This window comes from Mycobacterium sp. 134 (assembly GCF_048282715.1).
Classification (GTDB): domain Bacteria; phylum Actinomycetota; class Actinomycetes; order Mycobacteriales; family Mycobacteriaceae; genus Mycobacterium; species Mycobacterium septicum.
The window spans coordinates 4,875,887-5,783,819 of record NZ_JBLVUN010000008.1 but is presented as its reverse complement, the minus strand read 5'-3'; the positions used below and the strand labels follow the sequence as shown (position 1 = coordinate 5,783,819).

At 66.7% G+C, this 907,933-nt stretch carries 893 protein-coding genes, 4 tRNA genes, 17 pseudogenes, 2 riboswitches and 1 other annotated feature (2 of these 917 cut by a window edge); of the genes and pseudogenes, 559 read left to right on the top strand and 355 right to left on the bottom strand.

All coding sequences use genetic code 11. From position 1 onward, the window contains the following. Positions 1–64, top strand: partial view of a sulfotransferase family protein gene (locus tag ACNQVK_RS32560; RefSeq protein ID WP_418032800.1) — the end only. It extends 746 nt beyond the left edge of the window; the window shows 64 of its 810 coding nt (coding positions 747–810); its start codon lies beyond the left edge, outside the window; it ends in the stop codon at positions 62–64. Between the two features lie 58 nt (positions 65–122). Here ACNQVK_RS32560 and ACNQVK_RS32555 read toward each other — a convergent pair whose 3' ends face one another. After that, entirely contained in the window at positions 123–7,046 is a 6,924-nt protein-coding gene (locus ACNQVK_RS32555) for a hypothetical protein (protein WP_418032799.1), read from the bottom strand. Positions 7,047–7,628: 582 nt separating this feature from the next. Between ACNQVK_RS32555 and ACNQVK_RS32550 the strand changes: the two genes are divergently transcribed. The 4 genes from ACNQVK_RS32550 to groL (ACNQVK_RS32535) all read left to right on the top strand — a co-directional run bounded on the left by ACNQVK_RS32550 (position 7,629) and on the right by groL (ACNQVK_RS32535) (position 11,789). After that, entirely contained in the window at positions 7,629–8,459 is an 831-nt protein-coding gene (locus tag ACNQVK_RS32550) for an LLM class F420-dependent oxidoreductase (RefSeq protein ID WP_418032798.1), read from the top strand. An 18-nt stretch (positions 8,460–8,477) separates the two neighbouring features. Next, positions 8,478–9,035, top strand: coding sequence for a hypothetical protein (locus ACNQVK_RS32545; RefSeq protein WP_418032797.1), 558 nt, complete (start codon positions 8,478–8,480; stop codon positions 9,033–9,035). Positions 9,036–9,109: 74 nt separating this feature from the next. Further along, complete coding sequence (locus ACNQVK_RS32540; RefSeq protein ID WP_418032796.1) at positions 9,110–9,904, top strand: polysaccharide deacetylase family protein; 795 nt, start codon at positions 9,110–9,112, stop codon at positions 9,902–9,904. A gap of 262 nt (positions 9,905–10,166) precedes the next feature. After that, entirely contained in the window at positions 10,167–11,789 is a 1,623-nt protein-coding gene (gene groL, locus ACNQVK_RS32535; RefSeq protein WP_276126892.1) for a chaperonin GroEL, read from the top strand. Between the two features lie 69 nt (positions 11,790–11,858). Here groL (ACNQVK_RS32535) and ACNQVK_RS32530 read toward each other — a convergent pair whose 3' ends face one another. After that, positions 11,859–12,239, bottom strand: coding sequence for a pyridoxamine 5'-phosphate oxidase family protein (locus ACNQVK_RS32530; RefSeq protein WP_418032795.1), 381 nt, complete (start codon positions 12,237–12,239; stop codon positions 11,859–11,861). Between the two features lie 43 nt (positions 12,240–12,282). After that, positions 12,283–14,004: an N-acyl-D-amino-acid deacylase family protein gene (locus ACNQVK_RS32525; RefSeq protein WP_418032794.1), complete on the bottom strand. Its 1,722-nt coding sequence runs from the start codon at positions 14,002–14,004 to the stop codon at positions 12,283–12,285. 98 nt (positions 14,005–14,102) lie between these two features. Here ACNQVK_RS32525 and ACNQVK_RS32520 point away from each other — a divergent pair, with 98 nt between their 5' ends. After that, entirely contained in the window at positions 14,103–14,489 is a 387-nt protein-coding gene (locus ACNQVK_RS32520; protein WP_418032793.1) for a VOC family protein, read from the top strand. A gap of 3 nt (positions 14,490–14,492) precedes the next feature. Here the strand turns inward: ACNQVK_RS32520 and ACNQVK_RS32515 are convergent, their stop codons facing one another. Both ACNQVK_RS32515 and ACNQVK_RS32510 read right to left on the bottom strand, forming a co-directional pair. Beyond that, positions 14,493–14,981 (bottom strand): hypothetical protein, encoded by a 489-nt coding sequence (locus ACNQVK_RS32515; protein WP_418032792.1) that lies wholly within the window; start codon positions 14,979–14,981, stop codon positions 14,493–14,495. Further along, complete coding sequence (locus ACNQVK_RS32510) at positions 14,981–16,492, bottom strand: protein kinase domain-containing protein (protein ID WP_418032791.1); 1,512 nt, start codon at positions 16,490–16,492, stop codon at positions 14,981–14,983. The genes ACNQVK_RS32515 and ACNQVK_RS32510 overlap by 1 nt, the downstream gene beginning before the upstream one ends. 55 nt (positions 16,493–16,547) lie before the next feature. On the opposite strand from ACNQVK_RS32510, the gene ACNQVK_RS32505 reads away from it, so the two are divergent. From ACNQVK_RS32505 to ACNQVK_RS32465, 9 genes are all read left to right on the top strand, one after another. Further along, positions 16,548–17,066, top strand: a complete 519-nt coding sequence (locus tag ACNQVK_RS32505; protein WP_211157413.1) for a mycothiol transferase — start codon at positions 16,548–16,550, stop codon at positions 17,064–17,066. Next, positions 17,063–17,635, top strand: a complete 573-nt coding sequence (locus ACNQVK_RS32500; protein ID WP_418032790.1) for a PA-phosphatase — start codon at positions 17,063–17,065, stop codon at positions 17,633–17,635. Before ACNQVK_RS32505 ends, ACNQVK_RS32500 begins: the two co-directional genes overlap by 4 nt. 395 nt (positions 17,636–18,030) lie before the next feature. After that, the gene (locus ACNQVK_RS32495) at positions 18,031–19,161 is read left to right on the top strand and encodes a hypothetical protein (RefSeq protein ID WP_418032789.1); all 1,131 of its coding nucleotides are present in this window, start codon (positions 18,031–18,033) and stop codon (positions 19,159–19,161) included. A 211-nt stretch (positions 19,162–19,372) separates the two neighbouring features. After that, positions 19,373–20,902, top strand: a complete 1,530-nt coding sequence (locus ACNQVK_RS32490; RefSeq protein ID WP_409551256.1) for an aldehyde dehydrogenase family protein — start codon at positions 19,373–19,375, stop codon at positions 20,900–20,902. Positions 20,903–20,965: 63 nt separating this feature from the next. Further along, positions 20,966–21,823, top strand: a complete 858-nt coding sequence (ppk2, locus tag ACNQVK_RS32485) for a polyphosphate kinase 2 (protein ID WP_409551257.1) — start codon at positions 20,966–20,968, stop codon at positions 21,821–21,823. 36 nt (positions 21,824–21,859) lie between these two features. Then, positions 21,860–22,705, top strand: a complete 846-nt coding sequence (locus tag ACNQVK_RS32480; protein WP_418032788.1) for a hypothetical protein — start codon at positions 21,860–21,862, stop codon at positions 22,703–22,705. 51 nt (positions 22,706–22,756) lie between these two features. Then, positions 22,757–23,806, top strand: coding sequence for a dihydrodipicolinate reductase (locus ACNQVK_RS32475; RefSeq protein WP_418032787.1), 1,050 nt, complete (start codon positions 22,757–22,759; stop codon positions 23,804–23,806). Positions 23,807–23,890: 84 nt separating this feature from the next. Further along, positions 23,891–24,607: a FadR/GntR family transcriptional regulator gene (locus ACNQVK_RS32470; RefSeq protein ID WP_418032786.1), complete on the top strand. Its 717-nt coding sequence runs from the start codon at positions 23,891–23,893 to the stop codon at positions 24,605–24,607. A gap of 5 nt (positions 24,608–24,612) precedes the next feature. Then, positions 24,613–25,449: a sterol desaturase family protein gene (locus ACNQVK_RS32465; protein ID WP_418032785.1), complete on the top strand. Its 837-nt coding sequence runs from the start codon at positions 24,613–24,615 to the stop codon at positions 25,447–25,449. Here the strand turns inward: ACNQVK_RS32465 and ACNQVK_RS32460 are convergent. After that, on the bottom strand, positions 25,446–27,488 hold the full coding sequence (locus ACNQVK_RS32460) for a prolyl oligopeptidase family serine peptidase (RefSeq protein ID WP_418032784.1): 2,043 nt from the start codon (positions 27,486–27,488) through the stop codon (positions 25,446–25,448). The genes ACNQVK_RS32465 and ACNQVK_RS32460 overlap by 4 nt on opposite strands. A 25-nt stretch (positions 27,489–27,513) precedes the next feature. On the opposite strand from ACNQVK_RS32460, the gene ACNQVK_RS32455 reads away from it, so the two are divergent. Beyond that, entirely contained in the window at positions 27,514–28,017 is a 504-nt protein-coding gene (locus ACNQVK_RS32455) for a DUF779 domain-containing protein (RefSeq protein WP_418032783.1), read from the top strand. On the opposite strand, the gene ACNQVK_RS32450 is transcribed toward ACNQVK_RS32455, so the two are convergent. Continuing rightward, entirely contained in the window at positions 28,001–28,864 is an 864-nt protein-coding gene (locus tag ACNQVK_RS32450; RefSeq protein ID WP_418032782.1) for a cyclopropane mycolic acid synthase family methyltransferase, read from the bottom strand. The genes ACNQVK_RS32455 and ACNQVK_RS32450 overlap by 17 nt on opposite strands. A 165-nt stretch (positions 28,865–29,029) precedes the next feature. Between ACNQVK_RS32450 and ACNQVK_RS32445 the strand changes: the two genes are divergently transcribed. From ACNQVK_RS32445 to ACNQVK_RS32425, 5 genes are all read left to right on the top strand, one after another. After that, positions 29,030–29,308 carry a putative holin gene (locus tag ACNQVK_RS32445; protein WP_418032781.1) on the top strand — a complete coding sequence of 93 codons (279 nt, stop codon included), beginning with the start codon at positions 29,030–29,032 and terminating at the stop codon, positions 29,306–29,308. After that, positions 29,301–29,795 (top strand): hypothetical protein, encoded by a 495-nt coding sequence (locus ACNQVK_RS32440; protein WP_418032780.1) that lies wholly within the window; start codon positions 29,301–29,303, stop codon positions 29,793–29,795. The genes ACNQVK_RS32445 and ACNQVK_RS32440 overlap by 8 nt, the downstream gene beginning before the upstream one ends. A gap of 30 nt (positions 29,796–29,825) precedes the next feature. Further along, positions 29,826–31,220: a dihydrolipoyl dehydrogenase gene (gene lpdA / locus ACNQVK_RS32435; protein ID WP_418032779.1), complete on the top strand. Its 1,395-nt coding sequence runs from the start codon at positions 29,826–29,828 to the stop codon at positions 31,218–31,220. Continuing rightward, positions 31,217–31,486 (top strand): hypothetical protein, encoded by a 270-nt coding sequence (locus ACNQVK_RS32430; protein WP_090424314.1) that lies wholly within the window; start codon positions 31,217–31,219, stop codon positions 31,484–31,486. Before lpdA ends, ACNQVK_RS32430 begins: the two co-directional genes overlap by 4 nt. A 132-nt stretch (positions 31,487–31,618) precedes the next feature. Continuing rightward, entirely contained in the window at positions 31,619–32,968 is a 1,350-nt protein-coding gene (locus tag ACNQVK_RS32425; RefSeq protein WP_409551265.1) for an MFS transporter, read from the top strand. A gap of 9 nt (positions 32,969–32,977) precedes the next feature. Here the strand turns inward: ACNQVK_RS32425 and ACNQVK_RS32420 are convergent, their stop codons facing one another. Together ACNQVK_RS32420 and ramB are read right to left on the bottom strand one after the other, a co-directional pair. Then, entirely contained in the window at positions 32,978–33,529 is a 552-nt protein-coding gene (locus ACNQVK_RS32420; RefSeq protein ID WP_409551266.1) for a carboxymuconolactone decarboxylase family protein, read from the bottom strand. 135 nt (positions 33,530–33,664) lie between these two features. Further along, entirely contained in the window at positions 33,665–35,080 is a 1,416-nt protein-coding gene (gene ramB / locus ACNQVK_RS32415; protein ID WP_418032778.1) for an acetate metabolism transcriptional regulator RamB, read from the bottom strand. A gap of 118 nt (positions 35,081–35,198) precedes the next feature. Here ramB and ACNQVK_RS32410 point away from each other — a divergent pair, with 118 nt between their 5' ends. From ACNQVK_RS32410 to ACNQVK_RS32395, 4 genes are all read left to right on the top strand, one after another. Next, positions 35,199–36,020: an acyl-[acyl-carrier-protein] thioesterase gene (locus ACNQVK_RS32410; protein ID WP_124713613.1), complete on the top strand. Its 822-nt coding sequence runs from the start codon at positions 35,199–35,201 to the stop codon at positions 36,018–36,020. A 278-nt stretch (positions 36,021–36,298) separates the two neighbouring features. Next, the gene (gene aceA, locus ACNQVK_RS32405) at positions 36,299–37,585 is read left to right on the top strand and encodes an isocitrate lyase (RefSeq protein WP_039314369.1); all 1,287 of its coding nucleotides are present in this window, start codon (positions 36,299–36,301) and stop codon (positions 37,583–37,585) included. A gap of 87 nt (positions 37,586–37,672) precedes the next feature. Further along, positions 37,673–38,533, top strand: a complete 861-nt coding sequence (locus ACNQVK_RS32400) for a 3-hydroxybutyryl-CoA dehydrogenase (RefSeq protein WP_418032777.1) — start codon at positions 37,673–37,675, stop codon at positions 38,531–38,533. A gap of 152 nt (positions 38,534–38,685) precedes the next feature. Continuing rightward, positions 38,686–39,561, top strand: coding sequence for a cyclopropane mycolic acid synthase family methyltransferase (locus ACNQVK_RS32395; protein WP_276126917.1), 876 nt, complete (start codon positions 38,686–38,688; stop codon positions 39,559–39,561). Positions 39,562–39,620: 59 nt separating this feature from the next. Here ACNQVK_RS32395 and ACNQVK_RS32390 read toward each other — a convergent pair whose 3' ends face one another. The 3 genes from ACNQVK_RS32390 to ACNQVK_RS32380 form a co-directional block, all read right to left on the bottom strand. Further along, the gene (locus ACNQVK_RS32390; RefSeq protein ID WP_418032776.1) at positions 39,621–40,484 is read right to left on the bottom strand and encodes an endonuclease domain-containing protein; all 864 of its coding nucleotides are present in this window, start codon (positions 40,482–40,484) and stop codon (positions 39,621–39,623) included. Between the two features lie 120 nt (positions 40,485–40,604). Beyond that, positions 40,605–41,471, bottom strand: a complete 867-nt coding sequence (locus ACNQVK_RS32385) for a polyphosphate kinase 2 family protein (RefSeq protein ID WP_418032775.1) — start codon at positions 41,469–41,471, stop codon at positions 40,605–40,607. Between the two features lie 4 nt (positions 41,472–41,475). Then, a complete protein-coding gene (locus ACNQVK_RS32380) occupies positions 41,476–42,180 on the bottom strand; it encodes a TetR/AcrR family transcriptional regulator (protein ID WP_044515633.1) in 705 nt (234 codons plus the stop codon). Between the two features lie 106 nt (positions 42,181–42,286). Here ACNQVK_RS32380 and ACNQVK_RS32375 point away from each other — a divergent pair, with 106 nt between their 5' ends. From ACNQVK_RS32375 to deoC, 6 genes are all read left to right on the top strand, one after another. Then, on the top strand, positions 42,287–43,615 hold the full coding sequence (locus tag ACNQVK_RS32375) for a DUF445 domain-containing protein (protein ID WP_418032774.1): 1,329 nt from the start codon (positions 42,287–42,289) through the stop codon (positions 43,613–43,615). 90 nt (positions 43,616–43,705) lie between these two features. Continuing rightward, on the top strand, positions 43,706–44,101 hold the full coding sequence (locus ACNQVK_RS32370) for a helix-turn-helix domain-containing protein (protein WP_044515636.1): 396 nt from the start codon (positions 43,706–43,708) through the stop codon (positions 44,099–44,101). A 61-nt stretch (positions 44,102–44,162) separates the two neighbouring features. Beyond that, entirely contained in the window at positions 44,163–44,816 is a 654-nt protein-coding gene (locus ACNQVK_RS32365; RefSeq protein WP_418032773.1) for a heparin-binding hemagglutinin, read from the top strand. An 81-nt stretch (positions 44,817–44,897) separates the two neighbouring features. Next, on the top strand, positions 44,898–45,182 hold the full coding sequence (locus ACNQVK_RS32360) for a DUF2516 family protein (protein ID WP_418032772.1): 285 nt from the start codon (positions 44,898–44,900) through the stop codon (positions 45,180–45,182). 4 nt (positions 45,183–45,186) lie between these two features. Beyond that, positions 45,187–45,603, top strand: coding sequence for a DUF2599 domain-containing protein (locus ACNQVK_RS32355; protein WP_418032771.1), 417 nt, complete (start codon positions 45,187–45,189; stop codon positions 45,601–45,603). After that, entirely contained in the window at positions 45,603–46,283 is a 681-nt protein-coding gene (gene deoC, locus ACNQVK_RS32350) for a deoxyribose-phosphate aldolase (protein ID WP_418032770.1), read from the top strand. The genes ACNQVK_RS32355 and deoC overlap by 1 nt, the downstream gene beginning before the upstream one ends. 15 nt (positions 46,284–46,298) lie before the next feature. Here deoC and ACNQVK_RS32345 read toward each other — a convergent pair whose 3' ends face one another. The 5 genes from ACNQVK_RS32345 to ACNQVK_RS32325 are packed head-to-tail and all read right to left on the bottom strand — an operon-like array spanning position 46,299 to position 49,830. Then, positions 46,299–47,189: an LmeA family phospholipid-binding protein gene (locus ACNQVK_RS32345; RefSeq protein ID WP_418032769.1), complete on the bottom strand. Its 891-nt coding sequence runs from the start codon at positions 47,187–47,189 to the stop codon at positions 46,299–46,301. Then, a complete protein-coding gene (locus ACNQVK_RS32340) occupies positions 47,186–48,001 on the bottom strand; it encodes a carbon-nitrogen hydrolase family protein (protein ID WP_418032768.1) in 816 nt (271 codons plus the stop codon). Before ACNQVK_RS32340 ends, ACNQVK_RS32345 begins: the two co-directional genes overlap by 4 nt. 5 nt (positions 48,002–48,006) lie before the next feature. After that, positions 48,007–48,813: a class I SAM-dependent methyltransferase gene (locus ACNQVK_RS32335; protein WP_418034471.1), complete on the bottom strand. Its 807-nt coding sequence runs from the start codon at positions 48,811–48,813 to the stop codon at positions 48,007–48,009. Continuing rightward, positions 48,788–49,300, bottom strand: a complete 513-nt coding sequence (locus ACNQVK_RS32330; RefSeq protein WP_418032767.1) for a DUF2505 domain-containing protein — start codon at positions 49,298–49,300, stop codon at positions 48,788–48,790. The genes ACNQVK_RS32335 and ACNQVK_RS32330 overlap by 26 nt, the downstream gene beginning before the upstream one ends. Before the next feature lie 23 nt (positions 49,301–49,323). Continuing rightward, positions 49,324–49,830 carry a DUF2505 domain-containing protein gene (locus ACNQVK_RS32325; RefSeq protein WP_418032766.1) on the bottom strand — a complete coding sequence of 169 codons (507 nt, stop codon included), beginning with the start codon at positions 49,828–49,830 and terminating at the stop codon, positions 49,324–49,326. A gap of 26 nt (positions 49,831–49,856) precedes the next feature. Between ACNQVK_RS32325 and ACNQVK_RS32320 the strand changes: the two genes are divergently transcribed. Next, a complete protein-coding gene (locus tag ACNQVK_RS32320; RefSeq protein ID WP_418032765.1) occupies positions 49,857–50,951 on the top strand; it encodes a UDP-N-acetylmuramate dehydrogenase in 1,095 nt (364 codons plus the stop codon). Positions 50,952–50,957: 6 nt separating this feature from the next. After that, positions 50,958–52,286: a L,D-transpeptidase gene (locus ACNQVK_RS32315; RefSeq protein ID WP_418032764.1), complete on the top strand. Its 1,329-nt coding sequence runs from the start codon at positions 50,958–50,960 to the stop codon at positions 52,284–52,286. A gap of 86 nt (positions 52,287–52,372) precedes the next feature. Here ACNQVK_RS32315 and ACNQVK_RS32310 read toward each other — a convergent pair whose 3' ends face one another. After that, positions 52,373–53,119 (bottom strand): SDR family oxidoreductase, encoded by a 747-nt coding sequence (locus ACNQVK_RS32310; RefSeq protein WP_418032763.1) that lies wholly within the window; start codon positions 53,117–53,119, stop codon positions 52,373–52,375. A gap of 262 nt (positions 53,120–53,381) precedes the next feature. Here ACNQVK_RS32310 and ACNQVK_RS32305 point away from each other — a divergent pair, with 262 nt between their 5' ends. The 6 genes from ACNQVK_RS32305 to regX all read left to right on the top strand — a co-directional run bounded on the left by ACNQVK_RS32305 (position 53,382) and on the right by regX (position 59,267). Then, the gene (locus ACNQVK_RS32305) at positions 53,382–54,632 is read left to right on the top strand and encodes an ROK family protein (protein WP_418034469.1); all 1,251 of its coding nucleotides are present in this window, start codon (positions 53,382–53,384) and stop codon (positions 54,630–54,632) included. A gap of 10 nt (positions 54,633–54,642) precedes the next feature. Further along, positions 54,643–55,944: a D-inositol-3-phosphate glycosyltransferase gene (gene mshA, locus ACNQVK_RS32300; protein WP_418032762.1), complete on the top strand. Its 1,302-nt coding sequence runs from the start codon at positions 54,643–54,645 to the stop codon at positions 55,942–55,944. Positions 55,945–55,946: 2 nt separating this feature from the next. Then, the gene (locus ACNQVK_RS32295) at positions 55,947–56,447 is read left to right on the top strand and encodes a YbjN domain-containing protein (RefSeq protein ID WP_418032761.1); all 501 of its coding nucleotides are present in this window, start codon (positions 55,947–55,949) and stop codon (positions 56,445–56,447) included. A 50-nt stretch (positions 56,448–56,497) separates the two neighbouring features. Continuing rightward, positions 56,498–57,241, top strand: a complete 744-nt coding sequence (locus tag ACNQVK_RS32290; protein ID WP_418032760.1) for a phosphoglyceromutase — start codon at positions 56,498–56,500, stop codon at positions 57,239–57,241. Between the two features lie 143 nt (positions 57,242–57,384). Continuing rightward, positions 57,385–58,572 (top strand): sensor histidine kinase, encoded by a 1,188-nt coding sequence (locus ACNQVK_RS32285; RefSeq protein WP_418032759.1) that lies wholly within the window; start codon positions 57,385–57,387, stop codon positions 58,570–58,572. An 8-nt stretch (positions 58,573–58,580) separates the two neighbouring features. After that, on the top strand, positions 58,581–59,267 hold the full coding sequence (regX, locus tag ACNQVK_RS32280; RefSeq protein ID WP_090424337.1) for a two-component sensory transduction protein RegX: 687 nt from the start codon (positions 58,581–58,583) through the stop codon (positions 59,265–59,267). On the opposite strand, the gene ACNQVK_RS32275 is transcribed toward regX, so the two are convergent. Further along, a complete protein-coding gene (locus tag ACNQVK_RS32275; RefSeq protein ID WP_418032758.1) occupies positions 59,249–60,070 on the bottom strand; it encodes a hypothetical protein in 822 nt (273 codons plus the stop codon). The two genes, regX and ACNQVK_RS32275, sit on opposite strands and share 19 nt — an antisense overlap. Before the next feature lie 149 nt (positions 60,071–60,219). Between ACNQVK_RS32275 and ACNQVK_RS32270 the strand changes: the two genes are divergently transcribed. From ACNQVK_RS32270 to ACNQVK_RS32230, 9 genes are all read left to right on the top strand, one after another. Beyond that, entirely contained in the window at positions 60,220–61,191 is a 972-nt protein-coding gene (locus tag ACNQVK_RS32270; protein ID WP_038565358.1) for a Ppx/GppA phosphatase family protein, read from the top strand. 30 nt (positions 61,192–61,221) lie between these two features. Continuing rightward, a complete protein-coding gene (locus tag ACNQVK_RS32265) occupies positions 61,222–62,367 on the top strand; it encodes an FUSC family protein (protein WP_418032757.1) in 1,146 nt (381 codons plus the stop codon). Positions 62,368–62,467: 100 nt separating this feature from the next. After that, on the top strand, positions 62,468–63,313 hold the full coding sequence (locus ACNQVK_RS32260; protein ID WP_418032756.1) for a sugar phosphate isomerase/epimerase family protein: 846 nt from the start codon (positions 62,468–62,470) through the stop codon (positions 63,311–63,313). 31 nt (positions 63,314–63,344) lie between these two features. Next, a complete protein-coding gene (locus ACNQVK_RS32255; protein ID WP_418032755.1) occupies positions 63,345–64,157 on the top strand; it encodes a thioesterase family protein in 813 nt (270 codons plus the stop codon). Between the two features lie 52 nt (positions 64,158–64,209). Next, positions 64,210–65,070 carry a pyrroline-5-carboxylate reductase gene (gene proC, locus ACNQVK_RS32250; RefSeq protein ID WP_110918026.1) on the top strand — a complete coding sequence of 287 codons (861 nt, stop codon included), beginning with the start codon at positions 64,210–64,212 and terminating at the stop codon, positions 65,068–65,070. A 138-nt stretch (positions 65,071–65,208) separates the two neighbouring features. Next, on the top strand, positions 65,209–65,436 hold the full coding sequence (locus tag ACNQVK_RS32245) for a cell division/environmental response transcriptional regulator (protein ID WP_029110679.1): 228 nt from the start codon (positions 65,209–65,211) through the stop codon (positions 65,434–65,436). A 116-nt stretch (positions 65,437–65,552) separates the two neighbouring features. Beyond that, entirely contained in the window at positions 65,553–65,654 is a 102-nt protein-coding gene (locus ACNQVK_RS32240) for a 30S ribosomal protein bS22 (RefSeq protein WP_003402602.1), read from the top strand. Positions 65,655–65,683: 29 nt separating this feature from the next. Beyond that, positions 65,684–66,820: an SDR family oxidoreductase gene (locus tag ACNQVK_RS32235; RefSeq protein WP_418032754.1), complete on the top strand. Its 1,137-nt coding sequence runs from the start codon at positions 65,684–65,686 to the stop codon at positions 66,818–66,820. A 29-nt stretch (positions 66,821–66,849) separates the two neighbouring features. Then, entirely contained in the window at positions 66,850–67,923 is a 1,074-nt protein-coding gene (locus ACNQVK_RS32230; protein WP_418034467.1) for a lysophospholipid acyltransferase family protein, read from the top strand. Positions 67,924–68,024: 101 nt separating this feature from the next. Here ACNQVK_RS32230 and ACNQVK_RS32225 read toward each other — a convergent pair whose 3' ends face one another. Both ACNQVK_RS32225 and ACNQVK_RS32220 read right to left on the bottom strand, forming a co-directional pair. After that, positions 68,025–68,558 carry an FAS1-like dehydratase domain-containing protein gene (locus tag ACNQVK_RS32225; RefSeq protein WP_090424345.1) on the bottom strand — a complete coding sequence of 178 codons (534 nt, stop codon included), beginning with the start codon at positions 68,556–68,558 and terminating at the stop codon, positions 68,025–68,027. Positions 68,559–68,666: 108 nt separating this feature from the next. Beyond that, positions 68,667–69,566 (bottom strand): HAD family hydrolase, encoded by a 900-nt coding sequence (locus tag ACNQVK_RS32220; protein ID WP_418032753.1) that lies wholly within the window; start codon positions 69,564–69,566, stop codon positions 68,667–68,669. A 38-nt stretch (positions 69,567–69,604) separates the two neighbouring features. Here ACNQVK_RS32220 and ACNQVK_RS32215 point away from each other — a divergent pair, with 38 nt between their 5' ends. The 10 genes from ACNQVK_RS32215 to ACNQVK_RS32170 are packed head-to-tail and all read left to right on the top strand — an operon-like array spanning position 69,605 to position 77,275. After that, on the top strand, positions 69,605–69,889 hold the full coding sequence (locus tag ACNQVK_RS32215) for a glutaredoxin family protein (protein WP_418032752.1): 285 nt from the start codon (positions 69,605–69,607) through the stop codon (positions 69,887–69,889). A gap of 52 nt (positions 69,890–69,941) precedes the next feature. Further along, complete coding sequence (locus tag ACNQVK_RS32210) at positions 69,942–71,297, top strand: glutamyl-tRNA reductase (protein ID WP_044515686.1); 1,356 nt, start codon at positions 69,942–69,944, stop codon at positions 71,295–71,297. Between the two features lie 3 nt (positions 71,298–71,300). Further along, positions 71,301–72,257, top strand: a complete 957-nt coding sequence (gene hemC, locus ACNQVK_RS32205) for a hydroxymethylbilane synthase (protein WP_418032751.1) — start codon at positions 71,301–71,303, stop codon at positions 72,255–72,257. Next, on the top strand, positions 72,254–73,942 hold the full coding sequence (locus tag ACNQVK_RS32200) for a uroporphyrinogen-III synthase (RefSeq protein ID WP_418032750.1): 1,689 nt from the start codon (positions 72,254–72,256) through the stop codon (positions 73,940–73,942). The genes hemC and ACNQVK_RS32200 overlap by 4 nt, the downstream gene beginning before the upstream one ends. Before the next feature lie 49 nt (positions 73,943–73,991). Next, entirely contained in the window at positions 73,992–74,972 is a 981-nt protein-coding gene (gene hemB / locus ACNQVK_RS32195) for a porphobilinogen synthase (protein WP_044515690.1), read from the top strand. Next, positions 74,969–75,403, top strand: coding sequence for a hypothetical protein (locus ACNQVK_RS32190; protein WP_418032749.1), 435 nt, complete (start codon positions 74,969–74,971; stop codon positions 75,401–75,403). The genes hemB and ACNQVK_RS32190 overlap by 4 nt, the downstream gene beginning before the upstream one ends. Positions 75,404–75,423: 20 nt before the next feature. Next, positions 75,424–75,807 carry a hypothetical protein gene (locus ACNQVK_RS32185; protein WP_418032748.1) on the top strand — a complete coding sequence of 128 codons (384 nt, stop codon included), beginning with the start codon at positions 75,424–75,426 and terminating at the stop codon, positions 75,805–75,807. Beyond that, positions 75,797–76,282 carry a DUF3093 domain-containing protein gene (locus ACNQVK_RS32180; protein WP_418032747.1) on the top strand — a complete coding sequence of 162 codons (486 nt, stop codon included), beginning with the start codon at positions 75,797–75,799 and terminating at the stop codon, positions 76,280–76,282. Before ACNQVK_RS32185 ends, ACNQVK_RS32180 begins: the two co-directional genes overlap by 11 nt. Further along, entirely contained in the window at positions 76,279–76,506 is a 228-nt protein-coding gene (locus ACNQVK_RS32175; protein WP_418032746.1) for a hypothetical protein, read from the top strand. The genes ACNQVK_RS32180 and ACNQVK_RS32175 overlap by 4 nt, the downstream gene beginning before the upstream one ends. Positions 76,507–76,510: 4 nt before the next feature. Continuing rightward, positions 76,511–77,275 (top strand): APH(3'') family aminoglycoside O-phosphotransferase, encoded by a 765-nt coding sequence (locus tag ACNQVK_RS32170; RefSeq protein ID WP_418032745.1) that lies wholly within the window; start codon positions 76,511–76,513, stop codon positions 77,273–77,275. A 16-nt stretch (positions 77,276–77,291) separates the two neighbouring features. On the opposite strand, the gene ACNQVK_RS32165 is transcribed toward ACNQVK_RS32170, so the two are convergent. Further along, the gene (locus tag ACNQVK_RS32165) at positions 77,292–78,140 is read right to left on the bottom strand and encodes an alpha/beta hydrolase (RefSeq protein ID WP_418032744.1); all 849 of its coding nucleotides are present in this window, start codon (positions 78,138–78,140) and stop codon (positions 77,292–77,294) included. A gap of 144 nt (positions 78,141–78,284) precedes the next feature. Between ACNQVK_RS32165 and ACNQVK_RS32160 the strand changes: the two genes are divergently transcribed. The 4 genes from ACNQVK_RS32160 (at position 78,285) to ACNQVK_RS32145 (ending at position 80,518) form a co-directional block, all read left to right on the top strand. Beyond that, a complete protein-coding gene (locus ACNQVK_RS32160) occupies positions 78,285–79,139 on the top strand; it encodes an oxygenase MpaB family protein (protein WP_418032743.1) in 855 nt (284 codons plus the stop codon). Next, on the top strand, positions 79,126–79,725 hold the full coding sequence (locus ACNQVK_RS32155) for a TetR/AcrR family transcriptional regulator (protein WP_418032742.1): 600 nt from the start codon (positions 79,126–79,128) through the stop codon (positions 79,723–79,725). The genes ACNQVK_RS32160 and ACNQVK_RS32155 overlap by 14 nt, the downstream gene beginning before the upstream one ends. Before the next feature lie 61 nt (positions 79,726–79,786). Next, a complete protein-coding gene (locus ACNQVK_RS32150) occupies positions 79,787–79,981 on the top strand; it encodes a hypothetical protein (RefSeq protein ID WP_418032741.1) in 195 nt (64 codons plus the stop codon). 93 nt (positions 79,982–80,074) lie between these two features. Further along, a complete protein-coding gene (locus ACNQVK_RS32145) occupies positions 80,075–80,518 on the top strand; it encodes a pyridoxamine 5'-phosphate oxidase family protein (RefSeq protein WP_418034465.1) in 444 nt (147 codons plus the stop codon). Positions 80,519–80,728: 210 nt separating this feature from the next. Here the strand turns inward: ACNQVK_RS32145 and ACNQVK_RS32140 are convergent, their stop codons facing one another. Beyond that, positions 80,729–80,863 (bottom strand): hypothetical protein, encoded by a 135-nt coding sequence (locus tag ACNQVK_RS32140; RefSeq protein ID WP_418032740.1) that lies wholly within the window; start codon positions 80,861–80,863, stop codon positions 80,729–80,731. A 386-nt stretch (positions 80,864–81,249) separates the two neighbouring features. Between ACNQVK_RS32140 and ACNQVK_RS32135 the strand changes: the two genes are divergently transcribed. After that, a complete protein-coding gene (locus ACNQVK_RS32135; protein WP_418032739.1) occupies positions 81,250–82,362 on the top strand; it encodes a hypothetical protein in 1,113 nt (370 codons plus the stop codon). Positions 82,363–82,417: 55 nt separating this feature from the next. Here ACNQVK_RS32135 and mddA read toward each other — a convergent pair whose 3' ends face one another. The 10 genes from mddA to ACNQVK_RS32085 all read right to left on the bottom strand — a co-directional run bounded on the left by mddA (position 82,418) and on the right by ACNQVK_RS32085 (position 97,060). After that, positions 82,418–83,188, bottom strand: a complete 771-nt coding sequence (gene mddA, locus ACNQVK_RS32130) for a methanethiol S-methyltransferase (protein WP_418032738.1) — start codon at positions 83,186–83,188, stop codon at positions 82,418–82,420. 116 nt (positions 83,189–83,304) lie between these two features. Next, positions 83,305–83,586 (bottom strand): WhiB family transcriptional regulator, encoded by a 282-nt coding sequence (locus ACNQVK_RS32125; protein ID WP_418032737.1) that lies wholly within the window; start codon positions 83,584–83,586, stop codon positions 83,305–83,307. A 466-nt stretch (positions 83,587–84,052) separates the two neighbouring features. Beyond that, complete coding sequence (locus ACNQVK_RS32120) at positions 84,053–85,414, bottom strand: cation:proton antiporter (protein ID WP_418032736.1); 1,362 nt, start codon at positions 85,412–85,414, stop codon at positions 84,053–84,055. Between the two features lie 15 nt (positions 85,415–85,429). Continuing rightward, complete coding sequence (locus ACNQVK_RS32115; RefSeq protein WP_418032735.1) at positions 85,430–86,128, bottom strand: ABC transporter permease; 699 nt, start codon at positions 86,126–86,128, stop codon at positions 85,430–85,432. A 158-nt stretch (positions 86,129–86,286) separates the two neighbouring features. Beyond that, on the bottom strand, positions 86,287–87,147 hold the full coding sequence (locus ACNQVK_RS32110) for an ABC transporter ATP-binding protein (protein ID WP_418032734.1): 861 nt from the start codon (positions 87,145–87,147) through the stop codon (positions 86,287–86,289). Beyond that, the gene (locus ACNQVK_RS32105) at positions 87,144–92,717 is read right to left on the bottom strand and encodes a type I polyketide synthase (protein WP_418032733.1); all 5,574 of its coding nucleotides are present in this window, start codon (positions 92,715–92,717) and stop codon (positions 87,144–87,146) included. The genes ACNQVK_RS32110 and ACNQVK_RS32105 overlap by 4 nt, the downstream gene beginning before the upstream one ends. A 41-nt stretch (positions 92,718–92,758) precedes the next feature. After that, positions 92,759–94,501: an NAD(P)/FAD-dependent oxidoreductase gene (locus ACNQVK_RS32100; protein WP_418034463.1), complete on the bottom strand. Its 1,743-nt coding sequence runs from the start codon at positions 94,499–94,501 to the stop codon at positions 92,759–92,761. Positions 94,502–94,535: 34 nt separating this feature from the next. Beyond that, positions 94,536–96,080, bottom strand: a complete 1,545-nt coding sequence (locus tag ACNQVK_RS32095) for an SDR family oxidoreductase (RefSeq protein ID WP_418032732.1) — start codon at positions 96,078–96,080, stop codon at positions 94,536–94,538. Between the two features lie 161 nt (positions 96,081–96,241). Beyond that, entirely contained in the window at positions 96,242–96,622 is a 381-nt protein-coding gene (locus ACNQVK_RS32090; protein WP_418034461.1) for a nitroreductase family deazaflavin-dependent oxidoreductase, read from the bottom strand. A gap of 39 nt (positions 96,623–96,661) precedes the next feature. Continuing rightward, entirely contained in the window at positions 96,662–97,060 is a 399-nt protein-coding gene (locus tag ACNQVK_RS32085) for a nitroreductase family deazaflavin-dependent oxidoreductase (protein ID WP_418032731.1), read from the bottom strand. Between the two features lie 45 nt (positions 97,061–97,105). On the opposite strand from ACNQVK_RS32085, the gene ACNQVK_RS32080 reads away from it, so the two are divergent. From ACNQVK_RS32080 to ACNQVK_RS32045, 8 genes are all read left to right on the top strand, one after another. Then, positions 97,106–97,492: a nitroreductase/quinone reductase family protein gene (locus ACNQVK_RS32080; protein ID WP_418032730.1), complete on the top strand. Its 387-nt coding sequence runs from the start codon at positions 97,106–97,108 to the stop codon at positions 97,490–97,492. A gap of 57 nt (positions 97,493–97,549) precedes the next feature. After that, a complete protein-coding gene (gene hemL / locus ACNQVK_RS32075; protein ID WP_418032729.1) occupies positions 97,550–98,860 on the top strand; it encodes a glutamate-1-semialdehyde 2,1-aminomutase in 1,311 nt (436 codons plus the stop codon). A gap of 23 nt (positions 98,861–98,883) precedes the next feature. Next, positions 98,884–99,471, top strand: coding sequence for a histidine phosphatase family protein (locus ACNQVK_RS32070; protein ID WP_418034459.1), 588 nt, complete (start codon positions 98,884–98,886; stop codon positions 99,469–99,471). Next, the gene (locus ACNQVK_RS32065; protein WP_418032728.1) at positions 99,472–100,080 is read left to right on the top strand and encodes a TlpA disulfide reductase family protein; all 609 of its coding nucleotides are present in this window, start codon (positions 99,472–99,474) and stop codon (positions 100,078–100,080) included. Further along, positions 100,077–100,868 carry a cytochrome c biogenesis CcdA family protein gene (locus tag ACNQVK_RS32060; RefSeq protein WP_090424368.1) on the top strand — a complete coding sequence of 264 codons (792 nt, stop codon included), beginning with the start codon at positions 100,077–100,079 and terminating at the stop codon, positions 100,866–100,868. The genes ACNQVK_RS32065 and ACNQVK_RS32060 overlap by 4 nt, the downstream gene beginning before the upstream one ends. Before the next feature lie 110 nt (positions 100,869–100,978). After that, positions 100,979–102,508 (top strand): cytochrome c biogenesis protein ResB, encoded by a 1,530-nt coding sequence (locus tag ACNQVK_RS32055; RefSeq protein ID WP_418034457.1) that lies wholly within the window; start codon positions 100,979–100,981, stop codon positions 102,506–102,508. Further along, positions 102,505–103,509: a c-type cytochrome biogenesis protein CcsB gene (gene ccsB, locus ACNQVK_RS32050; protein ID WP_418032727.1), complete on the top strand. Its 1,005-nt coding sequence runs from the start codon at positions 102,505–102,507 to the stop codon at positions 103,507–103,509. The genes ACNQVK_RS32055 and ccsB overlap by 4 nt, the downstream gene beginning before the upstream one ends. Before the next feature lie 283 nt (positions 103,510–103,792). Continuing rightward, positions 103,793–105,064: an AAA family ATPase gene (locus ACNQVK_RS32045; protein ID WP_418034455.1), complete on the top strand. Its 1,272-nt coding sequence runs from the start codon at positions 103,793–103,795 to the stop codon at positions 105,062–105,064. Between the two features lie 6 nt (positions 105,065–105,070). Here ACNQVK_RS32045 and ACNQVK_RS32040 read toward each other — a convergent pair whose 3' ends face one another. Further along, the gene (locus tag ACNQVK_RS32040; RefSeq protein ID WP_418032726.1) at positions 105,071–105,232 is read right to left on the bottom strand and encodes a hypothetical protein; all 162 of its coding nucleotides are present in this window, start codon (positions 105,230–105,232) and stop codon (positions 105,071–105,073) included. A 75-nt stretch (positions 105,233–105,307) separates the two neighbouring features. Between ACNQVK_RS32040 and ACNQVK_RS32035 the strand changes: the two genes are divergently transcribed. Both ACNQVK_RS32035 and ACNQVK_RS32030 read left to right on the top strand, forming a co-directional pair. Next, positions 105,308–105,589, top strand: a complete 282-nt coding sequence (locus tag ACNQVK_RS32035; protein ID WP_090424372.1) for a DUF4229 domain-containing protein — start codon at positions 105,308–105,310, stop codon at positions 105,587–105,589. 148 nt (positions 105,590–105,737) lie between these two features. After that, complete coding sequence (locus ACNQVK_RS32030) at positions 105,738–105,968, top strand: hypothetical protein (RefSeq protein ID WP_418032725.1); 231 nt, start codon at positions 105,738–105,740, stop codon at positions 105,966–105,968. Here the strand turns inward: ACNQVK_RS32030 and ACNQVK_RS32025 are convergent. Continuing rightward, positions 105,962–107,527 carry a GAF domain-containing protein gene (locus tag ACNQVK_RS32025; protein WP_418032724.1) on the bottom strand — a complete coding sequence of 522 codons (1,566 nt, stop codon included), beginning with the start codon at positions 107,525–107,527 and terminating at the stop codon, positions 105,962–105,964. The genes ACNQVK_RS32030 and ACNQVK_RS32025 overlap by 7 nt on opposite strands. Before the next feature lie 125 nt (positions 107,528–107,652). On the opposite strand from ACNQVK_RS32025, the gene ACNQVK_RS32020 reads away from it, so the two are divergent. Beyond that, positions 107,653–108,018, top strand: a complete 366-nt coding sequence (locus ACNQVK_RS32020; RefSeq protein ID WP_418032723.1) for a LytR/AlgR family response regulator transcription factor — start codon at positions 107,653–107,655, stop codon at positions 108,016–108,018. Here the strand turns inward: ACNQVK_RS32020 and ACNQVK_RS32015 are convergent. After that, complete coding sequence (locus ACNQVK_RS32015; protein WP_409551399.1) at positions 107,996–108,649, bottom strand: response regulator; 654 nt, start codon at positions 108,647–108,649, stop codon at positions 107,996–107,998. The two genes, ACNQVK_RS32020 and ACNQVK_RS32015, sit on opposite strands and share 23 nt — an antisense overlap. Before the next feature lie 51 nt (positions 108,650–108,700). Beyond that, positions 108,701–110,050, bottom strand: a complete 1,350-nt coding sequence (locus tag ACNQVK_RS32010) for an MFS transporter (protein WP_418032722.1) — start codon at positions 110,048–110,050, stop codon at positions 108,701–108,703. A 125-nt stretch (positions 110,051–110,175) separates the two neighbouring features. Between ACNQVK_RS32010 and ACNQVK_RS32005 the strand changes: the two genes are divergently transcribed. Together ACNQVK_RS32005 and ACNQVK_RS32000 are read left to right on the top strand one after the other, a co-directional pair. Beyond that, complete coding sequence (locus tag ACNQVK_RS32005; protein ID WP_090424849.1) at positions 110,176–110,412, top strand: helix-turn-helix domain-containing protein; 237 nt, start codon at positions 110,176–110,178, stop codon at positions 110,410–110,412. A 1-nt stretch (position 110,413) separates the two neighbouring features. Beyond that, entirely contained in the window at positions 110,414–110,980 is a 567-nt protein-coding gene (locus ACNQVK_RS32000) for a Clp protease N-terminal domain-containing protein (protein ID WP_418032721.1), read from the top strand. 12 nt (positions 110,981–110,992) lie between these two features. Here ACNQVK_RS32000 and ACNQVK_RS31995 read toward each other — a convergent pair whose 3' ends face one another. After that, positions 110,993–111,865, bottom strand: coding sequence for a 1,4-dihydroxy-2-naphthoate polyprenyltransferase (locus tag ACNQVK_RS31995; RefSeq protein ID WP_418032720.1), 873 nt, complete (start codon positions 111,863–111,865; stop codon positions 110,993–110,995). Between the two features lie 59 nt (positions 111,866–111,924). Between ACNQVK_RS31995 and ACNQVK_RS31990 the strand changes: the two genes are divergently transcribed. From ACNQVK_RS31990 to ACNQVK_RS31975, 4 genes are all read left to right on the top strand, one after another. Continuing rightward, a complete protein-coding gene (locus tag ACNQVK_RS31990; protein ID WP_418032719.1) occupies positions 111,925–112,212 on the top strand; it encodes a hypothetical protein in 288 nt (95 codons plus the stop codon). A 6-nt stretch (positions 112,213–112,218) separates the two neighbouring features. Then, the gene (locus ACNQVK_RS31985; protein ID WP_418032718.1) at positions 112,219–112,995 is read left to right on the top strand and encodes an S-methyl-5'-thioadenosine phosphorylase; all 777 of its coding nucleotides are present in this window, start codon (positions 112,219–112,221) and stop codon (positions 112,993–112,995) included. A 59-nt stretch (positions 112,996–113,054) separates the two neighbouring features. Next, positions 113,055–114,182, top strand: coding sequence for a nitronate monooxygenase (locus ACNQVK_RS31980; RefSeq protein ID WP_418032717.1), 1,128 nt, complete (start codon positions 113,055–113,057; stop codon positions 114,180–114,182). A gap of 87 nt (positions 114,183–114,269) precedes the next feature. Then, positions 114,270–116,012 carry an acyl-CoA dehydrogenase family protein gene (locus ACNQVK_RS31975; protein WP_418034453.1) on the top strand — a complete coding sequence of 581 codons (1,743 nt, stop codon included), beginning with the start codon at positions 114,270–114,272 and terminating at the stop codon, positions 116,010–116,012. A 32-nt stretch (positions 116,013–116,044) separates the two neighbouring features. Here ACNQVK_RS31975 and ACNQVK_RS31970 read toward each other — a convergent pair whose 3' ends face one another. From ACNQVK_RS31970 to ACNQVK_RS31955, 4 genes are read right to left on the bottom strand one after another with little or no spacing between them, the layout of a single operon-like run. Then, a complete protein-coding gene (locus tag ACNQVK_RS31970; RefSeq protein ID WP_418032716.1) occupies positions 116,045–116,509 on the bottom strand; it encodes a DUF5078 domain-containing protein in 465 nt (154 codons plus the stop codon). 16 nt (positions 116,510–116,525) lie between these two features. Continuing rightward, positions 116,526–116,855, bottom strand: coding sequence for a DUF732 domain-containing protein (locus ACNQVK_RS31965; RefSeq protein WP_409551317.1), 330 nt, complete (start codon positions 116,853–116,855; stop codon positions 116,526–116,528). After that, positions 116,855–119,758: an RND family transporter gene (locus ACNQVK_RS31960; RefSeq protein ID WP_418032715.1), complete on the bottom strand. Its 2,904-nt coding sequence runs from the start codon at positions 119,756–119,758 to the stop codon at positions 116,855–116,857. The genes ACNQVK_RS31965 and ACNQVK_RS31960 overlap by 1 nt, the downstream gene beginning before the upstream one ends. Continuing rightward, the gene (locus ACNQVK_RS31955) at positions 119,755–120,180 is read right to left on the bottom strand and encodes an MmpS family transport accessory protein (protein WP_418032714.1); all 426 of its coding nucleotides are present in this window, start codon (positions 120,178–120,180) and stop codon (positions 119,755–119,757) included. The genes ACNQVK_RS31960 and ACNQVK_RS31955 overlap by 4 nt, the downstream gene beginning before the upstream one ends. 186 nt (positions 120,181–120,366) lie before the next feature. Between ACNQVK_RS31955 and ACNQVK_RS31950 the strand changes: the two genes are divergently transcribed. After that, positions 120,367–121,029 (top strand): TetR/AcrR family transcriptional regulator, encoded by a 663-nt coding sequence (locus ACNQVK_RS31950; protein WP_418032713.1) that lies wholly within the window; start codon positions 120,367–120,369, stop codon positions 121,027–121,029. Between the two features lie 52 nt (positions 121,030–121,081). Next, positions 121,082–121,942, top strand: a complete 861-nt coding sequence (locus ACNQVK_RS31945) for a GNAT family N-acetyltransferase (RefSeq protein WP_418032712.1) — start codon at positions 121,082–121,084, stop codon at positions 121,940–121,942. Here ACNQVK_RS31945 and ACNQVK_RS31940 read toward each other — a convergent pair. From ACNQVK_RS31940 to ACNQVK_RS31930, 3 genes are all read right to left on the bottom strand, one after another. Next, entirely contained in the window at positions 121,936–122,550 is a 615-nt protein-coding gene (locus ACNQVK_RS31940) for a pyridoxamine 5'-phosphate oxidase family protein (protein ID WP_418032711.1), read from the bottom strand. The genes ACNQVK_RS31945 and ACNQVK_RS31940 overlap by 7 nt on opposite strands. 68 nt (positions 122,551–122,618) lie before the next feature. Further along, positions 122,619–123,734 carry an o-succinylbenzoate--CoA ligase gene (gene menE / locus ACNQVK_RS31935; protein WP_418032710.1) on the bottom strand — a complete coding sequence of 372 codons (1,116 nt, stop codon included), beginning with the start codon at positions 123,732–123,734 and terminating at the stop codon, positions 122,619–122,621. Between the two features lie 50 nt (positions 123,735–123,784). Then, positions 123,785–124,147, bottom strand: coding sequence for a DUF3349 domain-containing protein (locus ACNQVK_RS31930; RefSeq protein ID WP_418032709.1), 363 nt, complete (start codon positions 124,145–124,147; stop codon positions 123,785–123,787). Between the two features lie 265 nt (positions 124,148–124,412). On the opposite strand from ACNQVK_RS31930, the gene ACNQVK_RS31925 reads away from it, so the two are divergent. The 3 genes from ACNQVK_RS31925 to ACNQVK_RS31915 are packed head-to-tail and all read left to right on the top strand — an operon-like array spanning position 124,413 to position 126,296. Then, the gene (locus tag ACNQVK_RS31925) at positions 124,413–125,669 is read left to right on the top strand and encodes an anion permease (RefSeq protein ID WP_418032708.1); all 1,257 of its coding nucleotides are present in this window, start codon (positions 124,413–124,415) and stop codon (positions 125,667–125,669) included. A 25-nt stretch (positions 125,670–125,694) separates the two neighbouring features. After that, on the top strand, positions 125,695–125,979 hold the full coding sequence (locus ACNQVK_RS31920; RefSeq protein ID WP_409551323.1) for a hypothetical protein: 285 nt from the start codon (positions 125,695–125,697) through the stop codon (positions 125,977–125,979). Between the two features lie 8 nt (positions 125,980–125,987). Further along, positions 125,988–126,296, top strand: coding sequence for a DUF3349 domain-containing protein (locus ACNQVK_RS31915; RefSeq protein WP_409551324.1), 309 nt, complete (start codon positions 125,988–125,990; stop codon positions 126,294–126,296). Between the two features lie 46 nt (positions 126,297–126,342). On the opposite strand, the gene ACNQVK_RS31910 is transcribed toward ACNQVK_RS31915, so the two are convergent. Together ACNQVK_RS31910 and ACNQVK_RS31905 are read right to left on the bottom strand one after the other, a co-directional pair. Continuing rightward, the gene (locus tag ACNQVK_RS31910; RefSeq protein WP_211157488.1) at positions 126,343–126,726 is read right to left on the bottom strand and encodes a VOC family protein; all 384 of its coding nucleotides are present in this window, start codon (positions 126,724–126,726) and stop codon (positions 126,343–126,345) included. Positions 126,727–126,774: 48 nt separating this feature from the next. Further along, the gene (locus tag ACNQVK_RS31905) at positions 126,775–128,151 is read right to left on the bottom strand and encodes a PucR family transcriptional regulator (RefSeq protein WP_418032707.1); all 1,377 of its coding nucleotides are present in this window, start codon (positions 128,149–128,151) and stop codon (positions 126,775–126,777) included. 165 nt (positions 128,152–128,316) lie between these two features. Here ACNQVK_RS31905 and ACNQVK_RS31900 point away from each other — a divergent pair, with 165 nt between their 5' ends. The 5 genes from ACNQVK_RS31900 (at position 128,317) to ACNQVK_RS31880 (ending at position 133,091) form a co-directional block, all read left to right on the top strand. Next, positions 128,317–129,813: an APC family permease gene (locus tag ACNQVK_RS31900; protein ID WP_418032706.1), complete on the top strand. Its 1,497-nt coding sequence runs from the start codon at positions 128,317–128,319 to the stop codon at positions 129,811–129,813. Then, on the top strand, positions 129,776–130,504 hold the full coding sequence (locus ACNQVK_RS31895; protein WP_418032705.1) for an SDR family NAD(P)-dependent oxidoreductase: 729 nt from the start codon (positions 129,776–129,778) through the stop codon (positions 130,502–130,504). The genes ACNQVK_RS31900 and ACNQVK_RS31895 overlap by 38 nt, the downstream gene beginning before the upstream one ends. Next, positions 130,501–131,262: an SDR family NAD(P)-dependent oxidoreductase gene (locus ACNQVK_RS31890; protein ID WP_418032704.1), complete on the top strand. Its 762-nt coding sequence runs from the start codon at positions 130,501–130,503 to the stop codon at positions 131,260–131,262. The genes ACNQVK_RS31895 and ACNQVK_RS31890 overlap by 4 nt, the downstream gene beginning before the upstream one ends. Positions 131,263–131,341: 79 nt before the next feature. Further along, positions 131,342–132,256, top strand: a complete 915-nt coding sequence (speB, locus tag ACNQVK_RS31885) for an agmatinase (RefSeq protein WP_418034451.1) — start codon at positions 131,342–131,344, stop codon at positions 132,254–132,256. Beyond that, positions 132,249–133,091, top strand: coding sequence for a polysaccharide deacetylase family protein (locus ACNQVK_RS31880; RefSeq protein WP_418032703.1), 843 nt, complete (start codon positions 132,249–132,251; stop codon positions 133,089–133,091). The genes speB and ACNQVK_RS31880 overlap by 8 nt, the downstream gene beginning before the upstream one ends. Here ACNQVK_RS31880 and ACNQVK_RS31875 read toward each other — a convergent pair whose 3' ends face one another. Beyond that, positions 133,092–133,961 (bottom strand): SDR family oxidoreductase, encoded by an 870-nt coding sequence (locus ACNQVK_RS31875; protein WP_418032702.1) that lies wholly within the window; start codon positions 133,959–133,961, stop codon positions 133,092–133,094. Positions 133,962–134,026: 65 nt separating this feature from the next. Between ACNQVK_RS31875 and ACNQVK_RS31870 the strand changes: the two genes are divergently transcribed. After that, entirely contained in the window at positions 134,027–134,521 is a 495-nt protein-coding gene (locus tag ACNQVK_RS31870) for a pyridoxamine 5'-phosphate oxidase family protein (protein WP_418032701.1), read from the top strand. Between the two features lie 58 nt (positions 134,522–134,579). On the opposite strand, the gene ACNQVK_RS31865 is transcribed toward ACNQVK_RS31870, so the two are convergent. Continuing rightward, complete coding sequence (locus ACNQVK_RS31865; protein ID WP_418032700.1) at positions 134,580–135,497, bottom strand: 1,4-dihydroxy-2-naphthoyl-CoA synthase; 918 nt, start codon at positions 135,495–135,497, stop codon at positions 134,580–134,582. Between the two features lie 110 nt (positions 135,498–135,607). Here ACNQVK_RS31865 and ACNQVK_RS31860 point away from each other — a divergent pair, with 110 nt between their 5' ends. Next, complete coding sequence (locus ACNQVK_RS31860; protein WP_273733150.1) at positions 135,608–135,886, top strand: hypothetical protein; 279 nt, start codon at positions 135,608–135,610, stop codon at positions 135,884–135,886. 6 nt (positions 135,887–135,892) lie between these two features. Here the strand turns inward: ACNQVK_RS31860 and ACNQVK_RS31855 are convergent, their stop codons facing one another. The 5 genes from ACNQVK_RS31855 to ACNQVK_RS31835 all read right to left on the bottom strand — a co-directional run bounded on the left by ACNQVK_RS31855 (position 135,893) and on the right by ACNQVK_RS31835 (position 140,675). Continuing rightward, positions 135,893–136,342 (bottom strand): nitroreductase family deazaflavin-dependent oxidoreductase, encoded by a 450-nt coding sequence (locus tag ACNQVK_RS31855; RefSeq protein WP_418032699.1) that lies wholly within the window; start codon positions 136,340–136,342, stop codon positions 135,893–135,895. A gap of 9 nt (positions 136,343–136,351) precedes the next feature. Beyond that, positions 136,352–137,041: an HAD family hydrolase gene (locus ACNQVK_RS31850; RefSeq protein WP_418032698.1), complete on the bottom strand. Its 690-nt coding sequence runs from the start codon at positions 137,039–137,041 to the stop codon at positions 136,352–136,354. Positions 137,042–137,063: 22 nt separating this feature from the next. After that, positions 137,064–138,329, bottom strand: coding sequence for an RNA polymerase sigma factor (locus ACNQVK_RS31845; protein WP_418032697.1), 1,266 nt, complete (start codon positions 138,327–138,329; stop codon positions 137,064–137,066). Positions 138,330–138,401: 72 nt separating this feature from the next. Next, positions 138,402–140,012 carry a fatty-acid--CoA ligase FadD8 gene (gene fadD8, locus ACNQVK_RS31840; protein ID WP_418032696.1) on the bottom strand — a complete coding sequence of 537 codons (1,611 nt, stop codon included), beginning with the start codon at positions 140,010–140,012 and terminating at the stop codon, positions 138,402–138,404. Positions 140,013–140,216: 204 nt separating this feature from the next. Then, the gene (locus tag ACNQVK_RS31835) at positions 140,217–140,675 is read right to left on the bottom strand and encodes a YciI family protein (RefSeq protein WP_044515782.1); all 459 of its coding nucleotides are present in this window, start codon (positions 140,673–140,675) and stop codon (positions 140,217–140,219) included. A gap of 169 nt (positions 140,676–140,844) precedes the next feature. Here ACNQVK_RS31835 and ACNQVK_RS31830 point away from each other — a divergent pair, with 169 nt between their 5' ends. The 11 genes from ACNQVK_RS31830 (at position 140,845) to ACNQVK_RS31780 (ending at position 153,238) form a co-directional block, all read left to right on the top strand. Then, complete coding sequence (locus ACNQVK_RS31830; protein ID WP_418032695.1) at positions 140,845–142,464, top strand: amidohydrolase; 1,620 nt, start codon at positions 140,845–140,847, stop codon at positions 142,462–142,464. Between the two features lie 29 nt (positions 142,465–142,493). After that, positions 142,494–144,059 (top strand): long-chain-fatty-acid--CoA ligase, encoded by a 1,566-nt coding sequence (locus ACNQVK_RS31825; protein ID WP_418032694.1) that lies wholly within the window; start codon positions 142,494–142,496, stop codon positions 144,057–144,059. Between the two features lie 87 nt (positions 144,060–144,146). Beyond that, positions 144,147–145,109, top strand: coding sequence for an esterase family protein (locus ACNQVK_RS31820; protein WP_418032693.1), 963 nt, complete (start codon positions 144,147–144,149; stop codon positions 145,107–145,109). A 23-nt stretch (positions 145,110–145,132) separates the two neighbouring features. Next, on the top strand, positions 145,133–146,104 hold the full coding sequence (locus ACNQVK_RS31815) for an o-succinylbenzoate synthase (protein WP_418032692.1): 972 nt from the start codon (positions 145,133–145,135) through the stop codon (positions 146,102–146,104). A gap of 45 nt (positions 146,105–146,149) precedes the next feature. Beyond that, positions 146,150–147,295, top strand: coding sequence for an LLM class flavin-dependent oxidoreductase (locus tag ACNQVK_RS31810; protein WP_418032691.1), 1,146 nt, complete (start codon positions 146,150–146,152; stop codon positions 147,293–147,295). Between the two features lie 5 nt (positions 147,296–147,300). Further along, positions 147,301–148,446, top strand: a complete 1,146-nt coding sequence (locus ACNQVK_RS31805) for an LLM class flavin-dependent oxidoreductase (protein WP_418032690.1) — start codon at positions 147,301–147,303, stop codon at positions 148,444–148,446. Between the two features lie 80 nt (positions 148,447–148,526). Next, a complete protein-coding gene (locus ACNQVK_RS31800) occupies positions 148,527–149,522 on the top strand; it encodes a GlxA family transcriptional regulator (protein ID WP_418032689.1) in 996 nt (331 codons plus the stop codon). Positions 149,523–149,534: 12 nt separating this feature from the next. Continuing rightward, the gene (locus ACNQVK_RS31795) at positions 149,535–150,260 is read left to right on the top strand and encodes a DJ-1/PfpI family protein (protein WP_418032688.1); all 726 of its coding nucleotides are present in this window, start codon (positions 149,535–149,537) and stop codon (positions 150,258–150,260) included. A gap of 24 nt (positions 150,261–150,284) precedes the next feature. Continuing rightward, complete coding sequence (locus ACNQVK_RS31790; protein WP_418032687.1) at positions 150,285–151,067, top strand: alpha/beta fold hydrolase; 783 nt, start codon at positions 150,285–150,287, stop codon at positions 151,065–151,067. A 27-nt stretch (positions 151,068–151,094) separates the two neighbouring features. Continuing rightward, positions 151,095–152,720: a 2-succinyl-5-enolpyruvyl-6-hydroxy-3-cyclohexene-1-carboxylic-acid synthase gene (menD, locus tag ACNQVK_RS31785; protein ID WP_418032686.1), complete on the top strand. Its 1,626-nt coding sequence runs from the start codon at positions 151,095–151,097 to the stop codon at positions 152,718–152,720. Then, positions 152,717–153,238, top strand: coding sequence for a DUF3592 domain-containing protein (locus tag ACNQVK_RS31780; RefSeq protein ID WP_418032685.1), 522 nt, complete (start codon positions 152,717–152,719; stop codon positions 153,236–153,238). The genes menD and ACNQVK_RS31780 overlap by 4 nt, the downstream gene beginning before the upstream one ends. Here the strand turns inward: ACNQVK_RS31780 and ACNQVK_RS31775 are convergent. Next, positions 153,222–153,914: a DsbA family protein gene (locus tag ACNQVK_RS31775; RefSeq protein ID WP_418032684.1), complete on the bottom strand. Its 693-nt coding sequence runs from the start codon at positions 153,912–153,914 to the stop codon at positions 153,222–153,224. The genes ACNQVK_RS31780 and ACNQVK_RS31775 overlap by 17 nt on opposite strands. A gap of 89 nt (positions 153,915–154,003) precedes the next feature. Between ACNQVK_RS31775 and ACNQVK_RS31770 the strand changes: the two genes are divergently transcribed. Then, positions 154,004–155,131 (top strand): glycosyltransferase family 4 protein, encoded by a 1,128-nt coding sequence (locus ACNQVK_RS31770; protein WP_418032683.1) that lies wholly within the window; start codon positions 154,004–154,006, stop codon positions 155,129–155,131. A gap of 23 nt (positions 155,132–155,154) precedes the next feature. On the opposite strand, the gene ACNQVK_RS31765 is transcribed toward ACNQVK_RS31770, so the two are convergent. Both ACNQVK_RS31765 and ACNQVK_RS31760 read right to left on the bottom strand, forming a co-directional pair. Then, entirely contained in the window at positions 155,155–155,991 is an 837-nt protein-coding gene (locus ACNQVK_RS31765; RefSeq protein ID WP_418032682.1) for an alpha/beta fold hydrolase, read from the bottom strand. A gap of 54 nt (positions 155,992–156,045) precedes the next feature. Continuing rightward, the gene (locus ACNQVK_RS31760) at positions 156,046–156,870 is read right to left on the bottom strand and encodes an SDR family oxidoreductase (RefSeq protein WP_418032681.1); all 825 of its coding nucleotides are present in this window, start codon (positions 156,868–156,870) and stop codon (positions 156,046–156,048) included. Between the two features lie 161 nt (positions 156,871–157,031). Between ACNQVK_RS31760 and ACNQVK_RS31755 the strand changes: the two genes are divergently transcribed. Continuing rightward, complete coding sequence (locus ACNQVK_RS31755; RefSeq protein WP_418032680.1) at positions 157,032–157,721, top strand: demethylmenaquinone methyltransferase; 690 nt, start codon at positions 157,032–157,034, stop codon at positions 157,719–157,721. 203 nt (positions 157,722–157,924) lie between these two features. On the opposite strand, the gene ACNQVK_RS31750 is transcribed toward ACNQVK_RS31755, so the two are convergent. The 12 genes from ACNQVK_RS31750 to ACNQVK_RS31695 all read right to left on the bottom strand — a co-directional run bounded on the left by ACNQVK_RS31750 (position 157,925) and on the right by ACNQVK_RS31695 (position 169,480). Beyond that, positions 157,925–158,590, bottom strand: coding sequence for a sensor domain-containing protein (locus ACNQVK_RS31750; RefSeq protein WP_418032679.1), 666 nt, complete (start codon positions 158,588–158,590; stop codon positions 157,925–157,927). Positions 158,591–158,654: 64 nt separating this feature from the next. After that, entirely contained in the window at positions 158,655–159,323 is a 669-nt protein-coding gene (locus tag ACNQVK_RS31745; protein WP_418034449.1) for an oxygenase MpaB family protein, read from the bottom strand. A gap of 35 nt (positions 159,324–159,358) precedes the next feature. Further along, the gene (locus tag ACNQVK_RS31740; RefSeq protein ID WP_418032678.1) at positions 159,359–160,264 is read right to left on the bottom strand and encodes an oxygenase MpaB family protein; all 906 of its coding nucleotides are present in this window, start codon (positions 160,262–160,264) and stop codon (positions 159,359–159,361) included. Between the two features lie 30 nt (positions 160,265–160,294). Next, a complete protein-coding gene (locus ACNQVK_RS31735; protein WP_418032677.1) occupies positions 160,295–160,909 on the bottom strand; it encodes a mce associated protein mas1a in 615 nt (204 codons plus the stop codon). After that, positions 160,906–162,129, bottom strand: coding sequence for an MlaD family protein (locus ACNQVK_RS31730; RefSeq protein ID WP_418032676.1), 1,224 nt, complete (start codon positions 162,127–162,129; stop codon positions 160,906–160,908). The genes ACNQVK_RS31735 and ACNQVK_RS31730 overlap by 4 nt, the downstream gene beginning before the upstream one ends. Then, positions 162,126–163,181: an MlaD family protein gene (locus ACNQVK_RS31725; protein ID WP_418032675.1), complete on the bottom strand. Its 1,056-nt coding sequence runs from the start codon at positions 163,179–163,181 to the stop codon at positions 162,126–162,128. Before ACNQVK_RS31725 ends, ACNQVK_RS31730 begins: the two co-directional genes overlap by 4 nt. 6 nt (positions 163,182–163,187) lie before the next feature. After that, positions 163,188–164,291, bottom strand: a complete 1,104-nt coding sequence (locus ACNQVK_RS31720) for an MCE family protein (protein WP_418032674.1) — start codon at positions 164,289–164,291, stop codon at positions 163,188–163,190. Then, positions 164,288–165,343, bottom strand: coding sequence for an MCE family protein (locus ACNQVK_RS31715; RefSeq protein WP_418032673.1), 1,056 nt, complete (start codon positions 165,341–165,343; stop codon positions 164,288–164,290). Before ACNQVK_RS31715 ends, ACNQVK_RS31720 begins: the two co-directional genes overlap by 4 nt. Then, complete coding sequence (locus tag ACNQVK_RS31710) at positions 165,344–166,396, bottom strand: MCE family protein (RefSeq protein ID WP_418032672.1); 1,053 nt, start codon at positions 166,394–166,396, stop codon at positions 165,344–165,346. Beyond that, a complete protein-coding gene (locus tag ACNQVK_RS31705) occupies positions 166,393–167,817 on the bottom strand; it encodes an MCE family protein (protein WP_418032671.1) in 1,425 nt (474 codons plus the stop codon). Before ACNQVK_RS31705 ends, ACNQVK_RS31710 begins: the two co-directional genes overlap by 4 nt. Continuing rightward, entirely contained in the window at positions 167,814–168,644 is an 831-nt protein-coding gene (locus ACNQVK_RS31700) for an MlaE family ABC transporter permease (protein WP_064886839.1), read from the bottom strand. The genes ACNQVK_RS31705 and ACNQVK_RS31700 overlap by 4 nt, the downstream gene beginning before the upstream one ends. 23 nt (positions 168,645–168,667) lie before the next feature. Beyond that, the gene (locus ACNQVK_RS31695; protein ID WP_044515820.1) at positions 168,668–169,480 is read right to left on the bottom strand and encodes an MlaE family ABC transporter permease; all 813 of its coding nucleotides are present in this window, start codon (positions 169,478–169,480) and stop codon (positions 168,668–168,670) included. Positions 169,481–169,795: 315 nt separating this feature from the next. On the opposite strand from ACNQVK_RS31695, the gene ACNQVK_RS31690 reads away from it, so the two are divergent. From ACNQVK_RS31690 to ACNQVK_RS31680, 3 genes are read left to right on the top strand one after another with little or no spacing between them, the layout of a single operon-like run. Next, positions 169,796–171,580: a hydroxysqualene dehydroxylase gene (locus ACNQVK_RS31690; RefSeq protein WP_418032670.1), complete on the top strand. Its 1,785-nt coding sequence runs from the start codon at positions 169,796–169,798 to the stop codon at positions 171,578–171,580. Positions 171,581–171,626: 46 nt separating this feature from the next. Further along, complete coding sequence (locus tag ACNQVK_RS31685; RefSeq protein WP_418034447.1) at positions 171,627–172,565, top strand: CobW family GTP-binding protein; 939 nt, start codon at positions 171,627–171,629, stop codon at positions 172,563–172,565. Positions 172,566–172,601: 36 nt separating this feature from the next. Beyond that, positions 172,602–172,883 carry a pyrimidine/purine nucleoside phosphorylase gene (locus ACNQVK_RS31680; protein WP_418032669.1) on the top strand — a complete coding sequence of 94 codons (282 nt, stop codon included), beginning with the start codon at positions 172,602–172,604 and terminating at the stop codon, positions 172,881–172,883. 2 nt (positions 172,884–172,885) lie between these two features. Here the strand turns inward: ACNQVK_RS31680 and ACNQVK_RS31675 are convergent, their stop codons facing one another. Then, positions 172,886–173,212 (bottom strand): hypothetical protein, encoded by a 327-nt coding sequence (locus ACNQVK_RS31675; protein ID WP_418032668.1) that lies wholly within the window; start codon positions 173,210–173,212, stop codon positions 172,886–172,888. A gap of 193 nt (positions 173,213–173,405) precedes the next feature. Between ACNQVK_RS31675 and ACNQVK_RS31670 the strand changes: the two genes are divergently transcribed. After that, positions 173,406–173,888, top strand: coding sequence for a TspO/MBR family protein (locus ACNQVK_RS31670; protein WP_418032667.1), 483 nt, complete (start codon positions 173,406–173,408; stop codon positions 173,886–173,888). 6 nt (positions 173,889–173,894) lie between these two features. On the opposite strand, the gene menJ is transcribed toward ACNQVK_RS31670, so the two are convergent. Then, positions 173,895–175,151 carry a menaquinone reductase gene (gene menJ / locus ACNQVK_RS31665; RefSeq protein ID WP_418032666.1) on the bottom strand — a complete coding sequence of 419 codons (1,257 nt, stop codon included), beginning with the start codon at positions 175,149–175,151 and terminating at the stop codon, positions 173,895–173,897. A 21-nt stretch (positions 175,152–175,172) separates the two neighbouring features. Between menJ and grcC1 the strand changes: the two genes are divergently transcribed. The 3 genes from grcC1 (at position 175,173) to htpX (ACNQVK_RS31650) (ending at position 178,186) form a co-directional block, all read left to right on the top strand. Continuing rightward, positions 175,173–176,180, top strand: a complete 1,008-nt coding sequence (grcC1, locus tag ACNQVK_RS31660) for a nonaprenyl/(2E,6E)-farnesyl/geranylgeranyl diphosphat synthase (RefSeq protein ID WP_167333291.1) — start codon at positions 175,173–175,175, stop codon at positions 176,178–176,180. A gap of 74 nt (positions 176,181–176,254) precedes the next feature. Beyond that, on the top strand, positions 176,255–177,130 hold the full coding sequence (gene htpX / locus ACNQVK_RS31655; protein ID WP_418032665.1) for a zinc metalloprotease HtpX: 876 nt from the start codon (positions 176,255–176,257) through the stop codon (positions 177,128–177,130). A gap of 150 nt (positions 177,131–177,280) precedes the next feature. Beyond that, the gene (gene htpX, locus ACNQVK_RS31650) at positions 177,281–178,186 is read left to right on the top strand and encodes a zinc metalloprotease HtpX (RefSeq protein ID WP_418032664.1); all 906 of its coding nucleotides are present in this window, start codon (positions 177,281–177,283) and stop codon (positions 178,184–178,186) included. 101 nt (positions 178,187–178,287) lie between these two features. Here htpX (ACNQVK_RS31650) and ACNQVK_RS31645 read toward each other — a convergent pair whose 3' ends face one another. Next, a complete protein-coding gene (locus ACNQVK_RS31645) occupies positions 178,288–180,453 on the bottom strand; it encodes a SulP family inorganic anion transporter (protein ID WP_418032663.1) in 2,166 nt (721 codons plus the stop codon). Positions 180,454–180,931: 478 nt separating this feature from the next. Here ACNQVK_RS31645 and ACNQVK_RS31640 point away from each other — a divergent pair, with 478 nt between their 5' ends. From ACNQVK_RS31640 to ACNQVK_RS31625, 4 genes are all read left to right on the top strand, one after another. After that, entirely contained in the window at positions 180,932–181,705 is a 774-nt protein-coding gene (locus ACNQVK_RS31640) for a response regulator transcription factor (RefSeq protein ID WP_044515838.1), read from the top strand. A gap of 7 nt (positions 181,706–181,712) precedes the next feature. Then, on the top strand, positions 181,713–183,233 hold the full coding sequence (locus tag ACNQVK_RS31635; RefSeq protein ID WP_418032662.1) for a sensor histidine kinase: 1,521 nt from the start codon (positions 181,713–181,715) through the stop codon (positions 183,231–183,233). Between the two features lie 130 nt (positions 183,234–183,363). Next, positions 183,364–183,681: a hypothetical protein gene (locus tag ACNQVK_RS31630; RefSeq protein WP_418032661.1), complete on the top strand. Its 318-nt coding sequence runs from the start codon at positions 183,364–183,366 to the stop codon at positions 183,679–183,681. A gap of 51 nt (positions 183,682–183,732) precedes the next feature. Beyond that, entirely contained in the window at positions 183,733–184,248 is a 516-nt protein-coding gene (locus tag ACNQVK_RS31625) for a hypothetical protein (RefSeq protein WP_418032660.1), read from the top strand. Between the two features lie 3 nt (positions 184,249–184,251). Here ACNQVK_RS31625 and ACNQVK_RS31620 read toward each other — a convergent pair whose 3' ends face one another. Together ACNQVK_RS31620 and ACNQVK_RS31615 are read right to left on the bottom strand one after the other, a co-directional pair. Then, complete coding sequence (locus ACNQVK_RS31620; RefSeq protein ID WP_418032659.1) at positions 184,252–185,691, bottom strand: APC family permease; 1,440 nt, start codon at positions 185,689–185,691, stop codon at positions 184,252–184,254. An 18-nt stretch (positions 185,692–185,709) separates the two neighbouring features. After that, on the bottom strand, positions 185,710–186,855 hold the full coding sequence (locus tag ACNQVK_RS31615) for a zinc-binding dehydrogenase (protein WP_418032658.1): 1,146 nt from the start codon (positions 186,853–186,855) through the stop codon (positions 185,710–185,712). 117 nt (positions 186,856–186,972) lie between these two features. Between ACNQVK_RS31615 and ACNQVK_RS31610 the strand changes: the two genes are divergently transcribed. Next, positions 186,973–187,578 carry a helix-turn-helix domain-containing protein gene (locus ACNQVK_RS31610; protein WP_418032657.1) on the top strand — a complete coding sequence of 202 codons (606 nt, stop codon included), beginning with the start codon at positions 186,973–186,975 and terminating at the stop codon, positions 187,576–187,578. A gap of 81 nt (positions 187,579–187,659) precedes the next feature. On the opposite strand, the gene ACNQVK_RS31605 is transcribed toward ACNQVK_RS31610, so the two are convergent. Next, positions 187,660–188,685: an NAD(P)H-dependent glycerol-3-phosphate dehydrogenase gene (locus ACNQVK_RS31605; protein WP_418032656.1), complete on the bottom strand. Its 1,026-nt coding sequence runs from the start codon at positions 188,683–188,685 to the stop codon at positions 187,660–187,662. An 809-nt stretch (positions 188,686–189,494) separates the two neighbouring features. On the opposite strand from ACNQVK_RS31605, the gene ACNQVK_RS31600 reads away from it, so the two are divergent. The 15 genes from ACNQVK_RS31600 to ACNQVK_RS31530 all read left to right on the top strand — a co-directional run bounded on the left by ACNQVK_RS31600 (position 189,495) and on the right by ACNQVK_RS31530 (position 205,402). Continuing rightward, complete coding sequence (locus ACNQVK_RS31600) at positions 189,495–190,364, top strand: MlaE family ABC transporter permease (protein ID WP_276127037.1); 870 nt, start codon at positions 189,495–189,497, stop codon at positions 190,362–190,364. 1 nt (position 190,365) lies between these two features. Further along, positions 190,366–191,223 (top strand): MlaE family ABC transporter permease, encoded by an 858-nt coding sequence (locus tag ACNQVK_RS31595; protein WP_418032655.1) that lies wholly within the window; start codon positions 190,366–190,368, stop codon positions 191,221–191,223. Continuing rightward, complete coding sequence (locus ACNQVK_RS31590) at positions 191,224–192,735, top strand: MlaD family protein (RefSeq protein ID WP_418032654.1); 1,512 nt, start codon at positions 191,224–191,226, stop codon at positions 192,733–192,735. Further along, positions 192,732–193,787: an MlaD family protein gene (locus ACNQVK_RS31585; protein WP_044515851.1), complete on the top strand. Its 1,056-nt coding sequence runs from the start codon at positions 192,732–192,734 to the stop codon at positions 193,785–193,787. Before ACNQVK_RS31590 ends, ACNQVK_RS31585 begins: the two co-directional genes overlap by 4 nt. Then, positions 193,780–194,853 carry an MlaD family protein gene (locus tag ACNQVK_RS31580; RefSeq protein ID WP_418032653.1) on the top strand — a complete coding sequence of 358 codons (1,074 nt, stop codon included), beginning with the start codon at positions 193,780–193,782 and terminating at the stop codon, positions 194,851–194,853. Before ACNQVK_RS31585 ends, ACNQVK_RS31580 begins: the two co-directional genes overlap by 8 nt. Beyond that, complete coding sequence (locus tag ACNQVK_RS31575) at positions 194,850–195,968, top strand: MCE family protein (RefSeq protein WP_418032652.1); 1,119 nt, start codon at positions 194,850–194,852, stop codon at positions 195,966–195,968. The genes ACNQVK_RS31580 and ACNQVK_RS31575 overlap by 4 nt, the downstream gene beginning before the upstream one ends. Next, positions 195,965–197,230, top strand: coding sequence for an MlaD family protein (locus ACNQVK_RS31570; protein ID WP_418032651.1), 1,266 nt, complete (start codon positions 195,965–195,967; stop codon positions 197,228–197,230). Before ACNQVK_RS31575 ends, ACNQVK_RS31570 begins: the two co-directional genes overlap by 4 nt. Further along, positions 197,227–198,477 carry an MlaD family protein gene (locus tag ACNQVK_RS31565; protein ID WP_211157545.1) on the top strand — a complete coding sequence of 417 codons (1,251 nt, stop codon included), beginning with the start codon at positions 197,227–197,229 and terminating at the stop codon, positions 198,475–198,477. The genes ACNQVK_RS31570 and ACNQVK_RS31565 overlap by 4 nt, the downstream gene beginning before the upstream one ends. A gap of 24 nt (positions 198,478–198,501) precedes the next feature. Beyond that, entirely contained in the window at positions 198,502–199,206 is a 705-nt protein-coding gene (locus ACNQVK_RS31560; RefSeq protein WP_418032650.1) for a DUF3329 domain-containing protein, read from the top strand. 10 nt (positions 199,207–199,216) lie between these two features. Further along, complete coding sequence (locus ACNQVK_RS31555) at positions 199,217–200,026, top strand: DUF3298 domain-containing protein (RefSeq protein WP_418032649.1); 810 nt, start codon at positions 199,217–199,219, stop codon at positions 200,024–200,026. A 111-nt stretch (positions 200,027–200,137) separates the two neighbouring features. Then, positions 200,138–201,196 carry an ABC transporter substrate-binding protein gene (locus ACNQVK_RS31550; RefSeq protein ID WP_418032648.1) on the top strand — a complete coding sequence of 353 codons (1,059 nt, stop codon included), beginning with the start codon at positions 200,138–200,140 and terminating at the stop codon, positions 201,194–201,196. Further along, positions 201,193–201,996, top strand: coding sequence for an ABC transporter ATP-binding protein (locus tag ACNQVK_RS31545; protein ID WP_418032647.1), 804 nt, complete (start codon positions 201,193–201,195; stop codon positions 201,994–201,996). The genes ACNQVK_RS31550 and ACNQVK_RS31545 overlap by 4 nt, the downstream gene beginning before the upstream one ends. After that, positions 201,989–202,846 carry an ABC transporter permease gene (locus ACNQVK_RS31540; protein ID WP_418032646.1) on the top strand — a complete coding sequence of 286 codons (858 nt, stop codon included), beginning with the start codon at positions 201,989–201,991 and terminating at the stop codon, positions 202,844–202,846. Before ACNQVK_RS31545 ends, ACNQVK_RS31540 begins: the two co-directional genes overlap by 8 nt. Positions 202,847–202,889: 43 nt before the next feature. Continuing rightward, positions 202,890–204,227 carry an LLM class flavin-dependent oxidoreductase gene (locus tag ACNQVK_RS31535; protein ID WP_409551379.1) on the top strand — a complete coding sequence of 446 codons (1,338 nt, stop codon included), beginning with the start codon at positions 202,890–202,892 and terminating at the stop codon, positions 204,225–204,227. Continuing rightward, a complete protein-coding gene (locus tag ACNQVK_RS31530) occupies positions 204,224–205,402 on the top strand; it encodes an MFS transporter (protein ID WP_418032645.1) in 1,179 nt (392 codons plus the stop codon). Before ACNQVK_RS31535 ends, ACNQVK_RS31530 begins: the two co-directional genes overlap by 4 nt. A 72-nt stretch (positions 205,403–205,474) precedes the next feature. Here ACNQVK_RS31530 and ACNQVK_RS31525 read toward each other — a convergent pair whose 3' ends face one another. After that, positions 205,475–205,966 (bottom strand): YajQ family cyclic di-GMP-binding protein, encoded by a 492-nt coding sequence (locus ACNQVK_RS31525; RefSeq protein ID WP_044515866.1) that lies wholly within the window; start codon positions 205,964–205,966, stop codon positions 205,475–205,477. 108 nt (positions 205,967–206,074) lie between these two features. Between ACNQVK_RS31525 and ACNQVK_RS31520 the strand changes: the two genes are divergently transcribed. Next, positions 206,075–206,157, top strand: a tRNA-Tyr gene (locus tag ACNQVK_RS31520). Between the two features lie 65 nt (positions 206,158–206,222). Here ACNQVK_RS31520 and ACNQVK_RS31515 read toward each other — a convergent pair. After that, positions 206,223–206,399 carry a hypothetical protein gene (locus tag ACNQVK_RS31515; RefSeq protein ID WP_418032644.1) on the bottom strand — a complete coding sequence of 59 codons (177 nt, stop codon included), beginning with the start codon at positions 206,397–206,399 and terminating at the stop codon, positions 206,223–206,225. Positions 206,400–206,668: 269 nt separating this feature from the next. On the opposite strand from ACNQVK_RS31515, the gene ACNQVK_RS31510 reads away from it, so the two are divergent. After that, a complete protein-coding gene (locus ACNQVK_RS31510; RefSeq protein WP_418032643.1) occupies positions 206,669–207,877 on the top strand; it encodes an RtcB family protein in 1,209 nt (402 codons plus the stop codon). A gap of 22 nt (positions 207,878–207,899) precedes the next feature. On the opposite strand, the gene ACNQVK_RS31505 is transcribed toward ACNQVK_RS31510, so the two are convergent. Further along, on the bottom strand, positions 207,900–209,042 hold the full coding sequence (locus ACNQVK_RS31505) for a PucR family transcriptional regulator (RefSeq protein ID WP_418032642.1): 1,143 nt from the start codon (positions 209,040–209,042) through the stop codon (positions 207,900–207,902). Between the two features lie 208 nt (positions 209,043–209,250). Here ACNQVK_RS31505 and hydA point away from each other — a divergent pair, with 208 nt between their 5' ends. The 6 genes from hydA to ACNQVK_RS31475 all read left to right on the top strand — a co-directional run bounded on the left by hydA (position 209,251) and on the right by ACNQVK_RS31475 (position 216,290). After that, positions 209,251–210,669: a dihydropyrimidinase gene (hydA, locus tag ACNQVK_RS31500; RefSeq protein ID WP_273733104.1), complete on the top strand. Its 1,419-nt coding sequence runs from the start codon at positions 209,251–209,253 to the stop codon at positions 210,667–210,669. A gap of 70 nt (positions 210,670–210,739) precedes the next feature. After that, entirely contained in the window at positions 210,740–212,062 is a 1,323-nt protein-coding gene (locus ACNQVK_RS31495) for a M20 family metallo-hydrolase (RefSeq protein WP_418032641.1), read from the top strand. A 31-nt stretch (positions 212,063–212,093) separates the two neighbouring features. Continuing rightward, a complete protein-coding gene (locus tag ACNQVK_RS31490; RefSeq protein ID WP_418032640.1) occupies positions 212,094–212,882 on the top strand; it encodes an SDR family oxidoreductase in 789 nt (262 codons plus the stop codon). Continuing rightward, complete coding sequence (locus ACNQVK_RS31485; protein ID WP_418032639.1) at positions 212,872–213,654, top strand: Asp/Glu racemase; 783 nt, start codon at positions 212,872–212,874, stop codon at positions 213,652–213,654. The genes ACNQVK_RS31490 and ACNQVK_RS31485 overlap by 11 nt, the downstream gene beginning before the upstream one ends. Next, complete coding sequence (locus ACNQVK_RS31480; RefSeq protein WP_418032638.1) at positions 213,632–214,771, top strand: helix-turn-helix domain-containing protein; 1,140 nt, start codon at positions 213,632–213,634, stop codon at positions 214,769–214,771. The genes ACNQVK_RS31485 and ACNQVK_RS31480 overlap by 23 nt, the downstream gene beginning before the upstream one ends. A gap of 130 nt (positions 214,772–214,901) precedes the next feature. Beyond that, a complete protein-coding gene (locus ACNQVK_RS31475) occupies positions 214,902–216,290 on the top strand; it encodes an MFS transporter (RefSeq protein ID WP_418032637.1) in 1,389 nt (462 codons plus the stop codon). Between the two features lie 61 nt (positions 216,291–216,351). Here ACNQVK_RS31475 and ACNQVK_RS31470 read toward each other — a convergent pair. Beyond that, positions 216,352–216,575, bottom strand: a pseudogene (locus tag ACNQVK_RS31470) (hypothetical protein). Between the two features lie 110 nt (positions 216,576–216,685). On the opposite strand from ACNQVK_RS31470, the gene ACNQVK_RS31465 reads away from it, so the two are divergent. After that, the gene (locus ACNQVK_RS31465; protein ID WP_418032636.1) at positions 216,686–219,406 is read left to right on the top strand and encodes a cation-transporting P-type ATPase; all 2,721 of its coding nucleotides are present in this window, start codon (positions 216,686–216,688) and stop codon (positions 219,404–219,406) included. Positions 219,407–219,460: 54 nt separating this feature from the next. Further along, the gene (locus ACNQVK_RS31460) at positions 219,461–219,742 is read left to right on the top strand and encodes a hypothetical protein (protein WP_418032635.1); all 282 of its coding nucleotides are present in this window, start codon (positions 219,461–219,463) and stop codon (positions 219,740–219,742) included. Between the two features lie 14 nt (positions 219,743–219,756). On the opposite strand, the gene ACNQVK_RS31455 is transcribed toward ACNQVK_RS31460, so the two are convergent. After that, complete coding sequence (locus tag ACNQVK_RS31455; RefSeq protein ID WP_418032634.1) at positions 219,757–221,676, bottom strand: hypothetical protein; 1,920 nt, start codon at positions 221,674–221,676, stop codon at positions 219,757–219,759. Between the two features lie 183 nt (positions 221,677–221,859). Here ACNQVK_RS31455 and ACNQVK_RS31450 point away from each other — a divergent pair, with 183 nt between their 5' ends. Beyond that, entirely contained in the window at positions 221,860–223,518 is a 1,659-nt protein-coding gene (locus ACNQVK_RS31450) for a hypothetical protein (RefSeq protein WP_418032633.1), read from the top strand. On the opposite strand, the gene ACNQVK_RS31445 is transcribed toward ACNQVK_RS31450, so the two are convergent. From ACNQVK_RS31445 to ACNQVK_RS31435, 3 genes are all read right to left on the bottom strand, one after another. Continuing rightward, positions 223,515–225,245: a PE-PPE domain-containing protein gene (locus ACNQVK_RS31445; protein WP_418032632.1), complete on the bottom strand. Its 1,731-nt coding sequence runs from the start codon at positions 225,243–225,245 to the stop codon at positions 223,515–223,517. The genes ACNQVK_RS31450 and ACNQVK_RS31445 overlap by 4 nt on opposite strands. 275 nt (positions 225,246–225,520) lie before the next feature. Then, positions 225,521–226,234, bottom strand: coding sequence for a TetR/AcrR family transcriptional regulator (locus tag ACNQVK_RS31440; protein WP_418032631.1), 714 nt, complete (start codon positions 226,232–226,234; stop codon positions 225,521–225,523). Between the two features lie 41 nt (positions 226,235–226,275). Beyond that, positions 226,276–227,790, bottom strand: coding sequence for a PE-PPE domain-containing protein (locus tag ACNQVK_RS31435; protein WP_418032630.1), 1,515 nt, complete (start codon positions 227,788–227,790; stop codon positions 226,276–226,278). 204 nt (positions 227,791–227,994) lie between these two features. Here ACNQVK_RS31435 and ACNQVK_RS31430 point away from each other — a divergent pair, with 204 nt between their 5' ends. Next, positions 227,995–228,873 carry a cutinase family protein gene (locus ACNQVK_RS31430; RefSeq protein ID WP_418034445.1) on the top strand — a complete coding sequence of 293 codons (879 nt, stop codon included), beginning with the start codon at positions 227,995–227,997 and terminating at the stop codon, positions 228,871–228,873. Between the two features lie 13 nt (positions 228,874–228,886). Here the strand turns inward: ACNQVK_RS31430 and ACNQVK_RS31425 are convergent, their stop codons facing one another. Genes ACNQVK_RS31425 through ACNQVK_RS31410 form a run of 4 tightly spaced genes read right to left on the bottom strand, consistent with a single transcriptional unit; the run spans position 228,887 to position 232,303 of the window. Then, on the bottom strand, positions 228,887–229,162 hold the full coding sequence (locus ACNQVK_RS31425) for a hypothetical protein (RefSeq protein WP_409550048.1): 276 nt from the start codon (positions 229,160–229,162) through the stop codon (positions 228,887–228,889). 13 nt (positions 229,163–229,175) lie between these two features. After that, the gene (locus ACNQVK_RS31420) at positions 229,176–230,318 is read right to left on the bottom strand and encodes an anion permease (protein WP_418032629.1); all 1,143 of its coding nucleotides are present in this window, start codon (positions 230,316–230,318) and stop codon (positions 229,176–229,178) included. A gap of 39 nt (positions 230,319–230,357) precedes the next feature. Continuing rightward, entirely contained in the window at positions 230,358–231,551 is a 1,194-nt protein-coding gene (locus ACNQVK_RS31415) for a Cmx/CmrA family chloramphenicol efflux MFS transporter (protein WP_418032628.1), read from the bottom strand. After that, positions 231,551–232,303 (bottom strand): SDR family oxidoreductase, encoded by a 753-nt coding sequence (locus ACNQVK_RS31410; RefSeq protein WP_418032627.1) that lies wholly within the window; start codon positions 232,301–232,303, stop codon positions 231,551–231,553. The genes ACNQVK_RS31415 and ACNQVK_RS31410 overlap by 1 nt, the downstream gene beginning before the upstream one ends. Positions 232,304–232,379: 76 nt before the next feature. Between ACNQVK_RS31410 and ACNQVK_RS31405 the strand changes: the two genes are divergently transcribed. After that, a complete protein-coding gene (locus ACNQVK_RS31405) occupies positions 232,380–232,967 on the top strand; it encodes a TetR/AcrR family transcriptional regulator (protein WP_418032626.1) in 588 nt (195 codons plus the stop codon). On the opposite strand, the gene ACNQVK_RS31400 is transcribed toward ACNQVK_RS31405, so the two are convergent. Further along, positions 232,964–233,410 (bottom strand): hypothetical protein, encoded by a 447-nt coding sequence (locus tag ACNQVK_RS31400; protein WP_418032625.1) that lies wholly within the window; start codon positions 233,408–233,410, stop codon positions 232,964–232,966. The genes ACNQVK_RS31405 and ACNQVK_RS31400 overlap by 4 nt on opposite strands. 145 nt (positions 233,411–233,555) lie before the next feature. Between ACNQVK_RS31400 and ACNQVK_RS31395 the strand changes: the two genes are divergently transcribed. After that, the gene (locus ACNQVK_RS31395; protein ID WP_418032624.1) at positions 233,556–234,647 is read left to right on the top strand and encodes a hypothetical protein; all 1,092 of its coding nucleotides are present in this window, start codon (positions 233,556–233,558) and stop codon (positions 234,645–234,647) included. A gap of 51 nt (positions 234,648–234,698) precedes the next feature. On the opposite strand, the gene ACNQVK_RS31390 is transcribed toward ACNQVK_RS31395, so the two are convergent. Continuing rightward, positions 234,699–236,648: an SNF2-related protein gene (locus tag ACNQVK_RS31390; RefSeq protein ID WP_418032623.1), complete on the bottom strand. Its 1,950-nt coding sequence runs from the start codon at positions 236,646–236,648 to the stop codon at positions 234,699–234,701. Positions 236,649–236,966: 318 nt separating this feature from the next. Then, a complete protein-coding gene (locus ACNQVK_RS31385) occupies positions 236,967–239,342 on the bottom strand; it encodes a flippase-like domain-containing protein (protein ID WP_418032622.1) in 2,376 nt (791 codons plus the stop codon). A 247-nt stretch (positions 239,343–239,589) separates the two neighbouring features. Between ACNQVK_RS31385 and ACNQVK_RS31380 the strand changes: the two genes are divergently transcribed. Next, a complete protein-coding gene (locus tag ACNQVK_RS31380) occupies positions 239,590–241,389 on the top strand; it encodes a bifunctional serine/threonine-protein kinase/transporter substrate-binding domain-containing protein (RefSeq protein ID WP_418032621.1) in 1,800 nt (599 codons plus the stop codon). Positions 241,390–241,402: 13 nt separating this feature from the next. On the opposite strand, the gene ACNQVK_RS31375 is transcribed toward ACNQVK_RS31380, so the two are convergent. After that, positions 241,403–242,083, bottom strand: a complete 681-nt coding sequence (locus ACNQVK_RS31375) for a sensor domain-containing protein (protein ID WP_418032620.1) — start codon at positions 242,081–242,083, stop codon at positions 241,403–241,405. Between the two features lie 185 nt (positions 242,084–242,268). On the opposite strand from ACNQVK_RS31375, the gene ACNQVK_RS31370 reads away from it, so the two are divergent. Then, positions 242,269–243,408, top strand: a complete 1,140-nt coding sequence (locus ACNQVK_RS31370) for a fatty acid desaturase family protein (RefSeq protein WP_418034443.1) — start codon at positions 242,269–242,271, stop codon at positions 243,406–243,408. 196 nt (positions 243,409–243,604) lie between these two features. On the opposite strand, the gene ACNQVK_RS31365 is transcribed toward ACNQVK_RS31370, so the two are convergent. Then, on the bottom strand, positions 243,605–244,339 hold the full coding sequence (locus ACNQVK_RS31365; RefSeq protein ID WP_418032619.1) for a hypothetical protein: 735 nt from the start codon (positions 244,337–244,339) through the stop codon (positions 243,605–243,607). Positions 244,340–244,377: 38 nt separating this feature from the next. Next, positions 244,378–245,040 carry a sensor domain-containing protein gene (locus ACNQVK_RS31360; protein ID WP_418032618.1) on the bottom strand — a complete coding sequence of 221 codons (663 nt, stop codon included), beginning with the start codon at positions 245,038–245,040 and terminating at the stop codon, positions 244,378–244,380. 236 nt (positions 245,041–245,276) lie between these two features. On the opposite strand from ACNQVK_RS31360, the gene ACNQVK_RS31355 reads away from it, so the two are divergent. Further along, positions 245,277–245,489 (top strand): hypothetical protein, encoded by a 213-nt coding sequence (locus ACNQVK_RS31355; RefSeq protein ID WP_090424483.1) that lies wholly within the window; start codon positions 245,277–245,279, stop codon positions 245,487–245,489. Between the two features lie 97 nt (positions 245,490–245,586). Beyond that, entirely contained in the window at positions 245,587–246,927 is a 1,341-nt protein-coding gene (locus tag ACNQVK_RS31350; RefSeq protein ID WP_418032617.1) for a cytochrome P450, read from the top strand. Here the strand turns inward: ACNQVK_RS31350 and ACNQVK_RS31345 are convergent. Then, on the bottom strand, positions 246,924–248,096 hold the full coding sequence (locus ACNQVK_RS31345) for an FAD-binding domain (RefSeq protein ID WP_418032616.1): 1,173 nt from the start codon (positions 248,094–248,096) through the stop codon (positions 246,924–246,926). The two genes, ACNQVK_RS31350 and ACNQVK_RS31345, sit on opposite strands and share 4 nt — an antisense overlap. 129 nt (positions 248,097–248,225) lie before the next feature. Here ACNQVK_RS31345 and ACNQVK_RS31340 point away from each other — a divergent pair, with 129 nt between their 5' ends. After that, positions 248,226–249,260, top strand: a complete 1,035-nt coding sequence (locus ACNQVK_RS31340; protein ID WP_418032615.1) for a patatin-like phospholipase family protein — start codon at positions 248,226–248,228, stop codon at positions 249,258–249,260. Between the two features lie 48 nt (positions 249,261–249,308). Here the strand turns inward: ACNQVK_RS31340 and ACNQVK_RS31335 are convergent, their stop codons facing one another. Next, positions 249,309–249,767: a hypothetical protein gene (locus ACNQVK_RS31335; RefSeq protein ID WP_418032614.1), complete on the bottom strand. Its 459-nt coding sequence runs from the start codon at positions 249,765–249,767 to the stop codon at positions 249,309–249,311. A 22-nt stretch (positions 249,768–249,789) separates the two neighbouring features. Between ACNQVK_RS31335 and ACNQVK_RS31330 the strand changes: the two genes are divergently transcribed. The 7 genes from ACNQVK_RS31330 (at position 249,790) to gyrB (ending at position 257,014) form a co-directional block, all read left to right on the top strand. Beyond that, positions 249,790–250,065 (top strand): hypothetical protein, encoded by a 276-nt coding sequence (locus ACNQVK_RS31330; RefSeq protein ID WP_418032613.1) that lies wholly within the window; start codon positions 249,790–249,792, stop codon positions 250,063–250,065. Beyond that, positions 250,062–250,652, top strand: coding sequence for a hypothetical protein (locus tag ACNQVK_RS31325; protein WP_418032612.1), 591 nt, complete (start codon positions 250,062–250,064; stop codon positions 250,650–250,652). The genes ACNQVK_RS31330 and ACNQVK_RS31325 overlap by 4 nt, the downstream gene beginning before the upstream one ends. A gap of 22 nt (positions 250,653–250,674) precedes the next feature. Then, a complete protein-coding gene (locus ACNQVK_RS31320) occupies positions 250,675–251,754 on the top strand; it encodes a galactokinase (RefSeq protein ID WP_418032611.1) in 1,080 nt (359 codons plus the stop codon). Positions 251,755–251,799: 45 nt separating this feature from the next. Next, entirely contained in the window at positions 251,800–252,675 is an 876-nt protein-coding gene (locus tag ACNQVK_RS31315; protein ID WP_418032610.1) for a formylglycine-generating enzyme family protein, read from the top strand. 125 nt (positions 252,676–252,800) lie between these two features. Further along, positions 252,801–253,613 (top strand): GntR family transcriptional regulator, encoded by an 813-nt coding sequence (locus ACNQVK_RS31310; RefSeq protein ID WP_409550071.1) that lies wholly within the window; start codon positions 252,801–252,803, stop codon positions 253,611–253,613. A 62-nt stretch (positions 253,614–253,675) separates the two neighbouring features. Beyond that, positions 253,676–255,040 (top strand): arylsulfatase, encoded by a 1,365-nt coding sequence (locus ACNQVK_RS31305; protein WP_409550072.1) that lies wholly within the window; start codon positions 253,676–253,678, stop codon positions 255,038–255,040. 57 nt (positions 255,041–255,097) lie between these two features. Beyond that, positions 255,098–257,014 carry a DNA topoisomerase (ATP-hydrolyzing) subunit B gene (gene gyrB / locus ACNQVK_RS31300; protein ID WP_418032609.1) on the top strand — a complete coding sequence of 639 codons (1,917 nt, stop codon included), beginning with the start codon at positions 255,098–255,100 and terminating at the stop codon, positions 257,012–257,014. 102 nt (positions 257,015–257,116) lie between these two features. Here the strand turns inward: gyrB and ACNQVK_RS31295 are convergent, their stop codons facing one another. Beyond that, entirely contained in the window at positions 257,117–257,446 is a 330-nt protein-coding gene (locus ACNQVK_RS31295) for a DUF202 domain-containing protein (RefSeq protein WP_409550074.1), read from the bottom strand. Continuing rightward, complete coding sequence (locus ACNQVK_RS31290) at positions 257,443–257,787, bottom strand: YidH family protein (protein ID WP_205265967.1); 345 nt, start codon at positions 257,785–257,787, stop codon at positions 257,443–257,445. Before ACNQVK_RS31290 ends, ACNQVK_RS31295 begins: the two co-directional genes overlap by 4 nt. Before the next feature lie 143 nt (positions 257,788–257,930). Here ACNQVK_RS31290 and ACNQVK_RS31285 point away from each other — a divergent pair, with 143 nt between their 5' ends. The 4 genes from ACNQVK_RS31285 to ACNQVK_RS31270 are packed head-to-tail and all read left to right on the top strand — an operon-like array spanning position 257,931 to position 262,561. Beyond that, positions 257,931–259,388: an ABC transporter substrate-binding protein gene (locus ACNQVK_RS31285; RefSeq protein ID WP_418032608.1), complete on the top strand. Its 1,458-nt coding sequence runs from the start codon at positions 257,931–257,933 to the stop codon at positions 259,386–259,388. Positions 259,389–259,411: 23 nt separating this feature from the next. Then, positions 259,412–260,299 (top strand): ABC transporter permease, encoded by an 888-nt coding sequence (locus tag ACNQVK_RS31280; protein WP_418032607.1) that lies wholly within the window; start codon positions 259,412–259,414, stop codon positions 260,297–260,299. After that, a complete protein-coding gene (locus ACNQVK_RS31275; RefSeq protein WP_205265970.1) occupies positions 260,296–261,045 on the top strand; it encodes an ABC transporter ATP-binding protein in 750 nt (249 codons plus the stop codon). The genes ACNQVK_RS31280 and ACNQVK_RS31275 overlap by 4 nt, the downstream gene beginning before the upstream one ends. A 28-nt stretch (positions 261,046–261,073) precedes the next feature. Beyond that, a complete protein-coding gene (locus ACNQVK_RS31270) occupies positions 261,074–262,561 on the top strand; it encodes a SulP family inorganic anion transporter (RefSeq protein ID WP_418032606.1) in 1,488 nt (495 codons plus the stop codon). A gap of 3 nt (positions 262,562–262,564) precedes the next feature. Here the strand turns inward: ACNQVK_RS31270 and ACNQVK_RS31265 are convergent, their stop codons facing one another. From ACNQVK_RS31265 to ACNQVK_RS31250, 4 genes are all read right to left on the bottom strand, one after another. Continuing rightward, a complete protein-coding gene (locus tag ACNQVK_RS31265; protein ID WP_418032605.1) occupies positions 262,565–263,398 on the bottom strand; it encodes an NYN domain-containing protein in 834 nt (277 codons plus the stop codon). A 1-nt stretch (position 263,399) separates the two neighbouring features. Beyond that, the gene (locus ACNQVK_RS31260) at positions 263,400–264,389 is read right to left on the bottom strand and encodes an ATP-binding cassette domain-containing protein (protein WP_418032604.1); all 990 of its coding nucleotides are present in this window, start codon (positions 264,387–264,389) and stop codon (positions 263,400–263,402) included. A 1-nt stretch (position 264,390) separates the two neighbouring features. Then, positions 264,391–265,440, bottom strand: a complete 1,050-nt coding sequence (locus ACNQVK_RS31255) for an ABC transporter permease (protein ID WP_276127088.1) — start codon at positions 265,438–265,440, stop codon at positions 264,391–264,393. A gap of 154 nt (positions 265,441–265,594) precedes the next feature. Continuing rightward, positions 265,595–265,921 (bottom strand): hypothetical protein, encoded by a 327-nt coding sequence (locus ACNQVK_RS31250; RefSeq protein WP_418032603.1) that lies wholly within the window; start codon positions 265,919–265,921, stop codon positions 265,595–265,597. 62 nt (positions 265,922–265,983) lie between these two features. Between ACNQVK_RS31250 and ACNQVK_RS31245 the strand changes: the two genes are divergently transcribed. Then, the gene (locus ACNQVK_RS31245) at positions 265,984–266,931 is read left to right on the top strand and encodes a hypothetical protein (RefSeq protein WP_418032602.1); all 948 of its coding nucleotides are present in this window, start codon (positions 265,984–265,986) and stop codon (positions 266,929–266,931) included. Here the strand turns inward: ACNQVK_RS31245 and ACNQVK_RS31240 are convergent. After that, a complete protein-coding gene (locus tag ACNQVK_RS31240; protein WP_418032601.1) occupies positions 266,924–267,415 on the bottom strand; it encodes a hypothetical protein in 492 nt (163 codons plus the stop codon). The genes ACNQVK_RS31245 and ACNQVK_RS31240 overlap by 8 nt on opposite strands. A gap of 57 nt (positions 267,416–267,472) precedes the next feature. On the opposite strand from ACNQVK_RS31240, the gene ACNQVK_RS31235 reads away from it, so the two are divergent. The 3 genes and pseudogenes from ACNQVK_RS31235 (at position 267,473) to ACNQVK_RS31225 (ending at position 270,268) form a co-directional block, all read left to right on the top strand. Further along, positions 267,473–268,219, top strand: coding sequence for a Mut7-C RNAse domain-containing protein (locus ACNQVK_RS31235; protein WP_418032600.1), 747 nt, complete (start codon positions 267,473–267,475; stop codon positions 268,217–268,219). Between the two features lie 139 nt (positions 268,220–268,358). Next, entirely contained in the window at positions 268,359–268,787 is a 429-nt protein-coding gene (arr, locus tag ACNQVK_RS31230) for an NAD(+)--rifampin ADP-ribosyltransferase (RefSeq protein ID WP_418032599.1), read from the top strand. Positions 268,788–268,847: 60 nt separating this feature from the next. Further along, positions 268,848–270,268: pseudogene (locus tag ACNQVK_RS31225) on the top strand (SDR family NAD(P)-dependent oxidoreductase). Positions 270,269–270,286: 18 nt separating this feature from the next. On the opposite strand, the gene ACNQVK_RS31220 reads toward ACNQVK_RS31225, so the two are convergent. Further along, on the bottom strand, positions 270,287–270,865 hold the full coding sequence (locus tag ACNQVK_RS31220) for a TetR/AcrR family transcriptional regulator (protein ID WP_418032598.1): 579 nt from the start codon (positions 270,863–270,865) through the stop codon (positions 270,287–270,289). Positions 270,866–270,964: 99 nt separating this feature from the next. Here ACNQVK_RS31220 and ACNQVK_RS31215 point away from each other — a divergent pair, with 99 nt between their 5' ends. From ACNQVK_RS31215 to ACNQVK_RS31205, 3 genes are read left to right on the top strand one after another with little or no spacing between them, the layout of a single operon-like run. Beyond that, entirely contained in the window at positions 270,965–272,230 is a 1,266-nt protein-coding gene (locus ACNQVK_RS31215; protein ID WP_418032597.1) for an NADH:flavin oxidoreductase/NADH oxidase family protein, read from the top strand. Positions 272,231–272,252: 22 nt separating this feature from the next. Then, positions 272,253–272,957 carry a type 1 glutamine amidotransferase domain-containing protein gene (locus ACNQVK_RS31210; protein WP_418032596.1) on the top strand — a complete coding sequence of 235 codons (705 nt, stop codon included), beginning with the start codon at positions 272,253–272,255 and terminating at the stop codon, positions 272,955–272,957. Further along, the gene (locus ACNQVK_RS31205; protein WP_418032595.1) at positions 272,957–273,862 is read left to right on the top strand and encodes an acetoacetate decarboxylase family protein; all 906 of its coding nucleotides are present in this window, start codon (positions 272,957–272,959) and stop codon (positions 273,860–273,862) included. The genes ACNQVK_RS31210 and ACNQVK_RS31205 overlap by 1 nt, the downstream gene beginning before the upstream one ends. A 53-nt stretch (positions 273,863–273,915) precedes the next feature. Here the strand turns inward: ACNQVK_RS31205 and ACNQVK_RS31200 are convergent, their stop codons facing one another. Next, positions 273,916–274,674 (bottom strand): GIY-YIG nuclease family protein, encoded by a 759-nt coding sequence (locus tag ACNQVK_RS31200; RefSeq protein ID WP_418032594.1) that lies wholly within the window; start codon positions 274,672–274,674, stop codon positions 273,916–273,918. A 30-nt stretch (positions 274,675–274,704) separates the two neighbouring features. Here ACNQVK_RS31200 and ACNQVK_RS31195 point away from each other — a divergent pair, with 30 nt between their 5' ends. Then, a complete protein-coding gene (locus ACNQVK_RS31195; protein WP_011768002.1) occupies positions 274,705–276,108 on the top strand; it encodes an IS1380 family transposase in 1,404 nt (467 codons plus the stop codon). Positions 276,109–276,614: 506 nt separating this feature from the next. Next, positions 276,615–277,876, top strand: a protein-coding gene (locus ACNQVK_RS31190; RefSeq protein ID WP_109545117.1) for an IS3 family transposase whose coding sequence is annotated in 2 segments (ribosomal slippage) — positions 276,615–276,924 and positions 276,924–277,876 — 1,263 coding nt in all. Because the reading frame shifts where the segments join, the coding sequence is not laid out codon by codon here. Next, positions 276,914–277,045: a sequence feature (AL1L pseudoknot), on the top strand. Its footprint overlaps the gene before it by 132 nt. 514 nt (positions 277,877–278,390) lie before the next feature. Here the strand turns inward: ACNQVK_RS31190 and ACNQVK_RS31185 are convergent. From ACNQVK_RS31185 to ACNQVK_RS31165, 5 genes are all read right to left on the bottom strand, one after another. Beyond that, a complete protein-coding gene (locus tag ACNQVK_RS31185; RefSeq protein ID WP_418032593.1) occupies positions 278,391–280,928 on the bottom strand; it encodes a DEAD/DEAH box helicase family protein in 2,538 nt (845 codons plus the stop codon). Next, positions 280,921–282,564, bottom strand: a complete 1,644-nt coding sequence (locus ACNQVK_RS31180) for an Eco57I restriction-modification methylase domain-containing protein (protein WP_418032592.1) — start codon at positions 282,562–282,564, stop codon at positions 280,921–280,923. The genes ACNQVK_RS31185 and ACNQVK_RS31180 overlap by 8 nt, the downstream gene beginning before the upstream one ends. Continuing rightward, on the bottom strand, positions 282,557–283,123 hold the full coding sequence (locus ACNQVK_RS31175) for a DNA methyltransferase (RefSeq protein WP_418032591.1): 567 nt from the start codon (positions 283,121–283,123) through the stop codon (positions 282,557–282,559). The genes ACNQVK_RS31180 and ACNQVK_RS31175 overlap by 8 nt, the downstream gene beginning before the upstream one ends. A 31-nt stretch (positions 283,124–283,154) precedes the next feature. Next, positions 283,155–283,904: a nicotinamide riboside transporter PnuC gene (pnuC, locus tag ACNQVK_RS31170; protein WP_418032590.1), complete on the bottom strand. Its 750-nt coding sequence runs from the start codon at positions 283,902–283,904 to the stop codon at positions 283,155–283,157. Between the two features lie 135 nt (positions 283,905–284,039). Beyond that, positions 284,040–286,013 carry an OPT family oligopeptide transporter gene (locus ACNQVK_RS31165; protein ID WP_418032589.1) on the bottom strand — a complete coding sequence of 658 codons (1,974 nt, stop codon included), beginning with the start codon at positions 286,011–286,013 and terminating at the stop codon, positions 284,040–284,042. A gap of 200 nt (positions 286,014–286,213) precedes the next feature. Here ACNQVK_RS31165 and ACNQVK_RS31160 point away from each other — a divergent pair, with 200 nt between their 5' ends. The 5 genes from ACNQVK_RS31160 (at position 286,214) to ACNQVK_RS31140 (ending at position 291,896) form a co-directional block, all read left to right on the top strand. Further along, positions 286,214–287,173: a mechanosensitive ion channel family protein gene (locus ACNQVK_RS31160; RefSeq protein WP_418032588.1), complete on the top strand. Its 960-nt coding sequence runs from the start codon at positions 286,214–286,216 to the stop codon at positions 287,171–287,173. A 175-nt stretch (positions 287,174–287,348) separates the two neighbouring features. Next, positions 287,349–287,747: a hypothetical protein gene (locus ACNQVK_RS31155; protein ID WP_418032587.1), complete on the top strand. Its 399-nt coding sequence runs from the start codon at positions 287,349–287,351 to the stop codon at positions 287,745–287,747. A 104-nt stretch (positions 287,748–287,851) separates the two neighbouring features. Then, a complete protein-coding gene (locus ACNQVK_RS31150) occupies positions 287,852–290,152 on the top strand; it encodes an esterase-like activity of phytase family protein (RefSeq protein WP_418032586.1) in 2,301 nt (766 codons plus the stop codon). A 37-nt stretch (positions 290,153–290,189) separates the two neighbouring features. Next, on the top strand, positions 290,190–291,269 hold the full coding sequence (gene cax / locus ACNQVK_RS31145) for a calcium/proton exchanger (protein WP_418032585.1): 1,080 nt from the start codon (positions 290,190–290,192) through the stop codon (positions 291,267–291,269). Between the two features lie 39 nt (positions 291,270–291,308). Then, complete coding sequence (locus ACNQVK_RS31140; protein ID WP_418032584.1) at positions 291,309–291,896, top strand: RICIN domain-containing protein; 588 nt, start codon at positions 291,309–291,311, stop codon at positions 291,894–291,896. Position 291,897: 1 nt separating this feature from the next. On the opposite strand, the gene ACNQVK_RS31135 is transcribed toward ACNQVK_RS31140, so the two are convergent. After that, positions 291,898–292,266: a hypothetical protein gene (locus ACNQVK_RS31135; protein WP_418032583.1), complete on the bottom strand. Its 369-nt coding sequence runs from the start codon at positions 292,264–292,266 to the stop codon at positions 291,898–291,900. 3 nt (positions 292,267–292,269) lie between these two features. Further along, positions 292,270–293,892: a peptide chain release factor 3 gene (locus tag ACNQVK_RS31130; RefSeq protein WP_418032582.1), complete on the bottom strand. Its 1,623-nt coding sequence runs from the start codon at positions 293,890–293,892 to the stop codon at positions 292,270–292,272. 179 nt (positions 293,893–294,071) lie between these two features. Here ACNQVK_RS31130 and ACNQVK_RS31125 point away from each other — a divergent pair, with 179 nt between their 5' ends. From ACNQVK_RS31125 to ACNQVK_RS31115, 3 genes are all read left to right on the top strand, one after another. Beyond that, positions 294,072–294,614 carry a TIGR00730 family Rossman fold protein gene (locus ACNQVK_RS31125; protein WP_418032581.1) on the top strand — a complete coding sequence of 181 codons (543 nt, stop codon included), beginning with the start codon at positions 294,072–294,074 and terminating at the stop codon, positions 294,612–294,614. A 9-nt stretch (positions 294,615–294,623) separates the two neighbouring features. Next, entirely contained in the window at positions 294,624–295,190 is a 567-nt protein-coding gene (locus ACNQVK_RS31120) for an HNH endonuclease (protein ID WP_418032580.1), read from the top strand. Positions 295,191–295,349: 159 nt separating this feature from the next. After that, on the top strand, positions 295,350–296,606 hold the full coding sequence (locus ACNQVK_RS31115) for a L,D-transpeptidase (protein ID WP_418032579.1): 1,257 nt from the start codon (positions 295,350–295,352) through the stop codon (positions 296,604–296,606). 12 nt (positions 296,607–296,618) lie between these two features. Here ACNQVK_RS31115 and ACNQVK_RS31110 read toward each other — a convergent pair whose 3' ends face one another. Beyond that, positions 296,619–297,383, bottom strand: a complete 765-nt coding sequence (locus ACNQVK_RS31110) for a sensor domain-containing protein (RefSeq protein ID WP_418032578.1) — start codon at positions 297,381–297,383, stop codon at positions 296,619–296,621. Between the two features lie 278 nt (positions 297,384–297,661). On the opposite strand from ACNQVK_RS31110, the gene ACNQVK_RS31105 reads away from it, so the two are divergent. From ACNQVK_RS31105 to ACNQVK_RS31065, 9 genes are all read left to right on the top strand, one after another. Next, positions 297,662–298,966, top strand: a complete 1,305-nt coding sequence (locus tag ACNQVK_RS31105) for a hypothetical protein (protein ID WP_418032577.1) — start codon at positions 297,662–297,664, stop codon at positions 298,964–298,966. A gap of 16 nt (positions 298,967–298,982) precedes the next feature. Beyond that, positions 298,983–300,113, top strand: a complete 1,131-nt coding sequence (locus ACNQVK_RS31100) for a hypothetical protein (RefSeq protein WP_418032576.1) — start codon at positions 298,983–298,985, stop codon at positions 300,111–300,113. Between the two features lie 28 nt (positions 300,114–300,141). Next, positions 300,142–301,419 carry a hypothetical protein gene (locus tag ACNQVK_RS31095; protein WP_418032575.1) on the top strand — a complete coding sequence of 426 codons (1,278 nt, stop codon included), beginning with the start codon at positions 300,142–300,144 and terminating at the stop codon, positions 301,417–301,419. Positions 301,420–301,500: 81 nt separating this feature from the next. Then, positions 301,501–302,469, top strand: a complete 969-nt coding sequence (locus ACNQVK_RS31090) for an AAA family ATPase (protein WP_235732853.1) — start codon at positions 301,501–301,503, stop codon at positions 302,467–302,469. Positions 302,470–302,476: 7 nt separating this feature from the next. Then, positions 302,477–303,349, top strand: a complete 873-nt coding sequence (locus tag ACNQVK_RS31085) for a DUF58 domain-containing protein (RefSeq protein WP_276127125.1) — start codon at positions 302,477–302,479, stop codon at positions 303,347–303,349. Beyond that, positions 303,339–303,815 (top strand): hypothetical protein, encoded by a 477-nt coding sequence (locus tag ACNQVK_RS31080; protein WP_418032574.1) that lies wholly within the window; start codon positions 303,339–303,341, stop codon positions 303,813–303,815. The genes ACNQVK_RS31085 and ACNQVK_RS31080 overlap by 11 nt, the downstream gene beginning before the upstream one ends. Then, positions 303,806–304,888: a hypothetical protein gene (locus ACNQVK_RS31075; protein WP_418032573.1), complete on the top strand. Its 1,083-nt coding sequence runs from the start codon at positions 303,806–303,808 to the stop codon at positions 304,886–304,888. The genes ACNQVK_RS31080 and ACNQVK_RS31075 overlap by 10 nt, the downstream gene beginning before the upstream one ends. Next, positions 304,885–305,961, top strand: a complete 1,077-nt coding sequence (locus ACNQVK_RS31070) for a VWA domain-containing protein (RefSeq protein WP_418032572.1) — start codon at positions 304,885–304,887, stop codon at positions 305,959–305,961. The genes ACNQVK_RS31075 and ACNQVK_RS31070 overlap by 4 nt, the downstream gene beginning before the upstream one ends. After that, on the top strand, positions 305,958–307,157 hold the full coding sequence (locus ACNQVK_RS31065) for a tetratricopeptide repeat protein (RefSeq protein WP_418032571.1): 1,200 nt from the start codon (positions 305,958–305,960) through the stop codon (positions 307,155–307,157). Before ACNQVK_RS31070 ends, ACNQVK_RS31065 begins: the two co-directional genes overlap by 4 nt. Positions 307,158–307,166: 9 nt before the next feature. Here the strand turns inward: ACNQVK_RS31065 and ACNQVK_RS31060 are convergent, their stop codons facing one another. Beyond that, on the bottom strand, positions 307,167–307,727 hold the full coding sequence (locus ACNQVK_RS31060; protein ID WP_418032570.1) for a TetR family transcriptional regulator: 561 nt from the start codon (positions 307,725–307,727) through the stop codon (positions 307,167–307,169). Between the two features lie 76 nt (positions 307,728–307,803). On the opposite strand from ACNQVK_RS31060, the gene ACNQVK_RS31055 reads away from it, so the two are divergent. Further along, a complete protein-coding gene (locus tag ACNQVK_RS31055) occupies positions 307,804–308,685 on the top strand; it encodes an SDR family oxidoreductase (RefSeq protein WP_418032569.1) in 882 nt (293 codons plus the stop codon). 10 nt (positions 308,686–308,695) lie between these two features. Here ACNQVK_RS31055 and ACNQVK_RS31050 read toward each other — a convergent pair whose 3' ends face one another. Next, positions 308,696–309,337, bottom strand: coding sequence for a TetR/AcrR family transcriptional regulator (locus ACNQVK_RS31050; protein WP_409550117.1), 642 nt, complete (start codon positions 309,335–309,337; stop codon positions 308,696–308,698). A 141-nt stretch (positions 309,338–309,478) separates the two neighbouring features. Here ACNQVK_RS31050 and ACNQVK_RS31045 point away from each other — a divergent pair, with 141 nt between their 5' ends. The 3 genes from ACNQVK_RS31045 (at position 309,479) to ACNQVK_RS31035 (ending at position 312,045) form a co-directional block, all read left to right on the top strand. Then, positions 309,479–311,242, top strand: a complete 1,764-nt coding sequence (locus ACNQVK_RS31045; RefSeq protein WP_418032568.1) for an alpha/beta fold hydrolase — start codon at positions 309,479–309,481, stop codon at positions 311,240–311,242. Positions 311,243–311,315: 73 nt separating this feature from the next. Continuing rightward, positions 311,316–311,735: a hypothetical protein gene (locus ACNQVK_RS31040; RefSeq protein WP_418032567.1), complete on the top strand. Its 420-nt coding sequence runs from the start codon at positions 311,316–311,318 to the stop codon at positions 311,733–311,735. Between the two features lie 160 nt (positions 311,736–311,895). Further along, positions 311,896–312,045, top strand: a complete 150-nt coding sequence (locus ACNQVK_RS31035) for a hypothetical protein (RefSeq protein ID WP_090424544.1) — start codon at positions 311,896–311,898, stop codon at positions 312,043–312,045. Here ACNQVK_RS31035 and recD read toward each other — a convergent pair. The 3 genes and pseudogenes from recD to recC all read right to left on the bottom strand — a co-directional run bounded on the left by recD (position 312,042) and on the right by recC (position 320,150). Further along, positions 312,042–313,703: an exodeoxyribonuclease V subunit alpha gene (recD, locus tag ACNQVK_RS31030; RefSeq protein WP_418032565.1), complete on the bottom strand. Its 1,662-nt coding sequence runs from the start codon at positions 313,701–313,703 to the stop codon at positions 312,042–312,044. The genes ACNQVK_RS31035 and recD overlap by 4 nt on opposite strands. Beyond that, positions 313,703–316,956, bottom strand: a pseudogene (recB, locus tag ACNQVK_RS31025) (exodeoxyribonuclease V subunit beta). The gene recD and the pseudogene recB overlap by 1 nt, the downstream one beginning before the upstream one ends. Then, positions 316,953–320,150 (bottom strand): exodeoxyribonuclease V subunit gamma, encoded by a 3,198-nt coding sequence (gene recC / locus ACNQVK_RS31020; protein ID WP_418032564.1) that lies wholly within the window; start codon positions 320,148–320,150, stop codon positions 316,953–316,955. The pseudogene recB and the gene recC overlap by 4 nt, the downstream one beginning before the upstream one ends. 103 nt (positions 320,151–320,253) lie before the next feature. Here recC and ACNQVK_RS31015 point away from each other — a divergent pair, with 103 nt between their 5' ends. Next, positions 320,254–322,446: a PEP-utilizing enzyme gene (locus tag ACNQVK_RS31015; RefSeq protein WP_418032563.1), complete on the top strand. Its 2,193-nt coding sequence runs from the start codon at positions 320,254–320,256 to the stop codon at positions 322,444–322,446. A gap of 3 nt (positions 322,447–322,449) precedes the next feature. Here ACNQVK_RS31015 and ACNQVK_RS31010 read toward each other — a convergent pair whose 3' ends face one another. Together ACNQVK_RS31010 and ACNQVK_RS31005 are read right to left on the bottom strand one after the other, a co-directional pair. Continuing rightward, positions 322,450–323,700, bottom strand: a complete 1,251-nt coding sequence (locus tag ACNQVK_RS31010; protein WP_418032562.1) for an MFS transporter — start codon at positions 323,698–323,700, stop codon at positions 322,450–322,452. After that, the gene (locus ACNQVK_RS31005) at positions 323,697–324,173 is read right to left on the bottom strand and encodes a MarR family winged helix-turn-helix transcriptional regulator (protein ID WP_418032561.1); all 477 of its coding nucleotides are present in this window, start codon (positions 324,171–324,173) and stop codon (positions 323,697–323,699) included. The genes ACNQVK_RS31010 and ACNQVK_RS31005 overlap by 4 nt, the downstream gene beginning before the upstream one ends. A 177-nt stretch (positions 324,174–324,350) precedes the next feature. On the opposite strand from ACNQVK_RS31005, the gene ACNQVK_RS31000 reads away from it, so the two are divergent. Further along, on the top strand, positions 324,351–324,896 hold the full coding sequence (locus tag ACNQVK_RS31000) for a protease inhibitor I42 family protein (RefSeq protein WP_418032560.1): 546 nt from the start codon (positions 324,351–324,353) through the stop codon (positions 324,894–324,896). An 18-nt stretch (positions 324,897–324,914) separates the two neighbouring features. On the opposite strand, the gene ACNQVK_RS30995 is transcribed toward ACNQVK_RS31000, so the two are convergent. The 4 genes from ACNQVK_RS30995 to ACNQVK_RS30980 all read right to left on the bottom strand — a co-directional run bounded on the left by ACNQVK_RS30995 (position 324,915) and on the right by ACNQVK_RS30980 (position 328,529). Next, positions 324,915–325,625, bottom strand: a complete 711-nt coding sequence (locus ACNQVK_RS30995) for a crotonase/enoyl-CoA hydratase family protein (protein ID WP_418032559.1) — start codon at positions 325,623–325,625, stop codon at positions 324,915–324,917. A gap of 23 nt (positions 325,626–325,648) precedes the next feature. Then, on the bottom strand, positions 325,649–326,500 hold the full coding sequence (locus ACNQVK_RS30990; protein WP_049924876.1) for a hypothetical protein: 852 nt from the start codon (positions 326,498–326,500) through the stop codon (positions 325,649–325,651). Between the two features lie 73 nt (positions 326,501–326,573). Further along, positions 326,574–327,563: a phospholipase effector Tle1 domain-containing protein gene (locus ACNQVK_RS30985; protein WP_418034441.1), complete on the bottom strand. Its 990-nt coding sequence runs from the start codon at positions 327,561–327,563 to the stop codon at positions 326,574–326,576. Between the two features lie 240 nt (positions 327,564–327,803). Then, a complete protein-coding gene (locus tag ACNQVK_RS30980) occupies positions 327,804–328,529 on the bottom strand; it encodes an MBL fold metallo-hydrolase (RefSeq protein WP_418032558.1) in 726 nt (241 codons plus the stop codon). A 124-nt stretch (positions 328,530–328,653) separates the two neighbouring features. On the opposite strand from ACNQVK_RS30980, the gene ACNQVK_RS30975 reads away from it, so the two are divergent. The 13 genes from ACNQVK_RS30975 (at position 328,654) to rplA (ending at position 335,195) form a co-directional block, all read left to right on the top strand. After that, entirely contained in the window at positions 328,654–329,103 is a 450-nt protein-coding gene (locus ACNQVK_RS30975; protein WP_273733012.1) for an RrF2 family transcriptional regulator, read from the top strand. Continuing rightward, positions 329,100–330,335, top strand: coding sequence for a globin domain-containing protein (locus ACNQVK_RS30970; protein ID WP_418032557.1), 1,236 nt, complete (start codon positions 329,100–329,102; stop codon positions 330,333–330,335). The genes ACNQVK_RS30975 and ACNQVK_RS30970 overlap by 4 nt, the downstream gene beginning before the upstream one ends. A 110-nt stretch (positions 330,336–330,445) precedes the next feature. Further along, positions 330,446–330,518, top strand: a tRNA-Thr gene (locus ACNQVK_RS30965). Between the two features lie 39 nt (positions 330,519–330,557). Then, positions 330,558–330,631 (top strand) — tRNA-Met (locus tag ACNQVK_RS30960). A gap of 46 nt (positions 330,632–330,677) precedes the next feature. Further along, positions 330,678–330,845 carry a 50S ribosomal protein L33 gene (gene rpmG / locus ACNQVK_RS30955; RefSeq protein ID WP_003881823.1) on the top strand — a complete coding sequence of 56 codons (168 nt, stop codon included), beginning with the start codon at positions 330,678–330,680 and terminating at the stop codon, positions 330,843–330,845. 9 nt (positions 330,846–330,854) lie between these two features. Then, positions 330,855–331,319 (top strand): (3R)-hydroxyacyl-ACP dehydratase subunit HadA, encoded by a 465-nt coding sequence (gene hadA / locus ACNQVK_RS30950; protein ID WP_276130640.1) that lies wholly within the window; start codon positions 330,855–330,857, stop codon positions 331,317–331,319. After that, positions 331,319–331,747, top strand: a complete 429-nt coding sequence (gene hadB / locus ACNQVK_RS30945) for a (3R)-hydroxyacyl-ACP dehydratase subunit HadB (RefSeq protein ID WP_418032556.1) — start codon at positions 331,319–331,321, stop codon at positions 331,745–331,747. The genes hadA and hadB overlap by 1 nt, the downstream gene beginning before the upstream one ends. A 13-nt stretch (positions 331,748–331,760) precedes the next feature. Further along, positions 331,761–332,270 (top strand): (3R)-hydroxyacyl-ACP dehydratase subunit HadC, encoded by a 510-nt coding sequence (gene hadC, locus ACNQVK_RS30940; RefSeq protein ID WP_418032555.1) that lies wholly within the window; start codon positions 331,761–331,763, stop codon positions 332,268–332,270. Positions 332,271–332,447: 177 nt separating this feature from the next. Further along, positions 332,448–332,520: transfer RNA gene (locus tag ACNQVK_RS30935), tRNA-Trp, on the top strand. A gap of 70 nt (positions 332,521–332,590) precedes the next feature. Continuing rightward, positions 332,591–333,058, top strand: coding sequence for a preprotein translocase subunit SecE (secE, locus tag ACNQVK_RS30930; protein WP_211157690.1), 468 nt, complete (start codon positions 332,591–332,593; stop codon positions 333,056–333,058). Positions 333,059–333,085: 27 nt separating this feature from the next. Then, on the top strand, positions 333,086–333,919 hold the full coding sequence (nusG, locus tag ACNQVK_RS30925; RefSeq protein WP_418032553.1) for a transcription termination/antitermination protein NusG: 834 nt from the start codon (positions 333,086–333,088) through the stop codon (positions 333,917–333,919). A gap of 69 nt (positions 333,920–333,988) precedes the next feature. After that, entirely contained in the window at positions 333,989–334,417 is a 429-nt protein-coding gene (rplK, locus tag ACNQVK_RS30920; protein ID WP_044516011.1) for a 50S ribosomal protein L11, read from the top strand. A gap of 70 nt (positions 334,418–334,487) precedes the next feature. Continuing rightward, the gene (gene rplA, locus ACNQVK_RS30915) at positions 334,488–335,195 is read left to right on the top strand and encodes a 50S ribosomal protein L1 (protein ID WP_409550132.1); all 708 of its coding nucleotides are present in this window, start codon (positions 334,488–334,490) and stop codon (positions 335,193–335,195) included. Between the two features lie 161 nt (positions 335,196–335,356). On the opposite strand, the gene ACNQVK_RS30910 is transcribed toward rplA, so the two are convergent. The 7 genes from ACNQVK_RS30910 to ACNQVK_RS30880 form a co-directional block, all read right to left on the bottom strand. Beyond that, a complete protein-coding gene (locus ACNQVK_RS30910) occupies positions 335,357–336,583 on the bottom strand; it encodes an RNA polymerase sigma factor (RefSeq protein WP_418032552.1) in 1,227 nt (408 codons plus the stop codon). Positions 336,584–336,589: 6 nt separating this feature from the next. After that, positions 336,590–337,285 carry a YciI family protein gene (locus ACNQVK_RS30905; RefSeq protein ID WP_418032551.1) on the bottom strand — a complete coding sequence of 232 codons (696 nt, stop codon included), beginning with the start codon at positions 337,283–337,285 and terminating at the stop codon, positions 336,590–336,592. A 113-nt stretch (positions 337,286–337,398) separates the two neighbouring features. Continuing rightward, positions 337,399–338,259, bottom strand: a complete 861-nt coding sequence (locus ACNQVK_RS30900) for a cyclopropane mycolic acid synthase family methyltransferase (protein ID WP_044516015.1) — start codon at positions 338,257–338,259, stop codon at positions 337,399–337,401. A gap of 185 nt (positions 338,260–338,444) precedes the next feature. Beyond that, positions 338,445–339,323, bottom strand: a complete 879-nt coding sequence (locus ACNQVK_RS30895) for a cyclopropane mycolic acid synthase family methyltransferase (protein ID WP_418032550.1) — start codon at positions 339,321–339,323, stop codon at positions 338,445–338,447. Positions 339,324–339,494: 171 nt separating this feature from the next. Continuing rightward, complete coding sequence (locus tag ACNQVK_RS30890) at positions 339,495–340,412, bottom strand: alpha/beta fold hydrolase (protein ID WP_418034439.1); 918 nt, start codon at positions 340,410–340,412, stop codon at positions 339,495–339,497. A 9-nt stretch (positions 340,413–340,421) separates the two neighbouring features. Continuing rightward, positions 340,422–341,798: an ABC1 kinase family protein gene (locus ACNQVK_RS30885; RefSeq protein WP_418032549.1), complete on the bottom strand. Its 1,377-nt coding sequence runs from the start codon at positions 341,796–341,798 to the stop codon at positions 340,422–340,424. 52 nt (positions 341,799–341,850) lie between these two features. Then, the gene (locus tag ACNQVK_RS30880) at positions 341,851–342,846 is read right to left on the bottom strand and encodes an oxygenase MpaB family protein (RefSeq protein WP_418032548.1); all 996 of its coding nucleotides are present in this window, start codon (positions 342,844–342,846) and stop codon (positions 341,851–341,853) included. Between the two features lie 76 nt (positions 342,847–342,922). Here ACNQVK_RS30880 and ACNQVK_RS30875 point away from each other — a divergent pair, with 76 nt between their 5' ends. Beyond that, a complete protein-coding gene (locus ACNQVK_RS30875) occupies positions 342,923–343,525 on the top strand; it encodes a TetR/AcrR family transcriptional regulator (protein WP_418032547.1) in 603 nt (200 codons plus the stop codon). Between the two features lie 14 nt (positions 343,526–343,539). On the opposite strand, the gene ACNQVK_RS30870 is transcribed toward ACNQVK_RS30875, so the two are convergent. Together ACNQVK_RS30870 and ACNQVK_RS30865 are read right to left on the bottom strand one after the other, a co-directional pair. After that, complete coding sequence (locus ACNQVK_RS30870) at positions 343,540–344,139, bottom strand: DinB family protein (protein ID WP_418032546.1); 600 nt, start codon at positions 344,137–344,139, stop codon at positions 343,540–343,542. Positions 344,140–344,142: 3 nt separating this feature from the next. Next, positions 344,143–344,679: a DinB family protein gene (locus ACNQVK_RS30865; RefSeq protein ID WP_273732999.1), complete on the bottom strand. Its 537-nt coding sequence runs from the start codon at positions 344,677–344,679 to the stop codon at positions 344,143–344,145. A gap of 61 nt (positions 344,680–344,740) precedes the next feature. Here ACNQVK_RS30865 and ACNQVK_RS30860 point away from each other — a divergent pair, with 61 nt between their 5' ends. Then, the gene (locus ACNQVK_RS30860; RefSeq protein WP_418032545.1) at positions 344,741–345,709 is read left to right on the top strand and encodes a helix-turn-helix transcriptional regulator; all 969 of its coding nucleotides are present in this window, start codon (positions 344,741–344,743) and stop codon (positions 345,707–345,709) included. Here ACNQVK_RS30860 and ACNQVK_RS30855 read toward each other — a convergent pair. Next, positions 345,706–346,254 carry a hypothetical protein gene (locus ACNQVK_RS30855; RefSeq protein WP_418032544.1) on the bottom strand — a complete coding sequence of 183 codons (549 nt, stop codon included), beginning with the start codon at positions 346,252–346,254 and terminating at the stop codon, positions 345,706–345,708. The genes ACNQVK_RS30860 and ACNQVK_RS30855 overlap by 4 nt on opposite strands. Before the next feature lie 65 nt (positions 346,255–346,319). Between ACNQVK_RS30855 and ACNQVK_RS30850 the strand changes: the two genes are divergently transcribed. From ACNQVK_RS30850 to ACNQVK_RS30835, 4 genes are read left to right on the top strand one after another with little or no spacing between them, the layout of a single operon-like run. Next, on the top strand, positions 346,320–347,072 hold the full coding sequence (locus ACNQVK_RS30850; RefSeq protein WP_418032543.1) for an endonuclease/exonuclease/phosphatase family protein: 753 nt from the start codon (positions 346,320–346,322) through the stop codon (positions 347,070–347,072). A gap of 18 nt (positions 347,073–347,090) precedes the next feature. Beyond that, the gene (locus ACNQVK_RS30845; RefSeq protein WP_418032542.1) at positions 347,091–351,254 is read left to right on the top strand and encodes an NEW3 domain-containing protein; all 4,164 of its coding nucleotides are present in this window, start codon (positions 347,091–347,093) and stop codon (positions 351,252–351,254) included. After that, positions 351,251–351,868 carry a malonyl CoA-ACP transacylase gene (locus tag ACNQVK_RS30840; protein WP_418032541.1) on the top strand — a complete coding sequence of 206 codons (618 nt, stop codon included), beginning with the start codon at positions 351,251–351,253 and terminating at the stop codon, positions 351,866–351,868. The genes ACNQVK_RS30845 and ACNQVK_RS30840 overlap by 4 nt, the downstream gene beginning before the upstream one ends. 12 nt (positions 351,869–351,880) lie before the next feature. Beyond that, the gene (locus tag ACNQVK_RS30835; protein ID WP_418032540.1) at positions 351,881–352,777 is read left to right on the top strand and encodes an ROK family protein; all 897 of its coding nucleotides are present in this window, start codon (positions 351,881–351,883) and stop codon (positions 352,775–352,777) included. Here the strand turns inward: ACNQVK_RS30835 and ACNQVK_RS30830 are convergent. Next, positions 352,678–353,112, bottom strand: a complete 435-nt coding sequence (locus ACNQVK_RS30830) for a winged helix-turn-helix transcriptional regulator (RefSeq protein WP_418032539.1) — start codon at positions 353,110–353,112, stop codon at positions 352,678–352,680. The genes ACNQVK_RS30835 and ACNQVK_RS30830 overlap by 100 nt on opposite strands. Before the next feature lie 73 nt (positions 353,113–353,185). Here ACNQVK_RS30830 and ACNQVK_RS30825 point away from each other — a divergent pair, with 73 nt between their 5' ends. From ACNQVK_RS30825 to ACNQVK_RS30765, 13 genes are all read left to right on the top strand, one after another. Continuing rightward, positions 353,186–353,638 carry an anthrone oxygenase family protein gene (locus tag ACNQVK_RS30825; protein WP_418032538.1) on the top strand — a complete coding sequence of 151 codons (453 nt, stop codon included), beginning with the start codon at positions 353,186–353,188 and terminating at the stop codon, positions 353,636–353,638. A gap of 361 nt (positions 353,639–353,999) precedes the next feature. Next, the gene (gene rplJ, locus ACNQVK_RS30820) at positions 354,000–354,527 is read left to right on the top strand and encodes a 50S ribosomal protein L10 (protein WP_044516035.1); all 528 of its coding nucleotides are present in this window, start codon (positions 354,000–354,002) and stop codon (positions 354,525–354,527) included. Between the two features lie 57 nt (positions 354,528–354,584). Next, complete coding sequence (gene rplL, locus ACNQVK_RS30815; protein WP_029106810.1) at positions 354,585–354,971, top strand: 50S ribosomal protein L7/L12; 387 nt, start codon at positions 354,585–354,587, stop codon at positions 354,969–354,971. 202 nt (positions 354,972–355,173) lie between these two features. Then, complete coding sequence (locus ACNQVK_RS30810; RefSeq protein WP_211157711.1) at positions 355,174–356,259, top strand: ABC transporter ATP-binding protein; 1,086 nt, start codon at positions 355,174–355,176, stop codon at positions 356,257–356,259. A 565-nt stretch (positions 356,260–356,824) separates the two neighbouring features. Next, the gene (locus tag ACNQVK_RS30805; RefSeq protein WP_044519215.1) at positions 356,825–360,334 is read left to right on the top strand and encodes a DNA-directed RNA polymerase subunit beta; all 3,510 of its coding nucleotides are present in this window, start codon (positions 356,825–356,827) and stop codon (positions 360,332–360,334) included. Positions 360,335–360,370: 36 nt separating this feature from the next. Further along, on the top strand, positions 360,371–364,324 hold the full coding sequence (locus ACNQVK_RS30800; RefSeq protein WP_418032537.1) for a DNA-directed RNA polymerase subunit beta': 3,954 nt from the start codon (positions 360,371–360,373) through the stop codon (positions 364,322–364,324). A gap of 192 nt (positions 364,325–364,516) precedes the next feature. Next, positions 364,517–365,269, top strand: a complete 753-nt coding sequence (locus tag ACNQVK_RS30795; protein WP_418032536.1) for a deoxyribonuclease IV — start codon at positions 364,517–364,519, stop codon at positions 365,267–365,269. Positions 365,270–365,333: 64 nt separating this feature from the next. Continuing rightward, positions 365,334–366,464, top strand: a complete 1,131-nt coding sequence (locus ACNQVK_RS30790) for a phosphatase PAP2 family protein (protein ID WP_418032535.1) — start codon at positions 365,334–365,336, stop codon at positions 366,462–366,464. Between the two features lie 94 nt (positions 366,465–366,558). After that, positions 366,559–367,722, top strand: a complete 1,164-nt coding sequence (locus ACNQVK_RS30785) for a hypothetical protein (RefSeq protein ID WP_418032534.1) — start codon at positions 366,559–366,561, stop codon at positions 367,720–367,722. Positions 367,723–367,778: 56 nt separating this feature from the next. Further along, on the top strand, positions 367,779–369,404 hold the full coding sequence (locus tag ACNQVK_RS30780; RefSeq protein WP_418032533.1) for an acyl-CoA dehydrogenase family protein: 1,626 nt from the start codon (positions 367,779–367,781) through the stop codon (positions 369,402–369,404). Further along, positions 369,401–370,315 carry a crotonase/enoyl-CoA hydratase family protein gene (locus ACNQVK_RS30775; RefSeq protein WP_418032532.1) on the top strand — a complete coding sequence of 305 codons (915 nt, stop codon included), beginning with the start codon at positions 369,401–369,403 and terminating at the stop codon, positions 370,313–370,315. Before ACNQVK_RS30780 ends, ACNQVK_RS30775 begins: the two co-directional genes overlap by 4 nt. A gap of 1 nt (position 370,316) precedes the next feature. Continuing rightward, positions 370,317–371,048: a PaaX family transcriptional regulator C-terminal domain-containing protein gene (locus ACNQVK_RS30770; RefSeq protein WP_418034437.1), complete on the top strand. Its 732-nt coding sequence runs from the start codon at positions 370,317–370,319 to the stop codon at positions 371,046–371,048. Beyond that, positions 371,045–371,812 carry a crotonase/enoyl-CoA hydratase family protein gene (locus tag ACNQVK_RS30765; protein ID WP_418032531.1) on the top strand — a complete coding sequence of 256 codons (768 nt, stop codon included), beginning with the start codon at positions 371,045–371,047 and terminating at the stop codon, positions 371,810–371,812. The genes ACNQVK_RS30770 and ACNQVK_RS30765 overlap by 4 nt, the downstream gene beginning before the upstream one ends. On the opposite strand, the gene ACNQVK_RS30760 is transcribed toward ACNQVK_RS30765, so the two are convergent. Both ACNQVK_RS30760 and ACNQVK_RS30755 read right to left on the bottom strand, forming a co-directional pair. Next, complete coding sequence (locus ACNQVK_RS30760; RefSeq protein ID WP_044516050.1) at positions 371,809–372,225, bottom strand: DUF3060 domain-containing protein; 417 nt, start codon at positions 372,223–372,225, stop codon at positions 371,809–371,811. The genes ACNQVK_RS30765 and ACNQVK_RS30760 overlap by 4 nt on opposite strands. 33 nt (positions 372,226–372,258) lie before the next feature. Next, positions 372,259–372,648, bottom strand: coding sequence for a DUF3060 domain-containing protein (locus ACNQVK_RS30755; RefSeq protein WP_418032530.1), 390 nt, complete (start codon positions 372,646–372,648; stop codon positions 372,259–372,261). A gap of 132 nt (positions 372,649–372,780) precedes the next feature. Here ACNQVK_RS30755 and ACNQVK_RS30750 point away from each other — a divergent pair, with 132 nt between their 5' ends. The 12 genes from ACNQVK_RS30750 to ACNQVK_RS30695 all read left to right on the top strand — a co-directional run bounded on the left by ACNQVK_RS30750 (position 372,781) and on the right by ACNQVK_RS30695 (position 384,907). Beyond that, a complete protein-coding gene (locus ACNQVK_RS30750) occupies positions 372,781–373,365 on the top strand; it encodes a DUF3558 domain-containing protein (protein ID WP_090424589.1) in 585 nt (194 codons plus the stop codon). A gap of 23 nt (positions 373,366–373,388) precedes the next feature. Beyond that, entirely contained in the window at positions 373,389–373,898 is a 510-nt protein-coding gene (locus tag ACNQVK_RS30745) for a DUF3558 domain-containing protein (protein ID WP_418032529.1), read from the top strand. A gap of 80 nt (positions 373,899–373,978) precedes the next feature. Next, on the top strand, positions 373,979–374,602 hold the full coding sequence (locus ACNQVK_RS30740; protein ID WP_044516056.1) for a TetR/AcrR family transcriptional regulator: 624 nt from the start codon (positions 373,979–373,981) through the stop codon (positions 374,600–374,602). A gap of 279 nt (positions 374,603–374,881) precedes the next feature. Continuing rightward, the gene (gene rpsL / locus ACNQVK_RS30735; RefSeq protein WP_003881867.1) at positions 374,882–375,256 is read left to right on the top strand and encodes a 30S ribosomal protein S12; all 375 of its coding nucleotides are present in this window, start codon (positions 374,882–374,884) and stop codon (positions 375,254–375,256) included. Next, positions 375,256–375,726: a 30S ribosomal protein S7 gene (gene rpsG, locus ACNQVK_RS30730; RefSeq protein WP_003881868.1), complete on the top strand. Its 471-nt coding sequence runs from the start codon at positions 375,256–375,258 to the stop codon at positions 375,724–375,726. Before rpsL ends, rpsG begins: the two co-directional genes overlap by 1 nt. Before the next feature lie 87 nt (positions 375,727–375,813). Then, on the top strand, positions 375,814–377,916 hold the full coding sequence (gene fusA / locus ACNQVK_RS30725; RefSeq protein ID WP_409550157.1) for an elongation factor G: 2,103 nt from the start codon (positions 375,814–375,816) through the stop codon (positions 377,914–377,916). Between the two features lie 88 nt (positions 377,917–378,004). Further along, positions 378,005–379,195, top strand: coding sequence for an elongation factor Tu (gene tuf, locus ACNQVK_RS30720; RefSeq protein WP_029106828.1), 1,191 nt, complete (start codon positions 378,005–378,007; stop codon positions 379,193–379,195). Between the two features lie 153 nt (positions 379,196–379,348). Then, positions 379,349–380,191: a cutinase family protein gene (locus ACNQVK_RS30715; RefSeq protein ID WP_418032528.1), complete on the top strand. Its 843-nt coding sequence runs from the start codon at positions 379,349–379,351 to the stop codon at positions 380,189–380,191. 56 nt (positions 380,192–380,247) lie between these two features. Then, on the top strand, positions 380,248–381,120 hold the full coding sequence (locus ACNQVK_RS30710; RefSeq protein WP_418032527.1) for an SHOCT domain-containing protein: 873 nt from the start codon (positions 380,248–380,250) through the stop codon (positions 381,118–381,120). A gap of 139 nt (positions 381,121–381,259) precedes the next feature. Further along, on the top strand, positions 381,260–382,714 hold the full coding sequence (locus ACNQVK_RS30705) for a basic amino acid/polyamine antiporter (protein WP_418032525.1): 1,455 nt from the start codon (positions 381,260–381,262) through the stop codon (positions 382,712–382,714). A gap of 25 nt (positions 382,715–382,739) precedes the next feature. Then, positions 382,740–383,987 carry an arginine deiminase gene (locus ACNQVK_RS30700; RefSeq protein ID WP_211157724.1) on the top strand — a complete coding sequence of 416 codons (1,248 nt, stop codon included), beginning with the start codon at positions 382,740–382,742 and terminating at the stop codon, positions 383,985–383,987. Positions 383,988–384,052: 65 nt separating this feature from the next. Further along, positions 384,053–384,907, top strand: a complete 855-nt coding sequence (locus ACNQVK_RS30695) for a mycofactocin-coupled SDR family oxidoreductase (protein WP_273732981.1) — start codon at positions 384,053–384,055, stop codon at positions 384,905–384,907. A gap of 14 nt (positions 384,908–384,921) precedes the next feature. Here the strand turns inward: ACNQVK_RS30695 and ACNQVK_RS30690 are convergent, their stop codons facing one another. From ACNQVK_RS30690 to ddaH, 4 genes are read right to left on the bottom strand one after another with little or no spacing between them, the layout of a single operon-like run. Next, positions 384,922–385,803 (bottom strand): universal stress protein, encoded by an 882-nt coding sequence (locus ACNQVK_RS30690; RefSeq protein ID WP_418032523.1) that lies wholly within the window; start codon positions 385,801–385,803, stop codon positions 384,922–384,924. After that, complete coding sequence (locus ACNQVK_RS30685; RefSeq protein WP_418032522.1) at positions 385,800–387,308, bottom strand: amino acid permease; 1,509 nt, start codon at positions 387,306–387,308, stop codon at positions 385,800–385,802. The genes ACNQVK_RS30690 and ACNQVK_RS30685 overlap by 4 nt, the downstream gene beginning before the upstream one ends. Before the next feature lie 27 nt (positions 387,309–387,335). Then, the gene (gene rocD, locus ACNQVK_RS30680) at positions 387,336–388,586 is read right to left on the bottom strand and encodes an ornithine--oxo-acid transaminase (RefSeq protein ID WP_418032521.1); all 1,251 of its coding nucleotides are present in this window, start codon (positions 388,584–388,586) and stop codon (positions 387,336–387,338) included. After that, entirely contained in the window at positions 388,583–389,449 is an 867-nt protein-coding gene (gene ddaH / locus ACNQVK_RS30675) for a dimethylargininase (RefSeq protein WP_418032520.1), read from the bottom strand. Before ddaH ends, rocD begins: the two co-directional genes overlap by 4 nt. Positions 389,450–389,562: 113 nt before the next feature. Between ddaH and ACNQVK_RS30670 the strand changes: the two genes are divergently transcribed. Both ACNQVK_RS30670 and ACNQVK_RS30665 read left to right on the top strand, forming a co-directional pair. Beyond that, positions 389,563–390,009 carry an Lrp/AsnC family transcriptional regulator gene (locus ACNQVK_RS30670; RefSeq protein ID WP_418032519.1) on the top strand — a complete coding sequence of 149 codons (447 nt, stop codon included), beginning with the start codon at positions 389,563–389,565 and terminating at the stop codon, positions 390,007–390,009. A 70-nt stretch (positions 390,010–390,079) separates the two neighbouring features. After that, a complete protein-coding gene (locus ACNQVK_RS30665; protein WP_418032518.1) occupies positions 390,080–391,267 on the top strand; it encodes an NAD(P)/FAD-dependent oxidoreductase in 1,188 nt (395 codons plus the stop codon). A 62-nt stretch (positions 391,268–391,329) separates the two neighbouring features. On the opposite strand, the gene ACNQVK_RS30660 is transcribed toward ACNQVK_RS30665, so the two are convergent. Next, positions 391,330–392,637 carry a VOC family protein gene (locus ACNQVK_RS30660; protein ID WP_418032517.1) on the bottom strand — a complete coding sequence of 436 codons (1,308 nt, stop codon included), beginning with the start codon at positions 392,635–392,637 and terminating at the stop codon, positions 391,330–391,332. After that, the gene (locus ACNQVK_RS30655; protein ID WP_418032516.1) at positions 392,634–393,161 is read right to left on the bottom strand and encodes an RNA polymerase sigma factor; all 528 of its coding nucleotides are present in this window, start codon (positions 393,159–393,161) and stop codon (positions 392,634–392,636) included. The genes ACNQVK_RS30660 and ACNQVK_RS30655 overlap by 4 nt, the downstream gene beginning before the upstream one ends. A gap of 106 nt (positions 393,162–393,267) precedes the next feature. On the opposite strand from ACNQVK_RS30655, the gene ACNQVK_RS30650 reads away from it, so the two are divergent. Further along, the gene (locus tag ACNQVK_RS30650; RefSeq protein WP_418032515.1) at positions 393,268–393,999 is read left to right on the top strand and encodes a mitomycin antibiotics/polyketide fumonisin biosynthesis protein; all 732 of its coding nucleotides are present in this window, start codon (positions 393,268–393,270) and stop codon (positions 393,997–393,999) included. Here ACNQVK_RS30650 and mftR read toward each other — a convergent pair. Continuing rightward, complete coding sequence (gene mftR / locus ACNQVK_RS30645; RefSeq protein ID WP_418032514.1) at positions 393,985–394,590, bottom strand: mycofactocin system transcriptional regulator; 606 nt, start codon at positions 394,588–394,590, stop codon at positions 393,985–393,987. The genes ACNQVK_RS30650 and mftR overlap by 15 nt on opposite strands. Positions 394,591–394,683: 93 nt before the next feature. Here mftR and mftA point away from each other — a divergent pair, with 93 nt between their 5' ends. The 7 genes and pseudogenes from mftA to mftG all read left to right on the top strand — a co-directional run bounded on the left by mftA (position 394,684) and on the right by mftG (position 401,209). Continuing rightward, positions 394,684–394,779, top strand: coding sequence for a mycofactocin precursor MftA (mftA, locus tag ACNQVK_RS30640; protein WP_019344466.1), 96 nt, complete (start codon positions 394,684–394,686; stop codon positions 394,777–394,779). A 23-nt stretch (positions 394,780–394,802) separates the two neighbouring features. Next, entirely contained in the window at positions 394,803–395,096 is a 294-nt protein-coding gene (gene mftB / locus ACNQVK_RS30635; protein WP_019344465.1) for a mycofactocin biosynthesis chaperone MftB, read from the top strand. A gap of 14 nt (positions 395,097–395,110) precedes the next feature. Further along, positions 395,111–396,295 (top strand): mycofactocin radical SAM maturase, encoded by a 1,185-nt coding sequence (mftC, locus tag ACNQVK_RS30630; protein ID WP_418034436.1) that lies wholly within the window; start codon positions 395,111–395,113, stop codon positions 396,293–396,295. Between the two features lie 3 nt (positions 396,296–396,298). Next, positions 396,299–397,489, top strand: a complete 1,191-nt coding sequence (mftD, locus tag ACNQVK_RS30625) for a pre-mycofactocin synthase MftD (protein ID WP_418032513.1) — start codon at positions 396,299–396,301, stop codon at positions 397,487–397,489. Between the two features lie 144 nt (positions 397,490–397,633). Then, entirely contained in the window at positions 397,634–398,377 is a 744-nt protein-coding gene (gene mftE, locus ACNQVK_RS30620; RefSeq protein ID WP_418032512.1) for a mycofactocin biosynthesis peptidyl-dipeptidase MftE, read from the top strand. Then, complete coding sequence (gene mftF / locus ACNQVK_RS30615) at positions 398,374–399,786, top strand: mycofactocin biosynthesis glycosyltransferase MftF (protein ID WP_418032511.1); 1,413 nt, start codon at positions 398,374–398,376, stop codon at positions 399,784–399,786. The genes mftE and mftF overlap by 4 nt, the downstream gene beginning before the upstream one ends. A gap of 6 nt (positions 399,787–399,792) precedes the next feature. Then, positions 399,793–401,209: pseudogene (mftG, locus tag ACNQVK_RS30610) on the top strand (mycofactocin system GMC family oxidoreductase MftG). Here the strand turns inward: mftG and ACNQVK_RS30605 are convergent. Beyond that, positions 401,139–402,770, bottom strand: coding sequence for an MFS transporter (locus ACNQVK_RS30605; protein WP_418032510.1), 1,632 nt, complete (start codon positions 402,768–402,770; stop codon positions 401,139–401,141). The pseudogene mftG and the gene ACNQVK_RS30605 sit on opposite strands and share 71 nt — an antisense overlap. Before the next feature lie 86 nt (positions 402,771–402,856). Here ACNQVK_RS30605 and ACNQVK_RS30600 point away from each other — a divergent pair, with 86 nt between their 5' ends. Continuing rightward, entirely contained in the window at positions 402,857–403,489 is a 633-nt protein-coding gene (locus ACNQVK_RS30600) for a TetR/AcrR family transcriptional regulator (RefSeq protein ID WP_418032509.1), read from the top strand. On the opposite strand, the gene ACNQVK_RS30595 is transcribed toward ACNQVK_RS30600, so the two are convergent. Next, a complete protein-coding gene (locus ACNQVK_RS30595) occupies positions 403,474–404,727 on the bottom strand; it encodes a cytochrome P450 (RefSeq protein WP_418032508.1) in 1,254 nt (417 codons plus the stop codon). The two genes, ACNQVK_RS30600 and ACNQVK_RS30595, sit on opposite strands and share 16 nt — an antisense overlap. A gap of 108 nt (positions 404,728–404,835) precedes the next feature. On the opposite strand from ACNQVK_RS30595, the gene ACNQVK_RS30590 reads away from it, so the two are divergent. Then, positions 404,836–406,461 (top strand): carboxylesterase/lipase family protein, encoded by a 1,626-nt coding sequence (locus ACNQVK_RS30590; RefSeq protein WP_418032507.1) that lies wholly within the window; start codon positions 404,836–404,838, stop codon positions 406,459–406,461. Positions 406,462–406,466: 5 nt separating this feature from the next. Further along, positions 406,467–406,829 (top strand): nuclear transport factor 2 family protein, encoded by a 363-nt coding sequence (locus ACNQVK_RS30585; protein WP_418032506.1) that lies wholly within the window; start codon positions 406,467–406,469, stop codon positions 406,827–406,829. A 1-nt stretch (position 406,830) separates the two neighbouring features. On the opposite strand, the gene ACNQVK_RS30580 is transcribed toward ACNQVK_RS30585, so the two are convergent. Continuing rightward, positions 406,831–407,319, bottom strand: a complete 489-nt coding sequence (locus ACNQVK_RS30580) for a hotdog fold domain-containing protein (protein WP_418032505.1) — start codon at positions 407,317–407,319, stop codon at positions 406,831–406,833. Positions 407,320–407,845: 526 nt separating this feature from the next. On the opposite strand from ACNQVK_RS30580, the gene rpsJ reads away from it, so the two are divergent. The 11 genes and pseudogenes from rpsJ (at position 407,846) to rpsQ (ending at position 413,181) form a co-directional block, all read left to right on the top strand. Next, positions 407,846–408,151, top strand: coding sequence for a 30S ribosomal protein S10 (rpsJ, locus tag ACNQVK_RS30575; protein ID WP_003883485.1), 306 nt, complete (start codon positions 407,846–407,848; stop codon positions 408,149–408,151). A 14-nt stretch (positions 408,152–408,165) separates the two neighbouring features. Beyond that, positions 408,166–408,816 carry a 50S ribosomal protein L3 gene (gene rplC, locus ACNQVK_RS30570; protein ID WP_044516127.1) on the top strand — a complete coding sequence of 217 codons (651 nt, stop codon included), beginning with the start codon at positions 408,166–408,168 and terminating at the stop codon, positions 408,814–408,816. Further along, positions 408,816–409,472: a 50S ribosomal protein L4 gene (rplD, locus tag ACNQVK_RS30565; protein ID WP_418032504.1), complete on the top strand. Its 657-nt coding sequence runs from the start codon at positions 408,816–408,818 to the stop codon at positions 409,470–409,472. The genes rplC and rplD overlap by 1 nt, the downstream gene beginning before the upstream one ends. Beyond that, entirely contained in the window at positions 409,472–409,774 is a 303-nt protein-coding gene (rplW, locus tag ACNQVK_RS30560) for a 50S ribosomal protein L23 (protein ID WP_044516131.1), read from the top strand. The genes rplD and rplW overlap by 1 nt, the downstream gene beginning before the upstream one ends. Positions 409,775–409,802: 28 nt before the next feature. Continuing rightward, complete coding sequence (gene rplB, locus ACNQVK_RS30555) at positions 409,803–410,639, top strand: 50S ribosomal protein L2 (RefSeq protein ID WP_044516133.1); 837 nt, start codon at positions 409,803–409,805, stop codon at positions 410,637–410,639. Between the two features lie 21 nt (positions 410,640–410,660). Further along, entirely contained in the window at positions 410,661–410,942 is a 282-nt protein-coding gene (rpsS, locus tag ACNQVK_RS30550; protein WP_029106857.1) for a 30S ribosomal protein S19, read from the top strand. Beyond that, positions 410,939–411,385, top strand: a pseudogene (rplV, locus tag ACNQVK_RS30545) (50S ribosomal protein L22); the annotation flags it as partial. The gene rpsS and the pseudogene rplV, both read left to right, overlap by 4 nt. A 14-nt stretch (positions 411,386–411,399) precedes the next feature. Beyond that, a complete protein-coding gene (gene rpsC / locus ACNQVK_RS30540; protein WP_409550182.1) occupies positions 411,400–412,233 on the top strand; it encodes a 30S ribosomal protein S3 in 834 nt (277 codons plus the stop codon). A 2-nt stretch (positions 412,234–412,235) separates the two neighbouring features. Continuing rightward, the gene (rplP, locus tag ACNQVK_RS30535) at positions 412,236–412,652 is read left to right on the top strand and encodes a 50S ribosomal protein L16 (RefSeq protein WP_205262643.1); all 417 of its coding nucleotides are present in this window, start codon (positions 412,236–412,238) and stop codon (positions 412,650–412,652) included. Then, complete coding sequence (gene rpmC / locus ACNQVK_RS30530; protein WP_217155699.1) at positions 412,652–412,885, top strand: 50S ribosomal protein L29; 234 nt, start codon at positions 412,652–412,654, stop codon at positions 412,883–412,885. Before rplP ends, rpmC begins: the two co-directional genes overlap by 1 nt. Continuing rightward, positions 412,885–413,181 carry a 30S ribosomal protein S17 gene (gene rpsQ / locus ACNQVK_RS30525; RefSeq protein WP_409550184.1) on the top strand — a complete coding sequence of 99 codons (297 nt, stop codon included), beginning with the start codon at positions 412,885–412,887 and terminating at the stop codon, positions 413,179–413,181. The genes rpmC and rpsQ overlap by 1 nt, the downstream gene beginning before the upstream one ends. 73 nt (positions 413,182–413,254) lie before the next feature. On the opposite strand, the gene ACNQVK_RS30520 is transcribed toward rpsQ, so the two are convergent. Then, positions 413,255–413,899: a fasciclin domain-containing protein gene (locus ACNQVK_RS30520; protein WP_418032503.1), complete on the bottom strand. Its 645-nt coding sequence runs from the start codon at positions 413,897–413,899 to the stop codon at positions 413,255–413,257. Between the two features lie 134 nt (positions 413,900–414,033). On the opposite strand from ACNQVK_RS30520, the gene ACNQVK_RS30515 reads away from it, so the two are divergent. The 7 genes from ACNQVK_RS30515 to ACNQVK_RS30485 all read left to right on the top strand — a co-directional run bounded on the left by ACNQVK_RS30515 (position 414,034) and on the right by ACNQVK_RS30485 (position 423,845). Further along, on the top strand, positions 414,034–415,749 hold the full coding sequence (locus ACNQVK_RS30515) for a cytochrome c biogenesis protein DipZ (protein WP_418032502.1): 1,716 nt from the start codon (positions 414,034–414,036) through the stop codon (positions 415,747–415,749). Between the two features lie 42 nt (positions 415,750–415,791). Further along, a complete protein-coding gene (gene sigK, locus ACNQVK_RS30510; protein WP_418032501.1) occupies positions 415,792–416,355 on the top strand; it encodes an ECF RNA polymerase sigma factor SigK in 564 nt (187 codons plus the stop codon). Beyond that, the gene (locus ACNQVK_RS30505) at positions 416,352–417,062 is read left to right on the top strand and encodes an anti-sigma factor domain-containing protein (protein ID WP_418032500.1); all 711 of its coding nucleotides are present in this window, start codon (positions 416,352–416,354) and stop codon (positions 417,060–417,062) included. Before sigK ends, ACNQVK_RS30505 begins: the two co-directional genes overlap by 4 nt. Before the next feature lie 159 nt (positions 417,063–417,221). Beyond that, positions 417,222–419,147 carry a hypothetical protein gene (locus ACNQVK_RS30500; RefSeq protein ID WP_418032499.1) on the top strand — a complete coding sequence of 642 codons (1,926 nt, stop codon included), beginning with the start codon at positions 417,222–417,224 and terminating at the stop codon, positions 419,145–419,147. Further along, entirely contained in the window at positions 419,144–420,667 is a 1,524-nt protein-coding gene (locus ACNQVK_RS30495) for a hypothetical protein (protein ID WP_418032498.1), read from the top strand. The genes ACNQVK_RS30500 and ACNQVK_RS30495 overlap by 4 nt, the downstream gene beginning before the upstream one ends. Continuing rightward, positions 420,664–422,157 carry a glycosyltransferase gene (locus tag ACNQVK_RS30490; RefSeq protein ID WP_418032497.1) on the top strand — a complete coding sequence of 498 codons (1,494 nt, stop codon included), beginning with the start codon at positions 420,664–420,666 and terminating at the stop codon, positions 422,155–422,157. Before ACNQVK_RS30495 ends, ACNQVK_RS30490 begins: the two co-directional genes overlap by 4 nt. Beyond that, on the top strand, positions 422,157–423,845 hold the full coding sequence (locus ACNQVK_RS30485; RefSeq protein WP_418032496.1) for an ArnT family glycosyltransferase: 1,689 nt from the start codon (positions 422,157–422,159) through the stop codon (positions 423,843–423,845). The genes ACNQVK_RS30490 and ACNQVK_RS30485 overlap by 1 nt, the downstream gene beginning before the upstream one ends. Positions 423,846–423,852: 7 nt before the next feature. Here ACNQVK_RS30485 and ACNQVK_RS30480 read toward each other — a convergent pair whose 3' ends face one another. After that, positions 423,853–425,043 (bottom strand): lipase family protein, encoded by a 1,191-nt coding sequence (locus ACNQVK_RS30480; RefSeq protein WP_418032495.1) that lies wholly within the window; start codon positions 425,041–425,043, stop codon positions 423,853–423,855. A gap of 92 nt (positions 425,044–425,135) precedes the next feature. On the opposite strand from ACNQVK_RS30480, the gene ACNQVK_RS30475 reads away from it, so the two are divergent. Together ACNQVK_RS30475 and ACNQVK_RS30470 are read left to right on the top strand one after the other, a co-directional pair. Then, entirely contained in the window at positions 425,136–426,158 is a 1,023-nt protein-coding gene (locus tag ACNQVK_RS30475; RefSeq protein ID WP_418032494.1) for a glycosyl hydrolase family 28-related protein, read from the top strand. Positions 426,159–426,163: 5 nt separating this feature from the next. Beyond that, complete coding sequence (locus tag ACNQVK_RS30470) at positions 426,164–426,418, top strand: hypothetical protein (protein WP_418032493.1); 255 nt, start codon at positions 426,164–426,166, stop codon at positions 426,416–426,418. 75 nt (positions 426,419–426,493) lie between these two features. Here ACNQVK_RS30470 and ACNQVK_RS30465 read toward each other — a convergent pair whose 3' ends face one another. Beyond that, positions 426,494–427,963, bottom strand: a complete 1,470-nt coding sequence (locus tag ACNQVK_RS30465) for a DUF1254 domain-containing protein (protein WP_418032492.1) — start codon at positions 427,961–427,963, stop codon at positions 426,494–426,496. A gap of 409 nt (positions 427,964–428,372) precedes the next feature. On the opposite strand from ACNQVK_RS30465, the gene ACNQVK_RS30460 reads away from it, so the two are divergent. The 7 genes from ACNQVK_RS30460 to ACNQVK_RS30430 all read left to right on the top strand — a co-directional run bounded on the left by ACNQVK_RS30460 (position 428,373) and on the right by ACNQVK_RS30430 (position 437,999). Continuing rightward, positions 428,373–429,902, top strand: coding sequence for a DUF1254 domain-containing protein (locus ACNQVK_RS30460; RefSeq protein WP_276128361.1), 1,530 nt, complete (start codon positions 428,373–428,375; stop codon positions 429,900–429,902). Between the two features lie 301 nt (positions 429,903–430,203). Continuing rightward, positions 430,204–432,210, top strand: a complete 2,007-nt coding sequence (locus tag ACNQVK_RS30455) for an alkyl/aryl-sulfatase (protein WP_418032491.1) — start codon at positions 430,204–430,206, stop codon at positions 432,208–432,210. Positions 432,211–432,275: 65 nt separating this feature from the next. Continuing rightward, positions 432,276–434,867, top strand: a complete 2,592-nt coding sequence (locus ACNQVK_RS30450) for a LuxR C-terminal-related transcriptional regulator (RefSeq protein WP_418032490.1) — start codon at positions 432,276–432,278, stop codon at positions 434,865–434,867. A gap of 9 nt (positions 434,868–434,876) precedes the next feature. Then, positions 434,877–435,401 carry an NUDIX hydrolase gene (locus ACNQVK_RS30445; protein WP_418032489.1) on the top strand — a complete coding sequence of 175 codons (525 nt, stop codon included), beginning with the start codon at positions 434,877–434,879 and terminating at the stop codon, positions 435,399–435,401. A gap of 51 nt (positions 435,402–435,452) precedes the next feature. Then, positions 435,453–436,877, top strand: coding sequence for an NAD(P)/FAD-dependent oxidoreductase (locus ACNQVK_RS30440; protein ID WP_418032488.1), 1,425 nt, complete (start codon positions 435,453–435,455; stop codon positions 436,875–436,877). Further along, a complete protein-coding gene (locus ACNQVK_RS30435) occupies positions 436,874–437,275 on the top strand; it encodes a cupin domain-containing protein (RefSeq protein ID WP_418032487.1) in 402 nt (133 codons plus the stop codon). Before ACNQVK_RS30440 ends, ACNQVK_RS30435 begins: the two co-directional genes overlap by 4 nt. Positions 437,276–437,294: 19 nt before the next feature. Then, positions 437,295–437,999, top strand: a complete 705-nt coding sequence (locus ACNQVK_RS30430) for a TetR/AcrR family transcriptional regulator (RefSeq protein ID WP_418032486.1) — start codon at positions 437,295–437,297, stop codon at positions 437,997–437,999. 1 nt (position 438,000) lies between these two features. Here ACNQVK_RS30430 and ACNQVK_RS30425 read toward each other — a convergent pair whose 3' ends face one another. Next, the gene (locus tag ACNQVK_RS30425) at positions 438,001–438,702 is read right to left on the bottom strand and encodes a TetR/AcrR family transcriptional regulator (RefSeq protein ID WP_418032485.1); all 702 of its coding nucleotides are present in this window, start codon (positions 438,700–438,702) and stop codon (positions 438,001–438,003) included. A gap of 54 nt (positions 438,703–438,756) precedes the next feature. Between ACNQVK_RS30425 and ACNQVK_RS30420 the strand changes: the two genes are divergently transcribed. Next, positions 438,757–439,428, top strand: a complete 672-nt coding sequence (locus ACNQVK_RS30420; protein WP_418032484.1) for a DUF2306 domain-containing protein — start codon at positions 438,757–438,759, stop codon at positions 439,426–439,428. Here the strand turns inward: ACNQVK_RS30420 and ACNQVK_RS30415 are convergent. After that, on the bottom strand, positions 439,411–439,956 hold the full coding sequence (locus tag ACNQVK_RS30415) for a TetR/AcrR family transcriptional regulator (RefSeq protein WP_418032483.1): 546 nt from the start codon (positions 439,954–439,956) through the stop codon (positions 439,411–439,413). The genes ACNQVK_RS30420 and ACNQVK_RS30415 overlap by 18 nt on opposite strands. A gap of 78 nt (positions 439,957–440,034) precedes the next feature. On the opposite strand from ACNQVK_RS30415, the gene ACNQVK_RS30410 reads away from it, so the two are divergent. The 14 genes from ACNQVK_RS30410 to rplO all read left to right on the top strand — a co-directional run bounded on the left by ACNQVK_RS30410 (position 440,035) and on the right by rplO (position 449,724). Next, the gene (locus tag ACNQVK_RS30410; RefSeq protein WP_418032482.1) at positions 440,035–441,276 is read left to right on the top strand and encodes an MFS transporter; all 1,242 of its coding nucleotides are present in this window, start codon (positions 440,035–440,037) and stop codon (positions 441,274–441,276) included. A 53-nt stretch (positions 441,277–441,329) separates the two neighbouring features. Beyond that, the gene (locus ACNQVK_RS30405; RefSeq protein WP_418032481.1) at positions 441,330–443,681 is read left to right on the top strand and encodes an arylsulfatase; all 2,352 of its coding nucleotides are present in this window, start codon (positions 441,330–441,332) and stop codon (positions 443,679–443,681) included. Positions 443,682–443,702: 21 nt separating this feature from the next. After that, positions 443,703–444,404 carry a hypothetical protein gene (locus ACNQVK_RS30400; RefSeq protein WP_418032480.1) on the top strand — a complete coding sequence of 234 codons (702 nt, stop codon included), beginning with the start codon at positions 443,703–443,705 and terminating at the stop codon, positions 444,402–444,404. 35 nt (positions 444,405–444,439) lie between these two features. Then, complete coding sequence (locus ACNQVK_RS30395) at positions 444,440–445,315, top strand: formylglycine-generating enzyme family protein (RefSeq protein ID WP_418032479.1); 876 nt, start codon at positions 444,440–444,442, stop codon at positions 445,313–445,315. Positions 445,316–445,512: 197 nt separating this feature from the next. Beyond that, complete coding sequence (rplN, locus tag ACNQVK_RS30390) at positions 445,513–445,881, top strand: 50S ribosomal protein L14 (protein WP_029106885.1); 369 nt, start codon at positions 445,513–445,515, stop codon at positions 445,879–445,881. Continuing rightward, positions 445,882–446,199, top strand: a complete 318-nt coding sequence (gene rplX / locus ACNQVK_RS30385; protein WP_003883431.1) for a 50S ribosomal protein L24 — start codon at positions 445,882–445,884, stop codon at positions 446,197–446,199. Beyond that, positions 446,199–446,762, top strand: a complete 564-nt coding sequence (gene rplE / locus ACNQVK_RS30380) for a 50S ribosomal protein L5 (protein WP_044516174.1) — start codon at positions 446,199–446,201, stop codon at positions 446,760–446,762. Before rplX ends, rplE begins: the two co-directional genes overlap by 1 nt. Positions 446,763–446,766: 4 nt before the next feature. Then, positions 446,767–446,952, top strand: a complete 186-nt coding sequence (locus ACNQVK_RS30375; RefSeq protein ID WP_003883429.1) for a type Z 30S ribosomal protein S14 — start codon at positions 446,767–446,769, stop codon at positions 446,950–446,952. A 97-nt stretch (positions 446,953–447,049) separates the two neighbouring features. Further along, on the top strand, positions 447,050–447,448 hold the full coding sequence (rpsH, locus tag ACNQVK_RS30370) for a 30S ribosomal protein S8 (RefSeq protein WP_029106887.1): 399 nt from the start codon (positions 447,050–447,052) through the stop codon (positions 447,446–447,448). Between the two features lie 13 nt (positions 447,449–447,461). Continuing rightward, entirely contained in the window at positions 447,462–448,001 is a 540-nt protein-coding gene (gene rplF / locus ACNQVK_RS30365; protein ID WP_044516177.1) for a 50S ribosomal protein L6, read from the top strand. 2 nt (positions 448,002–448,003) lie between these two features. After that, positions 448,004–448,411, top strand: coding sequence for a 50S ribosomal protein L18 (gene rplR / locus ACNQVK_RS30360; protein ID WP_044516179.1), 408 nt, complete (start codon positions 448,004–448,006; stop codon positions 448,409–448,411). Between the two features lie 25 nt (positions 448,412–448,436). Beyond that, positions 448,437–449,093, top strand: coding sequence for a 30S ribosomal protein S5 (gene rpsE, locus ACNQVK_RS30355; RefSeq protein WP_084621991.1), 657 nt, complete (start codon positions 448,437–448,439; stop codon positions 449,091–449,093). 2 nt (positions 449,094–449,095) lie between these two features. Next, on the top strand, positions 449,096–449,281 hold the full coding sequence (gene rpmD, locus ACNQVK_RS30350) for a 50S ribosomal protein L30 (RefSeq protein WP_418032478.1): 186 nt from the start codon (positions 449,096–449,098) through the stop codon (positions 449,279–449,281). Next, positions 449,281–449,724: a 50S ribosomal protein L15 gene (rplO, locus tag ACNQVK_RS30345; RefSeq protein ID WP_211157763.1), complete on the top strand. Its 444-nt coding sequence runs from the start codon at positions 449,281–449,283 to the stop codon at positions 449,722–449,724. Before rpmD ends, rplO begins: the two co-directional genes overlap by 1 nt. A gap of 74 nt (positions 449,725–449,798) precedes the next feature. Here the strand turns inward: rplO and ACNQVK_RS30340 are convergent, their stop codons facing one another. After that, positions 449,799–450,725, bottom strand: a complete 927-nt coding sequence (locus tag ACNQVK_RS30340; protein WP_418032477.1) for an LLM class flavin-dependent oxidoreductase — start codon at positions 450,723–450,725, stop codon at positions 449,799–449,801. Positions 450,726–450,810: 85 nt separating this feature from the next. Here ACNQVK_RS30340 and sppA point away from each other — a divergent pair, with 85 nt between their 5' ends. Then, positions 450,811–452,595, top strand: a complete 1,785-nt coding sequence (sppA, locus tag ACNQVK_RS30335) for a signal peptide peptidase SppA (protein WP_418032476.1) — start codon at positions 450,811–450,813, stop codon at positions 452,593–452,595. A 208-nt stretch (positions 452,596–452,803) separates the two neighbouring features. Continuing rightward, positions 452,804–454,255, top strand: coding sequence for an MFS transporter (locus ACNQVK_RS30330; protein WP_418032475.1), 1,452 nt, complete (start codon positions 452,804–452,806; stop codon positions 454,253–454,255). Here ACNQVK_RS30330 and ACNQVK_RS30325 read toward each other — a convergent pair. The 3 genes from ACNQVK_RS30325 to ACNQVK_RS30315 are packed head-to-tail and all read right to left on the bottom strand — an operon-like array spanning position 454,241 to position 456,375. After that, a complete protein-coding gene (locus ACNQVK_RS30325) occupies positions 454,241–454,897 on the bottom strand; it encodes a GntR family transcriptional regulator (RefSeq protein ID WP_418032474.1) in 657 nt (218 codons plus the stop codon). The genes ACNQVK_RS30330 and ACNQVK_RS30325 overlap by 15 nt on opposite strands. Continuing rightward, a complete protein-coding gene (locus ACNQVK_RS30320) occupies positions 454,894–455,613 on the bottom strand; it encodes a maleate cis-trans isomerase (protein WP_418032473.1) in 720 nt (239 codons plus the stop codon). Before ACNQVK_RS30320 ends, ACNQVK_RS30325 begins: the two co-directional genes overlap by 4 nt. A gap of 24 nt (positions 455,614–455,637) precedes the next feature. After that, entirely contained in the window at positions 455,638–456,375 is a 738-nt protein-coding gene (locus ACNQVK_RS30315) for an Asp/Glu racemase (RefSeq protein ID WP_418032472.1), read from the bottom strand. A gap of 79 nt (positions 456,376–456,454) precedes the next feature. Here ACNQVK_RS30315 and ACNQVK_RS30310 point away from each other — a divergent pair, with 79 nt between their 5' ends. Genes ACNQVK_RS30310 through ACNQVK_RS30300 form a run of 3 tightly spaced genes read left to right on the top strand, consistent with a single transcriptional unit; the run spans position 456,455 to position 459,338 of the window. Then, positions 456,455–457,438, top strand: a complete 984-nt coding sequence (locus tag ACNQVK_RS30310; RefSeq protein ID WP_418032471.1) for a D-2-hydroxyacid dehydrogenase — start codon at positions 456,455–456,457, stop codon at positions 457,436–457,438. 47 nt (positions 457,439–457,485) lie between these two features. Continuing rightward, on the top strand, positions 457,486–458,844 hold the full coding sequence (locus tag ACNQVK_RS30305; protein WP_418034434.1) for an amidase: 1,359 nt from the start codon (positions 457,486–457,488) through the stop codon (positions 458,842–458,844). Further along, positions 458,841–459,338: a DUF3830 family protein gene (locus ACNQVK_RS30300; RefSeq protein ID WP_418032470.1), complete on the top strand. Its 498-nt coding sequence runs from the start codon at positions 458,841–458,843 to the stop codon at positions 459,336–459,338. The genes ACNQVK_RS30305 and ACNQVK_RS30300 overlap by 4 nt, the downstream gene beginning before the upstream one ends. A gap of 135 nt (positions 459,339–459,473) precedes the next feature. On the opposite strand, the gene ACNQVK_RS30295 is transcribed toward ACNQVK_RS30300, so the two are convergent. From ACNQVK_RS30295 to ACNQVK_RS30280, 4 genes are read right to left on the bottom strand one after another with little or no spacing between them, the layout of a single operon-like run. Next, entirely contained in the window at positions 459,474–460,421 is a 948-nt protein-coding gene (locus ACNQVK_RS30295) for a class I SAM-dependent methyltransferase (RefSeq protein ID WP_418032469.1), read from the bottom strand. Positions 460,422–460,439: 18 nt separating this feature from the next. Beyond that, positions 460,440–461,345, bottom strand: coding sequence for a class I SAM-dependent methyltransferase (locus ACNQVK_RS30290; RefSeq protein WP_418032468.1), 906 nt, complete (start codon positions 461,343–461,345; stop codon positions 460,440–460,442). Beyond that, the gene (locus tag ACNQVK_RS30285) at positions 461,342–462,271 is read right to left on the bottom strand and encodes a class I SAM-dependent methyltransferase (protein WP_418032467.1); all 930 of its coding nucleotides are present in this window, start codon (positions 462,269–462,271) and stop codon (positions 461,342–461,344) included. Before ACNQVK_RS30285 ends, ACNQVK_RS30290 begins: the two co-directional genes overlap by 4 nt. 33 nt (positions 462,272–462,304) lie before the next feature. Further along, positions 462,305–463,219: a class I SAM-dependent methyltransferase gene (locus tag ACNQVK_RS30280; RefSeq protein WP_418032466.1), complete on the bottom strand. Its 915-nt coding sequence runs from the start codon at positions 463,217–463,219 to the stop codon at positions 462,305–462,307. Positions 463,220–463,543: 324 nt separating this feature from the next. Between ACNQVK_RS30280 and secY the strand changes: the two genes are divergently transcribed. From secY to ACNQVK_RS30225, 11 genes and pseudogenes are all read left to right on the top strand, one after another. Further along, positions 463,544–464,869: a preprotein translocase subunit SecY gene (secY, locus tag ACNQVK_RS30275; RefSeq protein ID WP_418032465.1), complete on the top strand. Its 1,326-nt coding sequence runs from the start codon at positions 463,544–463,546 to the stop codon at positions 464,867–464,869. Further along, the gene (locus ACNQVK_RS30270; protein WP_418032464.1) at positions 464,866–465,411 is read left to right on the top strand and encodes an adenylate kinase; all 546 of its coding nucleotides are present in this window, start codon (positions 464,866–464,868) and stop codon (positions 465,409–465,411) included. The genes secY and ACNQVK_RS30270 overlap by 4 nt, the downstream gene beginning before the upstream one ends. Then, the gene (gene map, locus ACNQVK_RS30265) at positions 465,408–466,205 is read left to right on the top strand and encodes a type I methionyl aminopeptidase (RefSeq protein ID WP_418032463.1); all 798 of its coding nucleotides are present in this window, start codon (positions 465,408–465,410) and stop codon (positions 466,203–466,205) included. Before ACNQVK_RS30270 ends, map begins: the two co-directional genes overlap by 4 nt. Positions 466,206–466,319: 114 nt before the next feature. Further along, positions 466,320–466,846 (top strand): annotated as a pseudogene (locus ACNQVK_RS30260) (sigma-70 family RNA polymerase sigma factor). Then, on the top strand, positions 466,843–467,577 hold the full coding sequence (locus tag ACNQVK_RS30255) for an anti-sigma factor family protein (protein WP_418032462.1): 735 nt from the start codon (positions 466,843–466,845) through the stop codon (positions 467,575–467,577). The pseudogene ACNQVK_RS30260 and the gene ACNQVK_RS30255 overlap by 4 nt, the downstream one beginning before the upstream one ends. Positions 467,578–467,785: 208 nt before the next feature. Then, positions 467,786–469,540, top strand: a complete 1,755-nt coding sequence (locus tag ACNQVK_RS30250) for a thiamine pyrophosphate-binding protein (protein WP_418032461.1) — start codon at positions 467,786–467,788, stop codon at positions 469,538–469,540. After that, positions 469,521–470,201 (top strand): SRPBCC family protein, encoded by a 681-nt coding sequence (locus tag ACNQVK_RS30245; protein ID WP_418032460.1) that lies wholly within the window; start codon positions 469,521–469,523, stop codon positions 470,199–470,201. The genes ACNQVK_RS30250 and ACNQVK_RS30245 overlap by 20 nt, the downstream gene beginning before the upstream one ends. Positions 470,202–470,211: 10 nt before the next feature. Then, positions 470,212–471,273 (top strand): 3-oxoacyl-ACP synthase III family protein, encoded by a 1,062-nt coding sequence (locus ACNQVK_RS30240; protein WP_418032459.1) that lies wholly within the window; start codon positions 470,212–470,214, stop codon positions 471,271–471,273. Further along, positions 471,273–472,304 carry a pyridoxal phosphate-dependent aminotransferase gene (locus ACNQVK_RS30235; protein WP_418032458.1) on the top strand — a complete coding sequence of 344 codons (1,032 nt, stop codon included), beginning with the start codon at positions 471,273–471,275 and terminating at the stop codon, positions 472,302–472,304. The genes ACNQVK_RS30240 and ACNQVK_RS30235 overlap by 1 nt, the downstream gene beginning before the upstream one ends. 57 nt (positions 472,305–472,361) lie before the next feature. After that, entirely contained in the window at positions 472,362–472,865 is a 504-nt protein-coding gene (locus ACNQVK_RS30230; protein ID WP_211157779.1) for a MarR family transcriptional regulator, read from the top strand. A gap of 56 nt (positions 472,866–472,921) precedes the next feature. After that, complete coding sequence (locus ACNQVK_RS30225; protein ID WP_418032457.1) at positions 472,922–473,359, top strand: hypothetical protein; 438 nt, start codon at positions 472,922–472,924, stop codon at positions 473,357–473,359. On the opposite strand, the gene ACNQVK_RS30220 is transcribed toward ACNQVK_RS30225, so the two are convergent. Continuing rightward, a complete protein-coding gene (locus ACNQVK_RS30220; protein ID WP_418032456.1) occupies positions 473,356–473,739 on the bottom strand; it encodes a nitroreductase family deazaflavin-dependent oxidoreductase in 384 nt (127 codons plus the stop codon). The genes ACNQVK_RS30225 and ACNQVK_RS30220 overlap by 4 nt on opposite strands. An 85-nt stretch (positions 473,740–473,824) precedes the next feature. On the opposite strand from ACNQVK_RS30220, the gene ACNQVK_RS30215 reads away from it, so the two are divergent. After that, a complete protein-coding gene (locus ACNQVK_RS30215; protein WP_418032455.1) occupies positions 473,825–474,409 on the top strand; it encodes a TetR family transcriptional regulator in 585 nt (194 codons plus the stop codon). Between the two features lie 12 nt (positions 474,410–474,421). Here ACNQVK_RS30215 and ACNQVK_RS30210 read toward each other — a convergent pair whose 3' ends face one another. Continuing rightward, the gene (locus ACNQVK_RS30210) at positions 474,422–475,633 is read right to left on the bottom strand and encodes a GAF domain-containing sensor histidine kinase (protein WP_044516224.1); all 1,212 of its coding nucleotides are present in this window, start codon (positions 475,631–475,633) and stop codon (positions 474,422–474,424) included. Then, positions 475,630–476,292, bottom strand: coding sequence for a response regulator (locus ACNQVK_RS30205; protein ID WP_044516225.1), 663 nt, complete (start codon positions 476,290–476,292; stop codon positions 475,630–475,632). Before ACNQVK_RS30205 ends, ACNQVK_RS30210 begins: the two co-directional genes overlap by 4 nt. 104 nt (positions 476,293–476,396) lie before the next feature. On the opposite strand from ACNQVK_RS30205, the gene ACNQVK_RS30200 reads away from it, so the two are divergent. Then, on the top strand, positions 476,397–477,200 hold the full coding sequence (locus ACNQVK_RS30200; protein WP_418032454.1) for an HAD family hydrolase: 804 nt from the start codon (positions 476,397–476,399) through the stop codon (positions 477,198–477,200). 108 nt (positions 477,201–477,308) lie between these two features. Then, positions 477,309–478,145, top strand: coding sequence for a hypothetical protein (locus ACNQVK_RS30195; RefSeq protein WP_418032453.1), 837 nt, complete (start codon positions 477,309–477,311; stop codon positions 478,143–478,145). Between the two features lie 57 nt (positions 478,146–478,202). On the opposite strand, the gene mmsB is transcribed toward ACNQVK_RS30195, so the two are convergent. From mmsB to ACNQVK_RS30175, 4 genes are all read right to left on the bottom strand, one after another. Continuing rightward, positions 478,203–479,084: a 3-hydroxyisobutyrate dehydrogenase gene (mmsB, locus tag ACNQVK_RS30190; protein ID WP_418032452.1), complete on the bottom strand. Its 882-nt coding sequence runs from the start codon at positions 479,082–479,084 to the stop codon at positions 478,203–478,205. An 11-nt stretch (positions 479,085–479,095) separates the two neighbouring features. Further along, positions 479,096–480,256 carry an acyl-CoA dehydrogenase family protein gene (locus tag ACNQVK_RS30185; protein WP_090424673.1) on the bottom strand — a complete coding sequence of 387 codons (1,161 nt, stop codon included), beginning with the start codon at positions 480,254–480,256 and terminating at the stop codon, positions 479,096–479,098. Between the two features lie 7 nt (positions 480,257–480,263). After that, positions 480,264–481,784 (bottom strand): CoA-acylating methylmalonate-semialdehyde dehydrogenase, encoded by a 1,521-nt coding sequence (locus ACNQVK_RS30180; RefSeq protein ID WP_211157786.1) that lies wholly within the window; start codon positions 481,782–481,784, stop codon positions 480,264–480,266. A 114-nt stretch (positions 481,785–481,898) separates the two neighbouring features. Next, on the bottom strand, positions 481,899–482,852 hold the full coding sequence (locus tag ACNQVK_RS30175; protein WP_418032451.1) for a cupin domain-containing protein: 954 nt from the start codon (positions 482,850–482,852) through the stop codon (positions 481,899–481,901). Between the two features lie 83 nt (positions 482,853–482,935). On the opposite strand from ACNQVK_RS30175, the gene ACNQVK_RS30170 reads away from it, so the two are divergent. Continuing rightward, positions 482,936–483,631 carry an alpha/beta hydrolase gene (locus ACNQVK_RS30170; RefSeq protein ID WP_418034432.1) on the top strand — a complete coding sequence of 232 codons (696 nt, stop codon included), beginning with the start codon at positions 482,936–482,938 and terminating at the stop codon, positions 483,629–483,631. Here ACNQVK_RS30170 and ACNQVK_RS30165 read toward each other — a convergent pair. Then, positions 483,628–484,497, bottom strand: coding sequence for an EamA family transporter (locus ACNQVK_RS30165; protein WP_418032450.1), 870 nt, complete (start codon positions 484,495–484,497; stop codon positions 483,628–483,630). The two genes, ACNQVK_RS30170 and ACNQVK_RS30165, sit on opposite strands and share 4 nt — an antisense overlap. Next, positions 484,494–485,120, bottom strand: a complete 627-nt coding sequence (locus ACNQVK_RS30160) for a TetR/AcrR family transcriptional regulator (protein WP_418032449.1) — start codon at positions 485,118–485,120, stop codon at positions 484,494–484,496. Before ACNQVK_RS30160 ends, ACNQVK_RS30165 begins: the two co-directional genes overlap by 4 nt. A gap of 98 nt (positions 485,121–485,218) precedes the next feature. Here ACNQVK_RS30160 and ACNQVK_RS30155 point away from each other — a divergent pair, with 98 nt between their 5' ends. Continuing rightward, on the top strand, positions 485,219–486,340 hold the full coding sequence (locus ACNQVK_RS30155) for a P1 family peptidase (RefSeq protein WP_418032448.1): 1,122 nt from the start codon (positions 485,219–485,221) through the stop codon (positions 486,338–486,340). On the opposite strand, the gene ACNQVK_RS30150 is transcribed toward ACNQVK_RS30155, so the two are convergent. The 9 genes from ACNQVK_RS30150 to ACNQVK_RS30110 all read right to left on the bottom strand — a co-directional run bounded on the left by ACNQVK_RS30150 (position 486,334) and on the right by ACNQVK_RS30110 (position 495,503). Further along, entirely contained in the window at positions 486,334–486,684 is a 351-nt protein-coding gene (locus tag ACNQVK_RS30150) for a hypothetical protein (protein WP_418032447.1), read from the bottom strand. The two genes, ACNQVK_RS30155 and ACNQVK_RS30150, sit on opposite strands and share 7 nt — an antisense overlap. Before the next feature lie 90 nt (positions 486,685–486,774). Further along, positions 486,775–487,380, bottom strand: coding sequence for a dTDP-4-dehydrorhamnose 3,5-epimerase family protein (locus ACNQVK_RS30145; protein ID WP_418032446.1), 606 nt, complete (start codon positions 487,378–487,380; stop codon positions 486,775–486,777). Further along, entirely contained in the window at positions 487,377–488,372 is a 996-nt protein-coding gene (rfbB, locus tag ACNQVK_RS30140) for a dTDP-glucose 4,6-dehydratase (protein WP_418032445.1), read from the bottom strand. The genes ACNQVK_RS30145 and rfbB overlap by 4 nt, the downstream gene beginning before the upstream one ends. A 25-nt stretch (positions 488,373–488,397) precedes the next feature. Continuing rightward, entirely contained in the window at positions 488,398–489,249 is an 852-nt protein-coding gene (locus tag ACNQVK_RS30135; protein WP_409550245.1) for an LLM class F420-dependent oxidoreductase, read from the bottom strand. A 23-nt stretch (positions 489,250–489,272) separates the two neighbouring features. Beyond that, on the bottom strand, positions 489,273–490,136 hold the full coding sequence (locus ACNQVK_RS30130; protein WP_211157794.1) for an LLM class F420-dependent oxidoreductase: 864 nt from the start codon (positions 490,134–490,136) through the stop codon (positions 489,273–489,275). 67 nt (positions 490,137–490,203) lie between these two features. After that, entirely contained in the window at positions 490,204–491,679 is a 1,476-nt protein-coding gene (locus tag ACNQVK_RS30125; protein WP_418032444.1) for an ATP-binding protein, read from the bottom strand. Between the two features lie 33 nt (positions 491,680–491,712). After that, positions 491,713–493,404: an FAD-dependent oxidoreductase gene (locus ACNQVK_RS30120; protein WP_418032443.1), complete on the bottom strand. Its 1,692-nt coding sequence runs from the start codon at positions 493,402–493,404 to the stop codon at positions 491,713–491,715. Between the two features lie 36 nt (positions 493,405–493,440). Continuing rightward, the gene (locus ACNQVK_RS30115) at positions 493,441–494,970 is read right to left on the bottom strand and encodes a flotillin family protein (RefSeq protein WP_418032442.1); all 1,530 of its coding nucleotides are present in this window, start codon (positions 494,968–494,970) and stop codon (positions 493,441–493,443) included. A gap of 38 nt (positions 494,971–495,008) precedes the next feature. Next, a complete protein-coding gene (locus ACNQVK_RS30110) occupies positions 495,009–495,503 on the bottom strand; it encodes a hypothetical protein (protein ID WP_418032441.1) in 495 nt (164 codons plus the stop codon). A gap of 331 nt (positions 495,504–495,834) precedes the next feature. Between ACNQVK_RS30110 and infA the strand changes: the two genes are divergently transcribed. The 8 genes from infA (at position 495,835) to truA (ending at position 500,484) form a co-directional block, all read left to right on the top strand. Continuing rightward, entirely contained in the window at positions 495,835–496,056 is a 222-nt protein-coding gene (gene infA, locus ACNQVK_RS30105; RefSeq protein ID WP_003418601.1) for a translation initiation factor IF-1, read from the top strand. An 86-nt stretch (positions 496,057–496,142) separates the two neighbouring features. Then, positions 496,143–496,256 (top strand): 50S ribosomal protein L36, encoded by a 114-nt coding sequence (rpmJ, locus tag ACNQVK_RS30100; RefSeq protein WP_003879483.1) that lies wholly within the window; start codon positions 496,143–496,145, stop codon positions 496,254–496,256. Positions 496,257–496,450: 194 nt separating this feature from the next. After that, positions 496,451–496,825, top strand: a complete 375-nt coding sequence (gene rpsM / locus ACNQVK_RS30095; RefSeq protein WP_044519236.1) for a 30S ribosomal protein S13 — start codon at positions 496,451–496,453, stop codon at positions 496,823–496,825. Positions 496,826–496,830: 5 nt separating this feature from the next. Continuing rightward, entirely contained in the window at positions 496,831–497,244 is a 414-nt protein-coding gene (gene rpsK, locus ACNQVK_RS30090; RefSeq protein WP_004571524.1) for a 30S ribosomal protein S11, read from the top strand. Positions 497,245–497,258: 14 nt separating this feature from the next. Beyond that, entirely contained in the window at positions 497,259–497,864 is a 606-nt protein-coding gene (gene rpsD, locus ACNQVK_RS30085) for a 30S ribosomal protein S4 (RefSeq protein ID WP_044516249.1), read from the top strand. A 74-nt stretch (positions 497,865–497,938) separates the two neighbouring features. Further along, positions 497,939–498,991, top strand: coding sequence for a DNA-directed RNA polymerase subunit alpha (locus ACNQVK_RS30080; RefSeq protein ID WP_044516250.1), 1,053 nt, complete (start codon positions 497,939–497,941; stop codon positions 498,989–498,991). A gap of 58 nt (positions 498,992–499,049) precedes the next feature. After that, a complete protein-coding gene (gene rplQ, locus ACNQVK_RS30075) occupies positions 499,050–499,607 on the top strand; it encodes a 50S ribosomal protein L17 (RefSeq protein ID WP_044516252.1) in 558 nt (185 codons plus the stop codon). A 7-nt stretch (positions 499,608–499,614) separates the two neighbouring features. Then, positions 499,615–500,484, top strand: coding sequence for a tRNA pseudouridine(38-40) synthase TruA (truA, locus tag ACNQVK_RS30070; RefSeq protein ID WP_418032440.1), 870 nt, complete (start codon positions 499,615–499,617; stop codon positions 500,482–500,484). 151 nt (positions 500,485–500,635) lie between these two features. Here the strand turns inward: truA and ACNQVK_RS30065 are convergent, their stop codons facing one another. The 6 genes from ACNQVK_RS30065 to ACNQVK_RS30040 form a co-directional block, all read right to left on the bottom strand. Then, on the bottom strand, positions 500,636–501,514 hold the full coding sequence (locus tag ACNQVK_RS30065; RefSeq protein ID WP_418032439.1) for a hypothetical protein: 879 nt from the start codon (positions 501,512–501,514) through the stop codon (positions 500,636–500,638). 63 nt (positions 501,515–501,577) lie between these two features. After that, positions 501,578–502,225 (bottom strand): cutinase family protein, encoded by a 648-nt coding sequence (locus tag ACNQVK_RS30060; RefSeq protein WP_090424694.1) that lies wholly within the window; start codon positions 502,223–502,225, stop codon positions 501,578–501,580. Positions 502,226–502,333: 108 nt separating this feature from the next. Beyond that, complete coding sequence (locus tag ACNQVK_RS30055; protein WP_418032438.1) at positions 502,334–503,071, bottom strand: cutinase family protein; 738 nt, start codon at positions 503,069–503,071, stop codon at positions 502,334–502,336. Positions 503,072–503,074: 3 nt separating this feature from the next. Continuing rightward, positions 503,075–503,755 (bottom strand): cutinase family protein, encoded by a 681-nt coding sequence (locus ACNQVK_RS30050; RefSeq protein ID WP_418032437.1) that lies wholly within the window; start codon positions 503,753–503,755, stop codon positions 503,075–503,077. Between the two features lie 25 nt (positions 503,756–503,780). Next, on the bottom strand, positions 503,781–504,443 hold the full coding sequence (locus ACNQVK_RS30045) for a cutinase family protein (protein WP_418034430.1): 663 nt from the start codon (positions 504,441–504,443) through the stop codon (positions 503,781–503,783). 25 nt (positions 504,444–504,468) lie between these two features. Next, positions 504,469–505,506 carry an EamA family transporter gene (locus ACNQVK_RS30040; protein WP_418032436.1) on the bottom strand — a complete coding sequence of 346 codons (1,038 nt, stop codon included), beginning with the start codon at positions 505,504–505,506 and terminating at the stop codon, positions 504,469–504,471. A gap of 92 nt (positions 505,507–505,598) precedes the next feature. On the opposite strand from ACNQVK_RS30040, the gene ACNQVK_RS30035 reads away from it, so the two are divergent. Then, on the top strand, positions 505,599–506,150 hold the full coding sequence (locus ACNQVK_RS30035) for a CGNR zinc finger domain-containing protein (protein ID WP_418034428.1): 552 nt from the start codon (positions 505,599–505,601) through the stop codon (positions 506,148–506,150). A gap of 27 nt (positions 506,151–506,177) precedes the next feature. Here the strand turns inward: ACNQVK_RS30035 and ACNQVK_RS30030 are convergent, their stop codons facing one another. Further along, entirely contained in the window at positions 506,178–506,810 is a 633-nt protein-coding gene (locus tag ACNQVK_RS30030; RefSeq protein WP_418032435.1) for a TetR/AcrR family transcriptional regulator, read from the bottom strand. A gap of 77 nt (positions 506,811–506,887) precedes the next feature. Between ACNQVK_RS30030 and ACNQVK_RS30025 the strand changes: the two genes are divergently transcribed. The 4 genes and pseudogenes from ACNQVK_RS30025 to eccB form a co-directional block, all read left to right on the top strand. Further along, positions 506,888–508,069 (top strand): M28 family metallopeptidase, encoded by a 1,182-nt coding sequence (locus ACNQVK_RS30025; protein ID WP_418032434.1) that lies wholly within the window; start codon positions 506,888–506,890, stop codon positions 508,067–508,069. Next, entirely contained in the window at positions 508,066–509,028 is a 963-nt protein-coding gene (locus ACNQVK_RS30020) for an enoyl-CoA hydratase/isomerase family protein (protein ID WP_418032433.1), read from the top strand. Before ACNQVK_RS30025 ends, ACNQVK_RS30020 begins: the two co-directional genes overlap by 4 nt. 9 nt (positions 509,029–509,037) lie before the next feature. Next, positions 509,038–510,138: a saccharopine dehydrogenase NADP-binding domain-containing protein gene (locus ACNQVK_RS30015; RefSeq protein WP_418032432.1), complete on the top strand. Its 1,101-nt coding sequence runs from the start codon at positions 509,038–509,040 to the stop codon at positions 510,136–510,138. Between the two features lie 132 nt (positions 510,139–510,270). Further along, positions 510,271–511,604, top strand: a pseudogene (gene eccB, locus ACNQVK_RS30010) (type VII secretion protein EccB); the annotation flags it as partial. Here eccB and mycP read toward each other — a convergent pair. Together mycP and eccD are read right to left on the bottom strand one after the other, a co-directional pair. After that, positions 511,557–512,931, bottom strand: a pseudogene (gene mycP / locus ACNQVK_RS30005) (type VII secretion-associated serine protease mycosin). The pseudogenes eccB and mycP overlap by 48 nt on opposite strands. Continuing rightward, positions 512,880–513,785: a type VII secretion integral membrane protein EccD gene (eccD, locus tag ACNQVK_RS30000; RefSeq protein ID WP_418032431.1), complete on the bottom strand. Its 906-nt coding sequence runs from the start codon at positions 513,783–513,785 to the stop codon at positions 512,880–512,882. The pseudogene mycP and the gene eccD overlap by 52 nt, the downstream one beginning before the upstream one ends. Positions 513,786–513,842: 57 nt before the next feature. On the opposite strand from eccD, the gene ACNQVK_RS29995 reads away from it, so the two are divergent. After that, the gene (locus ACNQVK_RS29995; RefSeq protein ID WP_025997290.1) at positions 513,843–514,928 is read left to right on the top strand and encodes an IS630 family transposase; all 1,086 of its coding nucleotides are present in this window, start codon (positions 513,843–513,845) and stop codon (positions 514,926–514,928) included. On the opposite strand, the gene ACNQVK_RS29990 is transcribed toward ACNQVK_RS29995, so the two are convergent. Further along, the gene (locus tag ACNQVK_RS29990; RefSeq protein WP_418032430.1) at positions 514,917–515,354 is read right to left on the bottom strand and encodes an EsaB/YukD family protein; all 438 of its coding nucleotides are present in this window, start codon (positions 515,352–515,354) and stop codon (positions 514,917–514,919) included. The genes ACNQVK_RS29995 and ACNQVK_RS29990 overlap by 12 nt on opposite strands. A gap of 122 nt (positions 515,355–515,476) precedes the next feature. Between ACNQVK_RS29990 and eccCa the strand changes: the two genes are divergently transcribed. The 4 genes from eccCa (at position 515,477) to ACNQVK_RS29970 (ending at position 521,118) form a co-directional block, all read left to right on the top strand. Further along, entirely contained in the window at positions 515,477–519,253 is a 3,777-nt protein-coding gene (eccCa, locus tag ACNQVK_RS29985) for a type VII secretion protein EccCa (protein WP_418032429.1), read from the top strand. A 26-nt stretch (positions 519,254–519,279) separates the two neighbouring features. Further along, positions 519,280–520,407, top strand: a complete 1,128-nt coding sequence (locus tag ACNQVK_RS29980) for a type VII secretion-associated protein (protein ID WP_418032428.1) — start codon at positions 519,280–519,282, stop codon at positions 520,405–520,407. 78 nt (positions 520,408–520,485) lie between these two features. Then, on the top strand, positions 520,486–520,809 hold the full coding sequence (locus ACNQVK_RS29975) for a WXG100 family type VII secretion target (RefSeq protein ID WP_273732900.1): 324 nt from the start codon (positions 520,486–520,488) through the stop codon (positions 520,807–520,809). A gap of 12 nt (positions 520,810–520,821) precedes the next feature. Then, positions 520,822–521,118: a WXG100 family type VII secretion target gene (locus ACNQVK_RS29970; RefSeq protein ID WP_418032427.1), complete on the top strand. Its 297-nt coding sequence runs from the start codon at positions 520,822–520,824 to the stop codon at positions 521,116–521,118. A gap of 82 nt (positions 521,119–521,200) precedes the next feature. Here the strand turns inward: ACNQVK_RS29970 and ACNQVK_RS29965 are convergent, their stop codons facing one another. Beyond that, positions 521,201–522,604 (bottom strand): DEAD/DEAH box helicase, encoded by a 1,404-nt coding sequence (locus ACNQVK_RS29965; protein ID WP_418034426.1) that lies wholly within the window; start codon positions 522,602–522,604, stop codon positions 521,201–521,203. Positions 522,605–522,890: 286 nt separating this feature from the next. Between ACNQVK_RS29965 and ACNQVK_RS29960 the strand changes: the two genes are divergently transcribed. The 10 genes from ACNQVK_RS29960 (at position 522,891) to ACNQVK_RS29915 (ending at position 533,025) form a co-directional block, all read left to right on the top strand. Further along, on the top strand, positions 522,891–524,195 hold the full coding sequence (locus ACNQVK_RS29960) for a GAF domain-containing protein (RefSeq protein WP_418034424.1): 1,305 nt from the start codon (positions 522,891–522,893) through the stop codon (positions 524,193–524,195). Between the two features lie 140 nt (positions 524,196–524,335). Continuing rightward, a complete protein-coding gene (gene adh, locus ACNQVK_RS29955) occupies positions 524,336–525,859 on the top strand; it encodes an aldehyde dehydrogenase (RefSeq protein WP_211157807.1) in 1,524 nt (507 codons plus the stop codon). A 150-nt stretch (positions 525,860–526,009) separates the two neighbouring features. Then, positions 526,010–527,071, top strand: coding sequence for an alcohol dehydrogenase AdhP (gene adhP, locus ACNQVK_RS29950; RefSeq protein WP_211157808.1), 1,062 nt, complete (start codon positions 526,010–526,012; stop codon positions 527,069–527,071). A 108-nt stretch (positions 527,072–527,179) separates the two neighbouring features. Continuing rightward, positions 527,180–527,314: a hypothetical protein gene (locus ACNQVK_RS29945; protein ID WP_418032426.1), complete on the top strand. Its 135-nt coding sequence runs from the start codon at positions 527,180–527,182 to the stop codon at positions 527,312–527,314. A gap of 1 nt (position 527,315) precedes the next feature. Next, positions 527,316–528,731, top strand: coding sequence for an ethanolamine permease (gene eat / locus ACNQVK_RS29940; RefSeq protein WP_211157809.1), 1,416 nt, complete (start codon positions 527,316–527,318; stop codon positions 528,729–528,731). Further along, positions 528,728–530,143, top strand: coding sequence for an ethanolamine ammonia-lyase subunit EutB (locus tag ACNQVK_RS29935; RefSeq protein WP_418032425.1), 1,416 nt, complete (start codon positions 528,728–528,730; stop codon positions 530,141–530,143). Before eat ends, ACNQVK_RS29935 begins: the two co-directional genes overlap by 4 nt. Beyond that, complete coding sequence (eutC, locus tag ACNQVK_RS29930; protein ID WP_418032424.1) at positions 530,140–530,913, top strand: ethanolamine ammonia-lyase subunit EutC; 774 nt, start codon at positions 530,140–530,142, stop codon at positions 530,911–530,913. The genes ACNQVK_RS29935 and eutC overlap by 4 nt, the downstream gene beginning before the upstream one ends. 37 nt (positions 530,914–530,950) lie before the next feature. Further along, positions 530,951–532,237, top strand: coding sequence for an HAD family hydrolase (locus ACNQVK_RS29925; protein WP_418032423.1), 1,287 nt, complete (start codon positions 530,951–530,953; stop codon positions 532,235–532,237). Positions 532,238–532,338: 101 nt separating this feature from the next. Beyond that, complete coding sequence (locus ACNQVK_RS29920; protein WP_418032422.1) at positions 532,339–532,596, top strand: hypothetical protein; 258 nt, start codon at positions 532,339–532,341, stop codon at positions 532,594–532,596. Between the two features lie 15 nt (positions 532,597–532,611). Next, positions 532,612–533,025: a hypothetical protein gene (locus ACNQVK_RS29915; protein ID WP_418032421.1), complete on the top strand. Its 414-nt coding sequence runs from the start codon at positions 532,612–532,614 to the stop codon at positions 533,023–533,025. A 5-nt stretch (positions 533,026–533,030) separates the two neighbouring features. On the opposite strand, the gene ACNQVK_RS29910 is transcribed toward ACNQVK_RS29915, so the two are convergent. Next, entirely contained in the window at positions 533,031–533,372 is a 342-nt protein-coding gene (locus ACNQVK_RS29910) for a hypothetical protein (protein WP_418032420.1), read from the bottom strand. Between the two features lie 307 nt (positions 533,373–533,679). Here ACNQVK_RS29910 and rplM point away from each other — a divergent pair, with 307 nt between their 5' ends. The 3 genes from rplM to ACNQVK_RS29895 all read left to right on the top strand — a co-directional run bounded on the left by rplM (position 533,680) and on the right by ACNQVK_RS29895 (position 536,281). Continuing rightward, positions 533,680–534,123, top strand: a complete 444-nt coding sequence (gene rplM / locus ACNQVK_RS29905) for a 50S ribosomal protein L13 (protein WP_044516286.1) — start codon at positions 533,680–533,682, stop codon at positions 534,121–534,123. A gap of 35 nt (positions 534,124–534,158) precedes the next feature. After that, a complete protein-coding gene (gene rpsI / locus ACNQVK_RS29900) occupies positions 534,159–534,596 on the top strand; it encodes a 30S ribosomal protein S9 (RefSeq protein ID WP_110918039.1) in 438 nt (145 codons plus the stop codon). 182 nt (positions 534,597–534,778) lie between these two features. Then, complete coding sequence (locus ACNQVK_RS29895; RefSeq protein WP_418032419.1) at positions 534,779–536,281, top strand: GMC family oxidoreductase; 1,503 nt, start codon at positions 534,779–534,781, stop codon at positions 536,279–536,281. Between the two features lie 7 nt (positions 536,282–536,288). Here the strand turns inward: ACNQVK_RS29895 and ACNQVK_RS29890 are convergent, their stop codons facing one another. Continuing rightward, complete coding sequence (locus ACNQVK_RS29890) at positions 536,289–537,026, bottom strand: TetR/AcrR family transcriptional regulator (RefSeq protein ID WP_418032418.1); 738 nt, start codon at positions 537,024–537,026, stop codon at positions 536,289–536,291. A 293-nt stretch (positions 537,027–537,319) separates the two neighbouring features. On the opposite strand from ACNQVK_RS29890, the gene ACNQVK_RS29885 reads away from it, so the two are divergent. The 6 genes from ACNQVK_RS29885 (at position 537,320) to ACNQVK_RS29860 (ending at position 542,629) form a co-directional block, all read left to right on the top strand. Continuing rightward, positions 537,320–537,751, top strand: coding sequence for a hypothetical protein (locus ACNQVK_RS29885; RefSeq protein ID WP_418032417.1), 432 nt, complete (start codon positions 537,320–537,322; stop codon positions 537,749–537,751). 154 nt (positions 537,752–537,905) lie between these two features. After that, the gene (glmM, locus tag ACNQVK_RS29880) at positions 537,906–539,246 is read left to right on the top strand and encodes a phosphoglucosamine mutase (protein WP_418032416.1); all 1,341 of its coding nucleotides are present in this window, start codon (positions 537,906–537,908) and stop codon (positions 539,244–539,246) included. 37 nt (positions 539,247–539,283) lie between these two features. Further along, positions 539,284–539,580 (top strand): type VII secretion target, encoded by a 297-nt coding sequence (locus tag ACNQVK_RS29875; RefSeq protein ID WP_418032415.1) that lies wholly within the window; start codon positions 539,284–539,286, stop codon positions 539,578–539,580. Between the two features lie 3 nt (positions 539,581–539,583). After that, positions 539,584–541,065 (top strand): hypothetical protein, encoded by a 1,482-nt coding sequence (locus tag ACNQVK_RS29870; RefSeq protein WP_418032414.1) that lies wholly within the window; start codon positions 539,584–539,586, stop codon positions 541,063–541,065. Between the two features lie 125 nt (positions 541,066–541,190). Then, positions 541,191–542,330, top strand: coding sequence for a Rieske 2Fe-2S domain-containing protein (locus ACNQVK_RS29865; RefSeq protein WP_418032413.1), 1,140 nt, complete (start codon positions 541,191–541,193; stop codon positions 542,328–542,330). Further along, complete coding sequence (locus tag ACNQVK_RS29860) at positions 542,318–542,629, top strand: ferredoxin (protein WP_418034422.1); 312 nt, start codon at positions 542,318–542,320, stop codon at positions 542,627–542,629. The genes ACNQVK_RS29865 and ACNQVK_RS29860 overlap by 13 nt, the downstream gene beginning before the upstream one ends. Here ACNQVK_RS29860 and ACNQVK_RS29855 read toward each other — a convergent pair. Then, on the bottom strand, positions 542,622–544,043 hold the full coding sequence (locus ACNQVK_RS29855) for a PLP-dependent aminotransferase family protein (protein WP_418032412.1): 1,422 nt from the start codon (positions 544,041–544,043) through the stop codon (positions 542,622–542,624). The genes ACNQVK_RS29860 and ACNQVK_RS29855 overlap by 8 nt on opposite strands. Positions 544,044–544,072: 29 nt before the next feature. Between ACNQVK_RS29855 and ACNQVK_RS29850 the strand changes: the two genes are divergently transcribed. The 3 genes from ACNQVK_RS29850 to ACNQVK_RS29840 all read left to right on the top strand — a co-directional run bounded on the left by ACNQVK_RS29850 (position 544,073) and on the right by ACNQVK_RS29840 (position 545,227). Continuing rightward, positions 544,073–544,492: a hypothetical protein gene (locus ACNQVK_RS29850; RefSeq protein ID WP_418032411.1), complete on the top strand. Its 420-nt coding sequence runs from the start codon at positions 544,073–544,075 to the stop codon at positions 544,490–544,492. Positions 544,493–544,571: 79 nt separating this feature from the next. Next, a complete protein-coding gene (locus tag ACNQVK_RS29845) occupies positions 544,572–545,087 on the top strand; it encodes a TetR/AcrR family transcriptional regulator (protein WP_418032410.1) in 516 nt (171 codons plus the stop codon). Continuing rightward, on the top strand, positions 545,084–545,227 hold the full coding sequence (locus ACNQVK_RS29840) for a hypothetical protein (protein ID WP_418032409.1): 144 nt from the start codon (positions 545,084–545,086) through the stop codon (positions 545,225–545,227). The genes ACNQVK_RS29845 and ACNQVK_RS29840 overlap by 4 nt, the downstream gene beginning before the upstream one ends. Positions 545,228–545,238: 11 nt before the next feature. Here the strand turns inward: ACNQVK_RS29840 and ACNQVK_RS29835 are convergent, their stop codons facing one another. The 3 genes from ACNQVK_RS29835 to ACNQVK_RS29825 form a co-directional block, all read right to left on the bottom strand. Then, complete coding sequence (locus ACNQVK_RS29835) at positions 545,239–545,874, bottom strand: hypothetical protein (RefSeq protein WP_418032408.1); 636 nt, start codon at positions 545,872–545,874, stop codon at positions 545,239–545,241. Between the two features lie 114 nt (positions 545,875–545,988). Further along, positions 545,989–546,423 carry a hypothetical protein gene (locus ACNQVK_RS29830; protein WP_418032407.1) on the bottom strand — a complete coding sequence of 145 codons (435 nt, stop codon included), beginning with the start codon at positions 546,421–546,423 and terminating at the stop codon, positions 545,989–545,991. Between the two features lie 112 nt (positions 546,424–546,535). After that, the gene (locus tag ACNQVK_RS29825) at positions 546,536–547,576 is read right to left on the bottom strand and encodes an LLM class F420-dependent oxidoreductase (protein WP_418032406.1); all 1,041 of its coding nucleotides are present in this window, start codon (positions 547,574–547,576) and stop codon (positions 546,536–546,538) included. A gap of 282 nt (positions 547,577–547,858) precedes the next feature. On the opposite strand from ACNQVK_RS29825, the gene ACNQVK_RS29820 reads away from it, so the two are divergent. Beyond that, a complete protein-coding gene (locus ACNQVK_RS29820; RefSeq protein ID WP_418032405.1) occupies positions 547,859–548,986 on the top strand; it encodes an FAD-dependent oxidoreductase in 1,128 nt (375 codons plus the stop codon). Between the two features lie 37 nt (positions 548,987–549,023). On the opposite strand, the gene ACNQVK_RS29815 is transcribed toward ACNQVK_RS29820, so the two are convergent. Then, positions 549,024–549,572, bottom strand: coding sequence for a TetR/AcrR family transcriptional regulator (locus ACNQVK_RS29815; RefSeq protein ID WP_418034420.1), 549 nt, complete (start codon positions 549,570–549,572; stop codon positions 549,024–549,026). A gap of 137 nt (positions 549,573–549,709) precedes the next feature. On the opposite strand from ACNQVK_RS29815, the gene ACNQVK_RS29810 reads away from it, so the two are divergent. Together ACNQVK_RS29810 and ACNQVK_RS29805 are read left to right on the top strand one after the other, a co-directional pair. After that, positions 549,710–550,264, top strand: a complete 555-nt coding sequence (locus ACNQVK_RS29810) for a carboxymuconolactone decarboxylase family protein (RefSeq protein WP_418032404.1) — start codon at positions 549,710–549,712, stop codon at positions 550,262–550,264. 17 nt (positions 550,265–550,281) lie between these two features. Continuing rightward, complete coding sequence (locus ACNQVK_RS29805; RefSeq protein ID WP_418032403.1) at positions 550,282–551,256, top strand: MBL fold metallo-hydrolase; 975 nt, start codon at positions 550,282–550,284, stop codon at positions 551,254–551,256. A 21-nt stretch (positions 551,257–551,277) separates the two neighbouring features. On the opposite strand, the gene ACNQVK_RS29800 is transcribed toward ACNQVK_RS29805, so the two are convergent. After that, on the bottom strand, positions 551,278–552,060 hold the full coding sequence (locus ACNQVK_RS29800; protein ID WP_418032402.1) for a peptidoglycan recognition family protein: 783 nt from the start codon (positions 552,058–552,060) through the stop codon (positions 551,278–551,280). A gap of 56 nt (positions 552,061–552,116) precedes the next feature. After that, complete coding sequence (locus ACNQVK_RS29795) at positions 552,117–553,013, bottom strand: aminoglycoside phosphotransferase family protein (RefSeq protein WP_418032401.1); 897 nt, start codon at positions 553,011–553,013, stop codon at positions 552,117–552,119. 86 nt (positions 553,014–553,099) lie between these two features. On the opposite strand from ACNQVK_RS29795, the gene ACNQVK_RS29790 reads away from it, so the two are divergent. Then, positions 553,100–554,563, top strand: a complete 1,464-nt coding sequence (locus ACNQVK_RS29790) for an aldehyde dehydrogenase (protein ID WP_418032400.1) — start codon at positions 553,100–553,102, stop codon at positions 554,561–554,563. A gap of 11 nt (positions 554,564–554,574) precedes the next feature. Here the strand turns inward: ACNQVK_RS29790 and ACNQVK_RS29785 are convergent, their stop codons facing one another. Further along, complete coding sequence (locus ACNQVK_RS29785) at positions 554,575–555,207, bottom strand: TetR/AcrR family transcriptional regulator (RefSeq protein ID WP_418032399.1); 633 nt, start codon at positions 555,205–555,207, stop codon at positions 554,575–554,577. A 131-nt stretch (positions 555,208–555,338) separates the two neighbouring features. Here ACNQVK_RS29785 and ACNQVK_RS29780 point away from each other — a divergent pair, with 131 nt between their 5' ends. Beyond that, positions 555,339–555,953 (top strand): TetR/AcrR family transcriptional regulator, encoded by a 615-nt coding sequence (locus ACNQVK_RS29780; protein ID WP_418032398.1) that lies wholly within the window; start codon positions 555,339–555,341, stop codon positions 555,951–555,953. 62 nt (positions 555,954–556,015) lie between these two features. Then, positions 556,016–557,806, top strand: coding sequence for a flavin-containing monooxygenase (locus ACNQVK_RS29775; RefSeq protein ID WP_418032397.1), 1,791 nt, complete (start codon positions 556,016–556,018; stop codon positions 557,804–557,806). Here ACNQVK_RS29775 and ACNQVK_RS29770 read toward each other — a convergent pair. Together ACNQVK_RS29770 and ACNQVK_RS29765 are read right to left on the bottom strand one after the other, a co-directional pair. Further along, positions 557,784–558,932, bottom strand: coding sequence for an NDMA-dependent alcohol dehydrogenase (locus ACNQVK_RS29770; RefSeq protein WP_418032396.1), 1,149 nt, complete (start codon positions 558,930–558,932; stop codon positions 557,784–557,786). The two genes, ACNQVK_RS29775 and ACNQVK_RS29770, sit on opposite strands and share 23 nt — an antisense overlap. A gap of 115 nt (positions 558,933–559,047) precedes the next feature. Then, positions 559,048–559,899: a dienelactone hydrolase family protein gene (locus ACNQVK_RS29765; RefSeq protein ID WP_418032395.1), complete on the bottom strand. Its 852-nt coding sequence runs from the start codon at positions 559,897–559,899 to the stop codon at positions 559,048–559,050. 142 nt (positions 559,900–560,041) lie between these two features. Between ACNQVK_RS29765 and glmS the strand changes: the two genes are divergently transcribed. Beyond that, positions 560,042–561,919, top strand: coding sequence for a glutamine--fructose-6-phosphate transaminase (isomerizing) (gene glmS / locus ACNQVK_RS29760; protein WP_418032394.1), 1,878 nt, complete (start codon positions 560,042–560,044; stop codon positions 561,917–561,919). A 13-nt stretch (positions 561,920–561,932) separates the two neighbouring features. Further along, positions 561,933–562,886 (top strand): alpha/beta fold hydrolase, encoded by a 954-nt coding sequence (locus ACNQVK_RS29755; protein WP_418032393.1) that lies wholly within the window; start codon positions 561,933–561,935, stop codon positions 562,884–562,886. Here ACNQVK_RS29755 and ACNQVK_RS29750 read toward each other — a convergent pair. Both ACNQVK_RS29750 and ACNQVK_RS29745 read right to left on the bottom strand, forming a co-directional pair. Next, positions 562,850–563,608, bottom strand: a complete 759-nt coding sequence (locus tag ACNQVK_RS29750; protein WP_211157833.1) for a DeoR/GlpR family DNA-binding transcription regulator — start codon at positions 563,606–563,608, stop codon at positions 562,850–562,852. The two genes, ACNQVK_RS29755 and ACNQVK_RS29750, sit on opposite strands and share 37 nt — an antisense overlap. Before the next feature lie 35 nt (positions 563,609–563,643). Then, complete coding sequence (locus tag ACNQVK_RS29745) at positions 563,644–565,593, bottom strand: PTS mannitol transporter subunit IICBA (protein WP_418032392.1); 1,950 nt, start codon at positions 565,591–565,593, stop codon at positions 563,644–563,646. 192 nt (positions 565,594–565,785) lie between these two features. Here ACNQVK_RS29745 and ACNQVK_RS29740 point away from each other — a divergent pair, with 192 nt between their 5' ends. Next, complete coding sequence (locus ACNQVK_RS29740) at positions 565,786–566,865, top strand: zinc-dependent dehydrogenase (RefSeq protein ID WP_418032391.1); 1,080 nt, start codon at positions 565,786–565,788, stop codon at positions 566,863–566,865. A gap of 35 nt (positions 566,866–566,900) precedes the next feature. Here the strand turns inward: ACNQVK_RS29740 and ACNQVK_RS29735 are convergent. Next, positions 566,901–567,689 (bottom strand): annotated as a pseudogene (locus tag ACNQVK_RS29735) (DMT family transporter); the annotation flags it as partial. Between the two features lie 99 nt (positions 567,690–567,788). On the opposite strand from ACNQVK_RS29735, the gene ACNQVK_RS29730 reads away from it, so the two are divergent. The 15 genes from ACNQVK_RS29730 to ACNQVK_RS29660 all read left to right on the top strand — a co-directional run bounded on the left by ACNQVK_RS29730 (position 567,789) and on the right by ACNQVK_RS29660 (position 582,408). Further along, positions 567,789–569,195, top strand: coding sequence for a PLP-dependent aminotransferase family protein (locus ACNQVK_RS29730; protein ID WP_418032390.1), 1,407 nt, complete (start codon positions 567,789–567,791; stop codon positions 569,193–569,195). Between the two features lie 124 nt (positions 569,196–569,319). Then, positions 569,320–570,732 (top strand): NAD(P)H-hydrate dehydratase, encoded by a 1,413-nt coding sequence (locus tag ACNQVK_RS29725; protein WP_418032389.1) that lies wholly within the window; start codon positions 569,320–569,322, stop codon positions 570,730–570,732. 15 nt (positions 570,733–570,747) lie between these two features. Then, positions 570,748–572,130: a glutamate decarboxylase gene (locus ACNQVK_RS29720; protein WP_418032388.1), complete on the top strand. Its 1,383-nt coding sequence runs from the start codon at positions 570,748–570,750 to the stop codon at positions 572,128–572,130. Between the two features lie 69 nt (positions 572,131–572,199). Then, positions 572,200–573,369, top strand: coding sequence for an alanine racemase (alr, locus tag ACNQVK_RS29715; protein ID WP_418032387.1), 1,170 nt, complete (start codon positions 572,200–572,202; stop codon positions 573,367–573,369). Beyond that, positions 573,366–574,454, top strand: a complete 1,089-nt coding sequence (locus ACNQVK_RS29710; RefSeq protein WP_418032386.1) for an alpha/beta fold hydrolase — start codon at positions 573,366–573,368, stop codon at positions 574,452–574,454. The genes alr and ACNQVK_RS29710 overlap by 4 nt, the downstream gene beginning before the upstream one ends. After that, entirely contained in the window at positions 574,447–574,914 is a 468-nt protein-coding gene (tsaE, locus tag ACNQVK_RS29705) for a tRNA (adenosine(37)-N6)-threonylcarbamoyltransferase complex ATPase subunit type 1 TsaE (RefSeq protein WP_418032385.1), read from the top strand. The genes ACNQVK_RS29710 and tsaE overlap by 8 nt, the downstream gene beginning before the upstream one ends. Next, the gene (gene tsaB, locus ACNQVK_RS29700) at positions 574,911–575,549 is read left to right on the top strand and encodes a tRNA (adenosine(37)-N6)-threonylcarbamoyltransferase complex dimerization subunit type 1 TsaB (RefSeq protein WP_418032384.1); all 639 of its coding nucleotides are present in this window, start codon (positions 574,911–574,913) and stop codon (positions 575,547–575,549) included. The genes tsaE and tsaB overlap by 4 nt, the downstream gene beginning before the upstream one ends. Further along, on the top strand, positions 575,546–576,007 hold the full coding sequence (gene rimI, locus ACNQVK_RS29695; RefSeq protein WP_418032383.1) for a ribosomal protein S18-alanine N-acetyltransferase: 462 nt from the start codon (positions 575,546–575,548) through the stop codon (positions 576,005–576,007). Before tsaB ends, rimI begins: the two co-directional genes overlap by 4 nt. Further along, positions 576,004–577,026 carry a tRNA (adenosine(37)-N6)-threonylcarbamoyltransferase complex transferase subunit TsaD gene (tsaD, locus tag ACNQVK_RS29690; protein ID WP_418032382.1) on the top strand — a complete coding sequence of 341 codons (1,023 nt, stop codon included), beginning with the start codon at positions 576,004–576,006 and terminating at the stop codon, positions 577,024–577,026. The genes rimI and tsaD overlap by 4 nt, the downstream gene beginning before the upstream one ends. Further along, complete coding sequence (locus tag ACNQVK_RS29685; protein WP_418032381.1) at positions 577,023–577,457, top strand: hypothetical protein; 435 nt, start codon at positions 577,023–577,025, stop codon at positions 577,455–577,457. The genes tsaD and ACNQVK_RS29685 overlap by 4 nt, the downstream gene beginning before the upstream one ends. A gap of 5 nt (positions 577,458–577,462) precedes the next feature. After that, a complete protein-coding gene (locus tag ACNQVK_RS29680) occupies positions 577,463–577,912 on the top strand; it encodes a nuclear transport factor 2 family protein (RefSeq protein ID WP_418032380.1) in 450 nt (149 codons plus the stop codon). Positions 577,913–578,089: 177 nt separating this feature from the next. After that, complete coding sequence (gene groES / locus ACNQVK_RS29675; RefSeq protein ID WP_036390082.1) at positions 578,090–578,392, top strand: co-chaperone GroES; 303 nt, start codon at positions 578,090–578,092, stop codon at positions 578,390–578,392. Positions 578,393–578,488: 96 nt separating this feature from the next. Next, a complete protein-coding gene (groL, locus tag ACNQVK_RS29670) occupies positions 578,489–580,108 on the top strand; it encodes a chaperonin GroEL (RefSeq protein WP_409550309.1) in 1,620 nt (539 codons plus the stop codon). A gap of 202 nt (positions 580,109–580,310) precedes the next feature. Further along, positions 580,311–581,807, top strand: a complete 1,497-nt coding sequence (locus tag ACNQVK_RS29665) for an adenylate/guanylate cyclase domain-containing protein (RefSeq protein WP_418032379.1) — start codon at positions 580,311–580,313, stop codon at positions 581,805–581,807. A 121-nt stretch (positions 581,808–581,928) separates the two neighbouring features. Next, entirely contained in the window at positions 581,929–582,408 is a 480-nt protein-coding gene (locus ACNQVK_RS29660) for an SRPBCC family protein (protein WP_418032378.1), read from the top strand. A 5-nt stretch (positions 582,409–582,413) separates the two neighbouring features. Here ACNQVK_RS29660 and ACNQVK_RS29655 read toward each other — a convergent pair whose 3' ends face one another. Both ACNQVK_RS29655 and ACNQVK_RS29650 read right to left on the bottom strand, forming a co-directional pair. Then, positions 582,414–582,926, bottom strand: coding sequence for a hypothetical protein (locus tag ACNQVK_RS29655; protein ID WP_418032377.1), 513 nt, complete (start codon positions 582,924–582,926; stop codon positions 582,414–582,416). Positions 582,927–583,078: 152 nt separating this feature from the next. Then, positions 583,079–583,747 (bottom strand): hypothetical protein, encoded by a 669-nt coding sequence (locus ACNQVK_RS29650; protein ID WP_418032376.1) that lies wholly within the window; start codon positions 583,745–583,747, stop codon positions 583,079–583,081. A 43-nt stretch (positions 583,748–583,790) separates the two neighbouring features. Here ACNQVK_RS29650 and ACNQVK_RS29645 point away from each other — a divergent pair, with 43 nt between their 5' ends. Continuing rightward, a complete protein-coding gene (locus ACNQVK_RS29645) occupies positions 583,791–584,180 on the top strand; it encodes a hypothetical protein (protein WP_418032375.1) in 390 nt (129 codons plus the stop codon). A 60-nt stretch (positions 584,181–584,240) separates the two neighbouring features. Continuing rightward, positions 584,241–584,366 carry a hypothetical protein gene (locus tag ACNQVK_RS29640; RefSeq protein WP_418032374.1) on the top strand — a complete coding sequence of 42 codons (126 nt, stop codon included), beginning with the start codon at positions 584,241–584,243 and terminating at the stop codon, positions 584,364–584,366. A gap of 256 nt (positions 584,367–584,622) precedes the next feature. Here ACNQVK_RS29640 and ACNQVK_RS29635 read toward each other — a convergent pair whose 3' ends face one another. Then, positions 584,623–585,288 (bottom strand): DUF6891 domain-containing protein, encoded by a 666-nt coding sequence (locus ACNQVK_RS29635; RefSeq protein WP_418032373.1) that lies wholly within the window; start codon positions 585,286–585,288, stop codon positions 584,623–584,625. A 154-nt stretch (positions 585,289–585,442) separates the two neighbouring features. Between ACNQVK_RS29635 and ACNQVK_RS29630 the strand changes: the two genes are divergently transcribed. Both ACNQVK_RS29630 and ACNQVK_RS29625 read left to right on the top strand, forming a co-directional pair. Beyond that, on the top strand, positions 585,443–586,900 hold the full coding sequence (locus ACNQVK_RS29630) for an FAD-binding protein (protein WP_418032372.1): 1,458 nt from the start codon (positions 585,443–585,445) through the stop codon (positions 586,898–586,900). Next, positions 586,900–587,487, top strand: a complete 588-nt coding sequence (locus ACNQVK_RS29625) for an HD domain-containing protein (RefSeq protein WP_418032371.1) — start codon at positions 586,900–586,902, stop codon at positions 587,485–587,487. Before ACNQVK_RS29630 ends, ACNQVK_RS29625 begins: the two co-directional genes overlap by 1 nt. A 3-nt stretch (positions 587,488–587,490) precedes the next feature. Here the strand turns inward: ACNQVK_RS29625 and ACNQVK_RS29620 are convergent, their stop codons facing one another. Then, positions 587,491–588,942, bottom strand: coding sequence for an amidase (locus ACNQVK_RS29620; protein WP_418032370.1), 1,452 nt, complete (start codon positions 588,940–588,942; stop codon positions 587,491–587,493). Positions 588,943–589,199: 257 nt separating this feature from the next. On the opposite strand from ACNQVK_RS29620, the gene ACNQVK_RS29615 reads away from it, so the two are divergent. Both ACNQVK_RS29615 and ACNQVK_RS29610 read left to right on the top strand, forming a co-directional pair. Next, positions 589,200–590,234, top strand: coding sequence for a zinc-binding dehydrogenase (locus ACNQVK_RS29615; RefSeq protein ID WP_418032369.1), 1,035 nt, complete (start codon positions 589,200–589,202; stop codon positions 590,232–590,234). Continuing rightward, the gene (locus ACNQVK_RS29610) at positions 590,231–591,013 is read left to right on the top strand and encodes an enoyl-CoA hydratase (protein WP_418032368.1); all 783 of its coding nucleotides are present in this window, start codon (positions 590,231–590,233) and stop codon (positions 591,011–591,013) included. The genes ACNQVK_RS29615 and ACNQVK_RS29610 overlap by 4 nt, the downstream gene beginning before the upstream one ends. 18 nt (positions 591,014–591,031) lie before the next feature. Here ACNQVK_RS29610 and ACNQVK_RS29605 read toward each other — a convergent pair whose 3' ends face one another. Beyond that, a complete protein-coding gene (locus ACNQVK_RS29605) occupies positions 591,032–591,436 on the bottom strand; it encodes a hypothetical protein (protein WP_418032367.1) in 405 nt (134 codons plus the stop codon). A 132-nt stretch (positions 591,437–591,568) separates the two neighbouring features. On the opposite strand from ACNQVK_RS29605, the gene ACNQVK_RS29600 reads away from it, so the two are divergent. The 3 genes from ACNQVK_RS29600 to ACNQVK_RS29590 are packed head-to-tail and all read left to right on the top strand — an operon-like array spanning position 591,569 to position 592,509. Next, positions 591,569–592,117 carry a TetR/AcrR family transcriptional regulator gene (locus ACNQVK_RS29600; RefSeq protein ID WP_418032366.1) on the top strand — a complete coding sequence of 183 codons (549 nt, stop codon included), beginning with the start codon at positions 591,569–591,571 and terminating at the stop codon, positions 592,115–592,117. 33 nt (positions 592,118–592,150) lie between these two features. Beyond that, positions 592,151–592,348, top strand: coding sequence for a hypothetical protein (locus tag ACNQVK_RS29595; RefSeq protein ID WP_418032365.1), 198 nt, complete (start codon positions 592,151–592,153; stop codon positions 592,346–592,348). Then, positions 592,342–592,509, top strand: coding sequence for a hypothetical protein (locus ACNQVK_RS29590; protein ID WP_418032364.1), 168 nt, complete (start codon positions 592,342–592,344; stop codon positions 592,507–592,509). The genes ACNQVK_RS29595 and ACNQVK_RS29590 overlap by 7 nt, the downstream gene beginning before the upstream one ends. 15 nt (positions 592,510–592,524) lie before the next feature. On the opposite strand, the gene ACNQVK_RS29585 is transcribed toward ACNQVK_RS29590, so the two are convergent. Continuing rightward, positions 592,525–592,932 (bottom strand): nitroreductase family deazaflavin-dependent oxidoreductase, encoded by a 408-nt coding sequence (locus tag ACNQVK_RS29585; RefSeq protein ID WP_044516362.1) that lies wholly within the window; start codon positions 592,930–592,932, stop codon positions 592,525–592,527. A 68-nt stretch (positions 592,933–593,000) separates the two neighbouring features. Beyond that, entirely contained in the window at positions 593,001–593,426 is a 426-nt protein-coding gene (locus tag ACNQVK_RS29580) for an OsmC family protein (protein WP_044516363.1), read from the bottom strand. A 215-nt stretch (positions 593,427–593,641) separates the two neighbouring features. On the opposite strand from ACNQVK_RS29580, the gene ACNQVK_RS29575 reads away from it, so the two are divergent. Beyond that, positions 593,642–594,004, top strand: coding sequence for a DoxX family protein (locus ACNQVK_RS29575; protein ID WP_418032363.1), 363 nt, complete (start codon positions 593,642–593,644; stop codon positions 594,002–594,004). 74 nt (positions 594,005–594,078) lie between these two features. On the opposite strand, the gene ACNQVK_RS29570 is transcribed toward ACNQVK_RS29575, so the two are convergent. Continuing rightward, entirely contained in the window at positions 594,079–594,369 is a 291-nt protein-coding gene (locus ACNQVK_RS29570) for a WhiB family transcriptional regulator (protein WP_029107049.1), read from the bottom strand. Positions 594,370–594,805: 436 nt separating this feature from the next. Here ACNQVK_RS29570 and ACNQVK_RS29565 point away from each other — a divergent pair, with 436 nt between their 5' ends. The 3 genes from ACNQVK_RS29565 (at position 594,806) to ACNQVK_RS29555 (ending at position 597,461) form a co-directional block, all read left to right on the top strand. Beyond that, positions 594,806–595,603 carry a hypothetical protein gene (locus tag ACNQVK_RS29565; RefSeq protein WP_418032362.1) on the top strand — a complete coding sequence of 266 codons (798 nt, stop codon included), beginning with the start codon at positions 594,806–594,808 and terminating at the stop codon, positions 595,601–595,603. 99 nt (positions 595,604–595,702) lie between these two features. Then, a complete protein-coding gene (locus tag ACNQVK_RS29560; RefSeq protein WP_044516367.1) occupies positions 595,703–596,281 on the top strand; it encodes a sigma-70 family RNA polymerase sigma factor in 579 nt (192 codons plus the stop codon). After that, positions 596,274–597,461 carry an anti-sigma-D factor RsdA gene (locus ACNQVK_RS29555; RefSeq protein ID WP_418032361.1) on the top strand — a complete coding sequence of 396 codons (1,188 nt, stop codon included), beginning with the start codon at positions 596,274–596,276 and terminating at the stop codon, positions 597,459–597,461. The genes ACNQVK_RS29560 and ACNQVK_RS29555 overlap by 8 nt, the downstream gene beginning before the upstream one ends. Here ACNQVK_RS29555 and ACNQVK_RS29550 read toward each other — a convergent pair. Next, the gene (locus tag ACNQVK_RS29550) at positions 597,452–597,856 is read right to left on the bottom strand and encodes a DUF5319 domain-containing protein (protein ID WP_003882245.1); all 405 of its coding nucleotides are present in this window, start codon (positions 597,854–597,856) and stop codon (positions 597,452–597,454) included. The two genes, ACNQVK_RS29555 and ACNQVK_RS29550, sit on opposite strands and share 10 nt — an antisense overlap. A gap of 147 nt (positions 597,857–598,003) precedes the next feature. On the opposite strand from ACNQVK_RS29550, the gene guaB reads away from it, so the two are divergent. The 4 genes from guaB (at position 598,004) to phoU (ending at position 603,241) form a co-directional block, all read left to right on the top strand. Then, positions 598,004–599,545 (top strand): IMP dehydrogenase, encoded by a 1,542-nt coding sequence (guaB, locus tag ACNQVK_RS29545; RefSeq protein ID WP_418032360.1) that lies wholly within the window; start codon positions 598,004–598,006, stop codon positions 599,543–599,545. Between the two features lie 38 nt (positions 599,546–599,583). Continuing rightward, a complete protein-coding gene (locus tag ACNQVK_RS29540; RefSeq protein ID WP_418034418.1) occupies positions 599,584–600,711 on the top strand; it encodes a GuaB3 family IMP dehydrogenase-related protein in 1,128 nt (375 codons plus the stop codon). A gap of 66 nt (positions 600,712–600,777) precedes the next feature. Continuing rightward, positions 600,778–602,514: a GMC oxidoreductase gene (locus ACNQVK_RS29535; protein ID WP_418032359.1), complete on the top strand. Its 1,737-nt coding sequence runs from the start codon at positions 600,778–600,780 to the stop codon at positions 602,512–602,514. A 67-nt stretch (positions 602,515–602,581) separates the two neighbouring features. Further along, on the top strand, positions 602,582–603,241 hold the full coding sequence (gene phoU, locus ACNQVK_RS29530; protein ID WP_418032358.1) for a phosphate signaling complex protein PhoU: 660 nt from the start codon (positions 602,582–602,584) through the stop codon (positions 603,239–603,241). A 4-nt stretch (positions 603,242–603,245) separates the two neighbouring features. Here phoU and ACNQVK_RS29525 read toward each other — a convergent pair whose 3' ends face one another. Continuing rightward, the gene (locus tag ACNQVK_RS29525; RefSeq protein WP_234941143.1) at positions 603,246–603,860 is read right to left on the bottom strand and encodes a TetR/AcrR family transcriptional regulator; all 615 of its coding nucleotides are present in this window, start codon (positions 603,858–603,860) and stop codon (positions 603,246–603,248) included. Between the two features lie 58 nt (positions 603,861–603,918). Here ACNQVK_RS29525 and ACNQVK_RS29520 point away from each other — a divergent pair, with 58 nt between their 5' ends. Both ACNQVK_RS29520 and ACNQVK_RS29515 read left to right on the top strand, forming a co-directional pair. Further along, positions 603,919–604,656 (top strand): hypothetical protein, encoded by a 738-nt coding sequence (locus ACNQVK_RS29520; RefSeq protein WP_418032357.1) that lies wholly within the window; start codon positions 603,919–603,921, stop codon positions 604,654–604,656. Positions 604,657–604,711: 55 nt separating this feature from the next. Further along, positions 604,712–606,640, top strand: a complete 1,929-nt coding sequence (locus ACNQVK_RS29515; protein WP_418034416.1) for a YhgE/Pip family protein — start codon at positions 604,712–604,714, stop codon at positions 606,638–606,640. 1 nt (position 606,641) lies between these two features. Here ACNQVK_RS29515 and ACNQVK_RS29510 read toward each other — a convergent pair whose 3' ends face one another. Further along, positions 606,642–607,541 (bottom strand): TauD/TfdA dioxygenase family protein, encoded by a 900-nt coding sequence (locus tag ACNQVK_RS29510; protein ID WP_418032356.1) that lies wholly within the window; start codon positions 607,539–607,541, stop codon positions 606,642–606,644. Between the two features lie 73 nt (positions 607,542–607,614). On the opposite strand from ACNQVK_RS29510, the gene ACNQVK_RS29505 reads away from it, so the two are divergent. Next, positions 607,615–608,199, top strand: coding sequence for a TetR/AcrR family transcriptional regulator (locus tag ACNQVK_RS29505; protein WP_418032355.1), 585 nt, complete (start codon positions 607,615–607,617; stop codon positions 608,197–608,199). Here the strand turns inward: ACNQVK_RS29505 and ACNQVK_RS29500 are convergent. From ACNQVK_RS29500 to ACNQVK_RS29490, 3 genes are all read right to left on the bottom strand, one after another. Then, a complete protein-coding gene (locus ACNQVK_RS29500) occupies positions 608,196–609,653 on the bottom strand; it encodes a catalase (RefSeq protein WP_418032354.1) in 1,458 nt (485 codons plus the stop codon). The genes ACNQVK_RS29505 and ACNQVK_RS29500 overlap by 4 nt on opposite strands. A gap of 117 nt (positions 609,654–609,770) precedes the next feature. Beyond that, a complete protein-coding gene (locus ACNQVK_RS29495) occupies positions 609,771–612,137 on the bottom strand; it encodes a glycoside hydrolase family 65 protein (RefSeq protein ID WP_418034414.1) in 2,367 nt (788 codons plus the stop codon). A gap of 7 nt (positions 612,138–612,144) precedes the next feature. After that, the gene (locus ACNQVK_RS29490) at positions 612,145–612,879 is read right to left on the bottom strand and encodes a beta-phosphoglucomutase family hydrolase (protein ID WP_418032353.1); all 735 of its coding nucleotides are present in this window, start codon (positions 612,877–612,879) and stop codon (positions 612,145–612,147) included. A gap of 140 nt (positions 612,880–613,019) precedes the next feature. Between ACNQVK_RS29490 and ACNQVK_RS29485 the strand changes: the two genes are divergently transcribed. From ACNQVK_RS29485 to ACNQVK_RS29475, 3 genes are read left to right on the top strand one after another with little or no spacing between them, the layout of a single operon-like run. Continuing rightward, the gene (locus tag ACNQVK_RS29485) at positions 613,020–613,901 is read left to right on the top strand and encodes an SDR family NAD(P)-dependent oxidoreductase (RefSeq protein ID WP_418032352.1); all 882 of its coding nucleotides are present in this window, start codon (positions 613,020–613,022) and stop codon (positions 613,899–613,901) included. Positions 613,902–613,944: 43 nt separating this feature from the next. Then, complete coding sequence (locus ACNQVK_RS29480) at positions 613,945–615,006, top strand: IS630 family transposase (protein WP_016895231.1); 1,062 nt, start codon at positions 613,945–613,947, stop codon at positions 615,004–615,006. A 10-nt stretch (positions 615,007–615,016) separates the two neighbouring features. Further along, positions 615,017–615,310 (top strand): putative quinol monooxygenase, encoded by a 294-nt coding sequence (locus tag ACNQVK_RS29475; protein WP_418032351.1) that lies wholly within the window; start codon positions 615,017–615,019, stop codon positions 615,308–615,310. 70 nt (positions 615,311–615,380) lie between these two features. Here the strand turns inward: ACNQVK_RS29475 and ACNQVK_RS29470 are convergent, their stop codons facing one another. Continuing rightward, the gene (locus ACNQVK_RS29470; RefSeq protein ID WP_418032350.1) at positions 615,381–615,920 is read right to left on the bottom strand and encodes a VOC family protein; all 540 of its coding nucleotides are present in this window, start codon (positions 615,918–615,920) and stop codon (positions 615,381–615,383) included. A 284-nt stretch (positions 615,921–616,204) separates the two neighbouring features. Here ACNQVK_RS29470 and ACNQVK_RS29465 point away from each other — a divergent pair, with 284 nt between their 5' ends. Further along, positions 616,205–618,361: a molybdopterin-containing oxidoreductase family protein gene (locus ACNQVK_RS29465; RefSeq protein ID WP_418032349.1), complete on the top strand. Its 2,157-nt coding sequence runs from the start codon at positions 616,205–616,207 to the stop codon at positions 618,359–618,361. A 135-nt stretch (positions 618,362–618,496) separates the two neighbouring features. On the opposite strand, the gene ACNQVK_RS29460 is transcribed toward ACNQVK_RS29465, so the two are convergent. From ACNQVK_RS29460 to ACNQVK_RS29450, 3 genes and pseudogenes are all read right to left on the bottom strand, one after another. After that, on the bottom strand, positions 618,497–619,900 hold the full coding sequence (locus tag ACNQVK_RS29460; RefSeq protein WP_065204061.1) for an IS1380 family transposase: 1,404 nt from the start codon (positions 619,898–619,900) through the stop codon (positions 618,497–618,499). Positions 619,901–620,016: 116 nt separating this feature from the next. After that, positions 620,017–620,193 (bottom strand): annotated as a pseudogene (locus ACNQVK_RS29455) (IS1380 family transposase); the annotation flags it as partial. Between the two features lie 121 nt (positions 620,194–620,314). Continuing rightward, complete coding sequence (locus ACNQVK_RS29450) at positions 620,315–620,500, bottom strand: (2Fe-2S)-binding protein (protein WP_418032348.1); 186 nt, start codon at positions 620,498–620,500, stop codon at positions 620,315–620,317. 240 nt (positions 620,501–620,740) lie between these two features. Between ACNQVK_RS29450 and ACNQVK_RS29445 the strand changes: the two genes are divergently transcribed. The 3 genes from ACNQVK_RS29445 (at position 620,741) to ACNQVK_RS29435 (ending at position 622,986) form a co-directional block, all read left to right on the top strand. After that, on the top strand, positions 620,741–621,367 hold the full coding sequence (locus ACNQVK_RS29445) for a TetR/AcrR family transcriptional regulator (RefSeq protein ID WP_418032347.1): 627 nt from the start codon (positions 620,741–620,743) through the stop codon (positions 621,365–621,367). Positions 621,368–621,569: 202 nt separating this feature from the next. Next, complete coding sequence (locus ACNQVK_RS29440) at positions 621,570–621,743, top strand: hypothetical protein (RefSeq protein ID WP_154660293.1); 174 nt, start codon at positions 621,570–621,572, stop codon at positions 621,741–621,743. Between the two features lie 709 nt (positions 621,744–622,452). After that, positions 622,453–622,986: a hypothetical protein gene (locus ACNQVK_RS29435; RefSeq protein WP_418032346.1), complete on the top strand. Its 534-nt coding sequence runs from the start codon at positions 622,453–622,455 to the stop codon at positions 622,984–622,986. A 315-nt stretch (positions 622,987–623,301) separates the two neighbouring features. Here the strand turns inward: ACNQVK_RS29435 and ACNQVK_RS29430 are convergent, their stop codons facing one another. Next, positions 623,302–623,841 carry a hypothetical protein gene (locus ACNQVK_RS29430; RefSeq protein WP_418032345.1) on the bottom strand — a complete coding sequence of 180 codons (540 nt, stop codon included), beginning with the start codon at positions 623,839–623,841 and terminating at the stop codon, positions 623,302–623,304. Positions 623,842–623,996: 155 nt separating this feature from the next. On the opposite strand from ACNQVK_RS29430, the gene ACNQVK_RS29425 reads away from it, so the two are divergent. The 13 genes from ACNQVK_RS29425 to ACNQVK_RS29365 all read left to right on the top strand — a co-directional run bounded on the left by ACNQVK_RS29425 (position 623,997) and on the right by ACNQVK_RS29365 (position 636,697). Next, positions 623,997–624,440 (top strand): hypothetical protein, encoded by a 444-nt coding sequence (locus ACNQVK_RS29425; RefSeq protein ID WP_418032344.1) that lies wholly within the window; start codon positions 623,997–623,999, stop codon positions 624,438–624,440. Between the two features lie 573 nt (positions 624,441–625,013). Further along, positions 625,014–625,796, top strand: coding sequence for an MlaE family ABC transporter permease (locus tag ACNQVK_RS29420; RefSeq protein ID WP_418034412.1), 783 nt, complete (start codon positions 625,014–625,016; stop codon positions 625,794–625,796). Positions 625,797–625,864: 68 nt separating this feature from the next. Next, positions 625,865–626,665, top strand: coding sequence for an ABC transporter permease (locus ACNQVK_RS29415; protein WP_418034410.1), 801 nt, complete (start codon positions 625,865–625,867; stop codon positions 626,663–626,665). A gap of 27 nt (positions 626,666–626,692) precedes the next feature. Then, positions 626,693–627,817, top strand: a complete 1,125-nt coding sequence (locus ACNQVK_RS29410; RefSeq protein WP_418032343.1) for a mammalian cell entry protein — start codon at positions 626,693–626,695, stop codon at positions 627,815–627,817. Then, a complete protein-coding gene (locus ACNQVK_RS29405) occupies positions 627,814–628,845 on the top strand; it encodes an MlaD family protein (protein WP_418032342.1) in 1,032 nt (343 codons plus the stop codon). The genes ACNQVK_RS29410 and ACNQVK_RS29405 overlap by 4 nt, the downstream gene beginning before the upstream one ends. Next, entirely contained in the window at positions 628,833–629,822 is a 990-nt protein-coding gene (locus ACNQVK_RS29400) for an MlaD family protein (RefSeq protein WP_418032341.1), read from the top strand. Before ACNQVK_RS29405 ends, ACNQVK_RS29400 begins: the two co-directional genes overlap by 13 nt. Continuing rightward, positions 629,822–630,949, top strand: coding sequence for an MCE family protein (locus ACNQVK_RS29395; RefSeq protein WP_418032340.1), 1,128 nt, complete (start codon positions 629,822–629,824; stop codon positions 630,947–630,949). The genes ACNQVK_RS29400 and ACNQVK_RS29395 overlap by 1 nt, the downstream gene beginning before the upstream one ends. Before the next feature lie 8 nt (positions 630,950–630,957). After that, entirely contained in the window at positions 630,958–631,950 is a 993-nt protein-coding gene (locus tag ACNQVK_RS29390) for an MlaD family protein (protein WP_418032339.1), read from the top strand. Positions 631,951–631,988: 38 nt separating this feature from the next. Further along, on the top strand, positions 631,989–632,993 hold the full coding sequence (locus ACNQVK_RS29385) for an MlaD family protein (protein ID WP_418032338.1): 1,005 nt from the start codon (positions 631,989–631,991) through the stop codon (positions 632,991–632,993). A 52-nt stretch (positions 632,994–633,045) separates the two neighbouring features. Next, on the top strand, positions 633,046–633,711 hold the full coding sequence (locus ACNQVK_RS29380; protein ID WP_418032337.1) for a hypothetical protein: 666 nt from the start codon (positions 633,046–633,048) through the stop codon (positions 633,709–633,711). Beyond that, a complete protein-coding gene (locus ACNQVK_RS29375; protein WP_409550356.1) occupies positions 633,708–634,073 on the top strand; it encodes a DUF732 domain-containing protein in 366 nt (121 codons plus the stop codon). The genes ACNQVK_RS29380 and ACNQVK_RS29375 overlap by 4 nt, the downstream gene beginning before the upstream one ends. 90 nt (positions 634,074–634,163) lie before the next feature. Next, positions 634,164–635,417: a saccharopine dehydrogenase family protein gene (locus ACNQVK_RS29370; RefSeq protein ID WP_418032336.1), complete on the top strand. Its 1,254-nt coding sequence runs from the start codon at positions 634,164–634,166 to the stop codon at positions 635,415–635,417. Between the two features lie 227 nt (positions 635,418–635,644). Next, positions 635,645–636,697 carry an alcohol dehydrogenase catalytic domain-containing protein gene (locus ACNQVK_RS29365; protein WP_418032335.1) on the top strand — a complete coding sequence of 351 codons (1,053 nt, stop codon included), beginning with the start codon at positions 635,645–635,647 and terminating at the stop codon, positions 636,695–636,697. A 64-nt stretch (positions 636,698–636,761) separates the two neighbouring features. Here the strand turns inward: ACNQVK_RS29365 and ACNQVK_RS29360 are convergent, their stop codons facing one another. The 4 genes from ACNQVK_RS29360 to ACNQVK_RS29345 form a co-directional block, all read right to left on the bottom strand. Continuing rightward, positions 636,762–637,751 (bottom strand): alpha/beta hydrolase, encoded by a 990-nt coding sequence (locus ACNQVK_RS29360; protein ID WP_418032334.1) that lies wholly within the window; start codon positions 637,749–637,751, stop codon positions 636,762–636,764. A 67-nt stretch (positions 637,752–637,818) separates the two neighbouring features. Then, entirely contained in the window at positions 637,819–638,892 is a 1,074-nt protein-coding gene (locus ACNQVK_RS29355; RefSeq protein WP_418032333.1) for a hypothetical protein, read from the bottom strand. Between the two features lie 107 nt (positions 638,893–638,999). Beyond that, positions 639,000–639,515, bottom strand: coding sequence for a hypothetical protein (locus ACNQVK_RS29350; protein WP_409550361.1), 516 nt, complete (start codon positions 639,513–639,515; stop codon positions 639,000–639,002). 135 nt (positions 639,516–639,650) lie between these two features. Beyond that, a complete protein-coding gene (locus ACNQVK_RS29345; protein ID WP_418032332.1) occupies positions 639,651–640,643 on the bottom strand; it encodes an acryloyl-CoA reductase in 993 nt (330 codons plus the stop codon). Between the two features lie 471 nt (positions 640,644–641,114). Between ACNQVK_RS29345 and ACNQVK_RS29340 the strand changes: the two genes are divergently transcribed. From ACNQVK_RS29340 to ACNQVK_RS29330, 3 genes are read left to right on the top strand one after another with little or no spacing between them, the layout of a single operon-like run. Next, complete coding sequence (locus tag ACNQVK_RS29340) at positions 641,115–641,633, top strand: hypothetical protein (protein WP_418032331.1); 519 nt, start codon at positions 641,115–641,117, stop codon at positions 641,631–641,633. 56 nt (positions 641,634–641,689) lie between these two features. Beyond that, positions 641,690–642,076, top strand: a complete 387-nt coding sequence (locus ACNQVK_RS29335; protein WP_418032330.1) for a putative quinol monooxygenase — start codon at positions 641,690–641,692, stop codon at positions 642,074–642,076. Positions 642,077–642,130: 54 nt separating this feature from the next. Next, the gene (locus ACNQVK_RS29330) at positions 642,131–643,072 is read left to right on the top strand and encodes an SDR family NAD(P)-dependent oxidoreductase (protein WP_418032329.1); all 942 of its coding nucleotides are present in this window, start codon (positions 642,131–642,133) and stop codon (positions 643,070–643,072) included. Between the two features lie 82 nt (positions 643,073–643,154). On the opposite strand, the gene ACNQVK_RS29325 is transcribed toward ACNQVK_RS29330, so the two are convergent. The 7 genes from ACNQVK_RS29325 to ACNQVK_RS29295 form a co-directional block, all read right to left on the bottom strand. Continuing rightward, complete coding sequence (locus ACNQVK_RS29325; RefSeq protein WP_418032328.1) at positions 643,155–643,898, bottom strand: glucose 1-dehydrogenase; 744 nt, start codon at positions 643,896–643,898, stop codon at positions 643,155–643,157. A gap of 60 nt (positions 643,899–643,958) precedes the next feature. Then, entirely contained in the window at positions 643,959–644,972 is a 1,014-nt protein-coding gene (locus ACNQVK_RS29320; RefSeq protein ID WP_418032327.1) for a phosphotransferase family protein, read from the bottom strand. Next, positions 644,969–646,183, bottom strand: a complete 1,215-nt coding sequence (locus tag ACNQVK_RS29315) for an acyl-CoA dehydrogenase family protein (RefSeq protein ID WP_418032326.1) — start codon at positions 646,181–646,183, stop codon at positions 644,969–644,971. The genes ACNQVK_RS29320 and ACNQVK_RS29315 overlap by 4 nt, the downstream gene beginning before the upstream one ends. Before the next feature lie 46 nt (positions 646,184–646,229). Further along, positions 646,230–646,985: a 3-hydroxyacyl-CoA dehydrogenase gene (locus tag ACNQVK_RS29310; RefSeq protein WP_418032325.1), complete on the bottom strand. Its 756-nt coding sequence runs from the start codon at positions 646,983–646,985 to the stop codon at positions 646,230–646,232. 28 nt (positions 646,986–647,013) lie between these two features. Continuing rightward, complete coding sequence (locus tag ACNQVK_RS29305; protein ID WP_418032324.1) at positions 647,014–648,162, bottom strand: acyl-CoA dehydrogenase family protein; 1,149 nt, start codon at positions 648,160–648,162, stop codon at positions 647,014–647,016. An 89-nt stretch (positions 648,163–648,251) separates the two neighbouring features. Continuing rightward, positions 648,252–649,433 carry an acyl-CoA dehydrogenase family protein gene (locus ACNQVK_RS29300; RefSeq protein ID WP_418032323.1) on the bottom strand — a complete coding sequence of 394 codons (1,182 nt, stop codon included), beginning with the start codon at positions 649,431–649,433 and terminating at the stop codon, positions 648,252–648,254. Continuing rightward, positions 649,426–650,622 (bottom strand): acyl-CoA dehydrogenase family protein, encoded by a 1,197-nt coding sequence (locus tag ACNQVK_RS29295; RefSeq protein ID WP_418032322.1) that lies wholly within the window; start codon positions 650,620–650,622, stop codon positions 649,426–649,428. Before ACNQVK_RS29295 ends, ACNQVK_RS29300 begins: the two co-directional genes overlap by 8 nt. Positions 650,623–650,835: 213 nt before the next feature. Between ACNQVK_RS29295 and ACNQVK_RS29290 the strand changes: the two genes are divergently transcribed. Further along, positions 650,836–651,303 (top strand): hypothetical protein, encoded by a 468-nt coding sequence (locus tag ACNQVK_RS29290; protein ID WP_418032321.1) that lies wholly within the window; start codon positions 650,836–650,838, stop codon positions 651,301–651,303. Positions 651,304–651,410: 107 nt separating this feature from the next. On the opposite strand, the gene ACNQVK_RS29285 is transcribed toward ACNQVK_RS29290, so the two are convergent. After that, entirely contained in the window at positions 651,411–652,814 is a 1,404-nt protein-coding gene (locus ACNQVK_RS29285) for an IS1380 family transposase (protein ID WP_065204061.1), read from the bottom strand. A 341-nt stretch (positions 652,815–653,155) separates the two neighbouring features. Here ACNQVK_RS29285 and ACNQVK_RS29280 point away from each other — a divergent pair, with 341 nt between their 5' ends. Next, positions 653,156–653,860 carry a zinc-binding dehydrogenase gene (locus ACNQVK_RS29280; RefSeq protein ID WP_418034408.1) on the top strand — a complete coding sequence of 235 codons (705 nt, stop codon included), beginning with the start codon at positions 653,156–653,158 and terminating at the stop codon, positions 653,858–653,860. After that, a complete protein-coding gene (locus ACNQVK_RS29275) occupies positions 653,857–654,396 on the top strand; it encodes a flavin reductase family protein (RefSeq protein WP_418032320.1) in 540 nt (179 codons plus the stop codon). Before ACNQVK_RS29280 ends, ACNQVK_RS29275 begins: the two co-directional genes overlap by 4 nt. Before the next feature lie 113 nt (positions 654,397–654,509). On the opposite strand, the gene ACNQVK_RS29270 is transcribed toward ACNQVK_RS29275, so the two are convergent. The 3 genes from ACNQVK_RS29270 to ACNQVK_RS29260 form a co-directional block, all read right to left on the bottom strand. After that, a complete protein-coding gene (locus tag ACNQVK_RS29270; RefSeq protein WP_409550370.1) occupies positions 654,510–655,034 on the bottom strand; it encodes a VOC family protein in 525 nt (174 codons plus the stop codon). Positions 655,035–655,193: 159 nt separating this feature from the next. Then, positions 655,194–655,961 (bottom strand): SDR family NAD(P)-dependent oxidoreductase, encoded by a 768-nt coding sequence (locus ACNQVK_RS29265; protein ID WP_418032319.1) that lies wholly within the window; start codon positions 655,959–655,961, stop codon positions 655,194–655,196. Between the two features lie 120 nt (positions 655,962–656,081). Beyond that, a complete protein-coding gene (locus ACNQVK_RS29260) occupies positions 656,082–656,420 on the bottom strand; it encodes an NIPSNAP family protein (RefSeq protein ID WP_409550372.1) in 339 nt (112 codons plus the stop codon). A gap of 207 nt (positions 656,421–656,627) precedes the next feature. On the opposite strand from ACNQVK_RS29260, the gene ACNQVK_RS29255 reads away from it, so the two are divergent. Next, positions 656,628–657,275, top strand: coding sequence for a TetR/AcrR family transcriptional regulator (locus ACNQVK_RS29255; RefSeq protein ID WP_418032318.1), 648 nt, complete (start codon positions 656,628–656,630; stop codon positions 657,273–657,275). An 80-nt stretch (positions 657,276–657,355) separates the two neighbouring features. Here the strand turns inward: ACNQVK_RS29255 and ACNQVK_RS29250 are convergent, their stop codons facing one another. Continuing rightward, a complete protein-coding gene (locus ACNQVK_RS29250) occupies positions 657,356–657,745 on the bottom strand; it encodes a PPOX class F420-dependent oxidoreductase (protein ID WP_418032317.1) in 390 nt (129 codons plus the stop codon). 252 nt (positions 657,746–657,997) lie between these two features. Here ACNQVK_RS29250 and ACNQVK_RS29245 point away from each other — a divergent pair, with 252 nt between their 5' ends. The 7 genes from ACNQVK_RS29245 (at position 657,998) to ACNQVK_RS29215 (ending at position 666,143) form a co-directional block, all read left to right on the top strand. Next, positions 657,998–659,188: an amidohydrolase family protein gene (locus tag ACNQVK_RS29245; protein WP_418032316.1), complete on the top strand. Its 1,191-nt coding sequence runs from the start codon at positions 657,998–658,000 to the stop codon at positions 659,186–659,188. Continuing rightward, positions 659,185–660,132: an LLM class F420-dependent oxidoreductase gene (locus tag ACNQVK_RS29240; protein WP_418032315.1), complete on the top strand. Its 948-nt coding sequence runs from the start codon at positions 659,185–659,187 to the stop codon at positions 660,130–660,132. The genes ACNQVK_RS29245 and ACNQVK_RS29240 overlap by 4 nt, the downstream gene beginning before the upstream one ends. A gap of 21 nt (positions 660,133–660,153) precedes the next feature. Then, positions 660,154–661,851: a thiamine pyrophosphate-requiring protein gene (locus ACNQVK_RS29235; RefSeq protein ID WP_418032314.1), complete on the top strand. Its 1,698-nt coding sequence runs from the start codon at positions 660,154–660,156 to the stop codon at positions 661,849–661,851. A 74-nt stretch (positions 661,852–661,925) separates the two neighbouring features. Beyond that, positions 661,926–663,599 carry an AMP-binding protein gene (locus tag ACNQVK_RS29230; RefSeq protein WP_418032313.1) on the top strand — a complete coding sequence of 558 codons (1,674 nt, stop codon included), beginning with the start codon at positions 661,926–661,928 and terminating at the stop codon, positions 663,597–663,599. After that, positions 663,596–665,080 (top strand): aldehyde dehydrogenase family protein, encoded by a 1,485-nt coding sequence (locus tag ACNQVK_RS29225; RefSeq protein ID WP_418032312.1) that lies wholly within the window; start codon positions 663,596–663,598, stop codon positions 665,078–665,080. The genes ACNQVK_RS29230 and ACNQVK_RS29225 overlap by 4 nt, the downstream gene beginning before the upstream one ends. A gap of 2 nt (positions 665,081–665,082) precedes the next feature. Then, positions 665,083–665,937 (top strand): enoyl-CoA hydratase, encoded by an 855-nt coding sequence (locus tag ACNQVK_RS29220; protein ID WP_418032311.1) that lies wholly within the window; start codon positions 665,083–665,085, stop codon positions 665,935–665,937. Positions 665,938–665,966: 29 nt separating this feature from the next. Next, complete coding sequence (locus tag ACNQVK_RS29215; protein WP_418032310.1) at positions 665,967–666,143, top strand: hypothetical protein; 177 nt, start codon at positions 665,967–665,969, stop codon at positions 666,141–666,143. Here the strand turns inward: ACNQVK_RS29215 and ACNQVK_RS29210 are convergent. Continuing rightward, positions 666,111–666,377: a hypothetical protein gene (locus ACNQVK_RS29210; protein WP_418032309.1), complete on the bottom strand. Its 267-nt coding sequence runs from the start codon at positions 666,375–666,377 to the stop codon at positions 666,111–666,113. The genes ACNQVK_RS29215 and ACNQVK_RS29210 overlap by 33 nt on opposite strands. Positions 666,378–666,440: 63 nt before the next feature. On the opposite strand from ACNQVK_RS29210, the gene ACNQVK_RS29205 reads away from it, so the two are divergent. The 3 genes from ACNQVK_RS29205 to ACNQVK_RS29195 all read left to right on the top strand — a co-directional run bounded on the left by ACNQVK_RS29205 (position 666,441) and on the right by ACNQVK_RS29195 (position 668,940). Further along, positions 666,441–666,638, top strand: coding sequence for a hypothetical protein (locus ACNQVK_RS29205; RefSeq protein ID WP_418032308.1), 198 nt, complete (start codon positions 666,441–666,443; stop codon positions 666,636–666,638). 136 nt (positions 666,639–666,774) lie between these two features. After that, positions 666,775–668,265, top strand: a complete 1,491-nt coding sequence (locus tag ACNQVK_RS29200) for an amidohydrolase family protein (RefSeq protein WP_418032307.1) — start codon at positions 666,775–666,777, stop codon at positions 668,263–668,265. Between the two features lie 138 nt (positions 668,266–668,403). Beyond that, positions 668,404–668,940, top strand: a complete 537-nt coding sequence (locus ACNQVK_RS29195) for a glutathione peroxidase (protein WP_418032306.1) — start codon at positions 668,404–668,406, stop codon at positions 668,938–668,940. A gap of 76 nt (positions 668,941–669,016) precedes the next feature. Here the strand turns inward: ACNQVK_RS29195 and ACNQVK_RS29190 are convergent. Next, positions 669,017–669,843 (bottom strand): annotated as a pseudogene (locus ACNQVK_RS29190) (mycofactocin-coupled SDR family oxidoreductase). Between the two features lie 293 nt (positions 669,844–670,136). On the opposite strand from ACNQVK_RS29190, the gene ACNQVK_RS29185 reads away from it, so the two are divergent. Together ACNQVK_RS29185 and guaA are read left to right on the top strand one after the other, a co-directional pair. Continuing rightward, positions 670,137–670,763, top strand: coding sequence for a TetR/AcrR family transcriptional regulator (locus ACNQVK_RS29185; RefSeq protein WP_418032305.1), 627 nt, complete (start codon positions 670,137–670,139; stop codon positions 670,761–670,763). A 58-nt stretch (positions 670,764–670,821) separates the two neighbouring features. Further along, on the top strand, positions 670,822–672,375 hold the full coding sequence (guaA, locus tag ACNQVK_RS29180; protein ID WP_418032304.1) for a glutamine-hydrolyzing GMP synthase: 1,554 nt from the start codon (positions 670,822–670,824) through the stop codon (positions 672,373–672,375). A 7-nt stretch (positions 672,376–672,382) separates the two neighbouring features. Here the strand turns inward: guaA and ACNQVK_RS29175 are convergent, their stop codons facing one another. The 13 genes from ACNQVK_RS29175 to ACNQVK_RS29115 form a co-directional block, all read right to left on the bottom strand. Beyond that, a complete protein-coding gene (locus tag ACNQVK_RS29175; protein ID WP_418032303.1) occupies positions 672,383–673,303 on the bottom strand; it encodes a MerR family transcriptional regulator in 921 nt (306 codons plus the stop codon). After that, entirely contained in the window at positions 673,303–674,796 is a 1,494-nt protein-coding gene (locus ACNQVK_RS29170) for a flavin-containing monooxygenase (RefSeq protein WP_418032302.1), read from the bottom strand. The genes ACNQVK_RS29175 and ACNQVK_RS29170 overlap by 1 nt, the downstream gene beginning before the upstream one ends. 1 nt (position 674,797) lies before the next feature. Continuing rightward, positions 674,798–675,718 (bottom strand): ferritin-like domain-containing protein, encoded by a 921-nt coding sequence (locus ACNQVK_RS29165; protein ID WP_409550392.1) that lies wholly within the window; start codon positions 675,716–675,718, stop codon positions 674,798–674,800. Beyond that, positions 675,718–676,572 (bottom strand): SDR family NAD(P)-dependent oxidoreductase, encoded by an 855-nt coding sequence (locus ACNQVK_RS29160; RefSeq protein WP_409550393.1) that lies wholly within the window; start codon positions 676,570–676,572, stop codon positions 675,718–675,720. The genes ACNQVK_RS29165 and ACNQVK_RS29160 overlap by 1 nt, the downstream gene beginning before the upstream one ends. Continuing rightward, complete coding sequence (locus ACNQVK_RS29155) at positions 676,569–677,567, bottom strand: alpha/beta hydrolase (RefSeq protein WP_418032301.1); 999 nt, start codon at positions 677,565–677,567, stop codon at positions 676,569–676,571. Before ACNQVK_RS29155 ends, ACNQVK_RS29160 begins: the two co-directional genes overlap by 4 nt. 103 nt (positions 677,568–677,670) lie before the next feature. Then, a complete protein-coding gene (locus ACNQVK_RS29150) occupies positions 677,671–679,482 on the bottom strand; it encodes a zinc ribbon domain-containing protein (RefSeq protein WP_418032300.1) in 1,812 nt (603 codons plus the stop codon). 42 nt (positions 679,483–679,524) lie between these two features. Beyond that, positions 679,525–679,806 (bottom strand): hypothetical protein, encoded by a 282-nt coding sequence (locus ACNQVK_RS29145; RefSeq protein ID WP_418032299.1) that lies wholly within the window; start codon positions 679,804–679,806, stop codon positions 679,525–679,527. A gap of 142 nt (positions 679,807–679,948) precedes the next feature. Then, complete coding sequence (locus ACNQVK_RS29140) at positions 679,949–680,668, bottom strand: hypothetical protein (RefSeq protein ID WP_418032298.1); 720 nt, start codon at positions 680,666–680,668, stop codon at positions 679,949–679,951. Beyond that, on the bottom strand, positions 680,665–681,249 hold the full coding sequence (locus ACNQVK_RS29135) for a zinc ribbon domain-containing protein (RefSeq protein ID WP_418032297.1): 585 nt from the start codon (positions 681,247–681,249) through the stop codon (positions 680,665–680,667). Before ACNQVK_RS29135 ends, ACNQVK_RS29140 begins: the two co-directional genes overlap by 4 nt. After that, a complete protein-coding gene (locus tag ACNQVK_RS29130; RefSeq protein WP_418032296.1) occupies positions 681,201–681,872 on the bottom strand; it encodes a hypothetical protein in 672 nt (223 codons plus the stop codon). The genes ACNQVK_RS29135 and ACNQVK_RS29130 overlap by 49 nt, the downstream gene beginning before the upstream one ends. Continuing rightward, positions 681,869–683,500 (bottom strand): S53 family peptidase, encoded by a 1,632-nt coding sequence (locus ACNQVK_RS29125; RefSeq protein ID WP_418032295.1) that lies wholly within the window; start codon positions 683,498–683,500, stop codon positions 681,869–681,871. Before ACNQVK_RS29125 ends, ACNQVK_RS29130 begins: the two co-directional genes overlap by 4 nt. 31 nt (positions 683,501–683,531) lie before the next feature. Then, complete coding sequence (locus ACNQVK_RS29120; RefSeq protein WP_276126643.1) at positions 683,532–683,819, bottom strand: hypothetical protein; 288 nt, start codon at positions 683,817–683,819, stop codon at positions 683,532–683,534. Positions 683,820–684,094: 275 nt separating this feature from the next. After that, on the bottom strand, positions 684,095–684,391 hold the full coding sequence (locus ACNQVK_RS29115) for a hypothetical protein (RefSeq protein WP_418032294.1): 297 nt from the start codon (positions 684,389–684,391) through the stop codon (positions 684,095–684,097). 291 nt (positions 684,392–684,682) lie between these two features. On the opposite strand from ACNQVK_RS29115, the pseudogene ACNQVK_RS29110 reads away from it, so the two are divergent. Beyond that, positions 684,683–685,389 (top strand): annotated as a pseudogene (locus ACNQVK_RS29110) (hypothetical protein). 39 nt (positions 685,390–685,428) lie between these two features. After that, positions 685,429–686,982, top strand: coding sequence for a DNA polymerase Y family protein (locus ACNQVK_RS29105; RefSeq protein ID WP_418034406.1), 1,554 nt, complete (start codon positions 685,429–685,431; stop codon positions 686,980–686,982). A gap of 14 nt (positions 686,983–686,996) precedes the next feature. Here ACNQVK_RS29105 and ACNQVK_RS29100 read toward each other — a convergent pair whose 3' ends face one another. From ACNQVK_RS29100 to ACNQVK_RS29090, 3 genes are read right to left on the bottom strand one after another with little or no spacing between them, the layout of a single operon-like run. After that, the gene (locus tag ACNQVK_RS29100) at positions 686,997–688,037 is read right to left on the bottom strand and encodes a nucleoside hydrolase (RefSeq protein WP_418032293.1); all 1,041 of its coding nucleotides are present in this window, start codon (positions 688,035–688,037) and stop codon (positions 686,997–686,999) included. Between the two features lie 26 nt (positions 688,038–688,063). Beyond that, a complete protein-coding gene (locus ACNQVK_RS29095; protein ID WP_418032292.1) occupies positions 688,064–688,381 on the bottom strand; it encodes a DMT family transporter in 318 nt (105 codons plus the stop codon). 42 nt (positions 688,382–688,423) lie between these two features. After that, the gene (locus ACNQVK_RS29090; protein ID WP_418032291.1) at positions 688,424–688,597 is read right to left on the bottom strand and encodes an SDR family NAD(P)-dependent oxidoreductase; all 174 of its coding nucleotides are present in this window, start codon (positions 688,595–688,597) and stop codon (positions 688,424–688,426) included. A gap of 51 nt (positions 688,598–688,648) precedes the next feature. Here ACNQVK_RS29090 and ACNQVK_RS29085 point away from each other — a divergent pair, with 51 nt between their 5' ends. Then, complete coding sequence (locus ACNQVK_RS29085; protein ID WP_418032290.1) at positions 688,649–689,266, top strand: TetR/AcrR family transcriptional regulator; 618 nt, start codon at positions 688,649–688,651, stop codon at positions 689,264–689,266. Between the two features lie 23 nt (positions 689,267–689,289). Here ACNQVK_RS29085 and ACNQVK_RS29080 read toward each other — a convergent pair whose 3' ends face one another. Further along, complete coding sequence (locus tag ACNQVK_RS29080) at positions 689,290–691,317, bottom strand: SDR family oxidoreductase (protein WP_418032289.1); 2,028 nt, start codon at positions 691,315–691,317, stop codon at positions 689,290–689,292. A gap of 69 nt (positions 691,318–691,386) precedes the next feature. On the opposite strand from ACNQVK_RS29080, the gene ACNQVK_RS29075 reads away from it, so the two are divergent. From ACNQVK_RS29075 to ACNQVK_RS29065, 3 genes are all read left to right on the top strand, one after another. Continuing rightward, positions 691,387–692,256, top strand: coding sequence for a MaoC/PaaZ C-terminal domain-containing protein (locus tag ACNQVK_RS29075; RefSeq protein ID WP_418032288.1), 870 nt, complete (start codon positions 691,387–691,389; stop codon positions 692,254–692,256). 115 nt (positions 692,257–692,371) lie between these two features. After that, complete coding sequence (locus tag ACNQVK_RS29070) at positions 692,372–693,265, top strand: universal stress protein (protein ID WP_418034404.1); 894 nt, start codon at positions 692,372–692,374, stop codon at positions 693,263–693,265. Continuing rightward, on the top strand, positions 693,262–694,815 hold the full coding sequence (locus ACNQVK_RS29065; protein WP_418032287.1) for an APC family permease: 1,554 nt from the start codon (positions 693,262–693,264) through the stop codon (positions 694,813–694,815). The genes ACNQVK_RS29070 and ACNQVK_RS29065 overlap by 4 nt, the downstream gene beginning before the upstream one ends. Positions 694,816–694,829: 14 nt before the next feature. Here the strand turns inward: ACNQVK_RS29065 and ACNQVK_RS29060 are convergent, their stop codons facing one another. Next, entirely contained in the window at positions 694,830–695,849 is a 1,020-nt protein-coding gene (locus ACNQVK_RS29060; protein ID WP_418032286.1) for a hypothetical protein, read from the bottom strand. Between the two features lie 76 nt (positions 695,850–695,925). Further along, positions 695,926–696,702: an SDR family NAD(P)-dependent oxidoreductase gene (locus ACNQVK_RS29055; protein ID WP_418032285.1), complete on the bottom strand. Its 777-nt coding sequence runs from the start codon at positions 696,700–696,702 to the stop codon at positions 695,926–695,928. Here ACNQVK_RS29055 and ACNQVK_RS29050 point away from each other — a divergent pair. Next, positions 696,701–697,654, top strand: coding sequence for a helix-turn-helix transcriptional regulator (locus tag ACNQVK_RS29050; RefSeq protein WP_418032284.1), 954 nt, complete (start codon positions 696,701–696,703; stop codon positions 697,652–697,654). The genes ACNQVK_RS29055 and ACNQVK_RS29050 overlap by 2 nt on opposite strands. Here ACNQVK_RS29050 and ACNQVK_RS29045 read toward each other — a convergent pair. After that, positions 697,630–698,856 carry a DUF692 domain-containing protein gene (locus ACNQVK_RS29045; RefSeq protein ID WP_418032283.1) on the bottom strand — a complete coding sequence of 409 codons (1,227 nt, stop codon included), beginning with the start codon at positions 698,854–698,856 and terminating at the stop codon, positions 697,630–697,632. The two genes, ACNQVK_RS29050 and ACNQVK_RS29045, sit on opposite strands and share 25 nt — an antisense overlap. Before the next feature lie 6 nt (positions 698,857–698,862). After that, entirely contained in the window at positions 698,863–699,084 is a 222-nt protein-coding gene (locus ACNQVK_RS29040; protein WP_418032282.1) for a hypothetical protein, read from the bottom strand. A 141-nt stretch (positions 699,085–699,225) separates the two neighbouring features. On the opposite strand from ACNQVK_RS29040, the gene ACNQVK_RS29035 reads away from it, so the two are divergent. Continuing rightward, entirely contained in the window at positions 699,226–702,510 is a 3,285-nt protein-coding gene (locus tag ACNQVK_RS29035) for an error-prone DNA polymerase (protein WP_418032281.1), read from the top strand. Between the two features lie 12 nt (positions 702,511–702,522). Here ACNQVK_RS29035 and ACNQVK_RS29030 read toward each other — a convergent pair whose 3' ends face one another. Beyond that, positions 702,523–703,506, bottom strand: a complete 984-nt coding sequence (locus ACNQVK_RS29030; RefSeq protein ID WP_418032280.1) for a hypothetical protein — start codon at positions 703,504–703,506, stop codon at positions 702,523–702,525. A gap of 319 nt (positions 703,507–703,825) precedes the next feature. On the opposite strand from ACNQVK_RS29030, the gene ACNQVK_RS29025 reads away from it, so the two are divergent. Together ACNQVK_RS29025 and ACNQVK_RS29020 are read left to right on the top strand one after the other, a co-directional pair. Continuing rightward, positions 703,826–704,398, top strand: coding sequence for an XRE family transcriptional regulator (locus tag ACNQVK_RS29025; RefSeq protein WP_418032279.1), 573 nt, complete (start codon positions 703,826–703,828; stop codon positions 704,396–704,398). Between the two features lie 147 nt (positions 704,399–704,545). Then, complete coding sequence (locus ACNQVK_RS29020) at positions 704,546–705,199, top strand: nitroreductase family protein (protein WP_418032278.1); 654 nt, start codon at positions 704,546–704,548, stop codon at positions 705,197–705,199. Positions 705,200–705,312: 113 nt separating this feature from the next. On the opposite strand, the gene ACNQVK_RS29015 is transcribed toward ACNQVK_RS29020, so the two are convergent. Then, complete coding sequence (locus tag ACNQVK_RS29015) at positions 705,313–705,777, bottom strand: tRNA (cytidine(34)-2'-O)-methyltransferase (protein ID WP_418032277.1); 465 nt, start codon at positions 705,775–705,777, stop codon at positions 705,313–705,315. Between the two features lie 331 nt (positions 705,778–706,108). On the opposite strand from ACNQVK_RS29015, the gene ACNQVK_RS29010 reads away from it, so the two are divergent. Genes ACNQVK_RS29010 through ACNQVK_RS28990 form a run of 5 tightly spaced genes read left to right on the top strand, consistent with a single transcriptional unit; the run spans position 706,109 to position 711,069 of the window. Beyond that, a complete protein-coding gene (locus tag ACNQVK_RS29010) occupies positions 706,109–709,105 on the top strand; it encodes an ATP-binding protein (protein ID WP_418032276.1) in 2,997 nt (998 codons plus the stop codon). Then, positions 709,102–709,509 carry a roadblock/LC7 domain-containing protein gene (locus tag ACNQVK_RS29005; RefSeq protein ID WP_029107096.1) on the top strand — a complete coding sequence of 136 codons (408 nt, stop codon included), beginning with the start codon at positions 709,102–709,104 and terminating at the stop codon, positions 709,507–709,509. Before ACNQVK_RS29010 ends, ACNQVK_RS29005 begins: the two co-directional genes overlap by 4 nt. Before the next feature lie 35 nt (positions 709,510–709,544). Continuing rightward, on the top strand, positions 709,545–709,910 hold the full coding sequence (locus tag ACNQVK_RS29000) for a DUF742 domain-containing protein (RefSeq protein WP_082448780.1): 366 nt from the start codon (positions 709,545–709,547) through the stop codon (positions 709,908–709,910). Next, positions 709,891–710,502 (top strand): GTP-binding protein, encoded by a 612-nt coding sequence (locus ACNQVK_RS28995; RefSeq protein WP_036388873.1) that lies wholly within the window; start codon positions 709,891–709,893, stop codon positions 710,500–710,502. The genes ACNQVK_RS29000 and ACNQVK_RS28995 overlap by 20 nt, the downstream gene beginning before the upstream one ends. A 3-nt stretch (positions 710,503–710,505) precedes the next feature. Further along, positions 710,506–711,069, top strand: coding sequence for a pentapeptide repeat-containing protein (locus tag ACNQVK_RS28990; protein WP_211157900.1), 564 nt, complete (start codon positions 710,506–710,508; stop codon positions 711,067–711,069). 18 nt (positions 711,070–711,087) lie between these two features. On the opposite strand, the gene ACNQVK_RS28985 is transcribed toward ACNQVK_RS28990, so the two are convergent. Next, complete coding sequence (locus ACNQVK_RS28985; RefSeq protein ID WP_418032275.1) at positions 711,088–713,736, bottom strand: FHA domain-containing protein; 2,649 nt, start codon at positions 713,734–713,736, stop codon at positions 711,088–711,090. A gap of 76 nt (positions 713,737–713,812) precedes the next feature. On the opposite strand from ACNQVK_RS28985, the gene ACNQVK_RS28980 reads away from it, so the two are divergent. Continuing rightward, positions 713,813–715,582 carry a PQQ-binding-like beta-propeller repeat protein gene (locus ACNQVK_RS28980; protein WP_418032274.1) on the top strand — a complete coding sequence of 590 codons (1,770 nt, stop codon included), beginning with the start codon at positions 713,813–713,815 and terminating at the stop codon, positions 715,580–715,582. Here ACNQVK_RS28980 and ACNQVK_RS28975 read toward each other — a convergent pair. Both ACNQVK_RS28975 and ACNQVK_RS28970 read right to left on the bottom strand, forming a co-directional pair. After that, entirely contained in the window at positions 715,579–716,484 is a 906-nt protein-coding gene (locus tag ACNQVK_RS28975; RefSeq protein WP_418032273.1) for a diphosphate--fructose-6-phosphate 1-phosphotransferase, read from the bottom strand. The genes ACNQVK_RS28980 and ACNQVK_RS28975 overlap by 4 nt on opposite strands. A gap of 7 nt (positions 716,485–716,491) precedes the next feature. Further along, entirely contained in the window at positions 716,492–717,715 is a 1,224-nt protein-coding gene (locus ACNQVK_RS28970; RefSeq protein ID WP_418032272.1) for an NADH:flavin oxidoreductase, read from the bottom strand. Between the two features lie 37 nt (positions 717,716–717,752). Between ACNQVK_RS28970 and ACNQVK_RS28965 the strand changes: the two genes are divergently transcribed. The 4 genes from ACNQVK_RS28965 to ACNQVK_RS28950 are packed head-to-tail and all read left to right on the top strand — an operon-like array spanning position 717,753 to position 719,775. Next, on the top strand, positions 717,753–718,604 hold the full coding sequence (locus ACNQVK_RS28965) for a bifunctional methylenetetrahydrofolate dehydrogenase/methenyltetrahydrofolate cyclohydrolase (RefSeq protein WP_418032271.1): 852 nt from the start codon (positions 717,753–717,755) through the stop codon (positions 718,602–718,604). Next, positions 718,601–718,894: a DUF3017 domain-containing protein gene (locus tag ACNQVK_RS28960; protein ID WP_044516441.1), complete on the top strand. Its 294-nt coding sequence runs from the start codon at positions 718,601–718,603 to the stop codon at positions 718,892–718,894. The genes ACNQVK_RS28965 and ACNQVK_RS28960 overlap by 4 nt, the downstream gene beginning before the upstream one ends. Before the next feature lie 12 nt (positions 718,895–718,906). Then, entirely contained in the window at positions 718,907–719,434 is a 528-nt protein-coding gene (locus tag ACNQVK_RS28955) for a hypothetical protein (RefSeq protein WP_418032270.1), read from the top strand. Continuing rightward, on the top strand, positions 719,431–719,775 hold the full coding sequence (locus ACNQVK_RS28950; RefSeq protein ID WP_418032269.1) for a hypothetical protein: 345 nt from the start codon (positions 719,431–719,433) through the stop codon (positions 719,773–719,775). Before ACNQVK_RS28955 ends, ACNQVK_RS28950 begins: the two co-directional genes overlap by 4 nt. 63 nt (positions 719,776–719,838) lie before the next feature. Here ACNQVK_RS28950 and erm read toward each other — a convergent pair. Further along, positions 719,839–720,581: pseudogene (gene erm / locus ACNQVK_RS28945) on the bottom strand (23S ribosomal RNA methyltransferase Erm); the annotation flags it as partial. A gap of 218 nt (positions 720,582–720,799) precedes the next feature. Here erm and ACNQVK_RS28940 point away from each other — a divergent pair. Next, positions 720,800–721,423 carry a TetR/AcrR family transcriptional regulator gene (locus ACNQVK_RS28940; RefSeq protein WP_276126610.1) on the top strand — a complete coding sequence of 208 codons (624 nt, stop codon included), beginning with the start codon at positions 720,800–720,802 and terminating at the stop codon, positions 721,421–721,423. After that, positions 721,420–722,952, top strand: a complete 1,533-nt coding sequence (locus tag ACNQVK_RS28935; RefSeq protein WP_418032268.1) for an FAD-dependent monooxygenase — start codon at positions 721,420–721,422, stop codon at positions 722,950–722,952. Before ACNQVK_RS28940 ends, ACNQVK_RS28935 begins: the two co-directional genes overlap by 4 nt. Here the strand turns inward: ACNQVK_RS28935 and ACNQVK_RS28930 are convergent. After that, positions 722,942–723,361, bottom strand: coding sequence for a nuclear transport factor 2 family protein (locus tag ACNQVK_RS28930; protein WP_418032267.1), 420 nt, complete (start codon positions 723,359–723,361; stop codon positions 722,942–722,944). The two genes, ACNQVK_RS28935 and ACNQVK_RS28930, sit on opposite strands and share 11 nt — an antisense overlap. An 80-nt stretch (positions 723,362–723,441) precedes the next feature. Here ACNQVK_RS28930 and ACNQVK_RS28925 point away from each other — a divergent pair, with 80 nt between their 5' ends. Beyond that, positions 723,442–723,948 (top strand): winged helix-turn-helix transcriptional regulator, encoded by a 507-nt coding sequence (locus tag ACNQVK_RS28925; RefSeq protein WP_418032266.1) that lies wholly within the window; start codon positions 723,442–723,444, stop codon positions 723,946–723,948. Here ACNQVK_RS28925 and ACNQVK_RS28920 read toward each other — a convergent pair. Genes ACNQVK_RS28920 through ACNQVK_RS28910 form a run of 3 tightly spaced genes read right to left on the bottom strand, consistent with a single transcriptional unit; the run spans position 723,945 to position 727,155 of the window. Then, positions 723,945–724,673, bottom strand: a complete 729-nt coding sequence (locus ACNQVK_RS28920; protein WP_418032265.1) for a class I SAM-dependent methyltransferase — start codon at positions 724,671–724,673, stop codon at positions 723,945–723,947. The genes ACNQVK_RS28925 and ACNQVK_RS28920 overlap by 4 nt on opposite strands. Then, entirely contained in the window at positions 724,670–725,800 is a 1,131-nt protein-coding gene (gene metX, locus ACNQVK_RS28915) for a homoserine O-acetyltransferase MetX (protein WP_418032264.1), read from the bottom strand. The genes ACNQVK_RS28920 and metX overlap by 4 nt, the downstream gene beginning before the upstream one ends. A gap of 20 nt (positions 725,801–725,820) precedes the next feature. After that, entirely contained in the window at positions 725,821–727,155 is a 1,335-nt protein-coding gene (locus ACNQVK_RS28910; RefSeq protein ID WP_418032263.1) for a bifunctional o-acetylhomoserine/o-acetylserine sulfhydrylase, read from the bottom strand. Between the two features lie 185 nt (positions 727,156–727,340). Then, positions 727,341–727,460: riboswitch (SAM riboswitch) on the bottom strand. A gap of 277 nt (positions 727,461–727,737) precedes the next feature. Here ACNQVK_RS28910 and ACNQVK_RS28905 point away from each other — a divergent pair. Further along, positions 727,738–729,975, top strand: a complete 2,238-nt coding sequence (locus ACNQVK_RS28905) for an NADP-dependent isocitrate dehydrogenase (RefSeq protein ID WP_211157911.1) — start codon at positions 727,738–727,740, stop codon at positions 729,973–729,975. Between the two features lie 127 nt (positions 729,976–730,102). Here ACNQVK_RS28905 and ACNQVK_RS28900 read toward each other — a convergent pair whose 3' ends face one another. Then, positions 730,103–730,936, bottom strand: coding sequence for an alpha/beta fold hydrolase (locus ACNQVK_RS28900; RefSeq protein WP_418032262.1), 834 nt, complete (start codon positions 730,934–730,936; stop codon positions 730,103–730,105). A gap of 89 nt (positions 730,937–731,025) precedes the next feature. Here ACNQVK_RS28900 and ACNQVK_RS28895 point away from each other — a divergent pair, with 89 nt between their 5' ends. Beyond that, on the top strand, positions 731,026–731,817 hold the full coding sequence (locus tag ACNQVK_RS28895; protein ID WP_418034402.1) for an exodeoxyribonuclease III: 792 nt from the start codon (positions 731,026–731,028) through the stop codon (positions 731,815–731,817). Here ACNQVK_RS28895 and ACNQVK_RS28890 read toward each other — a convergent pair. Then, a complete protein-coding gene (locus ACNQVK_RS28890; RefSeq protein WP_418032261.1) occupies positions 731,808–732,425 on the bottom strand; it encodes a TIGR03086 family metal-binding protein in 618 nt (205 codons plus the stop codon). The two genes, ACNQVK_RS28895 and ACNQVK_RS28890, sit on opposite strands and share 10 nt — an antisense overlap. 51 nt (positions 732,426–732,476) lie before the next feature. On the opposite strand from ACNQVK_RS28890, the gene ACNQVK_RS28885 reads away from it, so the two are divergent. The 3 genes from ACNQVK_RS28885 to yhjD are packed head-to-tail and all read left to right on the top strand — an operon-like array spanning position 732,477 to position 734,977. Beyond that, positions 732,477–732,899 carry a MarR family winged helix-turn-helix transcriptional regulator gene (locus tag ACNQVK_RS28885; RefSeq protein ID WP_418032260.1) on the top strand — a complete coding sequence of 141 codons (423 nt, stop codon included), beginning with the start codon at positions 732,477–732,479 and terminating at the stop codon, positions 732,897–732,899. A gap of 24 nt (positions 732,900–732,923) precedes the next feature. Then, positions 732,924–733,940 (top strand): tryptophan--tRNA ligase, encoded by a 1,017-nt coding sequence (trpS, locus tag ACNQVK_RS28880; protein ID WP_211157915.1) that lies wholly within the window; start codon positions 732,924–732,926, stop codon positions 733,938–733,940. Between the two features lie 20 nt (positions 733,941–733,960). Then, positions 733,961–734,977, top strand: coding sequence for an inner membrane protein YhjD (gene yhjD, locus ACNQVK_RS28875; RefSeq protein ID WP_418032258.1), 1,017 nt, complete (start codon positions 733,961–733,963; stop codon positions 734,975–734,977). Here the strand turns inward: yhjD and ACNQVK_RS28870 are convergent. Beyond that, complete coding sequence (locus ACNQVK_RS28870; protein WP_273732790.1) at positions 734,974–735,291, bottom strand: DMT family transporter; 318 nt, start codon at positions 735,289–735,291, stop codon at positions 734,974–734,976. The two genes, yhjD and ACNQVK_RS28870, sit on opposite strands and share 4 nt — an antisense overlap. A 12-nt stretch (positions 735,292–735,303) precedes the next feature. Next, a riboswitch (guanidine-III (ykkC-III) riboswitch) is annotated at positions 735,304–735,368 on the bottom strand. Between the two features lie 22 nt (positions 735,369–735,390). Between ACNQVK_RS28870 and ACNQVK_RS28865 the strand changes: the two genes are divergently transcribed. Further along, positions 735,391–736,251, top strand: a complete 861-nt coding sequence (locus ACNQVK_RS28865; RefSeq protein ID WP_418032257.1) for a nitronate monooxygenase — start codon at positions 735,391–735,393, stop codon at positions 736,249–736,251. Between the two features lie 101 nt (positions 736,252–736,352). Here ACNQVK_RS28865 and ACNQVK_RS28860 read toward each other — a convergent pair whose 3' ends face one another. The 10 genes from ACNQVK_RS28860 to ACNQVK_RS28815 form a co-directional block, all read right to left on the bottom strand. Continuing rightward, a complete protein-coding gene (locus ACNQVK_RS28860) occupies positions 736,353–737,603 on the bottom strand; it encodes a glycosyltransferase (protein WP_418032255.1) in 1,251 nt (416 codons plus the stop codon). Then, positions 737,604–737,834: a F0F1 ATP synthase subunit C gene (locus tag ACNQVK_RS28855; RefSeq protein WP_122975218.1), complete on the bottom strand. Its 231-nt coding sequence runs from the start codon at positions 737,832–737,834 to the stop codon at positions 737,604–737,606. It abuts the gene before it with no gap. 7 nt (positions 737,835–737,841) lie between these two features. After that, positions 737,842–739,113 (bottom strand): glycosyltransferase, encoded by a 1,272-nt coding sequence (locus ACNQVK_RS28850; protein ID WP_418032254.1) that lies wholly within the window; start codon positions 739,111–739,113, stop codon positions 737,842–737,844. After that, the gene (locus ACNQVK_RS28845; protein ID WP_418032253.1) at positions 739,110–739,739 is read right to left on the bottom strand and encodes a TetR/AcrR family transcriptional regulator; all 630 of its coding nucleotides are present in this window, start codon (positions 739,737–739,739) and stop codon (positions 739,110–739,112) included. The genes ACNQVK_RS28850 and ACNQVK_RS28845 overlap by 4 nt, the downstream gene beginning before the upstream one ends. 49 nt (positions 739,740–739,788) lie before the next feature. Next, positions 739,789–740,463, bottom strand: coding sequence for a hypothetical protein (locus ACNQVK_RS28840; RefSeq protein WP_418032252.1), 675 nt, complete (start codon positions 740,461–740,463; stop codon positions 739,789–739,791). A gap of 154 nt (positions 740,464–740,617) precedes the next feature. After that, positions 740,618–741,778: a D-alanyl-D-alanine carboxypeptidase family protein gene (locus ACNQVK_RS28835; RefSeq protein ID WP_418034400.1), complete on the bottom strand. Its 1,161-nt coding sequence runs from the start codon at positions 741,776–741,778 to the stop codon at positions 740,618–740,620. A 383-nt stretch (positions 741,779–742,161) separates the two neighbouring features. Beyond that, on the bottom strand, positions 742,162–743,247 hold the full coding sequence (locus ACNQVK_RS28830) for an IS630 family transposase (RefSeq protein ID WP_025997290.1): 1,086 nt from the start codon (positions 743,245–743,247) through the stop codon (positions 742,162–742,164). A gap of 42 nt (positions 743,248–743,289) precedes the next feature. Beyond that, positions 743,290–744,288, bottom strand: a complete 999-nt coding sequence (locus tag ACNQVK_RS28825; protein WP_418032251.1) for an SMP-30/gluconolactonase/LRE family protein — start codon at positions 744,286–744,288, stop codon at positions 743,290–743,292. A gap of 89 nt (positions 744,289–744,377) precedes the next feature. Continuing rightward, complete coding sequence (locus ACNQVK_RS28820; protein WP_418032250.1) at positions 744,378–745,748, bottom strand: aspartate aminotransferase family protein; 1,371 nt, start codon at positions 745,746–745,748, stop codon at positions 744,378–744,380. Then, positions 745,745–746,257: an Lrp/AsnC family transcriptional regulator gene (locus ACNQVK_RS28815; RefSeq protein ID WP_036440614.1), complete on the bottom strand. Its 513-nt coding sequence runs from the start codon at positions 746,255–746,257 to the stop codon at positions 745,745–745,747. Before ACNQVK_RS28815 ends, ACNQVK_RS28820 begins: the two co-directional genes overlap by 4 nt. A 123-nt stretch (positions 746,258–746,380) precedes the next feature. On the opposite strand from ACNQVK_RS28815, the gene ACNQVK_RS28810 reads away from it, so the two are divergent. From ACNQVK_RS28810 to ACNQVK_RS28760, 11 genes are all read left to right on the top strand, one after another. After that, positions 746,381–747,868 carry a gamma-aminobutyraldehyde dehydrogenase gene (locus ACNQVK_RS28810; protein WP_418032249.1) on the top strand — a complete coding sequence of 496 codons (1,488 nt, stop codon included), beginning with the start codon at positions 746,381–746,383 and terminating at the stop codon, positions 747,866–747,868. Between the two features lie 30 nt (positions 747,869–747,898). Next, entirely contained in the window at positions 747,899–749,047 is a 1,149-nt protein-coding gene (locus ACNQVK_RS28805; protein WP_418034398.1) for an FAD-dependent oxidoreductase, read from the top strand. 238 nt (positions 749,048–749,285) lie between these two features. After that, positions 749,286–749,876, top strand: a complete 591-nt coding sequence (locus ACNQVK_RS28800; protein WP_211157928.1) for a helix-turn-helix domain-containing protein — start codon at positions 749,286–749,288, stop codon at positions 749,874–749,876. 74 nt (positions 749,877–749,950) lie between these two features. Further along, on the top strand, positions 749,951–751,075 hold the full coding sequence (locus ACNQVK_RS28795) for an ABC transporter substrate-binding protein (protein ID WP_418032248.1): 1,125 nt from the start codon (positions 749,951–749,953) through the stop codon (positions 751,073–751,075). 13 nt (positions 751,076–751,088) lie between these two features. Then, a complete protein-coding gene (locus ACNQVK_RS28790) occupies positions 751,089–751,976 on the top strand; it encodes an ABC transporter permease (protein ID WP_418032247.1) in 888 nt (295 codons plus the stop codon). Continuing rightward, positions 751,973–752,773: an ABC transporter permease gene (locus ACNQVK_RS28785; RefSeq protein ID WP_409553172.1), complete on the top strand. Its 801-nt coding sequence runs from the start codon at positions 751,973–751,975 to the stop codon at positions 752,771–752,773. The genes ACNQVK_RS28790 and ACNQVK_RS28785 overlap by 4 nt, the downstream gene beginning before the upstream one ends. Then, positions 752,763–753,851, top strand: a complete 1,089-nt coding sequence (locus tag ACNQVK_RS28780) for an ABC transporter ATP-binding protein (RefSeq protein WP_418032246.1) — start codon at positions 752,763–752,765, stop codon at positions 753,849–753,851. The genes ACNQVK_RS28785 and ACNQVK_RS28780 overlap by 11 nt, the downstream gene beginning before the upstream one ends. Positions 753,852–753,881: 30 nt before the next feature. Continuing rightward, entirely contained in the window at positions 753,882–755,300 is a 1,419-nt protein-coding gene (locus ACNQVK_RS28775; protein WP_418032245.1) for an NAD(P)/FAD-dependent oxidoreductase, read from the top strand. A 19-nt stretch (positions 755,301–755,319) separates the two neighbouring features. Continuing rightward, positions 755,320–755,658, top strand: a complete 339-nt coding sequence (locus ACNQVK_RS28770; RefSeq protein ID WP_418032244.1) for a cupin domain-containing protein — start codon at positions 755,320–755,322, stop codon at positions 755,656–755,658. Positions 755,659–755,693: 35 nt separating this feature from the next. After that, positions 755,694–756,602: a sigma-70 family RNA polymerase sigma factor gene (locus ACNQVK_RS28765; protein WP_418032243.1), complete on the top strand. Its 909-nt coding sequence runs from the start codon at positions 755,694–755,696 to the stop codon at positions 756,600–756,602. Beyond that, positions 756,602–757,096 carry a PPOX class F420-dependent oxidoreductase gene (locus ACNQVK_RS28760; protein ID WP_418032242.1) on the top strand — a complete coding sequence of 165 codons (495 nt, stop codon included), beginning with the start codon at positions 756,602–756,604 and terminating at the stop codon, positions 757,094–757,096. The genes ACNQVK_RS28765 and ACNQVK_RS28760 overlap by 1 nt, the downstream gene beginning before the upstream one ends. A gap of 3 nt (positions 757,097–757,099) precedes the next feature. On the opposite strand, the gene ACNQVK_RS28755 is transcribed toward ACNQVK_RS28760, so the two are convergent. The 6 genes and pseudogenes from ACNQVK_RS28755 to sdhC all read right to left on the bottom strand — a co-directional run bounded on the left by ACNQVK_RS28755 (position 757,100) and on the right by sdhC (position 762,170). After that, positions 757,100–757,891 carry a 3-oxo-5-alpha-steroid 4-dehydrogenase gene (locus tag ACNQVK_RS28755; protein ID WP_418032241.1) on the bottom strand — a complete coding sequence of 264 codons (792 nt, stop codon included), beginning with the start codon at positions 757,889–757,891 and terminating at the stop codon, positions 757,100–757,102. A 107-nt stretch (positions 757,892–757,998) separates the two neighbouring features. After that, positions 757,999–758,616: pseudogene (locus ACNQVK_RS28750) on the bottom strand (carboxymuconolactone decarboxylase family protein); the annotation flags it as partial. Positions 758,617–758,740: 124 nt separating this feature from the next. After that, the gene (locus ACNQVK_RS28745; protein ID WP_044516500.1) at positions 758,741–759,526 is read right to left on the bottom strand and encodes a succinate dehydrogenase iron-sulfur subunit; all 786 of its coding nucleotides are present in this window, start codon (positions 759,524–759,526) and stop codon (positions 758,741–758,743) included. Then, a complete protein-coding gene (sdhA, locus tag ACNQVK_RS28740; RefSeq protein WP_409553178.1) occupies positions 759,526–761,280 on the bottom strand; it encodes a succinate dehydrogenase flavoprotein subunit in 1,755 nt (584 codons plus the stop codon). The genes ACNQVK_RS28745 and sdhA overlap by 1 nt, the downstream gene beginning before the upstream one ends. Before the next feature lie 3 nt (positions 761,281–761,283). Next, positions 761,284–761,706, bottom strand: coding sequence for a succinate dehydrogenase hydrophobic membrane anchor subunit (locus ACNQVK_RS28735; RefSeq protein WP_003882378.1), 423 nt, complete (start codon positions 761,704–761,706; stop codon positions 761,284–761,286). A gap of 47 nt (positions 761,707–761,753) precedes the next feature. After that, positions 761,754–762,170 carry a succinate dehydrogenase, cytochrome b556 subunit gene (gene sdhC, locus ACNQVK_RS28730; protein ID WP_084621995.1) on the bottom strand — a complete coding sequence of 139 codons (417 nt, stop codon included), beginning with the start codon at positions 762,168–762,170 and terminating at the stop codon, positions 761,754–761,756. 214 nt (positions 762,171–762,384) lie between these two features. Here sdhC and ACNQVK_RS28725 point away from each other — a divergent pair, with 214 nt between their 5' ends. From ACNQVK_RS28725 to ACNQVK_RS28705, 5 genes are all read left to right on the top strand, one after another. Further along, on the top strand, positions 762,385–762,783 hold the full coding sequence (locus ACNQVK_RS28725) for a cytidine deaminase (protein WP_418032240.1): 399 nt from the start codon (positions 762,385–762,387) through the stop codon (positions 762,781–762,783). Between the two features lie 58 nt (positions 762,784–762,841). Beyond that, positions 762,842–764,131, top strand: a complete 1,290-nt coding sequence (locus ACNQVK_RS28720; RefSeq protein ID WP_418032239.1) for a thymidine phosphorylase — start codon at positions 762,842–762,844, stop codon at positions 764,129–764,131. 36 nt (positions 764,132–764,167) lie between these two features. Then, positions 764,168–764,998: a dienelactone hydrolase family protein gene (locus tag ACNQVK_RS28715; RefSeq protein ID WP_418032238.1), complete on the top strand. Its 831-nt coding sequence runs from the start codon at positions 764,168–764,170 to the stop codon at positions 764,996–764,998. 36 nt (positions 764,999–765,034) lie between these two features. Next, positions 765,035–766,123, top strand: coding sequence for an adenosine deaminase (locus ACNQVK_RS28710; RefSeq protein ID WP_418032237.1), 1,089 nt, complete (start codon positions 765,035–765,037; stop codon positions 766,121–766,123). Positions 766,124–766,208: 85 nt separating this feature from the next. Beyond that, complete coding sequence (locus tag ACNQVK_RS28705) at positions 766,209–766,481, top strand: hypothetical protein (RefSeq protein ID WP_418032236.1); 273 nt, start codon at positions 766,209–766,211, stop codon at positions 766,479–766,481. Here the strand turns inward: ACNQVK_RS28705 and ACNQVK_RS28700 are convergent. Further along, on the bottom strand, positions 766,478–767,296 hold the full coding sequence (locus tag ACNQVK_RS28700) for an alpha/beta fold hydrolase (protein WP_418032235.1): 819 nt from the start codon (positions 767,294–767,296) through the stop codon (positions 766,478–766,480). The genes ACNQVK_RS28705 and ACNQVK_RS28700 overlap by 4 nt on opposite strands. A 45-nt stretch (positions 767,297–767,341) precedes the next feature. Further along, on the bottom strand, positions 767,342–768,619 hold the full coding sequence (locus ACNQVK_RS28695; protein WP_418032234.1) for a primosomal protein: 1,278 nt from the start codon (positions 768,617–768,619) through the stop codon (positions 767,342–767,344). 126 nt (positions 768,620–768,745) lie between these two features. Between ACNQVK_RS28695 and ACNQVK_RS28690 the strand changes: the two genes are divergently transcribed. Next, entirely contained in the window at positions 768,746–771,943 is a 3,198-nt protein-coding gene (locus tag ACNQVK_RS28690; RefSeq protein ID WP_418032233.1) for an ATP-binding protein, read from the top strand. 7 nt (positions 771,944–771,950) lie between these two features. On the opposite strand, the gene ACNQVK_RS28685 is transcribed toward ACNQVK_RS28690, so the two are convergent. From ACNQVK_RS28685 to ACNQVK_RS28670, 4 genes are read right to left on the bottom strand one after another with little or no spacing between them, the layout of a single operon-like run. After that, positions 771,951–773,030 (bottom strand): NlpC/P60 family protein, encoded by a 1,080-nt coding sequence (locus ACNQVK_RS28685; RefSeq protein WP_418032232.1) that lies wholly within the window; start codon positions 773,028–773,030, stop codon positions 771,951–771,953. Between the two features lie 2 nt (positions 773,031–773,032). Then, positions 773,033–773,338: a hypothetical protein gene (locus tag ACNQVK_RS28680; protein WP_418032231.1), complete on the bottom strand. Its 306-nt coding sequence runs from the start codon at positions 773,336–773,338 to the stop codon at positions 773,033–773,035. 46 nt (positions 773,339–773,384) lie between these two features. Continuing rightward, positions 773,385–774,143 (bottom strand): SDR family NAD(P)-dependent oxidoreductase, encoded by a 759-nt coding sequence (locus tag ACNQVK_RS28675; RefSeq protein ID WP_418032230.1) that lies wholly within the window; start codon positions 774,141–774,143, stop codon positions 773,385–773,387. Continuing rightward, complete coding sequence (locus ACNQVK_RS28670) at positions 774,140–774,739, bottom strand: sigma-70 family RNA polymerase sigma factor (protein WP_418032229.1); 600 nt, start codon at positions 774,737–774,739, stop codon at positions 774,140–774,142. The genes ACNQVK_RS28675 and ACNQVK_RS28670 overlap by 4 nt, the downstream gene beginning before the upstream one ends. Positions 774,740–774,941: 202 nt before the next feature. Here ACNQVK_RS28670 and upp point away from each other — a divergent pair, with 202 nt between their 5' ends. Beyond that, the gene (gene upp, locus ACNQVK_RS28665; protein WP_418032228.1) at positions 774,942–775,565 is read left to right on the top strand and encodes a uracil phosphoribosyltransferase; all 624 of its coding nucleotides are present in this window, start codon (positions 774,942–774,944) and stop codon (positions 775,563–775,565) included. Here the strand turns inward: upp and ACNQVK_RS28660 are convergent. The 3 genes from ACNQVK_RS28660 to ACNQVK_RS28650 are packed head-to-tail and all read right to left on the bottom strand — an operon-like array spanning position 775,547 to position 779,130. Next, positions 775,547–777,058, bottom strand: a complete 1,512-nt coding sequence (locus tag ACNQVK_RS28660; RefSeq protein WP_418032227.1) for a hypothetical protein — start codon at positions 777,056–777,058, stop codon at positions 775,547–775,549. The two genes, upp and ACNQVK_RS28660, sit on opposite strands and share 19 nt — an antisense overlap. Positions 777,059–777,070: 12 nt before the next feature. Further along, positions 777,071–778,687 (bottom strand): phospho-sugar mutase, encoded by a 1,617-nt coding sequence (locus ACNQVK_RS28655; RefSeq protein ID WP_418032226.1) that lies wholly within the window; start codon positions 778,685–778,687, stop codon positions 777,071–777,073. Beyond that, positions 778,684–779,130, bottom strand: a complete 447-nt coding sequence (locus ACNQVK_RS28650) for a MarR family winged helix-turn-helix transcriptional regulator (protein ID WP_418032225.1) — start codon at positions 779,128–779,130, stop codon at positions 778,684–778,686. Before ACNQVK_RS28650 ends, ACNQVK_RS28655 begins: the two co-directional genes overlap by 4 nt. 109 nt (positions 779,131–779,239) lie before the next feature. Between ACNQVK_RS28650 and ACNQVK_RS28645 the strand changes: the two genes are divergently transcribed. After that, positions 779,240–780,358 carry an AbrB family transcriptional regulator gene (locus tag ACNQVK_RS28645; RefSeq protein ID WP_418032224.1) on the top strand — a complete coding sequence of 373 codons (1,119 nt, stop codon included), beginning with the start codon at positions 779,240–779,242 and terminating at the stop codon, positions 780,356–780,358. Here ACNQVK_RS28645 and ACNQVK_RS28640 read toward each other — a convergent pair. Beyond that, positions 780,313–781,080, bottom strand: coding sequence for a hypothetical protein (locus ACNQVK_RS28640; RefSeq protein WP_418032223.1), 768 nt, complete (start codon positions 781,078–781,080; stop codon positions 780,313–780,315). The genes ACNQVK_RS28645 and ACNQVK_RS28640 overlap by 46 nt on opposite strands. A 14-nt stretch (positions 781,081–781,094) precedes the next feature. Then, positions 781,095–782,242, bottom strand: a pseudogene (locus tag ACNQVK_RS28635) (FAD-dependent oxidoreductase). Between the two features lie 100 nt (positions 782,243–782,342). Here ACNQVK_RS28635 and ACNQVK_RS28630 point away from each other — a divergent pair. Then, entirely contained in the window at positions 782,343–782,888 is a 546-nt protein-coding gene (locus ACNQVK_RS28630; protein ID WP_418032222.1) for a TetR family transcriptional regulator, read from the top strand. Here the strand turns inward: ACNQVK_RS28630 and ACNQVK_RS28625 are convergent. Then, positions 782,885–783,676 carry a purine-nucleoside phosphorylase gene (locus tag ACNQVK_RS28625; RefSeq protein ID WP_418032221.1) on the bottom strand — a complete coding sequence of 264 codons (792 nt, stop codon included), beginning with the start codon at positions 783,674–783,676 and terminating at the stop codon, positions 782,885–782,887. The two genes, ACNQVK_RS28630 and ACNQVK_RS28625, sit on opposite strands and share 4 nt — an antisense overlap. A 47-nt stretch (positions 783,677–783,723) precedes the next feature. Here ACNQVK_RS28625 and ACNQVK_RS28620 point away from each other — a divergent pair, with 47 nt between their 5' ends. From ACNQVK_RS28620 to ACNQVK_RS28610, 3 genes are all read left to right on the top strand, one after another. Then, positions 783,724–784,908 (top strand): M20 family metallopeptidase, encoded by a 1,185-nt coding sequence (locus ACNQVK_RS28620; RefSeq protein ID WP_418032220.1) that lies wholly within the window; start codon positions 783,724–783,726, stop codon positions 784,906–784,908. Next, on the top strand, positions 784,905–786,071 hold the full coding sequence (locus tag ACNQVK_RS28615) for a M20 family metallopeptidase (RefSeq protein WP_276126561.1): 1,167 nt from the start codon (positions 784,905–784,907) through the stop codon (positions 786,069–786,071). The genes ACNQVK_RS28620 and ACNQVK_RS28615 overlap by 4 nt, the downstream gene beginning before the upstream one ends. 170 nt (positions 786,072–786,241) lie before the next feature. Further along, entirely contained in the window at positions 786,242–787,129 is an 888-nt protein-coding gene (locus ACNQVK_RS28610; protein WP_418032219.1) for a DUF559 domain-containing protein, read from the top strand. Between the two features lie 88 nt (positions 787,130–787,217). On the opposite strand, the gene ACNQVK_RS28605 is transcribed toward ACNQVK_RS28610, so the two are convergent. Further along, entirely contained in the window at positions 787,218–787,685 is a 468-nt protein-coding gene (locus ACNQVK_RS28605; protein ID WP_044516526.1) for a gamma-glutamylcyclotransferase, read from the bottom strand. Positions 787,686–787,726: 41 nt separating this feature from the next. Here ACNQVK_RS28605 and ACNQVK_RS28600 point away from each other — a divergent pair, with 41 nt between their 5' ends. The 4 genes from ACNQVK_RS28600 to ACNQVK_RS28585 are packed head-to-tail and all read left to right on the top strand — an operon-like array spanning position 787,727 to position 792,626. Further along, positions 787,727–789,142 (top strand): NAD(P)H-quinone dehydrogenase, encoded by a 1,416-nt coding sequence (locus ACNQVK_RS28600; protein ID WP_418032218.1) that lies wholly within the window; start codon positions 787,727–787,729, stop codon positions 789,140–789,142. A gap of 42 nt (positions 789,143–789,184) precedes the next feature. Further along, complete coding sequence (locus tag ACNQVK_RS28595) at positions 789,185–790,930, top strand: glycerol-3-phosphate dehydrogenase/oxidase (protein ID WP_276126558.1); 1,746 nt, start codon at positions 789,185–789,187, stop codon at positions 790,928–790,930. Positions 790,931–790,983: 53 nt separating this feature from the next. After that, positions 790,984–791,814: a pseudouridine synthase gene (locus ACNQVK_RS28590; RefSeq protein WP_418032217.1), complete on the top strand. Its 831-nt coding sequence runs from the start codon at positions 790,984–790,986 to the stop codon at positions 791,812–791,814. A 41-nt stretch (positions 791,815–791,855) separates the two neighbouring features. Then, on the top strand, positions 791,856–792,626 hold the full coding sequence (locus ACNQVK_RS28585) for an SDR family NAD(P)-dependent oxidoreductase (RefSeq protein WP_418032216.1): 771 nt from the start codon (positions 791,856–791,858) through the stop codon (positions 792,624–792,626). Here the strand turns inward: ACNQVK_RS28585 and ACNQVK_RS28580 are convergent. Next, complete coding sequence (locus tag ACNQVK_RS28580) at positions 792,595–793,392, bottom strand: enoyl-CoA hydratase/isomerase family protein (protein ID WP_418032215.1); 798 nt, start codon at positions 793,390–793,392, stop codon at positions 792,595–792,597. The genes ACNQVK_RS28585 and ACNQVK_RS28580 overlap by 32 nt on opposite strands. A gap of 9 nt (positions 793,393–793,401) precedes the next feature. Beyond that, the gene (locus tag ACNQVK_RS28575; RefSeq protein WP_044516535.1) at positions 793,402–794,094 is read right to left on the bottom strand and encodes a TetR family transcriptional regulator; all 693 of its coding nucleotides are present in this window, start codon (positions 794,092–794,094) and stop codon (positions 793,402–793,404) included. A gap of 71 nt (positions 794,095–794,165) precedes the next feature. On the opposite strand from ACNQVK_RS28575, the gene ACNQVK_RS28570 reads away from it, so the two are divergent. Continuing rightward, the gene (locus ACNQVK_RS28570) at positions 794,166–795,257 is read left to right on the top strand and encodes a ferredoxin reductase (protein WP_418032214.1); all 1,092 of its coding nucleotides are present in this window, start codon (positions 794,166–794,168) and stop codon (positions 795,255–795,257) included. A gap of 17 nt (positions 795,258–795,274) precedes the next feature. Beyond that, positions 795,275–796,411, top strand: coding sequence for a fatty acid desaturase family protein (locus tag ACNQVK_RS28565; RefSeq protein WP_418032213.1), 1,137 nt, complete (start codon positions 795,275–795,277; stop codon positions 796,409–796,411). Here ACNQVK_RS28565 and ACNQVK_RS28560 read toward each other — a convergent pair. After that, positions 796,401–796,916, bottom strand: coding sequence for a GNAT family N-acetyltransferase (locus ACNQVK_RS28560; RefSeq protein ID WP_418032212.1), 516 nt, complete (start codon positions 796,914–796,916; stop codon positions 796,401–796,403). The two genes, ACNQVK_RS28565 and ACNQVK_RS28560, sit on opposite strands and share 11 nt — an antisense overlap. Before the next feature lie 81 nt (positions 796,917–796,997). Here ACNQVK_RS28560 and ACNQVK_RS28555 point away from each other — a divergent pair, with 81 nt between their 5' ends. The 3 genes from ACNQVK_RS28555 (at position 796,998) to ACNQVK_RS28545 (ending at position 799,907) form a co-directional block, all read left to right on the top strand. Beyond that, positions 796,998–797,618, top strand: a complete 621-nt coding sequence (locus tag ACNQVK_RS28555) for a TetR/AcrR family transcriptional regulator (RefSeq protein ID WP_418032211.1) — start codon at positions 796,998–797,000, stop codon at positions 797,616–797,618. 88 nt (positions 797,619–797,706) lie between these two features. Beyond that, positions 797,707–799,029: a flavin monoamine oxidase family protein gene (locus ACNQVK_RS28550; RefSeq protein WP_418032210.1), complete on the top strand. Its 1,323-nt coding sequence runs from the start codon at positions 797,707–797,709 to the stop codon at positions 799,027–799,029. A gap of 38 nt (positions 799,030–799,067) precedes the next feature. Further along, positions 799,068–799,907 carry an SDR family NAD(P)-dependent oxidoreductase gene (locus ACNQVK_RS28545; RefSeq protein WP_418032209.1) on the top strand — a complete coding sequence of 280 codons (840 nt, stop codon included), beginning with the start codon at positions 799,068–799,070 and terminating at the stop codon, positions 799,905–799,907. A gap of 27 nt (positions 799,908–799,934) precedes the next feature. Here ACNQVK_RS28545 and nei2 read toward each other — a convergent pair whose 3' ends face one another. From nei2 to ACNQVK_RS28525, 4 genes are read right to left on the bottom strand one after another with little or no spacing between them, the layout of a single operon-like run. Further along, complete coding sequence (gene nei2 / locus ACNQVK_RS28540; protein WP_418032208.1) at positions 799,935–800,687, bottom strand: endonuclease VIII Nei2; 753 nt, start codon at positions 800,685–800,687, stop codon at positions 799,935–799,937. A 3-nt stretch (positions 800,688–800,690) separates the two neighbouring features. Then, positions 800,691–801,638 carry an SDR family NAD(P)-dependent oxidoreductase gene (locus ACNQVK_RS28535; RefSeq protein ID WP_418032207.1) on the bottom strand — a complete coding sequence of 316 codons (948 nt, stop codon included), beginning with the start codon at positions 801,636–801,638 and terminating at the stop codon, positions 800,691–800,693. Between the two features lie 42 nt (positions 801,639–801,680). Beyond that, positions 801,681–806,198: an ATP-dependent helicase gene (locus ACNQVK_RS28530; protein WP_418032206.1), complete on the bottom strand. Its 4,518-nt coding sequence runs from the start codon at positions 806,196–806,198 to the stop codon at positions 801,681–801,683. 36 nt (positions 806,199–806,234) lie between these two features. Beyond that, positions 806,235–806,888 (bottom strand): TetR/AcrR family transcriptional regulator, encoded by a 654-nt coding sequence (locus ACNQVK_RS28525; protein ID WP_418032205.1) that lies wholly within the window; start codon positions 806,886–806,888, stop codon positions 806,235–806,237. A 63-nt stretch (positions 806,889–806,951) separates the two neighbouring features. Between ACNQVK_RS28525 and ACNQVK_RS28520 the strand changes: the two genes are divergently transcribed. Then, positions 806,952–808,346, top strand: a complete 1,395-nt coding sequence (locus ACNQVK_RS28520; RefSeq protein WP_418032204.1) for a cytochrome P450 — start codon at positions 806,952–806,954, stop codon at positions 808,344–808,346. Positions 808,347–808,425: 79 nt separating this feature from the next. After that, the gene (locus tag ACNQVK_RS28515; RefSeq protein ID WP_418032203.1) at positions 808,426–809,877 is read left to right on the top strand and encodes a lipase maturation factor family protein; all 1,452 of its coding nucleotides are present in this window, start codon (positions 808,426–808,428) and stop codon (positions 809,875–809,877) included. Here the strand turns inward: ACNQVK_RS28515 and ACNQVK_RS28510 are convergent. From ACNQVK_RS28510 to ACNQVK_RS28500, 3 genes are read right to left on the bottom strand one after another with little or no spacing between them, the layout of a single operon-like run. Continuing rightward, positions 809,857–810,660 (bottom strand): SDR family NAD(P)-dependent oxidoreductase, encoded by an 804-nt coding sequence (locus ACNQVK_RS28510; RefSeq protein WP_418032202.1) that lies wholly within the window; start codon positions 810,658–810,660, stop codon positions 809,857–809,859. The two genes, ACNQVK_RS28515 and ACNQVK_RS28510, sit on opposite strands and share 21 nt — an antisense overlap. A gap of 9 nt (positions 810,661–810,669) precedes the next feature. After that, positions 810,670–811,587, bottom strand: a complete 918-nt coding sequence (locus tag ACNQVK_RS28505) for a metallophosphoesterase family protein (RefSeq protein WP_418032201.1) — start codon at positions 811,585–811,587, stop codon at positions 810,670–810,672. Beyond that, a complete protein-coding gene (locus ACNQVK_RS28500; RefSeq protein ID WP_418032200.1) occupies positions 811,584–812,033 on the bottom strand; it encodes a cupredoxin domain-containing protein in 450 nt (149 codons plus the stop codon). The genes ACNQVK_RS28505 and ACNQVK_RS28500 overlap by 4 nt, the downstream gene beginning before the upstream one ends. Positions 812,034–812,248: 215 nt before the next feature. Here ACNQVK_RS28500 and ACNQVK_RS28495 point away from each other — a divergent pair, with 215 nt between their 5' ends. From ACNQVK_RS28495 to ACNQVK_RS28485, 3 genes are all read left to right on the top strand, one after another. Continuing rightward, positions 812,249–812,785: an RNA polymerase sigma factor gene (locus ACNQVK_RS28495; protein ID WP_418032199.1), complete on the top strand. Its 537-nt coding sequence runs from the start codon at positions 812,249–812,251 to the stop codon at positions 812,783–812,785. After that, the gene (locus tag ACNQVK_RS28490) at positions 812,782–813,498 is read left to right on the top strand and encodes a Rieske (2Fe-2S) protein (protein ID WP_418032198.1); all 717 of its coding nucleotides are present in this window, start codon (positions 812,782–812,784) and stop codon (positions 813,496–813,498) included. The genes ACNQVK_RS28495 and ACNQVK_RS28490 overlap by 4 nt, the downstream gene beginning before the upstream one ends. A 61-nt stretch (positions 813,499–813,559) precedes the next feature. Further along, a complete protein-coding gene (locus tag ACNQVK_RS28485) occupies positions 813,560–813,838 on the top strand; it encodes a hypothetical protein (protein WP_418032197.1) in 279 nt (92 codons plus the stop codon). A 3-nt stretch (positions 813,839–813,841) separates the two neighbouring features. On the opposite strand, the pseudogene ACNQVK_RS28480 reads toward ACNQVK_RS28485, so the two are convergent. Then, a pseudogene (locus ACNQVK_RS28480) lies at positions 813,842–815,393 on the bottom strand (aldehyde dehydrogenase family protein). 41 nt (positions 815,394–815,434) lie between these two features. Between ACNQVK_RS28480 and ACNQVK_RS28475 the strand changes: the two are divergent. Next, the gene (locus tag ACNQVK_RS28475) at positions 815,435–815,899 is read left to right on the top strand and encodes an Lrp/AsnC family transcriptional regulator (protein ID WP_418032196.1); all 465 of its coding nucleotides are present in this window, start codon (positions 815,435–815,437) and stop codon (positions 815,897–815,899) included. A gap of 52 nt (positions 815,900–815,951) precedes the next feature. Further along, positions 815,952–817,313, top strand: coding sequence for an L-lysine 6-transaminase (gene lat, locus ACNQVK_RS28470; protein ID WP_418032195.1), 1,362 nt, complete (start codon positions 815,952–815,954; stop codon positions 817,311–817,313). On the opposite strand, the gene ACNQVK_RS28465 is transcribed toward lat, so the two are convergent. Beyond that, the gene (locus ACNQVK_RS28465) at positions 817,310–817,882 is read right to left on the bottom strand and encodes a restriction endonuclease (RefSeq protein ID WP_409549573.1); all 573 of its coding nucleotides are present in this window, start codon (positions 817,880–817,882) and stop codon (positions 817,310–817,312) included. The genes lat and ACNQVK_RS28465 overlap by 4 nt on opposite strands. A 72-nt stretch (positions 817,883–817,954) precedes the next feature. Between ACNQVK_RS28465 and ACNQVK_RS28460 the strand changes: the two genes are divergently transcribed. Both ACNQVK_RS28460 and usfY (ACNQVK_RS28455) read left to right on the top strand, forming a co-directional pair. Beyond that, a complete protein-coding gene (locus ACNQVK_RS28460) occupies positions 817,955–818,641 on the top strand; it encodes a PAS and ANTAR domain-containing protein (RefSeq protein WP_409549572.1) in 687 nt (228 codons plus the stop codon). 108 nt (positions 818,642–818,749) lie between these two features. Further along, positions 818,750–819,058: a protein UsfY gene (gene usfY / locus ACNQVK_RS28455; protein ID WP_409549571.1), complete on the top strand. Its 309-nt coding sequence runs from the start codon at positions 818,750–818,752 to the stop codon at positions 819,056–819,058. An 81-nt stretch (positions 819,059–819,139) separates the two neighbouring features. Here usfY (ACNQVK_RS28455) and ACNQVK_RS28450 read toward each other — a convergent pair whose 3' ends face one another. Then, positions 819,140–819,382: a CsbD family protein gene (locus ACNQVK_RS28450; RefSeq protein WP_211157986.1), complete on the bottom strand. Its 243-nt coding sequence runs from the start codon at positions 819,380–819,382 to the stop codon at positions 819,140–819,142. 452 nt (positions 819,383–819,834) lie between these two features. Then, on the bottom strand, positions 819,835–820,059 hold the full coding sequence (locus ACNQVK_RS28445; RefSeq protein WP_418032194.1) for a hypothetical protein: 225 nt from the start codon (positions 820,057–820,059) through the stop codon (positions 819,835–819,837). 212 nt (positions 820,060–820,271) lie between these two features. Between ACNQVK_RS28445 and ACNQVK_RS28440 the strand changes: the two genes are divergently transcribed. Next, positions 820,272–820,673 (top strand): anti-sigma factor, encoded by a 402-nt coding sequence (locus ACNQVK_RS28440; protein WP_409549570.1) that lies wholly within the window; start codon positions 820,272–820,274, stop codon positions 820,671–820,673. Here ACNQVK_RS28440 and ACNQVK_RS28435 read toward each other — a convergent pair. Both ACNQVK_RS28435 and ACNQVK_RS28430 read right to left on the bottom strand, forming a co-directional pair. Next, positions 820,670–821,098: an STAS domain-containing protein gene (locus ACNQVK_RS28435; protein ID WP_418032193.1), complete on the bottom strand. Its 429-nt coding sequence runs from the start codon at positions 821,096–821,098 to the stop codon at positions 820,670–820,672. The genes ACNQVK_RS28440 and ACNQVK_RS28435 overlap by 4 nt on opposite strands. A gap of 454 nt (positions 821,099–821,552) precedes the next feature. Then, positions 821,553–822,179 (bottom strand): maleylpyruvate isomerase family mycothiol-dependent enzyme, encoded by a 627-nt coding sequence (locus ACNQVK_RS28430; RefSeq protein ID WP_409549568.1) that lies wholly within the window; start codon positions 822,177–822,179, stop codon positions 821,553–821,555. A 117-nt stretch (positions 822,180–822,296) separates the two neighbouring features. Here ACNQVK_RS28430 and ACNQVK_RS28425 point away from each other — a divergent pair, with 117 nt between their 5' ends. The 4 genes from ACNQVK_RS28425 (at position 822,297) to usfY (ACNQVK_RS28410) (ending at position 823,490) form a co-directional block, all read left to right on the top strand. Next, positions 822,297–822,530: a hypothetical protein gene (locus ACNQVK_RS28425; RefSeq protein ID WP_090432616.1), complete on the top strand. Its 234-nt coding sequence runs from the start codon at positions 822,297–822,299 to the stop codon at positions 822,528–822,530. A gap of 7 nt (positions 822,531–822,537) precedes the next feature. Continuing rightward, on the top strand, positions 822,538–822,693 hold the full coding sequence (locus ACNQVK_RS28420) for a DUF6131 family protein (RefSeq protein ID WP_090432618.1): 156 nt from the start codon (positions 822,538–822,540) through the stop codon (positions 822,691–822,693). 16 nt (positions 822,694–822,709) lie between these two features. Further along, positions 822,710–822,967: a DUF7218 family protein gene (locus ACNQVK_RS28415; protein ID WP_409549567.1), complete on the top strand. Its 258-nt coding sequence runs from the start codon at positions 822,710–822,712 to the stop codon at positions 822,965–822,967. A 214-nt stretch (positions 822,968–823,181) separates the two neighbouring features. Further along, positions 823,182–823,490, top strand: a complete 309-nt coding sequence (gene usfY / locus ACNQVK_RS28410) for a protein UsfY (RefSeq protein ID WP_044519284.1) — start codon at positions 823,182–823,184, stop codon at positions 823,488–823,490. Positions 823,491–823,553: 63 nt separating this feature from the next. Here the strand turns inward: usfY (ACNQVK_RS28410) and ACNQVK_RS28405 are convergent, their stop codons facing one another. Beyond that, a complete protein-coding gene (locus tag ACNQVK_RS28405) occupies positions 823,554–823,898 on the bottom strand; it encodes a hypothetical protein (RefSeq protein ID WP_409549566.1) in 345 nt (114 codons plus the stop codon). A gap of 50 nt (positions 823,899–823,948) precedes the next feature. Here ACNQVK_RS28405 and ACNQVK_RS28400 point away from each other — a divergent pair, with 50 nt between their 5' ends. Then, complete coding sequence (locus ACNQVK_RS28400) at positions 823,949–824,935, top strand: LLM class F420-dependent oxidoreductase (RefSeq protein WP_409549565.1); 987 nt, start codon at positions 823,949–823,951, stop codon at positions 824,933–824,935. Here ACNQVK_RS28400 and ACNQVK_RS28395 read toward each other — a convergent pair. Continuing rightward, positions 824,903–825,448: a DUF6328 family protein gene (locus tag ACNQVK_RS28395; protein WP_409549564.1), complete on the bottom strand. Its 546-nt coding sequence runs from the start codon at positions 825,446–825,448 to the stop codon at positions 824,903–824,905. The genes ACNQVK_RS28400 and ACNQVK_RS28395 overlap by 33 nt on opposite strands. A gap of 167 nt (positions 825,449–825,615) precedes the next feature. Between ACNQVK_RS28395 and ACNQVK_RS28390 the strand changes: the two genes are divergently transcribed. Both ACNQVK_RS28390 and ACNQVK_RS28385 read left to right on the top strand, forming a co-directional pair. Further along, a complete protein-coding gene (locus ACNQVK_RS28390) occupies positions 825,616–826,050 on the top strand; it encodes an ATP-binding protein (protein WP_211157995.1) in 435 nt (144 codons plus the stop codon). Between the two features lie 26 nt (positions 826,051–826,076). Beyond that, positions 826,077–826,799: an RNA polymerase sigma factor SigF gene (locus tag ACNQVK_RS28385; protein WP_418034396.1), complete on the top strand. Its 723-nt coding sequence runs from the start codon at positions 826,077–826,079 to the stop codon at positions 826,797–826,799. Here the strand turns inward: ACNQVK_RS28385 and ACNQVK_RS28380 are convergent. Continuing rightward, a complete protein-coding gene (locus tag ACNQVK_RS28380) occupies positions 826,770–827,192 on the bottom strand; it encodes an STAS domain-containing protein (protein WP_418032192.1) in 423 nt (140 codons plus the stop codon). The two genes, ACNQVK_RS28385 and ACNQVK_RS28380, sit on opposite strands and share 30 nt — an antisense overlap. A gap of 196 nt (positions 827,193–827,388) precedes the next feature. Here ACNQVK_RS28380 and ACNQVK_RS28375 point away from each other — a divergent pair, with 196 nt between their 5' ends. Continuing rightward, positions 827,389–827,934 (top strand): nucleotidyltransferase family protein, encoded by a 546-nt coding sequence (locus tag ACNQVK_RS28375; protein ID WP_418032191.1) that lies wholly within the window; start codon positions 827,389–827,391, stop codon positions 827,932–827,934. Positions 827,935–827,942: 8 nt separating this feature from the next. Here the strand turns inward: ACNQVK_RS28375 and ACNQVK_RS28370 are convergent, their stop codons facing one another. The 4 genes from ACNQVK_RS28370 to ACNQVK_RS28355 all read right to left on the bottom strand — a co-directional run bounded on the left by ACNQVK_RS28370 (position 827,943) and on the right by ACNQVK_RS28355 (position 832,017). Beyond that, positions 827,943–828,692 (bottom strand): SDR family oxidoreductase, encoded by a 750-nt coding sequence (locus ACNQVK_RS28370; protein WP_418032190.1) that lies wholly within the window; start codon positions 828,690–828,692, stop codon positions 827,943–827,945. Between the two features lie 108 nt (positions 828,693–828,800). After that, positions 828,801–829,796: a malate dehydrogenase gene (locus tag ACNQVK_RS28365; RefSeq protein ID WP_418032189.1), complete on the bottom strand. Its 996-nt coding sequence runs from the start codon at positions 829,794–829,796 to the stop codon at positions 828,801–828,803. After that, positions 829,793–830,125: a hypothetical protein gene (locus tag ACNQVK_RS28360; RefSeq protein WP_044516625.1), complete on the bottom strand. Its 333-nt coding sequence runs from the start codon at positions 830,123–830,125 to the stop codon at positions 829,793–829,795. Before ACNQVK_RS28360 ends, ACNQVK_RS28365 begins: the two co-directional genes overlap by 4 nt. Positions 830,126–830,217: 92 nt before the next feature. Continuing rightward, the gene (locus ACNQVK_RS28355; protein WP_418032188.1) at positions 830,218–832,017 is read right to left on the bottom strand and encodes a biotin carboxylase N-terminal domain-containing protein; all 1,800 of its coding nucleotides are present in this window, start codon (positions 832,015–832,017) and stop codon (positions 830,218–830,220) included. 201 nt (positions 832,018–832,218) lie between these two features. Here ACNQVK_RS28355 and ACNQVK_RS28350 point away from each other — a divergent pair, with 201 nt between their 5' ends. Then, positions 832,219–832,932 (top strand): DUF6199 family natural product biosynthesis protein, encoded by a 714-nt coding sequence (locus ACNQVK_RS28350; RefSeq protein WP_418032187.1) that lies wholly within the window; start codon positions 832,219–832,221, stop codon positions 832,930–832,932. 6 nt (positions 832,933–832,938) lie between these two features. On the opposite strand, the gene ACNQVK_RS28345 is transcribed toward ACNQVK_RS28350, so the two are convergent. Next, on the bottom strand, positions 832,939–833,349 hold the full coding sequence (locus ACNQVK_RS28345; protein WP_418034394.1) for a SufE family protein: 411 nt from the start codon (positions 833,347–833,349) through the stop codon (positions 832,939–832,941). Positions 833,350–833,351: 2 nt separating this feature from the next. Beyond that, a complete protein-coding gene (locus ACNQVK_RS28340; protein ID WP_418032186.1) occupies positions 833,352–834,239 on the bottom strand; it encodes a sulfurtransferase in 888 nt (295 codons plus the stop codon). A gap of 104 nt (positions 834,240–834,343) precedes the next feature. Here ACNQVK_RS28340 and ACNQVK_RS28335 point away from each other — a divergent pair, with 104 nt between their 5' ends. Further along, positions 834,344–835,081, top strand: a complete 738-nt coding sequence (locus ACNQVK_RS28335) for a DUF6199 family natural product biosynthesis protein (protein ID WP_418032185.1) — start codon at positions 834,344–834,346, stop codon at positions 835,079–835,081. A gap of 1 nt (position 835,082) precedes the next feature. On the opposite strand, the gene ACNQVK_RS28330 is transcribed toward ACNQVK_RS28335, so the two are convergent. The 4 genes from ACNQVK_RS28330 to ACNQVK_RS28315 form a co-directional block, all read right to left on the bottom strand. Further along, complete coding sequence (locus tag ACNQVK_RS28330; RefSeq protein WP_234927067.1) at positions 835,083–835,310, bottom strand: hypothetical protein; 228 nt, start codon at positions 835,308–835,310, stop codon at positions 835,083–835,085. A 78-nt stretch (positions 835,311–835,388) separates the two neighbouring features. Continuing rightward, positions 835,389–836,024 (bottom strand): Maf family protein, encoded by a 636-nt coding sequence (locus tag ACNQVK_RS28325; RefSeq protein WP_418032184.1) that lies wholly within the window; start codon positions 836,022–836,024, stop codon positions 835,389–835,391. After that, positions 836,025–836,297 carry an acyl-CoA carboxylase subunit epsilon gene (locus tag ACNQVK_RS28320; protein WP_418032183.1) on the bottom strand — a complete coding sequence of 91 codons (273 nt, stop codon included), beginning with the start codon at positions 836,295–836,297 and terminating at the stop codon, positions 836,025–836,027. It lies immediately after the preceding gene. A gap of 23 nt (positions 836,298–836,320) precedes the next feature. After that, positions 836,321–837,949 (bottom strand): acyl-CoA carboxylase subunit beta, encoded by a 1,629-nt coding sequence (locus ACNQVK_RS28315; RefSeq protein ID WP_418032182.1) that lies wholly within the window; start codon positions 837,947–837,949, stop codon positions 836,321–836,323. Between the two features lie 126 nt (positions 837,950–838,075). Here ACNQVK_RS28315 and ACNQVK_RS28310 point away from each other — a divergent pair, with 126 nt between their 5' ends. The 13 genes and pseudogenes from ACNQVK_RS28310 to ACNQVK_RS28250 all read left to right on the top strand — a co-directional run bounded on the left by ACNQVK_RS28310 (position 838,076) and on the right by ACNQVK_RS28250 (position 850,379). Next, entirely contained in the window at positions 838,076–839,218 is a 1,143-nt protein-coding gene (locus tag ACNQVK_RS28310) for a PucR family transcriptional regulator (protein WP_418032181.1), read from the top strand. 154 nt (positions 839,219–839,372) lie between these two features. Continuing rightward, positions 839,373–839,936, top strand: coding sequence for a nuclear transport factor 2 family protein (locus ACNQVK_RS28305; RefSeq protein ID WP_418032180.1), 564 nt, complete (start codon positions 839,373–839,375; stop codon positions 839,934–839,936). After that, positions 839,929–841,626 (top strand): AMP-binding protein, encoded by a 1,698-nt coding sequence (locus tag ACNQVK_RS28300; protein WP_418032179.1) that lies wholly within the window; start codon positions 839,929–839,931, stop codon positions 841,624–841,626. The genes ACNQVK_RS28305 and ACNQVK_RS28300 overlap by 8 nt, the downstream gene beginning before the upstream one ends. Positions 841,627–841,636: 10 nt before the next feature. Then, entirely contained in the window at positions 841,637–843,181 is a 1,545-nt protein-coding gene (locus tag ACNQVK_RS28295; protein WP_418032178.1) for an FAD-binding protein, read from the top strand. Continuing rightward, positions 843,178–844,287, top strand: a complete 1,110-nt coding sequence (locus ACNQVK_RS28290; protein ID WP_418032177.1) for a Rieske 2Fe-2S domain-containing protein — start codon at positions 843,178–843,180, stop codon at positions 844,285–844,287. The genes ACNQVK_RS28295 and ACNQVK_RS28290 overlap by 4 nt, the downstream gene beginning before the upstream one ends. Before the next feature lie 31 nt (positions 844,288–844,318). Continuing rightward, positions 844,319–845,128, top strand: coding sequence for a biotin--[acetyl-CoA-carboxylase] ligase (locus tag ACNQVK_RS28285; protein WP_418032176.1), 810 nt, complete (start codon positions 844,319–844,321; stop codon positions 845,126–845,128). A 9-nt stretch (positions 845,129–845,137) separates the two neighbouring features. Continuing rightward, positions 845,138–845,656, top strand: coding sequence for a PH domain-containing protein (locus tag ACNQVK_RS28280; RefSeq protein ID WP_418032175.1), 519 nt, complete (start codon positions 845,138–845,140; stop codon positions 845,654–845,656). Between the two features lie 55 nt (positions 845,657–845,711). After that, positions 845,712–846,457 (top strand): annotated as a pseudogene (locus tag ACNQVK_RS28275) (glycosyltransferase). Then, on the top strand, positions 846,454–847,407 hold the full coding sequence (locus ACNQVK_RS28270; RefSeq protein WP_418032174.1) for an acyl-CoA dehydrogenase: 954 nt from the start codon (positions 846,454–846,456) through the stop codon (positions 847,405–847,407). Before ACNQVK_RS28275 ends, ACNQVK_RS28270 begins: the two are co-directional and overlap by 4 nt. Next, positions 847,404–848,183, top strand: a complete 780-nt coding sequence (locus ACNQVK_RS28265) for a PIG-L deacetylase family protein (protein WP_418032173.1) — start codon at positions 847,404–847,406, stop codon at positions 848,181–848,183. Before ACNQVK_RS28270 ends, ACNQVK_RS28265 begins: the two co-directional genes overlap by 4 nt. After that, entirely contained in the window at positions 848,180–848,818 is a 639-nt protein-coding gene (locus ACNQVK_RS28260) for an SAM-dependent methyltransferase (RefSeq protein ID WP_418032172.1), read from the top strand. Before ACNQVK_RS28265 ends, ACNQVK_RS28260 begins: the two co-directional genes overlap by 4 nt. A gap of 139 nt (positions 848,819–848,957) precedes the next feature. After that, a complete protein-coding gene (locus ACNQVK_RS28255) occupies positions 848,958–849,131 on the top strand; it encodes a CsbD family protein (protein WP_418032171.1) in 174 nt (57 codons plus the stop codon). 51 nt (positions 849,132–849,182) lie between these two features. Further along, a complete protein-coding gene (locus ACNQVK_RS28250) occupies positions 849,183–850,379 on the top strand; it encodes an AI-2E family transporter (protein WP_418032170.1) in 1,197 nt (398 codons plus the stop codon). A 39-nt stretch (positions 850,380–850,418) separates the two neighbouring features. On the opposite strand, the gene ACNQVK_RS28245 is transcribed toward ACNQVK_RS28250, so the two are convergent. Continuing rightward, a complete protein-coding gene (locus ACNQVK_RS28245) occupies positions 850,419–851,081 on the bottom strand; it encodes a GtrA family protein (RefSeq protein ID WP_418032169.1) in 663 nt (220 codons plus the stop codon). A gap of 72 nt (positions 851,082–851,153) precedes the next feature. Between ACNQVK_RS28245 and ACNQVK_RS28240 the strand changes: the two genes are divergently transcribed. After that, positions 851,154–852,404, top strand: coding sequence for a 5-(carboxyamino)imidazole ribonucleotide synthase (locus tag ACNQVK_RS28240; protein WP_418032168.1), 1,251 nt, complete (start codon positions 851,154–851,156; stop codon positions 852,402–852,404). After that, a complete protein-coding gene (gene purE, locus ACNQVK_RS28235) occupies positions 852,391–852,903 on the top strand; it encodes a 5-(carboxyamino)imidazole ribonucleotide mutase (RefSeq protein ID WP_407939412.1) in 513 nt (170 codons plus the stop codon). The genes ACNQVK_RS28240 and purE overlap by 14 nt, the downstream gene beginning before the upstream one ends. A gap of 1 nt (position 852,904) precedes the next feature. Here the strand turns inward: purE and ACNQVK_RS28230 are convergent, their stop codons facing one another. Further along, entirely contained in the window at positions 852,905–853,561 is a 657-nt protein-coding gene (locus ACNQVK_RS28230) for a TetR/AcrR family transcriptional regulator (RefSeq protein ID WP_418032167.1), read from the bottom strand. A 127-nt stretch (positions 853,562–853,688) separates the two neighbouring features. Here ACNQVK_RS28230 and ACNQVK_RS28225 point away from each other — a divergent pair, with 127 nt between their 5' ends. Continuing rightward, complete coding sequence (locus ACNQVK_RS28225; protein WP_044516655.1) at positions 853,689–854,858, top strand: acyl-CoA dehydrogenase; 1,170 nt, start codon at positions 853,689–853,691, stop codon at positions 854,856–854,858. 99 nt (positions 854,859–854,957) lie between these two features. Here the strand turns inward: ACNQVK_RS28225 and ACNQVK_RS28220 are convergent, their stop codons facing one another. Continuing rightward, a complete protein-coding gene (locus ACNQVK_RS28220) occupies positions 854,958–856,112 on the bottom strand; it encodes an alkane 1-monooxygenase (protein WP_418032166.1) in 1,155 nt (384 codons plus the stop codon). A gap of 270 nt (positions 856,113–856,382) precedes the next feature. Between ACNQVK_RS28220 and ACNQVK_RS28215 the strand changes: the two genes are divergently transcribed. Beyond that, positions 856,383–858,209 carry a hypothetical protein gene (locus tag ACNQVK_RS28215; RefSeq protein ID WP_418032165.1) on the top strand — a complete coding sequence of 609 codons (1,827 nt, stop codon included), beginning with the start codon at positions 856,383–856,385 and terminating at the stop codon, positions 858,207–858,209. Between the two features lie 20 nt (positions 858,210–858,229). Here the strand turns inward: ACNQVK_RS28215 and ACNQVK_RS28210 are convergent, their stop codons facing one another. Genes ACNQVK_RS28210 through ACNQVK_RS28195 form a run of 4 tightly spaced genes read right to left on the bottom strand, consistent with a single transcriptional unit; the run spans position 858,230 to position 862,735 of the window. Next, positions 858,230–859,759, bottom strand: a complete 1,530-nt coding sequence (locus tag ACNQVK_RS28210; RefSeq protein ID WP_418032164.1) for a lipopolysaccharide biosynthesis protein — start codon at positions 859,757–859,759, stop codon at positions 858,230–858,232. Further along, entirely contained in the window at positions 859,756–860,835 is a 1,080-nt protein-coding gene (locus ACNQVK_RS28205) for a GNAT family N-acetyltransferase (protein WP_418032163.1), read from the bottom strand. Before ACNQVK_RS28205 ends, ACNQVK_RS28210 begins: the two co-directional genes overlap by 4 nt. Then, entirely contained in the window at positions 860,832–861,659 is an 828-nt protein-coding gene (locus tag ACNQVK_RS28200) for a JmjC domain-containing protein (protein ID WP_418032162.1), read from the bottom strand. Before ACNQVK_RS28200 ends, ACNQVK_RS28205 begins: the two co-directional genes overlap by 4 nt. Before the next feature lie 2 nt (positions 861,660–861,661). Further along, a complete protein-coding gene (locus tag ACNQVK_RS28195) occupies positions 861,662–862,735 on the bottom strand; it encodes a GNAT family N-acetyltransferase (RefSeq protein ID WP_418032161.1) in 1,074 nt (357 codons plus the stop codon). A gap of 353 nt (positions 862,736–863,088) precedes the next feature. Between ACNQVK_RS28195 and ACNQVK_RS28190 the strand changes: the two genes are divergently transcribed. Further along, a complete protein-coding gene (locus ACNQVK_RS28190) occupies positions 863,089–864,567 on the top strand; it encodes a sugar transferase (RefSeq protein WP_418032160.1) in 1,479 nt (492 codons plus the stop codon). Positions 864,568–864,585: 18 nt separating this feature from the next. Here ACNQVK_RS28190 and ACNQVK_RS28185 read toward each other — a convergent pair whose 3' ends face one another. After that, the gene (locus ACNQVK_RS28185) at positions 864,586–865,845 is read right to left on the bottom strand and encodes a glycosyltransferase (RefSeq protein WP_418032159.1); all 1,260 of its coding nucleotides are present in this window, start codon (positions 865,843–865,845) and stop codon (positions 864,586–864,588) included. 201 nt (positions 865,846–866,046) lie between these two features. Here ACNQVK_RS28185 and ACNQVK_RS28180 point away from each other — a divergent pair, with 201 nt between their 5' ends. The 4 genes from ACNQVK_RS28180 to ACNQVK_RS28165 are packed head-to-tail and all read left to right on the top strand — an operon-like array spanning position 866,047 to position 871,079. Then, the gene (locus tag ACNQVK_RS28180; protein WP_418032158.1) at positions 866,047–866,757 is read left to right on the top strand and encodes a hypothetical protein; all 711 of its coding nucleotides are present in this window, start codon (positions 866,047–866,049) and stop codon (positions 866,755–866,757) included. Next, positions 866,754–868,784 (top strand): O-antigen ligase family protein, encoded by a 2,031-nt coding sequence (locus ACNQVK_RS28175; protein WP_418032157.1) that lies wholly within the window; start codon positions 866,754–866,756, stop codon positions 868,782–868,784. The genes ACNQVK_RS28180 and ACNQVK_RS28175 overlap by 4 nt, the downstream gene beginning before the upstream one ends. Next, positions 868,774–870,057, top strand: coding sequence for a hypothetical protein (locus ACNQVK_RS28170; RefSeq protein WP_418032156.1), 1,284 nt, complete (start codon positions 868,774–868,776; stop codon positions 870,055–870,057). Before ACNQVK_RS28175 ends, ACNQVK_RS28170 begins: the two co-directional genes overlap by 11 nt. Next, on the top strand, positions 870,054–871,079 hold the full coding sequence (locus ACNQVK_RS28165) for a glycosyltransferase (RefSeq protein ID WP_418032155.1): 1,026 nt from the start codon (positions 870,054–870,056) through the stop codon (positions 871,077–871,079). The genes ACNQVK_RS28170 and ACNQVK_RS28165 overlap by 4 nt, the downstream gene beginning before the upstream one ends. Here ACNQVK_RS28165 and ACNQVK_RS28160 read toward each other — a convergent pair. Next, complete coding sequence (locus tag ACNQVK_RS28160) at positions 871,049–872,005, bottom strand: hypothetical protein (RefSeq protein WP_418032154.1); 957 nt, start codon at positions 872,003–872,005, stop codon at positions 871,049–871,051. The genes ACNQVK_RS28165 and ACNQVK_RS28160 overlap by 31 nt on opposite strands. A gap of 143 nt (positions 872,006–872,148) precedes the next feature. On the opposite strand from ACNQVK_RS28160, the gene ACNQVK_RS28155 reads away from it, so the two are divergent. Together ACNQVK_RS28155 and ACNQVK_RS28150 are read left to right on the top strand one after the other, a co-directional pair. Further along, the gene (locus ACNQVK_RS28155) at positions 872,149–873,240 is read left to right on the top strand and encodes a glycosyltransferase (RefSeq protein WP_418032153.1); all 1,092 of its coding nucleotides are present in this window, start codon (positions 872,149–872,151) and stop codon (positions 873,238–873,240) included. Beyond that, on the top strand, positions 873,227–875,605 hold the full coding sequence (locus ACNQVK_RS28150; protein WP_418032152.1) for a glycosyltransferase: 2,379 nt from the start codon (positions 873,227–873,229) through the stop codon (positions 875,603–875,605). The genes ACNQVK_RS28155 and ACNQVK_RS28150 overlap by 14 nt, the downstream gene beginning before the upstream one ends. 15 nt (positions 875,606–875,620) lie before the next feature. On the opposite strand, the gene ACNQVK_RS28145 is transcribed toward ACNQVK_RS28150, so the two are convergent. Then, on the bottom strand, positions 875,621–876,322 hold the full coding sequence (locus ACNQVK_RS28145) for a hypothetical protein (RefSeq protein WP_418032151.1): 702 nt from the start codon (positions 876,320–876,322) through the stop codon (positions 875,621–875,623). A gap of 374 nt (positions 876,323–876,696) precedes the next feature. Between ACNQVK_RS28145 and ACNQVK_RS28140 the strand changes: the two genes are divergently transcribed. Further along, positions 876,697–878,091: a carbohydrate-binding domain-containing protein gene (locus tag ACNQVK_RS28140; protein WP_418032150.1), complete on the top strand. Its 1,395-nt coding sequence runs from the start codon at positions 876,697–876,699 to the stop codon at positions 878,089–878,091. Positions 878,092–878,128: 37 nt separating this feature from the next. On the opposite strand, the gene ACNQVK_RS28135 is transcribed toward ACNQVK_RS28140, so the two are convergent. From ACNQVK_RS28135 to ACNQVK_RS28125, 3 genes are all read right to left on the bottom strand, one after another. After that, entirely contained in the window at positions 878,129–879,163 is a 1,035-nt protein-coding gene (locus ACNQVK_RS28135; RefSeq protein ID WP_418032149.1) for a polysaccharide deacetylase family protein, read from the bottom strand. Between the two features lie 79 nt (positions 879,164–879,242). Next, on the bottom strand, positions 879,243–879,959 hold the full coding sequence (locus ACNQVK_RS28130; protein ID WP_418032148.1) for a TIGR03089 family protein: 717 nt from the start codon (positions 879,957–879,959) through the stop codon (positions 879,243–879,245). A gap of 23 nt (positions 879,960–879,982) precedes the next feature. Further along, positions 879,983–881,464, bottom strand: coding sequence for an LCP family protein (locus ACNQVK_RS28125; RefSeq protein WP_273732694.1), 1,482 nt, complete (start codon positions 881,462–881,464; stop codon positions 879,983–879,985). Between the two features lie 66 nt (positions 881,465–881,530). Between ACNQVK_RS28125 and rfbD the strand changes: the two genes are divergently transcribed. Genes rfbD through ACNQVK_RS28110 form a run of 3 tightly spaced genes read left to right on the top strand, consistent with a single transcriptional unit; the run spans position 881,531 to position 884,383 of the window. Beyond that, positions 881,531–882,415 (top strand): dTDP-4-dehydrorhamnose reductase, encoded by an 885-nt coding sequence (rfbD, locus tag ACNQVK_RS28120; RefSeq protein WP_418032147.1) that lies wholly within the window; start codon positions 881,531–881,533, stop codon positions 882,413–882,415. Beyond that, a complete protein-coding gene (locus ACNQVK_RS28115) occupies positions 882,412–883,302 on the top strand; it encodes a glycosyltransferase family 2 protein (protein ID WP_418032146.1) in 891 nt (296 codons plus the stop codon). Before rfbD ends, ACNQVK_RS28115 begins: the two co-directional genes overlap by 4 nt. A 1-nt stretch (position 883,303) precedes the next feature. Continuing rightward, positions 883,304–884,383, top strand: a complete 1,080-nt coding sequence (locus ACNQVK_RS28110) for an NDP-sugar synthase (RefSeq protein WP_273732691.1) — start codon at positions 883,304–883,306, stop codon at positions 884,381–884,383. A gap of 126 nt (positions 884,384–884,509) precedes the next feature. On the opposite strand, the gene ACNQVK_RS28105 is transcribed toward ACNQVK_RS28110, so the two are convergent. From ACNQVK_RS28105 to cofD, 4 genes are read right to left on the bottom strand one after another with little or no spacing between them, the layout of a single operon-like run. Next, positions 884,510–885,346, bottom strand: coding sequence for an SDR family NAD(P)-dependent oxidoreductase (locus ACNQVK_RS28105; RefSeq protein ID WP_418032145.1), 837 nt, complete (start codon positions 885,344–885,346; stop codon positions 884,510–884,512). A gap of 10 nt (positions 885,347–885,356) precedes the next feature. Then, positions 885,357–885,869 carry an NUDIX hydrolase gene (locus tag ACNQVK_RS28100; protein WP_418034392.1) on the bottom strand — a complete coding sequence of 171 codons (513 nt, stop codon included), beginning with the start codon at positions 885,867–885,869 and terminating at the stop codon, positions 885,357–885,359. Between the two features lie 32 nt (positions 885,870–885,901). Continuing rightward, on the bottom strand, positions 885,902–887,257 hold the full coding sequence (locus tag ACNQVK_RS28095) for a coenzyme F420-0:L-glutamate ligase (RefSeq protein ID WP_418032144.1): 1,356 nt from the start codon (positions 887,255–887,257) through the stop codon (positions 885,902–885,904). After that, positions 887,254–888,237, bottom strand: a complete 984-nt coding sequence (cofD, locus tag ACNQVK_RS28090; protein WP_418032143.1) for a 2-phospho-L-lactate transferase — start codon at positions 888,235–888,237, stop codon at positions 887,254–887,256. Before cofD ends, ACNQVK_RS28095 begins: the two co-directional genes overlap by 4 nt. A gap of 420 nt (positions 888,238–888,657) precedes the next feature. Here cofD and ACNQVK_RS28085 point away from each other — a divergent pair, with 420 nt between their 5' ends. Further along, a complete protein-coding gene (locus ACNQVK_RS28085) occupies positions 888,658–888,921 on the top strand; it encodes a WhiB family transcriptional regulator (protein ID WP_418034390.1) in 264 nt (87 codons plus the stop codon). Positions 888,922–888,967: 46 nt separating this feature from the next. On the opposite strand, the gene ACNQVK_RS28080 is transcribed toward ACNQVK_RS28085, so the two are convergent. After that, entirely contained in the window at positions 888,968–889,390 is a 423-nt protein-coding gene (locus ACNQVK_RS28080) for a metallopeptidase family protein (protein WP_044516672.1), read from the bottom strand. A gap of 129 nt (positions 889,391–889,519) precedes the next feature. Between ACNQVK_RS28080 and ACNQVK_RS28075 the strand changes: the two genes are divergently transcribed. The 4 genes from ACNQVK_RS28075 to manA all read left to right on the top strand — a co-directional run bounded on the left by ACNQVK_RS28075 (position 889,520) and on the right by manA (position 893,721). Beyond that, positions 889,520–889,939, top strand: coding sequence for a DUF3499 domain-containing protein (locus tag ACNQVK_RS28075; RefSeq protein WP_418032142.1), 420 nt, complete (start codon positions 889,520–889,522; stop codon positions 889,937–889,939). A gap of 96 nt (positions 889,940–890,035) precedes the next feature. Then, positions 890,036–891,424, top strand: coding sequence for a phosphomannomutase/phosphoglucomutase (locus ACNQVK_RS28070; RefSeq protein ID WP_418032141.1), 1,389 nt, complete (start codon positions 890,036–890,038; stop codon positions 891,422–891,424). After that, positions 891,421–892,491 carry a TobH protein gene (locus tag ACNQVK_RS28065; protein WP_418032140.1) on the top strand — a complete coding sequence of 357 codons (1,071 nt, stop codon included), beginning with the start codon at positions 891,421–891,423 and terminating at the stop codon, positions 892,489–892,491. The genes ACNQVK_RS28070 and ACNQVK_RS28065 overlap by 4 nt, the downstream gene beginning before the upstream one ends. A 3-nt stretch (positions 892,492–892,494) precedes the next feature. Beyond that, positions 892,495–893,721, top strand: coding sequence for a mannose-6-phosphate isomerase, class I (gene manA / locus ACNQVK_RS28060; RefSeq protein ID WP_418032139.1), 1,227 nt, complete (start codon positions 892,495–892,497; stop codon positions 893,719–893,721). Here the strand turns inward: manA and ACNQVK_RS28055 are convergent. Then, positions 893,718–895,112, bottom strand: a complete 1,395-nt coding sequence (locus tag ACNQVK_RS28055) for an FAD-dependent oxidoreductase (RefSeq protein WP_418032138.1) — start codon at positions 895,110–895,112, stop codon at positions 893,718–893,720. The two genes, manA and ACNQVK_RS28055, sit on opposite strands and share 4 nt — an antisense overlap. Before the next feature lie 283 nt (positions 895,113–895,395). On the opposite strand from ACNQVK_RS28055, the gene ACNQVK_RS28050 reads away from it, so the two are divergent. Then, entirely contained in the window at positions 895,396–896,703 is a 1,308-nt protein-coding gene (locus ACNQVK_RS28050; RefSeq protein ID WP_418032137.1) for an AurF N-oxygenase family protein, read from the top strand. Positions 896,704–896,771: 68 nt separating this feature from the next. On the opposite strand, the gene ACNQVK_RS28045 is transcribed toward ACNQVK_RS28050, so the two are convergent. Further along, positions 896,772–897,605 (bottom strand): methyltransferase domain-containing protein, encoded by an 834-nt coding sequence (locus ACNQVK_RS28045; RefSeq protein WP_418032136.1) that lies wholly within the window; start codon positions 897,603–897,605, stop codon positions 896,772–896,774. A 155-nt stretch (positions 897,606–897,760) separates the two neighbouring features. Between ACNQVK_RS28045 and ACNQVK_RS28040 the strand changes: the two genes are divergently transcribed. From ACNQVK_RS28040 to ACNQVK_RS28010, 7 genes are all read left to right on the top strand, one after another. Beyond that, entirely contained in the window at positions 897,761–899,230 is a 1,470-nt protein-coding gene (locus ACNQVK_RS28040; RefSeq protein WP_273732679.1) for an amino acid permease, read from the top strand. A 343-nt stretch (positions 899,231–899,573) separates the two neighbouring features. Continuing rightward, complete coding sequence (locus ACNQVK_RS28035; RefSeq protein WP_418034388.1) at positions 899,574–900,737, top strand: alkane 1-monooxygenase; 1,164 nt, start codon at positions 899,574–899,576, stop codon at positions 900,735–900,737. Further along, complete coding sequence (locus ACNQVK_RS28030; RefSeq protein ID WP_418032135.1) at positions 900,734–900,907, top strand: rubredoxin; 174 nt, start codon at positions 900,734–900,736, stop codon at positions 900,905–900,907. The genes ACNQVK_RS28035 and ACNQVK_RS28030 overlap by 4 nt, the downstream gene beginning before the upstream one ends. Next, a complete protein-coding gene (locus tag ACNQVK_RS28025; protein WP_418032134.1) occupies positions 900,904–901,089 on the top strand; it encodes a rubredoxin in 186 nt (61 codons plus the stop codon). The genes ACNQVK_RS28030 and ACNQVK_RS28025 overlap by 4 nt, the downstream gene beginning before the upstream one ends. A 53-nt stretch (positions 901,090–901,142) precedes the next feature. Continuing rightward, positions 901,143–901,766, top strand: a complete 624-nt coding sequence (locus ACNQVK_RS28020; protein ID WP_070187227.1) for a TetR family transcriptional regulator — start codon at positions 901,143–901,145, stop codon at positions 901,764–901,766. A gap of 137 nt (positions 901,767–901,903) precedes the next feature. Beyond that, entirely contained in the window at positions 901,904–903,364 is a 1,461-nt protein-coding gene (ahcY, locus tag ACNQVK_RS28015) for an adenosylhomocysteinase (protein WP_418032133.1), read from the top strand. A gap of 134 nt (positions 903,365–903,498) precedes the next feature. Continuing rightward, positions 903,499–904,389, top strand: a complete 891-nt coding sequence (locus tag ACNQVK_RS28010) for an LLM class F420-dependent oxidoreductase (protein WP_418032132.1) — start codon at positions 903,499–903,501, stop codon at positions 904,387–904,389. On the opposite strand, the gene ACNQVK_RS28005 is transcribed toward ACNQVK_RS28010, so the two are convergent. The 3 genes from ACNQVK_RS28005 to ACNQVK_RS27995 all read right to left on the bottom strand — a co-directional run. Then, on the bottom strand, positions 904,344–905,189 hold the full coding sequence (locus ACNQVK_RS28005) for a helix-turn-helix transcriptional regulator (protein ID WP_418032131.1): 846 nt from the start codon (positions 905,187–905,189) through the stop codon (positions 904,344–904,346). The genes ACNQVK_RS28010 and ACNQVK_RS28005 overlap by 46 nt on opposite strands. A 138-nt stretch (positions 905,190–905,327) precedes the next feature. Continuing rightward, on the bottom strand, positions 905,328–907,037 hold the full coding sequence (gene gjpA, locus ACNQVK_RS28000) for an outer membrane porin GjpA (protein ID WP_418032130.1): 1,710 nt from the start codon (positions 907,035–907,037) through the stop codon (positions 905,328–905,330). A 611-nt stretch (positions 907,038–907,648) separates the two neighbouring features. After that, positions 907,649–907,933, bottom strand: partial view of a fatty acyl-AMP ligase gene (locus tag ACNQVK_RS27995; protein ID WP_418034386.1) — the final stretch only. Its footprint extends 1,542 nt past the window's final position; only the last 285 of its 1,827 coding nucleotides appear in the window; the start codon falls outside the window, past its right edge; the stop codon is at positions 907,649–907,651.

Below are 907,933 nucleotides of genomic sequence, written 5' to 3'. Positions count from 1 at the left end.
CTTTGTCCACGACGCGTTCTGGCGCGATCCGGGCAATGTTCCGGACGGTCTGCGCGTCGTATGAACCCCTGACAGCGGAGAGGCCCGCCGAAGCGGGCCTCTCCCATTTGCCGTCCCTGCGGTCAGGGGTTGTTGGCGCCGGTGGAGCCGGTGGTGCCGGGCGTTCCATCGGGCAGTGCGTTGCCGCCGTTGCCACCCGCACCGCCGGTGCCGATGCCGCCAGCGGTGTTGCCGCCGACGCCGCCGCTACCGCCCGCACCGCCCTTTCCGGTGCCGCCGGCACCGGGCGCGCTGCCGTTGCCGCCGTTGCCGCCCTTGCCGCCCGTGTTGACCTGATTGTTGGATGTCTGGCCACCCGACTTCCAGAACGTGCTGTTGCCGCCGTCCCCACCCTTGCCGCCCGTCGCGCTGCCGTTGCCGTTGGTGCCGCCGTTGCCGCCGTTGCCGCCGGTCGACGTGCCGTTGACGATGGTGGTACCGGCCGGGGCCGACGGGTCGTAGGCCTGAATCCAGCCCATTCCGCCTGCGCCGCCGTCTCCGCCGTTGCCGGTGCCGCCGTTGCCGGAGGTCGCGCTGCTGCCCGTGACACTGCCGTTCAGGGCCGCGATGTTGGTGAACCCGCCGGCACCACCGGTCGCGCCGGCGGTGCCGGCCGCGCCGCCGTCACCACCCTTGGCCGTGTTGCCGGTGGCAACGCTGCCGGTGCCTGCGGCCATGATCAGCGAGCCGCCGCCGACGCCGCCGCGGCCGCCGTTGGTCGCGTTGCCGCCCTTGCCGCCGGTCGCGGCGCCGCTGGCAGTCCCGGTGGAATCGGCACCGATCTTGGCGGTGCCACCGGCTCCGCCCGTGCCACCGTTGGTTCCCGCGCCGCCGGCGCCGCCGGTGGCCCCGGTCCCGGTGCCCGTCCCGCCGACCCCACCGGTGGTCGTTCCGGTGAAGTTGTCAGTCGGGAGGGTGACGGAGATGGTGCTGGCACCGCCGGAGCCGCCCTTGCCGCCGGTGATGCCGGCGCCACCGTTGCCGGCGATGGCATGACCATCGGTGACGTCGGCGCCTGTCGCCGCCGTAATGGTGGCCGTTCCGCCGTTTCCGCCGACACCGCCGCCGGCATCGCCCGCACCGGCGTTGCCACCCGTGGCCGACGAATCGGTGACGACACTCGGCACGGCGGCGCTGGTGCCTTGTGCGTTGATGGTGGCGTCGCCGCCGGTGGCTCCACCGGTACCGCCGTTGCCGCCGGTCGCAGTGCTGCCGGTGACGGAGTCCCCGTCACGCCGTGCGTTCAGGCCCGCATTGCCTCCCTTGCCGCCGTTGACGCCGTTCACGCCCGCGCCACCGTTGCCGCCGGTTGCGGTGCCCTGCGCGACGGCATTGACGCCCACAACACCGGCAGTGCCTTGCCCCGAGCCGATGGTGGCGTCGCCACCGGCACCGCCGGTGACACCGGAACCGGTGCCGCTGCCGCCGGACCCTGCCGTGACGGTCCCGCTCGCATTCGACGAGATGCCTTTCGACGTGATCTGCCCGCGTCCGCCTGCGCCACCGGTGCCGTTGTTGGCCCCGGTCCCGCCGGCTCCGCCGTAGGCGTTGCCGTCGGCAGTGGAGTCGGTGCCGGTGGCGAAGATGGTGCCGAAGTTGCCGGCACCGCCCTTGCCTCCGCCGGTCGCATCGCCACCTGCGCCGCCGCGGGCGTAACCACTGGCCTTGCTGCCGTCGCCGCCCGTGTACCCCGCGAGACCGGCAGAGATCGCGCCCTGTGCACCGTTGCCGCCGAGGCTGCCTGCGCCATCACCGGAGCCGCCGGCGCCACCGATGGCGGTGCCGCTCGCCTCGCTGTCCGCGCGAGTCGCGCTGATGGAACCTTGGCCGCCGACACCGCCCTTGCCGCTGTTGGTGGCGTTGCCGCCCCTGCCGCCCGTGGCGGTGCCGCCGGCATTGCCACCGGTACCGGTGGCGCTGATCTGAGCGCTGTTGCCGTTGCCGCCGGTTCCGCCGGTTGCGGCGTCTCCTCCGGCACCACCGGTTGCGGTACCGCCGGCCTTGCTGTTGACCGCGGCGGCGGAAATGGTTCCGGTACTGCCGTTTCCACCGATGCTGCCGGCGCCGTCGGCGTTGCCGCCCTTGCCGCCGGTGGCCGTGCCCGTGGCGGTACTGCCGGTGGCCGTTGTGGTGACGGTAGCCACCCCGCCGAGCCCGCCCTTACCGCCGTTGGTGCCGTCGCCGCCGTCGCCGCCGGTGGCAGTGGCGTCGGTGATGGTGCCCGAGGTGGCCGTGAGATTGCCATTGGCCCCGGCACCGCCGGTGCCACCGTTGGCATCGCCCGAACCGGCGTTGCCACCGGTGGCCGACGAATCGGCGATGGAGGTGCCGGCACCGGTCGCCAAGATGGCGGCCTTGCCGCCGACAGCGGTGTCGGAGCCCTTGCCGCCCGTAGCGGTGCTGTTCGAAACCGTGGCGCCGGTGTTGACGATCACCGTCGCGCCGCCGCCGGACTTGCCCGATCCGGCGTCACCGCCCTTGACGTCGGTGTCGGTGACGGTGCTGCCCGCGTCGGTGACGGTGATGCTGGCACCGCCGCCCGCGGCATTGGCGGTGCTGATTCCGGCGATCGCGGAACTGTCGATGACCTTGCCGCCGTTGGTGGTGATCTGGCCGGTGTTGCCCTGACCGCCGGTGTAGCCGCTACTACCGGTCGCGGTGCTGCCGGTGATCGAATCACCATCGCCCTTGACGATGAGCTTGCCCTCACCCGCATTACCGCCGTTGACGCCGTTCTGGCCCGCGCCGCCGTTGCCACCCGTGGCGGTGCCCTCGGCTACGCCGTTGAGACCACCACCGGTCGAGGTGCCCGCACTGACGAGGCCGACGCCACCGTTGCCGCCGGTGATGCCGGTACCGGTGCCGCTACCCCCGTCACCGCCAGTCGCGGTGCCGCCGGCCTTGGTCCCGGTGCCCATCGCCACTATCTGACCGAGGGCACCCTTGCCGCCGGTTCCGCCGTTGGCGCCCGCACCGCCGGCACCGCCGTAGGTGTTGCCGCCGGCAGTGGAGGAGTCCCCGGTGGCGAGGACGACGGACCCGCCACCAGCACCGCCGTGACCGCCTGTGGTCGCCCCGCCGCCGGCGCCGCCACGGGCGTAACCGCTGGCCTTGCTGTTGGCGCCGCCGGCGTAGTAACCGGTCTGAATCCAGCCGCCGCCACCGTTGCCGCCCGTGCTGCCTGCGCCCTCGGCGTCGCCACCGGCACCACCGATTCCCGTACCGTCGGCCGTGCTGCTCGTCCGCTGGGCGAAGACTCCGCCTTGGGCACCGGCGCCACCGGTTCCGCCGTTGATGCCGTCGCCACCCGCACCGCCGGTGCCCGTGCCGCTGGCCTCGGCGCCGATGGCCGTGGCCTTGATGGCACCTTCGCCACCGTTGCCGCCGGTTCCGGTTCCGGTCGCATCGCCGCCGTCGCCGCCCGTGGCGTCACCGGTGGCGCTACTGCCCGCCGCGTTGGCGATGATGTTGGCCGCGCCGCCTTTTCCGCCGTTGCCGCCGCTGTTGCCCAGGACGTCACCGTTGCCGGCGTCGCCACCGTTGCCCGCATCGGCAGTGCCGCTTGCGGTTCCACCGTTCGTCCCGCTGATGGTGGCCGTGCCACCGTCACCGCCCTTGCCGCCAGTGCCGGTGTGGGCTGCGTCGACGTAGGTGCCTGCGTTGCCGCCCTCACCGCCGTCGCCGCCGGTCGCACCTTCGCCGTAGCCATTGCCACCAGCGCCGCCGTTGCCGCCGAGGGCACCGTTGGCACCGCCCTTGCCACCGTTCCCGCCGTCGCCACCATGGCCCGTCAGGCCTGCCGTGTTGCCGCCGATGCCGCCGGCCCCGCCCGTGCCTCCGTTGCCCGTGCCGCCGCTACCCGACGCGCCGCCTGCCCCGCCGTCGCCGCCGTCGCCACCCGAGGTGCTCTCCCCAGAGGACTGCTGGCCACCGACCTTCCAGAAGGTGCTGTTGCCACCGGTGCCACCGTCGCCGCCCTTCGCGGTGCCGATGCCGTTGACGCCACCGTCGCCGCCGTCGCCACCGGTGGAGGTGGCGTCGGTGATCGTGGTGCCCGCAGCGCCTGTCGGGTCATAGGCCTGGATCCACCCCATGCCACCGGCAGCGCCGTTACCTCCCTTACCGGCACCGCCGTTGCCCGAGGTCGCGGTGCTGTCGGTGATGCTGCCGTTCAATGCGGCGATGTTGGTGAAACCACCGGCGCCGCCCGTGGCACCGGCTGCACTTGCCGCGCCGCCGTCACCACCGGTCGCGGTGTTGCCGGTGGCAACGCCGGAGGCTCCCGCGGCGAGTATCAGTGCGCCACCACCGTCACCGGCGGTGCCACCGTTGGTGGCGTCGCCGCCCTTGCCGCCGGTGGCCGTGCCGCTCGCGGTACCGCCGGTGAGGCCGAGTGTGTCGTAGCCGGCCTGCACCTCAGCCCAGCCCCCGTCGCCACCGGTGCTGCCGGCACCCGCGCCGTTCCCGCCGTCTCCACCGTGGGCGGTCCCGGTCGCGGTTCCGCCCGCGCCGGCGTTGAGGTCGGCGTTGCCACCCTTGCCGCCGGTTCCGCCATTGGAGCCGGCACCCGCGTTACCGCCGGTCGCCGCGGAATCCTTTATGAGAGAGTCGGTTCCGTCCGCCGTGAGGGCGGCGTCGCCACCGACCGCCGTGTCGGAGCCGTTGCCACCGGTTGCGGTGCTGTCCTTGACCTGGCCGTTGTCGGTGGCGGTCACCGTCGCATTGCCGCCGGCCTTACCCGATCCGGCGTCACCGCCCTTGGCGGTGGTGCCGTTGACGGCACCGTGGTTGACGATGATGGTCGCGCCACCGCCGACGGCGCCGGCAGAGCTGCTGCCCGCGATCGCCGAGCTGCCGTCACTGTTGCCGCTGCTGACCGAGAGCAACGCGTCGTTGCCATCGGTCCCGGCCGCTGCGTCGCCACCGATCGCGGTGCCGTTGGTGACGTAGGCAGCGGTGCCTTCGACGTCGATGGTGCCCTTGCCGCCATCACCGCCGTCGATGACACCCACGGCGTCAGCACCCTTGCCGCCCTTGGCATTTCCGCTTGCGGAAGCGAGGACGAAGTCTGACGTGATCTGGGCGAGGCCGCCGGTTCCGCCGGTTCCGCCGGCTGCCGTGGTCGTACCGTCGGCGCCGCGTCCGCCGTCGCCGCCCGTCGCGGTGCCGTTGACCGTGGAGCCACCGCCACCACCGGCCAGTAGAGCACCGCCGCCACCGCCGCCGCCTCCGCCGCCATGCCCGGCGCCGGCCGTGGAGGAGGCGGCGCCACGTCCGCCGGAGCCGCCCGACCCACCGGTGGCCGTCCCGGAAGCGTTGTGGCCGATGAGCCCGAAGCCGTCTCCACCGTCGCCGCCGTCGCCGCCTCCGCCGCCGTTACCGGTGCCGCCCCCGACGCCGCTGTGACCGAGGAGCCCGAAGAGCCCGCCGCCCATTCCCGCCGCGCCGCCGATACCTCCGGTGCCGCCGCCCGTGCCACCGGTGCCGCCGGAGCCACCGCTGAGGTGGGTGGCGTCGCCGTTGGCGCCGCGTCCGCCTTCGCCGCCGGTTCCGGCGTTGCCGCCTTGGCCGCCGTCGCCGCCGGTCGCGAAGAACCAGCCGTTGGCGTTACCGCCGTCTCCGCCGTTGCCTCCGTTGCCGCCGCCGATACCGCCGTCTTCGCCGTTGCCGTACCCGTTGCCGTAGTCGATGCCCCAGTCGCCCTCGCGGCCGTCGGTGCCGGTGGTGCCGGTGCCGCCGCGGCCGCCGTCGCCGGCGATGCCGAACAACCAGCCGTTGGCGTCACCGCCCCTGCCGCCGTTGCCTGCGGCCTGGCCGTTGGCGGATGCCCCGCCGTCACCGCCGCCGCCGCCGATACCCATGAACGACCCGCCGCGACCGCCGTCACCACCGTCGAGGCCGGCCCAGCCCGCGCCACCTTCGCCGCCGTCACCGAACCAGCCGGCATCGCCGCCGTCGCCACCGGCCACACCGTCGGCAACCCCGTCGAAGCCGTCGCCGCCGTCGCCGATCCACCGACCGGCGTCGCCGCCGTCGGGGTTCTCCAGGGTGCCGTCGGCGCCGTTGCCGATCAGGTACTGCCCGGATACGTCGTTGATCACGCCGCCGATGGCGCTGCCGAGCGGGCTGGTGATCCACAGCTGGGTCCCGTAGTGCACCGGTTGGTAGATCCAGCGGTTGACGATCTCGGTCGGATCAAGGACCGCCGGATCCAGGGTGGCTGACGCTGTGGTCGGGGCGACCAACGCGTTGCGGGATGCGGCGGTGTTGCTGTCCACCGAGTAGGCGGACTGACGGCGCACCCAGGCCATCACCGCCCAGACGCCAGGCATTTCGGCGGGGTCCGTCGGTGCGTTGGGGGTCATGATGGTGCCCAGCGTGACCGCGGACAGCAGCCCGGTGATCGGGGTGATCGGTGCGGGTGCGGACGCCGGGGCGACGAATGCCGTCGCCTGTGGAACGAGCGGCTCGGGGTCGCTCGATCGGCCGCCGAGGATCGCCGAGGCGGCGTCCGGCTGCTTGTCACCGGTGACGGGGTTCGCCAATGAGTCGGATACCCGGTCGGCGATTTCACTGAGACGGTGGCGGGGGGTCACGCGCGATTCCGGCTCGTCGGTTGCGCTGACGTCTGGTGTGTCGGAGTTCCCGACCTTCGGCAATGCCGCCGGCTTGTGTTTCCGCAGCGGGCCGCGGGTCGCGTTTTCGTCGTTGTCGTCCTTGGCGTTGGTCTTGGCGCTGCCGTCGGCGCGTTTGACTCCGACGTCCCGGGCGACGTCATTCAGGGTCTTCGTGGCATCGGCGACCTGCTCGCGCAGATGTTCGCGCACCTGCTTGACGCCTGGGACGCGTGGTTTCTTGGGCTTGGGCTTGCCGTCGGTGGCACCGGTCTTACCGGGAGGGTTCCCGGCGTCGGAGTTGCCATCGCTGCTCGGTCCCTCGGTGTTGACGAGTCGCACATCGGCGGTGACCGACCTCATCGTGGGCGAGTCCGGACCCAGCAGGAGCATGACCCCGGCGCCTGCCAGGGCGATGCTTGCCAGTCCTGCTGTCGCAATCGGACCTGTCAGATTTCGCCGACCACGATTCACCGCAGCGCTGTGCTTCCCCACGGATTCCCCTTGCTCTTCGGGTGTGAGCGTCGACACCCTCGTAAATAAATGCGAGGAGGCTAACATCGGCGGCCCGTGAAAACGCAATATCCGATTGAAGTTCGGTCGGAATTCTCCGGGTGGGGTACGGGTCGGCGACGGTGTGGCCGCCTCGCCTGAAAATGGCCTTGACCTGCTGACAATCTCGGTCTTGATCTGATCTTGTGATGCTGGCAAAGTATTCAGGCCTTGTTCAAGGCAAGGTCTGCGGCGTCTCGCCGGGTGGATGGCGGGAGGCGCGACTGCAACCGGCGGCGTGAGACAGATGCGCCTCGGTATGTAATGCCGGGACGTTGAGAGCGTCGGCGAGACCGGTAGGGGGATCCGGCGCAGAGCCCGAACGCCTTCTGTCAGAAGAGTGTGCGCAGAGAGTGTTCGGCAGCGAATCGTTGTACCTTTGCCAGATCGGCGCTGGATGTGTGCGGGAGTAGCGTCGGCCGAATGAAGTTCGGAATCGCGACTTTCGTCGACGACGACAGCATTGATCCGGCATCACTGGCCCGCGCGATCGAGGAGCGCGGACTCGCCTCGCTGATCGTCGCCGAACACAGCCACATCCCGGTGAGCCGGGAATCTCCGTATCCGAACGGCGGCGATCTGCCGCCGTGGTACTACAACACGCTCGATCCGTTCGTCACGCTCGCCGCCGCGGCCGCGGTGACCTCCACGATCGAACTCGTCACCGGGGTCGCACTGCTCATCCAGCGTGACCCGATCCACGCCGCCAAGGAAGGTGCGAGCATCGACCTCATCTCCGGTGGGAGGTTCGTCTTCGGTGTCGGGGCCGGCTGGAACCTCGAAGAGATGCGCGACCACGGCACCGATCCGAAAACCCGTGGCGCGCGGCTGGACGAGAGCATCGAGGCGGTCAAGGCGCTGTGGACCGACGAACCCGCCGAGTATCACGGCAAGTACATCAACTTCGAGTCGTCCTATTGCCGGCCCAAGCCGGTCCGGAAACCGCACCCGCCCGTCTACATCGGCGGCAATTCCGATGCCACCGTCAAACGCGTGATTCGCCATGGCGCGGGCTGGATTTCGAATCCGCTGCCGAGGGACGTGTTGGCCAAGCGCATCGGACAGATGCACGACGGCGGCGCGCAGGACGTGCCGCTGATGATGTTCGGTGCACCCATCAAGCCCGACTATTGGCGTGCCGCTGAGGATCTCGGCTTCGGTCAGCTGGGGCTGTTCCTGCCGTCCGTCGGCAAGGACGAGTCTCTGCGGCTGCTCGACGACTTCGCGGCAAAGGTGCAGGAGTACCAGTCGTAGGCGGATTAACCTTGGGCAATGCGTCGGGGGACCAATTGGTGGATGGTGGCGGTGATCGCCGTGGCGGTCCTGGTGTCGGGGGTCGGACTGCTGATCGTGGCCTCGATCGTCGTGTTCGGCCTGTCCTTCGGTGACGACGACAACCTCGGCCTGCACGACCTCGACGCCGCCGGGGCAGCCGAGGGAATGGAACTACGTCGCATCGGAATTCCCGAAGTATTCGCCTTCGAGGAGATGACCGTGGTCCGGCAGTTCACCGGGGCTGATTTCTATCGCGGGCGGTATTCGGCGACCGGCGGTTTCGAGGCCGCGAAAGCGGCGCTGGCCCAGGAGAACCCGGACTTTCCGGTGCTGCGGAGCGTCACGTGCGATGACGAGATCGTGGATCGGGACTTCACGCAGGACCCGCAATTCCACTGTGATGCATCCACGCGGCTTGAGGTCAGCACCCGGACCCTGGACGGCGCGGACGTCCTGACCGACAACTACTCGGGCACCCCGCCCGACTGCGAGACCGTGCTGTTGGCGCGCAACGGCGACCGCGTCGAACTGTTCGTGCTGTCCCAGGGACACTGACGCCGCAGGGCCCGCAGCCAACCCACAGCTGATCGGCGGGCTGTCATCAAGAAGCGCTCCTACCGTCGGCAAATGTGATCACCAGGCGCACATTCCTGGCGGCGACCGCGGTCGGTTCGATCGCTGCCGGGTACGCGCTGCGTCCCGGGATCTCCACTGCGCACGCCGACCCGAACGCGATCGACCCGCCGTCGGTCGCGATGACCAACAAGCGACGCACCCCCACCCAGTGGGGGATGGCGCTGCCCGGGATCACCACGTCCTTCGCTGCCGTCGGCCGCCAGATCGCGTTGACCTTCGACGCCTGTGACGGTGCCTGTGACGACGCACTGCTCGACACCCTGCAGCGCAACGGCGTCCCGGCGGTACTGATGCTCAACTCGAAATGGCTCGACAGGAATCCGGACCGGGCACGGCAGTTGGCCGGCAACCCGTTGTTCGAGATCGGGAACCACGGCACCCGGCATGTGCCGCTGTCGGTGACCGGCCGGTCCGCCTACGGCATCGCCGGGACCCGTTCGGCCGATGAAGTGGTCAATGAGGTGTGGGGCAATCACCAGCGGTTGACGGCGCTGACCGGTCGGGCCCCGACCTGGTTCCGTCCCGGTACCGCGCACTACGACGACGTGGCCGTCGAGATCGTGCACGAACTCGGTGAGCAGCCGTTGGGGTTCACCGTCAACGCGGACAACGGAGCGACGGCATCCGCCGCGGCGGTGCGGTCCAATGTGATGAATGCGGCCCCGGGGTCCATCGTGATCGCCCACATGAACCATCCCCAGTCCGGCACGCATGCCGGATTCGCCGACGCGATCCCCGCCATGCAGGCCGCGGGCTGGCAGTTCGTCACACCGACCGGTCGGGTCTGACGCAGGCAACCGGCGGGGCCAACCGGTCATCGCCACCCCGTTTCGCCACGGGCGTAGGCGGGAAGCCGGAGCAAGCACCCGACAACCTTGCACTCACCCAGGTCGAGTGCTAAGAATGCAGTTGGCACTCTCGATCAGTGAGTGCTAGGTCGGGACGGTGAGACCGGGGCCGCACCTGCGGGAGCACACCCCAGTCGTCCGTCGCGGGCACTGAACCCGACCAATGAACGTGCGATCCCCTATCCGGAGGAATCACTTCGCAATGGCTAAGACAATTGCGTATGACGAAGAGGCCCGTCGCGGCCTCGAGCGGGGCTTGAACAGCCTCGCCGACGCGGTAAAGGTGACGCTGGGCCCCAAGGGTCGCAACGTCGTCCTGGAGAAGAAGTGGGGCGCCCCCACGATCACCAACGATGGTGTGTCCATCGCCAAGGAGATCGAGCTGGAGGACCCGTACGAGAAGATCGGCGCCGAGCTGGTCAAAGAGGTCGCCAAGAAGACTGACGACGTCGCGGGCGACGGCACCACCACCGCCACCGTTCTGGCCCAGGCCCTGGTTCGCGAAGGTCTGCGCAACGTCGCTGCCGGCGCCAACCCGCTCGGCCTGAAGCGCGGCATCGAGAAGGCCGTCGAGAAGGTCACCGAGACGCTGCTGAAGAGCGCCAAGGAGGTGGAGACCAAGGAGCAGATCGCTGCCACCGCCGGTATCTCCGCCGGAGACCAGTCCATCGGCGACCTGATCGCCGAGGCCATGGACAAGGTCGGCAACGAGGGTGTCATCACCGTCGAGGAGAGCAACACCTTCGGGCTGCAGCTGGAGCTCACCGAGGGCATGCGCTTCGACAAGGGCTACATCTCGGGTTACTTCGTGACCGACGCCGAGCGTCAGGAAGCCGTCCTGGAGGATCCCTACATCCTTCTGGTCAGCTCCAAGGTGTCGACCGTCAAGGACCTGCTGCCGCTGCTGGAGAAGGTCATCCAGTCCGGCAAGCCGCTGCTGATCATCGCCGAGGACGTCGAGGGCGAAGCCCTGTCGACCCTGGTGGTCAACAAGATCCGTGGCACCTTCAAGTCTGTGGCCGTCAAGGCTCCGGGCTTCGGTGACCGCCGCAAGGCCATGCTGCAGGACATCGCCATCCTCACCGGTGGCCAGGTCATCAGCGAAGAGGTCGGCCTCTCGCTGGAGACCGCCGATGTCGCGCTGCTGGGCCAGGCCCGCAAGGTCGTCGTCACCAAGGACGAGACCACCGTCATCGAGGGTGCCGGCGATGCCGACGCGATCCAGGGCCGTGTCGCCCAGATCCGCGCCGAGATCGAGAACAGCGACTCCGACTACGACCGCGAGAAGCTGCAGGAGCGCCTGGCCAAGCTGGCCGGCGGTGTTGCGGTGATCAAGGCCGGAGCTGCCACCGAGGTGGAGCTCAAGGAGCGCAAGCACCGCATCGAGGACGCCGTTCGCAACGCGAAGGCTGCCGTCGAAGAGGGCATCGTCGCCGGTGGTGGCGTGGCCCTGCTGCAGTCGGCTCCGTCGCTGGAGGAGCTGTCGCTCACCGGTGATGAGGCCACTGGCGCCAACATCGTGCGCGTCTCGCTGTCGGCCCCGCTGAAGCAGATCGCCTTCAACGGTGGTCTGGAGCCGGGTGTCGTCGCCGAGAAGGTGTCGAACCTGCCTGCGGGTCACGGCCTGAACGCCGCGACCGGTGAGTACGAGGACCTGCTGGCCGCCGGCGTTGCCGACCCGGTCAAGGTCACCCGCTCGGCGCTGCAGAACGCGGCGTCCATCGCGGCGCTGTTCCTCACCACCGAGGCCGTCGTCGCCGACAAGCCGGAGAAGTCGGCCCCCGCGGCCGACCCGACCGGTGGCATGGGCGGTATGGACTTCTAAGTCCTGCTCTTTACGGGAAGGCCCGGCTCGCTTGGCGAGCCGGGCCTTTTCGTATCCCCAGCAGTTCTGTCAGTTCTCCGACAGGACGATGCAATCGCTGTCGCACTCGCCGGGTGGGCCGGGCTGCGCCGCCCTGCGATGAAGCACCGCGCGGCTGGGCACGATCTGATGCGTCTCGTCCCCGGCGGTGCCGGCCTGGCCACGCCCGTCCACGATCAACGAATACCCCCCGGGCTGACGCGGCGGGCAGACCAGCGTCGCGTGCTCGTGGGACGCGAGGTTTCTACGGGTGTGTCCTCCGACCGGGCCGACGTGAATGACTCCGTTGACCAGGTGTGGCTCCACTGCGACGGTGTGTGCGTGGTAGTTGTCGTCGACCGTGACGAGGTAGGCGAACGTGTAGTCCGCCAGCTTGTCGGCCAGCTGGTTGAGATCCACTTTCACGCTCATGACGTGAGAATAGTTCGGTAGGAGCCCCGTCGTGGGAGACCTGTCACATGGGTGCAGGTTGTTTGCCGCGGACGAGTCGACCGGGACGTGCCTCCGTGGGGACACCGTTCTCGGCGATGATCTCACCGGACACGACGGTCGCGACGTAGCCGTCCGCGGTCTGGTCGAGGCGGCGCCCGCCGCCGGGCAGGTCGTGGGCGACGACCGGCCGGTGCAGCCGCAGTGCCGCATGGTCGATGACATTGAAATCAGCCTTGTAGCCCAACGCGATTCGACCGCGATCGGCCAGCCCGGCGACCCTGGCCGGTACCGAGGTCAGTTCCCGAACGGCATCCGCGACGGTCAGCATCCCCGTGCCCCGGTCACGTACCCAGTGCGTCAGCAGGTAGGTGGGGAAGCTCGCGTCGCAGATCATCCCGTAGTGCGCGCCGCCGTCGCCGAGGCCGAGGATGACGTCGTCGCGCCGGATCAGCTCGGCGACGGTGTCCAGCGAGTTGTCGCGGAAGTTGGCCAGCGTGACCAGCAGCATGGCGTGCCCGTCGTCGTCGAGCAGGCGGTCATAGGCCTCCTCGAGCGGGTCGACGTCGCGGGCCCGCGCGCGGGCGCCGATCGAGTTGGACGGATCGGGCTCGTAGTCGGGGTGCTCACCCAGCGGATACATGTAGTCCCAGGCCTGCACCGCGAACATCAGCGGGTGTCCGTCGCTGGCCGCGGAATCGCTCAGAATCCGTTGGCGGACTTCGGGTTTACGCATCTCGGCGACCCGCTCGGCAAGCGGCAGGTGGGCGATCTCGCGGTAGCTCGGGTAGAGGACGAACGGATTGCCCGACAGCTCGAGGCCGAGCACCAGTCCGATCGGGCGGGGGAAGATCTGGGCGGAAATGCTGCCGCCGTTTTCGTTGGCCTTCTCCACCATGCGCAGCGCGTCCTCGAAGAACGGCGGCCCGGCATTGCCGATCGCCAGCGTGAACGTGACGGGTAAGCCCACGTCGGCGGCGACGTCGAACACCGTCTGCAGCGCCGGTTCGTAGTCGCCCGCGACCAGATCGGGCACGAACTGGATCAGGCCGCCACCGGCGTCGTGCACGCCCCGGGCGATCGCCTCGATCTCCGCATAGCCGGCGTCGTAACTGGGAATCGGCCTACCGCTCTCGGTCTTGTGGATCGTCAGCCTCGACGAGGCGAATCCCAGCGCTCCGCAGTTCACGGCCTCGGCGGCGAGCTTGCGCATGAGCGCCAGATCCTCGGTCGTGGCCGGTTCCCGGTCGACGCCGCGTCGGCCCATCACGTACACCCGCAGCGGGGAGTGCGGCAGGAACGCCGCCACGTCGATGTCGAGCCGGCGAGACCCCAAGGCGTCGAGGAACTCGGGGAACGTCTCCCACGTCCACGGCAGACCGTCGACCATGACGACCCCGGGGATGTCCTCCACACCGGCCATGACGTCGACCAGCACGTCGTGATCGTCTGGGCGGCACGGCGCGAACCCGACCCCGCAGTTGCCCATCACGGCCGTGGTGACCCCGTGCGCCGAGGACGGGTTGAGCCGGTCCGACCAGATCGCCTGACCGTCGTAATGCGTGTGCAGGTCGACGAAACCGGGGGTGACCAAGAGCCCGGTGGCATCGATCTCGCGTTCGGCGGTCCCGGCCACGGACCCGATCTCGACGATGACGCCGTCGCGCACCGCGACGTCGCCCACATAGGGTTCGCCACCCAGGCCATCGACGATGGTGCCGCCGCGGATACACAGGTCGTAGCTCATCTAACTAACCTACGACTCCCGGCTGTGAATGCCCATGGGGTTGGCCGAAATTCGTGACATTGCGTGGCGTTGTCAGTGGGCCGTGCCAGGATCAGCGCGTGATCGATCACTTCGGCATCAACTGCACCGATTTCACCAAGGCCAGCGAGTTCTACGACACCGTGCTGGGTGTCCTGGGCTACTCCCGGCAGATGGACTATGGCGTGGCCATCGGCTACGGCAGCGAGGGCAAGCCCGACTTCTGGATTGCCGACGCCAGCGCCGGCGAGGCCGGCGGGCCCAACCGGGAGATCCATGTGGCGTTCCATGCGGCCGACACCGATGCGGTCCAGGCGTTCTACGACGCCGCGCTGAAACTGGGGGCGGAGTCGCTGCACGCGCCGCGGCTGTGGCCCGAGTACCACCCGGGCTATTTCGGCGCGTTCGTCCGCGATCCCGACGGCAACAACGTCGAGGCGGTGTTCCACGGGGCCGCGGCGCAGTAGCCGCTAGAGCGGCTCCAGTTCCGAGATCAGCCAGTCGCCGTCGACGCGGGTGAGGCTGACCCGGTACGCCAGTGCGTCCTTGGTCGGCTCGCCGCCCGCGGTCTCGGTCTTCTGGTCGATGAACGCCACCACCATGGCCTCGTCGGCGGACAGCGACTCCACGCCGGTGTTACGGACCGTCGCGGTCTGGGTGACGTTGTCCGGCTTCGCGCGGATCGTCTTGCGGTAGTCGTCGACCGCCGAGCCGGTCAGCAGTTCGCTGACCGCATCGATGTCACCCCGGCTGGTCGTGGGGGTGAAGCTCAGCATCTTGACCACATTGGTGGCCACGAACTCGGTGACCTGCTCGCGCGCATGGTCGTCGTCGGCGACGGGCGCGGGCGCCGGTCGGCTCTTGACCGACAGCTGCCAGGAACCCAGGCCGATGGCGACGATAATGCCGACGACGAGGCCGGTGACCAGCAGCGTCCAGCCGCGTGTGCGTGTCCCCATCAGTTCACGAACTCCAGCTTCGAGGCCTTGTATGCGCCGTCGACATGTTCGACGGTGACCCGCACCCGTTGCAGTGACACCACGCCGATCCGGTTGCTCGTGACGGTGACCTTGGTGTCGACGGCGACGAGCACGACCGCTTCATCGGAGAACAGCGATTCGACGCCGGCCCCGGTGACCGTTCCGTCGGTCTTGACGCCCAATTCCTGGGCCTTGCGTTTGATCTGCGGCGCCTGGCTCTTCAGGTTGGCGCGGAACTCGTCGGTGGCGCCGTCCATGATCGCCTCGAGATCGCTGTCGGCCGTGTCGGCACTCACGGTGACGGTGTGCAGAGCGAAGGTCTGGGCCGCGTCGACGTACGGCTGCCACGACGGTGTGGTGCGCGGCGCCGGGGCGGCCCGGACGAACTGGCTGATCACGAAGCCGATGGCGCACACCAGTAGTACCGCCAGCACAGCCGGAACCACACTCCTTGCAGCACCGGGCTTTTCGGGGAGGCGAGGTTGAGGGATCGGGCTGGGACCCGACCAGGTGGGGGACTGGTGCGGTGCACTGACCACCGGGGGCCCGGGTGCGGTGAAGGTCGGAGCCGCGAAGACCCGCGGGGGTTGCGTCGACACCGGTCGCGGCGACACCGGCTGCACCGTGGGAGGGCGCTGCGCGACAGGGGTGGTGGCCCGGGCGTCGGCGAGCGCCTTCGCGAAATCGCCGCACCGCGCATAGCGGCCATCGCGGTCCTTGGCCATGCCCTTGAGCATCACCTCGTCCAGGTAGGCCAGTTCGGGACGATTGCTGCGCAGGCTTGGCGGGAGCTCGTTGAGTTGCTTGCTGATGACGACGGCGGGGTTGGAATGATGGAACGGCGAATGCCCGGCCAGGAGCTGAAATGCACTGGCCGCCAAGGCGTATTGGTCGGCCCGCCCGTCCATCGTCTGCCCCAGGAGCTGCTCGGGGGCGGAGTAGGCCATCGAGCCGACGGCCATGTTGGTCGCGGTGATCCCGCTGATGTCGTCGATCCGGCGGGCAACACCGAAGTCGGCCAACAGAATTCGGCGACGGGCGACTTCCGGTCCGGTCAGCAGGATGTTGGCGGGCTTGACGTCGCGATGTAACAGGTGGCGGTCGTGTGCGTAGTCGAGGGCTTCGGCGATCGCGGTGACGATCTCGACAGCCTCGGGCAGGGGCATGCCGGAGGGGTGCCGATCGCGTACGTACCGGGCGGCGTCGGTGCCGTCGACGTAGTCCATCGCGATCCACAGCTGACCCTCGTACTCGCCCCGATCGTGCAGGCCCACGATGTGGGGATGCCAGAGCGAGGAAGCGATGTCGGCTTCGCGGTTGAACCGGTCGCGGTACTGGGCGTCACCGGTCAGCGAGGCCGGCATGATCTTGAGCGCATCCTCGCGGGGTAGGCGCGGATGCTGCGCCAGATACACCTCGCCCATGCCGCCTGAGCCGAGCAGACGCTGAATCGTGTACCCGGCGAACACGTCGCCGGAATTCAACGGCATGCCCGTGATCGTAGTCGGGGCGGCGCCGGGGCGGTTCGCGAGTAGCGTCGAGGCCATGGCTGCCGCTGATTCCGATGCCGTCCGAGAATTGCTGCGCGACGCGTTCACCCGGCTCATCGAGCATGTCGACGATCTCACCGACGGGCTGACAGAAGAGGTCTCGAGCTACCGCCCCACCCCGCAGGCCAACAGCATCGCGTGGCTCATCTGGCACAGCGCCCGCTGCCAGGACCTGCAGTTGTGTGACGTCGCCGGGATCGAGCAGGTCTGGACCCGCGATGGCTGGAAGGACCGGTTCGGGCTCGACCTGCCGGCCGATGACATCGGGTACGGGCACACCCCCGACGACGTTGCGAAGGTGCACGCATCCGCCGAACTGCTGGCGGGGTACTACCTGGCCGTGCACAAGGTGACGCTGGCCTACATCGCCGGCGTGACCTCCGAAGATCTCGGCCGCATCGTCGACACGCGGTGGGATCCGCCGGTGACGGCGAGCGCGCGGTTGGTCAGCATCATCGACGACTGCGCTCAGCATCTCGGCCAGGCGGCGTACCTGCGCGGCATCATCCCTTGATCACCCGGTGGTGGCCCCTGATCGGCGTCACGGGGATGGTGCTGCTCGGCTGGGCGGTCCGCGGCGCACCGCAACCGGTCGACAGCTGGTTTCAGCGGCTCGGCAGCGACTTGGGTTCGCGTGCGACGGTTTTCCTCGGCATCACCACACCGGCGGTGTTGCTTGTCGCGTTGCTCGTCGGCATCGGCGTGGCCCTGCGGCAGCACCGCAAGCGGCTGGCGCTCGCCATGGCGGTGAGCCCGCTGCTGGCCATCGCCGTCGTGCGCGTCTGCAAGCCCATCTTCGGCAGGGAGAAGGGAGGTGCGCTGGCCTATCCCAGCGGCCACACCACCTTCCTCGTCGTGGTGGCGGGCCTGCTCGTCCTGGTGGCAGGCGTGGGGCTGTGGTCGGTCGTCCTCGCGGCCGGCGCCATCTTGCTCGGCATGGTCGGCCTGGCAATGACTTTTCACTACTTCACGGACACGGTCGGCGGGGTGTTGCTGGGTACTTCGGTGGTGTGCGCCGCCGCGGTCTTCGCCCGTGATGGGCAGTGCGACCCGGTGAGCGGCGCCTCTTCGGATTTTCGCTGAGCGATCCCCTGTCTGGTCCGGACATTTCGGCGTATCGGCAACTTGCGTCACACAAATCACGATCACGACGCCGTCAGAGTCGATGATCTTGAATTCTGGCGACGGCCTAACTGCCATGTATCACTTGATCATTCGAGTGGGCCGGCCGACTCGCTCAGTTGCGTTCTGCAAGACTTTCGATTTCTCCGCGGTGCGGCAGCAAACTTCAAGATCCGTGGGGAGCTGGCTTGATGGCTACGTTCGAGGGGTTGCGGCAACAGCGCCGAACGACCGGTTAGTTGCGTTCGCAACGACACCCTGAGAAAAACCTGAGAAATCGTTTTCGGCGGCGTAATTTGCTGCGGGAGCGGGCCGACGGCCAGCCCAAATCGCAAGTCAACGAGGGGGTTTCATCTATGAACAGTCGTGTCTCGAGCGGCCTGACCGCGTGCGTTGCCATTGCCGGCGCCGGCGCCATCGCGATCACTCCGGTGGTGGCGTCGACGCCTACGCCGCCGCGCGTCGTCGATGCCCAAGCCGCGCTGATGGCCGACTTCACCGGCATGAATCAAGCGGGATTGGCGTTCCTGGCCGCTCAACGCCTGGCCGACCAGCTCGTGCAGGCGCCGTTCGTCCCGCTGGTCCTCGCCGCGCAGCTCGCGGCGGGCGACAACGCGAGGCTGTACTCACAGATCCGCCAGATCGTCGACTCGCCGGTGTATGTCGCCGATCCCGTCATCGAGGCGATCGCGATCACGTTGCCCGAAGGGGCCGGCGGGGGTTCGGATCACGTGACCAACACCTCGGCCGGAGACGGCGACTTCATGCAGTTCCGCAACAACGAACTCCTCGGGTTCAGGGATGCCGTCAATGCCCAGGTCGCCGGAGCGCTCGGGGTCAGTCCGACCGTGCTCAACGACAACTACGCCGCGGAACTCGCCAGTGGCGTGCAGGAGTCGGCGGTGCGCACCGTCAACGGCGTCGTGCTCGGGGCGGCCGGCCTGGTGGCCGTCGCGCAGGCGATGGCGTCCGGCGGCAACCTTGAGGTCTACAAGGCGGTGAAGGAGTACATCGACGCCCCGATGTGGGCCGCGGATCCGGCCATCGAGGGGCTTGCCGAAGCGCTCCCGATGTCGCTCGGTGGCGGCACCAATCACGACCCGACCGACCCGGCCGGTGATGGCGCGCTGATGCAGTTCCGCAACGAGCAACTGATCGGTGCCCGCGATTCCGTGCGGGTTGCCGCCGCCAAGGTGCTCGGCGTCGGCGACAAAGTGGACAGCACCGGCAACGTGATCACCAACGATCTCAACCGGAGCCGGCTGCTGTCGGCCACCGATGACAAGTCCGACACCGGCTCGAAGGCGAACAACCTCAAGCCTCACGTCACCACCCTCAACGCCCAGCTCGACGACGCCAAGGACAAGGCCGGGAAGCGGGCGGACAAGGCCAAGGCCAACGTGGACCGGGTTGTGAAGAAGGTGAAGCAGGCCGCCGAAAAGACGGCCAAGAAGCTCAGCTCGAAGAAGGCGAGCTCGGAGGACTGAGTTTCGGGGGAGGGGCGGCGTGTGGCGACTTGAGGGGTCGTCACACGCCGTCGCATTTGCTCGCCGACAGCAACGAAATGGTCGCTCATGCTCGCTTGGAGCGACCATTTCGTTGATCTGGGCGCGTGATCGGGCCACCGTTGCTGTCATTCACTTGACAGGTGTCAACCCCGGTGCGACGTGGGTCACACACGGTGGTTAACATAGGCCCATGACTGCGACGCCAGATGTAGCTCTGACCGGAGAGTTCACGGGTTCCGGCACTATTCACAACCCCGCCACCGGTGCCGTCGCCGGCCAGGTGACCTGGACCGACGCGGCCGACGTGCCGCGTATCGCTGCCGGGCTGCGGGAAGCGCAGCGGGAGTGGGAGGCACGCGGCGCGAAGGGGCGCGCCAAGGTGCTGTCCCGCTACGCGGTGTGGCTGGGGGACCACCGCGACGAGATCGAGAAACTCCTGATCGCCGAGACCGGCAAGTCGGCCATGGACGCCGCGCAAGAGGTCCCGCTGCTGATCATGATCCTGTCGTACTACATCAAGGTCGTCGAGGAGGCGATGGCGCCGGACTCGCGACCGGCCGCGCTGCCCATCATGTCCATCAAGAAGATCTCGGTGCACTACCGGCCGCGTCCCGTCGTCGGGATCATCGCGCCGTGGAACTACCCCGTGGCCAACGCGATGATGGATGCCATCGGCGCCCTGGCCGCCGGGTGCGCGGTGCTGCTCAAGCCGTCCGAGCGCACCCCGCTCACTGCTGAGGTGCTGCTGCGCGGCTGGCTGGATTCCGGTGCACCCGAGGTGTTCGCCCTGGCGCAAGGCGCCCGTGCGGTGTCCGAGGCCGTCATCGACAACGCCGACTACATCCAGTTCACCGGCTCCTGCGCGACCGGCGCCAAGGTGATGGAACGCGCCGCGCGCCGCCTGACCCCGGTGAGCCTGGAGCTCGGCGGCAAGGACCCGATGATCGTGCTCGAGGACGCCGACGTCGAGCTGGCAGCCAATGCCGCGGTGTGGGGTGCGATGTTCAACGCGGGCCAGACCTGCGTATCCGTCGAGCGGGTCTATGTGCTCGATCCGGTCTACGACCAGTTCGTCGCCGCCACCGTCAAAGCCGTCGAGAACCTCAAGATGGGCACCGGGGAGGGTTACCACTTCGGTTCCCAGATCGACGACAGCCAGGTCGCGATCACCGAGCGGCACGTCAACGAGGCCGTCGCCGCCGGCGCCAAGGCGCTGACCGGTGGCAAGCGTCCCGAGGGTGGGGGCAGCTTCTTCGAGCCCACCGTGCTCGTCGACGTCGACCACTCGATGGCCTGCATGTCCGAGGAGACGTTCGGGCCGACGCTGCCGATCATGAAGGTGTCCTCGGTCGAGGAAGCCGTCCGGCTGGCCAACGACAGCCCCTACGGCCTGAGCGCGTCGGTGTTCTCCAAGGATGTCGAGCGGGCCAAGGCCATTGCGCTGCAGCTCGATTGCGGTGCGGTCAACGTCAACGACGTGATCTCCAACCTGATGTGCACGACGGCGCCGATGGGCGGCTGGAAGACCTCGGGCATCGGTGCCCGCTTCGGCGGTATCGACGGGGTGCGCAAGTTCTGCAAGCAGGAGACCGTGGTGGTGCCGCGCACCAGTGTGGGCGCCGGCGGCAGCTACTACAACAACTCGGAGAAGGCCATCGTCAGGATGAACAAGCTCCTGACCAAGCTGGCATTGGCTCGTCCGCGCCGTAAGGCCAAGTAACGACGTACCAGCCGTTCACCCCGGCGACACCTTCGTGTTCGCCGGGGTGGATACCGTCGGCCGGTGACTCTGGACATCACCGGCTACTCGGTCCGTGACGACGACGATGACGACCCTGAACTGCTGCTGGAACCCGGCGGCGAGGTCGTCGACACCTGGCGGGAGAACTACCCGTACGAGGACCGCATGTCGCGCCAAGAGTACGAGGAGCAGAAGCGGCTGCTGCAGATCGAGCTGCTGAAGCTGCAGAAGTGGAGCCAGGGCAACGGGTTGCGGCACGTCATCGTTTTCGAGGGACGCGACGCGGCAGGCAAGGGCGGCACCATCAAGCGGTTCATGGAGCACCTCAACCCCCGCGGGGCCCGGGTGGTCGCGCTGGAGAAGCCGACCGAAAAAGAACGCACCCAGTGGTACTTCCAGCGCTACGTGCAGCACTTGCCCGCTGCCGGTGAGATCGTGCTGTTCGACCGCTCCTGGTACAACCGCGCCGGGGTGGAGCGCGTGATGGGCTACTGCTCGCCCAAGCAGCACGCCGAATTCATCCGGCAGGCCCCGTTGTTCGAGCAGATGCTGGTCAACGACGGCATCAGCCTCACCAAGCTGTGGTTCTCCGTCACGCAATCCGAGCAGCGCACCCGGTTCACCATCCGCCAGGTCGACCCGGTGCGGCAGTGGAAACTCTCACCCACCGACCTCGCGTCGCTGGACAAGTGGGAGGACTACACCGCTGCCAAGGAAGACATGTTCGCCTGGACCGACACCGAGATGGCGCCCTGGACCGTGGTCAAGAGCAACGACAAGAAACGCGCCCGCATCAACGCGATGCGCCATGTGCTCGGTAAGTTCGATTACGACAACAAGGATTTTGACGTGGTCGGCCACGCCGATCCGCTGATCGTGGGGCGTGCCCTGTCGGACTGAGCAGTCTGGCCGCCGCCTGAGAACTAGGAGGACGGCGTGCGCTTCGTCATGACGCTGTTCCTGTGGGTGCTGACGACGATCCTGCTCGCTGCGGCGGTGCCGTCAGCGTGGGTGCAGAAGAACATCATCGACCAGCAGGGCTACTCGGCGTTCGCCGCGGCTGCGGCCGAGGATCCGCAGCTGCAGCAGGCGGTGGCCGGCGAACTCACCACCCAGGTGCAATCCCTTGCCGCGCAGAACGGGGCGGACGTGGACTCGCGGCGAATCCGCGCCGCGGCGGGTGCCTACACCACGGGCCCGGACTTTCCCGGGCAGTTCGCGCTGGCCAATCAGCTTGCGCACACCTGGATGTTCACCGACCGGTTGTCGCGGAACGAGAACGGCAGCTGGGTGATCGATGTGGCACCGATGCTCTCGGATGCCTCGTTCCACGAAACCCTGACCAACTTCGGCATCGAAGTGCCACAGACGCTTACGGTTCCCATCGCCTCGTCGGCGCCGGACAGTCTGCGGCCAGGGATCCTGCGTCCGCTGGCCGTGTGGGGTCCGTGGGTCAGTGTGGGCGTGACGGTGCTGGCCGGCGTTTTCGCCCTACTGACGCTGGCCGCCGCCCGTGCCCGCGGTAAAACCATTGCTGCACTGGGGGTTTCCGCGTTGCTGGTGGGCGCGGCAGGCTGGGCGGGGCTGGAGACCGGCCGCCGCTATCTCAACGAGGCCCTCAACCACACCAGCGGGGACATTCGCCAGATCGCCGACGCCATGGCCGGCCACGCGATCGACAGCCTGCACCAGTGGCTCAACCTGGCCCTGGCCGCCGGTGGTGCGCTGGTGGTGTTCGGGATCATCGTGGCATTGCTCGGCGGCCTGCGTCGTCGGGATTGACGCCGGCCGATCCGGCAACCCAACTGTCGTCATTACAGTAATGTCCACAGCATGTTGCGCGTCATTCAGTGGGCCACCGGATCCGTTGGCAAGCATGCGGTCGCGGCGGTCGAGGCCCACCCCGAACTCGAGCTGGTCGGTGCCCTGGTCTACAGCGACGCCAAGGCCGGTCGCGACGTCGGAGAAATCTGCGGCATCGGCGACATCGGCGTCGCCGCCACCACCGATCGGGACGAGATCGTGGCGACCGACGCCGACTGTGTCCTGTACATGCCGCAGGGCGAGATGAACCCGATGGGCGCGGTCGACGACATCTGTCGCCTGCTGGCCTCGGGCAAGAACGTGGTGTCCACCGCCGTCACCGGGCTCATCTACCCGCTGAGCATGGGGCAGCGGGTGGTGGACAAACTGGAAGCGGCCTGCGTCCAGGGGCAGTCCTCGTTTCATGGCACAGGTATCGAACCCGGATGGGCCGCGGAGGTCCTGCCGCTGACCATGTCCGGGCTGTTCCAGCGGATCGACACCCTGCTGGTGCAGGAGTTGATGGACTACAGCACCTACGACAGCCCCGAGATGATGTTCGACATCATGGGCTTCGGCAGGAGTCCCGACGAGCCGGTGCCGATGGCCGATCCCGCACTGGCCGGGCTGACCTTCAAGGCGCCACTGATGCTGCTGGCCGAAGGGCTCGGCGCCACCATTGACGACTTCGTCTTCGACCGCCAGGTGGCCGTCGCGGCCGAGGCGTTCGACATCAAATCCGGCCGGATAGAGGCCGGAACCGTGTCGGCACAACGGTTTTCCTACACCGCGGTCGTCAACGGACGGCCCGCGCTGACCGTCGAACACATCACCCGCCTCGGCGACGATCAGGCGCCCGACTGGCCGGCCGGGCGCGGCTGGCACGTCACCGTCGAGGGCAACCCGTCGATGGAGCTCAAGTCCCGCATCGCCACCCATGATGAAGACGAGACCGAGCAGGGCTGCCTGGGCACCGCGATGCATGCGGTGCACGCCATCGCGCCGGTGTGTGCGGCAGCTCCCGGGATCCGGACCTTCCTGGACCTGCCGATGATCGCCGGACGGGGAGTGCTGGCCTAGGCGAAGCCTGCTTGTTGGGGGGTGTGACCCAGATAACTGGTCCAACCAGTTGACCAGTAGGGAGCCGCGCGCCATTCTCGACGGGTGGAAATCACCCCTGTCTCCCGGGCCGCTGTCTCCGACGGTGTATTCGTGCACATCGTGGACGAGATCCTGTCCGGACGGTTGGCCGTCGACGAGGCCCTGCCGTCGGAGCGGGAGCTGGCGCTCGCATTCGCGGTGAATCGACATGCCGTGCGCGAGGCGCTCAAGCGGCTGCAGCAGGCCCGCCTGGTGCGCATCAGCCACGGCGGCAAGACCCGGGTGCTGGACTGGCGGCAGACCGCAGGCCTCGACGTACTCAGCACGCTGGCAGCCACGGGTGCGGTGCCCGCCCAACAGGTGGCCCACGACATCATGGTGATGCGCCGGTCGGTGGCCGCGGATGCGGCCAGGCTGTGTGCGCGCACGGCCTCCGACCATCAACTCGCCGCGATCTCGGCGGCTGCCTCGGCCTACCCGGAGCCGCCGGCCTCCGCCTCGTTCACTGTCGACCTGGAATTCTGGACCGCGGTGATCGACGGTTCGGGCAACCTGGCCTACCGTCTCGCGCTCAACACGCTCGTCAGCTCCTTCGCCGACATCGGGTGGCAGACGATCGCCGATCTCGGAATCGGAGTCGAATTGGCAGATCGCGCAGCGCATATCGCATTGGCCGAGCGCCTGTCGGCCCGCGACGGAGACGGTGCGCACAGGCTCGCCGACGAGCTGCTCGGCCGGGTTGTCGAGACCTTGGCCGACCGTGCCGCGGAGAGCGGATAGCCGCCATGTTCGACCTCATCATGCACGCTGTGCCGGTGTTCGTGATCTGCCTGGCTCTGGAAGCGGTGTCCTTTCACCTTTCCCCCGACGACGGCAAAGCCGGTTACGAGTTCCGGGATTCACGCACCAGCTTGGCCATGGGCATCGGCAACGTTGTCGTCAACATCGGCTGGAAACTGGTGGTGGTCGCCGCTCTGGCCGGCGTCTACCTGCTGGCGCCGTTCCACCTGAGTGCGAGCAATCCGCTGACCTGGATCGCGCTGTTCGTCGCCGACGACTTCGTCTATTACTGGTATCACCGTACGCACCACACGATTCGGGTGTTCTGGGCGAGTCACGTCGTGCATCACTCCAGCCAGTACTACAACCTGTCCACCGCGCTGCGTCAACCGTGGACGCCGTTCACATCGCTACCGTTCTGGGTGCCGTTGGCATTCCTCGGGTTCGCGCCGTGGATGATCGTCCTGCAGCAGGCCGTCAGCCTGGTCTATCAGTTCTTCATACATACAGAGCGGGTCGGAAAGCTCTGGCGTCCTGTCGAATTCATCATGAACACGCCGTCGCACCACCGAGTACATCATGGCTCCAACAGTGCGTACCTCGACACGAACTACGGTGGCATCCTGATCGTCTGGGATCGACTGTTCGGCACCTTCACCCCCGAGGGGGAGCGTCCGGTCTACGGCCTGACGAAGAACATCGACACCTTCAACCCGGTGCGGGTGGCCACCCATGAGTTCGTTTCGATCTGGCGCGACCTGCGCGCCGCACGAAGCTGGCGGCACCGTTTCGGGTACGTGTTCGGCGGCCCCGGGTGGACACCCGATCCGAACCCTGCCTAAGTGCGGTCCCCGATGGTCTGCCAGAGGAACTCGTAGGTCAGCGCCGCCTTGAACGCGGACTGCTTGTTGTCGGCCGCGCCGCCGTGGCCGCCCTCGATGTTCTCGTAGTACAGCACCCGGTGCCCGGCCTCCTCGAGTGCCGCCGTCATCTTCCTGGCATGCCCGGGATGGACCCGATCGTCGCGGGTCGAGGTGGTGATCAGGATCGGCGGATACTTCGCAGTGTCCGAAATATTCTGGTACGGAGAATATTCCGACATGAACGCCCAGTCCGCCGGATCGTCGGGATTGCCGTACTCGGCCACCCATGACGCGCCCGCGAGCAGCAGGTGGAAACGCTTCATGTCCAGCAGCGGCACACTGCACACCAGTGCCCCGAACAGCTCCGGGTACCGCGTCAACATCACGCCCATCAGCAGTCCGCCGTTGCTGCCGCCGCCCGCGCCGAGCTGCTCGACGGTGGTGATGCCGCGGTGCACGAGATCCGCTGCGACGGCGGCGAAATCCTCGTACACCAGATGGCGGTTCTCCCGCATCGCCTGCTTGTGCCAGTCTGGGCCGTACTCGCCACCGCCGCGGATGTTGGCCTGCACGTAGGTGCCGCCGCGCTCCAGCCAGGCGCGACCGACCCCGCCGATGTAGCCCGGGGTCAACGAGTTCTGGAATCCGCCATAGCCGTAGAGGTAGGTCGGGCTCGGTTGCTCGCGGCGTCCGACGACGAAGTACGGGACCTTCGTACCGTCCTTGGACGTGGCGAAGAACTGCTCGACGGCGATGCCGTCGGCGTCGTAGAAGGCCGGAGCGGACTTGACCTCGACCAGGGGCCCGCCCGCGGTGCCGTACAGCAGCCGCGAGGGAGTGGTGAATCCGCTTGAGTTGTAGAAGACCTCGTCACCGAAGTGGTCGATGTCGACGACGATGGTGTCCGTCGCCGGCGGGATGTCCGGTGCGTCCCTGCGCTCCCACGTCCCGGGAGTGACGACCTCGACGTGGCTGGCGACATCCCGCAGCGTGATGAGGATCAGCTTTTCCTTGGTCCACTGCACACTCGACAGGCTGCTGTGCTCGTCCGGCTCGTAGATCATCGCGAGATCTGCTGTGCCGTCGAGAAATTCATCGAACCTGGTGCCCAGTAGCGCACCTGCGGGGTACGTGACCTCACCCACCTGCCAGTCGGTTCGCAGCGAGATCAGCAGCCATTCGCGGTGCAGCGACAGTGACGAGTCGGTCGGGACCTTGAGCTCGATGAGTTCGCCGTCGCGCACCTCGTACCGGATGCGGTGGTAGAAGTCGGTGTAGCGGCCCAGCCGGGTGTGCTCGAAGCCCGGGGTCCGGTCGATCGACGCGATCACCCGGACGTCGGTCGGTTCGGCCTCGTACACCGTCTCGGCGTCGGCCAACGGCTCACCGCGGCGCCAGCGCCTGGCGATACGCGGATAACCGGATTCGGTCATCGATCCTTCGCCGAAGTCGGTGCACACCAGCAGGGTGTCCTCGTCCTCCCAGGACACCGACGATTTCGCTTCTGCCAGCTCGAATCCGCCGGAGACGAATTCCCGTGTCCGCATGTCGAACTCGCGGACCACGGTGGCATCGGCACCGCCTCGGGACAGGCTGATCATCGCCAGGGTGTGGTCCGGCTCGATCACTTCGGGCCCGGCCCACACCCAATTCTCGTCCTCGGCACGGGCCAACTCGTCCAGGTCCAGGATCACGTCCCAGTCCGGGTCGTCGGTCCGGTAACTCTCCAATGCGGTGCGCCGCCACAGGCCGCGCGGGTTGGCCTCGTCGCGCCAGAAGTTGTACAGGTACTCACCGCGCCGGCCCGGATACGGGATCCGCGCGTCGGTGTCGAGGATCTCCAACACCTCGGAGCGCATCGCGTCGAAACGTTCGCCGCTCAACTCCTCGATCGTCGGCTCGTTGTGCGCCCGCACCCACGCCAACGCGTCGTCGCCGGTGATGTCCTCAAGCCACAGGTAAGGGTCCGCTGCCACCTGTCCATTGTGACTGCGCGCGTACTGTGAGCTGGACAACACCACTGCCGATGGAAGCGAGGACGCGATGGGCCAGGCACCGGCGCGGGCCCTGATCACCGCGGCTGCCGCCGATCTGCTGTCGCGGCTACAGGAGCGCCACGGTGCGCTGATGTTCCACCAGTCCGGCGGCTGCTGTGACGGCTCCTCGCCGATGTGTTACCCCGACGGCGAGTTCATCGTCGGTGACCGCGACGTCCTGCTGGCGGTTCTCGACGTGGGAGGCGCCGGGGTACCGGTGTGGATCTCCGGCCCACAGTTCGAGGCGTGGAAGCACACCCAGCTGGTGATCGACGTCGTCGCAGGTCGCGGCGGTGGTTTCAGTCTGGAAGCACCCGAGGGGATGCGGTTCCTGTCCCGCGGCCGGGCCTTCACCGACGCCGAGAACGACCTGCTGACCGGGCAGCCCCCGGTGACCGGCGCGCAGTACGGCGCTGGTGCCCGACCGCCCGACACCGGCAGCCACATCGTCGAGGAAGCGGCCGACGCCTGCCCGGTTCCAGCGCGGACTCTGCCTACTTCTCCAAGGTGAACTGAACGACGTCGGTCTGGCGCTGCCGGAACAACTTCGCGCAGCCGGTCAGATACTTCATGTAGCGCTCGTAGACCTCTTCGGACTGAGTCGCGACCGCCTGCTCACGGTTGGCCTCCAGATTGGCGGCCCAGATATCGAGGGTCTGGGCGTAGTGCGGTTGCAGCGACTGTTGCCGAGTGACCGTGAAGTCGGCCGCGGTCGCATGGTCGACGACGATCGGAATCGACGGCAACTGCCCGCCCGGAAAGATCTCGGTCAGGATGAACTTGATGAACCTGGCCAGCCCGAACGTGACAGGTATCCCCATCTCGTGGGCCTTGCGGGGATCGATCCCGCAGATGGTGTGCAGCAACATCACACCGTCGGACGGCAGGGCCTGATAGGCCTTGTCGAAGAAGGCCGGGTAGCGGTCACGACCGAAGTGCTCGAACGCGCCGATCGAGACGACGCGGTCGACGGGCTCGTCGAACTGTTCCCAGCCCTGCAGTAGCACCCGTCTGCTGCGGTCGGTGTCCATGTCGTCGAACATCTGGCGGACATGTGCGGCCTGGTTCTTCGACAGTGTCAGCCCAACGACGTCGACGTCGTAGCGCTCGATGGCGCGTCGCATCGTGGCGCCCCAGCCGCAGCCGACGTCGAGCAAGGTCATTCCGGGCTGCAGCCCCAACTTGCCGAGTGCCAGATCGATCTTGGCGATCTGGGCTTCCTCCAATGTCATGCCATCGCGTTCGAAGTACGCGCAGCTGTAGGTCCGTGTCGGATCGAGAAACAGTTGGAAGAAGTCGTCGGAAAGGTCGTAGTGAGCTTGGACGTCGTCGAAATGCGGAGTCAGAGATTTCGGCACAAGGCCGCCTTCCTGCTGGTTCGTCGGTCGAAGAGCAGATCGCGCCCGCGACCCTCATAGACCATTCGGAACCGATCCAGCCGCGGATTGCTACGAATCGATATCGGCCGGGGCGCGCCGTGCCGGTGACGCCGGCGTAAGGCGTCGCGGCGTTATCGTCGAAGAGTGATTCCGCTGCCACGGGCGTGGCTGCTGACCAGCGCCATGTTGGTCGGCGTAGCGGTCGGGCTGCTGGCGGGGATCGCCACGACATTGCTGGTGACGGTCACTGTCAGGCCCGACGTGGTGATCGCGCTCGTTCTCGGGGTACCCGGTGCCCTCGGAATATTGACCGTCCTGGTTTCGGGGCGGCGGTGGCTCACCGCGCTCGGCGCGGCGGTACTGGCCATCGCGCCCGGCTGGTTTGCCGCTCTCGCGATCATCCAGGTGGCAACCCATGCCTGAGAACGTCGACACCTCCACCGCGGACTTCGCCCCGCTGTTCGACACGGGGGAAAACGAAATCCTCGACGAGGAGCTATCGCCCCAGACGACGTCCGCGGAAGACATGACCCCGGACGAGACGGCGTCCGACGACGCGCCCTCGGCACCGTTGCCCGCTCCGGTCCCACCCATCGTGGTGGAGGGGACCTATCTGTCCATGAAGTGGTGGACGTTCGTCGGCGTACTGGCCGGGGTGTGGTTCGTCTCCGCGGCCGCGGGGGCAGGCCTGTACTACTACTGGTATCAATCGGCGGACAAGACCTGGCCGGTGTTCGTCGTACTCGCCTACATCGTCGCCACCACGGTCGGCGCCCTGGTGGCGTCGACAGCCCAGCGCAAACCCGTGATATCGGCCCTGGCCATCGCACTGATGTCGGCGCCGCTGGCGGCGATGGCCGCCGCCGCGGTTTTCTACGGCGCCTACGTGTTCGGCTGGATCGCCCGGTAGCACCATTGCGCCGCCCACTAGGGTGGGGTCGTGACCCACTTTGACGTCGTCGTTCTCGGAGCTGGCCCCGGTGGATACGTCGCGGCCATTCGTGCCGCCCAACTGGGCCTGAGCACCGCAATTGTCGAACCCAAATACTGGGGTGGCGTGTGCCTCAATGTCGGGTGTATCCCGTCCAAGGCGTTGCTGCGCAATGCCGAACTCGCGCACATCTTCAACAAGGAAGCCAAGACCTTCGGCATCAGCGGTGAGGCCACCTTCGACTACGGCGCCGCCTTCGATCGCAGCCGCAAGGTCGCCGACGGCCGTGTCGCCGGCGTGCACTTCCTGATGAAGAAGAACAAGATCACCGAGGTCCACGGCTACGGCACCTTCACCGGGCCCAAGTCGATGACGGTCAAGCTCAACGAGGGCGGTTCGGAGGAACTCACCTTCGACAACGCGATCATCGCCACCGGATCGTCGACCCGCCTGGTTCCGGGGACCTCGCTGTCCGACAACGTGGTCACCTACGAAACCCAGATCCTCTCGCGCGATCTGCCGGGCTCGATCATCATCGCCGGCGCCGGCGCGATCGGCATGGAGTTCGCCTACGTGCTGAAGAACTACGGCGTCGACGTGACCATCGTCGAGTTCCTGCCGCGCGCGCTGCCCAACGAGGACGCCGAGGTCTCCAAGGAGATCGAGAAGCAGTACAAGAAGCTGGGCGTCAAGATCCTCACCGGAACCAAGGTCGAGGCGATCGCCGATGACGGTTCGGTCGTGAAGGTGACGGTGAGCAAGGACGGAAAGTCCGAGGAGCTCAAGGCCGACAAGGTGCTGCAGGCCATCGGCTTCGCGCCCAACATCGAGGGCTTCGGCCTGGAGGCGGCCGGCGTCGCGCTCACCGACCGTGGGGCCATCGCGATCGACGACTACATGCGCACCAACGTGCCGGGCATCTACGCCATCGGTGACGTCACCAGCAAGCTGCAGCTGGCCCACGTCGCCGAGGCGCAGGGTGTCGTCGCAGCCGAAACCATCGGCGGCGCCGAGACTCTCGCGCTCGGCGACTACCGGATGATGCCGCGCGCGACGTTCTGCCAGCCGCAGGTGGCGAGCTTCGGCCTGACCGAGGAGCAGGCCAAGGCCGAGGGATACGACGTGGTCGTCGCCAAGTTCCCGTTCACCGCCAACGGCAAGGCCCACGGCCTGGCCGATCCGACCGGCTTCGTGAAGCTCATCGCGGACAAGAAGCACCTCGAGCTGATCGGTGGACACCTGATCGGGCCCGACGTGTCCGAGCTGCTGCCGGAGCTGACGCTGGCGCAGAAGTGGGATCTGACGGCCAACGAGTTGGCCCGCAACGTGCACACCCACCCGACCCTGTCGGAGGCGCTGCAGGAGTGCTTCCACGGGCTGACCGGCCACATGATCAACTTTTGAGAAACGAAATCGTCGCCGGCATAGCCGGATTGGTGGTCGGCCACATTCTGTGGCTGGCCGCCATCACGTTGGCGACCGAAGGCTCCCGGGTGAACATCTGGGTACTGCTGGTCGCGGCCCTGTCGCTCATCGGCGGCGCTGCGGGCGGGTACTTCGGCTGGCGTAAGTACCAGCAGAAATCCCATACGTGGGCGGCGTTCCTGTGGGCGTTGCCGGTGTCCCCGGTGCTGTTCTCGCTCGTGCTGCTCGGAGTTACGTACCTGTAGGTTTGTGTGATCGCACAACGGCAGGGCGCGCGTTTCGAGCGATTTTCCTCTGCGGGACCGGCACACCCTGGACGAATGTCGATGTGACAGATCGGGCCGCGGCCCGTCCACATCGGCAGCACAGGGAACCCAATGGCATCTAGCAGTGGACTGATCGATGACGCGCCGCTGACGGCATTCCACAAGAAACTGACGCTGTACTCGTCGGGCGGACCGTTCATCGACGGCTATGCCATTGCGATCATCGGGTTCACCTGGGCGACCATGAGTACGTCGTTCGACGTCACGACGGCCGACAAGGGGATGATCGCGGCCGCGGTCCTGGTCGGGATCTTCGTCGGCGGCGGCCTGTTCGGCTGGGTGACCGACAAGGTCGGCCGCCATATGATGTACATCCTGGATCTGCTTGCCCTGGCCGTCTTTTCGGTGGGCTGCATGTTCGCCACCGAGGTCTGGCAACTGATCCTGCTGAGATTCCTCATCGGCATGGCGATCGGCGCCGACTATCCGATCGCCACCTCACTTCTCGCCGAATACCTGCCCGCCAAGTATCGCGGCCGCATGCTCGGCGCGACATTCGTCGTGTGGGCCGTCGGTGCCACTGCCGCTCCGGCTGTGGCAATGGTGTGTACTCACCTGGCCGGCGACAATGCCTGGCGGTGGATGCTGGCCAGCCCGGCCGTCTTCGCACTCGTCACGCTGTTCCTGCGATTGGGGACACCGGAATCGCCGCGGTGGCTGATCAGCAAGGGACGGGTCGAGGAAGCCGACCGATCCATCAAGCAGGTCTTCGGACCCGACTATGGAGTGGAAGACCTCGGTGAGCCCGAGCCGGCGGAACGCGCGACGTTGCGGTCGGTGTTCAAGCCGCCCTACCTGAAGCGGACGCTGTTCGTCAGCCTGTTCTGGATGTGTCAGGTGATCCCGCTGCTGTCCATCTACTCGTTCTCCTTCGACATCCTGGGCGAGGTCGGCATCACCGGTAACGGCGCCGAGGTGTTCCTCGCCGCGCTGTTCGTGGTCGGCGGCATCCCGGGGCTGTTCCTGGTCGACCGGATCGGCCGCAAGGCCCTGCTGATCTACACCTTCGCCGGTATCGGGATCATCTGGGGCATCGCCGGTCTGATACCCGGACTGCCGGTGATGGTCGTCTTCATGGCGGTGTGCGCCTTCGCGCTGCTGTCAGGGGCGTCGAACTTCCTCGAGATCGTCTATCCCAACGAGTTGTTCCCGACGGAGGTGCGCGCCACAGCCGTCGGCATCGGCACCGCGGCCAGCCGGATCGGTGCGGCGGTGGCCGTCTACCTGATGCCGTTCGCCCTCGACAAGGGCGTCAACTGGGTGCTGCTGGCCGGCGCGGTCATCTCGTTCGTCGGGCTGGCCGTCACCGTGGCGTGGGGCGTGGAAACGGCCGGCCGCTCCTTGAGCGAGGCCTGCAATGCCAAGACCACGTCCGACCGAGAAACCGTGCGTTCCGGCTAGCGGCGACTGCTAGTCCGGGAAGTCCAGCGGGATCCGCAGCGTCGTCATCGTGGCGGCCAGGCCATCGTATTGGCTTGCCAGCATGCAGAATTCGATGATCTGCTGCTTGGTGAGAATCGCGGAGAGCGCGGCCCAGGTCTCCGCCGAGATGGACCGGGTGACGACGAACTCGTCGGTCGCGGTGATCAACACCCGTTGCCGGTCGGTCAGGCCCTCGGCGTCGGGACCCTCGAAGATGCGGGCCTGGGTCTCGGCGTCCACGCCCCGGCTGCGGGCCAGCCGTCGGTGCTGTTGTAGTTCGTATTCGCAATCGCGCAGATGGCCGACCCGGAGGATGACGAGCTCGGCGTCCTGACGCGGAATCTTGCCGAGCGGGCCGAGCAGCAGACCGGAATACGGCAGCCAGGCCAGGAACAGCAGCTTGTGCTGGCCCAGCACGTTCATCAGGGTGAAACGGGGTGCCCGGATGGCCCTGGCGCCCAGCTTGGCGATGGCCCAGTTGACCGGTCCCAGCTCACGGAATCCGCCGGGTGCGATGCGGGCCGGCTCGAGTGCACTCACCCCGCCGAGTCTGGCACAACCGGTGGGCTTCAGACCGTCCAGGCGCCTGCCTGATTGCCCGTCCATTTCTACGCCTGGACCCTAGATCGTGTTGTCGAGCGACCACTGCGCAGGAAAACGGTGGGATGCCAGCGGCTACGGCTGGCGCACCAGATACGGCGACACCGTCGAGCGGTGCTCGTTGAGGTCCAGCGCCTTGCCGAGCGCCGGGAACGCGCGTTGCGGGCAATTGTCGCGTTCGCATACCCGGCAGCCCGAGCCGATGGGCGTGGCCACCTCGCCGGAGAGGTCCAGCCCTTCGGAGTAAACCAGCCGATGAGCATGGCGCAGTTCGCATCCCAGCCCGATGGCAAAGGTCTTGCCGGGCTGCCCGTAGCGCGACGCGCGTCGCTCCACGGTGCGGGCCACCCACATGTAGTTGCGGCCGTCGGGCATCTGGGCGACCTGCACCCCGATCTTGCCGGGATTCCCGAAGGTCTCGTAGACATTCCACAACGGGCAGGTGCCACCGGATGAGGAAAAGTGAAAGCCGGTGGCGGACTGGCGCTTTGACATGTTTCCCGCGCGGTCGACCCGGACGAAGGAGAACGGGACCCCGCGCATCGACGGGCGCTGCAGGGTGGACAGCCGGTGCGCGATGGTCTCGTAGCTCACCGAGTAGAACGCCGACAGCCGCTCCACGTCGTAGCGGAAGTTCTCGGTCACATCGTGGAACTGGCGGTAGGGCAGCACCGTGGCCGCGGCGAAGTAGTTGGCCAGGCCGAGACGGGCCAGGGTGCGGGATTCGTCGCTGGTGAACATGCCCTCGTCGACCATCTTGTCGATGAGGTCGCCGAACTCCAGGAAGGCCAGTTCGGCCGCCATCTTGAAGACCTGCTGGCCGCTGGAGAGATGGTTGCCCATCTCCAGGGTCTTGGTGGCCGGGTCGTAGCGGTGCAGCACGGTGTCGCCCAGGTCGATGCGCCGCACGATCCGGACCCCGTGCACCGTGGTCATCCGGTTGGCCAGCTCCCCGGCCAGATCACCGCGGTGCATGCGGATCTTGGCGGTCAGATCCTCGGCGGCGGTGTCGAGTTCGTGCAGATAGTTCTGCCGTTGGTAGAAGTAGTCGCGCACTTCCTCGTGCGGCATGGTGATCGAACCACTGCCGCTGCCGTCCGAATAGCGGTCCTCGGTGGCGGCCGCCAATTGCGTGGTGGTCAGCCGGTAACGGCGGTGCAGGTTGACCATCGCGCGGGCGAAGTTCGGGTACGCCGCGACCATGTCGGCGACTTCGGCGACGTCCATGTCGGCACCGAGGTCGCGGTCCATCGTGACCTCGCGCATCTCGGCGACCAGCCGGGTGTCGTCGTGGGAGGCGAAGAACGTCGCGTCCACCCCGAAGACCTCGGTGATGCGGAGCAGCACCGCCACGGTCAGCGGGCGTACGTCGTGCTCGATCTGGTTGAGATAACTGGGGGAGATCTCCAGCATCTGGGCCAGTGCCGCCTGGCTGAAACCACGCTCGCTCCGTAGTTGCCGCACCCGCGACCCCACGAACGTTTTTGCCACGTCAAACAGCCTAACAAGGATGCGAAGGCCGTCTTCGCATTCTTGGCAGTTCGGTCACTACTGACAGTATCGGGCTGCCTGGCATGATCGGCTCAGACGACAGTGACTGGAGATGACCATGACGGGAACCGCGCAGAATTCGACCACCGGGCTGAACAAGGTGATGATGCCGGTGCCCGATCCCCATCCCGATGTCTTCGACCGGGAATGGCCGCTGCGGATGGCCGACGTCGACCGCGCCGGCCGACTGCGGTTCGACGGTGCGTGCCGGCACATTCAGGACATCGGCCAGGACCAGCTGCGGGAGATGGGCTACGAGGACGTCCACCCCGCATGGATCGTCCGCCGCACGATGATCGATCTGATCCGGCCCATCGAGGGCGGCGACATCCTGCGGATGCGGCGGTGGTGTTCGGGTACGTCCAACCGGTGGTGCGAGATGCGGGTGCGTATCGACGGCCGCAAGGGTGGCCTCATGGAGTCCGAGGCATTCTGGATCCACATCAACCGGGAGACGCAGGGGCCCTCCCGGATCTCCGACGACTTCCTGTCGGGCCTGCGCCGCACCACCGACGAGTCCCGTCTGCGCTGGAAGTCCTACCTGAAGGCCGGCAGTCGTGAGGACGCTGCCGAGATCCGCGAGTACCCGGTGCGGGTGTCCGACATCGACCTGTTCGATCACATGAACAACTCGGTCTACTGGACGGTGGTCGAGGACTACCTGTACTCGCATCCCGAGCTGCTGGAGAAGCCGCTGCGGGTGACCATCGAGCACGACGCCGCGGTGGCCCTCGGCGAGAAGCTCGAGATCCTGTCGCATGTTCACCCGGCCGGATCGACCGACAAATTCGGCGAAGAGCTCTCCGATCGCACTGTTAGAACGCTCACATATGCCGTCGGCGACGAGACAAAAGCGATCGCATCGCTGTTCTCGCTCTGACCCCTCCCGGTTTAACAGTACGAGCGTACTGACCTGCACCTTTGAGCTACTCGTCGGTAGCTTCTGAACCGGTACAGCCATCATATTTCTTCGCAACCTTTGCAAGTTAACTAAGCGCTTTGGCGAAACTTGGCAACTGAAACGGGTGGACCTGCGGATATGTGCTGTGCCATCGTCGGGTTAGCACATCAGTGAAGCTGCCACGGCGTTAGCAATTAACAAGGCGAACGACACGGCGGTGGAGCAAGGCGACTGAAACAAACCGAAGGAGCAGTCCTATGTCGACCGTGGGCACCCCCAAGTCACCGGAGCAGATCCAGCACGATTGGGATCACAACCCCCGCTGGAAGGGCATCACCCGTACCTACACCCCGGCCGACGTGGTTGCCCTGCAGGGCTCCGTCGTCGAGGAGAACACCCTGGCCCGCCGCGGCGCCGAGGTGCTGTGGGAGCAGCTGCACGACATGGACTTCGTCAACGCGCTGGGCGCGCTGACCGGTAACCAGGCCGTGCAGCAGGTCCGCGCGGGCCTCAAGGCCATCTACCTGTCCGGGTGGCAGGTCGCCGGTGACGCCAACCTGTCCGGCCACACCTACCCCGACCAGAGCCTCTACCCGGCCAACTCGGTGCCGCAGGTCGTCCGCCGCATCAACAACGCGCTGATGCGCGCCGACCAGATCGCCAAGGTCGAGGGCGACACCTCGGTCGAGAACTGGCTCGCCCCGATCGTCGCCGACGGTGAGGCCGGCTTCGGTGGTGCGCTCAACGTCTACGAGCTCCAGAAGGCCATGATCGCCGCCGGTGTCGCCGGTTCGCACTGGGAAGACCAGTTGGCCTCGGAGAAGAAGTGCGGCCACCTCGGTGGCAAGGTGCTGATCCCCACCCAGCAGCACATCCGCACCCTGACCTCGGCCCGCCTGGCCGCCGACGTCGCCGACGTGCCGACCCTGGTCATCGCGCGCACCGACGCCGAGGCCGCCACCCTGATCACCTCCGATGTGGACGAGCGCGACCGCCCGTTCATCACCGGTGAGCGCACCAACGAGGGCTTCTACCGCGTGCAGAACGGCCTGGAGCCGTGCATCGCCCGCGCCAAGGCCTACGCGCCGTACGCCGACCTGATCTGGATGGAGACCGGCACCCCGGACCTGGAGCTGGCCAAGAAGTTCGCCGAGGGCGTCAAGAGCGAGTTCCCGGACCAGATGCTGTCCTACAACTGCTCGCCGTCCTTCAACTGGAAGCAGCACCTGGACGACGACACCATCGCCAAGTTCCAGCGCGAGCTGGGCGCGATGGGCTTCAAGTTCCAGTTCATCACGCTGGCCGGCTTCCACGCCCTCAACTACTCGATGTTCGACCTGGCCCACGGCTACGCCCGCGAGCAGATGAAGGCCTACGTCGAGCTGCAGGAGCGCGAGTTCGCCGCCGAGGAGCGCGGTTACACCGCCACCAAGCACCAGCGCGAGGTTGGCGCCGGTTACTTCGACCGGATCGCCACCACCGTGGACCCCAACAGCTCGACCACCGCGCTGGCCGGTTCCACCGAAGAGGGTCAGTTCCACTAAACCCCGTGGCTTGACAGCAGCAGGCCCCGCTCAGAATTCTTGGGCGGGGCCAGTCGCATGTCCGCATATCCAGACGAAAGTGAAGTAGTGAGCAATCAAATTGAACGAGTAGGTGTGATCGGCGCCGGCCAGATGGGCGCGGGCATCGCCGAGGTGTCCGCGCGTGCCGGCGTGGACGTGCTGGTGTTCGAGACCACCGACGCACTGGTCACCGCGGGCCGCAACCGCATCACCAAGTCGCTCGAGCGCGCGGTCAGTGCGGGCAAGGTCACGGAGCGGGAGAAGGACGCCGCACTGGGCAAACTGAAGTTCACCACCACGATCGACGATCTGGCGGATCGTCAGCTGGTCATCGAGGCTGTGATCGAGGACGAGAACGTCAAGGCAAAGATCTTCGCCGACCTGGATCGCGTGATCACCGACCCCGACGCCGTGCTGGCCTCCAACACCTCCAGCATTCCGATCATGAAACTCGCAGCAGCTACACAGAATCCTTCCAGGGTGCTGGGCCTGCACTTTTTCAACCCCGTTCCCGTGTTGCCCCTGGTCGAATTGGTCGGCACTCTGGTGACCTCGGACGCCGCCGCCGCGCGCGTCGAGGACTTCGCCAGCACGGTTCTCGGAAAACAGGTTGTCCGTTGTGCTGACCGGTCCGGTTTCGTGGTCAACGCGTTGCTGGTTCCGTACCTCTTGGCGGCGGTCCGAATGGTCGAGGGTGGCTTTGCCACAATTGACGATGTCGACAAGGCTGTGGTCGCCGGACTGTCCCACCCCATGGGGCCGCTGCGGCTGTCCGATCTGGTCGGTTTGGACACCCTAAAGCTCATCGCTGACAAGATGTTTGACGAGTTCAAAGAGCCTTTGTACGCCGCGCCGCCGCTCCTGCTGCGCATGGTGGAGGCCGGGCAACTGGGCAAAAAATCGGGTCAGGGCTTCTACAAGTACTGAATCGACCCGCGCTGGCACTATGGCCGAGGCTTAGCTAGTCTACCCACAGTAGGGCCTGCTGGCTCGCTCTATAGAGTCTGCATGTAAGAACACGTGTCGGCCCGCAACTAGCGGTCGTCAGCAGCAGAAAACGCAAAGAGGTAATTTTTCGCATGTCTAACGTCGAGTCCGATCTTGCTCCGTACTACGAGGAGTCGCAGTCGATCTACGACATCTCGAATGAGTTCTATGCACTCTTCCTCGGGCCGACCATGGGTTACACCTGCGGTTACTACGAGCGCGAGGACATGAACCTCGAGGAGTCGCAGAACGCCAAGTTCGACCTCGCGCTGGGCAAGCTCGACCTCAAGCCGGGTATGACGCTGCTCGACATCGGCTGCGGCTGGGGCGGCTGCCTGGAGCGCGCGTTGATCAACCACGACGTCAACGTCATCGGTATCACGCTGAGCAAGGAGCAGTCGGAATACGCCCGCAAGCGGCTGGCCAAGATCGACACCAACCGCAACATCGAGATCCGCCTGCAGGGCTGGGAAGAGTTCAACGAGCCCGTCGACCGCATCGTCTCGATCGGCGCGTTCGAAGCCTTCAAGCAGGAGCGCTACCCGATCTTCTTCGAGCGCGCCTACAGCATCTTGCCGGACAACGGCGGCCGGATGCTGCTGCACACGATCCTGGCGCACACCCAGCAGTTCTTCCGTGAGAACAACATCAAGCTGACGATCAGCGACCTGAAGTTCATGAAGTTCATCGGTGAGGAGATCTTCCCCGGTGGGCAGCTGCCTGCGGTCGAGGACATCGAGAAGCTCGCCGACGGCTCGGGCTTCAAGCTGGAGCGCATCCACCTGCTGCGTCCGCACTACGCGCGCACGCTGGACATGTGGGCGACCAACCTGGAGGCGGCCAAGGACGAGGCCATCGCCCTGCAGGGCCAGGAGGTCTACGACCGGTTCATGAAGTACCTGACCGGTTGCGCCGACTTCTTCCGTCGCGGCATCACCAACATCGGCCAGTTCACGCTGGTCAAGTAGTTTCGCGCTTTCACTTCACGCCGGAACTACGGTTTCTGACGTATTTCGCTCGGAATTCGTCACGAACCGTAGTTTCGGCGTGAGTGTTTTAGAGCGCTTCTGACCCGAGCCAAAATCTCAGGCTGCCGATACCGCAGTTGTCGGGCGCTGACCCGCACGATCGTCCAGCCCTGTGCGGCCAGGAACTCCAGGCGCTCGATATCGCCCTCGTGGATCTCCGGATTGCTCCAGTGCTGGTCACCGTCGTATTCAATCCCGATCATCCGCTCCGGCCATCCCATATCGATCCGCCGTCGCACCCGGCCCCGCTCGTCGGCAACCGGAATCTGCGTGACAGGCCGGGGCAGTCCACCGCGGACGAGCAGCAGCCGCAGGCGCGTCTCCTGCGGGGATTCGGCTCCCGCGTCGACAAGGTCGAGTGCCCTGCGCAGTCGCCGGATCCCGCGGGCGCCCGGGTACCGGTCGGTGATGGTCATGACGTCGTCGACCGTGCCGCGGGAGCTGTTGAGCAGCGCATCGATCCTGATGATCGCGGTGTCGAGGGGTTGGCGTCGCCCCATGTCGTAGCACGTGCGGGCGACACTGGTGCAGGTCATGTCGCCGACGACCTGAAGCTCGTCGTCGGCGATCGTGCCGGTGTGGATCAGGATCCCGGGGGGCGAGGGCTGGCGGATACGCGCCAGTTCGGCCGGCGCATCATCGGGGAGCCACTTACTGCCCAGCACTGCCGCCGCGGAGTACCCGGATAATGTCGCGGCGCGTCTGGACCAGAGCCACGCCGCAGTTGCCCGATCTCGCGCGGTGAGTATCAGACTCGTTGGCGCATAGACATTCTGGTGCACCATGACGTATTTGGACCGCAACATCTGCCGGGTGGCGTACCCGGCCGCCATCGCCTCGCTACCCACGATGATCGCTTCCAACACGGAGATTGGACGTGGGGCGCACGCATCTGGTTCCCGCGCCCGCCGAGACTACGGGTTATGACGGGATCGCGGCGAAATCCGTCACAAACCGTAGTGTCGGCGCAATACGGGGAGGGCTCAGACGGAAGCCAGCCGCTTCTTCTCCGCCTCGACGTCGAAGTCCGGCGGTGGCCACGACATGTTGAGGCCCTTGAGCGCCTCGATGAGCAGCTCGGTGATGGCGAGGCGGCTGTACCACTTCTTGTCGCACGGCACGATGTGCCACGGCGCGTAATCGGTCGACGTCTTCTCCAGCATGGCCTGGTAGGCCTCTTGGTACTTGGGCCACAGCAGCCGCTCGTCGATGTCGGCCGGGTTGTACTTCCAGTACTTGTCGGGCCGCTCCAGCCGTTCGGCCAGGCGCGCCTTCTGCTCGGCCAGCGAGACGAACATGGCGACCTTCACCAGCGTGGTGCCGGCATCGACCAATTCGCGTTCGAACGCGTTGATCTCGTCGTAGCGCGCGCCCCAGACGTCCGGCGGCACCAGGTTGTGCACGCGGACGATGAGAACGTCCTCGTAGTGCGAGCGATCGAACACCCCGATGTGTCCGGCCGGCGGCAGCGCGTTGCGGATCCGCCACAGGTAGTGGTGGGCCCGCTCCTCCTCGGTCGGCTTGCCGAAGCTGGTATACCGGATTCCCTGTGGGTTTGCCGCTCCCACAACATGTTTGACGATCCCGCCCTTGCCCGCGGTGTCCATGCCCTGCAGGATCAGCAGCACCGAGCGGTTGTCGTCGCCACTCTTGCTGCGGGCGTAGAGCATTTCCTGGAGCGAGGCGAGCCGCAGATTCCGTTCGGTCTGCAGGGTGGGCGCATCGCTCTTGTTCCCGCGGAATCCCGGCGTGCTGTTGGTGTCGATTCGCGCGACCTCGTCGCCCGGGCGGAAAGCCAGCTGGTCATGTGGTTCGTGGGTCCACAGGGCAGGCAGATCTCTGTCGCTCACCCGCTCAGTCAAGCAGTTGTGGCGGCAAAACCGGTGACGGGTGCGGCAGTGAGTTGAACTTTTCCAGCGAGCCACCCACTTCGACAATGCCGCAGAGCGCGTTCCAGGAGAGCATGGTCAGGTAGTCGATCAGTTCGTCGGCGGTCATCCTCGGATTCGACATCCAGGAGTGGGTGGCCAGCTGGACGCCGCCGACAGTGTGAAACGCCCACGCTTCCGCGCCCCGGGTGTCCATGCCGACCTGGGCCATCCGGCGGCGCAGCATCACGGCCAGCATGCGGGCGATGATCTGCTCGGAATCGGCGACGGCTTTGCTCTTGCTCGCCGAGTTGTTCGCCATCACGAACGGATAGATCTCCGGTTCAGCCGCAACCGTTTCCACGTACACCTTGATGATCTCGCGGGTGAGGGCGAAACCGTCGAGGTTCGAGGACAGTGCCGCAGCCATATTGGGGATCAGGGTGGTCTGGGCGAACCGCATCATCACTGCGGTGGTGAGGTCGTTCTTGTCGACGAAGTAGCGGTACAGCACAGTCTTGGACACGCCGATCTCGGCGGCGATCTCGTCCATGCTGACGTTGCTGCCCTGGCGTCGGATCGCTTCGAGGGTGCCGTCGACCAACTCATTGCGCCGCTCCACCTTGTGCTGGTGCCAACGCCGCTTGCGTCCATCGGTCTTCACCGTCACCGGCGGAGTCTGCTGTGCCACAGTCGCAGTAGTCCCATTCCCTAGTTCCACTTGATACTACGGCGAATCTGCGGATACCGGTCCGTGGGTCAGACCGTCAGTCGCGGCGATAGCGCAAGATGGAAAGGTGGCACATCGAACCGACGCCGGAGCCCGCCCGCTTGCGGGCCCGCGGCCAAGTTTTGCCGAGACGCTGGCCGGTGCGGACAGCGCTGCCGACGCCGAGCGCCTGCGGGGTTTGCGGAGGATGAAGCTGGTCGCGCTGGGCTTCCTGGTCGGCGCCACGGTGATCTTCCTGTTGTGCACCTGGGCGCAATCGCGGGGCGCCGCCGGTTGGGTCGGCTACGTGCGGGCTGCCGCCGAGGCCGGCATGGTCGGCGCGCTCGCCGACTGGTTCGCGGTGACCGCCCTGTTCAAGCACCCGCTCGGGGTGCCCATCCCGCACACGGCGATCATCAAACGCAAGAAGGACCAGCTGGGGGAGGGTCTGGGCACGTTCGTCCGGGAGAACTTCATGTCTCCCGAGGTGATCGCGAACAAGCTGCACGATGCCCAGGTGGCGGGCCGGTTCGGTAAGTGGCTGTCCGACCGTTCGCACGCCGAGCGGGTGGCCGCCGAGGCGTCGACCGTGCTGCGGGTCGGCGTGGAGATGCTGCGCGACGAGGACGTTCAGCACGTGCTGGACCGGATGATCGTCAAGCGCATCGCGGAACCGAAGTGGGGCCCGCCGATCGGCCGGGTGCTGTCGACGCTGCTGCAGGAGGGCCGTCAGGAAGCGCTGATCCAGCTGCTGTGTGACCGCGCGTTCCAGTGGTCGCTGAACTCCGGCGAGGTCATCGAGCGTGTCATCGAGCGCGATTCGCCGACCTGGTCGCCGCGGTGGGTGGACCACCTGGTGGGGGAGCGGATCCACCGCGAGTTGATGGACTTCACCGACAAGGTGCGCCGCAACCCTGACCACGAGTTGCGGCGGTCGGCCACGAGGTTCCTGTTCGAGTTCGCCGACGACTTGCAGAACGACGAGGCGACGATTCAGCGAGCGGAGAACGTCAAGGAGCAGCTCATGGGCCGCGACGAGGTGGCCCGGGCGGCCGAGACCGCGTGGGCGGCGGCCAAGCGGATCATCCTTGAGTCGGTGGACGACCCGTCCTCGGCCCTGCGGACCCGGATCGCCGACTCGGTGATGCGCATCGGTGAGTCGTTGCGTGACGACTCCGAGCTACGCGACAAGGTCGACAGCTGGATCATTCGGGGGGCAAAACACCTGGTCGCCGAGTATGGGACCGAGATCACAGCAATCATCACCGAGACCATCGAGCGCTGGGATGCGGACGAGGCGAGCCGCCGGATCGAGCTCCATGTGGGCCGTGACCTGCAGTTCATCCGGATCAACGGCACCGTGGTGGGCTCGTTGGCCGGTCTGATCATCTATTCGATAGCCCAACTACTCTTCTGACCTGCGCTAACTAGTGCTTGCAAAAGTTAGCACCCCGTCGTAGCGTGAATTTTGTCGTTAACGGATACACGGCCTACGAGGGGGAAGGACATGGCGCAAGACGAAAATCTCGCGGCTGTCGTCTCCAACGCTGCGCAGGACATCGGAAGTTTCATCCGGGCCCAGCGTGAGGCGGCGCAGGTATCGGTGCGGCAGTTGGCCGAGAAGGCCGGCGTCAGCAATCCCTATCTGAGCCAGATCGAACGGGGATTGCGGAAACCCTCCGCCGACGTGCTCAACCAGATCGCGAAGGCGCTTCGGGTGTCAGCGGAAGTCCTCTATGTGCGCGCCGGGATCTTGGAGCCCAGCGAGCCCAGCGAGGTCCGCGACGCCATCGTCAACGACGTGGGGATCACCGAGCGGCAGAAGCAGGTGCTGCTCGATATCTACACATCGTTTCGGCAGCAGAACGAAGCCGAAGCCGGTGAGGAGCCGACCACTGACTGACACCTCACCAGCTGCCCGATAACCATTCGCACGAAAAGCCCATCCTGAGAAAGGAATTCGCATGACCGAGAAGACTCAGCCCACCATCGAAGACCTCAAGGCCCCGCTGCTTGCCGCCGTCGGTGCCGCTGACCTGGCCTTGGCCACGGTCAACGAGATCGTCGCCAGCCTGCGTGAGCGTGCCGAGGGTGCGCGTACCGACGCCGAGGCTCGCGTCGAGGAAGGCCGCGCCCGTCTGACCAAGCTGCAGGAAGACCTGCCGGCCCAGTTCGACGAGCTGCGCGACAAGCTCTCCTCTGACGAGCTGCGCAAGGCCGCCGAGGGCTACGCCGATCAGGCCACCGCCACCTACAACAAGCTCGTCGAGCGCGGCGAGGCGGCGCTGGAGCGCCTGCGCAACCAGCCGGCCATCGAGGAAGCCGCCAGCCGGGTCGAGGGCTACACCGATCAGGTCACCGAGCTGACCCAGGATGCGCTGGGCACCGTGGCCTCGCAGACCCGCGCGGTCGGCGAGCGCGCCGCCAAGCTGGTCGGCGTGGAGCTGCCCAAGAAGGTCGAGAAGGCCACCGAGACCGCCGCCGCGAAGACTGCTGCCCCGGCCAAGAAGGCTGCTCCGGCTGCCAAGAAGGCCGCTCCGGCTGCCCCGGCCAAGAAGGCTGCTCCGGCTGCCAAGAAGACCACGGCCGCCCCGGCCAAGAAGGTCACCCAGAAGTAGTACCGGTGTCGACCGTGTTGTCTACGGGGACCTGAGCCCCGTCGGTCGACGTCAGTGATGACGCCCGCATAGGCTGGTGAGGTGCAACTTGCCAACCTTGCGGGCGTCATTGTCTTTGTACTGGTCGTCGTCGTCTTCTGCGTGGGCGTCTACGCGTTCGTGCACGCCGCCGTGCAGCGCCCGGATGCCTATACGGCCACCGGCAAGCTCACGAAGCCGGTATGGCTGGCGATCCTCGGGGTGAGCCTGCTGCTGGCCCTGCTGCTGCGCGATGCCTTCGGCGCCGCCATCTGCGCCTGCGCCGCCGGGATCTACCTCGTCGACGTGCGGCCGAAACTGCTCGAAATCCAGGGAAAGTCACGCTGACCCGATGCGCTCACCACTGGCCGCGCTAGGCGCGGCGGGTATCGCGCTGGGCGCGGTACTGATCTGGGCTCCCGACGCGGCCGCTGATCCCGGCGACCACGTGTACGTCGACCACGTCGAATGGGCCAAATGGGGCGACCTGTCGAGCCTGCGCGTGTATCCCACCGATGCGGCCCGCGCATTGACCCACCAGCCCGGCAGCGCAGCCCAGGCCGATCAGGCCTGGGCCGAGGTGCTGAGCCTGTCCCCGGACGCCGACCTGCCCGGGATGCGCGAGCAGTTCCTGTGCCACTGGACGTTCGCCGAACTCGCCGAGCCCGGCAAGACCAGCTGGAATCTGGAGCCGTGGCGGCCCGAGGTCGCCCCTGAGGTGATGCTGGCCAGCGGATGTAATCCCGGCGGCAGCGAGGAACCGTTCTGATGGGCGGCTACCCGCGCGCACAGGTGGCGGCGCTGGTCGACCACACCCTGCTCAAGCCAGAGGCCACCGTGGCCGACGTCGAGAAGCTGGTGGCCGAGGCCGTCGACCTCGGCGTGTTCTCGGTATGCGTGTCGCCGTCGCTGGTGGCCGCCGCGGCCGCGGCGGCTCCGCCCCACCTGGCGGTGGCCGCGGTGTCCGGCTTCCCGTCGGGCAAGCACGTGGCCGAGATCAAGGCCCGCGAATCGCAACTGGCCGTGGCGGCAGGTGCCGGCGAGATCGACATGGTGATCGACGTCGGAACCGCGCTGACCAAGGATCTGGGCGCGACCGCGGCCGAGATCGCCGCGGTGCGTGCCGCCGTACCCAGCGCCACGCTCAAGGTGATCGTCGAATCCGCGGCGCTGCTGGAACTCGCCGGCGAGGAGTTGTTGCAGGACGTCTGCCGGGCCGCCGTCAGCGCCGGGGCCGACTTCGTCAAGACCTCCACCGGCTTTCATCCCAGCGGCGGTGCCTCCACCCGGGCCGTAGAACTGATGGCCCGCGCGGTGGGAGACGGCGTCGGGGTCAAGGCCAGCGGCGGCATCCGCACCGCCGAGGCGGCCGTGGCGATGCTCGACGCCGGGGCCACCCGGCTCGGCCTGTCGGGCACCCGGGCGGTGCTCGACGGCCTCACCGGTTAGGCCGGCACGGAAAACTCAGAGCTTGAAGCAGGGGTCCTCTTCGGCCCTGGGCATCGACGCGTTCGTGGTGGAGAACTTCGCCTCCACCCCCTTGTCGGTGACCTGCACGCTGTCCGCGTGGATCCCCATCGGGTAGTTCTCGGTGAGCTGGGCGGTGAACTTGTCCAGGATCGGCTGCAGGGTCTCCCGCGGCCAGGACAGGCCGATCGCGCTCAGGTCGACGATCTGCAGCGAGATGCCCTTGTTGACCACCGTGGGCTTGGCGGTGATGGTGCCGAGCAGGCCCTTGAGCTCGATGGTCCCGTTGGACGGGTTGGTCCTCACGTCCGAGATGGCCGAGCCGATGAACGGCAGCTGCACCAGGTCGGCCACGGTCTGACGGATGCCGTCGGTGCTCCACGAGATGTCGGCGACCAACGAGCCCACGGTGCCGCTGGCGTCAGCGGTCTCCTGGATCCGCACATCCCTGATGTCCAGCTTCACCTTCATGCCCTTGGCATCGCGGATCTGGTTGCCTGCGGTCTCGATGTTGATGTTGGTGTAGTGCCCGGTCACGTGCTGCAGCAGGAACGGCGGCAGCGGATCGAACGAGGCCTTCGCCCCGTCCTGCACGGTGCATTCCACGACCGAAGCGACGATCTTGTCGGCACGGTTGCGGGCGTACAACTCGCCGCCCAGCACCCCGGCGGCGATCAGGGCCACCACGATCACGAAGACCAGCACCACCGAGAGCGGATCCGAGAACAGCTTCTTGACCTTCGCCATCGCCGAGGGGTCCTGCGGCTGGGGAGCGGCAGGTGCCTGTCCGTCGACCTGGCCCGGCTGATCCGCCGGCGGTTGCGGAGGCAGCGCCTGGGTAGGCGCCGGCGGGGACTGGTCGGTTGGGCGAGCCCAGGGATCGGTCACCCCAGCGATTGTGCCTTACCGAACTGAGCGAACTGTGAGCGGTTCTGCAGCACCGCGATGGTGTCCCGGACCTGGTTGGCGGCATCGAGGTCGACGTCGAAGACCAGCAACTGCGGGGCGGCGCCGGCCGCGGCGAGAACCTCGCCGGTGGGGGAGGTCACCAGGCTGCCGCCGACACCCGTCGGCCCGACCTTGGCGATCTCGTCGCCCGGGTAGGCCTGGTCCACCGCGGCGATGAAACCGGTCGTGTCCAGCGCGCGGGCCCGGGCCAGCAGGGTCCACTGCTCGAGCTTGCCGGGCCCCGATCCCCACGAGGCATGCACGGTGATCAGCTGGGCGCCGCGACGGGCCAGCTCCACGTACAGCTCAGGAAACCGGACGTCGTAACAGGTGGTCAGGCCTACGGTGACTCCGTCGACCGTGATCGTCACTGGATCGAAACCCGGTGCCACAGTTCGTGATTCGGTGAATCCGAAGGCGTCGTAGAGGTGGATCTTGTGGTAGTGCGCGTCGACGCCGGGGCCCGTCGCGATCAGGGTGTTGGTGACCCGACCGTCGTCGCTGGGGACGAACATCCCGGCCACCACGACCACCCCGGCCCGTGCGGCGATCTCGCGCACCCCCGTCGCCCACGGCCCGTCCAGGTCCTCGGCGACCGGGGCCAGCGGCACGCCGAACCGGCACATCGTGGCCTCGGGAAACAACACCAACCGCGCGCCGTCATCGGCGGCGCGCCGGGTGAACTCGTCGACCAGTGTCAGATTCGCCGAGGGGTCCGCGCCGGTGGCGATCTGCGCCAGGGCAATTCGCATGCGGTTCAGCTTAGTGGCGCCACGGCAGCCCAGGGCACGGTCAGCACCCCGTCCCGCATCCGCCGGCGCGGCGCCGCGACCGGATACCCCTCCGCGCGCAGCAGCTCCACCATTGCCCGCCAGCGCACCCGCGGCCCGAACACGCCGTGCCCGGCCGCGCTGGCCCAGGCCCGGTCGGCAGCGCCGAGCAACGCGTGGATCGGCTGGCCTTCGATGTTGTGGTGGATCAGCACCTTGGGCAGCCGTTCGGCCAGATCCGAGGGACGCTCGATGCTGAACGGGTCACACGCCAGCGTCAGGCTCACCGGCCCACCCTCGTCCAGCAGCGCCCAGCAGCATCTGCGGCCCAGCTCGTCGCAGGTTCCGTCCACGATCAGCCCACCGGGCGCAAGCCGGCGCGACATGGTGGCCCAGGCCTCCGGCACCGCCTCGACCGGGTACTGGCGCAACACGTTGAACGCCCGCACCAGCACCGGGCGCAGGCCGGCCAGCTCGAACCCACCGAGCGCGAACTGCACGTCGGTGGCGCCGGCCACGGCGCGCGCGGTGGCGACCCGTTCGGGATGGATCTCCAGGCCGACGACACGGACGTCGGTGCGCACGGCCCGCAGCCTCGAGGCAAGTTCCAGGGTGGTGACGGGCAGCGCGCCGTACCCGAGGTCGACCACCAGCGGATCGGCGGCGGCCCGCAAGGCGGTGCGTACCCGCGGCGAGTGCACCAGCCAGCGGTCGCTGCGGCGCAGCCGGTTGTAACCGGTGGTGCCTCTGGTGACGGCCCCGACGGGTCTAGACGTGCTCGGAGATCCAGTCAGCGGTGAACGCCCCCTCGATGGTGAACACGTCTTTGACGGACTGCAGGACCATGTCTTCGAGCTTGCCGCCGAGCAGGGGCACCGACACCTTGCACGTGCTGTCGACGTGCAGCCGGCTGCCGGTCGCGGCCTTGGTCAGTACATAGCTGCCATCGAGGCGGCCCGGGGCGTGGGAAACCGACGCCGCGTAGTGGCCGTTCACGCCGTTCTGGTCGAACGGGCCGAAGAAATGCCTGCGGGTGATGGCCATGTCGAGCGGGATCACCGGCCGCAGGATCGGGGGCAGCTCCGCGCGTGGCAGCACCTGCCGGAACTCGACCTCGATCCCGCGCTCGCTGGAGCTGAATTCGGTGATGTCGGACTTGCCCGGCGTCAGCTCGTCGTACCGGTCCATCAGGGCCTGCCAGTACTCGCCGCTGGCGTACGTGGCGTAGACCGTTTCGGCGGGTGCGTCGAACGCCATCGTGGACTGCTGGCTTCGGCTCATGGCTAACGACGGTACCGCCGGGCTCAGCCGCGATCGGCGATCCACACCGAGGTGAAGCGCTGCTCGGCTTTCAACAGGTCGGTCAGCTGCGAGCCGATGAAACTCTCGATCTTGCCGCCGACCAGCGGCACCCTCACCTCGACCGAGATGTGCACCGACAAGCGGGATCCGCCGGCTGTCGTGGCGAGCGTCGCGGTTCCGGACAGGGACACCGGCGCCCCGGCGACGGAGCCCTGGACCGTGCCATGGGACGAGCCTTCCCGGATCGGCTGCCAGTGCTCCTCGCGTCGGATCCTCAGGTCCCCGCGGTGAAACTGGGACACCAGTCCGGGCAACCGGTCCGCGTGCAGGATCTGCGTGGTGACCGCCTCGATACCGCCGTCGCCGGTCACGGTCAGGGCGTCCAGCTTGGTTTCGTCGGCTCCCGAATCGGCCAGCCGGGCCAGCCAATACCGTTCGTCGGCGAATGCCCGGTGGACCTGTTCGACGCTGGCTTCGTAGTCGGTGGCCATGTCGAATGATCGCGGCATAGCTGGTCAGGCTACCGTTACGGCCCGTGGTCAGTTCGTATGTTGCCGGTGTCGCGGTCGCCGAGGCGGTCGCGCTGGCCCCGCTGACGACGCTGCGGGTCGGACCTGTGGCGAACCGGGTGCTGACCTGCACCAGCACCGATCAGCTCATCGATGTGCTGCGCGCGGTGGCCGACCCGATCCTGGTGCTGGCCGGCGGATCGAACGTGGTGCTGGCCGACGACCTGGCCGACACCATGCCCGACCTCACCGTGGTGCGCGTGGCCAACACCGCCATCACGGTCGAGGGCAACCTGCTGCGTGCCGAGGCCGGCGCCGTGTTCGACGACGTCGTGGTCGCCGCACTGCAGCACGGCCTGGGCGGGCTCGAATGCCTGTCCGGCATACCGGGATCGGCGGGGGCCACCCCGGTGCAGAACGTGGGCGCCTACGGGGCGGAGGTCGCCGACACCATCAGCCGGGTGCGGCTCATCGACCGGCACACCGGCGAAGTCCGTTGGGCCGCACCGGAAGAACTCAAGTTCGGGTACCGCACCAGCATCCTCAAACACTCCGATGCCGTCATCGTGCTGGAGGTGGAGTTCGCGCTCGACCAGGCGGGCAGAAGCGCACCGCTGCGCTACCGCGAACTGGCCAATGCGCTGGGTGTCGAGCCGGGGGAGCGCGCCGACCCGATGCGGGTTCGCCAGACCGTGCTGCAGTTGCGTACGGGCAAAGGCATGGTGCTCGACGAACACGACCACGACACGTGGAGTGTCGGGTCGTTCTTCACCAACCCGGTGGTGTCACAGGCCGAGTTCGAGCGGGTGCAGGCCACGTTCCAGGCCGACACCGGATCGGCGGAGGCCGGACGGGTGCCGCACTACCCCGCGCCCGACGGGGTCAAGCTGGCCGCGGGCTGGCTCGTCGAGCACGCCGGCTTCGGGAAGGGATACCCCGGTGACGGGGCCCCCGCACGGCTTTCCACCAAACATGCGCTGGCTTTGACCAATCGTGGCGAGGCGAACACTGCCGATGTGATTGCCCTGGCCAGAGCGGTGCAGGCGGGTGTTCGGGACCGCTTCGGGATCACTCTGCAGCCCGAGCCGATTCTGTTTGGGTGCGAACTATCAGTACCCTAGATCCACGTGAGCCCTGCCGGTGATATAGAGGCCGATGCGCCGTTGTTCAATCGGCGACGTGCCCTGACGGTGTTGACCGTCGGAGTGGGAGCCGGGTTGCTGGCCGCGTGCTCGGGAGAATCTCCCATCTCCTCGCCTCAGGCAGAGGAGCCGGCGGCGCCGACGGTGACCTACGAGCCTGCCGCCGATTCCGAGGATGTGCTGCCGACCGCGCCGGTCGGCGTGAAGGTCGAGAACGGCTCGTTCCAGCGCGTGAGCCTGACCAATGCCAACGGCAAGGTGGTCGCCGGCAAATTCAACAGCGACCGCACGGCGTTCACTGTCACCGAACCCCTCGGCTACGAATCCACCTACACGTGGGGCGGCTCCGTGGTGGGCAAGGACGGCAAGGCCGCACCCGTGCAGGGCAAGTTCACCACCGTCGCCCCGCAGAAACAGGTCAACGGTCAGTTCCAGCTCGCCGACGGCCAGGTCGTCGGCGTGGCCGCGCCGATCATCCTGCAGTTCGACGCCGCGATCGACGACAAGTACCGCGGGGCCATCGAAAAGGCCCTCCAGGTCACCACCACGCCCGCTGTCGAGGGCAGCTGGGCCTGGCTGCCCGACGAAGCCGGCGGCTCACGTGTGCACTGGCGGACCCGGGAGTACTACCCGGCCGGCACGAAGGTCAGCGTCAAGGCGCCGCTGTACGGGGTCAGCTTCGGCGACGGCGCCTACGGCGCGACCGATTCGACGCTCGACTTCGAGATCGGGCGGCGCCAGGTGGTGAAGGCCGAGGCGTCCAGCCACCGCATCCAGGTGCTCGACGGTTCCGGCGCGGTGATCATGGACTTCCCGTGCAGCTACGGCGAAGGCGACCTGGACCGCAACGTCACCCGCAGCGGCGTCCACGTGGTCACGGAGAAGTACGAGGACTTCTGGATGACCAACCCGGCCGCCGGGTACTCCAACGTGCACGAACGCTTCGCGGTGCGGATCTCCAACAACGGCGAGTTCATCCACTGCAACCCCAACAGCATCGGTTCGCAGGGCAACACGAACGTCACCAACGGCTGCATCAACCTGAACCTGGAGAACTCGCAGCAGTACTTCAACAGCGCGATGTACGGCGACCCGGTCGAGGTGACCGGCACCCGCATCGAGCTGTCCTACGCCGACGGCGACCTCTGGGACTGGGCGGTGGACTGGAGCGAGTGGAAGTCCATGTCGGCGCTGTCCACGGAGGATTCGCCGGCGAACCTGCCTGCCACGGCTCCGGCGACGCCGACGGACGCGCCAACGTTGTCCGGCACGCCGACGACCACCACGCCGCCCAAGCCCACGCCCGGGGGCTAGGGCCCTGCGCTGAGATCAACGCAATGGTCGTCTGCTCTATGGCGGAACGACCACTGCGTTGATCTGGCGGCTATTTCCGGTTGAACCTATTTCCGGTTGAACCGACCGTGCGGCGCCTGGTCGCGCGGCCGGATCACGATCTGGTCGAGGTTGACGTGTGAGGGCCGCGACGCGACGAACCCGATCACCTCGGCGACATCTTCGGCGACCAGCGGGGTGATGCCCCGGTACACGTTGTCGGCGCGTTCCTGATCGCCGTCGAAGCGCACCAGCGAGAAATCGGTCTCCACCGCACCCGGCGCAATCTCGCTGAGCCGCACCGGTTTTCCGAGCAGCTCACCGCGCAGTGTGCGGTGCAGCGCACCCTGGGCATGTTTGGCCGCGGTGTAACCCGAGCCGCCGTCGTATGTCTCGAACGCCGCGATCGAGGTGACCGTGACGATCAGGCCGTCGCCGGAGGCGATGAGTTTGGGAAGCAGCGCCCGGGAGACCCGGAGGGTGCCCAGCACGTTGGTCTCCCACATCCACCGCCAATGGTCCAGGTCAGCGTCCAGGACGGGTTCCAGCCCACGGGCCCCACCGGCGTTGTTCACCAGCACGTCCACCCGGTCCAGCTGGGCGGCCATGGCGTCCACCGCGGCCTGGTCAGTGACGTCCGCCACAATCGCGGTGCCGCCGATCTGCTCGGCCAGTGCCTCGATCCGGTCTTTCCGGCGGGCCGCGCAGACGACGTGAAAACCCTGGGCGGCAAGGGATTTGGCGGTCGCGGCACCGATCCCGGCGCTGGCGCCGGTAACCACTGCCACCCTTTTTCCTGACTCTGATGTCGTCACCTGACCAACATTAGATGGCGTGCTAAGTTCTTCGTGTGTCCGGAAAGCTCCAGTCCCGCTTCGTGCGGCGTGCGTGTTGTTGTTGCGCACCCCGCCGCGCCTGACTGAACCCGGACACCGTTTTCCCGTCCTGCTGAGTCGCCAGGTGTGGTCTCCCCCCACCAGCCGACAATCAGTAAGGACAATTCACGTGACCACAGCCATTGCCGCCCCCCGCCGCACCGCCTCCGCGTCGGGCAGCCCCGCGCGGCCTGCCCGGTCGCTGGCCGCCGCCTCGCGCTATCCGCAGTCGCGGCTCCTGCACATCGTCGCCCCGTCGCTGAAGGTGCCCGACGCCGCCGCGGCCTCGGTGTTCAGCGCGGTCCGCACCCGCGGCCCCATCGCCCGGGACGCCATCGCGCAGCTCACCCAGCTGAGCATCGCGACCGTCAACCGTCAGGTCACCGCGCTGCTCGAAGCCGGAATCCTGCGTGAGCGTGCCGATCTCGCGGTTTCGGGAGCCATCGGTCGGCCCCGTGTTCCCGTCGAGGTCAACCACGAGCCCTACCTCACGCTGGGCATCCACATCGGCGCGCGTACCACCAGCATCGTGGCCACCGACCTGTTCGGCCGCACTCTGGACGTGGTCGAGACACCGACCCCGTCGGGATCGCAGTCCGCCGCGCTGGCCACGCTGGCCTCCAGCGCCCGTCGTTACCTGAGCCGCTGGCACCGCCGCCGCCCGCTGTGGGTCGGTATCGCCGCCGGTGGCGTCGTCGACAGTGCCACCGGATATCTCGATCACCCCCGGCTCGGTTGGGCCGACGCGCCGGTGGGCCCGGTGCTGGCCGAAGCCCTGGCACTGCCGGTGTCGGTGGCCTCGCACGTGGACGCGATGGCCGGTGCCGAGCTGCTGCTGGGTGGACGGCGTTCCTCGCCCGAAACCGTCGGCGCCCCGGCCCGCACCAGCCTCTACGTGTACGCCCGCGAGACCGTCGGCTATGCGCTGTCCATCGACGGCCGTGTGCACTCACCGGCCAGCGGGCCCGGCACCATCGCCGGCCTGCCCGCGCAGTCGGAATTACTCGGTGGCTCTGGGCAATTGGAGTCCACCGTGAGCGACGAGGCGGTGCTCAACGCGGCCCGCAAGCTGCGGATCGTCCCGGCCGAAGGCCCGTCCTCGACCCTGTCGGCGGTGCTGCGCGCGGCCCGGCAGGGCAACGAGAAGGCGGTCGAGTTGCTGGCCGACCGGGCCCGGGTGCTCGGCGAGGCCGTCGCGCTCCTGCGCGATCTGCTCAACCCCGACGATCTGGTGCTCGGCGGCCAGGCCTTCACCGAATACCCCGAGGGCATGTCCGTCGTGGAGGACGCCGTCACGCGGCGTTCGGTGCTGGGGCCCCGCGATATCCGGCTGACGGCCTTCGGAAACCGGGTGCAGGAGGCCAGTGCGGGCATCGTTTCGCTGGGCGGCCTGTACGCCGATCCGATCGGCGCGATGCGGCGCGCTCAAACCCGCCGATCCGCCGCGGTGTAGACATGTCTGTGTGCGTCTAGCCACGGACCTCGAGATTCCCCGCCGCGTTGCGGTGTTATCCGTACATACATCGCCGCTGGCGCAGCCGGGTACCGGTGACGCCGGCGGGATGAACGTCTACGTGCTGCAGACGGCGTTGCAGCTGGCCCGTCGCGGTGTCGAGGTGGAGGTCTTCACCAGGGCGACCTCGTCGTCGGATGCCCCTGTGGTGCCGGTGGCGCCGGGCGTGCTCGTGCGCAACGTGGTGGCCGGGCCGTTCGAGGGCCTGGACAAGTACGACCTGCCCACCCAGCTGTGTGCGTTCACCGCGGGGGTGTTGCGCGCCGAGGCGACCCACGAGCCCGGCTATTACGACGTCGTTCACTCTCACTACTGGCTGTCGGGCCAGGTCGGCTGGCTGGCCCGGGACCGCTGGGCTGTGCCGCTGGTGCACACCGCGCACACCCTGGCCGCGGTGAAGAACGCCGCACTGGCCGCCGGTGATTCACCCGAGCCGCCGTTGCGTGCGGTGGGGGAGCAGCAGGTGGTCGACGAGGCGGACCGTCTCATCGTCAACACCGAACATGAAGCACAGCAACTGGTTTCACTTCATCATGCCGATCCGGGACGGATCGATGTGGTGCACCCGGGGGTCGACCTGGATGCCTTCACCCCGGGGGATCGCGACGCCGCCCGGGCGATCCTGGGGATCGCGCCCGACGAGCAGGTGGTCGCGTTCGTGGGCCGGATCCAGCCGCTCAAGGCGCCCGATGTGCTGTTGCGCGCCGCCGCGAAACTGCCCGGGGTCCGGGTGCTGGTCGCCGGCGGACCCTCCGGCAGCGGCCTGGCCGAGCCCGACACCCTGATTAGGCTGGCCGACGAGCTGGGTATCACCGATCGCGTGACGTTCCTACCCCCGCAGTCCCGTGAAGAGCTGGTCAACGTGTACCGCGCCGCCGATCTGGTCGCCGTGCCCAGTTACTCCGAATCCTTCGGCCTGGTCGCCATCGAGGCCCAGGCCTGCGGTACCCCGGTGGTGGCAGCCGCCGTCGGCGGCCTGCCGGTCGCGGTGGCCGACGGTGTCAGCGGAGCCCTCGTCGAAGGCCACGACGTCGACGACTGGGCCGCCGCGATCGACGGCGTGCTGCAGCGCGATCCGGGTCCGCTGAGCGTGGCCGCCGCAGCCCACGCCGCGCAGTTCTCCTGGGGCCATACCGTCGATGCCCTGCTGAACAGCTACGCCCATGCGATGAGCGACTACCGGTCCCGGCACCGCAGGCCCGGCCGCCGTCCCGGGCGGCGGTTCGCGCTGCGTCGGGGGGTGCGGACGTAACCATGGGCACCAGCGCCGAACAGATCATCACCGCCACCCTCGACGAGCACGAGCTGGTCTACCACCGGCACGAGGGCGCTCACGGCGGGTTGCCCGGCGTCGTCGTCGAGCTGCCCGGGGAACGGAAGCTCAAGACCAACACCATCCTGAGCATCGGCGAGCACTCGGTACGGGTCGAGGCGTTCGTGTGCCGCAAGCCCGACGAGAACTTCGAAGGCGTCTACCGGTTCCTGCTCAAGCGCAACCGCAGGCTCTACGGGGTCGCCTACACCCTCGACAACGTCGGCGACATCTATCTCGTCGGCCGGATGGCCCTGCACTCGGTCACCGCCGATGAGATCGACCGCGTGCTCGGTCAGGTGCTCGAGGCTGTGGACTCCGATTTCAACACCTTGCTGGAGCTGGGCTTCCGCTCATCCATCCAGAAGGAGTGGGAGTGGCGGATTTCACGCGGTGAGTCGCTGAAGAACCTCGAAGCGTTTGAGCACCTCATCGACGACTGAGCGGTCGTGAGAAGATCGTTGTTCCCGCACGCGAGGAGGACAAACTACCGATGCCGACGCTGATCCTGCTCCGCCACGGTGAGAGCGACTGGAACCAGAAGAACCTGTTCACCGGATGGGTCGACGTCGACCTCACCGACAAGGGCCGCACCGAGGCCGTCCGCGGCGGCAAGCTGCTGGTCGAGAACGACGTGCTGCCCGACGTGGTCTACACGTCGCTGCTGCGCCGCGCGATCACGACCGCGAACCTCGCCCTGGACGCCGCCGACCGGCACTGGATCCCCGTGCACCGCGACTGGCGGCTCAACGAGCGGCACTACGGCGCGCTGCAGGGCCTGGACAAGGCCGCCACCAAGGAGAAGTACGGCGAAGAGCAGTTCATGGCGTGGCGGCGCAGCTACGACACCCCGCCGCCGCCCATCGAGAAGGGCAGCGAGTTCAGCCAGGACTCCGATCCGCGCTACGCCGACATCGGCGGCGGGCCCCTGACCGAATGCCTCAAGGACGTGGTGACGCGGTTCGTGCCGTACTACGAGGACACGATCGTGCCCGACCTCAAGGCCGGCAAGACCGTGCTGATCGCCGCCCATGGGAATTCGCTGCGTGCGCTGGTCAAGTACCTCGACGGAATGTCCGACGAAGACGTCGTCGGACTGAACATCCCGACCGGCATCCCGCTGCGCTACGAGCTCGACGACAACCTCAAGCCGCTGGTCGCGGGTGGTGAGTACCTGGACCCCGAGGCCGCTGCCGCCGGGGCCGCCGCGGTCGCCGCGCAGGGCGCCAAGAAATAGTTCGCTGGACACTCGGGCCTGCGGGCAAACAGCAGGTTACCGGGGGTTAACGACAGCCGAACTCCTGTGTTTGTCGGTGTGACTTGTCCCGTTTTGGCCGCACGCTGCTGGGATGACGTTCACCGGGTGCGTACGATTTTCGCGTGAGCTTGGTGTCGGCGTTACTGCTGACGACGGTCGTGTCGTTGCTCGCGCTGATCGTCGGTGCGGGTGTGGCGTCGGTAGTCGCACCCCGCATCGTGGCCAACCGGCGGCGTCGCGAGGCTGATCAGGCTGGCCTGACGGTCTCGCAGATGCTGCAGCACATCGTGTCTGCCGCGCCCAACGGCATCGTCGTCGTCGACTCGTTCAACGACGTGGTCTACGCCAACGACCGGGCCTCCGAACTCGGCGTGGTACGCGACCGCCTGCTCGACGACCGGGCCTGGCGGGCTGCCGAGCAGGTGTTCGCCACCGGCCAGGCCATCGACGTCGACCTGTCGCCGCGCAAGCTCCCGCACCCCGGACGCTCGGGCGTGTCGGTGCGCGGCTGGGTGCGCCCGCTGTCCAGTGCGGATCGCCGCTTCGCCGTCGTCTACGCCGACGACCAGTCCGAGCACGCCCGGATGGAAGCGACCCGCCGGGACTTCGTCGCCAACGTCAGCCACGAGCTCAAGACCCCGGTGGGGGCCATGCGGCTGCTCGCCGAAGCGCTGCAGGCCTCTGCCGATGATCCGGACATGGTGCGCCGCTTCTCGGACAAGATGGTGGCCGAATCGCTACGGCTGGCCGACATGGTCGGCGAGTTGATCGAGCTGTCCAGGCTGCAGGGCGCCGAGCGGCTGCCCGACCTGGGCGCCGTCGACGTCGACACCGTGGTGTCCGAAGCGCTGTCGCGGCACAAGGTCGCCGCAGACAAGGCCGACATCGCGATCACCACCGACGCGCCGACCGGGTACCGGGTGCTGGGGGACCAGACCCTGCTCGTGACGGCGATCGCCAATCTGGTGTCCAATGCAATTGCGTACTCGCCCAACGGATCCGGCATATCCATCAGCCGGCGCAGGCGGGGCGGCAGTGTCGAGATCGCGGTCACCGACCGCGGTATCGGAATCGCCAAGGCCGATCAGGAACGGGTCTTCGAGCGGTTCTTCCGGGTCGACAAGGCCCGTTCCCGCGCCACCGGGGGCACCGGACTGGGCCTGGCGATCGTCAAACATGTGGCCGCCAACCACAACGGAACCATCCGGCTGTGGAGTCAGCCGGGCACCGGGTCGACATTCACGTTGTCGATCCCGGCCTATCCCGAAACCGATGAGTCGACAGGTGACTCAGACGACCGAGAGGATTAGCGAGACCGATGACCAGCGTGTTGATCGTTGAGGACGAGGAGTCGCTGGCCGATCCCCTGGCATTCCTGCTTCGCAAGGAAGGCTTCGAGGCCACCGTGGTGGCCGATGGTCCCTCCGCATTGGCCGAGTTCGAGCGCTCCGGCGCCGATATCGTCCTGCTGGACCTGATGCTGCCGGGGATGAGCGGTACCGATGTCTGTAAGCAACTGCGTGCCCGCTCCAGCGTGCCGGTGATCATGGTCACCGCACGCGACAGCGAGATCGACAAGGTCGTCGGCCTTGAGCTGGGCGCCGATGACTATGTCACCAAGCCGTATTCGGCCCGCGAGCTGATCGCGCGGATCCGGGCGGTGCTGCGCCGCGGCGCGGACACCGACGACGGCGCGATCGGCGACGGCGTGCTCGAGGCCGGCCCGGTGCGGATGGACGTTGAGCGGCACGTCGTGAGTGTCAACGGGGAGCAGATCACGTTGCCGCTCAAGGAGTTCGACCTCCTGGAGTACCTGATGCGCAACAGCGGCCGGGTGCTCACCCGGGGCCAGCTCATCGACCGGGTGTGGGGCGCCGACTACGTGGGCGACACCAAAACCCTTGACGTGCACGTCAAGCGGCTGCGTTCCAAGATCGAGGCGGACCCGGCCAACCCGGTGCACCTGGTCACCGTGCGCGGCCTCGGTTACAAGCTGGAGGGCTGAACCCCGTTGGAGGCCGGGGTCGCTCGATGCTCGGCGACGCGGGTCGCCGGATGCACGGCGACCAGCCCGAGGGCGCTGCGCCGCCGGCACATCGCGGCCAGCTCGGCGTAGGCCTTCTCGCCGAGCACCTCGGTGAGTTCGGGGGCGTAGGACTCGAACACCGGGCGGGCGCCGACATGGGCGTTGGGATCACCGGTGCAGTACCAGTGCAGGTCCGCACCGCCCTCGCCCCAGCCGCGCCGGTCGTATTCGGTGATGACGGTCCGAAGGACCTGGGTGTCGTCAGGCCGGGTGATCCATTCCTGGCTCCGCCGGATCGGCAGCTGCCAGCACACGTCGGGCTTCATGGTCAGCGGCTCGACACCGAGCTTCAGGGCCTTGCTGTGCAGCGCGCACCCGATTCCGCCGGGGAAACCCGGCCGGTTCAGGAAGATGCACGCCCCCTTGTATTTACGGGTGCGGAGGTTGGGCTTGCCGTCATACTCGTCGTCTTCCAGATAGCCCTTGCGGCCGAGGCCCTTGTCCCGGAACTGCCAGTCCTCGTCGGTCAGCTGTTTGACCGCGTCGTCGAGCCGGGCCCGGTCGTCGTCATCAGAAAGGAACGCGCCATGCGAGCAGCAGCCGTCGTCCGGGCGGCCCTCGACGGTGCCCTTGCAGGCCGGTGTGCCGAACACACACGTCCAGCGGGACAACAACCACGTCATATCGGCCGCGATCAGATGTGTCGCGTCCTCCGGGTCATAGAACTCCACCCATTCACGGGCAAAGTCCAGTTCGACTTCGCCGGGATGCACCTCTGTCACGGCGCAAACGGTACTCCCATATGCCTGAACGCATTTCCCAACCGGGCTGTGAGGCGTGGTGGGATGCGGCACAACCCGGGCACGCTCATCGCGCGGGTTCCGGGAGGTCCGGCCACGAAGCGCCTCTCGACTGCGGTTAGGTTGGTGCAGTGCGGTTAGGCGTGCTCGATGTCGGTAGTAACACGGTTCATCTCCTCGTGGTGGATGCGCGCCGTGGCGGACACCCGACCCCGATGAGCTCCACCAAGGCGGCCCTGCGGCTCGCGGAGGCCATCGACAACTCGGGCAAGCTGACCCGAAAGGGTGCCGACAGCCTGGTGGCCACCGTCGACGAGTTCGCCAAGATCGCCACCAGCTCGGGATGTGCCGAATTGATGGCGTTTGCCACCTCGGCGGTGCGCGATGCCACCAACTCCGAGGAGGTGCTGGCCAGGGTGCGGGCCGAGACCGGGGTGTCCCTCGGCGTGCTCAGCGGCGTCGACGAATCCCGGCTGACGTTCCTGGCGGTGCGCCGCTGGTACGGCTGGAGTGCGGGCCGCATCATCAACATCGACATCGGCGGCGGCTCGCTGGAACTGTCCAGCGGGGTCGACGAGGAGCCCGAGGTGGCGCTCTCGCTGCCTCTGGGCGCCGGCCGGCTGACCAGGGAATGGCTGGCCGAAGACCCACCTGGGCGGCGCCGGGTCGCGATGCTGCGGGACTGGCTGGCCACCGAGCTCGCCGATGCCGGTGCCACCATGCGCCGATCGGGGAACCCGGACCTTGCGGTGGCGACGTCGAAGACCTTCCGGTCGCTGGCCCGACTCACCGGCGCGGCCCCCTCGGGCGCAGGCCCACGGGTCAAGCGGACCCTCACCGCCGCTGGATTAAGACAGCTCATAGCTTTCATCTCTAGGATGACAGCGGCTGACCGTGCCGAACTGGAAGGGGTGAGTGCCGAGCGGGCACCACAGATCGTGGCCGGTGCTTTGGTAGCTGAGGCTAGTATGCGAGCACTGGAGATCGATTCCGTCGACATTTGCCCCTGGGCGTTGCGGGAGGGGTTGATTCTGCGGAAACTCGACAGCGAGGCCGACGGCACAGCCTTGGTAGAGACGTCGGCGCGGGATGCCGGACGTTAAGGAAAAGCTAGCCCCAAAGGCAACATAGGTATGACAGGACCAGAGAACACCCCACCCGGCACCCGACCGATCTCGGTAGCGGAGTTGCTGGCGAAGAACGGGACCATCGGGGCACCCCCGGTCGGCGGTCGCCGCCGGCGTCGTCGCGGTAACAGTGACGCGGTGACCGTCGCCGAACTCACCGGCGAGATCCCGATCATCACCGACGACATCGAGCTCGAACCGCTCGATGAACCGGTTCCGGCCCCCGACCCGCTGGTCGACACCGCCGTCGTGGCCCCCATCGTGGACGAGCCGCGCGAAACCCGCGAGCCGCGAGAGCAACCGCAACCGCGCGACGAGTCCCGGGTCCGCAACGGGGGACGCAACGGCGGCCCCCGGCCCCCACGGGTCAAGCCGGCCCCCCGGCCTGCCGAACCCGAGGACGTGCGCACCGACGCCGAGGACGACTACGACGCGCACTTGGCTGCGCGCGATGCCGATCCCGAACCCGTCGAATTCCGGCCGCGCCCGCGCCGCGGGCCGTACAAGCGACCGGCGCGCGATTACCAGCCTTCGGGCACCGGCGCCGAGCGGATGAGCCCGGATCCCCTCTACGACCTCGATGACGGCGCCGCGGCGGAGCCCGCCGATGCGCTGGTCGAAGCCGACGTCCACGAGGTCCAGGACATCCATGGCGCGGACACCGACGACACCGCGTACGACGACTACGACGACGAGTACGGGGAAAGTTCCTACGCCTCGCTCGGCCCGCTGTTCGGCGGCGAGTCCGTCGCCGACGACATCGCCCGTCGCCCCCGTGGCCGCGGCGGTGTGGACGACCTCGACGAGCTCGACGAAGACCTGTCCGAGGACACCCGCGAGGCCGACGCCTTCGACGAGCACGACGAATTCGACGAGGAGCAGCAGCCGAGCTCGCCGCTGGTCCGCGCGTTGTGGATCGTCGGCCAGTGCGTGATCGCGGTGGGCTTCGGTGCCGGTCTGTTCATCGCCTTCGATCAGCTGTGGAAGTGGAACACCATCGTCGCGCTGGTGCTCGGCGTGCTGGTGATCCTCGGCCTGGCCGGTGGCGTGCGCGTGGTCCGCAAGACGGAGGACATCGGCAGCACCCTGACCGCGGTGGCGGTCGGAGCGCTGGTCACCTTCGGACCGTTGGCTCTGCTGCAGGCGAGTTAGGCACCGCGCACGCGAGGAGCGAGTTAGGCCCGCGCACGCGAGGAGCGAGTTAGGCCACGCGCACGCGAGGAGCGGGGAAGCCTCAGTACACAATTGGGTTGTGCGCCCCGCCATCAAGATCGGCCTGTCCACCGCCTCGGTCTACCCGCTGAGGACAGAGGCCGCGTTCGAGTACGCCGCCCGCCTCGGCTACGACGGCGTCGAGCTGATGGTGTGGGCGGAGTCGGTCAGCCAGGACATCGACACCGTGGCGAAGATGTCCGCCCATTACGGCGTGCCGGTGTTGTCGGTGCACGCACCCTGCCTGCTGATCTCGCAGCGGGTGTGGGGCGCCAACCCGATCCCGAAGCTGGAACGCAGCGTGCGCGCCGCCGAACAGCTGGGCGCCCAGACCGTCGTCGTGCATCCGCCGTTCCGTTGGCAGCGTCGCTACGCCGAGGGGTTCAGCGACCAGGTCGCCCGCCTGGAGGCCGACAGCGAGGTCCTGGTGGCGGTGGAGAACATGTTCCCGTTCCGGGCCGACCGGTTCTTCGGGGCGAGCGGCACGTCCATCGAGCGGATGCGCAAGCGTGGCGGTGGGCCCGGCCCCGGCATCTCGGCGTTCGCACCGTCCTACGACCCGTTGGACGGTAACCACGCCCATTACACGCTCGATCTGAGCCATACCGCGACGGCGGGCACCGACGCCTTGGACATGGCCCGGCGGATGGGCGAGGGCCTCGTCCACCTGCACCTGTGCGACGGCAACGGTGCCTCCACCGACGAACACCTGGTTCCCGGTCGCGGCAGCCAGCCCACCGCCGAGGTGTGCCAGATGCTCGCGGCGAGCGATTTCTCAGGCCACGTCGTCCTGGAGGTCACCACCTCGGCGGCCAAGACGGCGGCCGAGCGCGAGGAGCTGCTGACCGAGTCGTTGCAGTTCGCCCGCACGCACCTGTTGCGCTGAACCGATCCCGCCGACCCGCAGAGGACCGCACATGACTGGCTCCACCCTGTTCACCGATGCCATGGCACTGACGCCGGCCGGCGACGGCATCTATCACGGTGAGCTCAACGAGCATTGGACGATCGGGCCCAAGGTGCACGGCGGCGCGATGCTCGCGCTGTGTGCCAACGCCGCCCGTGCCGAGCTGGGGACCTCCGCGCAGCCCCTGGCGGTGTCGGGCAACTTCCTGTGGGCGCCCGATCCCGGTCCGATGCAGGTGGCCACCACGGTGCGCAAACGCGGCCGCCGGATCGGCCTGGTGGATGTGGAACTTCGGCAGGGGGGCCGCGTGGCCGTCACGGTGTCGGTGACCCTGGGCGAACCCGAGCATCACGTGCCGCCGCTGCTGTCGTTCAACCCGGTGGTCCCGTTGATGACGCCGGAACCGCCGCCCGGGCTGGAACCCATCGGGCCCGGGCATCCGATGGAGCATGTCGTGCACCTGGCGCACGGCTGCGACATCCGGCCGGCGCTGCACACGATGGGGCCGCGTACCGACGGCGGGCCGCCCGTGTTCGAGTACTGGGTGCGACCCAAGGGTGTCGCTCCCGACGTCCTGTTCGCGCTCCTGTGCGGCGATGTGTCGGCTCCGGTGACATTTGCCGTGGAACGCACCGGTTGGGCGCCCACGGTCCAGCTGACGGCCTATCTGCGGGCATTGCCGGCCGACGGCTGGCTGCGGGTGATGTGCACGTCGGTTCAGATCGGCCAGGACTGGTTCGACGAGGACCACATCGTGGTCGACTGCGAGGGGCGGATCATCGTGCAGTCGCGGCAGTTGGCGATGGTCCCCGCGCCGAGCTGACGCCGGAGGCGTCGATGCGGCCCTGACGGGCGGACATGGAATGCTGTCGCCCATGTCGAGAATCGCGATAATCGGCGGCGGAAGCATGGGCGAGGCGCTGCTGTCGGGGCTGTTACGGGCTGGCAGGCAAGTCAAGGACATGGTGGTCGCGGAGAAGTTCGGAGACCGGGCCAAGTTCCTGTCGGAGAAGTACTCGGTGCAGGTGACCTCGGTCGCCGCTGCCGCCGAGAGCGCCACCTACGTGGTCATCGCGGTGAAACCGGCCGACGTCGAGAAAGTGATCGACGAGATCGCCGACGCCGCGGTTCGCGCCGACAGCGACACCGCAGAGCAGGTGTTCGTCTCCATCGCGGCGGGTGTGGCCACGTCGTACTACGAGAACAAGCTTCCGGCCGGGTCGCCGGTGATCCGCGTCATGCCCAACTCCCCGATCGTGGTCGGCGGCGGGGTGAGCGCACTGGCGCCGGGCCGGTTCGCCACTGCCGACCAGCTCAAGGAGGTCTCGGCGATCTTCGATGCGGTCGGCGGCGTGATCACCGTCAGCGAGTCGCAGCTGGACGCGGTGACCGCGGTTTCCGGCTCGGGGCCCGCGTACTTCTTCCTGATGGTCGAGGCCCTGGTGGACGCGGGTGTGGAATCGGGTCTGTCGCGTGCGGTGGCCACCGATCTGGCGGTCCAGACGATGGCCGGTTCGGCCGCGATGCTGCTGGAACGCCTCGATGAGGTGAACGCGGCCGGAGGCGCCGCGCTGGACACCACACCGGCCCAACTGCGGGCGATGGTGACCTCTCCGGCCGGGACCACGGCCGCTGGGCTGCGGGAACTCGAGCGAGGGGGACTGCGGGCCGCGGTCTCCAATGCCGTTCAGGCCGCGAAAACGCGCTCTGAGCAGCTCGGAATTACATCTGAGTAATTAGATTAATTCCAACTGATTAGCCCACACCCGTCGCAGTAACCCCACCCGCCACGCTATTCTCCCTTTGTATGCGCGGGTCGGTGCCAGCGGTGGGGAAGCCGCTGGAACTGCCTGTGCCTGATTGATTGGGTTGCGATGACGTCTATGAACGGGCCATCGGCGCGGGATGCTGGCGACGGTCAGCCTCGAGCTCAATTTCTGACGGTCGCCGAAGTGGCGAACTTGATGAGGGTCTCGAAGATGACGGTGTACCGGTTGGTGCACAACGGTGAACTGCCTGCTGTTCGTGTGGGCCGATCGTTCCGGGTCCACGCCAAGGCAGTCCACGATCTGCTGGAGTCCTCGTACTTCGACGCCGGCTAGGCACACGCCATAGCGGGCTGGGCGGGTTGAGCAGGCTGGCGTTTTCCGTTTCGGTGGTCGGCCCGGGTAAAGTAACCGGGTCAACCATCGGCTAAGTAGCGGAGACACCAGGGTTTATGGGCTCAGTCATCAAGAAGCGGCGCAAGCGTATGTCGAAGAAGAAGCACCGCAAGCTGCTTCGCCGTACTCGGGTGCAGCGTAGAAAGCTTGGCAAGTAGCTTTCCGCCCCGGCCGCTAGGCTGAGCCGATGGATTCTGATGGTCGTTCGGGGGGACGCCCGACGGGAGTCCCCGGGTCCTCTGGTGCCGAATCGTCCGGTGGATCGCAATCCGCCGGTGCGGCTCCCCATCCGAAAGTGGTTCTGGTCACGGGTGCGTGCAGGTTCCTCGGTGGTTATCTGACCGCCAGGCTGGCGCAGAACCCGTTGATCGAGCACGTCATCGCCGTGGATGCGGTGGTGCCGAGCAAGGACCTCATGCGTCGGATGGGGCGGGCCGAATTCGTCCGCGCGGACATCCGCAACCCGTTTATCGCCAAGGTGATCCGAAACGGGAATGTGGACACCGTCGTGCATGCCGCGGCGGCGTCCTACGCGCCGCGGTCCGGAGGCCGGGCCACGTTGAAGGAACTCAACGTGATGGGCGCGATCCAGCTTTTCGCGGCCTGCCAGAAGACACCGTCGGTCCGTCGGGTGGTACTCAAGTCCACCTCGGAGGTGTACGGCGCGAGCTCGCGTGATCCGGTGATGTTCAGCGAGGAGAGCAGTGCTCGCCGTCCTCCGGGTGACGGGTTCGCCCGCGACAGCATGGACATCGAGGGCTACGCACGCGGCCTGGCCCGGCGCCGTCCGGACATCGACCTGACCATCCTTCGGCTGGCCAACATGATCGGGCCGGCGATGGACACCGCGTTGTCGCGGTATCTGGCCGGGCCGGTGGTCCCGTCGGTGGTCGGGCACGACGCGCGGCTGCAGTTGCTCCACGAACAGGACGCCCTCGGCGCCCTCGAGCGGGCGACGGTGGCCGGCAAGGCCGGCACGTTCAACGTCGGCGCCTCGGGCATCATCATGATGAGCCAGGCGATCCGGAGGTCGGGTCGCCTTCGGGTCCCGGTCCCGCGCGGGGCGTTGTCGGCGATCAATTCACTCAGTCGCGCAACGCGTTACACCGAACTCGACCGCGATCAGATGAACTACCTCAGTTACGGCCGGGTCATGGACACCACGCGGATGCACAGGGATCTGGGCTACAGTCCCAAGTGGACGACCGCCGAGGCATTCGACGATTACGTCCGTGGTCGTGGATTGACACCGATACTCGATCCGCGATGGGTACGCTCAATGGAGAGTCGCGCCATGGGGGTGGCGCAGCGTTTGGGATATTAAGACTGGCTCTATCCGGGGTGGGAGAAGGTATCGACGTGGCGGGTGAATCCAAAGCGAAAGTTATTCCGCTACATGGGAACTCGAGTCGTTCCTCTGCTGCGCGCCGGGCTGCGGCCCGGTCTGACAGTGCCCGCCGACATCCTTCTGTCCTGGCCGACCCGGGTAGCCGGGCCTCGGCGGAGCAGATCGCCGCGGTAGTTCGAGAGATCGATCAGCGGCGCAGCAGCGTCTCGGGCCACTCGGCCGCTGACGACGGCCCCAGCGAACTCGCCAAGGGCATCGCGGCGGTCTCCGAATTCGTCCGCACCCGGATGACCGGCGAGTACTCGGTGGACGAGTTCGGGTTCGACCCGCACATCACCAACGCAATCTTCTTGCCTTTGCTGAGAACGTTTTTCAGGTCCTGGTTCCGGGTTGAGGTGTCGGGCATCGAGAACCTGCCCGAGAACGGGGCGGCGCTCGTGGTGGCCAACCACGCCGGGGTGCTGCCCTTCGACGGGCTGATGACTCAGGTGGCGGTGCACGACCACCACCCGCTCAACCGCGACCTGCGTCTGCTCGCCGCGGACCTGGTGTTCGATCTGCCGATGGTCGGTGCGGCCGCACGCAAGGCCGGGCACACCATGGCCTGCACCGCCGACGCGCACCGGCTGCTCGCCAACGGCGAGCTCACCGCCGTGTTCCCCGAAGGTTTCAAGGGGCTGGGCAAGAACTTCAAGGATCGCTACAAGCTGCAGCGGTTCGGCCGCGGCGGTTTCGTTTCTGCAGCTCTGCGGGCCCAGGCGCCGATCGTGCCGTGCTCGATCGTGGGCTCGGAGGAGATCTACCCGATGATGGCCGACGTCAAGCTGCTGGCCCGGCTGCTCGGTCTGCCGTACTTCCCGGTGACGCCGCTGTTCCCGTTGGCCGGCCCGCTCGGGCTGGTGCCGTTGCCGTCGAAGTGGCACATCCAGTTCGGCGAGCCGATCGAGACGACCGATTACGACGAGAGCGCCGCCGACGATCCGATGATCACGTTCGAACTCACCGATCAGGTCCGCGAGACCATCCAGCACACGCTCTATCAGCTGCTGGCCGGCCGCCGAAACATGTTCTTCGGCTGAGTTTTTCGCCGCACCGACAAGAACTGCCCATTTCCACGCGGAAATGGGCAGTTCTGTTTGGGGCCCTCCCGCTTGCGGGAGATTGCTCGCGCAAAGAGAAATCAGGCGCCGGACTTTTGCCCAGCAACCATCTTGGCGATCGCGGCATCGCGTGCCGCGGCGATCTGTGAACTGATCTCGTCGGCCTCGTCGATGGCCGCTTCGCCCAGCATGGTGACGATGCTGGTGGCAACCGGGTTGCCGTCGTCGTCGGTGACCTCGGCCCGGACCTCGGCGATCACGGTGCCGTGCGACTCGATGACCGAATCCAGGTACGAGTCGAACCACAGCTTGTCGCCGACCAGGATCGGCCGGTGGAAGATGAGCTTCTGGTCGCGGTGCAACACGCGCTCCAGGTTGATCGGGATGTCGAACTTGTCGAACAGCTCCAGCTGGACCCGTCGGCCGGCCACTGCCAGGAACGTCACCGACGCGACGACCGAGTTGTGGCCGTACTCCTTGGCGGCCTCGGCGTCATAGAGCGCCGGATGCTCGTCCTTGACCGCGCGGGCGAACTCGCGGACCTTCTCCCGGCCGACCTCGAAGTAGTCGGGATACCGGTAGTGAGTCCCGATGATGTTTGCGGCGATGCTCATGTTCCCTGCGCTGTTCGGTATGCGGTGCGCGGGTGCGCACAAACGTGCATGGCTGCGGGGCCAGATGACGCGACCCGCCGCGGCAGTTTATCAGCGCGGGTGGCCTGCTCAGTGAGTGTCGTGGCGGCGGGAGGCGGCAGCCGCGAGCGCGCCGCCCAGTGCACCGAGGGCCAGCGCCGACGGCACGCCGATGCGCGCCGCCTTGCGTGCGGTGCGGAAATCGCGGATCTCCCAGCCCCGTTCCCTGGCCACATCGCGCAGGGCGGCGTCGGGGTTGATGGCGACCGCGGTACCGACCAGCGACAGCATCGGCACGTCGTTGAAGCTGTCCGAGTAAGCGGTGCACCGGCGCAGGTTGAGCCCTTCCCGGATGGCCAGCGATCGCACCGCGTGGGCCTTGCCGGTGCCGTGCAGGATGTCGCCGACCAGCCGGCCGGTGAACACCCCGTCGACCGACTCGGCGACTGTGCCTAGCGCGCCCGTCAGCCCCAGCCGCCGGGCGATCGTGGCGGCCAGCTCATACGGGGTCGCGGTGACCAGCCACACCTGCTGCCCGGCGTCCAGGTGCATCTGGGCCAGCGCCCTGGTTCCCGGCCAGATCTTGTCGGCGATGATCTCGTCGTAGATGTCCTCGCCGAGTTCGACGAGTTCGGCGGTGGAACGGCCTTCGATGAACGCCAGGGCCTTCTGCTTGCCCTCGGCGACATCGTCGCTGTTCTCCTTGCCGGTGAACTGGAACTTGGCCTGCGCGTAGGCGATGCCGAGGATGTCGCGATAGGTGAAGTACTTGCGGGCGGCCAGGCCGCGGGCGAAGTGCACCAGCGACGATCCGTGCACCAGGGTGTTGTCGACGTCGAAGAACGCCGCGGCCGTCAGATCGGGCGGCGGCGCCGGGGCCCCGGCGGTGTCGTCGTCGGCGTCGGACTCGAGCTCGGTGACAGCGAGTTCGGCGCTCGCCTCGGCGGCAAGCTCCTGTTCGAGCGCATCGGCACTACCGGATTCGGACACGAATTCACCCTAAGTCACGGCGCCGGGATACTGGCGGTGTGGAGCGCGAGCAGGCGGGTACCGGCGGTCTGGCCACTGTGACGTTGCTGACCCGCGCCGGGTGCAGCATGTGTGAACGGGCGGCCCAGCAGCTGGCCGCCCTGCGTGAGGAACTGGACTTCGAGCTGGTGACCACGGACGTGGACGAGGCCGTCGCGGCCGGCGACGCCTCCTTGCGGGCACGGTACGGCGACCTGTTGCCGGTGATTTTGCTGAACGGGACCGAACACAGCTACTGGGATGTCGACGAGCAGGCGCTTCGGGCTGACATCCCCGCCAGATGAAATTTGGTGGGCGGGCGGGAAACGATTACCTTGGTGACGTGGTGATCAAGCCGTGAGTGTGCTGCTATTCGGGGTTTCGCACCGCAGCGCGCCGGTGTCAGTTCTCGAGCAGTTGAGCACTGATGAGTCGGATCAGGCCAAGATCATCGACGAGGTGCTTCGATCCTCGTTGGTCACCGAGGCGATGGTCCTGTCCACCTGCAACCGCGTCGAGATATACGCCGTGGTCGAGGCCTTCCACGGAGGCCTGTCGATCATCGGGCAGGTGCTCTCCGACCACTCCGGCATGTCGCTGAACGATCTCACCAAATACGCCTACGTGCGCTACGCCGAGGCCGCCGTCGAGCATCTGTTCGCGGTGACCAGCGGCCTGGACTCGGCCGTCATCGGTGAAGCCCAGGTGCTGGGGCAGGTGCGCCGCGCCTACGCGTCCGCCGAGGAACACCAGACCGTCGGGCGCACGCTGCACGAGCTGGCCCAGCGCGCCCTGAACGTCGGCAAGCGGGTGCACTCCGAGACCGGGATCGACGCCGCCGGCGCATCCGTGGTGTCGGTCGCCCTCGGCATGGCCGAGACCAAGCTCAACGGCGGCCTCGCCGGCCGCACCGCGGCCGTGATCGGCGCGGGCTCGATGGGGGCCCTGGCCGGCGCACACCTGGTGCGGGCCGGAATCGAGCGGGTCCATGTGGTCAACCGCTCGCTGCCGCGGGCCCAGCGTCTCGCCGAGAACCTCACCGAGCAGGGTGTCCAGGCGCAGGCCTTCTCCCTGGATCATCTGGCCGAGGCCCTGGCCGACGTCGACGTCGTGGTCAGCAGCACCGGCGCGGTACGCCCCGTGGTCTCCTTGGCAGATGTGCACCACGCACTCGCCCAGCGCAACGCCGCCGGCGGCGACCGGCAGCTGGTGATCTGCGACCTCGGCATGCCGCGCGACGTGGATCCGGCGGTCGCCGGGCTGCCCGGTGTCTGGGTGGTCGACATGGACCGGATCCAGCGGGAACCGTCGGCGCGGGCTGCGGCCACCGACGCCGACGCTGCCCGCACGATCGTTGCCACCGAGGTTGCCAACTACCTGGCCGGCCAGCGGATGGCCGAGGTCACCCCGACCGTCACCGCGCTGCGCCAGCGTGCCGCCGACGTGGTCGAGGCCGAGCTGCTGCGCCTGGACAACCGGCTGCCCGAGCTGGAGGCGACCCACCGCGACGAGGTGGCCAAGACGGTCCGCCGAGTCGTCGACAAGCTTTTGCACGCGCCCACGGTGCGGGTGAAACAACTCGCCAGCGCTCCTGGCGGGGACAGCTACGCAGAGGCCCTGCGTGAGCTGTTCGAACTCGATCCGCAGGCCGTCGAAGCTGTGGCGGCCAGCGAATTGCCCTTCATGACAACAGATCTCGATAAGTCTGAGTAGGTTTTGGTAGAAACGCGCGATACGGTAATCCGGATCGGCACCCGGGGTAGCCTGCTGGCGACCACGCAGGCCGGCACCATCAGGGACGCTTTGCTGGCCGCGGGCCACGCCTGCGAGTTGGTGATCATCTCGACCGAGGGTGACCGCAACCAGGGTCCCATCGCCGATATCGGCGTCGGGGTCTTCACCGCGGCGCTCCGGGAGGCGATCGACGACGGCCGGGTGGACATGGCCGTGCACTCCTACAAAGATTTGCCCACCGCTCGTGACGACCGCTTCGTGATCGCCGCCGTCCCGCCCCGTGAGGACCCCCGTGACGCGCTGGTGGCACGCGACGGAATGGTGCTCGGTGAGTTGCCGGCAGGCTCCGTGATCGGCACATCGAGTGCGCGACGGGCCGCGCAGCTTAGAGCACTGGGTCTCGGTTTGGAAATCCGCCCCCTACGAGGCAACCTAGATACCAGGTTGAACAGGGTTACGAGCGGTGATCTCGACGCCGTCGTGGTCGCCCGCGCGGGTCTCGCCCGTATCGGACGCCTCGATGCAGTCACCGAGTCGCTCGAGCCGGTGCAGATGTTGCCAGCGCCGGCTCAGGGTGCGCTCGCGGTGGAATGCCGCGCCGGCGACACCGAGCTGATTTCGGTGCTGTCGGAGTTGGATGACACCGACACGCGCGCCGCGGTCACCGCCGAACGGATCCTGCTCGCCGAACTGGAGGCGGGCTGTTCCGCACCGGTCGGCGCGATCGCAGAAGTGGTCGAGTCGATCGATGAGGACGGCAATGTCTTCGAGGAGCTGTCGTTGCGCGGCTGCGTAGCGACGCTGGACGGATCCGACGTGATTCGTGCGTCCGGCATCGGAACTCCCGATCGGGCCGCCGACTTGGGTGTCTCGGTGGCCGCGGAGCTTTTCGAGCTGGGTGCACGCGAGCTGTTGGTAGAGCGCGGGAGTGAAGAATGACCATGCGAGGTCGCAAGGCGAAGCCCGGCCGCATCACATTTGTGGGCTCAGGCCCGGGTGATCCGGGGCTGCTGACGGCACGGGCACAAACCGTGCTGGCGCACGCCGAGTTGGTGTTCACCGATCCCGACGTCCCCGAGGCCGTGCTGGCCTTGATCGGCACCGAACTGCCGCCGGCGTCCGGACCGGCCCCGGCCGAGCCGGTCAAGGCCGACGCCGCCGCGGACGCGGGAAGTGCTGGGGCCGCCGGAACCCCCGACGCCGCGCAAGCCGCCGTCATCGCCGGTGGGCCCGAGGTCCGGCCCGCTCTCGGCGATCCTGCCGAGGTGGCCAAGACGCTGGTCGCTGAGGCCCGCCACGGCTACGACGTCGTGCGCCTGGTTTCGGGTGACCCGCTGTCGGTGGACGCCGTCATCACCGAGATCGGCGCGCTGGCCAAGGCCCACGTGAACTTCGAGATCGTGCCCGGGCTGCCCGCCACGAGCGCGGTGCCCACCTACGCCGGCCTGCCGCTGGGTTCGTCGCACACCGTGGCCGATGTCCGCGGTGACGTGGACTGGGCGGCCCTGGCCGCCGCGCCGGGCCCGCTGATCCTGCACGCGACCGCGTCGCACCTGCCGGACGCCGCGCGCACCCTGATCGAGTTCGGTCTGGCCGAGGGCACCCCCGCGGTGGTGACTGCGAGCGGCACCACCTGCCAGCAGCGTTCGGTGGAGGCCACCCTCGGTGGGCTGACCGACAAGGGCGTGCTGGAGAAGCCGGCCGGAAGCGAGCTGGCGGGGCCGCTGGTCGGGCCGCTGGTCGTCACCATCGGCAAGACCGTGGCCAACCGGGCCAAGCTGAACTGGTGGGAGAGCCGCGCCCTGTACGGCTGGACCGTGCTGGTGCCGCGCACCAAGGACCAGGCCGGCGAGATGAGCGACCGGCTCGTGGGCCACGGTGCCCTGCCGATCGAGGTGCCGACCATCGCCGTCGAGCCGCCGCGCAGCCCCGCGCAGATGGAGCGCGCCGTCAAGGGTCTGGTCGACGGCCGGTTCCAGTGGGTGGTGTTCACCTCGACCAACGCCGTGCGTGCGGTGTGGGAGAAGTTCAACGAGTTCGGCCTGGACGCACGGGCGTTCTCGGGCGTGAAGATCGCGTGTGTCGGACAGGCCACCGCCGACAAGGTGCGGGCGTTCGGCATCAATCCCGAGCTGGTGCCGTCGGGGGAGCAGTCCTCCCTCGGCCTGCTCGACGAGTTCCCGCCGTTCGACGAGGTTTTCGATCCGGTGAACCGCGTGCTTTTGCCGCGTGCCGACATCGCGACCGAGACGCTGGCCGAGGGCCTGCGCGAGCGCGGCTGGGAGATCGAGGACGTGACCGCGTACCGCACCGTGCGTGCGGCTCCGCCGCCGGCGCAGACCCGCGAGATGATCAAGACCGGCGGTTTCGACGCGGTCTGCTTCACCTCGAGCTCGACGGTGCGCAACCTGGTCGGTATCGCCGGCAAGCCGCACGCCCGGACCATCGTGGCCTGCATCGGACCGAAGACCGCTGAGACCGCTGCGGAATTCGGCTTGCGGGTGGACGTGCAGCCCGAGTCGGCCGCGGTGGGGCCGCTGGTCGACGCGCTCGCCGAGCACGCTGCCCGCTTGCGCGCCGAAGGGGCACTGCCCCCGCCGCGCAAGAAGAGCCGCCGCAGGTAGACACCCGCCGAAACGGTATTCGCGGAGACGCGCAGAAGGAGTCTTTGCCATGGGTTACCCGAGGCATCGTCCACGTCGGCTGCGGTCCACGCCGGCGATGCGTCGGCTGGTGGCCCAAACCTCTTTGGAACCACGCCATCTCGTGCTGCCGATGTTCGTCGCCGACGGTATCGACGAACCGCGCCCGATCTCCTCGATGCCCGGCGTGGTGCAACACACCCGGGAATCGTTGCGTCAGGCTGCCGCCGATGCGGTGGCAGCCGGCGTGGGTGGCCTGATGCTCTTCGGCGTGCCCCGCGACGAGGACAAGGATCCCACCGGTGCCGTGGGCATCGATCCGGACGGCATCCTCAACGTGGCGCTGCGGGATCTGGCCAAGGATCTCGGCGACGCCACCGTACTGATGGCCGACACCTGCCTCGACGAGTTCACCGACCACGGGCACTGTGGCGTGCTGGACGCCGCAGGCCGGGTCGACAACGACGCCACCAACCTGCGCTACGTGGAACTTGCTGTGGCGCAAGCGGAATCGGGTGCGCACGTGGTCGGCCCCAGCGGCATGATGGATGGCCAGGTGGCCGCCATCCGTGACGGACTGGACGCGGCAGGGCACACCGATGTCGCCATCCTGGCCTACGCGGCCAAGTTCGCCTCGGCGTTCTACGGCCCGTTCCGTGAAGCGGTGTCATCCAGTCTGGTGGGGGATCGGCGCACCTATCAACAGGATCCGGGCAACATCCGGGAAGCCGTGCACGAAATCGAGCTCGACATCGACGAGGGCGCCGACATCGTGATGGTCAAGCCCGCGATGAGCTACCTGGACGTGGTGCGTGCCGCCGCCGATATTTCACCGGTACCCGTTGCGGCATATCAGATTTCGGGTGAGTACTCGATGATCTGCGCCGCGGCGGCCAACGGCTGGATCGACCTGCAGGCGGCGGCGCTGGAGTCATTGACCGGAATCCGGCGGGCCGGCGCCGACATCGTGCTGACCTACTGGGCGGCCGATGTGGCCGGCTGGCTCGCGTGACCGGACAGGTGACCGAGCAGCAGAAGAGCCCGACCGGCCGTCCCGAGGACGTCGAAACCGGGTTCTGGTTGTGGACCGCCGCACTCGTGCTCATGGTGATCGGCTATCTGATCGACGCCCTCACCGGATCCGGCGGCGGCGTGCAACGGTCGGTGACGGTCGTCTTCTCGGTGATGTTCCTCGTGGTGCTGTCCTCGATCGTGGCGGCATTCCTGATGCTGATGCGCCAGGGATATCGCTGGGCCCGCACCCTGCTGACCAGTGGCGGAATCGTCACGGTGCTGCACGCGATCAGCAGCCTGCTGACCGGCGAACGCCAAGACGCGGCGGCGGTTGGCTACGCGGTCACCGCGATCGTCGGATCGGTGTTGATCGCAGGCGGGCTGTACCTGCTGCACCGCAAGGACGCCGACGGTTTCTTCACCCGCTGATTCGCTACGCTTTGCCGACAATGCCTTCATCATCAGCGTCGCGGCGCGCGACCATCTCGTTCAGTTGCTGGCTGGTCGGTGCCGTGTTGTTGATCGTGGGTGGCCTGATCGCAGCCTCGGCGTCCTGGCCCAGCGCCGAGAGCGCCCTGTTCCGCAGCGTAGGCGTGCTCACCGCCCTGGCCGGCGCCGGGATGGCTTTCCTGGCCGGCCGCAGTCGCACCGGCGATGCCCGGTACCGCCGGGCCGCGATCGCGCTGTCCATGGCGATTGTGGTGGTGATCGCGCTGATCGCGGCGTTCAGCCTGGCCCCGGTTCACATCCTGACGCTGCTCGCGCTACTCCTGTTGATCGCGGGTACGGGCCTCAGTGCGTTGCCGGGACGGAGGGTCGACGATGGAGAGTGAACCGGTGAACAAAGTGGCCTCCGAGGTGCTGTTCTACGAGCAGGGCGCCAGCTGGGCCTGGCTCCTGTTGGGGCCGTTCGCCGGCGTCGGCATGGCGATTCTGCAGATGACCGGCGGGTACGGGTACGACCTGTGGATTCCGATCCTGTTCCTGGTGCTGGTGTCGGGGTTCGTGGCGATCCAGATCAAGGCCGCCCGCATCCACACCTCGGTGGAATTGACCGCCGAGAGCCTGCGCCAGGGCGCCGAGATCGTCAAGATCGACGAGATCGTGCTGATCTACCCCGAGGCCTCGGGGTCGGAGTCGCCGAAATGGGAATCCGCCCGCGCACTCCGGGAACTGTCCGGGATACCGCGGGGCCGCACCGGCATCGGGCTCAAGCTCACCGGCGCCCGTACCGCGCAGGCCTGGGCGCGCAAGCACCGGAAGCTGCGGGAAGCGCTGACGCCGCTGGTCGAGGAGCGCACTCCGTGAAACGCCGAGCCGTCCTGGAGCTCGTGGTGGCCGTCGTCGCGGCGGTGGGCTGTGTACTGAGCTGGATCGCCGCGGCAACGACGATCGAGGTGGCGCCCGTGCTCGACGGTGAGCCGCCCACCACCGCGATCAGCTATTCGGCGCCGCTGCTGGTGTTGGCACTGGTGCTCGCCGGTCTGGCCGGCGTGCTGACCGTGCTGGGCGTCGCCCGGTTGCGCCGCTGATCCCGTGACCGACTGGCATCCCGTCACGCGCGGTGAATCTGGCGCCGGGGTGTTCCGTAGTGCGGACGGTTCCCGGTACGCCAAGGTGGTCGGGCCCGCGGCCGTGGCCGATCTGGCTGCCGAGCGCGACCGGGTGTCCTGGGCCCACGATCGCGGCGTGCCGGCGCCCGCGGTGATCGACTGGGGCGCCACCGAGGACGACGGCGCGTTCCTGGTCACCACAGCCGTCGGCGGCGTCGCAGCCGATCAGCTCGCGGAAGCAGACCTCCGGACGGCGTGGCCCTCGGTCGTGCGGGCGGTCCGTGACCTGCACGGCATCCCGGTCGAGGACTGTCCCTACCGGCGCGACCTCGACGGCATGCTGTCCCGCGCCCGGTCGGTCGTCGCCGCGGGCGCGGTCAACTCCGAGTTTCTGCCCGACGAGGACCAGGACGTCCCGCCTGCCGAGCTGCTGATGCGGGTCGAACGCGAGGCCGATCTGCGTCGCCGCCAGGAGGCCGCCGATCGGGTGGTGTGTCACGGCGACCTGTGCCTGCCCAACATCCTGATCGACCCCGACCGGCTTGCCGTCGAGGGCTTCATCGACCTGGGTCGTTTGGGTCTCGCCGACCGGCACGCCGACCTCGCGTTGGTGCTGGCCAACACCGCCGACACGTTTCCCCGCTTCGCCGTGGACGCATCGGCAGGGCTGGCCGCGGGCTATCCGGCGGCGATCGATCAGGACCGGGTGCGGTTCTACCTCGCATTGGATCCGCTGACCTGGGGGTGAGAGCCCAAGGCGCGGTTCAGGAATCGAGCCAGGCCAGCTCGTCGGACAGGTGCGCGCGCCAGAAGTCCTGATCGTGGCCGCCGGGGTAGAAGCCGACGGCCGGGGTCCTGGGCAGTTGGTTGACGAACATTCGGGTCGCGGCGTAAAACCCGTCCCCGGTGCCGCAGTCGATGCGCAGCGGGATCGACCCCAGCGCCGGTAGCAGTCTCAGCGCTGAGTTCTGCTGCCAGTCTTCGAGGCTGTCGAAGGCATCAGGCGGCGCGCCCCAGTACGTGAGGTAGAGCGCCGGGCTGATCGCGCAGACCGCCGCGGTGCGCGCGGCGCCCAGTCTGGCACCCAACAGCATGGCGCCGTAGCCGCCCATCGACCAGCCCATGAACGCCACTCGTGAGGTGTCGATGCCCTTGGTGGCCAACATCGGGATCAGTTCGTTGAGCACCATCGCCCCGGAGTCTCCACCAGAGGCCCGACGGCGCCAGAACGAGTTGCCGCCATCCACACTGACCACTGCGAACGGCGGCCGCCCGGCCGCGGTCAGCCGGGCCAGCGCTTCCGGGATGCCCAGGCTCATCACGCCCGCGGCGTCGTTGTCCATCCCGTGCAGGGCGATCACCGGACGGAGTGGGCCGTGCTGGCCCGGCGGGCGGGCGATGATCCAATTGGTTTCGACGCCGCCGCGGGCCGCGGAGATGAACGACCCCGAATCGCGGGTCGGGGCCGGGTCGCCCGCGGAGGCCGGCTGGTTGGGGCTGGCAGACGCGCGCGGCAGCGGCGGATCGAGCAGGCTGCCCAATGCCATCAGTCCCGCGGCACCCGCGCCGGTGACACCTAGACGCAGCGCATCACGGCGGGTCAGCGAGTTCACCTGCGCATCATTCCAACCCCGCGGGCGTCATGGGTGTCGGCACGCGACACGGTCCGGCAACAGCCCGATAACGCCGCCCATCTCCTCGGTGACCCTGGTCACACCCATCTTGGTACAAAGTGCGAAATCTGTAACACTGTGTCCATGACGGAATTGGCCGAACAGCCGCAGCAGACCGACGCACTGCCACTGGGGCCGCAATCGCTGGTCTGGAAGTACTTCGGCGACAACCGGATGTACCTGATCGGGCCGCGGCCCGCCGTTCTCCAGAACATGCTGGCCGAGCTGGGCCAGGGCGTGCTGGACCATTCGGTGTTCTTCTCCGACACCGCAGCACGCGTCAAGCGGTCACTGCCCCCGATCTTCATGACCGTCTATGGCGCCGAGGATGACAACCGCGGATTGCAGGTGCGCGACTATCACCACCACATCAAAGGTGAGATGCCAGACGGTGCGCGCTATCACGCGCTGGACCCCGAGACGTACTTCTGGGCGCACGCCACCTTCGTCGAGCAGGTGCTGTACTTCGCCGACACCTTCGTCAAACGGCTCAGTGACGCGGAGAAGGAACAGATCTACCTGGAGTCCAAGACCTGGTACCGCCGCTACGGAGTCAGCGACCGTGCAATGCCGGCCACCTATGCGGAGTTCGAGCAGTACTGGGACCGGATGATGAACGAGATCGTCGTCGCCCACAAGACTGCGCAGTACGGAGTCGGCTACGTCACCAAGGGATTCCCCCGTCCCAAAGGGGTATCGCCGCTGGCCTGGAAACTGACGGCGCCGATCTTCGATCCGGTCGCGGCGTTCATCACCACCGGTGGCATGCCGCCCCGCGCCCGTGACCTGCTCGAGCTGCCGTGGAGTGCACGCAAGGAACGCAACTACCAGCGGCTCGCGGCGTTCTGGAGGTCCCGCCCGGTGAACTGGGTGTGGGACCATCTACCGATGAGCGTGCGCTACAACAAATTTGCGCAAACGGGCTATGCCCGGGGTTGATTCGTCGCCCGCGACGGTCGCCATCCTGGACGCGGCCCTCGTCGAGTTCGAGCGGCACGGCCTGCGCCGGGTCGCGCTCGACGACGTCGCGCGCCGGGCCGGGGTCAGTCGCACCACGATCTACCGCAGGTTCGCCAACCGCGACGAACTGGTCGCGGCGGTGATCGAGCGGGAGAACGTCGCGTTGTTCTCCGACATCGCCAACGAGTTGAAAAACGCAGGGTCGCAATCGAACTACTATGTCGAGGCGTTCACGCTGTCGATCCTGAAGTTCCGTCGCCACCACGTGCTCAACCAGATGATCGCCGATGAACCGGCACTGGTGATGGAGATGCTGCACGCCCACTACGGCGCGGCGATCGAGCGGATGGCCGCGGCGCTCAAGGTGATCTTCCCGGCCGGGTTCGCCGAGCGGATCGGTGAGCAAGCAGTCAACGACCTCGCGGACACCATCCTGCGTTATGCGGGGATGGTGCTGTTGCTGCCCAGCGTCGAACCCCTCGACACCCCCGAGGATGTCCGGGCCTTCGCCACCCGGCATTTCCTGCCCAGCCTGCCGGCCTCGCTTCGTACCGTCTCCGCCTGATCCGCGCGGGCACCCGCCGGCCGAAGTGTTTGGTGGCTCACACTTTCGGGCAGCCACAGGTATGAGCACCGAGAATCCGCCACCCGTCAGCGAAGAGAACCGCAAAGAAGCCAAGCGCGTCCTGCAGTCCTATGACGACACGCGCCCCACCGTCACCCTGCCAGGCAGCAATGGCACGGTATCGGGCACCGCCGTCAACGACTGGCTCGATGAGGACGGCAACCCCATCTACGGTGACGCGGACCCGGAGCGGTAACCGCGAACCTGCGCCGTCGCAGGTCATCCCTTGCCTACTGTGGCTGATGTGACCGCTACCCCGCTGGACCGGATTGCCCCTGCCTTCGTGACCATGGCCCACGAGATCGTGTGGGCCTCAGTGGCCACCGTCGACGCCGACGGTCAGCCCCGCAGTCGCATCCTGCACCCGATCTGGGAGTGGGACGGTACCGATCTGTTCGGCTGGGTCGCCACCGTTCCCACCGCGGTCAAGCGCGCGCACCTTGCGGTGCATCCGTACGTCTCGGTCAGTTACTGGACCACCAACCACGACACTTGCGCCGCGGACTGCCTGGTGGAGTGGTACACCGACGACGAGACCTGCACGCAGGTCTGGGACCGCTTCGCCAAGGGGCCCGCTCCGGTGGGCTACGACCCGTACATCATCCCGCAATGGAGTGCCGGGCCGACGTCGGATCAATTCGCGGCGCTGAGGCTGACCCCTTACCGACTCCGGGTGATGCCGGGCACGGTCATGACAGCGGGATCGGGTGAAGTGTTGAACTGGCGGGCCTGAAAGCCGGTCAGTTCCCGTCGTTCATCGGTAATCGTCATGGTCCGGCCGGCCATTATTCTGAACAATTCATCCACCACGATCGCCAAATTAAAAGCGTGAATTGCGTGTTGGTTTCAATCTGTCCAGAATAATGGGTTGAATTCGCCGCAAATGCACATCTGCTGGTACGGCGTGATGAGGCTCAAGTCGATAAATCTGAAGCTCAGACTGCTAAGCGCGGTCCGGACGCTTCCTCCTGGGAATGGTCTCCCCAGCCTCAGCCGCCTTGGTGCGTTTTGCCGCCCGCCGCTCCTTGATGGTCATCGCCGGTTTTTTGGGCAGGCGACCCTGAGATTTATCAGCCATCGTTGCTCCTTTTTATTCGCAAACAATCACTGGGCCCGACCATACATCAGAAAAAAATAAAAGCCAGTCGCCGATATTTCGGTCGTCCGCGGGCCGCGAGCGTCGGCCGCCGGGTGCGGTGCCGCGCAGCACGGGGATTGCGTTTGTGAATGCTACTAGCAAGTACTCGCGACCAGTATTTACGCTACGGTAAGTAGCTATATTGACGAAACCCCAGCTAGATGCCAGTCATTCCTATTGCTAAAAGTTGCTCGTGCAAATGAGAAATGCCCCACTTCGGAAGAAAGTGAAACACGTTACAGCTGCGTCGGTACGTTCTCTCGACGTTGGCTGCGTGCGGTGCATCGAGCCCCGTCCGGAATGCCAACTCGGATGAAAGGGATCACATGCACGCAGGTGTTCGGCCCTATCTCAGTGCCGGAATCGCCCTCGTCGGAGCCGGCGTCATCGCCACGGCCCCGGTCAACCCGCCACCGCAAATCCATTCCGGCGGTGTGCAACTCGCGGCTGCGGTGGAGAACCCGGCCGAGGTGTTCGCCCCGGTTTTCCAGTTCTCGCAGGAAGTCATCGCCGGACTCATCGCCGCTGAACTCAGTGACCCGGCCCCGATTCTCAACCAGCTTCTGATGAACCAGATCGCCACGGTCAACGTGGCCGGAGGGATCGTGGTCGACGGCATCAAGACCGCCGTGGACGTCGTCACCGGGCTTCCCGCCGGGCTCGCGGCGGCGGCCGACGCGATTGCGCACGGCAACCCCGGGCAGGCGCCCATCGAGATCCTCAATGCAGTCGGAACACCGATCGTCCAGTACGTGTTTCAGTCGGTCCCGTCGGTGGAGTACCTGCTGCAACGCCCGCTGGCCGTCGCCCAGGCGTTGGTCCCCGTCGTGGTGGAGAGTGCGATCTCGATACCGTTCTACCTCGGCATCAGCTATGTGAAGCCGCTCATCGACCAGGCGGTTTTCTCGATTGGTGAGGTCCTGGACGCGGCGGCCACACTGGACCCGGGCGCCACCATCAATGCGTTCCAGCACGGGGTGAAAGACCTAACCATGCGCACGATCGATCTGGCCAACGCCACTGCGGCGGTTGTCCACGACACCCGGCAGGCGGTCAAGACCGCGCTCCAGGCCCAGCCCGTGACACCGAATCTGGCGCTGGAGCGTGCTGCTGAATCCGGTACGGCTGAAGCGCAGGACGTCGCACCTGCGAACCGGGCGGCGGCGACAGTCGACTCCCCGGCGTCGACCACGCATGCCCGCCCGAACCTCCGCTCGATCTTCGGTAAGGGCAACAAGGTTCGGCCGGGGCAGACCGTGGCCAGCCCGGCTGGTGCGGAGACCGATGGCGCCGATGCACCGGCGTCGGCCAAGACTGAGTCGCCGGCCGCAGCGTCGGTGAAATCCTTTGTGAAGAAGGTGAAGTCAGGACTGAACAAGCCCGCCAAGGCTTCCGGGGACAACGAGTCCCCGGGGAGTACGGGTGGCGGCGAAGAGTAGCGATATGCCGGGTGTGGTCCGCACAACCACACCCGGCTTCTCAAGAGTTGTCCCGCTACGCCGCCCGGTGCCTGACCTTCGGGGTGGGGGTGTCGTGGCCGAGGTGCAGACCCGGGGCCAGCATCCCGACGCGGTGCCGGTAGTCGCGATACTGATCGCCCATCATCGCCATCATGTCGTGTTCTTCGAGCTGGATCGCCACCAGGATGTAGGCGGTGCTGACAGCCGCGAACAGCAGATGGCCCGCGGTCATCGTCGGGGTGGCCCAGAACGCCACGATGAACCCGGCCATGATCGGGTGCCGGATCACCCGGTAGAACATCACGGTGCGGAAGCCCAGCTCGCTATACGGCCGGCCGCGCCAGTTCAGCCACACCTGCCGCAACCCGAACAGGTCGAAGTGGTTGATCATGAACGTCGAGGCGAAAACGGTTGCCCAGCCGGCCCAGAACAGCACCCACAGAATCACCCGTCCCGCAGTGGATTCCACGTTCCACACCACAGCGGGCATGGTGCGCCACTGCCAGTACAACAGGAACAGCGCCAGGCTCGCCAAGAGCACATAGGTGCTTCGCTCGATGACCTGCGGGATGATCCGCGTCCACAAGCGTTTGAACCAGATCCGGGCCATCACGCTGTGCTGAATGGCGAACACCGACAGCAGCAGCACGTTGACGAGCACCGCCTCACTGGTCGGTGCGGCGATACCGGAATCGACCGTGCGCGGCACTGCGAAATTGCCGACGAAGGCGATCGCGTAGAGGAAGGCAACGAGGAACGCCAGATAGCTCACGATCCCGTAACCGATGATGAACAGGCGCTTCATGGTGACCTCCTGCCACCGTTGGGACAGATGTCGCGCCCTGCTGCGGACCGCAGTAGTGACTTATCTACGGTAAACCTTGAATTCCCAGGTGAACAAGGGTTTGTCAGTTTGCTGAATCAGCCGGTCGCGGAGCGTTTCGGATCCATCAGGCCGTGTCGGTCGGCTTCCGACAGTCCGCCCCAGACGCCGAACGGTTCGGCGATCGTGAGGGCATGGGTTCGGCACTGCGCCAGTACCGGGCAATCCCGGCACAGTGCCTTTGCCCGCTGTTCGCGATTCAATCGGGCGCGCCCGCGTTCTCCCTCGGGGGAGAAGAACACCGACGCGTCCATACCCCGACACCTCGCGTGCAGTTGCCAGTGCCATCTGTCCGCGTCGTCATGTGCCATGCATGCCATCCCAGCGGCTCGCGCGCGTGCCGGCCGGATCGTTCACGACTTCTTTACGGGTGCAACGAGATTCTGCACGGTCTCTTGACGTGCACGATCACAGGGCCTGTAAGGAATCGATCCTCGGCCGTCAAGAAACCGTTGAGATCGACGCCGGCCGCCGGAGACCGGCGTAGACCGGCAGGTATGCCAGACGAAACACCGATTGAGCTTCCCGCCCCGGCCGTCGCACTCATTCCACCCGGGTGCGCGAGGCGGAACCCGCGATGAGTGAGATGTTCCAGATCATCGCGCTGATGGCGGTGCCCGCCGCGATATTGGTCGGCCTGCGCCGTGTGGTGATCAGTCAGAACCGTCGGCTGGATTCGCAAGCCGCACCGGTCCCGGTGGTGAGTACTACACCTTTTTGGGGACCGCTTCCAAACGTCGGCGCCTTGTCGTCACGCTGTGCTGCGCGAGCGGAGGCGACCACGAACTATGGACCGGATGCGACCCGCGCCTGAGGAACTTCGCCGTGAGGTTCCTCCCCTGCGGGGCCGAACTTCCGTCCGGACTTCCCCATGCGGCGTTCGAACAACCGCTGTAGCGGTGTGGCGGCGAAAGTGGTGACGATCGTCATCAGCGCCAGTACGGTGTACAGCTTTCCGGAGATTAGCCCGGCCTCGAATCCGATGTTGAGCAGGATGAGTTCCATCAGGCCACGCGCGTTGGCGAGCGCTCCCATCGAACCGGCCTCGTACCAACTCATGCCCTGCCAACGCGCTGCCAATCCGATGGCACCGAACTTCGCCGCGAAGGCCACAACGAGCACGATGCCGGCCATCGCGAGTGTGGGTCCGTCGAGGATCAGGGTCAATTGAGTGTTGAGGCCTGAGTAGATGAAGAACGCGGGCAACAGCAGATAGGCGACGAGCGGTTCGAAACGGTCTCGGATGGAATCGAGTAGTGCGCCGCGCGGCATGACGGCCCCTGCCACGAAAGCGCCGAATACAGAATAGATTCCGACCGCGTCGGCGAACGCGCTCGCGGCCAGCACGACGAGGAGCACCACGGTGACATGCGCGATCGGTAGCCCGCCCGTCCGTTCGGTGTCGAAGCGGGGCGGTGTCCAGGTCTCCAGTCTGCCGAGCAGCGGACGACCGACGTACAGCATGAACACCAGGTAGGCCAGGCCGCCGCCGATGGCCAACAGTGCGCCGAGCGCGCTGCCCTTGGCGGTCGCCACCACCGTCGCCAGCAGCACCCAGGAGCACGCATCGTCGACGGCGGCGCAGGACAATGCCATCGTGCCCAACCTGGTGTTGAGCAGACCGGAGTCGTAGATGATCCATGCCAGCATCGGAAACGCCGTAATCGCCACGGCGGCAGCGACGAACAGCGCTCCCTGCCAGTGCTCGACACCAGCGGTGAAGTAGCCGCCGATGCCGACCATCGACCAACCGACGACGCCACCGACGATCAGCGGAACGCCGATGCCCGCGGCTGACGTCACACCTGCCTGCCGCGAATGAGCGCCCAGGATCTCGAGATTGAACGTCGTTCCCACCAGGAACATGTAGAGCACCAGGCCGAGCTGGCCGACGACGTAGATGGCCACCAGGTTCGGGTGTGTCAACGTCTCGGCACCGATGGTCACTTTGGCGGGGAACAACCACTGCTGTCCAGCCGGCCAGATCCATCCCAACACCGAAGGCCCGAGCAGGAATCCGGCCACCATGATCGCGACCACCTGCACCTGACCGAGTCTGCGGAAGACCGGCCACAGGAGGCGGTAGGCCAGGAGTATGACAACGATCTGGATGAAGAAGTGATAGGTGATCGTGAGCAATGACGGCATGGCGGCTCCTTCCGGTCACTTCTGGTCGGACCAGCGGAACGCGGAGAGGCAGGCGATCAAGCCGCCGATGCACCACGCGACCAGCACCAGGAACGTCCGCCAGTGTTCCCAACTGCCCGCCGGTTCGAACGCGACCATCTGCGGGGGGAGCAACACCGACCGGAAGCCCTGCGCCATCCATTTGACGGGGAACAGCGAACCGATGAGCAGCATCCACGTCGGCAACACCATCAGTGGCACGTAGGTGCCCGAGAGGAACTGCAAGCCGACTGCCGGACCGTTGGTGATGGCAGCAGCAGAGACGGCGTTGCCGGCGAAGTTGCTGATGAAGATGCCCAGCAGTGAACAGCTGATGATGCCCAGGGTGAAGACCCACGTCAGCGTGAACCATCCGAACACGTCGGTGGGCAACCGGAGTTGAAAGAACAGCACGCCCACCGTGAGCAGGATGGCGGCCTCCGCGAGGCTCGCGATGGCAACGAGCATGATCTTCCCGATGAAGTAGGACGACGCGGTGGCAGGCGTGCCCCGCAGTCGCCTCAAGGCGCCCGTCTCACGGTCGGCCGCGATGCCGATTCCAAGGTTGATGAACGACGTCGAGAGGATTCCGTAGGCAAGCATGCTTGCCGCAATCACCGCACCGGTACTTGTCTGCGTCCCAGGCACTTCGGCGGAGAAGATAGAACCCAACAGAATGCAGATCACGGCCGGCATCGAGAACGTCAGAGCCAATTGTTCGGGGCGTCGGTAGAACATCTTCAGTTCGGGGACGACTCGTGACAGCCCTATGGCGACTGTCGAAGGAAGGGCCGGCAGTGAGTTGTCCTGGCGTTGTCTGGGTTTCGCGGCGCTCTGCACGGATTCGGTTGCCATCACGCCTGCCCGGTCAAGTGCAGGTAGGCGTCTTCGAGCGTGGGTCGTGTGACGGTGAGTTGAGCCAGTTCCGCCCCCTCGGCGGAGCGTTGCCTGATCAGCGCGGTCGGGTGATCGGTCTCCTCCACACGGACTTGGTCTCCCTCGGCCCACCGCACCGTTGCTGTCGTTTTTACGTGCGCGGTCAACCGGGTCGGCGAGTCCACGGCGGCCACCTGTCCGTCGGCGATGACCGCGACGCGATCCGCCAGGGCGGCGGCCTCCTCCAGGTAGTGGGTGGTCAGAACAATGGTGGCGCCGGCGTCGGACAGCGCCCTGATGAGGTCCCAGAATTTTTGTCTCGCTTCGGGATCGAACCCTGTGGTCGGTTCGTCCAGGAAGAGTAGTTCGGGTGTGGCGATGATTCCGAGAGCGACATCCAGTCGGCGTCGCTGGCCCCCGGACAGCGTCCTGACCCTGAGACCAGAACTGGGTCCGAGCCCGACGAGATCGAGCAATTCCTCGGGAATGCGGGCCCTGCCATAGCACTTCGCGAACATTCGCACGGTTTCCAGTACGGTGAGCATCCCGAAGTCGCTGGTTTCCTGCAGGACGATGCCGATCCTGGCGCGCCAACTCCGGCCCGCAGTCCCGGGATCTTCTCCGAGGACGTGCACCTCCCCGGCATCGCGCTTCCGGTTGCCTTCAAGGATCTCGATGGTCGTTGACTTGCCCGCCCCGTTGGGGCCGAGAATCGCGAAGATCTCGCCGTAGTCGACGTCGAGATCCAGGTTCCGCACCGCGTGCAATCGACCATAGGTCTTGGACAACCCGCGCACGCGGACGGCGGAGGACTGGTCTGCGTGCGGTGGGTACGTCACGAGTGTGTCCCTCCCACTTCCGGCTCAGCCTGTGTCTCCAACTCGGCCAGCAGCTCTCGCAGGTCGGCATCCGACAGTTCGTCCATCACCCGGTCCATGTCGTCGGCGACAGGGGATGCAGGTGGTGAATCGCCGTTGGTCGCCGGGGCGCGGCCGTGGATCGAATGCAGCTCGGCGAGTACACGACCTGACAGAGCATTCACACTGATGCCCTTGAGGATCTCCAGGACGGGGAGGTTGATCGAGAAGACCGTATTGACCCTTATCCTGAACTCCATCGCCATCATGGAGTCCAGGCCGATGTCCTCCAGCAGATCGTCGGGCTCAATGTCGTCTACGGCACAATCGAATACGGCGGCCACGATGTGCCGCACACGTTCGGCGATGACGGACAGCCGATCGGCCTCCGAAGTAGCCGCGAGCACGTCGAGTATCGAGCCTCCGGAATCGGCTTCAGCAGAGAATGTTTCGGTCGTCCTGAGCTCCGAGAACATCGGCGGTAGCGATTCGCCGAGGCCGGCGTGGCGGGCTCGAGCCCAGTCTGCGGTGATGGCGACGACGTTGGGCATCCTCTGGTTGATGAGCCGATCCAGAATCCGGGTACCCACTGCCGGTGTGATCAAGTCGATTCCGCGCGCGGCGTAGATCTTCTCCAGCTTGAGCTCTTCGACCATTCCCACCGACCACGGCCCCCACGCGATGGTGAGGGCCGGCAGGCCCTGCGCCTGGCGGTAGTGCGCGAAGGCATCGAGGAACGCGTTGGCGGCCGCGTAGTTCCCTTGGCCGGGCGAGGCGATGGTCGATCCGGCGGACCCGAACATGACGAAGAACTCGAGCTCGTGGTCCTTGAACGTGTTGTGCAGCACGCGAGTACCCGTGATCTTGGGCGCCGTCACCCTGGCGAAGTCGAGTTCACTCGTGTTCACGAGCAACTGGTCGTTCACCGATCCTGCGGCGTGCACTATTCCGCGGACCGGCCTGCCGCCACCTCGGATGTGGTCGGACAGCCAGGCCGCCATCTGGTCAGAATCGGTGACATCGACACTGGCGGTGGTGACCTGGACACCGAGGTGTTCGACCTTCCGGATGGCGCTGACGGTCGCGAAGTGGGGATCGTCCTCGGTCAGCGACAACCAACGATCTCTCGGGGGGATGATGCCGCGGCTCAGCAGCGTGATGTGGCGTGCTCCGCGTTCTGCCAGGTAGGTGGCAACAATGCGGCCGAGCGCTCCTGAGCCGCCGGTGACGACGTAGGTCGCATCCCGGGTGAGCTTGGTGGGAAACGGTCTCGTCAATCCACTGCATGGGCGCAGGCGCGGCACGAATGTGGTTCGGCCGCGGATCGCGATCTGATCTTCCGGTTCGCGGTGGAGAACGTAATCGCAGATGCGGGTGATGGTTTGAGTGCGGTCGGCAGCGGAATCCGGGTACGTGTCGATATCGATCAGGCCGCCCCAGTGTTCGGAGAATTCCTGATGACCGATGACCCGACCGAGTCCCCACACAGCGGACTGATCGACACCCCGAAGCCGGGTGCCGGGTGCCGGCTGTGCGTTGGCGGTGATCAGATAGAGGCGGGACGTCAAGTTGTCGTGCTCGGCAAGACTTTTGACGAGGCGCAGGATGGTATGGGTGCCCAACTGTTGATTCTCGTCAACGCTGCCGTCCTCGGAGATGTCGAGCGGCCAGCAGTTGATGATTCCGACGAGGTCTCCCTCTGCGGCGAGGCGGGTGAACATCTGGCCCATCTGCTCGGGGCACCTGGTGTTCATCGCATAGTCTCCGTCAACCTCCGTGAGGTCGGGGACAGCATGGTGCTCGACGGTGCGGACGCGGTGGCCGCGGTGGCGCAGTTCTTCGGCGAGGGATGCACCGACCCCGGATTCGTCGACGAAGATGAGCCAGGACGAAGCGCCGGTCGTGTTCTGGTGCTGATCGTGCGCCTCCGCGCTCACCTCGTCGGATGCGGCACACCATTGGATTTCGAGCAGGCTCCTGTCGATGTGATCGGCCGACATGTTCGATGAGGTGCTCAGCGACTGCACTGTGAAACCTGCGAAGACCGCCAGCGGCCTCCCGACACGGTCGGAGATCGTGATGTCGCTCTCGACCTCCTCTCTGGTCGCGGACACGACGTGGACGTGAACCCTCATGTGCTCTTCGGGCGCACGATAGAGGGCGCAGTGGTGTATCCGAGTGGGGAGGTATGGCTCCTCGTTCTCTTCCTGCCCGAGAAACGGTGCGCCGAAAAGTGTTTGGAAGGCCCCGTCGACGAGCGCAGGATGAAATCGGAAAGCGTCGAGCTCGTCGGCGATGGCAGCTGGAACGGTGATCTCGGCGATGGCCCAGTCCTCGCCGGCAGTCACACCTCGCACGGACCGGAATGCGTCGCCATAGTCGAAACCGAGCGCTTGGGTACGTGCGTAGAAGTCCTCACCGCCGATCGAGGCGGTCGGCTCCGCATAGCTGTCTGACGGGTCGTGACTGGGCGGTGCCACGGGCAGCGTGTTCAGTTCCGCCGTGGCGGTGATCGCCCACTTGGAATCGCCGTCGGCCGTGACCGTGAACGCGGCGAATTCCAACGTGCCGTCGGCCTCGTTGAGGGTGGTCCTGAGGATGGGGTCGCAGGTCTCGTCGAGCATGACGGCGCGATGAAGCACGAGATTGTCCACACTGTGGTTCGACCCGTAGATCGCCTTGGCCGCGGCAACCGCCATCTCCACATACACCGCCCCGGGTACCACGACAGTTCCCTGGACCCGATGGTCGGCGAGAAATGTGTTGAGGACAGTGCTGAATTCGGCTTCCCAGGTGGGATGAAGCGCGCTCACCGATTGTCCCAGCAATGGATGCACCGGGTCGTAGAACAGTGCCTCCACCGCTTCCTGGGTTTCATTCCAGAAACGTTTCGTCTGCCACGGGTAGGACGGGAGCTTGAGGAGTCGGGCTCCGTTACGTGGCTGCACGACGTTCCACGCGACGTCGTGGCCGCCGCAGTGCAGTGTGCCAACACAATTGAGCAGTGCGCGGCTGTCGTCGTGATCCCTTCGCTGGGTCGCTGTGACCAGAACCCTGTTCTTTCCAGCGGTTTCGAAGATCGAAGCGGCCAGAACGGGATGTGGTCCCAGCTCGACGAAGTGCGTGTATCCGTCCTCCAACATCCGGCGCATCGCGGGTTCGAAGAGAACGGTGGAGCGCGTGTTCTGCCACCAGTAGGCGGCGCCGGCCTGGTATTGGTCCAATTGATCACCGGTGACCGTCGAATACAGCGGCAGCGTAGCCGCTTTCGACGACAGACCGTCGAAGGCGCTGAACAGGTCGTCCTTCACCGCCTCCATGAAATGCGTGTGGTAGGGCACCTTGACGGACAGGTACCGGTGGAAGATCCCGGCCTCGTCCAGTTGCCGGGCGATGTCGGCGAGCAGGTCGTTGTCGCCGGCGATCGTCACTGCCGACGGGCTGTTGATCGCGGCCACCGACACCCGCCGGCCGAACTCTTCGCGCGCTCTGCCGTCGATCGTCTGAAGCACCGAATCGACGTCGAGGCCGACGGCGAGCATCCCGCCCTGTCCGCTCGTGCGCTGCTGGAGCCGGCTTCGGTGATAGATCACCTCGATCGCCTGCTCGAAGGTGAGAAGGCCGGCCAGGTGGTGGGCGGCCACTTCACCCGCGCTGTGGCCGATGACGGCATCCGGGTGGATGCCGAACTGCGAGAGCTGCTCGGCCAGCGCGAGTTGGATGGCGAAGTTGGCTGGTTGCGCGAACTCTGTCTCTGCCATGCGAGAGGAGGTCTCGTCGCGCCGGAGCTCGTCGACAAGGGACCAGCCCGTATAGCGGGACAGCTCGCGGTCGGTGCGAAGCATGCTGTCGGTGAACGTGGGGTAGGTGCCCAGCAGGCCCCGGCACATCTTCCACCACTGAGGGCCCATGCCGGTACACACGAATGCGAGTCTCGGCGCGATCGGAACGGTGCGGCCGGTGGCGGGATCACCGCCATCGGCGAGGGCTTGAAGTTGTTCGGCCGCATCGGCGATGTCGTCGGCGATCACAGCGCGGCGATGGTTCAGATGCGCTCGGCGCTGTCCGAGCGTGAAAGCCAGATCTCGCAACGTGACATCGGGGTGGGCGGCCAGATGCCCGGCCAACTGACCGGCCCTCGCGACCAGTGCCTCCTCGCTACGGGCGGAGATCGGCAGAATGGTCGGCGGCTGCTGCGGGGGGAGAGTTGCGGCGGGGTCGACGCGGAATGAGGCGGGCGGCTCGGCGAGCACCACATGGGCGTTGGTACCCCCGAATCCGAACGAGTTCACCCCCACTATGCGACGCGCGTAGTCGGGGAATGGCTGCCCGCTCGCAACGATGTCGAGTTTGAGCTCCGCGAGGGACACGTGCCGGTTCGGGTTGCGCAGGTGCAGGTTGGCGGGAATGTATCCGTGTTTGGCGACCAACGCGGCCTTGATCAGCCCGGCTACACCGGCGCCGGCCTCGAGATGGCCGATGTTGGTCTTGACGGATCCGATCAGGAGGGGATTCGTCGCCGGCCGGTCCAAGGTCAGCGCAGCCGCGAGTGCTCGCATCTCGATGGGGTCGCCGAGCGGGGTGCCGGTGCCGTGTGCTTCCACGTAACCGACCTCGGTGGGCTGGACGCCCGCGCGCCGGAGTGCAATTCGGATCGCAGCTTCTTGGGCTTCCTCGCGAGGCACGGTGATGCCGTCGGTGTGGCCGTCCTGCGACACCGCGGTACCGAGGAGTTGCGCGTACACCTCGTCGCCGTCGTCGAGCGCGCGCTGAAGGGATTTGAGGACGACGATCGCCCCGCCTTCCCCACGGGCATACCCGTCAGCTGAATCGTCGAAGGCCTTGGAACGTCCTTCGGGACTGAGGAATCCGCTCTTCGACTCCGCAATCGCGGTATTGGGGCCGATCATGATGTTCACGCCACCGGCAAGGGCCAGATCGCACTCACCATTCCAGATGCTCTGCGCGGCAAGGTGCACCGCGACGAGCGAGCCGGAGCATGCCGTGTCGATCGTCATGCTGGGTCCGCGGAAGTCGAAGGCATGCGAGATCCGGTTCGCCAGCATCGTCATCATCATCCCGGTGGCTGAATGGGCCTTGAACCGGTAGCGACTGGTACGACCTTGGTTCTGCAGCAGCTGATAGTCGAGGGTGAAGCCACCGATGAACACTCCGACGTCGGCCCCCGCCAGTCCTTCGGCGGGTATTCCCCCGTCTTCCAGTGCCTCCCACGCGGTGTGCAGCAGGAGGCGTTGCTGCGGATCGAGGGAGTGCGCCTCTCGCGGGGAGATCCCGAAGAACTGTGGGTCGAATTGATCTATCTCGCCCAGGAATCCGCCTCGACGGGTGACGATCTTGCCGACCTTTGACGGATTGGGGTCGTGGTATCGGGCTGCATGCCAGCGGGTTTCGGGAACGACGGAGGTCGCGTCGATCCCTCTGCACAGCAAGTTCCACAGACTTTCCGCGGAGTCGGCTCCGCCGGGGAGGCGACATCCGATTCCGACGATGGCCAACGGTTCGTCGCCGTTGCACTCAATGACCATGTTCATCCTCTGCCCTCACAGCTGATACGGATCGGATGGAAGTCGCGTCAACCGGACTGGAGGATCGGCGAGGTGGCGACGATCCAATCACCGCTGACCGGGTTGACCGACTGTTCCCGTCGGTAGGTCGATCGAAACTCGTGCAGGAGCGAATCTCGTTGCCACGCCTGCACCTGTCGCATGACATCGTCGTGCTCGAACATCGACGACTTCTCCGCGAGGACGGTTTCGACGAGTTGGCCTGCCAGTTGACGCAGCAGCCGGGCATTCGCATCGAACTGTTCGGCGAAGTTCGGGCTGGTTCCCATCATCGCGGTGTGCAGCGCGACCATGAAGTTCAACGGCGAGTACAAGTCGACGAATGGCACAGCGGGGGTGGCGGCTTCGACGGCGGCCCACTCCCGGAAGAATCGCTGAACGCGATTGCTGAGTGCGATGAGCCCGTCCAGGTAGGGGACGAAGCCGGGGTCGTCGGCGACGCCCACGAACCGGCCATTCATGTAGAGAAGACCGATGAATCCCCAGTAGAACGCGACGTCCCAAATGATCTTCGACGACATCACGGTCGGTGTGCCCATCAGGGTGTACTGGTCCTGATACACCGCGAGCCACATCTCGGTGAGCGATCGGAAAAGGGAATCGCTGATCTGCGCGCGTCCGACGACGTCCTCACCGTCCAGTTCCCTGGAGATCATGTCGGTGATCAGGCCGTTGCCGATCGCGACCAGGTCGAGTCCCGACGAATACAACGGATCCAGGAATATCCCGGAATCGCCTGTCAGACACCAGCGGTCGCGTCCGTCGAACACTTTCGCGGCGCCGTGGCTGTACTCCTTCATGACCCGAAAGTCCCTGATCTGGTGGGCATGCTCTGCCACCACCGCGGCGCACTGGGGCTCGTGTTCGCGAAGCCATGCCCTGGCTTTGGGCAGCGTGTTGAACTCGTCGAACCGATGAAGCGCCGGGTCGGCCACGATGCCGATGCTGGTGGCACCGGATGCCAGTCGGATGAGCCAGACCCAGTATCCCTCGCCCATCAGGTGGTTGGTGGACATGGCCCGGTCACCCTCGATGAGACGCCCTCGCCAGACCGGGTCGTCGCTCCACCGGCCGACGTCGATCTCCGTGGCGACACGGAACCAGGCAGCGTTGCAATGGTGTTCGTTGGTCCGCTTGAGATCCAATTGACGCGGCAGCATCCGGTTCCGTCCCGACGCGTCGACCACCCACCGTGCCGTCGTTTGCGTGACCGTGTCGCCGTCTTGAAACGAAATCGTGTGCGGGCGGTTCCCGGCGGCGAAGTCGACTGAGCGGACCCGGCCCCGGGCGACATCGATGCCGCCCGACAGACACCGTCGGTGGAGTTCGTTCTCCAACCTGCCGCGGTCGATCTGGTAGGTCACCTGCGGTACGAACGCGGAACTCCCGAGTTCCATCCGCTGCGCGATATCGGTGTTTCCACAGTGTGAGAAGAACATCCGCAAGCCCATCTTGCGGATGTGTGCGGTACTCAAGTGGTCCGCCAAGCCCAGGTGGTCCCGCAAGTAGTGCGCCGATACCTCTACGGTCGACTCGCCGACTGTATGTGTGATCTCGGGTCGTGGGTACGCGTTCGGCTCGACGACCAGAACTCGCGTGGTCGGACGCGCTCGGCGAATGTCCAGCGCCGATGTGAGGGCCGCGACGCCGCCTCCGATGATGGTTACGTCGTGATCTGCCGTAGGACCATCGTCAGGGGACAGGCGTGCCTTGATGCGTTGCGCGAGAGCCTTCCGGGCGTCTGGACTCATCTGCGATATCTGCGCTCGTACGTCCACACTTGTCTCAGTCACGTGCACCCCCGCGGAGGTAGTTGCGGCTCGGCTCAGGCGATTTGGTCGGCGGGCCGACTACGGACTCGGGACCTCGTTGCGCGGCGACGGCGATGTTGTTGAGCATGCCGGTGAAGATGATGCCGTGGAAGGGCAGGAGTGCATTCCAATAGAGCCTTCCGGCAAGACCTTTCGGGAAGAAGATCGCACGCTGGTGCAGGCGGGTCCGGTCTGCGCCGCGCGACTCGAGTCGCCATTCGAGCCAGGCGCCGCCGGGGGTGCGCATTTCGGCCCGCAGCCTCAGCAGGACCGGTCGCTGGATTCTCTCGACTCGCCAGAAGTCCAGGGCGTCCCCGGTGTGCAGGGTGTGGGGGTGGCGGCGGCCACGCGTCAGGCCGACACCGCCGGTGAGACGGTCCAGCCAGCCGCGAATCGTCCAGGCAAGCGGAAACGAGTACCACCCGTTCTCACCGCCGACACCTTCGACGACCCGCCACACCTGCTCAACTGTCGCGTCGCAGTCGATGCTGCGGTCATCGGTGTAGATGGCGTCACCGGCCCAACTGGGATCAGACGGCAGTGGGTCGGAGGGTGCGCCAGTGGGAGATGCATTGGCCCAGGTCGTTTCGACTTCACCGTTCTTGATGCGACGTAGTGCGAGTGCGACGGCATCCCGATATCGGGTCAGTCCTCCGGGTGGTGGCGCGATGATCGAGTCGATGTCGTGCTCGGTGGCGACGGCGTCGGTGCTCAGGGATTCAATGAGGGCGCGACCGATCCGCGGCGGGACGGGGGTCACCAATCCGATCCACAGTCCGGCGAGTTTCGGGGTGAGAACGGGGAGTACGAGAATGCGGCGACGGGCCAGGCCGGCTACATCGGCGTAGATCTGCATCATCTCGCCGTAGCGCAAGACGTCGGGGCCACCGATGTCGTAGGTGCGGCTGCGCGGCAGCTCGGCGGTGGCGGCCTCGAGCAGGTAGTACAGCACATCGCGTACCGCGATCGGCTGGATTCGGTTGTTGACCCATCGCGGCGTGGTCATCACCGGTAGCCGATTGGTCAGGTGCCGGATCATCTCGAACGACGCCGATCCGGAACCGATCACCACCCCGGCTTGTAGTACGAGAGCCGGGATACCGGAGTTCAGCAGGATTTCTCCGACCTGGCTGCGGGAGCGCAAATGCGTCGAGAGCCGGTCGGATTCCGGATGCAGGCCGCCGAGGTAGATGATGCGTCGCACACCGGCCCGGCGTGCGGCACCAACGAGGTTTTCTGCGCTGCGGCGCTCGGATTCGATGAAATCTCCGCGGGTGTTCATCGAGTGCACGAGGTAGTAGACGACGTCGATGTCGCGACAGGCGGCAACGAGCGTTTCCTGGTCGGTGAGGTCGGCGCGGACGACTTCCACATCCGCCGCCCACGGCACATCGCTGATCTTGTCGGGATCGCGGGCCATCGCCCGCACCCGGTGCCCGGCTTTGACCAGCTGCGGGGCGAGGCGACCGCCGATGTAGCCGGTGGAGCCCGTGACCAGCACCCGCAACACCGTTCCCACTACGCCTCCCGGAATCGAAGCTTTCTTTCCGGTGATTCGTAGCTACTCGGCCGGCGGATGGGCCACGATCAAAACTCAGTTTCGCGGGCAACGCCGCGGCGGGCCATCACCTATCGGGCACATGCGCACCGATCTGATCTAGGCAGCTCTGTCGTATCGCATCAGACCCGCTTCAACAGCACCGCCTGTTCGACCGGCACGCGTTCGAAGACCCGCCGCACCCGACCCTTCACATGCTCGGCCGCCTGGGCTTTGGACACCACCTGCGGGTCGGTGAGCTGGATGGTCTTGCCGTGCCGGCGCATCTGCGCGCCGCCGGCGGCGGTGATGTTCTTGAGCCAGTCGCGGTTGGGGCCGTAGGTGAGCAGGATCGCAACGCCCCCGTCGGTGGGGAAAACTGACAGAGGCGTGCGGTAGCGGGCGCCCGATTTTCGCCCGACGTGTTCGAGGATGCCGTACAGCGGAGCCCATCCGGCCCAGAGCTTCTGGATGGGGTTGGTGACGTACCGGTTGAGCCGGGCCAGCCATTGCGGGAGTTGCATGGCCCATTCAATCCCGGCCGCGAAGGCGCTCACAACCTACTACGGTCGGATTTCCCTGGCCCGCCGGAGCAACAGCGTGTGCTCGACACCCGCCCGCGCCATCAGTTGGCGCCACGGCGTCCTCAGATGTGGCAGCGCCTCGGGAGTGGGCACGATTCGGGGCTGATCGACGGCGAAGGTCCGCCCTTCGAACTTCACTCGGCCGCCGCCCGCGCGCTGCAGGTTCTTCACCCAATCCCGTTGTCGTCCGTACGGCAACAGCACGGCCACTCCGTCTTCGGTGCTGAACACCGTCACCGGTGTGCGGTAGATCGTGCCGCTGCGTCGCCCGGTGTGCTCGACGATCGACCAGATCGGCAGGTAGCCCGACACGGGCCGGAAGATCCGGTTGGTGACCCGTCGGTTGAACCGAGCACGCCGTTCTGAGAATCGCACCATCGCTTCATCTTGCCGCGCCGGGTCGGATGAGCCGAGACTGAAGGCATGGCCTATCTCAAACCCCCGTGGTTCGTTCGTGCAGTGTTCAACCGGATCGCGATGGCCACCGGGATCGGCCATAGCGAGACCCTGACCGTCACCACCCGGGTCAGCAAACAGCCACAGCAGATCCCCGTCGTGGTTCCCGTGGTCGACGGCGTCAAGTACCTCGTCTCCACCCGTGGTGAATCGGCATGGGTGCGCAACGTCCGGGCCAACCCCCGGGTGACGCTGGGCAAGTCCAGCTACCTGGCGGCCGAGGTGCCGGTGGAGCAGCGGGCGCCGATCATCGCGGCCTACCGCCCGCTGGCCGGCAAGGTGGTGGAGGGTTACTTCCGCGACCTGCCCGATGACGCGGATCACCCGGTTTTCGCGCTGACGCCTGCTGGGTGACCGCGACCACTACACCCTGTAGTTGACGCATTTGCACCGGCTGGGACACTGGTGGCCATGCGTGTTGATCAACCGCAGACTCAGCGATCGGCCCAGCTGTTCGCCGATGCCTGCGCAGTTATCCCCGGTGGAGTGAACTCCCCGGTGCGTGCCTTCAACTCGGTCGGCGGCACTCCCAGGTTCATCACGTCGGCCAAGGGTTACTGGCTGACCGATGCCGATGACAACCGCTACGTCGATCTGGTCTGCTCGTGGGGCCCGATGCTGCTCGGCCACGCACACCCCGCGGTTGTGGAGGCAGTGCAGAAGGCGGCGGTCGACGGGCTGAGCTTCGGCGCCCCGACCCCGTCGGAGACCGAACTGGCCGCCGAGATCATCGACCGGGTCGCCCCCGTCGAGCGACTGCGTCTGGTCAACTCGGGCACCGAGGCCACCATGAGCGCGATCCGGCTGGCGCGCGGCTACACCGGCCGCGCCAAGATCATCAAGTTCTCCGGCTGCTATCACGGCCACTCCGACGCGCTGCTGGCCGACGCCGGCTCCGGTGTCGCGACCCTGGGTCTGCCGTCCTCACCCGGCGTCACCGGAGCGGCGGCCGCCGACACCATCGTGCTGCCGTACAACAACGTCGCCGCGGTGGAGGAGATCTTCGGCCGGTTCGGCGACGAGATCGCCTGTGTCATCAGCGAAGCCAGCCCGGGCAACATGGGTACCGTCGCCCCGCTGCCCGGTTTCAACGCGGCGTTGCGCCGGATCACCGCGGCCCACGGTGCGCTGCTGATCCTCGACGAGGTCATGACGGGCTTCCGCGTGAGCCGGGCCGGCTGGTACGGGCTCGATCCCGTCGCCGCCGACCTTTTCACCTTCGGGAAGGTGATGAGCGGCGGCCTGCCGGCCGCGGCCTTCGGCGGCAGTGCCGAGGTGATGGGGCGGCTGGCCCCGCTGGGGCCGGTCTATCAGGCCGGGACCCTCTCCGGTAACCCGGTGGCGATGGCCGCCGGGCTGGCCACGTTGCGCAACGCCGACGACGCCGCCTACGCCCGGCTGGATGCCAATGCCGACCGGTTGGCCGGCCTGCTCGCCGGTGCGCTCACCGACGCCGGCGTGGCCCACCGCGTGCAGCGCGCGGGCAACATGCTCAGCGTGTTCTTCACCGACGAGCAGGTCGACGACTTCGCCGCGGCCAAGGCCACCGAAACCTGGCGCTTCCCGCCGTTCTTCCACGCGCTGCTCGAGGCCGGGGTGTACCCGCCGTGCAGTGCCTTCGAAACCTGGTTCGTCTCAGCGGCTTTGGATGACGAGGCGTTCTCCCGCATCGCCGACGCGCTACCCGGTGCGGCGCGTGCCGCCGCGGAGGCCAAGCAGTGACGACCAGAACGACCGTGCACGTGATGCGGCACGGCGAGGTGTTCAATCCGGAGAAGGTGCTCTACGGCCGGTTGCCCGGCTACCACTTGTCCGACCGCGGGCGGGCCCAGGCGCAGGCTGCTGCCGACTGGCTGGCGAGCAAGGACGTCGTCTACGTGGTGGCCTCACCGTTGGAGCGGGCTCAGGAAACGGCAACCCCGATAGCCGAAAGCCACGGGCTGCCGATCGCCACGGACGGCGATCTGATCGAGTCATGGAACATGTTCGAGGGGGAGCGGGTGGCCCCCGGCGACGGTGCGCTCCGCGACCCGAGGAACTGGCCGCGGCTGCGCAACCCGATGAAACCGTCCTGGGGTGAGCCCTACGCCGAGATAGCGCCGCGGATGATGGCGGCCATGCACCGCGCCCGGGAGAAGGCGGCCGGGCACGAGGCGGTGTGCGTCAGCCACCAGCTTCCGGTCGAGACGCTCCGCAGGGCCATGACCGGACGCAAGCTGGCGCACCTGCCGTTGCCGCACAGCCGGCTGTGCAACCTTTCTTCGATCACGTCGTTCACCTTCGACGACGACAAGCTGATCCGGTGGGGCTACACGGAGCCCTGGGGAATCTGAATGAGGTCGTCTCTCGCCCGGATGAGTGCGGCGGTGCTGGCAGGACTGGTGCTGCTCACCGGATGCTCGACGGGTGACGACGCGGTGGCCCAGGGTGGAACCTTCGAGTTCGTCGCACCCGGCGGCAAGACCGACATCTTCTACGACCCGCCCGAAAAGCGCGGTACACCAGGCAAATTGAGCGGTCCCGACCTCGCTGACCCGAGCAAGACCATCTCGCTGGAAGATTTCGCCGGCAAGGTCGTGGTGATCAACGTGTGGGGCCAGTGGTGTGGGCCGTGCCGGGCCGAGATCGGTCAGTTGCAGAAGGTGTACGAAGCGACCCGTCGCGACGGCGTCCAGTTCCTCGGCATCGACGTGCGGGACAACAACCGTGATGCCGCAGTCGATTTCGTCACCGACCGCAACGTCACCTTCCCGTCCATCTACGACCCGGCGATGCGGACGATGATCGCGTTCGGCGGGAAGTACCCGACCACGGTGATCCCGTCGACCGTGGTGCTGGACCGTCAGCACCGGGTGGCCGCGGTGTTCCTGCGCGAGCTGCTGGCCGAGGATCTGCAACCGGTCGTGGAGCGGTTGGCGGCCGAACCGGGACCGCAGAAATGACCGGGTTCGCCGAGATCGCCGCGGCCGGGCCGGTGCTGCTGGCGCTGGGGATCAGTGTGCTGGCCGGGCTGGTGTCGTTCGCCTCGCCGTGCGTGGTGCCGCTGGTGCCGGGCTATCTGTCCTATCTGGCCGCCGTCGTCGGGGTCCAGGAGGCCCCGGTGGCCGCCGAGGCCGGATTGACCAAGCAGGCGACCCGGACCGCGCGGCTGCGGGTGGCCGGTGCGGCCGCGCTGTTCGTCGCGGGTTTCACCGTGGTGTTTCTGCTCGGTGCGGTCGCGGTGTTGGGGATGACCACCACTTTGATCGCCAATCAGGTTCTGCTGCAACGTATCGGCGGCGTCGTGACGATCGTGATGGGCCTGGTGTTCGTCGGCTTCATCCCGGCGTTGCAACGCCAGGCCCGGTTCGCGCCCCGGCAGTGGTCCACGATGGCCGGCGCCCCATTGCTGGGGGCGGTGTTCGCGCTGGGCTGGACGCCGTGCCTGGGCCCGACGCTGACCGGGGTGATCGCGGTGGCCTCGGCCACCGACGGCGCCACTGTGGCTCGCGGGGTGGTGCTGGTGCTGGCCTACTGCCTTGGCCTGGGCATCCCGTTCGTGCTGCTGGCACTGGGTTCGGCGCGGGCGGTGACCGGGCTGGGCTGGTTGCGCCGGCACACCCGGACCATCCAGATTCTTGGCGGTGTGCTGCTGATCCTGGTGGGCACCGCACTGGTGACGGGTCTGTGGAACGACTTCGTGTCGTGGGTGCGCGACGCGTTCGTCAGTGATGTGAGGCTGCCGATATGACGGTCACCCCCGACTCGCGAGCAGACGCGGAGGTACCCGAGAATCGCCGCCCCGGGGTACTTCGGCGTCTGCTCGCGCTGGTTCGGAACACCTGGCGGACCCTGACCTCGATGGGCACCGCGCTGGTGCTGCTGTTCCTGCTGGCGCTCGGCGCGATCCCGGGTGCGTTGCTTCCGCAACGCAGCCTCAACGAGTCCAAGGTCGACGAGTACCTGGCCGCCCATTCCACTCTCGGGCCGTGGCTGGACCGCCTGCAGGCCTTCGACGTGTTCTCCAGCTTCTGGTTCACCGCCATCTACGTGCTGCTGTTCATCTCGCTGGTGGGCTGCCTGACACCCCGGATGATCGAGCATTTCCGCAACCTGCGAGCGGTGCCGGTGCCGGCACCGCGCAATCTGGGCCGGCTGCCCAAACACCATGCCGAGCAGGTGAGCGGCGACGCCGACGAGATCGCCCAGACCGTGACGCGGCGGCTCAAGGGCTGGCGCAAGGTCACCCGGCAGACCGACTCCGAGATCACTGAAATTTCAGCGGAGAAGGGCTACCTGCGAGAGTTCGGCAACATCGTCTTCCACTTCTCGCTGCTCGGTCTGCTGGCGGCGGTGGCCGCGGGCAAGCTGTTCGGGTACGAGGGCAACGTCATCGTCATCGCCGACGGCGGCCCCGGATTCTGCACCGCCTCGCCGGCGGCCTTCGACTCGTTCCGGGCCGGCAACACCGTCGACGGCACCTCACTGAGCCCGATCTGTCTGCGGGTCAACGACTTCGACGCGCACTACCTGCCCACCGGGCAGGCGTTGTCGTTCGCCGCCGACATCGACTACCAGTCCGGTGACGATCTGGCCGCCGACACGTGGCGGTCCTACCGCCTTGAGGTCAACCACCCGCTGCGCATCGGCGGCGACCGCGTGTACCTGCAGGGACACGGCTATGCGCCGTCGTTCACGGTGACCTTCCCCGACGGTCAGCAACGTAGCCAGACCATCCAGTGGCGACCGGAAGAACAGCTGACGCTGCTGTCCTCGGGTGTCGTCCGTATCGACCCGCCCGCAGGCACGTATCCCGACGCCGACGAGCGCCGCAAGCACCAGATCGCGATCCAGGGCCTGTTCGCACCCACCAAGCAACTCGAAGGCACGCTGCTGTCGTCGAGCTTCCCGGCACTCAACGACCCGGCCGTCGCCATCGACATCTACCGCGGTGACACCGGCCTGGACACCGGCCGGCCGCAGTCGTTGTTCTCCCTCGATCCCCGGTTGATCGATCGCAAGCAGCTGACCAAGGTAGCTCGCGTCAACCTGGTCGAAGGTCAGGACACCCGGCTCGATGACGGCACCAAGGTCCGGTTCGACGGCGCGGTGCCGTTCGTCAACCTGCAGGTCTCCCACGATCCGGCCCAGGTCTGGGTGCTGGTGTTCGCGATGTCGATGATGGCCGGGTTGCTGGTGTCGTTGGTGGTGAGGCGGCGCCGGATCTGGGTTCGGATCCAACCCGCGACTGCGGGTACGGTGAACGTCGAGCTGGGCGGGCTGGCCCGTACCGACAACTCCGGTTGGGGCGATGAGTTCGAAAAGCTGACCGCGCGGCTGTTGGAGGGGTACGACGACGCGCCGGCGGTAGAAGAGAAGGCGGAGCAGTGAATACCGAGCACATCGACATCGGACTGGCCAGGTACTCCGACTGGGCGTTCACGTCGTCGGTGGTGGTGCTCGTCGGCGCGCTGATCCTGCTCGCCGTCGAATTGGCCTACAGCCGCGGACGTCGGGTCGATGAGCGCTCGCGCGAAGAGCAAATGGCTGGAGCGAGCGTCCTCATCGGTGCCACCGTCGGCGCCGACAGCGTCACCCCCGGCGTCGTCGCCGAGGAACCCCGGCGGCCGTTCGACGAGCGGGTCGGCAAGACCGGGCTGGCGCTGACCTACGTCGGCATCGGCATGCTGTTCATCTGCATCGTGTTGCGCGGCCTGGCCACCTCACGGGTGCCGTGGGGCAACATGTACGAGTTCATCAACCTGACCAGTTTCTGCGGTCTGATCGCGGCGGCGGTGGTGTTGCGCAAGCCGCAGTACCGCGCACTGTGGGTGTTCGTGCTGGTTCCGGTACTGATACTGCTGACGGTGTCGGGACGCTGGCTGTACTCCAACGCGGCCCCCGTGATGCCCGCGCTGCAGTCGTACTGGCTGCCCATCCACGTTTCGGTGGTCAGCCTCGGCTCCGGGGTGTTCCTGGTGGCCGGTGTGGCCAGCATCCTGTTCCTGCTGAAGATGTCGCCGCTGGGCGAGCCGGGCCGGGAAGGGACCGTCGCGCGGATCATCGACCGGCTGCCCGACGCGCAGACCCTGGACCGGATTGCCTACCGCACCACGATCTTCGCGTTCCCGATCTTCGGCTTCGGCGTGATCTTCGGTGCCATCTGGGCCGAGGAGGCCTGGGGCCGGTACTGGGGCTGGGACCCCAAGGAGACGGTGTCGTTCATCGCGTGGGTGGTGTACGCGGCGTACCTGCATGCGCGCTCGACCGCGGGTTGGCGGGACCGCAAGGCGGCCTGGATCAACGTCGTGGGTTTCGTCGCGATGGTGTTCAACCTGTTCTTCATCAACCTGGTGACCGTGGGCCTGCATTCGTATGCGGGGGTCGGCTAGGCACCGTCGGGTTGGTGAGTGACCGCGCGCCCTGAAGTTGTGGCGCAGCCGCGGTCCGGTCGGAAGCGTGTGGAAAAGAGGGGAATTCGTGTCCGAGCCAAAGCCTGAGTCAGTGTCGGAGCCGTCCGAGACGCAGGAATCCGCCCCACAGGACAGCAGCGAACCGTCAACAGCCGCCCCGATCGGCGAGCCGACCGAGGTCCGCCCCGCAGCCCCCGCCGCCGATGCACCGCGCTCGGCTTCCCCGGCGCTCGCGCCACCCCGCGTCACCGAGCCTCCGCTCGTGCCGTCGGTGTTCGCTCCGGTGCCCGGCTTCCGCGGTCAGCAGCGATTCAGCAACCCCACCGAGCCCGGTGTTTCCACACCGCTGCCCGCGGAGTGGACCGCACCGACGCCGCCGCAAGGTATCCCGGTGATCACCGCACCGCCGGTGCCCGGCCACTTTCCAGGGCCGGTCGCCGCAAACTTCCCGGGGCAGGCAGCGGGAACCTTCGAGCGGCCCGCCGGTGGGCCTGTCGAGCCTGCCGCCGGAACTATTGCGCCCGCCGCTGGAACTATTGAGCGGCCCGCCGCTGGAACTATTGAGCGGCCCGCCGCTGCCGACTTCGCGACGCCCTACCGGGACCTCTCCACCGCCGCACTGTTGGGTCAACGCAAGAACCCACCCACCTCCGGCTGGCGCAAGGCCCTCTACGTCGCGTCGTTCAAGCAGGTCAACGTCGGTGAGAGCCCCAAGACCACGCACCGCAACAACCTGGTCGGCGAGGTCAGCCAGCCGCTGCAGGGCTGCTACCGGATCGCGTTGATGTCTCTGAAGGGCGGCGTGGGCAAGACCACCATCACCGCGACGCTTGGCGCCACGTTCGCCTCGATCCGCGGAGATCGGGTGGTCGCGGTGGATGCCAACCCCGACCGGGGCACGCTGAGCCAGAAGGTGCCGCTGGAGACGGCTGCAACGGTGCGGCACCTGCTGCGGGACGCCGAAGGCATCGAGCGCTACAGCGACGTGCGGGCCTACACCTCACAGGGGCCGAGCCGGCTTGAGGTGCTGGCCTCCGAGAGCGACCCGGCGGTGTCGGAGGCGTTCAGTTCCGACGACTATCTGCACGCGCTCGAGGTGCTGGAGCGGTTCTACAGTCTGGTGCTCACCGATTGTGGGACGGGGTTGATGCATTCGGCGATGTCGGCGGTGCTGTCCAAGGCCGACGTGCTGGTCGTGATCAGCTCGGGTTCGGTGGACGGGGCCCGCAGTGCGTCGGCCACGCTGGACTGGCTCGACGCCCACGGCCATCAGGATCTGGTGCGCAATTCCATCGCGGTGATCAACGCGGTGCGGCCGCGGTCGGGCAAGGTCGATCTGTCCAAGGTGGTGGACCACTTCTCGCGGCGGTGCCGTGCGGTGCGGCTGGTGCCGTTCGATCCGCATCTGGAGGAAGGCGCCGAGATCAGCCTGGATCGTCTCAAGCCCGGTACCCGTGAGGCGCTGATCGAGCTGGCGGCGGTGGTGGCGTCCGATTTCGCGGGGGCACGCCGGTCGACGAACTCGCGCGCCTGACGCGGGCTAGCTGCGGGGATTGTCGCCGTGCCCGAGCCGGCGCAGGAACTCCGGGTCGTCATCGGGACCGATCACCCGGGTCTTGGATTGACTGCCGGAAACCCGCGCCAGCCGCCAGCCGATGTACACCAGGCTTGCTGCGGCAATGAGCAGGAGTAGATACGCCACTCGAAACCTCCTTTATCCGAATATACGCGCCGTCGGTAGGCTCGGAGCGTGTCAGGAAGTGGTTCGACCTCCCGCATGGTCACCGACGTCGTGGTTTACCTCATTGCCCGGCTTGTGCTGGTCGCTGTGCTGACTGCGGCGATCTACGGTCTGGGGTATCTGGTGACCGGGGATTTCCCGGTCGTGGTGGCGTTGCTGTTCGCGATCGTGATCGCACTGCCGCTGGGGATCTGGTTGTTCCGGCCGCTGCGCGAGCGGGCGACGGCCTCCATCGCGGTGGTGGACGAACGGCGGCGCAAGGATCGCGAGCAGCTGCAGGCGCGGTTGCGCGGCGACGAGCCGCCGAAATCCAAATAGCAGCAAATCTTCACTCCCAGAACGCGATCAGTCTTCTGGGGGATAGCAGGTAACGAGAATTGGGGGTCAGCGCCGTCGTTTCCGGCGCCGCTGTCGGCGAGGCTTGAGTTACTCGAATTGAGTTGGCTGACAAAGGAGTACCGCCACCATGAGTAACTCGATACGTTTGTCGATGCTCTTGACCGCGTCCGCTGCGGCAATCGCGCTGGCACCCATGGCCCAGGCCGACCCCGGTTCACAGACCTGCACCACCTCCGGGGCGACCTCGACGGTGTGCCGATCCGACGGCAATGCGCAGGTCGTCGCGACCCCGCCGGCGGTGGACTACCAGGCCCAGTACCCGTTCTTCGGGCCGTACGGGCTGCTGTTCCATCACTGACAGGTCTGCGGCTGACCGCAATTGAGCGGGATCGAGGCGCGGATGGTGGTCCCGGCTCCGGGTGGACTGGTGACTCTGAGCTGACCGGACAGTGCCTCGGCGCGGTCGGCCAGACCGATCAGTCCGGACCCGGCCCCGGTGACGGCACCACCGACGCCGTCGTCGCGCACCGAGAGGTGGAGGGTGTGGTCGGTGACGGAGGCCGCCACTTCCACGGCCGTGGCCCCGGAATGCTTGGCCGCGTTGGTCAAAGCCTCGGCGAGGACGTAGTACGCGGCCACACCCACCGATTCGGGGATCGGGTCGTTCAGGTCGACCTCGACGTCGACCGGGATCGGTGAGCGGCGGGCCAGGGAGCGGATCGCGGCGCCGAGGCCGCTGCGGGACAGCACGGCCGGATGCATTCCGCGGGAAAGTTCTTGCAGTTCGGTCGACAGTGCCGACAGCCCCGCCACGAGGCTGTCGAGTTGATCGACGAGTTCGGTCTGGTCGGCCGGTATCGATGCCTGGGTGGCCCGCAGCGCCAGGCTCAGTGAGACGACCCGCTGCTGGGCGCCGTCGTGCAGGTCGCGTTCGAACTGCCGCCGGGCCTGGTCGGCGGCGGTCACGATCCGGGCCCGCGAGGCGGTCAGCGCGGCACGGGTTTCGGAGTTGGCGATCGCGGTGGCGACCAGGTCCGCGAAATCGCCGACCCGGGCTTCGGTTCCTGGATCGAAGGCACCCGGCCGCGACGAGCCGACCACCAACAGGCCTCGAACCCGACCGTCGACGGTGATGGGGGCGCCGACGGCCGAGCGGATCCCGATGCCCAGGATGCGCGACGCGGTGACGCCGGTCTCCCTGGCGTAGTCCTCGATGCGGGCCGGTTCGGCGGTCTCGGCGATCGCGGTCAGCAGCGACCCGCTCTCCAGGGGGAATCGTTCGCCGATGCGCAGTTTGGTCGCACCGTGTGGGTCGCGCGAGGCCAGCACCGCCGCGGTCCCGTCGTCCTGATAGAGCAGCAGCCCCACATGGTCCATGCCCAGCCCGCCGGCCAACTCCGCGACTGCCACCGGGTAGACCTCGTCGGGATGCGATCCGCGGGCCACCAGGGTGGCGACGTGGCGCAGCGCCGCCTGCTGTCCCGCCAGCGCCGCGGCATCGGCGGCCCGCAGCCGGGCCTGCCCGACCAGCAGATTGGTCAGCAGCGCGACCGGCAGGAACACCAGGATGGCGGTGATGTCCTGGTCGTGGATCGGCAGCAGAGCGCCGTGGGTCTCCATGTGGAAATGCACGTAGACCACGGCGCTGACCAAGGACGTGGCCACCGCGAGCCACATTCCCCAGCCGGCCGAGACCACCAGGACCCCGAGTAGGAACACCGCGCCGAACGAGCTTTCGGGCGCCGTCCGGCGTAACTGGGTGACGACCAGGGTCTCGGCGGTGATGAAGACGATCGCTACCAGGATTCCGGCGGCCAGCGGCGGCGCCTTCGGCCGCAGCAGCATCCCCAGCAGCCGGGTACGCACCGACCGCCAGGGCCGGTCGGCGAGAGTCGGGACAGCGCGGGCGACAGTCATCTGAACAGTACGAACGCTACGCCGCCAGGGTTCATGCCGAGCATGGGGAGATTTTCCGGCTAGCGGTAATGCAACCGCGATCCGGGGCTGAGACGCTGGGTTCATGACTCGGATGTGGAGGCCCGGTGCGCTGCCTCATCGTCGATGACAGCGCCGGATTCCGCAGCGCCGCAGCCCGGCTGTTGGGCGGCGGTGGGGTCGAGGTCGTCGGCGCGGCGGCCGACGGCGCGCAGGCCCTCAAGATGTGCGACGAACTGCAGCCCGATGTGGTTCTGCTCGATGTGATGCTCGGCGCCGAGAGCGGGTTCGACGTGGCCGAGCAATTGCACCGCAGTTCGCACCGGCCGCTGGTGATCCTCACCTCGACCTACTCCGAGCAGGATCTGGTCGAGGTGATCGCGGCCAGCCCGGCACTGGGCTTCGTGTCGAAACACGCGTTGTCGGTCGACGCGCTCCGCGAGTTGACGGCTACCGCGCTTCCAAATAGGTGATGACGGCGCGAACCCGGCGGTGGTCGTCGCCGGTCTCGGGGAGATTCAGTTTGGTCAGGATGCTGCGGACGTGTTTTTCCACGGTGCCCTCGGTGACCCAGAGCCGGCGGGCGATGCCGGCGTTGGACCGGCCCTCGGCCATCTGCATCAGGACTTCGCGCTCGCGGGCGCTGAGGGCGGCCAGCGGGTCGTCGCGGCGGCGGGCCGAGACCAACTCGGACACCAGCGCCGGGTCGACCACCGAGGCTCCCTTGGCGATCCGTTCCAGGGTCTCGACGAAATCGTTGACGTCGGTCACCCGGGTCTTGAGCAGGTAGCCGATGCCGTGGCCGCTGGCGAGCAGCTCGGTCGCGTGCTCGACGTCGACGTGCGCGGACAGCACCAGGATGCCGGTATCGGGGGACTCGGTACGGATCACCTTCGCGGCGTCCAGGCCCTCGGTGGTGTGGGTGGGTGGCATCCGGATGTCGACCACCGCCAGCTGCGGTGCCTGATCCCGAACCAGGGCAAGTAATTCCGTTGCGTCGGCCGCCTGCCCGACGACGTCGAATCCGGACCGGTCGAGCAGGCTGGCCAAGCCCTCACGCAGAAGCACGTCATCGTCGGCGACGACCACCCGCAGCGCACTCATCACGACCTTGAACGTACCGGTTGGGTCCCAGTTCCGTCGGCGCCGGCGGCGCTACCGGATGAAGGCCGAACCCTTCTCCTGGTCCAGATAGGTTTCGGCCTTGTTCTTGAGGAAGAACAGATACACCAGCAGAGACAGCGCGATGCACACCGTGACGTAGGCGATGAACCACGGCACGAGGTCGCGTTCCTTGAGCGCCTGGTAGATCACCGGCGCGGTCCCGCCGAACATCGAATTCGCCAGGGCGTAGCCGATTCCCACGCCGAGGGCCCGCACGTGTGAGGGGAACAGCTCGGATTTCACCAGGGCGTTGATCGAGGTGTATCCGGTCAGGATCACGTAGGCGACAGCGACCAGCAGGAAGGACATCAGTGGTGAATGTGTCTGGGGCAGATAGGTGAACAGGACGTAGGTGTAGATCACCCCGCCGATGCCGAACCACAGCAGCAGCGGCTTGCGGCCCACCTTGTCACTGATCATCCCGCCGACGGGCTGGATCGCCATCAGGAAGATCAGCCCGATGAGGTTGATCCAGGTGGCGGTCATCGCCTGGTCCTTGTAGGTGGTCTTGACGATCGCCGGGGCGTTGACGCTGTAGGCGTAGAACGCCAGGGTGCCGCCCATGGTGATCAGGAAGCACAGCAGCAGTGGCCTCCAGTACCGGGTGAGCAGTTCGCTCAACGAGCCCGAGCTCTTGTCCTTGCCTTCGCGGACCGCTTCGAGTTGTTCGGCGGACAGCGATTCGTCCATGGTGCGGCGCAGCCAGAACACCACGACCGCGGCCACGCCGCCGATGGCAAAGCCGATGCGCCAACCGAATTCGTGGACCTGCTCGGTGCTGAGGGTGGTGAGGATGATCAGCAGGGTGAACTGGGCCAGTACGTGACCGCCGACCAGTGTCACGTACTGGAACGAGGAGAAGAAGCCACGCCGTTCCCGGGTGGCGGCTTCGGACATGTAGGTCGCCGAGGTGCCGTACTCGCCGCCGGTCGCGAAGCCCTGTACCAGCCGGCACAGGATGAGGATGATCGGCGCTGCGACACCGATGGTTTCGCGCGACGGCACGAGTGCGATCACCAGTGAGCACAGTGCCATCAGCGAGACGCTGAAGGTCAGCGCGGCACGGCGGCCGCGCCGGTCGGCGAATCGGCCGAAGAACCATGAGCCGATCGGGCGGGTGAGGAACGTGACCGCGAAGATCGCGTACACGTAGACCGTCGCGTTCTTGTCGGCCTTGTCGAAGAACTGCGCTTCGAAGTACGTGGCGAACACGGTGTAGACGTAGACGTCGTACCACTCGACGAGGTTGCCCGACGAACCCCGGATGGTGTTCCAGATGGCCCGACGGGTTTCGGCGCGGCCCGACGGTGCGGGCTGATGCGCCTCGGTCGAAATGGTCATGCGCATCCCCCAGGTGGTCGGCGTTGCAGGCCGACGGCCACGTTAGTGCAATACCGCTGGTGCTGTGGGGGGATGAGACCTGCCCGCCGTGCCGCGCCGTGTCAACTTTTCTTGACGCTCGTCAGATGTCAAGTTACCTTGACAGGGTGAGTGATGTCGACGAGCTGATCACCGATGGCGTCAGCAGCTCGGACCCCGCCGTGGGGCTGCGGGCGGTGCGGGCGTTGCAGCGGTTGCAGGAGCGGTTGGAGGCCATTCAGGTGGCGAATGCCCGCGAGCAGGGCTGGAGTTGGCAGGCGATCGCCGATGCCCTCGAGGTCAGCCGTCAGGCCGTGCACCAGAAGCACAATCGGAGGGGATGACATGTTCGAAAAGTTCAGTCGTCATGCGCGCGTTGCCGTGGTTCTGGCCCAGGAGGAGGCCCGCGAACTGGAGGCCAACGACATCCGGCCCGAACACATCCTGGTCGGGGTGCTGCAGAGCTCGGGCCGCGAATTATCGGCCCTGCTGGCGGGATTCGGCTTGACCTCGGATGCGGTTCGCGCTGAGTTGGTGGCAGCCGACGCGCCTGCGGATGAAGCGTTCGACGGCGATGCCGAGGCGCTGCGGTCGATCGGAATCGACCTCCGGGCGGTACGCGTCAACGTGGACCGCACCTTCGGCGACGGCGCGTTCGACAACGCGTTGCGCAGCACCGGCCGGCGGCGCAGGCGCCGCGGGCACCTTCCCTTTACCAAACCTGCCAAGAAGGTGCTGGAGCTGGCATTGCGGGAATCCTTGGCGCACAAAGACGGCTACATCGGATGTGAGCACATCCTGCTCGGGATCCTTCGCGGGGGAGACGACCGTGCCGTCGGCCTGATCACCGAGCGTGTCGGCGCCGGCGAACTGCGCGACGGGGTCGTCGGACTCCTGGACAACGCGGCCTAGAGGCTTCGCCCGCTAGGCCGCCAGGAACAGGGCCGCGGACACGGCAACCGCCCAGACCAGCATGGTCAGCCCGGTATCGCGCAGAACCGGGATCAGCTGGGCGCCGGTGCTGCCGTTGCGCACCGGCCGCAGTGCCCGCACCGCCGGTACGACCGCGATCAAGCCCACCGCACACCACGGCGTGGCCAGGATCAGCACCAAGGGCAGTACCAGGGCCACCCCGACCAGCAGTTGATACAGCAGCCGGGTGCGCGCATCGCCGAGGCGCACCGCGAGGGTGATCTTCCCGGACTGGCTGTCGGTGGGAATGTCGCGCAGGTTGTTGGCCACCAGTACGGCCGACGACAGCGAGCCCATCGCCACCGCGGCGACCAGGCCGACCCAGTCGACGCGCAGGGCCTGCGTGTACTGCGTGCCCAGCACCGCGACCAGGCCGAAGAAGACGAACACGGCTACCTCGCCCAGGCCGAGGTAGCCGTAGGGCTTCTTGCCGCCGGTGTACAGCCAGGCCCCGGCGATGCACACGGCACCGACCGCGATCAGCCACGGCGCGCTCACCGCCGCCAGCACCAGCCCAGCCACCGCGCCGACCGCCAGGCTCACCAGCGCCGCGGTCAGCACCGCCCGCGGCGAGGCCAGCTTGGAACCCACCAGGCGCAGCGGGCCGGACCGCACGTCGTCGGTGCCGCGGATGCCGTCGGAGTAGTCGTTGGCGTAGTTCACCCCGATGATCAGTGCGAGCGATACGGCCAGCGCCAGCAACGCTTTCCACCACACGGCGGAGCCCACCCAGGCGGCGGCGCCGGTACCGGCGAGCACCGGGGCGACGGCATTGGGCAGGGTGCGGGGACGGGCGCCCTCGATCCATTGCGCGAAACTGGCCACGATGGCCATCGTATGAGCTGACCCGGTGCCATCTCGCGCGGACTCTTACACTGAGCCTCATGAAGGAGCAGCTCAGCAAGACCGAGATCGGCAAGGACGTGCTGCAGGAATCCGTCGAGGCAGTGGCCTCCACGGTCGGGCAGGTCACCTCGATCATCACCACGGCCGTCAAGGACGTCGCGACCGTCATCGGTGGCCTGGCCACCGATGTCTTCGAGATCGCCGACGGCGCCCGCAAGGCCAACGAGGATTTCGACGACTTCGACGACGATCTCGACGCAGCCGTCGACACGGCCGTCGACGAGGGCCCGGCAGACCCCGTCACGAAACCCGACGAGGCCGAATAGCACTGCATGCTCGGCGTCATCGGCGGTAGCGGTTTCTATTCGTTCTTCGGGCCCGGGGCCCGCACCGTCACCGTGGACACCCCCTACGGCGCGCCCAGTGCACCGATCACGGTCGGGGCCGTGGGCGGGCACGAGGTGGCTTTTCTGCCCCGGCACGGGGTCGGCCACGAGTTCTCGCCGCATACGGTCCCGTACCGGGCCAACATGTGGGCGTTGCGCACGTTGGGGGTGCGACGGATCTTCGGCCCGTGCGCGGTGGGCAGTCTGACCGCACAGCTGGGGCCGGGGTCGATCGTGGTGCCGGACCAGTTGGTGGACCGCACCCGCGCGCGGGCCGACACGTACTTCGATTCCGGCGGCATCCATGTCGGTTTCGCCGATCCGTACTGCCCGGCTTTGCGGTCGACCGCGGCCGGGCTGCCCGGGGTGGTCGACGGCGGCACCATGGTGGTGATCCAGGGGCCGCGGTTCTCCACCAGGGCTGAGAGCCGGTGGTTCGCCGATCAGGGTTTCACCCTGGTCAACATGACCGGCTACCCCGAGGCTGTTCTGGCTCGCGAGCTTGAGATGTGTTATGCGGCAATCGCTTTGGTGACCGATCTGGATGCCGGCATCGAGACCGGTTCCGGGGTGACGACGGTGGACGTCTTCGCCGAGTTCGAGCGCAACCTGGTGCCGTTCAAGAAGCTCGTGCACGAGGCCCTGGAAGCTGTCGACACCGAGCGTGCCTGCACACACTGCCTGGCCCACGACGGGGTGAAGCTGCCGTTCGACCTGCCGTGACGGGCTGAGATCGGGCACCCTCTTGACACCCGTCAAGTAGGGGTGCCAATACTGACGGGGTGAAACCCGCGATCTGTGAGCAGTTCGGTATCGACTTTCCGCTCTTCGCCTTCAGCCACTGCCGTGACGTGGTGGCCGCGGTGACCAACGCCGGCGGCTTCGGCGTGCTGGGCGCCACGGCCTACACGCCCGAACAGCTGGACCAGGAGCTGTCCTGGATCGACGAGCAGGTCGGCGGCAAGCCCTACGGGGCCGACATCATCGTGCCGGCGAAGTTCGAAGGTAAGGGCGAGAACCTGTCGCGGGGACAGCTCAGCGACCGCATCCCCGCCGAATACCGCGAGTTCGTCGCGCGACTGCTGGCCGATCACGGCATCGAGCCCGAGGACAGGCAGCGCCTGGGCGGGTCCTCGTTGTCGGGTGACACCGGCCGGGAGTTGTTGGACGTCGCGATGAGCCATCCGATCAAGCTGATCGCGAACGCGCTCGGGGTGCCGCCGGACTACATGATCGAAGCCGGCCGCGAGCGCGGGGTTCCGGTGGCGGCGCTGGTGGGTGCCCGCGAGCACGCCCTCAAACAGGTGCAGGCCGGGGTGGACCTGATCGTCGCGCAGGGGACCGAGGCAGGTGGGCACTGCGGTGAGGTCAGCACACTGGTGCTGGTGCCGGAAGTGCTCGAAACGTTGGAGCAGGCCGGCAGTGACATCCCGGTGCTGGCGGCCGGCGGCATCGTCACCGGCCGGCAGATGGCCGCGGCCGTCGCGATGGGTGCGGCCGGTGCCTGGACGGGCTCGGTGTGGCTGACCACAGAAGAGGCCGAGACCGCACCGCACACCGTGCAGAAGATGCTGGCGGCGACCTCGCGGGACACCGTGCGCTCGACCGGGCGGACCGGCAAGCCGGCCCGCCAGCTCAAGTCGGAGTGGACGGACGCCTGGCAGCCGAACCCCGGTGGCCACCAGACCCTTCCGCTACCACTGCAGAACATGCTGGCCGAGCCGATCATCCGGCGCGTGGATGTGCTTGCCGCCCAGGGGCATCCGGGCGCGCAAGCGCTGGCCACCTACTTCGTCGGGCAGGGCGTGGGTCTGATGAACAAGGTCAAGCCGGCCCGCGAGGTGGTCCGCGAGTTCATCGAGGACTACCTGGCGGCCACCGAGCGGTTGAGCAACTCACTCCCGGACTAGGTTGACGGCCCGCCGTCGCCAATCATGGGTAGGTGCCGACCGCTGGTTGCCATAATGCATACCAGCGTCGACGAAAGGCACACCATGATGACCGGCGGCGGACTTCTGTTCAATCCGAACACATACGACCCGCAGCAGTTCGACCCCGAGACCCGGCGTCAACTCCGGGCGCTGATCGACTGGTTCGAGGCCCGCGGCAAGACGAGGCTGCTCCAGGAGGACCTGGCCGCGGTATGGGTGTCGGACTTCCTGGAATTCATCAAGTCCGAGCGGATCTTCGCAACCTTTCTGACGCCATCGGAGTACGGCGGGGCTGACGGGAACAAGCGGTGGGACACCTCGCGCAATGCCGCGCTGAGCGAGGTCCTCGGCTTCTACGGCCTGGCGTACTGGTACGCCGAGCAGGTCACCATCCTCGGACTCGGGCCGATCTGGCAGAGCACCAACAAGGAAGCGATGCAGCGGGCTGCCGACCAGCTGGAAGCCGGTGGCGTGATGGCGTTCGCGCTCTCTGAGCGTGATCACGGCGCCGACATCTACAACACCGACATGATCCTGACGCCGGCCCAGAACGCAGATGCCGAGGACGGCGTTGTTTTCCATGCGTCGGGGGAGAAGTACTACATCGGCAACGGCAATGTCGCCGGCATGGTTTCGGTGTTCTCCCGTCGTTCCGATGTCGCCGGCGCCGACGGATACGTGTGGTTCGTCGCCGACAGCACGCATGAGAACTATGAGCTGATCGGCAATGTCGTGCACGGTCAGATGTACGTCAGTAATTTCCGGCTCAACGATTACCCGGTGCGCGCGGAGGACATCCTCGATACCGGGCCGGATGCGTTCTCGGCAGCCCTCAACACCGTCAACGTCGGCAAGTTCAACCTGTGCAGCGGTTCGATCGGCATGTGCGAGCACGCCTTCTACGAGTCGATCACCCACGCGAACAATCGCATCCTGTACGGCAACCCGGTCACCGACTTCCCGCACGTGCGCGCCAGCTTCGTGGACGCGTTTGCCCGGTTGATCGCGATGAAGCTGTTCAGCGACCGTGCGATCGACTATTTCCGCAGCGCCGGCCGCGACGACCGACGCTATCTCCTGTTCAATCCGGTGACCAAGTCCAAAGTCACCTCCGAGGGCGAAACGCTCATCACATTGCTGCAGGATGTGCTGGCCGCCAAGAGCTTTGAGAAGAACACCTACTTCAGCGAGGTAGCGCGACTGATCGGCTGCCTACCGCGACTGGAAGGCACCGTGCACGTCAACGTCGCGCAGATCCTGAAGTTCATGCCGAACTACCTGTTCAACCCCGCCGAATATGCCGAGATCGGCACCCGGGACGATCCGACGGACGACGTGTTCTTCTGGGCGCAGGGGCCGGCACGGGGCGCATCCAAGGTGCAGTTCGCCGATTGGAACCCGGTCTACCAACGACATTCGGGGATCCCGAACGTCGCGCGCTTCTATGAGCAGGCGCTGGCGCTCAAAGAGCTGCTGACCACGGCCGCACCGGACGCCGATCAGCAGAGCGACCTGGACTTCGTCCTGGTCGTCGGACATCTGTTCACCCTCGTTGTATACGGCCAGCTGATCCTCGAGCAGGCTGACCTGATCGGCTTGGGCGACGACCTGATCGACCAGATCTTCGATTTCCAGATCCGCGATTTCTCCGGATACGCGATCGCTTTGCACGGCAAGCCGAGTTCTACTCCTGCCCAACAGCAATGGGCGTTATCCGCAGTGCGCAAACCGGTCGTTGACGCGGATCGCTTCGATCGGGTGTGGGAACAGGTGAAGAGCTACGACGGCCGCTACGAGATGCGTGCATAGCCGGCCTCACCGGCAAGGTCCTGTGCCCGTCGTCAGTGCCAGTCCCAGACGGACATGTCGTTGGGCGGGTAGTTCTGGCAGACATCGGTGGTGTTGGCCGCGACGCCCTTGTTGTTGAAGAACAGCTTGGCCCAGTTCGGCCAGCGCCAGGACATGTTCTCGAAGAACGCGTTGGTGGCCGTGTTCTCGGAGTATTGGCGGCGACCGGCGTAGTCCATGGAGAAGAACCAGTGGATCCGGTCCTGGGCGCCCTGCTGATCGGCGACCGGCTTGTTGTTGTAGTCGATCATGTAGCGCTCGTAGTACACCGGCTCGACGTCGCGGGCTGCGGCCATGATCTGTTCGGCCGTGCAGGGGGTCCGCAGGATCCGGTTGGGGATCGGGTAGTCGTCGGTGGCGTCGGCGCTTGCGATGCCGGCGCCGGCCAGGCTGCCGGCGACCGCGCAGGCGGCGACGCCGGTGCGGATCAGGTTACTGACACTCTTGCGGTTCGACATATTGCTCCAAAGTCGTTCAGTGCGCGGCTTGTTCGTAGACGAAGCGCTGATCGGGGCAGTAGTAGTTGATGGCGGTACCCAGGAACTGCCACGACTGAGCGTCGGAGCTGTCCTTGGCCAGTTGCTTCTTCACGAAACCGACCGAGTCCTGGGCATTGTGGTCGACGCCGTTGTGCAATCGCTTGCACATGAGCTTGCCGATCCAGGCGTTGTAGTCCTTCTGCCCGTAGATCCCGAAGGTGTGCAACTCGTTGGCGAATTCCGTGTCCGGATCAGCCTGGGCCGGCGCCGAGAGCGCGAGACTTGTTGCCGCACAGAACGACAGGGCGATCAGCATACGTTTCATCAGACCAGGGCCTCCTCGGGTTCGCGCTGGATGGGTTTCGGCCAGGGCTGCGGCACCGGACGCTGGCGGACGCGTTGCGGCCACCAGAACCAGCGCCCGAGCAGCGTGGCGATGGACGGTGTCATCAGCGATCTGACGACGAGGGTGTCGAACAGCAGGCCCAGGCCGATGGTCGTGCCGACCTGACCGATGACGATCAGGCTGCTGACTGCCATCGAAGCCATGGTGAAGGCGAAGACCAAGCCTGCGGAGGTGACCACGGCACCGGTGCCGACCATGGCCCGGATGATTCCGGTCTTCAGCCCGGCGTGGATCTCCTCCTTTATTCGTGAGACGAGTAGCAGGTTGTAGTCCGCGCCAACGGCCAGCAGGACGATGACCGACATCGGCATCACCATCCAGTGCAATGGGATTCCCACGATGTGCTGCCAGAGCAGTACCGACAGCCCGAAGGCCGAGGCCAGACTCAGCACCACCGTGCCGACGATCACCGCGGAGGCCACCACCGCACGGGTGAGCACCAACATGATGATGAAGATCAGGATCAGTGCCGCCGCGGCGACGATGATCAGGTCGTAGTCGGCGCCCTGTTGCATGTCGTTGTAGGTCGCCGAGCTACCACCGAGGTAGATCTTGGATCCCTCGAGCGGGGTCCCCTTGATGGCGTCGGCCGCTGCGACCTTGAGCGGTGCGATGCGTGCGGTGCCTTCGGGAGTCAGCGGATCACCCTGGTGAATGATGGTGAACCGCACCGCATGTCCGTCGGGCGACATGAACAGCTTGATGCCCCGCTTGAAGTCCTCGGTCTCGAACGCCTCCGGCGGCAGGTAGAACGAATCGTCGTTCTTGGCCGTATCGAACGCTTCGCTCATGGCGGTGGCGGTGTTCTGCATCGCCATCGTCTGGTCCTGTTGGGCCTTCTGCACCTGATACTGGTTGAGCAGCAGCTCTTTCTGGTGCTTCATCGACTGGATCTGCCGCGGCATGGTGGCGACCATCTTCGGCATCAGATCGGCCATGCGCTGCATCTCGGGAACCAGGTCCTGGAAGTCGTCCGACATCGTGTTGATGCCGTCGAGCGCATCGAAGATGGACCGGATGGACCAGCACATCGGGATGTCGAAGCAGTGCGGTTCCCAATAGAGGTAGTTGCGCAGCGGCCGGAACTGGTCGTCGAAGTCCGCGAGGTGGTCCCGGACGTCGTTCATGTCGCCGGACGTCGTCTTCATCTTGTCGGCCATGCGCTGCGACACCGCTGCCAGATCCGTCTGGATCGACATCATCTCGGTCATGGCGTCGATGCTGGTCTGCAGATCGTCGGCCTGGTCGAGCAGATTCTGCAGATTGGTCTGCGCGTAGTCGTTGTTCATCAGCTGGGTCGTGCCGCTCTGGCCCAGCGTGTACGGGATCGTCGAGTGCTTGATCGGATCGCCGTCGGGACGGGTGATGGTCTGCACCTGGGCGATTCCGTGCACGCTCTTGAGGGCCTTGGCGATCTTGTCGATCACCAGGAAATCGGCCGGGTTACGCAGATCGCGGTCGGACTCGATCATCATCAGGTCCGGGTTCATCTTGGCCTGCGAGAAGTGCCGGAACGCGGCGTCGTATCCGACGTTCGTCCCAACGTCCTTGGGCAGGAAGATGCGGTCGTTGTAGGTGGTGTGGTAGCCGGGCAGCGCCAGCAGGCCGATCAATGCTGCGACGATGGCGCACACCAGGATTGCGCCCGGCCAGCGAACCGTGGCGGTGCCCACCCGGTGCCATCCGCGGGACTTCGAAAACCGCTTGGGCTCAAGGATCTTGCCGAATCGGCTCATCACCGAGATGACGGCAGGCCCGAGGGTCAGTGCCATGGCCACGACCATCGTCATTCCGATCGCCAGTGGAATGCCCATGGTCTGGAAGTACGGCAGGCGGGTGAAGTGCAGGCAGAACGTCGCGCCGGCGATGGTCAGACCCGACGCGAGCACGACATGGGCCGTGCCGTGGAACATGTCGTAGTAGGCCGCTTCCTTGTCCTCGCCGGCTCTTCGTGCTTCCTGATATCGGCCGATCAGGAAGATCGCGTAGTCGGTGGCCGCGGCGATGGCCAAGGTCACCAGCATGTTGGTCGCGAACGTCGTGAGACCGAAGAAGTTCTGATAGCCCAGTAACGCGACGAGGCCACGGGCGCCGGACAATTCGAGCACGACCATCACCAGCACGATCAGGGTGGTGATGATCGAGCGGTAGACGCCCAGCAGCATCACCGCGATGACGCCGAAGGTGACGAGCTCGATCAGCTCCATGCTCTCGTCACCGACGATGTTCTGGTCGGTGCTGGAGGCCGCCGATCCGGTGACATACGCCTTGACGCCGTCGGGCGCGGGGCTTTCGGTGGCGATGCGCCGCACCGCCTCCACCGACTCGTTGGCCAGCGTCTCGCCCTGGTCGCCGGCGATGTACACCTGCACGTAGGCGGCCTTGCCGTCGCGGCTCTGCGCGCCCTTGGCGGTCAGGGTGTCGCCCCAGAAGTCCTGCACATGCTGCACGTGCGTGGTGTCCGCGCGCAGGTCACGCACCATCTTGTCGTAGAAGACGTGCGCCTCGAGGCCCAGTGGCTTGTCGCCTTCGAGCACGACCATCACCGAGCTGCTGGTGTCGTACTCCTGGAACTTCTTGCCGACCTCTTTGATGGCGATCATCGACGGTGCGTCGTTGGGGCTCATCGACACCGCGCGCATCTTTCCGACGACCTCGAGCTGAGGGACGACGGTGTTGAGCAGTGCGACGATCACGATCCACGCCAGGATGATCGGCAGGGCGAACGTGCGGATGAGTCGCGGGAGTAGTGGGCGCGGAGGTGCCGCGTGGCGCCCTGTCGCGATGGCGTCGGTCGGGGTGTCGTCCGTCGGGGTGCTCATGCTGCCTTCACAAAGCAAAAGGTTTGGGCGTTCAATCCAGTAGCCGTTCTCTCTTCTTTGACCTCGTCATCGACGGTGACTCGGCAACTGATGCTGTTTCCGTCGCCTTGCGCCAGGATGTTCGGCTGCACCGATGGCAACGTGGTCTGCAGTGTCAAAGTCCATGGCAGCGGCACAGTTCCGGTGCGCTGGGGTTTGCCTTCGAGGTCCATGTAGTTGATGACGGCAGTGCCGCCCGTGCCGAAGATCTCGTACTTCACGAACTTGGGGTTGAAGTCCTCGGCGTTGTCCGACGTGGACTCGGTGATGATGACCGGATGTGCGCCGAAGACCTTGCGGACGTTCATCACGATCAGCACGCCGGCCGCCATGGCGACGACGATCAGTACGGGAAGCCATATCCGGCGGGCTGCCTTCAGCATTGTGGCTGCAAGGGGAGTGCGGTGACGTGATACCGAGCCTGGACTGCAGTCAATGTGTGGCCTCCCGACTTTCGATGCTCGCGACGACCTGGCTGTTAGGCGGCCTACGCAGTTCGAGCGTAAAGTTAGCCGAATAAGTGGATAGGATCAATCCACTTATGACCCCGATCACTTAAGCTGAGAGATATGACCGAGGAAACACGTCCCGTGCTGCGTAAGGACGCAGAGCGAAACCGGCAGCGGGTGCTCGATGCCGCGCGGGAACTGTTTGCCGAAAAAGGTCTTGAAGCGACGCTCAACGACGTCGCGCGATACGCGAACGTCGGGGTGGGCACGGTCTACCGGCGGTTCGCCACCAAGGAGGAGCTGCTCGAGGCCATCTTCGTGGACGGTATGGATCAGCTCACCGCATTGGCTGAAATCGCACTGCAGCAAGAAGATTCATGGCAGGGGTTCGCGTGGTACGTCGAGAGCATGTGCGAGATCACGGCTACCGACCGCGGCTTACGGGAGATCGCGTTCAGCAAATGCTATGGGGGCGACCGGGTCAAGGCCTGCCAGGAGCGGCTCGTCCCGGCGTTGACCAAACTTGTCGAGCGGGCGCAAGGCGACGGTTATCTGCGTCCGGAGGTGTCGTCCACCGACATGCCGCTCTTCGGGCTTCTGTCCGGCACCGTGAGTGAATTCGCCGGACATGTCGACGCCGACCTGTGGCGCCGGTATGTGGCCATCCTCTTGGACGGTATGCGCTACCACGACCACCAGGCGCCGATTCCGGTGAAAGCGCTCGACAGCGATGAGCTCGATGTAGCGATGCAGACGTGGGAACCCGCGGGGCCGCCTCGCTGACCGACGCCGGTACCCCACGTTTCGGAAAAGCCTGTGCGGGCACAATATCGACGTGGCTATCAAAGGTGACTCAGACCCGGGCTCGGATCCATTGTTCTGCGGTGTCGAGCTGGCCCGGCGCATCGAGAAGGCCGAGGCGGACCTGATCGCGGCGGCGACGCACGCTGCCGGGCACCGAGGCGCCGACGGGCTGGTTCTGCCCGTCGCAGGCGGGTACGCCTGTTTCGCCGAGGCGGAATCGCCGATGAACAAGGTGGTCGGCCTCGGCTTCGACGGGTTGCCCGATGAAGCGGTGCTGGGTGAGATCGAGCGGGCCTTCGCGGCCAGGGGCAGCTCCACCCGGGTCGAACTGTCCAGCCTTGCCGACCCCGAGACCACCGCGTTGTTGTCCGGCCGCGGCTATCACCTCATCGAGTTCGAGAACGTGCTGGGCAGGCCGATTCGCGACGAGCGCCCGCCGGTGACCGATGTGCGGGTGCGCCGGGCCGACGATCTCACCGCATGGGTGAACGTCGTAGTGGAGGGCTTCGCCCATCCCGATGGTGAGGGCCCGATCAGCCATGAGCAGTTCCCCGCCGACATCATCGAGCGGGCCGAGCGGGACATGGAAAAGGCCGGGGCCACCGCGTATATCGCGCTGTGCGACGGAGTCGTCGCCGGTGGCGGGATGATGCGGCTGACCGGCGCGATCGCTCAATTGGCCGGAGCCGCGACGGCGCCCGGCTACCGCCGCCGAGGGGTGCAGGCCGCGCTGTTGGCGGCACGACTGGCCGAGGCTGCCGAGGCCGGATGCGAGATCGCAGTGGTGACGACGGCGCCCGGCTCGAAGTCCCAGCACAACGTCCAGCGCCGGGGCTTCCAGCTGCTCTACACGCGGGCAATCCTGGTGAAACCGGCTGAGGCGGTTCAGTAGAGGATCTTGCGCAGGTTGTCCTCGCTGTAATACGCGTCGAGTTCTTCCTGGCTCTGATCGGGCTTGAACGCCTTCGCCATCTGCGCCACCGAGGGCACCGCCGTCGGGTTCCAGCTCTCGGGTTTCCACGTCTCAGAGCGCAGGAACGCCTTGGGGCAGTGGAAGAACACCTCCTCGACGGCGATTTCCAGTGCCAGGATCGGACGCTTGCCGTCCACCGCCATGGCATCGAAATAGTCGGCGTCGGACAGTATCCGAGCGGTGCCGTTGATCCGCAGGGTGTCACCGCGCCCGGGGATGACGAACACCGTGCCCACGTGTGGGCGCTGCAGCACGTTGAGGAAGCCGTCGACGCGCCGGTTGCCGGGCCGCTCCGGGATCGCGATCGTGGTGTCGTCGATGATCTGGACGAAACCCGGCGGATCTCCCTTTGGGGAGACGTCGACGCGGCCGTGGGCATCGGTGGTCGCCACGAAGCCCAGCGGCGACTGCTTGAGCCAGACCTGCTGAGCTTCCGACAGGCGGTCCGTCACCTTCTTGGCGACGGCTGCGGTGGGTTGCCCGACGATGGCGCGCAGCTCATCCGCGGAGGTCACTTCTCGGCGCATATCTCCATCATGCCCAAGCCGGCAACCGAATTGTCGGGTCGCCGGGTTCGGCGGCCGGTGCCCCGAGCTCAGCCCGCGTAGCGAGCGGCCAGCGTGCGCCGGTCGAGCTTGCCGATGCCGCGACGCGGCAACTCGTCGACGATGTGCACCTCTCGTGGTGCCGCGGTGGCATCGAGGGTCTGCGCCACGTGATCACGCAGCTCGGCCACATCGGGGGCCGATGAACCCGGGGCCAGCACCAGCGCGGCCACCACTCGCTGACCGAGACGTTCATCGGGGACTCCGAAGACCGCGCACTCGGCGATCGCCGGATGGCCGGCCAGTGCCGATTCGACCAGTTGTGGCAGCACCGTCAACCCGCCGGTGCTGACCGCGTCGTCGACCCGGCCCAGAACCCGCAGCACACCCGAATCATCCACGGTGCCAAGGTCATCGGTGCGGAACCAGCCGGGCTCGGCGAACGGGTCGGGGCTGATCGGGTTGCGATAGCCTCGGGCCACGGTGGCGCCGCCCAGCAGGATGCGGGCGTTGTCGATGCCCGATGTCGCCGCCGGGGCGGCTCCGATGCGCACCGAGACCCCGTCGAGCGCCACGCCGTCGTACACGCAGCCGCCCGCGGTCTCGCTCATCCCGTAGGTGCGCACCACGTTCACCCCCGCAGCCTCCGCGCGTTCGGCCACCCCGGCCGGCATCGGCCCACCGCCGATCAGAACGGCGTCGAGGTCGGCCAGCGCGTCGGCGGCGGCCGGGTCACGCAGGGACTTGTCCAACTGCACCGCCACCAGCGAGGCGTAGCGGCGTCCACTGCCCAAAGCGGCCACCGCGGTAGGCAACTCGCCTGGATCGAACGAGGCCGCGACGGTGACCGGCGCGGTGCCGGCCAGCGCGCTGCGCACCAGAACCTGCAGCCCCGCGATGTGATAGGCGGGCAGGGCGAGCAGCCACCGTCCGTCACCGCCCAGGCGCGCGTGGGTGGCGGCGGCGCTGGCCCGCAGCGCGTCGGCCGTCAGCAGCGCGCCCTTGGGTTTGCCGGTGGTGCCCGAGGTCGAGATCACCACGGCGACGTCGTCGTCGATCTCTTCCCCGGCGCGCAAAGTAGTTGTCAGCAACGAACTCTGCCGCTCGTCGTCGGCGGGGACGGGCAGGATCGCCGGCGCCCGTCCGGTGAGGACGTCGTCGAGCACTGCCAGCAACGTATCCGTCGTGGATCCGACGGTGATGGGGCGGAGGACGGCTATGCCGGGCCCCCTGGCTCTTTCGGGTCGTCCCCGTTGTTGCCGATGGGATCGTCGGCGTCGCCGGCATCCTCGGCATCGCGCGGATCGTCCAACGGCCACCCCTTGGCCGCCAGTCGCTCGCGCACCCGCTCGACGTCTTCTGCGCGGGGCAGTTCGTCGGTGATCTGGGTGATCAGCACACCGATGTCGATGTGATCGAAGTCACCGCGATCGATGAGATCCCGTGCGACGGCCTTGACTTCGTCGTTGGTCAGGCGCCGCGCCAGCAGCGCCAACAGCGGCACCCGGTCTGGTCCTGGCACCCCCTCGGGGTACCCGGCATTCAGCCAGGCCGCGATCTTCGCGAGAAAAGCGTTCACTGTGCCTACTCCTGATGCACCCGAGCGAGGTTCCTCCGGCAATACGAGTTTGAGCCGGAGGACCGCATTGATGGTAGTAGTGCCAGCCGACTCTGGCTCGCAGTGAATTTATCGGCCGCGCAGGGAACGGCAAACCCGCCCGGCGAACAAACCGGGTTGGCTAGATGAACACTGGGTGAACTCATCCGTAGCGTATCCGAATTCCCAGGTCAGCGCGGAGTTTCCGGCTGGTCAAAATCGCCAATGGTCCTACAGAATTACCGCCATGAGCGCTGAGCTGATCATTCTGGTGTTGCTGATAGCAACAGCATTGGCCTTCGATTTCACAAACGGCTTTCACGACACCGGAAACGCGATGGCGACGTCGATCGCCACCGGGGCGTTGAAGCCGAAGACCGCCGTGATCCTTGCGGGTGTCCTCAACCTGGTCGGCGCGTTCCTCTCGGTCGAGGTCGCCGTGACCGTGACCACGTCGGTGCTCAAGATCCAGGACAGCAAGACGGGGTCGCTGGTGTCGGGTATCGATGCCTCGACCGGTCTCACCATCATCTTCGCCGGCCTCATCGGCGGCATCCTCTGGAACCTCCTGACCTGGCTCTTCGGCATCCCGTCCAGCTCGTCGCATGCGCTCTTCGGCGGGCTGATCGGCGCCGGCCTGGCAGCCATCGGGTTGGCCGGGGTCAACTGGTCCGGCGTCGTTCAGAAGGTGCTCATCCCCGCGATCGCCGCTCCGTTCATCGCCTGCCTCGTCGCGGCGGCCGGAACCTGGCTGGTCTACCGCATCACCCGCAACGTGCTGAAGAAGCGTCGCGAGCAGGGTTTCCGCTGGGGCCAGATCGCCACCGCCTCGCTGGTCGCCCTGTCCCACGGCACGAATGACGCTCAGAAGACCATGGGTGTCATCGCGCTCGCCCTCATCACCACCGGTCACCTCACCGGCGATGTGAAGGAGAACGGCCTGCCGTTCTGGATCATCGCCTCCTGCGCCCTCGCCATCGGCCTCGGCACCTACATCGGCGGATGGCGCGTCATCCGCACCCTGGGCAAGGGCCTGGTCGAGATCGAGTCCCCGCAGGGCCTGGCGGCTGAAGCGTCCTCGGCCGCAATCATCCTCAGCTCCAGTGCCGCAGGTATGGCGCTGTCCACCACCCACGTCGCCACGGGCTCGATCCTCGGCAGCGGCGTCGGAAAGCCGGGCGCCGAGGTGCGCTGGGCGGTTGCCGGGCGCATGGCGATGGCATGGCTGATCACCCTGCCCGCCGCCGGTCTCGTCGGCGCGCTGGCCTTCTGGCTCTCGCACGGGGTCGAGGCGCTCACCGGGGCAGCGCTGGCCGGTGACGGCCTGATCTTCCTGATCCTGGTCGCCCTGTCCGGCTACATGTGGTGGCGCGCCCAGCAGCAGAAGGTCGACCACAAGAACGTCAACGCCGATTGGGATTCCTCCACCAACTCGGTTGTGCCCGCGGAGATCCGCGAGGCTGCCAAGCCCGCCAAGCCCAGCACTGACAAAGCCGCAGTCTGACCGGATCTGACTAAGGAATCTGCTGATGATTTATCTGGAATCCATCTTCAAGGTGCTGGTCGTGGGGCTGATCCTCGGCGCCGGCCTGCCTGCGGTGTTCGCCACAGGCCTGGTGGCCTTCTCCAACGGCGCCGGCGGTACGCACGAGGACGGCACCGTGGTGGCGCCCAACCCCGCGCTCAAGGCCCTCGGTCTGCTGCTGTTCGCCATCGTCGCGGCGGTGATCATCGTCGCGATCCTCTGGATCACCAAGACCACGATCATTCACCACTTCGGATTCAACCCCGTCCCCTTCATCCCGGGTAAGTGAGCTGACACATGACCGAATCTGCCGGCTACATGGAGAACGTGCTGACGTGGCTGCACAAGGGTTACCCCGAGGGCGTGCCGCCGAAGGACTACTTCGCACTGTTGGCGCTGCTCAAGCGTTCGCTGTCCGAGGACGAGGTGATTCAGGCCGCCCAGGCGATCCTGCGGGCCAACGACGGTGATACCCCGGTGACCGAGGACGAGATTCGCGACGCGGTCCAGTCGATCATCGAGAAGGAACCGAATCCCGAAGAGATCCAGCAGGTGGCCTCGCGGCTGGCTTCGGTCGGCTGGCCGTTGGCCACACCGGCGCGCTGACTTCACCCGAGAAATCCCCGGCCCAGTTCGATCGGGCCGGGGATTTTCATTGCCGGGTGTCGCGGCGCAGCGGATGGGTGTCGGGCACCTGGACGAAGATCAGCGTGATGCCGTCGGGGTCGGTCACGTGCATCTCGTGCAGACCCCACGGCTCTTGCGTCGCGGCCCGGGCGATCGCCACACCCCGGCCTTCGAGTTCGGCCTGGGTGGCGTAGACGTCGCGCACCTGCAGCCACAGCGCGCCGGGGAACGTCCCGGACTCCGTGGGGCTGTGGTGACCGGCCAGCTCGATCAGTGACTGGCCCGCGTAAAAGACTGTGCCCGCACCGTATTCGCGGGCGATGGCCAGACCGATCCCGTCGCGGTAGAACTCCACGGATCCCGGGTAGTCGACCGGCCGGATCAGCATCCGGCTGGCCAGGATTTCCATGTCCCTTGTCTACCACCGCCAGGCGCCGGGGTGAATCCGCGACACGGGTCAGACAGGGTGCCCAGGCATTCGGCGGGCGCGGTCGCTGGCGCGCAATCCGATTGCGAACGCGGCCTGGTCCTCGAAACTCATCGGGTTACGTCCCGTGATCTCGTGGATGCGACTCAGCCGGTGACGAACGGTGTTGGTGTGCAGGAACAGTTCGCGGGCGGTGTCGATGAGTGACCCGTTGGTGGCCAGGAAGGCCCGAAGAGTACGCACGTGCTGGGTGCCCCGGTCGTTGTCCAGGCGCTCGAGTGGGTCGATGAGTTGGTTCTTGAACGGGGCCAGCCGGCTCAGCGGCAAACCCTCGAGCAGGCTGTCGAAGGTGCTCAGTTGATCGGGTCCGATGCTCCCGCCGTGCTGCTGGGCCAGGTCGAGGGCGATGCGGGCTTGGGTGATCGCCGCCCCCAGTTCGGCGAGCGGTACGGCTGCGGCGTGCCCCGACGGCATCGAGAGTTCGGTGGCGGCCTGAGCGCGGGCGCCGGCCTCAAGAACCAGACAGACCTCGGGTGCATCGCCGACCAGGGCATCGGGAAACGCCATCGACAGCACGGCGCCGGCCCCGGCCGGCCAGGCCGAGCAGGTCAGTTCGGGCGAGCTCAGCCCCTCCCAGTCCAACAGCTGATTGAGGGCGTCGGGCAGCAGCATGCGACGTTCGATCAACGACAGCAACTGTCCGACCCGTTCGCGGGTCAGCGCGGATTCGATGTCGCGATCGCCTTGGGCGGCCTGGGCGAATCGCGCGATCAGCTGCAGCACAGCGGTTTCGGGCGGGTCGCCGCTGCCCACCCAGGCAAGGGCGCCCAGCCCGTCGACCACGGTGGTGGTGCCGGTGTCCTCGGATGCCTCATCAGGATCCAGCAGGAGGTAGCCGCCCAGCACCTCGCCTGCACGATCCAGCAGCTGCCGCACCGAATCGCGCCGCCGTTGTGACGAAAGCAGTTCGGGCATAAGCGAATTGGTGGCCCGCGCGACGGATATCTCACCGCCGACCTGGAAGTCGGCGACATAGCGGCTCACCGACGAGAACGGAACATTGGGAGGGGCGATGAGGATCGGCAGGCCGTCGCGGGCGGCCGAGGTGATCAGCGCGCCGGGGACGGTGTCGTGCACATCGCCGATGCCGAAGCACAGGCCGGCGGCCCCGGCCCGGGTCAGCGATTCGACGAATGCCGCGCAGTCCTGGGCGGTCTGCAGACTGATGCCCACTGAGCAGACCAGCTCGCCACCGTGTAGATACCGCGACGGGTCCCGCAACTCGGTGGTGTGCACCCAGCTGATCCGGCGGTCCAGGTCGCCGGTGGGTTCGTCGGGGGTGAGCAGTCCTCGGTGTGACTCGAGGAGATCGCGCAGGGTCGGTATGACGTCGCTGCGGTCCGACATGGGGTGAGCGTAACGCCGACGTCACACCCGTGTGGGCGGGCATTGTCGGATCCTCCAATGCCGTCGTGGGGAAACAGTGGGTTTGCAGCGTGTTCGCCGCGATTGCTTGGCGGTTGCACCACCGCGGCGTGATAGTTCCTGCAACCACGTCAGAGGGAGCACACGATGACTGCATCGCCGATCTCGGCGCCCGCGCACGACCCCGACGGGCCCCACGTTCTACGGCGCGAATTCTCGCTGTGGTCGGCGTTCGCCTTCGCTTTCGCGTTCATCTCGCCGATCGTCGCGCTCTACGGAATCTTCGGTCTGGCACTGGCCGCGGCCGGCCCGAGCTTCTGGTGGGGCTTCGCGCTGGTGTTCGGCGGCCAGCTGCTGGTGGCCCTGGTCTTCGCGATGCTGGTGTCCCGCTGGCCGTTGGAGGGTTCCATATATCAGTGGTCGCGGCGGCTGCTGGGCACGTCGTACGGCTGGTTCGCGGGCTGGGTGTACATGTGGACGCTGGTGATCGCGATGGCGACGGTGGCGCTGGGTGCGGCCGGGTTCGTGGCCAACATCGCCGGGGTGGAATCTCCGTCCGGGGGCCTGCGGGCCGTCATCGCGCTGATGATCCTGCTCGGCGGGACAGCGATCAACCTGATCGGCCGCGGCGCGCTCAAGGTGTTCATGACCGCCAGCATCGTGGCCGAGGTGATCGGTTCCATCGGGCTGGGCACCTGGCTGCTGGTGTTCCACCGCAACAACTCGTTGTCGGTGCTGTTCGACGGAGGCGGTCCCGGGGTGGATACCTGGAGCTACCTGAGCGGGCCGTTCCTGATCGCGGTGGCCTTCATCGGGTTCTCGTTCGTCGGGTTCGAAAGTGCGGGCGCGATCGCCGAGGAGGTGCATGAGCCGCGGCGGGATCTGCCCAAGGCGGTGCTCTTCTCGCTGGGGTTCATCGCGCTGGTGGTGGCCTACTCGAGCTTGGCGATCATCCTGGCGATCCCGGATCTCGATGCGGTGGTATCGGGTTCGGTGGCCGACCCGGTGTACGAAACTCTCACGGCGGCATTGGGACACGGCATCGCCAAACCGGTCGAGGTGCTCTTCGTGATCGGCTTCCTGGCCAGCTTCCTGGCCCTGCAGACCTCGGCCTCACGCGTGATCTGGGCCTACGCTCGCGACGGCGCACTGCCGGCCTCGGCCGCGCTGGCCCGGCTGCGCGGCAGGGCCCGGATCCCGGTGGTGGCGATCCTGGTCACCACGGTCGTCGGCGGGGCACTGTTCCTGCTCAGCATCGTGGCCGGCGACATCTATTCGCTCATGGTCAATTTCACCGCAGGCGGCTTCTATCTGGCCTTCCTGTTCCCGTTGATCGGGTTCGTGGTGGTCCTGGCCCGCCGCGGCTGGACCGACGGTGCGTTCAGCCTGGGCCGCGCCACAGTTCCCGTCGCCGCCGTGGCCGCGGTGTGGGCGATCCTGCAGACCCTCAACATCGCTTGGCCGAGGCCGGTTTTCGAGCAGCGCTACCTGGACTGGTCGGTGTGGATCGGGCTCGCGGTGCTGGGTGTGATCGGCCTGGGGATCCTGCTCAGTGTGCGCAGTCGGATCGTGAGCGCCGCTGTGATCGACGGGGCCGAGATGCTCGATGAGCGTGCCGACGTCAAGGTGGTGGCCGGTGACTGAGGCTCCTGTCGCCGTCGTCACGGGTGGGGCCAGTGGAATCGGCGCCGCCGTTGTCACCGCGCTGCGCGACCGCGGCTACGCCATCGGAACGATCGACCTCTCCGGTGAAACCCGGGCGGACCACGCTGTCTCGGCTGATGTTTCCGACGGCGTCGCGGTTGCCGGCGCGGTGGCCGAGATCCGCGCGGAGCTCGGTCCGATCGCCGCGCTGGTGACCTCGGCCGGGTACTACGAGATGGCCCCGGTGAGCCAGATCAGCGCCCAGGCCTGGCAGCGCATGCTGCGGGTGCACGTGGGCGGGCTGTTCCACGCCTCCCGGGCCTGCCTGCCCGACATGCTCGACCGGGGCTCGGGTGCGGTTGTCGCGGTGGCCAGTGAACTGGCGGTCGGTGGCGGTGACGGTGACGCCCACTACGCCGCGGCCAAGGGCGCCATCCTCGGTCTGGTGCGCAGCCTGGCCGCCGAGGTCGCCGATCGCGGCGTGCGGGTGAATGCGGTGGCTCCCGGACCGACTGACACGCCACTTCTTGCCGATGATTCCCCTTGGCGCGCAGCAGATTATCTGGCCACTCTGCCCTTGCGGCGACTGGTCACCCCGGTTGAGGTGGCGCGTTGTGTGCAGTACCTGGTGTGCGATGCCACCTTCAGCGTCGGCGACGTCGTCAACGTGAATGCGGGAGCGGTGATATGAGCTCATTGCAGGGTCGAGTCGTGCTGGTCACGGGGGCCGCGCAGGGCATGGGCGCAGCCCATGCTCGCCGGCTGGCGTCGGCGGGAGCGACGGTCGCGGTCAACGACATTCGTGCCGGTGCCGCGCTGGATGCGCTGGCTGCCGAGATCGGCGGCCTGGCTGTGCCGGGCGACGTCAGTGACCCGGTCACCTGTGTCGAGATCGCAGATGCGGTGGTGGCCGCGGCGGGCAGGCTCGACGTGCTGGTCGCCAATCATGCCTACATGACCATGGCCCCTCTGCTGGATCACGACGAGGCAGACTGGTGGCGGGTCGTGGACACGAATCTGGGCGGGACGTTCCATCTGGTGCAGGCGGTGCTGCCGCACATGCGTCGGCTCGGCGCCGGGCGCATCGTCGTGATCTCCAGCGAGTGGGGTGTCACGGGCTGGCCCGAGGCCACGGCCTACGCGGCCTCCAAGGCCGGGCTGATCTCGTTGGTCAAGACGCTGGGGCGGGAGTTGGCGCCGGAGGGGATCATCGTCAATGCGGTGGCGCCCGGGGTGACCGAGACTCCGCAGTTGCAGGTCGACGCCGATGCCGCGGGGATCGCACTGACGGATATGCATCAGCGTTACGCCGAGTCGATTCCGTTGGGGCGTATCGGTTCCGTCGACGAGATCGCGGCTGCGGTGCAGTTCCTGGCCGACTTCGAGATGTCGGCGGTCGTCGGGCAGGTGATCGCCTGTAACGGCGGGGCGACCCGGACGAGGGCGTGACGTGGTGAACGAAGGGAAACAGGTGGCAAGCCAGCCGTATGTGCGGTCGGAGTCGGGAAATGTCGGTCAGGTCGATGCGATGGCGGTGCCCCGGTATGCGGGCATCGCCACCTTTGCCCGGCTGCCGCAACGCCACGAGGTCTCCGACTACGACATCGCGGTGGTCGGGGTGCCGTTCGACACCGGCGTCACCTACCGGCCGGGTGCCCGGTTCGGCCCGGCCGCGATCCGGCAGGCCTCGCGTCTGCTCAAGCCCTACCACCCGGCGCTGGACGTGAGCCCGTTCGCGCAGGCACAGGTGGTCGACGCCGGCGATATCGCGGCCAATCCGTTCGACATCGAAGCGGCGGTGGAGCAGGTGCGCGAGGGCATCGCCGGCCTGCTGACCACGCCGCGACAGCGGGTGGTGCTCCTCGGCGGGGACCACACCATCGCGCTGCCGGCACTGCAGGCGATACATGCGGTCCACGGCCCGGTGGCGCTGGTGCACTTCGACGCTCACCTCGACACCTGGGATACCTACTTCGGTGCGCCCTGCACGCACGGCACCCCGTTCCGCCGGGCTTCCGAACAGGGTCTGATCGTCAAGGGCCACTCGGCGCACGTCGGGATCCGCGGCTCGCTCTACGACCGCGCCGACCTGCTCGACGACGAGTCATTGGGCTTCACGGTGGTCCACTGCCGCGATATCGACCGCATCGGTGTCGACGGGGTGATCGAGCGGATCCGCGACCGGGTGGGGGACCACCCGGTGTACGTGTCGATCGACATCGACGTGCTGGACCCGGCCTTCGCGCCGGGCACGGGAACGCCCGAGATCGGTGGCATGACGAGTCGTGAGTTGGTGGCGGTGCTGCGTGCCATGCGCGGGTTGCAGATCGTCGGTGCCGACGTGGTGGAGGTCGCCCCGGCCTACGACAGCGGTGACGTCACCGCCGTGGCGGGGGCCAATCTGGCCTACGAGCTGGTTACGCTGATGGCTGACAATGCCTGAGTTCTCCTGGCCGGAAGGCAAAACGGCGGCGGCGGCGTTCACCTTCGATGTGGATGCCGAGTCGGCGGTGCTGTGGGGCAACGAGGGCGTCGCGGCGCGGATGAGCGTGATGTCCCACCAGGCCTACGGGCCGCTGGTGGGAATTCCCCGGATCCTGGAACTACTGGAGCGCCACCAGATTCCGTCGACATTCTTCGTCCCCGGTCACACCGCACACCGGTACCCCGAGGCGGTGCGGGCGATCGCCGCGGCCGGACACGAGATCGCCCACCACGGTTACCTGCACGAGCAACCGACTGCACTGACGCTGCAAGAGGAGATCGACGCGCTGGACCGCGGCCTGGAGGCGCTGGCCGAGGTGGCCGGCGTACGGCCGGTCGGCTACCGCGCGCCCATGTGGGACCTGTCCTGGCACACCCCGGCGCTGCTGGCCGAACGTGGATTCCTGTACGACTCCAGCCTGATGGACGCCGACTGCCCCTATGAGCTGGCCGTCGGTGACCGCTCCCTGGTCGAGATCCCGATCCAGTGGGCCCTCGACGACTGGGAGCAGTACTGCTATCTGCCCGACATCTCCGGATCCGGTCTGATCGAAAGCCCGCGCAAGGCAAGGGAACTGTGGCAACTGGAGTTCGACGCGCTGCGCCGCGTGGGGGCCTGCTGGGTACTCACCAATCACCCGTTCCTGACCGGACGGGCTTCGCGGGCAGCCGAACTCGACGACCTCATGCGGTACGTGCTTGAGCACACCGACGTGTGGACCACGAACCTCGGGGCCATCGCCGAGCATGTGCGCTCACTCGGCCTGCAGCCGCGGAGCATCACCAAACCGTGATCAGACCGGCTGGACCCGTTGCCGTTTCATCACGGCGTCGACCAGCCCGGGGGCCACGGTGTTGAGTGCCTTGGCGGTCACGGCCATGCGCGGGGCGATCTGCACCGGGCGGGTGCGCGCCGCGGTCAGCATCCAGTCGGCGGCCTCGGCAGCCGACAGTCCGGGCAGCCCGTCGTAGGCCCGGGTGGGGGCGATCATCGGGGTCTTCACCAACGGGTAGTACAGCGTCGTGGAATGCACGCCGACCGCGGCCCATTCGGTCTCGATGACCCGGCTGACCGCGGCCAGGGCGGCCTTGGAGGCGTTGTACACCGCGAACAGCGGCGAGGATTCGTTCATCACGCCCCAGGTGGCAACGTTGATGATGTGCCCGTCGCGGCGCTCGCGCATGCCCGGGGCCAGGCCGCGGATGAGCCGCAGCGGCGAGTAGTAGTTGAGCGTCATGGTGCGCTCGACGTCGTGCCAGCGGTCCAGCGATTCGGCCAGCGGGCGCCGGATCGACCGGCCGGCGTTGTTGATCAGGATGTCGACACCGCCCAGATCCCGTTCCACGGTGGCGACCAGTTCGTCGATGGCGTCCAGGTCGGACAGGTCCACCGCGTGGGCGCGGGCGTCGCCTCCCTTGGCGGTGATCCGCCCGACCAGGTCGTCGAGTAGTTCCTGACGGCGGGCCACCGCGATGACGGTGGCCCCCTTCGCGGCGAACTTCTCGGCCGCGGCCTCACCGATGCCCGAAGAAGCGCCTGTCAGCAGGATCCGCTTGCCTGCGACGTCGACATCGCCCCGGGCCTGCAGCCGTTCGGTCAGCGGCGGACGCATGCTGGTCAGCAACAGCTGTTCGGACAGCCGGCGCATCGGGTTCTTGCTCATGCGGTGAGTTTAGGAGACCTATATTTCCGCGATGACTTGTGGTCACTTCCCGAGTCGATATCGCTATGACCATCACCGGCAAGCTTGACCAGCGCTTCAGCGAGGCCACCGAAGCGACGAGTTGGGAGTCCGCCGCGGCCGTTCTCGGCGCCGCCGAGCTGTACTGGCTGACCACTGTCCGCGGCGACGGACGTCCACACGTGACCCCGCTGGTCGGGGTCTGGGCCGATGACGCGTTCGTGTTCTGCACCGGGCCCACCGAACAGAAGTTCCGCAACCTGCAGCACGGGGCGGCCGTCGCCGTCACCACCGGCACCAACACCTGGAACGCCGGCCTCGACATCGTCGTGGAGGGCACGGCCGCGCGCGTGACGGGCCGGCAGCGGTTGACGGGTCTGGCCGGCGCCTATCGGAGCAAGTACGGCGATGACTGGGATTTCGATTGCGACGACGAGGTTTTCGACCCACAGGGCGAGGCCGCGATCGTCTTCGAGGTGACCCCGGCCAAGGTGATCGCGTTCGCGAAGTCACCGCATGGCCAGACCGGTTTCCGGTTCTAACCCAGCGATTTGTGCACGATTACCGGCGGTCAGCGCGGGCAATCGTGCACAAATCGCTCTAGAAGTAGCGCGGGAAACCGCTCCAGTCCGGATCGCGCTTCTGCAGGAACGCGTCGCGGCCCTCGACGGCCTCGTCGGTCATGTAGGCCAACCGGGTGGCCTCCCCGGCGAACACCTGCTGGCCCACCAGGCCGTCGTCGATCAGGTTGAACGAGAACTTGAGCATCCGGATCGCCTGCGGCGACTTGCCGTTGATCTCGGCGGCCCACTGCAGGCCGACGGATTCCAGTTCGGCGTGGTCGACGACGTCGTTCACCGCGCCCATCTGATACATGGTCTCGGCGTCGTAGGCGCGGCCCAGGAAGAAGATCTCGCGGGCGAACTTCTGCCCCGTCTGGCGGGCCAGGTATGCGCTGCCGAATCCGCCGTCGAAGCTGCCCACGTCGGCGTCGGTCTGCTTGAACCGGGCGTGCTGGCGGCTGGCCAGGGTCAGGTCACACGTGACGTGCAGGCTGTGTCCGCCGCCGGCCGCCCAACCGTTGACCAGGCAGATCACCACCTTCGGCATGAATCGGATGAGTCGCTGCACCTCGAGGATGTGCAGCCTTCCGGCCCGCGCCGGATCGACCGTCTCGGCGGTTTCGCCGTCCGCGTACTGATAGCCGGACCTGCCGCGGATGCGCTGGTCGCCACCGGAGCAGAACGCCCAGCCGCCGTCCTTGGCCGACGGGCCGTTGCCGGTCAGCAGCACCACGCCGACGTCAGGGGACATCCGGGCGTGGTCGAGGACGCGGTACAGCTCGTCGACGGTGTGGGGCCGGAAGGCGTTGCGCACCTCGGGCCGGTCGAACGCGACCCGGACCGTGGGCTGCCGCGCACCGTCCGCGACGTGGCGGTGGTACGTGATGTCGGTCAGATCGTCGAAGCCGGGCACCGGCTCCCAGACTGTCGGGTCGAACGGGTTGTCTGCACTCACGTGATCGACTGTAGAGCGAACGAATCCAGAGGTTTCACAGGTACCGTCGCTGGGTACGAAAGTCGGCGCGATGATGCGTACCGCGCATCACCAGATCAGAGGGGACCACGATGAAGCGCTCAGTGAGTGTGTTGTTGTCGGGACTGGCTACGGGCTTGGTGCTCGTCGGATGCTCGCCTGCGATCACCGGTGGTGACACCAAGTGCAAGGACTTCATCGGTCAGGACGAGAAGACGCAGAACGACGCGGTCGCCAAGATGCTCAAGGACGAAAAGGGCACCGATGCGGCGCAGCTGGAGATCACCGGAACCCGGTTGGCGGTGCAGACCTTCTGCCAGACGGTCGGCAAGCAGGACTCCAAGATCAAGGAAGCCCCGCACCTGAGCTGAGTGCGGCTAGACCGGGTCCAGCCGGAACACCGGGCAGCGCCCGGCCAGGGCCTCGAATTCGTCGGGATGGGGCCCGGTCACCAGTCCGGCGTTGCGCATGAATCCCACACCGGTCGGGACCAGGATCGGGAACTGACGTAGCAGCGGCCGGGCCTGTTCGACCGGGATCTCCACCACGCGCACCCGCTGGTCGCTGCGGCCCTGGTGCACCGTGGCCTGTCCGGCGGCGCGGGCGTTGGCCGCCCAGTCGCCGCCGGGCAGCCCGGCCACGATGTAGCGGTGGCCGTCGACGGTCATCGGGGTGACCGGCGTCGAGCGCGGTTTCCCGGACTTGCGCCCGGGCACCGTCAGCACCACGGGTCCCTTGTCGCCGCCGACGCCGAGCTTGTTCAGCCCGATCATCACCCTGTTGACGTACTTCAGCCACCACGGCGGCCGGATGCGGTCGTCAGCCATGGCTCCACCCTAGGCGCGGATGCCGACGCTCTGCAGGGCCGCGATCAGCCCGTCGGGGCGCTCTGCGGTGGGCAGCGGGTCGACGAGCGCGAACTGGCAGCCCACTGCGCGGGCACCGCCGTCGGCCTCCTCGCTGTCGCCGACCATCAACGCGTCCTGGGCAGCCACTCCAAGGCCGTCGAGTGCAGTGGTGAAGATCGCCGGGTCGGGTTTGATGGCACCGACCTCGAAGGACAGCACGAACTCGTCGACGTGCGCGGCGGCGCCGATCGCCGTGAACGCCGGCCGCACGTCGAACGCGATGTTGGAGACGACGGCGGTCCGGATCCCTTGTGCTTGCAGGTTTTTGAACACGCGCGCGGTGTCGGGGTATGCGGTCCAGCTGGCCGGATCGATCACCCGGTCGTACAACGCCTGGGCGTGGTGGTCGGCCAGCCCGGACTCCCGCAACACATGCAGGTAGGCCTCCCGGTGCAGGTGCGGGGCCAGGTCGCGATTGGCCCAGGCCCGGTATTGCTCGTCGGTCATCGACACGGACCGGCCGGTCGGGGCGGTGAGCCGGCGCATCAACTCGGCCTGCACGTGTCCGTCGACCGCGCGTTCGTCGACGGCCATCCCGGCGAACCAGCTGTCGTCCTCCTCGAGGCGGAACAGCGTCCCGGAGTAATCGAACAATACGGCTGACACCATGTCCGCCATGGTGCCATGAGACCGGCCGGTATCAGTTGCGTTCGCGGATTGCCTTGTCCACCAGCACCTGTCGCTCGCGTTCGTTGTCGGACAGGGCCGCGGCCCGGTCGAACTCCTCGGCGGCGTCGCGGTGCCGGCCGAGTCGGGACAACAGTTCGCCGCGGACGCTCGGCAGTAGATAGGAGCCGTCCAGGCCCTCGATGCCGTCGACGAGCGTCAGGGCCTCCTGCGGGCCCGAGCGCATCGCGACGGCCACCGCGCGGTTGAGCTGCACCACGGCCGACGGCGTGATCTGAAGCAGGGCGTCATAGAGCGCGACGATGCGGGTCCAGTCGGTGTCGGTTGCCGTCGGGGCCACCGCGTGGCACTCGGCGAGCGCGGCCTGTAGCGCATACGGACCCCAACCCCGTTGCTGCCGTGCGGCACTGGATCGCTCGAGGGCGGCGACGCCGCGTCGGATCTGGGCCCGGTCCCAGCGGGCCCGGTTCTGGTCCTCCAGCAGGATGGGCCGGCCGTCGGCGTCGGTGCGCGCCGCAAAGCGCGAGGACTGGAACTCCATGAGCGCCAGCAAGCCGTCGACCTCGGGTTCGTCGGGCACCAGCGCGGCCAGCCCACGACCCAATCGCAGTGCTTCGGTGCACAATTCGTCTCGGATCCAGCGCTGCCCGAAGGACGCCGAGTAGCCCTCGTTGTAGATCAGGTAGATGACCGACAGCACGGCCGACAGCCGCTGCGGGTACTCGTCGCGGGGCGGCACCTCGAACGGCGGATTGGCCTGGGTCAGGGCCTTTTTGGCCCGGGTGATGCGGGCGGCCGCGGTGGCGGTGGAGATGAGGAAGGCCCGGGCGATCTCGTCGGTGCTCAACCCGCCGACCATGCGCAGCGTCAGCGCGATCTGGGCCTCGCGGGACAACACCGGGTGGGCGGCGATGAAGATCAGCCGCAGCACGTCGTCGTCGATCCGGTCGGGATCCCAGGCCTCCTCGACGTGGTCGGCCAGATCGCGGGCCAGCACGGCGTACTTGGCGTCGAGGTTCTCCGCGCGCCGCCAGTGGTCGATGGCGTTTCGTTTGGCCACCGTGGTCAGCCAGGCTCCGGGGTTGCGCGGCACGCCGGTCTGCGGCCATTGGGTGAGCGCGTCGAGCAGGGCTTCGGAGGCCAGATCCTCGGCCAGGGCCACATCGCCGACCGCGCGGGTCAGCGTGGCCAGGATCTTGGCCGCCTCCATCCGCCACACCGCGTCGAGTGTCTTCTGCAGGTCGGCAGCGGTCGCCGGGGTGTCGGGCACCTCACCCATTCTGCCGAGCGTCACGCTGGGGTGGCACTCAACTACGAGAGCCACCCCAGCGTGACAAAAGCGTCAGAGAAATCAGCCGATCGCGCGGGCAGCGCCCTCCCAGAACTGGGCCCGGACGGCCTTCTTGTCGGGCTTGCCGAGTGCGGTCACCGGAACGGAGTCGACGACGATCACCTGCTTGGGCGACTGCACCGAGCCCTTGCGGTCCTTGACGGCCGTTTGGATCTCGGCGGTCACCTTGGCCACCGCCTCGTCGTCGGACGCGGCGTCGGGGCGCAGCACGATCACCGCGGTCACGGCCTCGCCCCACTTCTCGTCGGGGGTGCCGATCACGCACACCTGCGCCACCGAGGGATGTTCGGCCACAACGTCTTCCACCTCACGCGGGAACACGTTGAATCCGCCGGTGACGATCATGTCCTTGACCCGGTCGACGATGAACCAGTAACCGTCCTCGTCCTCGCGGGCCATGTCGCCGGTGTGCAGCCAGCCGTCGCGGAAAGTCTCCGAGGTGGCGTCCTCGAGCTTCCAGTAGCCGCCGGCCAGCAGCGGTCCGGACACGCAGATCTCGCCGACCTCGCCCTTGGGGACTGGGTTGCCCTCGGCGTCCAGCAGCGCGGTCCTGGCGAACAGCGTGGGCCGCCCGCAGGAGGTCAGCCGCTTCTCGTCGTGGTCCTTCTTGCCCAGGTACGAGATCACCATCGGCGCCTCGGACTGGCCGTAGTACTGCGCGAAGATCGGCCCGAAGCGCTTGAGTGCCTCGGCCAGTCGCACGGGGTTCATCGCGGAGGCGCCGTAGTACACGGTCTCCAGCGAGGACAGGTCGCGGGTGTGCGAGTCCGGGTGGTCCATCAGCGCGTAGATCATCGACGGCACGAGCATGGTCGCGGTGATGCGCTGTTCCTCGATCACCCGCAGCACCTCGGCCGGGTCGAACTTGGTCAGCACCACCAGTTCACCGCCCTTGACGATGGTCGGTGTGAAGAAGGCCGCGCCGGCATGCGACAGCGGGGTGCACATCAGGAAGCGCGGATTCTCGGGCCACTCCCACTCGGCGAGCTGAATGGTCGTCATCGTGGAGATCGAGCGCACCGTGCCCATCACGCCCTTGGGCTTACCGGTGGTGCCGCCGGTGTAGGTCAGCCCGCCGACGTGGTCGGGAGCCAGTTCGGCGGCCACCAGGGGCACCGGCGGGTACTTGGCGGCCTCGGCCGTGAGGTCGGAGACCGAGGCGGTGGAGGCGGTCAGGGCCTCGGGCACCGGGCCGATGGTCAGCACCTGTCGCAGCGACGGCACCTTCTCCAGCAACCCAAGCGCCCGCTCCACGAACGCAGGCGTTGGGTCGATGATGAGGGTGGTCACCTCGGCATCGGACAGCACGTACGCGTGGTCGTCCAGCGAACCGAGAGGGTGTAGTGCGGTGCGACGGTAGCCCTGGGTCTGGCCGGCGCCGATGATCATCAGCACCTCAGGGCGATTCAGCGACAGCAGGCCGACGCCTTCGCCGGTGCCCGCGCCGAGCGCTTCGAAGGCCTGAATGTACTGGCTGATGCGTTCCGCGAGCTCACCACCGGTCAGGGTGGTGTCGCCGAGGAACAGCACCGGCTTGTCTTTGTTGCGCTTGAGCGCGCCGACCGTGAGGTGGCCGGAATGGATGGGATGGTGCAGCAGCGCATCACTCATGGGGTCCAGATTAGAACGTGTTCCAGAAAGCGTGGAGCCGATCCCCCGATGTCGGTGTAACACGAGGTCACCGAGGGCCGATATACGGGTCGAAATACAGGTAGCGCAGTACTCGTGTCGGCCCTGCAGGCGCTGCCTAATGTGCAGGTGTGGGGGTGGAGCCGGGCCCCGGCGGGTTAGGGACCGCCGGGGCCTGTGCCCCGATCAGCGATTGGCGGCCGCACGCGCCTGCTGGGCCAGCTTCTCGGCCAGCTCGGCCTTCCACTGGATCTCCTTCTGAACCCACTCGTTGTCCTGCGGGAACTCATCGGTTTCGCTGACCCGGCGGACCTCCAGCTTCACGCCGCAGCCCAGCGGGCATTTCCGCGCCCACTGCTTGGCCTCCTCCTTGGAGGACACATCCAGGATCCAGAACCCGTTGAACAGTTCCTTGGCCTCGGTATAGGGACCGTCGGTGACCACCGGGGGATCGGCGTTGAAATCGACGACGAAGCCCTCGTCGGGGTCGGTCAATCCCTCGCCGGCCAGCAGCACGCCGGCCTTGATGAGCTCTTCGTTGTACCGGCCCATCGACGCGATGATCTCGTCGAAGTCGATGTTCTGCTCGGCCATCGCGGTCTCGGCTTCGGGGGTGGACCGCATGATCAGCATGTAGCGCGACATTGTGTGTCTCCTTCTGGTGTCGGGAAGGGCCCGTCCATTCTTCTTGAGCGGTGGCCCTCGTTACTACGTCGAACGGCACCTCACCAAAATCGACACGGCGCCCGAAAACTTTTCGAAGTTCTTTCAGGGACCTACCCGGGCAAACCTCACCACGCTCTAGCATCCGAGCATGACCAGCCCTGCCACGTCAGCTGATCTCGTCCTCTACGGAACCATCCTCACCGTCGACCCCGCACAACCGACCGCGGAGGCGATCGCGGTGTCCGGCGGTCGCGTCGTCGCGGTCGGGTCCCGGTCCGAAGTGGCCGCCTGGGTCGGCCCCGGCACCGACGTCCGCGAGGTTGACGGCTGCGTCATGCCGGGTTTCGTTGAGGCGCACGGTCATCCGTTGATGGAGGCGGTGGCGTTGTCCGGCCGCATCGTCGACATCCGCCCGGTCACCTTGGCGAGCGCCGACGCGGTACTCGGCGCGGTCGAGGCCGAGGTGGCCGAACGCGGGGCCGACGGCGCGTTCCTGAACGGCTGGGATCCGCTGCTGCAGCAGGGGTTGCCCGAGCCCACCCTGTCCTGGCTGGACACCGTCGCACCCGACACCCCGCTGGTGATCGTGCACAACTCGGGCCACAAGGCGTACTTCAACTCCGCGGCGGCGCGCCGGGCCGGGCTGACGAGAGACACTCCGGATCCCAAGGGCGCCAAGTACGGCCGTGACGCCGACGGCAACCTCGACGGCACGGCCGAGGAGACCGGAGCGGTGTTCCCGCTGATGGGCGATGCCATCTCGGTGACCGACTATCCGGCGATGCTGGCCGCCGAATGTGCGCGGCTGAACCGCGCGGGGCTGACCACCTGCTCGGAGATGGCGTTCGATCCGATGTTCCGGCCGCTGCTCGCGCAGCTGCACGACCAGCTGACGGTGCGACTGCGGACCTACGAGATGTCCACCGCGGACCTGCACACCGAGGCCACCCCGTCCGAGGGCGACGACATCGTCCGCCAGGTCGGCATCAAGATCTGGGTCGACGGGTCACCGTGGATCGGCAACATCGACCTGACGTTCCCGTACCTGGATACCGACGCCACCCGGACCATCGGGGTGGTGCCCGGCTCCTGCGGGCACGCCAACTACACCAAGGAGCAACTCTCCGAGATCGTCGGCACGTTCTTTCCGCAGGGCTGGCAGCTGGCCTGCCACGTGCACGGCGACGCCGGGGTGGACACCATCCTGGACGTCTACGAAGAGGTTCTGCGCGCCCATCCCCGTGACGATCACCGGCTGCGGCTGGAACACGTCGGCGCCATCACGCCCGAGCAGTTGCACCGTGCGCACGCCCTCGGCGTCACCTGCAGTCTGTTCGTCGACCACCTGCACTACTGGGGCGACGTGCTCGTCGACGGGCTGTTCGGGCCCGAGCACGGCGGACGGTGGATGCCGGCCGGGTCGGCCGTCGCCACGGGCATGCGGATCTCGCTGCACAACGATCCGCCGGTCACCCCGGAGGAGCCGCTGCGCAACATCAGCGTGGCCGTCACGCGGACCGCGCCGAGCGGCCGTGTCCTGGCGCCCGAAGAGCGGCTAACCGTCGAGCAGGGGATCCGGGCGCAGACGATCGACGCGGCGTGGCAGTTGTTCGCCGACAACGTGATCGGATCGCTCGAGGTCGGCAAGTACGCCGACCTGGTGATCATCTCGGCCGACCCCCGCGCGACAGCCCCGGAGAGCATCGCCGACCTGGAGGTACGGGCCACGTTCCTGGCCGGGCGGCAGGTTTATCCGAAAGCCGGTTGACGGCTCGCGCGCCGTGGCACGCTCTGGGAATGTCAGATTTGCCGGTTCCGCAGTTTCTCGACGAACGTGTCGCCCACTGGGCGGCGACCAAACCTGACGAGGAGGCGATCACCTACCTCAGCCGCTCCTGGACCTGGTCGCAGTGGTACGACCGCATTCAGCGGCTGACCGGCGCGCTGAGCGCGTGGGGCGTCGGCCATGGTGACGTTGTCGCCTTCCTCGACAAGAACCACCCGGCGTGCGTGGAGATGACGCTCGCGGCCGCGTCGCTGGGCGCGGCCAACGCCATCATCAACTTCCGGCTCGCCGCCGACGAGTTGGACTACGTGCTCAACGACTGCGGCGCCAAGGTGCTGGTGGTCGGCGAGGAGCTCCGGCCGGGCATCGACGCGATCGCCGATCGGCTCACGTCCGTCGAGCACATCCTCACGGTGACTCCCGAGGGCGGCGACGGGGACGAGTACGAGGCGCTGCTCGCCGGGGCGTCGCCGGCCGGCCATTCGCCGGACGCACAGCCCGACGACACGTGCATCATCATGTACTCCTCGGGCACCACCGGCCGGCCCAAGGGCATCGCGCTGACCCACACCAACGTCATCTCCCACACCCTCAACGCATTCGAGGGCTGGACGCTCAGCGCCGGGGACAAGAGCCTGGTCGCCATGCCGCTGTTCCATGTCGGCGGGTCGTCGTACGTGCAATGGGGGCTGCACCACGGGGCGCCGTCCTACATGACGCGTGACGTCGACGGCATGGCGCTGGCCGGCGGAATTCTCGCCGGGGCCAATCGCACCTTCCTCGTACCCGCTGTGCTGGCCAAGGTGTTCGACACCGGCGAGGACGCGGTGAAGTTGTTCGGAGCGCTGAAGACCTTCGCCTATGGTGCGTCCCCAATGCCCTTGCCGCTGTTGCGTTCCGCGTTGCAGGCGTGGCCGGAAACGGAGTTCATCCAGGTCTACGGGCTCACGGAGGTGTCCGGCGCGATCAGCCGACTGGGCCCCGACGATCACCGCGGGGCGAGTGAAGCGCGGCTCATGAGTGCGGGCACCGTCGTCCCCGGCAGCGAGGTCAGGGTGGTCGACCCGGACACCGGTGCCGACGTTCCCGTAGGCGAGCAGGGCGAATTATGGTTCCGCTCACCGCAATTGATGAAGGGGTATCTCAACCGGCCGGAGGCCACGGCGGAGTCCATCACGCCCGATGGCTGGTTCCGTACCGGCGACATCGGCCGCGTCGACGACGGCGGGTACATCTTCGTCGAGGACCGGCTCAAGGACATGATCATCTCGGGCGGGGAGAACATCTACTCGATCGAGGTCGAGCGCGTGCTGGGCGAACATCCCGCGGTCACCGAGGTCGCGGTGATCGGCGTGCCCGACGAAAAATGGGGCGAGTCGGTGAAAGCCGTTGTGACACTGGACGGGGAGGTCACCGAACGGGACCTGATCGCGTTCGCCCGGGAGCATCTGGCGGCCTACAAGTGTCCCAAGTCGGTCGATTTCGTCGACGAGTTGCCTCGCAACCCCACCGGCAAGATCCTCAAAAAGGATCTGCGCAAGCCGTACTGGGAGGGCCGCGATCGCGCCACGGTGTAGGAATCGGCCACCCGCTGCTCTTCATTTCCCGTTCCGACCGGAGTAGTTTCGGGCGCATACGTGTGCGCGGAGATGTGGGGTGCGGACATGGCAGATGCGCATGGATTGCGGAAGTTCTTCCGCGGCTTCGGGATCCTGACCGCCCTGGTCGTGGCGACGGCCGGCGGACTGCTCGGGCCGCCGCCGACCGCAAGTGCCTGGTCACGGGCGGGTTTGCCGGTCGAGATGCTCTCGGTGCCGTCAGGGGCCATGGGCCGCGACGTCAAGGTGCAGTTCCAGGGCGGCGGGTCACACGCGGTCTATCTGCTGGACGGTCTGCGGGCCCGGGACGATTTCAACGGGTGGGACATCGAGACCCCGGCGTTCGAGTGGTTCTACCAGTCGGGGCTGTCCGTGGTCATGCCGGTCGGTGGCATGTCGAGCTTCTACACCGACTGGTACCAGCCCGCCGCGGGCAACGGCGGGGTCTGGACGTACAAGTGGGAGACGTTCCTGACCAGTGAGTTGCCGCAGTGGCTGGCGGCCAACAAGCGGGTGTCCTCGTCGGGCAACGCGGTGGTCGGACTGTCGATGTCGGGCAGCTCGGCACTGATCCTCGCCGCCTACTACCCGCAGCAGTTCCGCTACGCGGGGTCGTTGTCGGCGTTCCTGAATCCGTCTGCCGGCCCGTGGCCCGGGCTGATCGGGCTGGCGATGGGCGACTCCGGTGGCTTCTCGCCCGGGGCCATGTGGGGCCCGCCCGGTGATCCGGCGTGGGCGCGCAACGATCCGACGCTGCAGGTGGGGAGATTGGTGGCGAACAACACTCGCATCTGGGTCTACTGCGGTTCCGGGACGCCGGGGGAGTTGGGCGGTAACGACGTCGCCTCGACCTTCCTCGAAAACACTGCGCTGCAGAGCAACTTCAACTTCCGCGACCAGTACGTCGCGGCGGGCGGGCACAACGCGGTGTTCAACTTCCCGCCCACCGGCACCCACACCTGGGGCTACTGGGGTGCGCAGCTGAACCAGATGAAACCCGACATCCAGCGGACATTGGGCGCCGGCTGACCGGTTTGGGCATCATTGACGGCGTGATTGACGCGGCGCCTGCGCTGGACGACCTCTTGGAACGCCTTCACGTCGTGGCCCTGCCGATGCGGGTTCGCTTCCGCGGCATCACCGTTCGTGAGGTGGCGCTGATCGACGGCCCCGCGGGCTGGGGTGAGTTCGGAGCGTTCCTCGAATACGAACCGTCCGAGGCCGCGGCCTGGCTGGCCTCCGGGATCGAGGCCGCGTATCGACCGGCACCCCCGGTGCACCGCGCGCGTATCCCCATCAACGCCACCGTTCCCGCGGTGCCGGCCGCCCAGGTGCCCGAGGTGCTGGCGCGATTTCCCGGTGCGCGCACGGCCAAGGTCAAGGTCGCCGAGCCGGGTCAGACCCTGGCGGACGACGTCGCGCGGGTCAACGCCGTGCGCGCGCAGGTTCCGGTGGTGCGGGTCGACGCCAACGGCGGCTGGACGCTGCCGCAGGCCGTCGCCGCCGCCGCGGCGCTCACCGCCGACGGGACCTTGGAATATCTGGAGCAGCCGTGTGCGACGGTCGACGAGCTGGCCGCGCTGCGCAGGCAGGTGGCGGTGCCGATCGCGGCCGACGAGTCGATCCGCAAGGCATCTGACCCGCTGCGGGTGGTGCGGGCCCGCGCCGCTGACGTCGCGGTGCTCAAGGTGGCGCCGCTGGGCGGGGTGTCCCGGATGCTCGAGATCGCCGCACAGATCGACATCCCGATCGTGGTGTCCAGTGCGCTGGATTCCGCGGTCGGTATCGCGCGCGGACTGCTGGCGGCCGCGGCTCTGCCCGAGTTGGCGCACGCCTGCGGGCTGGGCACGGGCGGATTCTTCGTGGAGGACGTCGCCGAGGTGTCCGCGCCGGTCGACGGGTACCTGCCCGTCGAGAAGGTGGTGCCGGACCCCGCCCGGCTGTCCGCGCTCGCCGCGACGCCGGAGCGGCAGCAATGGTGGATCGATCGGGTGCGGGACTGCTACCCGCTGATATTGGGGTAGGTGCCTACTCTAGGGAAGTCGGCCCGCGCGTTCGACACTCGCTGAATGACTCGATTCCGCGTCGGCATCATGGACCCCACGATCGCCGCACGACCCACTGTGGACACCTTCACCCGGGCCAATTACCTCAGCGCGGTCGCCGGGGGCGTCGACTCGTTCTGGGTGCCTGACCACCTCAACGCGCTGTTCCCTCGGACGCTGTGGCAACCGAAGTTCTGCGGCGGGGCCAGGATGCTGCCATCGGCCGATGCGTACCTGGAGCCGTGGACGATGCTGGGCAATCTCGCTGCCCGCAACCGGGTTGCCCGCCTTCGGCTGGGAGTCGGGGTGACCGACACCGGACGGCGTAACCCGGCCGTCACGGCACAGGGTGCAGCGACGATGAACCTGCTCACGAAAGGCCGGTTCATCCTCGGTATCGGCGCCGGGGAGCGTGAGGGCAACGAACCTTACGGCGTGGAGTGGACCAAACCGGTGGCCCGGTTCGAGGAGGCGATGGCCACGATCAGGGCGCTGTGGGATTCGAATGGTGAACTGGTCAACCGAGATTCACCGTTCTTTCCGCTACACAACGCGATCTTCGACCTGCCCGCGTACCGCGGACGCTGGCCCGAGATCTGGATCGCCGCGCACGGTCCGCGGATGTTGCGGGCCGCAGGCCGGTACGCCGACGGTTTCTTTCCCGCATTCCCCCACGCGCCGCAGGAGTATGCCCAGCGCCTCGATGTCGTGCGGTCGGCGGCTTCCGACGCCGGGCGCGATCCGATGGCCATCACCCCCGCCCTCTGGATGATGGTCGTGCCGGGGCGCACGCCCGACGACCTCGACGAGGCGCTGGATTCCGCGGTGATCAAGGCTGGTGCGTTGAACGCGCCTGACGATTTCTATGCCCGACACGGCGCACAGCACCCGCTGGGCGTCGGTTTCTCGGGTGCGCAGGACATCCTGCCCCAGGACTGGGATGCGGAGACCGCGCTGTCCTACATCAAGGCCGTTCCGGCGTCGTTGCTCCGGGAGATGTACCTGTGCGGGACGGTGGACGAGATCGTCGAGCAGGCGGCGGAGTGGCGCCGTCACGGCGTCGGGTATCTGGTGCTGGCGAATGTCGGCCCGCTGCAACGCAGTCTGCGCAAGGGCATGATGTCGCAGCTGCTCTACAGCCAGGTCATCCGGAAGCTCAAGAAGCTCTGATCTCCATGGGTGGATTGCAGGTCGGCCTGCTGGACATGATCACCGCGAGCAAGCCGGCCGCGGACACCTTCACCCGTGCCAATTATCTGTCGGCCGTCGGTGCCCGGGCCGATTCCTTCTGGGTACCCGATCATCTCAACGCGATATTCCCGCGCGCGCTGTGGCAGGAGAAGTACTGCGCGGCGGCGAAGTTGGTTCCATCGGTCGACGCCTGTATGGAGCCGTGGACGATGCTCGGAAAGATCGCGGCGCGCAACCGCCTCGCGCGGTTGCCGCTCGGCATCTGTGTCACCGATGCCGGGCGCCGGAACCCGGCCGTCAGCGCGCAGGCGGCGGCAAATATGCAGCTGCTGACCAAGGGCCGCTTCATCTTCGGTATCGGGCCGGGCGAGCGCGAGGGCAATGAGCCCTACGGGGTGGATTGGGCGAAACCGGTGGCCCGGTTCGACGAGGCGATTGCCACGATCCGCGCGCTGTGGAACTCGAACGGTGAACTGGTCAACCGCGATTCGCCGTTCTTCCCGCTGCGCAACGCGATCTTCGACCTGCCGCCCTACCGGGGCAAGTGGCCGCCGATCTGGATCGCCGCGCACGGCCCCAGGATGTTGCGTATCGCCGGACGCTACGGCGACGGGTTCTTTCCGGCGTTCCCGCACTCGCCCCAGGACTATGCCCAGCGGTTGGACGTGGTGCGCACGGCCGCGTCCGACGCGGGCCGTGACCCCATGGCCATCACCCCGGCGCTGCTGGTGATGGTGGTGACCGCGCGCACCCGCGCCGAGGTCGACGATGCCCTGGATTCCGAAGTGATGCGTGCGGGCTGTCTCAGCGCGTCCGATGAGTACTTCGTGCAGCGCGGCGCGGCGCACCCGTTGGGGATGGGTTTCTCCGGAGGGCAGGACATCCTGCCCCAGGACTGGGACGAGCGGACCGCACTCTCGCACATCAAGGGCATCACGCCTGACCTGATGCGGGACATGGGGCTGATCGGCACGCCCGACGAGGTCCTGGACCGGGTGGCCGAGTGGCGGGACTGCGGGGTGCGTCACCTGGTGCTGACCAACGGCGGCCTGATGCAGCGCAGCCTGCGGCGCGGAGTGGCGACGGTGCCGTCGTTCTACCGGGTGGTGCGCGGGATCAAGAAGCTCTAGAACACCGACAATCCACCGATGTCCTGATTTGTGGGGTACATGGCGTAGACGCCATCGCCGAGGTCACGAACACTGAAGAGGTGACGCGATCGGTGGTGATCCTGGGCTACGCCGGGGTGCAGGCCCTGGACCTGGCCGGGCCCTTCGACGTGTTCTCCACCGCCACGCTGGCCCTCGCCGGCCTGGGCAGATCCGGTGACGGCTATGCAGTCACCCTGACCGCCGTGGACGGTCGGCCCGTCAGCACGCTCACCGGGTTGGAGTTCGTTGCCGCCCCACTGCCTGACCCACGCACGCCGATCGACACGATCGTCATCCCCGGCGGTATCGGTGCCGACGCCGCGCGGGCCGATCCGGCCGTCGTCGCCTGGATCGGCACCGCCGCGCGCCACGCCCGCCGCGTCGTCAGCGTCTGTACCGGAGCGTTCCTGGCCGCGCAGGCCGGACTGCTCGACGGCTGCACCGCCACCACCCACTGGTCTTCGGCCCGGCGGATGGCCGACGAGTTTCCTTCGGTAGCAGTCAATCCCGATCCCATCTTCGTGAGAAGTTCCGAGCGCGTGTGGACGGCGGCCGGGGTGACAGCAGGCATCGACCTGGCGTTGTCGCTGGTCGAGGACGATTACGGCACGGATATCGCCCAGACTGTGGCGCGGTACCTGGTGCTCTACCTGCGCAGGCCCGGCGGTCAGACACAGTTCGCCGCGCCGGTGTGGATGCCACGGGCCAAACGCGCCCCGATCCGCGAGGTGCAGGAGTTGATCGAAGTCGAACCCGGTGGAGTGCACAGCATTTCCGAGCTGGCCCGGCGTGCGGCGATGAGCCCGCGGCATTTCACCCGGGTGTTCACCGATGAGGTCGGGGAGGCCCCGGGCGCCTACGTGGAACGCATTCGCACCGATGCCGCGCGCCGCCAGCTCGAGGAATCCGATGACACCGTCACCGTCATCGCCGCCCGCTGCGGGTTCGGCACCGCCGAGACCATGCGACGCAACTTCGTTCGCCGCCTTGGTATTTCACCAGATCAGTACCGCAAGACCTCCGCGCACGCGAGAAGCGCAGATCTAACCGCCTGAAAGGAACAAGCCATGCAGATCGCAATCGTGTTGTACCCCAGCTTCACCGCCCTCGACTTCATCGGGCCCTACGAGGTGCTGCGCAACCTGCCTGACACGGAAGTGCGGTTCGTCTGGCACGAGCCGGGCCCCGTCACCGCGGATTCCGGGGTGCTGACGGTGGGGGCCACGCACAGTTTTGCCGAAACCCCTTCGCCCGATGTGGTTCTGGTGCCCGGCGGGCCGGGAACCACCATGGCGGCGCGTGACGAGTTGGTGCTCGACTGGTTGCGTCGGGTCTATCCGGGCACCACCTGGATGGCGTCGGTGTGCTCGGGTTCGGTGGTGTTGGCCGCGGCGGGCCTGCTCGACGGGAAGCCCGCCACCTCGCACTGGTCGGTGTTGAGCGCGCTGAAGATGATGGGTGCGACACCGGTCGGGGACCAGCGCATCGTGCGTGCCGAGCCGGACGGCAAGGTGATCACCGCGGCCGGGGTGTCGGCGGGGATCGACCTGGGCATCTGGCTGGCCGGCCAGATCGGCGGTGAGGCGAAGGCCAAGGCCATTCAGCTGATGATCGAGTACGACCCGCAGCCGCCGTTCGATTCCGGGCACATGTCGAAGGCGAGCGCGGCCACCAAGGCCGGCGCCACCGCGCTGCTGGGCAAGGACATGATCAAGCCCGAACCGCTCAAGGCCGGGGTCTTGCTGGCCTGGGACCAGGCGATCCGCAAGGTGCGTGGGCGCCGCAGCGCGTGAGCGCCATCAAGTAGCGTCGGCCGGATGAACTTGGCTTATGACGAGCGAGGCAAGGGCGACCCGGTGCTGTTCATCGCCGGTCGCGGAGGCGCCGGCCGCACCTGGCACCTGCATCAGGTCCCGGCGCTGCAGCGGGCTGGTTACCGCGTCATCACCTTCGACAACCGCGGGGTGGGCGCGACGGAGAACGCCGAGGGGTTCGGCACCGAGCAGATGGTCGCCGACACCGCCGAGCTGATCGAGAAGCTCGGGGCGGCTCCCGCGCACGTCGTGGGTGTGTCGATGGGCTCGTTCATCGCCCAGGAACTCATGTTGGCCCGTCCTGAGCTGGTGCGATCGGCGGTGTTGATGGCCACCCGCGGCCGCCACGACCGGGCCCGCGAGTTCTTCCGCACCGCCGAGCGTGATCTCGCGGCCGCGGGCATCCAACTGCCGCCGAGGTTCGACGCCAAGCTGCGGATGTTGGAGAGCTTCTCGCCGAAGACGCTCAACAACGACGTGCTGGTGCGCGACTGGAGCGAGATGTTCACCATGTGGCCCACCAAGCAGACCCCGGGGCTGGTGGCCCAGTCCGACGCCGCCCCGGTGGACAACCGGCTGCCCGCCTACCGGTCCATCACCGCGCCGGTGCTGGTCATCGGCTTCGCCGACGATGTGGTGCTGCCCGCTCACCTGGGCCGTGAGGTGGCCGACGCGATCCCCAAGGCGCGCTACCTGGAGATTCCTGATACCGGTCACCTCGGCTTCATCGAGAAGCCCGAGGCCGTCAACACCGCGTTGCTCGAGTTCCTCGCCGATCAGAAGTGACGGAGAACTGACGAATAAGGTGGAGTGGTGAACCCATCGACGGCACAGGCGCGCGTAGTCGTCGACGAACTCATCCGCGGCGGTGTCCGCGACGTTGTGCTGTGCCCGGGCTCGCGTAACGCCCCGCTGGCGTTCGCGCTGTCCGACGCCGACCGTGCCGGACGGATCCGTCTGCACGTCCGCATCGACGAGCGCACGGCCGGCTATCTGGCCATCGGGCTCGCGGTCGCGGAGCGGGCGCCGGTCTGTATCGCGATGACCTCCGGCACGGCAGTGGCCAACCTCGGCCCCGCTGTCGTCGAGGCCAACTACGCCCGGGTGCCGCTGATCGTGCTGAGCGCCAACCGTCCCTATGAAATGTTGGGCACCGGCGCCAACCAGACCTTCGAGCAGCTGGGCTATTTCGGTACCCAGGTGCGGGCCAACATCAGTGTCGGCCTTGCCGAGGAGTCACCGGAAAAGCTCGATTCGCTCAACGCCCAGTGGCGTTCGGCGACCTGCCGGGTGCTCGCGGCGGCCACCGGATCGCGCACCGCCAACGCCGGCCCGGTGCAGTTCGACATCCCGCTGCGTGAACCGCTGGTGCCCGACAACGCGCACGGGGACTTCTCGTTTCCCGCGGGCCGTCCGGACGGCAAACCGTGGACCTACACCCCGCCGGTGAGCTTCGACCAGCCACTGGAGATCGACCTCACGCCGGACACCGTGGTGATCGCCGGGCACGGCGCCGGCGTGCACCCCAACCTGGCCGGGTTGCCGACGGTGGCCGAGCCCACCGCACCGCTTCCGGAGAACCCGCTGCATCCACTGGCACTGCGCCTCGTGCACCCCAAGCAGGTCATCATGCTGGGTCGGCCGACCCTGCACCGGCCGGTATCGGCGCTGCTGGCCGATCCGGCGGTGCCGGTGTACGCGCTGACCACCGGTCCGCGCTGGCCCGACGTCTCGGGCAATTCGATGGCCACCGGCACCCGGGCGGTGACCACCGGGACCCCGGACCCGGCCTGGCTGGCCCGCTGCGCCGAGCTCAACCGGCACGCCTTGGCGGCGGTGCGCCAACAACTCGCGTCGCACCCGCTGACCACCGGTCTGCACGTGGCCGCCGCCGTTTCCGACGCGCTGCGCCCAGGCGACCAGCTGGTGCTCGGGGCCTCCAACCCGGTGCGCGACGCGGCCCTGGTCGGGCTGGGCACCGAGGGCATCAAGGTGCGGTCCAACCGCGGTGTGGCCGGTATCGACGGCACGGTGTCGACGGCGATCGGCGCGGCGCTCGCACACGACGGCCGGACCATTGCCCTGATCGGGGATCTGACCTTCGTGCACGACAGCTCGGGACTGCTGGTCGGGCCCACCGAGCCGACGCCGCGCAACCTGACCATCGTGGTGTCCAACGACAACGGCGGCGGCATCTTCGAACTGCTGGAACAGGGTGATCCGCGGTTCTCCGACATATCGTCGCGGATCTTCGGTACCCCGCACGATGTGGACGTCGCGGCATTGTGCCGCGCGTATCACGTCGAATGCGGCCAGGTGGAGGCCGACGCGCTCGGTGCCGCATTGGCCGAACCCTTCGACGGGATGCGGGTGCTGGAGGTGAAGGCCGACCGGTCGTCGCTGCGGGCCCTGCACGCGTCCATCAAGGCTGCCCTGTGAGGCCCACGCAGATTGCCGCGCGGTTGCGGGCGTGGGTGCAGCCGCTGATCCCGCATCTGTACGGCGAACCGGGGGAGACGCGGTCGCAGCGGATCATCCGGCGGGTGCGGATCGGCGTGGTGATCGCCGCCTGCCTGGTCACGCTGCAGTCGGTGCTGCTGGTGGTGGGCGCCTGGCGCAACGACCAGCAGATCGAGAGCAACATGGGGGTGGCCGCGGCCGAGGTGCTCAGTGCCGGACCACGACGCTCGACGATCGAGTTCGTCACGCCCGACCGGGTGACCTATCGCCCCGAACTGGGCGTGCTGTACCCCTCCGAACTCGACACCGGGATGCGGATCTACGTCGAATACGACAAGAACAACCCCGACCTGGTGCGGGTCCGCGATCGCGATGCGTCACTGGCGATCATCCCGGCCGGGTCGATCGCGGTGGTGGGCTGGCTGGTGGCGGCCGCGGCGCTGGCGCTGCTGGCGTTCCTGCAGCGCCGGCCCGGCCGGATCAGTTCTGCGGGGTAGCCAGCAGTTTGGCCAGCCAGTCAGGGTCGCTGGTGTCGATCACCTGCTCGCCGACGAGGTCGTAGATGGCCGGGGTGGACACCTCGTACTGGGTTTCGCCGAGCAGTTCGGCGTTGGCGTCGTTGAGCTCGTCGGAGTCGATGATCTGCTCGCCGGCGGCGATCTTGCCGGTCTGCTCGGCACCGACGCCGCTGTCCGACGCCATGGCGGCGATCGCCTCGTTGGTCGGGCCGGGCGAACCCTCGGGGTCCTGGTGGCTCCACAGGTCCTGCACGAACGCCTGGAACGCTGTGCCCGTGGTGTTCGGGCCCGCGGCCAGGAACAGGGCATTGGCGACGTGCGCCGAATACTCGGTGCCCAAGCTGTCCAGGAAGGTCAGCGGGCGGTACGTCACCGCGAGCCGGCCCTGGCCGACGGCGGCAGCGATGGCGTCGCCGGCCTCGTGTTGCAGGTGCGCACACGCCGGGCACTGCGGTTCGGTGAAGAACTCGATCTGGGCGGGCGCATCCGGATAGCCGATCTGGATTCCGGAGCCGTCCTCGGTGATCTCGCTGCCGGGCTTGTCGCCGCTGGCCCGCGCGGCACCGTCGACCAGCCGGGTGCAACCGGTGGTGGACCCGGCAACAGCCAAGGCCAGCACGGCCAGCATCGCTGCAGCAACGCGCGACAATCGCATGTCGCAACACTAGACCCGCGCATCAGGTTTTAGCGTGTCGTATCCCCGGACGCTACCTCGGCGACAGGTGCCGCTGCGACCATTCGGTTGTGCGCGTTGCGATCGTTGCAGAGTCCTTCCTCCCGAATGTCAACGGCGTCACCAACTCGGTGCTTCGGGTGATCGAGCATCTCCGCCGCACCGGCCACGAGGTACTCGTCATCGCCCCGGACACTCCGCGGGGTCAGCCGCCCGCCGACCGTGTGTACGACGGTGTGCGGGTGCACCGGGTGCCCTCGCGGATGTTTCCCAAAGTGACCTCACTGCCGCTGGGCGTGCCGCGTTTCCGGATGGTGAACGTGCTGCGCGGCTTCAACCCCGACGTCGTTCATCTCGCATCGCCTGCACTGCTCGGCTGGGGTGGTGTGCATGCCGCCCGCTACCTGGGTGTGCCGACGGTGGCGGTGTTCCAGACCGATGTCGCCGGTTTCGCCGAGAGCTACGGCGTCGGCGTCCTCTCGCGTGCCTCGTGGGCGTGGACGCGCCGCCTGCACAGCAAGGCCGACCGCACCCTGGCCCCGTCCACCTCGGCGATGGAAAACCTTGAAGCCCACCGGATTCCCCGGGTGTTCAAGTGGGGCCGCGGGGTCGACATCACGGGTTTCGCGCCGTCGGCCCGCGATGAGCAGCTGCGCGCGTCGTGGTCTCCCGAGGGCAAGCCGATCGTCGGGTTCGTCGGGCGGCTGGCGCCGGAGAAGCACGTGGAGCGGTTGGCCGCACTCGCCGGGCGGGACGACCTCCAGCTGGTGGTGGTGGGTGACGGCGTGGACCGCGCCAAACTCCGAACAGTCTTGCCCACAGCCGTTTTCACCGGAGAACTGCACGGCCCTGAGCTGGCCGCGGCCTACGCCAGCATGGACGTCTTCGTCCACCCCGGTGAGCACGAGACGTTCTGCCAGGCCGTGCAGGAGGCGATGGCCTCCGGCCTGCCGGTGATCGCTCCCGACGCCGGGGGCCCCAGGGATCTGGTGGCGCCGTACCGCACCGGGCTGTTGCTGCCGGTCGACGAATTCGAGTCCGCCCTGCCCGCTTCCGTGGAACATCTGATCGCCGAGCGGTCGCGCTACTCGGTGGCCGCGCGCCGCAGCGTGCTGAGCCGCACCTGGCCGGCGATCTGCGATGAGCTGATCGGGCACTACGAGGCCGTGCAGGGCCTGCGGCAGTTGCGCGCGGCCTGATCACCCCTCGGACGCAACCGGTTTCAGGAGCGCAGCCACTCCAGCAGATCGGCCATGATCGTCTCGGCCTGGGTGGTCGGCATGCCGTGCGGGAAATCGGGGTAGCTCTTGAGGGTCCCGTTGGGCAGCAACTTCGCCGAGAGCGGACCGGAATCCGCGTACGGCACGATCTGGTCGTCTTCGCCGTGCATCACCAATGACGGCAGGGTGATCTTCTTGAGATCCTCGGTGAAATCCGTCTGGGAGAACGCCACGATGCCGTCGTAGTGGGCCTTGGGATCGCCCATCATGCCCTGGCGCCACCAATTGGCGATGATCGCCTCGCGGGCAGGCTGCGGAGTCTTCTCCTGTTCCCGGTTGAAGCCGTAGAACGGACCTGACGGCAGGGCGCGGTAGAACACCGAGCGGTTGGCTGCCAACTGCGCCTGCAGATCGTCGAACACCGACTTGGGCAGGCCGCCCGGGTTGGCATCGGTCTTGACCATCAGCGGCGGTACCGAACTGATCAGGACCGCATGTGCCGCCCGGTCCAACCCGTGCCGCGCCAGATAGCGCACCAGCTCACCGCCGCCGGTCGAATGCCCGACGTGGATCGCGTCGTGCAGGTCCAGGTGCTGGACCACGGCGGCGAGGTCGTCGGCGTAGTGATCCATGTCGTGGCCGTCGGCCACATGGGAGGAACGCCCGTGACCGCGCCGGTCATGGGCGACGACCCGGTAGCCGTGCTGCAGGAAGAACAGCATGAACGTGTCCCAGTCGTCGGCGGACAACGGCCAGCCGTGGCTGAACACGATCGGCTGGCCCGAGCCCCAGTCCCGGTAGAAAATCTCGACGTTGTCAGAAGTCGTGATCGTGGGCATGTTTTCAACCGTACGCCGGTCAGCGTTGCTGCAGACCGGCTCGCGGAAGAAAAATCAGCCCTGTGCCAGGACCGACACCGGCTGCCACTGCTCCCACGTCGCCAGCCGGCTCTCGTAGTCGGCCTTGGCCAGCTGCAGCGGTAGCTCGCCGAAAAACACTCGCAGCGGCGGGTTTTCGGCGTCGACGATCTTGAGCACCGCTTCGGCCGAGGCCTTGGGATCGCCGGGCTTGGCGCTGCGCTGTGCGCGGGCACGTTGTGCGGCGGCGCGGGCCTCGTCGTAATCCGCAAGCGGGGCAGCATGTCTGGCCGAGGATCCGGCCCAGTCGGTGGAGAACCCGCCCGGCTCGATCAGCGTCACGTGGACACCGAACGGTGCGACTTCGGCGGCCAGCGACTGCGAGAACCCTTCCAGCGCCCACTTGGACGCGTGGTACATGCCGACCAGGGGAAACGCGGTGATGCCGCCGATCGAGGACACCTGGATGATGTGCCCGCTGCCCTGAGCGCGCAGGTAGGGCAGCGCGGCCTGGGTGATCCACAGCGCGCCGAAGACGTTCGTTTCGATCTGGTCGCGGGCGTCGGCCTCGGACAACTCCTCGATGAACCCGAACTGGCCGTAGCCCGCGTTGTTGACGACGATGTCCAGCCGGCCGAACCGGTCGTGGGCCTCTTGCACGGCGGCGAAGTCCGCATCGCGGTCGGTCACGTCCAGCCGGATCGGCAGCAGTGCGTCGCCGTACTTGTCGGCCAGATCGGCCAGAGTCGCGGTGTTGCGCGCGGTGGCGGCCACCTTGTCACCCCGGTCCAGGGCCGCGATCGCCCACTCCCGGCCGAAACCCCTCGATGCACCGGTGATGAACCACACTTTTTCGCTCATGATCAACCCTTCGACTTTTCGTTCCCTGCGGTTCAAGGCGTCGGACGCGGTACCCATTCCCGCACCATCCGACTCGCAGGGAGTCCACAGGCAGTGGCGACGGGGCGCCAGGGTTTCGGTCACTGTCAATGTATTGAGCGCCGCCCGGTAGCGTCAGCACTGTGAGTCGAGCGAGCCTGGAGAAGAACCCCCACGAAGTGGCATCGATGTTCGATGCGGTGGCGCGGCGCTACGACCTGACCAATACGGTGCTGTCGCTCGGGCAGGACCGGTTCTGGCGCCGGCAGACGCGTGCGGCGCTGGGGATCGGCCCCGGCGACAAGGTGCTGGACCTGGCCGCGGGCACCGCGGTGTCGACGGTCGAGTTGGCGACATCGGGTGCCTGGTGTGTGGCCGCCGACTTCTCGGTGGGCATGCTCGCCGCGGGGGCGTCCCGCCCGGTGCCCAAGGTCGGCGCCGACGCCACCCGGCTGCCGTTCGCCGACGGAGTGTTCGACGCGGTCACCATCAGCTTCGGGCTGCGCAACGTGGTCGACCATGTGGCGGGCCTTCGCGAGATGGCCCGGGTGACCCGGCCCGGCGGCCGGCTGGTGGTGTGCGAGTTCTCCACGCCGACCAACGGTGCGTTCGCGACGCTCTACAAGGAGTACCTGATGCAGGCGCTGCCGCGGATGGCCACGGCGGTGTCGAGCAACCCGGACGCCTACGTCTACCTGGCCGAGTCGATCCGGGCCTGGCCGGATCAGGCCGAGCTGGCCCGGCGCATCGGCGAGGCCGGTTGGTCACAAGTCAAGTGGCGCAACCTGACTGGCGGCATCGTAGCCCTGCACGCCGCGACCAAACCGGAGTAGCGCCGACACGGTCGGGCTGACCGGCGACCAGAGCAACTTGGAACGCATCCGCCTCAAGGTCGACGTCCGAATGTGCGGTGGCGCGGACTACTCGATCATCAAGCTGGCGTATCACCTGGTGGCCGTGGGGCGGTAGGCCATCCGGAGCCTCGTCAAATTATTTGACGGGATTCCCGGGGGACTACTCCGCCCGAAGCCCTCGGTCAGTGGTGAGCGTTGGCGACCAGCTTGTCGACGATGGTGGCTGCCTGATCGGCGACCTGATAGCCGCACACCTTGGCCTCGAGCGACATCGCCGACACCACCGACAGGGCGTGCTGGCACGCCCATCCGTCGGTACCGGCCCGCGTGGCGGTCTGTTTGATCAGGTCGCCGTCGACGACGAGATCGCCGATGGTCCAGGTACGTTCGCTGGTCTCTTCGCCGTGCTTCTCGCGGAGCGGGATCGCCGATCCCGCGCAGTCGCGCCACACCTTCTCCGAGATTCGGCGCATGGATTGCGTCTCGCCCTCCGACGCGTAGAGCACGGCCGCCTGCTGTACCCAGTGGCGATGGTCCGAGTCGGGGTCCTGGGCCACCTGGGTGCGTACCGCCGTCCAGTACGTGAACCGATAGTCCATGTCCTCGGCGGGAAAGAGTGCGGCCAGGCACCTTTCGTCGCGAATCTTCCAGAAGTTGTTGTTCATGTCGGCGGTCTTGCTGGTGAACATCAGGTTGTTGGCTCCGACGATCGCCTTGAGGTCCTCGATCGGCAACATGACCTGCTCGAGCTTGTTCTCCTCGGGTGACGGAGTCCTCGTCAGCGCGGTGCCGGACACGATGCTCGTGCAACCGGTGAGGCCGGCCAGTGTTGCTGCGAAAACGATCACACGCCACGTTCGAGTTCTGGGCACCCGGTGATTCTCGCCGACCACGAGTGCGGCCCGTCAACTCTCAGGACAGAACCCGGCTGACCACCGCGAATCGCCGCAGTGAGCGCCGGTCGCGAGCGCTGACCTCGATCCCCGTCAACTCGGCGGCCCGCGGATGCTGCATGGCCCGGATCGCCCGCCGCGGCACCGCCCGCGGCCACCAGTCCGTCGGCGCGAACATCTGACGGCGGAACGGCTCGAAGTGCTCACCCGCGGACAACCGGGTACGGCACTCGTCCTCGAAGTACTCGCAGAACTCGGGCCAGCTCGCCGGCATGGGGCGCGTGGAGATGCCGTAGCGCCGGTACCACGCGCAGCACTCCTGGTAGAGCTGCTCGTGCTCACGCTCATCCAGCTTCCGGATGAAGGTATTGACCATCATCGCAAGGCTTTCCACATAGGTGGCGTGCTGGAAGTGGAAGACCTCGGGGTTCAGCGCGTGGTACTTGTGCCCAGCCGGGTCGCGGCCCTTGACCTCTTCGTGTGCGAACCGGATGTAGGGCCGCATGTCGACGTCGGCGGAGGCGATCCTGATCGCCTGCGTCACCGTGCGTTTGTGGTGCAACCAGACTCGCCGGTGCAGCAGCGCGTGCTGCGAGATCCCGGTGGCGATCGTCGGATGCAGCGACTGCAGGCAGACCGCCCTCGGCAGGATGAACAGGAACCGCCGGTCCCGGAGATACTGCGACAGCAGCGTGTCCGGAACCGATTGGGTGGCCGCCTTGCTCAGATCAGGGCCTTCTTCCGGCGGATCCTACGGCGCAGATCCTTCAACAGCACCGCATAGTTGCCCGTGCGCAGGGACTTCGGCAGGAACCGGTTGACGAACGCCACGAACAGAAAGAGATGCTCGAAGCGGCGCCGGTCGGTCTCCGTCCACTCCAGTTCCATGGCGTCGCGGAACACCGGCGCCAGGAAGCCGATGGTCAAGAACCGCAACAGCGGTGCCAGCATCATCCGCATCGGCCAGTTGATCATCCGCAACTCCACCAGAACCATGAGGTAATCCCGCACGAACGGGGTCATCGCGACACGTTCGCACGCGGTGTTCCAGTACGCGTCGAAGTCGGCCCTGGTGGCCGGCCACATCTCCTCGAGCACCTGCAGCGTGGTGCCGATCGTCATGGCGCTCTGGTAGAAACCTTCGGCCTGCTCCTCGGTCATTGCGCCGTAGAGCAGCTGATGGGTGTCCTCGTAGAAGATGAAAAGGCATGCCGCGACCCACAACTGCAGTTCGCGATTGAACGCGTTGTACTTGACCGGACTGTCCTCGGTGGAGCGGACCTGCCGGTGCGCGACGTTGACCGCCTCGCGATAGGCGTTCTTCTCCTCGTCGGTGCCGAGGATCGCGACGGTCAGGTACTGCGCGGTGGTGCGCAGCCGCTTCCACGGGTGATGCACCAAACTGCCTGATTCCACCCGGCTTTCGGAGACGCCGTAACCGACCTCCGGCCAGCTCATCTGCATGATGACGTTGGCCGCCGCCCCGGCCGCGGACCAGAAGTCCAGGGCGTCGGACAGGTCGACGTCCTTCTTCCTGATCCACCGCGGCACCCGCTGAGTGACGGTGATGCGGGTCTCGGCAGTGGTCAACCGCGGCTCGGCGGCCAGATCCACGTATGTCGCTGGCATGGGGCTCCTCTCGGGGGTGAAACGGCGGGATTACACGGTCTGCACGTCGTCGACGATCCAGTGGTCGCCGCTGCGCACGAGCTTGACCACCATCCGGTACTTCTGATCACTGCCTTGTGGCGCAGTCACATTGGTGACGTGTTGGTCGACGAACGCGACGACCGTCGCGGTGTTGCCGTCGAGCGAGTCGACGACCACGTGATCGGCCGTGGCGGTCGCGACACCCCTGCTGGTCACCACGATGTCGCGAAGCGCCTTGACCATCTCGTCGTACTTGGCGGCGAACCCGGGGGTGGAGTTGGCGACGATGTGCTCGCGGTTGGCGTCCATCTTCTGGTAGTCGAACGCGGCCATCGCCACCAGATAGTCACGCGACATCTGCACGGCCTCGGTGCGCAGCGATTCGTCCTGGCGGTGGTGGTACTCACCGATCGACAACACCACCAGCGCGGCGGTGGCAGCGACGGCCACCAGGGCGAGAAGGCCGGCCAGCAGGCGTCGCCTGAGCCGGCCGGGCGTGACGGTTTCGTCGTCCTCGTTCTCGGCGTCGTCGGCTGTGTCTTCTGCGTCGTCTGCTGCGGGATCCTCCAACGTCAGCACTGATTCACCGTGGTCGTCGACGGAGTCATCTTCGGAAATGCTCACTGCGGGCCACCTTTCAGGATGCTGCGCCATTTGTAGGCGAGCTGGGCCAGGGTCGGGATCTTGACCGGGTCGTTGACCACCTCGGGTCCGATCGGATACCCAGGGGTCTGGGAGTTCTGCAGGCCGAGATCGTTGGGTCGGGGCGCGTTGACCGCGCCCCGCATCAGCATGTCGGGTGCGGGCGGGCAATACATGACCAGGTTGGGTTCCTTCGCGCTGACATCGCCGATGGCCCGGCGGTCGACGTCGTAGTTGCACACCGGACCCTGGGTGGCGATCAACGAGAAATCGGCGCGGGTCTGGCCGGTGGCGTCCACCTTCACGATGGAGGTCAGATCCTGCAGGCCCTTGGGGATCGTCGTGAGCCCCGTCTGCAGCGAGTCGGTGCGGTCCCCGATGATCGGTATGACGGTGGCCAGGTTGGCCAGGGTGGCGCCGAACGTGCCCTGATAGGTGTCCAGAACCCGCTGCAGGCGACTCAGCGCGGCCGGTGAGCGGTCGGTCATGTACAGGAATGCCGGGCCGCTGCCGTCCAGCTGATTGGCCAGACGCGCGCTGGCGCCCATGCCGCGCACGAAGGGATCGCTCTGGCCGGCCATGGTGGTGACCAGTTCCGTGGTGCCGTCGATGAGAGGCTGCAGCTGACCGGTCTGGTTGCGGATGCGGGTGGACATGTCGGATGCGTTGTCGATCAGCATGGCGAGATCGGGGCCCAGCCCGTCGAACGCGTTGGACAGTTCGGTTCCGACCGACTGAACCGCCCGGGTGTCAATACCTTTCACCAGTTGCGCGGTGTCGCCCATGATGCGGTCCATCTGGATCGGTTGCCGGTCTGCCGGTGCGGCGATGGTGTCCCCGGAGGCCAGGTACGGTCCGGCGTCGGACTGCGGCATGATGTCGACGCTCTGAATGCCCGCCGCCGTGCCCATCCCGACCGTCAGGATCGCGTCGCGCGGGATCCGGGTGTCCGGGTCGATCGCCAGCCGCACCATCGCGGTCCCGTCGGGGGTCAGCCACACGTCGTCGACTGTGCCGACCTGCACCCCGCGCACGGTGACGCTGGTCCCAGCGGTCAGGCCGAACGCGTCGGTCATCGTCGCGGTCAGGGTCATCGGCGTCCGGAAGCCTTGCGGCCCGGCCACATAGCGGATTCCGAACGGGATGACCATCGTGGCGATCGCCGCGAAGATCGCCAGCTGAACCACTACCAGGCGTCTCAATTCAGACCTCCCGACAAGAACCCCTCCAGGGCCACGTCCCCGGTGATCGGGGTGCCGTTGACGATCAACCCTCCGGTCAGCAATTTGTCGATGGTGCCCGGAATGTCCAGGGCGCCATCGAACATCAGGTAGTCGCCGTGGACCGAATCGCCGAACTTCTCCAGGAAGGTGTTCATCGAGGTGAGCATCCCGCCGAGCCGGTCGTTGAAGGTGCCCATCATGCCGACGACGGTTCCCGCGTCGGTCACCATGGCGTTCAGGTCGGTCGACGACAGCACGTTGTTGGCCGTGGCGGCCAGTGCGGTGGTCGAGGAGAACAGCGTCTGCAGCTTGGCGCGCTGCACATCGAGCATCGCCACCACCTTGGGTACCGCGTCCAGGTAGCCCGTCACGGTCTTCTGCTCGTGGTCGAACTGGCCGGTGATGTTGGCGGCCAGGCTCATCGCCTGATCGAACTCGCCCTGGTGCTCGGAGGCCTTGGCCGCCAGCAGCGACATCGAGTCGATCAGCCCGCGTACCTTGTCGGCCCGGCCCCCGAACGCCTTGTCCAGTTCGGTGACGATGGTGGCGAGCTGGTCGACACCGCTGCGGGACAACAGCGCCCCGAAGGTGGCCAGCGCACTTTCGATCTGCGGGCCGAGCTCGGTGTGGCTGGGCGGGATCACGTCACCGTCCCGCAGTGCGCGCTGGGGTGCCAGCTGTGCGCTGCTGAGCCGGACGAACGGATTGCCAAGGGCCGAAGGGAGTTCCACGCTGGCGACAGTCCCGGAGTCGAGTCCGTCTGCGTCGGCCAGGCTCAACTGCACCGAGGCTCCCGAGGCGGCCAGGTTCATCCCGCTGACCCGGCCCACCACCTTCTGCCCGTTGCGGACGTCGGCGCCGATGGTGATGCCGTCGGCGGTCGGCAGCACCACCGTGACCGCCATGGTGTCGGTGGGGGAGGTGCGGCCCAGGGGAAGGTCCTGAATTCCGATATCGCTCAACGCCCATACGCCTGCGGCGGCCACGACCACTGCGGAGCCGGTCGAGAGGCGAACCAGGGATCTAGACATGACCGTTCACCTCGGGTACTTCGGGTTCGGCGGCGGGGTGTTGCCGGTGACCGCGGTGACGATGCCCAGCGGGTCCGACCGGCTGATCGGGTAGGAGATCGGATTGGTGATCCCGGCGCCCACACACATGGGCAGCATGTTGCGGTCGCAGAAGTTCTGGGCCGCGGCGAACTGGGTGAGCACCGTGGACACGTTCAGCCGGATCCGGCCGCGCCGGTCCTGGCCGACGGTGTTGGACAGGTTCTGCATCATCAGCGGCACCAGGTCCATGAATTCGGCCAGCTGCGGCTGCTTGGCGGTCAGCACGTCGCCGACGGCGTTCAGGTTGGTCGCGATGGTGCCCAGATCGTCACCGTGCTGGGCGACGAAGGTGTCGACCTGATCGAGTACGACCTTGAGATCGGCCATGGGCTGGGCGATGTCGACGTTGGCGTCGGCCCAGCTGCCGCCGACCTGGCCGAGTTCGTCGACCATCTGATTCAGCGAGACCTGGCGCTGGTTGAACGCGGCCATCAGCGTGCTGAGGTTGTCCACCACGGCGCCGATGTCCTCGGCCCGCGCCCCGAGCACGCCGCTGGCGGCACTGAGGTTGCGCATCGCGGAGTTGAACAGCTTGCCCTGGTCGTGCCACTGCTCGGCGCCGCGGGTCAGCACCGCACCGATGTCGCCCTGTTGCGGGCCGATGGCCGAGGTGAGGGTGCTCAGGCTGCCCAACATGCTGTCGAAGGTGATCGGGGAGTGGCTGTGGTCGGCTCCGATCACATGCCCGTCGGTGAGGGTGGGCCCGGTTCCGCTGTAGGCCGGGCCGAGTTCGACGCTGCGGTCGCTGATCAGTGCGGGGCTCACCACGTAGGCGTCCGGTTCGGCGGGCAGCACGACGTCGTCGGGCAGCGTCATCGTGACCCGCACCGTGGTGCCCTGCGGCGTCACCGCGGTGACGCGTCCCACCGGCACTCCGAGCACGGTGACCTTGCTGCCCGGGTAGATGCCGTTGATGTAGCCGAAGTCGGCGTGCACAGTGCGGGCCCGGTCGGTGCGGCCGAACACATACCAGCCGCCGGCGGCCAGACAGAGGACCACAATGACTGCCATCGCAGCTTTACGGTTCATCGGCACTCCCGCTGAACGTTGAGGAAGCACAACAGGTTGTCGGGCATCACCACGGACGGTGAGTTGACGTCGGCCCAGTTGCCGTTGCCGGTGGAGTTGGTGACCGCCCGGATCGCCGGGGGCATCTTCTGCAGGGTCTGGTCGATCTTGTCCACGTTGGCTTTCAAGGTTCCGGTGACCGCGGTGAGGCCGGCGATCAAACTGCTGAAATCCGTCTGCTTCTCGGTGTAGATCGCGGCCAGGTGCCGCATGATCGCAGTCAGGTTGTGAACGATGTCGGCCAGCGCCTGACGGCGCGCCGCCAGTGAAGACACGATGTACTGCGCGTTGGCCGCGGTATCGGCCAGTGAATCCGTCTGGTGGGACAGCATTTCGGTCATGGACCGGCTGATCCGCAGGATCTCGTCGATCTTGTCGCCGTTGTCGGCGAAGGCCGAACTGGCCGCGCTGATCCCGGCCAGTGCCTGGCCGAGCTCGGTGCTGTTGCCCGGCATGGTCTCGGCCAGGGTGTTCATCATCGCCGTCAACGGCTGCGCCTCGACGTGCTCGGCGGTGTTGGCGGCCTTACGACCCACCTCGTCGAGGCTGTAGGGAACAGTGGTGCGCGACAACGGAATGACGTTGGAGTCCAATCCGTTGATGGTGCCCGCCGGCATCACATCGAGGAAGCGCTTGCCCAGCACGGTCCGCAGCCGCACGGTGACCGTGGTGCGGTTCCCGAGCGCCTGGGCCTTGTCCAGCCGGAAGCCGATGCGAACCCGGTCGCCGGCCAGGGCCACGTCCTCCACCCGCCCGGCAGGCACCCCGGCGACATACACCGGGTCGCCGCCGGACAGTCCGCTGGCATTGGCCAGCTCGGCGATATAGGCGGTGGTCCGTACGTGGTAGACCGCGCGGGGAATCCCGATCGAGACGACCATGATGGCGACCAGGGTGATGGTGCCGATCATGCCCAGTGCCAAGGGGATTGACGGGTTGTGTTTGCGCTGATCCTTGACGAAGAGGAAGATCACCGCGCCGACGAAGAGGTCGATCAGTTTGACGAGGAACATCTACAAGCACACCTCGGAATGTCTGCTGCCGAAGATGTTGGCTTCGTGGCTGCGAATCTTGAGGGTGAAGTTGCACAGGTAGAGGCTGACGAACCCGCCGTAGCTGGAGGTCCGGTTGATCGCGTCGCCGAACTCGGGCAGCCGGGCCAACAGCGTGGTGAACTGCTCGGTGTTGGGCTGCCAGGTCTGCAGCATGGAGTTGAGATTGGTGATGGTGTCTCCGTAGGCGGCGCTGGAGTTGTTGACCGTGTTGGCCAGGGTGGCCAGCACGGCGTTGCCCTGGTCGATGAGCATTTCGAACTGCCGGTCACCGGAGGTCACCGCGGCGCTGAGCCGGTTGAGCCCGTGCAGCATCTGCTCCAGTTGCGGCTGACGGGTGTTCATGGTGCGCATGAGTGCGGACATGTTGTCGATCAGCTGGGTGAAGATCCCGGCGTTGTTGGTCAAACTCGATGTCATGGCGGCGATCTGGGTGAGCAGCGTCGTCAGGGTCTGCGCCTGGCCGCTGAAGGTCTCGACGAATCCCCGCGTGAGGGTGTTGACCTGCTCGGGAGCCAGCGCGTCGAAAAGCGGCTTGAACCCGTTGAGCAGCGCGGTCAGATCCACCGCAGGCGAGGTCTGGGCCAGGGGGATGACGCCGCCGGCGGCCAGCCTGGTCGGCGGTTCGTCGGTGGAGACGTCCATGATGGCGCCGCCCGGGTCGGACAGGGCGACGTAGCGGGCGCCGAGCATGTCGCCGTAGCGCACCGCCGCTGTGACGTTGCCCGTCAGGGTGAAGTCGGAGTTGACCTCGATGTCGACGTCAGCCCGGCTGGTGCCGTCGCCGTTGGGGGCGAACCGGATCGAATCAACCCGGCCGATCCGAATACCGTTCATGGTCACCGGGTTTCCGACGTTGAGGCCCTCGACGCTGGTGAACTGCGCCTGGTAGGTGACGGTGCTACCGCGCACCGGCACCGACAGGGTGTTGATCACCAGCACCGCGCTGAGCACCCCGGCCGTGCCGAAGGCGCCCAGCTTGGCCCACGACTGCCACCGGCCGTTGCGGTTCATGAGACCTGCACCTCCGTGCCGCGCACGAGCGGGCCCAGCATGAGCACCGTGGCGATGTTCGGTTGGGTCGAGGGGGCGCCGGCCGGGGGAACCAGTTCGTCCTGCAGGACCGCCAGCGCATGGGCCTGGCCGTCGGCGTCGATGACGGCCGACGCGGGCGCGGCGCCCGGAACCGCCTCGGCGGGCAGCGGTTCCGTGGGGATCGGCGCCGACTGCGGCAGCCCGGGCCCGGGCGGCAGGAACGAATTCGTGGGCAGGTGCGGGGCCGGGGCGGTGAACGGCGTGACGGGCAGGTCGGCGGCCGGGCGGGCCAGCACGTCCTCGGACTGATCCGGCACTTCACCCGACGGCGCGGATTCGGCGCAGCGGGCGCCCTGGGTGTTCCCGTAGACCGGACAGTCCTGCAGCGAGTACGGCATCGGTCCGGCGAAGGTCGCCACGGCGGTGATGTTGAACTTGCCCGTCGCGAACACCTTGGCGCCGGCCTCACCGAACGACTGTGCGCCGGCCAGGGTGTCGACCAGCCCCAAGGGCTGGGCGGCTGTGGTCGCCATGATCTTCCCGGCCGAGTCGACCACGGTGATCAACTGCTCGCGGTGATCGGACATGAACGAGGTGAGCACCGAGGAGAACCGGGCGAAACCGTCGATGGCCGAGGCGAACTTCTTCTGGTCGTCGACCATCCGGTTGGACACCGACGTCGCCGCCGACAGCGTCGAGATGATGTCGGGGGTCGCGGTGTTCAGCGAGGCCATCACATCCCGGAATTGCGGTGTGGTGTCGAGGAATCGCACCAGCGACGGCGTGAGTACCTGCGCGCTGGCGCTCAGGTTGTCGATCGTGGCGCCCAGTTCGGTGCCGCGGTTGCGCAGCGACTGGCTGATCGCGGTGAGGGCGGTCTGCATGCGTTCGGGCTTGATCTGCGAGAACAGTTCCACGATCTTGGTGAACACGTCGTAGAGCGCCATCGCGTCGGGGCTGTCGTCGATCGCCACGGTGTCACCTGGCTTCAGGCCCGTTGCCGACCGGTTGCCTTGCGGGTCGACGAGTTGCAGATAGATGTCGCCGAAGAAGGTGCGGGGCACGATCCGCGCGACCGCCGAGGACGGGATGATGCCCAGGCTGTCGGTTTCGATCGCCAGCCGGACCCGGGAGGTGCGGGTACCCGACTCGATGTCGGCGATGCGCCCGACGTTGACACCGTGGTAGCGGACCGGCGATCCGCCGGTGATCAGCCCGGCCGACACCGGCACCCCGACGAACACATCCGCGCTGCGGTCCAGATGTCCCGAGGCCCGGGCCACCAGCACGGATGCCACGGCCATCGCCACGGCGGCCGCGGCCAGGCCGCGCAGCGCCAGTTTCGCCCGGCTGGGTTCCGAAGACCTGCGGCGCCTGCCGAAGCGCCTGAGCCCGTTCACATTCCCATCCCGGGGATCTCGGGGACCAGGCCCCACAGCGCGAAGGTCAGCAGCACGTCGAGGATTCCGACCGCGAGGATCGCGGTACGCAGCGCCCGGCCCGCGGCCTGCCCCACCCCGGCGGGACCGCCCGAGGCGAAGTATCCGTAGGTGCAGTGCACCAGCGCCACCACGATCGCGAAGACGACGGCCTTGATCCCGGAGTAGAGCAGGTCTCGCGGGCCGAGGGCCAGATGGAAAAAGTAGTCGTAGGTGCCGGGGGAGGCGCCGTTGAAGATCACCACCACGGTGCGGGTGGACAGGTAGCTCGCCAGCAGTCCGATCATGTAGATCGGGATGACACAGACCACCGAGGCCAGCACGCGGGTGCCGACCAGGTAGGGGATGGAGCGCAGCGCCATGGCGTCGAGCGCGTCGATCTCGTCGGAGATCCGCATGGCCCCGATCTGGGCGGTGAACCCCGTTCCGACCTTGGCGGCCAACGCGATTGCCACCACGACGGGAGCGAGCTCGCGGGTGTTGGCGATCGCGGCGAGCATGCCCGAGAGCGTGTTCATCCCGACCAGGTCCAGTCCGCGCTGGGTCTCGACGCCCAGCATCATGGCCGCGGCCAGCGACATGGCGAACACGATGCCGATGGTCCCGCCGCCGGACAGCAGCGAGCTGGTGCCGAAGGTGACCTCGCCGATCTGGCCGAGGGTGTGCTTGCGGTAGCGCACCAGGGCGTACGGCAGGGACCCCAGGACCTTGGCGTAGAACGTGACGTGCTGGCCGGCGACGGCGAGTGCGTCGTACCCGGCGACGGCGGGCCGCGAAATCCGGTGCAGGGCAGCGCTGCTGGTGATCGCGGTCACCGGTAACTGCCCACGGCCGGAACCACCACGGTGTACAGCGCCGACATCGTGGTGTTGAGGATGAAGACCAGGGCGAAAGCCAGCACCACGGCTTCGTTCACCGCGTTGGCCACGCCGCCGGCCCCGCCCTTGGTGTGCAGGCCCTTGAAGGTGGCCACCAGGGTCGCGGTCAGCCCGAACACCGCCGACTTGATCAGTGCCATAACGAAATCCGACACCTGTCCGTACTGGCTGAAGGTGGCCAGGAACGTTCCGGCGGGCAGGTGCTGCACGCTGATGTGGTACAGGTAGCAGGCCATCACGCCGCCGAAGGTGACGATCGAGCACAGGGCCAGCGCGACGATGACGGCGGCGACCAGGCGGGGCGCGACGAGGCGCTCGATCACGTCCAGGCCCATGACCTCCATCGCATCGATCTCCTCGCGGATGGTGCGTGATCCCAGGTCGGTGCAGATCGCCGAACCGGCCACGCCGGCCATCATCAACGCGCACACCAGGGCCGCGGCCTGGCCGACGATGATGAAGGCCACCACTGCGCCCGAGTAGCCCCCGGCACCGATGCGCCCGGCCAGCTCACCGACCGACACCGCGATGAACACGCCGATGGGCATCATCAGCAGCAGGGCCGGTCCGGTGCACACCCGGCCGATGAACAGGGTCTGCGCGACGACCTCGTCGAGCACCAGGCGCCGGCGGACCACCGCGGTGACGACGCTGACGAGCGCCTGCACCGAGAAGCCGAGCACGTAACCGCCCTGGACCAGGACATCCCGTACGGGGCCCTTGGACGCCGGTAGCTCGTAGGTCATCGAGTTCCTTCCGCGCTGTGTCGTGGCATGCGCGGGGCCGGCCGGTGGCACCGGCTGTGCTGAGCACCGTTTCGACCCCCCGGTCGCCTGTGGAGCATGTCACATTTCATGACGTCACCGCAACAATTAAGTGAATGGCCATTCTCGAGTCGTCGCCCCTGTCTTGTGCGGTCTGTAGTGGTTCAATCCCGGTCGATGTGATCAAGCGATCGGTTCAAGGCGGACTGAATTCAAGTCGGCGTGTCGGGCCTGCTCGTCGGAGAATCGCCATTAACTTAGCGCCCACAGGGGTTGCCGAACTGAGGTGGTGTCGGTATGTCGGGTGGGGTTGGGGAACGTCATATTTCGCGGCGGTCGTTTCTGGCCGGCACTGCCACGGCGGGGGTGGCTGCGGCCGCACTCAGCAGGCCGGGAACCGCGCGCGCGGCGCCGGGATCGACGGTGGCGATATTCGGTGCCGGGGTGGCCGGCCTGACCGCCGCACACGAACTGGCCGAGCGCGGGTACCGCGTCACGGTGTTCGAACGGAAAGCGCTGGGCGGCAAGGCCAGGTCGATCGCGGCGCCGAGCGCGACGGGCAGCCCGCTACCGGCCGAACACGGCTTCCGGTTCTTCCCGGGCTTCTATCGCAACGTCACCGACACCATGCGGCGCATCCCGTTCGCCGGCAACACCTTCGGGGTCTGGCAGAACCTGACCCGGGCCACGTCCTATCTGCACTCGGGGCTGGGGCGGGCGGATCTGACCATCCCGCTACCGTTTCCGATCCCGACGCTGCCCAACCCCATCACGCCGAAGGCCTTCATCGAGTCGGTGGCCGCGGTGTTCCAGACGTTGTTCCGGTTGCCGCCCCTGGAGGCGGTGTACGCCGCGCAGAAACTCGCGGTCTACGTCACCAGTTGCGACGAGCGCAAGCTCGGCCAGTGGGACAACATGACGTGGGAGAAATACATCGGGGCGGACAAGAAGTCGGCCGAGTACAACCGGTATCTGGCCGACGGCATCATCCGCAATCTCGCCGCCTCCAAATCCAAAGACGCCAGCGCCCATTCGATCGGTCTGGTGGGTGAGGCCTCGGTGTGGTCGATCCTGCTGTTGGGCAACGACATCGACAACAAGGGATTCGACCGGGTGCTCAACGGGCCCACCAGCCTGCAGTGGATCGACCCCTGGGTGGCGCACCTGCAGTCACTGGGCGTGACATTCCGGCTCGGGCAGGCGCTGGCCCGGCTGACCCCCAACGGCCGCCATATCGCTTCGGCGACGGTCGTCGACGGCAACGGGGTGGCTCAACCGGTGGTGGCCGACTGGTACATCTCTGCCGTGCCGTGCGAGAAGCTGGCGGCGGTGTTGACGCCCGACGTGATCGCTGCCGATCCCAAGCTGGCCTCGGTGGCCGCGCTGCGCACCGAGTGGATGAACGGCCTGATGTTCTTCCTGCGGGAACGCGTCGACGTCACCAAGGGACACGTGAACTACGTCGACTCCGGGTGGGGGCTCACCTCGATCAGCGAGGCGCAGTTCTGGAAGCGGCCGCTGACGTCGTACGGCGACGGAACCGTCAGGGACTGCCTGTCGGCGATCATCTCGGACTGGAGCACCCCGGGGAACTTCAACCGGCTCAGTGCCCGCCAGTGCACACCACCGCAGATAGCGGCCGAGGCCTGGGCGCAGATCAAGGCCCATCTGAACGACACCAGCATCGTCGTCACGGACCGGATGGTGCACTCGTGGTTCCTCGACCCGTCGATCATCGATTCGGGCACACCCAATGTGCGCAACGACGAGCCGCTGTTCATCCAGGACCCGGGCTCGTGGGCGCGCCGGCCGGAAGCCACCACCGGGATCGACAATCTGTTCCTGGCCGGCGAGTGGATCAAGACCGACCAGAACGTCACGACGATGGAGGGCGCGAACGAGGGCGGCCGTTACGCCGCCAACGGGGTGCTGACGGCGTCGGGCTACCAGGGGCCGAAGGTCAAGATCGTCGAGCTGTTCCAGGCGCCGTGGTGGGGTCCGTTCAAGGCTGCCGACAAGGCGCGGTACCGGGCCAAGCTGCCCAACGCGCTGGACATCGTCGACACCCGCTGGCCAACCTGACCCGCTTAGTGAAAACAATTCCCAATAACCCTACGATGGCCCGGTGGTGTCCACCGGATCAGTACCCGTGCTCGCGGTCGCCGGGCACCTGGGCGCCGGCAAGACCACCTTGCTCAACCACCTGCTGCGCAACAGCCGCGGCGTCCGCATCGGCGCACTGGTCAACGACTTCGGCGCGGTCGACATCGATGCCATGCTGGTGGCGGGTCAGGTCGACGCGATGGCGTCACTGTCCAACGGGTGTATCTGCTGCGCGGTCGACGGCGAGGAAGTCGGCGAGATGCTGGGCAAGCTCGCGGCCGTCAAACCCCGGCTGGATCTCATCGTGGTGGAGGCCAGCGGCGTGGCCGAACCGGCCTCCCTGGCCCGCACCGTCATCACCCTCGATGATTCCCGCTTCCACTACGCCGGCCTGGCCCTTGTCGTCGACGGCCTGCAACCCGACCTGAGCCACGGGCTGCCGGTCGCCGACCTGGTGGTGCTCAACAAGGCGTCCTCGTGCCCCGACGTCGACGGCCTGCTCTCGCGGATCCGCGAGCTCAGCCCTCGGGTTCCGGTGCTGCCCACCGACTTTGCCCGCATCGACCCCGAGATGCTCATCGATCCGCCGCAACGGACGCCGCAGGCCCAGCTGTCCTTCGACGAGCTGCTGCACGACGAGCACGATCATGCCCATCCCGAGTATCAGAGCATCGAGTTCCGCACGGACGCCGCGGTGAACCCACGCTTGTTCATGGAGTTTCTGCGGGATCGCCCGGCTGGGCTCTATCGCGCCAAGGGTTTCGTGGACTTCGGCGCTCAGCGCTTCCTGCTGCAGCTGGTCGGCAGCTCGCTGCGCTTCGAGAAGCGGCGTTCGGGGACCACCGAGTTGGTGCTGATCGGTACCGGGATGGACACGTCGGCGGTGCGGGCCGAGCTGCAGCGGTGCGCCGGTGAGCCGGCCGACGAGAACGCGATGCTCGGGGTGCTCAAGTACGTGGTGTAGGTATCCTGACCGCTCATTCGAGTTCAAGGAGCCGCATTGTTCAAGGTCAACGAGTACTTCGGTGGCGACGTCGCATCGATCGGGTTCACGACGCCGGAGGGACCTGCGACCGTGGGCGTCATGGCGGTCGGCGAGTACGAGTTCGGCACCACCCAGCTCGAGATCATGCGGGTGGTTTCCGGTGCGCTCACCGTCAAGCTGCCCGGCGGCCAGGAATGGGAGACCTTCGCGGCCGGCACCCAGTTCACCGTGCCCGCCGACAGCAAGTTCCAGCTGCGCGTCGAGACCGAGACCGCCTACCTGTGCGAGTACCGCTGAAGCTAGGCCGTGTACCTGCGGAATCTGCTGTGCAGCCGCTGCTTTGACACACCGAGGACTCTGCCGATCTGTGCCCACGACAACCCGGCCCGGCGGCCGGCGAGGATGGCCTGCTCATAGCGAACCTGGGCCCGGGCGAGATCGTCGCGCGCGAGCCCCAGCGCATGAACTCGCGTCCCTACCGAGAGGTCCGGAACGATTTCGGCCGGTTCGTCGGGCACAACGGGTTCGTGGGCGGCGATTTCGCGTTCCAGTTCTTCCTGGGAGCGCCTGAAGAACTCCTTCAGTTCGGGGTCGGTCGCCCACCAGGGTTCGGTCTTGTCTCCCATGGCCGGAGTATGCCGAGGGGTGGGGACATGACTGCGGGATCCCTCGGGTCTCGGCGCGGCAGGTTCCGGGGGGAACTTCGTCAAACTTTTTGACGCTCCGCTGTTCGGGTATGTAGCCGGGCATGCGACGGAGTCCCGGCGCGGTGCGCCGTCAAACTTTTTGACGCCCCGTTATTCGGGTATGTAACCCGGCATGCGACCGATCACCCTGGCCAAGACGGCCACCGCGGCACTGACCACTGCGCTCGTCGGCGGGCTCGCCAGCCGGCCCGCGCAGTCGAGCTGGTACGAGTCCTTGCGCAAGCCGTCGTTTCAGCCTCCGCGACAAGCCTTTCCGATCGTCTGGCCGATCCTGTACGCCGGTATCGCGGTCGTGTCGGCCCGCACGATCGACCGGCTGCGTGCCGACGGCCGTCCGGACGAGGCTCGTGCATACACCGTGGCACTGGCCGGCAACCTCGCGGTCAACGCCGCGTGGTCATGGGTGTTCTTCTCCCGCCGCCAACTCGGGGCCGCGGCCGTCACCGCCGCGGTGCTGACCGGCAGCAGTGCCGATCTGACCCGTCGTGCGGTGCAGGCCCAGGGTGCCCCCGGCGCCATCCTCACGCCGTATCCGCTGTGGTGTGCCTTCGCGACGGCGCTGTCCACCCGGATCTGGATGCTCAACCGCGATTGACGGAGATCAGCTGAACGGCTTGCGCTGATCCAGCCGGCGCGACGCCAGGCCCGCACCCCGCCACACCCGCGCGACCCAGTCGTCGTCCTCTTCGGTGACCAGGTTGCCCATCACCCGCACGGCGATGTTCATCACGAACGACGAGCGGACCGCGAGCGGGCCGGAGGCCGGCAGGAACCGGGGCAGCGTGAGCAGCAGGGCCAGCCTTCGGGCGATCGAGAACCCCTGGGCGTAGTGGTCCTGCAGCAGTGCGGGCCAGGCATGTGAATAGTCGCCGGAGCCCAGCAGTTCGGCCGCCAGCCGGCCGGTTTCCAGTCCGTAGTCGATGCCTTCACCGTTGAGCGGGTTGATGCAGGCCGCCGCGTCGCCGACCAGCATCCAGTTGGGCCCGGCCACGCCGGACACCGCGCCGCCCATCGGCAACAGCGCCGACAGTGCGGCCCGTGGCTCCCCGGAGAATCCCCACTCCTCGCGGCGCAGCTGGGTGTAGTACGACAGCAGCGGCCGCAGGGCGGCGTTGGCGGGGCGCTTGGCCGTCGCCAGGGCGCCCACACCGATGTTCACCTCGCCGTTGCCCAGCGGGAAGATCCAGCCGTAGCCCGGCAGCACCTGGCCTTCGGGGGAGCGCAGCTCCAGATGTGAGGTGATCCACGGCTCGTTGGCGCGCGGTGTGGCGATGTAGCCGCGGATGGCGGTGCCGTAGACGGTTTCCTTGTGCCACGTGCGGCCCAGCACGCGGCCCAGAGTGGAACGGGCTCCGTCGGCCACGATCAGATGGTTGCAGCCGATGGTGGCGCCGTCGTCGAGCTGGACGGATTCGACCCGCCCGCGGGAGTCGTATTCGACCCCAACGACTTTGGCGCCCAAGCGCATCTTGGCGCCGTCGTCGGCGGCGACCGAGCGGATCCGGTCGTCGAGTTCGGTGCGCGGGACCGCACTTCCGGTGGACGGAAACGACGGACCGGGCCAGCGCACCTCGACGTCGGCGCCGAATCCCGACATCCGCAGGCCGTGGTGCCGGATCCGGGTGTCGAGCCACGGGCCCATGCCGAGCCGTTCCAACTCGGCAACCGCGCGCGGCGTCAGTCCGTCGCCGCAGGACTTGTCCCGCGGGAACTGCGCCGCGTCGACCACCTGCACGTCACGACCGGCTCGAGCCGCCCACGCGGCAGCCGCCGACCCGGCCGGTCCCGCGCCGACGACGACCACGTCTGCCTGGGTATATCCCCGGGTCGCTGCGCTCCTGCCCGCCGGTGCATCCATGTCCCCCAGTATGTTGGACGAATGAGGACACCAGCGACTGTGGTGGCAGGCGTTGATTTCGGGGACGCGGCGTTCGCCGCCGACGTCCGGGACAGCGTCGCCAGGATCGAACAACTGATGTCCGATGAGCTGGGCAAAGCCGACGAGCTCATGGCAGAAGCTGTCCAACACCTGTTCCAGGCCGGCGGGAAACGGTTCCGCCCGCTGTTCACCGTGCTCTCGGCGTCCCTGGGCCCCCGGCCCGACGATCCTGAGGTCGCGATCGCCGGTGCGGTCATCGAGCTGGTGCACCTGGCCACGCTGTATCACGACGACGTGATGGACGAGGCCCAGATGCGGCGCGGGGCACCGAGCGCCAACGCCCGGTGGGGCAACAACATCGCCATCCTGGCCGGCGACTACCTGTTCGCCACCGCCTCGCGGCTGGTTTCGCTGCTCGGACCCGACGCGGTCCGTGTGATTGCAGACACATTCGCCCAGCTGGTGACCGGCCAGATGCGCGAGACCCGCGGTGCGGCCGAGCATGTCGACTCCGTCGACCATTACCTCAAGGTGGTCTACGAGAAGACCGCATGCCTGATCGCCGCCTCGGGCCGGTTCGGTGCCACGTTCTCGGGCGCCGACGCCGACCAGATCGACCGGCTGCACCGGCTGGGCGGCATCGTGGGCACCGCCTTCCAGATCTCCGACGACATCATCGACATCGACAGCGATCCCGACGAATCGGGCAAGGTCCCGGGCACTGACCTGCGCGAGGGCGTGCACACCCTGCCGGTGTTGTACGCGCTGCGCGAGTCGGGCCCGGATTCCGAGCGCTTGCAGGAGTTGCTGGCCGGTCCGGTCGAGCGCGACGAGGACGTCGCCGAGGCGCTGACGCTGCTGCGGAGATCGGCCGGTATGGCGCGCGCCAAGGAGACGGTGGCCGAGTACGCGGCGCAGGCGCGCGAGGAGTTGGCGGGCCTTCCGGCGGGGCCGGGGCGTGACGCGCTGGCCACTCTCGTGGATTACACGGTCAATCGTCACGGCTGATTCCGGAACCACTGACGGTAACTGAGCGTTTAATCAGCGATGGTTGCCGAGTAGTTGCCTAGGAGGAAACCGCGATGACGTGGAACCCGCACGCGAACCGGATCAAGACATTCTTCCTGCTGGTCGGAATGTCGGCGTTCATCGTGTTCGTCGGTTCGTTGTTCGGCCGCAACGTGATGTACCTGGCCGTGCTGTTCGCCGTCGGCATGAACGCCTACGTGTACTTCAACAGCGACAAGATGGCGCTGCGCGCGATGCACGCCCAGCCGATCACCGAGGTGCAGGCGCCCGAGATCTACCGGATTGTGCGGGAGTTGGCCACCACGGCGCATCAGCCGATGCCGCGCCTGTACATCTCCGACACCGCCAACCCGAATGCGTTCGCCACCGGCCGGAATCCGCGCAACGCCGCGGTGTGCTGTACCACGGGCATCCTGCAGCTGCTCAACGAGCGTGAACTGCGAGCGGTTCTCGGCCATGAGCTCTCGCACGTCTACAACCGCGACATCCTGATCTCATGTGTGGCAGGTGCGATGGCGTCGGTGATCACCGCCCTGGCCAACATGGCCATGTTCGCCGGAATGTTCGGCGGCAACCGTGAGGGCAGCAATCCGATTGCCATGCTTCTGGTTTCGCTGCTGGGTCCCATCGCGGCCACCGTGGTGCGGCTGGCGGTGTCGCGCTCGCGGGAATACCAGGCCGATCAGTCCGGTGCCGAATTGACCGGTGACCCACTGGCATTGGCCTCGGCCCTGCGCAAGATCTCCGGTGGGGTCGAGGCGGCGCCGCTGCCCCCGCAGCCCCAGCTGGCCGACCAGGCGCATCTGATGATCGCCAGCCCGTTCCGGGCCGGCGAGCGCATCGGCAAGCTGTTCTCGACGCACCCGCCGATCGGCGACCGGATCCGCCGCCTGGAGGACATGGCCGGCCGCGGCCCCGGCCACTACTGATCCCTTCGCGTTTCGCTGCGTCCATTTCGCGGACGCTCGGCAAGTGGTTCCTCGCGGGATGTAGCGGTGCGGACAGGTCGAATTCACGCCCTGAGGATCGTCCGGTGGCGTTTAATTGACGCACTCGGTCGCCTCTCGGGAGGAAATTCGATGACCTGGCATCCGACCCGCAACACGATCAAAACGTTTGTCCTGCTGATCGGCATGTCAGCGCTGATCGTGTTCATCGGCGGGCTGTTCACGAATGCGACGGGTTCGCGCATCTATCTGTGGATCTCGGTGTTGATGGCCGTCGGCATGAATGTGTACACGTATTTCAACAGCGACAAGCTGGCCCTCAAGGCGATGCGCGCGCAGCCCATCACCGAGCAGCAGGCGCCCGAAATCTACAAGATAGTTCGGGAGTTGGCGACCACGGCCAATCAGCCGATGCCGCGCCTGTACATCTCCGATACCGCCAACCCGAATGCGTTCGCCACCGGCCGGAATCCGCGCAACGCCGCGGTGTGTTGTACCACGGGCATCCTGCAGCTCCTCGACGAACGTGAATTGCGTGCGGTTTTGGGTCACGAGCTCTCACACGTCTACAACCGCGACATCCTGATCTCGTGTGTGGCCGGTGCATTGGCGTCGGTGATCACCGGGCTGGCCCACATGGCCATGTTCGCTGGGATGTCTGGCGGCAGTCGTCAGGGCGGTGGTGTCAATCCGATTGCCCTGCTGTTGGTTTCGTTACTGGGCCCCATCGCGGCGACGGTGGTGCGGTTGGCGGTGTCACGGTCGCGGGAGTATCAGGCCGACGAGTCAGGTGCTGAGCTGTCCGGGGATCCGCTGGCTTTGGCTTCGGCGTTGCGCAAGATCTCCGGTGGGGTGGAGGCGGCTCCGCTGCCGCCACAGCCTCAGTTGGCCGATCAGGCGCATCTGATGATCGCCAGCCCGTTCGGTTCCGGTCAGCGGATCGGCAAGTTGTTCTCGACGCACCCGCCGATCGCCGACCGGGTCCGCCGGCTCGAGGACATGGCCGGCCGGGACGGATCACCCCGCGGCGCTCACTGACCCGGCTCCTTCTGCACCGCGAGCGACCGCGCAAGTACGCCGATCTCGGTGTGTCGGCGTACAAACACGGTCGCTCGCAGTGCAAGCCCTGCGGAGAACCCTTACGCGGCGTCGGCGAGGGTCTCGATGTGCGTCGGGGTCACCCGCAGCACGCCGGCGCTGGCGATGTCGTAGAACAGGCCGATCACGTTGACCCGCCGCGCCAATGGGTGGGCCTGCAGGGTCTGGACCTGCACCGCGATGTTGACCATCGACAGCTGATCGACCATCCCGAAGCCGGCCTCGGCCGCTGACTGGGCCACCGGATGGCGGCCCTCGTCGAACGCCGCGAGGGCCGGATCGCCGTGGGCCAGCCAGGATTCCAGGTGCTTGTCGCCCGCGTCGGTCTTGCCCAGCATCGCGGTCATCGCGCCGCAGCTCGAATGTCCGCACACCACGATCGAGGAGACGTTGAGCTTGTCGACCGCGAACGCGATGGCCGCCTCGATCGAGGCATCGGCCTGGCCTGCCGGCACCATGTTGCCGACGTTGCGCACCGTGAACAGGTCTCCCGGACCGCTGCTGGTGATGACGTTGGGCACCACCCGCGAATCGGCGCAGGTGAGGAACAGCGTCTCGGGCCGCTGCGCATGCGCCAGTTCCTGCATGTGCGGGCGCAGCACCGGGGCGGTGCGCCGGTGGTAGGCGGCCAGGCCGTGCAGCACGGACGCCGACTCCTCGCCCTGCCAGGAACTCCACGGCACCACGCCGGAGCGCTTGTCGAACGGTGTGAAGCCGCGCATCGGCGGGCCGGCGACGGCACTGCTCATCTCGACCACGCCGAGGTCGTGGATGTCGACGGTGCCACCGGTGGCCACGTGCTGGCGCTGCCACTCTTCGATGGTCTCGTGGGCGGCGTGGTCGATGAAGTCGACCGACAGTTCCACGGTCACCGCGGCGCCCGACGGTACCCGCGCCAGGGCGCTGGTGAGGGTCGGCAGGGACAGGAAGGTGCAGGAGCCCTCGATGGCGACGCGCCAGGTGTCCTCGCCCGTGGGCTCGGAGACGATGTTGGTGCGCACCACTCGCCACACGGTCAGTGCGATCGCCAGCGCGAGTCCGATCAGCACGCCTTCGAGCAGGTTGAGGAACACCACTCCGAGCACCGTCACCGCGTAGACCGCGAGATCGCCTGTGCGCTTTGCGGTTTCGATGTGAGCACGCTTGACCAGCTGGCAGCCGATGACGATCAGCAGGCCGGCCAGGGCGGCGGTGGGGATCATCTGGGCCAGGCCTGCGAACGGCACGGCGAAGATCAGGATCCACACGCCGTGCAGGATCGCGGCCGCTCGGGTGCGGGCCCCGGCCGCGACGTTGGTGGAGCTGCGCACGATCACGCCGGTGACGGGCAGGCCGCCGATGGCGCCCGACGCGATGTTGGCGGCGCCCTGGCCGATCATCTCGCGGTCGAAGTTGGTGCGCGGGCCGGTGTGCATCCGGTCCACCGACACCGCCGACAGCAGGCTCTCGACGCTGGCGATCAGTGCGACGGTGAGCACACCGGCGGCGAACGCGCCCCAGTTGCCGTCGGGCAGGGAGGGCAGGGCCAGCGCGTCGATCAGCGAGCCGTTGATCTGGATGCGGGTGACGTCACCGAATGCCGGCAGCAGTGACAGTGCGGTGACGCCGACGATGGCCACCAGCGGACCGGGCACCTTCTTCACGGCCTTGGGTGCCCAGCGCCATGCCACCAGGATCGCGATCACCAGCGCGCCGAGGATGACGCCGTGGCCGTGGGCGTTGATCAGCTGACCGGGCAGTTCGGTGACGTTGGCCCAGGCCGAGCTGTTGGAGCTGCCACCCAGCAGCACGTGGATCTGCTGCAGCGCGATGGTGATGCCGATACCGGCAAGCATCGCGTGCACCACGACGGGGGAGATGGCCAGTGCGGCGCGCGCCACCCGGCTCAGTCCGAACAGCACCTGCAGGATGCCGGCGCACACGGTGATGGCGCAGGTGACCTTCCAGCCGAACTGCGAGATCATGCTGGCCACCACGACGGTCAGGCCGGCCGCGGGCCCGCTGACCTGTAGCGGTGATCCGCCCAGGGCGCCCGCGACGATGCCGCCGACGATGGCGGCGATGATGCCGGCCAGTACCGGAGCGCCGGAGGCGACGGCGATACCCAGCGACAACGGCAGGGCGACAAGGAACACCACCAGTGAGGCGGGCAGGTCGTATCGCAGAACGGCCCGGGCCCGTTCGGCGAGTTGGGTGGTTTGCTGCATGACGCGCCTCCGTCTGGAGTTGGTGATGCGCGGACCCGCCTCGTTGCGGGTCCGCACAGAGTTATTGACGCCGTTGTCGGTAAACAACCGCGAAAGGTGTTGGAGCACAGCGCGACACATGTCGACTTATGGCTCATATGTAGCTGGGCAACACTCAATTGCTGTGGGCGAGCGTATTTATCGCTGTGAGCCCGTGCAAGGAAGTTTGGGCCATGCATAGAGAACCCAAATGTTTCGGTGGGGTATCGCAGCCAGTGAATATGCCTGGTGCGCAGGGGAAATCATTCAACAAATGGCGATCGCCGGCACCAATTGTTCATCTACTCGTTTGAAACTGTATGTATCGCAATATGTTTGAGCCAGATCACCACTGGTCACAAAGGTGACGAAGGTCATAGAAGAATCATAGAAACAGCATTCCCTTAGAACTCCATATGAACTCCGTGACAACACTCTGTGCACTCCGCACAATGGAAGCATGACGACGATGTCCGTTTCCCCCCGCGCCCAGCAACCCCGCCAGGCCATCCTCGGACAGTTGCCGAAGATTCACCGCGCCGACGGGTCAGCTATCCGGGTGTTGCTGGTCGATGACGAGCCGGCGCTGACCAACCTGGTGAAGATGGCCCTGCACTATGAGGGCTGGGAAGTCGATGTGGCGCACAACGGCCATGACGCGGTAGCAAAGTTCGACGAGATCGAACCGGATGTGGTGGTGTTGGACATCATGCTGCCCGATATCGATGGGTTGCAGATCTTGCAGCGGATGCGTGAGGCCGATGGGTATACGCCGACGTTGTTTTTGACGGCCAGGGATTCGGTGCTGGATCGGGTGTCGGGTCTGACGGCGGGTGCTGATGACTACATGACCAAGCCGTTCAGTCTTGAGGAGTTGGTGGCGCGGTTGCGTGGGTTGTTGCGCCGGTCCAGTCACACCACGCCGCCGGCTGATGAGACCTTGAAGGTCGGGGACATGGTGCTCGATGGGGCCAGTCGTGAGGTCACGCGGGCTGGTGAGCCGATCAATCTCACGGTGACCGAGTTCGAGTTGTTGCGGTATCTGATGCGTAATCCGCGGCGGGCGTTGAGCCGGGCTGAGATCCTGGATCGGGTGTGGAATTACGGGTTCGGTGGGAAGTCGAGCATCGTGGATCTTTACATTTCGTATTTGCGCAAGAAGGTCGACACTGACCGTGAGCCGATGATCCACACTGTGCGCGGGGTGGGTTACATGCTGCGACCTGCGTCGTGACCCGCTGATGCCGCCCAAAACCAAGTGGTGGTGGCCGCGCTCGCTGCGCCGCCAATTGGTGCTGGGTGTCAGTGCGATCGTCACAGTGGCGCTGGCTGCGGTCGGCGCCTTGTCGGTGTACAGCCTGCACACCTATGTGTCGACGATGAGCGATGCCGAGGTGACGCGGTCGTTGGCGGCCTTCAGCCACTCCTATGAGAAGTGGCGCGAAGGCCAGGCCGGGCACGTGCTCACCGCGGACGCCGAGGCGCTCACCGCGTTCGTCGGACAGGCCCCCGGCAACCTGATCGCGGTGCTGCACGACGGCGAGGTGATCCAGTCAGCGGTGTTCTCCGATGGTGAGCCGCACCCGGCTCCGGTCTCCGTGACGCGCGCCCTCGACCAGTACGCCTGGACCGACGAGCACCCGCGCACGGTGAAGCTCCCGGCACTCGGCTCGTACCGGCTGGCCAGCCAGCCGGCGGGCGACGGCGATGTGCTGGTGTCCGGGGTGTCCATGGAGAGCGCGAACCTGGTCATCGCCCGCAAGACGGTGACCGTCGCGGTGATGATCGTCGTCGCCCTGATCGCCACCGCATTGGGCACGGTAGCGGTGGTGCGTATCGCCCTGCGCCCGTTGCGCCGGGTGGCCGCCACCGCGGCCAAGGTGGCGACACTGCGCTTGGACGGTGGCGATCACCGCATCACGGCGCGGGTGCGTGACAAGGACACCGATCCGGACAACGAGGTCGGAATCGTCGGGGAGACGCTCAACCAGCTGCTGGCCAACGTCGACAGTGCGCTGGCCGAGCTGGCCGCCTCCGATCGGCGCACGCGGCAGTTCCTCACCGATGCCAGCCATGAGCTGCGCACCCCGCTGGCGGCGATCCAGGGTTATGCCGAGCTCACCCGGCAGGACAGCGCGACCCTGCCGCCGACCACCGAATACGCGCTGGCCCGCATCGAGGCCGAGGCGCGGCGGATGACCGGCCTGGTCAGCGACCTGCTGTTGTTGTCCCGCCTGAGCGAGGGGCAGGACCTGGAGACCGACGACATCGACCTGAGCGATCTGGTGGTCGACGCGGTCAACGACGTGGCGGTGGGTGCACCCGAACATCACTGGGTGGCCGAATTGCCCGACGATCCATTGTGGGTGCGCGGCGACCTGGCCCGGCTGCATCAAGTGGTCAGCAATTTGTTGACGAATGCCCGGGTGCACACACCGCCCGGTGTGACGGTCACCATTGCATTGACCGAGGCCAATGAATTCGCGGAATTGACGGTCACCGACGACGGCCCGGGAATAGATGCGGAATTGTTGCCGAATCTATTCGGAAGATTTGTCAGGGCCGATAAATCGCGGTCGCGGGAATTGGGTAGCACCGGGCTGGGTCTGGCCATCGTGGCAACGATCGTCGAGGCTCACCATGGCACCGTCGCCGTGGCCTCGAAGCCAGGTGAAACGGTGTTTACTGTGCGTATCCCACTGGCCGGCGGACCTGCCCCGGACGTCGCTGCCGGACACCTGAAAAATATGAATCCCGCATGAATATTCAATGCCGGTTCAATGTCCGGCAATTCATATGCATTCCTTCGTATGTGTTCAATATGAGTTGATGGACTCGGGCGAATTACCTGCATAGGCTGAAATCAATTCAGCAAGGAAGGCAGGTAGTTCAATGAGGAACACCGTCAAAAACACCGTTGTCGCCACCATCGGGACCGGCTTGGCCGTGGGTGCGCTGGCATTGGCCGGCCCGGCTGCCGCGGCACCGAGCGGGACGGGGTCGGCCCAGCAGACCATCAAGCAGCTGGAGGACGAGGGCTACCGCGTCATCCTGTCCCGCGTCGGCAGCGGCTCGATCAGCGACTGCAACGTCAAGGCGGTCCGTCCGGGCCGTGACATCACCGAACTCAAGGCAGCGCCTCGGGGCAACACCGAGGAGCGGGTCCGCTACACCACGGTGTACGTCGACCTCGCCTGCGGCGGCAAGTAGCCGAACCCCGGAGCGGTGGACCGCACTACCGCCCCGGGTTAGGGTGGCCGCGTGCTGAGCAGAGTGGTGATTGGCCTGGTGAGCGTCGCGGGGGCGGCAGCGATGAGCGTGCCCGGCGTGGCGGTCGCGGACCCGGAACCCGCGCCGGCCGCCCCCAACGTCAACGCGTATCCGCCGGTCAAGACCTCTGAATACGCGGTGATGGACAACAACTGGTACGCCTTCAGCATCCCCGAGGGCATCACCTGCGTGTTGCAGCGCAGCGGCACCTACGGCTGCAGCGGCCCGATCCCCGCCGCGCCCAACGGTGCCAACCTGGTCAGCGGCGGGCCCGGAGTTCCCGGGTTCGCCAGCTCGCCGGCCCCGGTGTTCGGCGTCGTGGAGAATCCCAAGCCGTTGCCGCCGAACTCGCGGATCAGCTACCAGACGATCAGCTGCGGCACCGACGGTGTGTCGACGTCATGCATCGACGGGCGCAATCAGGCCGGTTTCGTGATCAGCCCGGCGGGCAGCTTCGTCATCGGCAAGCAGGAATCGGACTTCAAACCGACCTTCCAGATCGGCTGACGCTCAGCCGATTCCTTCGAGCGTCTCCATGTCGCTGGTCCCGATCTTCGCGATCACTTCCGGTGACCGGCGCCTCAGAATCCAGTACCAGGCCAGTGCGGCGGCAACCGTGCCCAGGAACAGCCACGGGATCACGTTGAGCGGGTAGGCCGGAACCGGATACACGTTGGCGTAGAACACATATGCCATTGATCCGATGGCCAGCGCGGCGGCGGGCCAGACCAGCGGGACGCGGACGTTGATACTCCGGAGGAAGACGACGGCCGCGATCGCGGCAGCGGCGTAGGCCACCATGTAACCGTAGGTCCCGTAGGTGTCCACCCAGGTCACGACGTCCATCGCGTCGACGCCACCGAGGTACAGGACCACGGGCACCGCGATCACCAGGGGGCTGACCGAGATCAGGGCGCGGTGCGGGGTCAGGTGGGTCGGGTGGGTCCGGCCGATCGCCGACGGAACCACACCCTCTTTGCCCATCACGTACAGGATGCGTCCGATGACGTTCATCGGTGCGACCACCACGGCGAAGAACGATGCGGCGATACCGAAGTTCAGGATCGGGTTGAACCAGCCCGGCATGCCGACCAGGGTCGCGAGATCGTTGAGCGGCTGGGCGGATTCGCCGAGGTCGGGTCCCAGCGCGGCCACCTGGGTGTAGGCGGCGAAGACGTACAGGACACCCACGCCCGCGGCGCTCCACATGATCGCCCGCGGCACCGCGCGGTAGGGGTCCTTGGCCTCCCGGGCCAGAGCATCGGCGCTGGAGAATCCGACGAAGCCCAGGATCGCCAGCACCATGCCCACCGCGATTCCCGACGGCTTGGCGCCGCTCAGGTCGAACTGGTCGGCGTCGAAGGCGTTCGCCCCGAGGTGCACCAGGGTGAAGACCAGCAGCAGGGTGATGATGGACACCGAAATCAGTTCCAGCACAAGGGACACCCGTGCCGACAGCCGAATGCCGCGGATGGTGAACAAGGTGGCCAGCGCACCGAGGACGACGGCCAGCACGATCTGTGCGGCCACCCCGTGGACCGGAATGCCGAGTTGGTTGAGCAGGGTGGCGGTATAGGCCACCGAGCCGCTCAGCGAACCTGCGGCGATCCCGAAGCATCCGATGATCAGGCTGACGCCGGTCAGGTAGGCGCCGAACGGTCCCAGTGCGGTCGCGGCATAGCTGTACAGCGAGCCCGCACTCGAGCGGCGCTTGGCGAACTGCGAGATGCAGTAACCCACCGACAGAATGACGACGGTGGCCAGCGCGAACGAGACCCAGGTGCCGTTACTGGCCGTGGTGTAGATGGCGGCGGCGGTGAACGCGATGACGGCGCTGGGCGCGATGTTGGCGATGGCCTGCGCGGCGAGTTCGCCGCCACCCATCACCCCGCGGCGCAGCCCGGCATCTCCGCTCGGGGATTCGGCCCGGGTCTGAAGATCTTCAGTCACTTGGGATCTCGATTCTTCTCAGGCGTTCGGGACGAGTAGTTGGCGTAGTGCGTGGCCGGCGGCCAGATCGTCGAGGGCAGCTGCGGCTTCGGCCAGTGGCCGCCGGGCGGAGATCATCGAGGCCAGGTCGAGGTTGCCCGCCATGACCTCGTCGACCAGTTGCGGGATGTCGCGCTCGGGCACCGCCGAGCCGTAGTTGGAGCCCAGGATCCGTTGATCGGCTTCGGCCAGCGCAAGTGGGTCGAAGCTGGCGCGTTCGCCGGCCGGCGGCAGACCGACGATGACGGCGGCCCCGCCGAGGCCCAGCGCGGCGATGGCCTGCTCGGTGGTGGCGATCTTGCCGATGGCGTCGAAGATGTAGTCGTACCCGTCGGGAAGCAGCTCCCGCAGGGCGGCCACCACGTCCTCGACCGCCGAGGCGTCGACGGTGTCGGTGGCCCCGAGTTTGCTTGCCAGGTCGAGCTTTTCGGCGACGACGTCCACGGCCACGATGCGTGACGCGCCGGCCAGGCGGGCGCCTTGCACACAGGCCAGGCCCACCCCGCCGCAGCCGATCACCGCGACGGTCGAACCGGGTTGTACGCCTGCGGTGTTGCGCACCGCGCCCACTCCGGTCGCGATGGCGCAGCCCACGATCGCGATGTCTTCCAGGGGTGCGTCCTTGCGGACCTTGATCGCGCCACTGCGGGGCACCACGACCTGCTCGGCGTAGGAGGACACCCCGAGGTAGTGATGGATCTGGCCACGTTCGTTGGACAGCCGGGTGGTTCCGTCGTACAGGGTGCCGCCGGTGGCCACCACCGACGCGACCAGCGCGCACTGGGCCGGCCGGCCGGCCTGACAGGCGCGGCATTCGCCGCAGCCGGGCACCCAGCTGAGCACCACGTGGTCGCCGGGTTCGAGGTCGTCGACGCCGGGGCCGACCGCGGTGACGACGCCGGATCCTTCATGCCCCAGCACCACCGGCGCCGGGACGTCCCAGGCTCCGGTGGTGACGTGCAGGTCGGAGTGGCAGACGCCGGCGGCGGCGATCTCGACCCGTACCTCGCCCGGGCCGGGGGCGGCAAGGTCGACGTGCTCGATGCTGATGGTTCCGTTGCCGTCGAGGACGGCGGCCTGAATCCGCGTCGACTCGCCGTTGGGTTCGGTTGCAGGTGCAGACACCGCGTGCCTTTCTGTGCTTCGGGGGGCACCGCCACGTGTAGGGTTCAATGCCATAAAACGATGGAACGTGTTTTACACCACTAAACGAACGGGCGTCAACAGGAAGGGGTAGCTGCAGTGGGGGACGGCCAGCAGACCGGCACGGAGACCGGCATGGGACGGGCCGGGGCACGGCTGCGCGAATTCCGTGGTCAGCGGGGACTGAGCCTGACCGAGGTGGCCGCCCGGGCCGAGGTGACCAAGGGTTTCCTGAGCCTGGCCGAGCGGGGGATGACCAATGTCTCGGTCCCGGTGTTGATGCGGATCTGCGACGCCCTGGGGATCGGCGTCGGCGACCTGTTCGAGTACCCCTCGGCGCCGGTGGTGCGCAGCGGGGCCGGGGCGCCGCTGGAGATGGGCGGCCACGGGGTCCGGGAAGAGTTGCTGACCCCGAAGTCCGAACACCACGTGCAGGTGATGCACACCGTCATGCGGCCGGGCGGTGGGTCCGGCGGGGCCTACCGGCTCGATGCCGCAACGATTTTCGTCTACGTGCTCAAGGGCGGGCTCAGTATCACCGTCGAGGGGCAGACCACGGAGCTGGACACCGGCGACAGCATGACCTTCGGGGCGACCCAACTGCATGACTGGCACAACCCGACCGAAGGTGAGGCCGAGGTGCTCTGGACCATCGCGCCGCCGGTCGGGGCCGAGGACTTCCGCGCCGCGGTGCGCGGCGCCTGACGGCAGGGTTCCGCGAAAGCAACGCAGTGGTCGTTTTCAGCGAGGCGCGGCGACCACAGCGTCACTCTCGGCGCAGAAAACTCAGAACCCGGAGCCGTGCACCTCGTGGCCGGGCTTCTCGACCATCAGGCCGTAGTACGCGTCCTCCACCTTCGCGCCGTGGTTGATCACACTGTCCACCTCGCGGGCGATGGGCATGTTGAGCCCGTACTTGTCGGCGAACTCCATGATCACGCTGGCGGCTTTGACGCCCTCGGCGACCTGATTCATCGAGGCGATGATCTCGTCGACCGTCTTGCCCGCACCCAGTTGCTCGCCGACATGGCGGTTGCGGCTGCGCTGGCTGGTGCAGGTGACGATGAGGTCTCCCATGCCGGCCAGGCCGGCGAAGGTGTCGCGGTGCCCGCCCATCGCCTCGCCGAGTTTGGACATCTCCCGGACCGCGCGGGCCATCACCATCGCGCGGGTGTTCTCGCCGATGCCCAGTGAGTAGCCCATGCCGACAGCGATGGCGTAGACGTTCTTGAGCGCCCCGGCCATCTCCACCCCGATCACGTCGTCGGTGGTGTAGGTGCGAAATCGCTTGGTGCGGAACAACTGTGCCAGGTTGGCTGCCAGATGCTGATCGGGCATGGCCAGCACGGCGGCAGCGGCATAGCCTTCGGCGACCTCGCGGGCGATGTTCGGCCCGGCCAGGATGCCTGCCGGATGTCCGGGCAGCACCTCGTCGACGATCTCGCTCATCCGCCGGTTGGTGCCCTGCTCGAGGCCCTTGACCAGGGAGACGACCGGGACCCACGGCCGCAGTTCTCGGGCCAGTTCGGTCAGCACCCCGCGGAAGCCGTGTGACGGCACGCCCATCACGATCACATCGGCGCAGTTGGCCGCCTCACTGAAATCATTTGTGGCCTTGAGGCTTTGGGGGAGTACGACCTCGTCGCCCAGGTAGCGCGTGTTGCGGTGGTTGTCGTTGATGTCCTTGGCGGTCTCCTCCGAGCGCACCCACTGCAACGTCGGCCCGCGCCGAGCACAGATGGAGGCCACGGTGGTGCCCCAGGATCCTCCGCCGAGGACGACGACGTTGGGTTCGCGTTGCGCTGGTGCCATGGCGATCAGAGTATTGCCGGGACGCCGTTGCTGAGTCCAAGTTGTCGAACTGGGTCAGCCTGTGACGGTTCGCCGACGGCCGCGTCTTCGGTCGATCGCGATGATCGAGGCCTTCTACTCCGCTGGACCTGTGATCCCCTTCCGCGAGCCATGACCATACTTTAAAGTATGGTCATGGTCGAAGTATTGGGCACCAGCCGGGCGGACGGTTGGGCCTCCGCGGGTCATCGACGATCCGTCCCCGGCCAGCGGTCATCGGCGCCGCATGCAGGTGCTGTCGGTCTGCCTATGAGATCCGCCGAAACCCGACTGACATCGCCCGTAGTCAGTAGACTTCGGCGCAACGGCGGAGCCAGGCACCGGGCGCCACCCGTCGGCAAAATTCCGGGAACTTTTTGCGGGGTTTCGGCGCGATCGGCAAAGTTAACGGGCATGCGGGGTACTGATTCCGTGGTGAGTTCGTCTGCAGGGCTCGTAATCGTGACCGATCGGGGTGCGGCCCTTACGCGGGCGTCAATGCGTAGGCCGTCCGCTGTGGCCTGAATGCCCTGCATTTACAGGTGATACGGGAAGTGACAAGTACTCGCCCGCGCGTTGGAGCGGAAGTGGCGATGCGCTGAGGTTGGCTACGGATTTGCCGGAAATTGATGAGCCAACCTCGCTAAGTGAATGATAATTCGGCAAAACATTGACGAGGGATGAGCGCCGACGTTACGGTGCCAACCACTGCGAGTTATCCGGCCGGCGGTGGCCATATCTCGGCCTGGGGAGGGATTGTCTGTGTTCGTTCTGCTTCTTAATGAGAGAGGATGACGGCGCCGCCTGAGAGTGTGGCTGATGGGGTCGAACCGGAACGCGGAATCGACGCCATCGAGAACTGGGCCACCGGCTATGCCAGGCGTCATCCGCTGGCATCGCTCACCACGGTCGGGGACCAGTTCGTACTCGGAGTCCGGACCGTCCAGATTCTCTTCCTCGACCTTCTGACGGGTCGCTTCCAATGGCAGGAGTTCGTCCGCCAGGGTGCCTTCATGGCTGGTACGGCCGTGCTTCCCACCGTGCTGGTGGCCCTGCCGATCGGCGTCACCCTCTCGATTCAGTTCGCCCTGCTGGCGGGGCAGGTCGGCGCCACGTCGCTGGCCGGTGCCGCCAGTGGGCTGGCCGTGATCCGGCAGGCCGCGTCGCTCGTCGCCGCCGTCCTGATGGCCGCCGCGGTCGGCTCGGCGATCACCGCCGACCTGGGTTCGCGGACCATGCGTGAGGAAACCGATGCCATGGAGGTCATGGGCGTCTCGGTGATTCAGCGGCTGGTCGTGCCGCGCTTCGTCGCCGCGATCATGATCGGCGTGGCGCTCACCGGGGTGGTGTGCTTCGTCGGCTTCCTGGCGAGCTTCCTGTTCAACGTCTACTTCCAGAACGGCGCCCCCGGCAGCTTCGTGGCAACCTTCGCCTCGTTCGCTACCACCGGCGACATGGTCGTGGCGCTGGTGAAGGCGGTGATCTTCGGCGCCATCGTCGCCGTGGTGTCGTGCCAGAAGGGGCTGTCCACCAAAGGCGGTCCCACCGGCGTGGCGAACTCGGTGAACGCGGCGGTGGTGGAGTCGATCCTGCTGCTGATGGTGGTCAACGTGGCGATCAGCCAGCTCTACATCATGTTGTTCCCCCGAGTGGGGCTGTGACATGACGGCCTCGACGTTCGTCCCACCGTTACTCGCACCCTGGGTGCGGCTGTACAGACGGGCCTCCAAGCCGGTCATGCGGCTGGGTCACATGATGGTGTTCTTCGTCCGGGCACTGACGGCAGTACCGATCGTGCTGCGGCACTACCGCAGTGAATTCGTCCGGCTGCTCTCCGACATCGCCTGGGGCAATGGCTCACTCGTGGTCGGTGGCGGCACCATCGGGGTGGCGGTGGTGCTGGGCATCACCATGGGTGCGCTCGTCGGCATCGAGGGATACAACTTCCTCGACCTCCTCGGGCTCGGCCAGGCCACCGGCATCATCTCGTCATTGGTGAACACCCGTGAGCTGGCGCCGATCGCCGCGTCACTGGCCTTCGCCACCCAGGCCGGTTGCCGGTTCACCGCGCAGTTGGGGTCGATGCGCATCGCCGAGGAGATCGACGCGCTCGATTCCATTGCCATCCGCCCGATCCCGTATCTGGTCACCACGCGGCTGATGGCCGCGGTGATCGCCGTGATCCCGCTCTACGCGCTCTGCCTGGCGGTGAGCTACCTGACCACCCAGGTGGTGGTCTTCCTGATCAGCGGCGGCTCGAGCGGCTCCTACCTTCACTACTTCAGCCTCATGCTGTCCGGGCAGGACATTCTCTACTCGGTGCTCAAGGCGGTCATCTTCGTGTGGATCGCCTCCACCGTGCAGTGCTACTACGGGTTCTACGCCTCGGGCGGACCGGTGGGCGTGGGTGTGGCCGCCGGCCATGCCATGCGGGCCAGCATCACCGTGGTGGTCATCGTGAACATGCTGCTCACCATGGCGCTGTGGACGGTCGATTCAGGAGCGAGGTTCGGCGGCTAGATGGGCAACTCGCTGGAAATGGACGGGCGCGGCCCGACCGACCGTCAACTGCTCGGCTGTGGTGCCGCGGTACTTGTTGTGGCAGCACTGGTTTCGACGTTCCTTCTGGTGAAGGCCACCGGGCGGCTGGATGCCCGGGTGCCGGTGGTGGCCGCCCTGATCAATGTCGGCGACGGTCTGCCACAGCGGTCCGACGTCAAGTATCACGGCGTACTCGTCGGCATGGTCGACGATGTCGTCCCGGCCGCCAACGGTGACCCCAACTTCGTCCACATCGACCTCAAACCCGAATACGCCGGCTCCATCCCCAATACGGTGACCGCGCGCGTGGTGCCCAGCAATGTCTTCGCGGTGTCGTCGGTCCAGTTGGTCGACCGCGGGCCCGGTCCGGCCATCGCCGCGGGTGCTCAGATTCCCGAAGACACCGAACTGCCGACGGTGTTGTTCCAGACCACGATCAGCAAGCTGCGCGACGTGCTGGCGGCCACCGGGCGCGGTCGCGAGGACAAGACGGTGGGCATCCTGGCCGCGGTCAACGCCGCGACCGAGAACCGCCGTACCGAATTGCTCACCAGCGGAGCGCAATTGAATCGGCTGATCGATCAGCTCGACTCGGTGGTGGCCACCGAACCCGGCCAGACCACGGTCTCCGCCCTGATCGACGCGACCCACGGGCTGCAGCAGACCGCACCAGATCTGCTCGATGCCCTGCACAAGGCCGTGCAGCCGATGCAGACCCTGGTCCAGCAGCGCTCACAGCTCAACACGATGATCAACGGCGGGATCAACACCGTGGGTACGACCCACACCGCGCTGGACAACCACACCGATCAGCTGGTCAAGACCACCTCCAACCTGACACCGGTCCTGGGTGTGCTGGCCGACACCTCCAACAACTGGGTTCCGGCCTTCGTCAAGCTGAATCAGCTGTCGGGCAAGTTCTTCGACCACGTCTGGATCCCCGAGCACGATTTCGGCAACATGCGGGTGAACCTGTCGCTGACGCCGAGCTACGCCTACACCCGGGCCGACTGCCCGCAGTACGCCGGCCTCAAGGGCCCCAGCTGCTTCACCGCCCCGCTGGTGCCCACCCGCCCCTCGCTGCCGGACGTGTTGCTGCCGGAGAACTTTCAGCCGCCGGCCGACCTCGCACCACCCGCCGGAACGGTGCTGGGCGCCAACGGGAATCTCGTCGCGGTCGGTCCGCCGTTGGTCAATCCGAACCCCAACCTGGCCGACCCGAATCCGCCGCTGCCGCCGTGGATGCCACCGGCCGGGCCGGTGCCGGGGACGGCGAATCCCGCACTGATGCCGACGCCGCCCCCGCCGGTGCCACTGTCGCCGGTCGCGCCGGTGGCGCCGCGGCCCGAAGGGGCGCCTCCGGCCGCATCGGTCCCGGGGTCGGCACCGCCCCCGGGTGGTGCACCAGCGCCGGGACCCGCGGGTCCGTTGCTACCGGCTGAGGCCGCACCCGCTGCCGCACAGTCCGTTTCGGGAGAGGGAGGCCGATGAAATACCGCGGTGCGGCGATCGGCCTGTCCCTGTTCATGGTGGTCGCTCTGACGCTGACCTGGCTCGTGTATGTCACGCTGCGTCGTGATGTGGCGGGCAAGACGGTGCCGTATGCGGCGCTGTTCTCCGATGTCTTCGGGCTGCGTGAGGGCGATGACGTCCGGATGGCCGGGGTTCGGGTCGGCCGGGTGGAGAAGATCGAGCTGGAGGGCGCTCTGGCCAAGGTGTCGTTCGTGGTGCAGGACAACCAGCCGATGTACGGCCGGACGGTTGCGTCGGTCACGTACCAGAACATCGTCGGCCAGCGCTATCTGGGCTTGTCGCTGGGGAACATCGGTGACCCGGGCCCCCTTCCCGCCGGTAGCGTCATCCCGGTCGAGCAGACCGATCCGTCGTTCGACGTCGGGACGTTGCTCAACGGATATGAGCCGCTGTTCAGCGTGCTCAACCCGCGCGACGCCGACAACCTCACCAAAGGGGTGATCGCCTCGCTGCAGGGCGACAACGCGTCCATCGTCGCGCTCGTCGATCAGACCTCGCAGCTGACCGATTCCTTCGCAGGCCGGGATCAGGAGCTCGGCGAGGTGATCAACAATCTGAACGCGGTGGCCAAGAACCTGGCCCAGCACAACGACAGCCTCGACGAGGTGATCACCCAAACCCGGGGGATGGTCGCCACCTTCGACGCCCGCCGGCCCGAGATGGTGAACTCGCTGGGTTCGATCTCCAAGGTGGTGCAGCAGCTGTCGACCATCAGCGATCAGGTGTACCCGTCGCTGAACGAGCTCGTGACCCGGCAGCCCGGGTTCGTCTCGCACATGGTGGGCATCGAACCGCAGCTCGCGTTCACCGGTGCGAATCTGCCGTTGCTGCTCAAGGGATTCGCCCGGTTCACCAACGAGGGTGCCTACGCCACCACCTACGCGTGTGACCTGAATGCGACGGGCTTCTTCCCGGGCCTCAACGACGTCACCCCGATCATCGTCGACGCCGCCACCCCGGGGAACAAGGCGCAGTACACCCCCAAGTGCAGGAACATGGCCAATGGTTGACCAACTGACGAAAGCGGAGACGCCGCAGGCGCCGAAACCGCGGAAGAAACAGCGCCGTCCGCTGGAGACCTACAACCGGACCTGGCTCGGGATCATCGCGGTCGCCGTGGTGGCGGTGCTGATCGGGGCGATGCTGATCGTCAAGGTGGCCGACGTCGGCTACCGGCAGTACACCGCGCGGTTCCAGCAGGCCGCCGCGCTCAAGGCGGGCAACCCGATCACCGTGGCCGGTATGCCGGTGGGCGAGGTCAAGAGCATGAAGCTGGCCGGCGACCACGTCGAGGCCAAACTCAAGGTGCGCGACGACGTCCCGCTCGGGAAGGACTCGCGGGCCGTCATCAAGATCACCACCATTCTGGGCTCGCGCTATCTGGCCCTGCAGCCCGCGGGCTCGGGTTCCCTGCCCGACAACACCTTTGACCTCACCCACACCGAGGTGCCCTACGACCTGCAGGAGGCGCTGGGGGACGTCACGACCACCTTCGAGCAGGTCGACTCCGACAAGTTCGCCCAGACGCTGAGCATCCTCGGCAAGCAGATGGAAGGCCTGCCGGAAGTCGTGCCGCGGGCACTGCAGAACACCCACACGCTGGCGACCATCATCGCCGACCGGCGCGACCAACTCGGATCTCTGCTGGAGACCACCGACATCGTCGGCAACACCCTGCGTCGCCAGCAGTCCACCATCGGCAACCTGGTCAACCAGGGCAATGACCTGGTCGGCGAATTCGTTCAGCGCAGAGCGTCCTTTCAAGCCATGCTTGCGGCCTTGACCAATCTGGTCCAGACCCTCACCGGCATCGTGGTCGACGACCGGCCACAGCTCGAACAGTTGCTCACCAACCTCAAGGATCTGTCGAACATGCTGGGCCAGCACGACGATCTGCTGCGCAGCGTCCTGCAGTCCGGCCCGGTCGCCCTGCGCGGACTCGCCAACGCCACCGGCAACGGCAACGCCGGGGAGATGCACGTCGGCAACGGGCTGCTGATCGACTCCTGGATGTGTGCGATCAGCGGACGGGCCAAGCAGTTCAACATGATCCAGTACTACAAGGACTGCAAATGAGCATGAGCCGTAACAAGCTGCTGGCCCTGTGCCTGGCCGGTGCGGTGCTGATCGCCGCGGTGGCAGGCACCGGCTGGTGGTTCCTCAAGGACCGCACCAACACCATCACGGTGACCGCCCAGTTCGACAGCGCAGCAGGTCTTTACGAGGGCAACACGGTTGCCGTGCTCGGCATGCAGGTGGGCCGCGTCACCAAGATCACGCCCAAGGGCAACTACGTCGAGGTCGAGTTCACGGTGGACAAGGACGTCTCGGTGCCGGCCGACGCGCAGGCGGTCACCATCTCCAATTCGATCCTCACCGACCGCCAGATCGAACTGACCCCGGCCTACCACGGTGGGGCGACCCTGCAGAACCACGACACGATCGGCCTGAACCGGACCAAGACCCCGGTCGAGTTCGCCCGGGTGCTCGACGTGCTGGACAAGCTGTCGTCCTCACTGAAGGGCGACGGTAAGGGCAACGGACCGCTCGCCGACGTGGTCAACGCCAGTGCCGCGATCGCCGACGGAAACGGTCAGCAGATGAAGGACGCCCTCGGCGAATTGTCAGATGCGTTGCGGCTCAGTTCCGATCGGGGAGCAGTGACCCGCGATCAGCTCACCACGATCGTGCGCAACCTGAGCTCACTGTTCGACGCTGCCTCCCGCAACGACGCCACACTGCGCGAATTCGGCTCGACAGTCCGGCAGCTCAGCCAGATCCTGGCCGACGAGAACTTCGGCAGCGGCACCACCGGCAACAAGATCAATCAGGTGATCACCCAGGTGGGCGAGGTGCTGCAGAACCATCGCGACGAGGTGAAACAGATTGTCCTCAACGGCAATACCGCGCTGACCACGTCGGTCGACCAGCGGCGGGATCTGGCCGAGTTCCTCGATCTGGCCCCGTTGACGCTGGACAACATCTACAACATCGTCGACCAGACGAACGGCTCGGCGCGGGCACACGTCCTGGTGGACAAGGTGCTGTTCGATTCGCAGACCGTCAAAGAGGTCTGCAACATGATGGGGCTGCGGCAGTTGGGGTGCAGCACCGGAACAGTGCAGGACTTCGGTCCTGACTTCGGGCTGTCCTACATGCTCGACGGCATGGCGGCGATGGGGCAGCGATGATCAGACCGGTGCGCAAATACGTTCTGCCCGTGGTGATGACGGCCTGTCTCACGATTTCGGGTTGTGCCTCTGAAGGCCTGGCCAGCCTGCCTTTGCCGGCTCCCGGCGTCGGCTCGGGTGGTTACAAGCTGACCGCGATCTTCTCCAACGCCCTGAACCTGCCGGCCAATGCCAAGGTGAAGTTGGCCGGTGCCGATGTGGGCGAGCTCGAATCGATGGTGGCCAGCAACTACACCGCGGTGACCACCCTGCGCATCATGGATGGGGTCCGGCTGCCCCGTGGCACCACCGCCGAATTACGTTCGGCCACACCGCTGGGCGATGTGTTCGTCTCGGTCCGGCCTCCCACGCCGGTCGACCTCAACGCCCCGCTGCTCAAGGACGGCGACACCATCGGCCTGGATGACACCCGGGCCGCCGCGACGGTGGAATCGCTGCTGGGTTCTGCGGCGATCCTGGTCAACGGTGGGGCGGTGCGCAACTTCACCAACATCATCAACGGCATGGGTAAGGCCACCGGTGACCAGGGCCAGGCGTTCGGAAGCCTGATCGCCAAGACGAACCACACACTGGGCACGCTCAACGCGCGCTCCGATCAGCTCTCGACCGCGATGACCGAGACGTCGCAGCTGCTGCGGCAGATCGAGGACAAGAACCAGACCGTCAGTGAGTTGATGGACGCGGCCGGGCCGGCCACCGACACGCTGGCCGAGCACACCACCCAGATCGCGGATCTGATCACTCAGATCGGCGATACCTCGGCACAATTACGCAAGTTCCCGTCGATCGCGGGGACCGACGCCAGCGGGCGCAGCACGATCGGCGACGCCAACAAGGTGGCGGGTGCCTGGAACGATGTGGCGCTGTCCCCGGATGCCTCGCTGTACGCGCTGAACCGGTTGATGCCGCCATTGGTGAAAGCGACGTCCGGCAGTGGTCTTTCGGTGCGCGCCAGCATCGACCGGCTGATCCTCGGGTCGATCCCGGATATCGGGTTCGCCGGTGACCCGGGATTGCATGGCCCGAAGCGCTACAACTGGCATCAGCTGGTCGGCTCGTTGCAGTACACGTTGTTGCGGCTGCAGGAGCGCGTCGTGGGCCGCGGCCCGTCGGTGCCTCAGATGCCGGTGATCCCCAGCCCGACCGAGCCCGGCGAGATCGTGCCGGCTCCCGTGGCTCCTCCGGAGACGCCGGGTCCGGTACCGCCTGGAGAGGTTCCGCCTGCTCCTGCCGAGGCGCCGGCCGCGGAGGCGCCGCGATGATCAACACACTCGCGGATTCCGTGGTCAACGTCGTCCGGGCCGGATATCGGCGCCGATCCTGGCTCTCGGCCGGCGCGTTGGTCATGACCCTGGTCGTGGCCGGCGCCTACCTGATGGTCGGGGCACTGCGGGTCAAGCCCTTCGACTCCAGCTACCGCATCACCATCGAGTTGCCGGAATCGGCCGGCTTGTTGCCCAACCAGGACGTCACGCTGCGCGGCGTGCGGATCGGGAAGGTGGAACGGCTCAACATCACACCCACAGGGGTCCAGGCGGTGGTGAACGTGAATTCGGCGGTGTCGATTCCGAAGTCCAGCGACGTGCGGGTGTCGGGTCTTTCCCCGGCAGGTGAGCAGTACATCGACTTCGCGGCGAACACGGCAGACGGCCCGTTCCTGGCCGACGGCAGCGTGATCGGCCTGGGCAAGGCCACCGTGCCGGTCAGCCTGGCCCAGCTGCTCGCCGACGCCGACGGCGCGCTGTCCCAGGTCAATGTCGACAAGCTCGAGGTGATCCGCCGGGAACTGAGCATGTCCCAAGCCGGTCCCGGCAAGCTCGCCGATGTCATCGACGGCGGCACATTCCTTCTCTCGACGCTGGATTCGGTCCTGCCCGAGACGGTGAGCATGCTGCGCAACAGCCGCGTGGTGTTCAACCTGATGGCCGACAAGAACGCCGGCATCGTGGTGGCATCCGACAATCTCGACTCGACGTTCGACGGGATCAACAGGATGCGGGACGGCTTCCGCCGGCTCACCGATCAGACCCCGGGCGCATTGAATTCTGTCGACAACCTGTTCGCCGACAACTCCGACACCATGGTGCAACTGCTCGGAAGCCTGGCCAGCACTTCACAATTGCTGTATCTGCGGGTACCGGCGCTGAACGCGCTGTTCCCGAACTACCGCACCTCGGTGCTCGACGCCCTGGGCAGCGTCATGCACGACAACGGGCTGTGGGCCACCGCCGACATCTACCCGCGCTATACCTGCGACTACGGAACACCGCGCCGGCCACCGGCGTCGGCCGACTACCCGGAGCCCTACATGTACACCTACTGCCGGGACGATCACCCGGGCGTCCTGGTCCGCGGGGCCAAGAACGCGCCGCGCCCGGCGGACGACGACACAGCGGGGCCGCCGCCCGGGGCCGATCTCGGACGCACCACCGACCCGACTCCGCGAGGTCGCTACACCATCCCGACTCCCTACGGCGGCCCGACCCTGCCGATCGAACCGCCCCGCTGACCCACCCAACCTCACCCAAAGGAGATGACGGTGACCGTGACCGCTGACAAGCACACCGACGACGAGAAGACCGAAATCGTCGACGACGCAATCGGTATCGAAGAGGCAGCCGACGAGATCGTCGAGCCCGAAACCGAAACCGAAGCCGAAGCCGAAGCCGAAGCCGACTCCGACGACGAAGCCGACTCCGACACCGACGCCAAGGCCGACGACGACAAAGGCGAGCCCGAGCCGGAGGGCGCCACCCGGGGCCGGCGCCGGCGGGTGCTCGTCGGCGCCGTGGTCGCGGTGTTCGTTGCCGCGTTGGCGCTCTCAGGCTTCCTGGGGTGGCAGGTGTGGCAGACCCATCAGGTGGCGCAGGCCGGAAAGCAGGCCCAGGATGCCGCGGTGGCATACGCACAGATCTTGACGAGTATCGATTCCAACAAGGTCGACGAGAACTTCAACCAGGTGCTGTCCGGCGCGACGGGCGAGTTCAAGGACATGTACTCGCAGTCGAGCATGCAGCTGCGCCAGTTGCTCATCGACAACAAGGCCTCGGCGCATGGCGTGGTGGTGGACTCGGCCGTGCAGTCGGCGAGCAAGGACAAGGTCGTGGTGTTGTTGTTCGTCGACCAGTCGGTGTCGAACACCACCGTTCCCGATCCGCGGATCGACCGCAGCCGCATCAAGATGACCATGGAGAAGGTCGACGGGCAGTGGCGCGCAAGCAAAGTGGAACTCGCCTGAGCCGGCCATGATGCGCATCGGCAAACTGATCGGCGCGGCAGCCCTGGCAGCGGGCTCCCTGGTGGGTGTCGCGACCGCCCCGCCCGCGGCGGCGTCGGCGGCATCGTTCTGTGACGAACTGGGCGCCCAATGGGACGGGCAGTCCTGCCATACGTCGGTGACCTCGGACCGAAACGCGGTTCGTGACATCAAGATGGCACTGCCCGGCGATCTGGTGGAAAACCCCGTCATCCGGCAGTACCTGACCAACCTGATGAACAACTGGCGCAACGCCGCGCAGAAGATGGCTCACGACAGCTTCGGTGAGGAGCAGTTCGAGATCTTCCAGCATGGCGACGCGATGACGGCCGTCTTCCATGAGATGTACTCGGGCACGGTCGGCACCGACGCCTTGTCACACCCGAACGCGCCCATCGTCAGCGATGCGTACCGCACCTTCACCTTCGCCGGTGGGCGGCAGGTGCAGCTGGCCGACCTGTTCAAACCGGGCGCCGATTTCCGGGCCGAGATCCCGCGCCTGGGCGAGCCGTTCATCGTCGCCGCACTCGATGCCGCGCCGCCGCCGCATCAGCCCGGCACCTATCCGTTCACTCCGGACCGCTGGACCCCGGACAACGTCTACTCGGGCGGATACAAGGCCTGGGCACTGACCCCCGACGAGCTGATCCTCTACATGCCGGATTACCCGGTCGGGCGCGACAGTCCGATCGATTTCACTCCCGGCAGGATGCAGTGGTCGATGGACGGCGGCACCGTGCAGGCGCACATTCCGCTCTCGGCGCTGGCCCCGGTGCTGCAGCCGCAATACGGCGGTGCCTGATCGCCAGGCTTGAGCCTTTCGATTCTTCGCGAGGCTAAAGGGTTACCCGGCCTGAGTTTGTTGCCACCATGAGCCGCACCAATCAGTGCGACTCCATGGGGGACAACGGCCATGCGCCCAATCAGTTCGGTACTCGCGATGCTCAGCGCACTCGTGTTGGTACTGACCGCGTGTGGCTCGTCCGGTGAGTCGGCGCGCACCGAAGACGGCAAGACCGTGGTGCGCTACCAGGGCTGGGCCGGTGAGGTCCGCTTCCAAGAGCTGGCCGAGGAACTCGGCTACTACCAGAAGATCAAGCTCGATTGGGTGGGGAACACCACCAGCGGGCCGCAGGACATCCAGTCGGTGGCCACCGGCGATATCGACGTGGGTGAGGCGTTCAACGGCGCCGTGGTCAAGCTCAATGCCGCCGGTGCCCCGATCACCTCGGTGCTCAGCTCCTACGGCGCCGATGAGGGCGAATACACCGGCTACTTCGTGCTGGAGAACAGCCCGATCCACTCGGCACGCGACCTGATCGGCAAGAAGGTCGGGATGAATACCCTTGGCGCCCACCACGAGTTCCTGACCCGGGAATGGCTGGCCAAGGAGGGACTGACCAACGACGAGATCAAGACGGTGACCCTCACGGTGGTGCCGCCGGTCAACACCGAGCAGGCGTTGCGGGAGAAGCAGATCGACGTCGCGGCGCTCAACGGGATCTGGCGCGAGACCGCGCAGCAACGCGGGGGGATCCGGCCGCTGTTCACCGACAAGTCACTGTTCGGGGCGTTCAGCTACGGCACCTATGTGGTCCGTGACGAGTTCCTGGCCAAGAACCGGGATGCGGTGGCCGATTACGTCCAGGGCACGGCCCGGGCCATCCGCTGGACCCAGGTGACCCCGCGCGACGAGGTGGTGGCCAAGTTCCGCGAGATCATCAACAAGCGAAAGCGCAACGAGGACACCCAGTCCATCGAATACTGGCGCAGCTCGGGCATTCCGGTACCCGGCGCTGTGATCGCCGAGCGCGAACTGCAGACCTGGATCGACTGGCTGGTCCGCAACGGTGAGCTCAAGGAAGGCCAGCTCAAGGCCAAGGATCTCTACACGAACGATCTCAACCCGTATGCCAACGGAACCTATCCCGAAGGCAGCGGTCCGGACGGGAAAGTACTGGCGCACAAGTGAGTACGCAACCCAAGCTGCGCCTGCGCAATGTGACCAAGCAGTTCCCGATCCGCGGTGAGAAGACCAGCTTCACCGCCATCCAGGACATCAGCATCGACGTCACGGCAGGTGAGTTCCTGGTGCTGGTCGGGCCGAGTGGTTGCGGCAAGTCGACGCTGCTGGACCTGCTCGGCGGGCTGACCCAGCCGACGTCGGGGGAGATCCTGCTCGACGGCAAGCCGGTCACCGGGCCCGGGCTGGATCGGGGCATCGTCTTCCAGCAGTACGCGCTGCTGCCGTGGCGCAGCGCCCGTAAGAACATCGAATTCGGTCTGGAGGCAAAGGGACTGCCCGCGGCTCAGCGGCGCCGGCGGGCCGAGGAGTACCTCGAGCTGGTGGGGCTGCAGGGCTTCGCCGATCGCTACCCGCACGAGCTGTCCGGTGGGATGAAGCAGCGGGTCGCGATCGCCCGCAGCCTCGCGTTCGACCCCGAGGTGCTGCTGATGGACGAGCCGTTCGCCGCCTTGGATGCCCAGACCCGGGAATCCCTGCAGGACGAACTGCTCAGGATCTGGCAGGCCACGGGTAAGACCATCCTGTTCATCACCCACGGCATCGACGAGGCGCTGTACCTCGGCCAGCGGGTCGCGGTGCTGACGTCACGGCCGGGCCGGATCAAGCAGATCGTCGACGTCGACATCGACCGCAACACCGACGACGTCCGCTCCAGCGAGGGATTCCGGGCACAACGCCACCACATCTGGTCGCTTCTGCACGACGAGGTGGAACGCGCCCGGTCCGAGGAGGTTCAACATGTCTAGCGCCGTCGCGGTGGCTCCCGTCGAGTCACCCGCCGAAATCCCGACCGAGGCGCCGGCAGCAGCCGAGCCCGAGCATCGCGGCCGCCGACTGCAGGCCCTCACCTGGCGGCTGTTGCGCGCCACCGTGGTCGTCGCCGCGTTCCTGGCGCTGTGGGAGGTGGCCCCGCGGGTCGGGCTGGTGGACAAGGTCTTTCTGCCGCCGTTCTCCGAGGTCGTCAGCGCGTGGTTCACCCTTTTGAACAACGGCCAACTGTGGGAGCACGTTTCGGCCAGCCTGTCGCGCGCGCTGGCCGGTCTGGCCATCGCGATCGTGGTCAGCATCCCGGTGGGAGTGGCGATCGCCTGGTACCGGCCGGTCGCCGAGTTTCTCAACCCGATCCTGGAGTTGTTCCGCAACACCGCCGCGCTCGCCCTGCTGCCGGTCTTCATCCTGATCCTGGGGATCGGTGAGACCTCCAAGGTGGCCCTGGTGATCTATGCCGCGTCGTTCCCGATCCTGCTCAACACCATCTCCGGGGTGCGCACCGTCGACCCCCTCCTGATCAAATCGGCGCGTTCCCTCGGTCTTTCACCGATCAGGCTGTTCCAGAAGGTGATCCTGCCCGCGGCGGTGCCCACCATCTTCACCGGCCTGCGCATGGCGGCGGCCTCCTCGATCCTGGTGTTGATCGCCGCCGAGATGGTCGGCGCCAAGGCCGGATTGGGTTACCTGATCACCGCATCACAGCTCAACTTCCAGATCCCCAACATGTATGCCGGCATCGTGACGATCGCGCTGGTGGGTGTCATCTTCAACGGCATCGTGGTGGCCATCGAGGGGCGGTTGTCGGGCTGGCGGGCGACGACCTGAACACCGGACATACGAAACGTACGAGAACTCGACAAGGATCTTCATGACGCGACAACTTCATCTCAACGCCTTCCTCATGGGAGTCGGGCACCACGAGGCAGCGTGGCGGCACGAGCGTACCGACGTACGAAACCTGACCGACGTCAAGCACTTCCAGCGCCTTGCCCAACTGGCCGAACGCGGCAAGCTGGATTCGGTGTTCTTCGCCGACGGGTTGGCCGTGGGGCCGCGGGTGAAGCACAACACACAGGCGATCTTCGAGCCGATCACGCTGCTCACCGCGATGGCGACGGTCACCGAGCACGTCGGCCTGATCGCCACCGCGACCACCGGGTACATCGAGCCCTACACCCTGGCCCGCAGCTTCGCCTCCCTCGATCACATCAGCGGAGGCCGGGCCGGGTGGAACATCGTCACCTCCGCCGGTGAGGACGAAGCGGCCAACTTCGGCGTCGAGGGCATCCCCGACCATGGCGGCCGCTACCGGCGTGCCACTGAATTCGTCGACGTGGCAACGGCTTTGTGGGACAGCTGGGAAGACGGCGCACTGGTCCTCGACGAGGCCAGCGGTACCTTCGCCGATACGGAGCGGGTGCACCGGATCGACCACGACGGCGAGCACTTCAAGGTCCGTGGCCCACTGAACACACCGCGTTCGGTGCAGGGCCGCCCGCTGTTGGTACAGGCCGGGTCCTCGGAGTCGGGTAAGGATTTCGCCGCGCGCCATGCCGAGGCGATCTTCACCGCGCAGCGCTCGGTGGCCGACGGCAAGGCGTTCTACCGCGACGTGAAAGCCCGCGCGGTGAAGTTCGGCCGTAGCGCTGATGAGGTGAAGATCCTGCCCGGCATCGTGCCGTTCATCGGTCCCACCGAGGAAGCCGCTCGCGAACTGGAACAGCAGTTCACCGACCTGATCTCGCCCGAGTACTCGTTGCGCCAGCTGTCGCAGATGCTCGGAGTGGACCTGACCGCGCATGCGCTCGACGCGCCGTTGCCCGCGCTGCCACCCATCGAGCAGATCCAGGGCAACAAGAGCCGCTATCAACTGGTGAAGGATCTCGCCAGCAGCGAGTCGCTGACCGTACGGCAGCTGATCGCCAAACTCGGTGGCGGACGCGGGCACCGGACCTTCGCGGGGACTGCCGAGCAGGTTGCCGACAACTTGGAGCTGTGGTTCACCGAGGGCGCCGCCGACGGTTTCAACATCATGCCGCCGTATCTGCCCGGCGGCTTGGAGGATTTCGTCGAGCAGGTGGTGCCGATCCTGCAGCGGCGCGGACTGTTTCGGACCGACTACACCGCGACGACGCTGCGCGGGCATTACGGGCTGGCGCACCGGCCCAGCCGTTACACCGTGACGGCGGCCGAAACCAGCGCGTGAGCGAGGGCGTTCCGCTCCGCTCTCTGGCCACCACAGTCTTTCTGCCGTCCGCGATCTTCGGGATCGGGCAGGGCGCCGGCGCACCCGTGATCGCGCTCATCGCACGGGATCTGGGCGCCTCGGTGGGCCTGGCCGGGTTCATCGTCGCGCTCGTCGGTCTCGGTGCGGTATTCGGCGACCTGCCCGCCGGGCGAATGGTGGCCAGGTTCGGGGAGCGCCGGTCGATCATCGTCGGGTCCTCGCTCGGTACGGCGGGTGTGCTGCTGTCCCTGGTCGCCTGGAATCCGGTGGTGCTGGGCGTCGGCGCGCTGCTGACCGGGTTCTCCAGCGCGGTATGGGGTTTGGCGCGGCAGAGCTACCTGGCCGAGGCAGTGGGCGTCGAGAGACGGGCCCGCGCCATGGCGATGTTCGCCATGACGTGGCGGCTGGGCTACTTCGTCGGGCCGCTCGTCGGGGCGGCGGTGATCCTGGCCGTCGGGGCTCGGGGCGGCTTCATCGTCCAGCTGATCGGCATCGTGGTGTCGGGGTTTCTGATGGCCCGGCTGGCCGATCCGCCGCGTGCCGAGGGCGCGGTGCCCGGCGGGGCACGGCTGGTCGAGATCGTGCGCACGCACCGCACGCTGCTGGGCACCCTCGGACTGGGCGCGCTGATGATGGGGGCGGCACGGTCATCCCGGGATGCGGTGCTCCCGCTGTGGGCCGATCACATCGGGCTGAGCGCGGCGACTGCCTCGTTGGTGTTCGGCATCGGTGCCTTGGCCGACCTGTTGTGCTCCTACCCGTCCGGGATGGTGATGGACCGCTATGGGCGGCGGGCGATGGCGGTGCCGTCACTTCTGGTGATCGGTGCGTCGCTGTTCGCGTTGCCGTTCGCCGCCGGGGTGATCGGCCTGACGGCCGTGGCCGTGTTGATGGGTGTGGGCAACGGGCTGGGCAACGGCGTGATCATGACGCTGGGCGCCGATGTGGCGCCCACGGCGACCCGGGCCGAGTTCCTGGCTGCCTGGCGGCTGATGCACGACAGCGGGATGTTCCTCGGGCCGCTGGCGGTCGGCGGGGTGGCCGCGGTCGCCCCGCTCGGCGTCGCGGCGGCTGCCCTTGGCGCGGTGTCGTGCGCCGGGGCGGCGACCATGCACCGCTTCATCCCGAGGTTCTCACCCTGGCCTGCCCGCTGAATGTGTCGAGTGTGCGCTCAGATCGCGATTTCGTCGTCAAACGCGATCTGAGCGCACACTCGGCAGCGTCTCCTAGCGGTAGTTGACGAACTGCAGCGCCACGTCGAGGTCGGCACCACGCAGCAGCGCCTGGACGGCCTGCAAGTCATCGCGCTTCTTCGAGCTGACCCGGATCTCTTCACCCTGGATCTGCGCCTTGACGCCCTTGGGGCCTTCGTCGCGGATGATCTTGGTGATCTTCTTGGCCTGCTCGCTGCTGATGCCCTGCTTGATGTCGCCGGACACCTTGTAGGTCTTGCCGCTGGCCTGCGGTTCGCCGGCGTCGAAGGCCTTCATCGAGATGTCGCGGCGGACCAATTTCTCCTTGAACACGTCGACCGCGGCCTTGACGCGCTCCTCGGTGCTGGAGGTGAGTTCGATCACCTCTTCGCCCTTCCAGGCGATGCTGGTGTCGGTGCCGCGGAAGTCGAACCGGGTGGACAGTTCCTTGGCGGCCTGGTTGAGCGCGTTATCGACCTCCTGACGGTCGACCTTGCTGACGACGTCGAAGCTGGAATCCGCCATTGGACGCCCCTCCTCTTCCCTCGATAATCCTGCCGGTTTGTAACTTAGGTACATCCTCGTTGTACCCTGCTAGTCGCACCAAACCGGAAACGGGGCGGGGCGACACCAGGCAGATTGCCCGAGCGGCCAATGGGAGCGGACTGTAAATCCGTCGGCTTACGCCTACGCAGGTTCGAATCCTGCATCTGCCACCCTGATCAGGCCCCTTTCGAGGGGGCCTGTTTTGGTTTTGTGGCCTGACCGTCGAGGTTGGTGTCTACCGACGGTCCTCGGAGCCCTGGCATCCGCTCGCCGGATCCGCCGCCTTTGTCTGGCCGGCGGCATCGGCCGACCACCAGCCGAAGCGATGGACCTCAAGGTGGTGGTCCGGTTCCGCGTGCTCCTCGGCCCACCGCAATGCGGTGCGTTTGCGCCAGAACCCGGCGATAGGCATCACGCCACCGTCAGAGCGGTACATGAAGACATACCAACCGAGTTTCACCGCACCCCCCGATGCTGAGCCTGCCTAAGTGTTCCGAACTCCATTCTGGCGCGGGAGTACCGTTCCCTCAAATCCGGGGCAAGCCCTGCGTCACGCAACACTCCACGAGAAACGGTGAATCCGTCTCTACGCAGGGCGAATCCGTCAACCCACTCGACTGTGATTCCCGGCAGTCGGCCGGCGCAAACAATCGAGTCGACAGCATCGGGAGAATCGATTTCATGACTACGCACCGCGTCGTCGACCACAAGCTGTTGAACTTCGCCAGCCACATCGACGACAACACCATCGAGCAGGCGAAGCAGACCGCCTCGATGCCGTTCGTGCACCCTCATGTCGCGCTGATGCCAGATGCCCACAGCGGGAAGGGGTCGGCCGTCGGCACGGTCATCCCCACCATCGACGCCGTGATCCCGGCGGCGGTCGGTGTCGACATCGGGTGCGGGATGATCGCTGCCCGCACGGAATTCACCGCCACCGATCTTCAGGGCCGTGGCCTGGCCGCACTGCGTACCGCGATCGAGACGGCGATTCCGCTGTCGCCGGGCAACTACAACGACACGCTCGCCCGGTTCCCGTTCACGCAGGGCCGCATCGCCGACCTCGAGCATTTGGCGCAGGACGGCGGAATCGACCTGTCGCACTCGCCCAAGTGGCGCGAGCAACTCGGTTCCCTCGGTGGTGGCAACCACTTCATCGAGCTGTGCCTGGATCAGGCCGACCGGGTGTGGCTGTTCCTGCATTCGGGTTCTCGCGGTGTCGGAAACAAGATCGCGCAGAAGCACATCAAGATCGCGCAGAGGCTCATGAAGCGGTGGTGGATCGAGCTGCCCAACCCGGACCTCGCCTACCTACCGCAGGGCACCCTCGAGTTCACCGACTATCTGCGGGAACTCAACTGGGCGCAGCGATTCGCGTTCGAGAACCGGGCCGAGATGATGGACCGCTACATGTGGGTGTTCGCCGCGTGGATGGGCTATGCCCAGTTGGATCAGCCGAAGACCGCGGGCGACTTCGAGGTCGAGCGGATCAACACCCACCACAACTACACCCGTAGGGAACACCATGGTGGGCGCGATGTGTGGCTGACTCGCAAGGGCGCGATCGATGCCCACGCAGGCGTCATGGGGCTGATCCCGGGCAGCATGGGGACCCGTTCGTATGTGGTGCGCGGCAAGGGCAACGCGGCCGGGCTCTGCTCGGCTCCGCACGGCGCCGGGCGTCGGTTCTCCCGTAACGAGGCCCGCCGCCGGTTCACCGCGGACGACCTCGCCGCGCGGATGCAGGGCATCGAGTACCGGCACGGCGAGCAGTGGGTCGACGAGATCCCCGATGCGTACAAGGACATCGACGTCGTGATGGCCGACGCCGCGAGCCTCGTCGAGGTCGAGCATGAGCTGCGTCAGGTGCTCAACGTCAAGGGCACGTAGGTCCTGGCCGCCGGGTCAGGACCTACGTGGGCAGCAGACACAGCTGCACCATCGCCAGCGAGCGGGGGCTGCGCAGGCTGATCCCGGTCGCCTCCTCGAACCGGCGGATCCGGTTCATCACGGTGTTGCGGTGGCAGTAGAGCTCCGACGCGGTGTCGGAAACCGAACCGCTGCCGGCGAACACCTGGATGGTCTCGACGATCAATTCGTAGTCGTGAACGTCGTGGAGTGGACCGAGGACATACCCGCGCAGGTCCTCGATCACCTCTGAGAGCTGCGTGATCGACAGCTGTGCCCACGAGCGGCGCAGCGTGGTCGACCGCAGGTCCAGATCGACGAGCATCCGAACCGTGGCGGCAGCTCGGTGCAGCTCCGGCAGGGCTACCGCTCGGGGCGCGACGGCGCCGTCGAGATCGGCCAGCAGGTCGGTCACCAGCGCCTCGTCGTCGGGCCAGCGTGGGTCGGCGGCCACCAGGATCAGCGCGACGCCGTGGTCGACGTAGTCCAGCGAGGTCAGGTGCCGATTGAGCAGGCGCCGGGTGACGGTGCGGCCGGCCTCCTCACCGGAAATCCCGATCACCCAATAGCTGGCCGCCTCGTCGAGGCCCAGGATCTGGGCCGCGCGCCGAACAGTGGTCGGTGCGGGCTCGCCGGAGAACAGTTCGGACAGGCTGTGTTGTTGTTCGAGGGTGCTGGTCCGTGCCATCGACAGCCGCTGGTCCAGATAGCCGCGCTGCACTCTGATCGCGAAGTCGTCGACCGCCTGCCAGAGCACGTCGACGTGCAGCGCCAGTACGGCCATGTCGTCATCGCCGGCCAGCTTCAGCAGCGCCGACCACGCGACGAGGAAGTCGGTGCGCACCGCCGCGGTGAGGTTCTCCAGCGCGATGCCCTGGGTGGCGCGCAAGGCTCCGACCGCTGCGGGGAACTCCGCCAGCTCGGCGCTCATCGGTCGTTCCAGCAGGGCGGCCAGCAGGTAGCGGAACGCCAGTCGCGCCGCGCTGAGAAGGTCGTCTTCCTCGGGGACGCTGTCGTAGAACCGGGCACCCCGGTCGATCTGCGTCAGGTACTCGGCGGCCAGGTCGTCGTCCAGGTTGTCCAGCTGTGCGAGCAGCCAGCGCCAGCGAAGCCGGGTGTCTTCGCGGCGGCCGGACAGATTGCGCATCATCGGGCAGGCTACTGCAGACCAGACGGGTTTGTAGGGTGAGCGATCCGAACCGTTCGCGGACGAGATTGCGCCCCGGTGCCCAATCCGGGGCAGGAAAACCGGGTGGATCCGGCGCTCGGATGTGCGTGTGCACAATTTGTGCCGACCAATACGTTGCACGGCGGCTATGGGCCGGATCACGTTGGCGGCCATACGATCTGTTGCCATGTCCACGACGTACATCCGCGGCGGCACCGTCGTTTCCCCCACCGGTTGTCAGGCGCTCGACGTGCTCATCGACGGTGAGCGCATCGCTGCCCTGGTCGATCCGGAGCTGGCTCCGTTCGGCGATCCCGACCGGACTTTCGACCGCGTGCTGGATGCCTCGGGCCGCTACGTCATCCCCGGCGGCGTCGACGCCCACACCCATATGGAGATGCCGTTCGGCGGCACCGTCGCCTCCGACACTTTCGAGACCGGCACCCGCGCGGCCGCCCACGGCGGCACCACCACGATCATCGACTTCGCGATCCAGCGGCAGGGCGAGCGGGTACAGGACACCCTGGCGGCCTGGCACACCAAGGCCGCGGGCAACTGCGCGATCGACTACGGCTTCCACCAGATCCTGGGCGGCGTGGACTCCGATGCCCTCAAGGCGATGGACGAGCTGGTCGCCGAGGGCGTGACGAGCTTCAAGCTGTTCATGGCCTACCCCGGGGTGTACTACTCCGACGACGGCCAGATCCTGCGGGCCATGCAGCAGTGTGCGAGCAACGGCGCGCTGACGATGATGCATGCCGAGAACGGCATCGCCATCGATCAACTGGTGGCCCAGCACATCGAACGCGGCGAAACCTCGCCCTACTACCACGGGGTGTCCCGGCCGTGGGAGCTGGAAGAGGAGGCCACCCACCGCGCGATCATGCTGGCGAAGGTCACCGGGGCGCCGCTGTACGTGGTCCACGTTTCGGCCAAGCAGGCCATGGAGCAGATCGCCACCGCCCGCGGCCGCGGCGCCAACGTCTTCGCCGAGACCTGCCCGCAGTACCTGTACCTCTCGCTGGAGGAGCAGCTGGGCGCCGCCGGGTTCGAAGGCGCCAAGTGGGTGTGCTCCACGCCGTTGCGCTCCCGCGAGGAGCGTCACCAGGACGAGCTGTGGCGCTACATCCGCACCGGCGACGTGGCGACGGTGTCCACCGACCACTGTCCGTTCTGTTTCAAGGGACAGAAGGAGATGGGTATCGACGACTTCTCCAAGATCCCCAATGGCATGGCCGGCGTCGAACACCGCATCGACCTGATGTACCAGGGCGTGGTCAACGGCAACCTGAGCCTGGAGCGCTGGGTCGACGTGTGTGCCACCACCCCGGCCCGCATGTTCGGGCTCTACCCGCGCAAGGGCATCATCTCGCCCGGGGCCGACGCCGACGTCGTGATCTATGACCCCAACGCGCACACCTCGATCGGTTTCGACAAGACCCACCACTCGAACCTCGATCACTCCACCTGGGAGGGCTTCGAGATCGACGGCGGTGTGCAGACCGTGCTGTCGCGCGGCACCGTCGTCGTCGACCGTGGTCAGTATCTCGGCCGGAAGGGCCACGGCAGCTACCTCAAACGCGGGCTGTCGCAATACCTGATCTGACCCGGATCGACCGCATCGTCAAGCGTGGCCGAAGCCCGCGACGTTCGTTCAACGTGCCTGGAGGAAAACCTTGACCGCACAACACAACAACACCGAACTGCGCATTCGTCTGGACGCCGGCCGCGACCGCGAGTTCCTGGACTCCTGGGCGGAACTGGCGGCCATCGGCGAGACCCCGGCGGGCGGCGTAGAGCGCCAAGCCGCCACCGCCGAGGACGGGCAGATGCGGGACTGGTTCTCGCAGTGGCTGCGTCAGCGTGGCTTCACCGTGGAAGTCGACCGGGTCGGAAACCTGTTCGGCCTGCTGGAGTTTCAGCCGGGTGCGCCCTACGTCCTGGTGGGATCGCACCTCGACAGCCAGCCCCGCGGAGGCAAGTTCGACGGCGCCTACGGCGTCTTCGCCGGTGCCTCCGCCGCCGACCGGATCCGCCGTCAGGCCGCCGAATCCGGTGTGACGCCGATGTACAACGTCGCCGTGGTGGACTGGTTCAACGAGGAAGGCTCGCGGTTCAAGCCGTCGCTGATGGGCAGTGCGGTGTTCACCGGGGCCGCGGATCTCGAAGACACGCTCAACATCACCGATCAGGACGGCGTCACTGTCCGCGACGCCCTGACCGCCATCGACAGCATCGGGAAAACGGATGTGTTCCCGGACGGCGACGTCACCCGCCGGCTGGCCGCCTATGCCGAGATCCATATCGAGCAGGGCCGCGAACTGGAGAAGCACAATGTCTCCATCGGGTTGGTGGACCGCACCTGGGCCGCCAACAAGTACGAATTGAATGTCATTGGCGCCCAGGGGCACACTGGTGCCACCGCGATCGACGACCGCCAGGATGCGCTGCTGGGTGCGGCGCTGATCGTGGTGGCGCTACGTGACATCGCCGACGAGTTCGGCGAGGAGCTGCACACCAGTTGTGGGCAGTTGACCGTGCTGCCCAACTCTCCGGTGGTGGTACCGCGCGAGGTTCACATGCACCTGGACTTGCGTTCTGACAACGACGAGTTGCTCGCCGCCGCCGACGCCGCGCTGCGAAAGCGCATCGCCGAGGCCGAGATCCGGGCCAAGGTCGAGGTCGAGCACCGCAAGGCCCACGTCTGGCCCGGCCACCACTACCAGCCGGAAGGGGTGGAGCTGGCCCGCACCGTCGCCGATGACCTCGGAATGTCGAGCATGCTCGTGCAGACCCGCGCCGGCCACGACTCGACCAACATGAAGGAAATCGTCCCTTCGGTGATGCTGTTCGTTCCCAGCGTGGAAGGCATCTCGCACGCCGAGGCCGAATTCACCTCGGACGAAGACCTTTGCACCGGTGTGGATCTGCTCACCGAGACGCTGGCCCGCATGCTCGACGGCGCCTTGGACTCGGCCACTGCCAATCGCGTCCGGTGACGCGCAACCACAATACGAATAGGAGACCAACATGGACCTGGGACTGAAAGGCATGCGGGCACTGATCTCCGGTGCCAGCGACGGCATCGGACTGGCCACCGCGGAGTTGCTGGCCGAAGAAGGTGCCGACGTGGCACTGGTGGCCCGCCGCGCGGACGCGCTGACCGAGGCCTGTACCTCGATCTCGGCCAGGACCGGCGTCAAGGCCGTGTCCGTGGCAGCCGACCTCAGCGACAAGTCGGTGTTCGACTCGGTGGTCACCGACGTCGTCGACGAACTCGGCGGCCTGGACATCCTGATCAACAACGCCGGCGCGTCATCGTTCGGTGGCTTCGATGACCTCACCGACGAACAGTGGGTCGCCGACATCAACCTCAAGCTGTTCGGATTCATCCGCATGACCCGAGCGGCGTTGCCACACCTGCTCAAGAACGGCAACGGCCGCATCGTCAACGTCGCGGGAAACTCCGGCAAGCAGGCGCTGGAGTATCACATGCCCGGAGCCGCCGCCAACGCCGCGATCCTGAACTTCAGCAAGTCGTTGTCGCTGCAGGTCGGTGCGCAGGGCGTGATGATCAACACGGTGTGCCCCGGCCCGGTCCGGACCGCGCGGCTGGTCAAGCAGTTCGCCACCAACGCCAAGGACTGGGGTTGCACCCCCGAGGAGGCCGAGGAGCGCTACCTGGAGAACCTGCCACTGTCCTACATCCCCAGCGCGCGGGACATCGCCTACTCGATCGTGTTCCTGGCCTCGCCGCGGGCCGCGTACCTGAACGGGACCACGATCACCAACGACGGCGGAATCACCCGTGCCGTCTGAGTTTTCGCGGCCCACGGCGTGGCGGGTGGCGCGGATCGGGATGATCGTGCCGTCGTCGAACACGTGCCTGGAACCCACCACGTACCGAATGCTGGGGGAGCGAACCGACGTCAGTGTCCACTTCACCCGGATCCCGGTCGGCCGGGTCGGGCTCGACGGCACCTCCGACGCCCAGTTCGACACGGGCGGAATGGAAGCGGCGGCGGTCATGCTGGCCACGGCCGAGGTCGATGTGATCGCGTTCAACGGCACGGCGGGTTCATGGCTGGGTACCGATCATGATCGGGCGATCACCGACGCCATCACCACTAAGACCGGGGTGCGGGCGCTCACCAGCACGCAGGCCACCCTGGCGGCATTCGCGGCTCTGGGCGTGCGCAGCATCGGCCTGGTCACGCCCTACCCCGACGACATGAATGCCAGGATCGGCGAGTGCTACCGCGACGAGGGCATCACCGTGAGCGCGGCGCATGGTTTCGGTCTCACCGAGACCGCCGACATCGGCAGGATACGGGCCGACGAGCTACTGGCGCCCACTCGGCTGGTCGCACAAAGCCGACCTGACGCGGTCGCCTATGTCTGCACCAATCTGCACGGTGCCGATGCCGTCGAGGATGCCAGAGCCGAAATCGGCATCCCGGTGGTCGATTCGGTGGTGGTCACGCTCGCGGCGTGCCTGGCCATGGTGGGAGCCGGTCCGCTGCATCCGCGATGGGGGCTGGACCTGGCCGGGACCCTGGGGTTGACCAGTGGGACCGTTGCCCGGCCGTGAGGAAGCCGACGGCCGGTGGCAGGTTCTCCTCGAGGGACTCGCCGGCATCGACGATGAACTCGCGGCCGAGTATCTCGAACGGATCGACGGTGGCGCACGCTACTACGATGGTGTCCCGGACGAACACGATCTGAAAGACAGCGCCCGCAACGCATTCCGCTATCTTCTCGGGTGTCTGTTGGCCAGGCCGCTGTCTGCCGATCTGATGGCGTTCCCGGCGCAAGTCGGCGCCCTGCGCGCCCGCCAGGGCATCGCGTTGGAGAACCTGAGCGCGGCGGTCCGAAACGACTTCCTTGTTGCGTGGTCGGCGTTGTTACGTCTGGCCGACGACAGCGACATGGCCGTGCTGGCCATGCACGTCGGTCAACTGTGGACTGTGGTGGACGATTTCGCCGGCGCTATTCAACGGGGCTACCTGGACGAGCGACTGCAAATGGCGCGCACCGATGCCATCGAACAACAACGGAGTCTCTCCGACCTGTTCTCGGATGGGCCGAGTCCCACCTTGGTGCGCCGCGCGGCCGAGGTGCTCGGGCTCGACGAGACCGCGTTCTATTGGGTCGTGGGCATCACCGCCGACGATGCGATTTCGACGGTGACCCGGCGGCTCGCAGGCTCCGGTGTGGTGGCGCTGGAGCACACCAGCAAGGGCGTGACGCTGTTCCTCTTGTCCGCGCACACCCGCTGGCCCGATGACGAGGCGCTCGCGGCCGACGTCCTGGCCGGCGTGGCAGGGGCGGTAGCACCGCGAACTGTGCTGTTACAGAACGTTTTCCAGTCCGCTACGACGGTCCGGATGCTTGCGCAGCTGGGTTTGGAGGCGACTACGCTCAGGCGTTCCTGGTCGCAGTTGTCGATTGCTCAGCTGTGCGCCGTGTTCGACGACCTGCGTAGCTACGTGGACGCTCCGCTCGCCGCGATGAACGATCGCGACCTCCTGGTCGAGACCATGCTGGTATTCGCCGAGAGCGGATCGGTCTCCGCCACCGCCGCGAAACTCTATTGCCACCGCAACACGGTGCTCAATCGGATCCGGAAGTTCGAGGACGCCACCGGAATCAGCCTCCGCACACCCCGGGCGCAAGCCATGGTGCAACTGTGCCTGCTGCGGTCATGAACCGGCGTGCGCGTCCGCGATTGTGCAGACGCACACTGTGTGAGCTGGATCGCGTTGCACCGCGACTATGGGTGCAGCCATATTGCCGCCCTAGCATTTTCGCTATGACCAGCACCTACCAGAGGACCATATGAACCCTTCAGTTCCTGCTGCAGACACAGACGCTGCGGCCGCGAAATCGCGTCGCCGGCGCACCATCATCGCGAGCATGGTCGGCACCACCATCGAGTGGTACGACTTCAACATCTACGGATCCGTCGCCGCGTTGGTGTTCGGCAAGATCTTCTTTCCCGATGTTGATCCGGCGGCTGGAACCTTGTTGGCGCTGGCCACATTCGGGGTCGGGTTCGCCGCCCGCCCGATCGGTGGGATCATCTTCGGCCACATCGGTGACCGGGTCGGGCGCAAGGCGGCCCTGATCGCGACCATCTTGATGATGGGTGCCGCGACCGTGGCCATCGGACTGCTGCCGACCTACAGCTCCATCGGCATTCTGGCGCCCGTCCTGCTGGTGCTGTGTCGCCTGATTCAAGGCATCGGTCTCGGTGGTGAGTGGGGCGGCGCCGTGCTGATGGTGGTGGAGCAGGACGAGTCCGTGGACAGCCGGGGGCGGGCCGGCAGCTGGATGCAATCCGCCTCGCCGTTGGGCTTCCTGTTGTCCACGGCCACGCTGGCAGCGGTCAGCGCGCTGATGACCGAGGAACAGTTCATGGCCTGGGGATGGCGCGTTCCGTTCCTGCTCAGTGCGCCACTGGTGCTGGTGGGCCTGCTGATTCGCGTCAAGATCGTCGAATCCTCGGTCTTCACCCGAAATCAGAAGCAGCTCAAGGAAAAGGAGGCCAAGGCCCCGATCCTGCAAGTGCTGCGCCACGCCCCGAAGATGATCCTGCTCGTCGTGCTGCTCGGGCTGGGCCAGCAGGTCGCCTACTTCGTGATCAACGTTTTCTCGTTGTCCTACGTCACCCATCACACCGACATCTCGAAGGGGACGGTCCTCAACGCCGTCGCCATCGGCGCTGTCGCTCAGCTCTTGTCGATTCTGTACTTCGGACGGCTCAGTGACCGGGTGGGCCGGCGCATTCCCTTCCTCATCGGCGGCGTCGGGATGGCGGTGTGGGCCTTCGCGGTGTACCCGCTGATGGGTACCGGCAACTTCGGGCTGATGGTGCTGTCGGTGTCGGTCGCGATGGTGTTCCAGGGTGCGATGTACGGCGTGCTCGCGGCGTTCATCGCCGAACTGTTCGACACCAGCTACCGCTACACCGGTGTCTCGCTCGGCTACATGCTGATCGGCATCGTCGGCGGAGGGTTCGCACCGCTGATCGCGTCGACGCTGCTGGACACCACCGGTTCGGTGACTTCGGTCGCGATCTACATCTCGGCGTCATCTGTGCTGACGCTGATCGCCGCCTACTTCGCGCCGGAAACCTCGAAGCGCAACCTCGACAATCTCCTCGACGACGGCGCCGTCACCGACCCCGCACCTCAGCGCGGTCAGAGCGTGGCGCACACCGGGTAGACCCGGCGGAGGGAAACGATCTGCCGTTGCCTGGCCGAACATGGCCAGGCAACGGGCCGACTCAGGACTTGCGCCCGGCGACCAGATAGACCACGGGAACCACGCCCGAGGTGCTCAGCACCCCGAGCGCGCTGCCCCACAACCATTTCGGTCCGTGATCCGGCTCGCATCACGACCGGCGAGGTCGCGCAGTGCCCAGGCCCGCAGCCCGGCATCGATCGCGGCCACCGCGATGACGGCCGCCTTGGCGTTGGGGGACAGGTCTTTCCAGCGCTTCTTGGCCACTACGGCATTCCTTTCGGGCAACGGACGGTCACTTCCAAGGTATCCGTCGCCTGCGGTCCGGCAGCGAACTACCGATTGCGCGGTGGCGCTGGGCCGGGCACTATCCGAATATGGCGGAAACCGCCGCCCCGGCAGAGGATGAATTGGTCAGTGCGCTTGCGCACTCCCGCAGCGCCACCGAAGTGCTTGAGATTCTGGGCAGTTCGGGTGACGGGCTGGACGGTGACAGCGCGCGGGAGCGGATGGCCGCTCACGGTCCGAACAAGCTCCCCGAAAAGCGTCCCCGGCCTGCGATTCTCCGGTTCTTCGCGCACTTCAACAATGTCCTGATCTATATCCTGATCGCCGCCGGTGTGCTCAAGGCCATTCTCGGCGAATGGGTCGATTGCGCCGTCATTGTCTCGGTCGCGGTGATCAACGCGGCCGTCGGCTTCATCCAGGAGGGCCGGGCCCAACGGGCCCTCGACAGCATCCGGGGCATGTTGTCGGTCACCGCGCAGGTGCGCCGTGACGGTCACTGGCAGCAGGTGGACGCGCAGACCCTGGTACCCGGCGATATCGTGCGCATCGCCTCGGGGGACCGCATCCCGGCCGACATGCGTCTGATGGAGGTCGCGAACCTGCGGGTGGAGGAGTCGGCGCTGACCGGCGAGTCGCTGTCTGCCAAGAAGGATGTGGCACAGGTTGGCCCGGACGCGGGTCTGGGCGATCGGATGTCGATGGTGTACTCGGGCACCATCGTGGCGGCGGGTTCGGCCACCGGCGTGGTGACCGCCACCGGAACCAGCACGGAGATCGGCCGGATCCAATCTCTCATCGCCGACGTGGAAACCATCGATACCCCGCTGACCCGCAAGTTGGCTCGGTTCGGCCGTCAGCTGTCGGTGGGCATCCTGGGCGCGGCCGCGGTGATGCTGGTGATCGGCAAACTGGTGCACCAATTCACCGTGAGTGAACTGATCACGGCTGCAATAGGTTTTGCCGTCGCCGCGATTCCGGAGGGATTGCCCGCCGTCGTCACCATCACCCTCGCGCTCGGGGTCCAGCAGATGGCCCGCAGGCGAGCGATCACCCGCAAGCTTCCGGCCGTCGAGGCGCTCGGCGCGGTCAACGTCATCTGCTCGGACAAGACGGGCACGTTGACGCAGAACGAGATGACTGCCCGAACCGTCGTCACCGCGCGGCACCGGTTCGACGTGACCGGCACCGGATATCGGCCCGAGGGCGGCCTCGAACTCGATGGCACACCGATCGTGCCTGCGGACCATCCCGACTTGGCGGCACTGCTGACGACGATGGCGGTCTGCAACGACGCACGCCTGGACGACGCCGACGGTCGGTGGCGCGTGGTGGGCGAACCGACCGAGGGCGCGCTGCGCACACTGACCCTGAAGGCGCAGATCGACGATGCGGATTGGCCACGTCTGGGTGTGGTGCCGTTCGAGTCGGCCAACAAGTTCATGGTCACCCTCAACGACACCCCCGACGGTGAGCGCTACCTGTACGTCAAGGGGGCACCGGACCGGCTGCTCGACCGGTGTGCCACCCAGGCCGGCGGCTCATCCACAGAGTCTCTCGATCGCGCCGCGTGGGAGGCGCGCATCGATGAACTCAGCGGGCAGGGCCTGCGGGTGCTGGCCGCCGCCCGGCTGTCGGCGGCCGGTTCGGACACCGTGGACATCGGCGACATCGAGGGCGGACTGGAATTTCTCGGCATCGTCGGCATCGTCGATCCGCCCCGGCCGGAAGCCATCACGGCCATCCAGACCTGCCACGCGGCCGGGATCCAGGTCACCATGATCACGGGTGACCATGCCGGAACCGCGCGGGCCATCGCGCGCGAGATGGGCATCATCAAGGCCGGTGACGTGCCGCGGGTCATCACCGGAGCCGAGCTGGAGGAGATGAGCCAGACCCGGCTGCGGCAGGTGGCCGACGAAGTCGACGTCTACGCCCGTACGAGCCCGGAACACAAGCTACGCATCGTCAGTGCCCTGCAGGCTCAGGGCAAGGTGGTCGCGATGACCGGGGACGGCGTCAACGACGCACCGGCACTGACCCGCGCCGATATCGGGGTCGCGATGGGGATCAAAGGGACCGAGGCGACCAAGGAAGCGGCCGGGATCGTCCTGGCCGACGACAACTTCGCGACCATCGAGCGGGCGGTCGAAGAGGGCAGGCGGATCTACGACAACATCCGGAAATCTGTGCTGTTCATGTTGCCCACCAACGGTGCCCAATCGTTGATCATTCTCGTTGCGATCCTGCTCGGGTTCGCGCTGCCATTGCAGCCGGTGCAGATCCTGTGGGTCAACATGGTCACGGCGATCACGCTGTCGCTGGCGCTCGTGTTCGAGAAGGCCGAGGACGGCCTGATGCAGCGCCCTCCCCGGACGCCGAGGCAGGCGCTGGTGAACCGGGCCGACGTCGCGATGATCGCCTTGGTGTCGGTCCTGGTCGCCGGTGCCACCCTGGCCGAGTTCTTCGTGGCGCGGGCCGGCGGGTATCCACTGGCAGTGGCGCAGACCGCCGCGGTGAACATGTTGGCTCTCGGCCAGCTGGCTTATCTGCTGAACTGCCGGTTCGTCACCTCATCGAGCCTGCGACCCGAGGTGTTCCGGGGTAATCCGTGGATATGGCGGATGGCCGGCGCGATGATCGCCCTGCAGCTGGTCTTCACCTACGCGCCGTTCATGCACACCTGGTTCCACTCGGCACCCATAACAATCCGTGGATGGTCGGTCGCGATCGCGTTGTCCATCGCGATCTTCCTGATCATCGAGACGGCCAAGTGGGTCGGACGCAGGTTCATGCCCGCGCTGGTGACGTGACCACGGGCGCGACGATTCCTGAGCTTGCCAGCTGACGGGAGGATCATGGAGACCATGATTCGGACTTCGGTTGTGGGTGGCACACTGCTGGCGGCCGCCGGAGTGGTCTTGCCGCTCATGTCGGCGCCCGTGGCATCCGCAGGCGCCGACGAGGTGATCAGCGACCTGGAATCACAGGGCTACACGGTCAACATCAACTGGACCAACGGATTCGACACCAAGCCGCTGTCGGAGTGCTGGGTCACCGGCGTCAACAATCCCGGCAATCAGACGCCCGGCCCGACGACGTTCGTCACTGTCTACGTCGACGTCGCCTGCCCGAATCACGACTACTGAGCGGGCCCGACCGGTTACGGGCTGGCGGGCATCGTGGTCACCGGCGAGCCGCCGTATCCGCCGCTGCCGCCGTAGCCGCCGCTGTCACTGCCCGAGCTGCCCCCGCGACCGAAGAGTCCGCCACTGGACGAGCCACCCTCACTCGACGACGAACCGCCGCCCGAGGATGAACCGCCACCGAACGGAGACTGCGGTGCCACCGTCGTCACCGGCGCCTGAGTCGCAGGCTGTTCCACCGGGGGCGTGTAGGCCGGCGCGGTGTGGGTCGGCGCCTCGATCGTCGGCACCGAGGCCTCCGTCGACGTGTGTGTCGGCGGCACAGTTGTCGTCGGCGGCGCCACCGTCGTGGTGGGCGGTGCCGTCGTCGTCGTGGGTGGCGCCGTCGTGGTGGTCGGCGGCGCTGTGGTCGTCGTCGGTGGCGCTGTGGTCGTAGTCGGCGGCGCTGTCGTCGTCGTGGGTGGTGCGGTCGTGGTGGTGGGCGGTGCCGTTGTCGTGGTGGGTGGCCTCGTCGGCACCCATGGTGATGGCAACGTCGGCCACACGACCGGAGGGATCGGGATCGGCACGGGCACAGGTATCGGAACGGGAACCGGAACCGGGCCGGGTGCAACCTCGACAGGTGGGGGAGCCGGCACGGCAGGAGGTGCGGCAGGCGGGGCCACGGGCGGTGCCTGGACCGGTTGGTTGCCGGTGTCCGAGCGCACCTTGGGCGCTGCCGGAGCAGCGGGCGGCGGGGTCAGCACCGAGACGGGCAGTGCCACCGGATCCGGTTCGTGCGGCACCGGCGGAAGGTAGTTGCCGGGCACGGTGGCCGCCTGCTCGGCGGGTGCGGGCTGCGCTCGCACGTCGGCCGTCGGCCGGACATTGATGGCGACCGCGGTGGCCAGTGTGGCGAAGCTGACCACCACGAATGCCAGGGCGCTGCCCATCAACAGCATCCGCGGCGGTGGCGGCGCGATGACGGTCGTGTAGTCGGGATCGTCGTCCTGCTCGGGGATGAACTCGTTGACCGCGTCCATCGGCATCTCGTCGGCCCAGGGCTCGTCCTCGGCCTCCTGCGAGTACGCCAGGTCCGGCCCGACCGCGGCGGAGTCTCCGCGGGCAGGCGCCATCTGGGTGGCGTCGGCGGCCGGGGCCATCTGCGTGGCATCAACGGCGGCGGGAGCCATCTGCGTCGCATCCCCTGCGGCAGGCGCCATTTGAGTGGCCTCTGACACGGGCGCCATCTGCGTTGGATCCTGTGGCACGCCGACGACGGGCGCCATCTGGGTGGATGCGCCGGCCGGTGCGATATCGCCGACCAACCGGGCGGCACCGCGGGCGATCGCATAGCCGGCGTCCGGTGCCACCTCGACCGGTGCCGTCGAACGAAGTTCCGCCGCAACGGAATCAAGATCGAGGCGTTGCCCGACCAACAGCACGCGGCCTGGGGCTTCGCCGGCGGGCACCCGCTGCAGGACGGCCGCGCATGCGGCGGCGGCCCCGGCGGTGCCGATCGGCATGGTGGCCAGCGTCGTCGTTGTCGATGCGGGAGTTCCCGTGCCCTGACCGACCGTCGTCAGCGACACGGTGTCGTCTTCGGCCAGCAGCAACGCGGCATCCGCACCCACACTGCGGGCCAGGGCCGCGGCAGCCTCGGCCTCGGTCACCACCTCGACGTTCGGCACGCCGGCGTTGAGCACGGTCTGACGCAGCGTGTCGGCGGCCGAATCGTCGGGCAGGCACAGCCGCGTGGCGGCGACCTGGTTACCCGACTCGGTCACCGCGCGGTAGGTGCCGATGATGGTCTCGGCCAGCTCGGACATCTCGGCGACCAGGTCCTCGGGCAGGTCTAGCGCGTACTGGTCCAGAACCTGGCCGCCGCTCGCGGGCGATCCGATCATGGCCAAGCGCGCCACACGCCCGGTGACCGCCACCCCGAGGACTACGTCCACGGCTCCACTCCTTGCTTTATGGATCTCGTACGAGCCCCGACGGACAAATCCAAGCTACCGCACAGCTGCGACGGACCTCGGTGGTCGAACGACCGCGGCTGCCAGCGCTGCTTGTGCGCCGGAGCAAAAGTGAGCACGCTGGTTGGGATCCGTGCGTTGTCACTCATAGAGAGGAATCGGTACGTGAGCGACGAGCGTTACGACGCGTCCGCCACCGTCCAGGTGGCGACGGTCACCGCGCCGGTCGTGGAGCGCCCGCCCCGGGTCGGCTACGTGCCCACCCGGACCAACCGGGTGCGCGACGGCCTCGCGGTGGCGTTGCTCGTCGCCGGGTTGCTGCTCCCGTGGAACCTCGAGTTCGGCCTCGGTGTCCCCGGCAGTGCCGGCTCGACGTTCGTCGTGCTGGCCGTCGTCACGCTGCTGGCCGTCGCCGCCGCGCTCGCGCCGCACCTCGGGCCGTTCCGCCTGGCCGCCGCCAAATCCGATGTCCGAAGCACGAGCCGGATCCGGCTTGTGCTCAGCGCGGCCTATCTGGTCGTGGTCATCTGCTTCGTCGGCTATCACCTGGTGCAGACGGTGCATGGCGGCGGGACCGGGGCCGTGCCGCCGGGTGTGGGTCCGGGCATGCTGCTCGGCGTCGCGGGTGCGCTGCTGGCGGGACAGCCGCCCATTACCTCGATCACGATCGAGGACAACAAGTTCCGGCGCTGGTATGCCGTGGCGCGGGTGATCGGCTTCGTGTCGATCGCGCTCGCGACGCTGTCGGTGGCATTCAACCTCTACTGGCGGCTGCGGTATCTGTTCGTCACCCAGGTCGAGTTCGGCGGTCACGACATCGCCGTCATCGTCACCACGCTGCTCTACGGCGCGGAGGCGATGATCGCCCTGGTCATCGCCTCGCGCTGGCTGACCGAGCGAACCGGGGCGGCGCGGCTGGCCACGACGGCCGTCGGTGTCTCGGGCGCGATCGCCGCCGCGCTGGTGTGGCTTTGCGGCATCGGCCGCGATATCGACGCCTTTCACGGCATCGCCCAGAACACCTCGACGGCTGCCGTGGGTTACGAGGGCTACCTCGCCTGGGCCGCCGCGGCCGCGATCGTGGCGCCGACGACGCTGTACGCCGTCTTCCTGATCAAGCCGCCGACCATCGGGGCCTACCGCGGCGCCGCGCAGAAGTGCTTGACGCTCATCGCCTTCTGGGCGTTCGCGGCCGCGGCGCTGCGCATCGTGGATTTCCTGATCGCCCTGTCGCTCGATCTTCCCCGTGCCTTGTACGACACCGTCGCGATGACGGTGTTCAACCTGGTCACCGCACTGGTCGCGCGGTGGCTGCATCGCCAGCTCGAGCGGGGGCTGACGTCGACGACCGTGGCCGCCGCCTTCAGCGCGGTGCTGTTCGTCTTCACCGTGGCCAATGTGGCCATCGGCGTGGCGCTCGCGCCCCGCTACGCCGGCCCGGCGCCCGCTGCCATCTACGGCAACAATCTGGCCCAGCAGATCACCAGCACCTTCGACGTCACAGTCTGTGTGCTGAGCCTGCTCGTGCTGGCGGTGATGGTGTTCACCGGGCCGTTCGCCGGCTACCTGGTGCGACGCGAAACCCGTTCGGCCAAGCGGGTGCCCGAGCCGCCGACGGAGGTCGTGCCGTCCGCGCCTGCGGTAGACGGCTCCGCCCCGCCGACCATCGTTCGGCAACCTCGGGCGGCAGCGGTGCCGAGAATCGTTCGGCTGAAAGAGGACTCGACGACCGTGCTGGCCGCCCCGCCGACCACCGATCTTCAGGTCCCGACGCAGGCGCTGCGGATTCAGCGTCGTCCGCAGCGCCCGCCGTCGGAGCGCTAACCGGCCTTCGCGCTCTCGTGCTTCGCGGCCTGCTTGGCCGCACGCTTGGCGGCCCGAACGGACTTGTGGTCAGGTTGATCACTGGCCGACGCGGTGTCCGTCGCGGACTCACGGGTTGACTTTTCGGCAGGCGAAGCCTTCCCGTCGCGCGCCTGCGAATCGTCGGTGTCCCGGACCACCTTCAACCGCGGCGCCGAGTCGGTGCGCGGGGAGTCCGAGCGGGTCCGCGCGTGACGACTGAACGGACCGGACTTCGGCTCCTTGTCGGTCTCGACCTTGGCCTCGGTGTCCGAAGTGGCGTCCGCATCGGTCTTGACCTCGGCAGCGACCTTGCTGTCGATCGTGGCGACAATCGTGTTGTCCGCCTTGATATCCGCCTTGATGTCTGCCTTGACGTCCGTCGGAGCGGGGCTGGTGGCCGGGACGACCGTGGTGTGCGGCGCTGGCGCGCCACCGATCGCCTGCAGCACCTTGGCCAGCGGCCGGGTGGCGTCCGACAACGCCGCTGCCACGTCCTCCACGGTGTGGCGCACCCCTTGCTCGAACGGCGAGTTGCCCACCGGGTCGATGGGATGTTCGGTCACCGGGGTTTCTGGCTCGACGTCGGAGACAACGGGCTGCGGCAGCGTGGGCGTGTACTTTTCGCCGCCCAGAATCGCCAGCGACTGGGCGAACGCTCCCGGTAGCTCGTTGAGTGCCTCGTGAATCTTTTCTTCCGGGGTGACCCAGCTGAATTCCTTGACTTGGCTGGGATCCGCGGTGCGGTCGTATCCCATTTCGACGAAGACCCGCAGGATCGGGTCCAACGCGTCGACGAATCGTTCCGCGCCGATCAGGGATGCGGGGATGCGCAGCGGTGCCAGGAGCGGAAGGTACTGCGGCAGCGCCACGTAGGTGGTGTTGCCGACCTGAGTGGTGACGGCGTTGGGGCCGTCAGGATGCTCCAGCACGTAGCCGGGGAAGACGTGCTGGAACACGATCCCGGCGAGGGCGTTCGCGATGGACAGCACGTTGAAATACGCAGGGAAATCGGCGAAGCCGTCGTACTGGTTCTGGTAATAGGTCGTCTTGAAGGGGCTGTCGGACGGTCCCGGCCGCCCGAGCGGGAAGATGTCGCCGAGCACGGGCACATCGCTCCACGAGGTGAATCGGGTCAGGATGCCGCCGTTGGGCTGATACGGGTCACCGATCAAGACGAACTCGTAATTGTCCGCATTGGCAACGTAATTCGGGTCTTTGGCCATGCTGGCACGAACGATCTCGGCGACCTGGGTGCCCTGTGACATCCCGATGATCGTGACCTTGTCGTCGGCCGGTGTGTTGGCGATGTCCTGCTGCAGATAGCCCGCCCCGATCTGCTCGGATCGTTTGAGCGACTGCGGCCAGTACGGAATGTCCGACAGCCCGGGCAGATCGGAGATGATCGGGATGCTGAGGGCGATCTGCGCGGGGTAGGGGACCGTGTGGAACGAGTCGCCTTCGGGCACCGTGCTCCCGTAGAAGAACAGCGGGATGCTCATCCCGAATCCGTCGAACGAGGGCCCCACGCCGATCGTCGTGCCGATCAGTCGGACGGCGGCGCTGTAGGTGGCGGTCGGCGTGCTGACCGTGACTCCTGCCGACACCGCGACGACGACGCCGCCGGCCATCAGCATCGAGCCCCAGCGGCGTGAACCGCGCTGTCGGCGCGCACTCCGCGACGACTCCCCCCGACCCCAACCCCTCATGCTGTTCCTTCTTTCCTCATCGTGGTGAGTCGGCCGTGCAGATGGCACCGCCGGAACATCTGGGCCTGCGACCAGCGTGTCAACGATGGAATGTGACGGGCGCCACGTCGCATGCTGCCGGAAAGTTACCAGTGGGTAGTGATGTATGACAAGAGTCACTTTTTGAAACAAGAGCCCTTGTTGTAAACCTGCAAGACGCGATTTGTGTACGAAAGTCCGCGGTAAGCGCGGAAAACCGTGCACAAATCGCGGCTGGCGAGGGCGGGTTTACAGATTCAGCGGGTGGACGCCGCGATCCCGGCGCGAACCACCGCCACGAAGCTCGCCAGATTGCCGATCAGCGTGTCGATGGTCGGCGGCGGATCGCTGCCGGTCTCCCGCTGGTGCAGCCAGTCGGCCACGCTCTCGAAGAGCCCGCCCACGGTCGACACCGCCAAGGCGTGATAGTCGACCGCGCCGGTATCGGGCAGGCAGGGAAACTCGCGCTGCCGCCAAAGATTTTCGAGAAACGCCGCAGTCCAGCGGCGATTCTCGCGGCGCAGCCGCTCGACGCGCGGCGAGATGCCTGCGCATTCCCCGAAGGCCACCACGGCCACCCGGGGGTCGTCGACCAGTGCGTGGGCGAAGGCCGACAGCAGTCGGTGGACCGTTTCGTCGGGGTCGTCCGGCGCATCGGCGAGCGCCTCGACCGCCTGCTTCTCGATCTGTGCCGCGATCTGGGCGAGCAGGGCCAGGTAGCAGTCTTCTTTGCTGTCGAAGACCTCGTAGAACGCCTTGTTGCCCACATACGCCGTTTGGCAGATCTGCTCGATCGAGGTGTTGGCGTAGCCGTCGCGCGCAATCAGCTCGAAGGCGGCCGTCAACAATTGCTCACGCCGATGGGCACGACGCTGTTCGGCGTCGAGTCCGCGGATCGTGCGCTGCCCGCGGGGCTTTGCCGCCTGCTCCGACGGTGCGCCTGCGCCGGGCGCCGCCGGCGGTCTGTCCATGGCCCGGAGTGTAGTGCGGGCACCATCCCGCGGTCGGTCGGTTAGCCCGCTCGGTTGCGCTTGTGCTCCGAGGGACGATGGCGCTGAGCGGGTGCGGACTTCGTGGCTTTCTTGGCTGAGCCGACAGCCGAGCCAACCGATGAGCGAACAGTCGAGCGAAGGCTCGAGCGAACAGAATCCCGGTCCGAGCCCCTCGCCTGTGGGACCGCCCGGGACCGCTGCACCGAATCGCTGCGGGGCGAGGCCGATTGCGTGTGCGCCTTCGGGCTGCGCAGTGACGTCGGCGCGGAAACGGCAGCGGTCGGCCCGGTCTGCCCGGTCGGCTCAACGGTTTTCTGCGTCCGCGTCGCCTCGCCGATGGCTTGAAGCACTTTGGCAAAAGGCCGGGTGGCGTTCGACAACGTTGCCGCCATGTCCTCCACCGCGCGTCGTAGGTCCTGCTCGAACGGCGAGGTGCCCACCGGCACGATGGGATGTTCGGTCACCGGGGTTTCGGGTTCGGTGTCGGACACGACAGGCTGGGGCAGCGTGGGGATGTACTTCTCGCCACCGAGGATCGCGAGCGATTGCTCGAAAGCGCGCGGCAGTTCGTTCAGCGCTTCCTGCACCTTCTCCTGCGGCGTGATCCAGCTGAATTCCTGGGCGTGACTGGGATCCGCGGTGCGGTCATAACCCATTTCGACGAAGACCCGCAGGATCGGGTCCATGGCGTCGACGAATCGTTCCGCGCCGATCAGGGATGCGGGTATGCGCAGCGGTGCCAGCAACGGAAGATACTGCGGGAGCGTCACGTAGGTGGTGTTGCCGACCTGTGTCTTCACCGCGTTGGGGGCGTCGGGATACTCCAGGACATAACCGGGAAATGCATGCCCGAACAACTGCCCGGCAAACGAGTTCACCAGCGACAGCACGTTGAAATAGGCCGGGAAGTCGGCGATACCGTCGTATTGATTCTGGTAGTAGATCGTCTTGAAGGGACTGTCGGACGGCCCGGGACGGCCGAGCGGGAAGATGTCGCCCAGTATCGGAAGGGTGCTCCACGATGCCAACCGGGTGAGGATGCCGCCGTTGGGCTGATAGGGGTTCCCGATGAAGACGAACTCGTAATTCGCGGCGTTGGCAACGTAATTCAGGCTTTTGGCCATGGCGGCTCGTGCGAGTTCGGCCACCTGGTTGCCCTGCGATACGCCGATGATCGTGATCTTCTCACCGGCCGCCGTATTGGCGATGTCCTGCAGCAGGTAGCCCGCGCCGACCCCCTCGGATCGTTTCAGGGACTGAGGCCAGTACGGAAGACCCGACAGCACCGGCAGATCCGAGATGATCGGGTAGTTGAGGTTGATCTGTGCGGGGTACGGGAGCGTGTGGTACGAGTCGCCTTCCGGGATGGTGCTTCCGTAGAACAACATCGGGACGGTCAATCCGAATGCGTCGAAAGAGGGCCCCACGCCGATCGTCGTGCCCACCAGTCGAATCGCGGCACTGTAAGTGGCTGTTGGGGTGCTGACGGTGACCCCTGCCGACACCGCGACCACGAGGCCACCGGCGAACAGCATCGAAGCCCACCGATGCGAAGCCCGCTGCCGGCGCGCACGGCATGACGATTTCCCCCGACCCTTCATTCATGAATTCCTTTCCTAAGAGTTCTCTTTGGTTCTTGAGGGACCTGTATGCCTCCGCTTGCTCGGGGCGCGCTCAATGCTGTCTTATGTCACGCTGAATTCGTGGGGAAACTCGGAAGTGCCGGTTTGGTTGCCGTCATGGCGGGGGCGGCTTCCGTGATGGGCAACGTGACGATGCCGTCCGCCAATGCGGCACCGTGTCCGGATGCTGAGGTGATATTCGCCCGCGGCACCATGGAAGCCCCAGGCGTAGGGGATACGGGAGAGGCGTTCGTTAACTCGTTGCGCGCCAACGTCGGTGCGAAGTCGGTGGGGGTGTATCCCGTCGATTACCCCGCTACCACCGACTTCCCAACTGCTGTCCAGGGAATCGCCGACGCGCGAGCGCACATCTTGGCCACCGCGGCCAATTGCCCGGACACCAAGATGGTGCTCGGCGGGTTCTCTCAGGGCGCGGCGGTCATCGGCTTCGTAACTGCGAGCGTTGTGCCCGATGGGATTTCACCGGCAGAGGTGCCTGCGCCCATGCCTTCGGATGTAGCTGACCACGTGGCAGCCGTCGCGTTGTTCGGGAAACCGTCGCCGCGATTCATGAAGGTACTCAACAATCCCTCTGTCGTCGTGGGGCCGAATTACACGGCGAAGGCCATCGACCTCTGTGTCGACAACGACCTGGTGTGCGATCCGCAGGGCAGGAGCTTTGGCATCCACACGCAGTACGCGGAAGCCGGCCTGGTCAACCAGGGGGCAGCCTTCGCGGCGAGCAAGCTTCAGGACGACTGGGAGCGGCAGGCAACGCCGCCCGTTCCGCCTGCGACGCTGGCAGGCGCAGGCCCGTCGCAGCCGTCGCGGGTCCAGCCCGCGCAGGCCGCACAGCCTGCCCAGCACATGGGGCCGGCGCCGCAGAATCTTCCCGGTCCGGCGCCTGCTCAAAGTCCGCCGGCACCAACGCCGACCACACCCGCGCCCGTTGCACCTGCACCGGCTGTGCCGGCGCCGGTCGCGCCGCTGGCCTGAGCGGCCCCGGCGCTTAGTGCGTGGCGCTGCCGAACAGGTAGACGCCCGTGTGATGGCCGATGAAGTTGTTGGCGATGAACAGCACGCCGGTGACCACCACGATCAGCACCAACGCGAAGAACACCCAGCTCAGACCCGCCAGCAAGCGTCGCCGTCCGGCGTTTGAGGGGCCGTCGGCCGCGATGTGCAGCCGGACACCGATCGCGAACAGGGTCGGCACAGAGGCGCCCACTGCCAGGCCGAAGAGCAGGATCTTGCCGACGGCCACGAGATTGATCCAGTTGTTCATGTGAGCCCTGTCCCTACTTGCTCTCGGCCTTGCCGGTCAGGCTGCCCTGCCACGCGTCGTTGACGTTCTTGTGGTCGATCGGCGGCTTGCGCGACTTGAGCCAGATGGGCACGGTCGAGGCGATCAGACCCACGAACCCGACCAGCGGTCCGGCAAAGCCGCCGATCCCGTGCACCAGGACATACGTGAGCGCGCCGACCAGGCCCGCGGCCGGCAGGGTGATCAGCCACGCGGTGGCCATGTTGCGGGCGACGCCCCAGCGCACCTCGGTGCGGCGGCCCAGCCCGCTGCCGAGGATGGACCCGGTCGCGACGTGCGTGGTGGACAGCGAGTAGCCGAAGTGGCTGGACAGCAGGATGGTCGCGGCCGACGAGACTTCGGCGGCCATCCCCTGCGGGGCCTCCGTGTCGACCAGGCCCTTACCCAGGGTGCGGATGACCCGCCAACCACCCGAGAGCGTGCCGAGTGCGATGGCGACGGCGCAGGCGACGATCACCCAGAACGGCGGCATGCTCGCGGATTCGTCGACGGCGCCGTAGGAGATCAGTGCGAGGAAGATGATGCCCATCGTCTTCTGGGCGTCGTTGGTGCCGTGTGCCAGGGAGATCAGGGAGGCCGAGCCGATCTGCCCGTAGCGGAACGCCGCGATCGTGCGGTCCTTGGGCAGGCCGCGGATCAGCCGGTAGACCAGCCAGCTGGCGATGCAGGCCACCAGACCGGCGATCAGGGGCGACAACACCGCGGGCACGATGACGGTGGAGACCACCCCGTGCCAGATCACGCCGTGGCCGCCGACCGCGGCGATCATCGCGCCGACGATGCCGCCGATGAGTGCGTGCGACGAGCTGGACGGGATGCCCATCAGCCAGGTGAACAAATTCCAGAGGATGGCGCCGACGAGCCCGGCGAACACCAGCTCCAGAGACACCAGATCGGCGTCTACCAGCCCTTTGGCGATGGTTGCCGCCACGGCGGTGGACAGAAAGGCGCCGACCAGGTTCAGCAGTGCCGACAGGGCTACCGCGGTTCGTGGTTTGAGGGCGCCACTGGCGATCGAGGTCGCCATGGCATTGCCGGTGTCGTGAAACCCGTTGGTGAAGTCGAACATCAGGGCCGTGAAGACGACGATGCACAGCAGGAGGAACTGTAACGACACGGTAAACAATTGTTGAACACAAACGCTACGGAAACCTAATTAACTGGCTGAGGTCTCCGTCACTTTTGTAGCGCCCAAAGCGCTGTGCCGGTAGGGCATCACCACATACGCCTCGACGGCGAGCAGCAATAGGGCTGCGGCGGCCAGGGCGGCGCCGATCCACGCCACCGCGGGGTAGCCGAAACCGGCGGTGAGTGCGAGGCCGCCCAGCCATGGTCCGAGGCTGATGCCGACGTTGAACGCGGACACATTGCCGGCCATCGACAGCGTCGGCGCGGCCGGAGCGATACCGACAACCCTCGAGTTCAGCGCGGGGTTGGTGCCGAACCCGGCCAGGCCGAGCACGAACACCCCGATCACGACCGGCACGACGTGCGCGGCGGTCAATGCGATGAAACACGAGACGACCAGCAATCCGGTGAATCCGGCGGCCAGCACTCCCAGGGGAAAGCGGTCGGCGATGTGGCCGCCCAGCGCGATCCCGATGATCGACCCGGCCCCATACGCCAGCAGGACGAGGGGCACCCATCGTGGATCAAGCCCGGTGGTGTCGATCAACATCGCCGCGAGATACGAGAAGGTGCCCAGCAGCGCGGTGGTGGAGACAGCGGTCATGGCGTAAGACAGCCACAGTCGCGGCGTCGCGAGGCCGCGGATCTCGGTGGCCGGCCGTGGGGGAGTTCGCGGCTGCAGATCGGGCACGCCGACCAGGATTGCGACCGCGGCGACGGTGCTCATCGCGGCGATCACCCAGAATGTCCCGCGCCAGCCCAGGTGCTGGCCGATCCAGGTGCCTGCGGGCAGGCCGATCACGGTCGCGACCGTCAGGCCCCCGGCGACGATGCTCATCGCGCGTCCGCGCCGTTCGGGTGTCACCAGGGCCATGGCGGTGGCGCTGCCGACCGCCCAGAATCCGGCGTAGACGAATGCCGCGACGAACCGGGTCATGAACAGGACGGCGTAGTCACCGGTCAGCGCCCCGACGATATGCGCGACGACGAACACGGCGAGAAAGGCCAGCATCGTCCGGCGCCGCGGCAGCCGGAGCGTCGCCACCGCAAGCGTGGGCGCGCCGACCAGCATGCCCAGGGCGAATCCCGTGATCAACAGGCCCGCCTGGGGGATGCTGACCGACAGGTCGGCCGCCAACCCCGGCAGGAGCCCGGCGAGAACGAGTTCGCTTGTGCCCTGGGCGAATATCGCAAGGCCGATGATCCAGATGGCGGTGGGCATCAGAGCATCGACCCGCCGGTGGCATCGATCCACTGCCCGGTGACCCACCGCGAATCGTCCGATGCCAGGAAGGCCACGATATCGGCGACGTCTGCGGCGTCGGCCACCCTGTTGAACGGCGATTGGGCGGCCACCGCGGCTCGGCCCTCGGGTGTTGCCAGCCGGGCGGCATTCATGTCGGTGTCGACACTGCCCGGTCCCACCGCGTTGACCGTGATCCGCCGTGCGGCCAGTTCTTTGGCCAGGGTGGCGGTGAACGCATCGATCGCGGCCTTGGACATCGCGTAGGCGAGCAGGTCGGGGATGCGCATGCCGTGGGTGAACCGGGTGGAGATGTTGACGATGCGCCCACCGTCGCGCAGCCGGGACAGGCCCTGCTGCACCACGAAAACCGGTGCGGCGGTGTTGACCGCGAGCACCGTGTCGAACTCCGCCCGGGTGAGGTCGGTGAACGGTGTTCGGGTGCCGAGGATTCCGGCGTTGTTGACCAGGATGTCGACGCCGTCGGCGTGTTGGTCGAAGCCCGCCCATAGTTGGTCGGCGTCACCGGGGACGCCGAGTTGTGCCCCGAAGGCGAACGCTGTCCCGCCGGCATCGCGGATCTGCTGCACCGTCTGCGCAGCCGCGTCGGCGCCCGTGCCGTAGTGCACGCCGATTTGGGCCCCATCCGCTGCGAGTCGCTGTGCGATCGCGCGGCCGATGCCTCGGCTGCCCCCGGTGACCAGCGCCGTCTTATCTTTCAGTGCGCCCATGAGCCGTCCTTTCTTTAGCGTGCGTTACAAAATGCGACGCTAGCATATTTTGAAACGGTCGCTATAAAATGGCTGCATGGCGACGACGCGAGGGCGGCCTCGGTCCTTCGATCGGGACGCGGTGCTGGACAAGGTGATCCGGATGTTCTGGCGGAACGGGTACGAAGCCACGTCCATGCGCGACCTCACCGACGAGGTCGGCGTCGCCGCACCCAGCCTCTACAACACCTTCGGCGACAAACAGCACCTGTTCGCCGAGGCCGTCGAGGTGTACGACCGCGAGTACGGCGGATTCATCGATGCCGCACTGGCCGAGGAGCCGACCGCACGTCGCGCCGCGGCCAGGGTCTTCGCCGAGGCGCCGGCACGGTATACCCGCCGCGGGCTGCCCTCGGGCTGCCTGATCGTCAGTGGCGACGCGGGGACCGCCGACCCGGTCGTGCAGAAATCCATGCGCATGGTCCGCGAACGAAAGATCGCCCAGTTCGCCGACAAGATCCGCGCCGATATCGCGGCCGGGGCCCTACCGTCCTCGACTGATCCGGACGCCTTGGCCCGCTATGTGATGGCCGTGCTCAGCGGTATCGCCCAGCAGGCCCGGGACGGGGCCCCACGGGTCAAACTCGATCAGCTCGTCGCGGTCGCCGCCGGTCTGTGGCCCTAGCGCTTCGGGATGGCAACGCCCAGCAGCTTCAGCGCGTCCTTGATGTGCAGATGAGCCTCGTCGATGGTGGCGCCCAACTTCATCAGCCGGCTGGAACTGTTTGCCGGCGTCAGCCCCACGCATTGGTCGGCCATGCTGCGGTAGCCGTCGAAGCCCGCCTGCAGGGCCGTGTTGACCTTGATGTCGGGCCCGGGCAGGACCTTGTTCTGCACCGAGTCGATGTACAGGCGCATGTCGTTGCACGCGCTGTGCAGTGCGCCGTAGTCGGTGACGGGAGCCGTCATCGCATTGCCGATCGGGCCCAGTTGTGTGCCCAGTCCGGCGACCGCGTCGACCACGGCTTGGCGCCATTCATCGTCCACCGGCGCCGCGCTCGGAGTGCCCGCGACCGCGCATCCGGTGAGCAGAAGAGCGGCGGTCAACACGGCCACGATGTACCTCATATGCAGCGAGCTTATGGTGTGGCGCAGTAGGAGTGCGGGCCGATGCCGGATGGGGGAGTTTGCGCGTAGATCGCCGCACCCACCTGTAAGCGGCGTCACACCGGTAACCTGAACAACGACTGACTAGGCAGATCGGGGGATCGGTATGGATCTCGTGCTCGGCCTCGCGATGACTTCGAGAGCCGTTCGGTGGGTGCTCGTCGAAGGCACGACGGGCGAGGGGCGCCCGGTCGATCGTGGCGCGATCTCCCTCGAGGACGTCATCGGCTACGACCCCGACGGGCTGCTGCGCGGCCTGGTGGACGACACCGAGCTCGAAGGCGGGCACCGCATCCACGCGATCGGCGTGACGTGGACCAACGACGCCGCCCCGCTGGCCGGGCACATCATGGAGGCCCTGGACACCCGCGGCTACGGGAACGTCTTCGCGGTCTCGGAGATCGAGGCGGCCGGCATGCTGGCCAGTGGCATCGCCGAGATCACCGAACACGACGACATCGCGGTCTGCATCGTCGAACCCGACGCCGCGGTGGTGGCGATCGTGACGCCCGACGACGTCAGCGCCGACCGGATCGAGCGGTCCGAGACGTTCGTGGCCGATATCGCCGGGCTGCTGGCGCTCACCGGCAGGCCGGTCAGCGCGATGTTCGTCCTGGGCTCCGATGCCCACGATCCGACGGTGGCCGAGCTGGCCGACTCCATCCCGGCTGCGGTGATCACCGCGGCCGAATCCGATCTCGCGTTCGCTCGAGGTGCGGGGCTGGCGGCGGCGCTCGCGGTGAATACCGTTGCCACTCCGGTCAAGGCGGTGCACTGGACCAAGGTCGGCGCATTGTCGTCGGTCGTCGGCGGGGCCTTGGTGACGCTCGTCGTCGCGACCTCGGCCGCGATCGGCCTGCACCTTCATCCGGGTGCGGTATCGGAAACCGCGCACGCCGCGAGCATTCAGGAATCGGCGCCCGAAGCGGGCCTGCCCCGAAACCGGTGCAGAAGCCCGTCGACAAGGCCGCCACCAAGCCGGCGCCTGCCGCTCCACCGCAGACTCCCGCGGCTCCGCCGCCGGCCCAGGCGGTCGAGGCCGCCAATCCGCCTGCACACCAGCCGCCCGTCCAGGTGCCGCCGGCCCCAGCCGCCCCGGCACCCGCGCCCGCCTACGTTCCGCCCGCACCTGCCCCGGTCTACGCGCCACCGCCGGCGCCGGTCTACACGCCGCCGCCCTATGTTCCCCCGGCGGTGACCTATCCGCAGCCGCGGCTGCGGGACCGGATCATCGAGCGCATCCCGATCATCAACCGGTTCCACTGAACTTGGCGGTCAGCCCGGCCCGGTCCAGACGTATCTGCTCAGCCCGCACCACCTCGTCCTGATGCGGTGGTGCCTGGTCGGGATGATGCGCCAGGCGGCGGATCGGCTCGTCGACGGTGCCCCTGGCCAGTAGCCGATGCACCCGCACGGTGTGCAGTTCGCTGAGTCGCTGGGTGCGCCCGATGACCTGACGCTCGGTGCGCGGCTGCCACTGGGGTTCGGCGATGATGAACACCACCGGCGCGTTGAGCCGGCGCAGGTCCAGCGCGCCTGCGCCGAAATGAGACAGCAGGGTGGCCGGGCCGCGGTCGGTCGCGAACGCGTCGACGACGGCCTGCTGATCGGGTACCGATGCGTCTACGGTTCCGAAGATATTGCCCGGCAAGGCTTTCCGGATGACATCGAGAACAGCGGGATAGTGGGAGAACACCACCACCCGGGCCCCGTTGATGTGGGCCTCGTTGGTGAGTTCGATGAGCCGGTCCAGCTTGGCGCCCGGCGTCGGTGCGCCGGACGGCCAGGCGCCCTGCCGGATCGCGCTGAAGTTGCCGCTGGAGACGGCTTGGCGATACCGCTCACGGTCGGTGCGGCTGAGCCGGACCCATTCCTCGGTGGCGATCCGCGCCGGCAGTTCGTCGACGACGTCGCGGTAGTCGCGGCGCAGGTGCACCCGGTCGACCGCGCGGCGGAAGGCGATCGATCCTCGTTCGCCTGCGTTGGGCGCCACCTTGCCTGCGACGTCGGGCTGCAGGAAGTCGGCCAGATGGCGAAAGCCGCCGATCCGCTGGTGCATCGGTACCCCGGACAGGAACAGCACGCGGTTGTCGGAGGTCAGCACGTTGCGCACGGCGCGGGCCCGGTCGGATTTCGGGTCGCGCAGCAGGTGCGCCTCGTCGACGACGACCAGCGTGGGGCGTTCGGGCAGTTTGATGCGCTGCAGGGTGTCGTAGGAGACGATGGCCACGCCGCCGGAATTCTTCCAATTCTCAAGGCGCGCATCGCGTTCAGTGCCGCGGATCTCGATTGCCCGCAGCGCGGTGTGCTTGGCTGTTTCCGCGGCCCAATGGATTCCGGTGTTGGGCTGGCAGACCACCAGGGTGTGGCGCAGCTGTTCGGCGGCGGCCAGGTGTGCGGCCACAGTCAGTGCCTGCAGGGTTTTGCCCAGCCCCAGGTCGTCGCACAGCAGGACCCGCTCGCGGGCCACCGCGTAGCGCGCGCCGAATTCCTGGTAGCCCCGCAATTCGGTGCGCAGCAATGAGCGGTCCAGCACCGTCTGCTCGACCTGTGCGGCCACCTCCGCCCCGACGAATCCCTGGGCGGCATCCACATCGGTTGTCCCGGAGGCGAATTCGCTCAACAGCTGGTCGATGGGGCGGGGGTCGGAGCGGTAGCTCGCCCACACGTTGCCGTCGCTGTGGTGGGCGTCGTCGATGCGGTCGAGCAGCCCGGCCACCGACTCGAGCAACTGATCCGATGCGGTGTGGCTGCGCAGTCGTGGCATCAGCCGGCGCAGCTGCTTGACCGGTGCGTCGGCCTGAACCAGCGTCAGCAGTGAGGTCAGCAACTCGGTGTCCTGCTCGGCCCGCAGCCGGGGGCGAGTGGTGGTGCGGATGTGGTCGGCCATGGCCTGGGCTGCCGCCTGCACCGACTGCGCGGTCTCGATGTCGACACCGGGCACCTGGGTCAACACCCGGGCCGGCACGGTGTGGATGGCTCCCACGGTGCGGTACTCGGAATTGGCCAGCCCGCCGAGGCGGGCGCCGCGCGCCAGATAGGGGCGCAGGTGCTGCAGCGGCGCCGATTGCAGCGTCTGGGTCACCACCTCGTCGGTGCTCGCGCGGATGCGGTCGGCGATCTCGGCGCGAAGTTTGCCGACACCTGCGAGTGAGGCATCGGCACGGCGGATCAGCTCGGTGGGATCGGCGCTGTCCATGACACATCATCATGGCACCTCGCCGTCGTTGCCGGGTGCACGGATTATCCGGAGTGCTTCGGCAGAATCTCGCGTCCACTCGGGTTCGCCACGGCGAATGTCCAGGTCACAGAGCTGGCCAGGGCCAGCCTGGGGTGGCCACACCACGACTGCTTCGGCTACCGCAGGCCGATCAAGTTCATCGCGGTCCGCTCAGGACCTACGTCGCCTGCCGTCGCTGCGGCGAATGTGTAGCTTTCTGGGCCAGATCCACGGATGTTTCCTCGACAAGCTGCACACTCGCCACAGGGCCGCGACCCGACATGTTCGGCACAGACCTCAGATCATGTCGTTCTTGGTGAGCCAGCGCATCACCGGCCAGCCGATGAACACCGGCAACCAGCAGGTCAGCACCCGGTAGAGCAGTACCGCGGGCACTGCGATCCCGGCGGGCACGCCGAAGGCCGCGAGACCACCGATCAGGGCTGCCTCGACCGCGCCCACACCACCGGGCGTGGGCGCCGCCGAGGCCAGGGTGCCGCCGACCATGGTCACGACCGTGACGGTGATGAATGAGGTGGTTCCGCCGAACGCCTCGACGCTGGCCCACAGTGCCAGGGCCGCACCGAGGGTCGTGCCCGCGGCGCCCAGCACGATCAGTGCCAGCCGTTGCGGTTCGCGGGCCAGTTTGACCAGGTCGTCGGTCACCTCCTTGAGCTTCGGGCGCAACGAGGACGACAGCCAGCGCCGCAGTTTGGGCACCGCCAGGAACGCCCCGATGAGCCCGAGCGCCAGGCCGGCGATCAGGTAGAGGACGGTCGAGCTCGGGACGAAGTGCGACAGGTCGGCCGAGGCCCCGGCCATGGTGCTGAAGAAGATGAGCAGGATCACGTGCACGATCACCTGCACCGACTGCTGCAGTGCCACCGCGGCGGTGGCGCGCGCGGTGCTCAGCCCGCCCTTCTGGAGGAACCGGGTGCTCAGGGCAAGGCCGCCGACGCCCGCGGGCGTGGTGGTGGCGGCAAAGGTGTTGGCCACCTGCATGATCGAGAGGTTGCGGAAACTCACCAGCCCGTCGGCGCATGCCCACAGCGCGGCTGCCGCACCGACATAGGTCAGCGCCGAGACGGTCAGCCCGAGCAGGGCCCACGACCAGTCCACGGTGCGCAGTTCGGAGAAGAACGTCGGCACCGTGCTGATGAACGGGTAGGCCACGTAGACCAGGGCCACCAGCAGCACCAGCTGGATCACCTGGGTGCGGGTGAACCGGGTGATGGTCTCGGCCTGGATCTGGTCGGCCCCGGTCTGGCGTTTGACCTCGTCGCGCGCGGCGGTCATCACGGTCTTGGCGTCGGGGACGGCGTCGCGCACCCGGGAGGGCACCGCGGCCTTGGTGAGGCGGCGCGACGCGCTGAGCACGGTGTCGCGGCCGAACGCATCGATCGCCGCGGTGACCGCCGCCTTCGGGTCGTACAACGCTGTGGTGGTGACGAGCAGTTGGGCGATGTCGGACTGCAATTGAGCGTCGGTGGCGCCGTACTCGGCGTTGCCGAATCCACCGAACAGCACGGAGCCGTCGTCGACGGTGATCTCCTTGCTGCGCAGGTCGCCGTGGGAGATCTGGTGGTCGTGCAGCATGCGCAGCGCGTTCCAGACACGGCCGACGGTGGTCTCTTCGGTGCTCTGGTCCAGGGGGATGCCGCGTTTGCGGTTGTGCGCGTACAGCGTCCAGCCGCGGTCCAGGGCCGCCACCGACATGGTCGACGTGCTGGCCAGGCCGAGGTCGCCGATCGCGATGGCCATCAAGGCCCGGTGCTCGACGGCGCGGCGCATCGAGGTCTGCAGGGGCGCGGTCTCATTGGAGCGCAGCCGCATTTTGCGCCACACCTGACGTACGGCGCCGCCGCTCTGTTGGTTGGGGCCGTACAGCTCGACGACGGCGCTGGAGTCGGGATCCGGTGACTGCGCGGTCAGCGTGAGCGGGCCGGCGCCGGCCGGGCGCACCACGTTGAACGCCGAGACGACGAACCCGCGCCGGGCCAGCGCGCGCACCGCCCCGTCGAGCGGGACTTCCAGGGCGGGGGTGCCGACGAGCCACACCACCAGGGCGCCGACGAACCAGCCGGCGGTCAGGCCCAGCAGGGAGCGGGCGGGCACGACGGCGCTGACCACCAGGTGGATCGGGACGAACGCCAGCAGCAGCGTCCACCACCAGCGGCGCAGCCGACGAGACAGCCAGGGCCCGGAGACGGTGAGCACCGCGGCGAGCATGCCGATCCAGCGCGGGTCGTCGAGGAACTGTGACAACTGGGAGCTGAGCCGGTCGGAGAGATCGAAATGCCATCTGGGCGCGGCGATGCCGTTGGCGGTGATCGACAGCGACAGCATGGTGATCAGGGCCGCGGCGGCATAGGCGCCCAGCAGTTTCCACTGCCGCCCCAGGATCAGGCTGACGAGGATCACGAACGGCAGCGCCAGGATCGCGATGCCGTAGGCCAGGTAGACCAGATTGGACTGGGTCGGGGTGAGCACGCCGACGATCTCGGAGATCGATTTCTCCAGGGCCACCCACTCGTAGCGGGTGATCAGCGAGCTGGTGATGACGGTGGCCAGGAAGATCGCGGCCAGAATCAGCCGCAGGATGTCGTTGGTGCGACGGGTCGGCGGTTGCAGGAGACTGCCGGTGACGGTGATGTCCCGTCCGTCAACGCGCATGTTCCCCCTTTCCCGCCCCGTTATCGAGACCCGCTATCAAAGCCCGCGACCAAGGTAGCGGGATCGGATGCCGATATCGGCATTTGGTGCGGATCTGGACCGTTACGAATTCACATCGGTCTCATTTGTCACCGCGGGCGACAATTTTTGCCAGCCCGATGTGATCTGGACCGACGAATGCGGCAAACGTGATGTAACTTCGATCGACATGCCAACGCCGAATTGGCCGCTCCGGAGGAGTTGAACGGTGGATTCGACCCCATTCGGGCACTATCAGCTGCAAAAGCTGATCGGTCGGGGCGGGATGGGCGAGGTTTACCAGGCCTACGATTCCGACACCGATCGCATCGTTGCGCTCAAGGTTCTGCCGCCGCACCTGGCGCAGGACGCGACCTTCCAGGAGCGGTTCCGCCGGGAGTCGCATGCCGCGGCGGGGGTGAGCAATCCGCATGTGGTGCCGATTCATGGCTACGGCGAGATCGACGGCCGGCTCTATCTGGACATGCGGCTGATCGAGGGTCGCAACCTCGGCGCCATGCTCACCAGGACCGGTAAGCCGTTGGACCCGACGTTCGTGGTCGGCATGGTCGAGCAGGTGGCCGAGGCGCTCGACGGGGCGCATGCGGCCGGGCTGATCCACCGCGACGTCAAGCCGTCGAACATCCTGATCGCCGACAACGACTTCGTGTATCTGATCGATTTCGGCCTGGCCCGCACTGCGGGCGACTCGGGCATGACCACCGCGGGCAGCACCCTGGGCACGCTGGCCTACATGGCGCCGGAGCGGTTCGACGCGGGCAAGGTCGATCCGCGTTCGGACATCTACGCATTGGCGTGCGTGCTCTACGAATGCCTGACGGGGGAGCGGCCGTATCCGGCTGACAGCCTGGAGCAGCAGATCGCCGGGCACATGGTGTCCCCGGCGCCGCGGGCATCCGACAAGGATCCGCGCCTGGCGGCCTTCGACGAGGTGATCGCCAAGGGTATGGCCAAGAAGCCGTCCAAGCGGTATCAGAGTGCGGGTGCCCTGGCCGCGGCGGCGCGGGCAGCCCTGGCGGTGCCGGTGCGCAGCACCGGGCGGTCGGGTCGGCATTCGGCGCAACGGGTTCCGACCCGGGTGCGGGTGTCCAAGAAGGTGGCCGCGATCGCGGGCGCGACGGCGGTGGTGGCCGCGCTGGGTGCGGTGGGAGTGTGGCAGCTGCGCGACGACGGGGCGGACCGCGTTGGCAATGCGGCCAGTTCAGCCGGGTCCGGCCCGGTGCAGGCGCCGACGGGCGCCGTGGACGCGATCGCGCGGACGGTGCCATCCGAGATCCGTGATTCCGGACGTTTGGTGATCGGGGTCAATGTGCCCTACGCGCCCAACGAGTTCAAGAATTCCAGCGGTGAGATCGTCGGGTTCGACATCGATCTGATGAAGGCCGTGACCCGCACCATGGGGTTGGTGCCCGACTTCCGTGAGACCGGGTTCGAGGGGATCCTGCCGTCGGTAGCCGACGGCAACTTCAACGTCGGGATGTCCTCGATCACCGACACCGCCGAGCGCGAGCAGCAGGCCGACTTCGTCACCTACTTCCAGGCGGGCACACTGTGGGCCCGGCGGGCCGGTACGCAGGCTGACCCAGGATCGCCGTGCGGGCTGCGAATCGGCGTGGCGTACAGCACGATTCAGGAGACCCAGGAGATCCCGGCCAAATCCGACGCCTGTGTGGCGGCCGGGCTGCCGCCCATCGAGAAAGTGGTCCGCACTCATCAGGACGAGGTGACGGCCGCGCTGATCGCCGGTGAGGTCGATGCCATGACCGCCGACTCACCCGTCACGGGGTTCGCGATCAAACTCAGCGGCGGCGCGCTGGAACCGGCCGGTGAGGTGTTCGACTCCGCGCCCTACGGTTGGCCGGTGGCCAAGGGGTCGGGTTTGGGCGAGTCGCTGCGGTTGGCACTGGAGCACGTGATGGACACCGGCGAGTACCGCACCATCGCCACCATGTGGGGCGTGGAGAAGGGCATGATCACCCAATCGGTGATCAACGGGGCGTTCCAGTAAGGGTTTTCGCGTCTCACACCGCGTTGCGGCCGGCGATCGCTTTGGCCAGCTGCACCACTTGGGCGTCGGTCAGGTCGGTGCCGGTGATCCGCACGTCGACGACGATGTTGTCCACGGCCAGGATCGCACGGCGGCTGCCCTGCTGGGGGCTGACCGGTGACTGCTCGTTGGTGACGTCGATGTCGTCGACGACGCTCGGGTTGCCGAGCGCGAAGACGCTGGGCCGGCGATTGCCGCCGTAGCTGATCGTCAGGTTGTCCCCGGCGCACTGCCGCCATGTGTCGACCGTGCGGGCGACCAGTGTCCGTGCGGCGGTGGGGGTGTCGAATGCCGTGACAGCCTGGTCGACCTCGAGGTTGTTGGTCTCGTCGGCGAACAGCGACTCGCGGAATTGCCGGAATCCGCTGTCGCTGTACACCTCGTCCATGGCATTGCCGATCACGGCCAGGCACACCGGGCGTGAGGCGTGCTCGTCGGCGTCGAGCCTGGCGGGCTGGCGCAGCGCGGTCTTGGGATGCAGGTCCGTCGTGTCCAGGATGGTGTTGAGTTCTGATTCGCTGGCCAACATGCTGCCGAGGACATCGACCTGTGGACCGGCGTCGTCCTCGGTTTGCTTGGTGCCGCACCCACTGAGAGCCGAACCTGCCAATGCAATGGCCGCGATGGCCGGTACAACCGCCCGCTTCACGTCCATGAGACCCCCCTTGATCCTGTTTGCTGATCGTAATCGGTCAGCGGGGTCTGGCGCAGCGCGCGAACGTTGCTCCGCGCCACGGTAATCACAGTGGTCACTTTGTCCCCAGGCCTCAACCTGGTGTTGTGGCAGGGATACGCATCTGCACCTACTCTGAAGGCATTCTCACCCAGGTGGCCCGGACCATGCCGCCGCACACAGACGGACCGGGAACACTGACAACGACAATCAGAGACATCGCCGCATACTCGAAGTTGAGCCTCGCGGACATCGAGGCGATCGGCGCCGAGTTCGACACCATCCGCCGCGACATCGAGGAGTCGCTGGGTGCGAGGGACGCCGCGTACATCCGGCGCACCATCGTGTTCCAGCGGGCGCTGGAGGTGGCCGCACGGCTGCTGATCGCCGGCACCCGGTCGAAGCCCGGCCTGCTGGCCGGCACGGCTGCGCTGGCCTACGCGAAATCCGTTGAGAACATGGAAATCGGGCACAACGTCGGCCATGGCCAGTGGGACTGGATGAACGATCCCGAGATCCACTCCGCCACCTGGGAGTGGGACATGGTGGGCCCGTCGGCGCAATGGCGCTACTCGCACAATTACCACCATCACGTGTTCAGCAACGTGCTGGGCGTGGACGACGACCTCGGCTTCGGCATCCTGCGGATGAGCCGCGACCAGCAATGGGAACCTCAGCACCTCGTGCAGCCGTTGCGAAATATTTTGCTGGCCACGATCTTTGAGTGGGGAATCGCCCTACACGACTTCTACTCCGCCCGGGACCGGGCGGACACCGAAGACGGTAAGAACGCCGCACGGCAGCTGCTGCGCGCCAAGATCGGCCGCCAGCTCGCCAAGGACTTCATCGTCCTGCCGGCCCTGAGCGGGCGGCGCTGGAAGCGGACCCTTGTCGCGAATCTGGGCGCGAACGTGCTGCGCAACCTGTGGGCCTACCTGGTCATCTTCTGCGGGCACTTCCCCGACGGCGCGGAGCGGTTCGATCCGGAGACGCTGCAGGAGGAGAGCCACGGCGAGTGGTACCTGCGGCAAATGCTGGGTGCGGCGAACTTCAAAGCCGGTCCGGTGCTGGCCTTTTCAAGTGGAAACCTGTGCTACCAGATCGAGCACCACCTGTTCCCGGACCTGCCCAGCAACCGTCTGGCAGAGGTGAGCGTGCAGGTGCGCCATGTGTGCGAGAAATACAACCTGCCCTACACCAGCGGGCCGCTGGCCCGGCAGTATCTGCAGACTCTGCGGACGATCTTCAAACTCGCCATACCCAATGCGGGGTGGCGATCACTGTTCCGAGCAGCGCCACCCATCTGACCGGGATCCCGGAAGGGAACATTGCTTCTAACGTCCCTGTGCCGTTGGTGGTCGAACAGGGAGAAGCTGTCGATCAGCGGGTGGCGCGCCCTGTACCCCCAGTACACGCCGTTATGGGAGCGGTGTCAACGGTGCCAGGCAGCCGGTGGTAATCCCTTGCGGTGCAGCATGTTTCTCCTGTTCCAGGCGGCGCCGGTCAGACCCGCTCGGCGCCATTCGGCGATGGGGCGGAAATGCCGCAGGCCGAGGCGAATTGCACGGGGTTGAGACCGTCGGCGGAGTTCATGTCGCAGTTGCCGAAAGGTGGTGCACCCTGCGGCAATCCGGGGCTGAACCCGCGTCCGTCGGTGTACTGGTGGGCGACCTTGCCGGGATAGTCGGGATTGCTGCCGTAGGCCGCGATGATGAGCCTGATGCCGCTGGGTTTGGTGCGCCACATGTTGTTCAGGTCGCCGACGTTGCCGTAGCCGATGATTCGGTCCCGGCTGCCGGTGTAAGAGGCCAGGTTCCAGTACAGCCGGTTGATCCAGTCCGACCCGTCGCCGCGCGGGTTGCCGCCCTGTTCGACGTCGAGCATGAGCGCGACACGGGGGTGCAGGCCACCGTTGGCCTCGATCATCGAGCGCACGGTGTCGGCATTGGCGGCCCAGTTGGGCCGGCAGTAGGTGTAGACGATGCCGAAGACCAGCCGTCCGGAATCCAGCGCGCCGCGCATCCAGGCGTAGTTGGCCGCGAAATTGCGATCCCGGTAGGTGCCGTCGCTGACCCGGATCGACAGCACCTGGTAGGGATAGCTGTCGTCGACTGTGCGTTGCCACTCGGAGACGTCGGCGAACAACGTATCGGTGATGACGGCGGCGCTGCGCACGATCCACCGGGAACGCAGGGTCCTCGGCCCCGGGATCCTTCGTTTCACAGCGTGGCCGGCCATCCTCGTCGTCCTCACACTCCTCTGACCAGCGTAGGCGGTCAGAGTGCGTTGCGTCCGGCGATGATCTTTGCCAGCTGGACCGTCTGTCGGTCGGTGACGTCGTAGCCGCTGATCCGCAGGTCGACCACGAAGTTGTCGACGGCCAGGATCGCGCGGTGGGTGAGGCGGTCGGCGGCATCCAGCGGTACGTCGTTGGTGATGTCGACACCGTCGAGCGCGGTCGGGACGCCCATCCGGCGGGCATCCCGCGTCTCGCCGCCGTTGTAGCTGAAGGTCAGGGTGTCGTCGCCGCAGCGGCGCCAGATGTCGACGGTGCGGTCGACCATGGCCTGAGCTGCTCTGGGGTTGTCGAATCTGGAGATCGCCTGGTCGACCTCGACGTCGTCGGCGTCGTCGGCGAGCTGGGTTTCACGGAACGCCCGGTAGCCGCTGTCGCGGTAGACCCACTCCATCCCGTTGCCGATGACGACGATGCACTCCGGGCGGGAGATGGGCTCATAGTTGGCGTTGGTCATCGGGCTGCGCAGCGCGGTCTTCGGCCGGACCTGGGCGTGCATCACGGTGTTGATCTCGGACTCGCTGGCCATCATGCTGCCCAGAACATCGACCTGTGGGCCGCCCGAATCGGGGACGGTGGGGGTACAGGCGGCGAGCAGGACCGCGCACAGCGCCGAGCCGGCCACCTTGAGATCGATGCCCATCAGGACCCCCTTGGATCTGTTTGCTGATCCTAACCGCGTGCGCGGGTCGCGTCAGACGGCAATTCGGTGACCAGCGGGTGACATCTGGTCCGTTCCCCCGATCGGGGGACACGAGGTTCGTCCGGTGGATGGGCCGGTCGGTCGATACAGCCGCGGGCCGGATCGGCGCATTCTTATTTCAACGCCGGAACACACCGGAGAAAAACCGAAAAGCCTTATCCGACAAAGGAGTCGACATGAGCACCATCACCCGCCGCATCGCCGCCGGTTTCACCCTCGCCGCCGCCCCCGCGTTGATCGCCCTGGGTGCCGCCACCGCTCACGCCGACGCTTCCGTCGCCAACACCGGCCCGTCGGTCAGCTCGCACCAGGCCTTCCCGAACCAGCACAACATGCCACAGCCCGGGTCCGCGACCCATCACCACCACCAGCGCAACCACGCCAAGTAAGCCTGGGGGAGGCAGGGCCCGGACGCAGCCAGCGTCCGGGCCACTGGCTGTTATGGCTTCCGGTCCACCGGCGCTCTCCGGCTCGTAGGGTGGAGGAATGGTGGGGTTACCTCCGGGGCCACCGTTGCCCCCGTCGGTGCAGGGCGTTTTGATGCTGCGGTACTGGCCGCGATTCGTATCGGCCTGCCGACGCCGCTACGGCGACGTGTTCACGGTGCGCGTCCCGGCGATGGGCACGATGGTGTACCTGGCAGATCCCGCTGACATCAAGGTGGTGTTCGCCGGGGATCCGACGATCTTCCATGCCGGGGAAGCGAACTCGGTGCTGAGTTCCCTGCTCGGGGACAGCTCGGTGCTGGTGATCGACGAGGACGAACACCACGAACGCCGCCGCCAGATGCTGCCGGCGTTCCACCGCGACGCGGTGGCCCGCCAGACCGAGATCATGACCGAGATCTCCGCCGCCAACATCGCGGACTGGCCGGTGGGCACCACCTTCCCCGCCGCACCGAAGATGGCCGAGATAACCCTCGAGGTGATCCTGCGGACCGTGATCGGCGCGTCCGATCCGGCCCGGCTGGCCGCCCTGCGGGCGGTGATGCCGCGGCTGCTCAGCGTCGGCCCGTGGGAGACGCTGGCGCTGGCCAGCCCGGACCTGCAGCGCCGGCGTCCCTGGCGGGCCCTGCAGCGCAACATCGAGGAGGCCGACCGGCTGCTGTACGCCGAGATCGCTGATCGGCGGGCCGACCCGGAGATCGCGACCCGCACCGATGTGCTGGCCATGCTCGTGCGTTCGGCCAATGCGGGCGGGCATACCATGACCGACCGTGAGCTGCGCGATCAGCTCATGACGCTGCTCGCCGCCGGGCATGAGACGACCGCGACCGCACTGTCATGGGCGCTGGAGCGGCTGACCCGTCATCCCGCGGCGCTGGACAAGGCGGTGCGGGCCGCGCGCGACGGCGACGACGACTATCTCGACGCCGTGGCCAAGGAGACGCTGCGGATCCGTCCGGTGGTGTTCGACGTCGGCCGGGTGCTCAAGCAGCCGGTCGAGCTGGCCGGCCACCGGCTGCCCGCCGGGGTGATGGTGGCGCCGGGCATCGGCCTGGTCCACGAGAGCGAGGACGTCTATCCCGACGCCGAACGGTTCGACCCGGACCGGATGCTCGGCGTGACGCTCGGGCCCACCACCTGGTTCCCGTTCGGCGGCGGCAGCCGGCGCTGCCTGGGGGCGACGTTCGCCATGGTCGAGCTGCGCGTCGTGCTGCGTGAAATCCTGCGCCGGGTGGACCTTTTCACCACCACAGCTGCCGACGAGCGCCAGCGCGTCAAGCACGTGACGTTGGTCCCGCACCGCGGGGCGCGGATCTGTGTGCGGGCAGTCCGGGAGCCGGTCGAGGTCGAGTCCGAGCGGGCCGAGCCCGCCCGCCGCTAGCCGATCCGGTAGTCGGGCAGATCGAGGTCGTCGCGCACGCTACCGGCGAACAGGCCCGCCACCGGGCGGCTCAGGTTCATCGCCCGTAGCGCCACGTTGCGGAACCACAAGCCGAATCGCGTTCTGGTGGCGAAGAAGCCCAGCATCCGTTCGGCCCCGGCCTGTTTGCCCGCGATGAACGGCCGTAACAACGATTCGTAGCTTTCGAAGGCACGGCGGTGATCGCCGCCGGCGTGGGCGAGTTCCCTGGCCAGGGCGTACGCCTCGGTGATCGCGAGGCCGGTGCCCTCGCCGCCGAGCAGCGAGATACAGCCTGCGGCGTCGCCGATCAGCAGCACCCGGCCGTCTGACCAGCGGTCCATCCGGATCTGGCTGACCACGTCGAAATAGAGGTCTTCGACGCCGTCCACCGCGGCCAGGATCTGCCGGCATTCCCAGCCGGCGTCGTCGAACTGGTTGTGTAGCTGCTCTTTTGGCGTCATGCCATGGTCGTCGTGTTCGTCACGGAACACGAACAGGAACATGGTTCGGTTGTTGCGCAAGGTGAACTGCCCGACCTGCCGGCCCGGGACGCTGTAGGTGAGGTACACGTCGGAATCGCCCCCGGTGTAGCCGTCGACGACGCACGCGGCGACCTTGCATCCCAGATAATGCTCGTAGTGTTCCTCGGGACCGAACACCAGGCTGCGGACGTTGGAGTGCAGGCCGTCGGCACCGATGACGAGGTCGAAGTCGTCGGCAGGGCCGTTCTCGAACGTCACCCGTACCCCGTCGGGGTGTTGGTCGATGCCGGTGATGCTGTCGCCGAAGACCGTCGGAACCTTGTGCTCGACCGTGCGGTAGATCGCCGACGCCAGATCGCCACGCGGCAGGCTGGTGAAGTCGTTGCCGATCACGCGCCGGAACACCTCGACGCCGAGAGCCGCCTTGGTCTTGCCATCGGGCCCGACCGAGCGCACACAGCGCACGTCGTAGCCGGCGTCGCGGATGGCCGGTTCGATGCCCATCTGCCGGGCCACGCGGTAGCCGATGCCCCAGAAGTCGATCATGTAGCCGCCGGTGCGAAAGGCCGGAGCCCGCTCGATCAGTGTCGGGGTGTGGCCGCTGCGCTGCAGCCAATGCGCCAACGCGGTACCCGCAACCCCGGCTCCACTGATGGCGATTCGCATGACTACTCGATGCTACGGGGGACTGTGACTGGCTGGGCCGTCAAACTTTTTGACGGCCCGCGGCGGAAAGACAAACGGTGCTCACTCGAACCACCGTTGATTGTCAGGGAGCCGTGCCAAGCTGGGGTCATGGCTGCGAAACGTTCCCCGCGCCGTGCCGACCTCGTGCTTTCCGGGGGCGGGGTCAAGGGCATCGGCCTGGTGGGCGCCGTCGTCGCACTCCAGGACGCCGGGTACGCGATCGAGCGGATCTCGGGTACCTCGGCCGGGTCCCTGGTCGGCGCGGTGGTGGCCGCCGCGGTGCAACGCAACGACTTGACCAGTGATCAGTTGCGGGACTTGGCGCTGAGTGTGCCCTATCGCAAGTTCCGTGACAGCGGGCCGATCGAGAGCATCCCGGTGCTCGGCACCGCGTGGGGTTTGCTTCGCGAAACCGGCATCTATCGCGGCGACTTCGCTTACGACTGGATTCGCAGCGAGTTGAAAAACTTGGGCGTCAAGACCTTTGGCGATCTGGCCATCAAGGATGACGGCCTGCCGCCCGAGCGGCGCTACCGGCTGACGGTCACGGTGACCGACGTGACGACCGGCCAATTGGTGCGGCTGCCATGGGATTACCGGCGGGTCTATGGCCTCGATCCCGATGAGCAACTCGTCGCCGACGCCGTGCGGGCCTCGATGGCGATCCCGTTCCTGTTCCATCCCGTCACGCTCGAAACCGCTGACGGGACACCGTGCACGTTGGTGGACGGCGGGGTGTTGTCGAATTTCCCGATCGACTCCTTCGATCGTCCCGACGGCAAGGAGCCGCGGTGGCCGACGTTCGGAGTGACGGTGGTGCCGTACCTACCGGCACCGTCGGCTGAGCAGTTGATCCCCGGGTTGGGCCTGCTGACCTTTGGCCGCCCGTCCCTTCTGGAAAGCCTGATCACCACCATGCTGGTCGGTCATGACCAGGCCTATCTGAGTCAGCCCTGGGTGAAGGTGCGGGCGATCCAGGTGGATTCGACCGACGTCGGGGTGCTGGACTTCGACATCAGCCGCAATGAGGCCGAGGCGTTGTACGAGAAGGGATACGTGGCGACGACGGAGTTCCTGTCCACCTGGGACTGGCCGGCCTACCTTGACCGATTCCGCCGGGCGCATCGGGTGGATCACCGGTAATTCGAGTAGTCCGCTACGCATTACAGGCGTTGGCGGCGGACCAATACTTCAGCTAGCAGCTGAAGTATTGGGGTGGTCCGGGATGGGGACGTCGGGGAAATGCAGGCGGCGCTTCGGCACGGCCGCGGTGGTCGCGGCCGTTTGCCTGGCTCTCGTGGGTGGAACAGGGGAGGCGTTAGCCGATCCGTGCCCGACCTCGACGACGCCCCCTACTGAGACGACGCCCCCCACTGAGACGACGCCGCCCACTGAGACGACGCCGCCCACTGAGACGACGCCGCCCACCGAGACGACGCCGCCGACCGAAACCACGCCACCCACGGAACCGCCCATCAATTCGTACATCGTGATTCCGCCGAACTTCCCGCCGCCCACCCCAACGCCGTCGTTCAAACTGAATTCGTTCACGACTACCTGCGAGACCGATACGCCGACCGCGACGTCTAGCCGCCCGTCGAGCCTCCCCAGTAGCCCGGCGATTGTTGTGCCGTCGCAGCCCTCGCCCACGTACCCGAGTGTCACTCCTTCGGTGGGAGGTCGCGACACCCCGCCGCCGCCGACCAGCAATCCATGGATACCGCTGTTGGTGTTGTGCGCCTTGGCGATTGCCGCCGGACTGGCCGGGCGGGCCTGGCGGCACCGGGGTGAGAAGTTCCTCAAGGCGCACGTCACCGTGGCGTCGCATGCCGGGGTTCCGGTGCCGTTCGATGTCCGCCCGGCAGACAACACCGACCGCGACCACGTTCTCTCCGTGGTGCCGTCCGAGACATCGCGTTCCACCACCGTCGAGGAGATCCGCTCATGACCGTCTCACCGATCACCGATACCTCCGTTGGCAATTGGATGCTGCCGGAGTCGCGTCAAACCCAGGCCAGGATCGAGCACGCCGTCACGCAGACGACGGCCAACACCCAATCCGCCAGGCCCCTGCAGTCCCTCGGCGTGGTGGCGCGCCGCGCGCTGGCCGCGGAGATCGAGGCCTCGTTGCGGGCGGCGCTGAGTGAAACCATGGCCGACCTCATCCTTGAGGGCTGGCATGCCTACGGCGCCATCACCACGGCGATCAAGAAGTCGCATGTGCAGCCGAGGGTGAAGCAGATCGTGCCGCTGCACACCCATGTCATCACCGCGGACCGCGAGCACACCCTCGATATCGAGGTGGACAGCTTCCCGGTGATGTCCCTGGCCGCCAAAGCCGCGCTGCGGTTGCAGCTGTTCGCCGCGGTGGCTGTGGTGATCGACGGACACATCGTCGCCATCCAGTCGGGTCAGGCCACGGCAAACGGCGCGGTGAGCGTCAATGGCGTCGAGATCTCCCGCAAGACCCTGGCCTTCCCCTTGCAGGTCGAACTGGGTTGGCGCCGGCCGCCGCAGATGGTGGCTGCCACGTAGCCTGCGGCACTAGGGTTCGGCTATGACGGTCAGACACTCCGCCCCGGGCCGGATTAATCTGATCGGCGAGCACACCGACTACAACTCGGGGTTCGCGCTGCCGATTGCCTTGCCGCAGCGGACCTTTGTGAGCTTTGATCCTGGCCCGTCGGGTGTGCTGTCGGTGTCGAGTTCGTTGGGCGACGGGCCGGCGGACATCGGCCTGGATACCGAGCCCGGAGACGTGACGGGCTGGGCGGCGTACGTCGCCGGGGCGGTGTGGGCGCTCCTGAATGCCGGGATTGCGGTGCCCGGCGGGACGATGACGATCACCAGTGAGGTTGAGATCGGGTCGGGGCTCTCGTCGTCGGCGGCGCTGGAATGCGCGGTGCTCGGTGCGCTGCTCGCCGCGGTCGGTGCCGAGCTCGATCGCGTCGAGCAGGCGTGGATCGCCCAGCAGGCCGAGAACGAGTATGTCGGCGCGCCAACGGGACTGCTCGATCAGCTGGCATCGCTGTTCGGCGAGCCGGGACAGGCGATGCTGATCGACTTCCGCGATATCACCGTGCAGCCGGTGCGCTTCGATCCCGCGGCGGCGGGGGTAGCCCTGCTGTTGATCGACTCACGGGCCCGGCATGCGCACGCGGGTGGTGAGTACGCCGTCCGGCGGGCATCGTGTGAGCGGGCTGCCGCCGATCTCGGGGTGGCCTCGCTGCGTGAGGTCTCTGACGCGTCGGCGCTCGGGATGGTGAACGATCCAGTCGATGCCCGTCGGGCGCGTCATGTGCTGACCGAGAACCAACGCGTGCTCGATTGCGTTGCGGCGATGGCATCTTCGGACTTCGCGGCGGTCGGTGAGCTGTGGACCGCATCGCATGCCTCGATGCGCGACGACTTCGAGATCACCACGCCCCACCTCGATTTGATCGCCGCGACTGCCGTGCGGGCTGGTGCGCTCGGCGCGCGGATGACCGGTGGCGGGTTCGGTGGCTGCGTCATCGCGCTGGTACCTCGTGAGCGGCTGGATGCGGTCAGCGAGGCGGTGTCCGGGGAGGTGCGCGATGCCGGATATCCGGAGCCGGTCATCACCAGAACGCATGCAGGTGGTGGCGCGGGGCCGTAAGAGTGCTGGACTGCGCGAGGTTCGGGACCTCCCTAGTCTGTCCGCATGCTCACCGAACTCGTCGCACTCGACGGCGGCACGTACCGCATGGGATCGCAGAACTTCTATCCCGAGGAGTCGCCGATGCATGACGTGACGGTCGCACCGTTTGGCATCGAGCGGCATCCTGTCACCAATGCCCAGTTCGCCGAGTTCGTGGCCGAGACAGGTTATGTCACGGTCGCCGAGCAACAATTGGATCCGGCAGCGTTCCCAGGGGTGCCCGCCGACGAGCTTGTCCCGGGCGCCCTCGTGTTCAAGGCGACCGACGGACCGGTGAACCTGCGGGACTGGCGGCAATGGTGGACATGGGCGGAGGGAGCATGTTGGAAGCACCCGAAGGGGCGCGGTTCGACCATCGTCGACCGGCCCGATCACCCGGTGGTCCAGGTCGCGTACCCCGACGCGGCGGCGTACGCAGCCTGGGCTGGACGATGGCTGCCGACTGAAGATCAATGGGAATATGCGGCCGGCGCGGGCGTGACGACTGTCTATGCCTGGGGCGACGATGTCCGGCCGGGCGGGCAGCTGATGGCCAACACCTGGCAAGGCAAGTTCCCGTACCGGAACGACGGGGCGCTGGGGTGGATCGGGACCTCACCGGTTGGCACGTTCCCGCCGAATGCTTTTGGCCTGTGCGACATGATCGGCAACGTGTGGGAGTGGACCACCACCCGCTTCACGCCCCGGCACCAAGCGAACTCTGAGGCATCCGGATGCTGTCCGGCATCTACCGGTGACCCAACGGTGATGCAGACGCTGAAGGGTGGATCCCACCTATGCGCACCGGAGTACTGCCACCGCTACCGGCCGGCCGCCCGGTCCTCGCAATCGCAGGACAGCGCCACCACGCACATCGGTTTTCGTTGTGTCGCGACCTAGCGCGCGGTGGCGAAAGTCCGGCCTAAACGCCGCCTCGTAGCCGCTGGCCTAGGGCTTTACGAAGTAACAGGTGGCGTAACACGCGCCGTATCGCCACCTGGTGTCCGCGGTGGCACAGTGAGGTCATGACCCGCCGCCCGCACATCCCACCGAAGGACTTTCCCCGTCCTGCGACCAGGGAATACGCAGGCACCCGGGCCGACGCCGCCCGGTGGGCCCGCGACGTTCTGCGTGGCCAGATCCTCGACGGTGTGTACGGCGGTTTGGCGGCGGCGCGCCCGATGTTGCCGCCGGAGAACGAACTCGCCGCCGAGTTCGGGGTCAGCCGCAACGCCATCCGCGAAGCGCTCGAACTGCTCCGCGGCGAGGGGCTGATCACCCGGGTTCAGGGCGCGGGGACTTTCGTCACCGGCGCCAAGCTGAGCCAGCGCATCGATCGTCTCGAGGGGCTTGCCGAGTCGCTGGCCGGTCACCAACTGCCCGTCGAGAACACGGTGCTTTCCGTCCGCGAATCGGTTGCGTCGCCCTTCGTCGCCGCCAAACTCCAATTGCCCGAGAACGCCCCGATTCTCTTCATCGAGCGGCTGCGGTCGGTCGGTGGGGTGCCGCTGTCGCTGGACACCACGTCGTTGCGGATCGGGGCGATACCCGTGGACGCCAACCTCGATCGTCAGGATGTGTTCGCGTTGATCGAACGCGAACTCGGCATGCGGCTCGGCTGGGCCGAGATGACCGTGGAGTCGGTCTCGGCTGATGCCAATACCGCCGAGCTTTTGCAAATCCGTTCCGGTGCACCACTGTTGCTGCTGCACCGGTTGACCCATCTCGAAGATGGAACCCCATTCGACTTCGAGACCGTGCGCTATCGCGGGGATCGGTGCTCGTTGATGACGATTGCCGCGCGATCGCCTGACCAACCGTCACAGCCGCCAAAGTAGCCGGCACTTCTCCGCTTCACCTTCACCGGATTTCACCCTATCGACAGAGAGGTAGCTCAACCATGCCCAAAAAACCCAACATCGTGTATTTCCACGTCGACAACCTAGGAATGGGCGAACTCGGCTGCTACGGCGGCGGTATCCTCCGCGGCGCTGATACCGCCCGGATGGACGCCTTCGCGGCCGAGTCGCTGAAGCTGTCGCATTTCGTTGTCGAACCACAGTGCACACCCACCCGCTCCGCGTTGATGACGGGGCGATACCCGATCCGATCCGGCAACCACACCATCGCCCTCGGCGGAAATGGCGGCGGCATCGTGGCCTGGGAACGCACCATGGGTGACATTCTGTCCGAAGCCGGCTACGCCACAGCATGTTTCGGCAAGTGGCACATCGGTGCCGAGGACGGCCGATGGCCAACCGATCACGGGTTCGACGAATGGTACGGCCCGGCCCGGACCTACGACGAGTGCCTGTGGCCCGACGATCCCTGGTACAACGGCGATCGCGACGGCTATTCCTACATGTACGACGGCACCAAGGCCGACGGTGTCCACGCGACCGACCAGCAGCTGACGGTCAAGCTCAAGGGGGAGATGGACGGCGAATACGACCGCCGGGCCAAGGCGTTCATGAAACGCAGCGTCGAGGCCGACAAGCCGTTCTACCTGTACCACAACCACTCTCTGATGCACTTCCCGATGGAGGTCCGCGAGGAGTTCAAGGGCAAGAGCACCAATGGGGCGTGGGGTGATTCGCTGCTGATGCTCGATCATGACTTCGGCAGCATCCTGGATTACCTCACGGAACTGGGTATCGAGGACAACACGATCGTCGTCATGGCGGGGGACAACGGCGCCGAGGACCACCTGGCCGGACGCGGCACCGCAGGCTTCTTCGACGGGTCCTATTTCAGCTCCGCTGAAGGCGGAATCCGTACACCGTGCCTGATCCGCTATCCCGGACAGGTTGCGGTGCGCGAGAGCAACGAGATGGTGCACGTCACCGACATGTTCCCGACCCTGCTGCGGTGGGCGGGCTGCGAGGTCCCCGAAGACCGGATCATCGACGGCATCGATCAACGGGAATTCTTCGGTGGGGCAGAGGAATCCAATCGCGAGGGCTGCATGGTCTGGCTCAACGAGGAACTGCACGCCGTGAAATGGTCCCAGTTCAAGATCAACTTCAAACGGCAGCAGCACTTCCACGACCCGGAGATCCCGCTGGGCTTCGCGCGCATCACCAACCTGCTGGAGGACCCGAAGGAACGTGAGGCCGTCAACCAGACCTGGGTGCGGTGGTGGGTGATGCAGCATGCCTACCGCTTCATCCAGGAGTTCGACGCCAGCGTCGAGACCGAACAGCTGATTCCGGCCGGAGCACCAATCGATTTCGTCCCCGCCCGCGAACCTGTCAGCACCAAGTAGCACCCGAAGCCCTGCCCCCGCCCGGGGCAGGGCTTCTCTCTCAGAGGGAGCCCAGCCATGACCACCACCTATGGTGCGCAATCGATCACGATCCTCGAAGGGCTCGACGTCGTTCGCAAACGCCCCGGAATGTACATCGGGTCGACCAGTGAGCGCGGTCTGCACCACATGGTGTGGGAGGTCGTGGACAACGGGGTCGACGAGGCAATGGCCGGGTTCGCCACCCGCGTCGACGTCGCGTTGCTGCCCGACGGCGGTGTCGAGGTGAGCGACGACGGCCGCGGCATTCCGGTCGCCATGCACGAGACGGGAATTCCCACCGTCGACGTCGTGATGACCCAACTCCACGCGGGAGGCAAGTTCGACGGCGAGTCCTACCAGGTGTCGGGTGGCCTGCACGGTGTGGGGGTGTCCGTCGTCAACGCGCTCTCGACCCGTCTCGAGGTGGTCATCGACCGCGACGGCTACGCGTGGAGCCAGCACTACGACCGGTCGGTCCCCGGCACCCTGCACCGCGGTAGCCCTTCGGCCCGTACCGGCACCACGGTCCGATTCTGGTCAGACCCAGAGGTCTTCGAGACCACCGAATACAACGCCGAGACCATCGCGCGCCGTCTGCAGGAAATGGCGTTCCTCAACAAGGGCCTGGTCCTGACGCTGACCGACCGGCGCACCGGCGACAATGACACCCGGACCTTTCACCACCCGGGCGGGCTGATCGACTACGTCGCCCACATCAACCGCGTGAAGGAGCCCATCCAGCCGAGCGTCATCGCGTTCGACGGTGCCGGGGCCGGCCACGAGGTCGAGATCGCGATGCAGTGGAACGCCGGATACTCCGAGTCGGTGCACACGTTCGCCAACACCATCAACACCCACGAAGGCGGCACCCACGAAGAGGGTTTCCGCTCTGCGCTGACCACCGTGGTGAACAAGTACGCCAAAGACAAGAAACTGCTCAAGGACAAGGATCCGAATCTGACCGGCGACGATATCCGGGAGGGGTTGGCTGCGGTGATCTCGGTCAAGGTCGCCGAACCGCAGTTCGAGGGCCAGACCAAGACCAAACTCGGCAATGCCGGCATCCGGTCGTTCGTTCAGAAGATCTGCAACGAGCAGCTGACTCACTGGTTCGAGGCCAACCCGGCAGAGGCCAAGGTCATCATCACCAAGGTCGCGTCCTCAGCTCAGGCGCGGGTCGCGGCCCGGCGGGCGCGGGAATTGGTCCGGCGCAAGAGTGCGACCGAGATCGGCGGCCTGCCGGGCAAGCTGGCCGACTGCCGCTCGACCGATCCGAGCAAGTCCGAACTGTATGTGGTGGAGGGTGATTCGGCCGGCGGCTCGGCCAAGAGTGGCCGGGACTCGATGTTCCAGGCCATCCTGCCGCTGCGCGGAAAGATCATCAACGTCGAAAAGGCCCGTATCGACCGGGTTTTGAAGAACACCGAAGTCCAGGCCATCATCACCGCGCTGGGCACCGGTATCCATGACGAGTTCGACATCAGCAAGCTGCGGTATCGCAAGATCGTGTTGATGGCCGACGCCGACGTCGATGGCCAGCACATCTCAACCCTGCTGCTGACCCTGTTGTTCCGGTTCATGAAGCCGCTGGTCGAGCATGGGCACATCTTCCTGGCGCAGCCGCCGCTGTACAAGCTCAAATGGCAACGCAGCCAACCGGAGTTCGCGTACTCGGACCGCGAGCGCGATGCGCTTCTGGCGGCGGGCAAGTCCGCGGGCAGACGAATCAATGTCGACGACGGTATCCAGCGTTACAAGGGTCTCGGCGAGATGGACGCCAAGGAACTGTGGGAGACCACCATGGATCCGTCGGTGCGGGTGCTGCGTCAGGTGACGCTTGACGACGCTGCGGCCGCCGACGAACTGTTCTCGATTCTCATGGGTGACGACGTCGAAGCCCGTCGTAGCTTCATCACCCGCAACGCCAAAGACATCCGCTTTCTCGACGTCTGATGCCCCTTTGGAGCGCACTGCGACGAGTGTGTAGGTTTTCGCGCCAGAACTGCGTGACCACGTCGAAAGCCTGCACACTCGTCGCAGTGCCGCGACCACCCATCAGGCCCCGGCGGGTAGCGCCAGGTATGCGACGACCAGTACACCCTCGGCGATGACGGCGACCCCGACAACCGGCAGATACCGGCGCCCGCCCGCGACCGAGTGGCGCAGCAGCTGACGGCGCCGAAGCGTCCCGACCGTGTAGACCCCGGCAGCCAACGCAGCCGCCGCGACGACGACGGCTGAGCGCACCGGGCTACCGAGGAGGTGTCCGTCGCGCACCAGCACCAGCACACCCGATGCGGCGATGGCCAGCGCGGTGCGGGTCCACGCCAGCGCGGTCCGCTCGGCCTGCAGCCCGCGGTCCTGAGCCAGTGCTTGGCGTGTCATCGAACGGTCGCCACGATCGCCACCCCGACCGTGACCAGGCCCATCATCGCCAGGCCGGCGGTCAGATAGGTGGGCACTGCGGCCCGGGGCAGCGGCTCGTCATGGCGCATCGCGCGATCCACCTGAGCCCAGCGGCGCAGACCCGCGACGGCCGTCAGGATCGCCATGACACCGACCGCCACGCCCAGTATGTGCCGAAGACCCGGGACTGTCAGTTCGGGCATGAACTGCACCACCGCGACGGCTGCCGCGAGCAGTCCGAGGGAGGTGCGCTGCCAGGCCAGAAACGTGCGCTCGTTGGCCAGGGTGAACCGGTAGTCGGGTTCGATCGGAATATCCACGGCTGCAAGCTTTTCCGAAACGAACACGGGTTGCCAGGATGGTAGTGGTGGCGTAGCCTCGGCGTTCTTTGTGTGCAGATGGCGTAACTGCTGCGCAACCTCACATGACAGTGAGGTAACAGAAGCCGTCGACCCTTGTCGGTATGGACGACGTGCAACATCTCCCTCGGGGCCGGTGGCGGGCCCGGTCAGCTGCACTGCTGGCCGCACTCACGGTCGGTGGCGCGCAGCTGCTCACCGGCTGCGGTCTGCTCACCGAGCCGACCGTCGTCGTCAACGTCGGCTACCAATCCAAGACCATCAACACCGTCAACGCCGGCACCCTGCTGCGCGACCGGGGTGATTTCGAGAACGCGCTCAAGGAACTGGGCGCGGCCACCGGCACCAAATACCGGGTGGTGTGGCAGGACTTCGCCTCGGGCGCCCCGTTGACCGCGCAGATGATCGCCACCCACGTCGACATCGGCTCGATGGGTGATTACCCGCTGCTCACCAACGGATCCAAGACTCGCAAGTACGACGACGCGGTCACCGAGATGATCGCGACCACCGGCTACAACCTGCGTGGCTCCCTGAATCAGGTTGTCGTGCCGTCGGATTCCTCAGCCCAGACGCTTGCTGACCTGACGGGCAAGAAGGTGTCGACCAGTCTCGGATCGGCCGGAGACGGCATGTTCTCGTCAGCGGTGCGCCACAGCGGGATGGACAAGAGCGCAGTGCACATCGTCAACCAGGATCCGTCGGTGGGTGCCTCGGCGATCGACGGGGGACAGGTCGACGGCCTGGCGCAGTTCGTGCCATGGCCGCAGCTGGTGATCTACCGCAACCAGGGTCGGCTGCTGTACGACGGCGGCGACAACAATGTGCCGACCTTCCACGGTGTGGTGGTGCGCAAGCAGTTCGCCGGAGGTCATGCCGAGGTGATGGCCGCGTTCCTGCGGGCGATGAAGTCGACCACCGATGACATCGTCGCGCATCCGCTGGCAGCGGCGAAGCGCGTGGGAGAGCTCACCGGCATCGAACCGGAGGTGATCTACCTGTACAACGGCCCCAACGGGCTGGTCAGCTTCGACATGACCCTCAAGGGCCAATTCCTCGCCGCGTTCGAGTCGGTCAAGGACTATCTGGTCGGGCGTGGTTCGGTGACAAAGGATTTCGATGTTCCCGGCTTCGTCAATGACAGCTATCTGCGGCAGTTGTTCGGAGATCAGTACCCGCAGCGTCGTGCCGGCGTGGCCAATCCGATGACGCTCACCGGTTTCGACGACGTGTGCGGGCTGCCGGTGAACGATCCGGCGCAGGCGTCTGAGGTGTGGGCGTCGGCATCGGAGACCACTGACGTCGCCGCCACCCCGACATGCCTGCTGCGCCGGGTGGCCGCGACGGCAGACGTGCGGGCAGCCTACGTGCCCGACACCTTGACCGGGCTGCGGATCTTCGCCGATCACGCGGTGTGGCTGGACGATCCGACCGCACCGCCCACTCAGCGCTACAAGCCGTTCGCCACCGGCGCCGGTGCCGATACCTACCGGACAAGCCACCCGCAGGCCCTATCCGTCGCCTACCCGGCTGCCGTGGGGCAGTCCCGCACCGCCGGCTAAACCCCTCCCCGAAAGGAAACCGCATGACCGAGCTCATGACCAGGCCCACGATCGCTGCACCGCGGTTGTGGTCCCCGGCCAACCGGACTGAGAAGTCCGGGCGGCGCAGGCTCGCTGACCTGGTGCCGGCATCGGTGGCCCGGCGCATACCGGCCCTGCTGCTGCCGCTGATCCCGATCACCGCGTTCCTGGTGCTCTGGCACCTGCTGACCGCCAACAACGTGGTGGCCTGGCTGCGGTTCAACCGGATGCCGACGCCGGAAGCGGTGATGCAGACCCTACTGGCACGGGTCGGCTCGGGAATCTACTACGACGACCTGCTCGCCAGCCTGCAGCGAATCCTGTTGGGCTTCGGCCTCGCCGCGGTGGTCGGCATCGGGTTGGGCGTACTGGTCGGTCGCTCCGAGATCGCCCGAATGACCTTGCGGCCGTTCATCGAACTGATCCGTCCCATACCCGCGATCGCGCTGGTGCCGCTGACCATCCTGCTGTTCCCGTCCAGCGAGCAGGGAATCGTGTTCATCACCTTCTTCGCGGCGTTCTTCCCGGTGGTGGTCAGCACGATCCACGCCATGGACGCGATGCCGAAGGTGTGGGAGGAAGCCGCGCAGACCATGGGTGCCGGCCGAATGTCGTTGCTGTTTCACGTCATCATCCCCGGTGCGCTGCCGGGCATCTTCGCCGGGCTATCGGTGGCGATGGGTGTCGCGTGGATCTGTGTGGTGAGTGCCGAGATGATCTCGGGCCAGTTCGGCATCGGGTACTACACCTGGCAGGCCTACGGGCTGCTGGACTACGCCGGCGTCGTGGTCGGCATGATCTCTATCGGCGCGCTCGGGCTGGGCACCGCCTGGCTGGTCGAACGCGTCGGACGGCGGGTCAACCGCTGGCTGCCGAGGGCGGCCCGATGAGCACCGGCGCCGTCAACCTCCAGCAGCTGCAACTCGGCTTCAATGGCGTTGTCGCAGCGAACATCACCCTGGCGATCGAGCCCGGCGAAGTCGTGGTGTTCCTCGGCCCGTCGGGCTGCGGCAAGTCGACCATCCTGCGGGCCTTGGCCGGGCTGCTGAAACCGATGGGTGGCACCGCGACCGTCGACGGTGCACCCGTCACCGGCAATGTCGCGCAGTGCGCCATGGTGTTCCAGGAGGATGCGCTGTTCCCCTGGCGCTCCGCACTCAAGAACGTTCAGTTCCCGCTCAAACTCCGTGGGGTCCGGGGCAAGGAGCTCAAGGAGAAAGCCACCACCCGGCTGGAACAGGTCGGCCTCGGCGACTACTTGGATCACCTGCCGAGCCAGCTTTCGGGTGGCATGCGGCAGCGGGTCCAGCTGGCCCGCACGTTGGCCTGTGAGCCCCGGGTGATGTTGATGGACGAGCCGTTCGGTGCGCTGGATGCGCAGACGCGGCTTGAGATGCAGCAGCTGCTGACGTCGGTGTGGGAGACCCAGAAGATGACGCTGCTGTTCGTCACCCACGACGTCGACGAGGCGCTGCTACTGGCCGACCGGATAGTGTTGTTGAGCCATCGGCCCGCAACCGTCGCCGATGTCATCACGATCGAGAACCCCCGCACGCCTGAGGCGCAGTTCGAGGAGTCCTACCAGCGGCGCCGGCGCGCCATCCTGGACTTCCTCGGCCATCGCCCTGCCGCGTAGCAGTTGCACTGTTCGTCAAGGAGTTTCCATGAGTATCACCGTCCCTGGGTTCCGCGCGCCTTCGACCGGTCCGTCGTTGCGGTCGCCGGCCGTGCTGCGCACGGAGGTGCTGGCCGGGTTGGTCGTCGCATTGGCGCTGATCCCCGAGGCCATCGCGTTCTCGGTGATCGCCGGGGTCGATCCGCGGGTGGGCCTGTTCTCGACGGTGACGATGGCGATCACCATCGCCTTCACCGGCGGACGGCCCGCGATGATCACGGCCGCCACCGCGGCGGTCGCGCTCGTCGTCGCCCCGGTGTCGCGGGAATTCGGGGTGGGATACCTCGTCGCCACGATTCTCCTGGCGGGTGTCATCCAGATGCTGCTCGCCTGGTTCGGGGTGGCCAAGCTCATGCGGTTCATCCCGCGCAGCGTGATGGTCGGTTTCGTCAACGCGCTGGCCATCCTGGTGCTGGTGTCACAGCTGCCGCATCTGGTCGACGTGCCGTGGCTGGTGTATCCGCTGACTGCCGTGGGCGTGGTGCTGATGTTCGCGCTGCCCAAGCTGACCACGGCGGTGCCCGCGCCTCTGGTGGTGGTGCTGGTGCTGACGGTGGCCGTGGTCTTGCTCGGCTGGGACGTGCCCGACGTGGGAGATCAAGGGGCCCTGCCTGATTCGCTGCCGGTGCCCGGATTTCCGCACGTTCCGCTTACCCTGCACACACTGCAGGTGATCGCGCCCTATGCGTTGGGTGCGGCACTGGTTGGCCTGCTGGAGTCGCTGATGACGGCCAAGCTCGTCGACGACATCACCGACACACCGTCCAACAAGACCCGTGAAGCGTGCGGGCAGGGCATGGCCAATGTGGTCACCGCGATCTTCGGCGGCATGGGGGGCTGCGCGGTGATCGGGCAGACCATGATGAACGTCAAGGTGGCCGGGGCCCGGACCAGACTGTCTACGCTGCTGACCGGGGTGTTCGTTCTGATCCTGGTGGTATCGCTCGGTGATCTCGTCGGTCGCATCCCGATGGCCGCGCTGGTGGCGGTGATGATCGTGGTGTCGTTCGCGACCTTCGACTGGCACAGCGTGACGCCGAGGACTTTGAAGATGCTGCCGCGCAGCGAGACTCTGGTCATGGTGGTCACCGTCATCGCGACTGCCGCCACGGGAAATCTTGCGGTCGGGGTGTCGCTCGGAGTGCTCACAGCGATGGTGGCATTCGCCCGGCGCGTCGCACACTTCACCTCGGTGTCGGTTGAATCTGGACCGGACGGCACGCGCACATATCGGGTCCGCGGAGACCTGTTCTTCGTGTCCAGCAATGACCTGGTGCACCAGTTCGACTACGCCGGGGACCCTGACGAGGTCGTGATCGACATGTCCGGTGTGTCGGTGTGGGACGCGTCATCGGTCGCGAGTCTCGATGCGATCAGGCTCAAGTACTCGTCGCGCGGGAAGACCGTTTCGTTCACCGGGCTCGACGGTGCGAGCCTGGACCGGCTGAACCGCTTGTCGGGGCGGCTGGGCGTGTGAGGGTCAGCGCAACTTGACCATGCGCGTCGTCGAACTCTCATCCAGCTCGACGACATCGGAACGCGACCGCAGAAAATCGCTGAACGACTTGAAGCCCAACGACTTCTCACTGAACGACGGGTCCATCCGCTTCATCTGAGCTTTGACCGCGGAGTTGTGCAGCCACTCGACGTCGTCCTTCTCCAGGCCGATCTGTAGGGCCCGGGTGAGCAGCGCGGTGGCCTGCGCCTGCGGGTCGGGTTCTTCCTGCTTGCGGGTGCGCTTCTGCGGCTTGGGTTCGGGCTCGGTACTGAGGGAAGGGACGCCGGGCAGCGAGTCGTAGACGACGAACTCGTCGCACGCGGCGGCCAGCACCCGGCTGGAGGAGCCGGCCACTCCGATGCCGACGACATAGCGGCCCAGCCGTTTACAGCGCTGGGCCAGGGGAATGTAGTCGGAGTCGCCGGCCACGATCACCACGTGGGTGAGGTCGGGCAGGCGGAACATGTCCTCGACCGTGTCGACAGCCAGCCGAATGTCGGCGCCGTTCTTGCCGTACGCGGCAGCGGGGAAGAGCTGCACCAGGTCAACAGCGCGACCGACGAGCTGCTCACGGTATCCGGCGTTGAGATCGGCCGACCAGTCCGCATAGGCGCGGGTGAGCACCAACGTGCCGAAGGATGAGGCGAAGTCCAGGATGGCGCCGAGGTCGACGGTGGCCTTGGTGAGCTTGTCGTCCTCCAGGCCTTTGGCCTTGTCCTTCTGAAAAGAGTTGCGGCCGTTGACCTGGTCGTAGCGGGAGATGACGATGTTGTCGAAGTCGAGGTAGACCGCGACGCGGGTATCTAGTTCGGTCACATCAGTCCTCGGATTCGGATCGCCCGATGAGGTTTCGAGCGCCGGTGGGGCCGAGCAGTTCCCGGAACGCCTGCACCGTATAGCCGATGATAGCGGCGTCGGTCTTCGCGCGGGCGGTGGCCGACCGCGGCAGGCTGAACAGCGGACCCATCTCCCCGAAGTAGTCACCGGGTCCGACGACCTTGATGACTTCCTCACCACCGCTGGCCAATTCGCGGGCCAGCTCGATCTGACCGTCGGTGATGATGTAGATCAGGTCGCCCATCTCGCCCTGGGTGAACAGCACCTCGCCGGCTTCGATGGTCACGGTTTCGGGGCCCTGATGCTCGACGGCGACGTGGGGGACGAGCTCCACGACCTGGTCGGCCAGCGGCAGGATGCGGGTGTCGTGGGTGGCGACAACGACGACGCGTTCGTCGCTGGCGAGCTCACGGATGAGCCGCAGCACTTCCTCGACCTGAATGAAGTCCAGGTGGGCGGTGGGTTCGTCGGCCAGGATCAGCGGCGGGTCGAGCGCGATCGCGCGGGCCACGGCGACGCGCTGTTGTTGTCCACCACTGAGATTGCCGGGGCGGTGGTGTAGTCGGTGCTCGAGACCGACGCGGGTGAGCAGCTCCATGGCGCGTTCGCGGGAGCCGTAGCGGCTCATGCCCGCGGCGCGCAGCGGCACCATCACGTTCTCCATCGCGGTCAGGCTGGGCACCAGGTTGAATGCCTGGAACACGATCCCGACTGTGTCGCGCCGGTAGTCAGACAGCGCCTTCTTGTTCAGGGTGGTGACGTCGACGTCGCCGAATTCGATGCGGCCTGCGGTCGGCTTGAGGATCCCGCCCAGACACGACAGCAGGGTGGTCTTTCCGCACCCGCTGGGGCCCAACAGGATTGCCAACGATCCGGCGGGGACTTCGAGGTCCAGGCCGTCGATGGGGCGCACCGCGTAGCCGCCGCTGGAGTACTCCACGACGAGGTCTTTGACGAGAAGGTCGGCCATGTCAGGGTCCTCGGAATGCCAGGGCGGGGTCGATGGTGACGGCGCGGCGCAACCCGGCCACGCTGGCCAGCAGGCCGATCACGACGGCGACGATCGGCAGCGCGACGAATGCCAGGGTGGGGACGTCGCAGCGCATCGGGAACGGCGGCCCGAGCACAAGCGAGAGCCCCGCGCCCAACAGGGCGGCCAGCAGGGCGACGGCGACGGCCTGCATCGCCAACCCGGCCATGATCGACCGGGTGGCCACGCCGACGGCCTTGAACACCGCGAAGTCGCGAGTGCGTTCGAGGGCGGACAGGTAGATCACCGAGCCGACGATCAGCGCCGCGACCGCCCACAGCAGCCCGGCCATCAAGCTCATCGCCTGGTTGGCGCCCCGCAACGGACGCACCATGTCGTCGATGGCGCCGGCCCGGTCGACGATGCGGAACTCCGGTGGCGCCGCGCCCGGATTGCCGACGATACCGACCGACGAGATCAGCTTCTGCCCGGAGAACAGCAGTTGTTGGGCGCCGGGGACCGTCAGGTAGATGTTGTCCTGCGCGGCCAGGGCAGTGAGGTCATCGACCAGCCCGACAACCCGCAGTTTCGACGCACCGACGTCGACATCGGCACCGACCGGGCGACCCATCGTCGTCGATACCGCGACTTCGTCGGGCGTATGCGGTGCCCTGCCCTCCTTCAATGTCGGGGTGCCCGGGCCCTGCTCCGGAACCCCGAACACGTTGACGTTCCGCGGGGTGCCGCCGGCGGGGATGGTCGACGAGCCGTACACCAGCGGGACCGCGGTGACGACACCCGGAAGCCTGGCCGCCCGTTGAACGTCGGTGAGCGGCAACGGAGCTGAGCCGAGAAAGGGACCGGCCGCGCCCTCCTTGATCATGAACGCATCCAGGTGGAGGGCGTCGACGCTGCGTTCGGCTTCGACGCGGAAACCGTTCGCCAGGCCCGTCAATACCAGCGTCATGGCAAAAACCAACGCGGTGCCGACTGCGGCGATCATGAATCGCCGTCGGCGCCACTGCAGATCGCGTAACGCCGCGATCAACACGTCGGTGCCCCGCTCATCAGGTCCGACGTTACCGAGATGGATGTGGCAGGTGGCGGTTATTGGGGCATTTGGTGTGGGGCGGGGTGCTGGCTGGTTCGGGTGGTTTGTGGGTGGGGAGGTCGTCAAACTTTTTGACGGAGTCCGAATCAGGCACTCAGGAGTACGGAGGCGTGCTCGGCGTCGTTCCCGGGTCGATGGCCAGCGCGACGAGGTGGAGAAGCCCGATGATCAGCAGTGCCGTACCGCTGATCATGAACCAGGTCCCGTTGGACGCCTGCGGGGGCGGTCGATCGTCGACCGGCCCGGAGCTTTCGGGGTGAAGCAATCGGTCGTCGTCGTGACGAACCCAGCGGCTATGGGCCATTCGACGGCGGACACCGATGGTCAGCAACAGTGCACCGACAGCGGGCCAGAGAACTGCGCCGATCGTGGAGCCGATCTGATATGCGATTCCGCCATCGGCAAGTAGGTTTTCAATCATCATGCCCCCTCGGGCGGCAACGCTAGCGCACGTCGTCCATTGACCGTCGTACGCTGAGCAACATGCGACTTGCTGCCGCCGCGCTGTTGGTTGCGGTGACGGCCGGGCTGAGCGGCTGCACCGGTGCGCCCGATCGCGAGCAGGAAGCACTCGGCATCCGAGACCGCGTCGCGGCGATGCCGGGTGTGTCGGACGTCGACCTGACCTATGACAACGGCGTCCTCGAGGGCACTCGGTTCGAACTCAAGGTCGACATGGACCAGGCCAGCGATCAGCAGGTCGGCGCGGTGGCCGCCCAACTCGACGAGCTACGCGGCAAGGACTTCGCGAAATTCGACCAGCGGATGAAGATCCTTGTGGCCGAACAGACCTCGATCTCAGGTGGCGCCGATCTGCCGGACGGCATTGAGCAGGTGGCCGGACAACTGCGTCGGCTTCGGGCAGACACCACTCCGGCCGGTGAGATCACGTGGTCCGGCGCCGCGCCGGACACGTCGAAGATACGAATCATGGAGGCCGAGAAACCGGGTGCCGCGGTCGACGCCGTCCTGCGTATCTTCGCCGACCGGCCACCCAGCGAAATCGAGGTATCCGCGGCCGACCGGGTCGCCGATCCGCACTGGATGATCTTCAACCGGTTGGCACCTGCGGACAAACAACGCATCGACGGGCAACTGACCGCGTCGACGCCTGCTCAACCAGGCTGGATCGGTGTCCGGGACGGGCGGATCGAGCGCCTGACCTTCAGCGTGCCGACGCCGGCGACCGCCTACGAGGACGTGGTGCGGACCATTCACGCGATCGAGGCCGGCCCGGCGCATCCCGCCGACCTCCTCTGGCGCTGGGCCGACGATCGGGCCCGCTACAACGAGCCACGCTGGGCGGGCAGCGCCATGATCGGCAAATGCGACTACCCCAGTGGCGACCGCACCAAGACCGAACCGCTCGTGCCCGATGCGTTGGCGCTGCAGCAGCGGATCCGCGACGAGTTCGACACCTGCCTCAAGTAGCAGTCTCTGGGGTCAACCGGATGGCGGCGAGGTGTTCTCGGTCGACCGCTTCGGTGAACTCCTCCAGCGTGGGAATGCGCTGATCGCGGAACGTCAGCCCCATCATCCGCTGGGCGCGCTTGGCGCCGTAGGACTCCGCGCAGCGGTGGAACAGATCGGCGAGGGTGGCGCGGTCCTGGATGAGTTCGCCTCGCATGGTTGTGGTCTGGCCGTCGTGCAGGACTTCGGCGGTCGCGCCGTCGCGGAGATTGCGCTTCCAGGGCGCGTCGGTCATCGCATACAGCGTGCCGTCGATGAAATGCGCACTCAGCGGAATCGCGTACTGCCGACCGGTCTTTCGGCCGCGGACGGTCAGCACCATGAACTGCTTGCGTGCGGCGCCGGCGAACGGCGTGCGCAGCATCAACCGCAGGGCCGGGTTGACGACGCGCATCATCCCTTTCGGCGGATGAGCCACGGTGATCGCGGGTGACTGCTCGGTCATGCCCTCACGCTAGGCCGATTATTGGACGTTGCCCAGGCCGCGCGGGACCATGGCGGTATGGCCGGTTTCGTCACCGTCCGGGCCTACGCCGAGCTCAACGACTTCCTCGACCCCGGGTCGCGGGGGCTGTGCGCGCATCGACCATGCCAGAGCCATCAGACAGTCAAGGATGTTCTGGAGGCGATGGGCATTCCGCACACCGAGGTGGACCTGATCCTGGTGAACGGGGATCCCGCCGGCCTCGGGCACCGACCGGCCGGCGGCGACCGCATCGCGGTGTACCCGATGTTCGAGGCGCTCGACATCGGTGCGACAGCGCGGCTGCGCCCGGTGCCGCTGCGAAATCCCCGGTTCGTGATCGACGTCAACCTCGGCCGGCTGGCGCGGATGCTGCGGGTGCTCGGGTTCGACGTGTGGTGGTCCAGCGACGCCGACGATCAGACCCTTGCCGATATCAGCGTCGAGCAGCAGCGGATCCTGCTGACCCGTGACCGTGGCCTGTTGAAGCGTCGCGCGATCACCCACGGTTTGTTCGTCCACTCCCAGCAGCCCGAGGTGCAGACGCTCGAGGTGCTGCGGCGGCTGGATCTGCGGCGCCGGGTCGCGCCGTTCACCCGGTGCGTTCGATGCAACGGCACGCTGGCGGCTGTGTCGAAGGAGGCGGTGATGGACCGTCTGGAGCCGTTGACTCGCCGCTACTACGACGAATTCAGTCACTGCCCGGACTGCGGGCGAATCTATTGGGCCGGATCACATTTCACGAGATTAACCGGTCTCGTCGGTGAACTTATCGACCAACTCTGATTCTCAGCGCCGAATCGGATTGGCTGGGCGCGAAGGAGTTTGGATCTGTTCCCACTCTCACTATACGGCGGGGGGTGGGGCTTGCGGCAAGGCCCCTGACGTGCTGCACAATCTTCCGGTCCGTGACGAAGGGGAGATTGTGACGAGTACGCCGAAGCCGTTTGAAGTGCACGAGTCCGGGGCGTTTCTGCACGGCACCAAGGCCGACTTGGCGGTGGGCGATTGCTTGGTGCCAGGACGCGAGTCGAATTACCAAGCCGGGCGGATCATGAACCATGTGTACGTCACCCGGACATTGGACGCCGCGGTGTGGGGAGCCGAGATGGCCGCCGGTGAGGGGCGGGGCCGCATCTACATCGTCGAACCCGAAGGTGCGATCGAGGACGACCCGAACGTCACCGACAAGAAGCCGCCCGGAAACCCGACCTGCTCCTACCGAACCCGTGAGCCGGTCAGAATCGTCGGGGAGATCACCGACTGGGTGGGGCATTCAACCGAGCAGCTCCAGGGTATGCGCGACGGCCTGGCGGACCTTCGGCGGCGAGGGCTGGACGTCATCTACGACTGATCTCCAGGCCCCGCCGGTTCGCTCGATACGGGGATTTGTGCCCACTCCCCGTACCCTTCGATGGTGAACGCGATCGACCCTGACCAGCTCAGCACGTGCCTGCGGGTGCTCTCCGAGGTGTCGGCGCTACCGCCCGAGCATCCCGATGCCGTTGCTGTGCGCCAGGCCACGGGGAAGATGTTCAAGGCGCTGAAGAAGGAGCGCCGGGCCGCCAGACGCGACGCGATCGCGGCCGCTGACCGCGCGGTCATCGCCGCCACCGCCACGGGTGCGCCGGGACGGATCGACGACGAGACCCAGGGTCTGCCGCTGGTGTCCACCGCGGTCGGGGCCAGTGCCGGCACGCTGCTGCGCTCGCGGGCCTGCTACATCTGCAAGCAGCATCACACCGTGGTCGATGCCTTCTACCACCAACTTTGTCCGGAATGCGCTGCGATGAACCGGGCCAAGCGCGACGCCCGCACCGACCTGACCGGGCGCACGGCCCTGCTCACCGGCGGGCGCGCCAAGATCGGCATGTACATCGCGCTGCGGCTGTTGCGCGACGGTGCGCACACCACGATCACCACCCGGTTTCCCAACGACGCGGTGCGTCGCTTCGCCGCGATGGAGGACAGTGCCGACTGGTTGCACCGGCTGCGGGTGGTGGGGATCGACCTGCGGGACCCGGCCCAGGTGGTTGCGCTCGCCGACGAGGTGGCCGCGCAGGGGCCGCTGGACATCCTGATCAACAACGCGGCCCAGACGGTGCGCCGCCCGCCGGCTCGTATGCCGCGCTGGTGGAGGCCGAGCGGACCCCGCCGCCGGCCTTGGTGGACGTGGTCACCTTCGACCACGTCAGTGACGCGCATCCGCATGCCCTGGCCGGCAGCCTCGGCGAGCACCCCGCCCCACACGCACTGACCGAGCTGGCCCTGACCGCCCGCAGCGCCTCACCCGAGCGGATCGCCGCGGGGACGGCCATCGACGCGGGTGGGCTGCTGCCGGACACTGCGTCGGTGAACAGCTGGACCCAACGCGTGCACGAGGTCGACGCGATGGAGCTCCTCGAAGTGCAGCTGTGCAACCAGACCGCACCGTTCATTCTGGTGAGCCGGCTGCGCCCGGCGCTGGCCGCTTCACCCGCCCGGCGCAAGTACGTGGTGAACGTGTCAGCGATGGAAGGCCAGTTCGGCCGCGGCTACAAGGGACCCGGGCACCCGCACACCAACATGGCCAAGGCCGCGCTGAACATGCTCACCCGCACAAGCGCGGGGGAGATGCTGGAGCAGGACGGCATCTTGATGACTGCGGTCGATACCGGGTGGATCACCGACGAACGCCCGCACCCGACCAAACTGCGGCTGGCCGAAGAAGGCTTCCACGCACCGCTGGATCTGGTGGATGGTGCTGCGCGCGTGTATGACCCGATCGTGCGCGGGGAATTGGGCGAAGACCTGTACGGGTGCTTCTTGAAGGATTACTCGCCGGCCAGTTGGTGAGGACGTCCCGGTTGCCGGTCAGGTGAGCTGGCCGAGCGCCGCGGACACCGTGGCGCGGACCGTCGCGGCGACGGTGTCGGGGGAGGACGCGTCGAACTTGCCGTCCAGGTGCAAGAACGCCAGGCCATGCACGAGCGCCCATACGGCCTTCGCCATCGCGTCCGGATCAGATGCAGGAATGGCCTGCTGCACAATCGATTTCAGGTAGGCGCTGATGGCGTCGACCGCCGCGACCCGTTCGGGGCTGGTGGGGTCGCAAGGCTCGGCGAACATGGCGCGGAACAGGCCAGGGCGGGTCAGCGCGAAGTTCACGTAGGCGATGGCGATGTCCGCGAGGTCGTCGGGCGTTTTCGGGGACGGACTCGCCGCTGCCAGCTGTCCGGCCAGATCGCGGTAACCCACGGCGGCGACTGCCGACAACAGCGCGTCGCGGTCGGCGAAATGCCGGTAGGGCGCCGCCGTGGACACCCCCGCGCGCCGGGCCGCCGCGCGTAGCGACAGTTCGGTCGCGCCGCCCTCCTCGAGCAGCTCCAATGCGGCCTGCACGAGCGCGCTGGGCAGGTCGCCATGGTGATACGACCGCGTTGACGTGGGCATTCGGGACTTACCTCACAAGTGTTGACACCGCTTACATGTTGTCCGTATGTTAGCAGTCGTTAGGAGTAAGCGGTGCTTACATTGTTTGAAGGAGTTCTCATGTCGAGTGCGTCGGCATTGTTCGCGCCCCTGCAGCTGAGGTCGGGCCAGGTCTTGCCCAACCGGATCGCTAAGGCGGCGATGGAAGAGGGCATGGCCGGGAAGGCACAGCTGCCCGACGAGCGCCTGATCGCGCTGTACCGCAGGTGGGGCGCCGGCGGCACCGGACTGCTCATCACCGGCAACGTCATGGTCCATGCCGAGGCGATGACCGGGCCGGGTGGCGTCGTCCTGGACGCGGACTCGCCACTCGAGCCGTTCGCGGCGTGGGCGCGCGCCGGCAAGGACGACGGTGCGGCGATGTGGATGCAGATCAGCCATCCCGGCCGCCAGGTCCAGGCCAACATGCCGGGCGTGGTGTGGGGGCCGTCCGATGTCGGAGTAGAGCTGGGCCGGCACTCCAAGCGATTCGGGCAGCCGGTCGCGATGACGGCCGAGCAGATCGCCGACACCATCACCCGCTTCGCCATCACCGCGCGCCGCGCCGAGCAGGCCGGATTCGACGGCGTCGAGGTCCATGCCGCACACGGGTATCTGTTGTCGCAGTTCCTGTCGCCCTTGGTCAACAACCGCACCGACGAGTGGGGCGGGTCGCTGGAGAACCGGGCCCGACTGCTCCTGGAGATTGTCCGCGCGATTCGCGCCGAGGTGTCGCCGGGCTTTTCCGTTGCGGTGAAACTGAATTCAGCGGATTTCCAACGCGGCGGCTTCGACGCTGACGACGCCCGCAAGGTGATCGACATGCTTGCCCCGCTCGGCGTCGACCTGGTCGAGCTGTCCGGCGGCAGCTACGAAAGCCCCGCCATGACCGGCCGCCCGGCCGATGACCGCACCGCGGCCCGCGAGGCGTACTTCCTCGAACTGGCGGCCGAGCTCGCCGTGAGCAGCCCGATACCGCTCATGCTGACCGGCGGCATCACCCGGCGCGAGACAGCCGAGCAAGTGTTGGCGAGTGGGGTCGCGGTGGTCGGCATGGCGACTGCGCTCGCCGTCACTCCCGATCTGCCGACGCGTTGGCGGCACGGATTGTCGTCGGCGGGAAGCCTGAAACCGGTGAACTGGTCGGACAAGCCGATGGCGTCGATGGCCAGCATGGCGATGGTGCGTTTTCAGATGCGCCGGCTCGGGGCGCGGAAGAACCCCGCACTGGGCGTCGGACCGGCTTTCGCGTTGGCCGCCGATCAGCTGGTGCAGCGTCTTGCACTGCGTCGGTACTCGCGGTGGCTGGGATCGCGGCCGCGGGTGGGTACTCGTACCTCGGTTTAACGGATCGGGACAGGAGACAATCATGACGAAAGTACTGATGGTGATCTCGGCGGCCGACCGCTGGACACTCAACGACGGGACGGTGCATCCGTCCGGGTACTGGGCCGAGGAGGTCGCGCGACCGCACCAGATCTTCACCGAGGCGGGATGGCACATCACGGTCGCGACGCCGGGTGGCAAGCCGCCGACGCTCGACAAGCTCAGCCTCGGCATCTCCGGGGGAATGCCGTGGAAGCGCCGGGAGGCCAAGAGCTATCTCGACAGCATCGCCAACGTGCTGGCCCATCCGGTCTCGCTCGACACCGTGAACGCCGACGACTACGACGTGGTGTTCTACCCCGGCGGACACGGGCCCATGGAAGACCTCGCCTACGACCCGGTGTCCGGCGCACTGCTGGCGCAGCGGTTGGCATCCGGCAAGCCACTCGCGCTGCTGTGCCACGCGCCGGCGGCGATCCTGGCCGCTGCTGGGCCGGACGGGGTGTCCCCGTTCGCCGGACGGCGGATGACCGGGCTGTCCAATCGCGAAGAGTTGTTGAACAGCTTCGGGCGCAAGGCGCCATGGTTGTTGGAGGACAAGCTGAAAGATGCCGGCGTCGAGTACTCCAAGGCATTGCTGCCGCTGCGTCCCCATGTGGTGGTCGACGGCAACCTCTACACCGGGCAGAACCCGCAGTCCTCGGAGAAGCTGGCCGAGCGGCTAGTGGTCGACGTGGGGAGGGGCTGATGGCTGTTCAGGACATGGTCGAGGTCGATCTCGGCGGGCATCTGGTCACGGTGCCCAAAGATGGACTTTATGACCGGTTTCGGATGCGCACCGACCTCGACGAGGTTGCCCGTGATCCCCGGGTCTCCAGCGTCGACTTCTTCCGCCGGATGCCCAAGACCGAGGTGAACTCGCCGATCGGTCCCACGCTGACGCCGAACTTCTACTACCGCATCTCGACTGCCCGGCTCGTCATGCTGGCTCGATCCCGTGACATCCGTACCCGGCTGCCGAAAGCGCTTGCGCCGCTGGAGGTTGCGCCCGGGCTGGGGGTCGTCTCGGTGATGTTCTTCCGCTACGACGTGTGCGACATCGACTTCTACACCGAGGCCGCTGTCGGCGTCGCGGTGCGGCCCGCGCGGCACGGCAAGCTTGGCGTTGCCGACCTGGCGAGCAGCCTGGCCAACGATCACCTGCATTCGTACGTGCTGTCCCTGCCGGTGAGCACACAGATCGCCCAGGTGCGCGGACATGACGGGTACGGGTTTCCCAAGTGGGTGACTGGGCTTGATGTCTCTATAGACTCGGACCGGACTGTCGCGCGCGTCGGGAACGATGCCGGCGGGGTGGACCTCGCGCTCTCGGCTGCCACCCCTGCGCAGACGGTGTTCGGTAGTGGGGAACGGGTTTCGACACTGACGTCCTACACGTCGCTCAACGGCGCTTGGCATTCCACGTTGAGCCAGACCAATATGCTGTCGTCAGGGACCGCGCGGTTTCCTCGGGGTGTGGAGCTGCAGATCGGGCAGGGGAAGATGGCGGATGACCTGCGGTCGCTCAAGCCGATCAAGACCATTCAGTTCGACGTCGTCACGGAAGGTCAACTCGCACTGCACATGCCGGTGCCGGTGGCGGTGCGGGATTGAGGTGATGGTGTAGGTCGGGCCGGACCTGTCGGAGTGACAGTGATCCTGGAAGTCTATTCGTCTTCGGTGATTTCGGCTTCATTCACGACTTCTATTGGAAGAGCGAGAGTCACAGCCACCTCATCGAGGAACCGAGTGCTAGTGGCGAACCACTCGCGTCCAGCTGTTCGGGCGACGCTCCGGTGGTGGTCGGCTGCTTCGAGCAGCCGATGAAAACGGTCCTCAGCGACAGCCGACGATTGCGCTTCTGTCCGATAGATTCTGAGAAGAATCGGCTCTTCAGGCAGTGCAGTGGTGCGGGTTTGGTTCATGAATCGCTGGATCACGTCGCTGTCGCTGCGCCCGACTTTCATCAGCGTTCGGCCGTTCTTTTCGTATGGATAGCGTAGGTAGTGGGGAAGTGCATACACGTAGACCCCCGGCACGTTCTCAGACTCGGCACGTTCCGTCTGCGCCTTTGCTTGTTCGACTTCCGCTGTCCGAGCTGTCTCGTCACTGGCACGGCGCTCAAGTTCGTCGAGATTTCGTTCGAGGTACCTGTGGGCCTCGGGTGACCAATCGTGATCCTTGAGGAAGCGGCGGAAAGTCCGTGCAGCCTGGAGGGCGAGGGTCGGTGCCGTTGTGAGGTCACCGTCAACGAGGGAACGGATTGTCCGTGTGTAGTTGGAAACGAAGCCCGAGGTGGCAACGCCAAGCTCGGCTGCAATGTTGTCGGCACTAAGCCTCGATCCACCGATGAATTGCCTGTGTAGGTGGGTGTCGATATAAGGAAAGTGCCCCTTGAGCTGGGAGGATTGGTGTTCTCTACGCATCAATCAGGCCAGTTAAGAAAGGCACTTCCAGTGCAAGTGTCCCACGGGTTCGCTGCGTCGTCGGCGGTCTTCGATGAGGATCATCTCGTGTCGTGCGCCGGACTGGTGCCGGTGATGACACTGGCTGAGCAGACCGGCCTGCCGAATCTGTTGGCTGACAAGATCTTCATCCCCGCGCCGAAGATCAAATCCGGGTCAGCGAATCCGGCACCGAAGCTGGCCACGGTGATCGCCGGGATGTGCGCCGGCGCCGACAGCATTGATGACCTCAACATCGTCCGGGCCGGGGGCATGAAAACACTCTTCGGCGATGTGTACGCACCATCAACCATCGGAACCCTGTTGCGGGAGTTCACCTTCGGACACGCACGCCAACTCGAATCAGTCCTGCGCGAACACTTGGCCGCCCTCTGCCGGCGCGTTGAGTTGCTACCCGGATCCGACAGCGGTGTGTTCATCGACATCGACTCCCTGCTACGACCGGTCTACGGCCATGCCAAACAAGGCGCCTCCTACGGACACACCAAAATCGCTGGCAAGCAGGTCCTGCGCAAAGGACTCTCGCCGTTGGCGACCACGATCAGCACCCCCGGTGCGGCGCCGGTGATCGCCGGGATGCGGCTGCGGGCCGGCAAGACCGGCTCCGGTAAAGGAGCCGGTCGAATGGTCGCCCAGGCCATCACCACGGCCCGAGCGGCCGGGGTCACCGGCCAGATCCTGGTCCGCGGCGATTCGTCCTACGGCACCCGCGCCGTCGTCGGCGCCTGCCGACGCCATGGTGCGCAATTCTCGGTGGTCATGGGCCGCAACAGCGCGATCAACCGGGCCATCAACGCCATCGACGACGCGGCGTGGACACCGGTGAAATACCCGGGCGCGGTGCGTGATCCCGACACCGGAGAGTGGATCTCTGATGCCGAAGTCGCCGAAATCAGCTACACCGCATTCGCGGCCACCACAGACCGCTTCACCGCCCGACTGGTGGTACGTCGGGTCAAAGATGCGCGCTTCCGCGACGCCCTGTTCCCGGTCTGGCGGTATCACCCGTTCTTCACCAACACCGACCTACCAACCGCCGACGCCGACATCACCCACCGTCAACACGCGATCATCGAAACTGTCTTCGCCGACCTGATCGCCGGCCCCTTGGCCCACATGCCCTCCGGGCAATTCGGCGCCAACTCCGCGTGGGTGCTCTGCGGGGCCATCGCCCACAATCTGCTGCGCGCCGCCGGTGTGCTTGCCGGTGGAGCGCACGCAGTGGCCCGGGGAGCCACCTTGCGACGCACGATCATCACCGTCCCGGCACGGCTGGCCCGACCGCAACGCCGACCCATCCTGCACCTACCCAGCCACTGGCCCTGGACCGAGCACTGGCTCACCCTGTGGCGCAACACCATCGGCTACAGCCCACCCGCTACCGCAACCGTCTAACCGTCGCCGAACAGGCCCCACCGAAGCACACAGGAAAAGCTGGGCAGACCAGCGGCTACATCCTGCCCACCCCACAAACCGCCGTCAGAATCACCGTCGAACCACACCACTCAAGTCAGTCCACGGATTGAGGCTAAGTCCGCGATCCCGCCCCTGGAAAACTTGACCTAGTCGAGTCGTGTCGTTGCGAAGAATCTCGATGATCTCCGCCTGTACTTCTCGAGACGGTCGAACTGCTCCAAGACCATCGTCCTCTTCTCGCTGTCCAACCAGCTCGTCGGTCATATTTATCAATCCCCTCAGCATGGTCGAATATCGCCACCGTAGGCGGAGCGATTACCACCTTCAAGTATTCGAGGCACTAGTCGATTGAGGACCTATGGAGTATCGCGTGAGTGCAGTGTTCAAAACCGCCAGTTCCTGGACTGCCCAACTAGCCTGAGACGGTGTTGTGAACCGCCCTGGAAATCCCGGAGGCTCCTGACCTTGGAAACGAGGATGCAGGTATGCCGAAGGAACAGTCTGCTGGGAAGCCCACGACGCGTCGCTACAGCTTGGAGGAGAAGGCCGCGGCGGTGCGGATGGTCCGGACCCTGAGAGCCGAGTTGGGTGCCGAGCAGGGCACGGTGTCGCGGGTGGCCCGCCAGCTCGGCTACGGGGTGGAGTCGGTGCGGTCCTGGGTCCGCCAAGCCGACATCGATGACGGATACGCTCCGGGAGTGTCCAGCGCGGAGTCGGCACGGATCAAAGAGCTTGAGCAGGAGAATCGAGAACTCAAGCGTGCCAACGAGATACTGAAACGCGCGGCCAGTTTTTTCGGGGCGGAGCTCGACCGCCAACACAAGAAATAGTCGACTTCATCGACGCCCAGCGCGAGGAGTTCGGGGTCGAGCCCGTCATCACCGTCCTGCGATCAGCAGGGGTGGTGATGGCCCCGAGCACCTACTACGACACCAAGACCCGGCCTGTGTCGGCACGCGCGCAGCGTGACGCCGAGCTTGGTCCGGCCCTGATGGCGCTCTGGGAGGACAACTACCGCGTCTACGGGGCCCGCAAGCTCTGGAGAGCTGCTCGCCGCGAGGGCTACGACGTCGGCCGCGATCAGGTGGCCCGCCTGATGCGCAGCCTCGGGATCGAAGGGGTCCGGCGCGGCAAACGGGTCAAGACCACCAAACCGGACGCCGCCGCTGCGCGTCACCCGGATCTGGTGAAGCGCACGTTCACCGCTACCGCGCCGAACCAACTGTGGGTGACGGATCTGACATTCGTGCCGACGTGGGCCGGGGTGGCGTATGTGTGTTTCATCGTCGATGCCTACTCGCGGATGATCGTCGGCTGGCGGGTCGCCTCGCACATGCGCACCACGATGGTCCTCGACGCATTGGAGATGGCCCGCTGGTCACGCGGAAACATGTTGGTGGGCTTGCGATGTCACTCCGATGCCGGGTCGCAGTTCACATCGATCCGCTACGGCGAACGCCTCGCTGAGATCGGTGCGGTCCCCTCGATCGGATCGATCGGGGACAGCTTCGACAACGCCTTGGCGGAGACGGTGAACGGCTACTACAAGGCCGAGCTGATCTACGGTCCCGCCCGCAGCGGGCCATGGAAGACCGTCGAGGACGTCGAGTTGGCCACCCTCGGGTGGGTGCACTGGCACAACACCAGCCGGCTGCACGGCTACCTCAACGACGTTCCACCCGCCGAGTATGAGGCGGCGTTCTACGATGCCCAACGGACCGCCCAACCCCTGGTCGGAATCCAATAGCCCGAGCCTCCGGCAGAACCAGGGCGGTTCATTGTCCCAACTGCCTCTCGGCCGGCTTCTACCGGAGGCTCCTTGCGTAGCCCGTCGACGCGTGCATCGCGCTGGGTGTTAGGCAGCGCCATTAGACCTGGACTGACTCCTGCTCAGAATGGAGCGGCTTCCCAGCGGACCTTGTCCCACGGCGGTTCCGTACAGGGTTTCGGCGTGTTGCTGATCCTATGCACGCCGACCTGTGTGGATCAACCGGGGAAGGTCATCGTTGGCACGTAGCCCGGTGCGAGAGGTTCGTACACGGCTTTCCCAAGCGTTCCGGAGGGATCGCGTACACCGTGCTCGAATCGGAAGGATCGGGCCAAGAGCCGTACTCGTGCGCGTCCTCGGCCAAATACAAGGTCCCGTCGCGGTCGAGCATTCCAATGATGTTCGCGATGTCCGGCAAGAACTTCCCCTTGAGGCTGGGCGGAACCGTGTTCCGCGCTTCTAATGTTGGTCGTAGGGCGGATGCTGACCGCGCCTACTCCTCGCGGGCCACTACCGTGTCGTAGAGGCCGAAATGACTGAGTCCTTCGTGACTGTCGATGCCGGTGTAGGACAAGGACGCGTCCTCGTAGCGGCGGAACGCGAACACGGCCTGATTCATATGCGTGCTGTTGAAGACGTTGAGGGACACCAGCAGGTGGAAGTCGGCCACACTCAGTCCAGTGACGGTCCGGAACAGCTCGGGCTCGAGTTTGGTGATGACGTCTTTGAGCGTGTTCTCCCGAAAGTCGGTGAGATACATGAAGGCCGGGATGCGGGTCGCGAACTTGATCAGCTTGTCCTGGATCTGTTTGCGCTTGGATTTGTATTCCTTCTCCTCGGCGGTCAGCTCCCGCTTTTCCGAAGAGGAGATGTTCTCACCCTTGGACTTCTTGGCGTCTTTGACCTTCTCGCTCTTGTTGATCACGGTCTCGAACACGTCGCTTCCCAGCGCCCGGAAACCTTCGATTCGCATTACAGCTTCCATCGCGTCCGGATTGTCGAGGATCTTGCGGAGAGTGGCGTTGTCGACGTTGACCAGCAGTGCGGACTCCCACTTGCGGGCCAGCAGGGTTGCGGATGTGCCGGTCATTGCGGTGTCGAGAATGGCGCCCGCGTCCAGCGCGGTCATATGGGATCCGTCATAGGCCAGGACCGGCAGGAAGTTCACCAAGTCTTTGACCGCATCTTCGGGGTTGGCGACCTCAGGTGATAGACCGGCCCCGTAGTCGGCGATCTGGCGCAGCGCTCTCGTCGGTGCGAAGTCGAACACGTAGCAGACCGGCTTGAGGGATACCTCCAGGTTCGGGTCGTCACCGTTGGGGTTCTTAATCGACCATGGCGACTGCACGCGGAACGCGGCCTGGAAGTAGGTTTCCGGCGAACTGAGGTTGCGCAGCATCAGGATTGATGACCACTGCGCGACGGTGACGCCGGTGGTGAGCTTGCCGCAGGACAAAGTGATTGTCTTCGTGTCGTGCCCGTTGCGGATGGCTGCGCGGACCGGAGGCAACGCAGCCAGGCCCACGCCCGCGCCGACGCCAGCCACCGACATCACCTCGTAGCCGTGAAAGAACGTGTTCTGCTTCTCAGCGAGCAGGTTCGCCATCGCCTGACACGAAGCCACCGAAGGAAGGAACCAGAACGAGTGGTTCAGATACGGCAACAAGCGTACGTCCGAGTATGGGAACGGCGGCTTCTTTGCGCCCAGCTTCAGATTGTCGACCTGCGTCGCCGAATAGGCGCCGCGGATGATGTCAAGCCACTTCTGCACTTCGTCCTTGTGCTTGAACACCGCTGACGCACCGACCCCGTTCGCGGCGAAGAACTCGTTGAGGTCGAACTCGTCGAATTCCCCCTGCGCGGCGATCGCCAAGAGTTCCTCGGGCATCTGGTAGGTGAGTAGCCGCATCTCGGGCAGAGCGCCGTAGGGATTCCACGCTCCGGGATAGTCTTGTGCCCATTGCTGTTTAGCGCGTTGCTCATCGGTGTAGGTCCAGTTAAAAATCTGTTCCTCGATGAACTCGCCGGTCGCCAGTGCTCGAAATGGCGTTCCCGACAGGTAGAGGTAGGCCTTGGTGGTGATGGGCAGGAACTCGACCTCGCTCTCGCCGAGTTCGTCGAGCTCTTCGTTGAACGTGTCCAGTTCCGGGTTGTATTCAGCGGCCGTCTCCTGCTTGGCCTCCGACGCGTCCTCGCCTTCGAACAGCTCCTTGGCGCTGTCGCGCCACGCGCCAAAGTGGTACTCGTCGAAAACAACTAGATCCCAGTTGATTTCGTGCAGCCATGCATTCTTGGCCTTGATGTTGCCTAGTTTATCTTTGCCCAGCAGGTCCTGGAACGAGCCGAAGTAGACGAGTGGCTGTGATCTGTCGGCTGTGGTGGGGTCCTCGGTCGCCTTGGACCGGTATTGCCAGCCGGTGAAGTCGACATGGGATTCCAGGTCGTTCTGCCAGGCGTCTTCGACCGCGGGTTTGAACGTGACCACCAAGACCTTGTGTGCGCCCAGCTTCTTTGCGAGCTGATAGGTGGTGAACGTTTTACCGAACCGCATTTTGGCGTTCCACAGGAACCTGGGAACAGCGTTTTCATCTTCGGCCCTTATTGACTGGAAGTAGGCGTACGCCTTGTCGACGGCTGCCCGCTGCTCGGGGCGCGGCGGAAACGTCTCGTGGTGAGTACCCGTGTAAGCCTGGCCTGTTCGTAACTCATTGATCACGGTTGCGACGTCGGCGACCGTGCAGGCCATCCACTCAAGCTCGGTGTTGATGAATCCTTTCACCTTGAGCCGATCGCGCACCATGTGGTCGCTGAACGTGGACCCGTCTTCACGCTCGCCCGACTCGTCGAGTTGAATCGTATAGTTCTTGATCGCCGCGGTCTTGAGCTGCTGGCCGACGCGGGCTTTCACGCCCTGGGCGGTTTGGCCGATCTTGAGCAGTCCGGCATGAGCTTCGTCCTCGATCGAGTACGCGTAGATGCGTAGGCGGGCTTCGGGTTTCGCCGGAAGGAGGTCCTCAATTGGCTTAGTCATCTGACAGATCCATCGGGCGGATCATCGACTCAATAAAGCCTTGCTCTTCCTCGTCGATGCCGTATTTCTCGTAGAGGTCGGCATCTGTCCATGTCCTGTCCCACGATTGCATAGGTACCCAGGTGTAGGTCGAGTGGGTGGCGTGTTGGGTAATCTTCCGTAGGGAGACTAGGAATCGGAAGAACCTCGTTGCGTAATAGGACATGACGCTCTTCACTCGGTCCTCGGAATCGAGGTAGAAGAACAGGAACGATTGTGTGCACACGGACGGCGACGGCGCCATCATTGGTGGACCCAGTACGAGATCGACACCAGATTTTTCTCGCTCTCGACCAGATCCAACAGCTGGAACGAGCAGCTTCCATGTGTCGATGAGGTGGGTGCTTTTGGTGATGGCTTCGCGCGCGATGAACCCTTTGCCCCGTTTGACCGAGTGGATATAGAACAGCGGCACGTCTCCAGAGTGCTGTTTCTCGTGGAAGCCGCCGAAGTTGGAGGTCCAGCCGAACTCCTTGTCGCGCGCCAGGATTGTATTGATCGATGGCTCGCCTTTCTCGAGGACCTTTCGCAGGATGGTGAGTGATCGCGCGTCACGCACGAGTACGTCGAACTCATCAAGTGCCCGCGGCATCGGGCCGATGGTGTCCCCACCTCGAACCGTCGTGACATTGCAGGCGCCGTCGTGCGAGGCATCCCAAAGGAAGTAGCAAGCGCCACCGTTGATACCGACGGACGGGAAGACATCTGCGGCATTCGGGTAATCGACAAGCTCACGGATGTGCTTGTCGGCAAGCATCGTTCGCCGAAACTCGGCCAACCCTAGCCCGCCTGCCATCCACCTGGACGGAATAACCATCGAGAGGTACCGGGGGGCAAGTGTTTTCGCTTGCTCGACGAAGTGCTGGTAGATCGGGATGTCCCGAGTCCCGCCGTCGGATTGAAGTTGGTACGGCGGGTTACCGATAATGACGTCGAACTGCATTTTGTCTCCGAATAGCTCGGCGATGCGAGCGTTGATGTCGTCGGTGTGGATGAAGGCGTAGGCGTGGCTTTCGAGCCCCTCGCCGCGGTCCAGGGTTGTCTGAGCGGCGCCGCAGTACGAACACCGACCGTTGGTACCGCGCCTGATCGGGTTGCCGTTTCCGTCGGCGGTCTCGACGAACTCGGTCGCACCCGCCCAGGTGTGCTCCATAGGCTCGAACCAGATATTGCCGTCCGCTGTCGTGAACAAACTGGCAACGGAATGCTCACCATTGGCGAACTTCGAGCAATAGACGCTGCGCCGGGCCAACATCGCAGTCAGCTGAGTGATACCAATCCCGAAGACTTGCTTAGTGAGGATGTGGTCGACACGCTCCTGTAGGTCCGGGATGTCGGCTGCCAGTCCTTCAGTCAGGCGCTTGGCAACCTCCCGCAGAAATACTCCGGACTTGGTGAATGGGTCGAGAAAGGTCACCGACCTGTCGGCCCACATGCTGGCTCCATCATGGGTGTCAGCCCAGGCGTCTGCGACCAGATCGAGCATCTCGGCGGCCAGCTCAGGTGGTGTAAACACCTCGTCGTTGGAGAGGTTAGCGATGCAGGTCAGCACGTCCGGATTCCGGCTGCGTAGACTGAATATGACCGGCTCAGTCATGGTCGCGGCCTGCGATGCCAGCGACTGACAATGATCCGTGGTCTTTGGTCGACGTGAAGATTTCATGTTTGCCCAGATCGGCGAACAGGGTGTCCTCCTCGCGGAAGGATGACGCCTTGGTCATCGTGTCGAACCGGAAATCGCGGCGGCGGAACTTGCCCTTGCCGAGATACGACCACTCAGCGAAGGTGATCGGCATCGGCGTGACTTGACGCGTCGTCATCGATTGAGCGTCACCGTGGACGATATTTGCCGCCAGCACGGCTGCGGCTGCGTCGTACAGGGTGTCTCCCTGAACCACGCCGAGATAGTCAGCGAACACCTTCAGCAGGTTCTCGCGACACTCGGCCACGTTGTCATCGAGCAACTCGATGCCGTAGATCGACATCAGCGCCAGCAGGGATTGGTGGCGTCGCTCGAAGTCCCTCTCTCCGTAGCGGGCGTGAACCGTCGCCAGCTTGCGTTGAAGCACCGGAACCAGAAAGTTGCCCGAACCACACGCGGGTTCAAGGAAACGGGAGTCGATTCGCTCCGACTCGCCCTTCACCAGGTCGAGCATCACATCGACCAACCACGGCGGGGTGAAAACCTCACCGTGATCGGCTACCCGCTGCTTTGACTTCACCAAATTCACAGCAACAGCCTATAAGGACGGGGTACGAAGAGGACTTTTTTGGAACGCGCAGGTCGAGTGCGTGAAACGAACGGCCGTCGCGGCGTGCCCCGCGGTCCGGTCGGGAGCACAAGACGCGCCCGGAGAATTTGGTCGGTGACCGAAGCCCCTCGTTCGCCAGGGCCAACATTTGGATGATTGAGTCGTTCGAGCTGGTGGATCGTAACGGTGAGTGCGGTGACGTCGGTGGTGCAGCCCGGCAATGCACAGGCCGAGGAGCAGGCAGGCAGACCGCTGCGGTGAGGGAAAGCCCCTGGCTGAGGTAGAGCGGGATAAAGATGCAGCTGGCGGCGATCCAGAAGTACCAGGTCTCGGTCCGCCGGGTATTGAGCAGCCTTTGGGCGATCAGCGACAGACACGTCGTCACCGCGTCCAGGACCGGTGTCGCGTCGTGCGCGGCGGTCAGGATGACGTACAGCATCCAGGCGCCCGGTACCAAGAACACGGCGCACCAGGCCAACTCGGCTCGGCTGCTCTGTCGCACTACCGTCGTACCCGTGTCTGCTCGACCTCTCAGCCACTGCCACCACCCGGCGAAACTCAGGACGATGTAGAGCACCTGCAGACCCGAGGCCGCCCACAGACTGGCCGAGGTTAACAGCACTAGGAAGAACGCGTTGTTGGCGATCCCGATCGTGAAGAGCGCACTGGTGAGCGGCTCCACCATGCGGACCAGCCAGTCGATGGTCTGGGACAGTGCCCCTGGGATCGTTGTCGAGATCGTTGTTGCCCGTGATGAAGCTGTACGGGTTGCAGTCGTCTACCGCGCTGGGATGCCCATGCCCATGCCCATGCCCATGCCTCAGCTCTTGACCAGCTCACGCGCCGCAGTTTTCTGCGTCCGCATGTACAACCACAGAAGCACCGCCGCGAACCCCGCGATCCCGAGCACTTCAGCAAGAGTCCCGTCATTCCCGGGGAAGATCGCGAACGGATCATCACTCCCGGTGCCGGCGACGAACCCGGCGAACACGACGCCGTAGAGGCTCTCACCAACGATCATGCCGGTGGCCAGCAGCACCCCGAGGCGCTTCTTGCGTTCGACGTTGCCACCGGTGTGGTCGGCCCACTTGTTGTAGAAGTACCCCAGCAGAGACCCGAGCGGGATGATCAGGGTCAGGCTCATCGGCAAGTACATGCCCATCCCGACGGCCAGCGGTGGCAGGCTGAATCGCGAAGTACGGGTGAGGATCTCGTCGACGATGACGATCACCACCCCGATCGCCGCGCCGAGGCCGATCAGCGACCAGTCCAGCGATCCGCCAAAGACACCCTTGGCCAGCGACGAGATCAGCGCGGCCTGCGGCGCCGCGAGGGCGTGGTCGGTGGCGCCGGGAGCGCCGAGGAACCCGAACGCCTGCTGCATCAGGTCCAGCACCGGCGGAATGATCGCCGAGCCGAACAACACGCCAATCACCAACGCCACCTGCTGTTTCCACGGGGTGGCGCCGACCAGCTGGCCGGTCTTGAGATCCTGCAGATTGTCGTTGGAGATGGTGGCCACCCCGAACGTGATGGCCGCGACGAACAACGTGAAGGCGATCAACGCAACCGACTGCTCATCGTCGGCGCGGCCGAACACGAGCTTGATCACCAGCGCGGCGATCAACACGGTCAGGATGCCGACCCCGGAGATCGGGCTGTTCGACGAGCCGATCAGACCGGCCATATAGCCGCACACCGCGGCGATCACCAGGCCGATGACGAAGATGAACACCAGGCTCGCCACGATAATCCCGGTCGCACTCCCGTGCAGCACGGTGCCGTGACTGAAAACCCACAGCAGCACGGCAATTGGAACCAGCATCGCCACCACGGTGCCCACGACGATGGGGAACGGGATGTCGCGTTGGGTGATGTCGACGAGCTGGCCTTCTCGCCGCTCCCGCGCCGAGGCCATCGCCTCGGTGATGCCCTTGATGATCGGCCGCAGGATCTTCAGCAGCGTCCACACCGCGGCCACCGCAATCGCCCCCGCCCCGATGAACCGCACCTCATGCACGAACACCCCGTCGATCACGTCGGCCACAGACTCGTCGGTCCCGAACGCCCCGATGGTGCGGATCGGCAGCAGCACCCCGAACGAGATGACCAACCCGACCAGCATCGCGATGCCGACGGTCATCCCGATCAGATGCCCCACGCCGATCAGCGCCAGCGACAGGCTGGCACCGAACATCGATCCGCCGGCACCAACGCGGAAGTAGGCCGCAACGTAATTGGCCAGCACCTTGAGGTTGGCCAGCAGTCCGAATCCGGCCGAGACCAGGGCGCCGAACGCGATGACTCGGATACCGACGCGGTTCTCCTCGGCGCCGCCGCTGCTGTCGCCGACCTTCAGCACCTCGGCGGCGGCCACTCCTTCGGGGTAGGGGAGATCGGAGCCGGTGACCAGGGCCCGGCGCAGCGGGATGGAGTACATCACGCCGAGGATGCCGCCGACGGCGCACACCGCCACGGTGATCCAGTACGGGAACCCGGTCCACCAGCCGATCATGATCAACCCGGGCAGCACGAAGATGATCGCCGAGAGCGTGCCGGCCGCCGAGGCGACGGTCTGCACGATGTTGTTCTCCACGATGGAGTGGTTGGCGAAGTTACGCAGGATGGCCATCGAGATCACCGCTGCCGGGATGGCAGTGGCGAACGTCAGGCCGACCTTGAGGCCGAGATAGACGTTGGCGGCGGTGAACACAAGAGTGATCGCGCCACCGAGCAGGATGCCGCGGATGGTGAGTTCGCGCAGGGTCGGGGTGACTGGGCTCTCCGTGGCCAACTCGGCATCCTCTCGTTTGCTGGTGAATACACGGTAGGCACTGGGCGGCGGCAACGCTGGCTGATCGGCTCACAGACACGAGCCGGCCGATATCGGGGTGTGGCCGAAAAGACTTTTCGAAACGCGCATTACGGGTAGTTGAGCGCAATCGGCTCAACTGTATTCGACGCGCGTGAAAGTTCTGTCGTACGGTCGGAATCATGACTGTCTACAACCTGGCATTTGAATGGACAGACACCAATCGGCATTGGTTTATCGAAGTACCGATTCGGATCGTGGCGTACGCTGCCCTTGCGTTAATCCTGCGCTTTTTGCTGCATCGGATGATCGATCGAGCGACCACCGGCAGGGCGGTGAAGGCCAATAGCGGAGAGGTGGAGGGGCAAGCCAGAAAACCACCATTGCTCCGCTACTTGCGGGATCGCGGGTCGGCGACGGAGAGCAGCGTCCGGCTGGCCGAACGTCGCCAACAGCGCGCGCAGACGATCGGGTCGGTGCTGAAGTCCACGGTGTCGATCGTGCTGCTGGTCTGGGTGGTGCTGGCCGTTCTGAGCGTGCTCGGGGTGAACATCGCGCCCTTCATCGCCTCAGCCGGTGTGGTCGGGCTGGCCATCGGGTTCGGCGCGCAAAACCTCGTCCGCGACTTCGTCAGTGGTGTGTTCATGCTGCTGGAGGATCAGTACGGCGTCGGTGACACCATCGATGTCGGCGATGTCGTCGGAGAAGTACAGAGTGTCGGGCTGCGCATCACCACCATTCGTGACATCGACGGCACCCTCTGGTACGTCCGCAACGGGGAGATCGCCCGCGTCGGCAACATGAGCCAGGACTATGCCGTCGCCCGCGTCGAGGTGCCGGTGGCGCTGACCGCCGACGTGGACCGGGCCGAGCAGGTGGCGCTCGACGCCGCCAAGCAAGCCGTGGACGATCCTGCCGTCGCGCGAAAAGTGTTGGGGGAGCCGGAGATGCTCGGTGTGCAAGAGTTCTCGGCCGACCAGGTCACGTTGCGGATGACGGTGAAGACCCGGCCGAACGCGCAATGGTCGGTCCAGCGCCGGCTGCGCCGCGAGATCCTGCGGGCGTACGACGAGAACGACATCGACCTGCCTTATCCGCAGGGGCGCATACATGCCGTCGTCGGTGGGCGGGAGCCTGAATAGGGCTGTGGCGAATGTGTAGGCTTTCGCGGCGAAAGGCCGAAAAATTCGCAACAGGCTACACATTCGTCGCAGGGCCTGGACATGGAACATCACCGTCAGGCGTGCGTCCGGTCGACGCCTCCGACGGTCGTTCAAACCGATCTGATCGAAGAGTCGGCTGAACTATCATCCCCACATGGCTCGGGCCATTTTGGTGCTGTTGTCAGGACTCGTGATCGCGGGCGCTATCGCGACACCCGCTCACGCCGAACCAGCACCGCCCTGCGCCTTCACGCTGTCACCGCCCGCTATCGTCCACGTCAATGGCACCGACATGGTCAGCGCGACCGTCTCCCCAGCCGCGTGTGGAGCGCCGGCGGATCCCCGCTTCACCGTGGCCTGCGTGCAGCGTCAGGACAACGCCTCGCCCATCCAGTGCAATCAGGGCAGGGGCGCCCAACCGGCGCAGGTGCTGACGCCCTTCCGGCCCGGAGCGACCTATGTGTCCACCGGCCGGGGATGCGGCGGTTGGATGGGCATCAGGGAGATCGCCCCGCAGTGCCAGGTGCTCGGCCCACTCTCGGCGCCGCTGTAACCGGCGGAGAATCCGTCGCCGTCCGTTCATCTGTGGAATCCCTGTCAGTCACCTGTGCGCGCCAAGCTCGTCCGACGCACCGGCACAACTGAAGAGGGTGGCGCATGAGAACGGCACGGGCCGCAGCAGTGACGACGGCGGCAGCGCTGATCCTGGCGGGGTGCTCCACCGAGGGCAAGAAGCCAGGAGAAACCCCGAAGGCGACCCCACCGATCGACTGGAACCTCCCAGCCCAAGACAGCTACCACCGCACCGCGACCTACCCGGTGTATCTCAACAGGCCTGCCGACGATCCGGTCGACAAGGAGACCGTCGCCGAGATCTCCACCGTCACTCCCGACGGCAACACGCTCATCTACACCGACGCCGCCGCCAAACGCATCGGCTTCATCGACATCGCCGACCCCGCCAAACCCGTTGGCAAAGACACGCTTTCCCTCGCGGAGCTGGGCCACAAAGACGACCAGCCCACCTCCGTGGCGGCAGTGGGAGACCACGTCCTCGTCGTCGTCGACACCACCGGCGGCGACTTCGCCCACCCCTCCGGACGCGTCGACATCGTCCGGACTGCCGACCGCACCCGCGTGCACAGCATCGACCTGGGCGGTCAGCCCGACTCGATCGCTATCAGCCCGGACGGCGCGTTCGCCGCGATCGCCATGGAAAACCAGCGCAACGAGGAGTTCACCCCGCCGGGCAAGGAGGAAGGCGACCTTCCCCAGCCGCCAACCGGATTCGTGCAACTCATCGACCTCAAGGGAGCCCCGAACACCTGGACACCGCGCAGGGTCGACTTCGATGTGGAGGCGGCACGAAAGGCCGGCCTCGATACCCCCGAAGACCTCGAACCCGAGTACGTCAGCATCAACTCCCGCGGACAGGTCGCGGTGACGCTGCAGGAGAACAACGGCATCGCCGTCATCGACGGCCACACCGGCACGGTGCAGAAGATCTTCAGCGCCGGAAGCCAATCCGTCGAGGGCATCGACACCAAAGAAGACGACGCGATCGACCAGACCGGCTCGATCACAGACACCCCGCGCGAACCCGACGCCATCGGCTGGATCGGCGACGACCACTTCGCCACTGCCAACGAAGGCGACTGGAAGGGCGGCACCCGCGGCTGGACGATCTTCGACGCGAGAACCGGCGAAGTCACCTGGGATGCCGGAAACTCCCTCGAACAACTCGCGGTGCGCACCGGCCTGCACATCGAAAGCCGGGCCGAATCCAAGGGGCCGGAGCCGGAAGGCTTGGCCATCACCACCATTGACGGCCACCCGACCGCGCTGATCGCCTCCGAACGCAGCAACTTCGTCGCCGTCTACGACGTCAGTCATCCCAGGGCGCCGGAGTTCCGGCAGATCCTGCCGACCACGCCGGGCCCCGAAGGCGTCCTGCCGATCCCGTCGCGCAATCTGCTGGCCATCTCCTCCGAAGCCGACGACGCCGAGGCCAGGGTGAGGGCCTCGGTCAACCTCTACGGCTACGGCAAATCCTTCGCCTCCGCAGGCAAACCCAACTTCCCGTCGATCGTCTCCGCCGATAGAGACGGTAAGCCGATCGGCTGGGGCGCGCTCGGCGCACTCACCGCGGCCCCGAAGGACCCCGACCGGCTCTACACCGCCAACGATATCGCCTACGGTCCGGCCCGCATCCTCGGCGTGAACGTGGCGCAGAAACCGGCCCTGATCGACACCGAACTGCCGGTCACCGAAGCCGGTAGGCCCGTCAGCCTCGACACCGAGGGCATAGCGGCCCGCCCGGACGGCGGATTCGTGCTGGCCGTGGAAGGCGAGGACGGCCCAGGTAACCAGCTGGTCTATGTCGCCGTCGACGGCCAGATCGAGAAGCGGGTTCCGTTGCCCAAAGACATTGCGGCCCAACTCGGCAGCAACGGTCTTGAAGGCGTCGCCGTCGACGGAAACTCGGTCTGGGTGGCACTGCAGCGCGAACTCAGGAACGATCCGAAAGGTGTGGTCCGCATCGGGCGCTACACGCCGGACGACGACAAGTGGGAATGGTTCGGCTACCAACTGGACGGCACCAGCGCCAAGGACGACTGGATCGGCATCTCCGAAATCGCCGTCCACAACGGCGAATTGCTGGTCCTTGAACGCGACAAACTCAACGGTCCCGATGCGCGGCTGAAAGCGCTGTACCGGGTCGCGATCCCTGAGAGCGCGGGGGCAGGCAACCTGCAAACCCTGCCGAAGACCTTGGCCCGCAACCTGGTGCCGGATCTGCAGGCCACCAACGGCTATGTGCAGGAGAAGGTCGAAGGCTTCGCGATCGCGGGCAATCAGAACCTGTATGTGGTCACCGACAACGACGGGCTCGACGACGCCAACGGCGAGACGGTGTTCCTCGATCTCGGACCGGCGGCCGAGGCGTTGAAGAGATAGGGCACCTGAGCCCGGCCTCCGTGTCATGATGGCCCGCATGAGGACGGCGGTGCTCATCCGATCCGACAAGCTGTTGATCTTCGGTGGCCTGGCCATCTGCGTGGTGGCCGGGCTGTCGCACTACGGTGGCTGGCCGCACCTGGTCGGCTTTGTCGTCAGCGCTCTGGCGGTCACCGTACTGGCGTCAGTGGTCGGCCTGGCCGTCGAGCAACTCGGAGATCGGTTCGGCCCCGGGGCAACCGGGGTGCTGCAGTCCGCGCTCGGCAATCTGCCGGAGCTGTTCATCTGCATCTTCGCGCTCAAGGCCGGACTGGTCGATGTGGTGCGGGCCGCGTTGATCGGTTCCATCCTGGCCAACCTGCTGCTGGTATTGGGGCTGGCGTTCCTCGTGGGCGGACTGAAGCACGGTTCGCAGAAGCTGGGCTCGGCTCAGGTCCGCACCATCCTGGTGCTGATGGTCCTGTCGGTCACAGCCATGGCGATTCCGTCGATCGCGCACGAGGTGCACGCCCCCGCCTCCGAGCACGAAGTGTCGTTCTCGATGATCGTGTCGGTCGTCCTGCTGGTGCTGTTCGGACTTTCGCTGCCGTACTCGCTGAGCCGGGACAAGACCAAGACCAGTGACCCTGTGCCGCAGCCAGATAAAGAGCCGCCACGCTGGCCGGTCGGCCTGGCGATCGGGATGTTGGCGATCGCCGGGGCGTCGGCGGCATTCGTATCCGATTGGTTTGTCGCGGCTTTGGAGCCGGCGATGGACTCGCTGCACATCTCGCAGGCCTTCGCCGGTCTGGTGATCGTGGCCATAGCCGGCAACGCGGTCGAGAACGTCGTCGGCGTGCAATTGGCGGCGAGAAACGAGTCCGAGTACGCCTTTTCGATCATCCTGAACAGCCCGATCCAGATCGCCCTGGTGCTGGCCCCGGTGCTGGTGCTGGTCAGTCAAATCTTCGGGCTGGCGTCGCTGACCCTGGTGTTCGGGCCGATGCTGATCGTTGCGCTGCTGGTCGCCGTCGTCCTGGCCGCGATCATCGCCTTCGACGGCGAATCGACCTGGCTGGAAGGCGCATCGCTGATCGCGCTGTACTGCATCATCGCCGCCTCCTTCTGGTGGGGATGACCGTCGTCGATTGAGGTAGTCGGGTACTCGTGTGCCCGCATGGTGTTGCTCGTAAGTCTGGAGTCCGACAACGAGTCAACAGGGGGTACTGCCATGGAAACTTCATCTGGCCGGCGGGCATTCGCCGGCGCGGTTCTGACGGGCGTGTGTGCGGTCGGGGTGATGTTTGCGCCGCCGGCACTGGCTGCGTCGCCGAAAGCCAAGCTCGTCAACACCCAAACCGGTCTGTGTCTGACCATCGCCGGTGGGGAGAGCACCGATAACAACGTTCACGCACTGCAGTTCACCTGCGACTCGCACCCGTCGCGCCAGTGGTTCCTGGACGACATGGGCAACGGCACCGTGCAGATCAGAAACGTGCAAACCAACAAATGCCTGACCATCGCCGGCGGGGTGAGCCGTGAGAACAATGTTCCTGCATTGCAGTTCACCTGTGATGATCATCCGTCGCGCAGTTGGGTTCTGGACGATCAGGGCGACGGGACCACGCAGATCAGGAACGTCCAAACGCAGAAGTGCGTGACGATCGCCGGCGGCGTGAGCCACGACAACAACGTCGAAGCCGTGCAGTTCGATTGCGACGACCACCCGTCGCGGACCTGGCGCATCGTGTACCAGGGCGGGTGACCTAGACGGCGAACGCCAACCAATAGCCGATCGGGATCGTCACGAAATAGCCGAGGATCCCGACGGGGATACCGATCAACGGCGTCCACTTGCGCCGTTCGGCCACCGCTGCGCCCACCAAAGCCGTTGCGGTGCCCACGATCAGGCACATCCACGGAATGAACACGAGCATGCCTTGGCCGTTTGCGGACAGCTGGCAGACCTTGTCGGTGACGCCGTCGTGGCACGGGTCGGTCGCCATGGCCAGCGGCAACATCAGCACGACGGCGGCCGCGAAGCCCAAAGCGCCCATGGCGCTGAGCAATACAACGAACAACACCCAGTGCTTCCCGCTATTGCGCTCGGCGGCAGGCAGCTCCGGGGCGGTCATCGATCAGCCTTCCGCGGCCACCAACGACCCGAGCTTGATGTCGGGGTTGTCGCGCTGGAAACCCTCCAGCCGCCACGGCGTCGAGAACAGCACCAGCATGACGCCGTCGCTACGCGTCAACACTTCGGCCGATACCTGACGGTTCACGAAGTCGGCGTCCTCGGGGCGGACCACCCGCGCGACCTGATAGGGCAGGTTCTCCAGCGCGATCGGCGCGCTGAGCTCGGTGGCCATCCGGTGGGCGGCCACCTCGAACTGCATCGGCCCGACTGCGGCGAACACCGGCGCCTGCTCGCCGCGCTTGTCGGAGCGCAGGACCTGCACGACGCCTTCCTGCTCGAGTTGCTCGATGCCCTTGCGGAACTGCTTGTGCTTGCTGGGATCGGTGCCGCGGGCCACCGCGAAGTGCTCGGGGGAGAAGCTCGGGATCGGCGGGTACACCACCGGGATGTCGCGGTACAGCGTGTCGCCGGGGCGCAGCGCCGCGGCGTTGGCCAACCCGATCACATCGCCGGGCCACGCGTCGTCGAGCGTCGAGCGCTGCTGGCCGAACACCGACTGCGCGTACTTGGTGACGAACGGCTTGCCGGTGGCGGCGTGGGTGAGCACGTCGCCGCGCTCGAAGGTCCCCGAGACCACCCGCGCATACGCGATGCGATCGCGGTGCGAGCTGTCCATGCCGGCCTGCACCTTGAACACAAACGCGCTGAACGGCGACTCCACCGCCCGGTGAGTCCCGTCGACACCGAGCGACCCGCTGGGCGCCGGAGCCAACTCGACCAGCACGTCGAGCAGCTGGTTCACGCCGAAGTTCAACGCGGCCGAGGTGAACAGCACCGGGGAGGACTCGCCGGACAGGAACGTCTCGCGGTCGTAGTCGGACCCGTCGATCGACAGCAGCTCGGATTCCTCGACGGCGGTGTCCCAGTCGTCACCGGCGGCGGCGTGGGCGTCGGCGGCGGCGATGTGCTCCTCGGGGGCCGCGGTGGCGCCACCCGCGGTGCGGGTGAACCGGATGAACTTCTCGGCGCGACGGTCCATCACGCCCTTGAAGTCCCCGGCGATACCGACCGGCCAGGTCAGAGGGGTGGTGCGCAGCCCGATCCGCTCGTGGATCTCGTCCATCAGCTCCAGCGCATGCCGGCCCGGGCGGTCCCACTTGTTGATCACGGTGATGATCGGGATCCCACGGTGCTTACACACCTGGAACAGCTTGAGGGTCTGTGGCTCAAGGCCTTTCGCGGCGTCGATGAGCATGACCGCGCAGTCCACCGCGGTCAGCACGCGGTAGGTGTCCTCGGAGAAGTCGGCGTGCCCGGGGGTGTCGAGCAGGTTGATGACGCAGTCGCGATAGGGGAACTGCAGCGCGGTAGACGTGATCGAGATGCCGCGGGCCTTCTCCATGTCCATCCAGTCCGACACCGTGGAGCGCCGGCCCGCCTTGCCGTGGATCGCGCCGGCCTCGGTGATCACCCGGGCATGCAGCGCGAGCGCCTCGGTCAGCGTCGACTTACCGGCGTCGGGGTGGCTGATGACTGCGAAGGTGCGGCGACGGGCCGCCTCGGCAGCGATCTTGGCAGCTTGGGCGGTGTTGGTGACGGGGGCGTCGAGGGCGTTTTCGGTCATCTCGACTAGCGATGGTATGGGCGTTTGGGGGCAAACCCGTAATCGAGCGCGCGGATGCGACGGTGGTACCGCCGGTGATACTGCATTTCCGGATCGCCTATTGGTTCCCTTCCCGGTGCTGATGTGACACCTGTGGTCACCGCCCGATACCCCGGCGCCGGAGGGCATGATCGTGCGTGATGAACATCTGCGTCTTCCTCTCGGCCGCCGACCTCGATGACCGCTACACCGAACCGGCGCGCGCCTTCGCCGAGCTCCTCGGCACGGGAGGCCACACGCTGGTCTGGGGCGGCTCCGACAAGGGGCTGATGAAGGTCGTGGCGGACGGGGTGCAGAGCAGTGGCGGCAGGCTGGTGGGGATCTCGGTGGAATTCCTGCGACAGCAGGCGAGGCCGGGCGCCGACGAGATGGTGATCACCGCGGACCTCGCCGAGCGCAAGGCGACGCTGCTGGCGCGTTCGGATGCGCTGGTGGTGATGGCCGGTGGGCTGGGCACCCTCGATGAGGCCACCGAGATCCTGGAGCTGCGCAAGCACCGGCGCCACGACAAGCCCGTGGTGTTGCTGAACACCGCGGGCTTCTACGACGGCCTGGTGATCCAGCTGCGCCGGATGGAGCAGGACGGCTTCCTGCCCCTGCCGCTGGACGAGCTGGTGTTCGTCACCGAGGAACCCGACGCGGCGATGACGTACCTCCAGAGCAGTGTCGGCGGCGCTGCCTAGCATCGGGCCATGCCATCGGAGCGCCCCGCAATACCCGCCGCAATCAAGCGCGCGGTACTGATCGAGGCAGGCCATCGGTGCGCCATTCCAACGTGTAGGCAGACACCGGTTGAGATCGCGCATATCGAGCCGTGGTCGGCGGTGAAGACGCATGCCGTGGAAAACCTGATCGCGTTATGCCCGACCTGTCATACGCGGTACGACAACGGCGATATCGATCGAATCTCGATGCGCCAATACAAAGCCAACCTCGCCATTCTGAATAACCGATATACCGAGACCGAACGCCAGCTGCTGCGGGCCTTCGTGCGGAAACTCGACATGGCCAAGCGATTGGTGCCGTCCGTCACCGCCGCCGGCCTGGCCGACATGGCGCAGATCGGCCAGGTGCGCATCTACTCGGAGATGGATTGGATGCTGGTCAACCTTGTCGACGACGGGCTGATCACCTTCCGTGACCATGGACACCGTGCGCTCGAAGCGCAGGAGCGCGCGTTGAACTCGAAAGTCGTCGAGCTCACGGCCAAGGGGGCCGAATTCTTGGAGCATTGGATGACGGCGCAGCCGCTGGGCTAAGGATGCGCCGTGCCGCTGCGTCATCGCAACGAGACGATCACGACTCGCCTACAGCGGGTGGCCGTTGCGCCGAAGGTCAGGGCGTCCGGTTAGGATTGAGACACTGATCGGGTTCCCTATCAGACCTAATCAAAATGGCCCTCGCCGAACCACATTGGAGTGAAGTTGACGTCTGTTCGTCGTGCCTACCTGGCGGTCGCACTTGCTGTGCTGGCCGTGTCGGGTGGTGTCGTTGTTTCGGCCCTGCCGGACTGCGCCGAGCACTGCCAGACGTTGGCCGCCGCGCCCCAGGGCGCACCGCAGCCGTCGCCCACCGAGCCGGCCAAACTCAGCATCGTGCCCAAGCCCGACGCCGAGGTTGACCCGCTGGCCCGGGTGATGGTCACCGCCGGCACCGGCACCGTGGCGCGCGTGACGATGGTCAACGACGCTGGCAAGGAGATCCCCGGCGTCCTCACCCCCGACGCCAGGACCTGGAAGCCGACCTCCACGCTCGGCTACGGGCGCACCTACACGCTGAAGGTCGACGCCCGCGGACCCGGCGGTATGCCGACCCGCAAGACCACGACTTTCTCCGTTGTGACCCCCGGCTACCAGGCCCGCGTCTACCTCAACGGCACGAACTACTCCCCGCTGCAGGACGGTGCCACCTACGGCGTCGGCATGGTGATCGTCGCGCGCTTCGACGAGCCGATCACCGACAAGGCCGCCGCCGAGAACCGGATGAAGGTCACCACCGAGCCCAAGGCCCTGGGCTCCTGGAACTGGATCGACGACCAGACCGCGCATTGGCGTCCGCAGAAGTACTACGCCCCGGGCACCAAGGTCACCGTCGACGCCGGCATCTACGGCGCCAAGCTCGGTGATGACCTCTACGGCGCGCAGGACGAGAAGGTCTCCTTCACCATCGGCGCCTCGCACGTCACCGTCGCCGACGACACCGACAAGCAGGTCAAGGTCTACGAGAACGGCAAGCTGGTCCGCACCATGCCGACCTCGATGGGCATGGGTGGCACCGAGACCATCGGTGGCACCACGATGAGCTTCTGGACCCCGCGCGGCATCTACACCGTGATGGACAAGGCCAACCCGGTGATCATGGACTCCTCGACCTACGGCCTGCCGGTCAACTCGCGGCTGGGCTACAAGACGACCATCCCGTGGGCCACCCGAATCAGCATCGACGGCATCTACCTGCACCAGCTCAACGCGACGGTGTGGGCGCAGGGCAACACGAACACCAGTCACGGCTGCCTCAACCTCAACGGCGACAACGCCGAGTGGTTCTACAACTTCTCGGTACCCGGCGACATCGTCGAGATCCGCAACACCGGCGGCGACCCGCTCAAGCCGACCAACAACGGCGACTGGTCGGTGACCTGGACCGACTGGGTCAAGGGCAGCGCGCTGCGCTGACGCTCGCCAGGTCTACTTCGGCGCAGGCAGCTTGGCCGCGATGCGGTCGATGACCTGATTGGCCTGCGCCGCTGAATCGCCGTCACCGCAGACGATCGACTCGACCACGGCGCTCCCGCGGGCCAGGACGGCGTGATAGCAGTTGCGGGCCGGGGCTTCCTGGCGCTGGACTCCACCGCCACCGCGGGCGGTGTCGCGGCGCGGATCGGGGAGGGCCTCCGGGTTCTCCGCGGTGACCGGCCCTGCCGTCCAATGCTGGGTGATGTCCTTGGCGGTGGTGGTGAACACGACGCCCTCGCGGCACTGTTCGTCGTTGATCATCCGCACGGTGTTGCCGGCCACCCGGAGTGCCTGACGTCCGGGCTGGGGCCACACCGGTGACGTTTGCGGAAACACCTGAATCAGCTGGGCGGCGGACTGGCCCCGGGCGCCGCGGTTGTTGTCGCCGACGACGCCTTGGTAGCCGTCGGCACCCACCGCTTCCTGGAACAGCAGGCGGGCCGCGCAATCGCGTGGCTCGATGCCCGCCGAGGGCTGCCCGGGTTGGGTGAACGTGGCGGTCTGCTGCACGTCGGTGTCACCGATGATGTCGCCCAGCTCGCCGGGCGGCAGGAGGGCCGCACGGGCAGCCTCGACCGGGTCGGCCGCAGCGGGGGACGGTGTCTGCGCGGCCGCGGTGGTCGGTTGTCGAGACGACGCCACGACGTTGCCATCGGTGCTCTCCGAGCATCCGGCCAACAGCAGACCGATTCCGAGCAAACCCATCACAGCCCGCACTGCGCCCCCTCGTAATACCTGTTGACCGCGACGAGCCCCGCTTCACCGGCCAGGCTCCGCGATAAATCTTGCCGCAGCCGCGGGGGACGCGGATGCGGCAATTTGTCGCCATGCCCGCCGGGTCGATCGGAAAATTGGTGCCTGCGGACCGCGTTGACGGCGGTTAGGATTTGCACGGTTGCTGCCCGGTGGCTACCAGACACCACGCGAAGGTCTGGTCGGTAGTGAATTGATTCGGGGGATGCGGTGCGATCGACGCTGGCTATGGGGATGGGCCTGTGACGGGCGGGGGCTTTGGCGGTCCCAATCCGTTCGGTGGTCAACCAGGACCCGGCCCGCAGAACCAGCCCCCGCAACAGCCCGGATGGGGCGGGCCCCCCGGCCCGCAGTATCCGCAGGCACCCGCCGGTGGGCAGCAGTTCGGCACGCCGCTGCCGCCACCACCGCCTCCGCCGCAGTGGGGCGCCGGACCATCACAGCCCGGCCAGTTCGGCAACCAACCGCCGTTCACCGGGCAACCTTCCGGTCCTCCGGGATACCTGCCGATGCCAAACCCCAAGCCCGCGCGCAAACCATTACTGAGACTCCCGTCCACCAAGCGAGGTCGGCGGATCCTGCTCGGAACCGGTGCCGGCGTCTTGGCGGTCGCGCTGATCGTCGGTGGCATCGTGGTGTTCAGCGGCAGCGGAGGCAACGACGGCGGCACGGGTAAAGCCAGTGAGGCGGTGTCGGCCTATCTGGAGGCGTTGCAGCGCGGCGATGCGAAGGCGGCGTTGGCGCTGGGCCGCGATCAACCGCCGGATACCTCGATGCTCACCGACGAGATCCTCAAGCAGCAGATGGAGAAGTTCCCCATCACCGACGTCAAGATTCTCGGTGACATCCCCACCACCGACGGCGGTGCCATGGTGCACGTGATCGCCAAGGTCGGCGGTATCGACAGCGATGAGCGCATCGTGCTGGAGAAGCCCCCACCCGGCGAGGGCTGGAAGCTGAAATCGGCGGCGATGTCGGTCGAATTCAAGATCCAGGACATGAATCCCGGTCTGGCCAAGTCCATCACGGTCTGGGATAAGCCTGTCCCCAAGAGTGGCAAGGCTTACGTGTTCCCCGGGCTGGTCGAACTGGGTAGCTCGAACCCGGCTCTGGACGTTGGCAATTCGCCGGCAGTGGGCAATGCCGACCCGACTCTGTACGAGATCTCGACCATGAGCAGGGTGGTCTATCCCGAGGTCAAGGTCAGCGACACCGGCCGGCAGATGGTGCGCGACGAGTTGAAGAAGGCGTTGGACAAGTGCGCCGAGAGCACCAGTCTCGAACCACCGAAATGCCCGAACAAGGCGGCTCGGTCCGACTTCGTGGCCGACTCCGCGAAATGGACAGCTCCGTCCGACCTCGAAGCCGTCACCATCAACTTCATGGACCCGAAGACGGGCAAGGCCATGATCATCGGTAACGCCGAGTTCGGTATCTCGGTCCGCACCCAGTCGGGCGAGACCGAAACCGGGACGTTCTTGGCGTCGGTCTTCGGCAACGCCGACATGACCCAGAACCCGCCCGTCGTCGATTTCGACAGAGCCTGAGCGCGGAGAAACCAACGTGACGAACTTCTCGAACTGGCCCGGGCCCGACGCGACGCGGGGTGCCCCGCCGCCACCGCAGTTCAACCAGCCTGCGCCGCAACCACATTGGGGTGGTCCTTCGGCCCCGCCCGGCGACCTCAAGCCGCGGCCGGCCAAGAACCGCAAACCACTGATCATCACCGCCGTGGCGACCGTGGCCGTTCTCACGGTGATCGGCGTCATCGTGGCGTTCCTGATGGGCAGCGGCGATGAAGGCGTCAGTTTCAATCCCAACGGCTCGCCGACGGAAGTCGCAAAGGCCTACATGGAAGCCCTGTCGCGGGGCGATGCGCAGGCGGCGCTGGACCTCAGCGCCACTCAACCGGCGACCACCGACCTTCTGACCGATGACATCCTGAAGAAGCAGCTGGACAAGTTGCCCATCACCGAGGTCGAGGTGATCGGGGAGGCGGACCGGAAACCCGACGCCGACAAGCGGACCGCGGCGGTCAAGGTTGCGGCGAAGTTCGGTGGTCAGCGCACCGAAGGAAAACTCGACATGGTCGTGGTGGACAACCAGTGGAAGCTCTCGGCGGCGTTCGTCGATGCCACCACCGAAGAGATCCACGGATACGGCGACCCTGAGGCGGCCGAGGCGTTGACGGTGTTCGGCAAGCCGCTGCCGCAGAGCCGCCATTTCTACGTGTTCCCCGGCTACCTCGAAATGGGCACGGCCACCCCGTATGTCAAGGTCAACGAACTGCCACCGACCACGCTCGACGATGTCTCCGCGCTGAAGGACACGGGAGTCGAGCCGAAGTTCTCGATGGGCCCCGACGGCCTCAAAGCCGCGCAGGATGCCGTACTGGCCTGGATCAACAAATGTTTCAACCCGGGTGACCACACCGGGTGCGGCGATATCATCACCGGCACCTGGACCAACACCTATGACATGAGCACGATGCGGGTGCGCGGCCCGGTGGACTTGCCCCCGGACATCTTCCGGCTTCCCGATCACACCACCGTGGTGCAGGTGGGCGGCCTCAACGTTCCCTTCACCGCCAACGAGAAGACGACCGGGCGAGTCATCGACAACTCGGTCAGCATCTCGGACCAGGTCGAGGTGAACATCGGCGTGCAACCGCCGAAAGTGTCCTTGAACAGGTGAAGATGACGCCGACCGACCGGGAGACGCCGTGACCAACTTCGGGGGAGACAATCCCATCGGCGGCGATGCGTCTCAGCCGCCCCAAGGCTTTCCGCCCCCGGCGCGTCCGCAGTCGCCGGCCCCCGGACCGTTCTCGCCAGGTCCGGCCGGCGGCGGCTTCGGCGGCCCGGCGTTCGGTGCCCCACCGTCCGGCGCCCCGCCGTTCTCGGGTGGCGGATACCCGAATCCGCCGGGGAATGCGCCTTTTCCGGCCGGCGCACCGTCGTTCGGTGCCCCGTCCTTCGAACCGCCGTCCTACGCCGGCGCCCCACCCAAGAATCGCCGCAAGCTGTTCGGCATGATCGCAGGCGCCGTGGTGCTCGTGGTCGCGGTGGTGGTCGGGGTCATCGTGGTCGTCGGTGATTCCAGCTCGGATGCCACGACCGCCAGTGGTGCGGTCGAGGGTTACCTGAAGGCACTGGCGAAAGGCGACGCCGACAAGGCGCTGTCGTTCGGGATCAACGAACCTCCGGACAAGACCTACCTCACCGACGAGGTGCTCAAGAAGCAGATCGAGAAGATGCCGATCACCGACATCAAGATCCTCGGCGAGGATTCCACCTCGGTGCATGTGCTGGCCAATTTCGGCGATGAGGCCGTCGACCAGGAAATCCCTGTCAAACAGTCCGGCGACGGTACCTACAAGGTCGAATACCCGACCTACGCACTGAATTTCGAGAAAGAGAAAGCCAAAGGATCGACAGCGCTGCTGGATTCGTTCAGCATCTTCGGCAAGCAGCTGCCGTCATCGGGCATCGCCTACCTCTTTCCCGGCGCGATCGAGGTGAGCACCTCGAACCCGAATATCACCCTGAAATATCGCCGGGATTCCTACCTGCAGTCGGGCGCCTCCTACATGCAACCCGAAGAGAACGCCGACTACGAGCTCGAAGTCAGTGACGAAGGTAAGGAAGCGGCCGACAAGGCGATCCTGGATGCGATGACCGAATGCGCCAAATCGACCTCTCTGGCACCGCCCAACTGCCCCATGGACGCCACCCGCGCCGCCTACGGCCTGACCGACGGCACAGCCCGTTGGACCGCGCCGACCAACACCGACAAGGTGACGCTGCGGATGCCGACGCAGGTCTTCGGCGAGGGGCTCAGTGGTCACGTAGAGGTCAGCGGTGCTGTCGACATGAAGTTGTCGGCGCAGTCCACCGAGCCGATGTTCAACATCAACGACGAGACCGTGCGGGTCAGCATGGGCGGCTACGTCGATCTCACCAAGAATCCTCCGACCTACACCTACGAGAAGGGTTACTGAAAATTGGAGCTTCAACAGCCCGGCGTGGATGCGGGGGAACGGACGACACTGACCAACCGGGTTCAGCCCGGTAACCAGGAACTGCAACTCGCCCTGCAGGCGGTGCGCGAGATCGGCTATGCCTTCGGCGCCAAGGTGGTGGGGCAGGAGCAACTGCGCGAGACCTTGTTGATCGGCCTGCTCGGCGGCGGGCACATCCTGCTCGAAAGCGTGCCGGGACTGGCGAAAACCACGGCGGCGCGCACCCTCTCGGACGCGATCGCGGGCACTTTCCAGCGGATCCAGTGCACGCCGGACCTGCTGCCCAGCGACATCCTGGGCACCCAGATCTACGACGCAACCACGGCGGAGTTCAAGACCCAGCTGGGTCCCGTTCACGCCAATATCGTGCTGCTCGACGAGATCAACCGGTCCAGCTCGAAATCGCAGAGCGCCATGCTCGAAGCGATGGAGGAACGCCAAACCACCATCGCGGGAACGACATACCCGCTGCCCGAGCCGTTCCTGGTGATCGCCACCCAGAACCCGGTCGACCAGGAGGGCACCTATCCGCTGTCGGAAGCCCAGACCGACCGGTTCATGCTCAAGGAGGTGCTGCGCTACCCGACGCCCGAGGAGGAGGTCGAGGTGTTGCAGCGCAGAGACCGTGGGGTGTACGACCGCACGGGTGTACCGCGTCCGGTCGTCGACCTGGGAACCATTCGGCGACTGCAGGTCACCACCCGCAACGTGCACATGGACCCGGTGCTGATGCAGTACGTCAGCCGGCTCGTCCACGTCACCCGGGAACCTCAGCAGTTCCTGCGCCCCGAGGTGGCCCGCGTCATCGAGTACGGGGCGAGCCCGCGCGCCACGATCGCCTTCGTCAACGCGGCGCGCGCCGCCGCGCTGATCGCCGGCCGCAATCACGTTCTGCCGCCGGACATCCACAAGGTGGCCTACCGGGTGTTGCGGCACCGGCTCATCCTCGGCTTCGAGGCGGTCAGTGCCAAGGTCACCCCGGAGTCCGTGATCGACCAGGTGCTGCAAGCGGTTCCGGTCCCCGGATAGTCCGGCGATGGGCAGGCACCTCAACCGTTCGCGGCAGTTCTTCGGCAACGTCAGCCGCAGCATGCTGCAAGGTGGCAAGCACGCGTTGCTGCACACCCGCACGCTGGAGTTCGACGATCTGCGTCCGTACGTGCCCGGCGACGACATCCGCGACATCAACTGGAAGGCTTCGGCGCGTTCCAACGACACGCTGGTCACCAAGTTCGTCACCGAGAAGCACCACAAGATCCTGCTGGTGTGTGACACCGGACGGAACATGTCGGCGCTGGCGCCCAGCGGCGAGTTCAAGCGTGACATCGCCGGTGTGGTGGCCGGGGTGATCGGGATGATCAGCATGAGCCGTTCCGATGAGCTCGGCATGGTCTACGGGGATGCCCGCGGCAGCGCCGCGGTGCGGAGCCGCAAGGGGGAGAACCATATCGAGGGGATGCTTGAGCAATTCGCTGCCCACAGCGTCGGTGACGTCGGAGAAAGCCGCATCGTCACGCAGCTGAACTACGTGGCGCACAGCCATCGGTCGCGGCTGTTGATGGTCGTCATCGCCGACGAGCCCGAGATCTCCGCCGAGCTGGAGGAAGCCGTCAAGCGGCTGGCCGGCCGCCACGAGCTGCTGTGGGTGGCGATCTCGGACATGCCCGCCGTCGGCGCCGACCAGGGGGAGATGGACGGGTATGACGTGGGAACCGGGCGGTTCGTCCCCGACGGCACCACGTTGGGTCAGTCCGTGGTCGACGCCTATCGCCGTGCCGAACAACAGCGAGTGGCTGAACTCGACCGGTTCTTCGAAAGGATGGCAGTGCCTTTCGTCCGGATCGGCGGCAGCGCCGAAGTCCGGAACCGGATCACGCACCTGACGGAGGTCTACAGCAATGCCCGGTGATGACCTGCTGAGATTCATCGGCGGACCGCTCGCTCCGTCGGGATGGTGGCTGGTGCTGGCCGCCGTCATCGTCGTCGCGCTGATCGCCTGGTGCGCCGGCGTCGTGATCTGGACGCTGCCGCCGCAACGGCTGCGGTCCATCCCCGTCCTGCGTGACTGGCATGCCCAGCTGACCAGGCGCCGGTTCACCCGGGCGATCGAAGAGACCACCGCGCGCTACGGCCGACGGGAGCTGTCGCGGGAAGGCGCCGCCACCGCCTACAACCACACCCTGCGCAGCTTCCTGTACCTGCGCACCGGGGTGTACGCGAAGAACCTGCTGACCGACCACCTCGCCCAGGGCGAGCTGTCCGATGCCGTCCCGCTGCTGACGGTCCTGCACGACGCCCAGTTCAACCCCGAATCCAGTGCTGACGTACTGGCTTTGGGACGCTCGGCCGAGGAGTTGATCCACGCATGGACCTGAGATGGAGTTGGCTGCTCATCGTCGGCGTGCTGGGTCTTGCCGTTGCCGTGCTCGTCGCCTGGCGGCTGCCGGTCGCCAAGGTGCAACGGCGGATGCGTCCGCTGGCCAACGTCAGCCGCCTGACCCGGCTGCCCGAGTTCGCCCGGGTGCAACGCATCTACCTGATCTCGATGGCTGTCGTGGGATCGATGGTGGCCATCACGTTCCTGGGCGCCATCGTCGCCGCGGCCCGGCCCGCCAAACTCGCCTCGGCCAACGACGGCTACGACGCGGCGTACCCCCGCGACATCATGTTGTGTGTCGGGCAGCCGGTCAACGACCCGACCACCTCCGATTTCCTGAACTACTGGGCCGAAAAGGCCAAGGGCGCCACCAATACCTCGTTCGGGATCACCTCCCAGAACCTGCGGGCTCTGCCGATCACCCGCGACAGTGCCTATGCCGAGCAACGGATGCGCTACTTCGCGGGGCTGGCCGGGATTCAGCAGAAACTCGACACCCACCAGAAGGTGCCGGTGGAGCAGAAACTCGAACTGTCCGCCGGACTGGAGTCGTTCGCCCGGCCGATCAAGTACGCCGACTACGCGCCGAGCCTCGAAGACACTCTCGCCATGTGTCTTTCGGGATTCGGGCCCAGCAGCGGTTCTCACCGCCGCCAGCTCGTCTACCTCGGCTACAGCAAGTTCCGCGCCGACGGCGAGAAGCGGCCCTCCCTCTATGACCAGTCTCAGGTGCTGGCCATGGCGCAGCGTCAAGGGATCCAGATCAACGCCGTATCGCGGGCCGACGTCGACCAGATCAGCCAGGCCGGCAACGATTCGCTGCGCGCCCTGACCGAGGCCACCAAAGGCCGGTTCTCCCTCTACAACCCGGCCGGTACCGGATCCTCCGATGGCGCCAACGACATCCTCAACGGCGCCCTCGACAAGATCGACCAGGATCCGCCGGTCCCGATGTACCTCGGGGTCAACCAGGACTCGAAACGGTACTTCGACATCCCGACGATCCCCCTGGCGATCGCGGTCGTGGCGGCCCTGGCGCTGTCGGTCGGGCTGGGAGTGTTGCGCCGATGAACTTCGCCCCGGTCCTACCCGTCTACCTGCTCGCGATCCTGGCTTTCCTGATCGTGGCCGTCCGGGTGTTCACCCTCTACCAACTGCTGATGCGCACCACCCAGGGCCGCTACCGTCCCGTCGTATTGCGCTGGCTCGGGCTGACATTCGCCGCACTGCTACTGGTGCTGGCAGCGTTTCGGCCCGGTACCGCCGATGACGGCGACCGCAAGGCGTCCGCAGCCGGGGCGGCGGTCTCCGACATCAACGTGTTCTTCGTCGTCGACCGGTCGGTGACCTCACGGATACCCGATTACGGCAACGGGCAGGCGCGGATGGAGGGCATCCGCGCCGATATCGCCGCACTGATGGAGAAGTACCGGACGGCCCGGTTCGGCATGATCGGGTTCGCCACCAAGGCCAAGGTCAACTGGCCCCTGTCGCCCGACACCGACAGCTTCGAGGCCTACGCCAAGAACCTGTCGGCCTACTCCTTGACGCCGTACGACTCCTACAATTTCATCGACCCGGTAGCGGCGAACGATCTGTTGCGCGAACAACTCGAAGCGGCGAAGAAGGCCTACCCCGAGTCGAAGAGCATCGTGTTCTACTTCGGCGACGGAGCCAAAGGCGACCAGGCCAAGCCGGGCGCGTTCGACATCTCCGAGGATCTCTTCAAGGGCGGCGCCGTGCTGGGATACGGCACCCCGGCCGGAGGGCCGATTCCGCAGAGTTACGCCAACGGGCGCAAGAACTATCTCGGCGACCCGGCGACTGGCGCGATCATCCGGTCCGGACTCGACGAGGCCCGCCTGCAGGAGATCGCGAAAAGCCTGGGCGTCAAATACTTTCACCGTGAGGCCGGCCAAGAGATCGTGCCGGTGCTGCCGCCGGTCGCCTCGGGCGGCATGGTCGACGGCGGCGAGGTCAGTGGTGGAGAGGATCCGCTTGTCGGTCGCACCGAGTGGTACTGGGTGTTCGCGTTGATCAGTGCGGCACTGCTGTCCATCGAGGCCGTGCTGATGGTCCGCGAGGTCCGGCGCAACCGGTTGTCCCGCAGCGACCTCACCGCAGAGGACGTGGTGGCCCAATGATGTTGCGTCAAAAGCCGAACCAGATCCTCCCGTTCCTGCGGCACCTGCTGCAGATCGTTCGTCAACGCACGGTGGCGTGGTTCAACCCGTCTCAGCGGCGGCTGCGGCTGCGACGTCGGCTCTTCCTCTACACCGCGCCGGTCGCCGCGCTGCTGGCGCTGGTGGTCGCCGGCCTGATCTCTGTGGTGATGGTCGGCCATTCGGCCGTGGACTCGTTCGAGAAGCACGACATCGAGGCGTTGCGTCTCGACGTCGACAAGCTGAAGACGTTCGGGGTGATCGAACCCGGCAACATCGCCTTCGCCGAAGGCGATCTGCTTGTCCTGGAAGGCAAACTGAACGATGCCGAAGCGCGGTTCAGTGATGCGCTGGAACGCTTCGACGGCGACGACTCCTGCCCGGTACGGATCAATCTCGAACTGGTGCGGGAATCGCTGGCCGACCTGGCCGTGCGGTCCGGACGCCCCGAGGATGCCGACCGGCTGTACAACGCCGCCCTGACCGTGGTCAAGGACGCGCCCGAGGGATGCTTCCTGTACAACACGGATCCCAACGAAGAACGACGGGCAGTGCGCGCCGACGCCAAGCCGCGGCTGGAACGCAAACTGGCGGCGATGCATGCCCCGCCCCCGCCACCCCCGACGGGGCCGGCGGTGGTGACCCCCGAACCGCCTCCGCCTCCGCCGGCCCTGCCGCCGCCACCGGGGCAAGGGGGCCTGGGCCAGGGGGACAGTCCTGGCCAAGGCCCGGGCCAGCAACAGGTGCCCGGCCAGGGGCAAGGCCCGCCTCCTCCGCCGCAGGGGCCGGGTCAAGCGCCGGCGCTGCCGCCACTCGGACAGGGCGGGGCACCCGAGCTACCACCGCTCGCACCCGGTGGCGGTCAATCGTCAACGGAGACTCCACCGTTGCCGTCGCTGCCCGGGGAGAATCTGCCGGCGGCCCCGCCACCGCCGCCGGGTCAGCAACCGGCACCTGGCGGTCCCGGCGATGGCCCACTGCAGATGGCCGACCCCGGCGCGCCGAACCCGGCGCAGATCCTCGGGCCGGTTGGGCCCGACGGTCTGCCGTTGGGGGACAAGAACACCAGTGCCCCGGACCTCCATCTCAGTGAGCGTGAAGGTGTCGGTTCGGGCCCGGAGAGCAAGCTGCAAGCCATCCTGGAGGACTCCAGCGCCTACGGCGGCGAGCGCGAGTGAGCGCTGCGTCTAGGTGGTTAACGCCTTCAAGTCGTTCATCGTCGATGTGACGATCTCGCCCAGCCCGGCATCGGTGCTGTCGTGCACCCATCGGACGAACGCGACCTTGAACACCGCCATCCCGGTTTCGGCGGCCAGCCGCGCTGCCGCATCGTCGATGCCGCGGGCCTTCAGCGCCTCGGCCATTTCTCCGGACAGCGTGGCGAGCTTGATCAGTTCGCGCTCCTGAAGCGCGGGGTTGGCATCGACGACGGACTGCCGGCGCAGGGCATGGTCGCGCCGCCCGTCGAACACCGGGCCGAGTGCGGCCAATGCGACACCGACCACATCGAGTGGCGGCGCGGCGACTGGGGCGTGGGCGATGGCGGCGGTCAGGAGTTCGGTGAGCATGGTCTGTCCGCCGAAGAGTGCCTCGCGCTTGTCGGCGAAGTACCGGAAGTAGGTGCGCTCGGTCAGCCCGGCCCGCTCGGCGATTTCGGCGACCGTGGTCTGGTCGAACCCGCGCTCGAGATACAGCTGCAGGGCCGCCTCCTGCAGGCGGTCGCTCGCATTGGGCTCCCAGCGGCTCATGGATCTGATCCTAGGGAATGTCAGTGACTGACATGGCGTTGAGAGTGATGACAGTTACTGACATCAGGAGGACTCCATGAAGGTTTTCGTCACGGGTGCGTCGGGTTTTGTGGGCGCTGCGGTGCTTCGTGATCTGGTTGCCCACGGTCACGACGCCGTCGGCCTGGCTCGCTCCGACGCCTCGGCCGACGCGATCAGTGCGGCCGGTGCCCGCGTCCATCGCGGCGATCTGAACGATCACGACAGCCTGCGTACCGCGGCCGACGCCAGCGATGGCGTCATCCACCTGGCCTTCCACCACGACTTCGACAAATTCGCCGACGCCGGAGAGCTGGACCGTCAGGCCATCGAGGTCCTCGGTACGACCCTTGCCGGCTCGGACCGTCCGCTGGTCGTCACGTCCGGTGTTGCCGGGCACAGTGCCGGTCGGCTGTTGACCGAGAACGACCCCTTTCAACCCGGGCTGCCCCGGCACTCCGAGCCCGCGGTGCTGGCTTTCGCCGACAAGGGAGTGCGCGCCTCGATCGTGCGGTTGTCACCGACGACGCATGGAGAGGGTGATCACGGGTTCGTGCCACGGCTGATCCAGGTCGCCCGGGAGAAAGGCGTCTCGGCCTACATCGGTGACGGGACCAACCGCTGGCCGGCGGTGCACCGCCTCGACGCCGCCCCGCTGTTCCGGCTGGCCGTAGAACAGGCGCCGTCCGGGACGGTTCTGCACGCGGTGGCCGAGGAGGGTGTTGCGGGTCGTGACATTGCCACGGCCATCGGTCGCCATCTCGGGCTGCCGGTGACCACGGTCCCCGTCGACCAGGCCTTCGACCACTTCGGGTGGATCGGCGGGATGTTCGCGCTCGACGTCCCGACGTCCAGCGCGTTGACCCGGCAGCGGTTCGGCTGGCAGCCGTCCGAGGTGGGCCTGCTCGAGGATCTCGACCGCGGGCACTACTTCGAGTGAGCGGCGCTACTCAGAACACCCGCCGCGGCGGCGGCGGCTTCTTCACGATGGCCGGCAGGATGAACGTCTCGATGTAGCCGCGCGCCACCGTCGGGTCGTTGCGGACCGGCACGGCATTCACCAGGAAGCCGAGCGAGGTCGCGATGATGAACTGCGCCAGATCGTTCGCGTGTATGCCCGGCCGGAACTGGGTGGCGTCGTCGGCGATGATGCCCTCGACGGTGGCGGTCACGAGTTCGGTCAGTTCAGAATCCCTGGCGATCAACGACGCGATTGTGCCGTCGGGGGTCTGGTCGGCGAGGGTGTTGAGCAGCGGATCGGCGACCAGTTCGGTGGCCACGATGACCAAGCTCTCGACGAGAAGCTCGATGGGCCCGGCGTTCTCGGGGATTCGCGTCAGGATCGAGGTCATGTGCCGCTGGGTGGTGCGTTGCACCATGGCGGCGATCAACTCGTTGCGGTTGGCGAACTGACGGTAGATGGCGGTACGCGAATAGCCCGCCTCGTGGGCGATGACCTCCATGGTCGAGGCCCGGTAGCCGCGGGTGGTGAACAGGTGCTCGGCGGCATCCATCAGCACTTCGCGAGCCTGCTCGGCGCTGTTGCCGCCGCCCACCGGGCGCCCACGGGGTCGGCGTGCTGGTGCTGACAATCGACTGTCCTGATCGGCGGTGTAATCGGAGTTTCAGTATGCCGCACGGGGTGACGCCGTTTCCGCAGCATTAAAGGGACATTTTGGTCAATTTGTTCCATTTCCCTGCGGGCGATCGATGTCGCCGGTTAGCGTGCCAGCGTGATCAAACGGGGGATTGCAGTCAAAGCGGTGCTGGCAATGGGATGGGGCGTGCTGGTGGTCGCCCTGTGGATGGGGCTGATCGCGGCCACGATTACGACGGCGCACGCCGATCCTGGCGGCGGGAAATCAACGACGCAGTCCGCCAACGACTCTGGCAAAACGTCGGCGCGACGCGACAAGCCCGCACGCGTCGGCCCGCGCAAGGAGAAGCCGCGCCGGGCCGAGGCGAAGGATGCCGACGTGAAGGCTGACAACGCGTCGCCGCGTCAGCGCCTGCGCTTGTCCCTGCCGAAACCGCTGTCCGAGGCGGTCGACGGCATCGAGACCAGAACCCGGACCGCGCTGGCCGACCTTGCCGATCGCACACCGAACCTCCGGACCGCGCAATCACTTCCGAGGTCCAAGTCCACGACAAAGCGTGCCGCGCGAGAGATTCCCGAAACCGCCGACACCACCGCGGCCGAGAAGGCCGCACCAGACATCGCCGACGCGATCGACGCCATCACCGACCCTGATGATGCGAAGGCGCCGCTCGCGCAGGTGAACAGGGTCGTCGACCGCATCGTCACGCAGAGTCGCACGGTGCTCACCGATGTGGCCGACCGGGTTTCGAGCACCCAGACTCCGCGGCCGATCGCGCAACTGGCCGCTGCGGTCAGGACTCCCGCGACCGAGCAGAGATCGGTCCCGCTGGTCAACATCGTCGGCTCGTTGGTGTTCAACGTGGTCGGCGCTGCGCTGCAGGTGTTCTCGGGCCCGCCGGTGCTCCCGCCGGGCAGCAACGTCACCGTCCGCAGCTCGACGCTGGACATGCCGGGCACCAACCAGACCGTGCGGGCCGACTGGTACTTCCCCGAGGACCCGGACTCGGCGACCGGTGTCATCTACCTGCAGCACGGCTTCATGGCCACTGGCCCGATGTACAGCTACACCGCGGCATACCTGGCCGAGGAAACCAACAGCATCGTCGTCGTGCCGACATTGTCCTCAAACCTGTTCGACGCAGGCGGCGAATGGATCGGCGGAGAACCGATGCAGCAGTCCGTCGCCGACCTGTTCGCCGGCGACCGGACCGAACTGACCGCGAGCGCCAGTGCTGCGGCCGGCCACCCCGTCACGTTGCCGTCGAAGTTCGTCCTGGTCGGTCATTCCCTGGGCGGAATGCTGGTGACCGGCGCCGCCGGACGCATGGTCGACAACGGCGCGGTCGACGACCTGGCCGGCGTGGTGCTGCTCGACGCGGTGGACACCCACGACGACATGCCCGAGGCGCTCGATGACCTGAGCGGCGCCAATTACCGCCCGGTGCTGCTCATTTCATCCGAGCGGTACGTCTGGAATCTCAACGGCACCGTCGGTGACGAACTGCAGGCCGCCGCCGGCCAGTTCAACGGCGTGATGCTGGTCGGTGGCCGGCACATCGACGGTCTGCAGGGCGCAAATCCCATCTTGCAGTTCGCCGAATACCTCATCGCCGGCTTCTCCCAACCGCAGAACGTCGATGCGGTGAAGACGATCTCGGCCGGCTGGATCAACGACATGTACGACGGCACCGACACCGGTGTCCACGGCGAGCCGCAGGAGAGTATCGAGATTCCTACCCCGTCGGGCACCGCCACCGCGGTGGTGCTGCCCTTCACTTCCGACGAGGCCGTCCAGGCCACCCCGTGGGACGGGGTGGCCAAGGTGATCCTCGATGCCCTGTTCCCGTACGCGGTGTACGAACCGCTGGCCGGACGGTCTGTTCTGGTGACCGTCTGACCGTTGAAATCGGTGCTCGAAACCCCACGGCTCCGCCCATATCCTGGTGAGGACGCCGAATCGAGGGGTTGCCGTGGGGGAGACACCGCCAGAGGAATACCCGCACGAGTGGGTGGACCGCTATGGGCCCCAGACGTATGCGCCCCAGGCCTATGCCCAGCCGCCGTCTGAGGCCAAGCGGAACTACCAAGCCATGCTGGCCATCCGCTGCTTTGTAGGGATCATCGGTGGCGGCGCCGCGGTGCTCTGGGCTCTGGTCGTCTTCGTGATGCTCAGTTCGGCCTTCGACACGAACCCGGCCACCGATCCGCACGGCTACGGGATCGTCTTCGGCGTTCTCATCTCCGTGCCGTTGAGCCTTTTCTGGGCCCTGGTGTTGCCGTTCGCCGCTCCCAGGCACCGGTGGGGCCGCGCCTTCGCGATCTCGTTGCTGACCCTCGTGGTCCTCAACGCACTGGTGTTCTGGGCGCTGAGCGTCTCGGGCGCCGGGTAGTTCCGCGCCCGCGTTCGCTGACGCGCGCTGAACAAGGCATATACCAAGCTCAGCTATACATTTTGCCGCGAAATCGTTAACCGAATTGGTGCGCGATCCGTATGTGATTCAGCTTACGGAGGATGTACATTGTGATCGCTGTCATAAGAAAGGGCGTGCAATGTTCGGTGCAGTTGTAGGCGTACTCCTGCTGGTGCTCGGCATCGGCGCGGTCGCCGGCGTCGTGACGGCTGTGGCGATGGGCTTGCCCACCCTGGCCATCGTGATCGGCCTCATCTCCGGCGCGTTTTTCGCCGGACGCGCCGTTTAGAGCTTCAGCCGCTTTCGCAGGCCGGTCGCTCGGACCGCCTGCCGGGCGATAGCCGCGCGGATTTCCGCCTCGGAACCCACGACGCGCACCCGCGTCTTGGCCCGGGTGATCGCGGTATAGAACAGCTCCCTCGTCAACAGCCGGGAGTCTTCCGGCGGTAGCAGCACGGTGACCTCGTCGGCCTGGCTGCCCTGGGACTTGTGGATCGTCATGGCGTGCATGGTCTCCACCTCGGTGAGCCGGCCCGTCGCGAATGACACGGACCCGCCCACGGTCCCACCCACGACGGCACGCAGCCCGTCCGGGGTGGCGACCGTGACTCCGGTGTCTCCGTTGTAGAGCCTGAGCCCATAGTCGTTGGCCGTCACCAGGATTGGCCGCCCCGCGTACCACGGCGCCCAGGTAGGCTCCCCGGTCGCCTCGGCCAGCCACCGCTGCACCTGACGGTTCCATTGCGCCACGCCGAACGGGCCGTGCCGATGCGCGCACAACAGCCGATGCTCGTCGAGGATGGCCAGCGCCGCACGGGTATCACCCAGCATCGCGGCCTGCCGCAGCGCAAGGGCATGCGGCACAAGCACTTCCCGCAGCCGCTCGGTCGGCTCGGCCGACACCCACTCGACATGCTCACCACCGGCCGCCAGCACCTCCACCGCGCCCGCGGCGTCCCCGGCCCGGATTGCTGACGCCAGCGCGCCGATCGACTCACCGAACCGGTGCGAGGTTTGCAGCGCAGCCACCCCACGCGACCCCAGCCCCTCGACCAGATCGGCCAGCACCGCGCCGGCTTCCACCGAGGCGAGCTGATCGGGATCACCGACCAGAAGCAGGCGGGTTTGCGGGCGCACCGCCTCCAGCAGCCGGGCCATCATGGTCAGCGACACCATCGACGTCTCGTCGACGACGATCACGTCGTGCGGCAGGCGATTCGCCCGGTGATGGCGGAACCGTGACGACGTGTCCGGGCGCGACCCCAGCAGCCGGTGCAGCGTGGTGGCCTGCAGGCCCGAGATCCGCTCACGGTCCACGGCATCGAGCCGGTTCACCTCGAGCTGCACGGCCTCCTGCAGCCGGGCGGCGGCCTTACCGGTCGGCGCGGCCAGCGCGATCCGCAGGGACGGACGACCGGCCAGTGCCGCCTGCTCGGCCAACAGCGCCAACAGCCGCGCCACCGTGGTGGTCTTGCCGGTGCCCGGCCCGCCCGTCAGCACCGTCAACCCCTGCGACAACGCCACTTTCGCCGCGGCCCGCTGCTCCTCGAAACCCGGCGGGAACAGCCGGGCCACGTCGGGCGCCGAGCCGCCCGGCGGGGTGCCCACCAGGGTCAGCACGTCGTCGCAGACCTGCTGTTCCTCCAACCAGTACCGGTCCAGGTACAGCAGATCCCCGAACAACCGCAGCACCGGGGGAGTGCCCGTCAGCGGGCTGGCCGCCACCGCCGCCAGCCACTCGTCGGGCTGGGGCCACGGCAGCTCCGGCAATTGGGCCTGCTCGGCCACCGTACGCAGATCCACGCACACCGAGCCGCCGCGCAGGGCCCGCACCGCCAGCGCCAGCGCCAGTTCCGCCAACGGGTTGGTCTCCTCGGCGAGCGTGCTCAACCGTTGAGCCACCTGCACATCGGCAGGTTCCAGGATCTCGGCGAAAGCGTCCAGCATCACGCGGCTCCCTGATCGAGTAGCTCCGACAGCGCGATCACCAGCGCCGCGGGCGGCTCCCAGCTGAACACCCCGGCCGGATGTCCGTCGACGACGGGTGTCTGCGCCCCGCACATCCCGCGCACGAACAGGTACATCACGCCGCCCAGATGGGTGGCCGGGTCGTAGTCGGGCAGCCGCCACCTCAGGAACCGGTGCAGCACAACGCTGTACAGCAACGCCTGCAGCGGGTAGTCCGAGTGCAGCATGGCCTCGACCATCCGGTCCCGCCCGTAATCGGCCGCCGTGAGGGTCGCGTCACCGGTGCCCAGCCAGTTGGTCTTGTAGTCGACGACGACGAAACGTTGCTCGATCCGCAGCACCACATCCACCGAACCGGACAGGTACCCGCGGAGCGGCTGGCGGCTCAGCAGCCCCGTGGACAACCGGTCGGCATAGACGGCCATGGGATCGTCGGCAGGCAGATGTTCGTCGAGCAGCGCCCCGACGTCGGCCAGCCGCGCGAACTCGCCGCCGCGCAGATCACCGCCTGCCATCGGGAACTCGAAGTCCAGCTCGCACAACCGGTCCCGCATCCCGATCTGGCGCAACGTCACGCCGGGCGCCAACGGGCCCAGCGGGGTGTCGTGCATCGGCACCAGCGCCGCCGCCAACTCGTCGACGGAGACCTCGACCGGCCAGCGCGCCGCATGGCGGCCCACCTCGGCCTGCAGCTCGGCCGTCAGGTCCGCGGCCAGCGGGTCGGTGGTCTCCAGCACCGCATGCACGAGCGAACCGAACGCGGCGCCGGTGGGCAACGACGCCATCGGGGACGGCACGTCGGCACCCTGGGCCGGGGCGACGACAGCGATGTCGGTCGACTCGTCGTCGAGCTCGGCGACCTCGGGTTCGCTGGACACCCCGGAGTTCCCGTCCTCCTCGGCGGCCCGCAGCAGCCCCGAGTACGACGTACGCCGCCACGCGGTGTCGATGGATCGGTGAAAATGTCGCGCCGCCAGATCATCCGGCACCGCAAGCATGGGCACGGGCGTGGCTGGGCAGATCACCGACTCCTCCAGCACCGGACCACCGACGGCCTCCCACGCCCGCAACCGGGCCAGTGCATCGTCATCGGAGACCTTGGCCGGCGCGCACCGGTCGGGCACCGCGTCCTGGCCCGGCGCGCGCCCGCGCAGCAGCCGCGACAGGCCACCGTTCGGCTCGTCGTTCGACGGCGCCCACCACGCCACCACCTGCGACTGGGCCCGCGTCATCGCCACATAGGTCAGGCGGCTGTCATCGGCGGCCGCCTCGGCCGGCCGGCCCGGGTCACCGCCGGGTCCGGCCCGCCGATCTGCAGGCAGCGCACACCTTCGTCGTGGAACAACACCAGATCCGGCTCCGGCACATACCGATTGAACGCGAACGGCAGGTACACGATGGGGAACTGCAGCCCCTTGCTGACCCACACCGTCATGATCTGTACCGCGGCCGCGTCGCTGTCCAGGCGCCGGTTGCGTTCGGACGTGCCGCCGCCCTCGGAGCGCTGGGTGCGCAGCCAATCCCGCAGCGCGGCCAGCCCGAACCCCTCCCGGTGCGCAGTGTCGCCGAGCAGTTGGGTCACGTGGGCCAGGTCGGTCATCAACCGCTCGCCGCCCTGCCACGACAGCACGCGTTTGCCCATGCCGGCCAGCTGCGCGGCCTCGAAGATCGCCGCCACCCCACGCTCGCGGGCATGACCGGCCCAGGTGCGCAGCGTGTCGGCGACCCGGTCGGTCAGCGCATCACCGCCGGCGGCAAGGGTTTCCGCGGTCTCCCCGAAGAACATCGTGGCCGCCGCGGCCCGCACCAACCCGGGCCGGTGCGGCTGGTCGAAGGCCTCCAGCAGATACAACCAGTCCTCGGCCGCCTCGGAATTGAACACATCCGAATCCCCGGTGTAGACCGCGGGGATACCGGCATCCAGCAGCGCGGTGTGGCAGGCCCGGGCGTCCTTGTGGGTCTCGACGATCACCGCGATGTCGCGGGCCTGCAGTCTGTCGCCGTCGAAGGTGGCGCCGCTGGTCAGCAGCGCACCGATGTCGGCGGCCAGGTCCTTGCCGATGTGGTCGCGTAGGTCGGCGATCGGAATCACCTTGGTGCCGGCCCGGTTCCGGGCCACCACCCGCAGCCGGAACGGATCGTTGCGCGGTGCCCCGGCCAGCCGGTGCCCGTGGTGGTTGGCCTGCACGTCGTGCACCACGATGTCCGGTCCGCCGAGTTCGGCGCCGCGCAGGACCGCCTGCAGGCGGTCCACCAGCACGCTGTCGCTGCGCCAGTTGGTGCCCAGCGTCTGCTTGTCACCGGCGGTGGCCGCGGCCCGCAGATAGGTGTCGATGTCCCCGCCGCGGAATGCGTAGATCGCCTGCTTCGGGTCACCGATCAGGATCAGGGTGGACTGCCCGGAGAAGGCCCGCTCGATCACCTGCCACTGCACCGGGTCGGTGTCCTGGAACTCGTCGACCATCACGATCGGCCAGCGCTGCGCCATGCGGACCCGTGCGGCGGAATCCGCTGTTCCGAGCGCCCCGGCCAGCCGGGTCAGCAGATCGTCATAGCCCAGCACACCGCGGCGGCGCTTGCGAATCTCCAACTCCGCCAGCACTGCCCGCGCGAAACCGAGCCGTATCCCCGCCGGGGACTCCGGCTCGGGATCCAGCGGCCGCAGTTCGGTCGCCGGGTTGGCCACCACGACCCGGGCCAGCCGCAGCGCCTCGGCATACCCCAGTTCCGGAACGTCCCGCTGAGCACCGAAGTGGGCGAGATACAGATCGTCGACGATCTCGCACACCAGCTCGTCGAGACTCTCGACCAGCGTCACACCCGAATCGCTGTCCCCGGCCACGCCGAGGGACTTCAGCACGATCTGGCAGAACTGGTGCGTGGTCGCGATGGTCGCGGCGTCGAAACCGGCCAGCGCGTCGCGCAGCCGCTGCCCGCGGGCCTGCTGATCGTCGGATATCAGGTACCGCAGCAGATCGTTGTCGGCCCGCGAGGGATCCTCCAATGCCACCAGAGCGCCGACGATCTGGGCGCGCACCCGCTCGCGCAACTCCTGACTGGCGGCCCGGCCGAACGTGATGAGCAGCATCTGATCCAGCGTCGCCGCACCCTCGGCCACCAGCCTGGTCACCAAACCGGCCAGCGCGAACGTCTTGCCGGTGCCCGCGCTGGCCTCCAACACCGTGGTGCTGTTCTTCTGCGGCAGCGGGCCGAGCAGATCGAAGACGTTCACGACGGCGACCTCTCGGCCTGTAGCTGGGCTCGTAGGACTGGAAGCCACAACCGCTCCGAGTACTCACCCAGCCCGGCCAACCGGCTCAACGGCACACCGCGGCCCCACGCCCGCACATGCGCGGGCGCCTCGTCCTCGCCGGGGAATCTGGAGCTGCGCCACCGGAATCCGGCTTCCCGCTCCGGATCGTCACCGGCGTGCCGCGCGGCCGCCCACGCATAGGAGGTCTTGATGGGCAGCGGCAACGGCTCCCGGCGGCCCGCGTCGTAGATGGCCACCAGATCGGCCAGCAGCGCGACCGGATCGTCCGGGCGGCCCAGCCCTTCGACGCGCGGGTTGTCGCCGCGCCGGGGCCGGCCGATGCACACCGCCGACCAGTCCCGCTCCGGGTACGCGGCGGCCAACGCCAACAACGGAATCCAGGATTGCAGCAGGTGCTTGCCGTCGAGCTTGGAATACGTCACCGATACCAGCCGGTCGCCGAACACCGGGGAGACCGTGCCGGTCAGCCGCCGCCCGGTGCCCAGATCGATGTCGACGTCGTAGGCCTGCGGGTCGGTGCTGCGGTGCCGCAATGCCTCTGCGGCCAGCAGTGCGCACTGATCCCGCAGCGCGATCGCCCGGCGCCAGCCCAACTGTCCCGGCGGCAGGGTGCCGCGACGCCACTCGGCCTGCTGAGCGTCGGCAGGGGTCATGCCGCGCAGGATGTCGCTCAGCATGCGATCGCCGACGGTCCATTCCTCCAACGCGTCGATGTCGACCGGCATCACGTCCGACACCCCGTCCACATCCCAGGGCAGCGTGTACTCCAGCGCGCGGAAGAAGCCCTTCACCGGATCCTTGAAGAACGTGACGAGATCCTCCAGCGCGACATCCCCGGTGGGCGGTGCCGGCAGTGGGTGGGCGAAGAACGGCGGCCGGTCGGCTCGTTGCCCGGCGCTGGCTTGGGCCGCGGTGAGCACCGTGGGGTCGAACGTGAACGGGCCGGCGGGCAGCAGAGCGCCCGGAGTGACGTTGCGGATGTCGAAGGGCTGCAACGGGTGTGCCGTCAGCACGTCCACGGGTTGCTCGGCGGTGATCGTGAGCGTGTCCAGCAGCTCGGCCAGCGGCACCGCCGGAGGGCGGGCCTGACCGGAGTATTCGTTGGCGCCGGTGTAGGTGACGACGAGGGTCTGGGTGGCCGCGCCGATCGCGTCGAGCAGCAACTGGCGGTCCTCGGAACGGATGTCGCGTTCGCCGGTGCGCGGATCGCGGGCCAGCGCGTCGTCGCCGTCGACGGCACCCAGCCGGGGAAAGATCCCGTCGTCCAACCCGACCAGGCACACCACCCGGTGTGGCACCGAGCGCATCGGCACCATGGTGCACACCGTCAGCGTGCCGGTGCGGAAGTTGGCCCGCGTCGGCCGCCCGGCCAGGTGCCGATCCAGCAGTGCGCGAACATCGCTGAGCCGCATGGGCGTAGCGGGCGCGCCGGCAGCCTCGGTGATCTCGGTGAATTCGCGCTGCACCTGGGCGGCAGTCCACTCCTCGTCGGAGTAGGCGAGCGCCTCGATCCCGGTGCTCAGCGCGGACAGCCACTCACCGAGGGGGCGAACCCCGCTGAGCTGATCGACGGCTTGCCTGAGCTTCTCTACGAAGTCGGCGAACCGGCCGGCCAGCTCGACCCGGTTGCTGCTGACGTCGTCGAGCGGCAGCGTGGTGCCCAGCCAGGCGTGCGAATCGTCGGACATCGCCACCCCGGCCAGCACCCGGTCGATACCGAAACGCCAGGTGTTGTGCAGGAATTCGACGCCGTACGGGCTGCGATGCTCCTGATCGAAACCCCACCGGATGTTGGCCTCACGCACCCAGGCGGTGATGGCCTCCAGGTCGTCGTCGGTGAATCCGAACCGGGCCCGCACCGGATCCGACTCAGCCAGGTTGAGCACCTCACTCGCGGTGGCCCGCCCGCCGGCCAGGGTCAGCACCGACGCCGCTACCGACAGCAGCGGATTGGTCTGCACCAGGGCACGATCGGCCAGCCGTACCCGCAGCTTGTGCGCCGGATGCGCGCCGCGCACCACATCGCCGAGCCCGAAGCCCGCCGTGATCAGCGGCGCGTAGGTCTCGATGTCGGGGCACATCACCAGGATGTCGCGCGGCTCGAGGGTGGGATCGTCGGCGAGCAGGCCCAGCAGCACCTCGCGCAGCACCTCGATCTGGCGGGCAGGGCCGTGGCAGCTGTGTACCTGCACCGAGCGGTCCTCAGGCCGGGGTACCCGCCCGGCGGGGCGAACCGCGTTGGCGGCGATGTCGGACTGCAGCCAGCCCAGCACGGTGTCCGGATAGCCCGCGCCGCTGAGGTATTCGTCGGTATCGGGGACCGGCAGGCTGCGCTGCAGCTCCCGCAGGTCCCGGCCCAGGGTGGCCAGCAGCGGGTGGCCGACATCGCGGTGGCTGCTGTCCTCACGGCGGGGGAGCGGTCCGGTGTGCGCGGTCAGGGACTGCCACAGGTCGTCACTGGGGTGTGGCAGCCACAGATGCAGATCGTGATGAGTGGCCAGCGCGGTGAGCAGTTCGATCTCGGTGACCGGCAGCCGGGTGTGCCCGAACAGCGACAGCCGCTCGGGCAGGTCACTCGGTGATTCAGCGAGCCGGGCAAGGGTTTTCGCATGCCGGATGTGCGGCGGCTCGGCGTCGATCCGCTCGGCCAGCGCCTGCCACAGCGGGGCCTGCCAGGACAGGTCGTCGGGCAGGCCGTCCCAGTCGACCAGAAGGTGCGGGCGCTGCCGCGCGTAGGAGGCGAACAGCCCGGCCAACCGGCGGGCCACCGCATAGCGCCGGCCCTGACGCAGCTCGTACTCGTCACCGGTCTCGAAGTGGCCCAGGTGCGTGGCCACCGGCCGGCACCATGGCTGGTCCAGGTTCTCGTCGATGACCGCCAGCAGGGGCCAGGCCATCGCGTCGGCCGACCAGGGATCCTCATCGGCGGTCCCGGTCAGCTCGGCGATCAGCGAACGCGGGTTGCGGAACTCGACCGCCGCGCATACTCCGAGCCGGTTCGACAGCCGCTGGCTCAGCCAGCGCTCCACGCCCTTGGCCGGGACCAGCACGAGCTCCTGGGCGAACGGATCAGACGGGGGTTGAGACAGCAGACCGGACAGTCCGTCGGCGAGCAGATCGGTGCGCTCGGCCCGGTGCAGGTGCAATGCCATCGACACACACGATAAGACCGCGGGCCGACACCGAAAACCCCAGGCCGACGATCCTGAGCAAATCGACTGACAGCCCGCCTGCGGCCGCCGCACACTGATTGGGATGCGCGTTGTGGTCAGCGGTACCTGCGACGGCGCCGACGCCGCTATCCGGGCGGAACTGGGGCGCAGGGGACACCAGCTGTCTGAGGCCGGCAGTGTCGTCGTGCGGCTGGAATCCCGCGGCATCACGGTGACGCGGGACGCCGAACTGCGTGTCGAGCTGGCCCCGGTGCTGGGCCGGGATTCGGCCGGTGTGACACGCCTGCGGTTCGCCGCACCCGTCATCGTCGGGGGCAGGAAGCGACCCAACCGGGTGCAATTCGTTCACCCCGATGACGTCGCGCGCTTCATCGCCGACGCGGTCGAAAACCCGGACTGGGCCGGGGACGTGGGCCTGGCCGCCGACTCGCTGCCGTTGCGGCAGGTGGCCGCGCTTCTTGGCAAGCCGTACATCGAGCGGGCCCGCGAGGTCGACCCCGAGCTGGACACCGCCCGGCTGAGCGCATTCGGATTCCGGCCCGCGTGGTCGGCGGCAGACTGCGTGCGGGACTTCGCCAAATCCAACCGGGCGCACATCGCCCTACGCGGTAGGCAGATTCGGCTGCCGTGGCGTTACCCGTGGGTGCGGGTGCCCACCCGGGCGCCGGCCCTGCGATATCCGGCGAGCGAAGCTCGCGGCGAGTTCGATACCGACATCGACCCGCGCTGGCCCGCATACACCGCGGTGAACACCACCGAGGCGTTCCCGGGGCCGATGACGCCGTTGTCGCTGGAACTTTCGCTCGACGGCATGCGGGCCATGGGGGTGCACGCGGTCGAGGCGATGAGCGTGGACGGCGAGTTGCGCCGCGCGGTCATCGAGGAGCAGACCGGGGCGTTCGGCCACCGCATCTACGCCAACCTGACGGTGCTGTTCGCGGCCGGCGCGGTACTTCCCGCCGCCGGGCCCGCGGGCTGGCGCGACAAGCTGTTCGGCGCCGGCTATGACGACAACGGCTCGGACACCACACGGGCGGGGCTGTGGGCCAAGGCGCGCCGGTTGCCGCGGTTACTGGTGTTCGTGGCATCTTCCGGTACCGAGACCAAGCGGATGGATGGCGACGCGCGCGGCCGGCAACGCGGTGCCGCGTATTACGCGAGCCGGTCCGACGTGCAGCTTCGTGACGAATTGCGTTGTCTGCACGACGAAGTCGTCGACGCCTGGGGCACGGCCGCGCTCATCACCCTGGCCTCGGTGTCGTTCACCGGCGTTCTGGAGATCCTGGCCCGCCGCTCGCTGTCCACCGAATTCTTCGGCGGGATGGAGAAATTGGCGAGCGCGGGTCTGACCGTGGCCACCCGGTCGCTGGCCGCCGAGGTCGCGTGGGCCCCCGCGATCACGGCCGTCCTCAGGGAACACCGGCCCGCGTCGGCCCTCGAACTGCTGAGGACGCAGCACCCGGAGTTCGTCGCACGGCTCGATGATGTGGTCGCCGCGTGGGGCCACCGCGGACCGGGGGAGAGCGAACTGGCCAACCCGGTCTTCGCCGACGACCCGGCAGTGTTGCTGGAGGTGGTCGGCAAGCTCGCGGGCGCTACCCAACATCGGGTGCCCGAGCCGGCGATGTCGCCGTGGGTGCGATTGCTGACCTGGGTCGGGGCGTGGTTCCAGCGGTCCAGGGAGCGCGGCCGGGATGCCGCGATCCGCCTCACCCACGAATATCGGCTCGTTGCCCGAGAACTGGGCGCCCGGCTGGTGGTGCAGGGCGTCATCGTCGACCCCGACGACGTATTCTACCTCGTGCTCGACGAACTGCTGTGGCCTCCGCTGGACGTCCGGTACCTGGTGTTGCGCCGGCGGGCCGAGCGGGCGCGTCTGGAGCGCGAACGGCCACCGCTGGACTTCGTCGGGACCTGGACACCGAGTCCGGAGACTGTCCCCGAAATCGGATGCGGCGAAGCGCTTTCCGGGATACCGGCATCTGTCGGTTCCGTCACGGGCCGGGTCCGGGTGGTGACCGTGGAATCGCTGCACCAACTCAGCCCGGGCGAAATCCTGGTCGCCGACAGCATCGACGTCGGCTGGACGCCGTACTTCACCTACGCGGCCGCGGTGGTCCTGAGCACCGGGGCCACGATGTCGCATGCCGCGATCATCGCCCGGGAGTTCGGCATCCCGTGCGTGGTCGGGTCGAAGACCGCCAGCCGGGTGCTACGCACCGGCCACATCGTCGAGGTCGACGGCGCCGCCGGACGCATCGTGCGGGTGGCCTGAGCCTCAGGCCGCCACGGGATTCGGGGCCGACAACGCCGCGGGGCGGGCGGCCAGGGTGACTGCCAGCGTCACCGCACCGGCGATCATGAAGGCCACCCGCACGTCGAACACGTCGGCCGCACCGCCCAGCAGTGCCGCCGCGAACGGGCGCGACCCGAGGAAGCCGACGAGCCACAACGCCATGATTCGGCCCCGCAGTTCCTCGGGGGCACGCTCCTGCACGACGGTGCTCAGACCCGTCATCGCCCAGCCGAAACCCAGCCCCGCGATCGCGAAACCCGCCAGGGCCAAGGCCGTCACGGTGCTCAGCGCCAGCAGGCCCGACCCGGCGACCAGCATCCACAGCCCGATCGCCGACACCCGGGCGGCGGGCACCCGGCCACGCAAAGAGGCCAGCACCACCATGCCGACGGCCGCGCCGATGCCGAACGCCGCCGACAACGCACCCACCAGGTGGGCGCCGCCGCCGAGGTCCTCGGCCATCGACGGGGTGAGCGTGATGGACGGATCGGAGGCGAAGCCCACCGTCGTCACGGCCAGCAGCGCCAGCAGCAGCGGGCGGTCCCGCCAGACGTAGGCCAGCGCCGCACGCACCCGGTAGTCACCGTCCGGGCTGCGCTCGGGCCGGGCCGGAAAGGTGACCAGCAGCAGGAAGATCGCGAACACCATGTGCAGGCCCGCGCTGATCGCGAAACCCGGCGCGGCACCGAGGCGGGCTGCCAGGAACGCGCCGATGGCCGGGCCCAGGATGCGGCCGATGGTCATCGGAATGCTGTTGAGCGCCATGGCCGTCGGCAGTTCGCCGTCGCGGATGAGGCTCGGCACGACCGACTGCATGGCCGGGCCGCCGATGACGAATCCGAAACCCACGAGGGTGGAGCCGACCAGTACCGGGACCGCCGCGGCGGTGCCCTGCAGGTCGGGCGACAGGTACAGCCAGAGTGCGGTCGAGCCGGAGCCGATGATGCACAACACCCGGCCCCACAGGATCTGGCGGGCCGGGTTGCCGACGTCGGCCCACTTGCCGCTGGTCGGGCTCAGGATGAGCTGGGGGAGGAACTGTGCGACGCCGACCATGCCCACCATCACCGCCGAGCCGGTGGCGTCGAAGATCACGATGGCCGCCACGATGCCGTGCGTCCACACCGCGACGACGGAGAACATCTTGCCCCAGAACAAGGCACCGAAGACCGGGTCGAACATCAGCCGCAGGGCGCCGCGCGGCTGCGGGCGGGCAGTGGTCTGGGCCGTCACGAACAGATCCCCCGCTCGAAATCGGTCACCAGCTGCTCCAGCAGGTCGACGAGTTTGTCGACATCGGACTCGGGCCAGTCGGCCACGGTCTCGGCGACCATCTCCCGCCGCCGTTCGGTGACGTCGGCGAGGGCCTGCCGTCCCGCGTCGGTGAGGGTGAGCTCGCAGCGACGCTGATCCTTGGCGGCAAGGGTTTTGGTCAGCAGGCCGGCGGCGACGACATTGGCGACGGTGCGGCTGGCGGTGGAGTGCTCGACGGCCATGTTCTCGGCCACCTCGCCGACCGACGCGCTCTGGCCGGCCTTCTCCCGCTGCTCGACGGCCCGCAACACCCGCAGCGTCGACAGTGACGGGACACTGCCCGATGCGTCGATCAGCCGGCGCCGCCACCCCGGGCGTTGCCGGACGGTGTGGATGCGCACGAGGAGCTCGTCGAGTTGGTTGTAGCGAGGCACTATATGTGCATAGCACATACATGTATTGGTGCGGTCGGCGGTGCGGTGTCATCTCTCCTGTCTCCGCGTTCGTAACGCCACGGCGAAGAATCACGCGTTTTACCGCCGTGGTGTTACGAACGTGAGTGGACCACCCCGTCGCCGGGGCGAGTTTTGCCGTCAATCGCGGTGGTAGCCGGCCCATACGATTACTGGATGTCGGAGGGGATGGTCCGGCCCGTGCGGTGGCTGACCTTTTTGCTTCTGTGCTGGCTGGTGCTGATGGCGGGTGGCTGTGCGCCGCAGCCGGATGTGATCGCAACCGACGATGACAATGGCGGTCAGGTCCAGGTCCGGAACGGTCAGCTGTTCGACATCGTGCTCGCCGACGACTACGACCAAACCGGTTGCCAGTGGCGCAAGGAGCACAACTCGGCCCCCGACGTCGTGGAGTACCTGGGCCAGCTTTACCAGCCTGCCCGGAAGCCGCCTGCGGGAAACGGCAATGGCACCAACACCATGAGATACCGAGCGCAGCAGACGGGAACTGCGCAGGTCAGCCTGGTCGAGTCCGACAATGGTGACCGGGTGTGCCGGCGCTACGCGGTCACCGTCACGGTGGGCCCTCAGACCTTGTGGGACGGCATCGCCTCCGGCGCCGAGTACGTTCTCCCGTACGCGGCCGCGGTGGTGGTCATGGTGACGGTGTTCGGGTTGATCGGGCGCCTGGTGTACCTGCTGGTGCGGCGCCGACGTGGGTAAGGCTGTGAGACAGACTGCCTAGCCCGCGAATTCCTTTGCCAGCCCGTCGATTCCAGCGCGGATCGCGGTGACGGCCTCGGCGCGGGCCTTGAGCTTGCTGGCCACGTGTGCACCGGTGTTCAAGGTTGCGGCGGCTTCGGCGGCCACCTCCTGGGCGCGGGACAGCACCGAGCCTGCCTCGACGACCTCGTCGAGCCAGCCGCCCGCGATGGCCGCGTCACCGGTGAACACCGCGGCCATGGAGACTCCGCGTTGAAAGGCGGCGCGGGTCAAGCGCATCCGCATGATCTCGATGGCCGAGATCGGCAGCGTCATCCCGATCTTGACCTCGTTGGCCTGGCACCGCGACGTCACCGAACCGACCCGATGATCACCGGAGAGCAGCAGGAACGAGCCCATCGCGATGGCGTGTCCGGTCGCGGCCATGATCACCGGCACCGGGAAGGTCAGACACCGCACCGACAGCTCGAAACCGCCGGCGAGCATGGCCAGGGTCGCCGCCGCATCGCCGGCCGAGAACACGCTCAGGTCGAACCCGCCGCTGAACACCTTCGAATTGCCCGCCAGCACCACGGCTTTCACCTCGCCGGCAGCCGCTCCGGCGGCCGCCTGATCCAGCGCCGCGTTGATCTCGGCCTGCATCGCAGGCGACAGTGCGTTTACTTTGCCGTCGTCCATCGTGATCGTGGCGACGGCATCGTTGAGCTCGTAGCTCACCAGGCTGCTCATCGCACTGATGCTAGCGAGTGGCCTCAGGCCCGATGACGCCTGCCGGAGGTTGCCGCCGGTTTGATCAGATCGGTCTCGGGATCGTCATCGTCGTAATCGTCGTCGTCATCGTCATGGCTGGCCTCGTACCGGTCGCGCCAGCGGGACCGCACCTCGGTGCCCAGGGCATTGATGCGGTTGATCTCGTTCCGCAGCGTCTGCTCGTCGGACTCCTTGGCCGCGTACTGGAAATAGGTCAGCACACCGCGCAACAACTCCAGCTTCTGCTTCTCCCGGCGCGCCTGGTCATGGGTGGTCAGCAGCTCCATGCGGTCCACCGGCGGCAGCGTCGCCCAATCGAGCACCGCGGTGTTGCGCAGCTTGCGGCCGCTGGGCTTGCCGGGGGAGCCCGGCTCGTCGTAGTAGGTGACCGCGCCGTCGAAGCGGGACGCGATCGCCTCGCCCAATTGCTTGCGGTCCAACGCCGAATCCCACACGATGCGCCACTCCTGCGACGGCGCCAGGTACGGGATCTCGGCGGGCAGATTCAGCGGCACGATGTCGACGAAGTTGTCGTCGTAGGAGCTTTCGTACTTGCCGACCGTAGGTGGGTTCGCGAATTCGAACCGCAAACCGTAGGCCGGCCGTTGCCCGTAGTTGCGGACGACGAGTTCGACCAGGTGCCAATCGGCACTACTGGGCTCCATGAACATCGACACGTTGGGCTGAGTCAGCTCGGCCTGCCGCTCCTTGGCCTTCAGATACTGCCGCCACGCATATATCAGCGCGATGACGACGACGATGATCGCCACCCATGCTGCGAGTGCCGTCCACGCACCCGGTTCGAAACTAGCCAACTCACGCCCCCGCTCCGTGACTGAATCGATGATCCCCACCAAGTGGGTATATCACGGACATCAGGCGTGGGCAGCGGTCCGGCTCAGCAAACTTTGGCCAAAACCTGCCGTCTCACGAGGCGATGGCAGTGAGGATGTCGCGCTGCACGGTCGGCGTCACCGGCCTGTGCACCAACCGCTCGCCACGGGCCAGCCACTCGGTATCGGCCCATTCGATCCGCGCGGGCAGTCGCCGCCAATAGTGCGGGTGCGAACGCAGGTACACCTCGACACTGGCGTGCACCTTCGCGTCCAGCGGCGCCCGGCACCGACCGATCGCCGGTGCGGTCCCCGCCAGCGCGTCGACGTCGGTGGGGCAGGCGGTGTTGTCGACGATGTGCAGCCCGGCGGCCATCGCCCCGTCCAGCATCCAGTCCAGGGCGATATCGGCCAGCGGCCAGCAGGCGCCCGTGCCACCGGTGACGTCACAGCGGGCTCCCCGGAACCAGACTTCGTCGAGGCGCTCGCAGTACCGCACGGTCCGGCGCCCGCCGTCCACGCCCACCGCATGCCGGCCCGATTCCACGGTCGGCAGCGGGCCCATCTGCTGTTTGGTGCCCGGAGTGGCCGTCGCGTTCCACAGCCCGACGAACCGCACCGGCACCGCAGGGTCGCGGTCGCCGACGAGTTGCGCGGCCAGCACCCTGATCTGCCGCCAGTCCTGGGGCGTGCGAGGCGTGCGGGGCAGCACGTAGGTGGCGAGTGCGTAGTCCAGCACGTCGTCGGAATGGGCAGGCAACAAGCCGACCGTGCCGAGCAGGGTGGCCAGCTCACCGGCGCGATGCCCGCCTTCGCCACCGCCGAACACGAAGATCCGGTCGCCTGGATCCCAGGCGTCGCCGAGGAATCGGTATGCCTCGACGATGGCGGCTCGGGCTTCGCTGACGGCATCGCCGCGGCGGCCCGACGCGATTCTTCTGCCGTGTCGTATGGCCGTGCCGCTGTGATACCAGTTCAACTGATCGGTGTCATCCAGCAACCGAAACAGCATCTCGGTATTCGATGCGTCACGGAGTCCGGGATGTTCATCTGTGTGGTCGAAGCACAGCACGATGTTCTTCACGATGACCCCCGCCGGGACTGTCAACTACTGCTCAACTATTGCTGACAGTTACTTTGCCGGGTCTGCAGGCAGATGTCCTGAGTATTGCACTACTCGAATCGCGGAAAACGGTGCATAGTTCCTATTGCAACCGATTTGGCAACGAAATCCGTGGCAGTAGGCCGGTAGTAAGGCGCAATTGCCCCGTTGCGGCGGCGTTAATTCAGCGGATTCCGCATTTGGCCCGACTGAAACGATTCATCAGCCGCCCATCAACATGCGCCATTGGTCGAGGTTTGACGCCCGATACACGTAGTTGCTGCGTTTGACCTCATCGAGCGGAGCGCTTGGTTCCTCCGAGTACCAGTGCCCGGGGAAGACGGTCGGATCTCCGGGCAGCTTGGCCAACGCCTGGAGGCTGCGGAACATGTCGTCGACATTGCCGCCGGGAAAGTCGGTGCGCCCGCATCCGTCGAGGAACAACGTGTCCCCGGCGACCAGTCGGCCGCCCAGCAGGAAGCACTGGCTACCCGGGGTATGGCCGGGAGTGTGGAGTAGCTCGATCTCCACCGCGCCGACCGAAACCTTGTCGCCGTGCACGTGCTCGGTCAGCTCGCTCTGCGCGATCCCGGTGACCTGGGAGACCCAGTTGGCCTCGTGGGTGTTGACGTGGACCGGCACGCTCTGGCGTTCCAGCAGCTCGGCGAGGCCCTTGAGGGAGAAGCCCGCCATCGTGCCGCCGACGTGGTCGGGGTGGTGATGGGTGACCAGCACGCCGGACAGGTGCATGCCGTCGTTCTCGAGCGCGTCGACGAGATCGTTGGCCGCATACGCGGGGTCGACGACCACGGCATCGCCGGTCTCGCGGTCGCCGATCAGGTACGAGAAGTTGCGCATCTGCTGGGCGATCACGTCGCCGGCCGCGTAGTCGCGACCTGACAGCAACTGCCGGAAGTACAAGCGGTCATCAACCTTGGGCTCGGACATCCGTCAAGACTATTGCGGCTCGGTACGGGCATCCTCGCAGGTCCAAAAACCGCACGTCATGGCGTGTTTGACCCCACATCGATAAAACTCGCATCAAAAATGCGGAATTACTAGCGTCATCGGTATGCACCTCACCCGGTTCACCGACCTAGGACTGCGCACGCTGATGCTGCTGGCCTCGGGTGAGTCCGAGGACCGCCGCATCACCACCCGCACCATCGCCTCGGGTGCCAACGCGTCCGAGCATCACGTGGCCAAGGCGGTCTCCAAGCTGTCCGAGCTCGGCATGGTGCACGCCAGGCGGGGCCGGGTCGGGGGACTGGTGCTCACCGACGCCGGGCGCAACGCCTCGATCGGCTGGCTGGTGCGCGAACTCGAAGGCGATCGCGAGGTCATCGAATGCGGCGGGGATTCCCCGTGTCCGCTCATCGCGGCCTGCCGCCTGCGCCGCGTGCTCGCCGACGCCAAGGAGGCGTTCTACCGCGAGCTCGACCGCTACACCGTGACAGACCTGACGGCAGACAACCGCCTGCCGATTGTTTTACAACTCACAACCGAAGGGAATCTCCGATGACCGTCACCAGCCCCGAGCCGTCTGCGGTACGCGACGAACTGGAGCCGCACCACGCCGAGATCGTCTCGGCGACACTGCCTCTCATCGGCGCACACATCGACGAGATCACTTCGGAGTTCTACCGGCGGCTGTTCGCCAACCACCCCGAGTTGCTGCGCAACCTGTTCAACCGCGGCAACCAGGCCCAGGGTGCCCAGCAGCGCGCGCTGGCCGCCTCGATCGCCACGTTCGCCACCCACCTGGTCAACCCGGACCTTCCGCATCCGTCGGCCCTGCTGGCGCGTATCGGTCACAAGCACGCTTCCCTCGGCATCACTGCCGACCAGTACCCGATCGTGCACGACAACCTGTTCGCCGCGATCGTGGAGGTGCTCGGTGCGGAGACCGTGACCGCCGAGGTGGCCGAGGCCTGGGACCGGGTCTACTGGATCATGGCCGACACCCTGATCGCGCTGGAGCGGGATCTGTACGCGGGTGCCGGCGTCGAACCCGGTGACGTCTTCCGGCGCCTGCGCGTCGTCTCCCGCGTCGACGATCCGTCCGGTGCTGTGCTCGTCACGGTCCGTGCCGCCGAGCCCGTCAACTTCGCTGCCGGACAGTACGTATCGGTCGGCGTCACCCTGCCCGACGGTGCCCGCCAGCTACGCCAGTACAGCCTGGTCGGCGCGCCCGGGTCCACCGACCTGACTTTTGCGGTCAAGCCGGTCGACGCCGTCGCGGACCAGCCCGCGGGCGAGGTGTCGTCGTGGATCCGGGCCAACCTCTGCGTCGGTGACCTGCTCGACGTCACGGTGCCCTTCGGTGACCTGTACAACGGCGGCCGGCCCGACGGCCCGCTGGTGCTGGTGTCGGCGGGGATCGGGGTCACCCCGATGGTCGGCATCCTGGAGTTCCTGGCCGCCGAGGCACCCGACACCCATGTTCGGGTCCTGCATGCCGACCGCAGCGACAACGGTCACCCGCTGCGGGAGCGTCAGCACGAGCTGATCGACGCACTGCCCGACGCGAGCCTCGACCTCTGGTACGAGGACGGCGTCACCGGAGGCGCGGCAGGCGTGCACGCCGGCCTGCTCAAGCTCGACGGCATCGAACTGCCCGCCGACGCCGCCTACTACCTGTGCGGCGGGGCCGGCTTCGTCGAGGCGGTCCGCACCCAGTTGAGTGACCGCGGAATCGCCCACGAGCGGGTGCACTGCGAGCTGTTCGCCCCCAACGACTGGCTCCTTGACTAGGCGACCAGGCAAAACAGCTCCCCGGCGGCCGCGTTGACCTGCGGTTTGGTTTGGCTGCCGGGGAGGTTGTACCCTCTTTAAGGCCCCGCAGCCGCAACGCCGCGGGACTCGCCCCCTTAGCTCAGTCGGCAGAGCGTTTCCATGGTAAGGAAAAGGTCAACGGTTCGATTCCGTTAGGGGGCTCGGTGGACGCCCGGGCAGAGCCCCGCCCGCGTCGATCGGGGCGGTGTAGCTCAGCTGGTTAGAGCGCACGACTCATAATCGTGAGGTCGGGAGATCGAGCCTCCCCACCGCTACAGGAACATCAAAAGCAGAGCGTGATTTTGAGCAGGGAGAACTGACGTGGCGTCGAGTACCGACGTACGGCCGAAGATCACTTTGGCGTGCGAGGTGTGCAAGCACCGCAACTACATCACCAAGAAGAACCGCCGCAACGATCCCGACCGGCTCGAGATCAAGAAGTTCTGCCCTAACTGCGGCACCCACCAGCCGCACAAAGAGTCGCGGTAGCCATTCGCTGTGGCTCTTTCGACCAGCATCGTCGGGATGCACTACCGGCATCCTGAGCACTACGAGGTCGGGCGCGAGAAGATCCGCGAGCACGCGCTCGCGGTCAAGAACGATGGTGCGTTCTACCACGATGAGGCTGCAGCAGCCGAGCTCGGATACGACTCGGTGCTGGCACCGCTGACCTTTATCTGCATTTTCGGTTACCAGGCGCAGTGGGCCTTCTTCGAGTGGGCCGAGATCGGCATCCAGGATGCTCAGATCGTCCAGGTCGACCAGGAGCTGAAGTTTCACAAGCCGGTCAAGGCCGGGGACAAGCTGTACTGCGACGTCTACGTGCATTCCGTGCGCAAGGCGCACGGGACCGACATCATCGTGACCAAGAACATCATCACCAATGACAATGGTGAGGTGGTCCAGGAGGCCTACACGACCCTGGCGGGGCGTGCGGGTGACGGAGAAGAGGGTTTTAACTGATGGCGCTGCGCGAGTTCAGTTCGGTCAAGGTCGGCGACACGCTCCCCGAGCGGGTGATCCCGCTGACCCGTGGAGATCTGGTCAACTACGCCGGTGTGTCCGGTGACCTCAACCCGATCCACTGGGACGACGAGATCGCCAAGCAGGTCGGCCTCGACACCGCGATCGCCCACGGCATGCTGACCATGGGCGTCGGCGGCGGCTACGTCACCGAATGGGTCGGCGACCCGGCTGCCGTGACCGAGTACAACGTCCGGTTCACCGCCGTCGTGCCGGTTCCCAACGACGGTGTCGGAGCCGAAATCGTCTTCAACGGACGGGTCAAGTCCGTCGACCCCGAAGCGAAACTGGTCACCCTCGCCATCTCGGCGACCGCAGGCGGGAAGAAGATCTTCGGGCGGGCCACAGCGACCGCGAAACTGGCGTAAGGAGTTCTGGGCCATGGCACTCAAGGCTGATATCCGGGGAATGGTCTGGAAGTATCCGTACCCGTTCCTGATCGGCCGCGAGCAGATCCGCCAGTACGCCAAGGCCGTCAAGGCCATGGACCCGGCCAGCCACGATGAGGCTGCTGCCGCCGAACTCGGCCATGACACCCTGGTCGCACCGCTCACCTTCGCCTCCACCCTGGCGCTGCTGGTGCAGGAACACTTCTTCCAGAACGTCGACATCGGCATGGAAACCAAGCAGATCGTCCAGGTCGACCAGAAATTCCTGTACCGCAAGCCGCTCAAGGCCGGCGATCAGCTGCACGCCGTCATGGAGATCACCTCTGTCGAGGAGCGCTTCGGCGCCGACATCGTCGTCACCCACAACGTCTGCACCGATGACGACGGGGCTGTGGTCCTCGAGGCGATCACCACCATGATGGGTCACGACGCCGACGATTCCATCCAGGTGAAGTGGGATCCGGAAACCGGCAAGGTCGTGCGGAAGGCCGCCGGGGAGTAGTCGTCATCAGTGGGTGCGATTAGTTTCTGGCGCCCACGCCGGGTACACTCGGAAACCGGGGTTTTTCCCATTTCAGCGCGCTGTCCGTCTGCTTGACCATCGAGCGATCGGGCCGCGCGCGAATTGTGTAAGCCTCGACGCAGTACGGTGACGAAAACGCCAGAAAGTCACCAACAGAGGGGCGTAGCTCAACTGGCAGAGCAGCGGTCTCCAAAACCGCAGGTTGCAGGTTCAAGTCCTGTCGCCCCTGCTCAAACTGAATACTCGACAACGTGTGGACACTGGAAGGTGAACACACAAACCAGGATGAAAGGCATGCGGTGAGCGACGAGCGCGAAGGTGCCGGCTCCGCAGACGACACTGGAACCGACGCTGGCACCGACACCGGGGCAACGGACACCACCCACGGCCAGACCGCTGTGGTGACCCGGCCGCTGCGCCCGACCGGCAAGCGGACCCGTCGTGGCGTGGCTGCTGAGGCCGACGGTGACGAGGCCGCCGAGGGCGACGCGTCGAGCGACGATGTCGAGGCCGACTCCGGTAAGTCGAAGAAGGCCAAGAAGAACGCGAAGGCCACGAAGGCCGGGCCGTCGCGGAACCCGATCATGTTCGTCGTCAACTACCTGCGGCAGGTCGTTGCCGAGCTCCGCAAGGTGATCTGGCCGAACCGCAAGCAGATGGTCAGCTACACCACGGTGGTGCTGGTCTTCCTGGTGTTCATGGTTGCGCTGATCTCCGGCGCCGACCTTGGACTGGCGCGGCTGGTGTCGCTGGTGTTCGGCACCTGATCCGGAATTTGAGAGAGGACTGACAACGTGACCACGTTCGACGGCGACGAGACCGTTGCCGACGATCCGACTCAGGATCACGGGACCGTCGACGGCGTCGAGTCGCAGACCGACGATTCGGCTGAGGGCCAGGAGGCCGTCGAGGCCGCAGCGGTCGACGAAACCGAATCGGCAGCAGCCGAGGCCTCAGAAGAGGCGGCCGAGGCACCTGCTGCCGACGAAGCCGACGAAGACGAGGACCCGGCAGTCGCGCTCAAGAAGGAACTGCGACTCAAGCCAGGTGACTGGTACGTCATCCACTCTTACGCCGGTTACGAGAACAAGGTGAAAGCCAACCTCGAGACCCGCGTGCAGAACCTTGACGTCGGCGATTACATCTTCCAGGTCGAGGTGCCCACCGAAGAGGTCACCGAGATCAAGAACGGCCAGCGCAAGCAGGTCAACCGCAAGGTGTTGCCGGGCTACATCCTGGTGCGCATGGAGCTCAACGACGAGTCGTGGGGCGCAGTGCGCAACACCCCGGGTGTCACCGGTTTCGTCGGCGCCACCTCGCGGCCGTCCCCGCTGTCGCTGAACGACGTGGTGAAGTTCCTGCTGCCGCAGGGCGCGGCCAAGAAGCCCGCCAAGTCCAGCGCCGCCGCCGCGGCCGGTGCCAGCACCGAGGCCACCTTGGAACGTCCCGAGATCCTGGTCGATTTCGAGGTCGGCGAGTCCGTCACCGTCATGGACGGCCCGTTCGCGACGCTGCCCGCCTCCATCAGCGAGGTCAACGCCGAGCAGCAGAAGCTCAAGGTGCTGGTGTCCATCTTCGGCCGCGAGACACCTGTCGAACTGACCTTCAACCAGGTCTCAAAGATTTAGTCGCCACAGCGGCTAGAAACAACGGGCGTTTCACGCCCTTGGATGAGCAAGTAAAGGAACACCAGAAGCATGGCCCCGAAGAAGAAGGTCGCCGGGCTCATCAAGCTGCAGATCCAGGCCGGGCAGGCCAACCCCGCCCCGCCGGTCGGTCCTGCACTTGGCCAGCACGGCGTCAACATCATGGAGTTCTGCAAGGCGTACAACGCCGCGACCGAGTCGCAGCGCGGAAACGTCATCCCCGTGGAGATCACCGTCTACGAGGACCGCAGCTTCACTTTCGCACTGAAGACCCCGCCCGCCGCCAGGCTGCTGCTCAAGGCCGCCGGTGTGCCCAAGGGTTCGGGCGAGCCGCACAAGACCAAGGTCGCCAAGGTGACCTGGGACCAGGTTCGCGAGATCGCCGAGACCAAGAAGGCCGATCTCAACGCCAACGACATCGACGCCGCGGCGAAGATCATCGCCGGCACCGCCCGCTCCATGGGCATCACCGTCGAGTAGTTCGGCACCAAGCAATACGTGGGAGGGCCCGCTTCGGCCCGCCAACCACAGACTCTGAACTGGAGATTCAATGAGCAAGAACAGCAAGGCATACCGCGAAGCCTCGGAGAAGGTCGACCGGGACAAGCTTTACACCCCGCTTGAGGCCGCGAAGCTGGCCAAGGAGACCTCCTCCAAGAAGCAGGACGCCACCGTCGAGGTCGCCATCCGCCTCGGCGTCGACCCCCGCAAGGCTGACCAGATGGTCCGCGGCACCGTCAACCTGCCGCACGGCACCGGTAAGACCGCCCGCGTCGCCGTGTTCGCCGTCGGTGAGAAGGCCGAGCAGGCACTGGCCGCCGGCGCCGACGTTGTCGGCAGCGACGACCTGATCGAGAAGATCCAGGGCGGTTTCCTGGACTTCGACGCCGCGATCGCCACCCCGGATCAGATGGCCAAGGTCGGTCGGATCGCCCGCGTGCTGGGCCCGCGCGGTCTGATGCCGAACCCCAAGACCGGCACCGTCACTCCCGATGTCACCAAGGCTGTGGCCGACATCAAGGGCGGCAAGATCAACTTCCGCGTCGACAAGCAGGCCAACCTGCACTTCGTGATCGGCAAGGCGTCCTTCGACGAGGCCAAGCTGGCCGAGAACTACGGCGCCGCCCTCGACGAGGTGCTGCGTGCCAAGCCGTCGTCCTCGAAGGGTCGTTACCTCAAGAAGGTGACCGTCTCCACCACCACGGGCCCGGGCATCCCGGTTGACCCGTCGGTGACCCGGAACTTCACCGAGGCGTAGCTCGCGGAGCCGACCATCGGCACCGAGGCGTAGCTCGCGGAGCCGACCATCGGCACCGAGGCGTAATTTTCTCTGCGCGAGCAGCACAAAAGTGCCCCAAATCTACGGATTTGGGGCACTTTTGCTGGGGACCCCTCCCGCTTGCGGGGGACTGCTGGGCGTTACGGCGCGCTGCATTCGGCCAGCCGGCGCTGCAGGAAGGCCCGTGCCGGCTCGGACCCGGAGCCTTCGCCCTCAAGTGCGATGCGGTACCAGCGCCGGGCCTCGTCGAAGCGGCCGGCCCGACGCAGAAGATCCGCGCGGATCGGCGCCACCGCATTGGTCCGGGCCAGCCGCGGATCGTCGGCCACTTCGTCGAGTGCGGCCAGGCCGGCCGCGAAGCCGTCCCGAAAGCCAACGGCGAGTGCGCGATTGGCGCGCACGACAGGGGAGTCCGTCATCGCGGCCAACCGGTCGTAGGCCAGGCAGATGGTGGCCCAGTCGGTGTGCTGCCAGGTGGGGGCGGTGGCGTGCAGCGCCGCGATCACCGCTTGCGGGAGATATGTTCCGGGTGCGCCTTCGGCCAAGCGCAACTGCTCCAGGCCCCGTGCGATACGTCCCCGATCCCAATGACTACGGTCCTGCTCGTCCAGCGGTATCAGCGCACCGCCCTCGTCCACCCGGGTGCGACGGCGCGAATCATGCAGCAGCACAAGTGCTGCGAGCGCGTGCGCATCCTGGTTGTCCGGCATCAACGCACACAGTTCGCCGGCGAGCCGGACACCCTCGTCGCACAATTCGTCGCGGATGGCCGACGGTCCGCCGGTCGACCAGTAGCCCTCGGTGAACACCGAATAGATACAGCCGAGCACATGTGGCGTGCGCTCCTGCAGAAGCTCCGGGGGTGGCACTCGCAGCGGGATGTTGGCCTGCCGAATCTTGTTCTTGGCCCGGGTGATCCGCTGCCCGACCGCGGCGTCGGACTGCAGCAGGGCGCGGGCGATCTCGGTGACGGTGAGCCCCGAGATCAGCCGCAGCGTGAGGGCCAGCTGCGAACTGCGGTCCAGCGCAGGATGAGCGCAGGTGAACATCATCCGCAGCTCGTCATCGCGCACCGGGTGCAGCTCGGCATCACCGCCCGACGCGTTCACCTGCTCGTACACCGCTGCGAGTTCCTTTCCAGGACGGGCAGATTCACGCCGCAGCCGGTCCAGGACGCGATTGCGCGCCACCGTGATCAACCACGCACCCGGATTGGTCGGCGTACCCTCGGCGGGCCATGTCCGCAGCGCCTGCGCACAGGCCTCCTGGACGGCGTCCTCGGCCACGGAGAGATCACCCGACCACCGGGCGATGGTGGCCACCACCGGGCCCCACTCGCGCCGAAAGACGCCGTCCAGCTGGGTCACCGAGGGCTACAGGCCCGAGACGCCCGCCAACTGGCGGACCTCGATGGCCGATGCGGGAATCATCGACGCCAGTTTGACCGCCTCCTCACGATCGGAGGCGCGCAGCACGTAGAAGCCGTTGGCCACCTCGGCACCTTCGATGTAGGGCCCGTCGGTCAGCAGCACCTTGCCGTCGCGCACGCGCACCGTCGTCGCGGTCGTCGGCGGATGCAGCGGCGCGCCCGCCAGCGTCCTGTCGCCGATGGTCTTGGCGAGTTCGCCGTGCTTGCCCGCCTGCTCATTCCACTCGTCGGTTCCTGGCGTGTTGACGTCCTCGGGCCGCTCCAGCAGCAGGGCCAGCCAATCACTGCCCAGCGGCTGCTCGGGGGCCTGCCAGTGGACCATCGGCCACACCTCGACCGCACCGAAATGGGCGACCGGGATGTCGCGGGCCAGTGCAAGGGCGTCATCGAGATTGTCGGCCTCGAACACGTAGTAACCGCAGGCCACCTCGGCACCCTCGGCGAACGGGCCGTCGGTGATCGTCGGGTTGTCCGGCCCACCGGCGATGCGGGTGGCGGCGGCGGACTTGTCCAGCGCGTCGCCGGCCCGGATCGCGGACGCCGCCTTGGCGTGGAAAGCCTGGAAGGCAGCCATGCCCTCGGCTGCCTCGTCGGGGGCGAGTTCCACGTCGCGGCTGATCAGTAAAGCGAAGTAATGCATCGTCATCTCCCGGCGTCAGCGAGTGGAACCCTCTGTTCCACTCTCTACCTATCCGACGAACGACGGTGCCGGGATCCGACAGACCGCGCGAGATTGCTTCTGTCTACTTCTCGCTACTTCTGCAGCGTGAACTGATGCACGCTGATGTGGCCCGAGGCGAAGTATTTCTGGCAGCCGTTGAGGTACTTGTCGTAGCGGTCGTAGACCTCCTGGCCCTGGATCGCGATGGCCTCGTCCTTGTGGGCCTCGAGCGCGTCGGCCCAGATCTTGAGGGTCCGGACGTAGTGCGGGCCGATCTCCTGCAGCTGGGTGACCTTGAACCCGGCTTCGGTCGCCTTTTCCTCCTCCATCGTCACCGAGGGCAGCCGGCCGCCGGGGAAGATCTCGGTCATGATGAACCGGGCGAACCGGGCATCATCGAACGTCATGTGCAGGCCGAGCTTCTGGCCTTGCCGCAGGTCGAATCCCGTGATGTTGTGCAACAGCATGGTGCCGTCGTCGGGCAGCGCGTTGTAGGCCGTCTCGAAAAACGCCGGGTACCGCTCGAATCCGAAATGCTCGAAGGCGCCGATCGACACGATGCGGTCGACCTTGTCGTTGAATTCTTCCCAGCCCTGCAGCCGAACCTCGACATTGCGCTCGGTGGGCACCTTGGAGAGCTTTTCGATGGCGTATTCACGCTGCTCGCCACTGAGCGTCAGGCCGATGACATTGACGTCGTACTTCTCGATCGCCCGCGCCATGCAGGCGCCCCAGCCGCAGCCGATGTCCAGCAGCGTCATCCCCGGTTCGAGGCCCAGTTTGCCCAGCGCCAGATCGAACTTCGCGATCTGGGCCTCGTCGCCGGTCATGTCCTCGCGCTCGAAATAGCCGCATGTGTAGCCCATTGTCGGGCCTAGAAACAGTTCGTAGAATTCGTTGGAAATGTCGTAGATCGACTGCAGTTCTTCATATTTCGGTGTCAATTTGGACATATTCGATATGCTCCAAGCTGTAGAGTTCTCCCCGCGAATCTCAGGGTACCGCAGCCATCCACCACGAGCCTGTTGCCGCTACCGTCAATGAATTTCGTCGGCAAACAAAATTTCCCCACAGGACGATAATTTGTCTGGTTTTGCCTGCGGAGATGCGACGGACAGTGTCTCGTTGGCGAAGGAAATCAACCCGCGACATGCAGGGTGAACTGATTGACGTCGATGTAGCCGGTCCGGAAGCTGCTCGCGCAACCCGTCAGGTAGCGCATGTACCGGTCGTAGACCTCCTGCGACTGGATCGCGACCGCCTCGTCGCGACGTTCCTCCAGGTTGGCTGCCCAGATGTCGAGGGTGCGCGCATAGTGCGACTGCAGGGACTGCCGGCGGGTCAGGGTGAACGCGGCCCGGGCGGAGTGCTCCTCGACCATCTCGATCGACGGCAGCCGCCCACCGGGGAAGATCTCGGTCACCATGAACTTGACGAACCGGGCGAACTCGAACGACAACGGCATCCCGCGGTCGATGATCTGCTGCGGCTTCAATCCGGTGATCGTGTGCAGAAGCATCACGCCGTCGGCGGGCAGGGCATCGTGGGCGAACCGGAAGAAGTCGGCATACCGGTCGTGACCGAAATGTTCGAACGCGCCGATCGAGACGATGCGGTCCACGGGCTGGTCGAACTGTTCCCAGCCGGCCAGCAGCACCCGCTTGGAGCGGGGGCTGTCGGACTCGTCGAAGCTGCGCTGCACATGGGCGGCCTGGTTGCGGCTGAGGGTGAGGCCGACGACGTTGACGTCGTGGCGTTCGATCGCGCGCATAACCGTTGCACCCCAACCACATCCGACATCAAGCAGGGTCATCCCGGGTCGTAGGCCGAGCTTGCCCAATGCCAGGTCGATCTTCGCCAGCTGGGCTTCCTGCAGCGACATGTCATCGCGCTCGAAGTACGCGCAGCTATAGGTCCTGCTCGGGTCCAGGAAGAGCGCGAAAAAATCGTCGGACAGGTCGTAATGGGCTTGTACGTCGTCGAAATGGGGTTTGAGTTGCTCCGGTTTTTTTGCCATGCGGCGCCTATCGGGAGGAGACCCACCGGCGAGAGCTGCACTATGCCACGTCTTGACCTAGCCGCCCCCCCAGACTGCTGCAGTGAAGCGTAGATGCAGTTCGGCCAGCTACCGAGTTTTAAGGCGCCGGCAAAGGGGTGATCGCGAAATTAACGTTGCGGATGCAGAAAACTAAGCGGAGCCGGCGAAGTTCGTCTTGAGCTCGCCGACGATCTCGTCCCACACCGGTTCCGGTAGCTCGTGGCCCATCCCGTCGATCAACACGAGGCGGGCGCCTGCGATCGCGCGGGCCACCGCACGGCCCCCGAACGGGCGCATCAGCCGGTCCGAGCGACCGTGGATCACCACGGTGGGCGCACTGATCCGCTTGTCGTGGTGGCGCAGGCTGCCGCTGCCGAGAATGGCATCGAAATGCCGGGCGATCCCGGCCGGGTAGTAGGCGCGGTCGTACAGCTCGGCGGCCTGGGCCCGGATCTCCTCCTCGGGAGTGGGGTAGCCGGGGCTGCCGTTGATCCTGCTGATCCGAACGGCGTTGTCGATGATGGCTTCTCGCGACGAATTCGCGGGCGGACCGGTGATCACCGACAGCAGCTGCTTGATGCCCGGCGGCGGCAGCAGCGGCTGATTGTTGCTGGAGAAGATCACCGCCAGCGACTTGGTGCGCTGCGCGTACCGCGCCGCGAACACCTGGGCGATCATGCCGCCCATCGAGCCGCCGACGATGTGGGCGTCGTCGATGTCGAGGTGATCGAGCAGGGCGGCAGCGTCATCGGCGACGTCTTCGAGCGTGTAGACCGACGGGCTGCGCAGGCCCAGAAACGACCGGGCCATCCGCACCGGCATCGGGGAGTCCACCCGCCGGCCGGACAACTTCGTGGACAGGCCCACGTCACGGTTGTCGTAGCGGATGACCCGCAACCCCTGGTTCACCAGCTTTTCGCAGAACCCGGTGCGCCACAACAGCATCTGCGCGCCCAGGCCCATGATCAGCAGCACGGCCGGATCGTTCGGGTCACCCATGTCCTCGTAGTAGAGGTCGACGTCGCCGGGTTCCGCGGATGACTTGGCGAATCCGGACCGCACCTTCATGCCGGCCACTCAGGCCTCGATCCCGTCGTCGGATCCGTCTGAATCCTTGTGTTCGCGGCTGATATCCACCATGAAGTTGGCGAAATACCCGGTGAGCTGGGGGTCGTTCATCATCTGCCACGTCGGTGCCAGCAGCTTCATGTACCGCTCGACGTAAAGGAACTGCTTGCCGATCAACACCAGTTCGCGGGGCAGTTTGACGTCGTAGGCGTCGGCCAGTGCCGAGAGTTGCTTGCCGATTTCGGCGTAGGACATATCCCCGAGCGACTTCATCGTGAGCGGGGTAGCGAACTTCTCCAGATCCTTGGCGGCCTGCGCTTCGGGCTTCACGGTTCCCACCGCCCCCATCAGCACCACGATCTTGCCCGCGGCCGCGTGGTCCTTCTTGACCAGCAGCGCGTAGACGAGCTCGCGCAACAGCCACCGGGTCCGCGGATCGATGCGGCCCATGATGCCGAAGTCGAAGAACACGATCTTGCCTGCGTCGTCGACGTACAGATTGCCCGCGTGCAGGTCCCCGTGGAACAGGCCGTGCTTCAGGCCGCCCTCGAACACGCTGAACAGCAAGGCCTTGACCAGCGCCGTGCCGTCGAAGCCCTTCTTGCGGATCGCGGCCACGTCGTCGATACGCACGCCGGTGACCCGTTCCATCGTCAGCACCCGCTGGCTGGTCAGGTCCCAGTACACCTGGGGTACCCGGATGTTCTCGCCGAGCGGGGAGGCGTGCATGTGTGACACCCACGCGTCCATCGACTGGGCTTCCAGCCGGAAGTCGAGCTCCTCGGCCAGATTGTCGGCGAAGTCGGCGACCACATCCTGAGCGGACAGCCGCCGGCCCAGCTTGGCGAGCTCCACGAGCTGCGCGCCCCGCTTGAGGATCTGCAGGTCGGCGGCGACGCGGCGACGGATTCCGGGGCGCTGGATCTTGACCACCACCTCCTCGCCGCTGTGCAGCGTGGCGTAGTGCACCTGCGCGATCGAGGCCGAGGCGAACGGCTTCTCGTCGAAACTCTTGAACAGGTTCGTGGGCTCGTCGCCGAGTTCCTCGACGAAGAGTTTGTGCACCTCGTCGGTGTCGGCCGGTGGCACCCGGTCGAGCAGGCTGCGGAATTCGCGGCTCAGCGGCTCACCGAACGCGCCGGGGCTCGACGCGATGATCTGGCCGAACTTGACGTAGGTGGGGCCCAGGTCGGAGAAGGTCTGCGGCACCTGCTTGATGATCTTGTGCTGCAGGGACCCTTTGCCGAACATGTTGGCGGCGACGCGGACCCCGGTGCGGGTGATCTGCCATCCGGTGGCGCCGATACGGGCGGCCTCCACAGGCAACGGCACCCGACTCAACCTGGCGACCTCGCGGTGCTTGGTTTTCGGCGGCGTAGTGCTCATAGCTGCAGTGTCTCAAAGGCCACGGTGCGGCCAAAAACATGTGTGCCGTGAGTCACACCGATGCGAAACTCTCTTCGACCGCTTCGCGGCTGAGAATCGGGTCGCTGCCGGGCACGTAGGAGGGCTCGGTGTGCGACACGGTGGTGCCGCCGGCGACCCGCTTCTGCGCTGCCCGGAACTCCATGGTGGTGCCCGCCGCGGTGTGCAGTCCGTTGATGATCGACCACACCAGAGCCCGCCGGCCCGCCCGCTCGATCGGGTTCGGATCGGTGTGCCCGATCAGCTGCTTGGCCCACGTCGGCATGGTGTCGCGGATCGCCCAGTCCACGGCGCTCTGCGGCATCGGCAGGTTGGGGCCCGTGGCCATGGCGGCCCCGTGGGTGAGCGCCAGCTTGGGCAGGTAGGAGTGTAGGCAATCCAGGGTCTCGGCCTTGGTTTCCGGCAGGTCGGTGCCGCCGAGGGCATGTCCGACACGGATGAACTCCCCGTAATAGCGGTCAAGTTTCTTACCGCGCAACGGGTTCGGGTGGTAGATCTCGTGCGCGGTGGCCAGCCCCCACACCACGGTCGCGTAGTTCCAGCGCAGCCAGTCCGGATCGTCGGCGTCGTAGGCCGCGCCGTCGGGGCGGGTGCCCTTGATGGTGTGGTGCATGGCGCGCACGGTCTTGGCCACCCGTTCGGCGGTCTCGGTGTTGCCGTAGGCGGTGCCGATGAAGAACGCGATGGAGTGGCCCAGTCGGACGGCTGCGCCCTGCGGGTCGATGACCGGAATGGCGGTGCCGTTCTCGTCGCGCTTGACGAGTCGCGAATGGTGCATGCCCATCCAATAGATCGACGGATCGAGGCGTTCGATGAAAGCCGCGCACTGCAGGCCGAAGATCAGCGCCTCGGTGTGGGAATGGACATGCCAGACGGCACTGCCCGGACCGAACCATCCCGGATCGCCTGCCGGCCCGGCGAACTCCATGCCACGGAAGTAGTGCTGACGAATGTCCTTGTCGAACTTCCGCTGCAGCATCTGCTCGAGCACCTGGTGCGGCATGTCCACCGTGGACCCCCTTCTGGTTACGTCTGTAGCCAGAATACATTTTGGGTACGGGTGTGACCAGATCTAGTCTGGAGGAATGTCCAGCCCGACCCGATGGGCCGGCGTCCCGCTGACGGACCGCCGTGCCGAACGCCGCGCGCTGCTCGTCGACGCGGCGTTCCGGCTGTTCGGGGACGGTGGGGAGGCGGCGACGTCGGTGCGTTCGGTCTGCCGTGAATGCGGCCTCAACACCCGCTACTTCTACGAGAGCTTCGCCGATACCGACGATCTGCTCGGCGCGGTGTACGACCAGGTGAGTGCGGCCCTGGCGGCCGATGTCGACGCGGCGATGACCGGGGCCGGGGACTCCCCGCGGGCCCGAACCCGTGCCGGAATTGCCGCCGTGCTGGGCTTCAGTTCGGCCGATCCGCGGCGGGGAAGGGTGCTGTTCACCGACGCCAGGGCCAACCCCGTCTTGGCTGCCCGGCGCGCGGCGACCCAGGACCTGTTGCGCGAGGCCGTGCTGTCCGAGGGCGGTCGGCTCAATCCCGGCTCGGACCCGGTCGCCGCCCAGGTCGGCGCGGCCATGTACACGGGGGCGATGGCCGAACTTGCCCAGCAGTGGCTGGGCGGGAACCTGGGCGACGACCTTGGGGTCGTGGTGGATTACGCGCTACGGCTGGTGCTTGGCGCCAATTAGGCCGGGCGGCCAGGTCAGACTGCGGCGGGCCGCCAGCGCTTGATCCACTCGGTCTCTGGCCACTGCTCCTCGGCCGCGAGCAATTCGTACATCGTTGCGCGGTCGATGGATTCGCGGATGATGTCGGCGTGGCCGGCGTGCCGGCTGAGTTCCTCGATCAGGTGCATGGCCACCCACCGCACCGACCAGTTGTCGACGTCCTGCGGGAACCACGGCACATCGTGAGGTACCGGAACGGCGGTGTCGAGATCCCGCTCGGCGAAAACCCGCAGCGTCTCGGCATTCTGGGCCTTGAACGCCTCGAGTAGGCCGGCGAGGGTCTCGTCCTCACGCATCACGTGCAGATCGGCGTACTCGGCCGCCCGTTCCTCGAATGGACGGGGATCCGGCGGCGGGAACTGCGGTGCGTGCTCGGCGCGGTCGGCCCAGCCCTTCTGCACGGCGGTGACGTGCTTGATCAGCCCACCGACCGACAGCGCGCTCACCGACGGGGTGGATCGGGCCTGCTCATCGGTCAGGCCGTGCGCGACCGCGAGGAAGGCGTTCTGCTGAAAGGCGACGAACTCGATCAGGGTCTGACGCTCGTCGGTGGCGGGAGGGGGCATTCCTGGCATGGCTCAGTTCTCCTTGCTGTTGTGGGCTGTTTGGTTGGAGTGCACGTAAAGGTCGCGGATGCAGGCGATTTCGGCGCCGTGGTGGATTACCTCCCGGTTGATGTGCAGGACCAGCACTGCCATGGGCTCATTGCCGTACGGACCTTCGGCGGGCCCGCACGGCTTCTGCAGGTCGGTTTCGTCGAGGCGCCGGACCCCGTCGATCCAATGTCGGTATGTGTCGTCGAGTTGTTTCAGGGCCGTGGCCGCATCGGTGGCATACGGCCAGGACTCGTAGTCGGCAGGCGGTCCGCCGAAGTGTGAGTGGTTGCGCATGGCGAACACGCCGACGATCACGTGCGCCAATCGCCACGCGATGGTGGTGAACGGTTCCGGTTGTGGTGGTGGATAACTGAAGTCGATGGCGCCGTCGGGGTGAACGGTCCAGCAGTCTTTCACGGGCTGCCAGAAGTACTCGTCGTCGGTCAGGCCGTCCAATCGCGGCCTCAGCTGGTGGGTCCAGTGGAAGTCCAGTTGGTCGGCCAGGAGGTTTGTCCACATAGGAATACGCTCTCACCCATATAGGACAGTTTCGGTCCTAAAAGTGCGGCACACTTGTTGCATGGCTGTGAGCAGCGAAACCACCGGCCGGGTGCTGCAACTCCTCGGATTGCTGCAGTCGCGCCGGGTGTGGACGGGTGAAGAGTTGGCCGAACGGCTCGACGTCACCACGCGCAGCGTCCGTCGCGACATCGAGCGGTTGCGTGAACTCGGCTATCCCGTCCACGCCAGCAAGGGGCAGGGCGGCGGCTACCAACTCGGTGCCGGTGCGGCGCTGCCACCGCTGCTGCTCGACCCGGACGAAGCCGTCGCGATGGCCGTCTGCCTGCGGTTGGCCGCCGGCGGAAGCGTCGCGGGCGTCGGCGAATCCGCCCTCCGGGCACTGTCCAAGCTCGACCAGGTCATGCCCGCGCGGTTGCGTTCACAGGTCTCGGCGGTGCACGACGCGACCGTCACCCTGGCTCCCAACTCGTCGGACGCTCCGGTGGAGCCCGATGTGCTGATGACCCTGGCCCGGGCCTGTCGCGACCATGAACACGTCAGCGCCGACTACACCGATATCCGGGGCAACCACACCCAGCGACGGTTGGAGCCCTATCAACTGGTGACCACCGGACGGCGCTGGTACCTCATGACCTACGACCGCGACCGCGAGGACTGGCGCAGCCTGCGGCTGGACCGGATGTCGGCGGTCGTCGCGCGAGGCAGCACGTTCACGCCGCGGGAGGCGCCGGACGCGGCCGACTATGTGCGCCGCTCGATCAGCTCCTCGCCCTACCGCTACAGCGCCCGGGTGCGCTACCAGGCGCCGCAAGCAGTTGTGGCACAGAAGTTTCCACCGGCATCGGCCACAGTCGAGGCGGACGGACCCGACGCCTGCATCGTCACCGCCGGCGCCGACGACCCCGAACGCATGGTGCTGTACTTCGCCACCGTGGGATATGACTTCGAGGTCCTGGAACCGCCCGAGGTGGCGGCCGCCGTCGAAGTCGTCGCCGCACGCCTGCACGCCGCATCCCAGGGAAGCTAGGTGATGCCGAGCCGGTCGATGAGTGTCAGGAACGCGGCGGCGAAATCGTTGTCGGCGGTCGCGACCCGCACCGCATCCCAGTCGACCTGCTCGCGCACCGCACGGGCGGCGGGCAGCAGCGCCGCGAAGTCGCAGTGGTGTTCGTTGAGTGACCGCAGCTTCTCCGACACCACCACTGTCGGCGGCAGGACCGGCATCCGGATCGCCAGGACGTCGAGCACCTCGGCGGACCCGAGAGTGGCCGCATCCACCGACGCCCCGTTGAGTTGGTAGAGCACGTCGACCAGGACGTCGTCGTCGGGATAGGCCTTGAACAACCAGTCCTCGGGGACGTGCACGATCTGGAACCCGGCCTTGCGCAACGTCACCTCGGCCGCCTCGGCGTCGGCCTCGGCGACCACGAAATCGACGTCGTGCACGGGTTCGGGCGCACCGTAGGCCCACAGTGCGTAGCTGCCCGCCAGCGCGAACCGCGGTCCGTGCGCCTTGAACGCCGACGCGGCGCGCTTCAGCGCGTCACGGAGTGCGTCGTTGCGGTCGAACATGTGCGATCCAAGGTCTGTGGGGCGTCGGATGATGGAGCCGATGCCGTTGTGGGTACTGAGTACCCATGCGGCTGGCCACTTTCAACATCCTGCACGGGCGCAGTGTCCACGACGGCGACGTCGACCTGGGCAGACTGGCCGCCGCGGTGGCCGAACTCGATGCCGACATCCTCGCGCTGCAGGAAGTCGACCTGGATCAGCCACGCTCGGGCAAGGCCGACCTGACCGCCGTGGCCGCCGATGCGATGAACGCCGTGCACCACCGGTTCGTCGCCGCGATCTCCGGAACGCCCGGCGCCACCTGGATGGCCGCGACCGGACGTGAACAACCCGGGACCGCCGCCTACGGCATCGCCCTGCTCACCCGGTACCCCGTCGAGAACTGGCAGGTGCTGCGGCTCCCGCGGATACCGGTCCGGTTCCCGATGTATGTCTCCGGGATCCGCCGGTTCCGGATCGTTCACGAGGAGCCCCGGGCCGCGATGGTGGCCCGCGTCGATACGCCACTCGGCGCGATCTCGGTGGCCAACACCCACCTGTCGTTCGTGCCGGGGTGGAACCGGGTGCAACTGCGGCATCTGCTGCGCGATCTGAGCGGCTTCCCGGGCCCGAGGATTCTCATGGGAGACCTGAACTCGGGCGCACCGGAGCGCTGGCGTCCGCTCGGGGCCGCCCCGACCTTTCCTGCCGACACGCCGACGACCCAACTCGACCACATCCTCACCGACGACCCCACGCTGGCCGCCACCGCACACGCCGCGCCGCACCTGCCGATTTCGGATCATCGGGCACTGGTCGTCGACATTTCGGTGCCTTGAAGTCGTAGGGTTTTCCAGATGCACGTCACGTCAGTGGAGACGACGGAGCTGTTTGCCGGGCCGGAGGATGCCCCTCGGCAGCTGGTGCGGGTGCGATACGAGGCCTGCGCCGCACCGACGCCCGTGCGGGTCAGCGGGGACGGGCTCTCCGGTGAGGCGATCGCCGCGGCCGGAGAGGGCACGGTCGAGGTGCCGGTGGACGTCGAGCGCGGCGTGCCCGGCGAGATCCGGCGCGCACGGGTCGGCTCGACCGACTTCGAGTTCACCGTCGCCGAACCGGGCTGGACGATGTACATGATCAGCCACTTCCACTACGACCCGGTCTGGTGGAACACCCAGGCCGCCTACACCAGCCTGTGGACCGAGGACCCGCCCGGGCAGTGCCGCCAGACCAACGGTTTCGACCTGGTGCACGCACACCTGGAAATGGCCCGGCGCGAACCCGAATACAAGTTCGTGCTGGCCGAGGTGGACTACCTCAAGCCGTACTGGGATGCCCGCCCCGAGGACCGGGCCGATCTGCGCCGGTTCATCGCGCAGGGGCGCGTCGAGATCATGGGCGGCACCTACAACGAACCCAACACCAACCTCACCAGCCCCGAGACCGCGATCCGGAACTTCGTGTCGGGCATGGGCTTTCAGCGTGACGTGCTGGGTGCCGACCCTGCCACCGCCTGGCAGCTCGACGTGTTCGGGCACGATCCGCAGTTTCCCGGGATGGCGGCCGACGTCGGCCTGACCTCCAGTTCGTGGGCGCGTGGGCCGCATCACCAGTGGGGTCCGATGCAGAACGACGGCGACCCGGAGCGCATGCAGTTCGCGAGCGAGTTCGAGTGGATCGCGCCCTCGGGCCGCGGGCTTCTCACCCACTACATGCCTGCGCACTACTCGGCCGGATGGTGGATGGATTCCTCCGCGTCCCTGGCCGAGGCCGAGGAATCCACCTACACCCTGTTCACCAAACTCAAGCGAGTTGCGTTGACCCGCAACGTGCTCCTGCCGGTCGGCACCGACTACACCCCGCCCAACAAATGGGTCACCCAGATCCACCGCGACTGGAACTCGCGGTACGCCTGGCCGAAGTTCGTGTGCGCGCTGCCCTCGGAATTCTTCACCGCGGTGCGGGCCGAAGTCGACGAGCGCGGGATCACGCCGTCCCCGCAGACCCGCGACATGAACCCGATCTACACCGGCAAGGACGTCTCCTACATCGACACCAAACAGGCCAACCGGGCCGCCGAGGACGCGGTGCTCGATGCCGAGCGGTTCTCGGTGTTCGCCGGGCTGCTCGGCGGCGCGGACTATCCGCAGGCCGCAATGGCCAAGGCCTGGGTGCAGCTGGCCTACGGTGCGCATCACGACGCCATCACCGGGTCGGAGTCCGATCAGGTCTACCTGGACCTGCTGACCGGCTGGCGCGATGCGTGGGAGCTGGGCGTCACCGCCCGGGACAACGCCCTTGCCCTGTTGTCCGAGGCGGTCGGCGGTCTCGGCGGGCAGGAGCGCAGCGACCCGGGGATCAATACGGTGATCGTGTGGAATGCCGTGGCGCACAACCGGACCGACATCGTCACGGTGCACCTGGACACGCCGTTCTCCGGTGCGGTGCTCGACAGCGACGGCAACGAGGTGCCCGTACTCGTCGAGCATGACGGAGCCACGGTGAGCTGGCTGGCCCGTGACGTGCCGTCGCTGGGCTGGCGGTCCTACCGCTTCGTCTCCGGGGCAGCGCGCGGCTGGAAACCGATGGCCGGGGACGAGATCGCCAACGACCGGTACGGGCTGCGGGTCGATGCCGCCCGCGGCGGTGCGGTGTGCTCGCTCGTGGACGACGGACGCGAGCTCATCGCCGACGGCGGCGTCGGCAACGAACTGGCCGTCTACGAGGAGTATTCGGCCCACCCCGAAGCCGGGGAAGGGCCCTGGCACCTGCTGCCGACGGGGCCGGTGGTGTGCTCCTCGGCCGCCCCGGCCGAGGACGTGCAGTGCTTTCAGAGCCCGCTCGGACAGCGGGTGATCGTGCGGGGCCGCATTGCGGGCCTGTTGCACTACACCCAGATCATCACGCTCTGGTCGGGTGTGGAGCGCGTCGACTGTCGCACAGTCATCGACGAATTCGTCGGTGCGGACCGCCTGGTGCGGCTGCGGTGGCCCTGCCCGGTGCCCGGCGCGTTGCCGGTGAGCGAGGTCGGCGACGCGGTGATCGGCCGCGGATTCGGGCTGCTGCACGACGGTTCGGATCATCACGCCGTGGACGCCGCGCAACACCCGTGGACGCTGGACAACCCGGCCTACGGTTGGTTCGGGCTGTCCTCGGCGGTAAGGGTGCGCATCGGGTCGGCGGTCCGGGCTGTGTCGGTGGCCGAGGTGGTCGCTCCCGACGGGGTGAACCCCCGCGATCTGATGGTGGCCCTGGTGCGGGCCGGTGTCACTGCCACCTGCAGCGCCGCCGACAAGCCGCGCTACGGCGATCTCAGCGTGGACTCCAACCTGCCCGACACCCGGTTCGCGCTCGGCGGTCCGGACGAAAACCCCTTCACCGCAGCTGTTCTCGCCGAGGCCGACGTCGCCTACGCCGACGAGCTCAAGCGTCAGATCGACGCAACCGGATCGGCCCGCGTGTGGGTGCCCGCCGCCGCGCCGTTGATCGAACACTGGGTACCCGGTGCCGATCTGCGTGGCGTGCGCACCCTGCCGGTGCTGATCCTGGCCGGCGACCTCGACGCGGTGGTCGATGAGCTGGGCCGAGCCGAGATCGTCGTCACCCAACGGGCCTTCGCGGCGGCCGAGCCGTTCGAGTCCCGCACGGTGGCACTGCTGAACCGTGGTGTGCCGAGCTTCGCGGTCGAGCCGGACGGCACCCTGCACACGTCGCTGATGAGGTCCTGCACCGGCTGGCCGTCCGGCACCTGGATCGATCCGCCGCGGCGCACGGCACCGGACGGATCCAACTTCCAATTGCAGCACTGGACACATACATTCGACTACGCGCTGGTCAGCGGTGCCGGCGACTGGCGAGCCGCGGGGGTCGCCCCCAGCGCCGCCGAATTCAACCGCCCGCTGCAGCCGGTGGTCGTCGACTCCGACGCCGGAGGCGGGCTGCCTGCGTGGGGATCGCTGCTGGAGATCGAACCCGCCGGGGCCGTCCAACTCGGCGCGCTCAAGGCCGCAGGCAATCCGCTGGCGTCGGGCAGCACGCGCAGCACCGACCCGGCCGACGGGGTCACGGCGCGTCTGGTCGAGATCACCGGTCGTGACGCGGAGGTCACCATCCGCTCCGGCCTGCGCGCGGTCTCGACCGCCGCGAACCTGAACCTGCTGGAGGAGCCGGCGCCGGAGCAGCCCTCGGATCTCAGGTTGCACGGCTACCAGATCGCCACGGTGTCCACCCGGCTCAACCTGCCCAGGATGCTGCGTGCCGAGCACCGGCAGTTGGCACCCGAGGCCGAGTCGGCCCAGCCGCTGTACGCCCGGTACTGGCTGCACAATCGCGGCCCGGCACCGTTGGGCGGCCTGCCCGCCGTGGCGTACCTGCATCCGGAGAGCATTGCCGGACAACCCGATACCGAAGTGATCATCCGGCTCACCGCGGCCAGCGATTGCACCGACGCGGCGCTGCACGGCCGGGTCAGACTGTCCGCCCCGCCGGGGTGGGAGGTGCAACCCGCGGAGCTGCCCTACGTGCTGCCACCCGGTGAGCATCTGGAAACCGATGTGGTGCTGAGCATCCCGGCCGGGGCCCAACCCGGGCTGTACCCGGTGCGCGCCGAACTCGCGGTGACCGGCGGAGGCTCAGCCCTGCCGCTGTCGTGGCGGCAGGTGGTCGAGGACGTCTGCGTCGTCACGATCGGTGAGCCCACTGCCCAGGTGCTCAAACTGGTGTCCGAGCCGGATGCCGTCGACGTCAAGGCCGGTGAGACCGCCCGGCTGTCCATCACGATCGGCACCGACGCACGCGCCGACCTGACCGCCGAAGCGCACCTCATCAGCCCGTGGGGAACGTGGGAATGGATGGGGCCGGCCGCAGCAGGGGTCGAAGTGCCTGCGGGCGGTACGGCGCAGATCGGATTCGATGTCGCGCCACCGTCGTGGGTCGAACCCGGGGAATGGTGGGCGTTGATCCGGGTGGGTTGCGCCGGACGGCTGATCTACACACCGGCCGTGAAGGTCACGGTGCGATGAACCAGGTGGCTTGGGCGGCGCAGGTGGCCGGAAAACCCGTGTCGATCAAGGAGATCGACGAGCGGGAGGCAACGTTGCGGGCGGGGAACCGGGCGTCGGCGCTGCCCCGCCCCGGAACCAGCGAGGGGCGTCAGCTGCGTCGCTGGCTCACCCAGTTGGTAGTTGCCGAACGGGTGGTCGACGACGAGGCCCTGGCACGCGGACTGTCCGACGACGATGCTCCCACCCTGGACGAGGTGCTGCCCGATACCTCGGCCCGGCTGCAGATCGGCAGCGTCGCCGCCGCCACGCTGGGTGCACCTTCGGCCCGGGCGGTGTTCGCCGACGTCACTGCCGCGGTGGAGGTTTCGAACGCCGAGGTGGCCGCCTACCACGCGCGCAATCCGCTGCGCTTCGCCGAGACGCCGCCCGGGCCGCACGGATGGCGCACGCGTCCTGTCGCGCCGTCCTTCGATGGGGTTCGTGATCGGATCGCCGCCCATCTGCGGGCCGCCGCGCGCAGGCAGGCGTTCCGGCAGTGGCTCGATGCGCGGTGCGCTGCCCTGGTGCAACTGGCGCCCGGATACGAACATCCCGGCGATCCCCGCCAACCGGACAACACCCACAAGCACTAGGGGGACCTTCCCATGGCTCTGACCCTGGCGCTCGACATCGGCGGCACCAAGATTGCCGCCGGCCTGGTGGATCCCGACGGAAAGCTGGTCCATCGGGCCCAGCTGCCGACCCCCGACGGTGATGCCGAGGCCGTGTGGGCCGTCGTCGAGAAGCTGCTCGGCGAGACGGTGCGGGCCGCCGACGGCGCCGCGACCGGGGTCGGCGTGGCCTCGGCCGGTCCGATCGACCTGCCCAACGGCACGGTCAGCCCGATCAATATCACCGAGTGGCAACAGTTTCCGATTGCGGAACGGGTTTCGGGCGTCACCCGGTTGCCGGTGCGGCTCGGTGGCGACGGGCTGTGCATGGCGCTGGGCGAGCAATGGTGCGGTGCGGGCCGGGGCGCGCAGTTCATGCTCGGCATGGTGGTGTCGACCGGGGTTGGCGGTGGCCTCGTGCTCGACGGCGCACCGTACGACGGCCGCACCGGTAACGCCGGGCACGTCGGCCACGTCGTCGTCGCCCCCGACGGCGGTGACCTGTGTACGTGCGGCGGGCACGGCTGCGTAGAGACCATCGCGTCGGGCCCGAGCATGGTGCGGTGGGCCCGCAGGCAGGGCTGGGACGGTACGGACGCCAAGGCGCTGGGTGATGCGGCAAATCGAGGAGATGGCCTGGCCGTCAAGGCGTTCGAGCGTGGCGCCCGCGCGGTCGCGGCCATGATCGCGTCGGTGGGCGCGGTGTGTGACCTGGACCTGGTGGTGGTCGGCGGGGGAGTGGCCAAGTCCGGGGCATTGCTGTTCGACCCGGTCCGTGCGGCGCTGGCGGACTACGCCGGGCTGGATTTCCTGCGCGGGCTGCGGGTGGTGCCGGCCGAACTCGGCGGGGACGCCGGCCTGGTCGGGGCGGCCGCCCTGGCGCGTGGCTGACGCTTGCGCTGCTGAATCTCCATGTGGGTGCGGCCCCAATCGCACAATGCGCCCAGCACCGGCGCCAGCGTCTTGCCGTACTCGGAGATCGAATAGTGCACGCACGGCGGCACCGTGCCCGCATCGTGGCGGTCGATGATCCCGGCGTCGACCAGATCGTGCAGGTGCCGGATGAGCATGCGCTCGGTGATGTCGGGAATGCTGCGGCGCAGCTCAGCGGTGCGCATCGGCCCGTCCGCCAACCGCCACAGGATGGTGCCCTTCCAGCGGCCGTCGATCACCGACAGCGTCGCGTCGATCGGGCACTCGCCGACCTCTTTCTTGGAAACCGCCATACCCGGCCCTTCAAATGCTGACTAATTTGTCAGTACCTTGTTTTTTGTCAGCTTACTGACCAGGCTCGATGCTGTGAAGGAAATCGTTCAGATTCTCGCCGTCATCGTCACCGGCCCGCTGCTCGGCGTCGAGTTCGGCGTCGCCGCGTTCACCAACCCGATCCTGCAGCGATTGCCCGACGCCGCCTATCGGCAGGCCCGCAGCACCGGCGGCCGGATCCTCGGGACGGTGATGCCGTTCTGGTACATCGGGGCGGTGGCGCTGCTGATCGCCGCCACGTTGTGGAGCCCCGGGCCGTTGCTCATCACCGCGGTGATGCTGATGGGGCTGGTCATGCTGCTCACCCTGACCACGCTGGTGCCGATCAACAACCGGGTGTCGGCGGGATTCGGCGGCGACGGCGCAGGTCAGGACCCCGAACAGTTCCACGAGCTGGTCGGCCGCTGGGACCGTCTGCACTGGGTGAGGGTCGGACTGCTGGCGGGAGCGTTCGTGTTGTTGGTGCTGGCCGGCAGTGGGGTATGACGCACCGCGAGCGACCGCTCAGGTACGCGAAATGCGGCGTGCCGGCGTACAGACACGGTCGCTCGCGGTGCGGTGCCGCGGGGGGAAGCGTGCTCGTTTTGGCTGATTGGCGGGTGCTCGGCTACTCTGGTCGGGTTCCACCGAAGACCGTCGGTCACCGATGAGCCGCTTGCGCGAAGAGCAAGTAGCTCGGCAATCGGTTGAAGGTCCGGGAAATGTCCCGGCGGCCGACGCAGGAGGACGAGGCTAGACCAGTTCCGTACTGGATATCTCTGCGCCCCGACCTGTCTGCGTCGGGGCGTTCGTCATTTCACGGCCCCAAGTTGGTGGAGCGCCCGATACCCACCACAAGGAGGCATGCATGGCCAAGGCTGACAAAGCCACGGCGGTTGCCGACATTGCTGAGCAGTTCAAGGCGTCGACGGCCACCGTCGTCACCGAGTACCGCGGGCTGACTGTGGCGAACCTGGCTGATCTGCGTCGTTCCCTCGGCGACTCCGCCTCGTACACCGTCGCCAAGAACACTCTGGTGAAGCGCGCCGCGTCCGAAGCCGGCATTGAAGGTCTCGACGAGCTGTTCGCCGGTCCCACGGCGATCGCGTTCGTCAAGGGCGAGCCCGTCGACGCCGCCAAGGCGATCAAGAAGTTCGCCAAGGACAACAAGGCGCTCATCATCAAGGGCGGCTACATGGACGGCAAAGCGCTGTCCGTCGCCGAGGTCGAGAAGATCGCCGACCTCGAGTCGCGCGAGGTTCTGCTCGCCAAGCTGGCAGGTGCCATGAAGGGCAACCTGTCCAAGGCCGCAGGCCTGTTCAACGCGCCCGCTTCTCAGGTTGCCCGCCTCGCCGCGGCGCTGCAGGAGAAGAAGGCTGCCGAGGAAGCTGCTTAACCGCAACCGCACAAACCACCCAACATCTGTAAGAAAAATTCAGGAAGGACCATAAACATGGCCAAGCTGTCCACCGACGAACTGCTCGACGCGTTCAAGGAAATGACCCTGCTGGAGCTCTCTGAGTTCGTGAAGCAGTTCGAAGAGGTCTTCGAGGTCACCGCTGCTGCTCCGGTCGCCGTTGCCGCCGCCGGTGCCGCCCCGGCCGCCGCCGAGGCCGCCGAGGAGCAGTCGGAGTTCGACGTCATCCTCGAGGGTGCCGGCGAGAAGAAGATCGGCGTCATCAAGGTCGTCCGCGAGATCGTCTCCGGCCTGGGCCTGAAGGAAGCCAAGGATCTGGTCGACGGCGCTCCCAAGCCGCTGCTGGAGAAGGTCACCAAGGAGGCCGCCGAGGACGCCAAGGCCAAGCTCGAGGCCGCCGGCGCCAGCGTCACCGTCAAGTAGTCCAAAACTGGACCGCAAGAACCCCCGAATCCCTACGGATTCGGGGGTTCTTTGCTTGTATGGGCAGGATTGGTTCGCCCAGGGTCCGGGTACTCCCGGATATTGGGAGACAAGCATGTGTGGGCGGTGCGCCGTGCGCTATGGTGACTCAAGCCACAGGCCGCAGCAGGTGGCGGGGTGAGCCGTAGGCGGAAGGATCTTTATGGGCGTCCAGATCGATGTGACGGGACTGAGCAAATCTTTCGGATCGTCAAAGATTTGGGAAGACGTCACATTGACGGTTCCCGAGGGCGAGGTCAGCGTGTTGCTGGGCCCGTCGGGTACCGGTAAATCGGTGTTCCTGAAGTCCCTGATCGGCCTGCTGCGCCCCGAGCGCGGCTCGATCGTCATCGACGGCACCAACATCCTCGAGTGCTCGGCCAAGGAGCTCTACGAGATCCGCACCCTGTTCGGTGTGCTGTTCCAGGACGGCGCGCTGTTCGGCTCGATGAACATCTATGACAACACCGCCTTCCCGTTGCGCGAGCACACGAAGAAGAGCGAGAGCGAAATCCGCAACATCGTCATGGAGAAGCTCGACCTGGTCGGTATGCCCAACGACGGCCACAAGTTCCCCGGTGAGATCTCCGGCGGTATGCGCAAGCGCGCCGGCCTGGCCCGGGCGCTGGTGCTCGACCCGAAGATCATCCTGTGCGACGAGCCGGACTCCGGTCTGGACCCCGTCCGTACCGCCTACCTGTCCCAGCTGCTGATCGACATCAACGCGCAGATCGACGCCACGGTGCTGATCGTGACGCACAACATCAACATCGCCCGGACCGTGCCCGACAACATCGGCATGCTGTTCCGCAAGCAGCTGGTCATGTTCGGCCCCCGCGAGGTGCTGCTGACCAGCGAGGAACCCGTCGTCAAGCAGTTCCTCAACGGCCGCCGTATCGGGCCGATCGGTATGTCGGAGGAGAAGGACGAGGCAACCGCAGCCGCTGAGCAGGCCATGATCGAGGCCGGCCAGCACGATGGCGGTGTCGAGGAGATCGAGGGTGTGCCGCCGCAGCTGATGGCCACTCCCGGTATGCCCGAACGCAAGGCCGTGGCCCGCCGCCAGGCCCGCGTGCGCGAGATCCTGCACACCCTGCCGCCCGCCGCGCAGGCCGCGATCCTCGACGACCTCGAGGGCACGCACAAGTTGCCGGTGCACCAGTTCGGCGACGAGCCCACCGCCCGCCACCACCGCCCGGTCGAGGACGACGCACCGACCGGAGCCATCGAGGTTCCTCACCAGAGCTGAGTTTCGAACAAGTCAGGCCGGGCCCTCGGGCCCGGCCTGACTTGTTTCGTGGGCAATGATCCGCGCTGTGGGCATCGTCGACGCCGGACGGGCCGACCAGCCGGCGACAGCGGGCCTGCCCATCGGGGGTCTTGCGCCAGGGTTGGGTCCGGCGTAGGCGGGCTCAGCAGGCAGTTTGCCGGCGCTGCGGCCCGGGGGACAGTTCGCCGCACCAAACCGCGCGTCACCTCTTGACGGACGGCCATGGACAGGCCAATCTGTTGGGCAGCATGTGTGAAGGGTTTAGGGACGCCAGCCAGCGCCGGGTGACCCAATTCATGCAGTGGATATGTGGTGGTTGAGGAATGCGCCGTTCTGCGCTATTGTTGGACGTTGCGCTGGCTGCATCCTGCCCATCTCACCTGACCTGCACATCGTAGTTCTAGCCTGAGCGTTGCTCAGCACCTAGTCCTTAGTGCCGTGCGTATGGGGTTTTGGACGAGCTGAAGTAGGAAACAGTCAGCCGAACCGACGCAGAATCGCGGCCAACGGACCGGCGTACCAGCTCTCCGGAAAGTCGCATGAGGTGCTGGAAGGATGCATCTTGGCAGTCTCTAGCCAGAGCACAGCGAACGCTAACACCAATAACTCCGTCCCAGGAGCACCGAACCGAGTTTCATTTGCAAAGCTCCGTGAACCGCTTGAGGTTCCGGGGCTACTCGACGTTCAGACCGATTCCTTCGACTGGCTCGTCGGAGCGGACGGATGGCGCCAGAAGGCCGTCGATCGTGGCGAGACCAACCCCAAGGGCGGTCTCGAAGAGGTGCTCGAAGAGCTCTCGCCGATCGAGGACTTCTCGGGCTCGATGTCGTTGAGCTTCTCCGACCCGCGCTTCGACGAGGTCAAGGCTCCGGTCGACGAGTGCAAAGACAAGGACATGACGTACGCGGCTCCGCTGTTCGTCACGGCCGAGTTCATCAACAACAACACCGGTGAGATCAAGAGCCAGACGGTCTTCATGGGTGATTTCCCGATGATGACCGAGAAGGGCACCTTCATCATCAACGGCACCGAGCGTGTCGTGGTGTCCCAGCTCGTGCGTTCTCCCGGCGTGTACTTCGACGACAGCATCGACAAGTCCACCGAGAAGACGCTGCACAGCGTCAAGGTGATCCCCGGCCGCGGTGCGTGGCTGGAGTTCGACGTCGACAAGCGCGACACCGTCGGTGTGCGCATCGACCGCAAGCGTCGTCAGCCGGTCACCGTGCTCCTGAAGGCGCTGGGCTGGACCAACGAGCAGATCGTGGAGCGCTTCGGCTTCTCCGAGATCATGATGGGCACCCTCGAGAAGGACAGCACCGCTGGTCCCGACGAGGCGCTGCTGGACATCTACCGCAAGCTGCGTCCGGGCGAGCCGCCGACCAAGGAGTCCGCGCAGACCCTGCTGGAGAACCTGTTCTTCAAGGAGAAGCGCTACGACCTGGCCCGCGTGGGCCGCTACAAGGTCAACAAGAAGCTGGGCCTGAACGCCGGCCAGCCGATCACGTCGTCGACCCTCACCGAGGAAGACGTCGTCGCGACCATCGAGTACCTGGTGCGTCTGCACGAGGGCCAGACCACGATGACCGTCCCCGGCGGCGTCGAGGTCCCGGTCGAGGTGGACGACATCGACCACTTCGGTAACCGTCGTCTGCGCACCGTCGGTGAGCTGATCCAGAACCAGATCCGGGTCGGCCTCTCCCGCATGGAGCGCGTCGTGCGCGAGCGCATGACCACCCAGGACGTCGAGGCGATCACGCCGCAGACCCTGATCAACATCCGTCCCGTCGTGGCGGCGATCAAGGAGTTCTTCGGCACCAGCCAGCTGTCGCAGTTCATGGACCAGAACAACCCGCTGTCGGGTCTGACCCACAAGCGTCGTCTGTCGGCGCTGGGCCCCGGCGGTCTGTCCCGTGAGCGTGCCGGCCTTGAGGTCCGCGACGTGCACTCCAGCCACTACGGCCGCATGTGTCCGATCGAGACCCCTGAGGGTCCGAACATCGGTCTGATCGGCTCGCTGTCGGTGTACGCCCGGGTCAACCCGTTCGGCTTCATCGAGACGCCGTACCGCAAGGTCGTCGACGGTGTGGTCTCCGACCAGATCGACTACCTGACCGCCGACGAGGAGGACCGCCACGTCGTGGCGCAGGCCAACTCGCCGATCGACGCGGACGGCAGCTTCACCGAGGACCGCGTGATGGTCCGCCGTAAGGGTGGCGAGGTCGAGAACGTGGCCCCGTCCGACGTCGACTACATGGACGTCTCGCCGCGCCAGATGGTGTCTGTCGCGACCGCGATGATCCCGTTCCTCGAGCACGACGACGCCAACCGCGCCCTGATGGGTGCCAACATGCAGCGCCAGGCGGTTCCGCTGGTGCGCAGCGAGGCCCCGCTGGTCGGTACCGGCATGGAGTTGCGTGCCGCGATCGACGCAGGCGATGTCATCGTCTCGGAGAAGGCGGGCGTCGTCGAGGAGGTCTCGGCGGACTACATCACCGTGATGGCCGACGACGGCTCCCGGCACACCTACCGGATGCGCAAGTTCGCCCGGTCCAACCACGGCACCTGTGCCAACCAGCGTCCGATTGTGGACGCCGGGCAGCGTGTCGAGGCCGGCCAGGTCGTCGCCGACGGTCCGTGCACCGAGAACGGTGAGATGGCCCTGGGCAAGAACCTGCTCGTGGCGATCATGCCGTGGGAGGGTCACAACTACGAGGACGCGATCATCCTCTCGAACCGCCTGGTCGAAGAGGACGTGCTCACCTCGATTCACATCGAAGAGCACGAGATCGATGCCCGCGACACCAAGCTGGGCGCCGAGGAGATCACCCGGGACATCCCGAACGTCTCAGATGAGGTGCTGGCCGATCTCGACGAGCGCGGCATCGTCCGCATCGGCGCCGAGGTCCGCGACGGCGACATCCTGGTCGGCAAGGTCACCCCGAAGGGTGAGACCGAGCTGACCCCGGAGGAGCGCCTGTTGCGTGCCATCTTCGGTGAGAAGGCCCGCGAGGTTCGCGACACGTCGCTGAAGGTGCCCCACGGCGAGTCCGGCAAGGTCATCGGCATCCGCGTGTTCTCGCGTGAGGATGACGACGAGCTGCCCGCCGGTGTCAACGAGCTGGTCCGCGTCTACGTGGCCCAGAAGCGCAAGATCTCCGACGGCGACAAGCTCGCCGGACGCCACGGCAACAAGGGCGTCATCGGCAAGATCCTGCCCGTCGAGGACATGCCGTTCATGCCTGATGGCACTCCGGTGGACATCATCCTGAACACCCACGGTGTGCCGCGTCGTATGAACATCGGCCAGATCCTGGAAACTCACCTCGGGTGGGTGGCCAAGGCCGGCTGGAACATCGATGTGGCCGAGGGAACGCCGGAATGGGCGAGCAGGCTGCCCGATGGTCTGCACTCGGCCCCGGTCGACAGCATCGTGAGCACCCCGGTGTTCGACGGTGCGCGCGAAGAGGAGCTGGCCGGCCTGCTCGGCTCGACGCTGCCCAACCGTGACGGCGACGTCATGGTGAATGCCGACGGCAAGGCGACGTTGTTCGACGGCCGCAGTGGCGAACCGTTCCCGTACCCGGTGACGGTCGGCTACATGTACATCCTCAAGCTGCACCACCTGGTGGACGACAAGATCCACGCTCGCTCCACCGGCCCGTACTCGATGATCACCCAGCAGCCGCTCGGTGGTAAGGCGCAGTTCGGTGGCCAGCGATTCGGTGAGATGGAATGTTGGGCCATGCAGGCCTACGGTGCCGCCTACACCCTGCAGGAACTGCTGACGATCAAGTCCGACGACACCGTCGGTCGCGTCAAGGTGTACGAGGCGATCGTGAAGGGCGAGAACATCCCCGAACCCGGTATCCCGGAGTCGTTCAAGGTGTTGCTCAAGGAGCTGCAGTCGCTGTGCCTCAACGTTGAGGTGCTCTCCAGCGACGGCGCGGCGATCGAGATGCGTGACGGTGACGACGAGGACCTGGAGCGCGCTGCTGCCAACCTCGGCATCAACCTGTCACGCAACGAGTCCGCCTCTGTCGAAGATCTCGCCTGAGTTGTTTTCTAGTCCCGAAAGGGGAAAGGGAGTTACGTGCTAGACGTCAACTTCTTCGATGAACTCCGCATCGGCCTCGCCACCGCGGACGACATCCGTAACTGGTCCTTCGGCGAGGTCAAGAAGCCGGAGACCATCAACTACCGCACGCTGAAGCCTGAGAAGGACGGCCTGTTCTGCGAGAAGATCTTCGGACCTACTCGCGACTGGGAGTGCTACTGCGGCAAGTACAAGCGCGTCCGCTTCAAGGGCATCATCTGTGAGCGCTGCGGCGTCGAGGTGACCCGCGCCAAGGTGCGTCGTGAGCGGATGGGCCACATCGAGCTGGCCGCACCCGTCACGCACATCTGGTACTTCAAGGGTGTTCCGTCGCGGTTGGGCTACCTGCTCGACCTGGCCCCGAAGGATCTGGAAAAGATCATCTACTTCGCGGCCTACGTGATCACCTCGGTCGACGACGAGATGCGCCACAACGAGGTGTCCACGCTCGAGGCCGAGATGGCCGTCGAGCGCAAGGCCGTCGAGGACCAGCGTGACTCCGACCTGGAGGCCCGCGCCCAGAAGCTCGAGGCCGACCTGGCCGAGCTCGAGGCCGAGGGTGCCAAGTCCGACGTGCGCCGCAAGGTGCGCGACGGCGGCGAGCGTGAGATGCGTCAGCTCCGTGACCGGGCCCAGCGTGAGCTGGACCGGCTCGACGAGATCTGGACCACCTTCACCAAGCTGGCTCCCAAGCAGCTCATCGTCGACGAGGTGCTGTACCGCGAGCTGCAGGACCGCTACGGCGAGTACTTCACCGGTGCCATGGGCGCGGAGTCGATCAAGAAGCTCATCGAGACCTTCGACATCGAGGCCGAGGCCGAGTCGCTGCGCGACACCATCAAGAACGGCAAGGGCCAGAAGAAGCTGCGTGCCCTCAAGCGCCTGAAGGTCGTCGCGGCCTTCCAGCAGTCGGGCAACTCCCCGCTGGGCATGGTGCTGGACGCCGTCCCGGTGATCCCGCCGGAGCTTCGTCCGATGGTTCAGCTCGACGGTGGCCGTTTCGCCACCTCCGACCTGAACGACCTGTACCGCCGCGTGATCAACCGCAACAACCGGCTCAAGCGACTGATCGACCTCGGCGCGCCCGAGATCATCGTCAACAACGAGAAGCGCATGCTTCAGGAGTCGGTGGACGCGCTGTTCGACAACGGCCGTCGTGGCCGGCCGGTCACCGGTCCGGGCAACCGTCCGCTCAAGTCGCTGTCCGATCTGCTCAAGGGCAAGCAGGGCCGCTTCCGTCAGAACCTGCTCGGTAAGCGTGTCGACTACTCGGGCCGTTCGGTCATCGTGGTCGGTCCCCAGCTCAAGCTGCACCAGTGCGGTCTGCCCAAGCTGATGGCTCTGGAGCTGTTCAAGCCGTTCGTGATGAAGCGTCTGGTCGACCTGAACCACGCGCAGAACATCAAGAGCGCCAAGCGCATGGTGGAACGTCAGCGTCCCCAGGTGTGGGATGTCCTCGAAGAGGTCATCGCCGAGCACCCGGTGCTGCTGAACCGTGCACCTACGCTGCACCGCCTGGGTATCCAGGCCTTCGAGCCGCAGCTGGTGGAAGGCAAGGCCATCCAGCTGCACCCGCTGGTGTGTGAGGCGTTCAACGCCGACTTCGACGGTGACCAGATGGCCGTGCACCTGCCGCTGTCGGCAGAGGCCCAGGCCGAGGCCCGCATCCTGATGCTGTCCTCGAACAACATCCTGTCCCCGGCGTCGGGTAAGCCGCTGGCCATGCCGCGTCTGGACATGGTGACCGGTCTGTACTTCCTGACCACCGAGGTCACGGGCGACGTCGGCGAGTACGTGGCCGCCGCCAAGGATCGTGCCGAGCAGGGCGTGTACAGCTCGCCCGCCGAGGCGATCATGGCGCTGGACCGCGGTGCTCTGTCGGTGCGCGCCAAGATCAAGGTGCGGTTGACGCAGCAGCGTCCGCCGGCCGCCGTCGAGGCCGAGCTGTTCGAGAACGGCTGGAAGCCGGGCGACGCCTGGACCGCGGAGACCACGCTGGGCCGGGTGCTCTTCAACGAGCTGCTGCCCAAGGGCTACCCGTTCGTCAACGAGCAGATGCACAAGAAGGTCCAGGCCCGGATCATCAACGATCTGGCCGAGCGCTTCCCGATGATCGTGGTGGCGCAGACCGTCGACAAGCTCAAGGACGCCGGTTTCCACTGGGCCACCCGTTCGGGTGTCACGGTCTCGATGGCCGACGTTCTGGTGCCGCCGCAGAAGCAGGAGATCCTGGAGCGGCACGAGGCCGAGGCCGAGGCGATCGAGCGCAAGTACCAGCGCGGCGCGCTGAACCACAACGAGCGCAACGAGTCCCTGGTCAAGATCTGGCAGGACGCCACCGAAGAGGTGGGTAAGGCGCTGGAGGAGTACTACCCGGCCGACAACCCGATCATCACGATCGTGAAGTCGGGCGCCACGGGTAACCTCACCCAGACCCGCACCCTGGCAGGCATGAAGGGTCTGGTGACCAACCCGAAGGGTGAGTTCATCCCGCGCCCGATCAAGTCCTCGTTCCGTGAGGGCCTGACGGTGTTGGAGTACTTCATCAACACCCACGGTGCTCGTAAGGGTCTGGCCGACACCGCTCTGCGTACCGCCGACTCGGGTTACCTGACCCGTCGTCTGGTGGACGTGTCGCAGGACGTCATCGTTCGCGAGACCGACTGTGAGACCGAGCGCGGCATCATCGTGCACCTGGCCGAGCGCGCCGCTGACGGCTCGCTGATCCGGGATGCGCACGTCGAGACCTCGGCGTTCGCCCGGACCCTGGCCACCGACGCGGTCGACGCCGACGGCAACGTCGTCATCGAGCGCGGCCATGACCTGGGTGACCCGGCCATCGACGCGCTGCTGGCTGCCGGCATCACGCAGGTGAAGGTCCGCTCCGTGCTGACCTGTGCCTCGGCCGCCGGTGTGTGTGCCAAGTGCTACGGCCGCTCGATGGCCACCGGCAAGCTGGTCGACATCGGCGAGGCCGTCGGCATCGTCGCCGCCCAGTCCATCGGTGAGCCCGGTACTCAGCTGACCATGCGTACCTTCCACCAGGGTGGTGTTACCGGTGGCGCCGACATCGTCGGTGGTCTGCCTCGCGTGCAGGAGCTGTTCGAGGCCCGTATTCCGCGGAACAAGGCGCCCATCGCCGACGTCGCGGGCCGGGTCCGGCTGGAGGAGAGCGACAAGTTCTTCAAGATCACCATCGTTCCCGACGATGGTGGCGAGGAAGTTGTCTACGACAAGCTCTCCAAGCGTCAGCGCCTGCGCGTGATCACCCACGAGGACGGGTCCGAAGGCGTGCTGTCCGACGGTGACCACGTCGAGGTCGGCGACCAGCTCATGGAAGGCTCCGCGGATCCGCACGAGGTTCTGCGTGTCCAGGGCCCCCGCGAGGTGCAGATCCACCTCGTCAAGGAGGTCCAGGAGGTCTACCGGGCCCAGGGCGTGTCGATCCACGACAAGCACATCGAGGTCATCGTCCGGCAGATGCTGCGTCGCGTCACGATCATCGATTCGGGTGCCACGGAGTTCCTGCCCGGCTCGCTCACCGAGCGCGCCGAGTTCGAGACCGAGAACCGTCGGGTCGTGGCCGAGGGCGGCGAGCCCGCGGCCGGCCGTCCGGTGCTGATGGGTATCACCAAGGCATCGCTGGCCACGGATTCGTGGTTGTCGGCGGCGTCGTTCCAGGAGACCACGCGTGTGCTCACCGATGCGGCGATCAACTGCCGCAGCGACAAGCTGCAGGGTCTGAAGGAAAACGTGATCATCGGCAAGCTGATCCCGGCCGGTACCGGCATCGCCCGTTACCGCGACATCCAGGTGCAGCCGACCGAAGAGGCCCGCGCTGCGGCGTACACGATCCCGTCCTACGAGGATCAGTACTACAGCCCGGACTTCGGCCAGGCCACCGGTGCTGCGGTGCCGCTGGACGATTACGGATACTCGGACTACCGCTAGTAGTTCACGGAAAAGCCCCCGCCCTGTGCGGGGGCTTTTTCGTGCGTGGGCATGGTCGCGTGTTGTTTCCGGACGCCGTCAAATATCTTGACGCCCCCTCAGATCGGGGTGACGCGATGCTTACGATCGTCGCTGTAGCGCGGCGGACAACGGGACCCCGACGTGTCGGCCCGCGCACCTAGACTTGGCGGCGTGCTCATCGGTTCGCATGTAGACAACACCGACCCATTGGCCGCAGCCGCCGCGGACGGCGCCGACGTGGTGCAGTTCTTCCTCGGCAACCCGCAGAGCTGGAAGAAGCCCAAGCCCCGCGAGGACGCCGAGGTGTTGAAGGCATCGGCGGTCCCGCTGTACGTGCATGCGCCGTACCTGATCAACGTCGCCTCGGCCAACAACCGCGTGCGGATTCCGTCCCGCAAGATCCTGCAGGACACGTGCGACGCCGCGGCCGAGATCGGCGCCACCGCGGTGATCGTGCACGGCGGCCATGCCGATGACAACGACATGGAGGCCGGGTTCGAGCGCTGGGTCAAGGCCCTCGATGCGCTGAACACCGACGTGCCGGTGTACCTGGAGAACACCGCGGGCGGCGATCACGCCATGGCACGGCATTTCGACACCATCTCCAGGTTGTGGGATCGCATCGGGGACAAAGGAATCGGCTTCTGCCTGGACACGTGCCATGCGTGGGCGGCGGGGGAGGCGCTGATCGACGCCGTCGACCGGATCAAGGCCATCACCGGGCGCATCGACCTGGTGCACTGCAACGATTCCCGCGATGCGGCCGGCTCCGGTGCCGACCGCCACGCGAATTTCGGTGCTGGGCAGATCGATCCGCAGTTGCTGGCCGCGGTGGTCAACGCAGCCGATGCTCCGGTGATCTGTGAGACCGCAGAAGAGGGACGCAAGGACGACATCGCGTTTCTGCGCGAGCACGCCGGCTGACACGTTCGCGACCTGAACCGTTTTCAACGGCATCGTGAAGCAAAGGTGAACTAACGTCACCTCTGTGACCGCGGTTGATGACTCGGTAACGGAAGAAGCCCCAGCGCAATGGGGCACCAATGACCGTGCTCGTCGACTGCGAATTCTGCGGTACATCGCGATCCTCGTGTGGGCGACCGTGGTCGTCTATCGCACCGCCACCGACGGTTTCGCGTTCAACCGAGAACTGTTGCTGCTCTATATCGCCACCGGTTTGCTCGCCGCGAGCATCGGCCAGGGCCGGCGGATGCTCTACGTGATCCGCGACTGGCTGCCGTTCGCCGTGGTGCTGGCCGCCTACGATCTGAGCCGCGGCGCGGCCACCCTGGTCGGCCGGCCCACCATGTGGCACTGGCAGGTCGACGCGGATCGCTGGCTGTTCTTCGGAACGGTGCCCACGGTGTGGCTGCAGGAACGGCTGAAACTGCTGCACCCGCCGTGGTGGGAAGTCGTGATCAGCACGGTGTACATGTCTTTCTTCATCCTTCCCTACGTCGTCGCGGGTGTGCTGTGGCTGCGTGACCGTGAAGAGTGGAAGCGGTTCGTACGGTTGTTCGTCGGGCTGTCGTTCGCGGCCCTGATCATCTACGCACTGCTGCCCGCCGCTCCGCCGTGGGCAGCGGCGCGGTGCAGTGCCGATGACGTCGACGGCGGCCCGTCCGGGCCCGGATGCATGTTCCGATCGGCGCGCGAAGCGGTCGACGGAGGCCTCCTCGGCGTCATGCAGGGTGGTCGCGACGGCGCGCACGAGTGGATCGAACGGATCGTCACCCGTGGCTGGGGCAAGCTCAATCTGCATACCGCAACGGCATTGATCGATCAGGGACAGGCCAGCGTGAACCTGGTCGCGGCGATCCCGTCTTTGCACGCGGGGCTCACCGCTGCGGTCGCGGTGTTCTTGTGGAACCGGGTGAACCGAGGATGGCGGCCGGTGCTGGTGGCCTATCCGCTGATCATGGCCTTCACGCTGGTGTACACCGCCGAGCACTACGTGGTCGACATCCTGCTCGGCTGGGCCTTGGCGGCAGCGGTGCTGTTCGCGCTCAATCGGTACGAAGCGCGCCAGACGCGTGCCTGCGGGGCCGAACCTGCGGCCGCCGGTGAGGACCCGATGCCGGACCCCGGTCTGGAGGTCGCAGACCCTTCCCGCTCGTGAGTCCGGCGTTTATCGAGTAGTCGACTACGCGTGCCGAATGCGATCGGTGGAATTTACGGTCATCACCATCACCCATCCAGGTGAGGAGGTAATCGTGATCATCACGAAGGCGCCGCCGGCCCCGACAAACCCGCTGCCCCGCATCGATGCCCTTCGGCCCGTCGGCGGACCGGTGTGGGTCGCCTGGCGGGAAAGCACCCTGACCCGGGCTTTCGAGCTCGAGACGTTGACGGACTTCCTGGCCCAGAACAGTTCGCGCGACATCGATTCGGCATTGGCGAAAGCGATCAAATGCCATCTCAGTGCGGCCAGGGATGCGGCGTCGGGCAAGAAGCCGGAACTCGGCATGCGAATCCGGCTGTCCCGCAACGGTCCGCTGCTCGAGCGCGCGATGAGCAACCTCGACGCCGCCGAGGCGCAGCTGCTCAACCTGGCGCCGACCGAATATCTGGCCGGGCAGCTGCCGTCACTGCTGCGGCATGTCCAGCGTCATCTCCGGTCGACCGACCCCGGCCGGCAGGAGTTCGAGCGGCTGGTACGCAACCTCAACACCGATCGTGGTTCGACATCGGAGAAGGTCGAGGCCGCGCGGGACCAGATCGTGGCGACCGTGCGGGCAGCCAGCTCCGCGGCGTTGCGGGAGAACATCCGGTTGCGCAGTTTCCGCAACATCGTCGTCAGCACCACGGCGCTGCTGTCGGTTCTGGTTGTCGTTCTGGCGGTGCTGGGATTCTTCAAGCCGACACTGATGCCGTTGTGTTTCGCGCCGCAGGACGGCGATGAGGTCACCGTGGTGTGCCCGACCGACCAGTCGGCGCCGTTCACCCCGCGGCGGGCAGGAGTCGAGCCGTCGGCCAAGGACAGGGACATCGACGACGTGGTGGCTGAGACAGCCAAACCCACGGATCTGATCGTGGTCGAGCTGATCGGGCTCGTCGCGGCCGCGATCGCCGCCGCCGCGACCATCAGCCATGTTCGGGGCTCCTCGGAACGCTATGGCATCCCGGTGGCCCTGGCCGCCCTCAAGCTGCCGACCGGGGCGCTGACCGCCGTCCTGGGTCTGCTGCTGATGCGCGGGCAGTTCGTTCCCGGGCTGAACGCACTGGACACCTCGGCACAGATTCTGGCGTGGGGTCTGGTCTTCGGCTACGCCCAGCAGCTGTTCACCAGGCTGATCGATCAGCAGGGGCAGACGGTGCTGAACAGCGTGCGTGGCGCCGACACCATCCCGCCGCCGCGTAAGGCCGCGGCCACCTGAGCGGTCGGTGCATTACAACTATTGTGCGGTTGTCGAGAATTTGTAACACTGGGCGCATGGCCACACACGTCGTCACCAATCAGGTCCCCACGCTGGAGGACTACAACCCCGCCACCTCCCCGGTGCTCGCCGAGGCCCTCATCCGTGAAGGCGGAGAGTGGGGCGTTGACGAGGTGCACGAACTCGGCGCGATCAACGGCAGCGCCCGGGCTCAGCGCTGGGGTGAACTGGCCGACCGCAACCGTCCCGTGCTGCACACCCATGACCGCTACGGGTTCCGGGTCGACGAGGTCGAATACGACCCGGCCTACCACGAGCTGATGAATGTGGCCGTCACCCACGGTCTGCACGGCGCCCCGTGGGCCGACGACCGCGAGGGCTCCCACGTCGTGCGGGCCGCCAAGACCTCGGTGTGGACCGTCGAGCCCGGGCACGTCTGCCCGATCTCGATGACCTATGCCGTCGTCCCCGCGCTGCGGTTCAACCCGGAACTGGCCGCGATCTACGAGCCGCTGCTGACCAGCCGGGTGTACGACCCCGAACTGAAGCTCGCGACGACGAAGGCCGGTATCACCGCGGGCATGTCGATGACCGAGAAGCAGGGCGGCTCCGACGTTCGCGCCGGCACCACCGAAGCCACGCCCAACGGCGACGGCACCTACTCACTGCGCGGCCACAAGTGGTTCACCTCGGCCCCGATGTGCGACATCTTCCTGGTGCTCGCCCAGGCGCCGGGCGGGCTGAGCTGTTTCTTCCTGCCGCGCATCCTGCCCGACGGCAGCCGCAACCGGATGTTCCTGCAGCGGCTCAAGGACAAGCTCGGCAATCACGCCAACGCCTCGAGCGAGGTCGAGTACGACGGCGCCACCGCCTGGCTGGTGGGCGAGGAGGGTCGCGGTGTGCCGACCATCATCGAGATGGTCAACCTCACCCGGCTCGACTGCACGCTGGGCAGCGCCACGAGCATGCGCAGCGGCCTGACCCGTGCCGTGCACCACGCCCAGCACCGAAAGGCGTTCGGCGCCTACCTGATCGATCAGCCGCTGATGCGCAACGTGCTCGCCGACCTGGCCGTGGAGGCCGAGGCGGCGACCATGCTGGCGATGCGGATGGCCGGTGCCACCGACAAGGCGGTCCGAGGTGACGAGCGCGAGGCGCTGCTGCGCCGTATCGGCCTGGCCGCCGGCAAGTACTGGGTCTGCAAGCGGGCCACCCCGCATGCGGCCGAGGCGATGGAATGCCTGGGCGGCAACGGCTACGTAGAGGACTCGGGCATGCCCCGGCTGTACCGGGAGGCCCCGCTGATGGGTATCTGGGAAGGCTCGGGCAACGTCAGCGCATTGGACACCTTGCGCGCCATGGCAACCCGGCCGGAGAGCATCGAGGTGCTCTTCGACGAACTCTCCAGGACCGCCGGGCAGGACCCGCGGCTGGACCGCCACGTCACCACGCTGCAGAACGACCTGCAGGATCTGGAGACCATCACCTACCGGGGCCGCAAGGTCGCCGAGGACATCTCGCTGGCCCTGCAGGGCGCGCTGCTGGTGCGTCACGGACACCCGGCCGTGGCGGAGGCCTTCCTGGCCAGCAGGCTCGGCGGGCAGTGGGGCCAGGCCTTCGGCACCCTGCCGACCGGGCTGGACCTGGCGCCGATCCTCGAGCGTGCCCTGGTCAAGGGATGAGCGTCGACACGCTCAAGACGATGACCTACGAGGTCACCGATCGGATAGCGCGAATCACGTTCAACCGCCCCGAAAAAGGCAACTCGATCGTCGCCGACACCCCGGTGGAACTGCAGGCCCTGGTCGAGCGCGCCGACCTCGACCCGAACGTGCACGTGATCCTGGTGTCCGGCCGAGGTGAGGGCTTCTGCGCCGGATTCGACCTGTCCGCCTACGCCGACGGGACCGGCGAGGCCGGGGGCGGCCGCTACGACGGGACCGTGCTGTCCGGGAGGACGCAGGCGATCAACCATCTTCCGGATCAACCGTGGGATCCGATGGTCGACTACCAGATGATGAGCCGGTTCGTGCGCGGCTTCTCCAGCCTCATGCACGCCGACAAGCCCACGGTGGTCAAGATCCATGGCTACTGCGTGGCCGGCGGCACCGACATCGCGTTGCACGCCGACCAGGTGATCGCCGCATCCGACGCCAAGATCGGCTACCCGCCCATGCGGGTGTGGGGTGTCCCGGCCGCCGGCCTGTGGGCGCATCGACTGGGGGATCAACGCGCCAAACGCCTTCTGTTCACCGGGGATTGCATCACCGGCGCGCAGGCCGCCGAATGGGGTCTCGCCGTCGAGGCCCCCGAGCCCGAAGACCTCGACGAGCGCACCGAGCGCCTCGTCGCACGCATCGCCGCCATGCCGGTCAACCAGCTCATCATGGCGAAGCTGGCCTGCAACTCCGCCTTGTTGCAGCAGGGCGTGGCGACCAGCCGAATGGTCAGTACGGTGTTCGACGGCATCGCCCGGCACACTCCCGAAGGGCACGCCTTCGTGGCCGACGCGGTCGAACACGGCTTCCGTGAGGCGGTGCGCCACCGCGACGAGCCGATGGGTGACTACGGACGCAGGTCGTCCGGGGTCTGACATGGCCGGGCTCAAACGAATGACGGCCCGCTCGGTGGTGCTGAGCGTGCTGCTCGGTGCCCACCCGGCGTGGGCGAGTGCGGCCGAACTGATCAGGCTGACGGCCGATTTCGACATCAAGGAGCCGACGCTGAGGGTGGCGCTGACCCGCATGGTCAGTGCCGGCGACCTGGTTCGCTCGGAGGACGGCTATCGACTGTCGGACCGGCTGCTGACCCGGCAGCGCCGCCAGGACGACGCGATCGATCCGCGATTGCGTGAGAATGACGGCCAATGGCTGACGCTGGTGATCACCAGTGTCGGCACCGATGCCCGCACCCGGGCCTCGCTGCGGAACACCCTGCAGCAGTACCGGTTCGGTGAACTGCGAGAGGGTGTGTGGATGCGCCCGGACAATCTCGACCAGGTGTTGCCGCAGGAGATCACCGGCCGGGTGCGGGTCCTGCACACGCGGGACGCCGATCCGGCCGGACTGGCCGCGACGCTGTGGGACCTCCCCGGCTGGCGGCACGCCGGCGAGCGTTTGTTGGACGAGATGGCCGCTGCGGCTGACGTTCCGGGGCGGTTCGTCGCGGCGGCCGGCATCGTGCGGCACCTTCTCGTGGACCCGGTCCTGCCCGACGATCTCCTGCCGGGTAGCTGGCCGGGCGCCGAGTTGCGCAAGGCCTACAACGGCTTCGCCGCCGAACTCGTCGATCGGCGCGATCAGAACGAACTCATGGAGGCAACGTGACCGAAGCTGTCCGGGTTGAACGCAACGGACCGGTGACCACGGTCATCATCGACCGCCCGCACGCCCGCAACGCGGTCGACGGTCCCACTGCCGCGGCCCTGTTCGCCGCGTTCGAGCAGTTCGACGCCGACGACGATGCCGCCGTTGCCGTTCTGACCGGCGCGGGTGGAACATTCTGCGCCGGTGCGGATCTCAAAGCATTCGGCACACCGGAGATGAACCGGCTCGACCCCGTCGGGCCCGGACCCATGGGGCCGAGCCGCATGGTGCTGTCCAAGCCCGTGATCGCCGCGATCGGCGGCCATGCGGTGGCCGGCGGTTTGGAACTGGCGTTGTGGTGTGACCTGCGTGTGGTCGAGGAGGACGCCGTGCTCGGGGTGTTCTGCCGCCGCTGGGGAGTGCCGCTGATCGACGGTGGCACCGTGCGGCTGCCCCGGCTGATCGGGCAGAGCCGGGCCATGGACCTGATCCTGACCGGGCGCGCCGTCGACGCGGCCGAAGCCCACGCGATCGGCCTGGCCAACCGGGTGGTGCCCACCGGCCAGGCCCGCGCGGCGGCAGAGGAACTGGCCGGCGAACTGTCCCGGCTGCCTCAGCAGTGTCTGCGGGCCGACCGCCTGTCAGCACTGCACCAGTGGGGCGAATCCGAGCAGGCGGCAATGGAGTTCGAATTCGCCAGCATCGCCCGCGTCGCGGAAGAGGCCGCCCATGGCGCCGGTCGGTTCGCCGGGGGAGCGGGCCGGCACGGCGCCAGCGCCGATTAACCCTTGTTGACCTTGTTGTTGCTGCCGGTGTTGGTGACCTTCGGATCGCCCGCCGCGTAGGTGACGGTGTTGTTCAGCCCGATGATCGTCAGACCCTTGTCGATCCGCTCGAAGGTGATCTTGTTGTCGGATCCGCCGATGTTCACATTGGCGCACGTGCCCTTCACCGTCAGCGTGTTGTTGGTGCCGCCGACAGTGAGCGACTTGCCGTCGGCACAGTCGATGTCGGTCGTGGTGCCGACCGACATGTAGTTGATGGTGTTGCCGACCTCGACGTTGACCCCGGACTGTCCCGCGGTGGCGCTCGGGGTGGTGGTGTCCGAACTTTCGGAACCACATGCCGCGAGGGTGAACGCCGCAGCCGCGGCGCCGATCCCGAGGATCAACTGGGTGTGGGGGAAACGGGTGAACACGGTAAGTCTCTGCTTTCTGCCTTGAGCTTTGGGTCAGGCGGGGACGCGACTGATCTGGTTGGTCATCCCCAGTTCACGGCCACGGTCGACGAGTATCGGATCACCGTTCTTGAAGAACACGGTCTGGTTGGAGCCGTACACGGTGACGTCGTTGATGACGTTGTCCGCGACGATCACGTTGGACGACCCCTGCACGGCGACCGCCCAGCAGGTGCCCAACGCGGTGATCCGGATATCGGTTCCGTTGACGAACAGCGTGGCGTTGTTGCAGTCAATGGTTTGTTCGATGCCCTGGCCGGTAACGGTGGTGTCACCGTTCTTGGCTGCGGCGCCGGGCGCACCGACGGTGAGCGCCAGCGGCAACGCGAGCGTGCCGGCCGCCAGCCCGACAATCATCCTCCGGCCCACAGCTGTCCAATTCACGGTGAATTCCCCTTCCGATCCGCTGCGAGAAGAGTACGTGGCCCCCTTCTCGTCGCGGCAAGTGTTGACCAGTTTGACGGGCGTTCGCCGACAGGTCGCGTGCTGTGTCGGTGCTGGGTACCGTGTTCAGCAATGCGTCGGTGTGTTGTTCAGGCTGCTGCCGTGGCAGTCACAGCCGTGGTGACCGTCGCGGGGTGTTCGCACACCATCGACGGGGCTGCCCAGCGCGCGTCGGCCGATACCGCCGACCCAGACCGCAGTTTCGGATACGTCGACGACCGCTGCGGGCTGCTCGTCGACAGCACGATCCAGGAGATCCTGGCTGCCGACAATGTCGTGCGCCCGTACAGCGGTGCGGTCTGCCAGTACGTGTTGTCGCGCAAGACCCAGCCCGGCGCCGAGCCGAATGCGGGCTCGCCCGCGATGCTCGACGTGATCTTCTCCTGGTTCGAGAAGGGCTCGCTGGAGCGTGAGCGAGCGGTGGCCCGCAGCCGGGATGCGCAGATCACCGATGTCGTGGTGGAGCGGCACCAGGCGTTCGTGGCGCGCCGCGACGTGACGGGCGCGGCCTGCTGGGCGACCGCGTCGGCCGGGTCGGGCGTGATCAGTTGGTGGGTGCAGTTCCGCGGTGCCGGTGCTGCCGGACAAGCCGCCAAGGGTGATCCGTGCCAGGACGCGAAGAAGCTGCTGTCGGCCACGCTTCAATCGGAACTCTGACCGTGGCACACCGCTACCTCGCAATGAGGTGTCTGACCGGCGTCGCAGCCGCAGCGGCGCTGCTGACGGCGTGTGGATCGACGGACGCACCGCCGGCTCCGGAGCCGGCTCCCGCCGGCGGCGGTTTTCACGGCGCGGACTGCAACGGCGTCACCGACGCCGACATCGCCGATGCTGTGGGCTCGTCGATGTTCACCAAGGCCGTGGTCAGCGATACCGGGTGTTTCTGGCAGGAGAATTCGGTCCTGGGCACCTTCGGTGCCGGGATGGGCATCTCCACCTGGTGGTACCGGGGGAGTGACATGGACACCGAGCGGACCCTGGAGACCCGGGCCGGACGCACGCTCACCGAGCTGTCCATCGACGGCAATCAGGGATTCCGCGCGGCGGACGCGAATGTGTGCAGTATCTACGTGGCCAAGGGTGAGGATGTGATCACCTGGTCGATTCAGACCATGAACCCGGCCACGCTGCCTGATCTGTGTCAGGTAACCGAGAAACTCGCCCGGCTCAGTCAGGGCCGGATGAACTGATCTGCGCTGTCAGAGGGGCTACAGTTTCACGGCGACCCCAACGGGGGACGTCCTCACTTCGACTCGAAGGCAGTGCCCAAATGTCAGCTCGGCCGGAGCCACAGGTGGCCGGCGCCCGACGTTCCCAGTCGCGGCCGGCTCGGACCACCAAGCTCAGCCGTGACGCCATCGTCAACGCCGCGCTGACGTTCCTGGACCGTGAGGGCTGGGATGCCCTGACCATCAACGCGCTGGCCGGCCAGCTCGGCACCAAGGGCCCGTCGCTCTACAACCATGTGCAGAGCCTTGACGACTTGCGTCGCACGGTCCGGATGCGGGTGATCGACGACATCATCGAGATGCTCAACACCGTTGGCTCCGGCCGCACCCGTGACGATGCAGTGGCTGTGATGGCCAGTGCCTACCGCAGCTACGCCCATCACCATCCCGGTCGCTACTCCGCGTTCACCCGGATGCCTTTCGGCGGAGACGATCCCGAGTACTCGGCAGCCACCAGGGCGGCAGCCGGTCCGGTCATCGAAGTGCTGACCTCCTATGGGTTGCAGGGCGAGGATGCCTTCTATGCCGCACTGCAGTTCTGGTCGGCATTGCACGGCTTCGTCCTGCTCGAAATGACGGGTGTGATGGACGACATCGACACCGATGCGGTGTTCACCGATATGCTGCGACGACTGGCCGCAGGTATGGGGCAACGAGAGTCGTAGCGTCTGACCTGGGATTAGGTTCTCGTGAGCGGGTTTGGTTCGGCGCGGCCAGCCCTGGTATCGTGGTAGATCGTGCCTGGCCGGAAGGCGCATGCGGCTGAGTGTTTCGCAAGCGTGCCCGCACGCCGGGCCAATTTGCATGTCTAACACGCATCGGAATTCCACCGGTGTAAGAACGTGCGACACGCCCGGACGCGGGGTACGCGACCGGGGGATAACTGCAGTACAGAGACTTAGAACAGCAAAAAAGCAGCAGAGCAACACAGAGAAAGCCGGTACATGCCAACCATCAACCAGCTGGTCCGCAAGGGTCGCCGCGACAAGGTCGCGAAGGTCAAGACCGCGGCCCTCAAGGGCAGCCCGCAGCGCCGTGGCGTGTGCACCCGCGTGTACACCACCACCCCGAAGAAGCCGAACTCGGCGCTTCGCAAGGTCGCTCGCGTGAAGCTGACCAGCGGCGTTGAGGTCACCGCCTACATCCCCGGTGAGGGCCACAACCTGCAGGAGCACTCGATGGTGCTGGTGCGCGGTGGTCGTGTGAAGGACCTCCCCGGTGTCCGTTACAAGATCATCCGCGGCTCGCTCGACACCCAGGGTGTCAAGAACCGCAAGCAGGCCCGTAGCCGCTACGGCGCCAAGAAGGAGAAGAGCTGATGCCGCGCAAGGGTCCCGCGCCGAAGCGCCCGTTGGTCAACGATCCGGTCTACGGGTCGCAGCTGGTCACCCAGCTGGTCAACAAGGTTCTGCTGGACGGCAAGAAGTCACTGGCCGAGCGCATTGTCTACGGTGCGCTGGAGCAGGCTCGCGACAAGACCGGCACCGACCCGGTCGTCACCCTGAAGCGCGCGCTCGACAACGTCAAGCCCGCCCTCGAGGTGCGTAGCCGCCGCGTCGGTGGTGCCACCTACCAGGTGCCGGTCGAGGTCCGCCCCGATCGCTCCACCACCCTGGCCCTGCGTTGGCTGGTCAGCTTCTCCAAGGCCCGTCGCGAGAAGACCATGATCGAGCGCCTCGCCAACGAGATCCTGGACGCCAGCAACGGCCTGGGTGCCGCTGTGAAGCGTCGTGAGGACACTCACAAGATGGCCGAAGCGAACCGGGCTTTCGCGCACTACCGCTGGTGACACCCGCGCCCGGCATCCAGCGTCGGGTGCCGGTAAGCGCGCAATCGAACACCTAATCAAGCAAGCGAAAGAGTTGGGAAGACTTCCGTGGCACAGGACGTGCTGACTGACCTGAACAAGGTCCGCAACATCGGCATCATGGCGCACATCGACGCCGGCAAGACGACGACGACCGAGCGCATCCTTTATTACACCGGCGTCAATTACAAGATCGGTGAGACGCACGACGGTGCCTCCACCACCGACTGGATGGAGCAGGAGCAGGAGCGTGGTATCACCATCACCTCCGCAGCCGTCACCTGCTTCTGGAACAACAACCAGATCAACATCATCGACACCCCCGGGCACGTCGACTTCACCGTTGAGGTGGAGCGCAGCCTGCGTGTGCTCGACGGTGCCGTTGCCGTCTTCGACGGCAAGGAGGGTGTTGAGCCGCAGTCCGAGCAGGTGTGGCGTCAGGCCGACAAGTACGACGTGCCCCGGATCTGCTTCGTCAACAAGATGGACAAGCTCGGTGCGGACTTCTACTTCACCGTGCAGACCATCAAGGACCGCCTCGGCGCCAAGCCGCTGGTGATCCAGCTGCCGATCGGTGCCGAGAACGACTTCGAGGGCATCATCGACCTGGTCGAGATGAACGCCAAGGTGTGGCGCGGCGAGACGAAGCTCGGTGAGAGCTACGAGACCGTCGAGATCCCCGCGGATCTGGCCGACAAGGCCGCCGAGTACCGCAGCGAATTGATGGATACCGTCGCCGAGACCGACGAGGCGCTTCTGGAGAAGTACCTCGGCGGCGAAGAGCTCACGATCGACGAGATCAAGGGCGCGATCCGCAAGCTGACCGTGAACAGCGAGCTGTACCCGGTGCTGTGCGGCAGCGCGTTCAAGAACAAGGGTGTGCAGCCGATGCTGGACGCCGTGATCGACTACCTCCCCTCGCCGCTGGACGTCGAGTCCGTCAAGGGCCACGTCCCCGGCAAGGAGGACGAAGAGGTCCTGCGCAAGCCGTCGACCGACGAGCCGTTCGCCGCGCTGGCATTCAAGATCGCCGTGCACCCCTTCTTCGGCAAGCTCACCTACGTCCGCGTGTACTCGGGAAAGGTCGAGTCCGGTGCCCAGGTCATCAACGCGACCAAGGGCAAGAAGGAGCGTCTGGGCAAGCTGTTCCAGATGCACGCCAACAAGGAGAACCCGGTCGAGTCGGCCTCCGCTGGTCACATCTACGCCGTGATCGGCCTGAAGGACACCACCACCGGTGACACCCTGTGCGATCCGAACCAGCAGGTCGTGCTGGAGTCGATGACCTTCCCCGATCCGGTGATCGAGGTGGCGATCGAGCCCAAGACCAAGAGTGACCAGGAGAAGCTGGGCACCGCGATCCAGAAGCTCGCCGAAGAGGACCCGACCTTCAAGGTGCACCTGGACCAGGAGACCGGCCAGACCGTCATCGGCGGTATGGGCGAGCTGCACCTGGACATCCTGGTGGACCGCATGCGTCGCGAGTTCAAGGTCGAGGCCAACGTCGGTAAGCCCCAGGTGGCCTACCGCGAGACCATCCGCCGCAAGGTGGAGAAGGTCGAGTTCACCCACAAGAAGCAGACGGGTGGCTCGGGCCAGTTCGCGAAGGTGCTCGTCGACCTCGAGCCGTTCGTCGGCGAGGACGGCGCGACCTACGAGTTCGAGAACAAGGTCACCGGTGGCCGCATCCCGCGCGAGTACATCCCGTCGGTGGATGCCGGTGCGCAGGACGCCATGCAGTACGGCGTGCTCGCCGGCTACCCGCTGGTGAACCTGAAGCTGACGCTGCTCGACGGCGCCTACCACGAGGTCGACTCCTCGGAAATGGCGTTCAAGGTGGCGGGTTCGCAGGTGCTGAAGAAGGCCGCGCAGGCGGCCCAGCCGGTCATCCTGGAACCCATCATGGCTGTCGAGGTCACGACGCCCGAGGACTACATGGGCGACGTGATCGGCGACTTGAACTCCCGCCGTGGTCAGATCCAGGCCATGGAGGAGCGCAGCGGTGCGCGCGTCGTCAAGGCGCAGGTGCCGCTGTCGGAGATGTTCGGCTACGTGGGCGACCTTCGGTCGAAGACCCAGGGCCGGGCGAACTACTCCATGGTGTTCGACTCGTACGCCGAAGTTCCGGCGAACGTGGCGAAGGAGATCATCGCGAAGGCGACGGGTCAGTAAGCTCGTCGCGGCAACTGTCGCGGCACACAACTGAACACATCATCACTGCTTTTAGGAAAAGCACCAACAAGTCCAGGAGGACACCACAGTGGCGAAGGCGAAGTTCGAGCGGACGAAGCCGCACGTCAACATCGGGACCATCGGTCACGTTGACCACGGCAAGACGACGCTTACTGCAGCAATCACCAAGGTTCTGCATGACAAGTACCCCGAGTTGAACGAGTCGCGCGCATTCGACCAGATCGACAATGCGCCTGAGGAGCGTCAGCGCGGCATCACGATCAACATCTCCCACGTGGAGTACCAGACCGAAAAGCGGCACTACGCCCACGTGGACGCCCCCGGTCACGCCGACTACATCAAGAACATGATCACCGGTGCCGCCCAGATGGACGGCGCGATCCTGGTGGTCGCCGCGACCGACGGCCCGATGCCGCAGACCCGCGAGCACGTGCTGCTGGCCCGCCAGGTGGGTGTGCCCTACATCCTGGTGGCGCTGAACAAGTCGGACGCCGTGGACGACGAGGAGCTCATCGAGCTCGTCGAGATGGAGGTCCGCGAACTGCTGGCCGCTCAGGACTTCGACGAGGACGCCCCGGTTATCCGGGTCTCCGCGCTGAAGGCGCTTGAGGGTGACCCGAAGTGGGTCAAGTCGGTTGAGGACCTGATGGACGCGGTCGACGAGTCGATCCCGGATCCGGTTCGCGAGACCGACAAGCCGTTCCTGATGCCCGTCGAGGACGTCTTCACCATCACCGGTCGTGGCACCGTGGTGACCGGTCGCGTCGAGCGTGGCGTGATCAACGTCAACGAAGAGGTCGAGATCGTCGGCATCCGCCCGACCACGACCAAGACCACCGTCACCGGTGTGGAAATGTTCCGCAAGCTGCTCGACCAGGGCCAGGCCGGCGACAACGTCGGTCTGCTGGTTCGTGGCATCAAGCGCGAGGACGTCGAGCGTGGCCAGGTTGTGGTCAAGCCCGGTACCACCACCCCGCACACCGAGTTCGAGGGCAGCGTCTACATCCTGTCCAAGGACGAGGGCGGCCGCCACACGCCGTTCTTCAACAACTACCGCCCGCAGTTCTACTTCCGTACCACGGACGTGACCGGCGTGGTTACCCTGCCCGAGGGCACCGAGATGGTGATGCCCGGTGACAACACCGACATCTCCGTCAAGCTGATCCAGCCTGTCGCCATGGACGAGGGCCTGCGCTTCGCGATCCGCGAGGGCGGCCGTACCGTCGGCGCCGGCCGGGTTACCAAGATCAACAAGTAATTGTGATCTGACCTAGCACTGCGAGAGCGGCGCTCACCTTCGGGTGAGCGCCGTTTTTGTTTTTCAGGCGTGTTGGTGCTGGGCCCGGTGTAACGCCTGTGATAGATGAGACGATCTTTCTTGCATAGGTTGTCTACACGGGTTGGGGCAGACATGGTGCGACGGATATGGGCGCTGGCCGCGGCGGTGGTTTTCGGTGGCGCGACGGTTGGTCTGGCCGCAGCGAGCCCGGCGCAGGCCGCGCCGGGGTGCCCGGACGTGCACTGGATCGGCGTCGCCGGCTCCGGCGAGCGTGACGATCCGACAGTTGATGCAGGCATGGGCCGGGTGGTCTACAACTCCTTGCGCGACTTGGGGCAATGGGTGCAACAGGACGGGCGGACCATGACCGCCGAGGCCGTGGCCTACCCCGCGGCGCCGGTCCCCGCCGACGGTGATCTGCTGGGCTGGGGCGGCTTCATGAGCAGTGTCGATGCCGGGGTGGCGGCGCTGGGCAACCAGTACGCGGCCTTCACCCAGCAGTGCCCCGCCAGCGAGGTCGTGCTGGCCGGCTATTCGCAGGGCGCGATGGTGGTCCACCGCAATCTGGCCGCGTTGTCAGCGAGCCCCAATCTGGCCGCCGCGCTGTTGGTCGCCGACGGTGACCGGTTGCCCGCCGACCCCACTGTCAATCTGGGCACCGCGACCGCGTTGCCCGGAACCGGTAAGGGCGTCGCGCAGGACTGGCCGATCCTGGCCCACGCTCCGGCCCCGCTGCCAGTGTCGGTCGGCAGTCGCACGATCAGTGTGTGCGATCGTGGCGACGCGGTCTGCGACTATGACGAGGACGCCGACGAGGTGACCGCCACCGCGATCGCCGTGCACACCAGTTATGCCCGGTCGGCCAGTGGGGGATACCGGTGGACCTGGCCGTTGTACCGGATGCTGGGCCCGTCACCGATGCAGCAGCAGGTCGTACCGACGGGTGGCTCGGCGGGTGGAGTCGTTCACTCCTGATTTGAGTGGTCCAGGGCGCTAATCTGATGGCGCCCAACCGACGACAGGAGCCTGCGATGTCCACATTCTGGCGGTACGTGCGCATTCAGTCCTTCGTGCTGTTGTGTGGCATCGTCGGTCCGATCTTCCTGACCATCTACTTCGTCAGCGGCGGTGATCCGATGATGAAGTGGATGTTCTGGGTGGGTCTGTTGATCACCGCGATCGATGTCCTGATCGCACTGGGGCTCACCGCGGCCGGGACGAAGTCGGCGGCGCAGAACGAGAAGCTCGAACAGATCGGAGTGCTGGCCCTGGCCCAGGTCACCGGCATTCACGAGACCAACACCCGCATCAACGAGCAGCCGCTGGTGAAGCTGGATCTGCAGATCTCGGCGCCCGGCATCGCGCCGTTCGCGAGTCAGGACCGCGTGCTCGCCTCGGTGTCGCGACTGCCGATGATCACCAACCGCAAATTGGTCGCCCTGGTGGACCCGACCACCAACGAATACCGGATCGATTGGGAGAGAAGCAGTCTGGTCAGCGGTCTGATGCCTGCGACGTTCACCATCGCCGAGGACAACAAGACCTACGACCTCACGGGTCAGTCCGGCCCGTTGATGGAGATCCTGCAGATCCTCAAGGCACACGGCATCGGCATCAACAACATGATCGACCTGCGGGCCAATCCCGGGGTCCGCGACCAGGTGCAGGCGGTGGTGCGGCGCGCGGCGACAAACTCTTCGCGCGAGCGCTCATCGGCCGCGCAGCAGGCGCCGACCACGTCGGTGGCCGCATCGGATCCGGGAGCGCCGGCGGCGCCTTTCCTCGCACCGCCCGCGCCGTCGACCGCGCAACGCCTTCAGGAACTGGAAACGCTGCGAGCGACGGGCGCCATCAGCGACGACGAGTACACGGCGAAGCGACAGCAGATCATCGCCGATCTCTGATCTCGTTCCGGATGAATCCGGTTGGCGCGTTTGCCGTTTGCCTTCCGCGAGTTCACCAGCAGTTTGCTGACCGTGTTTTATGGTTACACCGGATTCACGATCGTCCAGGCTCCGTCCAGCAGACAGCGAAAGACGAGTTATGACAACGGCTGAACCGAAGACCGGTGAGGTGAGCGAGAAGGTCAGCCTGCCGACCCTGACCGCGATGGTGGTCGGATCGATGGTCGGCTCGGGGGTGTTTCTGCTGCCCCGCCGGTTCGGCGCGGAGTCCGGGGTGCTGGGCGCGATGATCGCCTGGGCCATCGCCGGTACGGGAATGCTGATGCTGGCCTTCGTATTCCAGCGGCTGGCCACCCGCAAGCCCGAACTGGACGCGGGGATCTTCGCGTACGCCAAGGCCGGGTTCGGCGACTACGTCGGCTTCAACTCCGCGTTCGGATTCTGGGCATCGGCGTGCGCGGGCAACGCATCGTACTGGGTGCTCATCATGGCCACCACCAGTGCGTTGTTCCCGCAACTGGGCGACGGCAGCACCGTGCTCGCGGTGTTGGTCTCCTCGGTGGGGGTGTGGCTGTTCTGCTACCTGATCCTGCGCGGCGTCAAGGAAGCCGCGGTGATCAATCGGATTGCGACGGTTGCCAAGGTCGTTCCGATCCTGGTGTTCATCGTGATCGCCATCGTCGCGTTCAAGGCCGGCGTGTTCGCCGACAACTTCTGGGGCGGTTGGAAGGCCGAGGGCGGTCCGTCGGCTTCGGTGTTCGAACAGGCCAAGGGCACGATGCTCATCACGGTGTTCGTGTTCATGGGCATCGAGGGAGCCAGCGTGTATTCGCGGTACGCGAAGAAGCGCGAGGACGTCGGCCGGGCGACGGTCATCGGATTCCTGTCTGTACTCGCGGTTTTCGCCTTGGTGACGTTGGTGTCCTACGGCGTCTTGCCGCAGTCTGAACTCGCCACCGTCAACCAGCCGTCGATGGCCTCGGTGCTCGAATCCATTGTCGGTCCATGGGGTTCGGTGTTCATCCGGGTGGGTGTCGTGCTCTCGGTGTTGGGGGCGTATCTGGCCTGGACACTGATGGCTGCAGAGATTCTCTACATCCCGGCGAAATCCGCGGACATGCCACGCTTCCTGGCCCGGACCAACAGCCACGGTGCGCCGGTGACGGCCCTGGTGATGGCAGGCGGCCTGGTGCAGCTGCTGCTCATCCTGCTGCTGTTCACCTCCGAGGCACTGGATTTCATGCTGGACCTCACCGCGGCTCTCGCTCTGATTCCCTACTTCTTGGCGGCCGGCTACGCGCTGAAACTGGTCCTGACCCGCGAGACGTACGAGAACGGCAAACCCCTGCTCGCCGACGGTGTGGTGGCGGGGGTGGCCACGTTCTACACGCTGTTCCTGGTGTACGCGGCCGGGTTCGATCACCTTCTGTTGTCCTGCATCCTGTACGCGGCCGGTGCCGTCTTGTACGTGATGGCCCGCCGCGAGCGCAGCCTGCGGGTGTTCTCGCCGCCGGAGGCGGTGTTGTTCGTGGTCATCTTGCTCGGCGCGGTCGCCGGAATCGCGGGTCTGATCACCGGGCAGATTCAGATCTAGTGCCACCCATCGTGAAAGGAAGATGATGCCGAATCCGTCCGCCACGTATGGCGTGCACTCCGAGGTAGGGAAGCTGCACAAGGTGTTGGTGTGCTCGCCGGGGCTGGCCCATGAACGGCTCACCCCGACCAACTGCGACGACCTGTTGTTCGACGACGTGCTGTGGGTTCAGAACGCACGCCGCGACCACTTCGACTTCATGGACAAGATGCGCGACCGTGGGGTCGAGGTCGTCGAACTGCACAACCTGCTGACCGAGACGATCGAGATCCCCGAGGCCAAGGCGTGGCTGCTGGACCGCAAGATCGTGGCCAACGAGGTCGGCGTCGGGCTGGTCGACGACACCCGCGGGTTCCTGGACTCCCTTCCCGAGCGCCGGCTCACCGAATTCCTCATCGGTGGGCTGTCCACCCGGGACCTGCCCGCCGAGGTCCGCTCCGGGTATCTGGCCCTGGCCCGCGAGGACACCGGCGTCAACGAGTATCTGATGCCGCCGCTGCCCAACACGCTCTACACCCGTGACACCACCTGCTGGATCTACGGTGGACTGACGCTCAACCCGTTGTTCTGGCCGGCTCGGCATGACGAAACCTTGTTGATGAAGGCGATCTACCAGTTCCATCCCGACTACGTGGGTTCGACGGTGTGGTGGGGCGACCCGGAGAAGTCCTGGGGCCAAGCCACTCTCGAGGGCGGTGATGTGCTCATTCCAGGCAAGGGCGTGGTGCTGATCGGCATGAGCGAGCGCTCCTCGCGGCAGGCCATCACCCAGGTCGCCGCCGAACTGTTCGCCGGGGGTGCGGCCGAGAAGGTGATCGTCGCCGGCATGCCCAAGCTGCGGTCGGCGATGCACCTGGACACGGTGTTCACCTTCGCCGACCGCGATGTGGTGACCATCTACCCGGAGATCGTCAACAGCATCGTCGCGTTCACCCTGCTGCCCAGCGATACCGAGCCGGGTGTCGAGGTGGTGCCGGAATCCAAACCGTTCATCGACGTGGTCGCGGCCGCGCTGGGCCTGCCGAAGCTCCGGGTCGTCGAGACCGGCGGCACCGCCTACGACTCGGAACGACAGCAGTGGGACAGCGGCAACAACCTTGTTGCTGTCGAACCGGGGGTGGTTTTCGCCTACGACCGCAACACCCACACCAACTCTCTGCTGCGTAAGGCAGGCGTAGAGGTGATCACGATCGTCGGTGCTGAGCTGGGTCGCGGCCGAGGTGGCGGGCACTGCATGACCTGCCCGATCATCCGTGATCCCATTGAGTGGTAGGAGTCCAGGAACACGTTCTACTTCTGCTGTTAGCCTGTGGCCAGACTCACTGAAAGGACCCTGGCATGGCGGCAGGTAACGCAACACTGGAAGGCCGGGTGGCATTCGTCACCGGCGCTGCACGCGGCCAGGGGCGCGCGCACGCGGTGCGGTTGGCCAACGAGGGTGCCGACATCATCGCGATCGATGTCTGCCGGCCCGTCGACGACTCGATCACCTACCCGGCCGCGACATCGGAGGATCTGGCAGAAACGGTCGCGGCCGTGGAGGCCGCGGGCCGCAAGGTGCTCGCGCGCGAGGTCGACATCCGCGATCTGGCCGCCCAGCAGCAGGTGGTGGCCGACGGCGTCGAGCAGTTCGGCCGGCTCGACATCGTGGTCGCCAATGCCGGGGTGCTCAGCTGGGGACGGCTGTTCGAGATGTCGCCCGAGCAGTTCGACACCATCATCGACGTCAACCTCAACGGCACCTGGCGGACCATCCGGGCCGCGGTGCCCGCCATGATCGAGGCCGGCAACGGCGGCTCGATCATCATCGTCAGCTCCTCGGCCGGGCTCAAGGCCACGCCGGGCAACGGCCACTACTCGGCCTCGAAGCACGGGCTGGTCGCGTTGACCAACGCTCTGGCACTTGAGGTGGGGGAGTTCGGAATTCGGGTCAACTCGATCCATCCGTACTCGATCGACACTCCGATGATCGAACCGGAGGCAATGGCCGAGATCTTCTCCAAGTACCCGAGCTACCTGCACAGCTTCGCCCCGATGCCGTATCACAAGGTGACCGACGGCAAGAACGAGGGACTCGCGGCGTTCATGGCGCCCGAGGAGGTCGCCGACGTGGTGGCGTTCCTGGCCGGTGACAACTCGGCAACCCTGTCGGGCAGCCAGATCGCCGTCGACCGGGGTGTGCTCAAGTACTGAAGGTTCCGAAGCGGTCAGCCCGGGAGGACGAGAACCGGAACCGGGCTGTGCCGCAGGATCTTCGATCCATGTGAGCCCAGGAAAACCCGGGCGACCGCGCCGCCGGGTGAGGTTCCGATCGCCAGGATCTCACCCTCCAGCCAGTCGATGACATCGAGTGCTTCACTCCAGTCGTTGCCGGTGACGACCTGCACCTCGACGCCGTCCCCGATGACGTTGTCGTCCTTCAACCGAATCAGCGCCTGCTGAGCCTGTTTTGCCCATTCCTGCAGGATCGCGTCCTCGGCGTGCAGCCCGACGGTCGGCGGGTACATGTTGCGTCCCCGGACCGCGAAGGTGACCACGCGCAGGGGTGTATCCAGTCTTCGGCTCAGGTCGGTCACCTGCTGGACGACGGCCACCGCTTCGGGGGAGCCCGGGTAGGCACAGGTGATGCGTGCCAGCGCACCGGATTTCGGCCTGCGGTAGCCGCGCGGGCTGATCGCCAGCGGGACCGGGCAGGAGTGCAGCAGCCGATCCGCGGTCGACCCCACCACCACCTGGCCCAATTGGCCGTCCGATGCCGAGCCGAGGACGAGCACCTCGGCGCTGAGCTCGTCAACCGCGTTCAACAGTCCGCCGGATACCGAGCGATGCGCGAATTTGTGGAAGCTGACGTCGAGGCGATCGTCGAGTGCGGATACGTGCTGCCGTGCCTGTTCGGCCGACGATGCTGCCAACTGTGCTGCGTACTCGGCATATTCGGCGTCGACGCGGGCCGGTGACGGGTTCAGCCACGGACGCGGAACGACGGTGGCCACCGCCAGCGAGGTGTTCAGGGTGCGGGCCGCGCCGACCGCGAGGTGCAGTGCCGATGCCCCGCCCTTTCCGGCGAGATACCCGACGACGACGGTCATCGGGTCTCCTCGGCACCGGGGGTGGTCATCACGTCGTCCTCACCGGCGGCCGCACCGGGGATGTATCCGTCGCCGCCGTCGTTGAGGGCACTGTGGTGCCGGCTCCACAAGAGGTAGAACGCGAGGACGAGCGCGACCCAGATGCTGAACCACAGCCAGGTGATGTGCGGCAGGCCGTACAGTACGAACAGGCAGGCCAGCACGGACAGGACCGGCGTCACCGGGTAGCCGGGAACCTTGAAGGATCGAGGCAGGTCCGGCTCCCGCACCCGCAGGAGGATCACGCCGATGGACACCACGATGAACGCCACCAGCGTGCCGATCGAGACCAGATCCCACAGATAATCCAGCGGCACGAATCCGGCCAGGGTGCCGGTCACCGCCGCGACGACGATGGTGTTGTTCACCGGAGTCATGGTGCGCGGGTTCACTTTTGCGAACATCGGCGGCAGCAGGCCGTCGCGGCCCATGGCGAAAAGGATGCGGGTCTGGCCGTACATCACCACCAGGGTCACCGAGAAGATCGAGATCACCGCGCCGAAAGCGAGGATGCTGCTGGCCCACGTCTGACCGTGCAGGATGTTGGTGAGCATCACCGACAGTCCGGCTTCGGACTGCTCGTCGGAACCGAACTCGTCGGCGGACTGGGTGCCCAGGCCGGCGAAGGCGACCAGGATGTAGATGCTGGTGACGACCACCAGCGCGCCGAGGATCGCCCGCGGCATGGTCTTCTGCGGGTTCTTCACCTCGTCACCGGCGGTGGACACGGCGTCCAGGCCGATGAATGTGAAGAAGATGGTGCTGGCAGCGGCGGTGATCCCGGCGAATCCCTTGTCCCAGAAGCCGGCGAAATGATCGGTGGTGAATGCGGTGAACGCGATGGCCACGAACATGCCGAGCACGGCGAGCTTGAGGATCACCATGACGGTGTTGACCGCCGCGGACTCGCTGGCACCGCGGATCAGTAGCAGGGCGCACATGATGATCAGCACCGTTGCGGGCAGGTTGATCAGGCCGGGGTTGTCGCCCCACGGTGCCGCGGACAGTGCGTGCGGCAACCGCCAACCGAACCAGTTGTCCAGCAGCTGATTGAGGTAGCCGCTCCATCCGATCGCGGTCGCCGACATGGATACGCCGTACTCCAGCAGCAGGCAGGCCGCGACGCCCATCGCGATGAATTCGCCCATCGTGGTGTAGGCGTAGGAGTAGGTGGAGCCCGAAACCGGTACGGCCGCCGCCATTTCGGCATAGCAGATCGCCGACAACCCGGCGGCTATGCCGGCCACCACGAACGACACCAGCACAGCGGGGCCGGCTTTGGGAACGGCCTGCTGCAGCACGATGAAGATGCCGGTGCCCACCGTCGCGCCGACGCCGAACAGGGTCAGCTGGAACGTGCCGATACTTCGCCGGAGGTGGTCGGAGGCGCCGTGTGCGACCGGAGCACCGAGAACGGGCCTCCGTCGCAACATCTGGCCGGTCAAGCTGTTGGCTGGGGCGGACATGGTGCCTCCTTGGTGCCGATCAACCGATTATCGGCGCGCCTCGGTCAGGGTGTCAGCGAATTGGTCAACGGCCCAGTCGAGCTCGTCGGCGGTCACCACCAGGGGCGGGGCGAACCGCAGGGTCGAGCCGTGGGTGTCCTTGACCAGCACGCCGCGTTCGGCCAGCGCGAGGCCGAACTGCTTGCCGGTGCCCAGATCCGGGTCGATGTCCACCCCGGCCCATAGGCCCATGCCTCGCACGGCGGTCACCCCGTGCCCGATCAGCCCGGTGAGCCGATCGTGCAGGTGCTCCCCGAGTTGGGTTGAACGGAGCTGGAATTCGCCACGGCGCAGCATGGCGACGACCGTGGTGCCGATGGCCGTGGCCAGCGGGTTGCCGCCGAAGGTGGAGCCGTGTTCGCCGGGGTGCAGCACGCCGAGTACGTCGCGGTCGGCCACGACCGCGGACAGCGGTACCACGCCACCGCCCAGGGCCTTGCCGAGCAGGTACACGTCGGGGACTGCATCCCAGTGTTCGCAGGCGAAGGTGCGTCCGGTGCGGGCCAGGCCGGACTGGATCTCGTCGGCGATCAGCAACACGTTGTTGCGGGTACAGATCTCGCGGACCCGGGGCAGGAAGTCGTCGGGGGGCACGATGATGCCCGCCTCGCCCTGGATCGGCTCGATCAGCACCGCGGCGGTGTTCGCGTCGATCGCATCGGCGAGCGCCCGGTGGTCGCCGAACGGCACCGAGCGGAACCCGGGTGTGTAGGGGCCGAAGCCCCGGCGCGCGGTCTCGTCGTCGGAGAAGCTGATGATCGTGGTGGTGCGACCATGGAAGTTGTTGTGCGCCACGACGATGTTGGTTTCGCCGGCGGGAACGCCCTTGACGTCGGCTCCCCATTTGCGGGCCACCTTGATGCCGCTCTCGACAGCTTCGGCGCCGCTGTTCATGGGAAGCACCATGTCTTTGCCGCACAATTCGGCCAATGCCTGCGCGAACGGACCGAGCCGGTCGGAGTGGAAGGCGCGGCTAACCAGGGTCAGCCGGTCCAGTTGGGCGTGCGCGGCGGCGATGATCTCGGGATTGCGGTGGCCGAAGTTGACGGCCGAATAGGCGGCCAGGCAGTCGAGGTAGCGCCGGCCGGTCACATCGGTGATCCACGCCCCCTCGGCGGTTTCCGCGACGACCGGCAGCGGTGAGTAGTTGTGGGCGACATGGCGATCGTCGAGTGCGATCGCCGATGCGGTCGCCGAATCCGGGGTGGCCTGATTGTCCACACTGTCCAGCATGGTCATGGATGCCGCTCCAGGGTGCAGCATTTGACGGATCCGCCGCCTTTGAGGAGCTCGGACAGATCGACACCGATCGGCTCGAATCCGGCCCGGCGCAGTTGGCCCGCGAACCCGGTGGCGGCCGCGGGCATCACGACGTGCCTGCCGTCGGACACCACGTTCAGGCCGAGGACGTAGGCGTCGGCCGAGCCCACTTCGATGGCGTCGCTGAACAGTTCGGCAATACGTCGGCGGGCGTCGTCGCTGAAGGCCGGGGGATAGTAGGCGATCGTCGAGTCGTCGAGCACGGCCAGTGCGGTGTCGAGGTGATAGAAGCGCGGGTCGACGAGTTCCAGGCTGGTCACCTCCAGGCCGGTGATGGTCGCGATCTCGTCGTGGGCGCGCCGGTCGGTGCGAAAACCGTATCCGGCCAACAATTTCGACCCGACGAGCAGTAGGTCGCCCTGGCCTTCGTTGACGTGGTCGGTGCGGACCGTCCGATAGCCGGCGGCGGCCATCCACTCGGCGTAGGCATCGGCCTCACCGGCCCGCTGCGGGAAGGCGAAGCGGGCCACCACTGCGGTGCCCCCGACCAGGAAGCCGCCGTTGGCGGCGTAGACCATGTCGGGCAGGCCGTCGAGCGGTGTCACCAGGTCGACGGTGTGGCCGAGTTCGCCGTACACCCGGCGCAGCGTGTCCCACTGGGCCAGTGCGAGTGCGGTGTCCACGGGCGTGGAGGTGTCCATCCACGGGTTGATGGCGTATTCGACGGTGAAGTACTCGGGGGCGGTCATGGCGTAGTGGCGGTTCGTCGCGGTCCGTGTCGGTGCCGGCGCGCCCCCGGTTTGGGGCACGGTGCCGTGCACGACTTCGTCGAAAATCGTCATGAATCGACGATATGAAGTGCCGTTGGCGCAATCAATTGCTTCTTGTTGCGTGATATGTAGGGATATATTGCAGAAACTGTGAGCTGACGGCGATTTGTTGCGTGGAGGTCGATGTGGAGCGTCTGGACGACACCGACGAGCGGATTCTGGCCGAGCTCACCGAGCACGCCCGGGCGACATTCGCCGAGATCGGGCAGCGGGTGAATCTGTCGGCGCCCGCGGTCAAGAGGCGGGTCGACCGGATGGTCGCCGACGGGGTGATTCGCGGCTTCACCACCGTGGTCGACCGCAATGTGCTCGGCTGGCGCACCGAGGCATATGTGCAGGTGTTCTGCCAGGGCACCATCTCGCCGGATCAGTTGCGCGCAGCCTGGATCGACATCCCGGAGGTGGTCAGTGCGGCTACGGTGACCGGTACCGCCGACGCCATCCTGCACGTGCTGGCGCGCGACATGCGCCACCTCGAAGAGGCCCTGGAACGCATCCGCTCAACTGCTCGTATCGAGCGCAGCGAGAGCATCGTGGTGCTCACCAATGTCATAGACCGGGGCCGGTCCTGATGTGACCCGGCGGCCTGCGCAAACGTAGGGTGACGCACAACGCTCAACCGCGATCGTGTAAAAACCCCACGTGACTACTTCAACGGGATCAGCGGCGGGCATCGTCATCGTCGGCGGTGGCTTGGCTGCGGCCCGGACGGCCGAACAGCTGCGCCGGTCGGAGTACGCCGGGCCCATCACGATCGTCAGCGACGAGGACCATCTGCCGTACGACCGGCCGCCACTGTCCAAGGAAGTGCTGCGCGCCGAGACCGACGACGTCACGCTCAAGCCGGCCGAGTTCTACGCCGAGAACGACATCACGCTGCGGCTCGGCTCTGCCGCGCAATCGGTGGACACCGCCGCCAAGACGTTGAAGCTCGCCGACGGCAGCGACGTGGCCTACGACGAGCTCGTCATCGCCACCGGACTGGTGCCCAAGCGCATCCGGTCCTTCGGCGATCTGGCCGGCATCCACGTGCTGCGGTCCTACGACGAGAGCATGGCCCTGCGCGAGCACGCCGGCAAGGCCCAGCGCGCCGTGGTGGTCGGAGCGGGCTTCATCGGCTGCGAGGTGGCCGCGAGCCTGCGCAAGCTGGGCGTCGAGGTGTCGCTGGTGGAGCCTCAGCCGACACCGCTGGCCTCGGTGCTGGGCGAGCAGATCGGCGCCCTGGTGACCCGGCTGCACCAGGCCGAAGGCGTCGACGTGCGCTGCGGTGTCGGGGTGTCCGAGGTACGCGGCGCCGACAAGGTCGAGCAGGTGGTGCTCGGTGACGGCACCGAGCTCGACGCCGATCTGGTGGTGGTCGGCATCGGTTCGCACCCGGCGATCGAGTGGCTCGAGGGCAGCGGGATCGAGCTCGACAACGGCGTGGTGTGCGACGAGGTCGGCCGGTCCAGTGCCGCAGGCGTGTGGGCCATCGGAGATGTCGCGTCGTGGCGCGATCACGTGGGCGACCAAGCGCGCGTTGAGCATTGGAGCAACGTCGCCGATCAGGCGCGCGCCATGGTGCCGGCGATCCTGGGCCAGGAGGCCTCACCCGTCGTGTCGGTGCCGTACTTCTGGAGCGATCAGTACGACGTCAAGATCCAGTGTCTGGGCGAGCCCGAGGCCGACGATGTCGTGCACGTGGTCGAGGACGACGGCCGCAAGTTCCTGGCCTTCTACGAGCGCGACGGTGTCGTGGTCGGTGTGGTCGGCGGCGGCATGCCCGGCAAGGTGATGAAGGCCCGCGGCAAGATTGCCGCAGGCGCCCCCATCTCTGACGTCCTGGGCTGACTTTCCCTGCGATTTGTGCACCTGCGGTAACGCCAGGCGTTACCGCAGGTGCACAAATCGCTCTAGAACTGGCCGAGGTAGAACCGGCCGCCCTGGTCGTCGGTGCACTCGGCCATCAGTCCGTAGTCCTGGCGTGACGGCTGCTGCAACACCGTGCCGCCGGCCTCGACGACGCGACTGACGGCGGCCTCGATATCGGCGACCGTCCACATCGGCACGGTCACGGCCCCCTGGGCGCCGCCGGCCACGCCCGCCATCGGCTGACTGCCCTGCACCCCCCAGCCGTCGTCGATCCGGCCGGGTTCGAAGGTCCAGAAGAACAGCCGGCTGTAGAAGGCCTTGAACGCCGTCGAGTCGGGAACCTCGTAGGTGATGTACGAAAGCTCGCCCGGCCCAGCGCCATTGAGTTCGGGTCGAGGGATGGCGGTGGCCGGCCGGAACACCGCGAAGGCCGTTCCGGCCGGGTCGGTGGCATCCAGCACGGTGCCGAAGTCGAACTCCTGGGTCTCGCCTGGCAGGCCGCCGCCTGCCAGGATCGCCTCGCGGGCCCCGTCGAGGTCGGTCACGGCGTAGCAGCAGAACATGGTGGGCGTGCCGGGCATCGGATAGATCCCGATGTGCTGTCGGGTGTTGGTGACCTGGTGGCTGGCCGGGTCGAAGGTCCAGTCCAGCACGTGACCGTAGAACCGGGCGGCGCGTTCGACATCGGGTGCCCAGACCGAGACGTAGCCGACGTCTCCGTGCTGGATGGTCACGGTCGCGCCGGTGGCCGGCCCGGACAGCATCCACCGGTGGCCGAACGGATCGATGATCGTGGCGTTGCGTGCCCCATAGTTCTCATAGGACTCCCGATGCACGACGGCGCCAAGCGCGCGCGCCCGTTCCAGGGTGGCGTCGGTGTCGGCCACGTGCAGCATCAGGCTGACCGAATTGATCTGTGAGACAGGTGCTTTGAGGCCAAGTTCGGGGTACTCGTCGGCCAGGTACAGCACGCCGTCACCGATCTGCAGTTCGGCATGTCCGATGCGGCCGTCATCCATTTCGTACATCTCGCCGACGACGGACGCGCCGAAGGCATCGGCATACCACGCGATGGCCTCACGGGCACCGGCGATCGCCAGGTACGGGATCGCGGCCGCGGCGGGCCGCGAATCGGGCACGGGCCGTGGGGCAGCCGGGGTGGCGGCCGCGGGCTCGTTCAGTTCGGCAATGGCAGTGTCGGTTCCGCTCATGTCAACTCCTTCGGCGTGGGTGGGCAGGGTGAGGGCCGATTCCAGACGCGCGCGCAGCCGGGCCGCGAACGCCGGATCGGGGGAGACCGGGTGGTCGTTGCCGCTCAGCACGGTCAACGGATCGTGGCTGTTGATCACGACGTCCCTCCCTCCGGCAGCGGGTTTCGAGATGGGTACTGGGATCTGAAGGCCCGGCGGGCCCGTACCAGCAGGGCCTCGGTGGCGTGCACCGTGCGGCCGATCAGCTCGGCGCATTCGGGCACCGAGCAGTCGTCGAGGTAGCGCAGGACAAGCACGGTGCGGTGCTGTTCGGGCAGCCGGGCCAGAACCGATTCGGCCACAATGCGATCCAGCTCGGCATCCCAGTCGTCCACCGGATCCACCGGTTCGGGCAGCTCGGCCACCGGCACGGTGAACCGGTCGTGCCGCCGACGGTAATGGTCGGCGAGTTTGTGCCTGGCCACCCCGATCAACCAGGGCACCGAGATCGGCGGCGGCGACGGTCTGCGGGCCGCGTCCATTGCGGCCAGGAACGTCTCCGACGTCAGGTCCTCGGCGGTTCCGCGGTCACCGCAGCGTCGTACGAAGTAGCCGTACACCACCGGCAGGGCCTCGTCGTAGCACTTCAGCAGTACCCGCGGAGCGTCAGTTTCGGCGCTCACACCCTTATCGTCGCCGCCGGGGGCCGAACTCCGACGGGGTTGAGTCAAGAATTTTCGCCGGAAAATCATTGGCCCCGGTCGGGCCGGGTGCGTCATGGTGGTCGGCGTGGTGAACGTCGACGCATTCAAGCGGGACGGGTTCGTCAAGATCGAGCAGGCCGTCCCGGCCGAAATCGCCGATGCGGCCAGGCATCTGCTGTGGACGCAGATCGGGCCGTCCGCGAACGACCCGGCGTCGTGGACCGCCCCGGTGGTGTGGGCGGCCGATCTGACCGGCGCGGGCGCGTTCGGGCAGGTGGTGGGCAGCGCCTCGCTCGCCGACGCCCTGGATCGGATCTGCGGAACCGGCGGATGGGTTCCGCGGGGTTCTCTTGGCAACGTCCCGGTCCGGTTTCCCGTAGATCCGCCCGCACAGGACCGGGGCTGGCACATCGATGCCAACACCCCGCTGCCCGGAGGTCAGTGGGCGGTCAGCGGCCGGCCGCACACTGTTCTGGTGCTCACCCTGCTGTCCGAGGTGGGACCCGATGATGCGCCGACGCGTGTCCGGGTGGGTTCGCACCACGACGTGGCCGGGGTGCTCGGGGAAAAGCCGGTCGACTTCGTCGAAGCCGGTGCGCTCGTGGATGAGGTGAGCCGGGCCCGTCCCGTGGCTCACGCCACCGGACGACCCGGTGACATGTATGTGCTTCATCCCTTCACGGCCCATGCGGCGGACGTACATCGCGGCGGCACACCGCGTTTCATGTCGCAGGCGCCCGTCATGCTCACCGAACGGCTCGGCCCTCGAGGTCCGGAGGCGCTGGCCTGCGTGTGGGACGAGCTAGCGCGGGGCTAGCGCCTCCAGCCCGGGCCGGGCCACCTCGAACGCCTCGCAGATGGCATCCGTCAGGGCGACGGACTCGTCGGCGAGCCAGTGCTCGTACGCCGATAGCGCGACGCCCAGCATGAGCCAGCCCACGGTCTGGGGCATCAGGTCGGCGGGCGCCGCTCCGATCCGCTGCGCCACGTAGGCCGCGATGACCTCGCGCCAACCGGCGTACATCGTCATCGAATATGCCTGCAGTCCAGCGGTTTCCAGGATCACCCGCATGCGCCGGCGGTGTTGGGCCATCTCCTGGTCGTCGTAGGTGTTGAACGACAGCAGGGCCTCGCGCAGGGCCTCGGCCAACGGGATCTCGGTGCTCAGGGAGCTGAGCAGGTCACGCAGGTGCTGCAGGTGGGCGTCGAAGTCTCCCCAGGGGATGGCGTTCTTGGAGGCGTAGTAGCGGAACAGTGTGCGCCGGGCGATGCCGGCGGCCTTGGCCACGTCGTCGACGCTGACCTCGTCGAAGCCGCGGCTGGCGAACAGCGCCAGGGCTACGTCGGTGATGTGGTCCTGCGTGGTGGACGGGCGCCGACCGACCCGGGGCCCGGATGCCTGCCGCATGAAACCCGCCCTTCCATTTGTGCACTCGATGCCATATTCTTGCGACTCAGGTCACAATTGTCGAGACCCACAGTTGCAGGAAAGGTGCGATTCATGGATCAGAACCCGCAGGTTGAAACCGAAACCCAGCTCGTCACCGAGACGCTCGTCGAAGAGGTCTCGATCGACGGTATGTGCGGGGTTTACTGACAGTGTCCGCAGAGGTTACCGATATGGCTGGGCGCACTGGCGTCGTATTCGACCCGGATGTCAGCTGGCGGTTGCACCACCAGGTGGCGGTGCGGCCGGAGCCGTTCGGTGCCCTGCTGTATCACTTCGGAACCCGCAAGCTGTCGTTTCTGAAGAACCGGACGGTCGTCGAGGTGGTCAACTCTCTGGCTGATCACCCCGACGCCCGGTCCGCGTGCCGCGCGGCCGGTATCGCCGACTCCGACCAAGGCCCGTACCTGCACGCGCTGAGCGTGCTGGTGTCCTCGAAGATGCTCATCCCCGGGAACTCACAATGACTTCTGTCGCGCCTGTGCGCACGCCCGTCCCTAGGCTCGTCGACCAGTTCGAAAGTGGACTCGACGCCCCGATCTGCCTGACCTGGGAGCTCACCTACGCCTGCAATCTGGCGTGCGTGCACTGCCTGTCCTCCTCGGGCAAGCGGGATCCGCGCGAGCTGTCCACGCAGCAGTGCAAGGACATCATCGACGAGCTGGAACGCATGCAGGTGTTCTACGTGAACACCGGCGGCGGCGAACCCACTGTGCGCCCGGACTTCTGGGAACTGGTCGACTACGCGACCGAGCACCACGTCGGGGTGAAGTTCTCCACCAACGGCGTGCGCATCACGCCCGAGGTCGCCGCGAAGCTCGCCGCCAGCGACTACGTCGACGTGCAGATCTCCCTGGACGGCGCCAACGCCGAGGTCAACGACGCGGTGCGCGGCAAGGGCTCGTTCGACATGGCCGTGCGGGCGCTGGAAAACCTTGCCGCCGCGGGCTTTTCGGATGCCAAGATCTCGGTGGTGGTCACCCGCCACAACGTCGACCAGCTCGACGAGTTCAAGACGCTGGCCGACCGGTACGGCGCCACGCTGCGGATCACCCGGCTGCGCCCGTCGGGCCGCGGCGCCGACGTCTGGGACGAGCTGCACCCGACCCCGGACCAGCAGCGCCAGCTGTACAACTGGCTGGTCTCCCATGGTGAGCGCGTGCTCACGGGTGACTCGTTCTTCCACCTGTCGGGCCTGGGCGAGCCCGGTGCGCTGGCCGGGCTGAACCTGTGCGGTGCCGGCCGGGTGGTGTGCCTGATCGACCCGGTGGGCGACGTCTACGCCTGCCCGTTCGCCATCCACGACAAGTTCCTGGCCGGAAATATCCTGGAAGACACCGGTTTTGGGGCCGGGTTCCAGAACGTCTGGCAGAACTCCCCGTTGTTCCGCGAGCTGCGCGAGCCCCAGTCGGCCGGCGCCTGCAGCGGCTGCGGGCACTACGACGCGTGCCGTGGCGGCTGCATGGCCGCCAAGTTCTTCACCGGTCTGCCGATGGACGGACCGGACCCCGAGTGCGTCGAAGGCTGGGGCGAGCCGGCCCTGGCGGCCGAGCGCACCAAACCCAAGCCCAGCGGTGACCACTCCCGCGGTACCAAGCAGGGCCCGGTGGCACTGAAGTTGCTCACCAAGCCGCCCGCCCGCATCTGTAACGAAAGTCCGGTGTAATCCATGGCCCGTGATACCTGGTTCGAGACCGTCGCCATTGCCCAGCAAAGGGCGAAGAAGCGCCTCCCCAAGTCCGCCTACTCGTCGCTGATCTCTGCCAGCGAGAAGGGCGTGACGGTCTCCGACAACGTCGAGTCGTTCTCCGAGCTCGGTTTCGCACCGCACGTCGTGGGTGCCACCGAGAAGCGCGAGATGGCGACAACCGTGATGGGGCAAGATATCTCGATGCCGGTGATCATCTCGCCGACTGGCGTTCAGGCGGTCGATCCCGACGGTGAGGTGGCCGTGGCCCGGGCGGCTGCGGCGCGGGGCACTGCCATGGGCCTGTCGTCGTTCGCCAGCAAGCCGATGGAGGAAGTCACCGCCGTCAACGACAAGATCTTCTTCCAGATCTACTGGCTCGGTTCTCGCGACGAGATCGCCGAGCGGGTGCAGCGGGCCAAGGACGCCGGTGCCGTCGGACTCATCGCGACGACGGACTGGAGCTTCAGTCACGGCCGGGACTGGGGTAGCCCGAAGATCCCGGAGCGAATGGACCTGCGCACGATGCTGCGGATGTCTCCGGAGGTGCTCACCAAGCCGCGCTGGCTGTGGAGCTTCGGCAAGCACCTGCGTCCGCCGGACCTGCGCGTGCCCAACCAGGGCCGCCGCGGCGAGCCGGGGCCGACGTTCTTCGAGGCCTACGGGCAGTGGATGGGTACCCCGCCTCCGACCTGGGAGGACATCGCCTGGCTGCGTGAGCAGTGGGGCGGACCGTTCCTGCTCAAGGGCATGGTGCGCGTCGACGACGCCAAACGTGCGGTGGATGCGGGTGTTTCGGCGATCACCGTCTCCAACCACGGTGGAAACAACCTGGACGGGACGCCTGCGGCGATCCGATGCCTGCCTGCCATCGCCGAGGCGGTGGGGGACCAGGTGGAAGTTTTGCTGGACGGCGGGATCCGCCGGGGCAGCGACGTCGTCAAGGCCGTGGCGCTCGGCGCCCGGGCCGTCATGATCGGGCGCGCGTATCTGTGGGGCCTGGCTGCCAACGGCCAGGCGGGCGTCGAGAATGTGTTGGACATTCTCAGCGGTGGCATCGACTCCGTGCTGCGCGGGTTGGGCAAGTCCTCGATCCACGACCTGACGCCGGACGACATCCTGATCCCGGAAGGCTTCACCCGGACCCTCGGCGTTCCGCGCGCCGACGCCTGACGGTTGCTCACGGCGCGTCGCCGCGCCTCGCCGGTGTGGCGTGACAGGGGTGGCAGGAGAGACGTACGTGATGCTCACGGCCGCTGTCCGGAAAGCTAAGGCAAATCAATTGCTGCCCGTGCTCCAACAATTGGCGCACAGTAGGTGAATTCGGCCTACGATCGGCACGTGGCTTTCCCCAGCGGGCTCGGGAACTCAACGTCGAGACAGCTACGCAGCATGTCGCCAATGTTGATCATTCCGGTGGGCTCTACCGAGCAACATGGCCCGCACCTGCCCCTGGACACTGACACACGTATTGCGACGGCCGTCGCCCACGGGGTCCTCGAGCACCTCGACGGCGGTCCGGACGGCGACTGGATGGTCGCACCGCCCGTCTACTACGGCGCCAGCGGCGAGCACGAGGGCTTCCCCGGCACGGTGTCGATCGGCACCGCCGCTTTGCAGTCGTTGCTGGTCGAGTATGGAAGGTCCGCATCGAGCTGGACCTCGAGACTCGTCTTCGTCAATGGTCACGGTGGGAATGTGGAGGCACTGGCGGGCGCCGTGTCCCTGTTGCGCCGGGAGAGCCGCGATGCTGGCTGGGCCCCGTGTGCCGCCGCGGGCGCCGACGCGCATGCGGGGCATACCGAAACATCTGTATTGCTACATATTTCGCCCGGTGATGTCTGGACTGACGACCTGACTGCGGGGAACACGGCCCCGCTGGCCGAGCTGATGCCTGCGATGCGCAGCGGCGGGATCGCGGCAGTCAGCGAAGTCGGTGTCCTCGGTGACCCGACAACCGCCACGGCTGCCGAGGGGGAGCGTATCTTTGCTGAAATGGTCAACGGCTGCGCCGGTCGGATTCAGCGGTGGCAGCCGGACCGGAACGGATTGCTGACATGACCGGACCGAGGCTGCCCGACGGTTTTGCCGTGCAGGTGGATCGCCGTGTCAAGGTGCTCGGGGCCGGCGCGGCCCTCCTCGGCGGGTCGCCGACCCGGTTGCTGCGGCTGGCGCCCACGGCGCAGACCATGCTCAACGGTGGCCGCCTGGAGGTGCACGACGCGCAGAGCGCGCAACTGGCACGGACTTTGCTCGACGCCACGGTCGCCCACCCTCGTCCGCCCAGCGGGCCGTCGCATCGCGATGTGACGGTGGTTATTCCGGTGCGCGACAATGGATCCGGACTGCACCGGCTGATCGCGGCGTTGCGGGGCCTGCGGGTGATCGTGGTCGACGACGGCTCGGCGGTTCCCGTCTCGCAATTGGAGTTCGCCGGGATGCACTGCGATGTGCAGGTGCTCCGGCACCTCCGCAGCAACGGTCCGGCGGCCGCCCGCAACACCGGGCTGGCCGCGTCGGAGACCGACTTCGTGGCGTTCCTCGACTCCGATGTGGTGCCGCGGCGCGGGTGGCTCGAGGCATTGCTCGGACACTTCTGCGACCCGGCGGTGGCGCTGGTCGCACCGCGCATCGTCGGGTTGCACACCGCCGACAATGTGGTCGCGCGGTACGAGGCCGTTCGTTCGTCGTTGGATCTCGGAGTGCGCGAGGCGCCGGTGGTGCCCTACGGCCCGGTGTCCTACGTCCCGAGCGCGGCGATCATCTGCCGGCGGTCGGCGCTGACCGCGGTGGGCGGGTTCGACGAGACCATGCAGTCCGGTGAAGACGTCGACCTTTGCTGGCGCCTGGTCGAGTCCGGCGCCCGGTTGCGGTACGAGCCGATCGCGCTGGTGGCCCACGACCATCGGACAGATCTGCGAGAGTGGTTCCACCGCAAGGCTTTCTACGGCACATCGGCGGCACCGCTGAGCGTCCGGCACCCGGGCAAGACCGCCCCTGTGGTCATCTCCGGATGGACGTTGATGGTGTGGTTGTTCCTGGCCATGGGGTCGTACGTCGGGTATCTGGGCTCCGTGGTGATCGCGATCATCACCGGCCGGCGCATCGCGCGCTCCCTCAGCACCGTGGACACAGAACCCACCGAGGTCGCCGCGGTGACCGCGCGCGGATTGTGGTCGGCAGCCCTGCAGCTGTGTTCGGCGATCTGTCGGCACTACTGGCCGGTGGCCCTGATCGCCGCCCTGCTGTTCCGGCGGGCCAGGCACGCGGTGCTGGTGGCCGCGGTGCTCGACGGCGTGGTCGACTGGGCGAGCCGGCGCGGCAACGCGGACGACGACACCAAACCGGTGGGACTGCTCGCCCACATCCTGCTCAAACGACTCGATGACCTGGCCTATGGGATCGGCTTGTGGACCGGGGTGGTGCGGGAACGTCAGCTTGGCGCGCTCAAGCCACAGCTGCGGAGCTAAACCCAGTTGAGCGATGTCCTGATCATCGGTGCCGGAAGCGCCGGATCAATTCTGGCTGAACGGCTTTCCAGCGATCCCGGCTGTAGCGTCACGGTCGTCGAGGCCGGTCCGGCACCGAGTGACCCGCGGGTGGAGGCGCAGATCACCGACGGCCTGCGGCTGCCGATCGGGACCGCAAGCTCGGTGGTGCGCCACTACGCGTCGGTGCTGACCGAGAATCCGCCCCGGCACACCGAGATCATCCGCGGCTCGGTGGTGGGTGGCTCCGGGGCGGTCAACGGCGGCTACTTCTGCCGAGGATTACCCACCGACTTCGACACCTGGGCAGTGCCAGGGCTGGGGCTGGCAGGATGTGCTGCCGCATTTCCGTGCCATCGAGACCGACCTGGATTTCGACACCCCGCTCCATGGTGACAGTGGGCCGATCACTGTTCGTCGGGTACGCGAATTCGACGGTTGCACAGCATCATTCGTCGACGCCGCAACCCGGTCGGGGTTCGGCTGGATCGATGACCTGAACGGTTCGGATGCCGGCGCGGTGCTGCCCGCCGGGGTCGGGGCGGTTCCGTTGAACATCAACGGCCGCAACAGGGTTGGTCCAGGCGGTGCCTATCTGAAGCCGGCGCTGGAGCGGCCCAATCTCGAGGTGCTGACCGACATGCGGGTTCATCAGGTGTTGTTCCGCGCGAACCGCGCCGTCGGGGTGCGGTGCGACGACGGTGCGGTTCTGCGCGCTGACCGAATTGTGCTGTGTTCCGGTGCGATCGGATCGGCACACCTGTTGCTGCTGTCGGGTGTCGGGCCACCGGCCGACCTTGAGGCGCTCGGCGTCGAGGTGGTGGCCGGCCTGCCCGTCGGAATGCGCACCGTGGACCATCCGGAGTGGGTGCTCCCGGTCTCCTGGGTGCCGACCCATGACCTGCCCCCGTTGGAGGCTGTGCTCACCACGGCCGAGGGTATCGAGGTGCGTCCGTACACAGCGGGATTCGCTGCCATGGTGCACGGACCCGAACATGATCCCGCTGAACTCCCGCACCTCGGTGTGGCGCTGATGCGACCGCACTCCCGTGGGCGGGTCCGGTTGGCCTCGGCGGATCCGACGGTGGCACCGGTGATCGAGCACCGGTACGACACCGTGGCCGAAGACGTCGACGCGCTGCGCCGGGGTGCCGAGCTGGCTCGTGAATTGGTCAGTCACACAGCTGAAGTCGGTGACGCGTTCTGGTCGACGTCGCAGCATCTGGCGGGCACCGCGCCGATGGGAACCGGACCTGATGCGGTACTCGATCCGACCTGTCGGGTGCTGGGGGTCGAGGGCCTGTGGGTCGTGGACGGGTCGATCATGCCCGCCATCACCAGCCGCGGCCCGCACGCGACCATTGCCATGATCGGTCATCGGGCCGCGGAGTTCCTCTCGACCTGAGCCGCCGGATCGCGCGTAGCTGCTGACCGTCGCGGCCGGGAGCCCAGATGCCGACCAACGCCGCGGCCACTCCCAGCACCACCGCCATCACCAGCAGGGCCGAATTCGTCGCATCGAGGAACGCCTGCTTGGCCAACTCTGCGATGGCTGTTCCCTGCGGACCCGACTGCGCGGCCACGGCGAGGGCTTCGGCCAATGAGCCCAGGATCGGCTCGCGTACCTCGGCGGGCAGTCCGGTCAGCTTGGGTCCCAGGTGATTCTGGTAGTTCGCGGCCAGGATCGAGCCGGCCACCGCGATGCCGAGCGCGGCACCGACCTCCCGGGTGGTGTCGTTGACCGCGGAGGCCACCCCCTGCTTCTCGTCCGGAACGGCTCCCATGATGGCCGATGTCGTCGGCGCGGTGCACAGGCCGATGCCGGTGCTGATGATGATCAGCGGCCAGGTGTAGTCGAGGTAGCCGGAGTCGAGCTCGAGCAGGCGCATACACATCAGCCCCGCCGCGATCACCAGCAGGCCCATCGACACGCAGAGCCGCAGGCCCAGCCGGGGCAGGTACCAGTGTGTGGTGGCGCCGAGTGCCAGCACGGGAAGCATCAACGGGCACAGGGCGATTGCGGTTTGGATCGGGCTGTAGCCCATGACCAGCTGGATGTACTGCATGCTGACGAAGAAGTAGCCGAAGTTCGCGAAGAACAGGAAGGTCACGCCCACCGCCCCGGTGGCGAACTCGGGTTTTCTGAACAGCCGGATATCCAGCAGTGGGTGTCGGCGTTTGAGTTGCACGACGGCGAATGCGGCGGCCAGGGCGACGCCGCCCGTCATGCAGCCCCACACGAACGGGTGCGTCCAACCGCGCACCGGAGCCTCGACGACCCCGAGCACGAACACCGCCACTGCGGCGCCGATCAGGATCGCGCCGATCCAGTCCAGCGGTGCGGCGTCCGCATCCCGCGATGAGGGCACGGTGCAGGTCAGGATGAACAACCCCGCTCCGGCGATCGCGAAGGTCGCGAAGATGGACTGCCATCCCCAGAAGTGCAGCAGCCCACCGGTGATCAGGAATCCGAATACGGCCCCCGATCCGACGACGCCGGCCCAGATCCCAATTGCCTTGTTGCGCTCGGATTTCGGTACCGCCGCCGTCAACAGTGACAGGGTGGCCGGCATGATGAAGGCTGCGCCCGCTCCGGCGACCGCACGTGCGACGATCAGGTGGACCGGGTCGTCGTACACCATCGGGGCCACGGAGGCCAGGACGAACACGACGAGCCCCGTCAGCAGCGCGCCGCGTCGGCCATAGCGGTCGCCGATTGCCCCGGCCGGCAGCAGCAGGCACGCCAGCGCCAGGGTGTAGCCGTCGACCACCCAGGTGAGTTGGGCTTGGGTGGCCGCGGTCTGGCGAGCGATGTCGGGCAGCGCCGCATTGAGTGCCACCATCGATGCGATCACGATGGAGACGTCCATGCAGGCCACCGCGAGCAGCCAGTACCGCTGCCGGATCGACAGATAGGCCAGGCCCGGGTGGATATCCTGGCTGGACTCGACGAGGGTGGCGGACATGCTGTGCCCTCCTTCGTCGGCAGAGTTTTGAGACTAACAGTCTCGGAGCGAGACGGTAAGTCTGTTTTTTGGAGGTGTGACGGCGAATGACCCCGGAGAGCGGTGACCCGCGCCCGGCCCGGTCCCGGGCCCGGCTGCTGGAGGCGGCGACGGCGCTGTTGCGGTCCGGTGGGCCCAGTGCGGTCACCGTCGATGCGGTCACTCGGGCCGCCAACGTGGCCAGGGCGACGTTGTACCGGCACTTTCCGAGCGGAAACGACTTGCTGGCAGCGGCATTTCGCGCCCTCATCCCGGCGGCGCCGATGCCGCCGGAAGAAGGCACGCTGCGCGACCGGCTGATCGCGCTGGTTCAGGCGCAGGCCGACTCGATCGCCGAGGCGCCGATCAGTATCACCGCGATGTCATGGCTGGCGCTGGGTGGGGACATGGAGCAACTCCCCTGGCGTTCGGGCGACAGCGCCGAGGTGCGGACCCTTCGTGAGCGGGTGGCCGAGCACTATGCGGTGCCGTTCGAAGCGATCTTCGACAGTCCCGAGGCCATTGCCGAACTCGGCGAGGTGGATCGCACGCAGGCTGCCGCCCTCCTGCTGGGCCCGATCGTGCTCGGCAAGCTCAGCACGTTGGCGGAGTTCGATTACGCCTCATGCGTGCGCGCCGCGGTGGACGGCTTTCTCGCCACCCACCGCACGCCCGCGGCGGAGGTTCAGCGCAGCGAGTAGCGAATCGGCAGGTGCTTGAGGCCGCCGACGAACGTGGTTGCGGAAAGCTCAGGCGTCCCTGCCAATTCGATGGAGTCCAGCCGGCTGAGCAGCTCGGTGAACAAGCTGTTCATCTCCATCCGGGCCAGGGCCGCGCCGAGGCAGAAGTGCACGCCGTACCCGAACGCAAGGTGCTTGTTCGGATCCCGCCCGACGTCGAAGCGGTGCGGCTCGACGAACACGTCCTCGTCACGGTTGCCGGAAACGTAGGCCAGGTAGACGGAATCGCCCTTGGCGATCGGTACGCCGCGCACAGTGGTGTCGGCTGTGGCGGTGCGCATGAACTCCTTGACCGGGGTGGACCACCGGATCATCTCCTCGACCGCCGTGCCCATCAACTCGGGTTGCGCCTTCAGCCTGGCCAGCTGGTCCGGATTCTCGATCAGGGCGTGCAGTCCGCCGGAGATCGCGTCCTTGGTGGTGTCGTGTCCCGCACTGGCGACGATGACGTAATAGGACGCGGTGTCGACGTCGGACAGCGGTTCCCCGTCGATGGTGCCGTTGGCGATGGCCGACGCCAGGTCCTCGGTCGGGTTGGCCCGCCGCGACGCGGTCAGTGTCGAGAAGTAGGTGAAGAAGTCCATCAATACCGCGAGCTGATCCTCCAGTGAGCCACCGTCGCGCTTGTACTCGTCGTCGTCGCCGCCGAACATCTCCTGGGTCAGCATGTGCATGCGCGTGAAGTCCTCTTCGGGCAGCCCGAGCAGCGACATGATCACGTAGAGCGGGAAGTCGACGGCGATCGCGGTGACGAAATCGCACTCGGGGCCGATGTCGCGCATCTTGTCGACGTAGCGCTTGGCGAGCTCGTCGACCCGGACCTTGAGATCGCGCATTGCCTTGGGGCGGAACCAGTCTGCGCCGATGGCCCGAACCTTGCGGTGGTGTGGATCGTCCATGTGGATCAACGTGCGCAGGCCCATGCCGGCCTCGAGCTGTTGCTTCGCGAGGTCGTCGGCCGCCGCGGTTGCCAGCAACGGCCGTGGCTCGCTGATGAACAGGTCGTTGTCCCGCTCGACGGCCATGATGTCGGCGTGTTTGGTGATCGCCCAGAAGGGGCGGTAGGGCCTGTTGTCCACCCAGGCCACCGGATTGTTGGCGCGCAGATGGGTCAGCGCGGTGTGCAGCCGTACGTCGTCGGCATAAGCCGTCGGGTCGGCGAGCACCTTCGCGGCGTCATCCATCGTCGGCGCACTCATACGGACTCCTCACATGACCGGTACTTGACGGGTGTCAATTACAACCATATGTGATCGGCGACACGTAAGGGAGGCGATTCTTGCGATCCGCCCCGTACGCTCGCAGCCATGCGGTCGGGGCGGCGCGCTGTCGCGTTGCTGGCAATGCTGGCGATGCTGGTTGCAGGCTGTGTGCGTGGTGGCGGTGAGGCGGTGAGGCCCGGCCATCCGCCGGGTCCCGCGCAGGGTCACGCCCAGGGGCCGGACCCGGCCGTGGTCCGGATCGCAGCCGGAACCCTGCGCGGCGCAGTGGTATCCGACCACCGGTTGTTCGCCGGGATTCCGTATGCCGCGGCGCCCGTGGGGACGATGCGGTTCGCCGCACCGGCTCCCGCACCGGGATGGCCGGGGGAGCGCGACGCCACCCACCCCGGCCCGCGCTGCATCCAGGACCCCGATTCAGATCCCGAACGCGGAGCCAACTCGGCCGAGGACTGCCTGAGCCTCAATGTCTGGACCCCGCCGGTCTCGGAGGAGAAGCGGCCCGTCATGGTGTGGATCCACGGCGGCGCGTTCGCAGGCGGCAGCGGCGACATCTACGACGCGGGGCGACTGGCCGCGCGCGGCGGCGTTGTCGTGGTCACGGTCAACTACCGGCTCGGCACCCTGGGCTTCCTCGCCCATCCGGCGTTGGGGGCCGGTGGGGACGTCGGCAACTACGGTTTGGCCGATCAGCAGGCGGCGCTGCGGTGGGTGCGGGACAACATCGCCGATTTCGGTGGCGATCCGGAAAAGGTCACTGTCGCGGGTGAATCCGCGGGCGGCATGTCGGTGTGTGACCATCTGGTGTCGCCGGGCTCGGCGGGGTTGTTCCGCGCCGCGATCCTGATGAGCGCCCCGTGCCAGGCTCAGGCCGATCTCGCTGCCGCGACCCCCCGGTCCCTCGAATACGCCGCCGCCGCCGGATGTCCCGACCCCGCGACCGCCGGCACCTGCCTGCGCGCGCTCCCGGTGGATGCACTGCGAAAGCCGGTCTGGTACTTCAATATCGGCAGTGACGAGCTGACCGGCCCGGTCACCGGATCGGCACTGATTCCCCAACCGCCGCTGACGGCGTTCGGCACCGACCGGTCCGAACGGGTGCCGGTGTTGATCGGCACCACGCGCGATGAGTTCACGCTCTTCGTGGCCTTGCGCTATCTGCGGCATGGGCAGCGCTACACGACCGGGGACTACCCGCAGTTGCTGGCCGACACCTTCGGCGCCGATGCCGCGGCCGTGGATGCGCACTACCCGATTGATCGCTACGGCGGTGTGGCGCAGGCATATTCGGCGGCCGTTACCGACGGCGCCTTCGCCTGCGTGTCGGACCGGATGGCCGGTGAGCTGTCCCGCACCGGTCCGGTCTACGCCTACGAGTTCAACGATCGCTCAGCGCCCGCACCGGAGGTCATGCGGACACTGCCGTTCCCGGTCGGGGCCAGTCACTCGCTGGAGCTTCGTTATCTGTTCGACGTCGGCGGGGCGCCCCCGTTGAACCCGGCGCAGCAACAGCTCTCGGATCAGATGATCGACTACTGGAGCGCCTTCGTGCGTACCGGTGATCCCGCGGTCGACGGCCAACCGGACTGGCCGGAGTTCGACGGCTCGGGCACGCCCACCCGAATGTCGTTGCAGGCCGACGGCAGTCGCGTCGACAATGGCTATGCGCACGTTCATCAATGCCCGTTCTGGGCGGGGCTGAGGGAGAAGTGAACTCGATGGCGACACCGGATCCGCAGGCATTCGCCGAAGAATGGGTGAATGCGTGGAACGCCCACGACGTCGAGGCGGTGCTGGCCCATTTTCACGACGACGTGATGTTCAGTTCGCCGGTCGCGGCGCGCATGTTCCCAGAGACCCGGGGAGTGGTGCGGGGCAAGGAATCGTTGCGTCATTACTGGACGACGGCCCTGGCCGGTATGCCGGACCTGCATTTCGAGGTGCTGGGCACCTATCGCGGCGAATCGGCTCTGGTGATCCACTACCGCAATCAGCGTGGCGGACTGGTCAACGAGGTGCTGCTGTTCGACGGCGCCCTGGTGCGCGAAGGACACGGCACCTATCTGGACCAGGGTCTGTGACCTAGGCCGGCGTGACCCAGGTGGTGATGTCGGCGTGCACCACTTCCACGCCGTGCCGGTCGGTGATGCTGACGGGCACCACGACGTCGGTGCCCTCGGTGATCGCGCCGAAATCCGGCGGTGCGAGCTCCGCGGTGGCACGCAACGAGGTTGTCGCCTTCGCGAGGTACTGCACGTTCATCGCCTTGGGGATCCAGCGGTGCGTCGTCGGCACGGTGGCCTCCATCAACATGCCCATCGCCATCTCGGCGGCGTTGCACGACGCGATGGCGTGCACGGTGTGCAGATGGTTGTAGACGTAGAACCACTTGGGCACCGTCACCTCGGCCAGCCCCGGTTCCATGCGCACCACGTGCGGCAGGATCGACGCGAAGTAGGGCACCCGGGCCATGGCGGCGGCGGAGAACGCCCAGCTGCCGCCGGGTAGCGGTGACAACTTCTTCCATGCTCTATAGGTGGCGCTGGGTGTCCTCGTGGGCGACTGCGTCATGCGCGATACCTTACTCAAAAGTAAGTTCCGGGCCCTGAGTGTGATCGGGTCGCGTTCGTAACGTGGTGGCGCTCGGCGGCGACTTTTTCCGCCCTCACGTTACAAACGCGGGCGGCGAGCCCGGAGGTGCGCCGAAATCCCCTGGAAAGCCGGAACTCGGACACCGTTTTTCCCGGCCGCACCGACAGGCCCCGACCTGCTCGATCGCGGATTTGGAGGACGCCCGGATCTAAGGCATACTGTTCGGGTTGCCTTGCGCCGGGTATTCCTGGCCGGGCATCCGACCCGCGCCCCCACGGGCGCATCCGGTCCCAACACTAGATCGCGACTGAATTTTCAGGGCGAGAAAGTGTGCGCGAAGGCGACACGCCCGACCGCGGGGGCCGGTGGACCACAGACAGGTAAACAGCGGCGGCAACTCTCGGCGTAACCCGCGCCGGGCACCAGGCCCGACGGAGCTTCGATGGGATTCCCCATCGGTGCTTCGATACGGCCGGCCGATGTACGAAGTAGAGGTAGGAGAAGCGTGGCGGGACAGAAGATCCGCATCAGGCTCAAGGCCTACGACCATGAGGCCATTGATGCCTCGGCGCGCAAGATCGTCGAGACGGTCACCCGTACCGGTGCCAGCGTGGTCGGCCCTGTGCCGCTGCCGACCGAGAAGAACGTGTACTGCGTCATTCGGTCGCCGCACAAGTACAAGGACTCGCGGGAGCATTTCGAAATGCGCACCCACAAGCGACTGATCGACATCCTCGACCCGACGCCGAAGACGGTTGACGCGCTCATGCGCATCGATCTGCCGGCCAGTGTCGACGTCAACATCCAGTAGGAGACCCGAGAAAAATGGCTAGAAAAGGCATTTTGGGCACCAAGCTGGGCATGACGCAGGTGTTCGACGAGAACAACAAAGTCGTCCCGGTGACGGTCGTCAAGGCCGGCCCCAACGTGGTGACCCTTATCCGTACCCCCGAGCGCGACGGCTACAGCGCCGTGCAGCTCGCCTATGGCGAGATCAGCCCGCGCAAGGTCAACAAGCCCGTCACCGGCCAGTACGCCGCCGCGGGTGTCAACCCGCGCCGCCACCTGGCTGAGCTGCGGGTCGACGAGGCTGCAGCCGCCGAGTACGAGGTGGGCCAGGAGCTGACCGCCGAGATCTTCGCCGACGGTGCTTACGTCGACGTGACCGGCACCAGCAAGGGCAAGGGCTTCGCCGGCACCATGAAGCGTCACGGCTTCGCCGGCCAGGGCGCCTCGCACGGCGCCCAGGCGGTGCACCGTCGCCCCGGCTCGATCGGTGGCTGCGCCACCCCGGGCCGCGTGTTCAAGGGCACCCGGATGTCGGGCCGTATGGGCCACGACCGGGTGACCACGCAGAACCTCAAGGTTCACAAGGTCGATGCCGAGAACGGCGTGCTGCTCATCAAGGGCGCCATCCCCGGACGCAACGGTGGTCTGGTGGTTGTCCGCAGCGCAATCAAGCGAGGCGAGAAGTAATGACTTTGAAGATTGACGTTAAGACGCCGGCCGGAAAGACGGACGGTTCCGTCGAGCTGCCCGCCGCTTTGTTCGACGTCGAGCCGAACATCGCTCTGATGCACCAGGTCGTCAACGCACAGTTGGCCGCCAAGCGCCAGGGCACGCACGCGACGAAGACCCGCGCGCAGGTCTCCGGTGGCGGCAAGAAGCCGTACCGCCAGAAGGGCACCGGCCGGGCTCGTCAGGGCTCGACCCGCGCGCCGCAGTTCACCGGTGGTGGCGTCGTGCACGGCCCGCAGCCGCGCGACTACAGCCAGCGGACCCCGAAGAAGATGATCGCCGCCGCCCTGCGCGGAGCGCTCTCGGACCGGGCCCGCAACGAGCGGATCCACGCGATCACCGAGCTGGTCGAGGGTCAGAATCCGTCGACCAAGAGCGCCAAGGCGTTCCTGAGCTCGCTGACCGAGAACAAGAAGGTTCTCATCGTCATCGGTCGCACCGATGAGGTCGGGCTCAAGAGCGTCCGCAACCTGCCCGGTGTGCACGTGATCTCGCCGGATCAGCTCAACACCTACGACGTGCTCAATGCCGACGACCTGGTGTTCAGCGTCGAGGCGCTGAACGCGTACATCTCGGCGAACACCAAGGACGAAAAAGAAGGAGCGTCGGTCTGATGGCAACAATTACAGACCCCCGCGACATCATCCTGGCCCCGGTCATCTCGGAGAAGTCGTACGGGCTGATCGAGGACAACGTGTACACGTTCGTCGTGCACCCGGACTCCAACAAGACGCAGATCAAGATCGCCATCGAGAAGATCTTCGACGTCAAGGTGAGCTCGGTGAACACGGCCAACCGGCAGGGCAAGCGCAAGCGCACCCGCTCGGGCTTCGGTAAGCGCAAGGACACCAAGCGCGCCATCGTCACCCTGGCCGCCGGCAGCAAGCCGATCGAACTTTTCGGAGCCCCGGCGTAACGCCGGGAACTAAGAGGATTTAACTGATATGGGAATTCGCAAGTACAAGCCGACGACCCCGGGTCGTCGCGGTTCGAGCGTCTCCGATTTCGCCGAGATCACTCGCTCGACTCCGGAGAAGTCGCTCATCCGTCCGCTGCACGGCACCGGTGGGCGTAACGCGCACGGCCGCATCACCACCCGGCACAAGGGTGGCGGCCACAAGCGTGCATACCGCCTCATCGACTTCCGTCGCCACGACAAGGACGGCGTCAACGCCAAGGTCGCTCACATCGAGTACGACCCGAACCGCACCGCGAACATCGCGCTGCTGCACTACCTGGACGGCGAGAAGCGTTACATCATCGCGCCCCAGGGTCTGAAGCAGGGCGACGTCATCGAGCAGGGGCCGAACGCCGACATCAAGCCCGGCAACAACCTGCCGCTGCGCAACATCCCCGCCGGCACCGTGATCCACGCTGTGGAGCTGCGGCCCGGTGGCGGTGCCAAGCTGGCCCGTTCGGCCGGTGTGAGCATCCAGCTGCTGGGTAAGGAAGGCACTTACGCCTCGCTGCGTATGCCGTCCGGTGAGATCCGTCGCGTCGACGTGCGCTGCCGCGCCACCGTCGGCGAGGTGGGCAACGCCGAGCAGGCCAACATCAACTGGGGCAAGGCCGGCCGTATGCGGTGGAAGGGCAAGCGCCCGACCGTCCGTGGTGTCGTCATGAACCCGGTTGACCACCCGCATGGTGGTGGTGAAGGCAAGACCTCCGGTGGCCGCCACCCGGTCAGCCCGTGGGGCAAGCCCGAGGGCCGCACCCGCAAGCCCAACAAGCCGAGCGACAAGCTCATTGTCCGTCGCCGGCGCACCGGCAAGAAGCGCTAGGCCGCGGAAGGAGTAGCAGCGATGCCTCGTAGTCTCAAAAAGGGTCCGTTCGTCGACGACCATCTGCTCAAGAAGGTCGACGTTCAGAACGAGAAGAACAGCAAGCAGGTCATCAAGACCTGGTCGCGTCGGTCGACCATCCTCCCCGACTTCATCGGGCACACGTTTGCGGTGCATGACGGCCGCAAGCATGTCCCGGTGTTTGTCACGGAGGCGATGGTCGGGCACAAGCTCGGCGAATTCGCCCCGACGCGCACCTTCAAGGGTCACATCAAGGACGACCGGAAGAGCAAGCGGCGATGAGTACCACAGTCACTGAATACCCGTCTGCACAGGCGAAGGCGCGCTTCGTGCGCGTCTCGGCGAGCAAGGCCCGCCGTGTCATCGATCTGGTCCGCGGCAAGAGCGTCGAGGAAGCCCTCGACATCTTGCGGTGGGCGCCGCAGGCTGCCAGCGAACCGGTCGCCAAGGTGATCGCCAGCGCTGCCGCCAATGCGCAGAACAACGACGGTCTGGACCCGACGACGCTGGTGGTTGCGACCATCACCGCCGACGAGGGGCCGACCGCCAAGCGCATCCGTCCGCGTGCCCAGGGGCGTGCGTTCCGGATCCGCAAGCGCACCAGCCACATCACCGTGATCGTGGAGAGCCGTCCGCCCAAGCAGAAGGCCGCCGCAGGTTCCGCGCGTAGCCGTCGCGCTCAGGGCAGCAAGGCCGCCGCCGCGAAGGGCACGGCCGAGACGAAGGGAGGCTCGGAGTAGTGGGCCAGAAGATCAATCCCCACGGTTTCCGGCTCGGTATCACCACCGAGTGGAAGTCCCGGTGGTACGCCGACAAGCAGTACAAGGACTACGTGAAGGAAGACGTCGCCATCCGGCGTCTGCTGGCCACTGGTCTTGAGCGCGCCGGCATCGCCGACGTGGAGATCGAGCGCACCCGAGACCGGGTCCGCGTTGATATCCACACCGCGCGTCCCGGCATCGTCATCGGTCGCCGTGGCACCGAGGCCGACCGCATCCGCGCCGACCTGGAGAAGCTGACCGGCAAGCAGGTTCAGCTCAACATCCTCGAGGTGAAGAACCCTGAGTCGCAGGCTCAGCTCGTCGCCCAGGGTGTCGCGGAGCAGCTGAGCAACCGCGTGGCGTTCCGTCGCGCGATGCGCAAGGCGATCCAGTCGGCCATGCGTCAGCCCAACGTCAAGGGCATCCGGGTGCAGTGCTCGGGCCGCCTCGGCGGTGCTGAGATGAGCCGCTCGGAGTTCTACCGCGAGGGTCGGGTTCCGCTGCACACGCTGCGTGCGGACATCGACTACGGCCTCTACGAGGCCAAGACCACCTTCGGCCGCATCGGCGTGAAGGTCTGGATTTACAAGGGCGACATCGTCGGTGGCAAGCGTGAGCTCACCGCCGCCGCGCCGGCCAGTGACCGGCCGCGTCGTGAGCGTCCGTCGGGCACCCGGCCGCGTCGTAGCGGTGCGTCGGGCACCACGGCGACGAGCACCGAGGCCGGCCGCGCCGCGACCGGAGACGATGCACCGGCCGCAACCGAGGCCGCGGCCGCTCCGGCGCCCGCAGCTGAGAGCACGGAGAACTAATCATGCTGATTCCCCGCAAGGTCAAGCACCGTAAGCAGCATCACCCACGGCAGCGTGGCATCGCCAGCGGTGGCACGCAGGTGAGCTTCGGTGACTACGGCATCCAGGCCCTCGGCCACGCCTACATCACCAACCGGCAGATCGAGTCCGCTCGTATCGCCATCAACCGGCACATCAAGCGTGGCGGCAAGGTCTGGATCAACATCTTCCCGGACCGCCCGCTGACCAAGAAGCCCGCCGAGACCCGCATGGGTTCCGGTAAGGGTTCGCCGGAGTGGTGGATCGCCAACGTCAAGCCGGGTCGCATTTTGTTCGAGATCAGCTACCCCGACGAGAAGATCGCCAAGGAAGCGCTGACTCGCGCAATCCACAAGTTGCCGATCAAGGCACGCATCGTGAGTCGAGAGGAGCAGTTCTGATGGCAGTGGGAACTACGCCTGGTGAACTGCGCGAACTGTCCGACACCGAGTTGAAGGACAAGCTGCGCGAGTCGAAGGAAGAGCTGTTCAACCTGCGCTTCCAGATGGCGACCGGTCAGCTGGCCAACAACCGCCGGCTGCGCGTCGTGCGCCAGGAGATCGCACGGGTCTACACCGTGCTGCGTGAACGTGAACTGGGCCTGGCTTCCGGGCCCGTTGGTGAGGAAAGCTAATGGCAGAGACTAAGGGCCCGAAGCACACGCCGGCCACCGAAACGCCGCGCGGCCGTCGCAAGACCGCCATCGGCTACGTGGTCAGCGACAAGATGCAGAAGACCATCGTGGTCGAGCTGGAAGATCGTAAGAGCCACCCGCTCTACGGCAAGATCATCCGGACCACCAAGAAGGTCAAGGCGCACGACGAGAACGGTGACGCCGGCATCGGCGACCGCGTCTCGCTGATGGAGACCCGGCCGCTGTCGGCCTCCAAGCGGTGGCGGCTGGTCGAGGTGCTGGAGAAGGCCAAGTAGCCTTCTCTGTTCCGCGCGAGCAGACTGAAAAGTGCCCCAAACCTTCGGGTTTGGGGCACTTTCGTGTATCGGGCTAACCGGTGGGCGGCATGAGCACCGTGTCGATGAGATAGACGGTGGCATTGGCGGTGTGGACTCCGCCGCACACCACCGATGCGTCGTTGACCTTGAGCGCGTCGCCAGAGCCGGTCACCGTCACGGATGCACCCTGCACGGTCGGCCAGCTGCCGACCACCTTGGCGGGACTGGCCTGCCCCGGCACGACGTGGTACGTCAGGATCTTGGTCAGCATCGCGGAGTCCGTCTTCAGCTTCTCGATGGTGGCCGGGTCGATCTTGGCGAATGCGTCGTCGGTGGGCGCGAATACGGTGAACTCACCTCCGTTGAGGGTGTCCACCAGGTTGACGTTGGGATTCAACTTTCCGGACAACGCTGAGGTCAGCGTCGTCAACAGCGGGTTGTGCGACGCGGCGACGGTGACCGGATCCTGCGCCATCCCGACCACCGACCCGGGGCCCGACGGCACTTTCTCCGCGTACGACGCGCAACCCGGGCCCACCAGGTCTGACGCCGGGTCGGCGGCCATCGCCGGCGCGCTCGTGGACTCCGGTGTGGCCGGTGCGGACCGTGCGGTGTCGTTCGAGCAGGCGGGCAGCGCGAACAGCGCAGCAGCGGACAGTCCCGCCACCGCGGCCAACTTGTATTGAAGAATCAACATTTTCCGACTCCCTGCGGGTGGTTGACGGTGATCGCCGTCACTTTCTCGGTCGTTGGGTATTCGGAGCGGACGCGAATCCGGATGGGTGTTGATTTCGACCAATCCGGAAGAGCGGCGGTGCCGAATACCCGGGCATGTACACCTTGGTGCTCGTCGGATTCCTCGGCGGACTCGTCACCGGCATCTCGCCGTGCATCCTGCCGGTACTGCCCGTGATCTTCTTCTCCGGTGCGCAGAGTGCGCGCGTCACCGAATCGAACGGCACGACGATCGTCGCGACGAAACCGACACTGGCCGACACGCTGCGCCCGTATCGGGTGATCGTCGGCCTGGTGCTGAGTTTCAGCGTGGTGACCCTGGTCGGCTCGGCGCTGCTGCAGCTTTTGCACCTCCCTCAGGACGCGCTGCGCTGGGCGGGCCTTGTGGCCCTGACCCTGATCGGGTTGGGCCTGATCTTCCCGCGCTTCGAGCAGCTGCTGGAGAAGCCGTTCAGCCGTATTCCGCAGAAGCAGTTCGGTTCGGGGAGTAGTGGTTTCGGACTGGGGCTGGCGCTCGGCGTGCTGTATGTGCCGTGCGCGGGCCCGGTTCTCGCGGCGATCGTGGTCGCCGGTGCGACCGGGTCGATAGGCGCCAACACCGTTGCATTGACCCTGTCGTTCGCGATCGGCGCCGCGCTTCCGTTGCTCGCCTTCGCCCTCGCGGGACGTAGGGTTGTCGAGCGAGTGAACGCTTTCCGCCGTCAGCAGCGCAAGATCCGGCTGGTCGGGGGAATTGTGATGCTGGTTTTCGCGGTGGCGTTGGCCGCCAACGTGCCGGCGAAGCTGCAGCGGGCGATCCCGGATTACACCAGCGGGTTGCAGGACCGGGTGGCCACCGCGGGCGAGGTCCAAGACCGGCTGAGCCCGACCGGCAGCGGGGAGTTGTCGAATTGTCCAGAAGGCGCGGCGGAACTCCAGAACTGCGGTCCCGCACCGGATATCACCGGTATCACCGGTTGGCTCAACACCCCTGACGGCGCGCCCGTCGACCTCAAGTCGCTGCGCGGCAGGGTGGTGCTCGTCGACTTCTGGGCGTACTCGTGCATCAACTGCCAGCGGGCGATTCCCCACGTCGTCGACTGGTACGACAGATACCAGGACTCCGGTCTGACCGTGATCGGTGTGCACACACCCGAGTACGCGTTCGAGCGGGTTCCCGGCAACGTGGCCAAGGGTGCGGCCGACCTCGGCATCACCTATCCGGTCGCTCTGGACAACTCGTACTCGACCTGGACGAACTACGAGAATCGCTACTGGCCGGCCGAATACCTGATCGATGCGAATGGCGTTGTACGGCATGTGAAGTTCGGCGAGGGAGGCTACGACGACACCGAGCGGTTGATTCGCGAGTTGCTCATGGACGCCAAGAACACGGCGTTGCCGCCCCCCGTGAACTCGCCCGACGTGACGCCGACGTCGGCACTCACGCCCGAGACCTATCTCGGAGTCGGCAAGGAGATCAACTACGCCGGTGAGGGGATGTACGACGAGGGCGACATGGCATTCGACTATCCGAAGAGCCTCCCCGCCGACTCGTTCGCGCTACGAGGGCCGTGGCGCCTGGACTACCAGGGTGCGACAGCTCAAGGCTCTGGTTCGGCCATCAAGCTCAACTACCAGGCCAAGCAGGTCTATCTCGTGGTGGGTGGGACGGGCACCGTGACCGTGCTGCGGGGCGGCGAGACGACCACCGTGCCGGTCAGCGGACCGCCCACCCTGCGTCAGATCGTCAACGATCGCGACCTGCATCGTGGCGAGATCGAGGTTCGGTTGAGCCAAGGGCTGCAAGCTTTCTCGTTCACCTACGGGTGACCGGCGATGACCACCGCCGACTCGGCGCTAGGCTACCGATCGATGGCACGTACGCCGGACGTGAGCAACGTACTCGACGCGCAGCTGCGCCGGGTGGCCCGCGGCGACGCCGAGGCGTTCGCCGGGCTGTACGACGCCACCAGCGCGCGGGTATACGGATTGATCATCCGGATACTGCGCGATCCCGGTTACAGCGAGGAGACCACGCAGGACGTCTACGCCCAGGTGTGGCGCCGCGCCGCGGACTATGACCCGGAGCAAGGTTCGGCGCTCGCATGGCTCATGACCTTGGCGCATCGCCGCGCGGTGGATCGGGTGCGGGCCGAGGTGGCCTCCAGCCGGCGCGAGGCGCGTTACGTCGCGCTGAGCGCCCAATCCGACACCGACGTGGTCGCCGACTCGGCGATCCGCTCCGACGAGCAGCGCCAGGTGGCCGATTGCCTGGGATCCCTCACCGATCTGCAGCGGCAGGCCATCGAACTGGCCTACTACGACGGACTGACCTACCCGCAGGTGTCCGAACGGCTGTCGACCAGTCTGGGCACCGTCAAGACCCGCATGCGAGACGGACTGCGCAGGCTGCGTGATTGTCTGGGGGTGACATGACCAGCGATTCCGAGTTGCCGAGCCTGGCGACGGCATACGCGTTGGACGCGGTTTCCGACTCCGAGCGCGTCGACATCGAACGCCGGCTGGCCGATGCTCCCATTGAGATCGCCGAGGCGTTCCGCGCTGAGGTGCGTGTGGTGCGCGAGTCGATGGCGATCGCGTCATCGACGACGGCGACGGCTCCGCCGGCGTCCCTGCGCCGGCGCGCACTCGCGGTTTCCCAGCGCCCGCACCGTGACCGGTTGCGTTGGCGCACAGGGTTGGTGGCGGCCGCCGCCGCCCTGGTGGTCGGCGCGGGCGGCTTCGGAGCAGGGCTGGCGCTGCGGCCGGCGAGTGCCCCGACCTCGGCCGAGCAGGTGTTTTCGGCAGGCGACGTCCGCACGGCGACCGGGCAACTGAGCGACGGTGGCACCGCGACGTTCGTGTACTCGCGTGACGAGCGGACCGGTGTCCTGGTGATGAACAACGCGGCACCAGCACCTCCCGGGATGGTCTACCAGATGTGGCTGATGACCGATCAGGGGCCGAAGTCGGCGGGAATGATGCCGCCCATGCTGCCGTCGACCACCGCCATGGTGCGGGATCTGGGGGATTCGACCGCGCTGGCGTTCACCATGGAGCCCGACGGCGGGTCGCCGCAGCCGACGGGGGAGATGGTGGCCCGGCTTTTCGCTGACGTAAGTCGCGATCGAACGGGCGAATGAGAGCTCTGACGACATCGGGTAGCTTTCGACAGCGCTTTCCCGGCACTCGAACTGTCAGCAAATTCATTCGATCTTGATTGTTTCGCCTCGGGGACGCGCGGCGCATAACTATTTCAGTTCGTCCCGACATGTCGGCAATAGCCGCATAAGCTGCATCGGGTGACTGCACGGATATTGCCGCTGCTCGCCGCCGCGATGATCGTTGCCGGAACTACCCTGCCTGCTGTGGCGAGTGCCGCTCCAGAAGATGACGTCTCACTGGTGAACTCTCCGACGCTTAATCTGCGGACCCTCGGGGTGAATTCGGATATCGCGCTGTACGGAATTCAGGGCTCACAAACCCTCACAATTCCGGTACCGCGTGGACTGATTCCCGCCGAGCTGGCCGCGACGGTGCAACTGCCGGTCAACACCCGCGGAGGCACCCTTGAGGTGACACAGGACCAACGCGTTGTGTCGCGCGTTCCGCTGCCGCCGGATCAGGCGCCCATCACGATTCCCCTGACCGGTGCCCGGGTGGTGGAAAACGCCCTGACCGTGCAGTTGAACAGCTACCTGACGATGCCCGACGGCTATTGCGCGTACGACCCCACGAACCCATTGCGGCTGCTGAACAGCGACGTTCGATTCACCGGTGCGGAACAACCCCCGACGGTGATCGCCGACTTCCTGCCGCCGGTACTGAGCAAGCTCACGCTGTTCGTCCCGCCGAATCCGTCGCAATCAGAAGCCGACGCCTCGATCCGGATCGCGACGGCTGTGGTGGCCCGGTACGGCCTGCAACGTCCCTCCGTCGACGTCGTGACGACCGATGGCGGTCCGGTTGCGCCGCCGCAGCCGCTGGAGCGGCAGGTGATCGTGCGCGAGGGAGATGCACCCGGGCTGAGCCTGCTGGGCCCCAATGCGGTTCCGGCCCTGCTCATTTCAGGTCCCGCGGGAGAGGTCACCAACCAGGCCCGGTTGCTGTCCAGTGACATCTCGAAACTTGCCGTGCAGTCGAAGGCCGTCGTGGGACCGCTGTCCAACACTCCGCAGCTGCCGAGTGACCACACCACGATCCGTAAGCTCGGCCAGCCCGGCGTCAACGCCACGGCCCTGGTGAATCCCCGCGTCACGGTTCCGCTGGATCAGACCCGGCTGGGCCGAGCGGTCCACGACGTCCGGGTCCATCTGCAGGGTTCGTACACCCCGCTGCCTGCGAGCGTCGCCGGCCAGGTGGTGGTCAGCATCGGTGGGCAGACGATCGATCGTTGGCCGACCGCGGCCGACGGCCGGATCGACCGGTGGGTCGACGTGCCGGACTGGCAGCTGCAGCGCTACACCAATGTGGATATCGCGATCGATGCGGCAGGCAACACCGGTCGATGCGGCGAGTTCCAGCCGATCACCTTGACCATCGACGGCGAAACCCCGGTCGAGAGCAAGCTGGCCAAACCTCCTGTCCCAACAGGGTTCCAGTCGTTGCCACAGGCTCTCATGCCGCGGGTGGCGGTCGGGATGGACCCGGGATTCGCCAACCTGCGCCGAGCGGTTCAGATCCTGACGGGGCTGCAGCGCCTGAGCTCGCGCCCCTTCGACGCCGAGGTCCGTTCGCTGGCCGACGCCGTCGCCTCGCCCAACCCCGCATTGCTGATCAGTGCCGACGGCTGGAACGACGACCGGATCACGCTGCCCGTCGCCGTGAATTCCGATGGTCTGATCACCGTCGAAAACGTTGACGGGTCAGGGAACTCGTCGACTTTGACACTCGATCCGAAGGTGGGCTTCGGGTCACTGCAGACCGTCTACACCGGCGGCCGCTCGGTGCTGATCGCCACCTCCAGCGAGGCTCCCGGGGAGCTGGACCGGCTGCTGGGCTGGCTGGGGAGCGATGTGCCGCGATGGTCCGGCTTGTCCGGCAATGCCGTGCTCGCGATGCCGGGGCGCGATCCCTTCACCCTGACCACTCCCGCTGCGGGCCCCGAAAGCGCTGCGGCTGCTGATCACAAGTCGCTACGGCTGCGGGTCGGTGCCGGGGTCGTGATACTCGCGGCGCTGGGTGCCGGGCTGGTCGCATGGCGTGGGCGGTCCCGGGGACAGTCGTGACGACGACGCTGCAGGGCACCCGGCGCGATTGGGACCGGCTGGCGCAGTGGTGGTTCGGCTTACCTCCCACGGTCCGGCTGGTGGCGCGCTGGGCGCTCATCGCCGTGCTCACGGTGGTGGCATTCCGTGCGAGTCTGCGCAACCTGATTGAGACCACCCTGGAGGGTGGTCTCATCGGTTATGTCTGGATGGTCCCGATCGCTGCCGCCCTCGCAGCAGTCGGAGTGAACTTCCGGCGTCGTACCGAGCTGCCGATCCATGACCGGCAGACCGACATCATCGTCGGGGTGATCGGGCTGGGTCTTGCGCTCATGGTGCAGGGGGTTCTGCTCAAGCGGTACTCGGAGTTCTTCCACTTGATGCGGCTGGATCTTCTGGCGCTCTGGCTGTTCATGGTCAGCAGTGCTCTCGTGCTGTTCGGCGTGCGTCCGGTGGCCCGGTTCGGTTGGGTGTGGGTGCTGTTATCGCTGATATCCGCGCTGCCCTATCAGGTGGTCGTCATCACGCTGGGCGGCGGAAACTTCGCCGCAGGCGTGGGGACGCTGTTGATCGCGGCGGCGGCCACCGCGATCGCGGTGGGCCGCACCCGCAAGCGTGCGGTGGTCGGCGCGCTCGTCGCATTCGCATTCGGTTTCGTGATCCTCTTCGTGATCGACAAACTGTGGCCGCATGCGCCGGTGATCGTCTATCAGATGATTCCGTCACTCGCGTCGATCGTCGTGGTGGGCATCGCGGCATTTCTGTACGCGCGCCGCGGACAACCAAAGAAGCTGCTCGACCGCAAGATCGAACCACTTGCTGCCAAACAGATCTGGACCGCGGTTCCACTGGTGGTCGCGGTCGCGGTCGCCCTCGCGTTCATGCCGTTGCCATACCAGCGGAGCGCCACGGTGATCAGCCGCAGCGCACCGTATGATCTGGCGCCCGGCACGCGGCTGGTGCCACCACCGGGATGGTCGATCACCGGCGAGCAGCGATACACCGGGGTGAAACGGTATTACGGCGACGAAGCCGTACTCATCCGTCAGCGGATGACCGCGGACGTCGGCGACCCGCGGTTCGACAAATTGTCGGCGCGGCGAAACCTCATGGTGGACAGCATCGTCAGCGAGTTGCCGTTCTCCTTCGACGCGTATCCCGGGCAGGTGCTCTATGACACCACCGGGACCCGGCTCAGCAGACCCCAACCGGTCGATCTCGGCCATGGGGTGAGGGGGGAACTCTTCTCGGCGATCGACGACCGGCTACTGGTGAGCTGGGACGTACTGCGATTCGCCTGGGGCGACCACAATGAGGACCAGGTTGTCGACATCTTCGCGGTGGACAACCATCTGCCCGACGCGCCGTTCCCCGATCCGCAACGGGGCCTGGTTTCGACACTGCGAAACCTGTTCACCGTGCTGTTCCGCGGCAATTCGGTTCTGGTGCAGCGCAGGCCGGCGTACAAGGACGCCGAGCTGCTCACGGAATTCGGCCGGGCCCTGGTGGCGGCGCAGTTCGTGAAAGGTGCCGGTCAATGACTTTCGACGAGACATTCGCCCCTGAGACCGTCACCGCCGAGCAGCGTGATTACGCGCTCAACCGGGCGATCAACGGGTTGCGTGAGGACGATCCCGTTCATTCGGCGTCCAAACCGTTGATCGGTTGGCAGAAGCCGGTGCTGTGGGGCCTGCTGGCGATTGTGATCGCCGTGGGTATCTGGCGGCCCCTGCAGACCACGGTGACGCTCATCGGGTTGTGCACGCTGGCCTACCTTCTGACCCTCGGCGACCGGGTGCTGATCTTCAAGCGCGGGTTGGCGTCGCGTCCCATCGTCATCCCCGATGACGTGGCGCGGGCGATTCCCGATGGCGATCTCCCGGCGTACACGATCCTGGTGCCGGCCTACAACGAACCGGAGGTGGTCGCCGACCTCATCGCGGCGATGGATGCGCTGGAGTACCCCAGAGACCGCATCCAGGTTCTGTTGCTGCTCGAAGCCGACGACCAGGTGACGATCGACGCCGCGAAGGCCTGTGGTGAATCCGATGTCATCACCATCCTTTTGGTGCCGCCCGCCGAACCGCGCACCAAACCCAAGGCGTGCAACTACGGTCTGCATTTCGCCACCGGCGACATCGTCACGATCTTCGACGCGGAAGATCTGCCCGAGCCGCTGCAGCTGCGTCGTGTGGTGGCGGCCTTCCGCGACCTGCCCGACAACGTGGCATGTGTGCAGGCCAAGTTGGTCTATCACAACGGCCATCAGAATCTGCTGACGGCCTGGTTCACTGCCGAGTACGCACTGTGGTTCGGCTATCTGCTGCCCGGCATGATGGTGAGCACATCGCCGATTCCCTTGGGCGGCACCTCCAATCACCTCCGCCGTGACATCCTGCGGAAGATCGGCGCCTGGGATCCGTTCAACGTCACCGAAGATGCCGACCTGGGTCTGCGCATCGCCTCGAACGGCTATCACACCGCAGTCATCGACTCGTACACCCTCGAAGAGGCCAACAGTGACGTGATCAACTGGATCCGCCAGCGCTCCCGGTGGTACAAGGGCTACCTGCAGACCTGGCTGGTACACACCCGTGAGCCGGTGAAGTTGTACCGCACGTTGGGATTGCGCGGTTTCGTCCGGTTCAACCTGGTGCTGGCGGGTACCCCCATCATCGCGGTCCTGAACCTTTTGTTCTGGTTCATCACCGTGTTGTGGTTCCTGGGGCAGCCGGACGTCGTCGGCTCGGTGTTCCCGCCGCTGATCTACTTTCCGGCCTTGTTCGCCATGATCATCGGCAACTTCACGGTCATGTACATGAACATGATCGCCCTGCGGGAGGACGATCGATCCGATCTGCTGCTCGCCGCGCTGAGCGTGCCGCTGTTCTGGCTGATGATGAGCATCGCAGCCGCCAAGGGTGCCTACCAGATGATCAGGCAGCCGTCGTTCTGGGAGAAGACCTTTCACGGGCTGGCCGAGCGTCCAGAGGACAAGGCTGCCCACGAGCAGATGGCCTCCTCGGCGTGATGCCAGCGGCGGCCGGCCGGTCGGATTTCAGGCTCAAGCTGACGATCTTCGTCGCCATGCTCTTTGTCTATCTCGCAGTCGGACACTGGCTGCAGGTCCAGCACGGGTTCATCATGGGCGACACGTTGTCACGGGTGGTGGCAACGCAGTCGGTGCTGTTCAGCCGTGATCCGCACCTGGCTGCCCTCGGGTTCATCTTCACCCCGGTGGCCGCCATGGTGCAGATTCCGGCGGTCGCGCTGGGCGCGGTGTGGCCGGATATCGCCGGCCGGGCGTTCGCAGGCACGATCATGTCGGCGACCTTCATGGCCGGCGCCGCGGTGCAGATGTTCAGTATGGGCGCCGATCGTGGTCTGCCCCGGGCATATTCGGTGACGCTCACCCTGTTGTTCGCGCTCAATCCGATGATCGTCTTCTACGGTTCCAACGGGATGAGCGAAGCGCCGTTCGTATTCTTCATGACATGGGCTGTGCGCCGGCTCATCCTGTGGATGGTCGACGACGATGTTCACCACCTCGTCGCCGCGGGCGGTATCGCGATGGGGTTGGCCTACCTGACCCGTTACGACGCAGCCGCTTGCGTGGCGGCAGCCGGGTTCCTGGTGGCCATCACGACGTATCTTCGGGCCAAACCGCCGCCCCGGTTGCGGCGCGCCTTTCTGGACATGTTGATCGTCAGCGGCCCCGGGTTTCTGGCGTTCCTCGGCTGGGCGGCCGCCGGCTGGCTGATCACCGGCGAGGCGTTCGCGCAGTTCACCTCGCAGTACGGCAACACGGCGATTCTTGAACAATCCGGGCAGACGGCGCCGAATCTGTTCGACGGAATGGTTTTCGCCGCGGTCTGCATCATGCTGCTGGCCCCGACCATGCTCCCGCTGGCGCTGTGGGCGTTCATGCAGCGATGGGGGCGGCCGAACTGGCAGATGCTGATCGTGCCTGTCGCGTTGTTCGGTGCGGTGCTGGTGTTCCAGTCGTACAGCTACGCATCGGGATCGACGTTCCCGTTCCTGCGGTTCTTCATCATCGCGATACCGCTGTGCGTGACCATGGCGATGCTCGGGGTTCCGGACGGGGCCTTCAGGACGCCGACGCGCAGGGGCAGATATGCGCCGCCGGCTCCGACTGTCGAACCGGTGAAATCCAGGTCCGCCGCACCGTATGTCGCCGTTGCCGCGACGGTCGCCCTCGGTATCCCGGTGACGATGCTCGGTATGGCTCAACCCAAATACGCGCCACAGGAATACGGGCTCGGTGCGGTGCTGAATCCGGATCCGTACAACGTGACCGAGCGGAAGGCGATCGAGCACCAGATCGCCCGGACGTTCAAAACCGAGCGGGATATCGCCCAGTACCTGGAGAATCTCGACCTGCCGGACAGCTCGGTGATCACCGATACGGTTTACGGGTTCGGAATCCTGGCCGCATCGAGCCGGCCGCAGGTTTTCGTGATTCCGTCAGACCCGGATTTCACCGAGTTGCTCAATGATCCGACCGCCAACGGGGTCAGATATCTGCTTGCGGTTCCAGCGACCGGGCGCGGCACATCGGATGCGCTCAATGTGCGCTACCCGACGTTGTACGACACGGGTGCCGAGGTGGCAACCCTTGAGCTGGAGGTTCCCAATGACGGTGACGGCCAGCCGGATTGGCGGCTCTACCGGGTGAACGAACCCGTCGGCAGGAGATAACCGGTCATCAAGGGTGGGCCGCGGTGAACGCCGGGCAATCATTGGCTGCCGGGACCGATTTCATCCGATCGTTGAGCCAGCCCACCGCCGCGGCGGGTTGGACCTGCTCGCGTGTCGCTTCGGCCCAGAAGGCGATCTGGATGCCGTCACCCATCTTGCAGGCTTCGGTGAGCGCCCGCTCGGTCGAAGCAGCCGGGATCACCGAGTCCTTGCCGGCGTAGATGACATACATGGGGGCTTTCGTGGGCCCTTGCGGCAGATTCGTCTTCTGGAGGTAGCCGCGCAGAGTCTTCAGCGCTTCAGGATTGGCGGGCCGCAGATCATCGGCACTCAGCTTGTCTGCCAGGGACTTTCGTTGCGCTTCGTCCTTGCATCCGAGCAGGGTGTCCCAATTCTCCTGGGCGGCACCACGACGGTAGTCGTCGAGTTCGAAGTCGTAGTAGTACTGGTCTTTCAACGCGGCGAGGTAGGCGACATAGGCCAGTTTCTGATCGGTGTTCAGGGTGCCTGCCATCGCCCCGTCCGCGAGGGCGTCGATGTTCGCCATCGGCGCCAGGGACGCGGTGGCGACCAGCTTGAGGTCGTAGCCGTAGTTGTCGATGAGTTCGTTTGCGGCCCAGGTGGCTTGCCCACCCTCGCGAGCGCCCAGTGCAGCCCATGATGTGGAGGCGTTCGGCACGATCGTCCGGGCTGCCCGTACTGCGTCGATCACGTTGTAGCCGGCCGTTGTCGAGTCCAGATATGGGTGGAAGTCGTAATCGTCTGGTTTGGCCGGTTTTCCCAGGCCCTGGTAGTCGGGCACAGTGACCACGTAACCGGCGTTCAGCAGGGCCACCACCGTCGTCGCCTCGCCGCGCAGGTCGGGTGACAGCGACGGTGCGCAGTCCGCCGACGTTCCGGTGGCCGAGTGCCCCAGGGCCACCACCGGGAAGCCCCCCGCCGGTGGGTTGCCCTTGGGTACGAATACCGTGCCCGTCACGTGAGACACCGCATCGTTGACACCGTTGCGCGAGGCGTACGTCATGACCCTGGCCTGCGCGCTCGCGTCGCGCAGCGCCGGCACCAGGTTGTCCAGGGGCGCATCGGAGACGACGTGGCCGGCGCTGTCGGGGTCTTCGGCCGAGCCCTGGGTCGGCGATCCGCCACACGCCGTGAGCACTGCGAGGGCAACTGACAGCAGAACAGTGACTCGAAACATCGGACGTCCCCTACCTGGTGATCCGTAGCTGGTCGGCGGGCAGCCTCCATCTTTTCATCGGGGTGTGGGTGAGGTCTGGCAGATTGGGCACCATGTCTGTGATCGATGTGACGTCGCACGGCGCCACCGGGGACGGAACGACCGACGATTACGCGGCCGTGATGAGCGCTGTTCGCGAAGCTACTGACGCCGGTGGTGGCACGGTGTTCTTCCCGGCGGGTGAATACGCGTTGTCGGATTCGATCGGTAACGGCGACGATGGCTTCGCCCACATCTGCCTCCTCGGCGCAGGTGAACGCGCTGCTCGATTGCGGGTGACGGCCGATGTCGCGCCGATCAGCGGACGCTGGATCGAATGCCGAATCGAGAACCTCAAGATAGATGCGAACTCTCAGGGTTCACCGGGATTCGACGTCGACTTGGACAAGAGCTATGTCAGGCATTGTTGGATCGCGGGCTGGACCGATTACGGCATGCGGCTCAACACCAACACCGAGGGCCTGCTGAACTGGATCGACGACAATTTCATCGAACAGGCCACCGGCTACGGCATCTACACCACCTATCGGTTCTTCGATTCGTGGATCGTGAACAACAACATCGGATCGACAGGCCCCAACCTGTCGATCGAGGCCGGGCCGGTGCGCATCCTCGCCAACCACCTCGACGGGGCGCCGAAGAACAACATCGAGCTGCGCGGTAACAAGCAAATGACGATCATCGGCAACATCTGTGAGGGCGCGCGGAGAGAAGCCATCGTCTTCACCATGCCGTCGTGGCTGGAGTCCGATGACGAACAGATCGCCATCGTCGGCAACAACATCACCAACGGCGGTAAAGGTGCCCCGGTGAATATCCGGCGATCGGGATCTATTCGGTCGACGCCGAACACCGGACCAAGGGGTTCAACGTCACCGGCAATTACATCGCCAACACCGACGAGGGGGCAGGCTGGAGCTATGCGGTGGACGCCCAGTACGTCGATGACCTCGCGATCTCCGGAAACCAGTGGGACAACAACGGATACCGTGTCGCTCCGGTTCGGGCTGAGGGCCGCAACGTCGGCGTCGCGGGCAATACATCGGGTAACCGGACGCCGTCACAGCGCTTGGTGATCACGTTGTCCGGCGCCGGTACTTTCGAGAGCTCTCCGGGCGCCGAGTACGTCTATCTGCTCGCCGCAGGGGCCTCGGTGGCCAGATTGCCTACAGCGCAGGGAAATACCTGCCGCTATACGGTGAAGAACATTTCCGGTGCCGACGCGACGTTGAGCGCCACTAGACGGCAGATGATCGACGGTGGTGCCGAATTCATCCTCACCAACGGTGCGGCCGTCGATCTGATCTCTGACGGAGCGAGTTGGTGGACCGTGTAACTGGCGCAGTGCTGAGTGCCGGAGGCTGTCCGGTTGAAGTCCGACGGTGATCGTGTGCTTGCCGGGCGGCCAGTGTTATTGCTTGACGAAATCGCCCGGCTTGTACTTGTGGTCGAAGAATTCCTCTTTGGGCCCGTACCACCGGATCAGGCTGAACCAGCCTTTGCCTGGGGTCGTCTTCAGCCAGTTCTTGGCACCCTCAGGAGGATTCGGTCCGATGTGGAACGTGACCGAGCCGTCGCCGTTGAACTCCAGGTCGTTCATCGAGTTCAATGACGGATATGTCTGGCCCGGTACGTCCACCCCGGAGGCTGTTTCGGCGTCATACACCGTGACCGACCACAGGATGTTGGCCGGCGGGTTGGCCGGAAGGTCGATGGTGTACATGTTCTCGCCACGAAGGTACTCGCCGTTGCTGTCCTTATAGGCCGCACCATATTTGGCACCGAATCCGACGATCGAGGACATCATCCCGGTGCTGATCGAATACGCGTTGACGAACATGTGCGCCTTGGCATTGACGTCGGTGTAGCCCGTCTTGCGGTCGCGGAACTGTTCGTCGAGCAGGGTGTGCCAGAAGTCGTCGAGCTCGGTCTTGGCATGCGCCACCCAGTGGCGGTCCTCCCACCACAGCGCATTTTCCTCCTGATCGAAGTGTGCGGCGATGTTCTTTGCCATCTTCCACGCGGTGTGAGCACCCTGCTCGAGCAGTTCGTGCTGGCGCTCGGTGGGGGCGAACTCGGCGCCCTTGGCGATACCCAGCGCGGCCAGCGTGCCGTGCATGTAGGGATCGACGGAATCGATCCGCTCACTTTGGATCAGTTCATTGAGCATGTCGAAGTAGCCGGCGTCGTGCGCGAACAGAGCATTGGCCGGGAGGTCGGAGACATGCTGGAACTTCATCGGTTTGGCCTCGCCCTTGAGGGGCCGGACCACGAGCCCTTCGACCGCCTTCACCCCTGGCGACAGGTCATCGACCGACTGGAAGAAGCCTCGCTGGAAGATGAATACCCCGTTGGTGGGGCATTCGTAGATGAAGTACTCCTTCGGGTCGATTCCGAGTTCGTCGATTTTCTCCCCGGCGGGCAGGACCAGGTATTTGCCGCCATTGCCCTTGTCGGGGCCGGGGATGCCGATGTCACCGAGGTACTGGACGTCACCGATCTTGGGCCCGGTCAGCGGGCGGTGCCAGAAGTCGTCCATCAACCCCTGGATCTTCGGCGGTGCCTCCAACACCAACGGCCCGGTCTCACTCAGGTCGGCGAACCCCATGCAGTAGATGACATCGGAGTTGGGTGTGGTGATGACCGTGTTGGGTTTGAGGCGCTTCTCGTAGACCGACATCACGTTGTAGCCGGTCCCGGCGACCGCACCCAGGCCCTTCTTCATGGCGTACATGTTCACCGCAGGCAGTGCCCACAGGTAGCACTGCACCGCGCGTTGAAAATACAGTTCCTCGGTCAGCGCCTGCGCGGCGTCGTCGGTCGGGTAGCCGCCGTTGAACTGGGCATCGGCGATTGCCTTGAAACGGTCGGGGTTCGTCATGTCAGTCTGTGGCCTTCCTCGCGGGCGCATGCCGTGACCTTGACTCCTACACCGGCGGTTGCCGCGGTCAGACCGGCCGTACGCAGTGCTGCTCGTCGGTTCAACTCCAAGGCCATGCTCTGCGCCTTCCCTCCGGCGGGCTGGTGTGGTGTCGAAACTACCGTGCGGGTCTCGACGAATCGCGTAGATCTGTGGATCGAATTGAATTGAGCCAGGCCGAACTCGGCGCGATTGTTTTGCCAAGATCACCCAAATCGGGTGAGCCGCCAACGCGCCGCGGATGTTCTGCGGGCGCAGGCATATTCACCGAAGGAATTCCCGATATCGATGGAGCGCCCAGCTATGGTCGAAGCGGACTGCTCAACAAAAATCCGAACAGAGCCGGGAAGGAACTGTTAGAGATATGGACGTGCAATTGACGCGCCGCGGCGCGTTGCGCACCGCGGGTTTGGCAGCCGCGACCGCCGGAGTCGCCACGGCGCTGGCCGCATGCTCGACCGGCAAAGACGAGGCGGACACCTCGGGCTCGACATCGTCGCCGGCGCCGGGTGCGCCCAACGCGCCTGCCCAGGCGGAGAAACTCACCCAACCGGCCTCCGGTGTCGGGATGTTCCCCGGCTACGCCCAGACGATCGCCCAGTTCGCCTACGTCTGGGGCTGGCCGATGGTCAACATGCTCAATCGGCGCTCCAAGATCACCCAGGCTCCCCACCCGGGCCTGCTCAACGGCGTGTTACCGGCCGCCCCGCAAGGCCGGCTTGGCATGTTGTCCGACTACATCGACCCTGCCGAGACGTTCGTGACCTGCCCCAATCAGGACGTGGTCTACGGGCTGGCGTACTTCTCGCTCGATGACCAGCCCGTGATCGCGCAGGTACCCGATTTCGGCGACCGGTTCTGGGTGTACGCGCTCTACGATGCCCGGACCGATCAGTTCGGTGAACTCGGCAAACCCTATGGAACCAAGCCGGGGTTCTACCTACTGGCCGGACCGAACTGGAAGGGGGACGCCCCCGACGGCGTGCAGGCCGTGATCCGGAGCTCCACCTCGTTGGCCAACGCGATACCGCGAGTGTTCATGGACGACACACCCGAGGACCGAGCGGCGATTCAATCGGTAATCAACCAGATCGACATCTATCCACTCAGCGATTTCGACGGAAAGATGAAGACCACCGATTGGGCCAAGGCTCCCGTCATCCCCGGGCCGCCGGCCGATGCCGGCGGCGGTGAAACGAAATGGGTTGTTCCTGAACAGTTCTTCGATCAGATCGGCACCATATTGGATCAGGTTGCCCCCTTGCCAGGCGAAGAAGCGCTCTACGCGCAGATGCGGTCGGTGCTGGACTCGGCCAACCAGAATCCCGACATCAAGAAGGTTCTCGTGGACACCGCTGTGGCCACCGAGCGCGATGTCATCGGACCGTTCTTCCAATGGGCTCACAATGGTCGGCCCGCGGGCAACGGCTGGAATCGTTCCACCAACAACGCGCAATTCGGTATCGACTACTTCGACCGAACGGGTACCTCGCGATCGAATATGTTCGACAACCGGCCCACCGAGACGCAGTACTTCTACACCGACAACGACGCCACGGGCGCGCCGATGGTGGGTGAGAAGTCGTACAAGGTGACGTTCCCGGCCGGGCAGGAGCCGCCCGTCAAGGGATTCTGGTCGCTGACGCTGTACAACGACAAGCACCTGTTCCACCCCAATGACCTCAAGCGGTATTCGCTCGGTACCAAGAACAAGAACCTCAAGCGCAACCCGGATGGGTCACTGACGCTGTATGCCGGTGCGAATTCACCGGGACCGGACAATGAGTCGAACTGGCTGCCCGCACCGAACGGACCGTTTTCTCTCTACATCCGCGCCTACTGGGGCGAGCCGGGTATCACCGAGGGCACCTGGAAGCCGCCGGCTATCGAAGTGGTTTGACAGAGCGGCGGTGCCGTAGCCCTGGCGCCTTCGAATCTGGTTTGCGGACAAGTGGTCCCACACAGCTCTGCCGCGCTCTCATCAATTGCGGCGATCTGGCACCTATCTGTTTGCTGCCTGATTCCCTTTTTAGGCAACGTACGGTTCGTGGCGTTATTTGGCTTCTCGAATTGAGTAGCTCGGGTGAATCGCGCTCGAATTGTGTGGTCCGGCGGCATAATTGGCTGCCATGGATTCCAATTCGAAGTCATATCAATCCGATAAGCCTGATGAATTGCGTGCGCAGCTCCCGCGGCGCAAAATGTTGGGGGGTCTGGCGGTAGCGGGTGTCGCGACCACTCTGATCGCCGCATGTGACGACAAGTCTGCCGGTGGATCATCCGGCGGCAGTGGGGGATTGAAGACCGACAACGGCGTCAAAGGTGCCACCGAGGCGACCAGGGTGGCGAACAAGAAGGTGCTCGACAGCTTGCCGTTCAACGAGCGCGGCGACTTCGAGGATGCGCAACGGAATCTGGTCGGACGACCGGATACGTTGACGATCAAGAACGCAGACGGCGGTGTGGTCTGGGATCTGGAGGAGTACAAGAAGTACATCTCCGACGACAAGCCGGCGCCGGACACGGTGAATCCGAGCCTGTGGCGCAACGCGCAGTTGTGCATGGAGTACGGCCTGTTCAAGGTGGCCGACCGCATCTATCAGGTGCGCGGCTACGACCTGTCGAACATCACGTTCATCCAGGGTGACACCGGGTGGATCGTGTACGACACCCTGATCTCACCCGAGACCGCCAAGGCTGCCTTGGACCTCGCCAATCAACACCTCGGTGCCCGCCCGATCGTCGCCGTCATCCACAGCCACTCCCACGTCGACCACTACGGCGGTGTCCGCGGCATCATCAACCAGGCCGATGTCGATTCCGGCAAGGTGAAAGTCATTGCTCCGCAGGCGTTTGTCGAGGACGCCGTCAGTGAGAACGTGATCGCCGGAAACGCGATGGGGCGGCGGGCGGTCTACATGTACGGTGCGCTGCTTCCGCGCAATGCTGAGGGAGGCGTCAACGGCGGCCTCGGCATGACGGTCTCCACGGGTCTGCCCACGCTCGTCATCCCGACGGACATCATCACCACCACCGGCCAGAAGATGACCATCGACGGAGTCGACCTCGAGTTCCAGATGACCCCCGGCACCGAGGCGCCGACCGAGATGAACACCTTCTTCCCGCAGTTCAAGGCCATGTGGATGGCTGAGAACACCACCAATACGATGCACAACCTGCTGACCCTGCGCGGTGCCCAGGTGCGTGATGCCCGGATCTGGGCGAAATTCCTCGACGACACCATCAATACCTACGGGCCCAACACCGAGGTGAAGTTCCAGAGCCACCACTGGCCCATGTGGGGTCACGACAAGATCATCGACTACTGGAAAAAACAGCGTGACATGTACAAGTACATCCACGACCAGTCAGTGCGGTTGATGAACAACGGTCTCGTCGGCTCCGAGATCGCCGAGGAGATCCAGATGCCGCCGGAGCTCGGCAACTTCTGGCCGGACCGCGGCTACTACGGCACGCTCAAACACAACTCCCGGGCGGTCTACCAGCGGTACATGGGCTGGTACGACGGCAACCCGTCCGATCTGGATGACCTGCCGCCGGCCGACGCTGCCAAGAAGTACGTCGAGTACATGGGCGGCGAGGACGCCATCCTGGACAAGGCGAAAAAGGACTTCGACGCGGGTAACTACCGGTGGACGGCGATGGTGCTCAAGCAAGTGGTTTTCGCCAATCCGGACAGTGTGAACGGCAAGAATCTGTTGGCCGACAGTTACGAGCAGATGGGCTATCAAGCCGAGTCCGGGCCGTGGCGGTCGGTATACCTGCAGGGCGCGTACGAGCTTCGCAACGGGGTGCCGACTTCCGGCGGAACCGATACCGCGAGCCCGGACACCATTGCCGCGATGCCGCCCGAGATGATGTTCGACTATCTCGGTGTGCGGTTGAACGGCCCCAAAGCGGCAGGTAAGAAGATCTTGCTCAACGTCGATTTCACCGATCTGAAGAAGCAGTACGGCCTCACGGTTGAGAACGGTGTACTGAACTATTCGGACGGGTTGCTCCCGCAGTCCGATGCCACGTTGAAGTTGACCAAGGCGACGATGAACGACATCCAAATGGGCAAGGTAAAACTGAACGACGCCATTTCGGCGAACAACGTCACGTTGGATGGCAACAAGCAGTCGGTGGAGGACTTCATCGGACTGATGGACACGTTCCCGTTCTGGTTCAACATCGTCACGCCGTAGCTGGGACAATGGTGTGCTGCCGCGGGCAGCGCACCATTTCAGCGCAGCCGACGGTAAGGAATACGATGCAGCCGGCCGGAACAACTCCGATGCAGCCGGTGCCGTGGTTTCTCGCGACCACACCGTCATCGAGCCCGGGGATGTTGCCGCGTCAGGCGATCGGCCGGAGACTGAACGAGCACATCGGCGGGAGACGCGCGGTGCTCGTCGCCGCTCCCTCCGGGTTTGGCAAGACCGTCGCCGTCGCGCAATGGGCGGCCGAGCGGCAAGTCGACCAGGTTGGGTCGGTGGCCTGGTTGACGCTGACCGAGCGGATCAACGACCGCAGCGATGTGCTGCGCGGCATGCTGACCGCATTGCTGAACAGTGCGCGCGATGCTGGCGACAGCGCGCTGGACCAGGCGTTGTCGTCGGCGTTCGATTCGGCGTCCTACGATGCGGCGGTTGCCGCGGTCATGGCCGTCAATCCGAACCGGGACGTGACCATCGTGATCGACGATTTCCAGTTCGCCCGGTCGGTGTGGAGTGACGGCGATGTCGTGGAGTTGGTCGAGAACGGGCCGCAGTGGTTGCGATTCGTCCTGATCACGACCGACCCGGTGAGCCCCTCATGGGCCCGACTGCGGGTTCACGACAAGATCGAGGTCATCGGTTCGACCGAACTCGCCTTCACCCCCGACGATGTGCAGGCGTTGATCGCCGCAGCCGGTAGTTCACCTCAACCAGACGATATCGATCGCATCATGGTGGCCACGCGGGGCTGGCCCGGTGCGGTCCGACTCATGCTGGTGAGCGGCGAGGGCGCTCCGACTTTCACCGTCGACGTCGATCTCACCGACTACATCGGGACCGCCGTGTTGGCCCGGATGCGGCCCGACTTGGCTGAATTCGCGCTGAAGGCCACCGTGTGTCCCCGGGTGGACGAGCAGCTGGCCCGCGCACTCACCGGTCATCTCGACAGCGGAGAGCTGCTCAACGACTGTGTCGCGGCCGGGCTGTTCATCGAGCGGATCGGTTCAGGCGAAAGCGCTGTCTATCAATGGCATTCGATGTTCGTCAAACACTGCCAGGAGATTCTGAGACGGCGGGACGTCGAAGAGTGGAAACGGCTCAACCGGGTGGCGGCAGCCGAGCTGGCGCAGAAGTATCCCTTGGATGCGGTCGAGTTGTCGATTCGTGGCGCAGATCGCGCCGGATATGACATCGTCGCCGACCACTGGCTCGAGCTACTTCTCCAATCCCGTTCCACCGCACTTGATCTGGCTTGTCTTCGTCTCACCGAGGCCTTCGGTGAGAATCCCGAGACCCTGATGATCCGGTCCAGCTGCCGGGCCATGACCGGCGATGACGTCATGGCGGCGTTGTTGTTCGGCCGGGCCGAAGCGATGTCGCAGCCTACGGGTACGCCCAAGCGGTTGGAATTCATCGCCGACCTCACCCAACTCCTGATTTCTGCCGATCGCGAAGTGATGGATCATGCCGCGGGCCGGGTCGAGGCTGCCTTGACCGATCGTGACGTGGTCTCCCCGCGAATCTACGCGTGCGCGCTATTCGTTCTCGGCTGGGCGGATTCCCGGATGCGCCGGACGCCGACGCGGGGATCGGCACTACTCGAGGCCGCAGTGAGCGAGTGTGCGTCGTTGGGTCTGCTTGAGGTCGCTCACCGGGCCCGGCAGACACTTGCCTTTGCCCTGGCCCATTCGGGTGAACTCGATCGAGCGCATCAGGCGCTGCAGCTTGCCGTGCAATCCGAGGAGGTGACACCGGAACTGTGGCTGTCGCACGACGGTGACGGTATCGAACGATTCACGGCCGGCTGGATCCACTTTTGGCGAGGCGAAATCGGTTCGGCTATCAAGGATCTGATTCCGGCGAGCGGCACCGCCGGCGTCGGCTACCCTGACACATCACGGATGTTCCTGGCCTTCAGTGCTGCCACCTTGCGGGACAACGACGTTCTGGCCACCGCCGAAGCCGCCGTTTCCCGTATGCCCGATGCCGATAGCCATGGAGTGCCATGGATCAGATACAAGACAGCCGCGCGGGCCCGGCTGGCCGAAGCTCGTGGCGATCACCCGCTGGCGCTCGAACTTGCCGCCGGCGTCGTCGAATCCACGCACGTACCGATGATCTCGGCGGTGCTGTCAGGGATGTGCCGACGACTCGGCGCATCGGAGTTGGCCGGTCGCCTGGCGAATCAAGCTCTGGAGCCGCAGGTTCCGTCCAACGTCGCGGCGTACGCGTTGTTCACGTTGGCATTGCTGGATTGGCAGGATGGTCGGGCTGAGCAGGCCCACCGGCGGATGGAAGAGCTGGTCACCGTCGCCTACCCGGAGCGGGTGCGCTACCAGTTCGTCGACAACTCCGATCCGGCAGGCAAGGAACTGCTCGCCGCGCACCTGTCCTACACCGCGTACGGGGATTTCATCGAGGAATCCCTTCTGGCGAGCGAACATTCCGCCTCCGATACGAAGGCTGCAAGCCTGACCCGGCGCGAGCGGGAGATCCTGGCCTTCCTGCGGACACCCATGACGATGCAGGAGATCGCCGACAAGATGTCGATCTCGCTGAACACGCTCAAGACACACCAAAGGGCGATCTACCGCAAACTCGGTGCCGTCAACCGCAGGGAGGCCATCAAACTCGCCGGCCGTTAGTGTCGAGTCGTGGCTGATGAACAGGTCGCGGTGTACGACGCCGAAGGCAACGTCACCGGAACCGCCTCCCGGACCCGCGTCTATGCCGAGGGGCTGTGGCACGCCAGCGCAGGCGTGCTGCTGCGCTCCACCGACGGCACCCGTATCTACGTGCACCGTCGCACCACGACCAAGGCGGTGTTCGCCGGGATGCACGATTGTCTGGCCGGTGGGGTCGTCGACCCGGGGGAGACGCCTGTGCAGACCGCCACCCGGGAACTCGCCGAGGAACTCGGCGTCACCGGTGTGCCGCTGGCGCCGTTGGCATCGGCGGCATGGGACGGGCAATGGGCCCGGCGACCGATGCGGTGTCACCTGTTCGCGTTCGAGGCACGCTGGGACGGACCGGTCTGCCACCAGCCCGAGGAGGTTGCCGACGGGTGGTGGTGGACCGACGACGAACTCGCGCGGCACGTGGGTGACCCGACCTGGCCGTTTGTCCCCGATACCCGGGTTTTGATGCCACAGCTCCTTACGTCAACACCCTTGAGCTAGTGCCGCGGGTGCGTCTTACTGGGTGGTACACAGCCATCCAGGAAGAAACCCGTGCAAACTGTTTTCGAACGAACCATTCCCGCTAACGGCCTTGTTGACCGTTCGCTGGCTACCGCCGTCTTGCAGCCGTTCTGGCTCGCGGATGCGCCGGCGCAGCGCAGCTATCCGGCGTTGACACGTGCGCCGTCGATGTATGACCTCGTGGTGGTCGGCGGCGGGTACACCGGTCTGTGGTCAGCCCTGTTGGCCAAGCAACGGGACCCGGGCCTGCGCGTTGCCCTCCTGGAGGGACAGACGCTCGGATGGGCGGCATCGGGGCGCAATGGCGGTTTCGTCGAAGCTTCACTCACTCACGGTGAGGAGAACGGACGCAACCGTTGGCCCGATGAGATCGATGTCATCGACCGCCTGGGAATGGAGAACCTCGATGCCATCGAGAAGACCGTCGGGTCACTGGGTCTGGATTGTGACTTCGAGCGGACCGGCTCCATCGCCGTCGCCCTGGAGCCCTATCAGGCCGCTGAACTGGCTGCGGCCCGGCAGCGGCCGGGGCACCTGTACCTAGACCAACAGGCCATTCGGGCCGAGGTCGATTCGCCCACGTATCTGGCCGGCATGTGGGCGAAAGACAGTGCCGCACTCGTACATCCCGCCAAGCTGGTCAACGAACTCGCCCGTGCCGCAGTCGAACTCGGCGTCGAGATCTACGAACACAGCAAGGTGCTCGGAGTCGGCCCCGACCGCCGCGGCGGACCGCTGACCGTTCGTACCGAACGCACGTCCGTGCGGGCCGACCGAGTGATACTGGCCACCAACGGTTTCCCGTCGTTGTTGAAGCGCTATCGGTACCACACGGTGCCGGTCTACGACTACGCATTGATGACCGAGCCGCTCACCGAGGCCCAGCTGGCCGACATCGGTTGGAGTAACCGGCAGGGCATCAGTGACATGTCGAACCAGTTCCACTATTACCGACTGTCCAAGGACAACCGCATCCTGTGGGGCGGATACGACGCCGTCTACCACTTCGGTGGCCAGATCCGGCCACAGTACGAGGATCGCGATGTCACCTATCGCAGGCTTGCCAGTCATTTCTTCACGACGTTCCCGCAGCTGGAGGACGTCAGGTTCACCCACCGGTGGGCCGGGATGATCGACACCTCGACGCGGTTCTGCGCTTTCTTCGGGTCGGCGTGCGGGGACCGCATCGGATACGCCGCGGGGTTCACCGGGTTGGGCGTGGCAGCGACACGTTTCGCCGCCGAGGTCATGCTCGACCGTTTCTCGGGCACTTCGACGGCCCGGACCGAACTTGAGATGGTCAAGTCGACGCCGCTGCCGTTCCCGCCGGAACCGTTCGCCTCGGCCGGAATTCAGGCGACCCGCTGGTCGCTCGATCGGGCCGACCATCGTGAGGGCCGCCGCAATGTCCTGCTCAAGGCGCTGGACTCGGTCGGGCTGGGGTTCGACTCGTGAGCACGCCGTTGCCTGCCCAGTCCGTCGACACCGCGGCCCTGGCGCTCGACCACGCACCACTTCCCGCCGAGTCGGTCGTGGCGGGAGCGCCGACGACAGGCTTTCGCGACCTGATCGCGCTGTCGGACATGACGATCGGCGTATGGGAACACACCCCCGGTGTCTCCCGGGACGTGGAGGCAGACGAGGTGTTCGTCGTCCTGAGCGGGGATGCCAGCGTCGCGTTCGACGACGGATCCCCGCCGATCGATCTCCGGCCGGCAGCCTGGTCCGGTTGCACGAGGGGCAGCACACCACCTGGACGGTCCGCGAGACGCTGCGAAAAGTGTTTGTCGCATAGCGTTCCTGCGCGCTGGGAGGCAGCGACCCCGCACAATGGGTCGAAGGCGTTGACGTAAGCGCCGGGAAGCAGTGCGGATGGGCCGAACATTGAAGTCCGAGTCGCCGCGGCGACGACGGCGGCCGACGAAGCAGGGCGTGGTGCTGTCCGAGCAGCTCATCGTCGAGGCTGCGCTGCGCGTGTTGCATTACCACGGCGCCGCCGGCCTCAGCGTCAGGCGCCTCGGAGTCGCACTCGGGGCTGACCCGACCGCCCTGTACCGCTACTTTCGCGGCATCGAGGACGTGGTGCTGGCCATCACCGACGAACTGTTGCGACGAGTGGTCGACGGGTGGGAGCCGACCGGTCACTGGCGGCAGGACATGCGGGAACTCGGGTTGCGCCTGCACCGCGTATACGTCGAGCACCCGCAGGCCGGGGTGCTGGCCGCGAGCCGGGTGACCGGAGGCGCCCACGAGATCCAGATCATCGAGACGGTCTTGGGTTCACTGCGGTCGGCCGGATTCCCCGAGCGGGAGGCGGTCGAGGTCTATCACGCCTTCATCGACCAGATGCTGGGGTTCGCCGCGCTGGACGCAGCCTTCGAAGCCCTGCCCGCAGAACACCAGAAGCGCGACGACGACAAGTGGCGCGACACCTACGCGCAGCTGCCCGCCGAGACGCACCCGAACATTGCCGCCACCAGCAGTTTGCTCGCCGAGTCGATGGGACGCAGCGCGTGTGAATCGGCGCTGGAGCTCCTGCTCGACGGAATCTCGTTGAGGCTGGACACCTCGCGCTGATTCAACCCGTCTTGACGGCGATTCCGTCGAGCAGTTGGTCGAGGCCGGAGTGGAACTCGGTCAACGGGTCGTCGTCGGTCTGATCGAACACCCCGGCGTCGATCGCGGCCGCCAGCGCCGGGAACCGCGCGGGGGTCACCAGGCGGCGCAGCAGCGCTGGGTACTCCCGGTCGTCCACGTCGCGCGCCTCGATGGCCAACGCCGCCGAGCCCCGGGTGAAAACCAGCACGGCGATGACTGCGGTGAGCTTCTCGCGCTCGGTCAGCCCCGTGCCGGCCAGGGCGGCCAGGCCGGCGTCGAGCCAGGCCAGCTGACCGGGATCTGCGGGCAGGCCGGCCGATGCGGCCTGCAGGATCCACGGATGGCGGTGGTAGACGGCCCACAGCTCATGAGCCCAATTCGACAGTGCATCACGCCAATCCGATCCCTCGGGCGTCGGCGGCGGGGGGCCGGGTCCGGTGGCGAGCATGAACGTCACCAGCTCGTCTTTGTTGGCCACGTGCCGGTAAAGGGACATGGTGCCGCACCCGAGACGTTCGGCAAGTCGTGCCATCGACAGGGCGGCAAGCCCGTCGGTGTCGGCGAGTTCGACAGCCGCCGCGACGATGGCTTCCCGCGTCAGGCCACGCGACCGGCTAGGCGCCGGGTCTTGTTGCCAGAGCAGGCGCAACGCGCGGGGGAGCGGGTCATCGGGGCCGGACATCACCGCTCAGAGTAATCAGTGACAACCCGATGCGTATGTCATACCCTTTTGCGTATGGCATACGCATCAGGGCGATCGGCGCGGCCGGCCGCGGCGCTCGCGGTGATCGTCGTGGTGTTCCTGGCGTATTCGCTACCGCCGTACCTCACCGGCGGCACCCGGGTGCCGTCCACCTTCGGGCTGCACTATCCGTTGCTGGTCGCTCACGTTCTCTTCGCGAGCGTGGCGATGGTGTGCGCCGTCGCGCAGATCTGGCCGGGCTTGCGGCGGCGTCACCCGGCACTGCATCGGCGCACCGGCCGCGTCTACGTCGCGACGGCGATTCCGGCGGCGGTCTGCGCAATGGTGATCGGGGCGGCGACGCCGTTCGGTCCGATACTGCGGGTCAGCGACGTCGCACTGGGGGCGCTGTGGCTCTGGTTCACGGTCGACGGATTCGTTGCGGCGCGCCACCGCAGGTTCGGCGTACACCGCCGCCAGATGCTGCGGAGCGCGACGCTCGCGCTGTCGATCATCACCAACAGGATCTGGACGCCCGTGCTGTACCTGACCTTCGACCCGTTGCGCGACAGCGTCTTCGGCGGGGACGAGGAGAAGTATCTCTGGGTGGTCGCGGGTGTGGGTGCCTGGTTGGGCTGGACGATTCCGCTCCTGGGGCTGCAGCTGTGGTTGAGTCGGCAGGCCGCACGCACCAGGGCTCGGCCACCGTCATTGAGCGGGGTCTGAGGTGGCGGTGATCCGATCGATCACCGCCAGCAAGCCGTCGTCCTCGTCGGCCTCTACGACGTGGCCGCCGAGCGCGCGGTGCAGAGCGCTGTAGTACAGGCCGTCGCCCATGAGCTTCACCGCGCGGGCCACATCGAGGTCGCCGAGTGCGTCGTGCAGGACGTTCAGCCAGTCGGCCGACACGGTCTCGATGACCGTCCGTGCATGACCGTCACCGGCCTGTTGCAACCGGGACACCGCCACCAGGGTCCGATCGAGCGGCGTGCCCGCGTAGTGCGAGGACCGGATGTAGTAGCGCGCGGGTCCGTCGGGAGCCGTCCGCATCGCCTGCACATCCTCGGCCGCCAGTGTCAGGAGCCGGTCGCACACTGCGGCGGCGAGACGGTCCTTGGACGGAAAGTGGTAGAGCAGGCCGCCTTTCGACACGCCCGCTTTGGCGGCCACCGCGTCGAGGGTGGCGTAGCGCTCGCCTTCGACGGCCAGGACATCCTCGTAGGCGTCGAGGATGCGGTCCCGCGACGAAGCCATTCCGAGAGCTTACGACAATTCAGTGGAACTGTACCGTCTGGACGGTATAGTTTGGCCGGGTCACGTCGGTCGAGTCATATGGAGAAGCTGGTCATGCGGGTGTATCGCGACGTGCTCCGGACGCCGGGTGTACTGAACGTGACTGCTTCCCAGCTGTTCGCCCGCCTGCCGCTGGGCATGCTCAACCTGGCGATCCTCATGCACGTCCAGTCCAAGACCGGGTCCTACGCACTGGCCGGCGCCGCGGTGGCATGCGTCAGCATCGGGGAAGCGCTGGCGATGCCCGTCACCGCGCGCATCGCCGGGCGCGCCATGGTGATCACCCTGATCGCCGCGGCCCTGACGAACGGCGCCGCCATGCTGGCGCTGGCGTTCGCCGGCGCCTCAGGGCCGCTGCTGCTGATGCTCGGCGTGCTCATCGGCGCATCCGTGCCGCCGCTGATGCCGGTGGTTCGGGCGCTGTATCCGCAACTGGTGCCGAGCGACGGGGTCCGCGCGCTGTTCGCGTTCGACACCACCGCACAGGAACTGATCTGGGTTGTCGGCCCGGTGGCCACGACCTTCCTCGCCTCCGCGCTGTCGACCGCGATCCCGTTGGTGGTCTCCGCGGGCGTCACGGTGGCCGGCACCGCGTGGTTTCTGCTGGGCGCCAGGCACCTTCGGCCGCCCACGGGCAAGGCCGCATCGGCCTTCGGCCGAGTGATCGCCAACCGGGCGGTCATCCTCGCGATGGTCGCCAGCCTCGCGCTGGTCGCCTCCTTCATGGCCCTGGAGGTCGGTGTCGTCGCCGCGCTCGGAGGCACCGGTGTCACCGCCGGTCTCGCGATCGCGGTGGCGAGCGTGGGGTCCCTGGTTGGGGGCCTGGCGTTCGGGCACCGGCGTTTTGGGCTCGCCGGCCTGGTGGCGGCGCTGGGAATCGTGGCTGTCGGTACCGCCGTGTTCGGCCTCGTCGGCAACCTCGTCCTGCAGTTCTGTGCATTGTTCGTGTCGGGACTGGGCTTTGCCCCGGCGATGTCCGCGCTGTATCTCATGGTGTCGCGGGAGATCGAAGAACACTCGGCGGCAGAGGCGTTCGGTTGGCTCAACAGCGCCGCGCTGGTGGGTGGTGCGACGGGTACCGCCCTGGCCGGCGTGGCCGTCGACGCGCACGGTGCGCGTGGTGCCGTCGTGGTGTCGGCGGCGCTGGCGACCCTGGCAGCCTGCAGCCCGATCGTGGCTCGGATGGCCGGTCCGCTCAGAGGCCTCGGCGATGAACGGGTTGCGGGACATTCCCGGTCGGCAACGTCAATTTCCCCGGTAAACGCCGGCGAGCGGGTGTAATCTCCTCCGCGATCAGTCTTACCGGTGCTGGGTCCAACCGGAGTGGGGTCGCCATGGCTACCGAGTTCAACGGCAAGGTCGAGCTGGATATCAGGGATTCCGAACCGGACTGGGGCCCCTACGCGGCACCCACCGCTGTCGAGAACGCCCCGAATGTCCTGTATCTGGTGTGGGACGACACCGGCATCGCCACGTGGGACTGCTTCGGCGGCTTGGTGGACATGCCGGCGATGAGCCGGATCGCCGAACGCGGAGTTCGGCTGTCGCAGTTCCACACCACGGCACTGTGCTCGCCGACCCGCGCGTCACTGCTCACCGGACGCAACGCCACCACGGTCGGGATGGCCACGATCGAGGAGTTCACCGACGGATTCCCGAACTGCAACGGGCGGATTCCGCTCGAGACCGCCCTGCTCCCGGAGGTGCTCGCCGAAAACGGCTACAACACGTACTGCGTGGGCAAGTGGCATCTGACTCCGTTGGAGGAGTCCAACCTCGCTGCCACCAAACGGCATTGGCCTTGCTCGCGGGGGTTCGAACGGTTCTACGGATTCATGGGTGGCGAGACCGATCAGTGGTACCCGGACCTGGTGTACGACAACCATCCGGTCGACCCTCCGGGCACACCCGAAGAGGGGTATCACCTCTCGCGGGACCTCGCCGACAAGACCATCGAGTTCATCCGGGACGCCAAGGTGATCGCCCCGGACAAACCCTGGTTCACCTACCTGTGCCCGGGTGCCGGCCACGCCCCGCACCATGTGTTCAAGGAGTGGGCCGACCGGTATGCGGGGCGATTCGACATGGGCTACGAGGCCTACCGCGACATCGTGCTGGAGAACCAGAAACGGCTGGGTATTGTTCCGCCCGACACCGAGCTGTCACCGGTCAATCCGTATGCGGATGTCAAGGGGCCCAACGGCGAACCGTGGCCGGCCCAGGACACCGTGCGGCCGTGGAACACCTTGAGCGACGACGAGAAGCGGCTGTTCGCCCGGATGGCCGAGGTGTTCGCCGGCTTCCTGTCCTACACCGACGCCCAGATCGGCCGGGTGCTGGACTTCCTGGAAGAGACAGGGCAACTCGACAACACGATCATCGTGGTGATCTCCGACAACGGGGCCAGCGGCGAGGGTGGGCCGAACGGGTCGGTCAACGAGACGAAGTTCTTCAACGGCTATATCGACACCGCCGAGGAAGGGCTCAGATTCATCGACCGGTTGGGCTCGCCGGAGACCTACAACCACTACCCGATCGGGTGGGCGATGGCGTTCAACACGCCATACAAGCTGTTCAAGCGCTACGCCTCCCATGAGGGTGGAATCGCCGACACCGCGATCATCTCCTGGCCCAACGGTATTGGGGCCCACGGCGCCGTGCGCGACAACTACGTCAACGTCTGCGACATCACGCCGACCGTCTACGACCTGCTCGACATCACGCCCCCGGCGAGCGTGCGCGGGGTTCCGCAGAAGCCGCTGGATGGCATGAGTTTCAAAGTGGCACTGGACAATCCGGATGCGCCGACGGGCAAGGAGACCCAGTTCTACACCATGCTCGGCACTCGCGGTATCTGGCACAGGGGCTGGTTCGCCAACACCGTGCACGCCGCCACCCCCTCGGGATGGTCGCACTTCGACGCCGACCGCTGGGAGCTGTTCCACATCGAGGCCGACCGCAGTCAGTGCCACGACCTGGCCGCCGAACAGCCGGACAAGCTCGCCGAACTCCAAAAGCTGTGGTTCAGCGAGGCCGACAAGTACAACGGCCTGCCGCTGGCGGACCTCAACATCCTCGAGACGATGACCCGGTGGCGGCCCTATCTGGTCGGGGAGCGGTCCCGCTACACCTACTACCCGAACACCGCGGAAGTCGGCCTGGGTGCGGCCGCCGAACTACGCGGGCAGTCGTTCACCGTGCTTGCCGACGTGACCGTGGACGGCGATGACACCCAAGGCGTGTTGTTCAAACAAGGTGGCGCGCACGGCGGTCACGTCCTGTTCATCGCCGGCGGGCGGCTGCACTACGTCTACAACTTCCTCGGTGAACACGAGCAGTCTCTGGTCTCACCCGATCCGATCCCGTTGGGGCGGCACATCTTCGGTGTGCAGTACGAGCGGACCGGCACCGTCGAGGGCAGTCACACCCCGCTGGGGAACACCGCCCTGTACGTCGACGACGCCGTGGTCGCCACGCTGGACGGAATGCAAACCCACCCCGGCATGTTCGCGCTCGCCGGAGGCGGCATCTGCATCGGCCGCAACACCGGATCGGCGGTGTCGCAGCAATACCGGGCACCGTTCGCGTTCGGCGGCGGCACCATCGGGCAGGTCACCGTCGATCTGTCGGGCGAGCCGTACCGGGACCTGGAAAGGGAACTCGCTGGCGCGTTCTCCAAGGACTGAGGGGACTGAGGGGGCTGACCGATGAGAGGGAAGACCATCGGGGTGGGTGCGGGTGTGTTGACGCTGCTCGCTCTGTCGGGCTGCGGGGGCGGCGTCGACATCGCGGATCCACTCGCCGAAACCACGACGGCGGCGGCGCCTGTCACGACGTTGCCCGTGACAACGCCTCAGCGGGAACGCCCGCCGGAGTTCGCCGTACCGGCTTACGGGGTCGAGCCGACCACCACGAGGGTGCTGGCTCCTGGCGAGGTCACCTGCCCGCCCCCGGACGGCCCGACCGTCACCGCCGGGAGCCAAGCGCCCGGCTCGCCGACGCTCACCGTCGCCGTGCCCGAAGGGTTCACCGAGGTGACACCGCATGCGGCGGCGGTGCGGCTGACCGGCCCGGCGGGGATGACCGCCGAGATCACGCTCACCCCGACGACGCGGACCGCCCGGGCGGATTTCGAGCAGTACGCCGACGACCGCGTCGCGAAGTACCCGATCAACAGCGTCAGCGTGCTGCCCGGGGACCTGTGCGGATACAGCGGGCAGAAGCTGATGGGCATCCTGGCGGAGCGGCCGGGAAAGGGCATCGAATATGCCGACCGGATCGTGCACGTGTGGACCAATCAGGGCGCCTTCCTGGCGGTGGTGCGGCTCGAAGCCCCGAGCGAGACGCCGGGATTCGACGACGCCAGTTCGGCGATGCTCGCCGACTTCGGAATCGCCATGCCGGGCTGAACCGGCCGATGGCCGGGCCGGCTAGCCTCGGTGCCGTGGTCACCGAACTCATCGAGCTTCCCGGCGGGACCTTCCAGATGGGTTCGACGGCGTTCTACCCCGAGGAGGCCCCGGTCCACTCGGCGACCGTCGCCGCATTCGCCATCGAGAAGCATCCCGTGACCACCGCCCAGTTCGGCGAGTTCGTCGAGGCCACCGGATACGTCACGATCGCCGAACAGCCGATGGACCCGGCGCTGTATCCCGGGGTGGACGAGGCCGATCTGGTGCCCGGCGCCCTGGTGTTCACGCCCACGGACGGCCCAGTCGACCTGCGGGACTGGCGGCAGTGGTGGGACTGGGCGCCCGGCGCCAACTGGCGACGCCCGTTCGGGCCCGACCGTGACCCGGCCGCCCCCGACCACCCCGTCGTACAGGTGGCCTACCCGGATGCGGCGGCCTACGCGGCCTGGGCCGGGCGCCGGTTGCCCACCGAAGCCGAGTGGGAGTTCGCGGCACGCGGGGGAGTCGAGGGCATCTACGCCTGGGGCGACGAAGTGACCCCGGGCGGAGTGCTCATGGCGAATACATGGCAGGGCCGGTTCCCGTATCGCAACGACGGCGCGCTCGGCTGGCGCGGCACCTCGCCGGTCGGAAGCTTCCCGGCGAACGCATCGGGCCTGTCGGACATGATCGGCAACGTGTGGGAGTGGACCACCACGCGGTTCACCGGGCAGCACCAGCCGGAGGCCGACGCCCCCGCGTGCTGCCCGCCGCCCGCAGACCCCGATCCGATGGTGAACCAGGTGCTCAAGGGGGGTTCGCACCTGTGCGCCCCGGAGTACTGTCACCGGTACCGTCCGGCGGCGCGGTCCCCGCAGTCGCAGGACAGTTCGACGACGCACATCGGCTTCCGCTGCGTGGTGGGCTGAGGCCCGGACCCACGCTCGACGGGTAAAGTGCCGCGATTTGGCGCATTCGCCGTGCTCACCTACTATGTAGGGGTTGCCTTGGGCAGACCTCGGTTGACTGCTGTTTCAGAGTCGGCCCCGCGTGCCCTTCGGAAACAAAGACCGCGCACGTCCAGGTCGGTATCTGGCGTGCATACAAACCCAGGTCAGGAGATCGAGTGATTCAGCAAGAATCGCGGTTGAAGGTCGCCGACAACACGGGCGCCAAGGAAATCTTGTGCATCCGCGTGCTCGGTGGCTCATCGCGACGCTATGCCGGCATCGGCGACATCATCGTCGCGACTGTCAAGGACGCCATCCCGGGCGGCAACGTCAAGCGCGGCGATGTCGTCAAGGCCGTCGTGGTGCGCACCGTCAAGGAGCGCCGCCGCGCCGATGGCAGCTACATCAAGTTCGACGAGAACGCCGCCGTCATCATCAAGGCCGACAACGACCCCCGCGGGACCCGCATCTTCGGGCCGGTCGGTCGCGAACTGCGCGAGAAGAAGTTCATGAAGATCGTCTCGCTGGCTCCGGAGGTTTTGTAAATGAAGGTCCACAAGGGCGACACCGTGCTGGTGGTCTCGGGCAAGGACAAGGGCGCGAAGGGCAAGGTCATCGAGGCCTACCCGACCCGCGACAAGGTCCTTGTCGAGGGCGTCAACCGGATCAAGAAGCACACCGCGCAGTCACAGAACGAGCGCGGCGCATCGTCGGGCGGCATCGTCACCCAGGAAGCCGCGATCCACGTGTCCAACGTGATGGTCGTCGATTCCGACGGCAAGCCGACTCGTGTGGGTTACCGCGTCGATGAAGAGACCGGCAAGAAGGTCCGCATCGCCAAGACCAATGGCAAGGACATCTGATGACCGCACCTGAGAAGGTTCAGCCCCGGCTCAAGCAGCGCTACCGCGAAGAGATCCGTGAGTCGCTGAACAAGCAGTTCGAGTTCGACAACGTCATGCAGATCCCGGGCGTCGTCAAGGTTGTCGTCAACATGGGCGTCGGCGACGCCGCCCGTGACGCCAAGCTGATCAACGGCGCGGTCGCCGATCTGGCCCTGATCACCGGCCAGAAGCCGGAGATCCGCAAGGCCCGCAAGTCCATCGCACAGTTCAAGCTGCGTGAGGGCATGCCCATCGGCGCGCGCGTCACGCTGCGCGGCGACCGGATGTGGGAGTTCCTGGACCGGCTGATCTCCATCGCCCTGCCCCGTATCCGCGACTTCCGCGGCCTGAACGGCAAGCAGTTCGACGGCACCGGTAACTACACCTTCGGCCTCAACGAGCAGTCGATGTTCCACGAGATCGACGTCGATTCCATCGACCGCCCGCGCGGCATGGACATCACCGTGGTCACCTCGGCGACCAACGACGACGAAGGCCGTGCGCTGCTGAAGGCGCTGGGCTTCCCCTTCAAGGAGAACTGAGCACATGGCAAAGAAGGCGTTGATCCACAAGGCCAACAAGAAGCCCAAGTTCGCGGTTCGCGCGTACACGCGGTGCAACAAGTGCGGTCGCCCGCACTCGGTCTACCGCAAGTTCGGGCTGTGCCGTATCTGCCTGCGCGAGATGGCGCACGCGGGTGAGCTGCCCGGCGTGCAGAAGTCCAGCTGGTAATCCAGCGGGCACAGCGCAGTAGACCACACAGACCAATCCAACAGGTTGCGGAAGGCCCTTACCAGGGAACCGCCGCGAGGAAGGTGAGCCGGTTGTCATGACGATGACTGACCCGATCGCAGACTTTTTGACACGTCTGCGCAACGCCAATTCGGCGTACCACGATGAGGTGACCCTGCCCCACTCGAAGATCAAGGCGAACATCGCCGAGATCCTCAAGAAAGAGGGCTACATCTCCGATTACCGCACCGAGGATGCCCGCGTCGGCAAGTCCCTGGTGGTGTCGCTCAAGTACGGCCCCAGCCGTGAGCGCAGCATCGCCGGCCTTCGCCGCGTGAGCAAGCCCGGTCTGCGGGTTTACGCAAAGTCCACCAATCTGCCTCGGGTGCTCGGCGGCCTGGGCGTGGCGATCATCTCCACGTCCTCGGGCCTGCTCACCGACCGTCAGGCGGCACGAAGCGGCGTGGGCGGCGAAGTCCTCGCCTACGTGTGGTGAGGGGATAGAAGACATGTCGCGTATTGGTAAGCAGCCGGTCCTGGTTCCCGCCGGGGTCGATGTGACGATTGACGGCCGCAACGTCTCCGTCAAGGGCCCGAAGGGCACCCTGACCCTGGACGTCGCCGAGCCGATCACCGTCGAACGCAACGAAGACGGCGCCATCGTGGTCAGCCGTCCCGATGACGAGCGGCGCAGCCGCTCCCTGCATGGGCTCTCCCGCACCCTGGTGGCCAACCTGGTCACCGGCGTCACCGAGGGCTACACCCGCAAGATGGAGATCTTCGGCGTCGGCTACCGCGTCGCACTCAAGGGTTCCAACCTGGAGTTCGCGCTCGGTTACAGCCACCCCGTGGTGATCGAGGCGCCCGAGGGCATCACGTTCGCCGTCGAGACGCCCACCAAGTTCTCGATCACAGGCATCGACAAGCAGAAGGTCGGTCAGATCTCCGCGGTCATCCGCCGCCTGCGCCGCCCCGACCCGTACAAGGGCAAGGGTGTGCGTTACGAGGGTGAGCAGATCCGCCGCAAGGTCGGAAAGACAGGTAAGTAATCATGGCTGCAAAGACTGAAGCTGCCGCCGTCCGCAAGCCGGTGGGGCAGAACATCTCTGAGACCCGCCGCAACTCACGGCTGCGTCGGCACGCCCGGTTGCGCAAGAAGGTCGCCGGCACCGCCCAGACCCCGCGTCTGGTGGTCAACCGTTCGGCACGGCACATCCACGTGCAGCTCGTCGACGACCTGGAAGGCGTCACCTTGGCGGCTGCCTCGTCGATCGAGGCCGACGTGCGTGCGGTCGAGGGCGACAAGAAGGCGCACAGTGTTCGGGTCGGTCAGCTGATCGCCGAGCGCGCCAAGGCTGCCGGCGTCGACACTGTCGTGTTCGACCGTGGTGGCTACACCTATGGCGGCCGGATCGCCGCGCTGGCGGATGCCGCGCGCGAGGGCGGGCTGAAATTCTGATGACTGTCAACGAGAGGACTGCATGATGGCCGAGCAGGCAACTGGTGCCGGCGGCCCAGGCGCTTCCGACAACCGTGGTGGCCGTGGCCGCCGCGACGACCGTGGTGGCCGTGGTGGCCGCGACAGCGGTGAGAAGAGCAACTACATCGAGCGCGTGGTCACCATCAACCGCGTCTCCAAGGTGGTCAAGGGTGGTCGGCGCTTCAGCTTCACCGCGCTGGTCATCGTCGGTGACGGCAAGGGCATGGTCGGTGTCGGCTACGGCAAGGCCAAGGAAGTTCCGGCCGCCATCGCCAAGGGCGTCGAGGAGGCTCGCAAGAGCTTCTTCCGTGTCCCCCTGATCGGTGGCACCATCGTCCACCCGGTCCAGGGTGAGGCTGCCGCCGGTGTGGTCATGCTGCGTCCGGCCAGCCCCGGTACCGGTGTCATCGCCGGTGGTGCGGCCCGCGCCGTACTGGAATGCGCCGGGGTGCACGACATCCTGGCCAAGTCGCTGGGCAGCGACAACGCGATCAACGTGGTGCATGCCACCGTTGCCGCGCTGAAGATGATCCAGCGTCCCGAAGAGGTGGCGGCACGTCGCGGTCTGCCCCTCGAGGACGTGGCGCCGGCCGGCATGCTGAAGGCCCGGCGCGAGAGCGAAGCGCTGGCTGCCGCAGCAGCGCGTGAGGGATCGGCATAACCATGGCAGAGCTGAAGATCACCCAGGTGCGCGGAACCATCGGCGCACGCTGGAAGCAGCGCGAAAGCCTGCGGACCTTGGGACTGAAGAAGATTCGTCAGTCCGTGGTTCGTGAGGACAACGCGCAGACCCGCGGTCTGATCAAGGCCGTTCATCACCTCGTTGATGTGGAAGTGGTGGAGTCCTAATGTCTGTAATCAAACTGCACGACCTGAAGCCCGCTCCCGGGGAGAAGAAGGCCAAGACCCGCGTTGGTCGTGGTGAAGGCTCCAAGGGTAAGACCGCCGGTCGTGGTACCAAGGGCACCAAGGCCCGCAAGAACGTCCCCGCGACGTTCGAGGGTGGCCAGATGCCGATCCACATGCGGCTGCCGAAGCTCAAGGGCTTCAAGAACCGCTTCCGGACCGAGTACGAGGTCGTCAACGTCGGCGACATCACCAAGGCCTTCCCGCAGGGCGGCACCATCGGTGTCGACGAGCTGGTGGCCAAGGGCCTGGTTCGCAAGAACAGCCTGGTGAAGGTTCTCGGCGACGGCAAGCTGGCCGTCAAGGTCGACGTGACCGCCAACAAGTTCAGTGGTAGCGCCCGTGAGGCGATCACCGCTGCCGGCGGTTCGGCCACCGAGCTGTAATTTTCTCTGCGCGAGCAGACGTCAGAGCCCCCGAAATCACCGGATTTCGGGGGCTTTCGCGTCTGCTCGCCAGGTCAGGTGAGCTGCGGGATCACGTCGGCGGCCAGCCGCTCCAACTGCTCGCGGTCCTCGGTGACGCTTGCCCCCGTCGGATTGAGCACGATGGTCTGCGCGCCCGCATCGAGAACTTCGCGAAGGCCCCGCGCCACCTCGTCCGCCGTGCCGGCCACCGCTACATCTCCCAGACCGGGCCTGTCCCCGTAGATCCGTCCCAAGCCCGCGTCCACCCGCTCCCGCGCGCGGGCGCTGTCGTCGTCGACGATGAGATACACCCGCTTGCCGATCCGGAAGGTGTCCGGGTCCTTGCCCTGCTCGTCTATCTCCCGGCGCACCGTGCGCACGGCCTCGGCGAAGGCCGCGGTGGTCGAGGACCCGGCCCCGAGAAACGCGTCGCCGTGGCGGACCGCGCGGGCCAGCGCGGCCGGGGCGTTGGCGCCGAACCAGATCGGCGGGTGTGGACGCTGAACGGGTTTGGGGCTGATGGCCAGGTCATCGACGTCGCGGAACCGGCCGTGAAAGGTGATCCGGGGTTCGTCGGACCAGGCGGCCTTCATCAACTCCAGCCCCTCGGTGAAGCTGGAGATGAACGTCGAGGAGTCCACCCCGAAGGCCGGGAACTGCCGAAAAGCCCCGCCAGGCGCCACCCCGACGTCGAGGCGGCCGTGACTGAGCCGGTCCACCGCGGTGATCGAGGAAGCCAGCTGCAGCGGGTCGTGCAGGGAGGTGACCAGGACCGCCACGCCCAACCGTAGCGTCGTGGTGACCGCCGCGGCATACGACAGCAGCTCCAGCGGGGCGATCGTCGGTGCCGGGCCCACGGTCTGCTCGATGGTCCAACCGCCCTCGAACCCGAGTTCCTCGGCGCGAGCCAGATACGCCTTGAAACCCGCGTCGTCGAAGCCGTCGTGGTGGAGCTGCGGGAGTGAGATGGAGAACGTCACCCGGCCCACGCTACGACGCCACGTCCGGTGGGCGGCGAGTTCTCGTCGACGCGCGCAGAACCCGGGGATCGGTAGGCTCGGTTTCATGTTCGCTTTTCTCCCAGGGATTCCCGGCAAGGACGAACTCAAGACGTGGGTCCGGCGCGTCGACACCGCCCGACACAACGGAGTTCCCGGCGGCTGTGTCCTGGAGTTGGACCTGATGTCGATACCGCCTGAGACCAGCGGCTTCGACCCGCTGGCCGTCATCGCGGGCGGCGGGCGCCCGATGGTGCTACGGCAGACCGTCGCGGCGATCCACCGCGCGGCCAAGGACGACCGGGTGGCCGGGCTGATCGCGCGGGTGCAGCTGCCCGCCGCCGCACCAGGACCGGTGCAGGAGTTGCGCGAGGCCATCGCGGCGTTCAGCGATGTCAAACCTTCGTTGGCATGGGCGGAGACCTACCCCGGCACGCTGTCCTACTACCTGGCATCGGCGTTCCGCGAGGTGTGGATGCAGCCGTCGGGCACGGTCGGTCTGGTCGGTTTCGCCACCAACGCGACGTTCCTGCGGGACGCCCTCGACAAGGTGGGCATCGAGGCCCAGTTCGTCGCGCGCGGTGAATACAAGTCGGCGGCAAACGTTTTCACCGAGGACCGCTACACCGACGCGCAGCGCGAGGCCGACGGCCGGATGATCGAGAGCCTGCAGTCGCAGGCGTGGCAGGCCATCGCCGAATCGCGGCAACTGACCACGGAGGCCATCAACGCACTGGCCGACAGGGCGCCGGTGCTGCGTGATGACGCGGTGACCGCCGGCCTGATCGACCGGATCGGGTTCCGGGACGAGGCGTACTCGCGGATCGGTGAGCTGTCCGGTGGCCCGGTCGAGGCCGGTGCGGATGCCGACAATCACCCGGATGCCCTACCGCGACTTTATCTTTCGCGTTACGCGCGGACGTCTCCGAAGGTTCCCGCACCACAGATCCCGGGACGCAGATCCAAGCCCACCATCGCGGTGGTGACGCTGCACGGTCCCATCGTCAGTGGGAGGGGCGGGCCGCAGGTGTTGCCGCTGGGGAACTCCAGCGCAGGCGGGGACACCATCGGCGCGGCCCTGCGTGAGGCGGCCGCCGACGACGAGGTGTCGGCGATCGTGCTGCGGGTGGACAGCCCCGGCGGCTCGGTCACGGGGTCGGAAACCATTTGGCGCGAGGTGGTCCGGGCCCGCGAGCGCGGCAAGCCCGTCGTCGCCTCGATGGGCGCGGTGGCCGCGTCGGGCGGTTACTACGTGTCGATGGCGGCCGACGAGATCGTGGCCAACGCCGGCACCATCACCGGATCCATCGGCGTGATCACCGGCAAGCTGGTCTCGCGCGAGCTCAAGGACAAACTCGGGGTCGGTTCGGATTCCTTACGCACCAACCTCAACGCCGACGCCTGGTCGTCCAACGCGCCGTTCACCGACGAGCAGCACGCCCACGTCGAGGCCGAGACCGAGCTGTTCTACGCCGATTTCATCTCGCGGGTGGCCGATGGGCGCAAGCTGTCGGTCGAGCAAGTCCATGAGGTGGCCCGAGGCCGGATATGGACCGGCGCCGACGCGAAGGACCGCGGTCTGGTCGACGAACTCGGCGGGCTGCGTACCGCGATCGCCAGGGCCAAGGTTCTGGCCGGGCTGGATCCGGACACCAAGGTGCGGGTGCTGAGCTATCCCGGTTCGTCCTGGTTGGACATGTTGCGGCCCAAGCCTTCGTCACAACCGGCAGCGGCGTCGTTGCCGCAGGCGGTCGGCAACCTGCTCGGGCAGTCGGTGGTCGGAGTTCTCGAAAATGCCGGGCGCACGATGACCGGGGTCAACGCACTTTGGCTGGGAGAACACAGGTTTTGACGCAATTGACAATTGCGGCGCGGTGACGCGGCGGTGCATCGGCTGCCGGGGGACTGTAACGTCAGACCTTGGCAACTGATGAATTGTCGACGAAACGACGGCCTGGCCCTGCGGTGTTCAACCCAGTCAGAGCAGCCGTAACAGAATGCGCGGCGGGGAACGGTGTCGTCAGACACATGGAGGACTCGTGCCCGCGCATAAAAGCCCGATGAAGGGCTTTGGAGACAAGCCAGACCTCGATCACCGCGAACCCCCCGAGAATCCGCCGGACTCCGGCATCCTCAGGCGTGCCATCGCCGCATCGGCGATCGGGAACGCCACCGAATGGTTCGATTACGGTATCTACGCCTACGGCGTGAGCTACATATCGGCCGCCATCTTTCCCGGCGACGCCCAGCAGGCCACCCTGTTGGCGTTCGCCACGTTCGCCATCTCGTTCTTGGTGCGTCCGCTGGGCGGCTTCGTGTGGGGCCCGCTGGGCGACCGGGTCGGCCGCAAGCAAGTGCTCGCCATCACCATCGTCCTCATGGCCGGCGCGACGTTTTGCGTCGGGCTGATTCCGTCGTACGCCTCGATCGGCTTGTGGGCGCCGGCGCTGATGGTCGCACTACGCATGATTCAGGGGTTCTCCACCGGCGGTGAATACGGCGGTGCCGCAACGTTCATGGCCGAGTATGCGCCGTCGCGCAGGCGAGGGTTCCTCGGCAGCTTCCTGGAATTCGGTACCCTGGCCGGCTTTTCGGCAGGTGCCTTGTTGATGCTGGGCTGTTCGGTGCTGCTCAGCGATGAGCAGATGGGCTCGTGGGGCTGGCGGTTGCCCTTCCTGGTCGCGGCGCCCCTCGGCCTCATCGGGGTGTATCTGAGGTCCAGGCTGGAGGACACCCCGATCTTCCGAGAGTTGGAGGAGTCCGGAGAGACCGAACAGGGCGCGGTGACCCAGTTCAAGGATCTGGTGTCGGAGTACTGGGCGCCGGTGCTGCGGTTGGGCGGTGTCGTGGTGGCGCTCAACGTGGTGAACTACACCCTGCTCGCGTACATGCCGAGCTATCTGGAACAGACCATCGGACTGTCCAGCAGTCACTCGCTGATCGTTCCCATCATCGGCATGCTGACGATGATGGTGTTCCTGCCCATAGCCGGGCACGTCTCCGACCGCGTGGGGCGCAAACCGATGTGGTGGTTCTCGCTGGTCGGCTTGTTCATCGCCGGGGTACCGATGTTCCTGTTGATGGCGACGAACATGCTCGGCGCCATCATCGGTTTCGCGGTTCTCGGGCTGCTCTATGTGCCTCAGCTGTCCACCATTTCGGCGACGTTCCCGGCGATGTTCCCGACCCAGGTCCGCTACGCGGGATTCGCCATCGCCTACAACGTGTCGACGTCGCTGTTCGGCGGCACCGCGCCGGCGATCAACGACTGGCTGGTCGGACTGACCGGCGACAAGTTGGTGCCCGCGTACTACATGATGGTCGCCTGTGTGGTCGGCATGATCGCACTGGTCAAGGTCCCAGAGACGGCCCGATGTCCGCTCAACGGCACCGAGATACCCGGGACACCGGAGGCACCCGCTCAGCTGGAGTACGAGCCCGGTTTCGAGGCCGATTCCGAGGCTGACATCACCGTCGGTTCCGGCACGCCGACGGCATCAGCCGGCGGGTAGCCGGGCGATCAACCGGTCGACGGCGTCTTCCATGTGGGCCAGCATCAACTTGTCGGTGAGGGCGACGTCGCCGGACCGGATGGCGCTCGCCAGACTCTGGTGCTCGTTCACCCGGTCGGTGGCGGCGTCGTAGGTGTCGGCCAGCGCGTGCACGCACATCCTGGTCTCGACCAGGAAGGTCTGGTGCAGACGGGAAAGCCGTGGGCTGCCTGCGAGTTCGACGAGCACCTCGTGGAAACGCATGTCGGCTTCGCTGACCCCGTCCAGGTCCTCGGCCGCCGCCATCTCGTCGACGACGGCGAGTAGCGCGTCCCCGGCGCGCGCGTAGTCGCCCTGCAGGATCTGGCGGCTCGCGGCCCGCTCGATCGCCTCGCGAGCCAGGTACATGTCGCGGATCTCGCCGGAGTCCATGGTGTTGACGAACACTCCGCGGTTGCGGATCGCGATGAGCAGGCCTTCCTGGGTGAGGCGCTGCATGCCCTCCCGGACGGGACCGCGACTGACGCCGAATCTGCGCGCCAACTCGGCCTCGCCGAGTTGCGTACCGGGCACGAGTTCGCCGTACGCGATGGCCTGCCTGAGCTTTTCGGCGACGATGCCCGGTGTCGATTCCTGCTCGACGGGAGTGATGAAGTCGGTCACGGTCTCGCCCCGAACAGGCGGCCCAGTCCGGGTAGCGGCGGCACCGGCCCGATCAGCTGCAGGCCCTTCCAGACCGTGACCTGATTGGCGGTGAGCACCGTCTTGCCGACAGCGGATTCCAGCTGGTCGATGAAACCCATTGTGTGCATGGCCGTGTCGGGTACCAGCACGGCCTCGGCGTCCGGGTGGTCAGCGGCCCGGACCATGGCGAGCACCTGCGCCTGCCCCAGCAGGCCCACCTCGGCCGCGGTGACGATGCCGTGGCTGCCCATCGACACCACGTCCACGCCGCCGCCCGACAGGAAGGCCACGAAGTGCCCCGCCACCTCCTCGGGATAGGACGCCGCCACCGCCACTCGATGTATGCCCAAGTGCTGCAACGCATCCACGAAGGCGATCGACGTCGAGGAGGCCGGGACACCGGATACGGCGGCCACGTCATCGGCCTGACGGCGGGCACCGTCGCGGCCGAAAACGAAACTGCCGGAGGTGCACGCCCACATCATCGAATCGGGGCGCGCCGCCCCCAAGCGCACGACACCATCGGCGAGGCGTTCGGTCCGGCCGAGGTCGAGCAGGGCATCGACGCGATGGGCATCCTCGCCGACCGAGGTGATCGCGACGGGCAGACGGACGGTCGCCTGCAGGCGTGCCTCCAGCGCGCCGAAGTCGTCTTCGGCGCTGTGGCCGGGATAGAGGATGCCCACCGTGGCCATGCAGTCTCCCTTCACCGGGCCATGTCAGTTTTCCAGCAGCCGCTGACCGGCACCTACGGCCTTGCGGCCGGCGACGGCCAGCGCCGCCCACATGGTCACCTGATTGGCCGTGACCACGGGCTTGTCGAGGTCGCGCTCCAAGCGGGCGATCAGATCGTAGGTCGGCAGGTTCGTGCAACTGATGACGATGGCCTCGGCGGCGGAACAATCTGTGGCACAAACCAACTCGGCCGTCGTCTCGTAGGGCACCGCCCAGATCTGGGAAGTCATGCCGAGGCCGGCGGTGGCGGCCACCTCGATCCCGGCCTCCATGAGGTAGCTGGTCAGCCCGCTGGTCAGGTCTGCGGTGTACGGGGTTACCGTGGCGACCGTCTTCACGCCGAGGTGCCGGAGGGCGGCGAGCATCGAGCCACTTGTGGTCACCGCGGCCGGGGCTCCGGCCGCACGCATCGCCGCGACCAGAGCGGCCTCGCCGGCCATTCCCTTGACGAAGCTTCCCGCGGTACACGCATACGCCGTGACCAGTGGCGACACTGCGAGCACGTTGGCGGCACCGGCCTCGACCTGCTCGGGTTCGGAGACATGCACCGCCATGTCGACGGTCACTGGCAGCGGGGCGTACCGAAGCCGGGTGACGTAGAGGCTGACGTCATCGGGAACCCAGCGCCACAGTTCACGGTCGAGCGCGAAGTCGTAGGGCGTCACGACGCCTATCCCCACCTGCTGCAACGGTGGGGGAGGAACGACTTCCTCGAGCGTCATGTCCATAGTGTGAGGCCGAGTCGGCCAACCGGCAACAGATTGTTGACAATCCTACGAAGGCCTTCCTAGCCTCGGAACCGTGCCGCCCCAAGCAGCCCGACCGGTGATCGCGGTGCTGTGCGAGCGCGCGACCGACCGGGTGCCGGGCCTGGCCTGCGTGGACGCGGAGTTCCGCTACTGCGACGCCGACGGATTGGGACGGGCTGTCGAGGGTGCACAGGCGTTGCTGCTGTGGGATTACTTCTCCACCGCACTGCGCGAGGTGTGGGCGCACGCGGACGCGCTGGAGTGGATTCACGTCGCCGCCGCCGGTGTCGATACGTTGCTGTTCGACAAGTTGCGGGAATCCGATGTCGTGGTCACCAATGCCCGTGGCGTATTCGACCGTCCCATAGCCGAATACGTGCTCGGCGCGGTGCTGGCCCACGCCAAGGGGAGCCAGGCCAGCCTCGAGTTCCAGCGTCGTCATGAGTGGCGCTACCGCGAGACCCGCAGCATCGCGGGCGCCCATGCACTCGTGGTCGGGACGGGCGGCATCGGCCGCGAGATCGCCCGCCTGCTGCGCGCGGCCGGAATGTCCGTACGGGGCGCTGGGCGCGTGGCGGTCACCGAGGATCCGGACTTCGGCACGGTGGTCGCCACCGACGATCTGGCCGGGGCCGCCGGCTGGTGCGATCACCTGGTGCTGGCCGCCCCGCTCACTCCGGCGACACGGGGTCTGGTCGACGCGACCGTGCTGAAGGCGATGAAATCCGATGCGCACCTTGTCAATATCGCCCGGGGACCGATCGTCGACGAGGATGCGCTGCTTGCCGCGTTGACCGAAGGCCGCATCGGCGGGGCCACCCTCGACGTCTTCAGCATCGAGCCGCTGCCCGCCGAACACCCCTTGTGGGACGCGCCGGGTGCCGTCATCACCGCGCACATGTCCGGCGACGTCGTCGGATTCCGCGAGACTCTCGCCGATCAGTTCGCCGACAATGCGCGACGCTGGCTGGCCGGGCAGCCGCTGCGCAACGTGGTCGACAAATCGCTTGGCTACGTACCGGGAGATGCGACGTGACGATCCCGCAGGCGGTCGAGCTGCTCGAGGCCTACCGCACCAGGACGATGTCGCCGGTGGAGGCGACCGAGGCGGCCCTGTCGGCCATCGATCGCCACAACGACGCGGTGAACGCGTTCGTGCTCGTCGACCCCGACGGTGCGATGGCCGCTGCGCACGAGTCCGAAAAGCGTTGGTACGACGGACAACCACTGGGACCGGCCGACGGGGTCCCGACGTCGATCAAGGATGCGCTGTGGACCCGGGGCTGGCCGACCCTGCGCGGCAGCTGGCTCATCGACGAGGCGGGCCCGTGGGACGAGGATGCGCCCAGCGTGGCGCGGCTGCGGGAATCCGGTGCGGTGCTGCTCGGCAAGACCACGACACCGGAGTACTCGTGGAAAGGCGTGACCGACTCACCGCGCTACGGGGCGACCGGCAACCCGTGGGATCCCACCGTGACCGCGGGCGGGTCGAGTGGTGGCAGTGCCGCGGCGGTGGCAATGGGCATGGGGGCGTGGTCGGTGGGCACCGACGGCGGAGGTTCGGTGCGCATCCCCGCCGCGTTCACCGGCACCGTCGCCCTCAAACCCACCTACGGCCTCATCCCGCTGTATCCACCGAGCCCGTTCGGCACGCTGTCGCATGCCGGCCCGATGGCCCGGACAGTCGCCGACGTCGCCGCGCTGCTGGACGTGATCACCGGATTCGACGCGCGTGACTGGTCGGCAATGCCCTGTCCGCGTTCGGGTTTCCGTGCCACGCTGAACAGCGGGATCGACGGGCTGCGGGTCGCCTACTCTCCGAACCTCGGCTTCGGGGCCAACGACCCTGAGGTAGACGTAGCGGTGCGGGCCGCGGTGGAGGTGCTCGCGGCGGCCGGGGCGCGCGTCGAGGAGGTCGACCCGGGTTTCGCCGACCCGGTGCATGCCTTCCACGTGCTGTGGTTCTCCGGGGAGGCAAAAGTGTTGGAAAGCAGGCTGAACGGCCCGGCGGACGGGCGTATCGATCCCGGTCTGCGGCGCACGGCCGAAACCGGGACGTTCTTCACCGCGTCGGACTATCTGGATGCGACCGCCGTCCGGATGAAACTCGGCGAACTGATGGGCCGGTTCCACCAGACCTACGACGTGCTCGTCACACCGACCCTGCCGCTGACCGCCTTCCCGGTCGGCCAGGATGTGCCCGATGGTTCGGCGTCACCGGACTGGACGAGTTGGACTCCCTACACCTACCCGTTCAATCTGACTCAGCAGCCCGCACTTTCGGTGCCGTGCGGATTCAGCTCGGGTGGTCTGCCCATCGGGCTGCAGATCGTCGGCCCTCGGCATGCGGATGCCTTGGTGCTCAGCGTGGGGGAGGTCTACCAGGGGGCGACGGACTGGCATCGCCGGGTGCCCGCGTTGCTGACAGAGGAGGTTGCATGAGCCGGTTGATCACCGTGTCGCTGGACAAGCGCGGTATCAGTTGCGTTGCCCGGTTGCTCGACGAGGCGGCACCGCGAACGTGTGCGGCCGTATGGGACGCCCTACCGCTGGCCGCGCAGGTGTTTCACGGCAAGTACGCCCGCAACGAGATCTACACGCTGCTACCGGCGTTCGGCGCCGACCCCGGAAAGGAGAACATCACGGTCACTCCGATCCCGGGCGATCTGTGCTGGTTCTCGTTCGACTCCGACGATCTGGGCAACCCCGCGTACGGATACGAGAACAGTGCCGGCACGGGAACCACGGGTGCGATCGTCGACCTGGCGTTGTTCTACGGCCGCAACAATCTGCTGATCAACGGAGACCAGGGCTGGGTGCCCGGCAACGTGTTCGGCGAGATCGTGGACGGGCTCGAGGAGATGGCCGCCGCCTGCCAGGACTTGTGGATGGGCGGAGCCAGAGGCGAGACGCTGCGCTTCGCCCGGCTGTCCTGACCCGTGCTCAGCCCAGAGTTCCGCGTCGCCAGCTTGGATTCAGCATCTACGCCGCGGATCACTGCTCAATGCTGACCGCGATCCGCGGCGTAACCACGATGCCACGAGGCGGGCCGAACCAGACGCCTGTCGAACTCAGCCCAGAATGCCGCTGACGTAGACGATCTCGCCCATCGGGTCGTTCTCGTCGCGGTCGGGGACCGGCAGTCCGTGGCGGACGAACAGCTCTGATCGGGCCACCCCGGACATCTTCCAGCCCTTGGCGCTCAGATAGTCCGCGGCCGAATGCCTTTCGCCGTGGTAGATCAGCGAGGGCATGTCCAGGTTCAACCCCATCTGGCTGAACACCGCGGTGGCGGCCTGGGCCTTCTCTGGATCGAAGTCCTTCATCCCGGGAACGAACTCCGTGGCCACTGCACTGCCGGGGGCGCTGAGCGCGGCGATGTTGTCGAACAGCCGGTCCTGCGCCTCGGGCGGCAGGTAGATCAGCAGACCCTCGGCGCACCACGCGGTCGGGGCGGACGGATCGAATCCCGCGGCCCGCAGGGCGGCCGGCCAGTCGTTGCGCAGGTCGATCGGTACGGTGCGTCGTTCCGCTGTCGGCTCCGCGCCCAGGTCGGCCAGGGTGCGCGTCTTGAACTCGATCACCTCGGGCTGGTCGATCTCATAGACCACGGTGCCCTCGGGCCAGGGCAGCCGGTAGGCGCGGGAGTCCAGACCAGAGGCCAGGATCACCGCCTGCCGGATACCGGCCTTGCCCGCTTCTGTGGAATTGCCGTCTCCGACGGCGGTGATGAAAAAGTCATCGAAGAACCTTGTGCGCACTGCCATCTCGTCGATATTCGAGCGAGCGCGTTCGGCGGCATCGGGTGCGAGCTGGGCCAGCGCATCCAGACTCAGCTCACCGTCGACCATCTTGGTGAACACCTCGATGCCCACCGCGCGCACCAACGGCGCCGCAAACGGGTCGTCGATCAACCCGTGGGAATCCTGGCTGGCGATCGCCCGCCCGGTCGCCACCAGCGTGGCGGTGGCGCCGACGCTGGAGGCCAGGTCCCAACTGTCGTCATCGGTACGTGCCATCGTGCGCCTCCCGGCCGTCTAGTTCGGTGTCTTGAGTGTTGCTGACAGATAACCAGAATCGCCGGCGAGATCGGCAAGCTCCTCGGGATAGGGGAACCCGTGCGACTCGTAGGCCGCGCGGGTGGGTTGCACCGCGGCGTCCCAGCCCAGCGTGGTGAGGTAGTCGCGGGCAGCGGTCCGCTCACCGGAATAGAACAGATCCATCAGGTCCACATCGGACCCGACCTTCTTGGACCACTCGCTGACGCGCTCCGACCACTTGTCCGTGAGCGAGGCGGCGTCCATGTGCTCGGTGGCCAGGCGGCTGCCCGGGGCGCTGAGCGCGGTGATGTTGTCGAACAACCGGTCCTGGGCCTCCGGCGGCAGGTAGATCAGCAGGCCCTCGGCGATCCAGGCGGTCGGGACTGCGGGGTCGAAGCCGTTGTCACGCAGGGCTTTCGGCCAGTCGTCACGGAGGTCCACCGGCACGGTGTGCAGCTCGGCGGCCGGCTCGGCGCCGAGCCCGGCCAGTGTGCCGGTCTTGAACTCGATCACCTCGGGCTGGTCCACCTCGAACACCACGCTGCCGGCAGGCCAGGCCAGCCGGTAGGCGCGGGTGTCCAGGCCGGATGCCAGGATCACCGCCTGACGGATGCCGGCCTCACCGGCCGCCACGAAGAAATCGTCGAAGAACCGGGTACGAACCGCGATCTGCTCGCACATCCGCTGCCGGTCGAGCATCACGTCGCCCTCGACGCACACCTCACCGTCGGCGAGCCGGATGCTGTGTTCGAGACCCACCGCGCGCACCAGCGCGTCGGCGAACGGGTCGTTGATGAGTGGGTCGGGTTGCTTGGAGGCCAGCGCGCGGGAGGCGGCGACACCCGTCGCGGTCGCCCCGACACTGGTGGCCAGATCCCAGCTGTCGCCGTCGGTACGTGTCATTGCTTTTCCTGATCCTGTCCGGCGTCTCGTATTGCGATGACAGCCTGTGAATTGCGTTGTGGCTCGGCGGCTTCTCCGGCGGGGAACTCGCGGCCGTAGTCGGCGAACAGCTCGGGCCGCCGCCGCGCGGTCACCGACCATCCCCGGTCGGTGAGGTAGTCGACCACCGAGTTGCGCTCGCCGTCGTACCAGAGGTTGGCCAGATCGAGATCGAGACCGTGCTGGCGCCACTGCTCGCTCAGGACCTGACCGCGCTCGCGGATGTTCGCCGCCATGCCGGGGAGGTGGTACTCGGTGGCCAGCCGGCTGCCCGGGGCACCGAGTGTGGTGATGTTGTCGAACAACCGGTCCTGGGCCTCCGGCGGAAGGTAGGCCAGCAGGCCCTCGGCGCTCCATGCGCTCGGTGCCGTCGGATCGAAACCGGCGGCGCGCAGCGCCGCCGGCCAGTCCTCGCGCAGGTCGATGGCCACGGTGCGGCGCTCGGCCGTGGGTGTGGCTCCGATCTGGGTCATGGTGGCCGTCTTGGCTCCGATCACCGCGGGCTGGTCGATCTCGTAGACCACGGTGCCGTCGGGCCAGGGCAGCCGGTAGGCGCGGGAGTCCAGGCCGGAGGCCAGGATCACCGCCTGCCGGATACCGGCGTCGCCGGCCGCGGTGAAGAAGTCGTCGAAGAACTTCGTCCGCACCGCCATGATTCCGGTCATCAGCGCGGCGCCGTCGGCCAGCTGACCGTCGAGGTCGACCTCCCCGTCGACGAGCTTGGTGAAGAACTCCACCCCGACGGCGCGCACCAGGTCCGCGGCGTATGGGTCATTGATCAGCGGATCGGGTTCGGCGCTGGCGATGGCGCGGGCAGCGGCCACCATGGTCGCCGTGGCACCCACGCTGGAGGCCAGATCCCAGGTGTCGGTGTCGGACCGTGTCATTCGGGTTCTCCTGACTTCTCGACTGCTCGTCTGCTATTTCTCGGCGGCGATGTAGAGCACCGATGCCGCGTGGGCCTCATCCTCGACCGGCGGCAGGCCGGTGCGGACCAGCAGATCGTTCGACGAGATGCCGGTGGTCTGCCACGCATGGCCTTCCAGATACGTCGTCACGTCGGCACGGTCGCCGAGGAAGATCAGCTCGTTGAGGTCCATGTCGAGGCCGTGTGCCCGCCAGCGGTCGGTGAACTCCTGCATCCGGGCGCGGATGGTCTCCTCGTCGTTGGATTCGGTCGCGGGCACACCCTCGACACCGAAGCGGCTTCCCGGCGCGCTCAGCGCGGTGATCTGGTCGAGCAAACGGTCCTGGGCATCCCCCGGTAGGTAACCCAGCAATCCCTCGGCGATCCACGCCGTGGGCTCCGACGGGTCGAACCCCGCATCGGCCAGCGCGGCGGGCCAGTCGAAGCGCAGGTCGATGGCCACCGTCCGGCGCTCGGTCGTCGGCACCGCGCCCAGACCGGCCAGGGTGGCGCTCTTGAACTCGATCACCTCGGGCTGATCGACCTCGTAGACGACGGTGCCGTCGGGCCACGGCAGCCGGTAGGCCCGCGAGTCCAGTCCGGCCGCCAGGATGACGGCCTGCCGGATACCGGCGCGGCACGCGCTCAGGAAGAAGTCGTCGAAGAAGCGGGTCCGGGCGGCCATCCCGTTGGCGAACCGGATCAGACCGGTCGCCGCCTCTTCGTCGAGACCCTCGGTGGTGAAGTCCTCGTCGGCGAGCTTGCTGAAGAAATCCATCCCGACGGCGCGAACCAGGGGAGCGGCGAACGGGTCGTCGATCACGGGATCATCGGCGTTCGTGGCCATCGCGCGCGCTGCCGCGACCATCGTCGCCGTGGCACCCACGCTGGAGGCCAGATCCCACGAGTCGTCAGCAGTCCGGGCCATGAATTCCCCTTTGTTCAGTCAAAATCAACGTGTTAGTTAGGTGATGTAACGAGCTGTCGCCGACTGTACGCTCCGATTCTGAAGATAAGCTCTGCTCTGCGGCGCGGCTGTACCTCGGACGGATCGGGAGAACCGACGCCCCTGCGTACCGGGTGCATGCAGGGGTGCTCTCCAGGGCAGCTGTTACTCTCGTAGACTGATTTGACGGCTGAGTCCGCAGGCTGCGCGCCTGCAGGGCGGTCGGACATGACTTGACCATTGACGCTGGCTCCACCAGCCCCATTTGGCACGCCGCGCTGAGAAGTCGGCTGCGCAGGAGGAAGAGTGCTTTCGGCTTTCATCTCATCACTGCGGACGGCCGACCTCAGACGCAAGATCCTGTTCACGTTGGGCCTGGTGATCCTGTACCGGGCCGGCGCGTCGATCCCGTCGCCGGGGGTTAACTACCCGAACGTCCAGAAGTGCATCGAGCAGGTCAGCGGCGGAGATTCGGCGCAGATCTACTCATTGATCAACTTGTTCTCCGGTGGCGCACTGCTGCAGCTGACGGTCTTCGCGGTGGGCGTCATGCCCTACATCACCGCGAGCATCATCGTGCAGCTGTTGGTCGTGGTGATCCCACGCTTCGAGCAACTGCAGAAGGAAGGCCAGGCCGGCCAGGCCAAGATGACGCAGTACACGCGTTATCTGTCGGTCGCGCTGGCCGTCCTGCAAGCCACCAGCATCGTGGCGCTGGCCGCGAACGGCGGTCTGCTCCAGGGCTGCAGCCTCGACATCATCCAGGACAGCTCGATCTTCGGCCTGATCACCATCGTGCTGGTGATGACCGCGGGCGCAGCGTTGGTGATGTGGATGGGTGAGCTGATCACCGAACGCGGCATCGGCAACGGCATGTCCCTGCTGATCTTCGCCGGTATCGCTGCCCGCATCCCGTCCGAAGGCCAGACCATCCTGGAGAGCCGCGGCGGTCTGGTGTTCACCGCAGTGGTTGCCGCGACGCTGCTCATCATCGTCGGCGTGGTGTTCGTCGAGCAGGGCCAGCGCCGTATCCCGGTCCAGTACGCCAAGCGCATGGTGGGCCGCAAGATGTACGGCGGCACCTCCACCTACCTGCCGCTCAAGGTCAACCAGGCCGGCGTCATCCCGGTGATCTTCGCGTCGTCGCTGATCTACATTCCGCACCTGATCACCCAGCTGATCCAGAGCGGCAGCTCCAACCCGGGCACGGGTTGGTGGGACAAGTTCGTCGCCGACTATCTGACCAACCCGGCGGATCCCGTCTACATCGCGATCTACTTCGGCCTGATCATCTTCTTCACGTACTTCTACGTGTCGATCACGTTCAACCCCGACGAGCGTGCCGACGAGATGAAGAAGTTCGGCGGATTCATCCCCGGTATCCGGCCCGGCAAGCCCACCGCTGACTACCTGCGGTACGTGCTCGGCCGGATCACCCTGCCCGGGTCGATCTACCTCGGTACGATCGCGGTTCTGCCCAACCTGTTCCTGCAGATCGGAAACACGGGCTCGGTACAGAACCTGCCGTTCGGCGGTACCGCGGTTCTCATCATGATCGGTGTCGGTTTGGATACCGTCAAACAGATCGAGAGCCAGCTCATGCAACGTAACTACGAAGGGTTCCTGAAGTGAGAGTCGTTCTACTCGGACCGCCCGGTGCGGGCAAAGGCACGCAGGCGGAAAAGCTGTCCGAGAAGCTCGGTATCCCGCAAATCTCCACCGGGGACCTGTTCCGTAAGAACATCGGTGACGGCACCCCGCTCGGCCTGGAGGCCAAGCGCTACCTGGACGCCGGCGATCTGGTGCCGGCCGAACTGACGAACCGGCTGGTCGAGGATCGCATCGACCAGGCCGATGCCGCCGACGGTTTCATCCTGGACGGGTACCCGCGCTCGGTCGAGCAGGCCGGTGCGCTCAAGGACATGCTTGCCGCCCGCAACACCCAGCTCGACGCGGTGGTGGAGTTCCAGGTGTCCGAGGACGAGTTGCTGACCCGACTCAAGGGCCGTGGCCGCGCCGACGACACCGACGAGGTCATCCGCAACCGCATGAAGGTCTACCGCGACGAGACCGAGCCGTTGCTCGAGTACTACCGCGACGACGTGAAGACCGTGGATGCGGTGGGCGCCCTCGACGAGGTGTTCGCCCGCGCGTTGCACGCACTGGGTAAGTGATCAGATTGCCGGGGTTGCGCAAGCGCAAGGTCGTTGCGCAGCGCAGCGCCGGAGAGCTGGACGCGATGGCTGTGGCCGGGGCGCTGGTCGCCTCGGCGCTGCGCGCGGTGCGCGCCGCCGCCGCCCCGGGCGTTTCCACGCTCGAGCTGGATCAGATCGCCGAGTCCGTCATCCGTGACGGTGGCGGCACTCCGTCGTTCCTGGGTTACCACGGGTTCCCGGCCAGCATTTGCGCATCCGTCAATGACCGTGTGGTGCATGGCATTCCGTCGGCCGGTGAGAAACTGGCCGCCGGAGACCTGGTGTCCATCGACTGCGGCGCGATCGTCGACGGCTGGCACGGTGACTCGGCGGTCACCTTCGGGATCGGCGCGCTCATCGCGGCCGACGAAGCTCTCTCTGCGGCAACGAAATCGGCCATGGAGGCCGGCATCGCCGCGATGTTGCCGGGAAATCGGCTCACTGACGTCTCGCACGCGATCGAGGTCGAGACCCACGCCGCCGAGGCGCGTCACGATCGCAAGTACGGGATCGTTGACGGCTACGGCGGCCACGGCATCGGCCGGCAGATGCACATGGACCCGTTCCTGCCCAACGAGGGATCGCCGGGGCGCGGCCCGTACCTGGAGCCCGGCTCGGTACTGGCCATCGAACCCATGCTCACCCTCGGGACCACCGAGACGAAGATCCTCGATGACGAGTGGACCGTCGTCACCGTCGACGGGACCCGCGCGGCTCATTGGGAGCACACTGTCGCCGTCACCGAAGACGGCCCGCGAATCCTCACTCAGTAATTAACGCCAGCAATCACTACCCGAACCGCGCGCCTGCGCTGGTGTACAGCCGCGCGCAAAGGTAGTAATTGAACCGGATCGCCACCAACGTCGTATCACAGACGGAGGTAGGGAATGGATGATCCGGAGGCCGCCATGATGCGGGTGCTCTACGACGAGCATGCTGCCGCGCTTTGGCGCTACGCGCTTCGGCTCACGGGTGACCGTGCCCGGGCCGAGGACGTGGTGCAGGAGACGCTGCTGCGTGCATGGCGTCACCCCGACGTCACCGCCGACACCGATCGATCGGCGCGCGCCTGGTTGTTCACCGTGGCCCGCAATATGATCATCGATGAACGTCGGAGTGCCCGGTTCCGAAACGAAACCGGAGTGCCCGACCCCGAACAGGTGGCAGACCATGCCGGGACTGTTGCGACTCCCGACCAAGTGGACAACGCGTTGGATCGAATCTTGCTGAGCACGGCGCTGAGCCAGCTTTCCGACGAACACCGGGCCGTGGTCCGCCGGCGTACTACCAGGGCTGGACCACCGGGCAGATTGCCGACGACCTAGGGATACCTGAGGGCACCGTGAAATCACGGCTGCACTACGCGGTACGCGCGTTACGACTGAACCTGCAAGAGATGGGGGTGACACGATGACACAGTTCGGTGTACCCCACATTCCTGATCCGGTCGAATCCGATCGTTACCGGACCTGGGATGCGGCCTACGTGCTGGGATCGCTGGAAAGCAGCGAGCGACGCGAGTACGAGGCCCATCTGGAGGGCTGCGCGCGGTGCCGTTCCGCGGTGGCCGAGTTGACCGGTATGCCGGCGCTGCTGGCCATGCTCGACCTCGACGACGTGCTTGCCCTCGAATCCGAACAGCCTGATCCGCCGCTGCGCCCCGAGGTGCTGCAGTCCGTGCTGGCCAAGGTCAGCTGGCGACGGCGCCGTTCGCGGTGGGTGACCACGGCGGCCGTGGGCGTGGCCGCGGCACTGCTGGCGGTCGGTGTGGTGATCGGTGTCCGTCCGGAGGTGTTCGGCCTGCACAGCGGCACCGAACAGCAGAGCTCGCAGATGCTGGCGATGAGCAAGGTCTCCGAGACGCCCATCAATGCCAGCATCGCGATGACCAGTTATTCCTGGGGCACCCGGATCGACATGGCCTGCAGTTACGGGAGCTGGGGCAAGCAGGATGCGCCTCCGCAGAACCTGGGCATGGTGGTGATCGGCCGGGACGGCAGCCGCAACGAGATCGCGACGTGGCTGGGGCTGTCCGGCGCCACCGCGCTGCCCAGCGGCAACACCCAGATGCCGGCGGCGGATATCGCTGCGGTGCAACTGGTTACGTCGCCCGAGGGCAAGGTGCTGCTGGAAAAGCAGCTCTGAGCCGACGGGCTTTGCCGGCCCATCACGTTCCGCCTCGTCACGCTGGAGTGGCCCTCGGACCAGAGGGTCACTCCAGCGTGACGTTCGGCGTGGGGACGACCTTGGGATGTCCTGCGATATCGCCGGAAGTTTGCACAAATCCGTTCTCCCGGTGAACCGACGACGTCCATGGGTCGTGTCACTGGCAGAGCACGGAAGTAGGTGACACATGGTCGAGACGCACCGGGTGGTGGACCATATCGTCGGCTGTCTGGCCGCGAATGGGATCTCGCACATCTTCGGCGTGGACGGTGCCAACATCGAGGACCTCTACGACGCGGCGTTCTTCCGTGACGACATCACCGCGGTGCTGGCGAAGCACGAATTCTCCGCTGCCACAATGGCGGACGGGTACAGCCGCAGCGGCGCCGGGATCGGCGTGGTGGCGGCGACCTCGGGTGGTGGCTGCCTCAACACGGTGCCCGGGCTGGCGGAATCACTGGCCAGCCGGGTTCCTGTGCTGGCCCTGATCGGGCAGGCGCCGACGACGCTCGACGGCCATGGCGCCTTCCAGGACACCAGCGGGGACAACGGCAGCCTGGACGGGCACGCCCTGTTCTCGGCGGTCTCGGTGTACTGCCGCAGGGTGCTGAAACCCGCGGACATTCTCACCGCGCTTCCGGATGCGCTGGCCGCCGCGCGGACCGGTGGGCCGGCGGTGTTGTTGCTGCCCAAGAATATTCAGCAGGCCGAGCTGGGATTGTCCGGCGAGACTGATGGCAGCGCCAACGGGCGGACCGGGGTCGACGGGACGGGGCCGCGCCATTCAGATCTGGGGCCGCTCGAGCGGGCCCTGCGCGGCGTCGACGGCCCGATCACGATCATCGCCGGTGAACAGGTGGCGCGTGACGACGCCCGCGCCGAACTGGAACGACTGCGGGCCACGCTGCGTGCGCGGGTGGCCACGGTGCCCGACGCCAAAGACGTGGCAGGCACCCCGGGACTCGGTTCGTCCTCTGCGTTGGGGGTAGCCGGTGTGATGGGCCACCCCGGGGTGTCCGCTGCCGCGGCCCAGAGCGCGATGTGCCTGCTGGTCGGCACCCGCATGACGGTGACCGCCCGGGCCGGTCTCGACGAGGCGCTGGGCCAGGTGGCGACGTACTCGATCGGCTCCCGGGTGCCGTTCCCGGCGTGCACGCATGTCCACTCCGACGACCTGCGCCAGTCGCTGACGGTGCTGGCCCGGGCGTTGTCCGGACCGGGCCGGGCGGTTCAGGTGCGCGTGCCGGATCTGGTGCCGCGTACCGAACTGCGTCCACCGGCCCATGACGGCCCGGGCATCCGGTACCGCGATGCGATGGCCGTGCTCGACGAGGCCCTGCCCGACGGCACCGACATCGTCGTCGACGCGGGCAACGTCGGAGCGTCGGCCATCCACTACCTTCCGGCCCGGCGTGACGGGCGGTTCATGGTGGCGCTGGGCATGGGCGGGATGGGCTACAGCTTCGGCGCGGGCATCGGGATGACGTTCCACCGGGCCGCTGCCGCGGACGCCATGATCAACCGGCGGACGGCGGTGATCGCCGGCGACGGATCATTCTTCATGCACGGCATGGAGATTCACACCGCGATGCAGTACCGGCTGCCGATCACGTTCGTGTTGTTCGACAACCACGCCCACGCCATGTGCGTCACCCGAGAACAGCTGTTCTACGACGATCGCTACTCCTACAACAGGTTCGGACCGAGCCGGTTGGGCGCCGGCCTGGCGGCGATGTTCCCCGGCCTGCCCGCATACGACGTCGCCGATATCCGCCAACTGCCCCGCGCGCTCGGCATGGCCCTGGACACCGACGGGCCGTCGGTTCTGAGCATCGAATGTTCAGCCGACGAAATCCCGCCGTTCGCAGCGTTTCTGACCACAACCGACAGCACACCTTCCATCGCACAGGAGAACAGGTCCCATGTCACTGCCCGCGCTTGAAGACATCACGGCCCATCGGGCCACCCGCACCCCGCTGGACGGACTGATCCGGATCGAGACCTCGCCCAAGGAGCAGGCCACCCCGATCATCATGGACATGATGCGGTCGGTCTATCCGCACGACCAGGTGTTCGGTCAGTTCTGCACGGTCAACGACTACATCGAGTGCCCGCCCGATGAGTTGTTCGACTACATGTCCGACACCCGCTGTCTGGAGGAGTGGACCTACAGCCTGCGAGGTTTCACCCCGACCGAGGAGCCCGGGCTGTGGCTGGCCCATGACCGGCTCGGAGCCGGTCCGTCGGGGCCGGGCAGCGCGATCTACACCCGCACCGCGGCCAACCGCGACGCGCTGACCGTGGACTACCACTGCGCCTGGGATCAGGGCAAGCATCTGTGGATGATCTACCTGATGCGGATCGTCGATGCGCAGGTGGTCTTGGACAAGCCGGGATCGGTTGTGCTGTGGACGAATTGCCACCATCCGTTCTACGACGAGAACCCCTACCCGGAGACGGCGCCCCCGGCGCGACCGGTCTGGGTGGGCGACTTCTGGGACATGTTCGGTCCCGGCCACCTGCTGGAGTTGCGGAACCTCAAGGCAATCGCCGAATACCGGCACCGCAACGGCCTGCCGGTCACCCCGGCATGGATGAAGTGAGGGGCCTGCCATGACTGTGAATCTGTCCGCGAAGAACCCCGTCAGCCTCATCGACGTGTCCACCTACCTGCCCGGTGATCCGATCAGCGCCGACTACTACGCCGGGTTCGCCGAAACCGATCAGCTGGCCCAGAACGTGATGTTCCGCGCGCCGCGGTTCCGTCACCATGTGGCGCCCGAGGAAACCGCGATAGACATGGTCGAACGGGCCGCTGCCGGGTTGATCGAGCGGCACGGTTCCGACGTCATCACCGGGGCCGATGTGCTGATCACCCACACCCAGCTGCCCGACATGCCGTTCTACGGTGGCGGTGGCGGGATGGCGCACCGGCTGGGGATGAAGCCCGATTGGGTGATCGACCTGCACAACGGCGGGTGCGCGGCTTTCGTGCTCGGCCTCAAGGTGGCCCGCACGCTGTTGAGCGCGGGGGAGGGCCGGACCGCGGTGATCGCGATCGCCCAGAACGCCGCGGGCACGGTCTTCGATCAGCAGACGGTCCGCCGGAAGGCGCAGGCCTCTGTCCCCGGTGACGGCGCCGCGGTCGCGCTGGTGACGTTGTCGGACTCCTCGCCCATCCTCGACGTCGAATGCCGCACGTATGGCGAGTACGCGGGGGATATGACCCTGGCAATCGACCCGCCGGCCAAGTGGTGGGAGGCACGTACGGGCGAGGCCTGTATCGGCTTCACCGAGAGCAAGATCACCAAGGTTTTGGCCCGGGGCAACCGACAGGTTCCCGAGGTGTCCTATGCCGTCTGCGACCGGATCGGTGTGCAACCCAAGGAGATCGACCTGTTGGTGACCAATCAGCCCAACCGGGTCTTCTTGCGCAACTGGCGCGAGGCGCTGGAGTTGCCACCCGAACGTCACGTCGATACTTTTGATGACTGCGGAAACCTTTTCGCCGCAGGTATTCCCGTCAATTTCGACCGGGCCGTCACCGACGGGCGGGTGAAGGCGGGCGATACCGTGCTGATGGCCGCCTTCGCCCACGCCGGTGACTTCGCCGGGGCCGCCGCGGTGCGGTGGGGCGGCCGCGCCGGCAACGGCGGCGAGCTGGGGAACGGGTGATGGTGGCACCCCGCACCGCGTTGTCCGACGTCGTCGGCGCGCTGCCGCAGGCGGTCAACCCGTTGGCGCTGTCGCTCAACGAATGCCCGTTTCCGCCGTTGCCCGCGGTGCGCTCGGCGCTGCGCGCGTGCGATGAGGCCGCCAACCGGTATCCGGAATTCCTGCCGCAGCGGTTGCGCTCGCTGATCGCCGATCACGACGGGATGGCCGAGGAGCAGGTGATCGTCGGGGCCGGCGCCACCGGGGTCATCATGCAGGTACTGCATGCGGTGACCAGTCCGGGCGACACCATGGTGATGGCGGAGCCCACGTTCGACGGGTATCCGATCTTCGCGCAGATGGCACGGTTGCGGACGGTGACGATTCCGCTCGACGCGCACGGCCATCATGATCTGGACGCGATGGCCGAGGCCGGGAAGGGCGCGAAGGTCGTGGTGGTCTGCCGGCCGCACAACCCGACGGGCACCATCGAACCTGCCATCGAGATCGAGCGCTTCCTGACCCGGCTTCCCGAGGACACCGTCGTGCTGCTGGACGAGGCGTACGTGGAGTTCCTGGCCGCCGGACAGTGCATCGACGGGCCGAATCTGGTGGCCCGGTTCGGAAATGTCGTGGTGGTGCGCACCTTTTCGAAGGCCTACGGACTGGCCGGTCTGCGGATCGGCTACGGGTTCTGCGCCCCCGATCTCGGCCGTCAGTTGTGGCGGATGCAGCTGCCGTTCGGGATCGGGCTCAGCGCCCAGGTGGCTGTCGCCGCCTCGTATGATGCGGAAAGTCAACTGCGCCAACGTATCCGGATGATCGCCGCAGAACGGCGCTACCTGCAGACGCGGTTGCGGGCGCTGGGGGTCTACAGCACGGACGCGCAGGCCAACTTTCTGTACCTGCCCGGCGGGTCCCTGCCGTGGCCGGAGGTGTTCGACGGCACCGGACTTCAGCTCCGTCACTATGCCGACGGCGGGGTGCGGATCACTGTCGGATCGCGGCAGTCCACCCGTGCCGTGCTGGGTGCGGTGACAGCGGCCGCCTGAACCACAGAATGCGGGCGGAATGCGTGGTGCCCGCGCGGTGATGCGGTAAGAAGAGGCGTGCCCTCGCCACCAGACAAACGTGACCCCATCGCGCAGGCCCGCGCGAACTGGGAGGCGGCCGGATGGGGCGATGTGGCCGGCGGGATGGTCGCGGTGACGTCGGTGATGCGGGCCCATCAGATTCTGCTGGCCCGGGTGGAGTCTGCGCTGCGGCCTTACGATCTGAGCTTCTCGCGGTTCGAGCTGCTGCGGCTGCTGGCCTTCAGCCGGTCCGGTGCGCTGCCGATCACCAAGGCATCCGACCGCCTCCAGGTGCACGTCACCAGCGTCACGCACGCCATCCGGCGCTTGGAGGCCAACGGTCTGGTGGAGCGCATCCCGCACCCCACCGACGGGCGGACCACGCTGGTGCAGATCACGAAGCTCGGGCGCTCGACGGTCGAGGATGCCACCGTGACCCTGAACGAGCAGGTGTTCGCCGATGTCGGGATGTCGGATGAGCAGTCCCAGGCGCTGGTGACGTCGATCGAGACGCTGCGCCGACACTCCGGGGATTTCTGAGGCGGGTTTCCGGGCAGGAACCCCACTACCCTCGAACGTAGTTGAGGGGAGCGAGCATGCAAGCCAGGCGGGTGGCCGCGGCGCTGGGCTCCGTCGTCGTCGTGTTGACGGCGGCCTGTAGCACCACGACCACCGGGACAGCGACCGCTCCGGACAACGTCGTGCCGTTCACGTCGGAGTCGAAGGCGCCCAAGCGAACTGCCCCGAAGAGTCCGCCGCCGACCGCCGGGTCGCCGCGTGGCACGGCGGGGTTGCCGCCGGAGGCGTTCGCCGAGGTGCGTGCCGCCGGCATCGAAGGTTCGGACCGCGCGATCGGGAATCAGCTGATGATGGCCTGCATCATGGCGGCAGGCAGCTTCAACAAGACCAAGCAGGATGTCGTCAACGTGCTGATCCAGATGGGCAGCAAGCTCCCGCCCGACGCGCTCACGACCATCGTGAACGTGGCACTCAAGTACGAGTGCCCCGAACTCGCGGGGAAACTCGGCGGTTAGTCCGCGAACTTCAGGCTGAGGAATTCCGGGGCCCGGATCACCCAGCGCAGCATGAAGGCGATGAACACGGGCATGTCGCCGGCCTTCTCGTCGCGGTAGACCTCGGGTGCGGTCAGCCGGTACCGGTGGCGCCGGGCCTCCAATTCGCATCCGTCGGCGGCCAGCACATTGCGGACCCAGTCGGCCTGCGAGCCGTAGGTCAGGGCGATGACGAAACCGCCCGGCCGTCGAAACGCCCACAGCGGTGTCCGAAAGGTCCGGCCCGACTTGCGTCCCCGGTGGATGACGACGGCCCAACCCGGCGCCCATGGCGCGATGAACCGGGTGAGCTGATTCAGGCCGAATTTGTTGGCGTGGGCGACCCATCGTGGAGCGGGCATCGTATAACTCCTCAGTTGTGGAATTAGTGATTCGAGCGTAGACCTGGCCCGATCGAGAAGTCAACGACTGTAGAATTTCGGAACTATGCCGCCACGTGGACGACGGCCGGGACAGCCCGGCACCCGGGAAGAGTTGGTGGCCACCGCCCGGCGGATGTTCGCCGAAGGCGGCTACGACAAGACCTCACTGCGCGACATCGCGGCCGCCGCGGCCGTGGACCCGGCCCTGATCCGGCACTATTTCGGCAGCAAGGCCGAGCTGTTCCGGGCCACCGTGGGCTGGCCGTTCGACCCCGCACAGTTCAGCGGTCGAATTCTCGACGACGGCACGGCCGGCCTGGCCGAACGCCTTACCCGGGCCTTCTTCGAGCTGTGGGAACAGCCCGACACCCGCGCGCCCCTGTTGGCCATCCTGCGAGGTGCGGCCACCCATGAGGAATCCGCAGCGCTGGTCCGCCAGTTCATCGAGCAGCGGCTCTACCCGCAGATCGCCACCGCACTCACCGGTGCCGACGCCGCATTGCGGGTGGACCTGGCCATGGGCCAACTGCTCGGCATCGCCTACCTGCGCCACATCCTGCGGATCGAGCCGATCGCATCGCAGCCGACCGAGGAACTGATCGCCCGCGCCGTGCCCGCGGTGCGCGTGCACCTGGATGAGGACGGCTGAGCAGTTCGTTCGCTACTCGCTCACCGACGGCAGGGGGATGACCGCGGTCACCGTGGTGCCCGCACCCGGTCGTGACCGGATGTGCAGCCGGCCGCCGACGATCTCGGCGCGCTCGGCCATCGACAACAACCCGTAGCCGCCCATCTCGTCACTGCCCAGCGGGTGCTCGAACGTGTCGAACCCCTTGCCGTCGTCGACGATTTCGAGCCGGGCTACACCGTCATCGACGGCGAAGGTGAGCCGGGCCCGGTCAGCCTCGGCATGTTTGACCACGTTCTGCAGGCATTCCTGGGCGATCCGGTAGAGGGCCAGCTCGATGTGGTCGGGCACCCGGGTCTCGGCGAGGTCGACATCGATCTCCACCCGCGGGATCGACCGGGCCAGGCTGGCCAGCCCGCCGGACAGTCCGAGGTCGTCGAGCACGGGCGGGCGCAGCCCGCTGATCGCGGCCCGCGCCTCCTGCAGCGTCAGTGCGACCAGTTCGCGTGCGGCAGCCAACTGCTCGGCCACCGCCTGCGGCTCGACCGCGCGCGCCGCGGCGTCGAGCCGGTAGGACAGCGTCACCAACCGCTGCGAGATGCCGTCGTGAATGTCACCGGCCAACCGGCGCCGCTCGAGTTCCTGCGCCTCGATCACCTGCTCGACGAAGTTCTCGTGCGCCCGCTCGCGGGCGACCAGCTGGCGGTGCAGCCGTGCCTGGTGCAGTGCCCCGGCGATCAGCCGGCCGATCACCAGCAGTAACTCCACGTCGCGCGGGGTGAACTCGCGGCGGTCGACGGTGTGCACGTTGAGCACACCGACGAGCCCGCCCGGCCCGGTCTCCATCGGGACCGACACCATCGAGGTGAAATCACGCCCGCGCAGCGACTCGAACGGCTTGTAGCGGGGATCGGACTCCTTGTCGTGGCTGATCACCACGGGCTGGCGGTGGTCGGCCACCCAACCGGAGATGCCCTGCCCGAGCGGGAGCCGGATCTTGCCGATCTCGGCATCGAACGGCGGCGTGGCCCCGGCCAGCGTCAGGGCGCGTTCCGAATCGTCGAGCACGTGGACGAAGCACACGTCGGTGGCGGTGGCCTCGGTGATCATCCGGGCGGCCGCGGCGGCCAGCGGCTCCACACCCGGACCGCTCGACGCGGCCCGGATGAGTTCGCGCAGCAGGGCCAGTTCACGGTCGGCGGTGAGGTCGATCGGGCCGAGTTCACGTGCGGGTTTGTCGGTCATTGGTAGATGCCTTCACGCAGGGCCGTCGCCACCGCGCCCGCCCGGTCGCTGACCCCGAGCTTGCGATAGATGGAGCGCAGGTGGGTCTTCACGGTTTCCTCGCCGATCACCAGCTTGTTGGCGATCCCGCGGTTGGACAAGCCTGCGACGACGAAGGACAGGATCTCGCTCTCGCGCTGGGTCAGCCCCTGCCGGACCCCCGGCCAGAACTCGTCGCGCTGCAGCCGGGCCGCGGTACCGGCCGCGCGGGCCGCCATGCCCGGATCGATCGCGGTCTGGCCGCTGTGGGCGAATTCGAGCTGTCGCACCAGTTCGTCACTGCTGATGCTCTTGAGCAGATAGCCGGAGGCGCCCACCCGCAGCGCCTGGAACAGGTACTGCTCGTCGTCGTAGACCGACAACATGACCACCTTGCGGTCGGGATCCCGCTCCCGCAGCACCCGGCACAGGTCCAGCCCGCTGGAACCCTCCATCCGCACGTCACACAGCACGATGTCGGGGTTGAGCGTCTCGATCACGCTCAGGGCACGCTCGGCGCCTACCGCCTGGCCGACCACCTCGACCCGGTCGTTGAACGCAGCAAGCATGGCCTTGAGACCCTCGATGACCATCTCATGGTCGTCGACCAGCACAAGGCGCACTGGATTGGAGGGCGCCATGGCATCACCCTAGAGGTGGTGGCGGGCTGGGTAGATCAACTTGACCGGCCCAATCCCCCCTACGGGGGACGCGCCGCCTGTGTGACGTAGGCCACTCTCATGTGGTGCCCTCACTACAAGAGAAGTCATGGCGTGCCGGACGGTTCTGGTGGGACTGTCCGCAGACCGAAGCCCCTGCCCATCCGCTCCGTGCGGTGGTCTTCGACCTCGATGCACTGTCGGACCTCGACCTGGAGGGGCATCGCGTCGTCTTCAACGCGGCCTTCGCTGCGCACGGTCTGCCCATCCAGTGGAGCGTCGGCCGCTATCAGCAGCTTCTCGCGCTGCACGACGAGCGTCAGCGGGTCACCGCCGAACTGCGTAAGCGGTGCGTCGGCACGGAGTGCGATGTGCTCACCGAGGTGCTCGCCGACGAGATCTGCATGACCAAGGACATGATGTTCGACGAGATGATCCTCGAGGCCGGCCTGACGCCACGGCCGGGTCTTGATGATCTGGTGAATGACGCGTTCCTGGCCGGTCTGCCGGTCGCGGTCGTCGCCGCGGGCCGTCGGCGCTGGGCCGAACCCCTGGTGCGCCAGCTCGTCGGTGACGGCCTGGTGGAAACCGTCGTCACCACCGATGACGTGAGCGCCACCGGGGCCGAGCTGTACCGGCACGCCCTGGCCGAACTGGGAGTGGCGGGCCCCGACGCGTTGGCGATGGCCGGCTCGGCCGCGGGTCTGCGTGCAGCCAACGGCGCCGGGATGGCCAGCGTTCTCATCGACCCCGACCCCGACGCCGGCGCCGGTTCGTACGCCGCGGTTGCGGTGCGGCCGGACTTCGTCGGCGCCGACGCGCTGCGCCTTCCGGTATGCCAGCGCCTGCACAGCCAGTGGTGGGCTCAGCGCAGCCCGTCTGCCGCGTAGATCAGCCTGGGCTTCACGTTCGTAACCTGGTGGCGGCGAAACGCGAACTTTTCCGCCACCACGTTACGAGCGCGATGCTGTCGGTGGGCGCGGGCACACTTTTCCCGCATGGTGGAGCCGTTCATCGGCAGTGAGGCGCTTGCGGCCGGAAAGCTGACCCGCCACGATTTGCGCGCCCGGTTCGTCGCCGTGCACAAGGACATCTACATTCCGCGGGGAACCCGGCCTACCGCAGTCCTGCGGGCCAAAGCCGCTTGGTTGCGGTCGCGGCGGCGGGGCGTGCTGGCCGGACACTCCGCGTCGGCGCTGCACGGTGCCCGCTGGATCGATCCGGCGTTACCCGCCAACATCCTCGACACCAATCGGCGGCCGACCCGGGGCGTCGTCGCCTGGGCCGACGCGATCGACGATGACGAAATCTGTTTGGTCGGCGATATCCGGTTGACCAACCCGCTGCGGACCGCGGTGGATCTGGCCTGCCGACTGTCAGAAGACGCCGCCGTGGCCGCGATCGATGCGCTGGCTCGCGCCACTCGGCTGAAAGTCGCCGACATCGAACTGGCCGCGCAGCGGCACGGCGGGCGCAAAGGCATCAAACAGGCACGCGCGAGCATTGCCCTGGTCGACCCCGGAGCCGAATCTCCGAAGGAAACATGGTTGCGGCTGTTAGTTGTTCGAGCGGGATATCCACCACCTCAGACCCAGCACCCGATCTACAACGAATACGGCGCGTTGATCGGGCACGTCGACACTGCCTGGCCGGAGCTGAAGATCGCGATGGAGTACGAAGGGCAGCACCACACCGATCCCGATGTCCTCCGCCACGACATCGCCCGCATCGACGAAATGATCGAAATGGGCTGGATCGTCATTCGGGTGACCTGCCGCGACGGCGAGGCGAACGTTCTTGGCAGGCTCGCCAGGGCGTGGGCTTCACGTTCGTAACGTGGTGGCGGCGGAACACGCATTCCGGCGCCACCACGTTACGAACGCGGACTCGAATCAGCTGCGCAGCGTCTCGATGACCGCGCTGAAATCCTTGTCCGCGTGGGAGACGTCGGACGTAATGAACTCGGCATAGATCTCGGCGGCGTGCGTGCCCAGCGGGGCCGACGAACCCGTGGACTCCACGGCGGCCATCGCCAGGCCCAGATCCTTGTTCATCAGCGCGGTGGCGAACCCCGGCTTGAAATCGTTGTTCGCCGGGGAGGTGGGCACCGGACCGGGAACCGGGCAGTTCGTGTGCACGGCCCAGCAGTTGCCGGTCGCGCCCGTGATCACGTCGAACAGCGCCTGCTTGTCCAGGCCCAACTTCTCGGCCAGCACGAACGCCTCACCGACGGCGATCTGCTGCACCGCCAGCACCATGTTGTTGCAGACCTTGGCGGCCTGGCCGGCGCCGGTGGCACCGCAGTGAATGATCTTGCCCGCCATGGGATCCAGCACCGGACGGGCAGCGTCAACAGCTTCATCGGAGCCGCCGACCATGAAGGCCAGCGTGCCCGCCACCGCGCCCTTGACCCCACCGGAGACGGGGGCATCGAGCTGGGCGAAGCCGTGCTCGAGTGCAACCTTGTGCACCTCGCGGGCATCGTCGACCGAGATCGTCGAGCTGTCGATGAACAGTGCCCCCTCGGCGGCGGCGGGCAGCACCTCGGCGTAACAGCTCTTCACCAACGCTCCGTTGGGCAGCATGGTGATCACCACGTCAGCACCGGCAACGGCCTCCGCTCCGGTGGCGAACACGTTGACGCCGTTGGCCTTTGCCGCCTCCTGCGCGGCGGGAACCGGATCGAAGCCGCGCACGGTGTGCCCGGCAGTCACCAGGTTGGTGGCCATCGGCCCGCCCATGTTGCCCAGCCCCAAGAACGCGATCGTGCTCACTCAAAGTCTCCCTATCCGGTGGCGCGGGCCCGAGCCGATTCGGATCGGCCGATGACCACGCGCATGATTTCGTTGGTTCCCTCAAGAATGCGGTGCACCCGCAGATCCCGGACGATTTTCTCCAGACCGTACTCGCGCAGATACCCGTAGCCGCCGTGCAACTGCAGCGCCTGATCGGCCACCTCGAAGCACTTGTCGGTGACATACAGCTTGGCCATCGCACACAACGTGACCTTGTCGGGGTGGTTGGCATCCAGCGCGGAGGCCGCCCGCCACAACATGTTTCGTGACGTCTCCAGGCCGGTGGCCATATCGGCGAGGGTGAACCGGATGGTCGGCTCGTCGAGCAGGGCCCCGCCGAACGCCTGGCGGTCGGCCAGGTAGCCCAGCGCCTTGTCGTAGGCGGCCTGTGCTCCGCCGAGCGAGCAGGCGGCGATGTTGATCCGCCCGCCGTTCAGCCCGTTCATCGCGATGCCGAACCCGGTGCCCTCGGTGCTGCCCAGCAGTGCCTCGGCCGGAACCCGTACGCCCTCGAAGATCACCTGAGCGGTGGGCTGGGCATTCCAGCCCATCTTCTGCTCCTGTGCACCGAAACTCAGCCCCGCCGCGTCCTTTTCGACGACGAACGCAGAAATGCCCTTCGGGCCGTCGGCGCCGGTGCGGGCCATCACCACGTACACATCTGAACTGCCTGCCCCGGAGATGAACTGCTTGACCCCGTCGAGGACGTAATCGCTGCCGTCGCGGACCGCTCTGGTCCGCAGCGCCGCTGCGTCCGAGCCGGCACCCGGTTCGGTGAGGCAGTAGCTGGCGATGGCCTCCATCGACGCCAGCCGGGGCACCCAGGTCTTGCGCTGCTCCTCGGTGCCGAAGCTGTCCACCATCCACGCGCACATGTTGTGGATGGACAGGAACGCCGCCAGTGTCGGATCGGCCGCGGCGAGCGCCTCGAAGATGCGCACCGCATCCAGTCGGCGCAGCCCGCTGCCTCCCGCGTCCTCACCGCAGTAGATGGCGCCCATGCCGAGTTCGGCCGCCTCGCGCAATACGTCGGTGGGGAAGTGATGGGTCTCATCCCATTCCAACGCGTATGGCGCGATGCGCTTTTCGGCGAACGCGGCCGCCGTCTCGGCGATCACGCGTTCGTCTTCGTCCAGGTCGTGCAGATTCACAGGTGTGCTACTTCATGGTCGGGATGACGAACTCGGCGCCATCCTTGATGCCCGACGGCCACCGCTCCGTGACGGTCTTGGTCTTGGTGTAGAACAGGATCGAATGCGGCCCGTGCTGGTTGAGATCGCCGAATCCGGACCGCTTCCAGCCACCGAAGGTGTGGTAGGCCACCGGAACCGGGATCGGCACGTTGACGCCGACCATGCCGACCTGCACGCGGGAGACGAAGTCGCGCGCGGCATCCCCGTCGCGGGTGAAGATCGCGACGCCATTGCCGTACTCGTGCTCGGACGGCAGCTTGAGGGCTTCCTCGTAGTCGTGGGCCCGGACGATGCACAACACCGGACCGAAGATCTCGTCGGTGTAGATCGACATGTCGGTGGTGACGTTGTCGAACAAGGTGGGGCCGATGAAGTAGCCGCTCTCGAGGCTGGCGTCACCGAAGGTCAGCTCGTTGCTCGCGCGCTCGCGGCCGTCGACCACGAGTTCGGCGCCGGCCTCGACACCCTGGCCGATGTAGTCGCGCACCCGCTCGAGGGCCGCGCCCGTGACCAGTGGTCCGTAATCGGCCTTGGGATCCAGGCTGTGCCCGACCCGCAGCTGGTTGATCCGTTCGACAAGCCTGGCGCGCAACCGGTTCGCGGTGTCTTCGCCGACCGGCACCGCGACGCTGATGGCCATGCAGCGCTCGCCGGCACTGCCGTAGCCGGCGCCGATCAACGCGTCGACGGCCTGGTCCAGGTCGGCGTCGGGCATCACGATCATGTGGTTCTTGGCGCCGCCGAAGCACTGTGCGCGCTTGCCGTGCGCGGCCGCGCCCGAGTAGATGTACTGCGCGATGTCGGAGCTGCCGACGAAGCCGACCGCCTTGATCTCGGGGTGCTCGAGGATCGCGTCGACGGCTTCCTTGTCGCCCTGCACGACCTGGAACACGCCGGCCGGCAGGCCGGCCTCGATGAACAGCTCGGCCAGCCGCAGCGGAACCGAGGGATCACGCTCGGAAGGCTTGAGCACGAACGCATTTCCGCACGCCAACGCGGGGCCGGCCTTCCACAGGGGGATCATCGCCGGGAAGTTGAACGGGGTGATGCCCGCGACCACGCCCAGCGGCTGGCGGATGGAGTACACGTCGATGCCCGTGCCCGCGCCCTCGGTGAACTCACCCTTGAGCAGGTGGGGGATACCGACGGAGAACTCGATGACCTCAAGGCCGCGCTGGATGTCGCCCAGTGAGTCGGCGACGGTCTTGCCGTGCTCCAGGGAGAGCAGTTCGGCGAGCTCGTCGGAATTCTGGTTCACCAGCTCGATGAACTTCATCAGCACCCGGGCGCGACGCTGAGGGTTGTAGGCGGCCCATTCCTTTTGGGCCTCGACGGCGCCGGCCACCGCGGCGTCGACGTCGGCGACCGAGGCCAGGACCACCTGTGCCTGCACCTCGCCGGTGCTGGGGTTGAGCACGTCGGCGGTGCGGGTCGACCCGGCGGTGGTGCGCTTGCCGTTGATGAAGTGGGGGATCTGAGTGGTCATGGCGTTCCGTCCCAAGAGAGATGCGCAGTTATGTGGCTCGGGGCATACCCGAGATACTTGCATATCCTAGTAATTGGTCGGAGCGTTTGGCAAGGGGTGCGCGGACGGCGTGCTTCAGGGGTTCTGGCTGTTGCGCCACCGCAAGGGCGGTGCGCCGTACCGGCGCTGGAACGCACGGCTGAACGCGGAATCGGACGTGTAGCCGACGGCCTGCCCGACCCTGCTGACCGAGGTGGTGGTGGACCGGAGCAGGTCCGCGGCGCGGTCGAGCCGACGCTCCGTGACATAGGCGGCAGGGGACTGCCCGAACAGGCGGGTGAACCGTTCGGCGAACGTGGACCGCGAATGTCGGGCGAGGTCGGCGAGTTCGGTGACCGACCACGGATGCGCCGGATCGTTGTGCACAGCGGTGAGCACCGGACCCAGTTGGGGATCCATCGCCGCGGTCAGCCAGCCCGGCGCCGCATCGGCGGACCTGGACCACTCCCGCAGGGCGTGGATGAACAACAGGTCGAGGATCCGGGAGATCATCACTCTCGCGCCGGGCCGGGGTTCCGTGGTCTCGGCCAGCAACAGCTGCAGGCTCAGTGTCAGCCACTCGTGGCCCGGTGCGCCGGCCCGGATCATGATGGCAGGCGGTAGCACGGACAACAGCGGGTCGGCCACGGCGCTGTCGACGGCGAAGGTTCCACTGAGCCAGCGCGCCGAGTCCGGATGCTCTTGCCCGGCACCAGGATTGCGGTCACGTCCGGACAGCGGGCGGGAAGCGGCGCGATCGCCGTTGGAGATGCCATGTGCGTCGCCGCGGGCCAGCAATGCCATGTCACCGCCATCCATCGGCAGGGCCCGACCCTCGATGTGCAGCGTGAGTCCGTCGGTCTCGGCGATGTGCAGTACGCGGGCTGCGGCCGGAACGGTCACATGGAAGGGCGTGGCGGGCGACCACCGCGTCACGGCGTCCCCGCGGAGGCGCACGGTGCGCAGGATCTCCGACAGGGCGTCCGAACCGGCCGGGCTGGAGGACGTGAGCCCCAGAGGATCGGCTAACTTTTCCGGCGAATCGATCATGGCTGTTGCCTCATGCTCCAAATATGGTGGAACCGTCACGGGTGGTCAACGCCTGGGATTCCGAGACCGAGGAGGGTCCGAAGATGGCCGACAAGCCGGCAGTTGTTCTGGTGCACGGGTTTTGGGGTGGGGCGGCGCACTGGGCGAAGGTGATCGTGGAACTGCGCAAGCGCGGCTACGACAAGCTGTATGCGGTGGAGAACCCGCTCACGTCCCTGCAGGACGACACACACCGCACGCAGCAAATGGTCAAGCAGGTCGTCGGGCCTGTACTGCTGGTCGGTCATTCGTACGGTGGGGCGGTCATCACGGAAGCGGGAGATCTGCCCAATGTCGTCGGGCTGGTCTACGTCGCGGCCTTCGCGCCCGACGCGGGGGAGAGCGCCGGCCAGATCAGTGAGCAACAGCCACCGGCGGCCTTCGACAACATCGCACCGGACTCGGATGGCTACCTGTGGATCAAGCAGGACAAATTCTCCGAGAGCTTCGCCCAGGATCTGCCCGACGACGAGACCCTGGTGATGGCGGTGACCCAGAAGGCGCCGCTCGGTTCGACCTTCGGTGACGCCGTGTCCGCCCCGGCCTGGAAGAGCAAGCCCGTCTGGTACCAGGTGTCGACCCAGGACCGCATGATCCACCCGGACAACGAGCGCCGGATGGCGCAGCGGATGAACCCCCGCAAGATCATCGAACTCGACGCGAGCCACGCGTCGTTGGCGTCCCAGCCCACCGCGATTGCGGATCTGATCGACGAGGCGGTGGCCGAACTCGGCGGCTAGCCCAGCGGCTCGGCCGGGCCCGCATGTGTGGAACGCACCGCGCCGATGCTGGCGACGGTGACCAGGGCGACGCCCAGATAGCCCAGCAGTCCGATCTGCTGGCCGAGCACCACGAGCCCGGCCAGCGCGGCGGTGACCGGTGACAGGCAGGTCAGCACCGCGAAGGTGGCAGGCGTGAGGCGGCGCAGGGATATCAACTCCAGCGAGTACGGGATCACCGAGGACAACACCCCGACCGCCGCGCCCACCCCGAGCACGCGCCAGTCGAGTGCGTCCAGGTGCACCGAGGTCACCGCGAACGGGGCGACGACGAGGGCGCCCATGGCCGTGGCCAATGCCAGGCCGTCGACGCGACGGAACTCCGCGGCGGTCCGCGCCGACGCCAGGATGTAGCCGGCCCAGGCCACGCCCGCGGCTGCGGCGAAGGCGAACCCGGTGACCTCGAAGTGCCCGCCGCCCCCGTGTGGCAGGCCCAGCATCGCGACCCCGGCGAAGGCCAGCACGGCCCACAGCCACGCGACCCGGCGGGTACTCGTCACCACCGAAAGGATCAGCGGGCCGAGGGCTTCGATGGTCACCGCGATGCCGAGCGGAATCCGGTCGATGGCGAGATAGAAGCAGAAGTTCATCGTGCCCAGCGTCACGGCCAGTGCGATCGCCGCGCCCCAGGCCCGCCGCGTCAGGCCCCGCACCGACGGGCGGGCCGCCGCGCACAGGATGACGCCGGCGACCGCGAAGCGGGCGAACAACGCCCCCACGGTGCCGACGGCGGCGAACAGCCCGACCGCGAACGCGGCGCCCACTTCCTGGCTGATCGCGGCGACCACCACCAGCAGCGCGGCCCCGAGTGGGGCGCGGGTGGTCACACCGTTACCGTCACCGGCAGCTGTGCCCCCGTGGCCAGTTCGGCATAGCCGCGCATCAGCCGTAGCGCGGTGGCGCGGTCGAGGTCCGGGTCGCGCGCCACGATGCGGTACCCGAGATAGTCCTCCATCGTCATGAGCGTCATGGCGATATCGCGTGCCGGTGAGGCCAGCGTGAAAATCCCTGCAGTGGAGCCTGTTTCGAGGATGCGAACGTAAAGGCTCACCTGTCGGTGATAGATGTGCTGGATGTCGTGACGCTGATCGAGCACGAAGCCGGCGGCCAGCACGGCCCGCCAGATCGCCCGCCACTCGGCGTCTTCCGGCCCGGACGGCAACCCGGCGGCGATCATGAACGCGATCTGATCCCGCGCATCTTCGGTGCGTTCCACCACGGCGAGCCGGTCGTCGTAGAACTTGCTGTCCGAGCGCTGCGCCAGGGCCGAGAGCAGTTGGTCGGTCTCCCGGAAGTAGTAGCGCACGGCGTTGGGGGTCAGATTGAGCTCAGCGGCGACGTCGGCGATCCGGAACGTGGTCAGATCCTTGCGCTCGATCAAAGCGATCGTCGCGTCGAGGATCTCCTCACGTCGTTGAGCCTGTCGATTCGGCCGTCCCACGGGTCCCATCCTTCACGACTTCGTCAGTTGAGTTGACGCCGGTGGTTACCCGCCGCCATTATTTTCCAATCCTGAAAAGAATTTGGCCACAACTTTCCGGAGGACGCATGCTGGACTGCTCCTCGCGGCGTCCGCGCGCCCGCGACATCGGTGTCGTGATCGGTGAGCATCCCACGGGTCTGAACAACGCCATCACCGATGTGGCCGGCGTACGCGTCGGGCACACCACGATCCAGCGGCCCGGACCCAACCCGGTGAACACCGGCGTCACCGTCGTGATCCCGCACCCCGAGATCTTCACCGAGCCGGTGTTCGCCGGTGCGCACCGGCTCAACGGCAGCGGCGAGCTCACCGGACTGGAGTGGATCCGCGAGTCCGGCGAACTGACCACACCCATCGGCCTGACCAACACCCACAGCGTCGGCGTCGTCCGGGACACCCTGGTCCAGGCCCAGGTGCGGGCCCGCGGCGACGGGCTCTACTGGTCCCTGCCGGTCGTGGGGGAGACCTACGACGGGCTGCTCAACGACATCAACGGCTACCACGTCCACCCCGAACACGTCGCCGCTGCGCTGGCCGATGCGACGGGCGGTCCGGTCGCCGAAGGCAACGTGGGCGGCGGGACCGGGATGATCTGCCACGGCTTCAAAGGCGGGATCGGCACCGCTTCCCGAATGACCGAAACCGTGGCCGGGCCCTACACCGTCGGGGTGCTCGTACAAGCGAATCATGGTCGGCGGGAACGTCTTCGGGTCAACGGAGTGCCGGTCGGGGAGATGGTCGGCCCCGAGCTGGTGCCGACCCCTGACCTTCCGGTCCCGTATCCGGCGGGATCCGGCTCGATCATCGTCGTGATCGCCACCGATGCGCCGTTGCTGCCGCACCAGTGCACCCGGCTCGCGCAACGCTCGGCCCTGGCCGTCGGCCGGGTCGGTGGAACGGGTGAGCAGTACAGCGGTGACCTGATGCTGGCCTTCTCCACCGGCAACCGGGGAATCCCGCCGTACGGGTGGGACGAGAACCCCGACGCCAACCGCCCCGAGATCGCGGTGCGCATGGTGGCGCCACAGCTGATGACCCGGCTGTTCGACCTGGCCATCGAGGCCACCGAGGAGGCCATCGTCAACGCGCTGGTGGCCGCCGAGACCTTGACCGGCCGGGGCGGGTTGACCGCCCACGCGCTCGACCACAAGCTGCTGCACTCGGCGCTGGTGCTGGAAGGTCATTGACCCAGGTCGGCGGGTCCGCACGGCCGGGGGAGGAACAACGACCAGCACATGTTCGGAGGCTGCCAGGGGTAGGGCGGTGGCGGGTTGTCGCCTTCCCACACCGTGGACGAGACGTTGCCCTGACCGCTGTTGACGTAGTGGTAGCTGTGGCAGACGTTCCAGTCCCAGGTCGGCCGGGCGTCCGCCGGCGAGTTGAACCCGCCGCCGTAACCGCCCGGTTCATCGCCGGGACACCACTGGTACGGGCCGGCGGCCTGGGCCGTACCCGATCCGTGGACCAGCCCGGCCAGCGCCAGGCCGCCTGATACGAGCAACGTCGTCGCAAACTGCGAGGCTCGGTTCATGGTGGTCTCGTTTCGTCGGGCGCGTGTCACGCTGATACGCCCATCGTCGCCCCGCCGGACGGCCCCGTATGCAGTAGCGGACTACCTCATTCAGCGCTGGACTCGGGCGCGCAACTCGTCGGCGAACGCCCTGGTGTCGTCCCACGTCGGCAACAGCCCCGCAGCCCGCACCTGCTCCAGCGTGGGGGCGGCCGCGTCCCGGTCGGACAGCACCGGCTCGCCCTCGATCGGCCAGTCGATGCCCAGGTCGGTGGCCAAGATGGTGTGCTCCCGATCCGGGCTGTACGGCGCCGAACACAGGTACATCACCGTCGAGCCGTCCTGCAGCGACAGGAAGGCGTGACCCAGACCCTCGGACAGGTACACCGAACGCCGGTCCTGGTCGTCGAGCAGCACCGAGTCCCACTGCCCGAAAGTCGGGGAGCCCAACCGGATGTCGACCACCACGTCGAGGACGGCCCCGCGCACGCACGTCACGTATTTGGCCTGGCTGGGCGGCAGTTGAGCGAAATGCACGCCGCGCAGCACTCCGGCCGCCGACACCGAGCAGTTGGCCTGTCGCACATCGAGGCGGTGGCCGGTCATCTCGGCGAACCCGGCCTCGGTGAACCATTCGAAGAACATGCCTCGCGCATCGCCGTGCAGCTTGGGCGTGATCTCCCAGGCGCCGGGGATGGTCAGCTCGCGCGCGGTCACTGGCCACGCTCCGCATACGCGCCTTCTACGGCCTCTTTCAAAGGACCCCACCAGGATTCGTTGTCGCGGTACCAGTCGATGGTGGCCTGCAGGCCCTCGTCGAAATCGGTGTGCTTCGGTGCCCAGCCCAGTTCGTCGTGCAGGGCCGACGGGTCGATGGCGTAGCGCAGGTCATGCCCGGGCCTGTCGGTGACATGGTCGAAGTCGTCCGGGTCGCGGCCCATCAGCCGCAACAGGGTGCGCATCACCGTGAGGTTGTTGCGCTCGCATTCGGCGCCGATCAAGTAGGTCTGCCCGCTGCGGCCGTTGGCGAGAATCTCCCACACCGCCCGGTTGTGGTCATCGACATGGATCCAGTCACGGACATTCGCGCCCGCGCCGTACAGCTTGGGACGCCTGCCGGTGAGGATGTTGGTGATCTGGCGCGGGATGAACTTCTCGACGTGCTGATACGGGCCGTAGTTGTTGGAGCAGTTCGAAATCGTCGCGCGCACACCGTAAGAGCGGACCCACGCCCGTACCAGCAGGTCGGCCGCGGCCTTGGTGGACGAGTACGGGCTCGACGGGTTGTACGGCGTTCCCGGGGTGAACCGGGCCGGGCTGTCGAGCTCGAGATCGCCGTACACCTCGTCGGTGGAGATGTGGTGTAACCGGACCCCGTGTGCGCGGACCGCCTCCAGCACCGTGAAAGTGCCGATGACGTTGCTGTGCAGGAACGGCTGCGGATTCGCCACCGAGTTGTCGACGTGGGTCTCGGCCGCGAAGTGCACGACGGCGTCGGCCTCGCCGACTAGCCGGTGCACCAGCTCGGCGTCGGCGACATCGCCCTGCACCAACCGAATCTTGTCGGCCACCGGTGCCAGGGATTCCTGGCTGCCCGCGTACGTCATCGCATCGAGCACGGTCACCGAGGTGGTCGGCGCCTCCCCGACAGCGAGCCGCACGAAGTTCGCGCCGATGAACCCGGCGCCGCCGGTGACCAGTAGCCGCATGGGTCAACCCTAGTGGGCAAACCCCTCAGCTTTTGAGACCCAGCGGCCCGGCCAGCTCCGTCAACGTCGGGATCAGCTTGTCAGGGCCGCCGAGTACCTGGATCGCGACGTGGTCGGCGCCACTGGCGACATGTTGCTGCAAACGCGCCGCGATGGCGTCTGCCGTGCCATGCGCGACGACCGCGTCGATCAGTTTGTCGCTGCCGGGCTTGGCGATGTCATCTTCGGTGAAACCGAGCCGGCGCCAGTTGTTGAGGTAATTGCTCAGATTCAGATAGAAGTCGACCGTGTCGCGTCCGATCGCACGGGCCGCTGCGCCGTCGGTGCTCAGCACCACCTTGTGCTCTGGTGCGAGGAACACCGACTCGCCGATCACGTCACGGGCATGCGCGGTGTGCTCGGGCGTCGTGAGGTAGGGGTGCGCGCCGGCGCTGCGCTGCGCCGAGAGCTTGAGCACCTTGTCGCCCAGCGCGGCGATCACCAGCCGGCTGGTCGGCACTTTGGCCGCGTCCAGCACGTCGAGGTATTCGACCAGTGCCTCATACGGCTTGCGGTATTCGCCGGTGTGCTCGGGATGTCCCACCCCGATGCCGAGCAGGAACCGGCCCGGGTAGGCCGCCTCGATGCGGTGGAACGATTCGGCGACCGCGTTGGCATCGGCGGTCCAGATGTTGACGATGCCGGTGGCCAGCTGAAGCGTCTCCGTGCGCTCGAGGATGGGTTCGGCGAATGCGAGGTCGGCTGCCGGAGAACCGCCCACCCACAGCGCGCCGTAACCGAGCTTCTCGATCTCGACGGCCTGCTCCGGCTGCACCGCCCCGAACGTCCACACCCCGTAGCGACCCAGATCCGGTTTGAGAGAGAGCGATTCGGTCATTTGCGAGTCCTGTCTGTGGTCCTCTAAGCCAAGCCGAGCGGCCCGGCGAGTTCGGCCAGTGCGGGTACCAGTTTGTCGGGTGAGGTCAGTACTTGTACAGGCACGTGGTCGGCACCGGCATCGCGATGCTGCCGCAGCCGGGCGGCCACCTCGTCCACCGTGCCGTATGCGACGACGGCGTCGATGAACCGGTCACTGCCCGGTTTGGCCAGATCCTCGTCGGTGAAGCCGAGTCGCTTGAAGTTGTTGAGGTAGTTGCTCAGTCCGAGGTAGATGTCGAGTGCCTTGCGGCCCAGGGCGCGCGCCTTCTCGGTATCGGTGGTGAGCACTGCTTTGTGCTCGGGAGCCAGAAACGCGTCGGGACCGATCAGCTCGCGTGCCTGCGCGGTGTGCTCCGGTGTGGTCAGGTAGGGGTGCGCACCCGCCGAGCGGGCCGCCGACAGTTGCAGCACCTTGGGGCCAAGAGCGGCTACGACCCGACGGTGCTTGGGAACGCCGTACTCGTCGAGCTTGTCGAGGTAATCGGTGAGCGCGTCGAGCGGCTTGCGGTACTCGCCGATGGCCTCGCGGTGGCCGACCCCGATGCCGAGCAGGAACCGGCCCGGGTAGGCCGCCTCGATGCGGTGGAACGACTCGGCGACCGGGCCCGCGGCCGCACTCCAGATGTTCACGATGCCGGTGGCCAGCTGCAGGGTGTCGGTGGCGGCCAGGATCGGATCGATCCACTCCAGCTCGGCGGGTGGTGATCCGCCGGCCCAGATCGCGCCGTAGCCCAGTCCTTCGATGTCTCGCAGCTGCTGCGGCGACAGTTGCTGGAACTGCGAGTAGTGGCCGAACGCGCCGTATGTGCCGAGATCGGGCTTGCCGCCCGTTGTGGTCTGGGTCATGAACGTCTCAACGGGGGTGTATGCGGGGGCTATTCCGGGTGAATCACGCTGATTCTGGATCTGGCCGTCACTCCGGAGCGGCCTGGCCCTCGGGCGCGGGAGCCTGCAGGGGCAACAGCACGATGAAGCGGGTGTCGCCGGGCTCGGACTGCACCCGGAGATCGCCGTGGTGCTTTTCCACCACGATGCGCCAGGCCAGGTCCAGGCCCAGGCCGGTGCCCTCGCCGAACGGCTTGGTGGTGAAGAACGGCGTGAAGATGCGGTTGATGTCCTCGGTGGGGATGCCCGGTCCGTCGTCGCAGATCTCCACCCGGATCATCTCGTCGGTCTCCCGGCTGGTGCGCAGCGTCAGCGTGCCGTGACCGTCCATCGCCTGGATGGCGTTGTCGATGATGTTCGTCCACACCTGATTGAGATCACCTGGGTAGCAATGCAATTCGGGCAGCGACTTGTCCAGGTCCTTGCACAGGCTGACCGGCTTGTCCTTGCCGATCTTGTCGCCGAACATCATCAGTGTGCTGCGCAGCAGTTCGTGGACGTCGGCGCTCTGATAGTCACCGCGGTCCATCTGCGAATACTGCTTGGCGCCGGCCAGCAGCGCCGAGATCCGCTTGCTCGCCTCGGCGATCTCGTTCATCCGCAGCTCGGTGTCGATGGTGTATTTCAGCCAGCCCAGGGCCGCCTGCAGCGTCGCCGACGCCTCCCCGTCCTTGAGCGCGTCATCGACCGACGCCGAGATGCGTTCCAGCCAGTCGATGTCGAGACCGGCTTCGACGAATGTCGGGGCGTAGTCCCAGGCTCCTACGATCTCGTGGTCCTCGAGCCAGTCGCCCATCTCGTCTTCGCGGTCGGAGGTCTCCAGCGCGGTGAGCTCCAACCCCTTGTGCTTGGCGACCTGCTCGGCTACCTCGTCCTGGATGGTCACCAGCATCCGCAGCGCCTGAGGGGTGAACTTGCCGTCGGCCAGCATCGCCAGCTTGTGACGCATCTTGCCGACACCTTCGCGAAGGTCGGCCACGGCACGTGCGGTGGCCGCTGCCGGGTTGTTCAGCTGATGGGTCAGACCCGCGGTGATGTTCCCGAGAGCCAGCAGCTTCTCGCGCTGACCGATGATCTGGCTCTGCCGTCGGCCACCGACCTTGTGGCCCTCCAGCAGGTGCACCGCCATCGGGAATTGGGACTGCATGAACCCCGCGAAGGCATTGGCATCCAGCACGAAAACCCGCGACGGCTTCGTCAGGCGTACCGACGCCTCGTACACGTGTTCCTCACCGGGGATGTACGCCGACCAGGCGCCGAAGTACACGCCGCGCATCGAGGTGCGGTTGGTCTGGATGTCCACGCCGCCGGAGCGCTTCGACATCACCAGCTCACCATCGAGCATCACGTAGAAGCACGTCGCCGGATCACCTTCGGTGACGATCGGGCCGGCCGGGAACGTCTCGATGCTGCCGGCCTGGCACAACGTGTCGAGTTGCGCGTCGGAAAGGTGCTCGAACAGGAACAGCGTCCGTAGTTCGTCCCGCACGCAGGTCTCGCCCATATCCGTCCTCAACTCCTCAGGCCTCGCCGGCCATCACGCTTCTGCCAGGTATCGGTGCACGAGCATCACAGCCATCGACCCTTCGCCGACGGCGGCAGCCACCCGCTTGGCGGACTCGGCACGCACATCTCCTGCAACAAACACACCGGGCACACTTGTTTCCAGGTGATGCGGCGGACGTTCCAGGCCCCAGCCGCACACGTCGCGCAGGTCCGGGCCGGCCAGGATGAACCCGTGGTCGTCGCGGGCCACCACGCCGTCGAGCCACTCGGTGCGCGGGGTCGCACCGATGAAGCAGCACAGGCGCGAAGCCCGCACCTCCTCGTGCTCGCCGGACTGCCGGTTCACCAACTCCAGTGCCGCCAGATGATCGTCCTCACCGATGGCACCGACCACCTCGGTGCAGGTGCGCACGAAGATGTTGGGCGTCTGCTCGATCTGCTGGATGAGGTAGTACGACATCGACGCTTCCAGCGACGGTCCGCGCACCAGCAGCGTCACCGACTTGGCCTCGCGTGACATGAACATCGCGGCCTGCCCGGCCGAGTTGGCGCCGCCGACGATGTACACGTCCTCACCGCGACATTCGGAGGCGTCCGACACCGAGGCGCCGTAGTACACGCCACGGCCGACGAAGTTGTTCGGATTGTCGGGATCGGCGAAGCATCCCGGCACCGGGAGCTGGCGGTACTCGACGCCGGTGGCCAGGATGACCGCGCGGGCGCCGATGGTCTCGCCGTCGGCGAAGGTGATGGTGCGGGCCGCGCCCGCGATGTCGAGGGCGACGGCTTCGCGGGTGGTGATCACCTCGGCGCCGAACCGCTCGGCCTGCCTGCGGGCCGAGGTGGCCAGTTCGGCCCCCGAGACCCCGGTCGGGAAGCCGAGGTAGTTCTCGATCCGGGAGCTGCGACCGGCCTGCCCGCCGGTCGTCGTGCCCTCGATCAGCACGGTGCGCAGCCCCTCGGAGGCCCCGTACACCGCGGCGGCCAGACCAGCCGGACCGCCGCCGATCACCGCGAGGTCGTACATGGTCAGCGACGGCGTGGTCGAGAGCCCCAGCATGTCGGCGAGCTCGCCGTCACTGGGTTCGACCAGCGTCTCGCCGCCCTCGGTGATCACCACGGGCAGTTGCAGACCGTCCAGGCCCGCGGCGTCCAACAGCTGACGGCCGACGGGCTCGTCGGTGGTGAACGCGCGGAACGTGTGCTGGTTGCGGGCCAGGAACTGGCGCACCTCCCAGGACCGCGAACTCCACTGGTGCCCGATGACCTTGGTGTGCGGGATGGCCCGGTCGCCGACGGCGTGCCAGGCCTCCAGCAGACCGTCGACCACCGGGTAGAGCTTCTCCTCGGGCGGATCCCACGGCTTGAGCAGGTAGTGGTCGAGGTCGACGACGTTGATGGCGTCGATCGCCGCGGTGGTGTCGGCGTACGCCGTCAACGAAACGCGCCGGGCCATCGGGTACAGGTCCATCGCCGATTCGAGGAACTCGATGCCGCTCATCTGCGGCATCCGGTAGTCGGCGACGAACACCGCGACGGTGTCGCCGCGCAGCTTCAGTTCGTTCAGGGTCTCCAGGGCGTCCGGGCCGGATTCGGCACGCACGATCCGGTAGCGCTCGCCGTAGTGGCGGCGCAGATCGCGGGCGACGGCACGCGAGACCGCGGGATCGTCGTCGACGGTCAGGATCACGGGTTTACGGGGCTGGGAGGCGGGGCCAGTCATCGCTACCAATTATGCGCCCCGCCGCCAGCAGTTTTCTCAGCTCGGGTGTGAGCTACTCCCGTTGTTCGCGTTGGAACCCTGGAGCATGGCCGCCACGTCGATGCCCGAGGCCTTGAGCGACTCCAGGATGTTGGCCACCGCCAGCGGGCTGACACCGAGTAGGCCGCCGACGGCGTCCTGGGTGTCGCGTGACCCACCGATGATCGACAGCCGCTCGATCTCGGCCAGGGGAGAGGCGGCCGCCTCGGTCGCCTTGACCACAGAGGCCAGCACGTCAGGCAGCATCAGCAGGCGCGCGGCGTCGGCCGAGTAGCCGTTGAGTGCGGCCGCGATCTCCTTCTTACCGTTGGCCTCGGCCAGCAGTTTGGCCTCGATACCGGCGGCCTCGGCCTGCTGTTCGACGCGCAGCGCGTCGGCCAGTTCCTTCTTACCGGCGGCCTCGGCGACCAGCTTGGCCTGCAGGCTGTCGGCCTCGGCCTGCTTCTCGACCCGGAGTGCGTCGGCGGCGGCCTTGCGGGCGTCGGCCTCGGCCTGCCCCTTGCGCCGCTCGGACTCGGCTGCGGCCTCGGCGGCCAGGATCGTGGACTGGCGCTGGCCTTCGGCGATCGCGATGTCGGCCTGTCTCTTCGCCTCGGCGGGCGCGATCACGTCGGCCTGCAGAGCGGCCTGGGCCTGTTCGGCACGACGCTGCTCCACCTCGATGCGGGCCTGCACCCGGGCCGCCTCGGCCTGCTCGGTGGCAATGCCGACGTCCTTCTGGGCCCGGGCGTTGGCCAGCGGCCCGGCCTGGTCGGCCTGGGCGTTCTCGGCCTCGGTCTGCGCGCGCAACCGGGCCAGCTCGACATCGCGCTTCTGGTTCGCGGTGGCGATGGCGGTGTCCGCCTCGGCCTGGGCGATGGAACCTTCCTGGCGGGCCTTGGCCGACTGGATCTGGGCGTCGCGCTCGGCCTCGGCGGTGCCGACCGTGGCGTCGCGCTTGACCTCGGCGATGCGGCGCTGGCCGAGCGACTTCAGGTAGTCGTTGGCATCGGAGATTCCGGCGATCTTGAGGACGTCGACCTCCATGCCGATGCGGGCCAGGTCGCCGCCGGCCTCCTCGACCACGCTGCGGGCCAGGCTGTCGCGGTTGGAGTTGAGGTCCTCGACGGTCATGGTCGCGGTGATGCCGCGCAGGCTGCCGGCCAGGATCTCGTTGATCTGGCGCTGCAGCTCATTGAGGTCGGAGGTCAAAAAGCGCTGGACCGCGGTCTGCACGGCCTCGTCGGCCGAGCCGATGCGGACCAGTCCGACCGCCTCGACGTTGACCGGCACACCGTTGTTGGACAGCGCGTTCTGCAGGTTGATGCTGACGTTGAACGGCTCCAGGCTCATGATGTCGACCCGCTCGATGCCGGGCATCCGGAACCGGGCGCCGCCGCGCACCACCTTGGGCGTGCCGCGCCCGGTGAACACGGCCACCTCGTTGGGCGGCACCTTGATGTAGTTCTTGACGTAGACCAGCGGTATGACCACCAGGATCAGGATGGCGGCGATGGCGGCCAGGACGACGATGAGCAGCAGGGACACGGTTGTGCCTTTCTGAAGGTTTGGTGCTCGGGTACAACTCAGGTTTCTGGAACAGCGACGACGTGAACGAAGTCGGGATCGATGTCGGCGATGTAGACGCGGGTGGCCTTGGGCAGCGCGGCCGTCTCGTCGCTCTTGGCGCGGGAGAACACGCGGTTGCCGTCGGCGTCGACGAAGGAGACCTCACCCCATCCGCCCGGCGGAACCTCGAGCGTGACGGTGCCGAGCAGGCCCACGTAGGAGGACCGGCCCCGGTGTGAGTTGGACTGCTGGCGGCGCATGTAGGGCAGCAGCAGTCCGTTGAGGGCGGCCACCAGTACGACGGCACAGGCCGCGGCCAGCGCCACGGTCCAGACCGTGCCCAGCCCCAGCCAGGTGCCGATCATGCCCCCGGTCCCGGCGCCGAGCAGGGCGACCGACAGGCCGGTGAGGCTCAGGAACGGCATCCCGTCCCCGTGCCCGACGTCGGCGAGTAGCAGGGCGGCCAGTACAGCGACGCCGCCGACGACGAACGCGGCCAGGTAAACAGCCATCACGTGCTCGAGATCTCCGTTCGCCGGGCAGCGGATCAGTCCGTACCATTCTCGCTTGATCCGGGGCTTCGCCGCGCACCAAATTTCGGTGGAGCTATCGGGTGGCCGGAGCTGTTCAGCCGTGATTTTGGCGCTGGCCGTCGAGCGGGTATTGTGGACCAACGGTGCGGCTATCGTGCCGACTTTTTGCGTGCCCCGTCTTGGAACTGCTGATTTTCTGCAATTTCGTCTGGATCCGGCTCACGTTTTGAAGTTGGTCGCCGGCAGCATCACGACGGGCTGCATTGCGACTAATGAAGCTACGAAACGAAAGCAAGGATCGCCGAACAGCATGGCCAAGAAAGACGGTGCCATCGAGGTCGAGGGTCGCGTGGTCGAACCTCTGCCCAATGCGATGTTTCGCATTGAGCTGGAGAACGGACACAAGGTCCTGGCCCACATCAGCGGCAAGATGCGGCAGCACTACATCCGCATCCTGCCCGAGGACCGGGTAGTGGTGGAGCTCTCTCCCTACGACCTGTCCCGGGGCCGCATCGTGTACCGGTACAAGTGACCCGATAGAAGCCCGACCAGTAACTACGAGACCGGTGACGTGCGCACGTGCACGCCACCAATAGAGCCAGAAGGATCGAAACAGCCGTGAAGGTGAACCCGAGCGTCAAGCCCATCTGCGATAAGTGCAGGGTGATCCGCCGGCATGGGCGGGTCATGGTGATCTGCAGCGATCCGCGCCACAAGCAGCGCCAGGGCTAAACCGTCCGTATACGGACGGCGCACAACTGAATGATGAACTCCCAGCACCACTGAGCGGATACGCCGCTCACCCGCGATGCGAGCCAAGTGCGAGCATTCACGTCCGGAACGGAGGCCGGACCCCGGAGAGTCCTTAGGGGCTGATGGGAACGGGCTGGGACCAGACCTCCGCAGAGAAGAAGGAACACCGCCACATGGCACGCCTCGTGGGCGTCGATCTTCCGCGCGACAAGCGCATGGAGATCGCGCTGACTTACATTTTCGGCATCGGCCGTACCCGTTCGAACGAGATCCTCGCCGCGACGGGTATTGACAAGAACATGCGCACGAAGGACCTGACCGACGATCAGGTGACCGTTCTGCGCGACTACATCGAAGGCAACCTCAAGGTTGAGGGTGACCTGCGCCGCGAGGTGCAGGCCGACATTCGCCGCAAGATCGAGATCGGCTGCTACCAGGGCCTGCGGCACCGCCGTGGTCTGCCCGTGCGCGGTCAGCGGACCAAGACCAACGCGCGTACCCGCAAGGGCCCCAAGCGCACCATCGCCGGCAAGAAGAAGGCTAGGTAACCCCGATGGCACCACCGAAGAAGGCCGCGGGCGCCAAGCGCGGTAAGACCACCCGTCGCCGGGAAAAGAAGAACGTCCCGCACGGCGCCGCACACATCAAGAGCACGTTCAACAACACGATCGTCTCGATCACCGATCCCCAGGGCAACGTCATCGCCTGGGCGTCGTCGGGTCACGTCGGCTTCAAGGGTTCGCGTAAGTCGACCCCGTTCGCCGCACAGCTGGCCGCCGAGAACGCTGCCCGCAAGGCGCAGGAGCACGGCGTGAAGAAGGTCGACGTGTTCGTCAAGGGTCCGGGTTCGGGCCGCGAGACCGCCATCCGCTCGCTGCAGGCCGCAGGCCTCGAGGTGGGCGCGATTTCCGACGTCACTCCGCAGCCGCACAACGGCTGCCGTCCGCCCAAGCGGCGCCGGGTCTAGGGAGGATCTGAACAATGGCTCGTTATACCGGACCCGCCACCCGCAAGTCGCGCCGTCTCGGCGTCGACCTGGTCGGTGGAGATCAGTCGTTCGAGAAGCGCCCCTACCCGCCCGGCCAGCACGGCCGCGCGCGGATCAAGGAGAGCGAATACCGCACTCAGCTGCAGGAGAAGCAGAAGGCTCGCTTCACCTACGGCGTGCTGGAGAAGCAGTTCCGCAAGTACTACGAAGAGGCCAACCGCAAGGCGGGCAAGACGGGTGAGAACCTGCTCCAGATCCTGGAGAGCCGCCTGGACAACGTGGTGTACCGCGCCGGCCTGGCGCGTACCCGCCGGATGGCCCGTCAGCTGGTCAGCCACGGCCACTTCACCGTCAACGGTGTCAAGGTGAACATCCCGAGCTTCCGGGTGTCGCAGTACGACATCATCGACGTCAAGGAGAAGTCGCTCAACACCCTGCCGTTCGAGGTTTCTCGGCAGACCGCGGGTGAGCGCCCGATCCCGTCGTGGCTGCAGGTCGTCGGCGAGCGTCAGCGGATCCTGGTGCACCAGCTGCCCGAGCGTGCGCAGATCCAGGTGCCGCTCGCAGAACAGCTCATCGTCGAGTTCTACTCGAAGTAATGACTCACCGGCCACCTGGCCGGTGAGTACCCAGACGGCATCAAATAGCGGGTGCCGAGAAGGAGAAGAACACAATGCTGATCTCTCAGCGACCCACACTGGCCGAGGAAACCCTCGCCGACAACCGCTCCAAGTTCGTCATCGAGCCCTTGGAGCCCGGTTTCGGTTACACGCTGGGTAACTCGCTGCGGCGCACGCTGCTGTCGTCCATTCCGGGCGCAGCGGTCACGAGCATCCGCATCGACGGTGTGCTGCACGAGTTCACCACCGTCCCCGGGGTGAAGGAAGACGTCACCGACATCATCCTGAACCTCAAGGGTCTGGTCGTGTCCTCCGAGGAGGACGAGCCGGTCACCATGTACCTGCGCAAGCAGGGCCCGGGTGCGGTCACCGCAGGTGACATCGTCCCGCCGGCCGGTGTGACCGTGCACAACCCGGACATGCACATCGCCACCCTGAACGACAAGGGCAAGCTCGAGGTCGAGCTCGTCGTCGAGCGTGGCCGTGGCTACGTTCCCGCCGTGCAGAACAAGGCCTCGGGTGCCGAGATCGGCCGTATCCCGGTCGATTCCATCTACAGCCCCGTGCTGAAGGTGACCTACAAGGTTGAGGCCACCCGCGTCGAGCAGCGCACCGACTTCGACAAGCTGATCCTCGATGTCGAGACCAAGAACTCGATCAGCCCGCGTGACGCCCTGGCGTCCGCCGGTAAGACCCTGGTCGAACTGTTCGGTCTGGCACGGGAACTCAACGTCGAGGCCGAGGGCATCGAGATCGGCCCGTCGCCGGCCGAGGCAGACCACATCGCCAGCTTCGCGCTGCCGATCGACGATCTGGACCTGACCGTCCGCTCGTACAACTGCCTCAAGCGCGAGGGTGTGCACACGGTGGGCGAGCTCGTCGCCCGCACGGAGTCCGACCTGCTGGACATCCGTAACTTCGGCCAGAAGTCCATCGACGAGGTGAAGATCAAGCTGCATCAGCTGGGTCTCTCGCTGAAGGACAGCCCGGCCACCTTCGATCCGTCCGAGGTTGCCGGCTACGACGCCGCCACCGGCACCTGGACCAGCGACGCCAGCTACGACCTGGACGCTGACCAGGACTACGCCGAGACCGAGCAGCTTTAAAGAATCCGTCCCGGTCCTACCTGATACGGGGACCGGCCCCATTTAGGAGATAGTCGCAATGCCCAAGCCCACAAAGGGTGCCCGCCTCGGCGGGTCGTCCTCACACCAGAAGGCGATCCTGGCCAACCTGGCCACGTCGCTGTTCGAGCACGGTCGCATCAAGACGACCGAGCCGAAGGCCCGGGCGTTGCGTCCGTACGCCGAGAAGCTGATCACCCACGCCAAGAAGGGTGAGCTGCACAACCGGCGCGAGGTGCTGAAGAAGATCCGTGACAAGGACGTCGTGCACGCCCTGTTCGCCGAGATCGGTCCCTTCTTCGCCGATCGCGAGGGTGGCTACACCCGCATCATCAAGGTCGAGAACCGTAAGGGCGACAACGCCCCCATGGCGGTCATCGAGCTGGTGCGGGAGAAGACCGTGACCTCCGAGGCCGACCGCGCTCGTCGCGCCGCCGCCGCGCAGGCCAAGGCTGCCGAGGCTGAAGCTCCCAAGGCTGAAGAGGCCGAGGAAGCCGCCGAGGAGACCCCGGTTGCCGAGGTCGAGGCCGAGGACGAGGCCATCGCCGACGCGCAGACAGCTGAGGCTGCGGCCGAGGATGACGCTGCCAAGTCGTAGTGACAACATGAACATGCCCGCCACCGGTTCCGGTGGCGGGCATGTTCGTTTGCGCCTGGACATCGCCTACGACGGCACCGATTTCGCGGGCTGGGCGACGCAGGCCGGTCAACGCACCGTCGCCGGCGTGATCGACGACGGGCTCTCGACGGTGTTTCGGACGCCGGTGGTGACGCGCACGGCGGGCCGAACCGACACCGGGGTGCATGCCACCGGCCAGGTCGCTCACGTCGACATCCCCACCGACGCACTCCCGCACGCGTACCCACGGACCGTCCGCCAGGCAGATGCCGAGTTCACCCCGCTGGTACGGCGATTGGCGCGGCTACTTCCGACCGACGTCCGGATCCGCGACATCGTCCGGGCGCCCGCGGGTTTCGACGCCAGGTTCTCGGCACTGCGCCGGCACTACACCTACCGGCTGAGCCTCGCCCCCTACGGGGTCGAGCCGGCCGAAGCACGGTTCGTCACGCCGTGGTCGAAGCCCCTGGACCTCGACGCGATGGCTGCCGCATCACGGGAACTGCGGGGGCTCAACGATTTCGCGGCGTTCTGCCGTCGTCGCCCCGGGGCAACGACGATCCGGGATCTGCAGCGGCTGGAGTGGGTGCGCGACGGCTTCTACGTGACGGCGTACGTCACCGCGGATGCGTTCTGCTGGAACATGGTTCGCTCGCTGGTCGGCGCGATGCTGGCAGTGGGCGAGGGTCGGCGGTCACCTGAGTGGACCGCCGGGCTACTGGGCGAGGCAAGCCGGTCGAGTGATTTCGCCGCTGCTCCTGCCCGTGGGCTCACACTCGTGCAGGTCGACTACCCGGCCGACGAAGAGCTTGAGGCCCGCAACGTGATCACCCGTGACGTGCGGACCGCTGACTGAGTATCTGACCTGCACTTCGGTGCGCGGGCGTCCGGGTTCGTACTTCCCGATTCCGGCCCTGCGACGAATGTGTATGTTGTTGCGGGTTTTTCGCCGATCCATCGCAGAAAGCTGCACACTCGCTGCAGTGTCGCCAACCGGGTAGGTGTTCCTACTCGCGCCGTGCGGCTGCCAACAACTTTCGCCGCACCCGCTCGACGATGCCGTTGTGGCCTGACACCATCGACTCGGTCACCCAGAGCACGGTCCAGTCGTACGATTCGAGTTCGGCCGTGTGCGAGTGCACCCACGCTCGGCACCCAGCTGAGTCCTCCTCCTCATCGCACTCGACGGCCAACTTCCATCGAGGCCAGCCCATCGCCGCCCGGTTCCACACCAAACCCCACGGGTCATAGAACGGGATCTGGGTCTGGAGCCCCGGTATCCCCGTGCGGCGTAGTAGCAGCCGAGTTCGGGACTGAAGCGGCGACTCGGCACCGCCATCGGCCTGAGCCAGCGACATCCGCAGGCGGTCGACACCTCGAATACCTGGATTCGCATCGGCCAACGACCACACCGTCTCTCGGTCGATTCCGGACTTGTTGATCAGCGCATCCAAGACCGGGACGGCATCTGCGCACGGCAGCAACCGGCCCAGATCGAAGATCGTCCGCGCCACGGTGGTGACCCGCATCCCGTCCACGTCACAAATATCTTCAGGTGCAAGGGCATACGAGCGCACCTGGATCCCGTCCGGCGCGCGTCGATTGTTCCGTACGACCTCGGCCGGTGCGTTGACGTCCAGCCAGTTGACGCCGTGCACCGCAGCCGCCGAAATGCCGCTCAGGACAGCGTCGGGACCGGCAAACAGCCATGCGGCCCGGGCTCGCAATCCCGGTGTGAGGGCGACGTCATCGGCGAGATAGACATTGCGGTAGACGGCGCGATAACTCGTCCGCAGATCGTGGGCGGAGAGTAGTCCGGCTGCTATTGCGGCGCTGCCCAGGAAGGGACTGGGCCGACTGCCGGGAGAAAGGCGTTGTTCGTCCACGGGGCCAGCATCGGCGCGCCTACCGACAATCGACCTGCCCCGGACGGAGGTTGTCCACAGCCCTCAGAGGCGGGCGGAGACGAACCTGGCTGCCTGGGCCACCATGCCTGACCGGATATAGCCGGGCGCCAGGTGATCCTGCCACCCGGCCCGCCACTTGTACGGGCTGCTCGGATTGCAGATCGGATCATCGGAGTGGCATAAGTCGATGGTGCGGTTCTGATAGGCCGGGTTCAGCAGCGTGATCGGTGCGGCCCAGTTGGCGCCGTTGCCGAACAGTGCCACTGCCGCGACGTGCCGGTCGGTGCCCTTGGGAAGCGGACTGTTGAAGGTGAACGCCGAGATCGGCATCGCCAGAATGAGATCGGTCGCGACGGCGCCGAGCGAGTATCCGCCCAGGATCAGCCGGGTGTTCGGACAGTTGCGGGTCATCCACTGCACGTGGCGGCTCATGTCGTTGGCGGCCACATCGGCCTGGGTGTCGGCCGGGTACCTCACCGAATAGAGGGCGACATTCGGGCCGCGCAGCGTGCGCAGTGCGTTGACGAAGGCAGCACCGACTTGTCCGGGACCTGGGGGCTCCATGCGGCCGCGGGCGAACACCACCTCCGCCGGTGGGCACGTGGCGGCCTTTGCGGCGCCAATCATGCTGGGCGCCACCGTCATTGGTACCACAACGGCAGTCAAAGCGGTGATCAGTGCGGCCGACATCCGACGGCCAATCACGCGTTAGATGGTATTTACGATGCCGTCGAGAATAGGTGGCGGTCCGGCAACGATCCGGCGACGAAGTTCATCTTGGTGAGCGGCCGGGCCGACTCAGATGCGCCCCGCCACGAAATCCGCCGCCTGGTTCACCATTCCGCCGTCGATGTAGGCGCCGGCCAGGTGATCGGGCCAGTTGTTCTTCCAGGTGTCGGGGTCGGCGGGGTTGCAGATCGGGTCAGCACCGTGGCACAGCTCGATGGTCCGGTCGGCATAGACCGGGCTGAAGCGGGTGATGGGACCGACCCACGCGGCGCCGTTGCCGAACAGGGCGACTGCGGCGATGTGGCTGTCGGCCCCTGCGGGCAGCGGAGTCTTGAAGCCGAACCCGGTGAACGGGACGGCCAGCACCACGTCGGCGACTGCCGCGCCCAGCGAGTACCCGCCGATCACCAACCGGGTATCCGGGCAGTTGTCCATCATGTACTGGATGTGCCCGCTCATGTCGTTGGCGCCGATGTCGACTTCGGTGTCGGCCGGATACTTCACGGCATATACACCGATGTTCTTGTTGGCCTTGGACCGCAGGGAACTCACGAACGCGTTCCCGAGGGTGCCGACGCCGGCGGGTTCGGTGCGGCCGCGGGCGAAGACAACCTCGACCGGTGGGCACGAGGCGGCGTTGGCGACGGCCGGTGAACCGGGCAGGACAGCCGAGGTGACCGGCAGGACAGCAAAGGCCGTCGCAAGGATGGCAGCCACACCGATACAGCGCCGAAGCAGCCGAGCTAGATGGCTTCCTGGGTGACCCTGGTTAGGAAGTTCGACCACCTCAGCGATCGTAGCGGACATCGACTACAGGAGTCCGGCGACGAAGTTTGCGGCGTCGTTGGCCGGGCCTTCGTATGCCCGGTGCGCCGGCACGCTGTCGCCGTCGCCGCAGATCGGATCGCCTGGGTTGCACAGGTCGATGGCGCGGCCGCCGTACACCGGACTCGAGGTGAGCGGCAAACCGAGCTTGGCCGACGGGTTGCCGAAGACGGCGACCGCGGCGACGTGCTCGGGGACGTTCGGCGGCAACGGCGCGTTGAAGCCGACGGCGGGGAACGGGACGGCGGCGATCACGTCGATGACCGCGGCGCCCTGCGAGTACCCGCCCAGCACCAGGCGGGTGTTGGGGCAGTTGTCCACCATCCACTGGATGTGCCCGGAGGCGTCGTTGGCGCCGCCCGCCGCGGCCAGGAAGTCGAAGCTGGCCGGGTAGTTCACCGCGTAGGCGCCGACCGAACGGCCGCCGACCTTGTTGCGCAGCGAACTGACGAACGCATTGCCGATCCGGCCGAGGCCGGCGGTGTCATTGGTGCCGCGAGCGAAGACCACCTCGATGTCGGGGCAGTCGGCGGCTTTGGCCAGGGGAAGGCCTACGCCGAGCTCCGCGGTGGAGGAGGGCACCACAACCGGCGCGACGACAGCGGCAGCAGCGGTGAGCGCTGCCGCCACGAACACGGTGCAGCGACGAACAAGATCAATAGCCACACCAAATCCTAACGTCTGTTGTTGACTAGACGATTCCCGCGACGAAGTTGGCGGCCTGATCTGCCATGCCGACGTAGTCGCTGTGCGCGAACGGGTTCCGGCCGCGCGAGCAGATCGGGTCCCCGTCCTTGCAGAGGTCGATCGCCTTGCCGCCGAACACCGACGACGTGAGTGGGATGCCGAATTTGGTCGAGGGATTCCCGAAGACGACCGCTGCGGCGACCTGGGGGACCAGCTCGCTCGCGAGCGGCGGTGCCGACCCGACTTCGCCGACCTTGTTGCCGAGCGGCGGGATGCCGGCCAGCATGTCGACGACCGCGGCGCCCTGCGAGTAGCCGCCGAGCACGACCCGCGTGGACGGGCAGGACGACGCCAGCGTGGCGATGCGGTTGGCGGCGTCGTTGGCGCCGTCGGCGGCGGCCAGGAAGTCATAGCTGGCCGGGTAGTTCACCCCGTAGGTGGACACCGTGCGACCGCCGACCTGGGAACGCAGCGCGTCGGCGAAAGCCTGCCCCGGACGTCCCAGATCGGGGAGATCATTGGTGCCGCGGGCGAAGATGACCTCGATGTCGGAGCACGGCGCGGCCGCGGCGGGCGCGGCGAGCGCCAGCGGGAAAGCTGCGCTGACCAGGGTTGAGGCGATCGCGGCCACCCGGGCCGACTTCCGGAGGAGACTCACGGGGGACATAGTCACACAAAATGCTTAGCCGCGGCTAATCGATTGTGCGTTCGGACGTCTCCTGTAGGGCCATATCGGGCCAGGTCGCAAGCTCGACCTGAGTGGCAGTCTGGGGGTCGGCCTGCTCGCTGCGGTCGCCCTGGCGGGCCACGGCCAGACCCAGCAGGACCACCGCGCCGCCGATCGCCTGGCTCACCGACATGGCCTCACCGAGCATGATCCAGGCGATGAGGACGGCGAACAGCACCTCCGAGAGCCCGACCAGGGAGGCGAAGCGCGGCTTGAGCCTGGCGATACCGACGATGCCGAGGGTGTAGGCCAGGGCGGTGGGGATCAGGCCCAGTGCGATCACCGGCACCAACCAGGCCGTGGTGTGCCCGGCGATCGTGACGGGGTTGGTGGTGAAGGTCAGCGGCATGACGCCGGTGACACCGAGGAGCGCCACGGCCGCGGTGCCGATGATCAGACCACCGGCGGCCAGGCTGATCGGGCTGAGCCCGTCGCCGTCGGTGCTGGCCTTGTTGGACATCATGAAGTAGCAGGCGGCACACACCGCAGCGGCCAGGCCCCAGGTCACGCCGGCGAGGTTGATCTGGGCGCCGCTGAACACGTCGAGCACCAGGACGATGCCGGCGACGGCGACGGCCACGCCACCGAAGGTCATGGCGCCGGGGCGGTGCCGGGTGGTGGCCCAGACCCAGCCGACGACCAGGATCGGCGCGGTGTACTCCAACAGCAGGGCCACGCCGACCGAAAGGTGTGCGACGGCGTTGTAGTAGCAGAGTTGCGCGCCGGCGATAGGGATCAGGCCGTAGCCGACGACGGTCTTGGCGTGGCCGAGCACCTCGCGGATCCAGCCGGGCCTGACGACGCTGGCGAACGCGGCCATCATGACTGCGCCGCCGGCCAGCCTGGCCGTGACGGCGGCAGTGGGGCTCCAGCCGGATTCCATCAGGGCTTTGGCGAACGGGCCCGATGAGCCGAAGGCGAGCGCGGAGCTGACGGCGAACAGTAGGCCGAGCCGGAAGTGGTTATCGGCGGTCGTGCGGTCGAGCTGGGCTTCGGCAGTCATCGGTACACCTCCCCTGGGGCATGTCATGAGTAAAATTGATTATGGTAATGACAGTAGGGTAGAACTTACGGCGACAGGGGGTCATGAGTCAAATGCTTTTTACCTATGACACGGAGCTCACGCTCCGGGCTGCGATGGTGTTGGTGAACACCGATCGGGTAGAAGGCGAACAACTGTCTGACCAGGCCGACCTGAACGCCTATCTGGATGACTTCGGCTGGACCGGCCGGCGTGACCGCGACGACACCGAACTGGAGGCCGTACGCGCGCTGCGCAGGCGCGTCGGGGAGATCTGGGCGGTGGCCGACGACGAGGAGGAGACGGTCCGCCGGGTCAACGCCCTGCTCAGCGATACCAAGGCGGCGCCGTGGCTGACCCGGCACAAGGAGATGCCGGAATGGCACCTGCACCTGGCCTCGGTCGACGACCCGCTGGCGCAGCGCATGGGCGCCGAGATGGCGATGGCGCTGGCAGACCTGATCCGCGGCGGCGAACTGCGCCGTCTCAAGATCTGCGCGGCCCCCGACTGTGAGGCGGTGCTGACCGACCTGTCGCGTAACCGCTCGCGGATCTTCTGCGACACCGGCAACTGCGGCAACCGCCAGCACGTCGCGGCCTACCGCCAGCGTCAGCGCGAGGACTGAATCGGTCGACGGGTGGACGTCGGCCCGTCAGTCCCTGTGAGTACTTCCGGCGTCTTCCGGCGCTGAGCGCATGCCGCTCAACAGGGTGAACAGGACGGCTTCGACGTCCTCGGCGGTCTGGTCCGGATCACTTCCGGCCGCGATGATCAGTACCGAATTGCAGAACAGGCTGAACAGGACGTCCGCGGCGGTCGCGACCGGAACGGGGACGGCTTCGCCCGTCTGAATGGCATCGGTGAGGGTGGCCCGGATCAGGGGCAGTGACATTTCCTCGTCCATTTCGCGGACCCGATCCCAGCCCAGCACGCCGACGGCCTGCCGGAGCAGCATCCGAGCGACGTCGTCGTCGACGTAGCCCCGGAGAAAAGCGCGCGTCGCGACCTCTACGCGTTGCCACGCGGTGGTGTCGGCCGGCATCGAGGCGACAGCGGCTTGCAGCACCGCGGCCTGGGCGCTGCGGAAGACCTCGGCGAAGATCTCCTGCTTGTCCCGAAAGTGGTGGTAGACGGCGCCATTGCTCGATTCGGAGGCTCGGGCGATCTCGTCGATCGACGTGGCCTCGAACCCCTTGGTGACGAACAGGTCGCGCGCGGCGTCCAGCACTGCCGTGCGCGTGAGCGCCGCGCTGATATCGCGCCGGCGGGGCTTGACGGAGCTCATAGAGGCGAGCATAGTGTCAGACTATCAATCGGTGACAGAGTCGGACTCTGTGAACCAATCGGGTAGCGGGAGGCGATATGGAATCGATGGGGGATCGCGACGGGCCGGCCGACGTCGACTTGATGCGTCGCGACGTGGAGCAACTGGTCAGGTTCGATCGACGAACTGCGGGCGCGGGGGAGCGCGCTTCCGCGCGCTACCTCGGCGAGCGGTTGGGCGGGCTCGATGCGAAGGACATCGAAACCTCGATGTTCCGCAGTCAAACGTCCTGGGCACCTGCGCATCTCGCGCACCTCGCACTCGGAGCCGGGCTGGCGGTGCTTCCGCATCCGGTGGCCCGGTGGTTCGGTGCGGCTGCCGCGGCGTCTTATGAACTGGAAGTCTCGGGGCGCCTGCAGTGGGTGCGGCGTCTCTTGCCGGCGCGGCGCGGCGTATCGGTGTGGGCGCGGATTCCCGCCGCGGGCCACTCGCGTCGCACGTTGGTGCTCTGCGCCCATCACGATGCCGCGCACATGGGCGTGGTGTGGCATCCGTATGCCGTCGCGGCCAGCCGCCGCCTGGCCGCGAGCACCGGCCATGCGGTGCCCAGTCATGCCATCCCGTTGACCGCACTGGCGGCCGCCGCGGTCCCGTCCCGCCGGATCAGGATCGTGGCCGGCGCCGCCCTGGCGCTGAGCGCCACGCTCATGGTGCAGTCCATGCGGAGCCGGACCGCCCCCGGCGCCAACGACAATGCCTCAGGTGTCGCCGCCGTGCTCGAGCTCGTCCGACAATTCGTCACGTCGCCACTGCCGGAAACCACTGTGCTGGTGGTATTTCCTGGCGGCGAAGAGGCCGGCAACACAGGAATCAAGGACTGGCTGCACCGGCACCGGCGGCAACTCGATCCCGAGCACACCCTGGTGATCAATCTCGACTCGGTCGGCAGCCGTGGGCCGATGGTCGTGTCTGCGCGAGAGGCGTTGACGAACACGCTGTCGGCAGATGCGGTCGAGCGGGCCCATCGCGCCGCCGCCGAACTCGATCTGGACTTCGATCAGGTCAGCTTCCCCAACGCGACCGACGCCGCGATCATGACCCACACCGGCCTGCCCGCGGTCTCACTGTTGTCCGTGGAGGACGGCTGGGTCAGTCACCTGCATCGACCCTCGGACACGGTGGACAACGTCGACTGGACCACCGTGACCGACGCTGTCCGCCTGGCGGGGCAGATCGCGCGCACGTGGGTGCGGGACGCGCAGGAGGTCGTGGCGGCATGAGAGCCTCATCGCGACTGGTCACCGAGCAGTCCGATCGCGTACTCACGGTGGCTTTCAACAACCCGCCGCGACACTTCTTCGATGAGCGGATGAGCATCGAATTGGACCATCTCACCAGGGAATTGAGGCGCGACTCGACAATTCGGGCGGTGGTGTTCACGGGGTACGACGACACGTATCTCACTCATTTCGACGTACCGTCACTGCTCCGGGGAGCCGAATCGGTGCCGGTGAGTGTCGGATACGGCCCGGCCCGGGCCGTCATCGCGGGTGCGCGGGTGGCCGTCGCCAACCGGAGAGTGGATTCCGTGCTGCGTCGCACCGGTCTGCGAAACACCCTGTTCCTGGCCCGCACCTACGCGTCCCTGGAACGCCTGTCCCGGCTGGATCAGGTGGTGATCACCGAGATCAACGGTCTCGCCCTGGGGATGGGAGCGATCTTCGCGCTGGCCTGTGACCTCCGGATCATGGCCGACGACACCAAGATCGGGTTGGTGGAGTCGGGAATCGGTCTGCTCGCGGGTGCCGGCGGGACCCAACGCCTTACCCGGATCGTGGGTGCCGCGGCCGCCGTCGAACTGCTCCTCGAAGGCAGCTGGCTCACGGCGGACGATGCGGTTCGACTCGGCGTCGTCCACCACGTCCGTCCACGAGAACGACTGCGCGCATTCACACTAGAACTCGCCGGCCGCATGGCGGCCAGGTCGCCGGCCATCACGCGGGAGGTCAAACGCGCCGTCTATGACTCCAGCACCAGGCCCATCGCCGCCTCCATGCGGCGGGAAGCCGCGGGCCTGGTTCGGACGCTGACCGACCGGGACACCAAGCGTTCGATGACCGCCTACCGCAACTATCTCGCCACCAACGAGCCACTGACCGACGAGGTGATCCTGCGGGGGTGGGAGCTTGTCGGTGTTTCGCGCCAGGCCATTTCGCCGACGAGTACTTCAGACCGATAGGGAGAAACAGTGCCTGACAATCGATCACACGACGTCGCGGTCTTCGGGGCCACCGGATACACCGGAAAACAGATCGTCCGCGAACTCCTCGCCGCCGGCCGTTCTGTGGTCTGCGTGGGTCGCGATCTCGACAAACTGCGCAAGCTTGCCGCTGACACCGGCCAGCCCGTCCGTGTGGAAGCCGCAGCGCTGAGCGACCGGTCGCGCGTCGAGGAGATCTGCTCGGACGTGCGCACCGTCGTCAACGCGGCCGGGTCCTTCGTCGAAACCTGCGAACCGGTGGCGTGTGCCGCGATCGCCGCCCGGACCCACTATGTCGATATCAGCGGTGAGCAACGCTCGATCCAGTACGTTTTCGACGAACTGGGCGCCGCGGCTGCGGGCGCCGGTGTCGCGCTGATTCCGTCCGCGGCGTTCTACGCGGCGCTCGCCGATGCGTTGGTCACGTTGCTGGCGGCCGAATCCGGGCGGATCGATGCCGTCGACATCGGCTATCACATCACCGACTGGACGCCGAGCGGTGCCGCCTACGCCAACTTTCTGCGCGGGATGGGGCGACCCATCGTCCAGTTCGATCAGGGGTACGTCGAGGTGAGAACTCCCCGCCTCGAGACGGCCGAGTTTCCGGATCCGGTCGGGACCCAGACGGTATTCACCTACCCGGCGCCGGATGCCGTCACGGTTCCCCGTCATCTCGACGTCGGGTCCGTCCGAACCTGGATGTCCGCCAGCACATTCGGAAGTGCGGTACCGGACCGCTTCGTCCCGCTGATGACCCGCGCAGTAGGTGCAGCGTTGCGGAGTCCGTTCCGGTCGCCGGCCGAAACCCTGTTCAGTGCGACGACCCGGTCCACTCACACCCGAATCGACGACGACCCCACGCGATTCTGGATATCGGTCAAGGCCGAAGGAGAATCGGGCGTCCGGACGGCAACGCTGAGCGCCGACGGGATCTTCGACCTCACGGCCCCCATCGCGGCCGCGATCGTGGGGATAACCCTCGGGGACGCATTCGTTGCGACCGGAGCCGTTAGCCCTGCGCAGATCGTCGATCCGCGAGCGTTCCTCGACGGCCTTGCCAGGCACGGGCTCGCCTATCAGCTGAGCTGACGCCGCCGCAATCACTGCGTTTGACGTGGCCCCGGCGGGGTTAGGGTGATTCCCGGGGGACATATGGCACGGCGATCGGCCACTCGATTGCAGCTCAGCGGGCATCGATTCCTGCTGCGGCGCATGGCTCATGCGCTCGTTCGGGGTGACGCCCGCATGCTCGACGATCCATTGCGCGCACAAGCGGTGGCCTACGGTGCGGGGTGCGTACTGGCGGCCGTCGCGATCACGGTGTGCGCGGTGCTCGCACTGGTGCGTCCGGGCTCCGCGCCCGGCGATGCGCCGATCCTGATGACGCGTGACACCGGCGCGATATATGTGCGCGTCGACGACACCGTGCATCCCGTGCCCAACCTCGCTTCGGCGCGGCTCGTCGCCGGCACAGCGGCGAATCCGGTTGTGGTCGACGATGATGTGATTGCGAAGTTCCGCCGCGGGCCGCTGGTCGGGATACCGGGTGCTCCCACCCAGATCGGCCGGCCGCTGAACCTGGACGAGTCGAGTTGGGCGACCTGCGATGTCGCCGAACCCGCCGAGACCGTGCTGGTGGCAGGCCGGCCGGCCTCGAGGTCTCACCACTGCTCGGCGGTCAGGCCCTATTGGTCTCAGCACGCGCGGTGGGAGGGTCGACCTACCTGCTCGCCGACGGGTGGCGTGCACAGGTGGATCTTCGCGACATCGCCGTCGTGCGGGCGTTGCACTTGGAAGGTGTTTCCGCCCAGCCGGTTTCGCAAGCCCTGCTGGACTCCGTGCCCGAGGCTCCCGCCCTTCGGGCGCCCGCGATCCCGGGAGTGGGTTCTCCCGGACCGGCCGCACTGGGCGGACTCACGGCGGGCACGGTGATCCGCGTGGTGCGTGCCGGTCCTGCCGAGTTCTACGTGGTGCTCGCCGACGGGCTGCAGCGCGTCGACCGGGTGGCGGCCGATGTCATTCGCTTCAGCGTGGCGCAGCCACATGACGAACCGCCCGTCGTTCCAGCCGACGTGGTGGCCGATGTGCCGGTCGCCGCCGGTCTCGCTGTGGCCCGGTTTCCGGAGCGGGTACTGCCTCGTGGACGGGCGGTCGTGTGCGCCCGTTGGGATCCGAGGCAGCCTGGACCCGATACGAATACGACCGTGACCATGGCTGACTCGCTGCCGGGTGGCGGTGTGCAACTCGCACAGGCTGATGGCGAGGGACCGAACATCGATCGGGCGCAGATCCCGGCGGGCCGCAGCGTGCTGCTGGAGGCAGGCAGTGTCGTCCGCGGGGCGGCCGCCGGTGGACCGCTGTACCTGTTGAACGATCTCGGTGTGCTGTTCGGGATCCGCGACGGGGAGACCGCCGAACAACTCGGTCTGGGGACCAGCGCTGTCCCCGCGCCGTGGCCGATGCTGGCGATGCTGCCGCGGGGTCCCGAACTCAACCGTGACGCGGCATCAGTCGTTCGGGACACCGTGTCCGGCATCCGGGCTGCGCCGGCGTAACCGGTTGGCCGCCAGAATCAATGCCGTCACGACCGTTGCGGCTACACAAATGGCCGCGCCGCCGAAGGCGATGCGCCGCGGCAGGGGATCGATGGGTGCCGGAATAGTGGGTGCCACCGAAACCGGAGCGGTCGGTACGGATGCGGGCGCCGTTGTGCTGTCACTGACCGCGGCCAGGGCGTCGACCACGCCGTGCCCCACGTACGGATTCCATCCGTCGGCAGGCGTATGTGCGGTGTCCTCGATGCGGCGCATCACCTCTCGTGCGCTCAACTGAGGGAATCGGGAGCGCACCAGTGCGGCGATCCCGGCAACGACAGGCGCGGCGTAACTGGTCCCCGAAATCGGGACTTCGCGTCCGACCGTGCGGATCAACTGTTCGCCGTCGGGATGCAGCGACACGAGGTTTTCGCCGGGGGCGGCCACATCCACCCATGGACCGGCCAGGCTGAAAGGCGATGCGGTACCGCTGGATCCGACCGATCCGATGCACAACACCAGGTCGTCGTACCAGGCGGGGCTGGACACCGAGCGCACGCTGTTCCAGTCGGGTTCGCCCGGCAGTCCGACCGGACCGTCCTGTTGGGTGCAGCCCGCGCCGACGTTGCCCGCCGCGACCACCACCACGACGTTGCGCACGTCGACGGCGTAGCTCAGCGCAGCGCCGAGGGCGCGATCGTCGGGTGCTTCGGTGGCGGGTACGCAGGCAGGAGACGAGATGTTGATGACCGTCGCGCCGAGATCAGCCGCGGTGCGGACCGCCATGGCGAGGGTTTCGACGTCTCCGACACCGGTGGCTTCACCATCAGCGGCGAACTTGTTGCTCGACTGCCGGATTGACAGGACGGCGGCATCGGGGGCAACCCCGCTGAAGCCGGCGCTCGGTGCGGCGGCTGCGATTCCGGCGACGATCGTGCCGTGACCATCGCAATCCGCGGTGCCGTCACCGTGGGACACATAGTCGCCGCCGCCGATCAGGCGCGGCAGCAATCGATGCCAGGGCGACCCCGGTATCGATCACCGCGATCTTCTGGCCCGCGCCGCGCGTGAGCGGCCACACCGCGTCCAGATTCAATGGGTTGCCCGCTGTGCCGGTGAAGCCGACCGCGGATTGGTAGCAAGGCTGGCGCTGCTCGGTGGAAATGACGGGCGCCGGCGGAGCGGGTGGCGGCAGCAGGGTGGCATCGACCGCGGGCGGTACGACCGCAGCGGCCGGCGCGACGGACAGCAGCGGGAGCCCGGCGACCAACGCCACGATCAACCGGCCCGAGCGTTTCACCGCAATCCCAGGTCGCGGACGAGGTCGAAGGCACCGGCGAGCCAACATGCCAACGGCACCACCGCGGCCAGCGTGCCGTATTCGACGGCATCGGCGAGCCGAGCTGCCGTGGGACTCTGGACCGCGACAGGCCAGAGCACGGCCACGCCGGCGCCCACGGCGAGGATGCCGGCCCAACTGCCCCGCGTGGGATCCCATGCCACCATGAGGGCGAAAGCCGCAGTGAGCGAGAGAAATCCGCAGATCGCCGGAGCTGTGCGGCAATGCCCGGATCCGTAGGTACGCGAGCGCAGCAGCAGGGCCACGCCCACGGCCGCGGTGAACACCACCTCGACGGCGGTGACCTGTTGAGCACCGGCGAGGGCGAGGATCGTGGTGCCCAATGCGGCGGCGACCGAACAGCCGGCCACCAGGCTCACGAGGTTCCGATGCCCGTGGAGGGCACGTGCTTCGGCGTCCGATTCTCCGTCAGCCGCCACCTCATCCTCCGTATCGGGGTACCCGGGCACCGGAGGCGTCAAGCCGGCGAGAGCGATGGACAATCGCGGGGCAAATGGCAGCAGGCCCAGCCCGAGTGCGCCAACCACCGCACCCCATGCTGGTGTGGTCAGCGGCCACAGCGCTGCGAAACCCGTGGGCAGGGCAAGCAACCCGGCGACCGTCACGACCGCGAGCAGGATCTGCCGACTGTCACCGGATACCCGGATCAGCACCGCGCCCGCCGAGCCCGCGGCCGTCGTGGCGAGAAAGAGGTTCGCCGGCGCGGGGCCGCCCGGAACCACGAGAAATCCCAGAACCGCAACGGACGCCACAGCCGCGACGCCGAGCGTCGCGATCACGGCCGAACTCAGACCCAGGCGCGGTGCGGACACGGCGATGGCCATCACCGCGACAGCCACCACCGCGGTGGCGGCTAGTGTCCTGAGTCATTAATTACGATCTAGCTGTTAGACTGGGTCGTGCCGACTCCGCGTGCTGCCAAGATTGTGTTGACCGCTGATGAGCGGGCTGAGCTTGAGGGTTGGGCCAGGCGTCGGACTAGTGCTGCAGGCTTGGCGATGCGGTCGCGAATTGTGTTGGCAGCCGCCGATGGTGGGTCCAATACCGAACTGGCGCGGCGGCTGGATCTGTCGATCACCACGGTGCGTCGGTGGCGTAATCGGTTCGTCGTGGACCGCTGCGACGGATTGCTCGACGAGCCGCGCCCGGGCCGGCCGCGTGTCGTGGGTGATGAGCAGATCAAGGATCTGATCACTGCAACGTTGGAAACGACTCCACCGGATGCCACGCATTGGTCGACGCGGTCGATGGCCGATCACCTGGGCTTGAGTCAGTCGATGGTCTCGCGGGTCTGGCGCGCATTCGGATTAGCTCCACACAAACAGGATTCATGGAAACTGTCCAAGGATCCGCTGTTCGTGGAAAAGGTCCGCGACGTGGTCGGTCTGTACCTGGACCCGCCGGAGCGGGCGGTGGTGCTCTGCGTTGACGAAAAGACGCAGATCCAGGCTCTGAACCGCACCCAGCCCGTGTTCCCGATGCTGCCCGGTACCCCAGCGCGGGCCAGTCACGACTACATCCGCCACGGCACCTCGAGCCTGTATGCGGCCTTGAACCTGACCACAGGAACGGTGATCGGCTCACTGCACGCGCGCCACCGCTCCACTGAATTTCTCGCCTTCTTGAAGAAAATCGACGCCGAAGTCCCCGCCGATCTGGATTGTCACGTCGTGCTCGACAACGCCTCCACCCATAAGACCCCCGCCGTAAAACGTTGGCTGACAAGCCATCCCCGCTTTGTGCTGCACTTCACCCCGACCAGCTCATCATGGCTCAACCTGGTCGAACGGTGGTTCGCCGAGCTGACCACCAAGAAACTGCGCCGCGGCACCCACACCTCAGTGCGCCAACTCAACGCCGACATCCGAGCATGGATCGACACCTGGAACGACAATCCGCGCCCCTACGTCTGGACGAAGACCGCCGACCAAATCCTAGCCAGCATCGGGAACTACTGCACTCGAATTAATGACTCAAGACACTAGACGATCCGATCCCTGGCTGCCGAGCCCGGCCCACATCAATGCCAGGAGTCCCAGCGCGCAGGCCGACAAGCAGGCGCCGATTCGCAGTCCGACGGGGAGGCGGTCATCGGTCGAGGTGAAGGCCGGCGCGCCGATCGGCGGCCACTCGGGTGAGGGCTGTTCGCAGTAGCCGGCCAGCACCAGCAGATCGCCGTCGTGAATATCGTTCTGCACCAGGGTTGCTGATTCATCGAGGCGGCGGCCGCCGAGGTGTGCCAGCTGCCATTGGCGTGGTGCGCCGTCCCCGGCGCCGAGTGCATCGACGATCCACGGCAGCAGTTCGCCGACAGTCATCGCGGCGGGCAGGGACAGGTCGACGGTGGCAGCGTTCCCGGCTTCAGCCGCAGACCCGCAGTGAATCGAGACGTGGCGCAACGAATCCGGCATCGCATCACCCCCCCGGTAGACGCCGATGCATGCCACGCTAACCGACTCGGCATGCACCCCCGCACACCAAAATTTCGATGCCAAAGGGGAACCCGAATGGCCCGGCGAGCGTCCAAACGTCGATGGAACCCATCCGCCCGCCAACCACTACCCGCGCGCTCCCGGCAGCGGAACCGCCGACTGGGGAGTTGGTGATCGACGCGCCTCCTGCACTGCCTCGCGAAACCCCGGCCAGCCCGTTGACCAGGCTGTTGCCGCTGGTGCTGGTGGTCGCGATGGCGGGCATGATCGCGGTGTACGCCACCTCGGGCGCGTTTGCCTCGCGGGGCCCCGCGTCCATGATGTTCCCGATCATGATGGCGGTGTCGGCGATCGGCACGGTCGCCTACAGCTTCCGGGGCAACGGCCGGGCTGCACAGCTGCACCAGGACCGCTGTGAGTACCTCCGGTACCTCGACGGGATCGATGCCGCGACCGGAGAGACCGCCCGTTCTCAGTGGCTGGCCTTGAATGCGGAACACCCTGCGCCCGGACATCTGTGGACGTTGGCTGGTGGCGAGCGGATGTGGACGCGCCGGCCCGGTGACCCTGAGTTCTGTGAGGTGCGGATCGGGGTGGGGGACCGGCCGCTGTCCACGCGGCTGGTCGCCGGGGGTACTGATCTGGGCCGCGATTCTGACCCGGTGACGGCATCGGTTCTGGCACAACTGATCCGGCGTCGGTCGATGGTCGCTGATGCCCCGGTGACGGTGAACCTGTGCGGGCTCGGCCGCGTGACCGTGAGCGGAACGCACGCCTCGGCCCGGGCCCTGCTGCGGGCGGTGGTCTGCCAACTGGCCATGGCCCACAGCCCGCGACACGTCCGCATCGCCGCCGTGATCGACGGATCGACGACGGCTGACTGGGAGTGGTTGAAGTGGCTTGCCCATCATTGGTATCCCGACAGCCGCGCTGCGGCCACTGCGTTGCGGCTGAGCACACTTGCCGACCTGCCTGCCGCTGGGCCATTGGTGCACACCGTCGTCATCGTCGACTCCGCCACCGCGTCGGCAGCGATATCGGTACCCGGTGCGGGTGTCACGCTGGTGAGCGTGGTCGGTCCGGCCGATGCTGCCGCAATCGCCTGCTCCGATCTGCATCTGGACCTGGGCGCCGACGTGGTGCGATGCGGTGTCGCCCCGCTACAGCCCGATCAGATGAGCCAGGAACAGGCCATCACATGTGCGCGGAGGCTCGCACGGTACCGGTGCGAGCCGGTACCCGATGAGTCCGGTTGGCCTGCGCTGATCGGTATCGGCGATCCGGCCGCGATCGAACCGCCGAACAACTGGTCGATATCGGATCCTCAGCGGTTCCTTCGGGTTCCGGTCGGCCGATGTGCGGATGGCGCTCCGCTGCACCTCGACCTCAAGGAAGCCGCGCATGACGGCATGGGCCCACACGGGCTCTGTGTCGGAGCCACCGGGTCGGGGAAATCGGAGTTCCTGCGGACGTTGGTGCTGGGGTTGATCACCACGCATTCACCCGAGGAGCTGAATCTGATCCTCGTGGATTTCAAAGGCGGTGCAACGTTTCTGGGCCTACGGCGGGCCCGCCACATCAGCGCACTGATCACCAATCTGGCCGAGGAGGAGTTGCTGGTGACCCGGATGGCCGATGCGCTGGCCGGGGAGATGACCCGTCGCCAGGAGTTGCTTCGGGCGGCCGGAAACCTGTCCAACATCGCCGAGTACCGGCGCCGCACGGATCTGCCCGCATTGCCCGCGCTACTGATCGTGGTGGACGAGTTTTCCGAACTTCTCCAGCAGCACCCAGATTTCGCCGAGTTGTTCGTGGCGATCGGCCGGCTCGGACGCTCACTGGGCATACATCTGCTCTTGGCCAGCCAGCGACTCGACGAGGGCAGGCTCCGTGGGCTGGACAGTCACCTGTCGTACCGGGTGTGCCTCAAGACCTTCTCGCCCAACGAATCCCGATCGGTGCTCGGTGTCGCGGATGCGTACGAGTTGCCCAACACCCCGGGAGCGGCCTATCTCAAGACACCGTCCGGCGAGACCATCAGGTTCCAGACCGCGTTCGTCTCGGCCGCGAGCGGAGTACCCGAATCGCTGTCGCAGGTACCGCAGGCGTCGTTGCGGCCGCGACGATTCACCGCGACCCGGGTGGGGATCGATCCTCGCCCCTCGGTACCGGCAACAACCACAGTGCTGCAGCAGGTTGTCGACCGGCTGGCCGGGCATGGGACACCGGCACATCAGGTGTGGCTGCCTCCGCTGCCGCGTGCCGTCCCGCTCAGCGACGTGCTGTTGTCCGATTCGGAGCCGCTGGAGGTGGCGATCGGGCTGGTCGACCGTCCATTCGAGCAGCGCCGGGACCGATTGATGCTGGAGCTGGGCGGCGCCGAGGGCAACGTGGCGATCGTCGGTGGTCCTCAGTCCGGAAAGTCCACCGCTGCCAAGACATTGGCGGTGGCGCTGGCCGCCACTCACCATCCCCGTGACCTGACGATCTATTGCCTGGACTTCGGTGGGGGAGCATTGAATCCACTGCGGGTGCTGCCACACGTGGGCGCGGTGGCCGGGCGCGCCGACACCGATCTGGTCCGGCGCACCGTTGCCGAGCTGCATGCTCTGGTGAGCGCCCGTGAAGCGCGTTTCACCGCCCTCGGCATCGGGTCCATGGCTGAATACCGGACACGGCGTGACGGCGGGGACATCGATGATCCGTTCGGCGATGTGTTCCTGATCATCGACGGTTGGTCGACGTTCCGCGGAGAACTCGACTCCCTGGAGCCGTCGATCACCGCGCTCACCGTGCAGGGACTTTCGCTCGGAGTACACGTCGTGGTGACGGCATCGCGATGGGCGGAGTTCCGTCCGGCGCTCAAGGACCAGTTGGGAACCCGCATCGAATTGCGGCTCGGTGATCCGGCCGAATCCGAGATGGACCGCAAACGCGCCCGGCAGCTCGTCCACAGCGCACCGGGGCGGGGCCTGACGCCCGAGGGCCGCGAACTGCTGATCGCGCTGCCCCGGTTGGACGGCACGCCGAACGATGCCGGCATCGGCACTTCACTGACGCGGATCGGGGACACCCTGCGCGTCCAGTACGGTGATGCCCGAGCGCCCGTTGTCCAGTTGTTGCCGACGCGGGTGCGCCGGCCCGAGCTTGGCCCGACGCCGCGGGCCCGGCCCGCCACCGAAGTGCTGCTCGGCGTCGGCGAACGCGAACTCGCGCCGGTATTGCTCGATTTCTCCGCCCAGCCCGATCTGGTGATCCTCGGTGACACCGGTTGTGGCAAGTCCACCGCGCTGCGCGCCCTGTGCCGCGACTTGGTGGCCGTGAACGATCCGTCGAATGTGCAACTGCTCATCGTGGACTTCCGCCGCGCCCTGCTGGGAGTGGTCGAATCAGGGCATCTTGCCGGATATGCGCCCTCTGCCGGTGCGCTGGATGTCGCCCTACCGAGAGTGCTTGAGACACTGAGGAACCGGATGCCCGGGCCTGAGGTCAGCCAGCGGCAGCTCTGCGACCGCTCGTGGTGGACCGGACCGGAACTTTATGTCGTGGTCGATGATTACGACCTGGTGGCCGGTGGCGGGACGAGTCCGCTTTCGCCGCTGTTGCACTACGTGCCGCATGCCCGTGACCTCGGACTGCACCTGGTGCTGGCCCGCCGCTCCGGAGGTGCGGCGCGGGCGATGTTCGACCCGGTACTGGCCGGAGTGAAGGACCTCGGTTGCATGGGCCTGGTGATGAGCGCGAACCCCGACGACGGTGTCCTGCTGGGATCGGCACGGCCGGTTCGGCTTCCGCCGGGACGCGGCACACTGATCACCCGCTCGGCGCCCGATCAGTTGGTCCAGATCACGCTGCCCGACGGGGTCGATGCGGGGTGAGGCCGGCCGTCGTCGAGGTGGGCCCGGTGACCGTGCGTGGACCCGGCGCGGTCTCGGACCTCGCCGTGGTTGCAGTGGCGAGTATCGATGACCAGATCGCCCTGGTCGATGACGAGCCGGTTGCCGTATCGGAGCTGTGGGCCGACGTTCTCTCCTCGGCGAGTGCGGGGGCTCGGGATCTCGCCCTGGTGTGCCCGACCTGGTGGACCGCCGATCGGTGTGATCGGGTGCGGGCCGCCGCGATGCGCTCTGGGGCTGAAGTCGTTGTGATTCAGCGGGTTCAGGCTCTGAGTTGGGTGTTGTCGTGTGCGTCTTGGGCTGTGGTGGAGATCGCCGACGAGGTCGTCGTGGTGTCGGGCGCCGATGCCCGAAGCGTCACTCTGGCCCGCCACGTCGAGGACGATCTGGACCCGGAGGCGGTGATACGCGCGGTGACGGCCATTGCCGGGGTATCGGCCGAGGTAGCCGTTGATGCGCCGCCGGAGGTGGTCGGAGCGGCCGCGTTGGGCCACGCGGTGATGGCCGGATTGCGCGGCCGGGGCGCGACGGTCACCATGGCCCGGCCCCAGACGTGGCGCGCTGGACCGGACACCCCGCACACCCCTGATGTTGCGGCCGGCGCCGGGCGGGCCGGTACGCGGACGGGCCGGATGGCGATCGGTGCCGCAGCGGCGCTGGCAGCAGTGCTGGGGGTCGTCGCCTTCGCCACTCGCGGCGGCCCGGCGGACGCCGTGGCGATGACGATCCTCGTCGAGGGCCGGGTCGGCATGCAGATCCCGGCGGGGTGGTCCGTCCGGCGGATCACCGACGGGCCGGGATCGGCTCGGGTTCAGGTGGTTTCGCCGTCTGACCCGCAGATGATGATTCATCTGACTCAATCCGGGGTGGCGGAGGGCGCGGTGGCGGACACCCTGCGGCGTGCTCTGCAGGAACAGCCCGCGGGGGTGTTCGTCGACTTCGACCCGTCCGCGGTTGTCGCTGCGCGTCCGGTGGTCAGCTACCGGGAGGTCCGCGCCGGGAGGGAAATTCGTTGGTCGGTATTCGTCGATGGTGCGGTGCGCATCGCGGTCGGGTGCCAGAGTGCCCCGGAGCATGCGGAGGCGGTGCGGGTGGTGTGTGAGGCCGCCACCCGCTCAGCGCACGCGGCGTTCTGAAACCGGGTGGAACCAAAGCGGGTCGCGCTGCGTCGAATTGATATATCCCGCAAGACAAGACCAAGGGGGTCAGAGGACATGTCACCAGGACTGACGGGGCCGTTGGGCACCGACTTCGATGTGATGACGAGCGTGGCCGGCCGGATCGACGTCCTCAACGACGACGTCCGGGCCATGCTGCAGACGTTCATCGGGAAGATGAGCAGTGTGCCGCCGTCAGTATGGGGCGGCGCGGCTGCGGTGCGGTTCCGTGACGTGGTCGACCGCTGGAACGGGGAATCGCTGACCCTGCACACCACGCTGGGCCGGATCGCCGAGACCATCCGGACCAACGAGCGCACCCTGCGCGCCGCTGCCGACACGCACGCGCAGCGTCTCGGCGCCGTCGGCGACGGAATCTGATCGGAGCCGGCGATGGATCACGTTCTGTCCTACGACTTCGGCGAGATCGAATACTCGGTCCGTCAGGAGATCCACACCACTTCGCGCCGGTTCAACGCCGCCCTCGACGAATTGCGTTCGCGGATCGCGCCTCTGCAGCAGGTTTGGACCCGGGAGGCGGCGCAGGCCTATGCCGTCGAGCAGGCCCGGTGGAACCAGGCCGCGACGGCGCTCAACGACATCCTGTTCTCCCTGGGAAATGCGGTGCGTGACGGTGCCGACGAAGTGGCCGCGACCGACCGCAGTGCCGCCAACGCGTGGGGAGCCTGAGGCCGCTCAGCCCAGAAAGACATGTGCGGTCCCGTCCGGTGGAGAGGACCGGGCGGGACCGCACACTTTCGTCTGGTTCGGGCTAGCGAGCCGAGCCGGAGTCGCGGCGGGGACGGCGGTGTCCACCACCGCGCTGTTGTCCGCCTGCGCCTGCGCCGGACCCGTTCCGGGCGGCGGGGGCTCCGCCATTGCGGGAGGACCCGCTCGGGCGGTTGCGGCGCTGCTGCTGACCCGACTTGCCCGGCTGCCCGGACCTGTTGCCCTGGCGGCGCGGCGCCGGAGCGGCCGCAGCGGCCGGCTCGGGACGAATCGGATCACCGAAAACGCGGTCTCCGGGGGCGATCTCGCGAAGCACCGGATGATCGGTCCCGTTCACCCGGGTGATCGTGGGCTTGACCCCGGCCTTTTTGGTCAGGGTGCGGACATCGGAAACCTGCGCGTCGTGCATGAGGGTCACCACGGTGCCCTCGTTCCCGGCGCGGGCGGTGCGCCCGGACCGGTGCAGGTAGGCCTTGTGCTCGACGGGCGGGTCGGCGTGCACGACGAGGCTGACGTCGTCGACGTGGATACCGCGGGCGGCGATGTCGGTGGCCACCAGAACTGCCGCCGATCCGTCGGAGAACGCGGTCAGGTTGCGGGTGCGGGCATTCTGAGACAAGTTGCCGTGCAGCTCAACTGCCGAGACGCCACGCGAATTGAGCTGACGGGTCAGATTTTTCGCGCCGTGCTTGGTGCGGGCGAACACGATGGTGCGGCCCGGGGCGGCAGCCAGATCGGCAACCACGTTGACCCGCGAGGCGTTGTCCACGTGCAGCACGTGGTGGACCATCGCGGTCACCGGTGACTGTGCCGAATCGACACTGTGCACCACGGGGTCGTGCAGATAGCGCTTGACCAGCACATCGACGCCGGCATCGAGGGTGGCCGAGAACAGCAGGCGCTGGCAGTCTTTCGGCGTGCGGTCCAGCAGTCGCTTCACGCCGGGCAGGAAGCCGAGGTCGGCCATGTGGTCGGCCTCGTCGAGCACCGTGATCTCGACCGCGGACAGGTCGGCGTGGCCCGACCGCATGTGGTCTTCGAGCCGGCCCGGGCAGGCGATCACGATGTCCACGCCGCCGCGCAGCGCGGAGATCTGCGGGTTGGCGCCCACGCCACCGAAGATGTTGACCGACCGCAGGCCGGTCGCCGCGGCCAACGGGGCCAGCGAGGCTTCGATCTGGGTGACCAGTTCGCGGGTGGGCGCCAGGATCAGCGCGCGCGGCCGGTTGGGTGCCCGGCGGGTGCCGCTGGTCGCCAACCGCGCCACCAGGGGCAACAGGAACGCATACGTCTTGCCGGAGCCGGTCCGGCCGCGGCCGAGGACGTCGCGGCCCTTGAGTGAATCGGGCAGGGTCGCGGCCTGGATCGGGAACGGGGTCTGGACCCCGGTCGAGGCCAGGGTCGCGACGATCTCGGCCGGCAGGCCGAGTTCGGCGAATGTGGGCACAGCGGTGCCAGGGGTTTCTTGGACAGACAAAATGAAAGCTCCGAAAAAAATAGAGGGCGGTCGTCCTGCCCGGCGCGAGTGACATCTCGCGGCGCTCGGTGTGACGATCGAGAAGGCGGCAAAGGCAGAACAGACAAGCCGCCGTGCCCCAACTATACGGGTAGCGGGGTGGATTCCCCGATTTCTGCTGGTTGACCTGCCGGTGGTATCCATCACAGGTCGGGCTGGTCAACTATCCTGGCGGTTACGCGTGAATGCCATACCGAATGGCCCGACGCCGGGAGAGATGATCGCCGTGGCCGCATCGAGCAACGCGGGAGGCCGGATGTCTGCCCGGGCACTGCCCGCGAAGGTGCGCGCCATCCATGACCTGTTCATCGAGGGCCAGGTCGACGCCGATTCCCTGGATTCCACCCCGGTGCGCCGCGTCATCATGGAGAGCTGGCAACGCAGCCTGGCCACCGGCGTCGACCCCGATCTGGGCACCCGGGCGGCCGCCGCCGCGGCGGCGCTGACCGAATTGCGCAACACGCATCCGCTTGCGCCCACCCTGCCGCTGATCCGTCGCCTGCTGGTCGACGACGCCGTCGGTGCGGGGGTGGTGGTGGCGATCACCGCGGCCGACGGCACCCTGCTGTGGGTCGAGGGAGATCCGGGCGTACGCCGCAAGGCCGAGGCGATGAACTTCGTGCCCGGGTCGGACTGGAGCGAGCGGGCGGCCGGAACGAACGCGCCGGGCACCGCACTGGCGCTGGACCGCGAACTGCAGATCCTCGGGTCCGAACACTTCTCCCGCACCGTGCACTCCTGGAGTTGCACCGCGGTGCCCGTCCACGACCCGGCCACCGGGGTGCTGCTGGGCGCCATCGACCTGACCGGCGGGTCCGCGGTCGCGACGCCACAGACATTGGCGCTGGTCAGGGCCACCGCGGTCGCGGTCGAGAACCAGCTGGCCCTGCTGCGGCTGACCGGGCCCGTCACACCGGCCGCCCCCGAGGGGGCACGGTTGACGGTGCTGGGCGCCGACCGCCCGCGCTGGCAGGTGACCGACGCCGCGGGCCGGCCCGAATCCAGCGGGCTGACCGGGCGGCACGCCGACATCCTGGTCCTGCTGATCCGGCACCCCGAGGGGCTGAGCGCCGATCACCTGGCCTTGCTGCTCGACGACAAAGACCTCGACGTGGTCACGGTGCGGGCCGAGGTGTCACGGCTGCGCCGGGTCATCGGCAGCACCTACATCGAGTCGCGGCCGTACCGGCTGCTGGCGCCGGTGGCCAGCGATATGGGCGATGTCTTCGACGCGTTGCAGGCCGGGAACGTCTCGGCCGCCCTGGACGCCTACACGGGGGCGTTGTTGCCGCAATCGGTGTCCCCGGCCGTCGCGCGGCTGCGCACCGAGCTGAGTGCGAGCCTGCGCGAAGCGGTGCTGGCCGGGGGCAGTCTGAGCCTGCTGCGGCGCTGGCTGGCGCTGCCCGACGGCCGTGACGACCGGCAGGGCTGGCGGGTGCTTCACGACCACGCCGAGGCCGACCCGCTGGCGCGGGCGCAGGCCCGCGGCCACCTGGCGGGAATCGACTCCGAACTGGCCTGATCCGGTCCACGGGCCATGCTGAATTGTCGGCCCGCCGACGTGTGCAACGTTGCTTTTGATCAGTGCAACTGTGCTGCAACCTACTGCTGACTACCTTTAGTGATGACCGACACATCTGGTGTCCGATGCAGGAGATTGCCATGACTGTTTATGCACGTCCGGGTGCCGAAGGCGCCCTGATGTCGTTCGAGGCCCGCTACGACAACTACATCGGTGGAGAGTGGGTCGCACCCGCCGAGGGCCGCTACTTCGAGAACCCGACCCCGGTCACCGGTCAGGTCTTCTGCGAGGTGGCCCGCTCCACCGAGGCCGACGTCGAGAAGGCGCTGGACGCCGCCCACGCCGCCGCGCCGGCCTGGGGCAAGACCTCACCGGCCGAGCGGGCCGTCGTCCTCAACAAGATCGCCGACCGGATCGAGGAGAACCTCGAATCCATCGCACTGGCCGAGTCGTGGGACAACGGCAAGCCGATCCGCGAGACGCTGAACGCCGACATCCCGCTGGCGGTCGACCACTTCCGGTACTTCGCCGGTGTGCTGCGCGCCCAGGAAGGCTCGCTCTCGCAGATCGACGAGGACACCGTCGCCTACCACTTCCACGAGCCGCTCGGCGTGGTCGGCCAGATCATCCCCTGGAACTTCCCGATCCTCATGGCCGTGTGGAAGCTGGCCCCGGCGCTGGCCGCGGGCAACGCGGTGGTCCTCAAACCCGCTGAGCAGACCCCGGTTTCGGTGCTCTACCTGATGTCGGTGATCGGCGACCTGCTGCCCGCCGGGGTGGTCAACGTGGTCAACGGCTTCGGTGTCGAGTGCGGCAAGCCGCTGGCCTCGAGCAACCGGATCGCCAAGATCGCCTTCACCGGTGAGACCACCACGGGCCGGCTGATCATGCAGTACGCCAGCCAGAACCTGATCCCGGTGACGCTGGAGCTGGGCGGCAAGAGCCCGAACATCTTCTTCTCCGATGTGCTGGCCGCCGCCGACGATTTCCAGGACAAGGCCCTGGAAGGGTTCACCATGTTCGCCCTGAACCAGGGTGAGGTGTGCACCTGCCCGTCGCGGTCTCTGATCCAGGCCGACATCTACGACGAGTTCCTGGAACTGGCCGCCATCCGCACCAAGGCGGTGCGTCAGGGTGACCCGCTGGACACCGAGACCATGATCGGTGCGCAGGCCTCCAACGATCAGCTGGAGAAGATCCTGTCCTACATCGAGATCGGGAAAACCGAAGGTGCCCAACTGATCACCGGTGGCGAGCGGGCCGATCTGGGTGGCGACCTCAACGGCGGCTTCTACGTGGCGCCGACGATCTTCACCGGGCACAACAAGATGCGGCTGTTCCAGGAGGAGATCTTCGGCCCGGTCGTCGCCGTGACCTCGTTCAAGGACTACGACGACGCCATCTCGATCGCCAACGACACCCTCTACGGCCTGGGTGCCGGCGTGTGGAGCCGCAACGGCAACACCGCCTACCGCGCCGGCCGGGACATCAAGGCGGGCCGGGTGTGGACCAACTGCTACCACGCCTACCCCGCGCATGCGGCGTTCGGCGGCTACAAGCAGTCCGGCATCGGCCGCGAGAACCACAAGATGATGCTCGATCACTACCAGCAGACCAAGAACCTGCTGGTGAGCTACGCCAACAAGGCCCAGGGCTTCTTCTAGACCGTCGAGGTCGACGAGTCAGGCCCGGAAAGGTCGTCATGCTGCCGCGCGGGCAGCACCGGTGCGTGCCGGTGCTGCCAGCGGAATCGCATAACCGAATAACAACAAAAATCGGCTGCCAGCAACACCTTTCAACGATGGGAACGACTCATGACCCAGACTCTCGACGACAGCGTCGGTGCCAACAGCACCGGCCGGATGCGCGCAGCCGTGGTCACCGAATTCGGTGCACCGCTGCAGGTTTCCGAGCTCGACCTGCCGACACCCGGACCGGGTGAGGCATTGGTCAAGCTCGAGACCTCCGGCGTGTGTCACACCGACCTCCATGCCGCGCATGGCGATTGGCCGGTGAAGCCGAGCCCGCCGTTCGTGCCGGGACACGAGGGCTACGGCACCGTGGTGGCGCTGGGACCCGGTGTGACCGACCTGAAGGTCGGCGACAAGGTCGGCAACGCCTGGCTGTGGTCGGCCTGCGGCACGTGCGAGTACTGCCGCACCGGCTGGGAGACCCTGTGCGAGCAGCAGCGCAACGGTGGCTACAGCGTCGACGGCAGCTTCGGCGCCTACATGTTGGTCAACGCCGCCTACGCCGCACGGATCCCCGACGGCGCCGACCCGGTCGAGGTGGCGCCCGTCCTGTGTGCCGGGGTGACGGTCTACAAGGGCCTGAAGGTGACCGACACCCGGCCCGGCCAGTGGGTGGCGATCTCCGGGGTCGGGGGATTGGGGCACGTCGCGGTGCAGTACGCCCGCGCGATGGGTCTGCGGGTGGTCGCGATCGACATCGACGACGCCAAGCTGGAACTGGCCGGCCGGCTCGGTGCCGAGGTGACGGTGAACGCCACCACGTCCGATGTCGTGGCCGAGGTGCAGAAGGCCACCGGCGGCGTGCACGGCGTGCTGGTGACGGCGGTGCATCCGCAGGCGTTCGGCCAGGCCATCGGGCTGGCCCGCCGCGGTGGCACGATCGTGTTCGTCGGTCTGCCGCCGGGAGACTTCCCGGCGCCGATCTTCGACATCGTGCTCAAGGGGCTGACGATCCGCGGCTCGATCGTGGGTTCGCGCCAGGACATGGTGGAGGCCCTCGATTTCTACCACCGTGGCCTGATCCACCCGATCGTCGAGACGACGTCACTCGATCAGATCAACGAGGTGTTCGAGCGGATGGAACGCGGACAGATCGACGGCCGGATCGTCATCGACTACCGGTAGTCGATGACACGTCGATGGCGTCGCGAGCGGCCCGGCGGGCCCCTCGCGGCCTCGTCGTGTCGGCGTAATCGTCAATAATGTTGGCGGACAACGCGATTCGGTCCAACTGTGACGCTGGACAAATCCGGTCCGCAGGGTGATACTTCTTACTCAAAGGTTGGTTTACAGACCTTTAACGTGATTCGCCCGGTACTGGAGGCCGGCATCACCGAAGATAAATGCGTTGCAAATAAAGGAGTTTGAAATGGCGGGTGTGGAAGAACACCTGGAGAGCGCTGACTATCTGAACAAACGTCAGCTCAAATCCGGAAGCGCTGGGTGGCTGTTGTTGGCCGGCCTCGGCGTCAGCTATGTGATCTCCGGCGATTTCTCGGGCTGGAACTTCGGCCTCGAGCAGGGCGGCTTCGGTGGACTGCTGATCGCCGTGGTGGTCATCGCCGCCATGTACTTCTGCATGGTGCTGGGCCTGGCCGAACTGTCCTCGGCACTGCCGGCGGCAGGCGGTGGCTACACCTTCGCCCGCCGCGCCCTGGGCCCGTGGGGCGGTTTCGCCACCGGCACCGCGATCCTCATCGAATACTCGATCGCCCCGGCGGCGATCGCCACATTCATCGGCGGCTACGTCGAATCCCTTGGCCTGTTCGGCATTCACAAGGGCTGGTGGGTCTACCTGGCGGCGTTCGTCATCTTCATCGGTATCCACCTCGCGGGTGTCGGTGAGGCGCTGCGCCTGATGTTCGTCATCACCGCGATCGCGCTGCTGGGCCTGGTCATCTTCGCTGTCAGCGCCATCGGCCACTTCGACGTCGCCAACCTGACCGACATCGCCCCCGACACCGCCGCGCTCGGCGCTTCGAGCTTCCTTCCGCACGGCTACCTGGGCATCTGGGCCGCCATCCCGTTCGCGATCTGGTTCTTCCTGGCCGTCGAAGGCGTCCCGCTGGCGGCCGAAGAGACCGCGAACCCGGAGCGCAACGTGCCGCGCGGCATCATCGCCGCGATGACGGTGCTGATCGTCACCTGCGTGACGGTGCTGTTCCTGACGGCCGGCGCCGGCGGTGCCGACGCGATGTCGACCGTGGACGATCCGCTGGTGCAGGCGCTCGGCGGTACCGGCACGGCGGCCAAGCTGGTCAACTACATCGGCCTGGCCGGCCTGGTCGCGAGCTTCTTCTCGATCATCTACGCCTACTCGCGGCAGACCTTCGCGCTGTCGCGGGCCGGTTACCTGCCCACCTCGCTGTCGGTGACCAACAAGCGCAAGGCCCCGACGCTCGCGCTGATCGTCCCGGGCATCATCGGCTTCCTGCTGTCGCTGACCGGTCACGGTGATCTGATCCTGAACATGGCGGTCTTCGGCGCCGCGCTGAGCTACGTGCTGATGATGATCAGCCACATCGTGCTGCGGGTCCGCGAGCCGGAGATGAAGCGCCCGTACCGCACTCCGGGCGGCATCGTCACCACCGGCTTCGCCCTCGTCGTCGCGGTCGTGGCGCTCATCGCGACCTTTGTGGTCAGCCCGGTGGCTGCGGGCCTGTGCCTGGCCGTGTTCTGCGCGTTCATGCTCTACTTCGCGCTCTACAGCCGCCACCGCCTGGTGGCCAACTCGCCCGACGAGGAGTTCGCGATGCTCGCGGAAGCGGAGAGTGCCCTGAAATGAAGTACCACCAGCAGGTTTCGGGGGTGACCTACGGCTTCGACGGTCTGGTCGAGGTGATGGCCAAGGCCACCCCGCTGCGCTCCGGCGATCAACTCGCCGGTTGCGCGGCCGAGCACGACGGTGAACGCGCCGCGGCCGCCTGGGTGCTCGCGGACCTGCCGCTGGACACCTTCCTCAACGAGGAACTGGTCCCGTACGACACCGACGAGGTCACCCGGCTGATCATGGACAGCCATGACCGGCAAGCCTTTTCGGAGATCTCGCATCTGACCGTCGGCGGGCTGCGGGACTGGCTGATGGACACCGCGGCTCATGATCACAGCGCCGAGCGGCTGGCCGCCGTCGCACCGGGGCTGACCCCGGAAATGGTTGCGGCGGTCAGCAAGATCATGCGCAACCAGGATCTGATCGCGGTGTCGGCCGCCGCGGAGGTGACCGCGGCGTTCCGGACCACCGTCGGCGCCCGCGGCACTCTGGCCACCCGGCTGCAGCCCAACCATCCCACCGACGACCCGCGGGGGATCGCCGCGGCCGTGCTCGACGGGCTGCTGCTGGGCTGCGGCGACGCGGTGATCGGGATCAACCCGGCCACCGACTCGCCGCAGGCCACCGCGGACCTGCTGTATCTGCTCGATTCGATCCGCACGCGCTACGACATCCCCGCCCAGTCCTGCGTGCTGTCGCATGTCACCACCACGATCGGGTTGGTGGAGGCCGGTGCACCGGTGGACCTGATGTTCCAGTCCGTCGCGGGCACCGAGGGGGCCAACTCCGCATTCGGGGTGAACCTGCAGCTGCTGCGGGAGGGCAACGAGGCGGCGCGCAGCCTGCGCCGCGGCACGGTCGGCGACAACGTCATGTATCTCGAGACCGGCCAGGGTTCGGTGCTCAGTTCCGGTACGCACCTGGGCGTCGGCGGCAAGCCGGTGGACCAGCAGACCCTGGAGGCCCGTGCCTACGCGGTGGCCCGCGACCTGCAGCCGCTGCTGGTGAACACGGTCGTCGGCTTCATCGGGCCGGAGTACCTCTACGACGGCAAGCAGATCATCCGGGCGGGCCTGGAAGACCACTTCTGCGGCAAGCTGCTCGGCCTGCCGATGGGGGTGGACGTCTGCTACACCAACCACGCCGAAGCCGACCAGAACGACATGGACAACCTGCTGACGTTGTTGGCCGCGGCCGGAGTGGCTTTCGTCATCACCGTGCCGGGTGCCGACGACGTGATGCTCGGCTATCAGAGCTTGTCGTTCCACGACGTGCTGACCACCCGGCGCACCCTGGGGCTGCGGCCGGCCGCCGAGTTCGAGGCATGGTTGCGCAGCGTCGGGATGGTCGACGACTCCGGCAAGCTGACGCCGTTCGACCTGGAGCGTTCGGTGCTGCGGTCCCTGACTTCCGCGGAGACGTCATGAGTCCCAATGAGATTGCGGTTCAAGAGTTCTGGGATGAGCTGCGCAAGACCACGCAGGCCAGGATCGGGCTGGGGCGGGCCGGCAACGCACTGCCCACCCGCCGGGTGCTCGAACTGGCCGCGGCGCACGCCGCGGCCCGCGATGCCGTGCACGTGCCGCTGGACACTGATCAACTGGTGACGGCTGTCCGCAACGTCGGCATCGGTGAGCCGACCCTGGTGACCAGTAAGGCCACCTCCCGCGACGAGTATCTCCGTCGGCCCGATCTGGGGCGGGAACCCGCCGAGGACATGCAGGTGCCCGACACCCCGGCCGACATCGGCTTCGTGCTGGCCGACGGGTTGTCGCCGACCGCACTGGATCGTCACGGCGCGACGCTGCTCGCGGCGTTGGTGGCCGAACTGCAGGACCGCTACACCTTGGCCCCGCCGGTGATCGCGACGCAGGCCCGCGTCGCGCTCGGTGATCACGTTGCAGCGCAGGCCCACATGCGGACGGTGATCGTGGTGATCGGGGAGCGGCCCGGCCTGAGTGTGGCCGACAGCCTCGGCATCTATCTCACCCATCTGCCGATGCCCGGCCGCACCGACGCCGACCGCAACTGCATCTCCAACATCCACCCGCCCGACGGTCTGGGATACGCCGAAGCCGCGCGGGTGGCAGCCGCATTGGTCGACGGCGCGCTGGCCCTGGGCCGCTCCGGCGTCGACCTGAAGGACACCTCACGGACCTCGGCGCTCGGCACGCCAGGCCTGGCCGAACTGACCTAGTCGAACTCACCTGAACTGACCAGACAGGAACCCCTTGATGACCTCACGCGCACCGCTGTCCCTCCTCGTTGCCGCGGTGACCGCGGTGTTGACCGTCGCCGGGTGCGGCTCCGGCGCCGAGTCGGCGCAGTCGTCGGGCACGTCGGCCGAGACTCCCCCCGCCGGCTGTCGCACGTTGGCCGAGAACCCCGGTTGGTACGGCGACAACCGGGACCGGATCGACGCGATGCTCGCGGAGTTGGGGACCTGCGGGGCCAACGGATCGGTGGCCGATGGCGCACCGCTCGCGTTGTTCGACTGGGACAACACCGTGGTCAAGAACGACATCGGCGATGCGACGTTCTTCTGGATGGTGCGCAACGGCAAGCTGTGGGCACCTGCCGGTGGTGACTGGTCGACCACCAGCCCCTACCTCACTCCGCAGGCCGCGGCGGCCCTGGCCAAGGCGTGTGTCGCAGCCAAACCGGGCCAGCCGATGCCCACCGACACCGACCTCGGGTGCGCCGACGAACTGCTGTCGGTCTACACGGACGGAGAGACGCGGGCGGACGAGCCGGCCTTCGCCGGGTTCAACGCCCGCCGGTTCGAACCGTCGTATGCCTGGGCCGCGCAGATGCTGGCCGGCTGGCACGAATCCGAGCTGACCGGTTTCGCCGAGGCTGCTCGCAAGGAGAACCTCGATGCGCCCGAGGGCACCGAGCAGAAGGTCGGCAGCGGCGACGAGACCGGCTGGGTGCGGTACTACCCGCAGATGCGGGATCTGGTGGAAACCCTGCGCGCCAACGGTTTCGACGTGCGGATCATCTCCGCGTCGGCGGAGCCGGTGGTGCGGGTGTGGGCGGCCGACCTCGGTTTCGCGCCCGACAAGGTGATGGGGGTGCGGACCGAACGCGACGGTGATGTCCTGACGTCGAAGTTGGTGCCGTGCGGGGGCGAGACGGCAATCCCGTACATCGAGGGCAAGCGGTGCCGGGTCAACGAGGACGTCTTCGGGGTCAAGGGGCCCGCAGCGTTCGAGCAGCAGGCCGAGCCCAAGCGCGCGGCCTTCGGCGCCGGGGACTCCGACACCGATGTCACGTTCCTCACCGATGCCACCGCCCTGCGCCTGGTGCTCAACCGGAACAAGACCGAGTTGATGTGCTCGGCCTACGACAACGCTGACGGTCGCTGGGTCGTCAATCCGATGTTCATCGAGCCGAAGAAGAAGCAGGGCGACGCATACGAATGCGCGACGGAGGGCTACATCGAGCCCAGCGGCAAGGAAGCCCCGCTGCACCGCGCGGACGGAAGCGTGGTGCCCGACCAGCAGGACGGGGTGTCCTGACGCCGTGAGAATGCTGGCGTAAAGCTCGGAGTTTCCTGGCTCAGCAATTCCACAGCGCGCCGGCGGGGTGCCCTACAGAATTCGGGCGTCACATATGCGCCATGAGTACACATGAGGGGCAGCTGAAGCTCAAGGGGCACAGCCGGATACAGGTAACGGGCATGTTACTTGGTGTCGCTGCCATCTCGGCGATGGCGGCGTTCGCGTTGGGGCATCCCGAGGAATTGCCTGCGGGGCAGGGCAAACCGCTCGCCGGATCCGGTGATGCCCCGACGAACACGGTTTTCACCCAGCCGGTGGTCGGCCCGATGAAACTCGGCAGCACTGTCACCGATACCACCCCGCCGGTTGCGAAATAGGCTGTGGTGGAACGCATGTCAACGCGCATTCTCGGAGTGGCGGCGGCCTTCGCGGCTCCGCTGGCGGCTCTGGTCATGAGCGGGGTCGCACACGCATCGTCGCCAGATGTCGTGGGCCAGAAGTACAGCGACGCATCGGGCACTCTCAGCGGAGCCGGGTACTCACCGGTGGTGGAGACCACCGTCGGTGACCGCGAATCCTGGTCGGACTGCGTCGTCACCCGTCAACAGGACCGCACCGTGCAACCGCCGCCCAACACCACGGGCTCGGCCACCAATCAGACGATGGTGTCCCTCAACTGCGACAAGTCGGTGGCATCGGCCACCGGGCCCGGTAACTCCGCGGCCAGCCCGGAGGGCCGTGCGGCGATTCAAGCTGCTCAACAGCAGGCCGCGCAGGACCAGGCGCAGGCCGAGAAGAAGCACTAGACTCGTCACGGCAGGGCGGCCTCCTCTGACGGCAGTGCCGCCGGGCCGGTGATGTTCGGATGCGCCTTCGGCGTCGCCATGGCCATCGGCGCCCGAACCCCCGTGGTGGTTGTGGCACCCAACGTCATGGCCGGTGAGGCCACCGTCGGGGGAGGTGGGGGTGAGTGGAGTGCCACCGACGCGCCGTGGCAGGCCGGCGTCACGCTCAACCAGGTCAGCGCCGCCACGGCGCCTGCGCCGGCGATGGCGGCAATCCTTCGGATTCTGAGGTTCTGTTCGGCAGTCACGGTGCTGGGCCCTCGTTCCTGCGGTTGGATGATGTCGAGCCTTCGGTCACCCCAGTTCACGCCCGGAATCTGGGAGTTGCGATGCGTCCGCGGTGTGAGTTCTCTAGGAGGGCGGCACGCGCGCCGGGTGACGTGGGGCGGGGCTTTGCGGCCCAGCCTCCGCGCCCGGCCCTCAAGGGCGTTTTGACCTGCCGCGACGCCGCCCGGTAAGCTGCTCCGTTGGTGTGTGCTGCCCTTCTGGGGCGAGCGGGTCCCGGGTCAATGTCGGTCGCCGGGAAAACCGCGTACATGCGCCGCGACCGGCACCCGGCTCGCTCCGGGGTCCGAAACCCGAGTTAACGCTCGAATAAAGATAGAGGTATGCGCTGTGCCTACGTACACGCCGAAGGCGGGTGACACCACGCGTCAGTGGTACGTCATCGACGCCCAGGACGTGGTGCTCGGCCGGCTCGCCGTCGAAGCAGCCAAGCTGCTCCGCGGCAAGCACAAGCCGACGTTCACGCCGAATGTCGATGGTGGCGATTTCGTCATCGTCATCAACGCCGAGAAGATCGCCGTCAGCGGCGACAAGCTCACCAAGAAGTTCGCTTACAGCCACTCGGGTTACCCGGGCGGTCTGCGCAAGCGCACCATCGGCCAGCTGCTGGAGAAGCACCCGACCCGCGTCGTCGAGAACGCGATCATCGGCATGCTGCCCCACACCAAGCTCGGTCGTCAGATTCAGAAGAAGCTCAAGGTCTACGCCGGTCCGGATCATCCGCACGCCGCGCAGCAGCCGGTTCCGTACGAGATCAAGCAGGTGGCCCAGTGACCGAAACGATTGAGAACGGCGACGTCGTCGAAGCCGTGACCGAGAGCGTCGAGGTGGAGCAGGAGCACCGCGAGCCGGTCATCATCGACCGTCCGATCCAGACCGTCGGCCGCCGCAAGGAGGCCGTGGTGCGAGTTCGCCTGGTGCCCGGCACCGGCAAGTTCAACCTGGACGGCCGCACCCTGGAGAACTACTTCCCGAACAAGGTGCACCAGCAGCTGATCAAGGCCCCGCTGGTCACCGTCGACCGCGTCGAGCACTTCGACATCTACGCCCACCTCGATGGTGGCGGCCCCTCGGGTCAGGCCGGCGCCCTGCGCCTGGCGATCGCCCGCGCGCTGATCCTGGTGCAGCCGGAGGACCGGCCGGCACTGAAGAAGGCCGGGTTCCTTACACGTGACCCGCGTGCCATCGAGCGCAAGAAGTACGGCCTCAAGAAGGCCCGCAAGGCGCCTCAGTACAGCAAGCGCTGATCTGTCGCCTTTACGGCCGAACGAACCCGCCGGGTGTGTCATGTACACACCCGGCGGGTTTGTTTTTTGGTGTCCGTGGGCGTTCCCGGACTGTTGTTTCCAGTGATATCGCGTTAGCGGTTCCAGTGATGTTATCGATGGTATCGTTCTAGTTGTTAACAGCGATACGACTGGAGGCTCACATGGCACAGCGGCACGACTACGACGTGATCATCGTCGGGGCAGGCACTGCCGGCTCGGTCCTGGCGTCCAGGCTCAGCGAGGATCCGGCCGTCCGGGTGCTGCTGATCGAGGCGGGCGGCCCCGTCGCGGAACCGGCAAGTGCGATCCCGCCCCAATGGCAGACCCTGGTCGGCGGCCCGGCTGACGCCGGCGGACTCACGCCCGTACAGGCCGGCACGGGAACCGCGATCCATGTGGCCCGTGGTCGCGGCCTCGGCGGTTCGTCGTCGATCAATGCCATGATGTTCGCCCGCGGGCATCGCGAGAGCTACACGGACTGGCCTCTGGGCTGGCAGTTCGACGATCTGCTGCCCTACTTCAAGCGAAGTGAAACGGTGCGCGCCGGAGATCCGGCCCTGCGTGGGGTCGACGGGCCGCTGCACGTCGGAAAGGCAGACCCGCCCAACGCCGTGCTGGCCGCGGCCCTGTCCGCGGCCGGACAGTGTGGGTACTCCCTGGCGCGCGACATCAGCAGTGGGGACGAAATAGGCTTTGGTGCAGCAGATCTGACGATCCGCCGAGGACGCCGACAGAGTGCGGCGGACGCCTACCTGCTGCCCGCGCTGGGGCGCCCCAATCTCGAACTGGTCTCCGGCGCCCTGGTGCACCGGTTGCTGATCAGCGCCGGCCGGTGCATCGGTGTGCGCTTCCACACCGCGGATCGCGCCGTCACCGAGAGCTTCGCGGGGGAGGTGGTGCTGGCGGCCGGGGCGATCGGCTCGGCCCAGCTGTTGATGTTGTCCGGGGTGGGGCCGCGGGCGCACCTGGACGCAGTCGGCATCGACGTCGTCCACGATCTGCCCGGAGTCGGATCCAATCTGCAGGACCATCCGCTCACGGGTGTCATATATCATGCAGCACAACAAATTCCGACACCGGAGAACAATCACGGTGAGGCCATGGGCCTGATCCGTACCGCCTCCACCGACGGGCCTCCAGACCTGCAGATCCTGCTGGTGGACACGGCCGCGGTGACGGGCCTCGATCTACCCGACACATATCTGATCGGGGTGTCGGCCATGCAGCCATACAGTCGCGGCAGCGTCAGGCTGGCCACGGCGCACGCCGACCAGGCCCCGGTGGTGGATCCGAATTACCTCAGCGACGAACGCGACTGGAAGGTCATGGTCGAAGGCTTCAGGATCGCCCGTGAAATCGGGGGCGCACCCGCCTTGTCCGCCTGGCGCGGAGAGGAACTGGCCCCCGGTCCCGCGGTGGTGGACGAGGAGTCGCTGCGACAGTTCATCCGGGCGAGTGCCAGTTCCTACTTCCATCCGGCCGGCACGTGCGCGATGGGTGATTCCCCGCAGTCGGTCGTGGACACCGGCCTTCGTGTCCACGGCATCGCCAATCTGCGGATCGCGGACGCCTCGGTGATGCCGTCGCTTCCGTCGAACAACCCGATGGCGACCGTCTACGGACTGGCCGAGCGGGCGTCCGCTCTGATTCGGGACGCTTCGTGACGGCCGCTCAGGGGGTCGTCTGATCGGCGAGCCGGCCCAGCCATTCCTCCAGCAGCGCCCGCTCGGCTGAGCTGACCGGGACGTCGCCGGCTCCCCGCAGTGCCTCGGCAAGGGCCACGGCACGGGCGGGGAGTTCGGTGCTGTGAGCCTGTGGTGTCGATGCGCTGTGCAGGATCGCCGAGAAGACGTTCTCGCGAACGATCTCGGACAACTGGAAATCCCGCTCGCCCGGCGCCTGCTGCACCAGGGTCAGGATGATTCCGAGGCCGGCGGAATAGATGTAGCGGGTGGCGCGGTCGACGCTCATGGCGAGCCTGCCCTGATCGCCCAGCTTGGCCACGGTCTCGGCGAGCAGGTTCACGGTTTCGGTCTTGGCTGCGGCGCCGAGCTCACCGGGCTGTCGGGTCGGCGCGTAGGCGAGCAGGTACGCGGCGGGGTGCCGGAGCGCGAATTCCAGGTGGAGGTCCCATATCTTGCGCAGTTGGTCGAGCGGATCGGTGGACTCGTCCATGAGCTGGCGCTTGGCCGCGATGTACTCCCGCAGCAGATAGTGCGTCAGCGCATCGAGCAGGCCGTCCTTGTCGCCGAACTGCCGATAGATGACCGGAGGCTGGACGCCGGCGGCCGCCGCGACCGCCCGCGTGGAGACCGCGTCGACGCCGCCGGAGTCGAGGAGCTCGGCTGCTGCCCGGAGCAGATTGTCGGCGTTGCTGGGCCGTTCGCTGTTCTGGCTTGCGGTCACCATGTTTCCGACGATAACAAAATCCGCGAATCACTTGTTCACCTGCTGGCCCCGACCTGGGTGGGCGAGCCCGAACGAGGCGAATTCCGCCCCGTTGACCTCGGCAGACACTCATATGAGGCGGTTTCTTGCCGATTCGAGGTTTGAGGACCGTGTCGAGGTGGAAGTCCTCGGGGCGGAGAGCAGGGGCCGCTTTGTGTCAGCAGGGTTGTGCACCGCAGGACCTTCCTGCCACCGGTGAAACGTCGTACCGACGTCGGGGGACCGGGGCCGCTTTCCCATCGGAAGGAGCAATTGTGGGGAACTTCGTGAAGACTGCGACCGCGGGCGCGATGCTCGGCGGATCGCTGCTGTTTACGGTCGGCCTGGGGATCGCCAACGCCGCGCCTGACACGCTCGGCGACGGCAAGGTGAATCTCACCCTCGGCAACGTCTCGGTCCTGGAGAACGTCGACACCGCCGCGGCGGCACAGATCGCGGCGGGGGTGTGCGATAACACCGACACGTCGTCGCTGACCACTGCTGTGCAGGGTGTCGACACGAACGGCGCCGACCACGTCGTGTGCACCAACAACCTGGGGACCATCTCGTTCAGCCAGAACGGCACCAGTGAGCGACCCGGCAATGCCGCCGAGGGAACGGCGCCGCGTAGCGTCGCGCCGGCGGCGCCGACGACGCCTCAGGCTCCTGGAGCCGGCCACTCCTCGTCGGATGGCGAGGGCAGCTAGCGATTCGTCGCCGGCCCTGCCCGCGGATCAGCTGCGGGCAGGGATCCGGTGATCATGCATCCGAGGATCACGAACGAATATCGATCTGGCCCCGGGATGGTCGCTGACCTCGTCGGTTGTGTTTCCGGCAGCCAATTATGAGAAGTTTAAGGGCATGGGTCGACTGTTCGGCACCGATGGGGTGCGCGGGGTCGCCAATCGCGATCTGACCGCTGAACTGGCAATAGCACTCGGTTCGGCGGCCGCCCGGCGTCTCGGCAACTCCGTGGGACCCGGCCGGCGGGTCGCCGTGGTGGGCCGTGATCCGCGCGCCAGCGGCGAGATGCTGGAAGCCGCGGTGATCGCCGGTATCACCAGCGAGGGAGTCGACGTCTTGCGCGTCGGGGTCCTGCCGACGCCCGCGGTGGCGTATCTGACCAGCGCTTATGATGCGAACTTCGGGGTGATGATCTCCGCGTCGCACAACCCGATGCCCGACAACGGCATCAAGATCTTCGGTCCCGGTGGGCACAAGCTCGACGACGCCGCCGAGGACCGCATCGAGGAACTCGTGCAGGCGGGGCCCGGAAGCAGGCCCACCGGTGCCGGGATCGGCCGGGTTCTCGACGCCGAGGACGCGTTGGACCGCTACCTGCGCCACGCCTCCAAGGCCGTCACCACCCGCCTGGAAGGCCTCACCGTCGTCGTCGATTGCGCGCACGGTGCGGCATGGGCGGCCGCTCCGCGGGCCTACCGGGCCGCCGGAGCCAACGTCATCGCGATCAACGCCGCGCCCAACGGCCTCAACATCAACGACGGCTGCGGATCCACCCACATGGATGTGCTGCAGGCCGCGGTTCTCGAGCACGGCGCCGATCTGGGCCTCGCCCACGACGGCGATGCCGACCGGTGCCTGGCGGTGGACGCCGCGGGCCGGCTCATCGACGGCGACGCGATCATGGTGGTGCTGGCGCTGGCCATGCAGGAGGCCGGCGAGTTGGCCTCCGACACGTTGGTGGCCACGGTGATGAGCAATCTCGGTTTGCACCTGGCAATGCGGGCGGCCGGTATCGAGGTCCGCACCACCGGTGTCGGGGACCGCTACGTGCTGGAGGAACTGCGGGCCGGCGAGTTCTCGCTCGGTGGTGAGCAGTCGGGTCACATCGTGTTGCCCGGCCTGGGCACCACCGGTGACGGCATCGTCACCGGCCTGCGCCTGATGTCGCGGATGGCCCAGACCCGCAATACCTTGGCTGCGCTTGCCGAGCCGATGCGCACGTTGCCGCAGGTGCTGATCAACGTTGCGGTCCAGGACAAGGCCGCGGTGGCCACCGCGCCGTCCGTGCAGTCCGCCGTTGCCGAGGCCGAGGCTGAACTGGGCGACACCGGGCGAATCCTGTTGCGGCCCTCGGGTACCGAACAGGTGGTCCGGGTGATGGTCGAGGCCGCCGACGAGAACACGGCCCGCCTCCTCGCGGTGCGGGTGGCCGATTCGGTCAGCGGCCAGTCAGCCTGAGGGAACCGCACGGCTCCCGGCTGCGTCTAAACCGGGCATGGGAGACGTAACTACCGCGCGCGTCGACGCTGCGGCGTTGCAACAGGCGGCACGGCACTACGATGCCGTCGCCGAGATCGTCGATTCCGGCATCCGAATGCGCCTGCGATTCGACGGCGCGACGGCCGGACGGGCGCACACGGCCTCGGGTGAGTCGGTGCGGGGCGCGCTCGACGAGTGCATCGTGCCGCTGCGGCAATGGGCCCGCGCTGCGGGTGAGGTCGCCGCGGTGCTGCGGAGCACCACCGGCCGGTACGTCGCCGCGGATGCCGACGCGGCCACCCGGGTGGGTTGAGGCGTGGCCCAAACCGTGGATGCCGCAGCACGTTTGGATCGGGGTCAGCCCACGGTCGAGAATTTCGCCGAATTCGTCTGGGCCTGTGGGCTGCTGGGTTATCAGCATCCGGACCTCACCGCACACGTGGGCCAGGTGCACGACTGGTACGCCACCGAAGACGGCCTGGACCTCGCGACGCTGGACAGCGACTGTGCGGCCCTGGCGGCGGCCGCGGGCTCGGCCGAGCAGGCGCTGCGACTGCAGGACGATCAGCTCACGGCACTGACCCAGGCCTGGCAGGGAGCCGGCGCGCAGGCCGCGCATGATTTTCTGCTGCGCCACGGTGAGGCGGCGCAGCAGGCCGCTGCCGCTGTTCGGAGAGCGGCCGACACCATGGCCGCGTTGCGTGATCAGCTGTGCCGGGCCGTCGACAGCAAGGTCGCGGCCACCGAAGGCATCGCGACGCGCTGTGCGGCACAACGCGATACCTGGCTGGCCGCGGCCCGCACCGTGCGGACCGGGCTCGGAGATCGCGCCGCCGCCAGTGAACTGATCGATGCCCAGGTGAAACCGTTCGTCGACAACGACATCGGTGCGGACTGGGTGGCGGCGATGCGTTCGGTGACCACCGCGGTGGACGACGCCTACGGTGCCGCGATCACGGCGCTGACTGATCGCCCGGTTCCGGTGTTCGAGATCCCCGGTGATCTCGGACCGTCGTGGACGCCCCGCAGCGGTGCAGCGGTTTCGGTGGACCCGCCGATGAGCAGTGCCAGAACGGTTCCCGCCGGATTCGTGGCGCCCGTTGCCTCCGGCGCCGTGCCGGTGTCGGCCCCGGCAGCCGCGGCGGGCATGCCGCAGATGGGCCCGCAGACTGCCGCTGCAGCACCGCCTTTCGCGCCGGCGGCTGCCGATCCGATCCCGCCGTCGGCTCCACCGGTCACCAATCCTGCCGCACCTGATCCCGCAGCGGGATGGGGTTCGCCGCTCGGCAGTGGACTGTCCGGGGCCGGGTTGTCGGGAGAGGGATCCGGGTTGTCCGGGATCGGTCAACAACTCGCGGACTTGTTCGGCGGGTTGATCGGATCGACCTCGGACGGATCGCTGGGTCCGGAGACCGACGCTGCGCTGCCTGGGCAACTCGACATCCCGGAGACATCTGACGCGGCCGACGACGCCGACAATCTCGACAAATCGGACGACGACGAGGACGACCGCGAGTCGGACGACGACGAGGCGCCCACAGCCGAAGACGCTGGCACCGAAGAGGACACCGAAGAGGACACCGAAGAGAACACCGACACGGCCGCCGACGACCAAACGGTCGAGGAGGATTCGCCCGACGCGCCCGCGCCCGTTGACCCGGCCGCCGATGCCGTCGAATCGCAGCCCGTCGTCACGCCGCCGGTTGCCCCGACCCCGCCGGCCGAGCCATTGGTGGCACCCGCGGACAAGACACCGTGTGAGATCGCTGCCGACGCGCTGCCGCAGGTCGGCGGCTAGACGTCCGCGCCGAATCGGATTTCGATCCCTGCCAGTGGGACTTTCGGCGCCGGAGTGGACAGCTGAGTGTTAGACCTTGTTGTGACGTGAAGCACAGTCACCGCGAGATTTCGGAGGTGTTCTCGATGGCAATGGAATCCGAGTGCGAGGTGCGCGAGATCGAGGCCGAAGCGCCGCCGATGCGTTTCGCCCGTGGCTGGCACTGTCTCGGACTGACTCGCGACCTCGGTGACGGGGAACCGCACTCGATCAACGTCTTCGGTCAGAAGCTCGTCGTGTTCCGCAGCGGCGACGGCAAGATCAACGTGCTGGACGGATACTGCCGGCACATGGGCGGTGACCTGTCCCAAGGCCAGGTCAAGGGCAATGAGATCGCCTGCCCCTTCCACGACTGGCGGTGGGGCGGCGACGGACGCTGCAAGAGCGTGCCGTACGGCAAGCGCGCCCCCCGTCTGGCTCGGACCGTCACCTGGACGACCCTTGAGCAGGACGGGATGCTGTTCGTCTGGAACGATCCCGAGGGCAAACCCCCGCCCGCCGATGCGACGATTCCGCGCATCGAAGGCGCCTCCAGCGATGAGTGGACCGATTGGCATTGGTACACAACGGTGGTCAACGCCAACTGCCGTGAGTTGGTGGACAACGTGGTGGACATGGCGCACTTCTTTTACGTGCACGGATCGATGCCCACCTACTTCAAGAACATCTTCGAAGGCCACATCGCCACCCAGTACATGAACGCCGATACCCGTGCCGACCGTGACGATGTGGGTGGCTCGACGATGCTGGGCACCACATCGGTGGCGTCCTACTACGGACCGGCCTTCATGATCGACGACCTGACGTACCACTACCCCGACGCCGACCACTACAGCGTGCTGATCAACTGCCACTATCCGATCGACGCGAATTCGTTTGTCCTGCAATACGGCATCATCGTCAAGAAGGCCGAAGGGCTGTCCGCCGAGCTGGCCATGCAGAACGCCGTCGCGCTGGGCGACTGGGTCAAGATCGGCTTCGAACAAGACGTGGCGATCTGGAAAACCAAGGCGCGCATCGACAACCCACTGCTGTGTGAGGAAGACGGGCCGGTGTACCAGCTGCGCCGTTGGTACGAACAGTTCTACGTCGACGCCGGCGCGGTGGCCGCCGACATGGTCGACCGCTTCGAATACGAGGTCGACACCACGAGTGCTCAGCGCGCGTGGGCGCAGGAGATCGAAGACAACATCGCTGCCCGCGCCACCGCCCAATCCGTGCCATGACCGTCCGCCTCGACCCTCGTCTCGAAGAACTGCCGATGATGCCGGTGTCGTGCCGAAGCTGCGGCGCAGTCGTATTGGCCCGCAAGAGCAGTTGGCAGCAGACCAGCGTGCAATGGAATGCCGCAGCCTCCGGGCGGTGCCCTCAGCGTCGCGACGCCGAGGCGCTGGCCGGCCACGGTAGCCGCGGACTGTTCCTCGGCTGCGATGCGATGGCTGCTTCGGTCATGGCGGCCACCATCGAGGGGGGCCTGCGCCTGGCCGACGCGGATACCAGGTCTGACGCCCCGTCGATCAGGTGAGGATCGACGCGAGCCGGCTGATGCTGTCGCGGATCGCGTCCTCGCCCAGTGCGCCATATCCGATCACCAGGGCCGGCGGAGCTGAACCTGGGTCGGCCCAATTCCAGCGGGCACCGTCCAGACGCAGTCCCCGGTCCCGGGCGGTGGCGACGACGGTGTCCTCGTCCGAGTTGCCCGGCAGCCGAAGGTAGACGTGCAGGCCGGCGTCGATTCCCGTCGGCCGCGTCTGAGGCATCGACGCGCTGATCGCCGCGAGCATGGCGTCGCGTCGCCGGCGATACATCGGGCGCACCCGCCGCAGGTGGCGAGTCAGCCCGCCGGTACCGATGAACCGGGACAGGGCCAGTTGCTCGAGCGCGGAGTTGCCCATGTCGTCGTGCAGTTTTTCGGCCGCGACGGACTCCACCAGCCAGGGCGGCAGCGCCATCCAACCGAGTCGCAGGGCGGGAGTCAGCGTTTTGCTCACGCAGCCCGCATAGGCTACGCGATCCGGGTCGAGTCCTTGTAAGGCAGCGACAGGGCTTCTGTCATAACGGAATTCGGCGTCGTAGTCATCTTCGATGATCAGCGTATTCCGGTCGCGGGACCATTCGATCAGCGCTGCCCTGCGGTCCGCGGCGAGGACGACACCGGTCGGATACGAGTGGGCGGGAGTCACCAGCACGCCGTCGACGTCGAGTTCAGCCAATCTCGCAACTTCGAGCCCGTTCTCGTCGACCGGTACCGGCACCACGCGCAGCCCGGCGCGTGCGATGGCGTCGCGGTGAAATCCGAAACACGGGTCCTCCACGGCGAGGGTGCGGCATCCCCGCGCCCGCAGTGACCGGGCCAGCAACACGATCCCCTGAGTGAGACCCGATGTGACGATCATCCGGTCGGGTGTGGTCGCAACTCCGCGTACCCGGGCCAGGTAATCGGAGAGGGCTTCGCGCAGCGGGCGAGTTCCGAGCGGGCCGGGGTAGCCGAGCTGGGCGTTGGGCACCTCGGTGAGAGCGTTGCGGTAGTGCCGCAGCCATTCGGTACGCGGAAACAATGCGGCGTCCGGCAGGCCGCCGCCCAACGGCGCGGCCGGATCCCGCGCTCGACGTACGTGCGGAGATGGTTGTGGGGCAACCTGTTTGACCCTGGTTCCGGAACCTTGGCGTCCGGTCAGGTAGCCATCGGCGACCAGATGTTCGTAGGCGGCGACGACGACGCTGCGGGCCACGCCGAGCTGTGCTGCCAGCGCGCGGGACGGCGGTAGGAGTGAGCCCCCCGCGAGCCGGCCCTGCTGTATCCCCACGCGGAGTTGATGTTGCAACTGCATTGCGAGCCCGTCGCGCGACGACCGGTCCAGGGTGACCAGAAGATCCGGGGGAAATCCGGTATCAGCAAAATTGGTCTGCTGATCGCCTCCACAATTGGACCCTGACATATACCAATACTAGGAGCGATCGTGATGGCATGTCTTCGATCAACAACCTCGCCTCAGCCGTCGCCCGACCGCTGATCGTCTCCTGGATGCCGGGGCCCGCCTCCGCCGGCGACCGGCCTGTCGTCATCAGCGTGACCGAATACGCCGCGCATTCTCTCCGGCATCTGCCGGGCGTCGCCTACAACGGGATGCGGATGCGGGAAGGCTGGTATGCCATGCCTGGCGCGGTCGGCCTCTGGTTGTGGAGCATGCCCGCTTCGGGCCTCAGTGGGTCGATCTCGGTCTGGACCGATACCGAAGCACTGCAGCGGTTTATCGGGCTGCCGCACCACGTCGACGTCATGCGCCGCTACGGAGGCCGCGGCGACGTCCGGTCGACCACCTGGGAGGCCGACACGTTTGATCGGGCGGGCACCCTCGCGCGGGCCCGGGAATGGATCGGGCAGTAGTCGCGGCGGTTGGCGGGCGGCACCGTTGACAACTGACGTGGTCACCCCGGACCCCGTGTCTCTGCGTCAAGATGGTCCGATGAGCGCGCCCAAGACCGCCAGAACTGGACCGGGACGGCCCGCCGGTATCGACAGCGGCGATACCCGCCAACGGGTCATCGATGCAGCGTGTCGGTGTTTTGCGCAGTTCGGTTACGGACCCGCGACCAACAACCTGATCGCTGAGATGGCCGGCGTGACTGCGGGCTCGGTCTACTACCACTTCGGGACGAAGAACAAGTTGTTCGAGGCGGTCTGTGATGACGTCTACGGCAAGATCCTGGCCAGTGCCGCACCGGCCATGGCCGGGCCGCACTCGATGGACGAACTACTGCGGGCGGCGTTGACCGAATCGATGCGGATCAACCGCGAGTATCCCGAACTTGCCGGCTTCGTCGCGACTGCACCGATCGATGCCCGTCGGCACCAAGAGCTGGTCGCGGGTTACTCGAAGCAGGGCGCCCGGATGACCGACGCGCTGGCCCGGTCTGTCGTCGATGGTCAGCGGGCCGGCGGATCTCCGCAGAGTACGACCCGGTGCAGGTGGCGCGGGTGATCGGTGCGATTGTCGACGGCTTCGCACACGCGGCGGCCGTCACCGAACCAGGCGAGATGGCCGGCGTGAACCGGCTTTTCGAATCGTTGCTCCTGAATGCGGCACTCGGCAAGCGTCCGGCACCCACGACATCTGCCTGACAGCGGCGACCCTACTGGCCCACCGCCTTCTTGAGGTTGTCGCGCACCTGGGAGGCGGCGTGGCTGATGTCCTTGCGCGCCTTGGTGATTGCATCGCTCACCGGCTTCTTCCTGGTCGGGTTCGCGGTGCTCTTGGTCGTGGAACTGTCGGTGTCCGAGGATCGGACCATAGTGCGTCCGTTGCCGAAACTCGCCTGATTGTCGACCGCAGTGCGCACATTGCTTGAGGGGACCAGCGAACCGGCGATCTTCTCGGTTTCCTGCCGCGCGACGGTGGTCACCGATCCGATCGCACCCAGCTTCGCCAGCGACGGAGCAGTGGGACTCGTTGCGTCGTACGGGTCGACGTGGGCGTCGGCGGCGTCCGGGTCGCCGAACACGGCCTTCTGAACCTGCCTGGCCCCTTCCTGGAGGGCGGCACCGACGTCACCGCCCTCGGTGGCCGCGAGGATGGGTTCCTGGATGGCCGATACCGCCGAGGCGCGGACATATGCCCCTACCTGAAAAGCAGTGGCACCAAGCTTTTCCGACGAAAGCAGTAGTTGCTCGATGACCTCGGGGGCGCCCGCTTCGGTGAGGTTGGCGGCCACCTGGTTGACGGCTACGACCGTCGCGGGCAGGACGGCGCCGTCGACGATCTGGCGCAATGCGTAGTCATGGGCGTCGCTGGGGTTGCCGGTGGGCTCGACGTCGGCCGGAATGTAGAAGCCGGGGACGAATTCGTCGTAACCGAGCCCGAATTTGGTGTTCAGCGCCCCGGTCTAGATGGATTCCGAGGACTCCTGCGCCAGAAGGAGAATCGTGGGAATCCGGGTGGGCGACGCCACGGCCAAGAACGCGGTCACGAACGGAAGCACTGCCTCACCGACCACAGCGAGCGTGGCGCGATTGGCCGATTGCCCGATGCCGTCAGCAAGGATCTGGGCGTTCTCGGTGAGGAACATGACCGGGTCGGTCGGAGCGGCAGGGTTCCCCGATTGTCGGTTCGTCAGTGCGCCCGTCTGGTCGGCGGCGCGGATTGTGACCACCTGCAGACCCGGGGGAGGCGTTGAGGGAAAGGCGACGGACGCCACGCGCACGGCCCGCATGTCGATGCCCGCGGCGTCGGCATCCGACGGGGTTACGACCACCAGGCCCAACGCGACGATGCCTGCGCCTGCGACAGCACCACTGGTGCCGAGGTACGAACGAACCATCTCTCATCTCCCTTGGGGCGGTGTGACCCGTTGATGGTCACTTGTCCCAGGGGAGGTGATGTGAGTAGTCGGGTACTGCAATTTTGCAACCCGTCAAATTTTTTGACGGGTGCTACTGGGTGAGCGCGACGAGCTCCTCGCAGAACTTCACGGTCTCGGCGGTATCGGTGGCCAGCGGGTGCACCAGCATCGTGGTCACCCCGGCCTCGGCGTATGCGGCGAGCCGCTCTTTGACGAATCCCTTCGGCCCGACCAGCGACACGTTGCGCACCAGGTCGTCGGGGACGGCCGCGATGGCCTCGGCCTTCTTGCCCGCCAGGAACAGGTCCTGGATGTGGTCGGCGACCTCGCCGTAGCCGTACCGGGTGGCCAGCTTGTGGTAGAAGTTCTGCCCGCGTGCGCCCATGCCGCCGATGTACAGCGCCAGTTGGGGTTTCGCCCAGTTAAGCCGGTCATCGACGTCGTCGCCGATGGCCAGGCTGGCGCTGACCATGACGTCCAGCGGTCCCAGCGCCCGATCGCGCTTGGCGGCTCCGGCCCGCAGGGCGTCGCCCCAGACGTCGTCGGCCTTCTCCGGGAGGTAGAACACCGGTTGCCAGCCCTCGGCGATCTCGGCGGTCAGCTCCACGTTCTTGGGCCCCAGCGCCGCGATGGTGATCGGAATGCGCTCACGGACAGGGTGATTGATCAAGTGCAGCGATTTGCCCAGGCCGGTGCCGCGGTCGGCGGGCAGTGGCAGCTGGTAGTACTTGCCGTCGTAGTCCAGGTTCTCGCGGCGCCACACCTTGCGGCAGATCTCGACCACCTCACGGGTGCGGCCCAGCGGCGCGTCGAACGGCACGCCGTGGAAGCCCTCCATCACCTGCGGGCCAGAGGTGCCGATGCCGAGGCGGAACCTGCCGTCGGACACATAGTCGACCCCGGCCGCGGTCATGGCCATCAGGGCCGGCGTGCGGGTGTAGATCGGGACCACGCCGGTGCCGAGCTCCATGGTGGAGGTCTTGGCGGCCAGGTAGCCGAGCTGGCTGATCGCATCGTACGAGTACGCCTCGGCGACCAGGGCGATGTCGACGCCCACCTTCTCCAGTTCGACGACTTGGTCGGCAGCCTCTTTGAAGCCGCCGGCATAACTCAGGAAGATGCCAGTGCGCATCGCAGGAGTGTAGCAACCCAACCAGTTGGTTGGGTGCGGGGCCCGCCGTTGCTGGGGTGGTACGGAGATGTCGCGGTGGTCGCATCGTGTGCTGGCCGGCTTGTCCGCAGCCGGCATTGCGAAAGTCGGCAACCGCAATTAATCTCGCGGTCGTCGCGAAAAACGACCTCCTGACATCGAATTGGCAGTGCGGTCGCGTGCACGGCATTCCTGCGTGATCGCAGGATGCCCAGCGTCTCCGAAGTCCTCACCGCCGGTGAGGCTGTTTACAGGAGCGCAGGAATGACGAATTCAATCGCCATCGTCGGCGCCGGACTGGGAGGGCTTACGCTCGCCCGCGTGCTACGCACCCAGGGTGTGGCTGCGACGGTCTACGAAGCCGAGGCCGGCCCCGACGCCAGGGGGCAGGGCGGTCTCTTGGACATGCATCTCGACACCGGGCAGGTCGCTCTCAGGACCGCAGGTCTGTTCGACGCTTTTCTGCATCTGGTTCGCCCCGGTGAGGATGCCAAACGCATCGTTGACCGTGACGCCAACGTCCTGTTGGACCGCCCCGGTACGGATCGGGGGACCCGGCCCGAAGTGGACCGCGGTGAACTCCGAAGAATGCTGCTCGACTCGCTACCGGCCGGTACCGTCCGTTGGAACCACAAGGTCGTTGCCGTGACACCGAATGATGATGGGCGGCAGATCATCACGTTCGGCAGTGGGTCCTCGGCATGCGCTGATCTGATCGTGGGGGCTGACGGCGCTTGGTCGGTAGTCCGGCGACGTTTGTCCGGTGCGGAGCCCTCGTACACGGGCACGTGCTTCATCGAACTGCGTATCGACGGCGGACCACAGCATGCCGCGTGCGCCGAGGTCGTCGGACGCGGCACTCTCATCGCGGTCGCTTCTGGGCGAGGCATCCTCGTGCATCACAATCGCGATGGCACGCTCACCGGCTACGCCGCCGTGAATACGGCGCTGGACCGGCTCACTTCGATCGATCTAAGCGATACGACGAGTTTGTCGCGCTACTTCGCGGCGGAGTTCGACGGATGGTCGCCTCGACTGACCGGCCTTCTTGACGCGAATCGTGCCGAGCCGGTGCTGCGTCCCATCTACGTGCTTCCAGTCGAACACAGATGGAACCGGTTGCCGGGATTGACTTTGTTGGGTGACGCGGCCCATCTGATGTCACCTTTCGCGGGACAGGGAGCCAACCTGGCCATGTACGACGCGGCCGAACTCGGCCAAGCGATCGCGTCGCGGGCCGGGGACATCGAAGGTGCGCTCGCCTCGTACGAACGCGACCTGTTCTCGCGTAGCCTGGAATTCGCCCGGGAAAGTGCGCGCAACCTCGAATTGTTCTTCGGAGACGACGCGGCGCACAGCGTCGTGGAGATCTTCGGTCACGCCGTGGAGTGAAGTCGTCGGCGTGTTACGGATCCAGCGTGCCCGACCGCTACGACTGCTTGCGGGATGCCGCGTCGATCGCCGGCAGGTAGATGTCGTCGACCAGCTCGGCGACGGTGCTCGATTGGATCGGGTTGCGGGCGAACAGCAATTCATTGCGCATGAGTGCCAGGATGCTCAGCGCCACCCGGTCCGAAATCTCGGCAGGCCCTATCTCGCCTCGATCGCGCGCGGCTTCGAGTGCCCGGCGGATCGTGTGGTCGGTCTGCGCGGCCACCTTCGTCTGGAAAGTTTGCAGTGTGGCGTCGTCGGATTCGGCGATGAGACTGCGGTAGGTATCGATTCCGATTTCGTGCCACTGGTTGATCAGGGACTCGACCATGGTCACGATGTCGTCGCGAAGGTTCTGGGATGGCACTGCGGCGGGTGGCGTGCGAAGTGTTGGGAGGGCATCGGTGACCATCTGGGCACGAGAACTGTAGCGGCGATAGAGGACCGGTTTTCCGGTCTTCGCGCGGCGCGCTACGCCTTCGAACGTGACGCCGGAGTATCCGTGATCCAGCAGCTCAGCCCAGGTGGCATCACGGATCGCCGACATCAGCACCTCGTCCCGGCGCCGTGAAACGGGCTCGGGTTCTGCGGCCACCCTTCGATTAGGCACGTTGCGTATCTTAATGGGCCGCGCTACCATCTCGAATATAAGAAACGGTACGTATCTTATGGAGGTGGGAGTTCATGGCTGTCCGATTGCCAGATGTCGCTGATCTCGATCCCGCAGGGCGCGAGGTCTACGACTTGTTTCCGGCCAACCTGTCCCGGGGTTTGGCTATGACCAGCTCGAGCGCGAAGCCTTACCTGGCACTCGGCCTTTCCTTTCGTACGGGCGCCTTGTCGCCTGAAACGCGGGAGCTGGTGATCTTGCGAGTCGGCGCGGTGACACGCGCCGAGTACGAGATCCATCACCATGTGCGCGAGGCGCGCGAGGCTGGAATCTCGGATTCGACGATCGACCACGTGCTATCCGGGGCCACGTCGTTCGGGGACCGGCGTGTCGATGCGCTCATCGCATTCGTCGACGACCTGCTGACGCGGATCGAGGGCGGTGGTGTAGCTGGCACCGCGCGCATGCAGGAGTTCTACTCCGACAACGACATTGCCGAGATCACCCTGCTGACTGGGCACTACGTGATGACCGCACTGTTCATCAACACCATGGGCATCATGCCTGAAGATGACGACGCCGATTCCCCGAGCATTCTGGCCGAAGCCGCTGCCAAGTTGCACGAATAGCAAGCGAAGGATGGACGATGACAGGCGAAATTCCTTTTGAGGAAGGCTTGTTCGACCTCGGCGGCGGAGCGCATGTATTTCTCTCCGGTAACGAGGCGCTCGGCCTGGCCAATGCGGGTCTGGTGGTCAGCGCGGGTGAAGCACTGGTGATCGACACGCTCTACGACGTGCGACATGCGCGGGCAATGTGCGCGCAGATGGACGAGCTGACCGCGACCGCGCCGGTGCGGTACGTCTTCAACACCCACACCGATGGCGACCATTTCTTCGGCAACCAGGTGTTTTCCGCCGATACCGAGATCATCACCAGCGAGGCCGCAAGTGCGCTGATGACGCAGGAGCATGCCGACCTCACGGCGAAACTGCTTGGGACGGAGACCAAACCCGGCGGCGCCCTGCACGCACTGGAACCGCTGGGGCGACCCTTCGACTTCTCTGAGGTGCGGGTACGTGCCGCCGACACCACATTCACCGGCGAAAACTCGTTCCGCGTCGGCAAACTCGATGTCGAGCTCCACGAACTCGGGCCGGCGCACACCGTGGGCGACGCAATCGCCTATCTGCCCGAGTTGGGTGTGCTGTACGCGGGAGACCTGTTGACCCACAACCCTGTTGCGGTCACCTGGTCGGGTTCGATTCCGAACTGGATCAAAGCGCTGGAGCGTATCCGCGCCTTCGGAGCCCGGAAAGTCGTCGCAGGCCACGGCCCCGTACTCGTCGGGGATGAGATCAACGCGGCCATCGATCGCGGAATCCGATTCTGGTCGAACCTGCACACCGATGCGACGCGACTCTACGACCAAGGGGTGCCGGTGGCCGAGGCCGTGGCGCGAATGGACATCCAAAACTATCCGGAAGCCACCGCGACGCTGCCGATCATCGTCACCGCGATCTATCACGAACGTGACCCGAACATCCCGTATCTGGACCTCACCCAGGCGATCGAGTCCATCGCGTCGCAACTCACTCGGCACACAACCGGGCAGGAGTAGGAAATGCGTGCAATCGAACTCTCACTGACCGGCTTCGATGTCCGCCACGCGGGCAGCTGCCTCTTCGCCGCAGAGGCGTTGCAGGTCGACGGGCCCGGCGGCGAGCAGGGCGTCGATCCGTGTGTGTAGATCACCTGAGGTGAGACGGGCGTAGAGGTTGGCACCGGGGCAGGAGGTGTCTGCGAAGTCCCGGTGCCCGCCGAGGGTGCCGCTGGCCAGGTGGAACTGCTGGGCGGCCCAGGCGAATGCTGTTGCCGCACCGGTGAGTTGGGCGTCGGTGACGGGTTCCTGGTCGAAGTCGCCCTCGCATAGGACGAGGAAGTGTCCGGCTGGGTCGTAGTTGGTCGCGGTGTCGCCGGCGAGGTCGGGGGTGCGTAGCTCGTAGATGTTGCCGTTGCGGTCGACGCCGACGTGGTAGGCGATGTCGATCCATCCATGGTCATTCTGGTGGTAGCGCTGGTGCTGGCGTAATCGGCTTGGGGCAAATCGATTCTCGCCGAGAACAACAGCGCTGTGGTGCAACGTCATTCGCGTGATGGTGTGGGGACGTCCACCAGGTCGGGCCGGTGCCGCGCCCCACGCTTGCCGGCAGATCTGGGCAAGGGGCTGCCCGCTGGCCATCGGGGTGGCCGGGACCGGCGTGGCGTTCGTTGGCGGCGCAGCGGGCGCCGAGCTCGAACCGGCGTTCTCGGCGCAAGCGCCGAGCGTCGCGGCCAACCCGAGGCTGCCACCGATCTGCATCAGCCGCCGTCGACTCAGTGCGTCGAGCCGCGTCCCTGGTCCACGGCTGGGCTGCGTGTCCATCGTGGTCACGATACGTAGCTGCCCGTCCTGGCACGGGCGCTTCGAAGCAGCGTGCGTCAAACGCCCGTCAGAACACGGTCAAGTGCGGCCCGGCCTACGGGACCCCAGTGCGGCTTGCCGCCGGGGAGGCCCCTATCTCCGTTCTGCCCCATGAGCATCAGGAAGAGGCTTTTCATGGCGGCCAGCCCGCGGGCGCGCCGGATCGCCGCCTCATCTGCTTGTGCGTACCTGTCGAAGAACCGTGCGGCCGTGCCCGCCGGTAGCAGTACCCATGCGGCTGCGAGATCCCACGCGGGATCGCCGGCGAACAGGTCACCGAAGTCCACGATGCCCGAGAGCGTTCCGGCCGAGACGATGGCGTTGGCGGGATGGAGGTCGCCGTGCACCCACACCGGCGGGCCCTCCCATGCCTGGGCCGCCACGGCTTTGTTCCAGACAGTTCGGACGTCGGTGGCGATGTCTTCGGGAACAACGGCCTGGAAGAAGTTCTCGAAGCCGTCCGTGCAGTTCCTGGGATGGGCCCCGCGGTCTGTGGCGATCGGCGCCTCGGCGGGTGCCTCCACATGAAGCGCCCGCAGGAAGCCCGCGAGCGTGTCGGCCGCATGAGTGCCGCGGCTGATCGCTTTGTGGTCCAGCGGCTCGCCGGGAACCCACGTCATCACCGTCCAGTGCTTGGGGAAGCGGTCGGACGGTTCGCCGAACCGCACCGGGGTCGGCACCGGGAGCGGCAGACGCGGGGCCAACACAGGTAGCCACCGTCGCTCCTTGAGCTGGAGTTCCGGGGTTCGGTCCATGCGCTGCATGCGCACGGCCAACTCATCCCCAAGGCGCCACATTTGGTTGCCCCAGCCGCCCGCCACCTCGCGGATGGCCAGCCCTGCAAGGTCTGGATGTTGGTCCTGCAGCAGGTGGCGGACCAGATCTGCGGTGATCTCGATCTCGGGGTCGGTCACGCGAATTCAGTTTACGGACGCGCCGCGGCCGCCATTATGTGATCAACTGCTTGATTACACGAGCGGCCCGTCACTACGCTGCTGCAATGACAGTGACCGCCGGCGCGGTGACCCCGCTCCTCATCGACGGCCGGCTGGCGCCCGGCGGTGGCGGCGCATTCCCGACCATCAACCCGGCGACCGAGGAACTGCTCGGCACGGCCGCTGACGGTGACGCGGCCGACATGGACCGCGCCATCGATTCGGCGCGGGCCGCGTTCGACGAGACGGACTGGTCACGCGACGTCGCATTGCGGGTGCATTGCCTGCGGCAGTTGCGCGACGCGCTCAACGCCGACATCGAGCGACTGCGCGCCATCACCGTCGCGGAGGCCGGCGCGCCGCTGCGGCTGACCCAGAGCGGACATCTGCAGGGTCCGATCAACGACCTGGCGTTCCCCGCCGACACTGCCGAAAGGTACCCGTGGCGCGTCGATCTCGGGGTGGCGGAGCCGCTCGGAGTGCCGACGCGGCGCACGCTCGTGCGCGAGCCGTTCGGTGTCGTCGGGGCGATCACGCCGTGGAACTTTCCGCATCAGGTGACGTTCGCCAAGCTCGGGCCGGCGCTTGCGGCCGGAAACACGGTGGTGCTCAAACCGGCGCCCGATACCCCGTGGTGTGCGGCAGAGGTCGGTCGGATCATCGCGGAGCAGACCGACTTTCCACCGGGGGTCGTCAACATCGTCACGTCGTCCGATCACCGCCTCGGTGCCATGCTCGCCGAGGATCCGCGTGTCGACGCCGTCTCCTTCACCGGTTCCACCGCGACGGGCCGCTCGGTGATGGCGGCAGCCTCTCAAACCATCAAGAAGATCTTTCTCGAACTCGGCGGCAAGTCGGCGTTCGTCGTACTCGACGATGCCGACCTCGTTGCGGCCTGCACGAGGGCCGCATTCGCCGTGACGACCCATGCAGGTCAAGGTTGCGCGCTGACCACTCGCCTCGTGGTGCCCCGGAACCGGTACGACGAAGCGGTCACTGCTGCCGCTGAGGCGATGGCGCAGATTCCGTTCGGGGACCCAAGCGACCCGAATGTCCTTTGCGGACCGCTTATTTCGGCCAGGCAGCGAGACCGGGTGCAAGGCTATCTGGACCTGGCGCTCGAAGAAGGCGGCACGTTCGCCTGCGGTGGCGGCCGGCCCTCCGGCGCGGGTTTCTTCATCGAGCCGACGGTGATCAGCGGGTTGACCAACGATGCACGGGTGGCCCGGGAAGAGATCTTCGGACCGGTCCTGGTGGTGCTGGCCCACGACGGCGACGCCGACGCGGTGCGCATCGCCAACGATTCGCCCTACGGGCTGTCCGGCACCGTCTTCGGTGCGGACCCCGAACGAGTCTCCTGGATCGTGTCGCGGCTACGGACCGGGACGATCAATGTCAATGGCGGCCAGTGGTATTCGCCTGACGTGCCGTTCGGGGGATACAAGCAGTCAGGCATCGGCCGTGAGATGGGCCTGGCCGGCTTCGAAGAATACCTTGAGACCAAAGCGATTGCCGAGGCGGTGAATTGACTTTGCGCACCTCACTTGTCGTGCGCCGGCAGCACTGTCCCACGGATCAGTCGCTTGGCCGCGTCGGTGGTGGCCCGGTAGGCGTCAGGTGAGAGGTTGGCTGCCTGCGCGGTCAAGCCGCGGCTGAGCGCGTAGAGCGCGTCGGTCGCCCCGGCGGCGCCGGCGTCATCGGCCAACGCTCCCTGCCGCTGCGCGTCGCCGATGATCTCGCGAAAGATGTTGTGTAGCGCCTCGAATCCGGCGTCGGCACGAGCGTCCCCTCGGGGCAGCGCCGAGCCTTCCGCTCGCATTTCCTGCTCGAAAGCGGCGAGGTGGGGATACTCGCGCAACAATTCCTCGGATGCGTCGAGGACCGCATCGAGGCGGTCGATGACGTCGGTGCGGCTCTGGGCGGCGGCCCGCAGCCGGGGGAGGGTGATCTCCTGGATTCTGGTCACCGTGGCGTCCAGCAAGTCCGACTTGTTCGAAAAATAGTGGTACAGACTGCCGCTGGTCATCTCTGCGGTGCGGGCGATCTCGCGAATGGTCGCCTTCGAGTAGCCGACCTCGGCGACACATCGCATGGCGGCGGCGATGATTCGCTCCCGGGTCGCTTCGCCGCTGGCGCCCACCGGGCGGCCGAGCTGCGGAGAAGGCGCCGTCATGGGCCCAGCATATGTCGGCTGTCGAGCCGACGGGCCGTTCGACCGCGGCTCTGGTGCTGTTTGCGCGCTACCATCCGAAGGACGATCGGGCCTGCGTCTTGGAGCAGGGCCCAGACCGGAGGGAGCCGGCGATGGCGACACCCCAGTTGGGTCGCCCAGTCGGCGCGAACGGTGAAGAGACGCGCCGGCGGATCATCGCTGCGACGATGCACTGCGTGGCCGAGGTCGGCTACGCCAGGGCGACGATTCGGGAGATCGCCCGCAGCGCGGGAATCACGAGTGCGAACCTGTACAACTACTTTTCGACCAAGTCGGAGTTGATGGAGGCGGCGATCGCGGCTCGGGCCGACATCGCGCTTCCGCGGCTGCGGGGCGCAGCGCACACACCTGGCGATGCCATCGACCGGATCGATGCCGTGCTCGACGAGTCCGGTCGGTTGATGCGGGAGTATCCCGAGCTCGCCGCGTTCGAGTGGGCCATTCGCGGTCAGAGCGCCGTCGCCGTCTATCCGGACGGCGCGGGTGACGGCGGTTTCCGGGCTCTGCGCGACATCGTCAAAGGCATCGTCGACGATGCCTGTCGGGACCGTCCCGGGGGAGTGCAAGGCGATGCGACGGTAGAGGCGATCTATGCCCTGGTCTACGGCCTCACCGAGTTGGCCGCGACGCAGTCGCCGCAGACGTACCAGCGGGCACTGAACGCTGCCAAACAGATGATCCGCGGGACGCTCTTCTGCGAGCCCTGACGCTCCGCGAGCCCTCCGGCGTTCCGTTGATGTGATCAATTGATTGATTATATAGTCGGCTGGTGACCGACGCTGACGGCTCGAACATTGACGTCGATGAGTTGCGCCGGAAGTATGCGGCCGAGCGCCAGCGACGGCTGAGGCCCGATGGCATCGCCCAATACGTGGAGATAGCGGGCAGATTCGCCGGCTTCGGTGAAGACCCGTGGGCTGACCCGCACTTCACCCGAGAGCCGCTCGCCGACGACGTGGACGTGGCAATCGTCGGCGCCGGATTCGGTGGGCTGTTGATCGGAGCGCGGCTGCGCGAGCTCGGTGTCGAGAACGTGCGACTGATCGACAAGGCGGCCGACGTGGGCGGCACCTGGTACTGGAACCGGTATCCGGGTATCGCCTGCGACGTCGAGTCGTACGTGTACATGCCGCTGCTGGAGGAGCTCGGCTACGTTCCCACCGAGAAGTATTCGAAGGGCGCGGAGATCTTCGCGCACTGCCAGCGCATCGCTCGGCACTACGACCTGTACCGCAATGCGTGCCTGCAGACCGAGGTACGCGAAATCCGCTGGATGCCTGAGCAATCACGGTGGCTCATCACCACAAACCATGGCGACGCCATCAGGGCCAGGTTCGTGGCGATGGCCAACGGCTACCTGCAGAAGCCCAAGCTGCCGGGGATTCCGGGAATGGGGTCGTTCCGCGGGCACACGTTCCACACCAGCCGGTGGGACTACGGGTACACCGGCGCGCATCTGGAGAACCTGGCCGACAAGCGGGTCGGCATCGTCGGTACGGGCGCGACCGCGATCCAGTGCGTCCCGCGGCTGGCCGCCTCCGTCGGGCAGTTGTACGTCTTCCAGCGCACCCCCTCGACGGTCGACGTCCGTGCCAACCGGGCCACCGATCCGGAGTGGGCGGCCTCTCTGGAGCCTGGATGGCAACGGCGCCGCATCGAGAACTTTCAGATGCTCACCGCCGGTGGACAAGCCGACGAGGACCTGGTCGACGACGCGTGGACGAGCCTCACCAAGAAGCTGCCGATTGTGCGGCACGACGCGGACGGTGGTCCGAGCACCGCCGAGCTCGCGGACTTCGCCAAGATGGAAGAAATCCGGGCCCGGATCGATGCCGTCGTGACTGATTCCGCTACCGCGCAGGCGCTCAAGCCGTGGTACGGCTACTTCTGTAAACGCCCCTGCTTCCACGATGAGTACCTCCAGGCGTTCAATCGCGAGAACGTCGCCCTCGTCGACACCCGCGGCCGCGGTGTCCAGCAGATCGGCGAGCACGGCGTAGTCGTCGATGACGTCGAATATCCCTTGGACTGTTTGATTTTCGCGACCGGTTTCGAGGTGGGCACCGAGTACGCACGCCGCACCGGATTCGAGATCATCGGCCGTGACGGCCTGACGCTCACCGACAAGTGGGCCGACGGTGTGCGTACGTTCCACGGCTTACAGGTCAACGGCTTCCCGAACTGCTTCATCGAGAGCATCGCCCAATCGGGCTTCACGGTGAATTTTCCCTACCTCATCGACACCCAGTCCCGTCACATCGCGTGGACGATCGCCTGGGCGCTGCAGCACGACGCTGCCGTGATCGAAGCGACCGCCGACGCGGAATCGGCGTGGGTCGACACTGTGGTGGAGCGTTCCGATGTCATCGCCGGCCGGCGTGAGTCGTGCACGCCGGGGTACTACAACCGCGAGGGTCAGGCCGACGTGAGTTTACGTCAGGGCAGCTTCTTCTTCGGCAGTCCGATGGAATACGCGGACATCCTGGCTGCGTGGCGGACTGATGGAAACCTGGATGGCCTTGACATCGCCGGGGCGGCTATGCGATCCCGAAATCAATGACGCCCCTGATCAATTCGCCCTGGGCGAGGTCGGCGTAGGCATCGTTGATGTCGTCGAGGCGATAGCGCTTGGTGATCATCTCGTCCAGCTGCAGCAGCCCGGAATCGTACAGACCGGCCAGACGTGGGATGTCCGCCTTCGGATTGCACGAGCCGAAGATGGTGCCGCACAGGTTCTTGTTCATCAGGACGAGGTCCTGAAGGTTGAAATCCAACGGACGGGTGCCCGGTGCCGACATGGCGGTGAGTACACATGTCCCACCCTTGCGTGTGAGACTCAGCGCGTCGACGACGTCGGATTCGCCGATCTCCGATGGGGACACGACGACGCTGTCCGCCATCACCCCGCGGGTGAGCTCGCGAACCAGGTCGAACGCCTCGTCGGCGGTGGCCGCCACGTGGGTGGCGCCGAAGGTCAGTGCCGACTTCCGTTTGAAATCAACGGGATCGACGGCGACGATCGACGCGGCACCGTTGATGCGGGCGGCTTGGACGGCGGCGGTGCCGATCCCGCCGACGCCGATCACCACGACGGTGTCGCCGCCGCGCACGCCGCCCCGATTGGCGGCCGAGCCGTAACCGGTCGGCACCGCGCAGGCGAGAAGTGCGCTCGGGACCAGGGGGAGGTGTGGCTCGATCTTGACCAGGGAGGCCGCCGATACCACCGTGTGCTCGGCGAAAGCCCCGATCTTGGACACGTGGGCGAGGTTGCCGCCGTCGAGGGTGTGGTGGCGAAAGGTTCCATCCGTGGGCATGCCCGGCATCAGCGTTCCAGCCCCGGCATCGCAGATGTATTCCATACCGGTTGTGCACCATCGGCATTCGCCGCAAACAGCGACGAACGACGTCACCACGTGGTCGCCCGGGGCGAACCGGCTGACACCGTCGCCGACCTCGACCACCACGCCCGCGCCCTCGTGGCCGCCGATGCTCGGGGTCATCGGTGGGCGGAGGCCGCCGTTCTGCGGGGGAACCATGATGCCCCGACGGATGTGGTCGTCGGAGTGGCACAGCCCTGCGGCGGCGAGCTGCACCAGCACCTCGCCGGCCTTCGGGGGGTCGAGTTCGAACTCCTCCACCCGCCAGGGGCCGCCGTATTCGTAGACGATGGCGGCTCGACTCCTCATCGGCATCCGTCTCCGATCTATGTGACAGGTCAGGGTCGCGCAGAAAGTGCCGAATTAATGATCAGTTGATCATATCGACCGCCGGGCGGACTCAGGCCGTGTCACACGGACTGCATCACGGCTTGAGGAGAGCGACCACCTTGTCCTCGAGCGCGACCGGATCGGCGTTGGGGTCGGCCGGCTCGGTGTGCGGCAGGTCGCCCTCGGGATCGGAGAAATCGCGGTAGGTCTTGTCGCCGGCCAGCGTGGCCAGCAGGTATCCGGTGAGCAGGCCGCGAACGATCTTCTGGGTGTCCCGGTCGGCGCCGGGCAAGCCGATGAATCGGGCCAGCCGACGGCCCTCGACCAGCCCACCGGCCTGCGCCTTGCTCACCGTCCGCAGCGTCGCGCCCTCCCAGGCCCGGGCCAGCTCCACGGCGTTCGAGCGCAGCGTCATCGGGTCGCCAGGGGCGGTCAGCACCAGCCCGGGCACCTTCAGCGTCGACGCCGGTTGTTCGGCCGGCGGCTTGGTCACCGTCGGGAACAGTGACACCACGGCTTTCGGGCGGTGTGCGTCGCCGCCCATGCCTGCGGCGGCGAAGACGGCGGCGGACCCGCCGAAACCGTGTCCGACCACACCTCGCTTGCCCGGGTGCACGCTGATCTTGCCGGTCCCCAGCCGCACCCCGGTGATGATCTCGAGGGCCGCGCCCAGGTCGAAGGCGAAATTGAGCACCGACGGCGCCAGACTCGTCTCGGTGTTGGGGGCGGCCGCCACGATGCCCCAGGAGGCCAGGTGCTCCAGCGTGTGCGTGTAGTTGTCCGCCTGCGTCATCCACTCGTGGCCGAACACCACACCGGGCAGGTTCAAGCCGGACTCCGGCGTGTACACCACTCCCGGCATGCCGGCGAACGCCAGGTCACCACGCAGAACGCGATGCGGTCCGCGGCGGGTCAACCCTGCGAAGAGCTTCTTTGTGCTGGCCACGCGTTGACCGTAGCGCAGGGCCGCAGCGGCGCGTGAGCGCCAATTGAACCTGAGGCGCGCCCGGGTGCTTTCGCGGTGATATGCGTCAAACGCCGTCGCGCAGAATCGGGCCAGGGCTCCGACTGCACTACCCTGGGACCCTATGTGTGGAATCGTCGGCTACGTCGGGGCGCGCCCGGCCCGCGGCATCGTCGTCGACGCGCTGCGCCGGATGGAATACCGGGGTTACGACTCCGCGGGAATCGCGCTGATCGACGACAACGGCGGGTTGACGGTGCGTCGCCGCGCCGGACGCCTGGCCAACCTGGAGACCGCCCTCGCCGAGACCGACGACGGCGTGCTGACCGGCACGACCGGCCTCGGCCACACCCGGTGGGCCACCCACGGCCGGCCCACCGACCGCAACGCACACCCGCACCGCGACGCCGCGGGCAAGATCGCCGTCGTCCACAACGGCATCATCGAGAACTTCGCCGGCCTGCGCGCCGAGCTGGAAGCCGACGGGGTCGAGTTCGCCAGCGACACCGACTCCGAGGTGGCCGTCCACCTGGTGGCCCGTCAGTACGCCAACGGCGACACCGCCGGCGACTTCCCGGCGTCCGTCCTGGCCGTACTGCAGCGCCTGGAAGGCCACTTCACCCTGGTGTTCGCCAGCGCCGACGATCCGGGCACGATCGTGGCCGCTCGCCGGTCCACCCCGCTCGTCGTCGGCATCGGTGACAACGAGATGTTCGTCGGCTCAGACGTGGCGGCGTTCATCGAGCACACCCGGCACGCCGTGGAGCTCGGCCAGGACCAGGCGGTGGTGCTGACCGCCGACGGCTACCGGATCACCGACTTCTTCGGCCGGGACGATCTGCAGGCCGGTCGGGACTACCGGGAATTCCACATCGACTGGGATCTCGACGCCGCCGAAAAGGGTGGCTACGACTACTTCATGCTCAAGGAGATCGCCGAGCAGCCCGCCGCGGTCGCCGACACCCTGCTGGGGCATTTCGTCGACGGCCGCATCGTGCTCGACGAGCAGCGCCTGTCCGATCAGGAACTGCGCGAGATCGACAAGGTCTTCATCGTCGCCTGCGGCACCGCGTACCACTCGGGCCTGCTGGCCAAATACGCCATCGAGCACTGGACCCGGCTGCCGGTCGAGGTCGAACTCGCCAGCGAGTTCCGGTACCGCGACCCGGTGCTGGACCGCAGCACCTTGGTGATCGCCATCTCGCAGTCGGGCGAGACCGCTGACACGCTGGAAGCGGTGCGGCACGCCAAGACCCAGAAGGCCAAGGTACTGGCGATCTGCAACACCAACGGCAGCCAGATCCCGCGCGAGGCCGACGCGGTGCTCTACACCCGGGCCGGGCCGGAGATCGGCGTGGCCGCCACCAAGACGTTCCTGGCGCAGATCGCCGCGAACTACCTGGTCGGGCTGGCGCTGGCGCAGGCCCGCGGAACCAAGTACCCCGACGAGGTCGAGCGCGAGTACCACGAGCTGGAGGCCATGCCGGACATGGTCAGCCGGGTGCTGGCCGGCATCGAGCCGGTGGGGCAGTTGGCGCAGCGGTTCGCGACGTCGCCCACGGTGTTGTTCCTGGGTCGGCACGTCGGCTACCCGGTGGCGTTGGAAGGCGCGCTCAAGCTCAAGGAGCTGGCCTACATGCACGCCGAGGGCTTCGCCGCCGGTGAGCTCAAGCACGGTCCGATCGCCTTGATCGACGAGGACCTGCCGGTCATCGTGGTGATGCCGTCGCCCAAGAACGCGCAGATGCTGCATGCCAAGCTGCTGTCCAACATCCGCGAGATCCAGGCCCGCGGCGCGGTGACCATCGTGATCGCCGAGGAGGGTGACGACACGGTGCGGCCGTACGCCGATCACCTGATCGAGATCCCGGCGGTGTCAACGCTTTTCCAGCCGTTGCTGTCGACCATCCCGCTGCAGGTGTTCGCGGCCGGGGTGGCCCGGGCACGCGGGTACGACGTCGACAAGCCGCGCAACCTGGCCAAGTCCGTCACCGTCGAATAGCGCTCGCGGTCTGATGGATCTGCGGGTTCCCACGGTCAACATCGCCGGGCGGTGGGACCGCAGTGGGCTGGGAGCGTTCGTCTCCGATGCCGCGTTCGAGCATTTCCTGGGCGCCTACCGGGCGGGGATGGCGGCCTTGCCGCCGTTCGAACTGTTCGACGTGCCAACTTCATTCGGGAACGTGCGGGCCTACCGATTCGCAGGGCCAGGGGATGGCACCCCGGTCGTCCTGCTGCCAGGCCGTAACGCGTCGACGCCGATGTATGAAACCAACCTCGGGCCGTTGCTGGAACGCCGCACCGTCTACGGCATCGACCTGCTCGGCGAGGCTGGTCTGTCGGTGCAGCACAAGGTGATTCGCGGTGCGCCGGACCAGGCGCAGTGGCTGGACGAGACCCTGGCCGGTCTGAGCCTCGACAAGGCGCACCTGCTCGGGGTGTCGATGGGCGGGTGGACCGCCGCCAACGGTGCGGTGCACCGGCCCGGCCGGATCGCGTCGCTCACCCTGCTCGACCCTGTGTTCACCTTCACCGGCATTCCCGTCAAGGCGATCCTGGCCTCGGTGGCGATGCTCGCACCGGGCGTACCCGAGAACTGGCGGCTTCGGGTGATGAGCTGGATATCCGGCGGGGCCGACATGGACTCCGCCGCCATGGAAGCCGCGCTGATCGACGCGGGGGCAAAGGATTTCACGCTGCGCACGCCGATGCCGAAACTCTTCAGCGATGAACAGCTTCGGGGGCTCGACGTGCCGCTGCTGGCGTTGATCGCGGGCCGCAGTGTCATGCTCAACCCGGCGCACGCTGTCACGCGGGCGCGAGAGCTGTTGGCGCGTGGTGAGATCGAGCTCTGGCCGGACGCATCTCACGCCATCAACGGCGAATACCCGGACGAGATTGCGCAACGAGCGGGCCAGTTCTGGGACGGCCTTCAGGTGCGGATCACCGATGGCCCCAGCGCTTCATAGCGCTGTGCTTCCTCCGCAGGCAACTCGGTGCCGGTGACGATCGACTCGAAATCGGAGACGTGCGCGAACCGGCAGAAACTCGTCTCCCCGAACTTGGAATGCGCCGCCACCAGCACGCACCGTTGGGTGACCTTGACCGCTGTCTGCTTCACCGCTGCCACCGCGGGATCCGGTGTGGTGAGGCCATGTTCGACCGTGATCCCGTTGGTGCCAAGGAACGCGATGTCGATCACCAGGCTGTTCAGTCGCTCCACCGCCCACTGGTCGACGGTGGCCAGGGTGCGCCCTCGCATACGCCCACCGATCATCAGCACGGTGACGGTCTCGCTGTGTGCCAGCGCCTCGGCGGCCAGCAGCGATGATGTCACCACTGTCAGTTCCTCATCGGCGAGCTGTTCGGCGATCAGCCGTGGCGTGAAACCCTCGTCCAGGTAGACGGTTTCGGCGCCGTGCAACAGGTGTGCCGCCGCGGCGGCGATGCGGTGCTTCTGGGCCAGGTCCACCTGGCTGCGGTATTCGACGGTGGATTCGAACGCCGCGGTCTCCAGTGGGATCGCTCCGCCGTGTACCCGTTTGAGCAGTCGTCTCCCGGCCAGTGCCTTGAGGTCGCGGCGGATGGTCTCGGCCGCGACGTCGAGTTCCTCGGCCAGCGTCAGCACGTCGACGCGGCCCCGGCTGCGCGCGAACTCGACGATGCGACTCTGGCGGGTATCTGAATCCACGCTTGCCATTCTGGGGCACCCGGGTGCGGCGTCGGCTACTTGCTGTCGGAAAGCACCGCGCGCACGTCTTCGGCGCTGGTCGCCGCCCGCAGCCGGGCCACCTCGTCCTTGTCGAGGAACACGTGCGCGATCTTGGTCAGCAATGCCATGTGGTCGTTGCCCAGGCCGGCGATGCCGACGACGAACTCGGCGGGCTTGCCGTTCCAGTCGATCGGTTCGGGGTAGCGCACGAAGGAGATCCCGGTGCGGCGGATCGCGGTCTTGGCCTCGTTGGTGCCGTGCGGGATGGCCAGACCGTTGCCCATGTAGGTCGACACCGACTTCTCCCGCTCGTGCATCGCATCCACGTAGGCCGGGTCGACGGCGTCCGCGGCAACCAACAGGGCACCGGCCTCGTCGATGGCGGCGTCCGCCGAGGTGGCGGTGCCGGCCAGCACGATCGAATCCAGCGGCAGCACGTCGTTCTCGGTGCTTTGGGGCTTTTCCTCGGCAACGGCACTGCCAGCCGAGTTCGTGTTCCGCAGCATCTCGACGATCTCGTCGTAGCGGGGTGAACTCATGAAGTCCTCCACCGAGACATGGACGGCCGAACCGGTTTTCAGGCGGGCCCGGTCGGTCAGGTCGCGGTGGGTGACCACCAGGTCGTAGGTGTCGGTGAGATTGGCGATCGATTGGTTGGTCACGGCGATGTCGCCGAATCCGGCGGAACGGATCTTCTTGCGCAGCACCGATGCTCCCATCGCCGAGGATCCCATACCGGCGTCACAGGCGAACACGATGCTGCGCACCGGACCCCCCGGCGCACCGACCAGGGCGGAGGCGACACTGGACTTCTTGCCCTTGAGCGCCTCCATCTCGGCGGTCGCCGCGGCGAGATCGGGGTCGGCATCGGCCCGGTCGGTCTTGAGCAGCAGTGCGGCGACGGCGAACGAGACGGCGGTGGCCCCGAGCACGGACAAGGTCACACCGAGGAAGCTGCCGCTGGCAGTCTGCGCGTAGATCGCGATGATCGAGCCGGGTGCGGCCGGGGCGCGCAGGCCGGAACCGAACAGCACGTTGATGAAGACGCCGGTCATGCCGCCGAGGATGGTGGCGGCGATCAGCTTGGGCTTCATCAACACGTACGGGAAGTAGATCTCGTGGATACCGCCGAAGAACTGGATGATCGCGGCGCCTGGCGCCGAGGCGCGGGCGGCGCCGCGGCCGAACACCATGAACGCCAACAGGACTCCCAGGCCGGGACCGGGATTGGTCTCGAGCAGGAACAGAATGGACTTGCCGGTGTCCAGTGCCTGGGTGGTGCCCAGCGGGGTCAGCACGCCGTGGTTGATGGCGTTGTTGAGGAACAGCACCTTCGCCGGTTCGATGAGCACTGAGGTCAGGGGCAGCAGGTCATTGTTGACCAGGAAATCCACCGCGTGTCCGGCGGCACGGGTGAACGAGGACACGATCGGTCCGATACCGAAGAAGCCGAAGATGGCCAGCAGCATGCCCAGGATGCCCGCGGAGAAGTTGTCGACGAGCATCTCGAAACCGGGCCGGATCTTGCCCTCCCACAGCGCGTCTGCCTTCTTCATCGCCCAGCCGCCGAGTGGCCCCATGATCATCGCGCCCATGAACATCGGGACATCGGCGCCGGCGACCACCCCCATGGTGGCGATCGCGCCGACGACGGCGCCGCGGTTGCCGTGGATCATCCGGCCACCCGTGTATCCGATCAGGACGGGCAGCAGGTAGGTGATCATCGGGCCGACGATTCCGGCGCCGTCATAGCTGCCCCAGCCGCCGATCCTGGCCACCCAGCCGTCGGGGTCCCTGAGCCCGGAGAAGATGGCCTGCAGCCAGCCCTGCTCGATGAACAGGGCCGTGATCAGGCCCCAGGCGATGAAGGCGCCGATGTTCGGCATCACCATGTTCGACAGTGAGGTGCCCAGCTTCTGCACGTGCACCCGAACCCCGGTGCGTGGCGCTTCGACAGTGGACATCTGACGACCTCCGATCTCGCCGGCTGCTGGGTGACGCCGGTCACATGCCCACCCAGTACACCGCACAAGTGGGCATCAGTGCAAGCAATCGGGCTTAAATGGGCACAACGAAATGTGGTTTTGTGACCGGATTGGCGTTAGGGTGCTGATACCAACCCGGTGACCTAGTCCCTGTGAGTCGAGAGGACCGCCATGAAAGCCCTGCGCTACTACGCCCCAGAGGACGTCCGCCTGGAGGATGTGCCGGAGCCGCAGTGCGGCCCCGACGAGGTGAAGATCCGAGTGCGCAACTGTTCCACCTGCGGCACCGACGTCAAGATCCTGCACAACGGGCACCAGAACCTGACCCCACCGCGCACCATCGGCCATGAGATCGCCGGTGACATCGTCGAGGTGGGTGCCGACGTGAATTCCTCCTACGGCACCGATTGGGCCGAGGGCGACCGAGTTCAGGTGATCGCGGCGGTCCCGTGCGGAGAGTGTCATGAGTGCCGCAAGGGCTGGATGGCCGTGTGTCAGAACCAGACCTCGATGGGCTACCAGTACGACGGCGGGTTCGCCGAGTACATGATCGTTCCGCGTCAGGTGCTCAAAGTCGATGGGCTGAACCGGATTCCGGACAACGTCGGCTACGACGAGGCGTCGGCGGCCGAACCGTTCGCGTGCGCGATCAACGCGCAGGATCTGCTCGGTATCGAGGAGGGCGACACCGTCGTGGTGTTCGGTGCCGGCCCCATCGGTTGCATGCACATCCGCATCGCGCGCGGTGTACACAACTGCGGCCCGGTCTATCTCGTCGACGTGAACGCCAGTCGGCTCAAGATCTCTGCCGACGCCGTGCACCCCGATGAGGTGATCAACGCGGCGGAGGTCGACGTCGTCGAGAAGGTGATGGAACTGACCGGCGGCCGCGGCGCCGACGTCGTCATCACCGCCACGGCGGCCAACGTCACCCAGGAACAGGCCATCGCCATGGCGGCCCGGAACGGGCGCATCTCTTTCTTCGGCGGACTGCCCAAGACCAACCCGACCATCACATGCGATTCGAATGTGGTGCACTACCGGCAGTTGCACATCCACGGTGCCAACGGCTCCGCACCGGAGCACAACAAGCGTGCGCTGCAGTACATCTCGACCGGTCAGGTGCCGGTGAAGGACCTCATCACGCGCCATATCCCGCTCGACGATGTGCTCGACGCGTTCTCGATCGTGCAGAACGGTGAGGCCATCAAGGTGACGGTCGAGCCTGCCGCCGCCACAGCCTCGGTCTGACGGCGCGGTCCGTCGCCCAGACCCAAAGCCAGCCCGCAGGCGATCAGGCCGATGCCGGCCCAGACCGCCGTGCCGGGAATCGCTCCGGTGACGGGTATGCCGATCACGGCGGCCGCCACCGGCGCCACTCCCGTGAGCAGGCCGGCCCGCCCGGCGCCCAGTGTGCGCACGCAGGTGTACCAGAGGACGAACGCGACGGCGGTGACGCAGACGGTCAGGTAGCCGATCGCCGCAATCTCGCCGGTGTCGAGATTGCTTGCTGCTCTCCACCCTTCGGTGCTCAGCCCGAGCACGCCGAATATCGCGGCGGCCATCCAGGTGGTGTGCACCGATACTCCGGCCGCACCATGTGAGGACAGCACCGGCACCGCCAGCAGCGTGAAGCCGGCCTCGCAGCCGAAAACGACCACTGCCCAGAGCAGTCCGATGGCGTCGGCGCGGCCCAGTCCCTCGACGATGACCGCCCCGGCGCTGACCACGACGGCCGCGGCAAGCACGCGCCTCCGCGGCCGGCGACCTTCCAGCAGCGGTCCCATCGTCGCCAGTGCCAACGGCACGCACGCCACCGCGACTGCCAGGACCGCGGGCTCGGCATGGCGCGATCCGTATACGAGGGCCACGTTGAACAACACCAGACCGGTGACGGTGACGCCCAGCAGCCAGAGCCACTCCGTGCCGTGCGGGCGACGCAGGGGCCGGCCGGTCAATCGGACCCACGCGAGCAGCAGCACGCACGCGACGGCGTAGCGCAGTGCCTGCGCGGTGTGCAGTGGTGCGTCGGTGAGCGCACCCGAGACGGCCACGCTGCCGCCGACGAACGTCATGCCGAGTGCGCCGGACAGACCGGCACGGGTGGGGCTGGACATGCTCCCAGGCTGGCGCCAATATGGTCCAACAAGTAGATCCAAGTTTGGACATCTGTCATGGACCAAATCGCGGGCGCGGACTTTCTGCAGCTCGACCCGGCGACCGCCCCGGCGCGCGGACTCACCGACTGGCTCGCGGATGCGCTGCGCACCGCGATCGCAGACGGGAGGCTCACCCCGGGCACCCGCTTTCCGCCGACCCGGGCGCTGGCCGGCGAACTCGCCGTATCCCGCGGGGTGGTCGTCGAGGCCTACCGGCGCCTTGCCGACGAGGGCCTGGTCAGCGGGCACGCGGGAGGGGGCACCCACGTTCTCGCGCAGCCGGTCCGACAGCCTCGCGCGGCGCCGCTGGGGTCGCTGGTGGCACGTCTGCCGCGCCCCCGACTGCCGGTTGGTGAAGGCATCGACCTCTCGCCGGGTGTGCCCGACCTGTCGGCATTTCCGCGCAGCACCTGGTTGCGCGCCGAACGCGCGGTGCTGGCCGAGGCCTCGTCCGAAGACCTCGGCTACGGAGATCCCCGGGGACATCCGCGGTTGCGGGCGGCCCTCGCGCCATGGCTCGGCCGGACCCGCGGACTGCGCATCGTTCCTGACGACATCTTGGTGGTCGCCGGCGTCGCGCAAGCCGTCGCATTACTTGCCCAGCAGTTGCGCGGCGAAGGGCTCGAGACGATCGCGGTCGAGGATCCTGGCTCGCGTGGGGCCGTCGACGAACTCGAGCACTGGGGTCTGCGCCCGCTGCCTGTCCCCGTCGACGACGACGGCATCCTCGTCACCGACCTGGCCGCCACCGGCGCACCCACGGTCTTCTTGACCCCGGCGCATCAGTTCCCGACGGGCGTGGTGCTCGGCCCGCACCGGCGCCGGGAGCTGCTCGAGTGGGACGGGGAGCTGATCATCGAAGACGACTACGACGCCGAATATCGCTATGACCGGGCACCGGTTCCAGCCATGCACGCTTCGGCGCCCGATCGCATCGCCTATGCCGGGAGCACCTCGAAGAGCCTGGCGCCCGCGCTGCGGCTGGGTTGGGTGGTTGCGCCCTCGCGACGTCATCCCGAGCTCGTCGCGGCCAAGCATGCCACCGACCTCGGCAGCCCGACCCTGCCGCAGCTGGTGCTCGCCCGGTTGCTGGAATCGGGCGAGTACGACCGGCATGTCCGACTGATGCGCACGCGGCACCGCGCCCGTCGCGACGCCCTGCTGGACGTGTTGTCGGTCGCGATGCCCGCGGCGAAGGTGAGCGGAGTTGCCGCCGGCCTGCACCTGCTCGTCACGCTGCCCGGGGACGTCGACGATGCCGCGCTGGCCGACGATCTGCGTGCAGCCGGTGTCCTCGTGCATCCCGTGTCGTGGCACCGGCGGCTACCCGGACCACCCGGCCTGGTCCTCGGGTACGCATCGCATCCACCCGACCGGTTGCGCGAAGCCGCAGCCACCATCGCGCGGATCGCGCGAAAGTGACGCAGTGGTCGTTCCCGCGCGTCGGCAGCAGCCATAGCGTCACTTTCGGTGACGTGCCGAGCAAACACACGTAACCTGTTGGCGCGCGGCAAAGTCGAACACATCTCGAGTAGAACGGGAGCTGATGCGGTACTACTACTCGGCCGATGCGATCCGTGCCGCCGAGGCCCCACTGCTGGCATCGCTGCCCGACGGTGTGCTGATGAGCCGTGCCGCCTATGGGCTGGCGACGGCGATCGCCACCGAACTGAAGCTGCGTACCGGTGGCGTTGCGGGGCGGCGCATCTGTGCGGTGGTGGGCTCCGGTGACAACGGCGGGGACGCCCTGTGGGCGGCGACGTTCCTGCGCCGCCGCGGAGCGGCCGCCGACGCCGTCCTGCTCAATCCGGACAAGACTCACGCCAAGGGCCTGGCCGCCTTCCGCCGCGCCGGAGGCCGCGTGGTGTCCGGAATCGCCGCAGCAACCGATCTGGTGATCGACGGTGTCGTCGGTATCTCCGGGCGCGGCCCGCTGCGTCCCAACGCCGCGGCGGTATTCGAGGCCAACACCGCACCCGTCGTCGCCGTCGACATCCCCAGCGGCCTCGACGTGCAGACCGGGGCCGCCGACGGCCCGCATGTGCGTGCCGCCCTGACTGTCACGTTCGGCGGTCTGAAACCTGTACACGCACTGGGCGAATGCGGTCGCGTCGAGCTCATCGACATCGGCCTGGACCTGACACCCAGCGACCTGGCCCGGTTCGAGGTGGCCGATGTCCGGGCACACTGGCCGATCCCGGGCCCGCACGACGACAAGTACACCCAAGGAGTGACGGGTGTGCTGTCCGGTTCGGCGACCTATCCCGGGGCGGCGGTGTTGAGCACCGGAGCCGCGGTGGCCGCCACCTCCGGCATGGTCCGGTATGCGGGAAGTGCTGGATCGCAGGTGCTTTCGCACTGGCCCGAGGTGATCGCCGCGCCCAGCCCGCAGGAGGCCGGCCGGGTCCAGGCCTGGGTGGTAGGGCCCGGACTGGGCACCGACGACACGGCGAAGGCTGAACTGCGGTTCGCGCTCGAATCCGATCTGCCGGTGATCGTCGACGCCGACGCTCTCACGCTGCTGGCCGCCGACCCCGGGCTGCTTGGTGGGCGCAGCGCGCCGACCGTGCTCACCCCGCATGCCGGCGAATTCCAGCGGCTGGCCGGTGATCCACCGGGCGCCGACCGCGTCGCCGCCACCCGCGGCCTGGCCGAGCGACTCGGCGCCACCGTGCTGCTCAAAGGCAACGTCACCGTCATCGCCTCGCCCGGGCACACCACCTATCTCAACCCGGCCGGCCAATCCTGGGCTGCCACAGCCGGATCCGGCGATGTGCTGTCCGGGATCATCGGTGCCCTGCTGGCGGCCGGACTGCCCGCCGGGGAAGCCGCTGCCTCGGCAGCCTTCGTCCATGCCCGCGCCGCCAACCTGTCGGCGGCCGATCCCGGTCCCAATCCGGCGCCGACCTCGGCGTCACGCATCCTCGCCCATGTCCGCGCCGCGATCGCCGCGCTGTAGAAGAAAAGGATCTCCATGCCGCACAAGCACCCTCGCACCCCGCACATCTCGCCGGCCTACACCGGCAGGTTGGCGATGTCCCCGGTTCCGTCGCTGCGCCTGCCTGACAAGTCGATGGATCCCGATGCGGCGTACCGCTTCATCCACGACGAGTTGATGCTCGACGGCAGTTCGCGGTTGAACCTCGCCACGTTCGTCACCACGTGGATGGACCCCGAGGCCGAGAAGCTCATGGCCGAGACGTTCGACAAGAACATGATCGACAAGGACGAGTACCCGGCCACCGCCGCGATCGAGGCGCGTTGCGTCAGCATGGTCGCCGACCTGTTCCACGCCGAGGACCTGAGCGACGAGGATTCGTCGGCCGCATGCGGAGTCTCGACCATAGGCTCCAGCGAGGCGGTGATGCTGGGCGGCCTGGCCATGAAATGGCGGTGGCGCGAGAAGGTCGGTAAGGATTGGAAGGGGCGGACCCCCAACCTCGTGATGGGCTCCAACGTCCAGGTGGTGTGGGAGAAGTTCTGCCGTTACTTCGATGTCGAGCCGCGCTACCTCCCGATGGGGGAGGGGCGCTACGTCATCACCCCCGAGCAGGTCCTCGACGCGGTCGACGAGGACACCATCGGCGTCGTCGCGATCCTGGGCACCACCTACACCGGGGAGCTGGAGCCGATCGCCGAGATCTGCGCGGCGCTCGACCAGCTCGCTCAGGACAAGGGCCTGGACATTCCTGTGCACGTCGACGCCGCGAGCGGCGGATTCGTCGTCCCGTTCCTGCACCCAGACCTGGAGTGGGATTTCCGGTTGCCCCGCGTGGTGTCGATCAACGTCAGCGGCCACAAGTACGGGCTGACCTACCCGGGCATCGGGTTCGTGGTGTGGCGCAGCAAGGAGTACCTGCCCGAAGACCTGGTGTTCCGGGTGAACTACCTCGGCGGGGACATGCCGACGTTCACCCTCAACTTCTCGCGGCCCGGCAACCAGGTCGTGGGCCAGTACTACAACTTCCTTCGGCTGGGCCAGGCCGGATACACCCAGGTGATGCAGTGCCTGTCGCAGACAGCGCGCTGGCTGGGGGACGAGCTGCGCGACAGTGAGCACTTCGAGCTGATCACCGACGGTTCGGCCATCCCCGTCGTCAGCTTCCGGCTCAAGGGCAAGCCGGGCTACACCGAGTTCGATGTGTCGGAGGGGTTGCGCTCCTTCGGCTGGCAGGTGCCGGCCTACACCATGCCCGAGGGCGCCACCGACGTCGTGGTGCTGCGGGTCGTCGTGCGCGAGGGGTTCTCGGCCGATCTGGCCCGCGCGCTCAAGGAGGACACGATCACCGTGCTCCAGCGACTCGACAAGCTGAAGCCGAGCGGAGCATTCAACGACCTGCAGCCGTTTGCGCACTAAAAGGGGCCTACCGGTCCGCTGATCTGCCCCGATACCTGGCTCTGGGACAATGGTCGGCGGTGATATGACATGCAGACGACCGAACTCGAGACATCGCTGAACCCGCACGCATCGCCGCAGGCGATGGTGGATCTCGGCGCGATCGACCACAACGTCCGCCTGCTGCGCGAACATGCCGGCGGCGCCCGGGTGATGGCAGTGGTCAAGGCCGACGGCTATGGGCACGGCGCCGTCGAGGTGGGCCGGGCCGCCCTGGCCGCCGGTGCGGCCGAACTCGGGGTGGTGACCATCGCCGAGGCGGTGGCGCTGCGGGCCGGCGGGATCACCGCTCCCGTGCTGTGCTGGCTGCACCCACCGGGCACCGACTTCGCCCCGGCGCTCGAGGCCGATGTGCAGGTCGCGGTGTCCTCGGTGCGCCAGCTCGGCGATGTGGTGGCGGCCGCGCAGCAGACCGGCCGCACCGCGACCGTGACCGTGAAGGTCGACACCGGGCTGAGCCGCAACGGCGTCAGCCCCGCCGATTTCCCAGACGTGATCGCCGCGCTGGGCCGCGCCCAGGCCGGCGGCGCCATCCAGGTGCGCGGCATCATGAGCCACCTGGTGCACGGCGACGAGCCGGACAATCCGTTCAACGACCTGCAGGGCAAGCGGCTCACCACGATGCGCGAGCAGGCCGCCGCCCAGGGCGTGGTGTTCGAGCTCGCCCACCTGTCCAATTCGCCCGCCGCGATGACCCGTCCGGATCTGGCTTTCGACATGGTGCGGCCCGGCCTCGCGGTCTACGGCCTGAGCCCCATCCCCGAGCGTGGTGACATGGGGCTGATTCCCGCCATGACGTTGAAATGCCCTGTCGCGCTGGTGCGTTCGGTGCATGCCGGCGACGGGGTATCCTACGGTCACCGGTGGATCGCCGACCGGGACACCACCCTGGCGCTGCTTCCGGTGGGCTATGCCGACGGCATCTTCCGCTCGTTGAGCGGGAAGATCGAGGTGCTGATCAACGGCAGGCGTCGCCCGGCTGTCGGACGGATCTGTATGGACCAGTTCGTCGTCGACCTCGGGCCGGGCGGCACCGACGTCACCGAAGGTGATGAAGCGATCCTGTTCGGCCCCGGCACCCAGGGCGAACAGACCGCCCAGGATTGGGCCGAATTGCTCGGCACCATCAACTACGAGGTGGTCACCAGCCCGCGCGGGCGGATCGCCCGCACCTATCTGCAGGCAGGTCGCGGGCGTTGAGTCGCAATGCTCAGTGGCTGGCCGGTGCCGCCGGGCTCACCGCTGTGGGCACGGTAGCGGGCAGGTCGGTGGCGCGGTCGCTGACCCGCCGCAGGTCCGGCGAGGATCCTTACCTGGGTGAGGATTTCGAGCGCCTCGATGCCGACCGCAGTTCCGTGGTGACGACCGAGGACGGGGTGCCGCTGGCGGTTCGTGAGGTCGGTCCCAACGACGCACCGCTGACGGTGGTGTTCGCGCACGGCTTCTGTCTGCGCATGGGGGCCTTCTACTTTCAGCGCACCCGGCTGGCCGAACAGTGGGGCCCGCAGGTGCGGATGGTGTTCTACGACCAGCGAGGCCACGGTCAGTCCGGGGCCGCGTCGCCGGACACCTACACCGTCGAGCAACTCGGCCGCGACCTGGAAGCCGTTCTGGCTGTGACGGTTCCGCGTGGGCCCGCGGTGCTGGTCGGCCATTCGATGGGCGGTATGACGGTGCTCTCGCATGCGCGGCAGTTCCCGCACCGCTATCCGAAACAGATCGTCGGTGCCGCGGTGATCTCCTCGGCGGTCGAGGGTGTGGCTCGTTCGCCGTTGGGCGAGATCCTGCGTAACCCGGCGCTGGAGGCGGCGCGGTTCCTGGCCCGCTATGCCCCCGGCGCGGTGCATCGCACCCGCGGTGCGGCCCGGTCGGTGATCGGGCCGGTCCTGCGCGCGGCGTCCTACGGCGACGAGGCGGTCAGCCCCAGCGTGGTCGAGTTCTCCCAGCGGATGATGCACGGCACCTCGATCACCACGCTGGTCGGGTTCCTGCATGCCCTCGAGGTCCACGACGAGGCCGGAGCTCTGCGGGTGCTGGCGAAAGTGCCGACACTGATCGCCTGCGGTGACCGTGACCTGCTCACCCCAATGGAATACTCAAAGGCCATGGCCGCACAGCTACCCCGCTCCGAACTGGTGATCGTCGGGGGAGCGGGTCATCTGGTCCAGCTTGAGGAGCCCGTGGTGATCGACGACGCACTGGTCCGTCTCGTGCAGCGGGCCACCCCCTCCAAACTGGTCACCCTGACCCGCCGGGTCCGCGACCGGGTCCGGTTCCGTGGCTGAACGCACCGCCGGCACGGCCCAGCTGGCCACCACCGAGGACACCATTGCCCTGGGCGCGACGCTGGGCGCCGGCTTGGCGGCCGGTGACGTGGTGGTGTTGTCCGGCCCGTTGGGGGCGGGCAAGACGGTGATGGCCAAGGGCATCGCACAGGCCATGGATGTGGACGGACCGGTGGTCTCGCCGACGTACGTGCTGGCCCGCGTGCATCGCGCCCGCCAGGCCGGCCGTCCGGCGATGGTGCACGTGGACATGTACCGCTTGCTCGACCATCCCGGCGTCGACCTGCTGGGAGAACTCGACGCGCTCGACCTCGACACCGATCTGGACGACGCCGTGGTGGTGGTCGAGTGGGGCGAGGGTCTGGCCGAACGTCTTTCCGAACATCACCTGGACATCCGTATCGAGCGGGACACCGAAACCGAGACGCGCACGGTGATCTGGCAGTGGAGCGCCCCATGATCGTGTTGACCATCGACACCGCGACCCCGGCGGTCAGTGCCGGCGTCGTCCGTCGTGCCGAGGACGGCACGGTCGAAACCCTCGCCGAACGGGTGACGGTGGACGCCCGCGCCCACGCCGAACAGCTCACGCCGAACGTGCTCGGCGCCGTGGCCGATGCCGGGATCACGGTTGCCGACCTCGACGCGGTCGTCGTCGGCTGTGGACCCGGCCCGTTCACCGGGCTGCGGGTGGGGATGGCCAGCGCGGCGGCGTTCGCTCATGCGCTGGGCGTTCCGGTGCACGGGGTGTGCAGCCTGGACGCCATCGGAATCCACACCGACGGCGACGTATTGGTGGTCACCGATGCGCGGCGGCGTGAGGTGTACTGGGCGCACTACCGCGACGGAGTCCGGGTCGACGGGCCCTCCGTCAACGCACCCGCCGATGTGGCGGCCGTGCTGCAGAGCTCGGTCGCCGCGGTGGCCGGTTCGCCCGAGCACGCCGCACTGTTCACCCTGCCCCGGCTGGACGTGGTGTACCCGACGCCCGCGGGCCTGGTGCGCGCCGTCGTCGATTGGGATGACCCGCAGCCGCTGGTGCCGCTGTATCTGCGCCGGCCCGACGCCAAACCGTCTGTGGCAGCACGGAAATGACCGTGTTCGATGCGCTGACCCGCGCGGACGCCGCCCGGTGCGCGGAGCTGGAGGCCAAGCTGTTCGTCGGCGACGACCCGTGGCCGGCCCGGGCGTTCCTGGCCGAACTCGACGCCAAGCACAATCGCTACATCGCGGCTCGCAGCGAGGGCGTGCTGGTCGGCTATGCCGGTATCTCCCGGCTGGGCCGAATGCGCCCGTACGAGTACGAGATCCACACCATTGGTGTGGACCCCGAGTTCCAGGGGCAGGGGATCGGGCGTCGGCTGCTCGACGAACTGCTCGACTTTGCTTCGGGCGGAACGGTTTTCCTGGAAGTTCGTACCGACAACGAACCGGCCATCGCGCTGTACGAGAGCGTCGGATTCGTCAACATCGGCCTGCGCAAGCGGTACTACCGCGTCAGCGGGGCCGACGCCTACACCATGCAACGCCTTCCCCAAGGGGACCCGAAGTGATCATCCTGGCCATCGAAAGTTCTTGTGACGAAACGGGAGTCGGCATCGCCGACCTCGCCGAGGATGGGACCGTTCGGCTGCTCGCCGACGAAGTCGCCTCCAGCGTCGACGAGCACGCCCGGTACGGCGGGGTCGTTCCCGAGATCGCCTCGCGCGCGCACCTGGAGGCACTGGGGCCGACGATGCGCCGGGCCCTGGACACCGCGGGCATCGAGCGGCCCGACGTCGTCGCCGCCACCATCGGACCCGGGCTGGCCGGCGCGCTGCTGGTCGGGGTGGCCGCCGCCAAGGCCTACGCGGCCGGATGGGACGTCCCGTTCTACGGGGTCAACCACCTGGGCGGGCACCTGGCCGCCGACGTGTACGACCACGGGCCGCTGCCCGAGAGTGTCGGTCTGCTGGTCTCGGGCGGGCACACCCATCTGCTGCATGTCCGGTCGCTGGGGGAGCCGATCATCGAGTTGGGCAGCACTGTCGACGACGCCGCCGGTGAGGCCTACGACAAGGTGGCCCGACTGCTGGGGCTCGGCTATCCGGGCGGTCGGGTGCTCGACGAGCTGGCCCGCACCGGTGATCGCGACGCCATCGTGTTCCCGCGCGGGATGACCGGGCCGCGGGACGACCCGTACGTGTTCAGCTTCTCCGGTCTCAAGACCGCGGTGGCCCGCTACGTCGAGGCGCACCCGGAAGCTTCACAGGCCGATGTGGCGGCCGGCTTCCAGGAGGCCGTCGCCGACGTGCTGACCGCCAAGGCCGTGCGGGCGGCCACCGACCTCGGGGTGTCCACCCTGCTGATCGCGGGCGGCGTGGCGGCCAACTCGCGGCTCCGTGAACTCGCCGAGGAACGCTGCACGGCGGCAGGGCTGACCCTGCGGGTGCCGCGGCCGCGGTTGTGCACCGACAACGGCGCGATGATCGCCTCGTTCGCCGCGCACCTGATCGCCGCCGGCGCGGACCCGTCGCCGCTGGATGCTGCCAGCGATCCGGGCCTGCCGGTGGTCAAGGGGCAGGTGGCGTGAGCCAACCGGCCGCCGCGACGGTGCGGCGGTCGGTCGGGTGCTGGCTGGTGGCGGTGGCCGCCGGAGTGGTCGAGACAGCGATTCGGGCGTCGACCGCGCCCGACTACGACATTGCCGTCCAGTTGCCGATCCGAGCCGCGATCTACCTGGCCGCCATCGCCGTCATCGCGCAGCTGTACCACGGCCGGCGATGGGCCCGGATCGTGCTGACCATCGCGCTCGGCGGCCTCGGCCTGCTTTCGTTGCTCATCGAGCCGGTCACATGGTGGGCCGCCGGCCACGCGCCCGGCGAGTTCTTCGCAGCCGCCGATGCGCCGACCCTGACGGTGGCCGTTGTCCGAATCGTGCATATCGGTGCGGTACTGGTGGCGTTGTGGTTTATGTACACGCCAGAGGCCAATGCCTACTTCCGGCGGGCACAGGAGGAGTGAGTGGGATGTACGAGGACAAGCTTGAGGTCACCGAGCTGCTGTACCGCTATGCCGAGCTGATCGACGCCGGCGACTTCGACGGGGTCGGGGGGCTGCTCGGTCGCGGCGTGTTCATGGGGGTGGCAGGAGCGTCGGCGATCGCCAAGCTGTTCGCCTCGACGACGCGTCGGTTCCCCGAGCACGGCAACACCCCACGGACCAGGCATTTGGTGCTCAACCCGATCGTCGCCATCGACGGCGGGCGTGCCACTGCCCGCTCGACGTTCGTGGTCGTGCAGCACGTCCCCGGTGGCCCGGTCACGGTTCCTTTGCAACCGATCGTGGTCGGCCGCTACGCCGACGTGTTCGCCCGTGACGAAAACGGCTGGTATTTCACCGAGCGCAAAGTCGACGTGGAGATGGTCGGGAACGTGTCTGACCACCTCATGATGGATCCGAGCGCATTCAGCCGGTAATCAGAGGCCACCCTTGAGTGCTAGCACTCGCATGTATAGAGTGCTAGGTGGCATGCGGCCTAACCCCAGCGCCGGCACCCGCGACGACGGAGCGAGGGCACGGACGCTTGCCGAACACCTGGTAACCGGCATCTGGGGATCCCCCCGGATCCACACCCCGAAAAGTGGAGGGCTTCCATCGTGGCAGTCAACATCAAGCCACTCGAGGACAAGATCCTCGTTCAGGCCAACGCGGCCGAGACCACGACCGCTTCCGGTCTGGTCATCCCGGACACCGCCAAGGAAAAGCCGCAGGAAGGCACCGTCGTCGCAGTTGGCCCCGGCCGCTGGGATGAGGATGGCGAGAAGCGGATCCCCCTGGACGTTGCCGAGGGCGACACCGTCATCTACAGCAAGTACGGCGGCACCGAGATCAAGTACAACGGCGAGGAGTACCTGATCCTGTCGGCACGCGACGTGCTGGCTGTCGTTGCAAAGTAGTTCCGTAAAGGACCTCGTGTAACCGCCCCGGAGATCCCCGTGTTCAGCACGGGCGGTTTCCGGGGCGGTATGCGTTAGGAGTCATGAAAGAGACTTATGAGCAAGCAGATTGAGTTCAACGAGACTGCGCGCCGGGCCATGGAGGCCGGCGTCGACAAGCTCGCCGATGCGGTCAAGGTGACGCTGGGTCCGCGCGGTCGGAACGTGGTGCTGGCCAAGGCCTTCGGTGGCCCGCAGGTCACCAACGACGGTGTCACGATCGCCCGGGAGATCGACCTGGAAGATCCGTTCGAGAACCTCGGCGCCCAGCTGGTGAAGTCGGTGGCCACCAAGACCAACGACGTCGCAGGCGACGGCACCACCACCGCCACCGTGCTGGCACAGGCCCTGGTCAAGGCCGGCCTGCGCAACGTGGCTGCCGGTGCCAACCCGATCGCTCTGGGTCTGGGTATCGGCAAGGCCGCCGACGCGGTGTCGGAGGCCCTGCTGGCCGCCGCCACCCCGGTGTCGGACAAGACCGCCATCGCCCAGGTCGCCACAGTGTCCTCGCGCGATGAGCAGATCGGTGAGCTGGTCGGCGAGGCCATGACCAAGGTCGGTCACGACGGTGTGGTCACCATCGAGGAGTCCTCGACGCTGAACACCGAGCTCGAGGTCACCGAGGGCGTCGGCTTCGACAAGGGCTTCATCTCGGCCTACTTCGTCAACGACTTCGACGCCCAGGAAGCGGTGCTCGAGGACGCCGTGGTGCTGCTGCACCGCGACAAGATCAGCTCGCTGCCCGACCTGCTGCCGCTGCTGGAGAAGGTCGCCGAGAGTGGCAAGCCGCTGCTGATCATCGCCGAGGACGTCGAGGGCGAGGCCCTGTCCACGCTGGTCGTCAACGCCATCCGCAAGACGCTCAAGGCCGTCGCCGTCAAGGCGCCGTTCTTCGGCGATCGTCGCAAGGCGTTCCTGGACGATCTCGCCGTCGTCACCGGCGGCCAGGTCGTCAACCCCGACGTGGGTCTGGTGCTGCGTGAGGCCGGCCTGGACGTGCTGGGCTCCGCCCGGCGCGTGGTGGTGTCCAAGGACAGCACCGTGCTCGTCGACGGCGGCGGCTCCAAGGACGCGGTCGCCGACCGCGTCAAGCAGCTCAAGGCCGAGATCGAGACCACCGACTCCGACTGGGATCGGGAGAAGCTGCAGGAACGGCTGGCCAAGCTGTCCGGCGGCGTCGCGGTGATCAAGGTCGGCGCGGCCACCGAGACCGACCTGAAGAAGCGCAAGGAAGCGGTCGAGGACGCCGTCGCGGCGGCCAAGGCTGCTGTCGAGGAGGGCATCGTCACCGGTGGTGGCGCCGCACTCGTGCAGGCTCGCTCTGCTCTCGACAAGCTGCGCGGCGAGCTCAAGGGCGACGAGGCTCTCGGCGTCGACGTGTTCTCCTCCGCACTGTCGGCTCCGCTGTACTGGATCGCCACCAACGCCGGCCTGGACGGTTCGGTTGTGGTGAACAAGGTCGGCGAGCAGTCCAACGGGCAGGGCTTCAACGCCGCCACGCTGTCCTACGGCGATCTGGTCGCCGAGGGCATCGTGGATCCGGTCAAGGTGACCCGCTCCGCGGTGCTCAACGCCGCGTCCGTGGCGCGCATGATCCTGACGACCGAAACGGCCGTCGTGGACAAGCCGGCCGAGGAAGAAGATCACGGGCACGGCCATCACGGCCACGCTCACTAAGCAGTACCCGCGAAACACCCCCGGTCCTGTTGGGCCGGGGGTGTTTTCGTCTGAGTTGGCCCACCGCGCGCCGAGTGTGCGCTGAGATCGCGATTTCCGGCGAAAAGCCGATCTGCGTGCACTCTCGATGATCTATGCGCATACCCGCGAGATCTGCGCCGATAACCGCAGTTCAACCGGTATGGCGGTCTAGCCTCGCGGCATGGACCGGATCTTTCAGCGGGTGTGGGATCGGTACGGGCCGACGTACTCCTGGGCGATCTGCGCCCTCATCTACCCGCCAGGGCTGATCATCTACCTCGGCTACTCGTTGACGATCGTCGCTTTCCAACGGTCCGGTCGCTTCATCGACGCAGTCATCGTCACCGCTGTCGCCGTGCTGGTACGGGTCTACGTGCTGGTCCTTCCGGGCTCGAAGGCGTTGCGCCTGATTGAAAACTGGGCTGCGGGCGGCGAGGTCGATCGGCTGACGACGCTCGGCGCCACCTTCACCTACGCGCGGAGGACAACTATCCGAACGCTCGTGACCGATGTGATGTGGGCACCGATGCTCGGCGTCGTTGTCGGTGGCATCGCCGGGGCGAGCGGCTGGCGGCTGGTCCAGTACGGCGTTCTCGGTGCCGCATACGGCGCCGCCGTCGGGGTGATCAACATGCACAGTTTCGTCGAGGGAGCGATGCGCCCGGTAAGGGCTGCCGTGGCCGGCGACACCGGTATTGGTGACTCGCTGCCGCGCTCCCGCCCGACTTTTGCCAGGTGGTCCGAGATGTCCATGCTCGCGGTGGCGTTCGTGTTCGCCACGTCGGGCGCGATCCTGGCAGCCATGATCGATCGTGCCCGCGAGGATCCCGTCGTCTCCGTCGTGATCGGGGGCGTATTGGCGCTCGTCTCAGGGCAACTCGCAGTCGTGGTGACCGCACCGTTCTTGCGACCTATTCGCGACCTCGCACAGGGGACTGAGCGTGTTGCGGTCGGTGACTACAGCCAGCGCCTGCCGGTGGTCCAGGACGACGACCTGGGTGCGCTGTCGGCTTCGTTCAACCGTATGCAAGCGGGTTTGGCTGAGCGGCAACGGCTTCAGGCCGCGTTTGGGACGTATGTCGATCCGGCTTTGGCGGCGCGGCTGCTCGAACAGGGCGACGACGTGTTCACCGGCGAGCGCCGCGAGGTGACGGTCTTGTTCGTCGACATCCGTGACTTCACGCCGTTCGCCGAGGCGAACACCGCCGAAGACACCGTCGCCCGGCTCAACGCGCTGTTCGAGATCGTGGTGCCCGCCGTGGTCGACGCCGGTGGGCATGTGAACAAGTTCCTCGGCGACGGTGCTTTGGCCGTGTTCGGGGCACCGAATGCTCTTGAGCACCATGCCGATGCGGCGGTGAGCGCCGCCATGCTGATGCAGCGACTGGTTGCCGAACGCTTCGAAGGGGCACTGCGAATCGGCATCGGCATCAACACCGGTGTGGTGATCGCGGGCACCATCGGCGGCGGAGGCAAGCTTGAGTTCACCTTGATCGGTGACACCGTCAATGTGGCGGCCCGCGTCGAACAGCTCACCAAGACGACGGGTGATTCGATCCTGCTGACCCAGCCGACCGTCGACGCCTTGGATGCGCCCCCGACCGGACTCACCGACCGGGGGCTGCACGAACTGAAAGGCAAGTCGGCTGCCGTGAAGATTTTCGGGCTCAACCCGTAATCCCACCGCGCCGAGTCTGCGGTGAGATCGCAATTTTCGGCGAAAAGCCGATCTGAGCACAGGCTCGACGGTCTATGCGCGGGCTCGATGAGTTTGTGCGCCGCGCTCGGTCGGTACGGGTATGACTGAGGACACCATGAGCACCGCATGCACCATCAACGCGCCGGCCGAGACCGTGTTCGCGGTGCTGGCCGACCCGACCACCCATCAGGCGATCGACGGCACCGGCTGGGTGCGGGAGTCACTCGATGGCAAGCAGCTGACCGACGCCGGCCAGGTCTTCCGGATGGCGATGTACCACGACAACTACGGGGGCATGCACTACGAGATGGCCAACCGGGTCGAGGTATTCGAGCCCCCGCGTGCGATCGCGTGGCTGCCTGGCCAAGGCGCTGACGACGCGCACCTCGACTTCGGCGGCTGGATCTGGCGCTACGACCTCAAGCCGGTCGGCGAGGACCGGACAGAGGTCACCCTGACGTACGACTGGTCGGCGGTGCCGGCGGCCACTCGCGAACACATCGAGTTCCCGCCGTTCGACCGGCAGCACCTGGACAACTCGCTCAAGCATCTCGCCGAGCTGGCACTGGGCCGGGCGTAGTCCGGCTAGCGCGTCGGCTGAATCGACACCAGCCGGAACGCGTCGGGCCGGGAGTCGTCGGGTGTGAACCGGACGAGGAGGCTGCCGGGCGGAAACTTGGTGGCCAGCTCATTCAGCGTCCTGGGTAGGAACACCTTGGCCTTCGCATTGCCGTACCAGTTGGGGTCGGCGGGGGAGGTGTCGAGGTTGCTGACGTTGTCGATCTCGGCGTCCCAGCGTTGAACCGGGTCCGGCGGTGTGTCTCCGAATCCCGCCGACTTCAGGTACGCGTCTGCCGGCCCGGCAAGGGTGACAGCAGCCCCGCCACCATCCGGTGTCCCGGTGATCGTGCCGTCGACGACATCGGCGGTCACCGATGTCAGGCGCGCTGTGCACACGTTGTCGACGACGCTGGACGGTACGCAGAAGCCGGGCAGCGGATCCCCGTGGGCCGGCGCGACATTCAGGATTGCCGGCGCGACGAGCGCAGCCGTGGCGGCACCGATGGCGGTCATCGCACGGCGGCAATTGTTCGGCATCCCGGTATCCCTCCTCGAGCTTTCGCGTGGGTCGATCCACTGAACTGTATTTCGGTTCGTACCCCGCAGGAGTTACCCGAATCCGCCCGCCCGGGTAAAGCCGCAGCTCAGTGACGGTGCGCGGCGACGGTACGTCCGCCAAAGATCGGGGATCAGGACACCAGTCGCAGGTGCCGGCGCGCTGGAGTGTGGTCGGCAACCGCGGTGCGCGAGTGAACGGACACCAGCGAGCCCGCACGCACCGTCCCGATCGGTCCAGACTTGGCGAAACGTGCCAATTCCGTCGTGCGCAAGGTGATTCCCGCTTTCGCCTGACGGTAACCGATGCGCACGCCCGTCGCCCCCACGGCGAACAGACCGCCGAGCCCGGGCAACGCCGCGGAGATCAGCGCCCACAGCGACATGGCCACGAGGGCGGTGACCGCTTTCTGGGTCGGCGTGGCCTTCGCACTGAAGGGACGCCACGCGTCGGCGAGCACCGGGGCCGCCCCCTGCAGCATCGAGGTCAACGAGCTGATGATCTTGTCGAGGCTGAAGTCCGCCGCCAGGGCATCTGCGGGAGAGGGCGATCCGACCTTCGTCGGCGACGAAAACGCCAGGATCTTCTTCAGGAGAGTGACGATCGAGTTGTACGAAAGTGCGGTCAGTCGCGGCACGGCGCCGGCAGCGGGCGTAGCCCACGAGAGGTTGAACATGTCGCAGATCTGTGTCGCCAGTTGGACGACGGCGTCGACCGTTGACGAGACCAGCATCCTCAAGAGGTAGACGATGACATGCCGGACCTCGGGTGTCGTGGCCTGTGTAACCGGCTGTTCTGACACCAAGGCCGATGTTGCCGCCGGGTCTGCGGCAGGCGCAGCGTCCGTGGCGGCCACGGTGTCGGGGGCATTCGCCGGGGCAGCGCTCGACGTGGCATCCGGGGTCGTCGCCGAGTTCGAGGTGGTGCTGTCGCTCTCGACGTGCGACGTGGGTTCGGTCGTGCTCTGGGCAGCTGCGGGTGGTGAATTTTCGACGGTGTCCGAGCCGGACGTCGACTCGGACTCTGTCTGGGCGGCCCCGGAGGCCGACGGTGCTGGGAGATCGACCACTACGGGGTCCAGATTCAAGGTGGTCGGGATTTGCAGGTCGGTCGAATCAACGGGACTTCCCAGTGTCCCGGTCAGCGTCGACGGCTCGGATTTCGTGGCACTCGAGTCGTCGGATGAACTCGACGTGGACTCTGAGGTGGTCCCGCTGACCCCGGTGTTCGTTTGAGCGGAGACGGTCGAATGGGGCCGATCATCGCTCTGGCCGGTACCAGAGGTGCTGGTTGTCGTGTGTGGCGCATCGGTGGTGTTCGACGAGGTCAACGCGCTGCTGGTCGTGTTCGAGGAGGTCGACGCGCTGCTGTTCGTGGATGAGGCGGTATCGCTGGCGCTGTCCGAGTTGCTGGTGCCCTGATTCGCATCTGACGAAGAATCGCCGTCGGCGTGGACCAGAGGGACCGCACCGCTCACACTGCTGATCACGAGTCCGGCAGCCACCAGGCACGCACCCGTGAGCAGGTGAAAACGTGTGGGAATCGCGGTCTCCTTGCAGCGGACGTCATTCGTTTGGCCACTGCAGCGGAGATCAAGTGTGACGTAGCTAACAGTAGTGCTCAATTTTGGAGCCGAATCGAGAACCCTGTCAATAACGAAAAAGGGTGGTTACACCCTCAGCTCTCGATCGGCGCGTACCAGTCGGCGTTGGTGAGCAGCACTCGCGTCCCCAGGTCGCGGTTCCACTCCGGCTCGATACCGTGGCGCCGCACGATGGGGAACACGGTCTCGTCGAGCATCCGGGCGACGTCGCTGAAGTACAGGTCCTCCTTCGCCTCATCGCTGAGCTGGTTGTATGCCGTCTCGTCGAAGTTTTCCGGCTCGAACGCGCCATAGCCGACGTAGGTGCTGCCGTCCTCGACCAGGCGGTCGGTGTCCTGACTGTGGAAGTAGATGAAGCCGCTCCAGTGCCGGCTGTCGTCGCGCTCGTCGCCGATCTCTGCGGAGGCGCAGGTTCCGCAGCAGGAGAAGTCGGCGCGGGCGATCACGCCGTTGGCGTTCAACTCGTCGAACGCCGCGCGGGTCCGCGACTGGTAGTCGCCGATCTCGGCCTGTTGGCGCAGTCTCGCCTCGCGCAATGCGGCGAAGGCGGTGGTGAGCTGCTCTTCGGTGAGTTCGTAGTCCTCGGCGTAGATCTCGAGGAACTCCTCGACGTCGTCGTTGCCGGTGACCAGCATGCCCCAGATCTCGGAGGCGAGTGTGGCGCGGTCTTCGTCGCCCAACGGGAGGTCGGGGAGCGTGGCGTAGGCGGGGATCACGTTCGGGTTCGACGATGCGCTCACGCGCTGGCCTCCAGGTGTGCTGTCGGAACCGGGGAGAATTCGCCCGGCGGTGGCGATCGTAGCGTCGGGCGGTGACGTATCGGTTGTGCGACTCCCGGCGCGACACGCCCTGCTACGCGGGGGTTTTTGACGTTGAGTGGCTCACAATGCGGACATGACGGAACCGCGGGAGTCGCCGCGTGGGATCTCACGTCAGACGTTCCTGCGGGGCGCCGCCGGGGCATTGGCCGTCGGAACGGTGTTCGGATCGACCCGGGCCAGTGCCGATCCCAGGGCCTCCGGCTGGGGTGATCTGGCCGCCGCCATCAGGGGGCAGGTGATACTGCCGGACAGCGGTGGGCAATTCGCCTCGGCCAAGGCGGTTTTCAACACCAACTTCAACGGCCTGGCACCCGCGGCGGTCGTCGCCCCGAGTTCGGTGGCCGATGTGCAGAGGGCAATGGCCTTCGCGGCCAACAACAATCTCAAAGTCGCTCCACGCGGCGGCGGGCACTCGTATGTGGGCGCGTCGACGGCGAACGGCACCATGGTCCTCGACCTGCGCCAGTTGCCCGGCGACATCAACTACGACGCCGGTACCGGGTATGTCACGGTGGCCCCTGCGACCGGTTTGTATGCGATCCACCAGGTTCTCGCGGGAGCCGGCCGGGGAATCCCGACAGGTACCTGTCCGTCGGTCGGCGCGGCCGGCCATGCCCTGGGAGGCGGGTTGGGCGCTCAGTCGCGCCATGCGGGCCTGATGTCCGATCAACTGGTGTCGGCGACGGTGGTGCTACCCGGTGGCGGGGCCGTCACCGCCTCGGCCAAGGAGAACCCTGACCTGTTCTGGGCGTTGCGCGGCGGGGGCGGTGGCAACTTCGGAGTGACGACGGCGCTGACCTTCGCCACCTTCCCGACCAGCGATGTGGATGCCGTGAGCCTCAACTTCCCGCTGGAGTCTTTCGCGCAGGTTCTGGTCGGCTGGCAGGCCTGGCTGCGTACCGCCGACCGCAGCACCTGGGCACTGGCCGACACCGTCACCGATCCGGGAGGCGCGCACTGCCGCATCCTTGCGACCTGCCTGGCCGGATCGGGTGACGCCGTCGCGGCCAACGTCGTCAAAGCGGTCGGGCAGCAACCGACCGGGGTGGACAAACACACGTTCAACTACCTGGACCTGGTGCAGTACCTGGCCGTCAACAACCTCAACCCGTCGCCGCTGGGTTATGTCGGCGGATCCGACGTCTTCCAGTCGATCACCCCGGCCGCCGCGCAGGGGATCGCCGCGGCGTTCAACGCTTTTCCCAGCGGAGCCGGCCGCCCATTGGTGATCATGCATGCGCTCGATGGCGCGCTCGCCACAGTGGGCCCGGGGGACACCGCGTTTCCGTGGCGGCGACAGTCCGCACTGGTGCAGTGGTACGTCGAGACCTCCGGCTCTCCGGCGGCAGCGTCCCAATGGCTCAACACCGCCCACCAAGCGGTCGCGCCCTATTCGGTGGGCGGTTACGTCAACTATCTCGAGGCGAACCAGCCGGCATCACGATATTTCGGCGCCAACCTCTCCCGGCTGGCCGCCACCCGGCAGAAGTATGACCCGGGCCGGATCATGTTCTCGGGCCTGAATTTCTGATGGACGAGACGGCTCCGCAGACACCGGCGGCTACAGCGGCCCTTGCAGTGGCAACGCGCTTCTACTCGCCCGCGTTGCTCAATCACTGCATCCGTTCGTACCTGTGGGGCGCGACGTACGCAGCGGCACACGGCATCGCCTTCGACGACGAGCTCTACTACGTCTCGGCATTGCTGCACGACATCGGTCTGACCGACCCGTTCGACAGTCACCGGGTGTCGTTCGAGGAGGCGGGTGGGGATCTGGCCTGGGTCTTCGGGGTGGCGGCCGGATGGCCCGCCGACCGGTCGGCCCGGGCGACGGAGATCATCGTGCTGCACATGCGCGACGACGTTTCGGCGGCCGCCGATCCCGAGTCACACCTCTTGCAGGTGGCCACGGCCTGGGACGTCGTCGGACGACGGCCAGAGGAGTTTCCCGCCGCAGTGAGGGCCGAGACACTGGCTCGCTATCCCCGGCAGGGGTTCGGCGCCGAGTTCATCACATGCTTCGAGGATCAGGCGAGGCGCAAACCGGGTGGTGCCGCGGCCGCGTCGGTGGCCAACAACGGTGCCGAACGCATCAGGGCCAATCCGCTGGACACCTAGGTCCTACACCGGTGCCTGGAAGCCGCCGATCTGCTGTTCGAGCAGTTCGGCCAGCCGCAGAGGCGTGCGGTCCTCGAACATCGGACCGATGATCTGCACACCCACCGGCAGTCCCTCGGCGGACCGCACCGCTGGGATGGCGGTGGCGGGCAGGCCGGGCATCGTGGCCAGACCGGCCCAGACGAGCTGGTCGAAATATGGGTAGTCGGTGCCGTCGATGTCGAGCCGACGTGCCAACAGATCCGGATTGTGGTCGTGGGGGAACGCGGGAGTCGGTGTGATCGGACAGACGACGGCGTCGAATTCGCCGAACAGTTGTCGCCAGCCCTGCCGGTGCATCTCGCGTCGGTTGTTCAGTTCGATCCAGTCGCGGTGGCTCAGCACCATCCCGCGCAGCCGTGCCGCGTCGAGGCTCTGGTCCTCGGGACGGAGGCCGGCGGCGCGGGTCCGCAGTTGCTCATAGGAGTCGACGGGGAATCGTGCCGTGGAGCCGGAAAACAGCAATTGGGTATACAGCGCTGCGGCTTCGGCGAGATCGGGGAGCAGCGGACTGTGTCGTTCGACGCGGACGCCGCTGGAGGCAAGGGCGTCGGCCACCCGGTTTATGGCGGCGCGCACCGCGGCACCGGTCGCGATGAACGGATGCTCCTCGAGGATCAGGACCCGGAAGCCGCCGAGTCCCTCGTGGCGCGGGGGCGGCAGCGTCATCGTGTGCGCCACACCGAGCGTCAGCGGGTCCGGTCCGGCCATCACGTCGAGCAGCAGGGTGAGGTCGCGGGCAGTGCGCGCCATCGGACCGACGACAGCGAGGTCGGCGTCGGTCGGCAAGGCGGGCGCGGGCGGCGGGGTCATCCCGCGCATCGCTGTCAGCCCGAGTGTTGGCTTGTGCGCGTAGACGCCGCAGAAATGCGCGGGGGTGCGCAGCGACCCGGCGAGGTCGGAGCCGATGGACAGCACGCCGAATCCGGACGCCAGTGCGGCCGCCGATCCGCCCGAAGATCCGCCCGACGTCCGACTGTGATCCCACGGATTGTTCGTGGTGCCGTGGATCTCGTTGAAGCTCTGCACATCTTGCAGCCCGAACGGCACGTTGGTCTTACCGAGCACCACCGCGCCGGCAGACTTCAGCCGCGACACCTGTACCGCGTCCTCGGCCGGCAAGAAATCCCGGAACTGCGGCATACCCCAGGTCGTTGGCAGCCCGGCGATGTTGTAGGACTCCTTGACCGTCAACGGAATACCGAGCAGTGGTCGATCCTCACCCCGGGCACGCGCATGGTCGGCCCGCCGCGCAGCCTCCCGCGCGCGCTCGAAGTCGGGCACGCAGATGGCGTTGATCGCGCCGTCATTCCGCTCGATCCCAGCGATCGCCGCCTCGGTCAGTTCTGCCGAGGACACCTCACCAGCACGCAGCGCGACTGCCAGCTCTCCGGCCGACCGAAAGTTCCACTCCATGAATCCGACGCTAACCAGCCACTGTCGAAGCCATAAAATCCCGCTTCCCGCAACGGAAGAATGCGTGAGGTAGGCGCGGTCGACCACCGGTGCCTCGGCTGAGAGCGACGGCACCTGGCTCGCAGAACAAATATTCTGAACCGCCGTGCCAGGGCACTATCACCGCGCGCCCCCTTTCGGTCCCCGAGACCACGCCCACCGGCCTAGCCTCGAGGCGTTGGGTCTGACTGCCACCCGAACGAATGAAGGAACCGAGCATGCGAGCAACCGTGATGTATGGGGCCGGCGACGTGCGCGTCGAGAACGTGCCCGACGCCATCGTGAAGGAACAGACTGACGCCGTCGTGCGGGTCACCAGTGCCTGCATCTGCGGCAGCGACCTGTGGCCGTATCAGTCGATGCCGCACAAGGACGGTGGCCGCCGGATGGGGCATGAGTTCATCGGCATCGTGGAGGACGTCGGCGCGGATGTGTCCGGATTCCGGCGCGGTGATCTGGTGGTGGCCCCCTTCGTCTGGGCGGACAACACGTGTGACTTCTGCAAGGAGGGGCTGCAGACGTCGTGCCGCCACGGTGGCGGGTGGGGTGCCCCCGGCGTCGATGCCGGCCAGGGCGAGGCCGTGCGCGTTCCCCAGGCACAGGGCACGTTGGTGAAGCTGCCGGTGGCAGCGGATTCGGCGCTCATGCCGTCGCTGCTGACCCTGTCGGACGTGTTCTGTACCGGTCATCACGGCGTAGTCACCGCCGGGGTGGGGCCGGGATCGTCGGTGACGGTCATCGGTGACGGCGCGGTGGGACTGTGCGCGGTGCTGGCCGCCAAGCGGTTGGGCGCCGAGCAGATCATCCTGAATGGTCGCCACACCGTCCGGACCGACCTGGGGCGTGAGTTCGGCGCCACCGACGTCGTCGCCGAACGCGGCGACGAAGCCGTGGCGAAGATCCGTGAACTGACCGGCGGTGACGGTACCCACGCGGTGATCGAATGCGTCGGGACCGAGCCCTCGGTGGCCACTGCTCTCGACGCGGTCCGTGCCGGTGGTCGCGTCAGTCGGCTCGGGGTATCTCAATACACCGAGGTGCCAATGGGTTTCGGGACATTCTTCCGCAACGTCACTCTCACCGGTGGCGTCGCGCCGGCCCGCGCCTACATCGAGGAACTCATGCCCGACGTTCTCGACGGCACCATCGAACCGGGGCGGGTGTTCGACCGCACCATCGGTCTCGACGAAACCCCCGACGGCTACCGCGCGATGGCCGACCGCGAGGCCCTCAAGGTGTTGATCGAGCCATGACGCTGCTGCTCGAAGATCGCGACGATCGTGGCGTCGTCACGCTGACATTGAACCGCCCGCAGGCCTTCAACGCATTGTCCGAGGCGATGTTGGCCGCGCTCGGTGACGCTTTCGATGCGCTGGCTCAGGACGACACGGTGCGCGCCGTGGTGCTCGGGGCCTCCGGCAAGGCGTTCTGCGCCGGGCATGACCTCAAAGAAATGCGGGCTGAGCCGTCCTTGGAGTACTACCAGCGGTTGTTCGCCCAATGCACCGCGGTGATGCTGTCGATTCAGCGGCTGCCGGTGCCGGTGATCGCACGGGTCCAAGGCCTCGCGACGGCGGCGGGCTGCCAACTCGTCGCGATGTGCGATCTCGCCGTGGCGAGTGACGACGCGCGCTTCGCGGTCAGCGGTGTCAACGTCGGGTTGTTCTGCGCGACACCGGGAGTGGCGCTGTCGCGCAACGTGCCCCGCAAGGCCGCCTTCGAGATGCTCGTGACCGGCGAATTCGTATCTGCCGAGCAGGCCCGGGTGTTGGGGCTGGTCAACCGGGTGGTGACCGCGGCCGCCCTCGACGACGAGGTGGAGGCCGTGATCGCGAGCATCGTGGCGAAGCCCCGCGTCGCGGTCGCGATGGGAAAGGCGTTGTTCTACCGGCAGATCGACGTCGACATCGAGTCTGCCTACGCCGACGCGGGCGCGACGATGGCCTGCAACATGATGGATCCGAGCGCGCTCGAAGGAGTGCAGGCCTTCATCGACAAGCGCCCGCCGGCCTGGTCGGTGGCGCCGAAGTAGCGGCCGGGCTGCCGCTCGTCAGGCGGCGCGGCGGTGGCCGGCCTGCGCTGACGACACTTCGACGGCCGTCGGCTCGTCGTCGTGAACGACGGCCATTGCCCGGTCCGCGGTGGCGCGGACGTCGCCGACACCGCGGTAGTTCCGCAGATACCGATCCGCTTCATCCCGGCGCAGCGGCGTGGAGAAGATGCTCACGTTGTTGGCGGGGGCATCGGGTTGCCGGGCTTGGGCCAGTCTGCGGGCGCCGGTGCGGAAACCCGCCACGGCGCCGCCCAGGCACACGATCAGCGCAATGCCGGCGACGGGCGCCAGACCGCTGCCCAATGCCAGGGCCGTGACGAACAGCCCGAGCGACACGAATCCGACGAGCAGCAGAACGTACGCGATGTTGGGAACCGGAATACGGTCGGCACCTTTCAACATGTGATCACCTCACGAGAACTCGAACCTACGATGACTACGCTACGCGTAGCGTATCGATTGCTACGTATAGCGTAGCGCATGGCGGGCCCGAGATATTCCCGTCGACTGACGGACAGACCGGGGAGGGGACCCATGGCGCAGGGGCGGGTCGAAGACGGCATCGCTGAGTCGACTCTGTATCTGTTGCGCTCAGGAGGTCCTCGGGCGGTGACGGTCGAAGCTGTTGCTGCGCACTCGGGAATCGCGAAGACGACGATCTACCGACGGCATCCCAATCGGCGCGACATGTTGGCCGGCGCGCTGTCGCGACTCGCCTCGCCGGACCCACTCGATCCCCGTGCGAGCGCTTCGGATCGGCTCCGGTGGCTCATCACCCACGCGATCGAAACGGTCGAGGACGGCATCGGTCTCGGCGGGCTCGCGGCATTGCTCACCGAGGATGATCCCGAATTCGCCGCACTGTTCCGGCGAATCCTGATCGACCAGCGCGCGGCCCTGGCCGCCGTGATCGACGACGGCAAAGCCGATGGTTCGATCCGTGCGGACGTCGATGCCGAGACGCTGATAGACGGGGTGGTCGGTGCGTACATCGCCGAGCACGCCCGTATCGGTGACATCGAAGACGGTTGGGAGGAGCGCTTGTTCAAGCTTTTCTGGCCCGCCGTGCGGGCTGGAAAATAGCCTGTTCTACCAAGTAGACCGGAGGTTGAAGCAGTGCCGTTGATCGATGTCACCTGCGGGGCCCGGGTCACCGATGCCACGCGGTCGCAGCTGGCGGAAGTGCTAGCGGCGGCGGTCTCGATCGCCGTCGCATGCGGCGACGAACCCTATGACGGCAACCTCCAGCCCGGGGACGTGCTGATCCGGTTCTACGACGCCGGCCGTTCGACCGGTTCGACCTCGATGTGCTGATCGAGGTCAAGTCGAAGTTCTTTACGGACCGGGCTGAGGACCGGCAGGCCGCTGCCGACGCCATACTGGCCGCCGCGCAAACCGCAATCGGTGCGGGTTTTCAGATCGGTGTCTATCTGACCCTGCCAGTGGCGGCCTGGTCGCAGACGGCGGTCAGCTGACGGTGTCGGCAGCGCTCAGCGGCGTTGGAGCTCGATGACCGGGATGACGCGGTCGGTCTTGGTCTGGTACTCGCCGAATCCCGGGGCCTTCTCGACGATGCGCGGATAGGCGGCGTCGCGCTCGGCCAGCGGCATCTCCCGCGCGTGCACGTCGTAGGCGTCGGTGCCGATCTCGATGTGGGCATCGGGATGTGCGCGCAGGTTGTGCAACCATGCGGGGTCGACGTCCGCTCCCGCGTAAGACCCGACGATGGCGAGCTTTCCGTCGAGGTCGAACGCCATCACGGGGTTGACCCGCTCCTTGCCGCTCTTGGCGCCGGTGGTGTGCAGCAGGAGCAGCGTCGCGCCTTCGAACGGTCCTCCGACCTTGCCGCCGTTGGCGCGGAACTCGGCGATGATGTTGTCATTCCAGTTGTCTGCCATGGCTTCCTTCCTACGCCTGGGCAACGCGACGGTGGACGCAGATCACGAAATCGCGGGAACCGGTCGATTCACCGCTCGGTCGTGGTGATGTGGACCGACGAGGTCAGCGTCTGATGCACGGGACAGCGTTCGGCGATGTCCATCAGTCGTTCTCGTTGACTGTCGTCGAGCTCGCCGATCAACTCGATCTCACGATCGATGTGGTCGAGCATGCCCTTGGTGGTCTCGCAGTCGGCACAGTCTTTCGCGTGAATGCGTGAGTGCCGCAATATCACTCGTACCTGCTCAAGCGGCCAGCCCTTGCGGTTGGCGTACATCCGCACGGTCATCGACGTACATGCGCCCAAGCCGGCCAGCACGAGGTCATAGGGATTGGGGCCGGCATCATCTCCCACGGGAAGGGGTTCGTCGGCAATGAGCTGGTGGCGCCCGGCAGTGATCTGCTGGGTGTAGGTTCCCGCGCCGGTCTCCGCCACGGTTACGTCGGTGGTCATGCAGTCTCCTTCGCCGTGAAATGACTCAGGAACGGATCGTGCCCCGAGTGTGGGTACCGGTACGCGATTTCGCCGAATTCCGCCCGTCACGGATATCAAGGCGCAGTGGGGACTTCAGCTGACCTGCCGGCGCGGTGTCACGTTTCACGTGTGGCAAGCGTCAACAAGGTGAACCCCTTGAAATCCTTGGCGACCGAACAATGGAGGCGACGACCATGACCCTACAACTCGGCATGATCGCGACACTGATCGTCGCGATCACCATCGCGGCCAATGCGGCGGCGGCTTTCGGAGACCTTGTCGGGGCCCGCTCCGTGCTGGCCAACTCTGCGGAGGTCGGCGTTCCGCGGACCTGGGTGCCAATGCTCGGGTTGCTCAAGGGCGCGGGTGCCGTCGGGCTGCTCGTGGGCCTGTTCGGGTTCCCCCCGTTCGGCATCGCCGCCGCGATCGGACTGATCGCATTCTTCATCGGTGCCGTCATCACGCACGTTCGCGCGCAGGTGTTCTACAACATTGCTTTCCCTGCTGCGTTCCTCGTGCTCGCGGTGCTGTCACTGGGAGCCTTTGTCGCGGGCTGAGCCAACTGAAAAGGGCTCCATCCCTCGCGGGATGGAGCCCTTTTCAGCTCGGCGTATGAAGTTTGCTGTGTAGGTCAGGCGCTGCGGCGGATGCCCCGCTTGAGCAAGAGCTCGCGCTCCGACTCGCTCAGGCCGCCCCAGATGCCGTACGGCTCACCGACGGCCAGCGCGTGTGAACGGCACTGGGTGATCACCGGGCAGCTGCGGCACATCTCCTTGGCGCGCACCTCACGCTGGGCCCGGGCCCGTCCGCGTTCACCATCAGGGTGGAAGAACATCGACGAATCGACACCACGGCAAAGTCCCTGCATTTGCCAATCCCAGATATCCGCATTGGGTCCGGGAAGCTGCTGCGGCTGCGGCATATGGAAAACCCCTCTCTGCTCGCCCATTTCGCCAACGCGGGCGGGTTTGAGTCGGTGGAACCGAACTGAGCTCATGTCGCCGATGACCGCTCGTGCACACAAACTAGGGGGACTGAATAAAGCGCGTCAATAGCCTGCCGGTGTGCTAAAGGGCATAACCGCAGGTCGAGAATTTACATCACGTTCATCGTTGTGAAGCCTTGACTGAGACATGAGTGTTAAGGATCTGGCCTGGGTCTTCGGGTTTCCCCTGTTCGGGCACATCGCGGCGGCGGACGCAATTCCGGGCAGGCGATAGTTAGTTGACATGCCATTAACATTCAAGCCATCAATTGTTAACTAATGATCGCGGAGCAAAGTGAATTTCCCGTATCCGGCGGTACCGGGTTGCCCGGAGGGGTTGCAATGCCCTCGGTATTGATAGCGTCGCGAACCGATGAATGCACTCGCAGCGGCCGCTACGGCCCTGGCTGACGCCGCCTTCGGGGCTGACCCCGGCCGGTGGCCGCTGCCCGTGGCGACCACCCCGCACGAACGCTGGCTGCGGGCCGTCGCCGCCGGCGGGCAGGGGCGTTACGCCTGCGCGCTCGCCGAGCTCTCCGAGATTCTGCGGTGCCAGGAGTCTGGTGCGTTGGTGTCGCTGGCGTACAGCACCCGCGCCTCGTTCCTTCGCCAGCTGGGCGGTCATGCGCGTGCGCGTGGCGCCGACGGTCGGGCCTGGGCGCGCTGCGGCGACGATGACGAGGCCGCCGCCGACGCGCTCGTCGGCCTGGCCGCCGATGCCCTCGGGATGGGCCGGTTCGGCGTCTCGGCCCGACTGCTCGACCGGGCGCGCGCCATCGACACCCCCGCCGATTCGCGCCGGCGGATCCGGCTGTCGTGGGTGAGCGCCGAACTGGCGATGGTCCGGGGCGACGGTGCCGAGGCGGTCGAACATGCCCGACGCGGAGTCGCGGCTGCAGCCGGTCACAGCTCGACGCGCCACGCCGTCAAGTCAGATGTCGTGCTGGCCGCGGCGCTGTGTAGCGCCGGTGAGTACGACGCTGCCCGGGAGGTCGCCGACGCTGCACTGGCGGCCACCGAGAAAGCCGGCTTGGTCCCGCTGCGCTGGGCATTAGCCTGCGTACTTGCCGACATCGGGAGCGCCGCGCACGATGCTGCACAAATAAGCCGGATCCGTGACCTCAGCGCCGATACAGTGCGTCGCAGAGGCGGGGTGTGGGCCGGCGCCTAGAACCGCCACGGCACGGTCACCACATCCCGATCGTTATTGTTTAGCTGAGCCAATCGCCGCGAGTGTCGGTGCAACGTAACGCTGGAGAGATCGCCCACGATGACAAGTTCGGGAGACCGTCTCGACATTGTCGTTGCTGAGGCAGTGGCAGGTGATCGGAACGCGCTCTCGGAAGTGCTGGAGATCATTCGGCCGATCGTCGTTCGGTATGTCCGTGCGAGGGTGGGGGCGACCGAGCGCAGTGGTCTCTCAGCTGATGACGTTGCGCAGGAGGTTTGCTTGGCCGCCATAACGGCGCTGCCGCGGTACAAGGATCAGGGACGCCCGTTCCTGGCCTTTGTCTACGGCATCGCTGCGCACAAGGTTGCTGACGCGCATCGCGCGGCGGCCAGGAATCGTGCCGAGCCCACGGATGTGGTGCCCGAGCGGTTCTCCCTTGACGCGGGGCCAGAGCAGTCCGCGCTCGACACCGAATCCTCTGCACGGATGGCCAGGCTGCTGTCCGTGCTGCCCGAAAAACAGCGCGAGATCCTGATCCTGCGTGTCGTGGTCGGCATGAGTGCCGAGGAGACCGCCGAGGCGGTCGGCAGCACCGCCGGCGCGGTGCGCGTCGCGCAGCACCGTGCCCTGGCGCGGCTCAAGAACGAGATCATGGCGACGGGGCGCGACCATGCCTGACTTCGGCCGCTGGACCTCAAACGGTGGTGATCCGTCCCTCAACGAGATCAACCGGTCCGAGAAATTCATCGAGGCGCTGTCCCTCGAGCATCAGGTCTATGCCACCGACCGGGAAGAGGCCGAACTGGCCGTCCTGCTGGCCGGGTGGCGTGACGACGCACGGCGCACCCCGATGTCGGGTATCGCCACGCCCCGCGAGGCCGTGGCGGCGCTCGACAAGGCCACCGGGAAGGGGCGGGTGCGCTTCCCGATGGCGTTGGTGGGTTCGATGGCCGCCGCGGTGTTGTGCCTGGGCGGGTTCGGTGCGGCTGTGTACGGCTCCGGCCCGGGTGACCCGCTCTACGGGGTGCGCGGGCTGGTCTTCGGATCGGCGCCGGTGACGCGCGACGTGGGCGTCGAATTGGCGTCCAGTGAGCTCAAACAAGTGCAGCAGTTGATCGACGAAGGACAGTGGGAGCAGGCGCAGCAGAAGCTGCAGGTCCTCACCACGACCGTCGCCACCGTCGGCGACGAGCAGCGCAAGCAGGAACTCGTCGACCAGTGGCAGCAGCTGTCGGTGAAGGTCGAGAACCGCGACCCGAACGCGACCGTGCCGCCCGATGCGCCGCCGGTCGTGTTGCCCGAGGTGACGGTGACGGTGACGCCGTCGTCGCCGTCCGAGAGCCCGTCCGGGGAGACCCCTACGTCCACCCCGACGACCGGGCCTTCGACCTCGCCGACGGAGACCACACCGGGCTCGGAGACGTCCAACCCGTCCGCGACATCCACGCCGTCGGATACCTCGACGTCGCAACCGACGACCACTGCGCCGTCGACGCCGTCGTCCTCGTCGGCCACGCCTGCGCCGTCGAGCAGTGCCGAGCCGACGAGCTCGACGGCCCCGGCGACAACGCCGTCGTCCCCGGCCTCACAGCCGTCGGCGACGCACACGACGTCGGCGCCGACCACCTCGGCCGCTCCGGCGGCCGAACCGCCGGTGGTCACCACGACCGTGGCACCGGCGGTGGAGCCCACGTCTGTGCCGTCGGCACCACCGGTACGCACAACGCAGGCTGCGCCCGTCGAGACGGGCAGTGGCGCAGGTCACGAGGGCCCGTCGAACGGGCGTGGGGGTGAGGGTCCGGCAGCGCCGGTGATCGAGGTGCCCCTGTTGCCGGGGCTAGGCGGCGGTCAGCGGTAGCCGTCGGTGTCCGAGGTGGCCTCGTTGAGGGAAGCGTCGGCGTAGCCGCGGCAGTAGTCCCATGTCACGTAGGCGTCGGGCTCGGGGTCGTAGGCCGGCTCGTGCGGGCGCACGGTGCCGTCGACAAGCAGCTGCAGCAGGTTGGCCCGCAGCATGTCCCAGTCGTGGTAGTGGTCCTGCTGGCATTCGTCGCAGCACACGACGAGGCCACGAATTCCTTTGTGCGCCAACAATGCTTCGTACACCGCTAGATCGGCGAGATCAGCCTCGACAGCCGTCCGTTCCTGGGGGTCCAGAGGCTGGCCCGGCTCGATCGCGTCCAGCGCAGCCGACGGATCGCAGGGATCGTCGGCAAACGGATCGGGCGGCAAACCAGGGGGGAGGTGGTCACGCACGAGTCCCACACTACGCAGCCGTACAGGTATCGCGCCAGCCGTCCCGATGTGTGCCGTGATGTGCAACGAAGCGGCAACATCATTGTCAATAACGGAGCCGATAGAATCGGGTTACACGCCCCACGCCTGCCACTGGAGGCCCCACCCATGTCGATCGCTGAAAGCAGCGTTCCCATCGCCGTACCGGTGCCGACCGGCGGTGATGACCCCACCAAGATCGCAATGCTCGGTCTCACCTTTGATGATGTGTTGTTGCTGCCTGCGGCCTCCGATGTGGTCCCCGCCACCGCTGACACCTCGAGCCAGCTGACCCGCAACATCCGTCTGCGGGTGCCGATGGTCAGCTCCGCGATGGACACCGTGACCGAATCTCGGATGGCCATCGCGATGGCCCGCGCAGGTGGCATGGGGGTGCTACACCGCAACCTTCCGGCGGCTGAACAGGCCGCCCAGGTGGAGACGGTGAAGCGGTCGGAGGCCGGCATGGTCACCGACCCGGTCACCTGCTCGCCGAGCAACACCCTGGCCGAGGTCGACGCGATGTGCGCCCGATTCCGGATCTCCGGTCTGCCGGTCGTCGACGACGCCGGCTCGCTCGTGGGGATCATCACCAACCGCGACATGCGCTTCGAGGTGGACGAGAACAAGCCCGTCGCCGAGGTGATGACCAAGGTGCCGCTGATCACCGCGCAGGAAGGCGTGTCCGCCGAGGCTGCGTTGGGTCTGCTGCGCCGGCACAAGATCGAGAAGCTGCCGATCGTGGATGGTCACGGCAAGCTGACCGGCCTGATCACCGTCAAGGACTTCGTCAAGACCGAACAGTTCCCGCTGTCGACCAAGGACAGCGACGGCCGGCTGCTGGTCGGCGCCGCGGTCGGCGTCGGCGACGACGCGTGGGCCCGGGCCATGACGCTGGTCGATGCGGGCGTCGACGTGCTGGTCGTCGACACCGCCCACGCGCACAACCGGGGTGTGCTCGACATGGTGGCGCGGGTGAAGAACACCGTGGGCGAACGCGTCGAGGTGATCGGCGGAAACGTCGCGACCCGCGCCGCTGCGGCCGCGCTGGTGCAGGCCGGTGCCGATGCGGTCAAGGTCGGTGTCGGCCCCGGCTCGATCTGCACGACCCGCGTCGTCGCCGGTGTCGGCGCCCCGCAGATCACCGCCATCCTGGAAGCCGTCGCGGCCTGCAAGCCCTACGGAGTGCCGGTGATCGCCGACGGCGGTCTGCAGTACTCCGGCGATATCGCCAAGGCGCTGGCCGCCGGCGCATCGACGGCCATGCTGGGATCGCTGCTGGCCGGCACTGCCGAGTCGCCCGGTGACCTGATCTTCGTCAACGGCAAGCAGTTCAAGAGTTACCGCGGCATGGGCTCACTGGGCGCCATGCAGGGACGCGGCGGTGGCAAGTCCTATTCGAAGGACCGCTACTTCCAGGACGACGTGCTCTCCGAGGACAAGTTGGTGCCGGAGGGCATCGAAGGCCGCGTGCCGTTCCGCGGTCCGCTGGGTTCGGTGATCCATCAGCTGACCGGCGGGTTGCGGGCAGCCATGGGCTACACCGGCTCGGGCACCATCGAGCAGCTGCAGCAGGCGCAGTTCGTCCAGATCACGGCGGCCGGGTTGAAGGAAAGCCACCCGCACGACATCACCATGACTGTCGAGGCCCCCAACTACTACACCCGCTGATTCGGTGGGGCAGGAGACTAAGAGCAGTCATGCGCGACATGGTTGAAATCGGCATGGGCAGAACCGCCCGGCGCACCTACGAACTCGACGACATCACCATCGTGCCCTCGCGGCGCACTCGCTCCTCGAAGGATGTGTCGACGGCCTGGCAGCTCGATGCCTACCGCTTCGAGGTTCCGGTCGTCGCCCACCCGACCGACGCGCTGGTGTCGGTGGAGTTCGCGATCGAGATGGGCCGGCTCGGCGGGCTCGGTGTGCTCAACGGCGAGGGTCTGATCGGCCGGCACGCCGATGTCGAGGAGAAGGTCGCGCAGGTCCGCGACGTCGCCGCGACGGCATCCGACGACGCGGCCGCCATCCGGATGCTGCAGCAGCTGCACGCCGCACCGCTGGATCCCGAGCTGCTCGGCGCCGCGGTGACCCGCATCCGTGAGGCCGGGGTGACCACGGCGGTGCGGGTCAGCCCGCAGAACGCCCAGGCGCTGACCCCGATCCTGGTGGCCGCCGGGATCGACCTGCTGGTCATCCAGGGCACCATCATCTCCGCCGAGCGCGTCGCGTCCGATGGCGAGCCGCTGAACTTGAAGACGTTCATCTCCGAGCTCGATGTGCCGGTCGTGGCCGGCGGCGTGCTCGACCATCGCACCGCCCTGCACCTGATGCGCACCGGCGCGGCGGGCGTGATCGTCGGCTACGGCTCCACTGCCGGTGTGACCACCAGCGACGAGGTGCTGGGCATCAGCGTGCCGATGGCCACCGCGATCGCCGATGCGGCCGCCGCGCGTCGTGAGTACCTCGACGAGACCGGCGGACGCTACGTGCATGTGCTGGCCGACGGCGATATCCACAGCTCCGGTGATCTGGCCAAGGCGATCGCCTGCGGCGCCGACGCCGTGGTGCTCGGCACGCCGCTGGCCGTGGCCGACGAAGCGCAGGGCGGCGGCTGGTTCTGGCCGTCCGCGGCGGCGCACCCGTCGCTGCCACGCGGTGCCCTGCTGCAGGTGGCGGTCGGGGAGCGTCCCGGCCTGGAGCAGGTGCTCAACGGGCCGTCCGACGATCCGTTCGGGTCGTTGAACCTGGTCGGCGGCCTGCGCCGGTCGATGGCCAAAGCCGGGTACTGCGATCTCAAGGAGTTCCAGAAGGTCGGCCTGACCGTCGGGAGCTGAAGCTCGTCTTTACAAGTTAGGGCCTCCTGTCTAGAAGTTACCTATCGGTAGCGTCATACTGATCACATGAAGCCTGACTACGACGTCTTGGTGATCGGTTCGGGGTTCGGCGGCAGCGTGAGTGCGCTGCGGCTGACTGAGAAGGGCTATCGGGTCGGTGTACTCGAAGCCGGCCAACGGTTCACCGACCCGGACTTCGCCAAGACTTCGTGGGACCTGCGCAAGTTCCTGTGGGCGCCGCAGTTGGGCATGTACGGCATCCAGCGCATCCACTTGCTGCGCAATGTGATGATCCTGGCCGGTGCGGGCGTGGGCGGTGGATCGCTGAACTACGCCAACACCCTGTACGTGCCGCCGGACCCGTTCTTCAACGATCCGCAGTGGAAGGACATCACCGACTGGCGTGCCGAGCTGATGCCGCATTACGACCAGGCTCAGCGCATGCTCGGTGTGGTCAAGAACCCGACCTTCACCGACGCGGACCGCATCGTCAAAGAGGTCGCCGACGACATGGGCTGCGGGGACACCTTCGTCGCCACGCCTGTCGGGGTGTTCTTCGGCCTCGACGGCGAGATGACACCGGGCAAGACCGTGCCCGACCCGTTCTTCGGTGGTGTCGGACCGGCCCGCACCGGGTGTATCGAGTGCGGCGAATGCATGACCGGTTGTCGCCACGGCGCCAAGAACACGCTCGTCAAGAACTACCTGGGGCTGGCGGAATCGGCTGGGGCACAAGTACATCCGATGACGACGGTGACGAGCTTCGAGCAGCGTGCCGACGGCCTGTGGGAGGTCACCACCGTGCGCACCGGCAGCAAGCTGCGTCGTCGCCGCAAGACCTTCACCGCGACGCACCTGATCATGGCGGCCGGGACGTACAACACCCAGAAGCTGCTGTTCAAGATGCGCGATACCGGCAAGCTGAACAAGCTCTCGGCCAAACTCGGCGTGCTGACCCGCACCAACTCCGAGTCCATCGTCGGTGCGCAGACCCTCACGGTGACACCCGGCATGGATCTGACCCACGGCGTGGCCATCACCTCCTCGGTGCATCCCACCGCCGACACTCACGTCGAGCCGGTGCGCTACGGCAAGGGCTCCAACGCGATGGGGCTGCTGCAGACGCTGATGACCGACGGCACCGGGCCGCAGGGCACCGACGTGCCCCGCTGGCGGCAGTTCCTCGAACAGGGTCGCCAGGATCCGGGCAAGCTGATCCGTCTGCTCAACCCGCAGCGGTGGAGTGAACGGACGGTCATCGCCCTGGTGATGCAGCATCTGGACAACTCGATCACCACCTTCACCAAGCGTGGACCCGGCGGCAAGCGGGTCATGACGTCCAAACAGGGGCACGGCGAGCCGAACCCGACGTGGATCCCGGTAGGGAACGAGTTCACCAGGCGGATGGCGGAGAAGGTCGACGGGGTCGCGGGCGGCACCTGGGGCGAGCTGTTCAACATCCCGCTCACCGCTCACTTCCTGGGCGGGGCGGCCATCGGCGACAGCGCCGACCACGGCGTCATCGACCCGTATCAGCGCGTGTACAACTACCCGACGCTCTACGTCATGGACGGCGCCGCGATCTCGGCGAACCTCGGGGTGAACCCGTCGCTGTCGATCACCGCGCAAGCCGAGCGCGCCGCATCGTTGTGGCCGAACAACGGGCAGAACGACGAGCGCCCGGCGCAGAATGAGCCGTACCGGAAACTGGCGCCGATCGCACCCGCGCACCCTGTGGTGCCGGCCGAGGCGCCCGCCGGACTGCGGAGGCTGCCGATCCAACCCGTCAACTCGGGCGGTTAGGTCCCGCCCCATTCCGGGTACCTAACCCTCGCCGGGCGGCGAGGTCCGGCCGGGAGGGGTGTGGCGAATGCGGAAGGCGTTCCACGACGAGTTGGCGGCACTGTCCACTCAACTCGCCGAGATGTGCGCGCTGGCGGTCAGTGCGATGCAGCGGGCCAATGCGGCCTTGCTCGACTCCGATCTGTCGCTGGCCGAGCAGGTCATCGCCGACCACGAACACATCGCCGCCTACAACCACCGCATCGAGGGGTCGGCGTTCCGGCTGTTGGTCTTGCAGCAGCCGGTCGCCGGTGAGCTGCGCACCGTCGTCGGATCGATGCACATCGCCGCCGATATCGACCGCATGGGCGCGCTCGCGGTGCATGTCGCCGACATCTCCCGGTTGCGCCATCCCGAATGCGCGCTGCCGGACGAGGTGCGGGCGAGTTTTGCCGAGATGGGTGCCCAGGCCGTGCAGTTGGCGCGCACCGCGCAGGAGGTGCTGGTGTCGCGCGATCCCGACGCCGCCGCACGCCTGCGCGACGAGGACGACGCCGTCGACGCCGAGCATCGCCACCTGTTCACCCTGCTGCTGGACCGTCAGTGGGACGACGGGGTGTGCTCGGCTGTCGACGTCGCACTGTTGGGCCGCTACTACGAGCGGTTCGCCGATCACGCCGTCGAGATCGGCAAGCGGGTCATCTTCGAGGCAACCGGCGGGCGGCCGCTGCACAAGAAGCTGGCCTGAGCGGTTATCGGCCGGGAGCTGGACTGGATTCGAGCAGTGCGGTGAACAGCCGGGTGAGTGTGTCGACATCGACAGTCCCCGGTTGCAGCACCTCCTCGGTGGCAATGCCGGAGATGATGGTGACCACCAGCTGGGCGAGTGCCGACAGTTGGTGACCAGGCAGGGACGTGCCGGCCTGTTCGACGATGCGCAGCGCTTGATCGGCAGCCGCGCGGCGGCGCGCCACCAGGCGTTCGCGCAGCTGGGGATCTCGGACCGCACGCAGCCAGTACTCGGTCAGCACGATCTGATACTCGGTCTGATCGTGTATCGAATCCAGCGTTGACCTGCTCAATGCCGCGGCGATCGCGGCGGTGTCGCCGTGCCCACTGTCGAGGGCGGTTGCGATGAGGGCGCCGCGACTCTCGAACTGCCGGTCCAGCAGGGCCAGGAACAACTCGTCCTTGGACTCGAAGTTGGAGTACACCGCGCCTTTGGTGAATCCCGCGGCGTGACCGATGGCGTCGATGGTGGCGCCGGCGAACCCTTCGGCCGCGAAAACCTTGAGCGCTGCGTCGAGGATCCGGTCGCGCACCTCGTCGCGGGTGGGACGGGTCCGGGCGGGTTTGACAGCCGACATGGGGAACACAATACTCGCTGGTATCGTTTGGATACCAGTGAGTATCGAAAGGTCGGAGATGGAAGATCAGGACGACGCCGAGGACACCCGGGCGTCCGAGGGGGACGACGCGACCGAGGCGCCCGAGGCGGGCGCCGCGCAGGGCGCGCCGCAGATCGTCACGGCCGGGTTGGGGGTGGACGGCGAGCACGGACCGTTGTTCTCGAACATCGACCTCGAGCTCACGCCGGGATTCCACGCCATTCAGATGCCCGGCGGCTGGGGTCAGACCGCGCTGCTGCTCACGCTGGCCGGACGGCTCAAGCCCACCCGCGGCACCGTGACGGTCTGCGGCGAAACCGTCCCCCGAGCGATCCGGCGACACTGCGCAATCGCGGCGTTCGCCGACATCGACGAGCTGGAGGACTCGGTCACCGTGCAGACGGTGCTCGCCGAGCAGCGCCGGTGGCTTGCCCCGTGGTATCGACGGGTTCCGATCGAGGCCGGCGAATCCGCACTGCGTGAGGTCTTCGGAGAACTGACGCCGCCCGCGGCCGAGACCTACATCAGCGAACTGTCCGATCTCGACCTGTTCCTGCTGAAAGTCACCCTGGCCTTGTTCTCGAATCGTCCGATCCTGGTGGTCGGCGACCTCGAACAGGTAAGGGACAACTCGCGCCGGGCGATTGCCGTCGAGCGCCTCGGCGCCATCGCCACTCAGCGCACTGTTGTTGTCGGCGTGACCAATCCGCTCGGTGTCGAAGCCCCCGACCACGGTCTGCACGATCACCGCATCCTGACCGGAAAGAACGAATGATGTTTGCTGGACTCAACTTCGGCGCCCCGGCTGCCGGCTCGCCTTCGGCTCGGAAATCAAACGCTTCGGCCGCAGCCGGATGACCCGTGCCGCGATCGTGGTGCTGATGCTGCTGCCGCTGGTATACGGCGCGCTGTACCTCTGGGCCTACTGGGACCCCTTCGGCCAGGTCGACAAGATGCCGGTGGCACTCGTCAATGCCGATCGGGGCGCGGTGGTTTCGGGCCAGCACGTCAATGTCGGTGCCGAGATCGCCAAGAGTCTGACCGACGATGCGAGCCTGAACTGGCATGTGGTGGACGACGACGAGGCGCGTAGGGGCGTCGAGCACGGCCAGTACTACTTCATGCTTGAGCTTCCGGCCGATTTCAGTGAGGCGATCGCATCACCGCTGACCGGGAACCCCAAGCAGGCCAACCTGAATGCGGTCTACAACGACGCCAACAACTACATCTCGTCGAACATCGGCCGCACCGCGATCGACCAGGTGCTCAACGCGGTCTCGACGCGGATCTCGGGCCAGGCGGTCAACCAGGTGCTCTCGGTCGTGGTCAGCTCGGGCGCCGGGATCAAGCAGGCCGCGGACGGTGCGGCCCAACTCGCCGACGGGGCAGTGAAAGTCGACGACGGCGCCGGTCAGCTGGCAACCGGGCTTCACAGCGCCCGGTCCGGCTCGGCCCAGCTGGCCACCGGCGCCAAGCAACTCTCCGACGGGATCACCAAGGCCACTGACCCGCTGGTCGCGGTGACCTCGGCGCTGTCGAAGGTCGGTGGAGACACCCAGAAACTGGAAGACGGCACCGCTGCGCTGCGGCAGGCCAATGACCAGATCGGCGCCATCACCGGGGCGCAGGATTCCGCTGCGACGGCGCTGACGTCGGTGATCGATCAACTGTCGGCCAGCCCGGATCCGATCGCCAGCAATGCCGCCGGAACGCTGCGCGGTGTCCAGGATGATCTTCGGGCCCATCAGTTCACCCCGCAAATCCGCCAACAGCTCACCGATGCGGAGAATGCGGCGATCTCGATGACGTCGTCGTTGCGTAACCCCGGCAGCCCGCTGAACTCCGCGCTCGATCAGGTCGGCAGCAAGAACTCCGATCTCAACGCCAAGCTGAACCAGCTGCGCAGCGGAGCTCAGCAACTGGCCTCCGGCAACGCCGAATTGGCCAGCGGCATAGCCAAACTCGACACCGGTGCCGGGCAGCTGAAATCCGGTACCTCGCAATTGCGGTCCGGATCGGCCGAGTTGGCGACCAAGCTCGCCGACGGTGCCGGCCAGGTGCCCGATTGGACACCCGCGCAGAAGGAAGCGATCGCCGACACCATCGGCGGCCCGGTCCACCTGCAGAACTCGGCCGAGAACGCCGCGCCGAACTTCGGCACCGGGATGGCGCCGTTCTTCATCACGCTCGCCCTGTTCTTCGGAGCGCTCGTGCTGTGGATGGTGTTGCGTCCGTTGCAGAACCGCCCGATCGCCGCGGAGGTACTGGCGATCCGAGTGGTGCTCGCCAGCTACGTGCCCGCCGCGGTGATCGGGATATTCCAGGCCATCATCCTGTACTGCGTGGTGCGGTTCGCCCTGGGCATGCAGGTGGCACATCCGGTCGCGATGCTGGGCTTCATGATGCTGATCTCGTGCACCTTCGTGGCGGCGACACAGGCGATCAACGCATTCGTCGGCCCCGCGGTGGGTCGGGTGCTGCTGATGGCCCTGCTCATGCTCCAGTTGGTCAGCGCAGGCGGGATGTATCCGGTGGAGACCACGTCACGGCCGTTCCAGGCGTTCCACAACTACGACCCGATGACCTACGGTGTCAACGGATTACGTCAGCTCATCCTCGGTGGTATCGATCACCGGCTCTGGCAGGCGATCATTACTCTGCTGGTGATCTGGGTCGGTGCCCTGACCATCTCGTCGCTGTCGGCCCGACGTAATCGGCTGTGGAACATCATTCGGCTGATGCCGGCGATCAAGATGTGAATCAGACCGCCTGGAGCAGAGCGGCATCCGCGAGCGGCCGGCTGCGCTGCCCGTGGATGTCGACGGGCACGTCACCGGAAAGCGTCACGCGGTGCATCACCCGGCGCTGGTTGTCGTAGTCGTCGACGGCGCGGTGCTGGGTGGCCCGGTTGTCCCAGATCGCGACGTCGCCGGGTGCCCAGTTCCAGCGAATGGTGTTCTCCGGAACGGTGATCCGTCGCTGCAACAACTCCAGTAGCGTCGCGGATTCGTGGCTGTCCAGGCCGAGGAAGCCGCGGGTGAAGTCGCCGGCCACCAGGGTGCGCTCGCCGGTCTCCGGATGCACCCGGACCACCGGGTGCTCGGTACGGAAATCGGGCTTCTCGAACGCGGCCCGCATCAGCTGTTGTTCCTCGGAGAGCGTGGCAACCGGCGCTGCTGCGTAGTCGAAGCGATTGCTGTGCACCGCCCACAGGTTCTCGGTGAGGGCCTTGAGCGGAGCCGGCAGCTGCTCATATGCGGCAGCGGTCGATGCCCACAGGGTGGATCCGCCGTATTCGGGCAGCGTCACCGCGCGCAGGATCGAGATGGCGGGGTAGTCGGGCACGAATGTGACGTCGGTGTGCCAGCGGGTGGCCTTGGCGTACTCGGAGTCGAGCGGGGTGATGATCGGCGCATCGGCCTGCTTGAGCGCGTGGTGGCCGACCGGCTTGCCCAGCAGCCGCGCGAAGGCGTGGTGCTCTTCGTCGGTGAGGTGGTGCTGGCCGCCGAAGAAGATCACCTTGTGCTCCAGCAGCGCGCGCCGGATCTCGGCGACGGTGCCCTCGTCGAGACTCCCGCCCAACTGGACCCCGTCGATACGGGCGCCGATGCGGCTGCCGAGCTTCTTGACGGTGACGGGAGCGGTAGTGGAAGCGGTCATCGGCTTGTCCTTTTCGCTGGTGGGAACAACTGTAGTCAAGTGACTACACCTGCATGTGAGCTAGTGTAGCCACATGACTACAGGGGCGCCACCGGCCAAAGCTTCGACTGGTCCGGTCGGCAAGGACGAGGTGGTGGCGGCCGCTCTGTCCGCGGCCGCCGAGCTGTTCGCCGAGCGCGGAGTATCAGCCACGTCAATCCGTGACATCGCCGCCCGGTCGAACGTCAACCACGGGTTGATCTACCGGCACTTCGGCACCAAGGAGCAGTTGGTCGGCGCCGTGCTCGACCATCTCGGTGCCCGGCTCACCGCGCTGTTGGACGACGGTGGACCCGCCGACGAGATCGAGCGCAACATGGACCGGCATCTGCGCGTGATGGCCCGGGCCCTGCTGGATGGTTACCCGATCGGCCAACTGCAGACCCGATTTCCAGGGGTCACGAGGCTGCTCGGGGAGGTGCTGCCGCGCTTCGAAGATGAACGCAGCGGACGGCTCGCAGTCGCCAACGCCGTTGCCCTGCAACTCGGTTGGCGATTCTTTGAACCGTTCCTTCGGTCGTCAGCCGGCCTGGATCCGATAAGCGACGGCGACGTGCGCGCCGCCGTGAGCGCCGAGATCGCACAGATCCTCGATCCCGGCGCCACGCCCAAGGACTAGTCAGCCCCGCTGCGGACCGACGATTCGACCTTCTCGCCGAGCTGTTTGTCGACGTTCTTCCAGTACTCGAACGCGCGTTCCAGGACGTGCTCGGAAACGCCCTTCGAGAGGTGGCCGGCGATGTTCGAGACCAGCCGGGCCCGCGCCGCGTCGTCGAGCACGTCGCGCACCATCGTCCCGGCCTGGCCCCAGTCGTCGTCCTCGGCGTGCAGCGTGTAGGCCGCGCGGACCATCTCACCGTCGGCACGCCACAGCGATTCACCCGTGCGGGCCGGGTCGGCCTGCGGGCCGCCGTACGAATTCGGGGCGTAGACGGGGTCGGAGACGTTCTTGATCCGCATGGCGCCGTCTTTCGAATAGCTATTGACCTCGACCTTCGGCGCGTTCACCGGGATCTGCTTGTAGTTGGTCCCCAACCGGTGGCGATGGGCATCGGCGTAGGAGAAATCGCGGGCCAACAGCATCTTGTCCGGGCTCAGGCCCGTGCCGGGCACCCGGTTGTTCGGTTCGAAGGCAGCCTGCTCGATCTCGGTGTGGTAATCGGTGACGTTGCGGTCCAGCCGCAGAGTGCCGACGTCGATCAGCGGATAGTCGCCGTGCGGCCACACCTTGGTCAGATCGAACGGGTTGAACCGATAGTCCTTGGCCTCCTCGAACGGCATGATCTGCACCTTCAACGACCAGGTCGGGAACTCGCCGCGCTCGATCGAGTCATACAGATCGCGCTGGTGGGCGTCGCCGTCGATGCCGGCCATCTCGTCACCCTCCTCCTGGGTGAGGAACTCGACGCCCTGGTCGGTCTTGAAGTGGTACTTGACCCAGAAGATCTCCCCGGCGGCATTGACCCAGCTGTAAGTGTGGCTGGAGTAGCCGTTCATATGGCGCCAGTCGCGCGGGATGCCACGATCGCCCATCAACCACGTCACCTGATGGGCCGATTCGGGGGACAGGGTCCAGAAATCCCACTGCATGTCGTGGTCACGCAGATTATCGGCGGCGCGGCGCTTCTGGGACCGGATGAAGTGCTGGAACTTCAACGGGTCACGCATGAAGAACACCGGGGTGTTGTTGCCGACCATGTCGAAGTTGCCGTCGGTCGTGTAGAACTTCGTGGCGAACCCACGGGGGTCACGCCAGGTATCGGGGCTGCCGCGCTCGCCGGCCACGGTCGAAAATCGGGTCAATGTCTCGGTTTTGACGCCGGGCTGGAACAGTGCGGCCTTGGTGTAGGCGCTGACGTCGCTGGTCACCTCGAAGTGACCGAATGCGCCGCCGCCCTTGGCGTGCGGCTGGCGCTCCGGGATGCGCTCCCGGTTGAACATCGCCATCTGCTCGATCAGATAGTGGTCCTGCAGCAGGATCGGTCCGTCCGGACCGATCGTCAACGAGTGTTCGTCGCTGTATACCGGAATTCCGGCGTCGGTGGTTGTCGGCTTGGGCTGGGTACCGGTCACCCCGTCGCTCCTTTCGCTGATCAGCGGGGAGCACCGCGCACGGCGATGCGACCGCTGAGACGTACGGGAGCCGAGTACCCAGTGCCGCTCGAATCCACACTCGGCGCGGGCTGGCCCTTACCTTTCAGCGTGGCCGACGTGCCTGCGGACGGGTTCGCGCCCGGGCGGCTGTGGCGGAGGCGGCAGCAGCGGATGCCGGGGCGCCACTTTGACGGTGGTCGGCCCACTCGTTTTCAGCACCACGTCGTCGCCGGCGTGACGGATGGTCAACGACCCGTCGGGCCCGTCGCGCAGGGTGTAGGTGACGTCACGGTGGTTGGCCTGCACCGTCACCCGGAATCCCTTCCATCGCAACCGGAAACGCAGGCACGAGATGCCATCGGGCAGGTGCGGATTCAGCGACAGGATGCCCTCGTCGTCGCGCAACCCGCCGAATCCGGCCACCAACGCCGTCCATGCACCGGCCAGCGAGGCCATGTGCAGGCCATCGCGGGTGTTCTGGTGCAGATCTCGGAGGTCGATCAGCGCGGCCTCGTAGGCGTAGTCGTGGGCCAGCTCGAGGTGGCCGACCTCGGCGCACATCACCGCCTGGGTGCAGGCGGACAGCGACGAGTCCCGGGTGGTGCGCCGCTCGTAGTAGTCGACGTTGCGGGCCTTCTGTTCCGGGGTGAACGCGTGACTCTGCCATTGCATCGCCAGCACCAGATCGGCCTGCTTGAGCACCTGGGCCGGGTAGAGCCGCACATACGGCTCGTGCAGCAGCAGCGGATAGGTGGTGTTGGCAGAGAAGTCCCATTCGGCCAGGGTGGTGAAGCCCTGGCACTGCGGATGCACACCCAACTCCTCGTCGTAGGGGATGTGGGCGGCGTCGGCGGCGTCGCGCCAGGCCGCGGTCTCCTCGGTGGTCACACCCATCGAGTAGGACGCCTCCGGATGACGTGTGCAGGCATCGACGGCGACCCGCAGGTTGTGTGCTGCCATCAGATTGGTGAAGACGTTGTCGCGCACCACCGCGGTGTATTCGTCAGGTCCGGTCACGCCATCCAGATGCCAGATCCCATGGCGGTCGTGGTGTCCCAGCGACATCCACAGCCGGGCGGTGTCCACCAGGACCCCCAGGCCGCATTCTTTCTCCAGCGAATCATCCCCGGTGACAACGCGATAGCGCTCGAACGCAGCCGTGATGTCGGCGTTGATGTGCCATGCGGCGGTGCCCGCAGGCCAGTAGGCCGAGCACTCCTCGCCCCGGATCGTGCGCCACGGGAAACTGGCGCCCTTCAGGTCGAGCTGCGCCGCGCGGTCGCGGGCGAGGTCCAGCGTGGAGGCCCGCCACCGCAACGCGTCGGCAGCCGCCTGGGGCTTGGTGTAGGTCAGTACCGGCAGCACGAAACCCTCGGTGTCCCAGAAGGCATGGCCGTCATAACCCGTGCCGGTCAGCCCCTTACCCGCGATGGCGCGCCGTTCCGCGCGGGCGCTGGCCTGCAGCACGTGGAACAACCCGAATCGCACCGCCTGCTGGCAATCCGGGTCACCCTCGACCTCCACGTCGGCGCAGTCCCAGAACTCGTCGAGGTAGGCGCGCTGGGAGTCCAACAATCCCTGCCACCCGCTGTAGCGGGCGCCGGTGATGGCGCCGGCAGCCTGATCGCGCAGGGCGGGACGCGAACGTAGGCTCGACCATCCGTAGCCGAGGTATTTGACGATGCGCAGCTTCTGCCCGGCTCGCAGCCCGCAGATGACGGTGGTCCGGGCCAGGTCGTCGCGGGCGTCTGTGCTGACCTCGACGCGTCCGGGCACCTCGACGTCATGGTCCATCGCGGCAGCCATCATCAGGTTGCTGCCGACAGTGCGGTGTACCAGAAGCGCGCCGCTGTCGGTGTTTTCGTGGTGCACGGCGCGCAGCGGGTGTTTGAGCACCGCCGAGACCCGGGGATCACCAGTTGTCTCGGGTTGGTCTTCGTTGGTGACGAGTTCGGATTGCACTGTCACCCGGACGAATTCGTCGAGAGCCTCGACGATGTACTCGATGGCGGCGACGCCGCGGTGGGCGAAGGACACCAGGCGGGTGGACACCACCTTGATCTGTTTGCCTGCCGGAGAGCGCCAGTGGGCGAGGCGTGTCAGCGTGCCGGCCCGCAGATCCAGGGTCCGTTCATGGTCGATGAGGTCGCCGTAGCGTACGTCGAAGGGCTCGTCGTCTACCAGCAGTCGCAGCACCTTGCCGTTGGTCACGTCGACAACGGTCTGCCCGGCCTCGGGGTAGCCGAATCCGGCTTCGGCGTACGGGAGTGGGCGCACCTCGAAGAACCCGGCCAAGTAGGTCCCGGGCAGGCCGTACGGTTCGCCCTCGTCGAGGTTGCCGCGTAGGCCGATGTGGCCGTTGGACAGTGCGAACAGCGATTCGGACTGCGCCAGCAGATTGAGGTCCAAACGGGTTTCGCGCACCTGCCACGGTTCCACCGGGTACGCGTCGTGGGTGATCATCATGGCGCTAGATCAACTCCGCCAGGTCGGTGACGACGACGTCGGCGCCGTTGCGGCGCAGCTGCTCGGCCTGCCCGACGCGGTCCACACCCACCACGAAACCGAATTTCCCCGCGCGGCCGGCTGCGACCCCGGCCAATGCGTCTTCGAACACAGCGGCCTGCGTGGGGGAGACGCCGAGGAGTTCGGCGGCGCGCAGGAAGCTGTCCGGAGCCGGTTTGCCCGCCAGGTTCTCCTCTCGTAGCGTCACGCCGTCCACCCGTTGTTCGATGAATTTGTCGAGCCCGGTGATCTTGAGTACCTCCTCGGTGTTGGCGCTGGAGGACACCACGGCCCGGCGCAACCCCGCATCCGTCACTGCCTGCAGATAGCGGCGCGATCCTTCGAACACCTCGACGCCGTCTTCTTTCAGAGTCTCGTGGAACATCGCGTTCTTCCGGTTGCCCAGGCCCTCGATGGTGCCGGCGTCGGTGCCGTCGTCCGGTGTGCCCTCGGGTAGTTCGATTCCCCGGCTCGACAGGAACGACCGCACGCCGTCCTGTCGGCGCTTGCCGTCGACGTAGCGCAGGTAGTCGCTGTCGATGTCGAAAGGTGTGAACGGTTCTCCGGTGCGTTCGGCCCGTGCCTTTAGGTACTCGTCGAACATGGCCTTCCACGCCTTCTTGTGCACGCTGGCCGTGTCGGTCAGCACACCATCGAGGTCGAACAGGCAGGCGGTGATCTGCTCGGGCAGGCCCGGCATGGGCACCTCTCTTTCGCCGACGTCCACTCCATCATGCGCAATCGCTGCGTGAGTGTGTCCGGATTCGGCCGTGAGCTGCGCGGCGGCCCGCGATCCCAATTCTGACATGTAGTCGTGTCAGATCAAGTACGGTGGATGTCATGACTACAACATGGCCAACAGGACAAGCAGCATTCGTCACCGGTGCGGCGTCGGGGATGGGACTCGGTATGGCGCGAGCGTTGGTAGCCGCGGGCGCGAAGGTGGCGCTCGCCGACATCGACACTGCGCGACTGGCGAAGGCAGTGAAGGAGCTGACCGACGCCGGCGGAACGGTGGTGGCGGTGCCGCTCGACGTGACAGACCCAGACCAGTGGGCAGCGGCTGCTGATCGGGCCGAAGCGGCACTCGGGCCGATCTCCATCCTGTGCAACAACGCCGGGGCCAACGGTGGTGCCGCACTCGACGAGACATCGCTGGACGTCTGGCGCTGGGTCTACCGAATCAACGTCGAAGGGCAGTTCCTCGGCCTGTCGACGTTTCTGCCTCGGTTCAAGAGCCGCGGTGGTCGCGCGCATATCGTCAATACGGCCTCGATGGCGGGCATCGTGCCGATGGCCCTGGTCGGTGCGTATTCGTCGGCCAAGTTCGCGAGCTTCGGTCTCTCGATGGTGCTGCGAACTGAACTGCAAGGTACCGATATCGGCGTCTCGGTGCTGTGCCCCGGCACGGTGAATACCCGGATCAGTGAGTCATCCGGTGAGGGTGAGGCCAAGCTGCTCGGCACCGAGGTGAACACCGCGGCGGTGGAAGGCAACAACGCTCTCTTGGCGCAGGGTGCGGATCCCGACCGTGTGGGGGAGCAGGTGCTCGAGGCCATGCAACAAGGTCAGTTCCTGATCATCACCCACGGCGACTGGTGGCCGCTCGTCGATGCGGTGCACACCGAGATCCGCGAGACCTTCGAGGGATTCGACAATCGGCATGGTCCCGACAACACCGCCCGAATCCTGGCGCAGGGCGTCAGCCCCGTGACCACCTAGTGTCGCGCGTCATTAATTAGTTTACAGTGTGCGATGATGGTGTATGCCGTCATCTGCGTTGGTGATCAGTGATGAGGATCGTGCGACATTGCAGTCGTGGACACGGTCCTCGACGATGCCTGCCGGCCATGTTGAGCGGGCCCGGATCGTGTTGGCCGTGGGCGATGGTGCGGGCACGTCGGGAGCGGCCCGACTGGTGGGGGTGTCGCGGCCGACGGTGATCAAGTGGCGGGATCGGTTCGCCGCGTTAGGCATTGACGGTCTGGACGATGAACCCCGTAGTGGTCGACCTAAGACTGTCGATGACGCGGCGATCCTGGCGGCCACACTCGATCCGCCGCCGGATTCGTTGGCGGTGACGCACTGGTCGAGTCGTCTGCTGGGTAAGTACCTCGGCGTCGGGGATGCCACCGTGGCCCGGGCGTGGCGACGCTACGGGGTCAAACCGTGGCGCCGCCAGACGTTCAAGTTTTCCACCGACCCCGAACTGGAAGCCAAAGTTCGTGACGTCGTCGGGCTGTATCTGAACCCGCCCGAGAAAGCGATCGTTTTGTGCGTAGACGAAAAATCGCAGATTCAGGCACTGAACCGGACCCAACCGATCCTGCCGATGCGCCCGGGTCTGCCAGAGAAGGCCACACACGACTACCAGCGCAACGGCACCGCGACCCTGTTCGCGGCACTGGAGATCGCGACCGGGAAAGTGACCGACCGCTGCTATGAACGTCACGGCAAAGCCGAGTTCCTCGACTTCCTCAAGACCGTGGCCCGGGCGTATCCGAGGCGCCGGCTACATGTGGTGTGCGACAACTACCACACCCACAAGCATGCGGACATCAACGCGTGGCTAGCCAAGAATCCGCGTGTGACACTGCATTTCACCCCGACATCAGGTTCCTGGCTGAACATGGTCGAAGTGTTCTTCTCGATCATCACCCGCCAAGCGATCCGCCGGGGATCGTTCGACAGCGTCAAAGAACTCATCGCAGCCATCGGCGCATTCATCGACGGTTGGAACCAACGTTGCCACCCATTCGTGTGGACCAAGACCGCCGACGAAATCCTGCCCCACGCCCGTAAAACAAATTCAGACGCGCGACACTAGGGGGTGTGCGATGACGGTTCAAGCGATCATGGAATTGACGATCAAGGACGGCCGCTACGGCGACTTCCGTGATTTCATGGTGAAGATCCTTCCGGACACCCGGCCCTATAAGGGTTGTGTCTGTATCGAATTCGTCCGCAATCAGGACAACCCGGCTCACATCCTGGTGATGGAGAAGTGGAACAGCCGAGAGGATTACGAGAGCTACTTCAAGTGGCGCATGGAATCCGGCGTCATGAACGAGATAGCCGACATGATCGAGGGGCAGCCCAAGCTGCAGTTCTTCGATCCGATCGGACTGTAGTTACGAGCAAGGAGGCGGCGCCGACCTGTGGCTGACTACAGCTCACAGTTCGGCGCCCCGGGCCCGCAGTTCAGGACATCAACGACGACAGATCGCGGACGGGATCGGTTCCGTCCCAACCCTCCGCGGCCGCCGCTGAGGCCGCGAACATCTGGACCGCGAGGCCCTCTCGCCCCATCAGCTCGGTCATGCACCCGAGCATCGGGCGAGTGTCGACGTAGGCGACCGGCGTCTGGCCCGCGACGACTGCACGCATGATGACCTCGAAGCCCTGCTCCTGATAGTTACGACATTCGGCGTCAAGGTCATCGACGAAACTGCAGATGTGGTGGAGGCCGCTTTCGCCCTCTGCGAAGACATCTCGGTAAGGCGACGGCGCGCTGCCATGTTGCTTGATGAGTTCGATCTGGACGCCACCGGCCTGGGCGATGGCGCAGCTGATGTCGATATCGGCCGGACGACCTCGATGAGTCGCTTCGGTGAAGATGCCACCCACGTGCGAACCGACGAAGAACGGACCGATCTGGGCCGTCTGCTGCCACTGTTGGATCGCCTTGTCGAGGTCGTCCACGACCCACGCGATCTGGTTGTACTGCTTTGCTACCAGCACTTTCTTGCCTTTCTTCTTGGTGTGCGGTGGTGTTCTGCGCCCAACGTACACCAATCTGACATGTGAATATGTCAGAAGTGGAGAACGTTCTCGCGCGCGGAAGTGCCCGATTTGGGGTAGCGCTGCGGCCCGGCCCTGTTAATCTGACATCGAGTCATGGCAGATGAAGAACATGCCCACATCCGAGACCGTCCGGAATGCGAAGAGCATTCGGGCGCATCAGGTTTGACGATGCCTACACGACGTCAGGCATGCCGGTCGCGACGGCAAGGCGGGGAGTACCAGTGCGAGAAGAGAAGATCACCTACTGCCGAATCTGTGAGGCCCTGTGCGGCCTGATCGCCACCGTCGAGGACGGGAGGCTGACCGGACTGCGAGCAGACAAGGACAACCCGATCAGCAAGGGGTTCACCTGCACCAAAGGTGTTGGTATGCACCAGGTGGTCAACGACCCCGACCGCGTGACGGTTCCGCTGCGACGGGTAGGGGGCCCGGGGGAGTTCGAGCCGACGACGTGGGAACAGGCGTTGGCGGACATCGCGGCGCGGCTTTCCAAGACCCGGCGTGACCGCGGCAAGGATTCGATTGCGCTCACCATCGGTAATCCCATGGCCTTCAGCTACTCGGCGGCCGTCTGGTCGAAGGGCTTCCAGAAGGCGATCGGTACGCCTTGGTACTACGGAATCAACTCCGAGGACGGGGCCTCCAGGATAGCGGCGACGAAGATCCTCTACGGCCAATGTGCAGCGATGCTGGTACCCGACTATCGCCGCACGGATGTATTGGTGCTGATCGGTGCCAACCCGTGGGTCTCGAAGGGCAGCCTGTTCTCCGACCCGCGCATTCGTGAGCACATCACCGGAGTCGTCGACCGAGGCGGGCGGGTGTTCGTCGTCGATCCCCGAAAAACCGAAACTGCCAAGGCCTTCGAACACATCGCCATCCGTGCCGGCACCGATCCATGGTTTCTGCTGTCGGTTCTGCACGTGATCGTCAAACGTGGCCTCTACGACCGGGAGTTCATCCAGAACTGGACGACCGGGTTCGACGAGTGGAGGGTGATCCTCGACCGGTTCGCCCCCGAGAGGACGGAACCGGTCACCGGCGTACCGGCGGCCACCGTCGTGGAGCTGGCCGAAGCGATCGGCAACGCGCGCGCGGCGGTGGTCTACGGCCGGACCGGCACGTGCACACAGAAGTTCGGTACTTTCGTCAACATCCTGCAGGACATGGTCAATATCTTCACCGGCAATCTCCAGCGGTCCGGCGGATGGATCGTTCCTTGGGGGCCAATTCCCATGGCGGAACTGGCCGAGAAGTCAAAACTGGCAAGCTACGGCCAGATCCATACCCGCGTCGCCGGTTTGCCTGATGCATTCGGAATGCTGCCGAACAACGCATTGGCGGACGACATCACGACTCCGGGTAGCGGCCGGATCCGCGCGATGGTGCTCATCGCCTCGAACGCGGTGATGACGAGCCCGGACAGTATGCGCCTGGGAAGTGCGCTGGCCGAACTCGAGACTCTGATCTCGATGGATCTCTACGTCAACGAGACAAATCGGTACGCGCACTACATCCTCCCGGTGACCAGCATGTACGAGCGGGAGGACATGCCGCTCCCGTTCGCCGACAAGATGATCAGGCCGTCACTGCAGGTGACCGAAGCCGTCGTGGAACCGGTCGGCGAATGCCGACCGGAGTGGGAGATCCTGGACGAAATCGCGCGCCGGATGGGATTGGGCAGTGCCGATTCGGCATGGATCCAGCGTCAGTTGGCTCGGGTCGGCGTTCGCGTCGGTCCGAGAGCGATGGGTGACCTGTTGCTCCGCATCGGCAAAGGCGGCGACCTGTTCGGGCTTCGCTCGTCGGGATGGTCCTGGCGCAAGCTGCGCGAGCGGGCGCCACACGGCGTGGTGCTGCACGAGTATCAGCCGCTGGGGCGGTTGGAGTCCGTTATCGCGACGGACGACCACAAGATCCCGCTGACTGATCCGCGCATTCTGTCTGAATTGTCGCGGGTCGAAGCAGAGCCGGTGGACCGGCCGGGCTATCCGCTGCGGTTGGTCGGTATGCGCGAGATGCGTTCACACAACTCGTGGATGCACAACACCGAACGACTGATGCCACCATCACGCACGTTGACTCTGCGCATCAGTCCGGCCGATGCCGCCTCCGTGGGCCTGGCAGAAGGTGATCAGGCCCGAGTCACTTCCAGCACCGGGTCGGTGCGGGTTCCGGTGACCGTGACCGCCGATATGACCGACGGCACCGTGGCACTGCCGCACGGGTGGGGGCATCAGGGCGGCTGGCAGCGCGCCAATGCGGCCGGCGGTGTCTCATCGAATCTGCTCGCCTCCAGCCGACCGGAAGATCTGGAGAAGCTGGCCGGAATGTCGGTCCTCAACGGAATACCGGTCCGGGTGGAGCGCGCGGTCTAAGCCTCGATCCACTGATGAATTGGGGTAGGTGTGCCTCGCTGGGCTGTTGAGGGCTGGTCCTGGTCGCGGGCAGGGGGTATCTGCTGGTCTGTCCAGCTGTTCCTGTGCGCTCCGGTCGGGCCTTTCGGCATATGGTCAGGTGGTGGCGATTTCTGGTGGGCTGTAGCCGATGGTGTTGCGCCACAACGTGAGCCAGTGCTCTGTCCAGGGCCAGTGCGCTGGTAGGTGCAGGATAGGTTGGCGTTGCGGACGGGCCAGGCGGGCCGGGATAGTGATTATCTTGCGGCGCAGTGTCGCCCCGCGGGCGACCGCGTGGGCACCTCCGGCCAGGACGCCGACGGCGCGCAGCAGGTTGTGGGCGATCGCGGCGCACAGGATCCAGGCCGAGTTCGCGCCGAACCGCCCCGAGGGCATGTGCGCCAAAGGTCCGTCGATGAGGTCGGCGAACACGGTTTCGATGATGGCGTGGCGGCGATGAGTGATGTCAGCGGCGTCGACGGGTTCGTCGGAATTGGTGAAGAACGGGTGGTACCGCCACACCGGAAACAGCGCATCGAGGAACCGCGCGTCTTTGACCCGGCGCACGACCAACCGGGCGGTCACCGGAGTCTTGGTGGAACCGAAGGCTGTGTAGGTGGTTTCGGCGACTTCGGCATCGGAGATCCAGGCGCCGGTGTCGGGGTCACGCACAGCACCGGGATAGTTCACCGGGGTCCACGCGGTCTCGGGAATTGCGTCAATGGCGGCGGCAACTGCTGCGGTCTTGGTCAGCACCAGCGAGAACCGGACACCTGCTCGGTGGCAGGCGGTGACCACGGTGCTATTGCCGTAGGCCGAATCGCCACGCACCAGGATCTGCCCGGTGACCCCGGCAGCACGGGCGGTAGCGGCCGCTTGAGCGATCATGCGGGCTGCGCCCTTGCCGGAGTTGGCCTTGCCCGCCCGCAACCTCGCCCCGGCGATCACCGGCGCACCGTGGTCGGTGCTGATCGTGGTGATCAACGGTGAGAGGCCTTTGCGCAGGATCTGCCTGCCGGCGATCTTGGTGTGTCCGTAGCTGGCGCCCTGCTTGGCGTGCCCGTAGACCGGGCGTAGTAGTGAGTCGATGTCGATGAACGCCCGTCCGTCGGCGCCGGGCAACAGATCGACACGCCCGCACAGCGCGGCCAGGTGTTCGCGCAGGACAGATTCGAGCTGGCGGGCATGCCCGAAGGTGAACTCCCGCAATAAGGTTCCGATCGTCGACGGGGCGTACACACCACCGAAGAGGGTCTTCATCCCACCCGAGCGCACAACGTCTAGGTCATCAATGCTGTCCGCGCCGGCGCACATCCCGGCGATCAGCGTGGTCAGCTTCGGTGACGGATGGGCCGCGGCCGAACGGATCCGCTCACAGGTGAACCGGATCTTGTCGGCCAATAGCTGCGACAGACCGGTCTGGTCGGCCAGGGTCATCACCGGCACCAGCCCGGCGCACGACACGAGATGTGCATCATCGAAGACCGCCGACGACACGGCGAACCTATGGGACACTTGCACCGGAAGCGCCTTTCTGAACGTGGGCTGATCGAAGTGTGGTAACTCCAATCATCCCAGCTCAAAGGGCACTTTCCTTACATCAACACCCTCCGAACAGGCGATTCATCGGTGGATCGAGGGTTAGCCGCCCCGGACTTGACCCGAGACGACCTGATGTGAATTGTGTTGTCCAACAACCGTGTCAGGCCAGCTTGCTCGGCCAGGGCCATCACCGGGACCAGCCCGGCGCACGACACGAGGTTGTCCTCGTCGAACACCGCGGAGTCGGGACCGAACGTGTGGGACACTCGCACTGGAAGTGCCTTTCTTGTGCTGGTCGGATTGTTGCGTAGAGAACACCAATCTTTCCAGCTCAGAGGGCACTTTCCTCATTCCGACACCCCAACAACCAGCCCATTCATCGGTGGATCAAGGCTAAGGGCGGACGGCTCCGGCCCAGGGCGATTCCGATTTGATGATCTCCTGGATGTGGCGCCGGCAGCGCCCGCAGTCGGAGCCTGCAGTTGTTGCGGTGACCACCTTCCTGGTTGTCGAGGCACCGTCGTGCATCGCCGCGACGACGGTTTGCCGGGTGATGCCGTGACAGAGGCAGACATACATCAGCGATGCTCCGGTGCAACCGGCTCAAGCACTGCCGGATGTGTAGCGGTGTGGGCACTCTGGTCCGGATCAAGTAGCGCAGGCGAGATTCGCGTGGTGAGCCCGGTCACAGATCTGACAATATATCATTCCACTTAGCTGAACAATCCTTCGATGGACGCCGTACGGATCCGGGCCAGTCTGGCAAGATCGATTGTCAGCAATGAACTGGACGTGTGTGACCGGGTAGGAGAGTGAAGGGTGTCGGCTTCGGGGGCCAGCCGTGTGTACGGCGGGGTGACGGGTGAACAGCGAATCGCCGAGCGGCGCCGGAAGCTGATCGAAGCGGGCATGAACCTGTTCGGATCGGGCGACTCCTCTGCGGTCCGGGTCAAAGACGTTGTGGTCGAAGCGGGATTGACCGAGCGGTACTTCTACGAGAGCTTCAGCGACCTGGGAGCACTGTTCGATGCGGTCCTTGAGGTCACCATGGACGCGATCGAGACCGACGTAGAGGCCGCGGTCCTCAAGGCGCCTGAGGACGGAATCTCCCGGGTATCGACCGGACTACGCACTTCTGTTGAATCGCTCGCTGCCGATCCCCGGATGATCCGGATTGTCTTTGTGGAGGCGCTCGGCAAGGGCGGACGGGCCGGCTCCCGAAGGCACGACATACTCATCCGTGCCGCACAAAACTTCTTCAGGTGGTCAGAGTCCGGAATCGGCGACCTCGGCAGCGGCCCTGCAGAGTCCAGGCTGCGAGCGTTCTCGATGTCGGGCGCCGCTTCGGAGCTTCTGATCTCCTGGGCGGAGGGGCTTCTCGACATCTCGGCCGAGGAGCTCGCTGATTTTCTCGTCGGACTGTACTGGCGGATGAACCTTCCCTGACCTGGCTTTCGGCCACCTCGGTACGCGCGCCGGGTGACTGTCGAGATCGGATGTTCGCCCAATGCTTGACGAGCGAGAGGTCCGTTCCTAAACTGACATACATTCTTGTCAGATAGATCACATCTTCGGCCGGTGATCCCGGTGGCGGCGAGCCGTCAACACGGGCGGTCGGTTCTGATGCGATGGAATGAGTGTGCATGAAATGTGGAACGCAATCCGCAGTGACCAGCCAGAGCACGCGAATCTGTTTGCAACCGAACGTGATGCGCGGCATTTCGAGCGGCTGCTCGGAACGGTGATTCCGATCAATCGGTACACGAACGCCATCACGCTGCCAACCGGCGAACGCATCACGGTTGTTCTGGTTCGCGCTTGAGTGCAGCGGTCGGCTGAGGTCCATCGGCCCGCGTAGCGGCGAATTCTGCGAGGTACTTGACGCCGGGTGCGGTCGGAGGCAAACTGACATCTACACATGTCAGATGTGTCACAAGCGCTTCGGAAAGTGACGCAGCCGGTGCGGTGCGGACACGTCGCCGCCGTACCGGCCGGCATGTGCGGGAAGGGATGGGTGAGGCATGACGAAGTCCCCGTGTTGTCGTGATTTTCAGTTGAAGGACGAGTCGCTGATACCGGTTACGCTCCAGTGTGTCCGGCGTTGTCCGGCTCGGTCCGACTACATCGAGCTGTGTTTCGACACCGCCCAGGGCCCGTGGACATGGTGCTTCCGTGATCCCTGTGTGGCGGATGAGTGCGAGTCCGGCGGTGGCACGCTTGCGGTGATGCCGGGACCGTACGGCGCACGGGCGCGATGCTTTAACGACGGGGAGTTGGGGTTTGCCTTGCCGATCTCCGAGGCCCTGCCGATGATTCTCGGCGGATCCCAGACGTTCGTGGCACGAAAGTTGATCGAACGGGGATGGTGACCATACCGGTTCGGTGCGCCTACGCGTGTGAGACCGAAATGCGTTGGAACATTTTAACTTCGGAGGTTCCGAATGAATGATCGGTCACGGCGGCGTAGTGCGAGCCGTCGCGTACCCGGAGCGCTCTCCGGCCTGATGGTCCTGGCGGCGGTCTGCGTTGCAATGGGAACACCGGCGAGCGCGGATCCGTCGGACGCTCCGCCTCCGTTGATGCCGGAGTTCGTCCCGACCGCCAGTAACTGGGCCCCACAGTTCCCGTATCCCTATGATCAGACCCGCAAGAACGTGACCGACGCCGACATCAACGCAGAGCGGGAGATGTGCCAGTGGTTCAATGCGCGGTTTCGAGACCTGCGGGACCAGATGGACAAGTTCGGATTCAATCTGCTTCAGGCCAACAATGATTGGACGGTCGGCACCATTCAGGCCCAGGCCGACAACGTGGCCACAAACGTCGAACAGGCCGTCGCTTTCCTGACCCCGAGGACAACTGCCCTGACGATCAGTCAGGATTTCGCCGGCGACATGTACTTCCCGATCTACCAGGGCGAGCCCTTCTACCGGTTGTGGCAGGAACTCTCCAATGTCGGGGTCGGTATCCGAGCCCGTAACACCGCGTGGGTGTACGGACCGTCGCAACAGCGAGTCAAGCGCTGGGCCAGTCAGATTGAGCGGTCGCGTGTGTGTGACCAGTAGCGACTGACCTCGTCCGGAATCGAACTGGCGCAAGCGCCGCGAGCTACCCCTGATGCTCGCGAGGTCGCGGTCGGATGCGGTGACATCTGCGGATTCACCCGGTTCGGTGAGGCGGTGGCCTCGGAAGATCTCACTAGAGTGACCAGGCTGCCCTCGAGACTCGGGCGGGGTCGCTTCTTCCCGCCTCGACGGTCGTCAAAATCTTTGACGATCCTGGCGGGCACGATGACTCGAGAGAGCGGGCCGTCTCCCAACAATATGTCCCGCCGAACTTCGATAAGCGTCCTGACGGGGGTTCGCGGTGCGTGATGGCGGTCAGGCGACCTGCCACCGGCCCCCGCCGTCGCGGTAGAAGAAGTACGTCGGGCAGTACTGCGCGACTGTCTCGCCGGGGCATGGTGTGCCGTTGTACGTCGTGGTGGTGGTGTGCACCACGCTGCCGGCGGGCAATGCGCTCGACACCAGGCCCTGCGTGGACGTCACCGATGCAGTCGCCATGACCGGATACATCAGGCTGGCGCCTTGGTCCGGGTAGCCACAGCGGACACACCAGGGATCTGGCGGCGGATTGGGGTGCATCGTCGGCTGCCCGACAACGATCGGGCCGACGACCTGGACGTCGATCTGCCAGTCTGGCGGACGGCCCGCGTTGTAAAGGTAGGTGAGGGCCGCCTCGACATCAGCGTCTGCGGGAGGCGGCCCCAAATCACCTACGTCGGCATGGGATTCGGCACTGCTGACGGACGTGACGACAGAGCACATGGTGACGAAGAGCGCCACAACCGCAAGCTGGGCGGCGAATCGAAACGCCCGCTGCGTGAACCCGCAACTGAAGGGATACGGCGCGAGTGCCACGACTACTCCTAGAGGTCAATGTTTTTCCAGACCCTACTAAGCGCGATGGCAATCTGGCTAGGCCTCTTGTCAGATATGTCCGGGTGTTCTATGTTCGCGGTGTTTCGTGTCGATCCTGTGGGAGGCGGTCTGAGATGGTGTCTCGGCGTATCACTGTGGCCGCGATCATGACCGCGCTCGCGGCGATGAGCTTGGCTCCGGCAGCCGCTGCGGATCCGACGGCGGACTTGAGGTCAGCGGTCGCTGCGAAGCGGGGCGGCTGTCCTGCACTGCAATCCGACCGGGTGCTCGAAGGCGTTGCCCAGCGCGCCAACATCGAGACGCAGAACTATGCCAATCGCACGGCGAGGTTCCAGCCGATGGAGGACCCGATGCCGATGTTGCGTCAATTGTCTTACCCCGCAGGCAAGGCGAAACTGTTGGCCGGCTTTGCCAATGCTCAGAAGTTCCCTGACGCCGAACAGAAAGCCATCTACGGGGCGGCGCTCTTCGGTTGGGACACCATTCCCGATTGCACCTACACCCGTTACGGGGCGGACGTGCGCACCGACACGAACACCGGCAATTCCACGGCCGCCATCGTGTTGGCCGGCGACTGAACCGCAAGCGAGCGCTCACCGAGCCGCTGAGGTGCGGTTCCGGCAAAGTTTTCCACTCGGGAAGGTGTCCTCCCGCGATAAAGGTCGTGCCATGTCTCAGCATGTCCCTTCTGCATAATCTGCCAATAGTCAATGTCACTTATCTGGCATGGCACTTGATGGCGAGTGGGCCACGCCAATGGGCGCCTACGCCATCGACGCCGCCATTGGCAGGTATACCTGCAGGTAAGAGGTGTTTATTTGACGATTCGCCGGTCCCGGATGCGTCGATATCCCATTCAGCCGGATGCTGGCTATCTGACAATGTAGTGATGTAAGATCCCCGAAGCGCCTGAGAGGGCTATCACAGTCGGACAGGGTAACCGCCTAGATCACATCGGCGGCTCCGCCTCGAGAAGTACTTCAAAGGAACGAGTCAGCAAACAGATGGCAGTCACGAACGTAAGTGAACGTCGCGTCGCAGCCGACGCGGATCGGGGAGCGCCGTCAGGGCCTCTCCGCTCCGGACTGCATCGGAGTGCGTCAGCGGCCAGGCCGAGTTTCGACCGTGTACTTGCGGTGTTGCGGCGCCTGATGAAGAGACCGCTGGAAAGTGCCAACACCATCGGCCGCGCCGTACTCATGGCGGCGTCGGTGGTTCGCTACTTCGTCAAGGACTCAATCTCGCTGCGATTGCCGGGCGGGGAGATCATCCATCAGTGCTGGTCCCTGTACAAAGTCACGGCCTTGCCCGCGCTTCTCATGGCTATTCCGTTCGGTGGGATGGTGGCCGTGCAATCGTCGGGTCTGATCAATCAGGTCGGCGCCGCATCGATCGTGGGCGCAGCGAGCGGCGTTGGTGTTGTCCGGCAGGGCGCCCCGCTCACGGCAGGCTTGTTGATGGGCGGCGCCGCAGCATCGGCGATCGCATCGGACCTGGGCGCGCGGGCGATTCGCGAAGAGCTCGACGCGTTTCGGGTTATGGGAGTCGACCCGGTCCGAAGCTTGGTGGTGCCGCGATGTGTCGCGCTGGTCATCCTGGCTCCGGTGTTGATGGCCGTCATTCTCGCGTCATCGGTGATCGCGTCGTTCATCCTTGCGGTGACGGTCAGTGACGTGACCAGCGGAAGCTTCTGGGCATCCTTCGGCGCGTTTGCCAAGATGGTCGATGTCTGGTTCGCGATCGGAAAAGCGGTGGTGTTCGCCGCGATCGTCGGAATCGTCTCGTCGCTGAAAGGCGTTGAAGCACGGGGGGGTCCGCGCGGTGTCGCCGATGCGGTGAATGCGGCCGTGGTCGTCAACGTGGTCGGCATCGTCATCGCAAATCTGGTGATCACTCAGGTACAGACGATGTTCTTCCCGATGGCGGTGGCGTAGTGGCCGGCAGGGTAATGGCGCCGTCGCGCTATCTCGATCAGTTCCGTCCGGTCGAGCGGTTGACCAAAATGGTTCAGGCGCCGCTGCATCAGCTCGGTGGTGCGCTTCTCTTCGTCGGTCAGGTCGTCTATCTCACGCCGGTGACCCTCAAGCATTACCGCAAAGAGACTTTGGCGCGGATGATCAGCCTGTCCTTCGGCCGCGGTTCCCTTGTGGTCGACGGTGGTGTCATCAGTGTTCTGATGATCCTCGGTATCGCGATCGGCGCCTCGATCGCCATCGAGGCGTGGGCCACGTTGAACCTGTTGGGCTTTGGTGCGCTGTCGGGAATCGTGGGTGGCTTGGCCAATGTCCGAGAGATGGCGCCGCTGGTCGCCGGCATCGCGTTTGCGGCCCAGGCCGGCTGCCGCATGACTGCCGAGATCGGCGCGATGCGTATCGCCGAGGAGATCGACGCCACGGAGGCGATGGGCCTACGGGCGCTCCCGTATGTGGTGGGGACGCGGGTCATCGGTGCGTTGATGATCGTGATCCCCGGGTTCGCCCTCACCTTGTTGGTGAGCTTCTTTGTGTCCAACGGCATGATCACGATGTTCTATGGCGCGGCGACCGGAACGTATCAGCACTACTTCGTTCAGTTTCTGTCGCCGACCGACCTGGCGTACTCCACGCTGAAGGCTGCGGTCTTCTGTGCCGCGGTGACTCTGATCCACTGTTATTACGGGTATTTCGCGTCCGGTGGCCCCGTCGGCGTCGGTGTGGCGTCCGGGCGTGCGGTGCGGGCGAGCCTGGTGGCCATCATGGTGCTCGACTTCGCCCTGACCGTGGCGTTGTGGGGTCTCAAACCGACGTTTGTGTTCACAGGGTAGGGGCGGACGATGACGACGCTACTTCGTGTGGATGACCGAAAGCATGAACGAATTCTGACCTGGATCGGTGCGGGATTCGTTGTGCTCTGTGTGCTCGCAGTTCTGCTGTATTCCACAGTGATCAATCCGTCAGGCCGGCCGGCCAAGGACACGATCTCGGTGGCCATCGATACCCCGTATGTGGGACAAGGCGTCGACAACGGCACCTCTGTGATCCTTCACGGGCTGAAAGTCGGTGAAGTAAGCGAGATTTCGAAGCTTCCCGACAGCCGCGTCCGAGTAGACGTCGAGCTGCAGTCGGGCCCGACCAAGGGACTGACCGATGCGGTGGGTATCGATTTCCGGCCGGCCAACTATTTCGGTGTCACCGGGGTGAACCTGATCCCTGCCGATCATGGCGAGGTCCTGAGCAATGGCGCATCGATCAGCGTCACCCCGACGGGAAACTTCACCCTCCAGACCCTGCTGTACCGGCTGGGGGAGCTGTCGCATGACGTGATCACACCGCAGCTGATCAGCGTGGTGGACCGGGCCACCCGCTACACCGACGCGCTCAATCCACTATTCGAAACGATGATTCTGGTTTCGACCGCGGTTACGGATGTTCAGACTGTCAGCACAGAACAACTGCTGCGGAATACCGCGGCGATCAGCGTCGGTCTGCCACCGTTCCTCGACGGAGCGATCAGCGCCGGCCAGGGCTACATCTGGAACTCGGCGGGTGTGCATTTCGATCCGGAGGCGACCCGTGCGGGTAACCCGTATCTGAAGTACTACAGCCAGGAAAAGGTGGACTACTTCAACTCGGCGGTGGACGATTTGGCCGCCAACCCCGACAAGTTCGTCTACGGCCGCTTGCGTGAGTATTTCAAGGGCGCGAAGTACGACCTGTTCTCGAAGGTGGGAGATCTGGAAGGGTCCCACACGTTTGACCTGTTCCCCGTGGTGGACCAGGTTCGGGTGATGGCCGACGTGGTGCCGCGCCTGGTCAACCCGACCGACCTCGGGGACAAGCTGGGTGAACTTCGCTCACGGCTGGAACGGATGTACGCAGGGTCCGGGGATCAGCACGCCCTGCAGGTGCGCATCATGTTGGATCAGCTGCCCGGGGTGTCTGCGCCGCTGGGGGTCATGCTTGGAGACAGTCAATGAGGAAACAGCTTGGCGCGCTGTGGAAATTCGCCGTGGCGGTAGTGGTCAGCGCGCTCCTGCTCGTCGTGATCTCGAACGTGATCAGGCAACCTGTCGCCGGCGACACCAATACGTTCAGCGCGGAATTCACCGACGTCTCCGGCCTCCACGAGGGGGCCGACGTGAGGGTCCGCGGAGTGCGGGTCGGCAAGGTGCAATCCCTCGCCCTCAACCGGTCGGAGGGCCGGACTCTTGCCAACGTGCAGTTCACCATGGAACGCCGCTACAGCATCGTCCCCACGAGCCGTCTGGCCGTGAAGTTCCAGGCGCTCACCGGTTTGCGCTATATCGACGTGGCCGACGCCGCCGCGGGTGATGCCCCCGGTCAGCTGACCAGCATTCCGGCGTCGATGACGGTTCCGTCCTTCGATGTCACCGTGCTGTTCAACGGTTTACAGCCGGTGCTGGCGAAGTTGGATCCGAACGAGATCAACACTTTCACCGACAACGTGGCGACCTTCCTGGCCGGCGATGGAAATGGGCTGGGCCCGATGCTGGACAGCATCAAGCGCATGACCGCCCTGGTTTCCGACCGGGAAGCGGTGATTTCGACGATCCTGAACAATCTGAAGGTGGTCGCCCAGGGTGTTCGCGGGAAATCGGACCAGTTGCCCAAGATCCTCGACCAGGTCAAGATCGTCGCCGATTCGACGCTGACGGTTCTGGACGAATTCCGGAAATCACAGGTCTATGGACCAGCTTTCACCGGCGAGGTGGATCGGCTGCTGGTGAGCATGGGACTGGACAGCGGACCCTGGACGGCGCCGGGGTACCAGCCCGGTTGGGATCCCGAAAAGGCTTTCGACAAGGCCATCACGAATCTCTACAACGAGATGGACGGGGTCAAGCGCATCCCGGTGGTCTGGGAGAACATCCCAGAACCGCCCGTGGACGGCAATCCCGCCCCGTGCTCCAAGGGGCCGGCTGAGTTGCCGCTTCCCATGGATGTCCTTCTCAACGGACGCAAGGTGGTCATATGCAATCGCTGACGAGGGCGACAAAGGAGAGGTTGCGCAACCCCTTGTGGTGGGGCGTAACGACGATCGCCTTGGCGACGATCGTGGCCATCGTGGTCGCCTGGGTCTACATCTCGCCGCCACACCGGCAGCTCGTCACGTTCTATACCGATGACGCTGCGTCGGTTCGCGCCGGTGACACCGTGCGTGTCGCAGGTCTGGACGTCGGAACGATAAAGACGGTTTCGCTTGAACCGCAGCAGGTTCGGGTGCAGCTCTCACTCAAGGACGACGTGTTCATCGGCGACCAGACACAAGTGGAAGTCCGCATGCTCACCGTGGTCGGTGGATACTTCGTCACCCTGCTGCCGATGGGTGATCGGGCTCTGGGTCGCAAACCCATTCCGGTCGAGCGAGTGACCATGCCCTACAGCCTGATTCGCACGCTCTCGGATGCCACGAAGATCACCGATCAGGTGGCACCCCGACCCATCAACGAATCGTTGGGCCAGATTCAGCAGGGACTCACGGGTTCCAACACCGAGATCCTGGCGAAGGTCATCGACGCCGGCGACGCGGTCAGCCAGGTGCTGGAGCGTCAACGCGGTCAGCTGACCAGCATCCTCGAGATGTCCAATGAGTACCTGAAGACGATGAACAACAATCGCGAACTGCTGGAGTACCTGATATCGCGTATCGCCATTCTCGAGGAGACCATGGTTCTCTACGGTGACGGCTTCGCGGGAGGGCTCGTCGGTCTGGGCAAGATCGTGGACAAGATATTCCCGCTGATCCCCTTCTATTTCCAGCACCGGGACGACTTCATCAACCGGGTCCGCGGGGTGCTCTCAGAGTTCCAGACGGTCGCAGATCGCAATGGCGTGTTGGTGCGGTGGTTGCGCAATATCCGGGGCAGCATGCAGAACACCCTCGATGCCCAGAACCGTGGCACACCACCACAACTCCTCGCAACTGACCTGTGTTTCCCGATCGAAGGGAAGATTTGCTGATGCGGGGTCTGACAGGAACGAGCCGTGCTGCACTGACTTTGGTGGTCGCGACCGCATCGGTCTTCGGCGCGACGTCGTGTAGCAGCTCAACCGCGGACGCGGCGACCGATTACTGCGCCATCATGTCCGACAGCGTCGGCCTGTACGTGGGCAACCATGTGACTCAGATGGGGTACCCGATCGGTGAGGTACTTCGGATCGAGCCGCGGCCGTCTGACGTCAAGGTCGTCTTCTCACTGGATGCGGAAAGGCCGGTACCGGCGGAGGTGCGGGCAGTCACCCGCTCGCCGTCCATCCTCGCCGATCGCGCACTCGAACTCGTCGGGAACTACACGGATGGGCCGAAGCTGCAGCCCGCCGAGTGTATTCCGATGAACAGGACCTCGACTCCGTTGAGCATCGCGCAGATCATCGGATCGGCGACCGATTTCGTGAATGCGGTCAATCCGGAGGGGTCGACGAACGTTGCCGATTCACTCAAAGGGATCGATCAGGCGATGTCGGGCCAGGGCGACCGCCTCAATCAGTTGATGAGCCGTTCGTCGCAACTGCTGGACAGTCCTGATCAGGCGATCTCCCAGCTCGGGGAGATCACGCGGAATGTCGCCGAGCTCACGTCGATGGTGCGTGACAACCGAGAGGACATCAAGACGATCGTGACCGACCTGCCCTCGGTGGTGCCGAACGCGCTGAGCTCTCTGCAGGGCGCGTACGAATTCGATGCACCGTTCGCCGACCTCATGACCGCTGTCAACGACATCGAGGCCGAACTGGGCCCCGAGTTCCAGACCGCCTTGGATGCGACGGGTGAGCTCATGCGGATTGCCAGTCCGCACTACAAGGGCATCGCGAACATGCTGAATCCGTTGCCGCGGTGGATCAGTGGCGTCAATGGTGAACCACCTGGTGCGACAGAAGGTGGATTTGTGAAGCGGGCCAACAATCACCCGTTCATCGTGTTGCCGTACCGACCGCCGCTGTTCCGTATTCCGACGCCCAACGGGTTGTTGGCCTGCGGGGCGATGAATGCGTCGGCGCCAGGTAGTTGTGCAGATGTTGCCGGTCGTCCCTACGCGGTGGATGTCGCATTGCTGCAGTACGTACTCACGGAGGCTCAGCGGCGATGAAGATTCGCATGACTGCATTGATCGGTGCCCTGGTATGCGGCGTGGGCTTGACCGGGTGCTCGACGCTGTCGGCACTGACTGTCGACTCGGTTCCGCTGCCGGGCCAGAGCCGTTCGAACGGCTACGACATCGTCGCGGAATTCGCCAACGTCCTGAACCTGCCCGACCGGGCGAAGGTGGTCATGGACGGTACGACGGTGGGTGAGGTCAGCAAGGTCACAGAGGCCGGCACGCACGTCGACGTGACGGCCCGGATCGAGCAAGGGGTCGAAGTGCCGGCCAATGTCACCGCTGTCCTGCAACAGGCCACGGTGCTGGGGGACATCTACCTGGCGCTTGAACGTCAGACCGACGGAACGGCTCCGGCACCGCCTTTACCCGCTGATGGGCGAATCCCTCTGGTACAAACCATTTCCCCGCCTCAGCTCGAGGACACCATCGCCAACCTCGCGAACTTCATCGGGAGTGGTTCCATCCAGCGGGCTCAGAACACACTGGTGAAGCTGAACCACATCACTCCTCCCAAGGAGGAGGTGCGGCGGGTGGTGTCGCAAGTGACCACTGATCTGAACCAACTGGCCGACAATCTGGACACGGTCGACATCCTGATCAACAGCATGCAGCAGACATCGACGGTGGTTTCCACGTGGGCCCCCCAGATGAGCTTCTGGTTCACCCCGGAGGGGGTACAGGCCTTCGAACGGTCGACCGTCATCGCCCGCGAGGTCGGTAACCTGCTGCCATCGATCGGCAGCATCTACAGCAAGGGGTACTGGCTGGTCCCGACGTTCTCCTCCGGCGCGAACGCGATGGGGGCGATCAAGGGTGCCAAGCAGGTCGTGGAGCATGAATACCCGCTGTGGCGGAAGTTCATCAATGAGTCTTATCTCGCGCAGGAGAAGCACCCGGCGATCAACATCACCTCGATCGTCGGCCCTGACGGACGGGAGCTGTCCGGCGATGTCGAACAGGTGCTGAGGATGCTAGGAGCTGTCCCGTGATCCTCAGAGCTACAGCGGTATTCGTTTCCTTTGCAGTCATGATCGGCGCCTTTTTGGTCTACGTCGCGAACCTGGGTGTCCGGATAGCGCCGCCCGACAACCGGACGAACCTCGCCATGGATGTCCCCGATGTGAACAACCTGGTCGCCGGCTCCAATGTGCTGTTGCGCGGCGTCCCCGTCGGCAAGGTCGACCGGATCGACACCTCGATTTCGAATGCGACTGTGCACTTCTACATCGACAACAAGTTCACGGTTCCCGGTGACAGCCTTGTCCGGTTGGAGAATCTCTCCGCGCTCGGCGAGTCCTACCTGGAGCTTGAGCCCCAGAAGACCGGTGGGCCGGCGTTCTTCGATGGACAGCGGATCGCGCCGGAATCCATCGTGGCGCCGAAGTCGATCTCCGAACTCGGCGCTACGGTGGTCCGGACCCTCAAGCAGCTAGACCCTGGCCAGCTTCAGAATGTCGTCAACCAGGCCGACGCCGCGTTGCCCGATCCGTACACCGTTCTGCCGAATCTGGAGCGCGCCGGAAAGGTTCTGCACAACACCACCACCGGACTCAACGGACAGGGCAGGCGGGCACTGGAAAACCTCCAAAGCCTGCTGGAGAATGCGGGATTCGTGGGTTCCCTGCTTGCTCAGCCCGCCCCCGCGCTGAAAGAGCTGGGCCCTCAGATCTCCAAGATGTGGGATGCGGGTGTCAGTTTCACGCTGCGCAATGACATGCCGGGCGACGTCTATGTTTTCGGAAAGTTCATGCAGCGGCTTCAGCAGTTCCTGGATGACCGGGGCCCGGACCTGCGGGTGCTGACCGAGCCACTGACGCCCAACGTTCAGGCGATTGCCAGCGCTCTGAGCAATGTGGACAGCAGCCAAATCCTCACCAACCTGCTGGCGGCAACGCCGCCAGACGGCGCGATCGAGTTGCACGTGACGCTTCCACAGAACGGTCAACCCGTCCCGCCACCCGATCAGCCTGCTCCACCGGTCGATCAACCTGTTCCACCGGTCGAACAACCCGTCCTCCCGGCCGGCGGCTGAGGGTTCGGGTGTTGAAAGACAGTGAAACTACAACACGGAAGTTGGTGAGGCTGTGAACATCACCGCCGTAAAAAGCAGCAAGACAACAGACGTCGACGAGCCGGTCGAGGAGTCGGACGTGGTGTCCGAGGAAGCCCAGGCCACTGACGATCTGGACGTCGACGTCGCGGGCAAGGGTTCGACCCTCCGCAACGAACGCAGGATCTCCCTATCGGTCCGCAGCCTGTCGCTCGGGGTGCTCATCACCGCACTGGTTGCCGCACTCGGTGTGATGGCCTGGTTGTACATCGGTGCCAACGGCAAGGTCGACGCTCAGACTCAACAGGCGACCGACAACGCACATGCCGAGCAGATCGCGCTCGACTATGCGGTTCGGGCCGCGGTCATGGATTACAAGGACCTGGGTCCGTGGAAGCGTGCCTTGGTCGACGGGACTACGCCCGAGCTGGGCAAGAAACTCACCGATGCGGCGAACGCGATGGAGCAGATTCTGCTTCCGCTGCAGTGGTCGTCCACGGCTGAGCCGATTGCTGCCAAGGTCAGATCGCACGACAACGGCGTCTACGTCGTGGATTCGTTCGTCAGCGTCATGACCAAGACGGTGCAGGCCCCACAGAACCTTCAGTCGACCGCCACCTACTCGGTGACCATCAACCCGGCCGACGGATGGAAGATCAGCGACGTGGGCGGCATCGGACAGGTCGTGGGCGACAAGTGACGCGTCGCTACCGGTCGGGTGTCCTGGGAGTCGGGGTCGCCGTCGGCCTCAGCGTGGCTTCCGGCGTCCTCGGTATCGGCCTGGCCCACGCCGGTCCCGACTCCTATGTCAAGAAGCTCAACGACGCCGGGATCAACACTCCACGTGGTGAGTATGAGCTCAAGGAGTGGGGCTACGAGGTATGTGAACTTCGGAAGCGGGGCAAGCCGCCACGACAGTGGGTGGAGCAGTCGGTATTTCAAGATGCCCTTCACCCGCCCTATGGGTTGTCCATCGAGCAGGCAAACTTCATTGTCGACACCGCAATCAGAGAGCTGTGCGACGACCGCGACGGACCTCCACCCTGGGAGCCACTTCCATAAGGCCAATACTGCGACACAGTTGATTTCGATTTGCCGCGTAGCCGTGAGGACCCGTGTCCGCCGGCGGAGACCCTGGAGTACTTACGAACTATGCCTCAGCAGAGAGAATTTGACATCGTCTTGTACGGTGCCACCGGGTTCGTCGGCGGACTCACCGCCGCATATCTCGCCCGGGAGAGCGGACCGGCGCGGATCGCCCTCGCCGGCCGGTCCGCCGAAAAGGTTCGCGCGGTGCGCGACTCGCTGGGTGAATCGGCTCGTAACTGGCCGATCATCGAGGCAGACGCCGGATCGCCGGAGTCCTTGGTGGCGATGGCCAGACGCACACGCGTCGTCGTCACCACGGTCGGGCCCTACACCCGGTATGGCCTTCCGCTGGTGGCAGCGTGTGTGGAGGCCGGAACCGACTACGCCGATCTCACCGGTGAGACCCCGTTCATCCGTGCCAGCGCCGACCAGTTCCACAAGCAAGCCGCCGATACCGGTGCGCGGATCGTGCATTCGTGTGGATTCGATTCGGTTCCTTCCGATCTGACTGTCTATGCCATCTACGACCGCGTCCGCGCCGAAGGAGAAGGTGAACTCGCCGAGACCAACATGGTGGTGCGGAAGTTCGTCGGCGGGGCCTCCGGTGGGACCCTCGCCTCGATCTTGGAGGCCCGCCGCACCATGTCGAGCGATCCAGACGTCCGGCGCGCCATGCTCGATCCCTACACGCTGAGCACCGATCGCGACGCCGAACCCGACCTCGGGCAGCAGTCGGATGCCCCGTTACGGCGCGGCGTGCGGATCGCCCCCGAACTGGACGGGTGCTGGACCGGCGCATTCATCATGGCGGCAGAGAACTCACGCATTGTGCGGCGTAGCAACGCACTTCAGGATTGGGCGTACGGCCGCTGGTTCCGCTACGCGGAGCAGGTCAGTGCCGGACCTTCGGTGCTCGCTCCGGTCACCGCGGCCGTTTCCACAGCGGTCCTCGCCGGCTTTTCCGGACTGGCCGCGCGTTATGCCAACAAGGTGCCGTCGGGGTTGTTGGAACGCGTGATGCCCAAACCGGGCACTGGGCCCGGTGTAGATGCTCTGGCCAAAGGTCACTATCGCATCGAGACCTACGCGACCACCACAACCGGCGCCCGGTATCGGGCCGTCATCGCGCAGCAGGGTGACCCAAGTTACATCGCCACCGCGGTGTTGCTCGGACAGAGCGGCTTGGCGCTCGCGCTGGACCGCGGCCAACTCTCGGACCTGCGCGGGGTGCTCACCCCGGCAGCGGCGATGGGCGATGCGCTTCTCACCCGACTGCCGGCTGCAGGGGTGACGTTTCAGACGACCAGGCTGGATTGATTCCGTCGACGCCCGTAGCGGCCATCGACGATGTGACCAAATGGCGGGGAGATCGGCTGGAATACCCGGTGATTGGCGGGTTGTCGGCCCGCGCCCGGCGGGTGAGCATGGTGGCTTCCGCGTGCATCGACGCAGCAATGAGATCGGCAGACGAGCTCGGTCAGAGCGAGCGGACCCAGAGGCCCTCCGGCTGAGGGAGCCAGCCTCATGAGAAAGGACAGAAAGAAATGAAGGCCGCGCAGTTTTATGGCAAGGAAGACCTCCGTGTCGAGGAGGTGGAGGAACCGACTCCTGGTCCGGGGCAAGTGAAATTGCGCAATGCGTATTCGGGCATCTGCGGCTCAGATCTGCACTTCTACTTCTTCCCCGAAGCGCTACCGTTCGACCTCCACGAGCCGCATCCGCTTACGGGCGCCTGCGTACCCCAGACCTTGGGCCACGAGTTTGCCGGCACCGTGGTCGAGGTGGGGGAGGGTGTGACGGGCGTGAAGGTCGGCGACCGCGCCGCCGTCTATCCGCTGGTCGCGTCGTGCGGTGAATGCGCGGCCTGCCGTAGGGGTTTGCGCTTCTCCTGCAGGATGATGGGCTCGATCGGCGCGAATGCACCCGGGGGCGGTCTGTCCGAGTTCACCACCGTCCCCGCGTCGGCGCTGCACCTACTTCCTGAGAGCGTGGATCTGCGTATGGGTGCGCTCGTCGAACCGATGGCGGTCGGCTGGCATGCCGTCGCGCGCAGCGGTGTTCAGACCGGTGGAACGGCGCTCGTCGCGGGCGCGGGGCCGATCGGTATCGGCGCCTGGTTCGCGTTCAAGGCGCGCGGAGTAGAGAAGGTTCTGGTCTCCGAGCCGAGTGCGGAGCGCCGCGCCATCATTGCGGCGCTGGGTGCGACGGTCGTCGATCCGGTGAACGACGATCTTGCCGCTGTGATCGCCGAGTTCACGGGCGGCGCAGGCGTGGACGTCGCTGTCGATGCTGCCGGTGCCGGTGCCGCCATCACTTCGGCATTGACCGGTCTGGCCGCCGGTGGCCGCGTCGTGGTCGCTGCGCTGCACGAGCACCCGATGCAATTTCAGCCGACGACGCTCTCGATGGGGGAGACAGAGATTGTCGGTGCGGTCGGTTACCAGCCTGAGGAGTTCGACGCCGTCATCGCTGCGATGGCGGACGGTGTCTACGACACCACCGGCTGGGTGGAGGAAATACCGCTGACGGGCGTTGTCGACGCCCTGCACGCCCTCCGCAATGGCACCGGCGCGAAGATCCTCATCAAGGCCGATTGACGCCATTGCGATGGAGTCAGACGGATGACACTCCGGTGGGAGTGCCATCCGTCTGATCGGCGCGTCAGCGTTCGAGCGCGCGCTTGACGAACTCGGCGCGGGTTGCGGATGAGGCTTGGGACACGGCTGCCTGCGCGATGTTCTCGAACCCGTGGAAGCCGCCGCCCCACATGTGGAGGTCCACACTCACCCCGGCTTCACTCAGCTTCATCGCGTAGTCGACGGCTTCGTCGCGAAACCCCTCGGCGGATCCCACATCGATGAAAGTACGTGGCAGCCCGGACAAGTCCTTGGCCCGCGCCGGAGCCGCATAGTACGAAACGTCCTCAGTGCCCCGTCGTTCGCCGAGCAATGCGGTCCAGCCGTACAGGTTGCCGTTGCGGTCCCAGGTTCCGTCGTCGTCGAGCATGCGCGAGCTGTGGGTTTCGAATCGGTCGTCGAGCATCGGGCAGACCAGAACCTGGTGACTCAATTGCGGGAAGCCTTCGTCGCGCGCCATGAGCGTGATGCCTGCAGCGAGTCCACCGCCGGCGCTGGTGCCGGTGACGATGATGTGCGACGGGTCGATTCGCAGCTGCTCGGCATTCTCGGCACACCAGCGAAGCCCGTCATAGCAGTCCGTGATCGGCGCGGGGTCGGGGTGTTCGGGCGCGCGTCGGTATTCGATCGATGCGATGACCGCTCTTCCCTCCGCCACGTGAGATATGTGGTCGTCCAGACCCAGGTGGCGTCCACCCGCGACCATTCCGCCACCGTGAAGGTAGTAGATCAACGGCCATCGACCGTCTCCCTCGGCCGGGCTGAGTATGACGAGCGGGAGGTCGGCCTCGGCGGTCGGGACAGTCAGCTCCTCTACCCGGACTCGTCCGCCCTGGGTCATATCGAGCGGGTCGCGACCGGGCACGGTTGCGGTCGTCAGTTCTCGTACCTTCTCCAGGGTCTCCTCGCGGAGCGAGGGTACCGAGGCCCGAATCGCGTTGAGTCCAGGGATCAGTTCGGGATCGTAGGGCGGTCGTATCGGTGCCGGGCCGAATGCATCATCGGTCTGTGTCATGAAAACCTCCTTCGGTATTCAGTGAACAAGCTCTGCTTCGCGCGGCACAGCCGTCAATAGGGCAGGATTACTGCGCTGATTGCCGACAAACGGCGGTAGCGGGCGGACCGAAGAGACTAGATGTGCGCGTTCGTTCCGCGGCCATCGCTATACGCCAGAGGGTCAGTGTGATGCTGGCGCGGGCGCTTCCACTGCCGGTGAGCGGGTTGTACCCGAGCCGGCGTTCCAGCCAGGCGATGCGCTGGCGGAGCGTGGAATGGTGCAGATTCTGCAAGCGGGCGGTCTCACGGAGGCTGGTGCGACTCAGCAATGCTTCGAGGGTGGGTACGACCCATGGACGTTCAGATTGCAGCTCGACCATCCGGCGAACGTCGGGGGATTGTTCGGCGGTTTCAGCATCGACGTTCTCGGCGACGGTGGCGATGCTGCCGAGCTCGCCATAGCGCACGTGAGTGGGATTGCCACTGGCGAGGTCGACGGAGATCCGCAATGCGGTGACCGCGTGCTGCCACTCTCGGTGAATGTCGACACTGGCGCAGATATGAAGTCCGGCGGCGATATCGAGAGGAATTCTGTTCTGCGTCAACGGCTCTGGGAGGAGCCGAATTTGGTGCTCGTCGATGACCAGTCCTCGGGGCATGCGCCGAGCGTCGACCAGATGGGTCGCCACTACTGTGACTGTTGATCCCAGCCGCAGTTGATACAGCGCGTTGTCGCGGTCCGCAGGGGACGTGTCGGGGTCGCAGGCCGCGCGCGTTGCTGCCACGGTCGGGGAGTCGTCGGGGGCTCTTCTGACCGCGTGCAGGCTGCGGGCGAACCGTTCGAGGACCAGATGGTCCAGCGGCCAAGCGGGTCCGTCCCGGTCCAGCCAGACCGTGATCTCTTCGAATCGCTGGGTTTGACGTGAGGCCGTGTCGTGGTCGACGTCGTTGACCGCACGCCCGGCGGCGTCAACACCAACCCGCAGGCCGCGTTCCGGATCTTCCAGTCCCACGGGGCAATCGGCCAGCGAAGCGGCTGCCCTCAGCATGGCCAGAGCCGAACACTGCTCGTCGACCAGGGTGTCGAAGTGTTCGATCACCCGGAGCGCGTCCGCCGCACCGCCGTCGATCGTGGAGAGCTTGACTATCCATTCGCGCATGAGCCGACCTCGATCCTCATGCAATACCTCGGGTGCGCGCTGATTGCCGGTAGTGCCGTAGGGCCCGCCACGCACCCATGGCGGGCCCTACGGAGTCCTTCGCGCGATCAGTGATTGGAATCAGCCGCGTGCGCGGCCGCGCGGTCCAGTCGGGGTACAGGCGGCGGGAACTTCGCGGTCAACGGGGAAACGCCGGGAATCTCACCGAAATCGGGGCCGAAGAACTGGGCGACCGTCCTGGCGAAGCCGGTGTCCATGTACATCCGCTCGGCCTTGATCTTGTCTCCCTCGAAGTCCATCACGACGTTGTAGCTGCCGGTGGTCCGGACGCCGTTTTCGTCGTCGAAGAACACGTGTGCTTCGCGAATGAGGCTGCCGGCGGCGGTGATCGCGTGGGTGCGCTTCTCCGCCCAGAAGTTGCGTACGTCGCCACCATGGAGGAGGCGCACGTACGTTTCTCTGACTGCCTGCCGGCCTTCGACGTGCCAATTGAGTGCTGGGAACTCGTAGATGGGGTTCTCGACGAGGGTCGCCATAGTCCCGTCGATGTCGAGGTTGAACTCCGCCATCTCATGAATGGCGAGGAGTTCTTCCATCTGGTCCAGCGTGAGCGTTGTTGCCATGGTCTTCCTCTCTGGGCTGAGCGTACAGTCTGACATGTAGCTATGTCAGATTGAGTCAAAATGATGAAATCGGTGGCCACCACGTATCTGGGCGTGGTGGCCACCGGGTGCTGCTGCCGGCTACTCGGCCATTGCCTAGAGCCGGACGATGGTGCGTCCCTTGACGCCGCCGCCGAGGATGCTGCCCGTCACGGCGGGGATCTCTTCCAGGCCGATCTCGTGAGAGATGCTCTCTGCCAGGTTTTTCGGCTTGAGGTCGGCGCCCAGCCGCTTCCAGACCTTGGCGCGGAGCTCGGCCGGGCACTGCACAGAGTCGATGCCGAGCAGGTTGACGCCGCGGATGATGAACGGCATCACGGTGGTGCCGATCGCGAAGCCGCCGGTCAGCCCGCAGGTGGCGACGGAGCCGCCGTATCGGGTGGTGCGCAGCAGGTAGGCCGTGGTGTCGGCGCCCACCGGATCCACTGCGCCGGACCACAACTCAGCCTCCAGCGGGTTGTCGCTCGCACCGGAGACGTCCTCGCGGCTGAGGATCTTGGTGGCGCCCAGGCTCTGGAGATACTCGTGCTCGGACGCCTTGCCGGTGCTGGCGGCGACCTCGTAGCCAAGGCCGGCAAGCATGTTCACTGCAACGCTGCCCACGCCGCCGGTGGCGCCGGTGACCAGAACTGGTCCGTCGCCCGGCTTCAGCCCGTTGTCCTCCAGTCGCTGGATCGACAGACCGGCGGTGAACCCGGCCGTGCCCAGTGCCATGGCTTCCTTGAGTGTGAGACCCGCGGGCAGCGGCTCGACCCAGTCGCTGGAAAGCCGGGCATATTCGGCGTACCCGCCGAACTGGGAAATGCCCAGGTCGCGCCCGATCGCCAGCACCTCCTGTCCGGGGGTGAACCGCGGGTTGCTCGACTCGACGACGGTGCCGGCGAGGTCGATGCCCGGAACCATCGGATACGTGTAGACGACGGGGCTTTCCGGCAGGCAGGCCAGGCCGTCCTTGAAGTTGACGCTGGAGTACTGCACGCGCACGGTGACATCGCCTTCAGGCAGGTCGGCGAGCGTGAGCTGGCCGACGCCGGCGCTGAAGCCGTCGTCACCCTTGTTCAAGATGAACGCGTTGAAAGATTCGGACATGACACCCTCCTAGATGGGCTCCCAGCGACTACGGCTGCGGAGGCCGCAGCGACTGTGGTCTCGGGCAAGCACTTTCTTCACTGGTTACTGCAATGGGACCGGATCGATCGTCGGTGGGCCGGCCATCCACATCCGTGGACCCGTAAGGGGAGGCGCGATGCGTCGGACCGTGCCAAACCAGGCGATAGATTGATCTAGTTGGCGAGGGTACTGGCGGCGGTGCAGCCTCGTCAACGGGGTGGCGCGATGGCCGGGGCGGGGGAGGCGTGACGTTCCGGTTCAATGTGACAATCGTTGACTGCAAGATGTGATTGTGATTAGGCTCATTGGCGTAGATCAATCTATCTAGAGTCGGCTTCGATAGATCTGCACGAACGCTGTCGAGCGGAACCTCGACGGTCGGGGAAGCGGCTCATACCGCGATGGATCTGATCTCAGCCCAGTGACGGATCAAAGGAGACCCGGTAGGCCATGACCGAGATGACCAAGAACGAAATGGAAGAAGTCCTGCTCGCACACGAAAAGGGTGAGCTGGAAGAAGATCTCGACGCGACGATGGCCACCTTGGTCGACAACCCGCACTACGAGCTTCCGACCTTGGGCTATGCCTTCGACGGCTACGACGCCGTCCGCGAGGCCTACAGCCGAATCATGCCCGGCACTCGGACCCGCAATGTGGCGGCCAAGATGCGAGTGCACGCCATTGACAGCAACACACTGGTCCGCGAGGCGCACGTGTCATTCAACACGCGTTCGGGCGAGCGAGTTAACGGCAACTACATCGTCGTGATGTCCTTCGATCCCGAGCAGAGGCTGATTTCCGGCGAGCGGATGTACATGGACACCAACTTCGCGGCGATGATGTCCGAGAACCTCGGTCCGGATTTCGCCGATGTGCCCGGCGTCACGAAGCTGAGCGATGTGGCTCCGACGATCGACCGACACGATGCCTACGAGGTGGCCGAGCGCAAGGGCATCACCATCAACTAGCCGCACGGCTCTCGCCTCTTGCGTTGACCTGCGGTCAGGGCGTGAAAGTGCGGGTAGTGACCGCCCTGACCGCAGGATCGACGAGAGGTAGCAACGTGGGCGAAGTTCAACTCAGAGCCACATTTCCGACTGTCGCGAGCGAGAAGTTGGAGGAGTTCAAGGCACTCGCGGAGAAGGCAGTCGTCTCGGTGCGGGGCGAGGCCGGAGCGCTTCAGTACGACTGGTTTCTGAGCGACGATCGGACAAAGTGCGTGGTCTTCGAGAAATACGCCAGTTCTGAGGCTGTACTCGCGCACCTGGCGAATGCCGGTGGCGTGATCGGTCAACTGGCAGGGCTGGGTGGTGGTCTGGACCTCGAGGTGTTCGGCGACGTGTCACCGGAACTGAGGAAGGCGCTGGCTGCGGCGCGCCCGCCGTTCTATGCGCCGTTCATCGGCTTGTAGTCGAGATCGGCCGCTGGGTGACAAGGGAATCGGAACGGCTAGTGAGGACGACAGATGCTGAGCTTTGAGGGACAGGTCGCGATTGTCACGGGCGCTGGGCGCGGTATCGGCCGCGCAACTGCGCTCGCTCTGGGCAAACGCGGTGCCAAAGTGGTGGTGAACGACTACGGCGGTGGATTCGACACGCTGACGCCCGGCACCAGTGAGGTCGCGCAATCGGTGGTGGACGAGATCGTCGCCGCCGGCGGCGAGGCGGTCGCGAACGGGACCGCCGTCGGAACGGGTGACAGTGCGCAGTCGATCGTCGAGGCTGCGACGAAAGCATATGGGCGCATTGACATTCTCGTGAACAATGCGGGTGGCAGCCGGCCATTTCACAACGTCGACGAGGACGCCGACGAGAATCTGGAAGGCGTGATCCGTAGCAATCTGCTCGGCTCGCTGATGCTCATGCGCCGGGTCTGGCCGATCATGCGCGAGCAAAAATACGGCCGCATCGTCAACACATCGTCGAATACCGTTCTGGGGCAACAGGGAATGCTGGCCTATGTCGCCGCAAAGGGCGGCATCATCGGCATCTCGGGCTCCGCAGCCATCGAAGGCCGGCCGCTCGGTATTCTTGTGAATACTGTTTTCCCCCAGGCCTATACCCGCAGCGTCGATGACACTGCCGACCCCGGCGCGATGGACTGGTTCAGGTCGCACACGCCGGAACTGGTAGCCGAGGGTGTTGCGTTTCTCTGTAGTCGAGAATGCGACGCCTCCGGTGAGCTGTTCCGTATCGGCGGCGGCCGGTTCAGCCGTTACGGCATATACGGCAACAAGGGTATCGAGAGTGCCAATCTGACCTCCGAGTTCGTGGCTGAGCGGTTTGACGAAAGTCGTGACATGAGCGATGCAGAGATCGTGCCCGACGCCGCGTACGACATGGCACGCTTCAACGCAGATCTGGCATCGGACTGGCAGGGAGATCTCAAGTCGGACTGGCGGAAATAGCCTCTCGCCGCGGAGTTGATCGGCGACGCCGAACGGCAAAGACCTCGCGTGTTTCCGTCGCGAGGTCTTTGCCGTTCAGAGATCAGGGCACGATTCCGCCGGTCGCCAGCACCAGTTGCCCGGTGATCCACCGCGCATCAGGCGATGCCAGGAGTGAGACCGCATCAGCGATATCGGCCGGTTGTCCGATGCGGCCCAGCGGTGTCCGCGCGATCAGCGCATCGTCCTGTTCTTTGGTGTTCGTGCCGATCAGGTCCGTTTTGGTGAAGCCCACCCCGATCGCGTTGACGGTGATGTTCCGTGGCCCGAGTTCGGCGGCAAGCGACCTGGTCGCGGCCTCAAGCCCAGCCTTGGTCGCCGAGTAGACGGTGCTCCACGGAACTGGATGGACCGTCACGCACGAGCTCATGTTGATGATGCGGCCGCCGTCGGGGAGCGCTGCAGCAGCGGCCTGGATTGCAGCGATCGGCCCTAGGATGTTGACCGCGAACTGTTTGCGGGTGAATTCTTCGGTGACGTCCTCGATGGGCTCTCTGCCCACCTCCTGTACAGCGTTGTTGACCAGGATATCGAGGCGTCCGAGCTCCTTCACCGTCTTCTCGACGAGCATCTGCGCCTGCGACCAGTCACCGATGTCGGCCTGAATCGCGATCGCTTTCCCGCCTGCCCGCCGAATGCGATCGACAATACCCGCCGCTTTATCTTCTGACGCAACATAATTCACCACGACGGCCGCCCCGTCGGCAGCCAGTCGTTCTGCGGTTGCCGCACCGATACCGCGCGACGATCCGGTAACGAGCGCAACCTTGCCCTCTAGATTCGCCATCAGAACTCTCCTCCTTGACAGTGATGGATTTTCAACGGGAAGCAGTCGTGTCGCGCGGCTTCAGCCAATTGCCGCTCGCGCGGCGGAAGCCAACTCGCGGGGCCGAGCCGCCAGCACATCAAGGGGAGTCGACGGGCGCCCCATCACTCCCGCCGCGTAGCGCTCGTAGATGCCCTCCGCGATGCACGCGAGCCGCCACAGCGCAAAGCTGACGTAGTAAGGGAGAGTGGAGGTATCGCGACCGGTCAGCTGTTGGTAGCGGGCAGCCAGCTCTGACACTGTCGGGAAACTCGCGGCCCGCCTCGGTGCCCAGCCGTCGTCTTCGTCCAGAGCCCACCAGGCCGCGAGCCAACCGAGGTCGGCCAACGGGTCGCCGACGGTCCAGAGCTCCCAGTCCAAGACCGCCTTGATCGCGCCGGTCGGGGTCACGAGCATGTTCCCGATCCGAAAGTCGCCGTGGATGATGCTGCTCCACCGCTGTGGTGGCTCCGCCTCTTCGAGGATGTGGTGAACCTCGACGATTTCCCGTGGTGGGTTTCCGACCTGGTTTATCCACAAGTTCAGTTGTCTGCCGATATAGGAGCGGGTCGGGACATCGCGCCGCCTGCTGACCACGCCAGGATCGATACCGTGCAGGTCCGCCAGGGTGGCCACGATATCGCTGCCGAGTCGGTGTCGAGCCGAATGCGTAAGCGCAGAAGCGCTTTCCGCACTGTCGATGACGATTCCGTCGACATGATCCATGACGTAGAAGTCGGCACCGGTCACCTCGGTGTCCGTGCAGAACGCTACCGTCGGTGGAACCGGCACGGCGCTCGACTGCAAGGCGGTGAGGATTCGCCATTCGCGCTCCATGCTGTGGGCACCCGACCGCAGCTGCCCCACCGGCGGACGGCGTAGCACCCAGGAATACCCTGTCCGATCGGTGACCCGGTAGGTCAGATTCGAGCGTCCGCCGGCGAGCAACTCGAACGACAGAGGTGGTTTCGCATCCCGCACCGTCGTCACGAACCATCGCTCGACCGCGGCAGCGGTTATCCCGATGTGGTCCGCGGAGGTGGCCTGTCCGCTCACGTGCTTTCCATTTCGGCGTGGGCGATGGACCGGAGATGCACCTCGTCAGGGCCGTCGGCAATACGCATGGTCCGCGCGGCCGCCCATAGTGACGCCAATGGCGTGTCTGCGCTGACCCCGGCTCCGCCGAAGATCTGCACCGCGTCGTCGAGGATCCGGCACACCCCTCGTGGTACCGCTACCTTGATCGCCGCGATTTCGGTGCGCGCCGCGTGCGCTCCGTGCTGGTCGATGAGCCACGCCGTCTTGAGGACCAACAGTCGCAACTGCTCGATGGTGATGCGCGCGTTCGCGATCCACTCGCGGATCACACCCTGGCTGGCCAGCGACCGTCCAAACGTCACACGTTCGGCGGCCCTGTGCTTCATCAGGGATAAACCCCGTTCGGCCATCCCGATCGCGCGCATGCAGTGGTGGACCCGGCCCGGCCCGAGTCGTGCCTGAGCCATGGCGAACCCCGCTCCGGCAGTACCTACGAGGCTCGTACGGGGGACCCGAACGTCGGCGAAGCTGACTTCGCCGTGCCCGTTTTGATCAGTGAACCCGTAGTAGCTCAGATCGCGTACCACTGAGACCCCCGGGGTGCCAACGGGAACGATGACGAACGAATGCCGCCGGGCACGGTCGGCTCCAGGGTCGCTGATTCCCATGACGACATAGAACGCCGTTCGGGGATCCAAGGCTCCGGTGGTCCACCACTTGCGGCCGTTGACCACGATCTCGTCACCCTCGAACCGCACCGTGGTACCGATGTTGCCGGCATCGCTACTTGCCACGTCAGGTTCGGTCATGGCGAAAGCGCTACGAATCTCACCGTGTAGCAGTGGAATCAGCCACCGATCGCGCTGTTCCGCGGTGGCAAATCGGTCCAGCAGCTCCATGTTGCCGGTGTCGGGTGCCGAACAGTTCATCGCCTCCGGGGCCAGCTGCGGATACCATCCGGTGCGCTCGGCCAAGGGCGCGTAGTCGAGCAAACCCAGGCCGTGATCCGGCTCGGCAGACCGTGGCAGGAACAGATTCCATAGCCCGCGGGCGCGTGCCTCGGCCTTGAGTTCCTCGATGACCCCGGGCACCTCGTGAGGTGTACCCGCCGCGGCGAGGCCGCGTCGCTGCTGCTCGTAGCGTGCCTCTGCGGGGGCCACCCGCCCGTCGATGAACGCGTTCACGCGTTCGAGGTACTCGCCGGCGCGTGCGCTCGGTTCGAAGTCCATGGCTCCATTCCGGTGGTGAACAACCGCAAGCTCAGATGTTGCGTGGTTACCTGGGGGACATGCGGATAGCACCGTCGAGGCGGATGACCTCGCCGTTGAGCATCGGGTTTTCGATGATGTGCACGGCCAGAGCGCCGTACTCATCGGGATCGCCCAGCCGGGCCGGGTGCGGCACCTGCTGGCCCAGCGACTTCTGCGCCTCCTCGGGCAGCGAACCCAGCAGCGGGGTCTTGAACAACCCCGGCGCGATGGTGCACACGCGGATCAGCTCACGCGACAGATCCCGCGCGATGGGCAGGGTCATACCGACCACACCGCCCTTGGACGCCGAGTAGGCGGCCTGCCCGATCTGCCCGTCGAACGCCGCGACCGAGGCGGTGTTGATGATGACGCCGCGCTCCTCGTTGGCCAGGGGTTCGGTCTTGGCGATGCGCTCAGCGGCCAGCCGGATCACGTTGAACGTACCGATCAGGTTGACCTCGACCACCTTGCGGAACCCCTCGAGCGGGAACGCACCGTTTTTGCTCAGCGTCTTGATCGCGTTGCCGATGCCCGCGCAGTTGACGTTGATCCGCACCGGGCCCAGCGATTCGGCGACATCGAGTGCCTCGGTCACGCCCGCCTCGTCGGTGACGTCGGTGGCGACGAACCTGGCACGATCACCCAGCTCGGCCACGACCTCTTCACCCTTGAGGTCGATCACGACCACCTGGGCACCGGCATCGAGCAGTCGCTTGGTGGTGGCCAGGCCCAAGCCCGAAGCACCACCGGTGACGACGGCTACCGCGTCCTTGATCTCCATGTCCAATAATCCCTTCGTCGTGGTGTTGTCAGCCGGTCTGCTCGGCAAGGGCGCGGCTGATCACCAGTCGTTGAATCTGGTTGGTGCCCTCGAAGATCTGGGTGATCTTCGCCTCGCGCATGTAGCGCTCGACGCGATAGTCGCGGGTGTAGCCGGCGCCGCCGAATACCTGGACAGCGTCGGTGGTGACCTTCATCGCCGCGTCGGTGCAGATCAGTTTCGCGACGGAAGCATGGCGGGAACAGGGCAGTCCGGCGTCGCGGCGCCGTGCGGCTTCCAGGTAGGTGGCCCGCGCCGAGTCGACGGCTGCCGCCATGTCGGCCAGGATGAACCCGAGCCCCTGATGGTCGATGATGCGGCGTCCGAAGGCGGTTCGTTCGTTTGCGTAGCGCACCGCTTCATCGAGCGCGGCCTGTGCGATTCCTGTTGCTACGGCGGCAATCCCGATTCGGCCGCTGTCCAGGGCACTGAAAGCGATGCGCAGGCCGGCCCCTTCATCGCTGATGCGGCGTTCCGCGGGGATGAACGCGTTGTCGTAGAACGCGGAAGTGGTGGGCACCGCATGTAGGCCCATCTTGTCCTCGGGATTGCCGAAGGACAGGCCTTCGGTGTCGGCGGGTACCAGGAAGCAGCTGATGCCCTTGGACCCGGCTCCCGTACGGGCGAACAGCGTGTAGAAGTCTGCGATGTTGCCGTGGGTGATCCAGGCTTTTGTCCCGTTGATGTGGTAGCCGCCCTCGACTGCGGTGGCCTTGCAGGCCAGGGCTGCGGCGTCGGATCCCGCTTGGGGTTCCGACAGGCTGTAGGCGCCAATTGAGCTGCCGTCCAGCATTCTTGGTAGCCACTTGTCGCGTTGTTGATCGCTGCCGAACTCGACCAGGGCGTGGCACGACAGGTTGTGCACGCTGAGGGCGCAACCGACTGCCGCCCAGCGTGCCGAGATTTCTTCGAGGACCTGCAGGTACACCTCGTAGGGCTGGCCGCCGCCGCCCCACTGAGTGGGTTGGGGCAGCGTCAGCAGTCCGGACTCGCCCAGGGTGCGGAAGGCCGCGTCCGGATAGGTGCGATCCTTCTCGGCCTGGTCGACGACTGGATCCAGCACCTTGTCGGCGACGGTGCGGGCCAGGTCAATGAGGTCGCGAGCGTCATCGCTGGGCAACATACGGTCGACGGGCATGGTTCTCCGATTCGAGGTGAGGGAGTTGCGCTTCTGTGGTGTCGAGGACCGCGGAGAGGGAGCCATCACCGCCCCGCGGTCCTCGGGTCTTATCCGGTCGCGACGGTGACTGCGTAATCGCTTGTGACAGCGTCGAGCACGTACTCGGCGATCCGGTCGCGGTGCTCCTCGGCACTGCCCAGCAATGCCGCATCGGTGAAGGCGCGCTTGAAGTACAGGTGCGCCTGGTGCTCCCAGGTGAAGCCGATGCCGCCGTGGACCTGAACGGTGTCGGTGGCGATGCGGGTGAAGGCGGCCGAGCAGGTTGCCTGTGCGATCGATGCGGCCAACGTCGGGTCGTCACTGTTGTCCTGCAGCGCCCACGCGCCGTGATAGGCGGCCGACCGGGAATGCTCCTGTTCCACGAGCATGTCGGCGATGCGGTGCTTGACCGCCTGGAACGAGCCGATGGGCCGGCCGAACTGCAGGCGTTCCTTGGCGTACGAGACGCTCAGGTCGAGCAGATGCTGTGCCCCGCCGACCTGTTCGGCGGCCAGCAGCACGGAACCGACGTGCAGCGCGTGCTGACAAATCTGGGGCGCCTGATCCGGGCCGGCGAGCAGTGCGGCGGGGGCGTCGACGAACTTGACGGTGGCCTGCGGCCGGGTCAGGTCCATGGTGGACAGGACGTTTCGTTGCACACCGGGATCGGTCGCATCCACGACGAACAGTGCCACCCCATCGGGTCCCGTCGCCGTCACAAGCAGGGTGTCCGCAGAATCGGCGTCGACGATGCGCTCGGCTGTACCGGACAGTGCCCACGTTTCGCCTGAGCCGGTGGCCTGCACGGCCACGGCCTCGGCGGCGAAACGTCCGGCCTGTTCGGGGACGGCGAACGCCGCAGTACGGGTCCCCGCTACAAGCGGGCCCAGGGTCGCGGTCCGCACTGCGCTATCCGGGGCGGCGACGAGTGCGGGGATCGACAAGGCGAGGGTGCCGAACACCGGCCCGCAGAACAGCGCGGCGCCCAGCTCTTCCACCACGATCGCGGCGTCGACCAGGCCACCGCCCGAGCCGTCGAGTTCCTCCGGGACGCCGAGACCGAGGACTCCCAGCTCGGAACCGAGCCGGGTCCAAGCCTTTTGGTCAAACGCGGGTTTGGACTCCATCAGCTGCCGGACGGTGGCCTCGTCGGAGTACTCGGCGCAGAAGCCACGCACTGCTGTGCGTAGCTCCTGCTGTTCCGGTGTGAACGCGAATTGCTCGGTCGGAATTTGATCAGTGTCAGCCACGGGGCACCTCACGCCAGGGTCGTCCGGAGTCAGCGCGAAGATCGCCGGGAAGTCCCAGGATCCTTTCGCCGAGAATGTTGCGCAGCACCTCAGAGGTACCGCCTTCGATGGTGTTGGCGCGTGAACGCAGGAAGCGTTGTTGGACCGGTCCTCCGGCGTTCGCGTCCTCGGCGGTGACCTCGCGCATGGTGTAGTCGCCGTAGAGGGTGCCCTCGGGGCCGAGGAAGTCCATGCAGAACTCGTAGACGTGCTGGTTGAGCTCGGCGCCGACCAATTTGTCGATCGACCCCTCGGGGCCGGGACCGCTCACGGTCGCGGTGGCCCGAGCCCGCTCCGAGGTGAGCCGCTGCGCCTCTGCGCGGAGCCAGAGTTGGGCGAGGCGGTCCCGCCGGACGGGGCTGTGGCGGTCAGGGCGCTGGGCCCATAGGGCGACTGCGTCGCCGATCGTGCCGGCTCCACGGCGGACTCCGGCCGCACCGATCGAGCTGCGCTCGTTCATCAGTGTCGTCATCGCCACGCCCCAGCCGGCACCCACTGCGCCGATGCGGTGCCTGTCGGGAACCCGGACGTCGTTGAGGTAGACCTCGTTGAACTCCGCCTGGCCGGTCATCTGGCGCAGCGGGCGGACCTCGACGCCTGGATCGCGCATGTCGACGACGAAGTAGGTCAGGCCCTTGTGTTTCGGAACATCCGGATCGGTGCGGGCCAGCAGGATCCCCCAATTGGCGCAGTGCGCCAACGTGGTCCACACCTTCTGTCCGTTGACGATCCAGTCGTCACCATCCCGGACCGCGGAGGTGGCCAGCCCGGCCAGGTCCGACCCGGCGCCCGGCTCGGAGAAGAGCTGGCACCAGATGTCCTCGGTGGTGGCCAACGGCCGCATCCATTGGCGCTTGAGTTCGTCGGTCTGGGCGTACTCGACGAGGGTCGGCGCCGCCATGCCGTAGCCGATGATGTTCAGGTCGTACGGGGAGGGTGCGCCGGCCTTCCGGAAGATCGCATCCGCCACACCCTGGTATCCGCGCGAGAGCCCGAGGCCACCGAGACCCTCCGGGAAATGCACCCACGACAGGCCGGCGTCGTAGCAGGCCCCTAGGAACTCTGTCATGGGAACCGCGGTGGGATCGTGCTCCCGGACGATGCGGTGCGCGGCGTCGGCTACCCGCGCGGATTCGGCATCAATGCTCAACGTCTACTCCAGTGATCAAGTCACGCTTGCCGCACGACCGCATGTGCAGCCTGAAAAATTCGGCCCTAGCCGTAGATAGAACGATCTACTACGCTGACGGTAAGTGATGCCCTGTGCGGTGTCAATTGCGAAATATCAACGTCGTTGGGGCATGGCCGAGTTCGCCGATCGGTTCTGCGGCAACGACGGTCATCAAGGTGGATGGGGGCATACATGTCGCGTACGAATCAGGGATGGGTGCTCAAACGCAGACCCGAGCGTGAGGTTCGGGGCTCAGACCTTGAGCTGGTCGAAACGCCTGTCATGCCGCTGGAGCCTGACCAAATTCGCGTGAAGAACATCTATCTGTCGATAGATCCCACCAACCGAGTGTGGCTCAGCGGTCGCGATCAGTACCTCCCGCCGGTCGGTGTCGGCGAGGTGGTACGCGGAATCACTGTCGGTGTCGTGGAGGAGAGCGCGTCGTCGCGGTTTCAGTCAGGAGACACCGTCCTCCTCGGTGAGGGTGGCTGGCAGCGGTTTTCGACGTGCGAGGCCTCGGCGGCCACACGCATCCGACGCCGTGAGAACATTCCGTTGACCGCGTCGCTGTCCGTCCTGGGCACCACCGGACTGACTGCCTATACCGGCTTTCTGGACATATGCCGACCTAAACCTCGATCCACTGATGAATTGGGGTAGGTGTGCCTCGCTGGGCTGTTGAGGGCTGGTCCTGGTCGCGGGCAGGGGGTATCTGCTGGTCTGTCCAGCTGTTCCTGTGCGCTCCGGTCGGGCCTTTCGGCATATGGTCAGGTGGTGGCGATTTCTGGTGGGCTGTAGCCGATGGTGTTGCGCCACAACGTGAGCCAGTGCTCTGTCCAGGGCCAGTGCGCTGGTAGGTGCAGGATAGGTTGGCGTTGCGGACGGGCCAGGCGGGCCGGGATAGTGATTATCTTGCGGCGCAGTGTCGCCCCGCGGGCGACCGCGTGGGCACCTCCGGCCAGGACGCCGACGGCGCGCAGCAGGTTGTGGGCGATCGCGGCGCACAGGATCCAGGCCGAGTTCGCGCCGAACCGCCCCGAGGGCATGTGCGCCAAAGGTCCGTCGATGAGGTCGGCGAACACGGTTTCGATGATGGCGTGGCGGCGATGAGTGATGTCAGCGGCGTCGACGGGTTCGTCGGAATTGGTGAAGAACGGGTGGTACCGCCACACCGGAAACAGCGCATCGAGGAACCGCGCGTCTTTGACCCGGCGCACGACCAACCGGGCGGTCACCGGAGTCTTGGTGGAACCGAAGGCTGTGTAGGTGGTTTCGGCGACTTCGGCATCGGAGATCCAGGCGCCGGTGTCGGGGTCACGCACAGCACCGGGATAGTTCACCGGGGTCCACGCGGTCTCGGGAATTGCGTCAATGGCGGCGGCAACTGCTGCGGTCTTGGTCAGCACCAGCGAGAACCGGACACCTGCTCGGTGGCAGGCGGTGACCACGGTGCTATTGCCGTAGGCCGAATCGCCACGCACCAGGATCTGCCCGGTGACCCCGGCAGCACGGGCGGTAGCGGCCGCTTGAGCGATCATGCGGGCTGCGCCCTTGCCGGAGTTGGCCTTGCCCGCCCGCAACCTCGCCCCGGCGATCACCGGCGCACCGTGGTCGGTGCTGATCGTGGTGATCAACGGTGAGAGGCCTTTGCGCAGGATCTGCCTGCCGGCGATCTTGGTGTGTCCGTAGCTGGCGCCCTGCTTGGCGTGCCCGTAGACCGGGCGTAGTAGTGAGTCGATGTCGATGAACGCCCGTCCGTCGGCGCCGGGCAACAGATCGACACGCCCGCACAGCGCGGCCAGGTGTTCGCGCAGGACAGATTCGAGCTGGCGGGCATGCCCGAAGGTGAACTCCCGCAATAAGGTTCCGATCGTCGACGGGGCGTACACACCACCGAAGAGGGTCTTCATCCCACCCGAGCGCACAACGTCTAGGTCATCAATGCTGTCCGCGCCGGCGCACATCCCGGCGATCAGCGTGGTCAGCTTCGGTGACGGATGGGCCGCGGCCGAACGGATCCGCTCACAGGTGAACCGGATCTTGTCGGCCAATAGCTGCGACAGACCGGTCTGGTCGGCCAGGGTCATCACCGGCACCAGCCCGGCGCACGACACGAGATGTGCATCATCGAAGACCGCCGACGACACGGCGAACCTATGGGACACTTGCACCGGAAGCGCCTTTCTGAACGTGGGCTGATCGAAGTGTGGTAACTCCAATCATCCCAGCTCAAAGGGCACTTTCCTTACATCAACACCCTCCGAACAGGCGATTCATCGGTGGATCGAGGGTTAGCCGCCCCGGACTTGACCCGAGACGACCTGATGTGAATTGTGTTGTCCAACAACCGTGTCAGGCCAGCTTGCTCGGCCAGGGCCATCACCGGGACCAGCCCGGCGCACGACACGAGGTTGTCCTCGTCGAACACCGCGGAGTCGGGACCGAACGTGTGGGACACTCGCACTGGAAGTGCCTTTCTTGTGCTGGTCGGATTGTTGCGTAGAGAACACCAATCTTTCCAGCTCAGAGGGCACTTTCCTCATTCCGACACCCCAACAACCAGCCCATTCATCGGTGGATCAAGGCTAAACCTGGTGAGACGCTCGTCGTTTCGGCGGCCGCCGGCGCGGTCGGGTCGATAGTCGGACAGATCGCGAAGATCAGAGGTTGTCGGGTGGTCGGTATTGCGGGTGGCGCGGAGAAATGTCGGTGGATCGTCGAGGGGTTGGGTTTCGATGGTGCTATCGACTACAAGGCCGAGGACGTGGGAGAGGCGCTCGATCGGCTGTGCCCGGACGGCGTGGACATGGACTTCGAGAACGTGGGTGGGCACATCATGGACGCCGTCTACTCGCGGATGAACGTCAACGGCCGGATGGTGCTGTGCGGTCTCATCTCGTCGTACAACTCGGATGGACCGATGGCAGGTCCTGAGGACTTCGGCCGAGTCCTCATGCAACGTCTGACAATTCAGGGTTTCGTTGTTCTGGACCACTTTTCCCGCGCCCGGGACGCGTACTCCGACCTGGCCGAGTGGATCGGCTCGGGACAGCTGCGCTGGAAAGATCACGTCATCCACGGCCTCGATGCCGCGCCGCAGGCGATGAACCGGCTCTTCACCGGAGACCATGACGGAAAGCTGATGGTGCAGGTCTCAGACGAACCGCTGCGTTCGGAATCTGTGAGCCATTCGAGTGTGGAGGTTGTCCGGCGATGATCGAATTCGAATCCAACACGGCCGACCCCACCCTGCTCCGCCAGGCATTCGGGTGCTTTCCGTCCGGCGTGACGGCAGTGTGCGCCATGGTCGACGGTGGGCCGATGGGTATGGCGGCCAGTTCGTTCACCTCGGTGTCGTTGGAACCGGCGCTGGTCTCACTGTGCTTCCAATCGTCGTCGGGCACTTGGCAGCGGCTACGCGAATTGCCGCGATTGGGAATCAGCGTGCTGGCACAGGGCCAGGATGAGATCTGCATGAGCCTGGCACGCAAGTCACCCGACCGCTTCGCCGGGATCGCTTGGGGCAGCACCTCCGAGGGCTCGGTGTTCGTGCACGGGGCCACCGCCTGGCTGGAGTGCTCGGTGTACGGCGAACTTCCGGCCGGGGATCACGAGGTCGCGCTACTGGAGATCCACGGTTTGCAGGCCAAGCCAGGTGCCGCCCCACTTGTCTTCCATGGCAGCAAGTTCCGCCGGCTCGCCGGCATCGCCTTCGGCGGCGACGTAGCTGACTTCGTCGGCCACGAGGAATAGTGCACCGCGCTCGGGCCGGGAGACCGGCGGTTTCATCCCGTAGCCGTCTAACCGCAAATGCGAAACTGGCCCGGCGCAGAAGCGTCGGGCCAGTTCTGTTGTGGTGCAATCGATCAGGACTTTCCGCCCGCTTCAGCAGCGGCCGCCATCTCGGCCTGGGCCTGGATGATGTTGTCCATCAACGACGGCTTGTCCAGGGCGAACGGCAGTTTGTCCATGCCGCCGTAGGGGTTCTGGAAGCTCGCGACTTCCTCCGGGGTGTTGTCGACGTACACTTCCAGCTGATTGCCGTCGGGATCGTAGAAGTAGACGCTCTTCGCGACGCCGTGGTTGATGGTGTACGCGATCTTGACATCCTCGCTCAGCAGGGTGTCGTACGCCTCGCGAAGGTCGTCCTCGCTGCTGAGTTTGAAGGCGAAGTGCTCCATGCCGACCTGAAAGAACGTGCTGTCCGGCGCTTCGGCGCCGACTTCGGCGATGCCCAGCTCATGGTGATCGCGTCCGGTGGAAAGGAATTTCACCATCGGGTCGATGGACCCCATCACCTTCAGGCCGAGAACCCGGGTATAGAAGTCGAGGGACCTCTCCATGTTGCGGACTTTGATGACGACGTGCGCAACCCTCTCGATCTTGATCATTTGCCTTAACCTCTCCAAATTCGTGCTAGTGAGCTAACTCTCGGCGCTGCGCGCTGTATGTGCTGCCTCGCCGGAAGAGCAGCGAGACTCACATTACTAGATCAATCTATAAACTGACAAGGTGTGTTGCCGCTTGGCTGCCCCACAAGGGGCTGGTCGTCAGAAGACCATGTATCCGCCGTCGATGACGATCTCGTCGCCAGTCTGGAACCCGCCGATACCGCTGGCCAGGTAGACGGCGATGCGCGCGAAATCGGCCGGCTCACCCCAGCGCCGCTGCGGCATGCGCTTCATGACGTTTTCTTCGAACGCCGGATTGCTCATTTCCCGGGAGATCAGTGGTGTTTCGGTCCATCCCACCACCATCGAGTGCGCGTTGATGCGATACCGCGCCAGCTCGATGGCGCAGCTGCGCATCATTGCGGCCAACCCGGCCTTGCTCGCCGCGTAGGCCTGGCCGCGTGGGGTGCCGTGGTGTGCCGAAACGCTCGAGGTGCCGACCAGGACGCCTCCGCCGCCATGCTCGACCATGTGCTGGGCGGCGGTGCGCAGCGTCAGGAATGCCCCGTCGAGATTCACCCGCGTGACTCCCCGGAAATCGGCCAGAGTCGTTTCAAGGAAAGGGATTTCGGGTGCGCGGACTCCGGCGTTGGCGAAGCAGGAGTCGACCCTGCCGAAGTACTCGAGTGTCTCGGCGAAAGCGGTGGTCACGGAGTCCTCGTCGCCCACATCGCAGCGCACGGCCCGAATTCGCGTGCCGTGCTTGGCGAGTTCCTCCGCGGCGGTCTTGTTGCGTTCGGCGTTGGTGCCCCAGACGCAGACATCGGCGCCGCTTTGGGCCAGTCCGTGGGCCATGGCCAGGCCGATGCCGGAGTTGGCTCCGGTGACCAGCGCGACGTGTCCGGTGAGATCGAAGAGGGATGACATGCAAATCCTCGGAGTTGTCCGGGCGGCCCGGAGGGTGGTCAGATTTCCGCGCCGCGCGACTGCGACGGGTGCGAACAGTGCGAAGTCCCCACTGCGGGCAGTGGGGACTTCATATGCGGGTCAACGGATTTTCGAGTACTCGGTGGGTTCGATGAACACCGATGTGGCGCCGGCGGTGACTTGCTCGCCGTTGGCCCTCGCCGCTTGCCATTCCGGATCGGCCCAGAAGGCCTCCCATGACTTGGCCGCGGCTTCGCGGCTGGTGTGGGCCACGATATAGGTGAGGGTGTCGGTTGCCTTGCCCTCCTCGTCGGTTTGCACCCAGAAGCCGATGTTGGTCATGCCGTGCTTCTCGAACAGCGCCGCGGCGTGATCGCCGATGCGAGCCACAAGCGCGTCGATCTTGCCCGGTACTGCCTCGTATGTGCGGAGTTCGAAGATGCGGGAATCAGAGCTCATTAGATCAATCTATCGAGAGCGTCCGGCCGGGGTCAATAGAGTCTTGGGGGGTCTGGAATCGGCGGGATTGTTGGAGAGATTCCGGCGGCGGTGTGACCATGTATGGCGTCGTCGAGGCCATATCTGCAGCTTGGGCACGACGAATGTCACACCGAAAGGGTGACCGTAAACTGGTAACAGATTGATCTAGCGGAGTAATCTGAGCCTGTGTCTCCCACTTCCGCGGCCGGTAAGCCGGTTGAAACGCGCGTCCGTCTGCTGGAATCCGCCACGGATCTGTTCAGCCGGCAGGGCTTCGGTGCAACCGGCATCAAGGCCGTCCTCGCGGCGGCCGAGGCACCCTACGGGTCGCTGTATCACTTCTTCCCGGGCGGCAAGCAGGAACTCGGTGCCGCAGCACTGACCTACGGCGGTGAGCGTTACCGGGAATTGCTGGAGTCGGTGTATCCGGAGGGGGCCGATGTCGTCGAGGCGACGGCGGCTTCGTTCCGTCAGGCCGCCGAGCTGCTGGAAGGCACTGACTACGGCTACGCCTGCCCGATCGCCACGATCGCGTTGGAAGTGGCCAACAACGACGAGCTGATGCGTACCGCGGCTGCCGAGGCATTCGAATCTTGGCTGGCGGTACTCCAGCAGCGCTTCACGGCTGCCGGCATGACCGACGAACGTGCTCGCGATGTCGCGGTGGAGATCTTCTGCCTGATCGAAGGCGCGGTCCTGCTCTCGCGCACGACGCGGTCGTCGGTGCCGATGCACACCGCCGGGCGGACGGCGGCCAATGCCGTGGCCGCTGGGCTGGCCGACGTTCCGAAGGGTCGCTCGGGGCGCGGCAGGGGCGCCCGGGCGTCTCGCTGAATCTGCGCGATCTCTTCACGATCTCGCGCGTCGTTGCGTGATCGCCCAGCGGGCACCCGTCCGCCTTCTCCGTGGCTGTTTCAGCCTTGCGCCACCACATGGGTGGGGCTCAAAGTGACGACAACGCGACCTTCCGTAGGTGCACCGGACGTTGCCGGGTCCTGGCCGTAATGCCGGAAAACTCGCTCGAAGAGGGCGAGGTCGGAATCCTCGTCGATCTTCACGGTGCCCCGGATCTCCAGCGTCCGGAATGGGTTCTTCGGATCGATGACGAACAACGTCGCCTGCGGGCGCGCGGCGACGTTCCGGTACTTCTGCCGTGTCTGCAGCAGGGAAATCTGCACGGTATGGCCCTCGGCCACGAACCAGATCGCCGTCACTTGGGGAGTCCCGTCTGCACCGACGGTGGACAGTGACGCGACCAGCGGCGTCTCGGCAAGGTCGCGGTGGGATTCGGGAATGGTGGGCATGTTTTTCCTTCCGGATCGGTCAAAGCGGAGACGGACCGAGCTCTGTTCTCCTAGGGTTGACGGTGTCCGACAATTATGATTGTCTGATTCCGCTAGAGCAATCTATCTAGTCCGCCGGAACGGCGCGACTGGGCGGGGACCACAACCCGTCCATGCCGAATCGGAAAGTCGGCGGGCCAGCGGCCAGAGAAGCACCTGCATTCCACCACCACCCCGGCCCCGCGCCGGGACACCAGCCTTCGGGAGGTAGCGATGAAGCTCCTTGCACACGATGTTGACGCTCACGAGATGATCCCGAGCACCAGGCTCGGCGACTACTTCGGCCAGGCGGGCCGAATCATGGGCGCACTTTTCGAGGCGACCGACCGGTTGCGTCCCGATCCCACCGACACCAACATGCACGTCGATGTCGACGACGTCATGGACATCGATTCGGACTCCGTCTGGAAGGTCAAGGGGCCCAAGGCGCCCAGCGCCATCGACCTGACCCGGCGGGTCGAGGTGCTCGATGCAATGGGAATCGAGAAGCAGCTGGTCTTTCCGACCACGGCGATCGCCGCGATGATGGTCGGCGGCATGGACGACTTCGGTTTCGAGCAGCGTTTCGGTGGCGACACCTCGATGCTCGAAGGCCTGTCGCGCCCGGAATTCTCCAAGCTCTTCCTGCGTGCTTACAACGACTTCGCGATCGAGAACGCCAACCTCAACGACGGTCGTGTCCGGCTCGTCGGCATCATTCCCACCAGTGACGACATCAACGAGATGATCACCGAGATCAAGCGACTCATCGACGGTGGGGTCAAGGGTGTCTACCTGCAGGCTGATGTCCCGCCCGGCGGTGTGTCTCCGGCGCACTCGGCGATGGATCCGCTGTGGAAGTTGTTGGAAGAGAACGACGTCACCGCCAACCTGCACATCGGCACCGAGTTCTTCTTCCTGGACCCGCGCTGGACCTTCGCCGAGACCTTCCAGGATCTGTTCCAGTCCCCGGAGATCCCGAACACCAACATCGGGATGTTCGCGACCTGTCACATGGCGATCGACAACTACCTGAGCGCCCTGGTCCTCGGCGGCGTGTTCGAGCGTTTCCCACGACTGCGGCTGGGTCTGTTCGAGGTCGGTGCGCACTGGGTCGGTCCCGCCGCTCGGCGGATGGACATGTACTGCAAGGTGTTCCCGGGTGCTGCCGCGGCCAAGCTTCCGTTGAAGCCATCTGAGTACATCGCGCGCAACGTACGGGTGTCGCCGTTCAACTTCGAGCCGGTCGACCGCTACATCCAGGACGATCCGGAACTGGTCGACGTGTTCTGCTACTCGACCGACTACCCGCACGTCGAGGGCACCAAGGACTCGATGAACAAGATGCTGGCCAAGGTCGAGCCGCTGGGCGAGGAGATCACGACCAAGTTCTTCCGGACGAACGCAGAGTGGCTCTTGCCGTGAGTGCCGGCGACCAGGCTTCGGTCCCACGCCTCGGCCCGCTCGGAATCTGGTCGTACCACCTCGATGTGCAGCCGATGGCCCGTGCCCAGCACGCCGTTGCCGAGCTCGATGATCTCGGCTTCGGTGCGCTGTGGGTGCCGGAGGCGGTCGCCCGGGAGCCGTTCGCCAACGCGGGGCTGTTGCTGGGGGCCACCGCTCGTATGACAGTGGCCACCGGCATCGCCAGCCTGCACGCGCGTAGCGCGATGACGATGAACGCAGGCTGGCGCACCTTGAGCGAGGCTTTCCCGGGGCGGTTCCTGCTGGGCATGGGAGTGAGCCATCAGACGGTGGTCGATGGCGCACACCTTGGCCGGTACGGGGCCAAGCCGTACAGCACGATGGTCGACTACCTCGATACGATGGACAACAGCGAATTCTGGGGTGCCGCATCGCCAGTCGCGCCCCAGCGGGTACTGGCGGCGCTCGGGCCGCGGATGTTGCGACTGGCCGCCGAACGAGGGATGGGCGCGCACACGTACTTCGTTCCCGTCGAGCACACAGCGGTAGCCCGCGACGAGCTCGGCGACGATGCACTGCTCGCCCCGGCACAGACCGTCGTTTTCGAGACCGATCCGGCACAGGCGCGCCAGATCGCCCGCAAGTTCATGTCTCGATACCTCGCGCTGCCCAACTACACCAACAACCTTCGCCGATTGGGTTGGGGTGAAGAAGATTTGGCCGATGGCGGCAGTGACCGGCTCGTCGACGCGATTGTCGCGTGGGGTTCTCTCGATCAGATCGCGGCCCGGGTGCAGGGACACCTCGATGCCGGTGCCGACCACGTATGCGTGCAGGTACAGACCGGGGACACGCAGCACATGCCGGTGGCCGAGTGGCGTGAGCTCGCGTCGATCATGCCAACGCTCCGCGCCAGATCAGCTGTCGCCCAATACACGTCCTAAGCACGAAACAGAGAGATAACCATGTCGCAGACCGCTGCCACCCGATACCTCAACGCGCTCGTCGAGCACGGCATCGAATACTTCTTCGTCAATGCGGGGACCGACTTCGCGCCGATCGTCGAGGCCTATGCGCTCAACAAGGACAACAACCCGGCGCTGCCGACGCCGGTGCTGTGCGCGCACGAGAACCTGGCCGGCGGCATGGCCCATGGTGCCGCCCTCGTGACGGGGCGACCCCAGGCCCTGATGCTGCACGTCAACGTCGGTACGGCGAACGCTGCGTGCTCGGTCGCCAACGCCTCACGCGACCGGATTCCGCTGCTGGTCACCGCCGGTCGGTCGCCGATCCTCGAAGGTGGTGCGGTCGGCGCCCGCGATCTGCCCATCCACTGGTCACAAGAGATGTTCGACCAGGCGAGTCTGGTGCGCGAATTCGTCAAGTGGGACTACGAATTGCGCGATCCCCGTCAGGTCGAGTCCGTCGTCGACCGGGCATTGAGCGTCGCTACCGCCCACCCGCAGGGGCCGGTGTACCTCGCCCTGCCCCGTGAGGTTCTGGCCGAACCGGCGCAGGCCCCGGCGGTGCCGGTCGCGCGCACCCCCGTCCCGGCCACCGTGCAACCCGATCCCGACGCCATCGAGGCGCTCGCCGACCGTATCGCCGCCGCCGAGTTCCCGGTCATCGTGGCCACCGCGAATGGGATCGAGCCCGAATCCGTCGGGCTGCTCGGGGATCTCGCCAGCCGGTTCGGGATCGGAGTCGCGGATCCGTGGGCCCGATACCTCAACATCCCGTACAACCATCCGCACCGCGTCGCAAACATGGACGTGGCGGCCACCGTCTTCGCCCGGGCAGATGTCATCGTCTTCCTCGAGAGCGACGTGCCGTGGATGGAGACGCACACGCCGCCCCCAGCCGACACCTACATCGCGCAGGTCGGGGTCGATCCGCTGTACGCCACCTACCCGATCCGGTCGCATCGCTCCGATCTGAACATCAGCGCCACGCCGGCGGCTTTCCTGAGCCGGCTGTCCGCCGCCCTGGAGGCCCGCGCCGACCGTATCGACCAGAGTCGCGCCGAGGAGATCCGTGTCGTGGCTGCGGCTCGTCAGGGTCGTATCGACGCCCAGCGGCGGGACGAAAACGGCCGCGATGCCGATGAGCCGATCACCGCGGCGGCAATCTCGGCCGTTCTCGGTGAGTTGCTCGACGAGGACGACATCGTGTTCAACGAGTACGTCTCGACCGCCTGCCTACTCAACCGGACGAAGCCTGGTACCTACTACTTCCTGCCCGCCTCGGGCGGGTTGGGCTGGGGCCTGCCGGCAGCGCTCGGAGCCCAGTACGCCGCACCCGACCGTACCGTGGTCGCCACGCTCGGCGATGGCGCCTACATGTTCGCCAACCCCGCGGCCTGCCACCACGCGGCCGCCAAGCACAACCTTCCGGTGCTGACGATCATCGCCAACAACAGCAACTGGTGGGCCGTCGACATGGCGACTCAGCTGGTCTATCCGGAGGGCGAAGCGGTCGCCACCGGCGAGGGACGCTTCTCGGATCTCTCGCCCTCACCGGACTTCGCGGCCTACTGCACCGCCGCAGGCGGCTACGGCGTGACGGTTCACCACCGCAGCGAGCTTGCGGGCGCCCTCAAGGAGGCCTTGCGCGTGGTGCGTGACGAGCGGCGTCAGGCTCTCGTCGATGTCCGTACCAAGTAGCCCGGCGTTCACCGATGCCCGTCGCAGGCCCGGGCAACGTCGCCTGGGCCTGCGACTCTCGAACTGGAGATGTGATGCGATACAACCACGCTGAGCTGTTCGCCGGCGTCGCCGAGGCGCTCCCCGAACGCGACTGCATCGTGTTTCGGGAGAGTCGATTCACCTATCGTGATGTGGCAGCGCGGGTCAATCGACTGGCGAATATCCTGCTTTTCCACGGGATCACGAGCCACAGGCCGCGCACCGAACTGCAGCCGTGGGAATCGGGCCAAGACCACGTCGCGCTATATCTGCACAACGGGAACGAGTACCTGGAAGGCATGCTCGGCGCTGCCGCCGCCCGTGCGACGTCGCTGAACGTAAACTACCGGTACGTCGAAGCCGAGCTGTCCTACCTCCTCAACGACGCCTCGCCGCGCGCGATCATCTACCACGCCCGTTTCGCGCCGACCCTCGCCGTGGTCCTGAGCTCCCTGCGTACGCCGCCGACCCTGCTCCTTCAGGTCGCCGACGAATCCGGCAACGTGTTGCTTCCCGGCGCACTCGACTACGAGGATGCGCTGGCAGCCGCCAATCCCTATACCCCTGAGACGCAACCGGATGCCGACGACCTCTACCTGCTCTACACGGGCGGCACGACCGGGATGCCGAAGGGCGTGATGTGGGCTCAGGCCGACATCCTGGTGAGCGGCCTGGGCGCGTTCCTGCCCGACGGCATGTTCGGAGCGAGGACCCTCGCCGAGGGCGTTGCCCTCGTCGCCAAGGCCGATCGCTCTGTGGTGCTGCCGTTGCCGCCGCTCATGCACGGTGCGGCCCAGTGGATGGCGCTCGCGGGTCTGCTGGGCGGGGGGACCGTCGTTTTCCCAGATGTGGTGGACCGGCTCGATGCCGCATCGATCTGGCAACTGATCGACCGCGAGGGAGTGCAGCGGATGAACCTGGTGGGCAACGCGTTTGCCACGCCGCTGTGTGATGAGTTCGAACGCGGTTGCCACTCCGGGAAAACGCTGCAGTTGGTCGGCGTGGGTGGCGCGGTCACCAGCGCATCGGTCAAAGACCGCATCCTGCGACTGCTGCCGCAGGTGATGATCGCGGATGTCGCCGGATCCTCTGAAACCGGCTCGCAGCTCACCAATGTGAGTACCAGCCAGTCACCGGCTACCTCCGGTGTCTTCGCCCCGGCCGACGGCACGTGCGTCGTGTCCGAGGACCATGGCCACGTCCTGGAGCCCGGAGATCCGGAGACCGGATGGCTGGCGCGTGCGGGCGCCATTCCGCTGGGCTATCTCAACGACCGCGACAAGACCGAACGCACGTTCCCGACGGTCGAGGGCCGGCGCATGTCGCTACCGGGTGACCGGGCGCGGCACCGCACCGACGGCACCATCGAACTGCTCGGCCGCGACTCGGTCACCATCAACTCGGGCGGCGAGAAAATCTTCGCAGAGGAGGTCGAGGACGCACTGATCTCTCACCCCGCGGTCCGCGATGTGGTCGTGGTAGGGCGGCCCAGCGAGCGGTGGGGTAGCGAGATCGTCGCCGTCGTCGAGCTGGTGGCCGGACTCAACCCGACAGACGAGGAGCTGGTGGCCGAAGTCGGTCAGCGACTGGCCCGGTACAAGCTGCCGAAGGCCATTGTCCGCGTGGACGCGGTGCTCCGAAGTCCGGCAGGGAAAGCCGACTACCGGTGGGCCAGAGACCTTGCCACCGCAGCTGAATCGCCCGCACAAAAGGAGTTGATCAAATGACCCTCACCACTGACTCGACAGTTGACGTCACACCCGCGGAGCTGCAGGGCCTCCTCGACGCGCAGCGTGCCGCCCAGTCCCTCGATCCGATCCCCGACGCCGCGACCCGGCGCGATCGCATCGACCGGTTCGTGACGGCAGTCCTGGAGCACAGCGCGGAACTGGCCGAAGCGCTCGACGCGGATTTCGGCGGACGCCCCGCAACCACGTCCCTCGAGCTCGACATCCTCGGTGGCATGGGCACGATCGCCTATGCCCGGGAGAACCTTGAGGAGTGGATGGCGCCGACCGAGGTTCCGGCCGGGATGGGCGGGGCCTTCCCGACTTTCGTCCAGAATCGCCCCAAGGGTGTGGTCGGGGTCATCGGTCCGTGGAACTTCCCGGTCGTCCTCGTGTTCACGCCGACCGTGGAAGCGCTGGCCGCCGGCAACCGGGTGATGATCAAATTCTCGGACATGACGCCGCGCACCGGGGCGGTGTTCGCCCGGGCGGTTGCCTCCCGGATGAGTCCCGAGGAGGTTGTGGTCGTCAATGGCGGATTGCCGACCGCCACCGCTTTCACGGACCTGCGTTTCGACCACATCTTCTTCACCGGTTCACCGAAGGTGGGACGCCTCATCGCCACGGCCGCCGGAAAGAACCTGGTGCCGGTGACGCTCGAGCTGGGCGGTAAGAACCCCGCCATCGTCGCGCCGGACGCCGACATCGTCGACGCCGCAACGCGTCTCGCCGCCGCCCGGCACGTCAACGGCGGTCAGGTATGTCTGTGCCCCGACTACGCTTTTGTCCCTGAATCAGCCAAGGACGCCTTTGTCGAGGCCTACCAGAAAGCAGTGCTCGCGCACTTCCCGACGTTCATCGACAACCCCGATGTGGTGTCGATCGTCAACGACGCCAACTATGCACGCGTCTCAGGACTGGTCGAGGATGCAAAGTCCAAGGGAGCCTTTGAGATCGTGATCGTGCCGGAGGGGGAGAAGGACCGGTTACCGGACACCGGGTCTCGCCGGTTCCCGCCGACGCTGCTGCTCAACACCCCGGAGAGCGCTGCGATCAACACCGAGGAGATCTTCGGCCCGGTGCTGGTGGTGCACACCTACTCTGACGTCGACGAGGCCATCGCCTACGCCGCGACCGGAGAACACCCGCTGTCGTCCTACTGGTACGGCGCGGAAACCGACGAGTTCAGGCGGTTTCTGCTCAACACGACATCGGGTGCAGTGTCGCGCAACGACTTCGGGTTGGCGTATGTCAACGACGCGGTGCCGTTCGGCGGTGTCGGGATGAGTGGATCGGGCGCCTACCACGGCAAGGCCGGGTTCGACACCTTCTCCCATCAGCGTCCCGTCGCGCAGAGCGACCTGCCCACCCCGTTCGCCGCGGCCTTCACGCCGCCACTGACACCCGAACGGGTCCAGACCGCGGCCGGTACGGTCGCCGTGATCTTGGCCGACACGGTGTCCCGACTGCCCGAGGCGTGATCGTGAGTGACTTCGAGACAATCCGGTACGAGCGCCCCGCGGACAAGGTCGCCCGCATCGTGCTCGACCGGCCCGAGGCCAGGAATGCGCAGAGCATGCGGATGCTCTACGAGCTCAACGATGCGTTCGATCTTGCCGCCCAGGATGATTCGGTGAGCGTCATCATCCTGGCCGCCAATGGTCCGCACTTCTCCGCCGGCCACGACCTGCGCGAGCAGGACGCGCTGCAGGTGGTGCAGGATCACCAACGGGTGGGCACCTGGTGCGGCTTCGGATGTGCCGGCGCCGAATCGCAGATGGCGGTCGAGAAGGAGATGTACCTCGGCCTGAGCGAGCGATGGCGTAACCTCCCGAAACCCACCATCGCCGCCGTGCAGGGCAAGGTGATTGCCGGCGGCCTCATGCTGGTATGGCCCTGCGACCTGATCGTGGCAGCCGACGATGCGCTGTTCCAGGACAACACCGTGTCCATGGGTGTGGCCGGTGTGGAGTTCTTCAATCACACCTTTGAGGTGGGTGCGAGGAAGGCGAAGGAGATGTTGTTCACCTCCGACTTCCTCGCGGCCGAGGAGGTCCACCGTCTCGGCATGGTGAACCATGTCGTGCCGCTCGACGAGCTGCAAGCTTTCACGTTGGAGTTGGCGTCACACATCGCCGAAAAGCCGCTGTTCGCACTCAAGTTGGCCAAAGAGTCGGTGAACGCCGCACAGGACAACCAAGGTCGCCTCAACGCGATGCAGACCTCGTTCGCGTACCACCAGCTGTGCCACAGCCACAATCAGCAGATCCACGGCATGCTGATCGATCCGGGCTTCATGGCGAAGACGTTCAAAGCCAAGGTCGAGGCTGCCCGATGAGGGGCCGGCGCCGGAGGCCCTAGCTTCCAATGGAAGTGCGAGATGCGATGCGGCACCGAGCCCGGCGCCGCGTGACCCACGAGTTCGACCACCCACCCCAGCTGCTACCCGGCTGGACGGTATTGGGCGTCGAACTCATCGTTCCCGGCAACGCGGTGCCGGTGCGTGACGAATCAATCGCCGCGTGGACGCAGGCCGTCGAGTAGGCGGATCAGTTCTTCGTGGTTCTCGGACGGCAAGAACTCGGCCGTGTCGGCCGATGCGCGCAACGATATTGCGCCGATGACGGCGTCCGCCACGGTGCCGGGTTTGATGTCTGCGCGTACCTCGCCGCGGGCGATGGCGTCGTGAAGGGCATCTTCGATGACGGCCAGGCAGCGATCGACCGAATCCCGTTTGAATGCCACGTACATGTCGGGGCAGGCCCCGATCTCCGCCACTCAGCGAGTCAGGATGCTGAGCCGCGGTGGCACGGGCAACCCGAACCAGCCACCCTGGAAACCATGGCGGACCCCACAGGTATGTGGGGATTCCCGTACGACGTCGCCGACGCCATGATGACTGCTGGCAGTCCGGCCGAGATCGCCGCGGAATTGGCCGCTCTACACGATGCCGGAGTCGAGCGCGTGACGGTCAACCTGGTGGGGAACTGGTTTCAGCAGATCGAATTGCTTACCGAAGCCGCAAGGATGCTCGCCTGACATCGGGGCGGGCGGACCACGCGCGACGCGCGAATCGTGGCCTGAATCACTACAACTTCTTGACATGCGCCACGTCACAGCGAGAAACTGACATGCGTACATGTCAGATAGCTACAGCCCTAGAGAGGAAGCTCGGATGCGAGCCAGCTTTGACGTACGGAATGCGGATGCGGACACCCTGTCGAATCCGGAACTGAAACCGTTCACGATGGTGTCAGCGGATTCTCATGTGTCCCTGCCGCCGAAGATGTACAAGGACTATGTCGACGCGCAGTACCACGATGCGTTCGACGGCTACCTCGACGATGTGGCAGTCATCAACCAGGTTGTCGGGCTGACCGGGTACCCGGCACCTGAGGAATCGCTCGAGGTGTATGACACGCGTGGCGTGGTGTCGCGGGCGGGCGAGGTCGGATACTTCGATCCGGTGTGGCGCCTTCGCCACGTGGAGGCCGAGGGTATCGCGGCTGAGTTCCTCCATCCGTTCGGGCCCATCGGTTTCGTGCCGTTCCTCGACGCGCAGAACTCGCGGCGGTCACACGAGCTGCGCAAAGCGGGCGCGCAGGCGCACAACCGCTTTCTGAAGGACTTCTGTTCGGAGGCCCCCGGCCGCCTGCTAGGTGTGCCGCTGATCTATCCGTGGCCGGACTGGGAGTCCACGGTGGCCGAGATCGAGCGTGCCCGGGAGTGGGGTGCCCACGCGATCTATCCGCCGATGATGCCGGGCTCGGCCCCCGATGATCTGCCGCCGTTGTACGACAGCTGGTGGGACCCGATGTGGGCTGCCTGTCAGGACCTGGGCATGGTTGTGCACATCCACGCCGGTTTCGGTAATGCGCAGGGCTTCGTGGTCAACATGGTGCGGAGCGTGTTCAGCCGTACCAGCGGTGAGGATGCGGATGGTGAAGGCCTGGCGGCGATCGACGAAAGCATGTTGCCCAAGTTCGATCCGGACGCCGGTCCCGAGGCGGCCGGCACAAACTCCTTCTTGAGTGAGCTGTTCGAGACTTTCGGCGAGCGTCGGCCGTTATGGCAGTTGATGTGGGGCGGAGTGTTCGACCGGTTCCCGCGGCTGAAGGTCGCCTTCAGTGAGATCCACGCCGACTGGGTGCCGGTGACGCTGGCCTTCCTGGAGAGAGCGCACGCGACCAATCCGGGCCCGATGAAGCTGACGCCGAGTGAGTACTGGGCCCGCCATTGCGCGTGCGGAACATCGCTGATGCGCTACGGCGATGTGGCCGTCCGGCATGAGGTCGGTATCGACAAATTGATGTTCGGCAGCGATTTTCCGCATTTCGAGGGGACGTGGCCGAACACCCATGATTGGATTCGCACGACGTTGGGAGCGGTGCGCGAGGGCGAGGCTCGGGCGATATTGGGGGAGAACGCGATCGAGTTCTACGGGCTGGATCGTGCTCTGCTGGAGAAGACGGCGAAACGAGTTGGTCCACTGCCCAGTGAGCTGTTCACCGGCCAGCCGGTGGAGCCGAAGTTGGTCAGGCACTTCGAGTTCCGGGCTGGGATCAACAAGCCGGTCAACTTCGATGTCGACCAGATGAGTGAGGCTTTCGAGGAGGACCGGGCGGGGGCTACCGAAGCGCTGGCCGCTGTCGGAAACGGCTCCTGAGTTCCGAGCTGGTCAAACAGGCTGCACAACAGCGGGTTTCGATCTGCCGGCGTTCCAGGGCGAATGGTCGCGGGAACGCCGGCAGATTACCGCCGGTACTCGTTGCATGATTTTCTCTATTCAAATAGCCTGTCTAACATGACAATTCATCAATTCTCCGCCACTGCCGCCGACGGTTCGACGCAATCGCTCGACGCCTACGCCGGCCGCGTGGCGCTCATCGTCAACGTGGCCAGCAAGTGTGGATTCACCCCGCAGTACGAGGGCCTCGAAGCGCTGTACAAGGACAACCGCGATCGTGGCCTGGATATTCTCGGCTTCCCGTGCAATCAGTTCGGAGACCAGGAACCGGGTACCGACGCCGAGATCCAGGACTTCTGCTCGATGAATTACGGGGTGTCCTTCCCGGTCTTCGGCAAGGTTGAGGTCAACGGCCCCGATGCCGACCCGCTGTTCGTCTATCTGCGTTCGGAGGCGCCTGGCGACTTCGGTCCCTCGAACGGGCCGCTGTATGACCACATCAAGGCCACGCGCCCGGAAGTGCTCGACACCGACGAGGTGAAATGGAACTTCACGAAATTCCTTGTCGGCCGCGATGGCAATGTGATCCGCCGCTTCGAGCCGACTGTGACGCCTGAGCAGATCAAGTCGGAGATCGCCGGACTGCTGGACTGATCGCGGAGATGCCGGGCATGCGGTGGAGCCTGCTGGTCGGCAGCCCACCGCCTGCCCGACGTCCGCAACGTGTCGGTCAGAGCAAGCCGGCGCTCACCACGTGCGTCGTACCCGTCACATAGCGGCCATCCTCGGACACCAGATACAGGATGGCATTCGAGATGTCGATCGGTTCGATCGCACTCGTGGGCATGCCCGTCATGGTGCGCGCCACCTCCTCGAAATCCTCCCGGGTCGGGTGTTCGAGGTCGGGCCGAAACAGCCGGAAGGTCGGCTCGTTGAGCACCATATCGGTCATCACGGTGCCCGGATGCACGGTGTTGACCCGGATCCCTTGCGGTGCCAGCTCTTTCGACAGAACGTTGGACAGTTGGATGAGGCCGCCCTTGGCTGCCGCGTAGTGCGCGATGTTCGGCTGCACGACGATTGCCGCCAGCGAACTGGTGATCACCACCGACCCGCCCCGCCCGCCCGCGATCACGTGCGGAACGGAGGCTTTGAGGGTCTTCCAGGCGCCCGTCAGGTTGATGTCGATCATGGTCTGCCAGTGCTCTTCGCTCATCTCGAGCGTGGGGCCGGCGCCACGATTCCCGCGTTCGCCAACACGATGTCCAGCCGCCCCAGTTCGGCTACGCCCGCATCGACTGCCGTCTGCAGCGTCGCCAGGTCGCGCACATCCGCCTCCGCGGCCACGATTCGGCGGCCGAGGGCCTCGACCTGCCTCACGGTCTCAGCCAGGTCCTCGGCGGTCGCGGGCTCATAGGGCAGGCCCGGGATGTGCTTCGGCACGTCGATCCCGATGATGTCGGCACCTTCCTCCGCCAGCCGTACCGCGTGTGAGCGGCCCTGCCCGCGCGCCACACCGGTGATGAAGGCGACTTTGCCCTCAAGTTTTCCCGCCATTCGCGGTCCTCACTCTCCAATTCGTTGCCAGGAACGGCCATGTGGTTGTCGGTCATCGGTGTGTTCGACGGTGTCGTCACGGGTTGTGTTGAGGCCCTTGGCTGTACCGGCCACCCGATTCGGCTTGCCTGTCAGGAGGCGCGGTGTCGTGAACGCGCTGTGGACGGGGACAACCGGTCCGCAATAACTGACAGTACGCCATGTCAGATATGTGGTAAAGGTATCGCTTGGCCGGTTCGGGCAACCGTCAGCACTATGCTGGGGCCGACGCAGGCCAACAGGTGGGAGTGAAGGTGTCGGCTTCGGGCACGAGCCGCGTGTACGGCGGGGTCACCGGCGAAGAGCGCATCGCAGAGCGGCGCCGGAAGTTGATCGAGGCCGGCATGAACTTGTTCGGTTCTGGCGACTCCGGAATCGTTCGGGTCAAGGATGTGATCGCCGAGGCCGGATTGACCGAGCGGTACTTCTACGAGAACTTCGGCGATCTGGACACGCTGTTCGACGCGGTCCTCGGGCTCACCATGGACACTGTCGAAAGTGACGTGGACGCCGCTGTCGGCAATGCGTCGGGTGACGCCTTCGCCCGGGTCTCGGTCGCATTGCGCACGGCGGTCGATACGCTCGCCGCCGACCCCCGCATGATCCGCATCATCTTCGTCGAGGCGCTCGGCAAAGGCGGGCGTGCCGGTACCCGCCGAAACGAGATCCTCAGCCGCGCTGCCGCGAACTTCGTCCGGTGGTCGGGGGCCGACGCGGGCGATTTCACCAGCAGCCCGGTCGACGCCCGCATGAAGGCGTTCGCCCTTTCGGGAGCTGCTTCGGAGCTGTTGATCGCGTGGGCAGAGGGCCTGCTTGAGATCTCGCCGGCCGAGCTCGCGGATTTCCTCGTGGGCCTTTACTGGCGGATCAACCTGCCCTGAGGGTTCCTGGATCTCCGGCGCCTCGAGCACGCTCTGACCTGCCCACTAGACTGTTGCGGTGGCATCTCCATCACCCCGTCCCGTCCTCGTCGTCGACTTCGGCGCTCAGTACGCACAGCTGATCGCTCGCCGGGTCCGTGAGGCGCGGGTGTTTTCCGAGGTCATCCCGCACACCACCACGGTCGAGGAGATCAAGGCCAAGGATCCGCAGGCCATCGTGCTTTCGGGTGGTCCGGCCAGTGTCTACGCCGAGGGCGCCCCACGCCTGGACCCTGCGTTGTTCGATCTCGACGTGCCGGTGTTCGGCATTTGCTACGGCTTCCAGGCGATGGCCCAGGTGCTGGGCGGCACCGTCGAACACACCGGGACCAGCGAATATGGGCGCACCGAGCTCAACGTGTCGGGTGGCGACTTGCATTCGGAGCTGCCCGGCAGCCAGCCGGTGTGGATGAGCCACGGCGACGCGGTCACGGCCGCGCCGGAAGGCTTCGAGGTGATCGCCTCCAGCGCCGGCGCCCCGGTCGCGGGCTTCGAGAACCGGGCCCGCCGCCTGGCCGGCGTGCAGTACCACCCCGAGGTGCTGCATTCTCCGCACGGCCAGCAGGTGCTGAGCCGGTTCCTGCACGAATTCGCCGGGATCGGTGCCACCTGGACCCCGGCCAACATCGCCGAGCAACTGATCGAGGCGGTTCGCGCCCAGATCGGTGACGGCCAGGCCATCTGCGGGCTGTCCGGTGGCGTCGACTCCGCGGTGGCAGCCGCGCTGGTGCAACGCGCCATCGGGGACCGGCTCACGTGTGTGTTCGTCGACCACGGTCTGCTGCGCGCGGGGGAGCGGGCGCAGGTGCAGCGCGATTTCGTCGCCGCGACCGGGGCCAAGCTGGTGACCGTCGATGTCGCCGATCGGTTCCTCGAAGCTCTGACCGGGGTGACGAATCCCGAGGGCAAGCGCAAGATCATCGGCCGCGAGTTCATCCGGGCGTTCGAGGGCGCGGTGCGCGATACCCTCAGCGAGGCGGACATCGACTATCTGGTGCAGGGCACGCTGTACCCCGATGTCGTGGAATCCGGTGGTGGCACCGGCACGGCCAACATCAAGAGCCATCACAACGTCGGCGGCCTTCCGGACGACCTGAAGTTCAAGCTCGTCGAGCCGCTGCGGCTGTTGTTCAAGGACGAGGTGCGCGCGGTGGGCCGGGAGCTGGGTCTGCCCGAGGAAATCGTTGCCCGCCAACCTTTCCCGGGACCGGGTCTCGGTATCCGCATCGTCGGCGAGGTGACCGCAGACCGGTTGGACACCCTGCGACGCGCGGATGCGATCGCCCGCGAGGAGCTCACGGCCGCCGGCCTGGACCAGCAGATCTGGCAGTGTCCCGTGGTGCTGCTGGCCGACGTGCGTTCGGTGGGCGTGCAGGGCGACGGACGTACTTACGGTCACCCGATCGTGCTGCGCCCGGTGTCCAGCGAGGACGCGATGACTGCGGACTGGACCCGCGTGCCTTACGAAGTGCTGGAACGTATTTCGACCCGGATCACCAACGAGGTGCCCGAGGTCAACCGGGTGGTGCTGGACGTCACCAGCAAGCCGCCGGGCACCATCGAGTGGGAGTGATCTCCGCCTAGTCGGCCGTGGCCTCGGGCGTGGCCGCCTTCTCGATGTACTCGGTCAACATCTGACTGACGACCGATTCGATGGTCGACTCGATCGAGGCGGCCAGTGTCGCGCTCACCGCGGAGACGGCCTGCGTCCGGAATTGGATCAGCATCGTGATCAGTTCGGCCACTTCGGTGTCCGCGGGCAGAGACTCGCCGGGCTTGATCTTCTCCGACACCTGATCCACCCCGGCCTGCACCAGGATCGAGCTGATCTGATCCAGGAGCGGCACCACCTGCTCGTGCACGTTGATCAGCGTGTCGATCGGCACGCCGTACCGCCGGACCTCATTGAACGCCTCGATCAGCTTGGGCCGCACGATGATTGCCTCATCGGACGTCTTCTCGAGCTTGATCACGCCGTTGCCGACCAGCCGGGCGAACCCGGCATCGTCGTCGACCAGGCGCTTGGCATCGGCGAGCGGCATCCGCTCGGGTTTCTCTGTCGCCCAGTTGCCCGCGATGGCATCCTCCAGGCCAAGCACATCACCGATGTCCTTGCCCTGTTCCCAGGCGCTGAGCATCTCGTGGACATGCGCGATGTTGTAGCCCCGGTCCAGCATCGAGGTGATCAACCGCAGCCGGGTCAGATGCGTGTCGTTGAACAACGCGATCCGGCCGACCCGCAGCGGTGGGTGCAGCAATCCCCGGTCGCGATACACCCGGATGTTGCGGGTGGTCGTGTCAGCCAGCCGCGCGAGCTCCTCGATCCGGTACTCGCCGGAGGCCGCGGCGCCGTGCGGCTGGACGGCGGCGTCGAAGAGCTGGGACACCGCCGTCTCGATGACATCGCGCGATCCGCGCCGGATCTGCCGTGGTGCCCGGCGCAGACCGGTGAGGATCGTCGAGATGGCGCCGGCGGACTGCCGGGGCTGCTTGCCCGCCATCAGGCCGAGGAGCTGATCGCGACGCGTTCGTCGCGTGCTGCCACGTCGTAGTCGCCGAGCCGGAAATCCCGCATCTGTCGAAGATACTGGGTGGCGGTTCCGGGATACATCGACGCGTTGAATCCGTCCGCGGTCAGATACCAGCTGCTGCACCCCGACATCCAGGTGGTTTTCGTCAGTCGCTGTTGCAGGCGGGCGTTGTGCCGCCCCTGAACTTCGGCGCGAACGTCGAGGTAGCGAAGGTTCTTCCGCAGGATCGTGCTGATGCCGGTGACGGTGTAGTCGATCTGGCCCTCGACGTAGACGAGCAGCGAGTTGTGTCCCGGACCGGAGTTGGGTCCGGTCATCAGGAACAGGTTGGGGTACCCGTGGACGTTGATGCTCTTGTACGCCTGGGCGCCGCCCGTCCATTCGTCGGCCAGGGACCGGCCGCCGAGACCGGTGACCGGGTAGGGCGGGCCGGTGAGATGAACATCGAAGCCGGTGGCGAACACGATCGCGTCGAGGTGGTGTTCGATGCCGTCGCTGGTGCGGATGCCCACCGGGCTCATCGTGGCGATCGGCCAGTCGATCAGCTTGCAGTTGTCGCGCTGCAGCGCCGGGTAGTAATCGCTGGAGACCAGCATCCGCTTGCAGCCCGGAGTGAAATCCGGGGTCAGCTGCCTGCGCAGCCACGGATCGGAAACCTGCCGGCGCAGATGTGCCTTGCCGAGCCGCGCCACAAGTCCCGTCAGCGGGGTGTCCCACACCATCGCCGTCGCGCTGGCCTCATGGCCCCAGAACAGGACTTGGCGGGCGAACTGTTGTACGGCAGGCACTTTCGCGAACAGGGTGCGCGCCGCAGGGGGAGTGGCGATATCCAGCCGTGGGATCACCCAGCCCGGGGTACGTTGGAACACCTTGACGAAGCCTGCGGTCTTGACCAGCTCCGGGATGATCTGCACGGCGCTGGCCCCGGTGCCGATGACGGCGACGCGCTTGCCGGTGAAGTCATAGTCGTGGTCCCAGTTCGCGCTGTGGATCTTGTGGCCCTCGTAGGTGTCCAGTCCGCGGATGTCGGGCCACTTGTGGTCGGGTAGGGGACCGGAGGCCAGTACCACGGTCCGCGCCCGAAAACGCTTGCGGCCGGTGGTGTTGACCGTCCAGACGCCTTCGGCTTCGTCGAACGACAGACCGTTGACCTCGACACCGAACTGGATCCGGCGGCGCAGGTCGAACGAGTCCACCATGCCCTCGATGTGCTGACGGATCTCGCCGGCCGGGGAGTAGGCCCGCGACCAGTCCGGGTTCTTGACGAACGAGAACGAGTACAGCAGCGACGGAATATCGCATGCTGCACCGGGATAGGTGTTGTCGCGCCATGTCCCGCCGACGCGGTCCGAACGGTCCAGGATGACGAAGTCGTCGATTCCGGCCTCGATGAGTTTGATGGCGGTGCCGATGCCGGTGAACCCGGCACCGACGATCAGCGTGTCGTAGGTCCGATTCGCCATCTCAGGCCGCCGGCTCGTGGGTCAGCTCTTTGAACCAGCTGGGTATCGGCCGCAGCAGTGTCTTCGGATAGCGGTCCGAGGCCCACACCATGGGATTGGCGATCCAGTGGTAGGGGTGGCGCGGGTTGGTGACCATGCGGCCGTGCAGCTTGAGCAGCTGATAGGTCGGTACCCGCCAGGTGTACTCACCGCGGCCGCCGATCTCCTTGAAGCGCATCATCGCCTTGTACAGCTTCTCCGGTTGCAGGCCCATGTCGACGATGTTGTTCCGCATCCGGTTGAGCAACGGTACGTACATCAACGTGCCGATGATCACTCCTGGCGACGCCACATTGCCGACGAATTCGACCGCGAGTCTCCGCGCGGTGGAATTGCCGATCATGTTGAGCACTTCGAAATCGACGGCGATATGGCGGGATTCGTCGTTGTTGATCTTCTCGAAGACCTGATGACAGACCGGGTCGTCGACCTCTTCGAGCAGGAACTTCAGCAATGCTCCGTCGAGAGCCACCTCGAGCATCGGGATGACGGTGCCGAGTACCGACAGCGACATGTTGTCGGAGAAGGTGTCGAGCCACTCGATGGCCAACCTGATGTTGACGTTAGGTTCAGGCATCTCGCCGTCCTCGAGCATGCCCCAGCGCTTCATCAGCGCCAGTTCGGCATTGGCGTGCCGCTGCTCTTCGGCGTGGAAGTAGCGGTAGATCTCGGCGATGGTCGGGGTCGGCGCCTTCTTGGCCAACGCGGCGAATCCACGCGCACCGACGTTCTCGATCCAGCACAGGTCGGCCATGAAAGCCTTGAGCTTGGGCCGCATCTCGTCGGTGATGGTCTCTGCGCCCGGTGCGTCCCAGTCGATGTCGGCAAGCGCCCACTGGCGGTCCTTGATCTTCGCCAGCATTCGTTCCATATCCATGGCCATTACGAAACCTCCTCAGAACTGGTGATGCGGGTGGTCAAGCCGACGGCGCGGGTGTACACGGTCGGGGTGAGTCGCTTGATGCCCCAGCCGATCCGGGCATCGGGCTGCGGCATGCAGTACAGGCCGCCACGGTCGTTGGTATCCAGACACATCCGGGCGACCCGTTCGGGGGAGAACCCGGTCCAGCGCATCAGCCGGTCGGCCAGCTGGGTCGATTGGGCTGTGATCCGGCCGGCTTCGACGATGTTGGTCTTGACGAACGTGGGGCACAGCACCGTGACGTTGATGCCGGTGCCGGCCAGCTCGGCGGCCAGGGTCTCCGACAGCGACAGTGTCCCGGCCTTGCTGACGTTGTAGGCGGCCATTCCCGGAGCCGCGCCGAAGGCGGCCGCGGACGCCACGTTGATGATGCCGCGGGGCTGATCACCTTCTGCGGCACGCAGAATGGGCGTGAACACGTGGCAGCCATGAATCGGCCCCCATAGGTTGATGCCGAGCACCCAGTTCCAGTCGTCGAGGGGGACCTCTCCGATCGGCCGGCCGCCCGCGCCGACGCCCGCGTTGTTGACGACCAGGGAGGGCGGCCCGTCGAACCAGGTTTGCGCGGCCTCGGCGAGGTGGGTGACCTCGTCGATCCGTGAGACGTCACAGCGCACCGCCGTGGCCTGTCCGCCGTCGGCGACGATGGCTTCGGCGGTGACGCGGGCCGCGGCCTCGTCGATGTCGCTGCACACCACCCGGCCGCCGCGGGAGGCCAGCTCGCGTGCGAAGGCGGCGCCGATACCGCTGCCCGCGCCGGTGACGACGGCGTCGGCATGCCGGCTGCGCTTGCGGCCCGATCCGAAGATGTTCATCCGGCCACCTCGACGGTCTTCTGATTGGTGTTGGAGCGCAGGGATTCCGAGATGAAGCCTGCCGCTTGTTGCATGGCTGGGACGGCTTCCGGACTGAGCCGGGGCAAGGCCTGGAAGACGTGTACCTGATCGGGCCACACCTGCAGTTCGGCATGGCCGCCCGCGGCGCGGATGTCCGCGTCGAGCGAGCGGGCATCGGCGAGCAACATCTCGACGCCGCCGGCCTGGATCAGGGTGCGCGGTAACTGTCGCCCGCCCGCGACGTCCAGGTTCAGCCGAGGATGGCTGACATCCACTTTCCCGCAATACAACTCGATGAGTCGAGCCGCGTCGGCGACGCGAATCGCCGGGTCGGGCTGCAGGCTCTCGCGGGTGCGGGCGAGGGTGAAGGTCAGGTCGATCAGCGGCGAGAACAGCACCAGTCCGGCCGGGTGCGCGACGTCGGTCTGCAGGAGCATATCCACGGCCAGGTGCCCTCCCGCGGAATCGCCGGCCATCACGATGTGGTCCGGACGGAGGCCGCGTTCGGTGCACAACCAATCCCAGCCGGCACGGACATCGTTGGCGGCGGCGGGGAACCGGTGTTCGGGAGCCAGCCGATAGTCGATGCAGAACACGGGCAGTCCGGTCAGACGCGACAGCCAAGCGGTGAGCCGCCGGTGCGTCCGCGGCGAGCACAGCGCGAATCCGCTGCCGTGGAGGTAGTAGATGGCACGTTCGCCTTCGGTCACCCCGGGGCCGCGCACCCATTCGCCCACGACGCGTCTGCCGTCGGCCATCCGCACGTCGACGCGTTCGACACGGGTGCCCGACAACGATGGACCGAAGGTGGCCATGATCCGCGCGATCAGCCTGCGTGAGGTCCACAGTCCCCATCCGGTATCCGGCGGCAGAGCCGCACTGACCTGGCGCAGGGTGAGGCTGCTGACTTTGGACGCGCTGCGGGACCGCACGGATCCGCGTCGGGCCGGGTGAATTCCGGTGGTTCCGGACATGGGGCCTCCTCATTGAAGCGTGTCTGGAGTACACCAGCAATTGATGACATTTGTCAATGTCACCAATTGATGATGGTTGCATCCAGCTCAGACCGGCCGAGGCTCAGCGCGCGGGGTCTCCGCGCCAACGAAAACTGTTGACGTACTTGCCCATATCCAGTGCGAGATCCAAGTTGGCGCCGGACGGAATGCCGGGGCCGAAATCGGGGCCGTACGCGTGATACGGGCCGGTCGCGACGGCGATCAGCGCCAGGTCGTTCTTCACCGCCGCGAGAATCACCACGCGTAACCGCATGTAGTCGCCGGTGGCGTTCTGCGGCCAGCTGTCGAGGACCATCCCGTACCCGGGTCGGTAGCCGACCATGGCATTCGGGATCTCATAGTCCATGTCGGCGTCGGGGTAGGTGTCCTCGATCAGGGCCGTGGCGATCTCCTTCGGTGTCCTTCCGGCTGCGGGCTCGCTGATGAGTTGCATGGTGCCGCCGTCTCCGACCAGAAGATCTGCCGTCACCCCGTTATCGGCGGTGGTGACCGTGTAGGCGGCACCGGTGGCCGGATAGGCGACCGAGAACCCGCCATCCGGGGCGGTGAAGTGGGGATTCGTCGCCACCGGCTCGAACGTCGGCGGACGGCCGCAGTCCGGCGGGCACACGTAACGTGCGGGGGCGGGGCTGGCCAATGCGGACACCCCGACGAGGGCCGCAGCCAACAACGCAACACCCGCACCCCACGCCTCCAGCAGCCGGCGGTCGCCGACCCGATGCGCCGGTGGCGACAACGCGCGGATCGCGACGCCACAGTCCGGGCAGAACCTCATATCGGGAACGGTGTGTTCGCATTGTGGGCACACCAGCGATCCGTCTGAATGAACGGCGGCGTCGGGGGTTTCGTAGAGTAACGCGAGCTGCAGCCCGACTCGCAGCGCGAGCATCGCCAGCGCCGTCACGGCCAGATGCACTGCCAACACCAGTATCTGAGACACCGGCGCGACGTCGATCAGCCCGAGAATCGCATAGCAGGCGGGGACGGTTGCGGCCGTCAATGCCACTGCCTTACGTACGGTCTTCGGGTTCTGCCGCGGGTTGTCCGGCGCCGGGGTGAACCACAAGGCGATACCGATGAGAGCTCCGGCGGCCCCAGCGGTCAAGGGCACCGCCACCGCCTGGATACCGGCCTGTACCAACAGCCCGCTCAATGGCCGGTCGTGGTCCACGATCCCGTCGTCGAACTGTGGAGCCAGCCGGCTCAGCGTGGCGGCCGCGGTGAACGCCAGCGCGCTCAGGGCGCCGATGGCAAAGCCGCCCAGCGATTTTCGTGGTCGCGGGGCGAACAGGCGGATCGCCACCGCCGGGATGAGCATCAGCAACATCGCGCCGAGCGGGACACCGAGGCCGTCGCGCATGATCCGGAACTGCGGGATGTCGACACCCATCGGCATGTCGTACTCGCGGGCCACCGCGGTTGCCGTCAGCAGGGTCCAGGCCGCCCCCAGGCCGGCGCCCAGGATGGCGGTCAGCAGCATCGTGCGCACCGGAACATCTTGGAAGACAACCGATCTGCTTACGTATGCGACGAACAGCAGCGGCACCCCGAAAGCGGCGAGCGCGTTCATCGCCGCCGGCAGTCGCAGCAGGGCACACGCGGCCACGGCGACCACCAGAACCACTATCGCCAGCCGGAACGGTGCGCGCGAATGCTGCGGCAGTTGGGGGAACAGCGAACTGACCACCGACGGCCGCAGCAGGTGCTCGCGGCCTGCGCAGTACGCGCGGATCCGCAACCACCCGGGCCCATCTCGCCGCGGATCCAGATGTGCACCGCATCGGCCGCAGAATGTGCCCGCCGGAACCTCGGCCCGGCACACCCGGCATTCGAGGGTGGGCAAGGTGTCGTCGGAGCCGGTTCCGGTGCTCATGGCGTGGGTGGCCGCACGGTCAACGGCCGGTATCCGACGGTGCTATTGCCGGTGGGGGCTGCCGATCCCGTGTCGCCCGGTGGGCGGCGCCGCCGGTTCCACGTGGGTGGGTGTGAATCTGTTGGCACCACCGGGAGTGACCTGCTTCTCGGTGGGCTCCGCGGGCGGCGGTGCCGTCGTGGTCGTCGTTGTGGTGGTCGGGGTGGGGCTCGTGGTCTCGGGCGCCTTTTCGCCCGTACCGCAAGCGCTGAGCCCGACCATTCCGACGATCGCGACCGAAGCCGCGGCGGCCGCGAGGCGACGAGTTGATGGGCGTGACCTCATGATTAGTCCTAACTGTCCCCCGCCTGGCGATTCGGGAACAGCGCCCGAATCGGATTGCCAGCAAACTCTAACCCGGCGCGGCCCGGCGTGGGCGTCAATTGTGAGTTTTCGATCGGCGGCGGCACCCTATCGAAAAGCTGGTTCAGCGGTCGGGATCTCCGCGCCAGCGGAAGCTGTTGACATATTTGCCCATGTCCAGCGCCAACTGCAGGTTCGCGCCCGAGGGTTTACTGGCGCCGGAGCCGGGGCCGAACTCCCGGTAGGGTCCGACGGCCGATGCGACAAGGGCGAGGTCGTCTTTCACTGCGACCAACACCAGGACCCGCATCCGCATGTAGTTACTTGTGGCGCCCTGGGGCCAGCAGTCGGCGACCAGTCCGAATCCCGGGTGATAACCGACCATCGCATTCGGGATGTTGTAGGCGGTCTTGGTGTCCGGAAAGGTCTTTTTGACCAGGGAATTGGCGATGTCCTCGGCGCTGCGTCCGCCTGCCGGCTCACTGAACAACTGCAGCATGCCGCCGTCACCGGCCTGGAATTCGGCGGTGACGCCGGCCGGGTTGGTGGTGACCTTGTATGCCGAGGAAGCCACCGGATAGGAGACCGAGAAGCTCCCGTCAGGGGCGGTGAACACCGGATTGATCGCCACCGCCTGCCCGGTCGGTGGCCGCCCACAGTCGGGTGGGCACATGTAGCGGGCCGGGGACTTGCTCGTGGCATGGGAGACCCAGACCAATGCACCGGCCACCAGGGCGATTCCGGTGCCCAGGATCGCCAGCAGCTTCAGGGCCGAGGTTCCGCGGACGGCTCGGGTCCCGCCCGTGGAAATGGGTACCGCGTAGCCGGGAAAGAACGTGCTCATCCGGCGCCGGCTCCCGGATCACGTACCGGGCGGTGTTCCCGGCGTTCTGCCCGGGATGTGCGTGACGATGCGTGGGTGGCCGCACCGCAGTGGGGGCAGAACGACATGTCGGGCACGACGTGACCGCAGCGTGGGCAGAAGATGGGTTGGTCTGAGGCGATCTCGTCCTGTGCTTCGTGCAGCAGCGCCAGATGCAGACCGACGCGCAGCGCCAAGATCGCCAGCAGCGCAACCCCGATGTGCACCGCCAGCTGGATCCACTGGGGGATCCGCGCAACATCGACAAGGCCCAGCGCGGTGTAGATGATCAGCACCGCGAACGCGCAGGAGAACATCACCAGCCGGACGTAGCCGACATGTTTGTCGGCCTTGGTGGCGGGGCGGGTGAACCACAACGCCGCGCCGATCAGGCCGCCGATGGCCGCTGCGGTCAAAGGTACGGCGACACCGCGGATTCCGGCTTCGACGATCAGCCCGGACATCGGGCGGTTACGGGCCACCATTCCGGTGGTGAGCTGGGGTGCCAGCCGGGTCAGGGTGGCCGCCGCGGTGAATGCCGTCGCACCGAGAGCGCCGACCATGAAGCCGTCCAACGATTCCCGGCTCGCCGGCGCAGCAGCCGGACCACGACGGCAGGTACCAGCATCAGGACCGCGCCACCCAGCGGAATGCCCAAGCCGTTGCGCACCATCCGGGATCCGGTCACTCCCACACCGAGTGGGACGCCATAGGACTTGGCCATGGCGTGGCCGGTGAGAAGCACCCAGCCCACGCCCAGCGCGACTCCCAGCACGATGGCCACCGCCAGATTGACGCGGTGCAGATCGCGGAACGCGTCGGACTCATAGAGGTACAGCAGGAACAGCAATGGAAGCCCGAGTGCGGCAACCGCGATCAGGGCCGCGGGCAGCCGCAACAGCGCACACGCCACCAACCCGGCCAGCAGGCCCAGCATCGCGATGCGGAACGGCATGCGGGACTGGTGCGACAGGTGGGGGAAAAGCGAGCTGGCGATCGACGGGCGTAGCAGGTGCTCATCGGGGGCGACGCAGGATGCGCTGAGGCGCAACCATTCCGGTCCGTCTCCTCGCTCCTTTTCGATCGGTACCCCGCACAGGCCGCAGTACTTGCCGTCCGGCACGTCGATCTTGCAGACGCGGCATTCGGTGGTGGGGACGTCGGTGTCGTCAGGCGTATCGGTCATCGGTTCGCCTTCTGCAGGACGAGAAGGTTCTTGGCGAGATTTTCCACGTCAGGTGTGCCCAGCCCGGTCACCAGGTCGTAGCCGGGTGCGGCGCTGGCCACCGCGTTGCCGCCGAGGGTGACGTCGCGGAACGCAGGCAGCGGTGCTCCTCTGGCGATGCGGTACAGCAGCGGATTGAAATCGCCGAGCGCGCGGCCACCGTTGGCGATCAGGTACTGATTCATCACCGCGGCCATCGCGGCCCACAGCGGTGCGGACTGCGAGGTCCCGCCCCCGACCAGAACCTGGCCGTTCAGAACGATTTTCACTCCGGTGAACGGGTCGGCGACGGCGGAGATGTCAGGAGTCAGCCGCTTCTGCTCGCCGCCGGCTTCGGTGCTGCCGGGGGCGGACAGCCCCTTCTGCCAGTCCGGGCGGTCGAACAGTGCGGACACGCCGCCGCCGGTGCCCTGCGACAGCGGAACGTCGAACCAGGCCTGCTCGGCCAGCCAGTCGCCGTCGGCGTCGGTGGACAGTGTCGTGCCGCCGACGTCGGTGATCTCCGGAAGGGAGGCCACCGAGTCGAGGCCGATGTCGTCCTTACCGGGTGCGGACGACCAGTCTTGTCCGCCTTTGCATTCCAGGCCGGCGAGGTCGCCGCTGGCGTTGAATGCCGTGGTGCCGTGGGTGTGTGCGGTGGCCAGTGCGGAGCGGACGGGGGCGAGATCGGCAGCGGTGATCAGCTTGTCGCAGCCCCAGCCGATCGAGAAGCTCCACACCGCGCCGGGGAACTGCTGGTCCGCGGACTCCAGCATCTTCCCGATCTTCTCGTAGGCACCGTCACCCTGCACTGTCGGCCTGGCGTTGACCACGACCTTCTGCGCATCGGGGGCGACGGCATGGGCGACCTGTAGGTCCATGGTGGTCTCACCACGAGGTGCGCTCGGTTGGCCGCCGACCACTGTCGGGGTGAACTCGGGCAGGCCGAATGTGGCGGCGAACGTGTCCAGATCGGCCTGGTCGAAACCGTCGAACGCGAAGAACACGATGGTCGTGCCCTTGCCGGTGAATCCCTGCTTCGCCAGGCCGGAAAGGTTGTAGGTGTTGAGCACCGCCTGCGGTGTCAGCCCTTGGTCCGGAACATCGGTGGGCAGGTTCCGTAGGTCCGGCAGCGACATCCGGTAGGGCGTGTAACCCAGGATGCGGCCGACCTCGGAGACCTCCCCGGCCAGCGGCTCGGGTACCGACGGCTGCTGTGGTGAGGCGTAGAACTCCTGACCTCGGCGGCCCCGGTAGTCATGGATGTCCACCCCGAAAGCGGATGCCATCGCGGCAGATTGGCCCTCGGCGATCGCCCAGGCATCACCGGGCCGCCACCGGATCGACAGTGAGCGTTGCTCGGCCCACCCGAACAGCGCAGCAGGCCGGGTGGTGCCGTGCAGCGTCATGGTCAACTGTGCCGAGCCGCGGTCGGCTGGCCCGAGATCGGTTGAGGCAGAAAGTAGTTGGGCGTACGGACCCGTGATCTGGGTGGGTCCGTACGCCCAATTGCCCGTGGACGGGCTGGTTCGCAGGTCGGAGACCAGCAGGGCGCTGAACAGGATCAGCGCCAGTAATGCCCGCCCGGGGGCGATGCTCTTCCCGGCCACTGGAGAACGACCGACTTTCTGCGCTCCGCGGCTAGTTGTCGCCGGGGATCGCGGTCGGGGCCGGGGGTGCCTTCACGCCGGGGGTGAACAGGTTGCCGCCGGTGGGGTTGATCGACTTCTCGGTCGGCTCGACCGTGGGCGGCGGGGCGGGGGTGGCCGGCGTGGTGGTCGTCGTCGTCGTCGTGGTGGTGGTCGGTGTGGTGGTCTCGGGACCCTTCTTCTCCTCGGTACCGCACGCGGCGGTGAACGAGATCATCCCGATGACTGCCGCACCGCCCGCGATGATGGTGAGCCGACGAGTCAACTGCCCAGACTTCATGATGGTGTCCTCACTGTCCCCCGTGCTTTACAGAACCTGGCCTTCGGTGAATCACTGCGGATTCCCACAACCAGTAACGCAAGTCGTGGCCAGTCCCATCCCGAAGCGGGTTCTGGTGAACCGAACTCTAACTTAAGGTCCGCGAGGTTGCAGAGCCATTTGCTGCAGGCACCGCCTATCAGGGTGGGCCTGCCGATGGCTTTCCTGGGGATAGCGGGACGACGTTACTTGCCGGGCATGTTTCGCCAGGTCCGGCAAGTCGTCCAAACAGCGGTCTACCCGGTGTTCGACCGGTTGCCGGGGATGGCCGTCGGTGCCGACGGTGCCTTCACGCCGGGGGTGAACAGGTTGCCGCCGGTGGGGTTGATCGACTTCTCGGTCGGCTCGACCGTGGGCGGCGGGGCGGGGGTGGCCGGCGTGGTGGTCGTCGTCGTCGTGGTGGTGGTCGGTGTGGTGGTCTCGGGACCCTTCTTCTCCTCGGTACCGCACGCGGCGGTGAACGAGATCATCCCGATGACTGCCGCACCGCCCGCGATGATGGTGAGCCGACGAGTCAACTGCCCAGACTTCATGATGGTGTCCTCACTGTCCCCCGTGCTTTACAGAACCTGGCCTTCGGTGAATCACTGCGGATTCCCGCTATTCGCAACGCAAATGGCGACCAGTCCCATCCCGAAGCGGGTTCTGGTGGGGCGAACTCTAACCCAGAGTTCACGCTGCCGCAGAACTGCTCCTGCCTGCCCTGCCTTGCCTGGTGGTCACCGGTGGCCGCGGCTTGACGCTGTCGGGGGGTAGGTGTTTACTCGAGCCATCGAACATACATTCGAAAGCGATAGCGAACAGATGGTGCGGGAGGTGTTGTTGTGACTGTTGCGGCGGAGCTCGATTTACACCGGCTCACCCGCTCCGAACAGGTAGAACACCTTCGGCGCAAGATTGCCTCGGTATCGGGGAGGGTTGGCCAGGCGCATCGCGGCATGCCCCGGGCCGCGGCGGTGATTCCGGCTCGGAAATCTTTGCTGGCGGAGCCTGAAACGCTGGTTGAGACGTTGCCGGAAGGCCTGCCGACGATGCTGCCGCGGGGGTCCGTCGCGGTGGCCTCGGGTGCCCGGTCGCTGTCGCTGGGCATGGTGGCGGCGGTGACGGCCTCGGGTGGGCATGCGGTGATCGTCGGCCAACCCGATGTCGGACTGTTGGCCGCGGTGGAGATGGGCGCCGATCTGAGCCGGCTCGCAGTGATCCCCGACCCGGGTGCCGACCCCGTCGAGGTGGCCTCGGTGCTGATGGACGGGATGGATCTGGTGGTGCTCGGACTGGGCGGACGTTCGGTACCGCCGAGCCGGGCCCGGGTGATGGTGGCACGGGCCCGGCAGAAGGCTGCACCCTGCTGATCACCGATGGTGACTGGCAGGGCGCGTCGGCCCGGCTGGAGGCCCGGGTCTCCGGCTATGAGGTGGCCGGCGCGGGCCGGGACACCCCGATGCCCGGGCGCGGCCGGATCAGCCGGGTCCGGCTGGCCATGCGTGCCCGGGAGCGGGGCACCGGATCGGCCGGCGCGGTAGGCGGATAGCTCGTGCCCGTGGAATCCAGGGTGCTGGCCCTCTGGTGTATGGATTGGCCGGCGGTGGCCGCGGCGACGGCGGCAGGATTGACGTCGACGGTGCCGGTCGCGGTCACCCTGGCCAACCGGGTGATCGCCTGCTCGGCGTCCGCACGTGCGGCCGGGGTCCGGCGCGGACTGCGGCGTCGCGAGGCGCAGGCCCGGTGCCCGCAACTGCACGTCGTCACCGCCGATCCGGCCAGGGACGCCCGCCATTTCGAGAACGTGACGCTTGCCGTCGACGATTTGGTGCCGCGCGCCGAGGTGCTGCGTCCGGGACTGTTGGTGCTCTCGGTGCGGGGTGCGGCGCGGTACTTCGGGTCCGAACCGGTTGCGGCCGAACGACTGATCGATGCCGTCGCAGCGGCGGGGGCCGAATGTCAGGTCGGTATCGCCGATCAACTTTCCACCGCGGTCTTCGCCGCTCGGGCGGGTTGCATCGTCGAACCCGGGAATGACGCCCGGTTTCTCTCCGGGTTGTCGATCCGGCAGTTGGCCACCGAACCGGCCTTGGCCGCTCCCGGCCGCGAGGACCTGGCAGACCTGTTGTGGCGGATGGGTATCCGAACTCTGGGGCAGTTCGCCGAGTTGTCCCGCACCGATGTCGCCTCCCGGTTCGGGGCCGATGCGGTGACGGCGCACCGGTTCGCCTGTGGGGAACCGGACCGGGGCCCCTCCGGGCGGGATCCGGCCACCGAACTCGATGCGGTGATGAACTGCGACCCGCCGATCGAACGGGTGGATGCCGCGGCCTTCGCGGGACGGTCACTGGCCAGTGATCTGCATCGTCATCTGGAGGCGGCCGGGGTGGGCTGTACCCGGTTGGCCATCCATGCCGTCACCGCCAATGGTGAAGAACTGGAACGGGTCTGGCGGTGTGCCGAACCGCTGACCGAGGATGCCACCGCCGACCGGGTGCGTTGGCAGCTGGACGGCTGGCTGAACCGGCGTACCTCTGAGCGGCCCACCGCCCCGGTGACGGTGCTGCGCCTGCGCCCGGTGGAGGTGGTCTCGGCCGCGGCGCTGCAGTTGCCGCTGTGGGGCGGGGTCGGGGAAGAGGACCGGCTGCGGGCCCGGCGTGCGCTGCTGCGGGTCCAGGGCCTGCTCGGCCAGGAAGCGGTGCAGGTGCCGGTGCTCAGCGGCGGCCGCGGGCCCGCCGAACGCATCACCTTCACTCCGTTGGGAGATGAGCCGGTACCGCGAGCCGATCCGCGACAGCCGTGGCCCGGCCAATTGCCCGAACCCTCGCCGACCGTACTGCTCGATGATCCGGTGGAACTTCTTGACGTACAAGGAAACCTGGTTCGGGTCACCAGCCGCGGGTTGTTCTCGGCCGATCCGGCGCAGCTTGCCGGCGCCGGCCGCCGTGACGGCAGGCTGCGCTGGTGGGCGGGACCGTGGCCGGTCGATGAGCGGTGGTGGGATCCGGAGAACCGAGGGGCCGGACGCACCGCGCGGGTCCAGGTGCTGCTGGGCCGCGACGAGAGGGACGGTGGGGGAGATCAGGCTCTGTTGCTGTGCTACCGGCAGCGCCGGTGGTATCTGGAGGGCGCCTATGAATGAGGGCGCTGGTGCCCTCAGCTCAGACGTTGCGCGAACTCCCCGACCCGGCCGATGAACCGGTCGAAGAACGCCGTCGGGTCGACCTCCGTGCCGATGAGCGCATTGGGCGGGCGGCCCCAGTGTCCACGCCAGTCGGCCACTGTCATGCCGCGGGTCAGGGTGCCCCTCAGTTCGACATCGACCGTGGTTTCCCGGCAATTCACCAATTCCGGGTCCAGCGCGACCGCGGCGGCGAGGGGATCGTGCAGGTGCGCCAGGTATCCGTCGCCGGTGTCGAAGTGGAACTCGAAGTAGAACCGCATGGAGTCCTCGAGGACGCGGATCAACGGATTGTCCGCCGTCGACCGCGTGCCCCGTTCGTCGAGCACGCTCATCGGCGCCGACGGCGATCCGGCCGCGGCCGCCAGCCGGTTCAGCAGCGCGGGCGTCATCGCGATGTTCTCGGTGAGGTTGAGGCCCAGCACGATCGGTACATGTGTCGCGTCGTCGAGACCCCAGGCGGCGGTCCAGCCGCCGAATACCTCGGCGGCGGACTCGGGATCCACACTGATGTTCCACTCCGACACAGGCGTGGTGTTGCCCCGGTAGTCGAAGGCCCCGCCCATGATGACCAGCCGGCGCAGCAGCTTGGGCAGGGTGGGCTCGGCGCGCATGGCCAGGGCCAGATTGGTCAGGGGGCCGGTGGCCAGCCCGATCAATTCACCCGGATACGCACGTGCAGCGCGCACCCAGGCCTCGGCGGCATCGTGTGCGGTCAGCAGCCGGTCGGTCTCGGGCAGCTGCGCGTATCCCAGGCCCTGTGGCCCGTGGGTGTCCTCGGCGGTGCGCAATGGTGCGCTCAGCGGCTGCTCGGCTCCCTTGGAGACCGGTACGCCCGTCACTCCGCACAGTTCCAGCAGGCCCAGATTGTTGGCGCAGACCTGTTGTACCGGAACGTTTCCCGCGGTCGAGGCGATGCCGACCAACTCGGCTTCGGGGCTGGCGAGCAGATATGCCAGCGCCATGGCGTCGTCGACACCGGTATCGACATCGGCGAACACGGGTAGCGACGTCACGTCGCCAACCTTAGGCGTGGGCGGGCTCACTGCTCAACAAATCGCAGGCCGACCAAGCCCACCACGATCAACGCGATGAATGTCACCCGCAGCGGTGTCAGCGCATCACCGAACAGCGCCACGCCGGCAATGGTGACCCCGACCGCGCCGATTCCGGCCCACACCGCGTACGCCGTGCCCACCGGAAGGTGTTTGACCACCAGGGCCAGGATCACGAAGCTGACCACCGCGGCGATCACGCACAGCACGCTCGGCCACAGTCGGGTGAAGCCCTCGGACTGTTTGATGGCCAGCGCCCAGATGATCTCCAGCAGTCCGGCGAGGACCAGCAGAACCCACGACATCGTTGCCTCCCGGGCGTCAGGCGTTGTAGCCGCCGTCGACGGTCAGGGTCGTGCCGTTCCCAGCGGAATGTTCGGGAGATCGGCGATGGCCTCGGGACTGTCGGCCGGCTTCATCTCGGCGCCTTCGGCCGCGAGGCGGCGCGCGATTGCCGCACCGATTCCGCGGCTGCCACCGGTGATGAGTGCGGCCTTGGATGTCAATGCCTTCAACGCCATACGTGGCTCCAATCCATTTTGTAATAGATACTACAAATATAGACTGTCCGTATGCCCCGTCAACCCACCGCACGCCGCGGCCGGCCACGTGCCTTCGACAGGGACACCGCGCTACAGGCGGCACTGGACGTGTTCTGGGAGCGCGGCTACGAGGGCACCCGGGTCAGCGACCTGACGGCGGCGATGGGCCTCAATGCCCCGAGCCTGTACGCCACGTTCGGCTCCAAGGAGGACCTGTTTCGCGAAGCGGTGGCGTACTACAACGCACCAGACCGTTCACCGACCACGATCGCGCTGCAGCGGCCCGGTCCGGTGCGGGATGCCGTCGAGGCCATGCTGCGTGACAACGTGCGCGACTATGCCGATCCGTCGACTCCGCCGGGCTGCCTGATCGTGCTCGCCGCCATCGCCTACTCGGCCGAAACCGAGGTGATGCGTGACCTGCTCAGGACCTGCCGCGGCGAGGATCGTGCGCGGCTACTGGCCCGGATCCGCGGCGGGATCGCCGACGGCGAGCTACCCCAGGATCTCGACGCGCAGCGCCTGGCCTCGTTCATGATCACGGTGCTGTACGGACTTTCCATCCAGGCCAGGGACGGTGCTTCCCGCGCCGACATGGATGCGACGGTGGACCTGGCAATGATGGCCTGGGACAACGCTGTTGGGTGAGCGCGCGGCCGTCGCGATCCGACCTACCAGTGCACCCCTGGCACCAACCGCACCGCCCGCTTGACCGGGCGCGCCACCGCGCGCGGGACCCGAATGTTGCGGGTGCTGCGGACCGGGCGCTTCGGGCGTCGTTGTGCCTCACCGCCGTCGGGCCGGTCGGCGCCGTCGCCGTCCAGCCCGCGCGCGGCCGCTGAGTCCGGGTAGCCCAGATACAGCTGATGCAGAACGCGGCGGGACAGTTTCGGGGTCAGATAGGTACCGAAATCGGCCATGGTGCCCAGCGGGGTGTCGATCCGGGCCGGCTTTTCCACCAGACCGCGCACCACCATGGCCGCGGCGTGCTCGGCGGAGATCGGGGGCACCGGGTTCAGTTTGCGCGAGGGTGCGATCATCGGCGTCTTCACCAGCGGCATATGGATATTGGTGAAGGTGATGTGATCCGACAGGGTCTCGGTGCCGACCACCTCGGAGAACGCGTCCAGTGCGGCCTTGGTCGGTAGGTAGGCGCTGTACTTCGGGCTGTTGGCCTGTACACCGGCGCTCGACACGTTGACCACATGGCCGAACCGGCGTTCGCGCCAGTGCGGCAGCAGCGCCAGCACCATCCGGACCGAGCCGAAGTAGTTGACCGCCATCACCCGCTCGTAGTCGTGCAACCGGTCCGTCGAATTCACCACGGAGCGCCGGATGGACCGGCCGGCGTTGTTCACCAGGTAGTCGACGTGGCCGAACCGGCCGAGGATGTCCTTGACCGTGTGCTCGACCGACGCCGAATCGGTGACGTCACAGGTGAATGCGTAGGCCTGACCGCCGGCCGCGCGGATCTCGTCGACCAGGCCGTCGAGCGCGTCGCCATTGCGCGCCAGGGCGAAAACGCAGCCGCCGCGTTCGGCGACGGCGATGGCCGAGGCCCGGCCGATGCCGCTGGAGGCGCCGGTGATGATGACGTGCCTGCCGACCAGGGGGCCGGACGGGTCGTCGCGCCGTGCCCGGTCCGGATCGAGGTGCTGGGCCCAGTACCGCCAGAGTTTCGGTGCGTACGAAGAGAATTCGGGAACCGCGATCCCGGTGCCGCGCAGCGCGGCGGTGGTGTTGTCCGCGGTGAAGGTCGGCCGCAACTCGACCACGTCGAGCACGTCGCCGGGGATACCCAGCTGGGTGGCGACGATGTTGCGCACCGCCTTGACCCGTCCCCGTGCCCGCAGCACCGGTGCCGCGGTGGCCCGCGGCAGCGATCCGCGCAGCGGTGGCAGCCCTGCCTCGGCGGCGACCCCGCGGTAGATCTCGCGCAGCCCGATGGTCTCCGGCGCGGTGAGGTGGAACGTCTCGCCGTCCTTGCCCTCGACGTGCATCAAATGAACGACCGCTTCAACAACGAAGTCCACCGGGACGACGTTGGTGCGGCCGCTGTCGGGCAGCATCATCGGCGTGAGCTTGGGCAGGCCGGCCAGCCGGGCCAGTACGCCGAAGAAGTAGTACGGGCCGTCGATCTTGTCCATCTCACCGGTCTGCGAATCGCCGACCACGACCGCCGGGCGGTACACCCGGTAGCGCAGGCCCGGTGCCGAGCGCACCAGCAGTTCGGCCTCGAACTTGGTCTGGTGATACGGCGTCGGCAGATCCTGTGCGACGTCGAAATCGGCCTCGGTGAACACGCCCCGATGGTTTCCGGCCACCGCGATCGAGGACACGTGGTGCAACGTGGCGTCCAGGCGTCGGGTCAGCTCGATCACCGAACGGGTGCCGTCCACGTTGGCGGCCCGTTGCTCGGATTCGCCGACGGTCATGTCGTAGATGGCCGCACAGTGCACGACGTGCGCGATGTCACCCAGCTCGGCGATATCGGTGTCGCTCAAGCCGAGGTCGGCCGCGGTCAGGTCGCCGACCAGCGGTTTCACCCGCTCGTCCCACTCTTGGGCGAGCCGCTCGAACCGCGTCAGCGATCCACGGCGCACCAGCACCCACACCTCGGCGCCGGGATCGCGGGACAGAATCCGGGTGATCACTCGGCGGCCAATAAACCCGGTACCGCCGGTAACGACATAACGCATGCGAGCCATCGTGGCCCTAGATCGGGCAAACGTCAACAAGGGCGGTCGACTCAACTATCGTCGGCACGCATGCCTCTCAATCCGGACGCCATTGGCGAGACGACCGATCCGATTCCGTTCGCATGGACCGACCGCGACACCCTGCTGTACGCCATCGGCGTCGGCGCGGGCACCGATGACCTTGCCTTCACCACCGAGAACAGCCACGAGATCGAACAGCAGGTGCTGCCGACGTATGCGGTGATCGCGTGCTCGGCGTTCCCGGCGGCACTCAAGATCGGCACCTTCAACTTCAGCATGCTGCTGCACGGCTCCCAGGAGATCCGGCTGCACCGGCCGCTGCCGCCGTCCGGCAAGCTGACCGTGGTCTCCGAGGTCGCCGACATCCAGGACAAGGGTGAGGGCAAGAACGCGGTGGTCATGCTCAAGGGCATCGGTTCCGATCCGGCCAGCGGCGAGGTCGTCGCGGAAACCCTTACCACCGTGGTGATTCGGGGCGAAGGCGGATTCGGCGGCCAGCCCGGGCAGCGCCCCGAGGCGCCGCAGATTCCCGACCGCGAACCCGACGCCCAGGTGGTGCTGCCGACCCGCGAGGATCAGGCGCTGATCTACCGGCTCTCCGGGGACCGCAACCCGCTGCACAGCGATCCGTGGTTCGCGCAGAACCTCGCCGGTTTCCCGAAGCCGATTCTGCACGGGCTGTGCACCTACGGTGTGGCCGGGCGAGCGCTGGTCGCCGAGCTCGGCGGCGGTGACGCCACGAAGGTTCATGCGGTGGCGGCGCGGTTCAGTTCGCCGGTGTTCCCGGGCGAGACGCTGACGACGTCGATCTGGCGTACCGAACCGGGACGGGCCGTGTTCCGCACCGAGGCCAGTGGGCCCGACGGTGCCGATGCCCGGCTCGTCCTCGAGGACGGCGCCGCCGAGTATGCGCAGTGATCCAGCCGGTCCGGCAATTTCGTAGAACCCCTGCACGTCGCGTGGTGGGTTGACAGGATCGACCCACTACAGTCGCACGGCGCGGTGCCGGGATGGGTGGTGGCAGATGACGCAGGTGAACCTGGTCGTTGGATATCTGGCCACTCCCGGTGGCGCTGATGCGTTGGCCTTGGCAGTCCGGTTCGCCCGAACCCTGGACGCCCAGATCAACATCTGCATCGTGCTACCGCCGGACACCGCGCCGCCGGGCACCGTGCCCAAAGGCGGCGGCTACGAGGAAGTGCTGGCCGAGCAGGCGCAGGGCTGGTTGGACGACGCCCTGGCGCTGGTGCCCGACGACGTTGTGGCACACCCGCATCTGAGCTTCGACGAGTCGTTCGCCGACGGCTTGATCCGCGAAGCGCTGCGGTTGCAGGCGATCGCCGTCGTGGTCGGCGGTGCCGGCGGGGGACTGGTCGGCAGCTACTCACTGGGATCGGTGGTCAACGAACTGCTGCACTCCTCGCCCGTTCCGGTCGCGGTGGCGCCGCGCGGAACCCGCGACTCGAAGATCGAGCGGGTGCACGAAATCACCTGTGCCATCGGCCAACGCCAGGGTTCGGATCTGTTGCTCGCCACCGCGGTACGGGCCAGTCGGGCCGCGGGCATCCCGCTGCGGCTGGTGTCGCTGGTCGCGCTCGATCCGACCTTCGGTTCGCTTCGCGGCGACGACGAGGCGGTCCGAGCCCATGCGCTCGCGCACGCGGAACGGACGCTGGAGGCTGCCAGAGATGAACTGCCTGCCGACTTTCCGGTGACCTCGACGATCGTGAACGGGCCCAGCGTCGAGGCCGCGGTCGAGCAGCTGGGCTGGGACGAAGGCGACGTCATCATGGTCGGATCCAGCCGGCTCAGCGCACCGCGGCGGATCTTCCTCGGTTCCACCGCGGCCAAGATGCTGCGGGTGCTGGACGTGCCCATGGTGGTTGTGCCCCGGGATGAACTGAAAGACGGCGAGGACCACTCATGACCGAGTCCGCATCGGAATCCGCGGCCCATCAGAAACTCGAGGCGGCCGAGCAGGCCGGCGGGCTGGTCTCCAAGGGGCTCGCCGCGGGCAAGGTCGGTACGTTCTCGGGTGCGATCCTTGGGATTTCGTGTGTGGCACCCGGGTACACACTGACCGCGAGCATCGGGTTGATCGTCGCAGCCGTCGGACTGAAGATGCCGGCGATCTTCATCGCCGGGTTCATCCCGATGTTCCTGACTGCCTATGCCTATCGCGAACTGAATTCGCGCGCACCCGACTGCGGCGCGTCGTTCACGTGGTCCACCAAGGCATTTGGCCCATACGTCGGCTGGATGTGCGGGTGGGGCATGGTGATGGCCTCGATCATCGTGCTGTCCAACCTGGCCGCCATCGCAGTCGAGTTCTTCTACCTGTTCATCGCCCGGATCACCAACCACCACTCGATCGCCGAGCTCGCCGACAACAAGGCCATCAACATCCTCACCACACTGGTGTTCCTCGCCATTGCCACCGCTATCGCCAGCCGCGGTATCACCACCAGTGAACGGGTGCAGTACGTGCTGGTCGGGTTCCAGATGGTGGTACTGCTGGCGTTCGCGGTGATGGCGTTGGTGCATGTGGGTCGCGGCGACGCTCCGGCCGGGCTGTCCTTCGACCTGGACTGGTTCAATCCACTCACCGGACTTACCTTCGGCGTCTTCGCCGTTGGTGTGACCGGGTCGATATTCGCGTTCTGGGGCTGGGACACCTGCCTGACGCTGGGGGAGGAATCCAAGGACCCGACGAAGGTGCCGTGGGCCGGCCTGTTGTGCGTGCTGTCCATCCTGGCGACGTATCTGCTCATCGCGGTGGCGGTGATGATGTACGCCGGTGTCGGTGAAACCGATCTGGGCCTGGGCAATCCCGACAACGCGGAGAACGTCTTCGCCGCGCTGGCCGACCCGGTGCTGGGCACCTATGCCGGACCGCTGCTGTTCCTGGCGATCCTGGCCTCGTCGGTGGCGAGCCTGCAGACCACTTTCCTGCCCGCCGCGCGGGCCATGCTGGCGATGGGGGCCTACAAGGCGTTCCCGCCCAGGTTCGCCGAGGTCAGCCCGCGTTATCTGGTGCCCACCTTCGCTACCGTCGTGGCCGGCGTGGTCACCGGGGTGTTCTACACGGTGGTGAGTCTGCTGTCCGAGAGTGCGCTACTGGATACCATTGCCGCCCTTGGCATCATGATCTGCTGGTATTACGGCATCACCGCGTTCGCCTGCGTCTGGTACTTCCGCGGGGAGTTGTTCGCCAGCATTCACAACGTGCTGTTCAAGTTCCTGTTCCCGTTGATCGGCGGCCTGGTGCTGGCCTGGGTGTTCGTCCTGGCGATCAAGGAGAGCATGGACCCGGAGAACGGCAGCGGCGCCGCGATCGGCGGTATCGGGCTGGTGTTCTTCATGGGCTTCGGCATCCTGCTGCTCGGCGTCGTGCTCATGTTCGTCTGGCGCTCGGTCAGTCCGACCTTCTTCAGGGGCGAGACATTGCGGCGCGACACACCGTCGCTCGTCGAGTAGGCCCGACTACGTGATCAGCTTCCGGCCGCGCCGCCGATCCCGGAGTTGCCCTTGTTGTGTGCCAGCTCGAACGGATCGAGGAGATCCCACACCGTTGCCACCGCCTGGACCTTGAGGGCAGCGCCCGGCTCTTCCAGGTTGATCAAGTCGGCGACGATGTCGTAGCCGTAGTACACCGCCGAACCGGGCGGGGTGGTCTTGATCAGCTCGTTGATGATCGTCTGCCGGGCGTCCAGGGCCTCCGGTCCGCTTCCCAGCGCAGGCGCCAGGCTGGGCAGAATCTTGCTGATCGGAATCACCGCGTTCACCCACGGCACGATCTGGCTGCCCCGGTAGATCTGCTCGGTCGCCTCACGCACGAAGGGATCGAGTTCATCGGGTGACGCATCCATCAGTGCGTTCCGGAGATTCATGATCGCCTCGGGGAGATCCGTCGGCTCCGGATCATCGGCCCGGAACGGGTTGGGGTTCCACGGTGTATCCGCCTGTGCCTCAGGGGTATCGGCCTGGGTCTGCACCGCGCCGACCTTCGGGGTGGCCAAGGTCTTGCTCTTCGGCAGCGCGACGGACTCGGTCTCCGGCTTGTCCTCCACCACGGGCGCGGGCTTGGGAGCCGCGGCCTGCTTGGGGGTGAACAAGTCCTTGAGCTTTGTGACCTGCTCGGCCTCGAACTCCTTGGCACTGGGCTTCGGCGTGAGCTTGGCCGACACCGGCTTGGCGGGCTTGGCGTCCTGGACGGCCTTGGTGACGTGTGCGGCCGCCTTCTCGATCTTGTCGGCCTGCTTGTCGATGTTGTCCTTGACGCTGTCCTTGAACGTGGACAGGGGCTTGGCCCGCTTGGTGTCACCGGTCTTGGTCGCACCGCGCTTGGGCCCGGCGTTGACGTGCTGCGATGTGCTGCTGGTCGAGTCCTTGGAGGCCCCGTCCGCCGAATCGGCGTGAGCGGTGCCCTGGCCGGCCACGGCGATCGCCGCCCCTACTCCCGCCGCTACCGCGACACCTCCGACGTAGCCGATGTACCTCGTTGACGCCATTGCCGTCCTTTCACAGCCGATCCCCAGCCCACGGGAATCGTAGGGGGCCGCGGCGTGATCGGCATCACGAGGTGACCTACACCCACTTGCCGCCGTCGACCCGCAACGTCGCACCGGTGACGAAGGAGGCCCGGTCGCTGCACAGCCAGGCCGCGGCCTCGGCGATCTCGGCGGGCTGCGCCCCACGTCGCAGCGGGGTGTCGGCGATGAGACTGTCGAGGACTCCGGGACTGGCGTCATCCCACTCCTGGATCATGTCGGTCAACGTCGGACCGGGCGCCACGCCGTTGATCCGGATGCCTTCGGGGCCGTAGGTGACCGCGGCCGATTCGGTGAGGCTGTTGACGGCCCGCTTCATGGCGCCGTAGGCCGGCAGCTCCGGGTTGCTGTGAAAGCTGCCGATGCTGGAATTGTTAACGATCGCACCGGTTTTCGCGGTGGCGCGGATCGCGGCGACCTCCGCGCTCAACGCCAGCCACACCCCTTTGAGGTTGACGCGGTAGACGTGGTCGAAGTCGTCCTCGGTCACCTCGTCGAGCGGGCCCGGCGGTTGGATCGTCGCGCCGTTGTTGAAGGCGACATCGAGACGGCCCCAGAGTTCGACGGTGCGCTCCACGGCGGCCCGCACGCTGTCGCCGTCGGCCAGATCGCAGACCACGTACTCGGCGGTGCCGCCGGCCGCCCGGATGTCGTCGGTGACCGTCTTGAGCTGTGTCTCGGTCCTGGCCGCCAGCAGGACGCTCGCCCCTTCGGCGGCGAACAGCCGCGCGGCGGCGGCGCCGATGCCGCGTCCCGCGCCGGAGATGAATGCGATCTTGCCGTCCAACAGACCGGCCTTCGTCGGAGAAGTCATGACGACGAGCCTGCGCCGGGTCGCGCACCGCATCCAGGTATCGGTGGTACCAGGCTGTGAGGCGGCGCGGTTCGGCGACGGCCGGGAGAATGGACCCGTGGACAAGCGAGAGCTCGGTGCGTTCCTGCGCAGCAGGCGCGAGCGGATCAGTCCCGCCGAGGTGGGCCTGCCGGCCGGTCCGCGGCGCCGTACCCCGGGGCTGCGCCGCGACGAGGTCGCGCACCTGGCCTTCATCTCCACCGAGTACTACACGCGCCTGGAGCAGGCCCGTGCGCCGCACCCGTCGGGCGAGGTGCTGTCGGGTCTGGTTCGGGCGCTGCGGCTGTCCGATGTCGAGCGGGCCCACCTGTACGTGTTGGCCGGGGTCGAACTGAAAGGGCCGACAGGTCCGCCGCGGGTGGTCCGGCAGAGCATCCTGGATCTGCTGCGACGACTGCCGCAGGCCGCCGCGATCGTGGTGTCCGCGACGTATGAGGTGCTCGCCTGGAACGACCTGGCCTGTGCGCTGATGGAGGATTTCTCGGCGTTGTCGCGCCGGGACCGAAATCTGGTGCGACGGGCGTTTCTCGGTCCGCATCCGGACGATGGCCGACGTCTGTACGGCGTGTCCGATGCCGAGGAGTTCTCCCATACCGCCGCCCAGCACCTGCGTGCGACCGCCGCGCGATACCCCGATGATCCCGAAACCGCGGACCTGATCGCCGAATTGCGTTCTGGTAGCGATGAGTTCGCTCAGCTGTGGGATGCCCGTGATCTGGTCGCCCAGCCCACCTTGTGTAAGACGTTCGCGCATCCGACGGTCGGCCCGGTCTCGGTCAACTGCGACACGCTCGATATCGCCGACCGCGACCAACGCGTCATCATCTACACCCCGGAACCGGGCTCGCCCTCGGAGGAGGCGATGCGCCTGCTTGCCGTTCTGGGCACTCAGCGGATGGACATCCCGGGCTGAGCCAGCCACTCGGTGAACTGCCGGCCCTCGTCGGCCGCCCAGCGCGATGGCGGAGATGCGTCGAGATACGACTCCAGGATTCGTTCGGTCTGGTCCGGTCCGCGGGTCTCGATCAGGGTGCGCAGCAGATCGGGACGAGCCAGGGTGAGTTGGCCGAGCCGGGCCCGGTCGGCCAACCCGCGCAACAACTGCATGGCCGGATCGTCGGTGGGCGGCTCGGCGCTCGCGCGTGCCGTGTACGCCGCCAGCCGTCGCTCCCACTCCCGGGTCCCGGTCAGGTCGTGATCGGCGCGGGGGCCGATGGGCGCTCGGGGCGCTGCCGCAGCGGTGCGAAACGGCTGCTCGACGGGCGTGCCGTCGCAGATGCGATGCAGTGCCTGCAGGATCGCCCGCAGGCCGGCCGCACCGAGCGACACCATCGACGTGGGTACTGCTTCGAACACCACCGCGCGCAGTTGCGGCAGCCGCGGGATCGTGGCAGCCAGCAGGGACAGCAGCTCCAGATCCGGACCGCCGATGTGGGCATCGAGGTAGTAGCCGTCCAGCTCGAAGCCGCCGGCGACGTGGATCTCCAGCACCCGGTCCAGCGGCAGGGTGTCGAGGATGTCCTCGACGGGTTGGCGTCCGTTGCGTTCGTTGGCCAGCAGGTTGTGCAGGTCGAGCAGGATGCCGCAGTCGGCCCGCTCGGCGATCTCGGCGATGAAGCTGCCGTCGGCCAGCTCTCCCGGGCGCGGCCGCAGATAGTTGACTCCGGTCTCGATGAGAAATGGCCGCTCTGAACAGGTTTGGTAGCTCGCGATGTGTTCGACGGCCGCGTCGACTCCGGCCGGGGTCTGCGCCGGCGGCAGGAGGAATCCGGCGTCGAGGTCGTGCCCCGCGTGACGTACCTGGTTGAACGACAGGTGTTCGCTCCAGTGCGTGGCCCCGAGCCGTTCGGCGCAGCGGGCGGCCAGTGCCACCCCGGCCGGGTCCGGGGCTGTGCAGCCGCCGACCGGGAAGCCCACCCCGTGCACCAGGATGGGACGGTCTCGGCTCTCGACCCAGTCGAACGCGGGCTCGTTGATGTCCCAGCTGGTTTGTCGTGGTGTCCACATCGTCTGCGGCTCGACCTCGACCACGTCGACGAGGTCGGCCACTTCACTCCAGACCAAATCCAGTCCGGTGGTGGCGATGACGCCGACGCCGAGATCGAGCCGCGACATCGACCGCTAACCCGTGGTGGGCGTGGCGACGCCCTCTTCGTTGATGACGAAGTCGGAGAATCCCTGCCAGTGCAGGTCCAGTCCGGAGTGGCAACCAGGGCAGCCGGCCTGCCCGAGCACACTGGCCTGTGCCTTCTGGAACTTCTTGAGGTCGAACAGCACCGAATCGGGGGCGCTGATCCGGATCCGGTCCCGTGGGGGCAGCGGCTGTGGGTTCAAATCGGCCATGATGCGAGTCCTTTCCTGCGGTGACCGGGGGAATCCGGTGATAAGCCGAGGTTAGGAAGGTGGGCGGTGCGCAGTCGCGGGTAGTTGACTACCTGATTCGACCCCCGGACGCATCGAACAAATGTTCGATATACTGGCGAGGTGGGTTGGCATAACGGGCCGCCGAGCTGGTCGGAGATGGAGCGGGTACTCACCGGCAAACCGCGACGTTCCGGCCTGCCGTTGGAGCCCGCGGGCGACGGCGGGGACAGCCCCGCCTGGTCGCGTAAGCGCGGTAGCTATCAGCCGCCGGAACTCGACCGGCCGCGTACGTCGGTCCGTTACGCCGAACTGCACACGCATTCGGCGTACAGCTTCCTCGACGGCGCGAGCACGCCGGAGGAGTTGGTCGAGGAGGCGGCCCGGCTGAACCTGCGGGCGATCGCGCTGACCGATCACGACGGGCTCTACGGTGTGGTCCGGTTCGCCGAGGCGGCCAGGGAGCTGGACGTGGCCACGGTCTTCGGCGCCGAGCTGTCGCTGGGGAACATTCCCCGCACCGAGGACCCCGACCCGCCCGGCCCGCATCTGCTGGTGCTGGCCCGTGGTCCGGAGGGCTACCGGCGGCTGTCCCGCGAGATCGCCAAGGCGCACCTGGCCGGTGGTGAGAAGGGTAAGCCCCGCTACGATTTCGACGGCCTCACCGAGGCGGCCGGCGGGCACTGGCACATCCTGACGGGCTGTCGCAAAGGGAATGTCCGCCAGGCGCTTTCGGCGGGTGGGCCAGAAGCTGCCGCCGCCGCGCTGACCGATCTGGTGGACCGCTTCGGGGCCGACCGGGTCAGCATCGAACTCTCCCATCACGGCCATCCGTGTGACGACGAGCGCAATGCCGTCCTGGCCGGGCTGGCCCCGCGGTTCGGAATACCGGTGGTGGCCACCACCGGTGCGCACTTCGCCGCCCCCGACCGGGGGCGGCTGGCCATGGCGATGGCGGCGATCCGGGCCCGCAACTCGATGGATACCGCCGCCGGGTGGCTGGCCCCGCTCGGCGGATCTCACCTGCGTTCGGGGGAGGAGATGGCCCGGTTGTTCGGTACCGAGATCGTGACGGCCGCAGCAGATCTCGGTGAACAGTGCACCTTCGGTCTGGCGCTCATCGCCCCGCAGCTGCCGCCGTTCGACGTCCCGGCCGGGCACACCGAGGACAGCTGGTTGCGGCATCTGGTCATGACGGGGGCGGCCGAGCGGTACGGGCCCGTGGACAACGCGAGAAAGGCCTATGCGCAGATCGAACACGAGCTGCGCATCATCGAGCAGTTGAAGTTTCCCGGCTATTTCCTCGTGGTGCACGACATCACCCGGTTCTGCCGGGACAACGACATCCTGTGCCAGGGCAGGGGATCGGCGGCCAACTCGGCGGTCTGCTACGCGCTGAAGGTCACCAACGTCGACCCGATCGCCAATGAGCTGCTGTTCGAACGGTTCCTGTCCCCGGCTCGCGACGGTCCTCCCGACATCGACATCGACATCGAATCGGACCTGCGCGAGAACGTCATTCAGTACGTGTACGAGCGATACGGGCGTGACTACGCCGCACAGGTCGCCAACGTCATCACCTATCGCGGCCGCAGTGCGGTCCGCGACATGGCCCGGGCGCTGGGCTTCTCCCAGGGACAGCAGGATGCCTGGAGCAAGCAGCTCAGCCGGTGGAACGGGCGTCCGGACTCGCCGGAGGCGGAAGACATCCCGCAGCCGGTGATCGAGTTGGCCACCCAGATCGCCAACCTGCCGCGGCACCTCGGCATCCACTCGGGCGGCATGGTGATCTGTGACCGCCCGATCGCCGACGTGTGCCCGGTGGAGTGGGCCCGCATGGCCAACCGCAGCGTGCTGCAGTGGGACAAAGATGACTGTGCAGCAATCGGTTTGGTGAAATTCGACCTGCTCGGCCTCGGTATGCTCTCGGCGCTGCACTACGCGATCGACCTGCTGGCCGAACACAAGGGCATCGCCGTCGACCTGGCCAAGCTGGATCTGTCCGAACCGGCGGTCTACGAGATGTTGCAGAAGGCCGACTCGGTCGGGGTGTTCCAGGTGGAGTCCCGCGCGCAGATGGCCACCCTTCCTCGGCTCAAGCCGAGGGAGTTCTACGACCTCGTGGTGGAGGTGGCGCTGATCCGTCCGGGTCCGATCCAGGGCGGTTCGGTGCACCCCTATATCCGTCGCCGCAACGGCCTGGAGGAAGTCACCTACGACCATCCGTCCATGAAATCCGCACTGAAGAAGACGCTGGGCATCCCGCTGTTCCAGGAGCAGCTCATGCAATTGGCAGTCGACTGTGCGGGTTTCACCGCGGCCGAGGCCGACCAGTTGCGCCGGGCGATGGGCTCCAAACGCTCGACCGAGAAGATGCGCCGGCTGCGCAACCGGTTCTACGACGGCATGGCCGAACTGCACGGGATCACCGGAGAGGTGGCCGAGCGGATCTACGAGAAGCTGGAGGCGTTCGCCAATTTCGGTTTCCCGGAAAGTCATTCGCTGAGCTTCGCGTCACTGGTCTTCTATTCGTCGTGGTTCAAGCTGCATCACCCGGCGGCGTTCTGCGCGGCACTGCTACGGGCCCAGCCGATGGGGTTCTACTCGCCGCAGTCACTGGTCGCCGACGCGCGCCGGCACGGGGTGGTGGTGCACGGACCCGATGCCAACGCCAGCCTGGCCTACGCGACGCTGGAGAACGCCGGCATGGACGTGCGGTTGGGGTTGGGCAGTGTCCGTCACATCGGTGACGAGTTGGCGGGGCGCCTGGTCGATGAACGAAATGCCAACGGGCCGTTCGAAACCCTGATCGACCTGACCGGTCGCGTGCAGCTGTCGGTACCCCAGACCGAGGCGCTGGCCACCGCCGGTGCGCTGGGTTGTTTCGGGATCAGCCGGCGTGAGGCGCTGTGGGCGGCGGGTGCGGCGGCCGGCCAGCGGCCGGACCGACTGCCGGGGGTGGGCTCGTCCTCCCATGTCCCGTCGCTGCCGGGGATGAGCGCGCTGGAACTGTCGGCCGCGGACGTGTGGGCCACCGGCGTCTCGCCGGACAGCTATCCCACCCAGTACCTGCGCGCCGACCTCGACGCGCTGGGCGTGATTCCTGCCGACAAGTTGCTGGGTGTCGTCGACGGGACCCGGATCCTGGTTGCCGGGGCGGTAACTCACCGGCAGCGTCCGGCGACCGCGCAGGGCGTGACATTCATGAACCTGGAAGACGAGACCGGGATGGTCAACGTGCTGTGTGCGCCCGGGGTGTGGGCGCGCTACCGCAAGCTGGCGCAGACGGCGCCGGCACTGGTGGTCCGCGGCATCGTGCAGAACGCCAGTGGCGCCGTCACCGTGATCGCCGACCGGATGAGCCCGGTCGAGCTGCGGATCGGCTCGCGGTCGCGAGATTTCCGCTGAGCTCCCCGGCGGTCAGCTCGGGTCGACGCTGGAAACGCTGGAAACGCTGGAAACGCTGGAAACGCTGGAAACGCTGGAAACGCTGGAAACGGTAGAGACGCTGGAGACGCTGCGGGTCGTGGTGTCCTCAAGCCCGGTCCGCAGCAGCGACCATGCCAGCCGCCGCGCGTCGGTGGCCCGCTCGTGCAGCAGGCGCTGGACCGCGGGGATGGGATTGGTTTCCGGGGTCCGTCCCTCGACCACGTCGGCGTGCAGATCCTCGGCAACCTGGATCGCCAGCAGCACCGCGTCGTTGACCCGGTTCAGCGCATCCTGCAGGCGGTCGTCCTGGCTGAGCAGATGGGCGTTGTCCAGTTCGACCGAAACGTCGCTGACCACCTGGCTGATCTGACCGAAGAGCGCGTTCATCACGGTTTCCCGCTCGTCCCGGTCCGGGTTGCGCAGTTGTGTCGCACCTTCGGTCCACAGCGTGGCGAGCATCCGGGTGTGTGTGCCGACCGCACGTGACACCTCGATCATCGCCTGCTTCTGCAGTTGTTCGAGCAGGTTGTTGCGCTCGATGCGGGCCAGTTCCTGTTGTGCCACCAGTTCGGCATCGTGCAGCTTCTGCTGGGACTCCATCTGGGCCCGATGCCATTTCTGGGTCAGCGCGAGTTCCAGCGCCGAGCGTTCGTCGGCGGCCGCCAACTCACGGCGCAGACGTTCGTCGGCTTGGGCGATGTCGTGTTTGGCCTGGCGCTGGACCGTGAGGGTCAGCCACATCGTCACCATCACGACAACGAAGATGACGGCACCGAAGAACCACTCGGCCTTGCTTCCGCGCTCGCCCGGGCTGAACAGCAGGTACCAGACGATGGCCAGGCTGCCCAGGCCGCCGCATACCAGCCAACCGATGCCGGCCTTGGGGTCGATCGACAAGGCTTTGGGGGCCGGGTCCCGATCCACCGAAGCCACCCGCATCGGTTGAGTCGTGTCACCGATCTGGCTGTAATCCAACGGCGCACCCCCTGAAGACTCAGCGACCCTTGTCGATTCAGTTAGTCCGGCCATGTCGACCTCCCATCGGCCAAGCCTGCCACCGTGCCGGCGTTCAGAGTAAGGCCAACCTCGGCAGCGGGTGCTACCGGCCGGTGGCGCCGGCGTTCGCATACTCTGTTTTTCGTCATTCTTCAAGTGCCCCTAGCGATGACGAGCCGCGCGATAACCGCTAGTGTCATCGGCGTGCTCACCGCGAGCGGCGGTGGATCGGTCCGACAGGTCCGGCAACCGGCCGCTCACTTTTCTGTTGATCTGTTCGCTTGAGAATTGAGGGCCCATGGGACAAAACGCGACGCTGGAAGGTGATTCGGCGGTCATCGTCAGTCTGTCGGAGGCGGCGATGCACATGTATTCCGCCGCGATCGATGCACTGCCCTTCCCCGAGGACAAGAAGTTCCACAAGCGCGCCGACGTCGTCCTGTCCGGCTTGCGCAAGCTGCGTGCCTCCCTGGCCGAGGCGGCCGGAAGCAACCGGCCGTCTCCTGCGGTCATCGTGGCGCTGAGCGGGGTCCGCCAGCGGTATGACTCGCTGATGGCCCATGCCGCTTCGGCGCCGGGATCCTCTCTGGGACAGCAGATCTACGTCACCCGCATCCACGCCAAGCTGTCGGCCCAGGAAGTGGCCAACGGCGCCGGTCTGCGTGACGGACTGCTCGACGAGCTCGAGGCCGGCGCAACGCCGACCGACGCCGAGGCGACCAAGATCCGGGACACCATCGCGGCGCTGGGCGGGTTGCCCGGCGACGATCATGGCATCCATGCCGTCCCGTCCTCGGCCGACTACGGCTCGTCGGACGAGCCGCAGGCCAACGGCTGGGAGCCGGTGCTGGTCTCCGAGAACGCCGGCTGACAGACCCCGTGCACCGTCGTCGATCCGGCGACGGTGCGCAACCTTCATCGGTTAGCTGAGTTGTACTGCGGCGCACGATGATTAGGAGCTCCCCAGCAAACTGCTGGGGAGCTTCTGGTTTTTGTCGAGCGGTTGTAGTCTCGCGGCATGACAGCCGAACCAGCCCTGAACTTGACCGTCGACGAACTCCTCACCACCACCCGATCGGTGCGCAAACGGCTCGACTTCGAGAAGCCGGTGCCGCGTGAGGTGATCACGGAATGCCTCGACCTGGCTCTACAGGCCCCCACCGGGTCGAATGCGCAAGGCTGGCAATGGGTTTTCGTCGAGGACCCGGCAAAGAAGAAGGCGCTGGCCGACATCTACCGGGCCAACGCCAACCCCTACCTGGACATGCCCAAACCTGAGCGCGGTGACATCCGCGACCAGCAGGCGGATGCCGTCATGAGCTCCGCGCGGTATCTCACCGACAACTTCGAGAAGGCGCCGGTGCTGATGATTCCGTGCCTGGAAGGCCGTCCGGACGGTGCCCCCGCCGGCATGTCCGCATCATTCTGGGGATCCCTGCTGCCCGCGGTGTGGAGCTTCATGCTGGCGCTGCGCTCGCGTGGCCTCGGGTCGGCCTGGACGACGTTGCACCTGCTCGGTGACGGCGAGAAGCAGGCCGCTGAACTGCTGGGCATTCCGTTCGACCGGTACGCCCAGGCGGGGCTGTTCCCGATCGCCTACACCTTGGGCACCGACTTCAAGAAGGCCAAGCGCCTTCCGGCCGAGCAGTTCTCGCACTGGGACAGTTGGTGAGCCCGGGGGACCCTGGGACGCCTGTTGCCCCTCGGTGCAATTGTGAAGCCGGTGTATGAACTCTCTGTGAGATTCGGGCGTGGGTCGCATGGCGGCCCACGCCCGCGGCGTAACTAGACGCCGCCGGCGAACCCGTGTTGGCGCCACGCCTCATAGGCGGCGACGGCCGCGGCATTGGACAGATTCAATGACCGCCTGCCGTCGAGCATCGGAATACGTACCTGTGCGGTGATATTCGGGTCGGCCAGGGTTTGTGCGTCCAGTCCGGTGGGTTCTGGGCCGAACATCAGCACGTCTCCCGGCTGGTAGGCGATATCGGCGAACGAGGTCGACGCGCGGGCGGTGAATGCGTAGACCCGGGCCGGCATCAGCGTGCGCCACGCGGCCGCCAGATCGGCGTGCACGGTCACCGATGCCAGGTCGTGGTAGTCGAGGCCGGCCCGGCGCAGCTTGGGTTCGGACAGATCGAAGCCCAGGGGCTCGACCAGATGCAGCTCGCACCCGGTACCTGCCACCATCCTGATCGCATTGCCGGTGTTGGGTGCGATGCGGGGAGAAAAGAACAACACCCGGAACATCCGACGATGATCGTACGAAGGCCCGCCCGTGGTCGAATCGGGATGTAAATGAGGTCCGATTCGGCACGCGGAATAGGAAGTGGAAATCGGCACGCGATTCGGCAAGGACAGCGCTGTTTGCTCGATTACCACACAACTGCGCTACGGCTCGGTCACGAACTCTGTCTGTTCAGTAAGAATTGTGGAAACGCTCGCGAGCTGCTGTCATACTCGTGCAATTGCCAAGGCGTTTGACGCCCGCCCCCGCGTGGGCGGAAACAGCAGGAAGTCTTATGAATCACGCCCCACGAGTAAATTGCGGCCACGCAGCCGGTAGTGCGGTTGGGCGCCGATGACTGCCTTTACGCAGCTGAAACAGGCTGACGGCACCCTCGTCGAATTCTCCCCAGCACCATCGGCTCCGGCCAAGCGTCCCTCGCGCTGGTCACCGGCCAACTGGCCGGTGAGTCGGAAAGTCCTCGCCATTGTCCTCGTGCCGTTGATCCTGGCGGCGACGTTTGGTGGCTTGCGCATCTATGCCAGTGCCAGTGCTGCCGGAGACCTGCGGTTGGCGGCCGATCGGGCCGAAGTGATCCCCGACGTCGACCGCTACATGGCGGCGATGGAGGGTGTGCTCGTTGCAGCTACCGAAGGTGGCGACGGACAGTCTGCGATGTCCACGTTCAACGAGCGCAAATCCGAGTTGCAGCAACGGATAGACGCCACCAATGTGTCCGAGGATGTCGGTCAGGCCGTCGCAGGCCTTCTCGGCAAGGGACAGCAGCTTGTCGACGCGGTGATGTCCGATTCGATCGATCTGCGGCAGCGCATCCTTGACTACGGGCCGCTGCTGCTGACCGGGGAAGCCGCGATCACCGGCTCGGTGCACAGCAACCAGCAGGCGGTTCAGGCTCAGGTTGAGGCGCTGGCCCGCGCGGTCGGTGCCCGTGGGCAGATGGCGATCCAGCGGATGTTGGTCAACCGGGGCGGCGACGAACCCGAGCCGCTGCTGCGCACCTCGATGATCACGATGGCCGGAACCGAGCCGTCCACCGTCGCCGCGCTGACGAAGGTGCTCGGAGGTGGCTCCGAGGAGGCGGCGACGCTTCGGGCCGAGATGGTCAAGCGCATGGCGATGATGTCGAATCCCGGCATTCCGCTGGTCGGTAATCCGGACATGCTGGCATCGCTGGAGGCGACCAACAAGATCGCCGGACAGATCGTCGACGACACCACCACGTCCATTCCGGCCGCGGTGGAGGCCCAGGCCAACGATGCCCGTAACGACGCGATCCGCGACGCCATCCTGGTGGCGACCGCGATCGTCAGCGCCATGGTCATCGTGTTGTTGGTGGCCCGCTCACTGGTGCGCCCGCTGCGGACGCTGCGCGACAGCGCGCTCAAGGTGGCTCACCAGGACCTGGCCAAGGAGATCGAACGGGTCCGCGCCGGCGGCGAGTTGGTGCCGGTCACCCCGATCCCGGTGCAGACCACCGAAGAAGTCGGTCAGGTGGCCCATGCCGTCGACGAACTGCACGAGCAGGCGGTGTTCCTCGCCGGGGAACAGGCTCAGCTGCAGTTGCAGGTCTCGGACATGTTCGAGACGCTGTCGCGGCGCAGCCGCTCACTCGTCGACCAACAGTTGTCGCTCATTGATCAGCTGGAGCGCAACGAGGACGACCCGGAACGCCTGGAGAGCCTGTTCCGGCTCGACCACCTGGCTGCTCGCATGCGCCGGAACGGCGCGAACCTGCTGGTGCTGTCCGGATCCAAGCTGGCACGCGAGCACAGCCGTCCGGTGCCGCTGGCGACGGTAATCAATGCCGCCGCCTCCGAGGTGGAGGACTACGCCCGTGTCGTCACCGCGTCGGTGGCCGACGTCGAGATCACCGGCACGGCGGCCGGCGACCTGATCCACCTCCTGGCCGAGCTGCTAGACAATGCGCTGCGCTACTCGCCGCCGATCTCGCAGGTGCGGGTATCGGCCGTGCACGCGGCCAAGGGTGCGTTGGTGATCGAGGTCAGCGATGTCGGCCTGGGTATGACCGAGGCCGATCTGCGGGTCGCCAACACCCGTCTGCAGTCCGGCGGTGAGGTCAATCCGTACACCGCGCGTCACATGGGTCTGTTCGTGGTCGGGCGGCTGGCCACTCAACACGGTCTTGTCGTGCGGCTGCGGAGCACCGTCGCCGAAGAACCGAGCTCGGGCACCACGGCAGGGGTGTACATCCCGGCCTCGCTGCTGGCCCGCGACGGCGGCGACTCGGTCGAGGACCTTCCGTATGGCAGGCCCGTCGACGCGCATGCCGGGATCGCGACGGCGTTGTCGCTGGACGCCGATCCTGCGGATGCGTCGGTGTTCGGGTCCGGCACCGACGAACCCCACCTCAACGGTGCAGACATGCCGTTCGACCTGCTGCCGCAGCGCAGTCCGGGTGCCAGTGGCATCTCGGAGCTGCCGGGCACACTCGCCCCACAACCGGAGGAGGAGGCCGGCGAGGCGCCGGCCGAGGAGCCCGCGGACGAGCCGGTGGGTGAATGGCCGCAGCAGTGGCCGGTGCACACCGAAGAGAGTGCGGCCCTGGCCAAGGGCGAAATCGCGGGAGCGGCCGACGCGGCAGCCACCGACGAGGCGACCGACGATGTGGAGGCCGGACGTCAGACGCCCACCAACACCTCATCGTTCTTCGCGTCCCGAGGGCAGGTGGCCACCAACGGCGTCAACGGTGCCGCGGGCCTCAACGGTCTGAACGGTCACGGCGACCTAAACGGGGCAACTGACCTCAACGGTCACAGCGGCCTCAATGGCGTCAACGGTCTCAACGGCGCGGCTCATCAAACCGAGCACGCACCCGAGGAGCCGGTCGAACCCGCCGCGGCCCAGGACGACACCCCCGATGTAGAGGGCGACTCCATCTATCAGTCGATGGTCTCGGAATTCGAGATCGATCCGACGACCCACGTGCGCAGCGCCGACCTGGACTGGAAGACGGTCTGGGAGAAGGGCTGGTCGGTAGCCGCCGCGGCGCAGGACGCGCCCGTCGAGGAGCACACCGAGGAAGGCCTGCCCATGCGTACGCCGGGTGCCCGCCTGGTGCCGGGTGGCATCGCAGCTGCAGTCGCGGCGTCCGCCCCTGAGCCCAACGGCCGTCACCGCAACGGTGGAGTACACCGTAACGACGACAGCGTCGAGACGGTAGCATCGGCAGACGAACCTGACAGCGGCATGTTCGCGGCGTTCAAACCGCGTGACCCTGAGGCTGTCCGTACGAGCACCAGCAACCTTTTCGGAGGCGTGCACGCCGGACGATCGCATGCCCGTGAGACCAGAGGAACCGATAACGAATGACCCGTCCGACGCAGCGCGACTCCCTGGACTGGCTCGTGTCCAAGTTCGCCCGCGAGGTATCCGGGGTGTCCCACGCGGTGCTGGTTTCGGCCGACGGACTGCTGATGGCTGCCAGCGAACACATGCCGATCGAGCGGGCCGACCAGCTCGCCGCCGTCTCCTCCGGACTGGCGAGCCTGGCCACCGGCGCCTCCCAGCTGTTCAACGGCGGCCACGTGATGCAGTCGGTGGTCGAGATGGAGAACGGCTACCTGCTGTTGATGCGGGTGGGTGACGGGTCCAACCTGGCCACTCTGACCGCCCCGTCGTGTGACATCGGCCAGGTCGGCTACGAGATGGCCATCTTGGTCGAGCGGGTCGGCGCGGTGGTGCAGTCTTCGCGCCGTACGCCGCAACCGTCCTGAGTCCCCCGCCCCCTTCTGCCCTTCGCGAGGTGCCTGTGGACGAACCGGAAACTACTGACCGTCCGAGTCTGGTGCGGCCGTACACGCTGACGGCCGGCCGCACCGACTCGCGCGTGCACCTTCCGCTGGAAGCACCGATACAAAAAACCGACACGACACGTGAACCGCGCTGGACTGGGCACGATGTGCGCGCACAGATCGTAGAGTTGTGCACCGGCAGTCCTTCGGTTGCCGAGATTGCCGCTCATTTATCTCTCCCGCTCGGCGTGGCGCGCGTGCTGATCGGGGACTTGGTGACGCAGGGTTATCTAAGGGTGGAAGCCACCCTCGATGACTCGGCTAGCTTCGACGAACGCCGCGAATTGATTGGAAGGACCCTGCGTGGCCTACGAGCACTCTGAACCCCGCTCGGCCTCCGGCGGTGGCGCCCCCCGACGTGGGGCCGCCTCGACGAAGATCGTCATTTCTGGCGGGTTCGGGGCAGGGAAGACGACATTCGTCGGCGCGGTCTCCGAGATCATGCCGCTGCGCACAGAAGCGTTGGTCACCAACGTGTCTGAGGGCGTCGACGCCCTGGACGGCACCCCGGACAAGCGCACCACCACGGTAGCGATGGACTTCGGCCGGATCACGCTGGACGAGGATCTGGTGCTGTATCTGTTCGGCACACCCGGGCAGCGCAGGTTCTGGTTCATGTGGGACGACCTGGTCCGTGGCGCCATCGGTGCGATCATCCTGGTCGACGTGCGCCGCCTGCAGGACAGCTTCGCCGCGGTCGACTTCTTCGAGGCGCGCAAGCTGCCCTTCATCGTCGCGGTCAACGAGTTCGACGATGCGCCAAAGCATCCCACTCAGGCAGTGCGCAAGGCCCTGGCGCTGCCGGAACACATCCCGGTGGTGGCCGTGGATGCCCGCGATCGCAACTCGGCCAAGGCCGCGCTGATCGCGGTCACCGAGTACTCGCTGAGCACGCTTTCCGCGTTGCCTGGCTGAGGCGTGGTAGCTGACGAAACCGCCTGGGCGGACAGGGAATTCACAGGTCACGATTTCCGTGAGGAAGACCTGAGCCGGTTGCGCACCGAGCGTGTGGTGTTCACCGAGTGCGACTTCAGCGGTGTGGACATGTCCGAGTCGCAGCATTTCGGCTCGGCGTTCCGCAACTGCACGTTTCGCCGCGCCACGCTGTGGCACAGCGCGTTCACCAACTGCAGCCTGCTGGGATCGGTGTTCACCGAGTGCCGGCTGCGGCCCATCAAGATCGTGGAGTCGGACCTGACCCTGGCTGTGCTCGGCGGCTGCGACCTGCGCGGCGTCGATCTGTCGGACTGCCGGATGCGCGAGACCAGCCTGGTCGGGGTGGACCTGCGCAAGGCGGTGCTACGGCAGGCGGACCTGACGGGGGCACGGGTGCAGGACGCCAAGCTCGACGAGGCCGACCTGCGCGGCGCTCGTGTCGACCCCACCTTCTGGACCACCGCGAAGCTGCGCGGCGCCAAGATCGACATCGCCCAGGCGCTGGCCTACTCGGCCGCCCACGGTCTCGACGTCCACGGCGGATAGTTTCTCCGCGAGAAGGACTCAGCCGGCCTTGAGGCGGATCCGCCAGCGAACGAATCCGGTGTAGATGATGCAGAGCAGCAACAGGATGCCGATATTGATCAGCCACACCGTCGGGGTGTGCTTCCAATGCGAATCGGCGGGCAGCAGCGGCGGCGGCACCAGGCGGGTCAGGTCGACGGTCGATGCGGAGGCCGCGAAGCCCCAGCGTGCCGGGGTGATCCAGGACAGCTGATCGAGCACCACGCGGCCGGTCACCGGGATCATGCCGCCGGAGAACACCAGCTGGCTCATCACGGTCACCACCAGCAGCGGCATGATCTGCTCGGCCGAGCGGGCCAGTGCCGACAGGGCCAGGCCCACCATCGCCGAGGCCACACACGTCATGGAGATGTCGATGAACAACTCCAGGTTGCGGCCGCCGATGAAGGCACCGCTGTCGACAGCGCCCGGGCCCCAGCCCTTTCCGACGATCGTGATCACCGTGACGATGGCCGACTGGACCACCGCGAACACCGCGAACACCGCGATCTTCGCCAGCAGATAGGCCGTCGTCGACAGGCCGACCGCCTGCTCGCGACGGAAAATTGCCTGCTCGCCGATCAGCGCCCGGATGGTCAGCGCGGTACCCATGAAGATCGCACCCACGTTGAGCATCACCAGGATCTGGCCCGGTTCGTTGGGTGCCTCGCCGCCCTGGACGGCCGGCACGGGCAGACCGAACCCGACGTCACCGGGCACCGACAGCGACAGCACTCCCATGATGAACGGCAGCATCAGCAGGAACGCGGTGTAGCCGCGGTCGGACACGATCAGCCGGACTTGCCGGCGGGCGATCGTGGAGAGCTGCCGGAACAGGCTGGTCTTGGCGGGGGCGCCCAGGTCGCCGGGCTGTGCCGACGACGGTTCGGCTGCCGGTGCCGGGCCGGTACGGGCCAGGTAGCGCCGGTTGGCCTCGATCGGATCGCCCGCGACGGTGCTGAAGATGTCGGCCCAGTTGGTGGTGCCCAGCTCGGGGCCGATCTGGTCGGGCGGGCCGCAGAAAGCGGTCTTGCCGCCGGGGGCCAGCAGCAGCACCTGATCGCACACGTCCAGGTACGTCAGCGAGTGGGTGACGACCAGCACCACGCGGCCGGCGTCGGCCAGCTGGCGCAGCATCGTCATCACCTGACGGTCGAGCGCCGGGTCCAGGCCCGAGGTGGGCTCGTCGAGGATCAGCAGTGACGGCCCGGTCAGCAGTTCGAGGGCGACCGAGGCTCGCTTGCGCTGTCCGCCGGACAGCTTGTCGACGCGGGTGTCGAGGTGCTTGGTCATCTCGAGTTCCTCGAGCACCTGCATGACGACCTGTTCGCGGTCTTCCTTGGTGGTGTCGGGCGGCAGCCGCAGTTCGGCGGCGTACATCAGCGCCTGCCGGACGGTGAGCTGACCGTGCACCACGTCGTCCTGCGGGACCATGCCGATCCGGGAACGCAGCGAGGCGTACTCGGCGTGGACGTCGTGACCCTCGAAGGTGATGGTGCCGGTCGTCGGATGTGTGTAGCCGGCGACCTGCTTGGCGAACGTCGACTTGCCGGCACCTGACGGGCCGATCACCGCGGTGAGCGTCCCGGGCCGGGCGTCGACGGAGATGTTGTCGAGCAGCGTCTTGTTGCCCTCGATCGTCCAGGTCAGGCCCCGCACCTCGAGGCCGCCGGTGCGGGTGTCGGCCTCGGTCTCGCTGCGCCGGACCAAGGTGCCGCCGCTGAACACCAGGTCGACATTGCCGATGGTGACCACGTCACCGTCGTGCAGGATCGCGCTGTCCACCCGCGCGCCGTTGACGAAGGTGCCGTTGATGCTGCGCTCGTCGCGGATCTCGGTGCCGCCGGTCAACGGGATCAACGTGGCGTGGTGGCGTGAGGCCAGCACGTCGGGGATGACGATGTCGTTGTCGGTGGCGCGGCCGATCTTCACCGCTCCCGCCGGCGCCGGGGCCGTGCGACCGGGCCGCAGGATCTTCATCATGCTGGTCGCGATGTTGCCGCCGGCCTCGCTGCTACCGCGGTCCGAGGTGGCGGCCGGCGCCATCGAAGTCGCTGCCTGGGACGGGTTCACCGGGGCCGGGGTGCGAACCGGTTGCGACTGGTACGCCTGGGGGCCGCTGGGGTATCCCGACTGCGGTCCGCTCGGGTAGCCACCCTGAGGGCCGCTCGGATACCCGGTCGGCGGGGTCGGATAGCGCGGCTGCGGGCCGGATGAGTAACCGGGGCGCTGGGCGGCCGGCGGCTGACCGTACTGCTGACGCCCGGGGGGCGACGCCTGAGTGGGCCACGCACCGCTGGGCCGGTTCCCGATGGGTACCGCGGCGGTCGGTGTCCGGCCGACGGAGCCCTGGTGACGTCCGACCTCGAAGGTCACCTGTGGTCCGTCCGGGTTGCCGATGTTGACGACCTGGCCGTCGTGGATGTCGATCGAGGGCACCCGGCGGCCGTTGGCGTACATGCCGTTGAGGCTGCCGTTGTCGATCGCGATCCATCGACCTTGGTCGAAGCGCAGCACCAGGTGGGCACGCGAGATCAGCGGGTGGGCGATGCGGACGTCGGCGCGGAGGTCACGGCCGATGACGACATCGTTGCCCGGGGCAAAGGTACGGGTCGATCCGTCGTAACGAACGGTCAGCGCAGGGCTCATCGCGCTCAACTCTATCTGTACTTCTCACCGGGGCTGGGCCGTTGCGGGGGTGTCGCGGCGTGTGACTATGGCTCACATGGGTTCTGAAGGGTCGCAGAAGGCGGCCGAGCGGGTTCTCGGCGTGCTGCGTCTGCTCGGCACGGTGCTGGCCGGTGCGGCGGTGGTGTTGTTGGTGTGGGCCGCGGCGCTGGGTGCATGGGCGCGGCTGGTCGCGCCGCGCAGCGCGGGGGAGGGTTCCTGGTACGTGGTCGGCCTGCACCGCTGGGGTGAGGCCCTGCCCAACCGCATGGCACTGGTGGTCGTGGCGGTCGCGGTGGTGGCGATCGCAGCCATGGCCTACAGCGTCTGGCGCGGGCAGACCGGCCGTGATCTGGCGGCCACCCCGGCCGGAGCGGCGGGCGTGGCGGCGGTGCTGGTCATCGCTTACGTCTCCCAGGGCATCCCGGCCTTCTACCGGACGGCGATGACCAATTCGCCGGTCACCGCCGCGCTGCCCGCCGGGATGGCGGCGTGGTGGTTGTGCCTTGCCGGGGCGGCGGCGACGTTCCTCGCGGCGCGGGCGTTCCCTCGGTTGGACCGCGGCGCGGTGAAGTTGCTGGCCGTCGGTGCGGCGATTGCCGTCGTGGTTGCCGCGGTGGTGACCGTGGGTGCGTTGCGCGCCGGTGATGACGGGCGCTTCGTCGATGCGGCGACGGCGGCAGCTACTGATGCGCCCGCAGTGCCCAACGCGTTGGGGAAGCGAACGTTCACGGTGCCGGTGCCCGATGCGTTCGTCGACAAAGGCGTCCCGACGTACGACATCGGTTCTGCTGGGGCCGGTTTCGCGGTGTACCGGGACGGCCGCATCACGGCCTACGGCCTCGACGGCAAGGAGCGCTGGCACTACGCGCGTACCGGGCCCGGCGATGTGGGCGTCACCGGGATGCGGGTGCTCGACAATGGCGCCACGGTCTTGGCGTTCATCGATGGCGGGCTGGTCGGCCTGGATGCCATCACCGGCCAGCAGTTGTGGGTGGGTGCGGACGCGGCCCTTCAGGAAGCGGCCCGTGGGCGTTTTCGTTTGGCGTCCGGGCCGTTCATCGTCGGATGGAACGACGACCGCATCTGGACCCGGTATGACGGCCGGACGGGCCGCGCAATGTGGAGCGTGCCCGCCCCGCATCCCGGTTGCGGCATTGTCGAACCCGTCGTGACCACAACGGGAGTGGTGTCGACAGTCCAATGTCAGGACGGCAAGGTCTGGTTGAGTGTGCTCGATCCCGAAACCGGGCAAATCGGCTGGGACACAGTGCTGACGGAGCGAAAGATCGACCCGGCGGTGCCGATCGAACAGCGCTACATCAAACTCGGTTCCAGGCCGGCCAATGGTGTCGGAGTGTTCGTTTCACTGGTTGGTTCCGGTGCACCGGACAGTGCACTGTATGCCGACATCGTTCACCGCACTGTGACCCCGCTGCCGGCCGACGGGCGCCCCGCTGAATCATACGGTCCCAGTGAGGATTTCGTGGTGTGGTACCTGACGGATCGGACCACCCGGCTGACCCTGTTCGGGCCAGACGGGCATCAGCGCTGCCAGGTTCCCGACGGCGTCGAGCCGGTTCGGGTGAACGTGCAGAGCCTGCGAGTCGATCAACCCGCCTTTGTCACGTTCCCCGACACCCTGCTGCTTGCCGACCGCGGCGCCCGGGGTGCCGCGGGATCGCTGCGCAGTTTCGACGCGAAGACCTGCGCTCAGACCGCCACGGTGCCTGCCGAATCGGTAGAGGGTCTGATACCGGCCCCGGGTGCGGTGCTGGTACTGCGGCGCGACGGGCAGACACTGCAGATCGACGGGTACACCGTCTAGGCGGGGGAATTGGCCAGCGTGGGAACGGCTTCGGCCGGGTAGCGGTCCTGGGCATCCCAGACGTCCCAGGTCTGCACGGCCCAGAACACCGCGAACAGCACGATGAGGATGAGTTCGACGGTGATCACGCCGAAGTGCCATCCGAGAATCAGCAGCACGATGCCGGCCACGACGGTGATCAGCATGAGCGCGGCGATGGTCGCGTAGAACCGGGCCAGGTGCTGGCGCACCGCCGCCCGGGCGTAGCACGCGTGGTAGACCGCCACCAGCGTGATGGCCAGGAACATCGCGACCGCGGCGATCACATGAGCGTGCTGGGCGAACCAGTCCCACAACATCAGCGGGGCTCCGGCGATGGCGATGACCAACAGCGCTGCCGGAAGCCATTTTTCGACCCGAAGCAGCGCGCTGGCGATGGTCTTCCACAGGGTGGCGGCCTCGTCGCAGGACGGGACCGACGCGACAGGTGGCTCTTGCGGACGCCGCCAGCGCCCGAGCGCCAGGTACATCCCGGTGCCGACGGCCACGGCGACGAACAATGCGGCCACGTTGTTGGCGACGCCGCCGAACGGGTCGGTCACGCTGGGAAGCCATGGCCGGCACAGGTCATCGGGGCCGGTGGGCACCAGTGCGACGATGAACGCCATGAAGCCGGAGTAGTTCAACAGCGCGTCCTCACCCACCCGGCTGCCCTTGTACGCGATCAGGCAGATGCCGATCGCGCACAGCGAGGCCAGGAACACCGCGTGGGTGCGGGTGTAGAAGAACGCGCTGATCGATCCCTGCGGGCAACTGTGCGCCCACGTCAACGCCAGTGAGGTCAACAGGAACACCACCAGCGCGACCAGGCCTACCCGCACGTACCGGTAGGTGACCATGGTGTCGCTGGGGTTGCCGGCCATGCAGCTATTAGCTCACGAGTGAGTCCGGGGCTCCTGTCACCACGCAGTGGGTGTGGCTGTAGATCGTCGGCATGCACATGTTGCAGTGCGTACACAGCGACTTGACCGAGCCCGTGGCTTCCTCGGCCTGGATCCGGTTGAGCAGGTCCGGCTCGGCGAGCAGCGCGCGCCCCATCGCGATGAACTCGAAGCCCGCCGCCATCGCCCGGTCCATCGTCTCGCGGTTGGTGATGCCGCCCAGCAGGATGATCGGCATGCTCAGCTCGGCGCGGAACTTCTCGGCGTCGCGCATCAGATACGCCTCGTGGTACGGGTACTCGCGGAAGAACTTGTTGCCGCTCATCCGGATGCCCCAGCTGATCGGGGGTTTGAAGTTCGCGGCGAACTCCTTGACCGGTGCGCCGCCGCGGAACAGGTACATCGGGTTGACCAGCGAGCTGCCCGCGGTGAGCTCGATGGCGTCCAGGCCGCCGTCCTCCTCAAGCCACTTCGCCGTCTGCAGGGACTCGTCGATCGGGATGCCACCGCGGACACCGTCGCTCATGTTGAGTTTGGCGATGACGGCGATCTTCCGGTCGCCGTGCTTGTCGACGGCGTCGCGCACCGCGCGCACGACTCCACGGGCGACCTTGGCCCGGTTCTCCAGCGATCCGCCGAACTCGTCGGTGCGCCGGTTGATGAGCGGGGACAAGAAGGAGCTGGCCAGGTAGTTGTGACCGAGGTGTACCTCGACCGCGTCGAAGCCGGAGTCGATGGCCAGCCGTGCGGCGTTGGCGTGCGCTTCGGTGACGTCGCGGATGTCGTCGATCGAGGCCTTCTTGGCAAACCGCATCGACAGCGGGTTGAAGAACCGGACCGGCGCCAGCGCGGGGGCCTTGTTCGTGCGTGAGTTGGCGACCGGCCCGGCATGGCCGATCTGGGCACTGATGGCGGCGCCCTCGGCATGGATGGTCTCGGTCAGTTTGGTCAGTCCGGGAACGGCCTCGGGCCGCATCCAGATCTGCCAGCCGTCGGTGCGGCCGCCGGGGGCCACTGCGCAGTAGGCGACGGTGGTCATGCCGACACCGCCGGCCGCGGGCAGCCGGTGGTAGTTGATCAAATCCTCCGTGACCAGCGCATCAGGCGTGGACGCTTCGAAGGTGGCGGCCTTGATGATGCGGTTGCGCAGCGTCACGGGGCCGAGCTTGGCCTCACTGAAAACATCAGTGAACACATTGGGCTGGGTGTTCATATGCTGAGCCTGCCACGCGACTGACACAATGGGGACCGTGGGTTCCATTGTGTTGGACGGTAAGGCGACGCGCGACGAGATCTTCGTCGACCTCAAGCAGCGTGTAGCGAAGTTGACCGAAGCCGGCCGGACACCCGGTCTCGGGACTGTGCTGGTAGGTGACGACCCCGGTTCGCAGGCCTATGTCCGCGGCAAGCACGCCGACTGCGCAAAGGTGGGGATCAACTCGATCCGCCGCGACCTGCCCGCCGACATCACTCAGGCCCAGCTCGACGAGACGATCGACGAGCTCAACGCCAACCCGGAGTGCACGGGCTACATCGTGCAGCTGCCGCTGCCCAAGCATCTGGACGAGAACGCCGCGCTGGAGCGCATCGATCCGGCCAAGGACGCCGACGGTCTGCATCCGACGAACCTCGGGCGGCTGGTGCTCGGCAAGGAAGCGTCGCTGCCCTGTACTCCGCGCGGCATCGTGCATCTGCTGCGCCGGTTCGACGTGCCGATCGCCGGGGCGCATGTCGTGGTGATCGGACGTGGGGTCACCGTCGGCCGGCCGATGGGCCTGCTGCTCACCCGGCGTTCGGAGAACGCCACCGTCACGCTCTGCCATACCGGCACCCGGGATCTGCCCGCGCTGACCCGTCAGGCCGACATCATCATCGCCGCTGTCGGTGTTCCGCACATGGTCACCGCGGACATGGTCAAGCCGGGTGCGGCCGTCGTCGACGTCGGCGTGAGCCGGGTGGACGGCAAGCTGACCGGCGACGTCGCACCCGACGTCTGGGACGTGGCCGGGCATGTGTCGCCCAACCCGGGTGGAGTGGGACCGCTGACGCGCGCGTTCCTGCTGACCAATGTCGTCGAGCTCGAAGAGTCGAAACTGGCGTGACAGTAAACGAGTTCGTCCGCAAGGTGTTCGCCGGACAATGGCCGATCCTGGTGGTCGGGCTGATCTTCATCGCGGCGTTCGTCTTGGTCGTGGCGGGCTACTGGCGCCGCGGCGCACTGTTCATCGGGATCGGGGTGGGGGTGGCGGCAGCGCTGCGGCTGGCGCTGACCGACGACCGGGCAGGTCTGCTCGTGGTGCGCTCGCGGACCATCGACTTTGCCACCACGGCGACGGTGAGCGCCGCGGTGCTCTACATCGCCTGGACCATCGACCCGCTCGGCACCAGCTAACCGACCGCGGCCGTGCTGACGGGGGAGAAGAGTCGCGACACCTCAACGCGCAGCCGGCGGCACGCGATCAGCATGATCGTGCTCGGCACCGTCATATTTGGGCTGATCGCTGTCGGGGTCGACAAACTCGTCGTCGACGAACTCCAATACCGACGTGACATGGGTTTGCGCGCCAATCCGCCGCAACGGCAGAAGGAACAAGCCCAAGCACTGATCGACGAACTCAACTCGCACGATCCGGCACGGGTCTCCCTCCCCGGTGCACGCGGTGACGCTGACGGCCATGCCCGGGTACGCCGCAACATCCTCGCGGCAATGCCGCTCACCGGCTGTCGTTACACGCTGGACTCGGTCCGCGACGGCGGCGTGCACAACGACGTTCGCATCGGTACGGAGGCTGTCCGACATGTTTACCGGTACGACATGCTGGTGCACGAGCAATGCCCGGCGTCCGCGCCGGTGCCGGTGACAATCGGGGTTCTGTCGACTCCCGGGATGGGCGGGTACTGGGACCCGGCAGCATTGACGGTCGAACAATGACCTCGGCCACGTCGGTGCGACGGACCCCTCGGCTGAACAGGGCAGCTGTGTGGGTGACGGTGCTGATCGCCACCGAGCTCGCGATCGCCGGCGCGGTCCTGGTATACCGGTCCATCGTCACCGAGGATCCGACCAACGCCGCGCCGTTGTGGGCGGGCGTATTCATCGTCGTCGTGATGGGTATCCCGGTCGCGTTCTGGACTGTTGTGTGGGCGCTGAAATCCCAACCCCTACGACCGATCTGGGCGTGGTCGGCGTTCGCTTTGCTGATGACTTCGAGCGGACTCGCGGCGGTGTTCTCCGCGCTGGCCCTGGTCAGTCTGCTCCATCCGATCAACTGACTGAATGCGTTGAGCCTGACGACGGATATCGGATCCGCGCGGGGTTCTGTCAATGTCGGCCGCGGACTGGCCTGCGGCTTCGAACAGCGCCGCCCATTGTTGTGCGGTCAAGTCCCGTGGCAGTGCTGACGGATGAATTCCATTGGCCTGCAACCACCGCCGATCCACGTGAGGTCGCAGGATCTGCGCCAGGCCGCAGCCCCGTCCGGTGAACACCTCGTGCGCCAGCGCCTGATACCGGCGACGCTCGGCCGACGGGATCAGCGGTTCGCCGCGGCGAGTGATGGTCAGCAGCCCGGCGTCCACACCGGGACGTGGACGAAACGCGTCCGCGGAAACCTTTCGTGCCAAACCGAATTCGAACCACGGCCACCACTGCGCCGTCATCATGGTGGCGCCGCCGACGGGGCCCGCCGTCGGGCCACCTCCCACTGCATCAGCAGTACGGCGTCGGTCCATCCCGGGCCGTGTAACAGCCGCCGCAGGATCGCGGTGGTCAGGTGGAACGGCAGGTTGCCCACCACCACGTGCGGAGTCTGGGGCAGCCGGTACCGCAGGAAGTCGGTAGTGACCACCTCGGCCGAGGTTCGGTCCGAAAGTCGTCTGGCCCTCCGGCGGTCGACCTCGATGGCGGTCAGCGGCCGGTCCAGCCGTTGCAGCGGCAGGGTCAGCGCGCCGTCACCGGCGCCGATCTCGACAATGGGACCTGTTGTGTGCGAGACGATTTTGACGATATCGGCGACCACTCGACGGTCGCACAGGAAATTCTGGCCGTACTCATGCCGGCCGTGATGAGGTGAAGACACGGACGCTCCGCAGTCGCAGGGACAAAGCTGCTGCGGCGGATGTTCCGAGGAAGTGAAGATCCGCCGGCTATGTGATGCGCAAGCGGATGTAGGTCACCGACATGGCTGCCACGGTAGGCAGGGTGGAGCTCCGGCTTCAACTGATTTTCGGAATGCTCACAGGAAATGCCCAGGAGGCAATATTGCCCAGCGGGCAATATTTGGTCTACGGTGAAGGCATGGCACCCGGACTGCGAGAACGCAAGAAGCTCGATACCCGCAGGGCGCTGAGCGATGCCGCGCTGAGCCTGGCATTCGAGCGCGGCCTGGAGAACGTCACCCGTGAGGACATCGCCAACCTCGCCGGTGTCTCGCTGCGCACGTTCACCAACTACTTCGCCGGTAAATACGACGCGCTGGGGTATCGGCAACAGGAACGTATGCGCCGCAGCATCGACCTGCTGCGTTCGCGGCCGGCCGACGAACCGTTGTGGACCGCCATCACCGAATCGGTGATTAAACCGTTAGGCGACGACATGTCCGACGTCTACGGTGAAGAGAACGCGATACCGACCCGCCGGCAGCTGGCTGAGGTCCGCAAACTGCTGATGATCCCGGAAATCCGTGATGCCACTTTCCGGGGTTTGAACGATGAGTGGGTGGCGGCGATCGCTGAGCGCACCGGCACGGATCCGGAACGCGACATGTATCCGCGACTGGTGGTCGCCGTGGTGCGCGCGGTCGGTGATGTGGCGATGGACGAGTACGGGAATGCCGATCCGCCAGTCGCTTTCGCGCGATTGCTTCGTAAGGGGTTCGCAGCGGTGGCTGCCGGCCTGCCCGAACCGGGAGGGAACAAATGACAGATCAGATCGACGTCGTCATCTCAGGTGCCGGCCCCAACGGCCTGTTGGTGGCCGGGGAGCTGGCCCTGGCCGGGGTGCGACCCGTGGTGTTGGAGCAATTGCCTGAACCCAGCGAGGAACTCAAGGCCAACGGCATTGTCGGGCAGGCCAACCGAGTGCTCGATCTGCGCGGCCTGTATCAGGAACTCAGCGGTACCGGCACGCCGCCCGAGCCGATGGCAGGCTACATCTTCGCGGGCATGCAGGTGCCGTTCACCGATGTCGTGGACAATCCGATGTACGGCATGCTGATCCAGCAGCCCCGGGTGGTTCGTCAGTTGGTGGACTGGGTGCAGGGCCTCGGGGTTGAGATCCGTTGGGGGCATGAACTCGTCGCGCTCGAGCAGGCGAACGGGGGCGTCATCGTCGACGTCGCCTCGCCTTCGGGCGACTACCGGCTGCCGGCCACCTACCTCGTCGGTGCCGATGGCGGTCGCAGCCCGGTCCGGAAGAAGGCCGGCATCGAGTTTCCCGGGTTGACCACCGATGTCGTCTCCCGGGTGGCCCACATCAGCCTGCCGGATGAGTTGCGTACCGGCTACGGTGCGCTGAACGTGCCGGGCTTTGGAATAATCCCGTTCGGGCACAACCGGTTCGACGGTGGTGTACTCATCTATGCAGAGTTCCAGCAAGGTCGGTCGATGTTGGGAACCATCGAGTACGGCTCGGTTCTTCCCGACGATGCGCCTGAGCTGACCATCGACGAACTGCGCGAGAGTGTGAAGCGCGTGGTCGGTGCCGACCTGCCGATCGAACCGCCTGCCGGACCCGGTCCGCACGCCCTGCGCCGGATCAACGGTCAGAACACCCGTCAGGCCGCGCAGTACCGCTCCGGCAACGTCTTCCTGGTGGGCGATGCGGCTCACGTGCATTCGGCCATGGGTGGACCCGGGCTGAACCTGGGCATGCAGGATGCGATGAACCTGGGCTGGAAACTGGCCGCGGCGGTGCAGGGCCGGGCACCCGACGGCCTGCTGGACAGCTATCACAGCGAGCGCTGGCCGGCCGGGCAGCGGGTGATGATGCAGTCGATGGCCCAAGCCGCCCTGATGGCCGCCGGACCCCAAGTCACCGCACTGCGAACGCTTTTCGGGGAACTGTTGGCGACACCGGACGGTTCGGCGCACATCGCCGCGGTGCTGTCCGGTTCCGATGTCCGCTACGACGTCGGTGATGAGCACAGGCTGTCCGGATACTTCGTCCCGGATTTCGTCCTTGACGACGGCCGTCGGATCGCCCAGCTGCTGCACTCGGGCCGGCCGATACTGCTCGATCTCTCGGGCGGATACCGAGACGTCGTCGACGGCTGGCGGGACCGGCTCGACGTCGTCGAGGCGACCGTCGCCGACGGACCTGCCGCGGCGCTGCTGATCCGGCCGGACGGCTACGTCGCCTGGGCCGCAGACGAATTCGACCACGACGGTCTGCGCGCGGCTCTGGAGCGCTGGTTCGGCCCGGAAGCCGAGGTGCCCGCGCTCAGCGCCTGAGGGCGCGGCGCAGGACGCCGGGATGGCGGACGAGTTTCGGTCCGAGCCGCATGGCGAACACCGTGGTCGCAAGCCACGGACGCAGGTGCGGACGCAGGCGTCGGATCCGCCCGCTTCCATCGAGTTCGAATACCAGCGCATCGGTGATGGTGACGCCGCCGACCCGGCCCGTGCTGATCCCGACGCGGGTCGGACCGTCGCCGATCACTTCGTCCCAGGTGAGGTCTCGCAGGTCGCCGTACACGGCGCCGAGGAGCTGCCGGAGATCGTCGTGTCCCCGGAACACCATTCGGCCGGAGAGCGGTGAGACCAGCTCTGCGTCGGGCGCGAGGGTCGCGACGAGCGCGTCGAGGTCGTTGGTGCGGGTGGCGTCGCAGAACGCGGCGACCGAATCGGTAGTCGTTGGCATGCCCTGTCCTCACCTGGATTGCGATTTGCAACCTACTCAACCGCAGTTCATTGCGAATTGCAATGGACTACGGTTGAGGGGTGCCCAAACAGTCCTTCAGCGACATCTCGTGCTCGATCGCGCGGGCTGTCGAGGTGGTGGGGCAGCGGTGGACGCCGCTGGTCCTGCGTGACCTGTTCGCGGGGATGACGCGGTTCGAGGACATCCGGCGCGATCTCGGTATCGCGTCGAACATCCTGGCCGTACGTCTGGACGAACTCGAACGGCACGGCGTGGTGCAACGACGCCGGTACCAGAGTGCGCCGCCGCGCTACGAGTACCTGCTCACCGACAAAGGGCGCGATCTGTACCCCGTGATCGCGACACTGCTCGCCTGGGGGGACAAATGGCTGGCTGACGCGGACGGACCGCCGGCGCTGATCGTCCACCGCGAATGCGGTCGCGTCACCACGGCCAAGACCGTGTGTGCACAGTGCGGAGGCGAACTCGACGCGGCGACGGCGACGGCCGCCGCGGGCCCCGGGGCCCGACCGGGCCCCGGCACCGCCGTCATCGGCGAGTTCATCCTCGGCCGCCCAACGGGCTAGGCCAGAGTCGCCCGGATGCCCACCGTGACGTAGGGCAACGCCAGCCCTGACGAGTTGGCCAGCGCCGGGTGCGTGGCCAGCAGTTCGCGGACCTGTTCCAGCGTCCGGGTACGCACCTGCTCCGGTGAGGTGATGCAGTAGCTGCGAGAGGCCACCAGATCGATGAGGGCCTGGGGCGTCAGGTAACTCGTCCACTCCACCTGGTGCCGTTCGATCTCTCCGAAAGGCTCGGCCAGTGTCACCTCGTTGTTGAACGGATCATGTTCGGGGCCGATGATCCGGCCCAGATCCTTGACCCAGCCCGACCGTTCGTCGCGCGTGTTCCACACCAGGCCCAGCCGGCCGCCGGGGCGCAGCACCCGGCTGACCTCCTTGACGGCCCGCTCTGGGTCGAACCAGTGCCAGGCCTGGGCCACCAGCACCGCGTCGACGCTGTTGTCGGCCAGTGGGATCTCCTCGGCCGTGCCCAGCAGTGCCGGGGTGTCTGGCAGCGAGTTCGTCAGCAGCTCAAGCATTTCCGGGATGGGATCGACGGCGATCACGTCCAGCCCCCGCTCGACGAGGCGGGTGGTCAGCTTGCCGGTGCCTGCGCCCAGGTCGAGCACATCCTGGGCGCCATCGGGCAGCAGCCAGTCGATCGTCTCCGGCGGATACGACGGCCGGCCGCGTTCGTATGCTGCGGCTTCTGAGCCGAAGGACAGGGAACGCGCCTTGGGCGAGCTCACCGCTGTGCCAGCTCCAGCGTGCGGCGGATCAACTTGCCCACCACTTCCGTCTCGACCAGGAAGCCGTCGTGGCCGTACGCCGAGTCGACGACGTCCAGGCCGTTGCAGCCGGGCAGCAACTCGGCCAGTTCCTGCTGTAGCCGGATGGGATAGAGCCGGTCGGAGGTGATCCCGCCGACGATGACGGGTACGGGACAACCCTGCAGCGCACTGGCAACTCCGCCGCGGTCGCGGCCCACATCGTGGGTGGACAACGCGTCCGAGAGGGCCACATAGGTGCCCGGGTCGAATCGGCGGGCCAGTTTGCCGCCCTGGTATTCCAGGTAGCTCTGCACTCCGTAGCGCCCGCCGGTGGTCGGATCCTCGTCGCCCTGGGCGTCGTTGCCGAACCGCTCGTCGAGCTCCTCCTCGCCGCGATAGGTCAGGTGCGCGAAGCGCCGGGCGATCTCCATGCCGGCCAGCGGGGCCCGGCCGGTGTCGTGGTAGTCGCCGCCCTGCCAGTCCGGATCGGCCTTGATCGCGGCCACCTGGGTGCTCTGGGTGCCGATCTGATCGGCGGTGGCACGGGCGCCGACAGCCAGGACGAGCCCGGCCCGGACTTCGTCGGGGTGCCCGACGAGCCATTCCAGCGCGCGGGCTCCACCCATCGACCCGCCGACCACCGCAGCCACCTCGCTGATGCCGAAGGCTGCCAGGGCGGCCCGGTCGGCCTCGACCTGGTCGCGGATCGTGATCTGGGGAAACCTTGAGCCCCAGGGCTTTCCGTCGGGGCCGAGGGAACCTGGTCCGGTGGAGCCCTGGCACCCACCGAGCACGTTGGTCGAGATCGCGCACCACCGATCGGTGTCGATCGGGGCGCCCGGGCCGGCCACCCCGTCCCACCAGCCTGCGGTCGGATGGCCGTCGCCGGCCGGTCCGGTGACGTGCGAGTCGCCGGTCAAGGCGTGCAACACCATCACCACGTTGTCGCGCTCGGGCGACAGTTCGCCCCATCGCTGCACGGCGATCGACACGTCAGGTAGGACGGTGCCGTTCTCCAGCGTCAGGGCACCGATGTGCACCACGCAGATCTCGCCTTCGGCAGGCAATGGGAGGGTGGACACGGCTGGTTCTTCGGTGATCGTCATGCCGGTCTTCTCTCGCCGTCCTACACCGTCGCCGCAGTCTGCGGGACGCCGCTGAACGGACGGGCGGCGGCGAATCCCTGCTCCAGGTCGGCCAGGATGTCGTCGATTCCCTCGATGCCGACGGCCAACCGCACCAGGCCGGGCGTGACGCCGGTCGACAGCTGCTCTTCGGGAGAGAGCTGCGCGTGGGTGGTCGAGGCGGGGTGGATCACCAGGGAACGCACGTCACCGATGTTGGCGACGTGGCTGTGCAGGGTCAGGGCGTTGACGAACGCCTTGCCGGCCTCGATCCCGCCCTCCAGCTCGAAGGCGAGCACGGCGCCGGTGCCCTTCGGGGCGATGCTCTGGCCCAGCTCGTACCAGGGCGAGGTGGGGAGTCCGGCGTAGTTCACCGAGGTGACGCCGGAGTGCCCGGCGAGGAACTCGGCGACCTTCTGCGCATTGGCCACATGGCGTTCAACACGCAGTGACAGCGTTTCCAATCCCTGGGCGATCAAAAAGGCGTTGAAGGGGGCGATGGCGCTGCCCAGGTCGCGCAGCAGCTGCACCCGGGCCTTGAGCGCGTAGGCGGGCGGACCGAGCTCGGCGAACACCACGCCGTGGTAGCTGGGGTCCGGTGTCGTAAACCCAGGGAAGCGTCCACTCGATGTCCAGTCGAAATTGCCGCTGTCGACGATCACGCCGGCGATCGCCGAACCGTGGCCACCGAGGTACTTGGTGGCCGAGTGCACGACGATGTCGGCGCCCAGCGCGATCGGCTGGATCAGGTACGGGGTGGCGATGGTGTTGTCGACGATCAGCGGGACACCGTTCTCGTGTGCCACGGCGGACACGTTCGGGATGTCGAGGATGTCGATCTGGGGGTTGGAGATGGTCTCGGCGAAGAAGGCCTTGGTGTTCGGCCGCACCGCGGCCCGCCAGCTGTCCAGGCTGTCGGGATCCTCGACGAAGCTGACCTCGATGCCCAGCTTGGGTAGCGTGTAGTGGAACAGGTTGTACGTGCCGCCGTACAGCCTCGGGCTGGACACGATGTGGTCGCCGGCGCCGGCCAGGTTGAGGATGGCGAACGTCTCGGCGGCCTGTCCCGAGGACAGCAGCAGTGCGGCGACGCCGCCTTCGAGTGCGGCGATGCGCTGCTCGACGACATCGGTGGTGGGGTTACCGATGCGGGTGTAGATGTTGCCCGGCTCGGCCAGCCCGAACAGGGCGGCGGCATGGTCGGTGCTGTCGAAGGTGTAGGACGTGGTCTGGTAGATCGGCAGGGCCCGGGCCTTCGTGGCGGCATCAGGGCTCTGACCCGCGTGGACCTGCTTGGTCTCGAACGACCAGTTCGCGACGGTTTCGGGGTTTGTCATGGCTGGGGTGTCTCCTCCAGTGGTGGGGCGAGGGCCCACAAGATTGGGAAGGTAGTTGGTGCGGTCGGCTACCGGACGTCGGGCCTGTCGTCGATCACGACGGGCGGACACCAAGGGTTCACTGACACATACACATGGCTGGCCTCCATCAGGTTTCCCTGTCTGTCTGGGGGCCCGTACCTTCGGACCCGCGCTTGCCTTACAGCCGCGAACGACTGCTCAACCTGGTCATCACCCGGGGCACCCCACCGCGGTTGGAGGGTTGCCGGCCAGCAAGCCGGGGCTTGATGCTGACACTCATGACCGGCCTGCAGCTTATCGCAACGCGCTGAGGCGGTGCCAGTCGGTTCTTGGGAGTGTTTGCCGGTTCTGCACCGGCCGGACTGAAACACGTTCAGTCCGGTGGGCGTGCCGGGGCGTAGGACGGCTGGCCGTAACCCAAAGTTACTGGTCAGTAATGAAAGCTGCTCCTTCGCGGCCGTTCGCGCCCTTGTAGTCTGGCCCGCGATACAGAGCAGCGAATAACCGCGGGTGACAACGAGTGATCCTCGTCGAACCCAGACTGACGCCGGGAGAGCAACCATGACTGCCCAGCAGCCGACCATCATCTACACGCTGACCGACGAGGCGCCGCTGCTTGCGACGTACTCCTTCTTGCCGATCGTCCGCGCCTTTGCCGAGCCGGCGGGTATCGATATCCAGACCAGTGACATCTCGGTGGCGGCCCGCATCCTGGCCGAATTCGGTGATTATCTGACCGAGGACCAGAAGGTCCCGGACAACCTCGGTGAGCTGGGCCGTCTCACCCAGCTGCCCGAAACCAACATCATCAAGCTGCCCAACATCAGCGCTTCGGTCCCGCAGCTCGCCGCTGCGATCAAGGAGCTGCAGGAGAAGGGCTACGCCATCCCGGACTACCCGGGCGATCCGAAGACCGACGAAGAGAAGGCGATCCGCGATCGCTACTCGAAGATCCTCGGCAGTGCGGTGAACCCCGTTCTGCGCGAAGGCAACTCGGACCGTCGTGCACCCAAGGCGGTCAAGGAGTACGCGCGCAAGCACCCGCACAGCATGGGCAAGTGGTCGCAGGCCTCGCGGACCCACGTGGCCACCATGAAGGACGGCGACTTCTACCACGGTGAGAAGTCGATGACCCTGGACAAGGCGCGCAACGTACGCATGGAGCTGGAGACCACCTCCGGCGAGACCATCGTGTTGAAGCCCGAGGTCAAGCTCGACGAGGGCGACGTCATCGACTCCATGTACATGAGCAAGAAGGCGTTGATCGAGTTCTACGAGGAGCAGATCGAGGACGCCTACAAGACCGGCGTCATGTTCTCGCTGCACGTCAAGGCGACCATGATGAAGGTCAGCCACCCGATCGTGTTCGGCCACGCCGTCAAGGTCTTCTACAAGGACGCGTTCGCCAAGCACCAGCAGCTCTTCGACGAGCTCGGCGTCAACGTCAACAACGGTCTGTCGGATCTCTACAGCAAGATCGAGGCGCTGCCCGCCTCGCAGCGTGAGGAGATCATCGAGGACCTGCACCGCTGCCACGAGCACCGGCCCGAGCTGGCCATGGTGGACTCGGCCAAGGGCATCTCGAACTTCCACTCGCCCAGCGATGTCATCGTCGATGCGTCGATGCCGGCGATGATCCGCCTCGGCGGCAAGATGTACGGCGCCGACGGACGCACCAAGGACACCAAGGCCGTCAACCCCGAGTCGACGTTCTCCCGGATGTACCAGGAGATGATCAACTTCTGTAAGACCCACGGCCAGTTCGATCCGACCACCATGGGCACGGTTCCCAACGTCGGTCTGATGGCGCAGAAGGCCGAGGAGTACGGCAGCCACGACAAGACCTTCGAGATCCCCGAGGCCGGTGTCGCCAAGATCGTCGACATCGACTCCGGTGAGGTGCTGCTGAGCCAGGAAGTCGAAGAGGGCGACATCTGGCGGATGCCCATCGTCAAGGACGCCCCGATCCGGGACTGGGTCAAGCTGGCCGTGAACCGGGCCCGGTTGTCCGGCATGACGTGTGTGTTCTGGCTCGACGACGAGCGCCCGCACGAGAACGAGCTGCGCAAGAAGGTCAAGGCGTACCTGAAGGAAGAGGACACCGAGGGCCTGGACATCACGATCCTGCCGCAGGTGTGGGCCATGCGGTACACGCTTGAGCGCGTGATTCGCGGGCAGGACACCATCGCCGCGACCGGCAACATCCTGCGTGACTACCTGACCGACCTGTTCCCGATCCTGGAGCTGGGCACCAGCGCCAAGATGCTCTCGATCGTGCCGCTGATGGCCGGCGGCGGTCTGTACGAGACCGGTGCCGGTGGTTCGGCGCCCAAGCACGTCCATCAGCTCGTCGAGGAGAACCACCTGCGCTGGGATTCGCTGGGCGAGTTCCTCGCGCTGGGTGCCAGCCTCGAGGACCTGGGCAATAAGCTGAACAACGACAAGGCCAAGGTGCTGGCCACCGCGCTCGACACCGCGACCGGTGAGTTGCTGGACGAGAACAAGTCCCCGTCGCGCAAGACCGGTGAGCTCGACAACCGCGGCAGCCAGTTCTACCTCGCGCTGTACTGGGCGCAGGCGCTGGCCGAGCAGACCGAGGACAAGGAGCTGGCCGCGCACTTCGCGCCGCTGGCCAAGGCGCTCGGCGAGCAGGAGCAGGCGATCGTCGCCGAACTCAATGCGGCACAGGGCAAGCCGGCCGACATCGGCGGCTACTACTACCCGGACCCCGAGAAGACCGCCGCGGTGATGCGTCCGAGCAAGACACTCAACGACACGCTGGCGGCCTCCGAGAGCTGAGATCGGGGCTCGGCGCGGCCATCGTCGCGCCGAGCCTGCGCTCAGATCCCCGAGCCTGCGCTCAGATCGTCAAGACACCCGAGTTCTCGATCTGTGCGCAGACTGGATGTCCCGCGCGCATGGCCGATCAGCCCGTCGCGCGCGTTTGACCGATGTGCCGGTCGACGAAGTCGGTGATCACCCCGGTGATGGTGTCGGGCGCCTCGAACATCGGGACATGTCCCACTCCCTTGAGGGTGGTCACCACCGCGTCCGGCGCCAGGCTGCTGGTGAAGTGCCGGGTGAATCGCGGCGCCGGCAGCACGCGGTCCTTCTCGCAGATCACCAGCTGGGTCGGGGTGCGCGAATCGCCGATCTCCATCAGTCCGGCGGTGGTGAGTGCCTTGACCATGAGCTTGAAATACGCCGGGCAGTGCGCGAGGTCATCGATCAGGTCGCGGCGGTCGCTGTCGTTGAGTACGTCGGGGGTCGCGCTCACGGCAACATATGAAATCTGCTTGGTAAGTGGGAATTTCAGCAGCTGCTGGCGTAGTGCCGCGGTGGTCAGCACGACCGGCAGGGCCGCGATGAACTTGGCGATGATCTCGTACTTGGCGGGGGTGAACATCGACCAGCCTCCCGCGGGCGCGATGCCGGTCAGCGTGCGGGCCCGGCCACGGCGTTCCAGCTCGAAGGCCACCCAGCCGCCCAGCGAGTTCCCGACGATGTGTGCGGTGGTCCAGCCGAGTTCGTCGAGCCGGCGTTCGACGTCGTCGGCCAGCGTCGCGACGTCGAGGAGCATCGGTGCGTGCGCGCCACCGTGGTGGCCGGCCATGGTCGGTGCGAACACGTCATAGCGGCCGGTCTGCGCGAGCTGCGGTGCGACGTACTTCCACACGCTCTGCGACAACAGGAACGGATGCAGCAGCAGGATCGGGTCGCCGTCGGGGGTGCCGAGGTGGATGGGAGCGCGTTCAGCCATGCCGCCCGACATTAAGGTGATACCGCCGGTACCGCAAGAGGGTGTCGGTGGGTGTCGGTAGGGTCTGGGCCGTGGCATCTCCGGCACCTCTGACCGTCAGCACCATCAACGTCAACGGCATTCGCGCCGCGGTCAAGCAGCGGTCCACCGACAATCTCGGCCTGCTGCCCTGGCTCAAGGAAACCGAGGCCGACGTCGTGTGTCTGCAGGAGACCCGCGCGGACGACGAGCAGCTCAGCGATGCCTTGGCGCCGGCCCTGGCCGACGGCTGGAACGTCGCCTCGGCCGAACCGCATGTCAAGGGCCGCAACGGGGTTGCGGTGTTGTCCCGGCATCCCATCGAGGCGTCGCGGCTGCTGGCCTCCGACGAGTTCGAGGCCCACGGGCGCTACCTCGAGGTGGATACCGCCGGGGCGACGGTGGCCAGCGTGTACGTCCCGACCGGCGAGGCCGAGACGGACCGGCAGCTGGAGAAGGAACGGTTCATGGCCACCATCGCGGCCCGGATGGCGGAGCTGCATGGCCGCGACGCAGTGCTGTGCGGTGACTGGAACATCGCGCACACCGAGAACGACATCAAGAACTGGAAAGGCAACCTCAAGAAGGCCGGCTTCCTGCCCAGTGAACGGGCGTGGCTCACCGAGCTGCTGGGAACGGGCTGGGTGGACGTGGTGCGGGTACTGCATCCCGATGTGGCCGGGCCCTACAGCTGGTGGTCGTGGCGCGGCAAGGCCTTCGACAACGACGCCGGCTGGCGCATCGACTATCACCTGGCCAGCCCGACGCTGGCGGGCAGGGCCACGTCGGCACGGGTGGACCGGGCCGAGCTGTACGCACTGCGGTGGTCGGATCACTCACCGGTGACGGTCAGCTACGGCTGACGCCAGTCCGGGCGCCGGCCCAGATGTAGCAGGACCTTGTCGAAATCCGTTGTCGCCGAGGCATTGACGGCCCGGTCGAACGGTGAGGCCGGACTCTCGCGGAAGTCGCCGTCGGGGATCGCCATGACCAGCGGGAGGACGGCGGCGACGACGTCGTCCGGCAATTCGTGGGCCGCACCGAGGCTGGCCGCGACATCCCAGCCGTGCACCGCGTAGTCGACGAGGTGGAATCCGATCGCCAGCGCGCCGGGGAACGTCGCATCCGGTCCGAACTCGGGTAGGGCGAACGTCGCCTCGGTGATCCCGTCGGCGGCGAAGGCGTCGAGCACGTCGTGGGCGGCCGCGGCGTACGTGCCGGCCGGGTCGGCACGTACGGCATCGGCCATCGTCTCGACGTTCCAGTGCGCTTCGTCGGAGCCGTGTCCGCGGGCGGCGGCGGCGAACCCGCGATGCTGCACGGTCATGTGGGCCAGCAGATCGCCCAGGGTCCATCCCGCGCAGGGGGTGGGGCGGTCCAGGTCGGATGTGCCGACAGTGTCGACGACGTCGACGGAGCGCAGGACGGCGACACGGTGCAAGGGGCGTAGATCGATTTCAATAGTAGGCATGCGCTTACGATAAGCTCGAGCACATCATATGGCAACGCCTACGCTGATCGAATGTCGAAGCGCCCCGACTTGGCGGCCATGCTCGCCCCGTTGTTGCGGAAGATGATCGCCGCCGAGCAGCCGGTGCTCGACGCCCATGGCCTGTCGATGTGGGGCTACGTCGTCCTGCTCACGTTGGACCGCTCCTCGGTGCGGACGCAGGCGGCACTGGCCGACGCGATCGGCGCCGACAAGACCCGCATCATCCGCACCCTCGATGACCTGCAACAGCAGGGCTTCATCGAGCGCGAGGCCGACCCCGACGACCGCCGGGTGCGGCTGCTGGCCATCACCGAGGCGGGTCGCACGGTCAAGGATGCGGTCCAGCGGGACATCCAGAGCGGGGAGGAGCGTTGGCTGGGTGAACTGACTGCCGATGATCGGAAAGTGTTCCTACGGGTGCTGCAGCAGCTGACCCGCGAAGAATCCGGATGACGCCAGTGCGAAAATCAGATCATCATGAGTAGCGGAAGCAAACAGGTCGTATTCTCGGGCGCCCAGCCCACCTCTGACTCCCTGCACCTCGGCAATGCCCTGGGTGCCGTCACGCACTGGGCGCAGCTGCAGGACGGTTACGAGGCGTTCTTCTGCGTCGTCGACCAGCACGCCATCACCGTGCCGCAGGACCCCGAGACCCTGCGCCGGCGCACTCTGGTGACCGCCGCGCAGTACCTGGCACTGGGCATCGACCCGACGCGCAGCACCGTGTTCGTTCAGAGCCATGTCCCCGAGCACAGCCAATTGGCGTGGGTGCTCGGATGTTTCACCGGTTTCGGTCAGGCGTCGCGGATGACGCAGTTCAAGGACAAGTCGCAGAAGCAGGGCGCGGACGCCACCACTGTGGGCCTGTTCACCTATCCGGTGCTGATGGCTGCCGACGTGTTGCTCTACGACACCGATCTGGTCCCGGTCGGGGAGGACCAGCGCCAGCATCTGGAGTTGGCCCGGGACCTGGCGCAGCGCTTCAACGCCCGGTTCCCGGACACCTTCGTGGTGCCCGAGGCGATGATCCCCAAGGCCACCGCCAAGATCTACGACCTGCAGGACCCGTCGGCGAAGATGAGCAAATCGGCGGCCAGTGACGCCGGGCTGATCAGCCTGCTCGACGATCCGAAGGCCACGGCCAAGAAGATCCGCTCGGCGGTGACCGACAGCGAGCGGGAGATCCGGTTCGATCAGGAGAACAAGCCGGGCATCTCGAACCTGCTGACCATCCAGTCCGCGGTGACCGGCACCGATGTCGACAAGTTGGTCGAAGGTTATGCGGGCCGTGGCTATGGCGATCTCAAGAAGGAGACCGCGGAGGCCGTGGTGGAGTTCGTCACGCCGATCAAGACCCGCGTCGACGAGTTGCTGGATGACCCGGCCGAACTCCAGTCGGTTCTGGCCGCAGGAGCGGAACACGCCCGGGAGGTCGCCGGGAAGACACTCGCTCGGGTTTACGACAGGATAGGGTTTCTCCAGCAAACGCCATAAGCGCCAGGGAGGGGTTGGCGGTGGACGAGCCCGAGAAGCCGGGACTGCTCGACCGTGTGCGTGCGCGCTTTCCCTGGTTCGACCATGTGATGCGGGCGCAGGAGCGCTACAACGACTGCAACGGCAACTTCTACGCCGCTGGCATCACCTATTTCACGATCTTCGCGCTGTTCCCGCTGTTGATGGTCGGCTTCGCCGCCGGCGGTTTCCTGCTGTCGCGGCGGCCTGATCTGCTCGAAGAAATCGAGCAGCGGATTCGTCAAGCGGTGTCGGGCGATCTCGGCCAGCAACTGGTGACCCTGATGGACTCGGCCATTGCCTCGCGCGGCACGGTCGGCGTGATCGGTCTCGCGACCGCGGCGTGGGCCGGTCTGGGCTGGATGGCGAACCTGCGCGAGGCATTGAGCCAGATGTGGGAGCAGCACGCCGAGTCCAACTTTGTCGGCAACAAGCTCTCGGACCTGCTCGCCCTGGTGTCGGCGTTTCTGGCGATGGTGGTCACCATCGGGCTGACCGTACTCGGCGACCCGTCGTTGATGCGGAAGGTGTTGCGCTGGATCGGCCTTCACGACGGCGCGGTGCTCGGCAGCGGGCTGCGCGTCATATCGATCGCCGTTTCGGTCTCGATCTCGTGGCTGTTGTTCAGCTGGATCATCTCCCGGTTGCCGCGCGAACCGGTGCCCTTCCGCCGGTCGATCCGGGCCGGTCTCCTGGCCGCCGTGGGCTTCGAGATCTTCAAGCAGGTGGCGTCGATCTACCTGCAGTCCGTGCTGGGCGGGCCCGCCGGGGCGACCTTCGGCCCGGTGCTGGGTTTGATGGTGTTCGCCTACGTCACCGCGCGGCTGATCCTGTTCGCGACTGCCTGGGCGGCGACGTCCACGGAGAGCCTGGCCGAGGCGCCGGTGCCACCACCGAACCCCGCGCAGATCGTCACCAGGGTGCAGGTCCACGAGGGGATCGGGGTGTCCGGCGCTTTGGCCGCGGCCGCCATGGGAGCCATTGGTGCTCTCGGGCTTTCGCGGTTACTGCGGCGTTAGTGGCTGACGGCCTTGAGGCCGACGATGCAGCCGACGACGCCGAGCATGAGCACCACCTTGATCACCGAAGCGGATTCGGCGCCGGTGATCATCGCGTAGCCCACGGTGAGCACCGCGCCGATGCCCACCCATATCGCATAGCTGGTGCCAGGGGGCAGGCTGCGCATCGCGATGGCCAATCCGACCATCGAGAACGCAAGAGCCACAAAGAACACGACTGACGGAACCAGGCGGGTGAAGCCGTCGGTCTTGCTCAGGGCGGTCGCCCATACGGCTTCGAGGACACCTGAGATGACGAGAATCAACCAGGCCATGGCACACCTCCGAACACCCCGTCTTTTCGCTGGCCGGGTACGGGTGCGCCTCGTCCGGTGCCATGTGTTGGCGACCCCCATTGTAACAACGACGTAACATTGCAGGCTGTGAGCTTGGCAACCACCTGGTCGCGGTCGATCGGCATCGATGTCCCCATCGTCAACGCGCCGATGGGCGGCGCGGCCGGAGGCAGGCTGGCGTCTGCGGTCTCGGCCGCCGGCGGCCTGGGCATGGTCGGGATGGGCAGTTCGGCGACGGCCGAGCAGTTGACCGTCGAACTGGCGCAACTCGATGCGCAGCGATTCGGGATTGGGCTGGTGCACTGGGTCGCCCAGGATCGGCCGGATCTGTTCGACGTCGCGCTGGCCGCCAGGCCTGCGTTGCTCAGCGTGAGTTTCGGGCAGGACTGGGATTGGGTGCGCCGGGCACACGATGCGGGCCTGACGGTGACGACCCAGGTGGCCACGGTCGATGCGGCCCGGCGCGCGGTGGATGCCGGCGTGGATGTGCTGGTGGCACGCGGAGCCGAGGGCGGCGGTCACGGTGAGCCGACGATGGGAACGCTGCCGCTGCTGGCCGAAGTGCTCGACGCCGTCGACGTTCCCGTGCTCGCGGCCGGCGGAATCTCCTCGCCCCGGGCCGTAGCCGCAGTGCTGGCCGCCGGGGCGGGCGCGGCCTGGGTCGGCACGGCCTTCGCCGCATGCGCCGAGGCGCTGACGGCCGCGGTGGCGCGCGACGCCCTGCTGGCAGCCGGGGGTGAGGAGACCGAACTGACCACCGAATACGACGTCGCCGCCGGATATCGGTGGCCGGCGACCATCCCCGAGCGGGTGCTGCGCGGATCACCGGTCAACGCGGGGCAGGGTGTGGGGCTGGTGCGGCGGCAGGCGGGCGCGGCCGAGATCGTCCGATCGCTGTCCGAAGGGGCCGAGCAGCTACTCGGGCGTTGGCGTGGGTGAGCCTGCCAAACCGCCGAGAGCGGCGGCGGATTGGCAGGCCCGGGATGTATTTAACTTGAGCGGTAATTGTTTGTCAGTCGAACCCGTGAATTCGCTGACCCTCAGCTGAGCGCCTTCTGTACGGCTGCGAGAACCCCGGCCGCACCGTCCTCGGCAGCGATAGCTGCCGCCACCTTCGCCGCATGGTCTCCGAAGCCGTTATCTGACAACACGTCACGTATCGCTTCACCGAGGTTGTCGGCGCTGAGTCGACGTTGCGGGATCGGCCGCGGGCTGACTCCGAGGTCGAACAGCCTTCGTGCCCAGAACGGTTGGTCACCGTAGGGGCCCGGTGCCGCGATCGCCGGTATCCCGGCACGTAGTCCCGCCGCGGCAGTGCCTGCGCCGCAGTGGTGCACAACGGCCGCCGCCCGCGCGAACAGCCAGTCGTGGGGCACCTCGCCGACCGCGATCACGTCGTCCCCGCTGAACTCGAGCCCCGCCCAGCCGGCTTGGATCACAGCACGGGCACCCGCGCCCCGAACCGCCTGTGCGACAAGCGTGGACAGCTGCTGGGCCTCGGCGCGGCTGTTGACCGTGCTGCCGAAGCCGATGACGACCGGTGGCGGGCCGGCGTCGAGGAACTCCACCAGCTCGGTGGGCGGTTGCCATCCGGTCGCGCGCTCCGGCCACCAGTAGCCGACGACGTCGATACCCGGCCGCCAGTCGGCAGGCCGGGGCAGGGCTGTGGGCGAGTAGCCGTACAGGATCGGCCAACGCGCATCGGTGCGCCGGCGTCGCAGCACCCGGGCCGGAGCCGTCGGGAGACCGAGTTGCACACGAAAGTGGTTGACGGCCTTGCCATACAGCCCGTCGATCATCGCCTCACCGATCCGCGCTGTCGCCCTGTTCCCGAACCGCCCGGCCGACCACGCTCCCAGCACTGCCGGTGGATGGTCGGCGGTCGCCGAGAACGGCTGCAACCGAACGCCGATGCCGGGAACGGCGAGCGCGTCGGCAAGCGGATGGCCGGCCAGCTCCGCGAACGGTGAGAGCAGCAGCGCGTCCACCGGTTCGTCGCGGACGGCGGCCAACACGCGATCGCCCAGCACCCGCATGCCGCGTGGTGAGAGGAATGCCGCCATCGCCTTCGCGGCTTGGCGTGCTGACACGTCCGACAGATCGGATGACGGGTTGTCGAGTTCGTCGGCGAGTCCGCGAAACTCCAGCCCGCATCCGGTGACGAGTTCGGCGAATGCCTGATATGCCACCACGATCACGCGATGCCCGGCTCGCTGCAATCGCGCACCGACCCCGGTCAGCGGTGCCACATCGCCGCGACTGCCGATGGCGATGATCGCGATGGTCGCCATCTATCCGCCCGGGGTGGCGAAGACGAACAACGCCATGAATGCGATGTTGATGAAGAACGTCGCCTCCACGAGGCTCACCGTGATGAAAAACGGTGTGTACAAGCGTGCTTGGGCTTCCGGCTGGCGGGCCACACCGGCGATGAACTGCGAGCCCGCGAGCCCGTCGCCGATACCGGCGCCGATGGCTCCGCCGGCCAGCACGATTGCCCCGGCCAGCAAGGCGTTACCCATCAATGCGTCACTGGCCATGGTGTACCTCCTGTGATCGATCGAGCAGTTCGGTGATGCGGTGCGTTGCCGACCCCTCTCCGTCCTCGACGGCGAGGAGTGCCGAGACCTCTTGAGCACGTGCCTGATACGACGGATCGCCGCACACTTCGCGCAGGGCGGTGGCGAGTTCGGAGGCGGTCACGTTGGTGCGCGGAAGAGCCGCAGGTGCGGCGCCCAGGAGTCGCAGCCGCTTCGCCCAGAACGGTTGATCCATGATTCCGGTGACGGGTATCGACGGGACACCGGCCCGCAGCGTCGCTGCGGTGGTGCCCGCGCCGCAGTGGTGCACGACTGCCGCGACACGGGGAAACAGCCATGAGTGCGGAAGCTCGTCGACCATCAGAACGTCGTCGCCGGTGCAGTGCAGCCCGGCCCAGCCGCTCTGCACGATCGCTCTCGTGCCGGTGGCACGCAGCGCGGAGCCGATGGTGTCGGACAGCTCAGGTCCCCGTGCCGTTGCGGTGCTGCCGAGACCGACGAACACCGGTGGCGGACCGGCTTGCAGAAAGTCGACCAGTTGCGCGGGCGGCGACCAGTTGTCGGGCTCCGACGGCCACCAATAGCCGTTGACCTGCAGATGTGCCGGCCAGTCCGCGGGCCGCGGCACCACGTGCTCACTGAACCCGTGCAGGATGGGCCAGGTGGCTGCGCGTGTGCTCTGATACCCGGCCAACGTGGTCGGGTGCAGCCCGAGCTCGGTGCGTAGCTCGTTGATCAGCGTCAGGTGCGCTTTCTCGCCGAGCGCGCCCAAGCGGCCGACGATCCGGTTGCCCCAGCGGCCGAGCGATCGGGCACTGAGCACCGATGGCAGGAAATCGCCGGTGGGTGCGGTCGGCTGGAGCAACACCCCGACGCTGGGGATGCCGAGTCCTTCGGCGACGTGGTATCCGAGCAGAGCCGCGACGGACGGAAGCAGCAGCAGGTCAGCGTCTTTCGCGGCTTCGATCAGGCCACGGCCCAGCTGGCGCAGATCCTCACGCATCTCGTCGAGCAGTTCCCGGGACGGCCGCATCCTGGCGCCGTCGACGAACGCCTGCGCGGCCGGTGAGGCCTTGGTGGCGCGTTCGGTATCGCCGGGCAGTGAGCGGAATTCAATTCCGCAGCCAGACACCAGTTCCCGGTACGGCTCTTGGGCGGCGACGGCGACGCGGTACCCCTCTAGGGCAAGCCGTCGTGCCAGACCCGTGTACGGGGCGACGTCCCCGCGGCTGCCGAAGGCGGCGATGACGATGGTGGTCACGGTGCGGTGGCCTTCTCGAAGACCTCGACAAGCACTTCGCCGTGGGCGACGACGTCGTACTCGGGGTCACGGGCGTACTCCTGGGCTGCGCTGTCCAGCGCGCCGCGCAGGATGTTCTTCATGAACAGCGGTGACAATTCGCGGAACTCGCCGCTTTGCAGTCCGGCCGCGAAGATGCCCAGCGGGTCGAGAGCGGCCAGGTCGCCGGTCGGGGGATTCTCCTGGACGGCTTTGGCCGCGGCTTGGTCGACCCGCAATCCGTCCGCGTCCCGGTATCCGGAGATGAGTTCGAGCATCGCCACGGCCGCTGACCGGTCGGCCGCGACGAACGCGATGTTGGCCCGGATGTAGGCGGACAGTCGTGCCGCCGCGGTGGTTTCGGCGTTGACAGCCGGGACGATCACCGCCGCGCCACGGGTGAAGATCTCCGTGAAGACCGCCTCGACCACTTCTGACTTGTTGGTGAAGTGATACAACACAGCGCTTTTCGCGATGCCGATGTGTTCGGCGATGCGCGCCAGCGACGCCTGTGGGTAGCCCTGTTCGGCGATCACCTCCAGGGCGCCTTCGACAATCTGCCGACGTCGTGCCTGTTCGGTGAACGTCTTCGTCCGCTCTGACCGCATGGTCTGAGATTAGACCGATCGGTCAGAAGTTGGCAAGGCCGGGCCGGCGCTACGTGTGCGCGGTCTTCGCCGTACCTCGCTTTGCTTTTGCGATGAACCGGATGATCAGGGCGGCCAGGACGATCATCAGGAACGGTCCGTAGAACTCGGTGTAGGTGACGCCGCGGCGCCAATAGGCGATGAAGAACGTGAACCAGATGACGTAGCTACCGGTGAGGTGCAGGCGCTTCCATACCGCGTACTGCATGCGTTTGGCGACGCGGTCGAACGAGGTGATGGTCATCGCGATGATGAATCCGTAGGCGATGAAATCCAGGACGAAGACGCCGTGCGGGGTGGGATCGACGACGTGGGTCTCGAATCGCTGTTCGTTCAGAACGATTACCGTGACGATGAATGCGGCGTGGACGACATGCGATCCGGCGAACCCGACGCCGAGATAGCGCCGGTTGCGGCGGATCCATTTGGTGATGTCGTTGGGCCACAGCTGGTAGAGCGATGACGCGGTGAAGGCGAGCAGGAACAGGATCGCCGATGTCCGTGCGGTGATGCGGATTCCGAGGTTGGCCCCGTTGACACCGCCCACACCCCACGCCGCGAGTGCTGAGGCGACTGCGATCGCCACGATGAGGAGCCAGGTCAACCTCCAGCCCGACAGGACAGACTTGGACGGGGCGCGGACGGTCGGTGTGGCATTTTCGGCGTCTGATGATGTGATCGACACTTCTGGGGCTCCTCCGGCTGAAACGGGCAGTGCCCAAAGGGCACGCCATCCAGTCGAACACCATCGGGTCATCGCGTCCAACGACCATTTTCAATGATGGTCATCTATGACTCAGATGAGACGGTGCGAGCCTGTCGGCGAAGGAAGTTGCGTGTCAGCGAGCGGGGCGGCGATTCAGGGACCGCGCACCCATGATCAACAGGAACACGATCACCGCACCGACGACGGCCACACCGACCCGCACCGGTAGTGAATCGGCAGGCGGCAGCACCGACGCCGCCTGGGCCGAGGTCGGCTCGTCGGCCTTGGGCGTGATCAATGACGGATCGGGGTCCACGAGCGTTCCGACCTTGGTGCCCGCCGGCGTCGCGAACCCGTAGTCGAGCAGGTGCGCCGCCTGCTCCCATGGAGCGATTGGTACTCGCGTGCCCTTCATCAGGATGGCCACCAAGCGCCGGCCGTCGCGGTTGGCGGCACCGACGAAGGTCTGGCCCGCGTCATCGGTGTACCCGGTCTTGCCGCCCATCGCGCCTGGATAGTTGTAGAGCAGCTTGTTGTCGTTCTCCACCGGGTAGGACGGATTGCCGTCGCGCCCGGGGAAGTCGTAGGTCTGGGTCGCCACGATGTCGGCGAATGCCGGGTTCTGCCAGGCATATCGGTAGAACAGTCCGATGTCGTACGCCGAGGTGCTCATGCCGGGGCCGTCCAGGCCCGATGGGGTGGCGGCGCGGGTGTCGCGGCCGCCGAGCTTGCCTGCCAAGATGTTCAGCTTCTGCAGTGCGGGGTCCATCCCGCCCAGCTGAACCGCGAGCGCGTGCGCGGCGTCGTTGCCGGAGTGCATCAGCAGGCCGTGCAGCAGATCGTTGATCGTGTATCGGCCACCGGGGCCGACGCCGACGCGGGTGCCCTCGGAGTTGGCGTCGTCCTGGGTGCCCGCGACCAACTTGTTGAGGTTGAGTTCGTTGAGGGCGGCGGTGGCCACGAGCACCTTGATGATGCTGGCCGGGCGGTGGCGTCCGTGCGGGTCCTTGGCGGCGATGATGTCGCCACTGTCCAGATCGGCGACCACCCAGGCCTCGGCGGAGACATCATTGGGCAGCGGTGGGGTGTTCGCCGCGGTGATCACGCCACAACCGGAAAGCGCTTCGCCGCCAATCGTCTTGGTGGGTACCGGCAGCGGGCCGGGTGCCACCTCGCCCGGCTGCGGTGCTTCCGACGCGTCCACCGCCGGGGGCGTGGTCACTTTGTAGGGGCACTCGGGCGCAGGGTCGGCGGCGGCGGCGGGCATGCACAACACGGTCGGCCCGGCGAGCATCGCCAGGGCCGCGAGTGTCGAGAGCCCGCGCGTCAACGCGCGAGTCGGGAGCCTTCGCTGGATAGCCATCGTCTGCGCAGATTAGGCGAGCGACGATGCGATTCCGCGGAGCCACGCTGTGACTCGTGTGGTTTCTGTGACAAATGTGATCTTGGACCGCCGGCGCCAGGACCTTGTTCAGGGCATGGGGCGGGGGACGAACCAAGCCGTTGAGCGCGATTGTCCGAGATCACACCACCGAAGGAGCCGTCCCCCTGCTCAAACGATAGCCCGATTGTCAACGATCAGGCCGTAAGTGTGGGTCGGCCGGCGAGGGGTGCGGATCAGCGTTTGCCGGCGCTGCCCCGAGGGTTGCTGGTCGCCGTTGTTCACCGGACGACGGACTAGTGTCTTGAGTCATTAATTCGAGTGCAGTAGTTCCCGATGCTGGCTAGGATTTGGTCGGCGGTCTTCGTCCAGACGTAGGGGCGCGGATTGTCGTTCCAGGTGTCGATCCATGCTCGGATGTCGGCGTTGAGTTGGCGCACTGAGGTGTGGGTGCCGCGGCGCAGTTTCTTGGTGGTCAGCTCGGCGAACCACCGTTCGACCAGGTTGAGCCATGATGAGCTGGTCGGGGTGAAGTGCAGCACAAAGCGGGGATGGCTTGTCAGCCAACGTTTTACGGCGGGGGTCTTATGGGTGGAGGCGTTGTCGAGCACGACGTGACAATCCAGATCGGCGGGGACTTCGGCGTCGATTTTCTTCAAGAAGGCGAGAAATTCAGTGGAGCGGTGGCGCGCGTGCAGTGAGCCGATCACCGTTCCTGTGGTCAGGTTCAAGGCCGCATACAGGCTCGAGGTGCCGTGGCGGATGTAGTCGTGACTGGCCCGCGCTGGGGTACCGGGCAGCATCGGGAACACGGGCTGGGTGCGGTTCAGAGCCTGGATCTGCGTCTTTTCGTCAACGCAGAGCACCACCGCCCGCTCCGGCGGGTCCAGGTACAGACCGACCACGTCGCGGACCTTTTCCACGAACAGCGGATCCTTGGACAGTTTCCATGAATCCTGTTTGTGTGGAGCTAATCCGAATGCGCGCCAGACCCGCGAGACCATCGACTGACTCAAGCCCAGGTGATCGGCCATCGACCGCGTCGACCAATGCGTGGCATCCGGTGGAGTCGTTTCCAACGTTGCAGTGATCAGATCCTTGATCTGCTCATCACCCACGACACGCGGCCGGCCCGGGCGCGGCTCGTCGAGCAATCCGTCGCAGCGGTCCACGACGAACCGATTACGCCACCGACGCACCGTGGTGATCGACAGATCCAGCCGCCGCGCCAGTTCGGTATTGGACCCACCATCGGCGGCTGCCAACACAATTCGCGACCGCATCGCCAAGCCTGCAGCACTAGTCCGACGCCTGGCCCAACCCTCAAGCTCAGCCCGCTCATCAGCGGTCAACACAATCTTGGCAGCACGCGGAGTCGGCACGACCCAGTCTAACAGCTAGATCGTAATTAATGACTCAGGACACTAGCGCAGGGTGTCGAGTTCGGTGTACGCCAGTGCCGGGAAGGCGATCGTCGACATCCAGAGCTTGCCCGCGGATTCCACGACCCCGGTGACCGTGCCGAAGTCTGGATGCGTCATCTGCACGCCCGCGACCACGGCCCCGGAGTCGGCGTCGAACGCCAGGACCCATACCTGCGGCCGGATCTGGGGTTGGAGCCGGTCGGGCAAATGCCACAGGACTTTTCGGATCACGGGCGCCCGGGGCGCGAGCCATTCGGCCGCGGCGTTCGGCGGCGACACCATCGCGACCCAGATCCGGCCGTCGGCACCGGTGGAGATGTTGTCCGGGTAGCCCGGCAGGTGGACTGCCAGCGGCGTGGCGGTGCCGGCCCGCGGCCCGCCCAGCCAGTACTTCGACAGCCGGCGGCCCTGGGTTTCGGCGAACACCAGCGCTGATTCGTCAGCGGTCACGGTCACGCCGTTGGCGAAATACAGGCCCTCCAGCAGCGGGGTGACGGACCCATCGACACTCAGCCGGAACAGTCCGCCCCGCCCGCGGGCCTCCATGATCGCTCCGGAGAAATGCTCGAACTGAAAGTGGCTCGTCGACTCAGTGAAATAGATTGTGCCATCTGATGTTTCGGTGACATTCGAGCAGAACTTCAGCTTCCTGCCATCCACTGATTCGACCAGCGTCGTTATCGTGCCGCTGGTCGGGTCCAGTGCCAGCAGCCCGCGGAGGCTGTCGCAGATCAACACCCTTCCATCGCGCGCGACGTGCATGCCGAGCGGGCGGCCGCCCGTATCGGCGACAACGGCACTCGTGCCGTCGGGGGAGACGCGCACGATTCGCCCGTCCACCAGTCCGGTCCACAGCTGCCCGGCTGCGTCGGCGACGACGTCCTCCGGTCCGTCCCCGGGCATCGGCACGATGGTCAGCTCGGCCGGCCCGAAATTCGGCAGTCCGTCAATAGGAGGTGGCGTCCAGCGGACCGGATCGATGGGTGGCTTCCGTGGCACGTTGCCAGTCTGCCGCCGAAACGGTATTCCGGCAGAGAGTTACTCGAACTTCTTGTGCCGGAATACCGTTTCGGCGCAAAGGGGTGTGACTACAGCAGCTTTCCGGCTTCGGACAGCACGCCGTGCAGGACCTCGTAGATCGCGTCGAACTCGGCCTGCCCGCTGATCAGTGGCGGAGCCAGCTGGATCACTGGGTCGCCACGGTCGTCGGCGCGGCAGTACAAGCCGGCCTCCCACAATGCCGGCGTCAAGAAACCGCGCAGCAGCCGCTCGGACTCCTCGTCGTTGAACGTCTCCTTGGTGGCCTTGTCCTTGACGAGCTCGATTCCGTAGAAGAAGCCCTCACCGCGGACATCGCCGACGATCGGCAGGTCGTACAGCTTCTCCAGGGTGGCCCGGAACGCCGGAGCGGCCTCCTTGACGTGGGCGTTGATGCCCTCGCGCTCGAAGATGTCGAGGTTGGCCATCGCCACCGCGGCCGAAACCGGGTGTCCGCCAAAGGTGTAACCATGCCCGAACACCGTCTTGCCGTCGTTGAACGGCTCGAACAGCCGGTCGCTGGCCACCATCGCGCCCAGTGGTGAGTAGCCCGATGTCAGGCCCTTGGCGCTGGTGATGATGTCCGGCACGTAGCCGAAATCCTCGCAGGCGAACATCGAACCGATGCGGCCGTACGCGCAGATCACCTCGTCGGACACCAGCAGTACGTCGTACTCGTCGCAGATCTCGCGGACTCGTTCGAAGTACCCGGGCGGCGGCGGGAAGCAGCCACCGGCGTTCTGCACTGGCTCGAGGAACACCGCGGCCACGGTATCGGGACCCTCGAACTCGATGGCCTCGGCGATGCGGTCGGCGCAGTAGCGGCCGAAAACCTTTTCGTCGTGCGCGTATTCGGCAGGCGCCCGGTAGAAGTTGGTGTTCGGTGCCCGGAAGCCGCCGGGGGTCAGCGGCTCGAACGGAGCCTTGAACGCCGGGATTCCGGTGATCGCCAACGCGCCTTGCGGCGTGCCGTGGTAGGCGATGGCACGCGAAACCACCTTGTGCTTACCGGGTTTTCCGGTCAGCTTGAAGTACTGCTTGGCCAGTTTCCATGCGCTCTCGACGGCCTCGCCGCCGCCGGTGGTGAAGAAGACCCGGTTCAGGTCACCCGGTGCGTAGTTGGCGACGCGCTCGGCCAGTTCGATGGCCGGTGGCGTGGCGTAGGACCACAGCGGGAAGAAGGACAGCTTTTCGGCTTGCTTGGCCGCAGCCTCGGCAAGTTCCTTGCGGCCGTGGCCGACCTGGACGACAAAGAGGCCGGACAGGCCGTCGATGTAGCTCTTGCCCTTGTCGTCGAAGATGTGGACGCCCTCGCCACGGGTGATGATCGGCGGGGTGATGCCCTCCCCGTGCCGGGCGAAGTGCCCCCACAGGTGGCGGTTGGCTTTGGCTCCTAGATCGGACTTTTCGGTGACGCTCATCGAGTTCCCCAATTGTATTGCTGTTTGACGAGTTTCAGGTAGACGAGGGTTTCGGTGGTTATCACTCCCGGCAATGAGCGGATCTGGGTGTTGAGAAGTTCGAGCAGGCTGTCGTCGTCCTCGCAGACCACCTCGCAGATGGCGTCGAAGGACCCGGCCGTCAGCACGACGTAGTCCACGGCCTCGATGGCGGACAGCTTCTCCGCCAACTTGAGGGTGTCGCCGGTGCAGCGGATGCCGATCATCGCCTGCCGGGCGAACCCGAGTTGCAGCGGATCGGTCACCGCGACGATCTGCATGACGCCGGCGTCGACCATGCGCTGGACGCGCTGGCGCACCGCGGCCTCGGACAGGCCCACGGCCTTGCCGATTCCGGCATACGAACGGCGGCCGTCGGCCTGCAGCTTCTCGATGATCGCCTTCGACAGTTCGTCGAGTTGAAAGGCGGTGCGAGAATTGTTCACGCGCAGTGGCACGGCCTGAAGGTCGGGACCATCAGGGTTGGTCATGCACCGATTGTGCACGGAATCCGTCGTTTAGGGCAACCGAATCGATGAAATCCCTCGTTTGAACCGGGGCTGAGCGCGGGATTGCGTAGAGATCGGATCGCCCATCGGTTACCGTGGGGCTCCATGAGCGTGGCAGTGAATGTGACGAGCAGCTGGATCAACGGTGCACCTGTGGCGACAGCCGGGGCCACCCATCAAATCATCGACCCCGCCACCGGCCGGCCCGTCGCCGACTATGCGCTGGCCACTCCGGCGGACGTGGACAACGCCGTCGATGCCGCCCGCAAGGCGTTTCCCGCCTGGTCGAGGGCGACGCCGGCCGAGCGGTCGGCAGTACTGGCCAAGCTGGCCAAGCTGGCTGATGAGCACGCCGACCAGCTGGTCGCCGAGGAGGTGAGCCAGACCGGCAAGCCGGTGCGCCTGGCCACCGAATTCGATGTTCCCGGCAGCGTCGACAACATCGACTTCTTCGCCGGTGCGGCACGGCACCTGGAGGGCAAGGCCACCGCCGAATACTCCGGTGACCACACCTCGAGCATCCGGCGCGAGGCTGTCGGCGTCGTCGCGACCATCACGCCGTGGAACTATCCGCTGCAGATGGCGGTGTGGAAGGTCATTCCGGCCTTGGCCGCCGGCTGTTCCGTCGTCATCAAGCCCGCCGAGATCACCCCGCTGACCACCCTCACCCTGGCGCGACTGGCCACCGAGGCCGGCCTGCCGGACGGTGTGTTCAACGTCGTCACCGGTGGTGGCGCCGATGTCGGCACCGCGCTGGCCGGACACCGCGACGTCGATGTCGTGACCTTCACCGGCTCCACCGCGGTGGGCCGCAAGGTGATGGCCGCGGCCGCGGTACACGGACACCGCACCCAGCTCGAGCTGGGCGGCAAGGCCCCGTTCGTGGTCTTCGACGACGCCGACCTGGACGCCGCGATCCAGGGCGCCGTGGCCGGTTCGCTGATCAACACCGGCCAGGACTGCACCGCCGCCACCAGGGCGATCGTCGCGCGCGACCTGTACGACGACTTCGTCGCCGGCGTCGCCGAGGTGATGAGCAAGATCGTTGTCGGTGATCCGCACGATCCCGACACCGACCTGGGCCCGCTGATCTCGTTCGCGCACCGCGACAAGGTGGCCGCCATGGTGGCCCGGGCGCCCGAGCAGGGCGGCCGCGTGGTCACCGGCGGCGTGATCCCCGACCTGCCCGGCGCGTTCTACCGGCCCACCTTGATCGCCGATGTCGCCGAGACCTCCGAGGTGTATCGCGACGAGGTCTTCGGCCCGGTACTGACGGTGCGGGCCTTCGCCGACGACGACGACGCGATCCGGCAGGCCAACGACACGGTCTATGGCCTGGCCGCCTCGGCCTGGACGCGGGACGTGTACCGGGCACAGCGCGCCTCGCGCGAGATCAACGCCGGGTGCGTGTGGGTCAACGACCACATCCCGATCATCAGCGAGATGCCGCACGGCGGAGTGGGTGCGTCGGGATTCGGCAAGGACATGAGCGACTACTCGTTCGAGGAGTACCTCACCATCAAGCACGTGATGAGCGACATCACCGGTGTAGCCGAAAAGGAATGGCACCGAACGATTTTCAGCAAGCGCTGAGTTTCGCTTCGAAAGTATGCAGCCGTGACCATGACGTGCGTGGTGATCGGTGCGGGTGCCTGGGGTCTGCCCGTCGCGGCGCAACTCGCCCGCCGCGGGCATCGGGTGACGCTGATCGACCGCTACGGCCCGCTGAACGGATTGTCTTCCTCGGCGGGATCAACCCGGTTGTGGCGACTCGCCGACCCTGATCCATTGCGGGTGCGGACGGCGCAGCGTGGTGTCGACGCCATGCACCGCCTCGCCGAGCGGGCGGGAACCCCGGTGTTCCTCACCCGTGGTCTGCTGTGGCGCGACGACGAGTCGCTGCCGGCCGTGGCGTCGACGCTGGACGCGCTCGGCGTCTCGTACGCCAATGTGCCTGCGGCGGACGTGGATCGGTTCTTCCCGGATCTGCGCAGCGACGGCAGGGATGCTCTCTGGCAGCCGGTGGCCGGCGTCGTGCTGGCCGCCGCATCGCTGCAAGCTCAGTTGGCGCTGTTCCAGAATGCCTCCGGTGCAACGCTTCTCGAACGCGATGTGGCCAGTGTGGACAGATCTGCCAATGGCGTCCGGGTGGTGCTGGCCGAGGGGGACGTGATCGACGCGGACGCCGCGGTGATCGCAGCCGGGCCGGGGGCCGGACGCCTACTGTCGCCACTCGGGCTGGACCTGTCGCTGCACCCCTACCTGGAGCAGGTGGTGTACTTCGGCGATCCGGCGAATCCTGCTGCCACCGACGACTATCCATGCCTGTTCGATGGGCCGTCGGGCGACCGTCCGGGCATCTACGCCATGCCATCGCCGGGTGCGGGCTACAAAGTCGGTTTGGACAGGCCGCTGCGTGACTACCGGGCCGGCGACGTCGACCGGACGCCTGACCCGGGGCGGACCGAGGAGCTTCGCGATCGGATCCAGACCGACTTGCCCGCAGTTGTTCCGACGGTGCTCAATGCTCAGGTCTGCAGTTGGACCGACTCTCCCGATGGCGCGTTCATCGTCGACCGGCTCGAGGGTGGAATCGTGGTTGCATGCGGCGACTCGGGGGAGGGTTTCAAGTACTCCGCGCTGATGGGCGAGGTGCTCGCCGATCTGGCGGAAGGGCGCACGCCGGACCCGGATGTCGCCCAGTGGTCGCTTAGCCGGTTCGCGACGGGCGTGCCTGAGCGCACCGGCCCTCACGTACTCGGCAGGCATTAGGCGCCTGCGCAAGGGCCACGAAATCGGTGGCCAAAAGCGATCTTCGCAACGGTAATCGTGGGTCGGTACCTAGCAGGTCGACGATAACAGTGCAGTTGTGGTCTATCTCACAATTCATGTGGGATGTGATCGAAGCCTTGCGGGCCGCCCTCAAACGGACATAGGGTTCGGCTTCAGCGAACAAAGTGTTCGCTGAAAACAATCCTCTTGCTCTTTTGAGACGAACGGATGTTTCGATATGAGTGCGACCGTCGAGCCGGATCCCGCTGAAACGGCAGACACCGTGGTCGGAGGCCGGATTCGTCAGTTCCGGGCCGCGCGGAAGATGTCTCTCCGACAGCTGGCCGATCGTGCCGGCATCTCCCCGGGTTTTCTCAGCCAGGTGGAGCGCGGGCAGGTCAACGCCAGTGTCGGAACCCTGCGCCGCCTGGCTCAGTCGCTGGGCATCGTGCTGCCTGACTTGTTCACCGATGACGAGGTCACCGACGTCCGCATTCTCAGGAAGGCGGCGCGGCCGACCATCGAGGTGTCGGAGCTGAGCTCGAAATACCTTCTGTCGCAGAAGCCGCTGCGAAACCTCGAGGTCTACGCGGGTGAACTGTCGCCCGGGTCGAGCGCAGGCGAGGCCTACGTGCACGGTGACGCGCAGGAGATCCTGATCGTCATCGCCGGCACCCCGACCCTGGAGCTCGACGGCGAGCGCTACGTGCTCGAGCCGGGCGACAGCGCGGAGTACCGCACGTCCATGCCGCACACCGTGCACAACTTGAGTGATGCGCCGGTCGAGCTCATCTGGATTGTCAGCCCCCCGACCGACTGGCCGACCTGACGGGCCGCTCGTCCCGTCGCGGATGTGCCCATGTCCGCGAACACCTTTCCGCCCAGATCCGAAGGAGATCCCCAATGAACATGTCGCCTGCCGCTCGCAGTGTGTCCGCCTTGATCGCTGCGGGGGTCCTCCTGGCCACCGCGTGTACGCCTGCAGGTCCCGGCCAAGCAGCCGACGTCGATCTGGGCAGCGGACCGCCACAGGCCGGCACCGTCAAAGAAGGCGCGCTCAAAGGCATGACCCTGACGTTCGTGTCGTACGGCGGCATCTTCCAGGACGGGCAGACGAAGGCGGCGATCGAACCGTTCGCCGCGCAGTCCGGCGCGAAGGTGTTGCAGGACGGGCCCACCGAGAACTCGAAGATCAAGGCTCAGGTCGACTCCAAGAACGTGACCTGGGACGTGGTCGACAGCACCAACGTGTTCACCGCCAAGAACTGCGGCACGCTGTTCATGCCGCTGGACACCAGCATCGTCGACATCAGCAAGCTGCCCGCGGGCACCAAGACCGACGACTGTTCGGTCCCCGCAATGGGTTACGGGCTGATCGTGGTCTACAACACCAAGAAGTACGGGGCGAACCCGCCGAAGACCTGGACCGATTTCTACGACACCGCGAAGTTCCCCGGTAAGCGGGCCATCGAAGGCGTGCCCGGTGAGCTCGACCCCGGCGTCCTCGAGGGTGCACTGCTGGCCGACGGTGTCGCCCCGGACGCGATCTACCCGATCGACATGGACCGGGCGCTGGCCAAGATGAACAGCATCCGCAACGACACGGTTTTCTGGACCACCGGCGCACAGTCCCAGCAGCTCATCGAGTCCGGCCAGGTCGACATGGCGCTGGTGTGGAGCGGTCGCGCGTACTCGGCGGTCAAGAACGGAGCTCCGTTCGCTCCGATCTGGGACCAGTGGATGCCCGAGGCCGACACGATCGCCGTCCCCGTCGGCGCCAAGAACCCCAAGGCGTCCATGGCGCTGATCAACTTCTACCTCGGTGCCCAGCAGCAGGCCAAGCTTGCCGAACTGACGTCCTACAGCCCGATCAACGTCGACGCCAAGCCGCAACTCGACGACCTGGCGCGGTCGTACCTGACCACCACGCCGGAGCGGGAAAAAGACCGGTTCCCACTGGATCTCGGGTACTGGGCCGAACACCAGGAAGAAATCGCCAACAAGTACACGTCCTGGCTCGCGGGCTAGGAGGTCTCGTTCCATGACGATGGTCGATGTTCTGGCGGGCGGAGCGCCACCCAAGACCCAGACCACTCCCACCACCTCCGGTCGGAGGCTCGGCGACATCGGTTTGTTGGCGCCGTCGGTTCTGCTCGTCCTCGGGGTGTTCGGACTGCCGCTGGCCATCATGTTCTGGCAGGCGTTCAGCGACCCAGAACTCGGCTTCGGCAATTTCGCCTGGTATCTGGGCGATTCCGTGCAGCGCAGCGTCCTGTTGCGCACGTTCACGACGGGCCTCGAAGTCACGGTGATCTGTCTGGTGCTGGGCTATCCCTACGCCTACGCCATGGTCGCGTTCGGGCCCGCGGTCCGCATCGCGCTGACCCTCATCGTGCTGGTTCCGTTCTGGACCAGCCTGATGGTGCGCACCTTCGCCTGGGTGATCCTGCTGGAGGACGGCGGGCCCCTCCAAACCCTGCTGTCGTTCGTCGGGCTGGGCAGTGTGCCGCTCCTGCGTACCAACCTGGGCGTGGTCATCGGCATGAGCCAGATCCTGTTGCCGTTCATGGTCCTGCCGTTGTATGCCGTGATGTCGGGCATCGACCGGCGGCTGGTGCTCGCATCGTCGAGTCTCGGTGCGCGACCGGTTATCTCGTTCGCGAGAATCTGGGTGCCGCTGTCGCTGCCCGGCGTCGGGGCCGGCTGCCTGATGGTTTTCATCAGCAGCCTCGGCTTCTATGTCACACCCGCACTGCTCGGCGCTCCCGATGACGCTCTGATCAGTCAGCAGATCTACGTACAGGTCACCAGCTTGCTGGCCTGGGGCAGGGGAGGGGCGATGGGTGTGGTCCTGCTACTCGTCACCTTTCTGGTGCTTGCCGCCCTGCTGTACCTGCTGCGTCGAAACCGCAAGGAGCGCACGGCATGACACGGTATGCAAAGACGTTCTGGAACGTCCTGCTCGGGTTGTTCTGTGCGGGCGTCGGCTTGTGGTTGGTCGCACCGTCGTTGATCGTGGTGCCGCTGAGCTTCACCGATCGGCCGTCGTTCGCCTTCCCTCCCACCGGATGGTCGACGCGCTGGTATCGCACGTTCTTCGAGGATCCCGCGTGGATCGCCGCACTGAAGGCAAGCCTGGAGGTCGGGATCCTGGTGGCCGTCTTCGCCACCGTGTTCGGTACGGCCGCGGCGGTGGCGCTCAGCCGCACCCGGCTGGCCGGGCGGCAGGGCATACGTGCATTCCTGTTGGCTCCCATGGTTGTTCCGGTGATCGTGGTAGCCGTCGGCCTCTACGCGTTGTTCCTGAGGCTGAACCTGCTCGGAACCCTGTTCGGTTTCGTCGTCGCGCACACCATGTTGGCGCTGCCGTTCGTCATCGTGCCGGTGATGGCCAGCCTGCAGGGATTCGACCGGCGCCTGGAGGACGCGGCCGCGATCTGCGGTGCCGGCCGATGGACCACGTTCCGGACCGTCACCCTGCCACTGGTGGCCCCGGGGGTGCTCTCGGGCGCGCTGTTCGCGTTCGCGACGAGCTTCGACGAGGTCGTGCTGTCGCTGTTCATCCAGAACCCGTACCTGCAGACGCTGCCGGTCAAGATGTACGCCTCGGTCACGCGCGACACCGATCCCACGATCGCTGCGGCCGCCACTCTCATCCTCGCCCTGACGACATGTCTGACCGTCGTCGCGGCCATCTACTCGCGCAGGAGGAATCGTGTCCGCTGACAACACCCCGCACGGTGCATCGATCACCATGCGCGGCCTGACCAAGACCTACGGGTCGGAAAAGGCTGTCAACGCCATCGACCTCGATGCGCGGCCCGGTGAATTTCTCACCCTGCTCGGCCCCAGCGGCTCGGGCAAGACCACCACCCTGAACATGATCGCCGGCTTCGTCGACGTCACCGAGGGCGAGCTGCTGATCGACGGCCGCCCTGTCGCTGATCTCCCGCCGTACCGGCGCAACATCGGCATGGTGTTCCAGCACTACGCGCTGTTCCCGCACATGACGGTGATCGACAACGTCGAATATCCGTTGCGGCAGCGCAAGATGGCCAAGGCGCTGCGCCGCGAGAAGGTGGACGCCGCGTTGCGCACGGTCGGCCTCGACGGCTACGGCAAGCGGATGCCCAAGGAACTGTCCGGTGGTCAGCAGCAGCGTGTCGCCTTCGCGCGGGCCATGGTCTACGAACCGCGCGTGCTGCTGATGGACGAACCGCTGGGCGCGCTGGACAAGAAACTGCGCGATTCGCTGCAACTCGAGATCAAGCGTATTCACGGCGAACTCGGCACCACGTTCGTCTACGTCACGCACGACCAGGACGAAGCGCTGGTCCTGTCGGACCGCATCGCGGTGTTCAACAAGGCGCGTATCGAGCAGATCGGCTCGCCGACCGACCTTTACGAGCATCCGCGGAGCATTTTCGTGGCGCGCTTCCTCGGCGAGTCGTCACTGTTCCACGGAAAGCTCGAGGACGAGTGCATCGTGAACGCCTATGGCCGGCGGATCGTGGCCGCCCGGGGTGAATCGACGCGCGGTGATTCGGTTGCCGTCGTGGTGCGGCCGGAGCGCATCCGCATCGTCACCGGTGACACCGAGCCCGCGGTCGTCAATGCGGTGCCCGGCACCGTGATCCAGGAGATCTACCTCGGCAGTTCACGCAAGGTTGAGGTGAGCCTGCCCGACGGCACCGTCGCCCTCGTCCGCGAAAGCGCGGACAGCATCACACCGATCGAAGCGGGACAACAGGTTTGGTTGACGTTCGACCCCGAGGTCGCCACCATCCTGCCCGCCGACAACTGATCAAACCGATACGAGTACAGGAGAACCAAGATGTCCCCCGACGGTCGCACGACCAGCGGTCTCGCCAATGACTTCGTGAACGGCAGTGTGTCGTTCTGGTACCGGGCGGCAGGCTGGCCCGAATCAAGACCCGCCCTGCCGGGTTCGCTGGAAGCCGACGTCTGCATCGTCGGGGCCGGCCTGACCGGCTTGTGGGCCGCCTACTACCTCAAGCGGGAGCAGCCCGACCTCCGGATTGCCATGCTGGAGAAGGAGTTCGCCGGATTTGGAGCCTCCGGCCGCAACGGTGGGTGGCTCTCGGCCGAACTCGCCGGTTCCCGCGACGCCTATGCGTCCACCCACGGGCACGACGGTGTCGTCGAGCTCATGCGGGCCATGCGCGGTGCCGTCGACGAGGTCATCGGGGTCACGAAGTCCGAGGGTATCGACGCCGATGTCGTCAAGGACGGCGTGCTGCATGTGGCGCGCAACCAGGCGCAGATGGGTCGGCTTCGCGAATCGCTCGACTACGAGCGGAGCTGGGGTGCCACAGAAGACGACTTCGTGGTCCTGACCGGCGACGAATCCAACGCCCGCATCCGGGTCGAGCGCGCCATGGGCGCTCTGTTCACCCCGCACTGCGCCCGGGTCCAGCCGGCCAAGCTGGTCGGTGGCCTGGCCCGCGTGGTGGAGGGCATGGGCGTCGCAATCTACGAGCAGACCGAGGTGACCGACATCAAGGCCGGTCGTGCCATCACCGACCGTGGCGATGTCCGCGCCCCCGTGATCCTGCGCTGTCTTGAGGGTTTCACCGCGACGATGCCAGGCCAGCGCCGGGCGTGGCTGCCGATGAACTCCTCGATGGTGGTGACCGAACCTCTGCCCGAATCCGTGCTGCAGCAGGTCGGCTGGGTGGGGGCCGAGCTCCTCGGCGACTACGCGCACGGGTACATGTACGCGCAGCGCACGGCGGACAATCGAATTGCCCTGGGCGGCCGGGGGATCCCCTATCGGTATGGGTCGGCGCTCGATCATCGGGGAGCCACCCAGCAGTGGACCATCGATGCCCTGCGGGCTCTGGTGCACGACATGTTCCCTGCGGCTCGCGATGTTCCGATCGAGCACGCGTGGTGTGGTGTGCTGGGGGTGCCGCGCGACTGGACAGCCACCGTGGATTTCGACCGGGCGAGTGGGCTCGGCACCGCCGGCGGCTATGTCGGCAGCGGTCTGACCACCACCAACCTGGCCGGGCACACCCTTGCCGATCTCGTGCTCGGACGCGACACCGCGCTCACCCGGCTGCCCTGGGTCGGGCGACGGGTCCGCAAGTGGGAACCGGAGCCGCTGCGCTGGCTCGGGGTGCAGGCCATGTATGCGCTGTACCGCACCGCTGACCGGCGCGAGTCCACCCGCGGCCTCGCCGGCACCAGCGGGCTGGCGCGCGTGGCCAACAAGATCACGGGGCGCTGACCCGATGGAGACGACGAGTGTGAGCCTGCTTTCTGTTGCCGCGACCACGGTCGAAATGCCTGAGCCGCAGCCGAAACCGACGAGCGTCAGTGGTCAGCTGGAATCCTCGCTGGAAGTCTGGGGCGATGCGGTGACCGACACCGGGGTCTGGGAATGCGATGCGGGGGAGTTCACCGCGGACCGGTCCGGTGCGACCGAGGTGTGCCACATCATCTCGGGCTCCGGCACGGTTGTCGGTGAGGACGGAACGAGCGCGGACATCGGGCCCGGCACGCTGCTGGTGCTGCCGCGGGGCTGGCGGGGAACGTGGTTCGTCAAGGAAGCGATCCGCAAGACCTACGTCATGGTGGGTGCCTGAGGCGGCGCTTGTTCGATCCGCCCTAAACTGGGGCCATGACCGCGAGCGCTCGGGTCGGCGAGTTCGAGGAGCTGCGGCCCCATCTGCTGGCTGTGGCCTACCGGCTCACCGGAACCTTCGCCGACGCCGAGGACATCGTCCAGGATGCGTGGATCCGCTGGGAAGCCAACCGCACGCAGATCGCTGACCTGCGGGCCTGGTTGACCACGGTGGTGAGCCGGCTCGGCCTCGACCGGCTGCGGTCCGCGGCGCACCGGCGCGAGGCCTATTACGGGGAATGGCTGCCGGAGCCCGTCGTGACCGGGCTCGACACGAATGACCCACTCAACGCGGTGGTGGCGGGGGAAGATGCCCGGTTCGCGGCGATGGTGGTGCTGGAGCGGCTCACACCCGATCAGCGGGTGGCCTTCGTATTGCACGACGGGTTCGGCGTGCCGTTCGGCGAGATCGCCAGTGTGCTCGGGGTCAGCGACGCATCGGCCCGCCAGTTGGCCTCGCGGGCCCGCCGCGCGGTCGCCGACGATCCGCCGCCGTCATCGCCCGACGATTTGCACAACCAGGTCGCCGGTGAGCTGATGGCCGCCCTGGCAACGGGGGAGCTCGACGCCGTCGTGCGGTTGCTGCACCCTGACGTCACGTTCACCGGCGATTCGAACCGCCGCGCCCCGACGGCTGCCCGTGTCATCCACGGTCCGGACAAGGTTGCCCGGTTCATCCTCGGACTGTCCAAGCGCTACGGGCCGAATTGGTTGGCGGGCAGTCAATTTGCGTTGGTCAACGGCCAGTTGGGTGTCTACACGGCAGGTGCGCCGGCTGGCGACGGTTACCCGGAGATGATGCCCCGGGTCACGATCTTCACCGTTCGGGACGGGAAGGTCTGCGCGGTCTGGGATATCGCCAATCCCGACAAGTTCACCGGATCCCCGCTGAGAGGTGCACAGTGATGCCGAACGAGCACGGAACCCTGGCCCACACGTTCAGCCGAATGATGTTCCGCGGCATGGACAAGATGCGCCATCGCGACGCCTTCGACATCGGGCCTGCCACGGGGACCACCTTCGCCGGGTTCGAGAACTACCGGCAGATCGTGCTGGTGACGTTCAAGAAATCGGGGGAAGCGATGCCCAGCCCGATCAACCACGGCGTCGCCGACGGAAAGCTCTACGTGCGCACGGATCCGTCGACCGGGAAGGTCAAACGCATCCGTAACAATCCGAAAGTCCTTGTGGTGGCCAGCAATCTGCGCGGCAAGCCCAGCGGTCCCGTCGTTGCCGGCGTGGCGCGCATCCTTCCCGAGGCCGAACACGCACACGCCGAGGCGGTGATCGCCGCCAACTGGAGTGCTCCGATGAAGGTGTTCGAGCGCAGCCTGGACTACGGCAGTCAACTGGCCGGGGTACCAACGGCTTACATCGAGATCACGCCCGCGGGGGAGTGACCGTCACAGGACGTAGGGGATCAACGCCTTGCGGTCGGTGGGGTACTCGGGAAACTTCTCCTGATACCAGTCGTGGGTGCCCAGCGCCCGGGGGATCAGGTTGCCCGCGGTGATCAGCAGGATGGCAACGCCGGGCAGGGCCCAGGTCAGTATCGCGAAGCCGGACCAGGCGACGATCTCGCCCAGATAGGCCGGGCTGGTGACGAACCGGAAGCCGCCGCCGAACGGAATCCGGTACTCCGCAGCGCCGGGATTGTTCTTGTCGCGCAGGTTCCGCACGATCGATTCGGAGTTGACCAGCAGCACGAACCCGCACAGGTAGATCGCCAACCCCACCAGGAATCGCGGGTCGGTCAGCCATGCGGTGGTGTACTGCCCGAAGAAGTCCTGGCTGAACAGGGTTCCGTTGAGGTAGCCGTGCATCGAGGTGACGAGCATGCCCATGACGATCACCGAGATGTTGAACGTGCCGCGCTTGCCGGGCACCTGGCGGATCGCGAGCGGGAAGAACCAGCCGCGGTTGGCGTAGTGCAGCAGCCAGATCCCGGCGAGCACCAGGGACGTCGGCTCGAACCGGTTCGGCCCGGCCAGGTAGCTGATCAAGAACACCACGGTCGCGGGGATCTCCATCAGCCACCAGCCGAGCTTCGGGTTGAGGTTCAGGCCGAGTTTCGTCGTCGAGAAGCGCCCGTAGGAACTCTGCGCGAAGAAGCCGCCGATGATCACGAACGCCGCGAACGCGAAGGCCGCGGTCAGCACGGTGTCGTAGAACGTGTTGCCGGTGTACCAATGCACGGGCGCTCCTCGCTGAGCAGGTGGTTTCAGCGGCGGGGGCCGCTGTTTCTGTAACGTGTTCTACCACCCGGTCCCAGTCTCAGGCCAGCGACACGGTCACTCCGGAGTCACTGCTCCTCGCGCGAGCGCTCGTCGGCCCACGGAACGCGGCACGCATCTCCGGAGTTGAAGCCCTGCTCGGTGATACCCAGGGCCGAGTACATCCGGGACCGCATGTTCTCCACACCGATCTGATAGGTCAGCTCGATCACGCCGTCGTCGCCGAAGCGTCGGCGCAGGTCGTCCACCTGCTCGTCGGTGACGGAGTGCGGGTCGGTCGTCATCGCGTTGGCGTAGGCGATGGCGGCGCGCTCGTCGTCGGTGAACAGCGGCGAGGTGGCGTAGTCGTCGATCGACTTGAGCCGCTCGACGTCGAGGTTCTCCAGCCGCATGAGCATGGAGCCGAAGTCCACGCACCACGAGCAGCCGACGGTGCGGGCGGTCCAGAACACCGCGAGCTCGCGGACCGTGGCGGGTAGCTTCTTGGAGCCACCCTGCAGCAGCATCTCGTGCACGCCGTTGGCCACGAGCAGCCGCGGATGGTTTGCGGCCACGGCGAACGGCTCGGGCACCTCACCGAACTCGCGCTTGGCGTACCAGTACATGGCGCGGGTCAGCAGGCCGGCTTGTTTGGGGGTGACAGCGGGGATTCGGGTCTTGGTCTCGGTCATACCGGTTAGACGATGCAGCCCCGCAATGTGTGACAGTGCAAAACGGGCGCCGACTCTGCGCTCAGATCGTGATTCCCCTCGAAAACACGATCTGAGCGCAGAGTCGACGCCCGCCAAGCAGGGTCGACGCCACAGAGAGTCAGCGCGCGAACATCAGCGCGCGCTTGACCTCTTGGATCGCCTGCGTCACCTGGATGCCACGGGGGCAGGCCTCGGTGCAGTTGAACGTGGTGCGGCAGCGCCACACACCGTCGACCTCGTTGAGGATGTCCAACCGCTCGGCGGCCGCCTCGTCACGCGAATCGAAGATGAACCGGTGTGCGTTGACGATCGCGGCCGGGCCGAAGTACGACCCCTCGCTCCAGTACACCGGGCAGCTGGTGGTGCAGCACGCACACAGGATGCACTTGGTGGTGTCGTCGTAGCGCGCCCGGTCGGTGGCGCTCTGGATGCGCTCCTTGGTGGGCGGGTTGCCGCTGGTGATCAGGTACGGCTTCACCGCGCGGTAGGCGTCGAAGAACGGCTCCATGTCCACCACGAGGTCCTTCTCCACGGGCAGGCCGCGGATCGGCTCGATGGTGATGGTGAGCTGCTTGCCCGCCTTCTTGGGCAGCAGGTCCCGCATGAGCACCTTGCAGGCCAGCCGGTTCACGCCGTTGATCCGCATGGCGTCCGACCCGCACACACCGTGGGCGCAGGAGCGCCGGAAGGTCAGCGTGCCGTCCAGGTAGCCCTTTACGTAGAGCAGCAGGTTCAGCAGCCGGTCGCTGGGCAGGCAGGGAACTCGGAAGCTCTGCCAGCCCGCGGCGTCGGGGTCCTCGGGGTTGAACCGGGCGATCTTGAGGGTGACCATGACCGCGCCGTCGGGGACGGGCGGCAGCTCCGGGTCGCCGGCTTCGGGCTTGTCGATGACTGGGGCGCTCATCAGTACTTCCGCTCCATCGGCTCGTAGCGGGTCTGGACCACGGGCTTGTAATCCAGCCGGATATCGGAGAGCAGGTCGTCGCCCTCTTTGTACGCCATGGTGTGCCGCATGTAGTTGGTGTCGTCGCGGTCGGGGTAATCCTCGCGCGCGTGCCCGCCGCGGGACTCCTTGCGGTTGAGCGCACCGACCACCGTCACCTCGGCCAGCTCCAGCAGGAAGCCCAGCTCGATCGCTTCGAGCAGGTCGCTGTTGTAGCGCTTGCCCTTGTCGTGCACCGTGATTCGGCTGTACCGCTCCTTGAGTGCGTGGATGTCGGTCAGCGCCTGCTTGAGCGTTTCCTCGGTGCGGAACACCGCGGCGTTGTTGTCCATCGACTGCTGCAGGGCGGTGCGGATGTCGGCGACGCGCTCGTGGCCGTGCTCGGACAGGATGTCACCGACCCAGCCAACGACCATGTCGGCCGGGTTCTCCGGCAGGTCGACGTGATTGTGGTTGGCGGCGTACTCCGCGGCGGCGATACCGGCGCGGCGGCCGAACACGTTGATGTCCAGCAGCGAGTTGGTGCCGAGGCGGTTGGCGCCGTGCACCGAAACACACGCGCATTCACCGGCGGCGTACAGGCCCGGGATGACGTTGGTGTTGTCGCGCAGCACCTGGCCGTGGATCGTGGTCGGAATGCCGCCCATGACGTAGTGGCAGGTCGGGTAGACCGGCACCAGTTCGGTCACCGGGTCTACACCAAGGTAGGTGCGGGCGAACTCGGTGATGTCGGGCAGCTTGGCTTCCAGCACGTCCTCGCCGAGGTGACGCACGTCGATGTAGACGTAGTCCTTGTTCGGTCCGGCACCGCGCCCTTCGAGCACTTCGAGCACCATCGAGCGGGCGACGATGTCACGCGGCGCGAGGTCGACGATGGTGGGGGCGTAGCGCTCCATGAAGCGCTCACCCTCACCGTTGAGCAGACGTCCGCCTTCGCCGCGCACGGCTTCGGAGATCAGGATGCCCAGGCCGGCCAGGCCTGTCGGGTGGAACTGGTGGAACTCCATGTCTTCCAAGGGAAGTCCCTTGCGGAAGATGATGCCCAGCCCGTCACCGGTCAGCGTGTGGGCGTTCGAGGTGGTCTTGTACATCCGGCCCGAACCGCCGGTGGCGAAGACGATCGCCTTGGCGTGGAAGATGTGGATGTCGCCGGTCGCCAGCTCGTAGGCGATGACGCCGGTGGCCACCGGGCCCGTCGGGGTGTCGGTCAGCGCGATGTCCAGTGCGTAGAACTCGTTGAAGAATTCGACGTCGTGCTTGACGCAGTTTTGGTACAGCGTCTGCAGGATCATGTGGCCGGTGCGGTCGGCGGCGTAACAGGCCCGGCGCACCGGGGCCTTGCCGTGGTCGCGGGTGTGCCCGCCGAACCGGCGCTGGTCGATGCGGCCCTCGGGCGTCCGGTTGAACGGCATGCCCATCTTCTCGAGGTCCAGCACCGCGTCGATGGCCTCCTTGGCCATGATCTCGACGGCGTCCTGGTCAGCGAGGTAGTCGCCACCCTTGACGGTGTCGAAGGTGTGCCACTCCCAGTTGTCCTCTTCGACGTTGGCCAGCGCGGCGCACATGCCGCCCTGGGCCGCGCCGGTGTGGGATCGCGTCGGGTACAGCTTGGTCAGCACGGCGGTGCGGACGCGCGGACCGGCCTCGACGGCAGCGCGCATGCCGGCGCCGCCGGCGCCGACGATGACGACGTCGTAGCGGTGTTCCTGAATCATTGGTTAGCCCCCAATATTCGGGTCGAAGGTGACCAGGACGTAGGTGCCCAGAACCAACGTGAACCCTGTCGCCAGCAGAAGCAGCGAATTCAGGTAGAACTTCGTGACGTTCTTACGGGCGTAGTCGCCGATGATGGTGCGCAGGCCGTTGGCCCCGTGGATCATCGCGAGCCACAGCAGGGCCATGTCCCAGATCTGCCAGAACGGGGAGGCCCAGCGCTGTGCGACGTAGTTGAAGTCGATGCGGTACACGCCGTCCTGCCACATCAGCATGATGAACAGGTGGCCCAGCGCCAGGAAGACGAGCGCCAGACCCGAGAACCGCATGAACAGCCAGGCGTACTTCTCGAAGTAGGGGATACCGCGGGGACGACGGGGCGCGCGCGGGTGATCCAGCGCGGCCGGCCGGTCGTGCTCACGTTCCATCACCGGTGCCGGACGGCCCAACCGCGACTCGCCCGCTCCTGGCGCGCTCACAGGAACCGCTCCGCCATGTGCATACCGAGAACTCCTAGTGCTGCGATGAGGACCACGGCAAAGACGCCGACGGCGACCGCGAGCATCTGCCGCTGGTAGCGGGGACCCTGCTGCCAGAAGTCGATGAGGATGACACGGATGCCGTTCAGTGCGTGGAACAGCACTGCGGCGACCAGGCCCATCTCCATCAATCCGACGATGGGGGTCTTGTACGTCTCGATAACCTCGTTGTAGGCCTGCGGGCTCACCCGGACCAACGCGGTATCTAGGACGTGTACGAACAGGAAGAAGAAGATCGTGGCACCGGTAATACGGTGCAGCACCCAGGACCACATTCCCGGATCACCGCGATAAAGGGTGCGCCGTCGTGCTTTCCTGGGTTGCGGAGCCGGTACCTCCGTCTGAGTACTCATCGGGCCCTCCAACGCCATCGGTGGGACGTCTGGGACTGCCTGTTAATTAGCCCCAAACCTCGGGGCGACTCTAAACCCATTTGTAGTGGCGAACGAATTACGGTTGAGCAGTTCGACCCGCTAAACACACAAAAGTTAGGCTTACCTATCTTAATGTGCGGGTCGGGAATTGAGGTTTCGGAATGCATTCAGAGCCTACGTCCGGGGTTGTCGCATGACGATCGAAATCGACTGGAAACTATTGCGTAACAAGGCAATCGAAGTTTCAACCCGCGCCTACGCGCCTTATTCGGGGTTTCCGGTGGGGGCGGCTGCTCTGGTTGACGACGGCCGGGTCGTGGCCGGATGCAATGTGGAGAATGTCTCATATGGCCTAGGTCTCTGTGCCGAGTGCGCTGTGGCCTGTGCCCTGCATTCCGGGGGCGGCGGAAGGCTCGTCGCGCTGGTGTGTGTGGGCCCGGACGGGGGTCTGCTGATGCCGTGTGGACGCTGCCGGCAGGTGTTGCTCGAACACGGTGGGCCGGAGCTGCTGATCGACCACCCGAGTGGCGCGCGACCGCTGCGCGAGCTGCTGCCCGACGCCTTCGGGCCCGATGATCTGATGCGCAGGTAAGGCCAAGTGGTCCAACAACTCCGGGCCCCGTTAGTTACCGGCGAGTAGGTTGACGGCCATGCCTCATCTCGACGCGCCGACCGTCATCCGGACCAAGCGTGACGGCGGTGTGCTGTCCGACGCCGCTATCGACTGGGTGATCGACGGCTACACCCACGGCCGGGTCGCCGACGAGCAGATGTCGGCGCTGCTGATGGCGATCTTCCTGAAAGGCATGGCACCGGCCGAGATCGCCCGGTGGACGGCGGCCATGGTCCACTCCGGAGAGCGGTTCGACTTCACCGATCTCCGTCGTGACGGCAAGCCGCTTGCCCTGGTGGACAAGCACTCCACCGGTGGGGTGGGCGACAAGATCACCATTCCGCTGCTGCCGGTCGTGATGGCCTGCGGTGCTGCCGTTCCGCAGGCGGCCGGGCGCGGGCTCGGGCACACCGGGGGAACGCTCGACAAGCTGGAGGCGATCCCGGGATTCACCGCGGAGTTGTCGAAAGCCCAGATCCGCCAACAACTTCGGGATATTGGTGCGGCGGTGTTCGCGGCGGGCGAGCTGGCTCCGGCCGACCGCAAGATCTACGCACTACGCGATGTCACCGGCACCACCGAGTCGTTGCCGCTGATCGCGAGTTCGGTGATGAGCAAGAAACTGGCCGAGGGCGCGCGATCGCTGGTCCTGGACGTCAAGGTCGGTCGCGGCGCGTTCCTCAAGACCGAGGCCGAGTCGCGCGAGCTGGCGTCCACCATGGTCGGCCTGGGCAATGCCAACGGGGTCCCCACCCGGGCCCTGCTGACCGACATGAACTGCCCGCTGGGCCGGACCGTCGGCAACTCGGTGGAGGTCGCCGAATCGCTGGAGGTGCTGGCCGGCGGCGGGCCGCCCGACGTCGTCGCGCTGACGCTGGCGCTGGCGACGGAGATGCTCGACGCGGCCGGCATCGACGGCGCCGACCCGGCCGAGACCCTGCGGGACGGCAGCGCGATGGATTGCTTCCGTGCGCTGGTGGAAGCCCAGGGCGGGGACCTGAGCCGCGAGCTGCCCATCGGGGCGGCCAGCGAGACCGTGACGGCCCCGCACGGCGGCTTCATGGGCGATCTCGATGCCATGGGCGTGGCGCTGGCGGCCTGGAGGTTGGGCGCCGGACGTGCTCAGCCGGGTGAACCGGTGCAGTTCGGCGCCGGCGTGCGGATCCACCGCGCGCCGGGGGAGCCCGTGGCCGCGGGGGAGGCGCTGTTCACCCTGTACACCGAGACGGCCGAGCGGCTGCCCGCGGCGCTCGCCGAACTCGACGGCGCCTGGGCGGTCGGCGATGCCGTGCCCACCCGGCGGCCATTGATCATCGACCGCATTTAGCTGGCCAACCGGGCGCCCAACTGCTAGGCACAGATGGTGCCCGACGACGATCTCTCGGATTTCCAACGGTCAGAGTTCACCCACCAATCCAAGACCCGCACCATCTTTCGGCGTGGCGACGGCCCGGCGGTCATCGTCATCGCCGAAATGCCCGGTATCACCCCCAAGGTCCTCGACTTCGCCCGCCAGGTCAGCGGGATCGGTTGCACCGCAGTCCTTCCGCACCTGTTCGGAGTACCGGGGCGGGATCCCAACCCGGACGCGCATGGCCGGTTCGCCTTCGTGGCGAATGCGGTCGGCACACTCGTGCCGGCCTGCATCAGCCGGGAATTCGTCACGCTGGCGACCGGCCGGACCTCTCCGGTCATCGACTGGCTGCGTGCGCTGGCCAGGCACGAACACGAGCGTTGCGGCGGGCCCGGTGTCGGCGCCGTCGGCATGTGCTTCACCGGTGGTTACGCCCTGGCAATGGCGACCGACGATGTCTTGCTCGCCCCGGTGCTGTCGCAGCCGTCGATGCCGATCGGGCTGACCGCAGGTCAACGCGGGTCGATCGACATCTCCGCGGACGACCTGGCCGTCGTCAAGCAACGCTGCGCCCGCGGCCTGACAGTGTTGGGGCTGCGCTTCACCGGGGATCGGTTGGTGCCGCAGGACCGCTTCGGCTTCTTGCGCGAGCAACTCGGTGACGCATTCGTGGCGGTCGAACTCGACGATGCCGACGCCAACCCCGCCGCGACGATGCCGCCGCATTCGGTGCTCACCGAACACCTCATCGACGAACCCGGGCAACCCACCCGAGCGGCGCTCGACCAGGTGCTCGACCTGTTTCGTCACCGATTATTGAGCGGGTCGCAGCCTGAATGATCGGTGCTGACCGCCCGCTGTGCGCATGATGGAGTGATGAGTACGCCGCTGAGTCTGGACAAGATCCAGCACGCTCCCAAGGCCCTGCTGCACGACCACCTGGACGGCGGACTGCGACCGTCCACCGTGCTCGACCTGGCCGGTCAGCTGGGCTATGACGATCTGCCGGCCACCGAGGTCGACGAGCTGGCCACGTTCTTCCGCACGGCCGCCCACAGCGGCTCGTTGGTGCGTTACCTGGAGCCGTTCGCCCACACCGTCGGAGTCATGCAGACCCCAGAGGCTCTGCACCGCGTCGCGTTCGAGTGCGTCGAGGATCTGGCCGCGGACAACGTCGTCTATGCGGAGGTCCGGTTCGCTCCCGAGCTGCACATCGACCGTGGACTGTCGCTGGACGATGTGGTCGACGCCGTGCTGGCCGGCTTCGCCGACGGAGAGAAGGCGGCCTCGGCCGAGGGGCGCACCATAACGGTGCGCTGCCTGGTCACCGCCATGCGCCATGCCGCCCGCTCGCGTGAGATCGCCGAGCTGGCAATCCGGTTCCGGGACAAGGGCGTCGTCGGCTTCGACATCGCCGGGGCCGAGGCCGGATACCCGCCCACGCGTCACCTCGATGCGTTCGAGTACATGCGAGGAAACAACGCGCGCTTCACGATTCACGCCGGTGAGGCGTTCGGCCTGCCGTCGATCCACGAGGCCATCGCGTTCTGCGGGGCGGACCGGCTCGGGCACGGGGTGCGCATCGTCGACGACATCACCGAACTCGACGACGGCACGCAGCATCTGGGCCGGCTGGCATCCATCCTGCGCGACAAGCGAATTCCGCTGGAGATGTGTCCCAGCAGCAACGTGCAGACCGGGGCGGCGCCCAGCATCGCCGAGCACCCGTTCGACCGGCTGGCACGGCTGCGGTTCCGCGTGACGGTCAACACCGACAACCGGCTGATGAGCGACACCACCATGAGCCAGGAGATGCTGCGTCTGGTCGAGGCGTTCGGCTACGGCTGGAGCGACCTGGAGCGATTCACCATCAACGCGATGAAGTCGGCCTTCATCCCCTTCGATGAACGGCTGGCCATCATCGACGAGGTGATCAAGCCCCGCTACGCGGTGCTGGTGGGCTGAGTCACCGCGTTGGCCGAATCGCCGCGCCGGGGCGGGCATTGGCTCAGGATGTAGGGGTAACAGCGGTGGTCCACGAGGAGTAGCCATGGCCAGACCCATCACAACCGTGTTGTCCGGTGCAGTTCTGGCGTGCGCCGCAGTGTTCCTGCCGGTCGTCGTGGCTGCCCCTGCCAGGGCCGACGTGTGCGCCGGGGCCGACGGTCGGCACTTCTCCGCCGGTGGATGCACGAACGTCGCCGGCGATGTCGCCACCGGCGCTGCCGTCGCGGCGGCGCACGTGCCGTACGTGCCCGGCGAGGTCCCGTGCTACACCGTCGAAGGCGTGCCCTACTTCACCCCGCCCGGCGACCCCTGCTAGACCGGCTCGGCGGCTAGCACGGCACGTAGCGCGTCGGCGAAAGCCCCTGGGGCGCCCATGAATCCACCATGGTCACCCGGGAACATCACCGGACGCGTACCCAACAGTTCGGCGAGCGCAGTCGTCGTCCGCTGGGTCAACAGGTGCCCCGATTCCTCGCCGAGCCCGAGCAACACCCGCCCGTTCTTGAGCGCCTCGAGGTCTGGCAGGTAGCGGGTGGTGGGCCGCAGTTCGTGGTTGAAGAAGTGCGCCGCGTCGCGCAGCTCCTGATCACTCGGCGCGGGCATCTCCGGCCCACCGCTTGGCATGTCGAAGCCCGCGTTGGCCATGAACTTCGCCCACGCCGCGAACATCCCGTCACGGGAGAACGTGGCGATGATGTCATCGGTGGCGGCACGTTGCTCGGCGGCGTCGGGCAACAATTCGAGCAGCGGAGGCTCGTGCGCCACGAGAGTGCCCACCCGATGGGGGTGCCGGGCGATCAACGCCAGCCCCGTCACCGCGCCGCCGGACGAGCCGAACACATCGGCTGAGGGAGCATCCAGGTCATCGAGGATCGCCGCGACGTCATCGGCCCGCAGTTCCGGCGTCGAGTCCTGCTCGGGATCGTCGAGACGACTGCCGGCCACGCCGCGCGGGTCGGCAGTCACCACGGTGTGGTCACCCGCCAGCGCGTGTGCCAGCGGCGCGAACTCGGCTGCCGCCATCGGGGCGCCGAGGATCAGCAACAACGGGCCGGTCCCACGCACCTCATAGTGCAGGCGGGCGCCGGGAACCGTGACGGTGTGAGTGGAGAGCCTGGTCGATGCGGTCATGAATGGTCTGACCGCTTCCGCGGCCAGAACTCATCGCCGCTACGGCTACTCCGCCCGCAGGCGCGACTCCACGAAACGCTCCAGCGCCTCCCACTGCTCGACGGCGTCGGCGTACGGGGCCTCGGGCTGGCGGGCGTTCTCGTCGCCGAGCACGTAGTTCACGAACTTGCCGAGCGCCTTGGTGCCCGCCAGGGTCTCGTCGACGGTCTTGTCCTCGGAGTAGTCGCTGACGTCGCGCAGCAGTTCGACGGCCAACTCCAACTGGTCGCGGTCGACCGCGTCGGGTCCGTCGGCGATGTCGTCGGAGATTCCGCTGAGGACGTAGATGTTCTCCTCGGCGACATCCACCCGCAGCGAACCGTCGGTGGCGGCGGTCCTGATGTCGTCGTAGGTGGCCAGGTCCGACAGGTCGTGGTCGTGTTCATCGGCCAGGTAGCGGGCCAGTGCGCGCTCGGAGCTGAATACGCTGATGCGACCGTTGCGGCCGAGGAAGACCGGATCGTCGTCGAGGTAGCAGCGCAGGGTGTAGACGGTGCCCGAGCCGGTCATGATGCGCACCGGGTCGATACCGACCTTCTGCCAGAAGTCCTCGTCGCCACCGAGGACGGCGGTGTCGGCAGCGCTGCGCACAGGCTCGACCGCGTCCGCGGTGTCGTCCTCGTCGTCGTCACCCTCTGTCTCGTCGGTATCCACCGCGAGGTCGTCCTCGTCCTCCTCCGGCGCCGGTTCCTCGAGCTCGGCCTCGGCCTTCTTGACCGCGTCGGCGTCGATTTCCTCGGGAATGGTGACGATCTCGTCGATGGCGTCGAGCACGCCGTCCCAGCCGCGGGCGACCACGGCTTCGATCTCGGCCCAGCGCTTGCGTCCGGAGCGGCCGGTGAAGCCTTCCAGCCCGCCACCCACCGTGCCGAGGACGGGGTTGCCGTTGAAGAACTTGCTGATGGCCGCCAGTTCGCACACCGAGCCGAGCGACGACACCACCACCAGCGTGCGGTGCAGGCTCGCGACAGCCTCCTCGGTCGGCTTGTCGGCGACCAGGTCGGGCACGCCGACGACGTCGTACTCGCGATCCTCCGACGGCTGCAGCTTGTGCGCATTGGCTGCGGTCAGCTTGTCCCACGCCGGGTGGTCGGCCAGGTCGTTGTCGGTGTTGGTGCGGACGAAGGCCGCCAGGTCAGCGACCGATTCGAACGCGTAGAGGGCGTCACCCTCGCCCAAGAAGGCCTCCCACTCGTCGCCGGCATCCCGCCAACGCGGAGCCCACAGTGTGTAAAGGTCGCCCTTGGTCAGCCCGAGCCGGACCGGCACGATGTCAGCAGCCATGCGGCACAGCCTAATGGGGTGCCCTGGACGCCAGTCAGGTTGTCTCCCCTTCGGGGCGCGGTTCGGCGGTACCGGGCCGGCAACGAATCGGCGGACACGGCTGACCTGCGGTGAAACAATGTCGGCGTGGCCGAGGTCGGGGACCGCGAACCGGCAGCCGCCGATCTCTCCTGCGGGGCATGCGGCGCTCAGGTGGGTGCGACCGCCAGGTTTTGCAGTCAGTGCGGTGCGCCGATCGCACGCACGGCGCAGCCGGCGGAGTACAAGCAGGTCACCGTGCTGTTCGCCGACGTCGTGCACTCGATGCACATCGCCGCAGCGGTGGGTGCAGAACGGCTGCGCGAGATCATGACCGATTTGGTGGTGCGGTCCGCCGCGGTGGTGCGCGGCTACGGCGGCACCGTCGGCAGTTTCACCGGTGACGGAATCATGGCGGTCTTCGGCGCGCCGCTGGCGTTGGAGCATCACGCCGTCCACGCCTGCCTGGCGGCGTTGGGTATTCAGGACGAAGCGGAACGGCTTGCGGTCGAGATTCACCGGCACGACGGCGTGGAGCTGTTGCTTCGGGTGGGCCTGAACTCCGGTGAGGTGATCGCGGGAGAGATTCGTTCCGGTCCACTCGGCTACACCGCCATCGGCGAACAGGTCGGGATGGCCCAGCGGATGGAATCGGTCGCGCCGCCCGGTGGCGTGATGCTGAGCGCGTCCACCGCGCGACTGGTCGAGGGCAATGCGATTCTCGGGGAGCCCGAGCGGGTACGGATCAAGGGGACCGACCATCCGGTGCCCGCCCGCCGGCTGATCGGTATGCGTCAGGATCGGATCATCAAGCGGGCCGAGTCGGCCCTCGTCGGTCGACGGTCGGAGATGAGCGCGGTTGACACCTTGTTGGACCGTGCCATGGACGGCGATGGCGCGGTGGTCGGTGTCGTGGGGCCGCCGGGTATCGGCAAAAGCCGCTTGGTGCGCGAGCTTTCGGCCACAGCGCTCGCACGTGGTGTCGGAGTGTTCACGACCTTCTGTGAGTCGCACGCCGGCCAGATCCCGTTTCACGTCGTCGCTGGTTTCTTGCGCGCGGCCACGGGAACGGCGGGGTGTGATGGGCAGACTGCTCGTGATCGATTGCACGACAGCTTCTCTGGTTCAGATCCGGAGGACCTGGTGCTCCTTGCCGACTTGCTGGGCTTCGCCGATCCCGATGAGCCGCTGCCCCGGATAGATCCGGACGCGCGGCGGCGGAGATTGACCGCACTGGTGTACACCGCGGCGATGGCACGGGAGAGTACGGCGCTGTACCTCATCGAGGATGCCCACTGGATCGACGAGGTCAGTGAGTCGATGCTGGCCGAGTTCCTCTCGGTGATTGCGCAGACGCCCTCGCTGGTCGTCGTGACGTACCGCCCCGAGTACGGGGGAGCACTCACCCGAGTGCCCGGCGCTTCGACTCTCGCGTTGGAGCCGTTGAGCGACAAGGAGACTGCCGCGCTGGTGTCACAACTGCTCGGTTCGGATCCCTCGGTGGCAGCGATGAATCAGATGATCATCGAACGAGCAGCCGGCACCCCATTTTTCGCCGAGGAGATGGTGCGGGACCTGGCGGAGCGCGGGGTGCTCCGCGGTGAGGTCGGCGCATACCAGTCGACGGCGGCGGTCGCCGAGGTGACGGTGCCCGCGACCTTGCAGGCGATCATCGGTGCGCGCATCGACCGGCTCGACCCGAAAGCGAAGCGCACGCTGACCGCGGCGGCGGTGGTCGGTTCACGCTTCGGCGGTGATCTGCTGATCACGCTGGGGGTCGAGCCCGAGGTCGACAACCTCGTGACAGCCCAGCTCATCGACCAGGTCGGGTTCACCCAGCAACCCGAGTACGTCTTCCACCATCCGCTCATTCGCGCCGTGGCCTACGAGTCACAACTCAGATCCGATCGCGCCGAGATGCACCGGCGGGTGGCGGCTGCACTCGAACGGCGTGAACCCGCGTCGATCGACGAGAATGCCGCCCTGATCGCCGAACATCTCGAGGCCGCAGGCGATCTGCACGCCGCGTACGGCTGGCACATGCGCGCCGCGACGTGGGCCAGGGGCCGCGACATCACCGCAGCACGACTCAGCTGGGAGCGGGCCCGAACGATCGCCGACGCGTTGCCCACCGGAGATCAGAACCGCGCGGCGATGCGCATCGCCCCGCGCGCCATGCTGTGCGCGACCGCCTATCGGTTGCGTGCACATGGCGCCGGCGCCCGCTTTGCCGAGCTGCGCACGTTGTGTACGGGCGCCGGGGACAAGCCGTCTCTGGCGATCGCCATGGCCGGGCTGGTGATGGATCACGCGTATCAGGGCCAGATTCGTCAGGCATCGCAATTGGCATCGGAAGCGATGGCCCTCATCGAGTCGGTCGCTGACGAGACCTTGACGGTGGGTCTGTCGTACCCGGCGATCTTCGCCAAGGTCGAAAGTGGCGAGTACGCCGACGTATTGCGGTGGTCGCAGAGAGTGATCGACCTGGCCGGTGGTGATCCGTTCAAGGGCAATTTCGTCTTCGGGTCTCCGTTGGCACTCGCGTTGACATCGCGGGCGACAGCCCGCTATTGCCTGGGGCTTCCTGATTGGCGGGACGACCTGCGCCATGGCATCGCCATGGCGCACACCGCCGACCCGCTGACCTACGCCGCGGTTGTCGCGGTGGGTTACTTCCCGGGGATAGCGAATGGCGTGTTGTCCGCCGATGACCGCGCGGTGCGGGAGAGCGAGGATGCGTTACGGATTGCCGAACGGTCCGGCAATGACATGGCGCTGGCGTTCGCGCGGTTCGCCCTGGGTATCGCGCTGGTGCATCGCGGCCCGGCCGTGGAGCGTGATCGCGGGCAGGTCCTCCTGGCCGAGGTCAGCGAGGTGATGGAACGTCAGCGACACAACCTCGGGGAACTGCCACTGGTCAACGTGTATCTGGCGCGCGAACGGGCCCGCCATGGAGACCATGACCAGGCGATACCGCAGATGTGCGCTGCCAACGACCAGTTGGCACGAGAGGGGCAACTGCTCGCGTGGGGCACCCCGACCACAGCTGTTGTCGCGGAGGCACTCATCGATCGTGCGGCCGAGGGCGATCTCGCCGCAGCCGAATCCGTGATCGATCGGTTGGCCGCCGCGCGGGCCGACGAGGCACTGGTGGTGCGCGACATCTGGCTGTTGCGGGTACGGGCTCTGTTGGCCAGGGCACGGGGCGACGAGGCCACCTACGGCGACTATCGGGAGCGCTATCGCGCGATGGCAGTACAGCTGGACTTCGGAGGACACATCGCGCTCGCGATGGCGATGCCGTGACGTTCACTCACACCGTGGGCCGCCAGAATCCCTGAAAGCCCTGACCGGCGTTCGTGGTTCGGACGGGTGACAGCTTCACCGGATCGCCGGCTTCGATCATCGTGTTCGCGCCGACGATCATCGCGACGTGCCCGTCCCATACCGCCAGGTCGCCCGGCCGTAGCGTTCCGGCGGACACCGCCTTGCCGATGTCCTGCTCCTGTGCGAGCCGTGGAATGTCCAGTCCGGCTTCGTGATAGGCCCACTGGGTGAGCCCGCTGCAGTCCAGGCCGACGCCCGGTGTGGTGCCGCCCCAACGGTAGGGCACGCCCAACTGGGTGAGCGCGTGCCGTACCGCGCTGGCCGCAACGGCATTGGGTGCCACGGCCGTGCTGCCGTCGGGCAGCCGCACCCCCACGCCGTCGCCGAACATGCCGGGGTCTCGTAGCCCGACCGCGGCTTCGGCGCGATCACCGATCGAAGCTGCCGGGAGATCTGCCGACGCTGCACCCCACGACTGCCCCGCCGAGGTCGGCGCGATACCGCCCGAGCCTGCCGAGAACCCCGCCGAGGCCGGGCGCATACCGCCCGCCGGCGACGAGCCCGCGGCCGGGGCGGCAACCGCGCCCGCCTGACGGTCCAGTTCGGCACGCAATTCGTCGACGACGGCCGAGGCCTCGGACACCGCGCGTCGCGCCTCGGCCTGCAACTCCTGCGCCACTCCCGGTTCGTCGAGGTGAGGGGTCAGCGCCGCGGCACGTTCTTCGAAGCGGTCGATGATCTCCTGCAGCCGGGACCGGGACCGGGCCTGCGCCACAGCCGAACCCGCGTCCCTGGCCGCGGCGCTCAATGCCTGCGCCCGCAGGGCCAGGTGCGTGACTTCCGCCGCGGCGTCCGATGCGAAGCCCGCCGCCGCCGTCGCCGACGTTCCCGACCAATCGCCCGCGGCGCGCTCCCACGACCGCACAAGCGCGACCGCGATATCCGACAGGGCGGCCTGCGCCCCGTCCAGTGCGGTCGCGGCGGGGTTGTGGGCCGGCCAGCCGCTGCCGACCAGATCCCGCAGCTCGTAGAGCGGCGCGGCCAACGCGATGGCAGAGGCGGGCACGGCTAAACCCGCGGCAACAGCTGAGCGGCCCGCTGACCGGCGGCGTCGAAGCCGGCGGCGGTGTTCCCGGCGCTGACCGCCCCAGCGCCGGTACAGGAACCCAGCGCCGCGACTGTATCGCTGTGGGCGCCGACGGCGTCGGCGAAAGCAGCCGCGAACCGGTCGCCTATCGGACCGAGAGCAGCCCCTGGTGACGGAACCGACCGCAGGGCGGCGGCCACGGCGTTGAGATCGGCGGCGTATGCGTCGAGGGCATCGCCAAGGGTGCGGATGGCCGCCATGTCGGCGCGCAGGATTTCGGCGGGCATGTGGTTAGGACGCCCGCCGGCCCCGATCGGTTCCCCTGATCTGGCTTCAGATCGCGGTGCCGCCACCGTCGGCGTGCAGCGTCGAGCCGGTGATGAACGCCGCGCGTGGTGAGGACAGGAACAGCACCGCGTGGGCGATCTCTTCAGGGGTGGCGGTGCGGCCCAACGGCAGGGCGCGGCCGAGTTCCTCGTTGGTGTCGCCCCATTGGGCCTCGACGCCTTCGGTGCGGGTCGGCCCCGGTGCCACACTGTTGACCCGCACACCGCCGGAACCGAATTCGGCGGCCCAGGTGCGGGTCAGCGATTCGACGGCCGCCTTGGAGGCACTGTAGGCCGAGGCGCCGGGCACCCCTTTCGACGCGACCATCGAGGTGACGTTGACGATGCTGCCGCGGCCGCGGTCGAGCATGCCGCCCACCAGTTGGGCCACCAGGAAGTAGGTGCCGCGCACGTTGGTGTCGAAGGTCTGCTCGAACGAGGCGACGTCCTGGTCGACGGTGAGGGCGCCGGGAAAGGCGGCTGCGTTGTTGACCAGGATGTCCAGCTGGTCACATTGCCGGGCAAGCGATTGCACCGAATCCAGGTCGGCGAGGTCGGCGCCGATGAATCGGACGTCCCGGCCGAGTGCGGCTGCGGCGTCACGTCCCCGCTGCTCGTCCCTTCCGGTGATGGTCACCGCGGCGCCCGCCCGGGCCAGCAGGTCGGCGCAGGCCAGCCCGATGCCTGCGGTGCCTCCGGTGACCAGCGCGCGGTATCCCCTGAGTTCTGCTCCGGATTCCATTGTGTCCTTCCGTTGTTCGGTCATGCGACACATCGGGTGTCGTCGTCTTCGTCGCTCAATGCCGCCCTCAGCCGTTCGCGGCTGCGGGAGATGCGCGACATCACCGTTCCCACCGGAATTTCCATGAGTGCGGCGGTTTCGGCGTAGGTGAAGCCCTCGATGTCGGCGTAGTACAAGACCGTTCGGAAACCCTCGGGCAGCGTCAGCACCGCATCCCGGATCCGGTCGTCGCAGATCGCGTCGAGCGCCCGTTCCTCGGCGGAGCGCTCCGCGGCCGTGGAGTGGAGTGCGTTGCCGAACATGTCGCTGTCGGTGATGTCGGCGACCGCGAAGGTGTCCGGACGGCGTTGCTTCATCCGATGTGTGCTGATCCACCGGTTGTGCATGATGCGGAACAGCCAGGCTCGCAGGTTGGTGCCCGGCTCGAACCGTCGGAATCCGGTGTAGGCGTTCATCAGTGTGTCCTGGACCAGATCCTCGGCATCGGCCTGGCTGTGCGTCAGTCGCCGCGCGGTGCGCAACAGGACGGTGTGGAACGGCATGGCGTCCCGGACGAACCTGGCTGCCAGCTGCGCGTCAGACTCGGCGCTGAGGTCCCCGGTGCCGATGGTCAGGGTCATCGGACGGGTGAGACATCGGTCGAGGGGGCGGCTGCGACTTTCGTCATGATCGGATCTCCAGAGTCGGGGACAAAACTGAGCGTCACCTCAGACTGCTTCGCAGAACTCCGTGACGGACCCTTGAAAACCCGTAGTCCGTGGTCCGTGGAACCGTGCCCGGATCCACCTGCACGGCAGCGGCACCGCCCGTTAAGGTCAGCGCATGGATGTACGCGTCGTCGACCACCCCCTGGCCGCCGCGCGGCTGACCACGCTGCGGGATGAGCGGACCGACAACGCGGGGTTCCGCGCGGCACTGCGCGACCTGACCCTCATGCTGGTGTACGAGGCAACCCGGGACGCGGCATCCGAGCAGATCGCGGTGCGTACTCCGGTGACCGACACCACCGGTTCGCGATTGGCCAATCCACCGCTGCTGGTCCCGGTGCTACGGGCCGGGCTGGGGATGGTCGACCAGGCGCACGCCCTGATCCCCGAAGCGCAGGTGGGATTCGTCGGGATGGCGCGCGACGAGACGACGCATCAGCCGACGCCGTACCTGGCCTCGCTGCCCGAAGACCTGAGCACCCGGTCGGTGTTCGTGCTCGACCCGATGCTGGCGACCGGCGGGTCGATGGCCTACACCATCGATCTGCTGCGGGAACGCAACGCCGTCGACATCACCGCGGTGTGTGTGGTGTGCGCGCCGCAGGGGATCGCCGCGATAGAGAAGGTCGCCCCCGAAATGCGGCTGATCACCGCCACCATCGACGAAGGTCTCAACGAAGCCGCCTATATCGTCCCGGGACTCGGCGACGCCGGGGATCGTCAGTTCGGCCCGCGCTGAGGCGCTGTCGCCGTCAGGTAGGGCCGGGACAACACCAGTGCCGCCGCGGTGGCGAGCACCAGCACGTACACCGGCAGCAGATGGATGAACGTGGTGTAGCCGATCGCGAAGTGCACGGCCAGCGCCGGCACCGTGCCCGTCACGAACCCGATCAACAACGTCCACCACACCCAGCGTTCGCCCCTGCGAAATCCCCACATCGCGATCAACGCGATCGCCAGCCCCGAACCGATCAAGGCACCCCCGAATCCGGCACGGTCATGTGCGACGAAGCTGACCAGTTGCGGGTCGGCGGTCCGTAGCGCCGCACCGTGCGTGTGCATGTATCCCAGGTCGGTGGAGACGAACACGTCGGTCAGTCCGACGAACGAGATGGTTGCCCCGGCCACGGCGAGCCCGGCGCCCAAACCGATGAACAGCAGCTGGCCCCACAGCGCATGCCGGCGCTGTGTCTCCGAACCGTCCGCCAGTGACGGCCATTGGGGCGGGTACGGCTTGTTCCACACGGCGGCGAGCAGCATCGGGAACAGGGTCACCACCACCAGGGTGTGCAGGGGATCGACGAAACCTGTTCCGACGAAATAGAACAACGTCAGAAAGGCGACCAGCCCCGAGATCAGCAGGGCATTGCGGGCCCACACCTGACCGCGCCTGATACCACCCCAGCACAATCCGGTGTACAGCACGCCGAGACCGATCATGTTGCCCGCCATGCTGATCCGGTCGTGCTGGATGAAATGCACCAGGTTGTCGTTGATCCGGCGCAGGTCATCGACGCCGAGGCCGAGGTAGGACCGGTCATAGCTCAACAACACCGGTCCGAGCGTGATGGCGCCGGCGCCCATACCTGCCACGATCAAGCCGAGCCCGGCCAGCACCCCCCACAGCCAGCCCGGCCAGCGAAACGGGTTGAGCCCGGCATCGGCCAGGCTGGGCGGCCGCGTCGTCGTCTGCGAGGCCGCCTCGATCACCCGGTTGAACCAGCCTGGCCCGCTCGCCAGCAGCACGGCCGGACGGGCCAGGACGGTGGCCGAACCGTCCCGCAGGGCAGTGACGGCGGCAGCTACGTCCGGGTCGGTCAGATAGCGATGGTCGCGCGCAGGTCCGATGGCGACTTCGTCGACGTCTTGGGTGAGCAGTTCGGCGACCTCGGCAGAGTCCACCCGGGCGACGACACGGCAGCGTCGACCCGTGGCGGCGCGCCGGACGGTCCCGACATCGGCGGCCGTGACCGGAGCGATCTCGATGATGCCCGCGCCCTGGACCGGCAACACCAGGACGGCGTCACGAGCCACCGACGGCGGGACCACCGCGCCGAACCGGCCGATCCACTCTGTCGGCAGCGGCGGGTGATCGAACACCCGCGGAATCCAGCGGTAACCGCCCGCTTCGACCAGGGTCGCCAGCAGTCGCAGCGCCCACCGCTGAGTGCGCCGTTCCCCGATGACCGCGGACGCGATGGGGCGAAGCGGTTGATAAGTCCAGTCCGGCATGAAGGTTCGCTGTTACCAGCGCGCCGCGGCGTCGGCGAGGTCCTGACTGAGCTTCTGGGCGTGAGCGCGGGCGGTATTCAGATCATCGGTCGGTGCGCAGCGGACTTCGGTGTAGGACTTGAGTTTCGGCTCGGTCCCCGATGGGCGCACCACCACCCGGACCGACGTGCCCGCGTCGCTGCCGGTGAGGATCAGCGCGTCGGTGCGCTGCTGCCCGCGTCGCTCCAGCAGATCCTCGACGGTGACGGCGATGCCGGCCAGCTCGGTCGGCGGGCCGGAGCGCAAGCGCGCCATCGCCGTCTCGGCATCGTCGACGTGGCGGCTGACCGCACCGGTGACGTGCACGCCGTGCACCTTGGCCAGGGAGTCGAGGGCATCGAGCATCGTGCGGCCCTGATCGCGCAGCGCGGCCACCAGATCGCAGGCCAGGATCGCCGCTGTGATCCCGTCCTTGTCGCGTACCGACGCAGGGTCGACACAATGCCCGATCGCCTCTTCATAGGCGTAGACCAGGGTGGTGCCGGGCGTCTGGGCGCGGGCCAGCCATTTGAATCCGGTGAGGGTTTCGGCATGCCGGGCTCCGTGCGACGCCGCGATGGAGGCGAGCATCCGGGATGACACCACCGTGCTCGCCACCAGGGCTGCTTCGCTGACCGGGCCGGGCTCGAGCTGGGACAGGATGTAATCGCCCAACAACCAACCGGTTTCGTCGCCGGTCAGCATGCGCCACCCATCCGGTCCCGGAACCCCGACGGCGCAGCGGTCGGCATCGGGATCCAGTGCGATCGCGATCTCGGCGTCGACGTCGTCGGCCAGGGCCAGCAGTGCGTCGACCGCGCCGGGCTCCTCGGGGTTGGGGAAGCTGACGGTGGGGAAGTCCGGGTCGGGGTTGAACTGTTCCTCGACCACGTGTACGTCGTCGAAACCGGCCAGGGCCAGTGCATCAAGGGCGTATTCGCCGCCGACGCCGTGCAGCGGGGTCAGCGCGACCCGCACGGAACCGGTGCTGCGCCGCACCCGCGCGGCCCGTTCCAGGTAGCCGTAGATCTGCTTGCGACCGCTGGTTTCCACTGCGGCCCTGCGGATCTCATCAGCATGCGGAGCCCGGGCCACTGCGGCCTCGATCTCGCGGTCGGCGGGGGAGATGATCTGCATACCGCCGTCGAGAAAGACCTTGTAGCCGTTGTCCGTCGGGGGATTGTGCGATGCCGTGATCTGGATGCCGGCCGCCGCGGGCAGGTGCCGCACGGTGTACGCGACCACCGGCGTCGGGACCGACGCCATCATGAGCAGGACGTCGAAACCCTCGGCGGCGAGCACTTCGGCGGCGGCGAGGGCGAATTCGTCGGACTGGTGCCGAGCGTCGCGGCCGACCACCACGTGCGACCCGCCCAGGCACCTGTCCTTGAGAACCTGGGCCAGCGCCCATGTGGTGCGCACGACGACGGCCAGGTTCATCGCATCGGGCCCACCCCGCAAGGGGCCGCGCAACCCGGCGGTGCCGAACGTCAGCGGATGGCTGAATCGGCGGTCGAGCTCATCGGGACTGCAGGCGGACAGTTCGGCCGCGGTTCGCGGGTCGGGGTCATGTGCGATCCAATCGGCGGCGGCGGTCGCGATGGAGGTCATGATCCAAGTGTGCCCGCAGTGGCGTCCGCGTAAGCCAGCTTGCGCAGGACCGGTGCCACCAGCATCAGCAGATCGAACTCCAGATCCGTCAGGTTCTCCCGCATGGTGGCGTGCAGCCAGGCGTCCCGTTCGGCGCGGTCGGCCTGCAGCAACGCCGTACCTTCTGCGGTGATCTCGATGAGCTGCCGGCGACGGTCGTTGTCGTCGGGACGCCGGGCGATCAGGCCACGGCGGACGAGTTCGTTGATGCTGTCGGTCAGCGACTGGGCCCGCACGTGCAACCGCGCGCCCATCTCGGCCGGAGTGGTGGTTCCGCTGCGACTGGCCTCGCCGAGCAGTTCCAGCTGGCTCAAGGTCAGGCCGTGATCTGGACGGTGTCTTCGCATCTGGCGGGTCACCGCCATCATCGACTCACGCAGTTCGGTCGCTGATGTTGCAGCCATAGAGAAGTTATACCTTGGCATTGCCGCTTATCGAAGCACTAATCCCGCTCCCGGACACGTAAAGTGCAAAGGTATCCCTTACTATTTAAGTAGGAGGTGCGAGAAGGGGATGACGCGGATTCTGCGGTGGGTGCTGCTGGTCATCGCGACTGTCGCCGTCACCGTCCCGCTCAACCTCGTCGGCGTTCCCTCGGCCGCCCTGTTCGCCGGGCTGGTGGTGGGCGTCGCGCTGGCCCTGGCCTCGCTGGCCCCGGACCGGATGCCGCCCCCTGCCGGGGTGATCGCCCAAGGGGTGTTGGGGGTCTACATCGGCACGATGGTCCATCAGGACGCCGTCGGCGCGCTCCGCTCGGACTGGCTGATCGTGCTCGTGATCTCGGTGGCCACGTTGCTGCTCAGCGTCCTCGCCGGTGGATTGCTGGGCCTGCACCGCGACGTCAGCCCGCTGACCGGGTCGCTGGCGCTGGTTGCCGGTGGCGCGTCGGGGCTGGTGGCCATCGCCCGCGAACTCGGCGGTGACGATCGCGTCGTCTCCGTCGTCCAGTACCTGCGGGTGGCCCTCGTCACCGCGACCATTCCGCTCGTGGTGACACTGGTGTTTCATGCCGATCGGTCGCATCCGGCAGCCAATCCGGCCGGGTCTCCGGGTCAAACCGATTCGGCACCTTGGTATCTCAGCCTGCTGATGCTGGCCGCCATCGTCGCTGTCGGCATCGTCGGCGGGCGCTGGGCCAAGCTGCCCGGCGCAGGGCTCCTGGGCCCGCTGGCCCTGACGGTGGCACTGCAACTCACCGGTCAGTCCTTCGGGCTGACGGTCCCGGTGCTGTTGGTGCAGGCGGCCTACATGGTGATCGGCTGGCAGGCCGGCGTCGCCTTCACCCGCGAATCGCTCCGCGCGATCGGGCGGATCCTTCCGCTGGCGCTCACGCTGATCGTGGTGCTCGGCGCGGCCACCGCGGGCCTGGGCGTGGTGCTGGCCGATGTCACCGGGATGACCCAACTCGAGGGTTACCTCGCAACCAGTCCCGGTGGTGTCTACGCGGTGTTGGCCACCGCGGTCGAGACCGGTTCCAATGTCACCTTCATCATCGCCGCCCAGGTACTGCGGGTCCTGCTGATGCTGTTCGCGGCGCCGCTGATGGCCAGGGTGATGGCCCGGATGGGCAGGCGGCGCGGCCTGCGTCACGGCCGGCGGGAAGAAGAACCGGTCGCCGCTGCCCGGCGATAGATGATCGGCTGAGCCGCCACGTCATTGGCCTTGAAATTGGCCAGGACGAACGACCGGAACGTGCGACGGAACAGCAGGCTGGGCAGGAACGCCCGCAGAGTCGGCCAACTGGCGTGGTTGACCACGCGGTAGTCGGTCGGCTCACCGGGCCGCGGGGAGAGCAGCGTGGAGTCCGGCAGTGCGGTGTGACGCTGAAACCACCCCGCCGTGTATTCCCATGTGGCGTAGACCGTTTCCGCTGAATCGCAGTGAAAGTAGTTGAACAGGAACCAGCGGTCGCCGGTGTGGTCGACGTCGGCGATCCGGGCCGCGTTGTCGGCCGCCATCTCATACGAATGACGTGCGCTCTGGTGCATTTCGGAAAGCATGGCGCGGTAGGCGTCGTCCGCTCTCACGTTGTCGATCGCGTCGACGCCGGTGGTGCGTATCAGAACGACCAGGTCGTGGCGGGCGGGCCGGACACCTGCACGCGCCAGCAGCGCCGCGCCCTCACCGGGTGGACGCAGCGCCCCGCGGAACACCACGGCTTCGACGACGTCGTCTCGGTGAGCCAGTGTTGCCGCCCACCCTGCGAGGTGGATGGCCAGCCGGCGCCGGGTGCGTGACGGCAGGGCGAGCGGGCCGCCCCAACGCCCGGCCTCGGCCGCCAGGATCAGGAACCCGTCGTCGGTCGGGTCGGTGAGTCGGACCGGTACTGCGAGTTGATCGTTGACGAGCTTCATCAGCTTTCCTTTGCTCAACGCCGGTTCAGGCCGGACAGCCGCCAGGCCAGCGCCGGCGGACGGCGGGCAGCCTGCCGGCCATGCGCATGGCGCGATTGCGGATGGGGCGGCGGCGGGCGGATGCGGTGGCGAGTTCGGTGAGCCGGCTGGTCATCGTGACGACCCCACGTGCGGTGCGGTGCCGGGTGGCGGCGTACTCGTCGAGCAGCGCCGCGTCGGCCCCGGTGTCCAGCACCCGCGAGAGGAGCTCGCCCAGGGCGACGGCGTCCTCGATCCCGAGGTTCATGCCCTGTCCGCCAGCGGGAGAGTGGACGTGCGCGGCGTCGCCCGCCAGCAGGACGCGGTTGTCCCGGAACACGTCGGCGATCCGGTGATGCACACGGAAGCGTGATCCCCAGACGATTTCCTCGACCACCGCCGGCCGTGACACCGGGCCGCGCTCGTCCAACAGCGACTGCACGAACGCGATGTCGGGGTGCTGTGGCGCCTCGTTCACCGTGGCGACGATGCGGTACATCCCGTCGGGCAAGGGCGCGACCACCACCAGACCCGCCGGCGAGAAGTACAGGATGACCTCGTCGGCCGGAACACCGCCGGACAGGCGGACGTCGGCGAGTGCGAACGATTCGCCGTACGTGCCGCCGCTGAACGCGATATCGGCCTGGTCCCGGACCGTGCTGTGCATGCCGTCGGCACCGACCAGGTATCTGGCCCGGATCTGCTGGCCGTCGGCGAACGTGGCGATCGCATGCTCGCCGGTCTGCCGGATCCCGGTCACCGACGCCGGGCGGATGACCTTGCCGCCCAGTTCCTCCAGCCGGTTGAGGAGGAACGCTTCGGTATCGGCCTGCGAGATCATCAACGTGTACGGGTACCGGGTCGGCAGCTCGCTGAACGGCACCGCGATCAGGAGATCGTCTCGGTCCCGGATGGCGAAGGTGGGGGTGTGGACGCCCCGTGCGACGAGTGCGTCGACCACGCCGTAGGGCTCCAGTAATTCGAGGGTCCGCGGGTGGACCACGGCGGCGCGAGAGGTGTTGGCGCCCTCGGCTTGGCGGTCGACCACGGTCACGTCGTGGCCGTGCTGAACGAGCACGATGGCCGCGGTCAGGCCGACGGGCCCGGCTCCGACGATCAGTACGTCTGTAGTGGTCGTTTGCATCTTCGGCTCCTTTGTCAACAACCGTTGGTCAACAACTGTTGACTTCAACTTAGGAGCCTTCCGGCACGATGTCAACGGTTGTTGGCCTACACTTGTTGGCATGCGACGACCGGCAGCTGAGACCAAGTCCGTCATCCTCGCCGCGGCCCGTGAGCGATTCGCCGCAGACGGATACGAGCGGGCCACCATCCGGGCCATCGCCGCGGATGCCGCCATCGACCCGTCGATGGTGATGCGCTACTACGGCAACAAGGAGCGGCTGTTCGCCGCCGCTGCCGAGTTCGATCTGGAACTACCCGATCTGACCCAGGTGCCTCGGGAGCAGGTCGGTGGCGCGCTGGCCGCGCACTTCCTCGAACGCTGGGAGCGGGACGAAGCGCTGTTGATCCTGCTGCGGGCCGGCGTGACCAACGAGGCCGTCGCCGAGCGGATGCGCACGATCTTCGCCGCGCAACTCGCGCCGGTCATCGCAGAAACCACGGGGAACGCACCCGACACCCCCGCACGGGCCAGCCTCGCGGCGTCGCAGGTGCTCGGGATGGCGTTGTGCCGCTACGTCCTGGAATTCCCGCCCCTGGTCGCCATGCCCCGACAGGAGGTCGTCGACTGGATCGGGCCCACGCTGCAGCGGTATCTGGTCGGCTAGATCTGTTCGATCACCGAACGCAGGAGCGCACCCATCCGGGTCGCGGACTGACGCCCGGCCTCGAGCACCTCGGCGTGGCTGAGCGGCTCGCCCGTCATCCCCGCGGCCAGGTTGGTCACCATCGAGATTCCCAACACCTGCAGACCCGCGGCCCGGGCGGCGATCGTCTCGTGCACCGTCGACATACCGACCAGGTCGGCGCCCAGGGTGCGCAGCATCCGGATCTCGGCGGGGGTCTCGTAGTGCGGGCCCGGCAACCCGGCGTAGACGCCCTCGGCCAGGGACGGGTCGATCTCCCGCGCCAGAGCCCGCAGCCTGGGGGAGTAGGCGTCGACCAGGTCGACGAACTGCGCCCCGACCAGTGGAGACCGTGCGGTGAGGTTGAGGTGGTCGCTGATCAGGACCGGCTGGCCGACCTGGTAGTCCGCACGTAGGCCGCCGGCAGCGTTGGTGAGCACCACCGTGGACGCCCCCGCAGCCGCCGCGGTCCGCACCGGATGCACCACATGCTGCAGGTCATGGCCCTCATAGGCATGGATACGCCCGGCCAGCACCAGGATCCGATGGTCGCCGATGCGGACCGAGTGCACCCGGCCGCCGTGCCCCTCCGCGCTCGGCGGCGTGAAGCCCGGGACGTCGGCCATCGGCACCGATGCGACCGGGGCACCGAGCTCGGCCACCGCGGGCGCCCAGCCCGAGCCGAGCACCACCGCGACATCGTGGCGATCGACGCCGGTGCGTTCTGCGATGGCGGCGGCTGCCTGGCTGGATGGCTGGGGATCGGTCACGATAGGCGAGCTTAACGGCCATGAACACGCAGTGAGATACTGCGAGGATGTCGTCTGCCACCGCCTCGCTGAGCGTCGAGGAAGCCGTCAACCGGCATCGTGGCGACCTCATCGAGCTCTCTCATTCGATCCACGCCGAGCCCGAGTTGGCCTTCGCCGAGCATCGCAGCTGCGCCAAGACGCAGGCGCTGGTGGCCGAGTACGGATTCGACATCACCAAGGCGGCCGGCGGGCTGGACACCGCGTTCCGGGCCTCCTACGGCAGCGGCCCGCTCGTCGTCGGGATCTGTGCCGAGTACGACGCTCTCCCCGAGATCGGGCATGCCTGCGGACACAACATCATCGCCGCCTCGGCGGTCGGCGCTGCGTTGGCCCTGGCCGACGTGGCCGACGTCCTCGGCCTGACCGTGGTGCTCGTCGGTACCCCGGCCGAGGAACTCGGTGGCGGAAAAGTGTTGCTGCTCGACGCCGGAGTCTTCGACGACATCGCGGCAACGGTCATGCTGCACCCCGGGCCGGTGGACATCGCCGCGGCCCGGTCGCTGGCGCTGTCCGAGGTGACGGTCAATTACACGGGCCGGGAGTCGCATGCGGCCGTGGCGCCCTATCTGGGGGTCAACGCCGGCGATGCGGTCACCGTCGCGCAGGTGGCCATCGGCCTGTTGCGCCAGCAGCTCATGCCGGGGCAGATGGTGCACGGCATCGTCACCCATGGCGGGCAGGCCACCAACGTGATCCCCGGCCGGGCCGAGATGCGTTACACCATGCGGGCCACCGGCATGTCCGCGCTGCGTGAGCTGGAAGTCCGGATGGCCGGGTGCTTTTCGGCCGGGGCACTGGCGACGGGCTGCGAGCACCAGGTCACCGAGATCGCCCCGGCCTACGCCGAGCTGGCGCCTGACCCGTGGCTCTCGGAGACCATCCGTGCCGAGATGTTGCGACTGGGCCGTAACCCGTTGCCGGAGAACGTGGAGGCGAGTGTGCCGCTGGGCAGTACCGACATGGGCAACATCAGCCAGATGATGCCCGGCATTCATCCGGTGATCGGGATCGACTCGGGCGGGGCTGCCATCCACCAGCCGGCGTTCACCGCCGCAGCAGCGGGCCCGAGTGCCGACAAAGCCGTGTTGGAGGGTGCAATCATGTTGGCCCGCACCGTGGTTCGGTTGGCCGAGACCCCGGCGGAGCGAGATCGAGTGTTGGAAGCGCTGCACCGGAGGGCGGCCGCATGAGCGTGTTGCAGCATGCCGCTGCCCGCTGGTTGTCGGCCAACTACGACGAGATGGTGTCGTGGCGGCGGCACCTGCACGCCCATCCCGAACTGGGGCGCCAGGAGTTCGCCACCACCGAGTTCGTCGCTCGCGTTCTCGCCGAGGCCGGACTGAACCCCAAGGTGCTACCCGGGGGTACCGGGTTGACCTGTGATTTCGGGCCGGAGGATGGTCCGCGGATCGCGCTGCGCGCCGACATGGACGCGCTGCCGATGGTCGATCGGACCGGTGCGCCCTATGCCTCGACGGTGCCCAATGTCGCGCATGCCTGCGGGCACGATGCGCACACCGCGATACTGCTGGGCGCCGCGATGGCCCTGTCGTCGGTGCCGGAGTTGCCGGTCGGGGTGCGACTGCTGTTCCAGGCGGCCGAGGAGCTGATGCCCGGCGGCGCGATCGACGCGATCAATGCGGGCGTCCTGAACGGCGTGAGCCGGATCTTCGCCCTGCACTGCGATCCTCGCCTGGCCGTGGGGCAGGTGGCCACCAAGCCAGGGCCGATCACCTCGGCGGCCGATTCCATCGAGATCACCCTGCACTCACCGGGCGGGCACACCTCGCGGCCGCACTTGACCGGCGATCTGGTCTACGGACTCGGCACGCTCATCACCGGGTTGCCCGGCGTGCTGTCCCGTCGCATCGACCCGCGCCACGACACCGTCATGGTGTGGGGTGCGGTCAACGCTGGGGTGGCCGCCAACGCCATCCCACAGATCGGCACCCTGGCCGGGACGATCCGCACCGCCAGCCGCGACACCTGGCTGACCCTGGAATCGATTGTGGAAGACACGGTTTCCGCCCTGCTGGCGCCGCTGAACATTTCCCACAGCCTCAACTACCGGCGCGGGGTGCCGCCGGTGGTCAACGAAGAGGTGTCCACGCGCATCCTCACCCACGCCATCGAGGCGATCGGTCCCGACGTGCTGGCCGACACCCATCAGTCCGGCGGTGGCGAGGACTTCTCCTGGTACCTCGAAGACGTGCCCGGTGCGATGGGACGACTCGGCGTGTGGAGTGGGCAAGGCCCACAGCTGGATCTGCACCAACCCACGTTCGACATCGACGAGCGCGCACTCGGCGTCGGCGTGCGCACGATGGTGAACATCATCGCCGCGTCTGCCTAGCTGTTTCCCTGCCCCGCGAGTTCCCTGCACCGCGAGCGACCGTGTCTGTACGGCGACACGCCGCATTCTGTGTACCGCAGCGGTCGCTCGCGCAGTGGCGAAGCCAGTTATCCACAGCTTCACAAACTCTGACTATCCCTCGGCCATAGCAAATGCCCACGATCGTGGGCATGGATCAGCAGCTGCAAACGATCTTCCAGGCACAGGGTGGCGTTGCGACCAATGCCCAGATCCTGTCCCGCATCTCGCGACGTCAACTCCAGTCGGCAGTGAATTGTGGTGTGCTGGAACGAATATGGCAGGGAATGTACTGCCTCGGCGCGCCTGACTTGCTGACACGTCTGCGTGGCCTGGACCTGTCCTGCGGCGCCCGAGTCCCCGTATGCCTGGGAACTGCCGCGGCAATCCACGGTTTCGACATCCAGCAGCCCATCGACCTGCATGTATTGGAACCGATCGGATCGCGATTGCGCTCCTGCGACGGATTGGTGGTGCACCGGCGCGACGGCGCTCCGCTCACAATCGTGCAGGAGCGGCTGGTGACGACCGCGAGTTGGACGGCGATCGAGGTGGCCCGCACACTGCGCCGGCCGCGCGCCCTGGCAACACTGGACGCAGCAGTACGAAGCGGGACCTGTGTCCGGTCCGATCTTTGGCGTGCAGCCCTTGATCAGGCCGGCCGTCGAGGCATCGTCGCTGTCCGCAACTTGATCGGGCTGGCCGACGGACGTGCCGAGTCGCCGATGGAAAGTGAGGCCCGGCTGGTCATGATCGACGGCGGTCTTCCGATGCCCGAATTGCAGTACGAGGTCATCGTCGGCAACGGACAGGTGCGCCGCCTCGACTTCGCCTGGCCCGAGCAGCAATTGGCTGTCGAGTACGACGGTGTGGACTGGCATGGCAGTCCCGATGCATTACGGAAGGACCGTCGACGCACCGCGGCTCTGATGGATGTCGGCTGGAGCGTCATCGCGATCGTGTTCGAGGACGTTCGTCATCGCCAAGGGGAGATGGTGGCGCGCATCAGCCGACAGCTGCGTGTGGCCCAAGCTGCGTGAGCGACCGTTTCGGTACGCAAGATGCGGCGTGTCGCCGTACAGACACGGTCGCTCGCGGGGCAAGCGGGGCAAGCGGGGCAAAAGTCGGCTACGGACCGATGTTGCGGGCGGGGCGGGTGCGCAGATCGTGCACGTACGTGTCCGGCGCCCCGGCGATCTCCGCGGCGTCGGCCATCACCCCGAGATAGCGGGCCGAGGGCAGACCGCCCTCCCAGGCGTCAACCACATACAGCCAGGCCAGCACCGGGTCGGTGGTGGTGTCCGACGACAGCCGGTCCACCCGGCAACGGATCTTCTTGTGGAACCCGAGCTCGGAACCTTCCCAGTGGTCCAGGCTCTGCTCGTCGGCTGACGTCATGTCGTAGAGCACCACGAACACCTTCGACAGCGGGTCTTCGACGACGGTCGCCAGCGCGCCTTCCCAGCCGATGTCCTCACCGCCGAACGTCAGCCGCCAGCCATGCAACCACCCGGTACCCGCCATCGGCGAGTGCGGAGCCCGCTCCTGCATTTGCTCCGGGTGCATATTCGATCCATACGCGGCGTACAGCGGCACGGTAAGACAGCTTAATCGGCGAAGTTGGTTAGGTTAGTCCCGTGGCTACCCGCATCGTGATCATCGGCGGCGGACCCGCCGGCTATGAGGCGGCGCTTGTCGCCGCCGCCCGCGGCCCCGAGGTCGCCCACGTCACCATCGTCGACTGCGACGGCATCGGTGGCGCGTGCGTGCTGTGGGACTGCGTGCCGTCCAAGACGTTCATCGCCTCCACGGGTGTGCGCACAGAGCTCCGGCGGGCTCCCAACCTGGGCTATTCGCTGGATTTCGAGCAGTCCAAGATCTCGCTGCCGCAGATCAACGAGCGCGTGAAGACCCTGGCGACGGCGCAGTCCGAAGACATCGCCGAGCGGTTGCGCAGCGAGGGCATCGAGTTGATCGCGGGCCGTGGCGAACTGATCGACGACGTCCCGGGCATGGCCCAGCACCGGGTGAAAGTCACCGGCCCGGACGGCGTGGTCAGCCAGCTGACCGCCGATGTGGTGTTGATCTCCACCGGTGCCAGCCCGCGGGTGCTGCCCAACGCCGCGCCTGACGGGGAACGCATCCTCAACTGGCGCCAGCTCTACGACCTGGAAGCGCTGCCCGAACACCTCGTGGTGGTGGGGTCGGGTGTCACCGGCGCCGAGTTCGTCAACGCCTACACCGAGCTCGGGGTGACGGTGACGGTCGTGGCCAGCCGCGACCAGATCCTGCCGCACGAGGACTCCGACGCTGCCGCGGTGCTGGAGGAAGTGTTCTCCGAACGCGGTGTCACGCTCGTCAAGAACGCCCGCGCCGAGTCGGTCACCCGCACCGACAGCGGGGTCCGGGTCACCATGGCCGACGGCCGCACCGTCGACGGCAGCCATGCGCTGATGACGGTCGGTTCGGTACCCAATACGAGTGGTCTCGGGCTTGAGCGTGTCGGCATCGAACTCGGGCCCGGCAACTACCTCAAGGTCGACCGCGTGTCGCGGACCCCGGTGCCCGGCATCTACGCGGCGGGGGACTGCACCGGTCTACTGCCGCTGGCGTCGGTGGCGGCCATGCAGGGACGCATCGCGATGTATCACGCCCTGGGTGAGGCGGTGGCCCCGATCCGGCTGCGGACCGTCGCCGCGGCGGTGTTCACCCGCCCCGAGATCGCCGCCGTCGGCGTTCCGCAGGCCGCGATCGACGACGGGTCCGTGCCGGCCCGCACCCTGACACTGCCGCTCAACACCAACGCCCGGGCCAAGATGTCCAGCCTGCGCCGCGGCTTCGTCAAGATCTTCTGCCGGCCGGCTACGGGCGTGGTGATCGGCGGTGTGGTGGTGGCGCCGATCGCCTCCGAGCTGATCCTGCCGATCGCGCTGGCCGTGCAGAACGGCATCCCGGTCGACGAGTTGGCCCAGACGTTCTCGGTGTACCCGTCGTTGTCCGGTTCGATCACCGAGGCGGCGCGTCAATTGATGAAACACGACGACCTGGACTAGAGAATCGGGCGGATCCCACGTCGTCCACGTAGCCTGGGGATCGTGACTGACCCGATCTCAGCACCGGGCGACGGGCAAACCTTCCTCGGACCGCAGCAAAGGGCGCAAGCCTGGCAACGACTCGGCAGTGAACAATTCGACGTGGTGGTGATCGGTGGCGGTGTCGTGGGCGCCGGCGCAGCGCTCGACGCGGCGACGCGCGGCCTCAAGGTCGCCCTGGTCGAGGCCCGTGACTTCGCGTCCGGCACCTCCAGCCGCAGCTCCAAGATGTTCCACGGCGGCCTGCGCTACCTCGAGCAGTTGGAGTTCGGGCTGGTGCGTGAGGCCCTGTACGAGCGTGAACTGAGCCTGACCACGCTCGCGCCGCACCTGGTCAAACCGCTGCCGTTCCTGTTTCCGTTGACCAACCGGTGGTGGGAGCGGCCCTACGTGGCGGCCGGCATCTTCCTCTACGACCAGCTGGGCGGCGCGAAATCCGTTCCCGCGCAAAAGCATCTGACCAAGTCCGGGGCACTGCGGTTGGCTCCGGGGCTCAAGCGCAGCTCGCTCATCGGTGGGATCCGTTACTACGACACCGTCGTCGACGACGCCCGGCACACCATGACCGTGGCACGCACCGCCGCCCACTACGGGGCTGTGGTGCGCTCGTCGAGCCAGGTGGTGGCATTGTTGCGCGAAGGCGATCGCGTGGTGGGTGTCACGCTTCGCGATTCCGAGGACGGGGCCATCACCGAAGTGCGCGGCCATGTCGTGGTCAACGCCACCGGGGTGTGGACCGACGAGATCCAGGCCCTGTCCAAGGAGCGCGGCCGATTCCGGGTGCGCGCATCCAAGGGCGTGCACATCGTGGTGCCGCGCGACCGGATCGTCAGCGAGGTGGCGATCATCCTGCGCACCGAGAAATCGGTGCTGTTCGTGATCCCGTGGGGTACGCACTGGATCATCGGCACCACCGACACGGACTGGAATCTGGACCTGGCGCATCCCGCCGCGACCAAGGCCGACATCGACTACATCCTGGGGCATGTCAACACCGTGCTGGCCACCCCGCTTACCCATGACGACATCGACGGCGTCTACGCCGGGTTGCGTCCGCTGCTGGCCGGGGAGAGTGAGGAAACCTCCAAGCTCTCGCGTGAGCACGCCGTCGCGGTGCCCTCGCCGGGGTTGGTGGCCATCGCGGGCGGGAAGTACACCACTTACCGGGTGATGGCGGCCGACGCGATCGATGCTGCCGCAGAGTACATCCCGGCCCGGGTGGCGCCGTCGATCACCGAGAAGGTGCCGCTGATGGGGGCCGACGGGTACTTCGCGTTGATCAACCAGACCGAGTTCGTCGGGAAGCATTACGGGCTGCACCCGTATCGGGTCCGGCACCTGTTGGACCGGTACGGCTCGCTGATCGGCGAGGTGCTCAAGATGGCCGAGGGCCGGCCCGAACTGCTGGCCCCGATCACCGATGCGCCGGTGTACCTCAAGGTCGAGGCCTACTATGCCGCCGCGGCCGAAGGGGCACTGCATCTGGAGGACATCCTGGCCCGCCGGATGCGGATCGCGATCGAATACCCGCACCGCGGCGTCGATTGCGCCCGCGAGGTCGCCGAAGTGATTGCGCCAGTGCTGGGATGGACGGCCGAAGACGTCGACCGCGAGGTCGCCACCTACATCGCCCGGGTGGAGGCCGAGGTGCTTTCGCAGACCCAGCCCGACGACGAGTCCGCCGATGCCCTGCGCCAGGCCGCGCCCGAGGCCCGCGCCGAGATCCTTGAGCCTGTGCCGTTGAATTGAGAAAGCCCGGTTCCCAACGCTCTTCGCGCAGGCGCTCATCGCCGCCGCTGCCGGTGCGTGACGGACTCGGCCCGGCGCGGCTGCGGCTGTTGGGCGGCAATGTGTACGACGAGTTGCAGGCGCGGTTCGGCATCGGTGCGAAAGTGCTTGCCGGAGAAGTGGTTCTGCCGGACGGATCGCCGGTCGATGCGACGACGACACTGCCCGCGGGTGCGCACGTCTACTTCTACCGGGACCTGGTCGACGAGGTGGAGGTGCCGTTCGGCATCCCGGTGCTCTACCGCGACGACGACATCGTCGTGGTCGACAAGCCGCACTTCCTGGCCACCATGCCCCGTGGCGGCCACGTCGCGCAGACCGCGCTGGTGCGGCTGCGTCGCGAACTGGACCTACCGGACCTGAGCCCCGCGCATCGGCTGGACCGGCTGACCGCGGGCGTGCTGCTGTTCACCGTGCGCCGCGAGGTCCGGGGCCCATACCAGCGGCTGTTCGCCGAGGGTGGGGTTCGCAAGACGTATCTGGCCCGTGCTGACGGGGTGGTCACGGTGCCACTACCCGCCACGCTGCGCAGCCGTATCGTCAAGCAGCGCGGTCGGTTACAGGCTTTCGAGGAACCCGGTGAGCCCAACGCCGAGACCTACGTCGAGGCGATGGGAAGCGGGCTCTACCGGCTCTCGCCCCGCACCGGGCAGACGCATCAGTTGCGCGTGCACATGGCCTCGATCGGGCTGCCGATCATCGGTGACTCCCTCTATCCCAACGTGATCGACGTCGCGCCCGATGATTTCGGCAACCCGCTGCAGCTGCTGGCCCAGCGCCTGGCGTTCACCGACCCGATCACCGGTGAGGACCGCGAGTTCGTCAGTGCCCGCGTAGTGGGCTGAAGCCTTGCGTGACGGCACCGCGGTGATGTTCTACTGACGGGGTGAACCGTGAGACTTTTGACCATCTGTTCGACATGACCGACCGGACCGTGATCGTCACCGGTGGCACCCGCGGCATCGGATTGGCTCTCGCCGAGGGTTTTACGCTGGCCGGTGCACGCGTGGTGGTTGCCAGCCGCAAGCCCGAGGCCTGCGAGCAGGCGGCCGAGCATCTGCGTGAACTCGGGGGACAGGCCATCGGGGTGCCCACGCACAGCGGCAACATCGACGACCTCGGCGCACTGGTGGAGCGCACGGTCGCCGAGTTCGGCGGGATCGATGTGGTGGTCAACAACGCGGCCAACGCGCTGGCGCAGCCGTTGGGGCAGATGACGCCTGAGGCCTGGGCCAAGTCCTATGAGGTGAACCTGCGTGGGCCGGTTTTCCTGGTGCAGCACGCATTGCCGCACCTGAAGGCCAGCCCGAAGGCGGCGGTGCTGAACATGGTGTCGGTCGGGGCGTTCAACTTCGCCCCTGCGCTGTCCATCTACGCCTCGGGCAAGGCCGCCCTGATGTCGGTGACCCGGTCGATGGCGGCCGAGTTCGCGCCGCTGGGCATCCGGGTCAACGCGATGGCCCCGGGGCCGGTCGATACCGACATGATGCGCAACAACCCGCAGGAGGCCATCGATCTCATGAAGGGCGGGACCTTGATGAAGCGGCTGGCCACACCCGACGAGATGGTCGGCGCGGCCCTGCTGATGTGTTCGGACGCCGGCAGCTACATGACCGGGCAGGTGGTCATCGTCGACGGTGGCGGGACACCTCGCTGACCTCGGCCAGGCTCCCGGTACCGACGGACAAGATCTGGCTGCGGTTCTCCACGTGCAGCGCTGTTTCCAGGCAGCCGGCGTCGAGGTTGGCCCAGAGCACCTGCTTGGTCGATTCCAGCCCGAATTTACCGTAGCCGCAGAGGGTTTCGGCAATCTCCAGGGCCGCGTCGAGCAGGTTCGCGGTGTCGTCGACGATGCGGGTGACCAGTCCGAGCCGCAGTGCCTCCGGCGCCTCGACCGCACGCGCGGTGAGGATCAGGTCGAACGCCGGGCCCGCACCGATGATCCGGGGCAGGGTGTAGCTCACCCCGATGTCACAGCCGCCGATGCCCAGCTTGATGAACTGCGTGCAGAACTTCGCCGACGGGCCGGCGATGCGGATGTCGCTGGCTGCCGCCAGGGCGAAGCCGCCACCGTATGCCGCGCCGTTGACCGCGGCGATGACCGGTTGGCGGAGCCGGTGCAGTTTGACTGTCAGGTTCGCGATGCGTTCCTGCCAGCGCATGCCCGAGCGGGGAAACTCGGTGCCGCCGCCGGCCTCGGGCGGATTGGGATCGCTGAGATCCAGCCCCGAGCAGAAGCCGCGACCGGCGCCGGTGAGCACCACGACGCGGCACTCGTTGTTCGCCGCGATAGCGTCCAGGGTGGTGTGCAGGGCCTCGACCAGTTCGTAGGACAGCGCGTTGAGTTTCTCGGGGCGATTGAGCGTGACGACGGCGATTTCGGGCCGCGGGTAGGCAAGATCGAGAGGCTGTGCAGGGGACATGAGCGGACCCTAGCCGGTGCTACGCCACCCATTGACGCCAACGGCGATCATCCGTAGTTGTTTGACCGCGGTGCGGTGGATGGCCTCGACCGCCGCCGCGTCCCCTGCATCTTCGAGGCTCTCGGCTATCGAGATCATCGCATTGACGAACAGATTGGCCAGGATGTTGAGATCCTCGCTGCTCCAGTCCTTGAGGCCGGGGAAGCGGGCCAAGTCGATCGCCAGCTCGGACGTGATCAACCGGATCTCGGTGCGAATCGCGTAACGCAGCACCGACACACCGCTGGAACGTTCGCGGGCGATGAACCGCCAGTGCTCGCGCCGGTCGTTGAAACTGCCGATCAGGATCTCGGCCGAGGATTCGATGACGTGATGCGGGTCGAGCTTGCCGGCACGCGCACCGCGCAGCATGTCCCGCAGGGATCGGAACGACTCATCGATGAGGACCAGGCCGAGCGCATCCATCGAGTCGAAGTGCCGGTAGAACGCGGCAGGCACGATGCCTGCCTCCCGGGTGACCTCCCGCAGGGACAGCGCGCTGAAGCTGCGGTCTTCCAGCAGGGTCAGCGCCGCGGTGATGATCGCGCGCCGGGTGGCCTCCTTGCGTTCTTCCCGGGACAGCGTGTCCCGCGACCGCGACGACGATTCGGTCCGTCGCGTTCGTGACGTGGATGTTCGTGAATTGGGCGTACGTTTGTTCACTGATGTGAACCCTACCACTTGCTGGGTTTTTATCGTTGACAGAGTCGGGTGTGCACGCGCACTGTGTACACATGTTCACTCAAACATTGGCTGAAGGTGTTGGCCGGCGGCTACTGTCCGGCCCGCGAATGAGTGCTCTCGCGAACCTGCTTACCGGCCCCCACGGAGTCGACCGCTACACCGAGCTGGTCGAGCCGACTTGGACCCGCGGCGACGCCCGGGCCAAGGTGGTGGCAGTGCGGCGCCAGACGCCGCGCAGCGTCACGCTGACCCTCGAACCGAACGCGGCCTTCGCCGGATTTCGGGCGGGTCAGCACATCAACCTCTCCGTCGAGATCAACGGTCGGCGCCGCACCCGGTGCTACTCGCCGGCCAACGCGCAAGGGGCGGCCCACCTGGAGTTGACCATCGGCCGCCACGACGGCGGGCTGGTCTCGACCTACCTGTGTGACCACGCCTACCCGGGCATGGTGCTGGGGCTCGACTCGGTCGGCGGAGATTTCGTCCTGCCCGAGGCGCTGCCGCAGCGCATCCTCTTCGTCTCCGGCGGCAGCGGCATCACCCCGGTGTTGTCCATGCTGCGCACATTGCGTGCACAGGCGTTCACCGGGGAGGTCGCGTTCCTGCACTACGCCCGCGGCGCCGACGAGGCCTGTTACCGCTCTGAGCTGGCGGCCATGCGGTCGGCCCGGGTGCGGGTCCTGCACGGCTACACCCGCGACGAAGCCGTCGGGGATCTGGACGGGTACTTCGGTCCCGCACACCTGGCCGCCGCCTTCGCCGACGCCCAGCCGGACGCCGTGTTCGTCTGTGGCCCGCAGGCACTGGTCGACGCGGTGCGGGAGGTGCGTCCCGACGCGCACTCGGAGAGCTTCGTCCCACCCGTGTTCGCCGTGCCGACCGGATCCACCGGAGGCACCATTCGGTTCGCCGACAGCGACGTGGAGGTGGCCGACGATGGCCAGCCGCTGCTGGTGCAGGCCGAGGCCGCCGGCCTCACACCGGAAAGCGGCTGCCGGATGGGCATCTGCCACACCTGCACCCGATTCAAGACCAGCGGCGCCGTCCGCAACCTGATCACCGGCGCGATCTCCACCGCCGACTGCGAAGACATCGAAATTTGCGTCACCGCACCCGTCGGCGACGTCGTCATAGACCTGTAGACCCGAAAGGCGCAGCCATGACCCACTACACCCTGACCCCCGAGCAGTTCGAAACCTTCGGCGCCGAGCTCGACGCCATCCGTGAAAAGGCAGTCGCCGATCTCGGTGAGCGTGACGCCACCTACATCCGCGACATCATCAAGATGCAGCGCAAGCTCGAGATCGGCGGCCGGGCGCTGCTGTTCCTGCCCCCGGCCTGGCCGATCGGCACGGTGATGCTCGGACTGTCGAAGATCCTCGACAACATGGAGATCGGCCACAACGTCATGCACGGGCAGTACGACTGGATGGGCGATCCGGCGCTGCGCGGCCAGAATTTCGAATGGGATTCGGCCTGCCCGTCCAATCAGTGGCGGCACTCGCACAACTACATGCACCACACCTACACCAACATCGTCGACATGGACCGCGACATCGGCTACGGCGTCCTGCGGATGAGCGAAGACCAGAAGTGGAGCCCGTACTACCTGGGCAACCCGCTGTACGCCTTCCTGTTGATGGTGTTCTTCCAGTACGGGGTGGCCCTGCACGAGCTGGAGACCGAGCGGATCCGCACCGGCGAGATCAAGCTGCGTGACAAGAAGGACATGCTGCGGGAGATGTGGGCCAAGGTCCGCAAGCAGACCGTCAAGGACTACGTGGCCTTCCCGCTGCTGGCCGGCCCGTTCGCGCCATTCGTGTTCGCGGGCAACATGACTGCCAATCTGATGCGCAACGTGTGGTCGTACACGATCATCTTCTGCGGGCACTTCCCGGAGGGCACCCACGAGTTCACCATCGAGGAGACCCAGAACGAGACGCGCGGCCAGTGGTACTTCCGCCAGCTGCTGGGTTCGGCGAACCTGTCCGGCGGCAAGTGGTTCCACATCTTCAGCGGCAATCTGTCGTTCCAGATCGAACACCACCTGTTCCCGGACATCCCGGCACACCGCTACGCCGAAATCTCCACTGAGGTCAAGGAGATCTGCCAGCGCTACGGCCTGCCCTACAACACCGGCCCGATCCACACGCAGTTCGCCTCGGTGGTGCGCAAGATCGTGCGGCTGGCGTTCCCGTGGGGCAGCAAGCCCAAGGATCCCGAGCCGGCCGCCAAAGAGCCTGCGCCGGAACCGGCTTCGCAGCCGATCTGCGAGCCGGAACTCGTCAACTGCTGACCGTCAGGCTGCACTGCAGCAGCACCGTGTCCAGCCATCGTCCGTGCTTGTAGCCGACCGCACGCAGTCGCCCGGCCTCGGTGAAACCGTGCTTGCGGTGGAGGGCGAGGGATGCCGCCGCCTCGTCGATGTCGACCACCACGGCGATGACCTCACGGATACCTGCCGCGGTGCAGCCGTCCAGAAGGCCTTGCAGCAGCAGGGTTCCGATGCCGCGACCGGCGCACTGCGGCGTGAGGTAGATCGAGTTCTCCACAGTGTGCCGATAGGCCGGGCGTAGCTTCCACGGTGAGCAGTAGGCGTAGCCCACGATCTCGTCGTCGAGTATCGCGGTGAGGAACGGCAATTCGCGTTCGCGGGCCGTCGCGAGCCGATGCTCCCACTCCTCGCGATGCGGCGGGATCAGTTCGAACGTGGCCACCCCGGTCTCGACATGGTGGGCGTAGATGACGCTGATCGCGTCGAGGTCATCCGGTGACGTCGCGCGGACGACGGCGTTGGTCATGTTTTCACCCTAAGGGGCGTCGACCCGGTCGGTTGTCTGACTTTCTCCTAAGCTGGCGCTCAGTTGAGGAAGGGGATTCCGATGGCCTACGTCAAGGCAGCCGAGCGTCACGAGCAGATCGTCGCGGCGGCGATCCGCGTGCTCAGCGACGTCGGCGTGCCGGGAACGACGCTGCGTGCCGTCGCGGCCGAGGCGAGTATCCCGCTGGGCACATTGCATTACGTGTTCCCGTCCAAGGATCAGATGCTGCGCGCCGTCATCGCCGCGGTCATCGACGACGTCGTCGCCACCGTGCATGACAGCCTGCAACTCGACCGGGGCCTGGCCCACGCCCTGGGCCACGGCGTCACGACGTTCTGGGACGCCCTGGTCGAAGGCGACGTCGGTGTGCAGGTCATGCAGTACGAGCTGGCGATGTACTCCGTGCGCAGCGAGGGATCGGGGGGACTGGCACGACTGCAGTACGACCGCTACACCGCGCTGGTCACGGAGTTCTGCGAACAGGCGGCGAACGCCGCCGGCGAGCGCTGCGCCGTGGACTTCGCCACCCTGGGTCGGCTCGGGCTCGCGATGCTCGACGGCTTGATCATCCAGTACGTGGCCAGCCGGGACGGTCAGCGCGCGCGCCGCGATCTCGACCGCGGGATCCAGATGCTGGTGACGCTGGCAGATCCCCAGCCGGTGGCGGATACGCGCCACTAATCGCTGTTCGACTCGGCGCGGGCTGTTGTCTGTGGCGGTTCCGTGTTATAAAAGTCGGACGGTTGACCGACTTAGAAACGGAGGTCCGATGACGGCAACAGACAGTGCAACGGACGCCACGGTGGTTGTGGTCGGCGCTGGAGTATCCGGGCTGACCGCAGCCCGCGAGCTTCATCGCCGCGGCGTCGACGTGGTGGTGCTGGAAGCGGCCGACCGGCTCGGCGGCCGGACGATGAGCGAGACCACAGCGCTGGGATCGACGGTTGACCTCGGCGGTCAGTGGATCGGCCACGATCACCACCGACTCATGGCGTTGGCCGACGAACTCGGCCTGACCCGGTATCAGATGCACACAGGTCCGATGCCGGGACTGATCGACCGCTCACGCCGGTTGTCGGTGGTCTCGCCCGCGGTACTCACTGCCGTAGCGGCCTTGGTGGGTATCGAGGTGTTGTCTCGCACCGGTGTCCCACGGCGATGGAGTGGCAGGACCGTGGAGTCGTGGCTGCGTCGGGTACCGGGCCGCACCGCTCGCCGGCTGCTGGAAGTGATTGCCGAGGTGTCCTGGACGGCAGATCTGGACCGGCATTCGGTGTACGCGATGGCGCGGATGATCCGACTGCAGGGCGGGGTGCGCACCATGCTGTCGACCAAAGGGGGCGCGCAAGACTCCCTGCTCGTCGAAGGTATGAAAGGACTCGCCGACGGTTTGGCTGCCGACCTGGGTTCCCGGATCCGCTTGGGGCACAAGGTCGTATCGGTCGCTCGCGACAACTCTGGGGTGACGGTGCAGACGACGGCGGGGGACTTCCGGGCAACCAAGGTCATCGTCACGGTTCCGGCGCCCATGGCCGGCTCCATTGCCCACCAACCACCGCTCCCGCTGGAACGGGCTCGCCTCGCGGACGACACCTATATGGGTTCGGTCTACAAGGCCATCGCCGTGTACGACCGGCCGTTCTGGAGGCAGGGTGGAGGCGGCGAGCTGATCGTCCTCGACGGTCCGGGCAGCGGTGTCTTCGACACCAGCCCGCCGGATGGTCCGGGCCACCTGTGCATGCTCATCGGTGGACCGGCGGCCCGCGAACTCGATGGCCTGACTGCCGACGAACGACGACGGGCTGTGCTGGAGCCCTTGATCAGCCAGATCGGACCCGATGTTCTCCGGCCGGTCAGCTGGCACGAGAAGTCGTGGCATACCGACGAATACGCCGGCGGTGGCTATATGGCGCTGCCTATCGCGGGCGCTCTGGACGGGCTGCTTCCGTTGCCCTCCAAGCCCGTCGGTGATATTCACTGGGCGGGAACCGAAACCGCAACCGACCACGCGGGCTACATCGAAGGCGCGATCGACTCCGGCCTGCGGGTGGCTCAAGAGGTCGCCCAGGCACTGTCGGCCATTCGCGACTAGCGTGGTCTTTCCCTTATTGGTGGAAGTACCCTCGCGTCATGCCCTCAGTTCTTGTCACCGGAGCCGCCCGCGGTATCGGCAAGGCCATCGTCGAGCATCTGGCCGCCACCGGGTGGGACGTTATCGCGGGTGTCAGATCGCATTCCGACGGTGCCGCGGTGACGGAACTCAACCCACAACGCATCTCGGCGGTGATTCTCGACATCACCAATGCGGACCATCTCGCCTCGCTGCCTGCTGCGCTCCCGGAGCGGCTCGACGCAGTGGTGAACAACGCGGGCATCGTGGTGGCCGGTCCGATCGAGACGCTCAGCCCCGAGGACTGGCGTAAACAGTTGGACGTCAACGTGATTGGCCAATTGGCGGTGACCCGGACAGTGCTGCCGAAGTTGCGGGCCTCCCGTGGTCGTGCCATCTTCATCTCCAGCGTGAACGGGCAATTGTCATCGCCGCTGCTCGGGGCGTATGCGGCGTCCAAGTTTGCCTTGGAGGCAGCAGCCGATGCGCTCAGGATCGAGGTACGCCCGTGGGGGGTGCGGGTGGCTGTGGTGGAGCCGGCGCAAACCGACACCGACATGTGGCGCACGGCCGACGACATGGTGGTGGAGCTGGAAACCTCCATGTCGGCGGAGCATCGCGCCCTGTACGACAAGCACATTGCCGGGATGAAGAGGTTCATCCCGCTGTCGAAGAAGATGGCGGTGCCGACTTCTAACGTGGTAGCGGTGGTCGAGGCGGCTCTGACCGCGCGTCGGCCTCGAGCTCGCTACGTGGTCGGACTCGGGAGCAAGCTCCAGACATCGATCATGACAAACATCCCTGCGGCACTGCGGGATCGCATCATTGCGGGGGTTGCCGGAGTACCACGTAGGCCGTAGGGGCGCTCCGGCGCGACCGCAAACGGATCAGGTCTGGCAGCTCGGGCACCAGTACGTCACCCGCTCGCTGCCGGAGTCGGTTTCGATGAGCGTCCCGCAGCGGCGGCAGGGCTCACCGGAGCGGCCGTAGACCCACAGCTGGCGCCCGTTCCGCGTGTCCCCGGTGGTGGTGCGGTTCCATCGGGACCGGTTGAGCCACAGCATGTCCCGGGCGCGTTGCACGACGCGCAGGGGATCGGTCAGTGAGCTCACCGGAGAGATGGGCAGCCGGCCGAAGACGAAACACAGTTCATTGCAGTAGACATTGCCGACACCGGCCATCACGCGCTGATCCAGCAGGGCCTGCGCCAGCGGACGGTCGGGTTCGGCAGTCAGGTTGGTCGCGGCGGTCCGGGGTTCCCAGTCAGGGCCGAGCAGGTCCGGTCCGAGGTGCCCGACTGCCGCCATGTCGGTGTCCCGGTCCAGGACTTCGAGAATGCCGAGGTCGATCCCGGTGGCCCGGCTGTCGGCGGCCTCCAACACGGCGCGGATGCGGTGTGGCGCGACTTTTGCCCACCCGATGCGCCAGCTGCCCTCCATCTTGAGATGGGAGTGGATGCTGGCCGGGCCCACCCGGATGAAGAGGTGCTTGCCTCGGCTGAGTACCTCGTCGACCACCTGCCCGGTCAGATCGACCGTGGCATACCGGGGCACCCTGATGTCGCAGCGGGTCAACGTCTTGCCCGCCAGTGCGTCACGCAGCGCCGTGGCGGTGTGGAAGACGGTGTCGCCTTCGGGCATGCCCTATTCAACCAGCCTCAGAGAGTGCTCCCAGAGTCGTTCTGCATTGGACGGGTCCAGCGCATATCTGGCGACACCGGATATGCCGAACTCATCGCGGCGATCGACGACTCTCGCTTCGTTGCAATCATCGAAGTACCTGCCGCTGATGCCCTCCAGTATCGGTGAGGCCGCCAGCAGCACCGAGGTGGCGGCACCCTGCTCCACCGTCTTGAGTCGGCTGCCCGCCTCCTCGAATCGTTGGGCCGCCTCCGCACCGTAGGCCGGATCAAGGTGGCGCTGCAGTGCCGTGAGGATGCCACCGGGCATCAAGGAGTTCGCGGTGATGCCGTCGTCGGCCCAGCGGCGGGTGGCCTCCACAGCGAACAGCACGTTGGCGGTCTTGGACTGGCCGTATGCCCCGAACGGGTCGTAGTCGCGGAACGCATAGTCGATGTCGTCGAACACGACGGGGGAGCGCAGGTGGCCGGACGAGCTGACCGAGACCACGCGGGCACCCCCGGCCGCGGCAAGGGCCTGGTGCAACCCGGTCGCGAGGGTGAAATGGCCGAGATGATTGGTCGCGAACTGCAGTTCGTGACCGGTGGACGACAACGTGCGCTCCTGTACCGCCATCACCCCGGCGTTGTTGACCAGAATGTGCAGCGGCCCGGACCAGGCCCGTGTGAACGACCGCACGCTGCCGAGATCGGTGAGGTCGAGGGTGGCGACCCTGATGTCGTTGTTTCCGGTCGACGCGCGCAGATCGGCGGCGACGCGATCACCCGCAGTGGTGTCACGGACCGCCAACGTCACGGCGGCGCCGGCGGCGGCCAGCGCCCGGGCCGTTTCGGTGCCGATACCCGAGGCCGCGCCGGTGACGATGGCCGAGCTTCCCGACAGGTCGACTCCGTCGATCACCTCCGAGGCGGTCGATTCGAAACCGAAGGGCGTGGTGATGGGAGCGGTCATGCGTGTCAACAACAACGCATGCCCCGGCACTGTTCCCTACGGTTACCGAAGCCGCAGGCCGCGCGGGGTACGGGAGAATCCCGCCCCGGTCAGCGCGTCCTGAACTGCGGCACGGTCCGCGTCGACGCCGGGATCGAGCACCGCGACCCCGTTGATCCGCTCGACCAACAGCGCCGGCATACGCCCGGTGCTCACGAGTTCGGCCAGAGCGCCCGCGGCAGCCCGCTGAGTGTCGGCGTCCGAGGTGAAGCTGAGCAGGGTCCGGCCGCCGCGCTCCAGGAACCACACCAACTGCCCGTCGACCAGCGCGACCAGGGCTCCGGCCTTCCGGCCGGGTCGGTGGGTGTCGTCGCCGCCGCGATCGGGCCAGGCCAGTGCCGCCCCGTAGGGGTTGGCCGGATCGGTCGCGGCGAGAACGACGGCGTGGTACTCGGGTCGCTGTGGGTCAACCCCGTCGAGGTAGGACCGCAACCGGTCGACCGTCGAGGCCGCCGCGAACTGTGCCCCGCCCAGCGACTCCACGAAGTAGCCCCGCTGGCAGCGGCCGGCGTCCTCGAATGCGCTCAATACCTTGTACAGGGTGGCGAACCCGCCGGGTACTCCCTCGGCTGCCGCCGCCCCCTTCGTCAGCACCCCGTGCCGATTGAGCAGCAGCTCCGCCTGGAAGTGGGCGCGTACCGTCGAATCCGGTTCTGCACCAGGCAATGCCGACCACCGGCCGGACACCATCGGATCGGCCGCCCGGGCGTGTGGACGCGCCACGCTGTAGCGGCTGAGCCGGGGCGGCCGTTGGCGCTGCCGGTGTGCCGGGGTCCCGGACCGCCGCGGACCGGACAGCAGCGCGCGCACGGGGGCGAACGTGTCCCCGGTGACCCATCCCGCCCAGATCAGCTCCCACAGTGCGGTTTTCAGTTCGGACTCGGCGGCCTCGTCGGTCAGCTGGCGGAAGAAGTACGCCCCGCCGTGCCCCAGCGTCTCCATGATCGCCCGGTGGGTATCGGTGAACTCGATCTCGGAGGGCACGGGCAGCGTCAGCGGCGCCGTCTCGGCCAGATGGAATGCCACCCAGCCGTCGCTGCCGCCGATCTGCCCGGCACCCGACCACATGACTTCACCTGAGGCCAGCAGCTCGTCGAGCATGGCCGGTTGGTAATCGCGCACCCGTTGACCGAAGACGAGCGACTCCACCGCCGATGCGGGAATGGGGACACCGGCCAACTGCTCGATCACCGCGGCCAGCCCGTCGATCCCTGCGCTGTGGGTGGATCCGACGTGTTGCCAGGCCGGCAGGAAGCGACCGTAGGCCGCAGTGCTGACCGGTTCGACCTGGGCGCGCAGCGCGGCCAGGGAACGACGGCGCAGGATCCGGAGAACCTCGGCGTCGCACCACTGATCGCCAGGGAGATCGTCGACGAACTCGCCCCGCACCAGCCGGCCGTCGACAGCCATGCGGCCCAACACATCTGCGGTCACCCGCAGACCCAGCCCGAACCGGGCGGCCACCTCCGCGGTGGTGAAGGGTCCATGGGTGCGGGCATAGCGGCCGATCAGATCTCCGAGCGGGTCGTCGACGGATTCGGTGAACGCCGCGGGCACCCCGACGGGGACCGGTGCGCCGACCCCGTCGCGCAGCAAGCCGATGTCTTCTACCGCTGCCCACCACGTCTGCCCGGCATAGGTCACCGGCAGTGCCCGCTTGGCGGCGTGCAGCCCGTCGAGCCAGCCGCCGATCGTGTCGGTGGTGGCGCGTGCGGCGATTTCGGACTCGGTCAGCGGGCCCAGCATCCGCAGCAGATCGGCCACCGCCTCGGCGTCCCGGGCGGCCCGCTCCTCGGTGAGGTGTTGCAGCTGTGCCGAGGTCGAGGCAACCACGGCCGGATCCAGGAGTTCGCGCAGTTCGACGCGGCCCAGCAATTCGGACAGCAACACGGTGTCGAGCGCCAGTGCCGCGGCCCGTCGCTCGGCGAGCGGGCTGTCGCCCTCGTACATGAACGCGCCTACATAGCCGAACAGAAGTGAGGCCGCGAACGGCGACGGGGTGGCGGTTTCGACCTCGACCACCCGCAGCCGGCGCTGAGCCAACCGTCGCATCAGGTCGGTCAGGGCGGGTACGTCGTAGACGTCCTGCAGGCATTCCCGGACGGTTTCCAGCACGATCGGGAAGTCCGGGTACTTGCGGGCGATGTCGAGCAGTTGCGCGGCGCGCTGCCGTTGATGCCACAACGGGGACCGCTTGCCCGGGTGCCTGCGTGGCAGCAGCAGGGCGCGCGCGGCGCATTCGCGGAACCGGGAGGCGAACAACGCCGAGCCGCCCACCTCCGCGGTCACGATGGGCTCGACCTCGTCGGCGTCAAACACGAACAGGTCTGCGCCCGGAGGGTTTTCGCCGCTGTCGGGTAGCCGCACGATGATGCCGTCGTCGGAGGCGGTCGGCTTCTCGTCGATGCCGTAGCGTTCCCGCAGCCGTCGGCCCACCGCGAGGGCCAACGGCCCGTGGACCCGCAGCCCGTAGGGGGAATGCAGGATCACCCGCCAGTCACCGAGCTCGTCGCGGAAGCGTTCCACCACAAAGGTGCTATCGCTGGGGACCACACCAGTGGCTTCCCGCTGATCGTGCAACAGCTGATACAGGTTGTCGGTGGCGAAGCCGGCGAAACCCATTGTCTGGCAGCGTTCATCGAACTCAGCGCGGCCGAGTGCGGCCAGTTCTCCGGTGAACGCCCCGACCGCCTCACCCAGCTCGGCGGGCCGGCCTACACTGTCGCCGCGCCAGAACGGTAACCGGGCGGGCTGGCCCGGCGCCGGGATCACCAGCACCCGGTCATGGGTGATCTCGGTGATCCGCCAACTGGTGGCACCCAGGGAGATGACGTCGCCCGGCCGCGACTCGTACACCATCTCCTCGTCGAGTTCTCCTACCCGGGAAGGTTTTTCGGAATCGGTGGCCAGGTAGACGGTGAACAGGCCGCGGTCGGGGATGGCCCCACCGGAGGTGACGGCAAGGCGCTGGGCGCCCGGGCGGGCGGTCAGGGTCCCGTGGTCGCGGTCGTACACCAGCCGGGGACGCAGCTCGGCGAACTCGGTGGACGGATACTTCCCGGACAGCAGGTCGAGGGTCGCCTCGAAGGCGCTGCGCGGCAAGGTGGCGAACGGCGCGCTGCGCCGCACCGCGTCGAACCAGGCATCGGCATCCACCGGTTCCAGGGCGGCCACGGCCACCGTGTGCTGGGCCAGCACGTCGAGCGGATTGGCCGGGACGTGCATGGTCTCGATGTCACCGGAGCGCATGCGCTGCACCGTCACCGCGCAGCCGATCAGATCGGTGCGGTGCTTGGGGAACAGCACACCCTGGGAGATCTCGCCGACCTGATGCCCGGCACGCCCGATGCGCTGCAGCCCGCTGGCCACCGACGGCGGCGACTCGACCTGGATCACCAGATCGACGGCACCCATGTCGATGCCCAGCTCCAGGCTGGAGGTGGCGACCACGGCGCGGAGCCGCCCGCTCTTGAGGTCGTCCTCAACCTGGGCCCGCTGTTCCTTGCTGACCGAACCGTGGTGGGCCCGCGCCAGTAGCGGCAGCGCGCCGTTGGCCTGACCGCTGGCCATGAGCTGGGCCGGGGCGCCGCCGCCGACCTGGGGATTGTGTGTGGACGGCAACTCGATGCCGGATCGTTCGGCGTGAATCTCGTTGAGACGCGATGTCAGCCGCTCCGCCAGCCGGCGCGAATTGGCGAACACGATCGAGGACTGGTGCGCCTCGATCAGATCCACGATGCGTTCCTCGACGTCGGGCCAGATGCTGTTGTTGTCGAGGTTGGCCATGTCCGGAACCGGAACCTGCACCGAGAGGTCGAAGGTCTTGGCGGCAGGCGGGGCCACGATGGTGGTGGGGGCCTGCCCGGACAGGAATCGGGCCACCTCCTCGGGCGGACGCACCGTCGCGGACAGCCCGATCCGCTGGGCGGGCCTGTCGAGAAGCTGATCCAGCCGTTCGAGCGAGAGTGCCAGGTGTGCACCGCGTTTGGTGGCGGCCACGGCGTGAACCTCGTCGACGATCACGGTCCGCACCGACGCCAGCGTCTCGCGGGCCGCCGAGGTCAGCATCAGGAACAGGGACTCCGGGGTGGTGATCAGGATGTCGGGCGGCTTGCTCAGCATCGCGCGGCGCTGACTGGGTGTGGTGTCCCCGGACCGGACCCCGACGCTGATCGACGGGGCGGCCACCCCGTGCCGCTCGGCGACCCGGGTGATCCCGGTCAGCGGGGTGCGCAGGTTGCGCTCGACGTCGACGGCCAATGCCTTGAGCGGCGACACGTAGAGCACCGTGGTGCCCGAACGCGGCTCGACACCTGCCCCGGCCAGCTCGTCGATGGCCCACAGGAACGCGGCGAGGGTCTTGCCCGAGCCGGTGGGCGCGATGACCAGAGTGTTGTGCCCCTCGGCGATGGCGGACCAGGCCTGCGCCTGGGCGGCCGTCGGCGCGGGGAAGGCAGCCGTGAACCACTCCCGGGTCAGCGCACTGAACCGGGCCAGCGGATCGACCGGCTTGGTGGCCACCTAGTCATACTGCCGCGCGGCACCGACAAGTGGGCGTCAGCGGTGTTCGCGAGCGGCAGCGCAGACAAGTTCGGCCGGCAGCCCGGGCACCCGGCCGACGGCGTCGAGCAGGGCGTGCGCACAGCTGTCGGCCACAAAGCCCGCGTCGATCGACGGATCCTTGAGCCGTTGTCGGCACATCTCGAAGGTCAGGGCCAGCCAGCCGTAGACGGTGGCCCGCAGATCACGTTCGACCTTGGCGTCCAGCGGTTCGGATACCGCGTCGGCGATCCGGCCCATGATCCGGTCGGCCTGCCGGTCGTTGTCGACGTCGTCGACGCCGCGCAGCACCGGGTCGGTGCGGCCCAGGCCCATGTACGCCGCCCACGCGCCGTGCGGATGCTCCTCGTCGTAGCGCAGGTAGGCGAGAACGCCGGCGCGCAGCTGGCCGAACAGGCTCTGGCCAGGGTCGGGAGGTGTGCTGGTGGCCTCGAACAAGCGCTCGCCCTCGGCCTGGACCACGGCGGCGAAGAATGCCCGCTTGTCGGGGAAGTAGTGGTACATCAGGGCCCGCGACACCCCGGCGCGTTCGGCGATCTCGTCGATGCGGACCTCGTCGTACGGTCGCTGGCCGAACACCTCGGCTCCCAGCGCGAGCAGTTCGTTGCGTCTGTCGGCGGGGGACAGCCGGCGTCTCGACTCGGCACCCACGTGAGCAGCTTAACGTGGATGCCTTACTTGACACATGTACAACAAGGCCGGAATCCTGGTGTCATGACCGTCGCGGACGCACGGACCTCACATCCCGAGAATGTGAAGTATCCGAAACTGCCCCACCCGCCGCGACGGGTGCCGTTGCTCGGTGACGTGCTCGGATTGAAGCCCGACTCGTCGATGCAGAACGCGATGGGCATGGCCGAACTCGGGCCGATTTGCGAATTCCGGTTCCTGGGTGCCCGCTACGTCGTCGCCACCGGTGCCGACGCGGTAGCCGACCTCAACGACGAGAGCCGGTTCTGCAAGCATGTCGGACCCGACATCGAGGCGCTGCGGATCGTCGGCGGCGACGGGTTGTTCACGGCGTACAACGACGAACCGAACTGGCTCAAGGCCCACCAGCTGTTGATGCCGGCCTTCAGCCAGGCCGCGATGCGCCGCTATCACGGGGTGATGTTCGACGTCGCCGGTGAGCTGACCGATCGTTGGGACCGGTGCGTCGACGCGGGCGACACCGTCGATGTCTCGGCGGACACCACCAGGGTGACGCTGGAGACCATCGGGCGGTGCGCGGCCGGGTATTCGTTCGGGTGCTTCCGGGGCGACGCGTTGCATCCGTTCGTCGCCCACATGGTGTCCGCGCTCCTGGCGTCCGACCGACTCGGGGTACTCCGCGAAACCTACCTCCCGGCCTTCGTCTACCGGCGGTACGAGCGCCGGGCTCGCGGGGACGCGAGATATCTGCACGAGCTGGCCGACGACATCGTCGCCCGCCGTCGCGCGCAACCATCCGGCGGCCACGACGATCTGCTGCAGATCATGCTGGAGTCCGATCTCGACGCCGCGAACATCCGCTATCAGCTGATCAATTTTCTGATCGCCGGCCACGAAACCACCTCCGGTGCATTGTCATTCGCGCTGTACTTCTTGTCGCAACATCCGCAGGTGTTCGCCCGCGCCCGCGCCGAGGTGGACGAGGTGTGGGGCGCCGACCCGCGGCCCGAGTTCGAGAAGATCGCCAAACTGCGATACGTCCGGCGGGTTCTCGACGAATCGCTGCGGTTGCAGCCGACGGTGCCTGCGTACTACCGCGCGGCCCGCCAGGACACGGTGCTCGCCGGAATCCACCCGATGCGCAAAGGCGACTGGGCCTTGGCGCTGACGTCGACGTTGCACCGCGACCCGCGCTGGGGCCCCGACCCGGAGGCATTCGATCCGGACCGGTTCGCCCCGGAACAGATGCGGGCCCGACCCGCCGGTCTGTACAAGCCGTTCGGGACCGGTGAAAGATCATGCATCGGAAGGCAATTCGCGCTGCACGAGGCAGTCCTGATGCTGGGGGTGCTGATCCGGCGCTATGACCTGACCGCTGACCCGGACTACACGCTGCAGATACAGGAGCGGCTCACCATGATGCCGTCCAATTTCCGGCTGAGCCTGCGACGGCGCTAGCTCGCCGTACGAGGCGTGAAACGCCCCCAATCGGGGTACCGTCATCGTGGACAGACCCGCAACGTCGGCAGGTCCGCGCATGGAATGGTTCATCGCAGACGAATATTGGTTGGCCAGGCAGGTGTTGCAGCGGGGGACCGCCGCAATCTACCTGATCGCGTTCATCGTGGCGGCCCGGCAGTTCCGCGGGCTCCTCGGTGAGCGGGGGCTGCTCCCGATACCCCGGTTCCTGGCGGTCAACTCGTTCCGGCGCGCCCCAAGCCTGTTCCAGTTCCACTACTCGGACCGCTTTTTCGCCGCAGTGTGTATCGCCGGCGCGGTGATCTCGGCGGCCTTGTTGGCGGGTTTCGGGGACCTGGTGCCGTTGTGGGCCGCGATGCTGACCTGGTTGCTGGTGTGGGTGCTGTACCTGTCGATCGTCAACGTCGGCCAGACGTGGTACTCGTTTGGTTGGGAATCCCTTCTGCTCGAAGCCGGGTTCCTGGTGATGTTCCTGGGCAACGACGACGTCGGGCCCCCGCTGCTGGTGCTGTGGCTGGCCCGCTGGCTGTTGTTCCGTGTGGAGTTCGGTGCGGGACTGATCAAGCTGCGCGGCGACCCGTGCTGGCGCAACCTGACCTGCCTGTACTACCACCACGAGACGCAACCCATGCCCGGCCCGCTGAGCTGGTTCTTCCATCACCTGCCCAAGCCACTGCACCGAATCGAGGTGGCCGGCAACCACTTCGCCCAACTGGTCGTGCCGTTCGCCTTGTTCGCCCCGCAGCCGGTCGCCGGCGTGGCGGCGATCATCGTGATCGTCACCCAACTGTGGTTGGTCGCTTCGGGGAACTTCGCCTGGCTCAACTGGATCACCATCGTCCTGGCGTTCAGCGCGGTCTCGGACTCCACTGCCGCGGTGCTGCTTCCGTTACCGGAGCACGAATTCAGCCAGGCCCCGGTGTGGTTCGTCGTCGTCGTGCTCGGATTCACCGCGGCGGTGGCCTGCCTGAGCTACTGGCCCGCGCGCAACCTCATCTCCAAACGGCAGCGGATGAACGCCTCCTACAACCACTATCACCTGGTGAATTCCTACGGGGCGTTCGGCACCGTCGGCCGTACCCGCGATGAGGTGGTGTTGGAGGGCACCTCGGACCCTCTGCTGAGTGATCACACCGTCTGGCATGAGTACGAATTCAAGGGCAAGCCAGGCGACGTCCATCGGTGGCCGCGCCAGTTCGCGCCCTACCATCTGCGCCTGGACTGGCTCATGTGGTTCGCGGCCATCTCGCCGGCCTATGCCCACGGCTGGCTGCGCATGCTGATGACCCGGCTTCTGGAGAATGACCGGGACACGCTGAAGCTGCTGCGGCGCAACCCATTCCCCGACGAACCGCCGCGTTACGTCCGCGCCCGGCTCTACCGCTACGAGTTCAGCACCTGGACCGAACTGCGCCGCGAACACGTCTGGTGGAACCGCATCTCGCTCGGCGTGTACGTCCCGCCGCAAACGCTGCCCTCGGCCGGGCGCTCATCGGCCGGCGCGCAGTGACCGTTGGTAACGGCGCATCCCGGCGATCCAGCGGTCGTAGTCGGAGCCCTTGTGGCGGTACATGTCGAGCACCTGGGGGTGCGGTAGCACGAGAAAGTTGCCGGACCGCACGGCCGCCACGGTGGCCGCCGCGACATCCTGAGCACTGATCACCTCGCCCGACTGCACGATCGACGCCGCACCGGCCGCGGAATCCGGATCCGCCGAAGAACGCACCGCGTCGAGCAGCGGGGTGTTCACCCCCAACGGGCACACGCAGCTGACCCCGACGCCGTCGTCGCCGTACGTGATGGCCAGCCATTCGGCGAATCCGACCGCCGCGTGTTTGGTGACGGCATATCCCGCCGCGCCGATCTGGGACAACAGGCCGGCCGCCGAGGCGACCGACACGAAGTAACCACCGCCACGCGACAGCCACTGTGGGACAAGCACTTGCGCCGCCCGGACGTGGGATCGCAGGTTGACGTCCAGGATCGAATCCCAGTCCTTGTCGGTGCCGAGGCCCGGTGCGCCGATGATTCCGGCGTTGGCCACGTAGATGTCGACGGGGCCGAACTCGGTCGCGGTCAGCGCCTCGATGTCGGCGGTGACACCGGCGTCGGCCCGGATCCCCAGCGCCTGCCCGCCGCCGGAACGGATCTGAGCGGCGGTCTGTTCGGCCGACTCCGCGTCGATGTCGGCAGCCACCACGCGGGCGCCTTCCGCCGCGAAGGATTCAGCCAGCGCCCGGCCGATGCCGGATCCGGCGCCGGTGATGACCGCAACCGAGTTCTCAATCTCCATGCGTCCTGCTTACAGCCGATCCTCCTTGAGGGCCAGTGCCGTGGTGCCCCTGGTGTAGCTGACTTCCCGGATCCCCAGGACTTCGTGCAGGCGGCCGGCCGGAAGGGTCAGCGGTTTCGGTGCTGGTCCCTCGCCGGGATGCGGCAGTGGGTAGGCCGTGGTGGTACCGCTGTAGAACGTCACATTGCCCTCGGTCTTCGAGAACAGCTGGTGGACATGACCATTGAGGCAGGTGACCGAGGCGAACCGGCGCAGGTGGCTCAGCGCCTGAGCGGCATCGTCGGTACTCCAGCCCCACTCCGGGTACATCGCGAACAACGGAATGTGGCTGAACACCACGATCGGGGTGTCCGACGACAACGGGGCGACGTCCTTCTCGATGAAGTCGAGCTGATCGACCCCGAGGTGTCCGAGCTTGTTCAGATTCAGCGTGTTGACCAGCCCGATGACATGCACCCCGGCGATGTCGAAGCTGTACCAACCGTCGCCGCGGGCACCGGCGCCGAACACTGACCGGTACTTCTGGCCCGCATCGTCGATGGCGTCGTGTTCACCCGGCACGGTGAACACGTGCGGTGTGTCGATTCCCTGCATCATCTGCTTCACCTGGTCGAACTGGGCGGGGGTCGACAGATGGGTGAGGTCGCCGGTATGGATCACGAAATCCGGTGTGTAGTCCAACGAGTTGATCTGCTCGATGGCACGGCCGAATGACCCGGCCACATCGGGGTTGGCGGCGCCGGCGAATCCGATGTGGCTGTCGCTGATCTGAGCGAAACGCACCGTCGGCCGCGCGACGTCGGTGGTGCGTGAGGTGGCCGCGTGGGAGATGACCTCGCCGCCGACCACGGCGAGACCGACCGCTGCGCCGAACCAGGCGCCGTGCCGGATGAGCTGGCGCCGCGTCATCGTGTGGGGATCGGTCATGGTGTCACCACCACGGTGCCGTGCATGACGGGATGGATCGAGCAGATGTAGTCGTAGTTGCCCGGGTTGGTGAAGGTGAAGCTGAAAGTGGCGTTGGCGTCCATACCGGGGGAGCGGAAGGAACCGTCATCGGCGACGACCGTGTGCGGTTCTTCATCGTGATTGGTCCATGTCACCGTGTCGCCGCGGTGCACCGTCAGCATGGCGGGCGCGAAGGCGAAGTTGCCGATGCTCACCGCAGTGCCGGCGACCGGAACCGGCGGTGTGCTCGCCGGTGCTGCCGGGCTGATCGGAGCCGTTCCGTGCATCGGGGCCATACCGACCGAGGTGCCGGCATCGGCGCTGAAATCCACCGTCGGCGGTGCGGCGGACGGCGCATTCGAGCACGCGGATGCCATCACCACCAAGACGGCGATAGCGGCAGTTGTCGGTAATCGTCGGACCATCGGAGACCTCCGTTTGGCTGTGGAGCGGTACAGAAGCGGTCACCACGAGATAGCGCGCGGGGTTACAGGGGTGGATGCTGGTGAGGTGCGAACGGCGTTCGCGTGTAACCGGCCGCCCTATCTAGGTGTGGTGCCCTGTGCAGGGCTCCGCCCGACGAAAGGTGGGTAGCCGGTGATGGTGCAGATGTCGCCGCCGGAGATCGCGGGGATGCTCGATGCCGGCCCGACGTGACCGTCCCGAGCTGCGGATCGTGCCGGAGGCGTGTTACCCCAGCTGGGAAGCCGTATACGACGACAACGTGACGTGGGTGTACCGGCTGCTCTATGCGCGTTTGGGCAGCCGCTCCGACGCCGAGGACCTCACCTCCGAGGTGTTCCTGGCCGCGTTTCGGCCGCTGCGGCTCTCGGCGAGCGTGGCCGAGGTCCGCTCGTACCTGCGCACCACCGCCCGTACCGTGCTCGCGGCGCATTGGCGGGCCACCATGGGACGCGAGATCACAGTCATCGACGATGACGTGGCCGCGCCCGACCCCGGTCCGGACGACGAGACCAGTACCGCCCCGCAGCGCGTCGCGGCAGTCCTGGCGCAGCTGCCGCCCCAGTACCGCCGGGTGCTCGAACTACGTTTCCTGCAGGGCCGTTCGGTTCGGGAGTCGGCGAACGACATGGGAGTCAGCGTCGCCAACGCGAAGGTGCTTCAGCACCGGGCGTTGCGATTGGCAGCTCAGATCAACGAGGGAGAGTCACGGTGACCAGGCGCGGGGTACGCAAATACGTCGACGATCTACTCGCCGGGCGTCGGCCGGAGCCCTTCCCCGCCGACGATTTCGACGCTGCCCAGATCCGCACGGCGATCGAACTGCGGGCAGCCCGGCCCGACGCGGACGCGCCGCGGCCCGAGTTTGTCGACGACCTCAAGAACCGTATCGCCCAACAGCTTTCCCAGGAGCAGCCGGAAGAACCGGGCCCGACCCGCCAGGGCCTGTCGGCGACGCGGCGGCAGGTGATCGTCGGCACCGCGGCAGCAGCGACCGCGGCCGTCGCGGCCGTGTCGATCGAGCATGTGGTGACCGGCCGGAGTGCGTCGCCGGGTTCCGAACAGGCCGGATCCGAACTGGTGCCCAGCGAAGGCGCGTGGCTTCCGGTGGCGAAAAGCGCTGACCTGAAGGAGGGTTCGGTGCTGCCGTTCGACCTCCCGACGGTGTCGGGATTCGTGCGCCGGGTAGCGGGCGGCAAGGTGGAGGCGGTGTCCGGGGTGTGCACCCACCAGGGCTGCAAGCTCTGGTTCGACGACTCCGCCGACAGCCTGCGCTGCCCGTGCCATGTGACGTCGTTCTCGCCGGCGGGCCAGGTGCTCACGCATCAACTTCCGATCGCGCCGAAGCCACTGCCGCACTTCGAAGTCCGGGAACGTGACGGGAGCATCGAGGTGCTGGCGCCGCGGCCACCGTCCCGGCCGGCCTGAACCGGGTGTAACCGCACTGCGTATCGATAGGTGAAAACTACGGACGCGGGAGGGCCGCCAGATGAACAGATCGATATGCGCAGTCACGACGACGGCGGCACTCGCCGGAGCCATCTGGACGGCCGCACCCGTCTCGGCGGCACCGACCGGCGGCACCAAAGCCCCGGATGTGGTGCAGGAGTTGACCGCCGCCGGCTATGCCGTCCAGATCAACGGGGACAACGGGATTCCGTTGTCGCAGTGCACCGTGACCGGTGTGCACGGAGTGCCCGCGGTGGGCGCCGCCGCGCTGCAGTTCACCACCGTGTACGTCGACGTCGAGTGCGAATCAGAGGGCTGAGCGCTATCCGAAATGCACGCCCTGGGCCAGCGGCAGCTCCGAGGAGTAGTTGACCGTGTTGGTCGCGCGGCGCATGTACGCCTTCCACGCATCCGACCCGGATTCGCGGCCTCCGCCGGTGTGCTTCTCTCCGCCGAACGCGCCGCCGATCTCGGCGCCGGAGGTCCCGATGTTGACGTTGGCGATACCGCAGTCGGATCCGTCGGCCGCCATGAACCGCTCGGCCTCGCGTACGTCGGTGGTGAAGATCGCCGACGAAAGGCCCTGCGGTACAGCGTTGTTCAGGGCAATCGCGTCGTCGATGTCGTCGTAGGTCAGTACATAGAGGATCGGGGCGAACGTCTCGGTGTGCACGACCGCGGTCTGTGCGGGCATCCGGACCACCGCGGGGGCGACGTAGAACGCACCCTCGTCTCCGAGGTCGTGACGCTCGCCGCCGAAGACCTCGCCGCCGTCGGCGCGGGCCTGCTCCAGCGCCCCGACCATGTCCCGGTAGGCCCGGGTGTGGATGAGTGGGCCGACCAGGGTCCCGTCGGTGCTCGGGTCGCCGATGGGCAGGCTCTGATAGGCCGATACGACCCGGGACACCAGGTCGTCGGCGATGGAGGAGTGCACGATCAAGCGGCGCAGCGTGGTGCAACGTTGTCCGGCGGTCCCCGCGGCGGAGAACACGATGGCGCGCACCGCGAGGTCCAGATCGGCCGAGGGCGTGACGATCGCGGCGTTGTTGCCGCCGAGCTCCAGCAGCGCCTTGCCGAACCGAGCGGCCACCCGCGGGCCCACCTGCTGGCCCATCCGCACCGAGCCGGTGGCGCTGACCAGTGCCACCCGTGGATCGTCGACCAGCCGCTCACCCAGTTCGCGCTCGCCGAGGATGCAGCCGGGCCACCGATGCGGGCGCGCCGACATCGGTTGCGGCGCGTTCGATCAGCGCTTGGCAGGCGATCGCGGTGAGCGGGGTCAGCTCCGAGGGTTTCCACACCACGGTGTCGCCGCAGACCAGCGCGACCGCGGTGTTCCACGCCCACACCGCCACCGGGAAGTTGAACGCGGTGATCACACCGACGACGCCCAGCGGGTGCCACGTCTCCATCAGCCGGTGTCCAGGACGTTCGGACGCGATGGTGCGGCCGTACAACTGGCGGGAGAGGCCGACGGCGAACTGGCAGATGTCGATCATCTCCTGCACCTCGCCCAGTGCCTCGGAGGTGATCTTGCCGGCCTCCACCGTCACCAGGGTCGCCAGATCTGACTTGTGTTCGACGAGCAGTTCGCCCAGGCGTGCCACCAATGCGCCGCGCACCGGTGCCGGTGTCGTGCGCCAGGTCGAGAAGGCCTGCGCGGCATCGGAGATCGCGACATCGACCTGTTCAAGACTGTCTTCGGGCAGGGTGAACAGGACGTCCCCGCTGATCGGTGTGCTGGCGTGCAGGCCGCTACCCGGAGCAGCGGGCTCGCCGAGTTCCGCCCTCGCACCGACGGCGTCGAGGGCCTGACGTACCCGCCGGCGCAGTTCCTCTGCGGTGGGGAGATCGGTCCGTTCGGTGGTGGTCATCGTGTGCCTTTCTGGGGTCGCCGAGGATTACAGTGCGGGCCATGGGTGAAGCCGACGAATACGTGCTGGACGAGACCGATCGGACTCTGGCCCGTGCGCTTGCCGCTGACGGCAGGGCCACGCTGGCGCAACTGGCATCGGCGGCCGGGCTGTCGGTGTCGGCGGTGCAGGCGCGGGTGCGCCGGTTGGAGTCACGGGGTGTCGTGAGCGGATACGCCGCGCGCCTCAATCCCGAGGCGCTGGGCAACATGCTTTCGGCGTTCGTCGCCATCACTCCTCTCGATCCGTCCCAACCCGATGATGCACCCGCGCGTTTGCAGCACATCCCCGAAATCGAATCGTGCCACTCGGTGGCGGGCGAGGAGAGCTACGTCCTGCTGGTCCGGGTCGCCTCCGCCCGGGCCTTGGAGGACCTGCTCCAGCGGATCAGGACCGCGGCCAACGTCCGGACGCGAAGCACCATCATTTTGCAGACATTTTACAGCGGTAGAGACTACATTCCGTAACAGTTACGGTCATATGCGGCAGAGGCCGTAAAGATTCCGTTAGTATGGCGCCATGACCGCAGTGCTGACGACCACGCCGCACGTAACGCCTGACCGGGTGCGAGCGGTCCTGGCGCGCAGCATCCTTACCGACGGCTTCGACTTCGTCCTCGACCTGGACCGCTCCCGCGGGTCCTATCTGGTGGATGCGCGCACCGGCGAACGCTTCCTGGACATGTTCACGTTCTTCGCCTCGTCTGCACTCGGGATGAACCACCCGGCGTTGGCCGGCGACGACGACTTCCGCGCCGAGTTGGCACGGGTGGCGGTGAACAAGCCGAGCAATTCCGATATCTACAGCGTGCCGCTGGCCGAGTTCGTCGACACCTTCCGGCGCGTGCTCGGCGACCCGGACCTGCCGCATCTGTTCTTCGTCGACGGCGGAGCCCTGGCGGTCGAGAACGCGCTCAAGGTGGCGTTCGACTGGAAGAGCCGACACAACGAGGCCCGAGGGTTCGACCCCGTGCTGGGTACCAAGGTGCTGCACCTGCGCGGAGCGTTCCACGGCCGCAGCGGCTACACCATGTCGCTGACCAACACCGATCCGGTCAAGGTGGCTCGCTTCCCGAAGTTCGACTGGCCCCGTATCGACGCTCCCTACGTGCGGCCCGGCGCGGATATCACTGCACTCGAAGCTGATTCGCTGCGGGCGGCCAGGGCCGCGTTCGAGGCCAACCCGCACGACATCGCCTGCTTCATCGCCGAGCCGATCCAAGGTGAGGGCGGTGACCGGCACATGCGGCCGCAGTTCTTCGCCGCGATGCGTGAGCTGTGCGACGAGTTCGACGCGCTGCTGATCTTCGACGAGGTGCAGACCGGGTGCGGGATCACCGGAACCGCCTGGGCCTACCAGCAACTGGGGGTCGTCCCGGATGTGGTCGCCTTCGGAAAGAAGACGCAGGTGTGCGGGGTGATGGCGGGCGGCCGCGCACGCGAGGAGCAATCTGCGACAAGGGTGGACGACGTCGCGGACAACGTCTTCACCGTGAGCTCACGGATCAACTCCACCTGGGGTGGCAACCTGGTCGACATGGTGCGCTCACGGCGCATCCTCGAAGTCATCGAGTCCGAGGATCTGTTCGGCAACGCTGCGGCGACGGGGGACTATCTGCTCGGTCAGTTGTCGGCGCTGGCAGAGGATTTCCCCGACACGGTGCTCGCCCCACGTGGTCGCGGTTTGATGTGCGCGTTCAGCCTGCCCACCGCCGCAGCGCGCGACGAGCTGGTGCGGCGATTGTGGGGCCGCCGCGTCGTCATGCTGCCGAGTGGGACCGACTCCGTACGGTTCCGGCCGGCGCTGAGCGTGACGCGCACGGAGATCGACGAATGCCTCGACGCCGTGCGGGAGGCACTGAGATCGCCGCTCGCGGGCTAAAGCTGGTCGATGGCCGGTTCTGAAGACGCCGTACGGCGCAGGATCGACCTGAGCCTGGGGAGATCGGTTCCGCCCACCAACGCGCAACCGTGAAGCTCGGCGAGTTTACGTGCGGCCGGAGTGAATTCGTTGTTGGTGACCACCATGGTCCGGCTGCAATCCTGCATCGGGGCGCCGGCGACAACCTCCTGCACCGCGCTCGCGCCCACCGGCCGTGACAGCCGTTTGCACTGCACGGCAATCCGATTCGGGCGGTGCCCGACGATCAGATCCACGCCCCAGTCCCCGGTGAGCGGAGTCATGATCACCGGCAAGCCGCAGTTTCGGGCCACGCGGGCCACGTGGTCCTCGAACTCCAGCCCGGTCATCTCGGTCGCCGGCTGCTCGCGGGCGCCGGGCGTGCTCGCGCCCCGGAATGCGCCCAGCAGGAACCGCGGGGTGGCCGCCAAAACCAGTGGCACGGCGACACCGATGGCCAGGCTCCATGCCGTGTCGACGCCGGCCAGGTGAGCCGCGATCGCGGCCGCCGCGCCTGCCGCGATGAAGAGCTTGATCCGGAGCCGTCTCACGATGCCGAATGTAGATGTCGCCTGTGACAAAACGGGCGAGCCGGCGTCAGCCTGGCGCGATAATCTCATGCTGTGACGAGTGACCCCGCCAGCGGAGGTGCTGAGTCGCCGATCGAGCATGCATTTGCCGGCGGCGAGGCGCAGCGTGTCGGTTGGTTCCGGTTCTACTTCGCCGACGAGCGCTGGGAGTGGTCCCCGCAGGTGGAGCGGATGCACGGGTACGAACCCGGCACCGTGCATCCGACGACCGAGCTGGTGCTGTCCCATAAGCACCCCGAGGATTACGGTCAGGTGGCTGCGACATTGCTCGAGATCCGGCGCACCTCGGGCGCGTTCAGCACCCGGCACCGGATCATCGACACGGTCGGCGACGTGCACCACGTCGTCGTGGTGGGGGATCAGCTCTTCGATGAGGCCGGCGACGTTGTCGGGACGCACGGTTTCTACGTCGACGTCTCACCGTCGGTCTCCCAGGCACGAGAGGACGCCGTCACCGAGGCGGTGGCCGAGCTCGCCGAGGCCAGGGGCGCCATCGAGCAGGCCAAGGGCATGTTGATGCTGATCTACCGGATCGATGCCGATGCGGCGTTCGAACTGCTGAGGTGGCGGTCGCAGGAGACCAATACCAAGCTGCGGCTGTTGGCTGAACAGCTGGCAGAAGACTTCCTTAATCTCGATTACACCGAGACGCTTCCCACCCGCGCGGTCTTGGATCGGTTGCTGCTCACCGCCCACCAGCGGGTCAGCCACGAGGTTTAGCCCGACCCCGTCCAGGGAAGACTCCCGATCCTGACCGCACTGGCCCCGATCTGCGGCACCGAGCGTTGTGGTCCAGTGCCCCGCGTCGAGAGTGAGAGGGCAGAAACGATGAAAGGTCCAGACGACCCCGTCGACCACACCAGGACGACCCGGCCGCATGCCGGCGAGTCGATGAAAGACAACCGCAACATGCCCGCACTGGCCCTGGTCGGCCTGGGCGTGGTGATGTTCGTTGCGTGTCTGGTCGGTTTCGCGACCGGCAACACCGGGGCAGGAGTGTTGCTCGCCATCCTGGCCGCCGTGGGACTGCTGGTCGGCGGACTATGGCTCGCCATCGCACACCTACGCGTGCGCCGTATCGAAGAACGTTGGTACGCAGAACATCCCGATGTGATCAGGCAAGTGCCCAACAGTTGACCTGCTGACCGCAGGACACGAGATGGCCCAGCCAACGGTGGCTGGGCCATCTCTTCAATCAGGTCCGGGCTTGCGTTCCGACTAGGGACGCTGGTGGGCCTGCTCACGTTTCTCGGCGGCTTTGGCACCTGCCCGGGCGGCTTCTGCTTCGGCTTCCTTCTTGGCGACGTCCTTCTGGGCATCGGCCTTGTCCTGCTGGGCTTTACCCTCGCGGACCAGATCGTCGCGGCCGGTCACCGTGCCGATGGCTTCCTTGGCCTTGCCCTTGACGTCCTCGACGGCGCCCTTGATGGCTTCTTCGGGTCCTGAGTTCTTCTCGGTCATACTTACCTTTCCGCTACTGGAGTGGATTGGTGATCACTACGCGGTTCTCCGCGCAACCTCAGGATTTCCTGGAGGCGGCCGCACTAAACGTGATGTGACGAAGCCGATGTTTGCCGGCGCCAGTGCGGTTACGGTGCTGGAAATCTCGCCCCTCGTGGAAACTCTGCCGTGGTTTGTGAGTGTCCTTGTCCGGGTACTCCGAGGCTGGATGAGAATCGAGGTCAGCCATGTCTGGGGCAGCGCAACATGATCGGTTCGGTTCAGAACTCGTCTTCGATCGGATCGCCGAGGCTATCGAGGGGCAAAAGCGGCGTGCTCTGATCGAGCATGCCTTTGCCGAACAGGCATGGCATCGCCCGGGTTACGCGGTCGCCGATCGCGCAGGGTCCCAGAGTGGCCACCGCGCGGCTTGATTTGATCTGACCACGTGATGTGATCTGACCAACGGGTGATCACCCGATCGGCGTCTCGCCGTCCTCGCGGTCGAACTCGTCGAAGCCGGAATCCTGCACGACCACCTCCCGTTGTTCCTGCCAGTCCGGATCGGTTGCCTCCAGGGGCGGGCCGTCCAGACCGGAGACCGGGGCTTCGGCGTCCGGTACTGGTTCGCTCTGCTCGCGCTGCTGCTCGAGGGCATCGGCCAAGGGCACCTCGTCGGGCACGTCGTCGCGCGTCATGCGGCCGGAATACCCAGTCGCCCCTTGGCCAAACGCTTCCCCTCACCTGGCTCGCCGCCTCTTCGGTTTAGCGACCCGACGACTGTGGGTACGCGACGAACATGTCATCGTCAGGCCGCGCACCGAGGCCCCCTCTTACTGTGCTGCACGGTCGGCGATTACCTCACTGGGAATCTGGTCACACCAGCGGACCACGAGCTGTGGAAGTGCGGGTGCCCGCCCGAACGGAGGCGCTGGCGGTGATGCGAGCAATGACGGGCTGCCTGGCCGACTACGAAGAGCTGGACGGCGAGACAGCTGCCAACTTGGCCTTGGCGGTGGATGAAGCGTGCACCGTTCTGATCGGCATGGCCACGGATGGGGCCAAGCTGCTATTGATCGAAGACCCACGCGCACGCGAGCTCTGCGTTCGGGTGTCGACGGTCAGTGACAGCGTCGGAAACGACCCCGGCATCGTCGTCTTGAGCGGATTCAGCCGCCGGGTGCTCGAGGCGCTCACGGACAAGGTCGACACCTTCGTCGACGACACCGATTCAGTACACGACGGCAGCGGCCGGCCGGCAGTTGGTATCTCGCTGACCATCCGGCGGGGTTGGAATTCAGCGCGCCGCTAGGGGTGTACGTTCGCCAATTTCAGCTGCCGCGGATGATTGCGCAGCATCGAGAGGGCGGCAGGTAGTGCGGGTGAGACCGGCAGGGCACGGGCGGGATCGCAGATGTCGAGCACCCTGGACACAGCGGTGCTGGGAATCATCACCCAGTCGATGTTCTCGCCGGCACAGCGCACGTTGAGGGTGTGCAGGCACGCGAAGCAGCCTGCGCCGAAGAACTCGACGGCGCTCATGTCCAGGACGAGCTGTCCGCTCGGCCTGCTGTGCTGGGTTCCGCATTCGATCAGCTCAGCGGCATTGGACGCATCCAGCTCGCCGTTGACGCTGACCACTGCGGTGGCCGGCCACAGCCATTGGGCACAAAATTGCGCGCGGGTGTGGTCGTTGGGGGTCGGTGCGGCACGTTTCGCCGCGTACATGGTGGACATCGGTGACTCCTCAGTAGAAATACTGTGGTCACGTCACACTTCAGGCTCTGTTGGCTCAAAACCCCTGGATACAGGGAGTATCACGACCCTGCACCCCGATGACGTTTCGGGGAGGCTGTGAACTCAACCTGCATTGGACACTACGCCCCATCATGACCTCGAACAATGCCGAGGCTTCTTCCGCCCCACGCGCCACGTGCGCCACATCGCTGTTCAGCTGGTACCAATGTACGTACCGATCTGCGCCCGAGTGGTGATCCGGCGCCGGGCAACCCGTTGGCCGGAAATCTCTGGGAGGCAACAGTTTCGGTGCATGCGGTGTCGGGTGCGATGTCACGGGACCCGATCCGGTCGCAGTGGTCTACACCGCTGGAGGGCCGAAGCCGGCGATGATGTGGGGCGATATGGCGGCCATGGACTGCCCGTGCTGCGATCAGCGGCGGTGACGCGCAGGTCAGAGCCGGCCGAGCAGGGTTGCCGCGCCCGCGCCCGTGAGTTCCTCGGCGGCTTGGCGACGGCCGGTCATGGCCAGCAGCAAAGCCTCGCCGGCGCCGTCGACTTCGGGGCCGCTCCCGTGCTCCCACTCGATGTCATTGGCGCGCAGTCGGAGTCCTTTGATTCGCCGGCCCGCACCGAGCCGCGGGTTGCCCGGCACCAGGGGAAGGATTCGTCGCAAGCGCTGCGCCGGCACGGTCCGCGGCCGGCCGAGTGCACGGCGGATGTCCTGGTGATGGACGGTGCCGTCGACCAGACCGATCATGCCGCCGAAGCCCGCGGTCAAACCCTGTGGCCGCAGATGGCGGTTGAGGAACTCGAGCAGTTCATCGCTCGACATGGTCGAGTATTCGGCCACCCCGACCTCGTTGGCATGCACCACCCGCCCCTTCACGAAACGCTTGAGCAATCCGGCCAGATTCAGCTCTTCGTAGCTCACGACGTGGGCCACAACGTCTTTCACGCTCCACCCCGTGCACAGTGACTCCGTATGCCATTGTTCAGGGGTCAGGGTGGCCAGGAATTCGGCAAGGTCGGCTCGCTCGTCACGTGCCAGGTCCATGAGTGACGGCTCGTAGGCGGTCATGTATCACCTCGCCTGCCTTTGATCTTGGACTCTACCCTCGCGTAATGCCCGGTAGAGGACTCGACTGCCGGTTTTTCCGATGTTTGACCCGCGCGTCAGCGGGGTACATCGCATGCCATGAGACTTGGTGGATTATTCGGGACACTCGTGCTCATCTGGCTGATCATCGGCGTGGTGGCAGCCTGGCAGCGCGATTATTTCCATGGTGGATCAACTAACTGTGCGACCGCCGGTGCCATCGCGCTGACGGTCCTTGCCGGTCCGCTCAACTACGCGGGCGTCAATCCGAAGGTGGACGAGTGCCGTTTGCCGCAACCCAGCGCGATGGACTCCATCGCCGCCGTGAAGTGAGGTAGCCATGATTGTTCTCGGGGCAATTCTGCTCATCCTCGGCTTGATCTTGAACGTGTACCTGCTCTGGGTGGTGGGCGTGATCCTGCTGGTCATCGGCGGCGTGTTCTGGCTGCTCGGCGCGGTCGGACGGCCGGTCGCGGGGCGGCGAAGCTGGTACTGACAAAGGGAGGTGTTTGATGCCGAATCCGTCGATCAAGGACGAGAAGCTCTACGAGGAATTGCGAGACGAAGGAAACTCGAAGGAGAAAGCCGCGAGGATCTCCAACGCCGCTGCCGCCAGAGGGCGCTCGAGTGTCGGACGTTCGGGCGGTGAGTCCGGATCGTATGACGACTGGAAAGTCGACGACCTGCGCAGTCGGGCCAAAGAGCTTGGCATCAAAGGGTATTCCGACAAGAACAAGCGCGAGCTGATCGGAATGCTCCGTAATCATTGAGTGATTTGCCACGGCCAGGAGGGCCACCCACGACCCCGCTGCATCGCAGCGGGGTCGTGGTGCGTATGCCCTTGGTCAAGGCGCATTGTCTGGCCCCAGACGAAGCGACTGGAGATGATCGTGATGTTTTACTCGCCAGACCTGCCCAGGAGATCTACCGTGGAGACAGCCCATGCACGGCAGGTGGGGCTAGTAGTGGCGGGAAGGAGCAGCCATGCACGGCCCAAAAGATCCAGTTGACCATTCCCGGACAACCCGGCCACATGCCGGCGAGTCGATGAAGGACAACGTCATCATGCCCGCGCTGATCTTGATCTTCGTCGGGTTGGTGTTGTTCGTCGGCACCTTGGCGGCGTTCGCCACCGGCCACTCCGACGTCGGCCTGACCGTAGGCACCTTGTCTGCGGCCGGATTCGTCATCGGGTCGATGTGGCTGGCGCTCGAACACATGCGGGTCCGCCGCATCGAGGATCGCTGGTACACAGATCATCCCGGCGTGATGCGCCAGCGGCCCAGCAGCTGAGGCGTACGCCGACCGACCCGGCCGCTCCGCGGCCGGGTCCCTGTCTCGTGATGCGGTGTGTGCTCAGAAGGTGAGCGCCAGTACCGCGAAATCGATTGCCAACAATGCTAATCCGACTACCGGGACCAGTACGCCGTACCGCAGTCGCGAGGTGAAGATCGATACGGCGATGGTGACCACGGGCACCACGGGCGCGCCGTAGAACAGGATCCCGAACCAGAATTCTCCCGGCCCCTTGCTCGCGCACCCCTCGCCGGTGCAACCGGCCATGCTCATCACCGCGGCCATGCCGTACAGGTACACCGCGACGGCAGCGGGCACCGTCAACAGGACCAGTACCCAGGTGAGCGAGATCCGCATCCGCCGCCCGCTGTTGTGCTGTGTCTGCAGAGCCTGTGATTCGGTCATGGCGTCCGCATACCCAGTTTCGGGGACTTCTGCACGGGTATTCCAGCGGCATGGCCAGATTCGGATACACCCTGATGACCGAGCAGAGCGGCCCGCGGGAGCTTGTCGACTATGCGGTATCGGCAGAGCAGGCCGGCTTCGACTTCGAGGTGAGTAGTGACCACTTCAGCCCATGGCTGGCCAGCCAGGGGCACGCCCCCAATGCATGGCCCGTACTGGGAGCGGTCGCCCACGCCACCGAGACCGTGGAGTTGTACTCGTACGTGACCTGTCCGACGATCAGGTATCACCCGGCGATCGTCGCCCAGCAGGCTGCCACCGTGCAGATCATGGCCGATGGCCGGTTCACCCTTGGTCTCGGTAGCGGTGAGAACCTCAACGAGCATGTCGTGGGTAGGGGTTGGCCGACGATGGACCGTCGCCTCGACATGCTGGCCGAGGCGATCAAGGTGATCCGTGAGTTGCTCAGCGGGGAGCTGATCGACTTCAGGGGCGAGTTCTTCGAAGTGAGCTCGGCGCGCATCTGGGATGTGCCCGAGGTCCCTGTGACCATCGCTGTCTCGATGACCGGTGAGAAGTCTGTCGAGAGGCTGGCCGTGGCCGCCGATCATCTGATCAACGTCGCACCAGACCGGGCGGTCGTCGAGGGCTGGCATCGGTGCCGACAGGCGACCGGCGTGCTGCCCGAGGGTCGGGCCATCGGACAGGTTCCGGTGTGCTGGGACCCCGACCGCGATGCGGCAGTCGAGCGGGCCCATGACCAGTTCCGCTGGTTCGGTGGCGGCTGGGCGGTCAACGCGGACCTGCCGACCCCTGCCGGATTCGCCGCGGCAAGCCGGTACGTGCGTCCGGAGGACGTTGCCGGTGCCATCCCGTGTGGACCGGACCTGGATGCGATCGTCGCGGCCGTGGCCCCGTTTGTCGATGCGGGATACACCGATGTCGCCCTGGTCCAGATCGGAGATCAGGGCCAGCAACAGTTCCTCGACGAGGCGGCAAAGCCGTTACTGGCCGCGCTGCGCGCCGAGTTCGGCTGAGGGTCCGGTCGACATCGGATGACCCAGACGCATCGCAAACGGCAGCGCCAGCCAGACCCCTGCGAAGGTTGCAAGGGCGGTCGCCCCAGCGATCACCCCGGCCTCGCGTCCGGCAACCGTGTCGAAGATCAACTCGGTCACCCCGGTCATCGCGAGCCCGAGCATCACGAGCCCGATGAACGCGCACCGGTGCGCGGCGGAGACCAGCAGGTTCAACCGGTGCCTCCGGAACAGGATGCGATGCATGCCCACGGGGGCGACCAGCAGGGCGGTGGCAGCGGCCGAACAGGCGACGGTCACGAGATAGACGATCCGCATGGGCTCGTCGAGCATCGAGAACCGTTCCTGGAAAGGCAGAGTCAACAGCAGGCCGGTGAGCAGCTGAACACCGGTCTGCACGACGCGCAGTTCCTGCAGCAGACTGCTCCAGTTACGATCCAGCCGCTCCGCTTCGGTTTCGTGGCGGGCGGTCTTGTCCCAGGACTGATCCAGCTCGGGACGGTCCGGATCCATACCGTCGATAATCCCACGTTCATCACAGGTTTCGGGTTGCGCCGCGATGGGCATCCCTGCCCGGGGACCTCACGCGGGCCCCTGTCAGGGTGCGGGAAAGGAGTGCCGGTGTCGAAGGCGAGGCCTCCCAACTGGGATACTGTCGATCCGAGATGTCGGGAGGTGAGATGGCCGAGGAACCGGGCCAATCCAAGCCACTGAGCCGCGCGGAGCGGTCGGTGGAGATTCGGGTCGCTGCCAGGCTGGAGAACCTGGCCGTAGTGCGCACACTGGTCGCTGCGATCGCAGCATTCGAGGACCTTGATTTCGACGTCGTCGCCGATCTGCGGCTCGCCGTCGACGAGGCCTGCACCGCCCTGATCCGGGCCGCAGTTCCGGAATCGAGCCTGCATCTGACCGTCGACCCCGGTGACGAGACGGTGGTGATCACCGCCTCCACCACCTGCACGGGTGCCGCGGTGGTCGAGCCGGGCAGCTTCAGCTGGCACGTGTTGAGTTCCCTGACCGACGAGGTCAAGACCTTCACCGACGGTGACGGGCCTGACACCGGCCAGGTATTCGGCATCACCCTGATGACGAGGCGAGCGAGCCTGCTGCGGTGACGTCGGAATATGCGGACGTTCGCGAGATGTTCCGCGAACTCGGCGGACTGTCCGAGGACTCGTCGGCCTACGAACGTCAACGTGAGCGCATCGTCGAGCGGTGCCTGCCGCTCGCCGATCACATCGCGCGGCGGTTCGACGGCCGCGGTGAACCCCGTGAAGACCTGATCCAGGTGGCGAGGGTCGGGTTGGTCAACGCGGTCAACCGATTCGATGTGGACGCCGGATCAGACTTCGTGTCGTTCGCCGTGCCGACGATCATGGGGGAGGTCCGGCGGCACTTCCGGGACAACAGCTGGTCGGTGAAGGTGCCGCGGCGGCTCAAGGAACTGCACCTGCGGCTCGGCGCGGCGACAGCGGAGCTGTCTCAGCGGTTGGGTCGTGCCCCGACGGCTTCTGAGCTTGCCGTCGAACTCGACATGGACCGCGAAGAGGTGATCGAAGGTCTGGTTGCGGGCAGCTCGTACAACACGCTGTCGATCGACAGCGGCGGCGGGGGTGACGAGGAGGCGCCGGCGATCGTCGACACGCTCGGCGATGTGGACACCGGCCTGGATCAGATCGACAATCGAGAAACGTTGCGGCCGTTGCTGGCTCAACTACCTGAACGGGAACGGACGGTGCTGGTGCTGCGATTCTTCGAATCCATGACACAGACGCAGATCGCCGAGCGGGTCGGGGTGTCGCAGATGCACGTATCGAGACTGTTGGCGAAATCGCTAGCGCGACTTCGTGACCAGCTGCAGTAGCGAGGTTTTGCCGTTCAGGCTGGACAGGGCTGCGGCCACGCTGTAGCACGTGGGCAACGCCGAATCCGGGTCGCAGACACGCAGCAGGCGCGTTACTGCCTTGCTGGGCACCAGCGCCCAGTGGATATTGGCTGCCGAGCAACGCACTTCGATGGCCATGAGGGCGGAAAATCCTGCCGTACCGAAGAATTCGACATCGGTGAGGTCGACCGTGACCCGCTCGGCCTTGGCGGTGTTCCGCAACGCGTAATCGGCGAAATCGGCTGCGTTGACGGCATCGATCTCGCCGCGGGCTCTGATCACCGCCGTTGACGGCGGCAGCCAGCGCGTCGCAAACGCCGCGGGCGATTCGTCGGTCCGGTCGACCAGTGCATTCGTCGAGAAGACGGTCATTTATGGCTCCATCAGTCGAAATACGTGTATTCGTACTGTTGGTGCGGCGCCGATCGACAACGATACGAGTTCCCGCGCGTATGTCGATGACGCTCGCTGCGGCTGTGAACTCAACCTGTACCGGACCCTACCGCGATCAACGTCACCGGACAATTTGTCTGAGCGGATTCTTATAGTTCAAGGTCAAACTGTTCGCATGCCGAACACCCACGCCGTTGCCGGGGTGCTCCTGGCCGCCGGCGCCGGCAGCCGATTCGGAATGCCGAAAGTTCTTGCTGAAAGAGGTGATTGGCTGGCGCTGGCCGTGACAGCGCTCGCCGGGGGTGGCTGTGACGATGTGATCGTCGTGCTCGGCGCCGCTGTGGTCGATGTCCCTGCGCCCGCTCGCGCTGTGGTGGCCACACGCTGGGCGGACGGCATGAGCGCGTCGGTGCGCGAGGGGCTGGGGGAGGTCGGCTCGGCCGAGTGGGTCGTGCTGCATATCGTCGACACCCCCGATGTCGGCGCCGACGTCGTGGCCCGGGTCCTTGGCGCAGCGCGCAGCTCGGGCTCCGGCCTGGCCCGCGCCATCTACCAGGGCCGCCCGGGTCACCCCGTCGTCGTGGCCCGCCGCCACCTTGCGGCGCTCGGCGCGGCGCTGCGCGGCGACCAGGGCGCCCGAGCGTTTCTCGGTGGCCGCGACGACGTCATCGCCGTGGAATGCGGTGACCTGGCGACCGGTGTCGACATCGACGAGCGCTGACCACCCAGTCAGCGGAAGGCGTACCCGCCATCTGGGAAGAGTGTGGAACCGGTAGTGATCCGGCTGCTGAGCAGGTAGCCCACCGACTGCGCGATCTCATCCTCGTCGGCCAACCGCCCGATGGTGGAGGCGTCACGATAGGCCGTGAACGCCTGTTCCCGGATGGCCGGATCGCGCCGGCTCCACAGATTGCCCTCGACCGTGCCCGGGGCAATGGCGTTGACGGTCACCGGTGCCAATTCCACAGCCAACCCACGGGCCAGGCCTTCGATCGCCGCGTTGGCCGCGCTGTACGCGGGAGCGACCGCAGCCGGGCGGGCACTGGCGGCGCCCGACATCAACACGATCGCGGCGTCCGGGCTCAGCACCGGAATCGCCGACTTGACCACGCGGTACTGACCCCAGAACTTGGAGTCGAACGCCGTGGCCGCCTCATCGATGCTGAGCCGGGCCATCGGACCGGTCAGGTAGTCGGCGGCGGTGGTGAACAGGCCGTGGACGGAGCCGAACCTGGTAGCGACGAAATCGAAGAACGCGTCGACCGAATCCTGGTCAGCGGTGTCGACCCGATGCCAATCGGCTTGTGGGCCGAGGGTTGCCGCGGCCGAGGCCAGCCGCTCGGGCGTGCGGCCGCCCAAGACGACGGCGCCCTTCCCGGCAACGACCAGGCGGGCGGTGGCCAGGCCGATGCCTGAACCGCCGCCGATGAGGACGATGGTGCGGCCCGCAAACGGGTGTGCCGAAGGACGAGTTGGCATGCGCCGAGGTTAGGAGCTCCAGTACGGCCGGTCCGCCGGCACAGGGCAGTTCGGGTTGCCGGCCTGCTTATTCCGCACGATTCACGGTGGGTGAAAGCCGCCCAAGGGCTACAGCAGACCGAGCCGTTCGACCGCGTGGCGCTCGTCGAGCAGTTCGGCCACCGACGCGTCGATACGGGCCCGGGAGAACTCGTTGATCTCCAGGCCCTCCACGATCTCCCACGCTCCGTCGAACGCGCGCACCGGCAGCGAGGCCACCACCCCCTCGGGGACCCCGTAGACACCGGGGGACGGCAGTGCCACCGACGTCCAGTCATCGGGGTCGGTGCCGTCCACCCAGTCCCGGACGTGGTCGATGGCGGCGTTGGCGGCCGACGCCGCCGACGAGGTGCCCCGCGCCTCGATGATCGCGGTACCGCGGGTGGCGACGGTCGGGATGAAGTCGTTGGTCAGCCAGTCGGTGTCTGATGCGAACTCCGAGCCGGGCCGCCCGTCGACCACCGCGTGGAAGATGTCGGGGTACATGCTCGGGGAGTGGTTGCCCCACACGGTCACCCGGGACACGTCGGTGACGTGCACACCCGCGTGGGTGGCCAGGGCGGCGACGGCCCGGTTGTGGTCGAGCCGGGTCAGTGCGGTGAACCGCTCAGCCGGGATGTCGGGGGCGTGCGCGGAGGCCACCAGTGCGTTGGTGTTCGCCGGATTGCCGACCACGACGATGCGCACGTCGTTGGCCGCACCGGAGTTCAGGGCCTTGCCGGAGTCGGCGAAGATCGCGGCGTTCGCGGCCAACAGGTCGGCGCGTTCCATGCCTTTACTGCGCGGCCGGGCCCCGACCAGCAGCGCGACGTCGACACCGTCGAACGCCCGCACCGGGTCGTCGTGAATCTCGATGTCGACCAGCAGATCGAAGGCGCTGTCGACCAGCTCCATGACGACGCCTTCGGCCGCACGGACCGCTGAGGGCAGTTCCAGCAGGCGCAGCTTCACCGGGACGTCACGGCCCAGCAGGGCACCCGCCCCGATGCGGAACAGCGCGGCGTAGCCGATCTGGCCGGCCGCACCGGTCACCGTGACCACCTTGGGATTCGCGGGTGTGCTCACGTGTGCACCTCCAGCCCGAGCACCTGCGTCGCGTAGCGCCGCACGGTGTCCTCCGAGATGGCGGCGGCGTCCTCGAAGCCGGGGCGGCCCCGACTGCTCAGGAATCCGGTGACGGGATCGAGGACGACCTCGGCGAGCAGCTCACCGGTGGTCGGTTCGCACACCGCCCAGGTGTACCGGGTGTCATCGGCCCAGCCGTCCGTGGCGTCGTGAACGTAGTCCAGGTCGTCCTCGCCCAGGTCGGTGAGCGCGGGCCGGTCGTCGACGCGGTCGTCGGCGCGCAGTCCACGCAGATACCACTGGCCGTTGTTGATCTCCACAGGTTCCACACGACCAGCGTTCCATAGCCGCCCGCCTGAAACGCCGCGAGGCTGCAGCCACCGGGTGCGGTGACTACAGCCTCGCGGGAAAAGACTGGGCGTTACTTGATCTCGGCGATCACGGTGCCCTGGGTGATGGCGGCACCCGCCTCGACGGCCAGGCCGGTGATGACACCGTCCTTGTGGGCCGTCACCGGGTTCTCCATCTTCATGGCCTCCAGGACCACCACGAGGTCGCCTGCGGCGACTTCCTGGCCCTCCTCGACGGCCACCTTGACCACGGTGCCCTGCATGGGTGCGGTCACCGAGTCACCCGACGCCGCCGTGGCGCCGCCGCCACCGCGCTTGCGGGCCTTGGGCTTCTTGCGAAGGACATTGCCGGCACCACCGCTTGCGCCGCCACCGCCGAGCGCGAGGTCACCGGGCAGCGACACCTCGAGGCGACGGCCACCGACCTCGACGACCACGGTCTGACGAGGAATGGTGTCCTCTTCCTCGATCGGATCGCCACCGGTGAACGGCTCGACGGTGTTGTCCCACTCGGTCTCGATCCAGCGGGTGTGGACGTCGAACTTCTCGCCGTCGCCGATGAAAGCCGGGTCGGCGGTCACGGCGCGATGGAACGGGATGACAGTCGCCAGGCCCTCGACGTTGAACTCGGCCAGCGCACGGCGCGAACGGGCCAGGGCCTCCTCGCGGGTGGCGCCGGTGACGATCAGCTTGGCCAGCATCGAGTCGAACTGACCGCCGATGACCGATCCGCTCTCCACACCGGAGTCCATCCGGACGCCCGGGCCTGTCGGGGCCTCGAACTTGGTGACCGGGCCGGGAGCGGGCAGGAAGCCGCGGCCGGCGTCCTCACCGTTGATGCGGAACTCGAACGAGTGGCCGCGCGGGGTCGGATCCTCGGTGATGTCCAGGGCCTCGCCGTTGGCGATCTTGAACTGCTGCAGTACGAGGTCGATGCCCGAGGTCTCCTCGGTGACCGGGTGTTCCACCTGCAGACGGGTGTTGACCTCGAGGAAGGAGATCAGGCCGTCCTGGCCAACCAGGTACTCAACGGTGCCGGCACCGTAATAGCCGGCCTCCTTGCAGATGCGCTTGGCGGACTCGTGGATCTCCTTGCGCTGCGCGTCGGAGAGGAACGGCGCGGGCGCCTCCTCGACGAGCTTCTGGAAGCGGCGCTGCAGCGAGCAGTCGCGGGTGCCTGCGACGACGACGTTGCCGTGCGTATCGGCGATCACCTGCGCTTCGACGTGGCGCGGCTTGTCCAGGTAGCGCTCGACGAAGCACTCGCCGCGGCCGAACGCTGCGACGGCCTCGCGGGTCGCCGAGTCGAACAGTTCCGGGATCTCCTCGATGGTGCGGGCCACCTTCATGCCGCGACCGCCACCGCCGAAGGCGGCCTTGATGGCGATCGGAACGCCGTGTTCCTTGGCGAACGCCACGATCTCGTCGGCGTCCTTGACGGGCTCGGGCGTTCCGGGCACCAGCGGCGCCTGGGCGCGCGCGGCGATGTGGCGGGCGGTGACCTTGTCACCGAGATCGCGGATCGACTGCGGGCTCGGCCCGATCCAGATCAGCCCGGCATCCAGCACGGCCTGGGCGAAGTCGGCGTTCTCCGACAGGAAGCCGTAACCCGGGTGGATGGCGTTGGCGCCGGACTTCGCGGCGGCGTCCAGGATCTTCTCGAAGACCAGGTACGACTCGGCTGAGGTCTGTCCCCCCAGGGCAAAAGCTTCATCGGCGAGCCGCACGTGCGGTGCATCGGCGTCAGGTTCGGCATACACGGCCACGCTGGCAAGTCCAGCGTCTTTGGCGGCACGGATCACCCGGACCGCGATCTCCCCGCGATTGGCGACCAGCACCTTGGAGATCTTTGAGCTGGCGTGGTTGGCCACGGTGCCTCCTCGGCAGTTCTCTAAGAAACGTCTTTAAGAATCTATCGCGGGCAGTTTATGCGCCGCACCTTGAGGCTTCCCAATCCGGTATCGGTTACCGGTGAGTAGGTTTTGGCGGAAATCTGTCAGTGAACCCATCGGTCCTGCTGACGCGCGAAATTGCCGTCTCGACGGACACGCCGACGCCATTACTGTTGGCCCGTGGGTGCGGGGATTTTGGTGATCGTCGTGGGCGTGTTGGTGGGCGGGGTCATGGCGGCCTCACCGCGGCGCATCTGGTGGGCCACTCAGTCCTGGAAGTTCAGCAATCCGGAGGCCAACGAGCCGAGTGACGCGGCTTATGGGATGACCCGGGCGGGTGGGGTTTTCGTGATCCTGCTGGCGCTGTTTCTGGGCGCGTCGATTCTTCACAGTGACTTCCAGCGGAAGGACCGCCGCGAAGCCGAGGAACAGCGCCAGGCGGCTGAGAGGGCCTTTGTCGTCCCTGCACCGGAGAAGCGCGGACAGCTGCCGGTGATCGGCTATTTCGCCGAGGAGTTCCCCGCCGGGCCGGCGGTGACCGTGTATTACCTGGCGCCAGGAGATGCGGTACACGACTACATCCGCAGGATGTCGGACAGGTTCAGCTATCCGTGCTACACCTCGGCCAACGTGGTCAAAGCCGATGGCGATCGAATGGGCGTGAGCCCTGAACTCACTTGGGCACCTGAACAACTCGGCGATATGAAACAGAACGACCAATGCCATGTCGGCATCGGTCGCAACATTCACAAGGTGTCACTGAACGGTGCAACGGCAAGCACCACGATCGTGACCGACTCGGCCATCGTCGATCAGTCCGGAGCCGAGATCCTGCCCGCGGCGCCGGGCAACGTCGTCCCCGAACTCACCGAGGAACTGCGGACAGACCCGTGAGGGCGCTCAGGCTCCGCGCAGCCGCCGCTTGATCCGGGCCAGCATCGCCGACATGCCGCGAAGCCGCAGCGGGCTGATCAAGGCGGCCAGGCCCAGCGCGGTGTAGAAGTCGTCGGGCACCGCCAGGATGTCATCGGCGGACTGGCCGTCGAGGCCGGTGGCCAGGATCGCGGCGAACCCGCGCGTTGTCGGGGCCTCCGGGGGAGCGCTGAAGTACAGCCGTACTTTGCCCCGGTCGGACGCGTCGACATCCAGGAACAACGGCGACTGGCACTCCGGAACGGGTTCCATGGCCGCCTCCTCGAGATGAGTCGGCAAGGGCGGCAACTCGTTGGCGAACTCCAACAACAGCTGCAACTTGTCCTGGCCGGCCACCTCCTGGAAGTCGGAGACGACCTCAGCCAGGGCGGCCGGCATCGTCACGGCGCTTCGCCCGGATCAGGACCGACCGCGACGGGCACGCGCACGGCATTGCCCCATTCGGTCCACGAGCCGTCGTAGTTGCGCACACCGGGCAGGCCGAGCAGGTGGGTCAGCACGAACCAGGTGTGGCTGGAGCGCTCACCGATCCGGCAGTACACCACCGTCTCGTCGTCGGGGGTGAGGAAGCCGTAGAGCTCCTCGAGCTCGGCGCGGCTGCGGAACTGACCGCTGTCCCTGGCGGCCTTGGCCCACGGGATCGACTTCGCGGTGGGGATGTGCCCGCCGCGGAGCGCGCCCTCTTCCGGGTAGTCGGGCATGTGAGTGCGTTCGCCTGTGTACTCCTGGGGCGAGCGGACGTCGATCAGCGGCTGCTTACCGAGGATGTCGAGGACGTCGTTCCGGTAGGCGCGGATCGGGGCGTCGTTGCGCTCCACGACCGGGTAGCCACTGGACTGCCGGGTGGGTACCTCAAGGGTGGTGTCGCGGCCGTGGGAGACCCACAGGTCGCGGCCGCCGTCGAGCAGGCGCACATCGGGGTGACCGAACAAGGTGAACACCCACAGCGCGTAGGCCGCCCACCAGTTGCTCTTGTCGCCGTAGATGACGACGGTGTCGTCGCGGCTGATGCCCTTGCGGTCCATCAGTTCGGCAAACTGCTCACCGTTGATGTAGTCACGCACGTTGGGGTCGTTGAGGTCGAGATGCCAGTCGATCTTGACGGCGCCCGGGATGTGGCCGGTGTCGTAGAGCAAGACGTCCTCGTCGGACTCGACGATGGCCAAACCGGGCCGGCCCAGATTGCTGGCCAGCCAGTCGGCGGTGACCAGGCGCTCCGGATGGGCGTACTCGGCAAGAGTGGGGCTGGGATCAGCAGGCAGCGGCACACCAAGAGCGTACCGTCGGTCCGGATAACCGCGGCGTGGCAGTGCCCACGACCGGTGCAGATTGCCGCATCGGGGGCCCGGCGTGCGGTCTTAGGCTGTTTGCCGTGGCGCTTGCGATCCTCTGCCTGGTGATCGGCATACCGCTGGGCCTGTTCATGCTGCTGCGGCCCAGGAAGATCTGGTGGGCCACCGAATCGTGGAAGTACAAGAACCCCGAAGCCAACGAACCCAGTGAGGCCGGGTACGGAATGCAGGCTCTCGGCGGCCTGTTCGTCATCGTCGCGGCAGTCATTCTCGCCGGGCTGGCGTGGTCGACGGAGCGTGACAAGGTGGCTGCCGAAGCTGAGCAGCAGAAGAAGGACGATTGGGACAAGGCCGTCGCGGCGTATCAGCCGCCGCCGCCCGAGAGTCGCGGCCCGCTACCGATCATCGGCTATGTGGAGAAGCCGCAAGGGCGGTCGCCCGGGGTGGACTACGAAGTGTTCTATCTGAAACCGCCGAACATCTTTACGGGCGATATCAAGAGCCTCGGCACACCCAAGGGCTGGTACCAGTGCGTCACCCGCGTCACCAGATATGCGCCGCGTGGTGTGAATCCGGTTCCGGTGCAAGCCAATCTGAGCTGGGAACCCGATGTGCCGCAAGTCGACGGCGCCGCGTCCGATGCGTGCACCACTCGCAATATCGCGCAGTCGAACGAGATCAAAACGCAGACCTTCTATATCGATCCGGGAATCCAGTTGGTCACCGACTCACCGATCGTCGACGCGCACGGGACGGTTCTCGTGCCTGCCAAGCCCGGCAATGTGATTCCGAAGCTCGACGCGGCGCCACGGCGGTGAGTTACGCGGTGAACGCGACCTCGTAGGCCACGGCGAAGCGGCGGGCCCCGTTGTTGGCGCGGAAGAGAGAGCCGCCGTTCTGTGACCAGGTCACCACACGCAGCAATCGCTTACCCGGCGACAGTCGCTTGGAGATGATGTCGGCGAATGCGGCGCGCAGCCGCTCCAGGTCGCATGTCTCGAAGTCGCGTGCCACGCGAACATCCCACATAGTTTCTTCGACTGGCATCGGCCCAGTGTCAACCCGTGGTTGAGACTATTCGGGACATCGGCGCGGCGCGCCGTCATTCAAAAGGTTGCAATTCGGTCACTCTGGGCGGCTTGCCCACAGATCCGCGATGGAAAGCCCGGCGGTCGCAAGCATCCGGCGCAGCAACGGCAGGCTCAACCCGATCACATTGGACGGATCGCCGTCGATGCCTTCGATGAACCAGCCACCCAACCCGTCGAGCGTGAAACCGCCTGCGACACCGAGTGGTTCGCCGCTTTCGAGATACGCCTCCAGGTCCGCGTCGGTCGGTGAGCCGAAATGCACTGCGGTGATTCCGGTATCGGCGATGCGATGGGCGACGGCGCCGTCACGGACGACGAGCACCGCGTGGCCCGAATACAGCTGAGCCGTCCGGCCCGACATCGACTGCCATTGCCGGCGCGCGGTATCGACATCTCCGGGCTTGCCACACAGCTGCCCGTCGAGGAACAGCATCGAGTCACAGCCGATGACGACACAGTCTCCGGCGACGGCCGCGGGCAGGTGGATGAACACTTCGTCGGCCTTCGCGGCGGCCAGCCCGCTCACCACCCGCTCGGGTGGGGCTTCGGCCAACGACGCGATGACGGCGTCCTCGTCGACACCGGACACCACCACCAACGGATCGAGGCCGGCCTGGCGAAGAACGCCAAGCCGGCCTGTCGATGCCGAACCCAGGACAACCCGGGTCATCTAGCGCCGCATGTGGGTGCGCTCCCACAGCGTGATGCGCTGCCAGCTGTAGATCGAGTAGCGCAGCTTGTCCACCGGATGCCCCCACAGGTTGCGGTCGCGAACCACGGGGCCCTCGTCGCCGCCACCGGCGGTGCCGAGGATGGCCATCAGTGCGGCCATATCCTCATCGGTGGGCTGACCGCGCAGCACCTTGATGTGCGCCTGGTGGTCTGCCTTGACGTCTTCTGTGGCGGTCTCGTCAGCCGCAGTCGCCTCGCTCGCCCCGCTCACAGTGGCTGAATCGTTCGCCCCGCTCACAGTGGGATGTTCCCGTGCTTCTTCGGCGGCATCTGGATGATCTTGCGCTCCAGCAGTCGCAGGGCGTTGGCCACGTAGCCACGGGTGTGCGACGGGGGGATGACCGCGTCGACGTATCCGCGCTCAGCGGCGATGTAGGGGTTGACCAGAGTGTCCTCGTAGGTCTGCTGCAACTCCAGGCGCAGCGCATCGACGTCCTCGCCGTTCTTGGCCGCTTCCTTGAGCTCGGACCGGTACACGAAGCCGACGGCACCGGAGGCGCCCATCACGGCGATCTGGGCCGTCGGCCAGGCCACCACGACGTCGGCGCCCATGTCCTTGGAGCCCATCACGCAGTACGCGCCGCCGTAGGACTTGCGGGTGATGACGGTGACCTTGGCGACGGTGGCCTCACCGTAGGCGTAGAGCAGCTTGGCGCCGCGCCGGATGATGCCGTTGTACTCCTGGTCGGTGCCCGGCAGGAAGCCCGGGACGTCGACCAGCAGGACGATCGGGATGTTGTAGCAGTCGCAGGTCCGGATGAACCGGGCGGCCTTCTCCGAGGCGTTGATGTCGAGGCAGCCCGCGAACTGGGTGGGCTGGTTGGCCACGATGCCCACCGGGCGGCCGTCGACCCGGCCGAAGCCGACCACGATGTTGCCGGCGTAACCGGCCTGCACCTCGAGGAACTCGTCGTCGTCGAGGATGCGGGTGATGACCTCGTGCATGTCGTACGGCTGATTCGGCGAATCCGGGATCAGCGTGTCGAGCTCGATGTCCTCGTCGGTCAGGGTCTCCTCGATCGAGCCCTGCGCCGGGGCCACCGGGTAGTGCGGCGGCTCGGCGTAGTTGTTCGGGGGCAGGTAGCTCAGCAGGTCGCGGACGTACTCGAAGGCGTCCTGCTCGCCGGAGGCGACGTAGTGCGCGGTGCCGGACTTGGCCATGTGGGTGTGGGCGCCGCCCAGCTCCTCCATGGTGACGTCCTCGCCAGTGACGGTCTTGATGACGTCCGGGCCGGTGATGAACATCTGGCTGGTCTGGTCGACCATGACGATGAAGTCGGTCAGCGCGGGGGAGTAGACGTGGCCACCGGCCGCGGCACCCATGATCAACGAGATCTGCGGGATGACACCCGAGGCCTTGATGTTGTTGTGGAAGATCCGGCTGTACAGGCCGAGGGAGACCACGCCCTCCTGGATGCGGGCGCCGGCGCCGTCGTTGATGCCGATCAGCGGGCGGCCCGTCTTGATGGCCAGCTCCTGGACTTTGACGATCTTCTCGCCGTAGACCTCACCGAGGCTGCCGCCGAACACCGTGGCGTCCTGGCTGAAGATGCAGACGTCGCGACCGTCGATGGTGCCGTAGCCGGTGATCACACCGTCGCCCAGCGGCCGGTTGTTCTCCAGGCCGAAGTTGGTGCTGCGGTGCTTGGCCAGCGCGTCGAGTTCGACGAACGACCCCTCATCGAGGAGGGCCAGGATGCGCTCGCGGGCGGTCAGCTTGCCCTTGGCGTGCACCTTGTCCACGGCGGCTTCGCCGACGGGATGCAGCGTCTCCTCGGCCCGCCTCTTGAGGTCAGCCAGCTTGCCTGCAGTGGTGTGGATGTCCACCTGGTGCTCGGCGGACGGCTCGGTAACGCTCGTCATGGGTCCCGATGTTATCGGTAACCCTAAGACTGGTCTAAGAGAGGTGGGCGTGGCGCGTGTCACTCCGGTGGGGGCAGTGTGCTGTGGCCTGACGGTGGGGTGGGCTCTGGGCCTACGCTCTCGATCATGACCACGGCGCCGGTTCTGCTCTCTGAACTGGGCAGCGATCCCGCCTCGGTGCTCCGGCTCGTCGCGCAGTTCGACGCGCTGGAGGAACAAGAGGCCAATGCTGATGCAGCGGTACGGTTTGCCGCGCTGATCGCCGGGTGCCCGGTGGGTGTTCGTTGGCCGGGCGGCACCGTCGTCCGTTACGACGCGTCCGGACGCCTCGATCCGATCGACGACGGCGCCTCGCCGGCATCCGATCGCCACGAGACCGTGGTCTGGGTGGAACGTGACGGATCCGGGCATCCCTTGGACGAGGTGCTCCTCGACCGTCTGCGACGACTGGTAGGTCATCTCGCTGCGCGGACCGGGGTGAGCGGGACTCCGCACCTGGGCGATCCTGCGCTGCTCGAGGTGGTGCTGTCGGCCAAAGAACATCGCGAAGACCGGGCCCGGGCGATCCGGCTCCTGGGCCTCGACGAGTCCAGGCCGACGTGCGTGCTGGCAGCGTCGGGACATTCGCCGCGGGAGACCCTGCGCCTCATCACCGATGAACTGGCCGCGCCGACGGTGCGGTCGGCGGTGATCGGCAACGCGACCGCCATCGTGTGCCAGGGATCGTTCGACATGCGGGAGCTCTCGGACCGCCTGGAGCGCCTCGTCGTCGAACGGTTTCCGGCGGTGGTGAACACCGGCACGGCGTCGGGCCCGTGGATCGGAATCGGCTCGGTGGGCAACGCATTCAGCGCGTCGACCTCGTGGCACGAAGCCGTCCGCGCCTTGCGGTTCGCGTCGTCGACCGGATTCGGCAGGCGCGTGGTGGCCTACGAGCGGCTGAGCTCGCTGGAGCTGCTGGCCGACCTCCCGATCGACCGGGTGCGACGCAATCGAGATGTGGCCCGTATCAACGAGATTGCGTCAACGCCCGCCGGGGATCTCGATGTGCGGACCACCGAGGCGTTCTTCGTCTACGGCTCGCTGCGGCGGACGGCCGCCGAAATGCACGTGCACCACAGCACGGTCGCGGCCCGGTTGGCACGGGTGCAGGCCGCGATGGGGTGGGATTTCGAGGATCCGGTGGACCGCTTTCTGGGCACGCTGGTGCTCATGGTGCGGCGCATCGCGATGTCGTCGGCCGAACTGGCCGACGCGGACCTGCTGTAGGCGCGGTACTCCGGAGGCCGACCGCCCGACAATTGTCGGATGAATTGGCGGAATCGACCGACGTATGGCGGGTGACGGGCATCACGTGATTGGCCAGGATTGCGGTGCAGCCCACAACAGCCCACTGCAAGCTGACCGACACAAGGAGGCCGCCATGGCCGTCATCGACCCGACCAAGACCTGGGTCCCCGTGGAAGAACGTCTCGCCGTCACCACCAACGAGCGGCACCGGCAGGTGCTCGGCGTCGTCCTCGAGCACATGAAGGCCGAGGCCGAGCCCGATATGGACCGGCTCATGGCGACTCTGAGCCCGAACCCGGACTACCACTTCTGGTACGCCAATGCCGATATGGGCCCCAAGACCACCGAGGGTGTGCGCGCCTATTACGAGGCATTCGTCGCCAGCGGTGCCAACCACCTCGTTTTCGAGATCGATCGCCTCGCCGTCGACGATGATCTGGTGATGACCGAAGGCTGGATGAAGATGATCTATCCGGGCGCAGCCGCGCAGGCGATCGGCGTCGAGGTCGACGATCCGGACGGCGACTATCTGCTGCTGTTCCGTCAGCTCATCAACTGGCCGATCGACGCCGACGGCCTGATCGTCGGTGAGGACGCCTACCAGACCGGCCCGGTCAGCGTGACCCGGCTGGGCCAGGAAGACCTGCCGCAGGCCTACATCGACCAGAAGCGCGCCGCCGCCGAGGCTCATGCCTGACGCAGTGCGCGACTCGGTCGCCCAGATGCTGCTCGACCGCGTCGGCGATCAGCATCTCGGCCTGCGCACCCGCGAGCGGGACTGGACCTGGGACGAGGTGGTCGCAGAGTCCGCCGCGCGCGGGGCGTACGCAACGGAGCTCCGCGGCTCGTGCCCAATCGAAGGTCCCTTCCATATCGGCGTCCTCCTCGACAACGTGCCGGACTTCCTGTTCTGGCTGGGCGGTGCCGCCCTCGCCGGTGCGACGATCGTGGGGATCAACCCGACCCGCGGCGCTGCTGAGATGGCGGCCGAAATCCGCCATGCCGATTGCCAATTGATCGTCACCGATACCGCCGGTGCCGAGCGGCTGCGGGGCCTGGACCTCGGCCTGCAGCCCGATCGGTTCCTGGTCGTCGACGACCTGGCCTATCAAGACGCGATTTGTGCACGAAAGCCCGCGGTAAGCGCGGAAAACCGGGCACAAATCGCTGCTGGCGAGGGCGTGGACGACCAGTCTCTGCTCTTGCTGCTGTTCACCTCCGGGACGACGGGCACGTCCAAGGCGGTCAAGTGCAGCCAGGGCAGGCTGGCCCGGATCGCCTACGCGGCCGCGGAGAAGTTCGGCCACGTGCGCGAGGACGTGGAGTATTGCTGCATGCCGCTGTTCCACGGCAACGCGATCATGGCGCTGTGGGCGCCGGCGCTGTCGGTCGGCGCGACGGTGTGCCTGACACCGGCGTTCTCGGCGTCCGGATTCCTGCCGGACGTGCGGTATTTCGGTGCGACGTTCTTCACCTACGTGGGCAAGGCGCTCGGCTACCTGATGGCCACCGCGGAACAGCCTGACGACGCCGAGAACTCATTGGTCCGCGGCTTCGGCACCGAGGCCTCGCCCGATGACCAGAACGAGTTCCGGCGCCGCTTCGGTGCCGAACTGTTCGAGGGCTACGGCTCGAGCGAAGGCGGCGGGGCCGTGGTCCTGGCCCCCGACATGCCGGCGGGCGCACTGGGCCGCCCCGCCCATCAGGGAGTGGCGATCATCGACCCCGAATCGCTGAACGACTGTGTACCGGCGGTTTTCGATGAGCACGGCCGCGTTCTCAACCCCGACGACGCCGTGGGCGAGATCGTCGACAAATTCGGCACCCGCACGTTCGAGGGCTACTACAAGAACGACGAGGCCAATGCCGAACGCATCCGCAACGGCTGGTACTGGACCGGCGATCTCGGCTATCTCGACGAAGCGGGGTTCATCTACTTCGCCGGCCGACGCGGGGACTGGATCCGGGTGGACGGTGAGAACACCTCGGCACTGAACATCGAGCGGGTCCTGCGCCGCCACCCCGAAGTGGTGGCAGCCGGTGCGTACGCGGTCCCCGATCCGCGTTCGGGCGATCAGGTGATGGCCGCGATCGAGGTGGCCGATCCCGACGGCTTCGACGCCGCGGCCTTCGTGTCCTACCTGGCCGGCCAGGATGACCTGGGAACCAAAGGAATTCCGCGGTTCCTGCGGGTGTCGAAGAACCTGCCGGTCACCGGGTCCAACAAGGTACTCAAACGCGAACTGCAGCAGGATCGCTGGCACACCGACGAGGTGGTGTACCGGTGGGCGGGACGCGGTGGGCCGATGTACCGGGCCATGGACGACGATGACAAAAAGTCGCTGGACGATGAGTTCGCGCAGTACGGGAGGCAGCGTTACCTATGAGGCGGGCCGCATGAAGTGGACAGACGAATGTGACGTTCTCGTCGCCGGGTCCGGCGGTGGTGGCGTGGCCGGCGCCTACACCGCGGCCCGCGAAGGTCTGTCGGTGATCCTGGTGGAGGCCAGCGACAAATTCGGCGGCACCACAGCGTATTCCGGGGGCGGCGGAGTGTGGTTCCCGTGCAACCCGGTGCTCAAGCGGGCCGGCACCGACGACACCATCGAGGACGCGCTGGAGTACTACCACGCCGTCGTCGGCGACCGCACTCCGCGGGAACTGCAGGACACCTACGTCCGCGGCGGCGCCGGGCTGATCGAGTATCTGGAAGCCGACGACAATCTCAAGTTCGCGCCGATGCCGTGGCCCGACTATTTCGGCAAGGCACCCAAGGCCCGCACCGACGGTCAACGCCACATCGCGGCCCGGCCGCTCAAGGTGGAGAAAGCCCCGCACCTGCGCGAGCTGGTGCGGGGCCCGCTCGACGCCGACCGGCTCGGCACCGAGCAGCCCGACGACTACTTCATCGGCGGCCGGGCGCTGATCGCCCGGTTCCTCAAAGCCATCGAGCAGTACCCGAATGCCTCGGTGCGGCGTAACACCCCGCTGGTGGAGTTGGTCGTCGAGGACGGCGTCGTGACGGGTGCGATCGTCGAATCCGACGGTGAGCGCCAAGCCATCCGGGCCCGGCGCGGCGTGCTGCTCGCGGCCGGCGGCTTCGAAGGCAACGACGAACTGCGCCGTGAATACGGTGTGCCGGGCGTCGCCCGCGACACCATGGGACCGCCGGCGAACCTCGGCCGCGCGCATCAGGCGGCGATGGCCGTCGGCGCCGACGTCGACCTCATGGAGCAGGCCTGGTGGTCACCGGGCCTGACACACCCCGACGGGCGCTCCGCGTTCGCGCTGTGGTTCACCGGCGGCATCTTCGTCGACCAGAACGGGCAGCGATTCGTCAACGAGTCGGCGGCCTACGACCGCATCGGCCGGGCGATCCTGCCGCGGCTGGCCGACGGTTCGATGACGTTGCCGTACTGGATGATCTACGACGACCGCGAGGGAGAAGTGCCGCCGGTCAAGGCGACGAACGTCTCGATGGTCGACACGCAGCGCTACATCGACGCCGGGTTGTGGCATACCGCCGACACCCTGGAGGAGCTGGCGGCCGAGATCGGCGTCCCGGCCGAGAACCTGACCGCCACCGTGGCACGCTTCAACGGCTTCGTCGCCGCCGGGTCGGACGAGGAATTCGGTCGCGGTGACGAGGCCTACGACCGTGCCTTCTCCGGTGGGGCATCCCCGCTCGTCGCGATCGAGAAGGGTCCCTTCCATGCCGCCGCGTTCGGAATCTCCGACCTCGGCACCAAGGGCGGGTTGCGTACCGATACCGCGGCCCGGGTACTCGACGTCGACGGACAGGTGATCGCCGGTCTGTATGCCGCGGGCAACACCATGGCTGCCCCCAGCGGCACCGCGTATCCGGGCGGCGGAAATCCGATCGGAACCAGCATGCTGTTCAGCCACCTGGCGGTCAAAGACATGTTAGGACGAGATGTATGAGTGACATCCGGGAAATCGACGCCGGCGCGGAGATGACGCGGTTCGCCCGCGGCTGGCATTGCATCGGGCTCGCTGAGACGTTCCGTGACGGGCAGCCGCACGGCGTCGAGGCTTTCGGTACCAAGCTCGTCGTCTATTCCGACTCGGCCGGTGAACTGCACGTGCTCGATTCGTACTGCCGGCACATGGGCGGCGACCTGTCGATGGGGTCGGTCAAGGACGACAACCTGGCGTGTCCGTTCCACGACTGGCGCTGGGGAAGCGACGGAAAGTGCAAGCTGGTGCCGTATGCCAAACGCACTCCACGGCTCGCGCGTACCCGCAAGTGGCCCACCACCGAGGTCAACGGTCAGCTGCTGGTCTGGCATGACCCGGAAGGCTCCGCACCGGCCACCGAGCTGACCCCGCCCACGATCGAGGGCTACGACGAGGGCATCTGGTCACCGTGGCAATGGAATTCGCTTCTCATCGAAGGGTCGCATTGCCGCGAGATCGTCGACAACAACGTCGACATGGCGCACTTCTTCTACATCCACCACGCCTACCCGACGTACTTCAAGAACGTCATCGAAGGCCACACCGCCAGCCAGTTCATGGAATCCAAGCCGCGCCCGGACTACGCCACAAGAGAACTGTGGGACGGCACCTACCTGCGTTCGGAGGCAACGTATTTCGGCCCGGCGTACATGATCAACTGGCTGCACAACGATCTCGCGCCGGACTTCACGGTCGAGATCGCGCTGATCAACTGTCACTACCCGGTGACGCACAATTCGTTCGTGCTCCAGTGGGGAGTCGCGGTCCAGCGGAACCCCGGGTTGCCCGCGGACAAGGCCGAGAAACTCGCGGCGGCGATGAGCCGGTCCTTCGGGGACGGCTTCATGGAGGACGTCGAGATCTGGAAGAACAAGACGCGGATCGACAACCCCCTGCTGACCGAGGAGGACGGCCCGGTCTATCACCATCGCCGTTGGTACGAGCAGTTCTACGTAGACGTCGCCGACGTCGCCCCGGACATGACCGCGCGGTTCGAGCAGGAGGTCGACACCACGCACGCCAACGAGCTGTGGCACGAGGAGGTCGCGGCCAACCTGGCCAATCGGTAGTTCATCACCGATGCGAATAGGCTGACGGCCCATGGATGATCGCCAGCCGAACCGCCCGCCGCTCGATGTCGCCGCCCTGCGGGAATCGTTGAGCGCCCCGTGGCATCAACTCGATGTCGTCGACGAGACCGGGTCGACCAACGCCGATCTGATCACGCGGGCGGCCGCCGGTGAGAAGATCGCCGGCGCGGTGTTGTTGGCCGAGTACCAGAACGCCGGGCGCGGCCGGCATGGCAGGCAGTGGTCGGCGCCGCCACGGTCACAGCTGGCATTGTCGGTCGGAGTCGACGCGGCAGGAGTTCCCGCGGATACCTGGGGGTGGCTGCCGTTGGCCACCGGCGTCGCCGTCGTCGACGCCGTCGCCGAGGTCACGGGCGTACGCGTCGGTCTGAAATGGCCCAACGACGTCCTGGTCGGCCCGGGCGGCGGGAAGCTGGCCGGGATCCTCGCCGAGGTGGCGTCGCCCGCGCCGGTCGTCGTCGTCGGGCTCGGCTTGAACGTGACGATGACCACCGACGAGGCCCCCGACCCACGGGCCACCTCACTGACGCAGCTCGGCGCCGGAACGGTGGACCGCAACCCGCTGGCTCAGGCGCTGCTCCGACATCTGGCCGCCCGGTTCGCCGGCTGGCGCAATGCCGATCCGGGGCTGGCCGCCGACTACCGCGCTCGCAGCGTCACCATCGGCAGCCGGGTCCGCGCGATCCTGCCCGGCGACAACGAGTTGGTGGGCACGGCCGTCGACGTCGACCAACTCGGGCGGCTGATCATCGACACCGGAGCTCAGCGGGCCACGGTTTCTGCAGGCGACATCACGCACCTGCGCCCCGATGCGCCGTAGAGTGCTGCCGTGGGGTACCCGGAGAATGTGCTGGCAAACGACGAGCAGGTGGTGCTGCATCGGCATCCGCACTGGAAACGTCTGATCGGTGCGGTCCTGATCCTGGTCCTGACCACCGCGGCGTCGGCGTTCGTCGCCGCCGTTGTCAACACCATGGACTGGCAGGCCACCGCCAAGAACGTGCTGTTCATCGTGATCGGGGCGATCTGGCTCATCGTGGTCGGCTGGCTCACGGTCTGGCCGTTCCTGAACTGGTGGACCACGCATTTCGTCATCACCGACCGGCGGGTGATGTTCCGGCACGGGGTGCTGACCCGCTCGGGCATCGACATCCCGCTGGCGCGGATCAACAGCGTCGAATTCCGGCACGGGCTGATCGACCGGCTGTTGCGCACCGGCACCTTGATCATCGAGTCGGCGTCGCAGGATCCCCTTGAATTCCACGACATTCCGCGCGTGGAACAGGTGCATTCACTGCTGTATCACGAAGTCTTCGACACCTTGGGGTCCGAAGAGTCGCCCAGCTGACGCGCCCTTTGCCCGGGCGGGTGTGAAACCCGGTCAAAACGGCTATCTGTCAGGCATGACCGCACGGGTGCAACCGGTGACCGCCTTCGATCAGGCAGTCGTCGTCATTCCGGCCCACAACGAAGCGGCTCTGCTGCCGCGCTGTCTGCGTGCGGTGACCACGGCCGCGGCCTGCTGCCCGATCCCGGTTCTGACCGTCGTCGTCCTGGACGCTTGTGACGACGGCAGCGCCGAGCTGGCGGGCGAGTTCGGTCACGACCTCCACTTCGTCAGCGTGGAGGCGGGCAACGTCGGCGCGAGCCGAGCCGCCGGTTTCGCCTATGCACGCTCGCTGTGCAATCACGTCGACGACTCCCGCGCCTGGTACGCCACCACCGACGCCGACAGCCAGGTGGACCCCGACTGGCTGCTTCGGCAGACCGCGTCGGCGGCTGCCATGGTGCTGGGCGTGGTGCGGGTGGCGGACTGGCGGCATCACCCCGTCGCGCTGGCCAGGCGCTACCTGCGTTCCTACGAGTCGAGTGCGCGGGATCCCAAGGACCACAACCACATCCATGGCGCCAATATGGGTTTTCGTGCCGATGCGTACTGGACGCTCGGGGGTTTCCGCCCCCTGGCCACCGGGGAGGATGTCGAACTGGTCGAAAGGTTCGAGACCGCCGGCTACCGGATAGAACGGGACTCGACGCTGTCGGTGACCACGTCAGCGCGCCGGAACGGCCGGGCGCCGGCGGCTTCGCGAGCTACCTCCGTGATATGTCGCGGTCGGTATTTCGTTCGGCCGAAAAGGATCCCGCATGACGGCCGGTCTGGTTCGGAGCTGGCTGGAGTCCGGCCGGTTGGACCTGCCACTGCCGGGTTCCGGTGCAACGGCGCGGCGTTGGCAACGGCTTGCGGAGCTGACGGAGATCGACGTCGTCGCCGGGCGCCTGGCAGAAGCCCACGTCGACGCCGTCGCGATCCTCGACGAGCTGGGTGCCAAACCGCCTGCGCCAGGCGAGCTGTGGGGGGTGTGGGCCGCCGAAGATCCAGATGCGGTACTCAATGCGCACACCACCGGAGACAGCGAAACAGAAGCGGTCAGGCTGTCGGGCACCAAAGCGTGGTGCTCGGGAGCGGGCTTGTGCACACACGCGCTGGTGACGGCCCGCCGCGGCGACGGCCAACGCGCGCTGTACGCAGTGGCGACGAGCAGCGACAGGGTGCGCCCGTTGCCCAGCACCTGGAGGAATCCCGGCATGGCGGCCAGCGATACCCGCTCGGTCCAATTCAGCAGCGCGCACGCGACGCCGGTCGGCAGTCCCGGTGACTATCTGGATCGCCCCGGATTCTGGCACGGTGCGATCGGCGTCGCGGCGTGTTGGGTCGGTGCTGCCCGCGCGGTCGCCGTGCCCCTGTACGACCGTGTCGCCCGCGGAGCTGCTGATGCACACGCGCTGGCCCACCTCGGGGCCGTCGACGCCGCGATCGCGGCGGCCGACGCGATGCTGGCCGCGGCGGCCGAGGCGACCGACGCTGACCCTTTCGACCGGTCCGGGTCCGGCCAGCTGCTGGCCCGGCGAACCCGCGCCGTCGCCGAAACCGCTGTCGATACGGCGATCACCCGGACTGGCCGCGCCCTCGGGCCCGCGCCGCTGTGCCAGGACGCCCAACACGCACGTCGCGTCGCGGATCTGACGATCTACGTGCGGCAGAGCCACGCCGAGCGTGACCTCGCCGCGCTGGGAAAGCTGGCAGGGGAGCACCGATGACAGCCGCAGAGCACGCTGAACTGTGCGGCAACGAAGCGCGCTTCGGGGCACGGCCACTGAGCTGTGGTGGCACTCCGGGTCATGCCTGGACGACCTGGAGCCGCTCCTTCGGCGAGCTGGACCTCGCGGCATGTCCCGCGCTGGTGGTGGTCGCGCCGCATCCCGACGACGAGACCCTTGGCTTCGGGGCGACCATGGCGCTGTTGGCGGAGCGGGGTATCGATGTCCGGGTGGTGTCTGTCAGTGACGGCGGTGCCGCCCAGGAGGCTCACACCCCGCTCGAACGTATTCGACTGGAACGCATCAGAAGCGCCGAGTTGAGAAAAGCCACAAGGATTCTCGGTGTGAGGGAGCCGATCAGCCTCGCATTGCCCGACGGTGAACTCGCCGGCCACCAAGATGCGCTTGCCGATCTGCTGACCGGGATACTCGAGGCGTGCCCGCCGGGCACCTGGTGTGTGACGACCTGGCGCGGCGACGGGCACCCCGATCACGAAGCGGTTGGACGAGCAGCTGCCACCGCTGTGCACCGTACCGAGGCGGTTCTGTTGGAGTACCCGGTCTGGATGTGGCACTGGGCCACACCCGGAGACTCCGCAGTGCCCTGGGATCGGGCGCTCATGGTGCCGTTGACGGCTTCCGCCGTGGGCCGCAAACAAGCTGCCGCGCAATGCTTCCGTAGCCAGTTCCTCCCGCCGGCACCGGGGGCGTGCCCCGTGCTGCCACCGTTCGTGTTGCCTCGGCTGCTCGCGGTCGGGGAGATGGTGTTCCGGTGACGGAGCGCCTACCCGACTCGTACTTCGACCGCATGTACGCGAATTCGGCCGACCCATGGCGACTGGCCACCCGCTGGTACGAGCAACGCAAGTACGCGATCACGCTGTCGATGCTGCCGCAGCGGCGGTATCGGCATGCCTTCGAGCCGGGTTGCTCGATCGGTACTCTCACGGCGTTGCTCACCGAGCGCTGCGATCACGTCACCGCGATGGATGTGGCGGGCGCCGCGCTGGATATCGCCGACGTGCGACTGCGTGCCGACAGCGGCCGCGATGAGCTGCGGGATCGTGTCACCCTGGCGCGTGGCTCTCTCGACGATCCCTGGCCGCCAGGACCTTTCGACCTACTGGTGCTCTCCGAAGTGGCGTATTACCTGGAGGAGCGGTTGCTGGCCGAGCTGCTCCGCCGCGAGTGTCCGCAGTTGGCCCGCGGTGCGACCGTGATCGCGGCACACTGGCGCCACGACGTGGCCGACTACCCGCTCAGCGGTGACGAGGCCAACAGGGTCATCGCGGCGACGCCGGGGCTCATTTCGCTCGGCTGCTACCGCGACCGCGATGTTGTCATCGAGGTTTTCGATACCCATGACGCAGCATCTGTTGCCGCGCGCGATGGTGTTCCGGGTGCCGGCTGACCGAGGCTCCCACGGACGGTTAGGCATCGTCGGGATGGGTATCCGATGGTTGGCAGCCGTGGCCGAACATCGTTCCCACGCCGAGTCATTCCCAGGTCGCGAACCGCGGCTTGGTAGCACCCAGATCGGGAGGAAGCGCATGAGCGCCGTCGACAAGGCCAAGAACAAGGTCGAGGAGTTGGCTGGGAAGGCCAAGGAAAAGGTCGGGGAGGCAACCGGAGACAAGGACACCCAGACCGCGGGACAAAAGGATCAGGCCAAGGGCAACCTCAAGCAGGCCGGCGAGAAGGTCAAGGACGCCTTCAAGGACTGACGGAATATTGCGGGACTGAGCGCGCACTTCGCCAAGGTGCTGGAGGTTCCGATGCTTGAACCTGAAAACGATTCGTCACCAACGGCTGTGGGTCCGGCGGCGCACAACAACGCCGTCGGTCAACCCCATACCGAGGCCGAAGGTCAGGCGATCATCGCCGCAGAGGAGGACGCGGCGCGGATCAGCTCAACCGCCCATCCGTTGGGCGAGGCGGGTCCCAGGTTCAACCGCAAGTCGCCATTCATGATCGGCGTTCTCGCCGCGGCAGGGGTGGCCGTCACCTACGGCGGGATCCAGTTGCTGATCACCGCCCGGGGGGTTCTGGTCCTCTTCGTCATCGCCGCATTTCTCGCGGTCGGTCTCGAACCCGCCGTGTCCTGGTTGGTGCGACACCGCATTCCTCGCTGGGCAGCTGTGACCCTGGTCTTTCTGGTGGCTTTCGGCATGCTCGCGGGGTTCCTGGCGGCCGCGATCCCGCCGATGGTCGCGCAGGGCAGCGCACTCGTCCACAACAGCCCGGCCTACCTGCACCACCTTCAGCAGCGTTACCCCGCCATCGACCAGCTCGACAGTCGATTCCACCTCCAGGACAAGCTCCGGGAGGCGCTCGGAGGAGGAAACGTTCCCAACATCGTCGGGGGGATCGTCGGTGCCGGGGAATTCGTGTTCAGTGCCGTAAGCGGAGCGATGATCGTGCTGGTGCTCACCGCCTACTTCCTCGCCAACTTCGCCCGGATCCGCGCGTCGCTCTATCGGCTGGCACCCAATTCCCGGCGTCCGCGCACCATCCTGATCGGCGATGAAATTCTCGCCAAGGTAGGCGGATACGTACTGGGAAACATCCTGATCTCGGTGATCACCGCAGTCCTCACCTTCATCTGGCTGATCGCCTTCGGGGTGCCCTACCCGCTGCTGCTCGCCGTGCTGGTCGCGGTGCTGGACCTGATCCCGATTGTCGGATCGACGATCGCCGGCATCGTCGTGGCGTTGGTTGCTTTGACGGTGTCGGTACCCGTTTCACTCGCCACAGTGGTGTTCTTCATCGCTCTGCGACTCGTCGAGGACTATTTGCTGGTGCCACGGATCATCGGACGGACCGTCCAGGTGCCGCCCCTGGTGACCGTTGTCGCTGTACTGCTCGGTGGGGCGCTGCTCGGCATCGTAGGTGCATTACTTGCAATTCCGATCGCCGCGGCCATCTTGCTCCTGGCGCGGGAAACACTCTTTCCGCAGCTCGACCGTCGCTGAACCGGCGCATCGTTTCGTGTTGGGGTCACCCCCGCCGTGTCACGAAGTCTTGGACACCCTGGGGTCCGAAGGGTCGCCGAGCTGACGCGCCTTCGCGCGTCGGCTCGGCCGTCGTAGCGGCGTCACGTTGGCGGCCTTGCGCTCGGCGTGATCCTCGAAAGCCTCGGCGAAGCCGCCGCCGGTGAGCGTGGACTCGAGAGCCAGATCGGGCTTGTCGGTGAACTCGTCGGGGAACACCCAGCGGCGGAACGCCCAGAACCGGAACGCCATCTGCAGCAGATTGCCGAGGACGTAGGCCGAGATGAAGTCGGCGATGTTCTCGACTGTGAGCGAGACCTCGGGAACCCGGAGCCCCAGCACATAGCTGGAGAAGTACAGCGGCAGCATCGACAGCATCACACCCACGCCGCTGAACGCGAAGAACAGCAGGGCCTCGTGGTGGCGCTCGCGGCCGCCGCGGTTCTGGAAGCTCCATTCCCGGTTGAGAATGTAGGAGGCGATGACCGCGACGATGCCGGCGATGATCTTGGCGGTGACCGGCTTGGGCTCCAGCACCGTGAGTTTGAGGGTGTAGAAGATCGCCGAATCGATGACAAACGTCGTCGCGCCGACGATCGCGAACTTGATCAGTTCGTGATGCCGCTCGGCGTAAGGACGGACGAATCGCGGCAATCGAGCGATTGTCGCATCGGCGAAGGACACAGCTAGGCAGTGTACGTAAATGCGCCGTCCGATGCCGCATCGCTGCGGATGCCGTACCTTAACCGCAGGTCAATGAGTCGGTCACGACGAGGACATGAATCCGCGCATGACACCATAGAGGGCGTGCCGACAACTCCCAAGAAACCTCCTGTGGTGGCGATGATCGGTGGCGGCCAGCTCGCGAGGATGACGCACCAGGCGGCCATCGCGCTCGGGCAGACCCTGCGGGTGCTGTCCGCCGGGCCGGACGAATCCGCCGCGCAGGTCACTCCCGACGTCGTCATCGGCTCCCACACCGACCTGGACGCGCTGCGCCGGGCCGCGGACGGGGCGACGGCGTTGACGTTCGACCACGAGCACGTGCCCACCGAGCACCTGGAGACGCTCGTGGCCGAAGGGGTCACGGTCAACCCGCCACCGCAGGCGCTGGTGCATGCCCAGGACAAGCTGCTGATGCGCCGCAAGCTGCACAGCCTGGGTGCCCCGGTACCGCGCTTCGCCGAGATCACCTCGGTGGCCGACGTCGAGGAATTCGTGCGGCAGATCGACGGCCCCGTGGTGATCAAGACCGTGCGCGGTGGGTACGACGGCAAGGGCGTCGTGATGGCCGACGACCTCGACTCCGCACGCGAGGTGGTGGCCGGCTACCTGGCCGACGGGGTGGCGGTGATGGCGGAGGAGCGCGTCGCGATGCGCCGGGAGCTCGCCGCGCTGGTGGCCCGCTCGCCGTTCGGGCAGGGCGCGGCGTGGCCGGTGGTGGAAACCGTGCAGCGCGACGGCATCTGCGTCGAGGTGTACGCCCCGGCGCCCGGACTGTCCGACGAACTCGGCTCGGCCGCACAGGAACTCGGCCTGCGGCTGGCCAACGAGCTGGGCGTGGTCGGGGTGCTCGCGGTTGAGCTGTTCGAGACGGTCGATGGCAAGCTGCTGGTCAACGAGCTGGCCATGCGTCCGCACAACTCCGGGCACTGGACCATGGACGGCGCGGTCACCAGCCAGTTCGAGCAGCATCTGCGGGCGGTCCTGGACTACCCGCTCGGCGACACCTCGGCCATCGCACCCGCTGCCGTGATGGCCAACGTGCTCGGGGCGCCGCAGACCCCGACGATGTCGATGGACGAGAGGATGCACCACCTCTTCGCGCGGATCCCCGACGCGAAGGTGCACCTGTACGGCAAGGGTGAACGGTCCGGACGCAAACTCGGGCACGTCAACATCATCGGCACGGACATGGACGAACTTCGCGAGCGTGCGGTGCGGGCAGCGCACTGGTTGTCACACGGCGAGTGGACCGACGGATGGGATGAACATGCCGGGAACTAACGCCAGGGTCGGCCTGATCATGGGCAGCGACAGCGACTGGTCGGTGATGTCCGATGCGGCCACCGCGCTCGCCGAGTTCGAGGTGCCGTTCGAGGTCGGTGTGGTCTCCGCGCACCGCACCCCGCAGCGCATGCTCGACTACGCCAAGACCGCGGCGGACCGGGGTATCGAGGTGATCATCGCCGGAGCGGGAGGCGCCGCACATCTGCCCGGCATGGTGGCGTCGGCCACGCCGCTTCCGGTCATCGGAGTTCCGGTACCACTGGCCCGGTTGGACGGCATGGACTCCCTGCTGTCCATCGTGCAGATGCCCGCCGGGGTGCCGGTGGCCACGGTTTCCATCGGCGGAGCACGTAACGCGGGCCTGCTGGCCGTGCGGATCCTCGGTTCATCCGATACCGCGCTGCGGGACCGGATGGTGAGATTCCAGGCAGACCTGGAAACCATGGTGTTGAAGAAGGATGCGGCTCTGCGCGATCGCCTGTTGGGCGAAGGCTGAGTCAATCGCCGATCAGCTCGCGAATGCGGGGGGTCAGCGACTCGATCGGTTCGTCGGTCGACATCACCACAACCGCGGTGCGGCCACTGCCGCCCCGGTAGATCGGCCATGTCGCGGCCAGGGCCTCGGCCAGGTCCGACCGTGGGTTGGTCACGTCGCCGCGCAGCCACCGGCGCAGAACATGGTTGTGTGCCACGACCACGGCATTGGCGAATAGTTCGGCGCGCAGGTCCGCCGTCCGATCCTCGGTCGGCGCGGTCCGCAGGTGTTTGGTGAACAGCCGGACATACCGCGACGTCACGGCTGTTTCGAAGTCTCGGAGGGCAGGTACGGAGCGGGTGAGCCGATACCGCGTCCGCGCACGCTCACCCTCGGCGAGGTAGTTCTCGAACACCGACGTCGTTGCCACCGCGATGACCTCGGCGGGAAGCGTTTCGGCCGGCACCGCCGACAACCTCTCGTCGGCGCGGCGCAGCAGTGCCTCGTGATCGGGAAAGATCAACGCCTCTTTCGATCCGAACTGACGAAACGCGGTGGTGCGTCCGACCCCCGCGCGTGCCGCGATGTCATCGACGCTGGTGGCTTCGTACCCGCGTTCTTCGAACAGTTCGAATGCCGCGCTCACCAGACGCTCACGAGTGCTTGGCAGGTCGGGCATGGTGCACCTTCCGTGGGACTGAGTGCCGATGCTATGGTACTGAGTACCAAAAGTAGCAGGGCGATGTACTCGATGTGCAGTCCGCGCAACGATTGATCCAAGAGAGCCGAGAGCTAGGGAGAAGATCATGGCTGGCTGGGGCGGTAACCCATCTTTCGATTTGTTTCAGTTGCCTGAGGAGCACCAGGAGCTTCGGGCGGCGATCCGGGCGCTGGCGGAGAAGGAAATCGCCCCGCACGCTGCCGACGTCGACGAGAACGCCCGGTTTCCGGAAGAAGCTCTGCAGGCACTGAACGCCTCGGGTTTCAACGCGGTTCACGTCCCCGAGGAGTACGGCGGCCAGGGTGCCGACTCCGTCGCGGCCTGCATCGTGATCGAGGAAGTGGCCCGGGTGGACTGCTCGGCCTCGCTGATCCCCGCGGTCAACAAGCTGGGCACGATGGGCCTGATCCTGCGCGGCTCCGACGAGCTGAAGAAGCAGGTGCTGCCGTCGCTGGCATCCGGCGAGGCGATGGCCTCCTACGCGCTGTCCGAGCGTGAGGCCGGCTCGGATGCGGCGGGCATGCGTACCCGCGCCAAGGCCGACGGTGATGACTGGATCCTCAACGGCACCAAGTGCTGGATCACCAACGGCGGCAAGTCGACCTGGTACACCGTGATGGCGGTGACCGATCCGGACAAGGGCGCCAACGGCATTTCGGCGTTCGTCGTGCACAAGGATGACGAGGGCTTCAGCGTCGGCCCCAAGGAACGCAAGCTCGGCATCAAGGGCAGCCCGACCACCGAGCTGTACTTCGAGAACTGCCGCATCCCGGGCGACCGGATCATCGGTGAGCCCGGCACCGGTTTCAAGACCGCGTTGGCCACCCTGGACCACACTCGCCCGACGATCGGTGCGCAGGCGGTCGGTGTCGCCCAGGGCGCTCTGGACGCGGCGATCGCTTACACCAAGGACCGCAAGCAGTTCGGTACCGCCATCGCCGATTTCCAGGCTGTGCAGTTCATGCTGGCCGACATGGCGATGAAGTTGGAGGCTGCGCGCCTGATGGTCTACCACGCCGCGGCGCGCGCCGAGCGTGGCGAGACCAACCTCGGGTTCATCTCGGCGGCGAGCAAGTGCTTCGCCTCCGATGTGGCCATGGAGGTCACCACCGACGCGGTGCAGCTGTTCGGCGGCGCGGGCTACACCGTGGACTTCCCGGTCGAGCGGATGATGCGTGACGCCAAGATCACTCAGATCTACGAGGGCACCAACCAGATTCAGCGCGTGGTCATGAGCCGCGCCCTGCTCAAATAGTTTTCGGCGAGTAGTCCCGCGCAGGCGGGATTCTCCCGGGGCGAAACCCTCCAAGTTCCGAGGAATTTGGGGGGTTTCGCGTCTGGTTGGGTATCGCGATCAGGCGGGTTGGTCAGGCTGCGGACCCGCGAGGGCGTAGCGGCGGATGGTTCGTTCCCGGCTGCGGGGGTGCAGGCCGGCCAACCGAATGTCGCCGTAGTGCGCGGCGACGCGAGGGTCCATCACGCGCCGCCACATGGGTGGTATCAGCGCGAGCACGATCATCGTGGCATAGCCGAAGGGTAGTTGCGGCGCTTGTTCGTTGTGCCGCAACGTTTGATAGCGGCGCATCGGGTTGGCGTGATGGTCGGAATGGCGCTGCAGGTGGTAGAGAAATGCATTGGCGACGATCGTGTTGCTGTTCCAGCTGTGCAACGGGTTCACGGGCTCGTAGCGACCATCGGGTAGCGTTCGCCGCTTGAGTCCGTAGTGCTCGACGTAGTTGACACTTTCCAGCACACAGATACCTATCACGGCCTGCCCGGCAAGCCACGGGAAAACGGTGGGACCGAACCAGACCGCGAGGCCGGCGGCCGTCGCCAGGCACAGCAGCCAACCTCTCAGGATCGTGTTCTCAAGGCAGTAGGCCGATTTATCCCTGCGCGCCAAGCGTTTCCGCTCGTAAACCCAGGCGAAGTGGATCCCGCCGAACACTGATCGAGGAACGAATCGGTAGTAGTTCTGACCCATTCGAGAAGTAGTGGTGTCCTCGGGTGTGGCAACGCGAATGTGGTGACCGTGCTGGTGTTCGACGATGAAGTGCGCGTAGCCGGTCTGCACGAGTGCGAGCGTTGCCAATCGACGTTCGGTGCGGCTGCGCTTATGACTCAGCTCGTGCGCGGTGTTGATTGCTATGCCGCCGACGATGCCCACCGTCACCATCAATCCCAGTTTGTCGACGACGGTCATCGCTACCCAGCCGCCGCCGGCCCAGAGCCAGCAGGCAAAGATCAACGCCAGATACTGGTTCGGCAGAAACCAGTAGGTGGCCCAGCGGTAGAACCGATCGTGCTCGATGCGTTCAAGGATGTCCTCGGGCAGGTCCTTCGAGTTGGAGCCGACGAGGCGGTCGAGAAGCGGGATGACGCCGAAGGTAACCGCCGGTCCGGTCCACCAGAACGCGCTCAGGCCGGTCGTTCCCACCAGGATCCACGACAGCGGAATCATTCCGGGCACCGTCGCACCGAGCAGCCACACATGCCGCGGCGCCGGCATGGGGGGAGTTTCTCCGCGACGTGACGACACTGTTGAGTCCATCCGAAAATTTGCGAAAGCGCGAACGCTACGTGAGATTACGTTGCCGCGCTGGTGTTTTCGGCGAATATTGACTGAGATGAAAATCATGTTCCCAGCCGGGCCGCCGCGCTTGCGGTAAAGCTAGGCGAACTATATGTTCCTTGCGATCAATCGGCTGCGCCAATAGGGGAAAAGTTGCCAATGGAGATCTCTGCCCGTTCCTATCTGACGGCTGGTATGGCACTCACAATGGCCGGCACCCTGGCGCTGGCACCAGCTGTGGAGCCTGTCGGGAAACGGGATGCTTCATTGCCGATCGTCTCGGTGCCGGATATTCAGCTCAGCGCCGCCATCGATCCGGCGGATGTCCAAGCGCTGATCGCCAACCTCCAAGCGACACTCGACAACGTCACGCAGACGGTCGCGGCAGCGTCTCTGGCGCCGGGGAATTCACTCGTCGACGTGCTGACGCGCGCCAACGCCGTGAACGGCGAGCTGTGGAACGGCTTGGTCAACGCCACCGACTCCGACCAGCTGCGCGCACTGCTCGGCGCGCTCGGCGCCGTGTCGACCCACAACTTCGGCGAACTCATCAAAACTGTCGGCGCGCTGAACGTGGATATCGCGGTGCTGCCCCCGCAGATCTCCGCGACCATCGGCTACGCGGTGACCGGCTCGCTGACCGCGGCACTCGGGGCCATCACCAACCTGATCAACCAACCGCTGGCGGCATCCAGTTACACCGGGCTGGCCAGCTCGGCACTGCAACAAGTGATTTCGGTGGGCCAGGGGGTCCTGCAGACCGTGGACTGGACCGGGCAGGCGGTCGTCAACGCGTCCAATTCTCTTGTGGACGGACTATGGCAGCAGGTGCCGGGGGCGTTGTACGGGCTGAGTGACGTGCTGTACCAGGCCGCCGAACAGTCGGACAGTGCCGTCGTCGACGCTGTCATCGCCGCGGTTCAGGGATTGGCGATCGCGCCCGCCGCCGCAGCCTCCAACGCCGCCTTGGGACTGGCTTCCAGTCTCGTCAATGGCGGTGGTGAGGCATTCAACACGGTGATGAAGGGTGGCGCCTGGGTGCTGGCGTACCCGATCTATGCGGTACAGGACGCGTTGAAGACGCTCGGAGACAAGCCAATGGATCCGGCCTCCTACACCACGGCGCTGGCGCAGCTCATCGGTGGCGGGTTCAACGTCGGCAACAAACTCGTCACCGTCGGTGCCGATCTGATCAGGGTGCCGGTCGGAATTGCCGCCGACCTGAACGACATTGTCGCCAACACGATCGTGGATCTGTCCGACGCCGCCGGGGAGATGGCGACCGCCATCCTCGGCGCTGCCGGCCTTCCCGCTGAGGCGGCGGCCCTGCCCAAGGCGCTGACCACCGAGGTCACCACGGCGGTCCGTGCCACGCAGAGTTTCGTCGACACCAACCTGATCTCGCCCGTCGAGGGACTGGTCGACGGGGTTGAACACGGGTCGCTCGATTTCTCGGCCGCCCTCCAGAAGGCGATCAACAAGGCGCTGGGCGCGACTGGCCTGCCGGATACGAATACCCGCACCGAGTGGGGCTACCACCCGTTCTCCACGGCCGTCGAGGACAAGGCCGCCGATTCAGCGTCGAAAGCGGCTCCTGCAGGCGCGGTTTCGTTGAATCTCGGAACCAAGCAGGAATCGGTGACCAAGCAGGAATCGGTGACCAAGCAGGAATCGGTGACCAAGCCGGAATCGGTGACCAAGCCGGGGGATGTCGAGCAAGCCCCCGCTGAACCGGGATCCTCGGATACGAACAGCACCGGCTCTGCCACTGAGGCCGACGCAGGCGACAAGGGGACCCGGAGTTCCGCGCCAAAGGCGCGGCACAGGCTCGGTGCCTCCGAACGTGGCGTGTCGGTGGATACCCTGCTCAAGCAAGAGCGGGAAGCCAAGCGGGCAAAGGTTCGTGAGCGTCTGAACACCGGCGTACGGGATGCCGACGGCACGCATGGCGCAGTGAAGAGCGACCGCGGAACCGGTACGACGAAGAAGGCCGCCGGCGCCAAGGGCGGTGCCGCCCGCGATACGGCTGCCTGATTCCGGTACGGGGGTGCCGGTCACGTCCTGGCCAGGGCGTGGCGGGCCACCACCACGATCTCGCCGATTGCGTCGCGCCCACCAACCAGCAATCCGACGACGGCACCGACGAGGCCGGCCGTGACGATGGCAACCAGGGAAATAACTCCACTGTCCATCAACAGTCGCACGGGCAGCGCCAACACGACGATGCCCGCTGTTGCGCACGCTGCCGGTCGCATCGCGGACAAGCCCTCGGAGACCGATGTTTTGGTCAGCCGGCATCCGATCACGAGGCGGAACGCGCTGTAGAGCACGGTGAAGGTGAGGTGCACGGCAGCCACTGCGGCGATACCGTGCGAGCAGGCGACGATGAACCCACCGACCAGAAGAAAAGTGAGCGGGATGTTGACGGCCAGCAGGAGTCCGGGCCGACCGACCGCCGGAAAGATGTCACCGGACGCGTAGCCGATCGATTCGAGCCCCATCGTCAGGCTCAGAATCGCCAACGGCGCGGCGATCGGCAGCCATTGGGATCCGAGTAGCGCGATGACGACGTCGCGGGAGCACAGTGCCAGCAGCGTGCCCACAGTGAAGCCGAACAGGCTCGACAGCCGCAGCACTCGCAGCATTGTGGCGCCCAGGTCGGTGCTGATGTCGCTGCGCGCCTTCGAGTAGACCGCGAAGGCGACGCTCGAGAGCACCCAGTACGCACCGCCGAGGATCATCTCCGGAATGCGGTAGGACAAGTTGTAGTACCCCAGCTGGGTGGGGCCGAGTTGATTGCCGACCACGAGATAGTCCGCGTTCAGGCCGATTTCGGCGAAGACTTTGAGCGTGGTGACCGCGAGGCCGAACTGGAGCAGGGTCGAGACGGCGCTGCGGTCGAGCTGTAGGCGAGGTCGGAACGGGACGAGGATCCAGTTCAGCGCCGAGCCGCTGAATTCGCTGGCCAGAACTCCGGCGACGATCGCCCAGGCGCCAAAGCCGGTGAGGGCCAGAGGGATCGAGACCACGGCCCGGGCGATGCCACGACTGATGTCGACCGCTGCCCGGCGACGATAACGCAGATCCCGTTTGAGCATGGCGTCGTGGATCTGGGATATTCCGCGTAAGAGCAGGAACAGGAACAGCGCCCGGTAAACCCACTCCTGCTGGGGCGTGTGGAAGAACGCGCACAGCCACGGTGCGGCCAGCCACCCTGCGGTCGTCAGGATGATGCAGATGCCGAGATTCAGGGTGAACGCCGTATTCAGCCGTGACGACGAAACCCCCTTCTCCTGCTCGTAGATGATGGCCGCGCCGATCCCGAGGTCAAGGATGATCTCGAGGTAGGCGATCACGCTGAGACCGGCGGCCACCACACCGAAGTCTTCGGGGACCAGCAGCTTGGCCAGCAACAGTGTGGTTATGAAGACCACGATCCGGGTGAATCCGAAACCCAGCCCGGACCACACCACGCTCTTGATGGCTGTGCGGCCGAGGTCTTTTGCCGCGGCATCGTCCTGCCGGTCGACGGCGGGCGAGTCGTGCCCGGATGGGTCCGGGCGATTTGCGGATGCGGCCGTCACGGTCGGCAGACCCGCCGACGGTGGCGGCGCACCAGGGTGCGCTCGATGCCGGTGGCGAGCACCCGCAGCGTCGGGCGCACCGCACGGACTCGCGTGTCTTGACTCACCGTGTCCGCGAGGTGGTCCTTCCAGCCCTGATCGCCGCGCAGGAAGTCGACCGTGTAAAACCCTTCGGACGCAGCCTCGGTGAGCACCCAGTCGCGCAGCACCGACCCGGCCGATTGCAGAATCTCGGGCTGCAGACCACTGGAGTAGAGGTAGGCGGTTGAGCGCCAGGACAGCACGTACATCAGGGCCGCGTCGACGTCACCAACCTTCAGGCGGGCGATTCGGGCCGCGCCCGCCCCACTCATCGCGCGCGCGGCGATCCGGTGGAAGCCGCGCCGGTCCGGGGTGGCGAACACCGTGGACCGGTCGCCGAACCGTGACCGATGCAGTGACATCAGGGCATCGAGCAGCCCCGGCACCTGGTCGGGGTCGGAGACCCACTCCAAGGTGCCGCCTTGCTGTTCGATGAGCCGTAGGGTCCGCCGCAACCGCTTCCGGGACCATTTTCCGAAGGGAAGTCCTTCGCCGACAGCGACTTTCCGCGATCTGATCGGGACTGCTTCGTCGGGGCGTACGACGAAACGCGGCAGACGCAGCGCGGTACGCAGCGCGGGGGACAGCGGGCTGCCTTCGGCCAGCGCATCGAAGTCGAGCGCATCCCAATCGCACCTGCCGGCCACGTGCGTGGCGATGTGCTGTGCCACCTCATGCCTGTCCTCGGGTGCGGCCACGATGTCCAGGTGGTCGGGGGTGAACCAGTGCCACCCGGCGACACCGAGCGTCCTGAGGCCGTCCTGCACGGTGGTTTCGACCGGCAGCAGCCCGATGATGGCGTCCCCGCGTCGGCATACGAGCGCTTCGGCCGAGGCGATCAGGGACGGGAACTCGGCCATCGCGCCATACCACTGATGGGACAGAAACGGTGTGCTGACGGCACCCCGGTCCTGCAATGCGGTCCAGGCTGACGCCAGCGCACTGTCATTCAGCCGCATGCGATCCACCGACAAGCTGGGTACGGGTGTTCTCATGTCCGCCACTGCATTGCGCGAACATGTATCCGTGCGGCCAGCGATTTGGCGCGGTCGACGCGCTCCGCGGCACCGGGTGGCCGGGGGCGCAGGCCCAGCTTGCGCAGCCGGGCATTGAGGTAGACCACATCGTCGTGGATGTCGCTGCGATCGGTACGGAACGTTACCGAGAATGAGATCGACGGCTCGTCGGACACTTCGACGAAGTGCGGGCTGTTCGGGGGGACGTAGACCCCGTCACCGGGGCGAAGATGGAATGTCGTCTGGCCAACGGGCAGGAAGGGCAGATAGCGGTCAACGCCGAACTGGCGTGCCTCCAATTCTCGTTGTCGGGTATCGCCGTCGGGCCAGCACCCGATCGTGATCTCCTTCGAGCCGTGCAGCTGCAGCAGGAAGTTCTCTTCGGAGTCGTAATGTGAGGGCGTCACCGAATGCCTCGCCGACACGAAGACGAACCCCTGCTGATTGTGTGGTGCCAGGTGGGCGTCGCCGGTATCTGGCACCCCGGATAGACAGTCCAGGAGTAACTCCCGGTACCGCGGATCCTGTTCGACGTTCTTGATCGCCATCCAGGTGCCCTGGAAGTCCGGTGACCGCAGAATGTCGGCCGGGGCGGATTCGGCCCGCAATGTCGGGGCACCGTGGTGCAGCGTGGGCAGCGCGCCATAGTTGTGTTCGACGGAATGGGCAGGCAGTTGCTCAGTCAGTCGGGCCAGCGACTCGGTGGTCATCTGGTCGTGATCGAGCAGGTTGTGGCGGATCAGGAACGGGGCACGGTCGGCGTGCCCGCGCCATTGGTCGGGATCGACCTCCAGGATCGCCATGGTCAATCCTCCTTCCGCTGATGTCGCTGCGACGACGCGCGTGCGAGGAAATCCGTTGGTGCTCTGAGCGGCCCGGGTAATGCGACGAGCAGCGTCGCGAAACCGCGCCGTGCTGTCCACAGCTGGTTGATCGTCTCGTTTCTCGGGTCGGCGCACGAGTCGAGCACCGTCGCCGCGGGGGCATCACGAAGCCCCGCGGTGACGGCGAGCATCAGTTGGCGACCGGGTGAGCTTGCGCCGAAACGCTCGTCGAATGCGATCTTGAACCAGTACCAGTGGTCGCCGGTTCGCATTGTGCACAACATCGCGACTGTGCGCTCGCCCGATTCCAGTGAGATGAATCCGATGCGGTCCTCGACGGCCGGGCCGTCGCACATTTCGCGGAAGAATCCCTCGTCGCCGCATGCCAGCGCGTCTCCGCGGGCGCCCTTCCAACCCGAGGCCTCCAGCTTGAGGAACGTCGTCACCGTGGTCGGGTCGGGCCGGCGGTGGACAAGCGCAAGGGGGCTACCCAGCTCCGTCTCGAGTTTCCGTCGCGTGCGGCGCAGATCCTTGAGGTGCTTGCCGCGCAACGCAATCGGCTCCGGGTCGGCCGCCCTGGCGATGGCTCGCTCGAATGCCCGGTCGACATGCACGCGGGTACCGTGCGCGTCGGCGGCCGCGGTGAGCGCCGCGTGCACCGGACCGCCGACAACGCAATCGCGCAGCACGAGCACGCGGCCGGGGTGCGATCGCGACAGCGCGCCGAGCAAGTCGCCGGCCGCGGCGACGGGATCCGTGCGGTCGAGCAACGGCGCGCCGAGGTAGCTGTACCGGTGCTGCCAGGTTTGGATAGCGCGGACTGGCAACCGATTCCAGTATCGACCCCGCCACACCGGTAGGCATGCCATGAGACGTTGCTCGGTGCCGACCGCGGCGATTGTCAACGAGGGCGGCCGCGTGAGGTGACGTGTGGCGGCGAGGAACGGCCCGGCCTCATGGCACGGATTCGGCTCGGCGGATCGCGCTGCCAGGTCGCGCCACGCGTCGACGAATCGAGGGGTGACGTCATCGACGGTGAGCAATCGGCCAAGCATCAGGGCAAAGATACCGTGCGATGCGCGTCGGCAACGGCTGATGATCCCGCCCACCCGAGCCGTAGCGAAAGATGCGCGTGCCTTCAATTTCAGCAAGCCGGTCGATCAATGAAGTGATCTTGGTCACGGTGCGGATTGAGGGCTGATGGAGCCGAAAAACCTGGTGTATAAATTGCCTGGTTCCATAACAGCAAATAGAAAGCGCGCCAACGTCTATGGCAGCAGGCTCGCCGTCTGAATCTCCCGAAATGGGGGCAACGGCAGGTGTTGGTGCCATCGGGGTTGACTGCGACGGCTTTGCTGGTGAGCAAAGTTCCCATTGCTCGGAGCAGACCCTCCCTGAGGTCGATGCCGTGGATCGCCTGCTGTCCGGGGCGGAGGTGGGTGACGCCGAAGGGCGGCAGTGGAAGCGGCGCTATCGGTCGAGGCTGGTCGTCCTCGATGCGGTTGTCATCGTCGGAGCGATTGCACTGGCTCAATACGGTCGATTCCGGCTGCTCGCGGCCGACGGACCCCAGGCCGGCACCGACTCGGCAAGGGCCCTGGTGCTTTCTGTGCTCCTTGCCGTCGTATGGTTCGCCGCCCTCGGCTGGCAGGAATCGCGGGATGTCTCACTGGCCGGGGTTGGCAGCGAGGAGTACCGGCGCGTTGTGTCGGCCACCGCCTGGGTTTTCGGTTTCGTCGCGGTCGGCAGTCTGATCCTTCAAACACAGGTGTCGCGCGGGTACCTGATGATCGCGTTGCCGGTGGGGTTGATCGGCCTGATAGTTGGTCGGCACCTGCTTCGCCGAGATCTGGGACGGCGAAGGGCGCACGGGCAGTTCATGACTCGTGTCGTCGCCCTGGGTAGGCCCGATTCTGTCGCGGTGCTGTGCGAGTCACTGTGCCGGTCGACACCGGCCGGCTACAAGATAGTCGGTGTCTGCATCCCGGGTTTCACCGGTGAGGCCGGGCAGTTTCTCGCCACGCCGGCCGGTGCACTACCCGTGCTCGGTGACGAGAACTCAGTGGAGGTCGCACTTCAACTGACCGGTGCTGACGCCCTGGCCGTCACCGCTGTCGAACGCCTCGGTCAGGACAAGATGCGCAAGCTTGCCTGGCGGTTGGATTCGCTCGGGGTCGACATGATCGTCGTCCCGGGCATGACCGACATCGCCGGTCCACGACTCAAACTGCGGCCGATCGACAACCTGCCGTTGTTTCACATCGCCCGACCTCGGCGCGACGGTCCGTCGTCCGCCGGGAAGCGGGCATTCGATCTTGCCTTTGCGCTGCTGGTGCTACCGCTGTTGCTGCCCGTCATGATCGGCGCGGCCATTGCCATCAAGGTGGATTCAGGTGGCCCGATCCTCTTCCGTCAGCTGCGGGTTGGCAGGCACGGCAAGACGTTTCGTATCTGCAAGTTCCGGACGATGGTGGTTGGAGCGGATGCTGTCAGCGGCGACGGGCAGACCGCGGTGCCGGCGCAGGGCGGGGTGTTCTTCAAGTCCCGGTCCGATTCCCGGGTGACTCGGGTCGGCCGCTTCCTACGGGCGGTCAGCATCGACGAGTTGCCCCAACTGTTCAACGTGTTCGCGGGATCTATGAGCATTGTGGGGCCACGACCGCTGGTGCCCGGTGAAGGCGAGTCGGTCGAGCACTTCGTACAACGCCGGGCACTGGTGAAACCCGGCATGACTGGTCTTTGGCAGGTCTCCGGACGGTCGGACGTGTCGGACGAGGAGCGGATCAGGCTCGACCATTCCTACGTCGACAATTGGTCGAGTGTGCAGGATCTGATCATCATCTGGCGAACGATGCGGGCGGTCATCAAACGTGAAGGCGCGTATTGACGTAGCGTGGCCGGATCTTCACCTCAATCCGAATGCCTTGTCATAACAGTCGAATACGGCGGCGCGCGAGTAGCTCCTGACGAAATGCTCGTGGGCCGCCACCGACAGCGCGACGTTGCGTCGCGCATTGGTGAGTTCGAGCAGTTGTTCGGCCATCTCCAGCTGATCGTCGGCGACCAGGATGCCCGCGTCCTCGCCGGTGGCGACACCGTCGGCGCCGACTGTGGTCGAGATGATCGGAAGACCGCGGCCCAACGCCTCGATGATCTTCAACTTGATGCCTGATCCGAATCTCAGCGGATTGACCAGTGCCGCTGCGCGGCTCAACACCGCGTCGAGGTCCGGTATGAAGCCCTCCAGGATCACGCTGTCGCCGTGGCGGGCGACTGCGTCGATCAGACCGGGGCGCGGGTCTCTGCCGATCACGCGCAGCGTGGCGTCCGGGCGGGCGGAACGCACCCGCGGCCACACATCGGACAGGAACGAGCGCAGTCCGTCGTCGTTGTGAGGCAGGGAGAGGAGGCCGAGGAAGACAAACTCCGGGCGGCCGCAATACGCCCGGGACACCGACGGTGCGACGATGAGCGGCGGGATCGACGACACCCTGCCAGGATTTGTGTCGAGGCGGTTTCGGAGAAGCTGGGCTTCGGCCTCGTTCAGCAGCAGAGATGTGCTGAAACGGGTGGCATCGCGATGCTCGCTGCGGCGCACCAGGTTTCGCTCGATCGTGAGCAACAGCCGCTGTCCAGATCTGCCTGCGGCGAGCGGCCGCAGCGGCCGCGGCACATGCGTCGCAAAGTTGCCCAGCGGATCGATGTCGACACCCGGGTATCGATCGGCGGCTCCAAGCATCGATCGGTACCGCTCGGAAAACAGGTCGTCGAGGTAGCAGACCTGGGCGCCTCGGCGATCGGTGGGCGCATGCTGCGCCATCCGGATGGTGTCGTACACCTCGAGGTCCGGGTCGAGATGTGCCAGCGTTCGCCGTATCGTCGTGCGGACTGTCCGGCTGCCCAGGAGGGACTCCTGAATGCTGGCTCTCCCGGTGGCAGTTCTGGTCAGGACGCCACCGACGGCGGACACCGGGTGCGGCCGCGGCAGCGGGTGCAGCTGGACGGGAAAGGTGGAGCCGGCCTTTCCACCGACCATCAGGTAGTGAACGTTGGTGGCGCCCAACCGGTCGGCGAAGTAGTCGTTGAATCCGGCGAGAACCACCTTTTTTCCGGCATTGGTGGGGTACGGATCGACGGCGCTGACAATCGCGGCCGACTTCGGCATCGGGGTTCCGTTCGTCGGCGGCGTCGTGATCGACGACCGGTGCCTGCTGATAGCGCCAATACAGTGACACAGCATAGTAGTGAGGTCGGCTATGCACTAGAGTGCACCTGCACACCGGATCGGAGTGCAGATGACCTGATTCTGGGCCGGGCACCTCGTCCAGATGCCGTGTGGCAGCTCCGATGTCGAGGATGAACCGCTGTGGACAGAACGCGACTGGCACGTATGTGGGTGGTTGCGACCCTGCTGGCGATGATCGGCCTGCTGGCCGGTGTGCTGGCAGCGGTGGTGCTGACCGGCCGGGAACCGTCGCGATATACGGCCGAGGCGACCCTCGCCATGCTGCCCTCCCAGCAAGTGCCCGTGACCCAGGCTCCTGGATTCTGGGAGGTGCTCAGTCGGGGACAGGCGACCCGCTCGGCGGCGATCGTGCTGGCCGATCCAAAGTGGCTGATCAGCGGAAGCGCAGCGGCCGGTGTGCCGGAATCCGAGCTCCAACTCGAGGCGGGAGCGATCCCGGACACCACCTTGATCACGGTGCGGATGTCGGCCAACTCCGCGGCTGTCGCAGAGACCGCGATGAACAAGGTGTTGGCCGATTCCCTTGTCCCAGCGGCCAGCGCGACAGGTCCGTTCCGGCTCGAGGTGGTGTCGGCCCCGGATGGCAGTGCCAAGTCCGCAGCGCCCGCCCGAACGCAGATGTTCGGTGCGTTGGGGATAGCGGGACTGCTGGTCGGCGGTGGCGCCGGCCTACTGGTGAGCCGGTGGGCGCCGCGCCGGCCGGTGTGGATGGCGGATCGACGACACGCAGTGGTCGACGGAGGCGCAGCGGTCGGCTCGGGTACGGCCGACGGTAGCGACGAGATGGACGACGAGACAGAAACTTCGGTGGTCGAAACTCCGGGCAGATGATCACCGGGTCGCCGGCTCCGGCCGCGTTCCGGTACGTCCCGGGCGCCTTGATCGTCGTCGGAGTGGTCGCGGCGGGTGCGGCCGTTTTCGGGGTGAGGGCGACAGCCATTGTCGTCGGTGTGCCGCTCGCGGCCGCAGCGGCCTGGTATGCGATCCAGCGGCCCGCGGTGATGGTGAGCGCCATGGTGGCCATAGAGATGACCAACCTCGCCGGGGTGGTCGCCGAGCAGGTCGACCTCCCGGTGTTCCATGCCTCACTGGGGCTGGGCATGGTGACGGTGGCGCTCGCGTTGTGCGATCAGGAGATGCGGAACCGGCTCAACAAGGGCACGGCGGTATGCGCCGGCCTGGTCGCCGTCTACCTCGTCACCGAGGTGCTGTCCGCCCTCGGCAGCCAGGACGGCGCCGCGTCGATCGCCGTCCTGAAATCCAGCCTGATCGACTGCGTCTTTCTGATGGTGGTGCTGCTGCTGGTACAGATGACCGAGAGCTGGTGGCCGGTCGCGGCCGCGGTTGTCGTTCCGCTGGCGGTGATTTCGGTGCTGACTGTGATCAGTCAGATCTGGTTCCAGGGCTCGGTGTCGTTCGGCGGGTTCGCCACAGTGACCGCGGCGGGCGGGGAGTTGGTCACCACCCAGCGGTTCGGCGGTCCCTTACCGGACTCGAACTTCTGGGGCCGCCACTTGGTGCTGGGGCTGCCTATGGCTGCGGCGCTGTGCATCCGGGCGGGCCGGGCCGGAGCATGGCGCCCGTTGACCGGATGGTCGGCGGCGCTGCTCGCGCTGCTCGCGGGGGTGTATCTGACACAGTCGCGCGGGTCCATGATCGCGGCCGGCGTCGCGCTTCTCGTGTGGGTGCTGGCCAGCGGTCCCACGGTCCGGCGGCGCGGGCTGATGGCCGTGCCGTTCTTGGCGCTCATCGCGTTCCTCCCCGGCATCGGGAACCGGTTGGTCGCGTTGGCCGGCGATGTGTTGGGGGCCGGATCGAACTACGTCGTAGACCCGTCGGTGCTCGGCCGGATCGCGGCGCAGGAAGTGGCGTGGGCAATGTTCTGGGACAGGCCGGTTTTCGGGTTCGGACCCGGGCTGTACCCGCTGGAGACGCGAAATTACGCGGGCATTGTCGACACCGCGGTGCTCGAACCCACCGATGCGGCGCACAACCTGTACGCACAGGCTGCCGCGGAGACCGGCATCGTCGGTCTGATCGGCTGGATCGTTCTGGTGGTGGGCTTCGCCGCCTGCGTCGGCATCAGGGCGGTGGGCGTGGCAGCACCGTCTCGGCGCACGGATCAGGCTCTGGCGGCCGCGGTTCTGGCGTCGATCGTCGGCTGGTCGGTGGCCAGTGTGTTCCTGCACCTCGCGTACTTCCGGACGTTCGCGGTAGTCCTCGCCGTGGCTGGTGCGCTCGGCTCGGCCCGAGGTGCCCGAGCCGGCCCAGCCGTTCAGGCGAGATCGTCGCTCATCAGGGCAACCGCCGGGGCGTCCATTGTGGGCGTCGCCGTCGCCGGGCTGGTTCTCGCGGTCGCACCGACCCACAGCTACGCGACCGCCGGCCAGCGGATCACGATTGTGCCGACCCCTCAGATGAAGGACTACTACGGCTACGCATTCGATATCCGGACGAGGGCCGCGGTACTCCCCACGTATGCGGCGATGATCGCTCGCGGCGACCACTCGATGTCGGCCGTCGCCGACAGGGTCCGCGGTGTCATCAAGGTCAGCGTCACGCGCCCCGATCCGCAAGCGGCACGCGCCGACCTCGATGCGGCGCTGATCCGGGCCCGTACGAATCTGGCAGACCTGCGGGCGAACTCGTGGTACACGCTCAATCCGGTCGGCGGAGTCGTGGAGAGCAGCGGGGACATCCGTCCGACGGCCTGGACTGCGGGCGCGGCCATCGCCGGTGCGCTGGCGGCGGTGGTCGCACTGCTGGTGATGAGATGCTCGACCCGGATACCCCGGAACTGGCGTGCGTTCGGTAACGATCGGCAGGCGGCTGCGACGGGAGAATCCGTTGACCACTGAGCGAGCACTGGGCAGTCGGCTGCCCAGGGCGATGACGGACCCCGGGGTCTGGGTGCTCTCGGTGCTCGGCATCGTGTTGTTGGCCACCAATTCCGGGTTCGCGCAGGCGCCGGTCGATGATGCGCTGGATTACCGCCGAATCGCCGAGGCCGCGCCCCACCTGCCGGTCAAACCGATCGCTTCCGCGTTCACCGCACGGTTCGCAATTCACTACATCGTCGGACAGCTGCACGTGGCGACCGGACTGAATCTGGACGTGGCTTACAACCTCGTGTTCGCCGTGTTGCTGGCTGTCCTGCTGGTAGCGGTCCATCTGTTGTTCCGGGGCTTGCCGATCGGTGAGTTCTCTTTGGTGGCAGCACTGTTCGTGTTCAACCCGTACGCTTTCCGGCCGTACCTGTTGCAGACCGAGACGTTGCAGGACCTGGTGTTCGTATTTGGGGTCGCGGTCTGCCTGCTCGGCCTGCGCAGCCGCTCGACGGCTGCCGTCATCCTCGGCCTCGCCATTGCGGTCCTGGGGCGCCAGACCGCGATTCTGGTGGCGCCTGTCGCTGCGGGGTGGCTGCTGAACGAATCTCATTGGCGCACAATCCCCGGCGGGCGCCGGCCTTGGGGGCAGGCAATCGCGGCACTCGCCGTCACGGTGTTGCTCTTCGTGGCTGTCAGGACCTGGTCGGCACGCTTCTCGATTCAGTTCGAGCCCACGGTTCTGCATGACACCGTGCTCAACCTTCTCGGCGGAATGCCGGACACCGCGGTGGAACTCGCGGCCCATTTCGCCCGCACGCTGATCCCGCTGATGGTGCCCCTGGCGGCATTCGCCACGCTGTGTGGCGTTCTCGGGTGGCGCAGGGTGCCATTCGGTGCTTGGGCTGCGCTGGCAATGTGCGTGGCCATCGCCGCCCAACCGGCGATGACGGATCCGAGATTCCCCGGCTTCGCGTTCAACGAGCAACGACTCGCGGCATTGGCGTTGTTGCCGCTGGTCTACGCCGTCGCTGTTCTCCTCGATCGGACGGATCGGTGCAAGGACAATCGGTGGGTGCCGCCGCTGCTGGTCGCCCTGCTCGCCGTCGGCTCCCTCCATCACGAGTTCTCCTCGATCGGCCCGCAATCGCTGGCGCAGTTCCTCGCCGTCCAGTTCATCGTGGCGATAGTGGTGAGCGGGCTGCTGATCGCCGATCGCCGGCCTGCCGGCGGCGCGCGCACCACGGTCCACCAGGATCGCAACCCGTTGCCGAATCTGGCCCAAGGCATCGGAAATGTTCCATGACAGCGACATTCGCCACCACCCTCGACTATGGGGACCCGCGCTGGCGGCAGCGGTCGCGCCTGATCGCCGCGCTCCCCAGGAACCACCGGCTCATCGACGAGTTGCGTCAGTTCGTGCGGGTGCTGCGGGGGTTGCGGGGGGAGCCCCTCGTCCTGATCGACTCGTCGACAGGTCGGTTCCAGCCCGACTTCCTGGCGGCCGCGGTGCTGGGGTTGTGCGTCCCGCGCCGCCGGAGGCCGGCCGTCGTCATGTACGGCGATCTGTGGCAACCAGATGGGGGAGTGCGTGGCCGGATCGAGCGATTCCTGGTGCGGTGCGCCGACCGAACCGTTGTCCGTTACGCCGCGTTGTCGACGGACGAGATCGAGGTGTTCCCGCAGACGTGGGGTGTCGGTGCCGGCAAGGTGCGGTTCACGCCTTACTTCGCGACACTGACCGCGCAGGACCTCGCCGGCCCTGCACCGCCCCTTGGGGACTACGTGTTCGCCGGCGGCAACTCGCATCGCGATTACGCCGCGCTACTGCGGGCCGCGCGGCTGTTGCCCGAGCACACGTTCGTCATTGCGACGCATCTGCTGCAGGGCTGCGAGCTGCCGCCGAACGTGACAGCCGCACCCGTGCCGCATGCGGAATTCGTTCGGCTGCTGCGCGGTGCACATACCGTGGTGGTGCCGCTGGCCGCGGGGCTTCGACGATCTACCGGCCATCAGACCTATCTCAATGCGATGGCGTTGGGGAAACCCACCATCGTCACCGGCACACTCGGTGTCGCCGACCATGTTCGTGCCGGCGAGACCGCATTGGTAGTGCCCGGGACGGCCGAATCGTATGCGACTGCGATCTCCTGGGTGTTCGACCCGGCCAACGCCGCAGCAGTCACGGCTCTCGGTGCGGCGGCGGCAAGCGATGTCGCCGCCCGATTCACCTTTGCCGATCACGTCCGGGCGTTGCTGGCGGTAGTCGACGAGGCCGCCGCGTCGCCGGACCGATCTCAGGGGGCCAGGACTTGGAGACGGCGGTAGGGGATACCGGGCAGATCGTCGTAGTCCCAACGCAGTCCGGCCTGCTCGTAGACGCTGCCGATCGAACCGCCTGCGGCCGGGTCCATTTCGAAGCTCACGCTCAGCGGAACCGCGCCGCTGTCGACGATGTAGCCGCCGTAGACCTGCAGCGCGCGCGCGACCGCATGCACCGCCGGTGCCAGCTTGAGGCTGCCGATATCGACCGCGGGATCCAGGCGGACCCGGGCGCCCTCGGGAATGCAGTCCTCGTTCGCGGCGGTTCCGTCGGTTTTGATGGCAGGGGCGCGGAACACCCCGGCGCAGGTGTTGTCGGTCTGCAGGGCCAGTGCGTGCGGGATCGACCCGGCGGCGATCTCGGCGAGCCGGATCACCCCGCCCAGCCGGGACGCGCCCGCGGCGGTGCTGTTGCCACCCCACCCCGAGCCGTCGAGGTCGTTGATCGCACCCCAACTGGCGCTCCACTTTCCGGCAGTCGATTCGGCCTGCCAGAACTCATAGGACCGTCGGGTGGTTTCGTCGACGACGACCATCGCGCCGTCGGACCCCGGGCTCGGACGGGCCCCGGCCGGGATGGGTATGTCCGTACCGGCGAACGGGCAGGGACCCCAGCCCGTGGTCCTGCACGTCACCGAATAGCGTGGTGATGACGCAGATGCGGGGTAGACGGGCACGCCGAACTCGACGAGGTTCGCATACATCGCGTCGTCGCGGGCGATCCTGGCGACCATCGCATCGCTGTTGCGATCCACCGCCGCATTCGCCGGAATCGGTGTCCGGAACGGGCCCGCGTCGAACGCAGGTGCCTCGGCTCGCGTCGTAGCGGTTGTCCCGGTGACGACGGCGATCAGCGCGCCGACGATAGCCAGTGCGGCACGCGCGCGGTTGCCGAAGACTGTCGGTGGGTGCGGCGAAATCTGTCGGGCCACAGTGTTTGTCCTTCCGGCGGGCGGTTGGCGCGCTGCGCAACGGTATCGTGATGCGCGACGGGATATCGGGCGGGAGGGTTGTCGGAAGATTGCTGACGATATCTCCGCAATACGCGGACACTCCCTCCCCGATCCGAGTGCTGATGATCCTGGACACGTTCAGTTTCGGAGGCGCCGAGAACCTCGTCGTCGAGCTGGCCCGGCACGCCCCGGCATCGCTTCAACTGTCGGTCTCCAGTCTGGCCCCGGCGGGGCGGGGCCACGACGCCATGGCCGGCCGACTGGCCGAGGTGGGTCTGACTCCCACCCACTTGTCGGTGCGCCGTCTGCTGGACCCGGTCGGCTTCCTGCGCCTCGTACGGACTCTGCGACGTGCCCCGGTGGACGTGGTGCACGCGCACCTCGACTACTCGGCGATTCTCGTTCCGCTGGCGGCCCGGCTGGCCGGCAAGCCGGTCGTCGCGACGTTGCACGTGAGTCCGCAAGCCGGGCACGGTCGGGGTGCGTGGCTCAAAGAGCGCTTGTCAGTGCGGATCCCGGCCAGGCTGGGCCGCCTTGTCTTGGTCTCCCAGCACATCAACGACGCGTACGCGCAGGTGCACGGCCCGGCCCGCACGTCGTGGCGGGTGATTTCGAACGGGGTCGACCTGGATCGCTACCGTGCTGGACGCGATGGGCCCAACCCACAGAATCCGGTGTGGGCGACGGTGGCCGCACTGCGGCCCGACAAGAATCACCTCGATCTCGTCCGAGCGTGGGCAGGTGTAGTGCGCGTTCACCCCGGTGCCACGCTGCTGATCGTTGGCGATGGTCCGGCGCGGTCTGACATCGAGGCGGCCGTGGCCGCCGCCGGACTCGGCGGTTCGGTACGCCTGCTCGGCCGGCGCGAGGATGTTCCGGAGATTCTGCGCTGCGTCGACGGCGTCGTATCGGCCTCGGTCGACGAGGCGCTGCCGACCGCGCTGATCGAAGCCGGCGCATGTGAGCTGCCTGTTGTTGCGGCCGACGCGGGGGGAACCAGGGAAATCGTTGTTGACGGGGTTACCGGACGACTGGTCCCGCTGCGTGACGTCCCGGCGCTGACCGAGGCGTTGCTGAGCACCATCGGGGATCCCGCGCGCGCCACGGCCTTTGGCGCCGCCGCCCGCGTGCGCGTCGAGCAGCAGTACTCATTGCCCGTGTGGGCGCAGCGGCTGCATGACCTGTACGCGGAGGTGCTGGATGGCTCGCGCTAGCCGGCGACAGCCGGTGCAGTTGGTCGTCGCTCACGTGATCCATTCGCTGGGTGCCGGCGGCGCGGAGGCGGTACTCGTGGACCTCGCCACCGCCGCTCAGGTACTGGGGATGCGGCTGGTGGTCATCGGCTTGTCCGACGCGATCGACGGGGCTGAAGTGGATCGCCGAGTAGTCCCGAAGTTGCGGGCATGCGGAGCAGGCGTGTACGAGATGAAGGCGCGGCGGTACGACCCCACGCTGACGTTCGCGGTCGCGCGAATCCTGCGTCACGAATCCGTGGATATCGTGCACACGCACCTCAAGCATGCCGACCTGATCGGTGGCGTGGCCGCCAGGATGGCGGGGCTCCGGTCGGTGTCGACTCTGCACGTGATCGATACGCCTGTCGGTTGGGCGCACCGGCTGCGGCTGGGCCTGGCGATGCGGGCACGTCATCTTTCCAGTGCGGTGATCGCCTTGTCCGGCGAGCAACTTCGGTGGTACCGGGGACAGGCCGGCGCCGGCGATCACGTCGTCCTTCTGCCCAACGGGGTGGGGGAACCCGAGGTGAGTGTCGACCCGTCGACGGTCCGCGCCGAACTCGGTGTGCCGACGGGTGCGGTGTTGGTGGTGTGCGTCGGCATGATGCGGCCGGAGAAGGGGCACGCTGACCTGCTGGAGGCGATTCGGTTGCTTCCCGACGAGCCGTCGCTGGTGGTCGCACTGGCGGGTGATGGTCCGCTGGCGGACTCAATCGGCGCAGCCGTCGAATCGGATCCACTGCTGCGCCAACGGGTCAGGATGCTCGGCTTCCGCACCGATATCGACGATCTTCTCGCGGCCGCCGACTTCGTCGTGCAGCCATCGTTGGCCGACGCCCTGCCGACGTCGCTGATCTCGGCGCTGGCCGCGGGTCGCCCGATCGTGGCGACCCGGGTCGGCGGTATCCCCGACATCGCCCATGACGACTACAGCATTCTGGTACCCCCGGCGGATCCTGCCGCGTTGAGCGCGGGGATCAGCGGGATGGCCGGTGCGGTAAGAGCCGGCGGCGAGCGGATGGCATCGATGCGCGCGGCTGCGCGACGACGGTATGAGGAGCGCTTCAGCGCGGACAGCTGGGTGACGGGCCTGCAGTCGTTGTATGCGAACGTGATCGGCGAATCACGCCGTGGCGGGACTGGCCGACGACGCGTGGTGTTCGTCGAGTTTCCGCCGTCCGGTGGGTTGTTCCAGTTCTCGCTGCAACTCGGTGAGGCGATGGCCCGGGCCGGCGACGACGTCGAGCTGATCACCGGGTCTCGACCGGAGCTGCGATCCCGCGAGCCGGGTTGCCGGGTCCGCAGCCTGTTGCCGACCTGGCATCCCGCCGCGGGCGCGGGCGCCCCGGAGTGGTGGCGGCGGCCGCGGCGGGCGATTCGCGCGGTGCGGCACACCGCCGCCTGGCTGATTCTGATCGGCTATCTGCGGATCACCCGGCCGGATGTCGTGCTGTGGTCGGAGTGGAGATTTCCGACCGACGGCTGGGGTGTGCATGCGGTTCGAAAACTGTTGCCGCGCACGGTGTTGGGACTCGTGGCCCATGAACCGCGGGTATTGGTCGAACAACCGGGAAGCGACGGGCTGTACAAGACCGACCTCGCCACCAATCGCTCGCTGGCCCTGGCCTACGGTGATCTCGACACGGCATTCGTTCTCGGAGAATCCGCGAAGAATGCGTTGACGTGCACCTGGCCGATGGTCGGCCCCGTACATGTGATCCCGCACGGTGACGAAGGAATCTTCGCGGGGGATGCGGTGGTGAGTGCGACAGCCGCCGCACCGGTCGCGCTGTGCTTCGGCACGATAACGGCCTACAAGGGGATCGACACTCTGCTGGAGGCGTGGCCGAAGGTTCGCGCTCAGGTGCCCGGCGCCCAGCTGGTGATCGCCGGGGCGCTCAGCGCAGACGTCGACGGGAAGGCGCTGCGGACCCAGGCGGCACGGCTCGCCGGAGTGGAATTGGACATCGGCTACGTCGCGGTGTGCGACGTCGGGGGGTACTTCGCGAGGGCTCGCTGTGTCGTGCTGCCCTATCGACGCAGCAGCCAGTCCGGGGTGGTGCACCTGGCGCACACCCTGGGTCGGCCGGTGATCGCAACGCGAGTGGGTGACATTCCCGACGTCGTCCGCGACCAGAAGTCCGGGCTGCTGGTCGAGCCCGAGGATTCAGATGCCCTGGCCCTGGCCGTCATTGACCTGCTGACCGATCCGGCGAAGGCCGCCCGGCTGGGTGAGGCCGGGGCGCGGCAGTTGGCCGGGTGCGCCTCCTGGGATCTGGTGGCGGACCGGGTTCGGCAAGGGCTTGAGGCAATCGGCGCGGACGGCTGTCGCGTCGACGACTGACCGTCACCGTCACCGTCACGGAACGACGGGCTGCCCGTCACCGGGATCGCTGGGGCGGGTGAGGTACTCGTCGCACTCCGGTTGGGACCGGCCGGTCTGCTCCTGGCACACCGCGACCGACGGGTTCTCGCCGTCGAAGGCTTCAATGCTATTGGGGTACAGCGACCATAGGTAGGCGTCGGTGCCCGCCACAGTGACGCAATACGCGACGGAACCGTCGTTCGTCACGGCGTTGTTGCTGTGCGGCCGGCAACTTGCGCCGATCACGGCCACTGGCCACGGTGCGGCATCCGGTGGCGGGGAACCCGGTACGGATTGCGGTTGCGGGGGCTCGGTGGGGGCGGCGGTCACGGTTGTCGTTCGTACCGACGAGGCAGGGTCAGAGGTTCCCGAGAATCCCGTGACTATCGCGCTGATTGCCCCGGCCAGTAGGACAGCGGTGACAACGCCGGCGGCAACACCGAGCAACCGTTCGGTGGTCGTGCCGCCCGCCCGCGGTGGGGGATCGGTGCCCAACGCCGTGTTGTCGGCGACGTGGACTGACCATGCGGTGCCATCCCAAAAGCGGTATTGGTGACGGGCGAACGGGTCGGTTGCCCAGCGACCACGGGCGGTTGCTCCCGGCCGATCGGGGACGGGCGCGCCGACCGGGGCACCGCAGTCACCGCAAAAAGGTTGCTGAACGGGATTGAGGTGGCCGTGCGGGCAGACTGTCATGGACGCCCGTGTCCCGATTCCGCACACTCCACAGAAATTCTGGTCCGTGTGGCTCTCGTGACCGTTCGTGCACGTCACCATCACGGCCGTTCCCTCGTTTCTCGTCTCAACTGTTGATCTCAGCAACATTCGCACGATGTCCAAGCCCGTCCGGTGTCCGAGCCGGAGAGCTTCACGGCGAACTATGCCACAGGTAGGAGGTGGTCGAAGGTGCGGTTCCGGCCACTGCCCGAGGACGTGGTCCGACCGCGTCGGTGCACGTCATCGGACGAAATCTGTGACCAAAGCGATGCCTACAAAAGCTGTTGGTGAAGTGATTGCAGTGAAAGCTGTGAACTCGAACCGCTGCTACGTTTCTCTGAGATGGAGGATTCGTGCCCGCAATTCGCCCGATCATCGCTGGTGTCACCACCTTTGCCATCGCCTTGTCGATCACGGCCACCTCCGCGGCCGCGGGTGCCGTTCTCGATGCGGATACCTTGGCGGTGAATCCCACGGCGGCCGGTGCCGTTCTCGCGGATTCCACCGCGGCTGGGGGTACGGCCCTGCGCTTGAGTCAGAACTCGACGGCCGCGACGACCCTCGAATTGCCGGCGGCATCGCGAATCGTGGTACGGGCCAAGGGGACCCAGTGCCTGGGCGGGCCCAGTATGATCGTGTCGGTCGACGGAAAGACGATCGGTACGACGATCGTGCAGGCGGCATCGTGGACGGACTATACGGTGACGGCAACAGGCGTGGCCGGAACTCACAACCTCGGTATCTCGTTTGCCAACGATTTCGCCCTGAACGTGTACTGTGATCGAAACCTGTTGCTGGACAAGATCACTGTTGTCGACACCGGGTCTGGCAATCCCACCACCACTGCGGTGCCGACGACCACCGCGAATCCGCCGACAACCACCGCTCCTTCCGGAAGTGCGACAAGGGCAGCGCCGTTCGCGGTGAGCAGCCCGTTCCGGACGGCGATTCCGGTCAATGCGGCGGTGGATTCCAAGAGCGTTGCGATGGTGGCCAGGATCGCCCGCGACAATGCCATGTATGCGAACCTCGTCGAGTTCGGCGTGCCCATTTACACCGCGACGGCCTCATCACCACGCTATTCGGTGACGTGCAGGATCACCACGTGGGGACCCTGTCCGTTCGCCGGCGCCGCCATACCCATCCCGGCCGGAGCCCGTCCGAGCCCGGGATCCGACGGTGCGATGGTCGTCGTCGACGAAACCACCCAACGGTCCTACGAGTTCTGGCAGGCTAAATTGGCGTCCGGAAAGTGGAGCGCCAGTTGGGGTTCGATCAACAGCCTCGGCGGTTCGGGGTGGGGCGGTAACAGCACCGCCGCGGGCGCATCCCGGCTGGGCGGGGTGATCCAGATCGCCGAAATCGCCGCCGGCACCATTCCGCACGCGCTGGCCATCCAGATCGACAACACTTGCGCCGGTGTGTTCCGCGCCCCTGCCATCAAAACCGATGGGTCCTCCACCAGATCGGACTGCATTCCCGAGGGCGCCCGGGTGCGTCTGGATCCCACGGTCGATCTCGGTAGTCTCCGGCTGGCGCCGGCTGTGCTCGCGGTCGCGCGCGCGCTGCAGGTCTATGGTGCCTACGTTGTCGACACCGGTGGGTCGCCGTTGAGTGTGAGCTTCGAAATGGACCCCGCCGCCACTGCTTCGTCGATCGGCAGCGTCTACCAACAGGCCGGACTGCGTTGGGACTACGACAATTTGCCCGGCATCCCCTACAGCCGCCTGCAAGTATTGGCGTCCTGAGCAGCTGATCTTACGAGCACGATTCGGTGCGCTCCGATCACGGACGCAGTCCCGAGACCAGCACCTGGAATCCCGCCCACGACAAGTTGCCGCCGATCGAAATGCGCGGCAGCGCCAACGGATCCGAAGTCGCATCGGCAAACCCGTAGGACGTCGACAACGCCCATCGCACTCCATTGCGGCGAAGCACGGCCTTCGCGCGCTCGTCGAAGTCCTGGGCCCTGCCGTTGGGGTAGGCGAAGATTGTGGGCGCCTTCCCCGTTTCCCGTTCGAGAGCGGCACAGGAATCGGTGATCTCGTGATCCACCTTCTCGTCCGAACACCGGGACAGGATCGGATGGGTGACCGAGTGCGGGTAGAGAGTGACCAGGCCGTCGGTCGTCAGTGCGCGGGCCTCGTCCCAGGAGAGCAGTCGAAACGGGCCGGGATCGGTGTTCTCGGCTTGCCCGAGCCTCGTGACGAGCGTGTTCAACCGGTCGACACGCTCGGTGTCGGGGAAGTCCTTGAGCCGCACGACGGCTTGGGCATAGGCAATGCCGCGATCGGCGGCGGTGCGCAGCGGGTATCCGGGCAGTCCCGCGTCGGGCAGATCGACTTCGCCGGCGGTGGTGCCGGCGAAAGCGAGCCACAGCCTGTCCGGCCACAGCGTCTCGTCGGAGCCCATGGGGCCGGTGGTGAGAAATACCGCTGCGGGCATATGCAATTCACGCAGAACTGGCGCCGCGTGCGTGGCAAGGTTGCGCGTCCCATCATCGAATGTCAGCACCGCGGCGCGATCGGGCAGCGTGCCGTCGCGCATCCGTTCGAGGGCTTCGTCGAGAGGAAGTACCGTGAAGTGTCGGCGCATGTACTCGAGCTGGAGTCGCAGCGAGGCCACATCGAGCACGTGCCAGCACGCCGGGGACAGCGGCTCCTGCTCGATGCCGTGGAACGTCAAGATCGCGAGGCGTCGACGGTTGCTCCAGCGCGCCACAGCAGGAATGCCTGCAATGCACAGCAACCGGGCGGTGTGCTCTTTTGCGGAGTTGTAGACGCGGTTCCAGGCTGTCGACCGTAGTGCTGGCGGCGCCACAGTTGCCACACGTTACCAGCACTCGCTTGGCGGGCGCGGGCCGCGAAGGTAGGACAATCTTTTCGTCGACGACGCGTTGTCAGCCTGCGCCGAGAACGTACGTCACCTTCTCCGTCGTGCGACGCCGTTCCTGTGCGCCCGCATCGGGATTGGCCACCTGGACCAGTGACGCCCCGGCGGCGAACACCGCGACCAGATTCGAGATGAGCTCGTCGGGGGTGGCCCAGCCCGCGGTGGACAACACGCGGTCGCCGGCCGTGAAACCCTCTGCCGCCGCGGCATTCCGGGCAGCTTCCAGCACCTCGGCGACCGACTGCCCGGCCAGGGCCGGGCCGGGAACGCGCTCGGGCACGATCTGGTCGCCGTGCACCCGCACCGCGGTGGCGTAGTCGGTGACCCCGATGGGCAGGTCCGGAGCCGGCTTGCCGAACGGGTCCAGCGACAGCACCGCGACCTCGCCACCGGAAACCGCGTCGTCAGCCTCATCGAGGCGATCCCGGGTGCACAGGGCTGTGTCAGCCTCCCCGTCCAGAACCACCTCGGCGCCGATCCACCAGATCCCGAACAACACCGCCGCGGTCTGCCAGTGCGCGGGCAGCAGCACCGCCACCCGCGTGCCCGGGCCGGCCCCCATCTCGTCGCGCAACAGGTTGGCGGTCTTGGCGGCCCAGTTGGCCATGGTCACCGTCGACAGCTCGATCCGCTCACCGGTGGCGTCGTCGTAATAGGTGATCCGTGGCCCGGCCGGGTCCGCTGCCAACAACGGATCCAGGACGGCAGCGCTGACTGTGCTCATAGCCTCGTTCTACTCGAGGGGGATCAGTTCACACACTTGGGATCGTCCGAACCCGCGTTGAGGATCGGCGACGGCGGTGGCGGCGGACTCTGCTCGCCGGTGTCGCTGTAGGTGTCGCCGACCGAAGCCGGATCCACGATGCCGGCGGACGGATCCATGCCGTCGGAGCCGGGTCCGGTGTAATCCGCCGCCAGGACCACCCGCACCGCGCCGGGCGGCAACGACGAATCCTCGTTCACCGGCAATCCGCCGAGGTCCTTCGCCACCGCCTGGGCGCCGAGGTCGTCGCTCTTGGCGGCCAGCACCTGGCTGGACACCGGCGGGGCACCTTCGTGGTTGCCGGTGGTGCCGGGCAGGAACCCCTTGTTGCTCAGCGTCTGTGACACCGCGGCGGCCAGGCCGTTGATGTCGGTGCCGTTGACCACCTCGACGGTGGTGTTCTCGGGTGAATAGCTGAGCTGTTCGGTCTTGCCCGCGTCCTGGTCCTGCAGCAGGCTCGACACCCACTGGTGGACCTCGTCGGGATCCACCCGGACCACGCTCTGCATGCCGTCGTCGCTCCAGCCGTCCTCACGCAGGATCGGGATGGTGGCGAACGCGACGCTGCCGGCCGCCAGCTTCTGCAGCTGCTCGACGAAATTCATGATGTCCCAGCCGTCGGAGATCACCACGGAGCGCTGCACGGCATCCTGCAGCCGCCCTAGCGTGCCGGGGCTGGACAGCGTCTTACTGGAGATCACCTCGTGGGCCAGTGACGCCATCACCGACTGCTGGCGGGTCACCCGGTCGAGGTCCCCGCGCGGCAGGTCATGGCGTTGCCGAACGAAGCTCAGCGCCTGCGGGCCGTTGAGCTTCTGCCAACCGGCCGGGAAATCGGCACCCGAAAGCGGTTCGTAGACAGCATCTTTGAGGCAGACATTGACGCCGCCGAGGGCGTCGGTGATCAGCGCGAAGCCGAGGAGTCCGATTTCGGCGTAGTGGTCGACCGTGACGCCGGTCAGTGAGGCGACGGTCTGGATCAGCTCCTCGCGGGCCGCCTCGGTGGCCTTGGGCTCGGCGACGGCGGGATCTTCACCCTCGACCTCGACGAGCTGCTTCATCCGGTCGAGCTTGACGTCCCCGAACACGCCGTTGATCTTCATCTTTCCCCAACCCGGTGCTTCCACGTACGAATCGCGGGGGATGGAGATGGCCGTGGCCGACTTCCCGTTGTTGGGGATGCGGATCAGGATGATGGTGTCGGTATTGGTCGAGACGTCGTCGCCGGCGCGCAGAGTCTCCAACTCCTCGGCCGACAACGGGTTGCCGTGGGCGTCGGTACGACTGTCCATACCGACGAGCAGGATGTCGATGGCACCGTCCTCGCCGCCGCCGCCGAGCGCCGCCGAGCTGATGTGGTTGATGCCGGATTCGAAGGAGCGGATCTGGCTCCAGGCCACCCCAGTTCCGAGCACCACGGCCGACGCCGTGGCGACAGCGAGGGAGCGAAGGACAGGGATACGCACCTGCCCAGGCTACTTGCGGCTCGGACGTGAGCCGGGTAACGCCGACCGGCGTGCCAGACTCGGCGCATGGCGCAACGGATTGTGATCACCGGGGGCAGCGGCATGGTCGGCCGGGTATTGGCTGATCAGGCGCGTGGCGAGGGTCGTGACGTGCTGGCCCTGACCTCGGCGGAATGTGACATCACCAACGTTGACACGGTGCGCGCGTTCGTCGAGTCCGGCGATGTGGTGATCAACTGCGCGGCATACACGCAGGTCGACACCGCAGAGACAGACCAGGACAGGGCCCACGCCGTCAACGCCGTCGGCCCCGGCAACCTCGCCGCGGTATGCGCCCAGGTCGGTGCCGGCCTGGTGCACATCTCCACGGACTACGTGTTCGGTGCGTCCACGGACCGTCGCACCCCATATGAGGTCGATGACCAGACCGGACCGGTCAATGTCTACGGCCGGACCAAACTGGCCGGGGAACAGGCGGTGCTGGCCGCCAAACCCGACGCGTACGTCGTCCGAACCGCCTGGGTGTACCGCGGCGGAGACGGAGCCGACTTCGTGGCGACCATGCGCCGGCTGGCGGCCGGGGACGGCCCGGTCGATGTGGTCGCCGACCAGGTCGGATCGCCCACCTACACCGGTGACCTGGTCGCGGCGTTGTTGCAGATCGCAGACGGCGGTGTGCGGCCGGGCGTGTTGCATGCCGCCAACGCCGGGGCGGCCAGCCGGTTCGACCAGGCGCGGGAGACATTCGCGGCGATCGGTGCCGATCCGGAGCGGGTTCGGCCGGTCGACAGCAGCCGTCACCCGCGGCCCGCACCGCGTCCGGCCTACACCGTGTTGTCGGCGCTCCGGTCCGCCGAGGCGGGCCTGACCCCGCTGCGGGATTGGCGAGAAGCCCTGGCTGCAGCGGTTGGAAAAGAGTGCCCGTCCGGCCCGCTACCCTCTACGCCGTGACTGAGGATGCGGCCCGCCCGCTCGTGGTGGTGACGGTGACGTACTCGCCGGGGCCACATCTGGACCGGTTCCTGGCCTCGCTTGCCCTGGCCACCGACCGGCCGGTGACGGTCATCATGGCCGACAACGGCTCGACCGACGGGGCACCCGAACGAGCGGAAAAGCGCTACCCCAACGTGCGCCTGATCCGTACCGGCAGCAACCTCGGTTACGGCAGCGCGGTCAACCGCGGCGCCGAGCGGATATCGGATGCGGAGTGCTCCGAATTCTTCATCGTCGCCAACCCGGACGTGCAGTGGGGGCCCCGGTCGATCGACCTGCTGCTCGACGCGGCCCAGCGGTGGCCGCAGGCCGGTGCGCTCGGGCCGTTGGTCCGCGATCCCGACGGTTCGGTCTACCCGTCGGCCCGCCATCAGCCCAGCCTGGTCCGCGGCGGCATGCACGCCGTCGTCGGCCCGTTCTGGAAATCGAATCCCTGGACCGCGGCCTACCGCCAGGACCGTCAGGAGCCCAGTGAGCGCGAGGTCGGCTGGCTGTCCGGTTCGTGCCTGCTGATGCGCCGGGCCGCCTTCGACGCCGTCGGCGGATTCGACGAGCGCTACTTCATGTATATGGAAGACGTCGACCTGGGCGACCGGATCGCCCAGGCCGGCTGGCAGAACGTCTACGTGCCGTCGGCCGAGGTGCTCCACGACAAGGGGCACTCCACGGGCCGCGATCCGGCGCGCAACTTGGCCGCCCATCACCGCAGTACCTACACTTTTTTGGCTGATCGATACCCGGCGCCCTGGCAGGCGCCGTTACGGTGGACAATTCGGGGCGCGCTGGCAGCACGTGCGGGCCTGGTGGTCGGTAGTTCTCGACGTAAACAGGCGAAAGGGCACTGACGTGATCAATCCCGCGGAGGTGGACGCTGTCGTCCTCGTCGGTGGACGAGGCACCAGGCTCCGGCCGTTGACCCTCTCGGCGCCCAAGCCGATGTTGCCGACGGCCGGCGTTCCGTTCCTGACCCATCTGCTGGCGCGAATCTCGGTGGCCGGTATCAAGCATGTGGTGATGGGCACCTCGTACAAGGCCGAGGTTTTCGAGGAGGCGTTCGGCAACGGCTCCGATCTCGGGCTCGAGATCGAATACGTCACCGAGACCGAGGCACTCGGTACCGGTGGTGCCATCGCCAACGTGGCGGACAAGCTGCGTTACGACACGGCCATGGTGTTCAACGGTGACGTGCTTTCGGCCGCCGACCTCGGCGCGGTGCTGGAGTCGCACGACACCCACCAGGCCGACGTCACGCTGCACCTGGTGCGCGTCAGTGATCCGCGTGCGTTCGGCTGCGTGCCCACCGATGCCGACGGTTTCGTGACGGCGTTCCTGGAGAAGACCCAGGATCCGCCGACCGACCAGATCAACGCGGGCTGTTATGTGTTCAACCGCAACGTCATCGACCAGATCCCGCGCGGCCGGGCCCTGTCGGTCGAACGCGAGATCTTCCCCGAGGTGCTCTCCCGCGGACTGAAGATGTGCGGGTACGTCGACGCCTCGTACTGGCGGGACATGGGCACACCAGACGATTTCGTGCGCGGGTCGGCCGATCTGGTCCGTGGCATCGCACCGTCGCCGGCGCTCAACGGCCGTCGCGGTGAGTCCCTGGTCCACGAAGGTGCGGCGGTTGCGCCGGGCGCCTTGCTGATCGGCGGCACCGTGGTGGGCCGCGGCGCCGAGATCGGTGCCGGCGCACGCCTCGACGGCGCGGTGATCTTCGACGGGGTCCGCGTGGAAGCCGGTGCGGTGATTGAACGTTCGATCATCGGCTTCGGCGCCCGCATCGGACCGCGGGCACTGATCCGCGACGGCGTGATCGGCGACGGGGCCGACATCGGTGCCCGCTGCGAGCTGTTGCGCGGTGCCAGGGTGTGGCCCGGCGTGGCCATTCCCGACGGCGGTATCCGGTACTCGACCGACGTCTGAGATTGCACCTACTGCGCCGAAACTACGCTCTCTGACGAGAATTGGCGGAAAAACGTCAGATAGCGTCGTCTCGGCGTTGCGGCCGCGCCGCAGCTGCCCGCCGGCGTACTGCACCCAAGCCCCGGGTTAGGCGCTGACCATCTCCTGGCTGCGGTCCCAGAGTTGTTGTGCCAGAACAGGATCGTTGGCCTGCTTGTTCGGCCGACCGGGCTTGCGTCGGGCGTAATACTGTCCGGAGGTCCAGTCGGTGCCGGGGCTCGACGTGGCCAGCCACACCAACTGATCTGCCCCCTTGTCCGGGCTGATCAGGATGAGCTTCTTCAGCGGTGTGCGGTAGAGGAGTTCCAGGGCCGGGTTGTTGGCCTCGGCGCCGAAGTTCGAGGCCACCGAGCCCGGATGGAACGCCGCCGTGGAGATCCCGTCCGAGTGGTGGCGGCGGTGCAGTTCCTTGGTGAACAGGATGTTGGCCAGCTTCGCGTCGCCGTAGGCCTTCTGCGCCTTGAACCCGCGTTCGTGGTTCAGGTCGGTGATGTCGATGTGGCCGAACAGCCGGTTGCCGACGCTGGAGGTGTTGATCACCGATGCCTTGGCCGCGATCAGGCGATCCAGCAGCAGGGTGGTCAGCAGGAACGGGGCCAGATGGTTGACCTGGAACGTCTTCTCGAACCCGTCGACGGTCTCCTGCCGGGTTCGGCCCAAGAGGCCGCCGGCGTTGTTGGCCAGCACGTCGATGCGCGGATACCGATCCAGCAGCTGGGTGGCCAGGTCGCGGACCTGGCCGAGTTCGGCGAAGTCGGCAACGAGGTAGTCGGCGCCGAGCGCACCCGCCACCGCCGCGGTCTTGCCGGGTGACCGGCCCACCACCACGACGTTGTCGCCGCGCCGGCTCAATTGGCGGGCGGCTGCGGCACCGACGCCGTCACTGGCGCCGGTGATGACGATGGTCCTGCGCTCCGGGTTCACCGGGCCCAGACTAGACGGTCCCGGTGACAGAGTCGGCGAGTTGTTGAAGGCCGAAGTCGGTGCCATCGGGCAGGGCATCCAGTGGCCACCAACGTAGGTCCAAAGACTCGTCGCTGCAGGCGATCTCGGCGCCTGCCGGGGCCCGGACCACGAACTGCATGTCGAGGTGGCGGGTCGGCACTCCCAGCGAGCAGGTCACGGGATGCACGTGCAGCGCCGCCAGGTGCGGGTCGATGGTCAATCCGGCGATGCCGGACTCTTCGGTGGCCTCGCGCAGTGCCGCCGAAGGCATGTCGGAATCCGATTCCTCACAGTGCCCGCCGAGCTGCAACCAGCGGCCGAAGCGGGGATGCAGGGTGAGCAACGTCTGCGTTCCGGTGTGATCGACGACCAGTGCCGAGGCGGTGATGTGGCCGGGCACGCACGCGCGCAGGCAGGCATCGGGACGGGCGGCCAGGAACGACAGCACCGCGTGCCGCAGTGTGTCCTGACCGGGATCGGTCGTCTGCCAATTCGTCAGCATCTCGACGGCGGAGGCGTGCAGGCTCTCGGCGCTCACTTCACGACCAGCAGGCCGTCGGTGGGCACCGGGTCGCGCGGCGGTTGTGGATCGGCGGCGTGACCGATCGCGATGGCGCCCAACGGCTCCCAATCCGCGGGAAGATCGAGTTCGGCACGCACCAGGTCACCGGCGAAGATGGTCGATCCGATCCAGCAGCTGCCCACGTCGCGTACCGCCAGCGCCACCAGCAGAGCCTGTACCGCGGCGCCCACCGCGACGGTGAACATGGTGTGCTCGGCCTGGGTGCGGGCCTCGTCGGGATAGCTGTGGGCACCGTCGGGAACCAGGAAAGGAATCACCAGTTCCGGAGCGTCGTACAGGATCTGGCCGCGGTTCACGCGCCGCTCCACGGACTCCGGGTCCCGGCCGTCCCCGGTGAGATCGGTCCGCCACTGCTCCTTCATCCGGTCCAGCAGCCGGGTGCGGGTGGCGTTGTCCTGCACCCAGACGAAGCGCACCGGACGGGTGTGATGCGGGGCGGGTGCGGTGAGTGCCTCGCTGACGGCGGCTTCGATGAGTGCGTGGTCGACCGGCTCGTCGGAGAACGAGCGCACTGAGCGACGCAGTAGCTGAGCTTGATTGCGCCCCATCTCGATTGCCTCTGCCGTACCGAGCCAGAACAGGTCGTCCTCGCCGGACCGCAGCAGCGTGCGGGCGTTCGACCCGTCGTCGGTCAGCTCCAACCCTCGCACCACCGCGACGGGGATCGCGGTGAGCTTGCCCTTCACCAGATCGGCTGCCGCAGCGATCTCGTCGGCCACCGCCACCTCGGTGACCAGAAGTTCGTTGCCATGCCGGTCGTGTGCGCCGGCGTATCCGTGCAGGACGGTGAGCCCGGACGCACCGATCGCGAAGTCAGCTTGGCCGTTGCGCCAGGCGCGGCCCATGGTGTCGGTGATCACGACGGCGAGGTTGACGCCGAGTTGCTCACGCAGGCGTACGCGCAAGTCCCGCGCGCTCCCGTCGGGATCCACCGGCAGTAGCGCCAACTCGTTCGAGTCGACGTTGGACCCGTCGACACCGGCAGCGGCCTGGACCAGGCCGATGGCGTTCTCGGTGATCAGCGTCCGGCCCTTGCGGGCCAGTACCCGGACCGCTTCGGAATCGATGAGCTTGCGCCGCAGGGTATCCCGCTCTTCCGGGTCAGAAGGGGCGGTGACGATGCGGCCTTCGCATTTGGACACGATCTTGCTGGTGATGACCAGTACGTCCCCGTCGCGCAGCCATGGCGCCGCCTCGGCCAGCGCGGCAGCCAGGTCATCCCCGGGCCGGAACTCGGGAAGTCCTGGTACCGGCAGAATCTCGACGCGGCCTGCGGACCCGTGCTCGGTGTTCGCGTCGGTGGTCACAATGGGACTCCGGCGAGATCGAGACCGGCGCGCACCATCTCGGCGGTGGTGGGCGGGTCGGTCATCAGCAGTGGCACGGCACGCACCTTCACGCCCTCGATCTCGGCGTCATCGCCTTCGTGTACCAGCCAGCCGTCCAGGATTCCGGTGCCGGACCGGGCGCCGAAGTGCTGACCGACGGCCTGTGAGGTGGAATCCACACCGATGATGGAAAGGCACTCATCTGCCATGCCGCGCAACGGTTTTCCGTTGATGATGGGGGAGTACCCGATCACCGGTGCCGCGGTCGAGCGCAATGCGCCCCGGACTCCCGGGATCTGCAGGATCGGTCCGATGCTCACGACCGGATTTGACGGCGCCAGCAACACCACGTCGGCATCGGCGATGGCCTCGGCGACACCCGGCGCGGCGGTTGCCTGTTCCGCACCGACGAACGCAAAGCTGTGCGAGGGCACCTGCGCGCGGTAGCGCACCCACCATTCCTGGAAATGGATGGCCCGTCGTTCACCGTCGGCGGGGTCGGTGATCACCACGTGGGTTTCACTGCGGTCGTCGGTGACGGGCAACAGCTGCGCCCCAGGTGACCAGCGCTTACACAACGCCTCGGTGACCTGGGACAGCGGGTAGCCGGCGCGCAGCATCTGGGTGCGGACCAGATGGGTGGCGAGGTCCCGGTCGCCCAGGCCGAACCAGTCGGGTTGCACGCCGTATGCGGCCAGTTCTTCCTTGGCGTGCCAGGTCTCGTCCTTGTGGCCCCAACCGCGCTCGGGGTCGATACCGCCGCCCAGGGTGTACATGCAGGTATCGAGGTCCGGGCAGATCCGGACTCCGTGCATCCAGGCGTCGTCGCCGACGTTCACGATCGCTGTGAGTTCGTGCTTGCTGTCGCTCCCGGCAAACTGGCCGAGGCCCAACAGGTGCTGCACCCCCAGCAAAAACCGGGCGCCTCCGACGCCGCCGACCAGAACGGTGATCTTCACAACGTCCGACCCTAAGCGTTCCAGGCTCGCGGATGGAAACGACGTCGTCACGGGCAGGACACGCCGATGTCGCGACGCGCCGATTTGACATTACGAGATGGTATGAATTCGCACCCTGGCGCTTGACCCTGGCAGCTAACACGTGTGTAATCACAGATGTGTCATTTCCCGGTCGGTGACTGATTCCGGTGTCGCAGACCGAGATTCGATCATTTGTTCGAATGGGGTGACCGCATATCGCAATAGTGGGGCTCCACTTAGGATCTACGAGACCGAGTGAGGAGGCGGGGGATAATGTCTTATGAGAGCGGCGATTTCGATCGTGTGGTCCGGTTCGACAACCGGCTACTCGGCTCACTGGACAACGCACCGCACATCAATGCGGCACCGGCACCGCTGGGGGAAGCTGGACGTCCTCAGCTGAGTTTGGTTCCGGAGCATATTGATGCTGATCCGGAAGCCGAAGACGACCAATGGCAGGAACGTGCGCTGTGCGCACAGACCGACCCGGAGGCGTTCTTCCCGGAGAAGGGTGGGTCTACCCGCGAGGCCAAGCGCATCTGCCTGGGTTGCGAGGTGAAGGACGCATGCCTGGAGTACGCGCTTGCGCACGACGAGCGTTTTGGTATTTGGGGAGGACTGTCCGAACGGGAGCGTCGCCGGCTCAAACGCGGCATCATCTGACGCTCCAGCTCGACGGAGCGCTCACCGAAAGGTGCGGCGCTCGGTGTCAGTCGTCGTCGATAGTCGGGTCGATGACTGACGGTTCCACTCCCAGATAGGTGGCCACTTGGGCCACCAGGATTTCATGCAGCAGGTCCGCGAGCTCATCGGGTCCTTTGACTCGGCGCTCGATGGGCTTGCGGAACAAGACAATTCGAGCCCGGGTCGCATTTCCTCTGACGTCGACCCCGGCAGGTATCAGCCGCGCCAATGCGATCGGTCCATCGGCGATGACCTCGGGTGGCCATTGCACACTGTCCGGATCTTTCGGAGACATCCGCGGAATCTCGTCGACAGCGACATCGAGTTCTCGCAGGCGCGACGCCCACCGACGTTCGATCGGCTCGTAGGCCTCCAGCACCGCCATGTCGAACCGCTCGGCCCGGCTGCGCCAGCCGGGAACCGAGCGTGGAAGCAGCGGCCCGCGCATATCGCGGCCGCGGCGCGATCGCCATGGGTTCCGCTGGGCCACGGCGATGATCGTAACGGTTCGGGATCGGGGCCCCGACGGCCGCGTGTCCAGCGGCGCACAGCGATCGTCCAAAGTAATCTCTGGAGCGTGAATGTTCCCCGTCGCTGCTGCCGGCCCGGGTGCCCGCACTATGCCGTGGCGACGCTGACTTTTGTCTACTCCGACTCCACGGCGGTAGTCGGACCCTTGGCCACGGTGTCTGAGCCTCATTCCTGGGATTTGTGTGTCGGCCACGCCGGCCGTATCACCGCGCCGCGGGGCTGGGAGCTGGTCCGGCACGCCGTGCCGCTGCCCACTCATCCCGATGAAGACGATCTGGTGGCGTTGGCCGATGCGGTCCGCGAAGGCCAGCCCGGTGCCGTTCCCCGGGGCGGGGTGGTGGCCGGATTCTCGGATCCCGCCACCGGTCTGGGCACCAGCGCGGTGATGGCACCGCAGGCGCGCCCGGCGGAGACCAATGGACGTCGTCGCGGGCACCTGCGGGTGTTGCCGGATCCCACCGATTAACCCTGAACAGACGACGACCGGCCCAAGAGTAGTGAACGTGTCGACGCCGCCCGACGGTTAGGCTGGCGCCAACGATTCCGTTTCACAAGGAGCTATATGTCTAGGCCAGCGGCGGCTGTTCACGATGTCATCAAGGCCTATGACGTCAGAGGTCTGGTCGGCAGTCAGATCGACGAGGCGTTCGTGACCGAGGTCGGCGGTGCATTCGCTCGTCTGGTCCGCGGCGAAGGTGCCGCGCAGGTGGCGATCGGTTACGACATGCGGGCCAGTTCGCCAACGCTGGCAGCGGCATTCGCCGACGGTGTCACCGCCCAGGGCCTGGATGTGGTCCGCATCGGCCTGGCCTCCACCGATCAGCTGTACTTCGCTTCGGGCCTGTTGGATTGTCCCGGGGCGATGTTCACCGCGAGCCACAACCCCGCCGCCTACAACGGCATCAAACTGTGCCGTGCCGGGGCCAAGCCCGTCGGCAAGGACACCGGACTCTCGGTCATCTCCGATGAGGTGATCGCGGGTGTGCCGGCCTACGACGGCCCGCCCGGAGCCCTCTCCGATCGAGATGTGCTGGACGACTACGGCAGCTTCCTTCGGTCCCTGGTCGATCTCAGCGCGCTGCGGCCGCTGCGCATCGCGGTCGATGCCGGCAACGGCATGGCCGGCCACACCACCCCCGCGGTTCTCGGGCCGATCCCCGGCGCCACGGTGCTCCCGCTGTTCTTCGAACTCGACGGCACCTTCCCCAATCACGAGGCCAACCCGCTGAATCCGGCCAACCTGATCGACCTGCAGGCCCATGTGCTGGCCACCGGTGCCGACATCGGCCTGGCGTTCGACGGCGACGCCGACCGCTGCTTCGTGGTCGACGAACTCGGCCGTCCGGTGTCGCCGTCGGCGGTGACGGCATTGGTTGCCGCCCGCGAGCTCAAGCGTGAGATCGGTGCCACGGTAATCCACAACCTGATCACCTCACGTGCCGTTCCCGAGTTGGTGATCGAGCGTGGCGGCACCCCCGTGCGGTCCCGGGTCGGACACTCCTACATCAAGGCGCTGATGGCCGAGACCGGCGCGATCTTCGGTGGGGAGCACTCGGCGCACTATTACTTCCGTGACTTCTGGGGCGCCGATTCCGGCATGCTCGCGGCCCTGCACGTGTTGGCCGCACTCGGAGAGCAGGACCGCCCGCTCTCGGAGTTCATGGCGGATTACCAGCGTTACGAGGCCTCCGGCGAGATCAACTTCACCGTCAGCGATGCCCCGGCGTGCGTGGAGGCCGTGCTGAAATCCTTCGGCAGCTCGATCCAATCCATCGACCACCTCGACGGGGTCACGGTCGATCTCGGTGACGGCAGCTGGTTCAACCTGCGCACGTCGAACACCGAGCCACTGCTGCGGCTGAACGTGGAAGCGCGCACCGCCGAGGACGTCGCCGCGCTCGTCGACAGAGTTTCGGCACAGATCCGTGGGGTGAGCGAGCCGGTGCCGTGAACGCCGTGGACGCCACGGTCGATCTAGACGACGGCGACGGACTTGTCGCCGCCGATCGCAACGGTCTGCTGCGGGCCGCGGCGATGGCAGGCGCCCAGGTTCGGGCCACCGCTGCCGCGTTGGCGGAGGGTCTGCTCGACCCGCTACGCGCCGATTACCCACCGCGCACGGTGATTTGGGTTGCCGGCCGCGGTACGGCCGAGAATGCCGGGGCCATGCTGGCCGCCGCGCTCGGCGCGTCGATCTCGGCGCCCATCGTGGTGGCCGCCGAGACCCCGCCGTGGCTCGGCGCACTCGACGTGCTGATCGTGGCCGGCGACGACCCGGGTGATCCGGCCCTGGTGAACGCGGCCGCCACCGGCGTGCGTCGCGGTGCCAGGGTGCTGATCGTGGCGCCCAACGAGGGGCCGTTGCGTGACATCGCGGCCGGGCGCGCGGTGGTGCTGGCGCCCCGACTGTGGGTGCCAGACGACTTCGGGCTGACCCGGTATGTGGCCGCGGGGCTGGCCGCACTGCATGTCGTGGATCCGGGGATGCGCGTGGATCTGTCCGCGCTGGCCGATGAACTGGACGCCGAGGCGCTGCGCAACAGCGTCGGGCGAGAGCTGTTCACCAATCCGGCCAAGACGCTGGCCGAACGGATGTCGGACAGCGCGGTCGTGCTGGCCGGCGACAATCCGGCCACCCTGGCGCTGGCCCGGCACGGGGCGACCGTGATGCTGCGCCTGGCCGGGGAAGTGGTGGCGGCAGCCGGACTGGGTGACGTGCTCGCTGCGATAGGCAGTGGCGCGGTCGGACCGTCCGCGGCCAGGTCGCTGTTCCATGACGAGGAGATCGACGGACCGCTGCCACGCCGCATGCGCACGTTCGCGTTGATCACCGACACCGAACGGCAGGCGGTGGGGGCACGCGTCAACGGATTCGACGACATCGCGGTGATCGGCGCCGAGGATGTGCCGGAATCGGCGGAGACAACGCTGCCGGTCGGGCGCCCGGAACAACAACTGGCGATTCTGGCTGTCCGCTTGGAGATGACGGCCGTATATTTGAAACTGGTTCGAGGATAAGAAGTGCATCTGCTACGGGGCGCGGTGCGGACCTATGCCTGGGGTTCGCGTACGGCAATCGCTGATTTCACCGGAAGGCCCAGTCCGACAATCCATCCGGAGGCCGAGCTGTGGCTCGGGGCGCATCCGGGCGACCCGGCCTGGCTGCAGACCGAACACGGTGAAGAGTCGCTGTTGCAGGCGGTTCACGACGACCCCGAGGGCCAGTTGGGCAGCGTGGCGATCGGCCGATTCGGCGATGCACTGCCATTCCTGGTCAAGGTGCTGGCCGCCGACGAACCGCTGTCGTTGCAGGCTCACCCCAGCGCCGCGCAGGCCCGGGAGGGCTTCGACCGCGAGGATCGGCTGGACATCCCGGTGTCCTCGCCCATACGCAACTACCGCGACCGGAGCCACAAACCCGAATTGCTGGTTGCGCTGGGGCAATTCGATGCGCTCGCCGGATTCCGCACCGTGGACCGCACGGTCGAGCTGATGCGCGCACTTGCGGTCTCGGATCTTGACCCGTTCATCAACCTGCTCTCCGATCAATCCGACGCCGACGGGTTGCGGGCTCTGTTCACCACCTGGATCACCGCGCCGCAGCCTGACCTCGACGTGCTGGTGCCTGCAGTTCTCGACGGGGCGGTCCATTACATCCGTTCCGGGGCAAAGAAATTCGCCGCCGAGGTCAAGACGGTGCTGGAGCTCGGTGAGCGTTATCCCGGTGATGCCGGCGTGTTGGCCTCCCTGTTGCTCAACCGCATCAGCCTGCGCCCCGGGGAGGGCATCTACCTTCCTGCCGGAAACCTGCACGCATACCTGCACGGTGTCGGTGTCGAGGTGATGGCCAACTCCGACAACGTGCTGCGCGGTGGGCTGACCCCGAAGCACGTGGATGTGCCCGAGCTGCTGCGGGTGCTGGACTTCACCCCGACCCCCGAGGAGCGACTCCGCCCGGAAACCGTCACGGACGGGGCGGAAACCATCTATCAGACACCCGCGCAGGAGTTCGCGGTGTCGGTGCTGGCGGTCGACGGTGAACACATCGGTGCCGAGATCGACGTGCACTCCCACCACGATGGCCCGCAGCTGCTGCTGTGCACCGAGGGCGCCGCGGTGGTCTATGCCGACGACGACAAGCTGACCATGCAGCGCGGCGCGGCGGCCTGGGTGGCGGCCGAGGACGGCCCCATCCGGTTGACCGCCGCCGAGCCGACGAAGCTGTTCCGCGTGACGATCGGGATCTAGCGGGTACCGGTCACGGGCACGGCGTCGAGGACGCCGACCTCGCTGTCTCGGCTCTTGCGCCCGGCGACCCATTGTTTGACGTTGTTACGCATCGCGCGGCCGATCAGGCGGGGTGTCGGCACCAGATAGAGACTGTCGAGCAAGCTGGTTCTGCTCAAGAACCATTCGGCCAGAACGGGGTCGGTCTCGGCTGCGGCGACAAACTGGGTGAAGAGTTCGTACGCCGGCCGGTACCACCAGGGGCGGTCGCCCTGCGCCCCGTGTTCGGTGTGGTCCGCCGCGCCGTTCATCATCCACACCGGCCAGATCGTCTTGGCGTTGCGGAACGCCAGCCGCCACATCACGTTGTCCATGCCCTCGGCCAGCGCCCGGCGGAGATTGCCGGCCTGCAGTGCTGCCATCGTCACGCCCTGTCCGAACGTGGGGTTGAGGCTGGCGATGGCGTCACCGAACGGCAGGATTCCCGTGGGAAATTTATCGATCCGCTCGTAGCGGCGCCACCTGCTCGTCGGGTACCGGTGCACGTTCATTTCGCCGACGGGAGTCCCGGCCCGCAGCGCGGCACTGATCTCCGCAGGCAGCAGCTCGTCGGCCAGCGTGCAGACCTCCGCGAAGTCACGCGGCGGTTCGGCCTTGGCCACTCCGAATGCCGTCACCATCCAGATGCCGTCCTCGTGAAACAGCATGCCCATCCCCAGTGGGCGGTTTCGGGTGGCGCCGACGATGACCATCTTCTGGGGCATCATGCCGTCGGGGATCTTCACGCGGTGCGAGGCGTACGTGACGCCCACCTGTACCGAATCCTCGCGTGGGCGCTCGAATCCCCACTGCTGCAACCACGTCGGAAGCCGGCTGCCGCGGCCTGACGCGTCGACCACCAGATCGGCCGGCGTGACATCACCGTCGTCGAGGACGACGCCGGTCACCCGCTCGGCTGCCGGGTCGTACTGCGGATGCGCGACGGCTCGGTGCGCGATCTCGATGCCGGGCATCGCGCTCACCCTCTTGCGGATCTGCCATTCGAGGTGGCCGCGGCTGGGCACATAGGCGACGTACTTGTCGTCCAGTCCGGTCTCCAGGATGTGCCCGGCCGCGTCGAAGTGGATCAACTCGCGACGGTTGCGTATCACCGGGACCCCGGCCGCCGCCATGTCGTGGAGCAATCCGGGGAACAGCCCCTCCAGTTCCTGAGCGCCACGGGCCATCAGCAGATGTACATGCTGGCCCTGCGGTATGGCGCTGCGATTGACCGGCTGGTCCGGCAGCTCATCACGTTCGTAGAGGATGACGCGGTCGAAATGGTCGGCGAGTACCCGGGCTGCGCACAGCCCGGCGATGCTCCCTCCGACAACAACGGCTTGTTTCGACGAAAGTTCGTGAGTCCTGCGCATATGACGGCTACGGTACTGCGAACTGAGCACGAACCGGGTCCGAATGAGAGGCAACGTCAATTTTGTCTGCCTTTCCGTCATCGTCTGCGGGCAGCCCCTCGCACGGGTCCGCGAGTCGTCTTCGCGGCCGGTCAGCGCCGTCGGCGGCGGTCGTCGCGGGTGCTGGTCCCGCCCACCTAACGGACGTGCAACAACTCGTGGCACAATCCCGTGGCTAGGGCCGTGATACGGCTCTCAGGTTGATACCCTCTGCAAGGAAACTCACACATCAACGGATGGGGAAATGACAACGGTCGGCGACGCGGACGGCACAGCAACGGGGGACCTTTACTTCGAACGAGTGGAGGCCCTCTCTCGTGCGACGGTCCGTCGGCGGTTCGATCCCTACGTCGACATCGACTGGGACGCACCCGAGAACGCGTTGGACGAGCACGATCCGCGCTGGCAACTGGATCCGGACAGCGCCCCGCTCGCGGCGACGGACTGGTATGCCCAGCAGCCGTTGCAGCGTCGAATTGACATGGGCCGCTGGATCACCGCGAACACCCTGAAAGTCACGCTCCAGTTCGAAATGATGTTGATTCGCGGAGTGGTGCATTACGCCGGCAAGATGCCGAACGGTTCCCCGGTATTCCAGTATCTGCTCCACGAGCTCATCGACGAATGCAATCACATCCAGATGTTCCAGGAATTCGTCAATCGTACCGGCGAGGATGTCCCCGGAATGCGGCGCGGCTCCCGGTTCATCGGACCGATCCTGGGCTTTATCGGCGGTTATGCCAACATCATCCATTTCATCGGGGTGCTGTGTGGTGAACAACCGCTGCACTTTCAGCAGACTCTTCAGCACCGCGGCGCGGCGCACGTACCGCCGCTTCTGAACAAGATCACCTATATTCATCTGGCGGAGGAAGCTCGTCACATTTCGTTTGCCGATGACCTTCTGGCTCAGCGAATGCAACGCGTAACGCGATTGAAGCGGGCGTGGTATGCCATTCTCTTCCCATTCTTTCTCCGGTGGTTGATCGGGGAGATGATCGGGCCCCCACGCACTTTCGCCCGGCAGTTCGGCGTTCCGCGCCGGGTCTTCAAGGCTGCGTTCTGGCGGAGCGATCAGTCGCGGCAGATGATGGCGGAGTCGGCCGCCGACGTTCGGCGGGTGGCCGAGGACCTGGGCCTGCGGACGACATGGTCGCGCTGGATCTGGCGAATGTTGGGTATCGAGGGGCGGTTACCCCGCTATCGCGGTGAGCCGGATCGTGGTTCGGCGATCACCCGCGTGACCGGGCTTCACACCGCCATGACGGCTCGTCTGACCGCGGTGGCGATCATGGCGGGCGTCGCCCTGCTGGCGACGCCGGACGGATTGCGGATCATCGCGTGTGCCGCTGTCGGCGCGGGTGTGTGGGCCGCCTACCACGGTCTCCGGGAACGTCGTGGCGGTGTCATGGGCAATCAACCCTTTGAATGGCCGCGGCTTTTCGTCTGGGTTGCGGTGTGCGTGGCCATGATCCCGGCCGGTGGGCTGATCGGCCTCGCCCTGGTGGTCTTCATGATCCTGGCGCTCGCCGAGTTCATGCCCACCCTCTGACCGCACGCATGACAAAGCGGCGACAGACAAGCGCCGCTGGTCAAAGGGTTTCGCCGAGCCGGGTGCCGTCAGGCAGGCTTGTGATACGTGTACACCCGGTACTGGATGAGGCCGAGCTTGGACAGCCACTTCATCCAGCGGGTGCCGACGATCATCGTCTTCTGGGCATCCGCCGACCCCTGCTCGCGGAAGAACTTGAGCAGGAACGGATAGGTCGGCAACGTGTTCTTCCGGATGTTGCGCTTCGCCGCGAGTTCGAGCCCCGCCCGCTTGCCCATGGACTTGTAGCCCCGCAGGGGCACATTGCCGAGCGTTCCGTAGGACTTCGCGATCCTGGGACGGATCGCCATCCAGATCGGTGTCTTGCCGAAGAACATCAGGGTCGGCACGAAGTCGGACACCGCCAGGTAACCACCCGGCTTGAGCACCCGCGCCGCCTCCGCGAGGAACTTCTCACGGGACGGGAAATGGAAGATGCACTCGACGGCCAGCACGCGGTCGAACGAGTTGTCCTCGAACGGCAGCTGGCAGGCGTCGGCTTCGACCCAGCCGATCTTGTTGCCGTTGACCGGCTTGGTCTGGGCCTCGGCGGCCGCGAGCTGGCGCGGGTCGATGTTCAGACCCGTGAGATCCATGTTGGAGTAGGTGCCGTTGATCTGCTGGATGGTTCCGCCGAATCCGCAGCCGGCGTCCAGCACCTTCTGCCCGTCGGCAACCTTTCCTGCCGCGAACAGGACGTGGTCCATCTGCTCCATGGCGGCGATGTAATCGGCCCGGGTGCCCTTGGCGGTCCTGGGGTCCTCCCAGTAGCCCCAGTGCACCTGGTTTTCCCACAGCTGGCCGGTTTCGCCGCCGTCCTGCCGTTCATCGATCAGCAGGTCAAAGTAGGGGAGCTCAGCCATGCGCGGGACCGTATCACGATCGGGGCCGAGTGTGACGTAGACCCCACTGGGGCGGCAGGGCACGGTTCGGCGAAGTTTGAGAGTCCTACCTGTTTCACCGCCACCGTGGTGGGAACATTGCGTGACCCAGGACAGGATGAGAGGCAACACCACATATGTCTGCCCTTCGGCGAACGAAATCTGTCGAGCAGTCGATAGCCGACACCGACGAGCCGTCGACGCGGCTGCGCAAGGACCTCACGTGGTGGGACCTGACGGTGTTCGGGGTCTCGGTCGTGATCGGCGCGGGCATCTTCACCATCACCGCGTCCACGGCGGGCAATCTGACCGGGCCGGCGATCTCGATCGCCTTCTTGATCGCCGCCGTGGCCTGTGGTTTGGCCGCGTTGTGCTACGCCGAGTTCGCCTCGACCGTGCCGGTGGCAGGCAGCGCCTACACCTTTTCCTATGCCACGTTCGGCGAATTCGCCGCGTGGATCATCGGGTGGGATCTGATCCTGGAGTTCGCGGTCGCGTCCGCAGTGGTGGCCAAGGGCTGGTCGAGCTATCTCGGAACGGTGTTCGGGTTCGGCGGCGGGATCGCGGACTTCGGCGGTCTGGCGGTCGACTGGGGCGCGTTGGTGATCATCGCGCTGGTGACGGTCCTGCTGGTGGTCGGCACGAAGTTGTCCGCGCACTTCAGCCTGGTGATCACGATCATCAAGGTGTCGGTCGTGCTGTTGGTGGTGATCGTCGGCGCGTTCTACATCAAGGCCGCGAACTACACCCCGTTCATCCCGCCGAACGAGGCCGGCGAGGGGGCCAGCGGCGCCGACCAGTCGTTGTTCTCGTTGCTGACCGGGGCCGCCGGCAGTCACTACGGCTGGTACGGAGTGCTGGCCGGCGCCTCGATCGTGTTTTTCGCGTTCATCGGGTTCGACGTCGTCGCGACCACGGCCGAGGAGACCCGCGATCCGCAGCGCGACGTACCTCGCGGCATCCTGGCCTCGCTCGGCATCGTCACCGTGCTCTATGTCGCGGTGTCGGTGGTGCTGTCGGGCATGGTGTCCTACACCGTGCTGCGTGACGCGCCGGACGGCCATGCCAATCTGGCCACGGCCTTCGAGGCCAACGGTGTGCACTGGGCCGCGAAGGTCATCTCGATCGGCGCGCTCGCGGGCCTCACCACGGTGGTGATCGTGCTGATGCTCGGGCAGACCCGGGTGCTGTTCGCCATGTCGCGCGACGGTCTGCTGCCGCGCCAACTGGCCGTCACGGGCAGTCACGGGACACCGGTCCGCATCACCGTGATCGTCGGTGTGCTGGTGGCCATCGCGGCCTCGGTGTTCCCGATGGGCCGGCTCGAGGAGATGGTCAACATCGGCACGCTGTTCGCCTTCGTGCTGGTCTCGGCGGGCGTCATCGTGCTGCGGCGGAGCCGCCCCGACCTGCCGCGCGGATTCCGCGTGCCGTGGGTGCCGGTGTTGCCGATCGCGGCGATCCTGGCGTGCCTGTGGTTGATGCTCAACCTGACCGGATTGACCTGGATCCGGTTTCTGCTCTGGATGGCAATCGGCGTGGTGGTGTACCTCGCCTACGGCCGGCGGCATTCGGTCCTGGCCAACCGGGACGTCGCCACGGTTTAAGGACAACGCCGCCCGGCGGAGCCACGCCATCGAAACTGAAGCCAGGGACAAATCCAGCGCCGATTTTGTCCCTGGCTTCAGTTTCGATGCGGCGACATCCTCCAACCCTCGAATCTCGCTCGCAGCTCGCACACGGCCCTACCTGCGTTGTGACCTCGCACACCAATAACTCTTTACAAAACATAGTCAAATGTCTAGACAGGCGACATGCTGCCGCTTATAGTCAAGTCATTGCAGTGATAGCTCTCACATAAGGAGGCTCATCGTGGTGGCGGAACTCTCGGGCGGACCGGACGTCGCAGACGTCGGGCAGTGGCGGGACAAGAAGCGGCGTCTGTGGCTCATGGGTCTGATCGCCCCGACGGCGATCTTCGTGATGCTGCCGCTGGTCTGGGCGCTCAATCAGGCCGGCTGGCATGCAGCGGCACAGGTGCCGCTGTGGATCGGCCCGATCCTGCTCTACGTTCTGCTGCCGCTGCTCGACCTGCGGTTCGGACCCGACGGCCAGAATCCGCCCGACGAGGTGATGGAGCAGCTGGAGAACGACAAGTACTACCGGTACTGCACCTACCTCTACATCCCGTTCCAGTACGCGAGCGTCGTGATGGGTGCCTACCTGTTCACCGCGTCCGACCTGCACTGGCTTGGGTTCGACGGTGGGCTGGGCTGGCCGGCCAAGATCGGCATCGCACTGTCGGTGGGTGTGCTCGGAGGGGTGGGCATCAACACCGCACATGAGATGGGGCACAAGCGTGACTCGCTGGAGCGCTGGCTGTCCAAGATCACGCTGGCCCAGACCTGGTACGGCCACTTCTACATCGAGCACAACCGTGGGCACCACGTGCGGGTCGCCACCCCCGAGGATCCCGCATCGGCGCGTTTCGGCGAGACCTTCTGGGAGTTCTTGCCGCGCAGCGTGTTCGGCAGCCTGCGCTCGTCGTGGGAGTTGGAGGCCACGCGGTTGCGCAGGCAGGACAAATCGCCGTGGCACTGGTCCAACGATGTGCTCAACGCATGGGCGATGTCGGTGGTGTTCTGGGGTGCGCTGATCGCGATCTTCGGCGTCGGTGTGGTGCCGTTCATGGTGATTCAGGCGATCTACGGCTTCAGCCTGCTGGAGTCGGTGAACTACCTCGAGCACTACGGGCTGCTTCGGCAGAAGACCGCCAACGGCCGCTACGAACGCTGCGCGCCGGTGCACAGCTGGAACTCCGACCACATCGTGACCAACCTGTTCCTTTATCACCTGCAGCGCCACAGCGATCACCACGCGAACCCGACACGCCGGTACCAGATTTTGCGCAGCATCGACGGCGCGCCCAACCTGCCCAGCGGGTATGCCTCGCTGATCGGGCTCACCTATCTGCCGCCGTTGTGGCGCAAGGTGATGGACCACCGGGTTCTTGAGCACTACGACGGTGACATCACCAAGGTCAACATCCAGCCGCGGCTGCGGGAGAAGGTCTTGGCCCGGTACGGGGCTTCCGACAACGGTGCTGCGGCATGAGCGCCTACCAGTGCCCGGGGTGCGGCTACATCTACGACGAGACCAAAGGCGCTCCGCGCGAAGGGTTTCCGGCCGGAACGGCGTGGGATGACGTACCTGACGACTGGTGCTGCCCCGACTGCGCCGTACGGGAGAAGCTCGATTTCGAGGCAATGGGAGTAGTGACATGAGCGAGCCATACAAGCTGTTCGTCTGCGTGCAGTGCGGATTCGAGTACGACGAGGCCAAGGGCTGGCCCGAGGACGGCATCGAACCGGGCACGCGCTGGGACGACATTCCCGAGGACTGGAGCTGCCCGGACTGCGGCGCGGCGAAAGCCGATTTCGACATGGTCGAGGTCGTGCGGCCTTGACGGCTTCGTGCGACGCGCTCGAAACCGGCCCGGAAAGCGATATTGTCGCCCGTGTGAGTCGGCCGCGAGACAAGCAGCGCATCCCGTATGCGGAGGCATCGCGAGTGCTGTTGCGCGATTCGATTCTCGACGGCATGCGGGAGCTGCTGCTGACCCGCGACTGGTCGGCCATCACGCTCTCGCACGTGGCTCAGGTTGCGGGTATCAGCCGTCAGACGATCTACAACGAGTTCGGTTCACGCCAGGGCCTGGCCGAGGGATATGCCATGCGCCTGGCGGACCGCCTCGTCGATGCGGTCGACGAGGCCATCAACAACAACGTCGGAGAAGTGCACGCGGCGTTTCTCGAGGGCTTTCGTGCTTTCTTCCTCGAGTCCGCCGCCGATCCGCTGGTGATCTCGTTGCTCACCGGTGCCTCCAAGCCCGACCTACTGCAGATCATCACCACCGGCAGCGGGCCGATCATCTCCCGTTGCTCGCAACGGCTGACCGGAACCTTCCAGAACAGCTGGATGAAGGCCAGCGACGAGGACGCCGGGGTGCTGGCCCGGGCGATCGTTCGGCTGGCGATGAGTTACGTGTCGATGCCGCCCGAGGCGGACCACGACGTGGCCGGTGACCTGGCCCGACTCATGACGCCTTTCGCCGAGCGCTACGGTGTCATAGATACCCCGTAGCTGTCAGAGCGCCGCCGCCGTTACTCCGCATGAGCGCCTGTCCCGCGAGCCCGCAGGCTAGAGGTATCTGCGTGTGGCGTCGCCGTTGGGCGCGTCTATGCGCGTGCAAGCAATCACGACTGAAAGAGGGCTCTGATATGACCGAGTTGAAGGCCGACAGCCTCAACGGTATCGACTACAAGGTGGCTGATCTCTCGCTGGCCGAATTCGGCCGCAAGGAGATCCGCCTGGCCGAGCACGAGATGCCCGGCCTGATGGCGCTGCGTCGCGAGTACCACGAAGTGCAGCCGCTCAAAGGCGCTCGCATCTCCGGCTCACTGCACATGACCGTGCAGACCGCGGTGCTGATCGAGACGCTGGTTGCTCTTGGCGCCGAGGTTCGTTGGGCTTCCTGCAACATCTTCTCCACCCAGGACCATGCCGCCGCGGCGATCGTCGTCGGTCCGAACGGCACCCCGGAAGAGCCCAAGGGCACCCCGGTCTTCGCCTGGAAGGGCGAGACGCTGGAGGAGTACTGGTGGGCCGCCGAGCAGATGCTCACCTGGGAGGGCGAGCCGGCGAACATGATCCTCGACGACGGCGGCGACGCCACCATGCTCGTGCTGCGTGGCGCCGAGTACGAGAAGGCCGGCGTGGTGCCGCCGTCGGAGGAAGACGACTCGGCCGAGTGGAAGGTCTTCCTGTCTCTGGTGCGCAAGCGCTTCGAGACCGAGAAGGACAAGTGGACCAAGATCGCCGCGTCGGTCAAGGGTGTCACCGAGGAGACCACCACCGGCGTGCTGCGGCTGTACCAGTTCGCGGCCGCGGGTGAACTGGCGTTCCCGGCGATCAACGTCAACGACTCGGTCACCAAGAGCAAGTTCGACAACAAGTACGGCACCCGGCACTCGCTGGTCGACGGCATCAACCGCGGCACCGACGCGCTGATCGGCGGCAAGAAGGTGCTGATCTGCGGCTACGGCGACGTGGGCAAGGGCTGTGCCGAATCGCTGGCCGGTCAGGGTGCGCGCGTGCAGGTCACCGAGATCGACCCGATCAACGCCCTGCAGGCGCTGATGGACGGCTACGACGTGGTGACCGTCGAGGAGGCGATCGGCAACGCCGACATCGTGGTGACCGCGACCGGCAACTTCGACATTATTCTGCTCGACCACATGAAGGCGATGAAGGACCACGCGATCCTGGGCAACATCGGCCACTTCGACAACGAGATCGACATGGCGGCCCTGGAGAAGTCGGGCGCGGTGCGACTGAACATCAAGCCGCAGGTCGACCAGTGGACGTTCGGTGACTCGGGCAAGTCGATCATCGTGCTGAGCGAGGGCCGTCTGCTCAACCTCGGAAATGCCACGGGCCACCCGTCGTTCGTGATGAGCAACAGCTTCTCGAACCAGGTGATCGCCCAGATCGAGCTGTGGACCAAGAACGACGAGTACGACAACGAGGTCTACCGCCTGGCCAAGCACCTCGATGAGAAGGTGGCGCGCATCCACGTCGAGGCGCTGGGTGGTTCGCTGACCAAGCTCACCAAGGAGCAGGCCGAGTACATCGGCGTCGACGTCGACGGCCCGTACAAGCCGGAGCACTACCGGTACTGAGTTCCCCTTCTGCGCGAGCAGATGCGAAAGTCCCCGAGATCCAAGGATTTCGGGGACTTTTGCGTTGGTGGTGGTGCCGGTCCCAGGTTGACTGCGCCCTTCCCGGCTCGGCGACGGAGCGGCAGGGTGAAGGCATGAAGTTCGGTGTCAGCACATTCCTCACTGACCGGGGCCTGGCGCCCACGAAACTGGCGACAGCACTTGAGGAGCGGGGATTCGACTCGCTCTTCGTCGCCGAGCACACTCATCTGCCGGTGGCCGGGCCGGTTCCGCCTGAAGGTGACCTGCCGTCGCACGATTACTACCGGTCGCTGGACCCTTTCGTTGCGCTGTCGGCGGCCGCCGTCGTCACCGATCGACTGATCCTCGGTACCGGGATTGCATTGGTGGTGCAACGGGATCCGATCACGCTCGCCAAGGAAGCGGCGAGTGTGGATCACCTCTCCGGCGGTCGCTTCCAGCTCGGCGTCGGCGCCGGCTGGCTGCGTGAGGAGATGCGCAATCACGGTACCGAGCCGAGGACCCGGCTGGCGTTGATGCGCGAGCGGGTGCTGGCGATGAAGGAGATCTGGACCACCGAGAAAGCCGAGTTTCATGGCGAGTTCGTCGATTTCGACCCGATCTACTCATGGCCCAAGCCGGTCCGGCGGCCCCACCTGCCGGTGCTGGTCGGCGGCAACGGCCCCACCGTATTGGAACGGGTGCTCGAATACGGTGACCAGTGGGCGCCGAATCTGGTTGGCACACCTGAGGAACTGGTGACCCGGGTGAAGGAACTTCGGCGCCGGGCCGACGACCGCGGACGCGAACGGATTCCGGTGACGCTGATCGGCGCCGACCAGCGAGGCTACCTGGGGCCCGACCGGCAGAGCACGATCACACCGTTGACCCATCGCGAGCTCGAGGTGTTGGCCGACGGCGGCGTCGATCATTGCGTGTTCTTCCGCGATGCCGCGGCCGCGGAGACCGAGGCGTTGCGCTATCTCGACGAACTTGCCGAGCTGACCGGGCCGTTTCGCGATTGAGCCGGCATCAGGGCCGCGAGCCGTTCATCGGTGCCGGTCCCGGGTCTCGGGTTGTACAGCACCAGATGCCAGCCCGGATGGTCGGTGACGGCCAGGGTTGTCTTGTCGAACACCAGCTCGCCGATCTGAGGATGCAACACGGCCTTGATCGCCTGTGAATGGTGCCCCACGTCGTGCCGTTCCCAGAGCCCGACGAACTCGGGGCTGACCGCGCCGAGATCATCGACGATCTCGGCGAACCGGTCATCGTCGGGATACCGTGCCGCATCGGCGCGGAACGCGGACACCACCCCCGGCGCCGCCGCTGCCCAGTGGAGGTACATGTCGCGGTAGCGGCTGTTGGTGAAGAACGTGACGAGGCAGTTGCGATCGGTGGCCCCGTAGCCGAACACCCGCCGGGTCGCTTCGTTGACCGCGAGCAGATTCCAGTACCGGTCCTGCAGCATGGCCGGTCGCGGCGACCACGCCTCGAGCAGATGGAGAAGCTCGGGAGTGACTTCGGTTTCGCGCTCACCGGCCGGCGGGGGATTCAACCCCGACAGCGAATACAGGTGCGAGCGTTCGGGTTGCGAGAGCTGCAGGGCAGCGCTGATGGCGTCCAGCACGCTCGACGACACGTTGATGTCGCGGCCCTGTTCGAGCCACGTGTACCAGGATGTTCCGACGCCGGCCAGCAGGGCAACCTCCTCGCGGCGCAGTCCCGGGGTTCGTCGCGTGCCGCCGACCACGAACCCCACGTCGGCCGGCTTGAGCCGGGCCCGGCGGGTACGCAAGAAATCGCTGAGCTGCTCGCGCTTCATAGATCGATGGTAGAAGTGCCGCCAGGGCCGGCGCGCGCATCGGCCTGGTGGTGTCACCACCTGGATCGGTCTCGGGCGAGGTGTACGAACGCGCGGTGGGCCCCTCCGGAGAGGGGCCCACCGTCGTCACTGGCTTGGTTACTTCTTGTCGTCGTGCTTGCTCTTGCTACCCGCGTCCTTCTTGGCCGAGCTGTCCGAGCCGGCGCTGGAACCGCTTGAGCTGGAAGTGGATTCGCCCGACTTGCGAGTGCTGTTCGCGCCCAATCCGTTGCGGACGTTCTTCACCGCATCCTTGACACCCTTGACCAGATTGCCGCGAGGGCTCTTGTCCGTCGTGGTGGCGGCCCGGGTCTTCGGCGCCTTCACACCGGTCTGGACCTTCGGCGACGTCTTCCCGGCGGTCGTGGCATCGTCGGCCGATTCCGTTGGTGCCCCGGCCTTCTCGTCGGTTGCACCGGTTTCCTCCGCGGTAGCAGGCTTCTCCACGGACACCGAGACCGTCTTGTTCGTGGTCGCGTGTGTCAGCTCGGTGGCTGCGGCAACGCCGGTGGAGGCGGCGGTGTCTGTGCCGTCGACTGTCGCGGCGACGGCGGTGGCGCTGTCAGCCGCAGCCTCGGTGCCGGTGGTCAACCCCTGCAGCTTCTTGACGATGTCGTTGACGGCGGCCGTCTTGAGCATGTCGCGAAGTTTGGTGACGCCGGCGCTTTCCGCGGTGTCGCTCAGCACGTCACCCGTCGCGAGCGGCTTCAGCCCGAACAGCGGGGGCTTGGGGGCGGGGGCATTGCCCTTGCCGTCCCAGTCGTCCCATCCGCTGCCGAGCAGCACGCCGACCGTCTGCGACAGGCCTTGCAGGGCCCCGATCGGTCCTACCGCCTCGCCCTTGACCGAGATGCCGATGGCGCCGAGTTTGACGTCGAGACCGAGGCTGTTGAAGATCGATCCGCCGACCGAGGGGATCGTGACCTTGTTGCCGTCTTCGTCGGTGTACTCGTAGGTGCTGCGGTCCGTGGAGCCGGTGGTGAGCAGACCGCCGAAGGCGATGTTGAGCCCGTCGATCGTGACGCCGTCCTTGATCAGGCCCGCGCTGTTGATCATCGGCGCCAGTGCGTCGAGATTGAGGTTGGCACCGTTGAGGAAGGCGTCGACCATGCCGGCCGGAACCCCGAGCAGGCTGGAGAGCGCGGTCGTCGAGTCGCCGGCCTGGAGCGCGTTGGAAATCGCCACGGCACTGTTGAGCAGGGCCACGGCGGGGCTGACCACCGGGCCGATGGATCCGATCAGGACGCCGCTCAGCGGCGAGGCCAAGATGCCCATGACCGCCGAGAAGGTGTCGACATCGACGCCCTCGGCCAGGAACGACGGGAACATGTCGAGTGCCATGCCGTGCAGACCGCCAAGGGTGTGCTTGAGCACCGCGTCCTTGGTGGCGTCATCCGCGCCGATCAGCGTCAGCCCGGCCGCCACCTTCATCACGTTCGCGGCGAACTGCTGTGACACCGCCTCGAAGCTCGACGGGTCGTCGAACAGCTGCTTGGCGTAGCCCAGCTGGTTGGCGATGGCCTGCTGCAACCCGACGCCCGGAGCCAACAAGAAGTTGTCGGCCAGAATCGTGCCGCTGGCCTTCGCGGTGTCGAACGCCGTCTGCAACGGGGCAAAGGGGTCCCAACCTGCGGTGAGCCGGACCGCGCCGGCCTGGATGTCGTGTTGAACGCCGGCCGGGACAGGGGCGATCCCCGGGGCGGCAGCGATCACGGCGGCACTGGCCAAGACGGCACCGGCAGTGAGCCAATGACGGTTGACTTCTTGCTTTGCACCCACAGCGGTGTGGGGCTGAGCAACGAGATGCACGGCATCTCCTTTCGCATCTGTAAATAACAGGGACAGACCATAGCCTGAGAAATGTTTGAGAATGCAAGAACGTGGCAATCTTCCTAGCTGCGTTAAGCGTCCGGCCCGCCGAGCAATGTCCGGCCGTCGGCGTCCCCGCTGATCACGGCTGCCGATGCTTGCGATGGCAAATATTTATAGTTTTTCTAATGTTTCGGATGCGGCTGGGTTCGGGCCTGGGAGCGGGCGGGTGCACTCGCCGCGGAGCGCGGCCCCGGCGGGTTCCGCCGATGCTTCTGGGGTGGAGCTGATCGGCGGGCCGATTGTGGCAGGGACGGACAAATTGCCTGTCCTGGAACGGAATTCGCATGGCCCATGCATCGGGCGGCGCAAGCGTGGCGGGCCCGGGACGCGGGGCGGTGCGGCGCACGAAAGGCCGCGGGTGGCGCGAACTCCTCCCGTGTGGACGTGCCGGGTCAGCGCACTCTTATCGATTCATCGCGACGAAATCGGGCGCGCTGGATGGACGGGCGATGTGCTGGCTCTTTACTGCTGCATCTGCAGGCAATGCGGCCACAGGCTCCGCTGCGGCTACGGATTCAGCAAACAATTCAACGCGGGCTCGCCCGGCTTCAGGCGTGGCTGGCGGCCTGCTGACGGGCTGCCTCGGCCTTGATGAGCTCGGCGATCTGGACCGCCGCTTCGAGTTCTCTGGCCTTTGCGAGATCGTCGAGCGCCGAGGCGGTGCGCGATGACGCCACGGCCGCGATCTCGCCGTCGAGGAACTGTCGTCGGCACTGCCCTCGCTGGATCTTGCCGCTCGATGTGGTGGGGATCGACAGGTGTTGCACCAACAGGACCGAGTTCGGCTCGAGCCCGTAGCGGTCGGTCACCGCCGTGCGGATCGTCGCGGCGAC

Bases quoted from the DNA above. Each gene is read 5' to 3' on its own strand.
- ACNQVK_RS30520 (WP_418032503.1), bottom strand. From the start codon at position 413,899: ATGTTGATTCTTCAATACAAGTTGGCCGCGGTGGCGGGACTGTCCGCT.
- ACNQVK_RS28790 (WP_418032247.1), top strand. From the start codon at position 751,089: ATGACGATGGTCGATGTTCTGGCGGGCGGAGCGCCACCCAAGACCCAG.
- rplR (WP_044516179.1), top strand. From the start codon at position 448,004: ATGGCTGCAAAGACTGAAGCTGCCGCCGTCCGCAAGCCGGTGGGGCAG.
- ACNQVK_RS28515 (WP_418032203.1), top strand. From the start codon at position 808,426: ATGGAATGGTTCATCGCAGACGAATATTGGTTGGCCAGGCAGGTGTTG.
- ACNQVK_RS31390 (WP_418032623.1), bottom strand. From the start codon at position 236,648: ATGGACAGCGCCGATCCCACCGAGCTGATCCGCCGTGCCGATGCCTCA.
- ACNQVK_RS31175 (WP_418032591.1), bottom strand. From the start codon at position 283,123: ATGCTCGACCTGGTGAAGGGCGAGTCGGAGCGAATCGACTCCCGTTTC.
- ACNQVK_RS29145 (WP_418032299.1), bottom strand. From the start codon at position 679,806: ATGAGGTCACGCCCATCAACTCGTCGCCTCGCGGCCGCCGCGGCTTCG.
- ACNQVK_RS31740 (WP_418032678.1), bottom strand. From the start codon at position 160,264: ATGCCAGCGACATACGTGGATCTGGCCGCCGAGCCGCGGTTGACCACT.
- ACNQVK_RS29005 (WP_029107096.1), top strand. From the start codon at position 709,102: ATGACCCGTCCGACGCAGCGCGACTCCCTGGACTGGCTCGTGTCCAAG.
- ACNQVK_RS32080 (WP_418032730.1), top strand. From the start codon at position 97,106: ATGGCCTATCTCAAACCCCCGTGGTTCGTTCGTGCAGTGTTCAACCGG.
- ACNQVK_RS28250 (WP_418032170.1), top strand. From the start codon at position 849,183: ATGCTTGAACCTGAAAACGATTCGTCACCAACGGCTGTGGGTCCGGCG.
- ACNQVK_RS28640 (WP_418032223.1), bottom strand. From the start codon at position 781,080: ATGAAGCTCGTCAACGATCAACTCGCAGTACCGGTCCGACTCACCGAC.
- ACNQVK_RS29405 (WP_418032342.1), top strand. From the start codon at position 627,814: ATGAGGAAACAGCTTGGCGCGCTGTGGAAATTCGCCGTGGCGGTAGTG.
- ACNQVK_RS30975 (WP_273733012.1), top strand. From the start codon at position 328,654: ATGCACCTCACCCGGTTCACCGACCTAGGACTGCGCACGCTGATGCTG.
- ACNQVK_RS29575 (WP_418032363.1), top strand. From the start codon at position 593,642: ATGACCCTACAACTCGGCATGATCGCGACACTGATCGTCGCGATCACC.
- ACNQVK_RS28805 (WP_418034398.1), top strand. From the start codon at position 747,899: ATGACGTGCGTGGTGATCGGTGCGGGTGCCTGGGGTCTGCCCGTCGCG.
- ACNQVK_RS31825 (WP_418032694.1), top strand. From the start codon at position 142,494: ATGTCAGATTTGCCGGTTCCGCAGTTTCTCGACGAACGTGTCGCCCAC.
- ACNQVK_RS30315 (WP_418032472.1), bottom strand. From the start codon at position 456,375: ATGACGCTCGAGGAAGTCGTTCCTCCCCCACCGTTGCAGCAGGTGGGG.
- ACNQVK_RS28225 (WP_044516655.1), top strand. From the start codon at position 853,689: ATGGCTGGCTGGGGCGGTAACCCATCTTTCGATTTGTTTCAGTTGCCT.
- ACNQVK_RS31280 (WP_418032607.1), top strand. From the start codon at position 259,412: ATGACCGAGCTCATGACCAGGCCCACGATCGCTGCACCGCGGTTGTGG.
- ACNQVK_RS31895 (WP_418032705.1), top strand. From the start codon at position 129,776: ATGAGCGTGCCGACGTCAAGGTGGTGGCCGGTGACTGAGGCTCCTGTC.
- rfbB (WP_418032445.1), bottom strand. From the start codon at position 488,372: ATGCGGCTACTGGTCACCGGCGGCGCCGGGTTCATCGGCGCGAACTTC.
- ACNQVK_RS28375 (WP_418032191.1), top strand. From the start codon at position 827,389: ATGCCGAACACCCACGCCGTTGCCGGGGTGCTCCTGGCCGCCGGCGCC.
- ACNQVK_RS31560 (WP_418032650.1), top strand. From the start codon at position 198,502: ATGACGGTGACCGTGACCGCTGACAAGCACACCGACGACGAGAAGACC.
- ACNQVK_RS29960 (WP_418034424.1), top strand. From the start codon at position 522,891: ATGATCGCCGTGGCCGCATCGAGCAACGCGGGAGGCCGGATGTCTGCC.
- ACNQVK_RS29150 (WP_418032300.1), bottom strand. From the start codon at position 679,482: ATGAGCACCGGAACCGGCTCCGACGACACCTTGCCCACCCTCGAATGC.
- ACNQVK_RS30885 (WP_418032549.1), bottom strand. From the start codon at position 341,798: ATGAGCACTACGCCGCCGAAAACCAAGCACCGCGAGGTCGCCAGGTTG.
- ACNQVK_RS29740 (WP_418032391.1), top strand. From the start codon at position 565,786: ATGAAAGCCCTGCGCTACTACGCCCCAGAGGACGTCCGCCTGGAGGAT.
- ACNQVK_RS31855 (WP_418032699.1), bottom strand. From the start codon at position 136,342: ATGGCTGACGACCGCATCCGGCCGCCGTGGTGGCTGAAGTACGTCAAC.
- ACNQVK_RS30450 (WP_418032490.1), top strand. From the start codon at position 432,276: ATGCAGCCGGCCGGAACAACTCCGATGCAGCCGGTGCCGTGGTTTCTC.
- ACNQVK_RS31305 (WP_409550072.1), top strand. From the start codon at position 253,676: ATGCCCAAAAAACCCAACATCGTGTATTTCCACGTCGACAACCTAGGA.
- ACNQVK_RS30320 (WP_418032473.1), bottom strand. From the start codon at position 455,613: ATGGCCACGGTGGGCATCCTCTATCCCGGCCACAGCGCCGAAGACGAC.
- ACNQVK_RS31240 (WP_418032601.1), bottom strand. From the start codon at position 267,415: ATGACCGAGCAGTCACCCGCGATCACCGTGGCTCATCCGCCGAAAGGG.
- ACNQVK_RS28620 (WP_418032220.1), top strand. From the start codon at position 783,724: ATGTCGTCTGCCACCGCCTCGCTGAGCGTCGAGGAAGCCGTCAACCGG.
- ACNQVK_RS31710 (WP_418032672.1), bottom strand. From the start codon at position 166,396: ATGAACCGCAACGGCCGGTGGCAGTCGTGGGCCAAGCTGGGCGCCTTC.
- ACNQVK_RS29480 (WP_016895231.1), top strand. From the start codon at position 613,945: ATGCCGTCATCTGCGTTGGTGATCAGTGATGAGGATCGTGCGACATTG.
- ACNQVK_RS32465 (WP_418032785.1), top strand. From the start codon at position 24,613: ATGTTCGACCTCATCATGCACGCTGTGCCGGTGTTCGTGATCTGCCTG.
- ACNQVK_RS29260 (WP_409550372.1), bottom strand. From the start codon at position 656,420: ATGAGCTCTGATTCCCGCATCTTCGAACTCCGCACATACGAGGCAGTA.
- ACNQVK_RS28045 (WP_418032136.1), bottom strand. From the start codon at position 897,605: ATGGCTGAGCTCCCCTACTTTGACCTGCTGATCGATGAACGGCAGGAC.
- ACNQVK_RS29330 (WP_418032329.1), top strand. From the start codon at position 642,131: ATGCTGAGCTTTGAGGGACAGGTCGCGATTGTCACGGGCGCTGGGCGC.
- ACNQVK_RS32135 (WP_418032739.1), top strand. From the start codon at position 81,250: ATGCACGCAGGTGTTCGGCCCTATCTCAGTGCCGGAATCGCCCTCGTC.
- ACNQVK_RS31400 (WP_418032625.1), bottom strand. From the start codon at position 233,410: ATGAGGTACATCGTGGCCGTGTTGACCGCCGCTCTTCTGCTCACCGGA.
- ACNQVK_RS30995 (WP_418032559.1), bottom strand. From the start codon at position 325,625: ATGAGCAGCCTGGTGAGCTACGAGCTCAACGATGCCGTCGCCACGATC.
- ACNQVK_RS28550 (WP_418032210.1), top strand. From the start codon at position 797,707: ATGACGGCAACAGACAGTGCAACGGACGCCACGGTGGTTGTGGTCGGC.
- rpsL (WP_003881867.1), top strand. From the start codon at position 374,882: ATGCCAACCATCAACCAGCTGGTCCGCAAGGGTCGCCGCGACAAGGTC.
- ACNQVK_RS28495 (WP_418032199.1), top strand. From the start codon at position 812,249: ATGCCGGCCCGACGTGACCGTCCCGAGCTGCGGATCGTGCCGGAGGCG.
- ACNQVK_RS29805 (WP_418032403.1), top strand. From the start codon at position 550,282: ATGACAGGCGAAATTCCTTTTGAGGAAGGCTTGTTCGACCTCGGCGGC.
- ACNQVK_RS29140 (WP_418032298.1), bottom strand. From the start codon at position 680,668: ATGAGCACGTTCTTTCCCGGCTACGCGGTACCCATTTCCACGGGCGGG.
- ACNQVK_RS29265 (WP_418032319.1), bottom strand. From the start codon at position 655,961: ATGTCATCCCTCTTCGATCTCACCGGACACGTCGCGCTGGTCACCGGA.
- ACNQVK_RS31630 (WP_418032661.1), top strand. From the start codon at position 183,364: ATGAGGAACACCGTCAAAAACACCGTTGTCGCCACCATCGGGACCGGC.
- ACNQVK_RS31000 (WP_418032560.1), top strand. From the start codon at position 324,351: ATGTCGGAGGGGATGGTCCGGCCCGTGCGGTGGCTGACCTTTTTGCTT.
- ACNQVK_RS32185 (WP_418032748.1), top strand. From the start codon at position 75,424: ATGCCTTCATCATCAGCGTCGCGGCGCGCGACCATCTCGTTCAGTTGC.
- rplP (WP_205262643.1), top strand. From the start codon at position 412,236: ATGCTGATTCCCCGCAAGGTCAAGCACCGTAAGCAGCATCACCCACGG.
- ACNQVK_RS29195 (WP_418032306.1), top strand. From the start codon at position 668,404: ATGACAATTCATCAATTCTCCGCCACTGCCGCCGACGGTTCGACGCAA.
- ACNQVK_RS29115 (WP_418032294.1), bottom strand. From the start codon at position 684,391: ATGAAGTCTGGGCAGTTGACTCGTCGGCTCACCATCATCGCGGGCGGT.
- ACNQVK_RS29625 (WP_418032371.1), top strand. From the start codon at position 586,900: ATGGACGAGACGGCTCCGCAGACACCGGCGGCTACAGCGGCCCTTGCA.
- ACNQVK_RS30585 (WP_418032506.1), top strand. From the start codon at position 406,467: ATGGCGACACCGGATCCGCAGGCATTCGCCGAAGAATGGGTGAATGCG.
- ACNQVK_RS28380 (WP_418032192.1), bottom strand. From the start codon at position 827,192: ATGACCGTCTTCTCGACGAATGCACTGGTCGACCGGACCGACGAATCG.
- ACNQVK_RS28010 (WP_418032132.1), top strand. From the start codon at position 903,499: ATGAAGTTCGGTGTCAGCACATTCCTCACTGACCGGGGCCTGGCGCCC.
- ACNQVK_RS31220 (WP_418032598.1), bottom strand. From the start codon at position 270,865: ATGCCCACGTCAACGCGGTCGTATCACCATGGCGACCTGCCCAGCGCG.
- ACNQVK_RS32370 (WP_044515636.1), top strand. From the start codon at position 43,706: ATGGCGCAAGACGAAAATCTCGCGGCTGTCGTCTCCAACGCTGCGCAG.
- ACNQVK_RS28435 (WP_418032193.1), bottom strand. From the start codon at position 821,098: ATGTCCACCATGTACGCGGCGAAACGTGCCGCACCGACCCCCAACGAC.
- ACNQVK_RS29120 (WP_276126643.1), bottom strand. From the start codon at position 683,819: ATGAAGTCTGGGCAGTTGACTCGTCGGCTCACCATCATCGCGGGCGGT.
- ACNQVK_RS29015 (WP_418032277.1), bottom strand. From the start codon at position 705,777: ATGTTCCGGGTGTTGTTCTTTTCTCCCCGCATCGCACCCAACACCGGC.
- ACNQVK_RS32125 (WP_418032737.1), bottom strand. From the start codon at position 83,586: ATGGCATGCATGGCACATGACGACGCGGACAGATGGCACTGGCAACTG.
- ACNQVK_RS32365 (WP_418032773.1), top strand. From the start codon at position 44,163: ATGACCGAGAAGACTCAGCCCACCATCGAAGACCTCAAGGCCCCGCTG.
- ACNQVK_RS31155 (WP_418032587.1), top strand. From the start codon at position 287,349: ATGGCTCGGGCCATTTTGGTGCTGTTGTCAGGACTCGTGATCGCGGGC.
- ACNQVK_RS30490 (WP_418032497.1), top strand. From the start codon at position 420,664: ATGACTTTCGACGAGACATTCGCCCCTGAGACCGTCACCGCCGAGCAG.
- ACNQVK_RS32325 (WP_418032766.1), bottom strand. From the start codon at position 49,830: ATGCCGCGATCATTCGACATGGCCACCGACTACGAAGCCAGCGTCGAA.
- ACNQVK_RS29085 (WP_418032290.1), top strand. From the start codon at position 688,649: ATGCCCCGTCAACCCACCGCACGCCGCGGCCGGCCACGTGCCTTCGAC.
- ACNQVK_RS30505 (WP_418032500.1), top strand. From the start codon at position 416,352: ATGACCAGCGATTCCGAGTTGCCGAGCCTGGCGACGGCATACGCGTTG.
- ACNQVK_RS28900 (WP_418032262.1), bottom strand. From the start codon at position 730,936: ATGGCTGAACGCGCTCCCATCCACCTCGGCACCCCCGACGGCGACCCG.
- ACNQVK_RS30220 (WP_418032456.1), bottom strand. From the start codon at position 473,739: ATGCCCGCTCCACGATGGGTCGCCCACGCCAACAAATTCGGCCTGAAT.
- ACNQVK_RS31065 (WP_418032571.1), top strand. From the start codon at position 305,958: ATGATGTTGCGTCAAAAGCCGAACCAGATCCTCCCGTTCCTGCGGCAC.
- ACNQVK_RS32145 (WP_418034465.1), top strand. From the start codon at position 80,075: ATGGCCCACGAGATCGTGTGGGCCTCAGTGGCCACCGTCGACGCCGAC.
- ACNQVK_RS29800 (WP_418032402.1), bottom strand. From the start codon at position 552,060: ATGGACACGCAGCCCAGCCGTGGACCAGGGACGCGGCTCGACGCACTG.
- ACNQVK_RS28425 (WP_090432616.1), top strand. From the start codon at position 822,297: ATGAGACTTGGTGGATTATTCGGGACACTCGTGCTCATCTGGCTGATC.
- ACNQVK_RS32475 (WP_418032787.1), top strand. From the start codon at position 22,757: ATGTTGCGCGTCATTCAGTGGGCCACCGGATCCGTTGGCAAGCATGCG.
- ACNQVK_RS31940 (WP_418032711.1), bottom strand. From the start codon at position 122,550: ATGCGCCGAGAAGTGACCTCCGCGGATGAGCTGCGCGCCATCGTCGGG.
- ACNQVK_RS31540 (WP_418032646.1), top strand. From the start codon at position 201,989: ATGTCTAGCGCCGTCGCGGTGGCTCCCGTCGAGTCACCCGCCGAAATC.
- ACNQVK_RS28655 (WP_418032226.1), bottom strand. From the start codon at position 778,687: ATGACCTCCATCGCGACCGCCGCCGCCGATTGGATCGCACATGACCCC.
- ACNQVK_RS32025 (WP_418032724.1), bottom strand. From the start codon at position 107,527: ATGACTGTCGCCCGCGCTGTCCCGACTCTCGCCGACCGGCCCTGGCGG.
- ACNQVK_RS28415 (WP_409549567.1), top strand. From the start codon at position 822,710: ATGCCGAATCCGTCGATCAAGGACGAGAAGCTCTACGAGGAATTGCGA.
- pnuC (WP_418032590.1), bottom strand. From the start codon at position 283,904: ATGGTGGAGCCGCTCACCAGTGCGCTCTTCACGATCGGGATCGCCAAC.
- sigK (WP_418032501.1), top strand. From the start codon at position 415,792: ATGGCACGTACGCCGGACGTGAGCAACGTACTCGACGCGCAGCTGCGC.
- ACNQVK_RS28155 (WP_418032153.1), top strand. From the start codon at position 872,149: ATGATCCTGGACACGTTCAGTTTCGGAGGCGCCGAGAACCTCGTCGTC.
- ACNQVK_RS29435 (WP_418032346.1), top strand. From the start codon at position 622,453: ATGGGAACACCGGCGAGCGCGGATCCGTCGGACGCTCCGCCTCCGTTG.
- ACNQVK_RS31835 (WP_044515782.1), bottom strand. From the start codon at position 140,675: ATGTCGCGCTACATGCTGATCATGCGGTCCACCCCCGAAGCCGAGACC.
- ACNQVK_RS31860 (WP_273733150.1), top strand. From the start codon at position 135,608: ATGAAGCGCTCAGTGAGTGTGTTGTTGTCGGGACTGGCTACGGGCTTG.
- ACNQVK_RS30515 (WP_418032502.1), top strand. From the start codon at position 414,034: ATGTACACCTTGGTGCTCGTCGGATTCCTCGGCGGACTCGTCACCGGC.
- ACNQVK_RS30045 (WP_418034430.1), bottom strand. From the start codon at position 504,443: ATGTCCCCCGTGAGTCTCCTCCGGAAGTCGGCCCGGGTGGCCGCGATC.
- ACNQVK_RS30840 (WP_418032541.1), top strand. From the start codon at position 351,251: ATGAACCAGGTGGCTTGGGCGGCGCAGGTGGCCGGAAAACCCGTGTCG.
- ACNQVK_RS28195 (WP_418032161.1), bottom strand. From the start codon at position 862,735: ATGCTTGGCCGATTGCTCACCGTCGATGACGTCACCCCTCGATTCGTC.
- ACNQVK_RS30705 (WP_418032525.1), top strand. From the start codon at position 381,260: ATGACAACGGCTGAACCGAAGACCGGTGAGGTGAGCGAGAAGGTCAGC.
- ACNQVK_RS30485 (WP_418032496.1), top strand. From the start codon at position 422,157: ATGCCAGCGGCGGCCGGCCGGTCGGATTTCAGGCTCAAGCTGACGATC.
- ACNQVK_RS32090 (WP_418034461.1), bottom strand. From the start codon at position 96,622: ATGCAACTCCCGCAATGGCTGGCCCGGCTCAACCGGTACGTCACCAAC.
- usfY (WP_044519284.1), top strand. From the start codon at position 823,182: ATGCACGGCCCAAAAGATCCAGTTGACCATTCCCGGACAACCCGGCCA.
- ACNQVK_RS30595 (WP_418032508.1), bottom strand. From the start codon at position 404,727: ATGAGTGCGCCGACGATGGATGACGCCGCGAAGGTGCTCGCCGACCCG.
- ACNQVK_RS29475 (WP_418032351.1), top strand. From the start codon at position 615,017: ATGACGGTTCAAGCGATCATGGAATTGACGATCAAGGACGGCCGCTAC.
- ACNQVK_RS28385 (WP_418034396.1), top strand. From the start codon at position 826,077: ATGTTCCGCGAACTCGGCGGACTGTCCGAGGACTCGTCGGCCTACGAA.
- ACNQVK_RS28845 (WP_418032253.1), bottom strand. From the start codon at position 739,739: ATGCGGTCAGAGCGGACGAAGACGTTCACCGAACAGGCACGACGTCGG.
- lat (WP_418032195.1), top strand. From the start codon at position 815,952: ATGACCGCAGTGCTGACGACCACGCCGCACGTAACGCCTGACCGGGTG.
- ACNQVK_RS31910 (WP_211157488.1), bottom strand. From the start codon at position 126,726: ATGGAAATCCTGGCCAGCCGGATGCTGATCCGGCCGGTCGACTACCCG.
- ACNQVK_RS31340 (WP_418032615.1), top strand. From the start codon at position 248,226: ATGGCTGCGAAACGTTCCCCGCGCCGTGCCGACCTCGTGCTTTCCGGG.
- ACNQVK_RS29415 (WP_418034410.1), top strand. From the start codon at position 625,865: ATGGTTCAGGCGCCGCTGCATCAGCTCGGTGGTGCGCTTCTCTTCGTC.
- ACNQVK_RS31765 (WP_418032682.1), bottom strand. From the start codon at position 155,991: ATGCCCACGATCACGACTTCTGACAACGTCGAGATTTTCTACCGGGAC.
- hydA (WP_273733104.1), top strand. From the start codon at position 209,251: ATGTCCACGACGTACATCCGCGGCGGCACCGTCGTTTCCCCCACCGGT.
- ACNQVK_RS29535 (WP_418032359.1), top strand. From the start codon at position 600,778: ATGAAGCCTGACTACGACGTCTTGGTGATCGGTTCGGGGTTCGGCGGC.
- ACNQVK_RS30740 (WP_044516056.1), top strand. From the start codon at position 373,979: ATGTCAGCTCGGCCGGAGCCACAGGTGGCCGGCGCCCGACGTTCCCAG.
- rplF (WP_044516177.1), top strand. From the start codon at position 447,462: ATGTCGCGTATTGGTAAGCAGCCGGTCCTGGTTCCCGCCGGGGTCGAT.
- ACNQVK_RS29160 (WP_409550393.1), bottom strand. From the start codon at position 676,572: ATGAACATCTTCGGATCGGGCCGCAAGCGCAGCCGGCATGCCGACGCC.
- ACNQVK_RS29245 (WP_418032316.1), top strand. From the start codon at position 657,998: ATGAAGCTCCTTGCACACGATGTTGACGCTCACGAGATGATCCCGAGC.
- ACNQVK_RS30685 (WP_418032522.1), bottom strand. From the start codon at position 387,308: ATGTCCGCCCCAGCCAACAGCTTGACCGGCCAGATGTTGCGACGGAGG.
- ACNQVK_RS32060 (WP_090424368.1), top strand. From the start codon at position 100,077: ATGACCGGGTTCGCCGAGATCGCCGCGGCCGGGCCGGTGCTGCTGGCG.
- ACNQVK_RS31880 (WP_418032703.1), top strand. From the start codon at position 132,249: ATGCCTGAGTTCTCCTGGCCGGAAGGCAAAACGGCGGCGGCGGCGTTC.
- ACNQVK_RS32490 (WP_409551256.1), top strand. From the start codon at position 19,373: ATGACTGCGACGCCAGATGTAGCTCTGACCGGAGAGTTCACGGGTTCC.
- ACNQVK_RS30130 (WP_211157794.1), bottom strand. From the start codon at position 490,136: ATGACCCAGACCACAACGGGCGGCAAGCCCGATCTCGGCACATACGGC.
- ACNQVK_RS30400 (WP_418032480.1), top strand. From the start codon at position 443,703: ATGAGAGGGAAGACCATCGGGGTGGGTGCGGGTGTGTTGACGCTGCTC.
- ACNQVK_RS30710 (WP_418032527.1), top strand. From the start codon at position 380,248: ATGTCCACATTCTGGCGGTACGTGCGCATTCAGTCCTTCGTGCTGTTG.
- ACNQVK_RS30855 (WP_418032544.1), bottom strand. From the start codon at position 346,254: ATGTTCGACCGCAACGACGCACTCCGTGACGCGCTGAAGCGCGCCGCG.
- ACNQVK_RS28055 (WP_418032138.1), bottom strand. From the start codon at position 895,112: ATGCGCAGGACTCACGAACTTTCGTCGAAACAAGCCGTTGTTGTCGGA.
- ACNQVK_RS31350 (WP_418032617.1), top strand. From the start codon at position 245,587: ATGGTGGGGTTACCTCCGGGGCCACCGTTGCCCCCGTCGGTGCAGGGC.
- ACNQVK_RS31295 (WP_409550074.1), bottom strand. From the start codon at position 257,446: ATGACACGCCAAGCACTGGCTCAGGACCGCGGGCTGCAGGCCGAGCGG.
- alr (WP_418032387.1), top strand. From the start codon at position 572,200: ATGCAGACGACCGAACTCGAGACATCGCTGAACCCGCACGCATCGCCG.
- ACNQVK_RS31275 (WP_205265970.1), top strand. From the start codon at position 260,296: ATGAGCACCGGCGCCGTCAACCTCCAGCAGCTGCAACTCGGCTTCAAT.
- ACNQVK_RS29170 (WP_418032302.1), bottom strand. From the start codon at position 674,796: ATGGCGAATCGGACCTACGACACGCTGATCGTCGGTGCCGGGTTCACC.
- ACNQVK_RS31460 (WP_418032635.1), top strand. From the start codon at position 219,461: ATGATTCGGACTTCGGTTGTGGGTGGCACACTGCTGGCGGCCGCCGGA.
- ACNQVK_RS30135 (WP_409550245.1), bottom strand. From the start codon at position 489,249: ATGACCGAATCGCTCTCTCTCAAACCGGATCTGGGTCGCTACGGGGTG.
- ACNQVK_RS30240 (WP_418032459.1), top strand. From the start codon at position 470,212: ATGACTGTGAATCTGTCCGCGAAGAACCCCGTCAGCCTCATCGACGTG.
- ACNQVK_RS30040 (WP_418032436.1), bottom strand. From the start codon at position 505,506: ATGACTGCCGAAGCCCAGCTCGACCGCACGACCGCCGATAACCACTTC.
- ACNQVK_RS31375 (WP_418032620.1), bottom strand. From the start codon at position 242,083: ATGGACGTGAAGCGGGCGGTTGTACCGGCCATCGCGGCCATTGCATTG.
- ACNQVK_RS29200 (WP_418032307.1), top strand. From the start codon at position 666,775: ATGCGAGCCAGCTTTGACGTACGGAATGCGGATGCGGACACCCTGTCG.
- ACNQVK_RS32255 (WP_418032755.1), top strand. From the start codon at position 63,345: ATGACTGGCTCCACCCTGTTCACCGATGCCATGGCACTGACGCCGGCC.
- ACNQVK_RS30690 (WP_418032523.1), bottom strand. From the start codon at position 385,803: ATGACCGTCGTCGTCGGGTATCTCGCCGGAAAGGGCGGGGCATCGGCA.
- ACNQVK_RS30235 (WP_418032458.1), top strand. From the start codon at position 471,273: ATGGTGGCACCCCGCACCGCGTTGTCCGACGTCGTCGGCGCGCTGCCG.
- eat (WP_211157809.1), top strand. From the start codon at position 527,316: ATGGCGGGTGTGGAAGAACACCTGGAGAGCGCTGACTATCTGAACAAA.
- rplA (WP_409550132.1), top strand. From the start codon at position 334,488: ATGAGCAAGAACAGCAAGGCATACCGCGAAGCCTCGGAGAAGGTCGAC.
- ACNQVK_RS29230 (WP_418032313.1), top strand. From the start codon at position 661,926: ATGCGATACAACCACGCTGAGCTGTTCGCCGGCGTCGCCGAGGCGCTC.
- ACNQVK_RS31970 (WP_418032716.1), bottom strand. From the start codon at position 116,509: ATGTCGAACCGCAAGAGTGTCAGTAACCTGATCCGCACCGGCGTCGCC.
- ACNQVK_RS31215 (WP_418032597.1), top strand. From the start codon at position 270,965: ATGTCGAGTGCGTCGGCATTGTTCGCGCCCCTGCAGCTGAGGTCGGGC.
- ACNQVK_RS28220 (WP_418032166.1), bottom strand. From the start codon at position 856,112: ATGCCGGCGCCGCGGCATGTGTGGCTGCTCGGTGCGACGGTGCCCGGA.
- ACNQVK_RS29660 (WP_418032378.1), top strand. From the start codon at position 581,929: ATGACTGAGGACACCATGAGCACCGCATGCACCATCAACGCGCCGGCC.
- ACNQVK_RS28295 (WP_418032178.1), top strand. From the start codon at position 841,637: ATGAAGTGGACAGACGAATGTGACGTTCTCGTCGCCGGGTCCGGCGGT.
- ACNQVK_RS29175 (WP_418032303.1), bottom strand. From the start codon at position 673,303: ATGGCGGGCAAGCAGCCCCGGCAGTCCGCCGGCGCCATCTCGACGATC.
- hemB (WP_044515690.1), top strand. From the start codon at position 73,992: ATGGGTTACCCGAGGCATCGTCCACGTCGGCTGCGGTCCACGCCGGCG.
- ACNQVK_RS28050 (WP_418032137.1), top strand. From the start codon at position 895,396: ATGACAACGGTCGGCGACGCGGACGGCACAGCAACGGGGGACCTTTAC.
- ACNQVK_RS28760 (WP_418032242.1), top strand. From the start codon at position 756,602: ATGCCGAACGAGCACGGAACCCTGGCCCACACGTTCAGCCGAATGATG.
- ACNQVK_RS28205 (WP_418032163.1), bottom strand. From the start codon at position 860,835: ATGAGAACACCCGTACCCAGCTTGTCGGTGGATCGCATGCGGCTGAAT.
- ACNQVK_RS29495 (WP_418034414.1), bottom strand. From the start codon at position 612,137: ATGATCACCCACGACGCGTACCCGGTGGAACCGTGGCAGGTGCGCGAA.
- ACNQVK_RS29080 (WP_418032289.1), bottom strand. From the start codon at position 691,317: ATGCGTTATGTCGTTACCGGCGGTACCGGGTTTATTGGCCGCCGAGTG.
- ACNQVK_RS31515 (WP_418032644.1), bottom strand. From the start codon at position 206,399: ATGCCTATCGCCGGGTTCTGGCGCAAACGCACCGCATTGCGGTGGGCC.
- ACNQVK_RS30580 (WP_418032505.1), bottom strand. From the start codon at position 407,319: ATGACGCAGTCGCCCACGAGGACACCCAGCGCCACCTATAGAGCATGG.
- ACNQVK_RS29680 (WP_418032380.1), top strand. From the start codon at position 577,463: ATGTACGAGGACAAGCTTGAGGTCACCGAGCTGCTGTACCGCTATGCC.
- ACNQVK_RS28725 (WP_418032240.1), top strand. From the start codon at position 762,385: ATGACGATCGAAATCGACTGGAAACTATTGCGTAACAAGGCAATCGAA.
- ACNQVK_RS30890 (WP_418034439.1), bottom strand. From the start codon at position 340,412: ATGAAGGTGCGGTCCGGATTCGCCAAGTCATCCGCGGAACCCGGCGAC.
- ACNQVK_RS28310 (WP_418032181.1), top strand. From the start codon at position 838,076: ATGACCACGGCGCCGGTTCTGCTCTCTGAACTGGGCAGCGATCCCGCC.
- usfY (WP_409549571.1), top strand. From the start codon at position 818,750: ATGAAAGGTCCAGACGACCCCGTCGACCACACCAGGACGACCCGGCCG.
- ACNQVK_RS29745 (WP_418032392.1), bottom strand. From the start codon at position 565,593: ATGTCCACTGTCGAAGCGCCACGCACCGGGGTTCGGGTGCACGTGCAG.
- ACNQVK_RS30700 (WP_211157724.1), top strand. From the start codon at position 382,740: ATGCCGAATCCGTCCGCCACGTATGGCGTGCACTCCGAGGTAGGGAAG.
- ACNQVK_RS30750 (WP_090424589.1), top strand. From the start codon at position 372,781: ATGCGTCGGTGTGTTGTTCAGGCTGCTGCCGTGGCAGTCACAGCCGTG.
- ACNQVK_RS28400 (WP_409549565.1), top strand. From the start codon at position 823,949: ATGGCCAGATTCGGATACACCCTGATGACCGAGCAGAGCGGCCCGCGG.
- ACNQVK_RS30330 (WP_418032475.1), top strand. From the start codon at position 452,804: ATGAAGGGCTTTGGAGACAAGCCAGACCTCGATCACCGCGAACCCCCC.
- aceA (WP_039314369.1), top strand. From the start codon at position 36,299: ATGTCGACCGTGGGCACCCCCAAGTCACCGGAGCAGATCCAGCACGAT.
- ACNQVK_RS30210 (WP_044516224.1), bottom strand. From the start codon at position 475,633: ATGACCGACAAACCCGCACGTGAACTCGGCCCGATCGACCTCACCGCC.
- ACNQVK_RS28230 (WP_418032167.1), bottom strand. From the start codon at position 853,561: ATGCCCGACCTGCCAAGCACTCGTGAGCGTCTGGTGAGCGCGGCATTC.
- ACNQVK_RS29540 (WP_418034418.1), top strand. From the start codon at position 599,584: ATGGTTGAAATCGGCATGGGCAGAACCGCCCGGCGCACCTACGAACTC.
- ACNQVK_RS28930 (WP_418032267.1), bottom strand. From the start codon at position 723,361: ATGCCAACGACTACCGATTCGGTCGCCGCGTTCTGCGACGCCACCCGC.
- ACNQVK_RS32155 (WP_418032742.1), top strand. From the start codon at position 79,126: ATGCCCGGGGTTGATTCGTCGCCCGCGACGGTCGCCATCCTGGACGCG.
- ACNQVK_RS30245 (WP_418032460.1), top strand. From the start codon at position 469,521: ATGTCACTGCCCGCGCTTGAAGACATCACGGCCCATCGGGCCACCCGC.
- ACNQVK_RS31760 (WP_418032681.1), bottom strand. From the start codon at position 156,870: ATGAGCGAAAAAGTGTGGTTCATCACCGGTGCATCGAGGGGTTTCGGC.
- ACNQVK_RS29290 (WP_418032321.1), top strand. From the start codon at position 650,836: ATGTCGCGTACGAATCAGGGATGGGTGCTCAAACGCAGACCCGAGCGT.
- ACNQVK_RS30020 (WP_418032433.1), top strand. From the start codon at position 508,066: ATGAGAGCCTCATCGCGACTGGTCACCGAGCAGTCCGATCGCGTACTC.
- ACNQVK_RS30870 (WP_418032546.1), bottom strand. From the start codon at position 344,139: ATGCCAGGAATGCCCCCTCCCGCCACCGACGAGCGTCAGACCCTGATC.
- ACNQVK_RS31950 (WP_418032713.1), top strand. From the start codon at position 120,367: ATGACCGAGGAAACACGTCCCGTGCTGCGTAAGGACGCAGAGCGAAAC.
- ACNQVK_RS28675 (WP_418032230.1), bottom strand. From the start codon at position 774,143: ATGACCGAACAACGGAAGGACACAATGGAATCCGGAGCAGAACTCAGG.
- ACNQVK_RS32555 (WP_418032799.1), bottom strand. From the start codon at position 7,046: ATGCTCCTGCTGGGTCCGGACTCGCCCACGATGAGGTCGGTCACCGCC.
- ACNQVK_RS30410 (WP_418032482.1), top strand. From the start codon at position 440,035: ATGGAGAAGCTGGTCATGCGGGTGTATCGCGACGTGCTCCGGACGCCG.
- ACNQVK_RS29505 (WP_418032355.1), top strand. From the start codon at position 607,615: ATGACTACAGGGGCGCCACCGGCCAAAGCTTCGACTGGTCCGGTCGGC.
- ACNQVK_RS31990 (WP_418032719.1), top strand. From the start codon at position 111,925: ATGAAGGAGCAGCTCAGCAAGACCGAGATCGGCAAGGACGTGCTGCAG.
- ACNQVK_RS30455 (WP_418032491.1), top strand. From the start codon at position 430,204: ATGTTGGGGGGTCTGGCGGTAGCGGGTGTCGCGACCACTCTGATCGCC.
- ACNQVK_RS30845 (WP_418032542.1), top strand. From the start codon at position 347,091: ATGCACGTCACGTCAGTGGAGACGACGGAGCTGTTTGCCGGGCCGGAG.
- rpsG (WP_003881868.1), top strand. From the start codon at position 375,256: ATGCCGCGCAAGGGTCCCGCGCCGAAGCGCCCGTTGGTCAACGATCCG.
- ACNQVK_RS31075 (WP_418032573.1), top strand. From the start codon at position 303,806: ATGGACCTGAGATGGAGTTGGCTGCTCATCGTCGGCGTGCTGGGTCTT.
- groL (WP_409550309.1), top strand. From the start codon at position 578,489: ATGAGCAAGCAGATTGAGTTCAACGAGACTGCGCGCCGGGCCATGGAG.
- ACNQVK_RS32330 (WP_418032767.1), bottom strand. From the start codon at position 49,300: ATGAGCCGAAGCCAGCAGTCCACGATGGCGTTCGACGCACCCGCCGAA.
- ACNQVK_RS29610 (WP_418032368.1), top strand. From the start codon at position 590,231: ATGACGCTGCTGCTCGAAGATCGCGACGATCGTGGCGTCGTCACGCTG.
- ACNQVK_RS31120 (WP_418032580.1), top strand. From the start codon at position 294,624: ATGCCATCGGAGCGCCCCGCAATACCCGCCGCAATCAAGCGCGCGGTA.
- trpS (WP_211157915.1), top strand. From the start codon at position 732,924: ATGAGTAGCGGAAGCAAACAGGTCGTATTCTCGGGCGCCCAGCCCACC.
- ACNQVK_RS29270 (WP_409550370.1), bottom strand. From the start codon at position 655,034: ATGATCAAGATCGAGAGGGTTGCGCACGTCGTCATCAAAGTCCGCAAC.
- ACNQVK_RS32295 (WP_418032761.1), top strand. From the start codon at position 55,947: ATGGGCACCAGCGCCGAACAGATCATCACCGCCACCCTCGACGAGCAC.
- ACNQVK_RS28905 (WP_211157911.1), top strand. From the start codon at position 727,738: ATGACTGCCCAGCAGCCGACCATCATCTACACGCTGACCGACGAGGCG.
- rpsH (WP_029106887.1), top strand. From the start codon at position 447,050: ATGACGATGACTGACCCGATCGCAGACTTTTTGACACGTCTGCGCAAC.
- ACNQVK_RS28570 (WP_418032214.1), top strand. From the start codon at position 794,166: ATGTTCACTCAAACATTGGCTGAAGGTGTTGGCCGGCGGCTACTGTCC.
- ACNQVK_RS28315 (WP_418032182.1), bottom strand. From the start codon at position 837,949: ATGACGAGCGTTACCGAGCCGTCCGCCGAGCACCAGGTGGACATCCAC.
- ACNQVK_RS28885 (WP_418032260.1), top strand. From the start codon at position 732,477: ATGTCGAAGCGCCCCGACTTGGCGGCCATGCTCGCCCCGTTGTTGCGG.
- ACNQVK_RS32120 (WP_418032736.1), bottom strand. From the start codon at position 85,414: ATGCCGTCATTGCTCACGATCACCTATCACTTCTTCATCCAGATCGTT.
- ACNQVK_RS29570 (WP_029107049.1), bottom strand. From the start codon at position 594,369: ATGCCGCAGCCGCAGCAGCTTCCCGGACCCAATGCGGATATCTGGGAT.
- ACNQVK_RS29095 (WP_418032292.1), bottom strand. From the start codon at position 688,381: ATGTCGTGGGTTCTGCTGGTCCTCGCCGGACTGCTGGAGATCATCTGG.
- sdhC (WP_084621995.1), bottom strand. From the start codon at position 762,170: ATGAGTACTCAGACGGAGGTACCGGCTCCGCAACCCAGGAAAGCACGA.
- adhP (WP_211157808.1), top strand. From the start codon at position 526,010: ATGACCCAGACTCTCGACGACAGCGTCGGTGCCAACAGCACCGGCCGG.
- ACNQVK_RS32160 (WP_418032743.1), top strand. From the start codon at position 78,285: ATGACGGAATTGGCCGAACAGCCGCAGCAGACCGACGCACTGCCACTG.
- hadB (WP_418032556.1), top strand. From the start codon at position 331,319: ATGGCGCTGCGCGAGTTCAGTTCGGTCAAGGTCGGCGACACGCTCCCC.
- ACNQVK_RS31505 (WP_418032642.1), bottom strand. From the start codon at position 209,042: ATGCGCAATCTGTCCGGCCGCCGCGAAGACACCCGGCTTCGCTGGCGC.
- ACNQVK_RS31365 (WP_418032619.1), bottom strand. From the start codon at position 244,339: ATGGCCGGCCACGCTGTGAAACGAAGGATCCCGGGGCCGAGGACCCTG.
- rplQ (WP_044516252.1), top strand. From the start codon at position 499,050: ATGCCCAAGCCCACAAAGGGTGCCCGCCTCGGCGGGTCGTCCTCACAC.
- ACNQVK_RS31715 (WP_418032673.1), bottom strand. From the start codon at position 165,343: ATGTTCCTCGTCAAACTGATCGACCTCTTCGTCGGCGCGGTGATCTTC.
- mddA (WP_418032738.1), bottom strand. From the start codon at position 83,188: ATGAAGCGCCTGTTCATCATCGGTTACGGGATCGTGAGCTATCTGGCG.
- mftA (WP_019344466.1), top strand. From the start codon at position 394,684: ATGGATCAGAACCCGCAGGTTGAAACCGAAACCCAGCTCGTCACCGAG.
- ACNQVK_RS32235 (WP_418032754.1), top strand. From the start codon at position 65,684: ATGGATTCTGATGGTCGTTCGGGGGGACGCCCGACGGGAGTCCCCGGG.
- upp (WP_418032228.1), top strand. From the start codon at position 774,942: ATGGATGTACGCGTCGTCGACCACCCCCTGGCCGCCGCGCGGCTGACC.
- ahcY (WP_418032133.1), top strand. From the start codon at position 901,904: ATGACCGAGTTGAAGGCCGACAGCCTCAACGGTATCGACTACAAGGTG.
- ACNQVK_RS28270 (WP_418032174.1), top strand. From the start codon at position 846,454: ATGACGGCCGGTCTGGTTCGGAGCTGGCTGGAGTCCGGCCGGTTGGAC.
- ACNQVK_RS28430 (WP_409549568.1), bottom strand. From the start codon at position 822,179: ATGACCGCCTACGAGCCGTCACTCATGGACCTGGCACGTGACGAGCGA.
- ACNQVK_RS32515 (WP_418032792.1), bottom strand. From the start codon at position 14,981: ATGGGGACACGCACACGCGGCTGGACGCTGCTGGTCACCGGCCTCGTC.
- ACNQVK_RS28265 (WP_418032173.1), top strand. From the start codon at position 847,404: ATGACAGCCGCAGAGCACGCTGAACTGTGCGGCAACGAAGCGCGCTTC.
- ACNQVK_RS28285 (WP_418032176.1), top strand. From the start codon at position 844,319: ATGGATGATCGCCAGCCGAACCGCCCGCCGCTCGATGTCGCCGCCCTG.
- ACNQVK_RS29400 (WP_418032341.1), top strand. From the start codon at position 628,833: ATGCAATCGCTGACGAGGGCGACAAAGGAGAGGTTGCGCAACCCCTTG.
- ACNQVK_RS29205 (WP_418032308.1), top strand. From the start codon at position 666,441: ATGGCGGACCCCACAGGTATGTGGGGATTCCCGTACGACGTCGCCGAC.
- ACNQVK_RS31080 (WP_418032574.1), top strand. From the start codon at position 303,339: ATGCCCGGTGATGACCTGCTGAGATTCATCGGCGGACCGCTCGCTCCG.
- ACNQVK_RS31235 (WP_418032600.1), top strand. From the start codon at position 267,473: ATGGCCGGTTTCGTCACCGTCCGGGCCTACGCCGAGCTCAACGACTTC.
- ACNQVK_RS32425 (WP_409551265.1), top strand. From the start codon at position 31,619: ATGGCATCTAGCAGTGGACTGATCGATGACGCGCCGCTGACGGCATTC.
- ACNQVK_RS31135 (WP_418032583.1), bottom strand. From the start codon at position 292,266: ATGACCGCCCCGGAGCTGCCTGCCGCCGAGCGCAATAGCGGGAAGCAC.
- infA (WP_003418601.1), top strand. From the start codon at position 495,835: ATGGCCAAGAAAGACGGTGCCATCGAGGTCGAGGGTCGCGTGGTCGAA.
- ACNQVK_RS30900 (WP_044516015.1), bottom strand. From the start codon at position 338,259: ATGTCCAAATTGACACCGAAATATGAAGAACTGCAGTCGATCTACGAC.
- ACNQVK_RS31510 (WP_418032643.1), top strand. From the start codon at position 206,669: ATGACTACGCACCGCGTCGTCGACCACAAGCTGTTGAACTTCGCCAGC.
- ACNQVK_RS30305 (WP_418034434.1), top strand. From the start codon at position 457,486: ATGTCGCCGGTGGAGGCGACCGAGGCGGCCCTGTCGGCCATCGATCGC.
- ACNQVK_RS31430 (WP_418034445.1), top strand. From the start codon at position 227,995: ATGGCGGGGGCGGCTTCCGTGATGGGCAACGTGACGATGCCGTCCGCC.
- ACNQVK_RS28810 (WP_418032249.1), top strand. From the start codon at position 746,381: ATGAGCGTGGCAGTGAATGTGACGAGCAGCTGGATCAACGGTGCACCT.
- rimI (WP_418032383.1), top strand. From the start codon at position 575,546: ATGACCGTGTTCGATGCGCTGACCCGCGCGGACGCCGCCCGGTGCGCG.
- ACNQVK_RS30055 (WP_418032438.1), bottom strand. From the start codon at position 503,071: ATGTCCGCTACGATCGCTGAGGTGGTCGAACTTCCTAACCAGGGTCAC.
- ACNQVK_RS32410 (WP_124713613.1), top strand. From the start codon at position 35,199: ATGACGGGAACCGCGCAGAATTCGACCACCGGGCTGAACAAGGTGATG.
- ACNQVK_RS30590 (WP_418032507.1), top strand. From the start codon at position 404,836: ATGCGGTCGGGGCGGCGCGCTGTCGCGTTGCTGGCAATGCTGGCGATG.
- ACNQVK_RS32355 (WP_418032771.1), top strand. From the start codon at position 45,187: ATGCGCTCACCACTGGCCGCGCTAGGCGCGGCGGGTATCGCGCTGGGC.
- phoU (WP_418032358.1), top strand. From the start codon at position 602,582: ATGCGGAAGGCGTTCCACGACGAGTTGGCGGCACTGTCCACTCAACTC.
- ACNQVK_RS28445 (WP_418032194.1), bottom strand. From the start codon at position 820,059: ATGACGCGCGACGACGTGCCCGACGAGGTGCCCTTGGCCGATGCCCTC.
- ACNQVK_RS28200 (WP_418032162.1), bottom strand. From the start codon at position 861,659: ATGGCGATCCTGGAGGTCGATCCCGACCAATGGCGCGGGCACGCCGAC.
- ACNQVK_RS31695 (WP_044515820.1), bottom strand. From the start codon at position 169,480: ATGACCTACGAGCTACCGGCGTCCAAGGGCCCCGTACGGGATGTCCTG.
- ACNQVK_RS32035 (WP_090424372.1), top strand. From the start codon at position 105,308: ATGGTCACCGACGTCGTGGTTTACCTCATTGCCCGGCTTGTGCTGGTC.
- ACNQVK_RS28695 (WP_418032234.1), bottom strand. From the start codon at position 768,619: ATGGCTGCTGACATCGTGCCGGTCCGGCTCGGGCTGACCAAGGGCGAC.
- ACNQVK_RS28510 (WP_418032202.1), bottom strand. From the start codon at position 810,660: ATGGAGATTGAGAACTCGGTTGCGGTCATCACCGGCGCCGGATCCGGC.
- ACNQVK_RS28325 (WP_418032184.1), bottom strand. From the start codon at position 836,024: ATGACCCGGGTTGTCCTGGGTTCGGCATCGACAGGCCGGCTTGGCGTT.
- recC (WP_418032564.1), bottom strand. From the start codon at position 320,150: ATGGCATTGCACCTGCACCGGGCCGAGCGCACCGATCTGCTCGCCGAC.
- ACNQVK_RS29390 (WP_418032339.1), top strand. From the start codon at position 630,958: ATGACTGCATTGATCGGTGCCCTGGTATGCGGCGTGGGCTTGACCGGG.
- ACNQVK_RS30300 (WP_418032470.1), top strand. From the start codon at position 458,841: ATGAGCCGGTTGATCACCGTGTCGCTGGACAAGCGCGGTATCAGTTGC.
- ACNQVK_RS31810 (WP_418032691.1), top strand. From the start codon at position 146,150: ATGACTCGATTCCGCGTCGGCATCATGGACCCCACGATCGCCGCACGA.
- ACNQVK_RS29520 (WP_418032357.1), top strand. From the start codon at position 603,919: ATGGAAGATCAGGACGACGCCGAGGACACCCGGGCGTCCGAGGGGGAC.
- ACNQVK_RS31425 (WP_409550048.1), bottom strand. From the start codon at position 229,162: ATGAACAACTGGATCAATCTCGTGGCCGTCGGCAAGATCCTGCTCTTC.
- ACNQVK_RS32055 (WP_418034457.1), top strand. From the start codon at position 100,979: ATGGGCACCGCGCTGGTGCTGCTGTTCCTGCTGGCGCTCGGCGCGATC.
- ACNQVK_RS31385 (WP_418032622.1), bottom strand. From the start codon at position 239,342: ATGCGCGTTGACGGACGGGACATCACCGTCACCGGCAGTCTCCTGCAA.
- hemL (WP_418032729.1), top strand. From the start codon at position 97,550: ATGCGTGTTGATCAACCGCAGACTCAGCGATCGGCCCAGCTGTTCGCC.
- rplX (WP_003883431.1), top strand. From the start codon at position 445,882: ATGAAGGTCCACAAGGGCGACACCGTGCTGGTGGTCTCGGGCAAGGAC.
- ACNQVK_RS28005 (WP_418032131.1), bottom strand. From the start codon at position 905,189: ATGAAGCGCGAGCAGCTCAGCGATTTCTTGCGTACCCGCCGGGCCCGG.
- rfbD (WP_418032147.1), top strand. From the start codon at position 881,531: ATGGCGCAACGGATTGTGATCACCGGGGGCAGCGGCATGGTCGGCCGG.
- ACNQVK_RS29855 (WP_418032412.1), bottom strand. From the start codon at position 544,043: ATGTCAGGGTCCAATTGTGGAGGCGATCAGCAGACCAATTTTGCTGAT.
- ACNQVK_RS28505 (WP_418032201.1), bottom strand. From the start codon at position 811,587: ATGACCGATCCCCACACGATGACGCGGCGCCAGCTCATCCGGCACGGC.
- recD (WP_418032565.1), bottom strand. From the start codon at position 313,703: ATGCTGGACGCTTTCGCCGAGATCCTGGAACCTGCCGATGTGCAGGTG.
- ACNQVK_RS29340 (WP_418032331.1), top strand. From the start codon at position 641,115: ATGACCGAGATGACCAAGAACGAAATGGAAGAAGTCCTGCTCGCACAC.
- ACNQVK_RS29075 (WP_418032288.1), top strand. From the start codon at position 691,387: ATGCCTCTCAATCCGGACGCCATTGGCGAGACGACCGATCCGATTCCG.
- ACNQVK_RS30780 (WP_418032533.1), top strand. From the start codon at position 367,779: ATGGCCACACACGTCGTCACCAATCAGGTCCCCACGCTGGAGGACTAC.
- ACNQVK_RS31435 (WP_418032630.1), bottom strand. From the start codon at position 227,790: ATGCTGTTCGCCGGTGGCCTCGTGGTCGCGGTGTCGGCAGGGGTCACC.
- ACNQVK_RS28450 (WP_211157986.1), bottom strand. From the start codon at position 819,382: ATGACCGAGAAGAACTCAGGACCCGAAGAAGCCATCAAGGGCGCCGTC.
- ACNQVK_RS30415 (WP_418032483.1), bottom strand. From the start codon at position 439,956: ATGGCTTCGTCGCGGGACCGCATCCTCGACGCCTACGAGGATGTCCTG.
- ACNQVK_RS29345 (WP_418032332.1), bottom strand. From the start codon at position 640,643: ATGTCCGAATCTTTCAACGCGTTCATCTTGAACAAGGGTGACGACGGC.
- ACNQVK_RS28705 (WP_418032236.1), top strand. From the start codon at position 766,209: ATGGCCAGACCCATCACAACCGTGTTGTCCGGTGCAGTTCTGGCGTGC.
- ACNQVK_RS29310 (WP_418032325.1), bottom strand. From the start codon at position 646,985: ATGGAGATCAAGGACGCGGTAGCCGTCGTCACCGGTGGTGCTTCGGGC.
- ACNQVK_RS30195 (WP_418032453.1), top strand. From the start codon at position 477,309: ATGGTGGAGCCGTTCATCGGCAGTGAGGCGCTTGCGGCCGGAAAGCTG.
- sdhA (WP_409553178.1), bottom strand. From the start codon at position 761,280: ATGATTCAGGAACACCGCTACGACGTCGTCATCGTCGGCGCCGGCGGC.
- ACNQVK_RS31870 (WP_418032701.1), top strand. From the start codon at position 134,027: ATGACCATCACCGGCAAGCTTGACCAGCGCTTCAGCGAGGCCACCGAA.
- ACNQVK_RS28870 (WP_273732790.1), bottom strand. From the start codon at position 735,291: ATGGCCTGGTTGATTCTCGTCATCTCAGGTGTCCTCGAAGCCGTATGG.
- ACNQVK_RS32340 (WP_418032768.1), bottom strand. From the start codon at position 48,001: ATGCGAATTGCCCTGGCGCAGATCGCCACCGGCGCGGACCCCTCGGCG.
- ACNQVK_RS29485 (WP_418032352.1), top strand. From the start codon at position 613,020: ATGACTACAACATGGCCAACAGGACAAGCAGCATTCGTCACCGGTGCG.
- ACNQVK_RS31920 (WP_409551323.1), top strand. From the start codon at position 125,695: ATGATTTATCTGGAATCCATCTTCAAGGTGCTGGTCGTGGGGCTGATC.
- ACNQVK_RS32105 (WP_418032733.1), bottom strand. From the start codon at position 92,717: ATGAACATGGTCATTGAGTGCAACGGCGACGAACCGTTGGCCATCGTC.
- ACNQVK_RS30835 (WP_418032540.1), top strand. From the start codon at position 351,881: ATGGCTCTGACCCTGGCGCTCGACATCGGCGGCACCAAGATTGCCGCC.
- ACNQVK_RS29010 (WP_418032276.1), top strand. From the start codon at position 706,109: ATGACTGCCTTTACGCAGCTGAAACAGGCTGACGGCACCCTCGTCGAA.
- ACNQVK_RS30180 (WP_211157786.1), bottom strand. From the start codon at position 481,784: ATGACCACTCAGATCCCCCACTTCATCAACGGCAAGCGCACCACCGCC.
- ACNQVK_RS29055 (WP_418032285.1), bottom strand. From the start codon at position 696,702: ATGACTTCTCCGACGAAGGCCGGTCTGTTGGACGGCAAGATCGCATTC.
- ACNQVK_RS32115 (WP_418032735.1), bottom strand. From the start codon at position 86,128: ATGCCGGCCGTGATCTGCATTCTGTTGGGTTCTATCTTCTCCGCCGAA.
- ACNQVK_RS29130 (WP_418032296.1), bottom strand. From the start codon at position 681,872: ATGACCGATACGCCTGACGACACCGACGTCCCCACCACCGAATGCCGC.
- ACNQVK_RS32065 (WP_418032728.1), top strand. From the start codon at position 99,472: ATGAGGTCGTCTCTCGCCCGGATGAGTGCGGCGGTGCTGGCAGGACTG.
- ACNQVK_RS28150 (WP_418032152.1), top strand. From the start codon at position 873,227: ATGGCTCGCGCTAGCCGGCGACAGCCGGTGCAGTTGGTCGTCGCTCAC.
- ACNQVK_RS29875 (WP_418032415.1), top strand. From the start codon at position 539,284: ATGGGAGACGTAACTACCGCGCGCGTCGACGCTGCGGCGTTGCAACAG.
- ACNQVK_RS32010 (WP_418032722.1), bottom strand. From the start codon at position 110,050: ATGACCATTTCGACCGAGGCGCATCAGCCCGCACCGTCGGGCCGCGCC.
- ACNQVK_RS32530 (WP_418032795.1), bottom strand. From the start codon at position 12,239: ATGAGCGTGAAAGTGGATCTCAACCAGCTGGCCGACAAGCTGGCGGAC.
- ACNQVK_RS29385 (WP_418032338.1), top strand. From the start codon at position 631,989: ATGATCGGCGCCTTTTTGGTCTACGTCGCGAACCTGGGTGTCCGGATA.
- ACNQVK_RS32525 (WP_418032794.1), bottom strand. From the start codon at position 14,004: ATGAGCTACGACCTGTGTATCCGCGGCGGCACCATCGTCGATGGCCTG.
- ACNQVK_RS30250 (WP_418032461.1), top strand. From the start codon at position 467,786: ATGGTCGAGACGCACCGGGTGGTGGACCATATCGTCGGCTGTCTGGCC.
- ACNQVK_RS29990 (WP_418032430.1), bottom strand. From the start codon at position 515,354: ATGCCGGATTCGTTGCGCCACGTCTCGATTCACTGCGGGTCTGCGGCT.
- ACNQVK_RS31890 (WP_418032704.1), top strand. From the start codon at position 130,501: ATGAGCTCATTGCAGGGTCGAGTCGTGCTGGTCACGGGGGCCGCGCAG.
- ACNQVK_RS28650 (WP_418032225.1), bottom strand. From the start codon at position 779,130: ATGGCTGCAACATCAGCGACCGAACTGCGTGAGTCGATGATGGCGGTG.
- ACNQVK_RS28815 (WP_036440614.1), bottom strand. From the start codon at position 746,257: ATGACCAACCCTGATGGTCCCGACCTTCAGGCCGTGCCACTGCGCGTG.
- ACNQVK_RS29605 (WP_418032367.1), bottom strand. From the start codon at position 591,436: ATGTTGAAAGGTGCCGACCGTATTCCGGTTCCCAACATCGCGTACGTT.
- ACNQVK_RS29820 (WP_418032405.1), top strand. From the start codon at position 547,859: ATGACGAATTCAATCGCCATCGTCGGCGCCGGACTGGGAGGGCTTACG.
- htpX (WP_418032664.1), top strand. From the start codon at position 177,281: ATGACCTGGCATCCGACCCGCAACACGATCAAAACGTTTGTCCTGCTG.
- ACNQVK_RS31670 (WP_418032667.1), top strand. From the start codon at position 173,406: ATGCGACCGATCACCCTGGCCAAGACGGCCACCGCGGCACTGACCACT.
- rocD (WP_418032521.1), bottom strand. From the start codon at position 388,586: ATGACCATGCTGGACAGTGTGGACAATCAGGCCACCCCGGATTCGGCG.
- ACNQVK_RS31260 (WP_418032604.1), bottom strand. From the start codon at position 264,389: ATGGCCGACCTTCTCGTCAAAGACCTCGTCGTGGAGTACTCCAGCGGC.
- ACNQVK_RS32000 (WP_418032721.1), top strand. From the start codon at position 110,414: ATGTTCGAAAAGTTCAGTCGTCATGCGCGCGTTGCCGTGGTTCTGGCC.
- ACNQVK_RS28420 (WP_090432618.1), top strand. From the start codon at position 822,538: ATGATTGTTCTCGGGGCAATTCTGCTCATCCTCGGCTTGATCTTGAAC.
- ACNQVK_RS29525 (WP_234941143.1), bottom strand. From the start codon at position 603,860: ATGTCGGCTGTCAAACCCGCCCGGACCCGTCCCACCCGCGACGAGGTG.
- ACNQVK_RS31915 (WP_409551324.1), top strand. From the start codon at position 125,988: ATGACCGAATCTGCCGGCTACATGGAGAACGTGCTGACGTGGCTGCAC.
- ACNQVK_RS29020 (WP_418032278.1), top strand. From the start codon at position 704,546: ATGACAGCCGAACCAGCCCTGAACTTGACCGTCGACGAACTCCTCACC.
- ACNQVK_RS29325 (WP_418032328.1), bottom strand. From the start codon at position 643,898: ATGGCGAATCTAGAGGGCAAGGTTGCGCTCGTTACCGGATCGTCGCGC.
- cax (WP_418032585.1), top strand. From the start codon at position 290,190: ATGAGGACGGCGGTGCTCATCCGATCCGACAAGCTGTTGATCTTCGGT.
- ACNQVK_RS31960 (WP_418032715.1), bottom strand. From the start codon at position 119,758: ATGAGCACCCCGACGGACGACACCCCGACCGACGCCATCGCGACAGGG.
- ACNQVK_RS31325 (WP_418032612.1), top strand. From the start codon at position 250,062: ATGACCGTCTCACCGATCACCGATACCTCCGTTGGCAATTGGATGCTG.
- ACNQVK_RS29975 (WP_273732900.1), top strand. From the start codon at position 520,486: ATGTCACCAGGACTGACGGGGCCGTTGGGCACCGACTTCGATGTGATG.
- ACNQVK_RS28330 (WP_234927067.1), bottom strand. From the start codon at position 835,310: ATGCCAGTCGAAGAAACTATGTGGGATGTTCGCGTGGCACGCGACTTC.
- ACNQVK_RS30430 (WP_418032486.1), top strand. From the start codon at position 437,295: ATGGGCCGAACATTGAAGTCCGAGTCGCCGCGGCGACGACGGCGGCCG.
- ACNQVK_RS29350 (WP_409550361.1), bottom strand. From the start codon at position 639,515: ATGGCAACAACGCTCACGCTGGACCAGATGGAAGAACTCCTCGCCATT.
- ACNQVK_RS30255 (WP_418032462.1), top strand. From the start codon at position 466,843: ATGACACAGTTCGGTGTACCCCACATTCCTGATCCGGTCGAATCCGAT.
- ACNQVK_RS29935 (WP_418032425.1), top strand. From the start codon at position 528,728: ATGAAGTACCACCAGCAGGTTTCGGGGGTGACCTACGGCTTCGACGGT.
- speB (WP_418034451.1), top strand. From the start codon at position 131,342: ATGGCGGTGCCCCGGTATGCGGGCATCGCCACCTTTGCCCGGCTGCCG.
- ACNQVK_RS29225 (WP_418032312.1), top strand. From the start codon at position 663,596: ATGACCCTCACCACTGACTCGACAGTTGACGTCACACCCGCGGAGCTG.
- ACNQVK_RS28475 (WP_418032196.1), top strand. From the start codon at position 815,435: ATGGGTGAAGCCGACGAATACGTGCTGGACGAGACCGATCGGACTCTG.
- ACNQVK_RS30290 (WP_418032468.1), bottom strand. From the start codon at position 461,345: ATGACACGTACCGACGGCGACAGCTGGGATCTGGCCACCAGTGTCGGG.
- ACNQVK_RS28670 (WP_418032229.1), bottom strand. From the start codon at position 774,739: ATGACCCTGACCATCGGCACCGGGGACCTCAGCGCCGAGTCTGACGCG.
- rpmD (WP_418032478.1), top strand. From the start codon at position 449,096: ATGGCAGAGCTGAAGATCACCCAGGTGCGCGGAACCATCGGCGCACGC.
- rplD (WP_418032504.1), top strand. From the start codon at position 408,816: ATGACTTTGAAGATTGACGTTAAGACGCCGGCCGGAAAGACGGACGGT.
- ACNQVK_RS30205 (WP_044516225.1), bottom strand. From the start codon at position 476,292: ATGGCGCCCTCCAATCCAGTGCGCCTTGTGCTGGTCGACGACCATGAG.
- ACNQVK_RS31830 (WP_418032695.1), top strand. From the start codon at position 140,845: ATGACCAGCCCTGCCACGTCAGCTGATCTCGTCCTCTACGGAACCATC.
- ACNQVK_RS31850 (WP_418032698.1), bottom strand. From the start codon at position 137,041: ATGGCGGACATGGTGTCAGCCGTATTGTTCGATTACTCCGGGACGCTG.
- ACNQVK_RS29755 (WP_418032393.1), top strand. From the start codon at position 561,933: ATGGATCTGCGGGTTCCCACGGTCAACATCGCCGGGCGGTGGGACCGC.
- ACNQVK_RS28035 (WP_418034388.1), top strand. From the start codon at position 899,574: ATGGGTCTGATCGCCCCGACGGCGATCTTCGTGATGCTGCCGCTGGTC.
- rplB (WP_044516133.1), top strand. From the start codon at position 409,803: ATGGGAATTCGCAAGTACAAGCCGACGACCCCGGGTCGTCGCGGTTCG.
- ACNQVK_RS29250 (WP_418032317.1), bottom strand. From the start codon at position 657,745: ATGCCCACCATTCCCGAATCCCACCGCGACCTTGCCGAGACGCCGCTG.
- ACNQVK_RS31555 (WP_418032649.1), top strand. From the start codon at position 199,217: ATGCGCATCGGCAAACTGATCGGCGCGGCAGCCCTGGCAGCGGGCTCC.
- mftB (WP_019344465.1), top strand. From the start codon at position 394,803: ATGGCTGGGCGCACTGGCGTCGTATTCGACCCGGATGTCAGCTGGCGG.
- ACNQVK_RS28630 (WP_418032222.1), top strand. From the start codon at position 782,343: ATGCGACGACCGGCAGCTGAGACCAAGTCCGTCATCCTCGCCGCGGCC.
- ACNQVK_RS30980 (WP_418032558.1), bottom strand. From the start codon at position 328,529: ATGTCCGAGCCCAAGGTTGATGACCGCTTGTACTTCCGGCAGTTGCTG.
- rplJ (WP_044516035.1), top strand. From the start codon at position 354,000: ATGGCCAAGGCTGACAAAGCCACGGCGGTTGCCGACATTGCTGAGCAG.
- metX (WP_418032264.1), bottom strand. From the start codon at position 725,800: ATGACGATCACCGAAGAACCAGCCGTGTCCACCCTCCCATTGCCTGCC.
- ACNQVK_RS31310 (WP_409550071.1), top strand. From the start codon at position 252,801: ATGACCCGCCGCCCGCACATCCCACCGAAGGACTTTCCCCGTCCTGCG.
- ACNQVK_RS31160 (WP_418032588.1), top strand. From the start codon at position 286,214: ATGACTGTCTACAACCTGGCATTTGAATGGACAGACACCAATCGGCAT.
- ACNQVK_RS28710 (WP_418032237.1), top strand. From the start codon at position 765,035: ATGAGTACGCCGCTGAGTCTGGACAAGATCCAGCACGCTCCCAAGGCC.
- ACNQVK_RS31795 (WP_418032688.1), top strand. From the start codon at position 149,535: ATGCAGATCGCAATCGTGTTGTACCCCAGCTTCACCGCCCTCGACTTC.
- ACNQVK_RS32030 (WP_418032725.1), top strand. From the start codon at position 105,738: ATGAGTAACTCGATACGTTTGTCGATGCTCTTGACCGCGTCCGCTGCG.
- regX (WP_090424337.1), top strand. From the start codon at position 58,581: ATGACCAGCGTGTTGATCGTTGAGGACGAGGAGTCGCTGGCCGATCCC.
- ACNQVK_RS30475 (WP_418032494.1), top strand. From the start codon at position 425,136: ATGTCTGTGATCGATGTGACGTCGCACGGCGCCACCGGGGACGGAACG.
- ACNQVK_RS31180 (WP_418032592.1), bottom strand. From the start codon at position 282,564: ATGACTGAGCCGGTCATATTCAGTCTACGCAGCCGGAATCCGGACGTG.
- ACNQVK_RS29725 (WP_418032389.1), top strand. From the start codon at position 569,320: ATGCGGTACTACTACTCGGCCGATGCGATCCGTGCCGCCGAGGCCCCA.
- ACNQVK_RS31600 (WP_276127037.1), top strand. From the start codon at position 189,495: ATGACGGCGCCGCCTGAGAGTGTGGCTGATGGGGTCGAACCGGAACGC.
- ACNQVK_RS31775 (WP_418032684.1), bottom strand. From the start codon at position 153,914: ATGCGATTGTCGCGCGTTGCTGCAGCGATGCTGGCCGTGCTGGCCTTG.
- ACNQVK_RS30295 (WP_418032469.1), bottom strand. From the start codon at position 460,421: ATGGCACGTACCGATGACGACAGTTGGGACCTGGCCTCCAGCGTCGGC.
- ACNQVK_RS29655 (WP_418032377.1), bottom strand. From the start codon at position 582,926: ATGCCGAACAATTGCCGCCGTGCGATGACCGCCATCGGTGCCGCCACG.
- ACNQVK_RS29730 (WP_418032390.1), top strand. From the start codon at position 567,789: ATGGACCAAATCGCGGGCGCGGACTTTCTGCAGCTCGACCCGGCGACC.
- ACNQVK_RS29275 (WP_418032320.1), top strand. From the start codon at position 653,857: ATGATCGAATTCGAATCCAACACGGCCGACCCCACCCTGCTCCGCCAG.
- ACNQVK_RS31315 (WP_418032610.1), top strand. From the start codon at position 251,800: ATGCTCACCGAACTCGTCGCACTCGACGGCGGCACGTACCGCATGGGA.
- rplC (WP_044516127.1), top strand. From the start codon at position 408,166: ATGGCTAGAAAAGGCATTTTGGGCACCAAGCTGGGCATGACGCAGGTG.
- ACNQVK_RS32265 (WP_418032757.1), top strand. From the start codon at position 61,222: ATGACAGGACCAGAGAACACCCCACCCGGCACCCGACCGATCTCGGTA.
- groL (WP_276126892.1), top strand. From the start codon at position 10,167: ATGGCTAAGACAATTGCGTATGACGAAGAGGCCCGTCGCGGCCTCGAG.
- ACNQVK_RS31475 (WP_418032637.1), top strand. From the start codon at position 214,902: ATGAACCCTTCAGTTCCTGCTGCAGACACAGACGCTGCGGCCGCGAAA.
- ACNQVK_RS28975 (WP_418032273.1), bottom strand. From the start codon at position 716,484: ATGGCCGGCAACCCCAGCGACACCATGGTCACCTACCGGTACGTGCGG.
- ACNQVK_RS29490 (WP_418032353.1), bottom strand. From the start codon at position 612,879: ATGCCGGGCCTGCCCGAGCAGATCACCGCCTGCCTGTTCGACCTCGAT.
- ACNQVK_RS28500 (WP_418032200.1), bottom strand. From the start codon at position 812,033: ATGGTCCGACGATTACCGACAACTGCCGCTATCGCCGTCTTGGTGGTG.
- ACNQVK_RS29970 (WP_418032427.1), top strand. From the start codon at position 520,822: ATGGATCACGTTCTGTCCTACGACTTCGGCGAGATCGAATACTCGGTC.
- ACNQVK_RS28485 (WP_418032197.1), top strand. From the start codon at position 813,560: ATGAACAGATCGATATGCGCAGTCACGACGACGGCGGCACTCGCCGGA.
- ACNQVK_RS31925 (WP_418032708.1), top strand. From the start codon at position 124,413: ATGAGCGCTGAGCTGATCATTCTGGTGTTGCTGATAGCAACAGCATTG.
- ACNQVK_RS29810 (WP_418032404.1), top strand. From the start codon at position 549,710: ATGGCTGTCCGATTGCCAGATGTCGCTGATCTCGATCCCGCAGGGCGC.
- purE (WP_407939412.1), top strand. From the start codon at position 852,391: ATGCCGGGAACTAACGCCAGGGTCGGCCTGATCATGGGCAGCGACAGC.
- sppA (WP_418032476.1), top strand. From the start codon at position 450,811: ATGTTCGCTTTTCTCCCAGGGATTCCCGGCAAGGACGAACTCAAGACG.
- ACNQVK_RS30605 (WP_418032510.1), bottom strand. From the start codon at position 402,770: ATGTCCGCCACCCTCGTCGAGTCCAGCCAGGATATCCACCCGGGCCTG.
- ACNQVK_RS29830 (WP_418032407.1), bottom strand. From the start codon at position 546,423: ATGGTTCGTTCGTACCTCGGCACCAGTGGTGCTGTCGCAGGCGCAGGC.
- ACNQVK_RS28775 (WP_418032245.1), top strand. From the start codon at position 753,882: ATGTCCCCCGACGGTCGCACGACCAGCGGTCTCGCCAATGACTTCGTG.
- ACNQVK_RS32395 (WP_276126917.1), top strand. From the start codon at position 38,686: ATGTCTAACGTCGAGTCCGATCTTGCTCCGTACTACGAGGAGTCGCAG.
- grcC1 (WP_167333291.1), top strand. From the start codon at position 175,173: ATGAGGACACCAGCGACTGTGGTGGCAGGCGTTGATTTCGGGGACGCG.
- ACNQVK_RS31245 (WP_418032602.1), top strand. From the start codon at position 265,984: ATGCGACTTGCTGCCGCCGCGCTGTTGGTTGCGGTGACGGCCGGGCTG.
- ACNQVK_RS31820 (WP_418032693.1), top strand. From the start codon at position 144,147: ATGGCAGATGCGCATGGATTGCGGAAGTTCTTCCGCGGCTTCGGGATC.
- glmM (WP_418032416.1), top strand. From the start codon at position 537,906: ATGGGTCGACTGTTCGGCACCGATGGGGTGCGCGGGGTCGCCAATCGC.
- ACNQVK_RS30970 (WP_418032557.1), top strand. From the start codon at position 329,100: ATGACCGTCACCAGCCCCGAGCCGTCTGCGGTACGCGACGAACTGGAG.
- ACNQVK_RS30025 (WP_418032434.1), top strand. From the start codon at position 506,888: ATGGAATCGATGGGGGATCGCGACGGGCCGGCCGACGTCGACTTGATG.
- ACNQVK_RS28255 (WP_418032171.1), top strand. From the start codon at position 848,958: ATGAGCGCCGTCGACAAGGCCAAGAACAAGGTCGAGGAGTTGGCTGGG.
- deoC (WP_418032770.1), top strand. From the start codon at position 45,603: ATGGGCGGCTACCCGCGCGCACAGGTGGCGGCGCTGGTCGACCACACC.
- ACNQVK_RS31790 (WP_418032687.1), top strand. From the start codon at position 150,285: ATGAACTTGGCTTATGACGAGCGAGGCAAGGGCGACCCGGTGCTGTTC.
- ACNQVK_RS31525 (WP_044515866.1), bottom strand. From the start codon at position 205,966: ATGGCGGATTCCAGCTTCGACGTCGTCAGCAAGGTCGACCGTCAGGAG.
- ACNQVK_RS32015 (WP_409551399.1), bottom strand. From the start codon at position 108,649: ATGAGTGCGCTGCGGGTGGTCGTCGCCGACGATGACGTGCTTCTGCGT.
- ACNQVK_RS30425 (WP_418032485.1), bottom strand. From the start codon at position 438,702: ATGTCCGGCCCCGATGACCCGCTCCCCCGCGCGTTGCGCCTGCTCTGG.
- hadC (WP_418032555.1), top strand. From the start codon at position 331,761: ATGGCACTCAAGGCTGATATCCGGGGAATGGTCTGGAAGTATCCGTAC.
- ACNQVK_RS31580 (WP_418032653.1), top strand. From the start codon at position 193,780: ATGGTTGACCAACTGACGAAAGCGGAGACGCCGCAGGCGCCGAAACCG.
- ACNQVK_RS31140 (WP_418032584.1), top strand. From the start codon at position 291,309: ATGGTGTTGCTCGTAAGTCTGGAGTCCGACAACGAGTCAACAGGGGGT.
- proC (WP_110918026.1), top strand. From the start codon at position 64,210: ATGTCGAGAATCGCGATAATCGGCGGCGGAAGCATGGGCGAGGCGCTG.
- ACNQVK_RS28985 (WP_418032275.1), bottom strand. From the start codon at position 713,736: ATGAGCCCTGCGCTGACCGTTCGTTACGACGGATCGACCCGTACCTTT.
- ACNQVK_RS29090 (WP_418032291.1), bottom strand. From the start codon at position 688,597: ATGGCGTTGAAGGCATTGACATCCAAGGCCGCACTCATCACCGGTGGC.
- guaB (WP_418032360.1), top strand. From the start codon at position 598,004: ATGTCGATCGCTGAAAGCAGCGTTCCCATCGCCGTACCGGTGCCGACC.
- ACNQVK_RS30405 (WP_418032481.1), top strand. From the start codon at position 441,330: ATGGCTACCGAGTTCAACGGCAAGGTCGAGCTGGATATCAGGGATTCC.
- glmS (WP_418032394.1), top strand. From the start codon at position 560,042: ATGTGTGGAATCGTCGGCTACGTCGGGGCGCGCCCGGCCCGCGGCATC.
- gyrB (WP_418032609.1), top strand. From the start codon at position 255,098: ATGACCACCACCTATGGTGCGCAATCGATCACGATCCTCGAAGGGCTC.
- ACNQVK_RS32180 (WP_418032747.1), top strand. From the start codon at position 75,797: ATGGAGAGTGAACCGGTGAACAAAGTGGCCTCCGAGGTGCTGTTCTAC.
- ACNQVK_RS30865 (WP_273732999.1), bottom strand. From the start codon at position 344,679: ATGTGGACAAACCTCCTGGCCGACCAACTGGACTTCCACTGGACCCAC.
- ACNQVK_RS31410 (WP_418032627.1), bottom strand. From the start codon at position 232,303: ATGGGCGCACTGAAAGATAAGACGGCGCTGGTCACCGGGGGCAGCCGA.
- ACNQVK_RS31575 (WP_418032652.1), top strand. From the start codon at position 194,850: ATGAGCATGAGCCGTAACAAGCTGCTGGCCCTGTGCCTGGCCGGTGCG.
- ACNQVK_RS31250 (WP_418032603.1), bottom strand. From the start codon at position 265,921: ATGATTGAAAACCTACTTGCCGATGGCGGAATCGCATATCAGATCGGC.
- ACNQVK_RS28520 (WP_418032204.1), top strand. From the start codon at position 806,952: ATGACCGTCGCGGACGCACGGACCTCACATCCCGAGAATGTGAAGTAT.
- ACNQVK_RS32200 (WP_418032750.1), top strand. From the start codon at position 72,254: ATGACCATGCGAGGTCGCAAGGCGAAGCCCGGCCGCATCACATTTGTG.
- ACNQVK_RS29785 (WP_418032399.1), bottom strand. From the start codon at position 555,207: ATGACGGCGCCTTCTCCGCAGCTCGGCCGCCCGGTGGGCGCCAGCGGC.
- rplK (WP_044516011.1), top strand. From the start codon at position 333,989: ATGGCCCCGAAGAAGAAGGTCGCCGGGCTCATCAAGCTGCAGATCCAG.
- ACNQVK_RS29045 (WP_418032283.1), bottom strand. From the start codon at position 698,856: ATGTCGCGGCTCGATCTCGGCGTCGGCGTCATCGCCACCACCGGACTG.
- ACNQVK_RS30695 (WP_273732981.1), top strand. From the start codon at position 384,053: ATGGCGGCAGGTAACGCAACACTGGAAGGCCGGGTGGCATTCGTCACC.
- ACNQVK_RS28940 (WP_276126610.1), top strand. From the start codon at position 720,800: ATGGCACCCGGACTGCGAGAACGCAAGAAGCTCGATACCCGCAGGGCG.
- ACNQVK_RS28395 (WP_409549564.1), bottom strand. From the start codon at position 825,448: ATGGATCCGGACCGTCCCGAGCTGGATCAGTCCTGGGACAAGACCGCC.
- ACNQVK_RS31055 (WP_418032569.1), top strand. From the start codon at position 307,804: ATGAAGGTTTTCGTCACGGGTGCGTCGGGTTTTGTGGGCGCTGCGGTG.
- ACNQVK_RS29440 (WP_154660293.1), top strand. From the start codon at position 621,570: ATGTGGAACGCAATCCGCAGTGACCAGCCAGAGCACGCGAATCTGTTT.
- ACNQVK_RS28370 (WP_418032190.1), bottom strand. From the start codon at position 828,692: ATGCCAACTCGTCCTTCGGCACACCCGTTTGCGGGCCGCACCATCGTC.
- ACNQVK_RS29585 (WP_044516362.1), bottom strand. From the start codon at position 592,932: ATGGCAGACAACTGGAATGACAACATCATCGCCGAGTTCCGCGCCAAC.
- ACNQVK_RS28820 (WP_418032250.1), bottom strand. From the start codon at position 745,748: ATGAGCGTCACCGAAAAGTCCGATCTAGGAGCCAAAGCCAACCGCCAC.
- ACNQVK_RS29360 (WP_418032334.1), bottom strand. From the start codon at position 637,751: ATGACACAGACCGATGATGCATTCGGCCCGGCACCGATACGACCGCCC.
- ACNQVK_RS31070 (WP_418032572.1), top strand. From the start codon at position 304,885: ATGAACTTCGCCCCGGTCCTACCCGTCTACCTGCTCGCGATCCTGGCT.
- ACNQVK_RS29770 (WP_418032396.1), bottom strand. From the start codon at position 558,932: ATGAGGAGTCGAGCCGCCATCGTCTACGAATACGGCGGCCCCTGGCGG.
- ACNQVK_RS28145 (WP_418032151.1), bottom strand. From the start codon at position 876,322: ATGACAGTCTGCCCGCACGGCCACCTCAATCCCGTTCAGCAACCTTTT.
- rplE (WP_044516174.1), top strand. From the start codon at position 446,199: ATGACCGCACCTGAGAAGGTTCAGCCCCGGCTCAAGCAGCGCTACCGC.
- rpmC (WP_217155699.1), top strand. From the start codon at position 412,652: ATGGCAGTGGGAACTACGCCTGGTGAACTGCGCGAACTGTCCGACACC.
- ACNQVK_RS28070 (WP_418032141.1), top strand. From the start codon at position 890,036: ATGTCTAGGCCAGCGGCGGCTGTTCACGATGTCATCAAGGCCTATGAC.
- ACNQVK_RS29615 (WP_418032369.1), top strand. From the start codon at position 589,200: ATGCGAGCAACCGTGATGTATGGGGCCGGCGACGTGCGCGTCGAGAAC.
- ACNQVK_RS31535 (WP_409551379.1), top strand. From the start codon at position 202,890: ATGACGCGACAACTTCATCTCAACGCCTTCCTCATGGGAGTCGGGCAC.
- ACNQVK_RS31200 (WP_418032594.1), bottom strand. From the start codon at position 274,674: ATGCGTAGAGAACACCAATCCTCCCAGCTCAAGGGGCACTTTCCTTAT.
- nei2 (WP_418032208.1), bottom strand. From the start codon at position 800,687: ATGCCCGAAGGCGACACCGTCTTCCACACCGCCACGGCGCTGCGTGAC.
- ACNQVK_RS31345 (WP_418032616.1), bottom strand. From the start codon at position 248,096: ATGCGAATCGCCATCAGTGGAGCCGGGGTTGCGGGTACCGCGTTGGCG.
- ACNQVK_RS29895 (WP_418032419.1), top strand. From the start codon at position 534,779: ATGGCACAGCGGCACGACTACGACGTGATCATCGTCGGGGCAGGCACT.
- ACNQVK_RS30080 (WP_044516250.1), top strand. From the start codon at position 497,939: ATGCTGATCTCTCAGCGACCCACACTGGCCGAGGAAACCCTCGCCGAC.
- rplW (WP_044516131.1), top strand. From the start codon at position 409,472: ATGGCAACAATTACAGACCCCCGCGACATCATCCTGGCCCCGGTCATC.
- rplO (WP_211157763.1), top strand. From the start codon at position 449,281: ATGTCTGTAATCAAACTGCACGACCTGAAGCCCGCTCCCGGGGAGAAG.
- eccCa (WP_418032429.1), top strand. From the start codon at position 515,477: ATGGAACCCATCCGCCCGCCAACCACTACCCGCGCGCTCCCGGCAGCG.
- ACNQVK_RS28545 (WP_418032209.1), top strand. From the start codon at position 799,068: ATGCCCTCAGTTCTTGTCACCGGAGCCGCCCGCGGTATCGGCAAGGCC.
- ACNQVK_RS31015 (WP_418032563.1), top strand. From the start codon at position 320,254: ATGCGCGTTGTGGTCAGCGGTACCTGCGACGGCGCCGACGCCGCTATC.
- ACNQVK_RS29040 (WP_418032282.1), bottom strand. From the start codon at position 699,084: ATGGCCGATTTGAACCCACAGCCGCTGCCCCCACGGGACCGGATCCGG.
- ACNQVK_RS31725 (WP_418032675.1), bottom strand. From the start codon at position 163,181: ATGTCTAGATCCCTGGTTCGCCTCTCGACCGGCTCCGCAGTGGTCGTG.
- ACNQVK_RS30375 (WP_003883429.1), top strand. From the start codon at position 446,767: ATGGCAAAGAAGGCGTTGATCCACAAGGCCAACAAGAAGCCCAAGTTC.
- ACNQVK_RS30035 (WP_418034428.1), top strand. From the start codon at position 505,599: ATGCTTTTTACCTATGACACGGAGCTCACGCTCCGGGCTGCGATGGTG.
- ACNQVK_RS28305 (WP_418032180.1), top strand. From the start codon at position 839,373: ATGGCCGTCATCGACCCGACCAAGACCTGGGTCCCCGTGGAAGAACGT.
- ACNQVK_RS29600 (WP_418032366.1), top strand. From the start codon at position 591,569: ATGGCGCAGGGGCGGGTCGAAGACGGCATCGCTGAGTCGACTCTGTAT.
- ACNQVK_RS28660 (WP_418032227.1), bottom strand. From the start codon at position 777,058: ATGCCGGACTGGACTTATCAACCGCTTCGCCCCATCGCGTCCGCGGTC.
- ACNQVK_RS31320 (WP_418032611.1), top strand. From the start codon at position 250,675: ATGACGGTCAGACACTCCGCCCCGGGCCGGATTAATCTGATCGGCGAG.
- ACNQVK_RS29355 (WP_418032333.1), bottom strand. From the start codon at position 638,892: ATGCGCGAATGGATAGTCAAGCTCTCCACGATCGACGGCGGTGCGGCG.
- tsaB (WP_418032384.1), top strand. From the start codon at position 574,911: ATGATCGTGTTGACCATCGACACCGCGACCCCGGCGGTCAGTGCCGGC.
- ACNQVK_RS28970 (WP_418032272.1), bottom strand. From the start codon at position 717,715: ATGAACACCCAGCCCAATGTGTTCACTGATGTTTTCAGTGAGGCCAAG.
- ACNQVK_RS28950 (WP_418032269.1), top strand. From the start codon at position 719,431: ATGACCTCGGCCACGTCGGTGCGACGGACCCCTCGGCTGAACAGGGCA.
- ACNQVK_RS28535 (WP_418032207.1), bottom strand. From the start codon at position 801,638: ATGACCGCTCCCATCACCACGCCCTTCGGTTTCGAATCGACCGCCTCG.
- ACNQVK_RS31955 (WP_418032714.1), bottom strand. From the start codon at position 120,180: ATGCTGAAGGCAGCCCGCCGGATATGGCTTCCCGTACTGATCGTCGTC.
- ACNQVK_RS28735 (WP_003882378.1), bottom strand. From the start codon at position 761,706: ATGGAACGTGAGCACGACCGGCCGGCCGCGCTGGATCACCCGCGCGCG.
- ACNQVK_RS29620 (WP_418032370.1), bottom strand. From the start codon at position 588,942: ATGGAGTGGAACTTTCGGTCGGCCGGAGAGCTGGCAGTCGCGCTGCGT.
- ACNQVK_RS29630 (WP_418032372.1), top strand. From the start codon at position 585,443: ATGACGGAACCGCGGGAGTCGCCGCGTGGGATCTCACGTCAGACGTTC.
- ACNQVK_RS32070 (WP_418034459.1), top strand. From the start codon at position 98,884: ATGCGGCACGGCGAGGTGTTCAATCCGGAGAAGGTGCTCTACGGCCGG.
- ACNQVK_RS31440 (WP_418032631.1), bottom strand. From the start codon at position 226,234: ATGGACAGACCGCCGGCGGCGCCCGGCGCAGGCGCACCGTCGGAGCAG.
- ACNQVK_RS30600 (WP_418032509.1), top strand. From the start codon at position 402,857: ATGACCCCGGAGAGCGGTGACCCGCGCCCGGCCCGGTCCCGGGCCCGG.
- ACNQVK_RS28860 (WP_418032255.1), bottom strand. From the start codon at position 737,603: ATGGCGACCATCGCGATCATCGCCATCGGCAGTCGCGGCGATGTGGCA.
- ACNQVK_RS28795 (WP_418032248.1), top strand. From the start codon at position 749,951: ATGAACATGTCGCCTGCCGCTCGCAGTGTGTCCGCCTTGATCGCTGCG.
- ACNQVK_RS29105 (WP_418034406.1), top strand. From the start codon at position 685,429: ATGGATTGGCCGGCGGTGGCCGCGGCGACGGCGGCAGGATTGACGTCG.
- ACNQVK_RS28175 (WP_418032157.1), top strand. From the start codon at position 866,754: ATGATCACCGGGTCGCCGGCTCCGGCCGCGTTCCGGTACGTCCCGGGC.
- ACNQVK_RS32550 (WP_418032798.1), top strand. From the start codon at position 7,629: ATGAAGTTCGGAATCGCGACTTTCGTCGACGACGACAGCATTGATCCG.
- ACNQVK_RS31205 (WP_418032595.1), top strand. From the start codon at position 272,957: ATGGCTGTTCAGGACATGGTCGAGGTCGATCTCGGCGGGCATCTGGTC.
- ACNQVK_RS31490 (WP_418032640.1), top strand. From the start codon at position 212,094: ATGGACCTGGGACTGAAAGGCATGCGGGCACTGATCTCCGGTGCCAGC.
- ACNQVK_RS30860 (WP_418032545.1), top strand. From the start codon at position 344,741: ATGGCTGTGAGCAGCGAAACCACCGGCCGGGTGCTGCAACTCCTCGGA.
- ACNQVK_RS31270 (WP_418032606.1), top strand. From the start codon at position 261,074: ATGAGTATCACCGTCCCTGGGTTCCGCGCGCCTTCGACCGGTCCGTCG.
- ACNQVK_RS32085 (WP_418032731.1), bottom strand. From the start codon at position 97,060: ATGGTGCGATTCTCAGAACGGCGTGCTCGGTTCAACCGACGGGTCACC.
- ACNQVK_RS29370 (WP_418032336.1), top strand. From the start codon at position 634,164: ATGCCTCAGCAGAGAGAATTTGACATCGTCTTGTACGGTGCCACCGGG.
- ACNQVK_RS29060 (WP_418032286.1), bottom strand. From the start codon at position 695,849: ATGGCGTCAACGAGGTACATCGGCTACGTCGGAGGTGTCGCGGTAGCG.
- ACNQVK_RS30465 (WP_418032492.1), bottom strand. From the start codon at position 427,963: ATGACGAACCCCGACCGTTTCAAGGCAATCGCCGATGCCCAGTTCAAC.
- ACNQVK_RS29065 (WP_418032287.1), top strand. From the start codon at position 693,262: ATGACCGAGTCCGCATCGGAATCCGCGGCCCATCAGAAACTCGAGGCG.
- ACNQVK_RS32150 (WP_418032741.1), top strand. From the start codon at position 79,787: ATGAGCACCGAGAATCCGCCACCCGTCAGCGAAGAGAACCGCAAAGAA.
- ACNQVK_RS31975 (WP_418034453.1), top strand. From the start codon at position 114,270: ATGACCGGCGGCGGACTTCTGTTCAATCCGAACACATACGACCCGCAG.
- ACNQVK_RS32495 (WP_418032789.1), top strand. From the start codon at position 18,031: ATGAACAGTCGTGTCTCGAGCGGCCTGACCGCGTGCGTTGCCATTGCC.
- ACNQVK_RS28765 (WP_418032243.1), top strand. From the start codon at position 755,694: ATGACCGCGAGCGCTCGGGTCGGCGAGTTCGAGGAGCTGCGGCCCCAT.
- truA (WP_418032440.1), top strand. From the start codon at position 499,615: ATGAACATGCCCGCCACCGGTTCCGGTGGCGGGCATGTTCGTTTGCGC.
- ACNQVK_RS28745 (WP_044516500.1), bottom strand. From the start codon at position 759,526: ATGAGCGCCCCAGTCATCGACAAGCCCGAAGCCGGCGACCCGGAGCTG.
- ACNQVK_RS28300 (WP_418032179.1), top strand. From the start codon at position 839,929: ATGCCTGACGCAGTGCGCGACTCGGTCGCCCAGATGCTGCTCGACCGC.
- ACNQVK_RS31395 (WP_418032624.1), top strand. From the start codon at position 233,556: ATGGATCTCGTGCTCGGCCTCGCGATGACTTCGAGAGCCGTTCGGTGG.
- ACNQVK_RS30060 (WP_090424694.1), bottom strand. From the start codon at position 502,225: ATGTCGGCCGCACTGATCACCGCTTTGACTGCCGTTGTGGTACCAATG.
- ACNQVK_RS31875 (WP_418032702.1), bottom strand. From the start codon at position 133,961: ATGAGCAAGAACCCGATGCGCCGGCTGTCCGAACAGCTGTTGCTGACC.
- mftD (WP_418032513.1), top strand. From the start codon at position 396,299: ATGGCCCGTGATACCTGGTTCGAGACCGTCGCCATTGCCCAGCAAAGG.
- ACNQVK_RS30770 (WP_418034437.1), top strand. From the start codon at position 370,317: ATGGCCGGGCTCAAACGAATGACGGCCCGCTCGGTGGTGCTGAGCGTG.
- ACNQVK_RS30280 (WP_418032466.1), bottom strand. From the start codon at position 463,219: ATGGCCCGGACTGCTGACGACTCGTGGGATCTGGCCTCCAGCGTGGGT.
- ACNQVK_RS32510 (WP_418032791.1), bottom strand. From the start codon at position 16,492: ATGCCGTTGAATTCCGGCGACGTGTTCGCCGGGTACACGATTCAGCGT.
- mftF (WP_418032511.1), top strand. From the start codon at position 398,374: ATGACCGGACCGAGGCTGCCCGACGGTTTTGCCGTGCAGGTGGATCGC.
- ACNQVK_RS30150 (WP_418032447.1), bottom strand. From the start codon at position 486,684: ATGAACCGAGCCTCGCAGTTTGCGACGACGTTGCTCGTATCAGGCGGC.
- ACNQVK_RS29890 (WP_418032418.1), bottom strand. From the start codon at position 537,026: ATGGTGACCGCAAGCCAGAACAGCGAACGGCCCAGCAACGCCGACAAT.
- ACNQVK_RS31185 (WP_418032593.1), bottom strand. From the start codon at position 280,928: ATGACTAAGCCAATTGAGGACCTCCTTCCGGCGAAACCCGAAGCCCGC.
- ACNQVK_RS29420 (WP_418034412.1), top strand. From the start codon at position 625,014: ATGAAGAGACCGCTGGAAAGTGCCAACACCATCGGCCGCGCCGTACTC.
- ACNQVK_RS28615 (WP_276126561.1), top strand. From the start codon at position 784,905: ATGAGCGTGTTGCAGCATGCCGCTGCCCGCTGGTTGTCGGCCAACTAC.
- ACNQVK_RS29450 (WP_418032348.1), bottom strand. From the start codon at position 620,500: ATGTATGTCTGCCTCTGTCACGGCATCACCCGGCAAACCGTCGTCGCG.
- ACNQVK_RS31550 (WP_418032648.1), top strand. From the start codon at position 200,138: ATGCGCCCAATCAGTTCGGTACTCGCGATGCTCAGCGCACTCGTGTTG.
- ACNQVK_RS28700 (WP_418032235.1), bottom strand. From the start codon at position 767,296: ATGACCGCATCGACCAGGCTCTCCACTCACACCGTCACGGTTCCCGGC.
- ACNQVK_RS29235 (WP_418032314.1), top strand. From the start codon at position 660,154: ATGTCGCAGACCGCTGCCACCCGATACCTCAACGCGCTCGTCGAGCAC.
- ACNQVK_RS31150 (WP_418032586.1), top strand. From the start codon at position 287,852: ATGAGAACGGCACGGGCCGCAGCAGTGACGACGGCGGCAGCGCTGATC.
- ACNQVK_RS31690 (WP_418032670.1), top strand. From the start codon at position 169,796: ATGTCGGGTGGGGTTGGGGAACGTCATATTTCGCGGCGGTCGTTTCTG.
- ACNQVK_RS31355 (WP_090424483.1), top strand. From the start codon at position 245,277: ATGAGCACCATCACCCGCCGCATCGCCGCCGGTTTCACCCTCGCCGCC.
- ACNQVK_RS31640 (WP_044515838.1), top strand. From the start codon at position 180,932: ATGACGACGATGTCCGTTTCCCCCCGCGCCCAGCAACCCCGCCAGGCC.
- ACNQVK_RS30285 (WP_418032467.1), bottom strand. From the start codon at position 462,271: ATGACACGGTCCGACACCGACACCTGGGATCTGGCCTCCAGCGTGGGT.
- ACNQVK_RS31415 (WP_418032628.1), bottom strand. From the start codon at position 231,551: ATGCCCACCGCCATCTGGATCATCGGCCTTGCGATATTCGCCCAGGGC.
- ACNQVK_RS28040 (WP_273732679.1), top strand. From the start codon at position 897,761: ATGTCTGCCCTTCGGCGAACGAAATCTGTCGAGCAGTCGATAGCCGAC.
- ACNQVK_RS31590 (WP_418032654.1), top strand. From the start codon at position 191,224: ATGGGCAACTCGCTGGAAATGGACGGGCGCGGCCCGACCGACCGTCAA.
- ACNQVK_RS31585 (WP_044515851.1), top strand. From the start codon at position 192,732: ATGAAATACCGCGGTGCGGCGATCGGCCTGTCCCTGTTCATGGTGGTC.
- rpsQ (WP_409550184.1), top strand. From the start codon at position 412,885: ATGGCAGAGACTAAGGGCCCGAAGCACACGCCGGCCACCGAAACGCCG.
- ACNQVK_RS30170 (WP_418034432.1), top strand. From the start codon at position 482,936: ATGGCCGACAAGCCGGCAGTTGTTCTGGTGCACGGGTTTTGGGGTGGG.
- ACNQVK_RS30775 (WP_418032532.1), top strand. From the start codon at position 369,401: ATGAGCGTCGACACGCTCAAGACGATGACCTACGAGGTCACCGATCGG.
- ACNQVK_RS30215 (WP_418032455.1), top strand. From the start codon at position 473,825: ATGCCGCCACGTGGACGACGGCCGGGACAGCCCGGCACCCGGGAAGAG.
- ACNQVK_RS28130 (WP_418032148.1), bottom strand. From the start codon at position 879,959: ATGAGCACAGTCAGCGCTGCCGTCCTGGATCCGTTGTTGGCAGCGGAC.
- ACNQVK_RS29215 (WP_418032310.1), top strand. From the start codon at position 665,967: ATGGAAGTGCGAGATGCGATGCGGCACCGAGCCCGGCGCCGCGTGACC.
- ACNQVK_RS29305 (WP_418032324.1), bottom strand. From the start codon at position 648,162: ATGCCCGTCGACCGTATGTTGCCCAGCGATGACGCTCGCGACCTCATT.
- ACNQVK_RS28405 (WP_409549566.1), bottom strand. From the start codon at position 823,898: ATGACCGAATCACAGGCTCTGCAGACACAGCACAACAGCGGGCGGCGG.
- ACNQVK_RS29580 (WP_044516363.1), bottom strand. From the start codon at position 593,426: ATGACCACCGACGTAACCGTGGCGGAGACCGGCGCGGGAACCTACACC.
- ACNQVK_RS29510 (WP_418032356.1), bottom strand. From the start codon at position 607,541: ATGACCGCTTCCACTACCGCTCCCGTCACCGTCAAGAAGCTCGGCAGC.
- ACNQVK_RS28290 (WP_418032177.1), top strand. From the start codon at position 843,178: ATGAGTGACATCCGGGAAATCGACGCCGGCGCGGAGATGACGCGGTTC.
- ACNQVK_RS29915 (WP_418032421.1), top strand. From the start codon at position 532,612: ATGTCAACGCGCATTCTCGGAGTGGCGGCGGCCTTCGCGGCTCCGCTG.
- ACNQVK_RS28645 (WP_418032224.1), top strand. From the start codon at position 779,240: ATGACGCGGATTCTGCGGTGGGTGCTGCTGGTCATCGCGACTGTCGCC.
- ACNQVK_RS30895 (WP_418032550.1), bottom strand. From the start codon at position 339,323: ATGGCAAAAAAACCGGAGCAACTCAAACCCCATTTCGACGACGTACAA.
- ACNQVK_RS32245 (WP_029110679.1), top strand. From the start codon at position 65,209: ATGACGTCTATGAACGGGCCATCGGCGCGGGATGCTGGCGACGGTCAG.
- ACNQVK_RS30875 (WP_418032547.1), top strand. From the start codon at position 342,923: ATGTCCAGCCCGACCCGATGGGCCGGCGTCCCGCTGACGGACCGCCGT.
- ACNQVK_RS32100 (WP_418034463.1), bottom strand. From the start codon at position 94,501: ATGAGTCCAGACGCCCGGAAGGCTCTCGCGCAACGCATCAAGGCACGC.
- ACNQVK_RS32005 (WP_090424849.1), top strand. From the start codon at position 110,176: ATGTCAAGTTACCTTGACAGGGTGAGTGATGTCGACGAGCTGATCACC.
- ACNQVK_RS30905 (WP_418032551.1), bottom strand. From the start codon at position 337,285: ATGCATTACTTCGCTTTACTGATCAGCCGCGACGTGGAACTCGCCCCC.
- ACNQVK_RS28025 (WP_418032134.1), top strand. From the start codon at position 900,904: ATGAGCGAGCCATACAAGCTGTTCGTCTGCGTGCAGTGCGGATTCGAG.
- ACNQVK_RS32455 (WP_418032783.1), top strand. From the start codon at position 27,514: ATGGGCCAGGCACCGGCGCGGGCCCTGATCACCGCGGCTGCCGCCGAT.
- ACNQVK_RS29365 (WP_418032335.1), top strand. From the start codon at position 635,645: ATGAAGGCCGCGCAGTTTTATGGCAAGGAAGACCTCCGTGTCGAGGAG.
- ACNQVK_RS29825 (WP_418032406.1), bottom strand. From the start codon at position 547,576: ATGCGCACTGGCATCTTCCTGAGTTATGCCGGCGGCTTCAAAGAGGCT.
- ACNQVK_RS32545 (WP_418032797.1), top strand. From the start codon at position 8,478: ATGCGTCGGGGGACCAATTGGTGGATGGTGGCGGTGATCGCCGTGGCG.
- ACNQVK_RS28565 (WP_418032213.1), top strand. From the start codon at position 795,275: ATGACCCACTACACCCTGACCCCCGAGCAGTTCGAAACCTTCGGCGCC.
- ACNQVK_RS31005 (WP_418032561.1), bottom strand. From the start codon at position 324,173: ATGTGCTATGCACATATAGTGCCTCGCTACAACCAACTCGACGAGCTC.
- ACNQVK_RS29315 (WP_418032326.1), bottom strand. From the start codon at position 646,183: ATGGACTTCGAACCGAGCGCACGCGCCGGCGAGTACCTCGAACGCGTG.
- ACNQVK_RS31405 (WP_418032626.1), top strand. From the start codon at position 232,380: ATGGCGACGACGCGAGGGCGGCCTCGGTCCTTCGATCGGGACGCGGTG.
- ACNQVK_RS31060 (WP_418032570.1), bottom strand. From the start codon at position 307,727: ATGAGCCGCTGGGAGCCCAATGCGAGCGACCGCCTGCAGGAGGCGGCC.
- ACNQVK_RS30830 (WP_418032539.1), bottom strand. From the start codon at position 353,112: ATGGCGGTTTCCAAGAAAGAGGTCGGCGAGTGCCCGATCGACGCGACG.
- ACNQVK_RS30155 (WP_418032448.1), top strand. From the start codon at position 485,219: ATGCTGGACTGCTCCTCGCGGCGTCCGCGCGCCCGCGACATCGGTGTC.
- ddaH (WP_418032520.1), bottom strand. From the start codon at position 389,449: ATGACGATTTTCGACGAAGTCGTGCACGGCACCGTGCCCCAAACCGGG.
- ACNQVK_RS28240 (WP_418032168.1), top strand. From the start codon at position 851,154: ATGAGTCGGTCACGACGAGGACATGAATCCGCGCATGACACCATAGAG.
- ACNQVK_RS32290 (WP_418032760.1), top strand. From the start codon at position 56,498: ATGCCGACGCTGATCCTGCTCCGCCACGGTGAGAGCGACTGGAACCAG.
- ACNQVK_RS30030 (WP_418032435.1), bottom strand. From the start codon at position 506,810: ATGAGCTCCGTCAAGCCCCGCCGGCGCGATATCAGCGCGGCGCTCACG.
- ACNQVK_RS30120 (WP_418032443.1), bottom strand. From the start codon at position 493,404: ATGACTGGCCCCGCCTCCCAGCCCCGTAAACCCGTGATCCTGACCGTC.
- ACNQVK_RS28080 (WP_044516672.1), bottom strand. From the start codon at position 889,390: ATGCGCGGGCCGCTGCTTCCACGCTCGGTTCCCGGCTGGCGCAGCCGG.
- ACNQVK_RS31125 (WP_418032581.1), top strand. From the start codon at position 294,072: ATGAACATCTGCGTCTTCCTCTCGGCCGCCGACCTCGATGACCGCTAC.
- ACNQVK_RS30420 (WP_418032484.1), top strand. From the start codon at position 438,757: ATGGCATACGCATCAGGGCGATCGGCGCGGCCGGCCGCGGCGCTCGCG.
- ACNQVK_RS31595 (WP_418032655.1), top strand. From the start codon at position 190,366: ATGACGGCCTCGACGTTCGTCCCACCGTTACTCGCACCCTGGGTGCGG.
- menJ (WP_418032666.1), bottom strand. From the start codon at position 175,151: ATGGATGCACCGGCGGGCAGGAGCGCAGCGACCCGGGGATATACCCAG.
- rpsS (WP_029106857.1), top strand. From the start codon at position 410,661: ATGCCTCGTAGTCTCAAAAAGGGTCCGTTCGTCGACGACCATCTGCTC.
- ACNQVK_RS32225 (WP_090424345.1), bottom strand. From the start codon at position 68,558: ATGAGCATCGCCGCAAACATCATCGGGACTCACTACCGGTATCCCGAC.
- ACNQVK_RS30225 (WP_418032457.1), top strand. From the start codon at position 472,922: ATGCAAGCCAGGCGGGTGGCCGCGGCGCTGGGCTCCGTCGTCGTCGTG.
- ACNQVK_RS29665 (WP_418032379.1), top strand. From the start codon at position 580,311: ATGGACCGGATCTTTCAGCGGGTGTGGGATCGGTACGGGCCGACGTAC.
- mftR (WP_418032514.1), bottom strand. From the start codon at position 394,590: ATGCGGCAGGCATCCGGGCCCCGGGTCGGTCGGCGCCCGTCCACCACG.
- ACNQVK_RS30480 (WP_418032495.1), bottom strand. From the start codon at position 425,043: ATGTTTCGAGTCACTGTTCTGCTGTCAGTTGCCCTCGCAGTGCTCACG.
- ACNQVK_RS31445 (WP_418032632.1), bottom strand. From the start codon at position 225,245: ATGAGGGGTTGGGGTCGGGGGGAGTCGTCGCGGAGTGCGCGCCGACAG.
- htpX (WP_418032665.1), top strand. From the start codon at position 176,255: ATGACGTGGAACCCGCACGCGAACCGGATCAAGACATTCTTCCTGCTG.
- ACNQVK_RS31465 (WP_418032636.1), top strand. From the start codon at position 216,686: ATGGCGGAAACCGCCGCCCCGGCAGAGGATGAATTGGTCAGTGCGCTT.
- ACNQVK_RS29925 (WP_418032423.1), top strand. From the start codon at position 530,951: ATGACCTCACGCGCACCGCTGTCCCTCCTCGTTGCCGCGGTGACCGCG.
- ACNQVK_RS29920 (WP_418032422.1), top strand. From the start codon at position 532,339: ATGAGTACACATGAGGGGCAGCTGAAGCTCAAGGGGCACAGCCGGATA.
- ACNQVK_RS30160 (WP_418032449.1), bottom strand. From the start codon at position 485,120: ATGGGACCCGTGGGACGGCCGAATCGACAGGCTCAACGACGTGAGGAG.
- ACNQVK_RS29780 (WP_418032398.1), top strand. From the start codon at position 555,339: ATGGCGACACCCCAGTTGGGTCGCCCAGTCGGCGCGAACGGTGAAGAG.
- ACNQVK_RS29555 (WP_418032361.1), top strand. From the start codon at position 596,274: ATGCCTGACTTCGGCCGCTGGACCTCAAACGGTGGTGATCCGTCCCTC.
- rpsK (WP_004571524.1), top strand. From the start codon at position 496,831: ATGGCACCACCGAAGAAGGCCGCGGGCGCCAAGCGCGGTAAGACCACC.
- ACNQVK_RS31985 (WP_418032718.1), top strand. From the start codon at position 112,219: ATGCTCGGCGTCATCGGCGGTAGCGGTTTCTATTCGTTCTTCGGGCCC.
- fadD8 (WP_418032696.1), bottom strand. From the start codon at position 140,012: ATGAGTGATGCGCTGCTGCACCATCCCATCCATTCCGGCCACCTCACG.
- ACNQVK_RS28720 (WP_418032239.1), top strand. From the start codon at position 762,842: ATGCCTCATCTCGACGCGCCGACCGTCATCCGGACCAAGCGTGACGGC.
- adh (WP_211157807.1), top strand. From the start codon at position 524,336: ATGACTGTTTATGCACGTCCGGGTGCCGAAGGCGCCCTGATGTCGTTC.
- ACNQVK_RS31130 (WP_418032582.1), bottom strand. From the start codon at position 293,892: ATGACCGAAAACGCCCTCGACGCCCCCGTCACCAACACCGCCCAAGCT.
- ACNQVK_RS31905 (WP_418032707.1), bottom strand. From the start codon at position 128,151: ATGTCGGACCGCAGCGACGTCATACCGACCCTGCGCGATCTCCTCGAG.
- ACNQVK_RS30175 (WP_418032451.1), bottom strand. From the start codon at position 482,852: ATGATCGATTCGCCGGAAAAGTTAGCCGATCCTCTGGGGCTCACGTCC.
- ACNQVK_RS29815 (WP_418034420.1), bottom strand. From the start codon at position 549,572: ATGTCGGCGATCCGTGATGCCACCTGGGCTGAGCTGCTGGATCACGGA.
- ACNQVK_RS31570 (WP_418032651.1), top strand. From the start codon at position 195,965: ATGATCAGACCGGTGCGCAAATACGTTCTGCCCGTGGTGATGACGGCC.
- ACNQVK_RS31360 (WP_418032618.1), bottom strand. From the start codon at position 245,040: ATGGGCATCGATCTCAAGGTGGCCGGCTCGGCGCTGTGCGCGGTCCTG.
- ACNQVK_RS29050 (WP_418032284.1), top strand. From the start codon at position 696,701: ATGACGACGAGCCTGCGCCGGGTCGCGCACCGCATCCAGGTATCGGTG.
- ACNQVK_RS32240 (WP_003402602.1), top strand. From the start codon at position 65,553: ATGGGCTCAGTCATCAAGAAGCGGCGCAAGCGTATGTCGAAGAAGAAG.
- ACNQVK_RS31720 (WP_418032674.1), bottom strand. From the start codon at position 164,291: ATGAACCGTAAAGCTGCGATGGCAGTCATTGTGGTCCTCTGTCTGGCC.
- ACNQVK_RS28910 (WP_418032263.1), bottom strand. From the start codon at position 727,155: ATGACAAACCCCGAAACCGTCGCGAACTGGTCGTTCGAGACCAAGCAG.
- ACNQVK_RS31605 (WP_418032656.1), bottom strand. From the start codon at position 188,685: ATGGCACCAGCGCAACGCGAACCCAACGTCGTCGTCCTCGGCGGAGGA.
- ACNQVK_RS28555 (WP_418032211.1), top strand. From the start codon at position 796,998: ATGGCCTACGTCAAGGCAGCCGAGCGTCACGAGCAGATCGTCGCGGCG.
- ACNQVK_RS31900 (WP_418032706.1), top strand. From the start codon at position 128,317: ATGACTGCATCGCCGATCTCGGCGCCCGCGCACGACCCCGACGGGCCC.
- rpsD (WP_044516249.1), top strand. From the start codon at position 497,259: ATGGCTCGTTATACCGGACCCGCCACCCGCAAGTCGCGCCGTCTCGGC.
- ACNQVK_RS31635 (WP_418032662.1), top strand. From the start codon at position 181,713: ATGCCGCCCAAAACCAAGTGGTGGTGGCCGCGCTCGCTGCGCCGCCAA.
- ACNQVK_RS29395 (WP_418032340.1), top strand. From the start codon at position 629,822: ATGCGGGGTCTGACAGGAACGAGCCGTGCTGCACTGACTTTGGTGGTC.
- ACNQVK_RS28185 (WP_418032159.1), bottom strand. From the start codon at position 865,845: ATGCCGAAGTCGGCCGCGATTGTCAGCGCCGTCGATCCGTACCCCACC.
- ACNQVK_RS28215 (WP_418032165.1), top strand. From the start codon at position 856,383: ATGGCCGGCACCCTGGCGCTGGCACCAGCTGTGGAGCCTGTCGGGAAA.
- ACNQVK_RS29790 (WP_418032400.1), top strand. From the start codon at position 553,100: ATGACAGTGACCGCCGGCGCGGTGACCCCGCTCCTCATCGACGGCCGG.
- ACNQVK_RS31565 (WP_211157545.1), top strand. From the start codon at position 197,227: ATGATCAACACACTCGCGGATTCCGTGGTCAACGTCGTCCGGGCCGGA.
- ACNQVK_RS28855 (WP_122975218.1), bottom strand. From the start codon at position 737,834: ATGGGTAACGCCTTGCTGGCCGGGGCAATCGTGCTGGCCGGCGGAGCC.
- ACNQVK_RS31645 (WP_418032663.1), bottom strand. From the start codon at position 180,453: ATGCAGCAAACCACCCAACTCGCCGAACGGGCCCGGGCCGTTCTGCGA.
- ACNQVK_RS31085 (WP_276127125.1), top strand. From the start codon at position 302,477: ATGGGCAGGCACCTCAACCGTTCGCGGCAGTTCTTCGGCAACGTCAGC.
- ACNQVK_RS32505 (WP_211157413.1), top strand. From the start codon at position 16,548: ATGGCTGCCGCTGATTCCGATGCCGTCCGAGAATTGCTGCGCGACGCG.
- ACNQVK_RS32440 (WP_418032780.1), top strand. From the start codon at position 29,301: ATGCCTGAGAACGTCGACACCTCCACCGCGGACTTCGCCCCGCTGTTC.
- ACNQVK_RS28980 (WP_418032274.1), top strand. From the start codon at position 713,813: ATGGGTTCTGAAGGGTCGCAGAAGGCGGCCGAGCGGGTTCTCGGCGTG.
- rplL (WP_029106810.1), top strand. From the start codon at position 354,585: ATGGCCAAGCTGTCCACCGACGAACTGCTCGACGCGTTCAAGGAAATG.
- ACNQVK_RS31845 (WP_418032697.1), bottom strand. From the start codon at position 138,329: ATGGGTGAGGTGCCCGACACCCCGGCGACCGCTGCCGACCTGCAGAAG.
- ACNQVK_RS28100 (WP_418034392.1), bottom strand. From the start codon at position 885,869: ATGCTGACGAATTGGCAGACGACCGATCCCGGTCAGGACACACTGCGG.
- ACNQVK_RS32140 (WP_418032740.1), bottom strand. From the start codon at position 80,863: ATGGCTGATAAATCTCAGGGTCGCCTGCCCAAAAAACCGGCGATGACC.
- ACNQVK_RS28165 (WP_418032155.1), top strand. From the start codon at position 870,054: ATGACAGCGACATTCGCCACCACCCTCGACTATGGGGACCCGCGCTGG.
- ACNQVK_RS28890 (WP_418032261.1), bottom strand. From the start codon at position 732,425: ATGCCTACTATTGAAATCGATCTACGCCCCTTGCACCGTGTCGCCGTC.
- ACNQVK_RS29845 (WP_418032410.1), top strand. From the start codon at position 544,572: ATGAGCGCGCCCAAGACCGCCAGAACTGGACCGGGACGGCCCGCCGGT.
- ACNQVK_RS31210 (WP_418032596.1), top strand. From the start codon at position 272,253: ATGACGAAAGTACTGATGGTGATCTCGGCGGCCGACCGCTGGACACTC.
- ACNQVK_RS29135 (WP_418032297.1), bottom strand. From the start codon at position 681,249: ATGGTCGGCGCTCTCGGTGCGACGGCATTCACCGCGGCGGCCACCCTG.
- ACNQVK_RS29025 (WP_418032279.1), top strand. From the start codon at position 703,826: ATGGGACAAAACGCGACGCTGGAAGGTGATTCGGCGGTCATCGTCAGT.
- ACNQVK_RS28580 (WP_418032215.1), bottom strand. From the start codon at position 793,392: ATGTCCCCTGCACAGCCTCTCGATCTTGCCTACCCGCGGCCCGAAATC.
- ACNQVK_RS31965 (WP_409551317.1), bottom strand. From the start codon at position 116,855: ATGAAACGTATGCTGATCGCCCTGTCGTTCTGTGCGGCAACAAGTCTC.
- ACNQVK_RS28785 (WP_409553172.1), top strand. From the start codon at position 751,973: ATGACACGGTATGCAAAGACGTTCTGGAACGTCCTGCTCGGGTTGTTC.
- ACNQVK_RS30850 (WP_418032543.1), top strand. From the start codon at position 346,320: ATGCGGCTGGCCACTTTCAACATCCTGCACGGGCGCAGTGTCCACGAC.
- ACNQVK_RS28030 (WP_418032135.1), top strand. From the start codon at position 900,734: ATGAGCGCCTACCAGTGCCCGGGGTGCGGCTACATCTACGACGAGACC.
- ACNQVK_RS31805 (WP_418032690.1), top strand. From the start codon at position 147,301: ATGGGTGGATTGCAGGTCGGCCTGCTGGACATGATCACCGCGAGCAAG.
- ACNQVK_RS28680 (WP_418032231.1), bottom strand. From the start codon at position 773,338: ATGCCCGCCGAAATCCTGCGCGCCGACATGGCGGCCATCCGCACCCTT.
- ACNQVK_RS28560 (WP_418032212.1), bottom strand. From the start codon at position 796,916: ATGACCAACGCCGTCGTCCGCGCGACGTCACCGGATGACCTCGACGCG.
- ACNQVK_RS29155 (WP_418032301.1), bottom strand. From the start codon at position 677,567: ATGTCCGGAACCACCGGAATTCACCCGGCCCGACGCGGATCCGTGCGG.
- ACNQVK_RS30715 (WP_418032528.1), top strand. From the start codon at position 379,349: ATGGTGCGACGGATATGGGCGCTGGCCGCGGCGGTGGTTTTCGGTGGC.
- ACNQVK_RS30745 (WP_418032529.1), top strand. From the start codon at position 373,389: ATGAGGTGTCTGACCGGCGTCGCAGCCGCAGCGGCGCTGCTGACGGCG.
- ACNQVK_RS29165 (WP_409550392.1), bottom strand. From the start codon at position 675,718: ATGGCCATGGATATGGAACGAATGCTGGCGAAGATCAAGGACCGCCAG.
- rpsM (WP_044519236.1), top strand. From the start codon at position 496,451: ATGGCACGCCTCGTGGGCGTCGATCTTCCGCGCGACAAGCGCATGGAG.
- ACNQVK_RS28610 (WP_418032219.1), top strand. From the start codon at position 786,242: ATGGATCAGCAGCTGCAAACGATCTTCCAGGCACAGGGTGGCGTTGCG.
- ACNQVK_RS29865 (WP_418032413.1), top strand. From the start codon at position 541,191: ATGGCAATGGAATCCGAGTGCGAGGTGCGCGAGATCGAGGCCGAAGCG.
- ACNQVK_RS30125 (WP_418032444.1), bottom strand. From the start codon at position 491,679: ATGGGCGAGACCTGCGTGCGGGACGAACTACGGACGCTGTTCCTGTTC.
- ACNQVK_RS29565 (WP_418032362.1), top strand. From the start codon at position 594,806: ATGAATGCACTCGCAGCGGCCGCTACGGCCCTGGCTGACGCCGCCTTC.
- ACNQVK_RS29850 (WP_418032411.1), top strand. From the start codon at position 544,073: ATGTCTTCGATCAACAACCTCGCCTCAGCCGTCGCCCGACCGCTGATC.
- rpsE (WP_084621991.1), top strand. From the start codon at position 448,437: ATGGCCGAGCAGGCAACTGGTGCCGGCGGCCCAGGCGCTTCCGACAAC.
- ACNQVK_RS28390 (WP_211157995.1), top strand. From the start codon at position 825,616: ATGGCCGAGGAACCGGGCCAATCCAAGCCACTGAGCCGCGCGGAGCGG.
- ACNQVK_RS30810 (WP_211157711.1), top strand. From the start codon at position 355,174: ATGGGCGTCCAGATCGATGTGACGGGACTGAGCAAATCTTTCGGATCG.
- ACNQVK_RS28835 (WP_418034400.1), bottom strand. From the start codon at position 741,778: ATGCTCGCCGGGCCGACCGTGTTGTGCATGCCCGCCGCCGCCGCCGAC.
- ACNQVK_RS31675 (WP_418032668.1), bottom strand. From the start codon at position 173,212: ATGGGAGACAAGACCGAACCCTGGTGGGCGACCGACCCCGAACTGAAG.
- ACNQVK_RS31285 (WP_418032608.1), top strand. From the start codon at position 257,931: ATGGACGACGTGCAACATCTCCCTCGGGGCCGGTGGCGGGCCCGGTCA.
- ACNQVK_RS31035 (WP_090424544.1), top strand. From the start codon at position 311,896: ATGTTCGGTGCAGTTGTAGGCGTACTCCTGCTGGTGCTCGGCATCGGC.
- ACNQVK_RS30110 (WP_418032441.1), bottom strand. From the start codon at position 495,503: ATGGCTGTTTACCTGGCCGCGTTCGTCGTCGGCGGCGTCGCTGTACTG.
- eutC (WP_418032424.1), top strand. From the start codon at position 530,140: ATGAGTCCCAATGAGATTGCGGTTCAAGAGTTCTGGGATGAGCTGCGC.
- ACNQVK_RS29720 (WP_418032388.1), top strand. From the start codon at position 570,748: ATGCCGCACAAGCACCCTCGCACCCCGCACATCTCGCCGGCCTACACC.
- ACNQVK_RS31370 (WP_418034443.1), top strand. From the start codon at position 242,269: ATGCCGCCGCACACAGACGGACCGGGAACACTGACAACGACAATCAGA.
- ACNQVK_RS28935 (WP_418032268.1), top strand. From the start codon at position 721,420: ATGACAGATCAGATCGACGTCGTCATCTCAGGTGCCGGCCCCAACGGC.
- ACNQVK_RS28800 (WP_211157928.1), top strand. From the start codon at position 749,286: ATGAGTGCGACCGTCGAGCCGGATCCCGCTGAAACGGCAGACACCGTG.
- ACNQVK_RS28345 (WP_418034394.1), bottom strand. From the start codon at position 833,349: ATGCCGGCCGCCCTGGCTGAGGTCGTCTCCGACTTCCAGGAGGTGGCC.
- ACNQVK_RS29560 (WP_044516367.1), top strand. From the start codon at position 595,703: ATGACAAGTTCGGGAGACCGTCTCGACATTGTCGTTGCTGAGGCAGTG.